Source organism: Lysinibacillus sp. Ag94, from assembly GCF_023242215.1.
Classification (GTDB): Bacteria; Bacillota; Bacilli; order Bacillales_A; family Planococcaceae; genus Lysinibacillus.
In genome coordinates this window covers 670,787-1,593,532 of the sequence record NZ_CP096780.1, presented here as the reverse complement: position 1 = coordinate 1,593,532, position 922,746 = coordinate 670,787, and the positions used below count along the sequence as shown (strand labels likewise).

Here is a 922,746-nt window from a genome sequence, read left to right as displayed (position 1 = left end):
CGAAGGCTGTGATAAGCCTATTGACAACAACATTTTAATTATTGAGAAATATTAGCTAGTCTTTTATTTGAAACCATTCACTATAAAAATACTCAATTTTTACTATATATAACTCAGTCTAAATTTTTTTATTAGAAACCTACCATACTAACTTTAAAAATTACCATCACCATTTGCGAATTATATCAAACACAAATATGTAAAATTATCGTATATTTATAATACAACTTACTTTTTTTCATATATATATATATATATTATAATTGTACAATCTATTTTTTTATTTATTTTATTGTTAATCCCAGTAAGTGTTTTTGCAGAAGATTCCTTAGGAACGTTCAATTTTGATCCAAGTAAAATTTCTCATCCCTATGACATGGTAAATTCAAAAGGGGAAGTAATTAAATATGAAGATTACAGCAAAAATAGTTTAATTCGAATCAATGAAACACCTAGCATAGAAGGGAGCGGGAAAATTGATCCAGTTTATCTTGGAGATAAACTCGAAATTCCAAATGACTTTTCCAATTTTTCACCACCTAGCTATATTATAGATGATACTTGGCGGCCCCATGGAGCATTTTATTTCCTCCACCCAGTAAACAAAAAAAGAGCCCTTATGCTAAGGACTCTTTCTTAAATTGATTTATAAAAGCAGTGATAATATGCTTGGAGGACCATTGTTCCCCGGATGCTTTTGTAATCGGATAATCACGAGGAAAGATTGCTTTTGTGATTTCTTCTACCGAATAACCTTTATCAAATAATTGCCTTACATTGCGCTCTATTTCTTCTAAATAAGCAATTTTTTCTTTTATTTTTGATCGACCATCCGCTAAAAAGCCCGCATGACAGCAATAAACTTCTTCGAAATCATAGTTTAATATATTCTTCAATGACGCCAAGGTATGTACGATATTTTCTTCATCAAGGACAACCTTAGTTTTCGTCTGTATATACAGATCACCTGTAAACATAGCACCTGTTTCTCGATTGTAAAATGATACATGATCTGTCGTATGCCCTGGTGTTTCGATAACATCCCATGTAGCTGATTTCGTTTGTAATGTATTGCCTAACGGTTGTGCAATAAACGCTGGTCGCTCACCCCATAATGCCTGCCGATAAAAAGGATACTCCCCATCCTGTGCACAAAGGCTCACCGAATCACGATGAACATAGATAGGTACACCCTTGTGTTGCTGAATCCACGCTGCATTTCCTGAGTGATCCTCATGAGAATGAGTGAGCGCCAATTGTTCAATCGGTATTTCGTTAAAAAAGGATTGGAACTCCTGTGAAAGTGAATATGAGCCTGTATCAATTAGTAAACCATCCACAAAAAAACTATAAACACTCATTCCTATCCCATGAACTGCCACTTTACCGTGAGCACATTGCACATCACGATTTTGTTGAATCTCTATACTTTTCTCTCGTTTAATCATCCTTTTCCCCCTTTGTAAAAAGAGTGTAGCATAAAATGAATAACCAGTCATTTTATGAATACATCACAACTCGTATTGTTATTACTAAAATCCTAGTATTTAGAGAGACCATGGATTCATTAGAAAAGTCCAGATTACGGTAACATAGGGTACAATCCTCATAATTTCTCGCTTTGATGGTGGCTATCCATTATTTTGGGTGGGGCTATCCTTCATTTTGGCGATTCTATCCACGATTGGGGGGCTATCCACGATTTGAGCGGGACTATCCACGTTTTTGACAATTCTATCCACGTTTTGGGCGGGGCTATCCACGTTTTTGGATTTCTATCCGTCGCTCTTGCCTTTCTATTGTCGCTTCGGCTTTTCTTTCCGTCGCTCTGGTGGGACTATCCATCATTTTGACGATTCTATCCACGATTGGGGGGCTATCCACGTTTTTGGATTTCTATCCGTCGCTCTGACGATTCTATCCACGATTTGAGCGGGGCGACTTTGGATTTCTTTCCGTCACCTCGGCTCTTCTTTCCGTCGCTTTGACTCTTATTTCCGTCACTTCGGATCTTCTTTCCATCGCTTTGACTTCCTTCCGTCACTCCGAGGATTCTTTCCATCACTTCGGTCTTTCTTTCCGTCGCTTCAGCTCTTCTTTCCGTCGCTTCGACTCATCTTTCCGTCGCTTTGACTTCCTTCCGTCGCTTCAGCTCTTCTTTCCGTCACTTCGGTCTTTCTTTCCGTCACTTCGGATCTTCTTTCCATCGCTTTGACTTCCTTCCGTCACTCCGAGGATTCTTTCCGTCGCTTCGGGCTTTCTTTCCGTCACTCTGGGGATTCTTTCCGTCGCTTTGACTTCCTTCCGTCACTCCGAGGATTCTTTCCATCACTTCGGTCTTTCTTTCCGTCGCTTCAGCTCTTCTTTCCGTCGCTCTGACTTCCTTCCGTCGCTTTGACTTCCTTCCATCGCTTCGGCTCTTCTTTCCGTCGCTTTGACTCTTATTTCCGTCACTTCGGATCTTCTTTCCATCGCTTTGACTTCCTTCCGTCACTCCGAGGATTCTTTCCGTCACTTCGGTCTTTCTTTCCGTCGCTTCGGCTCTTCTTTCCGTCACTTTGACTTCCTTCCGTCGCTTCGACTCATCTTTCCGTCGCTTTGACTTCCTTCCGTCACTCCGAGGATTCTTTCCGTCGCTTCGGGCTTTCTTTCCGTCGCTTCGGCTCTTCTTTCCGTCGCTCTGGCTCTTCTTTCCGTCGCTTTGACTTCCTTCCGTCGCTTCAGCTCTTCTTTCCGTCGCTTCGACTCATCTTTCCGTCGCTTCGGCTCTTCTTTCCCGTCGCTTTGACTTCCTTACGTCGCGCTTACCTTTCTTTCCGTCACTTCTGTTTTCAATCAGTCAAACTTGCCTTCCTTTACCTCCCTTCGTTTTTTCGTTACGTCGCTCCGCCCTTACTCCCCTTTCCACTCCAATAAAAAACAAAAAACGCCCACAAAAGTGAGCGTTTCTTCCTCAATCATTTATTCATTAGTTCCTTTTTCTACATCATATTGTGTGATCCAGTCACTAAAGCTACCTACATATAGTTGAATATTTTCATAACCTTCATCTGCTAGTACTGCATACAATGGCGATGCTGTAACACCGCTGCCGCAATACACAACAACGTGCTCGTCTTGAGAAATCTTGCTGCGTAACTCATCATTCGCTTGTAGACGACCATCTGATTTTAATTGTTCCCAGTCAAAGTTTTTGGCCGTTGGTATATGCCCAGCTACCATATCAAGAGGCTCTACGTCACCACGGTAGCGAGCTGCGGCACGTGCATCAAGCAACGTTGCTTTGACTTCTCCATCGACAATGGCTTTAACTGCTTCACGCGGAGCATACAGTTCATCTCGCCAAACAAATTCAATCGTAGATGGTGGGTATTTTATAATGTCTTTTGTAAAAGATATTTTTTCCTCGAGTGCAGGTGCACCACCATTCACAATCACTACATTTGGAAAGCCCGCATATGTCAGCATCCACCAGGCACGTGGTGCAAATGGTGCAGCGCCTTGATCGTAAACGACAATTTGATCTTCATATTGTAATCCTAATCCTTGAAATAATGCCGATAGCTTTTCTTTATTTGGCATAGGATGGCGGCCATTGCTTGACCCCATATCTGACAAATCCTGCTCTAGATCGATATAAATCGCTCCTGGTGCGTGTCCCTCTTCAAACAGTTTATTCCCTGCCTCTTTGTTTTGTAAATCAAAGCGAGCATCTACGAAACGAACTCCATCTAACTGAATTTCCTCAACTGATTTGAATACTTTTCCCAAACGAATCACCTCATGCGTATTGTAATTGTTCGTAAATAGCTTTCCAAGAAGCTAAACGACTTTCTTCCTGAAGTGCAAGTCTTTCTGTTGCAATTTGTTCAAGTGCCTGATGGTAAATATGCAGACGTAATTGCTCTGCTTCCTCAGCAATATAGGTAATAGCCCATGTCATAAGGGATACTTTCTGTGAATCTAAATAGTTTTGCGCATCTGGTTTTGTTAATACTTCAAGTGCCTCACTTAGCTTCACTTTTTCATTCTTCTCAAAGAATGCCTTTTGATTGCGGAAGTGTGATTTAACACCCGAATATTTTGCGATATCTGTAAATGGTCCTTCAAAATCAAGTAAATCTGGCTCGGAAGAGTCAAACGCTAGGAACGAGAAGCTACGGTTTAATTCTTTCAGCTCACGTACTTCATCTTTAAAGCGTAATTGCATCTTCTTATTAATAAACTGTGATAAACGGAAGTTTGTTACTCGCATTTCTTGTGTAAAGTCAAAGCGTAAACTTTGCATGACTTCTTTTAAAGCATGCTCTAATGCTTGCTGTGCTGGCATTGCTGCAAATATTGAAGGATTGTAGCCTTCCTTAAAGAACTCTGGGTAACGATAATACACACGCTGAAGAACATAATATAATAATTCATCAAGTTCTTGCTTCGTTTCACTTTCTAACATACTTGTATTAAGTGAATTAAACTTCGATGTTATATGCTGTTCAAGAGTTGTTAATTCCTCTAAACGCTCATCCTTACGCTTTAAGTTCTCTTCAGTCTGCGCAATTAAGTCACCTAAACGTTGCTCCGTTTTATCAACTTCCTCTGCAAGTGCCTGAACAGCCAATGCACTTAATTCATCATTTAAGAATGTGTGGAAGGCATCTTCGAAAGGTGGCATACCTGATGTTAAATCAGTACCCTCTACTTTTTCCTTCAATGCCAATAAGCTTGATACACCGTAAAGTCGAGGGAAGCGAATGCCAAAGCGTTGTAGCTCTGAACGTACATAGCCTTTTACATCTTCCTGCTCTTCTTCTGTTGTCGCTAAATCAATCGCGTTGACGATAAAGAACATCTTATCAAGTTCGAAGGCATCCTTCACACGCCCTAGCTGAATTAAAAACTCACGGTCAGCTTTAGCAAAAGCATGATTATAATAAGTAATAAACAAGATTGCATCAGCATTACGAATATATTCAAACGCAACTCCTGTATGACGAGCATTAATAGAATCTGCTCCTGGTGTGTCAACAAGTGTGACACCCATGCGTGTTAACGGACTATCATAATAGAAATCAATATTATCGACAAAGCATGATTTATTTTCCTGCGCAACAAATTTTTCGAACTCTTCACGGTTAACACGTAATACTTTTCCAAGCTCAGACTTAAATGTTGGGAATCCTTCTTTATATGCACGAATAAATGATTTATGCACATTTAAGCGTTCGTCCGATAGCTGTACCGCAAGCCCTTCATCTGCACGAGTAAATGCCTCTTCTAAAGAAGAAACTGATAAACCAACTGCTGCATATGAAGCTTGAATATCCTCTAGCATTTGGTCAGCTGTTTTTAACAGTACATCGGCTGTTTCATGCGGATGCTCTGGTGTCACAGGACGAATTTTATTAATAGCCGCTGTAGTTGGGTTTGGTGATACTGGTAAAACTTTAGCACCCATTAACGCATTAGAAAATGAAGATTTCCCTGCACTAAATGCACCGAAAAGCGCGATTGTGAAATCTTTTTTCTGTAATCGTTCTACTTTATTTTCTAAGTAAGTTGCTACTTCCGCAAAGCCTTGTACATCCTTTACCGAGTTTGCCGTATGAAGTGCACGCTTCACTACACCCTCAATAGGTAGGCTTGTTGCACTTACTGCTTGCTGTGCCTCTTCCTGTTGTAGCGCTTCCTCTTTTGGCTTTAACATTGATTCATCAAACAATCGAATATCCGCTAAATCTTGCTTAAAGGCTTGATTCCATTTTGTAAGCTGTTGATTTGCTAGCTGACGTATTTCATTGCTTGCCTGATGCATAATACTCGCACTATATTGTTGATAACCCTCGATTTCAAGCACTGCCTGAATAGCATCAACTTTCGCTTGCATTCCAGCCATTTTTAATTTAGATGGTGCAGCTATTTCAGTAGCCACTGCTTCTAAAATTGTCGCTTGTGCATCCTTCCAATTATCTGTTTCCTGGATGAAGTAGCGTTTTGTTGCCTCTGCTACACGGTTTGCGAAGTTTAGAACTGCATCTCCAGTTAATAGAGCACCAACTTGTACCTGCTGCTCAATAAGGGAGAATGGCAATTCAAAGGCATAGGCATCAATAGCGGTAGCACGTTCTTCATTTAATGCACTAACATCCTTTAAGACCTTTTTCATTAGGCCCTTTAAATGTCCAGTAATTTGTGCATGCACAACATTTTGATAGGCACTATAGGCATCCTCTTTGCGGCGGTTACGCTCTTCCTCTGTTTTTTTCTTAGCAGTAAATAAGCCTCCTACTTTGAAACCATCTTGCTGACTCTCTAAATATAGACGTAATTTATCGCGTAAATCAGCTGGCATAATGGCTGCATTTGCAAGAAGTTCTTTACGCTGGTCCTCGAACGTTTCATTCCATGCCTCAATCGAGAACAATTCAACTTGACGATTTAGCTTATTGTACTGCTCTAAAATATCTTTATGGTTTGCCCAGTCATCGGCACTTAATACATCTTCATCGATATCTAAACGATCTTCTCTTTCTTCTGATAAATAAGTGTCATGTTCACTTTGTAATAATCGCAATGTATTTGATGCTGTCTGTACAAGTTGATCCTGCCAATCATTCATACTATCCATAACAATTTTTTTAACAGCTTTAAAATCATTATAAGGGTGCTCAGGCTCTCTTAATGAAGTGAAAAATACACCTTTAGGAACTACTCCCCAAGCTGCAAATGAATTGTGAACAGTTGCTTTAAATTCCTCGAAGCTTAATTCATTTTCATTATGCTTATCAATCATATTTACGATTAAATAAACGTTTGGATTGTACTTCATTAATTGCTTTGTAAATTGAAAATTCAATTCTGATTGCACGTGATTGTAGTCCATTGTATAAAATACGATATCAGCAATATGAAGAGCTGATTCTGTTGACATACGGTGTGCATCATCTGTCGAGTCGACACCTGGCGTATCCATCACTGTGACGCCTAACGGTAAAGTCGATGTACTATGACCAATTTCAATTTGAGACACTAGGTCCCCATTTTTACTAAGCTCTTTCACTGTTTTAAAATCATAACCTGCTTCAAATTTTACAGGTTTTTCATTGTGCATATAGACAATCGCAAAGTCTTCATCTGATTTATGGACTTTGACGATATTGGCACTCGTTGGAATAGGACTTGACGCAAGTAAATCTTCACCTGATAGCGCGTTAATCATACTAGACTTACCAGCAGAGAAATGGCCAGCAAAGCCGATAACATATTCTTTTTGCTGTATTTTACGCGCAAAAAGTGATGTCTTATCCATACGCTCTGTATCACCATTATGCTGATAAATTATGTATTGTAACGAAGCTTGCTTTAATAGCGCCTCCAACTGTTGTTCAAAATCATTCATAAAACCAGTAACCCCTTTATTTATATTAATCAATTTCGCCTTGGTGTAATTGCCGCTGTCGCTTCGCTTTCGCGCCGATCAACAATGCACAATTTCACTCCTTTAAAAATCCATGACATCCGCCGGCGAAAGCGATGTGCTAACGCAACGGTAGCGACACGATGTTGGTCACCCAGTCATAGCCTATAGGACGTGGCGTTCTTAAACTGTTTAGAAAGAAACAATATCCGCATTCATCTTACCACTTCAGAGGTGGTATTTTTCTGAATGAAGATAGTCATAATTAGTATTCTACCTTATTCGACAAGCAAAGTATAACACTAATTTACTTTGAAAAGCATATATATATAGGTTTCATACGCCATATTCATCCATATCGTCCTGTTTAATCAAAAAAATGCATTATTCAGGCTCACTCTCAAAACGTGTGGTTGATTTCCGTTCCAACTGTGCGCTTTGTTGCTGCCGCTGCGCTTTCGCACAGTTAAATACATTGTTACTGTCGCTTCGCTTTCGCACAGGTAATACATTGTTGCTGTCGCTGCACTTTCGCACAGGTAATACATTGTTGCTGTCGCTTCGCTTTCGCACAGTTAAATACATTGTTGCTGTCGCTTCGCTTTCGCACAGGTAATACATTGTTGCTGTCGCTACTGAGCAAACCTTCCTGAGGGCGTCTGATAAGCCGCTTCGCTCCAAAGTCTCTAACAAAGGTAGGCCATTATTTTTTTATTAAACTACTAGTTTCTATTCCACAATGGTTGCACAACTAAGTAAATAATAATTTTCTCCATATTTTAAGGTAAGGAAAATTAAGTTTTAAAAAGGGATATTATGCAATTGCCATACTAAAATTTCTAAATTCAGTGGAAATTTTAACTACAAAACGAAATGAGGGACAAACAATTAAATGAGGTGATAAAAAAATGGTGAATTATAGGGGTCACGGTAAAATCGAGCAAGAATGTAAATGTGGGTGTGAAGATCGGTTTATTTGGCCTCGAATAAAAGCTAGTACCATTCCTTCGGTAGAGCCTCCTCCGGTTATTATACCTATTGGAACTATCATTCCAACAGTAAATAGATATTTCTTTATTGCTACATCAGATATTCATTTAACGAATGGGGTGACACTACTTGCTAGCCAATTTTGGGATGATATTGGAAACCTAGCAACTGAATTTAAGATTTTTAATCCGAATGGCTACGTTAATCTTTATATTAATGCCGTAATGCAAGAAGGTGGAATTTATACTATAACCCCTACCTCATTAACCTTAAGTTCAGATAATTCAACAATTTATAAAGGAACTCCAATCATCATAGAATCATTAGGATTTACTGCAATGTAAGAAACAAACCTGAAAGGGGGTGAAAATAAGTGGCACTTTCTATTATTAATATTCATGTCAATGTTACAGGTACTTCGACTAGATTTTTCAATGTTTTAGCTACACCTTTAACGATCTCTGATGGTACAACGCTTACAGCTACTACCTTTTTAAATGATAGCGGTTCTGCTGCAACTACTTTCCCAATCGTAACAAACGGGTACTATAATTTATATATAAATGGGGTGCTTCAGGAGGGTGGTTCCTATTCCGTTTCTGCAACAGAATTAACATTCCAAACTGTTACAGGCACTTTACCAGCCGGAACACCAATTATTGTTGAGGCTGTTGAATTAGTGACTACACTTTAATCAGCTTCGGAAATTGGGAAGAGAAAGAAATGGATGTTGTTATACGAATCTAAAAAAATCTTCATATAATAACAATAATGGATGCCTTAAAAAATTTAAGAGCATCCATTATTGTTATTTTCCATTTTCATAATCCAGTGCACTTTTTTCTTTTGCTATACTGACATGACATTACTTCATTTGATGTTAGAATACTTTTGACATGTACAAGCCTGTTTGAATCAATACATTTGATTGAAATCGACTACTAATAGGAAATCAATCATTTGTTGCACGAATTGTCTCCTCGATACAGAGCCTAATAGACGTTATTAAATCTTGAATATTCCATCCCGGGATTTTTCCATGCTGAATCGCCAAATCAAATGACGCAGGAATATGAATAAATCCAGCGCGGACTCCTTTATGTTGCTTTGCATAAACTAGCCCTTCATACATAATATTGTTGCATAAATAGGTACCCGCCGTATTTGATATTTCCGCTGGATACCCCTCTTTGCATAATCGATTCACCATATTTCTAATAGGTAAATTCGTTATATACGCGTCTTCACCGCCATCATAAATGCTCTCATCTGTTGGTGTATAACCATTATTATCCGCTTCGCCATCTTTAATATTAATCGCTATTCGCTCAGGTGTTATTTTAAAACGTCCTCCAGCTAAGCCTAATGAAATAATGATTTCTGGCTTTATCTCAGCAATATATTGTTTCAGCTGCTGAGCAGATTGCTGAAAATCTACTGACAAAATGCGTCCTATAATTTCATAGCCATCCATCATTTCTCCATGTAAGTTTTCTACAATTTGCATTGTTGGATTAATTTTATACTCAAGAAATGGTACAAACCCTGTTAACAATATTTTTGTCATGTTTTCTTCACCTTAATTTCTATAGGACGTCGCTTGATTGCCCATCCTTTTTTATTATTGTTATTTCTAGTGCGAATTCTGTAACCTAACTGTATTCATCAATGACCCACATTGCACCATATAACTAATTTTTTTAATTCTACAAAAAGCGACTCCCATTTACAATATATTTCAGAAAAAACAAACAACTCTCCCCTTGTTATGAAAGATCTATAAAAAAAGCATGATCTCAAAATTACTTAGACCATGCTCTCCTATATAATAATTGTCTTTATTGATATCCTCTTATTTCAAATGTGCAGTCGCCTGTTTCATAACGTGTTTTCCCACTCCAATATAGATAACCACTGCCGCTCCAATAAATACGAATGTCATCGCTAACCGCTCCTTTTAATAAATAAATATTTGTATTCGAAAAGACTTAACGTTCATTTATTGATTTTGAAAATCATTCTCATTAATATAATATAAATTTCCCATTAATTCGTCAAGACATACTTTCATCTTACCCATTTAACATGGTAAGATGTAGAAAAGTCGGAAAAAGGATGCGGTAAAAATGAGTAATTCGAAGTACTTTCAAACTATTTTAAACGGGACAATTCACGCTTTAAAATCGATCCTTCCTATGGATATAGAGGTGAAAACACCTAGTATTATTTCTGAACCATTTCAACAACAGGAAATGGGTGTTTTAATCGGTTTAATAGGAGATTTAAAGGGCCGTGTAATCATTGATTCCTCTCCTGAAATTTTTAGTGGTATCGGCAATATAATGTTTGGTATGCCTCTTGAAGGAGAAATGTTAGAATCCTTTACAGGGGAATTTGGAAATATGATTGCTGGAAATTTATGCACTACTGTAGGACAAGAAAGCTTAGAAATTGATATCACACCGCCAACAGTGATGGTTGGCAACACGAAGTTATACGGCTTTGAAAAGGCATTTATACTCCCTGTTACAATTCCAAGTGTTGGTCCGCTGACAGTTCTTTTAACAATTGAAGGAGAATAGAGTACTAGAATATCAAACTATTCCAAATGATATATCCTATGCCAATTCATTAAACATTTATGAACACACTTTGTCATTCTCTATAATTAACAGTGGATACCCCATTAGGCTTAAGTCCAAAATACAATTAGTAAATTTTCTTGAAAATAAAGATATTTTAATAATAATTCCTCTAATTTTAACCAATAAGTGGCTATCTCAATGACTATTGAGGTGGCTATTTTTTATTCCACCCTCAATTTTTCACATTTTTTTCACACATTTCGCCAATATATGTGATTTTTTTCACATCTAAAAGAACTTTATTTATATATCATGGCAATTAGAAAGACACAATAAAAGCGTAGGAGGAGCAAAAATGGCAAATAAAAAAAAGTCAGATGAAAATTTAAAAGGTTCACTCTATGCGGTATTTGGAGTAGGAATCATCATTATCTTGCTTTGGGTGTACTGCTTCGATTTGTTCATCAATCGTTTTTAACTTCTTTCAGCAATTGTTTTTTGTAGCAAAAGCGAAGCGACAGGTACAGAAGTCTTCACCTCTATAAGTGGTGAATGAATGCGGATTTTTCAGCGAGCATTCAAACGCCCGCTGAAAGAAGTTAAAGCCTCCGGCGGATATCACGGAATCGTTTGTGCAAGCACAAAGCTGATTTCAGAAGCATTGTTTATCTGCGCGAAAGCGTAGCGACAGCGGCAATTATGCCGAGGCATAATGATTCTACTAAGAAAGGACTGAGACATATGCACTTACATAAGTATGAAAAATATTGGCTTGTGTTTGGAGTTACTACTTTAGTAGCATTCCTTATCATTCTAGGCATCGGTGCATTCCATCAAGGCTCACATCCGAACAATGGTAAAAAAACACTAGATTATGAGAAAGTAAGAGAATTTGCACCCTTCGATAACCCGGGTGTACATAAAGTAGAAGGTAAAGATTGGGATTACGAAGTAGTTGTTTTAGCATCAGCATTTAACTACAATCCTCCAGAAATTGAAGTGCCACTTGGAGCTAAAGTGAAATTTATTGCAACGAGTGCAGATGTAATGCACGGTTTTGAAGTTGCAGGTACAAATATTAATATGATGCTTGAACCAGGTTACATTTCTGAATATGTAACTACAGTAAATAAAGAAGGCGAGTTTTTAATCGTATGTAATGAATACTGTGGTACAGGACATACGATGATGCACTCTATGCTAAAGGTGGTGAAACCAAATGAGTCTCAACAATAATTTGACAAAAGTGGATCGTCGTGATGCGAAGCTTGCGATGGCACATATTTATGTGGCATTCATCGCATTGTTATTAGGGGGTCTTGCTGGTTTATTACAAGTTTTCGTTCGTTCTGGTCAATTTACATTACCAGCAGGCATTGGGTACTATCAAGTTTTAACCGTACATGGTGTTTTACTCGGTCTTATTTTAACAACATTCTTTATTTTTGGTTTCCAAATTGCTAGTGTAAGCCGTACGTCAGGGACTTTTTCAGACGGTCAACGTCGCCTTGGCTGGATCGGCTTCTGGTTAATGACTATCGGTACAGCAGCAGCTGCAACAATGGTTCTACTTAATGAGGCATCTGTTTTATATACATTCTATGCTCCATTGAAAGCTCACTGGATATTCTATTTTGGCCTAACATTAGTCGTTGTTGGTTCTTGGGTTGGCGGCGCGGGTCAAATATTACGCTATACACAGTGGCGTAAAGAAAACAAGGGAAGCGGACAACGAAGCCCATTACTATCATTTATGGTTGTTGTCAATAATTTAATGTGGTTTGTAGCAACTCTAGGTGTAGCTGCTTCTGTTCTATTCCAGTTACTACCATGGTCCCTAGGTTTTGTTGAACGTGTCGACATAGCACTATCCCGTACATTATTCTGGTATTTCGGTCATGCGCTTGTTTATTTCTGGTTATTACCAGCATATATGGTTTGGTATGTTGTTATTCCGAAGGTTATTGGCGGGAAAATTTTCTCTGACTCTTTAGCAAGACTGTCATTTATGCTATTCTTAATTTTCTCTGTACCAGTTGGGATTCATCACCAATTAACAGAGCCTGGTATTACTGGTACATGGAAATTCATACAAGTTGTTTTAACATTTGCCGTAATCGTACCATCCTTAATGACTGCCTTTTCGATGTTTGCCATGTTTGAATTACGTGGTCGCGAATTAGGTGGGAAAGGTCTTTATGGCTGGTTCAAAAAGTTACCATGGAAAGATGCTCGTTTCTTCGTACCATTTATCGGTATGCTAGCGTTTATTCCTGGTGGCGCTGGCGGTATCATCAATGCTTCTTACCAAATGAACCAATTAATCCATAATACTATTTGGGTTACAGGGCATTTCCATTTAACAATTGCAACAACAGCCGTTTTAACTTATTTCGGTGCAGCATTTTGGTTAATTCCATATTTAACAGGTCGTACATTGACTAAATCTTTAAACAATCTTGGTAATTTTGCCGCTATTTTATGGGCAACTGGTATGACAATTATGTCTTCCGCTATGCATATCGCAGGTCTGTTCGGTGCACCTCGTCGATCTGATTACTCTGAGTATGGCGGTGCTCAACAAGCATATGATTGGATTCCTTATCAAATCGCTCAAGCTGTCGGTGGTACAATACTGTTCATCGCTATCATCATCATACTTTATATTGTGGTGAAATTAGCATGGTTTGCACCAAAAGGCGAAGAGGAATTCCCAGTTGGTGAAGTACATGAAAATGGTGGTACTACTCCAGCTATTCTAGAGAACTTTAAAGTATGGCTTGTTATTTTAGTAGCATTAATTTTATTCGCTTACACTATTCCAATTATCGATATTATTTCTAATTCCCCTCCAGGCTCTAAAGGCTATAAACTTTGGTAACAATGTTTTGCATCTTCTAAAAAAAGCGATTTCTCTAGCTGAGAAATCGCTTTTTACTTTGTTTTTCGATATTATGAAAAGCGATTCCTCTACTACAGAGAAATCGCTTTGTCCTTTAGAGCTGATACAGCTTTGTATACTTTTCTTGTAAATAGTTTGCTAAGTATTTTGCATTTAGGCCTTCCCCTGTTGCTTCCTGTAGCAATTCGAACGGCTTCTTCAGCGCGCCGTATTGATGGACTTTGTCTGTTAACCACTCTCGAATTGGTAGGAGCTCTCCCTTTTTTAACAGCTCATCAAAATTTGGAAGATCTTTATCCATTGCATGCTTCCATTGTGCAGCGTAAATCATTCCTAAAGCATAGGATGGGAAATAGCCAAACATGCCACCTGACCAGTGCATATCTTGTAGTACCCCTTTTGCATCTGTGTCAGGACGAATGCCTAAATATTCTTCGTATTTATCATTCCATACTTCCGGAAGATCTTTCGCTTGAAGATCGCCATTGAATAAATCACGTTCAATTTCATAGCGAATCATAATATGTAGTGGATACGTTAACTCATCTGCTTCAATACGAATAAACGATGGCTCCACCATATTAATTGCTTGCAGGAATTCAGCTAATGCTACATCCCCAAATTGCTCAGGTGAATACTTTTGAAGTCGCGCGTAGTTATGCTCCCAGAACTTTTCGTTTCTACCTACAAAATTTTCATAAAATAAAGATTGGGACTCATGTATGCCCATAGATGTACCTGTTGCTAACGGTAAACCATCAAGCTTGACATCGATATTTTGCTCATACATAGCATGTCCACACTCATGGATAGTTCCAAAAATTGCTGAGCGGAAATCACTTTCATCATATTTCGTTGTAATACGATTATCTCCATGATTTAAGCCAATCATAAATGGATGCACACTTTCATCTAAGCGACCTGCATCAAAATCATAGCCAAGTTGTGCTAACATTTCTAATGATAATGCACGCTGAGATTCACGAGGGAAATGCTTAAATAAAATACTTGTATCTGGTTTATTTGGTGAAGCTGCAATCTTGTGCACAAGCGAAACGATTGTTTCACGTAATTCATTAAAAACTTGATCTAAAACATCAGTCGTCATATCCGGTTCATATAAATCTAGTAATGTATTGTACGGAGAACCGTTTTTAATCCCCCAATATTGAATGAATTTCTTCTGCCAGCTTATCATTTCCTCTAGATAAGGTAGGAATAACGCAAAATTATTCGTCGCTTTTGCTTCTTCCCATGCTGTTTCCGCTTTAGATTGTAAAATGACAAATGTCTTATATTCATCAGCCGGAATTTTTTTATTTTGATCGTACTCTTTACGTACTTCCTCAACTAAACGCAGCGTAACATAATCAAGATCTGCCTTTTGCCCCTCTAGATCTGTTAGTAATTGCCCTAACTCTTCACTAGTTTGCATGTCAAATAAGGAGGCAGATAATGTTCCAACTACCTCTGAGCGCTGAGCTAATCCCTTCTTAGGTGCACCCGTGCGCATATCCCAATAAATCACACTTAATGCTTCTCCGTAGTGCTTAATTTTTTTTACATAGTCAGTAAATTGTTGTACGGTCATGCTAACATCCTCCTTTTCACGCTACTAGTTTATCATATTTTCGAAAATTTTGTATATTATGGACTTTATAGTATTTTTTATAGGAATAGTAACTGTTCACAGTTTTATTTCTACAAAACTATTCCATTGCGAATAGCGTATACAACCGCTCTCGTTCGATCAACTGCACCAAAGATAGGAAAAGAAATGTTTTAAAATCCATATTTTTCATCCAGTAAGTTGTTTGTATCTCCTATAAATAATAAACCGACGAGCACAGACACTACCAAGCGGTATAAACATAAGAGCATTCGTTAAGGATATGACAGCATGCTCTTTTCCCCATTTTACTGCAAGTAGGCGCAATATAAGAATTCCTAGAAATACAATAACTCCAGCGATAGAGCTTTGTGTAGTTACGATTCCTCTTTCATGATGAACACGGATCTTTTCTAATTTTCCTCTCCAAATTCCGATACCTATGCCAATTGTTAAACAAATGAAGTACAACATATAGCTTCTCGGTGATAATTTATCTGAACTCAAAATAGAAGTACACGTAATCCCAATTAACAAAATTGGTAGTATCCACATTCTAGTTGGTCTAACTTTTTTCTCCCTTAACATAAGAAGAATCATGACTATAAGGACAACCAAGTAGCTACTCATTTCTTCCCTCTCTTTTTAATAAATTATTAGTAAAAGTAGAATATCATTATGGCTCGGCAGAAGGCTTTAGGTCAATACGAAGTGGGTCACTCAGTTATTGCCACAAGACATAGCATATTTAGACTCAGTTCCTCTATTTCAGAGTATGTTTGAACACCTGCTCCAAAAGTAACTTAAAACAGTATTCTTCTTTACCCCAATAGAGGTAGTAGATTTCTGCTGTCACTTGCATTTTCCCTGATAATAAAAAAAACCTCCCCGTTAGGAATGTAAAAGACTTTCGCCACCTTTTCATTTCTACTCGGAGAGGATTAACTAAATTGTAAGATTGGTTTAAGTAGATGTTATTTTGATAACTTATATATCTACTTTTATGTACAATAGAAAAATTATAAGACCGCTGGGATTATATAGTCTTTTATTAATGGCCATCTATCTCGTGGATTCATAATGAATTGTGAACTAATTGCTACAATCATATTCATGTTTGGTATACAACAAATCATATTGCCCCCATCCCCTATTGCTGAAAAGGTAGAAAGTCCATCTTCTTGCCGTAGCCACCATAAATAACCGTAATTGTTATGATTCATCTCCGTTGATTTACGAACCCATGCCTCCGAGAGAATCCTTTTATAATCCCAAATACCATTGTTTAAATAAAGGTAGCCAAATCGTGCCATATCACGTGTAGTTAATGTTAGCCCCCATCCGCCTGTCGAATGACCGTTTGGATCATGGACCCACCCCTTAACGTTTTTTCCGAATAAATCATCAAACCCATATGCGTCCATTTGATAGTCTGGAATTTCTTTCATGCCTAGCGGTGTAAACAAATGTTCATTCGCGAACGCTCGTGCACTTTTGCCTGTACTTTCAGTAAGAATAGCTGACAATAAATGTGCTCCAGCTGAAGAGTATTTAAACGCACCTAAATCCCCATTTTCACCTATTATATCAAGTGTATATTTTATCCAATCCTGCTGTTGACAAAGAATATCTAGCGGTTCATGCCAATCTTCATATGGATATGGTACTGTCATCATGAGAAGATGTCGTATAGTAATCTGTTGTTTCTGCTTATTAGCATCCGCAATATATTTAGGGAAAAAATCTAACACCTTTTCTTCAACGCTTTTAATATATCCTTTATCGATAGCGATGCCTATAAGTGCAGAAAGTACACTTTTCGTTACAGATGCTACATGTTGACAATCATCAGGACTTTTCCCATTAAAATATTTCTCATATGCTAAATTACCATTTTTAATGATAACAATACCATTTATATTGTTATAATCACTTTTTATCGTGCGCTCTAGCTCGGAAAGCTTTTCATTGTTCATATATATGCTTTTAGGCTTTACCGTGTGCCAATTTATTGTTGTTTGCATAAGAACCTCCTAATGGTCGTTTTGTCATTTTTTCTTTACAGGAAAATATACCTCAGTCATATAATCCTCAGGAGAGTTTGCTTGATTTGGATCTGTTACATATATTTCATATGGTGGCAATATCAATTCATAACCCTCGACTTCAATCCACTTCATCAAATTAGCATAGACAGATGTTAATTCAGGGTATGCTCCTTTTAAAACAGATTTCGCACAGAGACTACCAGGCAAATCTCTCGTTCCTTTAACAGACTCAGCTATTGGAATAGCGAACTCAGTATCATTACCAGTAGGGTTAAATTCAGGGCTGTGGTAAATCGTCATCGGCTTACCGAGTACAGTGAGCTGCTCCGTCGCAATCTTTTCATATAGCTTGCTAAAATAGTTACCGTATCCTGATGAATAGTCAGCACTACTCATTATTAGACGCTTAAAAAGAATATTTATTGGCTTTGTTTCAACCAGCTGTACTTCGATATCGTCAAGGTACGACATGATTGGCATCCCCTTTTCTAAGTTTGCAATATCATGACTTAGTTGTTTTACAAGATATTCAAAAGCCTTTAGTTTTTCTTGCATCTCATTTCTTTTATGCTTAAGCGCAGAAAAAAGCATTTCTTCGGATTGATCCTCTTCTAATTCCAACATTGCTTTAATTTCTTCAAGAGAAAAATGATAGGATTTTAAACGGTTGATATAAAGCATCCTTTTTAGTTGATCGATGGAATAATACCTATAACCGCTTTCAGCATTAATCTCATCTGGGTTAATTAATCCAATTTCATCGTAATATCGAAGTGTTTTTGTCGAGACACCACATATTTTTGAGAATTCTCCTATTGATAGCACAAAACCACCTCACTTATTAATTTGTTACTTGCTACCATTCCTTTATACACCTTCCCCTTAGGGCAAAGTCAATCAAGACCTTTGCTTTATTCTAAAATCTTTATTGACCGTTTAGTACAAAAAAAGATATTCTAGTAATGTAAATGAGAGGAGGATCAATTTGAATAAACGAGGCAGACCCCGAGAGTTTGATTATTCCTCAATTGTAGATGTCGCCATGAAAACTTTTTGGATAAGAGGGTATGAGGGGTGTTCTACACAGGATTTATGTAATGATACTGGACTTGGGAAAGGAAGCTTATACAATACTTTTGGTAGTAAACATGAACTATATCAACAAGTATTAGAACGCTATCATGAGTTTGGAATTAAAAAACAGCAGCAATTGTTAAATGCTCCAACTGCATTAAAAGAACGGGTAAGTAATTTTTTCGAATGGGCATTAAAGGAGGATTTTGAGAATATTGATCAAAAAGGTTGTTTGTTAATCAATGCCAGTGTGGAAAGAGCTAAGAATGACGAAATGGTTCAAGAAATTTTCTCAAGGCATGTTGAGCTCCTTAGACAAGCTATTGAAAAAGTAATGGAGGAAGGATTGCAAACTGGCGAAATTTCAAAAAATCAAACAGCCGAGGAATTAGCTAGTCTATTTTTAAGCAGTTATTACGGGTTTCGTGTTCTTAATGTTTCGATGCAAAATCGGATGTTGTCTGAGCAGATTATGAACGGAACATTAGAATCTATTTTTGGCGCTTAGTGCGCTCTTTTTTAGCACCATTTTTGTACCGAACGTTACAATAATAAAATTAGGAGTGTTTTTATGCCATCAATTATTTATTTACTAGCTTTAGCAATTTTTTGTATGACTACTTCAGAATTTATGGTTGCAGGTATGATGAACGAACTTGCCCTTGCATTTCAAGTTCCTATATCTTCAATCGGGTATTTAATTACCACTTATGCAGGAGCAATGGTAGTAGGAGGACCTATTTTAACTGCAGCCCTTCTACGAATACGCAGTAAACAAGCCTTATTATTTTTAATGTTTGTATTTTTAATCGGCCAATCGCTCGGAGCTATTGCTTGGAACTATGATAGTATGATGGTTTCACGAATTATTACTGGTATTGCTTCATCTTCAGCATTTGGTGTTGCCATTTCCTTTTCCGCAACATTGGTTCCCTCTAATTCAAGGGGAAAAGCTGCCTCTATAGTACTTGCAGGTTTAATGATTGCAACAGTCATAGGCTTACCTATAACAACGATTATCTCGCAAAACTTCGGCTGGCGTATTAGTTTTGGGTTTGTTTCTATTCTCGTACTAGTTTCCGGGATTATGATTCAGTCGTTACTACCATCAGTGCCAAACAAAGAACGATTAAAATGGAAAGATGAGCTTATGCACTTTAAGAACATTCATCTTTGGGCAGCGTACATAACAAGTATGTTTATTATAGGTGGTACGTTTGCAGCGTTCAGTTATTTTACGCCTATCTTCACAAATATCACAGGCTTTTCAAACGCAAGCATTCCCTATTTACTTGCTCTCTACGGTAGTGCAACAGTAGTTGGGAATATAGTGTTTGGCAAGTTTGCTGATAAATATACAACGGAAACACTTTTGAGTGGATTGATTATGTTAATCGTAGCCATGTCTTCATTTGCTTTAGGAGCTGAAAATAAATACATTGCCGTTATTATGACTATTTTTATTGGCTTGACTGGTGTTGCAATGAACCCAGCTATGGTAGCGAGAGTGATGAAAACAGCTACTAATAGCACGATGATCAATACCATTCATAGTTCTTTTATTACGCTTGGTGTTGTTATCGGTTCATCACTAGGCGGTCTAGGTATTAGTAAGGGATATGGCTATACATCCCCACTATGGATTGGCGTTTGTTTAGCTACCTTTGGATTACTATCAATATTCCCTTATTTACATAAAAGAAAGGAACATTAATGTTTCTGCATTGTGAAGCCGAGCAACTTGTCTGTACCCGATAAAATAGGAACTATCGCATTTGGAATAAGCAATCAAAAGAAGCTCTCCTCATCATTTTCATGATCAAGGAAAGCTTCTTACTTTTATATAAATTAGGGGAAATTTTACTAGCTTTTAAGTGTAATGTTCGGTTTCCAATCAAACATTTTTAAACGCTAAATTTTATAACAATAAATATATAGTTGGGGATCCTACATATTAAATGTTTTGACAAATTGTTAATACTTGTTTGACGGCTTCTGCCGATTGATGGAGCGCCGCTTTTTCTTCATTCGTCAAGTGTAATTCAATAACTGACTCAATGCCATTGCCTCCTAATATTGTCGGCACTCCTAAAAATAATTCGTGGTAACCATACTCTCCTTCTAAAAGAGCGATAGAAGGAATTATTTTACGTTGATCTTTCATAATAATTTCGACCATCTGTGCACAGGCAGCAGCTGGCGCATAATAAGCACTACCATTGCCTAACAAACTAACAATTTCTCCGCCACCTTTACGAGTACGTTCTACGATTAGTTGCAGTCTGTCTTGTGGAATCAATTTTTCTAATGGGATCCCTCCAGCATAGGAATATCGAATTAAAGGAACCATTTCGTCACCATGTCCACCTAAGACGAATCCTGATACATCCTCCGGTGCAATTTGCAATTCTTGTGCCACAAATGTATTAAAACGTGCTGTATCTAACACACCTGATTGACCAATGATACGATTTTTCGGAAAGCCTGTTTCCTTATAGCAAACATAGGTCATGGCATCGACTGGATTGCTTAATATAAGGACTATGCTGTTCGGGGCATACTGTTTTATTTGTCTAGATACTTGTTGAATAATTTTTGCATTCGTCGTCACTAAATCATCTCGGCTCATGCCTGGTTTACGAGGAATACCAGCTGTAATAATGACAATATTTGCTCCAGCAATATCCTCATAATTGCTCGTTCCTTTAATAGAAACATTAAATTTTTCTATTGGTCCTGTTTGTAATAAATCTAGCGCCTTTCCTTTTGTCGGATTCTCCGCTTCTGGAATATCTAACAGGACAACATCTCCTAGCTCTTTTTGTGCCAAAAATAAGCTTAAAGTTGCACCAGTATGACCAGCACCAATTACAGCAATTTTACTTTTTCGAAATGTCATTTTTCATCACCTCGATTGTCAGTGGCTGCTGCTTCCGTCGTTTTTTTAGCTCGTGTGGCTGCTATTGGCTTTTTCTTCGGTACTTCCGGTCCTTTAATCATCTGAAAAACCTCTTCATCTGGTCTTGGAATTACGTGAGCACCTAATAGTTCTCCAACACGCTTAGCCGCCTCTTTCCCAGCATCTACAGCTGCTTGAACGGATCCAACATCACCTTTAACTACCACAGTAACGATGCCACCATCAACAAATTCTTGTTTGACAATGGTCACATCTGCCGCCTTTATCATCGCGTCTGCTGCCTCATAAGAACCAACTAATCCTTTCGTCTCAATCATTCCTATTGCGCTACCCATTTTCCTCACCTCGCATCACTTCCGTAGAATCAATAATACCTATAACGACAGCATCGATAGGCAATGGATTTTCTTTCATAATATATCGGGATGATCCACCACTTGTAATGAGCACATCATCTCCAATTCCTGCCCCGATACGGTCAGCTGCTACAATCTCTGTTCGAATCGGCTGTTGATTAGAATCGATTGGTTGAATAATTAATAATTTTAAGCCATTCAACCCTTCTTCTTTACGTGTTGCCCATACACTACCGATAACTCTTCCCATCTGCATGAACTTCACCTCTTTATCCCGTATGGACTATAATTAGTCAGCGCGAATTGTTAACGTCTTATTGAGCTCTCGTATTTTGTCATAAGCCAATGCCGTCACAATGGTTTTCTTCGGAACAACAATTTCCTGTGCTTCTATTTCAAGCACTTCTACTTGTGAAAGCAGTTTCTTATCAAATAGATAGCTTAACGGTTTTTCAGCTTGACTGACGATTGGCGGAAGTTCTTTGACGTTTATTTTTTCCTTCGCTTGAGCATTGACAATTTCTGCGAATGCACCCTGTTGAATTAAACCTGCATTTGCCTCATCAGTATCGATATGCATCTCCAATCGATAACGCTCTGAAACGCGAATCATTACATTTGATAAAATAATCGGTCTTATACCTTCTACTTTAATTTGTACCGATTGTCCGTCCGCTACTTGGAACCGAGCACTGTCAGTCGGTGACATATGAATATGTGCTTGTGCTATAATGAGTCCCTCATTTAGCACGACACTGCCCTTTGGACCAATAAGTGTAACGGGACTAGAGCCTTTAATATCTCCTGATACCCTTAAAGGTGGCTTAACCCCTAATTTCATCGCGTCTGTCCAACTAATTTCTACTTGAGATAATGAACGAGCTGGACCTAAAATGCGTACTCGTTCAATGGATCCCTTCGGACCAGCAATAACAACCGTTTCCTCAGCAGCAAACTGTCCTGGTTGTGAAAGCTCAAACTTAGGTGTTAATTGATAGTTTTCACCAAAAAGCTGCTCCACTTCCGTTTGAGCAAGATGTACATGTCGCGCTGATACACCGACAGGAATTTTTCCGTCATGATGAGAGGAAGGCTGATTTTTTAAAACTTGCTGTAACACTTCTTCAACAATTTTTCGGATTAAATTTTCCTGCATCTAACCTCCTCCTTATGTCAATGATCTGATTATTTTTCCTTCGGCTTGCTGTTCAATAAAGCCAGCATTTGCTTCATCTGTATCGATATGCATCTCTAAACTAAACTCGTTTGATACACGAACTACAACCCCACGAAATGTCACAGGTCGCTCACTATCAACTTCAACAGATACTAATTCATTATTTCGTACGTCCAATGCTAACGCATCTTCTTCCGTCATATGAATATGTGCCTGTGCAATAATGACTCCCTGCTTGATGAGTATTTCTTGTTCTTGATTAATTAATTTGATGCCGGCTGAACTTTCGATATCACCCGATTGTCTCAAAGGAGGGGTTAATCCTAATTTCATTGCATCTGTTCGACTAATTTCCACCTGTGTCGCCGCTCTTACTGGACCTAATACACGAACATTGTGAAGAACACCTTTTGGTCCCTCAATAGAGACACGCTCTTTGGCTGCAAACTGCCCCGGCTGCGAAAGATCAAAATCCTTCGTTAGCGTCGCATTTGGACCAAAAAGTGCCTGCAAATCCTCTTCACTGACATGTATATGACGAGCTGAAATGGCCACAGGAAATGTTTTTGTTGCTGTATTCAAGTTAGCCACCTCTATATCTATTTCGCTATATTGTTATTGAAAATGAAGCAGGATGAAGCGCAACTTAATGTGTAACATCCTGCCCTTTCCTTTATGATGTTCTGTTCTTTCCGTCGCTTCGGGCTTTCTTTCCGTCGCTTCGGCTCTTCTTTCCGTCGCTTTGACTTCTTTCCGTCACTCCGAGGATTACTTCCGTCACTCCGGGCTTTCTATCCGTCGCTTCGGTCTTTTTTTCCGTCACTTCGGCTCTTCTTTCCGTCGCTTTGATTTCTTTCCGTCACTCTGGGGATTCTTTCCGTCGCTTCGGCTCTTCTTTCCGTCACTCCGAGGATTCTTTCCGTCGCTTTGACTTCCTTCCGTCACTCCGAGGATTCTTTCCGTCGCTTCGGCTCTTCTTTCCGTCGCTTTGACTTCCTTCGTCACTCCGAGGATTCTTTCCGTCGCTTCGGGCTTTCTTTCCGTCGCTTCGGCCTTTCTTTCCGTCGCTGCGGCTCTTCTTTCCGTCGCTTCCGTCTTTCTTTCCGTCGCTTTGACTTCCTTACGTCTCTCTGAGGATTCCTTCCGTCACTCCGAGAATCCTTTCCGTCGTTTCGATCTTTCTATCCGTCGCTTCGAACCCTCTTTCCGTCACTTCGACTCTTCTATCCGTCGCCCTTGTCCGGATTGACATAAAATTAAGCCTCTGCTTTTGGTAAAATTAATTCTAATTCATGATGTGGGCGTGGGATTACATGAACTGATAGAAGTTCTCCAACACGTTGGGCCGCTGCTGCACCTGCATCAGTAGCTGCTTTTACTGCGCCTACATCACCACGAACTAATACAGTGACAATACCGCCACCAACATGTACTTTTCCTACTAAATTAACACTAGCAGCCTTCACCATTGCATCTGCTGCTTCAATTGCTCCTACTAAACCTTTTGTTTCTACCATTCCTAATGCTGTACTCATTTGTCATTCCTCCAAATTATTTATTTTGTAATGTTATTTGTTTTAATACTTGATCAACAATTTGTTGAACTACTGCTGTATCCAAAGATGGATCGTGTGCCTTGATATTGTCTACTACTGGTTTTGCTAAAAATTCTGGTTTTGGCACTTCTACATCTTTAATGCCATAAGCCATGCGTTTAATATTCAATAAATGTCTTGCTGTAATGTTATCGGACGTAATATTGCCACCAAAAGTACCACACCCTAATGTAAAGGATGGTGCCAATCCAGTAGTTCCACCAACTGCGCCGATGGATGATAATGTATTAACAACAATTCTAGACACCGGTAATTCCACTGAAAACTGCTCAGCCAAAGCTGTATTTTCTGTATGAATCGAGCATGTATGCCCGCGTCCACCTATGTTTAGTAAATCAATCATTACCTGTTTTGCCTCCGTACTGTCCTCGACAGTGTATAACGCAAAAATCGGTGATAGTTTTTCCAGTGAAAATGGAATGTTCTTGCCAATCATCGTTTCCATACCAACTAGTACTTTTGTATCTTCCGGCACGGTAATACCGATAGAATCTGCTAAGCAAGCTGCTGACTTCCCTACAATTTGAGGATTTACCTTCCCAGGGACTGGAGAAATCAGCTTCTCCATCTTCACCTTCTCTTCATCACTCAAAATATAAGCATTATTTTTCTTAAGCTCTGTTAACACTTGCTCTGCGATGACTTTATCTACGATAATTGATTGTTCTGTAGCACAAATTGTGCCGTTATCAAAAGACTTACTTTGCACAAGCTGGCGAACGGATTTGGATATATTCGCCGATTTTTCAATGTAAGCTGGAACATTTCCTGGTCCTACACCGTAAGCAGGTTTGCCCGAACTATAGGCTGCTTTTACTAGAGCACCGCCACCAGTCGCTAAAATTAAGTGAATATCTGGGTGCTTCATTAATTGCTGCGTAGCTTCCATAGAAGACATTGTTAAACAATGTAGCAATCCAGCAGGTGCTCCAGCTTGTTCTGCAGCTACTCTACAAATCTCTAAAGCTTCCTTTGTACAATCGACCGCATATGGGTGTGGGCTTAGTACGAGACCATTTCTAGTTTTCAATGAGATAAGTGTTTTAAAGATTGCTGTTGATGTTGGATTTGTTGTTGGTACGATGCCAGCGATGACTCCAAACGGACTGGCAATCTCTGTCACTTTCTTCATTCGATCGAAACCAACGACACCAACAGTCTTTAAATCTTTAATATCTTCATAAACATCTCTAGAGGCTACCTCATTTTTCATTTTTTTATGATTAGGTATGCCCATCCCTGTTTCCTGAACGGCCATATTTGCCAAACGTTCTGCCTCTTTAAATGCAGCATCTGCAACAGCCTTAACGATATGATCTACTTGCTGCTGTGAATACTGCATATAAGCAGCCTGGGCAATATTGGCATGTCTCACCGCGTCTCTCATTTCTTGAATTGCTAATAAATCTTTATCTAGTGTGGCCACTAAAGCCCCTCCTTTCTAAACAACTGGGTTTCTCGCTAAATTTTCAATAGCTTCTCTAAAAGCATTTGCAGCAGCTTGGCAGGAAGATTGGCTACCACTTAATAAACCGCCACCGAAATTGGTTTCAGATGGTGGACCAAAGAAAACCTTTAGTTCTACATCTGCCGCCTTTAATGCCGCATCTAAACCGACTACAGCCTCAAGGGGCGGTGCTATTAAATAAGCAAGGGCTGTTCCAACCTTAACGTTGGCTAGCTCAGCCAGATACGTACCACAGCTCGCTACAGTATGCGCAAAAAGAGCGTGGCTTTCATTTTGAAGAATGGCTTCAAAATACGTATCAAACTGAATTTTCTGCTGAATCGCATCAAAACCACTGCGTATTTCATCCGGCGAGCTACCAGCAATGATGCCAATGACCTCACCAGATAATGGACCAGATGCATGTGCCGCTCCAGCATAAAAGCTTTTCGCATAAACAACATCAACATCTGCTTTTTTCGTCGCCTCGTCCAACGCTACATATCCAACATCATCTATTGTTAGCGTTACGAGGCCAATGCTATTGTGATATGGCTTTAAGTCTAATTGCTCTGCTAATTCATTATTCACTCTTGGAATGATTTGCATCGCCAAAATTTCTGCCATAAGTTTTTGAGGATTCATTGTTTGCCCCCTAACCTTCTTTTGCCACAAGACTTACTCCACTTGCCTTGTAATGCAATATTTTTTGAACGACCGTTCCTATATAAGCACCTGCCTCTAATGGTGGGATACCACCTTTATGAATGTTCGAAACGACCATTCGATCCGCTTCTACTGTGCCAATTCTAGGTTGATAGCATATATAGGAACTCATAGACTCAGCCGATACAAGTCCAGGGCGCTCACCGATTAAATAAACAATCACTTCTGCTTGTAAAAGCTCCCCAATTTCATCCATAAGAGCAACACGCCCTTTATCAATATAGAACGTAGTTCCTATTTCAATATTTAAATTGCGAAGACTTTGCTGTAATGCTAAGTAAACGTCTTGCACATTTTCTTCAATCGCACTTGCACTTAATCCGTTAGAAATAATGATTTGTACTTTTGGATTTTTTGTACATTTAGCTTGAATAAGTGTCTTTGCTTCTTCTGATAAACGACGACCTAAATCTGGTCTAGTAATGTATTCTTCTTTATCTGATACTCTTGTTGTTACTTGAAAGACTTCCAGCTTTTGTAGTAGCTCTTCTGTCACTTCTCCATATACCGCATCTACTGCCGCTGCATGATCGAGTCGGAACTTTAGCCAAGTTTTTGTTTTAGGCCTTGTCCCAGCTCTGCCAACACCAATCCTTGCTGGTGTATGCTTTTTTGCAGCTTTAACACTTTCAGACACTTCATCCTCTTCAAATTTAAATTCTGTGATAGGTACTGAAGTATATGTCGATTCATCATTACTTCCACTGTAATACGATTGTTCATCATTACTTGATTCAGTATGATAAAGCTTAATTAATGGTTCATTTGATTGTTCTATTGTGCTTGGGCTTGCTACTTCATCAGTACCATTAGCATTAGCTACCGTATTGTTTAACTTAATAAGTGTTTCCTTTTGGTTTTCTGTTGGCACAGCTGTGTCATGAGAAGACTTTTCTGACGCATTATTGCCCATCTTTTCCATAACGAGCTGTGTAATCATCGATACTAATTGTTCATTCAATGGATTCACCTACCTTTCAAATATAGATAAATCGCCGGCTCTTGCAGATAGACGACCATTTTCATAGATGCCCATTTTTTCTAACCACGCTAGATATTCAGGAGCTGGTTTTTTACCAAACGTTTGAAGTAATGTTGCGACATCATGGAAACTCATGGACTGATAGTTCAGCATGACATCGTCGCCCATAGCGGCAGCGATAATAAAGTTGACACCAGCTGCTGTTAGCAAAACACTTAAATCTTCAATATCATTTTGGTCTGCCTTAATATGGTTTGTGTAACAAATATCTACGCCCATTGGGAGACCGTGCATTTTACCCATGAAATGATCTTCAAGGCCAGCACGTATTACCTGTTTGTTGTTGTATAAATACTCAGGTCCAATAAAGCCAACAACCGTGTTCACAATATACGGATTAAAATGTCTAGCAAAACCGTAATTGCGCGATTCAAGTGTTACTTGGTCAATACCCATATGGGCCTCAGCAGATAACTCCGAACCTTGTCCTGTTTCAAAATAGAATAAGTTCGGACCTGTTCCTGTTCCGTGCTTTTTCACAAGCTCTTCTGCTTCTCTTATTAGGTCAGCAGAAATGCCGAACGAGCGATTGGCAATTTCTGTTCCAGCAATACTTTGGAAAATCATATCGGCTGGCGCCCCTTGTTTAATGGCTTTCATCTGTGTTGTAATATGTGCTAACACACAGTTTTGTGTAGGAATTGACCAATCATTGATAAACTCCTTTGTGGCATGCAATACTTTTTTTACACTTTCAACTGAGTCATCAACTGGGTTAATACCTATGACTGCATCGCCAATGCCATAGGACAATCCTTCTTTTAAGGAGGCAATAATACCGTCGATATTGTCTGTTGGGTGATTTGGCTGCAATCTCGAGGAAAGTGTGCCCTTTTGCCCAATCGTAATATTGCAAGTCGACAGTATTTCTACTTTATTGGCAGCATGGACAAGATCTAAGTTGGACATTAGCTTTGTTACGGCCGCAATAATTTCTGAATTCATGCCCTTGCTTAAGCGTTTTAATTCCCGATCGCCTGTTTCATTGGATAAAATGTATTCTCTTAATTGTTCGATACGCCAGTTTTTAATTTCTTCATAAATTTGCTCATTAATATCACCTTCAATAATGCGTGATACTTCATCATTTTCAGAAGGAACTAGTGGATTTTCTCTTATATCCTTCACTAATAGCTCACTTAAAACGGCCTTGGCCGCAATTCGTTGCTGTACAGATTCAGCCGCAATCCCCGCTAGCTGATCACCTGATTTTTCTTCATTGGCCTTAGCCATTACATCCTTTAATGACTTAAAATTATATTTTTCTCCACCAAATATCACCGATAGATTCACATTCATCCTCCTTACTTTGAGTGGAAAGCAAGTGTTTTTACGACGATTGGGACAACACCTGACGGCAGTACTTGCCCAATGTCAATATAATCACCTGTTTCTACTTTGATTTGATCGATGCAAATGATAGGAACTGTTTGATTGATCGCTTGTATCGTTTGCCCAATAACTTTTGCATAATCTGATTGAATGACTATGATAATTGGTATTTCCTTGGAGCTTCTCGTCGCTAAATGCTTCAAAATAGCCTTACATAATACATAAACATCCTGAAAGCTTAAATATGGTAACTGACTAAAATAGAGTGCAAACGGCGAGCGATTCTCCTGGGTAGAAAATAGAGCATCGGCTCGTTCAATGGCTTTTTTCACCGCATCGTCGAATTCTTTGCTGTGCGTATCTATATGGCAATTGAAAACAGGTACATTTTTTAAAGGTAATACTTCCGCATCTACTTGAATCGTTGCACCACTGATCTCGGTTGTTTGCGTCCCCGCACCCGTCACTGTTGCCCTTGCTGTTTCCTCAGGTTTTAGCCATAAAAAGGATTGTAGCTGTTCATGCTCTAAAAGCTTTTTTGCCAACCTTTCACCGATATCATCATACTGACGATTTGTACATTCATTTTCATAAATACAGGCAGCTACCCCACCGGAAAAAACGAGTGCATCAATCGGATTACCCCAAGTTGGCAAATGTCCTAGCAATAAAGGATGCCGTTCGTCTGTTAATTGTCCGCTTAGCGTCATCGCTACTATATCCGCCATTTCCTGGATTAATTGTGTAACATGTACATCCTCTGCTGAATCACCAACCTTTAATGGCTTTGGCCATCTCTCCATTAGTTTCATAATGGGTGGCGAAATTGATTGAACAAGGCCATTCTGAAATTCTATAAGTCTTCCACCGACATGCAATGTACACGTACCCATTACTTCGCCAAACTGCATTACCGCAATATTTGCAGTACCACCGCCGATATCGATGTTAGCGATAACTTTGGCAGTATTTTTTGATTGCTGTAATGTACCTGCTCCTTTTGCTGCAATGATGCCTTCCAAATCGGGTCCAGCAGTTGCAACTAAAAAGTGTCCGGCTGTATCTGCAATCGCATGAACAACCTCGCTGGCATTTTCCTTCGTGGCAGATTCGCCTGTAATAATAATGGCACCTGTTGAAATATCTGCTGGTGCAATTTGGGCCAATTGATATTGCTGAAAAATAAATTGCTCGATTTTTTCCATATCGATAATTTCTTTATTGATAAACGGTGTTTTAATAATAGGACTTTGATGGAGAACTGTTTTTTCAATAATTTCTATACGGGGCACATGCGTTAAACCTGCAACGTTTTTCAATAGAAAACTACTGACCACCATCTTTGTTGTACTTGTACCAATATCAATGCCTGCACTATAAATTTTTTCTGTCTTCAACTTACTCTCCCCTCTCGCCACTTAAGGGACAATACATGAGATAAGGACTGTCACGATCCTTTACAAACTGACGAATTTCTTCGTCAGAATGGAGCTGAATAAGTGGCGCAATAAACTCAATACCAAGCTTTTGCCACGAAGAGGTTTTCACAATCGGACCATGCGTCATGACATTTTGTAATAACGCTTTTGCTCTTTCTACATCTGCATGTGGTGCATCAATTTTTGTGATAACACCAATTTGGTATTTAGGAATTCCTAAGCTAAATTGCGGAGGAAAAACACTCTTTGATGAGGTGGCATCCTGCAAATAAATCACATGTGTCACTTCAAGCGATGTTGCCATAATGTTTCTGTAATACATCGGATTTTCTATATATTCTCCGGGTGTATCAACTATCCAGTCATCATAAACGAGCGCCTGTGTTTTATTGGCTTGTCTATCTTTCCCCAATAACGCATTCATCAGCGTCGACTTACCTGCTTGCACACCACCTATAATCATTACTCGGTTTTTCATATGGCACATCCTATGACTTCGTTATTTTTGATGGCGTATAGCCTAGCATCTCTGATAGAAAACGATTAATCTCTAACATCGCCATTTCAACCTCAGATACACTTCCAACAATAACGAGACTGCCAGTAAATCGATCTAGAAATCCTAGTTTTACATTGGCTGCCTTTGTCGCTAAATCTCCTGCGATAATCACCGTCTCACTCGGTGTACATGTCATGATGCCCAGTGCACCTGCTTCTTGAATGCCCAGCTTTTGAAACATATCAGGATCAGGATTTGCTATTAGATGACTCAATGTTAGTTGCTTACCTGGTACAAATTCTTGAATAAACCGTTTCTTTTCTTCACTCACACGTCATCACCTCTTTCAACATTGTTATCTGTTAAATATTCACCTTCTTTAATAATGCCTGCTTTACGATCCTCTTGTTCTAGCCTTAGAGCCGTTGGAACAGATAGCTTGTAAGCTAAAATAATAGCGATCACACCAGCTAAAAACTTACCAGCAATAACAGGTAAAATAATTGTCGGCTGGAAATTAGCCGTAAACGATAAATGGTCTCCTAGAAGGAATGCTGAACAGACTCCAAAAGCAATGTTAATAACTTTATCTTTAGGTGGCATATGTCGAACGAGTGTAAACATGGCTAAAATATTAGCAATTGTCGCTAAAATACCTGCGCTACCTACTGATGATAAGCCTAATTTTCCTCCTACTGCTTCTAGAGGTTTCGATGCATATTTTCTAATTAAGTACACCATTGGGAATGCTCCCGCTAGCATAATACCGATATACCCAGCGGTTTCTAATGCTCGGAATTGATCGACTTTGTCTGCCATGATTGGATCAAAGCCCCATGCACCGAAAATCTTTGTAAAAATACCTGTAAAAATTTCTACAATCGAGAACACTAGTACTAGCTTGATAGCAGCATCCATCACGCGTCCAAAAATCATGAAGCCTTTGATCATGCCGTTTGGAACTAGCTTGAGACCTAACGCGATTAACACTACGAAAATAAATAAAGGCAATAAATTGATTAATATTTGTAAAACTGAAATGGCAAAAACATATGTTGGTTCCGCTGTTGTACTAATCACTTCACGAACATCTGTATTAAATGTCACAATCATGATGGAAGAAATAAATGCTCCAATCGGAATTGTTAAAACCCCCGCCATAATACCTAAAGCCATATATTTATGATCTCGCTTATCTAACATGGCAAGTCCCATCGGAATAGAGAACACGATTGTTGCGCCTGACATAAATCCGACAACTAGAGCCATCACCCATCCTTCATACGACTCTTTTAACGCATTCGCTAATTGGTATCCTCCCATGTCCGAGGCTAAAATTGTCGTTGCTGCAATAGCTGGATCAGCACCAATCATTTCAAAAATCGGACTAATAAAATGACTTATAAACCACGTTAAGTAAGGTATAGCAGCCATGATCCCTGCAGCAGGTACAAAAATATGTCCAACCGTATGAATACCATTCATAAACTCTTTCCCGATTCCATATTCAGCATCCCGAATTGCTCCGATTGCTCCTAAAACTGCACAAATCATAATAATATAAACGATAACCGTTCCTATCATTGCCATCCTTCTCATCACCCCTTTAGTTTTGCTAAAAAATTTTGTTATTATAAAAAAAAGACGCATTAAAGAGGAAATCTCTTTAAAGCGTCTTTGCTTTAACTATTTACTTGTAATGAATTGATAATGCGCCTTGCAATAAGCACCATTTCCTGTTGGGTCTGCATACTCTCATTGCGAATTTTTTTATAAGCCTCGTCCTCACTAAGGTTTTCTGACTGCATGAGCAAACCTTTTGCTCGTTCGATTATTTTTCGCTTTTCTAATTCTGTCTGTTTATACAGCAATTCCCCGTTTAAACGGTTGAACTTATCAATCTGGTGAAATGCCACCTCCAACGCCGGAAGGACATTCTTCTCAGAAAACGGTTTCATAACATAGCCTAAAATATTGTCCTGCTTCATGTACAGCAACAATTCTTTTTCACTATAAGCTGATATAAATAGCACCGGTATACCGAGTTGCTGTTCAATAATTTTGCTTGCTTTTAAACCATCCAGCTTTGGCATTTTAATGTCCATTAAAATTAACTGTGGCTTATGTGTAAAAGCCAACTCAATGGCTGATTCTCCATTATTCGCTTGTGCTACCACTTCGTAGCCGTTATCCTCTAGCATAAACTTCAAATCAATTGCAATAAGCGACTCATCTTCGACAATCATAACTTTCCTAGTCATTTAAGATAAATACCTCCTCACTTACAGGGAACTGAATATGAGTATGTGTACCTTGTTCGCTAGGGATAATTGAAAATGTGCCAGCTAGATCATATTCAACAAGCCTTGTAATAATCTCCATTCCAAATGATGCTTTCACCTCTTGCATTCCAACGCCGTTGTCAGAAATATAAAGTGAAATAGAAAAAGCATCCTGTTGAAATTGAATATCGATTGTACCCTCCTCACGACCAATAAAAGCATATTTCAGTGCATTTTGCAGTAGCTCACAAATGATTAATGCGAGCGAAACAGCTTTTTTAGAATGACAAAATAACTGTACATTATCGTCATGAAAGGTTAATTGAATAGATGATGTGTTGGATGTCCCAACCATTTTATGTCCAATTTTTTTAGACAATGCGATAACGTCTACTTTCTCTTCAGCGTTATCCTCATTTTCTAAAATAAGTTCATAAACAGATGAAATACTATATATTCGGTTTAATGCCTCTTGAAATGCACTTGCACTAGAAGCTGACAAGTCATTTCTCATTTGCAGGCGCAATAGACTTGAAACGGTCTGTAAATTATTTTTCACGCGGTGGTGAATTTCTCGTATAGCAAATGTTTTCATCATTAGTTCATTTTCTTTCAGCTTTAGCTCTGTAAGATCGTGAATAATGAGGAGTGTCACTTTATCGTTTTGATCACGAATAGGAATTTTCTTTACAATAAAGGATTTACGATCAATCGTAATTTCTAAGAAAAAGACATCATCGCCCTTATCATAGACCTCCTGTAAAAAAGGTAAAATCTTATTCAATGCAACATTGTCAAAACGTTCTAGCCCTGATAGTTCCGATATAAATCGGTGACCCGCAGGATTGCTATAGATCACCTTGTTTTCATGATTTGTGAGAATAATGGATTCTACGAGCAAATCAGAAACTACTGGAATCGGTTGAGAATTTGGCTCTACAATATGCTCAATTAATGCAAAAGGCATATGTCGAAAATCATCTATTGGTGTTGTTTGCACTTCCACCTTTTTTTCCTGGATTAACACTGCAATCACCTGTTGTTGGTCATTAAAGAGAGGGACAACGTTTTGTTCAACCGTTATACCTTCCTGTGTGATTGCCCGAGTAATTGATGATTTTTCTTTATTTTTAAACGCAGCAAATACTGCTGGTTCGAAGCTTTCAAATACAAATTTGCCAATTACAGATTTTTCGTATAAGCCACTTTTTGTTTTTGGGAAAGCCTCTGCCACAACAATTGCATGTGGTAAGTTTTCCAGCATACAATCTATGAACATATAACAATCTGTCAACTCAGCATAATACGATAATGTAGCTTCTATTTCTATTAACTTTTCTACATCTGTTGCAGACAAGCTCGTATATTTTTGGCACACCGATTGAATGTTCGACAGGCTCAACCCCCCTATCACGGAAAAACCAAATGTTGATTTTGATTATTCTTAAAATTTCTTGTCATCATTATAAACCTTTTGCAAAATTATTTTCAATATAAAAAATAATTTATTTTAATAATTTTCGTTGCATTACAAAGAACTATATAGCTTAAAAGAGAAATATTCAACACTTTTTTCAATTTCATCATTATCTTGCGATAGAATTATTATTTTAATATACAAAAAAAGCGAGCTTGCATCAGATGCAAACTCGCTTTTTTCTACTTAATTTCTGGTGTAACGGCTAATATATTTTCAAATGTTTCACGTTGCTTAGCTTCTTCTTCATTTAACAAAATATGAATATCTCCATGGTCATTTGAAGTACGAATTAAACGCCCCATTCCTTGCTGTAAACGAAGTTGCATAAACGGTAATTCCACTTCTTCATATGGATTTTCAGCAAATGTACGTTTCGCATCAAATAATGGATCATGTGGAGGGAAAGGCAAATCATAAATAATAACTCGTGTTAATGCCTCCTCTGGCAAATCTAGACCTTCCCATAAATGATAGGAGCATAATGTTTTGATCGTACCTTCTTGGAAATCACGCACAATTCCTGATAGTTCACGGTCCCCCTCAAACGCTACATACATCCGTTCCATAAGAGGTAACTCTGCTTTGAAATCTAACATCGCTTGTTTTGATTTAAATAAAATTAATGTTTTTTCTCCGTCATGTAATAACTGTTGAACACGCGCCGTTTTCCCTTTTTGTGATAGCTCATGTAAATAAATTCGCATAACTTCTTCATAATCGAATGGTGATGGAACAGAAAATGATTGATAATCACGAATTCCTAAGCTATAAGCAATATAGGAAAAATCTTTGTTGACTGATAATGTTGCTGAAGAGAATATTATTGGAAGTTTTTTAGAGAATAATTTTTCTGCTAAAACTTCTGTGATGAGGCGCGGCATAATTACGAGCGTTTCCTCTCCATCAGTTTCCTCTAACCAATCGACTGCATCTCCCTGCGCTATGAAAATACGTAAGGATGCCTCGTATTGTTCTAAATACTCCTCTGCCATATTTAATTCATATTCTGGAATCATATACATTTCAGATTCAAAGACAAATTCCTCGAGTAATGTTTCAACATCAGCAATAAGTTGTTTACCGTATTTCAATAAATTTGGCGATTTATTAATACGTTTACGCTCTTCTTCAGAAGCTACTAGATCATCTCGTAGCTGGTCAAAAAATAACTCATGGTCATCTTGTAATTTTTCCATCGCATATAATGTACGTTCTCGCACACCATCTACCATTAAACGCTCTAACAATGTAACAATTGTTGTCGCCTGTACTTTATACGTCATTGCTTTTTGTGCGGCATATTCTAATAAATGGCCTTCATCTAGTACAATCATTGACACTTCAGGCAATAAAGCTAATTGCCCTTCACGTTCACGAGATTCCTTTGTAGCTAAATGTTCCATTAAAAAATCTTGTGAACAAATAATGAGATCCGCCGATTTACGATAATGTGCACGATGTAATGTTTGACCACATCGATTACGTAGCTCACATACAGAACACTGCATAATCGAGTTGTAGTTTACTTTTTGCCAATCTTCATCACTAACTGTTGGATAATCACTACGCTCACCATAAGGTTGTATAGCAATCATCGAGCCCTGTGCATATACGCCATCAGGTATAGAAAACGCAATATCGTCGATCCATTCATCGGACACCACTTTTTCAGCTTCCTCAAAACGCTTTAAACATAAATATTGATCTCGTGACTTTGCTAAGCGAACATCAATTTCAAGACCTAATGTTTTTTGTAGCTTATAAATATCGCCGCCCTCTTTTACTAGCTGATCGATTAATGTTTCATCAGCACATGCGATCAGGGCTGGTTTTCCAGTATAACGTGCATAGGATACAGCTGGTAGTAAATAGGCAATTGTTTTTCCAGTTCCTACACCTGCCTCAGCAAAAAGCACGTTTTTCTCTTTTAAAGCTTGCTCAATTTGATATGCCATAAAAATTTGTTCATCACGGCATTCAAAGCCCTTTTCTGGTAATTCATCGTAAAGGACGTCCCCCATCCAGTCACCTAATGACTCAAAAAATGAGCGGTCCTTCGTTAATACAAATGGTAAAGATTTACGCAATTGACGTTCCCCCTCTAACTATCTGCTCCTATTATACGCGACGAAACGGAAGATAAGAAAAAATCTTATCTTCCGTTACCGTTTGTTAATCTCTTTTAGACTTTTGTCCCCAGAACTGGTAATAATTTGTTTCAATAAAGCCATTGAATAATTTACGCTTCTTCGTCGATTGACGACCGTACAATTCCTCAAAGTTTTTCATTGAAGACAGCATGTATACAGACCAAGTCGGATAGTTTTTCATGACTTTTCCTAAATCACGAATGACCTGCTCCACGACTTCGATGTCACCAATACGCTCTCCGTATGGTGGATTACCAATCATAACACCATCTGTTAGCTGTGTTGTAAAATCACGTGCTTGCATTTGCTTGAACGTAATCATATCACCAAAGCCCGCTTCTAATGCATTTTCTTGTGCAATACTCACCATACGATGATCTATATCAGACCCGATAATTTCTAATGGCTGATCGTAGTTCGCTAAGCTATCCGCTTCATCTCGCACTGCATCCCAAATTTTTGCCTTCATCCATGGCCAATTCTCTGAAATAAATTCACGATTATAGCCTGGTGCAATATTTTGGCCAAACATCGCTGCTTCTAATGCAATTGTCCCTGAACCGCAGAATGGATCAACAAATGGTCGATTCGGATTCCACTTTGAAATTTGTACAAGTGCCGCTGCTAATGTTTCTTTTAATGGTGCTTCGCCCTGTGCTTGACGATAACCACGCTTATGCAAGCCAGCACCCGAAGTATCAATAGTAAGTGTCGCCACATCTTTTAAAATTGAAACTTCTATTTTATACGTTGCACCTGATTCATCTAAAAATCCTAAACGCTTGTAATGTTGTTTCATGCGCTCTACAATTGCTTTTTTAGTAATTGCCTGACAATCGGGTACACTAAATAATTTGGATTTAACAGATTTCCCCGATACCGGGAAAGCTGCATCAACTGGTAAGTATTTTTCCCAAGGTAGCGCTTTTACACTTTCAAATAATTGTTCAAAAGATTTAGCAGGGAACTGTCCTACAACGATCTTTACTCGGTCAGCTACACGCAACCATAAGTTTGTCCGTGCTATGGCCGTTTCGTCACCTTCAAAATACACTTTGCCGTTATCGACTGTTGTTTCATAGCCTAACGCCTGTACCTCTTGTGCTACAATAGACTCTAGTCCCATTGCTGCAGTTGCTACTAATTTATAGTTTGCCATACACTAATTCCTTCCTTGATGTTCAATTTCCCAATACTCCATAAACTCAATAAGTTCGTGAAGTGGCAACGGTTTGCTGTAATAATAACCTTGAATTATATCACAGTTCATTTTACGTAGTATATCCACTTGTTGTGCTTGTTCTACACCTTCAGCAACAACTTTCATTTTTAGACGATGCGACATTTGAATAATTGCATCCACTACTGCCTGTTTTTCATCGAGTGAGCCAATATGCTGAATAAAGCTTCGATCGATTTTTAAATAATCCAGGGGGAAGCGCACCAGATAACTAAGGGATGAATAACCTGTCCCAAAATCATCAATAGAAATTTTAAAGCCCATTTTCTTCAGTTGCACAAGTTTGCTAACCGTTTCATTGGCACTGTTCATTACAGTACGTTCTGTAACTTCGATTTCAAAATTGTTAGCAGGCGTGTTATAACGCTCTAATATTGACTGAACAGAGTCTAAAAAGTTTTGTTGCTTAAAGTGAATACTTGAAATATTAATAGCAATTGGCGTTTTGTAGCCACATTGACGCATCTCTATAACTGCTTCACAAGCTTTTTCTATGATCACTTCACTTAAAGGAATGATTAATCCTGTTTCCTCAGCATACGGAATAAATTCTGCTGGAGAAACAAATCCTAGTCTTTCACTATTCCAACGAACCAGTGCCTCTAACCCTTGAATTTCATCATTTTCCATAGATACTTTAGGTTGGAAGTGCAAATCAAATTCCCGGTTTTCGATTGCTCTTCGTAGTTCTGAATCTAATAATAAAACACGCTGAGAGTCAGTCTTCAATTCATCAAAATAAAAAGCATAGTCGTTAAGGCCATTCTTTTTTGAATATGTCATTGCCTTGTCAGCACAATGAATCAATTGCTCCGTTGCTTCACCATCTAATGGATACATACTAATACCAATACTCGTAGAAATAAAAATATCTTGACCATTAATATCCAAAGGCTGTTCAATAATCCCAATAATTTGTTCAGCAAAATTTGCGGCTTCTTTGGCATTCTTCACGTTTGTTAACGTTATAATAAATTCGTCACCACCATATCTAGCAATGATATCTTTATTTTTCAATAATGTTTTTAAGCGCTTTGCCACTTCTACTAGAATGGTATCTCCGACCGCATGACCTAACGTATCATTAATTTGCTTAAATCGATCTAAATCTAAAAAATAGACTGCATGCTGTACTGAATGAGAAATAGTAGAAGTTGATTCTAGTAGATTATCCATTCTTTCAATATATGCAAATCGATTTGATACTTCCGTTAATGAGTCAGTTAATAAACGCTTTTCTAGTTCATTTTCTACTATTTTTCTCTCAGACAAATCTGTGAAAATGCCACAGTAATTTGTAATTTCTCCTTCATCATTGGTTATACCAACAATTGTTAACCATTCTGGATATACGTCTCCTGTTTTACGACGATTCCATATTTCCCCCTGCCAATTGCCTTCTTGTCGTATCTTTTGCCACATATCTAAATAAAATTGCAATTCGTGAACACCTGACTGTAGAACGGCTGGCGTTTTTCCAATCACTTCATTACGCTTATAGCCGGTAACAAATTCAAATGCAGGATTGACCAATTCTATTCTTTTCTCTTTATCCGTAATCATAATGCCTTCAGATACATTTTCGAAGATTTTTGTCATTAAAGCAGTAGGATATTTGGAAATCGAATTTAGCTTCTCCAGACTATCGTTCACTCCGTTCATGTTTCCGCTCCATCCTATCTCTCTTTACTACCCTTATTTTTCAGAAAAGCGCTTTTGCGTCAGTCTACTCGTATGTAGACAATATGTACATCGTTGCGATAATAGTTTATTAGATGTTTATGTTTTGAATCGTAGCGACAGGGGCATGACCAACAGTGTACAGCCTTATTCTCAAACGTATATCGCGCATGCCTAGACATGATTAACAAGTAACTTTTTCTTACTGTATTCAAAAGAAAAGCTCTCCACCAAATTGGAGAGCGCTTGTCATTTCATAATAAGCATCAATAAAATTCCATAAGCCATGTTTTGTTCCCGAGTACTCAAACAGCTATCGCCTCGTACGACCGGGTAGTAATCATCTATCTACAGAGCAAGCTCTGTCCCTCTATCCGTTCAATTCCTTCAAGAGAGTGCCCCTACCATAATTTGGGTTTCTCACTCGTGGGGTTTACCTCGTTCCACCTTGCTTGTTTCCAAGCAAGCTACGTCACTGTGGCACTTTCAGGAAGTTTCAACCATATCATTAAGACTTAGGTTTTCCTTCCGCCGTCAGCCTTTACAGCTGCCTTACCTTATTTTTTCAGTAAGCACGAACACTACGGTCATCTCAGAACCGTGCGAGCATGGACTTTCCTCTACGACGTCTAGCGCCGCAGCGATTACCAGAATTTCATGATGATAAAAAGATTATACTAGAGTTTTATGATAAATACAATATATTTGACAAAAAATTATTCGTACAACTTACTACCAAATACGTGTTTCTCTAAATTCGAAAGACGTTTTAAAATATCAAAGTTTGTCGTACCAGTAGCAGATGCAACAGGTTGTCTCTTAGGAGTATTATCAATTTCTTCTTTTAGCTGTTTATTTTCTTCACGAAGTTGGGCCACCACTTTTTCAAACGTTTCATAATCTTGTATTATTTCATCAAGAAATGAATCGACTTCTTCAACATTGTAGCCTTTAAAATTTTTCTTAAATTCCTTTTCAAGGATCATTTTTGACGTTAATTTAATATCCATTCACATCGCCCTTCCTCACACTACATACGTTACATTATAGCACACTTCATCATATTATATCGTTTGAAAACATCAAATGTAAGGCTAAACTTGTCGTTTCTTGCGCTTACCCGGGAAATTATTTCTTATTTCCTAATCTGAGTAACCTCTTTTCCCAAGAAATTTCCCATTTCTCCTTTTGTTCTACTCTCCATTGCTCATTCTTTTTAATTAATTTTATGCCCTCTTGCGTATAATAAATGGCCTGGTTATAATCTTTCATTTGATGTTCATATATCATAGCGAGCTGTTCTAATACATGCAACTTTTTTCGTGAATCAACGAAATGAAGAGCAGCCACAAATGCATCGATTGCTTCACTAAACTTTTTATTTCTTTTATGCTGGATTGCTAAATAATATTGTGCATTTCCTGCTTCGAGTGCATCAAATTGGGTCGTTACCTTTTCCAAAACTTTTACGCTCTGTGAACCCTCTTTTAAATCAGCATACCATTTCCCGATATTTGTAAACGTTTTTGCCGATTCTTCGCTTGCCTCCTCAAACAGCAAATTTGTAGAATGGACATAAAGCGTAATCAGTGAAAGTAAATCCCATTCATTGTGAAGAAGGACTTTCATAAGTGCATCTGGTACACCGCTTTTAATGGCATCTAAATAAATGATTGGTGCTAGATATCCAGGTATATCTCCAATACGGGAAAAGCCAAGCTTCTCTTCTTCCACAGATTTTAATTTCATTCGTTCCATATCATTTTTCCATAAACGCTTTGAACTATGCAACAAATCAATTTGCCGCTGTGTACGCAATTTAGGTAATTCTTTTTGATGGAGTGTCCAACGTGTTTCAAGTTGCGGCCAGTCAAAGCTTTTTCCATTGTAGGTAATTACCGTTGCTGTTTTTTGCCAAAGCTTCGATTCAAAAAGTAACGCGGCCTCATGAGCAGGATCGGCTAGAATAAATTGCGTTAAAATAAAGCTTTCATCTTCTTTTGACACTTCTAAAAAGCCCAGAAGAAAAATTTGTGTACCTACACCCTTTAACCCAGTCGTTTCCGTATCAAAAAACAATACTTTTTCATTCATTGCTAACGCATATGGATGTTCGAACTTTGCCTTTTGCCATTTTCCTAATGCATCAAAAAATGACTGCAATTTATAATGACCATGCTGATAACTAAATGGATAACGCACTTGTCGTTTAAAAACAATACCGAAATCATTTTCTACAACCGTTAAGCCCGCTTTTTCCCACCGCTCTGTATAGCTTGGAGCAATAGGCTTTTGATAAACAGGTTTTTCCTCTTTTTTTATAGTTGTTGTCGTTTTTTTACCGAGCATTTTTTTCATTTGTAAAATTTTATTTTCGTAAGACATTTCCTTCACTCATTTTCTGCATGTAAAATTGCTAAAATTTGTGTACGTTTTTCTTTGCTTGCTATAAACTATTTTGAGTTTTTACCACAAGTATAACTTATAGTAATCATAGTGCAACTTTTAGCTAAAAAGGACGTGATTTTTAGAAGGGCTAGACGAGTACTCTTGTCGTTTTGATTTCGTCGTAGAGTACAGGCCAATTTAGTGGATAAAGTTAATAATTGAAATCTATTTGACTAATAGTAGATTTTTCGCTGAAATTGAGCAACCGGGAATTGATTTATACACGAATGAAAGAAGAGGACTTAGGAATAGTATTAGACTTTTTCCTATCAAGCCCTCTTTGTACTTTAATTTAAAACTTGAAGCAGCTCTATTACTTTCTTCTTCCCCTGCTGCAAGCTATCTTGAGCTCCTATACACGATGGACAACCTGATTCACAAGCACAGCTCATTACATGGTGCTGAGTTCTCGATAATAGCTCTTCCCATAGTTCATAAACTTTTTCACTTAGACCAATACCACCAGGATACTTATCATAAACAAAAAACGTCGGTTGCTCATTATGAGTTGCCTTTACTTGTGGGACAACTGCTACATCACTACTATCACATTGAATAAACAAAGGTATGAACGCATTCATCGCATAGGCAGCTCCAGTCATGGCATCCGTAAGTTCCGCCTCTGACCATTTTTCTAGCGCAGAGAATGATAGCCACGATGAGCTTGTATGCATTTCGTCAGGCGGTAAATGAATAGGACCAGAACCGATATTATCGTGTGTACCGAAGCGTATTTTTTTAAAGATCGTTGCCTGCGCGACTAACCCAACATCACCGAAGCCAATAACTCCACCCTGATAATCTCGGCTCCGATCTTCCTCTAGCACCTTCATCTCTACTGCTAAATTTGCATCAGTATAGTAATCGACATCTACTTCTCGTACAAAGGCTTTCTTTTCTTCCCAATCAAGTTTTTCTACTTGAAATTGTATGCCTTGATGCAAATAGATCGCCTCTTCATGAAGCAATGTCATCGCACTATGACGATCCATTTCACCGATAACCTTTGTTTGTGCAGGAATAGTCATATCAATTATCACAACATTTTCTTGTGAAGCAGAACGAAGACTAATGTCATGTGCCGGGAAACGGTCACTCATCCAATGCCACTTCTCACTCGTTTTAAAAACAACGCCTTCCTCCGCTAAATAGGCCAGTAACTCCTGAATCTCATATTCACCATACATATCATGTACGGAAAATGGTAGCTCAAACGCTGCACATTTCAAATGATCCATTAAAATCAACATATTTTCAGGATAAATACGCGCTTCCTCTGGTGCACTGCCAAGTAAAAAAAGTGGATGGTTCACTACGTACTGGTCAAGTGCTGCCGATTGCGCTACATAAATGATTAGCGCCTCGTCCTGACGACGACCAGCACGACCCGCTTGCTGCCAAGCACTAGCGATATTTCCCGGGTATCCTGTCATGATACATGCTTGTAATTGGCCAATATCAACGCCTAATTCCAGCGCATTTGTACTAACCACCGTTTGAATAGTACCATCACGAAGCCCTCGTTCAATAACACGTCGCTCAGAGGGTAAATAACCACCACGATAACCTCTCACCGATTCATCTAAAAGCTTATTGCGTGTAAGCTCCTTTAAATACGTCACAATCATTTCTACTCGCACACGACTTTTGGCAAAAATAATCGTTTGAATACCTGCTGTATATAATCTTTTCGCGAGATCGCTCACCTCTAAAACAGCACTTCGACGCACGCCAAATGTTTTATGGACGATTGGTGGATTATAAAAAAGAAATGTCTTTTTCCCAACTGGCGCTCCAGAATCGCTAATTAAGGCATGGCTTTCATTCGTTAAAGCTTCCGCTAACTCTTTTGGATTTTTGATCGTTGCTGATGTACAAATGAAAATCGGCTTACTGCCATAAAACTCACAAATACGTTTTAATCTTCGAATAACGTGCGCAACATGCGAGCCAAACACACCTTTATATGTATGCAACTCATCAATGACGATATACTGCAAATTTTCAAATAGTGAAACCCATTTCGTATGATGTGGCAAAATCCCTGAATGAAGCATATCAGGATTTGTCATTACAATATGCCCTGCCTTACGAACTTTTTGGCGAATGCCAGGCGCGGTATCTCCATCATACGTATAACTTAAAATTTCCTCACCGCTTTGTTCGATTAATTCATTTAAATCATTTTTCTGATCCTGCGCTAAAGCTTTCGTTGGAAATAAATAAATCGCGCGTGAATTTTTATCATTTAATATTTTTTGTAGTACCGGTAAATGGTAGCAATATGATTTTCCAGAAGCTGTTGGTGTAACGGCAGTAAAAGAAACACCCTCCATCGCATAATCAAACGCCTGACGTTGATGGGTATACAGTTGTTCTATCCCTCTTGTGCGAAGAGCCTTTACAAGTGAAGGATGTAAATTTTCTGGTAAAGGTGCATATTTTGCTTCACGCCCTTCAAGCGTTTGCCAGTGTAAAATGCGTTCCTTTAACTCCTCATCATATCTCCACTCGTTTAACAGTTCACTAATGGTCCTTTTTTTCGATAACATCTGTTTCTATCTCCTTCACTAACCTTTCAAAAATCTTTAATGTATAAGACGTTGAATGAATCGCATCTAAAAAACGCTTTTTACTCGTTTCTTTATAAAAGGATTGCACAACAAATTGCTCCATCGATTCCACCGCTGAAGCAATTTGTTGTGTATGCATATATTTTGGCTGATTTTTTTGAATCCACTTATTCGCCTCTTGCTGCCATTCCTTTAAAAGCTGGTGAATGACATCAGCGTGTGGCTTAACCTCCACAAAAAAGTCAGGAGAACGATCCTCCTCACGCATTTGCCAAAAGCGTGAAACACATTTTTCACATTCATCTATTAATTGGGAAGTTTGCTGCAGTAACAACAATTTCGCACCTCATCTCATTAATGAAGGCTCATCATCATAAAGTTGGGTTGTATCCGTTTCGGCTAAGCATTTTCCTAGGGCGTCCGAATGGAACAACCAAGGTTCTTCTGTGCAAAAGCGTAGCGACAGCAACAACCGAGGTTCGTTTGATAGCCTCTAACGCATTACTTGTCACATGTTTCAACACAACTTTTGGTGATGAACCTTAGAATTTTATCGTATTTAGGTTGAATCCATCCTTACAATAAAGATTCACCTGCATTTCCATGAGCGCAAGCGAACCTATTATTCTAAATTTCGTTCTACCTTAGTCTACAAAATTATTTATATTATATGAGTTATATTACTCCCAATGATGAATAAAAGCTCTATTTATGGCTCATCACCATAAACTTGAGATTGATTTTCGTTCGACTGTGGGAAGAGCAACGACAGCGCACAATGTTGGTCTCAAAAGAGCTATCACAGGACATATAATGTTTTTAGTCTTGTCCACTACTAGCGCATTCTCGAGGTCTTACCAGTGACTAAAGCGTTGCCCAGTCATCACATCAATCTGCCCATATAAATGGCATATCTTTCAAGATAATGACATCCCTAGCTTTTGGTGATGAGTACTATTGAAGGTACATCACTCATTGTGGTAGATAATGTATGAAAAATACTCATATTGGGTTATTTATATTGCATATGAGATAAGTGTACCAAAGTCTATCATTTTTCACTACTAATAGGCGAACAAGCATTCTTTACTTGCCAGTTCTTTTCTGCTAAGCTTACTTTCTGGCTAACAGATTTAAGCTGCATAAAAAAATTCATGCTCTGTGCGTTGTTTTCCAAAGACACTCTCGTTAACAGTAATTGATTGACCAGATCCAACTGCGCAACTAATTGTTTTAACTTGTTCAAAATAACGCCTCCTTTGCTTTAATTTATGTATTCCTCGCATGTATAAAATACCCTTCATGCGTGACAAAATAAGCGTAAGTTAGCTGAAAGAAGAAGTATTTCGATAAAATTTAATTGAACTAGTCTATTTTCGTAGTCTTCTAAATCGTCTATTAAGTAGAGAAACTAACGAGAGACCAGTTTTTTCTATAAATTCGTTTGGAAATTTCATCAGTTATTTTGACGATTCTCGAGTTATATTCCATGATATTTTTCGACTTTAAGAGGCGAAATTTGCCCAAGGATCGGTTATTTAATGGTAATTTAAACTACCGCTAATCTAGCATCAATCATACTATTATTGGAAGTGGAGAACTGCTACTTAATCATGGTAAACTATTGTATAATAGCAGTATTATAGAGGGTGAACTAAGTGACAATTCGTTATCCGAATGGGAAATTATATTCCCCTAATCCAACTGTTCAAAAAACAGCAAAAAAGGGAAAGGACAAGGATTTTTCTTTTAGTAATCGAGGGAAAACACTAGAAGATGAAATTAATGAAGCAAATGATTATTATGTAAAAAGGCGACTTGCTATCATTCATAAGAAACCTGTTCCCGTGCAAATCGTCAAAGTAGAGTACCCATCACGAAGTGCTGCAGTTATTCGTGAGGCTTATTTCCGAACACCGTCAACAACAGATTACAATGGTGTTTGGGATGGGCATTATATTGATTTTGATGCAAAGGAAACTGCTTCAAAGACCAGCTTTCCCCTAAAGAATATTCATATACATCAAATGACACATATGCAGCAAGTGACGGAACAAAATGGTGTGGCTTTTATTATCGTTCGTTTCTCAGCTTTTGAACGATATTTTATCGTGCCATACGATGTTTTACAAAAGGCCTGGCTAGCGATGGAAAACGGTGAACGTAAATCGATTCCCTTTACAACTATAGAAAAGGAAGCTTTTGAAATTCCTACAAGCTATTATCCACGGATCGATTATTTACCGATTGTTCAAAAGCTAATTGAAGCAAAAAGCCATGGTTCTGAAAGTGAGGAGATAGTAGAATGACTGAACGTCGTCCAACACGCGGTGAGCATCAAAAGGCTCTCGCTCAAAAAAATAAAAAAAGCGCTCCGAAACCATCGAAGAAAAAATGGTTCAAGCGCATTACGTTAACAATAGTAGCTGTTATAGCTGCATGTTTTATTGGAGGTGCTGGGTTATTCGCCTATTATGCAAGTAGCGCACCTGAACTAGATGAAAACTTACTGAAGGACCCAGTTTCCTCAGAGTTCTATGATAAAAACGGTGATTTATTTGCAACAATTGGTGCAGAAAATCGTAAATATGTAAAATATGAAGATATACCAGAGGATATGATTAATGCGATCCTTGCAACGGAAGATGTACGCTTTTTCGAACACGGTGGTATGGATTTTTATCGCCTGGGTGGTGCAATACTCGCTAACTTCCGTGATGGCTTCGGGGCACAAGGGGCTTCGACATTAACACAACAAGTTGTTAAAAACTCATTTTTACAAAATGAAAAAAAATTAAAACGTAAGGCACAGGAAGCTTGGCTTTCCTTCCAATTAGAACGTAAATATACAAAAGAAGAAATTTTTGAAATGTACTTTAACAAAATGCTGATGTCAGGTCGTGTTTATGGCTTCGGTACAGCAGCCCAATATTTCTATGGAAAAGAGCTAAAAGATTTAACTTTAGATGAAGAGGCATTACTTGCAGGTTTAGTACAACGTCCAAATGCTTACAATCCATTGAAAAATCCTGAACTTGCAGAAAAACGTCGTAATACAGTTCTAGGATTAATGTATCAACATGGTAAAATTACAAAAGCTCAAATGGAGGAAGCTAAGAAAGTAAACGTACAAGCTGGCCTAGCTGACGATGCGACACGTCAAAAATTCTCTGGCTCTAAATATGATGCCTTCCTTGATGTTGTTATTAATGAACTAGAGGATAACGGTGATGGTAGTGCAATGGCAGAAGGTATTAAAGTTTACACAACTCTTGATCCGAATGCTCAGCAAATTGTTGAAAATATTATGAATGATGACAGTAACTTCCCATCAAAAGAAATCCAATCGGGTGTGTCTGTCATTGATACGAAAACTGGACAAATTCAAGCAATCGGTGGCGGACGCAATTACGGGGCTGAACGCGGTTGGAACTATGCATATGACATGCATCATCAACCAGGCTCAACTATGAAACCATTACTAGATTATGGTCCAGCAATTGAAAATTTAAAATGGTCAACAGGTCAAACACTTGTGGATGAACCTATGAAATACTCAAATTCCGATCAAACTATCACAAACTGGGATAATAAGTATATGGGAGCAATAACAGCACGTAAAGCTTTATATGCTTCACGTAACGTTCCAGCTGTGAAAGCATTACAAGAAGTTGGTATTGATAAAGCTAAAGAATTTATTGGCCGTTTAGGTATTGATGCTAAAAATGTTTACGAATCTGATGCGATCGGTGGTGGGGATATTACGATGTCTCCTACGCAAATGGCTGCTTCCTTTGCAGCATTTGGGAATAATGGTGTTTACACTGATCCTCATTCAATTATAAAAATCGTTTACCGTGACGGTAAAACAACAAAAGAATACACACCAGAGCCAACTGTAGCAATGAGTGATTATACAGCTTATATGGTGACAGATATGTTACGTGATGTTGTCGGTAATAAACCTGATGCGTCAGGTACTGCAGCCAATGTACCTGGATTAGATATCGCAGGTAAAACAGGTACAACAAACTATTCACGCGCTGATTTTAATAAGCATAATTTACCGGCTACAAGTGTACCTGATTCATGGTTTGCTGGTTACACATCAAACTATTCAATCGCTATTTGGAGTGGTTATGAAAAACACTTTGATCCTATTACAACTTGGGATGAACGTCGTTTACCACAACATTTATTTAAACAAATTATGAAAGGGATTTCGGCGAACGTTGAAACACCACGTTTCAAAAAACCAAGCTCAGTTGTGGAAGCTACAATTGAAGCAGGCACAAAGCCACTTAAATTAGCAAGTAACTTTACTCCAAGTGAGAAACGTCGAACAGAGCTATTTGTCCGTGGTACAGAGCCTAAGGATGTTTCAGATGAATACGCAATGCCGGAACTTGCTTCACCTTACAATGTAAGTGCAAGCCTTGATATAGAAGGTCAATCAATCAATATTTCTTGGGAGCATGATGCAATGCTTAATCCGGAAACAAATGAACCGCTACCAACTACCTTCGAGGTATCTGCTAAACGAGAAGGCGGAAAAACTATTTCTCTTGGTACAACGGAAAGCAAAGACTTATCAATTAGCAGCAAAGAACTAGAAGATGGCAATTACACGATTTCTGTCGTAGCAGTTGTTGAGGATACACGCAGTAAACCAGGTACAGCTACCTTCCAAATAGCAGGTACGACTGATGAAGAGGATAAAGACAAAGAGCCAGATACTCCGGATAAACCTGATGTTGAGGAGCCAACAGCACCTGATCAAAATGGTAACAACGGGGACAACGGTAACCACAATGGTAACGGAAATGGTAACAATGGCAATAACAGCAACAATGGTAATGCTAATACTGGTGGCAATGGTAACGCCGGTGGGAACGGTAACGGCGGCAATACAGGAAATAACGGTACCCCCCCAGGTAACAACAACGGCAACAATAATGGTAGCAAGCCGCCAACAACGCCAACTGAACCAACCGCACCGGATGATGGTACCGGTAGTACTGAATAAAATAAAGCAGAGTAGCAAAACGCTACTCTGCTTTTTTGTTGTTGAAAATCTATATCTCTTTAAGTCAAAGTGTCAAAAAAGTATATCGCTTCGTCGGTCGCTCCCCCACCAATCAACCACATGATATAAAAATGTTTCTTTGGCAGGGCAATATTTATAGTAATAAATTGAAACTTCAAAAGATGCTTTTTTTGCGCGAAAGCGTGCAACAAACTGTGGAAGTAGCTCAACACTTTGACCACAGAAAAGCGCAAGAAATCAACATTTTAAAAATGATTTCTCGCGCTTTTAAGGTTTTGACTAGTTATGTACCAGCCTTTTTTTATATCTTTTTAGATCTATCTGTCTGTATTATTTTTTTGCAGCCTGCAAGCGTAGCCGTGCTGCTCGCTTTTTTGTTTCCTTAAATAATTCATCGAGCTGACGATAACAGGCATATTGGCCAGGCTTTGCTTTTATAAAGGTTAAGCGTTCGACACCATTAATAGGCAACACTTCATCCCCTGCATCTTGCACTAAGCGCTCAAACAATAAAATGGCATTTTCCATCAATCCTTTTGCTTCACCATTCCTTGTATCATGAGCTGCATGAATTTTGCCTTCTAGTTCTGCCCACTCTGCAAACCAAGCATCTACTTTTTCCTTTTCGAGTGCCTCTACATTCACGCTTCCTTCACCAACCCTTTCTTCAAACGTTTTTGCCCTTCTCTACAATCATCAAGTAAAGGGCAAGTGTGACAGTTAGGGTTTTGGGCTTTACAATGATAACGACCGAAGAAAATTAACTGGTGATGTGTTTTCGACCATTTGTCCATCGGTGTTTTTTTCATAATTGTTTCTTCGACTTCAAGCACTGAATCCTTCCAGCGACAAAGCCCCAATCGCTTAGAGACGCGCTCTACATGTGTATCTACTGCAAGTGCAGGAATTTCAAAAGCAACAGACAACACGACATTAGCAGTCTTACGACCAACACCAGGCAATGTAACTAGTGCTTCTCGACTTGCAGGTATTTCTCCCTCATATTCCTCTAATAGCCTTTGACATAATGCTTGAATATTCTTTGCCTTATTTCGATACAAGCCAATGGAGCGAATGTCCTGTTGTAGCTCTTCTAAGGATACAGCTAAGTAATCTTCCGGCTTTTTATATTTTTGAAACAATGTTTTCGTTACTTTGTTTACAAGTACATCTGTACATTGTGCCGATAATAACGTGGCAATAGTTAGTTCAAACGGATTGTCATGTACTAACTCACAATGTGCATCAGGAAACATACGATCCATTTCCGCTAGACAATGCTCCCATTGTTTTTTTGTTAACATGTCGGAAGCCTCCTATTCTCTTTCTTCTAACCAATTATAAAATGGTACTTTATTTGTTGACTGCGTTTCTTGCTGCATTGTTCGGACTGGCGGTCGGTTAAATGTTTGTTTTTCCCGGAACTGCTCGCTTTGCTTCTGTGCTGCTTGTGGTGTCGCAATATTTTTCTTTTTCCACTCCAGTAATATTCGATCTATATAACGAATACTTAGCTTGCCAGCAAATACAGCCTCCTTAAGCGCCTCCTTAATAAGCGCCGGACTGTGCTTATCCTCATCTAACCAAGATCCGATTTTTTCTAGCTCTAAAGGAGATAAAAGACGCCCCATTTCCTCTTCAAATAATCGGAATATTTCACCCTCTTCTTGTCGAAGTGATGCTGCTGATTTTTGATGTTCCTTCATTTCAATCATCTGCATAATACGCTCCCAAAGTGGGTAAACCGAATATTTTTCATATAGTTTGCCATTCGCATCGACATCGCTTGTTATTTCAAGGAAACCTTTTTGCATTAATCGCTGTAGTCGTGAAGTAATGTCATTGCCAGGCATTGTCAGACGATTCATCAGGTCATTAGGCGTAGGAAAATCATTCCCCTCCATATGGAACGCAAGTAAATGCATCACAATAAGTGCCTCATCATCCTCAATATTTAACTCCTTATAAAACTGAAAAAACAGCTGAGGAATTTGGATCATTCTCTGCTCAGTCCATGTACGGAGTCGATCGTTATTTGTGCTCATATTATACTTGACTCCTTTTTCTATCGTAAGTAGAAAAGCCGCGTAGACACATCACTACGCGACTTTTTTTTAATTTTAACTGCTTTGACGTGCAGCAAAACCTAAAATCAAACTAGGTATTACTTATGGATATAAGCGGTTTAGTAAACGTGGGAATGGAATCGTTTCACGAATATGCTCCGTGCCAGAAATCCATGCCACTGTACGTTCCAATCCAAGACCGAAGCCTGAATGTGGTACAGAACCTTGTTTACGTAGCTCTAAATACCATGCATAGGCATCTAAAGATAATTGATGCTCTTCAAGACGTGATTTTAATAAATCATAGTCGTGAATACGCTCAGAACCACCAATTATTTCACCATAACCTTCTGGTGCAATTAAATCTGCACATAATACTACATCATCACGGTCAGGATGTGGTTGCATGTAGAATGGCTTAATGCCTACTGGGTAACAAGTGATGAATACAGGTTTATCAAATGAATTAGCAATTGCTGTTTCATGTGGTGCACCGAAATCATCGCCCCATTCAATATCGTCAAATCCTTGCTCATGTAATAATTTAATAGCATCATCGTAAGAAATACGAGGGAATGGTGCTTTGATATTTTCAAGTGTTGAAGTATCACGACCAAGTCGCTCTAATTCTAATTTGCAGTTTGCCAGAACTGATTGCACAATGTGCGCTACATACTGTTCTTGCACTTCTAGGTTTTCTTCAAATTCCACAAAGGCCATTTCTGGTTCAATCATCCAAAACTCGATTAAGTGACGACGTGTTTTAGATTTTTCTGCACGGAATGTAGGACCGAATGAGAACACTTTACCTAATGCCATCGCAGCCGCTTCCATATAAAGCTGACCAGATTGAGAAAGATAGGCATCCTCATCGAAATATTTTGTGTGGAATAGCTCAGAAGTACCTTCTGGAGCTGACCCAGTTAAAATCGGTGGGTCCATTTTTGTAAAGCCATTGTCGTTGAAAAACTCGTAAGTTGCACGAATAATTTCGTTACGAATTTTCATGATCGCATGTTGCTTACGAGAACGTAGCCATAAGTGGCGGTTGTCCATTAAAAACTCTGGACCATGTTCTTTTGGCGTAATAGGGAAATCAGTTGCAGCATGTAGTACTTCAATACCAGTTACAGCAATTTCACAGCCAAAGCTTGAACGCTCATCTGCTTTAACCTCGCCCGTAATGTACATTGAAGTTTCTTGGGACATACCTTTTGCAATGGCAAAAATTTCTTCGCCTACTTCTTCTTTTACAACAACGCCCTGAACAAAGCCAGACCCATCACGTAATTGTAAGAAGGCAATTTTCCCACTTGATCGTTTGTTTGCTAACCAAGCTCCTAGCTTGACGGTTTCACCGATATGCTTTGGCATATCTTGAATCATAATTTTTTTCATAGAAATCCTCCAAAGTTCAATCAATTGTGCCTTGGCATAATTGCGTCTGGAATCGGCTTTGTGCTTAGGCCTGCATGACGCAGGTCAGTTAGCCGTTATCGCATGGATGCGATGGTTTTAGGCTAACATCCCCTAGGAACTCCTTTCCGATTCCATGACATCCGCCGGAGGCTTTAGGCCAACAAGATGTTGGTCACTCAGTCGTTGCCACAGGTGACGTGGCGTTCTTAGACTGAGTTCCACTATTTCAGCGGGCGTTTGGACCCCCTCTGAAAAATAGCTTACATTCGCATTCATCTCACCACCTATAGAGGTGGGCGACTTCTGTACCTGTCGCTACGCTTTCGGTACAAAAAAGATCTGCTGAAAGATGATAAAAGGATTAGTCTTGCCATTTTGATTTTACAAATGTATCAATTCGACGGACTGCCTCTTCTAATAAGTCTAATGATGTAGCATAAGATAATCGCATTGTAGTTGGTGCACCAAAGCCAGAACCTGGAATCACTGCTACGTTTGCTTCTGTTAAAATATCCGAAGCGAATGCATCTACTGAATCATAACCAGTGTGAGCCATAGCTTCTGCTACATCTGGTAATAAATAGAATGCACCCTGCGGTTTTAAAACGTTGAAGCCAGGAATTGCACTTAACTGTGGATAAATTTTTTCAAGACGAGATTCAAATGCTTGTCGCATTTCTTCTACAGCGTCTTGTGGTCCATTATACGCTTCCACTGTTGCATACTGTGCAGTTGTTGTTGCGTTCGATGTAGAGTGCGATGCAAGATCGGTCATTGCTTTAATAATGTCCGCATCCCCTGCAGCATATCCGATACGCCAGCCTGTCATAGAGTGAGATTTTGCAACACCATTTACAACGATTGTACGTGCTTTCACTGCATCAGATAGCTGTGCAATTGAAAAATGCTCAATACCATTGTATACAAGCTTCTCATAAATTTCATCTGACACGATTAAAATATCTTTTTCTTCTGCAACAGCAGCAATTTCAGCAATCTCTTCACGAGAATAAATCATCCCTGATGGGTTGCTAGGAGAGTTAATAATAACTGCTTTTGTTTTATCTGTCACAGCAGCTCTTAATTGATCCGCAGTAATTTTATAGCCTTGCTCACGTGTGCCTTCAACATAAACAGGTACACCGCCCGCTAATTTTACTTGCTCAGGATAAGATACCCAATAAGGAATTGGAATAATAACTTCATCGCCCTCGTTTAAAATCACTTGGAATAAAGTATAAAGAATATGTTTTGCTCCAACACCTACAATTACTTCATTCGGCTTGTATGTAAGATTGTTGTCGCGTTGAAGTTTATCGATAATCGCTTTCTTAAGTACTGGAAGACCGCCAGCAGGTGTATATTTTGTTAAACCTTTTTCCATCGAGTCAATGGCAGCATTTAAAATATTTTGTGGCGTGTTGAAGTCAGGCTCACCAGCACCTAGACCAATAACGTCAATACCTTGCTCTTTTAATTCCTTTGCTTTCGCAGTAATTGCTAAAGTTGAAGAAGGTGTTAAAGTTTTTACACGGTTTGCTAATAAATTTTTCATACGAGATCTACTCCTCTTATAAATTCGTAATGCGCTTCCACCAGTCGCCGTCCTTAAACATAATATAGACATAGTTGAGCTTATCGCGATCGTTTAGGTATGTAATTTCCCAAACAGCACCTGGCTCCTCATAGCCTAATTTGATATTAAGGACTTTTTGTACATTGCCTTCTTTTTTCAAAACCGATAATGCCTGCTTTTCCGTAATACCATCTTTTAAAAGTACTTCCTTAATTGAATCTGCTTTTAGATTCGTCGGAACAAAGACAGCTTTTTTATCACCATATTCATCTGCCCCGAACACAGTGACATACGAATGTTTGCCATTATATGTGTAAGACTCCGAGACAATTGCGAGGGCTTTGGCATCGAGTGCCAACTGTTCAGCCTGCTCTTCAATTGAACGGAATGGAGCCTCGGCTTTCCAGAGTACTAAAATACTAATGACAAGTGACAATGAAACTATAAAGACAGAAATGAAAATCAACCAGTTTTTCATATATTCACCTTAAGTTTCACATCTAGCGTATTCTTTAACACGATTGCCTGATGCTTCTGCATGTCTATAACTGCGTATACATTCATTTTGCTTTCCATTTTTGCCAACCTGCTTTCTTTCCTCATACCACAACATTATACAACAATTTTGTGCTGTCGTGTTTCTTAATTTCATATATTGTACGTTGATAGAATAACGTTTTCAAATGATTCGGATAGTAATTTTTTTCTTTTTCGTGCAGCCCTTAAGAAAGAAAACCCTTTCAATGGAAAAATTCCTATTCACAATTGCAAATAGGAAGCAAAATTTATCGCTAAAATTCTATGATAATCCATAAAACAACATAGTAGGACGACCGTCATCTAGCACTGTACAAGCATTGATATAAAAGTTTTTTGTAATTGATACAAACGCGCATGCCCACACCTTTTGCTGTCGCTTCGCTTTTACACATAAATTGCCACAGGACGTGGCGTTCTTAGACTGAGTTCTTCTTATATTTCAGCAAATGTTCGAGGTGGAGACATCTGTCCTATCCCTCGCTTTCGGCACAAATGATATTTGCTGAAATAATTAAAATGGAGAAATTTTTTTATAAGTACAATTATCTCCATTATTGTCCTAGTTGCCTATTGTTTTTACCCATATGATGAGGTAATGAGCAATTTTAAGAATTGAAAAGGGACGTGATGTTTTGACTAAAGAAGTTAATCCTACAGATCCAGAGACAATACCAAAATTTGTGGATGAGCTGCCAAAACCGGTTACCGCTAAACCTAAATATTATAAAGGCCAACAGAGAAAAAATTATTATGAACTTAAAATGATGCAAGCAGAGCATTCTTTCCATAAAGATTTCCCAAAATCAATCATATGGGGCTATAACGGACTTTATCCCGGACCGACAATTGAGGCTACAAAAGACAAAAGTATTTATGTTAGATATAATAATCAATTGCCCTTAAATCACTTTTTACCCGTTGATGTTTCACTGCATGCGGCAAACGATTCAAAGGAAGTAAGAACTGTTACACATTTACATGGCGCAAATGTAGATTGGGAGAGCGACGGACATCCCGATGCATGGTACACAAGAGATTATGCACAAACAGGTCCAAAATTCAATAAAGAAATACATGAATATACTAATCATCAACCCGGCGCAACTCTATGGTACCATGATCATGCAATGGCATTAACTCGTTTAAATGTCTATGCGGGATTAGCCGGTTTTTATTTACTTCGAGATTCGCTTGAAGAGCGTTCTAACCTACCTTGTGGTGACTATGAGTATCCCATCTTAATACAAGATAAATCGTTTAATGAAGACGGCTCACTTTTCTATCCAGATGAACCACCATTCCCAGTTTCCGTTCATCCATCTATTACACCTGGCTTTGTTGGTAATACCATCGTTGTAAACGGGAAGGTCTGGCCATATTTAAATGTCGAACCTCGTAAATATAGATTTCGTTTTCTCAATGGTTCCAATAGAAGAGGTTATGTCATTAGCCTTTCAAACGGTGATCCTATGATACAAATCGGAACAGACGGAGGCTTTTTAACTAAGCCTCAAGAAATTCAATCTGTCGAATTATTGCCGGCAGAACGAACAGATGTTATAGTCGATTTTTCATCATATGAAGGTCAGGAAATAATGTTAGTCAATTCTGATGAAGATTTCATTGATGAACATACACGGGTAATCATGCAGTTTAAAGTGTGTCTTCCTCTAAAGTGTGAGGATACTAGTGAGATACCAGAAAGACTCGCAGTATCATCGGATTTACATTCACACGATGCACATATCGAGAGACATTTACCATTAGCTGCTACGACAGACGATTTTGGTCGACCAATGTTTTTATTAAATAATCGTATGTATCATGATCCTACTACCGAAAAGCCTGCACTTGATAGTATAGAAATTTGGAATTTTATAAATGCCACGCGGTTTGATCACCCTATTCATCTACATTTAATTCAATTTAAAATACTAGAACGGCGCCCTTTCGATATGGAGCTATATCAAACTGAAGGTAGACTGGCATTTACAGGGCCCCCTGAAAAACCGCATAACTATGAGCAAGGTTGGAAGGATACTGTAAAAGCGGAAGCAGGGAAGGTTACGAAAATTATTATGCATTGGAAAGATCATGTCGGCCAATATATGTGGCATTGTCATTTCCTAGAACATGAAGATCATGACATGATGCGACCAATACTCGTCACGCAGGAATTTCATCCTGTGCAAGAGCCACATCATGCTGAAATCCAGCATGAAATAAAACATGCGCAACGGCAACATGATGACTCTACGATTGTTATGGGTAATAATGAGCACACTGTACCATTCTTGAACACTTCTCCACACATCACGCCAGTTGAAGAAATTGTAGAATACTCTTCTCAAGCTTCTTTGCAAACAACGTATTTAGAAGACGAAATAGAATATACTCCGCAAACTATTCCTCTCTTAACTAGTACGCAAAACATGACATCTACTGAAACAGCTTTTTTAGAAGACAATGTGGAATATAATCAGCTATCCTCACCACTCTTGAACAATACTCAAAATATCACAGTTTCAAAAATAGAACTTCCGCAACATCAAATTATTCGTTCCGATATTGAAAGCATCCCTCAACCAATCTTCCCGTCTGACGAATTTCAATCTCGACAAAGAATACCTGCGAGGCGTCGGAGAAGATGGTACTAATATCACCAATATAAAAGGCTCGGACAAAACTGAAGCAAACTCTTAAAATGCGCGAGATATCAATTTTAGCAACATGATTTCTCGCGCTTTTCTAATGTGTGGAAAATCTTTTTTGAAATTATACTTCCGTCCCTACCTCTCTATGATTTTAATTCTTGTTAATTAGACTATAAAGAATAGGGACGATAAACAATATTAAAAAAGTAGATAGTCGGCATATAACTACAACGTAAGGGGAATTTGAGCATTCGAAATAGCTATCGGGATTAATGCACCCATTGTTGCAATTGCTGTCATAAAAATTGGGCGAATACGTACGCCCCCTTCTTCAATTAAAGCTTTTTGCTCGGTCATACTTCCCTAAGCAACACATCTACTTCTTTTATCTAAAAAAAGAGCCCCTTTTGCTGTGCACTAAGGGACTCAAAAGTTAATCATATGAAAATGATTGTCAGTATTTTAAAAAGTAAAACATTGTGCAAAAGATTTCTTATGAATTATTCTGCTACCTCGCTCTTTTCAAAGCGTAAAATTCTCTTTGTTGTAATTGCCATCATTACCATGACAATACTAATCATTAAAATAGGAACGTAGACTTTAACACTAAATGCTTCAAATAAAAGGCCATACAATATTTGGCCAATCGGTGCCATACATTGTGAAACGGCGATGATGATAGCCATGACCTTCCCTAAGTTTTCATTAGGCGTTTCTTTTTGTACAAGTGTAATCACATATATTGAAATGACGGTCAAAATCATAGCTATAACAAGCGCACTACCGACAAATAAAGTATAGGACGGATAATATCCTATATGAAGGATGAGTGGCGTAACTGCTAGAGCCATTGGAACAATCAATAAAGCTGTGATAAACACCCAAAAGTATAAATTATTGATACCCATTTTTTTCGCAAAGTACCCCATTGATAAAGCTCCCAAAATTGTAGCAAAATCGATTAATCCCATCCCTATTCCATACAATGTATCACTACTTTGCATTGTAACACGTAGAATAATCGGTACACCTACGACAAACAGCGGTGTTAAAAATAAATTTAATAATGCAGCTAAAATCATACATTTGAATATAAAAGATTTCTTCACTACATAACTAAAGCCTTCTTTCAAATCATTTACAAGCGTCGGAATAATATGTCTATCCTGTTCTCGTTGCATAAATGGTATATGGATAAACATCTCTAATATAGCAGAAAGGAAAAAGAACACACCACTCACTATGACAAGCACTTTTAAGCCTATTAAACCGTAAAGTATTCCGCCTAATACAGGAGCAGCTACATTAGACAATGATTGAATACCATTGACTATTCCATTAGCTTGCTCTAGTTTCTCCTCTTCTACAAGTACTGGAATACTGGCCATCACTGCTGGTGTATACATAGCACTAACAAGGGAAAGAAGCACCATCACAACACCAATAAGCCAAATAGAACTATTACCATAAGCTAACATTGCAAAGAAAATAAAAACGATTATGCTACTCGTAAAATCAAAAATCACCATTAAATTGCGTCGATTAAACCTGTCAGCAACTGCTCCTCCTAGCGGTGCTAGTAAAATTGGGATACTCGATATCGCAAATAGTACCGCAAAAAGATCTGCACGTCCTGTAATATCTAGTACATAAAGTGATAAGGCAAACCTTAAAAGCGCAGATCCTAATATAGAAATAATTTGCCCAATCACCATAAGATTAAAATCTTTTGAAAAGCCTTTGCTTTTATTTTGTGATTCCATTCATTTGACCCCTTCCTTTACCATTCATTGCGCCTTTGATTGTAAGAAGAAAGACATTACTAAAAATACTGATAGTACTTAACCAAATGAGCCATTCTATTTGCACATACCAAGACATTATTAACAATAAGACCCCCACGATAATGGATACATAATTTCCAGTACGATTAATGTTTGATTTCCGATAAAATTTTTCCTTAACCTCAAACGTAGATTTTTTTATTTTACGTTTCATAAGGTAAACTTTTTCTTGTAACTTCTGCTTAGTATCTTTTGCTTTTTGAAGGTGAAAAAATGTTATAGCTCCTTTAGTCACGGCGTTCTTCATCTCCATATCGTCTTTTTAATAACTCAGTAAAAACTCTCTCTTGGAAGTCTGAAATCTGTTTTGGCTCCTCGATCTCCATATTTACCGTTTCTTCATATCCGTCTAGTTCCTCACCGTCAAAGCGATAGAGTTTTTGTAATAGCTTCCATAATGTTTCAATTTCCTCTGTTGTAAAGTCTTTAAAGATATCTGCTAAAAAGTAAGTAGACTTCTCCGAACAAGCAATTAAAGCTGTTTTTCCCTCTGAGGTAATCTCGACATTGATCGACCTTTTATCTAATTTACTTGGTACCGTTTGGACATATCCTTTTTTCACAAGACTCGTTATTAACTTATTCGCAGTCTGCTTAGTTGTACCAAGCTTTTTGGCGATATTTACGAGTGTTGTATTTTCTACTGGTAAATGCGCAATAGCAATAAGAGCCATATGCTGCCTCGACGTTAATACCTCTAAATATTCATCTCCTTTTATTTGGACTTTATTGACAACTGAAAACAATGTCGCATAACTTTGCTGCATAAAATGCAATTCCTTCAATAAAAGCTGTAAATCCATATGTAGCACCTCACTATTTAGTCACCATGTTTACTAAATAATACACAATAGCATTATTAACGTCAACATGGTGACTATTATATTTTTTGAATAAAACAACATTTAATAGACCGACTGTCGGTTTATAATATTATATGGTATTCCTCCAAAAAAAGGAACTTATTTTCAACATTCCTCTTAAAAAAGCTAGAAAAATTTATAGTAGTAATAAATACCTATTCATTTAATCTCTAAATATGTAAAAAGTAATTTTTATCATTGAAGGTACTACCAATATTTCTTTTTATAGTATATTATATTCGGTGTTTCCTTTTATTGAAAAACTTGATTAAATAGGTGATTTCGTGAATCGATATTTTCAACTTTTGTTCCTTTGCCATAGATTACCGAGCCGATCTTTTTTTTACAGAGGTGTTCAATTTCCAATTTGCGCACGTTGTACAGGAATTTGTATAGGATATATAATTGGCATTATATTGGCATTATTTAAAATTTTACCCTTTTTTTATGCACTTATTTTAACAATTCCTATGATTATAGACGGAACGGGACAATTATTTAATAAATGGCTTAGTACTAATAATCGGCGATTAGTAACGGGAATACTCGGGGGAATAGGCATTGTTTTTATGATTTTACACGCCGCTCTCTTATTTTGGAAACTAACTATGTATCTCTATAAAAAAGGAGAATATATTGGTTCATTAATTTTTAACTAAGGAGACTGAAAATGTTTTGTACATATTGTGCATCCAATCTATCAGAACACGCAGAAATTTGCACAAATTGTGGTGTTGGAAAATTCAAAGTGTATAATTACTGCCATAATTGTGGGAATGAATTAAATGCTTTACAAGAAATGTGTACTTCATGCGGTATTATTTTAAAAAATTCTTCAAAGGGTACTCATCCACTAGTTCCTACATTACTTACATTTCTAATACCTGGTGTAGGCCAAATCATTAATAATCAAATGGGTAAGGGATTTCTTTGCTTATTTATATCTATAATATTTATTATTTTCATTCCTTTTCCTATAGGATTCATTATGGTTGGTATACCCATTTTAATTGATGCTTATTTAATCGGGAAAAAAATATATGAAAGAAAAGCAGTAGGAAAATGGGAATTCTTTTAATTTTAGGAGGTATAATTTAAATGTTTTGTCCACACTGTAGTGAAGAAATTGCAGCACAAGCAGAAATTTGTCCAAAATGTGGTGTTCGTGTACATAATACATCCGAAGAGGATAAACCAAATATAGCTATTAATATCCTTTCCTTTTGTTGTACACCGCTTTTAGGGATTATTATGTATTTTGTATGGAAAGGTGATAAGCCTAAAGCAGCTAAATCTGCTTTAGTATGGGCGTTGATTGCAATAGGTTTATATGTAGTATTAATGGTTTTATTTGGAATAATAGGGTTTGTGCTAGGTTCTATGGACGAGTATAATTATTAAAAAAAACTAGGAATTAGCTAGTCGACATCTTAGAAAGCGCGGGACATCAATTTTAAAACATTGATTCCTCGCGCTTTTCTGATGTATTTTTTTCCATCCTAAAAAGCCTCATTTCATAGTTACTCCTTTATTTAATATAATAACCATACTACCTATCCTCATTATCTCCTCATTTCATATTCAGTTCATATTGACATGCTATAGTTAGTCATAGAAAAGATTCATATTTTATTGTTTATGAGATCAAAGGAGGATTTACTGTGCAGGGGGCCGCAAAAGATACGACAAAACTGAAGGATTGGCGGCGCTTTATTCGCTTAGTCAAACAGGCTGAACCACCAATATGGCTTTTAATTATTGCATTAATAATGAGTTTAGCAACTACGGGCGTAGGCTTTATCGTTCCGTTATTTACAAAGAAATTAGTCGATGGCTTTTCTTTAGCATCCCTTGATTATTGGCAAATACTTTTGTTAGGGATTGCATTTATCGCGCAGGCTATTGCGGGTGGACTTTCCATTTATTATTTAAATCGTGTCGGACATCATGTTGTTGCGAAATTACGAGATCAGCTTTGGAGAAAGCTACTTCATTTACCAATTCCTTATTACGATGAGAACGATACAGGTGAAACATTAAGCCGTGTGACGAATGACACAGCTGTTGTCAAAGATCTCATTACGGAACATCTTGCGAACTGTTTATCAGGCGTACTATCTATTATTGGATCAATCATCATTCTATTAATCTTAGACTGGAAAATGACCTTAGTCATGCTCATTGCTGTTCCGCTTGCTATGGTTATTTTAATGCTATTAGGAAGACGAATGTTTGTCATTTCAAAAGGAATGCAAGATGAGACAGCAAAATTTACGGCTGTGCTCAATCAAGTTTTACCTGAAACACGATTAGTAAAAGCGTCAAATGCCGAGAATATTGAATATGAGCGTGGCAAGAAAGGCATAACAAACCTTTTTACGTTTGGCTTAAAAGAGTCTAAAATCCATGCACTTATTTCGCCTCTCATTTCGTTTATTTTAATGTCAGTCCTTGTGGCCATTATTGGTTATGGCGGTATACGCGTTTCTTCAGGAGAGCTTACAGCAGGCGACATGGTGGCCTTTATTTTATATTTAATCCAAATTATTATGCCGATGACCCAATTAACGATGTTCTTTACACAGCTTCAAAAAGCAATGGGTGCTACGGAACGCATTAGTGCATTACTTGAGCATGAGGAAGAACATATTTTCGAAGGACACACAGTAGAAAAAGTGGATCAACCGATTTATGTAAAAAATGTTGACTTTGCTTATGGAGAAGACCTAATTTTATCGAATATTAATTTTACCATTGAACCAGGTCAGGTGACGGCCATCGTAGGACCTAGTGGCGGAGGAAAAACAACAATATTTTCTCTGTTAGAAAGATATTATCAGCCTATTAACGGACGTATTACACTTGGAAAAACCCCTATCAACACATACTCCCTACATTCCTGGAGAAGCCAAATCGGCTACGTTACTCAGGAGAGTGCACTGCTGTCTGGTACCATTCGTGAAAATATTTGCTATGGCATTGACAGAGAAGTGCAGGATGAAGAACTTAATAAAGTTGCTAAAATGGCCTATGCCGATCATTTTATCAATGAATTACCTGAGCAATTTGATACAGAGGTAGGAGAACGAGGCATTAAGCTTTCTGGTGGTCAACGACAACGAATCTCTATCGCAAGAGCACTTTTGCGTGACCCTCAAATATTAATGCTAGATGAAGCAACATCTAGTCTAGATAGTAAATCGGAAATTTATGTTCAAAAAGCATTGGATAATTTAATGCAAGGTAGAACAACGCTTGTCATTGCACACCGCCTTTCAACAGTAGTAGATGCAGATCAAATCCTTTTTGTAGAGAAAGGACATATTACAGGCAGTGGCACACATGATACTTTATTTGAGACGCATGATATGTACCGTGAGTTTGCCAAACAACAATTACGAATAAAAGAGGAATAACGAAGGGATATGTTAACATGACAAAACTATTAGTTGTAGATGATGATGCGCATATTCGAGAATTAATTAAGGTATTTTTACAAAATGAAGGTTTAGAGGTAATTGAAGCTACGGACGGTGTGGATGCACTGTCCAAATTGGATGCTGATAAGGTGGATATGATTATTATGGATATCATGATGCCAAAGATGAACGGCTGGGAATTATGCGAAGAAATACGTTCATTTAATGATAATCTCCCCATCTTAATGTTAACCGCAAAAGGAGAAACGTCACAAAAGGTCAAGGGCTTTCATCTTGGAACAGATGATTATCTTGTTAAACCATTTGAGCCAGCAGAGTTGATTGTCCGTGTAAAATCGATACTTAAAAGATACCATATTTCCCTATCTCAACTTGTGGAAGCTGGCAATATTAAGTTAAATCGAAATACACATGAAGTCTTGTATAACGGTGAGTCTTTAACACTTCGTTTAAAGGAATTTGAACTATTATTTACGTTAGCAAGCTATGCCGGAAAAACTTTTTCACGTGAACAGTTAATCGAAGAAATTTGGGGATATGATTATGAAGGTGATGAACGGACAGTCGATGTTCACATTAAAAGACTTCGTCAACGTTTCCCCCAAGAAACAAGCGGATTCTCTATTCGTACAATTCGCGGCCTAGGCTATCGATTGGAACTTGTTTCATGAGAAGACTAAAAAATTTTTTAAAGCTTTTTTTAACTTTAATGCTTCTTCTTATCATTAGCATCTTCTTTGCTTTAATTTCCTACCACATAACGTCCTGGATTTATGATTGGTTAGGCGAACATCCACAAGGTTTCTGGCTGCAATTATGGACGGTAGTTGGTGTTTTTGTTCTCTTTGCTTGTTCAGCCATCATCAGCTTTTTAATAGGGCTAAAAAGACAACGGAACTATTGGAATACGATTGTAAATGCATTAAGCAGGATTGCTAAAGGTGATTTTACTGTTAAATTAGATCTGAAAACAGATGAAGATCAATTTGGTCAATTAATACATGGCATCAACCATATGGCAGTCGAATTAGGTGAAATGGAAAGAATGCGTCAAGAATTTATCTCGAATGTATCTCATGAAATTCAGTCGCCTCTAACATCTATTAACGGCTTTGCTAAAGCATTGAAAAACATTGACCTCCCGGAGGATAAACGACAGCATTATTTAGCCATCATTGAGATGGAAAGTAATCGACTATCAAAAATTAGTGACAATTTACTAAAGCTAACGTCGTTAGAATCACAACATCATCCCTTTGAGCCAAGGCATTACCGACTCGATAAGCAATTGCGTAATGTCGTACTAACGCTGGAACCAAATTGGCTAGTCAAAAATATCGACATGGATCTGCAATTAGAAAACATTTCGGTCATGGCTGATGAAGATTTAATGAATCAAGTATGGATGAATTTACTAAGCAACAGCATTAAATTCACTCCAGCTGCTGGTACCATTACGATTTCTATGACAAAACAAATGGATGCAATCACTATCAACATTCATGATAACGGTATCGGTTTAACAGTAGAACAACAAAAGCATGTATTCGAAAGATTTTATAAAGCAGACCAATCAAGAACTGCTGACAATGGCGGAAGTGGATTAGGACTATCTATAGTAAAGAAAATCATCGATATGCATAACGGAACAATTACCGTTGAAAGTATACCAGCTGAATTTACAACGTTTTTTGTAACACTGCCATTAGAAATCAATGAGACTCGTGCAAACGAATAGGAGATTCTTTCTTCATCTGCACGAGTCTATTAGGCAGCTGAACTAGTAAGCTACTTTTCTAAAATATTGATAAACTTTTTCAAGTTTTTTGCTTTGTCCCCCCTTCTTACTTTCCATATTGCCAAATTCAAAAAACTTCACTTGTTTAATACCAACAAAATTAAATAACGCTCTTTTCATTAATATTTTATGCGCATTATTGAGCAATAATAATGGATATTTTGTTGGCCCTTTCATTGTCGAAATACAGACCACTGATTTTCCTTTTAGAAGCCCCTCAGGAAATAGTCCCTTTTTATCTTTATAGGCAAAATTGGCCGCAAATAATTGATCAATATACCCTAAAAGCATTGCTGGTGGTCTTCCCCACCATATCGGATAAACAAAAACGATTTTATCAGCCCACTTAATTTGTTGACGATATTTCTCTAGCTTCGGATCACGAAACATATCACGACGGCGTTTATGTTCATGAAATACTAAAATTGGGTTAAATTGCTCCTCGTATAAATCTAATACTTGAATCTCATTAATGAGTGGATTGTCATGACAACCCTTAATAGCCTCCTGTAAAAAAGCATAATTCAAACTATTATGATTGGGATATGTATAAATAATTAATGTATTCATCATAAGTCCTCCATTACTTATCATTTGATAACGAAATAATAAACCTTCTGAATTTAGTTGTCAAATGATAATTGTTTTGAGATAAGTTTTTTGTTATCTTGTCAGTAAGAGGTGAGCTTATTTGGACAAAAAACAATTATTTAATCAGTTCGTAGCTTTTACAACAGCGGTACACCAAGTAACGCATGAACTAACTCAAAACGTTAAAATCGATCAAATTACACCAGTTCAATATAAAATTCTAGAATATATAACAGTAAGTCAGCCAGTTACACCTACTGAAATTAGTGATTGCCAGCATATGTCCTTACCTAATACAAGCCGTGAATTACGAAAATTACAGGAAAGAAAGTTTATTAAAAAAATTAGCGATACTGAAGATCGAAGAAAGCACTATGTTTGCCTTACAGAGGATGGAGAAAAAATAATGGGAGAAGCATTTGCCTGTATAGAAGAGCGCTTTCAACAACTTATCCAACATGCATCTAAAGAAGATATAGAGGATATTCATCATGCATTAAACGTTCTTAACGATAAAGTCTTTAACCCAAAATCATAAATGAAAACCTGCATGCTTTTCATTAAGACAAGCATTGCAGGTTCTTTTACTGTTTATTATATTGGCATAGAAAGCGTTCCACACCCGGGTATTTCTCTCCTTGGCTAGTTATGAAAAAAACATAGCGTCGACTGCCAATACCTTTTCCTCTTTGATCAGCTAATACAGCAATATGTTTAATCTCACACTTTGATGAATTACCCCAAGGCGTAATTGCGTTCGGATTTTGAATTGTGCCTGCACAATTCATTCCTTAAAAATCCGTGACATACGCCGGAGGCTTTATCTTCATTCAATAAGTGTTTGGCTGAAAAGAACCACACTTTATTCATCTCGCCATCTTCAGAGGTGGAATTCTTCTGCTGAATGAAGATAAACTGATTTGTTCTATCCCAAACAACCGACTATTTTACCCCTAACTCCGAAACTATTATGATCAAAAGCTACATAGATGGGAGGCGTAGTACTTAAAAAGGCACTGTTAATCGTTTCTGACCATTCTTGCGAAAAGTGACTTTCTACAAAATGAATTAGCTTGCTTTTATCATCGCGATTGACTCTACGAATATTACTAGAAATCGAAACCGGGAATTGATAATTGTGAAGATGTGCAACCATATCCCGCGAAGTGGTACCAAGCTTTAAAATTATTTTCTTGTCTTCTTCTGAAACGAATTCGTCCAGCATATTCGCCCTTATTAACGCTTTAAGTAAGTGACCTTCATTTATATAAACCTGGTTATAGTTTTGCATATAAAAAGTCGCTTGTTCCAATACTGTTAAAACATCATTTGTTATAGGAACGTTAAATAAAGTATGGCTCGTAACTTTCTTGTCTGATTTTAGATCAAGTTCATGCATTAAATTTCTTATAGAAGCTTCATCTATCGTACATTTTATTACTATTTCGCCAAGGACCCCCTCTTTTTCTTTTAGACAAGCAAGTAAAAAATGAATAGGCTGTAACACTTTATGTTGTGAAGAGGCAGCTTCCTTTTCTGCATTCTTGAAGATTCTTAACATACGATTTGTTAATTTTATATTAACTGAATTCATTTACTCTCATCCCTTCGTTCATTTGACCTTAATGATCGAGCTATATGTAATTTTTAATTGTCAGAACTTATCGTATCATTAATCATTTTTTCTATAAATAAAATCCGATCTATTTAGCGGGAATTCCCCTTGTTTTTCCAATTCAGAAAAATGCCAATACATCGTCACCCATTTGCTCTTTCCTAAATAGTATAAAGATGTATAGAAGGAGGAGACATAAGTGGAAGCAGCAGTGTTAGACAGGAAGTGGATTGAAGATCATTTTGAAACACTTCCATTATGGCAACAGTCAGCATATACCGACTTCGCTGCCATGGTTGCAGATGAAGCAAATACGTTTCCCTGTATTCCAGCTAGAAAAGGCTTTTTATCGAATGAGCTACGCTATAGTTTTATCGGAGATCCACGACAGGAGCAATCGATCAAGACGTTAGCACGATGCTTAAAAGAATACGATAAGTGCGCTAAAACGTTTGGTAAATATACAACACATACTATTTTCTTTAAAACCCCTAATGATATGCATAAAAATTTCAATGTTGCAGATTATAGAAATTTATTTTGGTTTGTTTTAAACAATTTGACGAAATTCGATGATATCGATTGGCCAAAGGAAATTCCAACTGATCCAGCACATCATGAATGGGAATTTTGTTTTAACGGTGCGCCTTATTTTGTGTCTTGTGCAACGCCCGCACATAAATTGCGCAAGAGTCGTAATTTTTCTACTTTATTAATGGCATTTCAACCACGCTGGATATTTGAGGAAATGAACGACACTACTGTCTTTGGTCGAAAGTTAAAAAAGCTTATTCGTCAACGCATTAACGAATACGACGCTATTCCAGCTCATTCTGATTTAAAATGGTATGGGCAAGAAGGTAGTTATGAATGGAAGCAGTATTTTTTAAGTGATGATAATAGTAGTGCATCGAAATGTCCTTTTTTACGAATGCAACATGCTCTTCAGAACAAAGAGCATTAAACATTACTGTGTTTTTGCCTTTTCATGACAATGAAAGTTGCAATTCCAATGATGATGATAAAAAGCAGGCTCACGAAAAAACCGAGTCTGCTTGTTTTTTCCCCTAACGTCCCAGACACCGTCACTATAATGAGCAACATCCCAATACCATTCTTCACATGCTCCCACTTCGACAACTCCATTAGCTTTCTATATGTCACTAAGATAAAGAGCCAGTTATAAATTAGCATTAAGCCTGCTGCTGTAACCAAATATTCAAAAATCTTTTCTGGCATAAGAAAGCCAATAATAATAGTGACGATTAAACCACTAGCTAAAAACAGAAATGCAGGAAATGGAATTTTCATCTTTCCTTTTTTCGCCAAAGCCGTTGGCGCATCATGATCCTCTGCCAAAGTAATGAGAATCGTAATAACCGCATATAACGAGCCTACCATTGTTGAAAAACCTGCAATAATTAACACACCATTAAAAATGTCTGCAAAAAAAGGAATGTGATAACCGTTAAGCGCTGTAATAAATGGGCTTTCCTCAATATTAAAGTCCTTCCAAGATACAAGCGCCAAGGCAAGCATAATAGCCATTATAAAAATGACAGTTATAGCAATAATCATGACTTTTCCAGCTTTCGGTGCTTCTTTAGGATTTTTTAAATCAATGACCATTAAACCCATAACTTCAATTCCACCAAATGCATAAAAGGCATATAGTAGCCCAAGCCATAGTCCTTTCACACCTTGCGAGAAAAATTCTCCATAATTTGCATACAATGCATCGAGTGTCGTTGATTCCGAATTAAATCCTTTTATTAGTAAGACAGCCGCTACTATAATAAACATCACAACCGCCGCTGCCTTTAACGCACCAAAAATATTTTGAAATTTTTCAAAGCCCTTCATACCCGTTAGAATAACGGCTAACCCAAGTGCAGCATAAATAGACGCAGCAACCCATAAAGGAAGCGCCGGAAACCACAGCTTTGTGAAAATACCGAGCGCCGTCAATTGGCTGCCCATAATGAGCATCTCAGAAATCAAGTAAATCCAGCCATTACTGAATCCTGCCCAATTGCCAAAAGCTTGCTTTGCATAAGTACGGAATGATCCCTTATCCGGATTATCAACTGACATCTTAACAAGGGCATCATAGACAATATACGTAGCAATGGCCGCTAACAAAAAAGGAATCACAACAGCAGGTCCACTCTTATGAATGGCCATACTTGTCCCAAGAAAAAAGCCTGTTCCTAGTGTACAACCTATACCGAGAAGCGAAAGCTGCCACCAAGACAACCTCCCTTTACTTGTTTTAGATGTCATTTTGATCAAGCCTCCTGCATTTTCTGGCTACTTTCTTAACAATGGCAATGTCATGCAACGAATGCCACCACCGCCTTTTTCAGCCTTAGCGAACTAACCGCCGCTCCATAGAACATGCTATTTCCTATTACACAGGCTAGATCGCGAACAAAGTATCTATTATAAGCTGTTCACTCACTGTTTTTACATCAGTTGATAGCTCTTCCGAATAATCAATAACCTTGACACCTGCATTTTCTAGTGTTGTCTTAAATCCCATGAAATTGTCCATTGCTTTTACATGATTAACAGCAGCATCCCATCCTACATTTTCAGCTATTGTTAAATCTGGTACATCTAATTTGGAAGGTGCACAAAGCATAACAACCTTAAGTTCTTCATGCTCCGACCAACAATTCGGTTGAAATGAGTCCATAATGTATTCCCCCTTTCTTCATGACTATCTTTGTTAGCGTTACCACCAAGATTAAGATTATACAAATTAAAGGAGGATTTTTTTGTTTTAACTATCTCAATAACGCAAATAAACTGTTTATAAATGGGGATTTGGGGCTTCCAGGCGGTTTTGATCGAATTAGGGGAAAGCTTAGAACATACTGTAAAAAGAGAAGTTTTAGAAATAAAGGTTTAGTTAAAGAGGACCTAAAGTGATTAGAGGTATTTTTTCAGGTATCTTAAAGTATCGAATGGGGATGAATTATACGGCAGTCCATTTTAGTTATTCTTTATAAAGAATAAAAGACAATGCAATAACTCATTAATCACTTATGAGTGCATCTAGAATCGGCTTAGCGCTTGCACAAAGCGCTCCTTTCCAATTCAGCATTGATAGCACAAAGTTAATTAAGCTTTTGTTTTCTCTCAAAGAGTGTTTGAAAAGCTGTTTCATTTCGTTGAGGGACAGTAAATCAATTTTTACAAGAGGATCTCTTGTTCTACCTCCATCAATGAAAATATTGGTGATAAGCTTGCTCAGCATCCATTTCGCTCGTAAATATTAACATATCATCTGTTAACGGGTAATACGTCTCAAAGAGAAATAGCGCTAGCTCCTTTGGATTATCTGGATTGTTCACTACTGCAGCTTCCTGTATGTTTACTACTTGCTGAATAGATGGATATTGATAAAAAATGAAAACTATATCTCCTGCACTATATTGCTGTTGTTTCATTCCATCACCTTCCTATGCCTTTCCACTAGTTTGGTGTAAGAAGAGATTAATTATCACTATTTAAAAATATTTAATTGCAAATAAAGCTCTTTAAGTCGGACAAAAGTGACGGCAGATTCTTTTACATTATGGAACGCCTCGTGTTCGATAATGTAGCTTTGTACCAGATGGGGATAGCTCTTCCTCTCTTCTTGCAACAGAATTATTTGTTACAGCAGAAGTTATTGATGGTGGTACAATTTAAGGCTTCTCTAAACATTCAGGCGCTCCGCTGGCTGATCGCAAAGCCTGTTTCTCTTTTAACATCAAAAAAAGCAAGTCACCTTTTAATGTGACTTGCATTACTCTTCAATTTATTTCGTCAAATCAATTTTTTTATTCAATAAATAAATAGTCATACCACCAACAGTCATGGATAGCAACTCCCCAACACCTACAGTAAACCAGGTCGCCCAAAAAGGAAAATCATTGAGAATTGTTAATTGTCCTGCAACGGTAAACATCGATACAGCAAAAATCAATGCAGTAATAACCATTTTCATTATATCATTTGTTATATTTTTCGTTACGCTGCGGCAAAGAATTAAAACTAGAAATGTCGCAATTCCACCAATAGGTACATCTAATACCCACGTTGGTGACATGAAATTTGCGAGTACTACTCCTAGCGTCACGGCTAATACATAGCGCTTGTTATAGAGGGCCAGGTAGTTAAACATTTCCGACAAACGTAGTTGAACTGCCCCAAAACTAATGACAGACAATAAAACTGTTACAGCCACATATAAAGCTGCAACAAGTGCCGTCTTTGTAAGTTCGGTTACAGAAGCACGGCTGGAATCTTTTACAATAGATGTATGCAATTTTATTCTCCTTTGTAAAATAGCATATCCGCTATTTTAGTAATAACTACGGCCAAAGGAAGAGAGCTTTTCACCCTATCTGAAGTGCCGCAGTGCAAGCTAAATTTTGCTTACTTGCGTATTATAGCAGAACAATTTACGATTAAACAATACTATTTAGTAAGCCATCCGCCATCAATCGGTATAATTGCACCGTGTATATAATCAGCTGATGGACTAGCTAAATAAAGTGTTAAACTCGCCACTTCATGTGGTTGGGCCCAGCGTCCAGCAGGCGTTTCATCGGCGACCCATTTTGCGATCGCACCATCACCTTCAAAATCTGCTTTGTTCATCGGTGTTTGAATGGCTCCAGGTGCAATGGCATTGGCACGAATTCCTTCACGACAATAATCTAAGTCTAACTGCTTCGTATAGCCGACAATTGCATGTTTGGATGCTGTATACGCTGCGCCCCCACCGCCAGCAACAAGTCCAGCGATAGATGCCATATTAACGATTGTGCCTGATTTTCGTTTAACCATATGGGGTAATATCGTATTTGTCACAAAATAAGTACCTTTTACATTAGTATTCATAATTTTATCCCAAAGCGCCTCATCGGTATCAAGCGTTTTAGCAAAGCCATCTAATACGCCTGCGGTATTTAATAAAATATCTACTTGTTTAAATATTGAAAGCGCCGCTTCAAACGCTTGCTCTACATCGTCTTTATTGCATACACTGCCTACTTTATAGGCAAATTGTTCAGGATATTGATAATGTAGACTTTCTAACCCTTGCTCATCTAAATCAAACCCGAATACACTTGCCCCATTTTCTAAAAATGCAATAGCTTGAGCTTGACCAATACCTGAAGCAGCCCCCGTTACAAATACCGTTTTACCGTTATATTCTTCAAACTTCATACATATCTCTCCTCAAAAAACAAAGAAACCACCTCATTTGAGATGGCTCTTTCGATTAATTGACAATTACCCAATCTTCCGCTAATAAATCACAGACTGTTGGTGTGAACATTGTATAGCCCTCACCACGTACATTAATTAAAAAATAAGGATTCAAAGCCTCGCCATCATGTTCGCTTTGTCCAACAAGCTTCACATATAATTCAGCACCGCCCCATCCTTTACGAATTACTTTTTCTCCTGCTTTTAAGCGTGGTAATATCTCTTCAAACGTCATTTAACTTCATCCTTTTATTTACTTTCTTTATCGGATTAGTATACTGGAAATTTCAAATGTTGACAACCTAATCAATTATGCCTCACATAATTGTAGCTGTCCGCAACGGATCAACAAAGCGGCCGGCCGGAATCATCTTTGTACTCAAGCCTACGTAAAGTAGTCAGTTAGCCGTTAGCGCATAGACGCAGTGATTTTTAGGCAACATCCTATATAAGAACCAAATTCTGTGATATTCACCATAGGCTATACTTGAAACAATTCGAGTTTAATGTAAATTTATCAACGTTAGAGCTAAACTATGATATTTCAAGCCTTGTGTAGTTTTCTCTACTCACCTATCAATCCATTTTCTTCTTCATTTGCACTTGCTCTGTCTTTACCTCTAGCCCATTCTCCATCAAATAGCTCGCCGCTGGATTGCTTGCTAAAAAGTTAACTGTGGCTAAATTTACTTTGTGATTTGTAATGCTTGCGATAAAGTGTGGTATATGCTCTACCTTGCCATTTTCCAATAACACTAATTGATAAAGCACTATGTGGTCGATTGCTCCATCCATATCCCATACGATTTTATATAACATATAACCAATCGCTTCATTATTCTCGTTGAAAAAAACTTTCGCTTCACCTTGTTTATTACTTTGCCAGCTACATTGCCAAGGAACATCTTCCTGGTAAAAAAATAAATAAGGAAGCTGCTCTGGCCGAATAGTTTCTACATGAATTGCGGCCTGTTCCTTTACTTTTGCTTCATATTCGCCACTTAAAAACAGCAATTTATTTGTAATTGTATAGCCATGCTTCTCATATAACGCAATGGCTACTTTATTCTCTTTTATAGCTTCAAGCGTTGCAACTTCTACATTCTCTCTTTCATAGATGGCGTTTGTTTCTTCCATTAAAACACGAGAAACACCTTGACCGCGATAGTCGGGAGAGATACCTGTTCCACCATTCCAAGCGATTTTCTTTCCATCCATTTCTCTAAAGCCATTTAATACAATGCCTACAGGATTATTTCGATCAAATGCGACAATTGAAAGCTCTGACGATAATCCTTCTTTAACGAGGCGGTTTAAAAACAGCTCTTCATTCATTTCTATTTGAACAAAATATCCCTCAAAGCCTTTATTCCAAGCTTTTAAAACTTCCGCTAAAGTGCACTGTGAAACTGTTTTTATTTCCATGCTTTTCTCCCATCCCTAGCTTAATTAGAGCCACTACCTAAAAGTGGTAGATCTTCTAAAGTTAATTTTTTTATTATTTCATACCCATTTCCAGGACCATTTGGCCTAACAATAACCATTCCCATATTAGAAATATTCCCTAACCCAACATCTTCGGGAAAGCTATGGGCAACGATCACTTGATTCGTACCATGTGGTGGCTTTCTTTCTAACATCGATTGCAGATTTGATAATATATTTGTTTTTTCAACGATAGGTATGTTTCCACCCAATTTATAAATTTCATACCCGATTGGATCAATTTGGATATAGGCATATGGAAATGCGAGCTGTGCCGTTTCAATTGTTCGACAAAACGGACTTGCGACAATCGGTGAACTGATCGGGATTTGATAATAGCGAAGCATTTGTCCAAAGTAAATGGCCTCCCTGCGCCCAACGTCAGACAAATTTCTTTGCGTATAGCAATCTTGAAAATTTAAATTTGTCTGATCTACCCCAACAGTCGCTTGGCCATGCCTCGCATACAAAATGAATCCACCCTTTTTCAATAAAGAAAGGATTGATTTATCCAAATATTTCATCTCCCCCTAATAGAGTACCATTTTGATTATTAATAATATATGAAAAGAATCGCTCAAAAAATGTAAAATGAAAGTTAAAAAAGCTTTTTACATAGCGAGAGTTACTTCAGCAGTAGAGCAGCTAATTTCATCCGCATTCCCTTTATTTAGCCGGTAAACCTCCCCATTTAGGCGTTTTGCGTAAGATGAAACTTTATTATATGGGTACCGTCAGGAAAATACGGGTTTGCAACGCTAAGCCCATTTCCCTAACGGTAGCCCTTTATGCAGCTTTAATTTAATCCAATTCATCAGATTTTTGAAATCTTATTCTATCCTTATTTGTTGGAATTCCATTATTCACCTTTTCCCGTCTTTCAAAAGCAAAAGGCAATCCGTTTGCTGTTGATCAAGAATTACACAATTTCATTGAGTGCAAACAACTTTAAAGACCCTTATTACAATAAAACGAAATCCACGGCTTTAGTGATTCTAGGGGAGAGCAAGAAGATAATCTATAAGGGAATGTAAAAGGGCTTGGAGCAGTTCGAGGATTATGCTAAGTTTGAAGCTTTAAACGGAAGGCAGATGAGTTAGGAACACGGCTAGAAGGAGTAGAATCGATAAAAGCAACTACTGAAATCAAAGATGAGCGAGGAATATAAAAACTATTTAGAGAGCGTTACTTAGAAATGCGGGCGTATTATAATTGCAAAAAAAGCCGTCCAATCCGACGGCTTTATTTGCATTACTTTAACGCTTTATTTTTATGAAGTTTGGAAATTTACTTTATTGGAATGGTAACTATTGCTGTTGTCTCTAAATGTTTTGATGAATCGATAGAAATTTGACCGTCGTACTTATTAACAATTTCATTCACAATAAACAAGCCCTGCCCTCTTATTTTACCAATTCCTGGCTTTTTAGTAGAGAATCCTTGCTTGAATATTTGCCCTGCCTGTATAATATTTGGTCCAGTATTTGTAACCTTAAATTCATATTGATTATCATCAGCTTTACAGCAAATTGTAATTTTTCGTTGCTCTTCCGGTAATTCATTTGCCGCATCAATCGCATTATCTATTAAATTCGACAAGATTTTGATTAAATCCGTTGTTTTAATTTTATTAAATGCATCCTGTGAGACTGAAAAATCCATATCAATATTATGATTTTGTGCAGTTAGTTTTTTCGTTTGTAATAATATTGCCAAGCCAGGATGATCAATATTTAATTTGAGTGACCTAATTGCCTGAACCTCTTTGGAAAGTGAAGATAAATATTGTTTGGCCTGATCAGGTTTGTCTAATTGCAGAAATCCATGTAACACTTGTATATGATTGGTGAAATCATGTCTTAAAGAGGACACGGAAGTGATTAAAGTTTTAATTTCTGCTTGATATGTATCTTCTGTCGCTCCAACTTCCTTCGCTACTTCTTTTTGATACCATCTCTGTAAGAAGAAAACAGAGCAAATAACGATTAAAATGAGCAAACCATTAAAAATAAAGATAAAAAGATTGTCTTTGATTACTTTTCCCTTGATGCCATTTAATGTGTCTGCACTAATATCAATTCCTATGTATGCAATAATCTTCCCTGCTTTATCTTTGATCGGTGCACCAACAGTTAAGTAAGACCCGTATATAGGATCTGCTATTACTTCTGTTACAAAGGTTTCTCCTTTAAAAGCTCTTTGCACTTGCATCTCGGGTACTGTACAGTCCATTCCAATATCAAAGCCTTTAGATTCAGGTGGTAAACCCATAATCATTGCTTTGGATACCTTTGGATTATCAATCTCTAATGTATAAACAAATAAGGCACCTATTTTTACTCTTGCATCATTTAAGTAATTTCTTAATTGCCAATAATAATCGTTTTTCACAGGGTTATCTAAAAATTTTTTGTACGCCTCTACATCAATTGAAGATGCAATAGAACTAGCAGCTTCCAGACTTTGGTTAGCTATTGACTCTTCAACTGTCTTTTTCATTTTTATGTAGGATGTAAAGATGTTTAAACTTGTAAACAATATTAATAAGATAATTGATAGTAGTAAAATTAGTTTTATTTTTCGTGTTTTCATACAAACTGGTACTTCCTCATCTATAGACATGAATAATGCCTTAATTTAGTTGGGCTTGGCCTTCGCATAATGACGTCCGGAATCGGCTTTTTGTTATGTATAAGATTCCAGATTTTTCGCCTCTCTAAATAACACTATTCGTTCTTATCTTATCATCCCAAGCAAGTTTTGACTATTACCAACCTACTTTATCGCCACTTACTTTTGGGCTATCTCCTTCCCGTATTAATGTTGGAGAAGTCTTGTTCAGGACTGATAAAATTCTAAAACAATTTTTATTTTTCGAGCGAAACACCCTTCTAGTTGCAACCATTAGTTTAATAATCCTTCCCTAGAAAGTAAACTAAAAAGCCGAACAAAATTTTTATCATGCCACCTTTCTTATTATATATTACTTATTCCATTCCATCTTTGTTGTTTAGATCAATTCAACCTTTTAACCTTTTAGGAAGCGTTAGAGCGTCATCCAAATAATCTTTAAAGGAAATTGTAATCGGTTCAGCGTCCTCTCCTAAGATTGACGCCCTTGAATATTTTTCTCCTTCATACTCGTTGCTTGAATTGTAACAATAACCATGTGGAAGTTCTCTTCCAATATATAATGTTGGATTGAAAATCAAAGTTTCTAATTTAATTTCCGTCTTACAGCCCATTTCTGGAAAGGTAATATTATAGCCAAAATACATATCAATGACGGAATTCGGCGTTTGAAGCTAATCCAACGGCCAAGCCTTCCGTTAATTCCTCATAAAATCTCATTACTTTTCTCTCCTTACCTAATGTAATTAATTTTTTAAATTCATCGTAAAGCTTCAAGTTAATAAAAGGTCAAGTGAAATAAGACATAAAAAGATCAGGCATAAAAGCCTGATCTCTACATTTTAAATATTTACTTTTTCCTACTCGATGTCTTTGTCTTATCCTGTACATTTAAAAATTTAGGTCGCGTACGATAACCTGCTGGAGATAAGCGAAATAAAGATCTTTTTATCTCTTGCCAATCTAAATCTGCGCCCATATTTAAGAATGGAACACCTAATACTCGTATATTCGCAGTATAAAGAAGTATGGAGAACACCGAAATGAAGAATCCAAATAACCCAAAAAAGGCAGATGCTAAAATGATGATAATCCTGAGAATGCTCATTGCTGTTACGATAGACTGATTGATAAGTGTATAGGCTGCAATACTGGAAGTAGCGATAACTACAATCATGGAAGGACTCGTAACACCCGATTTAATAGCTGCATCTCCAATAATTAACCCCCCAACAACACTTATGGAACCACTAATAACATTGGGTAAATGTATATTTGCTTCTCGAAATAATTCAAACATAAAAAGCATCATTAATGTTTCAAGAATTGTTGGAAATGGGAGACCCGTTCTTGACTCAACAACTGTTGCTAATAGAATGAATGGCAATTGCTCTTGATGGTAGGTTGTAAGTGCAATCCAAAAACCTGGTAAAAGTACACTTATTAAAATAGCTACTATTCGTAGTATACGCTCCATAGAACTTATAATAATCGGATACTCATTATCCTCACCGGATTTAAAGAGTAACATTGAATTTGTAGGTGTAATAATGGCATAGGATACTCCATCAACTATGATGATAATGCGCCCTCTACTTAAAGCTTGTACAGCATAATCAGGACGTCCAGTATAATCATGTCTTGGTATAATTTTAGTACTCTTTTCAATTCTTTCCATCAATAAATCCCCACTAAAAACAATATCTGCATCAACTTGCTGCAGCTGTAATTTTAATTTCTCAAGCATCTTTTGATTGACGACATCTTCAAAATAAAGTACAGCTACGGTTGTTTTGGAGCGTTTACCAAGTTCATATGTTTCAACACTTAATGAATTGGTAGGTAATCGTTTTCGTACTAAAGCAATATTAATAAAAACATCCTCAATAAAATCATCTCTTGGACCTCTGACAACTAATTCAAGAGTTGTTTCTTTAGGTTCTCTATTTGGTTTTTTTGCGATATAACTCGAATACAACAAATTCTGATTTTCAAAATATAATAAAACATGCCCTTTATAGACTCTAGTCATCGCATCATCTTTACTTGTTATTCTCTGAAGATGGGGAATGTGTAAATTATTTTGTATATGTTCCTCTAACAATTCCTCCGATTTTCCAGTAAATAATGATTGTACTCGTTGTACAATAACAGTCTGCAGTAACCGCTCATCCATCATTCCTTCACATTTTATCAAATGTACTTTATGTTGCTGAAATAAATATTCTTGGAATATTACATCAGCAGAGCGTTGAAATAGTGACTTCAAAGATTTGATATTTAATTCTTGTTGCATTGAAGAAATATCCCTCATCTCCTACTGAGCCAGCTCCTAATTAGTACATTTATGAGTAATAACACAAATACACTTACGGCTATTTTCCCCACGGTCTAAAAAAATATGCAAGAAAACTTTAATGTTCATAATGCTTTTTCAGAATAATTCACCTACGAATTTTTCATACTATTATTAGAAAAACTTATCCAATCATCTTCTTTAAATTCGCCATTTCAATAGCAGACATTGCTGCATCATAGCCTTTATTTCCTGATTTAGTCCCTGCACGCTCAATCGCTTGTTCAATACTTTCTGTAGTAACAATGCCAAAAATAACAGGTACATTTGTAGTTAGTGATACATTAGCAATTCCTTTTGCTGATTCATTACATACATAATCATAATGTGTTGTTGAGCCACGGATTACAGTACCTAATCCAATTATTGCATCATATTTCTTTGTTTCGGCTAACTGTTTTGCAATGAACGGAACTTCAAATGCACCAGGAACCCATGCGACATCGATAGAATTCTCATCCACACCATGACGCTTTAAACCATCTAATGCACCGTCTAATAATTTGCTTGTAATAAATTCGTTGAAACGACCAACTACTACTGCTATTTTTAAATCCGTACCAATCAATTGTGCTTCAAATGTTTTAACCATTGTTCTTTTCTCCTTTTATATAGACATTTTATTTTCTTCCATTATTTGTTGACTACGATAAGTGGCCAATGCTTCTATGGAAATCATTTTTAAATGATGTAGCGCTGCGTATTTAACAAGGTCATTAAAGCGTAGCATTTTGCCATTGTCCCCCATAATTTCACAAATAATGCCCGCAGGAATACTATGACACAGCTTGGCCAAATCAATTGTAGCTTCTGTATGTCCTCTACGCTCTAATACACCATTTTCCTTTGCAATTAACGGGAATACATGACCGGGTCTACGAAAATCCGCAGGTTTCGCTTGTGGTTCTAGCATTTTTTTTATAGTCATTGCCCGTTCAAAGGCACTAATTCCAGTCGTTGTGTCTACATGATCTATACTAACGGTAAATGCCGTTTGATGATTATCTGTATTAATACTAACCATAGGCTTTAATGCTAATTTTTGTGCAAGCTCCTGTGAAATCGGCGTACAAATAAGACCTCTTCCATAGGTCGCCATAAAGTTAATCGTTTCTGGGGTCATAAATTCCGCAAGTGCGAGTAAGTCCCCTTCGTTTTCTCGGTCCTCGTCATCTACTACAATAATCATCTTCCCTTGTTTTAAATCCTCTAATGCTTCTTCAATTGAATGTAGCAATATCGCCACCTCCAGCTCGTAAAATGTATTAGATCCATTATGCCTCGGCATAATTGCGTCTAAAATTTTGCAGATATTTGGACTCTAATAGAAGTTAAAACCCGTTTTTTGCTAAGAAGTCTCTTGAAATGGTTGGTGCTTCCTGTCCACGCTTAAGTTGATGCAAAATGTATTTTCCAACTAAATCGGTTTCAACATTGACGAGATCACCAATTTTTTTCATACCTAAAATAGTTTCCTTGTATGTGTGAGGTATCAGTGATACTGTGATACCGTTTTTCTCGACATGGAAGAGGGTTAAACTCGTTCCGTCGATTGTAATAGAGCCCTTTGGTATACAGTAGCTCGTTAACTCCTTCGATAGTTCAATATCAATATAGACTGCATTTGCTAATGTTCGCTTGCGCACTATTTTCCCTATCCCGTCTACATGTCCGGATACAAAATGACCACCGAAACGTCCATTAGCCGACATAGCGCGCTCTAAATTTACCGGATCTCCAACTAAGAGCTGCTGTAAATTTGTTGCGCTCACTGTTTCAGGCATTACATCCATCGTTAGCTCTTGTTCATTAAAATGTATCACTGTTAAACAAACACCATTGACCGCTATACTGTCTCCGAGCTTTACATCCTCTACCATTTGCTTTGAAATTACGGTAATTTTCATACTTTGCCGATCACTTTGCATGGTTTTTACGGTACCAATATCCTCAACAATTCCTGTAAACATTTTTTCACCTGCTTTCAATCATTTAATAAATTTCCGTTCAAACAAAAAACCCCTTAAATGAAAGGGGTTTGGGAGTTCATCTTAAGACGTCAACAAATAAACCTTATGGATATAATATTTTTTCCATAGGCTGTCATCTCATCGTTCTTCTCCCATCCAGACTGTCACTGTCGGTTTTGGATTCGCACCAAATCAGCTTGCGCTCACGGACTTTGAATTTCTTCATCACCGCCGATTGGGAATTTCACCCTACCCCGAAGAACTACTGCTATTCAATTTTTTAGCTAAATAAAACAAAAACTACTTCCCGCTATAAAATGGGAAGTAGTTAACATAAAAGCATACTTAAAGAAACCTTATAAACTCAAGCGAATTTAAAAAGCTCATATACTTTTACCCTTCTCCCATCCAGACTATAACTGTCGGTTTTGGATTTGCACCAAATCAGCTTGCGCTCACGGACTTTGAATTTCTTCATCACCGCCGATTGGGAATTTCACCCTACCCTGAAGGATATTTTTATTTAGCTATTTCTAACGATAACACTATTTTATTTTATTATCCAGATAATTCTTAATAGAAATTTTTTTCTCTACCTAATTTCGCTTTCATAAATTTGTACTAACGTTGGTTTTTTTCTTAAATGAAGGAACCTCTAGTCATTTAGCACGTTACTTTATAATGGCATTTTTTTATCTGCTTAACATTAACAATGAACGCAACAAATATGATTAGATTCCCTTCTCACATTGGAGGTTTTTTTATTGCAAACCATCTTGAAAAAAAAATCGTTTAACAAAGTCATATTTTATACTTTTATCGCAATTTGCTTTATCGCTTCTGTTTTTTTCGTTTATCACAATGAAGGATTTTATGACCGTCCAATTGCAGAAGTTATAAAAACAGAATTAAAAGAATCAAATCTTGTAACGGATATGTATGAAAATGATGATCATTTATATACTCAGCAAATTACAGCTGTATTAAAAAATGGTGAAAAAAAAGGTAAGCTTATTCATTTTACCAATGAGTATTCAGCATCTGGAGCCTTTGATCAAGAGTACCATGTTGGACATAAATTATTTGTTTCTATAAAAGCAAATACAAACGAAAATGGAGATTTAACTGGGACAATTTTAGACGTAAAACGTGATCAGTTTGTCTTGATAGTGGCGTGGATTTTTATCGTTGCTTTGCTGATTGTTGGGAAAAGACAAGGGTTATTTTCTATCATCAGTTTAATTGTAAATTCTCTTGTCTTATCCTACGCTTTAGATTTATATATACATTCCAATATAAATTTGATAGTTATTAGCGGGGTATGTGTTCTTTTATTTACGGTCATTTCTTTAATTCTCATTAACGGCTTGAACGAGAAAACATATGCGGGGATTGTTGCAACACTTATCGGAACATTTATTTCGTTATTGATTAGCGCTGTAGTTCTGTGGATCACAAACGAGAACGGAATTCGATATGAAGAGATGCAATTTTTAACGCGCCCATATCGGGTAATTTTTATGGCTGGGTTATTTATTGGAGCACTAGGAGCTGTAATGGACGTCTCCATCACAATGGCTTCTTCAATGTTCACTTTATTTGAGCAAAACCAAGATCTATCTGACCAGGCACTGAAAACCTCAGGAATTGATATCGGGAAAGACATTATGGGAACGATTACAAGTATTTTGTTTTTAGTTTATATTTGTGGCTCAATCCCTATGTTGATTTTATATTTGAAAAACTCTTATCCATTGGGGCAAACACTTTCCATGAACCTTTCATTAGAATTAGCTAGAGCCCTAGCAGGGGGAATCGGTGTAGTCTTAACGATTCCGATCAGTTTATACACTTCTATTTTTTTCATTAATCGAAAGAGGGCAAAATAATGATGAATGTATTAGTATGGTTAACTGCCATTTTATTCATATTAATGATTGTTATTGGTGGGAAAAAAGGTGTACGTTCTTTTCTATCTTTATTTTTAAACTTTGGAGTGCTCTTTATAACTATCTTTTTAATGACTAGTCAGAAAAATAGTCCGATTATATTAACGCTCATTGCCTGTACCGTCATTAGCTGGATTAGCTTATTTTTTATTAATGAAATGAGCAGTAAAACGGTAACTGCATTCATTTCTACAATGATTACGATTGTAATTTTATTACTATTCATTGTTTTTGTAACGGAGAAATCAATGATTCGTGGATTCGGGGAAGAATCCTCTGAGGAAATCAGCATATTTTCCCTTTATATTGGCGTCAATTTTGTGCAAATTAGCGCTTCCGTTATTATTATGAGTACGATTGGGGCAATTTTGGATGTTGCTATTTCCATTGCTACTTCTATGCATGAGATTCTTCATCATAATCCTTTCATTAGCAGAAAAAAATTATTTACATCAGGTTTAAGCATTGGAAGGGACATTTTAGGGACAGATACAAATACATTATTTTTCGCTTTCTTTGGTGGTTATTTAAGCTTGTTCATATGGTTTAAAGATTTATCTTATTCAATTGGCGAAATCATTAATTCTAAAGTATTTACCACTGAACTTATTATGATATTTTGCGCAGGTATTGGCATCGCACTCATCATTCCTATTACTTCCTCGGTAAATGCCTATTATTTAATAAAAAAACGAGATACAACACAAGATGTTGCATAATAATTGTACCTGTCACCCTGTTCAATACCAACGGATGGCAGGTACTTTTTGTCCATTCAACTACATAATAATTTTAAAGATGATTTCGTTATTGATTTTAACGCATTTTTCGGTACAATATTTACCAATGAAGGTACCTTACTCCCTTTCATCAAAAAAACATTTACCCTTTAGTAAAAAAATTATTCATCTAGGGTTATTTACAATACGCTGTTTCATATCCTGTATAATCATGTCATTATTTTTTGAATAGGCAGTAACATTTTCAAGAAAAAAACGTCTTTACAACTAGATTATAAAGGAGAAAATTTGTAATGAAATATATTATCTTTGATTTTGATGGAACACTGGCAGATTCTACAGCAGTGTTTACATCAGCTTGGAATACGATTGCTCAAAAATATAAATTTAAAGGAATAGAGTTAAAGGAAATCGAATCATTAAAAAAATTATCTATAGCGGAACGCAGTAAATTATTCGACTTTCCAATGTATAAATTGCCCATGATTTTACCACAGTTTTATCGCTTGTATCGTCAGTCATTAAATGATGTTCATCTTTATGATGGCATTAAAGAAGTCCTTTTGGAAATTGATAAAAGAGGCTATAAAATCCTTATTATTTCCTCTAATTCACAAGAGAATATTTTAGAATTTCTAAAAATGAACGGCATTCATTGTGTATCAAATGTTCTTTGTTCAAACCGTATTTTTGGAAAAGATAAAGTAATAAAAAAATTTTTAAAGGACTCTGGCATTACCCCTTCTGAAGTTTTATACATCGGCGATGAGCAAAGAGATATTGTAGCCTGCAAAAAAGTGGGCGTGCCAATTATTTGGGTTGGTTGGGGATATGACGCTATTGAAGTTATATGCCAAGAAGATCCCGAGTACAAAGTAGCTACACCACAAGAGATTTTAAATATTATCTAAACGAATAGGATCATAGCGATTAAAAAATCGCTATGATCCTATTGTAGTTGAAAAAAAGTATGGACTTTCGGCAAAGTGAGGGGGTAATTACCGTGCGGACTGGGCACTTTCCTAGGGACGTCAAAGGAGCCGCTTTACTTGCAATGCTCGCTCCAAGGTCTCCGTTTTTTGTGCGAAAGCGAAGCGGCAGCGGCACCGAAGTTGGTCACAAAGCGTTATCATAGGATGTAATGGTCGTAGCCTTCGTTCCTCTATCTCTAATCCACAAGGAATCGCCCAATCTTCACTCTAATTTAATGGATAATACGAAAGCGAAGCGACAACACTAAATACTTATGTATGAAAAGTGTCAGCGATATTTCTTTTCTGCAGTTTTAACAAAAAAAAGACACATTGTAAGTGTCTATGAAAAAAACTAGGGCTTTTTCAAGTTGGCTACATATTTTTTGGCTGTTCTGATCTCAATTGTAAGTGAATTTTTGCTATAGCTAGCTTTAATTAAAAATGGTACGTTAGTTGTATTATGAAATCTAAAATCTAAACCACCATAGGAAACGGTAGCGTCTCTTCCTTTTGGAACATACCCGACATCCAATGAATGGTGGTGACGTTCTACAAATTTCACCGGTATTTGATCAACCGCGTTAAATAAGGTTGAGGACGTTTGACAGATACCTCCCCCAATGCCCATCACAACCTTTTTGTTGATAATCTCTGGTGCAGGCTGATAACCATTAACTTCATCCCTAGGTCCAACAACTGTATTAAAGGAGAAATAATCACCGCTTCCAACGATAACATTATTAATGGCCTTCGCAGAAAGTTCAATATTTTTATTTCTTCCTACATCATGAGTATTAAAATAAGTTGTATAGGATCCAACAGCTACGTCTTCTAAATACGGAATGTCTTCAAAATTATAGCCGCTTTCTGTAACAGATAGGGGCAACTCCACTTTACCACCAGTTGCTGATGCTTCTAATATTCTCTCTACTAAGTCACTTTCTTTTAAAACAATTAAAGGACTACCTTTAATTACTTTTCCTTGATCATCTAGCTTATCGAGTATCATCCGCTTATCATAGCCGGTTGCTTTTTCATTTCCTCGCGCCAAATCTTTTGCTAATTGCTTAATTTGTTCTGTATACGATTGTCGATCTCGTTCGTAGTCCATTTCCTTCGGTGCAATTGTTTGGATGATAGCTTTTGTTGAAGGGTCTTCGATTTCAACCACGACGGGCTCTGCTTGTTGTAAGGTAACAGGCTTTTTTACATCATCCGCTTTTTGCTCTGACGCTTGAATTTGTTGTTCTTGTTTTTTCTCATCTACATTTTTCCCCTGACAGCCAATTAGCCCAACTGTACAAATAATGGATAATGTGGTTATCCACTTCTTTTTCAAATAAAACACCTACCCTATCGATATACTACAGAGACATCTTATTCGTGTATTGCTGATAGTGTGTTTCATTTCATCATTTTTATTTGTTTATAAAAGGGAATCATTTTTTCATTTTGCATATTTCACTTTAAACCTAAAGATCAATACTATATAAATCCAATCATAAATAAAGATTGCAAGCGAAATAATAGTAATCAAAGGCGTTCTAAAATACAAATAAAAGCAAACTGCCGCAAACACAGTACCGATCATTTTACAAACGGCTATGCCCATCGATTGTCCACTTAAGTTCCCTCTCTGTATGAATAAGGCGATAAAAAGCCCTGACATCATCAGATTTTGGAAAAATGCTGCATATATGCCTGCTGTATCTTTGAATTCATGCATCAGCGCTAAAATCGTGAAAAAGCTTACTACGAGTGTTATGAAAAAAGATGAATAAAATACCTTTCTCGGAATAACTTTTTTATACTCCTTATAACCATAAAGTAAAAATTGCATCAGAATGAAGATATCCAAAAGAAACCATAGGAAAGTAAGGATCCTCATCAAATCATTTAACGGAAACATAAATGAAAAAATAAATTCCCATGAAATATTGGCACAAATTGCAGCCATAGGCATGCCATATCTCTTATCCTTTATTCCTTGTTTGATGATTAATATATATGTAATAATCCAAAATAGCCACATGCCAAATTGGCTGATCAATATGAATTTTTCTTGCGTCATATCTACAAACTCCTTCCCTCTAATTATCATTCTTCGATACTATATGTGAAGAAATCTATTGTTTATGTCATAGGAATTGTAGAAAATACTTAAGACTCAAATAATCTTAAGAGTAAGCGCCTATACATTCATTAACCAATCATATATAGTAAGACGAGGTGATAATATGAAAACTAAAATTTATTATGATAACGACCAATTTATTGCAGGCACTACCTTAAAGGATGACATCGAGCCGGAACATAACAATATGGCGCTCCATACATGTGTGAATGAAGCAGATGTGCTAAAAAATCGAAAACAATTAGCAGCTACTTTAAATTGTGACTTAAATAATTTTATTTGCACGCAACAAACACATAGTGCTAATTTCCATAAAGTCACGATTTCTGATAAAGGACGAGGCGCAGAGCAAATGGACACTGCCATTAGTAATACCGATGCACTTTATACATTAGAGCCTAATTTACTTTTATGTAGTTTTACAGCAGATTGCGTACCTGTTATTTTTTATAATAAAGTTAATGGCCTTATTGGCGTAGTGCATTCAGGCTGGCAAGGCACCGTCAAGGAAGTAACATCAAAGCTTTTCCAACATTTGATAGAGCACGAGCAATGTCATCCACAACATTTTCACGTCCAAATCGGTATGGCACTTAGTCAGCAGAAATTTGAGGTGGATGCAGATGTTTACGATAAATTCCATAGTCTAGGCTATGCGGAGGATTTTATGTATTACAATGCACAAACAAATAAATATCATATCGATAATCAACAAACGGTCAAAAAACAATGTGAGCTTGTAGGTATTCCAGCTGAGCAGATTTTGATTGATACAACATGCACATTCCTTAGCCCTGATGGTTTTTCCTACCGTCAAGATAAACAGACTGGCAGACATTTAAGCTTCATTATGCGTAAAGAACAGTAGTTAAAAGGGACAATCCAATTATTTATTAACGGATTGTCCCTTTTGCAGTAGATCATACATGCTAAGTGGTTGATTGGAGTGGAGACTGACACTAGATTTTTCTTAGCGAAACAAAAGCAAAAAGGATGTATCTCATAGTAGAAATACACCCTTTTAACATTTCATTTATTAACTGGACGTTCTTTGCCAATTCTAAAAACATAATAGCTAATAATAACAAGAGCTAAAAAAATAATACCCACGATAAGAGAAACTCTAGTATCCTCATTAAACCACATACCGATTAGCACCATTACTAAAAACGCAATCGTTATATAGTTTGTAAATGGTGCAATTGGCATTTTGAATGGGTGCTTTGACAGTTGTTCACCTTTTATTTTTCTAAATCGTATTTGACTTATTAAAATAACAAACCAAGGAATCATCCCCGGTAATACACTTGCACTGTATACATATACAAATAAATTCTTTGGTGCTATATAGCTCAGAATAACACCGACAGCCAAACCAACTAGCACGCCTACTGTGCCGAAAATAGGAACACCATTACTAGAAAGCTTCGCAAAAAATTTAGGTGCCTGTCCATTCATAGCAAGCGTATACAACATACGTCCTGCGCTATAAATGCCACTATTACAGCCTGACATTGCCGCTGTAATGACAACAAAATTAATAATTCCTGCCGCAGCAGTAATTCCAACCTTTGCAAAAGTTGCAACAAACGGGCTACCAATCGTACCTAATTCATCCCACGGATAAACTGTTACAATGACAAAGATTGCACCGATATAAAATATTAAAATACGCCAAATAATACTTTGAATTGCATTCGTAATCGTTTTTTGAGGATTTTTCGCTTCTCCTGCTGTAATCCCAATAAGCTCCACGCCCTGATAGGCTGCAACTACTAAAGATAACGCAAAGAAGAAGCCTGTCCAGCCGCCTGTAAAGAAGCCTCCGTGATTCCAAAGGTTCGATAATCCAAGTGCCACACCTTCGTTCCCAATCCCAAAGAAAATAAGACCAAAGCCTGCAACAATCATTAAAACAATCGTCACAATTTTAATCATAGCAAACCAAAACTCAAATTCTCCAAATGTTTTAACAGAAATAAAGTTGGCTACACCTAAAATTACCATTGCAATTAACCCTGGAATCCATGCTGGCAAATCAGGATACCAATATTGCATATACGTTCCTACTGCTATAATCTCTGACATCCCAACAATAACCCACTGAAACCAGTTACTCCACGCCGTTACATAACCGGCTAATGGGTGTATATATTTATAGCCAAACGTTGCAAAGGAACCACTACTCGGCTCCATATAAAGCATTTCTCCCATTGCTCGCATAATGAAAAAAATAAAAATACCCGCTATAGCATATGCAAGGAGTACAGAAGGCCCTGTCCATTGAATGGCGCTAGCAGAACCCATAAACAAGCCCACGCCAATAGTTCCTCCAAGAGCAATCATTTGGATATGACGTGCATCTAATCCCCTTTTTAATTCTTTATTTGCCACAAATTACGCCTCTTTCTAAAGTTCTTTCTACGATGAATTATCTTATAATAATAATCAATTCTATTGAAAAACACAATTGTATTTTTAGGAAAAACACGATTATAGCAATAATAAAATAAGGATTTTAAGCATTTTGGTGTTCTAACCATCCACTTTGGCGGTTCTTTCCGTCGCTTCGGCTTTTCTTTCCGTCGCTTCTGCGGCTCTTTCCGTCACCTTGGCCGCTCTATCCATTACTTTGACGGTTCTATCCACGACTTTGACGGTTCTATCCACGATTTTGGCTGTTCTTTCCGCTTTAGCCGTTCTTTCCGTCGCTTTGCCTGTTCTTTCCGTCGCCTTGGCTGTTCTTTCCGTCGCTTCAGCTCTTCTTTCCACTTTGCCAGTTCTTTCCGTCGCTTCGGCTTTTCCATCCGTCGCTTCGGCGGTTCTTTCCGTCACTTCAGCTCTTCTTTCTGCTTTGCCTGTTCTTTCCGTCGCTTCGGCTTTTCCATCCGTCACTTCTGCGGCTCTTTCCGTCGCTTTGGCGGTTCTTTCCGCTTTGCCTGTTCTTTCCGTCGCTTCGGCTTTTCCATCCGTCACTTCTGCGGCTCTTTCCGTCACCTTGGCCGCTCTATCCATTACTTTGACGGTTCTATCCACGACTTTGGCTGTTCTATCCACGACTTTGGCCGTTCTTTCCGTCGCTTCGGCTTTTCCATCTGTCACTTTGACTGTTCTTTCCGTCGCTTCGGCTGGTCTTTCCGTCGCTTCAGCTTTTCTTTCCACTTTGCCTGTTCTTTCCGTCACTTCGACTTTTCCATCCGTCACTTTGGCAGTTCTTTCCGTCACTTTTTCACCTTGGCCGTTCTATCCATCACTTTGACGGTTCTAACCACCACTGTGAGAAACACTTTCAACTGGTTATAACCATAAACCAACCAGCTTTGAGTAAAAACATACGTAAAAAACTCTATTCCATCATGAAAGGCGTGAATGGAATAGAGTTTATTTTGTTATTGTAACAACGTCTGTTCTTGGAGCTTTGCTGAGAAGTATTTGCGGGCATCTGCTGTTAGAATTTGTATCAGAATAACCTCTTCTTGACGGGCAAATTCTACAAACATTCCACTTAGATTTTCATAAACATATTTGATTTTATAGCCACTATCTAAATACTGATCTACTTTTTTTATTTCCTCTGTGCTTTGTTGATGTTCTGACATGCAATCACCTCACCTTTTTTGTGAATATCTTGGGTGGTTAATTTTTATTCAGACCTTTGATTTCTAGCAGCGGATTTGGTTGTTCAACGACATCATTCTCTTCTGGAACAACAGTTGGAGCAGGCGTTTGCTGCTGTCCAAATAGTTCATCCAAATTGTGACCGACTGTAATTCCTAAATATTTTGCATCACTTGGATCCTCTAGCTCAGCCTGAGGGTATTTTTTGAACCACCAATATTTCGCTAATACATAATATACAAGTGCCCCTACAAAGAACCCTACTAATGAAGAATAAGTGGAAAATATATTTGCCACTGCACCACCGATAATCCAAGCGATTAAACCAGCTAAGTTAAAGCCCTTCAAATATTTAAACTGACCATCTAAGTCATAAAGTGCTTTTACATGCACACGACGTTTACGGATTAAATAATAATCGGCAAATAAAATACCAACGATCGCTGTTAAAATTCCCCCGATAATTAAAAGTGCATTGACTAACACATTAAATAAACTCCATGGTTGTGCTAGAATACCAATGATTCCTGCAATAACAACCCCTACCCAAAACGGCACTTTTGGCCCACCGATATTTGAGAAAATTGTTGCAGCCGGGATAACATTTGCAGAGGTGTTAGTCGACCATTGTGCTAATACAATCATTAACAATAAGATTCCTAAAATAAAGCCACTTGCACTTTGCTGTAGTGCATTGATCGGATCAGCAGAGGCAACAGCCATATAGCACACAGCACCAATTGTCACTATGAAAGTATTTGTAATCGGCATGACGATTAATGAGCCAACCAGCTGTGTTTTATTGCGTTTGAACCAGCTGCGTTCATTTTTTGGTGCTTTAAAGAAGCGTGACAGTGACGGCATATCGGCTGCTAGCGTCGACCAAAATCCCATATTCGCCATAATCACTACCATAAATGCCGTGAAGGCTGAGAATCCTGTTGTTGGCGCTTCCACCCACGTCCAAATATTTTTCCCTTGAGCTACTGCATTATCTGCCAATGTATAGTACATCCAACAGGAAATTAAAATGATAACTGGTGCTGCTAAATCTGCAAAGCGTTCAATAGATTTAATACCTAGTGATGTATTAAATAACTGAAGTGCTGCAAAGACAATGAAACAGACAAACCAATTATCAAAACTAAAAAGTAAATTTAAAATGCCGTTTATCGCTAATGCTCCAAAATAAGTATTCAGACCGAACCAACAGGCGGCTGTTACACCCCTTACAAGTGACGGAATATGAGTGCCAAATGTACCGAACGGAGCACGCATATATACTGGGAATGATAAGCCATGTTCAATGCCTATATCTCCAATTAACGTCATAAATACACCAATTAGACAAGAGCCAATCAACGTTGCTAAAATTACCATTGGCAATGGTAAGCTTATGATGGCCGTTCCACCGATTGCAAAAGCCGCTAATACAATTGCCATCCCTATCCAAATTACTGCAAAACCAAATGTTCCAATATTTCTTTGTTGATGTGTCACTGGAAGTAAATCTGGGGATTTTAAATAATTCCCATCACGTTCCATATAATCTCTCCTTTTTATAAAAATTTCCGTGACAACTTACATGAGGTTGTTCCTTCCTTCAACGAAATTGCTGAAGGAAGTTGGAATTTCAGTTTATCTTCCTTCGACCAAATACCCCCACCTTAGAAGGTAGTACGACGAATGAAGATTAAGCCTACAACGCAATTCAGCCAAGGCGAAATAGATTTTAGACTTTTTACTTAGATAGACTGCTAATTAAAGATTGACGTTCATTCCAAGTCATTGGTGGAACTGTAGATTTACGTTCAACCATTGTGATGGCATTATCTACAGGACAAACGATTGAGCATAAATTACAGCCTACACAATCCTCCTCCCGCACTTTCAGCATTGGGCGGCCATCTTCTGAATATAAGTCGATACATTGATGCGATGTATCCTCACATGCAATATGGCACTTGTTACAGTTAATGCAAACATCATTATTAATTTCCGCCACGATTTTATAATTTAAATCTAAGTCACCCCAATTAGAAAATCTGGAAACTGAGCGACCTACTAAATCCATGACAGAAGCTATGCCTTTATCGTCTAAATAGTTATTGAGTCCATCGACCATATCCTCAACAATACTAAAGCCATGATGCATCGCCGCCGTACAAACTTGCACGCCCGTAGCGCCCATTAATATAAACTCTGCAGCATCTTGCCAATTGGAAATACCACCAATGCCTGAAATAGGAACATTAATTAATGGATTCCGAGCACATTCTGCTACCATATTGAGTGCAATTGGTTTAACGGCAGGACCACAATAGCCACCATGTGCACCCTTTCCGGCTACATGTGGCACTGTATTCCATGTATCTAAGTCGACACCGGCTAAGCTGTTAATTGTATTAATCATACTAATAGCATCTGCTCCACCTCTAGTGGCCGCTTCTGCCGTTACCGTAATATCGGTAATGTTCGGTGTTAATTTCACAATTACTGGCGTTTTCGCTGCTTCTTTCACCCAGTACGTTTGCTTTTCCACTAATTCAGGTACTTGACCAGAGGCAGATCCCATTCCTCGTTCTGCCATCCCATGTGGACAGCCAAAGTTAAGCTCCAGACCATCAACACCCACATCTTCAACTCGTTTAACAATCTCATGCCATTTTTCTTGCTTTGGCTCTACCATTAAGGACGCGATAATTGCGTGATGTGGAAACCTTTTTTTCGTTTCATAAATTTCTTGCAAATTTACCTCTAACGGACGATCCGTAATCAGTTCAATATTATTGAAGCCAGCTACTCTTTGTCCGTTAAAGCTAACAGCTGCAAAGCGTGAAGAAACATTTAAAATCGGATCCCCCAATGTCTTCCAGACAGCACCACCCCACCCTGCTTCAAATGCACGTTGTACTTGATAGCCTGAATTCGTTGGCGGTGCCGACGCAAGCCAAAATGGATTCGGCGATTTGATGCCTGCTAAGTCAATACGTAAGTCTGCCATAGTTGTTCCTCCTTTATGCAATCTCACTTGGTTTATCAATTATTCCTCGGCACAATTGCGTCGAGTTCCTCTATTTCAGCGTGCATTCGCCTCACCATCTATAGAGATGGGAGCTTCTGCAACATTCACTGTACCTGTCGCTATGCTTTCGGTACAATAGACACTTTGCTGAAAGAAGTTAAACGTTCATGGATCTTTTTTGCTGCGTCTTTCCCTTGCTGTACAGCAGTTACAACCATCGCCTCTCCTTGGCCATTTCCGAAGACGACATCTCCACACGCAAATACTTTGTCATTCGAAGTTTGCATTGTCGTTTCATCAATATCGACAACACCATTTGTATGCTGTAAGCCAAAAGCTTCAATCAATGACACAAAACGCGTTTGCCCAATTGCCTTAATAACAGCATCCACTTCAATAATAAAATTGGACCCCTTAATCTCCTCAGGTCTTTGACGACCATCAGCACCCGCTTCACCGAGCCTCATTTTTACACATTCAATGCCTACGACCTTACCTGACTCATTGCCAATAATTTTTTTCGGTGCTGTTAACCACTTAAACTCCACATTATCCTGCTTGGCAAATTCATACTCAAATTTGTACGCCGTCATTTCCTTTTGTGTTCTTCTATAAAGAATTTGAACATTGTCAGCACCTAAGCGCACTGCACATGTAGCACCGTCAATCGCGGTATTTCCCGCACCAATGACAGCCACCCGCTTCCCAACTATATCTTTTGTAAGCGGTCCCATTTTTGTCTTTCTGACAAAATCTATTGCATCATGTACACCGTCTAAATCTTCTCCTTCAATGCCCAGATTCGGCACAGCTCCCATACCAACTGCTAAAATAACACTGTCATATTGCTCCAAAATTTCTTCAGCAGAAATATCTACACCGACAGTTGTGTTCGTTTTGATTTCCACACCAAGCTTTTCGATTTGTTCAACTTCCCAATCAACGACTTCATTTGGTAAACGGAACGACACTATACCAAAGCTCCCTAAGCCACCAGCTTTTGCTTCAGCTTCATAAATAGTGACCTGATAACCAAATCGACTGAGTTCACGCGCAGCCGATAAACCAGCAGGACCTGCACCAACAATTGCTACCTTCCGTCCATTGCTTTGCCCTTGCTTAAATAGCTGAACACTCGTTGACATTGCCCAATCTGTTGCATAGCGCTGTAGCTCTCCGATTTTAATTGGCTTTGTTGAGGAATTTAACACACACGCCCCTTCACATAGTTCCTCCGTTGGACAAACCCTTGCACAGCTTGCACCAATTGGATTTGCTTCTAATATAGTCGTAGCAGAGCCCTTCATATTACCAGAAGCAATTTTTTTTATGAAATTTGGAATTTGAATACTCGTTGGGCAGGCTTTCATACATGGTGCATCGTAGCAATATAGACAACGATTGGATTCCTCTATTGCTTCATTCTTTGTCATCCTACTAGTCAATTCCATAAAATTACGTGTTAACTGCTGGGACATTGCATTTTCTTGATTCGGAGCCATTTCCACATCCCCCTCATGTGTTCATTTTTTCCTTCTTAGTGGCTCATCACCATAACGTGTGGTTAATTTTCGTTCCGGCTAAACACTACCCTCAGGGCGTCCGATTTGCTGCCACTTCGCTTGCGAGGAAACATCCGCTTCGCTGCATGGTCCCATCTGTGACGCTAATTCCCAAGGAGCCGCCTGTCTCCACTTACTCAACCTATATACATGGCATTGAACATATGTCATCCACAACTTTTAGTGATGCGCCTTAATCATTACATCATTGAAAAGATTCATCTCGCCATCTATTGAGCTAGATGTAGCTAAATGAAGAGATAGACCGATTACTCTGTTCTCCATCCAAAGCAATCGGTCATAATGCTAAATGTTTAGTGCTTCTGCAGTCGTTGTTTTTAATGCGCGTTTTATATATTGCCCGCTACCTAGTACACCAACAAATTCTTTATTTTTAATGACATATTCGCCACGTACTAGTACGCTTACTGGTTCACCTGTTACTTCCCATCCCTCATATGGGTTATAATCTACGTTCATATGATGTGTTTTCGCAGAAATTTCTCGTTTTACCTCTGGATCAAAAATAACGATATCGGCATCAGAACCGATTGCAATTGTTCCTTTTTGTGGGAATAAACCAAATATTTTTGCTGCACTTGTGGAAATCATATCGACAAACTCATTAATAGAAATTTTTCCTTTCGCCACACCTTCTGAATATAAAATACTAAAGCGATCTTCAATAAAAGGCCCACCATTAGGAATTTTAGAAAAATCATTTATTCCTAACTGCTTTTTACCCTTGAAACTAAACGAGCACTGATCAGAGCCAATTGTTTGTAGTTGTTTTGCTTTTAGAGCATTCCATAAATGATCCTGATGGTATTTCGGTCGAAGTGGTGGGGACCAAACATATTTTGCACCCTCAAATCCTGGTTGTGCTAAAGCAGATTGATCCAAAGTTAAATATGGTGGACATGTTTCACCATAGACGTCATAGCCTTTTTCACGCGCAGCAATGATCTCATCTACTGCCTCTTTACAAGTAACATGTACAACATAAAGGCTAGCGCCCGCGATATGGGCTAACTCAATCGCACGTTTTGTCGCTTCGCCTTCTAATTCAGCTGGACGAGTAAGCGCATGATAAATTGGCTCCTTATGACCTGCACGTCGCGCCTCTTCTACAAGCTCATCAATAACAGAACCATTTTCACAGTGCACCATAACAACGGCACCGAGGTCTTTCGCTATTTTAAAAGCTTTAAAAAGGGTACGGTCTGAGGCTTGAAATTCTTTCGCATAAGCCATAAATACCTTGACAGAAGTAATACCCTCTTGTGCTAAGATCTGCGGCAATTCGGCTTCCGTTTCAGTGGTTAAATCACCAATCATTAAGTGGAATCCGTAGTCTATGGCTGATTTCCCCTTCGCCTTGTCATGCCACTTTTCAATTGCATCTGAAAGTTTATCCTCGCCAGCAGTTAAGCAGAAATCCAAAATAGTAGTCGTCCCACCGAAAGCCGCTGCAATGGTACCAGATTTCCAATCATCATCAGTCACAGTATTGTTAAATGGCATATCTAAATGTGTGTGTGGATCAATTCCTCCTGGCATCACATATTTACCGGTAGCATCAATAACTTCTGCCCCAATGTCAGATAAATTTTTGCCAATTTGAACAATTGTTCCGTTTTCAATTAAAATATCTGCCTCAAAAACATCTGCAGCTGTTGCCACTCGTCCACCTTTAATTATTTTTTTCATTCTGCCCCTCACCCTTCGTAAAATAATGGAGAATGCTCAATCATGACAATGTTAGGAAAACCTACTTTAATGTAACGTGTAAGTTTCCCCCATACTGAACTTTGTTTGTAGCGTCAACACTGTTTCTAGTAATACATCTGCTCCTTTCGCACAATCCTCAAATGTTGTTTCCTCTTCCTCGCAATGACTCTTCCCATTAATACTTGGTACGAAAATCATCGCTGATGGAACAATGCTTGCCATGTATTGCGCATCATGTCCTGCCCCGCTAAACATTCGGTGAGCAGTATAACCAAAGCTCTGACAAGCCCTTTCCACTTCATGACAAATATGAGTATCAAAATAGACTGTATCTCTACCCCATAGCTTAACTGGCTTAATGCTACAGCCCATATCCTCTGTAGGGAGATTATTCAGTATGGCCTCTACCTTTTGCATGACCTCTGGTTTTTGATGACGTGAATCTATCGTAAATGTCACATTGTTCGGTATCACGGTATGAATATTTGGTGAAACATTCATTCGTCCAAATGTAAACACTAACTGTTCATCGATTTTTCCGAGCTCTTCATGTAAATACGAAATGATTTTTGAAGTTACGATCATCGGATCTTGACGCATTGACATCGGTGTCGTTCCAGCATGATTGGACTGCCCTGTAACCGAAATTTCATAGCACACCATACCTAATACACCTTCAACAACACCAATTTCCAACTGCTTTGCCTCTAGAACAGGTCCTTGTTCGATATGCAATTCGATATAAGCTAGTGCTTCCTTTAAACGATTTTCTTGATCTCCTTCATAGCCACTTGCTTGCAGTGCTTCTTTGAAACTAGTGCCGTTTTTATCGATAGATTGCAGCATTTTTTCTTTATCAAATTTCGCTGAAATAACCCCAGAGCTCATCATAGCTGGATCAAAACGAGCACCTTCTTCATTTGTGAAATTCACAATCATGATCGGGATATCTAGCTCAATCTCGTTTTCTTTTAATGTTCTAATGGCCTCAATAGCCGTTAAAACGCCTAATACACCATCAAATTTCCCACCCTTTTCAACGGAATCTAAATGCGACCCCATAACAATTGGAGGAACATCCTTTTTCCCAGGTAAAATGGCATAAACATTACCCATATCATCGATTTTGACGTCCATCCCTAATTCATCACAACACGCACAAAAATAGTTTCTTGCTAATACATCCTCTTTCGAAAGAGACAAACGAGTTACGCCACCATTTTCAGTAGCTCCAAATTGACTAAATTGTGCAATTAACTCTTGCAATCGTCTACTATTACACTTATACATATGCAAGTCCTCTCTTTCACAGTAGTTATACACATTCTATAAAAGATAAAAATTATGAGATATAGATAGTAAACTAAAAAAATATGTGCATCTGCACATAATATATGGTAAGTTATGTTCATAATAAGGGGGGAGAAAATGGGGACAATTCGCAAAATTGTAGAGGGAGTTCAATTCCCAATGCTAACATTAATAGCTGGACATAACGGAACGTATCGAAGAGTTACAGGGATTAACGTTGTAGAAAGCATCGATTTAATTATGTTTTGTAGACCTAATGAATTAGTCGTGACTACAGGTATTAATTTATCTTCTGATGAAGATTCCTTAGAGCAACTCGTAAAACTAGCTTTCACTAAAAAAGTAGCTGGTTTCATTATTAATACTGGCCCATATATTCCAAATATACCAGAATCAGTCATCTCTTTTGCCAATGAACATGATTTCCCTATTTTTCACATGCCATGGAATTATCGAATAGCCGATCTATTAAAAACAACATTTCAATTTATCGCCAATCACCATCAAGAGCTTTCTATCGAAGAAAAGGTCCTTTATAACTTACTTTTTCACTACAAACAAAACGCCAACTATATTAAAGATCAATTAGCACTACTAGGTTTTCCGCAAGGTAGGGAACTAGCCATTATTTCATGTACAACAAATGGAGCACAAGCTAATATTGACCGTTACGAGGTCATGATCCAATTTGCATTTCAAAATAGATATAAACGCTTCTTAAAACTTAAACATAAAAATCACCTCATCTTTTTAATCGACAGAGCACAAATCAATACACCAAATACTCCCTTCTCAAAAGTTGTTGAAGAAATATACGACAAAATTACGCAAAAAAATGGTTACTTGGATATTATCATAGGTAAAGGAAATTATCATAAAGAGCTTGAAAATGTCCGCAAAAGCTATAATGAGTCATTAACAGTAATCCAATTAGCAAAGCTTCATAACAATCGCTTCCTATATAAATATAAAGAAATTGGTGCCTACAAAATTATTATGGCCGTGCAAAATCAAACTTTAATCAAATCATATAGCCAAGACATCTTAGGTCAGCTTTATCGCTATGATGAATTGCATAACTCAAATTATGTACAATTTCTACGCATTTATCTCGATGAAAATGGAAGTACCCGTAGGATTAGTGAGCGTCTATTTCTTCATCGCAATACAGTACTTTATAAAATAAAAAAAGTAGAAACACTATTAGATATGGACTTAAGTAATCCATTTACAAAAACAAATCTCTATATTGCATTTTTGATTGAGGATGTGTTAACGCACCAATAAATTTTATCACCATAAGATTTCTATTTTAAACGCCCAAAATCCAGTTTATTGTTTTGTCCATATACTATTGCTAAGTGATTCAGGCTAATGAAGGGCTTCTAGTAAAAATCCGCTTCGCCATCAGGGTGCAAATCCCTTATATCTTTGCGGATTTTTATGTTAGCCATAACGAAAAAACTGATGCACCAAAATGGTCATCAGTTTTTTGAGGAATAAACTCGAGGTTATTTTTTGTTTTTCTTTTTATTTTTACTATGTGAATCCTTTTTTTCTTCTTTTAGCACATTAGTTGTTTTTAAAGCAGTAAAATCTGCTTCATCACCAAACTCCATACCATAGTTTGGATTTCTGTCTATGCGCGTATGATGGTCATGGTCATGATTTAAATCAGGAACAAGATCTTCGTCCTCATTAAATCGCATAATAAGAACAGGTAGAGATATTAGTCCAGCTATTCCAACGAATGCATAAATCCATCGTGACAATACTGCTGTTTGTCCACCGAACAAATAGGCAACTAAATCAAACCTAAAGAAACCTATAAGTCCCCAGTTGATTGCGCCTATGATGACTAACACTAAAGCGATTCTATAAACTACGCTCACGTTTACACCTCCTTCACTTGTAAATACGAAGCCAGTAATACACCCGAAGTTCATTCTTCACATGTATATAAAGCGTCGATATTGCAAAAAAATTGTCATAACAAGTGGTAAAATTACAAATACTTATTGTGTAAATTAACTCGCTCATTTTGACGGTCTTATTTTTAGCAGTAACCGCTTATTTATACAAAGGCATGCCTAGGCTAAGTTATATTACAAACAAAGGGAACGTTAAAAGTCGAAGGCCATAAACCTGAAAATTCCAACTCACCTTCTGCATTCTCCTTATTGGTTTACAGCCATCATATAATTAGGAAATATCCATTTACTTCGTCCCCATTCTTATGGTCTTTGAAAAAATCGAAGAAACCCTAACCAAATCATCTACCAGCAAGTTTTATAATTACCAAAAATTTCATAAATCACATATAATATATGTGATAGTCTATACATATTTTTCATTACCATTATTATACAAAAAAGGGGCGTGTTTTATGAAAAAACTGATAATCATTAGGATTTTAGCATTTTTAGCTGTATCACTAATCCTTTTTGCAGATGGTGTCCAAACAGCTGATTTTCTTTTTTGTCTTCTATTGTCACTATTCTTTATTGGTGATCCTTGGTACGAACTTTTTAAACATAAATTTAGGATTAGGGGAAATCAGTAAGAGGTACTTTTATCTAGGTGCAAACGAATAAAATTTTCACATCAAAAAAGCGTGAGAAATCAACTTTTTACATTGATTTCTCACACTTTTTAAGATTTTGACCCAAAAGGGGTTTCAACTATTTCTGCCAATGATTAAGTTCCTTTAACAACTCAGGTAGTTGTAATTTTTTAACATCAATCGGTGGTAACGCCTTGATAAATTCCTTACCATACGACTTTGTTGAAATGCGGCGGTCTAAAACGATAAAGGCTCCTTTATCCTGCGATGAACGGATTAAACGACCGAAGCCTTGTTTAAAACGCATAATGGCTTCTGGTAGTGATAGCTCATTGAAGGAATTGCGACCTTGTGCCGTAATATGCTTTGCGCGCGCCTTAAATACAGGCTCTTCTGGTGAGGAGAACGGCAGGCGTACAACAATAACCGATGCAAGTGCGTCACCCGGAACGTCTACACCTTCCCAGAAGCTGTTTGTACCAAAAAGAACGGCATGGCTAAATTTTTGGAATGATTTCAAGATTCGCATACGGCTCCCCCCCGTTACACCTTGTGCAAAGAGCATATAGTCTTCAAGGAGTTCACTATCTTGAATAAGCTCCACTGTTTTTCGAAGCATGTCTTGTGCGGTAAATAGGACAAAACAACGTCCTTCCGTCATCCGTACTGTGCGTGTAATCGCCTGAGCGACCGCTTCAATATATTCATCCTGTGACACATGTTGAATATCCGGCATATCTGTGACAATAAATGCCTTCGCTCCCGCATAATAGGATGGGGGCGCTTGAAGCTTTCGAACTGGCACACTATCAGAAATACCGAGCTGGCGCGTCACAAAACGCTCATTTCCTGGTACAGTTAAAGTACCAGAAGTCCATACTATGCTTGCCTGCTTACGAAGCGGCGCCAGTACTTTTTCAATGATTGGCGTGACATTCACAGGCTTTTTAAAAACTTGTAAGCTACCTGGAACGCTCCGTAAATCGAATTCTAACCACACTGAATTATCATCCTGTGACGCTAGGAAAATTTCCTCCCATTCAGCGATTTTCACTTTTAATTCACGGATCCAATAATGCCATTCCGATAATATATAGCGCTCATTTTTATCTAATTGCTCAATATTATTTTCAAAAGCCTGTCCTACTTCTGTCGCAAGATCAAGCCACTGCTGTGTAATCTTACTTACTTGTAACAGCGGTTCTTTTGCTAGCGATACATCCTCTAAAAACAAAGTGCATTTACTACTAGCTTGTTTCCCTTTTATTTGGTACTGCATTTTTTGAACAGCTCGCTGAATAGTTTCATCGAATGTCCGTTGTAGACGTATAAATTGTGCATCTAGTCGCTGTAAGCTTTGCATAGAAACACGTTGTTTTTTCTTAGCGGCCTGACTAAATTGCTGGAACAAAGCAGTTTCCTCCATCGTTCCTATTTGGCCAAAAATGTACTTCCACTGCGTATAGGAGAAGACAATTTCGTCCTGCTGCATGGCAGATTGTATAAATTGATGTGCTTCATCAATGATCCATCCGTCAATTTTTGTAAAGATCGGTGTTTGACGGACTAAATCACTGAGTACCATAGAATGATTGGTTACAATACAATCAGCAAATTCACTATTTTTTAACGCTTGCTCATAGAAATCAAAGCCCTTTGAAGGTTTTTCATCAGGCATTTTGCGGATTTTTTCTAAAAATAGTTGGCCACCACCAGATACATTAAGCTCACTTAACACACCTGTTTCTGTTTTAGTCAGCCAAACGAGAATCTGCAAAATCGTAAAGGTATCATCATAAGTTTCATCGGCATAAGCCATACATTGCTCAAAGCGTGCAACGTCCATATAGTGCTGCATGCCCTTCAGAACAGCAATATTTACTTTAGTGCCAAGGATTTTTTCAATCTTCGGTAGCTCCTCTTCAACAAGTTGCTCCTGCAAGTGTGACGTATATGTGCTAATCGCAATTTTTTTATCGACTGCTCGAGCATATAAAATCGCAGGAAGTAGATAGCCCGCCGTTTTACCAATGCCTGTTGAAGCCTCTATAACGCATTCCCTTTTGTCATTGAGCGCTTGCCAAATAGTGTCCATCATCTCAAATTGTGCCGGTCGTTGCTCAAAATTTGCCATAGCCTTTGTCATTAATGTTATTTTGTCAGCTGCTGATTGTGGATAGGATACAATCTCCTCATTATTTATATGCTTTTTTCTTCCATCACAAATAGCTAAATTGCGATAGTAGGAGACATTCTCATTAGCAGTTACATGCTGTCTTTTAATTTGCAGAGCTTCAAAGAAAAGTTGGGATAAATTTGATTTCAATCTGAATGAACGTTTATGCATTTGTTCAAGAGTTAGCTGAGGGAGACTGAGTAACTCCTTCCAGCAATGTTTAAAGAGCTCAGCAGTTGCTCGGGCATCGTCATCTGCACGGTGTGCATTTGTTAGCTCTATATTTAAATCTGCCGCTAAATCACCTAGCTTAAAGCTAAGTGACATTGGAAATAAAATTTTGGCAAGCTCAACCGTGTCCATCTTTTTACCTTGCCATTTCGGTAAACCTGCACGCTTGAATTCTGCTTGTAAAAAGGATAAGTCAAAATCCGCATTATGCGCGACAAATACACAATCAGCAAGTAGTTCGTATATGTAGTCAGCATGTGCCTCAAACGGCAAGGCATCCTTTACATCCTCATCCGTAATATGCGTTAAATCTTGAATGAACGTTGGAATAGCTTTACCTGGATAAATAAACTTCGTAAAGGTACGCTCAATTTTCCAATCTTTCATAATAACAATGGCTATTTGAATCATTCGGTCCCCATTTGCCGGTGAATGACCAGTCGTCTCCAAATCAACAATTGCATACTTTTGACTTTCCACCATACATCTCAACTCACAGTTCACATTAGATAGATGAATTTTATCATATATTTGGCTCAGCGGCATCCCTCTGCCATTTTTGATTGGTCAAAAAAATACTTCTGAACGATTATCATTAGGCGCATCACCATAACGTGTTGGTTGACTTCCGTTCCGGCTGTGCGCTTTGTAGCTGACGCTTCGCTTTCGCTACAGAAAACATTTGTTGCTGACGCTTCGCTTTCGCTACAGAGCAAAGCTTCCTAGGGGCGATGAGCCGCGTCACTCGCGTTGCTCGTTCCTGGGTCTCATCTGTGACCCTGTGATCCCCAAGGAGTCGCCCAGCGTTCACTCCAATCCCTACAAGATATACGTCTTACTAAATATCAACTGCAACTTTTAATGAAGAGCAAAGCCAATAACATACCCTTATTTCACACATTTACTTTTATACTCATATTGAAATCAACGAAACCGATAATCAATATGTCAGTCCTTCATTAATAGATTTTCATGCCAAATCTCTGATATGCCTTCTTTTTAATATTTTTTTGACATAATAAAAAGTGTACATCATTAAAATTTAATTTAATAATGTACACTTTCAAACATCTTATAAAAAATTGTCTTTAAAGTTACAAAGTAGTACCCACTTCTATCACATTACAGCACTGTTGCCTCTGGCTCATAGGCGATTATTTCTTTAATTATATTACCCTCGCCCATAATAGCTACTGTTGGCTTATGATCTTTTGCCTCTGCATTATCTACGTACACATAAGAAATTATAATCACAATATCTCCACATTGCACTAGGCGTGCTGCTGCACCATTCACACAAATAACGCCTGATCCACGTTCCCCTGCAATAATATAGGTTTCAAAACGTGCGCCATTGTTATTATTAACGATATGCACTTTTTCGTTTGGCAGCATCCCTACTGCATCTAAAATATCCTCATCAATCGTAATAGATCCAACATAGTTTAAATCTGCTTGTGTCACTGTAGCACGGTGGATTTTACTATTCATCATCATTCGCAACATATTACAATCCTTCTTTCACATTAAAGATACAATTATCAATTAATCGAGTTTTACCAAGATAGACGGCTGCAGCTAAAAGCACTTGCTCCGTCTCAGCAGTTACAGGTATTAAATCTGGATATGCTAATAGTTCAATATAGTCGATGTGGCCGTGTGTGCGTGCTGCAATGTGTGCCTTTGCTTTTGCAAGCGCATTCGCAACATCACCATTCGTTAAAAAGCTATCACGAGCAAGCTGTAGCGCTTCATGTATTGCTGGCGCCTCAAGACGATCCGCTTCACTTAAATACACATTACGAGAGGATTTCGCTAAACCGTCCTTCTCCCGTACAATAGGTACTACTCGCATTTCTAAAGAGAAATTAAAATCGCGTACCATCGTAGCAATAATAGCAACCTGCTGTGCATCTTTTTGTCCAAAATAAGCGCGTGTCGGCTGTGCTAGGTGAAATAATTTCGATACAACCTGTAAAACACCATCAAAATGACCTGGACGGCTCGCTCCACAAAGAATAGTTGCCTGTTCACCCGCATGAATACGAATACCACCATCATGCGGATACATTTCTTCAACACTCGGTGCGAAAATAATATCTACACCGACAGACTCTGCTAAAGCAGTATCCCTTGGCAAATCACGTGGATAGCTTTCAAAGTCCTCGTCTGGCCCAAATTGTGTTGGGTTGACAAAAATACTCATCACGACTAAATCATTTTCGACACGAGCTGTTTTTGCTAGCGTTAAATGACCCTCATGTAAATACCCCATTGTTGGAACGAGTCCAATTGTTTTTTGAGCTTGCTTAGCTGCTTGGATTTCTACGGTTAATGCTTGGACTGTAGTGACGATTTTCATTACTTTACGCCCCCATATAGCTGATCCAGCGCTTCCTCTTTCATCGTGAAGAAATGCTTTGGCGCAGGAAATGTGCCTGCCTTGACCGCTTCTACGTAACTAGCAATTCCACGGCTCGCTTCTTGACCCATATTAGCAAACTGTTCCACAAATTTTGGTACATGATGTGAACCGTAGCTTAACATGTCATGATAAACCAACACTTGTCCATCAGCCTCAACACCAGCCCCAATGCCGATTGTTGGAATAATGAGATTAGCGGATACCATCTCTGTTAGCTGATGCGGAATACATTCTAAGACGACTGCACATGCTCCAGCCTCTTGACATTTTTTTGCATCTTCAATGAGTTTTTTAGCCTGTTCAGCTGTTTTACCCTGAACTTTGTAACCACCAAGTACTCCTGCTGATTGAGGTAGTAAACCTAAATGAGCTACAACCGGAATGCCTGCTGACGTTAATTTACGAATTGCTGGTAAAACATCGTCTGCTCCCTCTAACTTTAGTGCATCTGCACCTGTTTCCTGCATCATGGATACGGCCGTTTTCAACGTCTCGTGTACATCACCGTGGTATGAACCAAACGGCATATCCACAACAACAAACGTATCCTTTGCCCCTCGGCGCACCGCTTTTGCATGGTGAACCATATCGGCCACGGTTACAGGCATTGTAGAATCATAGCCTAGTACTACCATACCTAGTGAATCTCCCACTAGAATCATATCGACGCTTGCTTCCTCCGCAAATTTTGCAGCAGGATAATCGTATGCAGTGAGCATCACGATTTTCTCACCTGCTGCCTTCATCTTTAAAAAATCTGAAGTCGTTTTCATCATGTAGTCCTCCTTTTTTAAGGAAAGAAAACAGAAAAACCCCTCTGTTCCTAAAATGGACAGAAGGGTGGTGTCGTTCGTCATCAAAAATCACCTCTCGTTGTTGATTAGAGGCCATAACTTAATAAAGGGAGAAGGAAATACATCTCATTGAGAGCATTGCCCATTCCATTGTATAAAGTTATATTTTTGAACGCTTGTTTTCTTCCGTCCCTGTCATTAAAAGATCAAGGCAGATATTTTTGTAAATTGTACTTGCGTTTTGAAGGTGCCGTTCTCGAAAGGATACTGCCCTTCGCACATACTATAACAGATTCTCCTAGTAATCTTCAAATATTATTTTCTAATAATTACGATCAATAATTATGCAAACTCAAACCATTCGTTTCTGAAAGTTTGATTTTCGATAAACTTCAAACATAGTAAATAGCAATAGAGCAAATAAAAATGTGAATAAACCAGACGTTACATTTGTAGCTGGTACAAAGACATCCCAAAATGCATTAATGAAAGCGTGGAAAATAATACAGAGAAAAATACTTTTAGTGGAGAGATAAATAATTGTTAATAAAAAGGACAATGCTAAAGCTGTTAGGGAAAACCATAGAAAATTCATGTTCATTTGATTTGATCCAATGACAAACCATAATGGCAAATGCCAGACCGTCCAAATAACACCCACCATCATTGTACTCGTGAAAGGAGACCATCTTTTTTGTAATGTAGGCTGTAAAAAACCACGCCAGCCAATTTCCTCTAATCCTCCACCAATAATCATGATTGGTAATTCAAGTAACGCCAAATACATTGGATTCTCCATAGTTGCTCCGCCCCATAGCGTTGGTAAAAAACAAGCCACAAATGCTAATCCGATTGCAAATATGTACCAAGATACAGGATGCTTAGGATTTTTTACATTATGGATAAATGATTTGAACTCTTTTTTAGTTGAATATTTCTTTTTCAACCAAATCTCACAAATTGCAGGAGTAATTCCGCCGAGAATAAATAATAGCAATGATATTGCATTCCCAAACTTCAGCAAATTTAGCTGTGTGAATAAGGCTAAACTGCCCCATATGATCCAAGACGTTGCAAAGGTATAAAATAGAAATCTTCTTATCTCTATTCCCAACTTTCATCCACCCCTTCTTTCGCACCCAATAGTAATAATACGGATTTGCAAAGCGTATTCATCAATCGAATCTCATCAAACTGCACTTGATCATTTGAGAACACCCGGTAACATTTTTGTAAGACAACGTCTCTCACAATGCCATCAATGGATGTCATGATAAAAGTAGTTAAATCTTCTATCGAAACCTTAAGCTGAAAGCATCCAGAAGAAATGCCCTTATGGATTGAATGAAAAATTTGTTGCGTAAAATATTGCCCACTTTCATGTTCATAAATGCCAGATAAAATTTTCTTTTCTCTATCTGGATTGTTAGCAAATAAAATCGAAAGCTCAAATTGGATTTTGCCAACTGTTGATACGTTTTCCTTCATGTACTCTCCGAGAAAATTAAATAATTTAATGATTGTTTTTGTGGGAGAATTACTCGTATCCGTAATTTCATCGATACTATGTTTATAGTCTGCATTAACATTTACTTGATTTATAACCTCAATAAGTATTTCATCCAAGTCTGCATAATAACGATAAATCCCACCCTGACTTACTCCTGACGCTTTAATAAAATCCCTCATCGTAATTTCATAAAGTGGCTTGACTTTACATACTGCTATAGCCGCTTCTAAAATGCTGTTTTTCTTTTCCTGTACATAGTCATAGCTTACCTTTGGCATTATCTCAACCTCCAAACATAAAAATGACACTATTGTCATTTTCATCGTAATCAATTTACCTTTTATTGTCAACGGGATGTGACACTACTATTTTTATTTTTCTCTTGCGTTTTTTTATGAAAATTGACAATTAAGGATATATGTAATATACTTCCACCATACTATACGACGTATAATATAAAACGTTGTATAGTTCTACATTGTGAGGTGAGAAAAGATGACATTTCAACTTGGCTCAGCTTTACTTGACGCTTGTGTACTCGCCATCGTCGATAAAGAGGATGCTTATGGTTACTCATTAACACAGCAAATACAATCCGTAATGGATATATCAGAATCTACGCTGTACCCAGTATTACGCCGTTTACAAAAAGCTAATTGCTTAACAACTTACGATCAGCCCTATCAAGGCAGAAATAGACGGTATTACCAAATTACCGAGCAAGGTCGCATACGATTACTAGAGCTATTAAAAGAATGGCAACAGTATAAAGAAATGGTTGATTGTGTACTTTTAGGAGGGAAATATGATGAATAGAGCAAGCTATTTGAAAAAGCTTCGGGGGAAATTACAACGTCTTCCAGCGCATGAGATTGATGCTGCGCTTGCCTATTATGAGGAATATTTCGATGAAGCAGGAGAGGAAAACGAGCAGCGGGTCATTCAACAACTAGGCTCCCCTTCTCATGTTGCATCACAAATATTGGCGGACTATGCATTAAAGGATTTAGAAGCTACTTCAACTTCGACGAAGAAGAATGTGTCTGCGATATGGCTTATCATTCTAGCAATATTATCTGCCCCACTTTCATTACCGTTACTTGTAGTAGCTATAGCACTTATTTTTTCATTTGGGGCAGTTATATTCAGCGTTATTATTGCTATTCTCGCAACTGTACTTAGTATCTTTTTCGGTGGAATCGCTGCACTTATTTCAGGCTTCTTCATTTTAACTCAGGACTGGCCAACAGCATTACTCTTTATGGGTGTTGGCTTTATCGTAACAGGTTTGGGCATCCTACTTTTCCCAATCGTTGCTCGTTTGATCAAAACAATCGTTATTGTTTGTGTTGAAGCATTAAGTAAACTATTCCATAAAATCACGAAGAAACGGAAGGAGGGTTACTAATGACTTCCCGACATACCCATATTGCCATTACTATGATCGCTTTAGGCATACTGTTAGCACTAGTTGGTTATTTCTCTGGTGGAAAATGGAGTTTTGAAATAAATGATGAAGGTATCCAACTGCCCGAGAACAATAAACTAGTAAGCAATTCCTATGAACTAGATGATTTCACTAATCTCAATATTATTAATCACTACGGAGATGTTGAAATAGTTACTAGTGATCGTTTTGCATTAGAAACAAATGTTATTAATGTTGATGATGTGACGTACAGTATGAAAGACCATACATTAACTGTTGAAACAAAGAGTAAAAAGAAGAATCGTTTTCAATTCGGATTTACTAGCTTTAGAACTCCTTCCATTAAAATCTATGTGCCTGCAGATGTAAAACTGAAAACCGTTGTCCTTAATAGTAATTTTGGGGATACAACCATTCATGGTTTGCAATATGAGGAGTTAAAGCTAATTGAAGATTTTGGAGACATACTTTTGAAAGATACTACTGGTGATAAAACAGAGATTACACAATCATTTGGTGATATGAAGCTACAACAATTTTCAAGTAATGGCTTCGCTGCCGAAAGTGAACATGGTGATATGAACATTGATGGAACATTAAATGGTCAATCCACTATTACGTCTAACTTCGGGGATGCTACACTGCATTTACAAAATAAAAAGAGTGAACTTGGCTATGAATTACAAACTGACTTAGGGGATCTTACTGTTGATGACGAGGATCAAAACAGCAAAGTATCGCGATCTTATAACGGTGATAACCAACTAAAAGCAACTATTTCACATGGTGACTTACAATTAAGGTTGAAATAAAGATAAGCTACCGATTCAATTTTCTTCACTAATAAGGCAGAATTACATTTTGTGATTCTGTCTTTTTTTTATATGATTAAGTTCCTTCATTTGATTAATCGTTGTAATTTTCCATTTATTATATAATATTCATATACACATATGAGTATATTCGTACGGTTCTTGTACGAGAAGGTAGAATCTAAGGTGAATCAGGTCAGTTACGGCATCATCTTTGATAGAAAATACGATTATTGAGGTGAGCAAAATGAAAATTAGACAAGCAAACATTGAAGATGCTCTAGGTATCGGAAAAGTACATGTTGACAGTTGGCGAACAACATATAAAGGCATTCTTCCAGATGATTTTTTGAATAACTTATCTTACGAGCAGCGAACAGAACTCTGGAAGAAAAATATTTCAGACGCTACGAACTATGTACTGGTGGCGGAAAATGAACAAGATGAAATAATCGGCTTTGCAACCGGTGGCACAAGAAAAACAAATTCAGTACCGAATGCAACTGATTTAACTTCTATCTATCTTTTAGAAGAATATCAAGGAAAGGGAATCGGGAAGCAACTACTCAAAGAAGTATTCACCTATTTTCAACAAAAAGGATACAAAAAAGTATTTGTTGAAGTATTAGCCGACAATAAAACACGTGATTTCTATGAATATTACGGTGCACAATATGTCAATAACGTAGAAATAAAAATTGGTGGAAAAATAGTAGAGGAGCTTATTTATGTATGGAATGATATAAATAAAGTGATAAAAAAGTAAATAAAAATTTTTTTATTGGAGGGCATGTAATGAAAACGATAGCGGGAACAATCTCTTTATCTGTTTCTTTTACTTTATTCATTTATTTGTTCGGACTAAAAATGGAGCATTCAGTTAAATATGACTCTGGATTCTTTTTTCTTCCAATAGTTTTACTAATACTTTCTCTGATCTTCTTTAGACAAGACTACAAACGTGAAAAAAATATACAAAACTAAATTGTAATTCTAAAAAAGAACGTATATTTTCACATTTTTAAAATATACGTTCTTGTTAAGTGAATGTTTGTGTTTCTATAAAATTTTTATATCTCCAGAATAAATTGTTCGCACTGTGCCATCATCCTCTGTTAGCTGTAGTACACCTTCATCCGTAATCCCACTGGCAATGCCTTCAAAGCGTCCACGTAGAGTCGTTACTTCAATACGTTGTCCAATAGTACACGACATTTGTTCCCATAGCTTTTTAATGCTAGCAAAGCCTTCCTTCACATATAAATCCGTGAATTGTTCTAAATATTGAAGAATAGATGCAACAAGGGCTGCACGATTAATTTCCTCACCTGCTTCTAAACGTAAAGATGTAGCTATATTGGCAATTTCTGGGGAGAAATCTGATTCAACCTGGTTTGCATTAATACCAATGCCTACTAGCAGTGCTTGTACACAGTCTGCCTCAGCCTGCATTTCTGTTAATATACCGGTACATTTTTTACCGTTAATGAGCAAATCATTTGGCCATTTAATGGCTGGTTGAATTTGTTTATATAATGTTTTTATCGCCATCGTAACTGCAACTGCTACGACAAGTGTAAACGATGAAGCTTGCTGAGGAGTAACATCCGGTCTCACAATAACGGTCATCCAAATACCGGTGCCATTTGCAGATTCCCATGGGCGCGCCATACGACCACGGCCAGCTGTTTGCTCCTCCCCGATTATTATCGTACCATGCGGAGCGCCTTCCTGTGCAAACTTATGAGCGATTGTTTGTGTTGAATCTACAACATCAAAATAATGAATTTCACGTCCAAAACGTTCTGTATTTAAAAATAGTTCAATTTGAGTTGGACTTAAGCTATTTGGTACGCCCGTCAACACATAGCCTTTTTTCTTTACCGTCTCAAATGTATAGCCTTCCTCCTGCAACGACTGCATATGTTTCCATATAGCTGTACGGGATACTCCAAGGGAATCTGCTAGCTCCTGACCCGAAACCGCTTCACCGTTAGCCGCTAATATTCTTTTTAAAATTTCATCCTTCATGGAAATACTCATGCTCAAATCAATCCTTTATTAAAATATACTATCACTTATTTTTATTAAATTAAAAATTTGATGTAAAGATTCTGGATTCATCAGTGAATTCTTGATATTGAATTTTTGGAACTACTAACACATTATTTTGTTTATGTATAAACATTGTTTTCTCATTTTTCTCCAACCGTTCTTTCTAAAAAAACGATGACGAAAAGATAAAGCAAAAGCAAGCGACCTTATTTTAGATGACGTATGGTAATTGGTCACTTTTTGGTCACTTGCTATATTTACATGAGTTCAAAACTCTTTTAATTCGAGGCTATTCATTTTTCTTGGATTACCCATTTTCAAATCATTTCTTTAAACAAATAGCCGACACTTATTTTTCTATTTTGAATAATAAATTTTATCATACTGCATATAGTCACATTTGACCACAATCAATTTTTTAACTAGCTTTTTAAAATTTTGAGGGGTTCACCTTATTATACTGTAACATTTTCTTATCAAATATAAAATCATATAAAGCTTAAAACTGAAAAACATCAGTATCATATAGACAAAACATGGCATGAGTCCGATACAATATCGAAACTCATGCCCCAAGCGTGCCTACTGAAATTACTATGTCTAACAACTTCAATAACCGACTTCTTTTAGTTGTTTTTTGGTAACTCTTTTCTAAAATAACTACATTCAATTTGTAATAATTATAGTAATATTAAGTGTTTTCCTGCTTACGGACATACTCACGCTCAAACCAAGCCTTTAGTTGATGGTGTTCATTAGCACATTCACCATTCACAACTGCTTCAAGCATCGCCTGCAACGCTTCTTTTACCCATGGCCCACCTTTTATTCCGGACCATTTTAACAAATCCGTACCTTTTACAATAAGCTCCTGTTTACGTCTAATAGGAAGAGCTGTCTGTATTTCAAGTATACTTTGTTGTGGCATTTGAACATCAAGCTGTCTCAACTCCGCAAAATAACAAGCTGCCTCAAGTTCCTGTTGAGTATATAAAAAGTAATCCATTTTCGTCCAGCCATTTTTTAAAGCTTTTAAAGCTTCTAACACAGCTTTTACAAATGCCATCTCCTTATTCGATAAACGATAGTCACCTAGCACTTCTCGCCAATGATCACCCTGTAATACCGCGAAATATGCCCAGCCTAATAACTTGTCCTGCGTGTTAAATTCAGACCAGTCATGCGCTTGAAAAGTACCATTCAAATAATTCACTAAGTTACTTTCCTTCAGCTTTTTTATACCGTTAAAAACATCTTTCCCTACCCATAGCTTATCGAGCTCTGCCTTTATACGCTCTTTCGCAATCCAAGAAATATTATCAGCCTTGTCCTGCATTGCTTTCAAAGTTTCTGATTCAATTAGAAAACCGAGCTGTGCTGAAAAACGTATGGCCCGTAGCATTCGTAATGCATCTTCCGAAAAACGTTTCTGTGCATCACCAACAGCTCGAATGACACCAGCCTCAATATCTTGGCGTCCTCCATAAAAATCAACAAAAGAACCATCACGACGCATCGCTATGGCATTCATCGTAAAGTCTCGGCGCTGTAGATCTTCTTTTAACGAACGGACAAATTGCACTTCCTCGGGTCTACGGTGATCCGTATATTCACCATCTGTGCGATATGTCGTTACCTCCACCGATCCAGCTGGCACGATAACAAGTACCGTCCCATGCTGAATCCCTATATCAACTGTGCGATCAAAGATAGACTTTACTTCGTCTGGCATGGCATTTGTCGCAACATCTACATCGTGGGCAGGACGACCAAGTATAGCATCTCGTACTGCACCGCCGACGATCACTGCCTCAAAGCCTGCGTATTCTAGTTGCTCAATAACTGAATAGGCTGCTTGCCATTCTTTATTGTTTTGCATGATTTCTTTCAGCAACCTTTTCGTAAAATTTTTCATATTGTTCTACAATTTTAGATGAATGGAATTTTTCATCAACAGCGCGGATAGCTGCTTCTCGGAAATGTTGTAATTTGTCTTCATCCTTCAATAGGTTTACAGCATACTCTTCTACTGCATCCGTATCACCTAATTCCACTATATAGCCATCTACCCCATGTTCAATGACTTCTGGAATACCGCCTACAGCTGATCCAATACAAGGTACACCACAAGCCATTGCTTCAAGTAAAACTAGCCCGAATGATTCCTGCTGTGATAGTAATAATTTAAGGTCACTTATCGCATACAATTCAGCTAAATTTTCTTGTTTGCCTAAAAATAAAACATCCTCCATATAAGGACTTTCCTTTACTTGATCCATTACACGATGCTTTTCTGGACCATCTCCTACAAGCAATAGCTTTGCCTTCATGTTCGCACGTATTTTCATAAAGGCGTCTATAATATGTGGAAGATTTTTAATTTTACGGAAATTAGATACATGAATAATAACTTTTTCATCTTCCTTTATTCCAAACTGTTCCTTTAAGTTTCCTGGATTGCGTGGGAAGTATTCACGTTCATCAACAAAATTGTAAATCGTGTGAATCGGCTTTACTGTATCAATAAGCTCGTATGTTTGTTGCTTTAATGCCTCTGACACTGTCGTTACGATATCAGATTTGTCAATGCCATACTTAATTGCCTGTGAAAGAGTGGAATCCTGCCCAAGCACAGAAATATCTGTACCGTGTAACGTTGTGACAATCCCAATATCACGACCACTCATTTCACGTGCCAAAACAGCACAAACAGCATGTGGTATTGCATAATGCACATGAAGCACATCTAGTTCTTCATCCTTAATCACGTCCGCCATTTTACTCGCTAATGCTATATCATATGGCGAATATTGAAATACTGAATAATTGCTAACTTCTACTTCATGGAAAAAGACGGTTGGATAAATTTTATTCAATCGAAATGGTACGCTCGAGGTGATGAAATGAATCTCGTGCCCTCTCTCTGCAAGCATTTTTCCTAATTCTGTTGCGATAACACCAGAGCCTCCAACTGTAGGATAACAGGTAATGCCAATTTTTAGCTTTTTCATTCGATTATCATCCTTTCTAAATCACGTCTTTTTTAATTTCGTCTTTCTTGAATCAGTCTCCAATCCACAAAGCCTTCTTGTAGGCCTTTTAGTAATATTTCTGCTGTTCCCATATTTGTAGCCAGTGGCACTTGGTAAACATCACAAAGACGAATAAGTGCAGAAACATCTGGCTCATGTGGTTGTGCTGTTAAAGGATCACGGAAAAAAATGACCATGTCCATATCATTATTGGCAATCATTGCGCCAATTTGTTGATCGCCACCGAGTGGTCCTGAACGAAAACGTGTTACCTCTAAGCCTGTAGCATCCATAACACGCTGTCCTGTTGTACCTGTAGCAAACAACATATGCTCATTTAAAATATTTCGATAAGCAATAGCAAACTGTACTAAATTATCTTTTTTACGATCATGTGCAATTAATGCGATTTTCATAATGCTTCCATCCCAATCTTTAGATGATGTTTTCTAAACCATATACAAGTTGATCCATTTTCATAACCTCTTCTACGCAAAATGCTACACCAGACATAAAAGAATTACGGTTTAACGAATCATGACGAATTGTTAATAGCTGCCCATCTCCGCCAAATAACACTTGCTGGTGTGCCACTAAACCAGGTAAACGAACAGAGTGAATACGCATGCCATCAAATTCTCCACCTCTTGCACCTTCGATTGTTTCTTTTTCCTCTGGATGTCCTTGCATCTTTTGTGTTCGCACCTCTTGAATCAATTGTGCCGTTTTAACAGCTGTTCCTGATGGAGCATCTAGCTTTTGATCATGGTGCATTTCAATAATTTCAACATCAGGTAAATATTTTGCCGCTTCCTTAGCAAATTTCATCATAAGGATAGCCCCTATTGCAAAGTTTGGAGCAATAATACAGCCTAGCTCTTTTTCTTTAGCCATTGCTGATAATTCCACTAGTTGTTCATCTGTAAAGCCTGTTGTACCAATTACAGGTCGTACATTTAAATTCAAGGCCTCTTTAGTATGTTTGTATACTGCATGCGGGCTAGTTAAATCTACTAATACATCTGGTGCAGTCGCCTCTACAAGGTCAGACATATCTGTAAAGATTGGAGCCGTATAACTTGCGGGAAACATCTCCAAATCAGCTAATGTTTTTCCTACATCCTTATAATCTAGCACAGCTACTAATTCCATTTTGTCATGCTTCATGACCGTATGTACAGCCTCAGCCCCCATTTTTCCCCTAGGTCCTGCTATTGCTACACGAATTGACATTATTCTCCATCCTTTCTAGTCCAGCGATCTTTATCCCTTGTTTCAAATTTATGTATAACGCGTAAAAGTGCTTCATCTAATTTAATACCTTGCGCATTTGCAAAGCATACTAAAACAAAGAAGAAGTCACCTAATTCTTCTTCAATACTGTTCGCTTCCTCAGTACTCTTTTTCTTCTTTTGCCCGTAAACATCCTGCACCTCACGAGACAATTCACCAAGTTCCTCGGTTAGACGTGCCAGTAACTCAAATGGCGGGAAATAGCCTTCCTTAAATTGTCCTATATAATCATCTACACGCTGCTGTAAAGCTTGCATTGTCACTTGTTCAGTCATCTAATCACACTCCTACTTACCATCGTATAAAATTTACACCATTGTTGTCAAAAACAATAAAATGTCAGATAATAGATAGCACTACTTCATTTGTTATGAACTTCAGGAGGTCATATGCTAAAACAGATCAAAATCAGCAATATTATCGCAATAATGCTCGGGGCTGCAATTTTTAGCTTCGGCTTCGTCCACTTCAACATGCAAAATCAACTAGGTGAAGGTGGCCTAAGTGGGATTACACTCATACTTTATTTTACACTTGGCTGGGACCCTGCTTTAATGAATTTACTATTAAACATTCCTATGTTTATTATTGGTTATCGTTTACTTGGGAAAAAATCATTTATTTATACGCTTGTTGGCACTTTATCTGTTTCAGTTTTCCTAAAAGTTTTTCAAAAGTATCAATTTACTATTCATTTAGAGGACGATCTGTTACTTGTTGCTCTATTTGCAGGGGTTTTTGTTGGACTAGGGCTCGGTATCGTCTTTCGTTTCGGTGGTACAACTGGTGGTGTAGATATTTTAGCTCGCCTTGGGCATAAATATTTTGGCTGGAGTATGGGTAAAACGATGTTCATCTTTGACGCAATTGTCATTATCCTATCATGGCTAACATTTTTAGATGCACGCTCTATGATGTATACCCTTGTTGCGGTATTTGTTGGTGCGCGTGTCATTGATTTTGTTCAAGAAGGAGCATATGCTGCACGTGGAGCACTTATTATATCTGAAAAATCTAGCGCTATTGCTGAGATGATCGCATTACGAATGGAACGTGGTATTACTATACTTGAAGGTCATGGCCATTTTACTAAGCAACAAAAAGAAGTGATTTATTGTGTCATTGGCCGTAATGAGGTTGTCCGTTTAAAATCTATTGTCCATGAGGTTGATCCACACGCATTCGTATCTATTATAGAAGTACGAGATGTAGCAGGAGAAGGCTTCACGCTAGACGACGAAAAACAACCGCTTCAATAACATTAACGATCTGCCTGCTCTCCTCGAACTTTTTACTTTTTCGTTGAAGGTAGGCTTTTTTAAATAGTAAAAAAATTAACGGATTAAAAAACTTGCCATAGTGAATTACCACTACAACAAGTTTTTTATTAGTCGTCACTTCGCATATTTGTAAAGATTAATACTAAACGTAATAATTCTAATACAGCTACTGCTGCCGCGGCAACATATGTTAATGCTGCAGCACTTAACACTTTTCGTGCTGGGCGCTCTTCTTCATTTGTAATAATTCCCAGAGAATTCATTTGCACTAACGCACGCTTGGATGCATCAAACTCTACAGGTAACGTTACTAATTGGAAAACCACACCGGCAGCCAATAATACGATACCTAAAAGTAACATATTTGCACTACTTGCAAAAATACCGATCATGACAAATATCCAAGACATATTTGATGAAATATTTGCAACTGGCACTAGCTTACTACGTAATGTCAGCATTGAATAAGCTTCTTTATGCTGGATGGCATGGCCAACCTCGTGGGCAGCAACTGCAGCACCAGCAATACTCGCCTCGTAGAAGTTACTTTCTGATAAAGCAACTGTTTTTGTTGCTGGATTATAGTGATCAGACAACACACCTTGTGTTGGAACAACTCGTACATCATATAAACCGTTCGCATCTAAAATCGCACGCGCTACCTCTGCACCTGTTTGTCCCTTCATTGTTCGTTCTTTTGCAAACTTATTATACGTGCCCTTTACTTTCATCTGTGCGTAAAGTGGTAGTAGCATTATGATTGCAAAATAAACAATATACATACTTGTTGACAATTTTCTAACCCCTTTCTACTTGGATACTATAATTCTATAATCATTTACCTAATTCGGCAAATATTTGCGCCATCTAATTGAGAAGATGGCTAAAAAAATGCATGTAACTGATAACCAAAAAGTAAAATAGCCGATATAGCTCGTATAATCTGCTAAATCACGATACATCGGCATTTGGCCAAAGACATAATCAATTACATCATTATGCAATGTCCATACCGCTGCTACAGCAATATGCCAATATGAAAAAACATATTTACCGAGATATAAAATTGCTTGGACAGCCATTGCAAAATGCGAGCCTACAAGCATCCAGCCTTGCCAACCTATAGATCCAGTTTCAATCAGCGTCCAAATATTCATTACGTCAGCCCAGATTCCATATTTCACTAATGTTATAAGTGCTAGCACTTCCATTAGTGGCCATTTTTTTCCCATAATCCATGCTAACAATACAAAGCAAAAGAATAGACTGGCTGTCGGGCTATCCGGCACAAAAATATAAAAAATGGGCTTCGTGATGGCAAGCTGCCCTCCATACCAATAATAACCGTAAATAGTTCCTAATAGATTGATAATAAGTAATAGGATTAAAAATGATTTATGTGTAAGGAGAAACCAAATATTTGCACGTGTAATTTGCATCATTAAAACTCCTTTATCTTCTGTCTTTACTAAGATGCCTTTTTTATTTGTTATTATGTATAAACTAGTCTTTAATTTGCCACATACCATCGATAATGAATATCGGCAATATTTTCTTGCCAAAATCCTCAACGAATATACATAGCTTACATTTTAACCAATGTCATCCTTAACTTTTGTTGATGAGCTTTTTCTAACATTCCGTTTATAGAGTATTACACGGTTAGTACTACATAAATTCCGGGGACTGCCCAGCCACTTTTATAATAAATATTATAGAACTAAAGAACATTTTTGTGGGAACTTTTTTAAAGTTGTAACAGTCACATTATTATATTAGAAGAAAAAAAGAGCCAGTTTCCTGACTCTTTTAAACTATACTTATTTATCTTCTTTTAAGCTCGCAACAAATTCAGCGATTTGCTTCGCTTCTTCATCGGTACCCTTGAATACACCAGGTGGCATTTTGCCTCGACCATTATGGATAATATCTTCAACTTCTTCAGCTGTTAGTGTATTACCAAGTAATTTTGGAGCAGCAGGGCCACCTTTTAAGTCAGCCGCATGACAGCCGATACAAGATTGAGCTGCGTCACTTGTTTCACCAGTCCAAATTTTATAACCTGGTAGTGATTCATCAATAGTAACATTAACTTCTTGTTCAATTGCGCCCATTGCTTTTTGAGCTTCCCAGTCATGGTTAGCAACTGCTTCCCATGTTAAGTAAAACATAGCTGCCAGAGTCAATAACATAAACGCTGTTGGTAACGGACGTTTAGATGGACGACGTTCTGGACTTTTATCTAAAAATGGCATTAATAATAGCGCTCCAAATGCAAGACCTGGAATTACAACAGTTCCAATAACATTATATGGACCTGATGCATATGAGTATTTTAATAATTGATACAAGAATAAGAAGTACCAGTCCGGTAATGGAATGTACGCTCTTGTCGGATCAGCTGGTCCTTCAAGTGGTGATGGATGTGCAACTGTTAATATTAAATAAGCAATTAAAAATACAGCACCAACCATCCATTCTTTTAGTAAGAAGTTCGGCCAGAAAGCTTCCGTCTTACCTGGATATTCGGAATAATCCTTTGGAACGTTCGGCATTCTGTGATTCGCTTTAATACGAGAATCACCAACAAATTTCATTCCTTTTCCGCGATGCATTATGTCCCCTCCTTAAAAAAATCATCGAACCGTCAAGAACTATTACAACGGCCCTGAAATTCCTTGACGACGAATCATGATAAAGTGTGCTGCAAGTAATGCAAACAATACTGCAGGTAAGAAGAATACATGAATCGCAAAGAATCGTGTTAACGTTTGAGCACCAAGAATAGTTGAGTCACCCGCTAATAAGATTTTAATCCATTCACCGATAAACGGTACAGATGCAGCAATTTGGATACCTACTTTTGTAGCGAATAATGCTTTCATATCCCAAGGTAATAAGTATCCTGTAAAACCAAGACCCATCATTACACCGAAAATACCTACACCAACCATCCAGTTTAATTCACGAGGTTTCTTATACGAACCTGTAAAGAATACACGAAGTGTATGTAAGAACATCATTACGATTACTAATGAAGCTCCCCAGTGGTGCATACCGCGTACGATTTCACCAAATGCTACTTCGTTTTGTAAATAATAAACTGATTTCCAAGCATTCACTACGTCTGGTACATAGTACATTGTTAAGAACATACCTGATAGAATTTGAATTACTGTGATGAAGAAAGTTAATCCACCGAAACAGTAAACGAACGCTGAAAAATGATGTGCAGGGTTCACGTGCTCTGGCACTTCGTGGTCGGCAATATCACGCCAAATCGGTGTAATATCTAAGCGTTCATCGACCCAATCATAAATTTTATTTAGCACTGTTTTGTACCCCCTTACTTAACTAGAGTATTTGCATGAATTGGCCCAAGCGATAAATAACCATCTTCTTCTTTAACTTCATATTCATCCAATGGACCTAATGGTGGTGTTCCTGGTACGTTATTACCATTCTTCTCGTAGCGTCCACCATGACAAGCACAGAAGAATTGATCTGGGTGTGTTGAATCTGTTCCCCAGTCCACCATACATCCTAAATGCTTACAAACAGGAGATAATGCAACGATTTGATCGCCTTGTTTGAAAACCCACGCTACGTTTGTTACATCTGATTTGTACCATGCATCAACTTGCTCAAATGTTAAGTCAACTTTAACAGGTTTGTCAGTAATATCAGCGATTTTATGCTCTGTTTTTACAAAGTTACCACCAGCATGACTTTGAAGTACTGGGTCAATCGCAAAACGAAGCATTGGCATCAGCATACCTGCCGCCATAAAGCCACCTACACCAGTTAGTGTATAGCTTAGGAATTGACGACGTGAAACTCGATTATTACTCATTTTTTTCCCCCCTCTAACTTAAAGGTCAGTCCAACGGACATTCATTTACAAATAGTAATACTAGGACATATCTATGATATATCAACTCCATAGCTTGGTCAATATAGCATTCTGTGGAAAGCTGGAGAATGTGAACAATTATTGAAACTAATTGTTAAATCTGTGTCCATTTGGTCGAAAACATCGGAATCACTTGTCGCAATTGATCTTCGAGAATGGAGTTTTTCACGCCTTTATCCATGCTTTCTAACGGAATAGCTGGTAGCCAAATAACATTTACTTCATCTCCAATATTTGTCCAAAAATGGTCACAAGTAATGAAGAACACATGCTTAAAACCAGCATTATGTAATTGTGCCTCTAATTGCTTCGGCATATCTTCGTTTTTTAATGTTGCACTAGACGTAAATGGTGGCATCAGTAATAAACGACCTTTAAACTGTTGTTCGATAAAAGATGTAAGCGATAACAAAAAATCTACCTCTGTACCACTCTGTTTCATTTTATCAGGAGTTAAATCGACGGTTACGAGTGGAACAATTGCTGTATCGATAAATTCCTTCTGTGCCATAAACAATGTCACATCACTTGCATTAAAATACATCTCACAAACCTCCTCTTGTTGCATAAATCAATGTCGCCTTGACGTAATTTCGTCCGGCTTTTGAATTGTCCGTGCACAATTCAAAAGCCGTGAAATCCGCCGTGGCTTTATCTTCATGCAGTAGGGTTTGGTCCCCCCCTGCATGACAATAAAAAATGCCCTTTTCCACTCTTCAATAGGATAGCCAATAAAAAGTGAAAACAATCATTCACTTGTTATGTTATCATATTGAGGTAGATAAAGGACATTCCATTTTTACTTATAACTAACGTAAATTAGCCGTTTCCTTTAAAGCTTGTAACAAATTAGACAATTCATAAAAGCGCTCTTCATTTCCCTGATCGAGGGCTTCATCAATTTGCGCGAGTAATTTTTCTTCTTGGAATACGAGTAAGCTGTTGGAAAGCAGCTCTTCTGCCAGTAAGCGATCTTTTTCACTAACAATCAGTGCTTCTGGCATATAAGGGTTTTCTTCAAGAACTGCTAAGTATTGTGCACTTGGTGGTACATTTGGAAAATTCAATTGTATATACATATCTTCATGCTCGTGTAAACGTAAATCATGGAAGGATTTCTCAGCATCTGCTGTCATTACATTGCCTTTGTAAAAACGAAACGGCACTCCTGTTGAATCGACCGTTGACATAACCATTGCTCTAGGGCAATAGTGAGCTTCTTCAACAAATCGAATTCGTTTTAATAACTCATCATTACTTAATAAGTAATTCAAAATCCATACACACTCACGACGTTTCAATTGATAATTTTTTAAAAACCATCTAACAAATGCTTTTTTATCGACAACTGATACAGAAGCAGTCATACCCACTCCCTCCTTTACTCAAATTCTAAGGTTTCTAACTTCTCTTGCCACTCCAGTTCACCCGGCTGAATAGTTATTAATTGACCGAGCACTTCTTTAGCTTCTGAACGTTTTCCTTCCTCTAATAAGAAATAAACATACTTTTCTAAAAATGCTGCGTCTTCCTTAAAATCATTATATGCCAAACGGTAAAATTCGTATGCACGGTCGTACAATTCTAAATTTTCATATGCAACCGCAGCAAATGGGTATAAGGTGCTCCATTCAAAATCATTTTTTTGCAACGTTTCAAATAATTCTATTACATCCTCATGACGCTCTTGCTGTGCCAACACGGAGATTAATGCTAATACTGCCTCCATGTATTCAGGATCTAAGGCAATGGCTTCACGTAGATGCTGCTCGCCCTCAGTTGGCAAACCAGTTTTTAAAGCCATTTTACCGGCGAATAAGAATAAGGATTTATCGTATTCGTCACGCTTTAATCCTTCTAGAATGGCAGCGTATGCTTTTTTATTGTCCTCTGTCATGGCATAGCTCTCAGCTAGCAATAAATAGGCTGAAAAATAATCAGGGTCTAATTCTTTTAATTCCTCTAGTTGTTTAATGGCCATTTCATATTTTTGTGATTGAAAGGCTGAATACGCTGCACCAAATAAAACATCTGGCTTTACTTCATCTTCCAGTGCTTTTAAATAGTAGTCTAAGGCCGTTTCATAGGCTGCTCCTGCACGATACACCTCAGCAAGCCGTTCAGTAAGACTAACCCCAGCAAATTCAACTTGTTGTTCATACAATTCTTCATATAGTCTCGCAGCCTCTAAGAAGCGACCAGTTTCAAATAAAAGCTCTGCTTTAGCAAATTGTAATAATGGCTCATCTGGTAATATAGATAGTGCCTCATTGATGCGCATTTCTGCTACTTCAAACAATCCTTGCATTTGATAATAATCCGCTAATACTAATAAAGCCTGAGGATATTCTGGAGCTGTCTCTTCTACTTCTAATAAAAAATCTAACGCTTCATCTTCATCGCCAAGTTCCATTAAGACGTTTGCACGATCAATTTTCAACTGTGCCTCTTCTGGGAATAAAAATTGTAAATGCTCCAGTACACGATCAGCTTCCTTCATATATCCATACTGCATAAAAATTTCAGCTAGCGCATAAATGTCCTCTGGTAGCTCTTTCGTTAAAAATGTTTCAAGTAGCTGTTCAATTAATGCTAAGTCCCCTTGTTCAAGTGCTTGCATCATTTCAGTCATCGCATTGTTCACAGTCATTCACCTATTCTTTCATTAATACCTTTATGCTACAAAACATTTTCTCTCGAAACAAGAAAAAACTCCCCAAAAGACTTGGAGAGTCAAATATCAATTTCGCCTTGGCGTAATTGTAGCTGACGCTTTGCTTTCGCTACAGATAAATTGCCACAGAACGTGACAATACCTTTAAAGGTGGATTCTTCTACTGAATGAAGATATGACATTACTTTACTTCCTCTATATGCTCGAAAAACGATGGATAAGAAACAGCAATACATTCTGCGTCATCTAAAGTTACAGCCCCATCTGTTATTAGTGCTGCAACAGCACCCATCATTCCTATACGATGATCACCATAGGTTTTAAGGCTAGCACCACGTAATGGAGTTGGTCCTTCAATAATCATTCCATCCCCAGTAGCTTCAATATTAGCACCTAGTTTTTTCAATTCATCCACAACTGCCGTTATCCGGTCTGTTTCCTTCACTTTTAACTCCTCGGCATCCTTAATAATAGTTTTACCGTTTGCTTGCGTTGCTAATAAAGCCAGGATCGGGATTTCATCGATAAGACGAGGAATAATATCTCCCTCAATTGTAGTGCCTCTTAATGTTAACGTTTCAATTGTAATTGTTGCCGTTGGCTCTGTTTGGCTATCTTCATTTGGCATAAGCGTTAAAGATGCGCCCATATTATGAAGTACTTCGATGATACCATCCCGTGTTGGATTAATTCCGACATTTTCTAGCGTTATTTTACTATCCTCACAGATGGCTCCTGCTACTAAGAAAAAGGCCGCAGATGAAATATCACCTGGCACAGACACATGTGTCCCTGTTAAAGTTTGTCCTCCTTTTAATGAAATAACACCATCCACTTCATCAACCTGTGCACCAAACTGACGTAGCATTCTCTCCGTATGGTCTCGAGATACTTCCATTTCTCGTACAATTGTAGTACCTTCAGCACGTAAACCAGCAAGTAAAACAGCTGACTTCACCTGCGCACTTGCAACAGGCATATGGTAATCAATAGCTTGTAAGGCTGTACCTTGAATGGCTAATGGCGTATATTGTCCATTTGCCCTTCCAGAAATTTGTGCACCCATTTGACGTAACGGATCAATAACACGGCGCATCGGTCGCTTTCCTATGGACGCATCCCCTGTCATTACTGAATGTACAGTAGATCCAGCTAGAATCCCTAGCATTAAGCGTGTCGTTGTACCAGAATTTCCTGTGTATAGTACCTCTGTAGGTTCTTGCCACCCCTCTATACCAGGGCTGTCGATAGATACATTTGTTCCTTCTACGTCAATTTTCACACCGAGCTTGCGGAAGCAATCAATTGTACTTAAACAATCCTCACCTAATAAAAAGCCATCAACTGTTGTTTTACCCGTTGCAATGGCTCCAAACATAACGGAACGATGTGAGATAGATTTATCACCTGGAATCGTTAAAGTCCCTTGTAAGGAAGGTTTATCATATTGTAATACTTTTTCACTCATCATTTTCTTCCCTCCAATATGAAGATAGAAAGCGCCGTAATGCCGACGCTTTCTGTTAAATAGGCATTTCCTAGGTACCTATGAAATATATGTTTCATAATTAGCACGCTTTTGTATACACGCTGCCGCACGTTCACGGTCACTTTCACTTTGTAAGCTAATAACAAGAATCCCGAAAACGTCTTCTCGTGACTCGACGATACGTAAATTTGTAATACTAATCGCTTCGTCTGCAAGTAAGCCCGTCACCTCAGAAATAACCCCCGGATAGTCAGGAACATCAACATATAAGTCAAATGATGTGAACATTGCTCCTGCACTAATTGGTAATTCATCTCTTAGCTCTTTAGCAACAGCAAAGTATGTTTCTATGTCATCCGAGCTACCATTGAAAAGCAGCTCCTTCACACGACTCATTTCCTTTTCCCAGCCTTCTAGCTGTGCAATTAGCTCTTCTCGATTTTGTAATGTAATATCTCGCCATAAAATTGGATTGGACGAGGCAATACGCGTTACATCACGGAAGCCACCTGCAGCAAGTGAGCGTGTCATCGGATATTCCCCGTTTTCTCCGCCCAATTGATGCACAAGAGAAGCGGCAATGACATGTGGAAAATGACTAACTACAGCTGTCATATGATCATGCTCACGAGCAGATACACTAACAACCTTTGCATGTGTAAATTTCAAGAGACTTTCAAGCTGTGCCATATTGACAATTTCTTCACCGGCGAGCGGTGTTAGCATATAATACGCATTTTCAAAAAGGTGAGCCTTTGCAGCTAAAACACCGCTTTTATGTGAGCCTGCCATTGGATGTCCTCCAATAAAGGTAATGCCTAACTCACGTAGTTCCCCAGCCTTTTGCATAATTTTCTTTTTTGTACTCCCTGTATCTGTTACGATGACTTTATTTTTTAACGGCCATGTTTTTAATTGTTCCATCCATTCAAGCGTTGCGTTGACAGGAGTTCCAAAAATGATGACATCCACGTCGGCCACCACTTCTTTTGGATCTGTCACAATATCATGAACAATATTTAATGTTTTCGCATGTTCACGAGTTTTCGCATCCATATCATAGCCAATAATTTTTGTTTCTGGTGCCTTTTGCAATGCCAATGCAATCGAGCCTCCAATTAGGCCAAGCCCAATAACAAGCACGTTGCGTATCATGTAAAAACACCTTGCTCTTTTAGGACGTTTTCAAGGTGACGTAACAACGCTACATTTTGATCCTCAGTTCCGATTGTCACGCGGATAAACCCAGGTAATCCTAACGCATTTCCACTGCGGACTATAAAACCTCGTTTCATTAGCTCATTGAAAACAACATCACTATCAGTATTTGTATTAAAGAAAATAAAGTTCGTATCAGAAGGGAAGTATTTTAAATTATGTTTCTCACAGAATTCAATATATTGTTTTTTACCTTTTTCATTGGCTTCACGGCAAGCACTTATATATTCTTGATCACTTAATGCGATGGCCGCAACTGCTTGACTTAAAATTGTATTATTAAATGGTGCTCTTACTGGATCAAGCTTTGCAATTACTTCTGGTTGCCCAATTGCATAACCAACTCGGAAAGAAGCAAGACCGTATGCCTTTGAGAATGTACGCATTAATAGTACATTAGGAAACTCTTCTATTAAAGGTAGAGTATCTTTGTGACCAGGATGCGTTACGTATTCGATATATGCCTCATCTAAAACTACTAGCACATCATTTGGAACCTTAGCTAAAAATGCTCGCAACTCAATATCAGGTATCACTACACCTGTTGGATTATTTGGACTACAAACCCAAACGATCGATGTATTATCATCAATTGCTTTTGCCATAGCATCTAGATCATGGGCACCTTCAATACAAAGAACTTTACGTATCTCTGCGCCTTCTATTTCAGCATTGTGCCAGTATTGGGAGAAAGATGGGTATGCCATCACTGTATTTACACCTGGATACAACAATGCACGAGTTATAATTGCAATGATATCGTCAGAGCCGTTACCAAAAAGAAGCTGTGTTTCCTTGACACCTAAATGATTTGCAACAGCTGTACGTAAATTTTGCGCATAGCCGTCTGGATAGATCGCATGATTTACTGAATTATTTTGTAAATAAGCAGTTACCTTAGGTGAGCACCCAAATGGGTTTTCATTAGATGCTAATTTTACGACTTCTTGTAAGCCATATTCACGTTGTACTTCTTCAATTGGTTTACCAGGCTTATATGCTTGCATACCGTCCAATTGTTGTTTCCATTTCATCTTAAACATCTCCTCTATTATTTAGCTTGGGCTAAATCTGGTCTTAATTTCACTGCATCATTGAGATACAAGTGTTTTACATCCTTTTGTGCTACTTCCATATTTGCATGGATTAATACACGAATACAAAGTGGTAATGCGTTTGGCACGTCCATTTCATGCGTACACATGACAGGTACATATTGCCACCCGTCCATTAACCGTACAGCACGTGCCGGAAATGCTGACGTAATATCAGGTGTTGTAGATATTAATATAGAAGCAATATCATCTATTTCCACATTATTGGCTGCTACTACTTCACGCACTAATCTTGCTGTCTCATTCCATACAAGCTCTGGCTTGTCAGATTCAATTGTAATTGCTCCTCTAAGTCCACGAATCATACAAGCACCTCCGCTAATAGTTGTCGGAATTCGGCATCTACTTCTCTACACTCCGCTAAATCAATCGGTTGCACGAATGGTTTACCGATTTTTTCCAACAACACAAATTGTAAAATACCATACTCCGCTTTTTTATCTTTCATTAAATACTCTGTTAACTGTTCAAAGGAATATTCTTTTACAGCTTCAAATGGATAGCCATTCTTCACTGCAAACTGCAAAAATGCTGTAGTGAAGTTACGATCTAATTCACCGTATCGTTCACTTAATAATAAACAATATACGAGACCAATCATGACCGCCTCGCCATGTGCTACTTTTCCATAACCAGCGGCCGCTTCAATGGCATGCCCATAAGTATGGCCTAGGTTTAAAAATTTTCGCACGGATTGCTCAGTCTCGTCCTCTGCTACTATTTGCGCCTTCACTTCAATGCCTTTTCTAAGCTGCTTCGCTAATTCTTCGGTCGTGAAATGAATAACTGTCTCTGCAGCCATTAATTCCTCTAACCACGCTGCATTAGAAATCATCGCATGCTTGATCACTTCTGCTGTTCCTGAACGTACCTCGCGCTCAGGTAAGCTTTCGATAAAGACAGTATCGTAAATAACTCCCTCAGGTTGATAAAACGCACCAATCATATTCTTTCCTAGCGGATGGTTAATAGCTGTTTTACCACCTACTGCTGAGTCATGTGCCAAAATCGTCGTTGGGATTTGAATAAACGGCACTCCACGCATATAAGTAGCTGCAACAAAGCCTGTTAAATCACCTACAGCTCCCCCACCGAATGCAAAAACAAATGATTTACGCGAGCATTTTTGTTCAAGTAAAAATGTTTGCGCTGCATTGTATTGTTCAAAGGTTTTACATGCCTCACCACCCGGTAAGACAAAGACCTCAAAATGATAAGGGAAATTAGCCTTGAAATAATCTCCTTGCGCTGCCCACACATTAGCATCCGTAAAAACAATGAGCTTATCCGCTTTTTGAAGCTTATCATCAAATGCTTTTACTGCTTCTACTAAAAATTTATGTCCAAGGACAACCTCATATTGATGCGATTTCGTCGCTACTGGTACTCGCATATTAGAACCCCTTTGTATAACGACGGTGTTCGTCGATTTGAGCTTTTAGTTGAGGTAATTGATCGCTATGGAATTGTTCCAATATTGCATTCGCTATTTCCCAGGCAATAACATGCTCAGCAACAACTGATGCTGCAGGCACTGCACAGCTATCAGAGCGCTCTACACTTGCTTTAAATGGCTCTTTCGTTTCAATATCTACACTTTGCAACGGTTTATATAAAGTAGGAATTGGTTTCATAACGCCACGTACGACAATTGGCATTCCAGTAGACATTCCCCCTTCTAAACCACCAAGTCGGTTGGTTGCACGTGTATAGCCTTCTTCCTCTGACCAAATGATTTCATCATGTACTTCAGAGCCTTTACGGCGCGCCATTTCAAAGCCAATTCCAAATTCAACACCTTTAAATGCATTGATAGATAACATGGCAGCTGCTAATTTTGCATCTAGCTTACGGTCATAATGAACGTATGAACCGACACCTGCTGGCATTCCTTCAACGATGACTTCAACAACACCACCAATTGAGTCACCCGCTTTTTTCGCTTCATCAATTGCCTCCACCATTTTTGCCGAAGCCTCTGGATCAACGCAATAGCAAGGATCTGCTTCAACAATGGCACGAATTTCATCTGCAGATTTCCCCTCCACTACGGAAGTATCTGCCTTAATACCAACGATTTCTGTTACATGTGCCACAATGGAAATGCCTAATTCATTTAATAGCGCTTTAGCAACAGAACCTACTGCTACACGAACAGTTGTCTCACGCGCTGAAGAACGCTCTAGTACATTACGTAGATCACGGTGTCCGTATTTCATGCCTCCTACTAAATCTGCATGCCCTGGTCGAGGACGTGAAATTTGACGTTTGATATCTTCAGGATTCACATCTTCTGCTAACGGTTCTGCTCCCATAATTTTTGTCCAGTGCTTCCAGTCATCATTTGTGACGACGAGTGCTACGGGAGAACCAAGTGTTTGTCCATGACGAACACCAGCGACCACTTCCACTGTATCTGTTTCGATTTGCATACGGCGGCCGCGTCCATGTCCTCCTTGACGACGTTTTAAATCGTGGTTAATTTTTTCTGCTGTAATTGGTAAGAGCGACGGTAGGCCCTCAATAATTGTTGTTAATTGGGGTCCATGTGACTCTCCCGCTGTTAAGTAACGCATAAACACTTTCTCCCTTCAACTCGCTAAAGTATGTATTTTTCACTATAACATATATTCTCTAAAAAAACAGTCCTTTTGCAAATGTCTTTTAACACTCATTTTAATTATTCGCAAATTCCGTAACATTGAAAGGACCTCCTATCGTTTCCGAAGTTACTTTAGATCGCACTGTTAAATTTGAATATTCTGAACGATTTGTCCGAAAAAAATTTCGTCATCTCCACTGATTGTTAGTCTTCACCAATCAGTTAATTTGTAGTTGGAGTCTTACTGCCCGAGATGCGGCGTGATAACTAAAAAATACGCTTTTTGCTTATATCAAGCGAAAAGCGCACGATTTATATCTATGTCTAAAGCTTCGGAAATATGTACGTGACATTCATATTGTCTCTGTACGAATGCTTTTCTCCTATTATTAACTATTTTCGTTTATAAAAGAATGTATCTTCGACTTCAAACTCATAACGAGATGGATTAAAGATTTGCTCTGTTGATCCAACAAATAAAATTCCATCTTTACGCAATGCTTTACTAAAATTCGTATAAATCTGATCTTTCGCTTCCTCAGTAAAATAAATCATCACGTTGCGGCAAACAATTAAATCATAATTAGCATCGTAATGATCATTAAGCAAATTATGCTTCTTAAAAGTCACACAACGTTTAATCTCATCCTTGACCCTATAAAAGGAACCTTCTTGCTCAAAATATTTGGCTTTAATATCACTCGGCACTTCTGCTAATGAGCGCTCTGGATAGACGCCTAATTTCGCCTTTTGAATTACATTTTCATCTAAATCAGTAGCAATGATTTGAATTTGAGATAATGGCACTAATTGAGATAATACCATGACTAAAGAATAGGGTTCTTCACCCGTTGAACAAGCAGCACTCCAAATTTTCAGACGCTTATTAGATTGCAGTAATTTCGGAAATATTTTTTTCTGCAACACTTCCCAGCGCTTCCCATTACGATAAAATTCGGAAACATTGATCGTCATGCGATCTAAAAACTCATTCATTAAATCACGATCTTGTTCAAGTACCTTTAGAAAGTCCACAAAATTACGATATCCCTTTTTCTCATACAGAGATGTTAATCGTCTTTTCATTTGCGCTTCTTTATATAACGCTAAATCTATTCCTGTTTTGCGCTTTATACCTTCTATAAATTGTTCATAATCAGACATGCGGTCTTCTTCCCCTCTAGCTTCGTATTTCCATTATAGCGGAAAAGTGCCATTCCTGAAATAGTCTTTCACATGAAATCCAAGTTACTTAGTTGAGTTTTGTTTTTCCTCTAACAATAACACTTTGGATTGCTCTAATTCTAGACGTAATTTTTCTGTCTCCAACGTATACGTTTCTAATCTTAGCTTCTCTAGCTCTACTTCCTTTTCAATAGCCTTCAATTTAATTTTTTGTTTTTTTGTATGTGTATCTGTAAAAATACCTGCTAAACAAATAACTACTCCTGCAATAATCCCCATCTCTGCTATCAATACGTCCACACCCTTTCATTAATAATGATTATACGGCAAAATGGAAAGAATAGTTTCATTTTTCTTTTTATTCTTTCATTAATTCAGCTAAAATATTCTCTTTACCGTTCGTTAAACGTAGCTAGATCTCGGCATAATTGCGTAAGGAATAGACTTTGTGCTAGTACAAAGCCGAACCTCCCCCGTTATGGGTATAAGCCTATATATGTTTACGTAAAAAATGAAGGCAGTTAGTCACCACCTTCATTTTTTATAGTTTTCCTATACCTCTATTCGATAATCCCTTAATTCTTCTCGTAATTTCACCTTCATGAATTTTCCTACAGAAGTTTTCGGTATTTCATTTAAAAATACTACATCATTAGGGATCCATGTTTTATGGAATTGCGATCGTAAATCTTCTAGTAGCTCGGATTTCGTAATGGAATCCTTATATTCGGGCTTTGGTACAACACATGCTAAAGGTCGTTCAATCCATTTTTCGTGGGGAATGGCTATAACAGCAGCCTCAAACACTTTAGGATGGGACATCAAAGCATTTTCAAGCTCTACTGAAGAAATCCATTCTCCACCGCTTTTAATTAAATCTTTTGTACGATCTGTAATTTTAATATAACCATCTGCTGTCACTACAGCAATATCACCAGTGTAAAGCCAGCCATCTTTAAAGGCTTCCTTTGTTCGTTCATCGTTATAATACTCGGCTGCAATCCACGGGCCCCTAATTGTCAATTCGCCCATTGTTTTGCCATCCCAAGGGACTTCACCGTTTTCATTGACTACGCGTGTTTCAATAAGCGGTACAGTTATTCCTTGTGTAATACGAACATCCATTTTTTCATCCATCGTATAATCTTGCATATGTGTTAAATACGTCGATATACTAACAAGCGGCGATGTCTCGGTCATACCGTAGCCCGTCATGTAAGGAATTTTAAGCTCCTCCTCAAAGCCACGAGTTAGACCGAGCGGCGATGCTGAGCCTCCGCATACAATCAACCGTATCGAAGACAAATCACGAGGATTTTTGCGTTGCTCCTGCAATACCCCAAGCCAAATTGTCGGTACTCCTGCAGTCAGTGTTACCTTATAAGTTTCAATTAAATCAAGTAATAGCTGTGGTGTAAACATTGGCCCTGGTAGTACCTGGGTAGCACCAAATAATACACCAGCAAACGGAAATCCCCATGCATTTGCATGAAACATCGGTACGACAGGTAATAAAACATCAGCCTCGCCTATTGCAATACTATCGGAGAGTCCTGCTGCCATAGTATGGAGGACAATACTACGATGCGTATACACTACACCCTTTGGCATTCCTGTAGTGGCACTTGTGTAGCACATGCCAGCAGGTGTATTTTCATCTAAATCATCTGGAAAGCTAAAATTCTCATTTGCTTCTTCGAGTAATGCCTCATAAGATAGAGCATTTGGTAATGGGATGTTATCAAGCACAACTTCATCTCCCATTACGATAAAATACTTTACCGATTTAAGCTGTGAGACGATCGGTGCAAGAAGTGGAACTAAGTTATCATCAATTAGTAATATTTCATCTTCTGCATGGTTAATAACATAAGCAATATGCTCAGGGGCTAATCGAATATTTATCATATGCAAGACAGCCCCCGCACACGGGACTGCAAAATATGCTTCTAAATGACGATGGTGATTCCAAGCAAAGGTACCTACCTTCATACCTCGCTCCATTCCTAGCTTTGTAAGGGCATCTGCTAGCTTACGAGTTCGTTTTACATAGTCTTTATATGTAAACTCGTGAATTGATGTAGAGCTTGTCCGCGAATATATTTTTTTCGCATGAAAAAATCGTTCTGCTCGATCCAAAAAACTTGTTAATAATAAAGGTGTATTCATCATATGCATAGTAACGCTCCCCTTTGTTTATATAAATTTTTGAATCGTCCAAGGCTGACTGCTACTACCAATAATTACATATAAAAGGATCATCGCCAAAACGTGTGGTTGATTTCCGTTTCGGCTGGGCGCTTTTTTGCTGACGCGTAGGGTACAGCTTCCTGGGGGCGCCCGATGAGCCTCTAATCCCCAAGGAGTCGACCAGCCCCCACTCAACTTATTTCACCCACAACTCTTGGTGTGAACCATATAAAACAAGTCATTTTTTCGCTCGTTGCAGCAGGACAAATACCTTTTAACTTTCCGTGCTTCCCAAATGCGTAATCACAGGAGCCTTTGCCCATTCTCATTTCCGTGAACAGCCTAGCTTATTCAGTTTGAGGCGAGCACCTTGAAATCCCCCCTATTTTGGCTGCATACGAATCGCACCGTCCAAGCGGATTACTTCACCATTTAATAAACCATTTTTGATAATACTTTCGACTAATAGCGCGTATTCTGAGGGCTTCCCAAGTCGTTTAGGGAACGGTGTCATTTGGGCAAGTGCTGTTCTTGCTGGCTCTGGTAACGATGCAAACATTGGTGTCTCTACTAACCCCGGAGCAATAGTCATAACACGTACCCCAATTTCAGCAAGCTCCCTAGCAATCGGCAAGGTCATCGCTGCCACACCACCCTTTGACGCACTATATGCGGCTTGTCCTATTTGTCCATCAAATGCTGCCACAGATGCAGTATTAATAATTACGCCACGCTGACCATCCTCGTTTGGTTCATTATGTTGCATCTTCTCAGCTGCTAGGCGAATAACATTGAAAGTACCAATTAAATTTACAGAAATCACTTTTTCGAATAAATCAAGGGCATGTACACCACGCTTTGAAAGTACTTTACTTGCATCAGCAATTCCAGCACAATTCACTGTGACATTAATGGCCCCAAACTTTGCAACTGCTTGCTCAAGACCTGCCGCTACATCAGCTTCTTTTGTGACATTTACACGTGCATATTGGACATTCTCCCCTAGCTCCTCTACTAGTGCATGTCCTCGCTCGTCATTAAGATCAAAAATTACTGCTTTACCACCCTCCGCAACAATTTTACGAACCGTCGCCTCTCCTAAACCAGATGCTCCCCCTGTTACAACTGCTATTACGTCATTCATCAAACACAACCCCTTTTACATTTTTTCAATAATAGTGGCATTCGCCATTCCCATACCTTCACAAATTGCTAGTAAGCCATAACGCAAATTTTCTCGTTCCATTCTGTATAGCATCGTTGTTAACAGTTTTGTACCTGATGCTCCTAATGGATGCCCTAAGGCAATAGCTCCTCCATCTGGATTTAATTTATTTGGATCTGCCCCAGTTTCATGTAACCACACAAGTGGTACTGGCGCAAAAGCCTCATTCACTTCATACGTATCTATTTCCTCTATCGTAAGACCTGAACGTTTTAGCACTTGTCTAGTTGCTTCAATTGGACCAGTTAGCATTAACGTCGGATCTGAGCCAACAACAACTCTTGAAACAATTTTAGCAAGCGGTTGGATGCCAAGCTCTTGTGCCTTTTCTAAAGACATTATAACTACCGCTGAGGCACCATCACTCATTTGACTGGCATTACCGGCTGTAATCACACCATCTTCCTGGAATACTGTTTTAAGCCCATTCAATTTATCAACTGTCGTTTCTGCCCGAGGACCCTCATCAACAGAAAACGTTGTAACTGCGCCGTCTTCTTGCGTAACTTGGACAGGCAGTATTTCCTTTTTAAAATGGCCCGCCTCAATTGCAGCTAATGCTCGTCTATGACTATTGTAAGCATAGTTATTTAGCTGTTCTTTTGTTAAGTTCCATTTTTCCGCTATTTTCTCAGCTGATAACCCTTGATGTATAATTGTGTAATTGTCTTGTAATCGTTTACCTGTATGGGCACCCTTCATGTTAGAACCCATTGACACCCTCGTCATACTTTCAACCCCACCAGCAATAACAATATCCATATCCCCTGCTAAAATAGCCTGTGCTGCGAAATGTACAGCCTGCTGACTTGAGCCACATTGACGATCAATTGTCACACCTGGGACACTATCCGGAAAGCCTGCCATTAATAAGGCAGTACGCGCTATATTTGCGCCCTGTTCAGCAGTTTGCGTTACACAGCCAAAGATTACATCCTCCACCTGATCCTTATTGATACCTGCTCGTTGCACTACTTCCTGCAGAACATCTGCAGCTAAGTCGTCTGCTCGAACATTGCTTAACGCCCCTTTACTTCTGCCAACCGCTGTACGAACAGCTGATACAATCACAACTTCTCTCATAAAAAAATCCCCTTTGTACTGTCATCTCTCATTTCCTATCATCCAATGTATTTAGATGTTATGAAATATATTCTTGATTATTAAGCTAATCAATTATGCCGAGACATAATTGTAAGACACTTTGCTTTCGCTACTGAAAATATTTGCCGCTGTCGTGCAGTTAAGCAAGGCGTTCGGAATCGGCTTGTGCTTAAGCCTACAGATGTTTTTTGTGCGAAAGCGCAGCGGCAGCAACAGATGTTTTTTGTGCGAAAACACAGCGGCATAAGAGCCTGCACGATGTCGGTCATTTTGGTAATGCCACAGGACGTGGCGTTTTTACCGATGCATGTCAGTTAGCCGTTATCGCATGAGTGTGATATTTTTGACTAACAGATCTTTATTTCTCCTTTCCGATCCCAAGACATCTACCTTAATTATCAGAATATTATATCTTTTATTTTACATGACTAAGAATTATTTAACAATTCTATATATGTATCTAGAAAATTCTATCCACTGATTTAGTAGATCCGGCACCCTTTTAGAGCAAAAAAAAAAAAAGCAATCTCAAATGAAATTGAGATTGCTCTTTAAGTTTGCGAATTAAACTAAATCTTCACCGAAGAATAAGCCGATTTCACGCTCAGCAGAAGCAAGTGAATCAGAACCGTGAATGATGTTGTGAGAAACAGTTGTTGCATAGTCACCACGGATTGTACCTGGGTTAGATTCTTCAGGTTTAGTTGCTCCCATCATTGTACGAGCAAGCTTAATTACGTTTTCGCCTTCCCATACCATAGCGAATACAGGACCAGAAGTGATGAAATCAACTAATTCACCAAAGAATGGACGCTCTGCATGCTCTGCATAGTGCTTTTCTGCTAATTCTGTAGGAATTACCATTAATTTAGCACCTTTCAATACAAAACCGCGACGTTCAAAACGATCTACGATATCTCCTACTACTTGACGTTCTACGCCATCAGGCTTAACCATTAAAAAAGTTTTTTCGATTGCCATTGTTTAAAACACTCCTTAAATTCGTATAACAGGTTTTACACCTACCGATAAATATTAACAAAAAATGAGCCTTTGTACAACAAAAAGCTAGAATTTACGCTTACCCATAAATAACGCGACATCACGTAGTTTTTTCTTAACGGGATGTTTTGGTAATGCATCTATTTCTTGTAATGCCTTTTTCAAGTATTTATCACTCATTTTATTAGCTTGTTCAATCGCGTCGGATTTACGCACATACTGCAGCATATTTTGACGTTCTGTTTCCGTCAATGTGCCTGCAAATACTTTTGCCAAATAAGGTTGCATTACGGGATCATCTTTTAACATTAGAATCGGTAATGTAATATTACCCTGCAGTAAATCACTACCTGCTGGCTTTCCTAATTCTTTATCTGTTGCCATAATATCTAAAACGTCATCGATAATTTGGAAGCTCATGCCCACAAAATAGCCAAATCGTTTCAAATGTCTCACCGTTTTAGGATCGACACCTGCTGCCACTGCACCAAGTTCGCAACTAGAAGAAATCAATAATGCCGTTTTTCGTTTAATGCGTCTAAAATAATCCTTTAATCCTTGATCTAATCTAAATTTATCTTCGATTTGAATGACTTCACCGTTACAAATTTCAACCATTGTACGCGCTAAAATTTGATGAACTAATGGGTCTTCAAGCTTTGTAATATATTCAAGTGCACGCGCAAAAATAAAATCGCCCGTGTACATTGCAACTCTATTATTCCATTGTGATTTGACCGTCGGGCGTCCTCTTCGCATATTGGAATCATCAATTACATCATCATGCACAAGTGATGCCATATGAATAAGCTCTACTGGTACGGCTACATCCTTCATCTTTTCGATATCATATACGCCAAATTTCGCGCCAAGCAACACGAAAATAGGTCGTATCCGTTTGCCACCAGCTTGCAATAAATGGAGAGAAGCATCATTGATCAAACATGAAGAAGAGTTCACTGCTTTTTCTAATTCTTGTTCAATGATATCGATATCTGATTTCAAATCGGAATAGAGTAGTTTTAACTTCATCTTTTCCACGTGTGAAAACCTTCCCCCATTAACGTACTTTTTTAAAGCCCATATGCATTGCCGCAGCACCGCCACTGTATGCTTTGTACGTTACTTTTTCTAAACCTGCCTGCTCAAACAATGCCGCTAACTTCTTCATACCTGGGAAATCATTTGCTGATTCCTGTAGCCAAGAATATTCTTTATAGCTTTTCGCAAATATTTTACCAAATATCGGCATTATATATTTAAAATAAAAACGGAATAATTGTCGATAGCCTGGAATTTCAGATTGAGATGTTTCTAAACAAACAACCATTCCCCCTGGTTTTACAACACGATTCATTTCTTTTAAAACTTGTAAATAATCTGGTACATTACGAAGCCCAAAACCAATTGTTACATAATCAAACGTATTGTCTGGGAAAGGTAACTCCATAGCATTTCCATGTATTAGTTCAATTTGTGGGTATGGCTTTACCTTTTCTTCACCAACCTTCAGCATGTTTTTACTGAAGTCTACCCCTTTTACTTCTCCGCCTTCACCAACTGCCTCGGCTAATGCAATGGTCCAATCTGCCGTACCACAGCAAACATCTAGAGCCTTCGCTCCAGGTTTTACTGCCATGTGCTTCATCGTATCGTTGCGCCAGCCAACATGCATTTGGAAACTAATAACGCCATTCATTTTGTCATAGTTTTCCGAAATACTTTCAAATACTTCATGCACGTGCTCTTCTTTCGTTTTAGCCATTTTGAAAAACCTCTCTTATCCATTAGTAGAAGCAATGGATGCCTCTACACGTGCTTGTAGAGCTTGTTTCACATCACTTTGTAGAAACGATGCATCTTCTATCATCTGTAACAGCTCTGTTTTTAATTGCATAATTTTGTTCTTTATGACGTTGCCAAAGGTCGCTCCAGCATATCTCGCGCTTTCTTCAAGAACTTTACTCATTAAAGATCCTTGCCCACGTTGATATGTCGCCAATTCTCTTTCTAAACGCAAGATTAATAAGCTCTTCTCCACAATTGGAATATAATCTCTAAATGAATAGAGCTCAAAAAATTTTGAGATTAATCCTGATTCAATGTTAGTGATTGAGGCAAACCATTGTTCGCTTGAACGTTTTTCAGCCTCATATACTTTAATTTGGTGTTCACAACGTGCCACAATTCCTTGTGACAAATTTCGAATCAATGCGACATTTCCCGACATCGCTAAAATCTCATAATAACGGCCACTATAAAAGTCTCCAGCTAAAACAGTTAACTGCTGTTCTTTTGATGTGGCATCTAGTTCTTTAATATGATCGTGCGCTGCTAAGGCTGCGTACACAATTCCAACAGTGATGGCAGCTTCCCGTTCATCTTGTTGCCACTCTTCCCCATTAAAAAAGGGAATTAACAAGTAAAATAATTGATTTTCATCGAGCACAGGCAATCCTGTGTATTTTTGCAAAGTTCTATGACGAACATCCATGAAAATCTCTGTTTTTAATTGTGCAATTGAATTTTGAATGTATGTTGCATTCATAGACCTTACTCCATTTCACTTTCAAATACGTTAGGCCTTTCATGATCTAACGCTTGCTTACTGAGTCATTATAGCATACGCGACGATTCGGAATAAAAAGTTTTTGCTTTATTCAACAGGATAGGCAGAAGAGCTTCCCCGTAAAAAAACGGAAGAAATCCCAACTGCCTATCAATTATGCCTCGGCATAATCGCGTCCGGAAACAGCTTTGTGTTAACAAAGCGCTTTCACAAGATAAATTGCCACAGAACGTGGCGTTCTTAGTCTATTTCAGTGATGTTTAACACTCGCTGAAAGAATCGAATCGAAAACTCCATTACTAAGTTTTACACATCTAGTCGATTTATATGTGCCCTCACTAATTTACATAGACACGATACCTTTCATCATGCATTCTGAATGGTATTTCTCTCTATTACTTTTTAGCTTCGCTATTTATAACACCGTGTGCTGTATGAATCTGTGCTTTCCCACGAATTTTCATGGCAGATGTATGTTCGGTAAATTGAGCAATCATAACTTCGCCTGCATCTAATTTTTCAGAATGATGGAATTTTGTATCTGTACCTCGTGTTAAACCGATTACATGTACGCCATCTTCCTCTGCTTGAATAACAATATAATCTTGTGCCATTGTCTGTACACTCCTTAAATCCGACAAATTCTTAGTCCATCATAACATAATTAGACACTCAATTTAAGACATTTGAATAAATGATAAAACTTCTCTACGTTTCACTTCATCTTCTTCGTAAATACCACGTGCAACCGATGTCACAGTTTTAGATCCTGGCTTCTTTAGTCCTCGCATAGTCATGCACATATGCTCCGCCTCAATTACTACATAAACACCTTTCGGAGAGAGCATTTCCATAATTGTCTCTGCAACTGCGGAAGTAATTCGTTCCTGTAATTGCGGTCGGCGAGCAATAGTTTCTACTGCACGTCCTAATTTACTTAGTCCAGCAACAATGCCATCGTTTGGTATGTATGCAACATGAGCCTTTCCATAAAAAGGAACTAAATGATGCTCACACATTGAATAAAACGGAATGTCCTTTACAAGTACTAATTCCTCATGGTCTTCATGAAACACTGTTCTAAAATAATCTTTTGCATCTTCATGTAAGCCGCTAAACATTTCCGCATACATTTTTGCTACACGTTTCGGTGTATCGAGTAAACCTTCACGATTTACATCTTCTCCTACCGCCTCTAAAATCATTTTTACTGCTTCTTCTATTTTCAATAAATCAACATTCGACATCCGTAAAAACCCTCCTGCGTATCAGTACATTACACATTTCCTTATGCATCGTAGCATATCCAAAAGGTAAGCGCAAAACGACTTACTTGATTCAAAAGAAATTCATCCCTATATGAGCAAAATAGCCACTTATTGCTTTCTAATTAGCAGTATGTTTTGTAAATTTGGCTCATCACCATAACGTCAGGTTGATTTCCGTTCCGGCTGGGCGCTTTACCGCTGACGCTTCGCTTTCGCGCAGATAAAACATTTGTTGCTGCCGCTCCGCTTTCGCACAGATAAAACATTTGTTGCTGCCGCTCCGCTTTCGCACAGATAAAACATTTGCCGCTGCCGCTTCGCTTTCGCGCAGAGCTTCCTGGGGGCGTCCGATGAGCCGCTTCACTCGCAATGCTCGCTCCAGAGTCTCGGGCCAACAGATGTTTTTTGCGCGAAAGCGAAGCGGCAGCAGCACCGATGTTGGTCACGAAGGCGTTATCATGGGATGTGATGCTTTTAGCCTTCGTTCCTCTATCGCTGATCCCCAAGGAGTCGCCCAGCCTCCAATCCAATCAACTAATATTCTGGTATTAGCAAAGATAGCTCTATTTTTAGTGATGGATCTAAATTGTGCAAATAATATCTCTAACGCTTACTCTTTCGTTTATTGCATCTTTCTATGTACATTAACTTTTTTAGCTATCTTTCACATCTTTTCTTAGTGAAAAAACATTATGTGGGTCATTCCGTTTCTATAGCTTCGCCTTCGCACAGTTAAATTGCCAAAGGACGGGGTGTTTTTAGACTCTATTTAAGCGAACGTTTGGATACCCGCTGAAAAAAGTTAAAAAGAGCAGCCTCCATGTTATTTACATGAAGACTGCTCTATGTAACTACTAGACGTGTATTATTTTACCGCGTCTTTAAGCGCTTTACCTGGTTTGAAAGCAGGTACCTTGCTAGCAGCGATCTCGATTTCTTTACCAGTTTGTGGGTTACGACCTTTACGAGCCGCACGTTCACGTACTTCAAAGTTACCAAAACCAATTAATTGTACTTTGTCACCCTTTGCAAGAGCATCTTGAATTGTATCAAATACAGCTTCAACTGCTTTAGAAGCGTCTTTTTTTGAAAGACCTGCAGCTTCAGCAACAGAGTTTACTAATTCTGTTTTATTCACACCATTCACCTCCTCTCAAAGGGTCATGAACCAATTCTGTAAAAAGATTAACACATAGAAAACCGCTACGCAACTGTATTCATACATGATTATAACCAAAAAATGCGTTTTTCACCCAAAAAACAAAAATAACAGGACTTTTCGCATAAAAACGAATAGCCCTGTAGTAATTTTTTGCGCTTTATTTTTCATTTTTTCACTACAAAATAAATGTAACTAATCCTCTATCACCTTCGTTCACCATACGTTCAATTGTTTGGCGCATCCGTTTTTTGGCTGTCGCTGGTACGGCATCCATTTTATAGCGTATTCCTTCTTTTAACACTTCATGTAGCGGAGTTCCAAAAAGTTGTGTGTTCCATAAAGCTTCACGATCATGTAAATAGGCATGATTTAAATCCTTAAGTAATTGTTGGCTATGGAATTCAGAGCCAATTAGTGGCGCGAATTCTGATTCCATATCTACACGAATGATATGGTATGATGGCGCTTTTGCCTTCATACGTACACCATAAAAATTATTTTGTTTAATGAGCTCTGGTGCTGTTGGCTCAAACTCCTGCATCATCGGCAATGTTACGCCATAACCTTTCGAATCTGCTTCACTAATAGCCGTTTTAAAGCGTTTTTGCGCCTCTTTTGCTTCTGCTGCCTCTTTAATAAATAGTAGCCAATCTCTTTTCGTCTCAATCGGCTCATCTAGCCATTCATTGCAAACCGACTTATAAAGCTCACCTTGTAATGACACTCGAATGACAGCGGTCCCAACACCAGCATCCACATGCACCACTTCACTCTGGTCAATAAAATCAATGGCTTTAAAGGCATCTGACGCCTGTTGTACATCTCTAATTTTCATAATAGATGACAACACTTCTTCCATCGAATCAATTAACGCAACATTCAACGGGTGTGTAGCATCTAAAACATCTAACCAATCTGGTTTTTCCACCTCAATTGTTCGAATTGGAAATTCAAATAACGCTTCTTGCAAAATAAACTGAATATCAGATGCACGCATTTGATCAATTGACGTAGCAATTACTGGAACATTATAGCGCTCAAATAACTCATTTCGAAGCTGTACTGTTTCCTCTCGTGCTGGCATTTGGCAATTTAATACAATAACAAAAGGTTTTCCAATGTCCATTAATTGCTCTACAATTTCCTCTTCAGCCTTCTCTGCCGCACGACGACTTATTCCATTTACCGTGCCATCTGTTGTTACAACAATTCCAATATTGGCATGGTCACGAATAACTTTATCTGTGCCTATTTTCGCCGCTTCTTGGAAAGGGATAGGCTCTGTATGCCAAGGTGTATGCACATATTTCGGCCCATTTTCATCTTCATAGCCCTTTGTACCTTCAATGATATAACCAACGCAATCTGCTAAACGAATTTGGAACGTCATTTCATCCTCACCGACCGCAATACGTGTTGCCTGGGCAGGCACAAACTTCGGCTCAGCAGTCATAATGACTGGCCCCGGCGAGCTTTGTGGCAACTCGTCTTGTGCACGCATTCTTTCTGTATCATCCACAATATTTGGTAACACGACTGCTTCCATAACCTTTTTTACAAATGTTGATTTACCTACACGTACTGGACCGACAACACCAATATAAACATCGCCATTTGTGCGCTCTGCAATTTCTCTAAATACTGCTTCACTCAAGGTTTCTGCCTCCTTTATCTACGCTTTTTCACTATATGCGAGCAGATAGATAAATATGAAAAGCTCCTCACAAATGTAAGGAGCTTAGTGACTAATCTTATTTAGTTTTGGATTTAGACTCTTGAATTGCTTTTTCTCTAACTTTCTCTCTAGCTTTTTTTGCATCACTATTATAGGCGTCCATAAAATAAATGGGCTCGCCTTTTTCATCTACTGTATATGGTATAGAATATGCTGGTACTACTGGATATTTATCGACAAGTAGTTGACGTATATCATCTCCAGGCTTCACATTAGGCTTGTCTTCCTTTAGTAGTTGACCTAAATCGATGGAATAGTCCACATGCATTTCTCCATCACCTGTCATAAATATTGGTAATTCGGTACCAGAATAGGGGCTTTTCACAGTTACATCTTTTTTATAGCCCAATTCTTCAAAGTTAATTTGATATACATTATCAGAAGTCGCACCCTTTATCGGTAAATATTGGGTAGAAAGTTTTTGAATATTAATTTCACGAATTCGCTCTGCAGCATTTAAATCTACCAATTTTACTTTAGCTTCATTCTCAGGGTCCCAAATAATATACTGGAAAATCCCACCTTTTTCATAGGCATTCCCTGGAATTTGAGCAAGATATTTAGGCATTAGTTTTTCAAAATCAATTAAATATTTTATATATATATCTGTATCTAGCTCACTATTTTTAATGGGAACTAGGCCTCCAGTTGCTTCACGGTATTCATCAACCGCACGCTGTACAGCGGCTAACTGGTCAGCATCAGGCACTAATTTTGCCCTTTTTTCGTCTTCTGGATATGCACAACCTACTAGAAGAACTGCGGTTACTATTACCAAAAGAAAAGCACTTAGTTTTTTCATGTCACTTCCACCTCATCATTTTTTATCATGGCCATGTTGCTACAATTAGTACCATTAAAAATGTGCCTAGCCCAAATAGTATGTATGCAATTAAATTTACGATTGTACGTAAAAAACCGTTTGAAACCTTATTCCGAGCTAAATAAATTAAACCAACAGAGATAATCATAAAGCCGATACAATAAAATGATACCCACATTACATCAAGCGCTGGCAAATGTGCTAACGGACCCATTTAAGACAACCACCTTTCTTCAACGTCACGAAACAATCAAACTATATTATACTATGTGCTTTCGCCAAAAAGAAATAGTTGTCCAATAACTATCAATCAATTATGCCTTCCGCATAATTGCGGCCGGAATCGAGCTTGCGCAAAGAATTCCTTTCCGATCTGCCGGAGGCTTTAAATTCTTTCAACGGGCGTTTGGACAACCGTTGAAAAGTAGCTTAAATCCGCATCATACCAACACCTATAGAGGCTGAAGACATTGGCTGAAAGAAGTTAAATGTACAACCTTTGTAGCGTTAGATTTTTCAACTAAAAGCACACAATAAGGTGTCTCAGTTATTCACTGAGACACCTTATTTATGTCCATTTTATGACAAAACTAATCACATAGATCAGGCATGTTGATTAGTCATTTTTATCCACTAACCAAAAATCTATATAACGGTTAATGATTTTTTATTAGTATATCATGTCATCGATTTCTCGCTTTTTCATACGCATCATTAATGCATCAACTGCTACTTTCGGTTCTATATCACTAAATAGAACACTATAAAGCGCCGTTGTTATTGGCATAGCCACGTCATATTTCTCTGCTAGTTGATAGGCAGCTTTTGTTGTGCGTACCCCTTCAACAACCATGCCCATTTGGTCTAGTACCTCTGGCAGTTTCATTCCTTGCCCCAGTAAATTACCTGCACGCCAATTACGAGAGTGCACACTTGTACATGTTACAATTAAGTCTCCCATGCCTGTAAGTCCTGAGAATGTAAATGGATTCCCACCCATTTTAACACCAAGACGTGAAATCTCCGCCAATCCTCGAGTAATTAGCGCCGCTTTGGCATTATCACCATAATTTAATCCGTCTGAAATACCCGCAGCTAATGCGATTACGTTTTTTAAGGCGCCACCTATTTCTACACCAATCACATCTTTGTTTGTGTAGACACGGAAATATTGATTCATAAATAAATCCTGTACTTTTTCCGCGGCTTCAATGCTTGCACAAGCGGCTGTAACAGTTGTCGGGTGGTGTAAGACAACTTCCTCTGCATGGCTTGGACCTGAAAGTACAACAATCTCTTCTACATATTCAGCTGGTAGACTTTCTGCCAAAATTTCTGAAATTCGTTTTAATGTATCAGGCTCAATCCCCTTCGAAACATGAACAAACAGTACTTTTTTATCGAGCTCTGCTATCATTTTTTCACAAACTTCTCGAATAGCCTTTGTAGGTACAGCAACGACAATAGTCTCCGAATGAGCTACTGCTTGAGCAATATCACTTGTTGCATACAAATTTGTCGGCAGCTCCGTTTCAGGTAAATACTTCCTATTTGTATGCAAGCTGTTAATTTCCTCAGCTTGATCAGTTCGATGAGTCCATAGAAGTGTATCATGCCCATTCTCTGCAAGTACCATTGCAAGTGCTGTACCCCACGAGCCTGCCCCTAACACACAAACTTTTTCCATTTAAAATCCTCCCTTGTTAAGAAAAGACAATTCATTCCTATTCGTTACGAAAAATGCTAGAGAAAATGCTTACAACAGTAAACCTTCAAAGCAATCTTATAGTAGACTTTAGAAAATTATACTTTCCCCTCTTGTAAAAAGACGCCATCCAACAATTATTGTCGGGCTGGCGTATTGTATGTGTATATTTTTCCTAAGCACGAGCACGGGAAATTAAACGAATTGGCGTTCCTTCGAAATCAAATGTCTCTCGAATACGATTTTCTAAAAATCGCTCATAAGAGAAATGCATTAGCTCTGGTTCATTGACAAACACCACAAACGTCGGTGGCTGTATCGCAACTTGAGTAGCATAGTAGATACGCAGACGGCGGCCTTTATCAGCAGGTGCCGGATTACGCGCTACAGCATCCTCAATAACCTCATTAAGGATAGATGATTGAATACGCATTGCATGGTTTTCGCTTACACGTTGTACAATCGGTAAAATTTGATGTACACGTTGCTTTGTATTGGCGGAAACAAAAATAATTGGTGCGTAGTCTAAAAATAAGAAATGCTCACGTATTTGTTGTGTAAAGACGTTCATTGTTTTTTCGTCTTTTTCAACGGCATCCCATTTATTAACAACAATAACAATCGCTTTTCCTGCTTCGTGCGCATAGCCTGCAATTTTTTTATCTTGCTCTTGGATGCCTTCTTCTGCATTAAGAACAACTAAAACAACATCCGAGCGTTCAATTGCACGTAACGCACGCAATACAGAGTATTTCTCAGTCGTTTCGTATACTTTCCCTTTTTTACGCATACCTGCAGTATCAATAATGACATATTCCTGTCCATCATACTCATAAGGCGTGTCAATAGCATCTCGTGTAGTACCTGCGATATTACTAACGATAACGCGGTCTTGACCTAAAAATGCATTTACCAACGAGGATTTCCCAACATTTGGACGACCAATTAACGAGAATTTAATGACCTCGTCCCCATATTGATCTTCATCTTCTTTAGGGAAATGTTTTGCACATTCATCCAATAAATCCCCTAAGCCTAAGCCGTGAGAACCAGAAATTGGCCAAGGTTCACCAAAGCCAAGCGCATAGAAATCATAAATCATCTCACGCATGTCCGGATTATCAATTTTATTGACTGCTAAAACGACCGGTTTTTTTGTTTTGTATAAAATTTTTGCTACTTGCTCATCAGCAGCTGTTACACCTTCACGACCATTTGTCATAAAGACAATAACGTCCGCCTCATCAATGGCAATTTCTGCTTGTTGACGAATTTGCTCTAAAAACGGTTCGTCCCCAATCTCAATACCACCTGTATCAATAATATTAAAATCATGTGCTAACCACTCTGCCGAACTATAAATACGGTCGCGTGTAACTCCTGGAATATCTTCCACAATCGATACACGTTCTCCAACGATACGATTAAAAATCGTCGACTTACCTACGTTCGGACGACCTACGATGGCTACTACTGGTTTCGTCATCTGTACTTCATCCTTCCAACTTCTTGTCTTTCGCTATTATACACGAAAAATGCCATTATATCATATCATATCCATAAACGAGCGCGCTATGTACCGTTCTATTCATCTCTCTGGTATTTTTTTCATCGTTTCCTCTTAAATTTGCTGGTTCGATGTGGTTATCCTCACTTTGTTTTATTCCATCCATCTCTTCGACACTTCTAGCTATTTTCTCCATAAAAAAGCGAGGACACAAATTGCATCCTCACATGTCTAGTTTATTTAAAATTTTTCAGTTTATCGCCAATGACATCACCAAATGAGAAACCAGTGTTTTCTTCTGGTAATTCATAGTCGACTACTTCCTCTGCCTCAGGATTTTCAAGTAAATCCTTAATGCTTAATGCTAAACGACCTTCTTCAGCATTAACGTCAAGTACTTTTACTTGTACTTCTTGTCCTTCTTTTAGCGCTTCGTGTGGCGTGTTAATATGCTTATGCGCGATTTGTGAAATATGCACTAAACCTTCTACACCTGGGAAAACTTCAACAAATGCTCCAAATGAAGTAAGACGTTTAACTTTTCCATCAAGTATTGTACCTTTAGCTGCACGCTCTTCGATGTTCGACCAAGGACCAGGAATCGTGTCCTTAATGGATAGCGAAATACGCTCATTTTCCGGGTCTACAGAAAGGACTTTTACTTTCACCTCTTGTCCTTCTGATAAAACCTCGCTTACATCACTCACATGCTCATGAGACACTTGTGAAATATGCACAAGTCCATCAATACCACCAAGGTCAATAAATGCACCAAATGATGCGATACGCTGTACTTTACCATCTAAAACATCGCCAGTTTTAATCTGGTTAATAACATCTTTCTTTTGAGAAGCTTTTTCAGCTTCAACTACAGCACGATGTGATAAAATCAAGCGATTTTTTTCTTTGTCTAGCTCAACAATTTTAAAGCTAAGAGATTTGCCTTTATAGTCTTCAAAATCATCAACAAAGTGGTCTTCTACTAGGGATGCTGGAACGAAGCCACGTACTCCTAAATCAACGACAAGACCGCCTTTAACAATATCTTTGACTTCCGCTTCGAAAATTTCCCCAGCGTTAAATTGTTGCTCAAGTGTATCCCATGCTTTTACAGCATCTACTTTACGTTTTGATAATACATAGTTTTCTTCTTCGACTTTTGTAATCATCAGCTCTAACGCATCTCCAACAGAAATTACGTCAGACGCTTTTTCAATGTGTAAGCTTGATAATTCACTTATTGGTACAATACCGTCAAATGGTGCACCTGGAATTGAAACAGTTACCGCTTTTTCATCAACTTGCTCTGCAATACCTTTGACGATATCACCTTCGTTAAACGTTTGTTCTGCATAGTTCATTTCTTCAGACATATGTAACCCTCCTTCGCATCTTCCCTTACTATTTTATTCGAAATTGAAGATAAAGACAAAAATAAATCCTTTAAATTCAAAAAATGTCTGAAATTTTAGGATTTATACCATTTTTTCTTGCGCTAATTTTAAAATGGCCTGTGCTGCTTCATCAATTGACAATGCTGTCGTATCTAAAAATATGGCATCTTCTGCCTGAATTAGTGGCGATGCTTCACGCTCGCTATCCATTTTATCGCGCATGGCAATTTCTTCTTGCAGTTTTTCAATAGAAGATTCGATTCCTCGTTTTTGATTGTCCATAAAACGACGTCTTGCTCTTTCTTCTACAGTTGCAGACATAAAGATTTTTAGTTCTGCAGTTTTCAATACATGCGTAGCAATATCGCGCCCATCCATAACAACACCGCCATTAGCCGCAAGCTTTTGTTGCTGCGCTACTAATAGTTCACGTACTTTAGCATGTGCTGCTACTTGTGAAACTGATGAAGTTACCTCATTAGATCTAATTTCTGCCGACACGTTCTTCCCGTCTAAAAAGACAAGTTGTCCTTCAGAAGAAGGCTTTAAGTCAATTGTGCTGGATGCTAGCATTTCTGCTAATTTTGTTTCATCATTTAAATGTATGTTTTGTTGCATCGCTTTATACGTCACAGCACGATACATAGCACCTGTGTCTATATAAGTAAATCCAAGTGCTTCTGCAACAATTTTCGCAATTGTGCTTTTCCCAGCACCAGCCGGTCCGTCAATTGCAATTTGAATGTTTTTCTTCATAAATTCCCCTACTTTCTAACACACCATATTGTATCATAAAAAAGCCCTCTTTAAGCAGAGGGCTTTCTTAAATCAAAATACTACTCGATTTGAAGTTGGTGTAAACTCCCTGCAAAATTTCATGGAATTTTCCACTCACCAATGGAAGTTGGGAAGACCAATAATAAGGCCACTGCTTCATTGCGTCCAAATCCGCTTTGTAAAATTAGGCATCAAAAGGATTTATTTCTTTACGACGATTCACTAATTGGCGTTCAAAGCAGAAACGAACAATATGCTGTTGGTCCACATCATCCGTATCTGTTAGTTGAATGGTTGCCATTTTTATCTCATCTTTTTCGTATATACGAACAACCGTCGCATCTGTGACCACGTATTTTATATCGCCATTGGCATATGGTAAAACGATGGTCAACTGAACCTCATCACCATCTTGGAAAGCAATTGCCCCTTTTAAGGTTACTGCCAAACCACCTGCGCTAATGTCCGATGTTACTAGCTGATATTTGTAATCCTTAAACTGAATCGCTACATCCACAGGCGTTTCCACACGTACATATTCACGACGTTGAATTTTGATAAAGTCATCTGCGTTTGGACAATGCAACATAATCATAGGTATATTACCAGCTTTACGTCCAATTACTTCTGTATTGAAAGCAAATGATTGTTTATCCCCCGTGTGAAAAGTTGCTCTAAATTCAGAGCCATCTATTAAAAAAGCTGTTTTTTTTGTGGCAATATTTATTGGATAATCGATATAAATAATAGTATCTTTTTGTTCTACAACTTTACAGCGGAATTTTTCAACACGCTCTGTATAAGTTGGTTCTAGTTCTAATTGTGTACCAATTTTTATTTCCATGAGCATCTCCCCGAACACAAATATACATTTATTATCGCACGAGATGCCCATTTTGGCTATATATGCTGGTAGTTTTTTCTTATATTACGTTAAATATTCCACTTTTAAAACATTGTGATTTTCAGCGTCAATAACAACGCGGAATGTTTCTTGCGCGTTTTTATCACGGACCGCAATTACCTCATAACAAAGACGTTGTTCAAATGAGCCGTTATCTGTATAAATATTTTTTACTTCTTGTACTTTTACATCATCATCGAAGAAAGTTTTCCAATCTATTGGTTTCGCCGTTTGTGGTTTAATCGTCTCTGCCTGAATATATTCCATCGCATTTGCACCAAGTAACTCGCCTGTATCCTTAGCAAGTTTCAATTGCACTCCATCTGCATAAACCAATGCATTATCACCAGGGTGAACACGCGCAAATGTTACATGCCATGCTTGATGGTTTTCACGAGATTCCACAAATGCAACATCATTCATTCCAAGTCGTTTTACATATTCTTCAGCTTTTTTCATAATTTCATCTTGTGAAAGCCTTGCTTCATCTACTGGACGTTCCACTAAATAGGATATTAAATGTCCACCCTTTTCTGTTAAATCGACATATCCTAAGCGAATATCTTGGTGGAATTGGATATGATAAAACGGATATGGTGCCGTATCACTGCTTTTCGTCACAGTAAATGTTGCGTCTTTTATGATAGGGAATAACTGTTTTACTTTTTCCAACGCTTCTTTTTCAGTAATGTCTGAATCTTGTAATGCTTTAAGATCCATTTTTTTCTGCCAATCCGATTCACTTAATGTAAGTGGGAAGTCTTTTTCGCTGTAATCCTTTAATGTCTTATGCACATTATCAAATGTTGTATTTGGGTTTTTAGTATCTACTTGTCTTAACCAGACATCCATCTTACCGTTGTTTTTATAAAAATCTACTGTTGCAGATGACCATTCATCTGAAAGTGCCTGTAAATTTGTAGAGACTTGTGGCATTTTTTCTCGCCATGCTTTAAAATCACCAGTTTTAGCTGTTTTCTTCGCCTCATCTCCTAGGCGCCCTAAGTAGCTTAGCCAGTCGTTCGACACTTCCTGCCCGATAGGAATATTCGACATAGAAGATCGAACGTCAGAGCTTAGTCGCCAAACAGAATCTAACTCATTGTGAATGGCATTGTCATCTCGAAACAATAAAGATTGCGAAACAGCTCTTTGTAAATGTGATAATTTCTCGGATGCATCCGTTAAACTATCCGTGTACTGAGCTAACACAGTTCGTTGTAAACTTGCATTTTTTCCGTGCATATTAATGCTATATGCCCCTAAACCTATAACTGCAGCAGTGAGAATAACGAGCATAGTTCTCATTTTTTTCCTCCTTTCTTATGAACAGAAAATATGTTCTCCAATTCGTTTAATTTGTGGTCGTGACCAAATCCACTTACTTGTTGCTGTTTTCGGATTAAAATAATAAAGTGCATTTTCCGAAGGATCCCATCCATTCATCGCATCAAGAACTGCTTCTTTTGCACGTTCATTTGGTTCAAGCCAAATTTGCCCATCTGCCACTGCAGTAAAAGCGAGCGGTTGGAAAATAATACCTGAAATAGTATTAGGGAATTCAGGACTTTCCAAACGATTTAAAATAACAGCCGCTACAGCCACCTGACCTTCATAGGGCTCTCCCCTAGCTTCACCATAAACCGCATTCGCCATTAACTGTACATCTCTGTCAGTATACTTTGGAGGTACTTGAGTTTTAGTCCCATTATTATTACTACTACCACTACTTTTACCACCTCCACCACCGCCGCCAGTGTTTGGTTTCACTTGCTGTTCAAGTGGCGTTCCACCATAATAAGTAAATTGATTTCCTGCATTTAATTGTGCTTTTACCCATCCTTCATCGTAATCTGAAAAACCAGATAAAGTTTTTTTAGTTTTTGCACCGGCTATTCCATCTACTGGTAAACCATATTTCTCTTGGAAATTTCGTAAAGCCCAATATGTGTTATAGCCAAATTTGCCATCAATTTTACTTTTATAAAATCCTAAGTATTGTAACCTTGCCTGTAGCTCAATTACATCATCTCCATAAGCACCACGAGAAATCTGTTGCTCGGTAAATGCAATGGCGTCATTTTGCGGAATAGCAAAAATACTAATCCCCAACATGAAAGCAAAAACTATGCTTACTAAACGCATGATCATCACTCCTTTTTTCATAGCTTGAAACAAACGACTCATTTTATACCTATCAATTTTGCCTCGGTAAAATTGCGTCTGAAATCGGCTTTGTGCTTAAGCTTAAATTGCCACTTGTTTGACTGAGTTCCTCTATATTTCAGCAGATTTTTTTGTACCGAAAGTGTAGCGACAGGTGTTTAGACACCCGCTGCAAAGTAACTTAAATCCGTATTCATCTCACCACCTATAGAAAAGGAAGATTCCTATTGCTGACGCTTTCTTTTACTAGTAACTACGTTTCACTTTCGTTACAGAAAACATTGCTGAAAGAAGTTAAAAAAGAAAAGCGCAGAAATCTTTTTTAGATTTCTACGCTTTATATTTTTTTATGCATATGCAAATGTTGTACTAGATGATAGTGAGCGAGCTTGACTTTCCGTAGCCCAAACCACCACAAAAATAGCATAAAAGGGATCATTAAATATACCCAATACCCTTTGAATGATAAAATTGTATTATATAAAATGTGTAATACTACCGGTGCACAAAGCGCCATAGCAATCATTTCTTTCGTCTTTGCAAGCTTAGAAAACTTGGCACGTCCATAATAATAGCCCATTACAACACCGAACAAAGCATGACTCGATACAGGTAATAATGCACGCATAAATGCAGTATTCAAACCGAAAGAAAATAAATAAAGCACATTTTCTATCGTGGCAAAACCAAGAGATATACTTGCACCATACAGTATGCCATCATAAGGATCATCGAATTCTACATGATTGTAGATTGCGATCAACAGAACAAACCATTTAAAAAACTCTTCAACTACACTAGAAAAAACTACATCTTGTAGATAAAGATAACGAAAGACCCCTTCCTCTGTTAGTACATATTGTAAAAACAAGATTGGGAACGTTAAAAATGCGCCATATAAAAAAGTTTGAAGTAAAGTTCTTCTTGGCTCCGTTGCCATCTGATTGCGCAAATAAAAGTAACTAAAAAGCGCTAGACCGGGAGCAATGGCAGCTGATAATAAAATGATCATGATGCCGGCTCCTTTCAAAAAATCAATTTCGCCTTGACATAATTATGTTAAGATTTTAAAATTCGTGACATCCTTCAATACATTAAACCAACAAATCTATTCATGCGCGTAAGCAAATAATGTTGGGTTACTTGTGTTTTTAAAGGATTAAAATTCCATATCCCAAGTTTATCTTTATCTACCGAATATTGGACAGCTGCATAAAAAATATATCCGTATATCTCAGGTGGAAAACTTATGAGACATTAAGCTTCCGTTTTCGACAATAACTATCTATTACGTGAAGATAAACTGTTATTATTATACCATGATATGACATAAAACTTTTTAAAAGGAGATAAATATTTTTTATGAAAAAAACAATTTTATTAATTCATACAGGTGGCACAATTTCTATGGCGATGAGTGATGAAGGTGCCGTTATGCCAAACAAGGAAAATCCTCTAATGAAGGAAAGCAGTAAACTTGATGCACTTGCCACAATTATTGAAATGGAGGCTTTTAACCTCCCATCACCACATATTACGCAAAAAGAAATGCTTACATTACGTAATCTAATTATCGAAAAAGTTGCAGAGAAGAACATTGATGGTGTTGTTATTACTCATGGTACTGATACATTAGAAGAAACAGCTTATTTTTTAGAGTTAACGACGGATTTATCAATTCCTATTGTCTTAACAGGTGCAATGCGCTCCTCAAACGAACTTGGTGCAGACGGTATTTATAATTTAGTAGAAGCCGTTCGTGTGGCCGTTGATGAAGAAGCTCGTGAAAAAGGTGTACTTGTTGTCATGAATGACGAGGTCCACCTTGCTGTCAACACTACAAAAACAAGCACTAGTTCTGTAAATACCTTTCAGTCACCTCAATATGGCCCGATTGGACTTATTACAAAATCAAGAATATTATTTCATCATGCCCCTATCCGCCGTCAATATGTAGAAATTGATGGATTAACAAAACGAGTAGCCATGCTGAAAGTGTATGCTGGCATGGAAGTTGACTTACTTGATGTAGTACTCGCATGTAAATATGATGGCGTTGTATTAGAAGGCCTTGGACAAGGTAATGTCCCACCAACAGTTGTTAAAGGTATTGAAAGTCTTTTAGAGCGCGGTATTCCTGTTATACTGGTATCCCGTTGTTTTAATGGTATCGCAGAAGGAGTTTATGGCTATGTTGGCGGTGGCAAAATGCTCGAAGACTTAGGCGCTATATTTGCAACTGGTATTAATGGTCAAAAGGCACGACTAAAATTATTAATTGGGCTCAACAAAGTAGGAACTCCTCTTGATTTAAAGGAATTTTTCATGTAAGGCTATTGTATTCAAAGTTCAAGTAAGCTTATGCATCTACAATTTGCTTATAATAATTCAAGAGTTTATGTAAATGATTGATTGCTATCTCAAAATCCGGCTGAATAACAGAGAGCTGTATGAAATCTCTTTGACGTAAGTATTGGCTATCTGCATGAACATAATAACCATTTAACATTAAATCTCTCTGTAGATTTGATAGAGTCTTAGGCAGTTGTAAAGTGATCAGCATCGGATACTGTCTAGTTGAAACTTGGTAGTGCATAAATGGAAGTTGCAGTAATGTTTTAAAACGTTGCTGTAACTGTCCATACCTATCTGGATATGCTTGCAACGCTGCAGTAACATTTGCAACAAGTACTGCTGGTAATGTAAATGGAATCGCTCCTTGCTGGTAATTAGCTAAATCGAGATAAGCTGGTAATGTTGAAGAAGATTTCACAATGTTTTGCGAAAAAATAAAAGCCAAACCACTGAGCGCACCTATTGCTTTTCCACTCACAGCAGTCGCTAAATAACAATCTTTTAAAGAAAATGGCATTGCTCCGAAAGAACTAATGCAATCAATGCAAAGCTTTATATTATACCGCTTTGTAAGCTGTATAAGTTCCTTTATATCATTACAAGTACCAGTCGACGTTTCTCCATGTACTGCTAGAAGCCATTGATACGATCTTTTTTGCAAATAAGCGTCCAAAATATTTGTATCAAAGGAACTTCCCCAATCTTGCTCAATTACATCAAAATCCAATGACCATCTCTCTGCTTGCTTTCGAAGACGTTCTCCAAACTCACCATTTGTTAAAATTAGTCCACGCCCTAATTGTTGTGCCTTTAATTGCCCCAGCATAACTTCATTTGCCAATGTCCCAGTTCCTACAATTGTTGCTACATGCGCTGCTCCTGATAATTGAAGTAACTTATTTCTCATTTGCTCAAATAATGATTGGAAGCCTAACGAGCGATGAGAAAGCTCTGAATACATAAATGGTTCTCTTTGTTTCACTGGACCTGGATAAAACGTATGACATTCCTTCGCAAGTCTTTGCTGTAAAGACTTTTCAAACTGCTGTCTCGTTAATACCATTGGTAAAAATAATGCATCCTCCGTCCCAGTAGCAGGTGCAAATTGGCAAAAGCCCATTTGCTTATAAAGCTTCTCTTCACGAGTAGTACCTGAAATAACCGCTGCCGAATAACCTTTTTCGTATGCAAAAGCAGTCAATGCCTGTGTCAATTTCAGCAGTACTCTCCCTGTACGGTATGCCTTCTTGACTGCAAGCAATCTAATTTCACATAGCTTAGCACTAATCTCTTTTGATAAATATTGCTCAACTTTTCCTATCTTTTCATCAATGGAGAACGGCCTCTGATCTCTAAATGCAAGCATGCCTATAAGTTCTATTCCTTTATAAACAACAATATACGTATTTTCATGATGAAAACGGTCAACTTTTTTCCTTTCAGAGTTTGGTTTATGCTGTGGAATTTCTTCAACAAAGGTTTCATAATTTAAACGTGCAATTTCCTCAAACTCCGCTTCTGTATGCGCAATTTTACACCAATACATAATAATCACTTCTTTCTCTCTAAAGACTCTTTAATATTCGACATATGTTTAATAAGCATAAAACAAATTGCTACTAGTATCGGTATGTATAACAGTAATTTATTTGTATAAACAATTGCTCCCACATATAAAACTAAGCCACCTACCATACTAAGTGTTAAACTCCTAGTTACACTAAACGTCATAGCTGTTCCTACAACCATCATAAAAAATAAGCTCGGAGATAATGCCAGACCTACACCTATAAAAGTTGCTACTCCTTTTCCCCCATTAAACTGAAGCCAAAACGGAAACATATGACCAAGCATGCCTAAACTAGCGCCTAACACAATTACCCATTCTTCGCAATGCAATAAACGCCCTACACTAACAATGAGCGCACCTTTAAAAGAATCCCCTAAAAAAGTCCATAGAAAAGCACTTTTCCCAATCACACTACCAGCATTTCTTGCACCTAAGTTTTTACTTCTTTCTTCCTGTAAATTAACGCCATATGCTTTTCCAACGACATACGCTGTCATGAAGTTCCCTATAACATAACTTATAATCCAATATAATCCAATCATTCTTTCACACCTTTTATATGTACTATCACCATAATGTGAGGTTGATTTCCGTTATGACTGGGGCACTTTCCTGAGGGTTATCCGGAGAGCCGCTTCGTTCTCTTTCCGTCACTCTGACTCTTCTTTCCGTCACTTCGCCTCTTTCATCCGTCGATCTGGCCATTCTTTCCGTCACTTCGCCTCTTTCATCCGTCGCTCTGGCCTTTCTTTCCGTCGCTTCGGCTCTTCCATCCGTCGCTTCGGCTCTTTCCGTCGCTCTGGCCATTCTTTCCGTCGCTTCGGCTCTTTCATCCGTCGCTCTGGCCATTCTTTCCGTCACTTCGGCTCTTCCATCCGTCGCTTCGACACTTCTTTCAGTCGCTTCGAACTCCTCCGCTACTTTCTCTCTTCTATCTGACGGTTTAAAAAAGCTGTATAAGCTTATATGCCTATACAGCTCATCTTGCTATTTTGTTCTTTTGCCAATTGTCTTTGCAATACAATCGCCATGGAAACGGCCATTTTCTATAAAAATTTCATTGGCATTATTTCCTGCTGCAATAACTCCCGCAATAAATAAGCCTTCTACATTTGTTTCCATCGTTTCTGGATTAAAGAAGGGACGACCCGTTTCATAATCAATAGAGACACCCATTGCTCGAATAAATGAATGATCCGGATGGTAACCTGTCATAGCAAAAACAAAATCATTTTTTAAAATTTTCTTGCGACCAGCAATTTCTATTACGACCTCACGCTCTCGGATTTCCAGTATATTTGTATTGAAAAGCATTTGGACTTCTTCATTTCGTACTACACCTTCAAATTCCGGTAAAACCCATGGCTTGATGCTAGGTGAATACTCACTACCGCGATAGGCAACAGTGACACGAGCTCCAGCCTTATTTAACTCAAGCGCCGCATCTATTGCAGAATTTTTTCCACCTATTACTAGAACATCCGTATCAAAAAATTCATGTCCCTCTTTAAAGTAATGGAAGACTTTTGGCAATTTCTCACCTGGGATGTTTAAATAATTCGGATGGTCATAGTAGCCTGTTGCGATCACAACATAAGGTGTTGTATAGATCTCTTTATTTGTCGTTACTGTAAACACGGTTCCATTTTTCACGACGCTATTTACTTTCTCGAAGCGGTTTACTTGAATACCTTTCAAACGTACAACTTCTCGATAATAAACTAGTGCTTGATTTCGCTTTGGTTTACGACCTTCAATTATAAAGGGTACATCACCAATAGCTAGTCGTTCACTAGTACTAAAAAAAGTTTGATGCGTAGGGTAATTGTAAACCGCATTTACGATATTGCCTTTTTCAATGACAATTGGCTTTAATCCAATATTTTGCAAGGCTATTGCTGCTGCTAAACCACATGGGCCTCCTCCAACAATAATTGCATCTACTTGCTGCATTTCTTACACTCCTATCAACTTTGTATCAGCAATTTGCTAATACTTTACTTTCAAATAAATCCTTATCGCTACCATTATACGCCTTCAATCGAGTTTTGGTTGTTTATTTACCCGAAATTTCAATGTCGATAATATGACACTGTGGTCTCGCACCAAGCCGGAAAGGCAATAATGTCGTACCATAGCCGTTACTTACTAACGTCATCACACCCTCACGCTCCCGGTAAGAGCCATTAGGATGCACACCGTATGGACCAACTCTTATTTGACCACCGTGTAAATGCCCACCAATCATTAAATCTGCTCTAAATTTTGCACGGACTCTTGCAAAAACACCAGGGTTATGTGAGATAAAAACAACTAAGTCTTTCTCTCCTACCTTTGCAAATGCTTCATCAAAGCTATATTTCATTGTAGATGTGTCTTCAATTGCATTTAGCCAAAAACGGTTTTTTTTAGGTAGTAATACAGCATCATTAGCGATGATCTGAACACCATGTTCCTGCAAAATACTTCTTAATCGTCCTTCGCCTACTTCTCTGTCATTATTACCCCATACAAAAAATGTCGGTCCTAAAGGAGTTAATAATTTAAGGTTGTCATGAATACGTTGAATAGGTGTGCGTCCATCTGCAAAATCTCCACCAATAATAACAGCATCAAAGTGACCATCTAACTGTTCAATCATTTGGCGATTAATTTTGCGTAAATGTGTATCCGAAATAAAAAATAGTCGGACCTTTTCCTGTTCACCCTTTAATAACAATTGATGATGTAAAACATTATTTTCATGTGCCACCTTCAACATATAAAGCAGGAACGCGATGACTACTAAAACAAATAGTCCAATATAAATCATTCCCTCACATCTCCTTACGAAAGCAAAAAGACGATTCGTTATAATGAAGAATCGCCTTTTCACTAAATCAGACGTACGCCTCAACCATATTTGGTGTTGACGTTTGTCCATTATTTTATACTAGAAAAACATCATTGCCAAAGAATGACACTCGCTTTTCTTATGGTAGCTTAATCACTTGCCCAATCATTACATTATTTGAAGACATACCATTTGCTGCACGAATTTTCGATAATGTTGCTTCACTTCCATCGCCGTAGTGATTTAAAGCAATACGATATAAATTTTCATTTGCTTTTACAGTATGAGTACTTGCTTTTGCAGATTGTTTTGCTTCTTCTGCTTTGCGTGCTTCCTCAGCTTTACGCGCTTCCTCGGCCTTTCGTGCTTGTTCAGCTCGTTTAGCCTCTTCTGCTTGTGCTATTCTAGCTTGCTCAGCTTTTTTAGCTTCGTCGGCTTTTCTAGCTTCTTCTGCCTTCTTGGCTGCTTCGGCCTTTTTCGCTTCCTCAGCTGCCTTTTGCTCAGCAGCTACTTTCTCAGCGTCTTTCTTAGAAGGCTCTTTTGCTTTTTCTGCCTTATCTTTGTTTGCTTTATCGTCTTCTTTTGCTTTGTTGTCAGTAGATACAGGTACCTTATCTTCATCCCCTGAATTGTCGATTTCTACAATTTCATCCGAAGAATTTTTTTCAGCCTCTTCAATTGTTGTTCCAGGTTCATAGAATTTTAAAAAATAGACTAATATCGATAATGGAATTAAGATAAAAATTACAAAAAGAATCGTCATTAATGGCGGTTTTCGTTTTGTTTTACTTGGTTTTTTATTGTCATTTCCATTTTTCTTCATTCTTGAAACTCTAGATAAAGCTTGCTGTTCTTTTTGTTCTTCCTCAAAAGATTGACGATGTTCTTCAATTTTATCGCGATAATCTTCTTTACTCATTCGCCGTTCCTCCAACCTTACTACGCTTTCTATCATTCTATTATGACGAATTTTGCGAAAAAAGTAAATGACCGTCAGTTATAGGCTAAAAAGGACATATCACCAAAACGTGGGGTCGATTTTCCGTTCCATAGGGCGCTTTCTTGGAGGCGTCCAGTCGGAACGGAAATCAACTAATATATGGCATACGTTGTTAACAAAATGTCATCCATAACTTTGAGTGATGAGCCTTTAACAACCCATTAAGAGCTGCTTTAGCCGACTTTTCCATGGCATCATTTCTATTTTCTTCTCTTCTTTTAAGCGTACCTTATTGATTTCATCATAATGGATTCCACAATTTTCACAACAGTTTTCTGGTTTTTTCAGCAATTTTTGCCCAAAATACCCGACTAGCTGTGTGCGAATACAGTCTTTTGTCTGAGTAATTTTATGCATTTTATCGACAGCTCGATACTTTTCCAGTACTAAATGATTTAAACGTACTTTCACTTGTTCCACCGTTTCTTGTTGTAGCCAGTAATCAAGCACACGAAAAGCGGTTTCACTTACCTCTCCATTTTTCAACATTTGGGAAGGATGCACATGTTGATTTAGTAGTTCCTGATAACGATCAACATGACCAGCTGTTGGCAAATCGCCTGTTACAACAAATTTCGCAAGTTCCTCATCACCATCACTATAAAGTAAAATTGCGAGCGCTGATTGACCATCACGCCCTGCGCGGCCAATTTCCTGCATGTAGTTTTCTACATTAGCAGGAAGCGTTTCATGGATAACCTGACGAATATTTGACTTATTGATACCCATTCCAAAAGCATTCGTCGCCACAATCCAGTCGAGCTCCCCGTCAATAAACTGTTGCTGAATAAACTGACGGTCCTCAGCATCATAGCCTGCATGATAAGCTGCTACACGTACACCAGCCTGTATAAGCGCTGCGCTATATTGTTCAGCACGCTTACGCGAGGACAAATATAATATACCCGGTCCTGCCGTCTCTTTAATATGTTGCATAATCCAGTGTGTTTTATCTGCCCTATCCTCAAATACGACACGCCCAAGATGAATATTAGGCCGATCCACATTGTACAAAAACTCAAATGGTGTATGTAGCGACAGTGTATCTCGTATGTCATTGATTACTTTATTCGTCGCAGTTGCTGATAATGCTAAAACCGGTGGACGATTTACTTGTGAAAACCATTGTCCAATTCGTAAATAATCTGGCCGAAAATCAAAGCCCCACTGAGAAATACAATGTGCCTCGTCCACAACGATAAGACCTAGCTGCATTTGTGAAAGCTTGTCTTGAACTTGCTGCTGTAAAAGCATCTCCGGTGACGTAAATATAAAACGATACTGCTCTAAAAAATGTAATACATATCGTTTTTCACTTACGGTTAAAAATGAATTTAAAGCAACTACCCTCTTTTCACCAAAGCGTTTTAACTCCTCTACCTGGTCCTGCATTAGAGAAAGCAGCGGAGAAACAATTAATACTGGCTTCTGCAAGATATATCCTGATAGTTGGTAACAAAGTGACTTTCCCATTCCAGTTGGTAATAAAGCAATAACATCTTTTTCTTCTAAGATTGCTTCAATAACCTCTTTCTGGCCTGGACGAAATGTTGTATAGCCAAAATACTTTACTAACGTTTGTTCAAGTTCCATTTATACTTCTCCTTTCGCGAGGACAAGCCTTAACTGGAAATAACTCATACCTTCAACTACTTCATGCAATGTTTTCAATTTTTTTGTTTGATAGTGTTTCGATGCCTGCCAAACTTTTTCCGCTTCTTCATATGAGACGAATGGGCCAATCGAAAAGTTCGGTTCGTTCATAGCTAGTTCCACCAAATGATCCTCGATTGTACTTTGTTTTAGTTTCCTTATTTGCACAATCTGTTCAATTGAATAGCCCTGCTCATATAAATGTGCTGTTTGCTGCGCTGAATCAGTTACTAATGCTTTTACTCTTAATCCTTCAGCAATCTTACCAAGCAACGGATAATCATTTGTCTCATGAACTTCATTTAATAATGTATGTAGCAATTCTATAAACGCTAACTGACTATCTAAAACTGTTTCCTGACGTTCACCAGCAAGCTGCTGCCACGTCCATCCAGGTAAACTTTGACCACTCAACCGATAAAGGACAAGCTGTTTGTTGGCATCTGATAAAGGTAATACAGAAAGTACCTGTTCACATTCCTCCAATAATCGTTGCTGTAAATGCCCATCTTGATAGTTATGCTCGATTAAAAATGTACGCACCCAAGACTGAATATTCGTATCCCTACTTATGGGAGAAAAAGAACGAACCCCAGCACTTTGATAAGATAAACTTTGTACAATTAACGAGAACCTCGCAAAAAAAACATGCTCATTTCCTCGATAGTGCCATCCGTCAAATAAAAAATCAGGTGTCTGCGCTGCTCGCTGTAAACCTAGCTTTTTCATGGAATAATGACCAGATTGTTGCATTGTTAACCAACTATACTGTAAAAACGAAGTTACGGCTTCATCAAATGTTTTCCTAGGTAACTTAGGTAACAGCCCAAAATATTTATGTAACTGAAATAGGCCAATGTCTTGAATAGTCTGACCTGAGCGCTTTCCTCTTAATATGTGATAAGCAGCAGAAATTGTTCTTTCATTATTTAGTTTTTGAAAGATTTGCAATAAGATTTGATGAAACATAGACGCAAATTCCTCCAATTTAATAGTATTATGTTGAAATGTAAGATAAACATCTTTAAAATGAGTATGAAGCTTTGTAGGAACATGTAAAAGGAGAGAAAGAAAAATGGCTAAATTCACAATTGTTGATAAAGATACATGCATCGCTTGTGGCGCTTGCGGAGCCGCAGCACCAGATATTTATGATTATGACGATGAAGGGATTGCCTTCGTTATTTTAGATGATAACATGGGAACTGCTGAAGTTCCAGAAGATCTACTAGAAGACATGCAAGATGCTTTTGAAGGATGCCCAACTGACTCAATCAAAGTAGCAGATGAACCTTTTGATGGCGACTCTTTAAAATTCGAATAGTCCTCATACGTATCTTAAAGGCATCCTTAACTGGGTGCCTTTTTTTATCCCCTCATGTATAGTTGATTGGAGCGGAGACTGGGCGACTCCTTTGAGATGAGCAATAGAGGAACGAAGGCTAAAATCATCATATCCTGTGATAACGCCTTCCTAACCAGCATCGTGACGCTGCCGCCATATCGCTACTACACTTTCTCGCAAAAAACATCTGTTGGCTCGAGATCCTGTAGCATAGCGAAGTGTCAGCAACAACAAAGCGCTCAGGAAATCAACCATACGTATGGTGATGAGCATTTTTCTACAAACGAACGATTCTTATGCAATGATTCATCTCTAACATAATGGAGATGAATTTTTTTGTACGTTGCAAGTAAAGTTGGTCACTCTTTTCATCTTGTTATTGCAACCATTTTTTATGTATGATAAGATTTTAGTAGTTGGTACTAATAACAGATATTATTTCATAAAGGGGTTCTTATAAATGATAGATAATTTATTACAATTAAAAGATAAGAATATTGTCGTAATGGGTGTGGCAAACGATCGAAGTATTGCTTGGGGCATCGCAAAACGTTTATTTGACGTAGGTGCAAATGTTATTTTCACTTATCGCCAAGAACGTTCATTAAAAAAATTACAAAAGCAATTAGAAAATATCGGACAAGCTGATTCACTGATCGTACAATGTGATGTTAACAGCGACGAAAGCACAAAAGCGGCTTTCAATGAAATCGGTACAAAAGTAGGCGTTATCCATGGTATCGTGCACTCAGTAGCTTTTGCCAATGCAGAAGATTTACACAATCGCTTCTTAGATACAACTCGTGATGGCTATGCATTTGCACAAGATACTAGCGCTTATTCTCTTATTTCAGCAGCAAAGGCCGCACATCCTTATATGACTGAGGGTGGCTCTATCGTAACAATGAGTTACTTAGGAGCAGAACGCGTGCTTGATGGTTACAATGTCATGGGTGTAGCGAAGGCAGCATTAGAAGCATCTATGCGCTATCTTGCAGCAGATATTGGTAAAGATAATATTCGCGTTAATGCGATCTCTGCTGGGGCGATTCGCACCCTTGCTGCAAAAGGTGTTCCTTCATTCAATACAATTTTACACAAAATCGAAGAAACAGCTCCATTAAAACGTAATGTTCAACAAGACGAAGTAGCAGATATGACAATCGTGATGCTTTCTCACCTATCACGCGGTGTAACAGGCGAAACGATTTACATCGACGCAGGCTACAATATTATGGGTTAAATACAAAGAAGCATGAAAGATCATCATTGATCTCTCATGCTTCTTTGTTTCGTATTGTACTTCTAAATTTAACAAACGTTATTTTATTACCTTAGGGGCTGGATAATCAAAGCCCTTTGTATCCACTTCTACCTTTTTCATTTGCTGATCTTTTATTGGTTTTTCACCATCTCGTTCAGCAGCAGCGATAGCATCTACTGTTTCCATCCCCTCGATCACTTTTCCAAAGGCAGCATATTCACCATCAAGATGTGTCGCTTCATTTACCATTATGAAAAATTGTGATCCCGCAGAATTCAGATCCCGCGAACGAGCCATTGAAATGACACCGCGTTCATGCTTTAAATCATTTTTGAATCCATTTAAAGAAAACTCACCTGCTATCGAGTAGTCTGGGCCACCCGTACCATTACCTAAAGGATCTCCACCTTGAATCATAAAATCAGGGACAACTCGATGAAAAATAAGACCATCATAAAAACCTTTTTTAACTAACGAAATAAAATTAGCTACCGTATTGGGCGCTGTAGAAGGTTCTAATTCGATGACAATTTTTTCATCATTGCTCATCGTAATCGTCACAATTGGATTTTCCTTCACTTTTGATGAATAATCCACATTTTCTTCCGTTTTCTTTGCCGTATCTCCTTCCGATTGCCCACTTTCTTTAGCGGCCCCACAACCTGTCAAAACAAATGCTACCAGCAGCAACGCAAAGGCAACAGAAAATTCTTTAAAACGCGCGAACATATTCTTTCAACTCCTCTTAATTACCAGTCTACTCTTTATATTATCAGATAGTTTACGACAAATCATTTTTATGAATAATTCGTGCAGATGGCTATTTTAATCCTGTAAAAAGGGTCTGCAACAAAATAAAAAAACGCTATTCACTTTTCCTTAACAGTATCAACTTTCTTTATATCCTTTTTATACTAAAAGCTTCATTTTTTTTACTCAGACTAATGACTTCTTACTGAACTGATTAAACAGCTTTAATAAAACAGACAGCAAGCATGCAACGAATAAAAATACAGCAATCATGACAATAACGCCTCCCCAGCCATAATGCATCCAGAATATTCCCCCTACTGTTCCTCCAACACTTGAACCAAAATAATAGAAAAATAAATAAAGCGAAGAGGCTTGCGCTTTATCATGAGTGGCTCGTTTACTTACCCAGCCACTGGCAATCGAGTGCGCCGCAAAGAAGCCAAATGTAAAGATTGTAATCCCTAAAATTTTCAAACTAAGTAGCCCATTTAATGTTAAAATCGCCCCAGTAAACATGATCGCAATAGACAATAACAACATCTTTTGACGGCCATATTGATCAGCAAGACTACCGAACCAAGCAGAGCTAAATGTACCTACTAAGTAAATGACAAAAATCCAGCCAACAATCGTAGCACTTAAATTATAAGGTGGCGCCATCAATTTAAAGCCAATATAGTTATATAGCGTCACGAAACTTCCCATCAATACAAAGCTAATGCCAAACAAACAAAGCATGAATGGGTCCTTTAAATGCTGCAAAAGAGATGTCGTCAATGCTTTTATTTGCAAAGATCGTGGTGTAAAATGCTTGGAGTTAGGTAGCATCCAGATAAATAACACGCTTATCATCAGACTGATGACACCCAGTACTATCATCCCCACCTGCCAATTATAAAGATCCGTTAATGTCCCGATAATAACTCGGCCACTAAGCCCGCCGACCGAATTACCGCTTATGTATAAGCCCATCGCAATCCCTAAACTAGCTGGATCCATTTCCTCTCCTAAATATGCCATCGCAATTGCCGGCAATCCTGCAAAAACAACACCCTGTATAACACGTAACACTAATATCGTTTCAAAATTAGGAGAAAAGGCGAGTGCAAGTGTAATAATTGATGCCGCAAAAATAGAACTCGTCATCAAAGATTTCCTACCCCATGCCTCTGATAATGAACCTACAATAATCATACTGATGGATAACGCAAAAGTTGTCACAGAAAGCGTTAAACTCGCAACTGCAGGTGATACATGAAACTCCTTAGCAAATGTTGGTAATAACGGCTGTGATACATATAAATTGGCGAAGGTGATAAAGCCTGCTAAAAATAAAGCCCAGTTTGCTTTATGAAACGCCTTTGTCCCCTTTTGAATGTAACCCATCTTTCTCTCTCCTTACGTTCTTTCAATTCTACTATTATTCTAATACAACGATCTTCTAAACACACGATAACTTGTCAAAAAATAGACAAATTTACTGCTGTTTTTTTATTATGCGTATGATTTCATTTGACAAATTACCGTGACTAAAATCACATTTTCTTCATATAAATTTAGTTTTTGTCTATTTTTAGTGGCAAATATTGTGTTACAGTGAAAGTAATCATCTAGCAATCCTTGGCAAAAAGCTCCGATGACTAAACTATTTTTCACTGCACAGACTTGGAGGAATTTTCATGAAAATTATTGAAGCTTTAGCACTTTCAGTACCTTATATCCACCTTGCATTAAAGGAAGAGGCAATTGTGGCTGTCATCGAGAAGGAAAGTGAAATAGTTGTAAAATATTTAGCTGGTAAACGTGTAGATTCAGGCTACCTAGATGGACAAAAAGTAAATGCTAATGACCAAAATGTTTTCATTGCCTTTACTGGGAAAAATGCTGATGTCGTAATACCAAAGGATGTATACGGGGTTGCCATCAATGCTTTTTCATTTCCAATCCGTGAAAATGGTAAAGTCGTAGGTGCCCTAGCATTTGGACTGCCAATCGACAATGAGCTTAAACTTGAGGATTATATGGGGACGATGGATAGCATTGTAAACAGCTTACAGGACAAAGTACATACAATTGCCTCACATTCTGAGGAATTAGCAGCAACAAGTGAGGAAATTAACAAACAAGCACAGCACGCTCTTGAAGATTCAAAGAAAACAAATGAAGTAACAGATTTAATTAAAAGCATTTCTCGCCAAACAAATTTACTCGGCTTAAATGCATCTATTGAGGCGGCTCGGGCAGGCCAGCATGGTGCTGGCTTTAACATCGTAGCGCAGGAAGTTAGAAAGCTCTCGTTCGAAACATCTAGCGCCACGGAAAATATCGAAGCCTCCCTACATAATATAAATAGGAACCTAGAAAACCTTAAGCAAAATATGGGGCAAATCAATGACGCAACGAACGAACAGTCTCAGCTCGTTCAAGATTTTAGTGAAATTATTGAGGAGTTAACCGTTCTTAGTCATGAAATGAAGGGCTTTATGCATAACGCCTTAAAATAAAAAAGAGGTGAAGAATATTGCAAATGACAATTAATCCAGAATTATCTTTACGTACTGTCGAATTAGAAGATGCAAATGCTGTTTTTGCCTTAACAGATGCATCACGTACATATTTACGGGAATGGTTACCGTGGCTAGATCTTACAAAAGAAGTAGCCGATACAACGGCATATATAGAAGGCTGTATAAAAGGGCATGAAGCTAAAAGCAGCCTCTCTCTTGTTATCATTTTTCGCAATGAAATCGTAGGTATTGCTGGCTTTAATACGATAAATCATAGCAATAAAATCGCTGCTATTGGCTATTGGCTCAGCGAAGGAGCTCAAGGACATGGTATTATGACAAAGACTGTCCAAGCATTATTACAATATGCTTTTAAGAATTTACAGCTCAATAAGGTGGAAATACGTGCTGCTACGGGCAACGCAAAAAGCCGCGCCATCCCTGAACGACTTGGTTTTACAAAAGAAGGAACGATTCGTGCAGCAGAATGGCTTTATGACCATTATGTTGACCACGTTGCTTATGGCATGCTCGCAAGTGAGTGGAAGGAAAAATAGAGGAAAAAATAGCCACCTGATAGCAAATCAGGCGGCAATTTCTATTATTGTTCAACCGTTTCTTTTATTTCGTCTTGTGTTTCATTAGCTGTAGCTGTTGTTTGCTTTCCTAAGCCTACTGCTATTTGCTCTAGCTCCGGACGCAATGTATGCTTACCTGCATAGCTTTCAATTAATTCCTTCACGTCAATTCCTGAAGTTTCCTTTAACGATTCCTGTAATGTTGACATTAAATTCGTTGCATAGGCAGTTACTTTATTAGCACCGCCTCCGCCTTCCCCACCACCAGTATCAACAACAGTAATCTTATCAATATTGCCAAGTGGGCTCGCAAGTTCTTTCGCATATTCAGGCATCATACGTACAATCATATCCAGGACAGCTGCCTGACCGTAGTATTCGAAGGCTTCCGCAATTTTACGTTTCGCCTCGGCTTCTGCTAGACCACGAAGACGAATAATATCCGCATCTGTTTCCCCTTTTGCACGCTCAGCATCCGCTTTTGCAAGACCGTCCAAACGAATTTTCTCCGCTTCGGCTTGTGCCAATGATTCGATACGGTATTTCTCCGCATCTGCCTGCGCTAGCTCACGCATTTTTGCTGCCGCCGCATTTTGCTCGACAGCGTAACGATCAGCATCAGCCTTTTTCTTAACTTCTGAATCGTATTGCTTCTCACGACGTAAAATCTCTTTTTCTTCTAATTCAATTTGCTTTTGACGTTCAATAATACGAATTTGCATTTCTTGTTCAGTAACCTCTTGCTTTGCACGAGCCGTTTCCAGTTCATAAGCTTGGTCAGCACGTGCCTTAGCGATATCTTGCTCACGACGGAATTCTGCTACCTTTAATTGATTTTCTTTTTCCGCTTCCGCAATTTCTGTTGCACGTTCAAGCTCAGCCTTTTGTGCTTCTTTTGATGCTTCAGCACGCTTAATGCGTGTTTCCTTTTCAGCATCTGCGGTAGCTATATCCGCATCACGTTTAACTTGCGCAATACGCGGCTTACCAAGCGATTCTAAGTAGCCATTTTTATCACGTACATCTTTAATCGTAAAGGAAACGATTGTCAGACCCATCTTCGCTAAGTCCTGAGACGCAACACGCTGTACTTCCTGAGAAAATTTATCACGGTTTTTATAAATTTCCTCAACCGTCATTGAACCTAAGATTGAACGTAAATGACCTTCTAGCACTTCACGTGCCTCATTTTCACGCTCATCCTTTTGCTTCCCTAAAAACTGCTCCGCCGCCGTAGCAATTTCTGAAATGGAACCACCGATTTTAATGATAGCCGTTCCATCGGCCATAACCGGTACACCTTGTTCCGTATACACTTCAGGCGTTGTCACATCAAGCTTACTAGACAATAAGCTTAATGGATGTGCTTGCTGGAAAATTGGGAATACGAATGTACCGCCACCACGAATAATTTTTATACGGTTTCCCGACTCATCTTTATGTACATTTTTTGAGCCAAGATAGCTACCAGTCACAATCAGTGCTTCATCAGGACCTGCTGTACGATACTTTGTCACATATAGTGCAACTAGTGCAATTAAAACAAAGGCTACAATTCCTATTACAATTAAAATCTCCATTGACATATAAATATCGCTCCTCTATAAAAATTTCTTATCATAAGATCTCACAAAAAGCGTTCCTTCTTTCACTTCTACAACAAGTACCGTCGTATCGTAATCAATAGCCTCATTGTCAAATCCTGTTGCTCGCTTTGAAATCATTCCACTAGTCGTTTCAATAACTACCTCCCCAAAACCGTCAGTCGGGATTGGAACAATGACCTTTCCTAGCTGACCTCCAAGCGATTCTTCTGTATAAGCTAACGAAACATCGGCCGATCGTAGCGGAACTAGAACAAATAAATAAAATAGTGCACTTAAAATAGCTCCGATGATACAAGCAGCAACAATGTTCCAAACGCTAGGGAAGAAGGCTAGTTTTTCTAAAATAAATCCTGCTGCTGACATCAACGTAATGAAAGATAGAATGACACTTGGATTAAAAATCGGTAGCCCCTCTCCAATGCCCTCGACAGCATCACTAAAAAACGTAAATAAAAGTGTTGCAAGGCCCCCGAATATTAACCCCACTAAAAAGATTTGCTCGAGTGAATAGCCAAATAGCGTCAAGTTGTTCACCCCTTTTCATTGTATTACCTACTATACGGATGCAGACTACAAAAAGTTTCGTAATTTTTCACATTTTCTCACTTTTCTAATGATATGTTTTTAAATAGTAAAACTCTTAAAGCTAATAATAGCCATGTATTATGGCAATTAGGGACATATACGTGTCTGTTATAGATACAGCAACAAATACGGTAATCGATACAATCCCAAGGTTTAACGGGCCTACCGGAAAAAAATCGGGACAATCTGCATGAAAAATCGGGTCTCTAGAGATAAAAAAACAGGCCTATTTCCATGTTCATCTACATAAAAACAGACATATTTTCTATTGCAGTGTAGTCAATAAAAAGTATGTCTGGTTGATTTTGTTATAAAGTTTGTTTACGACTACTAATTCCTTGTTGTTCATTACCTTCAAATTTGGTAACTTCTGATTCAAGAGATAAAAGTGGGGCTAGCTCATAGCTAACCCCACTTAAACCACATTACATAGCCTTTAAGATTCTAGTACATTTAAAATAGCATCAAGATCATTGACAGCAATATCTAGGCGTTCCTTCGCCTCGATATTTTGCTGTTTTAATTGACTAAACTCTAGTAAATTTTTCTCATGCTTTAACTTGATAGCAGACAAGCGTTCAATGCGCGATTCTACCTTTTCTATTGCTTGCTCGCAAACTGCTGTCCATATCTTTTCTGACTGCTGCATTTCATTCGTTGACGGGTTGTGATGACGCATAATTCGTGCATATACTGCTTCAATTTGTTCAATTAGTTCTGAATAAAAATGACGCTCAACACGAGTTGTTTGGAATGTTGGGTGCTCTACCTCTTTTGCATATGGGGTAATTTGACGAAGCAGCTTTCCAGCATTTTCTCCGAAACCATGCGATAAATTCAGTACATTCATTAACTGTAAAAGCAAACGAATTTCTTCTAGATTAATAAGCTGTGAATCGATGCTTTCCTTTAGCTTTAAGGATTCCATATAACGTCGATCAAAGTGCTCAATTTCACCATTGCGTTGTTCTACTAAATGATCACCTGCATTGTCTTTTAAGCTTTTAATATAGCGAATTGCATGGCTTTTTAGCTCTTCCATCGATAGCAAGTTGTCATTGTCTTGTTGTGGCTTTCCTCGTTGAACATACGCAAATGCATCCATTTTTTTGGGCCATTGTGCTGCTGGGGTTTCTTCTGAGACATTATAGCGTATATAAATTCCGTGCATTCCATATCCTCCAAGTCCATTAAACAAGTATCTTTAAAGAGAGTAAATCGAATTCGCCATTTTTTCAAGTAAAAAACTTTTAAAGATTGAAAATCCTTCTTTCGAAACATCAATTCTAATATCCCGAGTAGTCGATACTGTTCTGGATCACTCTATTTATCAAATAGAAGGTCTTCCCCCTTTACCTCTGACAAGCTTTGTTTTACACAATTTGAACATATTCTACGACTAAAATTCTCAAAATTAAACCCCCAAAAGCACCATTCCTATGGCGTTTGCTGTCCTACAGGAGTATGGCAAAATTTTTTCGTTCATCCTAATTAAGTCTCTTGTCGTATTTGCTTAATGCTTTTACCCTCAGTAAAGGCATGAATTGATTTTATTGTGCCTACTGATTTGAAGTTTGCCCTGTCATAGACCTTGGCGACCTGTTCATTGATAGGCAAAATCCAGAGATATTCTAATCCTTTCTTTACCGACTCTTGCTGAATATGTTGCAGAATATATCCAATCAATCCTCGTCCTCGATGGCTTTCAAGTGTTGCTACACTCTCAACTCTCCCTTGATTTCCTGAGACGAAAATATTGGCAGTACAGCAAGCTGTGCCATCTAATCTTAATAAATAATACGTAAAATACGGAGAATAATAGGTTTCCTCAAAAGCTTTTTTGATTAATGCAGGCTCCCCAAATGTAGAAATGCTCATTTCTACGGCTAACGCTTCCTCCATATTTGCATCTATTACCCGCTCAATCTGTATGGCTGGATTATGTGATAATTGCGAGTATTCACCATTCCAACACTGTACATCATCAGTAAAACTTTCATATTGAAAGCCATGATTCTCTAATGCTTCTATACATGACTGATTTTCCTCCACATTGTATAAATACAATCTTGGGGTGAGAGCTTTTGCTTGATAAAAATCCTTGATTTTCTTTAAAAACATATCTGGTTCGACAATCTTCTTCCATATGTGTGCATGATTGGCGTCATAATATGTTGGCATTTCATTATTGTAAAATAATACTCCTTCATGACATGTTTCCATCTCACTAAAACTTTTAATATAATCAATATCTAACTGCATGATATGCTCTATTTTATGCATCTTTTGTTCCTCCCTCAATCCATTTTTCAAATAAATCCTCTAGCTGCTGTTCAAGCTTTTGACGTTGCTCCTTCGCAAGTGTCGGCTCCTTTAATCTCCTTTCAAGCTTTTCAATTTGTTCTTCCATTGCGAGCTCTTTTTTTACAGCATAGGGTTTTTCAGACACTTCTTTTTTAACTGGTTCTTTTACTATTTCTGAGCGTTTTTGTCTTGCCCATTCATAATCCCCTTCAAATACTTGAATGTTTTCATGCTCAATCCATGCAACTTTTGTAAAAATCTTTTGTAAAAAATAACGGTCATGTGAGACGCCAATTATGGTTCCTTCAAAGGACTCCAGTGTATCCTCCAATACCTCTCTCGCTTCAATGTCTAAATGGTTAGTTGGTTCATCCAGCATCAATAAATTAATATCCTCATGCATTAACTGTGCTAGACGTAAGCGCATCTTTTCACCGCCACTTAAATCCTTCACTTTTTTAAAAACGTCATAGCCATAAAATAAAAACTGAGCCAGAATATGACGTGCCTCAGCCTCTGACACAGAGACACTCTCACGAAAGGCATCTATTAAGCGAATGGCCGGATTTTTATGCTCAAATTGCTGTGATAGGTAGCCAATTTTAACACTGCTGCCGACATGACAAGTACCTTTATTAGGTTCAACTTCACCTAACATCATTTTTAATAATGTTGATTTCCCACTGCCATTACCACCAACAATCGCCAGACGCTCTCCGAAGTAAACCGCTAAATTACTTTCCTTAAATAATGGTTTCTCAAATGCATGGCTAATACCCTTCATTTGTACAACCTCTTTACCACTACGCTCAGCCATCGTTAATGCTAAATTCATTTTCTTTTTCGTTAGGGGCTTCTTCACACGCTCTATACGGGCTAGTGCTTTCTCCATACTTTTAGCACGACGATGCAAGCCAGCATTTGGCGGGTTTGCTTCATTTGCCCATTGCTTTAAGCGCTTTATTGTTTCCTGCATTTTTTTTATTTTCTTTTGCTGTTCTTCGTAATGAGCAAATTGCTGTTCAAGCTTCGTTTCCTTTTGTTCGACAAATGCATCGTAATTACCAATGTACGTAAATGCCTCTCCGTCTTCAATTTCAATTATTTTTTGAGCCATTTGATTCATAAAGTGGCGATCATGTGATACTGCAATAACAATTCCTGCAAAATTTCGGACATAATTTTCTAACCATTCGATTGCCTGCATGTCTAAATGATTGGTCGGTTCATCTAATAGTAAAATAGAAGGATTACTTAAAAGGATTTGCCCTAGCATTACCTTCGTTTTCTCCCCACCACTTAAGCTACTAAACGGTTGCTCAAGCAATGGTGTTATACCTAAACCATTTGCAATCATCGCTAATTGCGCATCAATTTCATAGCCACCCTGCAGCATAAACTGTTCCTGCACATGACCGTATTGCTGGAGTACCTTATCTGTTACAGCTAACTGCATTTCCTGCTCAAGCTTTGTCATTTTAGCCTTTAATGCATAAATTTCTGCAAATGCTTCCTCCAGCACTTCCTTTACTGAGAACAAAGGATATTGTGGAATTTGATGTAAATAACCAATCGTCGCTTCCTTGCTTTTTATAATTCGTCCCTTATCTGGCATATCCAAACCGGCAAGTAACTGTAATAGAGTCGTTTTCCCACTGCCATTCACACCAATAATGGCGACATGCTCCCCTTTATTTACTTCTAATTGAAGTCCTTCAAATAAAACATTTCCACCAATAATTTTTTGTATTTGTTCAGCCTTAATTTGCATCGTTTTTTCCTCCAATGAAACGTGCGAAAAACATCTAAATACACAAAAAAGACTGCTCGATTAACAAGCAGTCTTTTCCTCATTAGTTTGTGAAAAAGAATGGTTAATTCGCTACGTTTGATATTTGATTTTGCTTAAAAATGGACAGACCTATCCCGTTGTTCGCAAAATCGAAAGTAATAACACGTGCAAAATACATAGCTGTATCCACCTTTACACATGTTTTCGTAGCGTTTTTATTCATTCCTTTTCACCTCCGTTCAATATAGTTAAATTTATATTACCATAATTCGGGTAATTTTGAAAAGACCAAATTACATTCTTTCACATTTTTTCTACAAGTCACCTTACCTTGGAGTTTATTTCTGTTCCGAGCTAGGCCCCTTCCTGGGGGCGTCAATGTTTTTCAAAATTCCCACCCATGCCCCAATCCAAGATGCTAATTAAAGAAGTGCGAACTCCTGTATAAATACCTTTGTACTAGAGCTCGCACTTTTACGTTACTAATCAATTATTATGGTTTTAATAATTTTAACATGTATTTTTTTCTGTACCATAAACTTATCGCCATACTTACAAAAATGAATGCACCGACAGCCGTAATCCAAAAGAAAACGTTTCCTCCAACAGTTGATGAATTAAAAAATGTACCGCTAATAACAATAAATAAACAACTTATAATCCCTGATAAAATAATGGCTAACTGATGATTTAGTTGAAAAATGAAAAATATAAGTACCGTACAAATGTAAAGAACACTTACTATCATAATAGCCGGGAAAAATGGTTGAAATTTAGCCGCATAGACAAAGTAATCAAGCTGGCTAATATCCTGGCCATTGTTTATCTCAATATCAAATATCTGAGAAACTGGGGTTGAATACTTCCATTCCAGCGGATTATCTATAATACCACTTCCCTCATACCAAGAAATAGCTGTTGACATCAATAAAGTCAAGAAACCAAGAATTAGTTGTATCACATATTTAAACAATGTACTTCTCCCTTCACCCTTTGAAGTTAAAGACGTTACAATAGGTTCTTAGTTTCACAAATAATGGATTATATGGATTAAATAGGTACTTTGAAATTTCCCCAATTTGATTTTCCTAAACCCTTAACAATCTTTACTGCACGATAAACGCGCTTCACTTTTCCGATGGGATGCCACTGCCTTTTTTGTTTTTCCCTGCTTACTTTATATCCATCGTAGGCCGCAAAACCTGCGTTGATAACGGCCATACCCTTTTTCTTCTGAGTCTGTTTTTGTTATTAGATTATCATCCCCATATGTGTTGTAACTGGGTCATCTTCCTAGATCGGGGTCACGATAGATGAAGCGTGCTGTTGCTAGATCGTAGTAACGAGCTTGTAAATAGTATAGCTTTGTTTCGGCATCTTAGACATAGCCTGCGTAGCGAATAGATTGCTCTTTTAGACGACTTTCGACTTGTTCAATAAGTTCCCCCATGGGTCATAATCGTATGTGGCAACTCTTGCATCATTTTGTCAACTTAGAACCTTTGTTTTTCACAACAGGCCCCTAGATCTTCACTTTTTTCACAAACATCTTAACAAACGGTACGAGGAAAACGGACACGACCAGTACGCGGAATAGCTGAAATGCGGTGACGATTGTGACCTTTGCATGTACGGAAGCTGCGATTATCCCCATTTGATCAAGCCCGCCTGGTACGATGCTTAAAAAGCCTGTACGAAAATCAAGGCTGTATAAACTCTGCATGACAAATGTTAAGCCGTAAGCTGCGCCAACAAAGATACATGCCGATATAAAAGCGTAAAATACATGCTTCTTCGATAAATGTAGATCGTCTTTTTTCAATAAAAGTCCAATGTAAATGCCAAGCATCAGCTGCGCGATATGAAGTAGTGACAACGGCAATTTGGGTATATCAATCCCTGCTATATGGATGCCCATCAAAAGAAACACGGGACCAAGCATATAGCCTGTCGGAATTTTTGCCTTTTGTGCTAGCCAGCCCGCTACGCCACACACAGCAAGCAGAGCTATTAGGCTCCATGTATACGCTCCGTTGACAACTATGCTAGTTCCCCCAGAGTCTGACACTATTAATGGCACAAAGCCGACAATTAAAAGAACCCGTAATATTTGGAAGAACGTAATTACGACCATATCCATATCCCCTTGCTCCTCGGCAAAGGCAACAACTTGTGACATGCCACCAGGGACGCAGCATGTTAACGCGGTCGCAAAATCTAAATCCGCACGTTTTGCAACTAAATAACTAACACAAAAAAACAATACAATAAATAATACATTTAAAACAATCATACTTCCTAAAAATTGCTTAATATCCTGCACCGCTTCTGGTGTAAACGCAAAACCTATGGAATATCCCGCAACGATTAAACCAAAATTCCGAAAATATTTATGCCATTTCAATTGTACTTTCGTCGATAACTGAACAATTAGCACCGCCGCAATTGCTCCAAGTAACCAGGGCATTGGAATATGTAATAAATTAAATGAAACCGCACCTGCTAAACCGACACATAATGTAATTAACATATGTTTGTCAAAAATAAACATTGAAGCAACCCCCTCTTCTATTTTTCTACTTCATTGCTTTTTCGCAATGTAATATAGCGTTAAAATTGAACCTGTTATTTATAAAATTTAACCTCTTATCCAGATTTTCTCCAATCCAAAATTTTCTATGCTACATTATTATTACCTAATTCAGTGATTCCCCGTTGTGGAGATATGTAAAGGAGGCCCCAATGAAAATTCACTTAACAATCAACAGTACATTAGAAGAAACCGAGGTTCATATACATGCAAAGGAATACAACGAGCAAATTGAACGACTGATGAAGCAACTACAAACTTCACAAACAACAATGTTAGATGGCTACTTTCAGCAGGAAATTCATATGCTAAAAATTTCAGATATTTACTCTATTTACGCAGAGGGTGCAAAAGTATTTTTGCAGACAGAGGAACAGGAATTTGAAACGAAGCGTAAATTATATGAGCTAGAGGCACAATTAGCGAAAGACTTTGCCAGAGTCAGTAAATCGACACTCGTCAACATTAACAAAATTGCCTCTATTCAAATGGGTAAAATCGGTACAACAGAACTGATTTTAGAAAACGATGTGTCCGTCCATGTTAGCCGCAAATATTTAAAAGAACTAAAACAACACTTAGGTATTGGGAGGGACTCATAATATGAAAAAATTTATACGTATGATGACAATCGGTCTGCTTATATCACTAAGCTCTTCCTACTCCTTAGTAACATTCAGTGTCCTATCTAATAACACTGTGATATCAGGGCCGGAATTACTTGAACAAATTATCGTCGCCGCCATACTTGGAGTTGTAATAGGTCTACTGTCCGCCATCTATGATATTGAACGTTTACCTTTTATTGCTCAGTTTATTCTACATGTAATTGCGGTTACGATATGTGTCATGATTGCAGGCTATTTCGGACGTTGGTTTGAACATTCAAGCATACTATATATTTTTGTAAGTGAAGCTATTATTTTCTTTATCGCTTGGTGCATTATTTATGTACTTCAAAAAAGTGATATTGCAAAAATCAATCAAGAAATTCAAAAAAGAAAGGAATAAACAATATGACCAACTTTACTATTACGCAATGCCTTTATGGAGAGCTCAATTTCCAATGTTTTCAAAGGTTCGCCCGCTTCACAGCTAGAAGAATACAAAAAAGTATATGGTATTGTCTATGACCTTCACGGAATATACTAAGTACCTCAACAAGCATCACCATTATTATCGTCACAATTATTGTGCTAGCTATCTTATCTATCATTATTTTTAAAAAGAAGAATAAATAAACACTTTCGCACATCGTTTATAAAAACGATGTGTTTTTCATTGATTTTATTTAAACAATTTGTTATTTTAATAATATATAAGCAAACAAAATAAATAATTGTTTGTTTTACAGGAGGATTCCAAATGGATGTAAATGAATTATTTTGGCAAGCTTCGATCCATGACATAAAAAAAGGCTACCATGATGAAGCAACACACTTCACTTGTTTGCTTTGCGGGGAAAAGATTGAAAAGGGTATTATTTATCCACATGAAGGCGTTCTCTACGAGGCGGAAAAATTTATGCAACATCATATTACTGCTGCACATCAATCCGTATTTCATTATTTAAATGGACTTAATAAAAAAATGACAGGACTAACTGATCATCAAAGTCATATTTTACGCTTATTTTATGAAGGAAAAACCGATCAAGACATTAAAGAAGAATTGGAGATTGGTAGTGCAGCCACAATACGTCATCATCGCTTTACCCTTAAAGAAAAGGAACGACAAGCAAAAACCTTTCTTGCAATGATGGAACTATTAAAAGAACAGAATGAAAAGGAAGACAGCTTTGTACCTATTCACAAAACGGCTACGATGGTCGACGATCGCTATAATATTACGATTTCTGAAGAACAACAATTACTCGAAAAGTACTTTCCAAACGGTATTGGCAAAGAGCTTGTCCGCTTCCCAAAACGTGAAAAACATAAAATTGTCATACTTCGTGCAATCACAAAGCTTTTCGATGTAACAAAACAGTATTCAGAAAAAGAATTAAACGCAATAATTCAACCAATATATGAGGACTATGTACAAATACGTCGCTATTTAATCGAATACGGCTTCATGGATCGACAAGAGGATGGTAGTGCTTACTGGATAAAAAAATAAGAAGGCAGGGTTTCCAATGGACCATAAAAAAGAATTAAAGGAAATGTATAAAGAAATAAAAATCGAAGCTGGTGTTTTCACGATGACCAATCAACAAAATGTGTTTGTTGGCAGCTTAAATAATTTAAAACGCTTAAACGGCTTTCAATTTATGTTAAAAACGAATACACATACTAATAAAGAACTACAAGCGGATTTTAACACATTCGGCCATGATGCTTTTGATATTGAAGTTGTAGAATATTTGAAGAAAAAAGAACAAGGCTATTTCGATCCAAAAAAAGAGCTAGAAAAGCTGGAACAAAAATGGCTCGACAAACTTCAGCCATTTGGTGAACGTGGATATAATTAAATAACAAAAAAAGAATCTGTTTTCTACGAGACTAAGCTTGAGAAACTTGCAGATTCTTTTTTGATTTCATATATTGTGTATCGCACGGGGGATTCGCTCCTTCCAAGGAAAATTCCTTTTCACTGGTAAAGTAAATATCAGTTGGATCTGATCAGTTCTTTGGCTGATCCGAGCACTTTTCACTTGCACCCGATTAGTTTAGGAGTGATGTTCTTTGCATCTGAGTATTTATTCGTCGGCCTGCCCTCACTTCTTTGCGTGCGGGGATCCTACTTGCTCTCTCACTTCATTTCTGAATTTCCTGCTGAGCTTTTTTTGTAAGCTTTCCGAAAACTAGCTCATACGAATGGTTAATTAAATTTTCAACTAAATCAATAGGTACGTCATCTACATCCATATAGATTGAATTTCAATGTGTTTTATTCATGTAATAACCTGGAATAATACCTTCATAGGCTTCTCTTAACTCTTCAGCTCGATTAGGTTCACATTTTAAAGTAAGTACGGGTCTTCCGGTACTATCTCCACCCATCATGCCATACATTTTACCCCCAATATGATAACGATCCGCCTGCCATTCTTCTTTGTAATCATGCGTTGTTCCACGAAGTTTTAGGCAATATTCATGAATTGTTTCTTTGTTCATTATTTAACCCCATTTCGTTTTAAAATAAAGAAACACACGTTCGATTATTTTCATTATAATCTATAACGTGTGTAGAGGAAATCATTATTTTATTTTAGTTTCTAGTAAATTTTGTTCGAGCAAATCTTCGGTCACGATTTAATTTTTAAAGTGTTATGACAGGACACTTTTTATTTTATGCCTCTATCAAACACACCGATGACCTCGGTAGTTTGTAATATATTGACAAAAGCTTTGGCATCTGCATTTTTGATTAAACGTTTAACATCGGCAAGCTGATAGCGTGTAATGACGGTAATTAAAACTTTGCGCCCTTCGCCTGAATAAGCACCTTTCGCATCCATAATCGTTACACCTCTATGGAGCTTTTCCAGTAGCTGCTGTTTTACTTCCTCGCCCTTACTCGTAATAATCATTAGTGTCAATTTAATATGGCTCGTATGAATGGTATCGACAACTTTCCCTGTTGCATAAATTGAAACGAGTGTCAGTAATGCCGCATCCCAGCTAAAGACGAACCCGGAGATAGCTACAACGATACCATTCATCGCAGAGATTAATGTACCGAGTGGAAAATCTCGTTTACGACTTAGCAGCATCGCTATAATATCAAAACCACCAGAAGAACCTGCCGCACGGAAAATCAAGCCCAACCCTAAGCCCACAATAACACCACCAAATAATGACGCAAGAATTGGATCTTGTGTAGCTTTATAAACCGGAATAATATACAAGCTTATCGACAAGACAACTACAGAAAGAATGGTATAGCCAATAAACCGTTTCCCTAGCTTCAAGACACCTATAATTAGCAAAGGTAAATTCAATAATAAATTTAAAACCCCTGTATTCAAGGGTGTAATAATACCAAGCATGATTGCAATCCCACTTAATCCCCCACTTAAAATCTCATGTGGAATTAACAGAAGATTGTAGGCAAGGGCGACTAATATCGATGAAAGTGTAATAATGACAATATTTCGCATAATGAATCCCCTATCATAACGAACGAGTTTTGTACTACTTTCCATTAGAATACCCAATTTATTCGTTCAAAAAACCTTGAGTAGGGCACTATTGCAGTTAAAACAACGACATTTGTTTCTTTATTTCTTCTGCTGTTCTTTTTTCTGCTCCTCTTTTATCGGTACTTCTTTTAACGGCTCTTCTTTATTCTCTTCAGCCTTCTCCGCTACCTTATAAATACGTTCAAGCATAGGCGGATGTGTATAACGGAACCACTTTACGAGTAACTGTGGATTTACCTCACTTAAACCAGATATCGTTAGCTTCTGGAATGCAGTAATTGCGGACTCTCGATCGCCCGTTAGTGAAATGGCATATTGATCAGCTCTCATTTCCTGATACCTTGAAACATAATTCGACAGAGGGCTCGAAGCAAATAATAAAACAGATGTTAGGAGTAAGAACAATGGATAAGAGCTTATATCCCCGATTTTTTTAATTTTTAATACCTGCCCGTAACGTCCAATGAACCATCTCAAACATTTCGCTGTCAGCCATAAGCCTAGCAATGTCAACAGAAGATACCCAGCTATACCAAAATAAATATGCTTCTCAACGTAATGTCCCATTTCATGTGCCATGATAAATAATATTTCATTATCCGTTAAACGATTTAAGGTTGTATCCCATAGCACAATTCTTGAATTGCTGCCAATACCCGTTACATAGGCATTTAAAGCATTTGTTTTTTCTGCCATGTTGACTTCATAGACGTGCTCTGCTGGTATATTAGCCTGTGCAGCTATAGACAAAATTTTCTCTTCTAGCTCCTTATTTTTTAACGGATAAAAATCATTATATAAAGGATCGATGACTACAGGTTGTATGAACATCACGAATATTGTAAATGGAATCGTTAGAAACCACGCATATAGCCACCATCTTCTGGCACTTTTTTTGATGAGCCAGTATAGGACCGATACAATAATTAGACTCATGCCAAAATTAACCCAAAAATCAATAATGCCGTCTCGCATCCATGAAGAAAAACCTTGTGTACTAATTCCGTAAGTTTTGCTTAAATTGTAACGATAATAATCGAGTGGGAATAGTACAACATATAGTAAAAATGATAATAAGAACAAGTAGCTTGCATTTTGTAACAGCTTCCATTTTGTTTGTGACGTCGCCACCTTTTCAAAGTAACGTGATACGCCCATAGTTAAAATCATGAAATAAATTAACCATTCCAAAGGTGTAGCAACAAAGAATAGGAAGTTCCGTATTTTAGAATATTCACCGCTTAAGTATAGTTCTTTTTCGGACATAAACATCACTGGATCTGCAGCTGTCCCTTGCATCGCACGGGGTATTGTACCACCACCGCTGTGGAATATATACCAATACATACACAGCACATAAACACCGAATAAAAGTAGCGCGACAATTCCCATTTTTTTCGCTATGTCATTTCCTCCCTTGCTCAACACTAAGTTCGTCCTATAGTAAGTGTAAGCTAAAATGAAAAAGTTAGAACAATTTTTTCTTTGTTTTTATTTACCTTCTGTCCTTCTTTACACCAACAAGAAATATTTAAATGCGTAATGAGTCCTGCAAAAGGTTAGATCTCACAGCTTGTTCGTTATCCAATATGGACGTTAGTTATTAATCATTACTTAAAATAGAAAAATTTAACTTAATTATCCTCCATCTAGTCTAAACAGCCAAATGAATTTAATTGAAAAAAATCAATTTATATTTTTTCCAAATAAAAAATAAATTCTTTCTTATAACATAATTCCATAATCGACAATAATAACATGAAATGGGGCTATTTATTCTTTATGAAGGGAGTAGCAGGTTTAGTGTCAATGTTTATACTCCCTCTCATAGGGCTAAAAGTAATTGTACCTGGGCTAGTGCCACATTTTTTCACGGGTGCTACTGCAGGAGTATTTGGAAATGCAACTGGTGGTAGACGCGGTGCTATCGCAGGAGCATTTGCCAACGGATTAATGATTAGCTTTATCCCTGCGCTTCTACTGATCTTTATGGGTGATATTGGCTATGAAGGAACTACATTTGGTGATTCAGACTTCGGTATTGTAGGGATCATACTAATAAATATAGTAAAGTTATTTGGTGCAGTTTAATTCATTCGTATGTCTCGCAAACTCTTTGATGTTTGCGAGGCTTTTTATTTGCTAAGAAAAGGGGTTGTTTTTCAAAATATACAAAAATTTCACATTAATCCCCGACCTTTTTCACTATATAAATAGAGAAAATCCATTACAAAACAAACTAAATACTCAGTGAATAGAAAATATCGAGAATGATTTAAACCCATTTTCCTGTAGTAAATTGTAAATAATCTGATAGTATTTAATGGTAAAACAAAAAATCATCGTCTGACCTCTGACTTAGAATAACTTATTGCCGATATAAATAATACATACAATTGGAGGTATTCATATTGAAAAAATACATGATGGGCTTTTGCTTAATAGCTTTGTTATTAGCAGGCTGTTCCATTACTCAGCAGGAAAAAGCGCAAGATGACTATAAAATTGGTATCTTACTTTCGGATGCAGGGCTTGGTGATGAATCGTTTAATGACTCAGCTTTTAAAGGGCTTGAGAAAGCACGCGATGAGCTAGGTATTTTGTTTGATTATAAAGAGGCGCCAGATGGCAATTACGAGCAGAAGCTCGAGGAACTTATCGCAGAAAAGTATAACGTCATTATTGGTCTTGGCTTCTCTGTACAGGAAGCTTTAGAAAAGACTGCGAAGAAATATCCTGATCAGCAATTTATCCTTATAGATGGTCAATCAGATGTTGCCAACATTACTTCAATCACTTTTAAAGAGCAGGAAGGAAGCTTTTTACTTGGAATGGTTGCCGCAATGACGAGTAAAACTGGAAAATTAGGATTTATTGGTGGTGCAAATGTCCCGGTTATCCATCATTTTGAAAACGGCTTTATTGAGGGTGCTCGGTATTTTAATCCAAAAATCGAAATTGTTAGTGAGTACGCTGGCACATTTGATGATACCGAGGCAGGTGCCGCAATCGCAGAACGTTACATTAAGAACGGCGTAGATTTTATTTATCATGCAGCTGGATTCACAGGCTTTGGTGCCATAAAGAAAGCCGAAGATATGGGCATATATGCGGCCGGAGTTGATATTGATCAATTTTACATTGCAGAAAAAACTGTCGTAACATCCATGTTAAAAAACGTCGACCAAGCTGTTTTTAAAATGGCTAAAACATTAGATGATAAAGGGAAAATTTCCGAAAAATCGTTGTCATTCGGTTTAGCTGATAATGGCGTGGGCCTAGCGGATATACGTGTTATTAAACTTACACCCGAGCAACAGGCTGCTATTAAAAAAGCACAAGAGGATATTATTTCGGGTAAAATAAAAGTTACTGCAGAAAAGGGGAACAGCCAGTGACACTACGAAAAAAATTATTCATGAACATACTTATTCCCATTGTCCTCGCAATGGCTATGATTGGTTTTATAATCATTCAAACATTTGATATACAAACAACTGCACAAGATGATACAGAACTATTGCTGGCAGTGAAAGAACTTGAACAAAGTCTAGTTTTAGCGAGCCAATCATTAAATAACTACACTTTTTTAGATAGTGAGGCCAATAAAAATGAAGCTCTTTCAACTTTACAAGAAACGCAAGTAAATTTAGAAAAACTCTCAACTATTGCAAAAATAGCTGAGCATAAGGCCATCATCAAAAAAATCGAGGGTAAATACGACGAATTAGAAAAAGCTTCAGAGGCAGGATTTCTTGCTCACAATCGTCCTGAGATAAAAAAACAATCTCTCAGAATATCCGGTATTTTGAACGATATGTATCTACTGAAAAAAGAAACAAATGAATGGTATAAAGAAACGAATGATTTGGCAGCAGAAAAAATTTCTTTTATTACTACATCAACAATAATAGGTAGTATCCTTCTACTTATTGCTACTATTATTTTTTCGTATGCCGCAACGAAAAAAATTACAAATCCGATTAACCGAGTCGTGGATTGTGCACAATTGGTGGCTGCAGGGAATTTAACAATTGACACCTCTTCCCTTCCCTATAAGAAAGGTAGTCGCAATGAAGTTGATCAACTGACTGAGAACTTTTCCAAAATGATTGTTAGCTTAAAAAGCACCGTACAATCCATTGATCATGTAGGTAAAAATGTTGGTCTATTTACTAAAGATGTCACAAGCTATATTGAAACCGTTAACGAAGGCAGTAAACAAATTGCTACATCAACGGACGAATTGGCAAAGGGAAGCCTCACTATTTCAGAAGATATCCAGTCAACGGCTATCCTGATGAATACGATGGCGGATCAATTTACTACTGTCCAAGAGACAAGTGAACAATCAGCAGTAAACGGTAATAAAGCACTTACTGCTGTTCAAAATGGTCGTAGCTCACTAGAGAAGCAATCCTCTATTGCAAAGGATATTTCATCCACTTCGATTAATATTAAAGAGGCTGTTACTCAATTCTCTCAATTCACAACAGAAATTGAAGGTGCGGCTAATGCAGTTCACGCGATTGCTGATCAAACAAATCTCTTAGCATTAAATGCTGCAATTGAAGCGGCACGTGCTGGCGAAGCCGGAAAAGGATTCGCCATTGTAGCGCAGGAAGTGAAAAAACTATCCCATGAAACAGAAAAGGCCACTACTTTCATCTCTTCGATGGTGACACAAATACAAGATGGCATTACACGCATTCTTTCTACAGCAGAGCATGGACATCAGCTTTCAAAGGAACAATTACAATCGATGACCGATACAGAAAAGTCTTTTGAGGTAATTGCAACTCATGTATTAGATATTAATGATCAATTAAAGCACCTAACGCAGGATATGGAGAAAACAAGCGAAATGAGCCAGCACATGAACAATGCCATTGAAAACATTTCAGCTATTACGGAAGAAACCGCAGCAGGAACAGAAGAAATATCCGCTTCTACTCAAGAACAGTTAGGATCATTCAAAAAAATTAGTGAGAAGGTTTCAGAACTTCAAGAAATGACAAATACATTGTCTGTAGAACTAAAAAAATTCACATTATAAATTTCGTATTATTTTCGTCTATTACTTCAGAGTAATAGGTGCGTTTAATGAAAAGACGCTAATATCTGCTACACGGTATTCACGCTTTCTCGCTAAAGAGCGTCAAGCCACATACAATAAAATGAGCAATTGTAGCAAGAACTTTTACACATAAATAACCTTCACAATTTTTGAATTGTAGTAAAGTTATATCCGATGGAGCTCTAAAGCCTCCATCTTTAGAGTGAACTGCACCCCAATTGTTAGACACAATCTAACAATTACAGGTGCAGTTTTTGTATGGCTAAATTTAGAGAAGCCTTCATTATGCTTCGTAAATATATTTCTCTATTGTGTATTTTTCAAGTTTGTCTTGCGCAACATTATAACCAATACCTGGTAGATCAGAAACTTGGATATGTCCTTGGTCATCCATGACAATCTCTGGCTCAATAATGTCCTCATGCCAATAGCGAGAAGACGGTGCTGTATCACCAGGTATTGTAAAGTTTGACAGTGTTGTAATGGCAATATTATGAGCACGACCAATCCCTGATTCTAGCATACCTCCACACCATACAGGGATCTGATGCTGCTGACATAAATCATGAATCTTTTTAGCCTCAGATAAGCCTCCAACACGACCTACCTTTATATTAATTACTTTGCAGCTACCTAGTTCAATTGCACGTCTAGCATCATCGTATGAATGTATACTTTCATCTAAGCAAATCGGTGTATTGAGTTCTCTTTGTAAATTTCGATGATCGACAATATCATCATGCTCAAGTGGTTGCTCAATCATCATTAAATTTAATTTATCCATCTCTTTAAATAATGGTAGATCTTCTAACGAGTAGGCAGAATTGGCATCTGCCATTAAAGGAATATCACCAAAACGATCACGGATTGCACGTAGTACTTCGATATCTTTTCCAGGCTTAATTTTAATTTTAATTTTTTTGAACCCTTGTTTTAAATAACCTTCAATGCTCTCTAGCAATACATTCGTATCCTCTTCAATGCCTAGGCTAATGCCAACTGTAATTTCCTTTTTTTCTCCTCCAAGTGCTTGTGCTAAAGGTATGCCCTGCTCTTTTGCATATAAATCCCAAATGGCTGCTTCCACCGCAGATTTTGCCATATTATTGCGTCGCACACGAGCAAATTTCTCATTTACTTCATTAGGGTGGTTGAATTCCTGATTAATAACAAGTGGTATTAAAAATTCATCAATAATAGAGAATGCCGTTGAAGCCGTTTCTTCTCCATAATAAGGATAAGCGCTAACAACACATTCTCCATAACCAACATGCTTCTCACCATACGCTTCAATAATTAAGAAAATACGTTCTTGCTGCTTCATAAAACTTGTTTCAAAGGGTGATTTCATGGTCATCTTCATTTTGCGAACTATAATTTTTTCAATTTTCATTTCTCAAAACTCCCCTACTTGTAATAAATGACAGGCCGTTTTATGGGCAGGTGAATGTTCGACTAATTCTGGCTCCACCGTCCGGCATTTTTCCATTACAAAAGGGCATCTCGTCTGGAAAACACAGCCTGTTGGTGGATTCAATGGAGAAGGGATTTCACCTTGCAGCTTAATCTTTTCACGTCTTATTCGCGGATTGGGTACAGGAATTGCTGATAAAAGTGCTTTTGTATAAGGATGCATTGGGTTGCTAAAAATTTCATCTGTCGTTGTTTCTTCCACTAGCTTTCCTAAATACATTACGCCAATTCGATTGGAAATATGGCGTACAACACTTATTTCAAGATAAATATTTCATTGTTAAATGGAGCACTGCAACTTCATTCCCCTTGTTTTCATAGCTATGCTTTCTATTTGCTTCAAATTGAATCGAATCAAACTCGTTTAATGCATATATTTCTTGTCCAACTTGAATCGAAATTTCCCCTTTCATTACTGTTACATATTCAATTGCTCCTTCATGATGAGGTTCTGCCTCATATACGCTATTCGGTTGCAAACAAGCACGATGCATTTCCAATCCTGTCTCTTTTTTGTAACGAAATATAGTCTCTAATCGCCACATTTGATTTTCTTCAATAATGAATCCTTGTCCGCAGCGTGCGACATTTACTATATCTTCTATCACCATAAGCCGTGATAACGGAATGGATAATCCTTTTGTAATCTTCCAAATGACGCCTAATGTAGGATTCGTTTCTCCTCTCTCAATTTTCCCTAACGTTAATTTACTAACACCTGTTTTTTTCGCTAACTCTTCTAAACTTAATTTCTGTTCATTCCTTATTTGTCGTAACAATTGACCAACTTGCAAAATGACTTCTTTTGTTTGTATATCCTCTTGTTCTTTCATATGAACCCCACTTTCGGTATATTATAATTTACTTTTTATATAAATAATTATATTATAGTATATATTCAGAAAGGAGCGAACGAAATGCGTGCTATCTTATTAGGTATTTTATCATCTGCGTTTTTTTCAGCTACATTTATTATAAATCGAGTTATGAACGTTTCAGGAACAAGCTGGGCTTGGACTGCTTCCTTCCGATTTTTATTCGCTTTACCCATTTTATTCTTTATCGTCCTATTTCGCAAAAACCTTCGTCCACTATGGGTAGAAATGCGTAAACACCCTTTGGCATGGCTTGGCTATGGCACAATAGCCGGGGTTGGATTTTATTCATTATTAAGCTATGCTGCTGTATTTAGTCCTGCATGGCTCGTAGCAGGTACATGGCAAATAACCATTTTAGCTGGTTTGTTATTATCCCCGTTATTCTTTATTACATTGGAGACGAAATCCGGAGTTAAACAAGTTCGCGGTAAAATCCCAATGCGAAGCTTACTCGTTTCCTTATTTATTTTAACGGGTGTCATTTGTATGCAATTAACGGAAGCTGGAAATATTACTATTTCTCAATTTTTATCTGGCTTCCTCCCTGTAGTTATCGCTGCATTCTTATATCCTTTCGGTAATCGAAAAATGATGGAAGTCGTTGCTGGTCGCTTAGATACATTTCAACGCGTGCTAGGCATGGCAATTGGCAGCCTTCCTGTCAGTATACTATTAGCGATTTATGGTTGGACAACAACTGGCATTCCAACATCTGGGCAAATTACGCAAGGTTTCTTATTAGCATTATGTTCGGGTGTTATCGCCACAATGACATTTTTCTTCGCTACTGACTTAGCGAAAAATAACCTGTCTTTGTTAGGGGCAGTAGAGGCAACACAAGCTGGAACAATGATATTTACTGTTGTTGGTGAAATCCTTTTTTTAAACGGTTCTTGGCCAGTTGGAGTATCTCTAATCGGTATGATTATTATTATGATTGGAATGATAGCTAACAGTATTTTAAATCGGTCAGTTCCTGTATCAAAGCAAAAGAAAATTGTATAGTTTAAGAGCGTGTTTTGAACCGAAAACGGATTAAAACACGCTAATTTGAATTATTTCTTTATAACTATGTTAATAGAAGCTTTAGAATCTATTATTAACACAAGATAAGAAAAACAAAATTAGCGTAAACAAGCTGTTCAATGTCCTCCTCTCGCAACCTTTTCAATCTATCCTTGAAGGGGAAAGTGGAAATGCTATAAAAAGGGATGCTCTTAAAGCCCTTTGTAGACTTTAAGAACATCCCACGTAAACATTAGTAATATTTATTATTTATTTAGACATTCTAATAAAAACTATATTTTGCTAGCATTTCTCCCCAAGGTGCCATTCCTGACTCTTTAAAACCCATACTGGCGTATAGTTTTCTTGCTTGCTCATTGTCTGGATGATACCCGAGTAAGATGACATCAGTGCGATCATCCCTACTCCGAATGTCTTCAATTATTAATTTCATAGCGCCCTTGCCATGTCCACGCCCTTGAAATTGCTCATCAATCATAAACCTATATATCCAATAGTTTCCATCATCTGAATCGATCCCGTACATGGCAAAACCGATAAGTATTTCTCCACAATAGATTGCCTTGATCTTCATTTGTGGTAAAAATTTACTTTCTGCAATTGAATACAAATTCGAGGCAATAAACTCTTCCTGTTCTTGCTTTGGCTTCAGTTGAATACAAGCTTCCCAATTACTTTGATCAATTGATCTTAAACTAAGCAAACTTCCGATTCCTCCTCTAGTGGTAGAGAAATCCATAATCTCGAACTCTCTACTAAATAAGTGTTCTCCTACTGATTAAACAACTTGTTATTTTTTTATACATACTACATCACTCCTCATCAGATGGTAGTCATCGTAAATTGTACAATTATATAGAAATATTGCTCTCTATTTGTACTCTTATTTATTTCTGCATACAGGGAAAAAATACCTTCTTCATTTCTCTAATCACAATGCGGATGACGATGTAAACAAACGTGTTATCAAAAAGGTAAAACTACATCCGGGAATTTTCCTAAGCAATTGCTACTCGCTACGGAACTGTTCCACACGAAGGGGATTTTGCGATCTTACGTGATACTACACGTACAGCAGCAACTACTCTAATCGAGCAATGAAAGTTGGCTAGACAAAGCGGCTAGTCTTGAAAGCACTGCCGATTTCATTATCCAAGGAATGGAAGACTATTTCGCTAAATAAATTCAAATTAAAAAACCTAGGTAGATATGATTTTATTAAAAGTCAAGAGTTAAAATAATTTGCTTGTAACATCAGTATTCTTTATGAAATGTGCAACATTATAACGAGTTATTTTTAAGCTGAGCTAATTTCTGCATTAGCTCAGCTTTTATTTGTGATTAAAATCGTATTTAGGAATATTTGTTAAATTTTATTATAGTTTAATTGGGTGTAAAATCGTACCTTATTCAACTCCCATGAAAGAACTTAATCATCTTTCATTTTCTGTGGTGTAGCGCTGGTTTTTGCGCTACATGGATGGCTAACGGGCAGGTTAGTTCAATAGCGTTGTTTAACTTGTGCTCAACAATCGGGCCATTTAATTGAATAACGCCTTTGGTAAAATTGATGAATTTATGTTAAAATTTAGGATGAATTATAAACCGATGTACATAAACTGATGTACATAAACTGATGTACATAAACTAATGACGCAATTTAGTGGAGGAGGGATTATATGTATGAGTGAAATATCTTTTAATGAGTTAGAGAAGAAGGTCAAAAAGATTAAAATTGAAGCTTTTGTCATTCATAAAGGAAATACACGGATCTTTGAATATTTAAAGAATAAAAAAGTCGCAGAAAAGCCGTTCAAGGTTTATTCCATTACTAAAAGTATTATATCTATATTAATTGGAATTATGGTCGATAAAGGGCTAATAAAAAATATTCACGAACCGATTCATCACTACTTTCCAGAAATACTAGATTTTAATGACCCAACGAAGGAGGAAATCACACTATTTCATTTGTTGACTATGACATCGGGGTTACAGGTAGGAAATTTTCAAGGTTCAAAAAACTGGGTTAAGTTCATATTAGATCAACCAATGATTCATAAACCGGGTTCAACCTTTCAATATCATGATGGAAACTCTCATTTATTAAGCGCAATTATCCAAAAAATTTCCGGTATTTCTACCGCATCGTTTGCCGAGAAGTATTTATTCCATCCATTAGGGATCAATAAATACATTTGGGTAAAGGACCCGCAAGGAATTCACGGAGGCGGCTTTAGTATTTCATTAAATGTAGAGGACTTGGTGAAGCTTGGATTTTTATTTTTAAACGAAGGCCAATTTAAATCAAAGCAGTTGATTTCATCCTACTTTCTCCAACAAATGATAAGACCGTATAAACAAGTCGATACTACTATTGAAGGAACACGTGGATATGGTTATCAGTTATGGACCTATGAAAGTACTAATGATAACACCCAAATGGAATATTACTATGCATTTGGGTTATACGGACAATATATATTTATTGTACCGAAGTTAAATATAGTGGCTGTAGTAAAAAGCCATCTACAATATGACCAGCAATCTGCACCGAGACTCCTTTTCGAAGAACTTTTAGGTAGTTGGATGGATGAGTAAGACATTTATACAAATCAAAAGGGGTTTATCTCCTCTTACTGGGGCATGATAGTGAACCGTTGATTCCAAAACAACAGGTGGCTTCATTCCTGTTTGACGCTCTAGATCTAATAAATAAGAATGTAACTCTTCCAATCCATCCACCGTATGGTCAACTTTTACGCTGCTTTTATAGGGCATTTTTTTATCCAAGAAATTTGAACCTGACTTTCACCTTTTGCGACATCCAGACCAACTACTGGATTCATAGTTTATCTCCTCCTATGGTAGTGTATTGACCGGTAACCTCTATCTAACTTGTTATTCATATCTTCGCTTGTTATACGAGATCGTAAAGTCCCAACCAGCCCATCTCATTATTCTATAACCCTTCATTAATGACCTATTCTAAAGATATAAAAGATTGATTAAAAATTGTCTTCAAACCTAATTTAATAACAAATAGAAAAACTCCATTTTGAAAAAAATTTGATCAAAATGGAGTTTCATGATTTTATGCCTTATAAATAAGTTAAAATGCTTAGAAGGCAATTGAGCAAGCAAAAAAATAATAAGCCTTGTACTATTAAACAGCCTGCCGCAATTCTTCTTCATGCACAACCTGCAGACTCGTGTTTTCCTCTCTACGCTGACAGATGTTATTCCAAATAAGAGCAGAAATAACAAGTAAAGTCCCTACTATATCAAAAATTGTTATGTTGTATCCTTGTATCATCATAATGACCAATGTAGTGATTGGAACAAAATTAATAAATAAAATCCCATTAATGGATGATAGGATTTTCACACCGTAATTCCAACATAGCAATGCTACAATACCCGGCAGTGTCATCATAAACAATAAATCATATTTAATAGCAAAAATTGTTTCCGTACTTGGGACTGATACACCCCCTTGTAACGTCATGATCATTGTGATGATCCCTGTTACAGCTGTGCCAAATACACATGTTAATGTAGAATAGCGCAGCGTAGACCAATCATTAAATGTTTGACCGCCCATTGTATAGATGACCCAGCCTATAACACCAATTAAAATGAATGCAAGCGAAACCAGATTATGTTTAAGTGTAAGAAAGAAGCCCATATCGCCTTTTGTAATAACAAAAATAGCTCCAACAAAAGCAATGATCATACTACTAATCATATACTTCTTCGGTTTCACATGTTTATACCCCCATAGAATAGCAATCGAAATCATCGGCATGAGTGCTTCCATAATCGACGCTACCATAACACCGGATTTCCCCATCAACATTTGGCCTAAGAAAACAAGCACGTTGTAAACTGTAAATGCCATCGTCCCAAAAAAGACGAGCAATTTACCTTTCCCTTCTAAACGAAATGCTTTCTTCCCTTCTTTCATCCATAATAAAATGACTAATACAATCGATACCGCTCCATATCGAATCGTTGAAAAATAGAGCGGATTAATATATTCAAGTGCATGATCTGCTACTGGAAACATGGCTCCCCATGACATACTTGCAATTAAACATGCGATCACGCCTACTATTATTTGATTTTTTCTCACTGTTTTTCCTCATTTCTATATAACCCTATCAATTACGGCTCTTCATAATTGCGAACGGAATCAGCTTTCGTGCTTTCGTCGCACGATGTTGGCTACTCAGTCATTGCCACAGGACGTAGCGTTTTTAGACGAAGTTCCTCTATTGCACAATGAGAATTATAAAAAAGAAAATACATCACGTAAAATGATTGAAAGTGATATTAACTATCATTTATAATGATAGTTTTTAAGGGGGGAAAGTTTGATGGAACTACGAGATTTACAGATTTTCAAAAGCGTCGCAAATAACGGGAGCATTAGCCATGCTGCAAAAGAATTAAATTATGTACAATCCAATGTAACTGCACGTATTAAGCTATTAGAAAAGGAGCTCAATACGCCGCTATTTTATCGCCATAAAAAAGGGATGACATTAAATCCAGAAGGGCGAAAAATGCTTGCTTACGTTCATAAAATTTTGCAGGATGTCGAGGAAATGAAACAAGTATTTTTAGATAGTGATACACCGACTGGTACTTTAAAAATCGGTACAGTCGAAACAGTGAGTATTTTACCTACCATTCTAGCGTCCTACTATAAAGGTTACCCAAATGTCGACTTAACACTACAAGCTGGTTTAACTGAGGAGCTTATTAAAGAAGTAGCGGATCACCAATTAGATGGGGCTTTTATAACTGGACCGATTAAACATCCAGCTTTAGAACAATATGATGTATTTACCGAGAATCTCGTTCTCATCTCACAAAACAAAGCCTTCCGTATTGAGGAGTTTATGTCTACACCAATCCTTGTTTCTAATCAAGGTTGCGGCTATCGTACCAAGCTAGAACTCTGGCTCAAAGATGAGGGTTTATTGCCAAAAAGAATTATGGAATTTAATATTTTAGAGACAATTTTAAACAGTGTTGCCATCGGTCTTGGCGTTACACTTGTACCACAATCAGCCGCTGAACATCTATCTACTACAGGCAAGGTTTATTGTCATCCAATTCCTGAAAAATACGGTACGATTTCAACCGTCTTTATTCGACGAAAAGATGCCTATATGACAAATTCGATGGAATGTTTTTTAAAAACAATTGCTGAGCATCAGCATATATAGGGTTATTTTCCGTGATATTGAAAGAGAAGTAGATCCAAACAACGGGAGAGTGGTTTTGGTAATATATACAGAGAATGCAGAAAGCTTAAATTGAAGTAGCAACAGGCAAAATGAATGAAGCTTTCTAAGTAATCAACGCCCGAACTTCGCTGATAGAAGAGTAAGATCGCTGATAAAGAATCGAACTTCGCTGATAGAAGTGCAAAAATCGCTGATAAAGCATCGAATATCGCTGATAGAAGTGCAAGAATCGCTGATAAAGCATCGAATATCGCTGATAGAAGTGTATGAATCGCTGATAAAGCATCGAGCTTCGCTGATAGAAGTGTATGAATCGCTGATAAGGAGTCAAGTCCTTAATATTGTGTAAAATTCTATACAATGTTCTTCAACTCTGGCTTTAGTTTTGTCAAATTGTCCAGCTTATGTTGGAATTCGCCGCTAAAAGTGTGAGTTGCGCTGCTAACCAAAGGAAGAACGCCGCTAAAACATGAAATTCCGCCGCTAACCAAGCAAGGAACGCCGCTAAGCATCGAACTTCGCTGATAGAAGTGTAAGAATCGCTGATAAAGCATCGAATATCGCTGATAGAAGTGCAAAAATCGCTGATAAAGCATCGAATATCGCTGATAGAAGTGTAAGAATCGCTGATAAAGCATCGAACTTCGCTGATAGAAGTGTAAGAATCGCTGATAAAGCATCGAACTTCGCTGATAGAAGTGCAAGAATCGCTGATAAAGAGTCGAATATCGCTGATAGAAGACCATGAATCGCTAATAAAGAGTCGAATATCGCTGATAGAAGACCATGAATCGCTGATAAAACATCGAACTTCGCTGATAGAAGTGTAAGTAATCGCTTCTCCATTCCAGATCAAAAAATAATAAAAGAAGGATTACAAACAATCATCCAAACAGATTTTTCATAAGAGCATTTTAATCCAAAGAAATAAATCATGATATTAAGAAATCCAAAAAGCGTGTTTTGATTAAAAATTAAATCAAAACACGCTCTTATTAAAAAATCTAGCAAAGTTCTTAATTCCTTAATAAAATTAATTTTTGACGTGTTCTACATCCCGAGCTGCCCATCAAAGTAATTAGAGAAAGAGCAAAAGCTATTCAGCTGTTTAATTTTCAATGCAATGGTTCTCGTAGTCTAAGTCAGGATTTTAAAAGATGCTTGCTTAACTATTATGAACGCTATTTTGCATTTTTGTCAGGTTGATGAATTCCGAATATATTGCCTTCAGTATCAATATAGTATCCTTGCCACGCCATTCCTGGTAGTGCATATTTCGGCATGGCAACCGTGCCGCCATTCTTAAGAATTTTAGCTTCTGTTATATCATAATTTTCCACACCCATTGTACAAGCAAATCCATTTAAGGCTTGGTTTGGTTCCGGAGAAGAACCTTGACGTTGCATCAAAGCCCCATTGATTCCTAGCTCGTCCTCATTGCCAGTCACCGCTCCAAAGTAAGGCATTCCTGCATAGTCACTCCAGTCTTGAAATGACCATCCGAATACCTCTCCATAAAATTTCTTTGCACGTTCCATGTCATTTACATGAATTTCAAAATGAACTAATCTCCCCATTATACCCTCCCATTTAAGAATAAAATTAATCATTGTGGATGATTACCATCACTATATATTAATACAACAGGAAATGGAAATATAAAATTCCCTTTTCTCAATCTTAAGATTGGTTAATTTATGGCGTTAAATGTTCTTTTAAATACTGTATAAATGGATGCTCTTCTATATCTGATTTGCGTGTACATATAAATAAGCTTTGCTGAATATCTGCCTGTTCAACATACACTCGAGCTAGTTTCTTATTTGCAATACTTTCCGTTACACTGTAGGACGGCGCTAAAGTCATACCGTATCCTGCTTCTACTACTTTAATTGATTCATGTAAGCCCTGCATTTGAAGTCCTAATTTAGGTAATTGACCGTTAAACGTGTAAAAAACCGACTCCAATAAATCAAGTGTCGAACTTCCACGTTCTCGATAAATAAAGTCCTCATTCGATAATTCATTAATGGGGACAATTTGATTTGCTAAAGAATGTGATGGGTGAACAACAAACCAAAACGGGATATCTACTATTTTTTCAAACCGTAAATCAGGGTGACTCATTTTATTTTGCACGACAAAACCAAGATCCACTTCATAACTGAGAACTTGCTCTTCCACAGATTTTACATTGCCTAAAGACACAATAAATTCAACGCGAGGATTAGCAAGCTTATACGCTGCTATAATAGGCGGGAGTATATAATTTATTGGTATGTAGGAAGAAGCAATATGTATTTTTTCTTCTTTCGCTAAAAATTTACCGAGCTTGTCATCAATTTGTGCTTCTAAATAAAATAAACGCATTCCTTGCTCATACAAAAACTTCCCCTCAGGAGTTAATTGAATGCCACGTCCTTTTCCTTCGATCAATTTTGCGCCTATTTCGCTTTCTAATTTTCGTATTTGAATTGTGACAGCTGGTTGGCTAAGAAGCATTTTATTCGCTGCTGCGGTAATTCCTCCAAGCTTTGCTACATTCGTAAAAATCCTTAATGCATGCAAATTCATTTCATTCACACCTTTCCATCCATAAATTTTATTTATGAATAAGTAATTATTATATATTTGTTTTATGTATTAGTTAGCAGTAATTTAAGTATGAGGTGATTTGATGGAAATTTTACTACATGAATGGTTATCAGTAAATGGGTTAATGTTATTTACAATTGGCTTACTCGCAGCAATTATTGGTGTCCTTTTCGGCGCTGCCGGCTTCGTTTTGTTACCCGCAATGTTACTTATTGGCATTCCAATTCATACAACGGTAGCAGTTAATAAATTCGCGACAGGATTTTCAGCCTTATCCAATGTCGTATCGTTTATAATTAAAGGGCATTTATCGGTAAAAAAATTCACATCTTTAATTGTGATATCTAGTTTTGGAGGTGTATTTGGCGCATTTTTAGCCACCCGGTTATCAGAGCAAATCATGAATGTTGTAGCTTGCGTATTCTTAATTTTCGCATTTTTCATTGTACTTTGCAGTAATAAATTTATAGTAAGGGATATAAAAGAAACGGAGGAGCAACCAATTAACAAACTCATTCCGTTTGTGATTTCAATATATGACGGTGGTTTTGGACCAGGCTCAGCCTTAATGCATGTAACCTATCATCTTAAAAAGCAATATAACTATATAAAAGCAGTTGAGGTAACAAGAATGATTACGTTTTCAAGTTGTACAGGTGCATTTCTCTTTTACTACTTTACGGGCATTGTTAATTGGGGAATCGCAATTCCTGTTTCAATTGGCTCAATTGTTGGCTCGTTTTTAGGCTTAAAGATCATTCCATATATCAAAACAAAATGGATTCAAATTTTATTACCCATTATTTTTTTCTTGCTAATTGTTCAGGTCGTATCAGATTTATTGATATAACACTGCTAATAAACATTCTTTTGATGGTGTGCAAATTTATCTTACAAGTAAAGACACAGCGTTATTTTGGTTTATTACATCAAAAAAGGTTGTGCAGTTAGTTAGGATGAAAGAAAATAACTGTCTGGTCTGAATGAATTTTACATAAAAAATTCTACACCACTTACTGGTCTTGCTAAAAAAGTGTTCTAATTGCAAGAAAGCAGTCTAAAAACTGAAATAAAAAAGCAGATTTGGAAAATGAAATATCCCCAAATCTACTTTTCTATTATTGAAAACAGGCTATATTTTTAACTCTTTTATCCCTGCTTTTAATGTGTCTGCATCTACTTTTAATGTTCCCCAGCTGTCTTTAGCTGATTTCAAATTAGGTAATAAAAATTTGAATTTATTTTGTTCCGCTTTGTCAGATGCATTCTCGATATGTCTCAGTACGCCTGAATATTGAGAGTCTAAATCATTCCATTGTGTAGACATGAAAGTAAGAGCGTTAATAGCATCATCGAGTGCATTGTACATCTCACTAATATTACTATGTGCAATGCCAACTACACGATTTAATGTTGTTTTATAATCGACTGTCTGATTTAATTGTGCTAATAACGGTTCTAACTGACCTAATTGATCTCTTGCTATCCCTAACATAATACCACCAGCAATCCACGTAGGAATAGAGGGCACAGATACTGTTATTATTCCATCAGACTCTAATTTTTTATAATAGTTTACCGATTCTAAAACTTCTTTTAGTCGCTTTTGATCATCCTCAACTGCAACCCCCTGATTTTTTAAAATCGACTGTAAAAGATCTTTGTTACTGCCGAATGCTCTTACATCTTGTCCAATAGCGTCTCTTAATTTAGTTAATTCTGCTATTAATTGTTGTGCATATTTTTGATTTTGTTGAATTTCTTCGCGTAAATCTGTAATCCCTTCTATTAACGTCTCTCCATCTCCTGTATGAATGGCCTCTACAATTATGTCATAATAATTTTCAAATTTTGTATCGTATTCAATAATACCTGTCAATGTATCTATCAGCTGTTTTTTTACTTTTGTATCCCATGTAAGGGCATGTGCTCTTGCATCCTTTTGGTCTTGTATAATTTCACCAGGTAAATTTGGATAGCCCTTTATATTAATTCCTTCAAAGTTGACATCTGGATTCTTAATTAACATATAAGAATAAGCATTCATAGATTTTGCAAAAAGCCCCGCCATTTGCAAAGTTTCTCTCATTTTCGCTTCATTTGCTGAAAGAGATGTATCACTATTGTTAGTTTGCTCAATCTTACTTGTCTCTGCAAATGCTGCTACTGGAGAGATTACAGAAGTTGTTGTCAAAGTTAAAAGCGTCGATACAGCGAGTACTTTGTAAAGAGATTTTTTATTCATTTTGTATTCCTCCTAGCTGTCTTTTAATTCTTTTCTTCTTGTTTAAACGCAATGTCTTTTGCAATAAATTCTGCATCTTGATGAATATCATTCCAACTCTGTTTAGCTGCTTTTAAATCATCAGGTATTAAAGAGAGCTTATGTTCTTGCATTTGGTCGATATTATCATATAAATCTTTATAATTTGCCCCCATTGTATTCCATTGTTGCTGAATATTCGTTAGAGACATTATCGCTTGATCCACTGTTTGATACAAATATGTCAAAGTTTCTTTAGCGTTAGTAAGTGCAATAACTGCTTGGTTAGCAAAATCGGCTTTCATCGTTAATTCTCCGATTTTATTAGAAATTTCGTTATAAGAGTTCATATGATTAGATGCCGTAACTCCAGCTGCTGTTCCTAAACCAATACCAGCAGAACCTAGAACTGCAAGGCCGCCTACAACTGCCGGTGTAGCTGTTCCGCCAGTCACAACGATTACTACTCCTCCTGCAATTGTTCCAATAACTAAAATAGCTGCTCCCAAGCCACCACCAATTGACCATGCTAGTACATTGTCAAAATGGGCCTTCTGAGTGGAACGCAAATTCTCAATTTCAGCTTGAAGCTGTGGAATCAATGCTTGTTTTCCCGCTAATATTGCCGTTAATCCACCTTTCCCATCTGGTCCGCCAATATTATTTTTAAAATCGATCGTATTTGTATACAGTTTTGTTTTGAAGGCTTCTAACATTTTAATTACTTCTGTAACTTCTTTCGAATTTGTATGAATTGTACTAATTAAATCGCCTATTCCTTCTTTTAAGCCTTCCTTATCTTTCTTTTTTACAGTGTCTATCAATGTGTCGTAATAGTTATTAAATTGTTCATCATAATTTACAATATTACGTGCTGTCTTTTGAATTTTTGGCTTCGCCGTATCTAACCAATAATTCGCATGGATTCGAGACAGTTCCTGATTAAGGTGAATATTTTTGATTAATTCTCCCCCTTCTGAACCTAAATCAATATTGGATAGATTTACATTCGGCTGTTTAATCATTGTTTTTGCGTACAAATCCATTACAAGAATATGGGATCCTGTTTCAGCTAACGCTTTTTTCAGTCCTTCAGGTCCTAATGTATAATAATTTCCTATTTTTTGTTCCTGAGTAATGTGTTCTTGTGCAAGTGCATGAATAGTGCCACTGTTAGTAGCGGTTATAACCGTTGCTAAAGTTGCCACAGTTAATACTTTAAAAGGAAATTTCTTCATATTAAACTCCTCCAAATCTTCGATAGATTTTTATAATTTCACAACATTAAAATTTATCAACTTGTTCCTCTAGTTGACTTATTATATTTTTCAATTGTCTTAATGTATCTTTTTGAGACGTATTGTTAGTAGTATCAGCATCAGTACTTAATTTTTTGATACTATTTTTTATTAAATTCAAGTCTTCTTTATAGCGTTTCAATAGGTCAAGTTCTACATCCACTTGGCTAGCAAATGTATGCAAATCATGTTGCATAAGAAGTAGCATTGATTTTTGTAAATCTGCTATCGTTAGTTTCGTTGTTAAATCATATAATTTTTGATTTTGTTGTCCTAAATCATCTAAGTATGCTCGTTGTTCTGCCTTTAGCTTATTTACTTCAGCGAAGGTACTATATGTTTTTTTGATTTTTTCTGGGTCAATTGCTTTCATAAGGTCATACTCTTTCGCTTTTGTAGCTGCCGCTGCAGCAATTTCACCTTTTTTATTTTTCTCAATGGCTTCACGAGCTTCTTTTTTAGCAGCTTCAATCTCTAAAGCAGATTTACCCTTTTCTTTTGCTTCTTGCTCTGCTTTTTCCTCAGCCTCTAGAATAGATTTATTAATTTCTTTTCCTTTGTTATACGCCGCCGCCGCTGTTTGTGCAGCTGGGTCGATAATATCTTTTGCAAGACTATAAATCTCTTGGAATATTTTAAGTCCTTGTACATTTAAAGCTCCCGGCAGTAATGCCATTTGCTGCAAATCATGTTGAATTAATTTTTTAGTAGCTAGTAATTCGTCTTTTAGGTTGTCTATCTTGCCCGTTCCCTCTAAACTTAGTACTCCCTGAGCTTTTGTCACATCGGTATCGAGATCTTTAAGTTTTTTTTCAAGCTGTAATTTAAGGTCTGTTAATTCATTAATTTGAAGTTGCACATTTTCTTGATTCGTTATAGCCATTTCTTGAAGGACTTCTAATCTATCCAAATAACCTTCTCTATCGTCCTTATTATCTACATACCCTTTCAATGTTGGATAATAATTATTAAATTTAGTGGCAAACCCTTTACTTTTTGAATTTATTAGCATTAACTTTGGATAATGTTCCGATGACCATTCTTTCATATCCTGTTTTATTAGAAATTGCTCTGTGTTTAAAGCTGGTACTTCCTCTAGCTGTACATTAGGGCTTATTAAAGCCTGATCTATATATAGTTGAATCAATTTAGACTGTGCACCTAATTTTCTTAAAGATGAGGAAATAGCGATGTTCTCTTCTTGAACTTCCGCATGAACTAAAGGCGTTGTAAAAGTATGTATAGGAATAGCCCCCGTTGTAACAATGGACGTTATCATTAACCCTGTAATTATTTTCTTTTTCATTTTGTTTACCTCCTTCTTAATATTTTTCAAAGTAATTTATGCAATTACTTCTTAAATCTATTGTTTCAGGAAAGATCTTTACGAAAACAAATTACGCTTTCCTGTAATGTAAATTTTAGGTATTGTCACAGTTTTTGGCAAACTGCAGTGTAAAGAATCTATTTTATGTGTAAAATAGTTAATTCTCGCCGTAATATTGATTTTAAAATAGATGAATAGGAACATAATTAACATAAAGATGCCATAATATGGCGAAAATAAGCAGATTGAAATGGCAATATGGACATATTTTTGCCAACAGATTAGGAAATAAATCATCAAAATTTAGACATATTGGTTATTTTAGAAAGGACGTATTTATTGCTTTCCATTCCTTATCAGATAGATAACTAAAGAACCAATTGCCGCTTAAAGATTGGCAATTGGTTCTTAGAATAGATTTTTAATTATTTAGTAAAAGCTGATTATCCCCCGACTTTAAAAGGTGTAGATTAAGACTATACTTTCATCCAGCGCGCATTTCTCCCTTTTGAAATAAGTTTAATTTCACCTAATAGTTGCAAATCAGTTAAAGCTTTACTAATAGTACTTTCGGCTATATCTGGGTAAATGCTTCGAATGCATTCTTTTGTAAATGGTTGCTTTTGATGATGAATAAAATTTTGAATTCGCTCAACCTTCGTATGTTTACATATAGAATCCAGTACTCTGCTATGTAGATCTTCATAAGCTTCTAAAATAATAAGTAAGAACTCTTTTAGCCAGAAGCTACTATTATGACCATTACAATACCAATTAACCGATGATTTAAATATGGCTTCATAGTATTCTGCCTCTCTCTTCTTTATATATTCATCTAAACAAACATATTTTACAAATGTATGTCCGCTTTTTACTAATAGTAATTGCATTAACATAAGTGTTAATCTACCATTGCCTTGACTAAAAGGAATTATGCAATAAAAATTCAATATGAAGCGAGCTATTAATATAAGTGTAGGTAATTCTTTTTTACGATGTAATAAATTGTACTGGTTACATAGTTGTTCTATTGCCCGCGGAATATTTTCAGGTGGAAAAGGACGATAACAAATCGTATGCATCCCTTTTTCGGGAAGTCCTGGGATAGAAAATGGCTTTTGGCGCCATTTTGCACCGTCAGAGGTATTATAATGAATTAATTGGAAATGCAATTCTTGTATAGTATCTGGACTTATAGAAAAAGTACAAGATTTTTTATGGACTAAATTCAAAGTTTCATAATAACAAAATATTGCATCTTCCGAAATTGATTGGGGCATCATATCATCTAAAATTAGTTCTTTTAATCGCTTATTTGAAACTTTTATATCCTCATAAACTGAAATATAGTTTTTTATGTATTGTAGGGGTATAGCTTTTTCAAGGCTAGTGAATATGTCCGGTCTTTGCTCTTTATAAGCGGTCAACATTCCTTTATATTCACTAATTTCACTGACCAAGTTTATTAGTTGTTGCTCGATATTTATGTTCGGGTCTTCGAAAAAATTTCTCATTTTGTTCCTCCTGTTACTATCTCTCAATGCTCTATTACAATAATAAATTTTTGATTTTAGGATTTCCTAATGTTATTCAGTATTACTATTTAAATAACATCCGGTTTAATAGAGCTTTTACTTTCTAAAAAAAGAGGATTAATTTATTATTCAAATTTTTGTATAAAGTTTAGACTGATTTATTCAAAAAGTGGATGTATCGTAAATATAGATGTTAGACATTAGACATTATTAAATATCGGAATATTATCTTGTAAATGTACTGATTTTTATTATTTTTTGTGACATTTTTATATTTTTTCTTCCTGCTATATAATCATCCATTTTAACGAAAGCTTGTTATTCCACTATGTTGAACAACAAAACCCGCTTCGTTAGTTCAATTTGCTTCAATAAAAAGAGCGTTAATCCCTTGTTGGATCAACGCTTTAATTTCTAATTAAACTATACCGATTGGATCTGTTTAACCTTTTGAATTATTAGGATTTTCAAGAGTAAAACTATAGAGAACAATGTATGTACTATACTAAATATAATCAGTCCTGATGTGACATCTGGTTCTTTTTTAAAGTTGAATAACGAAGGAACTCCCACGTAAAAAGGTAGTAAAACGTAAATGTAATACATTACTCCAACGTATAATACTAGTATGAAGGTGATCACACAAAATCTACTGAAACTAAATTTCGCAAAAGCTACCCTATGCCTTCCTTTTGCTAAATTATAGCATGTTGATCCTAATACAGAGATTAACATAATAAAAATGAAGATTGTAATACCAAGAATGATCTTAGCGGTAGCATTCACCTTTGGAAAATCCTTACCTAGTAAAGGTTTTGGGGTTCCTCCTTCCACTATTCTAAATAAATTAAATCCAGAATGGTATGTTATATCTTGTTTCGAATTTGATAAGAGAACAAGACCAAAGGATTTATCAGAAGAAAGGACCATCGTTGAAGTGAAGCCTGGTAACCCACCCTCCATATACATATTATGAGGATATACATACCAATTGTACCCTACGCCATATTCATTAGCTTTGAATATTTCAGTAATACTATTTGAGCGAATCAGATTACCCGTAGGCGTTATTCCCCCGTTGAGTAAACACATCATAAACTTTGCTAAATCTGTGGCATTTGAGGATAACCCAGCCGAGCTAGATGTAGCATAGACTAGCTTTTCCTCAAAGGGTTTAATTTTACCCCATTGATAGCGATGCCCCATTGCTGTATTGGAAAGGTGATGATTATCAAATGTAAAATACCCTGTTCTTTTCATTCCGAGAGGCTTAAAAATATTTTCATCCATATACTTTGTAAAAGGGACACCTGAAACTTCCTCAATAATTATTTGTAATAAATCTGTATTCATATTGGTGTATTCAAACGTTTCACCAGGTTTTGCAGCTAACATAACATTACCTAGTTTTTCACTAATTTGATCTATAATCTCCCGGCGATCTACACTTATAACATCATGAACATTGAGACGACTTGGCAAACCACTCGAATGATTAAGTAAATGTTTAATAGTAATTTGATTTGACATGAAAGCATCTTTTGTCTTAAACCAAGGAAGATGGTCAACAACAGGATCTTCTATACTTAAAAATCCTTTCTCCTGAAGCTGCATAATAGCTAATGTGGTAAACACTTTAGACAGCGATCCTAAGTTAAAGTTTGTATTTTCGTCAATCTGCTGGGTATCTTCTCGTATATCTAAAATCCCAAAACCTTTAGAATAAATAACCCCATTAGAATCAACTAGCGCAAAGGCCATCCCTGGAATATCATGTGTTTTCATGTTGCTCTCAATTTCAACTTCAATCAGTTTTATTTTCTCGTCCTTATCACTTATTGTTGCCAAAACTATATCTGTAGACATAATTAGTAAAATACAAAGAATGCTAGTAATTAAAAATATAATTTTTTTAATCATACTTCCCCCCGCTCTTTCAAATTTAACTACTCTACACCTAGTAATGTTTTAACTACTGTACGAAGTATCAAAAGATTTTTTAAGGACTCTTTTTCGATAAAAAATAAACAATGTTGCGAACTTGGACTATTACTGATGTTGCAACATTGTTTTCTTATCATGAATTGTTTTTTTCGATTTCCTTAAATTTATATGTTGTTGCTGTTGACATTGTTGTATAGAAAGTTCTCTTATTGTACTAGGCATAATTTATGTTAGCAATCGTTGCTACAGCCCTTTAATAAAAATACTCACCGGTATAATGGCCCATTTCCGCTAATATTCCAATCATCGTTTTACCCCCTAAAATATGTCACTATCTTCTCTATAATTCAAACAAAAGCACCTAATTTCCTTATACAAAGTTTGACCCAATACAGCAAAAGACGCCATCCTTCCTGGATAACGCCCGATTCTTGAAGCTACTGTAGCATGCGTAATTAATTTTTAACAGGCTTAGATGTATCACGATACTTTCCCAATAAATGCTCGAATTTTCCCTGCTACATCTTGCATAGGTGTGTCCTTGCTCCATTTTCCCAATCAAATAGAGATTTACTTGCAAAAAAATAAAATATAGCTTTACAGATTAAAAAGTGCCTTCAGCTTTGCTTAACAGCAAATGAAAAAACTCCATTTTGAAAAAAATTAATCAAAATGAAGTTCATTTTAGTAAGTTTGAGAGTTTTATAAAAAAGTTTGATCATTTCTAGTGTTGTTCCACAATTGCGCCCGTTGAATGCAATTTTATAGACTTTCAAATTCATGCTTTAATATACGTTTGCCCTTGTAGTGTTAGTCTTAAAAATAAAAACTACTATACAACGACAGAATAAGAAAGGGGAATCTACAAACAACCATAACCTTGTACTAACTAAAGCATTTTTTGAAAAAAGATACAACAAAACATGCTTTTTCTAATGATTTGACATTATTAACTGTTCAAATTTTTGTAACCCAGCTTTTTCTCCGAATAAAATCTTTTCTAAAGTAAGAGTTAAAAAATATGGTGTCTTGTTTAACTCGTTATCCGTAAAGTCTAGGTTATTTAGTATTATTATAGCTTTGTTACTCTCCTTATAACTAATTAAAACTGAATAATAACCTGCCCAATATCCATCGTGAAAAATAATCTTCTTATATTGAGGATGGTCCTCTATTTTCCAACCAAGTCCATACCCTCCTAAATTTTCGTGCAAACAAGGACAATACCCATTAGCAGCTTCTCCTTTAATGAAAACTGGATCTATAATACTTTCCTTTGTTTGTTCTGATACTAGATCATTATTATAAATAGCACGCTCCCATTTCAGCAAATCATCTACGGTGGATTTTATACCACCATCACCTTTAACACCACCGAAGAAGTAAACATACTTATGTTCTTCCATTTCAGTTGGTAATCTATACAAGTCCTGTTCCCAATCATAGATAAAACCTGCCGAAAAGTTTTCAATTTCGCTATCTAGAAATTGTGAATATGTTGATGTATTGAACATATTTAAAGGTGTGAATATTCTTTTCTGTAAAAACTCTCCGTACTCTATTCTAGAAACCATTTCTATGATTTCTGCAAGTAATACATACCCTGTATTACAATACTCCCACTTTTCATTCACGTGGAATAACACTTCTGGCTTTTCATCTTTCAAAAATTTAACTACATCTTTATTCGTTGCAATTTTATTTGGATCCCAGTTACTTGGATGTTCAAACCATTCCATGTAATCCGGAAGTCCAGAAGTGTGAGTTAACAGATTTTTAATAGTAATGTTTTCATAAGGGAGAAAAGGAAAAAACTTTTTAAGATTATCATCTATCGTAAGTTTTTTCTCCTCAAATAGTATCATAATTGCCAATGCTGTAAAGCTCTTTGAAAGCGAGGCAATTTCGAAGACTGCATCAAGAGACTGTTTACTTGAGTTATTTCTCTTGCCAATTGCTCTCTTGTAAAATGTTTTGCCTTCCTCAGATAATAGTACAATCCCGCTAAATAGCCTATTTTGTTCCAAGAAATCTAATACCTTATCTAGCTCTTTACGTTTCAAATTTTGATTCATATTTCGATGACCTCCATTTATGAGTTTTGTATTAATGAGTTACATTATTACTAGGTTTGCAAAGCTCTTATTGGTGGTTATTTATAGTTGGAAATATTAAACAATTTAATCACTATTAAATATTAATTATTCCAAAATTCAGCAATTTGAGCAATGTCTTTATTATAAACGTCACGAAACTTCTTATCTTTTTATAAACATCGCAACTTTATGTCAAATTCTCATGTCTCTTAGCGTCATTTGCGCGTTACATTCCTTCATTCGGTCTATTCATAAGGCAAAGGCCAAAAGCCATTCAATAGGAAAAAATGATCTTAATGATTCAGAGCTTTTATATCCCATTTGTTTAATTACATCACTTAGTTTATTCGGTGGAATACAATCTCTATTTTTTTATATACAATTGTAAAAATATTCTATAAAATAAAATTGCAGATTTAACATCCAGGTAAGGGTAAAGTTTATGGAGGTTGAGATGGATAATCAAAAAATAATGCTTATATGTAGTCATTACGACGTTACCCCTAAAAATATAGATATTTTTAGAATGGGTGAAAGTGTTTTAGCAAAAATTGAAGCAGAGTATACATATATCTTAAAAGGGGAACAAGCAAGTAAAACCTATTGGGAACAATGTTGTCATTTTGCTAATAGTCTATCAGAAAAAGGGATGAATGTTTCTCAATATGTAAAATCTAAAAGTGATTTTTACGTTGTAGAAATTGAGGAGAAAGTATATTCATTAGAAAGAGAACTAAAGGGCGAAATAATTGAAACTATAACAGATGCAGAACTTGTTGAAATCGGTCGTTTGTTAGGTGTTCAGCACTTCATCTCTCAACAATTATCAACTCCATTCAACACAGCTACTTCTTGGAGTTTATTTGGTGGAAATCAAACTGATGCAATTGGGGATTACGATGAAAATGAGTTAAGCTTTATAGACTTTAAAAAACAGTTTAAATCACACCCGATCTTTACTAAAATAGAATCTTTATATAATGATTATCGTCAAAGATTAAAGTTAATTTGGGGTTATTTACCACAAGGAGCGATTCAAGGTGATTTTTGTTATTACAACATGTTAAAACAAAATCAAGGGAGTCTAGCAATTTATGATTTCAATCTAGCTGGAAATGAAGTTTATTTAAATGAATGTATTGCAGTTGGTGTATATCATGCTTGGCATGTTCCCTACGAAGGTAGATTAAATGGAACGGAGCGATTTAAATTATTTATGGATGCATATAACAAAGAACGCCCCTTAAATAAATTAGAAAGAACTTATGCTGCTTACACAAAAGCCATTATACGCGCGTTTCGTTTTGACAGAGTAGAAGATGGTATTTTGTTAGAAAGTAAAGAAGAACAAGATTTATTTTTACAGGAAACGTTACATATACTTGAAGAATTAGAATTTAATAATTAGTGATTACTCGATAGTAACTTTAAAAAGTTTTATTAAATTAGTTATCCTTTAAATGAGAACAACTATCAAAAGCATGTTTTGATTAATCTTTTTCAAAACATGCTCATATATACTTATTGCCCAGTTTATTTTAAGAAGATATTGTGCCGGAACGTGATTCACAAATTGACTTTTGTACAAGGGTCACTTTCATTTCAAGACCCTTTAAAAAGCTTCGGTAGTTTTGTCAGTATACCGTTTAACGCATAAGTACTGATATATCATTCACTTTTTTTCATAAAGTACAGCGCTTAACAGGCTTTAATTAAGACATAAAATGAAAGTAACCTGTTATTCCTGAATAAATCCTAAACCCTTCAATATTTCTATTATTATGTTGCTGATGTTGAAATCGTCTAAAAGTGGTAAAATATTTATTAATTTTGATTTATTTTAAATCATATTTTCTCATTAGTTCACGAATCTTCTTCGCTACGCCAACTCGTTCAACAATGTCATTCGCATAACTTTTCACATCATTACTCCCAACACATACACTATGAACCGCATGCTCAAACAAGCATTGGTCATTGCTATCGTTCCCAAAAGCAATAAACTGTTGAATGTTCAACGTATGTAGTCCTCTAACTTTATTAATCCCTAGAGGGCTAATGTCGATGGCATGCTCAGTCTTATAGTGTGTGACTATGACTGGAAATGCTTCAAGCACTTCTAACACTTCCTCATTTGGTTGGAATAAAACTAATTTGCAGACTGGAAGTAATTGTTCCAACGGTATGTTCGTTGAATTGGTTTTATCGATATTTCGATAAATAGGATGGTCAATATCACCTGTAAAGGAGTAATTCCACTGACCATCTGCTAAATATTTCAACTGATGTCGATGAATAAGTGTAATGAGTTGGTCCAATATTTGTTGTTCAAAATGTGTCACTTGAATTTGCCCATGATCATACGTAAATGTTCCATTTCCTCCGACTAATAGACCTTCATGAAAATCCTTTGGTATGATAGGTACTAAATCACGAATAGGTCTAGCTGAGGCAAAAATCACTTGATGCCCTGCTAACCTTAATTCTTGAAGTGCTTCAATAATTTCTCTATCAATACTTTTACCATCAAAGCAAAGTGTTCCATCTAAATCGAATACAAAGTTCATTTAAATCCCTACCTCTTTATTAATTAACTATAACTATATTAAAATTAAAAATATTAATACAGGACAGATGTCTCGGAGGAAAAAATGAATCAAAGTCTATTTAAATCTATTTATAACTACACTTTTACACAAGAACTAACTCCATCCCTTATTGTATGTCCTTTCCAACCAAATGAATACATTTTAAAAGCAGGAGACCAGATAGACGGATTATATTTTTTACTGTCAGGAAGGTATATGGTATCAAGTTTAGAAGTGACTGGGAAAGAGTTATTATTAAGGTACTGCCAACAGCCCTCGATTATGGGCGATATTGAAATATTTACAGATTGTTTAATTGTATCTAACTGTATCGCTGTAGAGCCATGTGAAGTTTTAATTATTCCATTAGACGTGTACGAAACTCATTTAAAATTTGATAGTAAATTTAATCAATTATTATTAAAAGAGTTAGCATATAAGCTCCTAACTTGCACAATTTCATCTAGAGTTAATGCGCTTTCTCCAGTAAATGTACGTTTAGCAGCTTATTTATGTACTGTTGAATCTCCAACACATGTCAATCAATACATAAAAACAAATTCTTTAGATGATGTTGCCTCATTAATTGGTACTACAAAAAGACATATAAATCGTATCCTAAAGGACTGGTCAGAACAAGGGATTATCAGTCGAGAAAATAATGCGATAGAAATTTTGGATTGGGCTAAGATGAAAGAAATTTCCGAAAATGTACGCTTTGAATAAACACGGAAAAACAAAACTTCATAAACCAAATTCTAAGGTGGATTCTTAGTTTGATAGTTGAATTAAATAAAATCCCCGTTTTACATTTAATACAGAGGTTTTGTTTCCAAACTTTTAATAAACAGTACAAACTTATTTTCAAACCTACAATGTATGCTTTTTAGAAAGGCTACCAACATAATGGTAGCTTTTCTTATTGAAGTATCGTGTAGGTTATTTTAATAGAGAGAAAGTAATCTTTAGATAAAGAAATGATTATTCCATATCAAATCTTAAATTTGTTTGAACTTCTGAAAAAATAAAATGTGTTACAGTTTGCGCAATTGGACTAACGGTATCAATGAACTTCTCAGCTTTAGCAAAGGTTTCAAAATGCATTTTAAGCATATAACAAGCATTTCCTGCAATACGATAACAAAATTCTACATTTGGAAGTTTCTCTATATAATTTTTAAAAGACTTATAGTCACCATTTTTAATTGTTGCTTCTATTATGCATTGTATTGGTAAATCTAATTTCTCATAATCAACTTCTAAAGTATATTTTTTTATCAACCCAAATGACTCCATCTGTCTTACTCTTTCCGTTATGGATGGGGAAGACAATCTCACTCTTCTCCCAAGTTCACTCATTGATAAACGGCTATTATTTTGTAATTCATTTATTATTTTTTTATCAATATCATCTATTTTCATTTTTAAAGTAAATCCTCCTATGTTCGTTAATAACTTTAACAATTCTTCGTTAATTCATCGTTAATTTAATGTGATTTAGTAATATTATTTTTTATAATTAACTTATAGTAAATATACCAAGGAGGTACTTTAAATGACAAGAATTGTGGAATCTGATTTTGGAGAAACACCTTTTCAAAGACTTTTAGGACATAACAAAGAAGTAATGGAGGCATGGTCACACTTAGGAGAGGTATTAGAAAAAGATGGACTGCTACTTTCTGGAATAAAGGAACAGGTAAGACGAACATTAGCGCAAAGTAGCGGCTGTGAGTATTGTAAAGCGAAAGGAAAACCTGAACCTGATAACTTTAATGAAAAAATATCTATCGCGGTAGGATTTGCTGAAGTATTTTTAAAACAAAGGGGTGATATATCGGATTCTATTTTCAATATATTGAGAGAATGTTTTACAGAAGAGGAAATAAGTGAACTATGTGCATTTATCTCCTTTACCACTGCTTCACAATTTTTCGGAGCTATTATGAAATTAGAAGCTGTTGGAATATAACATAGATTCCCAACTCTTTATCAACGAAAGGCTGAATGCTACCACCATTACATGTAGATTATCCAGAAAAGTAAAAATGATTTACCTGACTAACCGTCTCCCCAGTATTACACTGGGTTTTTTTGTTTCCTTTTTATTTTTGATGCACACTTTTGGGGTACCGAACGACAACAAAGGAATCTTTTTGAATACATACACAAAAATGCTATATTCATAACTTTTCTTTCATTAGAAGGCATTAAAAAGGTTTGGGAATAACCCCCAAGACTTCCAATATTGTAGCTTTAGAATAAGGATCGATAAAAATATAAAAATGTACCCTATAAGATAGACACTTTCAAAAAGTTCATCTTATAGGGTCTTTTTGTTTATAATGAAGAAAAAAACGAGCGATGAAAAATAGTATAATTAAAAAATTATTTTCAAAACAACAACAGGCACTTAAAATTAAATCCATACGTCAAAACGGTAAGCTCAAAAGCCATTATTTATACAGATGAATTTAAAGAATTTATTAGTAATGAATACGATAAAGGAAAATATCCAATTGAAACTTTTCTAGAGGCGGTTTTTGACATTGAAGCCCTTGGTTCAGCGTATTCAGAGAGCTTCGAATCGTTGGGTACGGCTTATAAAGAGCATGGACTAACAGGTTTTTAGAAGATGCCTGAAAACATACTTCAGGTCCACTAATGATTTTTATTGAAAACGATTGGCTGGTTTAGATGAATAGCAACAATCTTTTGGAAGAAGCGACTGATCTAATTAACAGTCGCCCCGTTTGTTAAGTATCTTTCTTCACAAGAAAGTGTTTCATTATATATTAATGTATTTTTCCAAATTTATCACAGCTAATTTCTATAGTAAATAATTTATCAATTGATAAATTATTATAATGGTGAATACCTTCAATACGAATGCTATACGTTTGGTCATCTAACAAAGTGGCTTTGTAAGACGTCTGTTCCCACGTTCCTTCAGAACCTTTCGCTACTTGCGTTGATATCTTGTTTATTCCTGCAAATACTTGGCCATTTCTAGATTCGCTGTATTGTGTTTCAAAATCCACTATAATCTCAATTCGAGTTAATATACCTGAAACATAAATATATTTTTCTAATGCCCAGCCACCACTTACTTCGGTAGCATCTTGATTTTTCTTCGTTGTCGTAACAGCTAACGCTTTACGTTCCTCTTCCAAAAAAACATCTACTTGTTCCTGAATCCTATTTGCAAAAACTTCCGGTTCTACCCAATCTTCTGCTTTAAATTCATCTATTGGGGATACTCCCAGCTGCATTCCTAACTTCTGTTGATTTACTTTTTCTACGATTTTAACATATTGCTTATGATATTCTTCCTTTTGTTCTTCAATTAATTTTAAAGGAGTTTTTGTTTTTTCTTCATTCATATCAGATACAGTCTTATCTTCTGTTGATTGATTAACTGGTGAAATCTTTAACTCATCTTTTTTTACTTGTTCTTCTGTTTCTAACTTTTCATTGCACCCCGTGAATACGAACATTGTTAATAAAATTCCTACATATAAATATTTTTCCACCTTTTTCTAATCCCCTTTGTTACAATATTTTCTATTTATTATACTTCAAAAAAAATTAATATAAACAATGTTCATTTAATTAATCCTTATAAAACTATCCTACTCTGTTAGTTCAATAAAGAAAAAAAGAGCTGCATATGTAACTCAATAAATTTCAAGTAAAGCCACCATTAAATTTAAGTGTAATTTTTCACAAATCCTTAGAATAGAATTTTGGCATTGAAAATGCGGATCACACCATACTTATTAATTTACTCAAAGTGTTCAGAACAAGATAAAAATCTATCTCCATGTACTTCTTCAAAATTCCATTTTCATAGCTTTCTCTTCATTTTGATATTAAAAAATTTCATCTTTTCATAAAAAATATTTATTTCTTTTTCTTTAATAAACCTATTACCAATCACCTTTCAATCTTAATTCATAGAATATTAGTGAAAACAAAATAGGATATATTTTATTAGAATTATTTCCTGTAACAAATGCAGTAATTACGCATTACCATTAAATCTTTATACTAATTCCTCAACTGCCATGATTAATTGTCCACAGTTATGGCATTTTTCATTTTACACACTATCAACTCCCTATAATAAAAACATCATAATTTTCTGATTCTTCATTCTATTCTGACATTTTTTGTCTTTATTTGTCGAATCTATTTACTTTCAAAAATTTTTATTCTATATTTTACCTACAAGAGGGATAATATGGAAAAGATAGGAAAAATATTCACAGCGTTATTTGCAGTATTTATTGTTTTTAGTATTGCAGGGAAGGCATCAGCATCAGAGCTGACGCAAAAACAAAAAGAGTCATACTACAATGAATACGTTTCTATTATTGAGGAGACAAATTCTAAGTATGACAAAGATTTAAAAATTGCTCCAATCCAAGAGTTCACACAGGAAGATTGGAAATCACCTGAAGAATTTAAAAAGATAGTAACAGATATGGCTTCTCAAGAATGGGTTCCTGTCCCTAAAGGAAATGACATTACACCTTTTGCCTCATCTGTTGGAACAAAGCGTGTCACTAAATATCTATCAGGTGTTTCGGTAGAAATTACTGTTACAGGCTCTTTTTATACGGTCCTTTCTGGTGATCGACAAGTGTTTGGAAACATCCAGTCTATAACATCTAAGGCGGACAAAGGGACATGGACTCAACTATCCTATTCTCCAAAATTACTTGATCTTAATAGAACATACTCAATTGATATTGGTGGAAATTTTGTTTACAATAAGGTAACTGATTCCACTAATATACATGTAGAGTTCTTTTGTACACCCACAGGTGCTATTAATTAAGTAAATTTACTTTTCTATTAATAAAACAGCATGATAAAGAATGTTGATAAAATTCCCTAAAACGATTTTATCAACGTTCTTTTTTCTTTCAACTAAACACTTTCTGTTTTTCCAAGTAGTCTAAAAATTTCAAAATACAGCAAAAACCAAGGCATTGACAGGGAAATTTTAATGGAGTACTTCGTGACTTTTCACCATAAAGTATTAAAAGAATGGCTAGTGCGTGATTATGTACCTGAACATCTGTATTTCAATTGTGCAATAAAAAAATCCCCCATTAAAGTTAGTGCCACCGCCATTACATGTAGATTACCCAGAAAAGTAAAAATGATTTTCACCTGACAAACCGTCTCGTATTATACTGGGGTTTTTTTGTTTCTTTTTTATCTTCAAAATTATTTTCGGAACCCCTCCTGTAATACAAAAAAAAGATTCTTTTGATGCATACCCTCGGAGTACCGAACGCCAACAAAAGAATCTTTTTGAATACATAAGACAAATTCCTATTCTTAGCCCCGGAACAATATGCTCAAAGTGTTCACTAAATAATTTCTTTCCTCACCCACAAACTAAGTTGTCCTCTTTTAAACAAGAATTATCAAGGACATTTAAGTAATAAATTAATAATAAGTTCATAGTGTATTAATGAATCATTTCTTTAGTACTTGTAATTGATACAAAATATAACAAAGGGGAATGGCTATGAGATTGAATTTATTACACTAGCACCAACATTATTTCATGTGTTTAAAGCGGGCGAATCGAATCCCAAAAAAGAGAAGCGCATTGTTTATGGACAAGCTACATCAGACACAAATGGTATAGCTACATTTTATTTTACAGACAATGCATTAGCTAATGGCAATCCGCTGTTATCAACTATTGACTTTGCAGTTTCAACTGTATATTCTACAAATTCAACGATAAATTTAAGACCGAGAGTACAAATGAGAGAGAAGAATATTACATCAAAATATGTCTCTGCTAATATTACAAACATTAGTGGTGTAACCGTTTTAGGAATTAATGTATTAGGATCGGAAAATCCAGTAAGTGGAGTTATTGTAGATTTTATGATTGTAGGCAGTTTTGATAGTTAAGGGAAAGCGACGAAGAGTTTGTAGTTGGTTCAAACAACTTCAATTTGCGAAATGTTATAACATTACTCAACATTAACTAACGTTAAAATCTATAAAAACCGTTTTATCGTTCTCTTTACGTTTCTTCTGAATAAATCCTTTTCAATCCAAACAGGTTTACCTATCCCCCATAAAATTACCTTCCAGTATAATATCTTTCTTATAAGAACCAGCCATTCAAAGGGCATTTAACTGTAGCGTGTTGCGCTACGGTTTTTTCATTCTTACACAAAATAAAATCTACAAAAGCTTAATCTTCAACACTCATCTATTGCAAATTCCTTTAGTCTAATTCTTTTTTTTTGTTTTTTTAACAGTATTTCTATCACTTTTTGCTTGTATAAAACGCTACTTTAATTGCTTTAAGGTATTCAAAAACCTATTTTTTCGTAAAAAAATTGATTTAATTCTCTTTTTATAGACTAAGTGCCAATCACCTTCCCATTCTATTTCATAAAATATAGTAAAAATAAGATAATTTTTTTTGAAAATCTTTCTTTATAACAAATGCCTATACCTTACGGGGTCAAAAACATATGAAAAAGGGAGGTGAAAAAAATGGGAAAATTGGACCCGCTAACATTGATTTGTGACAGTTGTTGTGAAAATAATCGAATTTTTTGGCCCCGTTTAAAAGCTATTGATGTAGGTTCTATTCAACCTCCTCCAGTTGTTATCCCTGAAGGAACTATTATTCCAATAATAAATAGATATTTTTATATTGTGACAGATGATATTGATTTAACAAACGGAATAACTCTTCCTGCTAATTTATTTACAGATGATAATGGCGATTCTGTAACAGAATTCAAGCTTTTTAATCCCAATGGATATGTCAATCTTTACATTAATGCTGTGATGCAAGAAGGCGGTGCTTATAAAGTAACCCCGGATTCGTTAATCCTTACCCCATTTAATACAACTATTTTTGCCGGAACTCCAATCATTATTGAATCATTGGGTTTCCAACAAATGTGATATGAGAATCTACTAAATTATTCTTTTTCCCTTGAAAGGAGGTGAAAAAAATGGCACTTTCAATTATTAATATTCATGTAAACGTTAATGGTACTTCCACACGATTTTTTGATGTGTTAGCAGCAGATTTAACAGTTGCTGACGGTACTACAATCCCAGCTACAGCCTTTCTAAATGATAGTGGAACTGCTGCGACTGCTTTTCCAGTAGTAACACACGGCTACTATAATTTCTATATAAACGGTGTAATGCAAGAAGGCGGTTCGTATACAATTTCTGCAACAGAGTTAACTTTTAACGGTGTTACTGGTACAATCTCAGCCGGAACTCCATTAGTAGTAGAAGCTGTCGAATTAGTTACACAAACTTAATGATTAACTTTTAACTAATCGTAAGTTGAAAATCTAGCCTTTCTTCTACCTTTTGTACAAGGGTCACTTTATTTCAAGTGACCCTTTATTTATAATTTCCTATCAAAGCTCCGATTTGAATTTTTAACCTATCTGACCTTTTAATAGCACTTTAAGGCTGAATACTGTAATAGCATTCGCTTTGGTTTTACTACAAAGTGTTTCTAATTGAAAGTAACCTGTTATTCCTTGAAGACCTGTTACTACCTGATATGTAAACTTTCTTAATTTGAAGTGATCCCTTTTAGATAATCTAAAATATTAGAAACCCACGATTTAATAGAGATTGATCAAAATACGTGGGCTTGATTTGTTATGACTTTGGTTTTTATTAATAACTTTGATTAAAAATCCTAGAATTTAAAAACAGTAATCACTATCTTGACGAACTCTTAAAGGAATTCTTTTGTAACCCCGGTTAGGACTCTTTTTGTATAACTTTAATAGGAGCACTTAATTTGATTTTTTGACTAGTTATATAAACTCCTATAAGAATAAAAACTAATCCAATGATTAATCTCCAACTTATATTTTCATTTAAAAGAAAATATCCCCAGAAAATAGCTGATACTGGAACTAAGTATGTAGATATGGAAGCGAAGTTAGGACTTCCTTTTTGAATTAAGTAAAAGTAAAGTAAATAGGCTATACCTGATCCAAATGTACCTATTCCAATTAATGCACCTATATGATGCCACGATAATTTAGTTAAAATTTGAATTGGCTCTTCTAAAAATAGAACTATAACACCACTACATATGCTACCGACTAATAATGTACCTAAAGAAATTTGGAACATGGATATTTCTTTTAAATAACGCTTTGTTATATGGGTCGCTAAACCATAGCAAAAAGTTGCTATCAACATTGCGACGAAATTTAATGAATCCACTGAAAAAACATTTGATAGATGGATATCTGAGAGTATTAAAATACCTACGAATCCAATACATAGACCTATTATTTGGTTACGATTAGAATGGATACCAAATAATAAAATTCCTAAAACCATTGTCCATAATGGTTGGGTTGCATTTAAAACTGAAGCTAAATTACTAGTCATTTTTTGTTCGCTAAAACATATAAGAGTCCATGGAATTAAAGTATTTAGTATTCCTACAGCAAACAAAGGTATCATAGGAATTTTCCCACTAAAAGATTTGCGGAAAAATGGTATAAGCACAATAAGTGTTACAGCTCCAAAAGTTGACCGTAAAAATGCTACTACCAAAGGATTGAAATCTGCAACTAAAATTTTAAAAAAATAAAAAGATCCTCCCCAAATAAGACTTAACATAATTAGTGCAAAGTATAATTTACGTGACATTTTTTCCCCTCTTTATTTGTTATCTAGAAATTATATAGATTTTTTACATAAAATCTCCTCATGGTCCAACGTGCAATAATCAATCTTTTTAATAAAACTATAACTATTATATCTATTTCTTTTTTAGCTTTTTGTTTATATAGGGATACACTTCAACTTCAAGCCTGTTACACGAGTGATTGATTTTCACCTGTACTGCAAAATATTTTAAAGTTTAAACTTCAACACAAAAACTGTACCTCCTGCTCCCGATTGGACACTAATGGCTCCATCATGCAAATCAATTAACTGTTTAGTAATAGCCAACCCTAATCCTGTACCTGTTGTATCGTCTGTAGTATTTGTCCCTCGATAATATCGCTCAAAGAGGTTATCGAGCTCCTTCTGAGGAATCCCAGGACCTTTATCGGCAATGGTCAGCATAATTTCATTACCGATATTTTTCGCTTCTACACTTACCTTCGTACCATCAGGCGTATATTTTTTAGCATTAGTTATTAAATTGTCTAAAATGCGCTTTAATAAAAGCTCGTCTGCTTCGAGCATAACATCCCCATAAACCTTTACAGACACCTGCTCATCCTCATATTGAGGTAACCATATGTTGAGTGGTAATAACACTTTTTCAAGCTGGATCGCTTTATTTTTTAATTGGTACGTATAGGTTAAATCTTGTATAAGAGCATCCATGTAGGTCGCCTTCTCCTGCATTGTAGTTGCAAAGACGCGCATTTCTTCATTTGTCCACTCATAATCTTTAGAAGCAAGCATGGATGAATAACCATATATAGAGCTTAACGGTGTCTTTAAATCATGGGATAAGCCTGTTATCCATTCTTCACGTAATTGCTCTGCATGCTTAATTTGTCGTTCATTAGAGTCAAGACGTTCTGATAAGTGATTGAGAGATTCATCAACTGGCCTAAATAACTTAAATTTCCTTTTCAATTTACCTGTCTTACGGTGATGTACCTTCTTATCTCTTACTTTACTGTAATCAAACTGTGAAAGTCGCTCTATTCGAGATAGTATATACAAAAGCGGACGAACAAATTGACGAGAAATGCTAATCGATAAAAAGAAGACCCCTATTAACATGATCATACTTTCACCAAAGAAGCTGAAAATAAATAAAAACATTGCATTTTTAAAAGGATCTTCCAAAGGCTTGTATGACGGATTTGGCATCCGTACAACTAGTGTCGAGCCATCCTCCAATGCAGCATTTTTTGTAAACTCTTTATGTTCGAAAATATCATATTTCTCTTCTAGCAATTGAGGCTTATGTAGCTTTTTATAACGCTCTCCAATGATCTCTATCCTATCCCATTGCTCATTATAGATTTCAACAGATGCCTTATTGTCTTGTAAACGCTGAAGTACCTCATTTGAAATTCTCCCTGTAGCTTTCCAATTTTGTAGTGCCTCCTCAAAAAGTGGATGGACAGATGATATAGGTAAAAATAACAAATAATATTTAGGAATCTCCCATGTGTGCATTCCCGGGCGTTGAAGAGCCATTATTTCGTTATCTGTCATTCCACATAGTTCACATGAATCTCCTGTGTAATCAACAATTTCCATCGATTCATTGAACAAATATAATTGCCCTGCGTTCTCTTCAGCTCGCTTCACTAAATAATCAGCAAGCTTAATGGATTTGCCTTTTTCTATGACAGCATTATCTTCAATTTCAGAGGAAGTCATTGTATGAATATTGTCACCCATATGAACAATGAGAGATTGAAAGAAAAACACCAAACAAATAATAAAGCCTGAAATGATTAGTAAATAAAAGATGCTGAAATAAGACACAAAACGAAGTGTTAATCTCCTAGCTGGCTTCATGAAAGAACATCTCCAACCAGTTTATAACCAATCCCCCTCACAGTTATAATGTAAGTTGGTTTACCTGGATTCTTTTCAATTTTTTCACGTAGTTTTCGAATATGTACCATCACTGTATTATCATCAAACAAACAATCACCCCATACACGCTCATAAATTTGCTCTTTTGATAAAACTTGCCCTACGTTTTCACATAAATACTTCAGTAAGTGAAATAATCGCCCACTAATAATTTCCTTTGTACCATCTACCGTTATCTCTGCTGCATCCATATCAAATGTAAACCCATCACATGTGAATATATGGCTTTTTGACGCACTCTTTTTCTTCATATATCTTGTAAGTTGTACCTTCACCCTCGCAACAAGCTCAAGTGGATTAAATGGCTTCGTAATATAATCGTCTGCACCGTTCATAAAACCGCGAAGCTTATCTGCATCACTACCTTTTGCCGTTAAAAAGAAGATAGGCGCTTCACTTTGCTCTCGAATCATATTCGCCGTATCCAGACCACTACCATCCGGAAGCATAATATCTAATAGATAAAAATCAAAAACCTTCGTTTTAATCTTATTTTTTGCTTCTTGAACAGTACAGCAAAGTGTAATGTCTAAAAACCCCTCTTTTCTTAAGATAATTTCAATCATTTCCGCAATTGCACGTTCATCCTCTAACACTAAAATTGACGCATCTTGCATACTATCACCTTCTTTTAAGATTAATTTAAAGTAGTCATTATTTCATAATAAACTTTCACTATGTATAAGATAACCAATTGAGGAGATTAAATGCAATAAAAAACGTGTTTCCTTTATTGATACTATGCGTGGGTTCGGCCCTTAATAGCTAGTGCTTGTACGGTTCAAGATAAATGAATACGCAACAAAAGTCTCATAAAAGAGTGATCTTATCATCATAAAAAGTCATCTCCCTCTTAAAAAAATTTAAAACTTTTTATTCAGTCTTTAAGATTTTATTAAGATACTCATTATTTTCCTATAAGGTTATGCCCATATACTTACACTATGTAAGATTACAGGTGTAGCAATAAAACGAGTTTCTTTTATTGATTTATGCAAGGATTCAGTTCACTTAGGATATTACTTGCGAATTTACTTATTGGAAACATAGAAAAGGATATAGTTTGAAATGTATAACGCGTTAAAAAAGCGAGGTCCATTTGAACAGATTTTACATTTGTGGACGCACAGAAGGAGGGTAATAGAATGCTGACGTTTATCTATGAAGTATTTGTCTTTTCAATTACTAACTTAATATTTGATAGCTTTGACAAAATAAAAAATAAAAAGAAATAGCCCTCTTAGCTTAGGTTTCCGACTCAACTAGAAAGACTCCAATGAAGTTGTACATCGTAGAGGTGCTTTGGTCTAATAGCAAAATAATGAATTGGGAGGTTACATTTTTGGGAATAAAACGAGTTTCTTTTATTGATTGTATGCGAGGATTTAGTTTACTTGGGATATTACTCGCGAATTTGCTTATTTTTCAATATGGAATCATAGGAAAGGATGAAGTAAAGGGTTTATCACAGCTTGATGAAGGTGCACTGTACTTCTTGAAAGTTTTTGTTGTAGACTCATTTATGCCGATTTTCACATTACTTTTCGGCTTTTCACTTATAAAACTAGTAGAATCTGTACACCGAAAAGGTAAAAAAAGTAGATGGGTAATTCTTCGTCGGAGTATTGGTCTTATTGCATTAGGTTGGCTCCATTCAATAATTTGGGAGGGTGATATTTTAGTAGTTTATGGTGTAACGATCCCTTTATTAATTCTTTTTATCAATCGAAAAGCAAAGACTACATTTATTTGGGCAGGGATACTGTTTTCTGCAGGGATACTGTTTGTTACTTCTACTATGCTGTTGTATGGACCAAGTGAGGTCTCAATGAAGCAACAGCAAAGGATTGATACTTATATTGAAAAAGAAAGTCATACATATGTAAATGGTACCTTTGCAGAAACATATGATTTTCGTAAACATGCTGAAATGCCAGGAATGGAAGATCCTTTAGCTTATATGGCTAACGTGATATTCGGATTAGTTTTACATTTACCATTATTTTTAGTAGGGATGGGACTAGCCAAAGTCCGTGCATTTGAAAATTTGGAGCAGGAGAAAAAGTGGTATATGCTAGGGGCACTTCTTGTACCAATTGGGCTGTTGTGCAAGTCTCTTGGACTAATGGAAAATAGTTTTTCTCCTATGTTTTCGATGGGCGGCGCTATGCTATTATCGTTAGGGTATGTGTGTTTAGCTGCCTTACTGTATAAATTTTGGCATACCTCTATTATTTCACAGGTCTTTGAATGTGTTGGTAAACTATCGCTAACAAATTATTTAATGCAATCCATTATTTGTACGACTATCTTTTATGGCTATGGCTTAGGGTTGTATGGAAAACTAGGTGACTTTAATGGCATTTTGTTAGGCCTTATTATTTATGGTTTGCAATGTGTAGTGAGCTTTTTCTACTTGAAAAAAAATAAACGAGGTCCATTTGAACAAAATTTACATATGTGGACGCACTGGTCATACCCCCATCATTTAAAGCAAAAAAAGCAAGCACAACAAGTCGTTTGTTAGAAAATAATATAGGAAAAATTGACATTTCATCATATTTTAGAGCGATATTTAAATCGCTCTTTTTCATTTTAATCCTTATCTAGTAGATTCAGATTTACGAAACTCTTGGTAACTAATTACCCAAGGCTTCACATAGTATTGTCAACGATCTCGGTTTGGGCCTAGCTGCTGTAGTTCCATGAACAAAGGGAATTGTAGTCGTCACCTTAGCAGTCGTTGGCGCCATTACAGGCATAGACGATTCTGGCTTCTCAAGTATTTCCTTGGTGGTACTGCTACTTTAACAGCTTTAGGACACAAAACAGCGATCTTTGAAGGAGGAGGAACATTAATTCCTTGGGCATTAATCCCCGCTGCTATTTGTAATGTTAGCCACTTCGAACTTGCATGGCATAATTTATTACTAGTGGCGATTGGCCTTGTGATTACAACTATTGTGGCAGTATTGTTAATAAAACATTATAAAAGTAATGAACTCTTTAGTGGTTCTTTTCTACACAATTTCAATGGTATAATTTAACTATACAATTAGAAAGGTAGATGAGTTTAATGAAAGTTTCCTATTGGCGCGGAGCAAAAATACGGTTAAGAGCGCCGAAGTCTGAAGACATTCATATATTTGAAAATTTAGACGATGATATACTTAAAAACCTTGATTCAGTCGCTTTCCCTCGGACAAATCAGCAAATTGAAGAATGGATAAATGAAATATCACAAGGGGCATCTACTGACAGTGATGATTTTTATTGGATTGCAGAGGATGCTTCAAACAATGTCGTGGGGACAATTGAGGTTTCTGATTGTGATGGAAAGAACGGAACATTTGACTATGCTATAACGGTATTTCCCCCACATAGAGGAAAAGGGTATGCAAAAGATATGATTTTAACGATTTTAAAGCATTATTTCTTTGAACTTCGCTATCAGAAAGCAACAATTTGTGTTTACTCCTTTAATGCATCTTCAATAGCTCTACATAATAAACTGCGATTTGTTGAAGAAGGCCGATTAAGAAATATGATTTATACAAATGGTTCCTTTTATGACGAGATCTATTTTGGCATAACAAAGGATGAGTTTAGTAAAATTCACTCTAATTAGTAAGAGATGGCTTCTGCTCATTGCAGAGGTCATCCCTTTTTTTAAGGCTCGATATAAAATTTTCTTATATTCTCATGAAACAGCTGCTGTAACTGATATTCGCTAATACCTAAAACATAAGCTTCACACATAATTTGTTCTACCTTTATAGAAATTTGTTGAAGGCTAACACCCTTTGCTTCAATAGGCTTATTAACAGTTACTTTTGAGTTAGGTTTTATAGCGATTATTCCCTTCTTCTGAAGCTCCTTGTAGCTTTTATGAACGGTATGAAGATTAAGGTTTGTTTTTGCTGCTAAATCACGAATAGAGGGCAATGGATCACCATTTTTGCAAATTTTTCCTGTCGCTATTTCAAAAAGTAGTTGCTGGGTTAACTGTTGATAAAAAGGAATTTTACTCATTGGATCTATTTTTACATTCAATTGTTCACGTTTCCTTTCATATGGCTTTATCGCTAATAAAGGGATGTCATTTAAAAAAACGTTTAGCATGAAAATAAGTTGGTTTAGTAGTGGTTGTGCGACTCATTGGGAATCAGGTCACTCAGGTGTTTTCATAGGATGTGCAGTTCATAGCCCGAATCGCTCTATTTTATTTCACTCTCGCTACCCAAACACTTTTCTGAAAGAAGTTAAAATTTCTTTTTCGCAATAAAACTTTGCATAGTAATGATCATTAATAAAACGAACAGCAGTGTTCCTACAATATTGAGGCCATACCAAGACTCCACATCACCCGACATTAGAATATTTGTTGCATACATACTATTACTAGCAGGATTAACAATGTCTATTAACGGATGAAGCCCAGCGATAAAACGACATATTAATAGACTAACAATACTTATTAGCGCAATAAATGCAGTACTGTTAAAAAATGTACTTATCATCGCAACAAACGTAATGATAAATAACAACCAAACACAATAAAATACTAATGCCCAAAAAGCTTGTCTCATAGGAACAGTAGTAAATAAGTACGCTGAATAGCCATAGGACACTGCATAGCCAAGAGCTATACAGCTAACTGCCAACATATAATGGATGATGATTTTACTTTTTAAATAAGAAGCTATCGATACTGGCCTTGTAAGGATAAATGCCATCATGCCATTTGCTTTCTCTCCTTGGATAATACTCATAGTAGCGACGACCAGAATAATAATGCCTAGCTGATCAAACTGTGAATTTAACGTTGAGGCAAGTACCTCCTGTCCAACAGGCTTTGCCATCGTTGGATCAATTAATATACCTTGAACACCACCAGCTGATTGCAAAATAACAGGTAAATAATACATCATTATCGGTTGTGTTAACCCTAGTAAAATAAATACAATTGGTAGCCACAATATTTTAAACTCCCTGGCCATTTGATGTACCTCTTTTTTGCTTAATTCGATAAAAGCACTCATTTACTTACACCACCAATTCTAAAAATATCTCTTCTAGATTGTCTTGAATACCCACTTCAAATTTAGTAAACATCACTTTTGAATCCAGTCCGTGCTGTATTAATCGATTAGCATCTGTTTCCAAATTTTCAACGTATATTTTGAAGCCATTTTGACAGCTTTCGATTTTTTGCACATAAGATAATTGTTCAAGCATTGTTAACCACTGAAAATCTACCTTGCGAATCATTAAAAAGATAACTGATTCTTGATGGCGCTCAAGCAACTCTGATTTGGTAGCATCCTCTATTTTGTGACCATTTTTAATCATTATAAAGCGCTCACAAATTTCCTCCGCATCGCTTAATATGTGCGTTGATAGTAAAACTGTCGTTTCTTTTTTTATCTCTTTTAATAAATTTAACACTTCTCTTCTTCCTATTGGATCGAGCGCTGATACCGGTTCATCCATAATCATTAAAGCTGGCTTATGCAACAATGCTTGTGCAATGCCGAGGCGTTGCTTCATACCACCTGAAAATGTCCCGACATGAATATGTGCTTCTTTCCCTAAGCCTACCTTTTCTAAAAGTAATGGAATTTCTTTCTGCAATTCATTTTTTGATATGCCTGAAAGTTTTCCCATAAAGGACAATGTTTCAAATGCTGTCATCCATGAGAAAAAATTAGGATACTGAGGTAAATAACCAATTTGATTTCTCATAGATGAAATCTTTTGACCTTCAAGAAGAATTTCACCTTCGTCTGCATTTAGAATGTCTGCAATGATTTGAATTAACGTGGATTTCCCCGCTCCATTTGGTCCAATTAATCCAACACACTCATTGGAATCAATGGCCATTGAAAAATCATTCACGGCTGTTTTTTGTTTAAACTTTTTCGTAATATTTTTAATCTCTAAGCGCATGTTTATTTACATCCTTTCTACCAATAATGAAGTACAGAACAGAACCAATTGAGTTACAGAACAAAATTATAATTGTCCACATCAGTATGTTTTTCCGCGTATCTCGGTGCCGATATAAATCGAATAAAGCAACAATGATTAGAACAAATCCTACGAATAAAAATGGCAAAATGATTGGAAGTATACTTGCCCAATCCAATTGGCTTAGATCATCAAAACCATAGTGTAATTTCATTACTAAAACCCCCATTCATTATCATTATTGATAATGATAACAGAAGATGTAAATAATTTCATTACCTTTCTACTGTACATCTGTATAAAAAATATATAGTATATTTATTGATAATGTTCTCATATTGATAACATTTGATTGCTTCCCTTGATTCCATTAGATAGGAGGATCGTTTTTATGCGGAATAAAGCAGAGGTTTTAATGCACCCTGTGAGAATGAAAATTTTACAAGCTCTAATGCACGATAAAGAAGAAGGCTTAAGCACTTTGGAGATGATTTCTATCATAAAGGATGTACCTCAAGCTACTTTGTATCGTCACATCCAAATTTTAATGGATGAAAACATCATAAAAATTGTGAAAGAGCGAAAAGTACGTTCTGTCACAGAAAAATTTTATGCATTAAATGAAGGAGCAGAAAAACTTAGTCAGGAGGATTGGACACAACTAACAATCAAACAAAAATTAAATTATGTTTCCAACTATCAATTAGCTTTACTATCACAATATCAAAATTATTTAAATTCACTTGATGAAGAAGAAAGACTTGCAGATTTAGCAACTTTCTCATTTATTGATTTGACATTAACGACTACTCAATTTATGAGTTTTGAAAATGAATTAAACGAGTTAATAATTAAATACTATAATATGGCCGACTCAAGCAAAGAGAATGAGACTGAGACAAAAACAATTGCTATAAATATTATTCCAAAACCTTAAGTAATATTTTTACGTAAAGAAATGGAGAAGATTTATGAAAAGAAGAAAGACAGTTGAAAACACACGAAAATTTATCATGATTATAATTGGCGCCATCATCGCAGCATATGGATTAGAAGCGGTATTAATACCGAACGATGTCATTGATGGTGGCGTGACAGGTATTAGTATTATGGGAGCACACCTCTTTGGTATTCCATTAGGCGTACTGCTCTTTGTATTAAATATTCCTTTTATTTGGATTGGCTACAAACAAGTAGGTAAAACTTTTGCATTGATGAGTTGTACTGGAATAGCAGCTCTTTCTATTTCCACAGTGCTTATGCATGATGTTAAAACAATTTTAGGTCCAAATGATCCGTTATTAATTGTTTTATCTGGTGGTATGCTACTAGGTGTTGGGATTGGGATTGTCTTACGTAACGGTGGGGCTTTAGATGGCTCTGAGGTTTTAGCCGTGTTGCTATCACGTAAAATTCCGTTTTCAGTCGGGGATATTATATTATTTATTAACGCCTTTATTTTCTTAGGGGCAAGCTTTATTTTTGGCTTAGAGAGCGCATTATACTCAGCTTTAACGTACTATATTGCGAAAAACGTTATCGATATTATTCAAGTAGGTTTAGAAAAATCAAAAGATGTTCGTGTTGTCAGTGCAAAGTCAGAGAAAATTGGTGATGCGATTCAAGCTCGCTTAGGACGCGGTGTTACATATACAAAAGGACGTGGCGGTTTTTCTAATGAACCAACGGATATATTAAACTGTGTCATTAACCGTATGGAAGAAAATAAACTTGTGTCGATTATTAAAGATATCGATGAAAGTGCCTTCGTAGTTATTTCTGATGTATCAGAAGTACGTGGTGGTAACTTCAAAAAGCGTGATATTCACTAAAATAAGAGTAAGTAAGTCGTTCATGAACTGCACCACAACTGTTAGATATATAATAGTTGTAGGTGCAGTATTTTTTATGACTACATTTACAGTTGAAGATACATATTAGCATACTTAAACTTTAGCTTTTCTTCTCCAAAACACTAATGCCAATGCCCATAAATACGACTGTAATAAATAATAGTAGGCTTAAAGGTTGTAATAACTCTACATAAGAACTAGCATTAATCGTCACACCTTTTAAAATCTCTAAACCATATTTGATTGGCGAAATATTAGATAAAGCTAAAATTACTTTAGACGAAACGATTTCTAATGGCCAATAGGCGCCACCTAGCATCGCAAATGGTACTGCAATGAACGCCATCACTGTATTAAATTTACTAGGTGTATTCGTAACAGAGGCGATAAAAATAGATAATGCAACGATACACAATAAAAAGGGTATGACTGCAATTAAACTCGCTACAAACCCTCCATAAAAATCTACACCAACGCCAAAATAAAAAATGCAAAATACTAATACGATTTGTAGATAGCCTAATAAAAACGCATAAGCTAGATTAGCCGTATATACTTCCCATTTACTAATACTTGAAACCGTTAAACGATTCCAAATACCATTTCTACGCTCCATGACGATATGATTAACACCGTTGGCTACCGTATAAATAACCATAAATAGCGCAAAGCCAAATAGAGTGTGAAGTCCGTTATCCCATTTTAATCCTTTTTCATTAGAAAAGTTTTTATACTGGATATTAAATGATGGAGCTGTTTTCGCTACAGCGATCACACTTGTTACCTCATCTTGCAAATGCGTAGGAAAAGCTTTTATCATCGCATCATTTTGAACCACTTGACTATAAATTTGGTCTAGTTCTTGTTGAACAAATTTGGAATTCATAAAATCAACAGCCACCAGTAACTTATAGCTTGATTCCTGTAAAAAAATTGCTACATCGACTTTACCTGTTTCAACTAATTTTGTTGCTTCACCCTCACTATAAATCGTAAATTCATAATTTTTATTACTTTCTAACTCAGTCAGTACTTGCTTTGTCATTTCCTCACTTAAAGTCGAATGGATAGCAATAGGCTGTTTTGTTTGTTGTCCATGCCCTATCAAATACGCATAAAGACAAATAATGATAGTAGTTGCAATTAAAGCGCCGGGCTTTCTTTTTAATAATAAAAATTTTGTCTTGAGTATATGGATCATGCAATACCACCTCTTTTCGGGAACAATAAAAAGGCGATTGTTGTACAAATCACTGCTACAGCCATTAATATCCATAAATAAGATGAAATTTGGCCAAGCCCTCCTCCTTGCTGTATCGTTAAATAACTTTGTAAGGCTGCTCCATTCGGTGTCCAACTCCCAATTTTCGCAAGAGTCGGCGCAAAGGAACTTACATTAAAGAAGCTACCACCGAATAAAGCTAAAATTGATACGAAAACTGAGCTAAACAAATTAGAAAACTCTGCCGAATTAAAGCGGTAGTTAGCTGCTGATAGTAATGCTGCAATGCTCCCAACAACAATTGCCAGCATCAATGTCACGAGTAAATGTAAAGGCAATTGTACAAATGAAATATCAAGCATAAGATAGACAACTCCAAATATAATGGACACTTGAATGAATGACAAAATAACAGTTGAAACAATAACCGATAATAAATAAATCATCGGATTGATATTTGCTAGTAAAATACGATCAAAAATATGCATATGCTTTTCTAAGAATGCTTGACTGGAAAGTGTCCCTGCTATATATAAAATAAACATGACAGTCATACTAAATGTATAATATACACTCGTTGAGACAGGCTCCTGTTGATTTACCGTCTTAACGGTAGATGAAAAATCTGCTGTCGGCAATTTAACATCCTGCGTTAATAACCCTTTTGAATTAAACTCTGCCATAAGCGTATATTGATATTGAAATGACTCTAAAATTTTTTGTGTAATCGTCGAAGCAATTTCTTTCTGTTCATTTAAATACACATATAAGGCAGGAATTTCTCCTTTCGCGAAAAATGATGTATAAAATTGCTTTGTAAATCCGGCTGGTACTTCAAGTATTACATCATACTCTCCTTCTTTTTTGAGTCTATCCAAATCACTTGACGCAATCTGAGAAACAGTAATAAATTGTTGCATATCTTCCTGCTCTAGCAATTGCAAGAGCCTAGAAATAGGTAGCATTTGTTTCAGGCTCTCTCGTGAATGTACATCGGCCCATTTCTCACCTTGTGATTCCTGCAAAATCGTCGTCAACTCTTGCTGCTCATCCTCATGTTGTACAATCGCAACCTTCACATTAATTGGATTACTATCATCATCCATTGATGAGCCTAACGCAAAACTTAATATTGTTATTAGTCCTATCGGCATTAATAGTAAAATTACTAGCTCTTGAGGGTGACGCCACAATACTTTTAACTGTTTTCGAATAAGTGCTAAAAACATCATAGCCCCCCCTAATTCCTTAAAGCTCTACCGGTTAAATGTAAAAACACATCTTCCAATGTAGGCTCTTGGACATGAAAACTTTTAAGAACTATGTCGTGCTTCTCACATAAAGGTAATAACATTGGAAGGAAATCGGTATTTTTCGCTACACTAAAGGAAATATCCGCATCCTTTACCTGAAAGTTCGATAAAAAGCCTTGTTTCATAAGCTCATCAACAAATTCATTTGAATGCTTTTCTAGCTTTAAGACAATCGTTTTTTCTGAAGATAATATCGCCTTAATTTCTTCCTTTTTCCCAGCTGCGATTATATGCCCTTTATCCATAATATAAATACGATCACATAAATACTCGACTTCCTCCATGTAATGACTCGTATAAATAATCGCTGTATTGGCTTCTTTATTCAGCCTCTTCACAGTTTCTAAAATATACTTTCTCGATTGTGGGTCAATGCCCACTGTCGGCTCATCCATAATTAAATATTCAGGCTCGTGCAGTAGAGCAACACCAATATTTAAACGTCTTTTCATCCCGCCAGAATAATGTTTAACAAGTTTTTTCGGCTCATTTTCGAGTCCGATTTGTGCTAGCACTATACGAATCCGTTCCTGCAATTTCAGTCGTGGAATTTTGTAGACGTCTCCAAAAAACTCCAAATTCTCACGTGCTGTCATTTCCTCATACAAAGCAATTTCTTGCGGTACAACACCTAGTACTTTTCGTAAAGAAGTTGGATTTTTTAAAATGCTTTTATGCTGTAATAAGACATCACCTGTTGTTGGTTGAATCAACGTCGACATCATCGCAATTGTCGTTGATTTACCAGCACCATTCGGTCCAAGAAGTCCTACAATTTCGCCGGGCTCAATGTATAGGCTCACGTCATCCACAGCGTTTACTTTTTTAAATATTTTTGTTAGATTAACTACTTCAATCATTCAACAGCCTCCTTTCTCTAAAGAATAGCAGTTGCATAATGACTAGACGACTAGCTTCCGTCATAAAAGGCAGTGACTGAAGTCATTTTTAAACTGGACGAGCCAAATGAAATTCATTATGAAATCTTATATTATGCTTTAAACAATTCCATTCCGTACTGCGTAGATCGCTAACTGTGTCCGATCTCTTAGTTCAAGCTTCTGTAAAATATGGGTAAGATGATTTTTCACTGTACCTACCGATAAAAATAACGAATCCGCAATTTCTTTATTCGTTTTACCCTCCCCTATTAGTTGGATAATTGTTAATTCACGCTCTGTTAGTGTGGAAAGCTGTGTTGTTGTGACTTTTGTAGGCGTTTGTTGCAATAACCTAGGCATTAGCTTGGCAGCAACATCTTCTTGAATGACCATGCCCCCATCTAATACACTATGAATGCTCGCTATTAGCTTTGCTGGCTCAGACGACTTGACAAGAAAGCCGCTTGCACCATCTTTTAATGTTTGATAGGCATACTCTTCATCATCAAATGTTGTCAAAATCAGTATTTTTATATTCGGAAAGTGACTACGGATATGCTTTGTCGCCTCTATTCCACACATCTCTGGCATGCGTATATCCATTAATACAAGATCAACATATACCTTCTCAAGTAATTGTAAAGCCTCCCTACCATTACTTGCTTCTGCTGTTATTTGCAATGTCTCATCTTGCTCAATCATCATTTTCAGACCATTTCGTACTATAGTTTGATCTTCAACTAATAAAATTCGTTTTTTCATTCAAGCTCTCTCCTTCATCGGAAAAGATCCATCAACTATAAATTGTTGCGCCGTTTTATATATACGTAGCTCTCCGCCAATTTCCTGGATGCGTTCGGTCATATTTTTTAGTCCAAAACCATGAACAAGTGGTGACTGCTTCATTGATTTGTTTTTTACTTGAAAACTGATTTGTTGTAATGAATCTTTTCCTAAAATGATGTCGACTTCCTTTGAATCACTATATTTCATCGCATTTGTTAAACATTCTTGTAAAACGCGATAAAGCACTATGCTTTGCTTATTGGAAATAGGTAATGACATTACTCCCTTTTCAATAGTAAAGCGAATATGTAAACGACTTTCCATCTCTAGTCTTCTAATTAAATGTAGCACCGATGAAATGCCATATGCCTCGCTCGATTTTAACTGTCGAACCGCATACCTTGTTTCGTTTAAACTTTTACGTGCTAATTGCTTAATATCTTCTAACTCGTCGTGTCCATACTGAATGGATATCATCTCTGCTTGCATGAGTAATGCAGTTAAATTATGTCCTACTGAATCATGTATATCACGAGCAATTTTTGTACGCTCCTCTGCTCGTACAAGCTGGTCTTGCTCAACGGATAGACGTTTTAATGCACGATATTGTCCTAATAATTCTTTGTACAAAATATTTTTTTCACTGTATGCTTGCATGTAATGACGCATCACCAACGAACATACAGAAAGAATAATTAACATTAGTAGCCCGTATAATGGGAGCCATTGCAACAGGACAAATATCAAGCCGATAACAGTTAAGCTGCCTATAAAAAAATAATAAAATTTCGCCTGCAGTAGAAAAGCGCCCTCCATTATAAAGAAAGCCAAAATTGGCAATACATACATGATATGCAGTGAAAAGAATAGGCTACAAAATAATATAAGAACAATCATTATGTAACTTAAAATTCGCAACTTTTTCAAAAGAGGTGTGATGAAATATAAAGTTAAAATGACCGTACAGATGAAAAAAGCGGCTGTCAATGATGCATCCGTGTAATAAGTGTGAACTAGGAAAATGATCATTAATAGCAATATACAACTATTGCGAAAGAAAAAATATTTCATAGATTGACTCCATCCTATACTATTATTTTCAACTTATTATACATCTTTTCAATTCCTTAAAATGTAATCACTTACAAATATCAATAAAAAAACGCTAGACAGAATGATTAACTTGTCTAGCGTTTTTAGCGATAAGACCATTTAGAACATCTTAGTCGCTCTAAAGTTTCATAAACATAACAGTCCGTTCCCGGAACAATTTGGTGATACTATACAGCTCATTTAAGAAACTGACCGTTATTAAGATTTCTATTATTTTCTTTTGTTCTCCAGCCTTTTAGTTAAATCATTAAAGTCTTGGATTACTTCATGCATGACTGATTTTTTAACTAACGAAATTCCCTTTTGAATCGATTTAGATGCTTCATCAAATTTATTGGCTTTAATTTGGGCATCTGCAAGGCAATACCAATAAAACCAGGCATCCATTTCTGAAATTTTTTCTTTATAAAACTTTTCGATGATCGGATAGTATTGAGAATATAATTCTTCGTTATAGACCAACTTTTCACCATTCCATTTTAGTACATCCACTAAATAGCTATCACCAATATACATTTGCCAAACTGCTAGACCAACTTTTTGTACACCATTTACAAAGTCTATTTTATGATAAGAAACTTCAGCAATCTTTTCGAATGAGTTATTGATCCATTGGAACACTTCCAGATTGCTGCCCATCGCCGCTCCAATTGTCACACCAAATAAATACTCTTTTGTGCCATCACCAGTAATATCTACCAAACCAGAAAAATCCAAATCGACGCCTTGCATTTTAGTTTCCCAAAACTTTCGCCAATCTGTATTGTGTTTTTTTAGCACTATTAACCCAAACTGAGAAGGCGATGGTTGATTTATTGCTTTAACTTTAAACGTAAATATTATTTCTTTTTGTCCATCGTGATCAAAGTCATAGAGTTGAATTGGGCGTTTAGAGGAAGGGTTTTCAGGGCTTATAAGGGACGCATTCGATGGCATAAATCTGTTTACAATTTTCATTAAGTCTTCTTTCTGGTTCTCGTTAGCGTGAGCAAATAGTGGTCTAAAGCAAACTGCAAAAAGTAGCAATAATGTAAATAGCATTATTTTCTTCATCAATATGACCCCTTTTATAGCCAGATATAACTTCTAGTATTGACGTAATTAGAGAAGAAATTCTTGAATGAACTTCTATGATGACGAAGTACAATCAATTGCGTTAAACTATTTAATGACGATTGATGTATGCACATCCATTTCTTTGAGGATTCTCTATCCATCATTTTTGGGATTCTATCCATCAATTTAAATGTTCTATCCACGATTTAGAAATGCTATCCATCACTGTTTACATCATGATATAAAAAAGGAGATATAAATGGACTTATTTATCGCAAGTAATCGTCAACTACCTATCCGTTATTACGTCAATGAAGCAATTTGGATTCGTCGCGGTTGCTTAAGTTTACATCAATTAACACTACCTTTTTTTGTAGAAGTAGAAATGAAAGACCCACTTCATATATTGAAAATTTTAGAATATATTCAAGAAGTCCAACAACAATATCGCTACACAGAAATTCAAATTGTTACGAAGGACAATAATATTTTTATGCACTTGCAAAAGAGCCTCCCTGACTCTAATACCAATCATATTCTCACTATTGAGCAACTAATTCGCCCATGAAGAAAGGTAGCATTTTACCATTAAATATACCATCACCAAAACTTGGGGTTGATTTCCGTTCCGACTGGGCGCTTTCCTGGGGGCGTTCGATGAGCCGCTTCGCTGCAGGGTCTCATCTGAAACGCTGATCCCCGAGGAGTCGCCCAGTCTCCACTACAATCAACTATTTGCATAGTAAACGTTTTAACAAAAGTCCGTAACTTTTGGTGATGAATTAAATGCTACCTTACTATTTATAAAGCTGTAACAGGAAGTTCGATGATAAATTGCAACATACCATCTGTATACTTCGCGCCAATTTTACCCCCATGTAGTTCTACAATGCTTTTAGCAATAGCAAGACCAAGCCCCGAACCTTCCGCTACACTTGTTCTAGATTGATCTTTTTTATAAAATCGCTCAAATAAGCTCGTTAGCTCTTCGGATGTAAATTCATCACTGTCATTAGCGACACAGATTTGAACATTACTTTCTTTTCTTTCAAGAGAAACAAAAATCTCGCCATTACCTGTACTATATTTAATGGCATTCATTAATAAATTATCAAAAACCCTGACAATTTTTTCAGAATCTACTGTAGCGAAGATCCGCTCCTCCGAGAAATTTTTAATAAATATACGATGGTTTTCCTCCGCTTGCGGAATCAACTCCTCAGTTAACTGATCGAGAAGTTCGTTCATACATACCTCTTGCTTCCCAAGGATTATGCTTTCATTCGTTAGCTTCGTATATTCAAATAGATCATCAATTAAGTTTTTTAACTGTTCGGATTTGGTGAAAGCAATCTTTAAATATTCATCAGACTGCTCCTTCGTATCGTACCTCTCTTCTCTTAACAATCGTAAGTAACCCATAATCGAAGTAAGTGGTGTTCGTAGGTCATGCGAGACATTAGTAATCAATTCATTCTTTTGTTTTTCAATCCTTCGTTCCATTTCTATATTGGTCATAATTGCTTCAGCCATATGATTGACATTCTCTGTTAACAAAGCTATTTCATCTATGCCCTTTTTCTCAATTCGATAGGTTAAATCTCCTTTTGCGATTTCCTTAACCCCCTCAGCCAATGCCTCAATTTGTTTCATTTTTCGTTTTGTTATGTATAAGAATGAAAATGTAAAAACAACAATTGCACTAAATAATGGGATAAGGCCCTCATTCGAACTTGCGATAACCATCCCTTCAGGAATACCGCTGACAAACAAATATAAATTTTTATCTTCTATAGTTAAAGGATAAAATGCAATGAATTCTTGCCTCAATTGCTCGATTGCTGGTACCTCATAATTATTGAGTGGATGGTTAATCGCAAAGTCCATTACATTCCGAATCTTATTATGCAAATTGATTTGTTTCTCTTCCACTTGCTTTGTTTTGTATAAAACCTTTCCGTTCTCATCGGTAACGATTACTTTTAATGCACTTTGTTCCATTTCAAATTTATCATTTTCTAATTCAATCATTTGCTGTAATGCTTCTAAACTATTTTCATTGCTGGCTAGATCTGCGGCACGCTGCGCTTGATCATTTATTTCCTGCATCCCTTGACTATAATCAATCTTAACTGCCGGGTTGATATTCAAAGCAAACGAAAGCGCGGCTTTTGCTCCAAGTAAACCTAAAAATGCACAAAGAATAAAAGTCGTCAATAATTGAATTCTAATGCTTCGCCGAACTTTTGTTATAGCAGTTACAATGAACATTTTTAGTTTTTTTAATAAGAAAAGTATTGGCTTAATGATCTTTCTCAATTTTATAACCTACTCCCCATACTGTTTTAATATATTGAGGATTTCTTGGCATTGTCTCAATTCTTTCTCGAATTTTTCGTATATGTACCATTACCGTGTTTTCAGACTGTATAGCCTCTTCCTTCCAAACCTTTTCATAAATTTGCTCAGCACTCATTACAATGCCTTGATTTCTTGCAAGTAATTCAAGAATTGAAAATTCCCTTGGCGTAAGCTTCACTTTTTCATTGTTAACGATTACTTCATGTGTATCGGTATTAATTCGCATATCACCAATCTCTATCTCATTTTCGTTCAGCATCTCTAGTCGATTCATTTTGATATATCTACGAAGCTGAGATTTTATGCGCGCAATTAGCTCTAAAGGGTTAAAGGGCTTTATTACATAATCATCCGCTCCTAATGTTAATCCAACGATTTTATCCATGTCCTGAGACTTTGCTGACAGCATAATAATTGGCATCTCAGCTATTTCCCTTACCTTCATACACATTTCGATGCCATCCACTTTTGGCATCATAATATCTAGGACAATTAAATGTACTTGATGCTTCTTTAAAAGACTTAAGCCTTCCTCTCCATCACTTGCTTCAAGAACATCATAGCCCTCATTTTTTAAATAAATTGCAATAAGATTTCTAATCTCTTTTTCATCATCAACTATCAGTATTGTTTCTTGACTCATCTAATCCCACCAATTTCATGCAATATATTTCCTACTAATATTTACAGTTCCTAATTTTAACTATTTTTTTATTTTTCGTATATAAAAATAATAAAAATGTCTTACAATACCGTCTTTAATTTTCGTCGATAAAAATAATAAATACAGCCTATAATACCTACGAAAGCGCCAAAATATAAACCGTATTTTGTTGCTAGTATGGAAATGTGTTCAATGTGTTTTCCAAAGAACAAACCAAGTGTAAAGTATATAAATGTCCAAACAAAGCCTGCTGAGTAGTAATACAAAGCGTATTTTTTAAATGACATGTTGTTCATACCTACTAAGTATGGAATTATATGTCTCACAATTGGTATGAAATAGCTTATAACTAAAGCGAAATGACCATATCTATCTAATAGTTCTTTTGACTTTAATAAATACTTAGCTTTATTCTTTTTCACCAATTTATCAAGTATTTTATGGCCAAACACTTTACCAAGGATAAATCCTAAGGAAAGTCCTGAAACTGCACCAAGATAAGTTATGACAAAAGCTGTTAACACGCTCATTTTTTCTAACGAAGACATAAAGCCACCACTCATCACGATCATCTCATCTGGGAGTGGCATACCCACGATTCCTAGCCATAAGCTGAAAAACAAAGCAAAATAACCATATTGTTCGATATACGATAAAAGATCTTGTAGCCCCATTAACTAGCCCTCACATTTCCAAGTTTGCAGCTTAGCACATAGGCAGGTGGCAAATTAATCCATACTTTTTCATGTGAAATATCCTCAAAGTATTTTTGGATAAAGGACTTCCTAACAAGTGAATATTGGAATGTAATAAATTTACCGTCCTTTAAACAATCTTTTACATTCCGTAAAATACGTGAGGAAACGGCCGGATTCAAAGATGTAAAAGGTAATCCAGATACAACATAGTCAATTTTTTCGATATTTAATGCAGACATGTACATGCATAAATCCTCAGCCGACCCATGGATAACGATTACACTGGGCTCAAGTTCATATTGTTTACGTAGCTTTTCACAAAAAATTTCATTATTCTCAATCAGAATTAACTTTGTTGACTGCTCTTTTCTTTTCATTATTTCTCTCGTAAATGAACCTGTACCCGGACCTAGTTCAACAATACATTGGGCATTGTTAAAACGAATTGTTTCGACCATTTTTCTGGCTAGTTTTTTTGAACTAGGTGAAATCGCACCTATAGTTTTTGGATGCTTTATAAATTCAGTAAGGAACGTTATTAGTTGCATAATTTTTCTCCCCGATCATGAGTAATTATTAGATGCTTTTACTATAAAAGGTATTTCTTAAAGAATTGCGAGGAGATTTCTTAAGTTTTTCTTAAGAGTTCACATTATTTACCTTTTTTATATTGGGATAACTATCACGAAATCTATGTTTTCATGTTCTTTATGTAGAGTGATTTTTTTATCGTATTCTCATGTGGGGTACGGGGCATTTTTAACTTGGCACTTGGGTTACCAAAAAATATTCGGACGGGGTATATGTGGAATCTGAAAACTTTAGATTATGTAGGAGAAAAATAATAAACAATGTTGGATGTTTTTATTTTCAATACTACATCCACTCTTTGATGGTTTGTAAATACACTTGACCTTGTACTCTATCAAGAAGGCTTTGCACGTCTAATAGCCTCCTCGATAATTGGATCACTGACACCCTGCTGTCTTAGGTAGTGTAGCCTCGATACCCTATTGTACTGTTTTATCCCAATAACCATTTTTGCTGGCATTTCTTTGATGACATTAACCATCCGGTGGTATTCTATAATCATTGCGTCTAGCTTGTCTTGCGTTAATAGCATAGGTTTGCCCTCCTTTTAGGGTATATAATAATGTTGTAAGCACCTTCTAGCGTGTGACGAAGCTGTGGCTTTTTTATGTTATCATTTATAAAATATACATAACGAGGTGATTAACGGATATGTTTTTGGACATATTTCCGGGTATATACTTTATCGGAAGACTGCTTTGTTTTATTCCGCCTATATTATTATTACCTGCAATAATGGCGGTTTGTGTAGCAATTTATAAAGCCTTACTCGGAAAAATATTACCGATTAAGATTTATCATTTATTACTTGGACCGATTGCGCTGCTTGGATTCTTTATTTGGGCTATTCCGATGGATATGGGATTTTATGAGTTTTTTAAAGAAATATTATAATCGCTCTAGTTTAATCTTCAAATTGTTCATGAGTTTGATAGTGTCTGCAAACGCTGCGACTTTTTATTTTTTATTTAATTTCCAAGTCCTTCAACTATACAAAACTACAATTACAACATAGTTATAGTAGTGTTAAGCATATTCGCTTAGCGATCCCTCAACGTGTTCACTCCTGTAATTACTTTTTAGCCATTTCTTTTTAAGAGATGGCTCTTTTTCGTTTTGACCAATCTTTCCTGTGATTTCAATATCTATTGCAATCGACGCAACACTCACTTTACTAGTGTTAAGCCGTTAAGCTATCTTGTGTATTGGATGCCCTCTATTCAAACGTATTTTCACTTATTACAGCTTACTAGAATGTGCTAACTTTGATTAAATCTTTGTTTTCAGTGACTACAAAATTAATAGCTTCAATGATACTAATGCTTTTCTCGGGGCGTCCTATGTCCCACTTCGCAGCAGTGTTCCATAGGAATTCCCTTCTAAACTATATACTTCAACATTTCTCCCATTTTATACAACTTAAATTTCTGTTAAGAGTCAGAAAAGGTTTTCAGGTCATTAGTTCTATTGATTATTTCTTACACAAAATAGTCATACAATTGCTTCCAGTAGAATAGAAACCTATATAGGGTTATTCGGAAAAATAAAGTGGGGTGTAAAAGGATGCTTAAACTAAATGATGCAAAAGAAATGGTACTCGGAATTGTGCAACATGACCCATTGTTTGTCGAAATACAAAATACGCCTTTAGAAGAAATACTTTATAATGACAACTATTTAGCGCATATTGAAGAATCAAATCATTATTCCATTGCAGAAGTCGCAGGTTGGTTTGAAATTACGGATGCGATGCTTCGCTATTACATTAAACCATTTGAACAGTATATTTTTGATAATGCTTCGAATAGCCCAAACACCAATATTCGTTTGAATCTTCCTGCCATCTTAAGACTTCGTATGATTTTACTGCTAAAAGATAAACACCGCGTCAGAGGCTTAAAACTTTTACTAGGGATTGATGACAACGGTCAAATCTTTAGACATCAAATAACTGCGACAACTATGGGCACTGACGATTTAGCGAATAAAGTTGATATTCTTGGAAATGTTCTACAACAAATGATACAAACAGGACTTTTCAATATTACGCCAAACGAAGAACATGGCTCCTTACAAGTAACGATCAATCAAGACTTTCTCGCACAAAACATTCAATTAGTATCCTCGGAATCGGAGCTTCAAGTAGAAGAGATTCAAAAAGAAACAGTTGAACTTAAACAAGAAAATGAAAATCTACAAAAACAAATTTCAGAACTGCAAGAGCGTAGCGTAAAGGATATTGTTCAAAAAATTCGTGAGCGTCATATCGAAAATGAAATTGTGTCAACATTACGGACAGAAGCATTACAGCAATTTGTGATGGAAAATAAGGCAGGCTTTTTCAGAAAAACTTTTCGATCCTCTCAAATTGAGATGGAAAAGGAACAATTTGTGTTGGGTTATATTTCGAAGCACTTAGAAGAACGTTTAGAAGTAGCACTGAATGATTATTATGGAGAATAAATATCTTCAAATTAATATTCCATGTAAAATTAACATCACTATACAGAGGACATGAAGGAAGTCTTATTAAAGAAGCCATTCATGTTCTTTTTTTATATCGCATTAGCCATTTGGCCCTCACTGATTAGAGTTTCACTTTATAGCAATTTATTTTTTAAAAATAAGCATTATAATCATTATAAAGAACAGTCGAAGAGGTGAAATGTATGGCTATGATCGAAGTCAATAATTTAACTAAAAAATTTGGAGATTTTTATAGTGTACAAAATGTGGACTTACAAATCGAAAAAGGCGAAGTGTTCGGTTTTTTAGGTCCCAATGGTGCCGGTAAATCTACAACAATTCGGCATTTAATGGGTTTCTTACAGCCTACAGAAGGACAGTGTTTTATTAAAGGGTTGGATTGTCGCCAATCTACAGCTGAAATTCAAACTTTTGTAGGCTATTTACCTGGTGAAATTGCTTTTATTGATAAAATGACTGGACAACAATTTATTAAATTTATTGCCCAAATGCGAGGGTTAAAAGATTTGACAAGAGCTCATGAACTCATGCAATATTTTGAATTAAATGCCACTGGACTTATTAAGAAAATGTCAAAAGGTATGAAGCAAAAAGTAGGTCTCATTTGCGCATTTATGCATAACCCTGAGATAGTCATTCTAGATGAACCGACAAGTGGATTAGATCCTCTTATACAAACAAAGTTTATCGAGTTTATTTTAGCTGAAAAAGAAAAAGGCACAACCATATTCATGTCCTCTCATATGATTGAAGAAATTGAAAAAACTTGTGACCGTGTAGCGATCCTTAATGCAGGGAAAATTGTTGCAACAGAAACTATTGCTGACTTAAAAAAGCGAAAATCTAAAAATTTTTTAATAGAATTTCAAAGTGAGCAAGAGCTATCTCGTTTCTTAGGAGAGCAACTTAAAATTGAACAAATCGGTCCAACACAAGCCATTATAAAAGTTCAAGGTAATGTCCAAACATTACTTCATACATTAGCAGACTATAAAATTAATGACCTCGATATCATTTCACAATCACTTGAAGATATATTCATGCATTACTACGAAAGCGGAGGAAAAGAATCATGAACTTTACTTTGCTTAAACATGAGATGCTAGCTACGATTAAACTTTTTAGTATTATTCTCGCTGTATTAATGCTCTATATCATTAGTATCGTCTATATGTATAACCCTGAGATGAGCCATACTCTTAATAAACTTACCGAAACAATGCCAGAATTGATGTCAGCATTTGGTATGAGTAACATAGGTAATTCGTTAATTGAATTTCTATCTACCTATTTGTATGGATTTTTATTACTAGTTTTACCGTTAGTTTTCATTATTATGCTGGCAAATAAATTAGTAATAGGCTATATCGATAATGGTTCTATGGCATACTTAATTGCAACACCGAATACACGTTTTAAAATTGTCTTCACGCAAGCATTTTTTTTGGTTGCTAGTATTTTGGTACTGCTCGTCGCAACAACTTTAATAGCTATCATCTTTTCAGGTATTCTATTTCCAAATGAATTGGATTTAAGTGCTTTCTTGACATTAAATATCGGTCTTTTTTTCTTACATTTTGCCATTAGTGGCTACTGCTTTTTAATATCCTGTAGTAGTAAGGATTTAAGAACCTCTTACGCGTATAGTACAGGAATTCCTATTCTTTTTTATTTAATTCAAGCACTTAGTAATATGGGCGGTTCTTTAGAAAAGCTTAAGTACTTCACGATTTACTCATTGTTTACACCTGAAAAATTAATGACTCAAGATAGCTCGTCTTTTTGGATGCTAGGGGCATTGTTTTTAATCGGGCTGCTATGCTATATGCTGGCAATTCGTGTTTTTGTTAAACGTGATTTATATTTATAATGCAAACATCTGCTTGCTTTCTTGGAGCAAGCAGATTCTTGTATAACTTTATTGTTACAAAGATGCCAAATCACCAAGGAATCGCAATAACCGAAAATGAATCATTGCTAAATCCTCTACGTTTAAATCATCTCCATTATCTAACCACTCTTGAATAACACCTAAAATCGCGGATGTTAAAAAAGCTTCAAAATATGGTTGAAACTCTGGATCAAGTCCTTCTTCTCGAATAACAGAGATTCTGTCCAAAATATGATTACTAAAAACTGTCTTCATCCTCTTACTAAAAGCTGGGCTCCCCTGCTCCCCCAGAATTACTCGAAAGGCTTTATCATGCTCTTTAATATATTTAAACACTGCTATAAATGGCTGATAAAGTTGACCTATTTTTATCGTTTGAAAAGCATATTCCTGCAAATCCTCCATTACTTCATATTTATCCTTATAGTGTAAATAAAAAGTTCCTCGATTAATGTTAGCAGTAATAGCAAGTTTTTTTACTGTTATTCGTTCAAACCCTACTTCCTCTATTTGTATAAGTAATGCATTTTTTATAGCTCGTTTGGTTTCAAAATTCATAATATCGTGAATAGACATTTAGACCCCCCATTGTATTTTCACTTTATTCTGATTAGTATTTAGCGGTTTCGATCAATAATGCCTAGGCATAATTACATCTGGAATCGGCTTTGTGCTTATGCCGGCGGTAGCGGTAACGAACCACAGGTCAGTTAGCCGTTATCGCAAAGATGCGATGATTTTAGGCTAAACCTTTATTTACGCCTTTCCGATTCTGTGACATCCTCCGGAGGCTATAACTTCTTTCAGCTGATGTTAATCTGTCGCTACGCTTTCGGTCCAAAAGACATTAGCTGAAAGTAGTTACTCGTTACCTCAATGACACAACAAGGTCAAATAGGTTTTATATTCCAATTTTACCTTATATATCGGCATTTCATATTATTTATTTCCATCAATCTAATTTAGTAAAATGGTTATTTATGAATGGCTTACTATTTAGTATGTCATTTTGATTTCATTTAGCTTAAAAATGTTGATCTCCATCGAAAATCACTTAACACTTTTTAGTTATCTGTTTATTGTAATTCCTAATACACTGCCTTAAAATTTCAAGTATCAACACTGTGTTCAGTAAAGGAGAGATGGATATATGGGAAACAATGCAATTTCATTAAACTCCATTGAAAAAAATTTTCAGCAAAAACAAGTAATTGCCCCACTTTCGTTAGAAATACCAAAGGGAGAACTTATTGGCTTACTTGGTCCTTCAGGCTGTGGGAAAACGACGTTAATTAAAATGATTATGGGAATGATTAAACCCGATAATGGCAGTATTCAAGTATTAAATTATACTGTCCCTCATAAACATTTACTGACGGATATCGGCTATATGGCACAATCTGATGCGCTATATTTAGATTTAACCGGTGAAGAGAACCTTCATTTCTTTGCTAAGCTTTATCGATTATCAAAAAAAGAGCGTGAGGAGCGTGTCAGTTATGCTGCAACACTTGTTCATTTAACGGATGATTTAAATAGGAAGGTGCTGAATTATTCTGGTGGAATGAAACGAAGATTATCCCTTGCAATTGCCCTTATCCAAAACCCGAAGCTGTTGATTTTAGATGAGCCAACGGTTGGTATTGATCCCGTATTGAAAAAGGAAATTTGGCAGGAGTTAATTCGTTTGAAAAACGATGAGCATAAAACAATTTTAGTAACGACACATGCAATGGATGAAGCTGAGCGCTGTGATCAGTTGGCAATGCTGCGCAATGGTCATATCATTGCGCATGGAACACCACATGATCTGAAAGCTCATTATCAGGCAAAAGACTTTGATGAAGTGTTTTTAAAGGCTGGAGGTGAAGCACTATGAGAATCGGTGCAATTGTGACAAGAATTATGCAGCAAATGATCCGGGATAAACGTACACTCGCCTTATTATTTTTTGCCCCTCTTCTTGTGCTTTCGTTAATGTATTTTGTTTTTAATAGTAACGAACCTGACATGACAGTAGTCGTATCAAATGGTTCTGCATCCATCATTGAAGAGCTTGAAGCAGCGGATTTTCATGTTATCGAAAAAAATGATTTTTCTATTGCCGATTTAAAAGAAGAAAAATATGATGGCTGGTTAGCTTTTCATCAAACGCAATTGAAGCTCACATTATTAAATGATGATCCGTCTACAGCCAAGGCTTTAAAAATGAAACTCTCTCAAGTTTTGCAGCCAGAACAATCTGCAATGATGAAGTTGAAGACTGAGTATGTATTTGGCGATGAAAATACCGCTATTTTTGATATTTTTAGCCCGATGTTGACAGGCTTCTTTGTGTTCTTTTTCGTCTTTTTAATTACAGGTATAGCGTTGTTAAAAGAACGAACTTCAGGGACATTGGAACGCTTACTGGCGACACCGATTAAACGTTCTGAAATTGTTGCTGGTTATATGCTTGGTTATGGATTGTTTGCATTTATTCAAACGGCTATTATTGTTCTATTCGGGGTTTATGTCCTTGATATCGTACACGTTGGCTCCATCTGGCTTGTGCTACTAATCAATATTATCGTTGCACTTGTATCATTATCATTAGGAGCTCTTTTATCAAGTTTTGCTGCATCAGAGTTTCAAATGATGCAATTTATTCCGCTAGTCATTGTACCGCAAATTTTCTTTTCAGGTATTTTCCCACTTGATAATATGGTGGAGTGGCTGCAAAATATCGGGCGTATTATGCCGCTATACTATGCCGCTGACGCTTTGAACGGCGTTATGTATAAAGGATATTCCTTTAGTGAAATTCTAGTGGATTTAGTGATCCTTGCTTGCTTCGCTCTAGTATTTATTACATTAAATATTATTAGTTTAAAAAAATATCGATCCTTATAATCAAAGGGTATTAGTACAAAAAACTACCTCTAAAAAGAAGTAGCTGAATTGACGAATTTACTAAAACGACGCCTTTTATTTTGAGCTAATTTAATTCGTATTCCTTAATCCCTAGATGCTTTTATCTAGGGGTTATTTAATTAAAAAAGAATCTCCAATTATTATTCTTATAACAAAAGTAACAGCATACATGAAAGCTCCTACTGAAAATAAACCCAGAAAAAAATAACCAATTAGTTTTAAATTATCTTTTATTGCCCCTAACAAATCATTTAGAAATCGTTGCATAGATTTCACTCCGTTCAATAGTAAAAATAAAATAATTTCTATCAATCAAACTTATTTATCTAATCTAGTATTTACGCTCTTAATTGTAACACAGTAAAATATTATTTATAAAAATAAACAAGTAATAAATATAATACCTTTATCGGTATTTCCACTAGTATTGAGTTAAATTTTAATTAATTATTGTTTAAACATAGAGTTCTGCTCAAAAATGGGTAGAATCTTTTACATAGCCAGAATATAAGTTGTTGGGGTTGGGGCTAGGCGTCTACTTGGGGATTATCGTCACAGATAAGACCATGCAGCACAGCGAATGTTTTATCTGTACGAAAGCGTAGCGACAGCAACAAATGTTTTAATCTGTGCGAAAGCGCAGTGTAACGAAGCGGCAGCAACAAATGTTTTAATCTGTGCGAAAGCGCAGTGTAACGTAGCGACAGCAACAAATGTTTTAATCTGTGCGAAAGCGCAGTGTAACGTAGCGACAGCAACAACAAAGCAGAATCGGAACGGAAAACACTCCCACGTTATGTTGATAGGTCATAAACTACCTAAAAATAGAAAATTAAACCAAATTCTATTAGCAAAAGAACTACTATTCATCTATACTAAATTTACAGTTAATTAATATTTTTCATCGTAGGTTATAGAAACGAATTACTTACAATAAAGCCTAAAAATAAAGGTGTGTAAAGATGAATACGATTATGGAAATACAGAACATCTCTAAACAGTATAAAGGTAAGAAAATCTTAGAGAACGCTACATTTTCTATTTGTGCCAATCAAATTATAGCCCTAGTAGGAAAGAATGGGTCTGGTAAGAGTACCCTTCTAAAAATTATTGCGGGGTTAGTCGATGCTGATAGCGGTTCTATCGTGAAACATCGACAATCTTTAAACATTGGCTATGTACCTGAAGTGACCCCTTCACATATTTTGTTTACGCCAGAAGAATATCTTTATCATATGGGCCGTATTCGAGGCATGGCAAAAAAACAACTACAACTAAAAATAAATGAGTTACTTAAATTATTTAATTTACAGGATGCTCGTAACATTCGAATTGTTAATTTTTCTAAGGGAATGAAGCAAAAGGTTATGATAATGCAGGCAATGCTTGAAGACACAGATCTACTAATCTTAGATGAACCGTTATCAGGACTTGATCCTAAAGCCCAAAGTGACCTAGAAGAAACCCTTTCTATTTTAAAGGACAAAGGATTAAGTATCGTTTTAACATGCCACGAAACAAAATTACTGCAGCATCTTGTTGATACAGTACTTGTTATTCAAAATAATAAGATCATTCAAGCTGATTCATTCAATAAAAAAGATATACAGAAAAATAAATTAATTTTTGAAATATCAACTGATAAATTATTGGACAACCTATTACCTTTTCTGGAAATTCAACGTCAAAGTCTATTAAATAATGGTTGTTATGAGGTCATTACCGTTATTAAGACAGAAGATACAGATCTAGTATTACTGGATCTTCTACAGAAAAAAGCCTCTATAAAAAAATTAATCCCAATTAATCAGAAGGAGGAGCAATTTTATACTCATTTTTAAGGAGGAAAAGACGCTGGCATGACAAGTTTATTGCGCTATCAATTTATTAATTATGTAAGGACCTATAAATATGTTCCACCCTTTTCAATTTTTATTTTATGTCTCGTTGTCAACTATACCTTTACCCCAAATCCAATATTGAACAGTTATTCGTTTACAGCTATTATTCTCTTTTTTCTAATGGGCTGGTTTACAGTGACACTATTTCACGCAGAAGATGAAGGACAAAAAGTAATAACAACACTTCATGCCAAAAGTCGCACACAATATAATTTAGGAAATTTTGTAATTTGTGTACTCATTGGTGTATTTTTAAGCTGTGTATCAGTGGTCTACCCTACGCTAATTGGCGCCTTTGGTGAAAAACCAAGATTTATACATCAATTTCTAGGATTCCTCTCTCATTTTAGTTTATCTGTACTAGCTAGCGCACTTTCAGCTATTTTTACGAGAGAACTAGTTAAAAACAAGCAAAATACCTGGTGGGGTGTACTTGCCATTTTAATTGTATCTGTCGTTATCGCTACTTTAAAAGAGACAATTCTACAAATCAAGGGACTCATTTGGCTACTTCCACCTGTCCGTCTTTCATTGGAAATGATGAGTTCAAAAGACTCTATACCGTCAATACCGACCACTTTTTATTGGCAATTTGCTTGGATTTTCATCTATTCGGCCATCGTTATCATATTGTTCTTCCTCCTTTCGAATCGAAAAAGGAGATAAAGAAAAATATTAATTTGTGGGAGCAATCTACATTAAGTCGAAGTTTAAAGAAGCGATAAACAGTTCGGATGGGATTACATCCTATCGATGCTGAACTTAGTACCTCAAGTAAGGGAGATCAAGAGAAATGGCGTATCGACGGCAATAAGTGGGGCAAACAAAATGCACGAGGCAATGAGGGATTAAGCAGAAATATTACCTTCTCTCATATTTGCATATTCAACTCTTTGATTGATCTAAATATGAAGGCCCACCCTTTATGGATAAGGAGAATTTAGTAGCGACAATCCAACAATCACCGTACAATTTTTGGACGTGCTAAGAACGTATTACTTTCACAGTTGCGTGATCCAACTTTGAAACATTTATTCATAGGAGGAAGTGAAGCTATTGATTGATTACATGACTTTTGACGTGATGTGGATGGATGACATTATTGCACATGTTGAATTAATACCGGCTAATGGTGGCACACCATATGTCATTAATTATATTGAGGATTTTAATAAGCAATTTTCACCAACGATGAAGGGGCATCGTACGGAAAACACTGGTGTCATGGCAGATGATGAAATTTGGATTTGATTTAAAGGCGAAACCCTCACACATCGGGATGTCTGCTTACGCAAGGAACTATACTATCCTGAGGAACCAAACTTTATAGAATTTCAATAAGTTACTGAAATGACAAATCTCTTTAACATTTTTTAAGTAAACCCTAAACAATTATACGAGCTCTCAGACGTAGTGGTGATTCACATTTCTCGATTCGCCTGGGAGCTCTTTGAGCGAAAATTTTTAGCGATAGAACAAACGATTTCAATAGAAAAGTGCATACCTTCGCGGAAATCAATTAGCTCATTCATCAAGCTGTTCCTTTAATTTATTTATCTCATCGAATGTTAATTCAGTAAATTCGGCAATGCTTTCTAGATCCATGTTTTTCTGTAACATTTTTAGGGCAATTTCTTGCTGCTTCTTTTTCTCTCCTTGCTCTATCCCCTTAGCTACCCCTTCTTTCTCCGCAAAATATTTTGCATCTTCTAGCTTCGCTTCCTCATCTAATATATATTTTAAACGGGATTCATAGGCATAATATTCTTCTGGAGATTGACTTAATTCTTGCCAAATAGTTAAAGCATCTTTTATTCTTTTGTCATTCATAGCAAGTTCCTCCAATGCCAAATAAAATTCTTTATAGACTTTTTTCTTTCTTACATCAACCGCCCCTAGTAACAATAACCAGATCGCAAGTTCATTATCTATTGGGTTTAATTTATTAGTAAACCATTATTTATTAGTAAACCATTGCCTAATAAATTTATTCATTTCTATAAAGTGGATTTCTAAAACATCATCAATTCTAAATTTCCCATCATCTTCATATAGATGGAATGAAGTATGATAAGCATCCGTTTGCTTAAACAAACTAAAATTACAAATATTAATAGTAATTGTTGGTCTTAGTTTATGATAACCAAAACCTTTTTTAAGCTATGAAGTGTAAATTTTTGACCAATAATATAGTGTCCGCTTAATCATATCATGTTGATTGCTTAATTGAATCTCAATATTTATCGCTATATTCTCCTGTGTTTTCACTAGAATATCTAAGCGTGCTTGCTTATCCTCTTTATGTTCACCACTTAATTCTTGGCTCATAAAAGAGACTTCAGCGCAACATTGTAAGGCAAAAATATTTCTATCAAATTTCCGCTAATAAATCCGAAACATCCTCTTCAGAAAAAACAACAATATTATTTCTTCTTAACAATGCAGTAGTTACGCCTGCGCCAACTAATTTTGTACCATCGAAATCCCCATTGTAAATCATTGCACTGCCACATGAAGGACTATACTCTTTTAACACGACCATAGTCGCACCTAGTTCGAGTGTTTTCTGTAAAGTTGCATACGCGCCCTTTATATAAAGCTCCGTTACATCACGGCCAGACTTTTCCACCACTATCGCTTTCCCATCCAAAACATCTTCACCATCTCCGCCGACTATCTCCGCTGGCTCACGAGGGGTCGAAAAACCTCCCATAAGTTCAGGGCATACAGTTACGGCCTTATTTTCTAATACAAGTTTTTGAATTCTTTCATCTAAACTATCTGTTCCGTTATATCGAACCTTTAATCCTGCTAAGCAAGCACTTATTAAAATCATATATGCACCTCATTTTTTAGTCATGTCGTATATGTAAAACTTTAGCTCATTAAAAGAGTTTGTCAACCGCTCTTACAATGACTAAGTTTCTTCATTGACCCTACTCTTTTCGTAATATCAATATTTTAAAACAGTTTTTTATGAAGAGGACCATTTCACTTGTTTGTGCTACTATTTTAGTATCTATATTTCTTGTATGAACTCATTCTATCTTTTAACAAGGAGGTACGAGGCTTGGTTGAATTTACAATTTGTTTTCTTAAGAAGGGTGACCAAATATTATTACTAAATAGAGATTTTCCAGAATGGATGGGGGCTTGGAACGGTGTGGGTGGAAAAATTGAAAGAAATGAAACACCACTGGCTGGTGCATTACGAGAAATTAAGGAAGAAACGGGCATTGCACTGCAAGATATTACATATAAAGGGAAAATAACGTGGACTGATGGAAGGACCGACTATGGCTGTATGTATGCTTTTATTGCTGAATTGCCAGAATCCTATCATTATGTCACACCGATTAAAGTTGCAGAAGGCATTTTAGATTGGAAAGATCTAGCATGGATTTTCCATCCTAAAAATGTAGGAATAGCAGATTTAACCTATTACTTACCGAAAATGTTGGATGAAACAACCAACTATGAATATATATTTACATATAAAGATAATACATTGATTGACGTAATTACTACCCCATTAGCCCAAACATTTAGATGACACAAAAACTCGTAAACGCGGCAGAGGCGTTTACGAGGCATTAATTATTTTCTTGCCTGTGCAAATCTCATTTTGCATAGCGACACTTGCATACTACATCCAACAACAGAAACCACTTTGGCTAGCATCTATCATTTTTGAACTATAGTAAAAAACGTACAGGTCCCTCTAAATAGTCTGCCACACTACGCATAAATGCATTTACTGGCTCGCCATCAATAACACGATGATCAAATGTGCAAGACAGTGTCATTGTATGACCAATTTGTATTGTATCTTCTACTACGATTGGCTCTTTCACAATTTTATGAGTGCCCAGGATTGCTACTTCAGGATAGTTCGTAATCGGCGTCGCAAATGTTGCCCCGTCCTTTCCTGTACTAGAAATTGTAAAAGTACTACCTGTTAAATCTTCTACCGTTGCTTTTTTAGAAAGAACTTTTGTCAATAGGCTTTCTAGCTCCTCTGCAATTTCAAAAATACTTTTTTTATTTGCATGCTTTATTACTGGCACAAGTAGACCGTCTGAAGTTGCAACTGCAACACCAATATGAATATAAGGGAAAATCACCAGTGCTTTTTGATCTTCATCAACCTTGGCATTAAACTGCTCATGTTCCTGTAAAGCTGTCGCAACTGCCTTGATAAAAAAAGGCAAGTAAGTTATTTTTTTGTCCTTCATTTCCGGCAGCTGTTGAATACTTTTCCTAAAAGCCACTAATTTCGTTACATTTATTTTTTCCATTCCTGTGCATAATACTGCTTTAGAAACGGCTTTTTGCATATTTTCAAAGATTGCTTTGCGCAAGCCGCGAATAGGGATGATTTTATTTTCAATCACTTCATTTTCAATACGTTTTGACTTATTATGCACTAGTGCTATCGTAGACGATGATTGTGTAGCATATCTATTTAAATCACCTCGCAGCACCCGTCCGTTTGGTCCACTGCCCTGTACTTCTTCAATATTAATGCCCATGGTGCGCGCTGCTTTTCTAACTGAAGGCGCTGCCATCACCCTTCCTAATACTGAAAATTCAATCTTCTCTTTCGGCAAAGTCTCCTCTTTTTTCTCTCCAAGTGGCTGAGTTCGCTGGGGTGGTGACGAATCTGAGGTTTTACTAAATTGACAAAGCAGACTACCTACCGTAATGGTATTCCCCTCCTCGCCGCCAAGCTTCTCAATCACCCCTGTAATTGGCGCTGTAATTTCTACAACCGCTTTATCAGTTTGAACCTCTACTAACGGCTCATTAATTTCTACTTTTTGCCCTTGCTTTACAAACCAGCCAACAATTTCTGCTTCATGTAAACCTTCCCCTATATCAGGGAGTAAAAAATCATACATTACTATCCCTCCCTATTCTTTCATGACATTTTGTACTGCACTTACAACGCGCGCTACGGTTGGCATCCATTCTGCCTCAATGCTCGATACTGGGAAAGGTGTATCATAGCCTGTGACACGTAAAATCGGTGCATGCATAGCATACATACAGTTTTCGGCAATAACTGCTGCGATCTCCGCCCCTACACCGCCTGTTTTTGCCGCTTCATGGACAACGACTAGTCTGCCAGTTTTATCTACCGACTGTATGATCGTTTCATAGTCAATCGGTGCAATTGTGCGTAAATCAATGATTTCCACAGACACACCCTGCTCTTGTAATTGCGCTACTGCCTGTTTAACCGTTACGACACACGGACCATATGTAACGATAGTCACATGCTCCCCTTCTTGAACAATTGCCGCCTTACCAATAGGCAATTCATAGTATTCTTCTTGTACTTCCTCTTTTATCGTTCGATATAGCTTCAATGGCTCTAAGAACAATACTGGGTCTGGATCTTTAATCGCCGCTGCGAGTAACCCTTTAGCATCGGAAGGCGTACTTGGCATAACTACTTTTAAACCTGGTGAGTGTAAAAACAATGCTTCTAAACTATCTGAATGTAATTCAGGTGCATGAATGCCTCCTCCGTACGGTGCTCTAACAACTAGCGGCACGGTAACTGTACTTTCCGTTCGAGAACGAAGGCGTGCAGCCTGCCCTACCATTTGATCCATCGCCTCATAAATAAACCCTAAAAACTGTATTTCTGCTATAGGTTTAAGTCCTCTAGTAGCTAAACCTACTGCAGCTCCGATAATTGCAGACTCAGCAATCGGTGTATCAACTACACGCCTTTCTCCAAAACGATCTAAGAGCCCGTCCGTCACACGGAAAACCCCACCATTCTTTCCGATATCCTCACCGAGACAGAGGATTGTTTCATCATTTTCCATTGCTTGAATTAAGCATGTATTGATTGCCTGTACGATTGTCATCTCCATTATTACACCCCTCCTCTTTGTTGCATTTGTCTTACTAAGTTTTGAGGCATTGTTTCATACGTTGCTCTTAGTACTTTTGGGATGGTTGTCTTTTCGATTGTAAGTGCCTTTTCATAGGCTTTTAAAACGATTTCTTCACAGTCTTTTAACAGCTCCTCCTCTTGCCTCTCATTCCATAGCCCAGTAGAAACAATAAATTTTTTCATTCTTTCTATAGGGTCATTTGTCAGCCATTGCTCAACTTCAGCTTGGTCTCTATATTTCGTCGGATCGTCTGCAGTTGTATGAGGTCCTTGGCGAAATGTAACAGCTTCAATCAGCACAGGCTCGCCATTTTTAGCTTTTTCTATAGCAAGCTTCGTTGCCTCATAAACTGCTAATACGTCATTGCCGTCTACTCTAATTCCTGTAATCCCATAAGCCAAAGCCTTTTGTGCGATTGTTTGGCTAGCGGTTTGTTTATGAATTGGATTACTAATTGCCCATTGATTGTTTTGAATAAAGAAAACCACTGGTAATTTATAGACACCTGCAAAATTTAATGCTTCATGGAAATCGCCCTCAGAGGTACCTCCATCACCCATATAAGCAACCGAAACACTATCTTCCCCTTTATATTTACTAGCCCATGCCCCACCTACCGCATGTAAAAATTGCGCTCCAATAACAATTTGAATAGGAAAAATTGATAAATCAGTTAAATGCTGCCCAGCCATCTTACCCATTGTGTAACAAAAGAACTTATCGATAGGCATCCCGTGAACAAATGAAGCAGCAATATCTCGGTAACTAGGATAAATCCAATCATTCGAAGTCAATGCGTAAGCGCTTCCAACCTGTGCTGCTTCTTGCCCTCTAATTGGTGGATATGTTTTTATTTTACCTTGGCGCTGAAATTTCAATGCAATCCCATCAAAGATTCTTCCTTGTACCATATGTTTGTACATTTCGATACATTGCTCATCTGTGGCAGTTCTTTTAAAGAAAGTTTCCGAAAGCGAACAATCTTCCTCCAAAACTGACGCGGTGTCAATTTTTAAACATGACTGATTTAACCACATTTCAATTTCTCCCTCTAAACATGACTGGTTTAACCACATTTCAATTCCTCCCTTTATAACGTTATTTCTATTATAAATAAGAAACTGAAGCCGCGTCATTAGCTAATTTTGTTTTTATTTAGCTTTTTTTCACTTTAAGCAGAATTATTTAAACAAACCGAAAGTGTACATTGTTGTCATATCACGTGCAATTTCCTCAATCGGAATGTCTGTTTTGTCCAAAATAATTTTCCATAAATACCGCTCTCCGATGTAATACAATGAACCCGCAATAACCTCCGCATGATAATTTTCATTACGAATAAGCCCCAGCTGTCGAACAATTTCTACGTTGGCAGACACCCTTTTAATAAATTGATCCGTGATTGATTCCCATTTCTCCTCAATTAACGGGGACATCCCCTTTGCTTCATGAATCAATCTAAATATTTCCTTGTTTTCAACTGCCAAGGATAAGTAATTATATGTATTTTTATACGTAAATTTAAAAGCCTCTTGCTTATTTTTAGGCGTATAATTTAGTTCTACAATTTTATAGAATGGGCCCATGACATCCTCAACTAAAGTTGCCAAAACTTCCTCTTTTCCTAAGTTAAAATGAGAATAAATCGTCCCGTAACCTAGTCCTGCTTCCTTGGCAATTAACTTGATCGTCGTTTCCTTATATCCATTTGCTAAAAAAACATTTTTTGCCGCTACTAATATTTGTGCTCTTGTTCGCTCACGCTTATCCACCAACTATCACCCTCCAAATTTTGTCAATTTCATTTATCGTCCACTTTTACGTTTAAGAGGCTTTAAATCAGACCGATCAGGTAATCGTGGATGAAATACTGTACTTCGATATATGCGTACAATTCGTTGCTGTTCTTATTATACTATTCACTCATTGCTGTATAGAATCGAAGCATGCCATCTATAAGTAAAAATACAAGCCAGAAATCCCCGATCGAATTTCTGGCTTTTCTAGTTTAAGAACTAGATTGAGTTTTGATGGACAATACATTGTCTACAGTGGCTTGTCGTTTAACAGTGATCCATCTTCCACATAACATAATAATCAATGCAAAAAATACAATGACTCCCGCAAAGATAAGCGCTGCCTTATAGCTACTATAAATTGCTACAAGCTGACCCGCGATGATTGGTCCGATAATTTGTCCAAAAGCATAAAATGTTGTTAATAATGATACGACTAAACCGCTTTGCGTCGGGAATAGCTGACGTGCATAAGAGGTCGTTAACGTCACAATGCCTACGAATGTTAAGCCGAATAAAAATGACGATAATAATACACTCCATACAGTTTGTGAAAATACTGGTAACAAAATACCTAATACTTGCAATACATAGGCGACAACTAAAATTTTGATGGCAGAGAATTTTTCTAATAAAACAGTCCAAACAGGTGCTGACGGAATAGCCGCTACCCCAACAATGACCCAACTATACGAAGAGTATGCTTGTAGTGAAGGAATATTGTGAATGATATCCACTAAAAATGTACCCGTGATAATATAGCCTAATCCTTCAAAGCCATAGGCGACGATCAACCATGGCATAAAGCCCTTTGTCATTTTTGCATCAGCGGATTTTTCGGTTTTCACACTATCTTGTATATGCAAATCTCTCCAAAGTATAAATATCGTCACTAAAAAAACTGCAGATAAAACCCCTAAACCGATCCATGTACCTTGCCAAGCAAAACGTACTTCAATAGCAGGGACTAATAAACCTGAAATAGCAATTCCTAAACCGATACCACCAAATAAATAGCCTGACCATCGTGTAAGTGAATGCTTTGCTAAATAATCCATTACGATACTACATGTTAATACAAAAATAAGTCCCCCTGTAATGCCTGCAATCAGACGAAGCACAAGCCAAACACTATATATTTCTATGATTCCCATAAGAACCACAGAAAGGACATTCAAGACAACACTTAACAATAAAAAGTTCTTCTTTTGGCGATTGATAAACCCTGCCCACAAAGCGCCAATGAAATAGCCAATATAATTACTCGATGCTAAAAATCCTGCAACTTCAAACGAAAACCCGACATCCTGACGCATAAATGGCAAAATTGGTGTGAATGCAAACCGGCTAATCCCCATAGCCACTACAAGTAATAGCACCCCACCAAATAAAATTCCGATGTGCTGTCGATTCATCATGTCCCCCACCCCCTAAAACTTTTTGTAATTAAAAGGATACAGAGTGAAAATTAATAAATCTAATATATAATTTATATAAAAGGATAAAAATTTTTTATAAGAGGTGGGATACATAATGAATTTACATGCTCTTAGATTATTCACAAAAGTAGCTGAGCTCAAAAGTGTTTCTAAGGCAGCGCAAGCTCTAATGATTAGTCAACCTGCCGTTACTATTCAAATTAGAAATTTGGAAAAAGAACTAGGCTTAACGCTGTTAGAATCAAAAGGTCGAGGAATTACCTTAACACAAAATGGGGAATTTTTATTTAAACAGGCTCAGCGACTATTTGATTTAGAATTGGATATTGAAAACAAATTAGAGCAATTAAAAAACACAGGTAATGAAGAATTACAAATTGCTTCTACCCATGTCCCATCCCATTTTTTATTACCAAAATGGCTCGCAAAGTATAAACAAGCCTATCCGACAACGCATATCCACATAAAAACGGCTAACTCCCAGCAGGTTATTGAAGAATTGCTTCACTATAAGGTTGATATGGCTTTTATCGTAAAAGAAGATGGGCATCATCCAGATATTAATTATCAATTTCTCATGAATCTTGATTATTGGTTTATCGTCCCATTTGGTCATCCGCTGGCAGAACAGAAAGTGACATTAGCGGAATTAATGCAGCAGCCATTTGTTTCACGTGAAGATGGTAGCTCTACGAAAGAATATTTAAATGCTTTATGTAAAGTTCATAAAATCCCACCGCCAAGAGTAGGGCTTCAATTGGACGGGATCAATGAATCCATTTACGCCATTGCAGCTGGGTATGGTACGATGCTAGCTCCATCCATAGCAGCTTCTAGCTTTATTCAACGACAGCAAGTAGCGCGAGTTTTTATAAAAGACATTGATATTCAGCGTCCTATTTATCTTTGCACAAGGAAAAATGAACAAAATACCTCTTCGACCTTTATTACTTTTAGTAACATCATTAATGATTCCATTTCATAACAATCACTTTTCAAAAGTTTGAACTACACAAAATTTGTGCAATAACGAATTGATGTGTAGTTTTTTATATTTGAAATTTGTCATCTACTATATTCCATTATCCCATCACCTACAGCTATAGTAGCCATCGTATTAAATAAAATATTACCTAGTGTGAAATAGCTTTTAAACGCAATGCACAATACTCCCGTTAGGAGGTTGTGCATTTTCTTATCAGAAAAATTTTCTGAAATTTCTGTCCCATCCTCTTTTGTTTTGTTATACTAGAGTAAAAAAGTAGGGATTAAAATGATATACGACGTGATTGTAATTGGTGCAGGATCGATGGGGATGGCTGCAGGCTATAATTTAGCGAAAGCAGGCAAAAATGTCTTGGTGCTTGATGCCTTTAATCCACCTCACGATAAAGGTAGTCATCATGGTGAGACAAGAATTATTCGCTTTGCATATGGTGAAGGAGCTAGTTATGTACCTTTCGTCAAAAGGGCAGGTGAATTATGGAGAGAGCTTGAAGCGTTAACAGATGAAGCATTATTTTTACAAACAGGTGTAATAAATGTCGGGGAAGAGACCCATCCTTTTATTCAGAATGTGAAAACTAGTGCTAGGCTCTATGATTTAGCATTAGAGCAGTATTCTGCGGCTGAGGCAATGAAGAAATGGCCTGGATTATCCTTACCCGAAAACTTCGTTGTTTGCTTTGAGCCTACTGCTGGTGTCCTACGTGTAGAAGCCTGCATTAACGCTTATAAAAAATTAGCTATTGAGGCAGGAGCAACATTACATACAAATGAAAAAGTGCAGAACATCAAAGCTGGAGAAATTGTCCGTGTACAAACAGCACATAATATTTACGAGGCTAAACATTTAATTGTGACAGCTGGTGCTTGGACAACTGAGTTACTACAAACAATGGACACCGCCATCCCTGTAACACCGACGCGAAAAACATTTGCATGGTTTGAGGCGGATGAGCAGCTTTATCGTGATGATATTTTCCCGGCCTATTGTTTTGAATTTGCTGATTCTATGTACTATGGTTTTCCTAGTATTGATGGTGCAGGCTTAAAGCTTGGCAGACATGATGGCGGTGAGGTTATCAATCCAAATGATCCGCTACGCCCATTCGACGAACAGGATACAATAGACTTACAAAACTTTATCAATCGTTTTATGCCTCAGCACGATGCATTGAAATTCGGAAAAACATGCAAATATTCAATGACTCCAGATGAAGATTTCATAATTGATTTTTTACCTGAGCATCGAAATATTGTCATTGCAGCGGGCTTCTCAGGACACGGTTTTAAATTTAGTAGTGCTGTTGGTGAAGTACTAGCGGATTTAACGCTTAACGGAAAAAGTAAGCAGGATTTATCACGCTTTAAGCTTAGTCGATTTAATACAAACTGATGCTCTTACTTCTGTGTTAGATTACTGCGAGAAGACTTCCTAATAGTAAATATATATATTACAACAAGTAAACATTGAAATTAAAAGCCTGTATCTTTAATTACCAAGTAATTGTCGATACAGGCCCTTTTGTAAAACAAATCATAAAGTTGTTTAATTTTTATACATTTAAAGGAAAAAGATGTCTGCTGTTTTTGTACACTTATCATTTCATTATCTTTTTTACGAAATAAACGAAGACATCCAACAAAATACCGTATAATAACCCAAGCCCAATGCGCACGATATAGTGAAAGAACATAAAATCATTAGCAACCATATACTCTCGTACTGGGTCGTTATGAAGCAACCACGTATAGACAAAATCAACTGTGAAAAGCGACATTAAAAGTTCCTTATCATCTTGACCTATCCAATGTAAGATACAAAGACCAATCATAATGATAACAATCCATGTAGTGAAATTATTAAATGGCGCTGGAGCATAGCGTCTTCCTGCTAAAATCATCGTAATTGGAAATACAATAATAGCAAGTATACCGAGTACTCCTAATTGATAAAGATCAAATAGATTGATGCCAATTACCGCCACTATAAACGACACAATACATACCATCATAATTTTGACATGCAAAGAACGTAAAAATGTCATTTCATTCCCTCCCGAAGCATAACTCAATCAAGTATGCTTTTTTCGATATCCTTCAAATTTGCCTACGCAACCAAAATAACATCACTGGTGTAATTTTACACTGATGATGTTATAATTCAACCCATTATTCGTTATCCATGCGATAGTTTTAAACAAGATATGCCTGCTGATTATTTTTGGTTGGGCAGTAGCCATCATCTTTAGTTATTTCCCCTCTTTCATCCTTCGAGTTTATTAAACATAAACTCTTTAACTTTTGATTTTTTAAGTTATGTAGTAGTATTTTTCATCATATACGCATTACTTAATATTAAAAATTGATATACCCTCAATTCCCAGAGAGAGTAGTGTGAACTACTCTCTCTTTTATGATTAAAGTTAGTTGATACATACCCCAATACGCTAGAACGTTATGTCTATCCCCAATATGCCAAAGAACGTTTTTTCATTGCTTCTCGGTATTGCTCTGTGGAAATTGGCAATGCTGTATTTGTTTGATAATCCATAATGACACCATATTTACGAACAACGTCCATTTGATTAATTTCACCTTTGTTATACATCTGCTCAACCTCTATTGGATCTGTTTCTAGCCATCTATGGCGATTTTTTCGAATATAATCGCGTTCTTTTAATGTTGCAGTCATATCAATTTCGAAGGCATCTATATCACGGTCAATTTCATGGATGACTACACCATAATCAAGTTTTGCGCGCTCAAGCGAAACATATTCATCTATTACGTCGTCTAAAACAGCGTTTACATCTCGTGTTAATGGGTCACCTAAACCACCGCCTCCTGCTGAGGGACGTGTAAAGGAATCTCCATTTTTTAACTCGACATTGGAGAAAATCGTGCCTAAAAATTCTTCATCCTCTTTGTTTGGATTTAAAATGGCCCCCTGCGCGATAGAAGGTAGGCCGCCCACAATCCCCCATGTAATGGAGCGAGAGCGATCACAACAATAGGACATCACTGTTTGGTTTACATCCGTTAAAACGCCTCCCTTTTCTACACCACAGCCACCACGGTATTTACCTGGACCAGCTGAATCTATGATTATTTCATGCTTCGTTGTAACAACCGGAGACAAACGCTCTTGCCCCTCGCATGGTTGAACACTCAAACCTACCCCGAAAACCGGTGAAGTAGTATTTGCACCATCACGGTCAATACGTCCACCATGGCCACCAGCCATCCAGTCATACCACATAAAATATTCATTACTATCTCTCCGCTGATCATACCCACCTATTAATAAATACTCTAAATTAAATGAACATGCGATAGCGCGTTCAGGCATAATATTCGACCATAATTCGAAGCAGGCATTCATAATTTTTTCAAACGCGCCTGAACAATAGCCAGAAACAGCTACTGGGCTAGGTGCGTTAACAACTGAGTTTTCGGGTAGGAATATTTTCACAACACGATAAAATCCTGAATTCAGTGGAATCTCTGGGAAAAATGTTTTGGTCCCTGCATAAGTTCCAGAGAGTGCTGAGCCAAAGCCTGCATTTAAAAAACAGCTAATATAAGGATGTGAATCGCTTAAATCATAAGCTATTTCGTTCTCCGTAATGGTCATTTTCACACGAATTGGAATGAGACCATCTCCTACTTGCGGATCCATATCAATATAGTCCACCGTTTCCCACTGTCCTTTTGGTAAAGCTTTAATTTTCGCTCGCATTAATCGCTCTACATAATTTTGAACTTCTTCAAATGCTACTAGCACCGTGTGAATGCCATACTTTTCAATCATTTCTTGGAGCTGCTTCTCTCCAACTTTTGCCGCTTCCACTTGAGACCTTAAATCTCCTAAACGTTCTTCCGGAATGCGCATATTCATGACAATAATCTTCACAACATCTGTTAAATATTGACCTTTACTATAAATACGGACAGGTGGGATACGTAGCCCTTCCCCGTAATGTTCCTTTGCTGTAATATCAAAGGAACCTGGGTTAGAGCCACCAACATCTGCCCAGTGTCCATTTGTTTGCATAAGTGCAATCAGTTTATCATTATGGAACACTGGTAAAATTACACGCACATCACTGAAATGTGTTCCACCACGATAAGGATCATTTACTAAAAATACATCACCTGGATGAATGTCATCAGCGAAATCCTCTAAAACAGCTTTTGCGGTTAAATGTAATGTCCCTACATGTACGGAAATATCTTGCGTTCCCTGCATAACGGTATTCCCCTGTGCATCGCATAATGCACAACTAAAGTCTCGATTATAAATAACAAACGAGTAACATGTACGTAACATTTGTTCAGCCATTTGATCGACTAAATTCACAAAGCCGTTTTTTAACACTTCAAATGTTACTGGGTCTAGATTTTGGACCTTATAATGTGCCACCATTTTCGTTGTACTCATAGCCAATTCCTCCTTATCGCGTATTAGTTCACCGTAATAATAATATTTTTATAGGCATCTACTTCCGCAGTAAACCCTGGTGGAATAACAGTTGTCGTATCTAGCTGATCGATAATGGCTGGACCAGCAAATTGTGTATAAACGGGTATTTTATCGCGATTATATACGTTTGTTTCAATATATTTACCCTCAAAATAAACAGGACGTGTTTCTTTAAAAGCAGCTTCCAACGAGCCTTCAGGAACGTATTGAGGAAAATTAGGCTTTGGTACTGTTCCTATAGCCGTTACACGTAAGCCAAATATTTCTACAGCTTGCTCCTTATCAGAAAATGCAAATTCTCGTTCATGTTCTTGATGGAACGCTTCCAAAATAGCATCTAGGGAAGTGATTTGATCGGATACGAGAACAGCTAGAGATCTCCATTGTCCTTTATAACGAAGATCTATATAATTCGTTAATGAAGCTGTGTTTTCTGCTATTCCTTCCTCTTCTAATAATTCTCTTGCTTCTTCTCGCAATTCACTAAATTGATTTGTCAGTTCCTCTATACTTACTTCATCTAGTTTTTTGACATATGTTTTAGAAATATCATGGCGTACATCTACAAGGAGGCACCCCATTGCCGCTGCTACACCTGGATGCGTAGGGATAATGACTTTTGGAATGTTTAAATCTTTTGCCAAATAGGCACCGTGTAATGGACCTGCACCACCAAAAGCTACAAGCGCAAAATCACGGGGATCATAGCCTCTCCGTACTGATATTAAACGAACTGCATCACTCATATTGGCATTTGCAACTTCTATAATGGCACTTGCCGCTTCTTCAACCGTTTGATCGAATGCATTTGCAATCTTTTCCACTGCCTCTCTAGCTGCCTCTTTATTTAACTGCATAGTGCCATCTAACAAATCGACACCAAGACGTCCTAACACTAAATTTGCATCTGAGTTAGTAGGCTCAATGCCTCCTAGGTCATAGCAAGCAGGACCTGGTACTGCCCCTGCACTTTGTGGTCCATTTCGTAAAGAACCGCCTTCATCTTTCCAGGCGAGGCTCCCCCCACCGGCCCCTATTGTTACTATTTCAATGCTCGGGAAACCAATTGGATAGCCATATTCAATCGACCAATCCTTTGTAATTCGTATTTCTCCCTTATACATCAGTGAAATATCGGTACTTGTACCACCCATATCTAAGCCGATTGCATTGTCAAATCCGCATAACTTCGCGATATGCTTACTGGCAATTGCCCCAGCAGCTATCCCAGAACTTGCTAATCTAGCAGCATAGCGGGGCACTGTACTTGAAGTCATAACACCGCCACCAGAATGTAAAACTAATATTTCATCGTCATAGCCCTTTTTCTGCATTTCAGTGCTTAACTTACTAATGTAATTACTCATAATAGGTCCAAGAACGGCATTGATAATAGTTGTACTCATACGCTCATGCTCAAAAATTTCCGGAAGCACCTCGCTGGAAATACAAACATAGACATCCGGTAATTCCTCTTTTAAAATTCCTTTGACTTTCGCCTCATTTTCCCCGTTCACATAGGCATTGATGAAACAGACAGCAATGGATTCTGTTCCTCGGCGTTTTAATTTTTTTGCTAATACACGAACTTCCTCTTCATCAATGGATTGAAGAATATTTCCTTCATAATCTATTCGTTCTGTCACTTCAAATCGATCACGCCGTTGAATATAAGGCTTCGCAGTATCTTTGTACGTATCCCAAATATCTTCTTTCGTCCCGCGTCGTATTTCGATGACATCTCTAAAGCCCTTTGTCGTAATAAGTGCTGTTTTTGGTAGCTTGCGTTCAATTAACGCATTCGTTCCAACTGTTGTACCATGAGAAAAAATTTTAATATCCTTCCCATTTAGTTCTGCTTTTGCAACTCCATTAAGTATTCCTTGTTCCGGGTTTGAAGGTGTTGACGACGTTTTGGTGACAAATACTTCTCCCGTCTCTTCATTAAAAACAAATACATCCGTAAACGTTCCACCGACATCAATTGCTAAACGACTTTGTGCCATTGCTCTACCTTCTTTCGTTTATAAATTTTAAAAAGGCTAACACGCCTTTGCGGTTGTTCACATCGTGTTACTTTGCTTTCAACAAACATATTTTTGAGTATAAAGTTAATGCCTTAAGAGAATGCCCCAGATTTTTTTATGGTATCGCGATCTATAAAGAAAAATCCGGGTCATTACACCGAGGAATATGTGACAACAATTTTTTTGTTTGCTATCCTAAATTTTTTTCAACATTAACTTTTTACTCACTTTTTGTGCCAATCGTAATTGTTTTATACGTTGTAAAGAACTCTTTCGCTGCCTGCCCCTGCTCACGGGCACCAGTACTTGAGTTTTTCACCCCTCCAAACGGCGCTTGTGGCTCAGCTCCACCTGTTTCATCGTTAACCTGTACAAGTCCAACCTCACTACGGTTAATAAAATCAAATGCTTTCGGAATGTTATTTGTATAAATAGAAGCACTCAATCCAAAATTAGAATCATTCGATAATCGAATCGCTTCTTCATAATCTTTTACTTTGATGACAGCTAAAACTGGTCCAAAAATCTCTTCATGGGCAATCGACATCTCGTGGGTTACATTTGTAAAGATGGTTGGATCAATATAGTATCCTTCTGACATACCTTTTGTAGGGCCTCCGCCAAATATTAACTCTGCTCCCTCAGCTTTTGCTTTCTCGATGGCGGATAATATAGAATCATATTGTCCTTTAGATGACACAGGCCCCATCGTGGTACCAACTTTAATTTTTTTAGCTTCTTCAATGAACTGCTCTACAACCTTGTCATAAACCGCTTCCTCAATATAAACGCGACTAGTTGCTGTACAACGCTGTCCAGTCTGTTTCATCGCACCTTCAATCGTTAATTTTGCAGCTTGCTTAATATTGGCATCAGCTAAAATAATTGCTGCATTTTTCCCGCCAAGTTCAAGCTGAATTTTTTTATTAGTCGATCCAGCAGTATCTAAAATACTTTGCCCCACACTATTTGAACCTGTAAATGTAATCGCTTTCACTTCAGATGCCTCCAATAATACTTGCCCAACCTTTGAACCACGGCCTTGCACGATATTTAACACGTTTTTTGGTAAACCTGCTTGTTGAAATAATTCTCCTATTAATTCACCAGTTAAAGCGCTTTCAATAGAAGGCTTCCAAACAACCGTATTGCCGTACACTAATGCCGGTGCAATTTTCCATAGAGGAATAGCGACAGGGAAATTCCAAGGCGTTATAGCAGCAACGACACCAAGTGGTACTCGCATTGTGTACAATAATTTCGCTTCATTGGCAGAAGGTAACACTTCCCCTGTTGCCCGCATCCCTTCCTGTGCAAAATAACGTAAAATGGAAGCGCCACGCTTCACTTCACCAAGCATTTCATGTTTCGTTTTACCCATTTCACTCGAAGCTATTTCAGCTACTCTATTAATATTTTTCTCAAGTAAGTCTGCTGTCACGCGTAAAATTTCTCCACGCGCAACAGAAGACGTATTTTTCCAACCTTCAAATGCTTCCTGAGCTGCAATGACTACATCTTTCGTTTCATCTATTGTCAAAAGCTCAACTTGGCCTATACATTGAGATGGTTTCGCTGGATTAAACTGTTTTCGTATTTCCCTAACGATAGTTGTCATAAAACCCCTCCTTAAAATAATGATCGCTTCATTGACTTAATCTTTTTCAACAATTGTTTTACGTATATGCTCAAATGTCTCGTCTAAAATACGTAACATTTCATCAAGCTCTACTTTTGATAGAATGAGAGGTGGAGAAAAGACAACTGTATCTTGATCATACGTAACTGTTCGTAAAATCAATCCTCGTTTCATCGTTTCTTGTACAAAAATGGGACTAAGAGGAGACTCAAACAATTCACCCGTCTCACGGCTCTTTACTAATTCAATGGCTCCAAGTAATCCAAGCGTTCGCACGCGTCCGATAAAGCTATATTTTTCTTGTAGTGCTTGGAATCCTTTTAACATGGCATTGCCCATGTTTGCAGCATTTTCAACGAGATTTTCGCGCTCAAGAATTTCTATATTTTTTAATCCAACTTGACAAGCGAGTGCATGGCCGCTGTAAGTATATCCGTGCATTAATGTTCCTTTAGAAAGCTCACATAAATCTTGATGAATTGTTTCGGATATTGCCACACCACCAAGTTGAACATAACCACTCGATACTCCTTTAGCGAATGACATCATATCTGGCACTACCCCGTAATGTTCCATACCAAAAAATTTCCCTGTACGACCAAACCCGGTAATAACTTCATCTGCAATGAATAAAATACCGTACTCATCACAAATTTTTCGCACTTCTTTAAAATAATCTTTTTGTGGAATATTAACCCCACCTGCACCTTGTACTGGTTCAGAAATAAATGCTGCTACAGTCTCAGGGCCTAACGCTTCAATCGTTTCACGTAAATTACGTACGGACTCGCTATATACATAGTGGAAATCAGGTGCGTGCGAATTCGTAAAGTCACGAAATGCCTGTAAGCCTGTCGCATTTGTAGCACCCATTGCGACACCATGGTATGAATGGGTACGTGAAATAATTTTTTGACGCTCTGGCTGTCCTTTTAGTAACCAGTAATGACGTGCTAATTTAATCGCTGTATCGTTCGACTCTGAGCCGCCAGAAGTGAAAAATACAGTGTTTAAGTCTCCAGGAGTTAAAGAAGCAATTTTCGTCGCTAAACGAATAGCCGGTTCATTGCTAAAAGAAGCGAAGCAGGAACTAAATGCTAATGTAGATATTTGCTCCTTCGCCACTTCGGCAATTTCTTTACGACCATGCCCAATATTTACATTCCATAAAGAAGACATCCCATCAATGAAGACATTTCCTTCTATATCTTTTAAATAAATGCCATTGCCCTCTGTAAAAATGGCTGCTGGCCCTTGTGTTTGTTGTTGCTCAATCGACGTTGTTGGATGTAGAAAATGTTTTTGATCTAACGTTTTTAACTCTTCTTTTAGTTGAATTGTCATAAATGCCAACCTCTTTTCGTTTAAAATTTCATACACAATTTTAATAGCAATTCTCATGCCAACTGAAAAAAATTCCTTAAGGCTTTGTAATTTTTTTGACTCATTTCTAAAAGAAAAGGAATTGATATTTATATAAGTCGATTGGAGTGAAGATTGGGCGACTCCTTGGGGATCAGCAATGGAGGAACGCAAGTGAAGCCGCTCATCGGACGCCCCAGGAAGCTTTGCTCTGTGCGAAAGCGTAGTGTAACGTAGCGACAGCAACAAATGTTTTAATCTGTGCGAAAGCGCAGTGTAACGTAGCGGCAGCATCAACAAAGCGCCCAATCGGAACGGAAATCAACCCCACGCCATGAAAAAGCAGCATTTTTTTCTATTAGTTACTTCACAACAAATACAACAAATAAAAAAGAGGCGTTTTCTGTTATGAAAATGCCCCTTTTCAATCTATTAAAATATTAATGATGCCTTTCATCATTTTCCTTGTATGAATCAGTGCGTATTGCAATATTACAGTTTTTTTGCACGAATGAAGTTTTGATGCAAAAATACATCGTTAATCCTCATATGAAATTTGTTTCGTTAATTGGAACTTTTGTATTTTACGTACTAATGTTGACTGATCACATCCAAGTGATTTAGCAGCTTGCCTAATACTTGGATAGGTAGATAGAGCTTCTTTAATAATCTGCTTTTCAAACCCAGCTACTTGCTCCTTTAAAGTACCACTAAACCTCGGAGTTACAACCTGTTCCTGAATACTTTGTATTTCTAGTGGATTTTCTGAATCACGTGTAATAGGTAGGTTACTATCTAGCTCTTGTTGCACAATAAATGCGGTTATTTCTGGCTGCGTTGCTAGTAAGCAAATACGCTCCACCATGTTTTTAAGTTGACGTACATTGCCTGGCCAATCATAAGATTCTAATATTTTCATTGCCGATGACTCAATTGTCCGATGGATCCCATATTTATCTTCAATAATAGCCAAAAAATGGTTGACTAATGGAATGATATCTTGGCGACGTTGTCTTAAAGGAGGAATTTCAATAGGTATAATATTTAAACGATAATATAAATCCTCACGAAAATTACCTTGCCTCACCATCTCCGCTAGATTGCGATTTGTCGCAGCAATAATGCGTACATCGATCGGAATAGGCTTTCCGCTTCCTAGACGCTGTACCTCTGATTCTTGGAGCACACGTAATAATTTCGCCTGTAGTAGCAAGGGCATCTCTCCAATTTCATCTAAAAACACTGTGCCACTTGACGCAATCTCAAATAACCCTGCCTTACCACCTCTTGACGCTCCCGTAAAGGCTCCAGCTTCATAGCCGAAAAGTTCAGATTCTAATAAATTCTCTGGGATTGCACTACAGTTAATCGTTAAAATTTGCTTATCATGACGGCGGCTATTTGCGTGAATAAGCTTTGTTATCTCTTCTTTACCTACGCCCGATTCACCACCAATTAATACAGTAGAATCTACCTCTGCAACTCTCATAACACGTTCTACAACCTGCATCATTGCTGAAGATACAGCGATTAAACTACTTTTTGTGTTTTCTTTATTATGTAAGGCATGTAGTTTATTTTTAAAGTTCTCGTTTTGAACTTCTAATTTTTTTACTTCTTTCTCTAACAGCTTTAATTGTGTCATATCACGAGTAATAGCAACTACATATTGTAATTCGCCGTATTCATCAAATATCGGCTTTCCAGAAACTAAAAAGCATTTGCCATTAATGAACGTCTGCAAAATCGTTACTTTTTCTTTTGATTCAATGACTTTCATCGAAATGGAATCACTCATTAATCCTTCAGCAATGACGTCTTTTGCATATCTCCCCATTAAATCAATGCCCACAATTTCGATATCTATATCATTTTGAAATATAATTTTGCCATCGCTATCACAGACTGTAACGCCATCGGATATGGAGTTTAAAACTTTAACTGACAATGAGTTCATAAAGTCTATATAGCTATACTGCATGGATGGTTTGACATGGAATAAGCGACCTTGTGAAGTCTCTATTACATGAATACAATAGCCTTCCACATCAAAGGTTTCTATTCCTTTACTATATTTTTTTATTATTTTTTCAAGAAGCTCTATTTGAATATCACTTTTAATTATTACCTCATCATTTTTTACAATAAAAAAATGCTCCTCTTTATGTAGTTGAGTTATCGACATCTAGATCACTCCCTCTTGAACGTTAAAGGCTTTTCATACAAAAAAATTCGCTCTTTCTACGAGGCATCTGGAAGCCTAAAAGGTATAAAAGTTTCCTTTGGCTTGATATCTCGCAGGAATAGCGCGAATTTTTTGTATTTTATAGTATTCTACTCTGAGGCTAGCTTTTCCTCTATTTGCTCCGCTGGCCTTGTCGTCAGCTTTCGCATAATCATGAACAACACCACTGAGCCAATTAATACAAATGTACTCAAATAGAATTGTGAACGTAATGATTCGATGAGCGCTTGGCATAAATAGACGACTGTTAAAATACCAATTGTCACATACGATAAATATGGAAATAACCACATTCTAATCGCTAATGGCTCATCAGAAACTTTATCGTAATAACGTCGGAAACGAATTTGTGAAATCGCAATAAAAATATAAACTGCAATCATTAATCCTCCAACGCAATTACCTAAAAAGTAGAAAATAACTTCTGGTGAAATGAAGTATAACATTGCACAAATATAGGCTACTACTGTACTACCAATAACAGCTGGTACAGGCACACCTCGACGATTTTTAATTTGCGAGAATATTTTTGGTGCATCCCCTTGACGCGACATTTCAAGTAGCATACGTGAGCTTGTATAAAGAGCTGAATTTAACACAGAGATTAGTGAAATAAAAATGACGATTTGAATAAGTTGAGCAGCAATTGGAAGCCCTGCCATCGTTAATATATTTGCATAAGGGGCTGCTAATATTTTCGAATCATTCCAAGGGATGATTAAAACCATAATAGCTACTGAGCCTACAAAAAATAACCCTAAACGAAAGACAACGTTGCGAATGGCGCGGACAATATTTCTCGCTGGATTTTCAGACTCTGCTGCCGCAATGGCTGCAACCTCAGCACCACAAATTGAAAATATAACAAAGACAATGGCCGTAAAAATCGGAAGAATGCCATTCGGAGCAAATCCACCGAATTCCGTTAATATTCCTAACCCCTTCGGTTCATAATTTGGCCAAATTCCTAAAATCATAGTTATACCAACAACTAAAAATACAATAATTGCAGTAACTTTAACGAAGGATAGCCAATATTCAAATTCACCAAATGATTTTACTGAATAAATATTAACAATTGTCATCAATAATGTTATGCCTACGCTTCCGAGCCATGTTGGTATCATCGGGAACCAATTATGCAGCATTCCCCCTATGAGTGCCGCTTCTAACCCCACAATAAATACCCAGCTTGCCCAATAAAGCCACCCAACTGTAAACCCTGCCCATGAACCAATATACTTCCCTGCATAAGAAGCAAATGAGCCTAGCTCTGCCGAATCACCTGATTTCTTTCCTAATACTATTTCTCCTGATGCCATTTCCCCAACCATTTGCATGATCAGAACTATAAGCATGCATGCAATCGCATAGGAAATCACCGCCGCAGGACCAGTACTTAAAATATTTTTTCCTGTCCCTACGAAGAGCCCTGTACCAATAACCCCTCCAATGGAGATCATTGTAATATGCCGTGTTTTCAATGATTTTTGCAAAGCCCCCATTAAACCACCCCTTTGTGTTATGTAGACATTTACTAGCCCCTTTCCTCTACTTCAATGTCTATCGTTTAATGAGCAATTTTGATGCCAAATCCATTAAATTATTAAAAATTTCGAATTTTTTAATCTGTACAGCTATTGTTGCTAATATTTTTCTAACCCAGCGATTTTAGCATAGCGTGAAGTTGATTTTCGTTCCGGCTGGGCTCTTTTTGCTGTCGTTTCGCTTTCCCACAAAGCAAAGGTTCCTAGGGGCGTCCGATGAGCCGTTTGGGCCAACAAGATGTTGGTCCGAAGGCGTTATCACAGGACGTGATGGTTTTAGCCTTTGTTCTCCTATGTGCTCGCTCCAGGATCTTCTGGGACGCCGATCCCTAAGGAGTCGCCCAACCTTCCCTCCATGCAATCCATACATAATATACGTTTTAACTTCTTTTTCAGTGATCCCTAAATTTGAGTGATAAGGCATTTTTTTTGCGCCATGTGTTCTCATATGCAATATTACAAATTCGATGCAAAAGTACATCATTAATAGTCCATTTACATCATCTATCCATATACACGATTAAATGAACTCATAATATTCATCTCTTCCCTGTACTTCGCTACTGTCCGTCTGGATATTTGGATACCTTCAGCACTTAAAGTATTTGTAAGCTGTCGATCCGTTAATGGCTGTCGTTTATCCTCTGTTTCAATCAACTGCTTGAGCCGCTTTTTAATATACATAATAGAATCCATCTTTCCAGAAATATTCATAACTCCTTTTGTAAATAACGATTGTAAAGCATATATGCCATGGGCAGTTTTTATATATTTTCCACGTACTGCCCGACTAATCGTTGATACATGTAAACTTAAAATGTCAGCTACATCTTTTAACCGCATAGGCTTTAATGCCTCAATGCCTTTATGAAAAAAATCTTCTTGTAATTCCACTAGCAATCTAGCTAATTCGTACAGTGTTTTATCACGTTGTTCGATCCCTTGTAATAATAAAAGTGCATCTTTCATTGTGGTTTTAAAATAGGTTTTACAGTTAGGATCATTCTTTAGCATTTCAACATAATGTTTATCGATAGTGACGCTTGGTAAATATCCGCGATTTAATTTTATCATCCATTCCTCTCCGAATTTTTCTACTTCGATTTCTGGAATGACATATGGAATCGCTTCAAATTTATCTCCTGTCATCACTGGTTTTAAATTTTTTATATAGTTAACAGTTTTCTTCACGTCATAAAGAGACGTCTTATACTTTTTACTTAATTGTTTAATAGCATGGGCGGCCACTAGCTCTAAATCCTCCTCGATCAAGCGAGAGGCTAATTTCGGTGCTAGCGCATCACTGTCTACCTGAATGAGTAAATACTCCTTATAATTACGTGCCCCTACTCCCATTGGCTCGAAAGTTTGAAGTAAGTCCAATAGCGCCTCTACATGTAAAACATTTGTATTACACTTATTTGCGACGATTTCTACATCAACATCTAAAAATAGACGTTCATCTAAAGATTGAATTAAAAACGTTAAAATTTTTAAATCTACAGTAGATAGATTTTTATGCATAGGTACTTGTTCCAATAAAAACTGCTCATAGCTCTCTTTTGCTGCAAACTTCATCTCAATGGGATTAAACAAATAATGTTGCGGTGCATAATATTGCGCAGAATAACTCTTATCAGAATAACTTGCTAATTGCATAATTTCCTCATATTGCATTTTCACCGTCGCATCAGTGACAACTAACAGTGGATTTTCGTAAGCCTTATTATAAATATACTGTTCTAATTCATTTGTTGAATATTGCAGTATTTCTAAATGCTGTACTAGCTGAGGTGATAACACTTGCATTATTTTTTGGGAAGTTTTGATAGCTATTTGCATACCCCATACCTCCATTACGTAATTTTCTACATAGTAACACGTTTATTCTCTCTTTTTCCATTTTTTCTTCAAATATTTTTTTGGATTATAGCGTAGCCAACATCCTTTTTGCCGAAGAAACTCATCGGATGCACCTAGGAAGCTTTGCTCTGTGCGAAAGCGAAGCGGCAGCTACAAAATGTTTTATCTGTGCGAAAGCGAAGCGGCAGCTACAAAATGTTTTATCTGTGCGAAAGCGAAGCGGCAGCTACAAAGCGCTCGGGCGTAACGAATATCCCCCCACGTTTTGATGATAAACTATGAGCCTCCTTACTCTACATATTAAATTTTCTAATAATTCCAAAAAAGTAATTGACTGCAGTTATAAGTCACCTTAAAATACACATATACAATAACAGTTACCACATTACGGTAAAAAATAAGGAGTGATCAAATGTTTCATGTACCAACTGTGCAATTTACACAAGAACAGGAGCAATTCCGCTTAGATGTGCGAACGTTTCTACAGGATGAATTAGCAAAAGGAACTTTCACGCCTAAATGTGACTCTTGGCTTAGTGGAGATGATCCTGAATTCTCTAAATTAATTGGTCAAAAAGGGTGGATTGGCTTAACTTGGCCTAAAAAATATGGTGGCCAAGAGAGGAGCACTATTGATCGATACATTTTAACGGAAGAATTTTTAGCTGTAGGTGCTCCAGTTGCTGCACATTGGTTTGCTGATCGCCAAACAGGCCCACTTCTTTTACGGTATGGAACAGAAGAGCAGCGAGAATATTTCTTACCGAAAATTGTGAAAGGCGAATGCTACTTCGGCATAGGTTTAAGTGAACCAAATAGTGGATCCGACCTCGCTTCGGTTAGCACACGTGCTGAAAAAGTAGAGGGTGGATGGATTGTCAACGGTCAAAAAATATGGACGAGTAATGCACACCTTTGCCACTATATGGTGACTTTAGTACGGACTAGTCCTTTTGATGGAAAAAGAAAACATGCAGGGCTCAGTCAATTGATTGTTGATTTACATGCGGAAGGTGTAACGGTTGTTCCAATTAAATTTTTAACCGGAGAGCATCATTACAACGAAGTATTCTTTGACAATGTTTTTGTACCTGACAATATGGTTGTAGGGGAAATCGGTAACGGCTGGGCTCAAGGATTAGCAGAGCTTGCCTTTGAGCGCAGTGGTCCAGAGCGAATTTTAAGCACTTTCCCATTAATCGATGAACTTATTCAAGAGTTAAAGCGCCAAAAAAATTTAGAAGGGTTACAGCAAGCGTCTAAAATAATAGCTCGTCTTTGGGGCCTCCGTAATTTGTCAATTGGCGTAGCCCAGCTTTTAGAATCTGGTAATGGTGAAGACGTATCTATTCCTGCAGCACTTGTGAAAGCACTTGGTACGAAATTTGAGCAAAGTATTCCTGAAATTACACGCTTAATCGTACAGACTTATCCTACTCTTGACGCACATCGTAAAATTGATCGCTTTATGGCTGAATCCATTTTACATGCACCAGGTTTCACTATCCGAGGAGGAACTTCAGAGGTACTGTATGGCGTTGTAGCGAAAGGGGTTGTAGCACAATGAGTGAAATGAAAGATATGATTCTTAATGTTGTAGAGCGCATGTTAAAAGAAAAAGTCGATAAAGAGTTAGTCGATACGGTGGAACAAGGTCATTGGGCACCAGAACTATGGGATTTGTTTAAAGAAAACGGTATGTCAGCAGTAGCCATTACAGAAGAAAATGGCGGTGCAGGTGGCGATATAGAGGATTTATTGAATATTGTTCGTTTAACTGGAAAATACGCGGCACCGATCCCATTTGCAGAAACAACTTTTGCAAATTATTTATTAGAGTTTACTAGTTTACAAGTAATTGAAGACTTGGCGACGTATATGCTCTACCCTAACCATGCCTTTACGTTAGAGAATGGCAAATTAACGGGAGAGGCGATCAAAATCCCTTGGGCACGTCATACAAAACGTCTAGTGACACTTGCCTATAGCACGGAAGGTACTCATCTTGTAGAAATAGATTTAAGCCAAGCTGAAATTAAGCTAGGATCAAATTTAGCAGGCGAACCACGTGATACCGTGAAATTCCATCATGCTAAAGTTTCACAAGTATCTGCTGTGTTATCTCCTGATAAGATACACGCTATAACAACACTCAATACTGCTTTTCAATTAGCACTGATGACTGGTGCCGTCGATAAAATAAATGATTTAACTGTTCAATATACGAAAGAACGTGAGCAATTCGGTCGACCGATTCATCGCTTCCAGCTCGTTCAGCAGCATATTGTACATTTAGCAGGGGAAACAGCGATTGCTCTAGCTGCATTTAATAATGTAACGGAAGCACTTCTGAAAAACAATCAAAATAGTGAGGTTGCCTACGCCTGCATTCGTTTCGAAGAAATTATCCAAGCAGTGACAACAATTGCGCATCAAGTACACGCTGCAATTGGTACGACACACGAGCATAGTTTGCATCAATTTACACGCAGACTTTGGTCATGGCGCGACGAAGGGGCTAGCACCTCTTATTGGACTAATTTAGTAGCAACACAGCTACTAAATAGCGGAGATAGTCTATGGGGATATTTAACTTCAAGTAGCGCAAGCTCCCCACTGCTCAAAGTAGAAGGTTAAGGCCAATGACCAACATTAATTTGTGACAAACCACCAATGACATGATAAGGAGTGTTATCAATGACTGATTTACTTTTTGAAGTGCAAGACCATGTTGCTACGATTACATTAAATAGACCTGAGGCGTACAATGCTTTTAGTGATGAGATGATCGCTAAATGGATTGAAGCCCTTGAAACTGTTCGTGATTCAGCGGATATTCGTGTTGTCATCGTCAAGGGTAATGGAAAATCATTCTGCGCTGGAGGGGATATTAAGGCGATGCAAGCTGGGGAAGGATTTTTCCAAAGCGAGGACGATATCTCTTCTACAGGATTAGCACGAAAAAATTCGCTGTGGAAAAAGATTCAGCGTATACCCCTTCTCCTTGAAGAAATTGATAAGCCTGTTATTGCACAGGTTCATGGGTTTGCAATGGGTGCAGGGCTTGATATGGCCTTAATGTGCGATATTCGGATTGCTGCAAAATCTACAAAGATCTCAGAAAGCTATATTAATGTTGCAATCGTGCCAGGCGACGGTGGTGCTTATTACTTACCAAAATTAATCGGCATCGATCAAGCTTTGGACATGTTCTGGACAGCTCGTGTGTTAACTGCCGATGAAGCAAAAGACAAAGGTGTTGTGACATTTGTTATCGAGGACCAAGATCTCGACGAATACACATTGAATTATGCAAAAGAATTAGCAAGTCGTCCAACTACGACATTGCAATTCATTAAGCGTGCTGTTTATCAAAGTCAACGGATGGATTTACGTACTGCCCTTGATTACATTTCTTCACAAATGGCGATTGTCACAGAGCTAGATGATTTTAAAGAGGGTGTAAATGCAGTAGTAGAAAAACGTAAGCCTATTTATAAATGACATGTTTAGGAGGACGAACAATGCAACCTCTTGAAAATATTCGAGTGTTGGATTTATCTCGCGTCTATGCTGCCCCTGCTGGCTCTATGATGTTGGCAGATTTAGGGGCAGAAGTAATTCGCATAGAACATCCAAATGGTTCTGATAGTATGCGGGATTGGGGACCATTTGTAAATGGCCAAAGTACGTATTATTTATGTGCCAATCGCAATAAAAAATCGATCACATTAGATTTAAAGACAATAGAAGACAGAGAAAAATTTAAAGAACTTGTCAAAGATGCTGATGTCGTCCTCGAAAATTTTAAGACAGGTGACATGGCACGAATGGGACTAAGCTATGAGGAATTAAGCAAAGTGAATCCTAGAATCATCTATTGTGCAGTTACAGGATTCGGTCAAACGGGTCCTCTCGCACACGAACCAGGCTTCGATCCAGTAATTCAAGCGATGAGTGGTTTAATGCATGTTACAGGCTCACCTGATGGAGAAGCAACAAAAGTTGGTGTTCCTATTGCAGATATTTTAACCTCTAACTATGTCGTCATTAGTATTTTAGCCGCTTTACGAATGCGTGATCAAACAAATAGAGGGCAATTTATTGACTTAGCTTTATTAGACGTTCAGATGAGTAGCTTAGCGAATGTAGCGAGTGCTTATTTAAATACAGGTTTTATTTCAGAACGTCTCGGTAATCGTCATAATAATGTTGCGCCCTATCAGGTATTTAACTGTGCGGATGGCCCCTTAATGATTTGCGTTGGCACAGATGGACAATTTAAAAAGTTTTGCACGCTGTTGCAACGTGAGGAATGGGCCAATGATCCGCGCTTTTTAACGAATACGATGCGCAAGCAACATGAAGCGGAGCTTGTTCAGATGATTACTGACATTACTATGACAAAAACACGGGATGAATGGATTACCTTATTACAACAATACAAAATTCCAGGTGGACGTGTGAACACAATTGCTGAGGCACTAGCACAACCGCAATTTATGGCACGAGACATGATTGGTGAAATAGAGCACGAACAATATGGGACAATTAGATTCATCAAAAGCCCGTTAAAGTTCTCTGATTTAGATATTGAATATAAATTAGCACCACCGATACTTGGAGAACACACAAACCAATTCCAAAAGTCCTCTCTACAAAAATAAAATTGCGCTATAATAGAAGTACTTTTATGGTTCATCACTGAAAGTTCGGAATGACATTTTATTAAAAAGTATGTCATGTGGATAGGTTGATTGGAGTGGAGACTGGGCGACTCCTTGGGGATCAGCAATAGAGGAACGAAGGCTAAAAGCATCACATTCTGTGATAACGCCTTCGTGACCAACATCGTGCTGCTGTCGCTACGTTGCACTCACGCTTTCGCGCAAAAAACATCTGTTGGCCCGAGACCCTGCAGCGAAGCGAAGCGGCTCATCGGACGCCCCCAGGAAGCTTTGCTCTGTGCGAAAGCGAAGCGACAGCAACAAAGCGCCCAGTCGAAACGGAAATCAACCCCACGTTATGGTGATGGGCCAGTTTTATCTTCATTAATAAATGTTTTTATGGGCAAAAGCATAGCTGCATGTATATCTGAAGATAAATCCTCCGGCGGATGTCGAAGAAAATTTTATTACGTAGGTGACGGGATGAATCAGGAGATTTTTGAAAAAAACTATACAATGTCATCGCTGCACAAAGCTATTAAAGTGTTAAAAGCTTTCTCAAAAGATGAACCAACCCTTTCCCTAACTGAGCTAAGTAAAAAAACAGGGATCAGCATTTCGAGTTTACAGCGCTTCGTTTCTACCTTTGTGTACGAAGGCTTTCTTCACAAAGATGAACGTACAAAGCGCTATCAATTAGGTCATTCACTTCTGTATTTAGGCAATTTAGTAAAAGAAGAATCAAGTCTTATTATTGTCGCAGAACCTATTTTAAAAAAGCTAAACGAAGAAATCGGCGAAAGTGTTTCCATGAATATTATTGATGGATTGGAAAGACGATGTATTTTAAACTTTGATTCAACATATCCGCTTTCAACGAAAATGTTTGTAGGTGACACCTCTCCCCTTTATGCAGGTGCATCATCTAAAATATTGCTCGCATTTATGCCAAATGTTGAAGAATATGTAGAGAATATAAGTCTTGAATGTATCACTGATAATACTATACTTTCAAAAGAGCAGCTGTTAACGGAATTAAAGCAGATCCGTTTACAACGGTTTGCGAAAAGTAATAGCGAACGTGTGCGCGGAGCATGCTCTGTATCTGCACCGATTTTAAATGCTTCCAACCAAATCATTGCATCCGTGTCACTTGTTATACCAGAAGTACGCTATAGTGACTATGATGAAAATTTATTAATTGACACTATTCAAGCTGTTGCATTAGAAATCGAAAAACAATTGTATTGATCGAAACAAAGAATAAACCCGAATAGGTTCACTTTTTAAGTGTCCTCTATTCGGGTTTAGTGCTTTATTTGACTTTTCACAAAAATCGCGGACGACATTTGTAAAAATATGCCTTGAATATAAGTAGTGGAGACTGGGCGACCCCCGGTGAATAGCCATAGAGGAACGCAGGCTAAAAACATCACATCTGTGATAACGCCTTCTACCAAAACATCGGCCCGAGACCTTGCAGCGGAGCAAGTGTTTTCTGTGCGAAAGCGTAGTGTAACGTAGCGGCAGCAACAAGTGTTTTCTGTGCGAAAGCGTAGCGACAGCAACAAATGTTTTCTGTGCGAAAGCGCAGTGTAACGTAGCGGCAGCAACAAATGTTTTCTGTGCGAAAGCGCAGTGTAACGTAGCGGCAGCAACAAATGTTTTCTGTGCGAAAGCGCAGTGTAACGTAGCGGCAGCAACAAATGTTTTCTGTGCGAAAGCGCAGTGTAACGTAGCGGCAGCAACAAATGTTTTCTGTGCGAAAGCGCAGTGTAACGTAGCGGCAGCAACAACTAAGCGCCCAGTCAGAACGGAAGTCATCCCTACATTATGGTGAAGAACTAATTATTTACTAATCTTAAGAAATCATCCCAATAATTTAAGCGTGGTAGTTCAACATGCTTGTTATAGGGAATATAAGTAGTGGAGACTGGGCGACCCCCGGTGAATAGCCATAGAGGAACGCAGGCTAAAAACATCACATCTGTGATAACGCCTTCTACCAAAACATCGGCCCGAGACCTTGCAGCGGAGCAAGTGTTTTCTGTGCGAAAGCGTAGTGTAACGTAGCGACAGCAACAAGTGTTTTCTGTGCGAAAGCGTAGCGACAGCAACAAATGTTTTCTGTGCGAAAGCGCAGTGTAACGTAGCGGCAGCAACAAATGTTTTCTGTGCGAAAGCGCAGTGTAACGTAGCGGCAGCAACAACTAAGCGCCCAGTCAGAACGGAAGTCATCCCTACATTATGGTGAAGAACTAATTATTTACTAATCTTAAGAAATCATCCCAATAATTTAAGCGTGGTAGTTCAACATGCTTGTTATAGGATTGATTTTTTAAAATTACTTTTGTCTTCACATCTTGCAGTGTTTCTAATACAGCTGGTTTATCATCTACATAAACATCTAAAGCTAGCTCTTTGATGATCGCCACTTTCTCAGTATCTTGCATTCCGCAGAAAAAATGACCTTCTGTCATTGGAAATCCTTGTGCTTCCATCCATGCTTGTGTTTGCTCACAATATTGCTTAGGACGGGAAGTAATATAATAAATGTCATGCCCCTGCTGTGCCAAAGCTTGAAGCGTTTCTAGTGCCCCCTCAAAAGAAGGACAATCCGTAAAATAAATTTCCTCTAATGAGCTATTCCACATCGCCGCTCCTTCAGCATCTGTTAATCCAAAAGGTTCGTGAATTTCAACTCTTTGCAAAGCTTGAAATACTTCTAGCGCAACATTTTTATCAAGTTTTTTATTATAGAGCTTAAAGGCATGTGCTCGTAAATCTATGAGTGTGTCATCTATATCAAAGCCAAATTTCATGTTGTTTTTCTTCCCTTCAAGAAGCCTTGTTGATGAAGTTAGTTGCGAATGTTTGCTCTTTTTCAATTTGCATCGCTAATACTTCTTCAATGGCTCGCTCGCGCATTTGTTGAAAATCGTGTACGTTAAAATGAACAAGCGTATTTTTATTTAATAATGACGCAAGACAATCTGCATCCTTGAGTGCACTATTGAGCCCGAATGCTCCAGTTGGTGTCATCGTGTGAACAGCATCGCCTAATAGTGCAAGCCCCTCTGTCCCCCAGCAGTCACAATGACTACTGAATACATCAAGCAAGACAAAATCTTGCCAAGATCTAATATGTTCGTTTACAGTATCAGATAGTTCTGGGAATTGTTCTAAAAGCTGTTGGATAAATGGAGTAAATGCTTTTTTTCTGAGCTGAGGAAAACTCCCTTGTTCAATATTCCAGCCAATTTGAATGAACCCACCTACCTGCGTAAATAAGGATAGCTGCTTCCCACCTATTAATGCCATTTTAATCGATGGTTCCCATCCATGGGGGGCAGGAATTTTCGCCCACAATAAATCAAAGCCATGCTTATGCTTTTGAATCTCAATGTGCGCTTGCTTTCGAATAGTAGAGTAACGGCCGTCAGCACCGATAATTAACTGACTACTAATTTCAATCTTTTCCCCATTTCTTGATGCAACGACACCCGTATATCTGCCCAAAGAATCAACTAAGAGCTTCATTACCTTCGTATTTAAGAAACAAGAAAAGTGAGGAAAACGCTGTGTTTCTTGTAAAATTCCCTTTAATAGATTTGCTTGCGGTACATGAATTCCTAAATGTCCAACAGCTTCAACAGGGAAAATAGTTTTGATTGCTCTACCGTCTGCGTAATATTCAAGTTTTTCCATACGTAATAAACCGAGCGCTTCGACTGCTTCAAAAAGCTGATGACTTTTTAAAACAGCTTCACCCTCCTCATTTAAATGCTCACCGCGAAATGCCTGCCCAAGTGCTGCGTTTTGTTCCAGTAGAATTACGGAAAGACCTTTTTTCGCTAGTAAGTGCGAAAGAAGTGCTCCACCTGGCCCAGCCCCTACGATACAAACATCTGCTTGATAATTCACTTTCCTTCACCTATCTTTGGATAGGCAATAATACGTAAATCTTGCCCGATCTGCTCAAACGAAGCAAACTCTACATCCCATGCTTCATCCATAGTAGATGGATTTGGACCGGCAATCGGTGTCAATGATAAGCGACCACCGAGAATTTTTGGCGCTATATAAATCACATATTTGTTAATAGCGCCTTGCTGTAAAAAGGAAGAGTTGATCGTACTTCCACCCTCTACTAAAATATCCGTAATGCCATATTGATATAGTTTTTCAAGCATATCGTCAACAACAAGGCCCTCAGAGTCATGTCGAACTGGCAATACAGTCACGCCTTTGTCCTCAAATGCTGTTATTTTTTCTTGATCGACATTCTCACTACATACAATAATTGTTTTCGCTTCTTCTACATTCAGAACATTAGCATGGGCTGGTGTACGAAGGGAGCTATCCATAATAATGCGTACTGGATTTTTTCCGTAAGCTTCTTTTAATCTTGTTGTTAAGGATGGATTGTCAGCTAAAACAGTCCCAACACCAACTAAAATACCATCCACCTCATGTCGAATACGGTGAACATCCTCACGCGCTGCCTCACCAGTTACCCACTTGGAATGTCCTGTATGAGCAGCTATTTTTCCATCTAAAGTCATCGCATATTTTGAAATAATAAATGGTCGTTTTGTTAGCATATTGTGAATAAAACGTTCATTTAAACGGCGAGCTTGAGCTTCTAAAACCCCCACCTCTACCTCAATACCCGCATCTCGTAACAGCTGAATACCACGTCCAGCAACAGCAGGATTTGGATCTTGCATAGCTACAACCACTCGACTAACTGCTGATTCCTTCACTAAATTTGCACAAGGAGGTGTTTTTCCGTAATGCGAGCATGGCTCAAGTGTTACATAAAGTGTCGCACCTTTAGCATGTTCTCCAGCCATACGGAATGCATGCACCTCTGCATGTGGTTCCCCTGCTTTTCTGTGTAAACCTGTTCCAACAATTACACCGTCTTTGACGATTACAGCCCCTACTAGTGGATTAGGGTTTGTATTTCCTTTTGCACTAGCGGCTAAATCAAGAGCTAACTGCATATATTTTTCATCTGTTGTCATCTTCGTTCCTCCACTCAGATCTCTTCGCGCAAATGTCCAGATTTCTCTACTTTCGTGTCTAAATAAAAACGATTTGTCTCCGTTAATCCTCCCCATAATGGTACATGTCCTTCTGCTGCTAAACCATGTGCCTGTAATGCGGCAAGCTTCTTCGGATTATTGGTAATGAGTGTAACTGGTTTCGAACGAAGTGCAGCTAACACAGTAATGGCATCTTCGTAAGAACGAGTATCATCTGGGAAGCCGAGAGCATGGTTTGCTTCAACCGTGTCTAACCCCTCTTCTTGTAATAAATAAGCAAGCGATTTCGAGAACAATCCAATGCCACGACCTTCATGATCAGCTAAGTAGAAAATAGCCCCACAACCATGCTCCACAATCATTTTCATCGATTCATGTAATTGATAACCACAGTCACAGCGTTGGCTTCCAAAAATATCACCTGTATGACAAATGCTATGCATGCGAATTAAAGCATCTTCAGCATGTGTAAAATCTCCATAAACAAGCACTGATGACTGTTGTAAAAAAGCTAAATTTGCAGATGCTAACCCATCAATAATTTCCTCTTTTGACTGATTCGCTCCTACTTTTAACCAGTTATACCATTGAAATGTCGCTGAAAATCCACCCTGTTTTACTGGTAATTTTACTGGACCAACTAGGCAAATACTTTCAGTTTCTGATTGCTTTACGATCGTCATTTTGTCTTTCACTATATCTAAAACTTTAGTAGTAATTGTCATATTTTCTCCAACCTTCTAATGTTAACAGCTAGCAAAACAAACTAACTGAGCACTTGTATTTTTATATAGCTTACATAACGTAACTTAGTTTATAATAATAACTAACGGCTGTCAAACTCCAGCTCTTACTCTATTAAAAAACAAAAAACTGCTATATTACGTTTTTATCATATACTACTAGCTTATGGAGATGCTATTTTTTCTGTGCAGGCTAGTCTATAATAAGCTGAGGGAACTGTAATGACGAAAGGAAGTTAAGAATGCAATTAGAAAAAAATGTGCAAGTGAAGCAGCCAAAATATCAACAAATAGCTGTCGACCTAGCCTCAAAAATCGTGGAAAGAAAGTATCGAATTGGCGATAAAATTTACGCAAGATCATCCCTAGCTAGTCAATACAATGTCTCCGCGGAAACTGCTAGAAGAGCAATTGCTGTTTTGCAAGACTTGGAAATTGTGGAGGCCACCAAAGGTAGTGGAGTTATCATCATCTCATATGAAAAGGCTGCACAGTTTGTTCGCCAATTCCATGATGTTCAATCAGTTCATGAGCTCCAACATGAGCTTATGTCTAGCATTCAGAAGCAGCACCAAGAATTAATAAATCTACAGGAAAAGACCAAACAACTGATTAGTCGAACTGAACATTTCCGTTCCGTCAATCCGTTTATTCCTTACCAATTAGAGATGACAGCTGAAAGCCCTTGTATCCACCAAACAGTACAGGAATTGAATTTTTGGCAAAATACATCTAGCACGATTGTCGGAATTCGTCGTAAAAATGAATTATTACTATCACCTGGTCCATATGTATCCTTAGAAGAAGAAGATATTATTTACTTTATCGGGAATGATGAAAGTTTCGCTCGAGTTCAGAGCTTTTTATACCCAAATTAAAATCCGCTTAAACGCTGATATAGCAGCGTTTAAGCGGATTTTTTCTATTTTGTCGATTTGACAGAAGTAACAACTTTTTGTTAGGGTTAGGTTGTTACTTGTTTATATTTGGGTATCATTATCCTCAAATAGTATTTATCTTTATTTAGTGAGTGTCTAAACGCCTACTAAAATAGAGGGACTCAGCCTAAAATGCCTCATCTAGTGGCAATTCATATGTGCGTAGTGAAGTAACAACTATTACGCCAAGGCGAAATTGATCTACGAAAGGAGTGGTTCTAGTGGAAAAAATAAAAGTGGAACATGTTTCTAAAGTTTTCGGGAAACATATTCCCCAAGCCTTAGAACTCGTCAAGCAACAAAAAAGCAAGACTGATATCTTAAAAGAAACAGGTGCAACAGTCGGTGTATACGATGCAAGTTTTACCGTAAATGAAGGTGAAATCTTCGTTATCATGGGATTATCAGGAAGTGGTAAGTCGACACTGATTCGACTTTTAAACCGTCTCATAGAGCCTACAAGCGGAAATATTTACATCGATGGAGAAAATATTTCTAAAATGGGCAAAGAGAGTTTACGTAAAGTAAGAAGAAACAAAATGAGTATGGTCTTTCAAAACTTCGGTTTATTCCCCCATCGTACACTTCTTCAAAACACAGAATACGGCCTTGAAATCAGAGGCATCTCAAAGGAAGAACGGCAAGCAAAAGCAGAGCAAGCTCTCGATAATGCAGGCTTACTTGCTTATAAGGACCAATATCCTAGTCAATTATCAGGCGGTATGCAGCAGCGTGTTGGATTAGCACGGGCACTTGCAAATGACCCTGAAATATTACTAATGGATGAGGCTTTTTCTGCACTCGATCCATTAATTCGAAAAGAAATGCAAGATGAGCTACTCGATTTACAAAGCACATTGAAAAAAACTATTTTATTTATCACCCACGATTTGAATGAAGCATTACGTATTGGTGATCGTATCGCCATTATGAAAGATGGCTCAATCATCCAAATTGGTACTGGGGAAGAAATTTTAACAAATCCTGCAAATGATTATGTTAAAACATTCGTAGAAGACGTCGATCGTTCTAAAGTATTAACTGCCGAAAATGCCATGGTTAGACCTGTATCTGTCAATGTAGATGTAGATGGACCGACCGTAGCACTTAAAAGAATGCGTGAAGAAACGGTTAGTTTATTAATGGCCGTTGACAAAAATCGACATTTAAAAGGCTATATTACAGCTGACGACGCACGGGCTGCAGCTAAAAGACAAGAACAAACGGTACATTCGATTGTTCAATCAGATATGTTAACCGTTCCACCAGATATGCTTTTACAAGATATATTAGGTTTGATTCATAATAGTCCTACTCCTATTGCGGTTGTAAAAGATGAGCGCTTGCTTGGTGTTCTTATCCGGGGCGTTGTCATCGAAGCACTTTCAACTAGCGATGAGGAGGCAATTGCAAATGAATAATTTATTAGACAATATTCCAGCAATACCAGTGGGACCATGGGTAGAATCAGTTATGGACTGGTTGACGAGTAATTTTTCAATGTTTTTTAACTTGATTCAAAAAAATGGAAAACTACTCATGAATCAGGTCACTGATTTATTAGTGAGCATTCCCCCGATTATTCTTATTTTACTTGTTGTTATTTTTGCCTTTTTCGTTACTGGTAAAAAATTTGGGCTCGCAACGTTTTCATTAATTGGTTTGTTATTTATTTACAATCAAGGCTTATGGACGCATCTTATGGAAACAACCACGCTCGTGCTCTTTTCAAGTATTATCTCAATCATATTAGGTATACCTCTTGGCATTCTTATGTCTAAGTCAACTGTAGCAGAAAATGTGATTAAGCCGATACTCGATTTCATGCAAACAATGCCTGGCTTCGTATACTTGATTCCTGCCGTTGCCTTCTTTGGTATCGGGATAGTCCCTGGTGTATTTGCATCCGTTATTTTTGCCTTACCACCAACTGTACGTATGACGAACCTAGGAATTCGCCAAGTACCAAAAGAATTAGTAGAAGCTGCGGATTCATATGGAAGTACCTCAAAGCAAAAACTATTTAAAGTAGAAATTCCGCTTGCCAAATCAACGATAATGGCAGGGATTAACCAAACAGTTATGCTATCACTGTCAATGGTTGTAACAGCCTCAATGATTGGTGCACCTGGTCTAGGACGTGAAGTATTAACTGCACTGCAACGTACACAGGTTGGTAATGGCTTTGTTGCAGGTTTAGGTCTTGTCATTTTCGCCATTGTTATAGACCGCCTAACGCAAAGTTTTAATAAGAAGAAAGCCGTATAGCAAAAGAGGAAATTTATTGACGAAAATCTTAGTTCTTCACTTTCACCGCTGAGATTTAAAAATTGTAGTTTGCTACAAAGCTATTGATATAGGAAAGGAAGATTTGATGAAACTAAAAACATTAACTAAATTAGGAATGGCTTTAGGGCTAGGCTTTTTGCTAGCCGCATGTAATGGTGAGGATTCAAGTAAGAGTAGTGGTAACTCTAAGGACGTCAATCTAGCCTACGTTGAATGGGATACTGAAATTGCTTCAACTAATGTAGTTGGTCAGGTACTAGAGGATTTAGGCTACAATGTAACATTAACACCACTTGATAATGCAATTATGTGGGAGGCTGTTTCAAAAGGTGAAGCAGATGGTATGGTCGCTGCATGGTTACCAAATACTCATGCCCCACAGTATGAAAAATATAAGAATGACCTTGATGAGCTAGGTGAAAACCTTACTGGTGCCAAAATAGGTCTAGTAGTACCAAGCTATATGAATGTTAACTCGATTGAAGATTTAAAAAATCAAGCAGATCAAACAATTACGGGTATTGAACCTGGTGCTGGGATTACAGCTGCTACTGAAAAGGCCTTAGATGAATATGATAACTTAGCAGGTTGGCAGTTATTAACTTCTTCATCTGGAGCTATGACCACTTCTCTTGCTAAAGCAATTAAAAATAAAGAAGACATTATCGTGACAGGCTGGTCTCCTCACTGGAAATTTGCTAAATATGATCTGAAATATTTAGATGATCCAAAAGGCGTTTATGGTGGCGAAGAAACGATTAACACATTCGCTCGTAAAGGTTTAAAAGAAGATCAACCAGATGTCTATTCTGTACTAGATAACTTCCACTGGACATCAGAAGACTTAGAGAGCGTTATGCTAGAAATTATGGATGGTAAAGACCCAAAACAAGCTGCTAAAGATTGGGTAGAAGCAAATGCAGACAAAGTTGCTGAATGGACGAAGGATGTAAAAAAATAATTTTCAAAAAGTGACGGACAACCGGAGAGGTTGTCTGTCTTTTTTTTATAGGCTCTTCCCGTCTTATTTGAAATTCAGCTCCATCTTGCTAACATTGCCGCAAAGGCTTTTTAATAAGAAATTAACGTTCTTTTGCGATCATAAACAAAAAGTCACCCCGCAACGATTAACTGTGCAAGATGACTATTTATGTTATTAGTTAGGATAATAACTTCAAAAATATCGCAGCTCCTAAAACAAGAGTAATGCAGACAATACGTCTCCAATCCTTAGATTCATTGAAAAACACCATACCGAGTAATGCACCACCCGCTGCTCCAATGCCAGTCCAAATGGCATATGCTGTACCCATCGGCAATGTTTCCATGGCATATGCAAGACCAGCAAAGCTCAAGGTAAATACAAAAATCAATAACACTAAGTTTTTTATACTTTTAGCATCATTATATTTACTAATCATATAAACACCCATCATCTCACATAGCCCCGCTACTACTAATGCAATCCATGCCATTATTCATTCACCACTTTCTCTTTAGGCTCCCCGGTCACTAGCTTTAAACCAACGACCCCTGCAAGTAAAACGACAATACATAAAATTTTGGCTAATTTCCATGGTTCTCCGAACAGTAAGCTATCAGCACACACAGTACCCGCTGTCCCCAAGCCTACGAATACTGCATAAACAGTGCCAACTGGTAAGCTTTCCCCAGCCTTAATTAATAAATAAAAACTAACAAAAATTGCAATCGCGGTACCAATCCATTCGAGTGCATTCCCTGCATGCTTTAAGCCAATAACCCAGCCGACTTCAAAAAAAGCAGCAATTACGACACTTAACCATTGTTTGTTCATTGCGAATTCCTCCATTTTATTGTTAAACACAAATGGATACTATTATTGGGCAGCTCTTTAAGAACGTTATTCTGACCTATCCGAGCAGTTCGGGGATCAAATTACAACGTCCCTTCAACAGTAGCCAAATAAAAAAAGCCTAAGGAACACTGCTGTAAACAGTATCTCCCAGGCTTTTATCCTTCCGTGTCACAAAATCAATTTGTGGTTTTCTCTCGGACCAGACTAGCTTTGCTACGGAACCCTAGAAAACTAACATATTTGATTGTGCTACTAGTATAGCAAACTATTCAATCATTTTCTACTCGTACATAACCGACTTTTTCAACTAGTGCTTGCCCCTCATCTGATACAATCCAGTCGATAAACTTCTTGACCTTAGGATTAGCTGTTCCTGCTGTTACAGCATAAAATTCAGATACGAGTGGGTATGTACCTTGACGAATATTTTCCTTTGTGGGCGCAATCCCATTAATGGACAATAATTTAATTTCGTGGTTATTTACCATTTCTGTTGAGTAAAATCTAAACGTGTAGCCAATGGCATTTTTATAATTACGATATTGTGATACCTCATGAATAATACCACCCATACCTGTTGCAACATTTTCAGCAGGTGCTTCCATGATTGGTGTATCTCCCATCATTCTTTCAAGTGCTGTTTGGCTTCCGCTATCTGCTGGGCGCTGAAAAGCACGAATTGCAGCATTTTCACCACCGACTTCATGCCAATTCATAATTTCCCCAGCGTAAATTTGTTTTAACTGCTCCAATGATAAATTTTCTACGCTATTCTTATGATTGACGAAAAAGACAAAAGCCTCTCGTCCAATGGGGGTCATGTCAAATGGTAGACCTTCCATCTCAGCTTGCCTCTTTTGTGATTCAGATGGCGCCGCTACAAAAATCAAATCAACATCTCCTGAAATCAAATTTTGATAAGCTTCAGGTGTACGACTCACCATTACTCTACTATTATCATATGGATAGTAACCCTTTGGATAGGTAGCTTCTACAAAGGCAGCATACAGTGGATACATCGCCGTCGCCCCATCTAAGCGAGGTAGTGCGTCAACTAATTGCAATGAAGCCTTTGTATCTGACTTTACTACTTTATTTTGCTCTATAAATGGTTGATAGACAGACACATCAATTTCTGCATCAACGGTTGGAATACTCATTTTGTAGTAATGTTGAATAGGCTTAATCGAGGCAATTAACAACGTAATGCCCATTAGCCCCGCTAACCATATTTTCCGTTTTGTCGTTGTCAACCAATCAAAAATTAAACAAATAAATAGGACAAATAAACATATCGGAACGGTTAAGAGTAGTCCACTAAAATGTAGCCCACCACTAATAATTAAATACAGCGCAACTACTCCTGTGAAAAATAATAACCCTATTAGGACAAAAAGAGACTGTAGCACTTTCATAATCAACGGCTCCACCTCCAAAAGAGTAATTTTAAACCATATTTATATAATAGGTTATTTCTGAAAAATAACACAACTATATATTCTGAAAATTATGTTAAAATAAAATGAAGTATTGTAAGGAGGTATTACATATGGCAATTGAAAAAGTACGTGAACATTTAGCACAATGGAATGTACAGCACAAAATACAGGAGCTAAACGAAAGCTCGGCGACCGTTGAACTAGCAGCACAGGCACTCGGCTGCGAGCCTGAACGCATTGCGAAATCCTTATCGTTTCTCGTGAACGATGGCGCAATACTAATTGTTGCAGCAGGCGATGCCAAAGTCGACAATGCAAAATTTAAAGCTGCCTTTGGTACAAAGGCAAAGATGCTTGGGAAAGATGAAGTTCTTGAAAAGATCGGGCACGATGTAGGTGGTGTTTGTCCTTTCGGTGTGAATGAGGGCGTTACTATTTATTTAGATGAATCACTCAAACGCTTCACAACGGTATTCCCTGCATGTGGTAGTCGCAACTCCGCCATTGAGCTTACAATTTCTGAATTAGAAACCTATACGCCTTATCAAGAATGGATAAACGTCTGCAAAGGTTGGAATGAGTAACAGGGCAGAAAAAGCGGCGAAACTTTATTAAAAGTCTCGCCGTTTTTTAGTTAAATTTCTTTCTTATATCCAACAGCTAACCAGTGAGAATCCCATTCTGTAATTTGATTACCTACTCTACAAGATAAGCCACATGCACGATTATCAGCGATAAATGAGCCGATTAACCATTTCTTTGTTTGTAATCCATCCTTAAGGTTTATCGTTATAGAGGGCATTTCCACATACTGCTGATAAATAAACAAATTATCATCATAATGGGTATACGCAGAAGCATTTGTTTTCGTACCATCCCCTGCATAGATTTCTACAGTATTCCCTTCCCGAGAATAGACAGGTTTCTTTACAAACGGTAAGTTTTCCTGTACAAATAGTTCTGCCGAAAGGTACGTTGGCAACATATATTTCTGAATAGCAGCTCGTTCTTCTGCATTAAAAAGAAGCGGATCATTTTTGCGTTCCCAAATTAACCATAATAAAATTTTCGATTGCAGTACATATGCAGCGGGTGCATTGATAATAGCAAGCTGTCCATCTTTTACGAGTTCCAGTAAATGTAGACCAATGCGATCACCATCGCAAGACATATCATCTATTAAAAACTCTACTGGATGTGCAGGACGATATAAAATATCAATTTTCTCCATGGCAGGTGTATAAAGGCCTCGAGCTATATGAGTAGTGTTACTAGAAAAAATGATTAGCTCTTGAATAGGAACATACTCCACATCAAAAGGTATACATTTCTTTAAAAACTGTACCTGACAATATTCCTCATAATCTTCCGCGGCCGTTTTCCCTGTAATGACGATTTTAGGTTTTTTCACATCATTTAAATAGTGCATAGCCGCAAAGAGTGCACCAGACAAGGTTTTATGTAATGCTGAAACATCATTTGGACTATCAAATCCTAAATGCTGACAAAGCGCTTCATTGATCTCAAAGGTTTCTTGGACAAGAAATGGCGTTTCACCATTTAATTCAAGACATTTTATTTGTCCGTCCTCTGTACAAATAAAATCGAAGCGAGCCAGTATCGATTGTTGCTGTAAATAATCTAATTGAATGTATGGTAGCATTTCAGAACGAATGCCTAGTGCTAAAAGTTGTTCATCCGATAAATGCTTAAATTGTTTCCCAACCTTTAAAAATATTTTCCAAAGTATAGTAGATGCATAGTTAATTTCATCGATTTTCTCTTTGGGTAAATCTAGTACATCGTACAAGGCATACTCAAGATCCTCAAAGTCAGGAAAGAAATTAGGAAATTGAGAATAAAATGCTTGGCGTTGTTGAAAATATTTGTCCATATTGATTGCTCCTTTTAAGAAGATGAAGAGCCACCTCGAGAGGCACCACCTGAGCCAAAGCCTGATTTCCCTGTGCTAGATGACGAGTGATTTGAATAAGAATTAGAACTATTCGTCGATGAATTTGAACTATTTGAGTATGAACGCTTGCCACTCGAATAAGACTTGGAACCGCTTGTATTTGAATTTGAGCTATTTGTTGTTGAGTTATTTGAGCTACTAGATGTTGTACCGGACGGATTTTGAGAGCCATTCGTCGTAATCCCATTAGAATTCGCATTTTTACTTTCGCTCGTATTGCTATAATTCGTTCGTGGTACTGCTGAACTACCACCTTTATCCTCTCTGTCTGTCCCATTTCTTAAATTGCGACTTTTATAAATAGCACTTCCTATCATAGCTCCAGTAGTTGCATACATAAGTCCATTGAAGAAATGATGTGCATAATGCGGTGAATTTTCATCTAAACATTCGAACGAACCATCATCACTTTCTTTCCATTTCTTACATGAATTTGCCATGTCACTGTCATAGACACTTTGTAAACCATTCCCTGTTGAAGAATTATTTTCTTCCGTTGTATTATCTGTAGTGGCAGTAGACTCTTTGACGGTCTGAGTTTCTGTGTTCCCGCACGCAGCTAATTGCATAGCCATAAATGACGCTGTTGTGACTGTTATGTATTTTTTCATTTGTTTTGCCATATCCTATTTCTCCTTTATGTCGATATCTCTTTTACGGATGTCTACTGCTTTAGGTTTCATTTTTACAAATTCATACATTATCATAGCACTAAAAACTCCCTGGCGGATTGGAATCATTTACCGCAAGGGAGTTTTGCATAAATCGTTTACTTATTCGGCACTGTTTTTCTACCATATGTCATAAAGCGCCATACCTTCTCAAATGGCCCCATTTTAAAGAATTTGAACCAGATGACACTGAAGATAATTTGAATGACAAAAATTAAGATAGCAATGATTACTACATCAGAAGGTGAAACAACTTCAAGCCCCATTAATGACATAATAGCTAAACCAATAAAGCTTTGAGCTAAATAGTTTGTAAATGCCATCTGACCTACTCGCCCAATTGGCTTAAGAAACTTCACGATGCTTTTATTCTCCAACATAATAAATAGACAAGTTAAATAAAAATAAGTTGTCGGAATTACCCCTAAACCAATAATCAATTGTAGATTTGGATCTTCCCCTTGAGCAGCAAACCAAATCCAAAGAGAGATGCCAACAAAGAGTGGGAATGTCACAAATTGTAGCCACTTTATTTGTTTTGAGTATTCACTAATATGACTAATCCAATCAGCTTTTGCTGCTAAAAAACCAGTTAAAAACATGATAAAAATAGTAACGGCATCATTTCCTAATATCCCAAAAACAGTTGATAAGGCTCCTTGATTTGGCATAAATAGTTGTCCAAGAATGCTAAGGACATGAACGGTAACGATAGCAAATAGCCATTTACTAATTGTTGAAACCTTTGCATTATAGAAAGGAATTAGTAAAAAACCTATTACTGCATAGATAGCGAGGATTGAACCCCAAAAAATAAACACATGGACAATACCAATTAATAATAAAGCAAGTAAACGTCTGGCAAAACGCCATCTTGGCTTATCGCCACGCGCTTCTGCACGTGAAGTAAAAATGTAAAAACCTACACCAAAGAGGAATGAAAAAATGGAAAAGAATTTCTTTTCAATAAAAATATCAATGAGCGTATCAATAATGCCGTTAATTCCACTATAGTCAGGCATCGGTCCTCCCTCTACTAGCATCTGGTAGGCCGCTACATTTATAAATAGGATGCCAAATAACGCTAGCCCCCGAATAATATCTAAGGAAACGATTCTTTCTTTTTGAGTAACGGATGAATTCATGCTTAAAACTCCTTCTCTTTCATACTTTACTGAACTATGGCTATCATAACCTCTCATCCTTACAGTAGTTTTTTGAAAAGCTTACAGGAACCTTACATTTATAGATTTGTCTCATCAGTTGATACTTTTTCTCTTACATTAGTTTTTAATCCCCTTCTAGATGCGAAAATTTCATATTTTATAGTAATCATTATTTTTTTATAAAGGAGAATAGCTGATGTACAGACACCGCACATTTGGTTTTTGCTACCCGGGTTATAAATACTGTGGACCTGGGTGTTCAGGACCAGGTAGACCTATCAATGCCGTAGATTCATGCTGCAAATTACATGACGAATGTTATGGTCGATATGGTAGATCAAAATATTGCGATGAAATGTTCCAAAATTGCTTACGACCACAAATGAACGCCAATACTAAAATGGCTAGGGATGCTAAATTGTTTTACAATATCTTCGAAGCGCGTAATCGGTTCTTTTAAACAATATAGAATGCTCATAATAGGCTGAAACGATTTTCACACATTATATGGATTGAAATAAAAAGGAGGATAGAAGAGCTAAATAATATCGCTCTTTCTATCCTCATTTTTATAAACATATTGACTACAACAACTAATTTGTACGTTAATTCAACTCACCAGGTTATACAGTGATGTAAAAACTATTGGAATTAACTCTATCTCCTCTAATTTTCACCAGATAGAAACTCGATCTTCTGGAGCTACGTACATGCCATCTCCAAGCTTAATTCCATAGGTATCATAGAATTGCTGGAAGTTCACAATCGTGCGGTTTACTCTAATTTTAGCAGCTGAATGTATATCGTTTTTGCTTAGAATCGCTGCAAATTCTTTTGTAGTTGTGGATTTCCATATTTTCGCATTGCTTTCGAAATAGGCTTTATAATCCGGATTATTCATTTGAGATACAACTTGCAGGGAAGCTGCCATCCCACCTAAATCAGCGACATTCTCGCTTAGTGTAAGCTGACCGTCGCTCAACACCCCTGGAATAATCTCAATTCCATTATAGAACTCAATCAGTTTCTGGTTTTTCTCTGTGAATTTCTTAAAGTCCTCTTCTGTCCACCAGTTATTTGCATTTCCATTTTCGTCGTATGCTGATCCGTTGTTATCAAATGCATGGCTGATTTCATGGCCAATGACCATGCCAATGGCACCATAGTTCGCTTCAGGTTTAGCATTAATATCATAGAAAGGCGCTTGGAGAATACCCGCAGGGAAAGTAATTTCGTTATTAAAAGTATTGTAGAAAGCATTTACGGTATATACACTCGTTGTCCATTTCGTTCTGTCCACCGATTTTCCTAGCTTAGCTTTCATGTCATCTCTGTAGGCTTTGTTTACTGTGACGGTATTAGAGAATAGTGAACCGCCTTCGTCATATGTCTTGATAGCTACTTTATCTAATGTCGTATCCCACTTATCTGGATAACCGATCTTAACAATCATCGTATCCAGCTTTTTAATGGCTTTAGCTTTTGTAGTTTCTGACATCCAATCAAGAGATTTGATTCTTTCCTCATACGTAGCAATTAACTTCTCTACCATTTGCTCAACATCTTTTTTAGCTTCTGATGAAAAATGTTTCTCGGCAAACATTTGCTCCAAATATCCGCCCATTGAGCCTGTTGTCTTAGCTACTGCGATTTCTTTAGCTGTTTTTTCACCTGTAACGCCTAATAACGTTGCGTCAAACTCAATAGCAGCTTCTCTGAATTCATCTGACAATGAACCGCTTGTTGCCATAAGCAATTGCACTTTAGAATAAGCTTTTAGTACGTTAAGATTAGTTTCAGTCAAGAGATCCGCGCCTTTTTGCGCCAGCTTCACATCGGTTACGATCACTTTATCAGCACTGTCGACTTTCATCGATTTCAAGACTTGTTTCATATCAATTGTTTTGAACATGTCATCGAATTGTTTGATTGTATACGGATTATAGTATTTATTGACGTCGCCTATTTCATGCGGTTCAAGTGATACGGAAGCTAAGCTTTTCTCCATATCATATACTTTTTCGGCATGTGCATTGGCAGCTGACTTTTCCTCGCCCGATGCTACAAGAAGTCTGGATATATATTGAATATAGGCTTCTTTCGCTTTCGAGTCTTCCGTTACAAAGCTGTTCTTATCCAGACCAGTAGTTAATCCAGAATAATACAAAGCGTTTTCACTGCTGTTCTTTGCATCATTCATAATTATAAAGTTGAATAACGAGGTTAGACCCAATTCTTTTTCCAAGATAAGATCTGCTTGTACGAGTTCATCAAGCGTTTTAGCCCCGTCAATGGCCTTTACATATTTTTGAATGGGCTCAATCCCTTGTTTATTTCTATTTTTTGAATCTAACGCTGTCGTATAGAAGTCGGCAATTTTTTGTTCTTTTGTTCCTTCTTCGAACTGTTTACCAGCGAGCTCATCTATTATTTTTTCAATTTTATCGTTATTTTGCTTGTACAGCTCGGGGAAGACGCCGCCCATGATTTCTCCTGCCGGAATTGTCGATTCATTTAACCATTCCTTATTGATTGCTTCATAAAAATCGTCATTTAAATGGGAGCCTTTGAGCGTCCAAATTCTAGCAATAATATTTTGGAACTCATCGATTGTAATAGTGTCATTTGCGCCTAATGTGCCGTCGGGGTTGCCCGTCAGTACGCCTGCTTTCGCCAATTTATCGATATCTTTCTTAGCCCAAGTGGGTACATCTGTAAACTTGACGTCAAATGTTCCACTGCGCAGATCATTTCCTACGGGCTTTGGCAATTCGCCGAACGCCCTGCTCAACATGACTAAAGCCTCTATCTTCTTAGCAGGTTCATTCTCTCTTAAATCTCCGTTTTTAGAGCCTTGTATAAGGGCTTCTTTTTTAATTCCTGGTTGATAAGCGTCTGCTGCCATCAACAAGGTTTTAACGATCTCTCCTCTTGTCGCTGGTGGCGACTTTTCATCAGCATACACCGATACGCTAACTGATAGAACCATAATTATGGACATCAGTAAGGATAAAAACTTCTTTTTCATCTTGGAGCTCCTCTATAGTAGAATTGTATAAATAAAGATAAATGGATAAAATTTAGAATTTATACCATTCGTAAACCATTGTAGTCGATTTTTTTCAGTTTGAAAATATGTTAAGAAGCTTTTTCATTTTCACACTTAAACAAACTGAGGAAGATAACCCTACTAGGAGTAACAATCAATACATATAATGAATTCACTATTTAAAATAGCTTTAGCCTTGGCTTTTATAAAATATTTTTTCACTGTAAGCATTTTTTATGTATTAAGACTTTATATAAATTACATATTTTTGCGGATTACTAAAGCCAAGCTTAGTTCCTAAATGATAAGAAGCTTGGTTATGACTATCACAATCCCAACAAGGCTGTATATCATTGAAAATACAATAATCAATAAATTTCTCTGCAATGAAGCTTGCTAATCCATTACCTCTATAATTCGGATCAGTAACTATATCAATCTCTGCAAATTGCTGCGATTTAAAAATAGAAACCGCTTCACTAATAATCTTATCCCCATGCTGCAGACAAAAACCAAAGCCGTTTTCAAGAAAATTATTAGTAGAATCCCAGTATTCCTCATAATATTGATTGTCGAATTCTAAACAATGCTCAATTTGAGGTTGCTTGATTTTCATAAATTCGTAGTCAGACAGCTCTCGTTTTTCTCTATCATTATAAGCATTTATAGCAAAGGTAAACGTGTATCTTTCTAGCTTTTTTACATGACCATTTAAACGTTGTTCAATCTTCGTGTTCCAATCGTCTGCGTAAGAAAATAATGTGAAACGTTTACTTTGTTCAATAGATTTTTGTAGTAAACATTCAAGTTTATTGACGATTTGCTCGCTGGACGAATCGCCATAAACATAGCATATTCCTGATTTGGTTTGAAATAGTAGTGAATGGAAGCTATCATTGCCGGTATAGACAGAGCCTTCTATTACCTGATCTAGTATGCTATAGACAAACGTTGGTGCATTTTTTATTGTTTCTTTAATAATCGAATAATTCTCGGCTGTAACCTTGATCATTATCATTTCCCCTATTCTTTTGATAGATCTACATACATTATATCGTTTAAGGAAATTATTGGGGTAAATATTATTGTTATTGTATAATGGGTACATAAAATTTGAAGGGACTGAATTATGCGCAGATAGCAATATTTTTCATCCAGAATTCATTAATAACTTGGAGGTAAAAGTATTGATAGAACAAATTTACACAAAAAGATTATATTTAAGAAAAATGGAAATGGCTGATGCTCATCGTTTATTTAAAATTTGGTCAGACCCGGAAGTTACAAAATTTATGAATATCACTAATTTTACGCATGAAGAACAAGCGAATGACATGATTAAGCTTTTTGATGAATTAGCTGAAGAGCGCAAAGCTATTCGCTTAACCATTATCGAGAAGGAATCAAATAAGATAATCGGCTCTTGTGGATTCAATGCATTTGACGAAGCTAACGCCTCAGCAGAAATCGGCTATGATCTTGCTAAAGCTTATTGGGGAAAAGGCTATGCGCCAGAAAGCATTTCGGCTTTAATTGATTATGCTTTCACCACTTTAAACATAAATAGAATCGAAGCAAAAATTGAGCCTGGTAATATAAATTCTATAAAAGTAGTAGAGAAATTGAATTTTACTTTTGAAGGGACATTTCAGGAAAAAGAAGATTCAAAAGAATCTTTTTATGACATTAATGTTTATTCTTTATTAAAATAAATTTCTATTATTTGTACTTCTTAGCCAAAACAGAGTATAGAGACCGTCAGAAAAGACAGACTCTATACTCTGTTTAAAATATATTTAATAAATCTATTGGCTTTTCGATAATATAATCATACACCTCTGGCTTACCAAAACCATATGAAGCAAAAACAAAAGGAATCCCTGCAAACTTTGCCGAAAGCATATCTCCCTGTGTATCTCCTACATATACAGCTTTTTTTATGTGGTTTCTTTCCATAACTAATTGAATATTTTCTCCTTTTGACAAGCCTGTTCGCCCCGGATTTTCAAAGTCAAGAAAATATTTCTCTAGCTTGTGAAAGGCATAAAATGTTTCTATATAGCCTTCTTGACAATTGCTTACAATGAACAAGCGGAATTTTTTTGAAAGAGCTAGTAAAGTTTCTTCTAATTGCGGATATAAATTACCGCCATTATGTAATAAATCCGCTTGCTCTTGCTGACAGCATGCTAATATAAGCTCCATCTGCTTTTCTTCATCAAGATAATCAAATAATACAGCGGCTATTTCTTTAATTTGTAACCCCATCGTTTTAGATAAATCTTCTTCGGTTATCGTTCCTTTACCGTAAGGAGACCCCTGAACTACCTGCGTCCACGATTGCGCTACTGTTTTGCTTGAATCCCACAGTGTCCCGTCTAAATCGAAAATAATGCTATCTATGTCCATATCCATCCTCCTTCATCAAAATATAGTTGTTTAAAAAGCAAAAGTTTCTCTTAAGGTGTTTATAGTGACATCCTCACAACAAAAAAGGATTTGGCAACTACTTGTTTACCAAATCCATTTTATCATTATTGAATCGGAATCCAAATTTCAGAGTATGCATCAGGGCTATATGCATCTTCATCAGGGTAAACTTCAAGTTCAGCCGTTCCTGCTGGTTTATATGGATTGGATGGGAACCACTCTGAATAAATTTGTTTCCAAGTATTTTGCATCGCATCTGGCATAGGACCATGCACCTCAAAGACAACCCACTTCGATGCAGGTATCTCCAACGCTAACAAATTTTCTCCCACTTCCCCTATATGATCCGTAGCAATCCAGTAATCAATGAAACCCTTTTGTCCTTGTTCTGTATTTGGTACACAAACACCTAGCGTCCCTTTGATGCTTCCGTTATTTAATTGGATAAGTTGATGATCGAAGTTTTTCGAATTCATCTCATTCCAAAAGTGAGGAATGCCTTGCAAGTTCTCACCATTTTGACAATTATACGTTCTTTTTACTCCGACCACTTGAAACTTTTCTTTTTCTACGATTTTATACTTCATTGGTTCTGCTCCCTTCAGGCTTACCTGGATGACCAGGCGATTGTATGATTGTAGTTGTCCTTGCTTCTTTCTTGCTTCACTAGGCGTTAGGTTATGATGCTTCCGAAACGCCTTTGTGAAAGCTTCAGGAGAGTCATAGCCATATTTGTAGGCGAGATCGATTACTTTTTGCTCTGTATTTATTAACTCCTGTGCAGCTAATGTTAGCCTTCTTCGTCTTATATAATCCGCAATAGACATATCCGTTAAAATCGAGAAAGTCCGTTGAAAATGAAAGACCGAACAATTTACCTCTCGTGCAATTTGCTCCATTGTGATGTCTTCTAGTAAATGCTCTTCGATATAATTTATTGCTTTTTGAATCGACTCAATCCAACTCAATTGCTCTCACTCCTTGGTTATAGCTTAAAACATCAAAATTAGTTATTCCTGTCTTTTTATGCTAACTTTGGACAGGTAAAAATGAAAGCTTTATTATTTTCTTATCACCATAACGTGTGGTTGATTTCTGTTTCCACTGGGCGCTTCGTTGATGCTGCCGCTACGTTACACTGCGCTTTCGCACAGAGCAAAGCTTTCTGGGGGGCGTCCATTGAGACGCTGTAATCTGAGCCCAAGGAGTCGCCCAATCTCCACTCAGTAAGAAACTCCAAGCCGAAGGAAGAACTCGCCGAAGTGACGCAAAGAAAGTCCTTAATATTGTGTAAAATTCTATAAAGAGTTTTGCAATCCTAACTTTAGTTTTGTCAAATTGTCCAGCTTATGTGTTTGATTTCGCTGCTAATGTGTCAGTTGCGCCGCTAACCAAGGGAAGAACGCCGCTAAATCTTGTTATTCCGCCGCTAAAAATTGTCAGAGTGATGGATGGAATCATCGAAACGACGGAAAGGACCTATATTGTAAATAAAATAATAAATACAATCCCTATTTTTGGATATTATAGGTTAAGATATTAATAAAAAGTTAGATTGGAGGTATTACTATTGGTTAAATGGCAAGGGGCTGCAGGAATTTGCTTAAATGAAGACCATGAATTATTAATGGTTTTGCAAGGAACTGAAGAAGAAGAAAAAACATGGGCAGTACCATCAGGCGGCAAAGAAGCTACTGAAAATTTTGAGACATGTTGTATCCGCGAAGTGTATGAAGAAACCGGATTTATAGTAGACATCGTCAGAGAAGTGTTACATAAAAATAATGATGTAGTAGAAGTTCGCTATTTCGAAACAATCGTTAAGGGTGGACAAATGATGCTACATGATCCCGACGAATTGATTTATGAAATAGCATGGAAATCAAAAGATGAATTACTAGATTTAACATTAACCTTCCCTGAAGATAGACAATTTCTATTATCATTGTTTCAATAATAGAATTATCATGACTTATGGTAGGAAGACTCAAGAATCTTATTACCTGGCATTCCCTCGCATATCTACAACCGCGGGTATTTCCCTTTCACCCGCGGAAAACTCTTATATTATGATTATTTCATTTTTACTTTTTCAACGGCCGCTTCATATATCAATTCATCATCAATTTTAATATATTGATTTTTCGCTGCCTTACAATAACCTTCTTGTTCTAAAAAATGCTTGAGTTTAGATTTCTTCGCAAATATTTTTTCAATAACATTCTTCCCCATTCCAGATTCATCACCTGTTCTTGTAGCAATTGATACCCAATATATTTTTGACAAGTTATTTCCCCCCTCTGGATCTCATTTATAAATAATTAAAGCTGAATGTATAACTGTATGTTCCCCTATATATAACGTATTGTATTTAATATCAACTATTAAATACTCGCTTAAATCAAATAGAGCATTATTAATATCATGTTCAAATTGTACAATATCATTATTTTGGATCGTTACTACTTGAGTCGCTTGCGTCATACAGTTTCACCCTTTTCTTCTAATCATAGATTAAAAGGAAGTATTTGTCACAAACTATTTTCAGTAGTAGCCGGGAACGTATAAGGAGTAGGCAGATTATTATATGGAATATTCGGTAATACATACTTTAAATTCCATTATAACCATGAGATGATTAGAGCATTAAGATGAATCCCTAGATTTCGTTTTAGAGGTGTTATAACCATTTATCTTACTTGGTTGTTATTTGTCGATATTGTAGTAACGACAGTACAAAACAAAATATTAGTTCTTGCTTACAACTTTTGTGTTTTAAATGACAGATCTTTGAAACTTTTCGTCTGTCTAAATTTAATGTTTAGCTGGTTCTCTAAAGAAGGCGTTTTAGTATGAATATAAAAGTAACTGCGGAAGTATATAGGTTAGGGATTATGATAGGTTTTTATACTGTTCCGGATGTAATTAAATGGGCTGATCATGTTATTGAACGCTTTGATAATCCACCTTATGAAGTAATTGCAATCTCATTGTCTTCACAGGAAAAGCCCATTGATGTCTGTTCGAAATTAAAATTATTCAATGGAGGCTTAACTAATGACGACCTTCCTTCTAAGATATTACTCGGACTGCTGAACGAATATTTTATTTCAACCAACAAATGATCAGATGTTTTTTCAATGTTATTTCGATTAAGTGACCATTTACAGTTAGAAGACAGTAATGAGTAAATAGAGGTTAAAATGAAGTACTTATCGGATGCTTTTTATTTAGCAGACCAAAAAATTTATGGTGATTTGAATGAAGTGAGTACCAATTTAAAAAATTATTTATCTCAATTTTGAGATTATGTAAAATATTTATCCATATAGCGGAATTTATGAACCATTAAGTTGAAATATGATTGGGAAACCCTTTCGTAGTTCAAATGGAGGGATTCAACATTGAAAATAATAGAGAGAACAATAATACTATCTTGTGCAGCAATATTCCTATTCATTGTTTTTAAAGCTGTATATAATGGTGTACTGTCAAATAGATCTTTAATGAAACCTCAAAGTTCAAATTATTATCAAATAATCGATAAAGATTTTAATAAAACAGTAGACGTACCTTTTACTGATATCACCTCATATAGGGGGAATGGTAACTATATTTATATGAGTGTAGATCAAGAGAGTCCTTCACTTGATAATAAAATTGTTCAATATAATCGCAAGACTCAAAAATACAAAACTATATTCAACACTAAATTCAAAATGCCATCAGTTCAAGGGGTTGAATTAAATGATAATTGGTTATTGTGGGTAGATGCCGATGAAAGCGGGTGGCAGCTAAATCCATATTTTATGAATTTAAACACGCAAGAAATTCACCCATTGACGAAAGAAAATGAAGAAAATGTTTTTAATGATTTCCCTGTCCTAATTGGGGACTATGCGGCTTGGATGAAAATGGACAGAAAAAATGAAAAAGCGGAAGTTATGCTTAAAAATCTCAAAACAGACGAAACAACAAGTATATTTCATTTAAATAGCTTTACATCTTTGTCTGCAAAGGATGGAAAATTATTATTTACTGATAAAAAAGATCATTTTGGATATATCTATTTGTATGATCTGAAAAGTAAAGAAATAAAAGAATTTAAGAGTTCATATGAATTTATTGGTTGGGCAAGACTTCTGAATGATCAACAATGGGTTTATCTAACATTTAGCGACCCATCTGAACCTTCAACTGGTGATGATAAGCTCATTTTTTATGACGCTGAGACCAATCATTCGCAAGAAGTTGTGTCGGATATTGATTCGGTAAGTGAACTTAACACTGATTTTAATAATAATGTATTTTTATATTTCAATAATAATGGATTCTATAAAAAATTTAAGATAAAGGATCATCAGTTAGTTGATGATGGTTTGTTAAAAACACATTACTTTTTAAGATTTTCAGCTGAAAATGGTATTTATATCTACGACCAAGAACTCCCAAATGAAAAATACAAATTAATAATCCAAAGTGAACTCCATAACTAAAAATGGCTATCCCAATCAACGAAAAATTGGGATAGCCTTCTTCTTTGATACACAAGTCTTCGTATTTTCCAAAAAAGTGCCGGGGCCCCAAAGCCCAACACTTCCCTTTAATACATTTTCAAATATTCTTCCCGCTCCCAATTATGAACACGCGTACGGTATTTATTCCATTCTATTTCTTTAGCAGCCGTGAATTTTTCAAAGATATGATCTCCGAGTGCTTCACGTACGGTATGATCCATTTCTAGTTCAAGGAGTGCGAATTCCAATGACGATGGGAGGCTGTCGATATTATTCAATTCACGTTCTGCTCGTGACATTTTATAAATATTGCGATCTACAGCATCTGGTGGTGTAAGATCTTTGCGAATACCATCGAGCCCAGATGCTAAAATAACAGCCATTGCTAAATAAGGATTCGCCGCTGGATCGACAGAACGCAGCTCGATACGTGTTGATAGCCCTCGTGAAGCTGGAATTCGAATAAGTGGTGATCGGTTTTGTGCAGACCATGCTACATAGCAAGGAGCCTCATAGCCAGGCACTAATCGTTTATAGGAATTAACAAGTGGGTTTGTTATAGCTGTAAAGCCGTGTACATGTTTTAGTATCCCTGCCATAAAGCTACGCGCGGTTTGGCTTAATTGCAATTGTGCACGTTCATCATAAAACGCATTTTTATCCCCTTCAAATAATGATAAATTGAAATGCATGCCAGAACCGTTAACACCGAATAGTGGCTTTGGCATAAAGGTTGCATGCAGTCCATGCTGTGCAGCTATCGTTTTTACAACAAGTTTAAACGTTTGAATATTGTCACATGCTTCGATTGCACTTGCATATTTAAAGTCAATTTCATGTTGACCAGGTGCAACCTCATGGTGCGATGCCTCAATTTCAAAGCCCATTTCTTCTAACTCTAATACGATATCACGCCGACAGTTCTCCCCTAAGTCAGTCGGGGCTAAGTCGAAGTACCCGCCACTATCATTTAACTCAAGTGTTGGATGCCCCTTTTCATCTACCTTAAATAAGAAAAATTCTGGCTCTGGCCCTAAATTAAATGAGCTAAAACCTAATTCCTCCATCTCCTTTAAAACTCTCTTCAAATTGGAGCGTGGATCACCTTCAAATGGTGTACCATCTGGTCTAACAATATCACAGATAAAACGAGCCACCTTACCTTTTTCAGCCGTCCAAGGAAAAACTACAAAAGTATCACGGTCAGGGCTCAAGTACATATCTGATTCCTCAATGCGTACAAAGCCTTCAATTGATGAACCATCGAACATAATTTTATTGTCTAATGCTTTTTCTAATTGGCTAACTGGTACTTCAACGTTTTTTATTGTTCCCAAAATATCAGTAAATTGTAGGCGAATAAATTTCACATTTTCTTCCTTGACGCGGCATTTAATATCTTCTTTTGTATAACGTTTCATTCTTCACCACTCCAATGTAATTTTAATTAACACAATTCTTTTATAACTGTTTTTAAAATACATTAAAAGGATGAAAAACACAATATTGATGTAATGTTTTATTACATGCATTTTATCGAATATATGTATCTTTTTTTCAGATAAATAGAGCCCCTTTGACAGATTCTATCCAAAAGCAGGAGACGCCCTGCAGTATGCGTATACATCCCCACCACTTCTTACTTATCGCTCGCTTTCGGGTCAAAAAATATTTACTGAACGATATTAAAATAGGTTGCATCCCTTCAAACGGAATGCAACCTACTCACTTTAATATTGTAAAAGCATATTGACAAACACAACGATAATCACAAAAGGTACTACTATTAACATCAGTAATCGATACGTTGAATAGAACCCCTGCCCCATTTGACTTCCTATTAATAATTCCTTCTTCACAAATTCTTTATCAACTACATACGCAATAAAGATAGCAATCAATAAGTTACCTAACGGAAGCATTAAATTAGAAACTAAAAAGTCAGTTGCATCAAAAATCGTTTTTCCAAAAATTGATACATCAGCTAATGTACTTGATGAAAGCGCTGCAGGAATCGCCGCAATAAAGACTACTACACCTAGCAGCATCGTCAATGCAGAACGAGACATACGTCCCTTCTCCATAAATGCCGCTACGATAATTTCATACAAACTGAATGAGGAAGTTAACGTTGCGAATAAAAATAATAATAAAAACATCGCTAAAAATATTTCACCAAATGGCATTTGACTAAATGCTGTTGGCAGAACCATAAACAGTAAGCCGGGTCCAGATGCTGGTTCTAAATCAAAAGCAAATACAACAGGGAAAATCGCTAATCCTGCTAAAAACGATACAAGCACAGTGAGAAGAACAACGGAGCCTGCGGAATTAGGTAAGCTCACATCTTTCTTTAAATAGGAGCTGTACGTCACAAGACAAGAAAACCCTACCGCTAAGCCAAAGAAGGATTGTCCTAACGCTTCTAATATAGCCTTTCCAGTGATATTGGAAAAGTCAGGCCATAAGAAGAATTTAACCCCCTCCATTGCTCCATCTAATGTTAAAGCCCTCACAACAAGCACAATAAACATAAGGAATAATAAAGGCATCATCCACTTATTGGCTTTTTCTATACCATTTTGCACACCAAGTGAAATAACTAATACATTTACTAGCGTAAACAGCCCTAAACCGAGTAATGTAATCCAAGGTGTACCTACAATCTTTGCAAATAGTTCACTAGGATCAACGGAAGAATCAATAACAGCCCCAGTCACACCAAGGCCACTGTATATAAAGATCCAACCCCCTACAACACTGTAAAAACTTAATAATAAAAAACAGCCGAGCACACCCATGCGACCAACCCAAGCCCAACCTGTTTTCGTAGGTGCAATTTTTTTATAGGCAGTTACAGCCTCAGACTGTGTTCCACGACCTAAAATATATTCTGATAATAACATCGGTAAACCAATCAACAATGTAAAAAGAACAAAAATCAGAAAAAACGCTCCCCCACCACTTTGTCCAGTAACATATGGAAGCTTCCAAATTGCCCCCAGTCCGATTGCAGCTCCAGCCGATGCTAAAATAAAGCCTAGTTTACTAGACCATTGACTCTTTTTTCCACTCATCTCTTCAAACTCCTCTAACTTACTCAACTCTTCCTTATTCTACAATAAAATAATACACTCGACTAGATTAATTCTATATGTTACTTTTGCGTAATATTATCCAACACCTCTACCATTCTACATAAAAAAAACTCGAAATTCTGATACTAGTATTACAACCTATGTACTTGTATATGATTACATAGTTTCTATCATGCGATATAGTGTAATGGTGCGTTTGTAGGCTGGGGATTGGGTAGAAGAACCTCTGAGGATAAACAATGAATGAAATTACACAGCAATCTGTGGGCTTGTGCGTAAAATTACACACAAGTCCTTTTGTTATGCTTTCTCAATCACTCCAGTAACTTAACAAAAGACGTTGTAGCTCCCATCAAGCAATCTGTGTCAATGAAATTAGTTATGAAAGGTTCGAGGAGTGTCAAGAAAGGATTTATTAAACATAAAAAAGAAAAGATGACTTTTATAGTCACCTTTTCACTTGTAAGTAGCAATTTAGTTATTGAATATTTGCTCGTAACGGTGGAAGAATGCCACTGCGTGCGCTCTTGTTAGAGAATCATTTGGTTTAAACTCTTCATTTGTTTTAGTAGTTGTTAAACCATTATCACGAAGGAATTTAATAGCTTCTGACTGAGATAAAGTCTTACCATAATGCATTGAAGCCAAGATACGAGCGAAGTTACCCCGTGTGATATCCTTACCTGCAATGGCTTGTTTCGATGCTGTGTTTGCACCTAGAACTGGTAGAGAGTATTTTGTAGCCAGTTGGTAGTTTTTGTCACCATACCATGTAGTATTAGCTTTCGTTGAAGCTAGTTCTGATGGTTTGAAGTAACGGAATAGGATAGTTAACATTTGGTTTTCCGTTAAGTTAGTGTACGGTTTAAGTAAGTTTTCGTACTTGCCTGTTGATGGGTTTTTCACGTTTAGGTATCCACTGATGATACCGATGTTGACTGCCCACTTAAAATCCTCAGCCCAGTATTGGTTTGCATTGTAATCAGCAAACTTTGATACATCAACGTTTCCCGTTGTTGGCGGTGTTACTGGAGGTGTTGGCGTTGGTGTTGAAGCTGAGTAGTTTAAATAACTTGATGCTACATACCCCTTTGTCCCGTCATTTCTTTTCACAGGATACCAAACAAAATGGTTTTTCTTCGTTGATACTTCTTCATATTCAAAAGGTCCCGTAATGGTAACAATTTCACCTTCACGTAAAGTACCCATAGCAGTACTATCCTTAGTAGGTCTTGTCCTCAATGTTACATTAGTTGTTGTTGCACTAACTTTCTGATTTGTTTTAAAAAAATACTTTGATTTTGTTAATGGTACATCAAATTTATAGTTCATCGCTGAAAATTTAATATTTTCCCTGCTGTTAGAATCATATTGAAAATGTTCGCGTTTAAAAGGCAGCTCTGTTAAGTCTATTAATTCCAATTTCTCAATAATTCGGAGAATTCTTTCTTGATAGGCATTTGCATTTCTTTCATCAGTTGCTTGGACAATTGGACTATTTACTGGTTTAGTACCGTTATAAGCCATGATAGCGAAGTACCAATGTTCCAATACATCTCTTTCCCCACCGTTGATGCTAGGCAAATCCTTCCGCTTAAACATATCATCTAGAGTCTTTACACCAGCTTGAATATTATAGACAATATCGCTTTTTAGTCTATCTTGATCGTAGCCAGCTTGATTTGTAATTTGCATAATGCCAATTCCATTATCTGCTGTCACAATCGCTTTACCATTACTATCGAAATGACGCCAATTTCCACTTTCACCTTCCGCTATTGCCTTCACAATTTCAGGTGGAACATCATAACTCAGTGCTGTTTCGGTTAACAAACAGTTCATTGTGGAATAGTCAGGGTTTACATTCGACGCCGAATCATACCCACATGTATTTGCAATATTATTAGCTAATACATTTTTATCTATGTTTATAGATAGAGAGAGGGTACCAATGGCAATCACACTAATCAAAGGTTTCAATATCTTTTTCATATGTGATTATTACACTTCCTTTCATATTTTTTAAAGATAAAAGATTCAGATATATGTTATCATAAACCCAATATTTGAGATAGGGGTAATAGTCAACATTTCCTTCATTTAACATTTTTGAACAATAAATGATAGCTCAAACATATATTGTTTAATTTTAATTCGGTGTAAAGTTTGTAAATAGCGATTGTTGGATTTTTACTTTTTTTGTGAAATAGGTAAGCTTCCTAAAGTCCATTGAAACAAGCCCAAGCAAAATCTATCAACTCTTACAAGCTCGTTAAATGGCTCTATAAACTTGCTACAATTGTTGTTGTAAGCTGACTCAAAGTTGAAACAATAGAGTTACTTGGAATCTAAAAGCAACATACCAAAATGTCAACTTCGTACTTTAGTGGTATATAAAAAGAGGGAGGAATTGCCTCCCCTTATGTATGATGTTATAGGTATTGCTCTTAGCAAAAGAACCATCTTTCTTCGGAACCTTTCTATCAACCTCAATCAAACCTGCTAGTTCTAAATTCTGAATCAATGCACGAATACTTCTCTCATTACACAAACAACGTCAATAATCTCATTGTTGAATACAGTTGCAGGAGCATAACCAAACATCTTGCCTACGATATTTCAGATACACAACGAGCAAATTCAAATACACTTATAGGTAATGTATCATCCGTTGAGAAAAAATTAGACCTCCTTCTCCTCTCGATTGTATTGTAGAAGTGGTTTCTTACATATATATCACCCACTATATCTTTTAAGAAATTCCTTCGATTGAGATTCGTCAATATCTAGTAATTGTGTTACCTTAATACCATCTTGTTAGGTCAGTGTATATTGCTTAAATTCTGTAACTCTTTCTCATCTAAAAAATCTGCAATTGCAAATTTAAGCAACAAAAAACACCTCCTAGACTTTAACAGTCCAATGAGGTGTCATTACTTGAACACTATCCTAAATCATACTTTATTCTCGAAATTAACTCATATACATAGAACGCTGATGATGAATCCATTTACGCATTGTTGTAAATAGTAATGCCATGATGATGGTAATTAAAATACCTTTCACAATGTTAAATGGCAAAATACCAGCTACGATCATTTTATATAGTGAATCACCTACAACAGGCTCCATACCTAAAAAGTAAGTGTACATAGGTAAAAATACAACATAGTTAAGAATGCTCATTCCTACTGCCATTACAATTGTTCCAGCAGCTAAACCTCCGACAAGGCCTTTAACTGTTTTGGAGCGATTAAATACAAAGCTCACTGGTAGAATAAATAAAATACCTGTTGCAAAGTTCGCGATATGTCCTACCGGTACTCCCGTTGGCGTGCCTGAGAAAACCCAGTCCAACACATTTTTAAATAATTCTACTAAAATACCGGCTATAGGTCCCATAGTAATCGCCGCTAATAATGCTGGCATATCACTAAAGTCCACTTCCAAAAACGCTGGAAACGGCGGAATCGGGAAATTAAAAAGCATTAATAAAAACGAAATACTACTCAGCATGCCAATCGTAATATAAGATTGAAGTTTAACATTTTTCTTCATTGAAAACTCTCTCCTCTTTGCTGATTCAATCTCGCAAGAAGAAAGGTTACGACCTAATCGATCATCATCATGAAAAAACCCTTATGCAAAGAGCATAAGGGAGAATAGGCAAGATTAAAAAACGCCATTAATTAACTATTTTCTGAGCATACGCTGTGTGAAATCACATCGAAAAAACGCTCGTAAATAGTTAAATTCATAACAATGAATGACGATCGTACCTCCATCTTCTCCCATCCAGACTTTAACTGTCGGCCTTGGAATCGCACCAAGTCAGCCATGCAAAAAATTTTTGCACAGGTCGCGGGCTGAAGAGCCTTTCGTAAATATGCGAGCTAATATGTCCTAAAAGAAACATTAGCGATTTACAACTCTATTACCGCCGGTCGGGATTTTCACCCTGCCCCGAAGATGAATCATTATTTTTTTGTTTCATAGCCTTACTATAATGAATTATTAGAGAAAAGTAAATAGCTTTGCTTAAAAAAATCCGATTAAACTTGTATGCTTTAAGCACATGAAAAGTAGCTTAAGTCCATATTAGAGACACTTCTGTACAGGATGCTTTGCTTTCGCTAAAAAAATTCCAATAATAAGAGCATTCACGCACATATAGCGGCGAGAATGCTCCAAAAAATTTCTTTAATTCTATTTTTGTTGTTAGGCTGTTTATGGCATATATCGTTTATTGGCTCCTACAGGCTTTGGCAAGAATTTTTTTAAATCAAATCCTTCCCAGCTTTCCTGTACAACATTGTCTAGACGTATTTGTTGTTCAAAACTTGCAGCAGTAAGCATCATAGCTTCTATCATTTGAGTTGCACGAACAGTATCCATGGTCGTTAAATCAAGCGGCTCATCAAATGTAACAATAACACCTTCTGCTACTTCTTTCACACTGTATGTTATATTTTCCGGTACAACTGGAACGTATACATCATCATTTTTATTTCGCATAACGGTAAGCGCTTCTGTAACAGTGGAAAAAGTTTTACGAGTATCGGGTGATAAATATTCAGCTCCATTTTCATCTTTATATAAATAATAATTAAAGTGATTTGCGCTTGTTAAGGTCATAGACTTACTTGGCTCTTCATCCTTAGAAAATTTGTAGGCTGTACCATCAGAATTTTCAAACTCAACATCTTTATACTCTGAATCTGAGAATGTATCCTGTAAAGTATCTAAATATTCATTCGTATCTGCTGAAGCAACATCATAATCGTTTTTCTTCGGCAAAACATGAACGAGTTTATCGCCCTTCTCCTTCAATTCTCCTTTATATGGATGATAGTTAGTAAAACCATTTGCTTTTTCATCAATTTGCGGCGCATACTTTTCATACATTTGTAATGTTGTAGGCTTTTTCTTCGGAAAATCAGTAGCTACTCGTTCATTTGGAATGATATACGTCATCGGCACGCTTTTCTTATCACGATTGGCCAAACCAATATGAAATACTACTGCATCTGTTAAATCTTCCGCATAAACAGATGATCGTAGAGACATGATCCTTGAATGTTCTGCTACGATGTTGTTGGATTCCATCATCTTATCGTGGTTGATAGAGCTTTTCGCTACATGATCGTCTGGCGATATTGAATATTGAGAGGTTTCAGGCGCATTAGCCTGGTCTATTTTTGTATCATTATGATTTAGCAACGTCGAGCCTGTAAATACTGTCAAAGCGAAAACTGCTGCAACACTCATAAAAATTGGCCATTTATGAACTTTCTTCTTTGTTGCTGTCTCTGTACTTTCTTGTTGTGGAGGATTACCGTGTTGTTGCTCTTGTGCTGTTATTTCATCATCTATTGGTTGTTGTATAGCTCCTTGAAGATGAGCATTATCCTGCAAGCGAGCATCTGTCAATAATCGATTTAATATTTCTTCTTTTGAACGGCGGTCAGAAAGCTTAGGGGCATTATTTAATAGATGCTCAAGTTGGTCATCATCAAATTGGTTATGTGTCATTGCCATTTCGCCTCCTGTTCTCTAACCTGTTGTAGCTGCTGCCTTAAAAATTTAATAGCACGATGCTGAGTGGTTTTTACCTTCGCTTCTGTCCAATCTAGTATTTGTGCAGTTTCTGCAATCGATAAATCTTGAAAGTAGCGCATAATAATGACCATTTTTTGGTCACCAGTACAGTGTTCAAGTGCTGATTGTACCTGCATAAATTCATCACTGGCCTGCAGCACGTCTTCCGGTGATGGTGTGGTTGAATGTAGCTGTTCCGTTTCCCAATCAAAAAAATCAAGTGAATGTTTTTGGCGTACAGCCTGCTTTCTAAAATGATCAATAGCGACATTTTTAGCAATAGCAAAAAGCCAAGTCTTTTCGCTACTATTTCCTGCGAACTGATCATATGAGCGCAAAACGCGAACATAAACCTCATGCGCTAAATCCTCAGCAAGTGTACGGTTTTTTACTAAATAAATAAGAAACTGGAACACATCTTGATGATATGCATCGTATAATCGATGGAACACGGAGTCATTCAAAGCACTCCACCCCCGTTCTCTTTATATTTGTCGTCTAAATGTCCACAGAAGTTACATCCAATTAATACCACTCTTTATTAATATGAATCAAAAGGTAAATAAAAGGTGAAGGTAGTCCCCTCTTTTAGCACACTATCTACCATAATATTGCCCGAATGTGCCTTGACAATATTTCTAGCAATAGCTAAACCTAGGCCAGTTCCGCCTTTAGAACGTGTACGTGCCTTGTCTGCTTTATAGAAACGTTCAAAGACATATGGTAAGTCCTCTTGAGGGATACCATGCCCTGTATCCTGGACAGATATTTTGGCAAAGGTTGGCTCCTGCTCAACCTTCACTGTTACTGACCCTTCATCAGTATGACGGAGAGCATTATCCACTAAATTCGTTAATACTTGTTCAATTCGATCCTCATCTATACTAATCGAAGCTTCGTCATTAAATTCACTGTCAAATATTAGACGAACATGTTTCTCTTTTGCAACCTGTGCAAATTTTTGAGTAATACGTTCAAATGTCGAATTAATTGGAAGCTCATCCTTGTACAGCGTCATATGCCCCGATTCCATACGCGCAAGATCTAATAAATCTGTTACGAGACGTCCCATACGTTTCGATTCATCATAAATAATTTTTGTAATCTCATTACGTTCTTCTTGATCCTGTATAAAATCATCATCCATTAGAGCCTCTGAATAACCTTGGAGCATCGAAATTGGCGTCCGTAGCTCATGAGACACATTGGCAATAAAGTCTGAACGTAGTTTTTCTAAACGATGCTGCTCCGTCATATCACGAATAACCGCAACCGCTCCACGTATCGATTCCTCACTATAAAGAGGACTAATCGTAAACGTATAGTAACTGCCATCCATTTCAATTTCTTCTTCAAGCTTATCCTCAAACATCAGTACATGATCAAGCATATGATAAAGCTCAGGCGGAATTGGCTTCGCACTTTGTGACCCCTTATTGACAAACCACTTTTGCATTAAACGATCCGCTGGTGGATTACTTAATAATATTGTACGATCACGATTAAATGTAATAACTGCGTCTGTCATCGATGTTAATATATTGGAAAGCTGTTCATTTTCTTGATTGATCACTTCTAAATTGTGTTTCAATTGACGGCCCATTTGATTAAAGGCAACTGCAAGCTGGCCAATTTCATCATTTTGTGTAGTCGGCATTTTCGCTTCAAAATTCCCTTTAGAAATTTCAAACGCCAGCTCACGCATTTTACGTAATGGTGACGTAATACGTGATGAAAGGAAAAACGCAAAAAATGTCGTCAACACAAAGGCTATGAAAGCTGATAGAAAGACAATTTTCGTCGTCTCTTTCGATGTTTTATGCAGCGCATCCGGACTTTGATAAATAAAGACAGCTCCGTGTACAGCATTTTCCACATTTAGCGGGAAACCGAGCACAACATACGATTCCAATTTTTCTTCGTCCGTGGAAGATGGCATCATCATTTCCTTAATAATCGGTTTATCTGATTGAAAAACTTCTTGGAACGATTTATTGGCTAAAATCATATCCTGTATTTCTTTTTTATTGACACCTTCCTGCATAGCGAAAGAAACTCTATCATGGTTAATAGCAATAAGTGCATTTGTACTTTCAGGTAAAATATCTTTTAATAATTCCGAAGTCGACTCTGCTGTTTCATTATCATCTACTATACTTGCAACTGTTGCTGCTGTTTGACGCAAGGAGCTTTCTGCTTGTTGCATATGGTAATTCTGAAGAAACTCAAGCATTAAAACCGTGAAAACAAACAATACAAATGAAACGAGAAGCAATATGGTTACCCATAGCTTCCCGACAACACTATTCCATATTCTATTCATTGACAACCTCAAATTTGTAACCAACGCCCCATACAGTAACAATCATTTTTGCAGCGTTTTCAGATACACGGTTGAGCTTTTCGCGTAAACGTTTTACATGTGTGTCAACTGTACGTAAGTCGCCAAAGAAATCATAATGCCAAACTTCTTTTAGTAATTGTTCACGGTCAAATACTTTGTCTGGTGATTTAGCTAGGAAATAAAGCAATTCATACTCTTTAGGCGTTAAATTTACTTCTATACCTTCTGCTGTTACACGGTGAGCATCATGATCGATCATTAAATGTTGGAACACAACTAAATCTTTTGAAGAAGAAGCATTTGTCGAAGGTGAGAATGCTTGTGAACGACGTAATATAGCCTTCACACGTAACACAACCTCACGAGGACTAAATGGTTTTACAATATAATCATCTGCTCCTAGCTCAAAGCCTTGTACACGATTCGCTTCCTCGCCTTTTGCAGTTAATAAAATAATTGGTGTTGCTGCTCGTTCACGGATTTCCGCACAAACTTCAAGTCCGTCTTTTTCAGGCATCATAATATCTAATAAAATACAATGATACTCTTTTTCCAAAGATTTTTCGATCGCTTGTTCACCATTTTCTGCCTCGTCAACAAGGTACCCTTCTCGCTCTAAATACATTTTTAATAAGCGTCGAATACGATCCTCGTCATCTACTACTAATACTGAAATATTTTCTGACACTTTCACGATCCCTCTCTTCTAATCTTTCTCTACCTTCTATTGTACATGGTACAGCACATATTGAAAAGAAAAGAAAAGAAAGCCTTCTTGCCACAGCAAGAAGGCCTCTTCTTTCCAATACTAGCGACGTAAAAAATCTCATATGTGCTCAAAATCAATTATATCTCGGCATAATTGCATCCGGAATTGGTTTTACGCTTAGGCCTGCTGGCTGCAGGTCAGTTAGCCGTTTCGCACGGATGCGATGATTCCGGAGGCTTTGGGCTGGCACGAGGTTGGTCACTCAGGCGTTTTCACCGGATGTGAAGTTTTTAGCCTGAGTTCCTCTATTTCAGCAGGTTTTTTGTACCACTTAAATTCACATGTATCTACCACCTATAAAGGTAGGAGACTTCTGTACCTGTCTCTCACTTTCGGTACAAAAGACTTTTGCTGAAAGAAGTTAATTGGTTTAAGCCGAAGCGTATGAGTGTAAACCTGCAAGAATCAAGTTCACAGCAATTAAGTTAAATAATATTATTGCGAAACCAATTAATGCTAACCATGCAGATTTTTGACCTTCCCAACCTTTCGATAAACGTAAGTGTAGGAATGCTGCATAGAATAACCATGTAATAAGCGCCCACACTTCCTTCGGATCCCATCCCCAGAAACGACTCCACGAAAGTTGTGCCCAAATCATTGCAAAGATTAAAGCACCTAACGTAAATACTGGGAAACCAATTAACACGGAACGATACCCAATTTCATCTACTAATTGTAAATTTACCCGTTTGACAAAAGGTTGGAAAATCGCACTAATTCGACGTCGTGCAATTAATCGAATCAATAAATATAAAACAGATCCTACTAATAATGACCACACAACTGTTGTTAATTTCTTCGCATTAATGAGCGGAGGCATTTCTACTAACGGAGACATGCCATGTTCTTCAACCGCCTTATATTCATTCATACCAAATAGCGGCGGCATTTTGTATTCAATTTGACGTCCATTACCCTCTTTATCAACATAAGTATATGTTGAATCGTAACCCATCCAAAGACTAAAAACGCATGTAGAAAGTACGAAACCAAGGACTACAACAAGGAAGAACATTACCGATTCTAACCAGAAACGTTGTTTAGAAGGTTTCTTTAAATCAACTACTTTCAATAAATACACTAGTCCTGCTACCGCACTAATTGCTAAAAGTGATTGCCCTAAAGCAGCTGTAATAACATGAATTGTTAACCAGTGACTTTGTAAAGACGGCATTAAAGGAGTTACCTCTTTCGGGAACATCGCCGCATAGGCAATTATTAATAACGCCACAGGTAATGCTACTAAGCCTAGAGCCGTCACGCGATAAATAAAATAAATCAAAACGAATGCCCCAACAATGAACATGCCAAACGCAGTCGTAAATTCAAACATATTACTAACAGGTGCATGCCCTGCATAAATCCAACGAGTGATAAAATAACCAAGCTGCGAAAGTAGACCTATAATCGTGACAACAATTGCAACCTTACCCCATTTTTCAGTATTTTTTCCTGTTGCATTCGATTGTTTTATCGAACCACCAAATAAAAAAGTCGCAACTAGGTAGGCTATGAATGCTACAAATAATAGGTTTCTACTTATGTCAATCAAACTCATAAGTTGTTGTCACCTTCCTTTTCCTTTGTGGATTTCTTGACATCTTCTGACGAATCTAACTGATCTTCATATGGTGGTAGACCAGCAAATGTAGTGACTGTATCTAAATCCTTTTTCATACTGAACATATTTTTATTCACATGGGCAGCCATCAACACTCGGCCATCAGGCTCCACCTGTAACCATAAACGTCGGTGGTTCCAATACGAGCCAATTACTACACCAATCATAAAAATAATACCGCCGACAAATAAAATTGGTATCGTACTATCCTTACGAATTGTAAAGTTTGATGAATTACGCGTCTCTACTCCTGTGAATTTCATTCTATATTTGTTTTCACCAAGTGGTTCAAAAGGCGGCTTCCTAATTTCTACAAAGCTTACTTCACCTTTTGGCGTTTCTGGTGTTGTCATTTTAAATATAAATGCTGGATTATTTGGTATTGATGTTTTTGTTTGTGGTTCACCATCTTTAAAACCAGAAAAATCTGGTGTATACACAAGAATCTGTACTGAAGAACCATTTCCTAAATCATATTCTTTTTTAGGATTCGTTAAATCAATTTCAATTTGTCCTAGTGACTCTTCTTCATTTGCTTTATTCACTAATTTAAAATTCATCTGTCTCAACTCATTGAGGCGATAATTCATTTGATACAGTGCAAAACTGTTTTCTTTTAACGGATGATTGACACGAATAGAGTAATCTCTCAATTTTTTAAGATTGTCTGTATCACCAGGAAGAGCTCCGTCGGGTTGTTTGTATAATGTTATGTCTGTTTGATAGTTTTTCGCCATAGCATTGACACCTTGGTTTGATTGCTCGTCCTGTGGCTTATTGTCATGGGTTTCCAAAATAAATTTATTATTTTTAATAAAATAGCCGTCCATCCCTGGTATAGCTCGTGTCTCACCTTCACGGATCCAAATCGTCTCATCCACATAAAAACCAGGTACTAAGCGCAGCATAACACCTGCTAAAAAGATAATGAGACCGACATGATTTATGTATGGGCCATATCGAGCAAAACGGCCGCGCTCTGCTAGCAATGCACTTCCATCACGACGAACGCGATATTTTAGGTCAGTCATTTTTTGCTCAACTTTATCTAGCGTTTCTTCAGGGTTTGGCACTTGTCCTTCCGCAACGATACGTTGACGCTTCATGAAACTTTCATGACGTTTAACGCGTTGATTTTTTAGAGACTTGTGTAATGGTAAACCACGGTCTAAACTCGCAACAATAATAGAAATCGCAAGCATGCCCACTAAAATTTGGAACCACCAAGTACTATACAAATTAGAAAGTCCTAAATTATTATAGAGTTTGCCCAACAAACCATACACTTTCTCATAATACTCTGCTTTACTAGGCTCGGGGGCATTAACATACATCGCTTGCGGTAGTATTGTTCCAATTGACGCTGCGACTAACGTTATAATAATAAGGGCAATTCCGACTTTTACATTCGAGAAGAAATTCCAAATTTTATCGACAATTGTTGTGTTATACGTTTTTGAGCGAATCGCCATTCCGTCGTAGCGCATATCAACAACTTTTGTTTGTTTACCTTCCTCAGTTAAAGGACGACCACATTTCTCACAAAGCTTCGTGCCATATGGGTTACTATGACCACAAGCACAAATAATGTTTTCCATAGTCATTTACTCCTTATTTTGGCTTCACTAATTCCATAAACGAAGCAATTTTTCCTTCCTCTAATTCACCAGTAATAATTTTGACTACTTTACCATCTGGATCAATGACAAGAGTTGCAGGTAAATTACCTACATTGTAGGTAGTACTAACGCTTTTCGTTTTGTCAATAACTACTGGGAACGTTAATTCATGTCTATCGACAAAATTCTGTACTTCAAAATCTGTTTGCGCAAGATTGACCGACAATGTTTGTACACCCTGATCTTTAAAGACTTGATACTGACGATTTATTGCAGGCATTTCTCTCTCACACGGCCCACAAAAAGTTGCCCAGAAGTTTAAAAATACTCCCTGCCCTTTATAATCAGACAGCTTATGTTTTTCACCGTTTAAATCTACTAACGTGAAGTCTGGTGCTTTAGAGCCCACTGCTATTAACTCTACTTTATCCTTTGTTGCTGTTCCGTATACCGTGTAACCAATTGCTAAGACTAAGACTGCCAAAATAATGGTACGAATGACGAGACGTTTTTTCTTTTTCTCCAAGTTAATAAACCCCCTATCAATTTACGGCTTAGAGTAACTACAACTAACGCTAAGCTTTTCATACAAACATCCATATGTATAGATTTTACCGTCTAATTTTCAGCATTTACATGTTCACTCGTGCGTCAAACGCCACCTCACAAAAAGTGGAAACGATTTCATCAGGATGCAATTAATCTAGGTTAGCTATTCTCACCTATTATAGCAAAATGAAGCAGAAACGCTTAGCTAATAATTATGAATGATTTATGAACGATTTCACTAATAAGAAAGTGAATACATTGCTATTACACATAGAAGTATCACTTTCTCATAGAAAACGCGGGTTTATCCGATTTTTCCTGTCTCTGCTAACACGCGCAATTGCTTCACTTCATGCTTTGTTAATTCACGATATTCCCCCGGAGCTAACCCGAATAAATCTAAAAAGGCAAAGCGTTCACGTTTTAGTTTAACTACTGGAGTACCAATCGCCTCGAACATGCGACGCACTTGACGATTTCGCCCTTCGTGGATCGTAATTTCACAGATTGCCTTACCTGCTTTTTCATCAAATGAAGTCATACTAACCATTGCAGGAGCTGTTTTGCCATCTTCTAACTTAATTCCTCGTTGAAGCTTTTTTAAACCTTCAATGGTTGGAACACCTTTAACACGAGCAATATATGTTTTGTCGATTTTAAATTTCGGATGCGTCAGCATATAAGAAAATTCCCCATCATTTGTCAATAACAATAAGCCAGATGTATCATAGTCGAGACGGCCAACTGGGAAAATTCGTTGCGGGATATGCTTAAACAAATCTGTGACTGTTTTGCGTCCTTTGTCGTCTGTTACAGCTGAAATCGTTCCACGTGGTTTATATAGTAAATAATAAACCTTATCCTCTTTCTCAAGCTTCACGCCTTCTACTTCTATCGTATCTGAGTTGGATACCTTTGTACCTAGCTCACGCACTACGACTCCGTTCACCTTAACTTTACCTTCTACAATCAATTGTTCTGCCTTACGTCTAGACGCCACACCAGCATATGCAATGACCTTTTGTAATCTTTCCATTCTTTCACCTCTAATTTTCTTTCACCTTGGTTTGACACCAAGCATTAAACCTCATTCGCATATTATGAATAAGATTATTTTTCCCGCTAATCTGTGAAAATTATGTCATACTTTTATACATTATTAAAGAAAAACTAATTATGGATAAATAATTAAATGATTTGAAATAGTTTTTATCAACTAGTTTCTGGATAATTTGTACATAGCATGAGTTGTTTTCCGTTTCGGTTTGGCGCTTTTCTGGCGTGCGTACAATGAGCCGCTTGGGCCAGCAGATGTTTCTTGCTTTCGTCACAGAAAAATTGCCACAGGACGTGGCGTTCTTAGACTGAGTCCTCTATTTCAGCCAATGACACCCGCTAAAAAGTGACTTAAAACAGATACATCCCACCACCTAAAGAGATGGGAGATACTTCTGTAGTTGACGCTTTGCGTTCGCTTTCAAAACACTTGCTGAAAGAAAAAACAAAAAAGCCACCATTTTAGGCAGCATGTCAAAACTATTCATTTTCACTATATTTGTTTTCGATTTTAAGTCCATAGTTACTTAATTCTTTATTAATAAATTGCTTCGCGCTTGATAACTTTTCGGTTAATGATTGTTCAATTATTGAACCATCCTGTAAGGTGAAAATCAATTTTTCTGGTATACTGACACCGTTTTTTGCCACAATAGTCTGCTCAACCTTCACAATATCTTCCCAACTTGTATAATCTTCTTGTAAACTAAAAAAATAATTCATATGAATTCCTTTTGTATCAATATATTGATAGTTATTAATACATAAAAATATCAATGCGCTAGCAAGTACAAACGATGACCCCACGATCCCTCGTTGAATATTCCTCCCTTTTTTTGTTTTAGGCGTCACTAAAAAATTGATGAATAACATGACCGCTATCATGATTAATACTACCATTAATACAATATAGGCTGTAAAAAAAGGGTCAAAAAAGTAATATTCCTTAGGTCGATAGAACAACTCTTGAATAGGATATAAAAAAATAAAAGGAGCGATAAAGCTTGACAAGAATAAAATAATTATTACCCCTATTTGATATTGCTTATTGTGTGATTCACTGGTCATAAACAATTTCTCTCCTCTATCAATATTCAAAAATCTAATTAATTACTAGTCTAATTAATTTTGATCATCACAAAACGTGTGGTTGATTTCCGTTCCGACTGGCCGCTTTCGCAAAGAAAACATTTGTTGCTGTCGCTTCGCTTTCGCACAGAAAACATTTGTTGCTGTCGCTTCGCTTTCGCACAGAGCAAAGCTTCCTAGGGTGTCCAGTCTCCAATCCAATCAACTTATTTACATAGTAGACGTTTTAACAAAAGTCATCCACAACTTTTGGTGATGATCCTTAATTTTACTAAACCGCCCACATATTGTTGAATAATTTTGAATTCATTACGTACTGTCGACCACAAACGTTATCCCGATGTGGGTCATAAACAAAAAAACAGCGAATCGCTTTTAACGATCCACTGATTCAACTTTTACTGGTACTGCATAGATACGCTCTTCGCCTAGAAAGATGGACAGTACACCTTCCTTACGTTTTCTAGAAACATGCAAAACTTGCCTTACACTATCTTTTTCTTCTTTATTTAGCTGTAAAAGAATTGGTTCCTCTAAACGAATGGAGAGGTTTTTATTGACTTTATATTTACCTTTTTTCACCACTGTTTCAAGGCTGTAATCTTGCCAAACCTTGCTGGCTAAACCTCGATGTACATTCCAGTCATCGGATTCATTCAAAGTGACGACAATACATGTTTGCCCGTCCTTTTGGAAGGCAGTTGCAAGGGTTCGACCAGCTACCTTTGTAAAGCCTGTTTTTCCGGCAAATGCTGAACCTTTAGCTGATTTTAATGCATTAACAGGTTGTTGTGTCTCATCGCCTATTTCAACGGCAACCCCTGACCCTTCTCGTAATAAACGGTGCTTATTTTCCCATAACATCCCGTTTTCAGTATTGGCACGATATAGAACTGTGGAGGCAATCTTCTTGAACGTTTTATTTTGAAGAGCAATCCTCAACATTTCAGCAGTATCTCTCGCTGACGATAAGTGCTCATCATGGTGCAAACCGGACGGGTTCATAAATACTGTATTTGTGAGTCCAGCAACAACAGCCCGCTCATTCATTAACTTTACAAACCCTTCTACCGAACCGCCGGCATGCTCTGCTAAAGCAGTTGCTGCGTCATTTCCTGAGCGAAGCATCAAACCATATAACAGTGTTTCTACCGTAACCTTTTCACCTGCTTGCAAGTAAATGGACGAGCCCTCAGCCGTTGCAGCCCTCGGTGAAATAACTACTTCATCTTGAAGATTGCTATTTTCAATAGCCACAAGTGCTGTCCAAATTTTTGTTAAGCTAGCGATTGGTAACCGTGCATCACTATTTGATTCAAATAAAACACGGCCCGTATCACCATCTAAAACAGCATATCCGCTACCCCCCCGTGCTAAACTGGTTTCTGGAAGCATTAACATTACCACGACTATCATGAACAATATTAAACGTACTAACCGAAGCAACGAGCCACTCCTTATTAAAAGTAATAGGAAAATATAGATTAAATTTATGTTTCAAGCTAAGTATTATACCAATCAATTATGCCCAACATAATTGCCGCTGTCGCGCAGATTAACAATGCGTCCTGAATCGGCCTTTGTACTATTGCCAGCAAATGTTTTTTGTGCGAAAGCACGAAATTGGTCACTGAGTCGTTGCCACAGGACGTGGCGCTCTTAGACTTAGTTCCTCTATTTCTGCTAATGTTTGGACATATGTACCTGTGCTACTCTTCCGGTACAAGATATTTGCTGCAAGAAGTTCAATTATGCCTTCATTTACTTTACTCCACTAAAGGTTTCTTGGAATTTCGTCATAAATAGATCTGTTTCTTGCTCTTGTTCAACTAACTCTTCTTCAGGTAAAGGCGGCATTTCATCCATACTATTTAATCCAAAGTAGTTTAAAAATTCTTTTGTAGTACCATATAAGATTGCACGTCCTGTCCCTTCCGAGCGACCGACTTCCTTAATTAGCCCTCTAGAAACGAGCGTTTGAATTGGTCTTTCACATTTCACACCACGTAAATCTTCAATTGCTACACGTGTAATTGGTTGTTTATATGCGACAATAGCCAATACCTCAAGTGAGGCTTGCGATAATGATTGAGCAGTTGGATTTTCTACTAATCTTTGAATGGTATCTGCTAAATCAGATTTTGTTATTAGTTGATAAACTCCAGCCATTTCTTTTATAGTAACGCCTCTTGCTAAATCTTCTTCATAGGTTGTTTTCAATACTTCCATAGTTTGTACGACTAACTCTTCCGGTTCGCCTAAAAGTTGTGATAATTGTTTGATAGTTAAGCCGTCGTCTCCAACAACAAATAATAAGGCTTCTATTCTACTCTGTAGCATCATTGTTTTCGTCATCATCCCATTCCTCCTTCTGTAATGTAACTGTTAATTCTTCAAAGTTACCGTCTTGCTCTACGATGACGACCTGACGTTTCATCAGTTCAAGAATAGATAAAAACGTCAGAATAAGCGTTGGCTTATCTTCATAGGGAAAAAGCTCGAAAAATGATGCACGTCCACCTGTAGTTCGTAATGAATCGACAACTGAACGCATTTGGTCTTTCACTGAGCGTTCTTGCCTCGCTACAGTTGTTTTTAGTGGTTTCTTTAATTTTTTTCGACGCATTAGTTTTTGAAAGGCTCCAAGCATATCATAGATGTTGACGTTCAAATCAAATAACGCCATTTGTTCATCTGATGCTAACTCTGATAAATCTGCTGGAGGCCGTGTAAATACCTGTGCACGATCTGTTTCAAGCTCTTGCAGGCTACTCGCTGCTTCTTTATATTTCTTATACTCTATTAAACGTTGCACCAGTTCTTCACGTGGGTCTGGGCCGTCGACTTCTAATTCGGCATCTTCAAGCTCACCTTCATGAATTGGCAAGAGCATACGACTCTTAATAGCTAATAATGTTGCAGCCATCACTAAATATTCACTAGCCTCATTTAACTCAAGTACCTGCATAGCATGTATATGGTCAATATATTGTTGAGTAATTTCAGCCATTGGGATATCATAAATATCAATTTCCAATCTGTGAATTAAATGCAATAATAAATCAAGAGGCCCTGAAAAGGCTTCTAATTTTACTTCATAAGACATTGTTTTACCACCCTGAGATTCTATGTTCTTTTAGTATAGTAGAAAGGAGTCCAAAATGCATCCACAGCATCACACTTTATTTATCGACTATTGTGCTTTTTTCAATGGAAATCAGGATTTTTTTGAATGCCATGAAGTCCTTGAGGAATACTGGAAGGATATTGCTCCAGGTGATAAAAAGCATCCTCTCGTTGGATACGTACAACTCGCAACAGGTTTATATCATTGGCGACGAGATAATTTTATTGGTGCTGCGCGAATTTTAGAAAAAGCACTTCATAATTTTCAACATAATAAAGGCCACATCTTTTTTGACGAAATTGATTACGAAATACTATTAACACAACTAACAGATTCACTTTCTGCTACCCAAAAGGGCAAGTCCTTTCAAGCATTTCAACTTCCTCTTTCAGCCATACTAGAGGAATTAGTTTTTACTCGCATACAGATTTTACCACCAAGTAATACTAACTATCTTCTTCATAAACATATGCTTCGAGATCGCTCACATATTCTTGCAGAGCGTCAAGAAAGCAAACAAAGAAAAAGCAGACGTCAATGATCGTCTGCTTCTTCATCGATACAATTTATACATTTTTGAACAATATAACGCGTTTCCTCTGTTGCACGCACACTTTCATACTGGCCAAGGTCTGCCACTTCCTGTAGCATTTCCTTTGCAACACCTTCACCTCTATAAGAAGGGACAACGGAAACATGTTGAATCATAGCTATATTATTACTGTCTGTTACAAGTCCAACAATGCCTACATACTCATCGTTCTTTTTCCATAAATATAAAACCCAATTATCATCATTTTCATAGGAGTGGATTGTCTCTTTGAGCTTTTTTATGTCTTTTTCGTTAGGCATAAACGAGAGTAGCCCCATTGCTATTTTCTCGAAAGCTTTTTTATATCGAATTAACATATTTGTCTATTCCCTCATTTTCTAGCTGTACATAATCTTTGACTATCCTACACGATTTGTACTTTTACCGCAAGTCAATTTCTGTCTTACGAACCAGGTCCGAGAATACCTTTAGACGCCAATACCCAATAGACAACGCCCCACAACAAAATAAAAGTTGAAATGGACGCTAGTAATACCCATTTGTTTTTTCTCATATTTACTCACCCTTTTTTAACGTTAGCGGGAGATCGTTTTGAACAATATCTTCATAACTTTCGCGTCGAATTGCTAATTGATGCTTGCCATTTTCTACAAATACAACTGCTGGTCGTGGCACACGATTATAGTTACTCGCCATAGAATATCCATACGCACCAGTACAGAAGATTGCTAACACATCACCAGAAGCTGCTTCCTGAAGCTTAGCATCAATAATTAATTTATCGCCAGATTCACAAAGTTTACCAGCCACTGTATATGTTTCACTTTTCGATTCATTTGCTTTACTTGCAATGACCGCCTCGTACTTCGCATCATATAATGCTGGACGGATATTATCACTCATACCACCATCAACAGCAATATACTTACGAACATTAGGTACTGTTTTTTGTGAACCAATTGTATAAAGTGATGTTCCTGCATCGCCTACAAGTGAACGCCCTGGTTCAATCCAAATTTCCGGCATAGTTAGACCAAGTACAGTCGCTTTGTTTTTTACAACTGTAATCATATCCTCTACATATACTTGTGGCTCAAGCGGTGCATCTTCCTCAGTATAACGAATTCCGAAGCCCCCTCCTAAGTTTAACACAGTACATGTAAAATCGTGAGTTTTCTTCCAATCAGAAATCTTATCAATTAGTTTTTCTCCTGCTAAGCCAAAGCCCGCTGTATCAAAAATTTGTGAGCCGATATGGCAGTGTAATCCTAGAAGCTCTAAGTATTCATGGTTAAAAGTTTGTTGGAAAGCTTCATCTGCTTGACCATTATTTAAGTCGAAGCCAAATTTAGAATCCGCTTGACCTGTCGTAATAAAATCATGCGTATGTGCCTCAACACCTGGTGTGACACGTAGTAAAATACGCATTTTTTGTTGACGGCGCTCTGAGATTTCTTGTAAAAGTTGAATTTCATAGAAATTATCCACGACTATACAACCGATTTTCGAGTCAAAGGCTAATTCTAATTCCGCAATGCTCTTATTATTACCATGGAAATGAATGCGCTCTGCAGGGAAACCCGCTTTTAAAGCTGTAAATAATTCTCCACCAGAGACCACATCTAAAGATAGACTTTCTTCTGCCGCTAATTGGTACACAGCTACACATGCAAATGCTTTTGAAGCATAAGCTACTTCTGCTTTTACACCTAGTTTTTTAAACGTATCAATAAAGCCGCGTGCACGCTTCCGAATAAGCGCTGTATCATACACAAATAAAGGTGTACCATACTCTTTTGCAAGCTCTAATGTATCTACCTGTCCAATCGTTAAATGACCATCTTCAGAAATCGCTTGTGTTCCATAAAAATGCATGTGCATCTCTCCCTTTTCACATCGTTCCATCTTGTGATTTTTAGTAAGGATATAATCTTAGCCTACAATCCTTATTTACAGATGTAATGCTTCATTCAAGAAGGGTTCTAACAGTACACGGGAGCTAATATCACATATGCCTACACCTTATCCTGGTGAACCTTTTGATGAATGAAGACAATTTTCACAAAAATCACAAAATACTATATGTGAACTTTATCACATGAAAAAAACGAGTGCAACGGCTCCTATGATCTTTTTCGCTGTGGGGAATCGACAACATATGGTCTCAATGCATCTGTAGTCATTGGGAAACGAACAAGTACGCGAAGCATCGCACTTGGGAAGAACGGAATAAGTGGCCATAAATATGGCGCTTGCATCGGACGTAATGAACATAAATACGTAAATAATATAAATAACCCGATAAATAACCCATTAACTCCCCATATGCCAGTCATTATTAACAACACTAATCTAAAGAGTTTAATGGAGATACCTAGCTCATATGTCGGAATAATAAAGGTTAGAATAGCTGAAACGGCTGTATATAACACTACTTCTGGTGAGAAAACCCCAACATCAATAGCAATCTGACCAATAATTACACCGGCAACTAACCCCATCGCAGTGGACAAAGGTGATGGGGTATGAATGGCGGCCATCCTCAAAAATTCTATCCCAACATCTCCAATTAATACTTGCAGTAAAAGTGGGATATGTGATTTTTTCTTTTCCCCTAAAAAGGATAACTCATCCGGTAAATGGATCCCGTGCGTTGCACATAAATACCACAAGGGCAATAATAATAAACCCATAATTGCTCCAAAATAGCGCATAAAACGGACGAAGGTTCCGACTGTTGGTGCCTGCCTATACTCCTCAGCATGTTGCAATAAATGAAAGGCCGTTGCTGGCACGATAATGACGGAAGGTGACGTATCGACAATAATGGCTATATGCCCCTCAAGTAAATGCGCTGCGGTAATATCTGGTCGTTCCGTATATCGTACAAAAGGAACTGGATGAAACTTCTGTTTAAACAGCCATTCCTCTAGTGATTTATCAGTCATCGTCAAGCCATCATGATTAATTTGTTCCATGCGCTGTCGTAATTTATCGAGCGTTTCATCACTCGCAATACCCTTTATAAACGCTAGCGCGACATCGGTTTGACCGATTTCGGATATTTTATGTAGCTCGAAACGTAAATTACTATTGCGAATTCTTCGGCGAATCAAAGCAGCATTTTGTGAAATACCTTCTACAAAGCCGTCCCTAGATCCACGAATAACCTTTTCATTATCAGGCTCCGCAGGGGTACGTCCTGGATAACTTCGAATCTCAGCAACATAGCCATAACCACTTTTCGTTATAAAGGCTACTTGTCCACTTAATATGGATAATAAAATGGCTTCACGCTCGGTTTCCTCTGAACGGCCTTGGTAATTGAAATAGGCTTCAAAATACTCCTTCTCATCCTCAATATCAATGTCCTCATCAGGCAGCATATTGGAAAGTAACTGTGTTAACACTATGCCATCCACAAGTCCGCTTATATATGCACAAAGAACCGGCAAATCTTTGACAAATACATGCTTAATACTAATGTCAAATGATTCGCCGTCACCAAATTGTTCTTTAAGAAAATTTTCGGCTTCTTCTAAGCTGTTAAAAAGTTTATCTTTTTCTGTCATGCTGTCACCATTTTCTTAGATGTCTTTTTTTACTTCTTCCTCTTCAACTGTGGCACTTGTAGCCATCCAATTTTTTAATTGGGCAAGAATTTTTTTCTCTAATCGCGATACTTGAACTTGAGATATCCCGAGCCTATTAGCAATTTCAGTTTGGGTACAATCTGAGAAATACCGTAAATAAATAATGGACTGCTCTCTAGGCTCAAGTCTTGTGAGTACCTCTTTTAGTGGTATATAGTCAAATGGCTGCTCAGATTTTTCGTCCTTCATCTGATCCATTAATGTAATAGAATCCCCTTCGCTCTCATACAATTGTTCATGCAAGGAAGCGGGATCTCTTAACGCATCGGAAGCCGTTACAATTTCCTCAGATGTGACGCCAAGAACCTGTGCTAATTCATGAATGGTTGGTGGATGCTCATTTTTTTTAATGAATTCATCAGTTGCATGACGAATTTTAAAATTAAGCTCACGAATAGATCGGCTAACCTTCACCATACCATCGTCCCTTAAAAAGCGCTGAATTTCTCCGATGATCATTGGTACAGCATATGTCGAAAATTTAACATCATACGTTAGATCGAATTTATCTACAGACTTCATGAGCCCTATGCAGCCAATTTGAAATAAATCCTCGAGCTCCACGCCCCTGCTTGTAAAACGTTGGACGATAGACCACACAAGCCTCGTATTCCCTTCAATCATTCGTTTACGAGCCTCATGATCGCCCTGCTGTGCACGTGCAATTAAATCTCGCATTTCTCCCTGTGACAATAGCTTATCGGACGACTGTTCTAGCGGCTTCACAATCGTAGCCTCACATTACCGGTGTACGAACCGAGTAAAATTTCTTCGTAAACGTGACAGTTGTACCTTGTTGCCACTTAGACATTACTGTCAACTGATCTGAAAAACTATCCATAATAGTAAAGCCCATACCTGAACGTTCCATCGCACTTTTCGTCGTAAATAACGGCTCCATCGCTTGGCTTACATCCTCAATACCAATACCTTTATCCATAACAGACACAGTTACAATATCATCCTCACGTTTTGCATGAACTGTAACAACGCCCTTACCATCTTCATCATAACCGTGAATAATAGCATTAGAAACAGCCTCTGAGACAACCGTTTTAAATTCGGATAGCTCATCAATTGTTGGATCTAATTGTGCGATAAAACCTGTCACAGCTACTCGCGCTAATGCTTCATTTTCACTAATTGCTAAAAAAGTTAATGTCATTTCGTTATCCATTTACAATCCCCCTAACTCGATCAATCGCTTCTTCCTCAGTTGCATCCATCATCCACTGCCCTAAACCTGAAAATTGAAACACTTTTCGCATTGTCGGCGATGGATTCAATAAAATTGTTCGTCCAGCGACTGCTTCTAACTCACGCATTCGACCTAGCACTAAACCTACTCCTGAACTATCCATAAAAGAAAGCCCCTCTAAGTTCCAAATGATAGTCGATACAGCGCCTTGAAAAATTGCTGTAGAAATTTTAGCTCGAATTTGCTCTACTGCATGGTGATCGAGCTCCCCAAATAAACGTATAACTACTGTCTCTCTTGTTACCATCTCTAATTGAAAATGCATGAACATCGCCTCCTCCTCGTGCAATTCCACATTTAATGCGGTGATTCCTTGCGACTGACAGAACTAGTGCAAAGTCTTCCGAAATAGTGGCAAATCGACATACTTATAGCTTTTTAGGTTAAATGCAGTATGGGATAAATCAACATTTTTTAAACGTGGCAACCATTTTTCACAAGAAATATTAAGATGATCAATTTTGCCTCGGCATAATTGCATCCCGAATCGGCTTTGTGATTATGCATGCAAATGGTTTTTGTGCGGGAGCGAGGCGGAGTGCTAACGGAGCGATGGGTTTTGTGCGGAAGCGGAGCTAGGGCGCAGCGAAGGCAACTGATGTGTTTGTGCGAAAGTGCAACGACAGTGCAGTGCTAACGGAGCCGCTGCAACAGATCTTTTTTGCGCGAAAGCGGAGCGGCAGATGTTTTTTGTGCGACAGCGGCACTATGCAGGTCAATTAGCTGTTATCGCATGGATGCGATGATTTTAGGCTAACATCCTTTATTTAACTCCTTTAAGATTCCATGATATTCGCATGAGACTTTAACTTCTTGGATGTTTGGACACCTGCTGAAAGAAGTCAAAAGCAACAAAACTTTTTCTCTTCGTTCCGTCGCTTTGTCGGTTCTATCCACGACTTTAGCTGTTCTACCGTCTATCTGGATTTTCTTTCCATCGCTCAGACCCTTCCTTCCGTCACTCCGACTTTTCTTTCCGGCGCCATGACCTCTTTCCGTCACTCTAACTCTTCTTTCCGTCACTCCGACTCCTCTTTCCGTCACTTCGACTCTTCTTTCCGTCACTCTAACTCTTCTTTCCGTCACTCCGACTCTTCTTTCCATACTCCGACTCTTCTTTCCGTCACTCCGACTCCTCTTTCCGTCACTCTGACTCTTCTTTCCGTCACTCCGACTCTTCTTTCCATCGCCATGACCTCTTTCCGTCACTCCGACTCCTCTTTCCGTCGCTCAGACCCTTCCTTCCGTCACTCCGACTTTTCTTTCCGTCGCCATAACCTCTTTCCGTCACTCTGACTCTTCTTTCCGTCGCTCAGACCCTTCCTTCCGTCACTCCGACTCCTCTTTCCGTCGCTCAGACCCTTCCTTCCGTCACTCCGACTTTTCTTTCCGTCGCCATAACCTCTTTCCGTCACTCCGACTCCTCTTTCCGTCACTCTAACTCTTCTTTCCGTCACTCCGACTCTTCTTTCCATCGCCATGACCTCTTTCCGTCACTCCGACTCCTCTTTCCGTCGCTCAGACCCTTCCTTCCGTCACTCCAACTCTTCTTTCCGTCGCTCAGACCCTTCTTTTCCGTCGCCATAACCTCTTTCCGTCACTCCGACTCCTCTTTCCGTCACTCTGGCCTTTCTTTCCGTCGCCATGACCTCCTTCCGTCACTCCAACTCTTCTTTCCGTCGCTCAGACCCTTCTTTCCGTCACTCCCACTCCTCTTTCAGTCGCTCAGACCCTTCCTTCCGTCACTCCGACTTTTCTTTCCGTCACTCTAACTCTTCTTTCCGTCACTCCGACTCTTCTTTCCGTCGCTCAGACCCTTCTTTTCCGTCGCTCAGACCCTTCTTTTCCGTCGCTCAGACCCTTCTTTTCCGTCGCCATGACCTCTTTCGTCACTCCCACTCCTCTTTCAGTCGCTCAGACCCTTCCTTCCGTCACTCCGACTTTTCTTTCCGTCACTCTAACTCTTCTTTCCGTCACTCCGACTCTTCTTTCCGTCACTCCGACTCCTCTTTCCGTCGCTCAGACCCTTCCTTCCGTCACTCTGACTTTTCTTTCCGGCGCCATGACCTCTTTCCGTCACTCCGACTCTTCTTTCCATCGCCCAGACCCTTCCTTCCGTCACTCCAACTCTTCTTTCCGGCGCTCAGACCCTTCTTTCCGTCACTCTGACTCTTCTTTCCGTCACTCCGAATCTTCTTTCCATCGCTCAGGACCCTTCATTCCGCCACTTCAACTCTCCGCCGTTCCATAAAACAACAAAAAAGCGAGAACCCCCTTTATCAAAGGGAGTTCTCGCTTCGTATTTTTTATGCAATTGTATAAGCGTTTAGTACTTTTTCGATTGTTTCCTCATCGATTTGACTATTCGAATATAAATAAGCAATCGTTTCGCCAGTACGAACATGGTCGCCTTTTTTGGCCATCAATTGAATACCAGCATCATAATCAAGCTCAGATTCCTTAGTTAATCGACCTGCACCAAGACCAACACTAGCTTCGCCGATTAATAATGCATTAATCGTCCCTACAGTGCCTTCAGTAGGTGCTTTGATAGCTACTTTATTTGCTGTGTCTTTTTGCACGATATCTGCTAAATCGCCACCCTGTGCTACGATAAATTCTTCAAATTTTGAAGCTGCTGAACCATCCTCTAGCACTCGTTTAACAGCAGCTGTTGCTTCAGTCTCATTTACACCTGCTGCAACTTGGTACATAAGCGAAGAAATAATAATACATTCCTCAAGCAGATCCTCATGCGTCTCGTCCATACGTCCACTTAATAAAGCAAATGCTTCTACTACTTCAAGCTTATTACCAATCATTTTACCTAGTGGATTATCCATATCACTAATATGTGCAACTACTTTACGGCCTAGCTTTTCACCGATGGCAGTCATCGTATCAGCTAAAACCTGTGCTTCTTCTTGTGTTTTCATAAATGCACCTGAGCCACATTTGACATCGAGTACAATGCCGTCTGCACCGCTTGCTATTTTCTTACTCATGATAGACGCGGCAATTAGTGGAGTGGAATCGACAGTACCCGTCACATCTCGCAATGCATATAATTTTTTGTCAGCCGGTACAAGATTACCTGTTTGACCAGCCACTGCAATTTTATGTTTATTAACATTGTCGATAAATTCTTGTGATGAAAGCTCTGTTTTAACGCCACGAATCGATTCCAATTTATCGATTGTACCACCTGTAATGCCTAGACCCTTACCACTAAATTTCGCCACTGGAATATCTAATGCAGCAATTATTGGCGTAACAATTAGTGTGACTTTATCGCCTACACCGCCTGTCGAGTGTTTATCAATTTTAAAACCTTCAATAGATGATAAATCAATAATGTCTCCAGATTCTATCATTGCTTTTGTTAAATAAAATGTTTCATCATATGTCATACCTAATAAACGGATTGCCATTAGAAGGGAGCTTGCTTGATAATCAGGAATTACACCCGTAGTGTAACCCTCTACAAAATATTGAATTTCAGCCTGTGATAGCTCCTTGCCTTGTTTTTTCTTTTCAAATAGTTGCGCCATATTCATATCGAAAATCCCCCTTACTTCAGATTATTTAAGAAGCTTTTACCAAATTCCGGTGCTTCTACTTTGAAGTTTTCAGCAACCGTTGCAGCAATATCTGCAAAAGTTTCACGTAGTGCTAGCTCACTACCTCCATTAAAGCGTGGAGAATAGACAATTAACGGTACATATTCACGTGTATGATCTGTCCCATGGAATGTTGGATCATTACCGTGGTCCGCTGTAATGATTAGTAGATCATCTTCTGTCATTGCCTCCGTAATTTCCGGTATACGTGCATCAAATTCTTGGAGTGCGTTACCATAACCTAGTGGGTCACGACGATGTCCAAAATTCGCATCAAAGTCTACTAAGTTTAAGAAGCTTATACCATGGAAATCACGACGAACTACCTCAGCAAACTTATCCATACCATCCTTATTATTTTTCGTACGTACTGCATCAGTAACACCTTCACCGTTGAAGATATCTGAAATTTTTCCGATGGCTATAACATCGAAACCTGCATCCTTTAAGACATTCATCGTTGTGCGACCAAATGGCTTTAACGCATAGTCGTGACGATTAGATGTACGCGTGAAGTTTCCTGGTGTACCAACAAATGGACGAGCAATAACACGGCCAACTAAATATTCTGGTTGTAATGTTAACTCACGAGCAATTTCACAAATTTTATATAATTCCTCTAGTGGAATAATTTCTTCATGTGCAGCAATTTGCAAAACAGGGTCAGCAGATGTATAGACAATAATCGCTCCTGTCTCCATATGCTCCTTGCCAAAGTCCTCGATTACTTGTGTTCCGCTTGCAGGTTTATTGCAAAGGACTTTGCGGCCTGTACGTTTTTCTAGTTCTGCAATAAGCTCAGCCGGGAATCCCTCTGGATACACTTTAAACGGTTTATCGATATTTAACCCCATGATTTCCCAATGGCCTGTCATCGTATCTTTACCAACAGATGCTTCTTGCATTTTTCCGTAATATGCTTTTGGTTTGTCGGTAGCTTGCATACCTTGTAATGGTTCAATGTTTGCTAAGCCGAAAGACTCCATATGTGGCATTGTAAGCCCATTCATTTTTTCAGCGATATGTCCTAGAGTATGTGAACCTACATCTCCAAAATTCGCTGCGTCTGGAGCTTCACCAATTCCAACTGAGTCCAATACTACTACATGGATTTTTTTAAATGGTCTATTCATAATTTTGCCTCCTAATCTCATGTCTCTATTTTACCAAAAAACAGCGAAAAATAAAGGTCAGACCTCCGACTGATAAATTTCTCACTAAGCGCGTGGATGAAATTGTTTATAAACCTCTGACAGTCGGGACTTACTAATATGTGTATAAATTTGTGTTGTGGAAATATCAGCATGTCCAAGCATCTCTTGCACTGCTCGTAAATCCGCACCATTTTCCACTAAATGTGTTGCAAAGGAGTGACGTAATGTATGTGGCGTTAATTCATGTTGAATGCCTGCTTTTAAAGCATGCTCCTTCATTAATTTCCAACAACCTTGCCTTGTTAAACGTTTTCCTCTTTGATTAATAAAAAAAGCTTCTGTTTTTGGAGATTTCCCTTGTAATTGACTTCGTGCGCCATCTAAATAAGTACTTAATGCAGAAAGAGCGCTTTTTCCAAGGGGAATGATACGCTCCTTGCCTCCCTTACCAAAAACGCGCACGAAGCCCATTGTTAAGTGAATATCTGCTAAATCCAATGCAATCAGCTCACTAATACGCATCCCTGACCCATATAATAGCTCTAGCATTGCCACATCGCGAATGCCCTGCGGTTTGCTGCGATTGGGTGCCATTAATAGCGCTTCTATTTCTTCTAGAGAGAGGACATTTGGTAGCTTTTGCTCAATAGTTGGCATTTCTAAATGGACTGTCGGATCTGTTTCTGCTCGCTTTTCTCGGAGTAAAAATTGATGGAAACTGCGAATGGAGGAAATATGGCGGGCAACAGTACGACTTGTCTTTCCTTGCATACGCAACTGCTCTAAATGACGCAAAATGGTCGTTCTTTCCACTTTACGAAAATCAGACATCCCCTCCACTTCCCGTAAAAAATTCACGTAATTTTCTAAGTCTCGGCGATAGGATGCTAATGTATTATCAGATAATTGTCGTTCTACTTGGATAAAATGGATATAATCCTCTATTGCATATTGAAATTCATTCATCACAGCGCCCCCTTAACAATCTATTATCTTTCATATTAACATGTTCAATAAACCAAATGCTTTCTCTACAAAAAAAAACCTCCCTTCACTTCAAAACATTAGGAGGCAGTTTATTTATTTTTCAATTGATACGGTTGCAAAAACACCAAACAGAAGATGGCACTTGGTCCTACCAGTGCGGTTATCAAATGATGCGTTACGGATTACATAAAACAATAAAAAAAGATGCCCCAAAAAGTCATAAATCTTTTTGGAACATCTTTTTTACTTTTCTTCTGATACCTCGTCGTTTTTATCATGACAGCGCCAGCAAATGCCGTGGAAAGTTAGTCGGTGATCCTTTATGATAAAGTTCCAACGTTTTTCAACAACGGCTTCCACATCTTCAAGTAAATCTTCCTGAATTTCATCAACCGCACCACATTCGATACAAACTAGATGATGGTGGAAATGCGCAGCTCCCTCTTGGCGTAGATCATAGCGCGAAACGCCATCGCCAAAGTTGATTTTGTCGACAATTTTGAGCTCAGTTAGTAATTCTAACGTTCTATAGACAGTCGCAAGACCAATTTCCGGTGCCTTTTCTTTTACTAAAAGGTAAACATCTTCTGCACTTAGGTGATCTTCCTCGTGCTCAAGCAGTACAGCAACTGTTGCTTCTCGCTGCGGCGTCAGCTTATAACTAGCACTATGCAACTGTTTTTTTATACGATCAATTCGGCTCTCCATGTGACGCCCCCCTAAACTCATTCCATTATACCAAAGGAGTAAATCCTATTACAAGATAATGAATAGATTTCGAATATGCTTTTGTATGTTTTTACCTAATGCTAAATTTCTATAGCTCATCACCATAACATGTGGTTGATTTCCATTTTGACTGGGCGCTTTCTTGGGGGCGTCCAGTCCTCACTCCAATCAACGTTTTAACAAATGCCATCCACAACCTTTGGTGATGAGCCATTTTCATGCTGTATTTATCAATTTAATACATAAGAAATAACAATAAACTCTGCAACTATTATGATGAAAAATGCGATAAAATTCAACAAAATTGTCCGACCATGTATCATTTTCCCGATTTTTCTCTTTGACCATGCTGGTACAAGTAAATTGCATAGGTTTAGCAACAATATACAATAGATGAGCTGAAATGGAAACCACCAAATCGTATAAACCCAGAAAGCTTCAAGCTTCTGTAATAAAAAAACGGAGCTAAAGCCAAAAAAGGTAGCACGTATCGCCACTGTTACACGTACTAGTACCTTTAGGACACTATGTGTTGCAAGCAGTAGTACAAACGCTATTGAAACAGCAACAGGCAACACTAAACGAAATAGAGAATGCCTGTCCCCATTTGTTAATCGAGGCTCTATAAATGAAATAAAAGGCTCTGCATTCGGCCCACCAATAATATGAAAAAAGATAACGCCACAAACAAAACTCACAGCAATAATGGAAGCGTGATAAAATATAGACACCGTACGAGACATAAACATGCTCCTTTTCTATCAAGGTTTGTACAGCTTATGCTCGTCCGCTTCTATTATGCTAAAGATATTTTCTTATTGTGCCGCGAGCCAAAGAACTGCAAACGCTGTCTTGGCATCGTATATAAGCTCATCTGCAACCATTTGCCCCGCTTCTTCCAACGAAACTTCTAATAGTTCGACAAATTCATCCTCATCCAGCTCTGCTTTGTTTTCAATTTTATATAAATCCTTTGCCACAAATAGATGGATGATCTCATCTGCGAAGCCTGGGGATGTTGCAAACGCTTGTAAATAAGTGAAGCTGTGTGCACCATAGCCCGTTTCTTCCTCTAATTCGCGGCGCGCGGTCACAATCGGCTCCTCACCAGGTTCTAGCTTACCAGCTGGAATTTCAATAATGGAACGCTCTAAAGCTTTGCGATATTGCTCTACTAATACTAATTTGCCTTCATCGGTAACAGCTATAACTGCAACTGCACCTGGATGCTTAATAATCTCCCTTTTTGCAACATTACCATTCGGTAAAGTGACATCATCAACCTGTAGTTTTACAATTTTCCCGTCATAAATGGGTGTAGTCTTTGTCGTTTTTTCCTCAAACTTTTTCATTGACATAACCTCGCTTGTTCTTCAGATATGTTCATTGTACCATTACAAGTAGAGAAATCGAAGGAGGGCATTGGCATGAAAAAAAGACAGCTTGGCTCAAGTGAATTGTTTATTTCAGAAATTAGTTTAGGGGGCATGTCTCTTTCGACAGATAAGAAAAAGGCTGCTGAAATCGTTGCTATGGCACTAGATGCTGGCATTAATTACATCGATACAGCCGATTTATATGATTTTGGATCAAATGAAGAAATAATTGGCGCTATTTTAGGAAAACGCCGTCAGGATGTTATCGTCGCTACGAAAGTTGGGAATCGATGGACAGAAGGTGTAGAAGGCTGGCATTGGGATGCCTCTCCGTCTTATATAAAGGAAGCTCTACACGCTAGCTTAAAACGACTAGGAACTGACTATATTGATGTTTATCAATTACATGGTGGGACGATTGAGGACGATTGGGATGGCATTATCGACACTTTTGAAGAGTTGAAAAAGAATGGATTGATTCGAGAATATGGCATTTCCTCTATTCGACCCAATGTACTAAAGCGTTTTTTACCAGCAAGCTCTGCAAAAAGTGTCATGATGCAATACAGCGCTTTAGACCGTCGACCAGAAGAATGGCTCGACTTTATTGCAAGTGAAGGCGCTTCTGTTGTAACACGCGGGACTATTGCAAAAGGGTTACTAACAAATAGCTGGAAAGAACGTTTACAACGTGTCAATCGCTTTAACACATATACAGCAGACGAATTAACAGCAGTATTAACAGGCTTATCTTCACATTATGACGATTTACATGCACTAGCAATCGCCTTTAATCTAAAGGAACCTACAATAGCCTCGACAGTAATTGGTGCAAGCTCACAGGAACAGCTGGCGCAAACACTCGCCGCCTATGAAAAAATGGCTTCAATAATAGATTTTAAAGCGGCAAATGAGTTAACAAAAGCCGAACACTATATGGAGCACCGATGAAAAAATGGCTTATTTTATTAGCGTTTTTAGTAATACTTGCGATTTCCTCTAGTATGACCTATGAACAACAGTCTATTATTCCTGAATTGGAGCAAGTATTAGCAAATAAACCGTTTGAAAAGCAATTATCCGTTTTAAAAATTCCTTATTGGGACACAGTTGTTTCTGTTGAAGAACGTGGTTACTTTAAGTTTATAGAATTTTTAATTCGGAAATTAACACATTTTGTTGGATTCGGCTGCATTGCACTCGGCATTTACTTTGCATGGGGAAAACGTCGGTTCGCCGCAGGAGTCGCTATTGCTGGGACAGCTCTTATCGCAACGCTTGATGAAATGCGTCAAAGCTTTACACCAGAACGTACGATGAGCGGACAGGATGTTATGGTGGATTCAGCTGGCGCGATTGTTTTTGTTGGGATTGTCGTGTTGGTGAGGAAGATTCATTGTAAAATTAAAGACAAGTAAATGTATGATAATGCAGTCCTATCAATAGAGTCATGTCCTATTAAATAATTAGTACATCACATATATAGTGGTGTACTTTTTGTTTGTAAATGACCACATTAATTAATGGAAATTTATACAAAACTAAGAGGAAAGCCGATTTAATCAGAATTAGTTTATTTAAAACAGAGAAACACCATAATAAATGTTTCTCTGTACAATTGGTGTGGACCAATTAGTGTTACACCCCGGTCAAATTCACGCGGTTTAGCTTCTATCCCCTCGTTTGCTCAAAAAGAAAAGCTCCCTTAACTTCGGTAGCTTAATCTTAAACGCTTGCACCTCGTTAGTTTAATAAGAGGGTCTGTGAATTCTATCTGTATCTGTGTCTATCACAAAATCAACTTTAATTCTTTTGCTAACAGATACTTGTAATTTAATTGCTGTTTAGAACACTTTTTCCCTATAACTAATGCTTGATGAAAATAACCAACTATTTCAATAATCAACACTCAACACTTCTGTTTACTCTTGTAAAACTAACCTGCGCCGTTCGTTCTTCAAGCAAAAATCCTTTGGCGGAAGTTGTAGTAATGTGAGAATCAATCGTAAATTACATTTTGTCCTTGTTCACTTAATTTTTTTAACGATGTAAGCATATGATTTATTTCTTCTTCAGAATGTCTTTCCCACGAACTTAATTCAGCGATTATTTTCAAAGGTGATTTAGACCTATAAGAACGTGTTGGGTTTCCAGGAAATCGTTTGTCAGTTAAGTTCGGATCATTTTCAAAATCACCTAATGGCTCTACAAGATAAATTCTCTCTTTTGATGTAGATCTTGCTAATTCAGCACCCCATTTCGCCGCGTTTAATGTTGCAGTAAAATATATATAGTTAGATTTTTTATCCTGATAATTGGATAAGTGCAAAGGTTCAAGCAGGTCTCCGATTTTCAGTTCTGCTTTAGTACCATGAAAAAACGGACCTGGATCCAAGATATTTTTTTGGTCATTCATTTAAACGCACCCCTTATACTTTTTTGACTTGCGTATAACAGTATAAGGTAAGGAATGGGTGAAAAAGTAGTCTATAAATAATTATCAGATGGGGTTATAATATAAGTAGAAAACGAAAATGATGCCGATAAATCTAAGAATCTTTCCGATAAAATATAAAATTGTTCCGATAAATCTCGAAATCTTTCCGATAAAACATGAAAAACAGTGAATCCTCATTTGGATTCACTGTTTCTCTTTAGAATTTTGAGCCTTTATCGCCGTATTCGTTTAGTAGTTCTTCAAACGATTTGTTTTTTTCGCGTTGTTTGCGCTCAAAGGCTAGTTTTGCTTGGCGCTCTTCTTCTGCGGCTTGTTCTTTCGCTGTTAAATCTTGCTTTGCCGCTTTTAGTTTGGCTAGTACGTCACCACCTAGTTGATCGGCTAATGTCACTGCCTCCTGCTTTGGTAGACTAGCTGTTACGCTACTATCTACGCGTTGCTGCTGTTTTCGTTTTTTTCCCATTGCATTTCACCTTCTCATTCACTTCAAGGGCGCTTGACAACTGTTGCCACGCCTTGTCCACCACCGATACACAGTGTTGCGAGACCTGTTTTTGCATCTCGCTTTTCCATCTCGTGTAAAAGCGTTACTAAAATACGTGCTCCACTTGCACCAATTGGGTGACCAAGAGCAATTGCGCCCCCGTTCACATTTAGTTTATCATGATTAAAGCCTAGTTCGCGATCTACAGCGATAGATTGAGCTGCAAAAGCTTCATTCGCCTCAATTAAATCTATATTGTCTAACGTCATATCAGCTTTTGCCAATACTTTCTTTACAGCTGTTACAGGGCCAGTTCCCATAATAGCTGGATCAACACCCGCACTTGCATTCGCTGTAATTAGTGCGATTGGTCGAATACCTAATTCGTCCGCTTTTTCTTTCGACATGATAACGACCGCTGCTGCACCATCGTTAATGCCCGATGCATTTGCTGCTGTTACAGAGCCATCCTTTTTAAAGGCAGGTCGTAGTTTTGATAGCGACTCAGCTGTAACGCCTTGACGCGGGAATTCATCTTTATCAAAAATAAGAGAATCGCCCTTGCGCTGAGGAATTTCCACCGCTACGATTTCTTCGTTAAACTTCCCTGCTGCCATTGCCGCTTCTGCACGCTGTTGTGAACGTGCTGCGAAGGCATCTTGTTCTTCTCGAGAAATCTCATAGGTATCACATAAATTTTCAGCTGTAACGCCCATATGATAGTCATTGAAGGCACACCATAATCCGTCATGAATCATCGTATCGATTACTTTTTGATCCCCCATACGGAAGCCTTCTCGTGCATTTTTTAAGACATATGGTGCCTGGCTCATATTTTCAAAGCCACCTGCAACGACAATATCCGCATCACCTGCTAAAATGGCTTGTGTCGCTAAATGAACCGCCTTTAGTCCTGAGCCACAAACTTTATTAATCGTTAATGCAGATACTTCATGTGGTAAGCCTGCTGCAATCGCGGCTTGACGAGCAGGATTTTGCCCGAGTCCAGCCGATAAGACATTCCCCATAATGACTTCGTCAACTTGTTCACCTGCTACACCAGCACGTGCTAATGCATCTTTAATAACAATACTCCCTAATTTTGTTGCTGGTACGTCCTTTAATGTTCCTTGGAATGCACCAATAGCTGTACGTACAGCACTTACTATGACTACCTCTTTCGTCATAAACATTCTCCCCTTTTCCCCGTTCAAAAATGAACACTGCATGCATATGCTACTAGCAGATATATCTATTTTAACAAATATTTTGACGATTTTCGATAACAGAAATAATCGCAGTTTTGCTAAAGATAATGTAAAATGTTGACGTGTTTTAAACAATCTCAGTTGGGAACATTACAATTAAGAAAAGGGCATACGTTGCTTGTATGCCAAGACAACAACAGAAACAGGACGTGGAGGTGTTAATAATGAAAAAGAAAATGCTGTTATTTTCAGGTATAACAACGACGATTGCCGCAGCAGCAACTGGTCTGTTCGGCTTCGCGCTTTCCAATAAATTGATGTACATTAAGCAAAAGGATCCTGAATTTGTTCGCGAACGTGAAACCACTGCTAAACGTTTTGATGAAGCTTGGTACAATAAAAATTTAAAATGTGAATTAAATATTGACTCGCCAAATGGCTATACAATCCGCGGCATTATGTTTCAGCCATTGGAAACAAATAATACCATCATTATTTGCCATGGCGTAACAGAAAATAAAATCAACTCCGTCAAATATGCTCGACTTTTTGAACGCCTTGGCTACAATTCCGTTATTTTTGACCATCGCAGGCATGGAGAGACAGGTGGAAAAACGACTAGCTACGGCTATTATGAAAAAAATGATCTTGATGCAGTAGTCAAAACGATAAAGGCAATGATTGGCGAAAATGCCATTCTTGGTATTCATGGTGAATCAATGGGTGCTGCAACCATGTTACTATATGCAGGAACTATAGAGGATGGTGCGGATTTCTATATTTCTGATTGTGCGTTTTCTGATTTTTCAATGCTGCTGAAACAAATTGCGAAAACAGAATTTAAATACGGCTCGATTATTCCAATTCGTTTTGCTGATTTTTTTATCCGCTTACGAGACGGTTATTCCTTTAAAAGCGTGACACCTTCTGAGGCAGTGACAAATATCGAAAAGCCTGTGCTCTTTATCCATAGTATTCCTGACACATTTATCCCAGCTTCTATGTCACTGGATTTATACAATAAAAAAACCGGTCCTAAAAAACTGAAGCTATTTGATAAAGGAGCTCATGCACAATCCTTTAATGAAAATATGGCTGAATACGAGGATTTAATCCATGACTTTTTAGAAAATTTCATTTACCAAAAAATTAATCGTGATTCTTCTTCATCTAATGTCATTCCATTTCATTTTTAGTACAAACGAAAATATAGCTCTTTCGCATAACGAGGAGTTGATTTCCGTTCCGACTGGGCGCTTTCCTGGGGGCGTCCGATGAGCCGCTTCACTCGCGCTGCTCGCTCCAGGGTCTCACCTGTGACGCTGATCCCCAAGGAGTCGCCCAGTCTCCACTCCAATCAATCAATTCACATAGCACGTACCTTCTGACATGTCAGCGGTATCATAAGTAAAAGAAGGAAAGCGAGTAGCCTAGGATGGAATTCACGCTCCATAAATTCAAAAAAATCCCTACTAAACCATTTTATTTTTCAATGAAATAAAGATGTCATATTAAATAAAGTATGGCTCTTCCTCAGAATGATCTGCGGAAAAGCAAAGTGGCAGTGACTCTCATTGACACTATGAAAAACCTTGCCGCACTTCACGCAAGGTTTTTCAATCATTTATTCAGCAAAAACAATATGCCATTCATCACGTTTGGCTAAAAATTCTTTGGCTAACGTTTGTGCACCTTCTAGACTATGGCTAACTGCCCAGCCGCATTGCACTTCATTACATGCTGGGACTGCAGTGGCCTTTGTTACATCTGTAAATGTTTTTTCTAAAATATTCAATAAGTCTTCATAATCATTGTGATTTATAAGCGATACATAGAAGCCTGTTTGGCAACCCATTGGACTGAAATCAACAATATGGTCGGAGTAATTGCGGATAAGGTCAGCCGATAAATGCTCTAGGGAATGTAATGCAGGCATTTCCATATGCTCTTTATTTGGCTGTTTAAGTCGAATATCATATTTGTACACTTCATCGCCATTTTTTCCTGTTTTAACACCCGCTAAACGTACATATGGCGCTTTTACTTTCGTATGATCTAAATCAAAGCTTTCAACATTTGTTTTTTCTCTCTGCAATACAAACAACTCCTTTATATAGAATATTTCCATTATAACTAGTTTTCCGATAGATTTATATGGTTTTTAATGAATTATTCAAACAATTTATAAAAATCAATTTTATCTCAGCATATAAGGGGTTAAAAAAACAACCAGCCCTGGCTTGGACTAGTTGCTCTTTAAAATTCCAATTATTTTTGGAATTTATTCATTTGTGACATCATTTGACGTACTTGCTTTTCAGACGGCGTACGACCCATTTGCGCCATCATCATACGAATCATTTGTTCGTTAATTGGTGGGTTTTCTTTTAAATATTTCATCATAGCTTGGCGAGCTAAATAGAAACCAAGTGCCGCGCCTGCTGCTAATGCGATAATTACGATAATAATCCAGCCCCATGTAGGCATACAACCAACCTCCTCCACTACAATATATACCGAGAAAAAAACTCTCCACGCTCCATTATACACCAAATATTAGCGTGTTACTATATATTGTAGTGAAATTTCCTAATGCATTGTATACTTCATTGGCTTTAACCACCCACACTCATTATCTTGTTTATTAAATGCAATAAAGCGCTCGCTCATCTTCGCAAGCATTTGGAATAGATCCAAATCAAGCATTCGTGAACCCTCACAATAAACACAAATTTTGCGTTCCACTAAATAAATAGCCATTTTTCCTTTTATAGGATGTTCTAAAAATAAAGCATTACGAGCTCTCTCTAAATGTGCATACTTAGAATCAAGTTGCGCCTCAAGCATCGTAGCAATCTCATCGAAGCGCACGCTTTCACATATATATGCAAGCTCTTTTAAGGATTTCTCGTTAGCGTCTTCACAGCCTTGCATCATTTCTAATAACTTACGCTCTCTGCCGAATATAAACGTTAAATGCTCTTCTTTTATTTTATATATGGAATAGGTTCTCACTAGAAATCCTCCTTCGCTCATTGCTTTTTCATAAGTATAGCTCATCCAAACTCTTTAATTTGTCAAACGAAGGAGGCATTCATCTTCTATTTTTGTCGAAAACTTTCTACTTTCCGTTCTATCAAATGCTTTATGGCTAATTAAGTTTTTAACTTCTTCTATAGTACTTAGAATATTCTCAGCCTCAAGACCTAGAGTAAAATCAATTTCCAGTCCGTTTTAGCAAAGCTTTCTAATAGGTAATATAAAGGTATCAACGAAAGGAGCTAAAACATATGAGAAAATTTTTTCTACTAATAGGAGGCTTTATCGCAGGATGTGTTGCACTCGCTTTAACTGGACCACTTGCAGGTCTACTGTTTTCTGGATTGTTTGTAGCACTCGGTATGCACTTTTACACTTCAAGTAAATCAACATTCGGTAAAATCTTATGGTTTACAGTAGGTTTGATTGGTGTGTTATCAGCAATATCGAATATCCCAGCAATGGTTGGTTTAGCAGCAATCGCTGTCATCTATGTTATCTATAAAAAATGGAATGGCGAAGATGTAAAAATCCCAACAATTGAAGCTAAAGAAGAAGATCCATTTAAAAACTTTGAAAAAGAATGGTCTAACTTAACAAAATAAAAGGAGCGAATTTACATGAACTTATTTCAACGTTTTAAATATACAATAGAGGCTGATTTACATCAGTTATTTGATAAGAAGGAACAAAAAAATCCAATTGCGATGTTGAACCAATACATTCGTGAAGCAGAAAAACAAACAGAGCAAACTGGAAAATTATTAGAGCGTCAAGGTCAGTTAAAAGAAAAACTAGAGCAGGAATTTAAACAAAATGCAGAATTACTAGCTAAACGTGAGGCACAATTAAAATTAGCTACTACTAGCGGAGAGCAAGATTTAATCGATTTCGCTTCTGATGAAGTTGCTGCATACACAGCACGTAACAATACATTACAAGCTAGTATTGAAGCAAGTACACGTGAATACTTCGAACTTGAACGCAAATTTGAAACGATGAAACACAAAATTAAAGATATGAAAGTGCGTCAATTACAGCTAATGGGTAAAGAAAACGTTACACGCGCTCACCATCAAATGGACGGTATGATCGCTAAAAACAATAAAACCAACTTTGAAGATTTAGAATCGTATATCGACAAGCTTGCTTACCAAATCGACAAAGATCATGAAGTAACATCTTTCGAATCTCGTCTTGCGCAGCTAGAAAAAAATGTCGCGGAAGATAACGCACCACTGCTAATTGAAAATAAATAACAATAACTGCTATTTTAAAAAAATAACATGTTATAATAAAAGAAATAAGGGATGCCTCATTTATTGAAGCATCCCATTTCTTTGAAGGTGACTAAAAAAAGGGTTTAGTCCTATGATTATAATATGCCTTTAAAAGGTCCTTATTTAGCAAAAGATGAGGATCCATTTAGTGATTTTATCAATCAATATAGAGGTTTGAATTATTATGATGATTTGGTAAAGAAATGAGTCTCTTCGAATTGATAAAAGGGACTTTTACTCCCCCTGATTACTCTTTACAGAATCTGTATAAAGCATTTATTTCAGGGCCACAATTTAGCCTTATAAAAAGCCAAGAGCTAAAAAAAGAAATCATACTAACTAATTTTTTTGATTCTGTAAAAAGTATAGATATACCCGTTTATTTTATACAAGGTAAATATGATAAACAGACGAATTATGAATTAGCAAAACAATATTATGAGCTATTAGACGCACCAAATGGTAAGGAATTTATTACTTTAGAGCACTCTGCTCATTATCCAAATACACTAGATTCAACATTGATGAATGATACAATCAAAAAAATGCTTCAAAATCATTAACAACACTTTTAAAAATATTTTTTAAGAGAAGTTCGTCTTCTCTCATCAATTTGTAGAAAGAAGGGTGACTCTCTTGCAAAATTTCACAACTAATAAGCTCACATTTGGGGTGCTATGCTTCTTTTTACTCGTTTTTGTGGAGCTCACAATTTTTAATAACGGTGGCGCCTTCTGTCTATTGATCGGGGTAGGACTTCTTTATTTAAGCTTCTCGAAAAAAAATCGTTTCTTTAAATGGACAGGAATTTTCTTTATCTCAATCGCACTCTTTACGATGTGGAGTTTACGCTTATTTATCGTCATCATTCTTTTATATATGCTCTATCAATACTTGCAAAGAGAAAATGAAGCCAAAGTTGTTGGTTTGGAGCTTCTTGAGAAGCTCCCTGCTACGAAAAACGAATTATTCGGTATATTGCCAGCACCAGTGGAAGCCTTTAAATGGCAAGATGTTCAAATACAGCGGCTTGCAGGCGACATTACAATTGACACAACACAAACAATTTTACCTACCGGCACAAGTATTATTACGATCCGCCAAGGCATTGGTAAGGTACAAATTTATATCCCCTACGAAATTCCATTCCGCTTACACTATACGACATTGTTTGGTGAAATAAAATGCCTACATGTTGGGCCACAACGCCTACTGAATGAAAGTGTAAGTTTTTCAGATGGAAACCCTGAGGATGCAAAACGTACACTTGTCATACACGTTGCAACTTGGCTTGGGGACTTGGAGGTGCTACGTAAATGATTGCCTTTATCTCAAGAATTTTGACTTTACTTTTTATGTTGATGAGTGCTACATTCGGTCTCCTTGTCGCTGTTTGGGGCGAGCCAAACGAGAAAACATGGGAGCCGTTATGGCAGCAGAATTATAATAATATTCCACTCGGTGGTTTCATTGTCGTCACTCTTTTCGCCATTAGTTTACTGATTGCCAGTTGGATCAGTATGACTGCCCGTGCAAGAGAGGCTCAGGCAACCCGCATCGTGAAACAGTTAGTTGAACCCGATTTTATATTACCTAAAAAACAGCCTTTACCAAAACCTTTGAAAAAGGCTTTAGTTCAAACAAGTGAGCTAATTGATACTCAACGAAAAAGCTTACAGCGTTTATCCAATGAACGTGCAGAAGCTAACGATAAAATTATTCAAGAGCGAATTATCGCTGAACGTCAACGCCTTGCTCGTGAGCTTCATGATTCTGTATCACAGCAATTATTCGCCGCTTCGATGTTACTGTCCGCATTAACCGAAACCGATGAAAATGCTACAAGCTTAAAGCAGGTCGAAAAAATTGTACAACAGGCACAGCTTGAAATGCGTGCATTATTATTACATTTACGCCCAGTAGCTCTGCATAATAAAACGCTGGCACAAGGTCTTGAGGAGCTTATTATTGAGCTGCAGCAGAAGGTATTTTTTCATATTGAATATGAGCTTGAGGAAATGTCGTTGTCCAAAGCGGAGGAGGATCATTTGTTCCGTATTGCACAGGAGGCGTTATCCAATACGCTACGCCATGCCAAAGCGAGCGAAGTTGAATTACTGCTCGTTGCACGCGATGATTTAGCCATTTTGCGTATTCAGGACAATGGCCTCGGCTTTGATGTCGAAGCTGATAAATCTACTTCTTATGGACTGCAAAACATTGCCGAGCGCGCGGTAGAGATTGGCTGTACGTACAAAATTGTATCCGTACCTGGAGAAGGTACAATTGTAGAGGTTAAAATTCCCCTACAAAAGGAGGTTGAAGTGAATGATTCAAGTGTTAATAGTGGATGACCACGAGATGGTGCGTATCGGCGTTTCTGCCTATCTGTCAGCACAACCAGATATCACTGTTGTAGGTGAAGCTGAAAATGGTAAAGAGGCAGTGGAACGTGCTCTTGAGCTGCGTCCAGACATTATTTTAATGGACAATGTAATGCCAATCATGACAGGAGCTGAAGCGACATCTGAAATTTTAACAGCATGGCCAGAGGCAAAAATTATGATGGTAACAAGTTTTTTAGATGATGATAAAGTCTACCCTGCATTAGAGGCCGGTGCAGTTAGCTATATTTTAAAAACGTCCAATGCGAAGCAAATTGCCGATGCCATTCGTAAAACAATGGGCGGCGAAACTGTTTTAGAGCCAGAAGTAACATCAAAAATGATGCATCGCATGCGCCACGGCAATAGTACCCCACTGTATGAGCAACTTACCGAGCGTGAAATGGAAGTATTATTGCTAATGGCTCAAGGTAAAGCCAATCAGGAAATTGCTGATGACTTATACATTGCATTAAAAACCGTAAAAACACATGTCAGCAATATTTTAGCGAAGCTCGATGTTCAAGATCGAACACAAGCCGTTGTCTACGCTTTTCAAAATGGGCTTGCGAAGTAGTTTTTCTTAGGTCGTTTGGTTTATTAGCGATTGTTTGTGCTGGGGCTATCAGCGATTTTTGCTCTTTTATCAGCGATTCTACCTGGCTTATCAGCGATCTTCGCTCTTTTATCAGCGATTCTACCTGCTTATCAGCGATTTTCTCTCTTTTATCAGCGATTCTACCTTGGCTATCAGCGATTTTCGCTCTTTTATCAGCGATTCTACCTGGCTTATCAGCGATTTCCGTTCTTTTATCAGCGATTCTACTTGGCTTATCAGCGATTTTCGCCCTTTTATCAGCGATTCTACCTGGCTTATCAGCGATTTTCGCCCTTTTATCAGCGATTCTACCTACTTATCAGCGATCTTCGCTCTTTTATCAGCGATTACAGCTGTTTTCCCAAAAATACGAAACTGCATTGATAGAAATACAGTTTCGTATTTTTTACCTCTAGCTATAAAAAAATTGTTGTAGCTCGTTTACGCTGTTCACTATGTATGTTGCTTGTACTTCCGTCAATTCCTCAAGTGAGCCATAGCCATAAGTAACACCGATCGAATCAATTTGATTTTCGTGTGCCCCAACAATATCGTATTTACGATCTCCAATCATAATTAATTGATCTATATTCACTTCATTAAAATGTTCGCGTACATATGCGATAACTTCTCCTTTAGCTGACCGTGTGCCATCCAAATTGCTGCCTGCGACAAGGTCGAAAAAATGTTCAAGGTTAAAGTATTGTATAATTTGTTCTGCAAATACAGTTGGCTTAGATGTGGCTATCGCTAACTGATACCCATCCTTCTGTAAATATTCTAATAAAGATGATATGTTTTGATACAATTTATTCTCATACATGCCAGTTTGGATAAAACGTTCACGGTAATAAGCAATCGCTTGCTCAACTTCAACATCATCTAATCCATATATTTCTCGAAATGATACTTGCAGCGGCGGCCCAATAAACGTTTCAAGCTGATCAAGGTCAGCTTCCACTATACCTATTTTTCCTAGAGCATATTGAACACATTTTGTTATCCCTATTTTAGGATCAGATATTGTACCGTCTAAATCAAATAACACTACGCTATACTTTTTCATTACTAGCCCCCCTTTTATTGTTAAAGAAATGATTGATACACGGTTGAACCAAAATCATGAATATCTTTAATGTAGTCAAACCCTGCAGGTGAGCCAAAGCTGTTAAATCCACGAACTGCCACAATATTTTCTTTAGGAATTACCAATAGAGCAACACTTGTGAAACCAAGTATTTGAAAGCTTCCTTGTGGTAATATTGGACTTAACTCAGTAACCCCTTCTCTCTGTTGTGGCTGAACAAACCAGAAAAAGCCATTAGTTGGCAAGTTCTTTGGTTTAGAGTTCGGGGATTGAATTGTCGTTAATAACTGTATGATTTCTTCAGGTATAATTTGTTTTCCATGTAAACTTCCTTTATCAAGATGCACTTGTCCCCACTTTGCTAGCTCTCTTAATGTGCTATACATATTCATTTTACTACCATCACATACGTCGCTTTCATACCAAAAGGGGTTATCATTATGTATTACTTCTACATGCTGTTCGTTTTTTTCACTAAACCAATTTGTTTCAGTTAAAGACAATGGCTGAAATACTTGCTCCTCTACAATTTCTGCAATAGTTTTTCCAGTAGCTTTAAAAATAACTTTTGCAAGTAGTTCTACATTAATATCTCGGTATGCCCAGTTATAACCTGCTTTGAATTCCTTCATTACTTTTTCATTTTGGCGACGTAAACCGTGAGTATGGGTGAGTAGATGTCTAATTGATACATCAACAAATACTATTTCATTGTCTAAATAATTACTTAGTTTATCATCTATTGAAGCAATATAGTTATGATAAATCGCATATGCTACAGCAAATCCTACATAAGTTTTACGAACAGAGGCAAGATGAAAAAGAGTATGTGGTCCTACCCTTTTGGCGTCTTGTTGTTGTCCTTGCACACCAACATATTCTTCTAATACTGTTTGACCATGCTTATTAATAATAACTCCGCCACCTGTACAATCTAATTGTGAGAAAGTTTTCTTTACTTGTGTGAATATAGCTTGTGAATTCATTTAAACACCTCTCAACAGTTCTAGTCGATGCCTACACTTATCATTGTATACCAATTGGGAATTAATACTAGATGAGTTTCTTCATTCACGAAACCTTTTATTGCCAAAAAACGTTATGATTTTTAAGGAGGGATTGTGTGGATACTCAATTTACTTATAAGCATTTTGTAAATGAAAATACGTTTTCACTTCTTGATCCGATTTTTGAAGCTACCCTACTTTTTGCTGTTTTGCTACTCATTATTGTCATTGTAAAAAAAGTATCTATTTGGTTTTGTTTACTTTTTGCAAGCCTCTCAGCAATTATCACAGGTCAGCTTCTTTGGTTTAGTGGCATTATAGCTGATGAGCTAAACATTGAAGGAAGTTCCAAAGGCTTTTACTGTTTTGTTATTATGCTGCTAATTCATTGTGCGGCTATTTGGATTTCTTTAGTGAAATCCTCTAAACATGAAAAAATACCGCAATACTCAGAGGAGATTTAACCTACTGAGTATTGCGGTATTTTATTTAATTATAGCGCTTTTACCTTCGCTACAACATTTTCTACTGTGAATCCGTATTTTTCCATCACTATTTCACCTGGTGCAGAAGCGCCGAACTTGTCAATTGCAAGAACGTCCCCTTCAAAACCAGTGTATTTATGCCAACCGAATGATGAGCCCATTTCGATTGCAAGACGTTTTGTTACAGCTTTTGGAAGAATAGATTCTTTGTAAGCTGCGTCTTGTTTTTCGAAGCGATCCATAGATGGCATTGAAACTACTGCCACATCTACACCATCAGCTTTTAATGCTTTTTGTGCTTCGATTGCAAGTGAAACTTCTGAGCCTGTTGCAATTAAAATGGCATCTGCCACTTCTTTTGTAGCAGGAGACACTGTATAAGCACCTTTAGTAACACCTTCACGTACTGTATCAATAGATGCGTCAAGAACAGGTAAGTTTTGACGAGACAATACTAAAACAGTTGGTGTTTTTTCAGATGCTACTGCTAGCTCCCATGCAACGGCTGATTCATTTGCATCAGCTGGGCGAACAACAGATAAATTCGGCATTGCACGTAAAGATGCAAGGTGTTCGATTGGTTCATGTGTTGGACCATCTTCCCCTACAGCAATTGAGTCATGTGTAAATACATAAGTAACAGGAAGACCCATTAATGCAGAAAGTCGTACAGCTGGACGAACATAATCAGAGAATACGAAGAATGTACCACCAAATACGTTAAGACCACCGTGAAGTGCCATGCCGTTCATAGCAGCACCCATTGCAAACTCACGTACACCGAACCAAATATTACGGCCAGCATAATCGTCTGCAGAGAAATCTCCAGCATCTTTCATCGTCGTTTTATTTGAGCCAGCAAGGTCAGCTGAACCACCGAAGAATGATGGCGTTTTCTTTGCAATTGCATTGATTGCATCTCCAGAAGAAGAACGAGTAGCTACTGATTTACCTACTTCATAAACTGGTAATTCTGAAGCAAAATCCTCTGGTAGTTGACCATTCATTGCCTTTTCAAATTGCGCTGCTAATTCTGGGAACTCTTGCTTATATGCTTCAAACTTAGCATTCCAAGCTTCTTCGGGCTGTGCCCCTTGAACATTAGCTGCTGCTGCAAATGTGTCATATACTTCAGCAGGAATTTGGAATGGCTCGTGTGCCCATTCATAAGATGCTTTCGTTAAAACAACTTCATCTTGACCAAGCGGTGCACCGTGAGAAGCAGCTTTACCAGATTTGTTTGGTGAACCAAAACCAATAACAGTTTTCACTTCAATAAGTGTTGGCTTGTCAGTTGATTTTTTAGCTTCTTCGATTGCTGCGTTAATTGCGTCAACATCTGTACCATCTGCAACTTTTAAATAGTTCCAGCCATAAGATTCGAAACGTTTTTGAACATTTTCTGAGAATGATTTTTCTAAATCACCATCTAAAGAAATATCGTTTGAATCGTATAAAACGATTAACTTTTCAAGTTTTAAGTGACCTGCTAAAGAGATAGCTTCAGCCGCTACACCTTCCATTAAATCGCCATCGCCACAAAGTGCAAATGTATAGTGATCAACGATGTCATGTCCTGGTTTATTGTAAGTAGCTGCTAAATGGCGTTCAGCCATTGCCATACCAACTGTCATAGCAATACCTTGACCTAGAGGACCTGTTGTTGCCTCTACCCCAACAGTATGACCATATTCAGGATGTCCTGGAGTTAATGAATCCCATTGACGGAAGTTTTGAATTTCTTCCATTGGTAAGCCGTAGCCACCTAGATGAAGTAGGCTATATAAAAGCATAGAGCCATGACCTGCTGAAAGTACAAAACGGTCACGGTTAAACCATTTTGGGTTAGCCGGATTATGGTGAAGTTGTTTTGTCCAAAGCGTATAAGCCATTGGCGCAGCCCCCATCGGTAAACCTGGGTGACCTGAGTTTGCTTTTTCAATTGCATCAATTGACAAAGTTCGGATAGCATTAATCGCTAGTTGATCCGCATGTTGAGTCATTATTTTGTGACATCCTTTCTCGTCCTATATATTGTTCTTATACAGTTTAGTCAACATTGCTTCAGAAAACAATGGTTTTGTTATACTATTAAAGATTTATAACATACTTTATCTTTATTCAGCGAAAAATCCCACACACAATAATAATACCTCCGGCGGGATGTCACGGATAAGGAGTTAGCTTCACATCCTACGAAAACGGCTAACTGACCTGCATCGCGCAAGCCTAAGCTCAATTTCAAAATCCAGTCACAATTACGCTGAGGCGTTATTGACCTAAATGTGTCATATTAATTGAGAAATTTATTTTTTTTCGCTTGTTTAACTTTTTCTGGTGTTACATCATTTCCTTCAGCATCTACTACTTTTACGTTTTCAATTGTATCTCGCATCGTTGATCTAAATGTATCTAGATATTCTTTACGAAGCGCTGATCGTTCCTTAGCTTCTGCCTCTGTTAATGTACCACTTTTAGCCTTAGCAGAAAGTTCATTGATTCGGTTAATTTTTTCTTTTGATAACATAATTACACACCTTTCAATACATATCTTAATGAATATGGTATGTAAAGTATAGCATGTATCCCCTTGAAATGCAGTTATACCAACCTTTCAAGTATCACTTTATTCTTGAATTTAGTATAAAGGAATTTCTAGAAACTTCACTCAGCTTGCAGGTTAAGGACAATTAGCAAATATAATTTGTTCTTTATTTACTAGCCCATTTTCCAGAAACAGCAGATAACATTAGCCATGGTTCAATAAACATATTAATTAAAATATGAGCTACTATTGGTGCAAAGGTACTTCGTCCAGCTACAATATAAAGCGTTGCGAGAAGACTCCCTAATATTGTTGTACTTATAATAGCAGGTAATGCAAATTTCCAATCCCCTTTTAAAAGTACCCACATACCGTGAGCAATTCCAAAGAGTATCCCTGAAATAAATATTTGTGCTACGTCTGAAAATGCAATTGTTAATAGGTATTCCATAAGTATATGTCTGAAAACAACTTCTTCTACTATTCCTGTCACAACGGCAGCCCATATTCCAATTACTTTAAGCCAAGAAATAGTAAATAAATGAGCTCTTACAAAAGGTATAGCACTGAGTGTGTATGTAACGTATCCCGTTATGATAAATAGTGTAAAAGTCCAAATAAATATATTCGAAAATACATCCGTCCTAAAGCCAATTCCATTTTCAATAAAACCTTCAGGATTATTATAGAACCAAAAAATTATACTAGCTGTTAGCATAGTTGCAATACTTACTAATATCCAACCAGTTTTAGTTCTATCACTTGAAGTAGTTATTTCATTCATATTAGCCCTAACCTCCTAATAATAAATTCTTAAATAGTCAATTACTCAAAAAATTCATATCCCTATATTGTTTAGATCTCTATTTCATTTGCAATATATTAAAAGCTTTTAATTTACCTAAACTCAATATAACGAACGAAATGTACCCCAACAATACGTTTGGAGTAACATGTTGTTATGATTGTGTAAGATGCCTTTTTCGAATAATAACCTGCATTTTCCAAAACGCTGAATATGCTATAATTTTCTTGAGAGGTGATAAAGCTGAAAATAGAGGTGAAAATAGATTCAGAGTATAAAGAGCCACATGTAACAATTTGTACAGCAAAACTTACTCCTACGATACAAGCTGCTATTTCTTTATTACAAAAAGAGAAAGAAGAACAAATTTTAACAGGGCTAGCAAATAATAAAACATATATCATTGATCCAAATTCAATTATTGTTATTCGAACTGAAGGAAGAGAATTAGCTTTATATAATGAAGATAATAATCGTCTCATATTGAATAAACCTTTATATGAATTAGAGAAGCGACTAGGGAATAATTTTATACGGATTTCTAAATCTGCAATTATAAATCTAACAAAAGTTAAAAATATCGAAGCTTCATTTAACGGAACAATGGAAATTGAGCTAGTTTTAGGAATTAATGAAGTAATTACTCGTAATTATCGAAAGCAATTTAAAAAGCGTTTGGGGGTTTAAGTTAGGTGCATTTTTTTAAAAATGTAGCGTTTGGTGTAAGTATGGGCTGTACAGTTTTTGTTTTTATTAATCTTTTCGGTTCATGGATTTTTGGAGATATTTTTTTCGAAGCTATTACGGCTGGCTTTATACAACAATCCCTTGGTTCAATTATTGTAGGACTCGCTTGTGTATTACCATCGTACATTTATCAAGTAGAACGTTTAACATTTTTACTACAAACAGCTATCCATTTTGCAATTTCTTTAGGTACTTTTATTGTTGTTGCGCTATTTTTAAATTGGCTTCCCACATCATCTATAGGAATAACTTTGTTAATGCTATTCTTTAGTGTTTTGCTATTTACTCTAATTTGGGTGTTATTTTATTTATATAACAAATCAGAAGTGAAAAAAATGAATAAAAAGATTGATGAGCTGATAAATAAATAGAAAATAAAACTAATGTGAAATGAGGAAAAATGAAATGTTTATCAAAACGAACAGACTTTTAATAAGAGAATTTGAGATTCAAGATTGGCAAGCTGTCTATGAATATACTTCGAATCCAAATGTAATGAAGTATATTCCCGAGGGAGTTTTTAATGAGGAAGAAGCTAAAAAGTTCGTATCTGAAAATAGCGGTGAACAGGCAAAATACTTCCCTGTTATTTTAAAAAGCGACAATATTGTCATTGGTCATATTGTTTTTCATCAATATTTTGGTGAACATACATATGAAATTGGCTGGGTATTGAATCCGAACTATTACAATAATGGCTACGCCTCTGAAGCAGCAAAAGCTGTGCTGAATTACGGATTTAAAGAAATGCAACTTCATAGAATTATTGCTACATGCCAACCAGAAAATATCCCATCCTATCGAGTGATGGAGAAAATCGGCATGAGACGCGAAGGTTATTTTAAAAAATGCATACCAAATGGAGATGAGTGGTGGGATGAATATTACTATGCGGTCTTAAAAGAAGAGTGGGCATAAGATGCTTTTAGGGATTATCGATTTCTAGAGGAGAAATATAGATGAAAAAGACCGCAGTATTATTGTATCCCCAATTTAGTGAATATGAATTGAGTGTAGCATTATCTATATTAATGCAAGGAAATAAACCGTCATAACTGTTGGATTAAACAGCGAAAAAATTAAAGGGGAATCTGGGTTATCCTGTATGGCAGATACACAAATAAGTGATATTAATCTTGACGAAATCGATAGCTTGATATTACCAGGGTGTATGGATATAGCTTTATTAATACATGAGCAAAAATTAATAGATTTTATTAGTCATGTAAATGCCAAAGGAGCTATCATTGCAAGTATTTCTAGCACGCCATCTCTTTTAGCAAAAGCAGGCGTATTAAAGAACAAAAAATATACTGTAGGATTATCTCCAGAAGGTATGGATAAGCTGGGCTTCTTTGATCTTAGTCATCTCTCTGAAGACTTAGTTGTACAAGACGGCAACATCATAACTGCAAGAGGCAAAGGTTTTATACAATTTGGCATTACTGTGGGTAAAGCCCTGCAGCTCTCTTTTGATGAAAATTGGTACAGGGCATAACAAAAAAATCGCTAAAGAGAGGTAGAAATCACTACTTCTCTTATTTTTTTACTATTCATTCTATTTGTTGATCGGGTATACCCGTCACTTTGGAACTTAACCTTTAAAAATTAAAAAATCAGCGGGACGATAAAAACCCCACTGATTAATACGTTACTTTATTTTGCCCGCTTCCCTCTTGATGTTCCCGATATCTCCTATGGACTGTAGCTTTGCTTACTTCAAAGCCTAAACCTCTAAGTGTCATGGCGATTTCCTCAAAGGTGAAGCCTCGATTACGTAGGTTGACAATTTCGTCTATAGGAACATCCTTACGTTCTTGACCATTTGGATTTCCACGGTTAGATAAATTGTTTTCAGGGCGATATCCATTTTCAACGGCACGACGCATGCCACGTCGTATTTTAGCATTATGGATTCTACGCTGGTACTCCTCTACGATTGCTAAAATTTCTAAGAGCATCGTATCCATTTCATTTAATTGTATAGGTCCCTCGTCTCGCATAGAAAAAACATTAGTTTCAGTTTTCTGCAATAAATGCAATACTGCCATTCGAGCATTTCCACGTCCTAAGCGTGTTTCATCCTGTACAAATAATGCTTCTATTTCTTTTTCTTTAATGAAATCAAGCATTTCTAGTAAACCTTCACGTTCCACATCATAACCACTATGCTTGTCCTTAAAAACATGCTTAACTTCGTAGCCCTGTTCTTTAGCATAGCGCATCAACTCCTCCTGCTGACGCTCTAACGAGGAACTTTGTGTCTCTTTTTCTGTACTCACACGGCAATAGACAACGGCCGATTGTTGATTCATTTTCATTTGTCGTTTCTCGCAATTTCAATTGAATTTATAGGGGATGGGTCACCCACTACTGGAATCACTAAGGATTTACCTGCAATAATTTGTGCGTTCGATAATTCATTTTCTGTTTTCACAAGCTTAATCCATTCATCCGTTTTCATTTTACCACGGTATTGATCGGCTAACGACCATAAGCTATCACCATGTGCGATTTCAATTTCTGTGTACGTTACATCGCCTGGATCTGTTATAAAAAGGTATGCCGCAAAAAGCAAACAAGCTCCTAATAAAGTTGTAATATGTGGATTTTTCTTTAACCAGTTCATGTTTAAAACCCCTTTTCTAGAATGTTTGTTCGGAATATATGTTCTCATATTAATACGAACAAACGTTTTTGTCAAACACTTTTCGAACCTATGTTTGCTTAAGTGTTCGCATTCTGTTATACTACTAATTAGTAAAATGATTAAAAAAAGAGGTGAGCAATTATGAAAAAAGTTTCGAAAAGACAAGAGGCCATATTAGAGTTCATTAAAGAAGAAGTACGAGCAAAGGGGTATCCACCATCTGTACGTGAGATTGGGGAGGCAGTTGGACTTGCTTCAAGCTCAACAGTTCATGGGCATTTAGCTCGTTTAGAACAAAAAGGCTTGATTCGACGCGATCCAACTAAACCACGTGCTATTGAAATTTTAGAGCCAGAGGATTCTATCCAAAAGCAACACGTTATTCATGTCCCATTAGTTGGGAAGGTTACTGCAGGTTCTCCAATAACTGCTGTTGAAAATATCGATGAATATTTCCCACTCCCAGATATTTATGGTACAAGTGAAGATCAATTATTTATGCTTGAAATTATGGGTGAATCAATGATTGAAGCTGGCATTTTAGACGGAGATCTAGTTATTGTTAAACAAAAAGCAACAGCTGATAATGGTGATATTGTCGTAGCAATGACTGAAGAGAATGAAGCAACTGTAAAGCGCTTCTTTAAGGAAAAAAGTCATTTTCGTTTACAGCCTGAAAACTCAACAATGGAGCCAATTATCGTAGATCAAGTTTCTATTTTAGGGCATGTTGTAGGTCTATATCGTCGTGTACATTAAAAGTATCTCAATATTAAAGTATAAAAGGAGGTTATTATGTTCACAAATGGGCATATACCTCTTTTTCTTATCTTTTGAGTGTTATTTTAATCACTAAAAAAGAACCCACTTGAAAATGGATTCCTTATACCTAGCAATGTATTCATGTTCATCACCAAGGATATCTTAGTAAAGTTTATGCCTCTACCTTAAATTTCAAACTTGCCTTTACAAATGCAGCAAATAGTTTCTTTGATATTTCATCTCCTGCAATAGCTAACTCTTCAGGATGCCATTGAACTGCTAAACAAAATGGTAAATCATCATGCACTACCGCTTCAACGATACCATCACTTGATTTTGCTACCACTTTCAGCTTTTCTGCTACTACGTTTATTGCCTGATGATGAAATGAATTCACAGCAATTTTTTCTTCCTCAATAATCGTTTTTAATAATGTATCAGGTGATAGGTTAACATAATGTGTTGTAACACCTCTTGCTGCTTGTTGCACATGCTTTATTAATTTTTTACTATGATACTCACTTTCAATATCCTGATAGACTGTGCCTCCAAATGCAACATTTAGGATTTGAAGCCCTCGACAAATTCCAAGAATCGGCATTTTCCGAATAGAGGCTGCATTAATTAAAGCAAGCTCCACTGCATCTCGTTCAGGATGAACCTTCCCTAATTTAGGTGTAGGTTCTGCGTCAAAGAGGAATGGATGTACATCATAGCCACCGGATAGTAATAATCCGTCCGTCAACGATAAAATTTGTGCTACATCCTCTTCAACACCAATTGGAATTATTAGTGGAACTCCCCCTGCTTCCATTATACTTTTGCTATAAGCAGCATTTAATCTTGAGGACAAATCATCCTCCGCAAAAGCCGTTATTCCGATAATTGGTTTCATCCTATCCCCTCCATGATCTTTAGCTTGCATTCACTGCCTATGAAAGAATCCGTCAATGATTACTTACCAAAACCCAAGATACCAATTCATCAACGCATCCCCATAGAAATAGATGATAATAGCTGCGAGAGCAATAGAAGGTCCGAATGGTATAGGCGTTTTCCTTCCCTGTCCACGTATCTTTAATACAACGATGCCAACAATCATGCCAATTACTGCCGCTACAAAAAGCGTCAAAATGGTATGTATTGTCCCGAGTACGAGACCAAGTAAAAAGAATAATTTAATATCGCCACCACCCATTCCACCTCTTGATAGAACAGCTATACAATATAATATGCCAAAACCTACGACAGCACCAACTATACTGTCCCACCAAGGAGACAACGGAGAGATCACGCGTCCAAAAACTAGCAATGGTAAAAAGAATAATAGCACCTTATCGGGAATAAGCATATACGCAAAATCCGATACAACAATAATGACTACTAATGAAATTAATAATAGCGCCACAAATAATTCTGCACTAAAGCCTAATTGCCAATAAGCAAAAGCAAATAATAGGCCTGTAATAAGTTCCATCAGTGGATAAATCCAAGAAATTTTTTGCCCACAGCTACGGCATTTTCCACCTAAAAATAAATAAGACAAAACAGGCACCAAATCAAGCGCCGTCAACTGTCTCTTACAAGAAGTACAATGCGAGGGTGGGCGCACAATGGACTCCTTCATAGGCACACGTAAGCCAACTACATTAAAAAATGAGCCAAGAACGAGCCCAAATAGTAAAACTGTAATGGTATAAGCGATTTCCATTTTTATGTCCTCCTATACTAATAGACGCCCATACACTTAAGTATGCGCGCCATCTAGATTATTGTTGTCCTTCATAATAAAACGTCGTTACTTGTATAGTTGCTTTTAAGGTTGTATCAGCGTCTTCCTTGAATTTCGCTTCTTCACCAGTTAATGTGAAATCGATCGCATCAATTTTCATCACACGATCAATTTTTTCAATTTCTTTTATAAACTCAACCATAGCTTTATTATCCAATGCGACAACTTCAATATCAAATGTTACGAGTTTTAATTCCTTCGGTAAGGAATCTTTATTGAGAGTAGCAGTTGGTATTTTATCTTTCACTTCAGGTGTTTCATCATTTTTAGCAACAGCTTGTTCATCCGCTTCAGCTGCAGATTGCTGTGTATCAGCCTGTTCCTCAGTATTTGACGAGTTAGGATCTGTAATAGCTGACTCCATTACGAGCGAATCATAATTATTAAAGTCCATACCTTCTATCCGCGTGCCTGTCACCACTTCAATCTCTTCAATATTTCGAATTACTTCGTCAATCGCTCGAGTTTGAGGTACTTTTTTACGTAATGTTAAGTTACTTGTACGATTAGATTTACCGTTCTTTTCAATTAAAGCAATCTGCTCCTGAATTGTAGATACTTCTTGTTGAAGCGCGATATTCGAGCTTTCTTTCGCATCCACTTCTTCTAATTTAGGTGTTACTATATAGTAATAAAGCGCAAATAAAATGGCTGCAATTAAAGCTGTTAAGATAAGAATCGTTGAATTTTTACTACTTGTCATGATTCTCTACCTCCAGCGAGAAATTTAAAATCAATTCCTAATGTAATAGTTGCCGAATAACGTGGTACTTCCTTAAACTTGTTCTTAGCACTTTTTTCCTCTTGGTTCTCAATAGCAATAGCAACATCAAAATTAGAAATAGTATCGACCTGTATATCATTGAAATAAGGGCTTGCAGTTAGCTTTTCTAAATAAGATGATATAGCTGACATCGTTTCAAAATCAGCCGTAATTTCAACATTTTTCTCACCAAATACATAGTTCCTTAAATACGTTTGCTCTGGTAATAATACTTGCGTTTCATCCATTAAAGGTGTCACAGGATAGGATACTTTTTCCACAAATTGTACGGATTGCTCCAATGAGCCTTTATTCGCATTTTGCTTACTATCTAACTCTATTTGAAGTTGTTCGCGTTGCGATGAAAGCTCTACTTCCTGCGCATTTAATTTTGTAAGATCACTTTTTGCTTGGAAAAACAAGAAAATCATATATCCTATTATCATACCAATAAAAATAATAGATACTACATATATTAAAGTAGGCGTTGAATGCTTCTTTTCCAAATTCGGCAAGAGGTTAATGTCTGGTACCATCAGTTAACCTCCTTTAATGCAAGTCCTATTAAGCTTGCAAATTGCTCTGAAAATTGAGGGAAGGATTTTTGAATGATTGAATCATTTAACATAATAATCGGTATCGAAAAATTATTTTCTAAAAACTCTTTAACGGTTGAAAGTAGTGGATTATCTCCTAAAATGATCATCTCATCTACACTTTTCTCACCTTTATGTAAGGAAAACTTAAAAAAATTCATAATACGATCGATTTCAAGCATTTGATCGGTAAGAATCATACGATATTCATCTTCGGCTTCTAAATGATACGAAAAACGATGCTCTTCCATCTCTTTAGGCTCCCATTTCGATAAATCTGTATCAAATGATTGGTATCGTAAAAACTCCAGTTGCCCAAATGAAAAAATACTTATCGATAATTCATTGATTGACCAATCCGCTATTAAATAAGTTCGATCATCCTTTATTAGCTGCAAATGCTCCAACAGACGAATATTACACAATGCTCGAATATCTGCTGCTTGTGGATCTAATGTAGCATCGAGTAAAAGTCCAATCATTTTCGTCACTTCTTCTGAAGGTGCTGCAAATAACATAGCCTGTCCATCATTAGGATCCGGGTCATACACATCGATAAGAGGATCCTGAAACGGAAGATGGATGGACTGACCAAGCTCCATCTCCACATAACCTTTTAATTCATTCCACTCTATATCATCTGGATGCTCAAAGCTCTTTAATAAAACGGAAGTATCCGGTACAAAAATACGTGCATTTTGCTTTTTACCAGCCCATTTTGCCACATCATTTTTCATGACATCAAACAATTCCATTTCATCCTGAATAACAGATCCTTCAACAATTCCTTGTGCTAATGGCATTTCATAGCCTTTCCATTGCGACGGATCAGCACCTTTTGCCACAATCGCACGCAATATATAATCCTTTATTTCAATCGACACATGCGATTTTTTCTTTTTTGTAAACATGTGAAAAGATGCCTCCTTTTTGATTTTTATAACAAAATTCAAATAATATTAAGCTTTCATTTGAACATCCAATTCATGGATTGGATGTTCTTTGAAAGATTAATTACTTACTCATAACTTCATTTAAATCTTTATTAGATATAGTAGTATTTTTGGCTGCATAATTTTTGGTAGTAAATTTTGTTTCATTTTTAATATTCGCTAATTTACCATAAGTTATTTTATATTCTGATTTTGATTTTTCATATGTTACTTGATCGCCATCACTTAATTTTTCTTTATCCTCAAAAACATCTTCTAGTACTTTTTTATCACAGGTAACAATACCTGCACTACTTGGTTCACCACAAGCTCCATCAGCTATAGCAATTTTGGCACCTGCTAGGACACCAGCAGCGTCTGAAAGAATTGCTTTATCTTTAGAATTACTAATGATATTCCCAATAGCAGGAATAGCAATCGCCGCAATAATCGCTAGAATGACGATTACCGCTAATAGCTCGATTAGTGTTAAACCTTTTTGATTTTTTAATAGTTTTTTGTTTAAGAGTTTTTTGAACATCGGTGTTCCTCCTTATAAATTGTTATGATTAGTCCGAAAATATGTACACCTACTACAACAACTGCTGCTGTCTTTTCTATACCACCCCCTTTAAAGTTCGTACGCTTACATATTTTCGTATAATGCGAACATTGGTAGGAAAATTGCCGCGACAATCACACCTACAACCGCTGCTAAAATTAATATCATCAATGGTTCGACGAGCGATTTTAATGTATCAACGGAGCGATCTACCTCATCCTCATAGAAATCTGCTATCTTCTCGAGCATATAATCAAGAGAACCTGTTTTTTCTCCGATAGATGTCATTTGAGTTACTAAAGGAGGAAACAGCCAACTTTTTTCTAATGGCTCAGATAAGGTACCGCCTTTTTCTAGGTTATCTCTTGCCTCCAGAACAACCTGTCCTACTACTGGATTCCCTACAACCTTTTCGACAATTGTTAGTGCCTGTAAAATTGGCACCGAACTACTGAATAGAGAAGATAAGGTTCTAGTCATTCGAGCAATTACATTTTTTTGCATCAAAATACCAAATACAGGAATTCTTAATAATGCATAATTCACATTGTAATGAAATTGCTTATTATTTTTATAGAAAAATCTAAATAGAAGAATCGATAATAAGAAAATCCCAATTGCAAAATACCAGTATGCTATTAACCAATCCGAAATACTGACAACAACGACAGTTAAGATCGGCATTTCTATGTCCATTTCTTTAAAAGTAGCCATAAACGTCGGCACGATAAATACCATTAAAAACATCCCAACAGCGATTGTCAGTACCGATAAAATAGCCGGATATGCCAATGCCGATTGTACTTTCTTCTTAATTTTAAATTGTTTTTCCAGTGTCCCTGCTAAACGCTCTAAAGTCTCATCGATATTCCCAGTTGCCTCACCTGAGCGCATCATATTTACAAACATGACCGGAAAAACCTTTGGGTGTTTGGCCGCTGCGTCTGAAAACGCTGACCCCCCGCGTATATCCTCTTCCACTTGTTCTAATGCTTTTTTCAAGGCTTTACTTTTCGTTTGACCACTTAAAATATGTGTTGCCTCTACAATTGAAACGCCAGCACGGATTAGTGTTGCATATTGACGACAGTAAATGACGAAATCCTGGTGCTTCACTTTACCGCCAATGTTTAAGTCTTTGTGCAAAATGCTTTTAGACTCTTCCAGCTCACGAGCATTAATGCCTTGTGCTCGTAATTTTTCTAGTGCTACTTTTTTGTTAGTCGCGTCAATAATTCCTTTTTTGTGTGCACCTGTTTTTGTGCGTCCACTATATCGAAAAACGGTCAATTATAATCCCCCGCATTCATATATGGCCTTGCTTCCTCCAAAGAAATTTTCCCCATTGCTATTAGCTGCTGCATAGAAGATTCCAAAGTATGCATGCCTAAAGCTTTACTCGTCTGCATAACAGTAGGAATTTGGTGAACTTTTTCATTTCGAATTAAATTTGAAATAGATGGTGCTTGTACTAATATTTCAGTTGCAGCAATACGTCCCTTAGCGTCCTTACGTACAAATAAACGCTGTGAAACAATGCCCACTAAAACATTGGCTAGTTGTACACGAATTTGTCCCTGCTGATGTGGTGGAAAAACATCTATAATACGATCAATCGTAGTCGGAGCACTACTTGTATGTAATGTCGCCATCACTAAATGGCCCGTTTCTGCCGCTGTAATGGCTGTTGAAATCGTTTCGTAGTCTCGCATCTCGCCTACTAAAATAATGTCAGGGTCCTGACGAAGCGCAGCACGCAAACCATTGGCAAAGCTCTGCGTATCAACACCTACTTCACGTTGATTAATAATGGATTTTTTGTGTGTATGTAAATATTCAATCGGGTCCTCAAGCGTGATAATATGCTTTGACTTTGTTTCATTAATATGATCAATCATTGCCGCAAGTGTTGTAGATTTTCCCGAACCGGTTGGCCCAGTTACTAAAATAAGTCCCTGTGGTTTTTCTGCTAATTGATACAGTACTTGTGGCATATTTAACGATTCAATGGAAGGAATTTTCGCTTCAATTAAACGGGCTGCTATTGTCACTTCATTGCGTTGATGATACGCATTTACACGAAAGCGACATTTCCCGGGCAATGAATAGTTAAAATCAGTTTCCCCTTTATCATGAAATTCTTGTAATTTATGTTCTGGTAAAATAGCTTTCACCATTGTCTGTAATTCTTCAGAAGTTAGTAGTTCACTCCCATAATGTTCTAGTTGCCCATGGATACGATAAACCGGCGGGATTCCTTTTGTTAAATGGAGGTCAGACGCTTTTTCTTCAAATGCGCGTGTTAATAGCTCATCAATATTTCTACATGTTGTCATGAACATTCACCTCCTAATCTACATTTGCTACACGCAATACTTCTGAAGTAGTTGTTAGTCCTTCTACTACTTTTAACAACCCATCTACTAGTAATGTGTAATAGCCTTCTTGTTTCATATAATCGCGGATCACACTATCGCTACTTCGACTTAAAATCATTTCTTTAATATTGCGGTCGATTGGTAAAATTTCATGAATAGCCATCCGTCCACGATACCCGGTTTGATTACACGAAGGGCAGCCTCTTCCGCGTCTACCATGTGTGAAACCTTCAATGCCGTTATTACGCATTATTTCTAATTCATGGTTCGTAAAAGTATAGTCCTCTCCACAATCACGACAAATTCGTCGTACTAAACGCTGTGCCATAATTCCTACAAGTGAGGAGGATAATAAAAACGGCTCTACCCCCATATCTTGAAGTCGAGAAATCGATTCCACTGCACTATTTGTATGTAACGTACTTAACACTAAATGCCCTGTTAACGAGGCACGTACTGCTATTTGGGCCGTTTCAAAATCCCTAACTTCACCTATCATTACAATATCTGGGTCTTGGCGTAATATTGAACGTAATCCAGTGGCAAAAGTTAAGCCTACTTCTTCTTTCACTTGAATTTGGTTTATGCCATCGAGCTGATATTCAACCGGGTCCTCAACTGTAATAATATTGACACCCTCTTCATTCAAGTTAGTTAAGGCAGCATATAATGTTGATGATTTCCCTGATCCCGTAGGACCGGTAATGAGCAGAATCCCATTCGGATTGGCAATCATGTTTCGGAAAAGGGCCTCGTTTTGCGCTGTAAAACCAAGCTTGTCAATAGAATTGGCAACACTGCTTAAGTCTAAAATTCGCATTACTACTTTTTCTCCGTAAACAGTTGGCAGTGTCGAAAGTCGAATATCTACTGGCCTAAAATTAACATTCGTTTTAATACGTCCATCTTGAGGAATTCGATTTTCGGTAATATTTAAATTCCCCATAATTTTAATACGTGCTAATACTATATTTTGCATATGTTTTGGTAAAGAGCGCTCTGTTCTCAAAACGCCATCCACTCGATATCGAACCCTTAACTCCGTCTCCTGTGGGTCAAAGTGGATATCACTCGCTCGTTGGGCAACTCCGTTAGCAATTATTTGATTAACTAGCCGAACAATCGGAGAATCCTCTCGTTCAATTTCTTCCTGTGTTTCAGCAACTGTCGCGCCAATGTCGAGCAATGCGGCTTCCATAGACTCTTGTAAATCATAGTATTTCGTTAGTGTTCGATATAAGTCATCCTTAGCTGCAATACTCGTTTCGATTTGGCAGCCCGTCGCCATACGTACTTCTTCAATTGCAAAATAATCCATCGGGTCAGCCATCGCGATAAACAGTTTATTTTTTTCGCGACGAATCGGGATAATATTTGTCCGTTTAGCGAGTTCGGCTGGAACAAGCTGCAGTAAATCCGGGCTTATTGAATATTGATTCAAATGAATGTGTGGGATTCCTAGCTGAAACTCTAGTACTTCGATTAGCTGTTGCTCGGTTAGAATATTTTCTTTTATAAGAAAATCGCCTAATTTCTCTTCTTTTGTTTTGTTTGTAAGAGCAAATTCTAATTGCACATTTGTAATAACACCAGATTCGACAAGTAAATCACCCAAGCGCTTTCGTCCAGTTTTTACGACCATTCGCGTTGCTCCTCTCTTCACGGGCTTGTTTGTATAAAATTCCCACCTTTATCATAGTAGCCGTATACAATTTCAGGGTCATTCGGGTCTGTTGAAGTGTTCGTATTTGCAGATGTGTCTTTATTCGTTTTTGCAGTGTTATTGCCGGATTTTTTATTTTCAGATTGTGTATCCGGTAATCCATCTCCATCTAAATCAATTTGTAGGTCTGGATCATTGGAATTTACCTTATCCGTTCCACTACTATTTTCAGAAACAACAGGTTGTCTTGAAGATTTCACAATAATTTTATTAACTGGCGGATAATAGTCACGACTAACAAGTTCCTCTGCAGTGGTACCATTTTCTGAAATCGAGCGATACACTTCGACCCGCACGCCTTCTTGACCTTTTTGAATAACTTCTTCTCTACCTATTGGTAAATCTTTCGAATAACGAGTAATGACTCGAGGCTGTATAATCTTATCTTTACTAACACGAACTGAAATTTCTTTTTCTTTCTTTTGAGCTAGTAATTCCACTTTTAAAGAATCACCTTCTATTGTGAGTTTTAATTTATTCGGTTGAACCGAACGGTTTATAAATTGCAAATCTTTCTCTAACGCTTGATTTACCTTCGCATCCAAACCTTGTTGTAAATAATTTGGCTTCTGCCCTTGAGAATGTCTTTCTAAAATCTCATATTCGGTTTGAAGAGCAACATGATACAGCATAGAGGCGACGAAATTAAGCGCTTCACTATCTAATTCTTCATATTGTTCTTCTATCATCGTTAAAAAAGAAAACGGTTCATTCGGTAAAACAATAGCATCATTTAAAATATTCGCTAATTTATCAACACCCATTGCATTTGCAGGGATTTCCTCAATCGATAGAGCTAAACGCTCCGCTTCTATTAAAGTAGTATCTCCAACTGTTGCAGCGACTTCGTGATTTTTTAAATTGGAAGCTTCGGTAATAATCGTCTGTAAAGTCTTTTCAACTTCCCATACACCAGTAGCCTCAAGCTGCTTCTTCACTTGCTCGTCAACTACCACATGTAAGGGTATATGTACTACTTGTCTTTGCTTCCAGAAAGCAAGCCAAGACTTGTCAGTTAAACTATGATATTCAGCTATCGTACTCTCTACATCAAATACAAACAATTTAGGGTCGAGTGAAATCGTAACATTAGCCCCTTCTACATCGATAGGAGCCTCTTGCCAAGTATTTATGGCCTCTCGTAAAGCATTTTCAATATCATCATCTTCTAAATCCTTAACTGATATGCCACCGATTGTAGATTCATCGCCTTTAGCTAATGCTCTATCAATCATTAAATTAGGTATCCAGACTGTTAATAAAATGATTAGAACAGCTACTATTGAGCCTAGCTTCAAATGTAATTTCATAGCCTTACCGCCTTTACAAATATATCCAAAAACAAAATGTCTAATTACTCATATCTATCCATTACTTTTTATTCATATTTTCACCATACAGCATACTAGATATTATTTAATGAGTCTTTTTGACTAAAAAAAGTTAAAATTTTATGAACTAAAAATTATTGGTATGTAATTAAAATCATTGATAACACATTGTCAATAAGGTAAACACCCTATATAATAAGGTTATATATACCTATGTATTTCAGAATCAAACTTATTAAATTAACTTTTCTAGATAGAAAAAACTATTAGATCGGAGGTAAGTTTTTTATGTTGATAAAATCACAGAGAGGATTTTCTTTAATTGAAGTAGTTGCATCACTTGTCTTAATATCCATTATTCTCTTATCCTTTGCACAAATATTTATTTCTTCGAATAAAACAGCCACAATAAACACCGAAAAATTAGTCACTGTTAATTTAGCCGATGCTGTATTAGCTAAACTGAAATCCGAACCACTTCCCAAAATAGCCACAAGCGACTTAAATCAATATTTTATAGGCAAAAGCAAATCAATGGGATTAAACGACAAAACATACACGATTACATATACCCCCAGTCAAAACTCTACTAAATATGCAAATTCTAACTTCACTGAAAAAGATTTAAATCTTATAAAAGTTGTTGTAACAGTAACTTCTCCAAATGGAAAAACAAAAGGCTCTTCGGAAGGATATGTTTCAATTGAATAAATACATTAAGAATCACAATGGATTGACACTAATCGAATTACTTGCAACGCTTGTTATTCTAGCAATCGTCTCCACGCTTATCTTTTCAATTCTTATGAAAACACTTGAAACGAATCGAAACGTCCAACAAGAAACGATACTTAGAGATGAAGCAGATATTATTGTCAGTAAATTTATTAAAACTCTCTATACCACAAATCAAAGTCATATTGTAAGAAATATCAGCAATAAATATATTGAAGTGACCAATGATATCACCAAATGTCAAAAAAACGATGATGGAGTATGGAAAATTACTAGCGAATGCCAAAATACGCTAGAACCGATAGGATTTAAAACTGAAGGTAACACTACATACATTTATTTCAAAAAGGAGAAATACGCAGTTCAAAACAGAGGCATAGAAATTTTGGATAATTCGGAAATTATAGGTAACCCTGTAAAAGCAGATTCAATTTACGAAATCAATTTAAATCTTAAGGTTATCAAAAAACGTTCAGGTAATGACCAAACAAAAACTATGGAATTTAAAAATCAAATTCAACCTATTGTAAGCTCAAAATAATTTAAATAAAGGAGATGGTAATATGAAAATTTTCCGGCAAAATGAAAATGGCTATTCATTGTTAGTAACATTTGCTGTCATCATCATTTTCACTATACTCGGTTTGAGTCTTATCACTTTGACGTCAAGCGGTATTACAAAAAACAACACCCGAGAAGAACTGGTACAAGCACAAGATTTATCAGATAAAGGAATCGACTATGCCGTTAAAGATATTCAAGCTCTTCTTGAAAAAGAGATTAAAGACAGACCAATGGGAAAGGCTGCATTTGAATCCTTCCTCGTCAACACATTGACCGCTCCAATATTAAGTTGCTCGCAAGGGATTAACATTCCTGCAGAGAATAATAATAAAACACACGTCTGCATCGAGAAAGTAGAACTAATGTCAAATGAAGAGAAGGATCGTTATAAACGCCTAGTAACATTTAAAAGTACTGGAAGAGTAAATAGTAAAGAGCACATTACATATGCACAGATTATCATCGGCACAGATGCAATTCCAGATCAATTACGCTATGCTGTTTCAACGAATGACGAAGGGAATCTTTATTTACATGGTGGTGTTGAAATTCAGGGAGATATTAAAACAGATGGTCATTTAATTATCTCTGAAAAAGCCCATTGGCTAAAAAATAATGTGGCACAATGGCCAGATAGCGTTTTTCCTAGAATAATTCCAGACTCTAAAAGTGTTACCCCCAAAATTATTATGAGGGAATCAGAAAAAAATATATATTATGTTAATAATACTGTTGATTACCCCTCACATATATCTGGCAATACAAACTATTTAAACAGTTCAAGATATACAAAATTCATCCCTTCAAATCCTGCTTCAAAAAATGAATTACAGAAACGCTTGTTTTTAACAAAAAATGTATCCCTAGTCACAAAAAGCTTACCGGGAGATAATCTTGAAATAACAGAGAAAGTTATACCTTTGTATACAAATAAAAATTATAATAAAAATTATCCTTCTGGATTAAGTGTCTCGTACACAAATCACGAAACATCTAAATTTAATAGAGACAATATCACTTTCATACATGGAGAAAAAAAAGACTGTAATATATTTGGATGCAAGAAAACCCTCGATAGAGGAAACTTTAATATTAACGGAAGTGGAAAAACTTTAAATTTGTCGGGCACGTATTTTATTAATGGAGATTTCATTGTCAACAATACTAATTTACGTAGTGATGCCATGCTATATGTAAACGGAAACGTTGATATTAAAGATAGTACTTTAAATGGAATAAATTCAAACAGCACCCTCTTTATTTTCGCTACAGGAGATATTTCAATTAGTAATATTTCTGTTGATAGTGCTACGCCAAGTATGATTAAAGGCTTTTTCTATTCAAAACAAAACATGATTATGTATGGAGTTGGCTCAAATATTAACTTGTATGGAGGCATTTCTGCAAAACGAACGATTCTAACTGCAGTACGTGGTAATAGTTATAACTATACTTATGAAAGTTCTAAAAACCAAAAAGAAACCGTTATTACAAACGGTGTTGAAGTACCTAAAAGAAATTCTAGATTGAAAATAACCTATGACGAAAATTTAATATCCCAATACACGTCCTTTAAACGTGATGAAGAAGAAGAATTTATTACAGAATTGAACGAACCCGAAACAATTAATCGTTATTAAAATAAGGGTTGTTTAGAAAGACTGATTTCACACAGTCATTGTAAACAACCCTTTTCTATTATTTCCTCAAGAACCATCCCGACAAATCGAAGAATATATGTTTTTCAACCGCTTAATGCTATTTAGTCAACTTCAAGCATACCATTAGAAATCGTTAAATTGTTATTTTCTTCAAAAATCAAGCCACCATTTGATATTGTATCTTCAATCGTTTTCGCTTTGTACGTAACAGCTGGAGCTCCACTAGTCTTTACTGTATGAGCCATTATTCCGCCTACAACTGTTCCTGATCCCCCCAATATAACTTTTGCGTTAGGGGCATATATATATAAGTTATGATTATAAGATCCTCCTTCAATGGTGATATTTGATCCACCTGTATAGATATTTCCTTGTACGCTACCCGAACCATCAATGTTTATATTGGTTGATTTAGCATAAATAGAGGCTTTTGTGCGTGTATTACCAGTAAAATCCATTGGCGAAGTGCCTGCATAATAGACACTTAATTGGCCTATGTCCCCTGTATTATTCATACTTGAATCCCCCTTTAAATCAAAAGCATTCTTGAGATACAAAGTTAATTTACCACTTCCTATAATCTTTAAATGACCTTGAGAGAAGTGAAAGTTATCTATAAATAAATTTTTGTCTGAATTACCAACATCAATCGTTAATGTATTATTCGAAGCAACCATAAGCGTCTTGACGTACATATCCTGAGAAATCGGAAGAATACCACTGAAATTTGGTTCACCATTTATCTTTTGATCCCCATCGATCTCAATTGAATTATTTTTCAAAAAATGTTGAACCCGCTCCCCACCGATCGTAACTTGTATTGATTTCGTATATGGCCTTGTGCTTAAAATAGTAAATTGATTATCAGGGAAAGGTGGCAGCATATCTTCAGGAAACGCAACATTCCCTATAATCTCATTTGTAATAGTCATCCAGTCTGGTTTTGAAAATTTATCCAATGTCGTTCCAATTTTCCCACTAATTTTTGTATCATCTTGTTTAATAGCAATATTTCCACGTTCCGATACAACATCCCCATTAAACTTACCGCCCCCCAGTACGATGTTTTCAATAGCGTGGATAGCAGCAGCATTTGAAAAAGCAGGGCCAGTTTCCGTTCCACTCCCTAAATTAACTGTAATTGTTTGCGCTACGGCTCTCGTTTTCTTACCAATAGATCCAACAGACGTTATTTTATATTGCAAAGGTTCTGTATTTTCTTGAACAATCGTTACATTCGCAATAGGTTTTTCTTTAAATTGTTCATCAAAAGTGACTGTAGTAGTATATGTTGATTGGGTATTCTCTTCAAAGGTGTTTTTTAAGCTACGTTCAAATGCATCAATAAAATCTAACTTAAATTTTTCCGGCTTTCTTTTATCAAGAGGTAGCTTATTGAAATCCTTTCTATTTTGATCGTATGTAATTTTTGCTAATTGTTCGACTTTGCTTTTTGTACTGTTTAAACCGCCTTCCGCAATGTAAAATACAGATTGGTCATCTCGCTCACTAGTAGAAATCTTTAATGAATTTGCTGTAAGTGTTAAAAGCATAATTCCAAGAACTGATAGGAAAGCAATTGCCAAAATTACTAAAAGTAACGAATACCCTTTTTCTTGTTTTAAATACTTAAACATCTAGCTACCTCCTCTGAAATATATAGTCGATGAAAAGGGCTTATTATTTGGCATTGTAATATCAATTATTATATGACTCCGTTTATCTTTAATTTTAAAATCAAGTACATTCACTGCAATTATTTCATTATCCCTTTCAACTGTCTGATTATTACGACAAAAATTATAGTTGTATTTTTGATTATTTTGATTATTAGATAATATATATTCTGTACAATCATCTAAGTCTTTCGTAATAATTTTTGTAGATTTACGAGTATCTTTAGTGACAACTTTCAAAATATAAGTTGCATCAGACAATTGTACACTTGATTTCATTTGTTTATCGCTAGAAGTCTTGCCATTCGTTAAAATCGACATTAGAATAATAGAAACGAGCGTAACTATTACGGTTACAGCCAAAACTTCTAGTAAGGTCATGCCTCTCTCATTATGAAATTTAGACATATGCACCACCTCTTTCCTTATAAGCTAAAGATATTTTGCACTTTTGCTTTTAATATCTTCCCTCTTGAATCATAGACTTCGATAGTAATCCTAACTGTATTATCAGGCGACATATCTTCAGCTTTCACTATTATAATTTCCTTATGTTTAGCATTCACGGGTGTCACTTTATACTGAGTGGTATTACCGCTCGATTTCTCTTCATCCTTTTCGTTTACGTATGGAAAGTCAGATGCCCAAGTTTCGATTTTGGTGGATTTGAAGTAGTTATACATTTTCTCCATTTCCTTTTGCGCTAAATAGGTTGCATCAATAATTTGTTCAGAGCTTTTTCCTGTTTTATTCGATTGAATGAGTAAGCCAAAAAAGGATACTAAGATGATAGTTATGATAACTAAAGAAGCAATAACCTCAATTAAAGAGAATCCCCCTTGACTGTTAAATAATTCTCTATTTTTTCGCTTCATTTTCTCCCTCCTTCTGCCGATAATACTTTTATCAATATAAGATATCAAAAAAGTCTATTATTCCTTAAAACACTATAAAAACAGTGTTTATAGCAACTAACATTTGCCAACCATCCAATTTAATACTATTTTATGATAATTACACTATTCCATATATAAACAATTTTTACAAGACCACTTCTTCATATGAATATATATATTTTCAAAAACTTTCCATACCTAATAAGAGAACTTCGTTTAAATTACAATACAATGTAAAAAAACGTTTACCCAAAATTAGGTAAACGTTTTTTTGTGAAAACATACGTAGTGTCTAAATAATTTATTCATTTCCGCAACAACCTACCCGACAACAGCAACCCAATCCCACCAATCGTCATAAACAGGACTGCTCGTATTAGTAAGTCTAGTGCTGACAAATCAAAGAATATAAGCTTAATAAACGCAATAACTAAGATGATAAAACCTGTTATGCGTAATGTTCGTAAGTTTCGCACGTTGCTAAGCCAAAGGGAGATACTTGCTGTCAGGAATAATGTAATCGTTGAGAAGGCAATGCTTAGCTTCCAATCAAGCAAACTGTTGAAGGAAAGCTGAGAGATGAGACCCCAAACAGATATCATCGTCAGCACCACACCTGCACTAAAAATTGGATCAAGAAGTTTCTCTGTTTGCTCTTGATAGCTTTGATAAATGCGCCCCTTCATCAGTAAATCGATCATAATCGCTACGATTACAGCTATATACACAATTCTTGTTACTATATTTAACCACTCGACACCTTGCATATTGTATGGAATTATTTCAAGCATTATTGTGAAGAGAATGAAAAATACAGTAAGGACCGGCGTTAATGCACGACCTTTGTATTTGGTTGGCACTAAAAGTGATCCCGCGAAAAGTACAGCGAGGATCATATACATTAGATGCGGAATATTACCAGCACCTGCAAAGTACGTTCCATCCAGCTTTCCGATATAAGCTAAGAAATAACCAGTCGTTATTACCGCTAAAAAGTCAATGACATATAGGTCCTTCATTACTTTTTCAAATACAGTCTGTGTCTCTTTCGGACGTCTTGCATATACATAAATAATTAGGAGATATATTCCTGGCATGATTAAGCTAGCATGGTCTATGCTGAAGAATGGTGCTGGCTCATGAATTATAAAGCTTAAAGCGAGTGTAATCATAAATGAAAATGAGCTGACAACCTTCATCATACTAACTCGTAAACGTAAACTCATCATTACGCCCGCAAAGGTGATGAACGGGATGAGCAAATGATCCACTTTCTCCGGGAAATTCATAACTAATAGTGTATTACATAGTGTAATAAATGCGAGTGTTACGGCACTATCAAATGCCTCCTGCCATTTTTGCTTATAGCCATAACCCGCTAAAGCTGCAAACAAGCAAACTAATATGAATAATAGTGCTTCGCTATATTCACTAGGACTAACGATAAAGTCCAAGAGCAATAAACTAAAGGCTCCTAGGCTAAATTGAAGCCCAACATGAATATATTTCAATTTAGATTCTGCATTATATAAACGGCACCAACTCGTGTAAAAAATCGATAAAACAACAAGGAAACCTATTGCAAAAACAGCTCGATTGTCTTGATTCATAAACGCTATAATGCTGATAGCTAGCACTGAGAAAAAGGTTGCTATATAGAGAGCCAATTTCTGCTTGTGTTGATGAATAACAAATTGCAGCATCGTAAATAGAACAACAACATAGATTAAAATAATGATAGGACTAAAATCCATATATTCTAGTAAATAAGGTAATAATAATGAGGTAAACGCTACGAATATTGTTAGTACTTCGTTTTTCTTTAAATAGCTAATAGCTATACCGTAGCCGATATAAACGACTGCAATAACAAGTGCCATCGTTAAACCGATGATTTCATACAATATCGCACTAGCCGCTGTTGTTAATATTCCAACAATAAACGCCCCACCGTATAAAGATATCGTAATAGCTGAAGACCCTATTTTTTTATGTTCTAACAAATAAGCTGTTGCGGCTAAGGCAAGCGATAATGCATAGGCGAGAATAATTTTAACCTCATTCGATAAATAGCCATAATCACTCACAAGCTTAAGCCCCCAAAGCACTCCCATCACTAAAATGACCATAAATACTTTTGGCAGTGCCCACATAAAACGTTCTTCCAACGTTCGCTGTGGCTCCATCTTTTTTTCTGGAGCTGGCATTGTTTTTGGCTTTTGTTCCAAGTTTGAATTTGGCTTTGGGCTTTGCGCTAGTTTTGGCGTAGATTGCTCAATAATGGATTTTCTAGCGTTCAATGTGCTTGTTTTCTCAACAGCTTGCTGACGCTTTAAGCCCTCTAATTCCTGCCGTAAATCCATCATTTCTTGCTCGAGCGTGGCAATCCTCCGCTCCATTTCAAGCGACATTCAATCATCCTCCCTGCACTATCAATTTTTTACATTATAACATATTTATCCTTGTTGTAAAATTACACTTTTAATTTATTTTTACCTCATTATTTATCTCGGTCTTCGATACATTAAAGCACGTTCACTATCACTGGTTCCCCGTGTAGTTGGATCTACTACAACTCCTATTAAAACGAAAATTGATAATACGGTATTTAAGATGTGCGTTGCCTGCTCACTCATTGCACTCGTTAAGTCATAGCCAAAAATAGTTGCTACTTGCTGCGCGAGTAACAAAATCAACGAAAATAACGCCAATAAAAATGGTTTATGCTGCAAACGGATCATCCAGTTAATTCTCATAAATACTCACCTCCCTCCTTCTTATACACAGTATATGCTCCTCTGCAATATGGCATATATGCAAAAATGGAGCTATAAATAGAATAAGAGGGATTTTTATACCACAAATATTATTAAGGATGAATAGGCAACAACTAGTTTTCGTAAAACGCACATTAAAAAGCCATCTCAGCAAGGAGATGGCTTCGAGTTGTTGACAATCTATTATGTTCATGAAATAAAGTATAGCTCTTCGGCAAAAAGAGAGGTTGATTAGATTTCCGTTCCGACCTAGGGGCAATAAAAACTGAAATGGTTCCGATAATACGAGAAAATATTCCGATAAAAGCTAAAATTGTTCCGATAAATCTTCAAAGTTGCAACAAACAAAGTGAAGTAAACGCCCAACATTTTTTCATACTTTGAACCATCTCAGTAATGAGATAGTTCAAAGCCTTTACGTTTATCAAATTTTCGCGCAACGAAAACTAGCCCATAAACAAGTGGTGTTGCTACAATGGACGCAAAAAATTTAAACAAATACTGTGTTATAAATAATGTCAGTAACACTTTAATTGGCATTATTCCATAAAAGGCTATCGTAATAAACAATGCAGTATCAATCAGTTGACTTAACATCGTAGACGCATTGTTTCGAAGCCAAAGTTTACCGCTTCCATGCTTTTCTTTTAATTTATTAAATATCACTACATCCAAATTAACACTAACCGTATAGGCTACAAGACTTGCAATAATGACGCGCATACTGCCGCCGAGAATTGTCTCAAACTCCTGTTGATGAACAAAGGCTTGTGCAGGTGGTAGTGCAATGGCAATCGCGATAAAGCATGCTGCAAACACTTGTGCCATAAGCCCTGTTCTTACCGTGCGAGCGCCCGCTTCCTTGCCATAGACTTCACAAATTACATCAATAAGAGGATACGTGAAAATAATTAAAATTGCTGCTGCGGGAAGCATCATCCATTCGCCTATACTAAACACTTTAACAGCTAAAACATTCGCTAAAATTAAAAAACCTACAAACAATCCATTTAAATAGTAAAGCATCAACGATTATCTACCTTTTCAGGATATAGATCGTGGTTCATCAAACGGTGCTCCGCCATTTTTTCATATTTTGTGCCAGGGCGACCATAGTTACACCATGGATCAATGGACAGGCCACCACGTGGCGTAAACTTACCCCACACTTCAATATAGCGCGGCTCAATCAGTTTAATTAAATCATTCATGATGATATTAACACAATCCTCATGGAAGTCCCCGTGATTACGGAAGCTAAATAAATAGAGCTTTAAAGATTTACTCTCCACTAGCTTTTTATCTGGAATAAAAGATATATACATAGTCGCAAAGTCAGGCTGCCCTGTCATTGGACAGAGGCTCGTGAATTCTGGACAATTAAATTTCACAAAAAAATCGTTTTTCGTATGTAAATTGTCAACTGCCTCAAGTATCTCCGGAGAATATTCAAATAAATACTTTGTGTTTTGGTTACCGAGTAGGGTTAAATTTTGTAATCCCTGTTCTTCATTTCTTCCTGCCATAAAAATGCCTCCTCAAGTTGTGAGAAGTTCATTACGCATTAAATCTAATAAAAAAAAATCGCCATATCCGCATTTTTGGGATATGGCGTAAATGACGTCATCCATAGTTTTTTATAGAGGGTATGCGCTATGAACCTCTTTCTTATTCGCTAGTAATAGTAACTTAATGAATGCATTCAGTCAACTAATTTTTTCATAATTAAGCATTGACAAAAATATCCTGCGGTCATATAGTTAGTTACATAAGTAATTAACCAATTAACATAAGGAGGTGGATTGTAATTCACTCTTTAAATAGCGAAAAGCCTATTTTCCAGCAAATACGCGAACGAATAGAGGATGGCATTTTAGATGGACACCTACAACCAGAAGATCGCATTCCATCTACAAATGAATTTGCTAAGGAATATCAAATTAATCCCGCAACAGCTGGAAAGGGTGTGAACGAATTAGTGGACAAAGGCGTAATTTATAAAAAACGGGGCGTCGGCATGTTTGTTAGTACTGACGCCCGCGAAATATTAATTGCGGAGCGTAGGGAAAACTTTTTTAAGCAACATATAGAGCCATTGAAGAAAGAAGCAATAAGATTAGGTATTTCGGATAAAGAATTACAAAATATGTTACAAAGGAGTTAACGTATGAAAATTGAAGCGAGAAATGTTAGTAAATCATATAGACATAAGGAAGCTTTAAAAAATATCTCTTTTACAATTGAAGGACCTAAAATCATTGGATTTTTGGGTCATAATGGCGCTGGTAAAACAACATTCTTAAATTTATTATCAGGACTCATTGCTACATCTAACGGGAACATCACTGTCAATGGAGAAAATGCTTTCAATGCACCTTTAACCCTACGTGATATTTGTTTTGTTGCTGAGAGCGGAAACTTTCAAGAGGAAATGACAATTACACAAACATTAAAAGCGAATAGCTTCTTTTATCCAAAATGGGATGAGAATCTTGCAATGGAGCTACTAGAAGTTTTTGCTCTAAATCCAAAAGATAAGGTACGCAGTTTATCAAAAGGGATGGTGTCTGCGTTAGGCATTATTACAGGTTTTGCGAGTAATGCAGGTATTACAATCTTCGATGAGCCTTATATCGGACTTGATGTAGCTGCTCGAAATACTTTTTATGATTTATTGATTGAACAACAAACCGAAAATCCAAGACTTTTTATTTTGTCTACACATTTAATCGATGAAGCAAGTGAGCTATTTGAAGAAATACTTATTTTACACGAAGGGCAATTACTACTTCAGAAAACAGCAGAGGAATGGCATGAGCATATTGTTGCAGTAAAAGGTAGTCCTTCTGATGTTGAGCAGGCAGTTAAGGGTCTTAAGATTATTTATAAACATTCGTTTATGCAGGAGCTAACTGCAATTGTCTTCACTGATGGTCAATCCATTGAAGGACAAAATATTATGCTTGGACGTGTTTCCTTACACAATATGTTGGTTTATTTAAGTAAACAGCAGAAAGCGGGGACTATTAGATGAATACAGTAAAGGGAAGTTTGTATGTATTATTTCAAAGCTATAAAAAACAAATTATAACTTTTTGGTGCATATTATATTCAATCATCCTATTTTCGCTTTTCATAGATACTTTTTTTGAACTTCATACTTATTCTTTTTCCATCATGATTTCTATACCTGTTTATATCTTTTCCGGTGTCATGTCAGCAAAGCTACTAAATAAAACCTTGTCCTATTTTTTAAGGCTTGGTTTATGCCGCTTGCAATTTATGTTGAATGTGGGGATCTTTCTCATCTGTTGGAGCTTAGTAGGTGCATTCATAATTGGTTGTACACAAAAAATAATTACTTCCGTCTCTAACATTTTCATTATTCATCCTATTTTACTTTTTAATAATTCCCCATCATTTTTTCAAACGATGGCATTAGATACTGTTTTATTGCTCTTCTTCCTAACAGCTGGCCTTTTGCTGAATGTTGTTTTTTATCGTTTAGGATTTATTGGCGGTTACAGTTTTGTAGGGTTACTCGGCTTAATTACAATTTTTACAATCATTTTCAAATGGTATTCTTCTTTGTTTGACTTACTATCAAATATATCTACTTTTACGCTATTAAGTATTTTATTAGTTCTTAGTGTATTACTCTACTCAATCATAACAATGGCAATCCGAAATGCTTCTGTTAATCCAGCATAATTCTAGAGGCTAATGCCAAGCCCCTATTAAAGGTCTTGGCATTTTTTATTATCCATGTTCATCCTCTTGCGTTGTATAATCAATGGAATTAGCTATATCAACTAAAACTTCAGGCGTCACTTTATTTGAAACCCTTTTATCAATCCACAGCATGTATTGCCAATCTTCTCTTTTAAAAGCAAGAACATTAAAACCTGATATTTCCATATAAATGGAAGTCGTTCCGTTTTTCAACTTGAATGTCTTTACTATATTTTCTTTTTTAGACGGGAACTTAAACTCAATAGGTCGAACCGTTATTTTATAATAATGCTCAGGAAGCTGATGATTAATAAATGTCGCTTCAAAAAAATCATTCATATCATCATCAAGATCATTAAATCGACCAAAATGATGTGTAAAACTAATAGGAGGTACTCGAAGTGGTAGCTTTAGCCCTTGATGAAAGTGCCGTTCAAAATCGGAGGCAGCTGCTTCAACCGTTTTATAGCCTATCTCTGGATAAATTTCTTCATAAGAACTGCGCGAATCATTGATATAGGCATCACTTGGTTGAGAAAATAATAAAAAACAGGAACTTAAGCAGAGAGAAAAAATTCTGTCCATTTTATCACCTCAGTATCACTTTACGTGTAGTTTTTCCCAACTCAATGAAATTATGTGTCAAGTTGTATTCTGTTATTTATTCATTATTCCTACGTATTAACGCGCAATAAAGACAAAGAAAAAAGCAATTGTTCGCGTTAATAAGTTCGAACAATTGCCTTTTTAGTCTAAAAGAGTATATGTGCAACTAATGCTGCGATTGGTAGAGAAATAATCGTACGTATTAAGAAAATAACAACTAGATCAAAAAATTTAAGTGGAATTTTTGTCCCTAAAATAAGTCCACCAACTTCAGACATATAAATAAGCTGTGTTACAGAAACGACAGCAATTACAAATCGTGTAGTGTCAGCTTCAATCCCTGCTCCTAAAATTGAAGGTAGGAACATATCAGCAAAGCCAACAACCATCGTTTGCGCTGCCTCAGCTGCTTCCGGTAAACCAAGTACTGTTAAAATAGGTTCAAACGGCTTTCCTAAAAATGCAAAAACATTAGTGAATTCAGCAAGCATTAAAGCAACCGTACCAAATGCCATAACAACCGGTGCTACACCAACCCATAAATCCAAAACATTTCTAATGCCATCTTTCAAAAATTGACGTGGGTCACGATTTGCATGCGCAACAGTTAAAGCATTTTCTAAGCCATGTGACACAGAATTATAACCTTCTGGTAATTCCTCACGGGATAAATCTACTGGTGTTCCGTCGATATAAGTATCTTCCTTATTAGCCAGCGGGAAAATTCGTGGCATTACTACCGCTAACACAAGACCACAAAGAACTACTGTTAAGTAATATGGAATAAAATAGCGTGACAAATGCACTGTATCTAATACTACGATACAGAATGTGATAGATACTACCGAGAAGCTCGTTGCAATAATAGCAGATTCTTTTTTCGTGTAGTTCCCCATTTCATATTGCTTACTCGTCATCAGAACACCAATCGTTCCATCCCCAACCCACGATGTAAGTGCATCAACCGATGAGCGACCAGGGCTTTTAAAGAGAGGACGCATAATTTTTACCATCATCGTTCCGAAAAATTCAAGCAAGCCGAAGTTTGTTAAAAACGGTAATAGTAGGCCTGCAAATAAGAAAATCGTGAATAAAAATGTTACTAAACCATTGTCAGGGTCCATTAATAATCCACCAGTACTTTCATTATTAATCGCCGATGGTCCAAAATCAAAGACAACCATTGAGGCAAATACTAAACCAATGACTCTTATAATTGTCCAAAACCAATTGACATAAAATAATGTATCTAAAATACTAGGCTCTTTTGAATTATTTCGCGGAATACATTTGGCAATGAGTGAACCAATTGCCGAAATCGCAAAAATAAATATAGTAAAATAACTAATAACCGGAGCAATAAAACCTGCTAGTAACTTTGCTAAAATAGCAATTGGAACTTTCCATCCATCTTCCGTTAAGACTGGTGTCATAAATAACAGGACACCAATAAGAGACGGAATTATGAAGAAAAAGTATGTAGAAGTAGGATATTTTTTCATCATTTAAAGCCTCATTTCTCTAGGTTTTCGAAGTTCTATATATTAAGCTTGTTAGTTATGGACTGATCCATTTTACCTCGGCATAATTCCCGTCCGGAATCTGCTTTATGCTTGCACAAACCGAACTCCTTTGTGATTCCGTGACATCCGCCAAGAAATGTATATCTGGACTTTAATCAGTAGGAATTTTTTTATTCCTCACTGAAATATTAGTCTTTACCGATTAGGCATTTACGAGCCGTTAATCTCCCACTCTTTTTACTTTAGGCGAGAGCAATGTTACCTGATGCTTCTTTTTAGTACAGATAAATTACTGTTCGTTAATGCGCGGATAAAATAAAAAACATCCCTCTAAAAAGTAATAAAGGAATGCCCAAACATACTTTTTTATAATTAACATCCGCAATGCAAAATTTCTATTCATTAAGTCATAGCTATAAAATATCATAAACCAACAATACATCGGTTAATTCTACAACAAAATGCATTTTTATTCAATCCATAAAAATTTGTTATTGTGATAATTTTCTTCTAATTATCCACACTTCTTCTTCGTATCATTACCTTTCAACAATGCTCAATTTTACATTGTTTAAAAGAAGCCATTTGCACATTTGCGTCCGGACACTTTAAGTTCTCTCAGCGGGTGTCCAAACATCCTCTGAGAGAACTTAAAGTTTGGTGAAACTCTCCATTAATCAATTGCCTAAGAGATTTAACCAGCCCTTAATAGGCATACAAATAGACCATACTGTCTTTCATCTCATATGTTAATTATGAACCACAACTTATCAAAACAGGAGGTTTTACCATGCATAGACGTATGCATCACCATCATCATCATCATGCAGGTCCACATTGTTGTCCACCACAGCATTGCCCAACTCAATTTGAACCACCACACTTTTGTCCGCCAGAGGAATTTGTTCGCACTAATTACATCCATACGGTCGTACCTCATGTACAACCAGCACATATTACAACAGTTAACAAACATATAATTGATCATCAATATCATTTCCCTTGCACTGAATGTGTAGTGGAAGAATGTTGCGAAACTCATACACTTTGCGAGATGCCACCTGATCCTTGTCATATGCCACATCATCATATGGGACACCATCACCATCACATGGACCATCATCATATGTGCCATCATATGGATCATCATATGGGTCATCATATGGGTCATCATCATATGGGCTATTAAAAAATATGCGATGGGGTTAGAAATACCTCATCGCTTCATTTTTTTATAGCATACTGCTTACCTAGTTCTATCTTTACTATTGACATAAGAAAAACCGAGCACCTATAGTAGGTACTCGGTTACTATTTTTAGTACATTTTTAAATATTGATCGCGTTCCCATTGGTGTACGGTTGTACGATACATGTCAAACTCGATTTCTTTTGCCTCTTTAAAGTTTGCATAGATATGCTCACCTAAAGCTGCTTGCGCTACTTCATCTTGAGCAAGTAATACTAAAGCATCGTCCAATGCTGCTGGTAAGTTTGCGATACCATTCGCTTTACGCTCTTCATCAGACATCACGTAAATATTACGGTTAATAGCTGCTGGTGGTGTTAAGCTACGGCGAATACCTTCAAGACCAGCTTCTAAAATAACAGCCATCGCTAAATATGGATTAGCAGATGGATCCACAGAACGTACTTCTACACGAGTTGAAAGACCGCGTGCTGATGGAATACGGATAAGTGGTGAACGATTTTGAGCTGACCATGCTACATAACATGGTGCTTCATAACCCGGTACAAGACGTTTATAAGAGTTAACTGTAGGGTTTGTTACTGCTGTGAAGCCTTGAACGTGAGCAAGGACACCTGCCATGAATTGCATCGCTGTTTCAGAAAGACCTAGTTCAGTAGATTCATCGTAGAATGCATTCTCTTTGCCTTTAAATAATGAAACGTTGAAGTGCATACCAGAGCCTGCTTCACCGAATAATGGTTTTGGCATAAATGTAGCATGTAAACCGTGTTTACGAGCAATTGTTTTAACAACTAATTTAAACGTTTGGATATTGTCACAAGCTGTAATTGCATCTGCATATTTAAAGTCAATTTCATGTTGTCCTGGAGCTACCTCATGGTGAGATGCTTCAATTTCGAAGCCCATTTCTTCTAGCTCTAATACGATATCACGACGGCAGTTTTCGCCAAGATCAGTTGGTGCTAAGTCGAAGTAACCACCGTGGTCATTTACTTCTAGTGTCGGTTCACCTTTTGCATCTAATTTAAATAAGAAGAATTCTGGCTCAGGCCCTAAATTGAAGCTTGTGAAGCCCATGTCTTCCATTTTCTTAAGGATACGTTTTAAGTTGTTTCGTGGGTCACCAGCAAATGGCTCGCCTTTAGCAGTGAATACATCACAGATGAAACGTGCTACTTTCCCTTTTTCAGAAGTCCAAGGGAACACTACGAAAGTATCCAAATCAGGATATAAATACATATCTGATTCTTCGATACGTACGAAGCCTTCAATAGATGAGCCATCAAACATCATTTTGTTTTCTAGAGCTTTGTCTAATTGGCTTACAGGAATCTCAACATTTTTGATTGTGCCAAGAATATCTGTAAATTGTAGACGAATAAAGCTTACGTTTTTTTCTTCGATTAGACGTTTAATGTCCTCTTTTGTGTATTTACCCACAGTTTTCCACACTCCTATAAAATGTCTAGCTTTTTTATCATTACCCTACCCTATTAATAAAGTAATTAACGATGTTGCTTTTTATTAATAGAATCGAGATAAATCCCCACGACGGATGGATGATTTTTGCATGCGCTGCGCTTGAAGCATTTCCTCACGCATGATGCGACGCAATTCTGAGTCACTTAAATTTTGTTCATCTGTTGAAACAGGTTCATTCTTTTTAGCGAACAGCTTTTTAATTTTTGCCATGTTCATACCCTGTTCCAAGTAATCTTTTATTTCTAGCAATACATCGACGTCATTTAATGAAAACATTCGACGGTTACCTTCTGTTCGGTGCGGCTCAATTAAATGGTGTTCTTCATAATAACGAATCTGACGTGCCGACAGCTCGGTCAATTGCATTACGATATTCATAGATAATAACGGCATAGTTCGTCTAATTTCACGACTCATTTAAGTCCCCTCCAATACCTGCTAATAATATAACGAAAAATTTACACTGTCAACCACTCATGTAAGGTTTCCTAACATGAATTAAAATAATTTTTTCGAAATGACCAAAAATTATAAAAAACGAAGATTATTATCCTAACGTGGAGATTGATTTACGTTCCGATTTGGCGCTTCCCCTAGGGCGTCCGATGTGTCTTAATTCTACGTTTAAAAAAAATGATATCTTCAACATTTCATCTATAAATAAAAAACTATTCAAAATAGAAATTTTGAATAGTTTTTTACCTATTTTTGGATTTTTTGAACAGCACTACAAATTGCAAATTTTACGTGTTCGTATGTTAACCCACCTTGAATAAATGCTGTAAATGGCGGACGAATAGGACCGTCTGCTGTAAGCTCAATACTAGAACCTTGAATGAATGTTCCAGCTGCCATGATGACATCATCCTCATAGCCAGGCATATAAGCGGGCTCAGGCGCATAGTGCGCATTAATTGGTGAATTCGCTTGAATTTCACGGCAAAAAGCAATCATTTGTTCCGCAGTTTGGAAAGAAACCGATTGAATTAAATCTGTACGATTAGCATCATAGCTTGGTGATGTATTCATACCAATTTCTCCCAGCATAGCAGCCGTGAAAATCGCACCTTTTAAAGCTTGAGATACAACATGTGGTGCAAGGAAAAATCCTTGATAGAAATCACCAAGCGTATTTAATGTTGCTCCTGCTTCAGCACCTATACCTGGTGATGTCATACGATAAGCACATTTTTCTACTAAATCTGCACGGCCAGCAATATAACCACCAATTTTCGCTAAGCCACCGCCAGGATTTTTAATGAGTGAGCCTGCTATTAAATCAGCCCCAACCTCTGTCGGTTCCTGTGCCTCAACAAATTCACCGTAGCAATTATCAACGAAAATAACTGCATCCGGTGCTAATTCACGGATTTTTGCACACATGTCTGTAATTTGCGAAATGGTAAAGGATGGGCGTGTTGCATAGCCCTTCGAACGTTGGATAGCAATCATTTTTGTGTTTGGTGTAATTGCAGCTGCAACACCTTCCCAATCGATCGCTTGATTATCGATTAAATCCACATGGCTATAACCGATTTTATAATCTTTTAACGAGCCAGTATCTTTATCGCCACCATCCACTATTGATTGCAATGTATCATAAGGCTGACCCGAAATATAAAGTAATTCATCACCCGGACGTAGCACGCCGAATAAGCTAAGTGTAATTGCATGTGTACCAGAAATAATTTGCGGACGTACAATGGCAGCCTCCGCTCCAAAAACCTCTGCATAAACTCGTTCTAGATTGTCACGCCCCTCATCATCATAGCCATAACCATTAGACGGGTGCAGATGATAGTCACTTACTTGATGCTTTCGGAACGCGGCAAGCACTTTTTGTTGATTGAAGAACGCCATGTCTTCTACCTTTGCATGAAAAGGGCGTACCTTTTCTTCTATTTTAGCAGCTAATGCTAGTGTTTCTTCTGATAAATTGGTTGTAAAAGTCATACTGTTCTTCTCCATTTCACATTTGTTCAAATCCTATCTTAACAATTTGTGAGCTTGCCTGCAAAGCTTGCTAATTTCATTAGGCACTAAGATCAGGACTCGGCATAATTACGTGACATCCAACGAAGGCTTTCATTTCTTTTTAGCTATGCTTTTGCGACAGGCACAGGGTGTTTGGATACCTTTAAGTAACTTAAATCCGCATTCATCTCATCCACCTATAGTGCTGGGATATTTCTGTAACTGCCGTTTCACTTACGTTACACAAAACATTTGCTGAAAAGAAGTTGAATTACGAACTTAAAGTTTTAATTCTGCTATAATAAAATATTTAGTATCTGATAATTCCAAATCATAAGTCGATGCTTTTTTTTGCGAAAACTTGTAGATACAGTAACTAATCTACAACAACATAAAATGATTTATTCACATAAGGGGTGAAAGGGTTGGCTTGGGAGGTTTTTAGTATCATTGGCACAATTGCCTTCGCAATTTCCGGGGCAATAATTGCAATGGAGGAAGAATACGATTTATTCGGTGTATATATACTCGGTATCGTAACTGCTTTTGGTGGTGGAGCTATACGAAACTTACTTATAGGTTTACCTGTAACAACACTGTGGGGGCAGGATAGAATGTTCCAAATTGCCATTGCAGCTATTACGCTCTTTTTTTTATTTCCACATCGACTCATTCAGCATTGGCATCGTTGGGGCAATGTCACTGATGCTATTGGATTATCGGCATTTGCGATTCAAGGTGCCCTTTATGCTGTGAAGCTCGACATGCCTATTAGTGCCGTTATTGTAGCTGCTGTCTTAACAGGGTCAGGTGGTGGAATTATTCGTGATTTATTAGCTAGACGACAACCATTAGTCCTCCGCGATGAAATCTACGGTGTTTGGGCAGCACTAGCCGGGCTTATCATAGGACTTCAACTATTTTCAGGGGATATCTTTTTATATGTATTATTTGGTGTGATCACAGTACTAAGAATACTTTCATATATGAAGAAATGGCGTCTACCGTTACGGAAGTTGAATAGAGCATAGTTAAACTGTTGCATAATAAAAGCCCAAATCTGAGAATTTGGGCTTGAATTTTTAAATTCATTTTTCTTAGCGGTTCTATCCATCACTTTGACCGTTCTATTCAACGACTTCGGCTGTTCTATCCACGATTTTGATGGTTCTATCCACGACTTCGGCTGTTCTATCCACGATTTTGACGGTTCTATCCATGACTTCGTTTATCACACACCGTGATCTGCAAATAAAGTTACTTTTTCAACAGCAACATTGCTTCTTCTAAAGTAGCCATATTTTTCATCATAGAGCATGCTGCGTCCAAAATAGGAAAGGCTAAAGCTGCACCAGAGCCCTCCCCCAATCGCATATTCATCTGTAACATCGGTTCAACTCCGAGCATTTCAGCGGCAATTTTTGCACCTGGTTCTTCAGAGGCATGCGAAGGAATGATATAGTCTTTTACGTTAGGTTCAAGTTCGTAAGCGATAAGGGCAGCGATGGTAGAAATAAAACCATCAATAACAACAGGTTTACGATATGCAGCGGCAGCAAGTATCACCCCAGCCATAGCGCCTATTTCTAATCCACCAACTTTTGCAAGAATATCTATAGCATCATCGCGATTTGGTTTATTTAATGCAATAGCATCATAAATGACTTGTACTTTATGCGCTATTCCCCCTGGTCCAACACCTGCACCGAAGCCTGTCACTTCATTCGGATGACATTCACGAAGAACCGATAATATGGCAGCACTCGGTGTTGTATTACCAATACCCATTTCACCTGTCCCGAGTACATTTATCCCATTTTTTATTTCTTCCGTAGCTACTTCAATTCCTACTTCAATAGATTGAATGGCTTCTTCCCTTGACATAGCAGGGCCCTTTGCCATATTGTCTGTGCCATATTTAATTTTTTTTACAATAACACCAGCATCAAGAGGAATATCTTCTTTTACGCCAATGTCAACTGTAACAATTTTTGCATCTGTGATTTTTGCGATAGCACAGACACCAGTTCCTCCTCTAGGAAAATTTAATGTTTGAAAGACTGTCACATTTTGTGGATTAGATGTAACCCCTTCATCACAAACTCCATGATCTGCTGCACAGACAATAATTGCTTTATTAGCAATCGCAGGAAATAGTTCGCCTGTAATTCCGGATAGTTGCACAGCAAGGGCCTCCAGTTTCCCCAAGCTTCTAGGTGGCTTGCAAAGTGCATCTATGCGTTCCCGTGCCTTCTCCATCATTTTGTAGTCAGCACTTTGAATGTTATGAATCGTCTGTTGTAATAATTGCATTGAAAATTTCCCCTTTCTTTTTTGCCCTTGTAACTTGAAGAATGATTTAGAGAAAAAATAAAAAGCCTGTAGTTTATTCCATAACAAATAAACTACAGACTTTTCCATCATCTATATAACCGAAGCAGATAGGCAGGTCTCCTGGCTCAATTTCAACATTTCATAGAACCTTCCCAGAACGATGCTAGTGGCATTCTCTATGAAACTCCCTTTTACAGTGGTGGGACCGCTAAAGCTTTTCACTTTATTCCCTATTCTCCCGCAATGGGCACCTAATGCTTTTATGCAATTACTTTAAATCTACGTCAAAGTAGTTTTTGTGTCAATATATTAGTGGAATTGCATATTTCTTGCAAACTTTTCTTAGTCACATCAGGCTCTACACCTTTCAATTTGATATGGCTATTTTCAACTCTTTATGCTCCGTATCCGAAAAAGCTCCCTACTGCCAAAAAGGCATTAGGAAGCTTCCTGTCCATCTATTGTTGTGATATCGTCTTTGTTTTATCCAATTCACTCAGAAATGTTGCGCTGAGCAAAAGAATAGCGCCGATTATTTGAAGGGTTGCCATTTTTTCTCCTATAATCATCGTCGAAATCACTAATGATGTTAGTGGATCAATATAGCTTAATATAGCTATACTTTGCCCTTTTAGATGACGCATTCCAAAAAAGAACAGATAGAAGCCGATTCCAGCATGGACAATGCCCAATGCGATCAGTAAACTAATTGATTTTATATCGATTTGCATTACTTGGAACCCATTAGTCCCAAAAAGGTAAAGAGCAAGGAATAACGCTGCTAAAGCAAGTTGAATAATCGTATTATCAGGCTCTTTTAATCCACGAATATACTTATTGGTGAATGTTACTACTGCATAGAAGCAAGCTGCAATAAGGCCGTAGACAATACCAATATAATGTTCGTTTGTTTCGGTAGTTTGGCTTTGAACGATAAAATACAGTCCTACTAATGCAACACAAACATAAAAAATTTTTTTCAATATTATTTTTTCTTTTAAAATGATAGGTGACAAACAAATCACTAGTACTGGAGCAAAATAGTAGCTTAGAGCTGCATTGGCGATGGTTGTTTCCTTGTACGCCTGGAAAAGGAAAATCCAATTACCACATAAGGCAAAGCTCGAAAGTACCAACGGCCATTTATTTTGCAAAATAGTTGTTTTCGTAAATCTTTCTTTTTTAGAAAGGAACACCAATAGTAAAAAAACAGAGCCAATGAGACTCATCCAAAAGGCAATTTCACTTGAAGGCAACTTAATATATTTTGCAAAAACACCGACAGCTCCAAAAATAATCATTGATAATATAAAAGATAGTTTTCCGCTCATTTCTAATTCCTACTTTCTACATGTATATAGTGTTCGATATACAGTAGAATCTATTGAGAATTAGCAAGCTTTTATTGAATGCCTAAACAGCAGATTCTACTGTAAAGGCATTGTTGGAGGTGCTATTGTTCGATACATATGAATCCCTCCTTGCATATTGCAATCATAACACATTTTACCAAACAATAACGAACTCCTTCAATTTTATATCAACTCGAATGTATAAGAAAAACCCTCGTCTACATTAAATAGACTAAACTAATAAGAGGGTATTATAAGGACTTCCATGCCAGGATTGAAACATTACGAGAACAGCAATCACAAGTACCTACACCCAAACAAGTAATACATCTGTATTTACAGTTTCTAAAAAAGTGGCTAAACGGAAAAATGACTAGACAAAGGATGTCTAGTCATTTTTCATAGTTGTACCTTTTGATTCTCACAATAATTACAACACTCCATTAAAGAGGTGTTTGTATTTATTGTTCATTATTTTGAAAGGTGTTCTTCCCCATCTTCATTAATAATATAAGCGTGAGCATTTGCGGCTTCTTCAATTTCATTAAATGCCCAATGTGTTGCTTGAGTATCTAAGAAGCTTGGTTTTGTGACACCATGTAATGGACCACGTTCAAACATACGGTTCATCATGACAACCGCTTGCGCACGTGTTAGGTGCTCGTCTGGTGCGAAGCTTCCATCTTGACGACCGTTAATAATGCCGGCGGTACGGTTTGCTTCAATAATCCATTGTGCCCAATGACCTTTTGTATCGTTGAATGTTAACTCTACATCTTCTTCTATTTGTAGGTGCTTATAGTTCGCAACCACTGTTGCCATTTGTGCACGTGTAATGTTCTCGCTTGCACGGAAATTACCATTCATATCCCCGTTCATAATGCCTCGCTCTTTCACAAATGCAATAGCTCCTGCTGCATAATGATTACTTGGAATATCTTTGAATGGTGCATAATCTACTGTTTGGTCATCTGTGTAGCCTAAGATACGTGCAATCATCGTTGCTACTTGCGCTCGAGTCACGTTTTTCTCAGGACCAAACGTACCATTCGGGAAGCCTTTAATATAAGCCTCATGCTTACTTACTGTTGATTTCTCGAATTGAATAACTGTAAATGTGCTAAACTTGTCCACTGTGAAGCGTAAACCAAGTTCTCCATTAGGCATTGTCACCATTACAGGGAATACAACTTTTTTCTCGCCATCCGAATGTTCAATAAACACCGCAAGACGCTCTAAAAATGCTTGTCGTTCTGCTGAGGCTGTTGGCACTTTCAAGCCTTTTAGTGGTAGTGTCACTTGTACCGAACGACTAGGCATATTCGTTTCAATCGTCATTGGACGAGCTACTACACGTACATTTTTGCTTTGTAGTGTTTCACGGACAACTTTTTCCACTCTAGCGCGTTCTTCAATTGCCTTGCGCTCACTTTCCTTCTTCACAGGTACTAAGCGAAAGTAGAAGTTGTCATCCACACCGTTCATCGAGCTTAGTGGAATCGCAATCAATCCATTCTCTGTGGCAATTTCTAACGATAATCCGTTTTCCCGTAGTAATTTTAGAGAGTGCTTTGGAATTTCTACTGTTACTTTATCCACTTCATCTTTAACATCTGGAATGACGATACGTGCGATGTTATTGCCAATTTGTTGTGCTTTTTCTACAGCTTCTTGGGCATTCGCTTCTGTTAATGCCACGAAGTCTGTGATTTCACCGCTGGCATGTTTTGTACGTTCAATTTCCACCGTTGTTTTTTCCAGTGGGTTGTTGCCATCAATTTCTAATGCCACTTTTATTTTCGTTGTTGTTGTGCCCGGTTCAGTCGTTGTTGGTGGTGTTGGATTCGGCGTCCATGTACCACCTCCACCGCCTGTGTATGCTTCACGATATACTTTAATTGTATAGTGTCTCACATTACCATTTGATTCTGTCACTGTGATGACAATTACATTTTCCCCTACCTGTAGTGGAATTTGTTCAAGAGTACCTGGCTGCCCATTAACAGTTGTCGTCACTGAAGCACCTTGGTTAATTGGTGTTGCTAAGAACGATAATTGTGATGTTGCATAATCGACGTTCATTGTATAATTTGTCACTTCTGATGAGAAGCTTGGACTTAATACACCTTGTGATGGTACTAATGAGCCTAGACCTGGTGTTGTGAGAGCAGGTCTTAAAGCATTTTTGGCTGCCGTTAAGTCAGCTAACGCTTGATCCACTTCTGCTTGTGTTGCATTGGCATTGTCTAATACTTTTTGGGCTGCTTTTAATTGATTTTGGTAGTTTGCCCATGTTTCTGGCGTGTACTTTGATGCGACTAAACCTTTTGCTTCATCTACTTTAGCTTGAAGTAGCGCTTTATTAACAACAGCTGGTTTTTCTTGTAATGCTTCGCGTGCTTTTGCTAATGCTGCTTCTGCTGCATCTACTTCGGCTTGTGTCGCATCACCTTTTCCTAATACAGCTTGAGCTTTTGCTAATTCTTCTTTGTAAGCTGCCCATGTTTCTGCTGTATAGTCTGCTTCTTTTAAAGCATCAGCTTTTGCTATTTCTTCTTTAAGTGCTGTTTTATTAACAGCATCTGGTTTTTCTTGTAACGCTTCGCGTGCTTTTGCTAATGCTGCTTCTGCTGCATCTACTTCGGCTTGTGTCGCATCGCCTTTTCCTAATACAGCTTGAGCTTTTGCTATTTCTTCTTTGTAAGCTGCCCATGTTTCTGCTGTATAGTCTGCTTCTTTTAAAGCTTCAGCTTTTGCTATTTCTTCTTTAAGTGCTGTTTTATTAACAACACCTGGTTTTTCTTGTAACGCTTCGCGCGCTTTTGCTAATGCTGCTTCTGCTGCATCTACTTCGGCTTGTGTCGCATCGCCTTTTCCTAATACAGCTTGAGCTTTTGCTATTTCTTCTTTGTAAACTGCCCATGTTTCTGCTGTATAGTCTGCTTCTTTTAAAGCATCAGCTTTTGCTATTTCTTTTTCAAGTGCTGTTTTATTAACACTTGGTTTTTCTTGTAACGCTTCGCGCGCTTTTGCTAATGCTGCTTCTGCTGCATCTACTTCGGCTTGTGTCGCATCACCTTTTCCTAATACAGCTTGAGCTTTTGCTAATTCTTCTTTGTAAACTGCCCATGTTTCTGCTGTATAGTCTGCTTCTTTTAAAGCTTCAGCTTTTGCTATTTCTTTTTCAAGTGCTGTTTTATTAACGACTGGATTTTGTGCTGTTGCATCTACTGTAAAGTCATTTACAGGCACACCACTTGTTCCTTTTAAGTTACCTTGAGTAGCATCATATTTGACTGTTACTTCTTTGCCTGTTACGTCTGTCCCATCTGGCAATGTAATAATGACTTTCTTCGCATCAGTTGGATCAACTTTAAAAGTTGCATTTGTAATATTATGATCACCAACTGTAATCGTAAAGCCAGCTCCATCAGTCAATACGATGTCTTTGTCAAACGTCAGGGTAATTTGATTGCCACCTGCTTGTGCTTGCTCAAGTGCCGCATTTTCAAGTTTTGGAGCAGGTGCAGCGAATGTGAAATACTGTCCGTTTGCTAATGTTGCTTTTGTTACATAGTATTCTGTACCAGCAACTGTCACTTCCGTAGTCATTGGGTAAGCTGTAGCAGTAGTGAAATCTGCCTCACTTGCTCCTACTAATAATGTTGTACCAGTTGGCACAGAAGCTTTTGGTATCGCAATATTTACTTCACCAATACTACCCGTATTTTGCACTTTCCAAATACGTTCAGCATGATTTTTTCCTGTATTGCCAATCTGCTTCGTAAATTTCAATTCGGAGCCGTTATCGCCCCAAACTAATGCTTGGTGATCAATTAAAAGATTATCAGCAATCGCTTCGTTTTTCTCGAACAATGACGGTCCAATACCAATAATCAGTCCTAATGTATCATTTGTTGCAAGACTTTGTTTTTGATGCAGGTCTTGCGCATTTTCACGAGCAATACCAGCAATGTTATCGCTATAACCCGAATTTACTGTTTTATCCCAGATTGTTGTACCGTCTGAGAATAAGTAACTCGTACCAATCAACGATATTCCATATTTAATTGCTAGATAAGAGTTAATTTTTTGTTTATCTAGAGCTGTTAAAGGGGATGTATAAACGATAAATTCGCCTATTTGCCCGTTAAAATAATTTTTCTCAGCTCCATTTTGATTTTCTGCACCAATTGTCATCGGATCTTTATTACCTGTAATTTGAGTAGTTCGATTAGGTGCAGTTATTAGACTCTGTCCATCCCGATAGATGGACTGTACGCCTTTATCCTCAGTAGCTAAACTTAGATTATTACTGTAGTTCAGATTCCAAATATAAGGTGTAGCATCTATTTTAGCTTTAGCAATAACACGAGTACCGCCACCATTCACATCCCACATTGTTCCTGAATCCCCGTAAGGTATATGAGCTTGTATTCTGTTACTAGCGCCACTACCTGGTACTGATTGCCAAAAAAGACTGTTAGCTAAGTTTGTTTTATTTTTCGCCACAACAAATACATTAAAGTCATGGTAAGTCTTTTTATCAAGAATACCATCCGAATCTACCAAAGTACCATTCTTACCATCGAATTGCACTGCTTTGTTAAAGTTTAATCGGTTGCTGTCATCATTTAAAACAGGTTGTTTACTAACATTCCCTTGTACGAAACTATTATTATTTGTACTACGATCTTCCCATGTCTTGACGAAACCACTGGAAGCAGTTATTCCTTTATCTGCACTTAACCATAGAGCTGCACCATTTACACCAGCTGGACCTGGTGTAACTACTGTAATTTCTTTTGTTACTGGTCCGAATTTTATATCACCTTTTGATGCGGTTACCTCTACTGGATACACTCCATCTGGTATATATGTGTCTGGTGTTACACTCCAGTTTCCATCTGCATCTGCTGTTACTGTTAAGGTGATATCTCCTACTTTTACAGTAACTTCCGAGCCTGGTGCGGCTGTACCTGTAAATGTTGGTTTACCTGTTGTCACTGTGCCTGTTGGCGAGGTTAAAGCCAATGCCCCCCATATCAAACTATTCGCTCCATCATAGGCAGCAAAAAGATCTGGATTGTTATCGGCATGTAGATTCCCAAGCCCTTTCAAACCGGCTTCTGTTGCTTGTCCAAACTGACTTCCCACAATCATACGATCTTGAGCGGTAATTCCAGCTTTTCCAGTAAAGTTACCGTCTAAAGTAAGAAGTGAAGGGGCTTTCAAATAAACATTTTGCTCAGCTTCCCCTTTTGTATTCCCCGTGATGACTGCATCGCCCGAAATAGAAATTTTACCAGCGTTCACATCAACTCCACCACCAATATTGCTGGTGATTTCGCCTCCAGTCATCTCGAATGTTGACGCAGCATTACTTAAAATGATTGCACTGCTATCATTTGTGGAATTACCATTTTTTTCAATCTTTCCGCCAATCATTTTTATAGTTCCAGGAAACATATATATGGCATTTCCAGTGATATTGTTACGTATAATCGTTCCGTCATCAATAATCAATTTTGCATTAATTCCCTCAACATTTAATAATCTTCCTCGGGGCGCAGGGGCGGGAGATCTTTGGGCACCACCGTCAAAAATAATATTTTTTAAAATAAGTGTACCACCCTTAACATTTACGATTACATCTAATGAGGGAGTGCTGTGGTTACCAGTACGCTGAATTACAGCAGGAGTCGAGCTTTCTGAAGTTAGTGTAACTGTTTTGTTTGCATTAAATGTAGTATATTTTGTATTGTCATTACCTATCTCAATATCATCCTTGATATAAATAGTTCCCTCACCATTGATAGGAATAGCTGAATAAGCTTTGTTCAATGTCGCATACGGATTCGCTGAAGTCCCATCACCATTTGCATCATCACCATTGTTAGCTACATAAACTTCCTTAGGAAGCTCCGCCGCCTGCACCTTCTCAGGAACTCCTATCATCGTAAAACTGCTGACGATTAGTATGAGCGAGAGCATCAATGCTAAAGAACGTTGCCACCATTTCTTCTGTTTCGTTTGCACTTTTAAACCTCCATCAAAAACTTCTAGTTGTTTTCAATTTATTTCTGCTTCTTGCACCGCTATCACTTTTGAACTTTCAATATCTCTATAAGATACAAAATCAAAGTCCATCATATATACCCAATGTGACCCTACTTAACTAACAGTAGGAGCTGCTTTTGCTTTTTGTGGAGTACCACAAGGAACGCTACTCTTGACTAATGCTGTGGCAAGAAATCTGTTAAGCAATCGTTTCTACCATATTGGTTGCTTTTTAGTTTGTAAGTTTGTACCTCCAATCCTTGAAAAAAGTGTCATAGTTTTTTATGAATAGAACTTCTCAACCTCCTTGTATGAACTATATCTATTCCAAGATATCTGGAGTTTTTCGACAGATTCCTTGACTTTTAACTATAAAATATCGACCTATACAAAACCTTTACAAGTCACAATGTGCTCTTTAGACATTGGTTATACAAGCTTCTACAACAAAAAAAGGCAATGTCGTTATTCACATCACCTTTTTTCTCATAAAATTTTTATTAACTTTACAAGTCTTCTTATATTTATAATTAAACAAGTAAATATTTACCAATACCAAATATCTTTTTATTATGGGGTTTTAAGGAGGGGTAAGTTATGAAGAGAAGAAGCCTTACGCTTTTTAAATTTTTGACAGTTTTGACCAACCTTTTTCATACTTATATTAAATAACGTATCAACCTAAAACTTCTACCTGCGAAATTGCACTCATTTCATTTTTCCAAAGCCTCGATACCATTTTTCAACTTCCTCACTTGGCTCCATTGCTACATCCTTTAGCATGTTCTTTAATAGCCAATATTGCTCCTCAACAGCAGCTGCATTGTTCAGTAAATGATAGAGCCTCATCAACGTAAAATAGCTATCTTCCTCATCAGGGGAAAATAACTGCACTTTTTCTTGAACCTTCAAAGCAGCAAGGTAGTTCTCATTTTTAATATAATATTCACTTAATTGTTGCGCATGGGATACCCATAAACGTCTTAGTCGTTCTTTTTCGCTTTCTGACCATAAATAATCGCTATCCCCTAAATAATCCCCTGTATAACTTTGAAATACTTGCTCATGCACCTTTGTTGTACCCTGTTCGAGTGGTGGTAAAGATTTTAATTGTGTTAGCCATTGCTCTACATCGATTACAACATTTTCTATCAATAATTTATAGCCTGAATTCAATAATGGACTAGCGATTTTCACTCCATCTAACCCATAATTCCCCAAAGTTTGACGGATGGTATAAATAACTGTATAAAGCTGTTTAGTGGCCTTTTCCATATCAATTTCTGGCCAAAATAGCTCTAAAATAAGGTCTCGATGAATTATTTCATTACGATGAGTAAGCATATAAGCAAACAATTCTTTTGCTTTTGATGTACGCCACTTCATTAAGTGTGCATCACCATTAGCCATTACTATCTTCAGCCCCCCCAATAGCTGAATCATTTTTTGCTCAGTTGTGTTTGGCTGATTCTTTTCGATAATCCGTTGAAGTCGTTCCAATGTTTTGTGTAAACGTATCTTTTGCACAGGCTTTAGTAGATAATCAATAGCATGCAAATTAAAAGCATCTATCGCATATTTATCAAAGCCTGTAGTAAAAACAATTTCCACGTTTGGTAACAGTTCTTGAATTTTTTCACTAAGTTCTAGTCCGTCCATATCAGGCATTACAATATCTAAAAATACAACATCAGGTTGAAGAGTTTGTATTTGAGCAATCGCTTCTAGAGAATTTGTATATTCTCCAACTATGTCGATTTCCGGGACATTACTTTTTTCAAGTAAGTTTTTTAGTCTTTTTAATGGTAGATGTTCATCATCTACTATCACAATTTTCATTACATATTCTCCTTTAATGCTAATCATCTTATTACACTTCATCTAAAAAAGGTACATAACCTCGCTAAAATAATAACGTATATTTCCTTTTTATGATCAAAGGAAAGCCAATAGAGCTTATTAACATACTGAAAGATTTACCACCTTTCTTAGCAGATACTACTCGGATTCAGATTATTAATTAATGGTAATCTTGAACTAGGCTTAAGTTTAGTTACATTGCAGATTTCATCTTTCTTAAGAGCCCACATTTAAGTTCTCATTACCAGATTCACAACATTCCTTAGATTATCAGATGGTTCTATACAACTTCACTTATTCTGATCTTAAGATTTAGTTCTATGAATGAAACAGCAAAAATCCAGCTTTATCTCAACATCTTTTATTTTTAAAAGAATTAAAAAAAACCTTACTTTTGAAGGAAAAATAAACTTTTTTATCGTAAACTATTATTTATGATGAAAAATAAAATATTTTCCAAAAGAAATACTATTTTTATAGTTTCTGGGTTATTCTTTTGTTTTCTAACTTTTTTACATTTTACTTGGATGAATTTTACTAACATTGCAACAGGAGTTGATGCTAAACAAGGAACGGTTGATTTAAGAAGTATTGATACAAGCCATAATTTCATAGTTAAGCTACAGAGGGAATGGGAATTCTATCCTAACGTCCTCCTCGCTTCAGAAAATGCCCAATCAGTTGAACAAAATAAGGTTTATACGAATCAACCAGAATCTTGGGATCAATATTTTAAAAATAATGAGAAAGTTCATTATGGTTCATATCGTTTAAAAATTTTAAAAGACCATTCTTCACCACAGATGTATGGCATTACGATCCCAGAAGGTTTAGCACCCTATGAGCTTTATATAAACGGTCAATTCATTGGAGGACTAGGAAATCTTACAACGAGTCATACTCAAACTGCTCCGATTGGCAGACCTATAACTTATTATTTTACGCTTAATACTATTGAAAGCGAAATTATCATACAAGGTGTTCAAACAAATCCTTATGTACAAGGTGGTTTTCAACGAGAAATTATTCTTGGCGATCTACACTCAATGGAACAATCGAAGTCTTTTTCCATTGAAACTCAAATGGCCGTTTGCCTAGTCTTTCTAATTTACGTACTATTTGCAATTTTACTTTGGGGTATGGGCATTCGAAATAAAACTTTATTTTATTTTGCCATGATTACTATTTCAGCTTGTTTAACGGTACTCACTTCAAGCAATAGAATATTATTTAGTTATTTACCAATAAATTGGATTTGGGCAAACAAACTAACCTATTTCTCTTATATACATAATGCGTTATTTTTTGTTTTATTACTACGTGAATTGATGAAGGAATACTCTAAGCCTAAAATATTAACTATTGTCCCAACGGTATGTGCTTTCTATTTATTATTTATTGTAGTAGCTCCCATTGAATATATTTTTAAAACCAAAATGATATTTATAGTACTTTTTATCGTCTCTCCTATTATTATAACTATTTTCACATTGATTATAGCTTTAAAAGGTCAAAAAGGCGTCATATTTTTATTATTAACAGGAACAGCAATGGCAACCAATTCATTATTTTTACCTTTAAGACAAAACACAGCGTTACCTTATAGTCATTATCCTTTTGATATATTAATTGGAATAACTGCATTATCTGGATTTTGGTTTACAAGTTATTTTCAAACAACCTTACAAACAGAAAAGCTTTCTGCGAAATTAAAAAAAGAAATAACTACTAAAGATTATTTTCTGGCAAATACCTCTCACGAACTGCGCAACCCTTTGCATGGCATGATGAGTATTGCCCAAACGATGTTAGCTAAGCAGGTAGATAAAGACGATCAAAATGATTTAAAACTAATGGTAAGAATCGGAAACCATATGACCCACTTGTTAGATGATTTATTGGATTTAGTAAAATTAAAAGAAAAAACTCTTCAACTACAACTAAAACCTTTGAATGCTTATAAACTCGCAAGTGGGGTTAGCAATATGTTTCGTTTTATGCTGAAAGGAAAGCCAATTGAACTTATCGTACGTATACCCAGTAATTCGCCATTTGTTTTTGCCGACGAGACACGGCTAATTCAAATTTTTGCGAACTTAATTCATAACGCCATTAAATTCACTGAACAAGGTGCCATTACGATTGATGCCCAAGTAGTTGGGAAACAACTATATATCTCCGTTACAGATACGGGGATTGGTATTGATAAAAATATGCAAGAAAGCGTATTTGAGCCATATGAACAAGTGGATTCGACAATGACTTCCATTGGTGGCGGACTTGGATTAGGCTTAACCATTTGCCAAGAGCTTGTTTCCTTACATGGTGGAACAATGTCGGTATCGTCTACTGTTGGTAGGGGCTCAACCTTTACTTTCTCATTACCAATAGCGAAGTCGCAGAATGTGGAAGACAGTGAATTAAATGTTGAGAAGGATCCTGCATCCATCAAATATTCATTATTAAATGATTTTTCGAAAGAATACAATATTGCTGCTACTACAGAAACAAACTCTTTAGTAACTAGCCATGCAAGAATTCTCATTGTTGACGATGACGCTGTAAACTTACAAGTACTTGTCAATGCATTTTCAACGGATTCCTTTGAAATAGAAACAGCTTTAAGTGGGGCAGAGGCTCTCGATATGCTTCAAAACAATAACTATGATTTAGTTATTTCTGATATTATGATGCCGCATATGTCTGGCTATGACTTGGCCAAGCATATTCGTGAAAAATTCTCTATCTCAGAGCTACCTTTATTGTTCTTAACAGCTCGACAACAAAGTGAAGATATTCGACTAGCATTTTTAAGTGGTGCCAATGATTATGTAAAAAAACCAATGGAATATATGGAGCTTAAATCACGTGTTCAAGCGCTTATTCAAGTTAAGCAATCTAGCGAGGAACGTCTGCGCATTGAGGCTGCATGGCTTCAGGCACAAATTCAGCCACACTTTTTCTTCAATACGATTAACTCTATTATTTCTTTACATGGTATAGACGAAGAGAAAATGGAAGAATTACTACTTGCCTTTAGTGACTATCTACAAACAAGCTTCGATTTCCAAAATGTCGATTTAGTCGTGCCAATTGATTATGAATTAAAGCTCGTTCGTGCCTATCTTGCCATTGAACAAATACGCTTTGGTGACAGGGTACATGTAGTTTGGGATTTGCCAAATGAAATGGAGCTCTTTGTTCCTCCGCTTTCCATACAAACCCTTGTCGAAAATGCTATTCAGCATGGCATTTTACCGCTACGGGAGGGTGGTACTGTGACCATTTCTATTCAAGAGGTAAAAGACCATTTTACAATAGGCATTTCAGATAATGGTGTTGGATTTGAGCCAAAGACTTCTCACAAGAAAACGAGCGTAGGGCTCATAAATACGGAACAACGCCTGAAGCAATTATTTGGCGTGGAATTAGTTGTAGACAGTGTCATTGGTCAAGGCACAACCATCTCATTCTCCATTCCCAAAAAATAATGAGGTATATGTCGATCTTCCGTCAGTTCGAGGACTTTATCTGTCACTTTCGTAATCCTATCCGCTTTATACATCAAAAAAGACTAGGCTCACAAGGAAGCCTAGTCTTTCTTAGTTTGTTTATGGTGTACATAAAAGAAGTTTTTTTAACCGAAAGAAAAATTGAACATTAAAGGGAGGCATACCAAACGCCCCTGATAAAAGCGATTTTATAATCCGGGAATTTAAAATTTATAGCAAATTCTTTAAATAAACTTTCAACACTCGAACAATTTTCCCCATCAATCATTGGATAAAAATTATTTTCTTGCATATCAGATGCATGATTGAGTAGTGCGTATACTTTATTAAAATATCTAAATCGCCAATCTGATAAATATAGGGTTTACTATTCTTACTTAAATTTTCGATTATTTCAGTCATCTGAATTCCACCTTTTACTTAATTCTAAGGAATATATGCGTGGTGTACTGTACCATTTTCACCAATTATAAGTAGTCCTTTCCCTCTATCCATCTTTTTCGCTAAAGGATTCACATCGTATTTTTTATATGTGGTTTTTTAGGCAATTCCCCATTAGTACGCCTATCTTTAATTACTAAAAAAAAGATGCCCTTGATAAATATCATAATATCAAGGGCAGAAGTTTGTTAATTTTCTATCTGAAATTTATTAAACTAATACATAATTAAATCAAAGTCCGAAATTTCCCCATCTAAAGTAAAATATAACCTGAATTCTCCTGTATCCTCCCCCTTATAATCTATACTTAAGTATGAAACCACTTGATTAACAAACACAGGGAAGTTTCTCAATTCAAGTGAGATTTTTTTAATATAATAGTCCACATCCGTTTGTACAAATTCCCCAAAAATTGAATAAAACTCCTCCTCCTGTTCAGACATATAAATATTAAATTCAATCCAAAATTGTTCTATAGTTTGTTTCTCAATATTCCATTGTTCTATTAAACGTCTAAATTGTTCTATATCTAAAATAACAGACGCCTCCCTATTAATGATCTTTTTTAAAGTGAGAGAAGATTATATGACCTGAATTTTTATCCAAATTCCCATATGCTCTCGCATTACCATATTTACCTGTAATTTTTATTTCGTACTTGTAACCGTCTACTCCACGTCCTTCTAAATATTTAATTCCATTAGTACCTGATCCACTATTAACAAAACCTTTCTTAGCAGAATTTGCAAACTTTTGAGCAGCTTCTTAAGGCGTAAGGTCGCTTCCGTCAGCCTTTTGGAGTTCCCCTGCTGCGTTTGTCAGATTTACTACTTTGCCGTTGTTCCAAGAAATCGCCCAAACCGTTTTTTTGTTCGCATCTGTACACGGACTAAATTAGAGCCATCATAGTAATAATTATACGTTGTTGCACCGTCTGTTTTCGATTTTCCGTAAACCATCTGGGTGATACGATCCTTGCTATCCCATTAATTTTTATATCTTTCCAATTATCCATAACTCACCTACCTATTGTTTTCCAAATGAAAATACAGAACCATCTGGTGCTAAATCAATGTATTTTCCGTTTTTCTTATAACGAATAACACCTGACACCTTTCCACTAACTTTACTTTTTTTAGCCCCTCTTAAATTTTGAGAAAAAGCCACTGCCTTCCTAATATACTGTGCAACATCACTTGCAGGGTCACAAAAAATGAAACGTGCTGTTGCTGGATCGTAGTAACGAGCTTGTAAATAGTATAGCTTTGTTTCGGCATCGTAGACATAGCCTGCGTAGCGAATTGGTTGCCCTTTTATACGACTGTCAGTTGGTTCAGCTGATAGTAAGTTACCCCATGGATCATAATCGTATGTCGCAACGGTTGCACCATTTTGAAGTACCCTAATCGATTGCAAAAAAAATAAAATGAAGGTTGTTTTATTCCCCCTCTTAATCACTTTATTTATATGAGTGCGAGAAATCGTTGGTAACAAGGTTCGTGGATAACCTTAATCAACGACATCCACTAGTCTCACATCTCAAATAACTTTTAGGAGGAAATAATAATGGCTTCATGTTCTCAATCTGATTTAACTGCTGTGACAATCCCAAATGTGGTACCATCTTTAAAATTGTACGGTAAAACAAGTAATAATCAACGTTTCTTCTTGTCTGATAATCCAGAAACTATTAGTAGCTCTGTTCCATTTACTAATGGTTTTGCAACGCTTTGGGCTGATACTGCATCTGGATTACAGAGTGTAACTTATCGAATGTTTGTTTGGCATCTAAATAACACAGGTGCGACTATCAAGTTCGGTGTTACCATTGGTAATGGTTCAAGTGGCAGTACTTATCAAGTCTCTGGTGTTAAAGACTGTGTCGAGACTATTACCAACTTTGTAGCTCATGGGAAATGTGCCGCAAAAGCTTTACTCGGAAATACATTAACGCCTAGTTCTCCAGTTGATAATTCCATTGCAGCGGGGAAAGTTGGATTAGTTAAAGAATGGAAAGTACCAAATGGTTATTTGGTGGGTGGAATTATTGAGTTTACGTTATCGTCTAGTTCTCCAATGTCTTATAAAGTCAGAACAGTAGCTGCTAAAAGTACTACTGCCGATCTTCGTAGTAATCAAAATGCAGTTGTGTCACCAGTTGGGACTCATCCGCGTGGTTCTTGGAACTTTTCCAATATCGACGGCTATGGTACTTCAGATGGTGCTGCTGCTCTATATACTGTTGGAGACGGCAATAAAAGTTTCTCTATAAATAATGGCATTAATGACAACTTAATGACTAAAGACACTAGCTATATGCCTAGCGAAGCTGTAGCAACTAATAAGGGGCATTATGGTGTTATTTACAAGGCGAATATCACTTTCAAAAACCCAACTCAAGCCGATAAGGCATTAAAGGTCTATTTGACAGGTCGTGGAGGTTCATACGGCGGCGCTGTACGTTGGAACAATGGTCCAACTTACGGTGTTCCTACACTGGCTTCCAATACCCAAGGTGTTCGGATTGCTACATTTACTATACCTAAAGGAACTAGTGTTACACATTCAGTCTATACTTCTACAGCTGGCTCGCTTAACACCCCAGCGGCGATACTGATTACAGAGTAATTTAAGAATTTCTCGTTAAATAAAGGAACCCTGTAGCTTATCGTAAATTCTCCGATGAGCTACAGGGTTCTCTATAAAATATTCATTTCTTGCACCGTAAAACTAGGGAAAACGGTAAAACTGCTATATTGGGTAGCACTAATTATTTGAGCTTTATCTATTCAAAAAAGAATAAAGCTACTGTATGTAACTCAATGATCTAAATCAAGTCTTAAAAGTGCTATTCAACAATTTTACTTTTTTATGGTTGCAACTAGGAAAAGGTCGGATAATCTGTTTACAACAGTTAGTTTATTGTCAATTATCATTTCAGTCTCTTCACCGTCTTCATGATCTAATAAATAGACAGGAGGATTATTTCCTTCATGTATATTTATTGCGTATGGATTTCTAATACCTATTTCTAAACCGATACAAATATAACCGTTTTTATGTACTGCGCATCCTGGAACATATAATAAACATTCTTTACTAATACTTCTGGATTCAAGAATTCTATTCGCAATTCAGCTTCTTTATCTAGAGGAACTACCAATTTACTATCACAAACTTCTACCGTAGTCATTAATTCTATCCAACCATTTTGGAAGTTTAATATCTAGATTTTCATTTAGGTCATTTATTTCCCTAACTGAGGCTATCCTAGTGGATGTTCCAGACCTTTGAATCATTTTCTTTAGCACTTGTCATTACTTCATTTACCAACGTGACTCCTCCATACAATTAGAAATATTTACTTCTTAAACTAACACTATTTCTACGTACCTTATACAATACAGCCCCACTTTTCAGCTATTGCATCTCGTTAGTAAAAAATCTCTTTCCATTATCCTCTATTGAAATTTTAAAATATCCATTTAAGAAATGTATAAACACCAACCAATGCAAAAATAAATATTAAAATTATGATTGAAAGACAACCAAAAATAATCCAGTTATGTTCACCCTCTATTGAAGCATCTGGTTCTTCTACTAATTTTTCTTTTACTTTATTGATAGATAAAAGTGCTGGGTCTAAATCCAGTCCTTTTAAAAGTTCAATATCACCTTTATACTTTAAAGCTCTTGCTATATTATTAATGTCATTTCCCATAGAGCTTTCAAATTTAATACACGCATGTACCATTTCTGGCGTCTTATTCTTTTCTAAATACCAATATCGACCAGCCATTGCAGGATATTTTAACTCGAAATAAATGTCTCCCAACTTTTTACGGAGTTCTAATTCATTCGGAAAAGTTGCTATTAACCCGTGTAATCTATCCCTTGCTTTCCCTAAATCATCATTTTTAATATCCTCTTCTATTCGTTTTAAAGTCTTTGAAATTTTCTTTTCAATAAAAAACACCCTCTTATGTCCTAATTCTTCTTTACTCTTATTATTTTTCAATAGTATTCTGCACGGTTAGTAAAAACGTTCCCACTCTAATTTCTTTCCATAGAATACGTAGCCTATCAAATCTTAACAATGTATAGCCTTATTTTATATATGTAATTTTTTCCTAACTAAACTGCCTCGTTTAAATAAAATTTTCACAAGATAAACATCAATATTGTAAATATCCTATTTAGGTGCGATTACTAAGCAAGAAGTAAAAGGGTGATACATATTATATATGACTAATATGTATCACCCTTTATATTTTATGATTTTTACAATTTAGGTCTTGATAATGCGTTCGAGGTTTAATCGACCATTATTTAAATTCTAACTCTCCATCATAAGCAAGCATGCCGCCTTCAAGGTTTGTTACGTCATAGCCTTGAGCTTCTAGGTATACACAAGCATTTGCTGAACGACCACCTGCCTTACAAACGATAATGTATGGCTTCGTAGCATCTAATTCATCTAAGCGCTCAGGGATTGTCCCAAGAGCAATGTGCTGCGCACCGGGAATCATGCCTTGTGCTACTTCATCATCTTCACGAACATCAATAATGTATAGATCTTCGTTCGCATCTAATAGTTCTAATATTTCTGTTGTATCCATAGTTTTCATCTGTGTAGTCCTCCAATATGTCGATTTCCTCTTACATTATAGCCTGTGGGCAAAAAAACAGCTAGTGTCATGAACACTAACTGTTTTACTCTCATGTTTCTATTCTTCTGTTTCTAAAAAATCTATTTGCTTTGCTGGAACAAATGTAGAAATAGCGTGTTTGTAAATAAGATGTTGCTTGCTTTCAGCATCTAGTAATAAAACTGTAAAATTATCATAGGATTTCACAGTTCCTTTTAACTGAAATCCGTTTAACAAAAACACAGTTACAAAAACATTGTTTTTACGTAGATGGTTTAAGAATGTATCTTGCAAGTTAATTGATTTCATCAAATATGCCTCCCTATGCTCTCTTTCTACCTCTTCATTCCTATAGTAGCATGTTCTACCAATTTAGCAATTAGTAATTTTTAGAAATTAATTAAAGTTTTTCACCATTATTAACAAAATATACATCCATTTTGTTGCGGAAGTATGTTAGCTGTCTTTTCGCATAGCGGCGAGAATTTTGCTTCAAGCTGTCAATGGCTTCTTCTAAAGAACATCTTCCATCAAGGTAATCATATAATTCCTTGTAGCCGATTGCTTGGATTGACTGTACACCTCGTATATTTTGCTGCCATAGGCCTTTTACTTCTTCTAAAAGTCCTTTTTCCATCATTATATCAACACGGCGGTTAATACGATCATAGAGTACCTCACGTGACATATTTTGTCCAAGCCCTATGATTACATGATTGTAAAGTGGGACTTCTCCACGATTTTGTGCTTCGGATGCCTTTGACACGCCACTAAGCTCAATCATTTCTAATGCACGTATAACACGGCGAGTATTATTTGGATGAATCGTCTCTGCTGTTTGTGGATCAAGTTTTTTAAGCTTAGCATGCATTGCCTCTGGACCTAATTTCTCCAGTTCTGCATAATAGGCTTTTCGTGCCACCTCATCTACCTGCTCCTCTGTAAATTGAAAATCATAGAGTACTGCCTGCACATATAAACCTGAGCCCCCTACAATAATAGGTAGCTTACCGCACGCTTGAATTTCTGCAATTTTAGCTCGCACTAATTTTTGATAGTCTGCTACTGAAAAAGACTCTGTTGGCTCTTTGAAGCTTAGTAAATGATGGGGTACACCCTCCATCTCTTCCTCCGTAATTTTCGCTGTTCCAATATCTAATCCTCGATAGATTTGCATGGAGTCACCGTTGATAATTTCGCCATTATATTTTTTTGCTAACTCAATGCTTAGTGCCGTTTTCCCAGAAGCAGTTGGCCCTACGATTGCTACGACCTCTGCCTGCTGTAGTTTATTTTGTATCATATTTTTCTAACCACCGTAATAAAACTTGATAGACTGCCTCTTGATTGTCCTCGTTTAGGATTTCATGGCGCTTTTCCTCAAATAAGTAAACCGTGACATCCTGTATGCCCGCTTCTGCCAATTGTTGTGCGACAGCGTAAACACCTTGGCCTTGTTCTCCGACTGGATCCTTACTACCACTTATTAATAATATAGGTAAGTCTTTTTTTGTTTTTGCTATCTCTTTTTTACGGTTTAACGACATAAAACCTGTTGTTAAATCCACAAAAAATTGGTTTGTTGGAATAAAGCCGCAATACGGATCATCTATATATTTTTGTACCTCGTCTTCCGCTGAGCATAACCAGTCAAACGTAGTCTTCGAATTCGGGAACTGTTTATTAAAGCTACCAAAGCTCAGCTTATTTAATAACCTGCTCTCCGTATCTTTACCCAGTTGTTTAGCCAATACTTTTGCTACTAAATTTCCCATAGTATGCAATGTTGTAACATTTCCTGTTCCACAAAGAATGACATTATCCACTTGATCGCTGTACAATTGAATATATCTCCTAGTAATGAACGATCCCATACTATGACCAAATAAAATCAAAGGTACATCAGTAAATTGTTCATGCAATATTGTTACTACTTCATGTACATCCTCTACGACGCGATCGAACCCATTTTCTTCAGCAAAAAAACCTAGTGTGCCATTATAGGCTGCTGTTTCTCCATGCCCTCGATGATCATGCATTGTCACTGCATAACCAGCTTCGTTTAGGCTATTTGCAAATTTAACATATCGTCCACTATGCTCCGCCATACCATGTAAAATATGAATATGACCAATACATGGCTTCGATGGCTTAAATGTCCGAGTAAACAGAAAATGGCCATCTGACATTTCAATATAACGCATTGCCTACATTCCCTCCTCTGCAAAATTTGTTGCATCTACAATAGCTTGCTCTAGTTGTGCGACATAAGTATTTCTTTGTGACTCTGTATAGTTATAATGTTGTTGCATAACTTGAATGACCTGCTGTTTATAACGTTTTACCGCATCAATATCGAAGTATAATAAGCCTGTTCGACGGATAAAGAAATCACTTGGTGTGTACACCATTTCCGCTTCTATGCCATAAAGTAGCATGGCATGTAAGGCTAAGGGCATCGTACTTCCATGTTCATGCAAATATTTCACCTGATTATATAATGCATCAACATTCGTGCCATATTTTTGTACAAGCTGTTTTGCTTCATCATAATTTAGACCGTACTGAACGCCCTCTTTCGCTTTATAAGTACAATAATCAGTGAAATTAATGGCATTAATGCCTTTTGCACCAGAAAGTGATAACTCACGTGTTACACATGGGCTTGCATGCTTATATTTATGTGTTTTCACAATTTTATCAACGATTGTCTCAGCCATTTGACGGTAGCCCGTTAGTTTGCCACCCGCAATCGTCATTAGTCCACTCGGAGCCGTCCATATCTCATCTTTGCGTGAAATTTCCGATGGATCCTTGCCTTTTTCAAAAATAAGTGGACGCACACCTGCCCATGACGATTCAATCGTATCTCTTGAAATATTTGCCGTTGGAAAGACCGTTTTTGCAGCAGCAATTAAATAATCAACATCCTCTTGGGTAGCGACGGGATGTACAGGGTCTCCCTCGTAAACTGTATCTGTTGTCCCTACATAGGCTTTACCATCACGTGGAATAGCAAAGGCCATACGCCCATCCACTATATCAAAATAGACTGCTTGTCGTAATGGAAAATCCTTTTGATCAAGGACAATATGAACTCCTTTTGTGAGACGTAATTGCTTTTTGTCTGTTACTTTATCCTTGTGGCGAACCTCGTCCACCCAAGGCCCAGTTGCATTGACAATTTGCGCAGCATGTACTTCAATCGTTTTCCCTGTAATATGATCCTTCACTTGTGCCCCAACAAGCTTTTTCTTCTCATATAAAAATTCGGTCATCTCCGCATAATTTAGACAAAGTGCCCCATATTCAACAGCTTTTTTCAGCACTTCAATTGTCAGACGGGCATCATCTGTCCGATATTCTACGTAGTAGCCACCACCAATAAGCTCATCTCGATTGAGTAATGGCTCTAGCGCTGCTGTTTCCTGAGCGTTTAACATTGTTCGACGTTCATGTTTTTTCACACCTGCTAATCGATCATATACCTTCAGTGCCATTGATGTTGTAAAAGGTCCAAGTGAGCCCTTCTTATATAATGGTAGTAGCATCTTTTCAGGAGTTGTCACGTGAACAGCATTGTCATATACAATTTCACGCTCACGCCCAACCTCAGCTACTACACCTACTTCAAGTTGCTTTAAATAACGAAGTCCACCATGAATAAGCTTTGTTGAGCGGCTTGATGTGCCAGCAGAAAAATCTTGCTTCTCAATCAAAGCGACTGATAGCCCTCTAGATGCTGCATCAAGTGCAATGCCAGCACCTGTGATGCCGCCACCAATGACTAAAACGTCAAAGCTATAGTGCTCTAATAACTGCATAATTTTAGGACGATGTTCAAATGAAAACATAACTTTTTCCCCCATTAGCTATAATTTAAAAATACGTGTAACCTTTACTGCGTATGCTAGCCTGTATAACTAGCAATAACTTTAAAAAATAGAAATTCTAATATCATTTGTATAGCTCATCACCATAACGTGTGGTCGATTTCCGTTCCGACTGTGCGCTTTGTTGCTGACGCTACGCTTTCGCACAGTCAAAACATTTGTAGCTGCCGCTTCGCTTTCGCTACAGAAAACATTTGTTGCTGCCGCTACGTTAGCACTACGCTTTCGCACAGAGCAAAGCTTCCTGGGGGCGTCCGATGAGCCGCTTTTGGTGCTGCCGCTACGTTAACACTACGCTTTCGCACAGAAAACATCCGCTACGCTGCAGGGTCTCGGGCCAACAGATGTTTTTTGCGCGAAAGCGTGAGTGCAACGTAGCGACAGCAGCACGATGTTGGTCACGAAGGCGTTATCACAGGATGTGATGCTTTCAGCCTTCGTTCCTCTATTGCTAATCCCCAAGGAGTCGCCCAGTCTCCACTCCAATCAACTTATATAAATGGCATACGTTTTAACAAATGTGAACTTGTTCTAGGCGTTATATCTACATTACCCGTTTAAACATTTTTTCCACTTCATACGTTGTAAAATGTATCAACACTGGACGTCCGTGTGGACAAGTAAATGGATTGTCGGCATTGCGTAAATCTAGCAGTAACGTATCCATTTGCTCTTTCGTTAAATAATGATTGGCCTTTATCGACTTTTTACAGCTCATCATAATCGCTGCCGCCTCACGTAATTTTTTGACGTCCGCCTTTTTAGTTGTTAGTACCTGTTCAATTAAGTCCTCAATAATTTCTTGTTCTTCTCCCTTAGGGAACCAGCTAGGATGCTCCCTCACTACAAATGAAGCCTGTCCAAATTCCTCTAAAAATACGCCAACAGCTTCTAACTCCTGACTATTTTCTCTTAGTATAAGAGCTTCGTCAGCAGCATAATGGAAGGTCAATGGCAGCAATAAAGCCTGACGCTCATTTGGGTTCACCTGGCCGACCTTTTCACGGAAAAATTCATATTTAATACGCTCCTGGGCAGCATGCTGATCAATTAAATAAAAGCCATCCTCCATTTGTGCAACAATATACGTGCCGTGAATTTGCCCTACCACCTCAAGCGCAGGAAATGGTTCTTTAGTAGGCTCATCCTCTAGTATTTCCACTGGCTCCTCTAGCTTCACTTCTTTAGGAGGATTCAATTCTTCAAGAGGATTCTCCATCACTGCTGTCGGTTGCCAGCTATCTTCAATGGCAGTAGGAACGGATTCAGGTTGTGGCACTATAGGATCTATTGTGTTCGATTCCTGCACTGTTTGCACATCATACAATTTTTCTACAATAGCATTCATTTTCTCCACATTAAGCTTTGGTGCAGGTTTCCAAATATTTAACTGCTCCGTCGCAGACTTTACCACTTTCTCCTTCTTTTCCATTAGCGGTACCCGAATAACATTGCGGATTTTCTCTCGTATTGTTTCTTCAATTAGCTTAAGAAGCTCAGGCTCCTTACTTAAACGTATTTGGTGTTTGGCAGGATGAACATTGACATCCGTTAAATAAGGATCACCCTCTATGTAGAGCGCAACAATCGGAAAACGTTCAATTGGCAAATACGTATGATAGGCGTCGACAATCGCTTTTTGTACCAAATAATGCTTCACCCAGCGACCATTTACAAACAATGACATATAGTTTTTCGAAGCTCGAGTGACCTCAGGTAGTGATACGAAGCCAGAAATTTTATAATCATGTGATTCACCATTGAATGACACCATTTTTTTCGCATTATGGACACCGTAAATGGCTGCTAATACTTGTTGTACGTCACCTCGTCCATTCGTTTGTAACAACTGCTGACCGTTATGCAATAATCTAAACGCAATTTGTGGATTTCCAAGTGCAAGACGGTTCATCAGATCAATTGTATGCCCAAGTTCGGTCTGTATTGTTTTCATATATTTTAATCGAGCAGGTGTATTGAAAAATAGCTGTGCCACTGTAATATCTGTTCCCTTGCGCAAAGGGCCAGGTTTATGTGAAGCAATATGCCCACCCTCAAGCTCTAAATACGTTCCTGATTCACCATTAGATGTAATAAGCGTCATTTTTGACACCGATGCAATGGAAGCTAAGGCCTCACCACGGAACCCGAGAGTACGAATACGAAATAAATCGTGTTCTTGATGAATTTTACTTGTCGCATGGCGAGAGAATGATATTAACGCATCCTCTTCATCCATACCACTACCATTATCAATTATTTGAATTGAAGTGAGGCCCGCTTCTAGTAAAAAAACATCAATGGACGTACTTCCTGCATCAATGGCATTTTCAACAAGCTCTTTCACTACAGAGGCTGGTCTCTCAACTACTTCCCCTGCCGCGATTTTATTGGACAGCCACTCGTCCATAATTTGTATTTTTCCCATAGCGTATCACTCCTTTACTTTTTTGTGTTTACTAGTTGCTGCTGTAATTCGTATAAAATATTCATCGCTTGCATTGGTGAAGTGCCAAGAATATTTACTTTTTCTAGGTTTTTCAGCACTTCTAACTCTGCTGGAGAGATTGGTTCTCCCTCCGAAAATAGTGACATTTGCACTGGCTTTTCAACAACTTCCTGTACCACGGTCACTTTGTTTTCAGCTTCGTTTCCGGCCTCGAAGTTTTCAAGCAATACTTGTGCTCTTGTTAAAATTTCCTCTGGCAATTGCGCAAGCTGTGCTACATGAATTCCGTAAGATTTATCGGCGGCACCCTTTTTCACCTTATGCAAAAAGACAACCGTGCCATTTTTTTCAGTAGCAGATACGTGTACATTTTGCAGTCGAGGAAGCTCCTTTTCGAGTGCCGTTAATTCATGATAGTGAGTTGAAAACAGTGTATTTGCCCCAATTTTGTCATGGATGTATTCCATCATAGATTGAGCAAGGCTCATACCATCATAAGTAGATGTCCCACGACCAATTTCATCAAACAGCATTAAACTATTTTTTGTAGCATGTGTAATGGCATGCTGAGATTCTAACATCTCCACCATAAATGTTGATTGTCCCGCAGCTAAATCATCCGCTGCACCGATGCGTGTAAAGATCTGATCTGTAATTGGTAATCTTGCTTTTTCAGCAGGTACATAACAGCCCATTTGCGCCATGACAACAATAAGTGCAACTTGACGCATATACGTACTTTTACCGGACATATTCGGACCTGTAATAAGCATCATATTGTTATTTTCCTCAAGTACACAATCGTTTGGTACATACATTTGCTTATTAAGCATCTTTTCAACAACCGGATGGCGCCCTTCAATAATTTCTAGCGAACGTCCGCCATGAAACTCCGGCTTCGTAAAACGATATTTCTCTGAAACACTTGCAAAGCTTAATAGCACATCTAGCTCACTAATGCTCGCCGCTAACGCTTGGACACGTGGAATAAACGTCTTTAATTCATCACGTATTTTCACAAATAAATTATACTCTAACGTTAAACTCTCTTCCTCGGCATTTAAAATTAATGCTTCTTTTTCTTTAAGCTCTTGTGTAATATAACGCTCGGCATTGGCCAAAGTTTGCTTACGCTCATAACGTGTTAAATCTGCTAAATGGATATTAGACTTCGTAATTTCAATATAGTAGCCAAAAATTCGATTGTAGCCGATTTTTAAGTTTTTAATGCCCGTTTTCGTCCGTTCCTCTTGCTCTAGCTGTGCAATCCAATCCTTCCCATTACGAGAAGCATAGCGTAGTTCATCTAAGCGTGCATCATAGCCATCGCGAATGACGTCACCCTCTTTAATTGTAATTGGTGGATTGTCTGTAATAGCTCGTGCTAATAGTGCCTCTACATCTGCACACGTATCAAGCGCCGCGCCTAGCTTTTGCAATGTTTCTTTATCGGTACCAAGTAATTGCTGCTGTATGGTAGGTACTTGACGCAATGAATCACGTAGCTGCGCTAAGTCTCGTCCACCCACATTACCAAAAGCTACACGTCCCGCTAAACGCTCTAAATCATATACTTGTTTTAAAGAGGCTTGTAGCTCTGTTCTTACAAAGTATTCCTCTAATAAATCAGTGACGTATGCTAATCTTTCGTCAATGGCAGCACGTGAAGCAAGAGGTTGGTGTAACCATTGCTTTAATTTGCGCCCTCCCATTGCTGTCACTGTATCATCTAACAACCATAAAAGTGTGCCTTTTTGATCGCCACCGCGAATAGATTGAATAAGCTCTAAATTACGCTTAGAGCTAGAGTCAATACGTAAATAATTTTTCATTTCATTGTAAGTAAATGCTTGAATATGTGATAATGAACGCATTTGTGTCTTATCAATATAAGCGAGCAAACGAAGGCAAGCAATTTGTAAATCATTTGGCACCGCATCTAAATAATGTGCAGCTTTAGCCATTGTCATTTCATCTGTTTCAATAGAAAGGACGATACCCGCGTTTACTGCATGCTCTGCTAATAAAAGCTGCAAACTTTCCGTTACAATTAATTCACGAATACCGTATGCCTGCATTTGCAATAACAGTGCCTTACCGTCACCCTCAATCGAGGAGGCTACCGCTTCACCTGTAGATAAGTCTAAATAAGCGTAGCCAAATGTCATATCGTCAAGTTGTTCCGCAGCACCAATAAAATGATTGGTTTTACCATCAAGCGACTTACCTTCCATGATCGTTCCTGGTGTAATAAGCTGAACAACTTCACGTTTTACTACACCCTTTGCTTGCTTCGGATCTTCTGTTTGCTCACAAACAGCAACCTTATAGCCCTTTTGCACAAGAGTTTCAATATAATTTTTTGCCGAATGATGTGGAACACCACACATTGGAATACGCTCTTTTGCACCTGCATCTCGGCTCGTTAATGTAATTTCTAAAAGTTGAGAGGCATTAATAGCGTCCTCAAAAAACATCTCGTAAAAGTCGCCTAATCTAAAAAATAAAAAGGCATCCTTGTAATCTTCCTTTACCTGCAAATACTGTTGCATCATTGGTGTATAAGTTGTCATTTTAAAAATTCCCTCGCTCTTACCATATAGATATTTTTATTATAACAAAAGATACATGCGAAACGCTTAATTCACCTTTTTTAAGATGCTAGCGCTTCGCATGTATAGAATGTTTAGTATTATCTTTGTCTCTCATCAGGAAACGATGAGGACTCTAAAACATACCTGCCTTCTTCACTGGAGCTAGATGATGAGCTGGAACTGGAGCTAGATGAAGACGAGGAAGAGCTCTCATCAAAATTCCATTCCTCTTCGAAATCTAGTGGATGTACACTAATGCAAATAGTCGTTTCTCCCATTACCTCTACAACTACTTCACGTTCTACTACGATTTCAAACTTCGTACCACATGGGGAGATAATTGCCTCTATACAGTTTGGCTCTTGAATAACACGTACACGAACATCATCACCAGCACTCACTTCACCGTCTCTAAAAGAAAGCTTCACTTTGTCTTTATAGTGGACCGTTTCAGAAAATACTGCTGTTTTCGAATGACTACTATAGGCATACCATACATTAACATCAAATTTTCCCGATACTTCTACAAATTTACCGACTTTTTTCGCGGAGCAAGTATGATTGATAACCCAGCAACCGAGAATACTCGTCGGTTTATTCGATGGACTTAATGTTACACGTTCTTCCGTTCTCTTCTTCCCTTTGGCAACTACTGCTCTCGTCACGATTTGTCGTAAACGTTTCAGCGCAATTCCTCCTTTGACTCTTTTCACTCCATCATATGCAGGTAGCGCCTATTGGGTGAACATATATTTTTAAGAATCAAATTACTGACTTTTTCATACTATGTTGTCTGAATTGCGCTAATTTCCAAGAGCATTATTCAATTATGCCGAGGTCTAATTGCCGCTGTCGCTTAGAATTTATTTGTAGCTATGGGCTTTGCTTTTGCTACAGTGAATATTTGCCGCTTTCGCGCAGTATACATGTTGCAACGCGTACGGAATCGGCTTTGTACTTAGTCCTGCATGGGTCGACACGATGCCGGTCATTTCGGTAATACTGCGTTCTTAAACTAAGTTTCTCTACTCAGAGGATGTCTTTTGTCCCGAAAGCGTAGTAATAGGTACGGATGTTTGGACACCCACTGAAAGAAGTTAAACACATAAAAATAGCCCGAATGCTAGCATTCGAGCTATTTTTATTTTTTTATGAGCAGCTGCCTGGTGTTGTATTGGCAACGTATGAGCCAGTTTCTCCACGAAGTAAATCTCCACCAGTTGAGCGAACAATCTCATTTGTAACATTGTTAGCAATTGTGTTCGAAACTAATTGCAATAAATCATTTACATCAACTTGAGATTCTTTAAATTGTTGAACCACTGGGATTGCGTTGATTTCTTCTTCAATTTTTTCGATTTTATCTTCAATTAATTTCAGCGCTTTTTCTTTTCCTAAGTGTTGGAAGTTAACAGCTTGCTTCTGTAGGCTTTTTAAGCTTGCAATACGCTCACGTACAAATTGGTTTTCATTAATTTGTGCTTCGGCTTTTTTGAAAAATTCAACTTCTTGCGTATTGGCAATCATATGCGCAATTTCGTGTGACTTCTTGATTAAATCATCTTTTGTATATAATACTTGTGACATTTACGCTTCCACCTTTTCATTTTTTACTACTTCTACGAATTCACCACTTAGTGAATAAGAAGTAGCCTCAACTATTTTTACTTTCACTAATTGACCTATTAAATGTGCTGGCGCTTTAAAGTTTACAAGACGATTTTTACGCGTATAGCCAGCTAATACATCTTCGCGTTTTTTACTTGTACCTTCGACTAAAACTTCTACTATTTCACCTTTCAAGCCCTCTAATGCTTTTCGAGAGTACTCCCCTACAACTTCATTTAATCGTAGAAGACGTTCTTTTTTCACTTCTTCAGGTACATTATCCACCATTTTTGCAGCAGGTGTACCCTCGCGAGGAGAATAAATATACGTAAAGGCCATTTCAAAGCCTACTTCACGGTACAAGGATAATGTCTCCTCAAATTGCTCCTCTGTTTCATTAGGATAGCCTACGATAATATCAGTCGTTAGTGTTACTTCCGGAATAGCCGCTTTAATTTTCGCTACTAATCCAAGGAAATGCTCACGTGTATACTTACGAGCCATAATTTTTAGCACATCATTTGAACCAGATTGTACTGGTAAATGAATATGCTCAACTAAGTTACCACGTTTTGCAAGAACTTCGATTAAATGATCATCGAAGTCACGTGGATGACTCGTTGTAAAACGAATGCGTGGAATATCAATTTTTCGTAATTCATCCATTAAATCACCAAGTCGATATTCAATATCCTCAAAATCCTTGCCGTAAGCGTTGACATTTTGCCCTAATAGCATAATTTCTTTATAGCCAGCTGCCGCTAATTCACGAACTTCAGCAATAATTTCTTCCGGACGACGACTACGCTCCTTACCACGTGTATAAGGTACAATACAATACGTACAGAATTTATCACAGCCGTACATTATATTTACCCAAGCTTTAATGGATCCAAGACGTTTTTTCGGCAGATTCTCAATAACATCGCCTTCTTTGGACCAAACCTCAATGACCATTTCCTTAGACATATATGCTTCTTTTAAAATGTTCGGTAAACGGTGAATATTATGTGTACCAAACACCATATCGACATGTGGATAACTTCTTAAAATTTTATTTACAACAGATTCTTCCTGTGACATACAGCCACAAACCCCAATAAGCATCTCTGGATTTTTACGTTTATATTTTAGTAGAAAGCCCAGTTCTCCAAATACTTTGTTTTCTGCATTTTCACGAATAGCACACGTATTCAGTAACACGACATCAGCTTCATCAATCACATCTGTAGGCGTATAACCTAGCTGCATAAAAATCCCAGCCATCACTTCCGTATCATGCTCGTTCATTTGGCAGCCATACGTACGAATATAAAAAGTACGCCCCGTACCCATATCTGCAAACTCTTCTGCAATGTTAAAGTCCTTATGGTACTTAACTTCTTCTTTCCCACGTTTTTTAGCATCTTTTAATGAAGGTGCCGTAAAGACCGTTTCAAAATATTTACTATAATCCTTTTCAGGCTTGTCTTCTTTTTTTGGTTGATTGACTTGTTGATTTGCTAAGCGTTGTTCTTCATTCATTGCAATCAGGTAACTCCTTTCAAACGAATTCCATACATTTGAATTCCCATTTTACTATTATACTGAATAATTGCTACATCCTACAAGGTTTGCGTACTAAATGTCGCGGTTTAGACTTAATTGCACGTTGGCTAGATGTATATTCTCATTAGGACGCAGGAGGGAAATCGTCAGTTGTTTGCAGGGGGAGGGGGGATCCGTCACTTCGTCTGTTCCTTCCATCGCTTTGCTTAACCAAGCTATCACCTCACTGATGCCCATCCACACTCTCCCTAAAAATAAAAAATCACCGAAGATATCCATCAACGGCGACGTTTATTATAGTTCTATAGATTGTTTTTGGCGTTGGTCAAATCCAATAATTGTTTGAACGCCATAGCTTTTTAGTAAAGCTGTATTCGCAAATGTGTATTTGCCTAAATCGTCTGGGAAATGCGCATCTGAGGAAACTGTAAAGGCTACACCATGTTCCATTAAAATTTGCAAGAAACGTGGTCCTGGGCACATTTCCTTTACTGGATAGCGATAATATAAACCGGCATTTATTTCAGTGGCGGTTTGTGTGGCCACAAGTGCCTTTGCAATTCTTTCATACCAAGAGTCAAGAAAAGCCGTGTCCTTCACTTGATAATCAAACACTTTAAAATTGTCTAAATGCGCCACAAAGTCAAACATATTCGAGAAGATCATTTTTTCTACTGTAGCAAAAAAACGTGCAAAGTTTTCCTGTAAGGCTACTGCGTCCATGTCCTCAAATATGTATTGGGTTTGAGGATTATCAAAGCCCCAGCCATCCATAAAATGGACAGATCCGATGACATAATCCCACGAATAACCTTCTAATAATGATGCTAATTCTTCTTCACCGCCGACAAAATAATCTGCCTCGATGCCTAGCTTTAAGGAAATACCTTGACGCCTCCATTTTTCCTTTGCTCGATTAATAGTTGACACAAAATCATTCATGCTTTCTGTCATGACACAATCAAGCCAGTAACGCTGAGCTCTACCAACCTCATTGTCATCTAATTGCATATAACGTTCAAAGTATGCTCGCGTCTCCTTGAAACGATAGAGATGGTCGACAATCCCAACCTCTCGCAAACCAAGCTGCTTTGCTTGTTGTAAATATAAATCTAGCCATTCCTCACTATAGCAACCATTCTGTAAACGCTTTGATAACTGCTGCATTTGTAGCTCTATAAATGCTTTAGAACCTTTTGTTGCTCCTTCATCTTCATTAAAAAATTTAATTGCCTGAGAAGTACGCTCTAGCCAACGAAATGAATAGGGCCCCTCCTCTAAATGTACATGATAATCAACCATCCGATTTCCCTCCATTGCATACCGTCCACTTTTCCTCATACGCATGCCACTCTATTGGGCAAGCTATATCACAAAAAATTTCTGAGCATTGCTCTATGTGACAAATTTGATAAAAGGACTTACCATTTATTTTAGATGCATCCGTTAATAAAAAGTTCATCTTGCTACAATCAAGCATTTTTTTAGAAATTAATGATTCATCCAAATCATAATCGTACACGATACCATCACTTATTCCACCACACGAAATAAATGCCTTATCAAAATTCATATTTCCTAACAATTCCAATGTCATAGCTCCTGTTACTGAGGATTGTCTCGGATTTGTCGTTCCACCAAGTAATATGACCTTTCCAGTCATTCGTCGCTCCTCTATCGCTAAATTAAACTGTACAGCTGCAGCGATAGAGTTGGTTACGACAGTTATATCGTCGACTGCCAATAAAAAATCTGCAATATGCACTGTCGTTGTACCTGTATCAACCGCAATTGTATCCCCGCCACCTATACGACTAGCTGCTAAACGAGCTATATTACGCTTTGCCTCTTTTTGCATTTGAAGCTTACGTAAAAATGCTGGTTCATTTCTAACGTTCGTATACTTTACAGCTCCTCCGTGTACTCTCGTTAATAAATGCTGTTGCTCCAGCTCATCAAAATCTCTACGAATCGTTTCTGGTGCTACTTGTAATTCATCTGCAATATTGGCAACGACAATTTTTCGATCAGCCTCTAATTGTTTTAAAATAAATTCAAAACGTTCAATTTTTGCATATGTCATGATAATGCAATCACATCTTCCCTCGCTATATAGCACACATATTGCTTACCAAGCTCAAACGAATGCCCTCGTTGGTGTAGCTGTTCCATCGTAAAGAGACATTCACCCTCAAACGTTGTCCGAATAACATTGCCACTCATTAATGACTGCTTCGCCTCTCCAGTCATACAAACATCCCCCTGTCTCTCATCGAGATGTATGGCTTCTGGTCGAATCGCAAATTTTGAGTATTCTTTTGGCAATGCCTCGCCAATCATTTTCTCAAGGGCTTGACGCGTAAAAACATTGTAATGTCCAATAAAATTCGCGATAAATTCACTTTCAGGGCTTGTATAAATCGCAGTAGGTGTTCCACTTTGTGCAATCATCCCATTATTCATCACAAATATTCTGTCAGAAACAGCCATTGCTTCTTCTTGGTCATGCGTAACTAAAATCATCGTTATACCTAGCTTTTGTTGAATAGCTCGTAAGTCTGCTTGAAGTTTCTTACGAATTTGGGCATCTAACGCACTGAGCGGTTCATCTAATAGCAATACTTTTGGACGTACAATTAATGCTCGAGCAAGGGCAACACGCTGCTGCTGACCCCCAGATAATTCTTTCGGATAGGCATGCGCTTTTTCACTTAAATGCACGATTTCAAGTATTTCTTGAACACGTTGATCCACTTCAACCGTATTGACTTTTTGCATTCGTAAACCGAAGGCTACATTTTCTTTCACCGTCATATTTGGAAATAGTGCATAAGATTGAAACACCATACCAACTTGGCGATCCTTTGGTTGAACACGATTCATATCCTTGCCTTCTATGTTAATTTTTCCTGCAGATGCATCTGTTAAGCCTGCCAAAATACGCAGGATTGTACTCTTACCACAGCCACTCGGACCTAAAAGAGTTATAAATTCACCTTTTTCAATCTTCATATTTATATTTGATAAAACCGTCGTTGATCCATATTTTTTATGAAGTCCCTCAATCACAATATAACTCATAAATTTGTAGCACCTTTCGATCGTTTCGTTAATGTTGCAATAGCGTACGTTAATAAGCCCATAAGAACGATATAAATAAAGACAACTGCACTAGCAATATGTCCACTTGTACTAAGCTTCTTCATTAAATAAATTTGCACCGTCTCAAAGCGAGAACCAACCACTAGATTAATCAGTACAAATTCTCCAAAAAGTACGGAAAACGATAATAATGCCCCAGCAAATAAGCCTGGGTAAACGGTAGGTAATAATATTTTCGTAAATGCCTGCAATTTAGATGCTCCCAGTAATTGCGCTGCGTCTATAAGCTGTCGTGCATCAACATTCTGCAAACTATTGCGTGTCCCCTGATAAATGTATGGGAGGATACCGATGACATATGCCCCTAAAACTACTAAAATCATCGGCACACCAAATTTGCTATAAACACGAATGAGCCCGACTGCTAAAATAATGCCCGGGAATGAATACACCATCACAACAGCCATCTGTATCCATTTTTCGTATTTTGGAAAATACAACACGATTACAAAAATAGCTGGTACGATAACGAGCAATGCAATCATGACAGCCCCACTAGACAATAAAACAGAACGTCCAAACGCCTGTATAAATTCTGCATCCTGAAATAATGCCGCAAGCCATGTCAATGTTAATCCTTCTGGCAAAATGGTCTTATTCCAATTCGTCGCAAAGGCATAAAGCATTGTTGCAACAACTGGTAACACTAAATACACCACTAACAGGAGGAAAAATAAATCAGCAAAGCCTCTTTTTTTCATTATAACTTCCTCCTTGTTTTTGAAATGCTCCACTCACTCAATAGCATTGCCGTCACCATCGTTACTGCTAGTATTACTGCAATAGCACTTGCCAGCTCTGGTTGTGCAAAAATATCTCCCTTAATAAGAGAACCAATACGAATGGCTACTAAATTGTAATTACTGCTAGTTAGTGCATAGGCAGAGGCATATGCTCCCATTGCATTGGCAAACAATACGCTAAATGTTCCAACAATCCCAGGAAGCATAACAGGGATCCCAACCTTCATCCAAAACTGCCATGTAGAAGCTCCAAGTAATGCTGCTGCGTCCTTCCATTGTTGCTGAATCCCATCATAAATTGGGTATAAAAGCATTAAGGCTAATGGTAGCTGAAAATAAATATAAATCAGTAACAAGCCACCCCAGCTATAAAGAGAAAATGATGAAAATGTGTCAATACCCCATTTATCGAATAGCAATGTAAAGAGCCCGCTATTGCCCAGTAATACAATAAAGGCAAAAGCTAATGGAATACCTGAAAAATTTGATGTTAAATTTGTTAGTATTAAAATTTTCTCACGCACTGGCTCAGAAAATCTCATAATCGCATAAACAGCGAATAGGGTAACCATTAAAGCAATGACTGCCGAAATAACAGACAATGTAATACTATTTGTAAAGCCTTGTAAAATGTAATCGTTCGTTAGTACAGTTTGATATTGCGCGAGTGTAAAACCATCACTATTTTGAAAGCTTGTGATGAGCATATACAGTAACGGTACTAAGAAAAATAACAAGACAAGTACTAGAAAAGTAGAAAGCCAGGCAACTGTTTGCCGCTTCGAAATCACAACAATCACTTCTTTCTATAGTTAATAGCTAAAACTGAAATTGTTCCGATAAAATTAGATTTTATTCCGATAAAAGCTAAAGTTGTTCCGATAAAATTAGATTTTATTCCGATAAAAGCTAAAATTGTTCCGGTAAATCTTCAAAGTATCTATTTAAACGGCCGAGCGCTTTCCTGTGCGCGCCCAGCCTTCACTCCACTCAGTTAAGCCTTTTTTAAAGAAAGCATCCCTTCTAATAACAAGGGAACCATTTCATCAGAAGGCTCGATATTCAATAAATGACAGCAAAGCGGAGCTATTTGTAACTGTGATACAATCTCATCGTTAATGCCTGCTTTAACGTGATCCGAAATAACAAACATTGGTACATGACGATCCTCAGCTGTTGTGCCTCCATGATTACCATCACTCGTCATCCCATGATCTGCTGTCACGATCACTTCATAGCCCTGCACAAGACATTTTGGGATAAATAAAGATAATAATGCATCAACTGCTAAAACACGATTTCGATATTGTGCCGAGTCAGCCGTAAATTTATGACCGTCATCATCTACATTCATCGGATGAATATATAAGAAATCTGGTTGCTTTTGATCCATTAGCCAAGCAGCTTCAGCAAATAAATGACTGTCTGGATAGTGATCCTCAAAGTAGAACAGTCCATTCTCAATCGGCAATTGAGTATCTAATTGCAGCCTGTCCTCCATATGCACAAATGGTGCACGATTATATAGCTCACTTACCCAATAATAGGCAGCAGCTGCTGTAGATAGACCGTTTTCTTTCGCTAAATGAAATAAACTATGTTGCGTCGATAAACGCACTGTCATATTGCTCGTTACTCCATGTACAATGGGTGGTGTCCCCGTTAAAATCGTTTCATATAAAGGCCTTGATAGTGAAGGTACCTTTGAGCAAACCTTGTAGCGTGCTGCTATTTTACGTTCAACTAAATGGTGCATAAATCCCATATGGGTACAAGCTGTATCAAAGCGAAGTGCATCTACGACAATTAAGACAACTTTATTATTTTCCATGAATTAATACCTGCTCCTGATATTGTTGTGGAATTTGCTTTGTTGTTTCTTCCCATTTCTTTTGGTCTTTTACTGGCTGTGCATTTTTGTACATTTCCGCAGGTAATAATAGCTTCTGAACCTCTTGAGGTAATTGAACCTTGTCACGAATTGGACGAGCATAACCCTTCGCTAAATTTTCTTGTCCTGCATCCGATAAAATGTATTCACGAGCTAGCATTGCTGCATGAGGATTTTTAGCATATTTATTTATGATTGTTGCATAGCCTGATGTTACAGAGCCTTCTGATGGAATGACGACATCAAAACGTTTCTCATCAATTTGGTGTCGATAGCCAAGTGCATTAAAATCCCATAAGATGGCTACATCAATCTCGCCTTTTTCTAAATTCGCAACAGTTGGATCTCCTTTTAAACGCCCTTGTTTTGCTAAGTCTGCAAAAAAGTCTATTCCTGGTTGAATATTCGATTCATCGCCACCAAATGCCATTGCAGCTGCTAAAATTGCAAACTGGGCTTGATTTGCTGTTAAAGCATCACCAATGCTGACCGTGTAATTTCCGTTTTTAATATCCTCCCATGATTTCGGGGCATTTTTGACGTTGTTTTTATCAGTTAAAAATGAAATAGTTCCTGTGTAACCCACGATCCAATGGCCTTCATTATCCTTTGCCCAGCCTGGTATTTCATCCCAATAAGATGTTTTATACGGTAATGTTAAACCCTTGTCCTTGGCAATCGGTCCAAAAGCAATTCCGACGTCACCAATATCCGCAGTGGCATCATCCTTTTCCGCCTCAAACTTCGCTAGCTCCTCAGCACTCGACATGTCTGTATCCTTATGCTTAAGGCTATATTCAGTACCAAGATCAGCCCAAGTCTCTACCCAGTTAGCCCATGTATCTGGCATTCCGACAGAATTTACAGTGCCTTCTTCTTTTGCCTTTTTCGTCATCTCTTCAAGTGTTAAATCACTTTTGACTTCATTTGAACTAGATGAACCGTCGGAACAAGCTGCCAACATTGAAATTGCTAATGCTCCAATTAGACCTTTCTTCCACAACTTTTGAATTGCCATGAGTTGGAACCTCCATTTGTTTATGTTTGTTTTCATTTGCCTTACAACATTTATGTTAGGAAACAAACATTAAGCAAGTATGGAGGACATTAAAATATTCAGTAAAAATTATGAAGGAATTATGAAAATCTATAAAATGATTATTAATTAAAGGGGGATTGTAAAAGTTATAGAGGAGTAAGTAGGAATCTAGCCTGTATGCGCACGTTATGTAGCTTTCTAAGACGTGCACACACTCTAGATTCATTTTATAAACCAAGAAAATCTGCATATGTATGCGGCTCGTTTTCTTTTAAAATTGTTAAAAATGTAAAGGCAAGCTGTACAACTGACCACCATTTCATATTGTAGGACATCTCAAAGTGGGCAGGTGCTAATGTAAAAACATCTTGAAAAATATCAAGTGGATCAATGTTTTGATCATTTAATATCGAGAGAAAACCTAAAAACAACGTATGGTCCTTGACTTCAATCATTTTTCCATCAACAAGTGCATCAATATTTTCGGGTTGCTGAAAATTACATTGTGTCGCAACATACCTTTCCAAATCCTGTGTGCGCTGTCTTTCTTCACGTTCTTTTTTCTTTGCAATAAAATCAATGACGTTATCCACGTGCATCGCCTCTTCTTTTTTTCTTTTATTGTAGCATTTTTTACAATACTATTGCCCGAACACGCTCCCCATTTTTTCCTTTTCGGAGAAAACAAAAAGATTGATATTAGAAATTTTGACAAAATAATCCTTTCCGTATGAATAGCTAGGCATCATTGCGTAGGGTTAATTTCCGCTCCGGCTAAGCGTTTTTTTGAGGGTGTCTGATGAGCCCCCTTCAATTTTCCGTTTCACATTACATTTACAGAGTTTGGTATTTATACAAATTTATAAAATAAACAGATATACTTAACAGAGGGGGGCGATTAGATGAATAAGTGGCTAAAAGTTTGGAGCATTTTCATTTTTTCAATTGGGGGAATAGTGATACTACTACTATTCGGGATTATCTATTTATTTTTTAGTTTTAGAGCATCGATGATACCAGATAAAAAAGAAGAGGAAAAGGTAATTTCACAAGCAGAACAATACATACAAGAGAAATATCCAACTATGAAATACGAAATTTCCCATGTCCTTTTTGATAGTGATGATCAATACCCTGATTTTGAATATGCTGCAATGATTTTAAATACAGAAACACAAAAAACATTCAAGGTTTATGAAAATAAAAATACGAAACAAATAGAAGACGATATAACAATTCAAGAAGAAGCAACATTCATAGAACAATTAAGACCAAAAGTTTATAGTTATATAACTAAAACATTTGGGGAACCAGAAAGTATTTCATTTACACCTACATATCATACAAGAGGTACTCCTACGCTTACTATTAGGTTAAATAACAAAAAAGAAGAAGTAAACGAAGAAATGTTTCAATCTTTTATTGATTCTTTACAGCATGAATTGAATGTCGAACATGCAAATGTAAGTTTTTTGTATGATAATGAAACTGAACATTGGAATATGGAATTTTAATAAAAGAAGCTGTTCAAAAGTCCATAACGTGGGAAATTGATCTGGCGCTTTGCATAGTTTATTTAAACGAGCAAAAAAGTGGCTGGGACAAAAAGAAAAATGTTAGACTGATTGTATTTCGGTCTAACATTTTTTTGATTTAGGAAGGAATACTCTACTATTGAAGCGAAAAAGTTATGATCTATTTTCACTGTTTTTCATAATCGAGTTCTGTCCCAGTCCCTTTATTACATGATAAAACATGACCAAAAGCGAAGCGACAGCCACAATTATGTCAAGGTGTCGGGATTGTTATGGTCACTTTTCCTCCACCGGCTGCTAAATCATTATCGATACGCAGTGTTCCACCATGATTTTGAACAATGGATTGGGCAATATAAAGTCCCATTCCATGATGATTTCCTGCATTTCTGCTTGGATCTCCACGATAAAACTGTTTGGTAGCCTCATTTAAATCTCTCGGAGAAAATCCACACCCGTTATCGGTAACGGTAAATTGAATAAAATCAGCAGCACTTTGAACAGTTAATACCACCTTTCCATTTTCAGGTGTGTGCTCTACAGCATTGGATACGACATTTAAAATTGCTCGATAGAACTGCTCTTCATCGATTACTATAATTGCAGGGAGCATTTCCTTTTGGACATTTACTTGAAGCTTTTTTTCCAACGAAAGAGCTCTCATTTGATGTTCTATTTCTGTTATCAATGCATCTGTTTTAACATTCTTTTTTTCACGAACGATATTTTTCTCCATTTTTGATAAATCAATTAGCTCTTTTGTGAATTTTTCTAATGCCATTGTATTTTTCAAAATATAATTATTATATTCTTTTTGACTATCATCTTGATCAGTATCCTGCAAAAGCTCTGCATTCCCTCGAATAATTGTAAGTGGTGTTTTCAGATCGTGAGCAAGAGCAGAAATTTGTTCTCTACGTGCTTGTTCTGATTCCCATTGTTGTTTTAAGGAGCTGTTTAAAGCCTCTCTCATTTGCTCAAGAGAAATGGATATTTCATCTATTTCACGTATACCTGACGGGCTTATCGTAAAATCCAAATTTTGATTTTGTATTTTTTCAATCGCTTCCTGCAAGCCAAACATTTTTTTCTTAAGCTTTCTTCCAAAATGGATCGCAAGGACAGTTGCTATAGTTATAATTCCTATAATAAATAATAAAATATCTAATAGTTGTGGATTAGGTAAATACTTCCTCATAATAGCCGAACGATACTGTGGCACTAAATCATACCGTAATATACAAATCTCATTTTCTCGCTCTATTAACGAGTAAAATTGGGTGATACCTTGAGATTGTTCTTTTTTCATTGCATTCCAAGCTTTAAAAGCTTCCTTCTTTGAAAGATTTCCTGCAAGAAGTTTACCTTCTTTAGAGAAGACTGCGTAATCAACAAGGTCTGGGATAATATCAGCCGTAACTGAACTACTAGACGCAATACGATCCCTTGATAATGAAATTTGAGTTTCTGCATAATTTGCTGGTAATACGATGTTGGTAGAAAGGGCAAACAACGTTAAACAGATCAGTACTACTACTAACAAAATGGTGCCTAAACTTAAAAAAAGGAGGTATCGAAGAAAAAAAGTATGTAGTCGTGTTCCTTTAGTAGGCTTTATTGTCTCCATTTATATCCGATCCCCCAAACAGTGTCAATGGCGTCAACATGAAAGGCATGTAGCTTTGAACGAATATTTTTTATATGCTCTGTAATAGCAGTACTGTCACTCTTCCCATCAAAGCCAAAAATAGTTTCATAAATCTTTTCTTTAGAAAACACCTGTCCTCGATTTCGAGCTAGATATTCGCATATTTCGTATTCGCTTTTTGTCAGCATTACCTTCTCCTCATTTACAAACAGCTCTTTACCTGAAAGATTGAAGTGAACATTATCTACAAAAAGAATACTACGTCGTTCTCTTTTTTCGCGTCTCAAATGCGCATTCACTCTTGCACGTAGCTCTCCAATGCCAAACGGCTTAATAATATAATCATCTGCGCCAAGACCTAGACCATACATTAGATCCTCCTCCAACGATTTAGCCGTTAAAAAAAGGATAGGACAATCTACCGCATGACGTATTTGACCACATAAAGTAAATCCATCAATTTCGGGCATCATCACATCCAGTAAAATTAAATCGAAGGCACCAAGATTCATTTTACTTACTTCTGTTGCATCAGAGACTACCGTTACTAAATGTTCATCTTTTAGTAATGCATTTTTTATCAATACTAAAATACCTTTTTCATCATCTACCGCTAATATTTTCGCCATATTTCTACCCTCATCATTTCTTCATTCCCTAACTTTCTGATTTTCTTCCTTCCCATCTCCAGAACCATAAGCAAGAAAGGACTAATGCGAACAATGTTCCGCATACGGAAGCAATAATACCTTCCTGTAATCCTATTTCCACTGTCGATAAGTCAACTCCTGACGCTTTTATTGTCCATAATGAAACAAAGTGACCACCCCAACCATACGGTATAAATGACCAAATGCCATCACCTAATCCAGTGAGTAATAAGGCTACTAGTAGTGATCCCACAATCCCTAATCCGATTGAAGCACCTTTACCAAAATAAAGACTAACAAAAAAATGCAAAATATATAAAAATGCAAAGCTTACAAATAGAATACATCCAGCTATAAAATAAAATCGATAACCAAAAGTAGCTTCATGCAAAAGCTCAATAAAACCAACACTAAAAATACCGAAAGACAGTAATATGGCTCCAAAACTAAATAATAATAACAGTAGCAACTTGCTTAAATAGGCTACTATTTTTGTTTTAGTAGTTGTTAGCATCCCCTGAAAATGTCCTGCAGTTGCTTCTTGCTCCGCTGCCATCGCACAAACTAACCCAATAATAATTGGAAACCCGCATGCTACTCCTTGGAGATAAGCCGTTACCCTATCATTGAAACCCCATGGTGAATAAGTATAGTATGCTAAAAATATCCCTGAAATAATGATAGGTACAATTAAATGTGTGAGTAAAAAAGGCGTTCTTTTTGTTTTAAGAAACTCTGCTCTAAGTAATCTTAACATTCCCATACGCTATTTCGCCTCCCTTTTTTGGAACCATCGTGCAGTAAGGAAGCTTATTAAAGCAAACCACACTAAGGCAATTAATATACCTGGAGCTATAACCCACGTGTTTAACAATGGACTTCCCTCAGGCACTGGCAGACCATTTGGTAAAATCTCTAGTGTTGGACAAATTAATCTTGCTGTAATGGCGTAAGGAACACTATACCAAAAATCCCCATTCGCAAATGCAATCATACCAGCAAAATTACCAACTATATTTATTAAAATAGCAATATAAGTTCCTAATTTTGTTGCAAGGAATAAACAAAGTGGAATTTGCCATAAAAACGTTACGAAAATTAATAAACTACCTGTAAGACTATTAATGAAAGAATAACTATTACCAAATAATATTCCACCAGCAGTAATACCAACAAAGAAAATAAGTGTAGTTAATAACAACCATCCACTACATGCAAGTATTTTACCAAACCAAATCTTCTTTAAGTCAATCGGCATTGCGAGAATACTGTGGTATTTCAATTTGGCATCTTTTTCCACCACTAGTGCACAACATACCGTCAGTGCTCCTGGTAAGAGCATTGTATACCACCAATTATAAGCACCCTTTTGAAAAAATGCCCCTCCCATTAATAATGCAGTAAGTAATAACGCCACAATGGGTGCTAGCCACACTAATTTAGGGATATAAGTCTTTTTCCATTTTAATCTTTCAGCCTTCATAATTGAAATCATGTTACATGCCTACCTTTCCATTAGCAGACACTACTTGCATAAATAATGATTCTAATTCCTGACCTTGTGGAGCAACTCCCTGATAGCCTAATTTCCCTCCTGCAATGATACCAATTTCATCAACAACCTGCTCTACCTCTGACAGGATATGACTAGATAAAATGACTGTAATCCCTTGCTCTGGAAAAGATCGGATTAGCTTTCGAAGCTCTTGAATACCGATTGGATCGAGACCATTTGTCGGCTCATCCAGAATTAAAAGCTTTGGATAGTTTAATAGCGCAATAGCTATTCCAAGACGCTGTTTCATCCCTAACGAAAACTGTCCTGCACGTTTTTTTCCTGTGTTAGTCAAGTCTACGATTCTTAATACTTCGTCAATACGTGACTGGGGCAACCCGAGAGCAATCGTTCGAACCTTTAGATTTTCTCTTGCCGTTAAATTTCCATAAAGTGATGGTGTTTCAATTAATACACCAATGTCTTTTAAATCATTGCGATTCCATTCACGTCCATTAAAAAGTATCTTCCCAGCATTCGGACGCAGCATACCTGTTATCATTTTTAACGTTGTCGATTTCCCTGCGCCGTTAGGACCGAGTAAACCGTAAACAGTATTGCGAGGTATCGTTAACGACAAGTCCTCCACAATTTTTTGTCCCTTAAAGCTTTTACTAAGATTTTCTGTTTGTAAAATAATATCTTCCATCTGATAATCATCTTCCTTTCGATGATTATAGTGTAGAAAATGATTATAAGGAATTTATAAGGATATCAAAAAATTTTTGAAGAACACAACTATAAAAATCAAATTGATCGACAAAACGGGGGGGGTGATTTCCGTTCCGACTGAGCGCTTTGTAGCTGACGCTTCGCTTTCGCTACAGAAAACATTTGTTGCTGTCGCTTCGCTTTCGCACAGAGCAAAGCTTCCTGGGGGCGCCCGATGAGCCGCTTTGCTTCGCTGCAGGGTCTCGGGCCAACAGATGTTTTTTGCGCGAAAGCGTGAGTGCAACGTAGCGACAGCAGCACGATGTTGGTCACGAAGGCGTTATCACAGGATGTGATGCTTTTAGCCTTCGTTCCTCTATTGCTAATCCCCAAGGAGTCGCTCAGTCTCCACTCCAATCAACCACTTCACAGAGCATGTATCATTTCATTGACATAACAGTCTTTCAAAAACACAAAAAGCATTTGGAGGAATTCCAAATGCTTTTTCATGCAATAAAAATTTAATTTACATAAATTCTTTTACTAATTCATTAAAATCATTTTCGCTCATTTTAATATCGATATCCGTTAATGGTAGCTCTGAATAACCTGGTACTTTTTCTTGATAGGAAGCTGTTTCAGTATTTTGATAAATAATACCTGTTACTAAACCTTCATGCTCCATTACTGTACGCATTGCCATACCACGGTCAGAATTGTCATAGCCTTCAATATCAGCGAGCTTCGTTAAGTTTTCTTTAAACCAATCGTACGTGTTCACTTTGTTATACGTAACACAAGGTGAGAATACGTTGATGAATGAGAAGCCTTTATGATTAATGCCCGCTTCAATTAAAGCTGTTAATTCTTTAATATCCGTTGAGAATCCTTGTGCGACAAAAGTAGCTCCGCTTGTTAAAGCTACTTCTAACGGTTTTAATGACGGCTCAATCGCACCACCTGGCGTAGATTTTGTAATAAATCCTGCAGCGGAACGTGGAGATGTTTGCCCCTTTGTTAAACCATAAATTTGGTTATCCATCACAACGTATGTGATGTCAATATTACGACGGATAGCATGAATGGTATGACCCATACCAATCGCAAATCCATCTCCGTCACCACCAGAAGCAATAACGTTTAAATCACGGTTAGCCATTTTTAAGCCTTGTGCAATTGGTAATGCACGACCATGAATACCGTGGAAGCCATATGAATTAATGTAGCCTGAAATACGACCAGAACAGCCAATCCCCGAGATAACCGCTAATTCATTTGGTTCAATACCGACGTTTGCCGCGGCACGTTGAATCGCTGCCTGAACAGAGAAGTCGCCACAGCCTGGGCACCAGTTTGGTTTCACTGTATTACGAAAATCCTTAAATGTTGCCATTAGCGAGTCAACTCCTTCACACGATTTTCTAATTCACCTGGCAAGAATGGTGTACCATCATATTTTGTAATAGTCTCGATTTTATCGTGACCACCAACATTCATCTTCATAATATTTGCTAATTGACCTGTGTAGTTATTTTCTACAACGATTACTTTTTTCGCTTTTGCTACAAGTGGTGCCACCTCAGCAGATGGGAATGGGTGAATTAAACGAATATGTGCATGGTTCACCTTCATGCCTTGAGCATTTAAGCGTTCTTGTACTTCTTCAATAGCTCCACGTGTTGAGTTAAAGCCCACTAACAAAATATCAGCTTCTTCGTGTGGCGCATTTGAATGTACTGGACGATCAAATTTCAATGCTGCTAGCTTACGGAAACGTTTATCCATTTGTACTTGACGGTTACCAGATGCTTCAGACGGTTTACCCGTTTCATCGTGTTCAACCCCTGTTACATGGTGAATACCATTCAACGTACCAGGTAGCACACGCGGTGAAATACCATCTTCTGTATCTTCATAACGTTTGAAGTATGCTTTATCGGCTGCTTCTTCAATGTCGCCTGTAACAATTTTCCCGCGACGAATTTCAATTTTATTGTAATCGAATGGCTCTACAGATTGTTTACCTAGAGATAATTGTAAGTCTGTCATTAAAATAACTGGTAATTGTAATTCCTCTGCAATGTTAAATGCTTGGATTGTATCAAAGAATGCTTCTTCCATTGTAGATGGTGCAATTACTACTTTTGGAATTTCACCATGCGTACCATATAACATCGCCATTAAATCTGATTGCTCTTGTTTTGTTGGTAATCCTGTTGATGGACCACCACGTTGCGTATCAACAACAACTAGTGGTTGCTCTGTCATACCTGAAAGACCAAGTGCTTCCATCATTAATGAAAGACCAGGGCCGGCAGAAGCTGTAAAAGCACGAACACCACCAAAGTTTGCACCAATTGCCATTGTCGCTGCAGCAATTTCGTCTTCTGTTTGAATAACCGCACCACCGAATTTCGGTAATTTTTTAATAAGATATTCCATAATCTCAGAAGCTGGTGTAATTGGGTAGGCTGCCATAAAGCGTGTCCCAGCTGCAAGTGCACCAAGTGCAACTGCATCGTTTCCGATCATGAACATACGGCGTTTACCATCTGCTGGTGCTAAAGCCCAGTCACCTACACGATCTCCTAACAGCTCATTCATTAATTCATGACCACGTGCAATGGCCTCCATATTTTTCTGAACAACTTCTTCACCTTTTTTGCCAAAAATATCATCTACAACATTTTGGAACACTTCGTCCTCAAGATTTAGCAATGAAGCTGTTGCCCCGATCGCCACCATATTTTTCATTAACGAAGTACCAAGCTCTGCCGCTACCTCTGTAAAAGGTACTACAAATAAAGGCGCTTTTGAATCTTCTGGCTTCACTGGAGTAAATTTTGAATCCGCCAAAATAACGCCTGTTTCTGTTAATTCCTTATAATTGACGTCGATTGTTTCTTGGTCGAACGCTACTAAAATATCTAAATCATCCGCAATTGAACGTACTTCTGTTGGACGAACTGTAATTTTATTATTCGTATGGCCACCTTTAATTCGAGAAGAGAAATGACGATAACCGTATAGGAAGTAGCCTAAACGATTCATTGCCGTTGAGAAAATTTCGCCTGTACTTTCAATCCCTTCACCCTGTTGCCCACCGACTTTCCATGAAAGCTGATGTAACATGTCAACAACTCCTTAGATCCATTGTATATACTATTATTTTTCCTTCATAAGTTTAACACGAAGAAACGGTCTACACTATTGTTATTCCTTGATTTAAACGAAAATCAGACCTTTGACTGAAAATGGCGTTCATAAAGTTGTAATTTTCAAATCAACTAAGTTTAAAAAATTTATTTGCCGTTTTCAAGTGACATTTAACATATTTGTATGTAGAGCATGTAGGATTCTCTTCCTCAAATTCCGATTGTCAATATAAACGAAAAAAATGCCTTGCAGCTTATTATGTGCAAGGCATTTTACTTCATTACTTTTTTATCGAATACGTTTTTCCACAAGAAGCTTTAAAGCTGTACGTTCCTCACCAGCAATTAAAATATCGGCAAACGCCGGTGCGCAAATTAAATCTGTGCCACTTGGCGCTACAAATCCGCGTGCAATGGCCACTGCTTTCACGGCTTGGTTAAGTGCACCTGCCCCAACTGCCTGCATTTCTGCTTGCCCTTTTTCTCTGATTACCGCGACTAATGCACCTGCAACTGAATTTGGATTAGAGCGTGATGATACTTTTAATGAATCCACAATTATTCCTCCCCGTTTCGCGAATAGTGTTTACGCTCAACAACTCATGTCCCCCTTTTTTTGGACCTTAAGTTATTGTCGATAGGTCATTTTATGCTCGGTAAGAAGAAAATAGACTATTTTCATTTCTTATATATCAAAACAATCTAAAAAGACTGATATTTACAGTTAGAAGATTACTTTGTCATTGAAATAAATACGCCATTTTAAATAACTTAGGGCTCCTTTGCAAAACGTGGGATGATTTCCGTTCCAGGCTACTCGCTTTCCTGTGGACGAGCGCCGAGCCGCTTCCTTCGCTAAAGGAACGAAGGCTAAGTGCGTCACATCCTGTGACAATGCCTTCGTGACCAACATCGTGTTGGCCTCAGGGTCTCGCCTGTCTCGCTTTCCCACGGGAGTCGAGTAGCCTTCCACTCCAATCAGCGGTAGTGTAGAGCTTTTATAAGTTTTCATCATTTCAAAAGTGAACACTATTGCTACTTATTATAATCGAAAAGAAAAGACTTATAATAGTGACACAATTGTACACCTGTTATTTCTGAACTTTTGCACAGACAAACCCCTTTGTTGAAGTTTCGTTTTATCACTATAAATTTTGAGTGACATGCCAGAAGGTACAAACTTGTGAAATGGTTGATTGGAGAGGAGGCTGGGCGACTCCTTGGGGATAGCGATAGAGGAACGCGAGTGAAGCGGCTCATCGGACGCCCCAAGGAAGCTTTGCTCTGTGCGAAAGCGAAGCGTCAGCTACAAAGCGCCCAGTCGGAGTGGAAATCAAACCCTCGTTTTGTTGAAGAGTCATTTTTTATTATGACGCTTTAATTGAATAACAAATTTTCAAAACAAAAAACTATTGTGCATTTTTAATACACAATAGTTTCTATTCTTATGCTTGGAACGGATAATCTTCGTTTATATAAATTCGTTCACAATGTAGAGCTTTTCCTGTCTTGTCATCAATTTCAACAAAGAAACCACTTAACACATCGCGTCCTTTTTTAGGCACTTCGAAACGAGATGGCATATTTGTTTGGAATCTATAAATGACACTTTCCTTCGTCATCCCTAAAATTTCATCGTATGGACCTGTCATACCAACGTCCGTAATATAGGCTGTCCCATTTGGGTAAATACGTGCATCCGCTGTTTGCACATGTGTATGTGTACCAACGACTGCTGATGCCTTTCCATCTAGATGCCAGCCAAGTGCAATTTTCTCGCTTGTTGCTTCCGCGTGGAAATCAACGAACACAAGCGGTGACGTTTTACGAGCTTCTTCGACTAATTCATCTGCCATCGCAAAAGGATCCTCATGGGGCGGTAAAAAGACACGACCGTGTAAATTAATGACCGATAATGTGACACCATTTTTCGAAATTTGCACCATCCCCTTACCTGGGGCCTCACTCGAAAAGTTCGCTGGACGGATTAAATAATCCGCATCGTCAATAAAATCAAAAATATCTTTATTATCCCAAGTGTGATTACCCATCGTAATAACATCCACACCCATTTGTAGTAAATCATTATAAATATTTCGTGTTATACCACGTCCTGCTGCTGCATTTTCACCATTGGCAATAACAACGTCTGTGTTATATTTTCTCTTTAAGCGTGGTAAATATTTTTCCACTGCATCGCGGCCAATCGAACCGACGATATCTCCAATAAATAGTACTTTCATTTGACAAGACCACTCTTTCTTTAATTAGCACCTTTTAGTTTACCATCTACTCCTAGTAAATCGCAAAATAAAACGCAAACCCATCCTAGATTTGCGACTAAGAATGTTATTTAATTTCAATTATCTGTATATTGATAATAATATTGACTTTTCGGCATGCTATATTTATTTAACACAACACCAATAATATTGGCCTTCGAAGCAGCTAAGAGTGTTTTCGCTTTTCTTACATCCTCTTTTTCTACATTACCCGCACCGACAATTAATAACGAACCATCACATTTATTCGATACAATTTGAGCATCAGCTACAGGTAATAGCGGGGGGGTATCGAAAATGATAAGATCAAATTTATGATTTACCTCTTCTAAAAATCTATCCATAGTAGGGGATAACAGTAATTCCGCTGGATTCGTTGGAATTGGTCCACTTGTAATAATAAACAACCCTTCCACAGATGTGTCCTGTAATACTTCATCATACTGACATTTTCTTTCTAATATTGATGATAACCCAAATAAATTAATAATATTAAATATATTATGCAACGTTGGTTTACGCATATCAGCATCTACGAGCAATACCCGTTTTCCTTCTTGTGCAAAAACAACACCAAGATTGGCAGCATTTGTTGATTTTCCTTCACCGGGTATAGTAGACGTAACTAATATTGTTGTAAGACCTTGCTTTGGCATAGCAAACTTAATATTCGTACGAATTGTCTTAAATTGCTCAGAAATCATTGATTTTGCATCCAAAGCTGTAAGAAGTTGTCGCGGTTTTGTTAACAGCTTCTGGTTCTTTTTCTTTTTAGAATGAAACATTTCTATGCCCTCCTAGCTTTACGGGATTTATAATTTTTTTCGGTGGGAAAAACACCCACCAACCCGATAACAGGCAATGCTAATTCTTCAATATCCGACTCCGTCTTTATTGTTGTATCTAAAAACTCCAACAATAGAGCGAACCCTACACTAATTACAAATCCAAGGACGGCGCCCAAAACAATATTAAGTAATTTATTTGGTTTCACAGGGCTTGAATCTTTACTTATTTTTGCCTCTGATAAAATATTTATATTATCAACACTCATTAGTTTCGGTATTTCTTCTTTAAATACTGTCGCAACTGTATTCGAGATGGTAACTGCTTTTTCTGAATCTGTATCTAAAACTTTAATAGTAACCACTTTGGAGTTACGTTCACTAGATACGATTATTTGCTCAGCCAACTTTTCTGTTGTAATGTTTAGATCAAGCTTATCAATAACTTTGTTTAAAATAGCCGGACTCTTAATGATGACATTATACGTATTGATTAATTGTAAATCTGTCTCTAGCTGTTGTGCCCTTGCATACGCTTCTTGATCATTAACTGTTTGATTTACTAAAAATTGCGTTTGTGCTTGATAGATAGGCGTAATTACAAAGTAACTTAGAGCCGCCGTAATGCCAATCGCAACAATAGTAAGACTTAGAATAAGGTATATACGTTTACGCAGTATTTTAAATATTTTTTTTAAGTCCATTACTTCTTCCACCTAAATTCCCTCCCTCGTCAAACCATTGTCGATGAATCAACTAAACGATTATGTTTAACTTTCGTATTGTTCGGCACTTTAATAGTTCGATTTCCTGCGATTCTTCACCAAAACATCTATTGGATAATTTTATCCAGAAGCTTCTCTTCAGGGCTTTCAGCTTGTATGATGCGTTACACATAGTCATAGGAAAACATAACTACTTTCTCGCTGGAAATTTTGCTCTGTAGCAAAAGGCGTAGCTACACTCGCCATTCTTCGCTCCAAGTACTGTTTCTATGTTATGAATTTCAAAAATTCCCATTAAAGCATATTCAATTATAATTTCAATAGCTTATTCATTGTTGATGGAACTATTAAACGTTTGTAATAGTTCTAACGTCTTTTGTTTATATGTTTCTACACCAGGCTGATCAAACGGATTCACTCCTAGTAAACTTGCACTCATTGCACATGCCTTCATAAAGAAATAGATTAAATAACCTATGTGATAGGCATCCAGTTTTGGGAGCATCAATTGAATGACAGGTACACCACCCTCTGCATGAGCAAGTGCTGTTCCATTCATGGAAAGCCCATTAATTTCATTGAATGTTCGTTTCGATAAATAATTCAAACCATCCTCATCGCGCACATCATATGGCACTTTAAAATCATTATCTATTTCCTTAAAATGCAGTAATGTTTCAAATAAAATCGGACTTCCTTCTTGAATAAACTGACCTATAGCATGTAAATCAGTCGAATAATTAACTGTCGCAGGAAATAGACCTTTTCGCTGTTTCCCTTCACTTTCACCAAACAACTGCATCCACCATTCATGGAACTTACATAATGCAGGTTCAAATGAAGCGAGCAACTCCACTTTATACCCTCGTTCAAACATCAAATGCCGCAACACTGCATATTGATAGGCTTCATTACGCTCTAGTGCTGTATCTTGCAATGTTAACGCAGCATCCCTAGCACCTGCCATAAGCATCCGAATATTAACACCTGCAACCGCTGCTGGTAATAGCCCTACCGAAGTTAACACCGAATAGCGACCACCAATATCGGATGGAATGGTAAATTGTCTATAACCAGCGCGATCTGCTATTTGCTTCAAACGTCCGTTTTCCGCATCTGTCGTCACAATAATTCTGTCAACAGCCTCTTCCCCGTAACGTTTTTCCATAAACTGCCGCAACACACGAAAGGCGAGTGCTGGTTCCATCGTTTCCCCAGACTTCGAAATGACGTTCACATACACACTTTTATTCGTTAAATATTGAAGCAAACTATTAATATAGGAACCACTCATATTTTGTCCAGCATACAACACTTCAATACCTTCAGTAGAACGAGTAAAATAAGGTGACAACGCATCTTGGATGGCACGTGCCCCTAAAAATGATCCTCCTACACCAATAACAACAAGTACATCTGCATACGCATGAATTTCTCGCTTAGTATCTTCAATACGCCGCAATAAAGCGCGCTGATTTTCAAGAGGAACTTGTAACCAACCCGTTAACAGCTCGCTACTCTCTGCTAAATGACGGTGAATCCACTCTACCTCCGCCTCATATATTGACCAATCTTGCTTAGTGATTTCAAAATTGAAAATGCTCATTTGAATAGTACGAATCGTCAAATCATCTCTTCCAATCCTATAATTTGGAATTCCTACTAGCGTAAATTATTTTAATTCGAAGTGACACTCCCTAAGTTGCTTTACTTTATTTAACAGTAAATTAGTAACCGCTTCATGTAACTCATCACGATCCAACGCAAAATCAATAATTGTATTAATAAATCCTATATGCTCTCCAACATCATAGCGGTTTCCTTCTATTTCAAATGCAAATACTCGCTGACAACAATTTAACGCTTCAATCGCATCTGTTAATTGAATTTCACCACCCTTACCTTTTTTTTGTTCATCTAAGAAGGTGAAAATTTCAGGAGTTAAAATATACCTTCCTATGATTGCAAAATTTGAGGGGGCATCTCTAAAAGCAGGCTTTTCGATAAATTCCCTTACTTCCATTAAACGGTTTTCTGTTGAAATCGGGTCAATGATTCCATAACGATGAACATCAACATCTGGAACCTTTTGCACTCCTATAACACTCGAATACGTTTGATCATATTGCTCGATTAATTGTTTCAGACACGGAATGTCATTTTTCACAATATCATCACCTAAAAGGACCGCAAAAGGCTCATTCCCAATAAACTTACGTGCACACCATATCGCATGACCAAGGCCAAGAGGTTCCTTTTGACGAATATAGTGTATATCTACTTTAGAGGGGGCTTTTACTTTCTCAAGCATATCGAACTTCTCTTTTTCTAGTAAATTTGCCTCGAGCTCAAACGCATTATCAAAATGATCCTCAATTGCTCTTTTATTTTTACCTGTAACAATAATGATATCCTCAATACCTGAAGCAACTGCCTCTTCAACGATATATTGAATAGTCGGTTTATCGACAATTGGTAACATTTCCTTCGGCATTGCCTTAGTAGCTGGCAAAAAACGCGTGCCTAATCCTGCAGCAGGTATAATAGCTTTACGTATTTTTTTCATGCAATCTCCCCTCATGTAAGGCTGTCCTCTTCTACGGCATATGTGTTTATTTATTAATTGGCGGGTTTATATTACTTTTCAATATATTAATAACGATTGCTTTTTATTCAAATTTGTATTTTTTCCAATAAGAGAGTTCGTAATTATAAGAATGCTACCTTTTGCAGTAGATATTATAGAAGATTTTTTCGTTCTCATTCCTACAGGCCGTTCAAGACGATGCCATTCGCGATTTCATCTATGGTTTTATTTGAGAATCATTAACTCCATCTATTTCAATTGCTTTCATTGCTACTGGATAACTCACCCTTGTCCCCATAGAAAAACGCCTCCACGTTGATTTGATAAAGTACACTACAACGAAAGGTGTTATTCTATGTCTAATTTCACCATTCTTAACCTGTCAATCTAGTTGAAACGTATTTTATCGAAATATTAAGCAAGAAAATACACATCCGGTAGACAGATTGAACCGTTGTCATACCAAGGTGATTTTTATAAATTTTCCAGTTCCACGTTAAACCTTTGACTTTATTTCTGCTTAAGGAACCTGGTGTAATTCGATAATAGGCTAGTACTTCATTCATTCCGTAAGCCTTAATCTCATAATTTTTTAATATATCTAGCCAAAGGGCATAATCTTCATGCTTAGTCTTCTTAAAAAGTGGTTTAGCAATTTTACGTGTATCTAATACAACTGTTAAACATCCAAAGTAATTAGCACGCAATAATTTTTTATAATCCACTGGTTCTTTGCATATCTTAACGATTTTCCGTGTTCTTTTATTACTTTCTGTTATTTCTTGATATTGTGTATAGGAAAATGCGACATCATGTTCTAGCATGAAGTCGAGTTGTTTGGATAATTTTTCAGGATGCCACAAATCATCACTATCAAGAAAAGCTAAAAATTGTCCTTTTGCTTTTTCAATTCCAGCATTTCTAGCATTCGCAACACCACCGTTTTGTGTCAAATTAATAATCTTTATTCGACTATCCTTATATCCTAGTAGCATTTGATGACTATTGTCTGTAGACTTGTCATTTATAATTATCAATTCCCAATTTTTGTACGTTTGATTTAGAACAGATTCAATAGATTGGCCAACATACTTTTCCGCATTGTAAACAGGCATAATAATTGATACTAGAAAGTTATTTTTATGCAATACACCATCCTATTTCATAATATTTTTAAATGTATAGGCGAGTATCAAATTAAATTTTAATGTATAACAAACTGCATATATTTTGACAAATAAAGGTGTCAATAATTTTGTTCGATTACTCTGACAGTATGCTATTACTTCTTTATCGGTCTTCAAATTAGTCATGATTTGCATGATATCCCTATTCTGCGTTTTATCAATAGCCGCTGTTATTTGCGAAATGCTTGCACCCGATTTGACGTAGTTTTTTAATGAACTATTAAACAAATGAAATACTAAAATAGAGTATATACTTGTCATATTCGAATTATTCCTTTTCAAATAATCAATGTACTTTCCTGCCAAATTTAGGTACTGTTCTATAATTTCAGGTTTAGGTTGCCGCATGAGCGATCCATTTCGTTGTAAATAATAATAAAAAGATGAATTGGTGCTTATTATTGTCTTTATATGCACTAAGTAATATAGATTAAATAGCTTATCTTCTGAGAATACCTCACTATTAGGTTCAAATCGTATATGATATTTTTTAATAATCACATTTTTATACAATTTATTACAAACTTCATCCCCATGTTTGTAGTTAAAAAAATATTCATATAAGTATCCTTTTAATCCTAATTTTCCAATATCGATCTGCTCTTGCTTCATTTTTAAAAAATTCTTCTCTATTTTATCTTCGTACACTTTCGTATAATCACATACTACTAATTCCGCTTCGTGCTGTTCCATTTCATGTACCATAGATTCAATCATATCCAACTCTATCCAATCATCGGCATCCACGAATAGTATGTATGCTCCACTGGCCTTATCTAATGCAGCATTTCTAGCAGAAGACAACCCCCCGTTCGGCTTATGAATTACTTTAATCCGTGAATCTTGGACAGCTAATTCATCCACCATCTTTCCACACTTATCTGTTGAACCATCATTGACTAAAAATATTTCTAGATTTGTATACGTTTGATTTTGAACTGATTGTACACATTTTTGTAAGTATTGCTCTACATTAAAAATTGGAATAATGACACTAACTAACTTCATAGTTTCCCCCAATTTTCATTTTTTATGTTATTTTCATTCTAACTTCATCTGTTCACGGTACAGATATTCTTTTTCTGTCATACTGTATCGCCAAATAAGTGCTAGAAATAAAAATAAATATTCACTCGCAATTAGTGAAAGGAACATTAAAGAAATTGAAATTGAAACATAAGTCCCCAGAAGAAAAGCCTTTGATTTATCCTTCCATACAATTGACATTATTTTTAAAAATAACAATGCCCAAAATATAAAGAATAATACCGATCCAATTACACCCGACTCGACTAATATTTCTAAAAAAGTATTGTGCATATAAATTCCCTCACCAAAAAAATCTGCACTATAATCCCTAAAATTATATAAACCTATTCCTTTTATAGGATTGTTTAAAAAGAGCGACAGACCATTATTCCATATTTCAATTCTGCCACTACCACCATCCTTACCAACAGATTCCATTCTTTTTATGAAAATCTGATAGATATCAATATGCATAACTTTTAATACGGTAAAGTAACTTATCCATGTAATTATAGGTACGGCAAAAAAAAATTTTACTGTTGTTTTTACACTAAAAAAAGCAATAGTAATAACAATCCCTACTAAGGTTGCTAATAGGCCCCCCCTTGAAAAAGTTAGTATCGTTGTAATTAAAGCTAACACAAATCCAATCTTGCCTTTTTTGTCTTTCATATTTGCTAGGAAAAAGAACAAGAAGATCGTGTTAGATACGACAAAAATATTAGGGTCTGATAATATTCCGATTAAACGAGGCATATTTCTGTCTAGCATTAAGCCATAAAATCTAATGCCGTTCCCATAAAAATTAAATTGATTAGAAATTAAACCAAATAGATAAAACAATAATGAAATTACGTTATATAATATCCCTATTGTCCCAATTATTCGCTCAAATTCTTTTAATGTAATATTGGAAAATAGAAATTTATATATAAAGTAAGAAAAAAGGCCGATTAAAATAGCAATAGTCAAACGAATACTTGCCATCGGATATGTAGAAAAGACACCAGTAAGGCAGTAGAAAACATAGAAGAAAATCATAAAAGTTTCATGACTTTGAGGCTTATGAAAAACAAATTTACTAAGGGTAAGCATAAAAATTACTACCATTAACACCATATGTGGTTTTAACGCAAAACCAAAGTTTACATTCAGGTTACCTAAAAAAACACTGAATACTAAAATAAATATTAGAAAATAATTATTTGAAAGTCTTTTTTTTTCGTAAATCATTTTTCTCGCCCCTTACTACCCCTCTTTAAGACAAACTAGGTCAAGAATCTGCCACCATTTCTTTATAGAAAATACAAAAGAAATGACTGTATTTTTTACCATCACCTTTTAAGCAGTATAATAGTTCTAATAGATAACATATTTTTACACCTTACAAGAAAATATTTCGAAATTTTTAAGGCAAGAATTAAATTTAATACCATTTTAAAAAGTTCGCCTTGTTCTTTATAAACTAATGCTTCCTTAAAATAGATCTGTGCTTTATCAAAATTTTCTTCGGTATTTAGTGTAGTCCTTTTATTCACATATTTATCGATTTCTGATTGATTAATTAAATGAATATTTTTATAGTTTTTTTGTAAATACTTCGCAGATAAAAATTGTTTTAAGGCATTCGATCTTGAAATACTACTAGAATTGAGCCTATAAGTAAGCGTTACATCATTACAATTACCAATCTTAAATTTTTGAGAGCATCTCAATAAAAAATCATAATCTTCACAGGTGTGTAAATTCCGATATCCATTTAAGTCAGTATACACTTCTCTTTTGACTAGCCATGTTGGATGAGGAACACAATTATCGTATTTCAAAATACTATTAATAAAAGTATTAGAAACAGGATGATTAGAAGATTTTTGTATAACATTCCCACTTTCGTCAATTATTCTAACTTTAGATCCAATTAAGTCATAGTTATACTTTTTCAAGTAAACCAATTGCTTATATAGTCTGGTATGATCTGAAATATCATCCGCATCCATTCGTGCTATATATTCACCATTACAATACGCTAAAGCTTTATTTAAACTATTTGTTAGTCCTATGTTTTTTTCATTTTCAACCACGATTATGCGCTCGTCTCTATTTGCATAATCAGATACAACGCTTTTAATCATAGTATTATCTGGATTATCTAATACAATAATAAATTCAATTTTTGAATATGTTTGATTCAAAATAGATTCAATACTGGCTTTTAACCATTCCATCTTTTCATTATAAGTACTCATTATTACGGAAATTAAATCTTTCATTATACACATCCTCATTAGTCATGTTGCAACTGATGAAATGCCCTTTTTATCTTTCCTTCACTTTCAATGAACAACCGTTTCCACCTATCGCAGAATTTAGCAAGAGCTGGTTCAAATAATGTTAGTATTTGAGAACATGACGAATGACTCCATTGCGATAAGCTTCGTTTGGACAAATATTTTGCTATTTACTACTTATATGAAGATGAATTTCTCTTTATACATGGTGAGTTGTTATGCAAAAGAGAAAGTAAAAAATATAAAAGTGCTAACTTTTATACCAAGTTTTAGGTAAATTCAGCACTTTTATAATAACAAGCAATATTTTGTAGTCAGTTACATTTTTAAATTAAGTTTTTATCCGTTCAGTATCTTTGATTGTTATGCCATTTCCAAGCATCTTCAATAATTTCCACTAAGCTTTTTTCTGCCTTCCACCCAAGTTCATCAAAAATCTTTTTAGATGAAGCAATTAGTATTGCAGGATCTCCTTCACGTCTTTCAGAGAGTTCGACATTTGCCTTTTTGCCTGTTACTGCCTCGCAAACTTCTATTACTTCTTTTACTGTATAACCCCGACCATTCCCTAAGTTATAAATTACCTCTTTATTGGTGTTCTCAAGTAATGAATATAAGGCAAGAATATGTGCTATTGCTAAATCGGTCACATGTATATAATCACGAATGCATGTACCATCGGGTGTTTCATAGTCTGTACCATAAATACACACCTTCTCCCTATTACCAGCTAAATACTGCAATACGATTGGAATAAGATGAGTTTCGGGATTATGGCTTTCCCCAATTTCCGCTGTTTCAAAGGCTCCTGCTGCATTAAAATATCTTAAAATTACGTAACGTAAATCATAGGCTGTTGCATAATCCATGAGAACTTGTTCAATCATAAGCTTTGATCTTCCATAAGGGTTTATTGGGTTTGGCACAATTGATTCATCAATCATGTTTAGGTTAGGAACCCCATAAATCGCTGCAGTTGAGGAAAATATAATATTTTTCACGTTATACTTTAACATTACACTTAATAAAGTTAACGTAGATGTAACGTTGTTCTCATAATATTTCTGCGGATTTACTACAGATTCACCGACTAGGCTACTCGCTGCAAAATGCATTACCGCTTTAATGGAATATTGCGAAAAAACACGCTCCAAATCGCCTTTTTCTCCTATATCCCCGTGCACAAAAATCACCTTTTCATCAATCGACTCCTTGTGGCCAGTGGAAAGATTATCTAATACAACAACTGTTTCTTTCTTTACTAACTCTTTTACAAGATGACTACCTATATATCCCGCTCCACCGATAACTAATATCAAATGGTTGTCTCCCTTTATTTCATATTTTCATTGTTCTTTTACTAATAAAAAGCGCTTTGAAAATAGCGTAGTTGCGTGAAGACCAATTATTTACACAAAGGCTAAGAGTACTCTGGTAGGTACTTGAATAGCTTCCAGCATCATGAATATTGCTTTTCAAAATACTGTTGATATTGTCCATTTATTATTTGATTCCACCAAGTGTTGTTTTCAACATACCATTGAATCGTTTGCGCAATGCCAGTTTCAAATGTGTATATAGGCTTCCAACCTAATTGCTCTATTTTAGTAGGGTCAATGGCATAGCGTTTATCATGAGCTAAACGCTCTGTTACATACTTTATAAGTTTTTCCGATTTTCCTAATGACTTGATAATCGTTTGAACGACTTCTAAATTGGTGCGTTCATTATGCCCGCCAATATTATATATCTCTCCGTTGACACCTTCATGTAACACCACATCAATAGCTGTACAATGATCAAAAACATGTAACCAATCTCGTATGTTTTGTCCATCACCATATAGAAGGATTTTTTCATCCTTTAACACACGAGAAATAGTTAAAGGAATTAATTTTTCTGGAAATTGATAGGGTCCATAGTTATTCGAACAACGCGTAATATTCATTGGTAAGCCATATGTTTTATAATAAGCACGAACTAAGCAATCAGCAGAAGCTTTACTTGCACTATATGGGCTGTTTGGCATTAATGATGTCGCTTCTGTAAAATAGGTAGATGGTTCAAAATCCAATTCCCCATAAACTTCATCCGTAGAGACATGGACGAATTTAGTAATGCCTACTTGCTTTGCTGCTTCTAATAATATTTGTGTCCCTAATACATTTGTTCGAACGAATACCGATGGATCTGTAATGGAGCGGTCCACATGACTTTCTGCTGCAAAATGAACGACATAATCGAATTGTTTCTTTTTAAATAAAGTCATAACCAACTCACGATCGACAATATCCCCTTTTACAAATGTATAGTTATCATTTGTTTCGAATGCTCGATGTTTACCTAGATCACCTGCATATGTCAATACATCTAAATTATAAATTTCATAGGTAGGATACTTATGCATTAAATATTGGATAAAATTGCCCCCTATGAATCCTGCACCGCCAGTAACTAATATTTTTTTCTTTACCATCATTCCTACCTCTTTCAATGTATTGTTATAAGTGAATGATCCAAGGTATTAGATACTTCCAGCAAATACTTACCATATTCTGTTTTCATAAATGGTAGGGCAAGCTCTAACAATTGCTTCTTTGTAATATATCCGCTTCTAAAAGCAATTTCTTCAATACAGGCGATATAAAGCCCCTGTCTCTTTTGAATCGCCTCGACAAGATTAGAAGCTTCAAGTAAAGACTCATGTGTTCCTGTATCTAGCCAAGTTAAGCCACGTCCAGCTATTTTGACCTTTAATTCGCCCATTCGTAAATATTCTTCAAGAATAGAGGTGATTTCTACTTCTCCACGCACGGATGGCTTTACATTTTTGGCAATCTCAACGACTTTATGATCAAAAAAGTATAAACCTGGCACTGCGTATGAGGATTTCGGTCTTTCCGGTTTTTCTTCTATTGAAATAGCATTCATTTGCTCATCTATTTCCACTACACCATATGCACGCGGATCTTTGACATAACAGCCGAATACAATACTACCTCTAGTTAAAGTAGCGGCTTCTTTTAGTCGATTACTCAAATTTGAGCCATAAAAAATATTGTCCCCTAATACTAATACTACAGGGGAATGATCAATAAATTTTTCTCCAATAATAAAAGCTTCGGCAAGACCATTGGGATATTCTTGAACAGCATATTCGAAATGCATTCCTAAATGACGTCCATCACCTAATAGCTCTTTAAATCCCTCAAGATCTCGAGGTGTTGATATTATTAATATATGTCTAATACCCGCAAGCATTAAGACAGAAAGTGGGTAATAAATCATCGGTTTATCGTAAACCGGTAACATTTGCTTTGACATCGATTTTGTTAACGGATAAAGTCGAGTCCCTGAACCCCCAGCTAAAATAATACCTTTCACCTAATTTCGCCTCTTTCTTTTTTAGTTGCTCCCTATTTCATTAATAACTTCATCTTTCGTTACTATCATCTAACTAATTCATAAATATCTAACATTTCTTTAATTTTACTAATATCGTTAAACATCATGACATCAATTATTGAAAGACCAGGCATAAAATCATTTGAGTATTGCTTGTACGGTGTTAGTATTGGTTGAATAAATTGAATGTCCAAATCATTGTCTGTATATTTTTGCTGTTTGTAAAAATCCTTGCCACCAATCGCATTAATATAAGTAGTCGCATTTAAGGCCTTAGATACTTTAATTCCCCATTCATCTGCTGCATTAGCCTCTATAATAGTAGGAAATTTTTCCGACAGAATAGTAATACTCGTTTCAATACCTAATAATGCGCATGTCTTTCTTAGAATGAAAGTAATGCATTGACTTAAATTGCTGTTACTATTTGTGAAACAATCCGTTACGAATTCCATAACATTCATAAAATACGGCGCGTTTTTATAAAATATTAATTGATTAAAAATCTTTTCTTGCCAATGCATATTACTATTTATGATAATGTCTTTAATTTTAGTTTCTCTAGGAGCTTTACATACTGGAACATTAAAATATATACTTTTTCCATGCTCACTCAAGAGTCGGTTCCTATTTATCCAACTTCTTCTCGTATATTGAGCATTATCAAAAATGACAAATTCATCTACCGAATGTATCAGTTGGAAATATCCTAAATACGGAAAAAAATAAGGTTGCATTAAGGCTATCCTCATTCTAAGTGTCCCTTCTTACGTTAATAAAACTAAGTATCTTGATAAAAAAGATCAACTTCAGGAAATTTAAGGAACGAAGTAAACATTTTGTTCACTTTAAATTAAAAAGCCCTGCTTCTATATAATCTATGACTTGCAAATTCTTTTGTTTGATAGATGACTTGTACACTATTCTTTCAAAAGTAGACAAATTTTATCTACATCTTCTAACATGAGATCCCCATACAATGGTAATGTTAAAACTCTCTCTGCAATATATTTTGCCACAGGTGTATCTTCAGCATTGAACTTATCTTTGAAGCATTCAAAGCTATTCGTTAAAGGATAAAAATACTTTCGGGAATAGATATTATGTTTCATTAATTTTTCATACACTTCATCCCGTGAAAGTTGAAATCCATCAAATACTACAGGGAGGTATGCATAATTACTCGACACATCTTTTGGAGGAGGCAATAATTTAATACCTTTGATACCACCGAGATGTTCAACATATCTCTCAAATACTTTCTTTCGCTTCCCTATTTCCACATCTATATTTCGGAGATTACACAAACCCATAGCTGCCTGAAATTCATTCATCTTACCATTACCACCTGTATACTCAATTGTTTCAGGTCCTGTAATACCAAAATTTTTATAAATATTTAATAAGTCTTTTATGTTAGAATCTCTAATGGTTAACGCTCCACCCTCAATAGTGTGAAAAACTTTAGTTGCATGGAAACTAAACATGGAAGCATCACCAAAGTTTGCAACACTTTCACCAGCTACTTTGACCCCAAAGGCATGAGCAGCATCATATATGACCTTTAGATTATATTTAGTAGCTATTCTTTCAATCGCTTTTATATTACATATATTTCCGTACACATGAACGGCTAGAATAGCGGATGTTTTATCTGTTATTAACCTTTCAATATTATTTGTTTCTAACGTGTAATCATTAAGATTAATGTCAGCAAAAACTGGTGTTAAACCTTTTCGTACGATTGCATGCGTTGTCGATGCAAATGTAAAAGGTGTGGTGATGACTTCGCCAGTTAATTGAAAAGCTTCAATCGCGTATTCTAATGCTAGGTGCCCGTTAGAAAATAGCGTAATATTTTTTGTATTCAAATATCGTTTCAATTCAGCTTCTAAAGCATTATGCTTTACACCCATATTGGTCAACCAGCGGCTATCCCAAAAACCCCTAATTTCTTCAGAGAACTCTATAAAACTAGGCATTGATGTCTGTGTTACTTGAATAGGCTTCATATATTCACCTTCTTGACGCTATTTATTTTCACAAATGAATGTTCAACATTTACCTTCACGAAGTTTGTGATATGTTCCATTTTCTCTAACATGTCACCTTCTGAAGGAAATTTTAGTATCATAGTGCCCAATTTTTCATTAGATCCTGAAAATGCTTTAATGTGATTTTTTGATTTAACTAGCAATTCATATTCAACAATGCCATTTACTATTTCATCATGCATTTCCACATTTATAAAAACTCCGCTAGTTTCACTATTCAATACGTACACCGACCAATATCCTTGTGATTCAACCATAGTCAAATCATTACAATCCTCACCTAAAGCCGTCTTAATGGTATATTCGATCAAATCTACACCAGTTGCATATTTTGTTACTTGCGGAATCCAATCGCCACCATTCCGAGCAGCTATCTCAATAAGATAAACATTTTCTTGTTCATCCACTCGAATGTCAAAATTATAGGCACCTGATTTCATATTGAGTAAAGTCAGGGCTCTTTGAATCTCTTTATGAATTTTTTGCTGAATATGCTCAGACATTTGGCATGGCCAGCTTGAACCAATTGGAACAAATGGATTCGGTGATGCTATTGTCGGAAAATGCTCATTCGTAAAACTACGAAAAACAAGTTTTCCATTTACAGAAAAACCATCCCCTCCAACATGATAACCATGCTTTTCTATATACTCTTCCACAATAAAACGTTTCACTTTCGAAAAACTTAACGCGTACTCTATTTTTTCCTGCAAAGTGTCAATGGAATCTATTTTCGAGACTCCTCTACTGCCTGAAGAATCAACAGGTTTTATCATTACAGGCATGTTAAAATTGTGAAAATCAGCTTTAGCTTCTTCCACTGCTCGATAGCCCTTTGCTCTTGGCACGTTAAAATTATTATTTTTCTGAAACTCCCGAAACAAATCCTTATTTGACAATATCTCTACAGATTCATAAGGATGTGACGGTAGTCCCAATCTTTCAGCAACATAAGCTGCAGTAGGTGCTGCAGGATCAGACGCATAACTAACTATGCCATCAATGTTTAACGCTTTTGCTAATGATAAGACACCTTCCTTATCTGTCGTACTGACATTATAGTATTCATGCGCATATTGATGCCCTGGATTTTCTTTTATATAATCACAAGTAATAACATAGTGACCCATTTCTCTTGCTTTTTTTATTGCTGGAATTTGAGAATGTGCACCACCAAGCATTAATATTTTTTTCATTCTGTGGCCTCCTCATTAACAACAATTTTAGTCGTTGTATTCCTTCTAAACAGACCTTTTATAATCGATAGTAAATAATTAAACGCATCAAAATTAAATACTTTTGCTAACCCTACATATAATACGACCCCTACAATTATTTGAATAATGAGCGTCACACTGTCAGTCAACCCAATCAAGTGTATTGGAAAAACAATAGCCCCCATCACTAAAGATGTCAGTAAAGATGGTTTTATATCTCTCCACTGTTCTTGAATGCTATAGTTTAGTAATTGTAAATTTGGATATGCGTTAATAAAAGTCGATAAAATTCCAACTCCGAGCACTCCTAAAGCCATCATATGAACACCAAATGGGATACTGACAGCTAAAATAATCAATCCTAATATAGTTTTCACAATTTCTAGTTTTAAAAAAATATCACTACGTCCCAAGGCGTTGATTGCTTGTAAATTCGCAGTATGTATAGGCCATAATGCATAACTAATACAAAAAATTTGTAAGAATGGCACGGAAGGCAGCCATTTTTCTGTTAACAAAATTTTCACTAAAGGCTCAGCAATAGCTACTAGTCCGAACATCATCGGAAAAATGACAAATGAGCTCATAATAATGGAACGACGTACCATAACCTTTACTCTTTCTGTATTTTCTTGATGGAAGGATAAAGTAGGAAACATTACGGATTGTATGGAGCCATTAATGTTGTTAATAATGACGCTAGGAAATTGTTCACCCCGATTATAAAAGCCTAATAATGCAGGGCTAAACATTTTACCAATTAGTAGATTTCGAATGTTCGAATTAAGGGTTTCAATCAATGATGAAGCTAATAATTTCCATCCAAACACAAATAAACTTCCGAGCCGCTCCATTGAAAAGGTAAGCTTCGGTCGCCAATTTACTGTAAACCATAATATGATCGTTACTATAAGTTGGTTTGTCATTTGATGTCCAACTAAAGCCCAAACACCATATCCTGTATAGGCCATTGTCATACCAACAACACCAGATATAATGACGGCTCCCATACTACTAAAGAACAGTTTTTTAAACTGCATATTACGTGCAATAACTGCTTGTTGAATTGAATTAAACACGCCAAAAAACAATGTTAAAGAAAGAATTCTTAAGACAGATAGTAGTTGAGGTTCTGCAAAAAATGAGGCTATGACAGGGGCTGTTAAAAAGAGTACGACATACAGAATAATGGCAACAAATAAGTTTAAATAAAATACAGATGAATAATCCGCTTCATCCACCTTTTTCTTTTGTATCAATGCTATGTTAAATCCACTCTGCACAATCACACCAGCTATTGTTATGAAAATGGTAACAAGGACGAGTAACCCAAAGTCCTCTGGAAGAAGCAGACGGGCTAATACAATTAACACAATAAATTGAATTCCTTGCGTCCCTCCACGTTCTAAAAGCTTCCATAATAGAGAAGAAAGGACTTTAGATTTTGTTAAATCATCGTCCATTTATGATCCTCCTTTTAACAAATCTAAGAAGCTTTGAAATACTTGGACTATATTGATCTATAAATAATATTGTTTTTTTCTTTAATCCTAAATTTAAATATAGCTCTCTATATTCTCCTGTTTTTGCTTCTTTCAATCTCCCCTCTTCAAGTAAAAGGGAAAACAGCGTACTTTTCTTTCTTCTATCAATAGCATCCTTAAATTTATTGTTCGTATATAGATTTATTTCATCCAACATATCTTCTATCTCAAGATAATGCTGCTTCTTTGTTTCTATATCAGAAAAGGTTCTGCCTGTCCAAGAAGTACTATCTCCTACTCGATACGAAGACATCAACTCATCCATATAGTACACCGTACCTAGCAATGATAAGTAAATAACTAAAGGGTAATCGCCAACAGGAGCATTTATAAGAAAGTCTGGTCTCTCTTTTCTATACTTTAGTGGATAAAACATGGAATTTGTTAAAAAAAGACCTCCTCCTCCTTCAATTACTTCTTCAACTGAGAATTCCTTATTACCTTTATTTAAACGGTTAATTGATACACATTTCTTATCCGAAGCATTTACTACATTTCCACCATGAACACATAGGCTACATTCAGGATGCTTCTCCATATAATCGAATTGTTTTTGCAATTTATAAGGATCTAACCAATAATCATCCCCCTCACAAATTGCAATATATTTCCCTTTTGCTCGGATCGTGTTAGCTTGATCTACTGAAACACCTTTAGAATACTGATTTTCTGTTTGATAGATAGGCTTTATCAAATTAGGATATTTCTTTTCATACTCTCTAATAATGTCTGCAGTTCTATCGGTCGAGGCATCATCATGTATTAATATTTCAAATTTGAAATTTGTTTTTTGCTTTAAAAAACTCTCCATCGCATCCGCTATATATTGTTCGTGATTATACGCGAGACAGTGGATACTGACCATGATCTTTCCCACCTGATTTTCTCCCCCTGATTGTAGAACTAACTGTTATTTCAATCTATAAATTTAATCAATTCCGCTTTATAGCGATTAATGAACAGGAAGGTATATTTGATTTTTATCCTACTATACGAATTAAGTTTATACTTTATTCCTATAGCCTCGCATTAAAATAATTTAACGCGTTTCTGGGAACGAATTTTCGGCAATAATATCGACATAAAAAAGCCTTTATAATGGTTGGGTGGTAGTAAATCATCCAAATCCATAATAAAGGACATAAGCATGGATAAGTTTACGCGAAAAATATGTGCTCCCTCTCTGTAAATTCTACACACCCATTATTTCGTTTGGTGCTTTAAACATAATCCTTTCATATTTCATCATTAAAATACCATCACTGTAGTTGCCAATATCCTTCACATTCGTTTTACCATTTATATTGTTTATTAATAATTCAAGGAAGTTTACACCGCACCCGTAAGCACATATATAGTTCGCACCAAATCTAGGATTGATTTCCCCTATATAATATTCTCCATTAACTTTGAACACATCTACATCAATAGGACCAGTCATATGAAGTTTATTAGCTAAATCTTCAATAAAGTCAAATAATTTTTGATCCTTATAAGAAATGACTTTATCAGCACCACCTATAGTCATTGAGAGTTTTTCCTTTGCAAATATCGATACCATTTTTTGTGAATAAATATCAATATATGCATCTATATCATACTCAGTACCATTTAAAAACTCCTGTATTATATTTTTATGCCCATTCTGAAAACTCTTTTCTAGTTCTTTCATATTAATGCATGTAATAACTCCTCTACTACCATCAGCACTATTTGGTTTGACGATTACAGGGAACGAGATTTTATTTTTACTATAAGCATCTTCAAAAGTTTCTAAATCATTGTATGTCTTTGCACAACGAATCCCATTTGCTGTCAAAAATTCATACGTTAAATACTTGTTATCACAAATCTCTGCAGCACTTAGATTAGGTAAGATTGGGATAACCCCAATTTCTGTAAATTTATCAATATTTTTAGCGAGAACCATTATATCTTTATCTAACATAGTTAGAATTGCTTTAACATCATTCTCTTTACAAATTTCCAAAAGTTCTTCAACATAATTATCAGCTTCTAGTGATGGTACTATAAATGAATTTTCCACCGAATATAGGGCTGGTAGTATATTTGAATTTCCAGTAGCTATTATCCCCATATTAAATTTCGCAAATTCACGATTAAATACTTCTAACATTTCTACTCTTCTTCCGGGACAGCTAATAAGAATATTCATCCGCTATTTCTCCTTTTAGGTTCATCTTGCCCTATAAACAAAGGCATATTAATATCTTTGGATCTAAATATTCTTTTGTTAAAAGTACAGATAGTGAATCAAGCCAAAAACGAATACCCGCTGCTGGAATGATTGCTTTTTTGACTTTCTTTACTTGTTTGTCATAAAGCTTACTTGTAATTGTTTTAGCTTTTGTTGCGCTTGTTCCTTTGTTTTAGCTACTGTACCAAAGTAAAACTTACATTTTGGCTCTGTTCCTGAAGGGCGAATCGCTATCCATGATTGATCTTCTAATATGAACTTCAAGACATTTTCTTTCGGTAAATTAAGTTTTGTAATGGAGCCATCTAGATAAATGGCTTGGTTAGTTAAGTAATCTTCTACTACAAGTACCTTGTGATCAGCAATTTCATATAGTCTATTTTCTCTAAAGTATTGTAATAACACTTGCATTTCCTTCTGACCTGTAATGCCTTCAAATGTTTTGGACTGTAATATTTCTTCATAATAGCCATATTGATTAAATAAACTGTCTAAAACATCTAATAACGTTTGTTGTTTTGTTGCGTAGTAAGCCGCCATCTCGGCTACTACCAATGCAACTTGGACCGCATCTTTATCTCGCACAAAGCTTTGGACCAAATAGCCATAACTTTCTTCATAACCAAATAGATATGTTTTTTCCTTTGATTGGTCATACTCAGCAATCTTTTCTGCAATATATTTAAAACCTGTCAGTGTGTTCACAGTTTCAACTCCGTATTGTTGAGCAATTACTGCACCAAGTTCAGAGGTAACAATTGTTTTGAGTAATACGCCGTTTTCAGGTAGCTCATTTTTTTCTTTTTTCGCCTCAAGCAAATACTGTAAGATAAGTGCACCTAGCTGATTACCTGTTAATAATTGATAACCACCCTCTGTTATTACTGCCACACCTAATCGATCGGCATCTGGGTCGGTTGCTAATAGTATTTGTGCACCTGTTTCATACCCTTTTTGTATTGCATACGTAAAGGCTGCTGCTTCCTCTGGGTTTGGATAAGGAACCGTTGGAAAATCTCCATCTTGTACGGATTGCTGTTCGACAATATGGACATTCGTAAAACCAAATGCTTGTAAACCTTGTTGTACCGATATTAGACCTGCACCATGAAGAGGTGAGTATACAATTGGTATCGTGAAGTCGATATTGGTACGTTGTTTTAAACCGAGTAATTTTTCTTGATATGCTTGGTCAATATTAAGTAACAGCCATTCTACAGTTCGATGCTGCTCTAATGTGTGCCATGATGTTGTTGGAATGTCAAAAACATTTTGGATATCATCGAATTTTTCAACGATAGTTTGAATGGCAGATGGCGTCAGTTGCGCCCCGTCCTCCCCATAAACTTTAAAACCATTATATTGTTTTGGATTGTGGCTAGCGGTAATGACCACACCTGCAAAAGCGTTTAAATACCTTACCGCAAAAGATAATTCAGGTGTTGGGCGTGCATCGCGCAATACGAATACTTTCACCCCTAATGCCCCCAGAACTTGAGCTGTTTCAATAGCAAAATCCTTTGAGAAATGCCGTGTATCATAGGCAATGACAACACCACGCTGTTTGGCTATTTCCCCGTTTTCTGTGATATACTTCGCTAGGCCGTATGCAGCTCTGCGAATTGTATAGATATTCATCCGATTTGTACCTGCCCCTAACAGACCACGCATACCTGCTGTACCAAATTGTAGGTATTGGTAAAATCGATCTTCAATTTGTGTTGTATCATTTACAATGGCTAGTAGTTCTTCTTTTAAATAAGAAGGAACAGCCTCCTCTATCCATTGCCTGTAACGATCTTCTACTATACTCAATATGACACCTTCTGTTCATTCAATAATTCCAATGGCATGTAAATCGACAGAGAAGTTTACAGTTGTCGCATGGATTCCTAGCTCCAAATGGTGTCGACAACACCCATCTGAACAAAGTAATCTTTATTTACCGTCAATGATTTCAATACTGACATTAAAGCTTTCCGTATTTTTCCCTTATATATTTCTCAAGATAAGTACAGTCCTTCGCTTAATCCTAAAAAATCTTCCACCATTTCGTCACTTCGATTTTACAATGTTCTTGTATAACAAAAGGCTGGTTTTCAATTATTCGTACATTATTTTCCAGCAATACATCAATGGCATCTAACTCTTTTTTCTTTTCTAAATAACAAAGCCCTGCTTCAAAAAAAAATGGTCGAGATAATAGATTGTGAACATCCGATCCATACGTATGAACTAAATTAGCTCTTACTAGCTCAAGTGAGCGCTTTTGTATTGTGCGACCAAAATAACCAGCTAAGCTACCAGCAGTTATTTGTGCTTTTGCTCCTTCGCAAATTAATCGTTCTAAGTAAACAGGTCTTTCAACAATGGCTTTATTTCGTTCTGGATGCGCAATAATCGGGGTAATTCCTTCAGACAGTAATGCACGAATAATTTTTATTGTATAAGCAGGTACAGTATAGGATGGTAATTCTAACAACATATAATTAGAGCATGCTAATGTGTGAATTTGATTTGTTTTATAAAGTGGCATGATTTTTTCTGATAATCGTACTTCATGTCCGGTAAAAAGTGTTAGTGGAATACTTTTTTTTATGAGTTCAGATTGTAATAAGTGGATTTGATTTCTCACTGTGCTATAATTTGCATGATATTGTGGGTGATAGCAATGGGGAGTGGCTATTATTTTTGTAACTCCTTCTTTTACCGCTTGTTCAAACAATCGCATAGTATCCGCCATCGTTTTTGGCCCATCATCCACGTTCCATAAAATATGACTATGCATATCAACCATCAATATCCTCCTTCCTAATTAGAAAAAGGTCCAATACTTTATTATGCTAAATCTATAAATATTATGAGTACTATTAAAGAAGTGGTTATTGGCTAACTAAAGAGCAAATAAAAATAGGCAACTCTTTGTTCGAAACCGAACAAGAAGTTGCCTAACTTTTCACGAAAATAACTTATTATTGCTAAAGTTTTAAAATATTTCGAGCCCGCAATTCGCGACAGTTTTCCTGTAATTATCTAGTGCAAATACCTACCTAGCATATCGACTCGAAAATTCTATTCTTTCTTTTGACATAAAATCTATTAATGATTTTATTTCGCATATTCCACGGCACGTGTTTCACGAATAACCGTTACTTTAATATGACCTGGATAATCAAGTTCTTCTTCAATTCGCTTACGGATATCTCTCGCTAAGCGATGTGAAGCTAAGTCATCAATTTTTTCTGGTTGTACAATTATACGGATTTCACGACCAGCCTGAATCGCAAAGGATTTTTCTACGCCATCATAGCTTTCAGAAATTTCCTCTAACTTTTCAAGTCTGCGGATATAGTTTTCAAGCGTCTCACTTCGAGCACCTGGACGAGCTGCTGATAATGCATCAGCTGCAGCCACTAATACCGCGATGACAGATGTTGCTTCTGTATCACCATGGTGGGAAGCAATACTGTTTATAACGACCGGATGTTCCTTGTATTTTGTGGCCAATTCCACACCGATTTCGACATGGCTACCTTCAACTTCATGGTCAATTGCCTTACCAATATCATGTAATAAGCCTGCTCGGCGAGCTAATGCTACATCTTCACCAAGTTCAGCAGCGAGTAAGCCTGCTAAATATGCGACCTCAATGGAATGTTTTAGAACGTTTTGTCCATAACTTGTACGATATTTCATGCGGCCTAAAATCTTCATTAAATCTGGATGTAAATTATGAATGCCAATTTCAAATGTTGTCTGCTCACCTGTTTCGCGGATTTGTTCATCCACTTCACGACGAGATTTTTCCACCATTTCCTCAATTCGAGCAGGGTGAATGCGGCCATCCTGTACAAGTTTTTCAAGTGCAAGTCGAGCCGTTTCACGACGAATCGGATCAAAGCCTGATAAAATAACCGCCTCTGGAGTATCATCAATTATTAAATCTATACCTGTTAACGTTTCCAAAGTTCGGATGTTACGACCTTCACGACCAATAATACGACCTTTCATTTCATCATTTGGCAAGTTCACGACAGATACTGTTGTTTCAGCAACATGATCTGCTGCAAAACGTTGCAATGCCAGTGATAAAATTTCACGTGCTTTTTTATCTGATTCTTCCTTCGCACGTGTCTCAGCTTCCTTCGTCATCACAGCAATATCAGTTGTTAGCTCTTTTTCTACTTCTCCTAAGATAATAGCTTTTGCTTCATCTCTAGTTAAAGCAGAAATTCGCTCTAGCTCTGATTTTTGCGAGGCAACGAGCTCGTCCACTTTGCTTTCCATCTGTTCAATATGCTGTTGTCTTTCGCTTAGAGCTTGTTCTTTACGCTCTAAACCTGCTTCTCTCTTATTTAGAGCATCATCTTTGCGATCAAGATTCTCTTCTCTTTGCAATAAACGGTTCTCTTGTTTCTGAAGTTCTGAACGACGTTCACGAATGTCATTTTCTGCTTCAGTACGAAATTTGTGAGTTTCATCTTTGGCTTCAAGTAGTGCTTCTTTCTTCAATGCCTCCGCTTCTCGTTTTCCTTCTTCAACGATTGTTTCAGCGACATGTTTAGCACCAGTGATTTTTGAGTCATTCACTTTTTTCATGTAGATATAGCTAACAGCGGCACCAACGATGAGTCCAAGCAAAGCGGAGATGATAGTAATTCCATCCATATGAACACCTCCTCTTGCTATTTGGGTATTACAGTTTCAGTCGGCGCATACATCAATTTTGCCTTGGCATAATCATAGACATCTGCCAAAGTTTTCATCTTCATTTAATAGATCTTCAAAAGCCATTATTAATGAAGTCAGAATGTACTGCCTATTTAAAGTCATAATTCAGAAATTATACATTTTTAATTGTATAGCTAGCCTTAAGCTCTGTCAAGGATAGTAGGGCATCTGTTCGCCCTCGTAAGAAAAAAAGTAAGTCATATCCATTAGGAGAATTAATTACCTAATACTTTTTACACTAACGCTTATTTTATCTTTTATCATGAATGCCGTAGAAGTAGTACATAGGAATTATTTTTCAAAAATGTCATTCACAACTTTCGAAGAATATATGGATTACCTACGTTCTTCTACAGTCTGCGTAAATAAAAAAATGCATTGCTCTCACTATAAAGAGTGGGAACAATGCATGTATATTATTCATCTTCAAGAAGAAGCTTTAATTCCTCATCCATATCTTCCTCTTCATCATGCGCCGCAATTGTGTAAGATGAAGATGCAATACCGTAAGAAGCACGGATTTTATTTGCGATGTCGTCTAGTACTGCTGGATTTTCTTTTAAATATTGTTTAGCATTTTCACGACCTTGACCTAGGCGCTCATCACCGTAAGCATACCAAGAACCGCTTTTTTGAACGATGTCTAGTTCAACACCTAAATCAACTGTTTCGCCCTCTTTTGAAATCCCTTCACCGTACATAATATCAACTTCAGCTGTACGGAATGGTGGTGCTACTTTGTTTTTCACAATTTTAATTTTTGTACGGTTACCCATAATGTCATTGCCTTGTTTAATAGCTTCCGCACGACGAACCTCTAAACGTACTGAGCTGTAGAATTTAAGCGCACGTCCACCAGGTGTTGTTTCTGGGTTTCCGAACATAACACCAATTTTTTCACGCACTTGGTTAATGAAAATGGCAATCGTTTTTGATTTATTGATAGCACCTGAAAGCTTACGTAAGGCCTGAGACATTAAACGGGCTTGTAAACCAACGTGCGAATCACCCATATCTCCTTCAATTTCTGCTTTCGGAACTAATGCTGCTACGGAGTCAATAACGATGATATCGATAGCACCACTACGCACTAATGCTTCTGCGATTTCAAGCGCCTGTTCTCCTGTATCTGGTTGAGATAATAGAAGTTCATCAATATTGACGCCCAATTTTTGTGCGTAAATTGGATCTAGTGCATGCTCAGCATCGATAAATGCAGCTTGTCCACCGTTTGCCTGCACTTCTGCAATCGCATGAAGAGCAACTGTTGTTTTACCTGATGATTCTGGGCCATATACTTCAATAATACGTCCACGTGGATATCCACCAACACCTAATGCAGCATCAAGTGCTAGCGAACCACTTGAAGATGTAGCGATTTCTAAATCGGTCTTTTCGCCAAGTTTCATGATGGAACCTTTACCAAAATTCTTTTCAATTTGTTTTAACGCCTGTTCTAAGGCAGCTTTACGATCACTCATTCATTTTCCTCCTTTGAAAACTGTTCACTGTTTTTCTCTATCTCTACTATACTTGTTTTTAAGAGAAGACGCAAGAAAAAAGCGAACATTTATTCGTTTTTTCTTCAAAATAAAAATTTGGGTAACTTTCCATTACCCAAATTTCTATTTTCAACTATATTATGGACCATCACCAAAACATGTGGTTGATTTCCGTTCCGGCTGGGCGCTTTATAGCTGCCGCTACAGAGCAAAGCTTCCTGGGGGCGCTCAGCCTTCACTCCAATTAACTTATTTTCATAATAGAAGTTTTGACAAAAATCATCCGCAACTTTTCGTGATGAACCTATATTATGCCGGGCAAATTCATTAACGTTTTTTAAAGCCTCTTTCTTCCAAAAGTTGCATTAAATAATGACAAGTAAATTTCGCCGCGCGCAGTCGATTTGTATTCCGCATACCTGATAAATGAAGTAAATACGTTATTGGTTTTTCATCACCAATGGCAATACCAATCCAAACCGTCCCCGCTGGTTGATGATCATGGGCTGTAGGACCCGCCGCACCTGTTAATCCAATACCAATATCCGTATCAAACTTTTTACGTACAGCACTAGCCATAGCCGCCGCACATTCACTGCTTACAATCCCATGTGTAGTTAAAAATTCCTTTGAAATACCGAGTTGCTTAATTTTAGCCTCTTCCGTATACGTAACAACGCCACCAACAAGGGCATCCCCTACACCCGGTATTTCAGCAAGTTCTGACTGAAATAATCCTGCTGTTAAACTTTCCGCTGCAGAAATTGTTAACTGATTGTCTAGTAACATTTCTACTGTTTTAGAGGCAAGAGAATCATTATCTATACCGTATTGATAGTTCCCAACAAGCGCTTGAATCTCTGTTACCTTTGCGGCAATAAGATGCTGCGCTTCTTGCTCCGTTTCTGCTTTAGCAGTTACACGCAATGTAACCTCGCCGTCAGAAGCAAGTGGAGCAACAGTTGGATTTGTTTGCGAATCTAAAATATGTTGGACACGAACCTCAAGCTCCGCCTCTCCAATTCCATAAAACCGCATAACATGCGATGTAATTACCCCTCCAGCGTTTAACATCGCACCAAGCTTTGGCTTTGCTTCAAACTGGAACATTGGCTCAAGCTCTTTAGGTGGCCCCGGCAGTAAAATATACGTACGTTCATCCTTAGTTAATATCATGCCAGGTGCCATACCGTGATGGTTTGCAAGCACCTCACTACCCGCTAGTATTAAAGCCTGCTTACGATTATTATCCGTCATTGGACGTCCTCGTTGTGCAAAAAACTGCTCAATATTAGCCAGTGCGAAATCATCCATTTCGAGAGAAACGTCAAGATGACGTGCAATCGTTTCCTTTGTTAAATCATCCTTTGTAGGCCCAAGCCCACCAGAGAAAATGATTAAATCAGCACGAGTCTCTGCAATGGAAATAGCTTCTTCCAAACGTTGTGCATTATCTCCAACAACAGTGTGATAATACACATTTATTCCTAACTCGGACAACTGACTAGAAATAAATCTTGCATTTGTGTTCGAAATTTGACCAAGCAATAACTCTGAGCCAACTGCAAGAATTTCAGCATTCATGACCCTCAAGACCTCTCTTATTTAGACTCAAGTAAGACACGTCGATTTAGATAGAAATAATCCCATCCAGACCATAGCGTAAAGAACAATGCAATATATAACATAATTGTATCGAATGGAAGACCGATAAGCGTAAAAATTGTATTGTGTAAAAGTGCTGCACCGATGGCCACAATTTGAGCCCATGTTTTAATTTTGCCAAGCTGGTTGGCCGCAACAACTTCTCCTTCACCAGCCAATATTAAACGCAGGCCAGTAACTGCAAACTCACGACTAATAATAATGATTATTATCCATGCAGACGCCATATCAAGCTCTACCATTAAAATAAAAGCCGCTGAAACTAGCAACTTGTCAGCAAGTGGGTCTAAAAATTTCCCAAATGTTGTCACAAGATTGTACTTACGTGCATAATAACCATCCACCCAATCAGTCGTTGAAGCAATAATAAAAATAAGTGCACCTACAAAATGATGAACAGGCATCGTCGCACCGAATAGTGACATTGTTCCCCAGCCAAAATCAAACATCATAACAATGACAAAGAACGGAATAAGTAAAATTCGAGAGATGGTAATTTTATTTGGAATGTTCATTTTTCTAACACCTTTCATGATGAAAGAAAGTAGTCATCACTAGATGACTACTATTCTTTATTGAAATTGATGACGATGTTTTGCGTTACAATTTGCTGTGCATACGTTAAAGGCTCGTCATTAATGTATACTTTAGCTTGCGCTGAATTACCTAAGCGAATACGGGCGTAATTTTGAGATGTTGCGTCGAATTCTACTACTTCTCCTGCATTATATACACGAGTATCTGATAGTAATTCTTGTTGCTGTTGGTTACGAATACCGATAAATGTAGGACCTGATACTTCAATACGTATTTTAAATGCATCCGTACCTGTTAACGTATAAGAAGTTGTTGCACCATCCGCTTCAATAGCCCCAGCTGAAATCGATTGCTTAACCTCTTCAGTTTGCTTTTCATCAGGTGTTTCCTGTGTTGTTGAATCTTTTGAATCTGCTGAGTCTTCTTTGTCATTTGTTTGAGCTTTTTTATGCTCTTTATCTTTTTCTGTATCTATTGGTTTTACTTTTGTATCATATTCTATTTCTGATGGCGTATCGTCTACAGCACCATCTGGCACTGCTTTATTTTTAGACTGCATTAGCACCCAAATCACCACAATAATGACAATGATAAATAAACCAACAGTTATTTTCGGCATTGCCTCCATCATTTTAGTAGAAGGACCTTTCGAAACTTTTCTTCTACTTGGACTACTCGTCATTGATTGACTTACTTGATTGTTTGGAGTACCTGGCAGCTCGCTTTTATAAGTTTCTAAAAGCTCCTCTGCGTCCAAACCAACAGCGTCAGCATATTGTTTAATAAAAGCTCGTACATAAAACGAACCAGGCATAATCGAATAATTACCTTCTTCAATACCTATTAAATAACGCTTTTGAATTTTCGTTATTTCTTGTAAATCGTCTAAGCTGTAGCCTTTAGACAGTCTCGCCTCTTTCAGTCGAGTCCCTAATTCTGCCACTCATAACACCTACTTTAATTTCAAATTAAAAATTAAATCCACCAAATGAATTAGATTCGGACATCATTTGGCTTTTTTCCATTATTTCATACGTAATTTCTTCATCTGGGTGATGACGCAATTCAATGATATAATCAAAATCCTCTATCTTATATTCTGAATGCTGAACAAACATGTCTGGATGCTCGATGACCTTAATGGAGGGCATACTCATCATTTCACGCACTAGTTGCAAATGTCGCTCATCAGATGATTGACGTGTCACAATGCCATCTAATATAAAAATATTATTGTTACTGAATTCATCACCAGCAAGTTTATTGCGAACAGTCTGCTTAATCATTGTAGACGATAAAAAAATCCATTTTTTATTAGCACAAACACTTGCAGCTACAATTGATTCAGTCTTTCCAACACGAGGCATTCCACGAATTCCAATAAGCTTATGCCCGTCTTTTTTAAAAAGTTCAGCCATAAAGTCAACTAAAATACCAAGTTCATCTCGTACGAAGCGGAAGGTATTTTTTTCATCTGCATCTCGAGGAATATAATGACCGTGCCTAATGGCTAAACGATCACGGAGCTTAGGTTGTCGAAATTTGGTAACGTTAATATGTTCCATTGTCGAAACAATTGTACGAAAACGCTCAATTGTCTCATCGTTGTCTGTATGCACTAACATACCACGTCGATCCTCATCGACACCATTTATTGAAATAATATTGACACGAAGCATCCCTAAAAGTGAAGCAATATCTCCTAATAATCCAGGGCGATTCACCTGAATTTCATATTCAAAGTACCAATCGCTCAAACACACTCGTTCCCTTCCTATTAGTTAACGTAAAAAATCCTTTATAAGTTCCATCATAGCTGATTTTTTATGTAATGGAAAGTTAGAATACATGGAATTATGGGGTTATTTTTAAAAACTTACTATTTTTTTTTTGAACGTACGAAATAGGCTTACATACGTTCCCTTTTCTATGTAAAAATTGCTTTTATATATAGAAAAAAGAGGAGATCGCTCTCCTCTTTTTTTACTGTACATGTTTATTTTGTACAAGTTTAACGACACAATTCGCCAGTGCGTGTTTTTCCTCTTCAGAGGCAACGCCCCATAAATCCGACAGCACTCGCTCTTGTTCGTTTTTAGGATCGACATTTGTCGCCAAATATTCTCCAATTTGTACAGCAGCTTGTTGAATCATTTGCGATGGCATACCGCTTGATTCTGCTCGCATAACATTTTGACCTAAAAACGATGTCCATTTTTGCCAGTTTTCTAAAATAGTCATATGTTCCTCCTCCTTTACACATGTAGTATGTGCAAAAAAGAGCATTATATGTACCAGCCACCGTTTAATCTAATCACTTGCCCCGTTACATAATCTGCTTTTCCAGAAAGATAAAAACGTACCATTTCAGCAACATCCGTTGTTTGCCCAGTTATACCTAGTGGAATATCCTCTAAAATATAGTCAAGCTCCTCTTCGCTTAAATGACTGTTCATCGAGGTATTAATAAAACCAGGTGCAATGGCATTAACACGAATATGCGACAGTGCGGCTTCTTTCGCATATGACTTCACAAAAGCATGTTGGGCGCCTTTCACAGTGGCATAAAGTGCTTCACCAGCTGATCCAGCCTCTCCCCAAATTGAACCAATAAAAAGCACATAGCTGACATCATGAGCGCGTAGCTTTGATGACAGCAATGCCGTAAGACGCATTGGATTTTGTACATGGACACGCCATAATGCCTCCATATCCTCCACCGTAGTATCTTCCAGTAGCGAATAATGTGCTTGACCATTTGCAAAGACAATCGCTTGCACATTAAAAACTTGAGATGCTAGCAATTGTGCCCCGGACGTTTTCGAAAAATCTCCCTGTACAAGCATAAACTCCTGTGCAGGGAAACTTTCTGAAAGGGAGCAGTATAGAGCCTGTGCTGCTTTTTCATTGTTTGAAAAGTGTATGTAGATGGACCAACCGTCTTCTGCCAGACTTCGACAAATAGCACGGCCAATCTCACCCGATGCACCTAAAACGAGCGCAAACTTTTTCACTGTACGCCCTTCTCAGTAGGTAAAATTTTAAAGACTGTTTGTTGAGATTCACCTTGAACTGAAGAAAACGCTTTTTTCAAATCTTCAATCGTTAGTTCTTCTAGTACAGGCACAACCTCGAACAAATTCATATCATTAAACGAATAACGTGTAAATTGGTTGGCGATAAATTCAATAGAGTTCAGTGCACGTAGGAAGAAACCTATTTTTTTACGTTTTACTCGTTCTAAATCGGTACTTTCAAAATGGGCATCCCCATCATACTTTGCTAATTCTTCCTTAATAGCTTTCTCTAATGCAGCAGGGTCTGTAGAATCTGAGCCAATCATTGCAAATCCAAAGCCTTTTTCTAACGTGAAATCAAATGCATATGTTTCATCTATTAATCCGTTATCATAAACGCTCTCATAAAATTTAGATGTACGTCCAAAAATAAGTTCAAGTGCAATTTGAACAGACAGCTCATGTTTTAACATGTCACGCCCAGAAAGATTTGTTTCTTTTGCTTTTAAGCCAATATAGACTTTAGGTTTTTGTACATCCATACGCAACTCACGTTCTTTAATAGCAACTTCTGTCGGCTCTTGATCGAAAAAGCGTTGAATTGGTGTGGGTTCAGGGAATTCTTTTTTGTCTTGATTGTCACGAATAAACGTCATCATTTCATTAGGATCTACTGCACCAATGACAAACAATAACATATTGGACGGGTGATAAAATGTATTGTAGCACGTATATAAATGGTCGGCAGTAATTCCATCAATTGACTCAATTGTACCAGCGATATCAATTTTTACTGGATGATTATGATACATATTTTCGATTGTGCCAAAATATAAGCGCCAATCCGGCTGATCGTCGTACATCGTAATTTCCTGGCCAATTATGCCCTTTTCCTTATTAACAGTTGCTTCTGTAAAGTAAGGCTCTTGAACAAAATTTAATAATGTTTCTGTGCTGTTATAAATATTGTTAGTTGAAGAAAATAAATACGCAGTACGTGTAAATGATGTAAACGCATTGGCTGAAGCGCCGAATTCACTAAACTTTTGGAAGACATCTCCATCTTCTTTTTCAAACATTTTATGCTCTAAGAAATGGGCAATGCCATCTGGTACTGTAATGCTTTCAGTTCCACCAATTGGCACAAAAGTACGGTCAACAGAACCATATTTTGTGGTGAACGTTACAAAAGTTTTAGAAAAGCCTTTTTTCGGTAATATATAGACATCTAAGCCATTTTCTAGTTTTTCATAATACAATGTTTCATCTAATTGTTTGAATTCAATTGTTTTCATTGAGCGGCTTGCTCCTTCCCACTTAAGAAATAGACCGCTTCTAGCTGTACTTGCTTCGCCATTTCAACTATATCTGGCTTAGTCACAGCTTGCCATTTATTTGCCCAGGTCTCAACAGAGAACTCTTCGGGTAAATCTTTATATTGGTCAAAAATTTCTATTTGTCCTCGAGCAGAATCCAATGCTTCTTTTAGCTGATTCGTTAGCATTGCCTTTGTTTGCTCTATTTCTAAATCTGTAATATCGCCCGCTTGCATAACAGCAAGTTGTTCCTTAATTAGTGATAACGCTTTTTCCTCATTCTTTGGTTCAATCCCAGATACAACAAAGACTAAGCCATAATGTGATGCATATGAGCTAGATGCATAGTAGGCTAAACTTTCCTTTTCACGAACATTCATAAATAATTTGGCGTGAGGGTAGCCACCAAATACCCCGTTAAAGATTTGCATTTTGGCAAAATCAGCGTCACCAAATCGTACTGGTGTACTGAAGCCAATATGCATCTTTCCTTGCTTCATTTCTTGTTGTTCACGTACATAATCATTTTGTGGATGCTGTTGTGGAAGTACAGCAGGAATTTCTTCAGGTGTACGATCATTAAATGGTAGCGCTTCTTTGAGCTTCGCTACGATTTCTTCTTCATTAATATCACCCGCGACATAAATGTCTATTTTATCGTTAGCAAGCATGGATTGATATGCTTCAAACAATGATGTAGGGGTAATTTTTTGAATGTCCTCGATAGTTCCATTCGCAGAAATAGAGGCCGGTTCATTTGGACGTAAAATTTGTTGAATGCGTTGCTGCGCATAACGAGATTTATCGTCAAAAATGGACTCAATACGCTGAATGACTGTTTTCTTTTCACGTTCCACAATCGATTCCTTAAATACACCATTTTCTAAATTCGGTTCAAATATTGCTGTATGCAATAAATCGAGTACCTCATTTAAAACACTAGTATTTGCCAAATAATGATCATTTACAGCCTCTACATTCATCAATACTGTATGTTCATTACCACGTTTAGATGTGTCGAAATATAACACTGTGCCATACAAGTCATCCAAGAAACTTCGGAATGCAGCTGTTGTCTGATATTTCGCATTACTATGTTGCAAAACATTTGTTAATACTGTACGTTCAGACGCATTTGTCGCCGTTAATGCTTTTCTCCATTTAATTGAAAAATTTACGGTTTTAAATTGGGTCGTTTGTCGGATATGCAAATTGACACCTTTTGCAAAAGGTATTGTTTTAAACATATATAGAACCCTCCTTATCTTTCTTAATATAACAAAGTACTACACATACTATACATGTCTATTGTCTATAATTGCAAAAAGAATCCAAAGTATGTATATGAAATGTGTGAAATTACATTTGGTTGTTGAGGAACCTGTACATGCAAGCAAATAAAGCTCAACCACCAACCATTATTTTCCCAAACACTTGAAATATGTACAAGGAAAAAGACTGAGCATTTTCGCCCAGTCTTTCATCGTTTGTTATTAGCGTTTCCCTTTAATATAAGGTTGACCACTAGCTTTTGGTGCATTTGCTTTACCGATAAATCCTGCTAATGCAAAAATCGTTAAGACATAAGGTAAAATTTGTAAGTAAACAGCAGGAATATCTTGAATGTAAGGCATTCCACTTCCTGCAACACTTAACGTTTGTGCTACTCCAAAGAATAAAGCTGCACCTAACGCACCGATTGGATGCCATTTCCCAAAAATCATTGCAGCAATAGCCATAAAGCCTTGACCAGCAATTGTTGCATGCGAGAAATTGCCTGCAATCGATTGCGCGTATACTGCACCACCAAGACCACCTAATGCCCCAGAGATGACAACAGCAATGTAACGCATTCTATTTACTTTTACACCCATCGTATCTGCAGCCATTGGATGTTCACCAACAGCGCGTAAACGTAAGCCAAATGGTGTTTTATAAATAATAAACCATGCCCCAATAGCTACTGCAAAAGCTAAAATTGACGTACTATAAACATCACGGAATAATAAAGGACCAAAGAATGGGATATCCTGTAAATAAGGGATGGCAAAACGGTCTATTGTTTGGGTAATCGTATCCGTTTGCCCTTTATCATAAATCATTTTCACCAAGAATACGGATACTGCTAAACCTAATAAGTTGATAGCAACCCCGGATACTGTTTGATCAGCACGGAAAGAAATAGACGCAACTGCATGGAGAAGTGAGAAGATTCCCCCAATAATGAAACCTGCTAGCATTGCTACCCAAATCGTTGCTGCACCAAATGTTGAAGCATATTCTAAGTTGACATAAATACTAACAAATGCACCAACAATCATTAAACCTTCTAATCCGATATTTACTACACCAGAACGTTCAGAAAATACGCCACCGATCGCTGTAAAAATTAACGGTGTTGCATAAAGAATTGCAGAAGGGATGATGAAATATAACATTTCTAAAAAGCCCATGTTATTGTCCCTCCTTTTTCTTGCTCAACTTTTGTAATGCTACTCGAATAATATAGCCTGATGCCACGAAGAAAATAATTAACGCGATAATTATAGACACGATTTCCTCTGGAATACCTGCAGCATTCGGCATATTTAGCGCTCCGTATTTAAGTGAGCCGAATAATGAAGCTCCGAATACAACCCCAAGTGGCGTGTTAGCACCAAGTAAAGCCACGGCAATCCCATCGAAACCTATACCTGTAAAGCCTGGTTTAATAGAGGCGTTTCCGAAAGTACCTAGAGCCTCCATAGCACCAGCAAGACCAGCGAACATACCTGAAATTGTCATAGCTAAAATAATGTTTTTATTGACGCTCATACCAGCATAGTCTGCCGCATGCTTGTTAAAGCCTACCGCTTTTAGCTCATATCCTCGTGTTGTTTTTTCTAAAATGAACCACATAACCATTACCATTAATAGTGCAACAATGATGCCATAGTGAAGACTTGAATTGTCTGTAAGCTCTCTTAAAAACGGAGAACGTAATGAAGCTGATTCATGGACGCGTTCTGTTTTAAAGCTACCGTCAGACAAGTATTTAATCACCGCATTCGCAATATAAAGCGCTGTGTAGTTTAACATAATTGTCGCAATAACTTCGTGAACTTTAAATTTCGCTTTTAAGAAACCTGCAATAAAGGCCCATAATGCACCTGCAGCTGCGGCTGCAAGTAATGCTAACGGTAAGTGAATAATTTTAGGTAGTTCAAACGCATATCCTACCCAAGCTGCTGCCAGCCAACCTAAAATTAACTGACCTTCAACTCCGATGTTGAATAAACCTGTACGGAAGGCAAATGCTACCGCGAGACCCGCCAATATGTAAGGTGTTATTTGACGGATTGTGTTCCCAATAGAATATGAATCTCCAAAAATACCTGTCCAAAGGGCGTTATAACCTTGTACTGGGTCATAGCCGCTAACTACCATTACGATAGCACCAACAATTAAACCGATAATGATAGAGATGATAGGAACGAGTATATTAATGACACGATTTGACATTAGTCGTTCCCCTCCTTCGCATCATTCATGTTATTTTTACTATTTTGTCCTGCCATTAATAGACCTAGATCTTGTTCTGTCGTTTCTTTTGGATTTAACTCATCCACAATTTGACCGTCATAAATAACAGCAATACGATCCGAAACATTCATAACTTCATCTAATTCAAATGAAATTAACAGTACAGCTTTTCCTTTGTCACGTTGCTCAATAAGGCGGGAGTGAATAAATTCAATTGCCCCTACGTCAAGACCACGCGTTGGTAAAGCAGCAATCAATAAATCTGGATTACGATCAATTTCACGGCCGATAATCGCTTTTTGCTGGTTACCGCCTGAAAGGGCACGTGCTGGCGTCATTTCACCATTACCTGTACGCACATCATATTCTTCAATGATTTGGCGTGCTTTTTCAGACACTTTCTTGTAGTCCATAACAAAGCCCTTAGCGATTGGAGATTGATAGTATGTTTGTAGTGCGATATTATGACCTATTGGGAAATCTAACACTAAACCATGCTTATGGCGGTCTTGTGGGATATGCCCAACACCTTCCTCTGTAATTTTTCGAGGTTTCATATTTGTAATATCTTTGCCATTTAATTTAACAGTACCACTCTTAATTTTACGTAGACCCGTAATGGCTTCGATTAACTCAGATTGTCCGTTACCATCGATCCCCGCAATACCAACAATTTCGCCTTTACGTACGTTTAAGTTCAAACCTTTTACTTTATCGATATTACGATAGTCTTTAACAAACAGGTTTTCAATTGTAAGTACTTCATCAGTTGGTTTTGCTTCTGTTTTTTCTGTTTTAAATTCGACTTGACGTCCGACCATCATTTCAGCTAATTGGTTAGGATTTGTTTCAGCAGTTATAACTGTCCCAATCCCTTCCCCTTTTCGAATAATCGTCACACGGTCAGAAACTTCCATAATTTCTTTTAGCTTATGAGTAATTAAAATGATGGATTTGCCTTCTGCAATTAAGCGGCGCATTATTTGAATGAGCTCTGTAATTTCCTGTGGTGTTAAAGATGCCGTAGGTTCGTCAAAGATTAAAATTTCTGCACCGCGGTATAGTGTTTTTAAAATTTCAACACGCTGTTGCATTCCCACAGTAATATCCTCGATTTTGGCATATGGATCAACATCTAAACCATATTTCTCAGAAAGTGCCTGTACTTTCTTTGCCGCATCTTTAATGTTAATAACACCCATTTTTACGGGTTCAGAGCCTAAAATAATATTCTCTGTTACTGTAAAATTTTCCACCAACATAAAGTGCTGATGCACCATACCAATCCCTAGATCATTGGCCACATTTGGATTTGTAATTTTAACAGCCTTCCCACGAACACGAATTTCGCCACCCTCTGGTTGATACAAACCAAAAAGGACGTTCATTAAAGTCGATTTACCTGCACCATTTTCACCTAGTAATGCATGGATTTCGCCTTTTTTCAGTTGGAGGGTGATGTTATTATTCGCTACGAAGTTACCGAATTCTTTTCGGATTCCTAGCATCTCAATCACGTATTCCAATTTCGTCACTCCCTTAATAGGCACTTTTATCAATTTCGCCTTGGCGTAATTGTGGCTGTCGCCACAGAAAACATTTTGTAGCTGTCGCTCTGCTTTCGCTACATAAAACATTACTGCCGCTTTGTTAAACACTTTCGCTTTTGCAACAGTTATTTAGATTTGTTTGAGACAAACTTAATGCTAGCTGTAGTCACTGTTAGTTCAACGTCTTTTCACATCGACAGCAATGAACTCAGCCAGAGGTTCATCTTCGCTCAGTGGCATTATGTACCCTATTAACAAAAATAACGTATGTCATGTCCCACTAATAGAGGTAGATATTCTTCTGAATGAAGATAAATTAATACAGGAAAGGTCATCGTTAGAAACCTTTCTTCTATTAACTTGATACCATCATTACTATTCTTTTGATAAACTCATAGAAAAATTACTACCCCTATGGAAAACAAATAGCATCCAATAGAGTATTGCGAATAGTCGAAATATAACGATAGATTGAAAAATCATCATAAGGGCCTTGTTAAAGTCCCTTATGATGATCAAAAGATGAATTATTTTTTCACTTTTTCTGGAACTTTAATTTCACCTTTAGCAATTTTTTCTTTATATTCATCGATGACAGTTTGAACATCCGCTGGGATTGCACCACGAGAATCTGCAAGTTTCACGCCGTCTTCAGCTAAGCCATAAGTAAGCGTTTTGCCACCAGGGAATTCACCATTTTTCGCTTTATTTGAAATATCAACAACTGCTGTGTTAACACCTTTTAACATAGAAGTTAAAGTTACATTTGTTTTATCGTCTACTTTACCTTCTTCGTATTGGTCAGCGTCTACTCCAATTACCCATACATTTGCATTAGGGTCTTTTTTCTTACGTTCCTTTGCCTCAGAGAATACACCGTTACCAGTTGCACCAGCAGCGTGGAAGATTACATCTACACCTGAAGAGTACATGCTGTTTGCAGTAATTTTACCAATGTCAGCTTTATCGAATGCACCAGTGTATTTTGATTTGATTTCGATTTTTGGATTTACAGCTTTTGCACCTTCAACAAATCCAGCCTCGAAGCGGTTGATAACTGGAATATCTACGCCGCCCACAAAACCAACTTTACCTGATTTAGACATTTTAGCAGCAGCTACACCAGCTAAGAAAGCACCTTCTTGCTCTTTGAAAAGAACATTAACAACGTTGTCTGCTTTTACTTCAGCGTCGATTAATGCAAAATGTTTATCTGGGTTTTCTGAAGCAACAGCGTCAACTGCGTCAGCCATCATGTAACCGATTCCATATACTAAATCGAAGTTACGACGTAATAAGTTGTTTAAGTTTGTTTCATAGTCTGCGTCTGTTTTTGATTGTAAGTAGTCGAAGCCACCTTCACCTTTTTCTAGGTTATGTTCTTTACCGTAAGCTTGAACACCTTCCCAAGCAGATTGGTTGAATGATTTATCATCAACGCCACCTACGTCAGTAACCATTGCTACTGAGAATGCTTCTTCTTTGTTGCTTTCGCCTGATGATGCATTTCCATTGTCTTTTGCAGGTTTTTCTTCGTCTTTCGTACCACATGCACCTAAAATTGCACTTGCAGCTAAAACTGATGATAATACTAAGCCAAATTTACGTTTCTTCATTCTGTTAACCCCCCAAAGGTATTGTAATTAGCAGGAAAATATTTAGAAATGTTCTACACCCGTTTACGAACTACATGGAAGCTGAATTTATCAGCTCGGAAATAATTTTTTGAATACAGCACTACTTGATCATGATCATCGTAATGCAACTGCTTTAATACTAAAAGAGCTGTTTCACGCCCGCAATTTAAAATCGGTGAAGCTTGCTCATGATACCCGATTGGATCAATATATGTAACGGCATAGGCAACATGAATTTTACCAGATTGTTCAAGTGCAGAGAAAAGTGAAACTTCTTTTTTTTCAACAAAGTCAGTTGGCAGGAAACTTGCTGGTAATCTGTCTATGCAGTATACTACCGGCTCGCCGTCCGCTGTTCTGACACGTTCAATTGTGAGTATTTTATCTTCGCCATCACATTGGAAGCGTTTTAAATCTTCCTCAGAAGGTATACTTTCCGTCGCCTTTAAAAAGCGGGAACCGGGTTCCATACCTGCTGCCTCGATCATAGAAGAAATGCTCGATAAATGCTCGATACCTGATGTAAACAAAGGCTTAGGGTTTACAAATGTACCCACCCCATGTCGACGCACAATAACATTTTCCTCTTCCAACAGTCGTAGCGCTTCTCTAAGCGTTGCTCGACTGACTCCTAGTGATTTCGATAATTCAAACTCTGAAGGCAGTTTTTCATTTTCTTTAAAAATGCCTGTTTCAATGTCAGACTTTAAACGATCAATTACTTGAAGATAGAGATGACGATGATCTGCTTTAATAGTCACATATATCACCACCAATATCAGAGATCAGACATCTGATGTACAACATTCCTACTAATCGTTCATAAATATAACATTTTTATAGACTGAAAGCAATTACACCTTAGCGTAATTGCTTCCGAATTTTGAAATGAATTTGGGCCAACTTAATATATTCAACATTATTCATTTTTTTGTCGTTGTTTTGGCACTAATTATCGTATTGATTAATGAGCACTTGTCGAGGTCTACTACCCTCTGAAGGCCCGACAATACCGCGTTGTTCCATTTGATCGACAATACGAGCAGCTCTCGAATAGCCGATACGGAAGCGGCGTTGCAACATCGAAACAGAGGCCGTCTGCATACTCACAACTAACTGCACAGCCTCATCAAATAAGTCGTCGGTTTCCTCTAAAATTGTCTCTTCTTCGGTCGGAATCATTTCCTCCTGATACTGTGCTTTTTGCTGTTCTATAACAAAGGTAACAACTGACTCAACTTCTTGATCTGATAAAAAGGCACCTTGCACACGTTTCGGTTTAGATGCACCGGCAGGTAAAAACAGCATATCGCCTCGACCGAGTAAGCGTTCCGCTCCACCCATATCTAAAATCGTTCTAGAATCGATTGCTGATGAAACCGCAAAGGCAATACGCGAAGGAATATTTGCTTTAATCACACCTGTCAATACATCAACACTTGGTCGTTGGGTTGCAATTATTAAATGAATCCCTGCTGCACGTGCCATTTGTGCTAAACGTGTAATAGAATCTTCTACATCACTTGAGGCAACCATCATTAAGTCTGCTAACTCGTCCACAATTACCACAATATAAGGTAATTTCGGATGTTTTTCATCCGTTTGCTCATTAACTTTTTGTACATGACCATTGTAGCCTTCGATATTACGAGTACCTGTATGCGAAAATAGATCATAGCGGCGCTCCATTTCAGCCACAACTTTCTTTAGCGCCTGAGACGCTTTACGAGCATCCGTAACAACTGGTGCCAGTAGATGAGGAATTCCATTATAAACATTTAACTCCACCATTTTCGGGTCTATCATCATGAGCTTTACTTCATGTGGTTTTGTCCGCATTAGGATTGATACGACAATACCATTTATACACACACTTTTCCCACTTCCCGTCGAACCTGCAACAAGTAAATGTGGCATTTTATTGAGCTCGGCGAGTACTGCTTGTCCAGTAATATCACGACCTAATGCGACTTGTAATAAAGCTTCTGGCTTTGCACCATCTTTAGACTCTAACACTTCCCGCAATGTAACAATTGCTACCTCACTATTTGGTACTTCAATGCCGATTGCAGACTTCCCTGGAATAGGTGCTTCCATACGAATATCCTTTGCAGCAAGTGCTAAGGCAAGATCATCCTGTAAGTTTACAATTTTACTTACTTTCACGCCTATATCAGGTAATATTTCGTATTTCGTGACAGCTGGGCCTAAATGAACCTGCGTTACTTTTGCTTTTACACCAAAGCTTTGCAACGTTTGCTCAAGCTTTTTCGCATTGGCCTGAATAACAGAATATTCGCCACTTTGGTCATGCTGTGGTGGTAATTGTAATAGATTATAAGACGGTAATTGATAATCTGCATTTTCTACAGCATCTGCCCCTTCGATATGGACATCATCAACTATATCTCCATGTTCAATATCTTCATTTTCAGCTGTTGCATATTCTTCTCGTTCATGAGATACATTTTGCGTAAAGGCAGAGATGATTGGTTCATAAGAATCTTCATCTTCCTCTTGTACCTCTGGTTCCTGCTCGACAGCTGCGATTTCATCCTTGCTTTCTACTTTTGAACGGCGATTTTTAGATTTCTTTGGCCTAATTTTTTTCTTTTCACGATGTTTCTTTTGCCATTTCCCAAAAAGGTCAGGCATTTTTTCTGCTAAATATGGAACAAGCGCCTTTCCTGTTACTAAAATTAAGCCGATAAAGAAAATAACCCATGCAACGACCTTCGCACCTGTTGCCTCAAATAATACATGTAGAGCGCTGAATAACAGTGCACCAATCATACCTCCGCCAAGTGCGTTACTTCGATGGATAATACCCTCTGAATTAATTAATATTCGCCAAGATTCTCGCAACACAGAGTCTGATAATAAACCACCAGATTTTGATAATTGTTCAAAAAGAATACCGTGACTAAAAATTGTTAAACTCATAACAATGAGGAGCATCCCTAATATGAGACGATCATAAATGCTCACTTTTTTCCGCCCAATCATCAGTAATAACGCAACAAATATCAGCATAAATGGCACAGCAAAATGTAAATTCCCTAAAAGAAACATTGCTATTGTTTGGAGAACACGTCCAATCATGCCATATTCAAACATCATAATTACCGCTAATGCAATGAAGATAAGTCCTAAAATTTCATACATAAGTGGATGCATTTCTTTTTTTTCTGTAGACGTTTTACTTTTCGTGACTTTTCTTTTTTTTCTAGTGGCCATCTATTTCACCTTCTTTTGTAATCCATTCTATATATGTAGCGAATAATATCATGTAGAACTTGTTTATTTCAAAAAATAGACTCAGCACCATAACGTGTCGTTAATCTTCGTTCCGACTGGGCTTTCCTGGAGGCGTCAGCCAGAACGGAAATCTACTCTCTGATCAATTTTGCCTTGGCGTAATTGTGGCTGTCGCTTCGCTTTCGCTACAATTAAACAATTTTGTATTGTGCTCAGTCCGCACGAGGACCGACACGATGTTGGTTCTTTCGGTGGGAGTCTTCTACTCAATGAAAATAAATGACATACGTTTTAACAAATATATTCTCACCATTAGGTTCGAGCCAAAAAAAGGATTTTCCACCGTTTACATTCGGTTAGAAAATCCTTTTTCATTCAACGATGATCTTTCATTTTAATATTCCATAATGATTGGGATAATCATTGGGCGGCGCTTCGTTTTTTGGAATAAATACGTATTCAATGTATCTCGAATTTCTTGTTTAATGTTTGTCCATTCAAATGTATCTTTACCAACGTATTTTTCAATAACAGTTTTCGCAATCTCAGAAGCTTCTACCATCAATTCTTCTGATTCGCGTACATATACGAAACCACGCGATAAAATTTCTGGACCAGATGCAATTTTCTTTTGAGCACGGTTTAACGTTACAACAACAATGAAAATACCATCCTGCGATAATAACTTACGATCGCGAAGTACGATGTTGCCTACATCTCCAACACCAATACCGTCTATTAATACATTACCAGCTTGTACACGGCCACTCATTCGCATTTTACCATTTTTATATTCTACAATATCCCCTTTATCGGCGATAAAAATTTGTGATTTTTGCATACCTAGTTGTTGAGCAAGCTTAGAGTGAGCAATAAGCATACGGTACTCACCTTGCACAGGGATAAAGTACTTCGGTTGCATTAAGTTTAGCATTAATTTTAAATCCTCTTGGCTACCGTGACCCGACACATGTACATTTTTGCTAGATGTTAAAATTTCAGCGCCTGCTTTTGCAATAGAGTTCATCGTATTAGCCATCTGTACTTCCATACTAGGAGATGGTGTAAAAGTAATTAATACGGTATCATCTTGCTTTATTTTAATGTCTCGGTGATGTTTACGGACGATTTTCTCTAATGCATCAAGTGGCTCCCCTTTATTACCTGTAGCAATAATAATAATCTCATCATCTTGATACTTTTGCATTTCAGAAATAGGGATGATTGTATCTTCCTCAGCCGTTAAGTAACCTAGCTGTACACCTAAATCTACAGCTTTCTCTAAAGGTTTTCCTACGATGACTACTTTACGGAAAGACTTTTGAGCTTGTGTAATTACTTGTTGAATACGAATAAAATTCGATGCATAAACAGCAACTAAAATACGACCTGGTGCTGAATGGAATGTTTTTGATAATTGCTCTTCAATGACAATCTCAGATGTCGTATAACCTGGTCGCTCAGCTTCACTCGACTCAGATAATAAAATAAATACGCCTTCTTCTCCTAACTGAGCCATTTTTGCTAAATCAGGCTTAAATTTACCTGTCGCTGATTGATCGAATTTAAACTCCCCTGTATGAACAATTGCTCCTTCAGATGTATGGAACACTACCCCTAACGAATCGGGAATACTATGTGTTGTATGGAAGAATGTTACATACGTTGAGTTAAAATTCATACGACTACGGTTCGTCACCTCAAAGAATTTCACCTGATGTGGTGCAGGTAACTCCTTTAAATGTTCCTTGGCAAGTGCAATTGTTAATTTTGATCCGTACACTGGCGCTTTCACTTTTTGTAATACATAGGCAATCGAGCCAATTGCATCTTCATGACCATGTGTTAAGAAAATCCCTTTCACACGATCCTTATTTTCTTCTAAATACGTAATATCCGGAATCACGATATCAATGCCCAGCATTTCGTCTTCAGGGAACATTAAGCCGCTATCCACTACAAATAGCTCTTCGTCAATTTCTACTACGTACATTGCTTTCCCAATTTCGCCGACGCCACCAAGTGGGATGATGCGAATTAATTCATTTTTCTTTTTTGTCAATTTATTTCCTCCTAAAAAATATCCCGAACAGCAACCACTTAAGATTTATTATACGGTTTGCAAAGCTTTTGCACAAATTAAAAATTCAACTTTCATAAAGGAAACAGAAATTTTTTGCTAATTTTATTACTAATAGATGGAAAGCTTGATAAGTATGTAGCATTGTGAAAGGTTTAATTTTTGCCTTTTATTTAGCGACGTAAGCTTTTGGCAATGGGTATATCGCGGATTGTAAGCCTTTTCTCTGTAAGGTTGTTCAAGCGCTTGAGCGGATACTATCTTCCATGAGGGGGCATCCCTTCGAGGAATGATCTTTATATTTTTAACAAAAAGAAAAAAGACCGCAAACAAACTAAAAAATCTCACGTTTGTTTACGGTCTTAAGGATTTAACTAAAGGTACTTATTTTTCTAAAGCTTTTCGCTTTTTCTTGATACGTATCCCAAATTCGGTCAAAGTTTGCTTTTTCTTCATCTGTCATTTCCATCATTGGCAGACGAACATTAAGTGTATCAAAGCCTAATTTTGTCATCGCGTATTTTATAGGCGATGGGTTTGGCTGTGCGAACAACGCACGTACAAGTGGTAGTAATGCTCGGTGAATTTTGGCTGCTAGCTCGTGATTTCCTTCTTCAAACGCTTTAATCATTAATTGCATATCATTTCCGACAACATGAGCAGCAACAGAAATAATTCCAGCTCCGCCTATTGCTAGTAGTGGAAGTGTTAAACCATCATCCCCACTATAAACGAAGAAATCATCATCTGAATCAACATTCTCAATAATATCGCCCATTTGATCTAAATTGCCACTCGCTTCTTTAATCCAAGAAATATTAGGGATTTTACTTAAAGCAACGGAAGTTTCATAGGCAATATTGACACCTGTACGTCCTGGCACGTTATAAAGCATGACAGGTAAACTTGTTTCTTTTGCAATTGTTTCAAAATGGGCAAAAATACCGCGTTGATTTGGCTTATTATAATACGGTGCTACAAGCATAATACCATCTGCACCATTTTCTTCAGCCTTGTGCGTCATTGCAATAGAGTAAGCAGTCTCGTTATCCCCTGTACCTGCAATTACAGGTACACGGCCTGCTACTTTTTCTACTGTAAAGCGTACAACTTCAATTTTTTCTTCTGTGGACATAGTTGGATTTTCAGAGGTTGTGCCACATGCGACAATACAATCTGTACCATTATCAATCAAATAATTAATAATACGTTCTAGTTCTGGATAATTAATCGTGCCATCTTCTTTGAACGGCGTAATCATCGCCGTTCCAATTCGACCTAAATTCATCCTTACACCCCTCTTATAGTAAGTTATCCTCCAGCATTGCTTCTGCAATTTGAATAGAGTTTAATGCAGCGCCTTTTAAAAGATTGTCAGAAACGATCCATAGGTGGAATCCTTTTTTATTGTCTAAATCTTGACGGATACGACCTACATAAGTAGCATCTTCCCCTTCTGCATAGATAGGCATTGGGTAAGTTTGTGTTGCGATATCATCTTGTAATACTACTCCTGGTGCACTGCGTAATACTTCAAAAACCTCCTGTACCGTTGCTTCTTTTTCTACTTCAATATAAACAGATTCAGAGTGTCCTGAAACGACTGGCACGCGAACACAAGTTGCTGCTACTTTTAGTTCTGGTGCATGCATGATTTTCTTCGTTTCATTAATCATTTTCATTTCTTCGTATGTAAAGCCATTGTCTGTAAATTTATCAATTTGTGGAATGACATTACGAGCAATTGGATAATGACGTTTGTCGCTACCAGAAGGTAAAATATTTGCTTCTACATCCTTACCTGCATCCCAATTTTCACTTTGTGCCTTTAATTCTTGAATAGCAGAAATACCTGCACCTGAAACGGCTTGGTATGTTGATACAATAATTTTAGTTAAGCCAAATGCATTACGAATAGGTTCAAGTGCAGCCATCATTTGAATTGTAGAGCAGTTTGGATTCGCAATAATCCCTTTATGCTTAGCAAGATCGCCACGATTTACTTCAGGCACAACTAGTGGTACCTCTGGATCCATGCGGAAATGGCTCGTATTATCGATTACTACGGCACCACGTTTTGCCGCTTCCGGCGCCAGTACCGCTGAAACAGAACCACCAGCCGAGAATAAAGCGACATTGACGCCTTCAAAAGCTTCAGGTGTCGCTTCTTCAATTGTATATGTTTTACCATTAAATTCGATTGGTTTCCCTGCTGAACGTGCAGAAGCTAAAAATTTTATATCTCCGATTGGAAAGTTCCGTTTAATTAGTTGTTCCATCATTTTTGTGCCTACTGCCCCTGTTGCTCCAACAACCGCAACTACTAACTGCTTTGTCATCTGTCATCTCTCCTTGAATACATGTTCCATAATGTGTGCTATTGTATCACAAAAATACTGAAAATTGTGTGTAATTCGTGAATTATTTGAAATATTGTATAAACAGTGGTTGTAATTGTTTTTTCTCCGTAATCGCTTCATGTACAGTGGCGACCATTTGATCGAAATCAGCAATCAAGGAATTTGGCTTGGAATGCGGAGAGTCCTGCCCGAATGGAATAAAGTAAATGTTTTTAGCATTTAGCAGCCTCATAATATTCATACCATTTAAGCCAAGCGCATCATTTGTTGAAATGCCTAGAACAACAGGCGAACCGTTACGCAATGTTGCCTTAGCAGCCATCAATACTGGACTATCTGTTGCTGCATTAGCAAATTTACTAATACTATTGCCAGTCATCGGCGCTATAACCATCGCATCCAATGGATTGGATGGTCCGAATGGTTCTGCCTCTTTAATAGAGGATATTACCTTTTCACCAGTCAATTCCTCTATTTTTGCAATCCACTCCTCTCCGGTACCAAAACGCGTAGCCGCATGTAACACAGAATGCGTAATTATTGGAATAACTGTTGCTCCTGCATCTTTAAAGTTTTGAATTTTAGGTACTACATCCTCATACGTACAGTGAGAGGCTGTAATACCTAAACCAATTCGTTTACCCGTTAGCAATTTTCTTCCTCCTCTATTGCCTTGCACAATATTGTAGCTGCATCATGTGCAAAGTATTTCCCAGGTAATGATGGCAATAGTACGTACGTTTGTAATTGCTCAGTGTCTATATCTAAACAGCCAGGCTCTGAAGCCAAATCATATAGGACAGCTGGGACATGATCTAGGAATGATTCTGTAATCCATTTAGCTGGAATCGTATTGATAAAAATCCCATCATTAACTGACCATTTGCGGTCGTCTAAATTCGTAGCTTTATAACCATATGCCTTTGCTTCACTCACTTGTACAACTGAACGCGCAACTATATGAACATTAGCGCCCATCTTAACGAGTAAAGAGGCAAGCATTTTAGCTGTGCGTCCAAAACCTGCGATCGTAAAGTTTTGTCCGTAAATGCATTTTTGCTCGAGTCCGTAAAACGTGGCGATAAACCCTTCGGCCGTTAATCTTGCGTTTTGCCAAATAAAAGATTCTTGTTGTAAATAACAATTTGTTTCATTTTTCTCAAGCAATTGCTTCCAATGCATAGTCAAACGCCCTGTATAAAACTTAACTTGGGATATCCCATAAAGCTGTTCCACTTCAATTTTTAGTGGCAGGATGGGAAGAACAATTCTATTTGGTTGGAATTCTAATACAAGCTTATTTAACTCTTCATTCCAAACTGATGTTCTTTTATAAAATACCGTTCTCGATGGGCTTCTTAGCATAGTAGCTAATTCCTTTAACCTTAGATCCTCACCGATAACAAGCCATTTTTCATTTTCCAAAAGCTCACCTCACTGTAAAAATTCTGACTGTACTGTCGTTGTTTTGTTAAATAAAATGCGATCTTCTCCAATTAATATAATTTCATGCCAAGGTATCATTTCACTAACTTTTACTTTCTTTTTTTGGAATGGCAATTTATCTTTAACAATCTCAAAACCATGAATTTTTCCTGTTTGCACATCTAATAGACATTCTGTATGTGCCAATATACCAAAATGTACGCCACCCTCAATTTGAATTAACTCTTTATCCACCATCTCTGATAGTAGCATGCCTCATCTCCCTCCTTGAACCGTTACCCCAATATATGCCGAGTTTTTGCAATTCGTGACCCTTACCCAAAGTATGAAAATATTGCATTTATTCACCAAACTGTGTATAGTGTGTATATACAGTTTGGTGAGGTGAGAAATTTGTGCATATTCATTTAAGCAATGCCAGTGATAAACCTATCTATGAGCAAATAACCGTACAGCTTAAGGAAGCGATACTAGCCAATAAATTACAAGCAGGTGACGCACTACCATCTATTCGTGCACTTGCAAAGGATTTAAAAATTAGCGTTATGACAACGAAGCGAGCTTATGCTGATTTAGAGCGAGATGGATTTATTGAAACAGTAGCTGGTAAAGGAAGTTTTGTTACAGAACGAAATCAGGATTTTCTACGCGAGGAATTATTACGTCAAGTTGAAAAGCATATGCAACTGGCTGTGAAAACGGCCAAAACTGCAGGGCTGACAAAAGAGGAATTACAGGAGTTACTTTCATTAATTTTGGAGGAGGACAACTAAATGAATGCTATTGAAGTTTATGATTTACAGAAAAGCTTTGAAGGGTTTGCTCTTAATGATGTAAGTTTTTCAGTACCTCAAGGCACTGTCATGGGTTTTGTAGGAGAAAACGGTGCTGGGAAGTCTACTACAATTAAATGCATACTTAACTTACTTAAAAAAGAACATGGCGAAATTTTGCTATTTGGTAAGGATGTTGTCGAACATGAATTATCGATAAAAAACGACATCGGTGTGGTTTTTGACGATTTACATGTCCCTGAAACGCTCAATGCGACGCAGCTCGACAAATTTATGAAAAAAGTATTTAAAACATGGGATTCAGGCTATTATTTCGAACGATTAGCACAATTTAAAATTCCAGTGAGCAAGAAGGTAAAAGAATTATCTCGAGGAATGAGGATGAAGCTGTCCATTGCATTAGCCATGTCGCATCATCCAAAGCTATTAATTTTAGATGAACCTACGAGTGGGCTAGATCCAATTATTCGTGATGAAATTCTCGATTTGTTTTTAACGTTTATGCAGGATGAAACACATAGCATCCTATTTTCTTCTCATATAACAAGTGATTTAGAAAAAATAGCTGACTACATTACATTCATTCATAATGGGGAAATTTTATTTAGCGAAAGTAAAGATGTACTTATCTATGAGTACGGCATATTTAAAGGAGATCATGAAGAAGTAAGTGTAATACCAGAACATGCCATTATAAGAAAACGTAATGGAACCTTTGGAACAGAAGCCTTAGTTCTAAAAAATGAAGTAAATGAGGTATTCTCCCTTGAAAAGCCATCTATAGAAGATATCATGTTATTTTATGTGAAAGGTAGTGTTTGAACATGGCAGGTCTTATCTTAAAAGATTTAATGACGATTCAACGTCAACTAAAAACACATGCTTTCGTGTTAATTTTCTTCCTATTTATATCAATTTTTATGCAACAAGGGTTAATGCTCTTTACAATAATTATCTTTATCGTGACCTTTCAAACTATAACTGCTCTTACCTACGATGAACAAAGCAGTTGGGATAAATATGCAAATACTTTACCCATTTCAAAAGGGGACATAGTACTTAGTAAATATATACTTAGTATCCTCCTTATGCTTTTTGGGCTTATACTCGCACTACCAATTGTCTTTATTATTCATCGTTTTACGAATAACTGGGCATCAGTAGCATTTTTTCCAACATTTAATCTTCTTGTGACATTAGCCTTTTGTATGCTAGCACTTTTATTTCCGATCTACATTAAATTCGGTTCGATAAAGGGAAGAATGGTTCTTATTGCTCTTTGCTTCATACCTGGTTTCTTATTTGGTCTTTTAAAAGAGTATTTTCCAGATATGACAGTCATTTTATCCAACTTAAAACCGTATATGTTTGTTGCTCCTTTTGCTGGACTTTTAATCTTATGGTTGTCCTCTCTCATTTCAACCGCAATTTATCAACACAAAGAATTCTAGGAGGGAAAGGGTTAATGCAGGCTTTACTTTTACAAAGAATAATGATCCAAAAATGGTCCATTCTTTTTGCAGTTCTTATTTGTACGATCATAAGTTATATGGAAATACCTTTTTTAGATAATCCCGCAATAGTAATATTTGCGGCAGTTTTTTCTGCTTCCATTGTGGAAGGAATCTATAAGGACGATCAAAAAGTAAATTGGGAATTGTTTGTGAATAGTCTACCTTTGACAAGAAAAACACAGCTACAAGCTGATTTTCTATATTGTCACGGCATCGTGATGCTACTTTTTGTTGTAATAGCACCTGCTTATTTTTCACAAACAGCAGCTGATAATAATTTTTCGGAGCATTTTGCCATGTACTTCGCCTATATTAGCAGTGCTTCTTTACTCATCTCCAGCCAGTTTTATATCCATCATCTAGAAAAGCGGATGCGTTATTTTAGAATGATAACAGCCATCTTCCTTATTTTTATAATTAATTTCCCTATTCATTACTATTTATCTCAAATAGCCGAAAATTTGATCATTATGTTAATTCCTACACTTATAAGTTTACTCATTAGTAATTTTATTTTTCGTCAAAGCCATACGTTATATTTAGCAAGAGAGGTTTTTTAAAACAACACAATCGAGAAAAGGTTGCCTATTAACGGCAACCTTGTTTTAATCTTCGGGACCGATAATTGAAATAGCTGGCTCAGCTTTCAAAATTTTAGCGATTAAGCGATCGATCGATTCCATTGAGACAGCATCGATCGACGCTAATACTTCATCTACTGAACGATGTTTACGATGTACTAACTCACTTGTACCGTTGCGATTCATACGAGCACCTGTCCCCTCTAGACCGAGTACAAAACTACCCTTAAGCTGTTCCTTCGCATTCATAAGTTCTTCCTCTGTCACGCCACCTGCTACGATATCAAGTAATGTCGCATCAATTGTATGTTGAAGCTGTGATAATTGTTGACGACTTGTACTACCATAAATCGTAAATGCTCCAACATCCGCATAACAAGATTGGTAAGAAAATATTGAATAGGCTAAACCACGTTCTTCGCGTACTTCTTGGAACAAACGAGAGCTCATATTACCACCAATAATATTATTAAGTGCAATAAAGCTATACATATCTGGATCCTTTACACCAATTGCTGGATAAGAAATAGCCAAATGCGCTTGCTCTGTATCGCGAGTTTTAGAAACCTCTCCTGGATAAAAATGAGGATTCGAAAGCACAGGTTCAACCGCAAGTGGGGATGGCTGATATTGGCCAAATAAATCTTCAATTGTTTGCATGAGCTTCGCAGAAATATTTCCTGCTATTGAAATAACAACTGATTTTGGACCATAATGTTTAGCCATGTAATTACGGATCATATTTGCTGTAAATGTTTTTAAAGTAGCCGCAGTTCCGAGAATTGGACGACCGAGTGCGTCGTCTGGATACATGACTCCCCATAGCTTTTCATGAACATCGTCATCAGCTGCGTCTTCACTCATTAATATTTCCTCTAGTACCACTTGTCTTTCCTTCTCTAATTCTTCCGTTGCAAACGTAGAATTAAAGAACATATCTGCTAATATTGTAACTGCAAGCTCAGCATGATGGTCTAAAACCTTTGCATAATAACAAGTGTTTTCCTTGGATGTAAAGGCATTTAATTCTCCACCAATTCGGTCAAATTCTTCAGCAATTTGGCGAGCCGTTCGAGTTTTTGTCCCTTTAAAAAGCATATGTTCTATAAAATGCGTAATACCATTTTCCTCAGGTAGCTCATAACGAGATCCTGCATTAACAAAAATGCCTAGCGCAACAGATCTTACATGATCGATTTGCTCAGACACAATACGCACACCATTCTGACATGTATGTACTTGTACCAAAAAATCTCCCCCAATTTATCTCTGGTTCTACATCAAAGGCATAATGTGGGGTCATCACCAAAACGTGTGGTTGATTTCCGACTGGGCGCTTTGTAGCTGTCGCTTCGCTTTCGCTACAGAAAACATTTGTTGCTGTCGCTTCGCTTTCGCTACAAAAAACATTTGTGCTGACGCTTCGCTTTCGTACAGAGCATAGCTTTAAGTCCGATGAGCCACTTCAATCAATTTATTTACATAGTATACGTTTTACCAAAAGTCATCCACGACTTTTAGTGATGAACCATAATGTGAAGCTTCCCCAACAATATCCCTTATTGAACCAAATTCCTTATACTTGATTTAAAAAAGGCTGCGCATTATACGCAGCCTTTTCTACAATTTATTATTTATCTTGCTCAGCGCGTTCTTTTTCCTCTTGGATCACAACTTTACGAGATAAATTCACACGACCTTGCTTGTCAATTTCAATAACTTTTACAAGTAATTGATCGCCAAGTTTTAATACATCTTCAACTTGTTTTGTACGTTCCTCTTGAATTTCAGAAATGTGAAGTAAGCCGTCTTTCCCTGGGAATATTTCACAGAACGCACCGAATTTTTCAATACGTTTTACTGTTGATAAGTAATACTCGCCAACTTTTGCTTCACGTACGATGTCTTCGATAATTTGTTTTGCACGAGCGTTCATTTCTTCATCTGCAGAAGAGATGTAAATTGTACCATCTTGCTCAGTATCAATTTTTACGCCAGTTTCTTCAATAATTTTGTTAATTTGTTTACCACCAGGTCCGATGACATCGCGAATTTTATCAGGATTGATTTTCACGATGACAATTTTCGGTGCAAATGCAGATAATTTTTCACGTGGTTCTGCAAGAGTAGCCAGCATTGATTCTAAAATATGCATACGGCCGATTTTAGCCTGTGTTAATGCTTCTTCTAAAATATTGCGTGATAAACCATCAATTTTAATGTCCATTTGCAGTGCTGTTACACCTTTAGCTGTACCAGCAACTTTAAAGTCCATATCTCCAAGGTGATCTTCCATACCTTGAATATCAGTTAAAATAGAGTAATGTTCGCCTTTTTTAATAAGACCCATTGCAATACCTGCTACAGGTGCTTTTAATGGCACACCAGCATCCATCATCGCTAACGTTGAAGCACAGATAGAAGCTTGAGATGTAGAACCGTTTGACTCAAGTACTTCCGATACACAACGGATTGTATATGGGAATACAGATTCATCTGGAATAACCGCATCAAGAGCACGCTCTCCTAGTGCACCATGACCGATTTCACGACGACCTGGTCCACGAATTGGACCTGTTTCCCCTACAGAAAATTGTGGGAAGTTATAGTGATGCATAAAGCGTTTTGATTCTTCCACACCTAAGCCGTCGATAATTTGTACGTCACCAAGTGCACCTAACGTACAAATAGAAAGAGCTTGTGTTTGACCACGCGTAAATAATGCTGAACCGTGAGTACGTTGTAAAAGCTGAGTTTCAGAAGAAAGTGGACGGATTTCGTCTAACTTACGACCATCTGGACGAACTTTATCTTCTGTAATTTGGCGACGTACTTCGTCTTTAACCATTTTATCTAAAATTGTGTAAACTTGCTTCATTGTTACTTCATCCGCTTCTTGCTCTTCATAAGAAGCAATAACACGGTCTTTTACTGCTTGAATCGCCTCATCACGTGCATGTTTTTCTGCAGTTTGAATTGCATCATGCATGTCAGTCTCACAAGCTGCTTTTATATCTGCTTGAATCGCTTCATCAATTTCAAATAATGTTACCGGTAATTTTTCTTTCCCTACTTCTGCAACAATTTGCTCTTGGAAAGCAATAATTTTTTTGATTTCTTCATGACCGAACATAATGGCTTCTAGCATTACTTCTTCCGGTACTTCTAGTGCACCTGCTTCAACCATGTTGATAGCATCCTTGTTACCTGCTACAGATAAATGGATCGTCGATTGATTAGCTTGTTCCACTGTCGGGTTCACAATAAATTTACCGTCAATATATCCAACTTGTACACCTGCAATCGGCCCGTCGAATGGAATATCCGAGATAGCTAACGCTAATGATGAACCAACCATTGCAGCCATTTCAGACGTGCAATCCGGATCGTTAGACATAACCATTGAAATAACTTGTACTTCATTACGGAAACCGTCTGGGAACATTGGACGAATTGGACGGTCAATCAAACGGCTTGCTAATATTGCTTTTTCAGATGGACGTCCTTCACGTTTAATAAAGCCACCAGGAATTTTACCCGCTGCGTATAAACGTTCTTCGTAGTTTACTGTTAATGGGAAGAAATCAAGTGGTTTCGGTGATTTTGACATTGTTGCAGTTGAAAGTACAGATGTATCACCATAGCGTACTAATACGGCCCCATTTGCTTGTTTTGCTAACTGTCCAACTTCGATTACAAGTGGACGGCCAGCCCATTCATAGGAATAGACTTTCTTTTCGTTCATTCAATGAACCCCTCTCTATTATAAAAACACTTACTGCGTCTGTATGTACTAATAGTAAGTGTACCAAAAATGCTTGTTCTATGCTAAATATTTCATGAAATAATAATACATTTAAATTCAGTTATTGCCAATTTATTTAGGATTTATTTCTGTATTTGATTGAAACAGTGTTTTTTTGCTTGAAGTTCATATCATACATGCTTTTTTTAACATAATCACTTTCGCCTAACATCATTGCGTCGGATTTTGAATCGTGCTGGCAGGCTCATTCCTAAAATCCGTGCTAGGCTTTATCTTCATTCAGTAGGCGTTTGAACACCCACTAATAAGGGCCACATTCACATTACTTTCCCACCTTCCGAGATGGGAGGCTCCTGTAACTTCGTAACGTAAAGCTTACCTTGTTCTTAATGTTTATAAACATAAAGAAAAAGCGGGATTAATCCCGCTTTTCGATTGACAATTAGCGACGTAAGCCTAAACGAGTGATTAGTTCACGGTAACGTTGTACGTCAGTTTCACGTAGATATTTTAATAAGTGACGACGACGACCTACCATTTTAAGAAGACCACGCTCAGAGTGGAAATCTTTTTTGTGTGTACGTAAGTGAGCGTTTAGAGCGTTAATTTCCTCTGTTAACACTGCAACTTGTACTTCTGGAGAACCAGTGTCACTTTCGTGAGTACGGAACTCAGCAATAATTTCGTTTTTACGTTGTTTTGAAATAGCCATTTTGTATGGACCTCCTAAATAATTGTTAATCCCCATTAGCACAGTACACGTTGGAGTAATCGATATACCGAGCTAAGGATAAGCATATTATGCACTTATGAATGTTACCATAAATCAATAGGTCAAGCAAGCGTTAACATAAGTCAATTCAAATGTTAAAGCACATTTAATTTGCATTAACTCGACAAAAATGGCTCATCACTATAACGTGTGTAGTTAATTTTCGTTCCGGCTGGGAGCGTCCGATGAGCCATTTCACTCAACATAAATCATGACGCATGTTTTAATTTTCGGCAATAAGTGTAAAATATTGAATTGCTTGCTGTTTATCTTTTTCGATTTGCGCTTTCAACGCTTCAATGCCATCGAATTTTCGTTCACTTCTTATACGTTTATACCAAGCGACATGCACTTCTTCACCGTAAATATTTTTTTCGAAGTTTAATATATGGACTTCGATGGATAATTGTTTGTCGTTCGGATCTTTAAATGTTGGTTTATAGCCTACATTACATACACCATCATACCAGTTATTTTGTACAAGTACTCGAACCGCATATACACCGCTTGCTGGAATATAAGTTCCCTCTAACGCTTGGACATTTGCAGTTGGGAAACCTATTGTGCGTCCTCGCTTATCACCATGTACAACGATTCCCGTAACTTCAAATGGACGTCCTAGGAGTAATCTTGCTTCCTCCATATCTCCCTCTTGCAAAAGCTTACGGATACGTGTAGAGCTAATTTTTTCAATATCATCAGTTTTCTTTTCAACAACCGTTACGCCGTAATCTCCATTACTCAATGCACGCATTTCTTCCATTGTACCTTTCCCAAATGCACCAAAAGAATAATCAAAGCCAGCTGTAACATGTTGAATGTTCAACCCACGAATAAATGTATCAATAAATGCATCAGGTGAAAGCTTTGCAAAATCAGATGTGAAATGCACAACAAATACTGTATCAACACCCTGTTCTTCAAAAAGCTGCAATTTTTGCTGTAATAACGTTATATAAAATACTTTTTCATTACGTCCGCCAAGCACTAAAGAAGGATGTGGATCGAATGTCATAACAGCCGTTGGAATTTGACGCTTGTCTCCTTCCTCTTTCGCTGCCTTAATAACTGCCTGATGCCCTCTATGTACACCATCAAAAAAACCAAGTGCCAATGAATATGGCTGCATGCTTTCTCGTTGCTGTAGTTGGTGTGGGTATTTTAAATGAATGACCTCCATACTAAAAATCCTCCTACTCTATCGTCGGAAACATCTTATGTGGCTTCATAAACCCTTCCTTTGTAGGATGGGCATGATAGACCGCAATTGCTTTCCCACTAATTCCAAAAACAATTTTATCATGTATCTTTAATAATGCATCTGCGGGAAGCACTTGTCCATTGAAAATTTCTTTTTCGTTTGCGGAAGTGATCTCCATATATGGATAATCTGTTAATGCATACTCCACTGGTAAAATGCATGTATCAATTTGTTCACTTTCCATCAGTTCAGCAACTTGTGCCAACGTAAAGCATTTCTCTTGCGTAAATGTACCTGAGGCTGTGCGTACGAGCTCTTTCATGTGTGCTGGATAGCCAAGTGCCGCTCCGATTTGCACAGCTAGTGTTCGAATATACGTCCCTTTACTACACGCTATACGTACTGGGAATGTAATTTCTTGCCCTTCATATATTTCTACATCATCTAGTAGTTCTAATGCATAAATGGTAACTTGACGTGTAGGTCTTTCGACAATTTCGCCTTTTCGAGCATATTCATAGAGACGTTTACCATTTACTTTGACAGCTGAAAACATCGGTGGCGTTTGTTGAATAACACCTGTTAGCGATGCTAAAACCTCTTGCAATTGAGTACGTGTGAACTTTTTAGCCGTTCTATCTTGCTCAACCGTTTCCCCTTCTGCATCCTCCGTTGTCGTTGTACGGCCAATTGAAATAACAGCTTCATAGGTTTTCCCTGCATCAGTTAAGTATTCTGCGATGCGTGTTGCTTGACCAATACAAATGGGAAGAACTCCCTCAACACCTGGATCAAGTGTGCCTGTATGGCCAACTTTTTTAGTACGTAAAATTTTTCGTAATTTAAAAACGCAATCATGACTTGTCATGCCACGTTCTTTCCAAAGCGGTAAAATACCGTTCATAAATTTCCTCCTAAAATCAATTCATTTTTAGCAATTTTGATCTTCGTTAGATTTCCATCACTTTTAGGATCATCACCAAAACATGATAGAAGTGGATGCCTGACACACCTACCGAATAAACTGGCGGGCGGTCGCCAAAACATATAGGTAAGCTCTGCACGAAGGCCAAAAAAGTGTTACATTCCGAATGAATGTAAAAAGTCTGCCTGCATGAACATGCATAGGCAGACTTTTTAAGTTAAGCTTATTCTTCGTGTAAACCACGTAGCAATGAATCAATACGGTTACCATATTCAATCGATGAATCGAATTCAAAGATTAGTTCTGGTGTACGACGTAAACGGATTCGTGACCCGATTTCTGAACGAATGAAACCAGAAGCCTTTAATAAAGCTTTTAATGTTTCCTCTTTTTCACGTTCATTGCCTAGAGTTGTAATATAAATTGTCGCTTGTTGTAAATCACCTGTCACTTCAACACCAGTAACAGTAACGAAACCAACACGCGGATCTTTTATTTTACGTCCAATAATATCACCGAGTTCTTTTTTCATTTGCTCAGCGACACGGTTTGAGCGTAGAGACATAGTTTGTCACCTCAATTTCGATGTACAGAAAGTTATGTCTTCACTTGCACATATAGTTACATACAAGGTATGGCTAAATCATACAACACAACTTCTAATGTTACTTATAAATAGTCTCGCCACACATTTAACTGTTCCCAAGCCGGATTTGACTGTAAGTAGTGGAGCGCGTGATTCATTTCACGCTCGGCTGCTTCTTTTGAAGAAGAAACAGCAACAAGCGCTAATTTCGTGCGCTGCCATACATTTTGATGGTCAACTTCCGCAATGGATACATTAAATTTTTGCTTTGTGCGGGTAAGCATACGCTGTAAGACAGCACGTTTTTCCTTCAACGAATGGGCAGTTTGAATCATAAATTCAACCTCTGCATAAACAATCATTAAACGCGTTTAACTTCTTCCATAATATAGGCTTCAATAATGTCGCCTTCTTTAATATCGTTGAAGTTTGTAATTGTAATACCACATTCGTAACCTTTGGCAACTTCTTTTACTTCATCTTTGAAACGTTTAAGTGTATCTAATTCACCTTCAAAAATTACAACATTGTCGCGGATTACACGTACGCCAGAATCACGAGTTACTTTACCTTCTGTTACGTATGAACCAGCAATTGTACCAACTTTTGATACTTTAATTGTTTGGCGAACTTCTGCTTGACCAATAATTTTTTCAACGAATTCTGGATCAAGCATACCTTTCATTGCTTGTTCAATTTCCTCGATCACTTTATAGATAATGCGGTGTAGACGAATATCTACGCCTTCTTCTTCTGCTGCTCGTTTTGCATTGATATCTGGACGAACATTGAAGCCAATAACAATTGCATTTGAAGCTGCTGCAAGAGAAATATCTGATTCTGTAATCGCCCCAGCGCCAGTGTGAATAATTTTCACGTTTACGCCTTCTACATCAATTTTCATTAATGATGCCGCCATAGCTTCTACAGTACCTTGAACGTCGGCTTTTACAATTAAGTTAAGCTCTTTCATTTCACCTTGACTCATTTGTTCGAATAGGTTATCAAGCGTTACACGTTGTTTTTCTGAGCGTTGTGCTTGAATCGCTGACATTGCACGAGTTTCACCAACTTGGCGTGCTGTTTTTTCGTCTTCAAAGACAACGAAACGGTCGCCAGCTTGTGGTACTTCATTTAAACCTGTGATTTCTACTGGCGTTGATGGTCCAGCTTCTTTCACACGACGTCCTTTATCGTTTACCATAGCACGTACTCGCCCAAAAGTATGGCCGACAACAATTGGATCCCCAACTTTTAATGTTCCATCTTGTACTAAAAGTGTTGCAACAGAGCCTCGACCTTTATCTAGCTGTGCTTCAATTACTGTACCAAGGGCTAGACGATTAGGGTTTGCTTTTAATTCTCCCACTTCAGCGACAAGTAAAATCATTTCAAGTAATGTGTCGATACCTTCACCTTTTAATGCAGAGATTGGTACGAAAATTGTTTCGCCACCCCAAGCTTCAGGAACTAGGCCATGCTCTGTTAACTCTTGCATTACACGGTCTGGATTTGCTGAAGGTTTATCCATTTTATTGACTGCAACAATAATTGGTACTTCCGCCGCTTTTGCGTGGTTAATCGCTTCTACAGTTTGTGGCATTACGCCATCATCCGCAGCTACTACTAAAATCGTTAAGTCCGTTACTTTAGCACCGCGTGCACGCATCGTTGTAAAAGCAGCGTGTCCTGGTGTATCTAGGAACGAAATCTTTTTGTCGCCTTCAGTTACTTGATAAGCACCGATATGCTGAGTAATACCTCCAGCCTCACCAGCTGTAACCTTAGTATTGCGAATAGAGTCTAACAATGTAGTTTTACCATGGTCAACGTGACCCATAATTGTTACTACAGGAGGACGTTCTGATAAGTCCGCCTCGTTTACTTCTTCTGTTTGTTCGAAGTGTGTTTCTAAATCCGTAATATCTACACGAATTTCTTCTTCAACTTCTACACCATAGTCTGCGCAAATTAATTCAATTGCATCCTTATCTAATTCTTGGTTAATTGTTGCCATTACACCAAGCATAAATAATTTTTTAATAATTTCTGATGGCTCACGGTGTAATTTTTTAGCTAATTCCGCTACAGAAAGTGATTCAACAAACGTAATTTTTTCTGGTAATTCCTTTTGTTTCACTGGTTGACTTGGCTGATGTGTTTTTGGATGGCGACGTTTCCCGCCATGAATTCCTGGTTTTGGACGTTGGTTGTAACCTCCGCCACCTCTACGATTATTATTATTATTGTTATTATTATTATTTGTCATATTTCGATTTTGACTACCTTTTGTATTCTTAGATTTTTCGTTAGACGAATTTGAGTTTTGATGCGTTTGTTGCTGATTATTGGCCTTAGGCTTGGAAGTAGCAGATTGCTGCTTTTGCCCATCTTGCTTTTTCACCGATTGCTGTGATTTTTGCGAAACATTTTGAGTAGGTTGCTTCGCGTCTGTTTTCGTTTTAAATGTTTGGTTTAACTTTGACACTACGTCTTTTTCTAACATTGACATATGGTTTGTTACGCTAACATTTAAATTATTTAGTGCTTCAATAACCTCTTTACTCGTTTTATTCACTTGTTTCGCATATTCATGAACTCTGATTTTGGTCATCTGCTCACCCCCGATTATTTTTCGTTGAGTAGACTAGACAATTTGCTTGCAAAACCTTTATCGGTAATAGCTAAAGCCACTCGGGCCTCCTTACCTGTAGCATGTCCTAGATCATAACGATCACCAATTACATGATACTCAACGTTGTAATACGTGCATTTATCTTGAATTTTTTTGCTAGAGTTTTTAGAAGCATCGTTTGCAAGCAGTACTAGCTTAGCATTACCATTGCGGACTTCCTTTACTACTAACTCTTCTCCTGAAGTCACTTTACGGGCTCTTGCTGCTATCCCAAGCAAATTATACACCGCTTGATTATTAATCATATAATAGACTCCCTACGAATCAACAAAATAAGCTCATCGTAGATTTCTTCAGGAATTTTTACATCAAGTTGGTGTCCTAAAACATTTTTCTTACGGGCGATTTCAATCGCTTTTTCCGATTTAGAGACATAGGCACCACGTCCGGGTTTTTTTCCGGAGATATCCACACTTACCTCGCCCTCTTTCGAACGAACGACACGGATCATTTCTTTCTTTGGTAGCATTTCTCCGGTTGCTACGCATTTTCGAAGAGGTACTTTTTTATTAATAGCCATAAGAATCACCTTTCCTCTCTGAAGCTTGTCGTAAGAGGTGGACTAGCTATGCACTACATTTTAACCAAAATATATTCCAATGTAGGCTCTGCCATTATTCAGTCGACGCGGCCCAACGCCCACTGAATAATGGCAGCTAACTAGTCACACGGGCTTTCTTACTTATTCTTCGTCGTCTTGATATAAGTCAACTGTCACATCATCAAAATCACTTTCTTCATCCTCAGCAGGTATGAAAGTGCTTGTTGCAGATGGATAAATGCCTAGCTCACGAGCATCTGTCTCACTCTTAATATCAATTTTCCAGCCAGTTAGCTTAGCTGCTAAACGAGCATTTTGACCACGTTTACCAATAGCTAATGATAGTTGATAGTCCGGCACAACAACAGTAGTAGATTTTTCTTCTTCATTGACTTGAACATCTAAAACTTTAGATGGGCTAAGCGCATTTGCTACAAATACAACTGGGTCTTCTGACCATTCAACGATATCGATTTTTTCGCCGTTTAATTCATTTACAATTGTTTGCACACGAGCGCCTTTTGCTCCTACACATGAACCTACTGGATCTACCTCTTCGTTATGTGCATAAACAGAAATTTTAGAACGATCTCCTGCTTCACGAGCAATTGATTTAATTTCTACAATACCTTCATAAATTTCAGGTACTTCCATTTCAAATAAGCGGCGTAATAAACCAGGGTGTGTACGTGAAACAATAACTTGTGGTCCGCGCGTTGTACGTTCAACCTTTGTAATATAAACTTTGATGCGATCGTGTGGATGGTATGTTTCACCTTGAATTTGTTCGTTTTGTGGTAATGCAGCCTCTACTTTTCCAAGACCTACGTAAATATTACGAGCATCTAGACGCTCAACTACACCCGTCACGATATCATCTTCACGGTCCACATATTGCTCGTAAATTAAGCCGCGTTCTGCTTCGCGAACACGTTGTGTTACAACTTGTTTCGCTGTCTGTGCAGCAATACGACCAAAGTTTCGAGGTGTTACTTCCTGCTCAACAACATCTTCCAATTGGTATGCAGGATTGATAGCCTTAGCATCTTCTTCAGAAATTTGTAAACGGTCATCTTCAACTTCTTCAACAACATCTTTGCGTGAAAAGACACGAATAGAGCCCTTATCTAAATTTAAATCAACACGGACATTTTGTGCTTGATTGAAGTTGCGTTTGTAAGCTGTAACTAATGCCGCTTCTATTGCTTCAATTAACACATCTCTTGAAATTCCTTTTTGTTCTTCTAGCGCATTTAGCGCATCTAACAAATCACTACTCATTTTTGTTTTCACTCCTAAATATGCATTATGCTTAGAAATCGATGGCTAGTCGCGCCAATGCGATTTTTTCTTGTTCAATCGTTACTGTAATTTTACGCGTTTTAATGCGTACTTCCATCACTAATGTATGTTCATCGTATGACGTTAAGTAGCCTTGGAATTCCTTCATGTCCTTGATGGGCTCATAGGTTTTAACATAAATAAATTTGCCAATCGCATTTTCAAAATCAGTATCTTTTTTTAATGGACGTTCTGCTCCAGGTGAAGAAACTTCTAAATAATAGTTTTGTGTAATTGGATCATTTTCATCCAATAGCAAACTTAGTCGTTCACTAACTTGAGCACATTGTTCAATGTCAATTCCACCTTGAGGTGTATCCACATAAACACGTAAAAACCAGTTACGTCCTTCTTTTACGAACTCGACATCTACTAGCTCAAGATTTAACTCTTCAACAATCGGTTTGGCGAGCTCTTCTATTAAAGATGGTACTTTGCTCATTATTTCCTCCTGTATCTATCAAATTCTGGCGTAATAAAACAGAAATTCCACCAGTAGCTTTGGTGAAATTTAACGGTCTTACCTGCTGTTAGTCAAAAATTTGTTTTGCTACGGTATAACAACAGAAAAGAGCGGGAAGGTCCCACTCTTTTGCTGGAAAAATATCAACAAATTATTACCATAAGGATAGCATAGTTTACAGCACAATGCAAATTTCCTTCAACTAGACAACAATTGTCTAAGCCATTGTTATGTCTGAAATTTGAATAGACACTTTATTTAGTCATAAAGAATTCACTTTATCCGTATTATTTGCATGACCATTATATTTGATACCTTAATTTAATCCTACAATTGATATTAGAAAAGTGTCAGCTGATTAGTATGAGTCATCCCCAGCTGATCCATGTATTCGATTAATGTAATGGAACTAGCAATCATGCAGGTTCACAAAAGTCAGGTAGTTAAATATTCATTTTGCTTAATGTTTATTTTTTCAATAATATAGTTTAATTTATCATTTAATTCATTATAAGAATTCGATTTAAGTATAATATACCCCAATCGATCAGAGGAGTTTCTAGCTTTTCTAATCTTTGTACCTAATTTAGCATTAATTGAGACCAAGTGAAATTCAGGTAAGTTTTTTATTTCTTCAATACCACTGATTTGTTCTAAAATACCATCAGAAGGTGAAGTAATAAACTGTATACCAGCAAAGCCATCGATGTTAATTTTTTTAATTTCCCATTTATTTAAAATTGAAAGTATGTGTTGCTCAAGAATATCTATTCCTGTCGACAGTTTTACTAGTTCTGGTATCATACCACCAGCCAATCTAGGATTAATCTCTATAATATAACAATTGCCTTTATAGACTTTAATTTCAGCATGAAGTGCTCCTCTTAAGTATCCCAATTCTTCAATTGCAGTTGAAACAGTTTGAAGAATAAGTTTTTTAGTATCTTGACTAATGCAAGCAGGAAATATGTGCCTGCTTTCAACAAAGTAAGGCATACCCATAGTTGTCTTTTCTGTAATACCTATTAAGTTGAATTCTTCTTTATTTACGAAGAACTCAACACTGAATTCTCTCCCTTTGATATACTCTTCAATCAAGACTTTTGGATACGTTTTCTGGTTTCGCATATTTGTATCTTTTTGTAAAATCACATTGACGTGATCAATAACTTCTTTATCAGAAAAGCATAATTTAACATCATTTGACCCACTATCTTCAGTAGGCTTTACAATACACGGAAAGTTAATCTCATCATTATAGTTCTTTAAATCTCCATATTTTTCTATTATTCTGTATTTTGGTTGCATGATTTGCTTTTTCTTTGAGAGTTTGGTTCGGAGAAGTGCCTTATCTCTATAGTTTCTAATAAAATTTGGATTATTATCATTGTAGCCATATTGGTTTGCAAGTTCAGCAGATATTTCTATATAGTATTCACTGGTACTCATGATACCAACAATAGATTCTACCCCTATATATTCAATTGTAGAACTTAGTTCCTTAATGTTATTAGTATCACAAGTTAGATACTCTATCCCTTCAAAACCATTATATTGAGAAAAATCATTGGTTAAAAGAAGCCCTTCATACCCAAGTTCTTTAACAACATCAAATGCTTTTTTTCCTGTACCGGTTGTATTAGACTCTATGAATAGAATTATGTTTGGTTTCTCCGTATTCAATACTATCCCCCCGTAAATTTGAGTACGACCAACTTTCTACTACATCACCTTCTGTAACCATAGTAGGGTTATTAGGGATGATCCCTAGTTTTAGATTATTCTCATTCCAGAATTGCTTACTATATATTGAATTATGGTATCGATCTCCTCTATCAGGGAAAATCGCTACGATTACCTTATCACCACTAATCTGTTTACTTATCCAAGATGCAACTGTATACACTGACCCAGAGCTGTTACCTGCAAATATTTTCTCTTTTTCTCCTAATCTTAAGGTCGATTCAAAAGCCTCGTTATCGTTTAGCCAATGTACCTCATCAATTATGTCATAATTTACATTTTGAGGCTTTATGCTATTTCCTAATCCTCCTTGAAGTCTATTACTCTTTAAAGGTTGATTAAAAATCACACTACCTGTACTATCAACAGCTATAACTTTTAGATTTTTATTATATCGTTTAAGTTGACTTGCTATTCCACATAATGAACCTCCACTACCTACGGCGCCAACTAAGTAATCGATATTTTTTAATTCTTTCATAAGCTCATTAGCAAGTGTCTTATACGCTCCTGGATTATTAGGATTCTCGTATTGTTTTGGCCAAAAATGATTTGGGAAAATCTTAAAAAGCCCATATAAATATTCAAGCCGAGCACCTTGCCAACCATGCTCATTCATCTTTTCAACGATATGCACATTAGCACCTAATGTTTTTAATTTCACTAAAGTCAATGGATCAATTCTCGGATCCGTTACTATAATAACCTCGTGACCAAGTGCCGTACCAACCATTGCTACTCCCAGTGCCATAGTTCCTGAAGAACTTTCTATAATTGTAGCTTTTGGTTTTAGACTACCATCTTTTTTAGCTTGTAAAAGAATATTTTTAGCAACTCTATCCTTCATACCGTAGTGGTTTAACAATTCTAATTTGGCATAAATATTCGATTGACTCAACTTAACCAGAGGTGTATTTCCAATGGAGTCAATTAAACTGTTTCCCATAGCTTTTCTCTCCTTGGTTAATAGTGTGCATTACATGAACATCATCCGATAGTTTGCTAATAAGTTGTTTGGCCATGCCTAATTTTTTATAATACTCTTCATCATGTTGAGAAATTAAAATACCTATATAAGTGCCACTATGTGCTACCACAACACCTAATCCATTAATTTCATTATTTATATCTATCATTTGATTTAAAGTTCTCTTTGGAGAAACGTTTTGATGTAAAATCGCACTTCTTGTTGTAATTTCTCCAATCCCTTTATAATCATTGTTGTTTATTGCAGTAATTAATTTTTTTAGTAATAATTCATATTCTTGTTTTACATCAATTTCATAATTATAATATCTTCTATTAAAGTCAATAGTATTGATTTCTCCTCCTTCATCGTGCGAAATGATTGTTAATGCAGGTACATTGCCAATATAATCTTTTAATTTCGCTTCTCGATGATAATAAGAAACAATAGATGAGTACATTACTCCGTCTGTTGGTTCTATACTAGCAAGATACTGTTCTAATTTATTAATATCCAATGTTAAATCATAAGCTAATTCAATTGCCCTTGACACAGCTACTAAGTCTGCAGAGGAACTTGCTAAACCTTTTCCTACAGGAATTGTACTCACTATTTCTAACGTACCTCCTAATGGAAGGTTATTATCTCTTAATATCATTTCACAAAGGCATTTCGCTTTTACTTTAAATTCAGGTATTACCTCAATTGATTCTTTCGAAAGAGAAGGTTTGAAAATTGCTTTAGAAAACCTATTAATGGGCAGTGTGACCAAAAACGGTTTACCGTTCGTAAGTACTCCTTGCAACATTTCCCCAAAAGTTCCACTAGAAATTCCGGTTCCTTCTTGTCTTACAGGAAGCTTGCTAGGGATATTTAGAATGTCAGTATACAAATTTACAACCTCCTAAATTTTAATCATTTGGTTTCTTTCTACTATCCCAGGCATCATCAATTTCTTTATTAATTTTTTTATAATCTCTCAACATGGATTCTACTGAACATGGATTAGTTGATCCGAGGGTCTGTTTATTCAAGTTTTGTTTAACAGAGAAAAGTTTTTGTATTTGATGATCCTTTATATACACACTAAACCCATGTTTCTCACTAACTTCTTGTATTATTTTTGAGCTCAGATTCATAGGGGTTAGATTATTCTCGATAGCTGTTCGAATTACTGCACCCACAATGGATTGAGCTTTTCTATTCGGAATTCCATATTCCTTTGATAAATAGTTTGCAAGCGTAAATCCACCAAAAAATTCATTTGAACAGTCTTTTAGCATTTTATCTTCATTAAAGTTCATATTTTCTATAACTATTTTTAATAAATTTAGATTTACGTTCGTCGTCATAAATAGTTCTAGTATATATTTACTTCCCTCTTTAGACGTCTCAACTAAATTTGTAAATGGTGTATTTTTTTGAGACAAAGTTAACCCATTATAAAAAGATATCATGTGGGAATTTTGACCCCTAATCCTCTCCATAATTGGGTAATTTTTCTTTTGTGGCATAGCTGAAGATATACCAGATAACTCATCTGGTAAGTCTATATAATTATTTACCAGCCAATCAATAAGATCAGTTGCAAATCTACTAATCAATACTCCTAAATTAGCTTGTATGGCTGCGACTTCAAGATGACCTTGCTTAGATGCTATAGCAGATAGTGCAGTGTTTTTAGGTTTTATAAAGCCTAGTTCTCTAGCAATCCACACTCGGTTCCATTCATATTCTAACCCAGCCATAGAACCAGCCCCTAATGGACATTGATTGATATAATCATAAATATTTAATAGTGAATTTCTAATATGAGTTAGTTCCTCAACAATTGATATAAAATAAAAGGCAGGTGTAATAATTTGAGCAGGTTGATAATGAGTACGTCCTGGAATCGGCTTATCAATTGACTCGTAAGACTTATTGATTAAACTTTTTATCAATCCTGATACTTGGCTTTCTAGGTTTAATAATTGATCTCTTAGCAACATGAATTGGGCACAACTTTGTATATCGTTTCTGCTTCTATCGCTATGCCATTTATCAGGTAGTTTATCTTCCATTATTTTTTCAACGTACCTTTCTATTGCAAAAGATATATCCGACATGTTTTCTAATGGGTTAGCCTTTATAATTGAGGCATCTAAAGTGGTTAGAGCCTCGTCTATTTTAATTCTTTCGTTATTACTAATTAAACCTAGCCTTTCATATTCCTTATTCATGACAAGTTCAATTTCAACATAGTACTTCAATAAGTTTTCTACTTCGTATCTAAAATGCGGCTCCAAAATGTACGCATTAACGAAATCATTTGGCTTTTGGGTTATCCTACCTGTTAAATGTATCAACGATATATCCCCCCTTCTATCTTCGAAAGAGGTAGCGCTCTTTTTATAATTTCTATTGTATCTAATATATCTTCATCGCTAATATTCCTATGCAAAACTGCCCTAATAACCCCTGGCTCTAGCTCATCTATATTTAGTCCAAACATTGCACAAGTAGTAATAAACTTTTTTGTTGAATATTCAGGTTTTAAAGTGAAAAAAACCATATTAATCTCTACATTTGCATTAAGTTCAATCTCATTAATTAAATTTAAGTACCTCGCTAAGTTTTTAGCTCTTCTATGATCTTTTTGCAAGGTCTGATGCATATTATCTAACGCTACAATTCCAGGTGCCGCAATTATCCCCGCTTGCCTCATCCCCCCACCGAGCATTTTTCTAATCCTTCTAACCTTACTGATAAATTGTTCGGTACCTGCCACGATTGACCCTATAGGAGCTGATAAACCTTTCGATAAACAGAACTGCACAGAGTCAGCATACATAGCAATCCGATTTGCCGGTATCTGTAATGCAATAGCAGCATTAAAAATTCGCGCACCATCCATATGCAAAGCTATTTCTTTTTCCCTAGTAAAATGGAACAACTCTTCTAAATACCCTAATGGTAGAATATTCCCCCCAGTGCGGTTACTAGGATTTTCAATACAAAGTAATGCAGGGAATGCGAACTGTGGATCATCAGTATCAATAGGGAATGCTTTTTCTATATTCCCTATTTTTAAAGTACCGTTTTTCTCTGTTTGAATCGGTTCATAAATAACTCCTCCACATACGGATGCCCCACCAGCTTCATAAATATAAATGTCAGATTTATTTCCAACTAAAACTTTGGAGCCCCTTGGACAATGGGCGAGAATTGAGGCTAAATTTGCCATAGTACCAGAAGGCATAAGTATTGCATCTTCCTTGCCCAGCATATTGGCAGCCTTTTTTTCTAATTCTTTTACAGTTACGTCTAAACCGTATACATCATCACCTAATATAGCCCCACTAATAGAATTCAGCATATCTACACTAGGCAAAGAAAAGGTATCACTTCTCAGTTCAATCATTTTTTACCACCTATCTTCTAGTAAAGTTTTAAATGTATTAGCAAGTTTACTTACTTTGGACTTATCCATTAAATTATGATGATCCCCATCTATCTCATGGATAAACAATTTTTTGGTTGTTCTCTCTCTCCACACATTAGCATCTACTAAAGGTATGGGGTTAATATGAGATAATTCATGAACATTAAATAGATGGATATTGTGATTTAAATAGTAATCACAATAGAAATCTTCTGCAGCCATATTATTACAGTACATTACTTCTAAGATTTTATTTGTTTCATTGATAGTTGACTCTAGGGGTATCATTTTTCTGTTCTTAACTTCTGAATGGATTATTTTAATTTTTTCTTCTTGAGTTGTATCCTTATCAAAGGAAATGTTTAGCCTTGTAGCCCATGCCTCAATCGGATTTTTCCGGGATTGTGCCACTTTAAGGCTATCTTTCATACTATCGATAGGATATGTATCTATTAATCCTAAAAAATCTACAGTTTTATGCATTTTCTCTAATTGGTGTGCAATTTCGAACGCAATTGTCCCGCCTAATGACCAACCAGCTAAAATATATGGCCCAGTAGGCTGCACTTTTACTATTTCTTTAATGTACTCTTCTGCCATGTGCTTTATAGATTTCAAAGGTTCTCTATTGTCATCGTACCCCAAAGATTGTATTCCATAAATTGGATTTTTGATATTCATTTTTCTTACAAACTCGTAGTAACATATAATACCTCCTCCACCGGGATGTATTAAAAATAAGGGAGCCTTATCCACATCACCGTTTTGTAACAGAATTACATTTGATTTTTCAACCTCCAGACATCTCCTGTTTTCAATAACTTTACACATTTTTTCAATAGTTGGATTTTTAAAAATAAAACTTAAAGGTAAATTTATTTTAAACTCTTGGTTGATACTATTTAGCAACTTAAATGCATTTAAAGAATGACCTCCTATATCAAAGAAATTACTATTAATACCTATTTGATTGTGCCTTAATAGATCACCCATTAATCGACAGATGATGAGTTCCTTGTTTGTTCTTGGCAAAACCAATTTTGACTGTGATATTTTGCTTAAATCTGGTATCGGTAATGATTTTCTATCAATTTTTCCGTTGGACAACAACGGTAAAGATTTCATTTCCTCAAAATGATTTGGCAGCATGTACATTGGTAATTTGGAAGTCAGTTCTTCTTTAACTTCCTGCATTGCAGAACTATGCTCAGATATCAATGAAATGTATGCTATAAGCTTGTAATTATTATTATGATTAATTACTTTCACGACACCTTGATTGACTAATTTGCTATTATTAATTACTCTCTCAATTTCATCTAATTCAACTCTGATTCCTCTAAGTTTTATTTGGTTATCTTCACGTCCAACAAATTTAATATTTCCATCTTCAAGGAAGTATCCTTTATCACCAGTTCGATACATAATTGTGTCTTTTTTAAAAGGATTATTTATAAATGATGCACTCGTCCTTTCTTGATCATTTACATATCCCTTACTTAGTCCTATACCAGATACATATATATCACCAGTTACATACGCAGGTACAGGGTTTAGATATTCATCTAATATATACACCTCATTATTCATCATAGGTGTACCTATTGAAATAATTTCATCGCTTGATTGATCTTCCTCCCTACATAAGTATTGGGTAACATCAATTGAGGCTTCAGTTGGCCCCCATGTATTATAAACAGGGCAATCTATTTTCTTTATCAAACTGCTATATAAACTAGATGTTAATGGCTCACCAGCACTTGCTATAAATTTCAAATGCCTACTTAAACAGGAAAGGTCTTCTTTTTTCAATTCTCTGACTATTTCACTTAACATACTAGGCACAACTTGAAGAAAGATAACTTTATGTTTTATCATTGCATCAATAATGGATCTAGGATTTCTATGTTCTCCAGCCTCTAACAAACATACATTCCCACCAAACAATAATGGCCAAAATACTTCCAGACCAAATGCATCAAAGGTATATAAAGTCTTCTGCAGTACAGAGTCACCCACTTGTAAATGATGAGTCTGTTGCATACAGTTCATTCTATTAATCCAACCAATATGATGATTTATTACACCCTTTGGCTCACCAGTAGAGCCAGAAGTAAAGTAAATTGAAAGCATACTTTCGGGTGTTGTTTTGGTTGAAGGATTATTCATGAATTCATCTATAGGTAAATCTGATTCATTAAAACTATAAGATTCTATATTAATAAATTTCTTTAATTTATCTTTACTGTCTTTATTTGATAAAATAAACGTTACATTTGCTTTTTTTATAATATTTATTGTCCTTTTTGGTGGATCCTCTATATTAAGCGGTACGTACACTCCCCCCATTTTTAAAACAGTTATTATCGAAATAATCATTTCCATTGACCGATCCATATATATGCCAATCGGGGACCCGCTCTCGATTTTATGTTTAAGTTTCTCTGCTAACTGATTGCACTTTTGATTGAGTTCAAAGTATGTTAGCGTTTGCTCTCTAAATGTTAAAGCTATTGCTTGAGGGTTTATTGCAACCCGATCTTCAAATAATTCATGTATACACTTTCTAGGAGGCACCTCTTTTTTTACATTGTTTAACAAAATATTATTTTGTTCCTCTTCAGTCATAATTTCTAGGTACTTTAAAGGTTTGTTTTCATTGTTAGACAAATTAGCTAGTAATGTCATAAAGTGATGACCAAACATCTGCTTGATATAATTTTCATTGAAAATTTTTGTATTATATTCTACTTCCATCCCCATTCGATCGTCTTCTATAATCATAGACAGAGATAAATCAAATTTACTGGTACTGTTATCTAATCGAATCTCATCATATTTTATACCTTCTAATTTAGGTTTATCGGTAGCGTAATGTAACGCAAACATTATGTTAAATAACGAGTTATTAATATCTTCTCTATCAGGACTAATTTCTTTTACTATTAAATCATAAGGAATATATTTATGTTTAAAACATTCAAAAACATTAGCTTGAATTTGGTTTACGTTATCCGAAAACGAAGTGTTTGGGTCAATCTTAGAATTAATAACTACAGTGTTGATGAAAAGTCCAATAACATTTTTAAGTTGTTTGTTCTCTCTCAAACTTACAGGTGATCCGACACTGACTTCATTCTGTGATGTATACTTGTTAATCAATACTTTGAATGCAGTTAATAAGATAGTAAATAAAGTTGTTCTATTGGATTTTGAAATTTCTCTAAGGAATTGCTGTAATTCACTCGGTAATGTGAATCTACTAGTTTTTCCATTAAATCCAAAAGAAGTTCCATGTTTATTAAAATTTACTTTAGCAGGTGCATCTTTTAAATTTTCTTTCCAGAACTCTAGAGATTCTTTGTAACTAGTTTCCTCTTGTGAGGTTCTTTCCCATTCTGCGAAATCTGCAAATTGAATATCTAGTTCTGGTAATATTAATGCTGTTTTACTAACTTTGTGGTTATATAAACTAAATAAATCTTTAATTAATATTCCCAGCGATGGTCCATCACAAAGAATATGATGAATATTTAATGCAAAATAATAAACATTTAATTCTGTTTTTATTATTGTTGATTTAAATAGAGAATTATCACATTCAATATCAAATGGCTGATGAATAAAATCGTTTATTACTTTGCGTGCCTCACCCTCTGATAATTCTAAGTAGTCAAAAGAGGGAGTTGTATTACTTGTAATAAGTTGAAATAGCTCTTCTTCAAATATAAAACTAGTTCTTAAGATCTCATGACGTTCAATTAATTCTTCTAAGCTGTTATTCCACGCCTCCAAATTTAAATTCCCGTGAAAACGAAAAACTTTTGAGATATTATAGGTAGGTTTATGCGGTTCTAAATTATGAAGAACCCAAAATCTTTCTTGGGAAAATGAGGGCTTTAATTTGAAGTATGTTATAGGTTTGCTTTTTATTTCAGTAGTCATACTTTATCACTCCTAAAAAATTTTTTGAATGATTAGCTTTAACAAAGTATAATTTTTTTAAATAGAATAATCATTAGTAAATAGCGCAAAGTAAGTGAGAATAACAAAATTAATTTTACAAAATACTTAAACTGTAATGTAAAAGTAGCTCCACTGTATAAACGTTCTTTGTCATTCTTGTTTGGGAATTGTTAATGGAATCTTTTATACTATTCGAAGTAAAGTGGAGACCAATTTTCTGTAGAAAGTGGAGTTTGTCCCATTTTTTGGGTTCTACGGGCGTAATACCACGGGAGAGGGCAGAACAGAGAGCTCTTTTGAGCCATCCAGCTAGGGGAACTCACCTGTAAAACAGGTACATTAAAGTGCAACGTATCATGATAAAGCTTGGTTTAAAATGCTTAGTACGTATGAAAAAATATAAATCCTAAAAAGAAAACGTTGGCAAAATTGCGCTAAACATTTTAGACCGTCACTTTACGGCTGAGGCCACTTAAAAAATGGGTAACTGATATCACAGAGTTTAAATTAACTGCGAAAAGAAAATTAAACTAATTACTATAATATGAAACGGATCAAGGAAAAATAAAGAAACGAGTTCGGTGCAATACCGAACTCATTTTACCCAAGCTACCTGATGAAATAACCGTGTCTAACTTAAGGGTCACTTCATCTCCCAAGAGCTAGACCGCCATCTACCACTAAAGAATGTCCAATGATATAACTTGCACTATCTGAAGCTATCCAATACACTGCCTCAGCAATTTCTTTAGTACTGGCCATGCGACCAGCAGGAATATATTTATTGCATAACTCATCAGAACTATCTTCACTAATCCCTAAAACTCTATTCGCCATTGGTGTTTGCACTAATCCAGGAGTAACATTATTTATTCTAATTCCAAATCTTGCAAATTCATGAGCAGCTGTTTTCGTTAAACCTTCTAACCCGTGTTTGCTGGCTGAATAAATGGAACCGTTTGGGGTAGTCTTTAATCCACTAACTGAGGATATATTAATTATTGATCCACCATTCCTTTGACGCATCATTTGTTTTATTTGATACTTCATACATAACCAGGCACCCTTTAGGTTAACATTAATTACTTTATCGAACTCCTCTTCTTCCAATTCAATCATTGAAGCAAAGCGATGTTCGATCCCAGCACAATTACAAGAGATATCGATTCTACCATATTTTTGTGCTACAGTCTTAATAATATTTTCTACATCTTGAGCATGATTAATATCTAGAGGATAGAATTCAATATTCTTGGATACCCTCGACAATTCTTCTTGTGTGTTAAGCCCTTTTTCAATATCTCTACCAGTAATAATAACTATATTCTTACTGTTTTCGAGGAATTTTCTCGCAATTCCTTTTCCTATACCTGAATTTCCACCTATTATTAACACAACTTTATTTATATTATTTTCGTTCATACTATTCAATTCTCCATTTTATGTTTTTTAATATTAAGCAATATGAAACAACAGTAAAAATAATTAATATTACTGAGTTAATTATTACTCCTTTAGTAAGCCCGCTAATTAATAGCTCTCTCAGCGCTTCAGCAACGTAAGTTGTTGGGAAAATTAAGGACAACCAATATAACACTTTAGGTAGTTGCGAACTATCAATTAGAACAGGAGTTAAAAAACCTAAAAACATCATTAAACTAGGTAAAACAATATTAGTTACTTGTGGGCTTGGTGACCAAAATCCAATAAAAACTCCAAAACCCACTATACTCAAAATACTCAAGAAAATTAGAGGAATTATAAACCAATGAAAGCTCCAGTTTAGGTCATAAATCATTTCACCTATCATTGCTAATATCAAGAATGAAGGAAGACTTGTAATAATCCCTTTAATCAGATTTGCGTAAATAAAAGTTATCTTACTAATAGGTAAAGTAGCATAAAAAACAAAATGTCCTCGGTGTTTTTGCCATGATAAATCTTGAGCAAGCAGATTAATGCCAGTTATTATTAAGGCAAAAACCATATTTCCAGTTACAATCCTTAATATCATTTCATTTGTTGGATTCTCCACAAAAAAATGAAGTAACATTAAAGTTGTTAATGGAAATAAAGATGCTAAAATAATTATTAGAACCCATTGTTCTCTAACATTTGCATACTGTATTCTAACCAAAATCCATAAATCAGTCAGCCATTGGCCTACACTCATTTTCTTTTGTTTATATTCCAATTGATTCACTAATTTTTTCACCCCCTTCGAAACGTAGATAAACATCTTCCAATGTGGGAGGAACAAGTGAAAAATCGAAATCCAATTTCTCGTTTAAGTTAGCAAGTTTTTTAACAATGCTAACTATTTCATCTTTTCGAATCAATAACCTTAATTTATGATCCGTTATTCTTTGGGGTCCTTTTTCACTAAATGAAGTAAATAACTTATTAGCTATTAAGCTATCATTAGTTGATAAATCTAATCTCATTCGTTGATCTATCCTTTGTTTAAGTTGTTTTATTCCATCTAAAGCTACAATCTTTCCTTCGTTTATAATTGCTACCCTATCTACTACCTGTTCTGCTTCCAATACATTATGTGTAACTAAAATTATAGTAGCTCCTTCTTTATTTTTATCAGTTATTATCTCCCACACCTTTTTCCTTTTAACTGGATCTAATTCATTTGTTGGCTCATCAAATATAAGGACTTTAGGATTACCTGTTAATGTTAGGGCAACACTTATTAAACGCTTTTGTCCTCCTGAGAGATTTTTAATGTAATCATTTTTATTTTTTTCTAAGCCTATTTGTTCGATAAGTCTATCTGCCTCTTTGGTTGCAGAAGCTTTATTTAATCCTTTTAATCTACTGGAAAAATAAACTGATTCCCATACTCGCAATGAAGTTATTGCGTGCGGATCCTGAGCATAGTATGATACATTTTCAGTAATAAACTTACTGTTTGCTTGAATGTCCTCACCAAATAAATGTATACTCCCACTTGTAGATTTAATTAGTCCCATCATTTGCTTTATAAGTGTCGACTTACCTGCACCATTTGGTCCTAAAAGTGCAATTATTTCTCCTTCATAAATCTCTAGATTAATATCCTGGTTAGCAGTAATATTGCGCGAGGGATATTTTTTAGTTACATTTTTTATATCATAAATAATTTTCATAAGACCTCCTTATTTTGAAATTCTATTATCATCATATAAAGGAAGTTGTTATAAAACATCTGTATATTACGCAATGTAACTCCGTTTATGTGTACATTTAAAAGGAAACCTTCTTGTTTTGCACTTAAATAGGAAATATTATTCATTAATCAGAGCTATATATTGTAAGGGCTCAGGTTGTTTCATTTAACTTTGAAATCTCTAGTGATTTATGCGGAATAATTACTATTATGTTTTATTTTTACATCCCTACGTATTGAGCCATCATTTATTTACTACTCAACTCATTAGTATGTAAAATGCTCAATACCTGAAAGATACAGTCTCTCCACATCAAAGACCCAATAAGTAAGTCCTGTAACGCCCTTTCTCTTTAGGTATTTAAGCTTGTAAATCTCTGCAATGCAACTCTCTCAACCAAGATAAGCTTCCTTATCTCTATCAAATTGCTTCTCTTTTTAGGTGAAGATCTAAAATTTTTCTTATACAACGTACGTTTTAAGTTTTGTGCTTTTTCCCATAAACAATCCCCTATAGTAGACAGATTAATTACTTTCTCTTCTGTCTTCCATAGGGGAACTATAGCATTATTTAATTTTCTTTTAATGCACTTAAAAGATTAACCTTTGCAGCAATCTGGGATGGTATAATTGAGGCAATTAAAGTTAGGAGTATCCCTGCAGTAATTGCCAAAACTACGTTTCCCCACGGGATAATAAATGGCATATGCATTGTAGATATGTTAGAGATAGAGTTTAAATATACTACAAATATGCCCAATAAAACCCCCATAATTATTCCTGCCACACCTACCACAAAACCTTCTCCTATAATCATTGTTCTGACTTGTTTAGTAGTAAATCCAATCGCACGAATGGTACCAATTTCCCCCACTCTTTCCATCGTATTCATCAATAATGTATTACTTATACCTATACTAGAAAGGGCAATCACAATTATCAATAAAAATTGCATAACTTCATTCATTCCATCAAAAGAACTTTGCGAAGATTTAATTTGATCTTCTACTAATGTAACGGTAGAAATTGAAGTTGGAAAATTTAATTTTAATTTTTCGCGCAATGTATAAGGATCCCCAGAAACACCAGTATTTATCATAATTGTATTAATTACATCCCAATTAAAACCTTCTTTAAACTCATTTTCAGATATAAATCCAACATATCCTCCATCTTGAGAAGTATTAACCTTCCCTACTACCTGATATTCTCTTGTACCTGAAGGGGTATTAATAGTAATGTAATCATTAACTTTCCCACCCCATTCATCAAACGCTCTTTCACCTAAAAGTATAGAATTAGATGGAAGATTAATACCTGGATCTTCGAAGAGTTGATATTCTTCAGTATTTTTAGATGGCGTACTCATAATATAGAATTCTCTATACTCATCTTCAACTGTTTTCCAGGTCACCATTGTTTCTCTGAACCATTCAACCCCTTCTACACCAGCATAACTCCTTACCTTATTAATAATTCTCCCATTTACTGGTTCTTCAAACTGTACTTGAATATCCCCTCCAAAAGTCTGGCGAATTTCCTTTTCAAATCCAGAAGGTATTGATTCTAAAGCTGAACCTAAAAAAATTACTACCGCAATACTTATTGCCAACATCGCTGATGTATTAGCGTTTCGATTAGTATTAACTTTTATGTTACTGACAGATAATTTCCCTGGATAGCCAAGCATTTCTTCTATCACTGGTGTAAGAATTTTTGCAAGGGTCCTCATGACCAATGGATATATTAAAACCACCCCAAATAATAAAAATACATACCCCAAATAACTGTCGACAAAGCTTAGTAATATGAGTATAAGCCCGAATAAATACCTAACAATTTCAACTCTAAACCTAGGCATTTTATTTGTATTTCGCATTGCGTTTACTATAGGAGTTTTAAATGCTATATACATAGGTATTCCAGAAATTATTATTGGGAATAAGATACCTATTAAAGCAGATAAAATTGTTGCGCTTTTCCAATCTAGCGTATAAACCATAGTATCTTGAAAGATTCCTAAAAGCATTTCTACAAACAAATCCGCGAATAAAACACCAGTTGGCAATGCAATAGCAGTACCTAAGAGCGAAAGTAAAAAGACTTCAATCAATACAAGTTTAAATACGTCAAAATTTGTATATCCAAGACTCTTCATAACAGAAAATTCTTTTTTTCGTTCAATTACACTTGAATAAATCATATTAAATATTATAAAGGAGCTTATAAAAAGAGAGAGAATACATACTAGATAAAAGACAGAGTATAGACCTTCAACGTCATTATTTCTTAAATCATCAATAACAACCGGTTGAACATAAAGGGGTGTCCCTCGTAATAATTCTTGATAAGTCGATAACCAATTTTCATTATCACGATCTTTATGCTGGAATCGTATATAACTTATTTGATTATCTAGGTTAGTCCAGTCTTGAAGAGTTTCTAAATCCATCATAACTCTAAAGGATCTACCTTTAGCGTCATTCCAATTACTAGGACTGGCAAGCCAAGATGTAAAGCCAACAATCCCCGTTACTTCAATTTTACCCAACCCTTTAAATGTCAAAGTGTCTCCAATATCTTTCCCCCATAGTTTAGCTGCATTCTCAGGTATAATTATACCATTCCCTTTCAAACTCCCTTTTATTAATGGGAGTTTTAAAAGGTTACTTTCTATATCACTAACACCAGTTATTCTAACTGAAGTTTCAGTTGGAGCCTTAGGTTGATCTATTTCTACTAATGCTTGTTTATCAAGGACACTTAAGCTATCTATTACAATATCCTGCTGCTTTATTTCTTTTACTTCATCTTCTGAGAAAGAATAATTTTTGCTTAATACCCAATAATCAGCATTCCCTGCGTAGATTTCTTGATAATACCTAAATGTCCCTTTAATAGTGTTATTAGCCACCAACATACTAGTTGTTAAGAGGATACCAAGTATTACTGCAATAAGTGTAAAGAAAAACCTTTTCTTATTTTTTGTTAAGTTACGCCAAGAAACTAGCCAAATATTCAGCATAGCCATGATCCTCCCTAGATACTTCGGTTTCAATTAATCCATCTTTGAACAAAATAATTTTATCCGCGTAACCAGCTGCGAAGATATCATGAGTTACCATAATAATTGACTGTTTTCTTTGTTTATTAAATTTTGCCAACAGATCCAGTATTTCCTTAGCCCGTTTCCTATCTAGGTTTCCCGTTGGTTCATCAGCTAATAGTATTTTGGGTTCGTGGATCAAAGCTCTTGCTATAGATACCCTTTGCTGCTGTCCTCCGCTTAACAGATTAGGGGGCTTCTTTTCAAAACCTTCTAAACCAACTTCTTTTATAATGTTTCTTATTTTCTCTTTGATGTTTTTGTTTTTCCTACCATCTGCATGTAGTGGAAAACCAACATTTTCTTCTACAGTTAATGTGGGTAATAATTGATAATTTTGAAAAATAAATCCAATATTTTTTCTCCTTACGATAGTTCTTTGCTTCTCAGTTAATCCAGAAAAATCTTTTCCTTGTATTTTCACCTGACCAGAGGATGGTCTATCTAATCCACCTAATAGTTGTAATAGCGTACTTTTACCCGAACCACTAGGTCCCATTATTGCTATAAATTCACCTTCTTTTACAGAGAGGTCAATACCTTTTAGCACTTCTATCTTTTGATTACCTTGTTCAAAAGATTTAAATACTTGATTAACCGAAATCATACTTGTATCTCTCCTTTAAACTCAAATAATAAAAATCCTCATTTTTTCACTAACATTTATCGGAATTTAAAGGCCGTTGATTTTTTATACCTATTTCATTAAATTCCGTAATGATTTCATACCCATGCATATCGTTGTAATACAAAGCACACAATATTGTAAATTTAACCATCATATGAATCCCTACTTTTTCATCCTTTATTTATAAATACTTAGAATGTGTTTCATAATCATAATTGCTTTTTTATAATTAAAAATTTTTTAACATAAAACGTATGGGAGAGACACTTTATTTAAGTTAATTTATCAGTTCAAATTTACATTTCCTGATTTAGTTTCAATTTTCATTTTATTTTCTCCATTACCTGAGGAACCTTTTAAACCTTTTTTTGTTTGTGTTTTTTCACTTAGGGACAGGTTTATGGATTGTCTCCCGCTGTTTGTAACGATTTCCAAATTTAGATTGGGTTGCTTTTCATCAAAAGTTACTGAGGCATTGCCACTTGTAGTTGAAAGTTCAACGTCATCATTTAATTCTTTAAAGTGGATTTTAATATCGCCACTACTAGATCGTATGTCAATTTTATTTTGAACAAGATCCTGTCCAGAAACATTGCCAGAAGATCCATCCAAAATTATTTTCCCCTTAAATTGATAAGGGATTCTAACCTCTAAGGTAGGTTTTTTTTTGAAATTGATTAAGCGTCTAATATCATTACCTAGATCAATTGATAACCGTTTTGAAGACTTATCTAATGTTACACCTGGTCCATTATCATAAGCCGTTAGATAGGTTTCTAATTCATTTTTTTCGCTTGGCAGGAAATTAACATCGGTACTTGCAAAATTTATAACAATTTCCTCAACCTCTTCTATCGACTCTTTATTAACACTTACCTCCTTTTCCCCTGATGAACACCCTGCAAGAACGATTACTACTAAAAACAAAATTAAAGCAGATTTTTTCAACATAAAATTTCCTCCTTATGCCAATTATACAAAATGACGCAAGGTCATTTTCAATCTTTACGCAGCATAATGTTAAAATTAGTTGAAAGTGACCTCGCGTCATCTTTTATACTGATACTATACCTTTTACATTATTATCTATAGAAGGAGGAGATTCCTTTTGAAAAAAGAAGATATTATTATCTATGCTTGCGTTATTATTGGTGCAGGTATAGCTTTCCAATTTGGTAATGCTATTATTGGGGTGCTTATTGGCCTGGGAGTAGGTTACTTATTTAAATCTCTATTTTTCAATACGACGAATAAAGAATAAGGAAGTAGGAATAAAATTGTTACATATTAATGAAGTTAAAAAGATGAGTGGTGTGTCCGTTAGAACCTTAAGATATTATGACCAGATAGAACTGCTAAAACCTGCATCAAAAACTCAAGGAGGTCACAGATTATATTCAAATACAGAGTTAAAAAAATTACAGCAAATACAATTCTTAAAAACGATAGGCTTTCAATTAAGTGAAATCAAAATTATGCTAGAGTCTGAAGAATGGGACTGGTCCATTAGTCTAATGAAACAACTATCTTATGTAATAAATGAAAAGGATCGACTCTCAAATATAGAATTTAATTTAAGAGAACTAATAAATGGAATAGCAATTGAAGGAGAAGAATTTAGAATTCAAAAAATTATGAGTTTATATACTAGGGATTCAAAAGATATTCTAGCTCATAATAGAGATGAATTAAATATTAAAAACGCTGAAGTACTATATAGACTACCAAATATGACAAGTAGTGATCCTGATTCTTTAGAGTGGATTGCTCTACTTGGTCAATTAAAAAAACATATGCACCTTGGTTATAGTGCTACACGCATACAAAATATTATAAAAAGGATGGACGAAAAAAGAAGTGAAGATTTTGGTGACGAAGATGCTTTTTTAGATACCCTTTGGAAAATTAGAATGGCACCCGAGGAGTCAAAAAAACATAACCTTTATCCTATTGATCAAGAGGTCCTCAATTTTATGGAAAAAGCTTATATTCATTACACCGCTAAGAATTCATAGTTTTTTATCATTATCTATCGATGTGGAGGAATATATGGGAACAGATATTTTGGTTTATATAGGTGGCTTAGCGCTATTAGACACATTAAGTCCTACAATAGTGGGCGTTACACTATACCTAATTTTAACAAATAAAAGAAATTTAACTTCAAGATTATTTTTATATCTATTTACAGTTGCACTATTGTATTTCTCATTAGGTGTAGCAATGATGTTAGGGTTAAATTATATTTTTGAAACCTTCTCTAACATATTTCAAAATAAAGTATTCAGTTGGATTATTTTTATAGTAGGGGTTATTTTATTTGTGGGTAGCTTTTTTATCCCGACAAATAAAAAAAATAATATTCCCAAACCTAAAACCCAAAGTATATCCTCAATTATATTTATTGGTATTACAACTTTTTTAATTGAGGCAAGTGCAGCTTTTCCGTACTTTGCTGCTATTGGTTTGTTAACAACAAATAATATACCTACTTATCAATGGTTGCCAATTATCGCCACATATAACCTAATTATGGTTTTACCAGCATTACTTATCTTTTTAGGATATAAGTTATTTGGAAGTTGGATAAATTCTAAATTAGTTAATCTTCATCAGAAACTATCAAACACTTCAAATTCCGCACTATCTTGGATAATGTGCATTGTTGGGTTAATATTAATTTTTAACACTCTAGATTATCTATAATCAAGTGAATCCCCCAGCCTAGTTGATAAGTTCCCCTATGGGGAGTAGAAATAAAAAGAGCATTGACCTGTGGACTGCTCCCCATTTTCAATATAGGAATCAAAAAACATTTAAACAGCCAATTGCCGGGATTTGACCGGTGACGGCTGTTTAGTTTCGCTCGAATAGACGTATGGGATAACAATTTTCGATAGTTTGCTTGCCATAAGCTTGCCATAAGATACTATATCTGATTGTCTAATCGCTAGAGGTTTTAAATTAAATGAAACAACCTGAGCCCTTACAAATAGAACCCAAGTTGATGAATAGTACTTATTTATTCTTTTCTATTTAACGGGATACACTAATCAGGGACGGTAACACCATCTAACTCTTCTGAACTGTATATGGATATGGCTTTTTTCTCACAGTTTAAAAATGTGACACTTCCAATCATATCTTCAATTTGAAAATCAACCATTTGATGTTGAAGTTGAGTTTTATCTGGAAAGTTAATAATATAGGGTTGTTTATCCCAATCAGAAACTTCTAACCTAGTTAAGTCAATATTCAATCCAATACCCAATGCTTTCACAATGGATTCCTTTCGTGTCCAATATTTCAAAAGAGCCATTGTCTTATTAGCTTTAGTAATTGTTTTCTTTTCATTATCTGATAATGTATTAAATAGAAAATCAAAATCTTTATTTTGAGTTAAGTTTTCTATATCAATTCCTATCTCATCTAGACTTACGCCAATTACTACGTATTTACATGTGTGCGACACATTAAATTTAATCTTCTGATTCTTTCCAGTTAGATAAGGCTTACCATGGGGCTCACCACACGTCTTACAATCCCTATTAATTTCTATATTTTTTGGAGAGTCTGCAGTATATAGAGCTAGTATGTCCCTTAAGAAGGTAAAGGTAACTATCGCATTGTCTTTATCCTTTTTAAATCTTAGTCTCTTTATTCTTTGTAGTTCCTCTTCACTCAAGTTATTGCAATCCTTTCCATATGTATCTAATTTAGCCCACCAAATGTGACATTCATTTTTAGAAAGCAAGTTAATACTGATCTCCTCCTTCCGATATCAATTTCTTCACTTATTTTTGTTTCCTTCATATTATGATATATCTTTGATGGCACTTTCGCTATTGCGTGAATTACTAGTTTTTCTTCGGACAAAATATAGCGTCGACGGCGATACTAGGTGATCTACTTGAGCGAAGCAGGTGCCGATTTTGTTTAAGTTTAGCAGAAACAGCAAAAGCAAACGGCATCGACTTCTATCAATACCTTGTGAAGTGACTGATGATCTGCCTACCTTACCGCTTCATCAACAACATAAAACTTCACAAGATTACATGCCTTAGTCGAAGTTGATTCAAGCAATATGTGCAAACTAACAGCCTTCTATCCAAATAGCATCGGATAGAAGGCTGGTTGTCATGCATACTGGGAGGTGCGTTATTTTTTTATCAAAAGCCAACTCCAGCAATGGATCGCTAGCCTTCCTAAGAACTTACTTTCTAATCGGAACTCTGGCAGCCCTATATATCTTATTATCAGCTTCTTTATCTTCACCATTTAGAGAGTGCTTCTTAATCAATTGGCCCATTAACTTAATTGTAGGATTTTCAAACAAACTTATTAGTTTTATATTAGTGTTATATACTTCATTTATTTTTATTAGTAGTTGAACAGCTAACAATGAATGCCCCCCTAACGCAAAGAAGTCCTCATTCTTAGATATCTCAACTTTAGTATGAAGAATCTTCTGCCACAGCCTAGCTAAATGAAGTTCAGTCTCTTCTAAAGGATCTAAGTGCTCGCTAACTATTTCATCCCATCTTATCTGCGGTAGTTTTTTTCTATCTATTTTTCCATTAGTGCTAATAGGTAAATCATTTAACAGCACAGTTTTACTTGGTACCATGGCAACTGGAATATTTTCTAGCAAATACCTTCTAATTTCATGCTCATCAAGATTTCCATTCTCCTGCGGAACAACATAGGATTGTAAATATTCTTTATCATTATCATTGACTTTAATCACTACTGAACTTTTAATTGCTGGATATTGATTCAGAAAATATTCAATTTCGTTCAGATCAATCCTCACTCCATTTAATTTAACTTGAAAATCCTTTCTACCCAAATATTCTATAAATCCACTAGGATGATATCTGCCAATATCGCCCGTATAATAGACTAAGTCGTCATGTTCCTGGGATAAAGGGTTACTTCTAAAAGTATTATTAGGGTGGTTAATATAACCACTACTTTTATATGGAGTCTTAATAACGATCTCTCCTGGTTCATTAATTGCACAGAGAGAATTTTGATCATTGATAATTAATATTTCTGTATTTTTTATAGGCTCACCAATCGGAACAATAGATAAGCGTTCTTTATTGTCCCTTACCCTATGGAAACATTTAGCTAAGGTTGTTTCAGAGGGACCATACAAATTGACAATTTCGCTTTCTTTTGATATAAAATTTCTCCATTGTTCAACTAATTTGTAACTAAGAGGTTCGCCTGCAAAGAATGTCAGCCTAACATCTAAGCTTTTTACTTTATTAAATACAATCCACCTATTTAGTAATGAAGGGACAGCATGAATGACCGTGATTTTGTTATGCATTAACCACTCGATTACATTTTCATAGGAATTCGGTAAACAAAGGGTAGCTCCACTTATTAAAGGTAGAAATACATCCCGCAAATATACATCAAAAGCAGGATTCGTAAATTGAGCAAACCTATCGTTAGGCTTAATATTAAATTCACTTTTTTGCCAACATAAAAAATGATTTAAACCTTTCTGATTACCGATAATACCCTTCGGCTTACCCGTTGATCCAGATGTGAAATAAACATAGGCTTCGGAATCATTTTTAACTAACGGATTAATTATTAGCTCATTTACACTGCCACTCTCTTTAGAAATAGAGATATCTGGTGATAGGTACTGTGCATTTATTTTGCTTCTTTGTGTGGAAGATAATAAATTATCAAAGTCAATAAATAATTTTACATTAGCCTCATCTAAAATAGTATTAACTCTATTGATAGGTGTGCCTACATTAATAGGAACAAATACATAACCATTCATTAGCATACTGATAATACTGGCTATATATTTAAAAGAGCTCTTTCCATAAATGGCTATTCTATCTCCCTCTGTTAGATTTAATTCGCGAAATGCTTTTGTAAATTCATTTGTATAATCTAGTACATCTTTATATGTCCAAACTCTATTTTGTTCTTCAATGGCAGCTGACTTTAAGTTCGCTTCTATGGAGCCCTTTAAAGTATTTAAGAAGGTCTCATGAAGATTTTCATTATAATTAAAGTTGTTATTATAATGATGACTAATATTATTTAAACGAATACAACCTATTCTATTATTTTGTTGTTCAATCAATGATTCACATAAGGTATTAAGTTGTTCAACAAATGCTAGCATGCGTGTTGTATGGATTTTATTGCTTTGAAAAACTACTTTCAATTCGAGAGAATCCCCCTTATCAATGAAATAAAAAGTGATAAGGAATTTTGCCTTGGTTTCATGTAATTGCTTTCTTTCTACTTCCAAGTCTATTAATTCATTAGAATTCTGATCATAGTTTATATAGTTTACTAATATATCAAATACTGGGTTAGCACTTATTGTTCTAGACGGTTGTATTTCTTCTACAATTTTTTCAAAAGGAACATCTTGATTTACAAACATCTCTGTAATTACCTTATTCATATTGTCAATCACATCAGTGATGGTTTGGTCATTTTGTATATACGTTCTTAAAGGCAACGTATTTAAAAATAATCCAATGGTGTTTTCCCACTTTGTTGATCGATCTATAACCGGTGTTCCTATTATTACATCATTTTGTCTATTCATTCTATGAAGAAGTATATTTAAAGCGGAAACAATTGTTGTGAAGTGTGATGTCGCCTGCTGTTTACTGATCTCTTTCATATTATAATAAGATTTAGTTGAGAACGTAAAATCCAGCTGTTTACTATGGTTCTTATGAATAGAATTATAGTCATCGATAGGGAATTTGGTCTTCATTAAGTTTCCACTTAAATTAGCCTTCCAATAGTCAAGTTGCTTTTTATAGATTGAAGAATCAGTAAAACGAACCTGCTCTCTTGCATACTCAGTATAAGAGAATGGTTTCTTATAGGTTAATTTATTCCCTAATTTTAATTGATTATAATTTTCAAATAGTTCGCTCTCGAAATATTCTAATGAAAGACCATCAATAACTATATGATGGAAAACTATTAAAAGGAGATATTCTGTTTCACTAAACTTTAATAACTTGAATCTATAAGGCATATCCGTCTCTAAATTAAATGGTTTGAACAAAATCTCATTTATTTTATTCTTGCTAAAGCTTTCTTTATCGCAATCTTCATCAAATTGTTCGACTTCAAAGTCTACTTTTTCTATATTTTTAATCACCGTGTATGGCTTACCATTGTTTACTCTAAAATTAGATCTTAATATTTCATTATCCTTAATAATCTTTGTAACACTATCAATCAATAAATCGATGTTTAATTTACCATTTATTTTTAATGAATAAGGTAAATGATAATTATAATTCTCTGGATGAAGTTGATATAAGAACCATATACCTTCTTGAGCAAAAGACAATGGTTGAAAGTCGTTGTCATCTTTATCAATAACTTCTTTGTTATTGATAATTTCGTTATCAATCTTTGATGCAAGTTCCCTAATAGTTGGAGTTTCGAATATATCTCTAAGCCTTAACTCTGTTTCAAAAGCTTTATTGATTTTAGAAATAATCTTGACTCCTAATAAAGAGTGTCCACCTATCTTAAAGAAATTGCTTTCTACTCCTACATCTTCTATGCATAACGCTTCTTCCCAAATATCTGATATGTCTTTTTCTGTTTTATTACTTGGTGACACATAACCAGCAGGGCTGAGAATGTTTTCCTTATTTGGTTTAGGCAAAGCTTGATAATCTAATTTCCCGTTTTTATTAATTGGGAACGCGTTTAAGTACACTATATATTTAGGGATCATATAATCAGGAAGCTTCTTACTTAGATAATTATATAAATAATTGTTTTCAAACTGAGAATTCGCAATGACATACCCAACTAGCGCATTTTTTTGATTTGATCTATCGAAATGAACAACTGCATCTTTTATTTTATCAAACTCCTTGAGTGAGTTTTCAATCTCACCCAACTCTACACGCATACCTCTCACTTTGACTTGCGAATCTTCTCTGCCGGTAAACATTAAATTGCCATCAAAATCTAAGTATCCCTGGTCACCTGTACGATAGATTGTCTCATCGATACTATATGGATTTTTAATGAAGCTCTTATTTGTTTTTTCTAGATCATGTAAATATCCATTGGCTAATCCGATACCACCTATATACAGGTCTCCGGTAACACCATAGGGAACAGGTTTCATCTTTTTATCAAGTACATAGATGTAATTATTATTTATTGGTTTACCTACTGAAACAATTCCGTTTTTATGACCGTCTTGAGATGTACATTCATAACAAGTAGAATCAATAGATACCTCCGTAGCTCCCCACGAGTTAAATAACCTAACGTCTATTTTCTTGAATAACTCTTTAACTAAAGATGATGATAACGCCTCTCCACTAGATATAATTGCTCGTAAATTCTTAAGTTTTAATGTTTCTTCTTCACTAATTAAATCTATGAAAGGTTTTAACATACTCGGTACAAAATGCAATATTGAAACATTATATTTTATAGCATCTTCAATAATAGAGTGCGGATCTTTATGTTCTTCCGGTTTCATTAGTGCTACTCTTGCTCCTACAATTAATGGCCAAAATATTTCAACTGCCGCATCATCAAAAGATAATGTTGTTTTTTGTAGGACAGTTTCATCAGGTTGCAAATTATGATAATTTTGCATCCATAACATTCTATTAATCCAGCCTCTATGATTATTAGCAACGCCTTTCGGTTTCCCAGTCGACCCAGATGTATAATAAACTGAAATTAGGTCTGTAGGTTTTACCTCCCCTTCTTTGCTGCCATCAAGCTCAAAAGATACATCTAAATTTAGTTGTTTCATATCAAGTATGGAGGTATTTGTGACAGCTAAATCACTTTCCTTACATCCTGATAGCAGTAATAATTTTGCTTTTGAGTCTTCTATTATTTCATGAATCCTATCGGTTGGCATACTATTATCTATTGGCAAATAAGCACCACCTGCTTTTAAAATGCCCATTAGCCCTATTATCATATCAAGTGAACGTTCAATTTTAATAGCAACTACATCATTTCGTCCAATACCCCTGATTTTTAACATTTTACTTAGACATGTAGACTTCTTTTCTAGCTCCTCATAGGTAATATTCTTATCCCCAAATGTAACAGCTATATTATGTGGAGTTTTTGATGCTTGGTCCTCAAATAAATTATGCAAGCCTACATTTTGGGGAATTTTTGTCATACTTCCCTTATTCAACAAGCATTCTATTTCATTTTTATTAAGCATATTGATATCGCCTATTTTACTGTCCAAAGTACTATTTTGGATATTAGTTAATATCCCCTGGAAATGATTGGTTAATTGACAAATCATATCTTCGGTAAAAATGTCCGTTTTATATTCCCATCTTCCAGATATAGCATGCTCATCTTCCTCGAAAAACAATGTAAGATCATACTTAGATGTATTATTGTTAACTTTTTCTGGTACACCTTTAATGAAATCAAAGTGCTTTTTATTATATTTAGGCGTATTTTGGAGTGCCATCATTATATTAATTATTGGAGTAAAGCTCTGATCAATGCCTTCTCTAACCGCATTAACTATCTTTTCAAAAGGTAAATCAGCATTTTTTAAGTTACTTATACTTTGCTTTTGAATATGATATAGAAGGTCTCTGTATGTTAAATTGTCATCGAGTTCTGACCTCCAAGGTAATGTGTTCACAAAAAACCCCAGTACATTTTCAAAATTACGGTTAGGCCTTCCTGCAACTGGCGCACCAACAATCAAATCTTTTTGCTTTGTATATTTATAAAGCAAAACTTGAAACACACTCATTAGTACCATAAACTTGGTTGTGCCTGTTTCTTTTGTAATTCGATTTATAATATCGACCTGCTTTTGAGGAAGTATAAAACTAAAAAAATCACCCTGAAAATTACTATCTGAATTACCTCTATGGCTTGTAAATTTAACTTTATCTAGCTGTCCTTTCAATAAATCTTTCCAATAATTAATTAATTCAGCTTCATTATGCTGTAAATATTTCTTGTGCCATAGCGTATAATCTTTATATTGAAAAATATTATTGGCTTCTATTTTATTTTCCCTATCAGTTTGTAGTGAATTGTAAATTGTAAATAAATCATCGATGAAAATATTGAAAGACCAATCATCAAATATAATATGATGAAAGTTAAGAAATAGTAGATAGTTATCAGTACCTAATTTATATAGGTTAACTTCAAAAAGAGGGGCTTTAGACAAATCGAACTTTCTTTTAGATTTTTCAATTAAGATAGCTTCTAAGTTTGTTAAGTCTTTTTCCAAATCAACAAATTGAAAAGGCGTCGTGTCAAGATTGTTTACGACTTCTTGCAAAGCAGTACCATCTGACTCAAAAATTCTAGTTCTTAATATTTCATGTTTATTGCATAACACTTTTATAGAATCCTGAAGTTTTCTTGAATCAATTTTGCCTTTCAACTTTAATTTATATGGTATGTTGTATAAATAATCGCTCATTTCTGTTTTATCCCAAAACCAAAGTCTTGTTTGTTGCGAAGAAGCTGCTAACCTTTTCTTGTTCGTCTTATTTATTAAATAATTTCTATTTTTTTTCTCCCTTTTTCCGATTAGCTCAGCAAGCTTTTTAATAGTTTGCATCTCAAAAATGTCACTTATATTAATATTAATATCGAAAGTTTCCTCAATCGCACCTAATAATTTTACTGCATTTAAAGAATTCCCCCCTATTTCAAAGAATGATGTATCAATAGGTATGCTATTGACATCTAAAATCTCCTTCCAAAGTGAATAGATTTTACTCTCCACCTCATTCATCTTGACTTTTTTTGTAATTTCCAGATTAGAAATTACATAATTGGTCAAATACTGCCTATCAACCTTACCATTTTTATTAAGTGGTAGAGAGTCCAGTGTTAAGTATTCCTGAGGTAGCATATAATTAGGTAGCTTTTTAGATAGTATTTCTTTTACTTCATCCAAATTTTCTTGACCTTTATTTTTAAAGACAATTACTGCTCGGATTATCGTTTCATTATTTTTATTAATCCTTGAAACAACTGCACTATCTTGTATTGAACTGATCTTCTCTATTTGAGCTTGTATTTCATTTAATTCAACTCTGAAACCTCGGATTTTAACTTGATGATCTACCCTACTTATGAATTCTAATTGATCATTATCATCTACCCTTGCTAAATCACCAGTTTTATATAAAATCGACTCATTTTTACCTTCTTGAAAATAATTTTGTTTATATTTTGAAGCAGTTAATGAATCGTTCTTGTAATACCCTCGGGTAATCCCCAAACCAGTAATATAAATTTCTCCGACTCTACCCTTTTTTACAGGATTCATATATTCGTCTAATAACAAAATAGTCGAGCGGCCGTAAGGTTGACCTAATGGAATTACATTGCCTTTTCGTTCTATTTTATCTACATCATTTGCCATTACACCTACAGTAACTTCAGTTGGTCCATAGTGGTTAAAGATTTTACATGCAGCGTTAGTTTCTTTAATTTTATCTACAAGACTCCACTTTAATTGTTCCCCGCCTAAAATTATGTATTCTGGTATAAACATTGATGTATTTTGTCCATGTAAAAGAGCTTCCATATGAGACGGCACTAACTTAATACAATGAATGTCGTGTAACCTGCAATAACTGCTCAACATCACAGAATCCGTTATCATACTCTCTGGTATAATATGAAGTGAGCCTCCTGTAGTTAATGATGCAAAAATAGGTGTTACAGATAAGTCAGCAGCAATTGTAGTTAACAACGTATAATTTAACGGCTTGTTGACCTCCATATAATGAAGAATTCCTTGTAGATGATTCAAAACATTTTTATGCTCAACCTGAACACCTTTAGGTTCTCCTGTTGTGCCCGATGTAAAAATAGTGTAAATCAAATTATCAATCGTATATTCTTTTAATACGTTAATATCACCGTATCGATCATAATCTAATTTCTCTAAATTATGAATACTAGGTACACAAGCTTTCTCAAACTTACTTTCATTTTTATTGTCAGTTAACAAAAAATTAGGATTTACTTGATCTACTATTTTTGTTAAACGGTCCACAGGTAATGACGGGTCTAAAGGTACATAATATCCACCAGCTTTAATAATACCTATGATTGCTATAATCATTGTAATTGATTTATCAAAGCATATTGCCACCGGTTCTTCTACATTCATTTTTTCATTCTTTAATAGATTTGCTATTTGGTTTGCTTTACTGTTTATATCTTTATAAGTGATAGTTTCATCCATAAAGCGAACGGCTATCTTATTTGGGTGCTTGATTACTTGTTCTTCAAAAGAATCAATAACTGTTTTAGTTAAATCAATTTTTTGGTTACTTACAAATATAAAATCTTTCTTTGCAATTAACACTTTATCACCTCATGAAATTTTCTATTTAAAAAAACTCCCCTTCGAAATCGAAAAGATGTCGCTCACTACCATTTTATGATTGGCTTTTCTATTTTCCATTTTCACTCGTTTGTTTATCTTTTCCATATGGAGATTTTTAATATGAGCGTTAAATGGCAAGTTGCCAAACTCTAATACCCTGACTGCCCCTAAATGATCTCTTATTGGGATAACACTTCCTTGATTATAAATACTTGGTGCGAACGGAATATCTAATACACCGCTAGCAAAAGACTTAATCGTTCCTTGTGCAAGGTCCCCATTTCCATTATCAAGGACTTTATCGATAATTAGATTTGTTTCCTCATTAATAATTGTGACTTCATCAGATACGTCAATTTTTATACTGCCTATTTGACTACTAATCATCTTCACCATATGTTCAGACGTTCTTATTCCATCCATATTTGCCTCTAAGGTAGGTATTCCTTCCGCCTCATGCGGTGTTTTTAATATCATTTTATTTGCAGCAGAAAGAACAGCTGTAAGAGAACCTAAATTTATTACTGAATAAGCAGCTGATTCTTCTCGTGGAAAATTGCCCATCCATTGATGATACACTGTTGACAGGTTTACAGTGTATCCGTACTTCTTGAATATATCAATTGCTTGAGTACGTAATGAAATCATCGCAGCAATGTCTTGTACAATATGTCCAACGCTACCATATCCTAGACTTATATTCTTTACACCTTGTTCTGCTGCTAATAACCCCTCTATTATGGCTATTGAATTTGATATACTCGGTGGTACCAGTGTACCTGTTAAAGGTCCAAATGGTTCTCTATTCAATGAAATGCCCATTTCTTCATAAATACCTACCAACCTATCACAGTATTGCCAATCGGATATACTTTTTTCTAAGCTAACTCTTTTAGAATAAGGAATATTATAAGAAATGCCTCCCCCCTCATTAGAAGTCCATCCAGAAGCGTGTATAATCTCTGCTAGAAGTCTACCATCTGGAGAACCATGCCTCGCCTGTAATGGTTTTGGGATTGAGTCGTTCAATTCCCTACACCCTTTTAACCCGTGGTTAACTGCTGGGAAGCCATTTAAAACCGAACTTTTTTTGCTTAAGCTCTCACTTAAACCTTTCTCACTTTTAAGGTATTCATTTTGTCTTGTGTAACTATCAATTGTCACAGGCATTAAATCTGCGCCAGCTTCAATAAAACCTTCCAATAAGGTCTTCTGTCCCCGAAGTGTAGCTACCCCACCTCGAGGTTGAAGCAATAATTTATTGTTCCTTTTAGCATCATCTAATATTTTTGAGAAGTATTTATGCTCAGGCAAGCTACTTAAATATTGATAAGCTTCATCTAACTTAATTGATTTACCTGTAGGCCAACTATCCAATACCTGTTTTCTTGTTTGATAAAATTGGTCTTTAGTTAACTTTACGTTTTTGACTTGCATCTTTATTCCCCATATCTAAAGTAAGATCGTTAACTTTTCTTAGAGAAATATCATTATAAATAGCATCTATTGCCCATTCTAAGTCATCTGCTGGGCTAAAAACTCTGTTAAATCCCATTTTCAAAAACTTTCTTTCTACAGTTTCCCATTCACTTTTACCAATGCTTAAATTTCCTCCAATATAAAGTAATACATTATTTAATCCATTTTTAAGACAATTTCTCGAAAATCCCCTACAATCTAGTTCAGCATGACCATATAAAGAAGATACTACAATTGCATCCGCCTTTACTGCCTTCGCAGTATTGATGAAATCTTCTTGTGAACACTGTACACCTAGGTTATGAACTGTGAAACCCTTTTCCTTGAACGCAAAATGCAGGATCTTGTTCCCTACAGAGTGGCAATCCTGACCAATTACTCCCATAACAATAGTAATAGTATTCATGTATATAATCCTCCTAACATAATACCTCCTGCCTGAACTAGACAAGAGGCAAATTAATAATATTTATATGAATTTTCAGCTAGTTTCTTTTGGCATGGACATTTTAATAAAGTCCACCATTTTATTCATCGTGTTAAAATTAGTAATTTGCATTGCGTTAATTTCTAGCCTGTATTCATCTTTTAAGATAGAAATGATCCTTAGAACATCCATAGAATCTAATTTGTATGGTGAATCTGGCCCGAATAAAACGGTATCACTATCAATATCCTCTTTAAGGTTTACTCCATATACTTCAGCAAACAATTCTATAATCTTCTCTTTAATTAATTCATCCATTTTACTTTCCTCCTAAAAATATTTGTTAACCAATAAGTATACTAAAGGGCGAATCAGGTACAAATAATGAACAATCTTCCTCATCTAAATAATCATCAATTCCAACTAAATAATCATCAATTTCAATTGAATTATCACTAGCCTCATTTTTAACTTTTAGTAGGTGGTTCACATTGTAGCCTCCCTTATATTCAATTTTCTAAATCCCAATGCTCCCCAGATAAAGCCGGCCCCTATACTTCCAATAACCATTGATTCATCCCTTGATAGAGTATTGTTTGCTAATGCTTGATGTAATACCGTTAATACTGTTGCAGCACCTGTATTGCCATACTTATCAATATTAATTGTAGTCTTATACTCAGGTTGATTAAGTTCTTTTAAAACCTCTTTTATAATATTTAAATTAGCTTGATGAATAATATAATGATCTATATCATCTGGACTTAAATCCATATCATTAATAACAGAACGAATTGAATTTGGTAAATACTTAGTAGCCATTTCCCATACTGTTCTTCCATCCATTTTAATATAATGCTCGTTATTATCTACAGTCCTGAAACTTGTAGGCTTTCTCGATCCTCCTGCCGGAATCTCTACTTTATATGAGAGTTCTGAATCTAAATTCCAAGACATTAAATTATAGCCATCTTCTTTGTAATTCAAAATAATTGCTCCTGCAGCATCCCCAAAAAACACACGTGTTGTTCTATCAAGTGGGTTTGTGTACTTAGATAATGACTCTGCACCTATTACGAGCACATTATTTATAGAAGGGTTTTGAAGTAAATGGGTCCCTAAAAACAATCCATAAATCCCACCTGCACAAGCAGCTTGATTTAAATCTATTGTAATAGCATTTTTAATACCCAGTGCATCTTTAACAATTACAGAGGTTGAAGGTAATATTTGATCTGGAGTAAATGAAGCAATAATAATTGCATCAATTTCCTCTGGTGAAATACTAGCATTTTCGATTGCCTCCTTGGCTGCAGCAATACATAGATCCGATGTTGCCTCAGATTCATCTACAAACCTTCTCGTTTTAATCCCTGTTCTAGTTACAATCCACTCATCTGAAGTATCTAAATTTTTACTCAAATCATTATTTGACACCTCATTTTTAGGAACGTACATTCCAGAAGATAGAATCCCAATTGGTCGAATTAAAGTGTTCACTTGTTTGCATTGCTTAATTGTAGTCTCAATCATCATAAACCTCCCATTATAATTTAAAATTCAAAGGATCAATGTTCATAACTTTAAAATCCTTCTTTAAAATGGCTCCAAAGAAGCTACTAGGACCAATCACATAGATATCTTTAATGTTGTCATCTAACATTTTTTTGTGAACAAGTGTAAATTTAACGGGTGTGTCTACACTTTTAAGCATTTCCTCTTTCAAATCTTCTCCACATGTGATACTTCTTGCATCTAAATCTGAAACGAACGGTTTCGATAATTCTGAAAATTCATACCCTGAGTAAACCTCTTTGTCTAACAAATTTCTCAACTCTTTGAGATTACTTGTATGACTTAGCTCTGTAGTGTATATAGATGTACTTTTCCCTTGAATCTTAATTATTCGTTTAAGTTCATTAATGGTCTCTACAGTAGACCCTATACCTATAAGGTCATCTGATATATAAACAGATATTTCAATCCATTTTCCTTCAGACCTAAATTTTTGTATGAGGTCTTCTAAATCTTCGAGTGAATACTTGTATATAAAATGGGTGCAATATTCCTTATCCATATTTCTCAAATATTCCTCTTCCACAATTGCAGTGTCTCTCACTATTTTAAGAGCTTCTTGAAAGTTTAGACTACCTAGATAAACACCTGCTGCAATTATCCCAAAACTCGAACCGATCACATATTCAGGATTCAAATCTTTATTGCTCTTTTGTAATTCATAAAGCAAAGTAAGTGTGTTAACGAAAAAAGCACATCGTTCAGTAACGATTGACTTGTCCCCACTTAAGAAACTTTTAAGTAATGGATAATTAAGACATTCTTCTGCTTTCATATATAACGACTGAGAAATATCGGAATTTTCTATCAATTTTTCAAAATCACTAAACCTCGATTTAGCCATACCTGGAAATAAAAAGACTGATTTACTCATTATAGTCCTCCATTTTTAACTTCTAGAGAATTGAAAATCATTTATATCTAAATAACTTTCAATATCAAAGGAAATATCTGTATACTCCATAGATTTAACCAAAAATTTCCCTGGCCCAATGATGTCTAATTGTTTAATCTCTTCTTTCTTTAGCAAATGTAGAATATCTGTCCATCTGACAGGTAGAACATATTGCTCAGTTAATGATTCTTTAATTTGTTCACCCTTTAATAAGGGTTGCGCAGTATTATTGCAAATATTCGGAATAATAGGATCTTTAAAATCATTGATATCCATAAACTTTTGTTTAAAGATATCTCGCACTCTATTCATCATAGAAGAATGTGCAGGCGGGCTATAAGGAATATGTACACCCAATCCTCCATTCTTTAATACTTTCCATCCCATTTTTTCTAAGCCAGTCAATTCTCCAGTAATAATCATTTGATTATCCGCTGTATACATACAAGGTGCAACATAATATCCTTGATCATTCATTTCTTCAACTATTTTTAATAATTCTTCTTGCCTAATGTTATAGAACATATAATTGCCATACTTATCATCTGAATAAACAGATTTCTCACTATTAACCATAGCTACAATCATCTTTAAAGCTGTCTCAAAGCTATAAGCGCCACTAATGTAACCAGAAGTAATACTACCTAGACTTGGGCCAGAAATAAATGAATAGTTCTTCAAATCGATATTGAGTTTTTCTAATAATCCACAAGTGATCGAGACAATTCCACATCTGCCGATATAGCTTTCATTTATTAATTTTTCGTCTTCAGAAAAAAATGACTTATATAAATTAATTTCTAATATTGCACTTGCTCTTTCAAAATATTGTTGTACTTCTTCAAATTGTTCATAATATTCTTTTAGATGACCAGTACGTATGGTCATTTGCGGAGGTAATATTAGTGCTTTTTTTACCATTTAAGATATTCCCCATCCCTTATTAAATTGACAAGCCACCATCAACAACTAGTGTATGTCCAGTGATGTAACTGGCATCATCTGAACAAATAAAACATACCGCTTTTGCAATTTCTTCTGGTTGGCCAAATCTTTTTAAATCAATTTGTTTTTTGTATTCCAATAAGTCTTTTTCTTCTATTTGATTAAACATTCTAGTACCTGCTATATATCCCGGTGCAACAACATTTATCCTTACATTGTAACTTGCAAATTCTTTACTTAAGGATCTCGTAAGTCCTATGATGCCAGCCTTACTAGCTGAATAACTGCTTAATTTGGGTAGGCCTTTAATTCCCGCTACAGAGGAAATATTAGTAATGCTTCCCTTTCTCTCAAGAAGCATATGTAAAGAAACTGCTTTAATACAATTAATAGTACCCATAATATTTGTTGATAGAATATCAGCCCAATTATCTAGACTGTTAATCGCTAATGCTCTTTCTGCGCTTACAGCAGCATTATTGACTAAAATATCAATTGTTCCATAATCCTTTATTATTTGACTAAAAACCTCTTCAACACTTTTATAATCTCTAACATCCAACTGCAGAGCTTTTGAATCAGATTGAAATTTATTATTAATTTCTTCTATAGTCTTATTTGCTTCAATATGATTGTTAAGATAAGTTATTATAACTTTGGAACCTAATTCAGCTAACCTAATGGCGATTGCTCTGCCAATGCCTTGGGATCCCCCAGTTACTACAGCAATTTTACCCTTCAATTTATATTTCACACTCCTAAATTCGAAAAGAGACTTCTTTGATTTTCGTAATATCTCCTAAACTTTTCTTTTGTCTCCTCTAATTTCTTTGGATCAAAAATATTGTAGTAGAATTCAGGGTTCTCTTCGTAATATTCATAATACTCATCGCGAAGAACTGAGCAGATAACAGCATCATGATATTTACCGTCTAAGAAATAATAGTCCCTCAATATGCCTTCAATTTGAGTCGAATGCTTCATTAACATACTAATTGTTCTTGTATTATAAAGACCTGTTATAAATTGCAGTCTGTGGGCGTTTTTAAAATGAAATAAATAATCCATTATTAATTTAGTTGCCTCGACTCCATAACCTTCATCCCAGATAGATGGGTCTCCTATAGTGCCGCCAATTTGATAATTCCCTTGTGTTTTTACCTCGTGCCAAGAAACAAAGCCTATTTTTCTACCGGCATTAGTTTTTACTCCCACATATCTAGTTTTATCTTGCCTCATTTGTTCCTTCATTTCATTTAGCGATACAAAATCTAGTGAACCGCTCATTAAAGTACTAGTTAGGTCTGATTGTCTCCATTTATAAATTAGTTCTACATCGTCTTCTTCAAACGGCACTAAAGAAACCATTAATCCTTTCAATGAAAGCGTCCCCCTTTTTTTACTTAACTAACTCATTTATTAATGAGTCATATGACTCCCCTTCAATAAGAGAAAGTGCTTTTACAGCTAAACCTACTCTCGAGTTAACCTCAAATTTCTGAATACAAGAAGTAATATGATATTCTACTGTTCTTCGACTCATATAGAGAGTATTTGCAATCTCTTGATTTGTCTTATCTCTTATTAATTCTTTAACTACAGAAATTTCAGTTTTGGTTAATGGCATTTTGTTCGCATTCCTTCTGAAATAGCCTCTATTTTCATTATAATCAGAAAATTCTTTAGAGTAATAAAACCCGCCGTTAAAGACTGTTTGTATAGCTAATAGTAAGTCTTCCTTTTGTCTATTTAAGATTATGCTGTTAGAAAATGCCCACATTAAATGGATCCTTTCGATATTAACTACAGTATCATCAAAGATAATCACATTTGGCTTATCTTTACCATTGGCTATTTGCTGTTGTTTTAAGAACTCTCTTAGCATTTTTAATGCAGACAAATTAGTATTACTCATTATAATTAAATCAAGTTTTATGTTGTCTAGATTATTGAGTTCATATATTTGGTCATCATCATACAAACTATATTGAACATCAATTTTTAAATTACAGGATTTAAGATACAAATGCGTTTGGTTAACCAGTGACAAGTTTCTATCAATTATCGCTATTTTTAATGGCCTTATCATATTTCCTCCAATAATTGTTAGTCTAATTCTTTTGTAAATCTAAACAAAGTGGTAGGTTAATTTTTAATAAGGATTTTATCATGTGAATAAACTGATGCAAGAGTGGCTTTTTGTACATAGAGTCTATTTTCTGCGGTATTATACATCAATGATCTTGGTCCATCAATAATTTCCGCAACAGCTTCATCTCCTCTAATAATAGGTAGTGGATTAATAAAATATGCGTCTTGATTCGCTCTATTAAACCGTTCGTTGTTTACCAACCACTTATCTCTAATTTCATTTTTATATCTTTGTTCTTCATAACCAGGTAGATTCAAACTTCCCCAAGCTTTTGCATAAACCACATCAACATCTTCTATTGCCTCATCTAAATCATGAGAAAACTCTAGATTCGCTCCTGATTCTTTTGCAGCTTGTTTAGCAAATGATAAATATTGTTCATCTAACTCAAACCCTTTTGGATGAGCGATTCTTAAATCCATCCCGAGTAGTGATGCAGCTGTTAACATACTATGAGTACACCCGGGAGATTTTTTTCTTTCAGCATATCCCCAAGTAAATAAAACTTTTTTCTTTTTATAATTTTGACCATACTTTTCTTTTAGGGTAAGAATATCTGCCATTATTTGACACGGATGATCTTTGTCGTCTAGTGCATTTATTACTGGAATATTAGAATGACTTGCTATTTCTTCTAATGTGTTACGTCCATATCCATAATCATTCATGTTATACCAACGTACTACTAATCCATCTAAGTATTTCCCCATAACTGTAGCCGTATCTTTCATACTTTCTTTATTTGCTAATTGAAGCTCATGAGCACTATAGGCGAAGGGCTCCCCTCCTAAATGCTTAATTGCTGTTTGAAAGGAGATTCTTGTACGAGTAGAGGGAACATTAAATAATAAACCGATATTCTTATTTTTTAATGGTTGATCGTTAATTTTCCCACTTTTATAATCTGATGCTAATTCTATTAATCTTTCTAACTCACTACCACTCAATTTCGAAAAATCAAAAAAGTTCTTCAATATCCAACACTCCTTTTCTCCTAGAAACTCTAATTTTTTATTTTTTTGTATTATTCTGTAATGAAAGTATAATATATCAATCTGTTTTTTGTATACGTAATTACCGCAAGTTTGGAATTTTTACAAATTTTATATATTTAGTAAATTGTTGCGTTATTTACCGTAGAATTCAACACCCCAGTAAATTAATATATTTATATTTAAAGGAGGTATTTAATATGGATATTACCCAGAAAAAAAATAGTTCAATTATTTATGAAAACGAAGTTTATTCACATGCGCGCTTTACAAACGATGTCTTTAACTACTCAAATGTTCTCTTAGCTCATGGAGTTGTTAAGGGAGACAGAGTGATTCTCTGTTGTGAAAATAATTATGCATTTTTGGTATCTCTTTTTTCACTTATGCATATTAATTGTTCAATTGTTCTCCTCGATACAAATACTAACTACTCTGATTTACAAATGATAAATATGAAAACAAAAGCAAATTGGATACTCACAGAAGATGGATCTTCTGCATTTAATGGACCTAAATACATTAGCTTATCTGCTTCATTTGAAAATATAGGAACGAACCAAGCCCCTCCCGGAATTAAGATAGATTTACATGAATGGTATCGTAGATCCGATGCCATCATACTATTTTCTTCTGGCTCAACTGGAACTCCAAAAGGAATTGTCAAATCTGGTGCTTCCTTATTCAATAATATGGATTCAACTGCATTGGGAATGGGTTATAAAGCAAACGAAGTTATTCTACCTGTGGTTCCATTTTTTAATATTTGGGGATTAAATATGATTATTCAGTGGTGGGTCGTCGGGTGCACAATTGTTATATGTGATTATCAAAATATAAGAACTTTACCTTCTATTATTAATAGGCATAAAATTTCAGTTGTAGAGGCTACCATTGCAACAACTTATTTAACTGTACAAATTGCCGAAAGAAATAAAGAAAAAGTTAATTTCATAAAAGATAATATACGTATGTGGTTTACTAGCGGTGCTCCAGTCCCCCTAGTATTAAAAAATAGGTTTGAGAAAGTTTTTAACATACCATTGCTTGATTATTATGGTTCTTCAGAGGCTGGAAATTTAACATCTACAAATTTAAGTAGCCACAATGGAACAGGAAAAGTTTTACCTGGACTTTCAGTTAAAGTAGTCGATGAAAACTTTAATGAAACAAAATCGAATGAACTAGGACACATCTATGCAAATGGCAATGGATTAATGGAAGGATATCTCGATAATGATGGAAATGTTAAATTAGACTTAAAAAATGGTTGGCTCGATATGAAGGATTTCGGATATTTCGATGTTGATGGAAATCTATTTGTAATAGGGAGACATGACAATGCGATACATAGAATGGGGGCAACTTTTTATCCCTGTCATATGGAAAGAATCGTAGAGGAACTAGGTGTATTAAGTAAAGTAATAAGTTTCACAGAAGATAGAAAAGGATCCTATTTAATATTGTTTATTCAATATTCTTCTGAGGACTCTGGTGAGTTACGAAAAAAAATTGTCGATGCTTTACCTACCTATATGTATCCAGATAAACTAATTTGTACAAAAGAATTTCCTTTTCTACCAAATGGAAAAATTGATAATAAAAAATTAGAGAAATACGCATTGGAAAATTTAACGATTTCAATTTAATGAGTAATAATGACGGCGACTCTGTCTTAAAAAGATAACTATCCACTTTCATCGGGATTAAATATGTCCCTTATATGGTTCATGTTCATTTTGAAGTGCTCTCGTCTAATAGACTTTAGAAATAATACAAAAACTGGCTGGCATGAGTCCAGTAAAATATCGAACTCAAGCCAGCCAATTAGTTACATAATAAAAACTCTAACTTTAAGGGGTCATTACCTTTTCATAATGAACAAGAAGGTTGTCTTATTCTCCATTGCTATTTTCTCCTTTTAAATGACTTTGGGTAATCAAAGAATGTTTCTCATCTTTATCCTTCCGTTTTAGAAGGTGATATAGCTTTTTGTCTTGTAAATAGAAATGGCTACTCAAAAAAGTTCTGTCAGTCTATAGCTATCCGTCTCGTATATTTCATCCGCATGAGTGCCACTTTTCTTAAAGCTTTTAGAAAAGTGATAATTGATTTGCATCAGGCATTCCTTCTAAACAACCCAATTGATCCATGTATTCAATCAATGTCTTGGATACTCGACCTCGTTGTTGTAAATCTTCCTTCGATAAAAATTCTCCGTCCTCACGTGCTGCCACAATTTGTTTAGCAACGTTAGTACCAAGTCCAGGAATCGCATCGAATGGTGGAATTAAAGAGTTCCCATCAATGATAAATTCACTTGCTTGCGAACGATATAAGTCTACCTTCTGGAAGCTCATGCCACGCTCACACATTTCAAGTGCTAGTTCCATCACAGTTAATAGGTTTTTTTCTTTTGTTGAAGCATCTAAGCCTTTTATATTGATTTCATCAATTTTTGCACGAATCATTTGCGAGCCCTGTACCATGGCAATTAAATCAAAATCATCTGCACGGACTGTGAAATATGCTGCATAATAAAGAATCGGGAAATGTACTTTAAACCATGCAATACGAACAGCCATTAACACATAAGCTGCTGCATGGGCTTTCGGGAACATATATTTTATCTTTTTACATGAATCGATATACCAACCTGGTACTTTATTTGCTAGCATTTCTGCCTCAAACTCTTCAGATAAACCTTTCCCTTTACGTACGGACTCCATAATTTTAAATGCTAGCGAAGGTTCTAGCCCTTGGTAAATTAAATACACCATAATATCATCACGACAGCCAATTACTTCTTTTAGCACACATGTACCGTTTTGAATTAACTCTTGCGCGTTACCAAGCCATACGTCTGTTCCGTGTGAAAGTCCTGAAATTTGCACAAGCTCTGAGAAAGTTGATGGCTTCGTATCTTCAAGCATTTGACGTACAAAACGAGTACCGAACTCAGGAATACCGAGTGTCCCGGTCTTACAGCCGATTTGTTTTTCTGTTACACCTAAAGATTCTGGAGTACTAAAGATTTTCATAACGACTGGATCATCTGTTGGAATCGTTTTTGGATCTATCCCTGATAGATCCTGCAACATCCGAATTACAGTCGGGTCATCGTGCCCAAGAATATCAAGCTTTAAAATATTATCGTGAATGGAATGGAAATCAAAATGCGTTGTACGCCATTCTGCATCCTGTGCATCTGCAGGGAATTGCACTGGTGAGAAGTCATAAATATCCATATAATCTGGTACTACGATAATCCCCCCAGGGTGTTGTCCTGTTGTACGTTTTACACCTGTACAGCCTTGCACTAAGCGATCTACCTCTGCACCGCGGAAATGTAAGTTGTTATCACTAGCATAGCCCTTTACATAGCCATACGCTGTTTTTTCCGCAACTGTTCCGATTGTTCCAGCACGATATACATAATCCTCACCGAATAGTACCTTCGTATAGTTATGAGCTTGTGGTTGATATTCACCAGAAAAGTATGACGATAGGTAAGCATTTGATATGATCTCCAGCTTTTCCCCCGTCCCACACCGTACATGACCCTTTCGGCGTCATACGGCGTTCCATCGTTAACTTTGTTGAAATTTATAAACTAAGCTTTGGATTTCCTACTTCCGTTCTTAGTTCGTTTAATTTAATTATTGCTTTCTTTTCGAATCGAGCTAACATCTTTACATAATTTTTATTAGCGAGCGGGTCCTTTGTATGAACAAGCATGTGATAACTCCCGTTGATAATAATCAAGTTATCATAGTCGTCAGTTCCACCGTGAGCTGTTGGCTTAATATGATGACAAACAGCTTGATGTGGAGTAAGCCTTTCTCCTGTTATACCGCAACTCCCTTTTTGAGCCACATACTTGCTCAAACGATTATTTTCATACAAGACACTCTTAGCTTTATATATTCCTTTACGAAACATCTCAATTTCACGAACAGACACATGTTTTAAATCTTTATGAATTAAGGACCTGTCTTTCTCATTATAAATCGTAAATTCAGGCTTTCTTTGTCCTCGTATATCATGTCGAATTGCTTCAATAGGATATACCAGCAATCCATTACTTTTAAATCTTTGATAATTGTAACTCCCATAAAATTTATCAATGACATTGTTTGTTTCCTTCGTTTTCACGAATATACTTCTAAACAACAATGATTTGATATTCGGATGAACTTTATGTCTTATTGAATTGAAATCTTGTGATATCCTGGTCGCAATTTTGTAATAGTTATGCAGTCCAAGAATATTAGCATTAAAGTTCATCACTTTTTCTGGAGTAGGACTTTTTCTAAGTTTAACTAACTGATACCTTATAACCCCTTGCACTTTTTCTTTTGCTTTAGGGTCCATTTTAGAATTTACGATATACCCTGTTTTAGCGTTGCCTTTTTGAACAGCTCTAAATCGTATCCCTAAAAAATCTGTACCATTTTTACGAAGATTTGTGATTTTACTCTTTTCTTTACTTACCTCAAGCCTTAGCCGCTCTTTTAGCCATTTTTCAACAGCTATTTTAATCTTTCGAGCGTTTTCAAAAGAGTTTGTAAAGATTTTAAAATCATCTGCATATCTAACAAGGTACATAGGCTTTAGCCTTGTTTTCTTTAGAGCATCTGTTTTATTTCGTTTCAGTTTATAAGGTACTTCCGTTGGCTTTGATTCCCACTGATTCGATACCCACCAATCTAATTCGTTCAATACTATATTAGCAAGAAGCGGGGATAAGATACCGCCTTGTGGAGTTCCCTTTGTCGGAATACCTTCACCTGTAATTTTAGCTCTTAGCATCTTTTTAATAATTGTTAAAACTTTTTGGTCCCTTATACCAATTGTCCATAATTGCCTCATAAGCTTTTTATGACTAACGTTATCAAAAAATCCTTTTATATCTATATTAACCACAAAATGTTGATGACTATGATTAACCAAATGATAACATCTCGCTAATGCATCATGTGTGCTTCTTTTTGGTCTAAATCCGTAGCTTTGAGGATGAAACCTAGCTTCTACAATCGGCTCCAAAACTTGTAGGAACATTTGCTGAATCAATCTATCTTCAATTGTAGGTATTCCAAGTGGTCTCATTTTTCCATTTGGCTTCGGAATAAACAACCTTTTAACCGAGTGTGGTGTATAGTTTTCAAGTCTTTTTCTTATTATCTTTATTAGCTTGTCGGCATTCATTTTGTTTAAATGTTTAATTGTGTGTCCGTTTGTACCTTTCGTTTTACTACCTGTATTACTTTTTAGGTTACGAAAAGCGAGTAAAATATTTTTTTCAGAAATAATCAGCTTATAAATATCTGTAAAGTATCGACCCTTTTCACTTTCTTTAAAGAGGTTATCAAATGTCTCTTGTAATCCAAAATATTCGTTATATCTTAACTTTTGAATCATTAAGTCAGCCAACTAATCACTTCCTTTACGAAGTTTTCGTTCTCTTTAGTCATACACGAATCTGACTTATTGTAGGTTTTTGTTTCAACGTTAACGACTTGTGCCCTTCCCTCTGAAATGTTTTTCCCTCCGACTTATTGGTTATTCAGTCATCAACAGCATTTCTTCGTCGGTACTACGGCACTACTGCCACTCCTTTAAAGTATGTTATAGCGATTTGCCTTTCCATACACCGTCGTCATTGAAGTGCAACCTTCTCTTACGTTAGGAGCTTCACACGTTCCACTATTTCTATCTGTACATAATTCCCGTAGGTTCCCTCTAAATTCCGCTAGGCAAAGATTGTGCCTGTAACACAATATGGATTTTCATAACCTAACGCTTACTCATCCACACCTAGAAGTCCTCACTGGACCCCGCAGCATTTCTACTACGTGATATTTACGAAAAGTCAGTCGAGGGTTCGTCTCGATGATTCTACCGGTTCTAACCATAGGAATTTTATAGACGCCAGACCTATCATTCACAAGAGATTTCTATCCCTCTTTCCACAGCCAAACTGTTTGGGTGAACTTCAGCCTACTTTAACGAGCTTCAAACGTTTTTGGTGTTTGCAATACCGTCCACGCTTGTCGTAGCTTTAGCGAGTGTGTTTCAAGACGTTACTCTCTCATTCCACACTTTGAAATAGCAGTTCTACCAATTAAGGTGGTTAACCTTTTCAGTTAACAACGTGTCGCACTCAAATCGATATCAGGTACCTTATCTCCTTTAAAGCCAAGGAACGTTTCGAATGGGATATCCTGCCCATCTTTTTTATACGGTGTTCCACATTCCGTACAATCTTTATTTGGTAAGTCAAAGCCTGAGCTTACTGAACCATCATTAAAAAACTCGGAATGCTTACAATTTGGACAAATATAATGAGGTGGAAGTGGATTTACTTCAGTAATCTCCATAAAGGTCGCTACTAACGATGATCCAACAGATCCACGAGAACCTACTAAATAGCCATCCGCTAATGATTTTTTCACAAGCTTCGCTGAAATTAAATAAATTACGCCGAAACCATGGCCTAAAATTGACTTTAATTCCTTTTCAATTCGGGCCTTCACGATTTCTGGTAGTTCTTCTCCATATATAAGATGTGCCATTTCATAGGTTAAATTTGTAACCTCATCATCGGAGCCTTCAATTTTTGGTGTGTATAAATCATCTTTAATCGGCTTAACATCACCAATCATATTTGCGACTTTTTGAGAATTGGTGACAACGACTTCCTTCGCAAGATCCGGTCCTAAAAAATCAAATTCTTCAAGCATTTCATTAGTTGTTCTAAAATGAACTTCAGGTAGCTTTGATCTATTTAAGATGTTGGCACCACCTTGAGAGCCAATTAGTATTTGTCTAAACATCCCATCTGTCGGATCTAAGTAATGGACATTACCGGTAGCTACAACCGGTTTATCAATTTTCTTGCCGAGCTTTACAAGCTTGCGAATAATATCTTCAAGTGTCCATTCATCACGGATGACATTGCGCTCAATTAACGGTGCATACACTGCCTTTGGTTGAACTTCAATATAATCATAAAATCTTGCAACTTGCTCTGCTTCCTCTGGGGATTTATTCATCATCGTCTCGAATAATTCGCCATTACTACAACCTGATCCGACTAATAAACCTTCTCTATATTGCTCAAGAACCGCTCGTGTTACACGAGGTACACGATAGAAAGTTTTTGTATGGGAGTGGCTGACTATTTTAAATAAATTTTTTAATCCAGCATTATCTACCGCTAATATTGTGCAATGCATTGGTCGTCCCTTTTTATATGCATCTCCACCACCAACATGCTTATTAAAGTCGTCGTGGTATTTAATATCTAATTCGGCTGCATCTTTTAGCAGCTGTAAAAGTAAATAACCCGTTGCCTCTGTATCATAAATAGCTCGGTGATGCTGGGTTAATTCAATATTGAATTTTTTACAAAGCGTATTTAAACGATGGTTTTTCATCGTTGGATACAGCATTCTCGCAAGCTCCAACGTATCAATAACTGGGTGAACCGTTCCCTCTAGCCCATATTTTTTATAGCCTGTGTATAAAAAGCCCATATCAAACGATGCATTATGGGCTACGACTATGCTATCTCCGATAAATTCATGGAACTCCTTAATGACTTGTTCTACTTCTGGCGCGTTACGTACCATATCATCTGTAATACCTGTCAGCTCAATGGTCGTTGCTGAAAGTGGATGATGAGGATTGGCAAAGCTTTCGTATTTGTCTATAACATTTCCATCTTGAATTTTAACTGCAGCTAGCTCAATAATAGTATCGTAAGCAGTAGATAAACCTGTCGTCTCTACGTCAAACACGACATAAGTAGTATCAGCTAATAATCGGTTCTCAGGTGCATAAGCAATCGGTACACCGTCATCTACTAAATTAGCCTCCAAGCCATAAATAACTTTTATACCATGCTTTTTCCCTGCTGAATAAGCCTCTGGGAAGGATTGCACAACAGCATGGTCAGTAATAGCCACGGCTGGATGACCCCACTTTGCCGCCTGCGCAACGAGTCTTTCAACTGGTGTCACAGCGTCCATTTGACTCATTGGTGTATGCAAATGTAATTCAACTCGTTTTTCTCCCTCTGGCGCCGTATCCTGTCGTGTTTCTTTTTTGATTTCATTGATATCATTTGCCATAACGATTAAATCACGAATGAATGTGTCAGTTTGTACAGAGCCTCGGACTTTTACCCACATGCCTTTTTTCAAATGCTTCATTAGTTCTGCATCATCATTATCACGTGAGAACATTTTTACTACGATAGAATCCGTATAATCGGTGATTTTAATTTGTAATAAAGAGCGACCACTTTTCAGCTCCCTAATTTCCGTATCAAAAACAAAACCTTCTATGATAACACGGCGTTCTTCCTCAACAATGCGTTTAATTTCCATTGTTTCATCATCTTTAATTAGCATACCAAGCTGGAATGGGCGATCACCAAGGTTCGCAATAGCTGGATTTTCTTTCTTCTCCTGCTCACGTTTTTGGTAATCTTGTATCGCTTGTTGAGCTAAGGCTGCTTCCTCTAAACGCCTCTGTTCCATGAAAGCTTCCTGTGCTGCGATCATTTCTTCCGTTTGATCTTGAAGCATAAAATCTATCACAATGTGTGGAAAGCCAAATTGACTATAGCTTTCGGAAAGCTTTTCTGCATACTTTGTTTTCAGCATCATAAATTCCATTTCTTGCATGCAAGATAAAGTGATTTTTTGCCCATTCCACATAGGCATTTGCGATGCTAGACAATGTTTTAAGGGTGGCGCCATCTCATCTATTTGTTCTACTACTGTTAACCAATATTGTTGGACAAGTTCTTCGGTAACATTTTTCTCTACCGTATCAAAAGTTGTGTGGATTTGAGCGATAGCTGAAAATTTTTCAGTCAACCGAGTACGAAATAGTTGGTATAGCGGAAAAGGAAGTACGTCTCGTAATTTAATGGTAAAATTCCATAGCCTGTTCTTTTTGTGTACAGTTAGGCGTGATAATTCACCTTCTTCAAAAAAGGACATATACACATCATCTGTTAACTCTAGTTGTTGCAAGAGCATTTGAAACTTCGTTCTTGCTTCTTGTTGCTGTTCCAATCTATTGACACCTACTTTCAGAAAGAGGCAGTCTTAAAAGCCCCTTGTTTTATTTCCTCACCAACGTTTACGAACCAAAGAAAAAATTCGCTCCCTTTCCGCGGGCGACTGTCAAGCCTCACAAATCCTAAATATCTATGAATTCATGCTTGGCTCGCTGTCCCCGAGAAGTGGCGCGAATCTTTATCTATTTAATGCCATTTCATCCTTTTTGGGACAAGCATTTCTAAAGGAAAATCAATCTTGAATCGGCTTGGCACTTAGGCCTGCATATGCAGGTCAGTAGCCGTTATCGAAATCGATGAATTTAGGCTAGCAAACCTTAGCTCCTTTCCGATTCCATGCTTTAGGCCATCACGAAGTTGGACAATCAGTCGTTGTGGCGTTCTTAGACTGAGTTCCTCTATTTCAGCGGGTGCTTGGACACCCACTAAAAAGGGACTTCAGCTAAAAGGAGTTAATTTTTGCGGAAAAATTCATTTAAGCGATCAATGACCTCTTCTTTTTTCCATTCGAACGTTTCACCTGTTTGACGGAATTTAACCTCAACAATACCTTCTGTTGCTTTTTTACCTACTGTTACGCGGACCGGTAAGCCAATTAAGTCAGCATCTGCGAATTTAACCCCAGCTCGCTCAGCACGATCATCTAATAGCACATCATAACGGTATGATTTTAATAAGCCATATAGCTCATCAGCTAAAGCAACCTGTGTTTCATCCTTAGTATTAACAGGGACAACATGGATATCATATGGCGCTAATTGTGTTGGCCAAACAAAACCATTTTCATCTTGGAAATGCTCTGCAACAGCAGCTAAAATACGTGATACACCAATACCATAGCATCCCATGATAAACGGTTGTGATTTACCTTGTTCGTCTAAGAATGTACCATTCATTTTTGCAGAGTACGTTGTTCCTAATTTGAAAATATGACCAACCTCGATACCTTCTGCAAATTTGATCAATCCTTGTCCATCTGGAGATGGATCACCCTCTTGAATAAAACGAATATCTAAGTATTCATTCACTGCAAAATCACGCTCTGGATTAGCATTAACTAAATGGAAGCCATCTTCATTTGCACCAGCTACACCGTTACGTATAGATTTAATAGCATTGTCAGCCACTACTTTGACGTCTACTGGTAATTTAACAGGACCGATTGAACCAACTCCACAGCCTAATAAATCACGGATTGCCGCTTCACTAGCAAGTTCAACAGAACCAGCATCAAGCGCATTTTTCAGCTTAATATCATTAATTTCGTGATCTCCACGAGCAAGGACAACAACTAATTCACCGTCAACATCAAATACTAATGATTTAATGACATTTGAAGGCTCAACATTTAAGAAAGCTGATACTTCTTCGATTGTTTTTTGGTCCGGTGTTGCCACTTTTTCAAGCTCTTTTAATGCTTCATCTGATGGTTGATAGTCTACAAGAACTTCTGCCATTTCGATGTTTGCAGCATAATTAGACGTGTCAGAGTATGCAATTGTATCTTCCCCAATTTCAGAAAGCACCATAAATTCATGCGTACCTTTCCCACCAATCGAGCCTGCATCTGCAATAACTGCACGATAGTTTAAACCTAGACGAGAGAAAATATTTGAATAAGCACGATACATATCATCATATGTTTCATCCAAACTTTCACGTGATGCATGGAAAGAGTATGCATCTTTCATAATAAACTCTCTGCCTCGTAGTAAACCAAAGCGAGGACGTTTTTCATCACGGAATTTAGTTTGAATTTGATAAAGTGTTAGCGGTAATTTTTTATACGATTTAATTTCATCGCGTACTAAAGTTGTAATCACTTCTTCATGAGTTGGCCCTAATGCAAAATCACGATCATGACGGTCCTTTAAACGCATTAATTCTGGACCGTATTTTTCCCAGCGGCCTGATTCCTGCCAAAGTTCCGCAGATTGTAATGAAGGCATTAAAAGCTCAATAGAATTGATCGCTTCCATCTCTTCACGAATAATATTTTCTATTTTTGTTAACACACGTTTTGCAAGCGGTAAATACGAGTATACCCCACTTGTATTTTGACGAATAAACCCTGCACGTAATAATTGCTTATGTGATTTTACCTCTGCATCAGCAGGTACTTCACGTAGCGTTGGGATAAATGTTTTACTTTGCTTCATTCAGTGTTCCACCTTTTTAATAGATAAGTTTTATACTCTAATTAGCATAAACAAATTTAGCTTTGAACGCAATGTTTCAAAAAAATTGCGCTCAAAGCTATGTTTTTTCAATCCATTTTCACCTTAGCATACTTGCCTTGGCATCTTCTAACTATATTTCACTTGAAAAACTTAACTTAACTTCATTTATTTAGCTCAATTATACCTCTGCATAATTGCGTCTGGAATTGGCTTTGTGCTTTAGCCGTGATGCAGGTCAATTAGCCGTTATCGCATGGATGCAATGATTTTAGGTGACATCCACTGAGAGGCATTAGGCCAACAAATGTTTTTTGCGCAAAAGCATAGTGCTAACGCAGCGCAGCAACATGTTTTTTGCCTAAGCACAGCAGGATCGATGTGACGTGGCGTGCTTAGACTGAGTTCCTCTATGTGAGGATGTTTGGCATGTGCTGAAAATAAGTTAAAAGAAAAATCGTTGTATATCATTCCATGTAACTACGACCATTAAGATCATCAATAATACGATACCGACAAAATGCACAAGACCCTCTTTTTGACGATCTATTGGTTTGCCTCTTACCGCTTCGAAGCCGAAGAACAATAGACGACCACCATCAAGTGCTGGAAGCGGTAGTAAATTCATAATTCCAAGGTTAATACTTAACATCGCAGCCCAATTCATTAAATTCATAAATCCATATTGAGCGACCTGCTCTGTCGCTTTATAAATTCCTACTGGTCCTGATAGAGCATCTATCGTGAACTTACCGGTAATTAACATACCAAGCAATTCAAAAATTCGAACAGTCATATTATAAGTTTCTTGCGCGCCATAAACAACAGCCTTTAATGGATTAAATTCACGTGGGCTCTCATACTTAACCCCTATTTGACCATATTTATCGCCATTTTGTACTATTTCTTTTACCTTCATATTTAGGTTAACTTGCTGACCATTTCGATCAACTGTTACAGTAATATTTTCACCAGGGTGATCTTGTACAATAGCAGCTAAGTCTTGCCATTTTTTAACTACTTGTCCGTCAATGCCAACTACTTTATCACCTGCAAGCATTCCTGCTTGTGCAGCTGGATCATTTTCTACTACTTCTGTAATGATTGGCTCATACGTAGGTACACCATGAATTAATCCAATCAGCATATAAATAATAAACGCTAATATAAAGTTAAATAACGGGCCAGCAAAGATTGTCATAGCTCGTTGACCGACTGTCTTAGCGTTAAATTGACGATCGTATGGTGCAATCAACGTTTCTTTTCCGTTTTCTACAAGCATACAATCTCTTGCAACATTATAACGAACTAATTTTTCCTCTTCATCATAGCCTTCTACAAACAAATCCTTTTCTAAATCGGCATGCTCAACTTCTAAAAATAACAAATCTGGTAATTGCTTATTATTTTGATTAAAGATAATTTTCTTTACAACATTATCTTCATCTACAATAAGCCCTACTCGATAGCCCGGCTGTAATTCGGCGCCATCCATGTCCTCGCCAGCCATACGCACATAACCGCCGATCGGCAATAAACGTATCGTATAGATTGTTTCACCATGTGTTTTTCCATAAATTTTTGGTCCCATACCGATTGCAAATTCCCGAACCATAATTCCTGCTCGTTTCGCGAATAAGAAGTGACCAAATTCATGGAAGAATACAAGTAGGCCAAATATTAAAATAAATGCAATAGCTGTTTGCATAAAACCCCACCTTTAAAAGCGAATAGTTAACGATATTTTCTCTCTTTATTTTACCATGTCTAACACTGTTTTTCTCGTTTCCCTGTCCACATGCAAAATTGTTTGTAAATCTGGCACTAATATGTTGTTATGTGCTTGCATTACACGCTCAATCGTTTCGTCAATTTCAAGGAATGTTATTTTCCCTTGTAAAAATGCCGCAACTGCAGCTTCATTTGCTGCATTCATCGCTGTTAAAATTGTACCGCCTGTGCGCCCAGCCTCATATGCTAGTCGCAATGCTGGATAACGTTCCATATCCATTTCTTTAAAATGTAGCTCACCAATTTGTGCTAAATTAAGTCGTTGTCCGTTATGTAGCGGCATACGATCTGGGTAACTTAATGCATATTGGATAGGTACACGCATGTCCGGCGTACCTAGCTGTGCAATGACACTAGTATCATGATACTCAACTAGAGAGTGAATAATACTTTCTCTATGCAAAAGTACATCAATTTTATCATAAGGCATATTAAATAACACATGTGCTTCAATGACTTCTAGCCCTTTATTCATCATTGTAGCTGAATCTATCGTAATTTTCGCACCCATTGACCAGTTCGGGTGATTTAGAGCATCCGCAACCGTTACATGCTTCAATTCCTCGCGTGTTTTGTCACGGAAGCTACCACCAGAAGCCGTAATAATTAATCGTTCAATATTTTTCGGATTCTCACCATTCATCGATTGGAAAATCGCAGAATGCTCACTATCAACGGGCAAAATTGCTGCGTTATATTTCTTAGCCTCTGCCATCACTAAATGGCCAGCGGTTACAAGTGTTTCTTTATTGGCAATGGCAATTGCTTTGCCCATGCGAATTGCAGCTAATGTCGATTCTAGTCCAACACTTCCAAGAACCGCGTTTACTAGCACTGTCGAATCAGGATGTGTAGCGACCTCTACAAGCCCTTTTGCACCAAACGTAAAGTGTACTTGTGGATATTCTTTAGCGAGCATCATGGCATCTTCTTCTAATTGAACAGATACAAGCTCAGGCTTTAAAGTTTCAATCATTTCACGAGTTTTTTTGATATTTTTTCCTGAAGAAAACGCTACTAAATGAAAGGTATCGCGTTGTTCTTTTAAAATATCATAGGTTTGCCAACCGATTGAACCAGTTGCACCAAGTAAACTAATTTTTTTCACGACGAGTTGTCCCCCTTTTTCTATCTCAGCAAAAATGATATAGCACGATTATTACCACTCTGTTTAGCGGTAAATGCTATGGTTATGGCTCATCACCATAAGTATTGTAGTTCCGACTAGACTCTTTCCAAGAAGAGTCCAACGAGCCGCTATTGTCCCTAGTTACCAAAAAGATGTAAAAAATGGAGTAAAGGCACGACAAATAATAGACTATCAAAGCGATCTAAAATACCGCCATGGCCAGGTAAAATATTGCCGGAATCCTTTACGTCAAAATGACGCTTGATAGCCGATTCCACTAAATCACCCATTTGACCAATAATTGACGCAAAAATTGTGATGAAAATAAGTGAGACATAGCCGTTCGCAAACGGATAAATTGCCTGCATCCCAACAGCAAAGATTACAGCAATGACAATTCCCCCAATAAAACCTTCCACGGTTTTCTTCGGTGAAATTTCAGGCCATAGCTTGTTTTTGCCTAGTTTTCTTCCTACAAAATATGCACCTGAGTCAGTTGTCCAAACTACAAGTAAACAATAAACGACAAACTCTAGACCATAGCTTCGTGTTTCGATTAAGTAATGGAAGCCTAACCCGACATAAAACGCACCTAATAATATAAATGCAACTTCATCGAATGTAATTTTATTTTTTACAAGGACTACATATATGAGTAATAGCATCATTAGACCATACACAACCATTAAATTGGAGGAATAGCCAATTGCATCTACTACCTTATTTGACCAGTCTGTTGGTATAACAAGAAGTATTAATGTTAGTAACCCTAAAAAACCAGGTATTGAAAAAAGGGAAATACCTTTCATTTTTAGTATTTCATAAAAGCCGACAACAGCCATTGCAAGCACAAGTATTGTAAATGGCACTTTTCCATAAATAACGAATGGAATAAATAGTGCTGCTGCAATTATTGCTGTAATAATTCGTTGTTTCAAGTTGTTTCTTCTCCCTTCAACCCACCGTAACGGCGATTACGTTTCTGGTAGTTTTCCACCGCTGCCAGTAAGTTTTCCTCGCTAAAATCTGGCCACAATGTATCTGTAAACCAAAATTCTGTATAGGCGAGCTGCCATAACATAAAGTTGCTTAATCGCACTTCACCACTTGTACGGATTAATAAATCTGGCTCAGGCAAATGAGCCGTCATTAAATGAGATGTCAAGCATTCCTCTGTTATGTCTTGCATCGTTAGTTGACCATCCTGCACCTTCTGAAGCATTGTTTTCATGGCGTTAACCATTTCTGAACGACTTCCATAATTCAGAGCAAAATTTAGAATTAAACCTGTATTATGCTTCGTCTCCTCCATCGCTTCATACAACGCTTTTTGCGTATGTTCAGGTAATAATGATGGATCTCCTATCATCTCAACACGTACATTGCGTTCCATCATTTCAGGTAAAAAGGAACCTAAAAATTCTACAGGTAAACGCATTAGGAAATCGACCTCTGGTTTTGGTCGCTTCCAATTTTCTGTAGAGAATGCGTACACCGTTAAAACTTTAATACCAAGATCTGACGCAAATCTAGTTACCTTTCGTACCGTCTTCATACCTTCATGGTGCCCAGCAACACGTGGCATGGCACGTTTCTTTGCCCAACGTCCATTTCCGTCCATAATAATCGCTACATGGGCAGGAATCGGCTCGTTTTTAGCAAGGGCAACACGTTCCTCCAATGATAGTGAATCTATATTTATTTGTTTACCTAATAGCTTTTTAAACATGCTAACTCCCCCACTACAACTAATCGGACGTATACTAACCTATCATAACAAACAAAAGCGCGTTTTGTCTTTTTTTTCCCTCTAAATTGACTATGTATGAACTACCTTATTTTAGAACTACACACATTTAAGATATCACCATATGTTGAGTTAAATGAACATCAACTTATCAACCTTTGGTGATGAACTTTTTTTGTAGAGGGGCTTTTAAGACTTTTATCACGCCCACTCAATTGAAGGGGTAATTGTTTCCCTTATTTTGTTCATAATAATGTATTTTTAGTTCACGTTAAGAATAGTTCTTCTTAATCTTAAATGAAAGCAAAAGTAGATGAAAGATATTTCCCTTAAAACCATTAAAGATGCTCTGTCACGGTAAGTATTTGTATACCTGCCTGAATGAAGACACTTTAACAGTAAAGAGAAAAGACGTCCTTTATATATATAGGACGCCTTCATCTCATCAAAAAGTTCCATCATAGATATGCAAAACGAGTTGCTTACACTTCTAGAATTTCTTTTTCTTTTTCTTTCGTCACTTGATCTACTTTAACGATGAATTCATCTGTTAATTTTTGAATATCTTCACCGTAGCCACGTAGATCATCTTCTGTGATTTCGCCAGCTTTTTCAAGTTTTTTTAGATCATCATTCGCATCGCGACGAACATTACGTACAGCGATTTTTGCATCCTCTGCTTCTTTTTTCACTTGCTTCACAAGATCTTTACGACGATCTTCTGTTAAAGCAGGAATCATTAAACGAATAACAGATCCATCATTTGTTGGTGTAATACCAATATCTGATTTCATAATTGCTTTTTCGATTTCACCTAAAATTGTTTTGTCGTAAGGTGTAATAACTAATAAGCGTGCTTCTGGTACCGAAACACCCCCAAGCTGATTAATCGGTGTTGGTGCACCATAATAATCAACTGTAATGCGATCTAATAAAGCTGCATTTGCACGACCTGCACGGATTGAAGATAGTTCACGTGAAAAAGCAGCAATTGTTTTGTTCATTTTTTCTTTAGCTTGTTCTAAAACTTGTTTAGCCATTATGCATTCCTCCTAACAACTGTTCCAATTTTTTCGCCTTGTACGGCACGTTTAATATTACCTGGTTCCGTAATTGAGAAGACAATTAACGGAATATCGTTATCCATACATAAAGTAGAAGCTGTAGAATCCATTACTTGTAAGCCTTGTTGGATAACGTCTAAGTAAGTGAGTGTATCATATTTAATGGCAGTTGCATCCACTTTTGGATCTGCAGAATAAACACCATCTACATTATTTTTTGCCATTAAAATCGCATCCGCGTCGATTTCAGCTGCACGTAACGCAGCTGTAGTATCAGTAGAGAAGAATGGGTTACCAGTACCTGCTGCAAAAATAACTACACGTTTTTTCTCAAGATGACGAACTGCTTTACGGCGAATATATGGCTCGGCTACTTGTGTCATTACGATAGAAGATTGCACACGTGTTTCTATTCCTAATTTCTCTAGTGCATCTTGTAACGCTAAAGAGTTCATAACCGTTGCTAACATACCCATATAATCGGCTGCTGCACGATCCATTCCCATTTCGCTACCGATCTTTCCACGCCATATATTACCGCCACCTACAACAACAGCAACTTCTACATCAAGATCTACTACTTCTTTTACCTGTTCTGCAACAGACTTGATAATTTTTGGTGATAAACCGAAGCCCGCTTCCCCAGCTAACGCTTCACCACTTAATTTTATAACTACTCGATTATATTGTGGCACACTCATTGTAAACCTCCGTCAGACTTTATTTAAAACATCTCTATTCCCTTTTCCATTATAGTATAAATAACAATAATTGCTAGTTATGAATAAGGCAGAATAGGAAATTATATGGCTCATCACCATAACGTGTGGTGATTTGCGTTCCACAATATTGGTGGATGAACCAATTATATCTTTTTTTCGCTCATTTCGGAAAAATAGGGAACACGCTATGTTGTGTTCCCCATTTTTTGTCTAGAAAATCTAGATATTATTTGATTAGGATCAAACGCAAGTAAATTAGTTACCTTTAACTTGGCTCATTACTTCTTCAGCAAAGTTATCTTCACGTTTTTCGATACCTTCACCTACAGCGTAACGTACGAAGCCGTTTACTGAACCGCCAGTTGAAGCAACGAAGTCACGTACTTTTTGATCTGAGTTTTTAACGAATGTTTGGTCAAGTAAGCAAACATCTTCGAAGTATTTACCAAGACGACCTTCAACCATTTTAGCTACGATGTTTTCTGGTTTACCTTCGTTAAGAGCTTGTTCAGTTAATACTTTACGCTCACGTTCAACTTCTTCAGCAGAAACTTCATCGCGAGAAACATAAGTAGGGTTAATAGCTGCGATATGCATAGCAACATCTTTAGCAGCTGAAGCATCTGTAGAACCTTCTAAAGTAACTAATACACCGATGCGGCCGCCCATGTGTAAGTAAGAACCGAATGCATCTGCATCAGTTTTTGTTTTTACTTCGAAACGACGAAGCGTGATTTTTTCACCGATAGTTGCAACTGCAGTTGAAATTTGGTCAACAATTTTCACACCTTCAGCATTTGTAAGCTCTAATGCAGCTTCAACTGTTGCAGGTTTAGCAGCAAGTAATTGCTCAGCTAAAGAAGCAACTAATACTTGGAATTTATCGTTTTTAGCAACGAAGTCTGTTTCAGCGTTAACTTCAAGGATGATTGCTTCGTTACCTTGTTCTAAAATGTAAGTAGTACCTTCTGCAGCGATACGGTCAGCTTTTTTAGCAGCTGAAGAAAGACCTTTTTCACGTAGGAAATCGATTGCAGCATCAATATCGCCATCAGTTTGTACTAACGCTTTTTTACAATCCATCATTCCAGCGCCAGTTTTTTCACGTAATTCTTTTACTAATTGTGCAGTAATGTTTGCCATTTAGTGTTTCCTCCTCAAATTGGTTGTACAAATTTTAGTGATAAGTTCTAAAAAAGGTGATAAGGGTCCTGAGCCACTTATCACCTTTTTGTAAACGTGAATTACTCAGCAGCAGCTTCTACAGCTGGAGCTTCTTCTTCACCTTGTTTTGACTCGATTAAAGCGTCAGCCATTTTAGCAGTTAAAAGTTTAACAGCGCGAATAGCATCATCATTAGCAGGGATTACGTAGTCGATTTCATCTGGATCACAGTTTGTATCAACAATACCTACTAGAGGGATGTTTAATTTACGAGCTTCTGCAACAGCAATGCGTTCTTTACGTGGGTCAACCACGAACATTACGTCTGGAAGATCGTGCATATCACGGATACCGCCTAAGAATTTGATTAGACGTTCGTGTTCTTTTTTAAGTTGGATTACTTCTTTTTTAGGTAGAACTTCGAAAGTTCCTTCTTCTTCCATTTTTTCGATTGCTTTCATACGTGCAACACGTTTTTGAATAGTACCGAAGTTTGTAAGAGTACCACCTAACCAACGTTGGTTGATGTAGTAGTTGCCTGAACGTTCAGCTTCATCTTTGATCGCTTCTTGTGCTTGTTTTTTCGTACCAACGAAAAGAACTTTACCACCGTCTTGACCAACTTGACGCATGAAGTCATAAGCTTCCTCTAATTTTTTAACAGTTTTTTGTAAGTCGATGATGTAGATCCCGTTACGCTCAACGAAGATATATTTCTTCATTTTTGGGTTCCAACGACGAGTTTGGTGACCGAAATGTACACCAGCTTCAAGTAATTGTTTCATAGAAATTACTGACATGTGAATTTCCTCCTAGTATGTTTGGTTTTTATCCTCCGCATTTATCACTTGCAACAAGCTACCCTATACTTAGAGCACCACTTACTACATCAAAATGCGTGTGTATTAATAACACCATTTGCAACTATATCATAGCTTTATCCCATTCGCAACTGTTTTAGTGCTGAAATTTCAATAAAAGCTCAATCTCTGTTTTCCCTTTTTGCAGCTGCTTGGCAATTTCTTCTGCTGTTTTACCTTGTTTCGCTAATTCAACAGCTTGTTGTTCTATTGTTAATGGCTTCGCTTCTTCCTTTTTAGTTGCATTAGTTGGCTGCTGGGACGAATGCACCACTTTAGCTTCTGTTTTAGCTTCAGTTTGCTGCTGACGCGAATAAGCATTGGCTACAATATTTTTGGGCACATAGAAGCGCGGTTCATTATCTAATCTAGTAGAACCGTCTACTGGGCTTTCTTCCTTAGTTAAAGAAGGCGATTGCTCCTTTTGTCTCTCAATCTGTTCTTCATGTTTCACAGCATTCGTTTGAGTTTCAGACTTCGAAACTCGTTGTAGTTCTTGAATTAGGCGATCATTTTCATCTTTCATCTCAGTTAAATAAACACTAATGGTATCATCCATTTCACGCATTAAGCGCTCCTGTTTTTTTTCTAAGTCCTTAAATTTTGCTAGCTTCGTATTTAATATAATAAGGAAATAAAATGAAAGTAGCTGTAAAATAAAAAGAATCGCAATTAGTATGATTGTCATAGTAAGCTCCTATCCACTAAAATCCACAAAATTTCCTTTAAACGGATGCTGCGCTTGCGTTTCTCGCTTCTCGTTATCCTTATTTTTCTTTTTTCGAGTACCTTTTATATACTCGCCACCTGCTTCTTCATCTTCACTAATTTCATCCATACCCTCTGAAGTATTCACAACTTTTTGCTTGCGTTCTATTTCTTTTTTTAACGCGTCATTAGCATGTGCTTGCTGAGCCAAAGTTTGTTGTTGGGCCTGATCCGCCATTTTCCCTGCTTCAAATGTTTTTGGAATAGCTATTTGTAATTCGACACCCTTTAAACTCATGTGACTCCCTCCTTCAACGATATGTATATAAGGATTATTATGCATTAATCATTTCATTAGATAATAATTTTCGTAGCTTTAATAGCGCCTTTGAGTGGATTTGTGAAATGCGCGATGTAGATAACCCAAGCATTTCTCCAATTTCTGTTAATGTTAATTCTTCAGTATAAAATAAACTAAGCACCAGCTGCTCTTTATCATTGAGCTTTTGGATATTTTCTGCTAAATCCCCAAGCAGTTCAGACTTAACGACAGCTTGCTCAGGTGTCGTTGTTGTATCATCACGAATAACAAATGACTTTCCATCTGTCTCATCTTGATCTTGCTGCTCATTAATGGAAAGAACATTTGAAAAGAAATGCTCCTGTACAGTTTGGTAAACTTCCTCAACAGGTAAAGTCATATGTTCCGCAAGTTCCTCAGGTGTTACATGACGCATATATTTTTGTTCTAACTGTTCAATCTGTGCATCTAATTTTTTGGCCTTCTCACGTGCAGAACGCGGCAACCAATCTTCCTTACGTAAACCATCAATAATTGCTCCTCTTACTCTAAAAGAAGCATATGTATCAAATTTTAAGTCTCTATTAATATCAAATTTATTTAATGCATCAAAAAGACCTACCATACCTAAGCTCGTTAAATCGTCTCGTGATACACTCTTTGGTAAGCTCGATCCAATGCGTTGTACATGATAAGATACTAGAGAAATATATTTTTTTATAAGTAAATCACCAGCATCTGGATCACGTTCATTTATCCAGCGGTTCCACAGCTTTTGTTCATCGTTCAGAATTGGTTGTGTCATGTAATCCACCTCTCTAAGAAAAACGCATTTACGCGCCTGTTTGCCACTGTCTTATATTACCTTGTTGTTTTCTGTTTTTAGTTATTTACAGAGGGTAACAAAGCGTTACTAGCTATCCAGCCTCTAACATAAAAACCAATGTAATTCTTTCCTATATTATAACAAGAATCGACTTTAATTTCATTTGTTTCTCAGACTCTATCATAGATTTTTTACATTTTTGTGTCAGGCATTTTTTCATTTGGATATAGTCAAAACTTACTATGCACAAAAGAATTAAAATAACTATAAAAAGAGCCGCTACTCGCGACTCCTATTTTTTAAGCATTATTTAATTGCGGATCATCCTCACGATTCATCATTGTGCGGACAGCTTGCGCAATTTCTTCTGAGTTTTCATCTTGAAACTCAACGGTAGAGCTGGCCGTCGGTGTTTCTTGATTGTCTTCGTCACGATTGCCGGATTCGTTTTCTTCATGCTCACCTTCAACGACGTCTTCAGCATCCTCTGGTGTGAATAAAATATAGGCAATTAAAAATCTTACAATATACATGATAAAAAATACAATTATTCCCGCCACAAATGACCCTATGATAATACGTAGTGGCGTATAAGGTTTTAGAAAAGTACTAAAAAAATATATAGAAAAGGCAATTAATGCTCCCCATAGGTTATAAAAAATAGAACCAAACATTATATTTCGCTCACTCCTTGGTTAACCGTTCGAATATGTAATGTCGAAGTCGCAGGATTAAATTCAATTGTTCTACCACTATTTCCGCCCGTGTCTTCGGCAACTAAACGAATTCCATGACGCTTTAGCTCATGCTTAACAGCTTCAACATTACGCGGGCCGATGCGCATGGAATCTTTATCTGACGTAAATTGAAACATCTGCGCACCACCCGCAATTTTTGCCTTTAGCTTGAATTTTTGAACGCCTTCTAACTTTAATAAGTCAATCATTGCCGCAATGCCTGTGTCAGCGAATTTGGCCACATTTATTGACTCTTGTCTACCTAAACTCGAATCTGGCAACATCACATGAATCAAACCAGCTATTTTTTTTGATTCATCGTATAAAATAACACCTACACAAGATCCAAGACCTGATGTTCTAATCGTATTTGGTAACTTTACTACATCCATTTGTGCAATTCCAACTTTTATAACTTGCCCATTACTACTGTTTTGTATCATTTATGAAACTCCTAATGCTTTAAAAATAGCATCAAATGAGTCTGGATCTGGTAATAAAAAGAAATGCCCTCTAACTGTTTCCTGATCCTCTACACCGTCTTCAAAAATGGATGTGTTTATGACGATAACATTATCGCTAACGTGTGATAATTCAATCAAACCAATACTAATAATGGCACCAAACATGTCAACACTTAGTCCCGGCACAGTTGGATAAATTTTTAAATTTGTAAAGTCAGATAACGCCGATAAATAAGAGCCAGATAAAATATTACCCATCTCCTGCATAGCTGATAAACCTAACTCTGAAACAGGTCGTTTTTTAAAGTCGAATGATTCATCAAAAATGAGACGACGAATAAAACGATTTGCTTGTTCAATTGGCAGAATAAAGAACATACTACCTTCAGCATCACCTTCAATGCGTAGATAAATGCCAACTACGACATTTTCAGATCCGCCAGCAAGCTCCATCATGTCATTAAATGACACCATTTCAACCTTTGGTACCCGCATATCAATTTTTTTACCAAGTAAATTGGAAAGTGCTGTCGCAGCATGCGCAGCACCTATATTACCAATTTCCTTTAATACATCTAAATGTAGCGATGTAATCTTTTGATTATATGTCATTATCGATCCCTACTTTAGTGGATTTAGTACTTTTTCTAAATGCAATAAAATTAATAATCGTTTATCTATTTTAGCCACACCTGAAATAAACTCTTCTTCCAATGAACCTACTACTTCGGGCTGTGGTTCAATAGCGTCAGCAGGGATGTCTAACACATCATTTGCGGAGTCAACGACGAAACCTACTTCCATATCTTCTAATGAAATAATGATAATACGTGTTGTTTCTTCGTGCTCAGAAATAGGTAATTCAAACCGTTCACGTAAATCTACAATTGGTGTTACGACACCGCGTAGGTTAATAACACCTTTTACATATTTTGCCGTTTTCGGTACGCGCGTAATATGCATTAGTTTTTCAATCCCTTGTACATGTGACACTGGAATCGCATATTCTTTATCAGCTAGTTGAAAAACAATTACTTTAATACTTTCTTGTTCCACTGCATTTGTCATTGTTTACACCTCTCTTATTCATTCACCTTATTTAATAAGTGCGTTACAATCCACAATTAGGGCTACTTTACCGTTACCTAAAATCGTTGCACCTGAAATTGCAAAAATATTCGTTAAGTAGTTTCCTAATGATTTCAGAACAATTTCTTGTTGGCCAATGAACGAATCTACAACTAAACCAGCAAGCTTCTCACCTTTTCGAACGATGACCACTGAATGGAATTCGTCACCCTGTGGTTCTTTGCGAGGTACCTCAAAAATTTCTTCTAAAAATACGAGTGGTACTACTTTGCCACGGAAGTCGATTACTTTTTGATTATGCGCATTCATAATTTCAGATGAACGGATAATGGAAGTTTCGATAATTGATGAAAGTGGAATTGCATAAATCTCTTTCTCTATTTCTACTAGCATGACAGAAATAATCGATAATGTCAGTGGTAATTGAATCGAGAATACTGATCCTACATCTTGTGTAGATTCAATTGAAATATTTCCACCCAATGATTCTATTGTTGTTTTCACAACGTCTAATCCAACGCCTCGACCTGATACGTCAGAAATAACATCCGCCGTTGAGAAACCAGAAGCCAAAATAAGCTCATTGATTTGCTTATCTGACATTGAATATGATTGTTCTTGTGTAACAATACCTTTAGAAATAGCTTTCGCAAGTACTTTTTCACGGTTAATACCTGCTCCATCATCTTCAATTTCAATAAAGACATAGTTACCACTATGATAAGCACGCAGGACGACTGTTCCTTCTTCTGGTTTACCTTTTGCAAGACGAGCAGTCGGATTTTCAATACCGTGGTCAACAGAATTACGAATTAAATGAACAAGAGGATCCCCAATTTCATCGATTACGGTACGATCTAGCTCTGTTTCAGCACCAATAATTTCGAGGTTAATTTTCTTGTTTAGATCACGTGATAACTGACGAATCATTTTCGGGAAACGATTGAATACTGTTTCTACCGGAACCATACGCATCGTTAAAATAATCGTTTGTAAGTCACCCATAACGCGGCTCATACGTTCCACTGTTTCATTTAACTCTCCATGGTTAACTTCAGTTGCAATAGACTGTAGTCGTCCACGATCGATAACAAGCTCTTCAAATAAGTTCATTAATATATCAAGTCGCTCGATATTTACACGAATTGTTTTATTACCAACAGGCGCATGATTTTTTTCAGCCTTAGCAGGCGCCGCTGCTTTTGCAGTATTTGGTTTAGGTGCAGTAGCAGGTTGAGCCTCAACTTCTACCGTTGCTGTTGCCACTACTTCTTGAATTGCTTGTTCTTTTTCGCTATGTTGCTGTTGTTCGATCGTTGCGACAATCACTTCTTCGATTTCAGAAACTTTCATAATCTTTTTCCGCATATCTTCAGCAGATTCTTTTGTTACGAAGGCTACGTAAAATTGTTGGTCGAATTGTTCGTCTTCAAGCTTATCTACAGATGGATTTGATTTAATAACATCCCCATCTTTTTCTAATATTTCAAACACCATAAATACACGTGCTGCTTTCAAAAGACAGTCCTCACGTAATTTCACTGAAATTTCGAATGCATTGAAACCTTGTTCAGTAGATTGTGCAATAACTGTTTGTTCAAAGCCGTCATACTCTAACACACTTGCTACAGCAGTAGTAGTTGGTGTCTCAATAGTTGCGACAATCACTTCTTCAACTTCTGAAACGCTCATAATCTTTTTCTGCATAGCTTCAGCAGATTCTTTCGTTACGAAAGCTACGTAAAATTGTTGGTCGAACTGTCCGTCTTCAAGCTTTTCTACTGATGGATTTGATTTAATAACATCTCCATCTTTTTCTAAAATCTCAAACACCATAAATACTCGTGCTGCTTTTAAAAGACAGTCCTCACGTAATCGCACTGAAATTTCAAATGCATTGAAACCTTGTTCAGTAGATTGTGCAATAACTGTTTGTTCAAAGCCGTCATACTCTAACACACTTGCTACTGCTGTAGCTGGTGTCTCAGCAGTGACTACTTCAGGAATCGCTTCCTCACCTAATTCAATACGCTTTAATTGAGCAACAGTTGAAGATACATCACGTTTTCCATCTCCGCCATTTGCAATGTCCATCACCATCTCTTCTAAATGGTCTACAGACTCAAAGACAACATCCAAAATTTCAGGAGAAACATGGATTTTCTCATTTCGGATCGCATCTAACACATTTTCCATTTTATGGGTTAAATCTGCTAAATCTTCAAAGCCCATTGTCGCAGACATACCTTTCAATGTATGCGCAGAGCGGAAAATTTCCCCAACAATCGCCAAATCGTCTGGATTTTTTTCTAGTTCTAATAAATGTTCACTACACGCTTGTAAATGGTCTTTACTTTCTTCAATAAACATCTCTAAATATTGATTGACTTCCATAAGAGGACACCCCTTTAAGGCAAATATTTCATTATCGTTTGTGCAATATCATCTACATCTGCTACTTCATCGATAAGCTGCGTTTCCACTGCTGCTTTCGGCATACCATACACTATGCAAGTTTCAGCTGACTCAGCGATTGCAATTACATTTCCAGTACTTTTTAGTGCTTTTAGTCCGTTAGAACCGTCATGGCCCATACCTGTCATAATAACTGCCACTTTATCAAAATCATTAAATTGGCTGACATCTTCAAACATGACATCTACAGAAGGGCGATGTCCAGATCTAGGTGGTTCATTATTATCAAGAACTATGCCAAAGGAGGTACCTACTTTTCTAAGTTTTAAATGATACCCACCAGGTGCAATATACGCCGTTCCATTTTGAAGAATATCTCCTTGCTCAGCTTCCTTTACGGTAATCTCACTCAATTGATCCAAACGAGTTGCAAGAGATTTTGTAAATCCTGCTGGCATATGCTGGACAATTAAAATTGGTGCTTGAATTGATTTTGGGATTTTCGTTATTACTTCTTGTAATGCTCTAGGTCCGCCGGTAGAAGTCCCAATCAGTACAATTTTCCGTCCTACTTTATTCCATTCTACATGTGGCTTTGATAATTCTGCCCTTGTCGGAACAACATTGACAGGAGGAGCCACTATGCCTTCACTAAAAGATTCTCGTCTAACAGTACTCGCTATTAATGAATGTTCTTGTTGTCTTTTACTACCAGAAGGTTTTTTTAATTTTGAAATAGGTACCAATGATGCTTGTTCAACTTTGTGAACAAGCTCGGTTTGGATTTTATGTAAATCAAGAGAAATTGTTCCGCTCGGCTTTGCGACAAAATCTACTGCACCAAGTTCAATTGCTGACAAGGCATTTTCTGCTCCTTGTTGAGTTGTACTTGAGAGCATGACAACAGGTACTGGACATATAGTCATAATTTCCTTTAAAGCATCAAGCCCATTCATTTCAGGCATCTCAATATCCATTGTCACAACTGTTGGCTGCAATGATTGAATCTTCTTTATCGCATCTTTCCCATTTCGTGCTGTTCCAACTACTTCAACCTTCGAGTTGCCAACAAAAAAGTCACTAATCAGCTTTCTCATAAAAGCAGAATCATCAACAACTAATAGCTTGCTTTTATGTAAAAAGTCCAATTAATCACGCCCTTTCGAAAAAATACTTCTTAATTTAGTTAAGAAATTACCCGCTGACTGATCATGTGCATGAACTTCTTCCACACGGAATTCCATAAAACGTGCCACTATAAGATGAAGCGTCTTTGTAATAAGCGCGTCTGGATATCCAAGTGAAAAAGGCACTTGCTCACGCACAGCCTTACGCACAACAGAATCTTCAGGTAATGAGCCTAATACCGTAACCTCTTTGTCCAAAAAACGTTTCATCGTACGCTTCAGTCGTTCATTAGTTTCCAATCCTTCTTCTTTACTATAAGCTCGATTACAGAGTATATAAAATTGCTTGTCTACATCTCTCGTATGAATATATTTCATCATGGAATAGGCATCTGTTATAGAAGTTGGCTCTGCTGTTGATAAAACAATGATTTCATCTATAGAAGTTAGTAAATCTAATGACCAATTAGTTGCTCCTGCTCCCATATCAAATAAGATGTAATCAAAGCTTTTTTGAAGCTGCTCAAATGCATGAATGAGTCGATCAAACATAATCTCTGACCATTCTAAGACACCCGACATACCAGACCCACCTGAAATATATTTTAAATCGTAAGGACCTTCATAAATAACCTCATCTAGCAACTTATTTCCTTCTAAGTAATCTTTTAAACTATAAGGTGCATTTTTTCCAATTAAAATATTGATATTCCCCATACCAATATCCATATCGACGATGACAACTTTTTTCCCTTTATTGGCCATTGTAATGGCAAAATTCATCGTGAAGTTACTTTTACCAACTCCACCTTTTCCACTTACAACTGCAATTGCCCTGCCTAATTCGCCTTGCTGTTTTAACATTTTCAAGCGTAATGTTTCAGCTTGGTCTCTCATTTTTCTTCACCTTGAAAAAATAAATTTAGTACTGCTTCTAGGTCAGCTTCCTCAATATCTTCTGGTACTTCTTGACCATTCGTGTAGTAAGCAAGTCCTTTATTATATTTAATCATTAAATTAATCATAGTGCCAATAGAATTTGTTTCATCAATTTTTGTAAAAATGAATTTTTCAATTGGTAATTGCTTAAATTGCTCTACAATATTTGCCATATCCTTTTCTTTCGTTGTCATAGCAAGTACTAAGAAGGACTCGGCTTGATCGTCAAATTTTATGAGACGCTGTAAATCGTCTACATATTTTACCTCTTTATAATTGCGGCCAGCTGTATCTATAAACACTAAATCTAAATGGGACAAACGATGGATTGCTTGTTCAAAATCTGTTGCATTATAGGCAATTTCGACAGGAGCTTGTAACAGTCCAGCATACGTTTTTAATTGCTCAATTGCGGCAATACGGTAAGTATCTGTCGTGATAAATCCTATTTTTTTCTTTTTTTCTAAAACTGCTCTGGCTGCCATTTTAGCAATTGTCGTAGTCTTTCCGACACCTGTTGGACCTAGAACATTAATGTATTTTTTGTCATAGGATAAGCCCCCGACTGGAAGATTCTCTAGCTCTTTGCGCAATAAATTTTTCGTAACCATCTTACATTGAGAAAAATTGATTTCTGACGCCTCTTTGAAATGCGTAAAAAGCTCATCACCAATCGTTGTGATGAGCTCCTCACTTAGCTCCTGCTGTCTTAAGTATTCAATGAAGGGTAAGAGTTCATCGGGATATTGATCTTGGATAGTCTTCTTATGCATAGAATGCATTAAAGATTTTAAATCTGCGATTTCCTTCCTCAAGTCTTCAGAAATGCCAGTTTCCTCATGCAAGGGCACCTCATTCTGTAGCTGTACTTGGTGCGTTTTAGCTTGCACAGCATTCGTAATCTCTTGTAACCTTACATTTTCTTTTTTAGCTGTTGTTATAGGTAAAGCTGCAGGTGCTGGAGCCACATTACCTGGCTCCATTGAATCAATCCCTGCAACAACCTCAAAACTTTTCTTTTTAATGATTCCAAAAAACTTTTTTGTAACGACTACTTTCGAATTCAAAATGACAGCGTCCTCACCTAGTTCAGCACGTACAAGCTTCATCGCTTCTGGTATGGAGGATGCATAATATTTTTTCATTTTCATTCAACATTCACCACCCCAACACTTTGAATTTCAACTGTAGCATCAAGTTCATTGTATGATAGAACTGGAATTTGCGGGAAATAACGCTCCGTTAGTTGACGTAAATACATACGAACTGCTGGAGAGCATAAGATAATAGCAGATTGTTCCATAAAGGAAACGCGTTCTACTTCTGCAGCAATAATCTCCAAGACAGTTTGAGAATCTTGCGGATCCATCGCTAAGTAATTTCCGTGATCAGTTTGTTGTATACTATCAGCAATCATTTTCTCTACTTTACCCGAAACAGTTATCACCTTTAATGACGGGTTGTCTCCTACGTATTGAGAAGTAATCTGACGTGCCAATGATTGACGTACATACTCCGTTAATATATCGGTATCGCTCGTTAACTTTGCATAGTCTGCTAGCGTTTCAAAAATAATTGGTAAGTTTCGTACTGAAACATTTTCTCGTAAAAGTTTACCCAGTACTTTTTGAATTTCTCCAGTCGATAACGGTGTAGGCGTCAGCTCTTCGACTAAAATTGGATGTGTTTCACGTAAATGATCAATTAACTGCTTCGTCTCTTGACGACCGAGTAATTCATAAGCATTTGCTCGAATCATTTCGGTTAAGTGGGTCGACACTACGCTCGGTGGGTCAACAACTGTGTAGCCGAACATTTCGGCATCTTCTTTCACTTGCTCAGTAATCCATTTTGCAGGTAAACCAAATGATGGTTCAACTGTGTCAATTCCTTCGATGGAATCATCATCTCCTGGACTCATTGCTAAATAATGATCAAGTAGAAGTTCACCACGTGCCATTTCATTACCCTTTATTTTAATTCGATATTCATTTGGTTGTAATTGAATATTATCGCGAATACGAACAACCGGAATGACAATCCCTAATTCTAATGCTAACTGTCGACGTATCATAATGACTCGATCTAATAAATCTCCACCTTGAGCAGCATCTACTAAAGGTATTAAACCATAGCCGAATTCAAACTCGATTGGGTCCACATTTAATAAATTCACAACGTTTTCAGGGCTCTTCATGCCGTCTGTTGCCACTTCTTCCTCAATTTCAAGTAATTCTTCTTCATCCTCTGGTTTCTTATGATCCATCATATAAGCACCAGCAATTAGCGAACAACCAATTGGAAGTGTTATCCATAGAGGGATAGGTGTGAAAAATCCAAGTAAAAGTATTGTGCCACCTGCTACATAAAGCAGTTTCGCTTGAGCAAAAAGCTGCCCTGTAATATCTTCACCAAGACTTCCCTTAGAAGATGCACGTGTTACGACAATCCCTGTCGCAGTAGAGATAAGTAGTGCAGGAATTTGTGAGACAATACCATCCCCAACTGTTAACTTAGAAAAATGATTCGCTGCATCTGCAAATGGAAGACCCATTTGCGCAACACCGATGATGATACCAAATAATAAGTTGATAATAACCATGACCATCGAGGCAATGGCATCCCCTTTTACGAATTTTGTGGCACCATCCATCGCTCCGTAAAAGTCCGCTTCACCCGCTACTTTTTCGCGTCGTTCACGTGCTTCCTTTTCAGAAATAACTCCTGCATTTAAATCAGCATCAATACTCATTTGTTTACCTGGCATCGCATCCAGTGTGAAACGTGCTGCTACTTCAGCTACACGCTCCGCTCCTTTTGTAATAACGATAAACTGAATTAACACAAGAATTAAGAATACAACTAAACCAACTAGTACATTCCCGCCGACTACGAAATCACCAAACGTTTCAACAACCGCACCAGCATCACCTTTGGCTAAAATGGCACGTGTTGTAGAAACGCTCAGTCCGAGTCGGAACAAAGTTAACAATAAAATAACTGAAGGGAAAATAGAAAAGTCTAACGCTTCCTTCATACTCATTGCTGTTAACAGTACAATTAATCCTAATGTAATATTAATGACGATTAAGAAACTTAACATCCACGGAGGAAGAGGAATGATGAGCATCGCAACGATTAAAATAACCGCACCTAAAACCCCTATATCGCGAACTTTCATTTGTGTCCCTCCTACAAAAAGCTTTAAATTTTCCGCTTAATTCGATAAACATAAGCAAGCACTTCGGCTATTGCTTTGAAAAACTCTTCTGGTACTTGATCACCGATTTCTACTTGATCGTACATTGCTCGTGCTAATGGCCTGTTTTCAACCATAATCACATCATGTTCTTTCGCAATCATTTTAATTTTTTGAGCGATAAAGTCTGTACCCTTGGCAACAATGCGTGGGGCTTCCATACTTTCCTCATCATATTTGAGGGCAATCGCATAGTGAGTTGGGTTAGTGATGACTACATCGGCGTTTGGAATCTCTGACATCATTCGACGCATCGCCATTTCGCGTTGGCGTTGCTTAATTTTCGATTTTATCAGCGGATCCCCCTCACTATTTTTATATTCATCTTTAATATCTTGCTTAGACATTTTAAGATTTTTTTCGTAATCAAATTTTTGATACATCCAGTCTAAAAGGGATACACATAGTAAGACTAGCGAAGCAGCAATCCCCATAATACCAACAAGCTTACCCACGGTAATAAGAGTTATCCATGGGCTTTTAAAGGATAATGCCAAAACTTTTGGTAAATTTGTCCAGACTATAATTGTCGTAACGCCACCAATGAAGCCAATCTTTAATACTGACTTTATAAGCTCTATAATGGCTTTAACAGAAAATATTTTTTTTAGCCCTTTAATCGGGTCCATTTTTTTCAAATCAAACTTCATTGGTTCTAATGTAAATAGAAAACCGAACTGTAGAAAGTTACCTGCTAGCGCTCCAACAAATGCAATTCCCATAATTGGACCAATAACAAAAGCCATTTGCACCAATGTTTCTGTAAATAAGCGCATCACACTATCAATTGTTAGTGTTTCTACGCGTATGTTCTGAATAAAAGTTTGCTTAAAAAAAGCTAAAAGATCATCTAGCAGTGAACCTGCAAAGAAGTATAAAAAGATAAATACCATGAGCATGACAATTGCACTGGAAATATCCTGACTCTTGATTACCTGACCTTTTTTTCGAGCATCTTGTCGTTTTTTGGGCGTTGCCTTTTCCGTTTTTTCTCCCGCAAAATACTGTAAATCTAAATCCAGCAGTAGCAACATTTTACCCACCACCTAAAATAGCCATTACATCACGCATCGCATAAATCATAATTGTAATAAGCTTTTGTATCACTTGAACCATTACAGCCATCATTGTGAATAACACTAGAAAACTAACACCAATTTTAATAGGAAAACCAACAACAAAAATATTTAATTGCGGTACAGTTTTCGCCGTGATTCCTAGTGCCAAGTCGACTAAAAATAAAGTAGCTACAACAGGAGCAGCCATTTGAAAGGCAATCGCAAAAACAGCTGTAAATTTTGTGATGATAAACTCTATATAATGATCATTTGCGAAATTAGGAAATCCTTGATCCATCGGTAAAAATTGATAACTATAATAAATTCCATCGAGAATCATATGATGCCCATTTATAGCTAGTAGAAAAAGTAATGCTAGCGTATTAAAAAACTGTCCTATCAATGGACTTTGTGCACCTGTTTGCGGGTCAATAATATTGGCAATAGCAAAACCCATTTGAAAATCTATAAAGCTTCCGGCAATTTGAATTGCCGACATGATGATATAGCCTACTAAACCGAGTAACAGTCCAATAAGTGCCTCTTTCATCACTAAAAGTATGTAATCACCATTAAATACAAATGGTTCGACGTCAATTGTGTAATACATCATCCAAGCTAAAACTAATGCGAGCGTTATTTTAACTTGTGGCGGAATCGTTCTGTACGAGAAAAAAGGCACCGTGACAAAAAATGCCGATACGCGCACAAGCACTAATAAGAAAACCGTAAAATGCGGGATTAATTCATTCATCTACTCACCCTATATAACGCGTTAAATTCTCAAAAATGTCTCTCGCATAGCTAGTCACTTGTGATAACATCCAAGGACCGAAAAATACGATGGCTGCTAATACAGCGATGATTTTTGGCACGAATGCTAAAGTTTGCTCTTGAATCGATGTTGTTGCCTGAAAAATACTTACCGCTAAACCAGTGATTAAAGCAACTAATAGTAGCGGACCGCTTGTTAGAAGGATAACCATAATGGCACGCTCTGCAATGGAAATAACCAATTCACCTGTCATACTGTATCATCCCCTAAAAACTTTGTAGTAATGATTTCATCACAAGATACCAACCATCAACGAGTACAAATAATAAAATCTTAAACGGCAATGAAATCATAACCGGTGGTAACATCATCATCCCCATCGACATTAGCGTACTTGCGACAATCATGTCGATTACTAGGAATGGAATAAAAATCATAAAGCCAATTTCAAATGCTGTTTTAATCTCACTCAATGCGAAAGCAGGTACTAGCATTGTCAGTGGAATTTCTTCTACAGATGCTGGTGTTTCTGCTTGATTATACTTTAAAAATAAATTCAGATCCTTTGGCCTTGTATACTTACTCATAAACTCTTTAAACGGTACACTGGCTCGATCATACGCCTCTTCAATGCCAATTTCCTCAGAAAATAATGGCTGTAATGCCTCTTTATTGACCTCTTGAAATGTTGGGGCCATGATAAAGAAAGTTAAAAACAAGGCAAGTCCTACAATGACCTGGTTCGGTGGCATTTGCTGTGTCGCCAACGCAGTACGAACAAACGATAATACGATAACTATTCGTGTGAACGATGTCATCAAAATTAAAATACTAGGTGCTAGTGAAAGAACTGTTAACATCAAGAGCAGCTTCACTGCGCTAGAGACATTTGTCGGGTCGCTGTTGGAAAAAACACTGATTACATCATTCATTTATCATCATTCTCCTTTTGCTTCCATTTCTCCAGTTCTTCACTGCGCTCCTGTTTAATTTCGGAAATCTTTTTTTCGAACAGCTCACCAAAAGCGTTTTGTTTTTGCTGTACTGATGAACTTTCATTATTTTTTTTCTTAAACTTAGATAATACTTCTGCAATATACGGTGATGTTGCTGCAAGTTCTTGTCGTTCATTATATAGCGCTAAAAGTGTTGCCACTTCATCCGGATCAGTAATTTCACGTAATAGCTGGACATCCTCACCGACCCCAACTAAATAGAGTGTTTTACCTACTTGTAATAGTTGTACCGACTTTTGGGCACCTAACGATAAACCGCCTAAATTTTGTACTAATTGATTACGTTGAAAGTTTAAATTTCTTCTATTTAAAAACTTCATTAATCCATAAAATAAAGCTACAACAAAAATAAGCGCCAACACCATTTTTATGTATTCCCACGTAGATACATCTCCAGCCGCTTGTGACTCTGAATCTTTCTTAGCAGCTGGAGTACTATCTTCTTCACAATCTCCGTTTTTGATGCAGTCGCTCACAGAAGTCGTGTTAGATTCTGCATATACAGAAGTCGTTGTAGGGTACAAAAACAGGAAGGATACAAGAAATGCGAAAATCATCGTTAGACGAAATGATTTTAACATTTGCATTCAATCATCCTAGAGCTTTTTGAATCGCTTCAATTACACGATCAGCTTGGAAAGGTTTCACAATAAAGTCTTTCGCACCAGCTTGAATTGCATCGATTACCATTGCTTGTTGTCCCATTGCCGAACACATAATGACAGTTGCATTTGGATCTGAACCTTTAATTGCTTTAAGAGCTGCAATACCGTCCATTTCTGGCATCGTAATATCCATTGTTACTAGATCTGGCTTTAATTCGTTGTACTTTTCAACTGCCTGTAAACCATCAGCAGCCTCTCCAACAACTTCAAATCCATTTTTCGATAAAATATCCTTGATCATCATGCGCATGAATGCGGCATCATCAACAATCAAAATTCTTTTAGACATGGTTAACTCCTCCAATTGAAACTATCTTAAATTATTTAAACGCTCTGCTTGACTTAAAACATCTGTAATGCGGACACCGAAGTTTTCATCAATAACAACGACTTCACCTTTAGCGATTAAACGGCTATTTACTAAAATATCAACTGGTTCACCAGCCAATTTATCTAGTTCAATAATCGAACCACTAGATAGTTCTAATATCTCTTTTACAGAACGCTTTGTACGTCCTAACTCTACAGTAACTTGCAACGGAATATCAAGTAGCATATTTAAATTTCTAGCTTCAGATTGCGAGATAACATTTGGATCAAAACTAGCAAACTGTGCTTGTTGAACATTGACCGGTTGCATAGGTCTTGTTGCTTGAGGAATCTGCTGTTGCTCTTGATACATTGGTTGCTGCACAGGAGCTGTCTGCTGTTGATATACTGGCTGCGCAGGCTGTGGTGCTACTGGCGCTTGCGGTTGCATAGTCGCTTGTTGTTGTACAGGCGCAGGAGCTACTGGCGCTTCAGGTGCTATTGTTGCAGCTACAGGTTCCCCGATTGATTCTGTTTCTCCTAACAGAGATTTTACAATGTTTTGGCTAAATTTCAGCGGCAATAATTGCATTAGATTCGAATCAATTAAATTACCAATCTTCAATCTGAACGATACTTTTACGAGTAAATCATCTTCAGGAATATTTTCTCGTCCTTCGTTTTGAGAAATATTCATTAAATCAATAGTAGGTGGAGAAATATCCACTTTTTTATTAAATACTGTCGACATTGAAGTAGCCGCAGAACCCATCATTTGATTCATAGCTTCTTGCACGGCACTTAGCTGAATTTCACCTAAATCTGGTTTTGGATTTAAGCCATCTCCACCTAACATTAAATCAGCAATAATTGCTGCATCGGATTGCTTAATAACAAGCAAATTCATACCTGTTAACCCGATTGTATATTCAACCTGTACGGCTACATAAGGATGAGGAAATTCCTCTTCTAATTTATTTCGGTTAATCATTGAAATACTTGGGGTAGTAATATCTACTTTTTGACCTAGTAACGCTGAAAGTGCAGTGGCAGAGCTACCAAAAGATATATTTCCTACCTCACCTAATGCATCTTGGGCAAACGAATCGAGGTAATCCTCTACTTTTAAATCATTAATTTCCTCATTTGTAGAAGCTTCAGTGCCGCTGTTTTTATCTTCCAACGTTTCGCCCCTTAATAACGCTTCAATTTCTTCTTGGGAGAGCATTTCATCACTCATCTTCGTCTCCTCCTTTCAAAGGGTCGATAATCTGGATTGCTAATTTTTTGCCTTGTTTTCCTGGTTGAACTGTAAATTTCGGTAATGTGCCTACTTTTAACAGTAGTGGATCTTCAATTTTTTGTTCTAATTGAATAACATCTCCAACTTGCATTGTGAGGAAATCCTCAATGGTAATGTCTGTAATACCTAGTTCAACGGAAACAGGTAGTTTTGCTTGTTTCACACGTGTTTCAAGCATTTTTGTTTGCTCTGGAGACATCTCTTTTGTATTAGTCTGCATCCAGTAACGAACAGAAAGATTTGGAACAATTGGCTCCAATACAACATGCGGGATACAAATATTAATCATACCGCTTGTCTCACCAATAATCGTATTTAAAGAAATAACGACAACTGTTTCATTTGGTGAAATCATTTGTAAAAATTGAGGGTTGACCTCAAGTTCCACTAAGATTGGATCAATTTCCGCAACATTTTCCCATGCCTCGCGTAAATTGTCGAATGAACGTTCAAAAAGGTTTGTCATAATTTTAGTTTCAATTTCTGTTAAGTTATCCACATTACTATGACTCGCCCCACTACCGCCCATTAAACGATCTAACATCGAGTAGGCGATGTTCGGGTTTATTTCCATCAATATATTACCATCTAATGGTGGCACTTCAAACACATTAATGAGTGTCATATTCGGAATCGAACGTACAAACTCTTCAAATGGTATTTGGTCTACTGATGCAACAGTAATCTGCACATAGCTTCTTAGCTGTGCAGAAAAGAAGGTTGTCAGTAATCGTGCAAAATTTTCATGTATTCGGGTCAAACTTCGGATTTGATCTTTTGAGAAACGAAGTGCTCGTTTAAAGTCATACACTTTAACCTTGCGCCCCTCGTCCTCTTTTTTCATGTCGTCCGCTGACATTTCCCCGGTTGATATTGCGGAAAGCAGCGCATCTATCTCGGATTGAGATAACACATCTCCTGCCATTTGCCCACCTCCATTTCAAGCAGTTTCTTTAATTATTGGGTGATGAAGGAGGTAAAATAAACTTCCTGAACTTCTCCCTCTTGCATCAATTCATTAATTTTTGTTTTTAATGATTTTTGGAAAACTTGTTTGCCTTGCTTACCTTCTAAATCTTTTTGCTCCATCTCGGAAAGCTCTTGAATAACAATATTTTTCACTTGGAAATCACGCTTCGTTAATTCAGCAGCAGCATCTTTACTTGATGTTTGAATTTTTAACGAAAAGCGTACAACTTTGTTATCCGCTAGATTTGTAGTAATCTCCGGAATTTCAACAGAAGCTTCTACGATTTCATCAATAGTTGGCTCAAGAGACTTTGCAGGCTTATTAAATTGGGTAAACAATGCAAAGCAAATACCCCCGATAAGTATGATTGCTACTAGTACGATGATAATCATCGTTAACATTTTGTTATTCTTCATCTTCTTCACCTCGTAGATGCGGGTTTGATAGTATTTGTATATTTTTATAAAAGGCTGTTACCTTTTGTCGCACCTCATCTTCACTCTGTAAAACAATGATTTTAGTTCCAGTCGTTAATGTAATGGTCGTATCCGGAAAAGATTCGACCGTTTCTATGTATAAAGCATTCAATGTAAATGCTTTGCCATTTAAACGTGTTAATTCAATCATTGAAATAGGGCCGGGTCTAGCACGAGAGCCGGCCCGACCCTCCCTCATATGAAATTATGTTTTAGTTTTGAGCACTTTGTAATCTAACTAGTATTTTCTTTACCTGTATGACTATATGAAGTATATATCTCTTACTAAAATCTATTTTATAAAACTTAGCGTTTTAAATTCACAAGCTCTTGAAGAATTTCATCAGAAGTTGTGATAATACGTGTATTGGCTTGGAAACCACGTTGCGCCACAATCATTTCTGTGAACTCTTCAGAAAGATCGACGTTAGACATTTCTACCGCTCCCGCAACAACTTTACCCATACCTGCTACAGTTGCTACTTGTGCATATGCTACACCTGAGTTTGTAGTTTGTTGATAGTAATTACCGCCTGCTTTAGCAAGACCACCAGCGTTCGGGAATTTAGCCATTACCAACTGTCCAGCCCACTGTAGCTCACCGTTTAAATCTTGATAAGTAATTTTACCATCAGGTCCGATATTTACTTCTTTAGCTGTTGTCGGGATCCGAATAGGTCCTACAGTACCATTAGCAGGTGTTAACACTCCTGCATCATCAAATAAATTAGCACCTTCATCACCAGATGCATTTGGTGCATCATCCGGTAAAATACCTTTATCATCCTTCTCGGTAACAATATCTTTACCCGCAGTGACCCCAACTAAATATTTCCCATCTGCATTTACTAAGTAGCCATTGTTGTCCATGTAGAAAATACCATTACGTGTGAATAACGTGTTATTGAATCCATCTTCATCAATAAAGCCAGAAGTTTCGTCTGGAGCGCCATTCGCATCAGCCACCATAAAGAAACCATCGCCTTCAATAGCTAAATCCAGTCCACGCCCTGTACTCTGTAAAGATCCGCCACCGTGGATAGTATCGATAGCTGCTAGTTGTGAACCTAAACCTACTTGTTGTGGGTTTACTCCTCCACGCGTTGCAGTAGACCCTGATGCGCCTGCTTGTGTTTGAGACATTAAATCTTTAAAATTAACACGCCCCTTTTTAAAACCAACTGTATTAACGTTAGCAATATTATTACCAATAACGTCTAGTTTTGTTTGGAAGTTTTTAAGACCTGAAATACCTGAATACATAGAACGTAACATAATGTCGTTCTCCCTTCATTTATATTGTGTGCCTCTATCAATCAGCACACCTAGGCTTCCTTTCAAAGGTCCAGCCCTTATAGCACGATAGTGCCATCTATATTTGTAAATATTTGCTGCTTTGCTTCCGTGCGGTCCATCGCTGTAATGACAGTTGCGTTTTTAGCACTGACAATTAGAGCTGCTTGATCCATCAAGACTAATGGTTGTTTGACACCTTTTGAGTGCGCTTCAAATACCTTGTCCGATACAGCCTGCCATTCTTGTTCAGAAATCGCTATTTTACGCTCCATAATACGTTCATGGGCATGCTTGCTCACTTTTAACTCTTGTTGATTGGTAGCTTCTTGCAAATGCGCTTTAAACGATTGCTGTGCGTTTATTGGCTTAGGTTGTGTCTGGCGAATAGATGGATGCAATGGTACACGATGTATTGAAAATTTATCCATCATTGTTCTCCACCTTTATTCGCTAATTACGGTAAATTCTTTAGCTGTTAATTTTTTGTCATTGTCTAAGACATATTGAATGACGCCATCTTTATTCGTTACAGAAACGATACGTCCTTGTAGTTCTTGCTCGCCGTCCATATACGTAACTTTTTTACCAATTAGTTTGCTCGCTTGTACAAGTGGAGATTCTGATTCACTTGAACCGCCTAAAATAGCTGAAATATTACCAGGCGTTAATTCTTTACCATCAGCTAGTTCAAACACTGCATTACCCTCAACAAACTTCACCGATTTAATTGTGCCGGTTCCCTCATTAATAACCGGTTTGCCTTTGTCATCTAGCTTATCTGTTAGCTCATGCCATTTTACTTCCTTACCAACAAATGATGTATAATTCATAAGCTGTGTTTGCTGCTGTGAGGCAAGTAATGATCCCATCGCTTTTGTCATATTTTGCATTTGCTCTAGCGAAGAGAACTGAGCCATTTGAGAAATAAACTCTCGGTCATCCATTGGATTTGTTGGATCTTGGTGTTGTAATTGCGTAATTAATAATTGTAGGAACGCATCCTTGCCAAGTTCACTATTACCCGTTTGCTTCGTTGGCTTCTTATAGTTGGAATAATATAAGTCCTCTGTTACGTTTGTATTTACCGGTTTTGTATTAGTCGTTGTATCTGCCACGCTCACACCTCCTCACTTATTAAATAGTCACTAAATGATTTACCTTCATCATCATCGTCGTTTTTTTGCTCTTGCTCTTCTTGCTGTTGTTGCTTAAAGAAATTGTTGAAGAAGCTTTGGTCGCGTTGTTGGCGATCTGCATCTTGCAATGATTGAGCAATATCGAGTCGATCAACTTGAATGTTTTGCTGTACAAAGGCTTGCTTTAATTGATGTGCCTGACTATCAAGTAATTCACGTCCTTGAGCTGTCGAAGCGAGTAGTCGTGCTGTCAGGACACCGTCATTTTGCACAAGCTCGATACGTATTGTTCCTAGATTTTCAGGATACAATTTCAATGTTAAACGTGTAATACCTTGTGCATTAGAGATTTGGGCTCTATTAATGATTGCTTGCATCTCTTTCAAAAATGCCTCAGACTGTGCTGGCTTTGCTGCTGGCAGTGTCACTTGGAACGTGTCTGCTTTTGTTTGGACTGTATTAGAAGTCACCATTTCATTAGCACTTGTATCTGTCTGCTTTGTAACCTGAACTTGTTGCACTACTTTTTGGAAGCCCTGCAACGGAAGTGTTACTGTTGTTTTAGTTGTTACTTGCTGTTCAGATAGAGTCGTTTCCACTTGTGTTTGAATTGTTGTCAAAAGACTTTTTATGTCAGTTAACAAGTTTTCTTGTGATGCTGTTAAGTCTGTTTTTTGCCCCATTAATTGTGTTAACTTTAACACTTGAAGTAATGGCGCTGCTTCCTTTAGAGTCACTTGTCCTTCACCTTGTAAAGCTGCTACGATTTGCGTTTGAAGCATTGGTGCCTGAGCGTCTACTAGTGCTAAAAGCTCCCAAACATCTTGTGCTTCTTTATCTTCGCCTAGCAACTGTTGTACTAATTTTTGAAGCTGCTCAGCATCAATCCCCAATGCATCCATTAGGTTATCCAGATTTAACATTTCATCTATTGCAACAGCTTTGCCTTCATCACCAATTTGCAGCATTAACAAGCCATCGTCGTGTGGAATCTCCAGTAAGTCTAGTACGTCTTCTATAGATTCAGCATTTAAAACTGCTGTCAAATCAGAGATATCTTTTGTCTCTGCTGACTGTGTAGGCTGCTGTATTTGATTTGAAGAAGAAATAATCTGTCCAAAAACAGACCCAAACTTGTTCGATGGTCCATTAGCCTTCATATTGGAATCGACTGATGTTGTTGGTTTTGTAGCTGCTGTTTTAGTTGCTATTGGCTTAGACATCATTTGCATCATTGCTACATCCATTTTTTCACCTCCTTTCAGATTTTCTTATTGTTTAGCCATCATTTCTGTATATTTCGCTGCATTTTGTGGATCCATTTTTTCTAAAATCGCAGCTAATTTATCTGGTTTTAAGTTTGTTAAAATACGAAGTGCTTCCGTATCACTCATTTTAATAAGAACGGGCGCTGCTGCTTTAGGAGACATTTTATCAAATGTTTTTAAAATATCAGTAAAGTCACGCTTTACATCACTTTGCTCCCTATTTAACTTTTCAATTTCAAATTTCAGCTGTTCATTTTCTGTCGTTAACTTTTCTTTTTCAGTTGTTGCCGCATCCATCTTTTTTTGAAGCTGGACGATTTCTGCTTCTTTTTCTTGTATTTCGGCCTGTAACTTTACAACTTTTGAATCATTATTAACTACAGCATCTTTTGCTTGTTGTTCTTCTGAAGGAACGAATGGTAAGCTTTGAACTGCCTTCTTCCCTAGATCAAAGACATTCGTATTCATAAGGGTTGCAACAACAAGTAGAACTGCCGCTACAAACATGATAGGTATTACAAACCACGTAAAAAACTTTCGCAAGCCTCCTGATTTACGTTTAGGCGGTTGTTCTACTAATTCTGCTTTAAGTCGATTGTCTGTTTTCGCCATGAAATCACCTGATTTCTCTCTTGTTATACGTCAGCGATGAAATCTCATCTAAAAAAATGCCTTCAATACGATCCTGTTCCTGCTGAAACACTTTAAAATCTTTCTCTCGCATTTTTTCAAATTTACGTACTTCCAAGTTTTTTTCTAATAATTTTTCTTCGTGCCAAGTCATTTTTGCACGAGCTTGAACAACTTTTTGCTGTACATCAACAATTGTTTTTTCGAGGCTATCAATAAACCGTGCATAGTGATGAACTTCTTCTATTGATGAACCTACAGCTAAACGCTCCTGCTGAAACTCTATTAAATCTTCTTTCTTTTTTAACAATTCATATAGCTTAGTTGCAATTTCTTCAAAAGAACGTACAGATTCTTTATAGGCAATTTCTGTTTCATTTTTTTCTTGCTCTCGAATGGTTAACACTTTTTCAAAACGATATATATAGCTTACCACCCTATTTTCCACCACCGATCGATAATGAAATTAACTCATTCTTGCTTTCCTCTAGGGTCACCTTATCTAAATAGCCCTGCTTTAAATAAGCGGTAATGAGAGGTTCATAGTAAATAGCTTCATCGATTTCCTTTGATGTTCCTGTCTTATAGGCGCCGATATTAATTAAATCCTCTGACTTGTCATATGTATAATAGAGCTCCCTTAATCGTTCTGCAGCCTTTTTGTGCTCAGGCTCTGCCACATGATTCATCAAACGGCTGACACTTTTTAATACATTAATAGCTGGATATTGACCTTTATTTGCAAGGTTGCGATCAAGGACTATATGACCATCTAAAATCCCTCGCACCGTATCTGCTATCGGTTCATTCATATCATCACCATCTACTAACACTGTATAAAAGGCAGTAATAGAGCCTTTCTCATTAGTACCTGTACGTTCTAATAGTTTAGGTAGAATGGCAAATACAGATGGTGTATACCCTTTTTGAGCTGGTGGTTCACCTGTTGCAAGACCGATTTCACGCTGCGCCATAGCAACACGAGTCACTGAGTCCATCATCAACATGACATTTAAGCCGCGATTTCTAAAATATTCGGCAATCGCTGTTGCGGTAAAGGCCCCTTTTATTCGCATTAGTGCAGGCTGGTCGGAGGTAGCAGCTACTACTATAGATCGACTTAAACCCTCTGGCCCTAAATCACGCTCTATAAACTCACGAACCTCACGACCACGTTCCCCAATTAGCGCAATTACATTTAAATCTGCTTGGGTATTTCGCGCAATCATACCGAGCAATGTACTTTTCCCGACCCCTGAACCAGCGAAAATACCAACACGTTGTCCATTCCCCACTGTTAGCATGCCATCAATTGCTTTAACACCTACTTCAAGTCTTTCATTAATAGGTGGGCGCGTTAGCGGATTGGGTGGATCTTGCTCTGTCGGAACTGTCATTAATCCTTTCGGTAATACAGTTCCATCTATCGGATTTCCCATAGAATCAAGTACCTTACCGATTAGCTCAGGGCCCACTTTTACCTCAAGCGGCGCCCCTGTACCTTCGACTAGGCAGCCAATTGATATTTCCCGAAGAGAAGTAAAAGGCATTAAGACGACAATTTCATCTTTGAAGCCTACAACCTCTGCTAAGATGATTTGATGGCCGTTTTTAGAAGTTTCCACATGAATTTTACAAACATCACCAATGGAACTATCTGGACCTTGTGACTCAATCATCAAGCCGACAACTCTAGTTACTCTACCAAATTTTTTAAAGGTTGGTATTTGAGGAATTTGTTCGATTAATTGAGCCGTTTTCATCTAGATCATTCCTTACTTTCTAATATTTCATGTAGCTTTAATCTTAGTTCATTCAATTGCTCATCAATACTTACAACAATACGGCCATGATTTGTTTCAATATAACAATCAGTTTCATTTTCTAACTCCTCATTTACAAAAATCATAAATGGTACGTCAGTTGGGAACATTTCAGCTAGTTCATCCCGATTCGCAGTAATTAACGCATAGTAGGTTGGCGAAACGTAAATTTTTATTTCCTTCATTTCTCTCGCTTCTTTAAGTCCTCTGTGAACGATTGAAACAAACAATTCGTTGTCTCGCTCTAAAGATGCGTCAATAATTCGCTCTGCTGCAGTTAAGCCTAGCTCTAAAATAATCGATTCTTGATCTTCAATATATTTCCGAGCATTTTCCCTCGCATGAATGATTACTTCATTAGCCGTTTGGAGAGATTGTGCCATCGCTTCAGTAGCTTTGTTTATTCCATCCTCATAGCCTTGACCAAATCCTTCATCATAAGCTTCTTGCACTCGATTAGGTCGTTCCTCTTCCCAATCTTGCTTTAAAACTTCAATTTCCTGAAAGAACATTTGCTTTTCTTGTTCAAAAGCTTCACGTTCAGCCTGTAAAATAGCTCTGGCCTCTGCAAATAAACGTTCGCGCTCTTCTAGCACTTCTTCCATAGTCATTTGTTTTTGAAGTGAATTTTCTCCTTCATCTACCTCTTGCATCTCAAACATGTCACGAATTTGAATTTTTTTGACATGATCGCCATTGGACTGTGTGTATACAGAACGGATGATTCTAGACAATGACGTCATCTCCTCCACCACGTGCAATAATAATCTCGCCAGCATCCTCTAAGCGACGAATGACAGCAACAATTCGAGATTGCGCTTCCTCTACATCACGCAAACGTACAGGTCCCATAATTTCCATTTCTTCCTTAAATGTCTCAGCCATACGTTGTGACATATTGCGGAAAATAATATCTTTTACTTCTTCACTTGAAACTTTCATTGAAAGCAATAAGTCTTCATTTTCACAATCACGGATAACACGTTGAATCGAACGGTTGTCAAGTGTAACAATATCCTCGAATACAAACATACGTTTTTTGATTTCTTCAGCAAGCTCTGGATCTTGAATTTCGAGTGCATCGAGAATCGTTTTTTCTGTTTGTCGGTCTACACCATTTAACACTTCAACAACTGCGTCAATGCCACCCGTTTCCGTGTAATCCTGTGTAACAGTTGATGATAATTTACGCTCTAAAACAGATTCGATTTCACTAATAACTTCTGGTGAAGTTGACTCCATTACAGCTATACGTTTAGCAATATCAGCTTGTACTTCCTGTGGTAATGAAGATAAAATAACACCCGCTTGCCCTGCTTCTAAATAAGATAGAATAAGGGCAATTGTTTGTGGATGTTCATTTTGAATAAAGTTAAAAATCTGTGCTGGATCAGCTCTACGCGCAAAGTCAAATGGACGCACTTGTAAAGAAGATGTTAGGCGATTAATAATTGTTTGCGCCTGTTCTACACCAAGTGCTTTTTCCAATACTGTCTTCGCGTAACCAATACCACCCTGTGTAATATAGTCTTGCGCAAGTGCAATATTGTGGAATTCTTCAATAATTTCCTCTTTAACATTTGCTTCTACTTTCTTAACACTTGAAATCTCTAAAGTTAAACGTTCAATTTCTTCTTCTGTTAAATGTTTATAGACAGAGGCTGAAACCTCAGGCCCTAATGAAATTAACAAGAGAGCGGCCTTTTGTTTTCCGGTTAATTCCTTTTCTTTCTTGGACACAGCCTAACCTCCTAGTTAGTCTTCCGCAATCCAACTACGTAGTAACTTCGCAAAATCGTCTGGCTTATCTTTTGCCATTTTTTCAAGCTGCTTACGACGCATTGTAGCTTCCGTTTCAATTTCTTCATTAATATCTTCAATCATTAATTCTTCTTGTTCATCTAGGATACTAAGTTCTTCTTCTTCCTGCGCACGTTTACGTGAACGGATAATGAAGAATGCAAGCAATAATATTACTGCTAGCAATATGCCACCGATTACCCAAACCCACCATGGAATAACAGATTTTTCACTAGCTGTCTCTGTTGCTTTACCATTTAAAGGTTGTACTGAAACAGCAACTTTCTCATCGATTTGCTGTTGAGTAAGTTCAGCTGCTACATCTTTAGAAATCGTTGTACGAACAATAGTACTTAAAATTTTCTGGATATCCTCTTGAACCCCATTTGGTAACGTTCCCGCGTCAGCCCCTGTCGGAGGTTCAACAATTACTTGGATCCCCATATCTTGAATTTTATATGGTGCCTCTTGGATATCTTTACGTATACGATTTACTTCACTATTAATTGTTTCTTCAGTACGTTCAGATTCTCCATTACCATTTACACCTTCGTTATAAGTTGTGAAATTATCTGTCGTCGTTTCTGCTTCAGGTGTACCAGTAGCTGCAGCACCTCCAGAATATTGCTCTGTAATACGTTGAGCACTAATTTCTATTCCTGCCATATTCTCTTCGTCAACAGGTGTTACTAGTTTTTCTTCACGATTTTCTTTTTTGAAATCAATGTCTGTTGTCACAGAAACTACTACTTTGTCTTGTCCCATAAGCGTACCTAGCATATTTTGAACTTGACGCTGTAGGTCACGCTCAACCAATTTCTTCGCTTGTAACTGACCTTCTGCTGTCGTTGTTGAAGCTCCATCAGTAGTCGCAGCTTTCAGATCAAAGTAATCAGAAAATTGGTTAGAAATAACAATATTATCCGTTTTTAAATTTGGCACACTTTTTGCTACTAAATTATACATAGTGGCAATTTGTTGCTCTGTAAATTTATAGCCAGGGTCTGTATTTAAAACAATAGATGCCGTCGCTTCCTCTTTAACATCCTTTAAGAAAACGCCCTCTTCTGGAATGTTAATCATTACCTTTGCATCTTTTACACCATCTAAATTTTTAATGAGCTTTGCAATTTCTGTTTCAGTTGCTGCTTTTTTTAATAGATTAAACTCATTATCTGTCATACCGAATCCAGAGCTATTTGCAAAAGAGTAATCAATCGATCCTGTTTGTGGATATCCTTCCGATGCCAACGACACTAATAATGAGTCTACTTGGTCTTCAGGTACTGAAATCGATGTACCTCCAGGTTCAATTTCATACTTTACACCTTTGGCGTCTAGCGCTTCTTTCACTTGTCCGATTTCTCTTGTCGATAAATCTTTATAAAGTGGTACATATGTAGTTTTTGTAGCAAAAATTGTAATACCTATAGCAAGTGCTACAACCCCTACTACAGAACCAATCATTACAATTTTTTGTTTTTTACTACGACTTGTCCAAAATTTACTGGTGTCGTTTTTTATTTTCGTCAATCGTTCATTCATTATGATCCTCCGGTTATAGTGAATAACCTATCCATCTAATAATTCGCGAAAACAGTGGTATCCCATAACATTCAATCAATATCATCACCATAACGGATTGATTTCCGTTTCGATTAGTCTTTTTCCTAGGAGCGTCCGATGAGCCACTTTTGGCAATCATGATTTGGTCACGAAGGCATTATCACAAGACTTGATGCTTTTAAACCTTCATCACTTCTGTCTCCAGGGTATTATTTGTAACGTAATCCTGAAGGAGTCATCGACTCTCTACATTAAACATTCATTTAAATAAATATAAATTATGGGATATATTCTTTACTTAATAGTGATTGTAATCACTTGTTCAAATAAAGTTAGACACTCATTCGCATTATTTCTTGGTAAGCTTCAATCACCTTATTGCGAACTTCAATTGTTGCATTTAATGTAATGCTTGCTTTTTGAGATGCAATCATCACTTCGTGCAACTCTACATCTCCTCCATTAATTAACTTTTGAGTAAGATTGTCAGAAGTAATTTGTTGATCATTTACTTTGGATATTGCTTCCTTTAACGAGTTCGCAAAGCTCTGTTGTGCTTCATAAGGTGTCGTTTTAAGTTTATTTGTTTCATTTACAACCTGCGTAGGTGTCATTTGTGAAACGGACGAAATTGTCATTATGTATCTTCCTTTCTTCTTATTTATCTTCCAATCTCTAAAGCCTTTGTCAGCATGGATTTATTTGCATTCAATACAGTTACGTTTGCTTCGTAGGAACGAGTGGCTGACATTAAATCTACCATTTCTTTTAATGGATCTACATTTGGCATATTTACATAGCCATCTGCATTTGCATCGGGGTGAGTTGGATCATACACAAGTTTGAAAGGTGTTTCCGTATCCTCTTTTATTTGTGTAACTTTTACGCCGTTACCAACGCCACTTTTTGCGTTTTTACCAAGTGCAGCATTAAAGAACTTTGAAAACTGTCCCTCTTGCGCTGTAAATGTCACAGTCTTTCGACGGTATGGCTCCCACTGTCCATTCACTTGTTTAGCTCGCGTTGTATCCATGCCTGCCATATTTGAAGAAATGACATCCATTCGTAAACGCTGTGCTGTTAAAGCTGAGGCAGTGGTATTCATTCCATGAAAAATAGACATCTATTACTTACCTCCTTTAATAACAGTATTTAATGTGTTTAACTTGCCGTTCATACGTTCAATTAATGCGTTGTAGTAAATTTGATTTTCTGCTAGCTTCGTCTGTTCAGCATCCATATCTACGGCATTACCGTTATTCCGATAACGTAAGCCATTAATATTATTCACACCAGGTGTTGATTGTCGAATCTCGAAATCATAATGTCTACTATCAGTACGATATGCCGACAAGGACATTTGTTGTTCTTTCTCCAACATATCTTTAAAACTTACACTTTTCGCCTTATAATTCGGCGTATCGACATTCGCAATGTTATTAGCGATTGTTTTATGATTCAAAGTTGCATAAGAAAGTCCGTTTTCCAGGCTACTAATAGTTCCTCCAAACAAATCCAAAACATTCACCTCATTTATGTATTTCTTTTTTTATCCAATAACACAATTGTAATTAAGATGATACCTAGTGTCTATTGTCTTTTGTCCCTTTTTGATAGTAAATCAGACCTATTTTTATTCACGAATAACCAGGACAATACTTCCGCACCCCTTGCTACTACAGACTTCATGGGACACAACACATATCTAGTTAATTTACACTACTTCGACAGTGTTTACGGTTTTAGGATTGATTTTATTCCATTTTCTTACAAAACATCAGTAGACACAATGTCTAAATTAGAGTTCCTTTTTACTATTCAAGTCCAAGCTGTTTAGATTACGAAAAATTCAGAATAGTTATTCTAGACTGTCTTATAAGTAACAATTGGAGCATCTATTTTTTTCATTTATGCAAATAGTAATGCGCACTCAAAAAATCTAATTTAGGGAGAAAGCAATGATAATTACGTCTATAAAGGTCGAAAACTTACCTATAGAAAATGAGAAAAAGACTTAAAACATAGATTATTTCTCCCCCCTATTTAGTACTATATCACAGTTCGACTTAATTAGAGCATTGTAAATCGGATGAAAATTCCGTCGAATCTTTGTCGAATTACGAAAAAGTTCAAAAAGGCATCCGGAACGTAATTATTCCTGATGCCTTCATGTTACTAATAAATTTTTTTATCTTTTTGCAAAACGAGGGGGGTACTTTCCGTCCCGGCCGAGCGCTTGTCAGAACAGCCGCTTTTTCACCTACGTAAAAGAGGCAGGTTCGGTGTTTGACAAGTAACTTAAATCCGCATTTATCTTACCATCTATAGAGGTAGGAGACTTCTGTAACTGCCGGTTCACTTACGCAAAAGACATTCGTTGAAAGAAAATTAAAAGGCATCTAGAAAATTCATTCCAGATGCCTGATACCGTTCCGAAAGAACGTTTTATTATTTCATTTTAATTTCAGCTAATGCGTTTAAGAATTTACCGTTTAGTACTTTAATGTAAGTACCTTTCATACCTAGAGAGCGAGATTCGATTACACCTGCAGATTCTAGTTTACGTAATGCGTTTACGATTACTGAACGTGTAATACCAACTCGGTCTGCAATTTTTGAAGCAACAAGTAAGCCTTCATGGCCATCAAGCTCTTCAAAGATATGTTCAATAGCTTCTAACTCACTGTATGAAAGAGAATTAATGGCCATTTGAACAACAGCTTTGCTACGAGCTTCCTCTTCAATTTCCTCAGATTTTTCACGTAAAATTTCCATACCAACTACTGTTGCACCATACTCAGCTAAAATTAAATCATCATCCTCGAATTGTGAAGATAAACGAGCAAGAATTAATGTACCTAGACGCTCACCACCACCAACAATCGGAACAATCGTTGTTAAGGCATTTTGGAATAGCTCTTTGTTTTCAACAGGGAAAGCAGTATGTTCGTCATTAATATCTAAGTTTGAAGATGTTTCAGAAATTGTAAACAAGCTATGTGTATACGCTTCTGGGAATTGACGCTCTTCGAACATCTTTTTCATACGTTCGTTTTCAATTTGTTGATGAATTGAAATGCCTAATAGCTTCCCTTTACGGCTTACAATATAAACATTACTGTCTATAATATCTCCTAAAGTATCTGCCATTTCTTTAAAGTTTACTGGCTTACCAGCAGATGCTTGGAGCATCGAGTTAATTTTACGCGTTTTTTCTAATAAATTCATTATATGTTCCTCCTATAAATAATCCGAAGAGTATTTACTTAATATTCTAAAGTTTTTTACAACTGAATGAAACTATTCAGCCTTATATTACAATATAAACTGTGACAAATCTTTGTTTTTTACTATACCCGCAAGTTTTTGATCTACATACGCAGCATTAATCGGAATATTTGCAGGCGCAATTTCTGCAGCTTCAAACGATAATTCTTCCAATAAACGCTCTAAAATTGTGTGTAAACGTCGAGCTCCAATATTATCGGTCGCTTGATTGACCTCGGTTGCAATTTCTGCAATTCGTTCAATCGCGTCTTCCGTAAAGTTTATTTCCACACCTTCTGTTTCTAACAAAGCCTTGTATTGCAAAATAAGTGATTGGTCAGGCTCTTTCAAAATACGTACAAAATCTTGTTTCGTTAATTTTTCAAGCTCTACTCGAATCGGGAATCGGCCTTGCAACTCAGGAATTAGATCTGATGGTTTTGACATATGAAATGCTCCAGCAGCAATGAACAGCATAAAGTCTGTTTTTACAGCACCGTACTTCGTCGTTACAGTAGAACCTTCAACGATCGGCAGAATATCACGTTGCACACCCTCACGTGATACATTGGCAGAGGAGTTACTATCCTTACTAGCGATTTTATCAATCTCATCAATAAAAATAATACCTGATTGTTCAGCTCTTGAAATAGCTTCTTGGGCAACTTCATCTGCATCTATGAGCTTATTCGCTTCCTCGATTGTTAAAATACGACGCGCGTCTTTTACTTGTACACGACGTTTCTTTTGCTTTTTAGGCATCAAATTAGATAACATATCCTGCATGCCACTGTTAGCTGACATATCCATGCCCGTTCCTTGTAACGCATCGAAAATAGAAGGATTTTGTTCCGTTACTTCAACTGTAACCCATTCATTTTCTAATTTACCATTACGTAAATCAATAGCGATTTGCGCACGTTTGGAGCGTACTTCAGTTTCTTCAGAGGAATCGTCATTGGCTTGTGGTTCTTTCCCACCAAATAACATTTCAAATGGGTTTTGCATAGACTGTTTTTTTCGTAAGGATGGAACCAATAGCTTAACGATGGCTTCGTTTGCCAATTCCTCTGCTTGGTCCTTTACAGACTCCATCATTTCTTCTTTTACAAGACGATGAGAAGCTTCTACTACATCACGTACCATGGACTCTACGTCACGTCCAACGTACCCTACTTCTGTAAACTTTGTTGCTTCTACCTTCACAAAAGGTGCATTCGTTAGCTTTGCAATTCTTCGTGCAATTTCTGTTTTCCCGACACCTGTAGGTCCAATCATCAAAATATTTTTTGGAATTACCTCATTCTTCATCTCATCACTTAACAAGGAGCGACGATATCGATTACGTAACGCAATAGCTACCGCTCGCTTCGCTTCATTTTGTCCAACGATATAGCGATCCAAATGCTCAGTAATTTGTCTTGGCGTTAAATTATTTTTTGTCATTAGTTAAGCGCCTCCACGATAATATTATGATTCGTAAACACACAGATTTCAGCAGCGGTTTCTAATGCCGCTTCGGCAATTTCGCGAGCAGACATTGTATCACCCGCATATTTTTTCAAAGCACGACCTGCTGATAATGCATAATTACCCCCAGAACCAATTGCCAACACTCCATCATCCGGTTCAATGACTTCTCCAGTACCTGAAACAAGAAGAAGCGTACTTTTATCCATTACAAGTAGCATCGCCTCTAATTGACGTAGCATTTTATCACCGCGCCATTGCTTAGCTACTTCAACCGCTGCACGTTGTAAGTTGCCATTGTATTCATTTAACTTTCCTTCAAACATTTCAAAAAGTGTAAAAGCATCGGCAACCGATCCGGCAAATCCAGCAAGTACCTGCCCATTAAACAGACGTCTGACCTTCCTTGCTGTACCTTTCATCACAACCGCATTCCCTAAGGTTACTTGACCATCACCTGCCATTGCGCAAGCTCCATTATGATGAACCGCAAATATCGTTGTCGCATGAATTTGTCCCATTTGCCTTCCTCCTTAGCTTATTATGCCCTTGGATGAGCATTCATATATGTCTGACGAAGATGCTCTTTTGTTACATGTGTGTAAACTTGTGTAGAAGTTAAATGAGCGTGACCTAATAACTCCTGCACCGTACGTAAATCTGCGCCATTATTCAATAAATGTGTGGCAAAAGTATGGCGAAGCATATGTGGATATATTTTCGTATGGAGCGAGGCCTTGTCAATCATTTCAGTTAAAATATGACGTACACCTCGAGGAGTAAGTTCCCCACCGCGCATGTTGACAAACAATTGCTGATGACTTGTGTTTTTCATCAATCGAGGACGAGCTTGTTCTATGTAATCCTGCATAGCTAAACTCGCAAATTGCCCGAATGGAATGATACGTTCTTTTCGCCCTTTTCCCATTACCCTAATAATTGAATAATGGAAATCAATATCTTTTACTTGAATAGAGGTAAGCTCACTTACACGAATACCTGTCGCATATAACAGCTCTAATATAGCTGTATTTCTTAATGATTTCAAATCATCGCCAACATTCGCATCAAATAGCTGCTGCAACTCTTCTTCATAGAAAAAACTAGGTAAACGTGATTCTTTTTTTGGATGATAAAGTGATCGAAATGCCCCATCATCTAATCCGTACTGTCTATTTAGGAAGCGATAGAAGGAGCGTATTGAGGAGATTTTCCTTGATACCGATGATCTTGCTCTCTTTTCATCATACAACTTCGTCACATAAAGACGTGCATGTATATACTCAACACTAGCTAAATCATTTACGCCCTCCGCCTGCAAAAACGCTAAAAAATCTAGTAGATCCGATTCATACTCTCGCACTGTATGAACAGAGAAGTTTTTTTCAATTTGAATATAAAGCATAAACTGTTCAAGTGCATCTTGGGACGAAACTAACATTAAAAGATTCACCACCAACGAATTATTATAAACCTTCTGTATATGACGGCTCATTACCATAACGTGGGATTGGTTTTTTGTTCGGGCTGATCGCTTTCCCGGGGGCGTTCAGTCGGAACGAAATCCAATATCTATATTTAGCATACGTTTCAACGTCATCCTAACGTTTGGTGCTGAACCCAAATACTTACACCTTGCTATTAAAAAATGTACAATTTCGTGTATCTCTTTAGTTTGTCATGTTGGGTATCGTTAATGTAGAAAACATACATATTGACACTATACCTATCTTCATCATATAGCAAGTGGAAATGTTTATATTTTGAGAAAATCTCCATACAAAATAATAAAATACGTGTAAATTAGCATTTTACCTACAAAAAAGAAAAAGCCTCTAAGAGTATATCAACTTTTAGAGGCTTTTTGCAATCAAATTGTTTGTGAATTCACAAAATTACGAATTGTGCTTATTGCACGTGTAGCATGCATCTCTGCACGCTCTGGTTTTGAACGACGTCCTGGTGGTAGTTCAGGGAAAATTCCAAAGTTAACGTTCATTGGCTGGAAGTTTTTCGATTGTGCTTCTGTTATATAACGCGCCATACTTCCTAATGCCGTTTCAAATGGGAAGATAAGTTGTTCTTGTCCTAATGCTAAACGAGCCGCATTAATACCAGCAATTAAACCACTACCAGCAGATTCAACATATCCTTCGACACCTGTCATTTGACCAGCAAAGAAAATATTTTTTCGCTCGCGAAGCTGATACGTTTTCTCTAGAACCTTTGGAGAATTAATGAACGTATTTCTATGCATAACTCCATAACGAACGATTTCAACATTCTCTAATCCCGGAATTAATTGCAGTACTTCCTTCTGTGGTCCCCATTTTAAATGGGTTTGGAAGCCAACGATATTGTAAAGAGTTCCTGCTGCATCATCTTGACGTAATTGAACAACAGCATAAGGTCGTTTCCCTGTTTTTGGATCTTCTAGACCTACTGGCTTCATCGGTCCAAATAACATTGTTTTCTCCCCACGAGCAGCCATTACTTCGATAGGCATACAGCCTTCAAAGTAAATTTCCTTTTCAAATTCTTTTAATGGCACAACCTCTGCTTCGATTAACGCTTGACGGAAACGATCAAATTCTTCCTTTGTCATAGGACAGTTTAAATAAGCTGCTTCCCCTTTATCGTAACGCGATTTTAAATAAACCTTTTCCATATCGATGCTGTCTTTTTCAATAATTGGTGCCGCTGCATCATAGAAATATAAATAATCTAAACCTGTTAAGCCCTGAATTTTTTCAGCTAAATCTTTCGATGTTAGCGGTCCTGTGGCAATCACAGTAATGCCTTCTGGAATTTCAGTGACTTCTTCATGAATTACTTCGACAAGAGGATGATTTTTCACAGAGTCTGTCACATAGCCCGCAAACTCATGACGATCCACTGCTAAGGCACCGCCTGCCGGTACTGAACATGCATCTGCTGCCTTCATAATAACAGAATCTAAAATACGCATTTCCTCTTTAATGACACCTACGGCATTTGTTAAGCCATTTGCACGTAATGAGTTTGAACAAACAAGCTCTGCAAATTTATCAGTATGGTGAGCTGGTGTTTGCTTTACCGGACGCATTTCATAAAGTTTAACTTTCACACCGCGTTGAGCAATTTGCCAAGCGGCCTCACTGCCCGCGAGACCTGCGCCTATTACATTTACTACTTGTTCAGTCATGTTCTTACCATCTTTCTATCATTGAGTAGGTGTCTCTTCATAGTCACATTTCGTACACTGAATTTGCACACCTTTTTTAATTTTTTTCTCTACTAATAATGCACTACATTTAGGGCATGGTCTACTAATTGGTTTGTCCCAAGAAACAAATTCACACTCAGGGTACTGATTGCAACCATAGAATAAACGCTTTGTTTTACTCTTACGTTCGACAATTTCGCCAGTTTCACAGGAAGGACATTTTACGCCAATAGGTTTCATAATAGCTTTTGTATTGCGGCAATCTGGGAAGTTTGAACAAGCCATAAATTTCCCATATCGTCCAAGCTTAAAGACCATTGGAGATCCACAAAGCTCACAATCCTCGCCAGCGGGTTCATCTTTTATAACAACCTTTTCCATAGCCTCATCTGCATGCTTTACATGGACCTCAAAATCCTTATAAAACTCACGGACAATTTCTTTCCACTGACGACTACCTTCTTCAATAGCATCCAAATCTTGCTCCATTTGTGCTGTGAATTCGATATTTATTTCATCAGGGAAAAACTCTAATACGAGTTGGTGCACGATTTCTCCCAGCTCAGTCGGCATAAATCGTTTTGCATCTAAAACGACATAGCCACGGCGCTGTATTGTATCGAGGGTCGGTGCATATGTGGACGGGCGCCCTATACCTAACTCTTCCATTGTCTTTACAAGACGCGCCTCTGAATAGCGTGGTGGTGGCTGTGTAAAATGTTGCTTTGGCTCAATTTCAAGAGATTTTACTTGATCGCCAACTTCCATTTCAGGTAGAAGCTTTGTTGTTTCTTCAGTTTGATCATCTGTGCCCTCAATATATAACTTCATAAAGCCAGCAAATTTAACTTGTGAGCCGTTTGCACGGAATAAAACATCCCCATTTTGTAAATCAACAGCAACTGTATCAAGTACAGCCGGCGCCATCTGACTAGCGATAAAGCGCTCCCAAATTAAACGATATAAGCGCAATTGGTCGCGACTAAGCACTGCTTTTAATTCCTCTGGAGTTCGGATCGTACTAGTTGGACGAATAGCCTCATGCGCATCTTGTGCATTGGATGCTTTTTTAGTCTGCTTCGACTCCGTGGAGATGAATTCTTTCCCGTACTTGGATTCAATGTAGGCAATTGCCTCCGTTTTTGCTGTGTCCGAAATACGTGTAGAATCGGTACGCATATAAGTAATTAAACCGACTGTCCCCTCTTTTTTACCAATATCAATACCTTCATATAATTGTTGGGCAAGCATCATCGTTTTCTTAGCACGGAAATTTAATTTACGTGCTGCCTCTTGCTGTAAAGAAGATGTTGTAAAGGCAGGTGCTGCATTTCGTTTACGTTCTTTTTTAGATACATTGACAACTTCAAAACTTGTACCTTTAACATTTTTTAAAATAGATTTTACTTGTTCTTCATTTGTTAATTTAATTTTTTCTTTGCCGTCACCATAATAAAGCGCATCGAACGTTTTCTTACCTTTTTCAAAAGAACCTTCAATTGTCCAATATTCTTCCGGTTGGAAATTTTTAATTTCATTTTCACGATCAATAATCATGCGTAGTGCTACAGATTGTACTCGTCCTGCTGATAATCCCTTTTTAACCTTTTTCCAAAGAATCGGACTAATGTTATACCCAACAAGTCTATCCAAAATACGGCGTGTTTGCTGTGCATCTACTAAATCCATATTAATAGGACGAGGATTTTTAAAGGATTCTACAATCGCATCCTTTGTAATCTCATTAAAAACAACACGACAATCTGAATTAATATCAATATTTAACGCAGTCGCAAGGTGCCAAGCAATCGCTTCTCCCTCGCGGTCTGGATCGGCCGCTAGGAAGACTTTCTTCACTTTTTTAGCCGCAGACTTTAATTCCTGTAACACAGGACCTTTACCACGAATAGTAATATATTTAGGTTCAAAATCATTTTCAGGACCAACACCCATTTGGCTGCGTGGTAGATCACGAACATGCCCGATTGACGCTTTCACTTTATATTTTTTCCCTAAATATCGTTCAATTGTTTTTGCTTTTGCTGGTGATTCTACAATCACTAAATAATCCGCCATCTATTTTCTCCCCCTTAGAGAGGTCTATTGCTATTTTTTAAGTTACCTGTTGCAAAATGTATAACAGATTTTAAGATAATGCAACTTTTTTTCAATTTTTGTTAGAAAAGAGAGTAAGTGTTTCAACGATTTCGTGACCATTGCACACCGGAATAGCTCCTTCTAATAGTAGTTTATTGGTCCCTTTTGATTGCTCCGCATTAATTGGACCCGGTACAACAAATACATCTTTTCCTTGCTCTAAAGCATATTCTGTTGTAATAAGTGTGCCACTTCTTAATGCTGCTTCGGTTACAACTAAAGCTTTGGACAATCCACTAATTATTCGGTTACGCATTGGAAAATGCCATTTTTCAGGCTTCATATATGGGGGATACTCTGTGACAAGTAACTGATGCTCCGCCATATGCTCAGCGAGAGACTGGTTTTCCTTAGGGTATATAAAATTAAACCCATGTCCAAGCACTGCAATTGTGGCACCGCCAACTTTTATCGTTGTCTCATGAGCAATCGTATCTGCCCCTCTTGCAAGCCCGCTTACGACAGTATATTCGTGTTCAACAAGAGGCGGGACAATTAGGTCCAACGCAGTCTTTGTATAAGCTGTAGCCTTTCTAGAGCCTATAATGGCTACTCGTTTTTCTTTCGTTAATAAAGAATACCGACCTTTCACATACAATACAGTAGGTGGGCTGGATATTTCAAATAATTGCGCCGGGTATAAAGGATGATGAAAAGGGATAGGGGAAATATTAGCCCGTTCATAAGCTTCCCGAAACGAAAATGTCATTATTTGTCGAAAACTGTTGGATATTTCCAACGCTCTTTGGGATGATATTTGCAATGCTTTGGCAATCTCGTTGGGGGACGCTTCTTCAAAATAACTTAGTATATCCACCGGGGACAATAATTGCTGAAGTTTTTGAAGTGGCAATGGGTATATATAATGTAAAGCTAGTAATCTCTGTGTATCGACTGATAAAATCATTTAAAAACCTCCTTTTAATAGAAGAAATTAAATGACCGCATCTTTCATGACATAGCTATAGACAGTAAGTAGGGAGTTAGCTATTTCATCTTTTAAAGCCGTGTCTAAATAAAGAAAAAGATGTAGCAACAACGTGCTACATCTTCCATTTTAATGGGTTTTACACTTTTCGTATAGCCCTTTTTCTTTGATTACTTTAATAAGTGTGTCACCAATGACAGATGGCGTTTCTGCTACTTCTATTCCAGCAGCATTCATTGCTTTAATTTTCTCTGCTGCTGTTCCTTTACCACCTGAAATAATAGCACCAGCGTGACCCATACGTTTTCCTGGAGGTGCTGTTTGGCCACCGATAAAGCCAACGACAGGTTTCGTCATATTCGCTTTAATCCACTCAGCCGCTTCTTCTTCAGCTGTACCCCCAATTTCCCCGATCATTACAACTGCATATGTTTCCGTATCGTTGTTAAACGCTTCCAAAACATCGATAAAGTTCGTACCATTGACAGGGTCTCCACCGATACCTACAGCTGTAGTTTGGCCAATACCAGCTTGTGTCAATTGGTGTACAGCTTCATATGTTAACGTACCAGAGCGAGAAACAACTCCTACATGCCCTTTCGTATGGATATAACCTGGCATAATACCAATCTTACATTCATCTGCCGTAATAACACCTGGACAGTTTGGACCAACTAGACGTGTCTTTTTACCTTCCATATAACGTTTAACCTTAACCATATCAAGGACAGGAATATGTTCAGTAATACAGATTGTTAATTCTAATTCGGCATCAACTGCCTCTAAAATAGCATCTGCCGCGAAAGGAGCAGGTACATAAATAACTGAAGTTGTTGCGCCTGTTGCAGCTACAGCTTCTGCTACAGTGTTAAATACAGGCACTCCTTCGATTTCCAGACCACCTTTACCTGGTGTTACACCAGCTACAATTTTAGTACCATAATCAAGCATTTGCTTCGTATGGAAAAGCGCTGTTTCGCCCGTAATTCCTTGTACTATTACCTTCGTATCTTTATCAATAAATACAGCCATTGTTCTCCCTGCCTTCCTTAGCCTACTAGTCCCACAATTTTTTGTGCACCGTCAGCCATTGAATCCGCTGCAACGATGTTTAAACCAGATGCATTTAATATTTCTTTTCCAAGTTCCACATTTGTACCTTCTAAACGTACAACTAATGGCACAGCTAAGCCAATTTCTTTAGCAGCTGTCACAACACCCTCGGCAATAATGTTACATTTCATAATTCCGCCAAAAATGTTTACGAAAATACCTTTTACATGTGGATCAGAAAGAATAATTTTGAAAGCTTCTGTTACTTTTTCTGCCGTTGCACCGCCACCTACATCTAAGAAGTTAGCAGGGCTTCCGCCATAATAGCTAATTGTGTCCATTGTAGCCATTGCAAGACCCGCTCCATTAACCATACAGCCAATGTTGCCATCTAGAGAAATATAACTAAGATCGTATTTTGATGCTTCGATTTCCTTTGGATCTTCTTCATCAAAATCGCGTAATTCGACAATATCTTTATGACGATACAACGCATTTGCATCGAAATTAAATTTAGCGTCTAATGCCAAAACTTCTCCTTGTCCAGTTATAACAAGTGGATTAATTTCTACAATAGAAGCATCTTTGTCGATAAATGCTTGATACAAACCTAACATTAATTTAACAGCTTTCCCTACTAGGTTGGCTGGAATATTCATATTAAACGCCATGCGACGTGCCTGGAAACCTGTTAAACCAACAACAGGATCCACAACTTCTTTGAAGATTTTTTCTGGATTTGATGCTGCTACTTCTTCAATATCCATGCCACCCTCTTCAGACCCCATCATTGTTACACGGGATGTTGCGCGGTCTAATACTAGACTTAAATAGTATTCTTTTTGAATATCAGAACCCTCTTCAATATATAAGCGTTTTACTTCTTTTCCCTCTGGACCTGTTTGATGAGTTACTAAAATTTTACCTAGTAATTCTTTTGCGTATGCACGCACCTCGTCAAGGTTTTTGGCGATTTTCACGCCCCCCGCCTTACCGCGTCCACCTGCATGAATTTGCGCCTTGACTACTGTCACATTAGAGCCAAGTTCTTTCGCTACTTTCACTGCTTCATCAGGGGAAAAAGCTACTTTTCCGTTTGGTACAGCTACACCATATTTTCTAAGAATCTCTTTCCCTTGATATTCATGGATATTCATAATACATCCTCCCATCAAACATTTGCATAAAATTGTTTTACTAACATAATCTATTCTAACGAAAGATTCTGATAAAGTCTATACCTTGTCTCTTATTCATTTTTTATCTTTTAATATGACGCTTTTTTCTGTTTTGTGTACTAAAACAGAGTTTTATGAAAATCAGAATTCTCTATTTTTTCTATTTTTTCGGCATATTGTTGGTCTAATCGATAAATAAATGCAAAAACCTCAGCGACAGCTTCAAACAATTCTTCTGGGATTGACTCATTGAGATCTAATTGTCCAAGTAAATGAACAAGGTTAGGATCCTCATAAATAGGGATATCGTGCTCATTTGCGCGTGCTAATATATTTTCTGCTATTTTGCCTTTTCCTTTTGCTACTACCGTTGGACTATCAAAACTTCCTAACTTATACGTGAGAGCGATAGCCTCTTTTCGAGTAAATTTTTCTTCACTCATATGCGAAAATCCACCCCACTATGTTCCTCCTGCTGTCCTACTACAGGTGTTTTTACAGGTTGGGCTTTTTCAAATTGCTTAATAAAAACGCCTGAAAGTTGATATTCTTTTTCTGCTAGGCCAATTTTCAACGCTGATTTCAGTGGTTCTGCAAGCGGAATAATATCATTTTCATTAAATACTGTCACAGAAACTACACGATTTTGAACCTGCATATCAATAACGGTTTCTTTCATAGATTCCATTTGTAAATAAAATAATATACGCGCATAATTGGCATCAATTTTTCCGTCTTCCTTCATGCGACCATTCCACTGCAATGTTGCATCCATTTTCTTACCAAAGAATTCTAATGGTACTTGCATAATAAGCTGATGCTGATGGCCATTCTCTCCTGATGCGAGCTGCATGCCGTTCATGCGTGCCATTAACATTTCTGCTGCTTCCTTAAGCTGCGGAGAAATATGTGTTTCCTGCAATAATGTATGTAGCTGCGGTTTCAATTGATGTGCAATCTGCTGTAAATCTGCTGACTTATTACTAAGTGTCGCTTCATAGCTAACTCCTAGATTTTTTAATACTGTTTTAAGTGCATGTTCCATTGCTTTACTGTCCATAGAGTTTTGTACATGGGCATCTGCTTGCGTCACGATTTGCTGAATCATTGCTTGCGGGGATTCAACACTATTTTTCATAAGATTTCGCATGAATACTTCATTTTGTAGCGGAGTAGTAGCCTCATGCTTTAAAAGCGATAATAAATGGTCCTTTATTGAAAGAGCATTGGCGTCTTGTGTAAATAAACGCTCCGAAGAATTTTCTGCAAACGCTTTTATAAATTGTTCTTGCATTTGTTTTGCGAAAATCTCTAGCGTTTGTTTAGTTGCTGGTAGCTGATTAAATCGATCGATAAGTTGATTTAATGACTGCCGTTGTTCGTTGGTTAGCAAGCTTTGATTTGCTGTCCAAGATTTAAGCTGGTCAACTAGATGATTGATATTGTCAGATTTTGTCGTTAAAATTGCTTGAATAACTTCTCCAGCCTGTTGAAACTGATTTGACTGAACAGATTTTACATCGCTAAAGCTTGACCAGTTTTGCAAGGTTGCCTGCTGAGGAAGTATCCCTGCCTCTTTTAAAATATTCATGGCTTGAATCTTTTCACTCATAGCAGCAGCATTATTTGATAATATTTGAATGGATTTGGCAAGTACTAAACTACCTGTTTCTACTTCAAAAGGCTTTGCAATAGCATTTACTTGTTGGATTAGTGTTTGCTTAAGGTTTTCTGGTAAAGCTATTTCTTTCGTTAAAAGCTGTGTAAAGCTTTCCATTACAGAAACCATGCCAGTAGTTTTTTGTCCACTTATTAGAGCTTGAAAAACATCATTGGTCATCGGCATTTTAAGCTCTACCATTTTTTGAATGGCTTGTAAGGCATCCATCTTCGTAACACCTTCTGGTAATGCCTTTAACCACACTTCTGCCTGCATTAGCTGCTCTTTTGAAATCGGTAGCTGCGCTTTCATAAAATGAGCTAGAAGTTGCTGCATCTCAGCGGTTTTGGGTAAATTCATTGAGTCAAGTAACTGATTGATTTGTTGACTTTGAGAAGCCGTTTGCCCCATAGGGCCCGTAACAACTTTTAGTTCTGTTTGTGGGCTTGTACCAGTTACTTGGAAGAAGTGGGCATCACCTGCTTTTAGCGGCACTTCGAGTTTAGCAATAAACTTCTGATGGCCAACCTGTATTTCTGCCATTTGATCTGGATATAATTGTTTAATTGTTCCTTGAAATACTTGCCCTTGTTTTAAAGTAAGTGGCTGATTATTTAGGGTTAAAGCACTTTGTTGCATTTGAATCGGATTTAAAGATGTGGCTGTCATATACGTACTCCTTTCATCAACTACTCCTTGTAATTGGCGTCCTTTTTTAACGTGGGTAGATTTTTTGCTCCGACTGGGCGCTTTCCTAGAGGGCTGAGTCGGAGCTCTAAGCAACTTATTCACATGATATACGCTTTTACAAATGTCATTTCTACTGCTTGAATGTGCCTTTTATTTTTTGCTTACTATTATGTTTTAAAAATGACATCCGCCAGAACATTACCTTATTTCAGCAGATGTTTGTACAATAAACATTTGTAGCTGTCGCTTTGCTTTCGCTACATAAAACACTTGTAGCTGTCGCTTTGCTTTCGCTACATAAAACACCGCTGAAACAAGTTAAAGCATTGACTTTATCGGCTCAAATGATTTGCGATGATGAATAGTTGGACCAAACTTTTCAAGGGCCATTAAATGCTGTTTTGTTCCATATCCTGCATGCTGAGCAAAACCATACATAGGGAATTGCTCGTCCAATTGATCCATATAATCATCTCGAGCTGTTTTTGCCAATATGGATGCAGCCGCAATAGCTAAGCTTTTCGCATCCCCTTTAATTATCGAATCCTGCGGAATAGAGATTGGCAGCGTCATAGCATCAACTAGCACATAATTAGGTTTTATAGATAACGATTCTACACTTGTCTTCATCGATTGCTTCGTCGCTTCGTAAATATTTAATTCATCAATTTGTTGTGTTGATTGGAAATGGATAAAGTAACATAATGCATGCTCTTTTACTAAAGCAGCATAAGCATTGCGTTTATCTTTTGATAATTGCTTTGAATCATTTAATCCGACTAGAGCCTCACAGTTCGCAGGTAAAATAACAGCTGCTGTTACTACTGGCCCTGCTAACGGTCCACGCCCTGCTTCATCTACCCCTGCAATTAAGGTATTCTCTCCTCCGTAACTTCGATCGAAATCAATTTTCGCTTGATGTTCCTGCAGTATCTGTTGCTTTTTCTCTTGGGATCTTTGCCAACTTTGCCAAGCCTTTTGCACACCTGCACGTTCATCGGTTGCTACCCCCGTCATCCAGTCCTGCCATTCCTCCGCTTCTTTCAATGCTGTCGAAATTTCTTTAATCGTTTTCATATATTTACTCCCTATTGGTTCTTAACAGTTATTCGCTAATTTTATTTTTTAATAGGCTAAGGATTCACCCTAACGTTTTGGCGTTCTTCATAATATATCCTTTTTTTATAATATGTACTTAAATGCACAGCACTCTTCCTTCCGCACATTTGCAGCCTGAGTTTCTCCGCCCATGCTTTTATACTAACAATACTTTTTTAGAAAGAACAGGTTTGGTATCGTATTACATTTAATGGTATTCCGTGTATATTACTTGGTTGTAGTGGAGGTTAGGCGACTCCTTAGGAATGAGCAATTGAGGAATAAAGGCTAAAACTATCACATCCTGCGATACGCCTTCATGACCAACACCGGTGCCACTTCACTTTCACGCGTTGGCCCGAGCCCCTGCAGCGAGCAGCGCAAGTAAGGCGGCTCATCGGACGCCCCCAGGAGTCTTTGCTCTTTTTGCGAAAGCGCAGCGACAGCACAAAGCAAGCCTTCACTACAATCAATTCCCACGTTATAACGAAAAGCTCCGAATCCATTCAAAAGTATTTATCGTTTTTTCTCACTCTATATCATTTATCGGCAAGATGGCGTATTCCTAAAAGAAAAACTGTCATACTCACGATTTAACGTAAGTATGACAGTTTTATTACTGTTCTGTTTCTTTTTCAAGTTGTTCGTCAACAAAGTCAAATGTTAGTTTACCTAATTGCAACCCACGGATATCGCGAACGACTAGTTGAGCTACTTGATCATAATCGATTTCTCCTCCAGGACCGAAAACACGGCGAAGTTTACCTATATGATCGAAGGTTTCCACTAAATCTTCATGGATAAATTGGAAGCCATAGCGTTCTTCCATTCGTGCCGGATAATGAACGGATAAAAAGCGTAGACCATATACAGCTAAATCCTCCATATTCGTTATAGTATCCTTTATAGCACCTGTTAACGCTAATTTAAAGCCTACTTCTTGGTCTTCGAATTTCGGCCATAAAATACCTGGCGTATCGAGTAATTCTAGCTCCTTGCCAACCTTTATCCATTGCTGAGCCTTAGTGACCCCTGGCGTATTCCCTGTTTTTGCGATATTTTTCTTCGCTAAGCGGTTAATAAGCGTCGATTTTCCTACGTTCGGAATGCCAACAATCATTGCACGAATGGCTCTTGGCTTCATCCCACGTGATTTCATGCGATCAAATTTTTCTTTCAAAATTTCTTGAGCAGCCTTTGTTACCTGCTGTAATCCTTTGCCTTCAAGAGAATTGATCGCAACTGCCTTATGACCTCGTTGTGCGAAGTATTCAACCCATTTACGTGTTTCGTGCTCATCTGCCATATCTGACTTATTTAAAATAAGGAGACGCGGTTTTTGATTAATTACTTCGTCAATCATCGGATTTCGGGAAGATAGCGGTAAACGTGCATCTATTAATTCAAATATAATATCAACTAGCTTTAATTTTTCTGTAACTTCTCTGCGGGCTTTTGCCATATGCCCAGGAAACCATTGTATAGTCATATCTATACCTCCTAAACTAAAAGAAAAAGGGAGTTTTAACTTCTTTCAGCAGGTGTCCAAACGCCTGCTGAAAGGAGTTAAAGCCTCCGGCGGATGTCATGGAATCGGCTTTGTGCAAGCACAAAGCCGATTCCATACGCAATTATGCCAAGGCATAATTGATCTCTCCCTTTCAAGAATTACTTTACAATTTTAATATCACTAAACGGCCAGAAAATCAGACTTGTACTCCCGATAATCTCTTTCTGATCGACGACTCCAATAATACGACTGTCCTTACTGTATCGACGATTATCTCCCATAACGAAAACATAGCCTTCTGGAATAACATTATCTTTTAGGTTTACATCAATATCTTTTAATGTAAAATCCTCGGTTAAAGTACCTTCTGTAATTTTTGATTTGTAAGCATCTAAATAAGGTTCATCTATCGGTTCACCATTAATGTATAATTGATCATTTTTATACTCCAATGTCTCTCCTGGAAGCCCAATAACACGTTTAATATAGTTTTTCTTTTCAGGAGCATGGAATACCACAATATCAAAGCGTTTTGGTTCACCTATTTTATACCCAATTTTATTTACAATCATACGGTCGCCATCTTCAAGGGTTGGCATCATGGATTGGCCATCTACTGCAATGGGTGTAAATAAAAAATAACGAATAATCGCTGCAATCGCAAATGCAATTAGAAGTGCCTTTGTCCATTCCCATAGTTCATTCTTTTCCTTTATTTGTTTTTCCATCGAGATTTGCCCCCTTGTCTATCCTCATTTTAGTTGATAGCTCTTTAAGATGACAAGCAAAAAGAAAAGGGGCTTGTTAAACAAGCCCCTCACTTTTAAGTCATAATTATCGAATTTCTTTAATACGAGCAGCTTTACCACGTAGGTTACGTAGGTAGTAAAGTTTAGCACGACGTACTTTACCGCGACGTACAACTTCTAAGTTAGCGATTTTTGGTGTGTGTACAGGGAATGTACGTTCAACACCTACACCGTAAGAAATTTTACGAACTGTGAAAGTTTCGCTAATACCGCCACCACGACGTTTAATTACTACACCTTCGTATACTTGTACACGTTCACGAGTACCCTCTACTACTTTCACGTGTACCTTAACAGTATCACCAGGACGGAAAGTTGGTAGATCAGTGCGAAGCTGAGCTTTTGTAATCTCTGTAATAATGTTTGACATTGTTTTCTCTCCTTAGACAGATGCTCTTGCACGCAATCTATGCCACAGCGGAACACCGTAATTCAGTACTTCACATAGAAGTACAGAATAGATGTTATCATAAATATAGATAGCAATCAAGCATCTTTATCGTTGTTTTTAAGTTTTTCTAGATACAATTTTTGCTTGTCTGTTAATGGATAATTCTCGAGCAAATCAGGACGACGCTCGAATGTTCTTTTCAGAGATTCTTCCATACGCCATTGCTCAATCTTTGCGTGATTGCCCGATAGTAAGACATCGGGTACTTTCATCCCACGAAATTCGGCAGGGCGTGTATAATGTGGGTGCTCTAGGAGACCCGTTGAAAACGAATCTTGTATGTGGGAATCCTCTTGTCCTAAAACCCCCGGCAGAAGTCGTACAACGCTATCTATAACTGTCATAGCCCCTAGCTCGCCACCAGTTAATACGAAATCTCCAATTGAAATCTCATCTGTGACAAGATGCTGACGAATACGTTCATCATAACCTTCGTAATGACCACATAAAAATACTAGCTCTTTTTCTTGCGCCAGCTCTTCTGCCTTTTTTTGAGTAAAACGCTCACCTTGCGGGCACATCAAAATGATACGAGGATTTTTCCCTTCTGTAATGGCCTCGACAGCGCTAAACATCGGCTCTGGTTTTAAGACCATTCCCGCACCGCCACCATACGGATAATCGTCTACTTGATTATGCTTATTACCCGAAAATCCACGGAGATCAGTGACTTCCAGATTTACAGCACCTTTTTCCTGCGCTTTCTTTAATATGGACGCTCCAAAAACGCCTGTAAACATATCCGGAAATAAACTTAACACATGAATATTCATCATAGTAGACCTTCCATTACATGGATCACTATTTTCTTCTCATCAATATTGATTTCCTTGACGATATCCTCGATATACGGGATGTAATGCTCTTTTTTAGTGCCTTTAACTACCCATACATCGTTTGCACCTGTTTGAAGAATGTCGGTCACTGCTCCAATTGTTTCGCCTTCTTCAGATACAATTGTACAGCCAATTATTTCGTGGAAAAAATATTCATGTTCCTCTAATAAATCATCTGTCATTTGATCTTTCGTAATTTTGAGCATTCCTTCTTTGAAAGGCTCAACCAAGTTGATGTTATTCATTCCTTCAAAGGTTAACAAAATAAAGTTTTTATGACGACGCACTGATTCAATTGTTACCCACGTTGGCTTTTTATCGTCTTTTTTAAACGCCGCAAGCTTTACTCCCACTGCAAAGCGCTCTTCTTCAAAATCAGTTGTTGATAACACACGCACCTCACCGCGAATACCGTGCGTATTGACAATACGACCTACATTAAACCATTCCATTCAAATCTCACCTCATATCAATTTCGCCTCGGCGTAATTGCGTCCGGATTTCGAGTTGTGCCCAGGCCTGCGCGAGGCGGGTCAGTTAAATGCGAAGGTTTTAGGCTAACATCCTTCATTGCATTCTTTTCAAAATCCGTAACATCCGCCAGAGGCTGTATCTTCATTCAACGGGAGTTTGAAATCCGCTGAAAAGGAATTACATCCTCATTCATCCCACAACCTTAAGAGGCAGGAGTCTTAAGCTGAATGAAGATAAAACATGCTAAAACATGCTCGTCCCCGTCAAGCTACTTGCTAGCCAGATCAAAAAGTAACATTTCTCTCACCTTTCATCTACAAAAGCAGTTTAACTTTTGGTGGACGGTGTTCTAGCTAAGACGTTGACCAGTCTTCCTCAATGTCATTATGTTCAATTATCTCTCAATGTAACTAAGATAATGAAAAAAGGAAGGAACCGGCAAGCTCCTTCCTTTTAAGTCCAGATTTTACGCTTTACCTCAAGTCCACTTCGAATTCCTAAGCGCATGTAAACATACCTGTCAGGACTCTCCAGTGCTTGTTGCATATAAAAGAGCGTGAAAATCTTTTCTTTCAATCCAATATATCGACGTAGGTCTTTTTTTGATGGTGACTACCCGCCGCTGAATAAACAATTGTACGAATCGCTTTCGCTACTCGCCCTTGTTTGCCTATGACTTTCCCTCGATCCTCTGGATGAACAAAAAGTTTATAAACAATTCGATTTGCATTTTCATCCGTCTCTATACGAACTTCTTCTGGATAATCGACTAACGGTAAAACGATTGCTTCAATCAGCTGCTTCAAAGACCTCGCCCCCGATTATTTACTGAATTTTTGGTTATGGAATTTTTCCATGATACCTTGTTCTGAGAACAAGTTACGCACTGTATCTGATGGTTTTGCACCGTCAGTTAACCATTTAAGAGCTTTCTCTTCATCAATGTTTACAGTAGCTGGTTTAGTTAGTGGGTTGTAAGTACCAACTGTTTCGATTGAACGACCGTCACGTGGTGAACGAGCGTCTGCAACTACGATACGATAGAAAGGAGATTTTTTAGCTCCCATACGTTTTAAGCGAATTTTAACTGCCATTTTAATAGCACCTCCGAATAAGTTTCACACAAGATAGTATATTATCAATGTTTAGGTTGTTTGTAAAGTGTTTTTTCTTAACACCTATAAAATATTATTTAAACAATGAATCGAAGCCTGGTAGTTTCATCTTTTTCTTTCCTTTTCCACTCGCCATGCCTGTCATTTGCTTCATCATTTTTTTCATTTCTTCAAATTGCTTCAATAGACGATTTACCTCTTGAATTGATGTCCCAGAACCTTTCGCTATACGCTTTTTACGGCTACCGTTAATAATTTCTGGATTCGTCTTTTCAGCAGGTGTCATCGAATAAATAATCGCTTCTACGCGACCCATTTGCTTATCATCGACTTTAACATTGTCTAAGCCTTTGATTTTGCCGGCACCTGGCAACATTTTCAAAATTTCGTCAAGTGGACCCATTTTCTTTACTTGTTGCAATTGTTCAACGAAATCATCGAACGTAAAGGACTGGGTTTTAAATTTTTCCTCTAGTTCTTTAGCCTTTGCTTCGTCCACATTTGCCTGAGCCTTTTCTATAAGTGATAGAACGTCACCCATTCCTAATATACGGGACGCCATACGCTCTGGATGGAAAGGTTCCAGCGCATCCATCTTCTCACCCATACCAACAAACTTAATAGGCTTCTGTGTAACGGAACGAATTGATAACGCCGCACCACCACGTGTATCACCATCTAGCTTTGTTAAAACAACTCCTGTAATACCGACTGCTTCATTAAAGCTTTCTGCCACGTTTACAGCATCCTGACCTGTCATAGCATCTACAACTAGGAATACTTCATCCGGCTCTTTTAACGCACGAATATCTTTTAATTCTTGCATTAAATCTTCATCGATATGCAAGCGACCAGCTGTATCGATAATAACGACATCATGATGTTCTTCTTTTGCCAATTCAATTGCCTGACGAGCAATTTCTACTGGAGATACATCGGTTCCTAATGCAAAAACAGGTAGGGATAGCTGCTTTCCTAATGTTTGTAACTGCTGAACAGCCGCTGGACGATATACGTCTGCAGCCACTAGTAATGGCTTACGATTATATTTTTTACGTAACACATTTGCTAATTTACCTGTAGTTGTCGTTTTACCGGCACCTTGTAAGCCGACCATCATAATGACAGTCGGTGGCTTTGTATTAAATTTAATTGGGCTTTGCTCGCCACCCATTAATTCTGTTAATTCTTCTTGTACGATTTTAATAACTTGCTGACCTGGTGTTAAGCTTTGCATAACATCTACACCGACAGCACGTTCACTGACCTTTTTAACGAATTCTTTGACTACTTTTAAGTTAACATCCGCCTCGATTAAAGCAAATCGGACTTCGCGCATCATTTCTTTAACGTCTTGTTCCGATACTTTACCTTTACCTTTAATCTTTTGGATCGTTCCTTGGAGTCGTTCCGCTAATCCTTCAAAAGCCATTGCTTTCGCCTCCTAATCCCATTCTTTCAACTGTTCTATAAGCGTTAGCTGCTCTTCAATTGTCATACTTTGTTCTGTAATCCCTGTTGTTAGCTGCGCAAGCATTTGTGTACGTTGTTGAAATTTTTCAAGTAAACATAGTTTTTCTTCATATTCTTCAAGCATCGCTTCTGTTCGACGAATATTATCATAAACAGCTTGGCGTGAAACTCCATACGATTCAGCGATTTCTCCAAGTGAGTGATCATCTAAATAATAGAGCTCCATATAACTTCGTTGCTTATCTGTTAATAATGCTTGATAAAAGTCGAAGAGAAAGTTCATGCGTGTTGTTTTTTCAAGTAGCATCGAATGTTTCTCCTCCCGTTATTAGTCATTTGTATCATAACGAAAAGCGCCCGTCTGTGTCAAGGTAATCTCCTTGTCTAAAAGCTTTAATTAACTGCTTTTTAGGTGTTTTTCACCCATAGCCAGTATTTCCCTTTTAAACAATGCGATTCCCCTGTTTACAGACGAGCGCAATTACAAATTTACTTACTCAAATGTTAATCCTTACCACCACCGAAACGTGTAGTTGATTTCCGTTCCGACTGGGCACTTTGTAGCTGACGCTTCGCTTTCGCTACAGTAAACATTTGTAGCTGACGCTTCGCTTTCGCTACAGTAAACATTTGTTATAAACCTAATCCTCATTATTTTGTAATTCTTTATCTAAACCATCAGCAAATAAGCCATACACATAACGCTCTGCATCAAATGGTTGTAAATCATCCATTTTTTCACCAAGACCAACAAACTTCACAGGAATGTGTAATTTATTACGAATAGCAAGAACAATACCGCCTTTTGCAGTACCGTCAAGCTTCGTTAAAACGATCCCTGTTACATTTGTAGCTTCCTTAAATGTTTGTGCTTGAACAAGTGCATTTTGGCCTGTTGTTGCATCTAAGGCTAATAGAACCTCATGCGGAGCATTCGGTACCTCACGGGAGATTACTCGATGAACTTTTTCAAGCTCATTCATTAAGTTTACTTTATTTTGTAAGCGCCCTGCTGTATCACAAATTAACACATCTGCATTACGGTTTTTCGCTGCACGAATGGCATCATACATAACCGCCGCTGGATCTGAACCTTCCGATTGCTTAATCACTTCACAGCCTACACGGTCTCCCCAAACTTGTAATTGATCGATGGCACCAGCACGGAAAGTATCACCTGCTGCTAAAACAACTGTTTTACCTTGCGATTTTAGACGATGGGCAAGTTTACCGATTGTTGTCGTTTTCCCAACACCGTTTACCCCTACGAATAAAATTACCGTAAGCTCACCTTTAGGTTGCATATTAAGCTCGATTAAATCCTCTTCTCCTTGCTCATAAATTTCCACAAGTTTTTCAGAAATAATCGTTTGAATACCGTTCGTATCTTTTATATTTTTACGCTGAACCTCAAAACGTAATTTGTCCATTAGCTCCATTACTGTTTCAAAGCCAACGTCTGCCTGTAATAATAAGTCTTCTAATTCTTCAAAGAAATCTTCATCCACTTTTCGATAACGAGCAACTAGATCGTTTACTTTAGAAGTAAATGAATTACGCGTTTTTTCAAGACCAGCCTTGAATTTTTGTGTAATAGACCATGCAGAAGGTTTTTTCTCCTTCACAGGTTCTTCCACTACTGCTACTTCTTGCACTTCTTGTTGCTCTTGATCTTCAATTGCTACAGGAGTTGCTGTTTCAATTGAGGTTTCTGTTTCAGAAACTTCTTCAACTTTTTCCATTTCATCTACAGTTGCTTCAATTTGAGCAGGCTCTGTTGCTTCGTCTTGCTTCTGTTCAGCAGCTTCTTCTTCATTGATTGCTGCTACTACTTTTTCTTCCTCGGTGGGATTGCCTGTCAATTTTTCTTTTAAACGTTTAAAAAAACTCATGCTTGTTCGCTCCTTTGCTCCGCAAGTACGGGTTCATCTTCTAATTTTACTGATACAAGTTTAGATACACCAGATTCCTGCATTGTAATACCATACAACACATCCGCTCCCTCCATCGTCCCTTTACGATGGGTGATCACAATAAATTGCGTATTACGGCTAAATTTCTTCAAATATTGGCTATAGCGAACGACATTTGCCTCATCTAAAGCCGCCTCTACCTCATCAAGAATACAAAATGGTACTGGTCGAATATTGAGGATGGAGAATAATAACGCGATTGCAGTTAGTGCACGCTCACCACCTGAAAGCAAGCTTAGATTTTGTAATTTTTTACCTGGAGGTTGTGCTACAATTTCTATGCCTGTTTCTAGCAGATTCTGAGGGTCCAATAACACTAAATCCGCCTGTCCTCCACCAAACAATTCACGGAATACACGTTTAAATTGCTCTCGAATGGCATAGAAAGTTTCGCTAAATCGTAGCGTCATTTCTTCATCCATTTCTTTAATTGCCTCATGTAATGTTTCCTGTGCAGCAAGTAAATCCTCACGCTGCTCTGTTAAAAATGAATGGCGTTCAAGCACGCGATCGTATTCCTCGATGGCGCTCAAATTAACAGGACCTAGCTCTTCTATCGATTTCTTCAGTAATTTCACTCGACGTCGCATATGCTCTTCATCTTCAATTGCAATGGCTAACTCCTCAGCTTCCTCATATGTTAGCTGATAGTTTTCTTCTAGCTGCTCATTGAAATTATTGATTTCAAACTCTACGCGACTGCGCTTCAATTCATTTGCACGTATCGCTTCAAGGTAGCCTTTATGCGTACGTTGCAATTCCTTCAGCTGTTCTTCTAAAGTAGTAAGCTCTTGTTGTTGTGCTACTTTTTCATCTTTTTTCTGTGAAATAGTGTTTTGCAACGAATCTCTCGTCGTTTTCCACGTAGCAACTTGCTCATCTACTTCTTCATCGCTTAAAAGTTTTGTCGATTCATCAGATTGAAGCCAGATTATTTCCTGAGAAATATTTTCGGCTTTTTGACGAGCTTTGTTTAATTGTAGGGCTAACTCTGCTGTAGCAATTTGTACTTGTGACATTTGCTCCTGCATTACCGCTAACTGCGAGCGTTTTTCAGCTGACTGCTCACGCAGTAAATCTTTCTCCGATTCACTTTGTAGCTTCACCTTGCTTAATTGCTCCACTGTTTCGTTTATCTCTAGCAGTTCTGTCGCTAGTGCCGCTAAACGCTCCGTAGAAGCTTCCTTTTGAGCTAACAATGCTTCTTCGCGTGTTTTTACATCTTGTGTTTCATTTGAAGCAAAAGATACTCTTGCAGATAAGCTTTTTTCGACAACCTCTAGCTCGCGAATACGACTTGCCTGTTGCATTTCATCTTTTCGTAGTTGTTCACCGTCAAGCTTCAATTGTTCTACTGTGTCTCGCAATGTTGTAAGTTTCTCTTTCTCAACTGAGACAGCCTGTTCAGCACTATAAATAGATGCCTCCAACGATGCTAGCTTTACTATTAAACCATCTAATTCCGCTTTTCTTGTAAAGAGTGACGATTGTTGCTTCATTGCACCACCTGTTAATGAACCGCCTGCATTAACGATATCACCTTCAAGTGTTACAACACGATACCTAAACCCACATAAACGAGCAATTTGGCTTGCACCTTCTAAACTTGATGCAACGATCACATTACCAAGGAGGTTCTCAACAATTGTACGGTTGTTTTCATCGAACGTTACAAGTGCATCAGCCATTTGGACAAATGCTGGGTGCTCAGTTGCTAGCTGAATCATAGATAGATTGATCTTTCGTGACTTGATAACGGTTTTAGGTAAAAATGTTGCGCGTCCAGCTCTCTTTTGTTTTAACCAATGAATTGCCTGTTGAGCAAATTGTTCATTAGTTGTCACAATATGCTGAGAGGCTGCCCCTAATGCCGTTTCAATAGCCTGAGAATACTTCCCGTCAACTTGAATTAACTCGGCAACGGCTCCTTCAATCCCAGCTAATTCACCTTTATCACGTGCTAGTAATATTTCTTTTACGCCATGGAAAAACCCAGAGAAATCTGCTTCAAGCTCCGCAAGCGTATCTTTTCTAGCTTTCAGTTGCTGCTGATGCTGATAAGCTTTATAAAGCATATCCTGCTTTTCATTAAATGATGCATTGACGTTTTTAAGCTGTATTTGCAATGCTTCATATTGCTCAAGTTTTTGCTGCAAGTCGTTAGTTGTTGTAGTATGAGCAACAACTAGCTTCTCTTTTTCAGCTAGAATTTGCGCAAGCTCTTGCCCGATTTCATCCGTTTGGTCTAACATTCGTGTCGCCATTGCTTTTTGCTGCGCTAACTGTTGCTCGATATTTTTTAATTCATTTTTAACTGTTGCTTCTTCGTTTAAAGAGTCGATATAGCGGTTTTTTTGTTCTTCAATTTCTTCTTCAATTTCAGAAACTGAGCGATTTAAAGATTGCTCTAATTGCTTAATGCTTTGTTTTAGCGCTGCAACCTCTTGCTGTTTTTCAATGAATAATTCTTTTTTCTCTTGCTCTTGGGCTATAAGAGACTCAACCTCAGCTTTTGCTTCCTGTAATGCTGTATTCAATTGAAGTAGTTGATTAGAAGCATTTTGTCGTTTTTCAGCCATTAACGCTTTACGACCATCCCAACGCTCTACCTCCATTGTTGCATTAACAAACTCAGCCTGAGTCGTATCTAGATATTCATCTAACTCTTTTAAAAGCTTACGAATACTTGCAGTTTGCTTTTCTATCAAAGAAATATGCTGAGCTTGTTTTTGCTCCGTTTCATATAGCTCCGTATACTCAGCTTTCAGAGCATGCAAAGATTGTGCACAATTGTTTAAATCGTGCACAAGGATAGCAATATCAAAATCCTTTAACTCAGTTGACATTTGCACATAATCTCTTGCACTTGATGCCTGAATTTCTAACGGCTCCAGACGACTGTCTAGCTCATGTAAAATATCCAAAACACGATACAAGTTTTCATCTGTTTCAACAAGCTTATGCTCTGCCTTTTTCTTTCTTAGTTTATACTTTAATACGCCAGCTGCCTCTTCAAAAATTGAACGACGGTCATCAGGTCGGCTATTTAAAATTTCATCGACACGGCCTTGCGAAATAATGGAGAAGGCCTCTTTCCCAAGTCCTGAGTCCATAAACAAGTCCGTAATATCCTTCAGGCGACACTGCTGGTTATTTAGTAAATATTCACTATCACCTGAACGGTATACGCGTCTTGTTACGCTAACTTCTGTATATGAAAAAGCTAACTGTTCATCTGTGTTATCTAAAATTAATGTTACCTCTGCAAAGTTTAGTGGCTTACGTGAGTCACTTCCAGCAAAAATAACATCCTCCATCTTTGCCCCACGTAACGACTTTGCCGATTGCTCCCCAAGTACCCAACGAATAGCATCAGTGACATTACTTTTACCACTACCATTTGGTCCAACCACCGCTGTAACACCAGGTACAAAATCAACTCCAATGCGTTCCGCAAAAGATTTAAAGCCAATCACTTCGAGTCGTTTTAGGAACATCTATTAAGCCTCCTCTTTTGCAGTTTGCTCACGCATTGAACGCATCGCACATTGCGCAGCTTGCTGCTCGGCTTCTTTTTTTGATTTCCCACGACCTATACCAAGTTCTTGTCCATTTAATAGCACGCTCGATACAAAGGTACGGTTATGTGCAGGACCCTTTTCATCAATAATTTCATAATGAAGAAGGCCATTATTTGTTTGCTGTACCATTTCTTGCAATTGGCTTTTGAAATCCATCACATGCGAAAAAGCACCGAGTTCTACTTTCGGGAATACGATTCGTTCTAAAAAGCACACAACCGTTTGTAAGCCTTGATCTAAATAAAGGGCACCTACAAATGACTCAAATACATCTGCAAGTAACGCTGGGCGTTCCCGTCCACCTGTTAATTCCTCACCTTTTCCAAGCAATACAAAGCGACCAAAGCCTAATTCATTTGCAAAGATAACAAGTGACGGCTCACATACTATGGATGCTCGTAGCTTCGTCAGCTCACCCTCACTCATATGTGGGTATTTCTCAAAAAGGTATTTAGAAACAGACAGTTCAAGTACTGCGTCTCCTAAAAATTCAAGACGCTCATTATCCGTAAACAATTTACGGCGATGCTCATTCACATAAGATGAATGTGTGAAAGCTTGATACAATAAATTTTTATTAATAAATGTGATATTTAATTCATGCTGTAACAGCTCGAATTGATTGCGTACTTTTTCAGGAAGCACGCCAGATTTCTGCATATTTCCTTTTCTTTTCATAGCCATTGAACAATCTGCCTTCCTAATAGTTTCTACCGTTTAAGTGTACCTTTTTCAAGGCATTTATGCAAAAGTATTTCGGCTTAAATACAATCTTTTGGAAATTATTTTTTTCAAGGTCCATTTCGCCTTGGTGTAATTGCGTCCGGATGCTTTAGGCCAACGTAATGTTGGTCACTCAGTCGTCACGACTGAGTTCCTTTATATCAGTAGGTGTTACGCGCTTACTAAAAAGGGGTAACTTTTGCATTCTTCTTACTACCTTCAAAAAAATGAAGATAAAAAAGGGACGATCACAGTTCGCTAAACGAACCATTTCGCCCCTTTTTAAACATACCCTTAGCATAGTATTTGCTCCACAAGAAGAAAAGCATACGTAATTTCTGCCAAAGGCTTTAACTTTATTTAATCATAAACATTTATTGTATAATGACTGCATCCATGTCAGCACCAGTAGAGGTGATTAATCTCAGCAATATAAAGTTAAAAGACTTAGTTTAATTTACTTTCGATGTATGAAATTGCAGAACCAACTGTTGAGATTTTTTCAGCATCTTCATCAGAAATTTCCATATCGAATTCGTCTTCAAGCTCCATTACAAGCTCAACTACGTCTAATGAGTCAGCACCTAAATCATCACGGAAAGAAGCTTCTAGTGTAACTTCACTTTCTTCAACACCTAAACGGTCCACGATTACTTTTGTTACGCGTTCTAATACTGTAGACAAAACATTCACCTCCCCTCAATGATTATACAAAAAATCATTATTTATGACTAATTGAAATTACATTACCATACCGCCATCTATATGTAACGTTTGCCCTGTCATATAGTTAGCATCATCTGAAGCTAGAAAAGCTACTGCCTTTGCAATATCCTCAGGCTGCCCAAGTTTTGCTAGTGGAATTTGCGTAAGCATACCTTGCTTTATATCTTCTGGTAGTTGCTCAGTCATTTCAGTTTCTATAAATCCTGGTGCAATTGCATTCACTAAAATATTACGAGATGCTAATTCCTTTGCAGTTGTTTTCGTTAGCCCAATAACACCTGCTTTCGCAGCTACGTAATTAGCTTGCCCTGCATTACCAGCTACACCAACAATTGATGAAATATTGATGATACGGCCCGCACGTTGCTTCATCATTTGACGTGTTACTGCTTTCGTACAAAGGAAAACACCTTTTAGGTTCGTATCTAGCACATCGTCCCATTCATCTTCTTTCATACGCATTAACAAGTTATCACGCGTAATACCCGCATTATTGACTAAAATATCAAGCGAGCCAAATGTTTTCACCGCTGCATCCATTAACGCAGAAACTTCCTCAGTTTTTGAAACACTCGCTTGTACGGCTACAGCCTCGCCGCCATTTTCTTGAATCATAGCTACAACTTCCTCTGCCTTTGCCTGTGAACCGCTGTAGTTAACGACAACTTTAGCACCTTCGTCAGCAAGCTTTAATGCAATAGCTCTTCCTATTCCACGTGAAGCACCAGTTACAACAGCTACTTTACCCTCTAATTTACGCATTAATTGTCCACTCCTTCGCCGCTTCTAGTACAGCCTCTAATGATGCTTCATCATAAACACAGTATGTCGCAACAGATCGATCGATTTTCTTCACTAATCCACTTAATACTTTGCCTGGTCCACACTCAATAAAGACATCCACACCTTGTGCAATCATTTCACGCACAGATGCTTCCCATTGTACAGCGCTATATACTTGTTCTACTAACTCCTGCTGAATAGCTGGAACATCCTCTAATTCTTTCGCCATTACATTGCCGATTACAGGAATTTGTGGAGCTGATAATGATATATTAGCCAACGCTGCTCTTAATTTTTCAGATGATGGTCGCATTAGCTCTGAGTGGAATGGACCACTAACAACTAAAGGAATTGCTCGTTTTGCACCAGCTTCCTTTGCCGCTAAAGAAGCCTTTTCAACGCCTTCCTTCGTACCAGAAATAACGATTTGCCCTGGACAATTAACATTCGCTACCTGAACTGAATCACCTGTTGCAGATACTTTTTCAGTTACTTCATGTAGTGCCTCAAGTTCCATCCCTAAAATAGCTGCCATAGCACCTTGTCCTGCAGGTACAGCTTCATTCATATAAAGCCCACGCTTATGCACAACTGAAACTGCATCCTCAAACGAGAGCACACCAGCGATTACTAATGCACCATATTCTCCAAGCGAATGTCCAGCTGCAACATTTGGCGTTATACCTGCTGTACGTAATTTTTCCGCAACCATTACACCAGTCGTTAACAGTGCCGGTTGTGCGTGGTAAGTCAATGTTAGTTCCTCAGCTGGTCCCTCTAACATAAGTTTAGATAACTCAAAGCCAAGCGATTGATTTGCACGGTCATAAAATGCTTTACTTTCTGCCGCGTTCTCAATAAACTCTTGCCCCATCCCCACTACTTGGGAACCTTGTCCTGGAAAAATAAATGCTATTTTCGTCATTTTTTATTAATCCCCTTTTTAATCAATTATGCCTCGGCATAAAGTCCGGAATCGACTTTGTACTTGTGCCTGCACGAGGGCCGACACGATGTCGGTCATTTCGGTAATGTCACAGGACGTGGCGTTTTTACCGATGCAGATCAGTTAGACATTATCGCATGGATGCGATGATTTTAAGCTAACATCCTACATTGAACCCCTTTCCAATTTCGCGACATCCGCCGTTGACTTTTGGCCAACGTGATGTTGGTCACTCAGTCGTGCGTTGTTGTGTTGTTGGTGTTGTTGTTGCTGTCGCTTCGCTTTCGCACAGTTAAAACCTTGTTGCTGTCGCTTCGCTTTCGCACAGTTAAAACCTTGTTGCTGTCGCTTCGCTTTCGCACAGTTAAAACCTTGTTGCTGTCGCTTCGCTTTCGCACAGATAAAACCGTGTTGCTGTCGCTTCGCTTTTACACAGTTAAAACCGTGTTGCTGTCGCTTCGCTTTCAGTACAAAAAACACCTGCTTAAAAGTTAATCAATTTCTAAGTGACGTACTGTATCTGTAATCGTCGAGATGACTGTATGCTCAACCATCGTATTTGCTTGGCGAATTGCACTGTATATCGCTTTCGCATTTGATGAGCCATGCGCCTTAATGACAGGTGCTTGCAAACCAAATAAGCCTGCGCCACCGTACTCTGTGTAGTCCATTTTATTTTTTAGGTCACGTAAATTATTTTTCATAAGTGCTGCCGAAATTTTTGTTTTTGTTGAAGACATAAATGCTTCTTTTAGCATTGAAAATAACGCTCCAGCAGTACCTTCGATCGATTTCAGCACCATATTACCTGTAAAGCCATCTGTTACAACAACATCCGCTACCCCTTCAAGTAAATCTCGTGCTTCAACATTACCGATAAAATTTAAATCAGCTTCTTTTAATAAGCCAAAAGCAGCCTTCGTTAATTCATTCCCTTTTTTATCCTCAGTACCGATATTTAATAAGCCGATACGTGGCTTTTGTAAGCCACCTACCTTTTTCGCATAAATATCGCCCATAATGGCATATTGTAATAAATGCTCAGGTCGTGCGTCCGCATTTGCCCCTAAATCGAGCATTAAAAAGCCCTTACCGTCTAAAGTAGGAAGTGTAGTGGCTAGAGCAGGTCTAGCAATCCCTTCAATACGTCCTACTTTAAATAATCCTCCTGCCATTAAAGCACCTGTATTACCCGCTGAAAGACAAGCATCTGCCTTTCCTTCTTCAACTGCATCCATCATACGTGCCATGGATGAATCCTTTTTACGACGAACAGCGCGTGCTGGATCGTCTGTTCCTTCGACAACTTCATCACACTGAATTACAGTTAATCGATCATGTATTTTTAAAAATGGTTCAAGCTTTTGCTGCTGACCATATAATTGAATTTCTAAATTTGGAATTTGCTCTAATGCTAATAAAGCACCTTCAACAACTGATTTTGGTGCGTTGTCTCCACCCATTCCATCAAGCGCTAATTTCATTGTTGTTCACCTTTACCTTTCGTGCGGTACATATCAAATTCACCAACAAAAACTGTTTCACCGTTAACAGTGGACGTTAACTCTACTTTTGTACGATGATTTTTTTCATCACGTCCGATAACGATTGCTTTTGTAATAACACGATCTCCAGCTCTAACAGGTTTCACAAAGGTAATATTAGAATGTACTGTTAATGCTAGTTCGTCGTCAATTACTGCTACCGCTAATGAGTTTGCCTGTGCAAACAAATGATGTCCACGTGCGATGCCATTGCGCTGAAAAACATGTTCTTCTTTTACGTCAAAAATAGATAATGCACGATTATCCAATTCAATATCAATTATTTCTCCGATAACTTCATCAATCGGTAGTGATTTCACTTCATTTTCATAGGTTTTCGAAGCAACATCTTTAATTCGTTCTCGTAATTCTGGAATAGATAATTCCATACGATCTAAACGAATTGTTTGGACACTAACCTGAAACTGTGTTGCTAGCTGTTCATCTGTGACGAATGGATTATCAGCTATCGTTTCGGATAATTGTCGCTGTCGCTCTTTTTTCGTTCGTCTCAACATCATTCGCCACCTTTTTAGTTGTTATTAGCACTTGGTACTAATATCAGTATATAGAGTATAAAAAAAGAATGCAAGACTTGTTTTCAAAACAAGTGCTCACATTCCTAATTAGCATCAAAGAATCAGTTAATCGAAGCGTTCACCTTGTAAAACACCTGAATTTTCAAGCATTGCACGTAAATATTTGTACTCATCATCATGCCAAAAAGCATCAGTCTCCAGCATATCCGTTGCATCTTTTCTCGCGGTTTCAAGTATTCGATAATCGTGCACTAAATCCGCTACTTTAAAATCAGGCAAACCACTTTGTTTACGCCCAAAAAAGTCACCTGGGCCACGTAGTTCCAAATCCTTTTCAGCTAGACGAAAGCCATCATTCGTTTCCGTCATCGACTGCATGCGCTCTTTGCCTTCATCGGATTTCGGATCGGCTAACAACACACAATATGACTGATGTTCACCTCGTCCAACACGCCCACGTAGCTGATGCAACTGAGCTAAGCCGAAGCGTTCAGCGTCATAAATAATCATAAAAGTTGCATTCGGTACGTTCACCCCAACCTCAACAACAGTTGTCGACACGAGCACGTGAATAGTTCCCTCACTAAAGGCTCGCATAACAGCGTCTTTTTCATCCGCTGATAAGCGACCATGCATTAGCCCGACGTTGTAACGCCCATTAAAATACGTAGCAAGTTGCTCATAAATTTCTACCGCATTTTGTACATCCAGCTTGTCTGATTCCTCGATTAGTGGACAAATAGCATAAGCCTGTCTACCAGCAGCAAGCTCTAATTCTAGCTTTGACATAACAGAGCCAAATTGCTCTTTTTTCATCCAATGCGTTTCTATTTGCTTACGCCCCGCTGGCATTTCATCTATCATCGAAACATCCATTTCTCCAAATGCTGTAATCGCGAGTGTACGCGGAATTGGTGTCGCGGTCATAAAGAGCACATCTGGATTTTCTCCTTTATCACGTAATATTCTACGCTGCTCTACACCAAAACGATGCTGTTCGTCCGTTATAACAAAACCAAGTTTGTAAAAAACGACATCAGGCTGAATTAGCGCATGTGTACCAATTAAAATATCTATGTCTCCGTTTGCTAGTTCTTCTAAAAGTAATCGACGCTCCTTTGCTTTCGTCGATCCTGATAGTAAAGCTACACGTACGCCAAACGGCTCAAACCATTCCTGCAAATTTTCAGCATGCTGCTCTGCTAAAATTTCCGTCGGCGCCATTAATGCCCCTTGAAAACCAGCAGTTACTGCTGCATATAAACATATTGCCGCAACAACTGTTTTTCCCGACCCTACGTCACCTTGAAGTAAGCGATTCATACGATGTGGCTCTTTCAAATCTTTACAAATCTCATTGACAACGCGTTTTTGCGCACCTGTTAATTCATAGGGTAATGAGGCAATAAAAGCACGTAACTTTTGTAAATTAAACTGTATAACTGTACCGTGCTCACTATCTTTTCTAATTTTACGTAACGCTTGAATACGTACTTGAAAGTTTAGTAACTCTTCATAGGCAAAGCGTCGTCTAGCCTGTTTCGCATGTCCAGCATCGACAGGAAAATGAATGCCCTCAAGCCCTTCACGCATTGTCGTAAGTTTATAATTGGCTTGTAAATGCTGCGGAACAGCATCTGGTATTTCTGCACCAAACTCATCTAATGCTTGTCGCATATATTTACGAAAACGTTTTTGGGGAATCAAACCTTTTAGACTATAAACAGGTTCAAAATCGACTTGATCTGTCTTAGGGCCAAATGTTACAGACGTTCCATTGATTACTTGTCTGCCACGATCCCATTTTCCCGTAACGGTTATAATAGCTCCCGGTACAAGCTTTTGTTTTAAATAACCTTGATTAAAAAAAACAACCTTAACTAAATGTCGCCCTGCCAGCACCGTAACTTGTAATCGTGATTTATTGCGCCCTAAAAACAGTACTGTCGGTTCCCGTTCAACTTTACACTCAACTGTGACACGTTCATTATGTGGTGTTTGTGCTAAATCCTTTAAACGAAAATCCTCATGCCGATGCGGAAACGTCCATAGCAAATCCGCAATCGTCTCGATGCCCAATGCCTCTAAATGTCCTGCTGTTTCTTTCCCGATTCCCTTTAATTCAGAAACGGGATTCGTTAAATCAGTCACCTTGCACGACAGCTCCTCCAAAGTTTTTCACCACAAGTACTTTACCTGCAGTCATTCGTTTAACCATCCTATTTTTCAGCATATGAGTTTTCCCCTTTCTTACATTTACTCTTAGCTTCCATCATCTTGTTGCTTGTGTATAACACTTTCGGACAATTCATGCCACGGCAATTTTATATAGTCAATATCATTATATAACTTTTCAATTTCACTAGGATAGCAATTCAATACATTTCATTAATAATTGATTAATAGCTAGTTATATTCGAATGTTTATCCCAACATATCTTCTTGGTACTACACCTATTTTATGCTCACATGAGCGGTTGCTTTCGCTACCAAAACCCTTGCTAAAAAAAGTATGCAGAGGATCATCAAAAAACACGCCTTCCACTTAGGAAAAACGTGTTAATGATTTTATTTTTGAAGTGATTTGATACTTTCTAAATCGCCATTATCAAAAATGGCTCTGCTAATAGCTTTACCTGTTGGTGTTGCAGCAAGTCCTCCACGTGCAGTTTCTTTTAAATTCGGACTCATAGATTGTCCAATTCGATACATCGCACCAATCACTTCGTCACACGGGATACGACTTGTAACCCCCGCAAGTGCCATATCCGCTGCCACAAGGGAATTTGCCGCTCCCATTGCATTTCGCTTAACACAAGGAACCTCTACTAATCCCGCTACCGGGTCGCAAACAAGCCCTAGCATATTTTTTAGCGTAATGGCGAATGCTTCTGAACATTGCTGTGGCGTACCACCAGCCATCTCTACAATCGCTGCCGCCGCCATACCAGCAGCTGAGCCAACCTCTGCTTGACAGCCACCAGCAGCACCTGAAATCGAAGCATTATTAGCAACAACGAAGCCAAAAGCACCCGATGTGAATAAATAACGAATCATTTGCTCACGTGTCGGATTTAGCTTGTTCTTTACCGCGAACAGCGTCCCTGGTACAACCCCAGCAGAACCCGCAGTTGGAGTAGCACAAATTGTACCCATAGCTGCATTCACTTCGTTTGTTGCAACAGCCTTACTCACCGCGTCCAGTAATAAATCCCCCGACAGTGAATTGCCTTGTGCAATATAATTTTGAAGCAATACTGCGTCACCGCCCGTTAAGCCTGTTACAGATTTTACACCCTTTAAACCTCTTTCAACAGCTTCTTCCATCACTGTTAAATTATTGTCCATTTGCTGTATAATTTCATCTCTTGAACGTCCAGTTATTAACATTTCTTGCTCAATCATAATTTCAGAAATTAGCTTTCCTTCTTGCTCCGCTCGTTCAACTAGTTCACGAACATTATGAAACAATACGTCCATATTCGTGCACCTCCTTAGTTATTAATTTTAGAAACCTTCGAAATATGTGGTATTAAAGATATTTGTTGTAATATTTTATCCTCAATGTTTTGATCGACTTCTATCACCATAAGGGCCGTTAAACCACGTTCTATACGCGAAACCTCCATATGTCCAATGTTGACCGCATGCATCGCTAAGCAATTTGCCACATTGGCAATACAGCCAGCACGATCATCATGAACAACAAGGATTGCTGGCATACCACCTGTTAAACGTAGCTTAAAGCCATTAACCTCACTCACTTCAATTTTTCCGCCGCCGATAGAAATACCAACGACAGACATCTCTCCTTCATCATCGCCAATTACAAGGCGAGCCGTATTCGGATGCTCCATATTCGCTGTTTCTGGGATAAACTCATAATCTAGTCCTGCCTTTTCTGCATCGGCAAAAGCTGTTTTGATCCGCTCATCGAATGTATCGTAATTTAATAGGCCCCCTACCAAAGCCACATCTGTCCCATGTCCTTTATACGTTTCAGCAAACGAACCATATAAGTGGATTTTTGCCCATTTTGGTTGTCTTCCAAATAAATCTCTAGCAACGCGTCCAATTCGTGCGGCTCCTGCCGTATGTGAAGAAGAAGGCCCAATCATTACTGGTCCAATAATATCAAATACTGAAGTAAACTTCATAATAACACCCCTCTATTCTATCCATATAATAATATCGATTTTTTATTTATATCATGCTTGATAGTTACTATAAAAGTAAAGCACTTCTTTATCAAATTTCTGAAAATTTACACGACTATATTTTACACAATGGCAATATTGATTAACCTTTGTCTACTCCGTATAGACAATAATTTCAAAATGCTGATATTCCAATATTTCCAAGTTCATTGTCCACTGGACATATACATCGAATCATTTATTTTTAGCTAATTCAGCTCGTGTAAGATCCTCTATTCTCCCTGTACCATAAACAAAAGCAGTACACGGCTTGTGCACTGCTTTGTCTACTTATGCGCAAAGTAGAGTGAATTATTCTACTGAAATAATATATGGATATAATCCTTGTTTACCATTAAATAACTCTACTTCAACCTCTGGATAATTCTCTTCAATGAATTTCACTAATTCTGAAGCATTTTCTTCGGTTGTATCCTCACCATAGATGACTGTTACAATTTCTGCATCTTCATCCACTAAATCAGTAATTACCTTCTCAGCAGCATCTTTTAATGCTGGAGTCGATAATACAATTTTTCCTTCTGCAAGAGCCATGAAATCATCTTTATGAATTTCCACACCGTCAATAGATGTATCTCGAACTGCATAAGTTACTTGGCCTGTTTTAACATTTGCGAAGGCTTCTGTCATTGTTGCTTGGTTCATTTCAACTGCCGCCTCTGGATTAAACGATAAAATCGCTGCCATACCTTGAGGAATCGTTTTCGTTGGAACTACAGCCGCTTCTATATCTAATAGCTCTACCGCTTGTTCTGCTGCCATCACGATATTTTTGTTATTTGGTAAAATCAATACTTTTTCAGCACCAATTTCTTGTACTGCCTTCACAATATCTTCAGTAGAAGGGTTCATTGTTTGACCACCTTCAATAACATAAGAGGCACCAATTGAACGAAGTAATTCAGCAACTCCCTCACCCATTGCAATCGTTACTATTGCATATGGATGCTTTTCTGCTTTCTTAGCTGAAGAAGGTGCTTTATGATCCTCACCAACAATGGCAGAATGCTGTTCACGCATATTGTCGACTTTAATTTTAATAAGACTACCATATTTTTGACCCATTGCTAATACAGCGCCTGGTTGTTCAGAATGAATATGCACTTTTGCAATTTCTTCATCTGAAATAACGAGTAAAGAATCACCTAGAGGATTTAATTCATTGCGGAATTGTTCTTCACTAAATGGCTCTTTTCCTTCTTCAAAACGGACCATGATTTCAGTACAATAACCAAATTCAATATCCATAGTATTCATGAAATCTTGTGCTCTATGATGTTCTGCATTAATTAAATCATCTAAAGTTGCTTCATTTTTCACTGGTAATGGCTCGCCCTTTAAGGATGCTAAAAATCCTTCATACACAAATAGAAGACCCTGACCGCCACTATCTACAACTCCGACTTCTTTTAGAACAGGTAGAAGTTCAGGCGTACGTTGTAACGAAGCCTGTGCTTCAGCAGTAAATGCTTCCATCACTGCAATGATATCGGTTTCAGTTTCTGCCACTTCCACACCTTTTTTCGCCGCTTCACGTGCAACCGTTAAAATCGTTCCCTCAACTGGCTTCATTACTGCTTTATACGCAGTTTCTACGCCTGCTTGGAAGGCACCCGCAAAGCCCTTAGCATCAATCGTCGCTTCTTTTTCGATAGATTTACCAAAGCCACGGAATAACTGCGATAAAATAACGCCTGAATTTCCGCGTGCTCCCATAAGTAAACCTTTTGATAAAGCTTGAGCTGTTTTGCCGATATGTTCTGACGCATATTGCTCCGTTTCCTTTGCCCCAGATGTCATCGATAAGTTCATATTCGTTCCTGTATCACCATCTGGTACTGGAAATACATTTAATGAATCAACATAATTTGCATTTTGGAATAGGTGATGGGCACCCATTTGCACCATTTCTGCAAACTTTATTCCGTCTAAAGACTGCATTAGAATTAGTTCCTCCTCTTAATCATTCGCTACACGAACGCCCTGCACAAAGATATTGACAGATTTTACGCTCATACCTAATGTTTTATCCACTGTATATTTCACTTTCGACTGTACTTGATAAGCAACTTCCGAAATTTTTGTCCCGTAACTAACAATAATGTACATATCAATATGTAAATCGTCGTTCTGTTTTCGAATAACAACACCTTTTGCAAAATTTTCTTTACGTAAAATATCAGTTAGACCATCACGAATTTGATGTTTAGATGCCATGCCAACAATACCGTAGCATTCTACAGCAGCGCCACCAGCTATTTGTGCAAGTACATCTGTTGAAATATCAATTTGGCCGAATTCATTGTTTAATTCAATCGACATAGAAATGCCCCCTTGGCTCTTTTTGACTAAATGATATTGTAACACTTTCGTTATGCATTAAGCAACCTTAGAAGGCATGAAAGCGCATTGTATCAACGTTTTACTGACATTTTAAAGGGAAACATACATCTCATCGAAATTTCCACTTTTGCTGTAAAAGTTGTTACGACCGTTTTGTTTTGCTGTGTATAGTGCTTGATCCGCTAATTCACAGCATATTTTCAATTGCTCGCTATTGGAGATTTTTGCATGACACATCCCAATACTGACTGTTACAATATTAGCAACTTCTGAATGCTCATGACGTATATTTAAATGGCGTACTTCCTCTAAAATTTCCTCACATACATGTTCTGAAAATTTAGCCGCATGTTGGCTAACGATTACGAACTCCTCGCCTCCCCAACGTGCTACAAATGCATTATACTTTTCTGCAATTTCATCTAATAGAGCTGCCACTTTTATTAAAGCTTCGTCACCTTGTAAATGACCGTAATAATCATTTAATTTTTTAAAGAAATCAAGATCAATCATCATGACAGATAAAGATTTTGGTTTACTTAGTTGTTGCCCTATTTGTGTCAATTTATGATTAAAAGCTCGACGATTGGGCAAATTTGTCAATGTGTCCCGGAATGCTTGCTCTGATAGTTCATTATTTTTCTCAGTTAATAATTTTGATAAATTTTTAGTTTTTGTCATTTCTACTTGTAATAAAATTTGTTGTTTCGTAATTTGTTTTTGTATTTTATAAGTGTGACGCTGAATAATTAGCCCTATAGGAATAATGAGGGACATCGGTAAAAATATTCTAATACTTTCACCTGATATCCCAACACTCAAATAAGCACTTATTAATATAGGTAGTACCGTTATTAACATAATCAGAAAAGTTTCCAGGAAAGAGATAGAAAAAATAGTACAAATCAATAAAAACAGCACCTCATAAAGAACCGCATGTTTAAAAAAATAGACGTCCATTAACGTTATGACAGTAATTAATATCAATATAGTATAAATATAAGCAAGTAAGATCGATTTGTATTTTCGAAAATTAAGAGATGTCACTTTAATTTTCTTTTCTCTTACAAATAATAACACTGCTAAATCTAGATAAAACAATATCGTGTGGATGGCAATATAAGCTGGCACCATTGCTCGTTCAGTTTTTGAAAAAAAGACCTCACCGTAATGAATAATTGTAATGATGGCTGATATATACATCATTGTCCATGCTACGGTGCGCATACGTTTTAAATTAAATTGAATCATTTCTTTTTGTATAGTGAGAGCTAGCTTTTCTTGATTTTCCATGACGTCCGCTCCTAATAAACAATCTTGTACTAATTTGTCCTTTATTTATCGTCTAAATATTGAAAAATACAAGTAGTCTTTGCAACATTGTTGAAAAATGATTGGCGTGAAGACTATGCGACTCCTTGTGGATCTTCACAGATTAGACCATTAAGCGCAGCGGGTAGGCTGTGCGGGAACTACGTAGCTAGACGTAGAGACGGCATAAAATAAAATGAATGAAGGAGAGGTGGGACATCCATGCCATTATTAGTATGAGCTATGACAATCGCTAAAGTTTGTGCTTCTGAAGGAAAATGAAAACAGCTTGCCCATTTCAGCGCTTTCAGCAAAATGCAATTTACCACTTAGCACATTACATAGAATATTAAAAGTTCGGTTCAGTAAGTATAGGTTTTGCTTGCTTTACCGTTTCAGCAGAACATATTAATACCCCTTACAAACTGGTAAATGTGTTTCAATAAAGCTTGGCCCCAACCAAGGGTAATCTTCCATTGTTTGTAAATCCCTTTCAATCAGGCATGCAAGTTAAAATCGAGCTAATATATACCAACAATTGTAACACCTAGGAATTAACGACCATTATTTAACAAGTATCTTTTTGTCTGTAAAGGTTTTTTTCTTGAAAGGTTATGTGAAAACTATTGCACTGAACGTCATGGTATGTTAAATTATTATGGTATGTGAAATACCGAACTGAAATAATAATCTTTCAGCATCAACAGTAAGGAGGGAATACTACATGCCAAAACAATGTGTAATCACTGGACGTAAAGCTCGTACTGGTAACAACCGTTCCCACGCTATGAACGCTAACAAACGTACTTGGGGTGCTAACCTTCAAAAAGTTCGTATCTTAGTAGACGGTAAACCAAAACGTGTATGGGTTTCTGCACGTGCATTAAAATCAGGTAAAATCGAGCGCGTTTAATCGTTGCTTCCAAAAAATCGATTTCGCATTTGGCGCAAATCGATTTTTTTCTGTCTTATTAACTGGGCAAACTACCAACCGCCTTTGTGAATATTTATATAATAAAATGACTATGCCGCTAGAAATTACTTCTCATAGTAATTCCTAGCGGCTTTCATTACATATAGCAGCACAACAAAACACCTTTGCAGAATGGCCGTTACGATATAATAAAGTATAGTTCTTCAACAAAGTGAGGGGTTGATTGCCGTTCCGACTGGGCGCTTTGTTGCTGACGCTTCGCTTTCGCACAGAAAACATTTGTTGCTGTCGCTTCGCTTTCGCACAGAAAACATTTGTTGCTGACGCTTCGCTTTCGCACAGAAAACATTTGTTGCTGTCGCTTCACTTTCGCTACAGAAAACATTTGTTGCTGTCGCTTCACTTTCGCTACAGAAAACATTTGTTGCTGTCGCTTCGCTTTCGCACAGAGCAAACCTTCCTGGGGGCGTCCGATGAGCCGCTTCACTCGCGTTGATTGCTCCAGGGTCTCGGGCCAACACGATGTTGGTCACGAAGGCGTTATCACAAGATGTGATGCTTTTAACCTTCGTTCCTCTATCGCTGAACCCGAGGAGTCGCCCAGTCTCCACTACAATCAACCACTTCTCATAGTATGTATCTTCTGGCACGTCTTTCGCGAAAGCCTAGAATTAACGTAGCATCAGCAAGATCAGGTGTACAATAGCATTATTGTAATAAGTTTCTTCTGTTTGATTATGGTGAGTAGCCATAGCGTTCACTTTTGAAATACATAAAATTAATAAAAGTTCTATGCAACCGCTGATTGGAGTGGAAGGCTACTCGACTCCCGTGGGAAAGCGAGACAGACGAGACCCTGAGGCCAACACGATGTTGGTCACGAAGGCATTGTCACAGGATGTGACGCATTTAGCCTTCGTTCCTTTAGCGGAGGAAGCGACTCGACGCTCGCCCACAGGAACTAGCGAGTAGCCGGGAACGGAAATCATCCACCATAATATTCACAAAGAATTTTTTCAATACTATAAAAAAAATCCGACTAGTGTTAGTCGGATTTTTTTACTTTCTTTTCTTTTTTAAAAATGTTGATACATGTACGCGTAATACTACTTACAAATTTCGGCAGCTGGAACGTATATACTTTCAGGACTCTCTCCCCCTTACGCTAATCTATGCTTCTTATCATTAAACATATGCCTTGCGAGAAAGATATAGACCCTGAATTCCCTATTATTTCATTACTTGTAAAGCGAGATGTACCAAGAGAGATTTCTTCATTTGTTGTTTCATATTTCACATTCCTTAATGTCACATCTTTAATCGGCTCTTCATGTGAAAAGAAAGACAAATAACGGTATTGCTCGTCTGCTTCAATGAAGTGCTTGCCCGGCATTAAAAATTGCAACATATTTGCATGATTAATAATCTTCAACACTACCTGTGAATGCTCTTTTTGTAATCGATAAATCGAACGAACTGCTGCCTCATAATGATCTAAACGACCACCTGTAACACCTGTAAGTACAATTTCTTGCGGTGCATAGGCCAAAGCTTTTAATAATGCTAAGTCCGTATCTGTTTCATCTTTTTCTTCCTGGAATCGTTGTCTATCATTTGTATGTGCCATCACCAGCTTGTATTCCTCTTGCGATAGTGAGTCAAAATCTCCTACTATGGCATGCGGTGTGATTCCTTGCTCAATTAAATATAGCGCTCCTCGGTCTGCTCCGATAAATAACACATCACTTTGTTCTTTATACGGACTAAATGAACACAGTTCCGCTCTTGGCCCACCTGCACAAACAACGACTACTGTCATCCTTGAATCGCTGCCTCACCAGCAGCTAAAATTTCCTGTAGGGCCGCCGAACGATCTTCTTTACTATAAATAGCGGAACCAGCTACAAAAATTGTTGCTCCTGCTTTGGCACAAGGAATAATAGTCTCTGCATTAATACCACCGTCAATCTCTATAGCAATATCGAGATTACGTTCTTTAATGATAGCTGCTAGTGCTTCAATTTTTGGCACAACAGAATGAATGAATTTTTGCCCACCAAACCCTGGATTTACTGTCATGAACAGCACCATATCAATATCTTCTAAAATGTGTTGAATAGATTCAATTGGTGTATGTGGGTTTAATACAACACCAGGTTTAACTCCATATGAGCGAATTAATTGAATCGTACGGTGTAAATGGCGGCAAGCTTCAACATGCACCGTAATATAGTCCGCACCTGCTTTGGCGAATTGCTCAATATATTGATCAGGATTTTCGATCATTAAATGAACGTCTAGTGGCAAATCAGTTAAAGGGCGAATGGCGTCTAAAACAATAGAGCCGAAAGAAATATTTGGCACAAAATGACCATCCATAACATCGATATGAATAAGCTGTGCCCCTGCCTTTTCTACTTCTTTTACTTCTTCTCCTAATTTAGCAAAGTTCGCTGCTAAAATTGATGGTGCTATTTGTATCATCATTAATACCTCGGCTTTCGATCCATAATTTCTTGCATAAATTGCTCGTAGTGTTTATAACGGTAGTCACGAATTTCTCCCGCCTCAACAGCTACCTTTACTGCACATTTTGGCTCCTTTAAGTGTAAACAGCCTCTAAATTTACAATCATCTGCCATACGGGCCATCTCAGGGAAGCATGCGCCTAATTCTTCTTTTTCTATTTCATCAAAATCAAATGAACTAAATCCTGGAGTATCTGCTAATAAGCCGTCACATACTTCGATTAATTCGACATGGCGAGTCGTATGTTTTCCTCGCCCTAAACTTTGCGAAATAATACCGGTCTTTAAATTTAAATCTGGAATTAAAGTATTTAGTAACGTGGATTTCCCAACTCCAGATTGCCCTGCTAATACAGAAGTTTTTCCCTTTAAAATAGGCTGTAGACGATCAACTAATTCTTCTTCACCTTTATAGGTTTGTAGCACTGTATACCCCATGCTTTCATAATCTTCTATATAGCTTTGCAATTCCTCGCGTTCATGATTTTCTAGTAAATCCATCTTTGTTAAACAAATAATCGGATGAACATGGAATGATTCTAAAACAACTAAGAAACGATCCAGTAAAATTGTATTAAAATTAGGTTCTTTTACTGAAAATACTAAAATCCCTTGATCAATATTAGCTATTGGCGGACGTACTAATTCATTTTGGCGTTCCATAATTTTTTGGATCGTACCGTCTGACCCCTCTGTTTCCAGAGTGTATTCTACATTGTCGCCAACGAGTGGAGATTCCCCGCGATTGCGAAAAACCCCACGTCCTCGACATTGTATTAGTTGTTCTCCATCATATACATAGTAGTAACCGCTTAATGCTTTACGTATTTGGCCTTGCGCCATCCAATTCCCCCTTATTTAATATCGCTGAAGTTGAATCTGTTCTCATCAATAATTTCTGAATCACGAATAATTCTATATGCGCCTACTTCACCCTCTTCAATGACAAGCTGTATTTTATAGTCTTTATCAGCTGTAATAGTAAATGTATCGGCTACTGATGACATTGTATGGTTTTTATCTTGAATTTCAATACGAATAGTTTGCTCCATACCTTCCTCAGCTGGTTCATAAGGTATTTTTACAGCCACAGTTTTAACGATAGTTTTTTTAGGTTTTTCAGCTGGCCCTTTACTTATAACAACCGCTATTGTAGATCCTACTTCAACTGAAGTCCCTACTTTTGTCAATTGTGAAATAACACTTCCAGCAGCCACTGTATCATTAAAGTCTTCACGAGCAATACTCCATTTCAAGCCATTTCTTCTTACGTACTCATCCATTTCAGCCTTCGTGTAATTCACAACATTACCTACGGTAACCATTTGTATACCTGCGCTTACCTTAAATTTCATCTTTGTATCTTTAGCAATTACTTCTTCTTGAGGTTTTGGCTCTTGATCAATAATTTGTCCTTCTGGCTCCGTTGAATGCACATAGCTAATATCTGGCTCTAAAAATTTATCCTTTAACATAGATTCAACTTGGCTGATTTGCCGCCCTCTATAATCTTCCACTTTTGTCATTTCTAATCCAAGACTAACGATTAAATCTATTTCCGTACCTTTTACACGCTCTGTACCCTCCGAAGGGTCTGTTTCAATAATCTTACCCTTTTCCACGTTCTCATCATAACGCTCCTGATGTTCTTCACCAACAGTAAAACCTTCAGCCACTAATTTCTTTGTAGCTTCCTCAACGGTCAAATTAGCCACACTAGGTACAGGTATCTTTTTCGGGCTAAATAAATCTGTGGCAAAGAAAAAGAATAGGAAGATAGCGATAGCGGCTATTACTAGCCCAGCAACAACTATTGGCCATTTTTTCTTTTTCTTCACAGGTGCTGTCTTTTCAACAGGCTTTTTAACCTCAGGTTTCGGCGGCTTTGGTTGCGCAATTGGTTCGATTGCTCTTGTCTTCGTTAAATCTTCGTCTTTACGTACAACCGGCTCTTTTATTATTGGAATAGCCTTTGTTACATCATTATCTTCCGGTATGACAAACTTCGGTTCATTCACCCGATTTGGCGATAAAACAGTTTCTAAATCTACTTGCATTTCTTCTACTGTCGAATAACGATGAGAAGCATCTTTTGCCGTAGCTTTTAGCACAACATTTTCTAAGCTTTGTGGAATCGTGGCATCGAATGCACGAACGGACGGCGTCTCAGATTGTAAATGTTTAAGCGCGATAGAAACAGCTGACTCGCCTGAGAAGGGCAACTCTCCTGTTAATAATTCATATAAAACAATGCCAAGTGCATAAATATCAGATTTATTTGTTGCCGTACCACCACGAGCCTGCTCTGGTGATAAATAATGCACCGTTCCAAGTACGGAGTTCGTTTGTGTAAATGACGTTGCACTAAGTGTCATCGCGATGCCAAAATCAGTTATTTTCACATTGCCTTCAGCGTCCATTAAAATATTTTGAGGTTTAATGTCACGATGGATAATATGATTTTCATGAGCATTGGCAATTGCTGATGTTAATTGCTTCATAATATGCACACTTCTAGCAGGAGAAATTGGTGCAAATTCCTGTATGTACTGCTTTAATGTTTTCCCTTGGACATATTCCATCACAATATAATGTAAATCACCATCATCACCTACATCATAAACACTAACGATATTTGGATGTGTAAGGCTTGTAGCAGAAAGTGCTTCACGTTGAAAACGGCGATGCAATTCATCCTCATTGGTAAAATCATAGCGTAATATTTTGATCGCTACATCACGGTTTAAAATCATGTCATGTGCTAAATAAACATTGGACATACCACCGCCACCAATTAGCCCTATAATTTTATAGCGATCACTAATTCGTTTACCTACAAGCATACTTACACCTCCTCATCTTGCCTTGTGAGTAGCACGAGGGAGATATTGTCTTCTCCCCCGCTTGCATTTGCTAATTCCACAAGCTTTCGTCCTTTTTCTGCTATTGAATCCGGATACGTAATAATTGATGCCATTTCATACACTGTAAGTTTATTGCTTAAACCGTCAGAGCAAATGAGTAAATACGATTTTGATGCTAAATCAACTTCATAAAAGTCTGGTTCAATCGTTTCTTCTGTACCAACAGCTTTTAAGATGAAATTTTTCTTCGGATGTGTCAACGCTTCCTCTTCGCTAATTTCACCATTTTCAACCAGAACATTTACATAAGAATGATCTCTTGTTATTTGTTGTGCACCATCATCAAAGAAATAATACACACGACTATCGCCAACATGTGCGATAAAGCAATGATGTTCTTCAATTAACACTGCAATAAACGTCGTGCCCATTCCTTTACAGTCTTCATGTGATAAAGAATAGTCATATATACTTTTATTCAATTGCTTGACTGCTTGTAGTAACCACTCTTTTTTTGATGTTGTTGATGCAAAATGATGTGCCTCAGCCTGTAAAAAAACGGATTCCATCTGTTTCATCGCCATATCACTCGCTACATCGCCAGCATTATGACCACCCATGCCGTCTGCTACAAGTGCTAGCGCAAGACCGTTTGGACGTTTGAAAAATGCCGCACGGTCTTCATTAATTGCTCGTTTTAACCCAATATCACTTTCGACTGTGTATTCCAACACTGGTCACCTCGTCTCTTCAGATCTCTCTTGCGCACGTAATTGACCACACGCAGCAGCAATATCAGAACCTTGCTCTCGGCGGATCGTTACGTTAATACCATTCTTCTTTAATGTTTTTTCAAAGGCAAAAATTTGACTACGGGATGTGCGAACATAATCACGTTCTGGTACGTAGTTTACAGGAATTAAGTTCACGTGACATTTAAGTCCTTTTATTAATGCAGATAATTCTTCTGCAATTTCAACAGAATCATTTTCACCAGACATTAAACCATACTCAAAAGTAACACGTCGGCCAGTTTTTTTCGTATAGTAACGAACGGCTTCCATTAATTCATCCAATTTGTAAGCACGTGCAATTGGCATCAGCTTTTGACGAGCCTCTTGGTTTGGTGCATGTAAGGAAACTGCAAAGTTGATTTGTAGCTGTTCATCAGCAAATTCGTAAATTTTAGGGACAATTCCTGATGTTGATACAGTGATGTGACGAGCACCAATATTTAACCCTTTTTCATGGTTGATGACTTTTAAGAAGTTCATCATCGCATCATAATTATCGAAAGGTTCTCCAATACCCATAATGACGATATGTGACACACGTTCGCCCAATTCATCTAAAGTTTGTTGCACTTTGACAACTTGCTCCACGATTTCCCCTGCTAATAAGTGACGTTTTAATCCACCTAAAGTTGACGCACAAAACGTACAGCCAATTCGGCAGCCTACTTGTGTCGTCACACAAACAGAGTTCCCATATTCATGACGCATTAATACAGTTTCAATAGAATAGCCATCTTGTAACTGGAATAAAAACTTGATCGTACCATCTTTAGATTCCTGTTGAATAATTGTTGATAATGTCGTCAATGCAAAACTTGCTTCAAGCTTTTCACGTAATCCCTTTGAAAGGTTAGACATTTCTTCAAATGTTTTGACACGTTTATTATAAAGCCAATCAAAAATTTGCGCTGCACGGAATGGTTTTTCACCATTTTCCTTTAACCATTCTTCTAATTGTTCCGGCTGTAATGAGTATACCGATTCCTTTAAATTTGGTTTTTCTTTTTTTGCGCGTCGAACAGGCTTGTCTTCTGCTTCTTCAACTAAGTCGTTAATGCGCTCATTAAATTTCTCTTGATCCACCATTAGTTGGATCCTCCTTTTTTACGAAAGGCGGCAACGAAGAAACCGTCACTGCCAAAGTCTTGTGGAAAGACTTGAAGCATGCCATTTGCTTGCTTTTCCGCTAATTTTGTTGGTAAAGATTCTAGTTGTATAGCTTCCATTTCTGGATGCGTTGTTAAAAAGGCTTCTACAGTACCTTCGTTTTCCCTTTTATCTACTGTACATGTACTGTACACAAGCTTGCCATCTATTTTTAATACTTTTGTTGCAGCATCTAATAGTGCCAATTGTATTTTTTGTAGGCTTGCTAAATCTTCTTCTCGCTTTGTATATTTAATATCTGGCTTACGGCGCATAACACCTAAGCCACTACAAGGTGCATCGACTAAAATAGCGTCGAATGATTCTAGTTGTAGAAAATCTGGTGCCTTCCGTCCGTCAATCGGAGCAGTCTCTACGATATCAATCCCTAGACGATCCGTATTATGGTCGATTAAATCTAATTTATGAGGGTGAAGGTCAGTCGCTAAAATTGAACCTTCATTTTTCATAATCTCAGCTATATGTGTTGTCTTTCCTCCCGGAGCTGCACACATATCTAAGACGCGCATGCCAGGTGATGGATGTAAAACATTTGCAGGAATCATTGAGCTTTCATCCTGAATAGTAATAAGCCCATCTTGGAATGCCTTTGTTCGAGCTGGCTGACCATTTGTTACATATAAACATTCAGGCATTAGCTCGCTTCTTTGTGCTGATAAACCTTCCGCTTCTATGCTGGCAATCGCTTGTTCAACGCTTGCTTTCGTCATATTTACACGTACAGTCTGCACCGGTGGTACATTATTTTCATGTAGCATTTCAGCCGCTACTTCAATACCGTAGTTATCGACAAAGCGCTGCACTAACCATTCAGGATGACTCGTTTCAATAGCAAGGCGCTCAATTGGATCTTTAATGTCAGCAGTAGAAGCTACACCTTGACGTAAAATAGATCGTAAAATACCATTGACCATTGAGGCTATCCCTTTGTGACCTCGACGCTTAGCAATTTCAACAGCCTCATTTACCGCTGCATGTGGTGGGATACGCGTTAAATAATGCATTTGATATAAAGATAAACGTAAAAGCCAGCGTACCCAATGATCCACTGAGCCACGAATAAATGGCTCTAAATAATAATCAAGTGTCATTTTATATTGTAAAGTACCATACGTAATTTCTGTTAAAAGCGCACGATCCTTCGCTTCAATTTTATGTCGCTTGATCGTTTCATTTAAAAGCAAATTACTATAGGCTTGATTTTTATCTACTGCTAACAGAATAGAAAGTGCAGCATCACGCACATTTCCATCCCAAATTACTACGCTTTTTTTACTCATTTAAATTGGTCCCCGATCTGTAATTTAGAACCTGTACCACGCAAATATTCCTCTGCTGTCATGCGTTTTTTACCAGCTGGTTGTACATCATACAGGGCTAGTGTTGTACCATTTCCAGCTGCAACTTCAAAATGGTCCTTTGAAATCGCGACAACCTCACCTGGTAAAGTATCATGCTTTTTGTTACCAACCTGCGCCCACCAAATTTTAAAGTTTCCATCTTCAAATGTTGTGTAGGCAACAGGCCACGGATGAAGACCACGCACTTGATTGTATAAAGTTGTCGCATCCTTTGTCCAATCGATACGTTCCTGTTCACGTGAAATATTGCTTGCAAAGGTTACTTGTGCTTCATCCTGCACTGTACGATTATTTGTTCCATTAATAATAGAAGGAAGTGTATCTTTTAATAATTCACAGCCTACAACACTTAGCTTATCAAATAGTCCACCTGTATGATCATCCTCTTCAATTGGGATAGCCTTTTGAGATATGATGTCACCAGCATCAAGCTTTTGTGCCATATACATAATCGTTACACCCGTCTCTTTTTCGCCATCAATAATTGCTTGGTGAATAGGTGCTCCTCCTCGATACTTTGGTAAAAGTGACGCATGGACGTTAATACAACCAAGCGGTGGTGTATCAAGTAATTCTTTCGGCAAAATTTGTCCAAAAGCGGCAGTTACGACTAGGTCAGGCTGTAAATCAATAATTTGCTGTAATTCCTCAGAACCACGCAATTTTTCAGGCTGAATAACAGGTAAACCTAATTCCATAGCTGCTGCTTTAACAGGTGGTGGTGTTAGCACACGTTTACGCCCAACTGGACGGTCTGGTTGTGTAACTACAGCTTTAATATCATAACCTTCATGATGTAGCATACGCAAAATTGGCGCGGAGAAATCAGGTGTTCCCATAAAAATTATTGAAGTCATATTATTCCTCCTCTTCAGCGTACATCGCTTCAAGCTCTTCCTCAGTTAAAATGCGTTTAATTTTCGAATCAAATAGCACGCCGTCTAAATGATCGATTTCATGTAAAATTGCTCGTGCATCAAAGCCTCCCGCTTCCAACTCATACACACGTCCTTCACGGTCACATGCTTCAATTTTCACGTAATCAGGTCGTTCAACCTCACCGTACAATCCAGGGAAGCTTAAGCATCCTTCAATATCCACTTCAGCGCCATCTGTTTCAATGACAGTCGGATTAATCATTTCTAAAATATCTCGTTCCTCGCCAAGCTCGACAATAGCAACACGTAATCCTACATTTATTTGCGGTGCAGCAATACCAACGCCATCGTATTCAACCATTGTGTCATATAAATCATCTAGTAATGTAATAATTTCTTCATTAATTTCTTTTACTTCCGCGCACGGCGTTGATAACACCTTTGCTGGATGTTCAACAACTTTTTTAATTGCCATGTTATGTTCCTCATTTCTATATTTAAGGCGTATTGCCTTGTCTAATTGTAACGCTACATCATAATCTAGCTAATTCATATCAATTATGCCTTAGCACCATAACGTGAGGTTAATTTCCGTTCCAATTGGGCGCTTTGCTGAAGTCGCCCAGCCTCTACTTCAATCAACTTATTCGCATGGCATATATTTTAACAAAATGTCATGTCTAATCTGGTGATGAATCATTTTATATAGTCGATGGATCTAAATCTACCGTCATTAATATACCCTGTTTAATCCATTCCGCTCGATACATCGCTAAAAGGCGCTGTAATACAGGAATGAGATTTGGTTCAATTTTATATTTTATCAAACATTGATAACGATATCTATTTTGGAGACGACTAATGCTTGCCGTTGTCGGTCCAATAATGGCTACCTTGTTTGATAAGTTTTCCCTTAGCCAATCCGCTGCACGTCCAGCATACTCTGCTGCCATCATGACATCCTCATGAGATAGTTGAACAAGTGCTACATAATAATACGGTGGATAGCTAGAGCGTCGACGTAAAAACATTTCACGTTCGTAAAATGGCTCATAATCTTGTATTTTGGCCAATTCAATTGCATAATGCTCTGGTGTATACGATTGAACAATAACCTCACCATGCTTTTCATGACGTCCAGCTCTACCACTAACCTGCGTTAATAATTGGAATGTACGCTCCGCTGCACGGTAGTCGGGTAAATGCAGAGATGTATCAGCACTAAGTACACCAACTAGCGTAATATTAGGGAAATCAAGACCTTTAGCAATCATTTGCGTCCCGAGCAAAATATCTGCCTGTCCTTCCCCAAATGACTGCAAAATTTCTTCATGTGCACCTTTTTGTTTCGTTGTATCCACATCCATCCGGAGAACCCTTGCCTCAGGAAATAGCTTATAAATTTCTTCCTCGACTTTTTGTGTTCCCGTACCAAAATAGCGAATATGCTCACTCTGGCATTGGGGACATATTTGAGGAACACGCTCCTCATAACCGCAATAATGACATTTTAATTTTTCAGTTGTTCGATGATACGTTAACGAGATGTCACAGTTCGGACATTGTACAACCGTTCCACAATCACGACAAAGCACAAAAGAAGAATAGCCACGACGATTTAAAAATAGCACCATCTGTTCTTTTTTCTCAAGCCGTACACGTATTGCATCAATAAGCTGCTCCGAAAACATAGAACGATTCCCTTTTTGAAGTTCTTCACGCATATCAGCAATATAAACAGTTGGTAACGCTTGATGCAAAGCACGTTGCTTTAAGGATAGTAAACTATATACACCTTTCTTTGCTCTCGCAAATGATTCAAGTGCAGGCGTTGCACTACCTAATATAACAGGACATTTATAAAATTTACTTCGCCAAATCGCTACATCTCTAGCATGATAACGGGGTGAATCTTCTTGCTTGTAGGTTGATTCATGCTCTTCATCTAAAATAATGAGGCCTAAATTTGTAAAAGGTGCGAAAATAGCCGAACGAGCTCCAACAACAACACTTACTTTTCCTTGCTGAATTTTTCGCCATTCATCATACTTTTCACCGACAGATAATCCACTATGCATTACAGCCACCATCTCACCAAAACGACTACGAAAACGCTCTGTCATTTGTGGTGTTAATGATATTTCAGGTACTAACATAATGGCTTCCTTACCTTCATCTAACACCTTTTGTATCGCTTGCAAATATATTTCAGTTTTACCGCTTCCCGTGACGCCGTGTAGTAAAAAGGTTTGCGCCGTCTGTTCTTCCATCGATTTAGTAATTGCCTTTAGTGCAATATGCTGCTCATTCGTCAACTGTAAAGATTGAGTACGGGAAACCTCCTTCGTAAAGGGATCACGATATACTTCTTCTTGTATAAAATGGGCGGCCCCTTTGTCAATAACTGACTGTAAGACCGCGGAAGATGCACCTGTTTCCTCATAGATTTTCTGTGGCAAAAGGACCTCTCCAAGATGTCTGCCCATCCATTCAATCAGTTGACGCTGTTTAGCTGCTCTCGCTGCACCTTCCATTGCTTTATCTATATCTTGCTGATAATCGGATATTTTGACCATCCGTATTTCTTTCACATTGCCTTGCTGCTTTACAACATTTTCAATTTTTACAATTTTATTAGTCATAAGCTGTTTTAATAAAGGAAGTAATTGTGCACGCTCGAATTCTTTGAAATTAGCCTGTTGTCGCTTACCAAAAATAGCCTGAGCCTCATCTGGCAAAGCATCTTTCTCCGCTAATAGCGTTATGATTTTTTCATACTTTGCACGAAGCGCTGAAGGGAGCATGACCTGTAAGGCATCAATTTCATAACAAATCGTTTCGTTTTTTAACCATTTCGCCATTAACAACATTTCTTCGGTTAATACCGGCTCTATATCTAAAATTTGCGCAATAGACTTTAATTTATTAGATGGTACATCTGTGTCATTTTTTAATCCGACTACAAAGCCTAGAACATTTCTTGGCCCGAACGGTACTTTTACACGACAGCCCATCTCGATAATATGTGCCCATTCTATAGGTACTTCATAGTCAAATGGACGGTCTACATGGTATGTCGAAACATCCACTATAACCTCTGCAATTAACAAACTCATCGCTTCTCACCCTGTAGTATATATGTCCAAAATGCTTGCGCAAACTGCGTGGCATTTGTCGTATCCCACAGTTGACCATTTACTTCTGCCGTGTCACTAAAATCAATCCACGTGTCAGACATAATTGCTAACAGTGGCTCACCAATAACCTTTTGTCCAAAAGTTATGGCGGTCATGCCTTCTACGGATAGCATCGGCGCCCCTTCAATTGTAGGCGTATTTGCTGCATGGATAAAAAATGCAGATGGATAGTGCTTTTTATAATCCTCAAGCTGCTCAAAAAGCTTATACACACTTCTTTCGTTCTCATCTATAAGAATTACATTTGCCCCAAGTGTTTTTGCCTCTTTTGCTATTGCCTGACCAATTCTACTATTCGACTGTGTACTAATTATATGGTGCTCGTCCATCGGAACATAAAACGCCCCAGCTGTAACTACAACCGTTTTACCAGCTAACGGCTTATGCTTCTCTGAAAAAAACGCTTGCACAAGCGCCGTTATTTTTTCTGGCTCCTCTAAACGACCTTTTCCAACATAGCCGCACGCTAAAAATCCTTCCGAAGGCTCAATAAATTGATAGCCATCAGAATGTAACTGCGCCAAATTTCGTTTTACCGCTGGATGGTCATACATATGTACATTCATCGCTGGTGCAAGCCATACAGGGGCAGTTGTTGCAAGCAAGGTCGTCGTTACCATATCGTCTGCAATTCCATTCGCCAGTTTCCCTATGATATTTGCAGTAGCTGGTGCAACTAAAATTAAATCTGCCCAATCCGCCAAATCAATATGGGCAATCACACTCGAATCCTTTTCATCAAAAGTATCGAAAAAAACATCATTTTTGGACATAACTTGAAAACTCAGCGGATTCACAAATTGTCTTGCTGATGCTGTCATGATAACCTTTACAGTTGCTCCTGCCTGAGATAGCTTACTAACTAAAGCGACAGCCTTATAAACTGCTATACCCCCTGAAACACAAAGTAAAATATTTTTATTCATGCACAATCGTCCTTTCAAATGATAAGCTCCCAAAGGAACATTCCCCGGGAGCTCTCGACATTCTGTATAATCAAAAATCCACTGCAGACGATCAATTATGCCTCGGCATAATTGCGTCCGAAAATCAGCTTTGTGCTTTGGCCTGCACATGCAGGTCAGTTAGCCGTTATCGCACGGATGCGACGATTTATGAACTCATTTCCGATTCCGGGACATCCGCCGGAGGCTTTAGGCCAGGCACATTGTTGGTCACTCAGTCGTTGCCACAGGACGTGACGCTTGACTGAGTTCCTCTATTTCAGCGGTTGTTTGGACATTCGCTGACAAGTAGCTTAAATCGGCATTCATCTCACCTATAAAGGCGGGAGACTTCTGTAGCTGACGCTTCGCTTTCGTTACAGGATATAAATGCTGAAAGAAGTTAACATTAATTTAGCGATGTAGCAAAAACTTTCTTATCAAAGTTAAATTTCGTCTTCGTACACAGTTGACTCATCCTGTGATACTTTCGTAAGTACACCTGCTGCTACTTCTTCAAGTGCTTTCCCTACATATTTATGGGAAACGTATTTGTGTAAACGTTCCGTGTCTTGTTCCTCTTGCATTTGACGAGCACGTTTAGATGCTAGACTTACTAAAGAGTATTTTGAATCGATTTCTTTTTTTAATGTATCTACTGATGGGTATAACATAGGTTTATTCTCCTCTCAACATTGACAAATATCTTTTTTCAACACGTTCTCTACGACAATGCTCTGCTTTAATAATCGCATTTATACGATCACAAGCATTTGTCACTTCATCATTTTCAACTACATAATCATAAAGGCTCATCATTTCGAGCTCCTCACTTGCAGTTGCAATACGCTTCGCAATAACGTCTGCTGTTTCTGTCCCTCGACCAACTAAACGGTCTTTTAATTCCGTTAAGCTTGGTGGGGCTAAGAAAATAAATAATGCATCTGGTGCCTTTTTGCGGATTTGTGCAGCACCTTGCACTTCGATTTCTAAAAACACATCGCGTCCTGCATCAAGTGTTTCATTTACGTAGGCTAACGGTGTTCCGTAATAATTCCCTACAAATTCAGCATGCTCTAATAAGCCACCCTGTTCAATCAACGCTTCAAATTCTTCACGTGTCTTGAAAAAATAGTCTACACCATCTACTTCACCTTCGCGAGGATTTCGTGTTGTCATCGAGATGGAATACTCATAATTCGTATTCGGCTGAGAAAATAATTCTTTGCGCACTGTCCCTTTACCTACACCAGATGGGCCAGACAGAACAATTAATAATCCACGTTCTTTTATCATTTATTCTCTATATCTCCCTTAATTTATAACAGATACAGGCAAGCTATTCGATATTTTGAACTTGCTCACGCATCTTTTCTAAAATTGTTTTCGCCTGAACTACTGCAACGGCCGCCTCTGTTGACTGATTTTTGGAACCAATCGTATTGATCTCGCGGTGTATTTCCTGCATTAAAAAGTCTAATTTACGACCAACTGAAATCATTTCTTGTAATGTTTCTTCAAGTTGATTAAAGTGACTATCTAATCGATCCAATTCTTCAGTGATGTCCACACGTTCTGCGAATATCGCTACTTCGGCAAGTAGGCGATCTTCTAACAACGCTCCATCCGCCACTTGAGAAATTCGTTCCGATAATCGTGTACGATATTTTTCTACAGCAAGAGATGCACATGAACGAATCTGATTCACTTGTTCCATTAACTGTTCTTTATATTGTACAACAACATCATGTAATTCTTGCCCTTCACGCTCACGCATTTGAATGAGCTGTTCAAGTGCTTGTGAAATAGCCTTTTCAACAGCATAGAGTAAATCCTCAGGTGTAAGCTGTGGCTTTTCTTGTACAAGTGCTTGTTCAAGCGATAGTAGCTCTTGCATTGTCCATTTTTCTTCTAGTGGTACTTTACTTGCTAATTGCTCTTTTGCCTTACGATACGCTTCAATTAATGACCAATTAATTTCAATAGATTGCTCGACGTTCTCTAAATCCTTAACATAAACCATCACATCAATTTTGCCACGTGACAAAGCTTGCGAAATTAATTTCTTTGCAAAAATTTCTGCTTCAAGCCATTCTTTCGGGAATTTTGCATTGATTTCTAAAAATCGATGGTTGACCGAGCGCATTTCTACGGTTAATTGAAAGTCTGTTGTTATTGTGACACCTCTGCCAAAACCAGTCATACTACGCACCAAGGTTCGTCACACCTTTCTTTGCATACTGGCATTATTATAACATAAGCTCTGTCATTTATGATGTCTCTCCGCAAAAAATTAGATCAATTTCGCCTTAGCAAAATTGTAGCTGTCGCTTTGCTTTCGCTACAGAAAAACAATTGTAGCTGTCGCTAGGTTGTTTAGACAACCAATAAATGAAAATAGAACAAAAGCTAATTCTACCACATTCGAAGCTATATTTTAATATTCACCTAAAAAATGCTATGATAAACATAAGGAAAAACTCATTAGCAAAGCATAGAGATGACATTTGTGAAAATGTATGCCATGTCTAGAAGATGATTAAAGTCAAGAACAGGCGACTCATCGGGGGGAAGCCGATTTCCGTTACGGGCTACTTGCTTTCCTGCGGGAGTCAAGTAACCCTTCACTACAATCCGCTAAAAATTGTCACTTATAAGCAAAATATCAACAAAAAACCCTTAAATTGCTCAAAACAATATTTTCTAATCAATCAATATTTCTTCACAAATTAATTCAGTTGCAATCTAAATAATTTGTGAAGATAAAAGAGGTAAACAATACACCCTGATCAATTATGCCTCGGCATAATTGCGTCTTTCCGATTTTGTGACATCTGCCAGAGGCTTTAACTTCTTTCAACGGATGTTTCACAAATGATGTCTATTATGACTTTTCAGCGGAATTTAAGGATGACCTTTTGCTAATACGTATGTCATGCATATAAGTTGATTGGAGTGGAGGCTTGGTGACTCATCGGACTCCCCCAGGAAAGCGCAGAAATCAACCACACGTTATGCCGATGAGTCATAAATAAAGTTCATTTATGCTTCAGCAGAGTGATAAGAATGTACCATTAAAAAAATAAATACGAAAGTACCAAGATGCTTATATCTTTGGAAAGAGGAATTCATATGGCATTTGATGGCTTATTTACTTATTCAATGACAGCCGACCTCCAACAATTAGTAACAGGTCGGATCACTAAAATACATCAACCAAACGCTCAGGAAGTTGTGCTACATATCCGTGCGAACGGAAGTAATCATAAATTACTTTATTCGATTCACCCTTCTTACGCACGTGTTCACCTTACTGAGCAATCTATAGAAAATCCAGCAGAGCCCCCAATGTTTTGCATGCTATTGAGAAAGCATTTAGAGGGTGGTTTTATTTCTTCTATTAAACAGCACGATTTTGATCGAATTATAATAGTAGAAATTGAAAGTAAAAATGAAATAGGCGACCCTATTGTTAGGGAGTTACATGCTGAAATTATGGGCCGTCATAGTAATCTGTTATTAATAGATAAAGAACAGGGAAAAATAGTCGACAGCTTAAAGCATTTGCCACCTTCTGTGAATAGTTTCCGTACAATTTTACCTGGCCAGCCTTATATCGCACCGCCCGCACAGAATAAATGGCACCCTCTAGCAGTAACCGACGAACAGCTTACACTGTTTTTCTCTGAACCAAAAACAGCTAAGGAAGTAGTTTCGCAATTTATTGGTTTCTCGCCTATACATGCTGAGGAATTACTATTCCGATTAACAGACACAGATGATCGTGTAAATTGCTTTAAACATTTTATAGCTTCCTTTAATAATGGCGGAACAAAGCCGATGTATGTAAACGCAAATAATAAAACGTACTTCTCACCAATCGCGCTAACACATTTGCAAGGAGATGTAACGATTTATCCAAATGTCCATGAGCTACTTGACCGTGTATTCTTTGCTCGAGCTGAGCGTGATCGTGTCAAACAGCAGGCTGGTGATTTAGAGCGATGGCTACAAAATGAAATTGACAAACTTATGTTAAAAACTAAAAAGTTGAATAAAGACTACGAACGCGCATCTAAGCTAGATCAGTTCCAATTATATGGAGAATTACTGATGGCAAATATTTATTTGTTTGAAAAAGGCGAAAAGGAAGTAACTGTCACTAACTATTATAGTGACACCGGAGATGAAAAAATCACCATTCCAGTGAGTGAACGTAAAACACCTGTTGAAAATGCTCAAAGCTATTACACAAAATACACAAAAGCAAAAAATGCCCTTATTATGGTTCAAGAACAGCTAGAAAAAACGAAAGAGGAAATTGCCTATTTCGAAATGCTTGCTCAGCAAGTACAACAAGCTGCTCCTGGAGATATCGAAGAAATTCGTGAAGAATTAGCAGAACAAGGTTATTTGAAATTACGTCATGCACGAAAAAAGAAAAAACAAGCGAAGCCTGAGCCAGAACGTTACGTCTCGTCAACAGGTGTAGCGATTTCAGTTGGTAAAAATAACAAACAAAATGACATGCTTACATTTAAAATTGCTAAACGCACGGATATTTGGTTGCATACGAAGGATATTCCAGGCTCACATGTTGTCATCCATACAAGTGAACCTGACGAAACGACATTACGAGAAGCTGCAACACTTGCTGCCTATTTTTCAAAAGCAAGAAACTCTTCCTCTGTTCCAGTAGATTACACAGAAATACGTCAAGTAAAAAAGCCAAATGGCGCTAAACCCGGGTTTGTTATTTACTTTGAACAAAAGACTGTATACATCGATCCAGATGAAGCTGTCATTTTACAACTAAAAAAACAGTCCTAAAGATTGAAACCGGGACATAACTGCTTAAAACCTAAAAAGCGCGAGAAATCCATTTTAGAAATGTTGATTTCTCGCGCTTTTTCTAATGTTATTTTTTATTGTACCTTCCTAGCCTCTCAAACTGTAGACAAACTCTTAAATTATTAGATTTAATCATAATTCAGTATGTTGTGGAGATACGTCTCGTTATCTCTATGGTGAGCTTATCATGGAGATGAAAAGCTGCCTCGGCATAATTGATTCATTTAAGCAGAGCATTTCTTTAAATCGAAATGCACTACCAAATGTGCAACGCTACCATAGTTCATATACGGACTAATAATCCTTCACACGCCTAAAAAAGCGTTCTCCTTTAACGACCGTTAATCGCAACTTAACTGTTTATTTTCAGGAAGACTACCAATTAGTTATTGATATATGGTAAAATAGACCATGCAAAGATGCGCAGTATATTTTCGCTCTTTAAGTTCTAGCTACATAACGTATAGTAACTTTATGTAGGAGCTTTCCTCCTAAGCAAGACAATTGAATTTCTCCATAAAACAACATCAAAAATAAACGTGTTTTTCCATTTATTGCATGCAAAATCCTACATTTATATAATTAATTCTATGCATTGTTTTTATACAACATTGTATATTCAAGTAATGTGTAAATTATTTCAAAAAAACATATTTTACTAAATACCCGATATTTATTCTTTAAGAGAGGCACATTTTACTCTAATTTTTCTTTCTTCTCTTTTATACTGCTTAATCTTAAATAAATACAAAATAAGTTTCTTATATATCATTAATAGATAAAAATATTCATTCTTCGAGAAAATAAATTACAAAAAATACGTTTCTAGGAATCTAAATCACTCTTTTTTTACAAATCTACATAAATATCTTAAATATTCCACGCGTGACTTTAGACTCATTTTTCAAATAACAATAGTGTTATCTGAACAATAAGAATTTTCGATATAGTATGTCACTTTTTTATTTTTATTCTATTTTTGATGTATTGACCAAATAAATATCATTTTTTTATCATGTAAGCGCTTTCCTGATTTAAAGTGGTGAATCAGAAAAAGTTATTATCTTCAAAAATGTCAGATAATACTATATAAATTCGAATATTTTTTATTTTGTACACAATGATTTTTTTGGTATATTAAATAAGAGCTTCATAGAAGGCTTAAAATTGTATAAGGGGGATTTACATGAATAAAAACAAAAAGTTTTTATTATTAACTGTCCTTGCAGTATTCTCATTAGTACTAGCTGCATGTGGCTTCGGTGGTGAAAAGTCTGATAATTCTTCATCTTCAGACGGCAGTAAAGATTCTGGTTCAAAATCTAAGGAGCTTAACTTAGCAATTACTTCAGAACCACCATCTTTAAACCCAGGACTTGCAGAAGATACTACATCTAGTGCAATCTTAATTAATGTTTTTGAGGGTCTAACTGTGTCAGACGCTGAAGGTAAGCCTACTCCAGGTATGGCTGAAAAGTGGGAAATCAGTCCTGATAAAAAGACTTACACTTTCCATTTACGTGATGCAAAATGGTCAAATGGCGATCAAGTTGTAGCTGGCGATTTTGAATATGCTTGGAAATGGGCATTAAATCCAGATAACCTTTCTGCGTATTCTTCTATTTTCTACCCAATTAAAGGGGCTCAAGCTTACCACCAAAATGGCGGTTCTGCTGATGACGTTGGTGTCAAAGCTGAAGATGACAAAACTTTAGTCGTAACTTTAGAAAACCCAACTCCGTATTTCCTAGAATTAACAGGATTCAAAACTTATTTACCAGTTAACAAAAAAGTGACTGAAGCTAATAAACAATGGTACGCAGACGCAGGTGAAAATTACGTAACAAATGGTCCTTATAAATTAAGCGATTGGAAACATGACGATTCTATCACTCTTACAAAATTTGAAGATTATTGGGATGCTTCAAATGTTGATGTTGATACTGTAAATATTGCTATGATTGAAAAAGAACCAACTGTTGCTACTAACTTTAAATCTGGCTCGCTTGACTATATTGGTGCACCATTCCAAACAGTAGATCTTAATGCAATTGATGGCTTCAAAAAAGATGGTTCTTTAAGAATCAAGGACCAAGCAAGTATTTATTGGTATAAATTCAATACAAAAGACAAAATTATGAACAATGCAAATATCCGTAAAGCTCTTGCTCTAGCAATCGATCGTCAAAAATTAATTGACAACGTAACTAAAGGTGAACAAAAACCGGCTACAGGTATGATTCCGGTAGCAGTTCCTAACTTTACAAAAGACCGTGGTTACTTCAAAGATAATGATGTTGCTGCAGCAAAAGCTGCTCTTGAAGCAGGGATGAAAGAACTTGGTATTAAAGACGCTAAAGATATTAAAGTGAATATTTCATTCAACACTTCTGAAGCGCATGCAGCAATCGCTCAATATATTCAAGAAGAATGGAGCAAAAAACTTGGTATTTCATCTCAGTTAGATAACTCAGAATGGCAAGTTTATATTGACAAATTAAAAACTGGTGACTATCAAATTGGTCGTATGGGCTGGGTAGCTGATTATCTTGATCCATATACATTCCTTGAACAGTTCGATACAGCTAAAAATGGTAACAACCAAACAGGCTGGGAAAATGCTGAGTACAAAAAATTATTGGACAAAGCAGTTGCTGAGGTTGACGAAGCTAAACGTCTTGATTATTTAAAACAAGCCGAAGCAATTATTATGACAGAATTCCCAGTTGCACCTATTTACTACTACACTAACTTGTCAGTAGTTAAAAAAGGTATTGAAAACTTAGATCCAAATCCAACTGGTGATATTCACCTTAAATACGTAAAGATTAAATAATAATTTCTTTTAAGCTCTAAGCGGAGAGCTGCCTCGTAGCCACTGCGGCGCGAGTCAGCTCTTTTTAAAATACGAAGGCACTTATTTGTCAGAAAATTGACAAATAGAAGGAGGAGTTTTATGTGATTAAATATATTTTGAAAAGGCTGATGTATATACTTCTCGCGCTTTTCGTCATCGTAACGGCTACGTTTTTCCTATTGCGTCTTGCTCCTGGTAACCCATTTGCATCTGAACGTAATTTACCTCCTCAAATAGAGGCAAAGTTAAACGAAACGTATGGATTAAATAACCCTTGGTATATTCAGTACAAAGATTATTTAATCGATGCGGCCACTTTTAATTTCGGTGAATCTATGAAATATAAAGCGCGTTCTACAAATGATATGATTGCAGAAGGCTTCCCTGTATCATTAACTTTAGGAATTGAAGCGATGCTGCTAGCAATTGGATTTGGTGTATTAATCGGTGTAATTGCTGCGCTTTATCATAATAGGTGGCCAGATTATTTGGCAACGACCTTTGCGGTGCTCGGAATTTCCGTTCCATCTTTTATATTAGCTGGACTTATGCAGTATTTCCTTGCATACAAGCTCCAATTATTCCCAATAAGTGGATGGAAAGGCTTTGCTTATAGTATATTGCCAGCCTTAGCTATTGCATTATCGCATATGGGCTTTATTGCTAAACTAGTACGTTCAAGTATGCTCGATCAAAATAATAGTGATTACGTAAAAATGGCTCGTGCAAAAGGTATAGGTAAATGGACAATCGTCTTCCGCCATACTTTACGAAACGCCCTCTTACCAGTCGTTACTTATTTAGGTCCATTAACAGCTGCTGTTGTTACAGGTAGCTTCATTGTAGAGTCAATTTTTGCGGTTCCTGGATTAGGTAAGCACTTTGTGCAAAGTATTACGAACCGTGATTATACTGTTATTATGGGGACAACCGTGTTCTACGCAATCATTCTTTTATTTGCGGTATTCATCGTAGATATTTTATATAGCGTGATCGATCCGCGAATTAGACTGAAAGGAGCGAAAAAGTAATGACACAGCAACAAATCGAAAAAGATAAATTTAAAATTGTTGGCGGAAATCATGAAGCAACCGAAAAATTAACTGATAAATCTGTCTCTTTTTGGAAGGAAGTATTTATCCGTTTTTCCCATAATAAAATGGCCATTTTTGGCTTAATTGCTTTAATAATTATTGTTTTAATGGCTACCTTTGTACCAATGTTTTCACAATACCACTATAGCGATCAATTAGGTTCTTTTAATGCCCCACCATCATCAGAATTTTGGTTTGGTACAGATGATTTGGGTCGAGATATTTTCGTTCGCATATGGGCTGGCGCTCGTATTTCTTTATTCATCGGGTTTGCTGCGGCAATCATAGACTTGATCATTGGTGTATTATGGGGAAGTATTTCTGGTTTAGCAGGCGGTCGTGTTGACAATATTATGATGCGTATTGCCGATGTTTTAACAGCAGTACCTTACCTTTTAGTAGTAATCGTACTTTTAGTAGTATTAGAACAAGGTATTTTTCCAATGATTATTGCACTATCCATTACAGGTTGGATCAATATGGCCCGTATTGTACGTGGTGAAGTATTATCTATTAAAAATCAAGAGTATGTTTTAGCGGCTCGTACATTGGGCGCAAGAACAGGACATTTAATTATCAAACATTTAGTGCCAAATGCACTTGGTGCGATTTTAGTATCCATGACATTAACAGTGCCAACTGCTATTTTTACTGAGTCTTTTCTTAGTTATTTAGGACTTGGGGTTCCTGCCCCACAAGCCTCTTGGGGAACAATGGCATCTGATGGAAATGGCGCGATTGCCAATGCTCCTTGGCGTTTAATATTCCCTGCACTGTTCATTTCACTAACAATCTTTGCGTTTAACGCAGTTGGTGACGGCTTACGTGATGCATTAGATCCAAAACTACGTAAATAAGGAGGTGGCCGAATATGAGTAAAACAATTTTAGAAGTAAAAGATTTAAAAATAAACTTTAAAACGTATGCAGGACTAGTTCACGCTGTTCGTGGTGTAAACTTTGACTTAAAAGAAGGTGAAACACTAGCAATCGTTGGTGAATCCGGTTCTGGTAAGAGTGTTACGAGTAACGCATTAATGAAACTAATTCCACAGCCACCTGGTATTTATGAGTCAGGACAAATTTTATTTAACGGTCGTGATTTAGTGCCTTTAAGTGATAAGGAAATGTCAAAAATACGCGGAAATGAAATTGCAATGATTTTCCAAGATCCAATGACAAGCTTAAACCCGACGATGAAGGTCGGACGTCAAATAACTGAAGTTATTTTACAACATAAAAAAGTATCAAAAGCTGATGCTAAAAAACGTGCAATCGAACTTTTAACGCAGGTAGGTATCCCCTTCCCTGAAAAACGTTATAACCAATACCCGCATGAATTTTCAGGCGGTATGCGCCAACGTGTTGTTATTGCCATCGCACTCGCAGCTGATCCTAAGCTTCTAATTGCCGATGAACCAACAACAGCTTTAGACGTTACCATTCAAGCGCAAATTTTAGAGCTAATGAAAGAAATCCAAAAAAATTCGAAAACATCGATCATTTTCATTACCCACGATTTAGGTGTCGTGGCGAACATTGCCGACCGAGTTGCAGTTATGTATGCAGGTCAAATCGTTGAATATGGTACTGTTAATGATATTTTCTATAATCCTAAGCATCCATATACATGGGGTCTGCTTGGTTCAATGCCAGACTTAGATAACGATACGGATGAGCTATTACGCACGATTCCTGGTTCACCACCAGATCTTACGAACCCTCCAAAGGGCGATGCGTTTGCCGCTCGTAACGAGTTTGCAATGGCTATTGACTACGAGCAAGAGCCTCCGATGTTCCAAGTAAGTGAAACACACTTTGCAAAAACTTGGTTGATGCACCCTGATGCACCAAAAATTCCGCTTCCAGATGAGGTTGCTAAACGTATTGAAGGATATTTAGCAAAGGAGGCACAATCAAATGACTAAATCGGGCGCAAAAAAAGTTCTTGAAATTAAAAATTTAAAGCAGCATTTCGGTTCGGCAAGTAACCCTATTAAAGCAGTTGACGGTATTAGCTTCGATGTCTACGAAGGTGAAACACTCGGTCTTGTAGGAGAATCAGGCTGTGGTAAATCGACAACTGGTCGTTCCATTATTCGCCTGTACGACATTACAGATGGGGAAATTATTTTCGATGGCGAGAACGTCCATGGGAAAAAATCTAAAAATGACTTAAAGAAATTTAATCGTCAAATGCAAATGATTTTCCAGGATCCATACGCTTCATTAAATCCTCGTATGACAGCCGGAGAAATCATTAGTGAAGGCTTTACAATTCACGGTCTATACAAGGATAAAAAAGAGCGTCGTGAAAAAGTAAATCAACTGCTAGAGGCTGTTGGCTTAAACAAAGAGCACGCAAACCGTTATGCTCACGAATTCTCTGGCGGTCAGCGTCAACGTATTGGAATTGCTCGTGCGCTAAGCTTAGATCCTAAGTTTATTATCGCCGATGAACCGATTTCTGCACTTGACGTGTCAATTCAAGCACAAGTTGTAAACTTATTAAAACAACTGCAAAAAGAACGTGGATTAACATATCTTTTCATTGCCCATGACTTATCAATGGTTAAGTATATCAGTGACCGTATCGCTGTTATGTACCGTGGTAAAATCATGGAAATCGGTAAAGCAGATGATATATACAATCACCCTGTTCATCCGTATACAAAATCATTATTATCTGCGATTCCACTTCCTGACCCAATGTCAGAAAAACGCCGTCAACGTATACCGTACAAGCATACAGAGGTTGACGATAGCGCAACATATCACGAAGTTGGCGATCAGCATTACGTTTATGGTACTGCAGACCTTGTGAAAACTTGGATTGCTAATCGATAAAAACTTATAAATCCATCCATTATTTATTACTGGATGGATTTTCATCTTTTTTTATTCGCCATTCATGTAAATAAAAATTTAACACCTTTAAAAGTGAGCATTTATTACTTTTAAAGGTGCTTTATTTTCTTCTATTACCTTCTTGATTTTGGATTTAAAGCATCTTTTAATCCTTCTCCAATAAAGTTGATAGACAAAATAACTAGAGTAATAGCCGTTGCAGGTGGTACCCACATCCAAAGCTTATCCTTTAGTACATCTGAGTTTCTAGCCTCAAATAGCATATTGCCCCAGCTAGGTGTATCAGCAGGAACCCCAAGGCCTAAAAAACTTAAACTAGATTCTGCAACAATTGTTACCGCCATCAATAATGTTGCCTGTACAATAATCGTCGATGCAACGTTAGGCAATAAGTGCTTAATGATTATTTTTGATGGTTTACAGCCAATTGACTGAGCGGCTAATATATACTCATTTTCCTTTTCAGTTAAAACCCTACTTCGTACTATCCTTGCAACGCTTCCCCACAATAAAAGTGAAATAACAATTATTAATGTCCATAGACCGGATATTTTTCCTGAAAGTATAGTATTTAAAACAATACAGAAAACTAAAAATGGGAACATTAATACGAAATCAGTAAATCGCATTAACATTTGATCTATTTTCCCTCCAAAATACCCTGAAATAGCGCCAACAGCTGTTCCAATCAATACAATAAAAATCATACAGCCTAATCCAACTGTTAAAGATGATCTACCAGCGTAGAGCATTCTAGTAAAAACATCTCGTCCATTCGTATCTGTTCCTAGCCAATGCTCGCTTGATGGAGGTAGACTAATTTTCATGAAATCGACACGTACAATATCTTTTGTTGTAATATAAGGAGCTAAAAACGATACAACGATAACGATTAGTAAAAAAATTAGACTAATCATCGCTAATTTATTTTTAACAAACTTTCGTCTCGCTATCACCCATGGCGAGGGGCTTTTTTTCGGTGTCTTTGGCGATAAAACTTCTTGATCAGTTACCAATGTCATATTTCCCCCCCCTTAATCTAGTCTAATACGCGGATCTACAACACCATATAATATATCCGCTACTAAATTCCCAAAAAGTGTTAAAAACGAAAGTAACATTGTTATCGACATCATGACCGCATAATCTCTACGCCCAACAGATTCTAAGAAGAGTGCGCCTATCCCCGGATAAGTAAAGATGGTTTCTGTTATTACCGCACCACTAATTAATGTGGCAATATCAAAACCTAGATACGTAATTATTGGAATAATAGAATTCCGTAAAATATGTTTGTTATATATTTTCGACTCTTTTGTTCCCTTTGCTCTCGCTGTTCTTACAAAATCTTTCCTACTATTTTCAATAATGTCATTGCGTAAAAATTGTGTATAGGACGCCGTTCCCATTAATCCTAAAATAAGTGCAGGTAACAAAACATGGTGCATCCTACTCATGTAGTACGCCCAAGTTCCTTCCCCTATACCTACACCTACGGAACCATTGAAAGGAAACCATCCTAGCTTAAAGGAAAAGAAATAAATTGCAACAATCCCTGCAACAAACGAAGGAATGGCTAAAGCTAAATAATTATAAGTTGCAATTAAATTATCACCGAGTGTATAAGGTTTTCTTCCTGCATACATTCCCATAAGAAATGCAAAAAAGTACGTAAAAACTAATGATGTTAACGCTAAAAATATTGTATTTGGTATTCGCTGAGCAATAATCTCTGCAGCCGGTTTTTTATAAACTGTAGATTTCCCGAAATCCCCTTGTATAAATTTACCGACCCACCTACCATATTGCACGATAATCGGGTCATTATAGCCTAATTTTTCTCTCATTTCTTCAATGTATTGTGGATTCGTATTAGAAGGATTGATTTCACCAGCAAATGGATCTCCTGGCATCATTTTCGCTAAAAAGAACACCACCACAGAAATAAGGAGTAACAATGGAATCATGCTAAGAAATCTTCTAAGTGTGTATTGAAGCATGTGACGTCTCCTTATCTAGAAATTTACTAACTAGGCCCAATTCATGAAGGTGGCCTAGTTAGTAGGCTTAATAGTTTACAATTTATTCCTCAACATACCATTTATAGACATCTGTTTGGAAACCAACAGCGTTAATATGAACACCTTGTAGTCGATTATTAATGCCATATAAATCTAAGCCTTCCCATAATGGTAGGGCTGGTAATTCTTCATTGAAGTATTTTTGCCATTCCACATAAATTTGCTTACGCTTATCTTTGTCAAATGCTTCTTCACTTAAGCCTTGATCTAATAATTTTTGGTTTTTAGCATCTATATAGCGACCGAAGTTCCATTCTGCATCGTTCCCCCATAATCCAGACGGGTCAGGATCTGCACCTGTACTCCAAGAGCCGAAGAATGCTTCTAATGCAGCATCATCATTATCTTTCATATCATTATATAAGTTAAACTCGATTAAAGTACCAGTTGCTTGCTCTGTTTTCACTCCGATATCATTCCAAGCTTGGATAATCGCTTGAGAGCGACCTTCAAAGGCAGCAGGACCAGCATAGTGACCAAATGAAATTTTAAATGGCTTCCCTTTAGGATCTTCTACAAAGCCATCACCATTAATATCTACATAACCTGCAGACTTAAGAAGCTCTTTGGCCTTTTCTTGATTGTATGCATATTGATTTAAGTCAGATTCCTCTGCAGCAGTCCAGAAGGCACGTGGAACCACAGTATTCGCAACTTTAGCTTTTCCTTCTAAGAAAGCATCGATCATTGCTGGACGGTTAATTGCGTATAATAGTGCTTGGCGCAATTCTTTTGATTTAAACTTATCAAAATCTGCTACATTTTTAAGAGTAGCTTTATCACGATGACCAAAACGAAGACCGATATACGAGTAAACTACACCATTCGTTTCTTCAATGCGTACATTTTTCAATGCTGACAATTCTTTCACAGCTTGTGGTCTAATATCCATAATGTCAATTTCTCCGTTTTGGAACGCTCCAGCTGCCAATGATGGGTCAATTACTTTTACAATCACCCCATCAAGCTGCGGCTTGCCCTTCCAGTAATCATCAAAACGCTCTAATTCAGAATATTCACCGTCTACAACCTTTTTCACTTTAAACGGTCCTACGCCAACAGGATTTTCACGAACTTGTTTCGACTCACTTAAATCTTTAACAGCAATACCTTCATAATGTTTCTTTGGCATTGGATAAGACCAAAGATTTTCTAAATTATTTACTTTCACTTTGTCAAAAGTAATTTTCACAGTATATGGATCAACGACTTCGATCCCTTCGATTTTGTCAGCTTTCCCTGCTTTTTTTGCTTTTGCCCCTTTAATATTTTCAACATAATTGAATCGAGGGCCATCGTAATCCTTATTAGCTATTGTCTCTAATGCAAATACCCAGTCATCAACTGTTAACTCTTCACCATTGTGCCATTTTACACCTTTCTTAAAGGAAAACGTATAAGTTAATTTATCCTCACTAATTTCCCAAGTTGCTAAATTAGGAACATATTCTAAGTCATCATTTACATCATAAATACCATCCATTGTGAAATTTTGAATATAACTATCTACAATACTTCCATTAAATGCTCGATCAAATACACCTTCAGGCGCTTGGTCAGTACCGAAAGTTACTACATTATTTTTTGCTGTTTCACTAGTCTTTGTGGAATCACCTTTATCTTTTTCCTTATCTTTGTCAGTTGTCGAGTTGTCGTTATTACACGCTGCTAAAAACAAAGCTGTTACTAGCATTAGCATGAAAGCCCATAATGCTGATTTTTTCATTGTTTATCCCCCCGTGATTTTTATTTTGAAAATAATTAACACACGATTTTCTTATAATTTTTTAATATAAATGGCATGCAACTCTATGCCCCCGCTTCACCTCCTTTAAGGTTGGTTTAGATAATGAACACTCTGCCATTGCTTTTGGACAACGTGGATGGAATGGGCACCCCTTAGGAGGATTAGCCGGACTAGGGATATCCCCCTCTAATACGATACGGCTACTCTTTTTCCTTGGATCAGGTACCGGGATGGCAGATATTAACGCTTGTGTATACGGATGCAGTGGTTCATCATAAATATGTTCTTTATCTGCAATTTCCACAATGTTTCCTAAATACATAACACCGATTCGATCACTCATATGTTTTACAACACTTAAATCATGAGCAATAAATAAAAATGTTAAGTCAAACTCATCCTGTAACTCTTTTAGCAAATTAAGCACCTGAGATTGCACAGAGACATCTAATGCTGAAACTGGTTCATCCGCTATAATTAGTTTTGGTTTAAGTGCAAGTGCTCTAGCAATACCAATCCGTTGACGCTGTCCTCCCGAAAATTCATGTGCATATTTGTAATATGCATCTTCGGGTAAGCCAACTTTTTGTAAAAGCTCCATCACTTCACTTTTTAATGATTTAAGTGGTTTTTTATGATAATTCATAATTGGTTCAGCTATGATACTACCTACCATTTGCATAGGATTTAATGATGCATAAGGATCTTGAAACACCATTTGGATATCTTTCCTTATTTCTCTTAATGATTTCCCTTGCAATTTTGTAATATCATGACCATTAAAAATAACTTTTCCTTCGGTTGCGTCTAACAATCTTAAAATCGTACGACCTGTTGTGGACTTTCCACAGCCAGATTCGCCTACTAACCCTAATGTTTCACCATTTTTTATGGAAAAAGAAATATTATCTACCGCTTTAACATGTCCAATCGTATGTTTGAATAATCCACCTTTAATCGGGTAATAGGTTTTTAAATTAATTAGCTCCAATAAGTTTTCTTTATTATTTGTAGCTTGATTCATATTGTGTGCTCACACCCTTTCTAGAATTACGGCCTTCAAAAAGTAAACAAGAGACTTCATGATTATCATCTACGAAAGTAAGTTGTGGCGTAACATTACTACATTCAGCCATCGCCGATGGACATCTATCAACAAAACGACAGCCTACTTGAGGCATGTTTTTTAAAGACGGTACAATGCCTTTAATAGTAGCTAACTCATTTACTTCTGTATCTATTCTCGGAATCGATGCCATTAAGAGTTTCGTATATGGGTGTTTGGGTTTGTAAAACAAGTTATCAACAGTTGTTCGTTCTACGATCTTTCCAGCATACATAATAATTACTTCATCACATATTTCCGCAACTACACCTAAATCGTGAGTGATCAGTACGATAGACATGTTATTTTTACCCTGAATACTTTTCAATAATTCTAGTATTTGGGCCTGCACTGTTACATCCAGTGCAGTAGTTGGTTCATCCGCTATTAAAAGCCTAGGCTGACAAGCAATAGCGATAGCAATCATTACTCTTTGCCTCATACCACCTGACAATTGATGAGGGTATTCATTCACAATTTTTTCAGCTCTTGGAATGCCAACCTGTTTTAATAAATCAATCGCCTTACTTCTAGCCTCAGCCTTAGACAGTTTACTATGATTAAGCATAATCTCTTCAATTTGTGAGCCTATCGTAAAAACAGGATTTAAAGATGTCATAGGCTCCTGGAAAATCATACTAATATCATTTCCTCTAATTTTATTCATCTCGTCGTTCGAATAATTCTCTATGTTTTTCCCGTGGAATCTTATTTCACCTCCAGTAATTTTACCAACTCCTTTTGGAAGTAATTGCATAATAGAAAGAGACATTACACTTTTTCCACAGCCTGATTCACCAACTACTCCAACGATCTGACCAGATTTAACTGAAAATGAAACATCATCAACAGCATGATATAGCTCCCCGTCTATATCAAAACCAGCTTTAAGGTTTTTCACTTCTAACATTAAGCTCATTTTTACATCACACCTTTTAAGAGTTTTTACTTAACTACTGTTGCAATGTAGTAAGTTAGATACCGCGTGTTAAGCACTATCTTTTTTACATAAATTCCTTTTAAAAATTCATCGACTTTGTACTTAGATCTGTATGAGTGCGACACGATGCCGATCCTTTCGGTAATACCACAGCGAATTCTAAAGCTGACGCTACAGAAAACATTTGCTAAAAGGAGTTGAATTAATAGCCCGAAAAAATTAGATAAACTTATTTCAAAATCATTTCAATTTAAAAATCATCAAAATAAAAGAATATTAATCTCTTCCTTATAAAGAATTTTAAGGTAAGTCTCAAATGAAATAATATTCTGATAATTAAGTGTATTATCATTTTAGCTAGAAATAACATGGTTAATCAAGTGAATTTTTACATTTCTTATATTCTTATATACAAATTAATCCATACAACTATTCCAATTTCGCTCAATAAATTTGTATTTTTCTTCAATAAGTATTTTGTTGACTTCCCACTTTATTGGTTTAAAGTATTACTTTTTTATTATTACAATATAGCAAATAGTCATTTATCTCCTATACTTTCCCTCATAAATTCTACATTTATTCGGATTCGGTTTTTAGAGAATTTTAGCTGGTCACCATAACGTGAGGTTGATTTCCATTCTGACTGGGCACTTTCCTGAGGATGTCCGATTGCGCTGCAGAGTCTCCACTATGACGCAGAACTCTTCCTATGTTTTACCATTTTTATATCTTTTCGGATCATCACCAAAACGTGTGGTTGATTTCCGTTCCGACTGGGCGCTTTGTTGCTGTCGCTTCGCTTTCGCACAGAAAAAACATTGTAGCTGCCGCTTCGCTTTCGCTACAGAAAACATTTGCCGCTGACGCTTCGCTTTCGCGCAGAGCAGAGCTTCCTAGGGGCGTCCGATGAGCCGCTTTTGTTGTTGCTGTCGCTTCGCTTTCGCACAGTCAAAACATTTGCTGCCGCTACGTTAACACTACGCTTTCGCACAGAAAACATCCGCTGCGCTACAGGGTCTCGGGCCAACACGATGTTGGTCACGAAGGCGTTATCACAGGATGTGATGCTTTTAGCCTTCGTTCCTCTATTGCTGATCCCCGAGGAGTCGCCCAGTCTCCACTCCAATCAACTATTTACTTAGTAGACGTTTTAACAAAAGTCATCCACACCTTTTGGTGATGAACTATCTTTTCCCTAATAATTATTAATAAATAATTTTTTCCATTAACACATCAACCCCTTAAAGCAAGAATTATTATAGAAGACAAATAATTTAATTTAACTATTTGTTACGGACATCTAATTAATTTTTTGTAAAAAATAAATTAATTTCTCGACATAAAATTAGATAATAATTATGGATTGTGTTTTAATTTGATGAATAAAAAGCTACAAGGGGATTTTGATTTGACTAAATAGCTCCTTATTGTCGCATTATGTAAATTAACTTAAGCAATAATGTGATATTGCAACGAATGCTTTTTCTTGCTCATTTTAGTTAATGTACGGTCCTACACTTTGAAACAGACCTATTTCTTTTTAATCGTGTGGACACACGTTTTGTGTAGCTGACGCTGTGCCTTCGCTACAGAAAACATTTGTAACTGAAGTTGCGCTTTCGCTATAGAAAATAATTATTGAAAGAAGTTAAAATAACGCAAAAAAACTGCAGGAAATTCTTCTTAAAGAATTTGCCTACAGTTTATACTCTCACATTTAACTATGTGCTATTAGTTTTTTAATGGAGCTTCAGCAGTTAACTCGATTTCATGGTATTGAGTTTCATTTGCATAGTCAACATTATAGTTTTTAACACGTTTATTAACTGGAATTAGCTCAGTTACTGCTACAGTTGGAATTGTTGTAGCCTGTTCAAACATATACTCTTCAAACTTTCGGAATGCTTCTTTGCGATGATTTATATCTAAAGATTCTTTAGAATCGATATCATCTAAAATTGCCGTTAATTCAGGTGATACAAAACGTGAGTAGTTGAATAATGCACCCTCACCATATAATCCTTTTGGAGATGGATTTGTTCCTGTACTCCAAGCGCCAAAGAACATTTCAATCTCTGGATCATCTTTTTTAAGCTTATCACTAAATGAGTTAAACTCCATTAGACGACCAGAAGCTAATTCAACATTAATACCGACTTCTTTCCAGTTTTGACGGTAGTATTCAATCGTAGATTCAAGAACCTCGGTACCACCTTGGGCACCTAATTTAATTGTAAATGGCTTACCATCTTTATCTTCACGAATACCGTCGCCATCTACATCTTTATAGCCTGCTTCATCTAATAATTGTTGCGCCTTTTTCTTATCATACGTGAAGCCTGGCATATCCTTTGTATGGAATGAAGCGAATGCTGGAGGAATTAACGTTGTCGCACGTGTATTAATACCATTGCCTAATTTTTCGTTTACCTCTTCTACATCAATTGCATAAGCTAATGCTTGACGTAATTTTGGGTCACCTAATTTTGCATTTTTATCTGTTACGTTAATTCCTTTTGCTTTATCGAATTTACCTAGTTTAAAGCTTAAATAGTTATAAGCTAATCGTGGACGCGATAAAATTGCTAAGTTTTTAGAATTTTCGATTTGTGTAATCTTTGAACCTGGGAAACCATCTACCGCTATGTCATAAGTTCCTGAATTTAATGCCTTCGGTAATGTTTCTGGGGAAACTACTTTAATTACAACCCCATCAAGTTTAGGTTCGCCCTTCCAATAAAATTTATTTTTAACAAATTTTACAGACTCACCATTTACAATTTTATCGAATTTGAAAGGCCCTAAAGTTACTGGATTTACACGCACTGCATCAGAGCTTATCATTTCTTTTACCGGAATATCTTTTAATTGATGTTTTGGTACAGCTGCACTCCACAATCCATCACCACCGCTGTAAATTGCTGGTGAAATTGATTTAAATGAAATTTCTAATGTATGATCATCTACTCGTTTTAAACCTGAAATTGTATCTGCTTTCTTATCATGGTACTCTTCAGCGCCAATAATATTTTGGAAATCATCGTCATAACGAACGCCTTCATAATCAGGGTGACCGATAATTTCATAAGGGAAAATAACATCGTCGATTGTAAATGGCTCTCCATCAGACCATTTTACATTTTCACGTATTTTTACAGTTGCTTTATTTGCATCTGCGTCAACCTTTAGACTTGCAAGACCTGTATCTGTTAGTAAAAAGTCACCGTCATTATCAAAAAGAATGTTACTTGCAAATTTCATAATCGCTGAGTCATTCGTATCTGAGGAGAATTCTTGTAAAAAGATACCTTTGAACGGTGATGGAGATGGTAAAGCTACTTGTAAAACACCACCTTTAATTGGTTCTCCTTCATTCTTTACTTCCATTGGGAAACTACGAGTTGCTGTTTTCTTCTTGTCATCTTTTGAAGATTCTTTGCCCCCTCCACTACATGCCGCTAGTGCTAAAACTAGTGTTAATAGTAAAGTTAGCAGAAAAACACTTTTTTTCTTCATTTACCCTTCCTCCTTAGCCTAATCGTTGTCTTGAGTCAGCCGCACGTCGTAACGCTTGACCAACATAATTTATACCAAGCATCATCACTAAAATAAATAATGCTGCAGGTAACCAAATCCACCATTTATCTACTAAAATCTCAGGATCTCTTGCATAGCTTACTAGAGTACCTAAACTTGGTGTTGAAGGTGGTAAGCCATACCCTAAAAATGAAAGACCCGTTTCAGCACCCATATTACCCGCTAAACTTAATGTTAAGTTAACGATAATAATAGAGCTTAAGTTTGGTAAAACCTCTCTAAACATAATTTTAAAATCACTTGTACCCATCGTTTTTGAAGCACTTACATAATCTCGACGGGCTTCTGTTAATGTTTTACTACGTATTAACCTTGCCTTCCCAATCCAAGCAAACATACTTAATAAGATAACGATGTGGATCGGTGAATATTTCTCTAGCGTTGAAACTATGGCAATCGTAATCATAAAACTAGGTAAAATCATAATGAAATCCATAATTCGCATAATAACAAGATCAACTTTACCCGCATAATAGCCAGTAATTAAACCGATAACAATACCGATAACTGCTGCAATAAGCGTAATACATATAGCAATAATTAAAGAGTTTTTAGCTCCGATAATTAATTGTCCAAAAATATCACGCCCTGCGTCATCTGCACCTAAAATATATCCATCAACACCCGGCTCCGCAAAGCGACCTAGTAATTTAACTTTCATTATTTCTTCTACATCAATAATAAAACTAGCAATAAATACCGCTACTACTAATAATGTTATAAATATTAATGAAAACATCGCTATTTTATCTTTTTTAAACTCACGCCATACGACTTGGAAACCTACTGCTGGGCGATGTTGTTCTTCTAATTTTTTCTCTTCTGTTTTATCCATGTAAAGTCACCTCTATTCTTTGCAAGTTAGTCGATACGTATTCGTGGGTCTACGATGCTTAAAATAATATCTGATAACATACTTCCAAGTAACCCCAAGAAACCATACAACACGATAAGTGCTGTAATTACACTATAGTCACGACTCGCAATTGAAGACATGAATAGTTCTCCCATACCTGGATAACTAAAGATTGTTTCAATAAAGATAGTTCCGCCTAGTAAACCTGTAATAGTGAACCCAAGACCTGCCGCAATCGGAATTAATGAATTACGGAAAATGTGTCGTGTATATACTTTATTCATTGGTAAACCTTTACTACGCGCTGTTTTAACATAGTCTTGGTTTTTAGAATCAATAATTTCTGAACGTAAATATTGAATGATCGTATACGTCCCCAAAACCGCCATCGTAATAGCAGGTGTAATAATATGGTACATTTTATCCCAATAGTAGGATAAAGTACCTTTTTCAGTTAATACATTTACTGAACCTGATGTTGGAACCCAGCCTAATTTATAGCCGAATACATAAATTAAAATTAAACCAAACACGAACGGCGGTATTGCCATACTTAAAAAGTTATAAAACACGATTCCACGGTCTAATCGAGAATCTTGATAACGACCTGCTAGAAGCCCTAATGGAATAGCAATTAAATACGTTAGGATCATTGCAACTAATGATAAGTAGAACGTATTGAGAGCTCGTTCACCAATAAGTGATGTTACACTGCGTTGATATGTGTAGCTTTTACCTAAGTCGCCATGCACTGCATTTGATACCCATCTGGCATATTGTTGATACCATGGGTCGTTTAAGCCTGCTGCTTCGCGTAACTCTTCAATACGGTTAGGATCTGTCTCTGGTCCCATTAAACCTGTAAATGGATCGCCTGGCATTAGCTTAGCAATGATAAACACTAACATACTTAAAATAATAATTTGTGGAACCATGATGATGACTCTTCGAAGAACCGTTTTCCACATAATCACATTCCCCCTTCAATCGACGCCAATGCAACAGCATGTGTATCTGAAATTGATTGTAAAGGATAAACTTTTCCGTCTTTATCAAAAAATTTATGCTGATTTTCTTTATAATACTGACTTACTTTTAAACGCTCTTGCTTACGTTCTGCACGAGTTTCAGGCTCAATATCTGGAATGGCAGATAATAAACGGTGTGTATAAATATGACGCGGATCATCATAAATATCTTCTCTATGTCCTTTTTCCACGAAGCGTCCTCGGTACATAATATTGATTTCATCACACATATGCTTTACAACACCTAAGTCATGTGAAATGAATAAGTATGTTACGCCAAATTCCTCTTGTATATCTTTCATAAAGTTTAAAACCTGTGCTTGTACGGATAAATCAAGTGCTGAAACAGGTTCATCTGCAATAATTAATTTGGGACGACATGCCATAGCACGTGCAATACCCAATCGTTGCTTTTGACCACCAGAAAATTCATGAGGATATTTATATTGGGCATCCTCTTGCATCCCAACAATCGCCAAAAGCTCATTAACTCGTTTTCGTTCTTCCTGCTCACTTAAACGTAGGAAATTTCGAATAGGCTCTGCAATAACATCACGAATGCGTTTTCTTGGATTCATGCTGGAATGAGAATCTTGGAAAATCATTTGTACGTCACGATTAAATCCTGATTTACCGCTACGACGCATTTTCGTTACATCTTGTCCTTCATAGATTATTTGGCCCGATGTTACTTTCTCTAAACCAATAATTGCCTTACCTGTTGTCGATTTACCACATCCTGATTCTCCAACAAGACCATAAGTTTTTCCTTTTTCAAACTCCATACTTATGCCATCTACCGCATAAACATGATCTACAATGGTATTGAAGAAACCACCACGGATAGGATAATGCACGCATAAATCTTTAATTTGCATAAAGCTCATATTATTTTCCCCCATCCTTCTTAAAGTGAAAGTCTTTCCAACACGTACAGCGAACAAAATGTTCTGGTCCTACCTCATGTAATATTGGATTTTCCTCATGGGCGCTTTCGTCAATCCATGGAATACGTGGTGCAAAGCGACAACCTCCACGTGGCAAATTAAATAATGAAGGAACCATACCATGAATAACCTCTAACTTTTCATTTACCTGATGGGATTGAGGGATAGAGTTCAATAACGAACGTGTATATGGATGTTTAGGATTTTTAAATAATTCAATAACTGGCGCTTCTTCGACAATTTGTCCAGCATACATGACTGCAACACGATCTGCTACTTCAGCTACTACACCTAAGTCATGGGTAATTAACAAAATGCCTGACTCAGTTTCTATTTGTAATTCTTTTAATAAATCTAGTATTTGCGCTTGAATCGTTACATCTAATGCCGTTGTTGGTTCATCAGCTATAATAAGAGGTGGCTTACATGCAATCGCTGTCGCTATCATTACGCGTTGTCGCATACCACCTGATAATTCATGCGGATATTGCTTATAAATACGTTCCGGGTTATGTATACCTACTTGCTGTAATAACTCCATTGCACGCTCACGGCGTTGTGCTTCATTTAAATCAGTATGGTATATAAGCGGTTCTTCAATTTGGAAACCGATTCTCTTTAACGGATTCAGTGCAGCCAGTGGATCTTGGAAAATAAAACCGAAATCACTACCGCGTAACTGGGTATATTGCTGCTCGGTTATATCTACCAAGTTTTTACCTTTATATAATATTTCACCTTCTATTTTTGTGTTGATAGGATTATGTAACCCAACAATTGATGTAGCTAAAGTACTTTTACCACAACCTGACTCACCTACAATTGCAAGCACCTCATTTTTTCGAATGCGCAAATCAACACCATCTACTGCAGCGAAATATTCATCTGCTCGCCGAAAGCTTGTACGTAAATTATTAATCTCAATAATCATTTCATGATTATTTGTCACACGATTACCTCCCTATCAAATCAAAAGAAAAAACCAACTTACTAAGGCCATATTCAATTTAAATGAATTTGTTTTTGTTTATACGGTTTACTTAATATTTTTTTCACCGTGCATTTCAATTTTCAGAAAAATTAAAACATTTTCATCCTTGAATATAATTAACATCTTAATTTCAAATAAATTGTTGTCATTAATAATCACTCTCATTCCCGAACTATTATTCCAACAAAAGAATTATCTGACAATTAATTGTATCATCATTTTATCTAGAATTAATATACTAAATCAAGTACATTTTTAAATTATTGTAAAAATAAATACAATTTCGACTTTACATCATCATCAAAATCATTAGAAATCGAGTTTACAAATTTTCATTATTTATTATTTCATATTTCAACATTCTATTATTTCAATAAAATAATTAATGTAAAATAATGGTTAAATATTAATAAAAAAACTTATTTTATTCATTAAAATACATAATTGCAATAAATATTTATTATTTATAAAATAAAAAATATCACGAACTACATATATTTTATTATATTTAGATAACATTAAACTTCTATTTTTCTTCGATAAAAATATACATACCTCTTACAAATAATTTATAAATTTTTTACTATTAGTTTTTTGAATAAATTATTCCATTATTGTGAATATTCCAAATATTTCATGGCTTTAAGTGGTAAATATTACGCTAAATGAATTGTTAATTATTATTTTCCGTTAAGTTGATTTATCATTTAGGAGAATTATTATCGGGAATATCCAATTTATCCCGGCTTATCTGCAGCGAAAGCAAAGCGACAGCTACAAATATTTTCTGTGCGAAAGCAAAGCGACAGCATCAAATATTTTCTGTGCAAAAGCAAAGCGACAGCATCAAATGTTTTCTGTGCGAAAGCAAAGCGACAGCAACAAATGTTCGCGACAGGTACTGGTATCTCCCCTCCCTATAGGTGGTCTAATAATGTAGGTTTAAGTTACTTTTCAGCGAGTGTACATATCCGCTTATAATAGAAGAACCTCAGTCTCCCATTACCGTTGTGATCGCGACATCGTGTTGGCCCTCATGCAGGCCTAAGTACAAAGTTAATTCCGAACTTGTTTATCTGTTTTGATTCACAGTAAAGGATATATAGATTGTCCCATTACTTACAATATCCAGCTAACATAGAAGTGTCTATATTGTAAATAACAAGAAAACAATTTATCATAAAACTATTAAAGTACTACTTCCTGTTATAAAAATTGAAAAAAGAATAGGTGAAAATGTATACATATGAAGAATCGCGTAGTCCAATTACTATTTGTATTTGCAATTGCGGCAATTTTGCTCATCGTCTTAAATAAGTCCATCATTTCCTTATATACCTTAATCGGCATACTATTGCCTATCACAATTATTGGGATTTCCTTCGTTATTTTTATTGAAAACCGTTCCCCGCAAAGTACATTAGCTTGGTTTTTAATATTAGCCATTCTTCCTGTTATCGGTGTACTACTGTACTTACTGTTCGGAAGAAGTCGTTGGAGAAGAAAGAAACATTTACAACGTTCAGAAGAGAAAAGAATGATATTCCGTGAGATTTTAGAAGGGAGAAGTTTTAACTTAGACAACTCTTCTTCTCTAAATGAAAGATCCACCTATTTGACTCAAATTATCCAAAAATTTGGCGGTGGTCCTGTTGCGAATGAGACAACAACAAAGCTCCTAACAAACGGGAATGAAACATTTTCCGAAATCCTACAAGCCATTGAAAATGCTACACATCATATTCATATTCAATACTATATTTATCGATCAGATGAAATCGGTACAGCCATACGAGATGCCTTAATTAGGAAGGCAAAATCTGGCGTGATCGTACGCTTTCTTTACGATGGACTCGGCAGTAATAAATTACGTAGGAGTTTTTTACAACCAATGAAGGATGCAGGGATTGAAGTAGTTGAATTTGATTCTATTCTTTCACCTTGGCTATTAGAAACCGTCAATTATCGTAACCATCGTAAAATTGTTATTGTAGATGGGACGATTGGTTTTACAGGTGGGCTCAATGTCGGAGATGAATATCTTGGACGTTCAAAGAAGTTTCCTATATGGCGTGATAGTCATTTAAAAATAGCAGGAAAAGCAATATCTAAACTGCAGGCCATTTTTCTAGAAGATTTTCTCTATGCCACTAGTAGTTTAAACATGGAATCTTGGAATCAATTTATGGATAGCACATACTTTCCTAGTCAAGGAATTCATCAAGCAGAAGGTGCCGTACAAATCGTCGCAAGTGGACCTAGCTCAGATGATACAAATATTCGAAATGCTTTATTGAAAATTATGGGCTCTGCCAAAAAGTCAATTTGGATTGCCACTCCATATTTCATTCCTGATCAGGAAACATTAACATTATTACGTTTGAGTGCACTTTCTGGAGTAGATGTCCGCATTCTATACCCAGGAAAAGGCGATAGTATCATTAGTGATCAAGCATCCCAATCATACTTTACACCGCTGCTAAAAGCGGGTGTCTCCATTTACCGCGTTAAAGAAGCTTTTATGCACGCTAAGATTGTACTTGTTGATGATGAAGTTGCATCAATTGGTACAGCAAATATGGATATTCGTAGTTTTGAGCTTAACTATGAAATCATTGCGATCCTATATGAATCTACAACGGTGCTAGATATAAAAAATGATTTTGAACAAGATTTTAAAGAATCTGCAGAAATTACATGGGCGTCATTTCAAAAGCGTAGTATTCAAAAACGCATGCTTGAATCACTTATGCGACTCATTTCTCCCCTACTGTAAGTTCGGGTCCTATTCATGATGCTATCGGCGGTTCTTGAAATTGTTATCAGCGATTTTCTCGATGTTATCAGCGATTCTTGGCATTTTATCAGCGGTTTTCTCGATGTTATCAGCGATTCTTGGCATTTTATCAGCGATCCGGAAACAACCCCCTCGTTTTGCCGAAGAGCCCTGCTTTATTTAGTTTGACATAATAGAACAACATGAAAGGGTGGTATGAAAAAATTCATACCACCCTTTTTTATATCAATTATCCCTCGGCATCATTGCGTCGGGAATCGGCTTTGTGTATAGGCCTGCACGAGGGCCGATATGAGGTCGATCATTTCGGTAATGCCACAAGCCGTGGCCTTTGACCGATGCAGGTCACTTAGCCGTTATCGCATGGATAAGAATGCCTTTCCGACTCCGTGACACCCGTTAAAGCTCTCCTGCTTTTAATTTTCCATGCCAGTCTTTTAAGAATGGAATATCTTCCTCTTTAATAGCGCCTGATTCATTAGCGGCTTCAATTAAATAATCAAAATTTGTTAGAGATACATATTTTATGCCTGCCTCTTCAAATGCTTGTTCAGCACGTGGAAGGTTGTATGTGTAGACGCAAACAACGCCTAGTACTTCACAGCCTGCTGCACGTAAGGCTTCCACAGCTGTAATGGATGAGCCGCCTGTAGAAACGATGTCCTCTACTACTACGACTTTTTGACCTGCTGCGTATTTTCCTTCGATTTGGTTACCACGGCCATGCTCTTTTGCTTTAGAGCGTACATAAACCATTGGTAATTCTAAAATATCACTTACCCAAGCTGCATGTGGAATGCCCGCTGTTGCTGTACCTGCTACGATTTCAGTTGTACCAAAGTTTTCTTTAATAATAGATGCTAGACCGTTTGCTAATTGCTTACGAATGACAGGGTCAGAAATTGTCAGACGTGTATCACAGTAGATTGGAGATTTAATGCCTGATGCCCATGTAAATAGTTCTGTTGGATTTAATTCTACTGCACCTACTTTTAACATAGCGTGTGCGATTTCATTTTGTAATGTCATAGTTATGCCTCCCATAATTCACTTACGATTTTATATGCTGCTACTGGATCTTGTGCACCTGTAACGGCACGTCCAACAACGATTAATGAAGAACCGTCACGCTTTGCGCCGTCTGGAGTTGCAATGCGCTTTTGATCGTGTGCGTCGCCACCTGCTAATCGGATACCAGGTGTCACACGTAGGAAATCTTCACCGCACACTTCAGCAATAGCTTTTGCTTCATGTACGGAGCAGACAACACCATTTAAACCAGCTTGTTTTGTTAAGCTTGCATAATGTAATACAGACTCCTGTAAAGATAAAGCAATTTTTTGCTCTGACTGCATTTGCTCTTCTGTTGTAGACGTCAGCTGTGTTACAGCAATTAATGCCGCACGTTCACGCCCTGAAGGGGTACCCGCTTCAAGCCCCTCAAGTGCTGCCTCCATCATTGGACGTCCGCCAGCCGCATGAACGTTGACTAAATCTACCCCTAATTTTGCTAAACCTTTCATAGCAGAGCCCACTGTATTAGGAATATCGTGTAGCTTTAAATCTAGAAAAATATCATGACCTAGATCTTTTACTTTTCGGACAATATCTGGCCCTTCCTGCATATATAATTCCATACCAATTTTCACAAAAAGAGGCTCGTTAAAGTGCTTTAGAAAGTTAAATACTTCTGCTTCCCCAGGAAAATCAAGTGCAAGTATTGGTTTTGTATTCATTAACGATGGCTCCTTCCGATAATTTCTGAAATATGCTCCACTCCTAATTGATCGAGCTTTGCTGGTAGTTCATCAATAATAGTTGGACAAACGAAGTGATCGACAAAGTTCGCTGTTCCAACAGCAACTGCAGATGCGCCAGCCGACATAAAGTCAATAACATCCTGTGCTTCTGTCACGCCACCCATCCCAATTATCGGAATATTGACAGCCTTATACACTTCATAGACCATACGAATCGCAACTGGCTTTACGGCAGGACCAGATAAGCCACCTGTACCATTGGCAATCACGGGCTTTCCTGTACGCTCGTCTAAACGCATACCAATTAGTGTATTAATCATTGTAATGCCATCTGCACCACCCGCTTCAACAGCTTGTGCAATTTCTACGATATTCGTGACGTTAGGAGATAATTTCACGTATACTGGCATTTCAGAAACTGCTTTGACAGCTTTCACTAGCTCACGTGCAGTTGCAGGGTCTGTTCCAAATTGAATACCACCACATTTAACGTTCGGACAAGAAATATTAAGCTCTAATGCTTTCACATTTGGTGCTGTAGAAATGCGTTGCGCTACTTCTACGTAATCCGCTGTCTCTGTACCAGCAACATTTGCAATGATTGGTACATCATACGCTTCTAAAAACTTTAATTCTTCATTCATTACTTTTTCGATTCCAGGATTTTGTAAACCAATGGCATTTAACATCCCTGCTGCTGTTTCTGCGACGCGTGGAGTTGGATTGCCTGGACGTGTTTCCACAGTCGTTGCTTTAATCATAATAGCGCCAAGCTTGGATAAATCATAAAGCTGTGCATATTCACGTCCAAAGCCAAAGCAACCGGATGCTGGCATTATTGGATTTTTTAAATCTAAGCCTGGTAATTGAATGTTTAAACGACTCATAATGCCACCGTACCTTTCGGGAAAACTGGACCGTCAGAGCATACTTTGACATAGTCTTTTGCTACTTGATCTGTTGTTTTACATACGCATGCAAAGCAAGCACCAATCCCACAGCCCATACGCTCTTCAAATGATAAATAACCTTCTTTTTCTGGATAAAAGCCTTCAAGTGCTTTTAGCATTGGTAGCGGACCGCAAGAATAAAAGACATCGAATTCAGGTGCTCGTGACTCTAAAACATTTGTCACAAAGCCCTTTGTTCCTTTAGAACCGTCAACCGTTACATAATGCGTTTCGCCAAGGGCACTAAATTGTTCCTCATAGAAGCATACATCTGCCGATTGGAAGCCTAACACATGAATTGTTTTAACACCACGTGCATTCAATTGCTTGGAAAGCTCATGTAATGGAGGTACGCCAATTCCCCCACCAACTAGGAGAGCTGTGCCTCCCTCTTTTACTTTCTCTACAGGGAATCCATTACCGATTGGACCAAGGACATTGACAAGTTGCCCTTCACGATTTGTCGCTAGCACTTTTGTTCCGCGACCTTCCGCGCGATATATCATTGTAAATTCGTTGTTGTCTTTATCTATATTTGCAATACTAATTGGTCGACGTAAAAGCGGCTCCATTGAATCTGACACCTTTACATGGACAAACTGGCCAGGTGTCATATCCTGAACCAGTTCTCCACGAAGTGTCAATTCGAAAATGCTTGTCGCAATTTGCTTTTGAGAGACGACCGTCATTTTCTCTTGACGAATCATATTAATGTACTACCTCCGCTTTTGGCATTTGTTCTGCTGTGAATGTCATTGATTCAATAACTCGAACCATCGCTTCCGCTGTGTCTAATGAAGTGAAGCAAGGTACGCCATTTTCTACAGACTCACGACGAATTCTGAAGCCATCACGTGCCGGCTGCTTACCTTTTGTTAAAGTGTTGACAACAAGCTGTGCCTCTCCGTTTTGAATTAAATCGATTAATGTTTCACCTTTTGCACCGATTTTGCCAACTATATCTGTGCGTACGCCCGCATCTTCAAACGCTTTAGCTGTACCTTCAGTTGCGACAATACGATAGCCTACTGTTGAGAAGCGTTTTGCAAGTGCAATTGCTTCTTCTTTATCTTTATCGGACACAGTGAACAATACTGTTCCTTCTGTACGAATCTCCATACCTGCTGCAACTAAGCCTTTGTATAGTGCTTTTTCTAATGTTGCATCTTTCCCCATTACTTCACCTGTTGATTTCATTTCAGGCCCGAGTGTAATGTCTACACGACGTAATTTAGCGAATGAGAATACTGGCACTTTAACGAAGACACCTTTTTGCTCTGGCGCTAAGCCTGTTGGGTAACCTTGTTCTACGATTGATTTACCAAGAATCGCTTTCGTTGCAATATTTGCCATTGGAATGTTTGTAATTTTACTTAAGAACGGTACTGTACGAGATGAACGCGGGTTAACCTCGATGACAAATACTTCGCCCTGTGAAATGACATATTGAATGTTCATTAAGCCTACGATGCCAAGACCTTTTGCAAGGCGAGTTGTATAATCCACTAACGTATCTTTTTGTGCTTGCGTTAATTTTTGTGGCGGGTATACAGAGATAGAGTCACCAGAGTGAACCCCTGCGCGCTCGATATGCTCCATAATACCTGGGATTAAGACATTTTCGCCGTCACAAATAGCATCTACTTCGATTTCTTGACCTGTTAAGTAGCGGTCTACTAATACTGGATGATCTGGAGATGCTTCTACTGCATTCTCCATATAATGTTTTAATTCCTCTTGGTTGTAGACGATTTCCATCGCACGTCCACCTAATACGTATGATGGACGAACTAGTACAGGGAAGCCTAGTCGTTCACTAATCGCAAGAGCTTCCTCTGTAGATACAGCTGTTTCACCTTGTGGCTGCGGAATGTCCAAGTCACGTAATGCTTGCTCGAATTTATCTCGGTTTTCTGCACGGTCGATATCTTCAAGCGTTGTACCTAGGATTTTCACCCCGTTGGCAGCTAATTTATCAGCTAGATTAATAGCTGTTTGACCACCGAATTGTACAACTACTCCAATTGGTTGCTCAAGGTCGATAATATGCATAACGTCTTCGATTGTTAATGGCTCAAAGTATAATTTATCTGAAACCGAGAAGTCAGTAGATACTGTTTCTGGATTCGAGTTAATAATAATTGCTTCGTAGCCCGCTTCTTGAATTGCCCATACTGAATGTACTGTTGCGTAATCGAATTCAACCCCTTGACCAATGCGGATTGGACCGGAACCAAGTACAACAACTGACGGCTTATCTGATTTAATCGATTCGTTCTCATCTTCATATGTGCCATAGAAGTATGGTGTTTCAGATTCAAACTCAGCTGCACATGTATCAACCATTTTATAGACAGGAATAATGCCATTTTCTTTACGATATGCATATATTTCTTCTGGTGTTGTTGCCCAAAGCTCGGCAATTTTCTTATCTGCAAAGCCTAGACGTTTTGCTGTACGTAACACATTTTTATCGTTTTTATGGTCAGCAAGTGTTTGTTCCATATCTACGATGTTTTTGAATTTATTTAAGAAGAATAAGTCAATGGCAGACCATTCATGGATTTGCTCAATTGTTACACCGCGGCGCAGTGCTTCACCGATGAAGAATAAACGCTCGTCACCTGCTTTGCGAATACGTTTTTCAATCCAAGAATCGGTGTTCTCTTCTGCATGTTTCAGCTCTAAGTGAACTTGACCTGTTTCAAGTGAGCGCACTGCTTTGAGCATAGCTTCCTCAAATGTACGACCAAGTGCCATTACTTCACCAGTCGCTTTCATTTGTGTACCAAGATTACGCTTTGCTGATTCGAATTTATCGAACGGCCAACGTGGAATTTTCGCCACGATGTAGTCTAGAGCTGGCTCGAAGCAAGCATACGTAGAACCTGTTACAGGGTTTTTGATTTCATCTAATGTTAAACCAACTGCGATTTTTGCTGCTAGCTTGGCAATTGGATAGCCTGTTGCTTTTGATGCTAACGCTGATGAACGTGATACACGAGGGTTTACTTCGATCACATAGTAATTAAAGCTATATGGATCAAGTGCTAACTGGACGTTACAGCCACCTTCAATTTTTAGTGCTCGGATAATATCTAATGAAATATTACGTAGCATTTGGTTTTCTCGATCTGAAAGTGTTTGTGTAGGGGCCACTACGATAGAGTCACCTGTATGAATACCAACTGGGTCAACGTTTTCCATGTTACATACAACGATAGCGTTGTCGGCAGCGTCGCGCATTACTTCATATTCAATTTCTTTATAGCCAGCGATTGATTTTTCTAGTAAACATTGTGTTACTGGAGAATATTTTAGACCAGAAGTAACAATCTCCTCTAGATCTTGATCGTTGTAGCAAATACCGCCGCCTGTTCCACCAAGTGTGAAGGCAGGACGAACGATTACTGGGTAGCCAATTTTCGCTACAAAGTTTTTCGCCTCGTCTAAGTTATGAATAATATCTGATTCAGGAACCGGAGCACCTAGCTCATACATTAAATTACGGAATAAATCGCGGTCTTCTGCTTTATGGATCGCTTCTAATTTTGTTCCAAGAATTTCAATACCAAGCTCATCTAAAATCCCCGATTTATCTAATTCAATGGCCATATTTAAACCTGTTTGACCACCAAGTGTTGGTAGGATTGCATCTGGACGTTCTTTACGTAAAATACGTGAAACAAACTCTAGTGAAATTGGCTCAATATATACTTTGTCGGCAATTTCTGTATCTGTCATTATTGTTGCAGGGTTTGAGTTTATTAAGATAACGCGATAGCCTTCTTCTTTTAATGAAAGACAAGCTTGTGTTCCTGCGTAGTCAAATTCTGCTGCTTGTCCGATAACGATTGGACCTGATCCGATTACTAAAATAGTTTCAATATCTGTACGTTTAGGCATGTTGTTTCCCCTTCCCTGCTTCTACTTCCATCATTTCGATAAATTCATCAAATAGGTGATTTGAATCTTCTGGACCTGGTGATGCTTCTGGGTGATATTGCACCGTGAAGATTGGATATTTCTTGTGACGTACACCTTCACAAGTACCATCATTTAATGCGATATGCGTTATTTCTAAATCTGTATCTTTTAATGACTCGATGTCGATTGCATAACCATGGTTTTGAGATGTTAAATCTGTACGACCTGTGCGTAAATCTTTTACCGGATGGTTACCACCTCGGTGACCGAATGGTAATTTAAAGCTTTGTGCCCCGCATGCTAGCGAGAAGATTTGGTGACCTAAGCAAATACCGAACATTGGCACTTTTCCGATTAAATTACGTACAGTTTCAATGCCTTCTACTACGTCTTCAGGGTTACCTGGACCGTTTGACAGCATAATGCCATCTGGATGCCACGCTAAAATTTCTTCTGCTGGTGTATTGTAAGGGACTACAAGCACATCGCAATCACGTTTGTTTAACTCACGTAGAATACCGTGCTTCATACCGTAATCAATTAATACTACTCGTTTGCCACGACCTGGTGATGGGTAGGCTGCTTTCGGTGATACTTCACGAACATGATGTGTAATCGCTGGTGTTGCCTGTAATTTTGCTACGACTTCATCCACATTCACTTCTTCATCAGCCGCTGTTAAAATAGCCTTTACTGACCCTTTACTGCGAATAATGCGTGTTAATTTTCGTGTATCGATACCTTCAATCCCCGGAATATCCTTTGCAGTTAAATACTCATCTACCGTTAAATCACAACGGAAGTTTGAAGGTGTTTTTGCTAATTCACGAACTACAAATCCACGAATAGCTGGTGTGATTGATTCAAAGTCATCACGGTTAATACCGTAATTCCCGATTAAAGGGTAAGTTAACGTAACGATTTGTCCGTAGAATGAAGGATCTGAAATTGTTTCCTGATAACCTGTCATCCCTGTTGTGAATACAACCTCACCTTGCGAAGCTCGCTCACTACCGAATGCTGTACCTGTAAATACTGTGCCATCTTCTAAAATAAGTAAACGTTTTTTCATTACTCTACCTCCTGGTATACGATATTGCCTTCAAAAATAGTTAGGACCGGCCACCCTTTTGCAACCCAACCATTGAATGGTGTATTGCGTCCTTTTGATACAAAGCCCTCTGCATCAATTGTTTGCTCTTTATTTAAATCAATTAAAATCATATCAGCCGCAGCACCAACTTCTAAAGTGCCATATGGTAAATCAAAAATTTGAGCTGCCTTAACAGTCATCCAGTCAATCAACTGTTTTAACGACCATTTCCCCGTTTCTACAAACTGTGTGTAAAGCAGTGGGAACGCTGTTTCGAAGCCTACAATGCCAAATGGAGCACCAACCATCCCACAGCATTTTTCTTCTACTGTATGTGGAGCATGGTCTGTAGCGATACAATCGATTGTGCCGTCTAGCATAGCTGCGTGAAGCGAGTCTTTATCATCTGCCCCACGTAATGGAGGATTCATTTTCCAGTTCGCATCATCTGATGGGATATCCATTTCTTCAAGTAATAAATGATGTGGGCAAACTTCTGCAGTGACACGAATACCCGCTGCCTTCGCGTCACGTACTGCACGTACAGATTCCTTCGTAGATACGTGACATACGTGGTAGCGTGCTCCAGCTGCTTCTGCCAGTAGCACATCTCGTGCAATTTGAACGGATTCACAAATCGATGGAATTCCTGGTAAACCAAGCTCTTGATTACGCTTCCCTTCATGCATCACCCCGTCGTAAATTAATGAGTTATCTTCGCAGTGTGCGACAACTACCATATCGTGCTGTGCGGCATCCTTCATTTGCTCATACATTGTGGATGCAAGCTGAATACCAACACCATCGTCTGAAAATGCGACAGCCCCATGTGCTTTTAACTCTTCAATACTTGTACGAACCTCACCTGAGATATCTTTTGTTAAGGAGCCATATGGAAGTACTCGAATAACTGCACTTTCTTTAATAAGACCGTTAATCAGCTGCATATTTTCTACTGAATCTGGCACTGGTTTTGTATTTGGCATTGCACAAATTGTTGTGAAGCCGCCTTTTGCTGCCGATGCTGACCCTGTAGCAATTGTTTCTTTATGTTCAAAGCCCGGCTCACGTAAATGTGTGTGAACATCGACAAAGCCTGGTGCAACAACTAAACCATTTCCTTCGATTATTTCAGCGCCTACTACATTGACGTTTTGACCTATTGCCGTAATTTTGCCATCCGCCATAGCGATATTTACTGTTTGTAACTCGCCTTGTTCATTTAGCATTTGTACATTTTGAAGAACCTTTGTCATGTTACTCTCTCCCCTTTAATATTGTTTCAACAATAGCCATTCGTGTATAGACACCGTTACGAACCTGCTCGAAAATTCTAGAACGCTCGCATTCTACTAGCTCTGACGCAATTTCTACATCACGATTGACCGGTGCTGGATGCATAATAATGGCCTTTTCTTTCATTTGTTTCTCACGTTCAATTGTTAAACCGTACTCTTGATGATAGCTCTCTTTTGAGAAGCTTTTATTTACCTTATGACGTTCATGCTGTACACGAAGTAACATAATTACATCGCTTATTTCGATTAAATCATCCCAAGAATGATGTGCTTCAAAACTGCCTTGCCACTCTTCTGGACAAAGGAAATGAACATTTGCCCCTAAGCGCTGTAACGCTAATGCATTCGATTTCGCTACTCGGCTATGGCATATATCTCCAGCAATTGTCACATTCAACCCTTCAAAAGAACCAAACTCTTTTTTGATTGTATAAAGATCTAATAATGATTGAGACGGATGCTGACCAGTGCCGTCACCTCCATTAATGATCGATACATTGATATCTTCAAGTAGTTCATTGTAATACGCATCTTCCTTTGCGCGAATGACTACTGCATCCATGCCAATCATTTCTAGCGTCTTTACCGTATCGTACAATGTCTCCCCTTTAGAGACGCTCGAAAAGCTTCCATCAAACGGGATAACGATGCAACCAACTTTGCGCTCTGCCATTTCAAAGCTTGTTTTCGTACGTGTACTTGGTTCAAAAAATAAATTTGCGACGTTGTGTGGGCGAGATAATGATGATGCTTCACCATTCTCAAAAGCTTGCGCACGATCTAGAATGTGGTTAATTTCTTCAATTGTTAAATGTTCCATCGATAATAAGTTTTTCATCATGTACCTCCACTTGGTTGTGTTTCATGAACGTTATGTATAACTAACGTTTTATAAAATCAATTTCGCCTTGGCGTAATTGCGTCCGGATTTTGAATTGTGCTCAAGCCTGCACGATGTAGGTCAGTTAGCCGTTTTCGCAGGAAGCGAGGGCTTTAGGCGAACATCCTTTATTCATTCCTTTCAAAAATCTGCGACAGCCGCCGGAGGATCTTCATTCATCTCACCTTCAGGGGTGAGATAATAAAAGCCTCGTTGATGTCATCAACGAGGCATAAGGAGGCGTGACAAACTACAGCAGGATACACTCCTACTACTAGCTTATCTACAACTTCCCTTTTTTTGCCTCTCTGGACAATTCATTAAAAGGTACTTCTATGAATTTTTATTTTGATTGTACGGTACTGGTATTTCCGCTTCTTTTTTACCTGGTAGGATAGCATTTAAAACAACCCCGATAATCGCTGCTAATGCCATACCTTCGATACTTAGTGATTCCGAAATAACGAACTTCGCACCACCGATGCCAATGACTAAAATTACAGAGGCGATGACCAAGTTACGACTATTTCCAAAGTCGATATGATTATCCACTAACATTCGTAATCCACTTGCTGCAATGATACCGAAAAGCAAGATGGATACCCCACCAAGTACAGCTGTTGGAATCGTTGCAATCACTGCCATTGCTTTCCCGAAGAATGATAGTAAAATAGCTACGACTGCTGCACCTGCGATGACATACACACTGTAAACACGTGTGATAGCAAGAACACCGATATTTTCACCGTAAGTTGTTTTCGGTGGACCACCGATTAATGCACTTATAAATGTTCCAACTCCATCACCTAAAAGTGAACGGTGTAAGCCTGGCTCTTTAATATAATCTCGATTCACAACTTTCCCTAATACTAATTGGTGACCAATATGCTCTGAAATAGTTACGATAACAATTGGCACCATTGTTAGTAGTAGCTTCGTTGTAATTTCAAAGTTGTAGTGAACTCCTGGGATTAAAAAATCAGGCTTTGCAAAGAACTCTGCTTTGGCAATTGGTGAATAATCTACAATTCCGATCATCATTGAGTAAATATATCCCACGATTAAGCCAATTAAGATTGGCATTGTGCTTAAAATACCTCTAAAGAAAATCGTGAAAATGATAGCTGTAAATAATGTCACTAACGCTGCTGAGAAGTGTAAAAAGCTATATTTATCATCTACATTCATCGCCATATTTACCGCTGTCCCTGATAGTCCAAGACCAATTACCATAATGACAGGTCCTACTACAATCGGCGGTAAAATTTTCATAATCCATTTGTAGCCGCTTTTCCAGATGATTAGGGATACGATACCATATGTAATCCCGACGGCCATCGCACCAATCATCGCATGACCTGGATTTACACTTGAACCATCTTTATTTAAACCACCTGCGGCAAGTAAAATTGGGGCGATAAAAGCAAAGGATGAACCTAAATAGGCTGGCACTTGAAATTTCGTAATTAATAAGAAGAACAGTGTAGCAATTCCACTTGTTAAAAGGGCAATCGCAGGACTCAGACCAACCAACTGAGGAACTAAGATCGTTGACCCAAACATGGCAAACATGTGCTGGAAACTTAATGTCACTAGTTGGACTGGGGTCGGTTTATCTTTAATATCTAATACTGCATTTGACATAAGGTTTCCTCACTTTATAGTTAGTCTTCTTTAAAAATGATGACGCAATCTTCTCCGTCTACCTCTTGTAAATTTACGATAATACGCTCAGCGCCAGATGTTGGTACATTTTTGCCAACATAATCAGCTCTTATTGGTAGTTCTCTATGACCTCTATCGATCAGTACCGCAAGTTGAATTTGTGAAGGTCGCCCTAAATCCATTACTGCATCAAGTGCTGCTCGTACTGTACGTCCTGTGTAAAGTACATCATCGACTAAAATAATTTTTTGATTAACGACCACATCATCAATATCTACTTGTTCAACATGTGCCTGTTCATTATCATGCTTTGTCGTTAAATCATCTCGATAAAGGGTAATGTCTAACTCCCCTGTACGGATCGGTTTGCCTTCAATTTTTTCAATTCGTTCTGCAAGACGTCTTGCAAGAAAGGCACCTCGTGTTTTAATACCAACTAAAATACATTCATCGATTCCTTTATTACGTTCAATAATTTCGTGTGCAATGCGCGTTAACGCTCTTGCCATAGATGGGCCATCTAATAGCTCATTTTGTGCCATGTAGTTTCCTCCTCTCTTTTATTTATTGTTGGCCATGTGTCCATAAAAAAACCTCTCAAGGCGAATGGCCTGAGAGGGTTATATACGTGTTTAAATAGTATGTTGAAAAATTTGCAGCACAAATTTTTTACAACACATTCACATGTACCTTCTCAGCCTCTCTGGACTGTCTTTAAAGGTGAATATTTAGTTAAGTTGTTCATTCACTTTCGTTAGTATAGACCTTCTTTTACTATACGTCAATGCCTATTTCTTAAATCGTTTAATAATTGTTCATAATCAGCAGGAATTGGTGCTTCAAACTGCAAATATTCACCTGATGTAGGATGATCGAAGCCTAATACACCCGCGTGTAATACTTGTCCACCAAAGTCGATCGTCTTTTTCGGTCCATATTTTGGGTCACCAACAAGTGGGAAGCCAATATAATTCATATGCACACGAATCTGATGAGTTCGTCCCGTTTCTAAGCGACATTCTACAAGCGTGTATTCACCAAAGCGTTCGATAACTTGGAAGTGAGTTACCGCATGCTTCCCTTTATCGACAACTGCTTGTTTTTGACGATCTTTTTGATCGCGACCAATCGGTGCATCAATTGTGCCTTTATCATGTGCAATGTGCCCGTGAACTAGCGCAGTATATTTACGTGTCACTGTTTTATTGACTAGCTGATTCACTAACGATTCATGAGCTGCATCATTTTTAGCAACCATTAATAATCCTGATGTATCTTTATCGATACGGTGAACAATTCCTGGTCGCATAACACCATTAATGCCCGATAAATCCTTGCAATGATACATTAAGCCGTTTACAAGCGTACCTGTCATATGTCCAGGTGCCGGATGGACAACCATGCCTTTTGGTTTATTCACAACAAGGACATCTGCATCTTCATAAACAATATCAAGGTCTAAGTTTTCAGCAATCACATCTAATGGCTCAGCTTCGGGTACATCAATCTCTATAATATCCCCTACTTTTACCTTATACTTCGCCTTAACAGTCTCTCCATTTACTTTGACAATACCCTCAGTAATCCAATTCCCGATTTGTGTACGCGACCACTCTGATTGCACACCCGAAAGCGCCTTATCAATGCGCTCTCCCTGTTGTTGTTCTTCCATTGTATATGATACTTGCGTCATTCTTTCACCTGTTTCTTTCCTTTTTTATCTTCAACGATTAAGCCTATCATTAATATCACTACCGCCAATGTTAAAGCAGCATCTGCAATATTGAAAATTGGGAAATCATAATTAATTACTGGAACTAAGACACTTACAAAATCGACCACTTCACCTCTAAAAATACGGTCAATAAAATTACCTACAGCCCCACCTAATAAAAACATTAAGCCTACTTGAAAAATAGGTTTACCTTTAGCCTCTTTATGATAAAAGTACAGGATCGCACAAATAACGCCTATCGTGACAATGCTAAATAACCACATTTGTCCTTCTAACATTCCCCATGCCGCTCCTCTATTTCGATGAGACAATATCCCAAACCACGGATCCCATACTGAAATGCGTTCGCCAAACTCCATATTTTTCACAATTAGCCATTTTGTCCACTGATCTAAAATAACTACGAATGCGGCCAATCCATAATATTTATACACAGACACTCCTCCGTTCGCTCAACATCTAACCTATTCTACCATAACAGCCCATCCCAGAATAACTAATATAGCATGAAAATATGGATCAATACCATTGTGTGAAGGGATTTTCGTTCCTACTCGGCGCTTCCTGCGGATGTTTGGTGTGCTGTCTATCGCTTTGACTACTCTATCCATGATTTTGGTGGTTCTATCCACGACTTTGGCTACTCTATCCACGATTTTGGTGGTTCTATCCACGACTTTGGCTTCTCTATCCATCGTTTCGACTCTTCTTTCCCTCGCTCTGGACTCTCTATCCGTCTCTTCGACTCTTCATTCCGTCGCTCTGGTTTTCATCCGTCTCTTCAGCTGTTCTTTCCGTCGCTTTGGACTCTATATCCGTCTCTTCGGCTCTTCTTTCCGTCGCTCTGGACTCTCTATCCGTCTCTTCGGCTATTCTTTCCATCGCTCTGGTTTTCATCCGTCATTCTGGCCCTTCTTTCCGTCACTCTGGACCCTCTTTCCGTCGCTTCGGCTATTCTTTCCGTCGCTTTGGTTTTCATCCGTCACTTCAGCTGTTCTTTCCGTCGCTTTGGACTCTATATCCGTCTCTTCGGCTATTCTTTCCGTCGCTCTGATTTCATCCGTCGCTTCAGCTGTTCTTTCCGTCGCTCTGGACTCTCTATCCGTCTCTTCGGCTATTCTTTCCATCGCTCTGGTTTTCACCCGTCATTCCGGCCCTTCTTTCCGTCACTCTGGACCCTCTTTCCGTCTCTTCGGCTATTCTTTCCGTCGCTTTGGTTTTCATCCGTCGCTTCAGCTGTTCTTTCCGTCACTCTGGACCCTCTATCCGTCGCTTTGGCTACTCTATCCACGATCTTGGTGGTTCTATCCACGACTTTGGCTTCTCTATCCATCGTTTCGACTCTTCTTTCCGTCGCTTTGGCTACTCTATCCACGATTTTGGTGGTTTTATCCACGACTTTGACCATTCTATCCACGATTTTGGCTGCTCTATCGGTCGCTTCTTCTGTTCTTTCCGTCCCTTTGAATTTCATCCGTCACTCTCGGCCTTCAAAAAAACGCAAGCCCCCATTACCAAGGAGACTTGCGTTATTCATTACCTAGAAGTTTTTATTTTAGTTTGCATTACTATTGCTATTTTAAACGTAATACTTTTCTACAACTTCTGCACAACGCGCACACACTGTTGGTTGTGCTTCGTTTGAACCGACTGTTTCAGAAATAGACCAGCAACGCTCACATTTTTCACCTGTTGCTTTTTCTACAACAATCGATGCATGCTCTAGAGCTAATGCATCTGCAGGTGCAGCTTCAATTGACGCTACTTCAAAAGCAGAAACAATTGAAAGCTGTGCAAAATCAATGCTTGCATCATTTAATAATGCTGCCACATCTTCTTTCGCATAAACTGTCACTTTTGCTTCAAGTGATTTACCAATTGTTTTTGCATTACGAGCTTCCTCTAATGCTTTTAAAATATCGTCACGAACATCAATAATTTCCACCCATTTTGCACGTAGACTTTCGAAGTTTGTATGTTCATCTACCTCTGGGAAGTCTGTTAATTGTACAGATACCTCTTCTACAACACCTTGAGCATGTAAGTAAGACCACATCTCGTCACTTGTATGAGGAATAATAGGTGACATTACTTTTACTAATGTCATTAATGTATCATAAATAACTGTTTGCATCGCACGGCGATCTTTGTTGTCATGGCCTTCGATGTACACTACATCTTTTGCAATATCTAAATAGAATGAAGATAGTTCTACTGCAACAAAGTTATTCACTGCATGATAAACCGCTGCGAAATCATAGCGATCATATGCAACACGTACAGTTTTTAATACATCCTGTAGACGCATATAAACGTACTGATCCATTTCGCGCAGATCCTCATATGCTACTCGATCTTTCGTTGCATCGAAATCAGCTATATTTCCGTGTAAGAAACGGAATGTGTTACGGATTTTTCGATAAACCTCAGATACTTGCTTCAACATATCCATTGAGATACGAACGTCGGCTGTATAATCTACAGAAGCAACCCATAAACGAAGAATATCTGCTCCATATTGATCCATAACTTTTTTCGGGATAATTACATTCCCTAACGATTTACTCATCTTACGACCTTCACCATCTAGCACGAAACCATGAGTTAATAGTCCCTTATATGGTGCATAGCCATTAATAGCTACAGAAGTAATTAATGATGAGTTAAACCATCCACGGTGTTGGTCAGAGCCCTCTAAATAAAGATCAGCTGGATATTTCATACCACGTTCTACTAATACACCTTGGTGAGAAGAACCTGAGTCAAACCAAACGTCCATAATATCGTTTTCTTTTGTAAATTCACCGTTCGGGCTACCTGCATGCGTGAAGCCTTCTGGTAATAATTCTTTAGCTGTTTTTTGGAACCAAATATTTGACCCGTGCTCACGGAATAATGCAGAGATATGGGCAATTGTTTCTGGTGTAATAATAGGTTCGCCATTTTCAGCATAGAAAATTGGAATTGGCACACCCCAAGCACGTTGACGTGAAATTACCCAGTCTCCACGGTCACGAATCATATTATAAAGACGAGTTTCACCCCAAGCAGGTGTAAATGTTGTTGATTTTACAGCGTCTAGTAACTCATCACGGAATGCATCAACTGACGCAAACCATTGTGGTGTTGCACGATAAATAACTGGTTTTTTTGTACGCCAGTCATGTGGATAAGAGTGTGTAAAGAAGCTAAGCTTTTCTAATGCACCAACTTCTTTTAATTTTTCTGTAATTAATTTGTTGGCATCATTGTAGAATACACCTTCAAAACCAGGTGCTTCATCTGTGTAGCAGCCGCTATTATCAACAGGGCTAAGAATTGGTAGACCATATTGCTTACTAATATGATAGTCATCTTCCCCGTGTCCTGGTGCTGTATGAACACAGCCAGTACCCGCTTCAGCAGTTACGTGCTCTCCAACCATCACAAGAGATTCACGGTCGTAGAATGGATGCTGTGCAACAATTCGATCTAATGCTTCACCTTTAACTTCTTGAACAACTTCATACGATTCCCACTCAAGTTCGTTTGCAACTGTTGCTAATAATTCTTTTGCAATGATGAATTTTTTATCGGCAACTGCAACAACTACATAGATAAATTCAGGGTTTACAGAAATCCCTAAGTTTGCAGGAATTGTCCAAGGTGTTGTTGTCCAAATGATAATTTTAGCATCTGCTGGGACAACATCTTTAGCATCTTTAATCCCAAAGCTTACATAAATCGAAGGTGATTTAATATCTTTATATTCGATCTCTGCTTCTGCAAGTGCAGATTCAGATGATGGAGACCAGTAAACTGGTTTTAACCCTTTATAAATATAGCCTTTTTCAGCCATTTTTCCGAAAACTTCAATTTGACGAGCTTCAAATTCAGGCTTTAATGTAATATATGGATTTTCCCAATCACCACGAACACCTAAACGGCGGAATTGTGTACGTTGGTTGTCGATTTGCTCGTAAGCATACTCTTCACATAATTTACGGAATTCAGCAACAGACATTTCTTTGCGCTTTACACCTTTGTTCGTAAGTGCTTGCTCAATTGGTAAACCATGAGTATCCCAGCCTGGAATATAGTTTACATGGTAGCCAGTCATCGAGCGATGACGTGTAATCATATCTTTTAGCACTTTGTTTAATGCATGGCCGATATGGATATCACCATTTGCATATGGAGGTCCATCATGTAATACATACTCAGGATAACCTTTAGTACGCTCCATCTGTAATTTATTAATGTCCATTTCATCCCATTTTTCTTGCATCTTCGGTTCATTTGCCGGTAAATTTCCACGCATTGGGAAATCTGTTTTTGGCATTAATAAAGTATCTTTGTACTCAACCATTTTTCAATTCCTCCTTTATGTTTACAAACAAAGAACATATGCACTTAGACGTTCAATAAACGACAATTATTAGACTCATCACCATAACGCAGGGTTGATTTCACTTTCTAAGGGGTGTGCATAACTTATATTCACGGCAGTCGTTTTAGAAAAGTTATTAGCAAAATCAATAATTTTCAATAACGAAAGTATAGGGCCCAATGGAAGCCTTCCGCTATTTGAACATAAAAAAGCCCCTCAATCCCTCAAAGGGACGAGAAGCTTATACTCGCGGTACCACCCTAATTGTAGCACAAAATCGTACTACCACTCTTCAAGCACGTTAACGTCGTGCATCACGAAATAACTTACTGCATTCAGTTATTTTAGCTCAGAAGTGATGTTCATTGTTAATTGCTTGTTCGGGCTCGCACTATCCCCAAATCGCTTAACTACGCCTAACAAATACTGTCTTCGTCTCTGCCTATTTTGCATATGTGTTCTAAATAATTACTATTACATTAGTATATGAAAATCATACTATCACGTCAAGTTTCACTTATTGCTACCTACTTTAGGATTAAACTTGATCGGCTTCCTGTGCTTCTTCAACAGATGCTTGAATTTCAGTAAGGTCAATATCATATTGTAGCAAATGGTCCCAATCGTCAGCATTTAATAAATCCAGCTGTGCTTCTACAAGCATTTTAAAACGATTACGGAATACCTTTGATTGCTTTTTCAGCTCATCAATTTCAATTGTCACTTTGCGAGCCTTTGTTAAAGCCTCATTGATAATACGATCAGCATTTTTTTCTGCTTCCTTTACAATGAGTTTAGCCTCTTTTTGAGAATTTCTTCGTACTTCATCAGCTGCTTCTTGTGCAACAACAATTGATTTTTGTAACGTTTCCTCTAATGAGTTAAAATGTCTCGCTTGTTCTAAGGAAATTTCTAGTTGTCTGTCTACTTCCTTTTTTTCACGTAACAAAATTTCATAGTCTTTGATAATTTGATCTAAAAATTCATTTACTTCATCTTCAGCATAACCTCTGAAAGATTTAGTAAACTCCTTATTATGTATATCAATAGGTGATAATGGCATACGATCCTTCTCTCCTTTACATGTACATTCGTACTTTCTATTATACAATTGTTCCAACAACTTAGCAGTAAAAATTAATGGAATTCACTTGATTTTTAGCTTTTTTGGGTCAATCGACCGATTTGCAAACGAATTTTATCTTTTTTTGTACGACCTTCAGTCATCATAATTTTTATTCGACCGTTTCCACGTACAGATAAAATATCTCCTTCTTGTAATTCAAAAGCAACTGAATCTCGTTCAGTCCAATTGACACGTACCTTTTTACCTGTAATTAATGCTTGTGCCTTTTGGCGAGAAATTTTTAAAATCGTTGAAATAATCACATCTAAACGCATCGAAGAAACAGTATGAGATTCTTCTAGCCACTCATCCTCGTTTTGTAGCAAAGGCTCCGTCTCTTTAATCGATTCTACATGTACCTTTACCTTGCCAATGCCTGTTAAATGTAAGCGTACATATTCAGCTACCTCAATCGCTACTACAAATTGTACAAGATGGTCATTGACACGAATATCACCGAATTTGCCACGATCCAATCCTAAAGATAACAAAGCTCCAAGGACATCTGGATGTCGTAATTGGACAAATTTCACAGGATATTGAATCGTAAATACTGTAAGCTGAAAATCTTCCTCCATAGGCTCATAATAAGTAGGATAAATTAGCATGCGTTGTCTTTCTGCTTCATCAAAGAGCCCAGCACTAGCTGTTTTTAATGTATCATACTGCCCAATTATCGATGCTACAATAAAGCGCTGTCTGGGATCTAGAAAATCAGTAAGCTTTGGAGCATATCGATCCTCTACCTCATGCTGCCAGCCCACAACTTGTTCAATGAAAGGCTGTTCATCTTTCCTAAAATGCTGTATTAAATGCTCCATATAACTTCACCTCTATTATCACTCTTTTATTTGTATCATTTCATTGGTATTTTAAGGATTTATAAAAAAATCAAAATTTGTTCCGGCTTATTGTATTCCTAGGGCATACGCCTAAATATTGTTTAAATTTAGTATTTCTCATAAATAAAAAATCCCCACCGTTCGTGAGGATTTCTTTTATTAAAACATAAAGAATATTTTTTGAATAACAATAAAAAGCCCATTTTTAATAAAATTAAGTAAAAAAATCGCCACAATCGGTGAAATGTCAATCATCCCAATAGGAGGGATAAATTTCCTAAAAATACTCAAGTAAGGCTCACATACTATTTTAAGGAAACGGCCAATTGCTGAATCTTGTATAGCAGGTACCCATGACATTAAAACATATCCAACTAACATATAAGAATACACGTTAAATGCTAATGATATATAACTTAGAATTATCCATAAATCCATATAAACTACAATCCTCGCTATTAATTATCGTCTAAAATAAAATTTGAAATTTCGCCAGACACTTCTACATTATCAGGTGTGCATAGGAAAATGTCTTTACCGATTCTTTGGATATCACCGCTAAGTGCATAAACTGTGCCACTTAAAAAATCAATAATTCGTACACCTTGCTCTCGCTCAATACGTTGTAAATTGACGATCGTTGCACGCTTATTTTTCAAATGTTCAGCAATATCCTGTGCTTCGGCATAAACTCTAGGTTCAACTAAGACAACTTTTGCGCCTTTAGAATTCATTGCTGCCTGCAAACTTACTATGTTGTTTGTAGGTGTTGTACTTTGTGGAAAAATTTCCTGAACTTGCGCTTTACGCTCCTTCATCATTTTTTTAGGCTTCGCAGATTGAATCTGTTGCTGTTGTTGTACGGGTTGTTGCTGTTGAATAGGAGCTTGCGTGATTTCTTCTTCTAGTTCTTCCTCAAGATAAAAGAAATTTTTAATTTTATTTTTCATGCTCATCCTGTTCCCTTCTTTCATTTCCAACAAGAGCCGTTCCAACTCGAACAAATGTAGCCCCTTCTTCTACCGCAATTTCAAAGTCATTAGACATGCCCATTGATAACTCGGTACAAGGAGCGTGCGCGAATCCTTGCTCGGCTATTTGCTGTTGACATTGTTTTAATTGCTTAAAAACAGAGCGAATAATTGTATCCTCATCTGTGTTTGGTGCCATTGTCATTAAACCAACAATTTGAATTTTTGTAAAATCCTTTAATGATTCAATAAAAGGCAGGACTTCTTCAATCGATAAACCATGTTTGGCTTCCTCGCCAGATACATTAACTTGTACAAAACATTTGACAGGTTTGTCTGCTCTTTTTTCAATTTCCTGTGCTAAACTCAAACGATCTAATGAATGTAAAAAATCAATACTGTTAATGACTTGTCTGACCTTACGAGTTTGTAAAGACCCGATATAATGCCAATGTACATCAGCTTGAATCGTTTCAATTTTACGATTTAAGCCTTCAGGACGGTTCTCGCCTAAATGTATAAGCCCCGCATCAATTGCTTCTTGTGTTCTTTCTACAGAAACTTCTTTTGTCACTGCAATAACTTGGACTTTTTCTGTTTCACGATTTGCACGTTTTTTTGCTGTTTGTATAAGATCATTAATTTTCTTCAAATTTACTAAGATTTTTGTCACTGTTTTTCCCAACTTTACAACAATAGTTTCCTTTATTGTAACAAGCAATGCTTGAATTATCAATGAATAGCCTGGCCTATGTGAAAGTACTTTAACCCCGTCTATGCTTTAAAATTGCTTACTTTATCTAGATATTTTTCTCTTTAGGATAGTGCTTTTACTAAAATTACATCTTTCCCCACTACAAGTACATCTTTCATATACACTTTCCTAACAGATTCTTCTCCACGAAAAAATCCTAGATATTTACGGGGTTCTGCAATCATAAAAGCCGTTACATAGCCTGTTTCTTTGGATACCTCTGCATCTACCACAAATCCTAAAAAGCGTCCATTGCCTGCTTCAATAACTTCTTTTTGCTGTAACATCGAGAAACGCATTTTATCCCTCCCTAAATCAATTACTCTCAACATCGTTTTATCTCAACAAACTATGTTTTCTCTTTATATTTATGTGTTTATTGTTGTTTAAATGAAAATGAAATGATTAAGGAATCTCTCTTTGGCAAAAAGAAGAGGTGATTTCCGTTCCAGGCTACTCGCTTTCCTGTGGGCGAGCGTCAGCTACAAAGCGCCCAGTCAGAACGGAAATCACCCCCTCATTTTGCCGAGGAGCCCTACTTAATTTATACCATTGATATAAATTAAAATGCGCACCGAGCATTCGGGTGCGCATTGTTTTTTACTTATAATCTTTCTGCATTGTTTCAATTGCATTTTTTTCCAGACGTGAAATTTGCGCTTGAGAAATCCCCAATTCTTTTGCAATTTCAGTTTGTGTCTCACCGTAATAAAAACGCTTTGCAACAATCATTTGTTGACGATCATCTAACTTTTGCAAACTTTCCTTTACTGACACGTAGGCAACCCATTGATCTTCCGATACATCATCATCACGTAATTGGTCCATCATATAAACAGCGTCTCCACCGTCTGAATAAATAGGTTCCTGTAAGGAAACTGGATCTTGAATGGCATCTAGAGCAAATAAAACATCTTCCTTTTTCATGTCAATCATTTCAGCAATTTCTTCAATTGTTGGCTCTCGTAAATTATCGGTTATCCATTGTTCTTTTGCCTGCATTGCCTTATATGCAATATCTCTTAAAGAACGAGAAACGCGCAATGCATGATGATCACGCAGATGGCGACGAATTTCACCAATGATCATCGGAACAGCATATGTTGAAAAACGTACATTATGCTTCAAATCAAAATGATCAATAGCTTTCATGAGGCCAATACAGCCTACCTGAAATAAATCATCTGCCTGTTCACCCCTGTAGGCAAATCTACCGACTATACTGAGCACTAACCTTAAATTGCACATTACAAGCTCTTCCCTAATCTCACTTTCTCCAGCTTGTAAACGAATGAATAGTTCTTTCATTTCCTCGTGCTTTAAAATTGGCAAAGTCGATGTATCTAAGCCGCAAAGATCTACTTTAGTTCGCATATTCGATTCCTCCGGATGTTATTCTCTGACTAAACCGTTACATCAGTTTGTCCGAGAGAAACGAGAATATGCACAAAAGCCAAGACCAATTTTAGGTAGGTTAAATTTCCCTCTCTAAGAAATTGGCTGATTCAGATTTTCACGTAAATCTTGAATAATTTTCTTCTCTAATCGGGAAATATAGGATTGCGAAATACCTAAATGATCAGCAACTTCTTTTTGAGTCATTTCAATTTTTCCATTGAGGCCAAAACGACATTCCATAATATATCGTTCACGCGCACCTAGTAAATTAATGGCATGAAACATATGTTGACGCTCAATTTTCTTCTCTACATTGTCTAAAATAATATGCTCTTCAGTACCTAAAATATCAGACAATAACAACTCGTTTCCATCAGCATCGGAGTTTAATGGTTCATCTAGTGAAACTTCACCCTTCATGCGACTTGTTTTACGTAAATGCATCAAAATCTCATTTTCAATACAACGAGATGCATATGTGGCAAGCTTAATATTTTTATCTGTATTGAACGTTTCTATCGCCTTTATTAAACCGATTGAGCCAATACTTATTAAATCCTCAATCGGCGTTCCCGTATTATCAAAACGTCTAGCAATATAAACAACAAGACGTAAATTACGTTCAATTAGTGTATCTCTAGCTCGTAAATCACCATTCATAAAGGATGCAATGACTGTAACTTCTTCTTCTCGACTTAATGGCACTGGCAATGAATCATTTCCCCCTATATAGTACGTTTCACGACTCCGAAACTTACTCCAAAATTTTTTCAAGCTAGCAAGTAGCCTAAGAAGCAATAGTTCTCCCCCTCTATGAGTTATTTGAAAGCGCTGAAAAATGCAAAATTGCTGCTGTGCTATGTGGAAAATTTTTAGCCTTTTTTGTTAAAACGATATATTCATTTGTTTTCACTTGTGAGTCCTCCCCCTTTATATGCCACTCTTCAAAGCGAAAACCTAATACAACCGATTGCTGTTGTACTGTATTGACATGAATAAATCGAATATAACGCTGATAATCTTCTGAAAACATGGATACATTATACGGATCAGTTTCTTGCCATTCTAATAATGATTTGCAAAATGCTGCAGGTAAGTGTGGACGTAATGCTGCATAAGAGACAAAATGTACAGGTTTTCCTGATAGTGGCTCAATCGCTTGATTTCCCGTATCCACAAATGCAGAAAGCGGTATCTTTACATCAAAAATTTTTAACGTCGTATCAAACACAAACTGACCACTTAACCGCTCAAGCTTTACAAATCCCCATTGCTTATAAAAAGCTACAAGATTTCCAACAGCTAGTAGTAGGCAAATCATTATAAAATGGACAACAGAAAGATTCTTTAAATACGGTTGTAATGCAGTTAATAATCCACCAATAATAATTGTTGCTGTTAAAACGATTGGTCCTTGCTTTTGAAAGCTTCGAATCTTGAAGCGAAAAGCTAGTCCGATCAGTAAGATAAAGCTTAGTAGCATCGTTAACAGCATTTGTCCACCAATTACAGCTACAAAACTACTACAAATAGAACTCATTAATAATCTCGTGTTCTTTACAAAAACCCCTGTTACTTTTGCCGTAAACTTGAGTATCGCTAAATTAAAAAGTGTATTAATGAGCACCAGCCATTCTCCATACATAACAGCCGCCTCCTACATACAAAGTTAGCATGTTACTCCCACAAATATTGTCAAACAATCGCATCATTTCATTAAAATGTTTTGACAAAATACATCTTTTCCTTACACATTTGAACATAATTAATTTTTAAGTCACTGAAAATATCAATGGAATATGAATGAAATTATGCGTCATATTAAATATGAGTAAATGGCTTTTGGGCAAAACGTGAGGTTGATTTCCATTCCAACTGGGCGCTTTGCTGCTGACGCTTCGCTTCCGCACAGAGCAAGCTTCCTGGGGGCGTTCGATGAGCCGCTTCGCTTCGCTGCAGGGTCTCGGGCCGACACGATGTTGGTCACGGAGGCATTATCACAGGACGTGATGCTTTTAGCCTTCGTTCCTCTAAATCGCTGATCCCCGAGGAGTCGACCAGTTTCCACTCCAATCAACTACTTTACATAGAATGTATCTTCTGGCGTGGCACTCTCTAATTTAAAGTGATATGTATAATAAAACTTCAGCAATAAATGTTTTCTGTGCTAAAGTGAAGGCGTCAACAACAACAAATTTTTTAGTGTGAAAGTATAGTCTTAACGGAGTGACAGTGACAGCGACAGCACAATGAAGGAAGCGGCTCGATGCTCGTCACCAAGGAAAATGTGTAGCCTGGAACAAATAAAGAAGCAACATTCATAACATAATAGTTTTTCAACAACACAAAAAAGCTCGTATTTCACATAATGTAAATACGAGCTTTGCTTTTTAAAGTTTGGATGCTAATTTATCCGCGATTTTTACGGTTACGTAAAAATGCTGGTACTTCAAGCATGTCATCTTGTACATAATTTTGTTGATTTTGGCGTGGTTGTTCTTGCTGTACATGCACATCTTGACGTTGCTCACGAATCGGCGCTTGCTGTTGTTGTGCAGCTTGTCTATTTGTATTTAACGTTGGTCGTGTAGTATTACGCTGTTGCTGTAATGCTTCCTCTGAGAAACCAGTCGCAATAACTGTAACAATAATTTCATCCTTTAGATTTTCGTTAATAACAGAACCGAAAATCATATTTACTTCTTCGTCTGATGCTGATGCTACAATATCTGCAGCCTCTTGTACTTCAAATAGGCTTAGATTTGAGCCACCAGTAATATTCATGAGGACACCTTTAGCGCCATCAATTGATGATTCAAGTAAAGGACTTGAAATAGCTTTCTTAGCTGCTTCTGCAGCACGGTTTTCACCTGTAGCTATACCAATACCCATTAACGCTGAACCTTTGTTAGACATAATTGTTTTTACGTCTGCAAAGTCTAAGTTAATAAGACCTGGCGTTGCAATTAAATCCGAAATACCTTGTACACCTTGTCGTAAAACATTATCTGCTTCACGGAATGCCTCTAGCATTGGCGTAGATTTATCAACAATTTGTAACAGCTTGTCGTTCGGAATAACGATTAAAGTATCAACAGACTCCTTCATGCCACCAATACCGCCGATAGCTTGTGTTTGTCGTTTGCGACCTTCAAACGTAAATGGACGCGTTACAACACCGACTGTAAGAGCTCCTAAATCGCGAGCAATTTGAGCGATTACTGGCGCAGCACCAGTACCAGTTCCTCCGCCCATTCCAGCTGTAACGAATACCATATCTGCACCGCGTAGAACCTCTTCTAATTGTTCACGGCTCTCTTCAGCAGCTTTTTTCCCTACTTCAGGATTTGCCCCCGCACCTAATCCACGTGTAAGTTTTGTTCCAATCTGTAGCTTTATTTCTGCTTTCGATAAATTTAGCGCTTGTGCATCTGTGTTTACTGCGATAAAGTCAACACCTTGTACACCATGTTCTATCATTCGATTGACAGCGTTGTTACCGCCGCCACCAACACCAATGACTTTTATTACTGCAAGTTGATCAACACTTGTATCAAATTCTAACATTTCTTTTTCCTCCCACGGTAACTCGACTCTGTATCATTCATTACGCATTCAAGATCAATTATGCCTCGGTATAATTGCGTCCGGAATCGGCTTTGTGCTTAGGCCTGCAAGACCAGGTCCGTTAGCCGTTATCGCATAAATGCGATGATTTTAGGCTAACATTCACTAAGAACTCCTTTCCGATTCCGTGACATCCGCCGTAGGCATTACCTTCTTTCAGCAGGTGTTTGGACATCTGCTGAAAAGTAGCTTAAATCCGAATTTATCTCACCACCTATAGAGGTGGAGACTTCTGTACCTGTCGCTACGCTTTCGGTACAAAGGACATTTGCTGAAAGAAGTTAATCAAAAAATTTATCAAATAATTTTTTTGCTCTTCCGATTACGCTTCCTTTTGATTCTGAAGGTGCAGCATATTCTTGCTTCTTAGGTGTGGCTGCAGGGGATCCTACAACTGCATATTCGATAGGCTGCGTATTTGTACTTTTCCCATAAAAATCATCTTCTAAATAGGCGTAACGAATAAGTCCAACTGCCGTCGTAAATGAAGGCTCTCTAACGCCAATATAGTCAGGTGTATATATTCTAACACGTGTTTGCAGTATCTGGCGTGCCAGTTGAGCAATTCCCTCAAGCTTTGCAACGCCTCCTGTCAAAACAACACCGCCTGGTAAATCTCTTACACCTAGACGGGCTAACTCGTCGATGACTAACTCAAATAATTCTTCCAAACGAGCGCCAATTATTTCTGATATAAAGCGCTGACTGTACTGATCTGTTGAATCTGTCCCTACAACTGGTACTTCGAAGAGCTCATCGTCTGATGCGTCATCATAAAAGGCATGTCCAAATTGATGTTTAATTTGTTCTGCCTGTTCTGTTGGTGTTTTTAAGACGATTGAAATATCTTTCGTAATATGATCGCCACCAACTGGAATGACACCCGTATGAGTTAACAGGCCTTCTTCGAATACTGTGATAGTCGTTGAACCGCCTCCTAAATCAATGAAAGCGGTACCTTGGTTTTTTTCATCCTCTGTTAATGCAAAGTAACCTGCTGCTAATGGTTGTAAATAGATTTCTCGAATACTAAGACCTGCACGTTCTACACAACGTAAAACATTGTGTAAAAGTGTTTTGGAAGTTGTGATCATTGTGGCATCCATTTCTAAACGAATACCAATCATACCTCGCGGATCTTTGATTTCATCTAAATTATCCACAATAAATTGTCTTGGAATAATATTTACTAATTCACGTTCAGGAGGTATTGACATGACTTGTGCAGATTCTACCACTCTATCTAAATCATCATCTGTAATTTCTCTATTTTCACTATTTACAGCGACAACACCTTTAACTAGCTGTAACATCGTCTGGTTAGCAGGAACACCTAAAACGACTTCATTAATTTGATACCCTGTCATTCGTTCAGCTTGATCTATTGCTTTTCGAATCGATTGAACTGTTGCATCAATATCAACAATTGCACCTTTTCGAACTCCATTCGATTTTACATTTCCGACGCCAATTACATGTAATTGCCCGTCGCTCATTTCACCTATTAATACCTTGATAGAGGAGGATCCTATATCAAGGGAAATATATAAATCTTGCTGATTCAATTAGCTGCACCTCCTTGAAAAAATGCTCTTATTCTCATTCTATTGTAAATTCAGCATAATGTCTAAGCAAATCGAGCATTTTGCTCAATTTTTCTCTCATTCTATGGAATTTTTGTTCTTTTTATGACGTTTCTCATCTAAGCGAGTTAGTAGAATACGCCTAATTATTGCTATATTTTGGAACAAACGTACTCCAAAAGCGAAAATAGCAGCTAAATATAAGTCTATCCCTAAATACACACCTAAAAAGGCTAATCCTGCTGCCAAAGCTATATTAAAAAAGAATCCTGATACAAATACTTTATCGTCATATACTTGCTGTAATTGAGCACGAATACCGCCAAATAATGTATCTAAAGCTGCTAAAACAGCTATTGACAGATAATTTTCATATATAGAGGGTATTTGTATATTTGTTAACAAGCCAAGGGCAAGTCCAAATATCAAACCTAAAAATGGTAGCCACATATATTATTCTCCTTTTTCCACCTCTGCTAAATAATCATTTGTCAATGGCTGATCAAATGCTGGGATTGTTAAATGCTCAGATGGTTCCTCTATTATTAAATTAAAGTTATCCAAATAAAAGGAATCGATAAATGTAGAAGCTTGTAACGAGTTGTACATTTTTTGAGCTTCTTTAAAAGAGCTTGTCCCAACATAAATTTCAAAGGGTGGTGAGGACAGTGGTACACTGTTCACTGTAGTCTTTCCATTTATGTCTCGAATGGCTGTCGTCTGAACAACGCGATTTCCATCTATCGAGACACTCGCTGCATTGTTTTTAAACAGAGCATTTAGTAATTGGGTTAGTAAATCAGGTGTAATTTCTTTAATTTCATACCCCATTTCAACTAATTCGGGTGCTGGTTCAACTCGAAGTATAACTCCTGGACTTGTGACTTCCGTTAGCCCGGCCTGTAGTTTTAAACGATTCAGCGTTTCATTTAATGCTGACTGTAAATTTGCTTTCTCAGATTGCTCATAGCGACCCACTACTTCATTAAGTGAGCGAATTTCTGCTAATAACGCGGAATGCCTTTGCTTCTCTTCTGCTAATTCCTCTCTTATGGCCCAAATATCTCGTGTATCTCGCTCAGCTGGTTGCTTTATGGTATTGTATTGTACCGCTATCATCAAACCGATAATAAATAGCACGATCGTTATTCGGGTAAACATATTTTTTTTCAAAATAGCCCCTCCTAGACGTATCGTAACCCCTCACAGATTTACGCCTTAGATCTTGAACTTTGCATATCTATAAGCTACCTAGAGGCTATAACCAAATTTAATCTGTAAATATTGACTTGAAATCGTTTAACTTTCTACTTTTGCTTTTGGCATTGCAAGCTTTTGATCTTCTTCTAATGATACAACTATATTGTCATTTAATAATTGATCCACAACGCCACCAGTTAAGTTTAAGGCAGCTATTAATGTTGCTGAATCTCCTACAGCTTCGACGACGAATGGAGCTGGGTGTTGCTTGCCATCAATAGTGATGACTGGTCCATTACAGCGTATATAAGAATTCGCTAAAACACGTTGACCATTAATAGCAATTGCTTGCGCACCAGAAATTTTAAGTTCATTGAGCAATTTAAAAATATGACTTTCATGCACGATATAATCATTAGGATTAGCGGATTTTGGATTATAATCACCATCTTGAAGGGTAATACGTATCCCTTTTCCTTCTGAATTTAAATCACCTAACAACAAGCGTAAATCCTCTGCTTCTTCAACAAGCTTTGTATAATCCTTTTTGCTAGCGACAAACGATTTTTCATACTTGCGAATTTTTTCTTGCAAAGCATTCGCCTCTTCTGATAATTCTTTATTGCGCTCTTGTTGTGCAATTAACTCCTCACGATAAGAATCCTCTTGCTCGAAAAGCTCCTTATTAGTCGAACCTGTATCTCGATTTTCTTTTGCCTGGTTGTAGGAATAGCCAATGATAAACCCCATAGTTACACAAACGATAAGCAACTGAAATTGTTTTCTTGAAAAGAAATTTTCTTTGCTATTCTTTTTCTTGTTGTTCATCTTTTTTCACTTCCTGGTTGGCCGCATCTTGATCTAAATCAATATTTTGGTTGTACTCCGTATTGAAAGGACGATAATACGAGCCGACCTCTAAATCGATAACCCCCTTTTCCAAATTTGGAATTTGTGCCACAAGCGAAGGGTAATGATTTAGTTTTTCTGCTAAAGTTTGAATAACGGCACGAACTTCATAGCCATCGTTCATATAGAGCTTGATTGCATTAGGATTTGTTTCATTACTATTTGTATTGACTTGAGAAATTAATGCTAATACTTCTGGGTTTAATTGTGCTAATTGCTTGACGAGCTTCTTAATTGTCTTTTCACCAGTTATGCCGATAAATACAGGTGCATCAATCGGAATATCATCCCCAACTTGTTCAAAGCGCTTGCCATTTTCAAGCAATGGATAATAAGTACCGTCACCAGCTAAGTACGCAACCTTTTTCCATTCTTTAATATCTATGGTCACGCCTCGAAGCCAATTACGTTTAACATGTGCTTCTTTCACCCATTTATCCTTTAGCAATATTTTCTCTACGTCTTCTACTTTAAATCCCCACATCGACTTCCCAGTTGTAAGAGTACTTGTCTTCATATAATATTGTTCTTCTACTAATCGAGCACCGTTGACTGTTATGTTGTTGATTTTACTGTAAGGAGATTGAAAATAAAGGAGTACTGCTAACACAGTAAAGAAAAGTAATATTAGCACTATAAATTTCCGATTTGTACGCTTTTTTCGTCGCTTTTTTAGCGTAGGTATGCGATCTTCTATGTCAATTACTTTCTCCAAAAAAGTACTCCTCCTTTATATTTATTTCGCTAATTGATAAATAATACCTATTATTAGCCACATTGTTACTAAAGATGTTCCCCCATAACTGATAAAAGGCAATGTAACGCCTGTTACAGGAACTAAGCCAATCACTACTGCTATGTTTAGAAATGCTTGTACGGCAAGCATCGTTACAAGTCCGATGATTGCGAAATATGCTGTTCTTGTTTTAGCTTGCACTGCAAATTTATAGCCTGCATAAATCACCAGTACGAAAAGTGCTAAAATAACAAGTCCACCAAGTAATCCAACCTCTTCTAGAATGATTGCGTAAATAAAGTCATTTTGTGGTTCAGGTAAATATAAAAACTTTTGCCTACTTTGTCCAAAACCATGCCCGAAAATTCCAGCGGGACCTATAGCCATTAATGATTGTACAGCCTGAAACCCACTACCTAAAGGATCGACCCACGGATCAATAAATGCCTCTATCCGCTTTAGTCGGTATGGTGCTGTAACAATCAAGCCTACTAATCCAGCAATTCCAGCTATCAAGAACATTGCATAAAGCTTTAAAGGATACCCTGCCACAAAAAGCAATAAAAACACAGACACAACGAGAATAAAAACTGAACCAAAATCAGGCTGAAGCATAATAAGTACTACAGGCAATAATAAAATCAATCCATGCCGCCAATTAACGATCGACGTACCTGTTTTATGCTGCGCTAAAATATGGCTCATATATACAATGACTGTAATTTTCGTTAGCTCTGCTGGTTGAATTGTTAAAGGACCTACGCCAATCCAGCTTTGAGAACCATTTCGAACTAGTCCAATTCCTGGTATAAGTACAAGGACTAGTAAAATTAACGAAAATATATAGGCCATTTTCCAAAAGGACTGCTCTTTTAAAATATTTAATCGAATAGTGATTAAAAACACTACAATAGCTACCGCAAAGTATAGACTTTGCTTCATATAAAACGGCATTTTTCCACTATAATGAACGGCACTCCAATAGGTACCTGCAGAATAGACGAAAATAATGCCGATTATAGAAAGCATCAATGTTGTGACGAGCAATAAATAGCTTTCTTTCCCTCTCAGTATTGCCATCCTTCCAAGTCAAGTATATTCTAAAATAATTACAGGCTCATTACAGCTTCATTACAGCATCAATAAAAACATCGCCTCGTATTTCAAAGCTGTCATATTGATCCCAACTTGCACATGCTGGAGATAATAGAATAACATCGCCTTCTGCTGACAGCGGCGCCGCGTAATGTACTGCATCCTCAACATTTTGGGCAATGACAGTATGTTGTACACCACATGACTTTGCAAATTCTACAAAGCGTAGTCCTGTTTCTCCAAAGGCAACAACACCCTTTACATGGCTCATACATGGACGTAATTCTTCAAACGAATGTCCTCGATCTAAGCCACCTGCCAATAAAATAACAGGTGCTTGGAATGCATCTAAAGCACTTTTTGTTGCTAAGCAGTTTGTTGCTTTTGAGTCATTATAAATCTTGCGGCCGTTCCATTCGCGCACGAACTGAGTACGGTGACGAACTCCCCCAAACTTCGCTAAAACTTCTTCCATTTTAGCTTTGTCACAGCCGACTAAAATACAAGCTGCGACAGCCGCTAAAATATTTTCTAAGTTATGCTTACCAGGCAAAGCGATATTTGCTCGATCTAGATAAGGCTCACCTTGCCAGTAAATTGTTGTATCATCCGCACTAATTCCTTCATCCGTACGTCCCTTAGAACTAAAAGGTACCTTTTTAGCTTTTGATTGTGTTGCATAGCCAACAACGATCGGCTGATCAGCATTATAGATAAAATAATCGCTTTCATCTTGATTACGTGTAACACCAAACTTTGCCTCTGCATAATTGTCAAACGTCCCATGATAATCAAGATGAGCATCATAAAGATTTGTTAATATAGCAATTTTTGGCTTAAAAGTTTTAGTGCCCATTAATTGGAAAGATGATAACTCTGTAACGATTACATTATCCTTTTGTGCTTCTCTTGCAACACCACATGCAACTGTCCCTATATTCCCTGCAATTAACGGTTGTAAACCACCGTTATTCAACATGTCGAAAATTACTGTTGTCGTTGTTGTTTTACCGTTTGATCCTGTAATACCGATAAACGGCGCTTCACTAATTAAATAGGCAAGCTCAATTTCTGTCCATACGGGGATTCCACGGTTTAATGCATCTGCTACTATTTTGTTACTATAAGGAATCCCTGGATTTTTCACTAATAATTCAAAGCCTTCATCGAGTAAATCCTCAGGATGACGACCACAAATAACCGTGATTCCCTTTTGCAATAAACCTTGCGCATCTGGGCTTTCATCAAATGGTTTAGAATCATTGACCGTCACAAAGGCGCCAAGCTCATGTAAAATCTCAGCTGCAGCCACACCACTTTTAGCTAGACCTAAAACAAGGACTTTTTTATGTTGTAAATCTGAAAAGTTTCTCATAAGAACGCCTCCGATAAAACTGCAATCAATGCTACTGCTAAAGCAGTTGACCAAAAGACAAGTACTACCTTCCATTCTGACCAACCTGATAATTCAAAATGATGATGAATAGGACTCATTTTAAAAATACGTTTTTTACGAAGTTTGAAGCTACCTACCTGTAAAATAACGGATAATGTTTCAATAACGAATACCAATCCAATTAATAACAGTAGGAATTCTGCTTTTTCTAACACAGAGACCATGGCTAAAGCTCCACCTAATGCTAACGAACCCGTATCCCCCATAAATACCTTTGCAGGATTCGCATTAAAAAGTAAAAATCCTAATAACGCACCTGTTACCGCAAATGTAAATAAGGCGATGTCAGCTTGATCTTGGAACAGAGCAATAACACCAAATGCTGCAAAGGCAATAGATGCAGTACCTGCCACAAGTCCATCTAATCCGTCTGTTAAATTCACTGCATTCGAGAAGCCCACTAACCAGAAAATTAAAAAGGCTACATAGAAAATACCAAGATCGATCGTCCAATCTGTAAATGGTATAGCAAGTGTTGTATCAAACGATCCTACATGTAGTAAGAAATAGGCCAAAATTGCAATGACAATTTGACCAATAAGCTTTTGAAGTGATGTTAGTCCTAAATTACGTTTAAAAACAACCTTTAAGCTATCATCAAACAAGCCGATTAACCCAAACCCTATTAATACTAATAACAGTACGACGGTTTGTGTTGTAAATAAATCTAAAAAGCTACCTACACCAACAGTAGTGAGGATAATGGCAAGTAAGAAAATAATGCCACCCATTGTTGGTGTACCAGCTTTTTTCATATGGGATTGTGGTCCCTCTTCACGAATACTTTGACCGAACTTTAATCGGCGAAGAAGTGGAATACTAATTGGTGCCAGGATAACTGTTACTATAAAAGCAATAGCTAAAATGGTAAGTGTTGTTGCGAGTTTCATTGAAAAATCTCCTTTAAATCTTGTTTCACTTTCTTCTTGAAGAAAAAAGCACAAACTTTCATGTATTTATTACTACCCTTCATTATAATAGTGGTTCTTTCCCATTTTTTAAAGGTAAAGTTATATTAGTTCTCTAAATAAAGATGAATGGTGCCATCTTGTTTAATAACACTATCCACTTCAGGCAGTTGATTGCCAATTTTACTACCTTCTCCATGCCATTCAATACGGAATGGATAATGTTGCTTGGCAATATCGTCCTTCGTTTGACCAATAAAACTTGGTACCTTCACAGTAATTGGGTCACCCCAACGATAATCCTTTTCAAGCTGTTCCTTCGATTTTTCAATGCCAACAAAAGGTGCTACGTCTTCAATAATCTGTCCAACGATTGGAGCTGCGATCACACCGCCAAACTGTGTTCCCTTTTTCGGGTTATCTACTGCTACATAAACGACAATTTGTGGATTATCCGCAGGTGCGAAGCCAATAAATGATACGATATATTCACCATCTTTATAACGCCCATTTTCCACCTTTTGTGCTGTACCTGTTTTGCCACCAATCCGTAATCCATCTCGGTAAGCTTGACGTCCTGAGCCTTTTGCTACAACAGATTCTAATGCACCTCGTACCTTTGCAGACGTTTCCTCACGAATAACCTGTTTTTTAACTTCCGGTTTAGTCTGTTCTATAACTTCTCCAGTATTAGGATTCATAATTTTCTTCACTACATATGGCGTATAAAGCTTGCCCCCATTTACTGCTGCGGCTACTGCTTGCACTTGCTGAATGGGTGTTACGGCAACACCTTGGCCAAATGAAGTTGTGGCCTGCTCAACAGGTCCAAAAGCATCTTTGGAAAATAAAATCCCTGAAGCTTCGCCAGCGATGTTAGAACCTGTTTTTTTGCCAAAACCAAAATCTTTAACATATTGTAGTAGTTTTTCATTACCTATTCGTTGACCTAATTCAATAAAGCCAGGGTTACAAGAATTTTCTACAACTTCAAGGAAGGTTTCAGAGCCATGACCTTCACGCTTCCAACAGCGCAATCTTGCTCCTGCAACCATTGAATAGCCTGGATCATAAAAAGTATCCTTCTCTAAATCCACTACATTTTCTTCTAAAGCAGCACTAAGCGTTATAATTTTGAACGTTGACCCTGGCTCATAAGTCATCCAAACTGGTAAATTCCGATTGTAGATAGCAGGCTCTACCGTTTGATATGCTGCCGGATCGAAGGTTGGATATGAGGATAACGCTAAAATCTCGCCAGTATTTGGATTCATGGCAATCGCCATCGCTTGGTCAGCATCATAGCGCTCCATTGCCTGTGACAGTTCACGCTCGACGACCTGTTGTACATCTACGTCTACCGTTAGCTCGATCGTTGCACCATCTTCACCAGCCTTCCAAGCGCTCTTTACGTTCGGTAAATTATTCCCTTTCGCATCTGTAAAGATCCGTATTGCAGAAGAATTAGCCTTTAACAACTTATCATATTCATATTCAATTCCTGCTAAACCTTGAGCATCATAACCTGTGAAGCCTAAAAAACGAGATAGTAAGGTGCCGTATGGATAATCCCTTGTATAATCGACACCGCTATATAATCCCTCAATCTGCATACCTTGTAATTCCACTGCTTTTTCATACGAAATATTTTTTCCTTCAGGTGCCAGCTTTACTAAGTAGGCTTTTTTCTTCATTTTTTCCAACAGCTTTTGTTCATCTACTCCCAAAACTTGTGCAATTTTCGCTGCTGCTCCTTCAATATCCTTACTTTGCGAAGGCATGAAATACAAAGTTGGCGCAAGCTTATTTGTGACAATATTTTTCCCCTTACGGTCAGTAATATGCCCTCGCTCATTGGCAAAAGGAATTTCTCGGTCCCAATTCTCTTCGGCTTTCTTTGTCAGATCTTTTTGATCTAATACTTGTAAGAAGACAAGCCTAATAACAACCGCAACAGCTACAAACATAAACAATACGTATAAAATACGCAATCGCTTTTTCGAATGGATAGAAATCCACTTCATTCGACATCACACCTTGTTTTTTACAACGTATGAAATAAAGTGGGCTTCTATTCAGGGTTTATTCAGTTGTTTCACCCTCGGGTGGGGTCTCTACATCTTGCTTAAAGCTTTCAGCTGGCGTTTTCAGCTTCACGACAATCGGTGAACTATCTGAAATTACTGTCCCTGCCGAAACGCTCTGACTAGCTACAAAGCCCTCTCCGACTACTTCGATTTCTAAATTTGCCATCGTCTTAAAAGCAAGTACATTACGCAAAGACCAATTAGTGAAATCTGGCAAAGTTATATTACCCTCAGTCTTTAAAAATACAAAATTACCTTTTACTAGTTTTTGAGGACCTTTTGGATATTGGTCAATAATTTTACCGCCACTACCAACAATAACAGGCTTTAAACCATCGTTCGCAAGCTCTACTTGTACAGCCTCAGCACTTTGACCTGTGTAATCTTGTATTTTTGTCTCGTCAACATGCTTTACATCTTCTGGATTCACATTTAAATACTTTAAGCTATTTAACATAACTGGATTAAATATTTTTGAAACTGGTATAGAACCAAGTTCACCCTGCTTTAACTTTGGTCTTTTTACAGAGACATACATAACGAGCTGTGGGTTATCTACAGGAGCCATCCCTAAGAAAGAATACAGATACTCGTTTTTGAAATATTTACCCTTACCATCTGGCTTAGGAATTTGAGCAGTACCTGTTTTCCCAGCTACATCGTACTCTTCAAGTATATAATCCTTTGCCGTACCATCCTTAGCTGTTAGCGTAGATGCAAGGATTTCTTTTACTTGTTTTGCCGTGTCGGCTGAAACTGGTTTTCCCTTGACAATCGGCTCATGCTTTTTAATCGTTTTTCCGGTCGAAGGGTCCACGATACGATCTATCACATACGGTTGCATCATTTTCCCGTCATTCGCAATCGCTGTCAATGCTTGTATTAACTGAATTGGCGTCACCGTAGAACCTTGACCAAACGTTGTTGTCACTCGTTCTACTGGATATTTCGATAAAAGTGTACCTGATGCTTCATTTGGTAAATCAATGCCTGTTTTCTTACCAAACCCAAATCGGTCTAAATAATCAAAAAACACATCGTTACCAATAAGCTTTAATAAGTATGCCATTGCAGTATTAGATGAACGTTGGAAGCCTTCTAAATAAGTAATCGGACCCCAACCTCTACCATCGTTATGGTCTTTAATTTCTCGATCAAGAACTCTATATTTACCTGACATATATTTTGCATTTGGTTGCCATGTACCTGTATCAATAGCCGAGGCGAGCGTGAATGTTTTCATCGTCGAACCTGGTTCAATAGTCTCTTCAATAGCCTCGTTTAGCCATTTCATATTATTACCTTCACGTGTATCAGGGTTAAACGTAGGTCGCTGTGACATCGCTAGGATTTTACCAGTTTTCGGATCTGCCACAATAGCTGTCATCGCTTCAGGGTTATATTCCTTCTCAACCGCTGTCATCGCTTCCTCTAAAAAGCTTTGAATTGTTTTATCTAATGTTAAATAAATGTCATCACCATTTTTCGCAGGTGTCACCATTTTTTCACTACTCGGTAATAAATAATGGAAAGCATCTGTCTCATATTCAACCTTACCGTCTTTTCCAGTTAGCTCTTTGTTATAGGTAAGCTCAAGACCCATCTTTCCTTTTGTCGTAAACGTAGTATCCTTATTTTCCTCTCGGACAGTGAAACCAATTAAGTGAGAGGCAAAGATACCATTTGGATAATAACGTTTTAAATCGTTGATAAATACAATCCCTGGTAATTTCTCCGCTTTGATTTTACTCATAGTATCATGACTTATCCCACGGCCTGCACTTCCAAATTCAACTTGATAAGGCTTTTTGCCCTTATTATTTACCCTAGTAAGCTGTTTATAGATTTTCTCTTCGTCCATAGGAATATATTCTGCTAATATTTTTGCAGTTTTTTCAGCATCTACTACATGGCGAGGTTTTTTTTCATCCGTCGTGGCTTGTTCATTGACGACGGCGATTAGTCGATAACTAAGTGTATCTTCCGCGATGACTTGTCCATTTGTATCGTAAATTTTCCCACGGCTTGCTGATATTGCACTTTCTTTGCTATATTTCGCAGCTGCTCTTGCTGCAAGCTCTTGTCCTTCCACTTCACCTGTCACCTGTAACATAAACATTCTTGAGAACAATAGAAAAAAGAGCCCTCCATAAAAAATTAATAATAGAAAGGCTCCCCATTGGAATCGAAATCTCTTTTTTTTCATTCTCCCGGCACTACCTTTACATTTTTCTCATTTTGAGTTAAACCGAGTTCTTTAGCTTTTTTCCATATGTTATCGTATGTAGAAAGTTCACTCACACGAACTGTCAAGTCAACATTCTGTTTAGCAATCTCTTCTGCTTCAGTTTCGATTTTTTGAATGTCCATGCTTGTCGTTTGAATTGCTGCTTGCTTGTTCAAAACGAGTACCGATAATACAGCAACAATGCTAACTAAAACAATTAGCATTGTTTTTTCAAACTTCTGGTTCGTTTTTTTACGACGGATAATAGTGGGTTGTGGACTAGGGGGTGTTATCGGTTGTTGCACTTGTTGTTGCTGGTGCTGCCTTACACGAACTGCTGCCATTTACTCACGCCCTTTGTCGTTAATTTTCTCAACCACTCTAAGCTTTGCTGAACGAGCACGATTGTTTACTGCCAATTCTTCATCAGAAGGAAGAGTCGGCTTTCTCGTAATAAGCTTTAAAGTTGGCTTCATGTCATCTGGAATCACTGGCAAATTCGGTGGTAATTCCGGTAATGATGACGCTTCCTTAAAAATAGTCTTGCATAGGCGGTCCTCCAATGAATGGAACGTAATGACACTAATGCGTCCACCTACGTTTATCATATCAATCGCATCGACTAACGAATCCTCTGCCGCGCCTAGCTCATCGTTAACAGCAATTCGTATTGCTTGGAATATGCGCTTCGCTGGATGTCCACCTTTACGGCGAGCCGCTGCTGGAATACCCTCTTTAATAAGTTCTACAAGTTGGCCGGTTGTTTCAATCGGTGCCACCTTACGTGCTTCTTCGATTTTACGAGCAACTTGCTTGGAAAATTTCTCTTCTCCATAACGGAAAAATATACGTACTAAATCTTCATATGCCCATTCATTCACAACATGAAATGCTGTAAGTGTTGCTGTTTGATCCATGCGCATATCTAGAGGTGCATCATGGTGATAACTAAAGCCACGTTCTGGTGTATCTAGCTGTGGTGAAGATACGCCTAAATCATATAAAACACCATCAACTTGCTCAATACCAAGCGCTAATAGCTCTTCTTTTAAATAGCGGAAATTCGAATGAACAAATGTCACACGCTCAATATATGGCGCCAATCGAATTTTTGCATTGTTAATAGCTGTCATATCTTGATCGAAGCAAATTAAACGCCCTTTTTCAGATAATTGTTGTACTAAATATTCACTGTGTCCTGCTCCACCTAACGTACAGTCCACATATACACCATCAGGATCGATGTTCAACCCATCAACAGTTTCTTTTAATAACACGGTTGTATGATCGAACATACCACTCGCTCCCTTCGGGCCTTAACTAAATAAATTTTAAAAATCAAAGCCAATCATATTTTCTGCAATTTCATTAAAGGATTGTTCCGACTCACTAAAGTAAGCTTCCCAAGCATCTTTCGCCCATATTTCAATTCGATTCGAAACGCCTAACACGATACATTCTTTCACAAGATGTGCATGCTGCATAAGAGTTGAAGGAATATTTATGCGCCCCTGCTTGTCTATTTCTACCTCCGTTGCTCCAGAAAAGAAAAACCTTGCAAAAGCACGTGTATCCTTTTTGGTCATCGGTAAGTCCTTTAATTTTTCTTCGAGTTTTCGCCATTCATTCATAGGATAGCCAAATAAACAATTATCAAGTCCGCGCGTCACAACAAATGTTTCACCTAAGGCGTCACGAAATTTTGCGGGCACGATTAATCGTCCTTTCGCATCAACAGAGTGTTGATATTCTCCCATGAACATGCTATTCACCCCACTTTATTAAATAATGTACCACATCCCCCCACTTTCCACCACTTTTTTTAAAAAAAACTTGACATTTTAACACTTAATACGTGAATAGACCTTTAACAACATTTCGAACCCATGATAAATGACACAAAAAAAGAGCTACCCTTAGTAGGATAGCTCTCCATTTACTATTTATGTCGTCATCATTCATCAAGTTAATATTGTATTAAACTGTTAATTGGGTATAAAGTTACAAATATTAGGATTATAAATAAATTAAATAGTGGTGTTTGCCAATGCTATAATTTTGTTTCAGCATTTCAGTAATTAGCATAGGTCCAAACTCATTAAAATATTGATAAGGATTATAAGTTCTTTCCTGGAATCCTTCATTCGGATACAACTCATTTTGTAGCGTCATAAATTTTCGAATTGTCGTTTCATGCTTGTTAAGGACTGTTTGTTCAACCTTTTGCTGTAAATACTCAAATTGCTTTAGATGATTCTCTTTATTTTTCACAAGAATTTTATCTAGTAATAGTTGTTGCTCTTCTAAATAAAGTTGAAGGGCCTCATACTTTTCTAAAAGTTCTTGTTGCATCGCCTGAATTTGATGCTTCGCTTCAGCATCCTGTATTTCAGCAATAAACTGTTCTTTAAGCTGTACCGCTTTTCCACCCCAAACATCGGCAACATTTAAACGATATTCACGTAAAAGTTGTTCTACATGTCTTGTGACAATCGTGATATGAAGACGCGGAGCAAAAATCGGCATTTGTAAGCCTAATACCGTAAACGCATCTTTCAATGTCGCCCAGTACGCAAGCTCCCCTGGTCCACCAACAAACGCAAGCACAGGCAATGTCATTTCCTGCATTAGCGGACGAGTCACAACGTTATTACTTAATTGCTCAGGATGTTTTTCGGCAATTTCTAAAACTTCTTCACGCGATAGCTTGATATTTGCAGCTAGATTTACAAATTGCTGATTTTTTCGTTCTAAAAGATGGCGCTCCCCATTTTCTACATAAAATAAATTGGCCGCCTCATTTGATGCCAAAATAGGATTGCCATAGCCTGCACGTTCAAGCTCCGCTTCTTTTTCTGTCACCACTCTAGCAATTTCTTCATTTTTATGAATGATGCGGGTAAATTTATCACGCTCATATTGGCGGAATTTAAAGTCCGCTGCATCAATCATCAATAAACCTTCATCTTTAAACAATTGATTCATAAGTTGCGCAAAGAAGTCCGTAAATGTTTCACACTCATTAAGAGTTTCCACTAATTGTTTCACAAGCATTTCAGTGAATGCTGTTTCGCCCATATCCTTCGCAATCGTATTGATTAATTGTGTCATTGATTCTTTGTTTATACTTGTTTCAGAAGCCATCGTTTTGCGTCTTGAACGTTCACCGTAAACACGTTTTTTAATACCTTCACCACATACTGTATACGTGTGGTTAATTTCCTCTAAATCATGATCTTCACCAGCTATCCAAAAAATAGGAACAACCGGTCGCTGAAGTTTTGCACTTTGCTCTTTCGCTAATGCAATGACCGAAATCGCTTTATGCACTGAGTAAAGAGGGCCTGTTAAGATACCCGCTTGTTGCCCACCGACAACTGCAACAGCCCCTTGCTCTAGTTGCTGCAAATGTTCATTCGCTTTCTTCGATAATCCGAGCGGCTCCATAAATTGACGTATGATGGCTGTTAATTCTTTTTGATCATATGCATGCTGATCTAAATATTGCGCTCGTTTTTCAAAAGATTTATCGTTGTATGCGTATTCAAAAAACTCATGGATAGCAGTATTCGACGACCAATAATCTGCTAGCAAACGATTTTTTATGGGTACTTGGATTGACTCCAGTTTCATTTAACACAAACTCCTCTACTCACTAAATCATCTTCTTACTCTTCATAAGCAAACTTGTAATAAAATAAATCCCTTTTAATACTACTAAGCAATTTGAACGGTTTATCAAATCGACAAACTCCAACAAATATTCAAAAAACGGTATACGATTTTTGTTAGATACTCAAACGTTGTCGTACAAGGAATTTTATTTAATTTATTTGCAATATAGAGTTATTACAATCTTTAATGCTATTATTTTAACGCTTATGGCATCAACATCAAAAGAAAATGCTTAGACAGCTTGTAAATATTCAATAACAGATTGAATAACACCTACTATACAAAGAACAATATATGCTGTACTTAACACTAAAAATTGAAAGCGCCAAATTTTCCTAAGAAGCGATTTCACTTCAATTTCCTTTTTCGTCCGCCAATCAATATATGTAAAAATCATCGCCATCATTATCGCAAACGTTACTAATAGCGCACTAACATCGACATTCCACAGCACACCAATTGCTAGTGGTACTGAAAAAAACAAACACACTGTTGTCACGTCAGATGCGACTCCAAAAGCATGAGTGCCTCGAATTTTAACCTTTCGACTAATTAAATAGACAATCACAAAAAGGAGGATTGGACAAAAAATAATGACACTTATTACTATATGTAAAAAATCTTTCAACGTCTTTCACCGCTCTCCTCTATCGCAAGTACTTGGTAGTATAAAGTGCGTAAAGTAGGCAAATTATGACCTTTCGCTAGAGCTTTTTCTAAAATTACCCCTACAATCGTGTCAATTTCACTTTTTTTCCCACATAACCGATCCGCTAGCATAGATGATGTATTGCTCGCTGTTATTTCACATAACTCTATCACTTTGGAAAAAGGGATAGCTTGTTCTATGCCTTCAAAAGCATCCGTTAATTCTTGATAGATAGTTTGCATCAATAAAAACGCTTGCTTATTCGTTACTAACTCTCCATTCCTCACTTGCAATATAGCCGTTAATGGGTTAATCAAGCAGTTAAATACCGCTTTCTCAAATAACATTTGTTCAGCATTAGCAACCAACTCAAACGGATACAAGGAATTATTCAATTGTAGCAAATTGTTAAACGCATCACCGTTTCCTCGCTCTATCGCCATTTTACAAACACCCACACCCCTATGTTGTACGGTTGCCCGATCTATCATTTGAGCACCAAAAGATACAGAGCAAAAGGCAATATTTTTTTGCGGCAAACGAAGAGCTTCATCAAAATGCGCTAAACCATTTTGCATAAACAACAACGAAACTGTACTTGGTAACGCAGATAATTGTCCGTAAAGCTCTTGTAATTGACCATACTTAACAGCAATTACAATTAAATCTTGCTGTGATAACTCCATTAAGTTCGTAGTTGAAGCAACTTTTTGTTCAGTTTTCGTTCCATCAACATTCACTCGTGTTAAATACTTCGCATTAAGTTCATCTATCTGTTCCTGCCTTCTTGAAACCAACGTTACAGACATACCAGACTCAGCTAAAAAGCTTGCCGTTAACAGACCTACAGCACCTGCACCTATAATCGCTACATCCACAACTCATTACACCTCCCACATTTACAATGGACGATCTAACATAAGAGAACGCCCTCCTAAACAGTTCTACTGCAATTACATTATAGCCGCTACCGACCATCAATCAATTTTACCTCGATATAATGGATGCTGTCGCTTCGCTTTCGCACAGAAAACATATGTAACCGACTCTTTGCTTTCTCACAGATAAATGCCACAGGACGTGGCGTTCTTAGCTGAGTTCTTCTATTTTGTGACACATGCACCTGTCGTTCGTTTCCGGCACAAAAGACAACCACTGACAAGTTAAATGATCCTTATCGTCCCTTTCTACAGAAGGAGGTGCCTTAGAATGATTTCTAAGGCACCTCCTATGCAGGTTCTTTTATTATACAGGATTGACTAAGTGTTTACGATAATATAAAAAGTGAAACTTAATCAGTCGTTATTGCTCACTAATCATCAACCTTCACTTATTGAATCAGACCGTTAATGAGGGATAAATATTTTTTGAAACACAGCATTATGTTTTCACAAGTTTACATTTTTTCTAAGTACTTACTCTACAGCACGTTTAACTTTTGGCAGCATCCTTATTTAATCTTTCATTAAAGAATACCCTTGCTGCAACCATTTCACTAGTTTATCATGCTCATTTTGTAATTCACGGTGCCTTACTTCAAGACTTTGATAGGCTTCTGTTAATTCATCAAAACTTGTTAATGCCAGTTTCAAATGACTTCTCATCGATTGTTGCGGCTGATTTCGGACAGCTAGTAGTGACTGACTATATTGACTACGTAATGTTTTATTCCAACGGAAACCACAAGCTTGTTTTGTACGACCTAGTTCAGCAGCAGCCAATTCAAAAGCTTCTAGCTGTGTTTTGCCATTTTGCACATTATGCAACACAATTTCTGCTAATCTTTCATCGTCTTCCTTTGTCCATTGATCTTTTCTTTTTTTCAATTCCATAATCTATCACCCTCGCATTTTTTACTACTATATGCGTGAACGAGCAAAATAGAATCATCGAATTAAAAAAGACAGTGATTATGTTTTGTTATAATCACTGCCGTTATACATTATTTATTGTTTTTCTTTGTTAGGAAATTAGCAACTGCCTCGTGATGAGCTTCACTTTCCCACAATTTCGCACATGTACGAACTTCCTCCATAACGCGTTCATACATATTACGCTCACGCCATTTACGAAGCTCAATTTCTTTATAAGCCTTATGAACAGAAGGATGAATTTTACGCATATGTTCGATAAAATTATTCAATGCCGCTTCTTTTGAACCTTCAAAAACGCGCATTGCCCAACCAATCTCATATAGTAATTCTGCTGAATATGGCTTCGCATCGACTAGCATCTTCATCGCACGATCATGGCGTAATCCTCGTTCGAATAAGTATGTACCGCCTCCCCAGCCACTCGTAATTGCTAATGTCCCCTGTATAAAACCGCACTTCGCATGACTTGCCACTAGACGAAAATCGCAAGCTGTTGCAATTTCACAACCTCCACCAACCGCTGTTCCGTTAATCAACGCAATTGTTGGCACAGGCAACGTTGCAAGCTCGTATAGTATTTCGCCCATCTTACTTAACATCCCAAACGCTTCATCCTCCGTTTCGAGCGTATGGAATTCAGATAAGTCGCCTCCCGAGCAAAATGATTTATCCCCTACTCCCGTAACGACTAAAAAACGAACATCATCATGATTTCGAATATATGTAATGACTTCTTGTAGTCCATCCATAACCTCATCATTTACCGCATTCCGTTTTTCTTCTCGATTAATCGTAAACGTCATAATACCTTCTTTGTTATCAATTATGTAAGCCATACTATTTCCCCCTTTGTCCCGATGGATAAATTGTATCATACAATTATTATAGTACTATATATCTTTTCGTTATTGCCGGAAAATTCCGTCTCTTCAAACCAACAAAAAGGCTAGTAAAGAGCCATGGTCTCTCTACTAGCCTTTTAAGTGAGCAAACACTGTATTATTTGCTTACTACTTCTTTACCTTTGTATTGTCCGCAAGCTTTGCAAACACGGTGTGATAATTTAGCTTCACCACAGTTTGGGCAAGCTACCATACCAGGTACAGATAATTTGAAATGCGTACGACGCTTTCTTTTTGCAGTTTTAGAAGTTCTTCTAAATGGTACAGCCATTGATGGCACCTCCTTACAGATCGTCTATTCGTCTGTTTGATCAAAATACTTAGCTAAATTAGCAAGTCTTGGATCCACTTTTTGTTCGTCAGCTTTTTTGTGTAGTTCAACGTCTTCATCCGTCGCGTAAGACCAATTTTTTCCGCCATGCACTTGCCCTTCGGAATTTTCCTTGAACACTTGCATAGGTACTTCAAGAAGCACTAACTCCTCAATAACCGGCTTCATGTCGATTACTTCACCATTAATATAGTGAATATCTCCGTCATCTTCCCCTCGTTTTTCCTCGTCAATCCAGCTGAAAATTTCAACTGTCTGAACTTCGATAGGAAACTCAACATCTTCCCAAGTGCGTGCACATGGTAATGTTAACGTCGCTGTCACAGTTAGCTGACATGTCATTTGCGATGCACCGAAAGTACATAGCCCTTTTACATGAACGGGCGAAATTGCTCGAATATCCTGGTTTCGCTCCATCACCTCGTCCAGTTGGACATAGGCATCGATTGGCATCCCGTTTTGGCGGTATTTAGATAATTGATGAATTGACCATTTCATTCGTTTAATCACCTCGAGACAACACTGTTGATTATATAATGTGTAAAAATAGATGTCAAGATAATTTCTTGTCACCACAATAAAACCCACCTATAATTAAATATTATAAAAACTATATTTGCTCCAAACCGTTCTATATTCTAAGTAAGAACGAGAAGCAAATGACATTGGTAAAGGGGGCTTAAATTTGCAAGCAGTCGGAATAGTTGTTGAATACAATCCTTTTCACAACGGACACGCCTATCATTTGGAGCAGGCAAAAAAAGTAGCACAAGCGGATATTGCCATTGCAGTCATGAGTGGAGATTTTTTGCAGCGTGGTGAACCAGCCATGGTTGATAAATGGACACGTACAAAAATGGCTCTTGCAGGTGGTGTTGATATTGTCATTGAACTACCCTACGTTTATAGTACCGCACCTGCAACTGATTTCGCAAAAGGAGCAATTTCCTTACTATCTGCAATTGGTTGCGATTCTTTTGCCTTTGGAAGCGAAGACGGTTCCATTCAACCCTTTATGAATACGTTTCAGCTCATTAATAATCACCGCGCTGACTATAACACTCTTATTAAAGAAAGCCTTAAAACGGGTGCAAGCTATCCCAAAAGCCTACATTACGCCTATGAACAGCTTTCTCAAAAATTCCCTGCAGCATACATTGATTTGGGACAACCAAACAATATACTTGGTTTTCATTATATTGAGGCTGCCACAACTCTAGGTAGTAACATTAAACCTTTAACAATCCCTCGCATTGTTGCAGGCTACCACGACGCTTTGCAAGAAGGGGCATCCATAGCTAGTGCCACAGGAATACGTAAGGCTCTAGCAACAACCAACACGCTTCAAAGTGTGGAAGATTTTCTCCCTAAAGCATCGTTTGATTATTTAGCGGATTGGTACAAAAAACATGGTGAATTTGCAAGTTGGGAAGCTTTTTGGCCATTGTTACAGTTTACGCTTATTCGTCACACACCTCACGAACTTACGCGCTATGCAGAAGTAACAGAAGGCATTGAAAACGCTCTAATTAAAGCAGCGAAAACAAGTCATTCATTCAGTAGCTTTATGGAGAAAATTAAATCAAAACGCTATACTTGGACGCGACTTCAACGCATGCTCACACACATTTATACTGGGTTTACAAAGGAACAGTTGCAAAGCTTTGACGCCCCATCTAGCATACGTTTACTTGGTATGAGCACGAAGGGACAACGATATTTAGGCATGTATAAAAAAGATATACCTTTACCTTTAATCAGTCGTGTAGCTGCTATGGATGATGCTATGCTTACTGTAGATATACATGCAGCAGAGGTATACAATTTAAGTATAGAACAAGGAACAAAAGGACAAAGTCTTCCTAAAGATTATCAAACACCGCCGATTCGTTTTTAAGAAATGAAAAACCACAAGAAATTTCTTCTGGAGGTATGGCTTTGAAGTATTCTTTATTTTGTTATTATTTTTTGATCATTTTCTTGTTAATAGGATGCAATTCTTCATCTTCTTGGGCATTTCAATTCGTAAAGTACAATAATACACATTACATGATGACTGAAGAAGTTTTAGAAAATAACCAACTTGGTGAAAAATTAGGCGAAGTAAAATACGACCTCAACAAAGAGCAAGACAGTAAAGAATTGTCTTCAAATATTTATCCAGTTGGAACAAAAATTTATGCTATTAACAACATAGATACTTCAAAAGCGATTGCCGTAGTTAATGAAGAAGGAGAAATAATAAAACTTGTAGCAGAGAATTAAGTTAAATTTTTAAACATCAAGGTAAACAAAAAAGCCGGTTACTCAATTAATTTTGAGCACGGGCTTTTTATCATTTTTTTCCATAGCGTAAGTAAGCGATTAGAGGAACGCAGGCTAGGAGCTACTCCCTGTAATACACCTTCGTGCTGTCGCTGTTGCTAGACAAACCTCTTTAATTGCCCAAGCGTCTCATTAGACACTCCCAGGAAAGAACCCAGCAGCAACGGAAACTAACCATCGTTACAGTAAAAACCTATTTCGGCTGTAACTGTTTTAAATATGCGATTGCATCATCCACAGTTTTAACCGGAACTATTTTCATTTTTGTTCCAATTTCTTTCGCAGTCTTTACTGCTGTAGCATAATTAGATTCCAGTTCAGGATATTTAGCTTTCATTTCTGGCGTAATTTCATCATCTGGTGCAAAAAAGATTTCCATACCATCACGATCAGCGGCAATGACTTTATAGTCTATTCCACCAATTCTTCCAACAGAGCCATCTACCAGCATTTCACCTGTCCCCGCAATAGCATATCCTTTTGTTAAATCTTCTTCGAGAAGTTGGTCTAAAATTTCTAAGGTAAACATTAGCCCAGCAGACGGACCTCCAATATCCTCCGTTTTCATAGACACACTTGGATTTGTTTCAATAGATTTACTTTCAGTATAAGTAATACCTAATCCTGCCCTTTTCTCTTCTGATTTAGGGATTTCCTTTAATGTAATTGTTACCTCTTGTTCTTTTGTATTACGATTAAATTTAATTGTCACCTTATCTCCAAGTTGCTTTGGCTTTAAAAGATCTACAAGCATTTGTTGATTTTTAATTTTTTGTCCATCAACCTCAATAATTTCATCTCCAGCTTTTAATACATTATCCGAAGCACCGCCATCTAGGACATTTAATACAAAAACACCATTAAAAATAATTTTTGTTTGGAGACCAGCCCTCTGAAAAGCTACATACTTGGCATTAAATTGAGAATCAGACATTAATTTAAACTGTCGAACATTATATTCCTCTTCATCCTCCAATGGATTTCGAACTTGCTCAATATCCATTAGTTTTTGATATTTTTGAGTTTTCGCCCATAAATATGAAAAAGGCGTTGCTTGCTGCATAGCCACCGTCATTAAGCTCATTGATCCTTTATCATCGGTGTGACTATTTTCAACGTTAACGAATTTACTGACATCGTAAGCACTTCCCGGCTTCATGATATAAGCGTCTAGTCGGTATAACATTAAAAAACAAATGACGACTATTAACACTGCATAAATACTAATTTTTTTCTTCAAAGAAAAACACCTCCTAGGACGCTCGCAAAACCATACGTTCATGTTTTTGCCTTTTTTACATATATTGATTTTAGCATTTGCCTATGTGAATGACAAAAAGTTGAAACGAGATGATAACATGTATGCGATAATTCAAATAGCGATTTGCATAGTTCTTATTCTATTACTCTTGTTATTCCCACAAACTGCTCATAACGGTACTGATTTAGGTTTAAACCTTTTTATGGAGGCCCTTTTCCCGTATTTATTACCTTACTTAATTTTAACGCAATGGCTTCTTCGTTTAACAGCTCCTATGCGAACTAAAACAAAAAGAGCTTCTTTATACGTACAAGCCTATATTATTAGCGCACTCGGAGGGTATCCATCTGGAGCAACAACGATTGTTTACTTAAAAAACAGTGGGCAACTACATCCAAAAGAAGCAAATTTTTTATTAGCCGTATGTCACGCACCTAGTCCTCTTTTCGTACTAGGCTTTGTAAGCCTTGATTTATTACACAGTAATACGTTCGGATGGATGTTTTTATGTTTACTACATAGTTTTAATATTTGCTGTTTACTAACTGGTTATTTCTTATTTCGTAAAACGGATCCTCCTAGCATCTCCATACACAATACACCTTTGCATACAGCACCATTTTCTGAAAGTATTAAAGAAACAGCACCGACAATACTATTAGTTGGCACTACAATAATTTTTTTCACTACCATCCAGACGATCGTCCAGCAAGGCTTAGATTCACTGCTACCTAAACTTCCCTATACAGCCGAGCTTTCCATAGCAGCCATTCTTGAAGTTACAAATGGACTTAAAATGACCGTCTCAGCATTTCCAGATCTCCCATATTTACCATTACTAGTTGTTATGTTGTTAACTATGCAAAGTATAAGCATTCATTTACAAATTTTCGTCATTGCGAAATCAGCCAAGCTTTCTGTTCGACCATATATAAAATTCCGCCTACTTAGCATAATCATTGTACCCACTATTTATGCTCTTTTTTTCTTAAAATAAATAATCGTTTTTTAGAGTAAAGATAAGGTTTAGGAGTAAAGACTGGACGAGTAAGCACAGTAGAGGACATCAATCATTTATCCTACTCTAGTTTCGCAGAACGTATGATGATAATTCCTAAATCCATTTTTAAATTTTACGTCAAAAAAGCGCGGGAAATCAACGTTTCTAAAATTGATTTCCCGCGCTTTTTTAGGCTTTAGTTTTAGTCCCAGCCTCACTCTTTTAGTTTATTAACAATTATGCCTCGTTACTGTCGCTTGCGTGGCGATCTTAGACTGATTTCCTCTATTTCAGCGGATGTCTTGTACCGAAAGTTTAGCAACAGGTACAGCCGTTTGGACACAGGCTGAAAAAAGTTAGTACTTTTCCTTCAAAGCTTCTACAACACAAGCAGGAACAAGTTCGCTAACATCACTACCGTATTTCGCAACCTCTTTCACAATGCTTGAGCTTAAGAATGAATATTGATTTTTTGTCATAATGAAAAACGTTTCAATAGTTTCATCAAGAAAACGGTTCATCGAAGTAATTTGCATTTCGTATTCGAAATCCGAAACAGCACGTAAACCACGGACAATCGCTTTTGCTTTTTTTTCCTTAGCATAGTCTATTAATAACCCTGATGAACTTTCAATACGTACATTAGGCAATGTTTTAGTAACTTCTGCCATTAATGCCATGCGCTCTTCCACTGAAAATAACGGCTGCTTGGATGAATTATTTAAAACAGCAACATAAACTGTGTCAAATACATCTGCCGCCCGTTTAATAATATCTAAGTGACCAAATGTCACAGGATCAAAACTTCCAGGAACTACAGCAATCTTCTCTGACAACTTATTCTCCCTCTTCCTCTATGCAACGATCAATGTCCAAGGGGTGCTTAGACACCCTCCGAATGAAGATAAACGGATATAATCGTTCCGCCATATGTTTCTTGTCTTTTTAATACAAAGTCCCCAAATATTTGTGGTAATTCTACTTCTTTTGCATGCTCACATAAAATAATGCCATCATGTTGAATTTTATCATTATCAACAAGAATCTGCACTAAGTCATAATATTCTTTATGATGATATGGTGGATCTAAAAATACTAATTTAAACGTAATATCACGTTTTAATAACGCTTTCACAGCACGCTTCGCATCGATACGAAAAAGCTCAGAGCAATCCTCGTAACGACATTTTTTTATGTTATCCTGTAGTACTTGGAACGCCTTTGCATCTTTTTCAATAAATACGGCATGCTCAGCCCCTCTACTTAAAGATTCGATACCTAAGCCACCGCTCCCTGCAAATAAATCGAGCGCCGTACCTCCATCAAAGAATGGGCCAATAATATTAAATATGGATTCCTTTACTTTATCAGTTGTAGGTCTCGTCGTGTTCCCTGCAATTGCCTTTAAAGGCATCCCTTTACGTTCTCCTGCTACAACTCTCATAGGTAAATCACCGTACTTTCTTTTTCCATAAATCAATTTCACTTTGACTTAATTATAGTTGGTGTTGCTGTCGCTGCTTTCACACAGTCAAAACCCTGTTGTCGCCGCAGCAACAACAGGCTAATTGAAGATAAAAGCATTTTTGCAGCGAAAGACGAACCTCCGCTGCAAAAAATTTATTCTTGTTCTTGTGTTAATAACTTAATATTGATACGACCATCACTTTTTTGTAATTCTACTAAAAATAATCGTTGTAGCCAAGCTTCTTCTACATAATAATTATTGGCAATTTTAATAATCGGTGCTGAAATCGTCGAATATCTACGTTGATTAAAGACATAAAATCCTGGTTCTTTCGGGAATCGGAAGGTACGATTATCACTATTGATATAATACCCATTTTCACCTTCACCAGCAGTATAGCCTAAATAAGGTAACAATTTATCAGCATTATATAATACTTGCCCTTCATAAAGTATTACACGAACGTCTTTTTTCAAAACATCATTCACGTAAACACTTCGTTCATCCTCAAATAATAGTGGATATGTGCCATTTTCTTGGGCAGCATTTAACTTAAAATAAGATGTTTTTGCATCTAATACCTCGGATAAAAGCTCGTCCATTGATGCAGGGGAAATCGGCTCTTCCCCCAGTTTATTCAAAGCTTCCTGCCATGTCGACTCTTGATTAGGTGTCATATATTCTTTTAACGTCTTCACGATTTTCTTAGCTTTATCTGAGCCAATCGTATCTTTCACTAAATAGGATGCCACCACTTCCGGCAACCATGTTGGTGAATCTTCAAACTTATATTGCGACTTTATTTGCGACAGTATAACTTCCTGTTCAACAGCTTGTTCAGTTAGCTCTGGTAAAAATAAAAGTCGGTCATCATGTTCTTTCACTGGATTCTTTTCTTGAATAATAGCGATATGTTGATCATTCAAAAACTTAAAATTCTCCAATGCTTTTAAGAAATCTTTCGAAATAGCACCCGGGGCATAAATAGACAATACAGGCGTTTGCTCTTGTACTTTTAAATTACCCGTTTGCCAATAAATATCACGAACTGTACCATATCCACTAAACATTGTATAGTTAACAAGTGATAGTTTTTGCTGACCTACTAAAGGCAAGCCCGTTACCCACTGACCAACAGTTTTACTATCTGTTGAAATATGCACAACAGAGTAAGATGATTCACCATTCGTTAATGTGGCGAAAGCATTTTGGATGAGCATTTTATCTTGTAAGCCACCCTTAATTGGAATTATGTATGAAACAGATTGTGATTTAGTCTCCCCTTTATTAAAATACGAGACTTCTTTTGATAGGCGATCACAACTTTTTTCGTTATCGATAAAGCAACTAGGATTAATCGCATTTTCTGGCCACTCTATCTTCACTTTTTGGTTGGGTAAATTTTTAAAATGTTGACGAATATCCAAGCTATTTTCTCGATAGACAATTTCTATCTCTTGTGAATAACGGAATTCGCCATTGCCTGTTTCTAAGTCAGAAGAATAAGCATGGTACTGAAAAAATAACGTTCCGGTAATGATTAGTGCTAAAATAGAAAAAAAACTCATTGCAAATTTCATGTGCTTGACCTCCCGCAGCATGATACTATGTGTATTGGAAAGGATGTGCAATTTTTATGCCACAACAATTTATAGAATTAGGTGAAGGCTATGGTGATGTTTATGAGCTACTTGAAATAGTGAAAACCAATCAAGATCGCTTCCACCAAGCCTTTATACTAACATCCACTAAAGAAGAAAAAAAGGTTGCCTCTTTAGCAGTCGCTTTAAAACCAGTCGGTGAAAGTAAATTCATGCCGATTTATATTTGTCGAGAAGGCATCCCTTATAATGAAGAGCAGCCTTCGCAGCGACAAAAAATGTTTGAAGAAAGTATTAAACGACTAGATCGAAAAGCGGTTGTTGTAGAAATAAAGCACTCTTCTATATTTTCGGAATCAAAACTATTTTATCAATACTTGATCGGAATAATGAGACTTCATCACTATATTCCATCGTTAACATAGTATTATAGACCCGCTTTGTAGTCATATTCTTTCGCTTTATCTGGTTTTGCATTTTCATACTCAGTTTTAACAAATGGACGATAAGACTTTACAACGTCTTTCACGAATGGAAGGCGTTGTAGTTTTGATGTCATCGATTCAATTTCCTCTCGCTCGCAATAAATCACTACATATTTTTGCCTCCGAGAAATATAAAGAACATGACCATACTTTCGAAGAGACTTCGCATGTTTTAATTGATGGACGTAAACGATTAGTCCTTGGCGTTCGTTCATAGTATTCCCCTCATTTCTTACATAAAAGAATACCATAGACCGGAAAATGATAGCAACAGAGTTTAGCTGACAGAACGCTCAATTTTCCGTTATAATGGAAAAGCATACAACTTTGACTACACGTTTTACATTCACTTATGCAAGTTATAGAGTACTAGTTTACGTTAGATTGCTCATTGAAAAATCAATTATGCATCGGCATAATAGTAGCTGATGCTTTGCTCTGAAAAAGTCAAATTGCCAGTACTATTTATATTAATTTAATTGTTAAGGAGGACAAATATGGGTAAGAAAACAAAGATTGCTCTTGCAATCGCAGCGGCAAGTGCAGCTGCATGGGCAGGTAGTAAAGCTATTTCTAAACCTCAACAACGAGAGGGTAAACAAGCATTACAATTTGATCACCCAATTATTCTCGCACATCGTGGCGGTGCTCATTTAGCACCTGAGCATACAATGCCTGCTTTTGAAAAAGCCGCACAGTTAGGTGTTGACGGCTTTGAAATAGATATACGCTTAACCAAAGATGAGGAAATTATCGTTTTCCACGATGATACTGTCGATCGTACGACAGATGGCTATGGACTTGTTGCAGATATGACTTTTGCGGAAATAAATGCATTAAACCACGGTTATCAATTTAAAGATTTAGATGGGGAATATCCTTATCGAGATGAAAAAATAGACGTTGTATCATTACGTGAACTATTAGAAACTTATCCAAATATGTTAATAAATATTGATATTAAAGATGCACCAGATACGTATGAAGGCAGTTTAATGCCATCTAAACTATGGCGTTTAATTGAAGAGCTTGGTGCTGAGAATCGAGTAGTTGTCACAAGCTTTTACGGTGAACAAATTGATCGCTTTAATTTATATGCACAAAATAAAGTAGCGCTCGGTGCAGGTGAATCAGATATTCGTAAAGCATTCGCCTCTTTCTCAAGCCAATTTGGACACTTATATCATCCAAAGGTAGACGTATTCCAGATACCGCCTAAATCAGGAGTAATCACACTAGATTCTCCGAAGTTTATCCAGTTCCTGAATAATTTAAACATTCCTGTTCATTATTGGACAATCAATGACGCAGCAACAATGAATAAATTAATTCACAACGGTGCAAAAGGTATTATTACAGATCGACCTGATATTGCTGTAGAATTACTACAAAAACAAAAATAATAAAATGGAGAGTAGGCTCCATTTTATTATGATTAACACATTATTGGTAAGGGCCTTCTTTTAACAGCCCTTACCTTTTTTAATTCTCTACCTATTATAATTAGCGGGTACAAAGACAGCTGCCCTATATGATGAATTTTGGTGCAAAATCTCTTTTTTAGTATAAGCATTTGTCCCCAAAAAGCCGCGTCCTATTGTTGAAGATCACAAAAAATATAAAAAATAACGGCTGCATACATACGTTGTAATGAAGTAAACTATATTATTAAAAGCACAAATGATTTTGTTCTTTATTCGCTTAGTTACAGAATATAAGGTCGGAATTATTAAAAAAGAAGGAGAGATACGATGTTCGATCAAGTTGCGTATTTTATTTTTCAAGGATTGCTTATTCTAACGGTTTTAGTTGTTGTGGTTGGCATCCCTCTTGGGGATACACTGATTAGAAAAAAATAAAACTGTATCCAAAGATTATCTTAGGGTGACAACCTTCAAACGTATGTAAATAAATAGACCAAACATATTATATATATAAAATATGTTTGGTCTTTTTTTATGATTTTGTTCGTAACGATTGTTGTTCTACCTTGTCTTACTCAACTAACGGGGCAGGTTAGTTCAATAGTGTTGGTTAACTTGTGTTCAACTACAATAAGAAATTCATATTAAAACATCGGAATTGTGGTTAATTTAAGAACTATTGGAATATAAACCTATTTTGTGTAAACTTAAACATAAGAGGTGAATTCATAAAATGGAGGAATGTAAATAATGCAACCCATACTTTTATTTCGATCTGTCGGAGGATTCGCAAGTGTTATATCTGGTTTATTCTTAGGAATCGGACATTTGATTAACCTATTAGGGGAAGCAGATAATGGAACTGTTTTTGGGCAAAGCTTAGTTTTATTTGGTCACTTAGGTCTTAGCTTTGCTTTTATAGGATTATTTGAAGCGCAGGGTAAAAAAAATGGGCTGTTGGGTAATCTAGGAATGTTGTTGGGTCTGATTGGTACTACTTGTGTAACAGCAGTTGTATTTGTAGAAATAGCAGGTGTTTCTGGGGTGAATGTAAAGCCTATTTTTGATGAAGGCGTTTCAGGCATTATATATTCAGTTGGACCATTGTTTTTCGTTTTAGGTATGATTCTATTTGGAATTTCAGTGATGAAAGAAGGCATTCTTCCTCGTATGGGTGGATTGTGCTTAATAGTAGGAACACTCGTTTTTGCTTTGGCTACTTTGATACCAAATGCCGAAGGAATCATCACTGTCATTGGAGGAGCAATTACAGGTATAGGATTTGTATTGCTAGGAGGATATTTACTTTCGGCTAATGGTAAAAGAGAACTAAACAATCAAACAAAAATGAGCGCGATTGTTTAATAAGCGTCGCTGTTCTTGTTCAACTAACGGGGTGCTTTAGTGGAATAAGGAGATTTAAAATAATCAATCTTTTTTATAGAAAACAGTTATTATTAATAAGAGAAAGCTGTCATTTTGATCAATCTTTATTCAAAATGACAGCTTTTTGTATACAGTAAAATCAAAAGTTTTGAGTAATTTATAATCAAATTTTTTCTAAACCAAAAGTAACGATTAGAAACTTCTCTAAGCTCTTAATTTCCTGTTTCATTGAGATTTATGGTTTCCAGACTGAATGAATTCCAATTTTTTTATTTTTGTTAATAAATTTGAATCGTTTTGTTGTCCTAAACTCTCTAATTAGTGTGAAAGGAAGGGAGGTTTTAAATTGGATATAACATCAAAGTTAGTAAAACGTGCAAAAAAAGGTGATACAGAGGCATTTCAGATGCTTATTCACGAAGAAAAAGAAAAAATGTACCGAATGGCATATGTGTATATGCGAAATGAAAATGATGCGCTTGAGGTTTTTCAGGAAAGCCTGTATAAAGCTTTAAATTCAATCCAAACATTGAAAAATAACGATTATTTTTCTACTTGGCTGATGAGAATTTTAATTAATACAGCAATTGCAACATTAAAAAAGAAACAAAAGATTGTGCCAATTAATAATGAGATGTTTGATCAGATTGAAGATGTTAAGAACATTCAAAGCGAGGAACATCTTGATCTTCTTCAAGCTATGGACGAAATTGAGGAAAAATATAAAACTGTCTTGCTTCTGCGTTTTTATCATGATTTTACAGTTAAACAAATAGCAACATTTCTAGACTGTCCTGAAGGTACGGTGAAGACGAATATACGCCGTGGATTAGAAGGGTTAAGGCTAAAATTAAAGGGGGTTTATTTAGATGACAGACAAAACTCGATTGTTTAAGGAAGAAATTAATAATATTTATGTCCCGACTGAAAAATTAGATGCAATTATATTGAATACGTTTCAAGGGAATGTGCATAAAAGAAAAAGGTCTAAACGAAGTAAAATGTTATATAGCGTAAGTACTGCTGCCGTCGCATTCATTTTGTTAGTTAGTTCGGCAACTGTTTCACCTGCTATGGCTAATATAGTTTCAAAAATTCCAATTATAGGGACGGTCTTTAGTGAGTCTAGGGATCAAGGCTTAGAACAGGTACACAATAAAGGTTTAACAAATATATTAGGTGCTACGAAAAGTGTTGGACAAACTTCTATTACACTTGATGAAGTTTTCTATGATGAGACACGTTTAACAATAGGATTTTCAATGACATCAGAGAATCCAATTGGAGAATTCTATTTATCATCTGGGCCTCAACTCACAATAAACGGAAAAGCATTTTCACACGCAGGCACTTATAGTGAAACGGAAATATCACCTACCAAAAGAACTGGTATCATAAACATAGATTCAAATTCAATTGATGATTTGCCTGAAGCTTTTACACTTGGTGTAATTTTTACAGGTGAAGATGGAAAACAGTGGGATTTCTTAAATCCCGTAAGTAAGAAATCAAAAGTCCAATCTGTTGTTATTAACCATACCCAAGAAATAAAAGGCATAGAACTTACTGTCTCTGATTTAAAAGTAAGTCCAGCTGGAATGCAATTTATCTTTAGTGCAAAATCAGAAAAAATAAATTACTTATCTAATGGAAATATAGATTTTAAAGTAGTTGATGATAAAGGAAACGAACTGATGTCTCATTCAGGTGGCAGTGAAATTCAAATAATCAATGGCAAGGAACATTTGACTGGTGCTCGACTAATTGACCCAATTAGAGATAATGTAAAGACATTGACAGTTATCCCGTATATTAAATTCCACGATGGAGGAACTAGTGTGGAAGTTGATAATGAAGGCAATGAAACAAAAACAGAATTAAAACCTTATGAAGGAACTGATTTCGAGTTTGAAAGCTTTACAGTAACTATTCCTTAAATAGGGATTACTAAAAGTGAATAAGGCGATTCTCTAGTTATGGTAATCGTGTGTGATAGTGAATTGGTGGTTCCTTTTGATGCGGAAGATGAAGAAGATGATGAAAATCCCCAATTACGAATTGAATTTTTGAATCCGAAGTTTATTATTGAAGGATCTTACAACGCTGTTCCTGGATGTGCAGTATTTGAGAGTGGTTATATTTGTATCGGAGAAGAAATAGCTATTGGAGATGCATAAGCAATAAATATACACGAAGGAAATAATCCTCCTGTCTATTATTTAAATCATGAATATGGTGAAGAGACTGAGATGATAATTGAAAATAAACTAACTGTTGTAAAAAAATTATCCGACCTGTTCCTAGTTGCGAGAATAAAAAAGTAAAATGTTGAATAGCCCTTTAAGACTTAATGTTTGTGAAAAAATGTACTTAAACAAACGGGGTGCGTTAGTTTAGTAAGAGACAGCGATTGCTGTCTCTTTTTTATGATCTATGTAACAATGTTTTACTACAACAGCCTTTGTTATAAATTTTTTATATAATCTGCTAGTTCCGTACTTTCTGTTTTACGTAATTTTTTATTTTCATCTTCCAACTCTTCAATTCTTCCTTCCAATTTTTTGATTCTTCTTCTAAGAGAAGCAATCATTGCGTCTTGATTTGCTTCGTCTCGCTTAACTCTTGAATTACTATATGCTTTTTCTTGTTGTTCTCGTAAAAATTCGATACGTTCTCTGATGTCAGAATGATTATATAAGGTCGCTTTCGTTACGCCAGCTTCTTTTGCTACACTGTTGAAATTAATAGCCTTAGAATCCTTTGTAAGTCGTTTAATGGCGTTTTCAACCTTTTCTTTTGTCTTACGTTTACGCTCCTCGTGTAAGCGCCTTAGTTGCTCTTCTCGGTCGATACTAGCCATTCTTAACACCTTTCTTTCTCATACGCTCTAGTTTTCTATGCATACGTTCTAAGTTACCGAAAATGACGCTTCCACTTTTAATGGTATTATATATTTCTTGGTATCTCTCTAAGTTCTTTTCATTCGCTTCGATCATATCTTCTCGACCATATTCTTTTGCTGCTTCAATCATTTTGGCTGTTGATTCTATATGAAGCTCATATTTCTTTACATCGAAACTGGTCATACCCACAGATAGGTCAAAACAGGGCTTCCCATTGTTTGCTGTAAGACAAGGTGGTTCAGCTGCTAACGGGCAGTTTCCATTCACTCTGGCACGACAAGTCCCATAAGGATTGTCCAATGCATATAACTTTTCATCTCGCCATAACGCATCCATAACGTCTTCTGGAATTCCCTCGTTCTCTGTCACTTGATGAACTTTACCGTCAAGATCAAAGCTAAATACACCGCTTTTCACGACCTTCTCAAACTCTTTGCGTTTCGTATCATCCAATAACTTAGCGTAACGCATTGTCATTTCAGGAGATGCGTGAGCCAAAAGTTCTTGCACTGTTAAAATATCAGCTCCGCCATTTATCATCTTTATACCAAAGGTATGCCTGAAAGCGTGGTTTTTAAAACGGAAAATATTCCCCATCTCATCAATAATTTCCTTTTTATGTGCCAGTTCGTATAAATTTTTCTGAATCCATCGCTGACCGAATGGCTTTCCCTTACGGGAACCGGTGTATCGGACAAAAATGAATTTATCTGGATTATTGTCTTCGTTGCTAAGTTTTTTTGATTTATCGATTAATATAGCGAGCAGATTTGCCAATTCTTCATCAATGGGTATTTTATGATTTATCACATAGGTCTTCTCTATATCGGTTTTAACAGAGCTTTTACCATTTAAACGAAATAGACATTCCTGTGTCAGTCCCAATGTATCACTGACACGCAATCCTGTTTTATACATAACCCAAACGACTGGTTGAACATCTGGATGAAGTTCATTTATATGCTCGAACAGTTGCTCCAATACAAAGTCTGGAACGTGTTCAATGTCGTCTGTTGCTTTCTTAGGCATATTAGGGATATCCCCAGGATAAATTAGCTTTACTACAGGTTTTTTTGGTGCAATACTATACTCATATCGTTGTAAATCTTCAAGGCATACCTTAACATAACCAATGTTTTTGATTGTGAAACTCGTAGGATTTGCGTTCTTTTGTTTTAGATTGTTTTTAGTATAGTGATTAAGATATTCTAAATATTTCTCAAAATGCTCTCTTGTGAGTTCATTTAAACTATTCCAATCAGGTTCTAATTCACTAACAAAATTCAAAAACATTGATAAATGTATAATATAATTCCTAGCTGTACCCCACGAAAAATTCCGAGCACCTAGCAATCTATTTTTTATATACTTTTTGGAGTGTTTTCTGAATTCTTCGTTTTGTACCTTTTCAAAATTTATATAGTAATCATTCTTTGAAGGATTAGATTTAATGCCATATTTTTTGTTTAGAATCCTAACATCCCATCTATCTTTTTCTAATTCTTCACGGGTATCTGTTTGTTCTGATAAGTAATTGTAAATCGAACGCAAAAATCTTGCTGAAGCAGATTTATTTTCCGAATTACCATATAAAGCATCTTTGGTTATTTGAGTTGTTGCTATCCCCTTATTGGTTAACCACCATATCCACTGTTTCTCCTCTTTGTCGATGTCCAACGCCAAAAGGGAAGGGAGTCTAGGATGTCTTTCGTTTAGGTATTCATTCAATCGTTTTAGCTCAGTTCTATTACTATTAAATGCAGAAGAAAGTCTCCATCCATCATTAAAAAGCTTAAGATAAAATACAAATTTAAGTTCCAAGGATACCGACGGATTTTCAGAAGAGAATATTATCTTTCTTCCTGCGTTTTTATATTCTTTATATTGTTCTGCAAAATTAGGGATTTTACCAATGGTATCAACATTCCAAACATCATTGACCAGAAAGTAATCACCCTCGACCTTATATGTCTTGAGCTTTCCATCGCCTAACACTTCTTTTGCCTCGTAAGAGGAAAGGGTAGAGGTGATTAAGTCCCAATATTCATTCTGCGGTAAAGCATTGCTTGCTGTGTATTTATTCAATATTCTGACCCCTTAACTGTTGATTTAAAATTGAAATGCCTCATCAGAAACACCCGATAGAACAGGGTCTTCCTTTCCATTCTCTCTAATCTTTATCGAACCTAGATTGAATGTTGGAGCTGCCTTTTCCCAATCCTTGCGGATATCATCCTCGGAAGGATGGAGGTAGTATTTGATGGTTGTTTGGATTTGAGAATGCCCTAAACGCTCTTGCACCATTTTAATGTTTTTGGTCGCAAGGTAATAAAGAGTTCCGTGGGTATGTCTAAACATATGTGGAGTTATATGAAACCCCGTTTTTTTCTTAAGTTCTTGACACACATCACGAACATTATGGTATTCCATTGGTGAACCTAGGTTATCACCATGCAGTTTCACAAAAACAAAGTTATGATCCAAATCCAAATCATCAATCACTTCATACAAATAATCATCATATAGATCCATCAGTTCCTGCGATACATCGATTTTTCTTTCACCTGTTTTTAAATAGCCGCCGTTAGGTAATAAACCTCTCTCTGTCAAATAAATCTGATGTTTTCTATGTTTATTATCGAATTTTAAATCTTCTAAAAATAAGGAAAGAGCCTCCCCAATCCGCATACCCGTTTCGAATAGTAGACGTATTAAGAATCTATCTCTAATATTTGTAGTAGCATTGTAGACGATTTCAACTTGTTCTTTCGTGAAAATCTCTACTTTCTTACTTGGTTCTTTTTGTTTAAGAATATTTTTGGAGTAGGGTTGATTTCCACTAACGTGTTCTAAAAAACTTTTATATCCTTTACCACCAGCACCCGAGTATACTTTTTTCATTAATTTATCGCCAATATTTGAATCTATTAAATCGCTTCGATATAAATAATCATAGAAGTTCGTTACAACAGTAATATAATTGTTCACAGTTGACTTAGCTCGCTTTGCTGAGGTTTTCTTCTGAGGAGTCACTTTTACACTCTCATAAGGATTTGAAAGCCAACCCACAAAGTTCGATAGAACTTCAAAAGAGACCTGGTGATAATCAATCCCTAATTGCCCTAAATAAGTAAAATAGGCTTTTAAAGCCTGACAATATCCCTTTAAAGTATTAGGTGTTTTTCCACTGTTATAGAGATATTTCATATACTTTGCTACCACTTCAATTGGTTTTCTATCAGCATCTAACAAGACATAGATAATCCTATTGTCATCAATTGGTACTTTTAAAACTTCTATATCCATTCATCAATCATCTCCTATTGTTGTTAGAGAAGGTGCTTTACTCATCGTGATAATTGGTATGTTTATTTCTATAAGGTCCTCGAACATTCGTTTCTGTGGAGTCCTACCTCGGACCGATGCTATCCCCCCTAAATACAAACAGATGTCCATTAGACTTAATATTCAGAATATACTTTTTATACTTATTAATCAACCCTTATATTTTTAGAATAGTATGCAAGTAAAAAGAGGATAACAGCCTCTATAATAGACTAATTATCCTCTATCCCTTTATCCTTATATAACAAGTGGATGCAGTTTTTTAATTTAACATGCTTTGTTTCCATAATATATTTAGGGATTGATGAAAAATAGGGAGCCCTATTGAAATAAAACAAATTTCTTAACCATACTATAACGGTAACTGCTTACCACTCTTTAAGAAAACAGCCAAAATCTAATAAACAGCGGGGCTGAAGAAAACCCCACTGTTTAAAGTTTTGCTTTAGTGTAGATGATGTAATACCGTATCCGTTACATCACGTAATGTTGCTGTTCCGCCCAAATCGCCTGTTTTAATACCTTCTGCTAGTGTTGCTTCTATCGCATTTAGCACTTTTGTACCGATTTCATGATAGCCTAAGAAATCAAGCATCATTTTACCTGTCCAAATTTGTCCAAGTGGATTTGCTATACCTTGTCCTGCAATGTCTGGAGCAGAGCCATGGACTGGTTCAAACATGGATGGATATTGTCTTTCTATATTTAAATTTGCAGCTGGAGCAATTCCGATACTTCCCATAATCGCACCACCTAAGTCTGTTAAAATATCCCCAAATAAATTGGATGCAACAATGACATCAAAGTTTTCTGGCTTCATTACTAAAAAGGCAGCTAAAGCATCAATATGATTAGATACTTGTCCTATATTCTCGTAATCTTTACCTACTTGCGCAAATATTTCATCCCAAAAAGGCATACTGTATGTAATTCCATTAGATTTTGTGGCACTTGTAACATGCTGGCGTCGAGTTTTCGCCATTTCAAATGCATATCGCATGGCACGCTCTGTTCCCTTCCTTGTAAAAATAGCATTTTGGATAGCAACCTCATCCTGTCCACTATGTATTCTGCCACCACTCTCCGCATATTCTCCCTCTGAGTTTTCACGTACAACAACAAAATCAAAGCCATTTGGGTTACGTAAAGGTGAAGGTAAACCTTGAAGCAATTTTGCTGGACGTACATTAATAGCTTGCTTCATCTCACGGCGGATTTTAATAAGTAAGCCCCATAATGAAATATGGTCTGGTACTAAATCTGGCATGCCTACAGCACCTAAAAAGATTTGATCATAACCTTTCAAAATTTCAATACCATTATCAGGCATCATTTTACCTGTTTCTAAATAATAATCACAACCCCATGGGAATGTGGTCCATTCAAATTGAAAGCTACCATCTAATTGAGCGGCTTTATCAAGAACTTCTATCGCCGCTGGTACTACCTCCTTACCAATCCCATCTCCTGGTATAACGGCAATTCGATAAGTCTTCATCTGTTAATCCTCCTTTAATTTCTATAACACCTATGCACTTACTATACAATTTTCTGCAGTAATTACACCCTGGTGTTTATAACAGTAGTATAAAAAAAGACTGTATAGAAACTCACCCGAGTTTGCATACAGTCTAAGAAAAAGTATTACCTTGTTTATGCAGAGCAAGAGCAAGAACCGCCTGAGCCACATCCTCCACCACATGAAGAACCTGATGCAAAGAACGGATTACTTACAGGAACTTTTACCGCTTCTGAAACATTTTTCCCTATAAGTAAGCTTATTTCATCAAGTAAATCTTGAAAATCGTTCTCAGCAATTTTTAAAGCTGAAACCTTTTCATTTAAATCGAGTGCGCGCTTTTGCTGACGAATCGATTTCATAATTGTATGATAGTCCGGATGATATTTTCCGAAACGTTGTACATCTTCATACTGCTCTTTCATGCGATTAAATGCATAAATAGCTTCGACTATTTGGACATCGCTATACACAGCATCATATGCTTGCTGCAGCATTTTCGCAGGTTCAGAGGAAAGAATCATCTCACAAAGCGCATCGGCCTCATCCAAAATGATTGCCCAGTCAGAGGTCATCATCATTGTTAATTCCCCCAATCTCTTTTCCATCATAACAGATTTTATGGTAATTTTACATTATTGATAATTTTAAATGAAGGAGTTTTTAAATTGGCACCATCGTCTAAAAAGGAAATAGAACAATTACTTGCAGAGATTTTACAGCATAGTACAGCTGAAGATGAGGAAGTTTTACTACATTTATTGTCTGGCCTTCACGATAAACAACAAGGTATACATCGACGCTATATTAATGCTGCCTTACACATGGTTGGCAAATTTGAGCCTGAAATTAGCGAAGTTCGCATACCCATTACACCCGTTATCCATAATACCATTAAAGTACCACACGGCGGGATTATTGCAACAATTGCAGATGCAGCAATGGGAGGACTTGCTTCACGTTCAGTACCAGAAGGCTTTAATGTTGTCACAACAAATATGAATATCTCTTATATTGCAACAACAACCAACAAAGAACTTATTGCGCGTGGACGTTTCGTACATAAAGGGCGTCAGACACTTGTGATGGAATGTGATATTGAGGATGAGACAGGACGAAAACTTGCAATTGCGACTGGTTCTTTCTTTGTCATTCAACGCCGTCCTTAGACATAAGATTTAAAAAGTAATCTCGAATACATTGTTGATCGGAAAAAGGGAATTTTTGATTTTTTATTTGTTGGGTCTGTTCATGCCCTTTTCCGGCAACAAGTACAATATCGCCTTTTTCTGCCTTTGCTAATGCTTGATGAATAGCAACTTTCCGATCTAGATAGATTTCATAATATTGCTGCTCAGTAAAACCAGCAATAATACTTTCATTAATTAAAATTGGGTCTTCATCACGCGGATTATCAGTTGTTAAAAAAATGACATCCGCATACTTACTAGCTACTGCTCCCATCGCAAAACGTTTCGCCTTATCTCGATTCCCCCCACAGCTAAATACAAGGTAAAGGGTTTTCGAGCGATCAAAAGTTTGCAGAACAGCCTGTAATGCTTCTGCAGTATGTGCATAATCTACATACACATCAATTCCAAATGGATTGTCTATTTTCTCAAGTCTTCCTTCTGGTAGCCTTAACAACCACATATGCTCGGCTAGCTCTTCAATTGAGAAACCTAGGCGCCATAAAGTCATCAACGCGGCTACGGCATTTTGCACATGATATTTACCAACAAAAGGGATTTCTACAATATGCTCAGTCGATGATGTTTGTAAACAAAGAACCGTTCTTCCAAATGATTCACTGACAATTTGGATATGTAAATCATTATGATTATCAAAGCCAAATGAGCAAGATTTTTTCTTATCATAAATACCGACGGAACGGCAAAAATTATCATCTCCATTTAGCACTAGCTTTTTCGATAAATCTGCCAGCCTTTTTTTCGCACGCTTATATGCCTCGAGTCCTCCGTGATCTTCTAAATGATCCTCCGATAAATTTAAAAAAACACCACAATCGATATCACAATGATCAAGTCTATTTTGCTGTAATCCCATTGATGAAGCTTCTAAAACAACATGTGTAACGCCATTTCGTACACATTGCTTTAAAATCGGATGCAACTCTTTCGCCTGCAATGTAGTTAATTGCTCATACACGTTTTGTTGTTTCTGTTCATTGATGAAAAATCCTACAGTTCCAATAACTGCAACGTTTTTATGTAGGGCTCTTAATAATTGGCTCACGAAATGACTCACTGTTGTTTTACCATTTGTACCTGTAATTGCAATGACTGTTAATGCTTCTGCGGGAAAGGCTGAAAGCTTTGCACTCGCATACGATAAAAATAAGGATGTATTTGGAACCCAAACAAAAGGAATATTTTGATCGGTAATAGGCATTGAAATACTTTCCTCTGAAACTATTGCGGCAGCACCCCGGGCTAATGCTTCTTTTACAAAACGACTTCCCGATGTCTTCTTACCTTTACGTACAATAAAAATATCCCCAGGTTTTACTGCCTGAGCATAATCCTCAACTCCTGTAATAATGGTGCGAATAGATCCCCCAGTTACGCTACACGGCCAGTCTTTTAATAGCTCCGCTAATTGCAAGCTTCATTCCCCCTTTCGGTTCTCTATCATATGACGGCGTATGTAACGTTGTGACGAAAAATGTAGGCGATCATTGTGCTTATCTCACCTATAGAAGAGGGAGACTTCTGTAGGTGAGATTTTGCTTTCAATACTTAATACATTTGGAAAAGACTGAAGATAAACTTGATTTCGCCAAGTTTATCTTCAGTCTTAAATTTTTATTTATGGTGATGATTCATCAATATTTTCTACAGGTTCCTCAGAGTCTTTCTCACTATCCAGCCCCTGTGAAGATGATTCTAATAATATTTGCGTATAATAGTTTAAAAATACTCCAGATCCCACTGTCGTATATTTATCATTTAAAATGACATTTCGATGCTCTGATGAATTAAGCCAGCCATGCATTGCTTCAATCGCATCAAAATAATCAGTCGCAAGGTTTTCATTCGCCTCACTATATTCGATTCCCTCTGTTTCTAATCTCTTTTTTAAATCTCCATTTGTTGGTGATTCATGAGCGAGGAAATTGTGCACCTTCATATCTTCACTATGCATCTTTGCAACTTCTTCTATTGAATCATCAATATTTAATGGTGTTAAATCATGTTGAACTCTTGTTACATTTATTAAATCGTCAAGCTGCGCAGCATTTGCTTCATTAATTTCCTGCTGTAAAAAGGAAGATGGTGGTGTTGGTATTACGAGCTCACCTTGATAAGTCATTTCATACGGTTGATGAAGAACAAGGGTTTTACTATTAGTAAAACGTATTCCTTGTAGCTTACCCGTTTCTCTATCTATATAAAGTTGTGCAAAAAGCCCTTCAAATTTTACAAGCAATCGTGTCTGCATATCTTCTTCACTCATCGAGAAAACGAAAATATTTTCACCGACATTCGCCGTTACTTCATAATCAATAATTGTCATTCGGTATATCTCATCGCGCTTCTGACCAACCTTAAAAGGAGAAGCATCCAAATCTTCACCAGCAATGTAAACTTGTGTCACAATGTGATTGTCAACGCCTACCATGAAAAAAGTAGAAGGACTGGAGTTATAGATCCACCAATCATATCCAAAGGAGGATGGTTCCTTTCGTACTGGTTTACCATATTTCTCCAAAACTACTTTAGCTTCTTGACCGATTAATGTCGACATCCCGCTTTTTGGACGTGTCGTTGCTCCCATTTCAGGCTGCTTTAATTCGGTTTTGGGAATAACATTTGAATTGGCATTCGGGCCTTTTAGTGGTTCGTTTTCGCGCGGTGTATTAAAAAACATAAAGCCAATCAATGTAATTGCAGCACATACCATAAAAATGCGAAATAAAGCTTTCATACATGACTCCTTCTTATCACATTAGTCTATTTATTATATCAATTGTAATTGGGTTGACACAATGTTGTCATTGCAACAATGTCGAATATGCTCTATTATAAAAATGAGCGTATACTTTGTACGAGAACCTAAAGGAGGATTAAAGATGTATTTCGAAAATACTAACCTTGAAAATTTAACAGCTGATCAAGAACTTATTGTAAGCGTCATGAAAAAAAACGGTTTAGAATGTGATGGCGGCTGGGATTACGAACGTATGACATTTGATAAGCGTTTCGATACTCGCGAAGGTCGTTATTATCTACGTGTATTCTCATATGCTAAATCTGGTGATGTTGGTGCACACGATGCTATTCTAACATTAATGAAACCAGTACTTGGTAAGTACTACTATCCACACGGCGTTGAGTATGGTGATGATGAAGTTTATCCAGCTCATCTTGTAAAAAAATGTGAAGAAATCTTAAAAAAGGTTAAATTAGACCTAGAAGCTTTTGAAATTCATGCTTAATTTTAGATAGTTATGTCATTTTGCATTGATGTCGATTAAACAACGAAATTATTTTATTTTTTTATTAGGGTTTACAATAAATCGGCGATAACATGCAGTGCAATAGCTAAATCTGAAAAGACTGGTGGTCCAGTCTTTTTTATTTTGAGTAAAAATTTTATTTCTTCTCATACTAACTATATCTTTTACATGATGTAGGTGAGATAAATGTTACAATTTTTAAAACACCCCTTTTTTCGCCATCCGATCATTGTTATAGCTATCGGAATTGCAATTCTCTGGTTTATATCTCTGTCATTACCCATACTGCTTGCCTACGTAACTGCATTATTATTGGAACCTGTCATTATACGAATTAGTAAACGGTTCCGAAAAAAACGCAAAATAGTCGCATCTATTTTTTTCTTGTTCTTCTCAAGCGTGACATTACTTTTATGTATTCTCATTATATTTATAAGTTGGAAACAATTTTCGACATTTATCATTCATATTCCAGAGTACCTCAACCAGCTATCAGCACTATGGATTCAAACACAATCCAAGCTTTCCAATTATACTTATCACTTGCCCTTAGATCTTGTTATACAAATTCAACTTATGATAGCACGAGCGCTCTCTTCAATCGAGAAATATGCTCTTTCTTTAACAAATGTAAATGTTTGGTCATCTTCCCTTACGTATATAACTTCTCGTTTATTCGATATTTTCGTTTATTGGATTGTACTATATATGTTTCTTTTAGAATTACCGAATATTAACCGTAAAATGTTTGCACCTATTTCGTTTCACTATCATCAAAAAATACTATTTATTGGACAGCGCGTAAAACTTGCTTTATTTGGTTTTGTAAAAGCTCAATTTTTAATTGGTATTTGCATTTTTGCTATAGCTTTTGGAACCTTTTATTTTCTTAAAACACCATTCCCATTTATTTTAGCAATTTTATTAGTCATTTTAGATTTCGTGCCTTTTTTAGATTCATTTATTTTGCTTCTTCCTTGGGCAATATACAAAGCCTTTACAGGTGAATACGTTTATGCTGTTATGTTAGTCGTACTTACGATCGCCCAATTTTTAGTTCGACGAATGATTGAGCCTAGAGTTATTGGCAATAAAGTTGGACTCTCCTCATTAACAACCTTTATTGCCATGTTTATCGGTTTTAAAATGTTTGGATTTTCCGGTATTTTAATTGGTCCTTTACTCGTTGTTGTTATCGTTTCCCTATTTAATCAAACATCCATAAAAAATCTCCCACCTTCTCAAAAATAAGGAGGGAGATTTTATTAGGCCTCGGCAGAATCGCCTTTGTGCTACATCCGGAGGCTTCAAGCCAATAAATGTTGTTTTGCGCGAATGCGAAGCGTCAGCACCAATGTTTAGCAGTAGGTACATCCGCTAAAAAAGGTTAAAAGCCTAATATAGCTTTAATGACAGATGTTGTTTCACCTGGTTCAAACAAAATGTATAGTAAAAAGTATACTAAAACTCCGGTAATAGCTACGAAGAACCAAATAATACTTGTAATCGGTCCAATACGACGGTGAAGCTTGAGATTAATTTTCAAGCCAGAAATAATACTAACAATTCCAAATACTGCTCCAGTTGTTGCGAGAGTAATATGGAAAATTAAGAAGAAAGTATAATATGGCTTTAAATCTTCTCCACCACCAAACGCTGTGTTACCAATAAAGACTGTTCGTGAAGCGTAAATAATAAAGAAGATAAGTGCTGCAACTCCTGCTGCGAGCATTACTTTTTTATGTGCCTCTACTTTTCTTTTTATAATTAAGCCCCAACCAATAGCTACAAGTACAGCACTAATAACGATGAATGACGTACTTATAGTAGGCAAAATTTGCAATTCCATTTACAAAACCCCTTATACAAATTAAAGTTTCTTTTTACAACTGATGTTGTTGTTGTTGATTTTCCCATTTCTTTTGATGTTCTTTTAATGCATCAGCAGTAATTTTATCAGGATCCTTTTGTTCTGAACGATACCACTTAATAAATATTGATCCAAGTAATACACCAAAAATAAGCTCTTGTAAAATCTTCATTAAAACGCCGCCTAGTTGCTGATCGGCAACAGGTGTCATATTTGTAAAGAGCTCTGGTCCTGATAAAGATAAACTAGACAATGTAGAAACAGGTACACAAAGTTCCATTGCCTTTAGCCATGCATCACCATTTGTATATGTTTCATACATTGCGTTTGGCGCAAAAATAATTAACGCACACGCAGGTGTAATTAATACCGCGTTAGCAATAATATAGGCTAATTTATACAAGGGTTTCATTTGCGAACTATTAGGCATCTTTTGAATCAAAGGCCAGTACATTAATGTAGCAGAAACAAATAATACAAATGTATATGTACCATGTAAAGTTTCGTTTAATTTAATGTAGTCTAATACTGCAGGTAAATGATAGAAAGAAAATAACCCAATAAACACAAATACCGCAACGACAGGGAGTGTAAATACTTTAAATAAAGATTTAACAACCGGTGCTTCAATCGCAACTTTCCATATCCACCAAGGAATTCCCTTAATTAAAAAAATCGGAACAAGTAACAATAAAATAGCCATTTGCACCATATGCATCGTAAACATAATATGTGCCATTAAATCTATTGGAGATCCTTTAATAATATAAATCGTTACCATTGCCAGTACAAAATAAATAGCCTCTTCCTTTTTCAAAGGCTCACTTACTTTAAAATCTTTGCGCCACTTTGTTGTGACTAGAAAATAGATGACTGTTATGAAAACAAGAACCCCTATTAAGTATGGGCTCCATAAAGCTTGGAAACCAAATATACTAAGTGGCATACAGAACGCACTCCTTTACCTTCAGTACTCCTATTATAGAACGCTTACACTTATTCTGCAATGAACGAAAGGTGAACAAATTACTATCTATAGTTTACCTTTCTTACAGGATTATCATATTTATAGAAAAAATATTCGAAGTATATAAACCAAACATGAAATATATTATTTCTTGCTAGCTCATCATCATAGCGTGAGAGTGATTTCCGTTCCAGGCTACTCGCTTTCCTGTGGGCGGGCGACGAGCCGCTTCCTCCGCTAAAGGAACGAAGGCTAAGTGCGTCACATCCTGTGACAATGCCTTCGTGACCAACATCGTGTTGGCCTCAGGGTCTCGTATGTCTCGCTTTCCCACGGGAGTCGAGTAGCCTTCCACTCCAATCAGCAATAGCGTAAAATTTTTATAAATTTTAATGCATTTCAAAATTGGACACTATGACAACGCATCATAATTGAACAGAATAGACTTATAACAGTGACGTAATTGTACAATGTCGTCGCTGTCGCAAAGACGAAACTCTTTTGTTGCTGTCGCTTCGCTTTCGCACATAAAGAACATTGCTAAAGTTGCGTTTTATCACTTAAATTAAAGTGACATTCAGAGGATACATACTATGTGAATAAGTTGATTGGAGTGGAGACTGGGCGACTCCTCGGGGATTAGCGTCACAGATGAGACCCTGCAGCGAAGCGAAGCGGCTCATCGGACGCCCCCAGGAAAGCGCCCAGTCGGAACGGAAATCAACCCCTCGTTTTGCCCAAGTCATACTTTAAAAAGAAAAGCACGCCCCTACATTAAGTAGAGAACGTGCTTTTTTTGGTGATTACCACCAAACAATTGTTAAAAATGCTAAGAAGAATGTAAATGCGATTAGTATACCCATCCACATGAAGAAACCAATTACACCACCGAAGTGTGTTTTTTTGTCTTCTAAGTGCATGAAAGCGTAAAGTTGAAGAACAACTTGAACACCAGCAAGCAATAAAATAAGCGGTAATACTAAGTATTTAGAAAAATCAGCAGCAACTACTGCGAATGCGATGAACGTAAAGAAAATCATAATCGCAAAGTTGAGTACTTGTTTACGCATATGAACGGCATTATGATGACGATCATACTCGTATTGTGCCTGTGTCTTAGCAACTATAGGTGTATCGTGTGTAGACATATTATCCGATCACTCCCATCAAGTATACTACTGTAAAGATGAATACCCAAACTACGTCGATAAAGTGCCAGTATAAAGCAGCCACGAAAAATTTAGGTGCATTGTATAAGTTAAGACCGCGCTTAGCATTACGTAGCATTAACGTAGCAAACCACACAAGACCTAATGTTACGTGGAAACCATGTGTACCAACTAAAGAATAAAACGCAGTTGAGAATGCAGATTGGTCAAATGTAAAACCAAGACCTACATAATGATTGAATTCATAGATTTCAAGACCTAAGAATCCAAGACCTAAAAGTAATGTAATACCAAACCAAGTTTGCATAGCTTTAAAGTTAAAGTTACGCATATGGTAAATGGCATAAACAGACGTTAGTGAAGATGTTAATAATAACATCGTCATAGCGAAAGCTAAAGGTAATTCAAATAAACCTTGTGTTGTGAACTCCATGCCAGCAGGCCCTTTGTTCTTAAGCGCTAGGTAAGTAGCGAATAAACTCGCGAAAAGTACAACTTCACAGGCAAGGAAAATCCAGAAACCAACAACTTTATTTTTCCCTTCCATCGTCGCTTGTTCAGGATGATCTGGCCAAGTATGAGGAGTAAATTTAGTATTGAAATCCATTATTTATTTCCTCCTTTGCCGTAAAGATGTTCTTCAATTTCAAGAATTTCTTCTTTGTGTAAGTGGAAACCGTGATCGTCCTTAACAGAACGGAAAATCATAGCACCGAATGTAATTGCAAGACCTGCAATTAAAACATAAATTGACCATGGTTTATCTGCATCTTGATTATAAAGAGCACCGAATGCTGCGATAAACAAGCCCATAGAAATAACAAATGGGATGGCTGAGTTGTTTGGCATATGAATATCACCGACTGGCTCAGCAAATGTAATTTCTTTATTACCTTCTTGCTTTTCAATCCACCATGGATCTAAACCACGAACAAGTGGTGTTTGACGGAAGTTATAGAATGGGATTGGTTGTGGAATTGACCATTCTAATGTACGTCCATCGCCCCATGGATCGCGACCTGCTGGTTTGCCTTTGATTGACATTAAGCAGTTGATTACCATTAAGATAACCCCTACACCCATCATTAATGCACCGATTGTAGAGATATAGTTAAACTGATCCCAACCTTGACCTTCTCTGTAAGTGAATACGCGACGTGGCATACCCATTAAACCTAAGAAGTGTTGAACGAAGAACGTTAAATGGAATCCAATAAAGAATACCCAGAAAGTAATTTTACCAAGTGTTTCGTTTAACATACGGTTGAAGAAAATTGGCCAGTAGAAGTGCGCTGAACCAAATAACGCTGTTACGATACCACCAACGATTACGTAGTGGAAGTGAGCAACGATAAAGTAAGAATCGTGTAATTGGTAGTCAAGAGGTGCAGATGCTTGCATTACCCCTGTAACACCACCCGCAACGAATGACGGGATGAAACCAAGTGCATAAAGCATTGGTGTTGTAACTTTAATAGATCCTCCCCAAATAGTTAAGATCCAGTTAAATACTTTCATACCTGTTGGAACGGCAATTGCCATTGTTGCAACAGCAAAGATTGCGTTTGCTGTTGGTCCAAGACCAACTGTAAACATGTGGTGAGCCCAAACCATGAACCCTAAGAAACCGATTAAAATTGTTGCGAATACCATTGAAGAGTATCCAAATAAACGTTTACGAGAGAACGCTGGGATAATCTCAGAGAATAAACCAAACGCTGGTAATACTAAGATATAAACCTCTGGGTGTCCGAAGATCCAGAATAAGTGTTCCCAAATAATTGTGTTACCACCCATAGTATGGTCAAAGAAGTTACCACCGAACATACGGTCAAATAACATCATTAATAAACCAATTGTTAATGGAGGGAATGCGAATAAAATTAATGCACTTGATACTAGCGCTGTCCAAGTGAATAATGGCATACGCATGAATGTCATACCTGGAGCACGCATCGTAATAATCGTAACAATAAAGTTAAGACCTGATATTAATGTACCCGCCCCTGAAATTTGTAAACCAAGAACATAGAAGTCAATACCATGTCCAGGAGAATATAAAGATAATGATGCGTAAGACGTCCAGCCCGCATCAGGCGCGCCACCCATAAAGAATGACAGGTGAAGGAATACTGCACCTAGGAAGAATAACCAGAACCCTAACGAGTTAAGGAACGGGAATGCTACGTCACGTGCACCAATTTGTAATGGTACAAGCATGTTCATAAATGCAAATAGTAATGGAGTCGCAGCTAGGAATAACATTGTTGTTCCGTGCATTGTTAATAATTGATTGAAAAAACCAGCTGAGACGAAATCGTTATTTGGTTGCATTAATTGAATACGCATTAATAACGCTTCAAAACCAGCGATAGCGAAGAACAATGTACCGGCTAATAAATACATTACTGCTAACTTTTTATGGTCAACAGTTGTAATGTAGTCCCAGACAGTTGCTCCAAAGCCCTTTTTCTGTGTGTATGAGCTCACAACTTTTACCTCCCTCAAAGTTTGTTACATTAAAGTTAAAATCATTTCTCAACAGATAAGCCCATGATATAAGTTGCTAGAGCTTGAATTTCTTCGTCAGATAAATCGCCATAAATCGGCGCAGTACCTTCTGGGTTCATCATTAAGTTACCTGGCTTGAATTGCTCAGGATTCTTAATCCAAGCTTTTAAGTTTTCTTCATCATGATCTAAGAAACCAGCGACACGGTTACGGTCACCAAATGTAGTTAAGTTAGGACCTTTTGAACCTGGACCGCTTGTACCAGATACAGCATGACAACCCATACAGCTATTAGCAAATGTTGCCTCGCCTAGATCAGCTGAAGTTTTGTCTGGCATTTTTTTATCTGTTGCTTTCATTGAAGCTACCCATGCGTCGAATGCATCTGGGCTTAATGCTTTAACTTTGAAGTCCATTAGAGCGTGTGAAGGACCACATAACTCAGCACATTTACCATAGAATACGCCGTCTTTAAGGTCTTTTGATTCTTTATCGAATTCTAGATAGAACTTGTTTAAGTTATCAACGTTCGTATCCATTTTACCGCCTATAGCAGGAATCCAGAATGAGTGCTTAACATCGGCAGCTTTTAAGTTAAAGTAAACTTTTTGACCTGTTGGTACAACTAATTCTTGTGCAGTTACAATACCTTGGTTAGGGTATTCAAACTCCCACCAATATAAATTTGCAGTTACATTTACAGTAAGTGCTGTTTTGTCACCGTTTTCATCTACTTCGTCCATCGCAGCAACATCTGCAAATTTGTAAGTAGCCGTAACGACTGGTACAGCTAAGATTAATAATAAAATAATTGGAATAACTGTCCAAATTATTTCAAGAGTGTGACTTCCTTCTACTTGCTTAGGAATAACGTTTTCGCCAACTTTTGAACGGCGGAATTTTAAGAATGCAAGTAAATAGATAACGGATACTACTACTACAACTAACGTCATAATTCCAGTAGCTAGCATTAATAGATTGAATTGTTCTTTACCTACTTGACCAGATGGTTTCAGTGCAGAAATATAATCTTCACCACAACCAGAAAGGAAAACCATCATCACTGCTAGTAGTGAAAAAAGACGCCATTTTTTAAGCCCTTTCATCATAGCTTAATTAAACCCCTCTTTCTTTGTTGTATTTTTCATGTGACCTAGGAAATAAGTTCTGTCTATATGAATTCTTTAGGAAAAGAAAGAATTCCTAAATTTAGCTAAACAACGCAAAAATTATGATGGCTACAAATAGTATGGTCATATGATTCAAAGAATAGATAAACATTTTATTTGCCCATTTCATATCATCTTTTGTGGTAAAGCCTTTAAAAGCTAGAATCAACCAGCCTAAATTCAATGCAGTGGCAAGAATTAAGAAGCCAACACCAAGCTCTGGTAAAAGGAATGGTAATGGTAATAATAAAAGAATCCAGAAAAACATTGAGTACTTTGTACGTTTAAATCCTTTTACTACAGGTAGCATTGGTATATTAGCTGCACGATATTCCTCAGTACGTTTCATAGCAAGTGCATAAAAATGCGGTGGTTGCCATACAAACATGATAAGGAATAGGGCAAGTGCTCCAGGACCTAATGCAGGTTCAACCGCTGCAAACCCAATAACTGGTGGGATCGCCCCTGAAATACTTCCTACAACCGTGTTACTAACATGCTTCCTCTTTGACCACATTGAGTACAGAACGACATAAGCAAATATCCCTACTAGTCCCCACATGCCGGCCGCAAACGATGCCGCAAATAACAAAATTTCACCTACAATTAAAAATGAGAGGGCAATAGTCAATACAAAATTCGGCTTAAATCTACCCGTTACTGTCGGTCTACCCTTAGTTCTTTTCATGATTGGATCAATATCCTGATCAATAAAGTTATTCATTGCGCCTGATCCACCTATAATTAATGCCGCACCTAGCATGGTGAATAATATGACATCAAGCTCTTGCAAGAAGTGTCTACTAGTAAATTGAAATGCCAGCCACATCCCTGTAAACGTTGTGACAAGATTCGAGTTAACGATTCCAATTTTTATTAGTGCTAAGAAATCTTTTACAACAGATGTTGATGCTGGTCCACTATTTCTAGTAGCCGTCAGAGCACGACCGTTTGACATTGATACCTTCTCCTTTCATTTTTGTAAGCATATTCCGCTACCAATTACTATAGCGAAATTTGCGATTGATTTCTAGACATTAAGTGAAATTTAGATGAAGTTGTAAAAATTAGCTTTGTCTAGAAATATATTAAAAACAACATATCTATAGTAAAACATTTTCTAAAATGAATTGTGAAGGTTAGAGTACGAAATTATGAACAATTTGTGAAATGGAATCAACATCTAATACTCCCTACTCTTTACAAGTTGTATTTTAATTGTATTTTCGATATTATCTAGTAGCAGAAACATTACTTTCATGTAATGTCCATAGATAAAGTAGGTGACTCATTTTATGCAACAAAACAGGTATATGAAATGGTTTGCTGTTGCCGCTACAGTTGGAATGCTCCTTGTTTTACTAGGCGGGGCACTTGTTACTAAAACAGATAGTGGTTTAGGCTGTGGTCGAAACTGGCCTGATTGCAATGGTTCTCTTATTCCAAAAGAAATTACACCAGCAATCTTAATTGAATTTTCACATCGTCTTATAACTGGGGTCGTATCTATTTCTATTCTTGCGTTAACAGTTTGGACATGGCGTAAACTCGGCCATATTCGCGAAGTAAAATTATTAGGTTTCTTAGCAATGTTTTTCTTAATCGCACAAGCTCTTATCGGAGCAGCTCAAGTGTTGTGGGGACAAGGTGATTTCATATTAGCGCTCCACTTTGGGATTTCTCTTATTTCCTTTGCTGCTGTTCTCCTCCTTTCTATGATTGTATTTGAAGTCGATCGCAAATTTGATGCCGATAACGTTTTTATTGGAAAAAAACTACGTTGGCATACAATTGCTGTCACAATTTATTCTTATTTAGTCGTTTATACAGGGGCGCTTGTTCGTCATACAGATGCAAGCTTAATATGTCCTGACTGGCCATTTTGCTATAACGATACACCATTCGCAGCTTTTAATAATATGTACGAATGGGTGCAAATGGGGCATCGACTAGCCGTTCTTATCTTTTTCATTTGGATTGCATACATAACGTGGCACGCTGTAAAAGAATATAAACATCAACGTGTAATTTACTATGGCTGGATTATTGCCTTTACTATAGTAATTTTACAAGTAATTGCTGGTATGCTAGTAGTTCTAACAAAATTGAATTTAACAGTCGCATTACTTCATTCATTATTTATTTCAATGCTGTTTGGTCTACTTTGCTATATGGTAATGCTAGTTGCACGTAGCAATTATAATGAAAAAAACAAATAATAGTAGAAAAAGATTCGCCATATTTTTCAATGGCGAATCTTTTTATTATCAAACGCTTCTATCCAATAATATGTCAAAAAATCGACAAGTTTATTATTAAAAAATAGTAATATTTATTGGTAGATGGATGTCGATAAACATTAAAAGTTGGGTGATAAAACGTGAAAGTTAGTCGATAAAACGCGAAAGTTAGTCGATAAAATTCAAAAGTTGGGCGATAAGCGTTCAGATAACCTGTGATACCGCCTTTGTGACCAGCATCATTGCACGTCTCCAGGAAATCAACCCTACATTTTGATAATGTAGCACAATAAAAAAGGTTATTAGTATGCTATAAAAGCCATCTAATAACCTTCTTTTTTATCAATTATTCAATTTCAATTAACAAATCACCCGTTGAAATGGCGTCGCCCGCACTTGCGTATACTTCTTTCACGATGCCATCTTTTGGTGCTTGGACAGTCGTTTCCATTTTCATTGCTTCAGTAATTAATAAGTGATCCCCACGTTTTACATGACTTCCTTTCGATACGACTACCTTTAAGACCGTACCTGGCATCGTTGCGCCAATTTGGTTTGGATTACTTGGATCAGCCTTTAATGCCAAGCTACCATCTACTTCGACAGTCATATCTTGAATCACTAGTTCACGGGATTGACCGTTTAGCTCAAAGTAAATAACACGCGTACCATCGTGCTGTGGTTCACCAATGGAAACAAGTTTAATTATTAGTGTTTTTCCTTTTTCGATCTCGACTTCAATTTCTTCGCCTAGTTTTAACCCATAGAGGAATGTTGGCGTATCTAATACCGAAATATTGCCGAATGAGTTCACTGTTTTTGCATACTCTTCAAACACTTTTGGATACAAAGCAAACGCTAGCACATCCTGTTTCGTCACGGCACGATTTAATTTTTCCTCAAGCACCGCCTCTAGTTGCTCAAAATTCACAGGCTCCAATAGCTCACCAGGACGTACTGTAATTGCTTCACGATCCTTTAATACTACCTTTTGCAGTGCCTCTGGGAAGCCACCATGAGGTTGTCCTAAATAACCCTGGAAGAACTCAATCACGGAATCTGGGAAGTCGATAGTTTGCCCTCTTGTCAGTACAGACTTTTCATCTAAATCATTTTGTACCATAAATAACGCCATATCGCCGACTACTTTCGATGATGGGGTTACTTTGACAATATCGCCAAATAGAAGGTTTACACGGGAATACATGTGCTTCACTTCTTCCCATCTGTCACCTAGGCCAACTGCTTTGGCCTGTTGCTGCAAGTTACTGTATTGACCACCTGGCATCTCGTGGACATAAATTTCAGAATGCGGGCTAATCATGCCGCTTTCAAAATCCTTATAATATTTACGCACATCTTCCCAATAGTACGATAACTTTTCAAGCGCATCGATATCGGCACGAACGTTACGCTTATTACCCTTCATAGCATAGTACAAGGAGTTGGCGCTTGGCTGGGACGTTAAACCTGCCATCGAACCGAGCGCCGTATCAATGATATCCACTCCTGCCTCAATCGCCTTGGCATATAAATAAATACCATTGCCACTTGTATCATGCGTATGCAAATGGATTGGTAGGCTTGTCGTCTCTTTCAACTCGGAAATTAAACGATAGGCTGCCTCTGGTTTCAATAAGCCAGCCATATCTTTTATCGCTAAAATATGGGCACCTGCTGCCTCTAACTCCTTTGCCATCTCCTTGTAGTATTGAACTGAATATTTCGCTCTTGTTTGATCAAAAATATCTCCTGTGTAACAGATCGCAGCTTCAGCAATTTTACCTGATTGACGTGCAGCATCAATGGCTACTTCCATTCCTTTAATCCAGTTCAAGCTATCGAAAATACGGAAAACATCAATGCCTGATGCCGCTGATTCAGCGATAAATTCACGAATTAAATTGTCTGGATAGTTTGTGTAACCAACTGCATTCGCACCACGTAATAACATTTGGAATAGTACATTCGGTACTTGTTCGCGCAGCTTGGCAAGACGCTCCCATGGATCTTCTTTTAAGAAACGGTAAGCCACATCAAACGTCGCGCCTCCCCACATTTCCAGTGAGAAGAAGTCATGCATCATACGCGCTGTTGCATCTGCAATTCCGAACATATCTTGTGAACGTACACGTGTCGCAAGAAGTGATTGGTGCGCATCTCGGAAAGTTGTATCCGTTAATAGCACATCCTCTTGCTCTAGAATCCATTTCACTAGCCCGTCTGCTCCTTGGGCATCTAAAATTTGCTTTGTTCCCGCCGGAGGAACGATTAGTTTATCGACTTTTGGGATGCTCGGCTGTACAAAAATTGGTTTCGCCTTCTGCTCTACGCCAGGGAAGCCATTTAATGTCACATTCCCAATATAGCTTAAGAGCTTTGTCCCACGGTCTTTGCGCTCAGGGAAAATGAATAGCTCAGGTGTTGTATCGATAAAGCTTGTATCAAATTCTCCGGTTAAAAATTTCTCGTGCGTCACGACATTATTTAAGAATGGGATATTCGTTTTCACCCCACGAATACGGAACTCTTTTAAATTTCGATCCATTTTTGCTGCGGCTTCTTTAAACGTCATTCCTGTCGTTGAAATTTTCACTAGCAATGAATCATAGTACGGTGTTACTATAGCCCCTTGGAAGCCATTTCCGGCATCTAATCGAACGCCGAAGCCACCGCTTGAACGGTATACCATAAGCTTCCCCGTATCTGGCATAAAGTCATTAGCCGGGTCTTCCGTTGTGACACGCGCTTGAATCGCATAGCCAATCATTGGAACATCTGCCTGCTGTGGAATGTGGATTTCCTCACTATGCAGTCCGTAGCCTGCTGCTACTTTAATTTGGGCGTGTACAATATCAACACCAGTAATCATTTCAGTAATCGTATGCTCTACTTGAATACGAGGGTTAACTTCGATGAAGTAAAAATCCTCGCCTGCAACTAAAAACTCTACTGTCCCCGCATTTATGTATGAGACATTTTTCATTAATTGAACCGCCGCATCGCAAATTCGGCTTCTTAAATCTTCCGAAATTGAATTCGATGGTGCGATTTCAACAACCTTTTGATGACGACGTTGAATCGAGCAATCACGTTCATATAAATGAATGATATTACCTTGTTGGTCGCCTATAATTTGGACTTCAATATGCTTTGGCTTAATAATAGCCTTTTCTACATATACCTCATCAGAGCCAAATGCTGCCTTCGCCTCTGATTTTGCACGTTCATAGGAGGAAGCTAACTCCTCTTCTGTATGAACAAGACGCATTCCACGACCACCGCCGCCTAATGCTGCCTTAATCATAATTGGATAGTCGTATGCGCTAGCAAAAGCCTCTACCTCTGCTAAATTATTTACTGGACCATCTGTACCAGGAATAACAGGAATGCCTGCAGAAATTGCTTGTTCACGCGCCTTCACTTTATCTCCAAACATATCTAAATGCTGAGAAGTCGGTCCAATGAAGACAATCCCCTCTTCTTCACATCGACGTGCAAACTCTACGTTTTCCGATAAAAAACCATAACCCGGATGAATCGCATCAACATTAGCATCTTTGGCAATTGTAATAATGCCCTCTATATCTAGATAAGCATCAATTGGTTTCTTGCCAGCCCCCACTAAATAAGCCTCATCTGCTTTAAAACGATGAAATGCACCACTATCCTCCCGCGAATAAATGGCTACTGTTTGGATATTCAACTCCGTACATGCACGGAAAATACGAATTGCAATTTCTCCTCGATTGGCTACGAGAATTTTTTTCATTGACTCCATTGATATCCCCCTTTATGATTGTGTCTTTTTCCTTTCTACCTTTTCAAACATAGAAACATTGATTAATATTCCCATCGCTAAAGATAGAATAATTATAGATGTCCCGCCATAGCTAATAAAAGGTAACGTTACACCGGTTAACGGGATTAACCCAGTTACACCCCCAAGATTGATAAACGTTTGCCAGCCAATCCAGCTCGCAATACCTGCCGTAATCATACGTGCTAGTGGATCTTTCGTGCGTAATGCAATCGAAAACCCTTTATATACAATAAATCCTAAACCACATAATACGATCAGAACTCCCTTAATCCCGAGTTCCTCCATAATAATCGCCATAATAAAATCGGTTTGTGGTTCAGGCAAATACCCCAATTTTTGAATCGATTGACCGAGACCTCTTCCTCCTAAACCGCCTCCACCAATTGCATAATAACTATTGACAACTTGGTGACCACTACCATCTTCGTAATTAAATGGGTTTATATAGGATTTAATACGACCTAAACGGTTATCAGTTAACATGCTACCTTTAAACAGCAATAGTATACCAAAGATGGCTCCCCCAAACGCGCCCAATACCCCAAAAAACTTCCAAAACGTTTTAAAGGGAATGCCACTCGCTGCAACTACACAAACAGCAATGCCACAAAGAATAATGCTCGCTCCCAAATCGGTTTCAAATGCTACACCAGCAACAACAAGAATCCAGAGGAATATTGGATAAAATATTTCTGTTGGTTGTAGCTTTTCAAATGTATATTTTTGTCCTTTCCGATAAAAAGCAGCAGCAAAATATAAAATGATAAATAGCTTCGCATATTCAGAAGGCTGAAAGTTCCCTAGACCGGGAACTTGTATCCAACTTTTGGATCCTACTCCTATTTCATCATTACCAGCAACTTTTACCCAAGTAAATAGCACAACTAGTACAGCCGTAAGTAACAACATTACTTTTTTATTTGCATAATGCTTATAAGGGAAAAAAGCTGCTACTAAAAATCCAAGAAAAGCTACAGTTAAATTGATTATTTGCTTGTGATAAAAATAGTCTGGTGATTGCCCTTTTATTGCAATTGCTACCATCATACTTGAGCTATAAATCATTACTAATCCAAATAAACTTAACAATAGTACAGTAAAAAATAATGGGTAATCAAAGTTTTGTGCATAACGTTTTAAGTATTGTTTCATCGGAAAACCTCATTCTAGAAAAAAAACTCAAATCGCAAATTGCGTTTGAGTTTTTTCTTTTTATTTGTCTGTATACGCGTCATGTAGTACAGAAAGCTCTTTCTCGAGTGAATCGAGAATTTCTTTGCCTTTTTCGCGATCAATGAGTCCAAGCTTCACAGCAAAGTCAATTTCACGTGAAAGGCCGAACATTTGTGTATCTAATACTTCTTCATATAAAGGGCATTGTGGCATTGTTAAATGATCCATTTGTACTCGAATGAGGCGAGCAATTTTATCTGCATCAGCAACTAAAAGCTCCAAAGCCTTCTCCTGAAAAGAAGTTTGTGATTTAGTATCCATGAGGACGCCCCCATTATCTGATATTTCTTCGATTCTATCTTAATAAAGTTTATCTTTTAGTCGTTAAAAATGCAAGTGTCTACATTGGAAAATAGAGAAATCGAATTATATTTCTTTATTATCTCTAGTCATTAGCGTTATACTATTTCATGGATATACAAGATTTGAGGAGGATTTCTATAATGGAAACAATAATTCCTATCAAGGGCGCAGTTACATTCCAACTAACATTAGATCCCACTGTTTGGATTTTCGATGATCGTAAATTAGATTTAAAAACGTACTTCGATGCAAAAGAAGTTGAGGAAGATTCGGATATTAAATATATGCGTGAAGTAGGGGCTCACTGGTCGCGTGAGATTATGGAAGGAGCTACTTTCCCACCAACATTGAAATCAGAACGAAAATTTGACCGCAAAGGGATGGAAACAGGTACTTTTGGGATTGAATTAAGTCACTTCTTGAAAAATGCTGAGATTAAACCTGAAGCAACAACAATCGTCATTGAATGTGAAGATAGTAAAGAATATTCATTTACAATTGAAGAAGCTTACACATTAATTTTAAAATACAGCCAAGATGGCAAGCCATTAACAGAAGATGGCCCTGTTCATGTGCTATTTAGAGACGGTTCAAATGTAGACAACCCTATCAAAAATATAGTAGCAATTCGTGCTGAGTAGGAGGGAATGCAATGCGCGTAAAATGCGTTATTTGCGATACAATTAACAATTTAGATGATAATTTACCGTTAGCAAAAAAATTACGCAATCGACCAATTCATACGTACATGTGCGGTACTTGCCATGATCGTATTGAAGAAAATACCGTTGCACGCATTGAAACAGGAAATTTCCGTTTTTATCGTACTTCACCACAAATGGATAAAGAATTTTAACAGCAACAAAAGGAGGTGGCTCATTATATTTGAGACACCTCCTTTGTCGTCTAACCATTGTTTTTTACAATCGCCTTCTCAATCAACTCGACAACCTGATACATAATCGTCGCAAAAAAAGCGATGATGAGAAGTGACATTAGCACAAGATTAAAATTAAACACTTGGAAGCCATAAATAATTAAATAACCTAGCCCTTTTGAAGCAACTAAAAATTCACCTACAATAACACCTACCCAAGAAAGTCCTACATTTACTTTCAAAGTAGAAATAATCGTTGGAAATGAAGCAGGTAAAATGACTTCCCTAAATATTTGCCATCTAGTTGCCCCAAAAGTTTGTAATACTTTGCTATAGTTCGGATCTACCCCTTTAAAAGCTGTATAAACTACGATGGTTGTAATAATGATTGAAATCAACGCACCCATCGCTATAATTGAAAAATACCCCGGACCAAGAGCGACTATTAAAATTGGTCCTAAAGCAACTTTCGGCATGGCGTTTAAAATAACTAAATATGGATCTAGTACCTTCGATAGCATCGGTGACCACCACAATACAATTGCTATTAAAGTGCCTATTAATGTACCAGCAATAAAGCCAATGATTGTTTCCATTAACGTAACACCAACGTGCAGTGTTAACGAACCATCGCTCACTTTTTCTATTAATGTGTGCCATACCTGCGTTGGTGAACTAAAAATTAAACGGTCAATCCATCCAAATCTTGAAAGAAGCTCCCACCCACAAAAAAATACGAGTAAGATGATAAGCTGATATAATCGAACATAGCGCTTTTCTTTTTTTAACATTTGCAGATACTGTTTAAATAAAGCATTATCCAAGACTCTCCAGCTCCTTCCAAATAGTTTGGAATATATCTGAATATGCTGGATGCTGTCGAACATCAAAAGGTGAAAGCTCTTGTAACTCCGCAGGTATGTCAAAAACTTTATGCAATGTACCTGGATTTGCCGAGAATAGAAATACCCGTTCACTCATCGCAATGGCTTCACCAATATCATGCGTTACAAGAACTGCAGTTTTTTGATAGGCCTTTAACGTTTCAACAACCAAATCCTCCAGTTTTAATTTAGACTGATAATCAAGTGCCGAAAACGGTTCATCTAGCAATAAAATTTTAGGGTCCACCGCTAAAGTTCTTGCCAGCGCTACTCGTTGACGCATGCCACCTGATAACTCTCTCGGATAATTATTCCCTACATGCGGTAAACCAATTTCTCGCAAAAGCGCATTTGCAGTTACTTTATGCGTTTTAGTACTTCGCTCCATGATTTTCAAACCAATCGTGACATTTTCCTCAATAGTCTTCCATGGGAATAAATAATCTTGCTGAAGCATGTAACCAATGAGAGACTGATTGTGTGATGAAATTTCCTCACCATCAATGTAAACCTTACCCTCTGTAGACGAAAACAAGCCCGCAATAATTGATAATAACGTCGTTTTCCCACATCCGCTAGGTCCTATAAAAGAAACAAACTCACCTTCACGAATTTCCAAATTTATATCCTGTAAAACATCCTTAGCCTGCGTTTTCGAAAAATAACTATGGTGAATATTTTCTACTTTTAAAAATTCCATATTACTCAGCTGCCTTTTTAGCATAGGTTGTATTCACAAGCTTTTCATAATCTACCCGTTGAGGAAGTTCACCTGCTTCCTCCATGATCTTTTGCAAGTTATCCCATTCCCCCTTATCCAAAATAGGATCTGTAGCATAGGAACCTTGTGATTTATAACGCTCAACCACTGTTTCAATCAAGCCAACATCTACATTTTCAAAATATGGCTGAATAATTTTCGCTATTTCGGCCGGACTCGCTTTTTGTACAAAATCCTGTGCTCGTTTCAAAGCATTTGTAAAGCCTTGAACTGTCTTCGCATTGTCTTTTAAATAGCTACTTTTCGCCATAAACGATGTATAAGGTAATTGTCCCGATTCAGTACCAAATGAAGCGACAATATAACCTTTACCTTCTTTCTCAAACATACTAGCTTGTGGTTCAAATAGCTGTACATAGTCCCCTGTTCCAGAAGCAAAGGCAGTAGCAATATTTGCAAAATCAATGTTTTGAATAAGTTTTAAATCATTGGTAGGGGCAATACCATGTTTTTTCAAGACGAACTCACCAGCCATTTGCGGCATCCCACCTTTACGTTGACCTAAAAATGTAGAGCCTTTTAACTGATCCCATGAAAAGTTATCCATCTTATTACGTGCCACTAAAAATGTGCCATCTGTTTGAGTTAACTGCGCAAAATTTTGAATCGGGTCATTGGCGCCTTGGAGCGTAACATAAATAGAAGTTTCCGATCCAACTAAGGCGATATCAATGCCATCAGAAAGTAGCGCCGTCATCGTCTTATCGCCACCTGCAATTGTTTGTAGTTCAACGGAAAGCCCTTCATCCTTGAAGTACCCTTTTTCAAGTGCTACATACTGCGGCGCATAGAAAATCGAGCGCGTTACTTCCCCAACTTTGACCTTTTCAAGCTCCGTTTTATTATTACACGCCGTCAAAGAAAGGAGTAACAAAGCAATAACACTAAATAGCAAACCTTTTTTAAGCCACCGCATTTCATTTCCTCCTTGATTGATGAAAATAAGCCTATCGACATTAACTTATTCATATCAGGAAGGTTCGGTGCCTATATTTTAAAATTGTTCAATACCAAATGTATGGAGGACGTTCAATTCGTCACTTTGGCTATTCTTTCCGTCGCTTCGATTGTCCTATCCGTCGCTCCGCTATCCTTTCCGTCGCTTCGACTATTCTTTCCGTCGTTCCAGTTGTTCTTTCCGTCGCTCCAGCTTTTCTTTCCGTCGCTTCGGCCATTCTTTCCGTCGCTTCGACTATTCTTTCCGTCACTTCGATTCTTTCCGTCGTTCCAGTTATTCTATCCGTCGCTCCAGCTATTCTTTCCGTCGCTTTGGCTATTCTTTCCGTCACTTCGGCCATTCTTTCCGTCGCTTCGATTCTATCCGTCGCCCCAGCTATTCTTTCCTTCACTTCGATTGTTCTATCCGTCGCTCCAGCTATTCTTTCCATCACTTTCATTTCTAAGAGCTCAATGTAAAAATACTACTTTTTAAACGAAAAAAACAGCCTTAGCGATTCTACGCTAAGACTGTTTCAATTAAGGTAAAGTTATTTCACTGATTAGTAGCTTGTTGCTCTTCTCTTTTTTCACGCCATAAACGTGTTTTATAGACAATTAAAATCAACGCAGCCACTATGAGCCCTTCTACCATCGGAAGATATAATGCAAAAAATGTTAATATTATACATCCTAAAAACAGGAAAATATAAATAACGATATTTTGTGATAGTTTTAATTTCTTTGCAAAGCCTAGTTTATAAACAAGTGCAGAGAGCAAAAACACTAGAGCAAACAGAACATAGCCTGCAATATCATAGTTCGGTAAGTTTTCATATAAAAAACGTGTTATCCCTGCCATTTTTTTATAGGCTTCAGCTGTTTCCTCTGCGTTTGTTTGTGCAGCAACTTGAATAACATTTAGTTCACCTAATAAAGCGGACTTAATATCCAAGACTCATCTTCCTTTCGTGGAAGCAAAAAATTATTTATCAGCGTTTTTTAATTTTTTCGCTGCTTTCTCACGTTCGTTTTTGTCTAGAATTTGTTTACGAAGGCGAATAGATTCTGGTGTGATTTCTAGGTACTCATCATCAGTTAAAAATTCTAATGCTTCTTCTAGTGTTAATAAACGCGGCTTTTTAATTACGTTTGTCGCATCTTTTGTAGCAGAACGAACATTCGTTTTTTGCTTCATTTTTGTAATGTTTACAGTGATATCATTATCACGTGTATTTTCACCAACAATCATACCTTCATAAATTTCAGTACCTGGTTCTACAAATAGTGTACCACGGTCTTCTACTTGCATCATACCATAAGTTGTCGATTTACCTGTTTCCATTGATACAAGTACACCTTGGTGACGACCACCAATACGACCTGGAATATATGGTTGGTAGCAATCGAAAGTATGGTTGATGATACCGAAACCTTTAGTCATTGACATGAATTCAGTTGTATAACCGATTAAACCACGTGCAGGTACTAAGAATGTTAAACGAACTTGGCCATTGCCATTGTTAATCATATCTAACATTTCACCTTTACGAGTACCGATTGATTCGATAATTGATCCAACATTTTCTTCTGGTACATCAATTTGTACACGTTCAAATGGCTCACATTTCACGCCATCAATTTCACGAATGATTACTTGTGGTTTTGATACTTGTAGCTCAAAGCCCTCACGACGCATATTTTCAATAAGGATAGATAGGTGAAGCTCACCACGTCCAGAAACAGTCCAAGCATCCGGAGAATCTGTATCTTCAACGCGTAAAGAAACGTCTGTTTGAAGTTGTGAACGTAAGCGCTCCTCTACTTTACGTGCTGTTACAAATTTACCTTCACGACCTGCGAATGGTGAATTGTTTACTAAGAACGTCATTTGTAAAGTTGGTTCATCAATACGTAACGGTGTTAAAGCTTCTTGGTGTTCAACAGGACACACAGTTTCACCAACGTTGATGTCTTCCATACCTGAAACGGCAATTAAATCACCAGCTTTTGCTGATTGAATTTCTTCACGTTTTAAGCCAAAGAAGCCAAAGATTTTTGTAACACGGAATTGTTTTACTGTTCCATCTAATTTCATAAGTGCTACTTGTTGACCTACTTCGATTGTACCACGGAATACACGTCCGATACCGATACGACCTACGTAATCATTATAGTCAAGTAAAGCTACTTGGAATTGTAATGGGTCTGCTGAATTATCAACAGGTGCTGGAATAGATTCGATTACCTTCTCAAATAGACATTGCATGTTTTCTTCTTGTTTCGCTGGATCTGCATCAAGTGAAGCAGTACCATTTACCCCAGATGCATAAACAACAGGGAAGTCTAATTGATCGTCATCTGCACCTAGCTCGATGAATAATTCTAATACTTCATCTACTACTTCTAGTGGACGAGCTGAGTCCTTATCTACTTTATTAACAACCACAATTGGTGTTAATTTTTGTTCTAACGCTTTTTTTAGTACGAAGCGTGTTTGCGGCATACAACCTTCATACGCATCGACAACTAGTAAAACGCCATCTACCATTTTTAAAATACGTTCTACCTCACCGCCAAAGTCGGCGTGTCCAGGCGTATCAAGGATGTTGATACGAGTTCCGTTATAATTTACTGCAGTATTTTTCGCTAAAATTGTAATACCACGTTCACGTTCAATATCATTAGAGTCCATTGCACGTTCTTCAACATGTTCGTTTGAACGGAATGTACCCGATTGTTTTAGTAATTGGTCGACTAAAGTAGTTTTACCATGGTCAACGTGTGCGATAATTGCGATATTGCGAAGATCTTGACGTAAGTTTGTCATTATTCCACTCCATATTCTTTTTTCGAATGTTTAACTGTGATATTATAGCACAAGAAGGATAGAAATGTCCTTATTAGAATTTACATCATTCTAAAAAAATATATTTGCATTATAAATTTTTTATATAGGAGGCTCGGCTATGAATCGTGCAAAATTCGTAATGGCGGTTTACGCATTAGCGGCTGTTTTAGCAATGTGTTCTATCGGATATTCCGTGGCAGTTAGTAGTTGGTTAGGTATAATAGCAGGCATTATGGCTACTTGTGTCATCTTCATGACAGCCTTTAAAATGAAACGTAAACTACGTGAGCAAGGACTACTTTAATCGCACAAAGGAGCCTGTCTAAACAATAGACATGGCTCCTTTTATTATTCATAAGGCACAATATATTTTTCTAATAACTCTTTGTGTATAGAAGGATTGGCAATAATAAACGTATCCTGATGCAAGAAATCAAAGTCTTCCCCATGTAAATTAGTGGTAATAGCACCAACTTCCTTAGCGATAATCGTTCCTCCAGCAATATCCCACGGCGATAGTCGCATAGACACATAAGCATCTAATTTACCACTGACAACAAACGCTATTTCCATTGCAGCTGAACCATAAGACCTCGTTCCACGTACTTTTCTAACCATTTCAATTACTTTTTCATTGTGAATATGTCGATTTGGTGCTACCCAGTGAGCATTTATACCAATGACCGATTCTTCTATTTTAACTGACTGCAATTTACGTAATGGTGAGTCATTGTACCATGCCCCTTCACCTGCAATAGCATAAAATAAATCTTCACGCATGACATCAAATATGTAACCAAGCTTGCCTACCCCATTAATAAAAATACCGATAGAAATCATAAAATGACGATGTTGTTTCACAAAATTCATCGTGCCATCGATTGGATCAATAATCCATACAACACCTTCTAACGACTCTACCTTCTCTCCCATTCCCTCTTCCCCTAAAATTTTATGGGTCGGATCGAAACCTCGTATTTTTTCGATAAAGAATAATTCTGTTTCACGGTCAATATTTGTGACAAGGTCGTTTGCGCTTGATTTTGTCTCGATAACTAGATTGTACGAAAAGGCCTCTCGAATACGGCTACCCGCTTCATATATAATACTTTTCGCAAATTGATCAATTTGTTGTAAATCCATAAAAACCCACCCTTCGATTATAAGAAAAGGCCCTATGCTTTTAGCCTACATCACTAGTTCCTCTATTTCAGCGGATGTCTTTTGTACCGAAAGCGTAGCGACAGATACAGATGTTTGGACGCCCGCTGAAAGAAGTTAAAATTCTTTTTTGTTAATAATTCTTCCCTGAAAATATAACTTTGCATTATGATATATTGTCTATTTTACCCTTTATAGCAATAAAAATCACCTGCTGTCGGAATATTCAGCAAGTGATTTTTCAAATCGGTATATAATTTTCATTACGCATAGGCGTGCAAACTTTCAAGTTCCAGCTGAATTTCAACTAGACGCTTTTTACTTTTTTCAATTTCAAATTCATTTTTTTCATTCATTGCCGAGAATAGCGAGGCTAATTCATAATCTAATTCTAACTGCAAAATGTGTTCATATTGCTTTTCAATGTCGACTTTACGTATAATTTTTACGATTGGTTTCATAAAAATCACTTCCTTTTTTTATTTTTCACAAAAACTTATCACATTCGATAAAATGCTTGTTATAAGATTTTTTCCCATTTTCCTTATAAAATAAACCTTATAAATCGAAAGGAGTTCATAAAAATGCCGAAAATAAAGTGGACTAACAAAGACTTCAATGTTTTTCAAATAGACGGGCTAGAACAGAGAATGGATGCTTTAAATGAATGTGTACGACCAAAATTCCAATTGCTTGGAGAGGATTTTTCTTCCTTCTTTTCAAGTCAACTTGGAGAAGAATTTTATCCTCATGTTGCGAAGCATGCACGTAGAACAGTAAATCCCCCAAAGGATAGCTGGGTTGCATTCGCTCCGTACAAAAGAGGTTATAAATCATTACCTCACTTTCAGATTGGACTTTGGAGCACACATTTATTCATCGTCTTAGCTATTATTTATGAAGCACCACAAAAAAATGTGATGGCAGAACGTTTAATGGCCAACAAAGCAATGCTACAGCAGCTTCCTGATGATTTCATTGTCTCTGGAGATCACATGTCTCCAGCAGCTATCTCCTTGCAAGATGCAAAGGAAGACAAGCTAGACGAATTACTTATCCGTTTACGTGATGTTAAAAAAGGAGAATTTTTAGTAGGTCGTCATATTCCAAAAGATCAAGCTGTCAAGCTGTCAGCTAGCCAACTTCATCAATTAACGGAAGAAACCTTTAGCCTTTTACTCCCTATTTATAACATCATTGTTGGAAAATAAAGTTTGACGGATTGTGCTTTAAGCTCTGCACATAATAACTAAAACAGTTTTCAACGTTATTTATATATTGTGGAAAATTTTCGTTATTATTCCTAGCAAATGAAAATTTTTTTGAAGATTATTTGTGGATGAGGGTAAGAGGAAATCATTCCGGATTTTTTTGTTTATGTAGTATATGAAATAAGCCAATTTTTAACACAAACATAGTGTAAAATGGACGTGAGTATTTCTCGCGTCCACTTCCATGCTGATTCCACTCATCAACCGCTTCACGAAAGCTTTGAGGAATAAGCATCAAAAAAAAACGCGAGAAATCAACGTTGTTAAAATTGATTTCTCGCGCTTTTATTGTTATCGACGTTGCTTCGGGGCAATTTTAATAATTGTACCATCTGTTCCTTCTTTTGCTTGCTTCACAACAGGGTAACTGACATAGTCACTTGCTTCTTCAAACTCACGGAAAATTGATTTTTCCTCGGCCTGTGAAGGTACAATTTCTTTAAAACGACGATATTTTGCCATCATTACTTCACGCTTAATGCCTTTTTCATAAGCTTGTTCAATTCCTTCAAAAAATCGCACAACATCTACAATTTCTTCTGTTGACCAATCAGTTGAAAACGGATAAGAGTATTCCATTAAACATAACCACCTTTATATTACTGACCCGATACGAAAAACATCTACATTTCTAAAAAAATGTAGACATCTCTACTGTGACACAACTTATTTCTTCCGACTTTCGCCTTATTTTTGAGTCTCTTTTCGCATAAAGCTACTGCCATTTAGTATGACTCTCCAAAGGCTTAAATTCCGCAGTATCGTTGCGTACACATCTAAGGTTTTGTTCAGTTAAATTCCTTAGATTAAGTAATTTACTAAATTAGAGCTTGCGTTCAAATCTCTATCCAACTTTACCACAAGAGCAGCTATATAATCTGTCTATCCGTTTCAAATTGGTTTTGATTTGTCCAGCCTTCGCCAGATGTCTATTTTTCATCATACCTTTTACATTTAAATGTTCCATAGTTTTTACAATTTCATTAGAACATTGATATAAATGATTGGCTCGGATGACGTTAAGCCCATTTTACCCGAATACTTTCTGCTTCTGCAAGCATTCGGGTGATCAGCTCCTCGACTGTTGGAACATCATGAATCATTCCTGTAACTTGTCCAGCCCAGCCAATCCCTTCATCTTTTTCACCATCATAAATAAAACGTTTATTAGCTTTCCCGCTAATATAATCTTTCAATGCCTCATACGTAGGTGTAGTGCGCTCAATTTCTAAAATCTTTTGCGTAAATTCACTGCTCAACGCTCTTGCTGGTGCACCAATAGAGCGTTTGATAACAGTCGTATCTGCCTCCGTACTTGCAATTAAAGCTTCTTTATAAGCCTCAGAAGCATCAACACATTCTTTTGTCGCTATAAAACGCGTACCCATTTCAATTCCCTCTGCTCCTAGTGCATGAGCTGCCATCCAGCCACGGCCATCACCAATTCCGCCTGAGGCAATAACAGGTATTTTCACACTATCTACAACCTGTGGCACGAGTACCATTGTCCCAATATCATCGCGACCAAGGTGACCTCCACCCTCTTGCCCAACAACTATAACAGCATCTGCGCCTAGTTCTTCTGCCTTTTGAGCTTGTCTACGTGCAGCAACTAGTACTAATTTTTTAATATCCGTTCCTTTCAAAATATCAAAAATAGGTGTTGGATTTCCTCCAGTCATCGTAACAACTGGTACTTTTTCTTCCACTGCAACACGCACCATATCCTCATAACCAGTGCCATACATACCAATTGCAAAATTTACACCAAACGGCTTATCCGTTAATGTTCTCACTTTATGGATCTCTGCGCGCAATAAGTCAGGATCTCTTAAACTCATAGCTGTTATTTGCCCTAAGCCCCCAGCATTTGATACCGCCGCTGCTAAATCAGCATATGCTAAATAGGCTAATCCCCCTTGAATAATTGGGTATTTAATATTTAAAAGCTCCGTCACACGTGTATTCCAATTCATAGTATCTCCCCTTTCCTTCGATACTATTTTCTCGAAATTATCAAAATATCCTTTTTATTTTATTTTTTTCAGTAAAGTCTATTTTTTCTTGCAATTAGGTGCTATAATTCATTTGTTTTCTTACATATTATAAAGTGAGGTGGTACCTGCGTTGTCACAATTAGAGACTCCATTGTTCGACGTATTACTCAAACATCGAAATAGACACCCAATTCAGTTCCATATTCCAGGCCATAAGAAAGGGCAAGGTATGGACCCTGCGTTCCGAGAATTCGTCGGCGACAACGTTTTATCAATTGATTTAATTAATATTGCTCCACTAGACGATTTACATTCACCGAAGGGCGCCATTAAAGAAGCGCAAACACTTGCTGCCCAAGCCTTTGGTGCTGATCATACATTTTTTTCCGTTCAAGGTACTAGTGGCGCCATCATGGCGATGATTCTGACCGTTGTCGGTCCAGGTGATAAAATTCTAGTACCACGGAATGTTCATAAATCCATTATGTCGGCGATTGTTTTTGCTGGGGCAATCCCGATTTTTATTCATCCCGAAGTAGATAGTGAGTATGGTATTTCTCATGGAATATCGCCTGAAGCTGTTGAAAAAGCATTAAATGCTTATCCAGATACAAAGGCAGTTCTTGTTATTAATCCAACGTACTTCGGCTTCTCGGCAGACTTAAAACGTATTGTCGAAATAGTCCATAGTCGCAATATTCCGGTAGTTGTCGATGAAGCACATGGTGTACACATTAAATTTCATGATGATCTTCCATACTCCGCAATGGAGGCTGGAGCTGATATGGCTGCAACTAGCGTACATAAGCTTGGTGGTTCTATGACTCAAACGTCTATTTTAAATGTTCGTGAAGGACTTGTTTCTGCAAAACGTGTACAAGCTATCCTGTCGATGCTAACAACAACATCGACATCCTATCCATTACTCGCTTCCCTTGACACAGCAAGACGTCAGCTAGCGATCCATGGTTATGATTTAATTGGGGATGCACTTCGCTTGGCCAAAGATGCACGTAAACGTATTAACCAAATTCCACATGTAAAATGTGCTGGTAAAGAAAAATTAAATTCATCAGCAACTTACGATATGGATCCTTTAAAGCTATTAATAAGCGTTAAAGATTTAGGTATCTCTGGTCATCAAGCTGAAGAATGGCTTCGTCACAATGCAAATATTGAAGTAGAATTATCAGATCTATACAATATTTTATGTTTAGTGACATTAGGTGATACGAAAAAGGACATCAATCTTCTGATCAATGCCCTTAGCCGTATGTCAAAAGCATTCGATTCAGAAGCTGCAATTACTGAAACAATGGTCAATGTTCCAGACATCCCTGCACTTGCTATGTCACCACGTGATGCATTTTATGCAGATACTGAAGTTGTTCCACTTGCAGAAGCGGATAATTGTATTTGCGCAGAATTCGTTATGGTATATCCCCCAGGTATTCCGATTTTTATTCCCGGGGAAATAATTACTCAAGAAAATATTCGTTATATTCAAATGAATATTGAAGCTGGTTTACCAGTACAAGGACCCGAAGATACTACATTAAAAACAATTCGCGTCATTAAAGAACGCAAACCTATTATTTAATAGGAAAGCTACCTCAGAAAGGGGTAGCTTTTTGTCGATTATTAATGATAATAATACCAAGAAGAAACCATACCAAGTATCGGGAAAACAAGCCACCAATATCTCCATAAAAAATCACCGATAGTTTTGTGATCGGATTTATTTGTATTGGAAGCTGAAACTGAGGCTTTGGCTTCTAGTTTATGATATTTTTCTTCCCCTGTAATAAGCTGATCTAAAGAAATTTTATATAAATCACTTAACCTTCTTAAATTATCAATATCAGGATAGCCCTTTCCTAACTCCCATTTTGAAACGGATTGTCTTGAAATATTTAAAAAACTTGCGACATCATCTTGCGTATACTTATGTTGTTCTCTTAATTCCTTTAAACGGTTTTCTAAATTCATTGAACTTCACCTCCAACTTATCGGGTTTTGATCAAATAATAATGGATTATTACACTTTATTCTAGAAGTTGTTATTTGCTAATTCGCAACGCATAGTTGCTTTCATGAACTAAGCAAAAAATTCGATTCTAGAGCTTCCTTCACTTACAATTAATTTCAGCAGATGTCTTTTATCCCGAAAGCGTAGTGACAGGTACGGATGTTTGGACACCCGCTGAAAGAAGTTAAAGGAGTGATGAGATGAACGCATGGGATCAACGATTTAAAACGGTTGAATATGTTTATGGTGAGCAGCCAAATGCATTTATAGAAGACTATGTACACTATTTAAAAGATTATCAAAATGTGGCTGCATTTGCCGAAGGTGAAGGTCGAAATGCTGTATTTTTAGCTTTACAGGGGCATACAGTAACTGCTTTTGATTATGCGGAGAGCGGTCTTAAAAAAACAGTACAACTCGCAGAAAAACATAATGTGTCGGTTCATACAAAGCTTACTAACTTACTGCAAGATGAACTACCAGTAGAAAAGTTTGATGCTGCTATTATGGTGTTTGGACATTTCCAAGCCGAACAGCAACAAGAAGTGTTTAAGCAGATTGTAAACTCAGTAAAATCTGGCGGTCGTATTATGATGGAACTTTATTCAATTTATCAACTACCTTACGCGTCTGGTGGCCCAAGACAACTTGATTTTTTATATGACCCTTTAGATGTTCTAAAATGGTGTCAACCTTATAAGATTATCCATTTTTTCACAGGTGAACAAATGCGAAATGAAGGTATACTCCACACAGGACTTGCTCATACCATTCAATTTATAATCGAAAAAGATTAAAAAGACTATATACAGTTTATATCTGTATATAGCTTTTTTTCACAAAAATAAATACACAAATAGCGGACATAAAAATGCGCCTATTATTGCCGTTAAGGCCATAGATAGTGAGCCTACTGATAATTCTTGTTCTCCGTATTCTCTTAATTTAACAAGCCCAACGCCATGTGAAGCACTACCTACTGCAACACCTCTACTAACGGCTGAATCAATTTTGCCGTATTTAATGACTAAAGGTCCAATAATAGCGCCTACAAACCCTGCTAGCATTACGAGTACAGCTGTTAATGGTGGAATACCGCCAATGGTCTCACTCACCTGCATACCTACAGGTGTTGTTAATGATTTAGGTAAGGCTGTCAGTAGCCAGCTTTTATTAACACCAATCCATTTCAGCATAACAAATATTGTTGCTAAGCCTGTAATCATAGCGATAAAAATACCTGACAAAATAGCATACTTATATTTCATAATGATCTCACGTTGATTGTATAGAGGATAAGCTAGGGCTACAACTGCTGGACCTAGCATTTTTTGAAGCCATTGCCCTCCTTCCATATAAGTAGCATATGGAATATTAAAGACTAATAATATAACAGCACTGACGATCGTTGTCGTCACTAGTGGAATCATTAAAGGATGTGGGTACCGTTGATAAAGTTTTGTAAATAAAACGAATAAGACAACGGTGCCAACGACAACAATCATTTCAATCAACCGTTAGTCCCCCCTCTCCTTCTTCTACAACGGCTTCTGTTTCTTTTTTAGCCAGCTCTTTTTTCTCAACTATTTGACTAAGTAATCCTGTAACATAAATAGAAATTAGCGTACTTGCTATAACGGCTAGCATAATCAAGAGGCCGGTTGTTGAAAAAAGTTCAGGGTAGTCAATCACTCCTACTGTTGCAGGAATGAAAAACAAGGTTAATACGCCAATTAAGAAACCGGCTCCATCTTGAATGTATTCTACTTTAATTAGTTTGAAGTTGAGTGAAAGCGCTAGTAATAGTAATCCAATTACACTTCCTGGAAGAGGTACGTGTAGTAAAGCCACAATACCGACACCCATGTAATAAAAAATATTGAGTATCCCAATCTGAACAATAATACGAACAACTTTCTTTAACATCGAAGCAAATTTTTCGTTCAACATTTCGCCACATTTCACCCCCTATAACGTTTATTCTACATCTGCAGGAATTTTCTGTCTATTATAATTTTAGGAAAACAATAGAAAAAAAGGATGACTCCAAAACACTTTGAGCCATCCTTTTTCTATATAACTTAAATAGGTTGTCTAAAACTGTTCTACATTCATTCGTTAGACACCAGTAAATGGGGGTCATCACCCTAACGTGTGGTTGATTTCCACTCCGGCTGGGCGCTTTGTGCTGCCGCTTCGCTTTCGCACAGAGCTAAGCTTCCTGGGGGCGTCCGATGAGCCGCTTCACTCGCATAGCTCGCTCGAGGGTCTCGGGCCAACACGATGTTGGTCACGAAGGCGTTATCACAGGATGTGATGCTTTTAGCCTTCGTTCCTCTATTGTTAATCCCCAAGGAGTTGCCCATCCTCCGCTCCAATCAACTTATTGACAAAGTAGCGTTTTAACAAATGTCATCCACAACTTTTGGTGATGGGCTTTAAATATTCCTTTTCTCAAAAAAATTGCTAGTTTAGGCTTTTCTATAATGCATGTCCTGAACCACCATCAATGTTTACGGAAGTTCCTGTCACATAACTAGCTGCATCTGATACTAAAAACGTAATGACATTCGCCGCTTCTTGAGTATCCCCTATCCGACCAAGCGGAATCGTTTGACCTACATTATGGGAATAATTTTCCCACGATAATTCTGGCGCTTCTTCTTTCCACTTCTTCTCTATTTGATCACTACGAATAAGCCCAATACAAACAGAATTCACACGAATATTATCTTTACCTAAGTCTTTGCTCATAGCCTTTGTTAACGCAAGTCCTGCCGCACGACTTACAGTAGTAGGGAGAGAGTTGGCAGGCGGTGTTTTAGCCATTACCGCAGTCACATTAACTATTGCACCACCACCAGCCTTACGCAAATGCGGTGTAGCATATTTTGAACAATTGACAGCACCAAACACTTTTAAATCTATATCAGCTTGCCATAGCTCACTACTAACTGATTCAAATGGTTGAGCTGAAGCTGTCCCTGCATTATTAATAAGAATATCAAGGCGACCAAAATGTTCTACTGCTCGCTCAATTAAGTATTTACAATCTTTTTCCTTTGTAATATCAGTCGGTACAATTAATACGTCCTCGCCTGTTTCGTTTTTAATACAGCCAGCAGCCACTTGAAGCTGTTTTTCACCACGAGCACAAAGTACAACCTTTGCTCCCTCTTTCACAAGCTGCATCGCTGTATAATAACCAATCCCCTTACTTGAACCTGTAATAACTGCTACTTTCCCCTTTAAGCCTAGTTCCATTGTTATCACCCCAGTTTTTTGTTCAACATCTCTTTTACACAAACTCGATAGCATTTTCGAATATCTAGCAGCTAATTTCTGAGACTAACTAATACATGCGCTAAATCTATTCGCTATTTACTATAATCCAAGCCGAATTATATTTTTAGAATATTCATTCGATAGTATTACTTTATCAAAGTTACAAGTAATATACAAAAAAACGGCTACAAAGCAAATGCTTTATAGCCGTTTTTCTAAACTTTATTATTTTTTCGCTACAATATGGATTGGGTTGCCAAGTAATACTTCAGCAGCTTCCATTGTAATTTCACCTAATGTTGGGTGAGCATGGATTGTTAACGCGATATCTTCAGCAGTCATACCGCCTTCAATTGCTAAGCCCATTTCAGCGATCATATCTGATGCACCAGCACCTACGATTTGAGCACCGATTAATAAGCCATCTTCTTTACGCGCAACAAGCTTCACGAAACCTTCTGTTTGGTTTAATGCAAGTGCACGACCATTTGCTGCGAATGGGAATTTCGCTGCAGTGTATTCAATGCCTTCAGCTTTCGCTTCATCTTCATTATAACCAACTGTTGCCATTTCTGGATCTGTGAAGCATACAGCAGGAATAGCTAAATAATCAACGATTGATTTTTCACCAGCGATTGCTTCAGCAGCAACTTTACCTTCGTAAGATGCTTTATGAGCAAGCTGAGGACCAGCTACAATATCACCAATTGCATAGATGTTTGGAATATTTGTACGACATTGTTTGTCAACATTGATAAGACCACGTTCACCGAATTCAATACCGATTTCAGCAAGGCCCATTTCATCTGTATTTGGACGACGACCTACAGTTACTAATACATAGTCAGCTTCAACTTTTTTCTCTTCTCCGCCAACTTCATATGTTACTACTACGCCGTTTTCTGTTTCTTCAACGCCTTTTGCAGATGCGTTTACTTCAATTTCAACGCCTTTCTTTTTAAGGCCTTTTTTCACGATTTGTGTCATTTGTTTTTCGAAACCAGCTAAGATATCTTTTCCGCCTTCGATAATTGTTACTTGTGAGCCAAGATTAGCATAAGCTGAACCTAACTCTGTACCAATATAACCTCCACCGATAACGACTAATTTACCTGGTACTTCTTGTAAAGAAAGTGCGCCAGTAGAATTTAGTACGCGTTTAGAGAATTTGAATGTTGGAATTTCAACTGGACGAGAACCTGTTGCGATAATTACATTGTTAAATGTGTAAGTTTGAGCAGATTCACCATTGATGATACGCACTGAATGAGCGTCAACGAAATAAGCTTCACCTTGTACAATTTCAACTTTATTACCTTTAAGTAAGCCTTCAACACCGCCAGTTAATTTTTTAACAACGCTGTCTTTAAATGCTTGTGCTTTTGAGAAGTCTAATTTCACGTCAGAAGCGATGATACCCATGTCATCTGAATGTTTAGCATGCTCAAAACGGTGACCTACTGAAATTAATGCTTTTGATGGGATACAACCTACGTTTAAGCACACACCACCAAGTACATTTTTTTCAACGATTGTTACTTTTTGGCCAGTTTGAGCTGCACGGATTGCGGCTACATATCCTCCAGGACCTGAACCAATGACAAGAGTATCTGTTTCGATTGGAAAATCTCCTACTACCATTTTTGTTACGCCTCCATTAATAATAATTCTGGTTCACTTAACAAACGCTTTAAGTGATTTAAAGCATTTTGCGCAGTGGCTCCATCGATCATACGATGATCAAAGCTCAATGATAATGCTAACACAGGTGCGGCTACAATTTCACCATTTTTTATTACAGGTTTTTCTGATATTCGACCAATACCTAGAATTGCTACTTCAGGATGATTAATTACCGGAGTAAACCATTGTCCTCCTGCAGAGCCGATATTCGTAATCGACATCGAAGCGCCCTTCATTTCATGTGGTGCAAGTTTACCTTCACGTGCTTTAGTCGCTAAGTCATTAATCTCATTTGATACTGCAAAAACAGATTTACGATCTGCGTGCTTAATAACTGGTACTAACAAGCCTTTTTCTGTATCTGCTGCAATACCAATATTATAATAATGCTTCTGAATAATTTCTTGTGTTGCATCATCTAATGAGCGGTTAAATTCTGGGAATTCGCGTAAAGTTGAAATAAGCGCTTTAACTACGTATGGTAAGTACGTTAATTTGACACCTTTTTCAGCAGCGATATCTTTGAATTTTTTGCGATGTGCTACTAGAGCTGTTACATCGACTTCATCCATTAGTGTAACATGTGGAGCCGTTTGTTTCGAGTGAACCATCGCTTTTGCAATCGCTTTTCGAATGCCCGACATTTTCTCACGTGTTTCAGGGAATTCACCTTCAAGGACTACTGGTGCAGCTGGTGCAGTAGTTTCTTGCTGAACGGCTTCTTCATTAGCAACCGGAGCTGCTACTTCAACCTCTACAGCGCCTCCACCTTTTAGGAAATTGTCAATATCTTGTTTTAAAATACGACCATTTTTGCCTGTACCTTTAACTTCACGAATATTCACATCATGCTCTCGTGCAAATTTACGTACCGAAGGCATTGCGATGACACGCTTATTATCATCAGCTACAGTTACAGCTTCAGTCTTTTCAGTAGCTTTTTCTGGAGCCTGCTCATCTTTAACAGGTGCCTTCTCTACTTTCTGACCAGACTCAGCTGTTGCTTGAACTTGAGCCTCAGTTTTCGCTTCAGCATGGTCATCACCTTTTAGCTTTAAGTCTTCATAGCCAGGTGCATCAAAGCGGATTAAAACATCACCAACAACCGCTACTGTACCTTCTCCTACTAAAACTTCCTCTACTTTCCCTTCAACCGGAGAAGGGATTTCTACTACCGCTTTGTCATTTTGTACTTCACAAAGAATATCATCTTCTTTTACTGTATCTCCAGCTTTAACGAACCATTTCACGATTTCGCCTTCGTGAATCCCCTCGCCTATGTCTGGTAATCTGAATTCAAATGCCATGTGTACCCATCCTTTCTATATTACCGTCGTTTAGAAGCTACATATAATCAATTATGCCTCGGCATAATTGCGTCCGGAATCGGCTTTGTGCTTAGGCCTGCACGATGCAGGTCAGTTAGCCGTTATCGCATGGATGCGATGGTTTTAGGCTAACATCCCCTAAGAACTCCTTTCCGATTCTGTGACATCCGCCGGTGGCTTTAACTTCTTTCAGCGGGTGTTTGGACACCCGCTGAAAAGTGACTTTAAACCACATTCATCTCACCACCTATAGAAGTGGGAGATTTAGCTGAAAGAAGTTAGAATGTTAAAACTTTTTTCGCTGTTTCCATTACATCTTTATAGTTTGGTAACCAAACACCTTCAGCTTGTGGGAATGGGTACACAGTATCAGGTGCAGCCACACGAAGTACAGGTGCTTCTAAGCTTAAAATCGCACGTTCTGTAATTTCAGCCACAACATTTGCAGCAATACCTGCTTGTTTTTGAGCCTCTTGTACAACGATTGCACGACCTGTTTTTTCAACTGACGCGATAATTGTTTCAATATCAATTGGTTGAATTGTACGTAAATCAATCACTTCTACAGAGTGACCTTCTTTTTCTAGCTCTTCTGCAGCTTTTAAGCTTTCGTGAACCATCAAACCATAGGCAATAATCGTTAGATCTTTACCTTCACGTTTTACATCCGCTTTACCTAGTGGAATTTCGTATGCTTCCTCTGGTACCTCTTCACGGAATGAACGATATAATTTTAAATGCTCTAAGAAAATTACTGGGTTATCATTTCGAATAGATGAAATCAGTAAGCCTTTCGCATCGTACGGTGTAGATGGTACAACAACCGTTAACCCTGGTTGTGCTGTCATTAAACTTTCTAAGCTATCTGAGTGCATTTCTGGTGTATGTACACCACCACCAAATGGAGAACGGATTGTTACTGGCGCATTATAGACACCACCGCTACGATAGCTCATACGTGCTAATTGACCACTAATGGAATCCATTACTTCATAAACAAAGCCGAAGAACTGAATTTCAGGAACTGGACGGAAACCTTGAAGAGAAAGTCCGACTGCTAAGCCACCAATACCTGACTCGGCTAATGGCGTATCGAATACGCGATCAACACCGAATTCTTTTTGTAGGCCTTCAGTTGCGCGGAATACCCCACCGTTGACACCTACATCTTCCCCGAATACAAGAACGTTTTCATCATTCTTTAATTCTGTGCGAAGTGCATCTGTAATTGCTTGAATCATTGTCATTTGTGCCATAGGTTATTTCGACTCCTTCTCTTTGTAGATTTCATACTGTTCTTTTAAATTAGATGGCATTTCGCCTTTATACATGTTTTCCATTAACTCTGTTACTTTTTGTTTTGGAGCAGCATCGGCTTTTTTGATTGCCTCTTTAATTTCTTCTTTTGCACGCTCAATAACAGCCTCTTCTTTTTGCTCATCCCATAAACCTTTTGCCTCTAGATATTTACGGAAGCGTACAAGAGGGTCTTTTTGCGCCCATTCATTATCTGTATCCGATGTGCGGTAACGCGTTGGGTCATCCCCCGCCATTGTATGAGGACCATAGCGATAGCACATTGTTTCAATTAAAGTTGGACCTTCGCCATTAACTGCGCGCTCACGTGCATCACGTGTTGCAACGTAAACTGCTAACGCATCCATTCCGTCTACTAAAATACTCGGTAAGCCTGCTGCTATACCTTTTTGAGCAATTGTTTTCGCAGCTGTTTGTAATTCACGAGGTGTTGAAATTGCATATTGGTTATTTTGTACAATGAAGATTGCTGGTGATTTAAACGCACCTGCAAAGTTCATGCCTTCATAGAAATCCCCTTGCGATGAACCACCATCACCTGTATAAGTTACAGCCACAGCCTTTTTACCACGCTTTTGAATACCAAGCGCTACACCTGCAGCTTGAACATATTGTGCACCGATAATAATTTGAGGTGCTAATACGTTTACGCCTTCAGGAATTTGATTGCCCATAAAATGACCACGTGAGAATAAAAACGCTTTATCTAAAGGTAAACCATGCCATACGATTTGTGGTACATCACGGTAACCTGGTAAAATCCAATCTTCTTTTTCTAATGCAAAGTGTGAAGCAAGTTGTGAAGCTTCTTGCCCAGCAGTTGGTGCATAGAAGCCTAAACGACCTTGACGGTTAAGAGAAATGGAACGTTGGTCTAGAATACGTGTATAAACCATACGCGTCATTAACTCAACTAGCTCCTCATCAGATAACTTCGGGTCTGCCTCGTCATTTATAATTTCGCCTTCTTCATTCAAAATTTGAAACATTTCAAATTTATCTTCTATTTCAGTAAGCGTTTGTTTAGCATCAAAAATATTATTGTTTTTCTTGCCCATTTGTCACATCTCCCTTTCAGCTGTATTAAAATAAATCACCATTTCAACTAGTACAACTTATTCTTTGCACTCAGTATACTGAATAAAATACTGTCGGTCAATCATATAATATGCGTGTAAACAAAGATTTTTTCTAATATAACAATTAAATAAACCTGTTCCACACTGTACTACATATAAAGGAAAACTGTATTATAACAACTTATCAAAAGTACACAATTATACAATTCCCCTACATGATTACCAATAGTAGAATGCCCAGTTCTAGACATTCTAATAGCTTTAGAAAAATTTTTAAGTATATTCAAATAAGGTCTTTTTTCATGTGATTGTTTTAAGACGTGGTGTATACTTATAAGTAAGCACCACAAAGTTGAAAGGAAGATTCATATATGATTTTAATGGATGATATTATTCGCGAGGGTCATCCGACTTTACGCACAAAAGCCGAGGAGGTCAAATTCCCTTTAACTGATGAAGTAAGAAAGCTTGCAGAAGACATGCTTCAATATTTAATAAACAGCCAAGATCCTGAAATGGCAGATAAATATAATTTACGCGGCGGTATTGGATTAGCTGCCAATCAAGTAAATAGTCTACATCGAATGTTTGCTCTTCATTTGCCTGATGACAATGGCGAACAATTAAGTTTTGTAGCGATCAACCCAAAAATCGTTAGCCACTCTGTAGAAAACTCATACCTTGCAGCGGGTGAGGGCTGCCTTTCTGTAGACCGCAATGTTCCAGGCTATGTACCACGTCATGCTCGTGTTACAGTTAAATTTAAAACCATTGACGGCGAAGAGAAGAAAATGCGTCTTAAAGGCTTACCTGCTATAGCCTTCCAACACGAATTAGACCACCTGAACGGCATTATGTTTTACGATCGCATCAATGAAAAAAATCCATTTGCGGAAATTCCAAATTCTACACCATACGAGCGCGATTAGGAGCACAAAACGAAAGCAAACCCCTGCAGTTATTATAAACTGCGGGGTCTACTTTTTTTACAAGCTCGTTTCGATCTTCTCCCCATCACTTTCAACTTTATGATATTGCTATCCCTTGTTCTAAACGTTCATTTATTTTTTCCAGCAACACAGGCAGCTCTTCCATTGTTTGAATCGTATAATGTGCACCTGTTTCTTTAAATATTCGTGCTGTTTTTTCAATAGCTATTTGCTGATTTTCTTCAGATAAAGCCATAAACTCTTCTTCAGATAACCCCATCTCAGAGCTTCCAACAATAACACCCACAGCCCAGACACCCGCATTTAAAGCCTCTTTAATATCTGAGGTTGTATCACCAATCTTCACCACTTGTTTCGTCGCCTCAATACCTAATGCCTCCATATTTTTAAAAATCATATATGGGTACGGACGTCCTTTATCTCCTACTTGAGTAGGCGTCACTAAAAAATCAGGTTCATATCCTTTTGCTGCTGCATATTGAGTTACTACCTCCATCATAGAGTCTGTATATCCCGTCGTAGAGCCAACACGAATGCCCTCTTCCCTTAATCGATGCACCGTTTCTTTCACATGCTGAATCGGATCTGTGTAAGTAGCTAACGATTCCATTAGCTTTGATTCAAACTGCCTATATAAAGCTAGGACATCCTGTTCCGTAAAATCTCGGCCATATTTCCGGTTCCATACCTCACGAATTCTAGGCATTTCGAGCATTGTCCGAATATGATCGATTTTCAGCATTCCCATTGGTTTACGCGCTTCCTCTAGCGTTACCTTGATTCCTGCATCTTCAAAAACCGTCAAGAAAACATTCACAGGAGCAAAGCAACCAAAATCAACGGTTGTACCTGCCCAATCAAAAATAACACCTTTAACCTTCATTACTCATCACCGCCATATAATTTTCGATAACCTTACATAATGTAGTCATATCATCTTCATGAATATCCCCAATATTGCCAATTCGGAATGTATCCACGTCTGTTAATTTCCCTGGATAAATAACAAAACCTGATTTTTTCATCGCATCATAGAAATGCTCGAAGGAAAACCCTTCATAAGGGAATAAAAACGTTGTAATAATAGGTGATTGTAGCTCCTCTGAAATATAGGCATTAAACCCAAGTGCTTTTAAACGAGAGCGAAGTATTTGATTATTATTCGCATATCGTGCGTAGCGAGCACGTATTCCACCTTCTTCTGCGAGTTCCTCTAATGCCTGCGCAAATGCTGCCACTACATGTGTAGGTGATGTAAAACGCCATTTTCCATCTAGTTTCATTACTTCCCACTGCTTATATAAATCTAACGCAACGCTTCTCGCTTGCCCTTTGCACTTTTCTAACTCCTCTATTCTTGCAATAACAAACCCGAACCCCGGCACCCCCTGGATACATTTATTGGCACTGCTTATTAAATAATCAATCCCTAATGCAGATACATCCATCGGTACGCCGCCAAAGCTACTCATTGCATCAACAATAAACGTTTTGTTCAACTCTTTCACGACGCTTCCTATTTCAGCAAGAGGATTTAACATCCCAGTTGTCGTTTCACAATGTACAACTGCAACATGTGTGATTGTTGAATCATTTTCTAACAGCACTTTCACTTCGGATGGAGACGGTTGTTCATTATATGGAACACTATAAACTGTATGCTGTAGCTTCAGCACTTTAGCCATTTCAACTAGGCGTTCACCGTAGGCACCGTTTGTGATAATAAGAATTTTATCTCCCTCACCAACCGCAGTTGTTAATACAGATTCTACAACAAAGCTACCACTCCCCTGCATAAGAACAGTTGTATAATCTATTTCTTTCACTTGCGCTAACTGTAAAAGCTGCTTACGTATTGCTTGCGTGACATTTTTATAATCATCATCCCATGTGCAACGATCCTTTAACATCTCTTGTTTTACTGTTTTTGTTGTCGTTAATGGTCCTGGTGTTAATAATTTATAGTTGTTCATAAAATTAATAGCTCCTTATTGTTGTGCTTCTTTAAAGAACGCTTGATGTTTTTCTAATAAATCTACCGTTAATGTTGTGTCCCATTTCTTTAAATATTTAGGAACAAACTCGTCATTTACTTGTTCACCTTCATAAAGAGCAACAGGATATTGCTTCAACAAATCAGGACGGGCATCTGTTGCTATTACTTTTGCTATTTCACGAGCTAATACTTCATCCCCTTCTTTATCTACCACGGCCACTGATTCTGTTAATGTAAAATTACCTTCTATTGGATCGATGTAATCGATCGGCAACCCTTCTTTTTTAGCATCGATTGCCTGAATACGTAGACCAAACCCTACAGCCACTTCGCCCGTTTTCACTTTTTTAATAGGCCCAGAGCCTGAGCTTTCGATATGCGGGCCAGCATTTTTAAGTAAACCAGCTACTATTTTTTGGCCTTCCTTTTCTCCATACTCCTTAATAATCGCCTGTACTAATAACCAACCTGTTGATGAGTCTAGAATATTTGGAAATGACAATAAATCTTTATAAGAAGGGTCTGTTAAATCCTTTATCGATGTCGGGACTGGCAAATCTTTTTGTTGTAATAAATCCGTATTAATAAAAATCGAACCGATATTCCCCAAGATCGGTAATGCAAACGTAGTACCATCATCTAAAGGCTTTAACTCTGAAGATAAGTCCACAAACATTGACTGAGATTTTTGCGCACTTTCAATGAAATAGGAAGCCATCGTAACGACATCCGCCTCTATGTCTTTCCCCTCTGCCATCATTTTCCCACCAAGTTCAGATGTTCCGAATGATTGGATTAAATATTTCCCTTTATAACCTTCTTTATCTAAAGTTGTTTCCATTACTTGAATTGCTTCATCATCTGCATTTGAATAAATAATTACTTGTTCTTTCGATTCCGCATTCGCTCCTCCGCAAGCAGCTAAAACAATTGCTGAACTAACTGTACCTAACATCATTACTGTTGATTTTTTCATCTTTATGCTCCTTTAGTTTTTCTTTAGGTGTTGCTATATAGTCACAACCTAATTTCACAATGAGGTTTGTACATAAAATAAAAATCGATAGGACAAAAATATCTGTATACTTCGCGAAATGTTGAAGTTCTTTTATACGGGTCGATACAAGCATCGTTTTTGTACTGACAAGAAAAATTACTCCGCTAACAGTTACCATGGCATTTAAAAAATAGTAGCTAAACATTTGATAAATTGTAGGTCTGATATTCGGCAAAATAATGCGAATAACAGTTTTTAACCACGAATCTTTTAATAGCTCTGCCGTTACTTCCCATGTCGGGTCCATTTTTTGCAATGAATTTTTGGCCATTAAATACGGCGTTGTAAAGAAATGAACAATATTACACGCAATAATGATCAGAAAAGTCCCTTTAAAAGAACTTCCGTTAAAGAAAAATAAATAAGAAAGACCAAGTACCATGCCTGGCACAGTATTCGTAATCATCGAGGCAAAATCTAAGCTTTTCCTTCCTTTAATCGGTGTTCGTACATTTAATAGAGCGGACACAAATGCTACACCTACACCTAAAATAGCTGTCAAAGCAGCAACAATTAGCGAATTCATATAGACTGTCTTCAAGCCCGGTTCAGCTAGTACGTTTTTCACATGCTCTAGTGTAAAGCTGAAATCATATGGGTAGCCCTTCGTAAAAGGTACTATAAATATCGTTAAAAACATGATGAACACTCCACCTACACAAACAAACGAGAAAACAGTAAACATCAAGTCACGGAACCGATGGACAATGAGGTCACTTTTACAAACTTGCTTATACTGAAAATTAAACCGTTCTAAAATCGTTAACATAACAACTCCAAGTATGGCAGGTACTAACATTAAAATTGAAATTACTGCGCCTCTCTCAAAATGCACAATGGAGCCAAGCATCGCTTGATATAGCTCAATTGCAATAACTTTGTAGCCACCACCGACTGACGCAGGTATCCCAAAATCCGTAAAACTTAAAACAAATGATAGGATGAATGCCCCACCAATCGTCCCTAGCATCGGGCGAAATACTGTATGATAAAATCTTCGCAACGGACGATCATGCATCAACACAGAAACTAGCAGAAAACGTTTATCAATGTATTGCATGGAATTTTGCATTAATATAAAGGCAACAGGTAATGTATAGAGCACATAACCAATTAACAAACCGTTAAATCCATATATCGAAAACAAAGGCTGACCAAATATCTTCGTAATAATCCCTTGATTGCCAAATGTATAAATGAGTACAAAGCCATATGTAATGGTCGGCAATAGCATCGGTAATGTAATACCAACTTGCACAAGCTTTTTCATAGAGCGATGCATCGCTGTAAAATGAACAGCATACGCCAATAAGAAAGCCAAAATGGTCGTTATGAAAGCCGCTACTAAAGAGACCTGAAAACTATTGAAAAACGCATCGCGAATCTCTACATTTTGCAATGCTTCCATATAGTTTTGAATGTTGATGGCATTCCCCTTTTTTAAAGACCGCCAAAACATAAAAAGTAACGGAACAACTAAAAAGAAGATAAAAAAGAAAATAATTGGCACAAAAATCAATTTCATCATTTTATTTGATTTAAGCATAAGATTCTCCAAATAGCTGATAGATGTTATGACGTTTTATATGAAGCTGCCTTAATATAAAATCTTCCACAAATTTATTTTCTGGCGTATTTACTATTTCTTGTGGCGTTCCAAATTGCGAAACAGTTCCTTCATTAATAATTAGCACTTTATCCGAAAGTGTGAGCGCCTCCTCTGGATCATGGGTTACAATAATAGTTGTTAAATTAAATTGGCGAGCAATAGATTGAATTCTTTCTTTAATCGATTCTTTTATTACCCCATCAAGTGCACTTAACGGTTCATCTAACAATAAAATTTTAGGCTGCATGACAAGTGTTCTAGCTATAGAGACACGTTGTTTTTGTCCACCCGATAACTCATGAATCTTTTTATGTAAATGTGGAGTCAGTTCTAAAAAGTCTATATATTCCTGAACCTCCATTTTTGACATTCCTTTTTGTTTATTCTTCAAACCATATACGATATTGTCATATGCATTTAAATGCGGAAACAATGCAAAGTCTTGAAAAACAATATTAAACCCTCGTTCTTGCATTGATTGTTTCGATATATCTTGTCCATTGAAAAAAAGCTGTCCATTCGTTTGTTTTGTAAGACCTAAAATAATATTGAGTAAAGTTGTTTTTCCACAGCCACTCGGTCCTAGTAAAGAAACTATTTCACCAGATTGAATGTTTAAATTTATATTCTCTATAACTTTTTTATTTTTATAGTTTTTCGAGATATTTTTCAGTTCTAACAAATCCTTCACCTCTCTTTAGTTCTTAGGTTTAGTTTAGGGACTATTTGTAAAGGAAATTACGGATTTGTGTAAATGTTGGGTAAATTCTGACCAAGTGTTGACAAAGTTATAAGTGTTTTGAGTAAATAATAAGGAGAGGTGATAAAATGTATACAATAGAAAGGCAACAGCTTATTTTGCAATTTGTACGGAAGCATAAGGTAGTAAAATTAGTAACACTAACAAATGAGTTCAACGTATCCATGGAAACAATCCGTCGTGATATTCAACAACTTGTTCAAGAAAAGAAAATCGAGAAGTTTTATGGCGGTGTAAAATATATGGAGCCTGTTGAGGGATTGATCGATCACAGACTTCATGAACAGCTACCAGAAAAAATCGCTATTGCAAAAGCATGTGCTTCTTTAGTACAAGATGGGGAATGCATTTTTATAGATAGCGGAACAACCACATACCAAATGACACCATTTTTATTAGAGAAAGAAAAATTAACTGTCATTACAAACTCACTTCCAGTAGCCTTTGATTTAATTGGCTCCAATATCGAAGTGATTATCATCGGTGGTAAAATTCGACATTCCGAAAAATCTGTAACGTCTAATGATTTCCTCTTCCGCTTCGATCACCTTAATATTAATAAAGCGTTTATTTGTGCTAGTGGCGTATCGATTGAAAAAGGAATTTCCGATTTCAATTTAGAAGAAGCTATTACCCGGAAACAAATTATAAACATTTCTCAAACTGTCTATGTAGCAGCGGACTCTTCAAAATTTAACAAAGATGTCGCCATTCAAGTTTGTCCAGTAAATGAGGTGGCTACGATTATCACTGATAACGCTCTACCAGAAGACACGATCAATCACTTCACGGATAAAGGTGTACAACTAAAAATAGTAAAAACAACTGAATAAATTACTAAATACAAAAGCAACTAGTTGTAAGAATTGATTAACAACTAGTTGCTTCTTTAGTTTCTTTTTTCAACGAATTAGCCTCGGCACTCTTTTGCGCGTAAGCGGAGCGGCAGCGGCAGATGTCTTTTGCGCGAAAGCAGAGCGGTAACAATAACAGGATGCAGATCAATTAACCTAAAATCCTTTATTAGCGCGCCTGAGACCTTATTTATTTCAGCGAATATTTTGGACTCCGCTGAAATAAATTAAATAATATTTAATTGGCGCATAATTTTAGCGAGACCATCCTCGTCCACATGCTCTGCAACATGAGTAGCAACAGCCTTTACTCTCTCATGTCCATTCCCCATCGCCACGCCAGTTCCAACAGCTTGCAACATTTCAATATCGTTGAGTCCATCCCCAAATGCAATCGCATCATTTAACGTCAGCCCTACCTTCTCAAGGACCTTTTCAATACCAGCAGCCTTCGAGCCTCCGTTCGGTAAAATATCACAAGAATAGTGATGCCAGCGTACAAATTGCACGTTTGGAAATGCCTTACGATATAAATGTTCATCTTTTTCTTCCATAAAAATAAGTGTTTGATAAACATCGTTCTGCATATAATAAGTTGAGTCTATAGTTGGATACTCATATTTCAGTGTATTTAGACTTTCTACTACCATATCGTTATTTCCTACGGATGCAACCATACGCTTGTCGTCTAAAAATACTACAGGTTCATTTCGCGCTTCACCAAAGGCAATGATTTTGGCTAGTTCATCTTTTCCAACACCATTTGCATAGATAACCTCACCACGATAAACAACATATTGTCCGTTAAATGTCACATACGTATTAATATCTAGCTCTTCTAGTAAGGATTGAATCATGAAAGGTGCACGTCCAGTTGCAATCGCTATCTCATATCCATTACGCCGAGCTTCCAAAAGTGCCTCTTTCGCAGAAGCCGGTAATATTTTCTCACTATTATAAAGTGTACCATCTACATCAAAAAATAATATTTTCTTCATCTTATAGTCCCCTTCATTATGTATTATTCTGCAAGGTTGTTGACTTTACAGAGGCAATATTTTTTATTATAATGATCCTAAGGAGTGATGTGCCATGTTGAAGAAATTCAAACGTAAATTGTTGAAGCAACTTCGCGGCATACTCGGAAAAAAATCAATTGCCTAACATTTGCCCTTCATTATTTGAAGGGCTTTTCTTTATTTTAGAGTAACTGCGTGATAATATAAAGGAAATGCATTTATTTGGCTATGTGCAACCACTGTCTCATTGCATAATTCAATTACACCTTGTTGTAATTACGTCTGGATTGTAACACTGAGAATACAAGAACTTCAAACACCTAATTTCTTCCTTTACTTACTAGAAATTTGCTGTTTTTTCTTGTAGTACGTGTGTGGTATTAGTCAAAGGTGCAATAAAATTGTACGCAATTAAAGGAGAGCAAACTATGATTTACAAAGTTTATTATCAAGAAAAAGCAAATGAAATTCCAGTTCGCGAAAACACTAAAAGTCTATACCTAGAAGCTGCTTCAGAACGCGAAGTACGTGAAAAGCTAAAAGACCGAAACTATAACATCGAGTTCGTTCAATTGCTTGAAGGTAACTATTTAGCCTACGAACAAGCAAGCCCGAACTTTATCTTGGAGGAAATTTAACAAACATGAAGTTTGTTAAAAATGACCAAGCAGCTGTTTTCGCGCTCGGCGGACTGGGCGAAATCGGCAAAAACACTTACGGCGTTCAATTTCAAGATGAAATCATTTTAATTGATGCCGGCATTAAATTCCCAGAAGACGACTTACTCGGTATTGATTACGTTATTCCGGATTATACGTATTTAGTACGCAACGTTGACAAAATTAAAGGATTATTTATTACACATGGACACGAAGACCATATCGGTGGTATTCCCTACTTATTACGTCAAGTAAATGTTCCTGTCTATGGCGGTAAGCTTGCACTTGGTTTGTTACGCAATAAGTTAGACGAGCATGGCTTACTACGTACAACAAAGCTTATCGAAATTAAAGAAGAAGATGTTATTAAGTTCAGAAAAACATCTGTTAGCTTCTTTAGAACAACACATAGTATTCCAGATGCTTACGGAATCGTTGTAAAAACACCACCTGGTAACATCGTGCATACAGGTGACTTTAAATTTGACTTTACACCTGTAGGAGAGCCAGCCAACTTAACAAAAATGGCTGAAATCGGCCGTGATGGCGTACTATGCTTACTTTCAGATAGTACGAATGCAGAAAAGCCGAACTTCACAATGTCAGAGCGTACAGTTGGTAAAAGTATCGATGAAATTTTCCGCAAGGTAGATAGTCGTATTATTTTCGCAACTTTCGCATCTAACATTCACCGTTTACAGCAAGCAACAGATGCTGCAGTAAAATACGGACGAAAAATTGCTGTCTTCGGACGTTCCATGGATAATGCCATTACAATTGGTCGTGAACTAGGCTATATTAATGCACCAAAGGATACATTTATTGATGCCCAAAGCATTAATCGTCTTCCTGCCAATGAAGTCATGATATTATGTACAGGCTCTCAAGGAGAACCAATGGCTGCTCTTTCTCGTATTGCCAATGGTACACATCGTCAAATCCAAATCCAGCCTGGTGACACAGTTGTCTTCTCTTCTTCACCAGTACCAGGAAATACAGTAAGTGTAAATAAGATCATCAACTTACTTTTCCGTGCAGGGGCAGAAGTTATACATGGTGCACTAAATAATATCCACACTTCTGGTCACGGTTCTCAGGAAGAACAAAAATTAATGTTGCGCTTAATGAAGCCTAAATTCTTTATGCCAATTCACGGTGAATTCCGTATGTTGAAAATGCATACTCATCTAGCAGAAGATTGTGATGTTCCGCTTGAAAATACATTCGTCATGGAGAATGGTGACGTGCTAGCATTAAGTGCTAACGAAGCACATGTAGCAGGTCGTATTCCTTCAGGAGACGTTTATATTGATGGCAATGGTATCGGAGATATCGGTAATATCGTATTACGCGATCGTCGCATTCTTTCTGAAGAAGGTTTAGTGATCGTTGTTGTAAGTGTGGATATGGAAAACCAAAAAATCGTTTCCGGTCCAGACATTATTTCACGAGGCTTTGTTTACATGCGTGAGTCAGGTACGATGATTAATGAAGCACAAAAAATGCTAAACCGTCACCTAAACGAGACCATTCAAGGCAAAACTCCTCAATGGACTGAGCTAAAGAATGAAATTACCGACGTTTTAGGACCATATTTGTTTGAAAAAACAAAACGTCGCCCTATGATTTTACCGATCATTATGGAAGTTTAATTATCATAAAAAAACTACGCAAAATTGCGTAGTTTTTTTATTTTCATTTTTTTGGAACCTCTTTGCTCTTTTTTTCGTATAGAGTATAACGACTCTAAAACCATTTCAACAATAATGAATTAGAGTAACACAAGAATGGCTATTCTATCCTTATGTCAACACTATCAGAAACCATACCCACACTTCTAGTCACCTAGACAATTACTTAATTACCGCTAACACTTCGAGTTTTCGTACAATATTCTTTAACCTTAACTAAACTTTATCTATCGTTACAGACACTGTATTACATGTAGATAAGTGTGCAATCCTATCCTTATGTCTACATATTAAAGTATTTAGCTATTACATAAGCAACCCAACGATAATCTGGCTGCAAGCGTATGTTTTCAATTAAACCTTTTATAATCGGTTTACTATAGGTTGGATTTTCGACTTGTTCTTTTAATAATTCTAGAGACTCGCGTTCTATAGTGTCTATTAAGCCATCTAGATGTTGTTCGATTAATTCTAGTAAAGATTCCTTTGAAAAATCTTCATTACAAGGTTTTGCTGTTAATTGAACGAGTTCCTCGGTCATAAATGGAATCGTTGTATACTTTGCAAGAATTTCTGTCTTTTCAGCTAGAGATTTAGACAATTGATCTAAATCGAGTGGTATATCCGAAAAAATAAAAAGTTCTGAATAACTTTTCATGAATCCTTTAATGCAATACATAACATCATATTTAGTATCGTCAAGTTTGTCCTGATATAGCTGCTCAAGCATATAAATAATCGACTTAGACATCTCGATATCATAGGCAATTATTTTCTGAAACAATTCTTTTTTTGTTAGAAGTACTTTCTCATTCAAAAACACACGAGCAGATGCAGCATGTTTTTTGAAAGCTTGAAAAATACTTTTGTAAAATTCAACCAAAATGATATCTTTACTAAGTGAACTTCTGACTACTTGGTCAACGTCAGTCACAAATTGTTGTAGATAATTCTCTACCATTGAAATTAGAAGCTCGTCTTTTGTTTTGAAAGATAAATAAAATGCGCCTTTTGAAATTCCACATCGTTCTGTAATTTGCTGTACAGATGTAGCTTCAAAGCCTTGTTCTGAGAATAGCTCCAACGCTTTCTCCATAATAAGTTGCTTTTTTAACATACTTTTAATTCTCTCCTAATGTGTTTCATTGACAAATGACCGATTAGTCATTAGTATAAATAACGAAATCTAGTTAGTCAATAAAGGGTAGGTGTGAAGGTGAAAGGTTTAGTTAATTTCGTATTGAAAAACAAATTGGCAGTGTGGTTATTAACAATTATCATCACTGTCTCTGGTATTTATTCAGGTACAAAAATGAAAATGGAATCCATACCTGACATTTCTATACCATATTTAATTGTAATGGGTGTTTACCCTGGTGCAACACCTGAACAGGTAATGAATGAGCTTTCCATACCATTTGAAAAATCAATTGAAAGCTTAGAAGATGTAAAAGCAGTTTACTCATCATCCTCTTCAAACGTAGCACAAGTTCAAGTGGAATATGACTATGGAATTGATATGGATGAGAAAAAACGCCAATTAGAGTCCGCGTTAGAAGGTATAAAATTACCTGACGGTGCTCAAAAACCGACAGTTATGGCAATTAGCATGAATATGATGCCTGTTGTCGCTTTATCGGTTAGTAGCTCTAAGGAAGATATTGTCGGATTAACGTCAACAGTAGAAAACATTCTACTTCCTAAAATTGAAAAAATTGATGGCGTTGCTTCAGCAACTATCAACGGTCAGCACATTAATGAAGTATCATTTAAATATGATAACGCAAAAATGGCTGCTCTTGGCTTAACAGAGGATTCAGTCAAGCAAATGATTCAAGCAAGTGATATGTCGCTTTCACTTGGTTTATATCAATTTACTGTAGGTGAACAGGCCGTTTCAGTAGACGGTAAAGTTAAATCTATCGATGAGTTAAAAGACTTATTGATTCCAGTTACACCTTCAGCTACAAATCCTTCTCCATTCGTTCGCTTAGGCGATATTGCAACGATTGAAGTCGAAGGTAAAGTACAATCCGTATCACGTACAAACGGCAAAGATGCGATTGCGATTCAAATCGTTAAAGCTCAAGATGCAAATACGGTAAAAGTCGTAAATGCAGTGAAAGATTTAATGCAAGACGAAGAAAAATCATTAGACGGCTTAAAAGTGGATATCTCACTTGACCAAGGTAAACCGATTGAAGATTCAGTGTTCACAATGATTGAAAAAGCAGTATTCGGTGGTGCCATTGCCGTATTAATTATTTTACTATTTTTACGTGATTTCAAATCAACAATTATTTCGATTATTTCTATCCCAGTTTCAGTATTCATGGCATTACTATTATTAAACTGGATGGATATCACCTTAAACATTATGACTCTCGGCGCGATAACCGTGGCGATTGGTCGTGTAATTGATGACTCCATTGTAGTTGTTGAAAATATTTATCGACGTATCCATTTAAAAGATGAAAAACTAACAGGTCGCGCTCTTATTCGTGAAGCGACAATTGAAATGTTCAAACCAATCCTTTCTTCTACATTAGTAACCGTAGCAGTATTCGCCCCACTAATGTTTGTAGGCGGTATGGTTGGTGAATTATTCATGCCGTTTGCGTTAACAATGTCGTTTGCGCTAGGTGCTTCATTAATAGTGGCGATTACAATTGTTCCAGCTTTATCTCACTTCCTATTCCGTAAAAAAATATACGGTGAGAAAAAAGAAAGTCAACATAAAGAAGTTGGTAAACTAGCTCTTTGGTATAAAGGTGTACTAGCAAAATCATTAAATCACAAAATCATTACATCGATTATAGCGATTGTATTGCTTGTTGGTTCTCTTGCTTTAACACCACTTATTGGCTTCAGTTTCATGGGCTCACAAGAAGATAAGGTTATGTACTTAACGTACACTCCTGGTACAGGCGAGCTAATGAAAGATACAGAAGCAAATGTGGCAAAAGTAGAAAAAGAATTAATGAAACGTAAAGACGTTAATATTTTACAAGTTTCGATCAATGACCCTAAACATGTTGATCCTTCTGCAATGATGATGGGTGGCGGTGCCGGTGGTGCCTTAATGTACCTCATCTTCGATCCAGATATGAAGGACTTCCCAGAGGCACGTAAAGAAGTTGAAGATTATGTAACTAACATTGGTCAATCAGGAGAATGGAAATCTCAAAACTTCTCATCAATGTCATCATCTTCAAATGAAGTAAGTTACACATTATATAGTGAAGATTTAGATAAGCTCCGTAAAGCAGTGAAACAAGTAGAAGGCGCACTAAAAGAAGTTGATGGTTTAGAAGAGATTAAGTCTGATACTGAAGATCCATTTGTTGAGAATACTTTAAAAGTAGAGCAAAAAAATGTTCTACAATACGGTTTAACTACTGCTCAAATTGTAATGGCTTTAAATCAAAATACATCACCAGAAGTTCTAACAAAAGTTCAGTATGATGGTGAAGATATTGATGTTATTGTACAGCATGAAGAAAAAGCTGCCGCTAAATCTCTTGATGATGTATTAGCTACTAAAATTCAAACAGCTTTAGGCACAACAATGACAATCGGTGAGTTAGTAAAAGTAGAAGAAGGCACTACATTAAACTCATTATCTCGCTCAAAAGGTGAATACTTCGCAAAAGTTTCTGGTACGATTGTCGGTGACGATATTTCAAAAGCTACTTCAGCTGCTGATAAAAAAATCGATAAATTAGATTTACCTAAAGGTGTAACGACTGGCGTTGGAGGCGTTGCTGCAGACATGCAAGAAACGTTCACACAGCTTGGAATTGCTATGTTAGCTGCGATCGCGATTGTTTACTTCATCCTAGTAGTAACATTCGGTGAAGGTTTAGCACCATTCGCTATTCTGTTCTCCCTGCCATTCGCAGTAATTGGAGCATTCGTCGGATTATTCGTCACAGGTCAAACAATTTCTGTTTCTGTTATGATGGGACTATTAATGCTAATCGGTATCGTAGTAACAAACGCCATCGTATTAGTAGACCGCATTATTCATATGGAACGTGACGGACTTGCAATGCGCGAGGCCATTTTAGAGGCTGGTGCAACTCGTTTACGTCCAATCCTAATGACTGCCATAGCAACAATCGGTGCGATGATTCCAATGGCACTTGGTAATGGTGGCAGTGGTCTAATTTCAAAAGACCTAGCAATTACAGTAATCGGTGGTCTACTATCTTCAACTTTATTAACATTAGTAGTTGTACCAATCGTTTATGAAATGCTATCTAAAATGTTAAAGAAAAACCGAAAAGACGTTAAAGATAATTAATAAACACATAGAAAAAGGGCTCTCCATTGAAGGGGGGCACTGAAAAAGTCTATATCTTCTCACATCGCGAGGTATTTAACGAGTAAATCGTTGAATACCTCGCTTTTTTCATTTGGCACTGTGACTCTACTGTTGTTTTCCGAAGCATTCCGCTCGCTTTCCGCGGGCGAGCGCCGAGCCTCCTCCTACGCTTCGCTTCGTGCGGGGTCTCGTCTGTCTCGCTTTCCCGCAGGAGTCGAGCGATGCTTCTCCAAACAACGCAATGTATCACACTATTATTTTAGTCACGCTTTCCTTTATAATAAAAGAACGAATGTGCAGGTGATGCTTTTCGCACAGACAATACATGTTGCTGTCGCTTCGCTTTCGCACAGAAAAAAACATGTTGCTGTCGCTTCGCTTTCGCACAGAAAAAATCATGTTGCTGTCGCTTCGCTTTCGCACAGGCAAAAACATGTTGCTGTCGCTTCGCTTTCGCACAGACAACATCCACAACGCTCCAGAATTTCGGGCGAAACAGATGTTTTTGGCGCGAAAGCGTAGTGCAACGAAGCGACAGCAATAGCACAATGTTGGTCACGAAGGCTTTATCATAGGGTGTGATGGTTTTAGCCTTAATTCCTCTATCACTCATCCCCAAGGCGTCGCCAAACCTCCCCTCCAATCGAATGTAAATCCCTAATAGTGCAGTGCTTTAATTTTTCCATTTTCCCCTTTAACCTTAAAATTTCCTCTAATGAATAGCTTCACAATAATTTATAAATCTGGTTATAATTAGATAAACTTTAATGATTACACAAATGAAGGGGGAGTTTTGTGAGCAATAACATTTTTAAACAAGCACCACCTGTTTTAAAAACAGCACGATTAACGTTAAGGCCGATTTCATTAAATGATTCAGAGGCAATATTCAACTACACTTCAAGTGAAAAAGTAGCGCGCTATGTTACATGGGAACCCCATAAGAATTTAGACGAAACAAAAGAGTTTATTGAATTAGTTTTAAATGGCTATAAACAAGATAATCATCTATTATGGGGCATCGAATTTGAGCAAAATTTAATTGGCACTATCGATTTTGTTGCTATAACTGACAAGCATAAATGTGCTGAGATAGGCTATGTTCTATCTGAAGATAATTGGAATAAAGGGATAACGACTGAAGCAGTAAAAAAACTAATCGAATTTGGCTTTACCGAATTAGGATTAGTGCGAATTCAAGCGCGATGTTTTGAAGAGAATATAGGATCTCAAAAAGTAATGGAGAAATCAGGGATGCTTTTTGAGGGGATTTTACGAAAAAGTATGTTTGTTAAGGGGAATCATCAAAATGTTAAAATGTATGCTATTACAGATAATGACCATATTAAATCATAATTGGTCTAAGCCCTGCAAAAATCAGCAGGGCTTATTTAATTTACAACCATTTCTCAATACAATAGACTTTTTTAGCCGTTGCATCTAATCTTACTTGTTTTCCTATAGCAATTGGATGCATCGGGTGTGTATGACATATATCGAATTCTGCTAAAATCGGGATATCCATGCCGTCTAACTGTTCAAGCAGTATTTCATATGGTTTACGTCCAGTCTCTAAATCATCATAGCGTTCATGCTTGCCTAAAATAATACCACTTATTTTTTCAAATACTCCGTGTAATTTCAGCATCGCAAAATTTTTCTCAACGATAGCTGTATTTTTAGCGCAATCTTCTATTAATAAGATATCTCCATCAAGAATTTTCGGGAAATAAGAAGTACCAATAAATCCATACATAGCATTTACATTGCCACCAATTAATCTACCTTCAGCAACTCCATCTTGAACCGTCAACCATTCATTCTTATATAACTTTTTTTCTACCGTTTTTTCTAACCAATTGACAGGTTCATCTGACCAATATGGAGGCATTGGAATTTCGTAAGGCAAAGATTGTGACTTAAAGAAGTAGTTCTCGAAGAATTGATATGTATCATTGACTAATGGTTCAAATTCACCAAAGGAAGGAACTAATGCTGGACCGTAATAAGTTGTAATTCCTGTTTTTGCGTAAAGTGCCAGTAAAATTGCCGTTGCATCAGAGTAACCAACGACGATTTTTGGATTGCTTTGAAACGCATCATAATCAATATATGGCAGCATACTATTTGAATTTGTACCACCGATTGTCGACATGATGATGGGGACGTTTGGATTTCTTATTAATTTATTTAACTCTTCAGCACGCTCTCTTGGAGTGCCAGAGCGATACATATCAGATTTACCAGTTAGACTTCCTTCAATTAAGTTTATATTTCTTTGTTCAAGAAAAGCTTTTGCACGCTTATATCGAGAAAGGGCACTGACAGATGCTGGCGATGATGGTGAAAAAATACCGATATTAATACTTCTAGCGTTTCTTCTAGAATTCATATACACACACCCTTTGTATTACAATAATTTTGACATAAAATATTCATCAATGTACTCACCATCAACATATAAGGAATGTCTCTTAGTTCCTTCAATTTCAAATCCCATTTTTTTATATAAAGCAACACCTACAGTATTGTTCGCCATTACTGTTAGTTCCAAGCGATGCATACCCTTTCTTTTTGCCCACTCGTCAAGGTGACTAAATAATGCCGTACCTATTTTCCGGCCTCTATAATCACTATGGATACCTATAACAATATAGGCTCGATGTGAAACTCTAGATGGCATATTATTACCTTGAACAATTAAATAACCAACTACTTTCTTTTCTATTTCAGCTATCAACAAAGCAGAATGGCTGTTATTGTTACTATTCTCAATAAATTTAGTAAATTGTTCAGTCTCTAACTTTCTTTCACCTGGCCCGAATAACATTAAATTAGACTCTTCCGCATTTTTTATGACAGCTATGATCTGTTCAGCATCTTCACGTTTTGCCTCTCTTACTAACATTTTTATCGAACTCCTTTCTTATCAGGTATGGCTTGGCATTCTATTTCAGCGGATGTGTGGGGCACCCGCTGAAATAAGGTAAAAATTAGTGACATGTTATATTGAATTTCTATTATTACAAAGCGCTAATGGAAAATCAAATACAAAATTACAATTTTTCCATAAACTTTATTTCATCATGAATCAATCAGCGATTTCGGTTCACTTATCAGCGGTGTTCTGACCCTTTTATCAGCGATGTTTGATGCTTTATCAGCGATTCTGGCTCTTTTATCAGCGATGTTCGATACTTTATCAGCGATTCTGACTCTTTTATCAGCGATGTTCGATACTTTATCAGCGATTCTGGCTCTTTCAAGTTTTAGCGGCGTTCTTCCTTTGGTTAGCGGCGCAACTCACACTTTTAGCAGCGAATTCCAACATAAGCTGGACAATTTGACTAAACTAACGTCAGAGTTGAAGAACAGTTGTATAGAATTTTACACAATATTAAGGACTTGACTCTTTATTATCAGGAATTCTGACTCTCTTATCAGCGATGTTCGATACTTTATCAGCGATTCTGGCTCTTTTATCAGCGATGTCCTGCGTTCCGGTCCTTATCATTTTTTTGAGTATAAAAATTTATAAAAAAAGATGCATCGCAAAGTAATTTTGCAATGCATCTAATTGGCTTCCGTCGAATGCGTTTCATTATGCTGGCAGCACAACCAGCACAACTTCGTAAATTCACACCCTTCTTTTTAGTACAAACTTAGCTACTTATTTTCTCTTTTTACCAATTAATAACGTGACCTGTGCCATGGTAAATGGCAGGGAGGATTTCTTTCGATATGCTATATATTTTGGCTCCCAAAAATCTGCATATTTTAATTTAAAGTTTCTTAATCCTTTAAAATGATAGAAGTACTGCCCATGTAAAAATATTTGTGCTGCTATTTTTTCACTTAAAAAAGAATACCTAGACTGTTTGACATTTGACAATGGCGACATCCCCATGTTAAAAACACGGTAGCCTTCTGTTTTTGCCCATTCAAAGAGCGATAGGAATATGAAATCCATCGTTCCAGATGGCGCTCCCGGCTTAAAACGCATGAGATCTACTGAGAGTCTTTCGCCATTATCGTACATTGGCATGAGACTAGCAAAGCCAATAACTCCTTCTGTACCACGTAAAACGGCAATGTTTGAAGTGTTTAAATAGTGTTCATTAAAAAAGCCAAGAGAAAAGCCTTTTTCTGACCTTCCTTGCAACCATTTCGTTGATACTTCTTGCAATTCATTCATTAATTCCTGTGAGTAAGGAGGGTTTACTATTTCAACTGTAAAATTTTCTCGTTCAAATTTATTTTTTACTGCTCGGCGTCCCTTCATTCCCTTACCAGCAAGTGTAAACTTATCCAAGTCTACAAAGGCTTCTTCGCCAAGCTTAAAAAAACTATACCCATGCTCATGTAAAGAAGGGAAAATTTTATTGTTAATTTCATAAAAAACCGGTGTATAACCATGCTTATCTGCCAATTCTAAAAACTCCTGAATAGCGGATAAAAAATCAGATTCATCTCCCACTGGATCTCCCAGTACAACAATCTTATCGGCATATATTTGATAAGAAAATAAAACTGTACCTTGTTTATTCCAATGTATAAATTTGTCATGTAAAAAAATTAAATGTGAATATTCCGTCCCTTTATAGGTCATCAAATGGTCTTTAATTTTCTCTTCTTGCTCACTTGATAAAAGCTTTTCCATTTTCTTAGGTGCACGGATAAAATAGCCTATATAAAAAATGACAATTGCTATTAAGATGCCTATTACTGCACTATAAAATAAGTCTCGGTAATCTGTAATGATATATTCCTGCAAAGCGACTGGGATATGGATTTTGGAAGTAGGTAAGTTTACATAACCAATCACTACATACATCGCTGTAATGATTGTCACTGCCGCAAGATCAATCAAAACGATTCCCCATGTCAAAACGTTACTTTCACGGTAAAATTGTTTTTTTGAGGTAATTAACAGCCCTGTAACAATGAGTAAAAAAATTGCTTCTTCATAATCCAAGCCTTTAAAAATTGAAAATAGTACAGAACTACTTAGCACAATGAGGCAAAGTTGATAGGCCCTTTTCACTTTATATTTAATCCCTCTACATAAACCTAAGAGAATAAAGCCAGCTGCAACAGTCATTTGATGAGAGACATGCATAATCGGCGAAGATAAAAATTCCTGAGCTATTTTTAGTCGACTTAAAATACCTGGCACCGAAGCTGATAGCAATAATACAATGCCAGAGAGAAATACCAATATCGTTAATAGCATATGACTCAGCTTCTGAAGAACGACATTTGGCAAGTCATCCCATGATTGATTCCAACGTTCCCAATATTCTTTTACAAATAAAAGAGAAGAAACTAAAAATGGAAGCACAAAGTAACCAACTCGGTACAAAATTAATAGAAAAAGCACTTTTTCATCAGCGATTCCTAAACTTTGAGTCCCCCATAAAAAAACAAGGTCAAAAGAGCCCACCCCGCCAGGAATCATACTGACAATACCCGCACAGGAAGCAATTAAAAATATCGGAAGTAAATCGGATAAATTTATTGGAATCTTTAAAATAAAAGTTAATATCCAAATAACTAAAAAGACTGCAACCCATTCAGTTACGGAAGTGCCCATCAATTGAAGAGAGATCTTTGGCTTTATAGAACCTGCTTTTTTATTGCGGATGAGAAGCATAGCAATAAAAATCGGTACATATAGGCTGACAAGAATAACTGCTATTTTTAACCATCGTACTTCTTTTAGCAATGGGAAGTCCCAATAGAATATATACATAATCCAAGCTAACAGCGAAATCCCTGTTAAATAAAAGAGGGTTACGGAGGCAATGCTTTTTAATAAGTCTTCCTTATCCTCTTTATATTTCGAATAGAAATAATTACGTAAAAAAACACCAACTAAACCACCAAAGCCAATAAGATTAGAGAAGGTATTTACAACAAAAGAATGATTCAGTAGAAGACGGTTGTTTATTTTGATTCCTAATATTTTTACTAAAATAACATCATAAAAAATCATCGGTGTAATGGCACAGAAGGTAATTAAAAGAATAAATAAGAGCTCCCATATGTGCAGTTCATTCACTTCTTTCCGAAGTAACTGAACATCTATCCCACTGATTGTTTGTAGAATTTCATAAATGGCTATTGCTAAAAGCGCTATTGGAAATAGAATTTTCAAAAATTTAAATAGCGACTCTTTTCGAACGTTGAACATGTGTGTTAAACCTACTCCCCATTAGCTTTCTAAAATCAATTATTTCTTTATTTTCCATAAAAAATCCTCCGAAAAATAATATACCATTATTGTAACGGATTCTCTGCTATATGTATCATATCTAATCAGGTTTACCTCTCGGGATAAAGCATATTTTATTCACTCTATTAAGTTTTTCATCAACCCTTCATATTCCCAAAATCTAAAAGCAAATGATACTTCCCTATCCCTTTAGTTTCCCCTATAAAAAATGTATTAAACAACTTTATAAGTCACTCATTCGGATTAAATATAATATCGATGGATAGGACGGCCCACATTTCCATATTGTATATCCACCTTTAATAGATTTTGTTTTTCTAAAAAATCCAAGTAACGTCGAGCTGTTACACGAGCCGTTCCAATATACATGGACACTTCTTCTGCTGATACGGCTTCGTTACTTTCTTGAATATAGGCAAGTACCTTGTCTAATGTCGCTCGGTTAAAACCCTTTGGTAGCTCGTCAATTATGATTGTCTCAGTGATCGGAGGAACAACTATTTGTTCAGGGTTACGTTTCTGCATTAGATGATCCACATCATGCTGTGTTAGATCTTGCATACCACTTATTTTCTTTCTATAAGCTTGATAATTCTTTAAAGTTTGTTCAATTCGTTCAAACGTAAAAGGTTTCATAATATAATCATAGACGCCAAGGTGTAATATTCTCTGTACAGTTGACATATCATTCGCAGCAGTTACGGCAATAACATCAACTGGAATATGTTCTTCGCGAATTTTTCCTAATGTAATAATGCCATCCTGCTCTGGCATAAAAATATCCATAAAGACAAGTTCTGGATTTAGCTGCTTAATCTTCTCTATCCCTTCTATCCCATTGCCAGCATAGCCTATTAGTGAAAATCCTTTAATTTGCTCAATAAATTGCCTGTTCACTTCTCGGACCATTGGGTCATCTTCAATTAATAACACATTTATTACATCCATCTACTCTTCTCCTAACTCAAATAAGATTAAGAAACTTGTCCCTTTCATGAGTTCACTCACTACCTCAATATCGCCATTACCTTTTCTTACTATTTCACGTATTAAATGCAAGCCGATACCGCGATTCTCACTTGCCTTTGTAGAAAATCCACTTTCAAACATACGAGCTTGCACCTCTTCAGACATCCCAATTCCATTATCAGAAACAGCAATTGCTAGCACACCGTCATGCTCATCTACAGAAATAGCTACATATTTATCATGCTTTGAAAGAACATTTAGTGCTTCAAAGGAATTTTCAATTAAATTTCCTAACAAAACGACAAAATCGTGATGATCTAATAATGGTGGAAAGCGTTTAAAATGACTTTTTCGATCAATTTCTACTTGTATGCCTAATTCCTTACCATAACTAACTTTACTTAGCAATAATCCTGAAATATTTTCATTATGAAAGCGTTCATTCAAAAACTTCGTTAAAGAGGCTTCATTTTCGGTAGTAGCTGTCACGTATTCAAGTGCCTGCTTTGTATGTCCCAATTGCAGAAGTCCTGCAATAGTATGAAGCTTATTTTTATGCTCATGTGTTTGTACACGCAGTGCTTGAACAAATGCTTTTACACCTGTTACTTCTTCCGCAAGCTTTTTAACTGCTGTTAAATCTTTAAACATAGCAACTGCTCCAACTAGCTCACCATTCACAATAATCGGGACACGATTACTCAAAATACTATGATGATTAATGTAGAGCTCTTGATTGTATACTGGTGTTGCTGTTTCAACAATTTCAGGCAATCGTGTGTCAGGCAAAACATCATAAATCTTTTCTCCGATACAATCCTCTATCTTTCTAGTAACTCCTAATATATCAGCTGCTTTTTCATTAAAAATTGTAATATTCATTCCTTTATCGACCGCTATAATGCCTTCATGCATAGCATTGAACGTTTCTGTTCGTTCCACATACATCTTGGCAATCTCATGGGGCTCAAGCCCAAACATTTGCTTTTTAATATGTCGGCCAAGTGTATAGGCCCCCCAAATACTAAAAACAAGAGATATAACGATAGTAATAAAAATTTCATGCTCATAATTTTGCAACATTTCTATAAAAGTTGGCAGTGAATATCCTACAACGACAATGCCTACTTGTACTTTTTTGTCGTCAATAATAGGGACAAAAGCTCGAATCATTACACCCGCTTCCCCTTGCGCCTTCGTTACATAATAATGCTCACTAAAGGAAGCATTTAAATCCTGTGATTCACTACGCTTCCCTATTTCTTTATTAACTGGGTGAGATAGTTTAATACGATTCATATTCATGACTACGATATATTCTGCTTTATTAACAACACGAATTCCATCTACAATTTTGTTGACATTTTTCGCCGCTTCTTTAATATTGTCATTTTTCAAATGCATACTAATTTCTGGCACATTTGATACAGTCCGCGCAACGAGCATAGCACGCTGACCAAACTCCTTTTCTTGCTCAGTTAAGAGGTTTCCAAGTACAAAAATGCCACCAAGTAAAAAGGAGAATGCAATGATTAAAAATGTCACTAGCAGGATTTTACCGTTTACAGGCATTTTTATCATTTAATATTCCTTCCTTTCCGAATGCTAAGTCACTGCTATCAATGATATGCCTTTAAGATTATCTTCAAAAAAATCTTTTGACAACAGTTTTAGTTGACATAAGGAGGAGAAAGTCATGAACTTAATGAACAATATTACGAAAAATTGCCACAAAACGGAATTTTCTATCATTAATTATTTTTGTATTATAACAATAGTAAATTTCTCGTAGAGTATCATAACAGTTTAAGTTATTGAAAACACTACGTTTTATTTAAAATATGGATGAATGTACTTAATGAACGATATGTTTCTTATTTTCTAAATCTCTTTTTTCTTACAAAATTCGCTATGATAATTCTAATGAAAGCGATATCAAAGAGAAAATATAGAAAAGAGGTAGCATAAAATGAAATTACTGAAAAATCTAACCATTCAAGTTATAGCTGCAATTATTCTAGGGGTGATTGTTGGCGCTATCTTCCCTGAGTTTGGTGCAAGCCTTAAAATCCTGGCTGATTTATTCATTAAGCTAATTAAAATGTTAATCGCTCCTATTATCTTCTTAACAGTTGTAATCGGAATCGGTAGTATGGGAGATATGAAAAAAGTTGGAAAAATCGGTGGAAAAGCGTTACTGTATTTCGAAATTGTCTCTACCATTGCCTTAGCAATCGGTATTGTTGTTGCATTAATCGTTAGCCCTGGTACAGGTTTAGATACTTCAGGTGCTTCCGAAGCCGATATCTCAAAATATACAACTGCTGCAGCAGAGTCTGAGCAAGGCTTAGGTGCTTTCATCTCTAGCATCATTCCTGAAAACGTTGTAGGTGCACTTGCAGCAGGGCAATTACTTCCTGTGTTATTCTCTGCCATCTTGTTCGGCGTAGCTGCTGCTTCTATTGGCGCACCTGCAAAACCTGTCATCACATTCTTTGAACAAGTGGCAGAAATTTTCTTCAAAATCGTAAATATGGTGATGAAAATATCTCCAATAGGTGCTTTTGGTGCAATGGCCTATACAATTGGTAATTTTGGGTTGAAATCGTTAGGCAACTTAGGTCTATTAATGGCTGCAGTATACATTACAATGTTCATATTCGTAGTCCTTATTTTAGGGATGATCGCAAAATTTTTCGGCTTCAACATTTTTAAATTTATCGCTTATATAAAAGAGGAGATTTTCTTAGTAATTGGTACTTCATCATCTGAATCTGCCTTGCCATCTATGATGCGTAAATTAGAAAACTTTGGTTGCTCTAAGCAAGTTGTTGGATTAGTAGTACCAACCGGTTATTCCTTCAATCTTGATGGGACGTCCATCTACCTATCAATGGCTGCCTTATTTATTGCACAAGCATACGGAATGGAATTGACATGGATTCAAATCATTACACTCCTTGGGATTTTAATGATTACATCTAAAGGAGCCGCTGGTGTAACAGGTTCTGGTTTTATCACATTAGCAGCAACACTTGCTGCTTTCCCAATGATTCCAGTCGAAGGGATTGCGTTATTAATCGGTGTTGACCGCTTCATGTCTGAGGCACGTGCCGTAACAAATTTAATTGGTAACGGTGTAGCTTGTATAGTCGTATCGAAATCGGAAAAGGAATTTGATGTAGAAATGCAAGAACGTGCGCTTCAAGGAAAAAATACTATTGTGTCGTAAGAACAAATGCGCTAAGCCCGAAAAGGAAACGCTCCACTACTTCGCCCGAGGGATCAAAGCGACCTCACTTTAGCCTAGACGCCTAATATGTTCTAGTTGATCCACAGACAAAAATCGAATTAACTACAAGGAAAGGTAGTGATCGCAGCTAGTTGCTGTTTTCACTACCCTTATTTATTTAACATATTGTTCAAGCAAACGTTGCGTATTTGTTGATTGTTCAAGTGCTTTTTTCTCTTTTGCCCAATAAATCAAATATTGCTGATCCCCAACATTAAAAACCATCTGCTGTAATTCTTCGCTGAGCTCAGAGCTAATCGCAACTTTTAAAATATCTACCTCATATAAAGGCTCTCCTTGCATTTCGTAAACAATATGATAGAGTGGTTTTTCTTCAAATATAGCTCGTTCTTTTTTGCTTAGTTTCTTAACATGGCTAAGCGGATAGTTTTCAATATAGGCTTTTGCATCTTGACCTGTTGCACTAAATAAAGATTGCTCCCCTTTAAAAAGCTCGATCGCATCTATTTCTGCTGTGTGATCTAAAATACGAGAAATAGCCTCTTGCTCATTTTTGTCGCGAGATTGCCATGTAAAAGCGCCAATAAGAATAATTGCCGCAAATATAACTAGTTTCCATCTTCGTTTATTCATTTTTCATTACCCATTCAATGCCTTTTTGACAAAGCGGTTAATATCTACATCAGCCCCAATGACAAGCATAATATCTCCTAACAAAATTTTATCACTCGCCTGCGGAGATACGATGATATCTGCACCACGCTTAAGACCTACAATATTAATCCCGTACTTTGCACGAATATCTAGATCCATAATAGAGTAACCTGCAATCGCATCATTGGCTTTAAGCTCCATAATCGAATGTTCATCCGAAAGCTCTAAGTAATCGAGCACTGTATTAGACAACATATTATTGGCAATACGTATCCCCATATCTCGCTCAGGATGCACGACAAAATCTGCGCCTATTTTACGCAGTACTTTTTCATGGTAATCATTCTGAGCTTTTACAGTAATCTGCTGAACACCAATTTCTTTTAAAATAATCGTCGTCAAAATACTAGCCTGAATATCTTCACCAATCGCTACGATAACATGCTCAAAATTACGAATACCTAATGAATTTAATACCGATTCATCCGTCGAATCTGCGATAACGGCCTGTGTGGCAATCGAAGCAAACTCGTCCACCCGCTCTGAGGAATGATCTATCGCCATAACTTGTGCGCCTTGGCTCATTAATTCACGAACAATGCTTCCTCCAAAACGTCCAAGTCCAATGACAGCAAACTCTTTTTTCATCATTAAAAATCCCTCCGAAAACTACTATACCCTTATTGTAACGTATTCTTGGCTATATGTATCGTCAAAACAAGAGACTATTCGTCAATAAAAGCAGAATCCCCTGCTCCTATTCAAGAACACTCGGTTCTCTTTTATATTCGAGGTACTTCTTAGGACGTACGTTTTGATAACTTTTGCGTTCGGTACGGCTGCTCAGCTTGCCATAAGATGTGATTTCTAGTCACGCCTTGATTTGATCATATTACTCCCATTTACACCTCGATCGATTCCCCTCCCGTATTTTTTCAATAAAAAAGACGAGGAATACAATATCCCCGCCTCGTAATCTGCTCTTTTATGCGTTGCGCATTTCATCTAAAACACGATTCACACGTTTTTCTAGCATTTTCATACCGCTACCTCCAGCTTGCATATGACGAAGCTGACCTTCTTTATCGAACACAAAATACGCTGGTACGTATTGGTTTTCAAATGCATCCGTTAGCTTTAATTCGCTATCCACAAAGATTGGTTGAACAATGTCATGCTCTGCTGCTACTGATTTGATGGTTTCTAAATTTGTATCTTCCTCAGAGCGTGGCATATGCACTGCAATAACGTTTAACTCATCTTTGTATTGATCACGGAAATTATTTACATCCGGCATTGCCTCTTTACATAAATGGCAACTAACTGACCAAAAGTGGATTAATGTTGGTTTTTCGCCTACTAACTCCGCTTTTGTTACTTCACCATTTAACCAAGTTGTTGCGCCTACAAGTTCAGGCATTTGTTCACGAAGTTTCATAAAACATTCTCCTTTTTCCTTTTTCTAGGATCATTATCAAAACGTGTGGTTGATTTCCGTTCCGTCTGAGCGCTTTGCCGCTGCCGCTTCGTTAACACTCCGCTTTCGCACAGAGCAGAGCTTCCTGGGGGCGTCCGATGAGCCGCTTCGCTTCGCTGCAGGGTCTCGGGCCAACACGAGGTTGGTCACGAAGGCGTTATCACAGGATGTGATGGTTTTAGCCTTCGTTCCTCTATTGCTAATCCCCAAGGAGTCGCCCAGCCTCCACTCCAATTAACTTATTTACATAGTAGACGTTTTAACAAAAGTCATCCTCAATTTTTGGTGATGAACCTTTTTCTATATCAAGTTTAAAAAAATCCCCACAAACTTGCTGTGGGGACTGTTTTATTTGTTAAATCATCAATTTCGCAAGCCTTGAATTATAGAGTTGCTTGACCTGGGCGCCAGTTTGCTGGGCAAAGACCACCAGTTTGTAAAGCTTGAAGTACACGTAAAGTTTCGTCTACATCACGGCCGATGTTGTTATCGAATACTGTTTGGTATTTTAATTCACCTTCTGGGTTGATGATGAATAAGCCACGTAGTGCGATACCTTCTTCTTCAATTAATACACCATATTCTTGTGAAATTTGGTGATTTGTATCTGCTGCTAATGGGTATTTTAACTCACCAAGACCATTTTTAGTGCGGTCAGTGTTAATCCAAGCTAAGTGAGTGTGGATTGTATCAGTAGAAACACCGATTACTTCTGCATCTAAGTCTTCGAACTCATCGTAACGATCGCTCATTGCAGTGATTTCTGTTGGACATACGAAAGTGAAGTCCATTGGATAGAAGAAAAGAACTGTCCATTTGTCTTGTGCTTTAATGTCTTCTAATGATACTTTACCAAATGATTTGTCTGGAAGTACTGCTTCCATTGTAAAGTCAGGTGCTTGTTTACCTACCATGCGTTCTGCCATTATAAATCCCTCCGATTAAATATGTAGTGGATATATTCCATTCGCACCAGCGAACTCGTCTTCTACGATAACAGAGTAATCGCAGTTTTTCAAACAAGTAAACTTCACAAAAGTGCACATATTAAATTATCTGACAAATTTCCGTCAAATCCCCAAATGGAATAGCTGCTACAGCCTATTTATTAGCTATTTTTAACAATTTTATTCTAGTTTAAACAAAATTTTTCTACGCTACATTTATGTATAATTTCTAAAAATTTCATCTACTTTTTTTTACTAAAAAACGATTGCAAATTCTTTTTTATTATGTATAATTGTAATGGTTTTAGTAAACTAAAAGTTTCGTTAAAGTAAACTTCGTATTTCAAAAGTTTATGATTGCTAAACTTCTTCTAGGAGGGAAAAGATGCAAATTGGAGCAAAAATCAAAGCGCTTCGTTTAAAAAAAGGTCTTACCCAAGAGGAACTTGGAGAACGCACAGATTTAAGTAAAGGGTATATCTCTCAATTAGAACGTGATCTAAATTCACCTTCCATTGAAACTCTTTTTTCATTATTAGAAGTTTTAGGGTCAACACCTAAAGAATTTTTCGATGATGAAGCACCTGAACAAAAGGTTGTATATACAGAAGAAGATCAATCCACTTATACAGACGAAGAAAAAAAATATGAAATTCAGTGGCTCATTCCTACTTCAAATGAAAAAGAAATGGAGCCTATTTTCTTGACACTTGCTGCTGACGGGGAATTCAAACAGTTTGAGCCTTCACTCTCAGAAACATTTATTTTTGTTGTTGAAGGGCGTATTCGTCTCGTTTTAGGAGATGAACAATACATAGCGAGTAAAGGCAATGCTCTCTATTTTGACGCGACAGATCATCACCAAATTTTTAATGCACATGCTGATGAAACAAAAATTTTACTTGTCGCAACGGATTCATATTTATAGCTTAAGGAGGCGCATCTATGACAACGAATTCGATTATCCGCTTTGAAAATGTTTCAAAGTCCTATAATGACGGCACTGTCGTCTTAAAAAACATTAACTTGGAGCTAGAAAAGGGTAAATTCTATACACTGCTAGGTCCTTCTGGTTGTGGTAAAACAACTATTTTACGTATGATTGCTGGATTCACAGAACCGACTACAGGAGATATCTATTTTCATGATAAAAAAATCAACTCCGTGCCAGCAAATGAACGCCAAGTAAATACTGTTTTTCAGGATTATGCGTTGTTCCCTCATTTAAACGTCTTTGAAAACGTCGCATTTGGACTTCGCATTAAAAAGCTTCCTGAAAGTGACATTAAAAAACGTGTTGCTGAAGCATTAAAATTCGTTAACTTAGCAGGTTATAGCAATCGTGAAATTTCTGAGATGTCAGGTGGTCAACGTCAACGTGTTGCTATTGCTCGTGCGATTGTAAATGATCCTGAAGTAATCCTATTAGATGAGCCTCTTTCTGCTTTAGATTTAAAACTGCGTACAGAAATGCAGTATGAGCTACGAGAGTTACAACAACGCCTTGGAAAAACATTTGTCTTTGTCACACACGATCAAGAAGAGGCACTTGCCATGAGTGATGAAATATTTGTTTTAAGTGAAGGTGAAATTCAACAATCTGGTACACCAGTAGATATTTATGATGAGCCAATTAACCGCTTCGTAGCTGATTTTATTGGTGAATCAAATATTGTGCCTGGCGTGATGATTGAAGATTTCAAAGTTGAATTTGCTAGTAAAGTTTTTGAATGTGTTGACCAAGGAATGAGACCAAACGAAAAAATTGATATTGTCATTCGACCAGAGGATTTAGAAATGACAACAATCGAGAAAGGCAAACTTGTCGTAAAAGTTGATACTCAATTGTTCCGCGGGGTGCATTATGAATTATCCACTTACGACAAAGATGGCAATGAATGGCTCGTGCATTCATTGAAAAAAGCTGAAGTAGGGACAGAAATTGGCTTAGACTTCGATCCAGAAGCAATTCATGTAATGCGCTTAAATGAAACAGAAGAAGAATTCGATAAACGTTTAGAGGCGTATGGAGACGACGAAGATGCAAACTAAGACTTCGAAAACAGCTTTATTTCCTTATGTTTTATGGATTGCATTTTTCGTTATCACACCGATTGCCCTTGTTGGTTACTATTCCCTACTAGACATACATGGCAATTTCACGCTCGATAACTATAAAGCATTCTTTACTTCTGTCTATTTAAAAATGACATTAAGTTCATTCTGGTATGCGTTTTTAATTACGTTCTTTACGTTACTTGTTTCGTATCCAACAGCTTATTTTTTAACAAAAACGAAATATAAACAGCTTTGGCTTTTACTAATTATTATTCCTTCTTGGATTAATCTTTTATTAAAAACATATGCCTTTATCGGGATTTTCGGCTTGTACGGCCCAATAAATGCATTTATCGAAGTACTTGGTTTTGATCCAAAGCAAATGCTATTCACTGACCTTAGCTTTGTGTTCGTATCCGTTTATATTTTTATTCCATTTATGATTTTACCGATTTTCAACTCATTGGATCGTTTAAATCCGGCTCTTATTTATGCAGCACGTGATTTAGGAGCATCTGCCTTTACAACATTCCGACGCGTTATATTGCCTTTAACAATGGACGGTGTTAAATCAGGCATTCAAGTTGTATTTATTCCTGCATTATCGCTTTTCATGATTACTCGTTTAATTGCAGGAAACCGTGTTATTACACTTGGTACAGCTATTGAACAACAATTCCTAGTAACCCAAAACTGGGGAATGGGATCAACAATTGCTGTGTTCTTAATTTTATTTATGGTTATCATTATGTTAATTACAGGACAGAAGAAGGATAAAGGAGGTCGCGTACGATGAAAAAACTATCTGCTACAGCAAGAGTGTATTTAGCGATTGTTTTTATCGTTTTGTATGCACCTATCTTCTATTTAGTCTTCTATTCGTTCAATAGTGGCGGATCGATGAATCATTTTGAGTCCTTTACGTTAGAACATTATAAAGCTGTCTTTGAGGATTCACGTTTACTCGTCATTCTCATTAATACAGTGATCGTGGCATTACTCTCTGCATTGATTTCTACAATCATTGGGACACTAGGAGCAATTGGCATTGTCACTGTTAAAGATTCAAAAATGCGCAACACACTACTTTCTTTAAATAATGTGTTAATTGTGAGCCCGGATGTCATTATTGGTGCAAGCTTTTTAATTTTATTCACAATGGTTGGTATTAAACTAGGGTTTACTTCCGTGTTAATAGCACATGTAGCGTTCAGCGTCCCAATTGTTGTACTGATGGTTTTACCGAAACTATTAGAAATGAATAAATCATTAATCGATGCTGCATTAGATTTAGGTGCAACGAAAAAAGATGTTATGATGCGTGTTATTTTACCGTATATTCAACCTGGTATTTTTGCAGGGTTCTTCCTTGCCTTAACCTATTCTCTAGATGATTTTGCGGTAACGTTTTTCGTGACAGGTAACGGCTTTAGTACTTTATCTGTTGAAATTTATTCGATGGCACGTGCAGGTATTTCCTTAACAGTTAACGCTATTTCTGGTTTAGTATTCTTTGTAACGGTTATCGTCGTTGTTGGCTATTACTTCATTACAAGCCGCGCTAGTAAAAGAACGGGGGGAACTCAATGAAGCAATTAATTCAAGCAACAATCGCAATCCTTGTCGTTTCTGCCCTATTATTCTATGCCGCTGACGCCCTAAGTGCCGGAGGTGGAAAAAGTGGTAAAGATACATTAACCATCTTTAACTGGGGAGAATATATAGATCCAGATTTGCTGAAACAATTTGAAAAAGAAACAGGCATTCACGTCATCTATGAAACGTTCGATTCCAATGAAGCAATGATGACAAAAATTCAACAAGGTGGTACAGCTTACGATATCGCCGTACCTTCTGAATATATGATTGAAAAAATGAAGGAAGAAAACTTACTTATTCCTTTAGATAAAACGAAAATCCCTAATTTAAAAAATATTGATCCTTATTTTTTAGATTTACCATTTGATAAGAACAATAAATACTCTGTTCCATATTTCTGGGGAACAGTCGGCATTGTCTATAATCCAAAGCTCGTTGGAAATTTAGACTTCTCATCTTGGAAGGACTTATGGGATCCTTCATTAAAGCGTAAAGTCTTTTTAGTGGACGGTGCACGTGAGGTGGTTGGTATGGGCTTAAACAGTCTTGGCTACTCTCTTAACTCTTTAGATAACCAGGAGCTACGTAAAGCTACCGATAAACTAATCACATTGGCGCCAAATGTTAAAGCCATTATCGGGGATGAAATTACACCGCTGATGGTTAATAATGAAGCTGCTGTGGCACTCACTTGGTCTGGTCAAGCAGCAGACATGTTATCAGAAAATGAAGATTTAGACTTTGCTGTACCAAAAGAAGGCTCAAACTTATGGTTTGACAATATGGTTATCCCAAAAACATCAAAAAATATTGATGGCGCACATGCTTTCATTAATTTTATGTTGAAAGCTAAATCGGGTGCTAAAAACGCTGATTATGTAGGCTATTCTACTCCTAATATTGCAGCGATGAAGTTAATGGATAAAGAAGTAGTATCTGATAAGCGCTTCTATCCTTCTGAGGAACAACGTAAAACATTAGAAGTTTATAAAAACTTAGGTCCTGATTACTTAGGCAAATACAATGAGCTGTTCTTGGAATTTAAAATGAGTATTCGATAAACTATTTTAATCCATTCAAAGCTGTTCTCACGTGAGAGCAGCTTTTTTTCGTTTATCTGGAAATAAGCCTCTGCAGAAAAACTAGCCGGCCGTTTTTGAGAATCCGCATATCTTTACTAGTAAATCTCAGACTTATAGTCAATAGCAAACGTATAAGCCTTGTGGTAGACTGTAGTATATTTGATGAAAGAAAGGGGTATTCGATGACCCAGCAGAAGTCTAATAAGGCGGCTTTGTATATTTTAATGTTTAATATGTTTATCGCAATGGGGAGTATCGGAATTATTATTCCTGTCATGCCTGAGTATTTAAAATTATTTGGTGCCGCAGGACAAGTACTTGGCATGTTGATCGCAACGTTCGCCTTCGCACAATTCGTATTTTCTCCAATTGCTGGGAATCTTTCCGATCAATACGGTCGTAAAAATCTCATTATTTTCGGTCTTATCGTAACAGGACTTGCCCAAATTAGTTTCGGGCTTTCTACAGATGTGTGGATGCTCTTCCTGGCACGCTTTTTTGGTGGCCTTGGTTCCGCATTTGTGGCACCTCCTATAATGGCTTTTGTGGCAGACGTCACAACGTATGAGGAACGAGGAAAAGGTATGGGAATGATAGGGGCAGCAATGTCCTTTGGTTTTATGATCGGACCAGGTATCGGTGGATTCCTATCAAAGGTTAGTTTGCATTTTCCATTTTATACTGCTGGATTTGCAGCAATCTTAGCAGCTATTTTATCGTTCTTTTTATTGCCTGCTACAAAACCGAACACAGCGAAAAAAGCGCAGAAGCAGGATAATCTTGCAAAGCAAATGGCCCGTTCAGTCCGAATGCCTTATTTTGTCATGCTAATTATTATGCTTGTATTCTCTTTCGGGATTGCTAATTTCCAAACAACATTATCATTATTTGTGACAGATAAGTTTAATTACACACCTACTGATATCGCCATTATATTAGTTATGGGGGGCGCTTTTGGTGTTGTTGTACAAATATTTGTTATTACACCGCTGTTTAATCGCTTCGGCGAAATGAAAGTAGTGCTAGTCAATTTATTTATTGCATCCGTTTCGATTTTCTTAATATTATTCGCATCTGGATTTGCACTTATTTTAATTGTAGCGACTATCTTCTCTACAGCTACGACATTGATTCGTCCAGCTGTCAACACACTGATTTCAAAGCTTGCTGAAAATGAACAAGGCTTTGCAGCTGGTCTGAACAATGCGTATATGAGTCTTGGTAATATGATTGGTCCAGCTCTAGCAGGTATATTATTCGATTGGAATATGAACAGTCCTTATATATTCGGGTCTATTATTTTAATGGCTTGCTTCTTCCTTGCCCTTATTTGGACAATGAAAAAAGCGCCACACCTTATGCATCCTGATACAAAATAGTCTGAAAAGTTATTGACTATTTTTAATGGTATGCTACATTATTAGGAGAAAAAATAAAGTGAATTCTTACCACTAGGGGAGTCTTTAAAAGGCTGAGACGTATATGGCATATACGGACCCTTTGAACCTGATCTAGTTCACACTAGCGGAGGGAAGTGTCGACACTTGCTTTTTTATTTGTAGATGCAAGGCCGCTTCCCGTTGTTTATAGGAAGCGGCCTTTTATTCGCTTTAGCGGCGGTACTTTCCGCGGCGATTTTCTCTGCTTTTGCGGCAGTACTTTCTTGTTTCGCGGCGATTCTCTCTGTTTTTGAGTCAAGACCTTAATATTGTATTGTTCTTCAACTCTGACTTTTTTAGTCAAATTGTCCAGCTTAGGTTGGAATTTGCTGCTAAAAGTGTGAGTTGCGCCGCTAAAACACGAAATTCCGCCGCTAACCAAGCAAGTTGCGCCACTAAAACTTGAAAGAGTCAGAATCGCTGATAAAAGAGCCAGAATCGCTGATAAAGCATCAAACATCGCTGATAAGAGAGTCAAGTCCTTAATATTGTGTAAAATTCTATACAATGTTCTTCAACTCTGGCTTTAGTTTTGTCAAATTGTCCAGCTTATGTTGGAATTCGCCGCTAAAAGTGTGAATTGCGCCGCCAACCAAAGAAAGAACGCTGCTAAAACACGAAATTTCGCTGCTAACCAAGCAAGAAACGCCGCTAAAACACGAAATTCCGCTACTTCAGCTCTTTTTGCGGTGGTATTAACATTTAACATTTCAAAGGAGTGGAAATTATGTCAATTCGAAAATTAACAATCATGGCCATACTAGTAGCAATTGCCGTAGCTGGTTCTACCTTCGTTTCAATACCAACAGGAATTGCTCGTGCCTACCCTGTCCAGCATGCCATTAATGTTATCTGTGCTATCTTTCTTGGACCAGTGCCTACTGTTATGGTCGCCTTTGTCACAGCTATTATTCGTATTTTAACAGGCACAGGCTCATTACTAGCTATACCTGGCAGTGTTATTGGCGCTCTATGTGCAGTTCTTGCCTATAAATACAGCGGCAAGCAATGGCTTGCAGGTGTCGGTGAAATATTTGGGACAGGTATCATTGCCTCACTTTTAGCAGTACCTTACGCACATTTATTAATGGGGACATCCGTTGCTGCTTTATTTTTCATGCCAGCCTTTTTAACCTCAAGTACTATTGGTGCTGTCTTAGGTATTGTCGTTGCTAGGTATTTGCGTAAGACAGTATTTGTAACTAACCTAAACACTCTGCTTAAATAATAGTTAAAAACGTTACTTTCTTCATGGCAATGAAGAAAGTAACGTTTTTTGGTCAACCAAATTCACCCATACTTCAATGGTAATCCCATTTCATGAGCAATTAATAAAAAGTCCTTTTTGCTTATTTCAAAATGACCAAATCTAAATTTATAGCCATATTTCGATTTGTCTTCTACAAATTCTAAGTAATCTAAAATCCTTTTTATTGGCACAGCTTTTGCATCTTTATAAAAGTCTATATCTCTTCTAAAAGGAATAAAATTTTCTGACATTTGGAACTCGTATATTCGCTCGTCCTTTATTCTTCCTATTGCGGTAAACGCTCTCACAGGCTCATTACTATCTAGACTTTGTTTAGGAGAATAATAAATAATCCAATCTCCTTTTGCCATTCGTTTCAAAGGTCTTTCTTTACCATGACATAACTGACCGAATCCTCCCTCAATCCCTTTTTGCACATGATTAAGAGATACCACGCCAATCCAATATTTCGTGTCCCTTTCAGGCATAGGAAGAGGATTTTTATTAGCATATAATGACATCGCTTCTTCTATCCCCCTTTATTTTGGAATCATTGCTAACGATTTTATTTTTTCGTTTTCTAGAATTAACCTTTCCTCTAAAATCACTGGCTTTGGCAAACCATCCCAAGTAGTTGAAACTGTAGCAATACACTCTGTATCATCACCTTCAATATTGTGGATAGTTAATTTAAAGCCTTTCGGCATAGGCGACGTGTAAAAGTTTTGTATTTCTTTTTTTCCTTTAAAAATTTCACCTTTAAAATTTTTTAATTCACCATGATCCACATACATGTCAGATAAATCCTGACCCTCTATTTGCGCTCTTTTCAAATACTCCTTCATAACCTCTACCGCTTTTATATGTCATCCCCCTTTCTTTTTATAGATATGGTTAGGCCTGCGTGATGCAGGTCAGTTAGCCTTTATCGCATGGATGCGATGATTTTAGGCTAACATCCTTTAAGAACTCTTTTCCGAATCCGTGACATCCGCCGGAAGTTTAACTTCTTTTAGCAGATTGCTGAAAAGAGTTAAATCCTATCCACGATTTTCATATACTTTTTTCAATATGCTTTTCAACAGTTCTTTTTCTTCTAACGAAAGTACGTTTAACACTTCATTCTCTGAAATCGAAAGGGTCTTCGATAACTCTTCTGCCAAATCCCTCCCCTGTTCCGTAAGACATATTAAATTCTCTCTTCTATTTTCTGGATTTTTCTCCCTATAAACATAATTTCTTTCTTCTAAACCATCGATAAAAAAGCGGACACTATTTTTATCTAACTTTAAAATCTGCCCTATTTGAATTTGACTAAGTTTTTTTTCTTTTACAGCAATCATGATCCCGACTTCTCTAGATTTCATTTGATATTTTTCACTAATATACTTCTCGAGATTTTCCTCTAAAGCCTCACCTAATTTAAAACTTAGGAAACCAAAGGAATTCATTATATTGGTCATTTCAGATCCTCCACATTATTAGTACCAAAAAATGATAGTAATATTTTATTACTATTATCCATTATTACATTTGTGTATATTATTTACAAGGAAAATTTTACTTATCATAAAAAAGATCTGTTTGCTTTCAATTGACTCATCGTCATAATGGTTAATTTCCGTTCCTACTAGCGCTTTGTACCGTCGCTTCACTTTCGCACAGAGCAAAGCTTCCTGACGACGTCCGTTGAGCCACTTCGCTTCGCAGGTAGGGCCACATCTGTGACGCTGTGATCTGGCCCCAAGTAGTCGCCCAGTCTTCACTTCAATCAACTAATTATTCATGGTATATGCTTTAAAAACTGTAACGCCGAGCTTTTGATAATAACCCAAAAATAGAATGATAAAAAAACGATGGCTCATTGCTATAAAGCGATGAACCATCGTTATAAATGACTAAGATCGTTTTTTCATGCCCTTTAATAGCTGGGCAACATTTGTGTCATCTTCCTGTATCTGTGTTCTCTCTACAGGCTGCTCTTTTTTCTTCGGCTTAGTTAAGAAGCGCCAACCGAAGCGGCGGATGGTAATATCAATAAAGAATAGCAACATCCCTGCTAATAAAAGCCATGTCGCAATATTTTGACGTTCCGCACCTTTTTTAGTAAATTCACGGAATACTTCGCTCGGTTCTTTTAAAACAGAGCCACCTGTTTGCTTTGTTAGTGCTTCGATTAACTTATCATTCACTGGGCGTAATTCATACTCTGCACTATAAGGTACACTTAAGCCTGCCTGGTAAATGGTCTGTTCTTCATCGGCAATGCGGAAGAAGATGAGTCCTGGTTCTGCTTGTACGACTGCTCGAACTTGTGAGGCCGAAATAGTTTCAAGTTGTGCATCAAGTTCTTCACCCGCTTCATTGACAGCAACAATATCTAAAAACGCCGCTTCATTTGTTGGATCAGTGATAACAAATGAGCCGTCTGCTTCTAGACGTACATCATAGGCAACATCATTATAGCTTGGTAGCATTTTTGAAATAAGCGTTTGCCAAAAAGTGCCCCAATTTTGCCATCTTGCCCAGTCCCCTGTCCATTTTCCTGTCGAATCAGCAGTAAAGGCAAATGTTTTGCCAAGGCCATATTGCCACTCTGCTAGTACTGGATCCTCTTTCTCACTTTCTGCAATAACAGTAGCTCCCTGCTTTGCTGTTGTACCAATATAAGCATTCATTTTAGGTACACCATTTGCAAATAACGTATTCCAGCCAGCCGCATTAAATATAGTTGGATAGAATGGGTTATCCTCAATATATGTGCGTGAAATCATGGCAGTTTCACGAGATAAAATGGAGGGGATCGTCTGCTCATCAATAACATCGTAGAAACGCCCACTGCCCATCTCACTGAGTGCTTCAAGTAAATTGGCATCAGCATCCTGACCAATTGCAACCGTTGATAGAGTTATGCCATTGTCTTTTCCTTGTGCAATTAAGTCCTCGTAGTTACCTGGCTGAGACTGACCATCAGTTAATAGAATAATATGCTTACGCTGTAGCTTTAAATCAGCTAGATTTTCATAAGCTTTTGCAAGTGATCCATATATTTCGGTACCTCCCCCTGGCGTTACAGATAAAATCGTATCCACCGCTTCTTCCTTATTGCCAAGTGGTCCTGTTTCAATAATTTCCCAAGGTCGATCATCGAAGGCTATAAACCCGAGCGTATCCTCATCTCGTAGCATTTCAACTGAACGAGCGGCCGCTTCTTTTGCAAGCTCTAGCTTTGCTCCAGACATACTTCCCGAGCGGTCAAGGACGATAACTAGCCCTAATGATGGCAATTGCTCCTTACCTTTAATCTCCATTTCAACAGGTAGTAAAGTTTCGATTGGTGTTTTAAAATAACCGCCTAAACCAAAGCTATTTTCGCCACCGACCATTGTAAAACCGACACCGAAATTTTTCACGGCTTGCTCAATGACATTCATTTTTGCCTCGCCTACTAAATGCCCTGGCACATTATCAAAAATGATGGCATTGTATTGTAAATAACTAGAAAGTTCATTTGGTAGACTGTTAGCATTTACAACATCGTAGGCAATTGATTGTTTACCCAGTGCCGCTGCAATTGGCGATGCCGTATCATAGCCATTAACAATTAGTAAATGTGGCTCACTTTGCACCATCGTGACGCTTGTTAATTTATTATTTTCAAAAATTGCATCCTGCTCTACCTGCACGAGTGCCTCATATTTCACAAGCCCTTCAGCTGTTGCTGAATGTTTAAACGTAAAGACATTTGAACCTTCAGTAAGTTCAACTGCTTCACGGTGAATAAGCTTATCGTTTTCGTATAGTAATAGCTCACCTTGTTCTGCTACCGTTGCATTTATTTCAGCGACTAACTGCTGCTGCTCACCTACATAAGCAACTTGTGGTGTAACAAAGCTTTTCATGGATACATCCTTCGCAACAGGTTGGTTAAACGGCATTACATCAATGCTAATATTTGACCCTTTAACCTTCGATGCAAATTCTAAGGCATCCCCTTTTGTTTCATTGCCATCCGTTAAGAGCACAAGTCGTGTCGCTTTTTTCGGATCTACAATACCTGAAGCAAGCTGTAGACTCTGTTCAATATTTGTTTGATCTGTTGCTTTTATAGCTGTAAACTTCGGCACTTCCTTCAAAAGCTTCGATAAAATGGCTTCCGTTTGTAACGTTGATGAAAAAGAATAAATCCCTGCAAGCTGTTCATCTTTTTTCGACTGTAAACTTTCCGCTATAAAATTGGACATTTCATCATCTGTACCATTCATTGAAGCAGAACGGTCAGCTAAAAATAATACTTGTTCTTCCTTTACGGGCAATAAAATATAGGGCCCTGCAAGTGCAAAAACCAAACAGCATATAGCCACAATACGAATACCTAGTACGACGATATGGCTTTTTTTTAGTCGCTGACGTTCACGCCAATAGGTCCATCCAAAATACATAAGCAATGGAAGTAAAAGCAACAATGCTAATGGCATATCAATTCGTAAATCCACGACGTCGTTGCACCTCCCACTCTAAAACAAATAATACTAAGATGATAAGGATAAGCCAAGGTACGAACGATGTTTTCGATATTTCTTCCTTACCATTGTCCGGAAGCTCTCCAAGTGTATAGCTTGTTCCCTTTTCAATCACACGTTCTTGTGCTTGAAGCTGTACGATGAAGCGCTTTTCTTCATCCTTTGAGCGAGCTGTATAAATTCCTGGCTTCATTGGTGCTGTTAATAGACCATTCGTAATGGACGATAAAAACTCATCTTCCTGCGAATATACACTCCAATCACCTTGTGTTAAAGCAACTGCACGTTGCTCATTTGGTGTGAAAATACCAAGTGAACCAATCGATGCTGAAAGCTCCTGTTCAGCACTCCATAAAAATAATGGGAATGAAGGATGCAACGGCCAATCTGTATCTGCAATATCAGCTAATACAACAATATCTCCTTGAGGTGAACGCTGAATAAATGGCTGGTCTCCAACTGATGCAATCGTTTTATAGTTGTCGAATCCAGGATATACAGTACTGACGTAAATATCTTTTAGCTCACTAAATGCAAACAGTGCATCACTTGTTGTACTGATTTCCCCAGTAGCTTCAACCTTCTCAACATCATCCCGTCCAAATAATACAATTGGCTTGTCCATCTTTTCGAGTAGCGCCGTCTGATTTGTCACAACAGTGGCATCCAAATTGTCAGCCACTTGTGAAGATGGAACAATTTTCACGCTACTATTAATCGTTTGCAAACCTTTTTGAATGAGCTGATGCATATTTTGATCGACAACTACTTTTGAAGTTGCTGTTTGTAGCAATACAGGCTGTGAATTATCAACAGCATAATCGTCCTTAGCATCTATCTTGGCAGTCATAGTATCTTCTAATGGAAGGTCTTTGAATGTTTTTGTTATAGCTTCATTTGGAGGTAATACAACACTCTCCGCTACTATTTCCTTACCTTTAATATTTTCTATCGAAAGTGTTACGTTTTGCTCTTGGTGCGTATCATTTTGTAACTGTACAAGTGCCATAGCAGATTGTCCATCTGTAGTAGCAGCAAAACGTGTCATTGCGATATTTGTTAAATCTTTTGCGGATCCTTTTACGATCCATTTCACCGTATCTTTTTCCATCGGTAATTGCTTTTTATCGAGCGCATCTGTAAAGACATAAATAGATGTTGGTGTGTTACCGACAAAAGCCTGTGCCACATCTAAAGCTTTATTCATTTGTGCTGCCTCATATGTTACTTGTAACTCTTGAATAGCTTTTTCAATATCTTTACTCTTTGTTTCCTGCTGTAATATAGCTTTTGGCGTATTGCCTGTTGTAATGATTGTCACAGGTCTTCCGTCAAGTTCATTAACTAATGACAGCATTTCTTTTTTATGTGTATCAAATGTTGACTGCTCTTTCCCAGCTAACATCGTTGCAGACGTGTCTACTATGAAAATCGTCTGCGCACCAACAATTGTTGACTTTTTAACATATGGATTCATTAATGCTAGTACGAGTAAAAGAAGCGCAAGTAGTTGCAAATAAAGCAGTGCGTTTTTTTGTAAGTGTTTTAAGTATGGTGACACACGGGTTTCTTGCATAATTTCCGACCAGAAAAGTGTGGAGGATACGGTTTGATCGGTATATTTTTTTCGAAAGAAATAATATAGAAGGACAATGACCGGGATGATGGCCGTCCAGCTAAAAAGTATTTGACTAAAGCCCAATACGGCTCACCTCACCTAATCCAATGTGCTTTTAATAATTGTTGGAAGATGGCATGCTGCAATCCATCCTCTACTTTAAGCTGTAATTGTCGAACACCGAAGCGCCGACAAATTGCTTCAAATTCCTCTTCATGTAATAAACGTCTTGCCCTATATGTGTCCAGAACTTTAGAAGACATCGTAACATTTACATCTCTACCCGTTTCACGATCAAGTAAGCGTACGTCGCCCGTATACTCCGGTGCTATTTCTTCTTGCGTAACTATTTGCAAAATACGGACATCCCCTGCAAAGCGCGGTAGCCTTTTTAAAAGTTGCTCCCATTCATCGATTGGCTCAAGTCCGTCTGTCACAATAAATAGTACGGTACTATCTTTAGGCAATGCTTTGAAAGCTCCCTGTGCGAAGCTATTTGTATAGGTTGCTTGCTCAATCTCTGTCATCACCTGTAAAAAGGCGCGACGATACATGGTACCTTTACGACGAAACGGTGGCCTCACTTCATCCTGCAGAAAAGAAAAAGATAAGCGATCATCGCGACCGAGCACCATTAGACCAAGTGAGGCAACAATTTGCCGGGCAAAAGTCCATTTTGCTTGATCGCCCATAGATTTAGTTGTATCTAGCAAAATGTGTACGCGCATTTCTTGTTCATCTAAAAACCGTTTAATGAAGTATTTATCAGTTCTCGCAAAGACGTTCCAATCCACCTGGCGTACATCATCACCTAAATGGTATTCACGAAAATCTGAAAAATCGAGCGATGCCCCAAAGCGTTGCGAACGGTGCGAGCCCTTGTGCTGCCCACGTAATTTGGAGGCCGTTGCCACTTGGAAGCGACTGATTTTCGCTAACCAATCTTCGGGCAATAATAATTTTTGTGTCACCTGCTAACACCTTGCTGTACTTTTTCTAAAATGACATCAATCACATCGTCTGCTGTTTTACCTGAAGCCTCCCCTTCATAATTCAATAGCATTCGATGGCGTAGCACTGGTTTAGCTACAGATTTAATATCCGCCAAAGACACGTGGAAACGCCCATTCATAAGCGCTCTTGCCTTTGCTAATTTAATTAAACTTTGTAAACCTCGAGGACCGCTACCATACATGGCATATTGCTTGACCTCATCAATGGCATCCACTCTCTCAGGATGTGTAGCCACAACAAGATCCGTCGCAAATTCGAGCATTTCATCAGCAACGAGTACTTCCTTAACCATTTGCTGCGCTTCAACCAGTGCTTCTGTATCCATGATCTTTTGTAAACCAATTTCCTTAGCGCCTGTTGTACGCTTCATAATTTCCATTAGCTCACTTTTCTCAGGATACGACACAAGAATTTTACATAGGAAACGGTCCATTTGTGCTTCTGGTAACGGGTAGGTTCCCTCCATCTCAATCGGGTTTTGTGTTGCTAAAACGAAGAATGGTCTTGCCATCTTCTTTGTATCTCCTAAAATTGTTACAGTTTTTTCCCCCATTGCTTCAAGCAGTGCACTTTGTGTTTTTGGTGTTGCTCGGTTAATCTCATCCGCTAATACCATTTGGCTAAAAATCGGACCAGGCTGGAACGTAAACTGCTGCTTGCCATCGACTGTGCGCTCAATCATGCTTGTCCCTGTAATATCCGCTGGCATTAAATCTGGTGTAAATTGAATTCGTGAAAATGATAAATCTAGTACTTCAGAAATTGTACGAATTAACATCGTTTTCCCTAAACCCGGTAAACCCTCTAATAGTGCATGTCCGTCAGCAAGGACTGCGTATAATGTATAATCAATGGCTTCATCTTGGCCGACGATAAAGCGATGAATTTCTTCCTTCACTTGTTGTAATTTCGTACTCATTTCAACATATTGTTGCTCTGTAAATGCCATACCTTTTCCTCCTACTTAGACTCAATTGACGTGAAATAAGATTGCACGACATTTTGTAAATCCTTCGGTAATTGTAAACGCTCTGAGCTTTCTAAATAGCTATCTTTATAGGAACCTATAACTTCCTCATACGGACGGATAGACCCTTTAGTAATCGGGCCATTTCCTTGTTGTTCTGAAACATGTGATCCCTCTCCTAATGCTCCACCATCAACTGAAGTCTGACTAGAGCCACCAATTCTTGGTGTCGTTAATAAATCGCGGCCGCCCTGTCCTGTGCCTGCACCTTGACCTGAACTATTGCCCCGACCTTGTCCTTGACCTTGTCCTTGCCCTTGTCCTTGCCCGTTCCCTTGTCCCTGACCCTGACCTTGTCCCTGACCTTGTTGATTGCTTTGATTCGATCCTTGCTTCTGACCTTTACTATTAGCCTGTTGGGATCCATTTTGAGAATTAGTTTGGCCTTGTTGTCCTGTTTTACCTTGCTGATTGTTTGGCTGTGAATTCCCTGATGAATTTTGATTTGGATTATTATTGTTGTGCTGATTGTTGTTGGCATTATTGGCACTCGCAATAGCATTTTGTAGCGTATTGCCTGCAGGTTTCCCAAGCTTGCTCATTGCTGTCTGAGTAGCATTTGCATTTTGCGTTAGCTCCTGCTGCATTTGGGCGAGCTCCTTCAATTGCTCCACTTCTTCCTTCGATAAACCTTTGTCGTCAGAAGCGCCCTCCTTACTAGCTGTTTGCTTATCCTTTAATTGTTGCTCCTTTAAAGCAAGCTCCTTTTGCTTTTTCACGACTTCCCGTAATGCCTCTTCTGCTGTTTCTGTCTTTTTTAACGTATTTTGCAATTCTTTTAATTGCTCTTTCACTTCTTTTGTTTCTGCTTTTTTCTCTAATTTAGCAACTTCCTTCTTTACGTCTTCAATGACAGCTTTTTCTTTTTCCACCTCAATTGCTTCAATTTGTGACGCTGCTGGGAACATATAAAGAATGGCCAGTACGACAGCGGTTCCAAATAAACCAATCAATGCTTTGGGACGAATCAAATTTTTCTTTCGAGCTTTAAAATCAGCAAACGCTTGTTCAACGTTCTCGATTGCTTTCGTTAGTAGAGATTGAACGAGTGGGTCCTTATCGTCCTCGAACGATAAGGCTGTCACAAGCTCATTGTGAGAAAAATAATCATCCAGTGTATGCAATGCTTCCTTTTCTTTTATACGCTTCCACCACATAAACAGCACTGTTGCTAGTATGACAACGATAAAGATAGCAAGAGCTGTTTGGCGATAATACGGCCAAACAAAGAGCCGTGAAACAAGGAATAGGGCAGCACTCGAAAGCAATGCCAAAAACAAGCCGTACTGTGCAATTGGAATGCTTCTTTCTACTGTTAAACTCGTCTTTGCACGTTGAATATATTTTCGTAATTGCTTACGACGCTCCATAAGGTTTCCTCCTTATCGATTACTTTTCATATTGGCACGTAATTTTCTAATCGCAATTGTTAAACAAACAACAATGATCAACGAATAAGCTATTAAATAACTAATCCATACAGGTAATTTCACGCCCGAAACTTGCACTAAAGCATCGCCCATTGATGATGAAGTAAGTGTAAGCATTAATGCACCTGGGTTAATAGCAGCCCAGAAGTAAGTCATATAGGAAGCACCAGTACTTGTGGTATTCCCCATTTGGTGGAAGGCCATCGACAAGAAGAAGAAAAACGCTGTAATACCACCTAAAAAAATGATCGAACCGTACGTAGAAATCATCGCAACAATTGTCCGCTTTGTAATGGTTGAAAACATAACACCAATACTACCAATGGCTACAACTGTTAATAAATAAAATAAAAATATCGAAATTAATTGAGACGGTGATACGCCTCCAAATAAAAATACTAAACTATACAATGGTAACCCTGCGATAAGCATTAATACTAAAAATGCTACCGAGGATAGTAATTTTCCAATGATGATTTGAGTAGAGCTTTGTGTCGTTGTTAGTAAAATATTTAAAGTTTGCTTTTCCCTTTCGCTACTAATTGCACCAGCAGTTAAGCTCGGTGTAATGAAAAGAACAAGAGCCATCTGTAAAATTGTTAACACTGCGAACATCATAAAGCTTGTGTCTGGTCTGAAGAATCCCTTGCCTGTGAATCCAGTCGTTATAAGCAAAAATCCTACGATAAAAATACAAATAACCGCTAAATAAAACATTAAACCTGAAAAGCTTTTAAAAGAACGGAAGCGTAACTTCAATTCTTTTACGAATACCGGATTATAAAATCGCTCCATCATTGATTGTCCGCTCCCTTCGTAATCGCCATAAAGACATCCTCTAAATCTTTTTCCTCTTCGCTTAATGCATAAATAGGTAAATTCGCAAGTATTGCCTTTTTCAATAGTGCTACCTGATCGTCATCTGTTCCTCGGTAATTAAAGGCTATCTCTAAGCGATTATCCATTACATCTATAGAGGAGATCAGTGGATCCTCCTCCAAAAACGCACGTACCTCGTTTAAACGATCCGTTACTTTTACGACGATACGCTTCTCCCCCTGTAGCTGTGCTTGAATGGAAGCTACATTGCCATGAGCGATAAGCTTACCATTATCAATTACACCGATTTCATCACACATTTCTGCAAGCTCAGGCAAAATATGTGAGGAGATTAAAATCGTTTTTCCCATAGCTTTTAAATTCCGTAAAATATCTCGCATTTCTACTCGAGCACGTGGATCCAAGCCTGAAGCAGGTTCATCTAAAATTAATACTTTAGGATCATGGATAAGGGCACGCGCTAAACAAAGACGCTGCTTCATCCCACGTGACAGTAAATCAACATATTCATGACGTTTATTTGTTAAATTCACGAGCTCTAGTAGCTGTGGAATAAGTACTTTTCGTTCAGCTGCCCCAATGCCGTAACTGGCACCGTAAAAATCTAAGTATTCGTCTACTTTTAGTTGATCATAGACGCCAAAGAAATCCGGCATATAACCAATTTGTTTTCGAACTTCCTTTGGTTCCTTAATAACGCTTTTACCATTAATAATGGCATCACCTGAAGTTGGAGATAGCAACGTTGCTAAAATCGAGAATGTAGTCGATTTACCTGCCCCATTAGCACCTACAAAACCAAAGACAATCCCTTCCTCCAAAGATAGATTCAAATGATCTAGTGCTGTAAAGGAGCCGTACCTTTTCGTTAAATCACGAATTTCAATCATTATTTCGCCACTCCCTTCAGCTCTACATCTGGTAATTTTGTTTCCTCACCTGTTTGATCTGATCCGAATTTAATTTCAATCAGCAATTCATCATTTTCATTGAAGTATTTTTTTATGTTACCTGTAAACACCTGCTTCTCATCTACTAATGGCTCATAATTTTTCGTTTCGTTATTCCAAATTGATAGCTGCATGCGATCCATATCCTTATTTGAAACTGTCAGTTCGTTTAATGTTTGAACTGAATTCATAAACTTATCTGGCATCGCGATGGATACTTCATGGGAACCATCAGATAAGTGCCAAGTATTTAACTGTTCATCTACTTTTTCAGCATACGAATTAGGAGATAGTTGGTTTACTGAATACGTAAAGTTGTTACGTTTCATCGTAAATGGACCTGATAACTCAACTTTTCCTTGAAATGGCTGAACAAAATAGGAAATTGGAGACATATTGGCACTTGTTTCTAGCTCAACCCCAGCAATTGCTTGGTCTGCCCATGCTGTAATGACAGGTTTTTTATCATCTTCTACAAGCGGTAATGCCATAGATTTCATACCCTCGATACGTGAAGGATTCACGTCTTCCTTCTTCGTTGGATAATTATTGAAATTGTAATTAGTAAAATTAGATGGTTTTTGTAGAACCGTTGCTTTTAGCTCTGTGTCGACTTTAAGTGTACCGTTCGCTTCAATGTCGCCAAGTTTAATTTCTTTAATGCCGGAAATTAACGTAACATCCTTCAGGGCAAACGGGAAATTGTTCTTAATTGTCCCAGTAAGCTTTTCATTATTTAACGTAATATCGATATCCATCTTCCCAAGATTATGTGCCGTTGACTTCCCTGCAAACGATTGCACAGACCAATAGCTTAAATCACGTAGTGTTAACGTTGAACCATTGGCATTTTCCTTAATATAGGATAGTTCATGTAAATCCTCTCTTACCCCTGCGAAATTAATAGAATTTCGTAGCGCGACTGCACTTGTATTCTTATCTGCATTCACAACAAAATCACCACTACGATTTGTTAAAATGGACTCTACATAATAACCATTTACACTACTATCTTCATTAATTTTATAAAATGCAGACTGTTGAATTTGCGGTTGCCCAATTCGATCTTTTGCACCAAAAATAAATAGACTAATAGAAAACACAATTGATATCGCAGGAATGATCCACCATGCATGCTCACGTTTGTCTATTTTCTTTAAAATGAAATATAAAATAGGGCCAATTATTAAAATATATAAAATAATAACCATTAGCATATAGCTAACAGATACTTCAAACGATGGGAATAATTCATTGATGTTACGCAGATCATATGAAATTTCATCTAGTGGTGACTGTCCATTTGCTATCGAAGCTTGTTGTGATATCTTTTGAATATTTATCAATTTTCCCACTAATGCTGGGTAGCCATCCATAGATGCAAGTGGTTGATCCCCTAAAGAAAAAGTTGTTTGAATAATTTCTCCACTGCCGACTTTTTTCTTAGACGCTAAAATGTTATTGTTATCTGTTAATACAGGAATACTTCCTTTGTTTTCAGTTGCGCCATATATAGAAATAGGCTGTGTAAAAGTTCCTCCACCTGATAATTTTGATAGGCTATTTGCAGAAACAGATGTCATTTGCTCGGATAATGCCAGTGGTAAATAATCTTTGAAAATACCTGCTGTTGCCGTTAGCTGATCAGCAGCTCCTACTATTAATGTTCCACCATTCTGTACCCAATTTAATAAAGACTCTTGTTGCTTTTGCGATAAATCAGCAATAGCAATTTCATCGATAACCACAACATTCGCCATCACAAATCCTTGTGGATCCTCTGGCAGTGTATAGTTCTTGATTTGCTTTAAATTGAAAACTTCCACATTATTTTGAGAAGCTAATTGGGATAACTTCAAAAATGCTGATAAACGATCGCTTTTATCCGTTAATGTATAAATAAAAACTGATGAAGGATCTAAAAAGTTACCTTGTAGCTGTTTTGTTCCTTTATATGCAACCTTTTTTCCTTTTTCAATGCCTCCTTCATAAAATGCAAACACATCTGCATCCCAGGAATCGATACCTTCTAGATATATTTCAAATGTTTTTTCTTCTCCCGCAGCTATATCTATTGGAAATACTTTAGCAGACGCAACTTGATAGGAATTGGCAGTATTGATAACCATGTCTCCAGAAAAATCTGTACCATTATTTGTTACTGTTATTTGAAGTGGCACAACTGATTGGTGTTTTGCTTTACCTGCAATCCCTACCTTAGCCTCCACGTCCAATGTAGCCGCTGCACTGGCCTGCTCCACAGGTAGAATAAAGCTAATAATAAGCATGAATAACAGTATAAATGCTGTAATATTCGTTTTTTTCAAAAACTCAACCCCTTTTATGTAAATTGTTGGCTACATAATTATACGATTTAAATTGCATTTTGTTCCATTTCTTATGACATCTTCATGAATATTCATAAACTCTTAAGAATTAACTAATTGCAAAATTTACGCATGTAAGTAAAGTGAAGTCTAAGAAAAAGGTTTCACACACAGATTTGTGTATGAATCCTTTTTCCCTTTGGAAGGTGGATGCGCTAAAATTTAAAAGTTGGGTGATACGATAGTAAATTGGTGTGAGCCGCGTGAGTGAAGTGGCCCATCTTATCGACATTGTAAAAAAAAGCAGCCCCAAGTGAATCGCTTGAGACTGCCTTGATATATTATTTTTTTTTCGTATAATCAAACAAACATCGCGCATGGTCTTGCACTACTTCTACAAAAGCCTCTACTTGCCGTAATTCAAATGAAGATTCATAGCCAATTAGCCAAGTATCACGCGTTATACCAAATTCTTTTTCGTTATTCGTTAACGCTATTTTATTAATACCATCATGATCATTTAAAGTAATGGAAGGTAAAATAGCATAACCAATGCCGTTCAATGCCATTTGCTTACAAATTTCAATCTGATCAACTAAAATTTGTTTTCGTGGATTTGAAGCGAAATGCTGTTGCCACCATTGTTGTATTTCCTGATAGTAATTGGAATCACTTTTATATTGAATAAAAGGTCGGTCTGTCGTCAAGACATCTTCTATAGTTTTTAGCTCTTGATCTACTAAATAAAGGGTGTCACGAAATAGGTGGATTTTTTCCCCCTTCCAATCAACCTGCCCACGCACAATTCCTATATGAGCCTCACCTTCATAAAGCGCTTTTACTATTTCAGAGCTCCAGCCAGTCATAAGAGAGATTTTTGCATCAGGATATTTCGATACAAAATCCTTTAATATTATCGGAAGCCAGTTTTGGCCGACAATCGATGCACAGGCGATTTTCAATGTCCCGTTTACTTTCGTCGTTAGTGATTGGATTGTTTCAAATATCTCTTCTTTTTTGCTGAGCATTTCAGTTGCATAGGCAATAATAAGCTCTCCAGCAGGTGTCGCCGTAAGTCCCTTTTGCGAACGAATAAATAACTGCGCACCCCAGTCCTTTTCAATAGTCTGCAACCGTTGTGAAAGTGCTGGTTGAGATAAAAATAACCGTTCTGCTGCTTTACGCATATTACGTTCCTCTGCTAGTACTTTTAAAATTTCAGCCTCCGTTGCCATCAATCAGTAAACCTCCGATACAAGCAAAGAGGGCCTCATGATTTTCATCTGAGTCCCCTCTTAAACTACTACTCTTTTTGATAAATATATTTTTTCAATTGCTTTAATATAACACGTCTCGTTAAAATTCCCGCAAATGTTCCTTCTTCGTCCACAACACATAAAAAGGCGTGATTAATAACTAAGTCGAGCGCTCGCTGAAAAGTATCCGTCAACTTTAATACAGCGATATCCTTCTCCATTATTGTATCCACTTTAATATCGGGTAGCTTTTCATATTCAATATGTTCTAGTCCAAGAATGGATTCAGTAATCATTTTCATACTTAGTAAACCTTGAAGTCGATATTTCAAATCTAAAACAGGTATCGATGAATACCCTGTACGTGTAAGTACTAAGAGTGCATGTTCCGCACTATTTCCACTTTGTACATGCGCAACCTTTTCAGATGAAATAATAAAATCACTAATTGGCATTGCTAATAAGTCTTTGCTGTTAGTTGAAATCATGAACTTCTTCTCCTTTTCTGTCCTCGCTTTGCAGAACAGGATGCTTCCCTTTTATCATATCATAACTATTCCTTTTATGACCACGACAAGGTCGAGAAGAGTTTTGATAAAGCAACGAATTATTTTAGCATTTTGAACAAAACTAAGTATCGAAAGTGCATATATACGAGGGTATTTGAGGACGATGGAGATATATCTTCATTCAGCCTCATTTATGATATAAACTGAATGAAGATATTATTTACTTAATATCCAGCCTTACTCCAGTAATAAAAAATCATTATTCCTAAAAAGAGTAAAAAAATGATGTATACCCAAACAACGGGGTTGAGCATAGTCGCATACTCTTCAACGGTTTCAGAAATCGGTGTATCGTTTTCTGATTTCCGTTTAGACGTCATTTTAGCAATTTTCAGCGTCGATACAAGTGAAATGGCAGAAATAATCGTAATGGCAATAAGAGCCGGTATTAACCACATACCCATTCGGCAAAACTCCTTTCTTTACCCTTAGTATGCGTCAACCCGGCTCTCCATTATGCAAAGTTTTTGTTATCAATTAGCCTCGACAAAATAACAGCTGTCACTTCGCTTCCGCTACAGAAAAAAATGCTAAAGAAGTTAGAATGGATACTGATTAAGCCATTGCCCGCCATCAAGTGTCACACATTCACCGTTCATATAGCTTGCTTTTTTAGACATTATAAATGTAGCTAAATCTGCAATTTCTTCAGGAGTACCTATCCGGCCTAATGGAACAGAGTCTAACGTACGAGCAGCTGCAGCCTCTGATTCCCATAGCCTTTCCGCACCACCTGTACGCTCAATTGGACCAGGAGCAATTGCATTTACTCGAATGCCATATTGTTTCCCCCATTCAACAGCTAATGTTCGAGTTAATGACAATACACCTGCTTTAGCTGCTGCTGAATGAATAACACCAGCACCTGCGTTCCATGCGTATGTTGCAACCATATTAAGAATAGATCCCTTCATATTATTTTGAATCCAGTACTTACCGACTGCCGAAGAACAAAAGAATGTCCCATTTAAAACAATATCAATAACAGTCTTCCAACCATTTGGTGATAAATCCTCTGCATGCACTATAAAATTACCAGCTGCATTATTCACAAGCCCATCAACTTGTCCAAACTTTTCAACAGCAAATGCTAGCATTGCCTCTGCATGCTCAGGTACTCGAACATCCATTTGGAACGTTTCAATCGTTTTTCCGGCCTCTAATATAAAGGCTTTCGCCTCTGCTAATCGCTCCTCGTTACGACCTGTAATGACAACATTTGCCCCTTCAGCAACAAATTTCTTTGCCATATAAAGCCCCATACCATTTGATCCACCCGTTATAATAATTGTTTGCCCCTGCAACATACGATTTCCCCCTTAAAAAATGAATGGTGATTCACATAAATATTACTATATTTTCTCGTATATGTCATATTATTTCTGTAAAACAATTGGGGCAGTCCTGTTAGCAGAGATTCTTAAGTTGTGAGCGTATTTTACTGACGCGCTGTTTTCGCTTCTTGATTACTCGCTCTAGTGGCTTCCTTTGCAATAGTAACTTTCCAAAAAACGATAGTGGTGCTATCTCTGACACCATTTTTTTGATATTCTTTAACGTTGACCAAATGCTCTCTTGATCCTCAGTGTTGAAGAAAGAATTATAACTGTTAATAGGGTTTGAATATAGTTCATGGGGGACATTCTAGTAAGCCATCTGTGGTTAGAAAAAGGTGATTTTCTAGCCTCCATTCCCCATCACTCTGTTCAAATCTTTTAACATAATCAATAAAAAAAGAGTTACAAATTAAATATGATTTGTAACCCTATTTTAGACAGTTCTGTTCGAAATTCTAAAACTCATAATGAAAGGCTATTTTATAAAGCTCCATTAGCTCTTCCTGTGTCGGAATCTTAGGGTTATTTCCAGGGCTACCGCTAGCAATTGCATCAGCTGTCATTTTTGGAATAGCAGCGTAAAAGGCTTGTTCTTCAATTCCCCACTGTTTTAAATTCCCTATATCCATCTTCTTGCACATTCCCTTTATCGAAACAATGGCTAAATCGGCAAGCTCCTCTTGTGATAAATGCTTATTATCTCTATTAAAAAATTTACCTAAATCCGCTAGTCGATCGACACAAGCATCCTTTGAAAATTCTAATACTGCTGGTAAAAGCATGGCATTTGAAATACCGTGGGGCACATGGAATAACGCTCCAATTGGACGAGACATGCCATGTACTAAAGCAACAGAGGCATTTGAAAACGAAAGACCTGCTTGCATTGAGCCTAGCGACATCGCTTCCCTCGCTTCAATATCGTTACCTTGCTCATAAACTTTTAAAATATTATTAACGATTAACTCCATGGCCGATAGTGCCAGTACATTCGAATAAGGATGTGCTAAACGAGATAAATAACTTTCAATAGCATGACTTAATGCATCGATACCAGTCGCTGCTGTGATAGCGGGTGGAGAGGTAACCGTTAAAATCGGATCTACAATGGCGATGGTTGGCATAAATGCAGGTTGCTTTATCATCATCTTCACGTCATTTTTCGTATTCGTAATAACTGTTGCATCCGTGGCTTCCGAACCAGTACCAGCCGTTGTTGGTATCGCAATATGTGGGATTGGTGCTTGCTCAGCTATTTTTGCCATTTTCATATAATCACCAATGTAGCCACCATTCATTGCAACTACTGCGATTGCTTTTCCTGTATCGATACAGCTCCCACCACCGACGGAAATAATAATATCGCAGCCCTCGGATTGTAATTTATGAAGCCCCTCCGCTACATACGTATCTACTGGTTCCGTTGTTACGCCTAAATATGAAATCGCTTCTAAACCACTAGCTCTTAACAAAGCACTACATTGATGAACAAAGCCTAAACTATCCATTATTGGATCACTAATGATAAGAGCCTTAGTCCCCAATTTTTTTGCATAATCGCCTACTTCTTCAAAAGAATCGCGTCCATAAACGATCGTTCCTGGCGAATGAACCGTATAGATTGTTTTTGTTTGAATCATATCTAATCCCCCTAAGCTATTGTGCTGTATAACCGCCATCCAAAAGTATTGCTTGACCTGTTATACCCTTCGCGATATCACTTGCCAAATAAAGTGCTAGCCCCGTAACTTCCGATACATCTAGTAAACGTTTTTGAGGAACGAGTGAATAAAGCACCTGCTCAAGCACCTCTTCTACTTGAATTCCCCTTGTTTTTGCCAAATCCGTAAACTGATTACGTACTAATTCTGTTTCGACATACCCTGGACAAATCGCATTCACGGTTATCCCTTCAGTTGCAACCTCTAGTGCCGCCACTTTCGTTAAACCAACTAGCCCATGTTTGGCAGCATTGTAGCCTGCTTTGCCTGCAAACCCAATAACGCCATTAATGGATGCCATATTAATAATGCGTCCAAACTTATTTTTCTTCATATGTGGTAAGACATATTTCATTGCTATAAAAGGTGCAACAAGCATCACTTTTTGCATGGATTCGAAGATTTCTGTCGCGAAGTCCTCTATAAGAGCAACATGCTGAAACCCAGCGTTGTTAATTAAAATATCGATTGTCTTAAACTTTTTAACAGTAAAGTCAATCGCATCACATATTGCCTGTTCATTCGTAACATCACATGTGTATGCTGTTAATTGCGGATAGTGATTAATTGCCTCCGCTAAAAGCTGTTCATGAATATCTGTTATCACGACATTCGCTCCCTGCTCAGCAAACGCTAGTGCCATGGATAACCCGATACCACGGGCTGCTCCTGTAATAAAAACTGTTTTTCCCTTCACGCTTAGCCCCCCCTACATTCCTAGTGAGAATAATATAATAGCCAGAATTGTACCTATTATAGGTATAATGACGGTTAAGGCACCAAAAGGCATATAAGCATCTTTATGCTTTTCATTACATACAGAATTGATAGTTGTGACTACATAACCACCATGAGGTAATGAATCGAGAGATCCCGATGCAATAGCAATTGTACGATGTAATGCCTCCGTATCTACTCCCATATCAGTATAGTGCGGAGCAAGTAAAGGCATGGCAATTGTTTGTCCGCCCGAAGCCGAACCTGTTAATCCTGCTATTACAGCAATGGCTAATGCACCACCAATTAATGGACTTCCAGGAATATTTGTCATGACGTCAACTGTTGCCAAAAATGAAGGAGTAGCTTTTACTACACCACCAAAACCAACCACTGCTGCTGTATTAGCAATCGCTACAACGGCACCCATAGCACCAGCTGCTAGTGTTGCTCCGACAGGTTTTGAATATTTATAGCTCACTAAATAAGCCGTTATACATCCACCCGTTAATGCTACAATTAAAGCTGAAGTTCCAAGAGAATCATGGAACACAAAGGAAATACCTAAAACTACTAATAGAGGTACAAGACTTAGAATTGGACTCGGAAGCTTACGAGATTCATCAACTACTGGATCATTAGATCGTTCAATAAATACTTCTCCGCTTTTTACTGCACGTTTAATCATCCAATTTAGCCACACTGATCCACCAATTGCCATAAAAATTGCAACAACTATACTTACTTCCCATCCAGCATATGGCGTTGTATGAAGGTATCGAATAGGAATCCAGTTTTGAATTTCTGGTGAACCTGCTGAGGTCATCGTAAACGTTACAGAGCCTAACCCTAATGAAGCAGGAATAAAGCGCCGTGGAAAATTAGCTTCCTTGAATAAACTAATAGCCATTGGATATACGGAAAAGGCTACGATAAACACCGAGACACCACCATACGTTAGTACAGCTGCGGCAAGTACTACTGCATAGGCTGCATATTTCACTCCAATTTTTTCTACAATCCATTTAGAAACACTATCCGCTGCTCCCGTATCTTCCATTACCTTTCCGAAAATGGCTCCTGCCATAAACATTAAATACCATGAGCCGACGAATCCAGTGAACCCATCCATATAACTTGTTAAGAAGTTAGCTTGATTCTCATCTGCTGTTTGTGGAAAAAATGCTAAACCATTCGTTATGGCCGCTAGCAATGCAGTCAATGGTGCTGAAATCAGTAAATTTACGCCTCTCATCGTTAAATACACAAGTAACGCTAAACTACCAAAAAGCCCAATGTATTCTAACATCCCCAACCCCATCCCCCTCTTATTCTTTTAGAAAAAAAGAGCTGCACGTGAATACAGCTCTTTTCTTGTATTAGTCGTTATTACTTGGGAATGCAAACGTCGATGCTGTCGAAGCATGCCCTGTCATCCAACGCTCTGATATTGTTTTTGTTTTTGTGAAGAAGCGTGCTTGATCTGGACCAAACATATGCCCCTCTCCAAAACGGGAGCCTTTAAATCCAGCAAAGTTATGGTAGCCTACCGGGATTGGAATTGGTACATTCACACCCACCATTCCAACATCGATTTCTGTTGTAAATTTACGAGCTGCTAAACCGTCATTCGTAAAAATGGTTACCCCATTTCCAAGCTCATGCTTATTAATAAGTTGGATTGCTTCGTCCAGCGAATCAACACGTACAACATTTCGCGCTGGACCAAATATTTCTTGTTCATAAATTTCCATACCTGGTTTTACGTTATCTAACAATGTTGGCCCTACAAAGAATCCTTTTGAATCTTTGACAATATCAAGTTCACGACCATCACAGACAACTGTTGCCCCTTCAGACTCTCCTCGATTGATCGCAGCAATAATCGCTTCCTTTGATTGCTGTGAAATGACAGGGCCAAAGTCTGTTTCAGGATTTGTATAGGAGCCTACCTTCAAATTAGCGATTTTCTCCTTTAATATTGCAACAAGACGATCTGCAGTTTCCTTTCCAACAGGCATAATCGTAGAAATAGCCATACAACGTTGAGAGGCTGCTCCATAAGCTGCTCCAATAAACGCATTTGCTACCTGATCCAGATCTGCATCAGGCATAACAACCATATTGTTTTTTCCTCCACCAAGTGCTGTGACACGTTTACCGTATTTCGAGCCCGTTTCATAAATATATTTGGCAACTGGTGTCGACCCTACAAATGAAATTGCTTCCACACTCGGGTTTTCTAATAGTTCATTTACTGCATCTTTATCTCCATTTACTACCGTCCAAATACCATCTGGTAACCCAGCCTTTTTCCAAAGCTCGCTAACAAATAAAGCAGTCATAGGAACACGTTCGGAAGCTTTTAAAATAACTGCATTCCCGACAGCAATTGCCATACTTGTTTGCGCTAAAGGCACCATGATCGGGAAGTTAAATGGCGAAATAGCCGCAACAACACCTAATGGATATTTTGCAGAGTAGGCATTAATGTCACCACCAACATTAACGGAGTACTCTCCCTTCATGAAATGAGGTGCATTGATAGCTAAGTCAACAGACTCTATTCCGCGTGTAATTTCACCTTTCGCATCCTCGATTGTTTTACCGCTTTCTGTACAAATAATTTGTAAAAGCTCCTCCATATTGTCAGTTATAAGATTACGGAACTTTAATACAATGTCGGCACGTTTAGCTACTGACGTATCTCTCCATTGTGGAAATGCTGCCTGTGCCTTATCGATTGCCTCTCGAGTTTCTTCTACCGTAGCAAGTGGCACCTTGGCAATGACCTCACCCGTCGTTGGATTAAATACTGAACCGAAGCGTCCGCTTTTCCCTTCTACTAGTTCTCCACCAATAAAGTGCGTTAAAGTTTTAACCTCTTGTGCTGTCGTCATATTTCTAGTCCCCCTTTAAATTTGTTCAATTTTACATTGTTCTTTTAAACTTAAATAAGTTGCAGACATATCATGTTCTCCATAGCCCTGCTGAGAAATATCGCGATAAAGATTCACTAATTTTTCTCCAATTCGAAGTGGTACCCCTGCTTCTTCTGCCATATCTTGCGCTAGCTTCAAATCTTTTAATAATAGATTTGTAGAAAAGCCTGGCTGATAGTTGTCATTTTTCATGTATTCTAAATAATTACGTTCATAAATACGGCTTTGACCATAACTATTACTTAATACTTCATACAGCGTATCTGCATGAATACCCATCTTTTCACCAAGCACGATTGTTTCAGCGACTGCTTCTGTATAGAATCCAATCATTAAATTATTGAGTAATTTAATACGTGTACCTACACTTGGGGATGTACCTAAATGGAAAATGTTTTTTCCTACTATTCGGAATATTTCAGAGCCAGCTTGATAATTTTCTTCTTCACCACCAACCATTATCGTAAGTGTTGCATGAATAGCCCCTATAACACCTCCACTAACAGGTGCCCCAAGATAACGTAATCCTAATGATTGTGCTTCCTTATGTAAGGAATCATTCAATTCGGGATTTACCGTACTAAAGTCTATTAATAAACTTCCTTTCTTAGCATGGTGCATTATACCCTGTTCAGCTTTATATACTTGTTCCACTACTTGTGGTGTCGGCAAGCTCGTCATAATAATATCACTTTGCTCAGCAACCTCCTTTGCTGTTGGAAGTCCAACTCCACCTTCTTTTTTAAATTGCTCCACTGCTTGTGAATTCGTATCAAAGCCATATACCTTATAGCCAGCCTTTAATAAATTGACTGACATCGGTAACCCCATATTGCCTAAGCCGATAAAACCTAATTTCTCCGTCATTGTTGACCTCCCCCTAACTTGAAAATTCAATGAACACTAGCCAAACTCTCCACTTTTATCGTAACATTAATAACGAGATTTATTGATTGACCACAGTCATTGACCACGGTCAATTAAATCATAATCAAAATAAATCCATCTCGTCAATTAAAAAATTTATATTTTCAGAATATTTTTCATTGAAAATATGTTAAGGAGTCGCCAGTCTTTAACAACTGTCATCCACAACATTTGGTGATGAGCCTTAAAAATGGAGGTAAAATCGAAAGATGAATTCATTAACTAGTCGACAATTAAAGGCATTAGAAACACGTGAAAAATTACTCAAAGTCTCATTAGATTTATTTAATAAACATGGATTCGAGCATGTATCTGTTGAGCAAATTACTAAAGCATGTAATGTATCAAAAGGAACATTTTACACACATTTTCCATCCAAGTACGATGTTATTTTAGAAAAGTTTAAAGAGCTAGATAGTTTTTATGGCTCTGTGAAAAAAAATATTGATCGTACATTGCCGCCAAGTGAAAAAATTTTATTGCTGTATAAAGAACAAATGAAGTATTTAACAAATGTTGTTGGCAAAGATTTATTACGAACAGTGTATACTGCTGCGATGACGAATCAAGTGGAACAAGATCATTATTTAATAAATCCACAAAGAATGATTTTTCAAATTATGAACACGTATATCGAAGAAGGTATTCAACTTGGCGAGTTTCGGCAAGATTTAGAAGTTAGTCAAATTCAAGCAATTATTCAGCGTTGTATGCGTGCCAATGTTTATGATTGGTTAATCCATAATGAAGACTTCGATTTATCAGCAGAAATGGTGCAATTTACAGCTATTGTGTTAGATGGATTGAAAGTAGAAAATAAATAGCTAATAGTGTTTGCTAATGCGGATGCTTATTGCACTCGGGTGAAGTCATTTTCTAATCCGACTGAATCTCTGTTCGTTCAAGTTGCCAAAAAAACTGCTCGGGTAAAGCCACTATTCGATCGGATAGCTAGGAGATTTGATCACCGAGTTGAACGTAGTAGAGTGATCAGGTCAAACGCTAAAAAAGTAGCACTTCATCCAATTCACGATGAAGTGCTACTTGACTTGTTGACATTAGCTGACAAAATATTTATTAACAATCGTTTCTACAGGTAATGGCTTGTTATATAAAAAGCCTTGTCCTTTTTGGCAACAATGACGTTTTAGGAAATCAACCTGTGATGGCTCCTCGATCCCTTCAGCAATGACCTCTAATCCCAAGTTATGAGACATTGAAATAATGGCCTTAATAATTGCCTCATTTTTATCATCTTTCGTAATATCAGCTATAAATGATTGATCAATTTTTATGATATCTATCGGATAACGCTTTAAATAGCTTAAAGATGAATAGCCTGTCCCAAAATCATCAACCGAAACATAAACACCTAATTGCTTCAATTCGGTTAAAATTGAAAATGTTTCATGAACATTTGTCATGGAGCTTTCGGTAATTTCCACCTCTAATAACTCAGGTGGCACATTATACTTTTTCAAGGCCGTTTTAATTTTCCGAGCAAAGTTCTCTTTCCTAAATTGCTTTGGTGAAATATTGATGGCAATTCGCACTGGTCGATAGCCCTTCATCTGCCACTCTTTTTGATAGCGACATACCTCGTCAATAATCCAATCACCGATTTCAATTATTAAGCCGGATGCCTCCGCAATAGGGATAAACTGTGCAGGAGACACAAAGCCAAACTTTCGATTATTCCATCGTAATAATGCCTCAAAACTATTGATGCTGTTATTCATTAAATCCATTTGTGGCTGTAAATGGATACTTAGCTCATTAAATTCGATAGCACGGCGTAAATGGGCCTCCATTAGCGCTTCATTTGGAAAAATAGTTGTCATATCTTCACGATAGTAACGGTAATGTGAACGCCCATGCTCTTTTACAGAAAACAATGCTTTATCCGCTTTACGTACAAGTGTTTCTAAATCCTTGCCATCTGCTGGACTGAGTGAAATACCAATTGACACGCTAATAAAGTATTCCTGCCCATCAATCATAAATGGTTGCTTTAATGTGTCTAAAATAGCATTAGCCGTAAGTTCAATTTTGTTGACGGTTGCATCTTTTAGCACAAAAATAAATTCATCGCTATTATAACGATAAAGCGAGCATTTGGAGTAACAGAGCTCACGAAGTCTATGGCTAAACATTCGCATAAGTTCATCACCCTTACTTTCACCAAGGGATTCATTAAACTTTTTAAAGCGATCAATATCCACTAAAATAATAGCCGCTTGCTTATTATGCTTTTTACCATTTAAATGCTGAAGCCAATGTTCCTTAAAAGCTTTGCGATTCCAAATACCCGTTAATTCATCCATTAATGCTAGGTAATAAAAGGCCTCATGATCATTCATAAATGAAGTGGCCTCTTTCACAAATAAGTGTACACCTAAAATTTCACCATTAAAGTACGTTGGATGCGTTCTTAAATAAAATGGTTCTTTACTTAGCAATTGACCTTTAAACATACATTGGGGCATACCAAATGCTGAGCCCTCAATAGTTTTTGCAAATAATAATTTAAATTCGTTGATATACTTACTCTCTAATAATGAAAAAATATTTTGCCCTATCAAGCTTTGATGTTCTTTTGACAATAGAGAAGTGGCAACAACGTTTTGGTGAATAATGTGACCTTGTAAATCAGTTGTTAATACCGGACTTACATGCTGTTCCACAAATTGCAAATACGGTTCTACCTCATTCTGTTTCTCCCGTAAAATAACGGCTATCACTGATTTTTCTAAGGGCTGTACACGAACAACAAATGTTTTTACCATGTGCTCTGTACGTTCCTTTAGACTTTGGTCTTTATTAAATTCTTGTTGTAATATTTTTGATAATTGTAGCCAACATTGCTCCGTAAAAAATTGTTCTGCGTTGGTGGCTTTCACATCTTGTAGCTTAATAAATGACGGTAGCTTTTCGTTAAAATTTACGACTTCAAACGCTTTTGTATCAACTTTTTTCAAACATACGATTGCATCAAATGGGTTGAGCTGTATGAATTGATGATAGTCTGCAAATTGCGCTACACTCTCTTTATATTTTTTCATTATATCCCTCACTAAGTAGCGTGTTTGCTTTATTCTTCGTCTAGCGTAGGTTTTAGTGCATCCTTTAGGAAAATTTCCTGACTATTAATTGGATCTTCACCACGGTCAAACTCTTTATAATGATATTTCCCATTGGAGTCTTGAATCCGAGCTTTTGCTGTATCCTCAAGTTGTGTATTCATGATGTTAATAATACGAGCTTTTGCTTCGCTTGCATATACAGGGAATAAAATTTCCACGCGTTTAATCATATTACGCGTCATCATATCCGCAGAAGATAAGTATACTTTATTTTCCCCATTATGATGGAACCAATAAATACGAGAATGCTCAAGGAAACGACCAACAATACTCGTTACTGTTATGTTTTCACTAATTCCAGGGATGCCTGGTCGAATGCAACAAATCCCACGAATGATAAGCTCTACTTTCACACCAGCAATAGACGCCTCATACAGCTTCATCATTAAGTCTTTGTCCGTTAGTGAATTCATTTTAGCTCGAATAAAACCATTCCCATGCTTTTTATGACAAGCAATTTCTTCATCCATTAATCGGATAAATTCATCTCGAATATCAAATGGCGCCACGACTAAATGATTAAAAGTTGGCTTTTCTGTGTAACCGCTTAAATAATTAAAAAAGTTAGTAGCATCAATGCCAAATTCCTTATCTGTTGTTATTATACCCATATCTGTATAAATTTTTGCAGTTGCATCATTATAATTTCCTGTCCCAAGATGTACAAAACGTTCAATTTTTCCGTTTCGACGACTTACAACAAGCGTTATTTTCGAGTGTGTTTTTAAGTTATTCATACCGTAAATGACCAGGCAGCCAGCTTGCTCAAGTTGCTTTGCCCAATGCACATTATTTTCTTCATCAAAACGTGCCTTCAATTCAACTAACACTGTTACCTGTTTACCATTTTCCGCAGCGAACTTTAATGCTTGTATAATAGGTGAGTTCCCACTAACACGATACAATGTTTGTTTAATCGCTAAAACGTTCGGATTAACGGCCGCTTCTGAGATAAAATCTACAATTGGTGCAAATGACTCATATGGGTGATGGAAAAATATATCTTGTTGCAGAGCTTTTTCAAAAATATTTTCATCCGATTGCAAATCTAATGGTGGCTGTGGAATAAAGCTTTCATATTCTAAATGTTCCCGACCAACCGATATGCCTTTTACAAACGAGAACATAAATGTTAAATCTAGTGGTCCATTGATATGAAAAACATCTGTTTCTTCAATTTCAAATTCTTCTAGTAAGTATGTAAGAACTTCCTCGCTCATCTCGCCCTCACGAACTTCTAGACGGCTCCCTACACCCCATTTACGTTTTTTCAACTCTTTTTCAATTTCTACAAGTAAATCTCTTGCTCCTTCCTCATGAATCGTTAAATCAGCATTACGTGTCAAACGGAAAGCCTGTGCAGATTTGACACTGTAACCATAAAAGAGCTTCTCGATATGCGCTACAATCACGTCTTCTAATAAGACAATAACTGTCTCTCCATCTGCTGATGGTACTTTAATATAACGATCTAAGACGGATGGAACTTGTACGATCGCTATCTTTTCACGATTTTCTGAGTCGGCTTCATTTTGCTCTAATAAAACAAGTAAGTTTAAAGTTTTACCAAGTAAAGTCGGGAAGGGACGATAAGCATCTACAGCTACGGGTGTTAATACAGGGAAGATTGTTTCTGCAAACATTTCATTGACGAATGCTTTCTGTGTGCTATTTAAGTCTTTCATGTCTGCAATATGTACATTATGTTGTGGTAATAAATCATATATTAAATGTCTATATACTTCAGTTTGTCGGCGCACTAATGCCTGAGTTCGTTCTGCAATTTTTGCTAATTGTTCTTTTGGTGTTAAGCCTGACTTATTTTCAGGCTTATGGAAACCTGCACGTACCTGATCCTGTAGACCCGCAACACGCACCATAAAAAATTCATCTAGATTCGAGCTAAATATCGCCAAAAATTTCAACCGTTCTAACAGAGGATTGTTGCTATCCTCTGCTTCCTCTAAAACTCGTTCGTTGAAGGCTAACCAGCTTAATTCACGATTATTATAGTATTGCGGCTTAGCGATTTCCTCTAGTAAACGACCTTGTGCTTCTGTTAAATTTCCTTCACCTAACTCATTATTCGTAACTTCAGTTGTCATAATTGTTCAACCCTTCTTCAATAAAGTTTATTTTTATAGGTATTTTTAGTGCGCGTTCTAGATGTTTTTTATGTCGATTTGCTTGATATTTTTCAGCAGCCGCATTATGTTTCACATAGATGTTAAGCTGAACATAATCCTCTTTTGTTTGCATCTTAATGGAACGTACTATCTTTCTTTTAGATACATTTAACGCATAGACAAATTTTAAAAGTGCGCCAAAGTCTCGTATTTTACGATACTCCTCACGACTCATCCATTCTGTAAAAGGAGCTGCGAATAGCTGAAAATAATCTTTATTTTTATACGAGGCTAAAAGTGCTAATTTCACACGCTCTTTATGATTTAGCCCATCGATTGATTGGTTCGCAATTAAATAAAAGGTATGCTGACTCGCCGAACTTAACTCAATATACTCCCCTATATTAAAAACCTTCGCCGCTTTCGCCAATAATTGCAAATCCTTTGGATTATGTTGTAAATAACCGAAGCGACAACATTCACGGTACAATTGATCCGTTAATCGCGTCAAATAGTCCACTTCTGCTTCAGTTCGACCATACTGACGAGCCAATCTTTTAGCGTTTCCCTCAAACACATTGTATTTATCAAACGCCCTTTTATCTGTTTGCAAAATACGCTGTATAATGAGTCCTTCTCGCAAACCTTTCTTTGTTATTTGGAACAGCTTACTGCTGACGACCTCCATTAACACATTGAAAACCTCTAGTGCAGGAGCGATGATGTCCGCACGATCTGCCGAAAGCCCATCTAACTGCTTCAATTCACTAAAACTTAAACTACCTAAAAACATACTGAGCTCAACTAAATTTTCCTTAGTCATTTCGTAGCCATGTACACTTGCTATTGGATATCCATGTTTTTGCTGATGAATTTGAGCAACATTTCGAGCGCTTCCACCAATGGCGATAATCGGTAAACCGATATCCTGAATCCACGGAAGTGATTTGAACTGTTCTTTCACAAATGCAATGAGTTCCTTTTTTTCACTACCATTCATAATCTCGCCCTTTACAAAACGTTGCTTTAAAGAAACTGTACCAAAAGGAAAACTATAAGATTTTTGTAGTTCTTTATTTTCAAAAAGTGTTATTTCTGTACTACCACCACCAATATCAATCGTTACAGCAGACTTCGTGCCTATTGAATGCGCTACAGCAACAAAGCCATAATAGGCCTCTTCTTCTTCAGATAATAGCTCTATTTGAATGCCTGTTCGTTCTTTCATGACGGTAATAATTTTTGCTCTATTTGTTGCCTGACGGATTGCAGCTGTTGCAGCAGCTTTAACATCAGTCACCTCAAAATCATCGAGCATTGCTTTATAAGTCAATAATGTTTCTGTTAATACTTGTATACCTTCTTCAGACATTTCACCAGAGGGCTGTAAATATGTACGTAACCGTGCAACTGTTTTAATATTTCCAATCTCACGAAGTCCCTCTTCTTTATCGTATTGATACAATACTAATCGGATAGTGTTAGAGCCAATATCGATGATAGCCGTTTTTAAATCATTCAAATAATCACTTCCTTAACGCGTACATTCATTTTTAGCCTCTTCGGTCTGTAGATACAAAGCTGTGGGCTATTAGCTTGCCAGTGTCAGGATACTCACGTCAAAGTTTTATAGACAAGTTGGCCGCCCTTATTATTTTGTTCCTAGCATCATTTATCTATACAAAAAAGCCGGAGCCTAAAAGGCATCCGACTTCTTAAAATTATGAATATACTTTCAGGATACCCATTATTATTATTGTGAAGTACCTTAATCTTTATTGTTAAACCCTGATAAAAACTTATTTTTATAAGATAAGTTGATCTATACGTAAAATAAGCTCCGCAATTTCAGGCTTACTAATTTGATCCTCTGCACCTACTTGGTCACCTTTATGACGAAGATCATCCGTAATTAAGCTTGAGAAAATAATAACTGGAAGCTTTTGGAGGTCTGGATGCTCTTTTATTTTACGTGTTAAATGATGCCCATCCATTTGTGGCATTTCAATGTCTGTCACAACTAATTGAATATGCTCGGCTACTTCGTTACCACCTTTGACGATAGTTTCGAGATATTCATAAGCATCACGTCCATTTTCAAAGAATTCAACATTCGCATAACCTGCCTCATTCATAGTATCGAATAAGAGCTTACGTAGTAACGGTGAATCTTCAGCAATTAAAATTCGTTTTTCAGAACGCTCACGTTTACCGAGCTTTTTAACGGATTCTACACTAATACCAGAATCCGGATTTATATCCACCATAATTCTTTCGAAATCTAGTAATAAAATCATCTGTTCATTTTGCTTAATAACACCAATTACTTGTGATGTTCCTCCTTGATACATATCAGAAGGTTTCTCGATTTGATCCCATGAAATACGGTGGATCTGCGTTACATTATCTACATGGAATACTACGCGCTGTTTATTAAACTCAGCTACAATATATTTTTGCTGAGGACTACGCTCTGCCTTTTGAATCCCTAATACTCGGAGCATATCAACTACTGGTAAAACCTCACCTCGTAATTGAATTATCCCTTCTACATGCGGGTGCGCGTGTGGAATAAATGTTACTGGAATCGGTTGAATGATTTCCTTTACTTTAATAACGTTAATACCAAATTTATTGTTCGCTACTTCAAATTCAACAATTTCTAGCTCATTTGTGCCACTTTCTAACAATATACCTTTATGTTCCAAAGCAACCCCGCTCCTTTCTCCTCAACTACAATTTAATTTAAAATATAATTCAATTGTATCATAGGCAATACATTTCTCCTACTTGCTTTTTCCAATTTTATTTTGAACATGGGTTGCTTTCATAACATTGGGTTGATTTCCACTCCAACAGGGCGCTTAACTAGGCGTGCATACGTTTTTTCAAATGCCATCCCCAACTTTTGAGCCATTAACTTTCAGATGTACCAATAGGCCAATTATCGTCATCACAATTAATGTCGATAATGCAACACGACTTGCTAGCGTTCCGTAATCTTTCATCCATAATGTGACCGTTCCATAAACTGCCGGCCCAATAATGGACGATACTTTACCCGAAAATGCGAATAAGCCAAAAAACTGACCCCGTTTGCCTTCTGGAGACAATTCAATAATATATGTTCTAGATGTTACCCACATGGATCCTAGCGATACGCCAAACATACTACCTGCAAGCCAGAACATCCATTGCTCTGTCGCAAAGACAGCAAATGTTAAAGCGACAATCATTAATAGCGCCACCACGGTAATTGCACGTTTGGCTCCTATTGCTTTTGTTATATAACCAAATGTAAAAGAGCCTATAATAGTTGAAACCGTAGACACTAAGTAAAGCACGATAAATTGACCCGAAGTAAAGCCAACAATCGTTGTTGCATATACAGCCATCATTGCAATGGTTGTTGCAATGGCATCATTTAAAAAGAAATAAGCAATCATAAAGGTGAAAATAGTTTTATATTGCTTCATATCTTTAAAGGTTTGAACAATTTCCTTATAGCCATCTAGAAATTTAATAGGCTTGCGCTGAGACCTTGAAATTGGTGTATCCTTATTAATAAAAAATAATGGCAAAGAAAATAACAAATATAAAATTGCAGTTGGAATAAATGCTCGATGGAATCCACTATTTCCTACATACAAATAAACAAGTAATCCAAAAATTGTACCAAGATATCCAATCGCTACCCCATAGCCAGAAATAAGGGGCATTTCTTCTTTTGTCCCTAAATCACTCATCATTGAATCATAGAACACTAGACTTGAATTAAAGAAAAATTTTGCGATGATAAAGCTAACTACAACTAAAAATAAACTAAGTGGCACACCTGAATAATTTGTTGACGTTTGTAGATTCGCAAAAACACCCATCATAAAGGTGGCAAAGATTGAGATAGATGCAAACCACACGATAAATCTCTTTTTATAGCCCGTATTATCTATCCATACACCAAAAAGTGGTGAAAAAACGACGAGGAAAAAGCTAGCAATGGCATTCGCATAAGAAATAAATGTGCTTGCCACCTGCTGCATTACCTCATTGGTCCCTAAAATTTCATCCATATAAAAAGGGAAAAATATAGTATTAATATTTGAAGAAAATATTGTATTCGCAAAATCATAAAATGCCCACGATAAAATTGGCAGTGATAAATAAAGAGCTAACTGGCTCCGATGCTGTGCGTTTACTACTGAATTTCGCTTCATAAAACCCTCCTCCCCATTCTCTATAATATTAAATAAATTCCCGCATGTAATAAAAAATACCTTTTGTTTAAAGAAAATTTACACTATTTACAATATGCAATTATTTTTAATTACCTAACACTCTAAAGTAAACGAATTTTAGCCTTCGCTGCGGAATACAAAAGATTACATCTTCAAAATAAAAAAATATCCAAGCCCCCTCGCTTGGATATCCTTTTTACTATTTTTCTAAATCTACCCACGTAGACGACCATTTTTCAATTGCTTTTAGGACGGGCGCAAGTGCATATCCTTTTTCTGTTAGCTCGTATTCAATCACCACTGGTGTCGATGGAATAACAGTGCGTTTCACAATGTTCTCTATCTCTAATTCTTTTAATCTTTCCGTTAACACGCGGCTGCTAATACCCATTTGTTTTTTAATTGTTGAATACCGTTGAGAACCTTCTAATAACTGATAAATAAGCAGGGTATTCCAGCTATGATTTAATATTTTTAGCGCCCTTTCAAATCGTGGGCAAATTTTTTTTTGATCCAATTTTACCTGCCTCCTAAGTACTTTGTTCATATATAAGAGTATATCATTTTTCCGAAAATCAGTTTTAAAAATAAAATTAAGTTACTTGACAAAAGTTGTTTTTAAAAATAAACTAAGTTACGAAATGTAAGTAAAAAACAAAAGGAGTTTATTAAACTATGCAAAATATCGGTTCAACTATTTTACGTGTGGTGCTTGGCTTTATTTTTGCCGCTCACGGATATCAAAAATTTCAAGGTGGTATCGGCTTTACAGCTGATTATTTTGATGCCATTGGTATTCCAGGCTTTATGGCTTATATTGTTGCCATTATAGAACTAGTCGGTGGCGTTGCAATTATTCTAGGTTTAGGTACAAGACTTTTTGGCGCTTTATTGACAGTGACTATGATTGTTGCCATTTTTACGGCGAAGCTTAGTATTGGCTTCATCGGTGAAAACGGCTTAGCTGGATATGAATTTGATTTAGCCTTAGCTGCAATTGCTTTATACTTCGCACTTGCAGGAGCATCTAGTTTTTCTTTAGACGCAAAACTTTTTCATAAAGAGTAATGTTTCGTAGTTTACTATTTTCTGTGTGTTAGTGAGCTGCCTCTTTATCAAATGCAAAACCCGAAGATCCATCCTTTCATAAGATGATACTTCGGGTTTTCTAAAATTTAAAATTCTTCGTTCTTTATAGTCATTGATACGCCTTTAAAAGAGCCTGTGTACCGCTTTCACCATAGCCTGCTTCCACTAGCTTGTCATACATATCATAAGCAAGTGCTAGACCTGGTAATGTAATCCCCATTTTTTTAGATTCGTCTAAAGCAATTTTCATATCCTTTACAAAATGCTTTATATAAAAACCTGGTGCGTAATCTTCTTTGATCATACGGGGTGCTAAATTACTTAATGACCAAGAGCCTGCTGCACCAGACGAAATGGATTGCAATACTGTTGATAAATCAAGCCCAGCCTTTAAACCGTAAGCAAGTGACTCACACACACCTATCATTCCTGAAGCAATAACTATTTGATTACACATTTTAGCATGCTGTCCTGCACCAGCTTCACCTTGATAAACAATATTATCACCAAAATGTTTCATGACTGATAAAACTTTATTAAATGTAGCTTGGCTACCTCCAACCATAATTGATAATGTCCCATTTTGAGCTCCAATATCTCCTCCAGAAACAGGTGCATCTAGCGCTTCCACTCCAAGCTTCTGGGCATGCTCAAAAATTTTCTTTGCCAATGTTGGCTCGGAAGTGGTCATATCAATAACAATATTGCCGGATTCAGCTGTTTGAAATAAACCGTTTTCTCCAAAATAAACTTCCTCTACATCTGCAGGGTATCCAACCATTGTAAAGGCAATTTCCTTATTTTTAAATGCTTCTGCTGGAGTACTTGCCCATTTTGCACCTAGTGCTAAAAGCGGCTCCGTTTTCTCCTTTGTGCGTGTGTAAACTGTCACCTCATGACCATCTTTTAATAAATGCTTTACAATACTAGCACCCATAACACCAGTGCCGATAAATGCAATACTCTTTTTTCCCATATGTACATACTCCTTTGTTATCCAGGCTATTGATTCTACGTAACCAATCATTAGCACTTATTTCATCTTTTTAGTGTAGTCTAATAAGTGCGATAATTCAAACTCCTTTTACTATCTTGTACTAAATGCCTTTTGCTGGACAACCGCCGAAAGAAGTTAAATCAATTTCGCATAAAATAACATAAAAAAAGAGAGCAAGTGATGGGGTATCACTGCTCTAAAGGGGGAAATGAGAATGTTGCTGTGTTCAAAATAAGTATTCTCCAAAAAAATACTTTTTAAACATATTATTTAAAAAGTTTTATATTCTAAATACGGGAACATTCTTTCAATTTTCTTGATCTTCTTCTTCTTCTTCAAATGCTGTCTGTCTATAATAAGTATTCATTAACTGATCTAATCTGCGACTCAGTTGAATGGTTTTTGCATTTTGTAATCCGTTCTCTACACCTGAGCGAATCATCATCTCACGAGTTTGCTCCATTTGTTTCAAGAGTAGATTGACCATTCATACAACCCTCCACACACAAATAATCATACCATTATTATACATTTATATTTCATTTCTTACAGCATTAACTTACGACAATGTTCGACAATTTAGCTTCTTGCAACTTCTTGATAAGTATAGATTACGCGTCCATTTTGTTTGGCTTCACCTCTAAAATGTTTAAATAAAGGATGTTTTACAAGTACTTCTCGAAACTCATAAAATTGTTCCTTTTCTATTTCTATACTTTTTAATTCCCCATTTTGTAATTGTTTAAGCATATTTTCGTATTTTTCCATTTTTTCTTTTCCTCACTTCTCAATATTTTGTGTAATAAATTATGAATTATTCAAAAAAAGCTTTACGTTTTCCATTTTTTCATGCAAACTGTATATTATTAGTCGATGAAGGAGCTGACTGTCTGTGAAAATAGCTGAAGTTGGAAATATTATCGAGTTTAAAGATGGCTTACAAGGTATAGTAGAAAAAGTAAATGAAAATTCGGTGATCGTTGATTTAACATACATGGCGAATTTCGATTCTCTTGAAATTGAAGAAAAAACGGTCGTCAACCATAAACGTTACAAAATTTTATATACAAACGAGGCTTAATAGTCTGAATAGTCCCTATTTGTCTTTATAGATGATAAGGGGCTTTTTTTTTGATAATATTAAAAGCATGGAGGTCGAATAATGCTTACAAATTCGAAACAAACAATAATATTGCTCCTTTCTTTATTATTCGTTTATGGCATGCTTGCATATACCTTTGCTAACCAAGCTGTATTTTGGTACCTATATGCATTTACTTTACTTGTATGTATCGCCATTGCCATTTTGGCAGGTAAAATTGAAGATCAGTTACCTACCTGGAAATTTTTACTTTTCGGTATTGGGTACGGTACAATAACATACGGTATTATACGCTTTGGCTATTGGCTTGCACCATACATTAATGATTCATTAGTACAGTCAGTACAAAAATTTTTAACAAACTATGGACCACAAAATATTTGGCACTATATTTTACTCGTATTCATTGTTGCAATTGGTGAAGAGATCTTTTGGCGTGGCTATGTTCAACAACAGCTGAAACGTTTTATGCGTCCTACTTTTGCTGTTATTGTAACTGCGATATTATGTGCAATCTCTATTGCATTAAGCGGCTTTATGCTTGGTATGATCGCTGCACTTGTAACAGGCCTTATTTGGGGCTTTTTATATGAATGGCGTAAAAGTATGCCACTTGTTATTGTAACCCATGTAGTTTTTGTACTACTATTATTTTTAGTGTTACCTTTAACATGATAACATTAGAATTTGGAAACATTTTATCTTTACTAGCGTTTAATTAAGAAAGGGAGGGCTTTTCATGCAAAAAAAATTATTTTCTGTACCGGCATTATTACTAACAGCTGTTTTAGTTGTAGGATGTAATACTTCTGAAACAAAGGATTCTGATGCTCAAAAAAATGAGCCATCAAATACACCGACTGAACAGCAACAACCATCATCTAAGGATACAACTGTAGATGAATCGCAAGAAACGCCTACATCAAATGAAACAAATAAGGACAATAAAGACAATACAACTAAAAAAGAACAAGAAGTTAAATATGTACAAAAAGGTGTAGACAAGACTGAAAAAGCAACGGAATCTAATAGTGCTGATCAAGACTATAAAATGCACCAACTACCTGGATTTACACTTACCCAGGAAGAACCAGGTAAAGACATGTTAGTTTTTAAAGACAATCCTAATGTATTTATGCGTATCGAATCTATTGATGCGTCACAAACAAAATATGAAGATGCAAAAACATCTATGCAAGATTATATGAATGCTGTTGGTGAACCATCATCTTTATCTTCTGAGGATTTAGCTGCATTTAAAGATGTTAAAAACATTGAGGGTTATGTTGTACGTTTTGAAGAAGATAAAGAAAAAGTAATCGGCGTTGTTTTTGAAAAAGATGGTTTAATTACAAAACTAATAATTCACGATAACGACGAATTAGATTTAACAGATGCTATGCTTAAAATGGCAGCAACTATTGCTAAAAAATAATAATTCAAAAAAGACTATAGACAAACTTGTTTGCTCTATAGTCTTTTTTATGTTGGTTGTGTTATTTTTTCAAAAACTTGTTGTCGACTAATGCTGCTATGTTTCGTTTAGAAATTATAGCAAGAAGCTCAACAGGTTCCAACTAACAGAGCCTTAATTTTATTGTGAGGCTGATTTTCGTTCCTACAGGCGTTAGGAACGATCACGTGGGCTTTAAAGCACTCAGAATACTTAGTCCTTCGCCTGTGCTCGCTCCCGCCTTATCTATGACGCAAATGAATTAAGAGGGATTTGTTGGCGTACAATTTAACTTCTTCCAAAACAACAAAAAAAGTTGCCTCAAACTCATTGAGACAACTCTTTTTAATAAGATAAGTCTTTAATAGACAGGCCTAATTTTTTTAATAAGGTGATGGCTTGGTCTTTTTCTTCAACAGATAATGCACTCATCAATTCATGTAAATGCTGTTCATGTTTTGGAAATAGTTCTCCCATAAATGCTTCACCTTTGTCCGTTATTTCTGCATAGGTAACACGGCGATCTGATGGACATGAGACACGCAATAAATACCCTCTTTTTTCAAGTTTGTCAATGACATACGTAATAGACCCACTAGCTAGCAAAATTTTATTGCCAATTTGCTGTAATGGCTGTCTTCCTTTATGATAAAGAAGCTCTAATACAGCAAATTCAGTAGGATTTAAACCATTGTCTTGAAAAAATTGATGGGTCATCTCATTAATCGCTTTATGTGCACGTGATAATACTATATATAATTTTAAAGATTGCTTTATATCTTCTGACGTCATATCCTTTTCCTCTCAATTCGCGTTTTATACATGCCATTATAGCGACATTAGAAAAGCATTGTCAAAAGCAATATTTGATTTTACGTTTTTCACAGTAGTTTAATTTACCACTCAGACGCTTTTTATGTTACTAAATAAGCAGAATCTTTCGTGGAAACATCCATTGTATCCATCTGATTAAATGTGTATATCGGGAATTGTAGGTGGAAGCATGTACCCTTCTGTAATTCACTATTCACACCTATTACACCTTCATGCTCTTCAATCACCTTTTTCACGAATGCAAGACCTAGTCCTGTCCCTGTTGATTTTGTCGTGTAAAAAGGTTGGAATAAGTTTTGAAGGGTAGCATTGTCCATACCGACACCTTCGTCTTTAATCAGTAACTCTACATTCGCACAGTCAATAACATTCATTTCTACTGTAATCGTTCCACCATTATTCATGGATTCCATCGCATTTTTAATAAGATTCATGAATACTTGCTTTAAACGATTCTCATTGCCACCAATGTATACTTGTGTAGAAGGAGAAATGTATTGAATCATAACATTTTTCATAAGCGCATCTGGAAGCATAAACTCAATCACTTGCTTTACAATGTGGTTTAGCTCTAATAATTCCACTTTCATACATGTTGGCTTGGACAATACTAAAAGCTCGGATAAAATTTGTTCCATCCGTTGCAGCTCACTATCGATGACAGATAAATACATGCTTGACTCTTCATCTGCATTTAGTTTTAGCAATTCGGTAAAGCCCTTCAAAGAAGTTAATGGATTACGAATTTCATGGGCGATACTTGCAGCCATTTGACCGACAACATTTAAAGCTTGTTGATGTTCAACTTTATGTTGAAGTTGTTTCTTTTCTGTTTCATCATTAATGACTGTGACAATAATATTGTTATATTCATCAAAGATACTCGAAATTTCATAATAGCAAGGGCTAGTAACTATAGTTTCATCAACTACATGAATACTTGCATGCTTTTCGCCCATCAGTTTAGAAAGGTATGTTGTAATTTGACCCTTCTTCAATGTAAATGCATCGAATATGTGCTGATGTGCCTTATGAAGTAGCAGCGATTTTTCGGTTCTTAAAAACATTTCAGCATACTTATTTAGCCCAAGAATTATCCCGCTAGCGTCACTTATAATAACAGCATACGGTAAGTGATCATAAGCATTGAGAGATTGTGATCTCTCCTGCTCTTGACTAACATATAATTCATGAGCTATGTCATTATTTAACGTTGAAATTTGCGCAACAATTTCCTCTGTGTTTGGATCATAAAAACATTTGAAGGACATCATTTCATACTCATTACCATTTGTTTGAATATTGAAGATTTCTTCTGATCTTAAATCATTTTCTAATTGTTTAACGAATTTCGCCCATTTTAAATTAGATGGCTCGTCCATAGTTAAATAGCCAATATACGTTGAATTGAGATTAAAAAGTTTAATAGCCGTCTCATTCACGTTTAAAATTTTCCCTGCTTTATTAAGAATAAGTGTTGGTGACGAAGTACTTGTCATAAGATTTCCAAAACATTGATTAATATCATTTTGCTTCAACTTTCTCACCGAACCTTTCAAAAGAGTAAAAACCTCTTAATCGAATTTTGAGCCTTTACTATACTTTATGACTGCACGAATCTATTATTACAAAATTTAGTAAATTTAAGTATAAAAATTATTTCACGAACTGTTCACAAAATAAATAGGTAAAAAGGATTATATTGTATGACAGCTACTTGACTGTTACAATTAGAAATTGAAAGGAAGATTATTGCATGAATACTATTTTAACTACTTTAAACGCAAAGTATATTCACACAAATTTAGCATTGCGTTATTTAAAAGGTGCAGCTTTACCAGAATTTAATCCAATTATTGCAGAATATACAATTAAAGATCCTGCTTTTAATATTGTATCAGATTTATTCCAAAAAAAACCTGATATTGTAGGATTTAGTTGCTATATTTGGAATATTGAAGAAACTATTCACGTCATCAAAATGTTAAAAACTGTCTGTCCAAATGTTAAAATTTTGCTCGGTGGACCTGAGGTTTCTTATGATTCCCATCATTGGTTACGGAGAATTGAAGAGGTTGATTTCATTGTTATGGGTGAAGGGGAAACCTCCTTTAAACAGTTACTACGCTATTTGCATGGAGAAATTGCATTAGACGATGTTCCAGGGATTTGCTACTTAGAGGATGGTAAAGTACGAATTCACGCACAAGCACCCAAAATAGATTTACGTGAGTTACCAAGTCCATTTCGTTTTGAAGAGGACCTCCCTCATCTAAGCAAACGAATTCAATATATTGAAACAAGTCGAGGCTGTCCATTTAGCTGTCAATTTTGTTTATCTTCTATTGAAGTAGGTGTTCGTTATTTCAACCGAGAAAAAATAAAAGAAGATATTCGATTCTTGATGGACAATGGTGCACGTACTATTAAATTTGTCGATCGTACATTTAATATAAGCCGCAGCTATGCCATGGAAATGTTCCAATTTTTAATCGATGAACATAAGCCAGGAGTTGTATTCCAATTTGAAATTACGGCAGATATTATGCGTCCTGAAGTTATCCAGTTTTTAAATGATAACGCCCCTAAAGGTCTTTTCCGTTTTGAAATTGGTGTTCAATCAACGAATGATTTAACAAATACTCTTGTGAAGCGCCGTCAAAACTTTGAAAAGCTAACACGGACAGTGACGATGGTCAAAGAAGGTGGAAAGATTGATCAGCATTTAGATTTAATCGCTGGTTTACCGGAGGAGGATTATGCAAGCTTCCGTCAAACCTTTAATGATGTTTTCGCAATGCGACCAGAAGAATTACAGCTTGGATTCCTTAAACTGCTGCGCGGTACTGGCCTTCGTCTAGAGGCTGAAAAATTCGGCTATACGTATGTGGACCAATCTCCTTACGAGATTTTCTCCAACAATGTCTTAACGTTTGATGATATAGTACGCATTAAACATGCAGAGGATGTACTTGAGAAATATTGGAACGATCATCGTATGGATCATACAATTGAATATTTAGTAACTGAAGTGTTTGAAACACCCTTTGATTTCTTCCAAAACTTCGGTACTTATTGGGAAACAAAAGGTTGGTCTCGTATCGGTCATCAGCTTGAGGATTTATTCCGTCGTTTATTAATGTTTTTAGAAACTGTAGAGGGTGCTAATTTAACGATCATTCAAAGCTTAATGCAACTAGATTATTTAATGGCACAGCAGTTCCAGCCACGTAAATTATGGTGGAAGGAGCGCCCTACAGAGGAACAACAGAAGGCACTTTATACGGCCTTACGTGAAAATCCTGCAATTGCAGGTGAGGAATTCGCCAGCTTCAATCTATCTGAAAAAGAGTTGTTTAAACATACGCTTATTATTCCGCACTATGTAGATTACCAAAATTTCTCGAATGGCAAAATTGTACAAAAAAATGGCTATTTATTAACCTACTTCCGTCACGGTCAAGCACCATACTTTGCAACAATCCACTCTATATAATAAGAAACGCTAGTCCTTTAATAAAGTTTAGGACTAGCGTTTTTTTCATCTATTTAAGCGAGCATTTTCAAATTTTCCAGTAACCTAAAATGACCAATTCATTTGTGTCGTTGTAAGTAATTACCATAACCTTAAGACAATCAACAAATATTCTATGCGCAGTACAATTATCCTAAAAAAGTTTAGTACGAAATTCTCAACCCGCCAACACCCTGATATTGTAAAAATTACCTATTAATTAATCGTAACAACCAGGAAAAAACAATTTAAAATTTTTCGACAATTTTGTGGCAACGTCCGTTTTTTCGTCAATTAAACAATCTTTGACACCTTTTATGCATAGATTTCCTACTGACGTAATCTCTAAATGTCGCAATTTTTTAATCGGAAAGAATAAAAAGAGCGGAATTAGCTCTTTTTTATTCTCCTAGTAATTTACCCAATAATTACCCGTTCTTTAGGATAGTGATAATTAGATTTTTTTCCTCTACCTCCGCCACCTAATGTGTAAAGGAAGGAAATTAAACCGACACGACCAACAAACATTAAAATCATAATGATAATTTTGCCAACTACCGATAGGTCGGAAGTGATTCCTAAAGACATCCCACACGTTCCGAACGCTGATGTAATTTCAAAGATTATTTGAATGAGTGATGCGTGTGGCTCAGTAATGAGTAAAATAATTGTCGCAACTAATACCATAAAGAATGCCAATAAAATAACAACAAACGAGCGGAATACATCAATTAAATGTATTTCACGTCCGAATACTTGAATATCCTCTCTTCCTCGCGAAAAGGTAATTAGGAATAAAATGGCCATGGCAAAAGTTGTTGTACGTATTCCTCCACCAACTGAACTTGGCGAAGAACCAATAAACATTAAAAAGCTCATAAAAATATCTGTCGCTTCACTAAAGGTTGTGACATCATACGTCGTAAGTCCAGCTGATCGTGTTGAAACAGAATGAAACATTGCAGAAAACAGAGCCTCATGCCAAGACATTCCCTTAAAGGAATGGAATGATTCAAGCAATAAAATAACGACAGCCCCTACTACAAATAAAATTGCATATGTGGAGGTAGTTATTTTTGTAAATAAACTAAAGCGGAAATTTGCATGGCGATTTAATAAAAAAGTTTTCACTTCAATCAATACTGGGAAGCCTATCGCACCAAGCACAATTAACACCATAGTTATCAATTGAACAAAGTAATCGTTATGAAACGGAAGTAAGCTCATACCCGTAATATCAAAGCCACCATTTGTAGTAGCTGAAATGGAGGCAAAAACACCATGAATCAAGGCTTCTTCAAAAGTGTCAAAGTAGTTAGTAAAGTGCAAAGTTAAAATGAACGCACCCATCACTTCAATGCCAATTAAGATTTTCAATATTTCCCGAATTAATTGAACAACACCTGACAAATTGTATTGATTATGATCGATCATAATCAATTGACGCTCACGCATTCCGATTTTTTTCCCAACAAGTAACCACACAAAGGTACCAAGTGACATAATACCAATTGCACCAAGCTGTAAAATAACAAGAACCATCACGAGCCCGAATGTGGTATAGCTTTCAGATATATTGAATGTTGTTAAACCTGTTACACTAACTGCACTTACTGCAGTAAATAAGCTGTCTAATAATGAAACTTTAACACCTTCTTGATGAACGCCTGGTAGCAGTAGTAACAGGAAGGAAATAGCTATAGCTATAAAATAATAAGAGACAAGTACCTGAAAAGGTGTAACAAGCCTATTCTTTGATCTTTTCCAGGGCACTTTGACAACCCCTTCCTTATATGATGCCAAACTCGATAGATATTAGTATAGAAAAAATACATCAAAAAAGAAAGAGGAATAGATACGACTATTCCTCTTAAAGATCATTAAACTTGTTTTTTATGACGAACTCCTACTAAATAACCTACTAATGCGATGGCCACTAATACAATCCAGAAAGTTAACTCCCACACTGTAGAATGCGGGAACTCTGCAGGTAATATGCCCACCTTCTCATGTGACAAAGTCAACACAACAAGCTTCACGCCTACCCAACCTACAATTAAAAACGCAGCGGTCTCAAGTGAGGGGAAGTCATTTAATATTTTCACAAACCATTGTGCCGCAAATCGCATCATTATAACTCCGATAAACCCTCCAAGTAACATGACCATAAATTGTCCACCATTGATGCCACCTATATCAAAGTTCCCTACATGCGGTAAAGTTACAGCAATGGCAACTGCAGCAAGCATAGAATCAATAGCAAATGCAATATCCGCTGCCTCAACCTTAAGCACTGTCATCCAAAAACCAGCGCCCTTTTTCCCTACTTCATCGTTAGATTCTTCGTTTGAATCCCCTTTATGACGCAAATCATATATATTTTTGGCAGACATGAATAGTAAATAAGCTGCTCCCAACGCTTGAATTTGCCAATAATTCACTAATACTGTAATGACAAAAAGTGCTGAAAATCGAAAAATTAATGCGCCAAATAATCCATAAAATAATGCCTTTTTTTGTTGTTCTCGTGGTAAGTGCTTCACCATCACAGCCATTACAACTGCATTATCTGCTGCTAATAACCCTTCTAATACTACAAGTACAATAAGTACCCAGCCGTATTGTAATAAAATTGATTCCATTCATGTGCCTCCTCTAAAGCTCTGTATACCCAAATTATCATTACTATACGAATACAAAAGAAAAGACCTCTGCCCCTATAAAAGGCAAAGGTCTCGCTAAGCAAATAAATACTAGTCGTTGAATACTGCTAGTATAGAATTATTCGCTTATCACACCCGATGGTAAAAACCACGTCATGACGAATGTGAATCCAGATACTTCGCTCGTACCTGTTAGCTACTCCCCTTTGACAAAACGTCGAAGGTTTTTTTCTTCTGAAAACTTATTATAGCACTATCATATATGAGTGGCAAAATTATCTACCCCATTTTTAATCTACAATAACTCTATGTCTATCGCAGGATCAATAATACCTCGGCATAATTGCATCCGAAAAAGGCTTTGTGCTTAGCGCTGTAGATGTTTTTTGTGCGAAAGCGTAGTGCTAACGTAGCGTCAGCAACAGATGTTTTTTGTGCGAAAGCGTAGCGTCAGCAACACTGATGCAGGTCAATTAGCGGTTATCGCATGGATGCGATGATTTTGTGACATCCGCCGGAGGCTTTAACTTCTTTCAGCGGGTGTTTGAACACCTGCTGAAGTGAATGTAACCATCGATTTCTATCACCGTCCACTAATTGACGCTTCACTTTATTTGAATTCGATAGCGTTTATCGTCTTTATGCGCTATATAAAAATCAATCATTCTAGGCATTGTCAGTATAAAATCGGGACATGCAATACTACCCTTTTTCAAAATGGTAACTGCTTCAGATGTATCGAACTTAGCATTCCAAGCTAAGTAGTCTAGAGTTTCTTGCTCAACGCCTAGATATTTTCGAATAAGTGGTATTTGTAAAGATGTTCTTGCTAGTATTAACGGTAATCGCCCTTTAGGATAATGATTCGTTAATAGTTTTACCATCGTACGATACACTTCCTGCACAGGATGAGGATTCGGGTCCGTTAGATGCAAAGTTTTCCCTTCAGCACATTTTTCATCAACGAGATAAGTCGAAGCATTTATAATGTAATCCACTGGTACCACATTTATTGTTGAAGTTGATCGCCCAATATACGGGATAAAAGGAAGGTACTTTAACTTATCTACCATATTTAAAAAGAAATAAGGCCCATCGAATTTAATCGTTTCTCCTGTTTCAGAATGTCCACGTACTATGCCAGGTCGAATAATTGTCAGTGGTATTTCTGATTTCAAATCTTCTACTCGATGCTCAGCTTCATATTTTGTTTCTTCATAATAATTCTTAAATGCGGGCGGGCGAATTAGTTCATTTTCACGCAAAACACCTTCACGTGTTCCAGCTACATACGCTGTACTAAAATACATATAGCGTCTTAAGTTCGGCAGTGTTCGAACAAAATCATTGACCATTGTCGTACCATGCACATTTACCTTCCATGCTAGATCGCGTGGTACCGCTAAATCATAAATAGCAGCTAGATGCCAGAGCACCTCAATTTGAGGGACAATGTCCTGTACGGCTTGATTTTCAAGACCGAGATTCGGTAAGGTAATATCTCCCTCTACAATGCGAATAGAACAGTTTGGAAACTCCGCTACTATTTTTTCTCTTTCTAAATTTGCTTTAACAAATTCACCAGCTAAAACAATAGCGATGACTTCCTGTGATTGTTTTTTTCGAAATAACGCACGTATTAATTGACTTGAAATAAAGCCTGGAAAACCTGTGAAAAAATGAACCCCCATTTTCATCCCCCCTGAGCTTACCGCATCTTCCTCGTTTCTTTATCCATTAAGCTATAAATTATCGGTACAATATATAATGTCAACAAAGTTGATGTCACAAGTCCTCCGATTACTACAATCCCCATTGGCTGATTCATCTCTGTTCCTTCACCAATACCAAGAGCAAGTGGTAGCAATCCTAAGATTGTTGTTAGTGCAGTCATTAAAATTGGTCGAAGTCGATCTTGTGTGGCCAGTAAAATCGCATCATACGTCTCCATTCCCCTAGCTTTTTGTTGATTAATGTAATCGACAAGTACAATCCCGTTATTCACGACAATTCCAACTAGTACTAAGATGCCTATAACAGATGTCACACCAACTAACGTGTTCGTAGCAAACATTGCAATGGCAACGCCAATAATCATTAATGGTACTGTGAACATAATAACGAATGGATATTTGAATGATTCAAATTGAGCAGCCATTACGATATATACAAGGACTATTGCTAATGCCACGGCTAAAAGCATATCATTAATCGCACTATCGTAAAGCTCACGATCTCCACTAAAGACAACTTGAGTTTCAGTTGGTAATTTCGCTTTTTCTAATACTTTGTCCACTTTGGCTGAGATGCCTCCGAGCGACTCCTTCGTTTCATACTCAACAAAAAATGCAACCGCTGCCGCCTGATCAGAACGTCTTATCGATACTGGTCCTTCTTGGACAGAAACTGTAGCAATGTCGCCTAGCTTTACAAATAAACCTGCAGGTGAACGAAGCTGCATCGATTTTAGTGACTCGATACTATCATTAAACACTTGTCCAAAGCCTGTATAAACAGGCAATACAGCACCATCCTCTGCCATTATTTGCGTTGTTAGCTGACCCTTCGTCATTTGATTGACCGTTTGAGCAATTTGTGCGGGGACAAATCCGTAGTCCTTCGCCTTTTCTCGGTCTACTTCGACTTGAATTTCTTTTACAGTAATATCTAAATCCGTAGATACTTTTGTGATGGCTTTTACCTTTAATAGCTCCTGCTGTAATTTATCAACAGAGCTTTGAAGTCTTTGCTCATCAGAGTCTGTTAACCTAAACGTTAATGTATTTGGTGACGATCCTGTTGTCGTTGAGACATTAAAGTTAATTTCAACTTGCTCACCTAGCTCTTTATGCAAATCTCGCTCAACCTCTTCTACAAATTGAAAAATTGAACGATTCCTATCTGCTAGAGGAACAAGCTTTACATATAATTCTGCTTGGTTTGCACTTGTTTGTCCCCGTGCCTGTGCCTGTTGCGTACCACCGATTAGGCTAACATATACGTCAACATCTTTTTCCCGTTTTAGGCGTTCTTCAATTTTCGCTACAACTTTTTCTGTTTCTGATACTGCTACCCCTTTTTCTAGATTTACACTAATGGAGGCAAACCCTTCATCCGTTGGCGGTAAAAACTCAGTACCAATTTTCATAAGCCCAAACAACGCAAGTCCAAAACAGACAACTGCTGATATTAGTACAAGCATACGGTGACGCAATACCCAAATAATTGATGTTTTGTAGCGCTTGTAAAAAAATGACTCATTACGTTTTTCGTAAATATTCGTAGATTTCATTTTTAAAAGACGACTTGCAAGCATTGGAACAACTGTTAACGCAACAACTAAAGAAGCAATTAAGCTAAAGGAAATAGTTAATGCAAATTCTGTGAAAATTTGTCCTATTAAACCTTCAATAAACATTACAGGAATAAATACTGCAATCGTTGTGAGAGTGGAAGCAGTAATCGCAAGTGCCACTTCCTTTGTCCCTTCCTTCGCTGCTGTTTTCGGATCCTTGCCAAGTCCTAAATGTCGTTCAATGTTTTCAATAACAACGATAGCATTGTCAACCAACATACCGATGCCAAGTGCTAACGCCCCTAACGTCATAATATTGAGCGAAAAATTTGCAAAAAACATTAAAACAAATGTAACAATCACTGAATATGGTATCGAAATGCCAATGATAATAGGGCTTTTCATACTACGCAAAAAGACAAATAATACGAACATTGCAAATAATCCACCTAGAAGTAAAGAAGATCCGATATTACTAATGGCTAAATCCACGTAGTTCCCTTGGTCCACTAGTACGTCTGCAACGATTCCTTGATATTGCTTCTTTGTTAATAATTCATTTAAAGCTTCTTTAAAAGCTTTTGAAACCTCTGCTGTATTAGCACCTGATTCCTGTAATACGGACATTAATACCGCAGAATGCTCATTTGCACGTGTTGTAGTTATGGATTTTTGTTCCACACGATCAACAGTTGCTACTTCTCCTACTGTTAATGCTTTACCATCTAGTGGATTTACTGAAATGATTAAATCCGCAATGCCTTCAGGCGAATTTATTGTGCTTAAAATACGTGTCGTTAACATTTTCCCGTCAGCCGTTAACACTGGCTCACCAGGAAGAGAAACATTGTTCGATTGAATAATTTGAATAATATCTGCTTGCGTTAATCCTTTTTCAACTAGCTTCGATTCATCTAAAGTTATTTGAACTTCTTCCACCAGCTTACCAGAAATATTGACACTTGCGACACCTGCTGTTCGACGGAGTTCTTTTTCTAAGGCTTCCGCCAATAAACGTACATCTATATTGTCATTTTCCGCACGTAGTGAAAGTTGTATTATAGGAAATTGTGATGGATCAAACTTTAAAAAGTTAGGTTTCTCTGCATCATTCGGTAAAGGGGTCATATCGATGCGTTGTAAAATATCGAGCTGAGCATCATCAATATTAGTTGACCAATCAAACTCGAGTATAATTAAATTGGACCCTTCTTGCGAGGTAGACTGTAGTTTTTTTATCCCTGGTAAGGTGGCGAGTGTTGTTTCTAAGGGCTTCGTTATTTTCTCATTAACCTCTGTTGGACTTGCACCAGGATAATTGGTAACAACAATGCCTATAGGTGGACGTAATTCTGGAATAAGCGTAATAGGTATTTTCAATAATGAAACGCCACCTAATATAATGACTAACAACATCGTAACTATTGTAAAAACAGGCCTTTTAATAGAAAAATTACTTATGTTCATTATTACAAGCTCCTTTTAATCTCTTCCTTTCTATAATACCCGAACAGGAGAATATTTTATAAATTTGGTAACCTCTCCATGTATTATAGGTTTAATATATAGCACAACGCGAAATTAGGAGATGTAATTTGTTATAACGTATACCCTATTTAAGTTGATTGAAGACTCCAAAAGCGTAACGGCACCTACCAAGCGTTCAGTCGGAATGGAAATCAACCACACGTTATGATACAGAACTTTATATTTCCTAATACTGTATATATTCTACATAAAGCTCTCATTTTCCTTGTAAAAAAACACGAATCGCAACTCTATAAAATTAAAGACAAGTGAATGTATTATAAATCCGTAAAAACGTTCGTGCATAATAGTTAAAGGATTCGTTTCGATGTATGGAACACCATACATACTATTGGAAAAAACATCAGGATCCAGGAGGTATATAATGAAAGATACGCTTGAACTATTTCGTTACCATGTTTGGGCTAATAAAAGAGTTTTTGAACATTTAAGGAAACTTCCTGATGATCTGTACCGTAAACCACTAAATAGTGTATTTCCTACGATTGGCGACGCATTAGCTAAAGGTCGTTTTCGATTTGTTACCGACAGATTTTCTCCTGTATTGTCTTCCCATTTCTAATCATCAAATGTAAATGTTGAATGAAGTAATGCCCGTCTATGATATCCGTACATTTAACCCTTAGCTTACCTGTCTTAAACAAACCTGCTTCGTTAGTTCAATAAAAAAAAGAGCTGCTATGCAACTCAATAATCTTCAAGTAAAGCACCTGTTAGTTTAAGTACATTTGTTCACAAACATTAAGTCTTAAAGGGCTATTCAACATTTTACTTTTTTTATTCTCGCAACTTGGAAAAGGTCGGATAATTTTTTTACAACAGTTAGTTTATTTTCAATTATCGTCTCAGTCTCTTCAGCATATTCATGATCTAATAAATAGACAGGAGGATTATTTCCTTCGTGTATATTTATTGCGTAAGCATTACCAATAGCTATTTCTACTCCGATACAAATATAACCACTCTCAAATACTGCACATCCAGGAACAGCATCTAAACATTCATCAATAATACACTTTGGATTCAAGAATTCGATTCGTAATTGGGGATTTTCTTCATCTTCTTCATCTTCCGCATCAAAAGGAACCACCAATTCACTATTACACACTTCTACCGTAGTCATTAAATCGATCAACCATTCTGGAAGTTTAGAATCTAGTTTTTCTTTTAGGTCATTTATTTCCCTAACCGTCGCTATCCTAGTGGATGTTCCAGACCTTTGAATCATATTTTTAGCATTTGTAATTACTTCATTAACCAACGTGACTCCTCCATACAATTAGAAATATTTACTTCATCTTTAATAACGTCCCGTTTTTAATTTCTTCCCATGGAACTTGACCTATGCAATCTTAACAATGTATCGCCTTATTTTATATATGTAATTTTTTCCACATTAAACTATCCTGCCCCGTTAGTTAGTTCTATAAAGAAAGAAAGAGCTGCCTATGCAACTCAAAGATCTCCAAGTAAAGCACCCCGTTAACGCAATAAGAAAGATACATCAATAGTCCATTCTTATTCGTCCCAAAATTCATTATCTATTGCATTTTCTATCTCATCTAAGAAAAACTCATAAAAATTAGGCTTAGAAAGATAGATGGCAGATTCAAATGGACTCCAGTTCATAATCGGACATTCTCCATCTTTTAGCTTACTTGTATCCAAACAATAACCATATTCATCACACCAATAGATCATAACAAACCCAATCGGCATTGAAGAAAAACGTTGTTTATAAGAGAGCATCATTTCACAGTCACTAAATTCAAAACCATTTCCTCCACCACCATATTCAGCTAAAAACCATTTATAACTTTCTGGAAATGTAACCCCTAATAATTTTTCCGTTTTCTCTATTTCATCATAATTTATGCTTCCAAAAAAGTTCTTCCTCTGGTCATATTGATTAATAAGTTTATTTATTTTTAATTTATACAATTTTATTCAACCTTTCACGATTCCTTAATATTAATACATTCTAGATGATCTTTAATTTATTTGTATTTCCTTCTTCAACTAACCTGAACCGTTAGTAAAAAAGCGTCCTCACTTGTTGGAGAAACGCCACCGTTCCAATTTCATTCCATAGAATACTTTACCTATCAAATCTTAACATTGTATTGCCTTAGTTTTTACATGTAATTTTTTCCTCTTTCAACTAAACTGCTTCGTTAGTTCAATAAGAAAAAAAGAGCTGCCAATGCAACTCAATGATCTTCAAGAAAAGCCCTCGTTTGACAAAAACTTTTAACAAAAGTACATAAAACAACGCATAAACAATGTTCATAAGAAAAGCCACTAATGTTGATTTAAAAACATTAGTGGCCTTTAAGTTCGTCTCCAAACTTTGATTTGGGAACGTTATTTAAAATTTGTTTGCATACTATATAATCTTAAGCGAGCTAAGGTGCTTTTAAATTTAATAAAAATAGAAATGTAGGTTATTTTGATATTATATCTACCTTTTCTATTCTACGGTGAGGGGGATTCGAATCTAATTGTTGCCCATTCCAATATACAATTACGTGGGCTCCTACTTCTAAATCTTCGTGCTTACCAGCTTCGAAACCATAATATGCTCCTTCTTTTTCTTGAGCTATTTTTATTAACTCAACATCCTTCTTATTGGAAATATCTCCTTCACTGATATTTGGTACGACCAATATTTGGCTCCACCCATCTTGATTCTCTATCTCTTTTATACCCACAATAATGCCTTCTTGATGTTCCAAATTTGTTTCTTCTTGTCCACAACCAACTATTAGGAAACTCAATGCAATTGCTAAACCAAGCAGTTTTTTCATAAATCTCCCCTCCTATTGAAATTGCCTTTTTTAAAATAGTTTAAGTTACAACTTATAATAAATAAAGCTCCCAAAGCGTCGTTTGGTCACATTTCTTAACTTAGCGTTGTAATCCCCATAATTTTAAAGGTACTCCTTGTTGCACTAAACTGCTCCGTTAGTTGAATAGCAATAATCTTTTCGAAAACAGCCTTTAGAAAATAACCTATATCTTTTATTACTTAGAGGTTTAAAAAATAGCCTTTAATTTACATTTAATAATTGATATAAGCTCCTTTTGAATTACCGCAACATTAGATTGATTACCGAACAAATTAGTTGTTGTAGTAAATAGAGTCATTTGTGGTAAAAAAGAGGATAGATAGAGCGAATTTATTTCAGCTCTTTCTATCCTTTTAATTTCTATACATATAATGTGTGACATTAAATAAGAATTCACTATTTAAAATAGTTTCAGCTTATAACTTGACTTTTAATAAAAACATGTCGATTCGTGTTTTTCATTATAAAAGGCTATACAGTTTAATGTCTTCGTTTTTATCAGCGAACCAACGCATAGCAAACTCATTTTCAAATAGGAAAACAAGATTATCAAAACGGTCTTTTACAAGCATTGAACGACCTGAAGACATCGATTCTTTAACATCCTCTTCGTTTTCAATCCATCTTGCAATTTTCGAACCAATTGGCTCCATCTTCACTTCAACATTATATTCGTTTTTCATACGATGCTCAAAAACTTCAAATTGTAATTGACCAACTGCTCCAAGAATAACTTCTTCCGTATGCAACGTTTTATAATATTGAATAGCGCCTTCTTGCACTAATTGTAAAATCCCTTTATGGAATTGCTTAGATTTCATAACATTTTTCGCAGTGACACGAACAAATAGCTCTGGCGTGAACTGTGGCAGTTTTTCAAATTGGAATGTCTTTTTACCACCTACAACTGTGTCACCAATCTGATAAGTGCCTGTGTCATATAAACCGATAATATCACCAGCAACTGCTTCATCAACTGTTTCGCGGTCGTCAGCAAGGAATTGTGTAGATTGTGTCACTTTGAATGATTTACCTGTACGAGATAAAGTCATGTTCATACCACGTTCAAATTTACCTGATACGATACGCACAAAGGCAATACGGTCACGGTGTGCAGGATTCATGTTTGCTTGAATTTTGAAAATGAAGCCCGAAAACTCCTCATGATCAACCGGATCAATAAATTGTTCATCCTCAGTAATTCGAGGCTGTGGTGTTGGCGCAAATTGTAGATATGTTTCAAGGAATGTTTGCACACCAAAATTTGTTAAAGCAGAACCAAAGAAAACAGGTGTCAATTCACCACGACGAATTTTTTCTTCAGAATACTCATTCCCCGCTTCATCAAGCAACATGATGTCATCCATTGCTTGTGAATAATAAGAAGTCACCTTCATAGGATGCTCAACTGCAAGTTCCCCATTATCATCAATTGGTAAAAAACGTTCTTCTTCCTCAGTACGGAATTGCTCGATACGTTTATTATAACGATCATAAATACCTAAAAACTCTTTACCCATACCGATTGGCCAGTTCATTGGGTAAGCATTAATGCCAAGTACCTCCTCAAGCTCTTCAATCAGCTCAAGTGGCTCTTTCCCTTGACGGTCTAGTTTATTGATAAAAGTAAAAATTGGAATACCTCGCATTTTACAAACTTTGAATAGCTTTAAAGTTTGTGCTTCAATACCTTTGGCAGCATCCACGACCATGACAGCACTATCCACTGCCATTAAAGTACGATACGTATCCTCCGAGAAATCTTGGTGACCCGGAGTATCTAAAATATTAACACGTGAGCCGTTATAATCGAATTGCATTACTGAAGAAGTTACAGAAATCCCACGTTGTTTTTCAATTTCCATCCAGTCAGATGTTGCAAACTTACCTGTTTTCTTTCCTTTTACTGTACCGGCATCACGAATCGCACCACCAAATAGTAAAAGCTTTTCTGTAATCGTCGTTTTCCCAGCATCAGGGTGACTAATAATGGCAAAAGTTCGACGCGATAATATATCTTTTTCTAAATTTGAATTCATCTCGTTATTCTCCTTTTTTCATACTTAATAATAATAAAAGAAGACTTGCCTTACTTACAACCTTTTTACATGATTTCCCCAAAAAAGAGGTTTTTATTTTGGCGAGGGACAATGTAAGATACTACCCTTTCTTTCATCTACTTACATTATGACATTCACCAAAAGTACCCAAAAAGAAAACCCTTTAGTACGAACTAAAAGGGTTCTCTAAGTATGGTGAACTTCCCGCATCTTTGCATGCTTTCCCGTTCACCCTATCAAGTACGCTCTAACATCCTCATTGGAAATCATATATTAAACAAATTTTAAGTGGCCAGCTTCTATTGCAATATCTGCATCACTATGCGGATATTTCGTGTTCTCAATAATTTGATAATCTTCATGGCCTTTACCAGCAAAAATAATCATATCTCCTGGTTCAGCAACCTCAATCGCATGACGCACCGCTTCAGCACGGTCTCCGATACATGCATAATTTTCATGAAGCATCCCTTTAGCAAGATCACCTGTAATACTATCATAGTCCTCATAGCGTGGGTCATCTGTCGTTAAAATAACGTAATCAGCGGCTGATGCTTTTTCTGCCATTGCTGGACGTTTTGATTTATCACGATTGCCACCCGTACCAACTAGGAAAATAAGCTTCCCTTTTTTATATGGTTCAGCTGAAGAAATTGCCTTTTCAATGGCATCAGGTGTATGTGCATAATCAACAAAAATCTGCACTGGTAAATCTGAACAAACTTTCTCCATGCGGCCCTTCACTGGTGGCAATTGCTCGATTTGCTCAATGATTGTTTCCATTGAATAACCACGGCCATAAAAAGCTACCATAGCGGCAAGCACATTGTAGATATTAAATTCCCCAAGCAAATGCATTTTTACATGGTATATTCCCTCTGGCATTTCAACATCAAAAGATGTCATGAAATCATGATACTCACAGTTAATAGCTCGGAAATCAGCTGTTTCATTTTTCAAACCATATGTCCATACAGGAAATGGTGTCATCGCTGCATAGCGCTCTGACCAAGCATCATCGGCATTTAACACTACAAATTTATTCTTTTCTAAGTCTTGTCCAAGTTGAGAGAACATTAAGCCCTTCGCATGGCCATATTCCTCCATCGTACCATGGAAATCAAGATGATCATGTGTAAGATTTGTAAAAATAGCTATATCATATTCTACCCCAGCTAGACGTCCAAGTGCTAAACCGTGTGAAGATACCTCCATCGTCATTAATCTGCAGCCTTCCATTTTTGCACGGAATATCATTTGTTGAGTCGATAATGCATCGCTCGTAGTATTTGCAGATTCATATAAAATACCATTTAAATTAAAGCCGATTGTTCCTGATAATGCCGATTTCTCACCCATACCATGCATTATATTTTGAATAATACCCGTTACTGATGTTTTTCCGTTTGTCCCAGTTACGCCAATCATTGTCATATCTTTCGACGGATAGTCAAAAAACTTTGCAGCTAACAAGCCAACTGCACGATCCGTATCTTTTACAATGACTTGTGCAATATTTTCTGCTAATGGTAATTTTCGTTCTGTTACAACAATTGTTGCGCCACCTTCAACAGCTTTCTGTGCATAGTCATGACCATCTACTGTATAACCTTTTATACAAACAAACATACTATTTGGTTGTACACTTCGTGAATCAATGACAATATCACTTACTTGGTCAGGTAGCACTCCAATTATTTTTTTCAAAGGTAATGCATTCAACAATTCCTCTGCATACATTTCATAGTCCTCCAATCAATCTCTACATTCATTTCATCATTTATTGTTTATTCGACAAAAAATGACAAGATGAATACCCCCACATTCTAATGAACTTATTTTACTACTTATTCACCGATAAATAAAATGCCTGTAAGAACGTTTTTAAAATGAAAACGCTATCATTTTAATATATTTTTAATATTTCACCTTAGTTTACCTAACATATCAAAAAACGGCATTTATCGACAACCGAAATGGGAAATATACGTTGGAGAGCTAATCAATTATGCCTCTACAAAATTTTTTGCTGTCGCTTCGCTTTCGCACAGAAAACATTTGTTGCTGTCGCTTCGCTTTCGCACAGAAAACATTTGTTGCTATCGCTTCGCTTTCGCACAGAAAACATTTGTGGCTGTCTTCGCTTTCGCACAAATAAATTGCCACAGGATGTAGGGTTCTAAAACTGAGTTCCTCTATTTCTCGGGCGTCCAAAAAAGTGAGGTGTCAGTGTCCGACACCTCCTTTTACTATTTCATGATAGTTCGCACAAGCTTAACCTTTTGTTTATATGGGGGAAAGAGAACGTTCGTCTCTAACTTCGATGATTTTTTTAAAATAGATTTTGGATGGGTAAAGTTTTCAAAACTTGCCTTCCCGTGATATGCTTTGACCCCTGATGGTCCGACACCGCCGAATGGCAAATGTAAATTTCCTACATGTGTAATCGTATCATTAATACACCCTCCACCAAATGGTAATTCCTCTAAAAAGTACTGGGTAGCTTTTTCATGCTCTGAGAAAAAATAAGCCGCTAAAGGCTTTGGTAGCTGACGAATCTGGTGAATAGCCAGCGGTAAATCATCATACATCATCACAGGTAAAATCGGACCAAATAGTTCATCCTGCATCGAAGGACTTGACCATTTCACATAACCAATAATTGTAGGCTCAATATACAAATCATCACGATCTGTTCTACCACCAAATGTAATTGCATCACGTTCTTCCACGATAATTTGCTGTAAGCGATCAAATTGTCTTAAATTCACAATACGACCGTAGTCAGGGCTTTTTAATGCATTTTTACCATAGAAGGAACGAATCGTTGCTTTCAATATTTTCATAAATTTGTCATAGACATCTTTATGGACAAGAACATAATCTGGTGCCACACAGGTTTGACCAGTATTTGTAAATTTTCCCCAAGCGATTCTTTTCGCCGCTACTTCTAAATTGGCTGTTTGATCTACAATTGCGGGACTTTTCCCACCAAGCTCTAGGGCAATTGGTGTTAAGCGTTCCGCCGCTGCCTTTGCAACAACTTTTCCGACTGCCACACTCCCTGTAAAAAATATATAGTCAAAGGATGCATGAATAAGTGCAGTCACTTCCTCTTTTTCTCCCTCTACAACCCGAACATAGGAAGGACTAAACGTTTCTTCAATTATTTTTTTTACGATTGCTGCTGTATGCACAGATGTTTCTGATGGTTTTACAATAGCCGTATTACCACCAACAATTGCTCCAATTAATGGCTCCATTACAAGCTGGAATGGATAATTGAATGGGCCAATGATTAATGTTACTCCATATGGCTCTCTTACAATAAAGCTTTTTCCCATCTGGTATTGTATCGGTGTTTTTACAGCTTCAGGTTTCATCCATTCTTCAACATGCTTGACCATATAAGAAATACTATCTAAAACAATGCCAATTTCTGTTGCATATGCTTCAAACTCACTCTTACGTAAATCTAAATATAGAGCATTCAAAATTTCTTTTTCATATTTTAAAATCGTTTTCTTCAGATTTATTAATTGCTCTTTTCGAAATTTTGTACTTTTCGTTGCTCGTGAAAAATAAAATTGACGCTGTTCTGTAATCATATTTTCTACATCGTGTATCGTAAAATTCATAATAAAAGCACCTCTTTTTTTAAAATGGCGTACATAGTTTTTTCATTTCGAAACAAACTATCTTTGTCTATACGATACAACATTGACAATCAAAATTCCTCTTTCTTGAATAGACGGAATGTGTAGACGGTTTTGTAATTTTGGGAAACTTACAACTACATATTGAAAAATTGAAATGGGGGCTAAGACAATGACAACAACAACAACAGGAACTTGGTGGGAGTCTATTTTTTCTGGACCATTAGCACACGGTATTTGTGAAGAAAAATTATTGCTATTGCAAGATGAGGCATTCTTATATCTCTCTACAGCACCGAGTGAGAAAAATGAAGAACCTGAAGTTAATTAAAAATAGCGCGTTATAGGAGGTTATTTCCTATAATGCGCTATTTTTTGAACTTCATGCTCAATCCCAAAAGTTGGGGATGACATTTGTTAAACCTCATGGATGACCCCAAGAAAGTGCCTCATGTTATATTATTGAGCTACTTCATACTTAAATGGATACAATTTGCTGAAATTGTGTTAATTGTACATCAAGACGGTTAATCGCTTCTTCCTCGATAGCAAAGCTCCCATCTTCTAATCGAATAATTTGTTTATCAACAATATAAACAGAATGTGCGATCGTTGTAGCTCCTAATACAGCTAAAACTGGTTTTAATGCATATTCTAAAGCGAGTAAATGTCCAATAGAGCCACCTACAGCAATTGGTAAAATAATCTTTCCAAGCAATGCTTTTTGCGGTAGCAAATCTAAATAGGTTTTTAATATTCCTGTATATGAAGCTTTATAAATTGGCGTCAAAAGTATAATAATATCTGCCTCTTCAACTTGTTTATTTTCTGAAACGATGGCTTCACTTGCAAAATTAGCTTTAATTAAGTCCTCAGCAGGCAATTCATGTACATAATTTGTGTGTACCGCTATTCCCTGTGCTTTCAAGTGATTTTCTACCTTTTCGTGAATCGCCGTCACGCGTGAATTTCTCGAATTAGTGCCATTAATAATAACTGCTTTTGTCATATTAGCCACTCCTTATTAACAAAGATAAATGTCCTTACACCAAATGCAATATCTTTAAATGACGTAATGTAGCGCCTAAGTAACCTGTTTCCTACAGTACGTAACCATTCTCCAAAAAAAACGAAAGCCAAATCCTAATTTCATATTCCATCCTCTCCAAGTTAGAAATTCACAACATAAAGATAAAAAAGGCTTCTATGTTTACGCTCGGAGAAAATCCGTTTCGTAAAATAGAAGCCTCTAGATGTCCAGTCAACTCATTTTTTAAAACCAAGTATTCTTATAATGTTAATTTAACATAATAACATACAAAGTCAATATGTTTTTTTATTTAATGGTATTTATAACAAAATTAAACATAACGATTAGCCTGTATCACGCTTATTATAATTTGTATAAGAAATAGAAGGCGGCTAAACAGTATTGTTATGGTTTCTGGTTCGCTTAATAAAAGGTAGCATTATTGGTGAATGGCTTTGTCAAAAATAGCTTTTGCAGCATCCCCTATATGCTCTGACACTGTAGGATGTGGAAAAATCATATTTGCAAGAGTATGGGCCGTACCACCAGCATTTTTAGTAGCTAAAATAGCATTTAACATTTCTGTTGCCCCATCAGCAACAACACAAGCTCCTAAAATGCGTCCTTCTTTTTCCGTCGCAATGAGCTTTATAAAGCCCACTGTATTGCCCTCCATTAATGCCTTAGAGTTTGTATGTAAAGGCATTTTCGTCACCTTATAAGGTTCGTTAACCTGTTCTTCCAGTAATCCAAAAGTTGCAATTTCAGGATGTGTATAAACACAGCGAGGAATCAAAGCTTGATCAATTCGTGCCGGTTTATTCCCCAGAATATGGTCGACAACATAAATTCCCTCTGCACTCGCTGAATGAGCTAGCTGGAAACCACCAACTAAGTCACCTATAGCATAAATATGTGGCTGACTTGTTTCAAGATGCTCATTGACAGCAATCGATCGACCTTCGAAGGCTAAACCTAGCTGCTGGGCTATTTTTGTATTCGGGCGTCGACCCGTTGCAAACAAAAGATTTTCATATGTATAAATGCCTTTAGATGTATGAATTTCATTGCCATTAAAATGCTCAAATTGAAAATCTGTCACAAGCTCAATATTAAGCTTTTTCATCTTTTCACGAATTAGTGGTCGTGCATCTGGCTCTTCTGTCTGTAAAATATCTTCACTATGATTCAGCACCGTCACCTTTGTTCCTAGCGGTGCTAAACTAAATGCCATTTCTACTGCAATAACGCCTCCGCCTATAATTGTTAACTGCTTTGGTAGCTCTGTCATATCGAAAAAGGTATCCGTTGTATAGTAGGAAGAAGCCTCTATACCTTTAAAAGGTGGTACAAATGGTTTACTTCCCATTGCTAAAATGATATCCGTTGCAGTAAAGACCTCATCACCAACTGTTACCATTAAATCATTAGATACTGCCGCTTCTCCTCGATAAAAGGTAATTTGATTGCTCAAAATATAGCTCTCAATATTCGTTAAAAGCTCGTCAATAATAGCATCCTTACGTTTCATCAATTTTGGAAAATTCACATTTACTGTAGAAGTTTCAATACCCCAATCATTACCACGTTTTATTTCTTGAATGAGCTTACTATGCTCCAACAATATTTTCGAAGGAATACAGCCGACATTATAGCAGGCTCCTCCTACTTTATCGCGCTCTACTAAAGCGACCTTCTTGCCACTTTTTGCTGCATGAATGGCTGCTATATAGCCCCCAGGTCCTGCACCAATAATTGCAATATCAAATTTTTCCACAAAATTCACCTCATTAACCACCATAGCATTTACAAAATTCGAATGCAACGCCATGTAATTTATAGTAAATAAAGAAACATTTTGTCTACCTACTTTCTTTAAAACTCTCGATCTCATGACCAAGCTATATGGAGAAGGAGCCAATAAAGGTAACATTTAAAGTACCCATTACTAAAAAATCTCTCACTATTCTTTAAGAACAATGAGAGACTTTAATTATCAGCATTTTTACCATGATAGATGAAATATTTCATAGAAAATCTAATGCCATTGACGCGAGAAAGTATTGCTTCTTTTCCTACAGGTATTTGCTCCGCTTCACAAATATTTTCCTTTTCGCGGAAACAACGTAAAGTTAATAAATATTCCGTTCCCAAAAGCGTTGTTGAGCTATTGCTTTGACAAATTTTTTAGCGAAATCTTTGTCGCCAGTTGCTAACACAATTCCTGGCCCTACATTGGCATTAGACATATTAAAAAATGTCGTTCCTGATGTAGCTATACCAATCGGTTTGTAATGTCTATACGCTTCATTAATATAATTTACAATATGAGAATTAAACTTTGCTTGATTTTTTGCTCTTACGCCTACAACATATAACGAATCAAATAGGACCGCATCCGTAGTAATAAATGTATCACTTGCTGTTAATTGCACACCATCACTACTAGTAACAACCCCTAATCTGTCAGAAATAATACTGTATCGAACGCCCTGTCTAGTTAAATATTTTAGTATTTCGCCAACTTCATTTGCATCAAATCCATCACCTATTAGCACGCCTACCTTAAGTGTTTGGGGCATTTTTATAGTATTAGCTTGACTAAGTGCAGGTGATGCTAACGTGACATTTATTTGCTCGCCTTTTGGACGATTAACACCAACATTATCGGCCACAGTCGTTGCCATTGCTTTATCAACACGGACAAACATGTCGACTACTTGTTGGCGGACGGACTTACTTTTCACCTTCCCGACCTCAAAACTAAAGGCATCAATGATATGCTGTTTTTCAGGGGGAGACATACTATTCCAAAACAGCCTTGCCTGTGAAAAATGATCATCAAACGATTTACTACGTGCTCGTGTGATGCGTCCTTCAACCTTTTCTTCATAATGGACAAAGCCACCTTCCTTTGCCGTTGAAGTTGATGGTGTATTATTGGCCAAGGAATTTTTATGGTAGCTCACTTTTCCTAAATTAATAGTTTGACGACTAAAGCCATTGCGCTGATTGTTATGAAATGGACAAATGGGTCTGTTAATCGGGATTTCTGCAAAGTTTGGCCCTCCTAGACGTATTAGCTGTGTATCTAAATAAGAAAATAGCCGCCCCTGTAAAAGTGGATCATTTGTAAAATCTATGCCTGGCACAACATTCCCAGGGTGGAAGGCGACTTGCTCTGTTTCAGCGAAAACATTATCCACATTACGATTCAATGTCATCTTTCCAATCTTTTTAACTGGCACCATTTCCTCAGGCCACAGCTTTGTTGCATCCAAAATGTCAAAATCAAATTTAAATTCGTCCTCTGGCTCAAGCATTTGTACACCTAACTCATATTCAGGATAATCACCTATCTCAATGGATTCCCATAAATCACGTCGTTGAAAATCCGGATCCTTACCAGCAATGATTTGCGCTTCATCCCAAATGAGTGAATGAACACCTAACACAGGTTTCCAATGAAATTTTACAAACCTTGATTTTCCCTTATCATTGACGAAACGAAAAGCATGAACACCGAAGCCCTCCATCATTCGAAAACTTCTAGGTATTGCACGATCAGACATATGCCACATAATCATATGCGCAATTTCTTGATTGTTCGCTACAAAATCCCAAAACGTATCGTGAGCTGAAGCTGCTTGTGGCATTTCATTGTGAGGTTCAGGCTTTACCGCGTGAATTAAATCAGGGAACTTAATGGCATCCTGGATAAAAAAGACCGGTATATTATTACCAACTAAATCATAATTGCCCTCATCCGTGTAAAATTTCGTCGCAAAACCACGAACATCACGTGCAGTATCCATCGAACCTAAGCTTCCTACTACCGTTGAAAATCTGACAAATACAGGTGTTTTCTTATTAGGGTCCTGTAAAAAGCTTGCTTTAGTGTATTCCCCCATCGATTCATACAGCTCAAACTCTCCATGTGCCGCAAAGCCTCTCGCATGCACAACACGCTCTGGAATACGTTCATGATCAAAATGCGTTATTTTCTCTCGAAAATGAAAATCCTCCATAATTGTTGGCCCACGAACTCCAGCCTTTAATGAATTTTCATCATTCGAAACTTTTAGTCCCTGATTCGTCGTCATCTTTTGCCCTTCATTATCGACACGAAACTGCTCTAACTGCTGATCCTTTGCATTCTCCTCCAAATTTTTGCGCTGATTCGACTTAGATTTATCCACGCAATCCCCTTTCATTCCAATACTAGATAATTCTCAATATACACTATATGTTTTTATGAAATAAACATGCTTCAAGACATAGCTATAGGAAAACTTTCTCAATTTTTTCTTAATTTACGACCAAATTCGAATGCTTCTAGATGACTCATTTTTTCACCAAAATCATAGAACAACTTTATTGTCACTCAACAATTCCTAATCGATCTTTTAATTGTGATGTTCTTTTCCTTTGCACTATAAAAATACCCCTTTAGATAACCATATCTAAAGGGGTATAAAGGTACGACTTTATTTCACATCTAGGGAGTTAACTCGGAATCTTCTCCCATTGGTTTAAGTGCAGTAAAAAGTCCAATTAAATTAGGTGGTATACTATATAATAAAAACTTCCAGTTATTCGTCATGATCGTGATAATCGTAAAAACAATAATAGACGTAACAATGACGATTATACCAAGCTTCACACGGGAGGGCTGCAACGTGACTGTACTGGACATACTGATGGACAAAACAATCCCAATTACTCCCCAGCTCCCTAGGTGTGTTAAAAGAAGGATACCTAAAACCATTGCGTTGCTTAATTCAATCCCAAACATAATTAAAGAAAAGAGAACATAAATTGCTCCTAATGTCACATACCATGAATAGGATTTTGCATTTTGCCAAATATGATAGTATAGCTCATCTAAACCTCTGTTTTCTCTAGCTTTTTTCCGTCCAAACCACCAGCCAAGGATTCCACAAATTATTCCTCCATACAATCCAATAATACCCCCGATAGAAACTTCCATAATTACATTCTCCCCTCTTCGAAAATAAACACTTCTTCAATCGTGCAATTGAAAGCTTTTGATATGTTATAGGCAAGCTCAATAGATGGATTGAATTTCCCTGATTCAATTGCAATGATCGATTGTCGTGAGACTCCAACTTGTTTCGACAATTCCTCCTGCGTAATCTTCTTCGATTTTCGTAATTCGCGAATTCTGTTTTTCATAAAGCCTCCTTTAAAAATGTAAAGTGAACTGTACATTTGTTGATAAGTAAAGTTTACTTTACATATCTTGAAGTGTCAAGTTTACTTTACAATTTAATTACTAGGAGATATATGGAATACATACAAAAGGAGGGACCATCACAAAACGTGTGGTTGATTTCCGTTCTGATGGATGCTTTGTTGCTGTCGCTTCGCTTTCGCACAGAAAACATTTGTTGCTGTCGCTTCGCTTTCGCACAGAAAACATTCGTTGCTGTCGCTTCGCTTTCGCACAGAAAACATTTGTTGCTGACGTTTTACCAAAAGTCATCCACAACTTTTATTGATGAACCAAAAGGGGTCAAGAACTCAAAATATGTAAGTACAAATATAAGTGCAGACCTAAAAACCTTGATCGGCAAGCAAAGTGATCCTAGTTAGATTTTTGTCTAACAACTGGATTCGCTTCAAATTTGCCTATCAAGGTTTTTTTTCACTATTCAGCTATATGTTTATTTAAATGCTTGAGCAGCTGCAACAGCTTTTTTCCAGCCTGCATAGATTTCTTCACGATGTGAGTCATCCATATTAGGTGTGAATTGACGATCTAAATTCCAATACTCACTAATTTCATCTGGTGATTTCCAGAAGCCAACTGCTAAACCTGCTAAATACGCAGCACCTAAAGCTGTTGTTTCGTTAATAACCGGACGATCGACAGGAACGTTTAATAAATCCGATTGGAATTGCATTAAGAAATTGTTTGCGACTGCACCACCATCTACACGTAATTTCGTTAGTGGGATATTGGCATCCGCTTCCATTGCACCAAGTACGTCTTTAGTTTGATACGCTAACGATTCTAATGTTGCACGTACAAAATGTTCTTTAGAAGTACCGCGCGTTAAACCGAAAACTGCACCCCGTACATCTGAGTCCCAATAAGGTGTACCTAGACCAACGAATGCAGGAACTACATAAACGCCGTCAGTCGACTTTACACGTGCAGCATATTGTTCAGATTCTGAAGCAGAACGGAACATTCGTAAGCCGTCACGTAACCATTGAATAGCAGAGCCAGCTACGAAAATACTTCCTTCTAAAGCGTAAGTAACCTTACCATTTAAGCCCCATGCAAGCGTAGTTAATAAGCCATTCTCTGATTTTACTGCCTTTTCACCAGTATTCATCAACATAAAGCAGCCCGTACCGTAAGTGTTTTTAACCATACCTTCTTCAAAACAGGCCTGACCGAATAGAGCCGCTTGTTGATCGCCCGCAGCCCCTGCAATTGGAACAGCAGAACCAAAGAACAGCGCTTCCTCCGTATATCCATACACCTCAGAAGAAGGACGAACCTCAGGAAGCATAGAAGCTGGAACACCTAAAATGTCTAAAATTTCTTCATCCCATTTTAAATCATAAATATTGTACATTAACGTACGAGAAGCATTTGAATAATCTGTAACATGGACTTTACCACCTGTTAACTTCCATATTAACCACGTATCAATTGTACCGAATAATAAATCGCCTGCTTCTGCTTTTTCACGAGCACCTTCAACATTGTCTAAAATCCATTTTACTTTTGTACCTGAGAAGTATGCATCGACTAATAAACCTGTTTTATCACGGAATAAATCATTGTAACCGTTTTCTTTCAATTCCTCACAAATAGCGTTCGTTTGGCGTGATTGCCAGACAATCGCATTATAAATTGGTTTCCCTGAATGTTTATCCCAAACAACAGTTGTTTCGCGTTGGTTTGTAATACCGATCCCAGCAATTTGATTTGATTCAATATTTTTTGCAGAGAGCACTGTAGCGATACAAGAAAGAATAGAAGACCAAATTTCTTCTGCATGATGTTCAACCCATCCGGATTGTGGGAAATACTGCGGGAATTCTTGTTGTGCAACGTGGAGAATGCTCCCTTTTTCATCAAACAAAATAGCACGTGAGCTTGTTGTACCTTGGTCCAAAGCTAAAATATATTTTTTTTCTGACATCGGACATACCTCCAATAATTTTTTAATTTCTTTCAGCAAATGTTTTCTGTAGCGAAAGCGAAGCGACAGCTACAAATGTTTTATTATGCCGAGGCATAATTAATTTACTCTTCACTTTTAACATTTTTCACTGTCATTTGAGCACTGATAAAAATAATAACTACAATAATAGCAAATACCCAAAATGTGATACTATTTTTCCCCTCAAAAATTTGTTGGAAGAATAGAGCACCAAAAGTACCACCGATAATTGGACCTACAACTGGAATCCATGCATATGACCATCCAGAGTCACGTTTACCTGGGATTGGTAAGAAAAAGTGAGCTATACGTGGGCCTAGGTCACGTGCAGGATTAATTGCATAACCAGTAGGACCGCCTAATGCCATCCCGATGACTACAATTAGCATACCAACTAGAAATGGATTTAAACCATCCGTAATTGAATTTGTTCCCAATGCTAGAATACCTAAAACAAGTATAAACGTACCAATCATTTCTGAGATTAGATTTGATAATGGATGTTTAATAGCAGGCATTGTAGAAAATACAGCCAGTTTCGCTTCCGGATCTTTCGTACCTTTCCAATGTGGTAGATACATAAAATAAACGAGTATCCCCCCTAAAAATGCACCAATCAATTGTGCAGCAATGTAAGAAGGTACGTCTTCCCACGGGAAATTACCAATTGTAGCAAGCGCGATCGTTAAAGCAGGATTTAAATGTGCCCCGCTAATACCACCAACAGCATATGCAGCCATAGCCACAGCTAGACCCCAAGCAAATGTAATTACTACCCATCCACCGCCAAAGCCTTTCGATTTGTGCAGTGATACACCTGCAACAACGCCACCACCGAATAAAATAAGAATCATCGTGCCGACAAGTTCAGCTGTAAATGTTGACATACAAGAAGCCCCCCTTTGTAATAGTGCACTTAGTAAAAAAATAAACCCACACTTAAACAAACTGCACGTTATAATGCAGATGATTAAATGTGGGTTCCTTTTCCTAACCACGCGCTTTTTAACTTATGTACATTGTAGAGAAAATAATATACATAGTCAACAATATTTTTGGAAATTTTCCCACAAGTTCTTATTTGATGTTGTAATAGCTACTGCTCCAGCTGATAACGCTTCCTCTATGCTTTCAACAGTGCGAACTAGTCCACCTGTAATAACAGGAATCTTCGTTCGCTGGTGTACCTCTGAAATCATTGAAGGAATGATGCCTGGTAATAATTCAATATAATCAGGCTTCGCTGATTCAATCATTGAAAAGCTTTTTTCTAGTGCAATCGTATCAATTAAAAAGACGCGCTGAATGGCAATAATCCCACGAGATTTTGCTTTTATTAACATATTAGATCGAGTGGAAATTATACCTGCTGGACGGATATCATTACATAAAAAATCTGCAGCAAAGTTATCCGTTTTTAAGCCATGAATTAAGTCTGCATGAATAATTAATTTTTTACCGTTACGATCTGCCTCTCGCTTTATTGACATGAGCAAACTAATATGCACTTCTAATAGCACAATGTATTCGAATCGACTATTTAATATTTCATCAAATTGCTTAACCGTACGCGCAGCGGGAATAATTTGTTGATTATTAAAATTCATTTGATTTCCCCTTTATATCAATTATGCCTCATAATTGCGTTTAGAATCGTTTTTTGCTTGTACAAAGCCGATTCTGCGACATCCGCCAGAGGCTAACTTTTTTAAGCGGGTGTTGGACAAGCACTTAAAGAAGTTAAAAAAGTCAGGTCGCCATAAAGACGACCTTCCTTTTTATTATAATGCAGTTGTAGCTCTTGTTATTTCTAAATTTAAATCTTTTTCATATTGTGTACGTTGTTCAGTAGACCAATGTAATTGTTTTGCCATTTCATCTAATACTGCATCTTTATATTGTATAACAAGTGCGATATTAAAGAACATATAGGCTGTGCGACGAATCATAAAGTCGTTTGGATGAACAACCATTTCATGATGGATACCATACATTAGTTGAGCATATAACCCTTGAGGTAAAACAGGATGCTGTTCTTTAGCATATTCAAAAACAGTGTCCACATTAGAACCGTAATGATGCGCTAAATGTTTTGCTTCCTCTTCTGATAATCCGATATCAACACCCATTTTTGTGCGTTTCGCCACGAAGGCATGTAAGTTTTGAGAGCCTCCGACATCTCCACCGGAAATATGAATCTGCTTTGTATAACATGGTTTTGATGCAATGCCAAATCGTTGTTCTAAATCTTGTGCAATCTTATTTAAAACTGTTTCAGCCATTTTACGATAACCTGTTAATTTACCGCCAGCGATTGTCACAAGACCTGACTGAGATTCCCATACTTCGTCCTTACGAGAAATTTCAGATGGATTTTTACCTTCTTCATGAATTAATGGGCGAACACCTGCCCAGCTTGATTCGATATCTGAATCAGTGACGTTAACTTTTGGAAACATATAATGAATTGCTTTCATAATATAATCACGGTCTTCTTGATGGATATTCATTTCACGGGCATCACCTTCGTAAAATGTATCTGTCGTTCCAACATACGTTTTCCCATTTCGAGGAATCGCAAACACCATACGACCATCAGGTGTATCAAAATAGACAGCTTGACGTAATGGGAATTTAGATTCATCAAAAACGATGTGCACACCTTTTGATAAAATTAAGTGCTTACCATTTTGTTGTCCTTCGATATTACGAACCTCATCTACCCATGGACCAGCAGCATTGACAACTTTTTTTGCGCGAATATTAAACGTGCTATGGGCAATCAAATCTTGTGCTACAATACCATCAATTTTCTTTTGGTCATTGTATAAAAAGTTTTCTGCCTTTGTATAGTTAATGAGTGTAGCACCTTTTTCAATGGCAGCTTTGGCAACTTCGACTGTCAGACGTGCATCATCTGTACGATATTCCACATATACACCACCACCGCGTAAGTCCTCACCTTTGACCAAAGGTTCTTTTTCCATTGTTTTTGCAGCATTTAACATATATCGACGCTCAGAACGTTTAACCCCTGCTAAAAAATCATAGACGCGTAAGCCAATATTCGTTGAGAATTTACCGAATGTGCCACCTTTATGGAATGGTAGTAGCATCCAAACAGGCGTTGTTACATGCGGTCCATTTTCATAAACGATCGCACGCTCTTTTCCTAAATCTGCAACCTCTTTTATTTCAAATTGTTTTAAATAACGAAGTCCACCATGCACTAATTTTGTTGAACGACTAGAAGTACCAGCGGCGAAGTCTTGCATTTCAACTAACGCTACAGATAGACCACGAGCAATTGCATCAAGTGCGATACCACAACCTGTAATTCCACCACCGATAACCAATAAATCGTATTCTTTACTTTGTAATTCTTCAATCGTTTGTTGACGTTGTATTGCTGAAGCTGTGCTCATAATGAAATTCCTCCTTATTTAAAGCGAAAAAAGAGACCATTAAAAGCACATGTACAAATGTACATATGTTTTTAATGGTCTCTCAATCGCTCAAACCTAGTATATTAACTTAATTTCATTGTAGTCTTTTTAGAAAGAAAAGGCAAGGTAGATCGTCTGGAAAAATTACGAATACAACATACACTTTTCAATCATTTATAGGTTTAAAATCGCGTCATATGTACAGTTCAATTGTCATGGCCTCTGATATTATTCCCAAATATAAAAAATTTATTTACATGTTTGAGTGGAACTAAAAAAGTTCCACTCCAATCAACTTAATATATGTCGTACTTTTAATAATTGTTATCCCACCTTTCGAGAAATAAAAAAAGCAGGCTCTCCATTGAAAACCTACTAATTGGCATATAATTTAGCTGTCGCTTTGCTTTCGCTACGGTCTGTGCTTGCACAAAGAACGACTTTTTTGCTGAAAGAAGTTAAAATATGTATTTTATCATTTCATGTATATTGCAATAAGGATTGTCACGGCTTTCCGTCTTACGAAGTGACATCATATCCGTGCAATTTTTAATAGCGACCTCATGACGAAGTGCGATCGGTGCAATGACTGACTCATCTGCTTTATGACGAAAATAACGTGTTACCCCAAGATGCTGCTCCATTTTGTCATTTAATACGGCACGAGGATACTTTTCAGATAGATCGACTTCTTCAAAATGCAACAATAGCCATAATTCAAATGCTTCATTTGAATAGGCAATATGAATACTATTCTCCTCACAAAAGTCATTAACTTCCTCTAATTGCTTTTCAGTTAGATCATCTTTATCAAAAACAATCCAAACCTCATCAAAATATTGGTAGCTTGAATCTCGATAGGCATGCTGGGCTAGCTTAATAGCCGAACGCTTGACGTTTTTTATTTTGACACTTACCATTTTTGAGCGCTTTAAAATACGCATTTGCTCAAAATAAATACGTTCGGTTTCACCTTCACAATAAATTAAAACTGTTTTACGCAGTGTTCGATTCCCTTGTTGACGCACTCTCACTGCTCAAATACCTCCACTTCCTATTAATTATACCCTGGCATAATTGCAGATAAATGCCACAGGACGATGGCGTTCTTAGACTGAGTTCCTCTATTTCGGCGGCTGTTTGGATAAGCCCTCCAAAGAAGTTAAATATTGATTTGATAAATATTCATTAATAACCGGTGTAGCCCCAAATTCTCCTTTTAAGTAACGCTTAGCATAAGAAATATCCCCACGTTTCTTCTGTAAATCTGCAAAATCAAATAAGGAGTATAACTCGGATTCATTTTTAAAGCTTTTATTTACAAACCATATTTGGTCGGAACGTAGTGGCTGATCTAATAAATCAATTTCATGACTTGTGACAACAAATTGATTCGTAACATTACGCTTGCTGTTCATAATGGCCATTAAAAATTCGCAGATGGACACATGAAATGCTGTGTCAAATTCATCTATAAAGATTGTCTTCCCTTTATTGTATGCATCGACCATGACACATGCTAAATGCAGCATACGGACCGTCCCCTTTGAATCCATCGTCCAATTGATCGTTTCTGTCCCGATTGGCGCGCCTACTTCATCGAACGATAAATAGTGCAAATCGATATCCACTTCTTGTATAACTTCTGTAGTGTCAAAATCATAGCCAATAGTATTTTTCTCTCTGCGCTCAACCCGTCTTGCCGTTACATCTTGAATAGAAAAGTCTGCAATCTTTAGTATCTTTATAACCTCTTTCTTAAAGGGCTCCTCTTCAAGTTTACGAATAAGTGGATGACTTGATAACCGATTTGTTTCATCTAAAAATAGTACTTTATGTAAAAACCAATCAAATATTTTCGTAGCATCTCGGTCATTAAAGACATTTAATACCGATAAGAAAGCTGTATTATCACGCGTATATTTTGTCAATTCTAGCGTAGTACCATTGACAGCTTCATACAAATATTCTGTACCATCCCATCGTCTATTAAAAAGCTCCATTTTTAGAGACTTTGTCGTTTTAGTTAGACCTTCATAAAGAACCTGTGATGCATTATACTGTACCTCATAATCGTACAATACCCCATCTAGTAATAACGAAATCATAAATTCTGTCGGTTGTTCTTGCTGACTTCCTAATTTAAACGGCTGGTAGGGCAAGCGAAGTTGTTTAACATTATTAAGATTTTCAAAGTTAAATAATAAAGATCGTAAAATTTTAATTGCCGTGAATAAGTTTGATTTACCACTTCCATTTGGTCCGAAAATAAAGGCACTTTTTACAAGGTGAAATGAGTCACATTTCATCGTATGTGTCTCCTTTAATTTTCGAATACGGCTTCCCGCCACCATTGAAAATAGGGTTTCATCCTTATAACTTAAACAATTTTTCACTCTAAAATCTACTAGCATTTGTAGGCCCCCGTTCCATCCCATAGCACTCCTTTAATTATACTATAGGCGTAAAAAATCACCTATTACTCCGCGAATACCAATAATACGATGTACTGATGAACGCTTACTTTCCGTCTCCTTAAAAATATAAAAAGACGATTTCCCTTTTAGGGTAAATCGTCAAAAAATACACTGATCATCACCTACATATTTTGAGCTCATCCCCAATGGAAGTCACCCATATAATAAAAACTGAAGTTGTACCGATAAATCTTCAGGTATAATGAATTCATTCACTAACGTGGGATTGATTTCCGCTTCGCTGGTCTCCATGGAGTCACCTAGTCCCCACTCAAATCACCTTATTTATAATTTAATTAAATTTCCACTATCTTTTCATTTTGTAAAGCTTGCAATGTACGCTCTATGCCTTCCGCAAAAGTAGTTTTTGGTCTCCACCCTATCGCCTTTGCCAACTTAGCGTTATTTAAAAATGAATGCTCAATATCTCCCTCTCTCGCAGGTGCATATTGAATTTCTAAAGGATGATTTAAATGCTGTAATAATAAAATAACTTGATGAATCGACCATGCCTCATTCGTTGATACATTATAAATGCCTTGTAATCTAGCCTGTACACCAGCATAAATAGCATCCGCAATGTCATCTACATATATGAAATCTCGTGTTTGTTCTCCATCCCCATAAATCGTAAAGGGTTTTCCTTCTATACTGCTTTTTAACATGCTAGGAATAACTGCCATTTCCCCCCGCATACATTGCCTTGGACCGAATACATTAGCAAATCTATAAATTAATGTTGGTAAACGATAATCTCTTTGCCATTTTTCACAGTATGTCTCACCAATACTTTTGTTTAATCCATACATCGAAATCGGCTCACTAACATCTGTTTCTTCTAATGGTGGATAGTGACTATCACCATAAACAGCTGCTGACGAGGCAAAAACGAAATGCTTTACTTTATATTTTGACGATAAAAAGAGCATCTGACTAAGCCCTACAATATTCGTTAAAACATCCTTCACTGGCTCTTGCACCGATTTTTGAACACTCGTTTGTGCTGCGCAATGAATGACCACATCAAATGATGTTTCTTTAAAAAGATGCTCACAAACCTCATCTTCCACATTCAAAAGATAAGATTTATGATCAAAGTCGATATTGCGTAAATGACCGGTACTTAAATTATCAATAATATAAACATTTGCATCCTCTTGAAAAAAACGCCTAGCCACTGCACTACCAATAAAACCATAACCACCTGTCACTAATACATTCATCCCATCGCCCCCAAAAACAATATGATGTTTTATATGCAGTAATTACTAAAATTATGCAAGCAACTTGTTTGTTATGTTATTTTCTGGCAATGTTTTATTATAAAAAAACGTGCCCGATATGAAATCGAGCACATTTTACAAAATTAAGCTGGGTTTACTTCCAGTTCAACTGTAATTTTGATGTCTTTCCCAACTAGAACACCGCCAGTTTCCAAGGCTGCATTCCAAGTTAAGCCAAAATCTTCACGATTGATGGATGTTGTAGATTCAAAGCCATAAACTTCTTGGCCCCATGGATTTGTACCTTTACCATTAAATTCAGTATCAAATGTTACTGATTTCGTTACGTCTTTAATTGTTAAATCACCTGTAACCGCATATTCATCATTTGATTTTTTTGCAATGTTTGTAGATTTAAATGTAATTGTCGGATATTTTTCAGTATCAAAGAAGTCTGCTGCTTTTAAGTGATTATCACGATCTTCACTACGTGTATTGATGCTAGCTGGATCAATTGTAAAGCTAATGCTTGCTGTTGTTAAATCTGCAAGATCTGCCGCTTCAATATCCGCTGAATAAGTATCGAATACACCTTTTACTTTTGATACCATCATGTGTTTTACTTGAAAGTTAATTGCTGAGTGTCCTAAATCAATGTTCCATTTTGCCATTATAAATTCCTCCAATTGGGTTGTTTTTATCTCGAATTCGAGATATATTATAAAATATGAAGTAACTACTTAAATTATGTTTACGATTAAACATTTGTAGTTACTTCTGTTGCATCCTAGTTAACAGTAGTTACGAAAAGTAATTGATTACTTTCTGTAACTTACTATATATTAATAATTTACTTACGTCAAGTTATTTTTAAAAATTTTTGACCAAGGCATTTTCAGAAACTACCTGAGCGATTTCTCCGTTTAGAAAATTACTCCAACTACTTTCTTTAAATAAAAAAGAAGCTTCCCAATGAAATGGGGAAATTCCTTATCTATCAGCGTTTCACTAATTTACCTTGGACGACAAAACGATAGTCGTCACTCATGACAGAATCCTTACAAGTGGATAGTGTAAGAATTTTGTCTTCCGGTCCAAGCTCTATATTCATTTCGATTGAAGAGCGTGCTTGAATGTCGTCTAAAAATTTTAAGTAAATATCATTGCTCTTAAACTCTGTTTCAATATAATAAAAATCAATGGTGGTTTCATATGCTGCAAAAATTTCAACGTTATAACCTTCATACAGTGTATCTAAATAAATGATAGGATGCTCGTTTGCATATTGCTGATTTAAGTAATTTTTAAGACTCCCAAACATCGTACTATTCTTCATGGCATGGCCGTATAAAATAGTATTTTGGTTTATATTTTGCACATTATTACGATAGTCCATAAATACACTGCCTGCACGACTTTCTCGATCTTTATAATTATGATTTAAATAAAAATCATTATTTTCAGCTTGTAAAATTGGATTATTGAGCTTTGTCCCGTCTGCAGAAATCCATCCAACAATATTATTATTTACAGTGAGTAAATCATTGAATTGTGGACGGATTGTAAATGGTGTTGATGAGATTTCATCTGGTTTATCTTCTAAAGAAGCCAATGTTGATTGGTAAATCGTTTGTACTTCTTCCAATGATTTTGAAGTCTCATAGTACGTGTATAAGTACTTGGCTAATGCAAAGCCTGAGTATAAGAATATCGCTAAATATATAAATGTTAAAAACTTAGATGCCCATATTTTCATCGTATCACCAGTTATATTGCAAGGGGTACCATGTAAAATCCAAACTGCTCATCCTCATTGAAAATGGCTTCGACCCCATAGACTTCTTTAATAACTTCCCTTGTAATAACGTTACGTGGTGCTCCTTCGGCTATTATTTGTCCAGCTTTCATCAGAATAATTTGATCGCTATAGCGTATCGCCTGATTGATATCGTGATGCACCATAACAATTGTTAAGCCATATTCCTCATTTAATGCCTTTACAAGCTCCAATAACTCAATTTGATAATAAATATCCAAATAGGTTGTCGGCTCATCCAAACATAAAATTTCAGATTGCTGTGCTAAAGCCATTGCAATCCACACTCGCTGACGTTCCCCACCTGATAAAGCCTCTAAATTGTTTTCTCGTTTTTCCAACAAATTCGTGCAAGCAAGTGCCCATTCAATAGCTTTGACATCTTCCTCATGATTTCTTTTTAGCATTGAATGATGTGGTAGACGTCCAAAGCTCACTAGCTTTTCTACTGTTAAATCCTTCGGTACATCATTTTGTTGATAGACAATTGCTAGTTTTTTTGCAAATTCTTTTGGCTTGTAGTGCACCAAATCCTTGCTTTCTAACGATACGTTCCCCGATTTCGGCATATTGTTGCGGGTCATAACATTTAATAATGTTGATTTTCCACAGCCATTTGGACCGATAATCGTTGTGATTTTGCCCTTTTGAATTATCGTCGATACACCGTCTAAATGATTTCGAGTATTATCATGCGATACAATAATATCTTGTATTTCCATGTCTCCTCACTCTTTTCGTAATAGGAATATTAAAAATGGTCCACCGATAATCGCCATAATGGTTGATGCTGGAATTTCAAGTGGTACAGCAATTGTGCGACCAATCGTATCTGCCACTAATATTAGTAAAGCGCCAGCTAATGCTGTAAAAGGTATGAGCACCTTATGATCGTGTCCAACAATACGACGAGAAATATGTGGTACTAACAGACCGACGAACGAGATAACTCCTGCTACAACAACAGAAACAGCTGATAATAGTACCGCAACAGCGGCTATTGCTAGACGAGCACGAGCTATAGGAAAGCCTAGACTTTTTGCTGTTTTGTCTTGTAATACGAGGAGATTACACCAACTATATAATGCAAAGGAGGCTATTAATCCGACAGTACCATAAGTAACAATTGTTGATACGTCCTTCCACGTACGCATCGTTAAGTTTGAGCCTACAACGCTGGAAGCTGAAGTATTCAATGAACCACCTAAACTAATGAAAGCCTCTGTTAACCCAGTGAACATTGCATTAATAGCGATTCCGACTAAAATAAGTTTCAATGGACTTAAGCCTGACTTCCATGACAACGCAAAGACGAGTGCGCAGGCAAATGCCCCGCCCATAAATGCTAATATAGGTGTCATAAAAAATAATGCTGGAAAGAAGGAAATAATAAAGAGCTGGACAAATGCCGCTCCTGAAGATATACCAATAACCCCGGCATCCGCTAATGGGTTACGCATAACTGATTGTAATAGTACCCCTGAAACGGAAAGTGCTGCACCAGCAAACAACGCAACAATGATTCGTGGAAATCGTAAATCTCGGATAGCCTCCATTTGACTATTTCCTTCATCAAATAATGCACCTATAAATTCAAAAAAGCCCATTTTAATGCTACCTGTCGTTGCGGCATAAACTGCTGAGACAAGTAATAATACAATTACAATTGAAAAGCTTACAATTTTTTTTGTCATACCGGACTTCCTTTTTCTTTTCAAATTCCATCATGTTACATGCACATTCACAACTTTTCCAATTATTCCTTCCTCGACATAGGCTTAATAGAAATATTAGAAAAGCAAGGCTTTGCTTGTTCTATTTACGATAAAAGATTTCCATTAGCTGTCCTAAAGCCTGTGGGACTTGTAAGGAAGCTGTCGTACCGAATAATTCTTCCTCCAAATCATAGACTTTGCCGTTTTTTACTGCGTTAAAATGCTTCCAAATATCATTCGTTTTAAATTCCTCGTCAAACATTTTTACAACTTCATCTGGCATACCGTGTGACAGTCGTAAAATAATATCAGGGTTACTATTATGCAAGTACTCGGTATTCGAAGATAAGTATTCAGCGTCCTGCCCTTCCATTACATTAATACCGCCTGCACGTTTCACAAGGTCTCCCGCATAGGAATTTTCAGTTGCAACTAAATAACTTCCTGGAATACCAAGTAAGATTAATACACGAGGCCCCTCTTTGTTCCTTGCAACTGTTTGTACAGCATCAATATTTTTTTGTAATCCATTCACTAGCTTCTCGGCTTGTTCTACGCGATTATAGCGTTCGCCAAGTGTTTTAATCTCGGAAAGCATGGCATCCACACTTTGAAAGTTTAAAAAATTAACCGGAATTTTTAACTGCTCGAATTTATCTTGTAAATCATACTCTAACGTTGAAACTGATAACACATCTGTTGGATTTAATGATTTAACAATCTCCATATCTGGCTCCATTGCGTTACCGATCGTAGGCAGTTTATGGAAACGTTTTGCTAATGTTTTTTCTGTTTCAGGCACTGCTATAGCGTCCAACTCAAGCTTATCTAGAATATCTGCAATAACAACCGTTCCTGCAATAATACGGTGTTCATTCGCATCAGTTGCTTCAGTTGATGGCTGTGCTTTTCCCGTTGGTGTCTCTGTCTTTTCTTGCTTACTTCCATCACTACAGCCGACGACTACCAAAAGTAATGACATCATCGCCATTATGAGCAACCAACATTTCCAATTCTTTTGCATAAAGTCATCTCCTACTTATTTCTGTTCATTCGCATCTTTTCTTGCATTTTTAAAACGACGAACGAGCGACCAGCCCGATAAAATACAAATTACTACTAGCAACACTATCTTCACAATATTCAGCTGAGCAAGCTGCTGATCGACTTTTGAATCCTTCGCAACTTTTTCAATAGTCTCCTCTTTAACATCAGCTTTCTCGGCATCGTCTTTATCTTCAATAGGTGCGTCAAGTGTACGATCAAATACTAACCGCTCTTCCTTAGGCACAGTTACAGTTGACTGGAATGATGGCAGTGGCCGTGATAACTGAGTCGGCTTTACAGGCTCCTGTTGTGTTTCCACTGGTGCCTTTTTGACTTTCTCTTTAACAATAACAGGTTGCTTTTCACTAGCTACTTGTGTAGAGGGTGCTATTACAGTGGGCTTGCTTAAAAACTGCGCTACCTGCTGTTGATCAAATTTTAGATTTACGAAATATTGATGATGATAAGACATCTCAGGTATATCAACTTTAACCCACATTCGTATTGGCTTTTCAAAATTATTAATTTCAAATTCAACAACTCTAGCATTGTTTACAAGTGAAATAAACTTCGGCTCTACCTGTTTTCCTTGTTGATCTACAGTTAAGCCTGTTATCCAATTAGATTTTAAAATTGTCATGTGAGCATAATATTTGCCGTTTTTTTCTTTTATTTCTGCAACAGGGTTTACATATGTATTCATAATGGATGGTTCGTTTTTTCCATCTACTAATAATACGTAATTCATTGACCATTCCTTATCATAGATATCTTGTGAAATAGAGTCGTCAATTTCGTTTTTTGGAATAACTTCCTCATCCTTTTGCACAATTGTTGAAAGGGTTGTTAACTGTAATTGAAGCTCCTTGGAAAAAGGGACATATTCCTCAGAGGATGAAAATGCTACCTCACCTTTAATGATAAGAGGCCGATGTAAATCCTTGACATCAAATTGAACTAAACTTTCAGTCTGAACGTTTGACGAAAGCTCATTTTCCTGCTGTTCGATATGTAAATCTCTTATACGCAATGGCTTCTTTATAGCCAAATTCAAGCTAAATTGACCGTTCTTTACATCAATCGTCGCCAATTCGCTAAAAATATTGTCTTTCCCTCCATCTAGAGATGAAAAACTTAGTTCAACTTGATAACTCCCATTTTCTAATACAGATTCTTCAGCTTTTGCCTGAAGCCATGGAGGGAAAAGCATCAGTAAAAAAGTACTCAAAACGAATACTTGAACTATTTTTCTATTGCTAATCACTTGTAAATTCCTCCAAATTCTTTAAGAGCACAGTAACTTCCTTCCTCAAATATGTGAGAAAGGAAGTGGCTGTAACCGTACTATTTATTCATGTATTGTAATGAGCCATTTAAAATTTTTGCCATTTGTGTGCGTTTTAATGGACTGCTTGCATTAATAACAGTTTTGCCATTCGCATTTACAGATCCAGTCATGATTTTACCTGCATATAGGAACGCAAAGGCTTTTTTTGCTTCTTCACTTGTAACAGTTGCACCATCAGCATAATAAGATAAGCTTGGATCACCGTAGTTCATTTCTTTTCCTGCAACATGTGCTACTGCACGGTAAATCATCACTGCTGCTTGTTGTCGAGTAAGTGTACCATTTGGATTAAAGTTCTCTGCCTTTACGACTATTCCAGCTTCAGCTAAGGCATTGATTGCTTGTACACGTTCTGTATCAAGTTTCGCTGTATCTTTAAAGCCAGCATTTGTTGTAGAAGATAAGTTTAAGGAACGTGCAATCATTAACGCAAATTGAGAGCGTGTAATATTGTCATATGGTTTAAAATTATCTTGCCCCTTAACAATTCCCTTACTGTATAATGCTAAGATTGCCTCTTTATTACCGTCATTACTAATATCTTTAAACGGATTCACTACTGGTTTCACTGCGCCTTCGACAGCAAAGCTAAATTGTACTTGATGGTTTGAATCATAGTTCACGCCTTTTTCTGGCTCATTCACAACAATATGTAGCTGAGCATTTACAAGTTTCTTTAAGTCTGCCACTTCAAATGAGTACTTACTAGTATTTGTTGTATCGTCTTGACTTACTAAAGTTGCTTCTTTTCCCTCCACTTTGAATCCTTTAACATATTGACCTTGAGGGAATGTCATAGTAACTACGCTTTTACCATCTACTACTGATACGCCTACTTTTGGTTGAATATATTGCTTCATAATAGATTCTTCAGAAGTACCGTTTTTGTAAACAGTGACAGCCACTTCATTTACTTTAACGTCTTCTTTAATCTCTTCAGATTTACCATTTTCTTCCGCAGTAGTTACTTTCTTATTTTCTACTGCTTTTAAATCAAAATCATACCACTTGTCCATATTAGCTGAAGCTACGACAACGTGAATTTTCGCTTGTAATACTTCACCAGCTACAGCTGGGAAACTGTATGTAATTGTGCCATCTGCATTTTTAACTTCAGTAGCATCTACTAACTTATCACCTTGCTTTGTTTGTAAACCTGCGATCATTGGAGCAGATTTTGCTGCTACCGTTAATTTTGCCTCAAATTTTCCATCCTTCTCAACGATTGTGCCTGTTGTAACAAGATGAGCGCTAATTGCAGGTTGGGGTTCTGTTGTACCAGGCTTAAAGATGTGGAAATCTACTACAGTATCAACATTTTCTGATTTAATTGCCCCTACTTTTACTTCAGCATTTGTAGTCGTTACTTCAGCTACCTGTGCAGATGCAAATGATGGTGCTGAAAGCGATGCTGCTAGCAATGAAGCTAGTACTATTTTTGTTGCGCGTGATTGTTGTTTTTTAGCCATTATTGACCCTCCGTTTTTGTTTGTACTTTTTTTCTATAAAGTAAAAATGCTGATCCAACTAATGCCACAATTAATAAATACGGTGTAACATCACTTGTTTGTGGATTCGGCACATGACTTTCAGAAGAATTTGTTGGTGCATTAGTAGTTTTCGAATCAGATGCTGTTGTAGTGCTTCCTCCAGATGCTGCATCAAATACTAATGAAACGCTGTATTCGTGGTGATAATTAATATCGTCAATATCAATTTTCATAGAAGTTACAACAGGTTTCGTTAAATCTTTAACTGTAAATTGTACAGTACGAGTATCTGCTGCTTTATCTTCGTTTACTACAGTTGCTCCACCAGGTGGTTGGAACTTTGTGATCCATGCACTATTTTTTAATGTAATTTGAACAGTAGCTGTCCCATTTTTCAATGTGACCTTTGCTGGTTTTAAAAAATAATCATTGGCAATGGATACAGAGTTGCTCTCAGGTTTATTGACCTGATATTTTATCGAATGTGTGCCGTCAGCTAGTTGAGCAGATGCTTGTGGTAACGCAAAGTTACAAACAAAGAAAGTTGCAAGCATGACGAACATCATTAATTTCTTCATGTGTTATACGCCTCCTCTGAAAAATAATTGAAAGTAATTTACTTGAAAACGAAAATCATTCTCATTTATACCCTCATTACCAAGAATAATCGTTTATGTCAGTGTATGTCAATAACGAAACCAAATTCGTCCTCAATATGTCAAATTACCTTCAAAAAAAGAAATATCACGTAAATAACATGTGATATTTCCTATATTTTTAATTAAAATGCCCTTTTCTATTTATTCATCCCAACTAGACATCTAGTATATTTAAGAAACTATTTCAATAATCGCTATAAGAATAAGTAGCCACCCTGAAATAGCGGTTGAATGTTTTCCAATAAAAGTCTTTGTCAGTAAGACTCCAAAATGAACACCAGCACCTACTGTGATGAACGAAAAGACACCGATAGAAATAACTGTCCAAATCGCAGAAATACCATTGGCCCCAAGTGCTATTCCTCCTGCTAAACAGTTGGCTGATAAGACAAAGCCGAGCGTCATTGCTTCTCGAATTGAAATTATATAATTTTTATCCTCATCAAATACTTCAGGATTTCCCAATATTCCTTGTTTAGAAAAGCGACTAGATAATAAAGTCCATATCCCAATCGCACAAAGTAAAAGACTCCCTATTAAATTTGCGAAATCCGGAGAGATAAAATTAATAACTACGCTTCCAGCTGTTACTGCAGCGTATGTGACGATCATTGAAATTAGAGCAATTACCGCATTGGATAATATGGGTATTTTCACTCGCTTAATACCATAGGCGAGACCAATTCCTAAATTATCTAAGTTGGCAGCTATCCCAATAAGAATGATGGCTATCCAATGCATTCTTTTCCTCCTCAATAACGTAAAATCCATTCTCACATAGGATATGAAGGAATAAAATTTTTGTTCATCGATGTTTTGAACGGAGTGCTTATTTACGGTTTCAACGGATGACTTTGCTACATGCTGTATTGCTTGTAAAGTTTTCGAAATACGTTTGGCTATTTCATTCGACTGATTAGATGACTCTATTACGACATTGGCATTTTCAATTGCTTTTTGTATTTCTAACATAGGAGATTCGATCAAGGATCCCGTACGTTGTAAAATGGATGACCGACGTTTGTTTAAACTTTCCCCAAATATATGGATTGTCGCTTCAGAAGGCTTAATGAGTCCGAGTAGCATTTTTAGCGTTGTTGTTTTTCCAGCACCTTTCGGGCCCAAAAACCCATAAATTTCTCCTTCCTGAACATAAAGATCTACTTTATTTACTGAATGAATAGATCCATACTTTTTGGTAAGATTTTGTGTTTGCACAATAGCCGATGTATTCATGGAAAAAATCATCTCCGTTCAAGTCTTTTAATTTCTGTTCAACTAAAACATTCATGAATTTACCTTTCTCAAATCTAAAGTGAGTCTTACGACAGCCTTAAATTAAAGATTCAACGGCTCTTAAACATGAACTTTTTTCTTGCCCTATCTCGAATCTCCATTTAAGATTTCCATTTTACAAAATAAGCCAATTTGACAAAAGTAACAACCTTCTGATAACTTTAAGTTGTTACTTGTTAATATTTAAATATATCTCATCCTATAATAAAGAGAGGGAGATTTTATGAGAGTCGGTAAATTTTTGAAGATAGGATTGGCTTTAACATTAATGTTCGTATTAAGTGCTTGTAGCTCAGATGGTGAAGGCACGAAAAATAAAGAAAAAAATGAAGTGAACTTAGCCTATGTTGAGTGGGATACTGAAATTGCCTCTACGAACGTAGTAGGACAAGTTCTAGAGGATTTAGGATATGATGTAACACTAACACCACTAGATAACGGAATTATGTGGGAAGCTCTTGCAAAAGGAGAGGTTGACGGTATGGTGTCAGCTTGGTTACCACAAACACATGCCCCACAAGTTGAGAAGTACAAAGATAAAATAGTAGATTTAGGAGAAAACCTTTCAGGTGCAAAAATTGGCTTAGTTGTTCCTAGTTATATGGATGTAAATTCTATCGAGGATTTAACAGATGAAGCTGGTAAAACGATTACTGGCATTGATCCAGGAGCAAATATGACAGCAACTACAGAAAATGCTTATAAAGAATATAGTAATCTTGAAGGCTGGAATGTAGTTACCTCATCTGGAGGCGCAATGACAGCAGCTCTTACTCAAGCCATTGCGAAAAAAGAAGAAATCATCGTTACAGGTTGGTCTCCACATTGGAAATTTAATGCATTTGATTTAAAATATTTAGACGATCCTAAAGGTATATACGGAGCCGAAGAATATATTGGGACATTTGCACGTAAAGGATTGAAAGAAGATAGTCCGGAAGTGTATAGTGTTCTTAAAAACTTCCACTGGACTCCGGAAGATATTGAAAGTGTTATGTTTGATATTATGAAAGGCGCTGATCCTAAAGAGGCCGCAAAAAAATGGATTAAAGACAATGAAGATAAAGTTTCAGAGTGGACAAAAGATGCAAAATAAGCAAACGATGAGTTTCCTATATTCGTCTAGCATTTCATATTAGGAATAGAATTAAAGACAACAAAATATCTTCTGCGCTTTAGTTAGACGTTCAGCCAAAAAACATAGTTTCTGCAACTAAAAAGTCGATTCCCAGTACAATATGGAATCGACTTTTTTATTTTATGCTGCGATTGTTAAACATTTGCATCAACTAATCTATGAAGCGTTTGGTTCAAATTATGTACTTTTCCATATAAAACGCTTCGCACCTAGTATAACGAGTGATACAATGATGCCCCCAATAATCATCATACAAATAGAGATTAAGAGGCCGATTCCAGGCACTGATTCGTGGTAGGTTATGATTGGTGGTACGCCATATTGATGTGGAGAGATAGCAAACCTCATAATTTCTAGATATGTGAGGTGAAAGCCAATCGAGGTCCAAAGGCTTCCGGTCCACAAACGGAGCAATTGCAAACAAATTCCAAAGCAAAAAATTAATATGATATAAAAGATGTTAATGGATACTCCTTGTGTAAATCCAACGAGCGCTTGAATCAGGGCAACCGCTACAGTGACAGATACAAATAGTAAGGTTTGTAATAATACTGATAGCCAAGCGGCAAATCTATGACGTAAAACATCATATAGCATACCCCGCAATCCAAATTCCTCTGGCAAAGCCTCATAAAAAATAGCAAATAAAATATTAATTAGTAGCGCACCAAACCACTGATTGGGTGTATGCCAGTCTTCAATGACTATCCACCCTTGAAGACTGGCTATAATGAATCCCAATGAAGCCAGTGCACTTGCCAAGAGAACCCCAGTAATAAAGTGATTTAGCCTTTTCCAAGAATATACCGGCACCTTAGGTTTAACTCCTATCATCCGATAAACATGCTTATATAAATACAAAATAATAGGCACTACTAGCCCGCTCATCACAAGACCTTGGATAAAATATTGAGAATATCTTGATGAGTCGAACAACTGTGCAGAAACTTCACCGGAAAGAGAAGCTAAGAACAAACTAGCAACTAATGTTGACCATCCAGCTAGCATAAGACGTTTCCATTTCATATATCATTTTCCTCCCATGTGCATTTTCATAAACCAATTTAAATATTGTACATATACTTTATATACAATATATACAAAGAGCGAATGTTTTGCAAGCCCAATTATTATAGAAATTGAAATTTGCTGCCTGCTTCCCTCAGATTCAGGTTACCACGGACACTCTTGCACTTAGTCGGCCACTACTTCTGTTTTAGTTGTTTGGACTTGCCCCATTTATTGCGTCCATTATGGGCGCACAAAAAAATCCATTTACGGATCAGTAAATGGATTTTTTCTAATGAAGCAAATTCATTAATGATATTACTTTTGAAGACTTATCTAGATAAAAAAGTAGTTAGTTTGATTACGATACCTCTCAAAGCGTTTCTTACAATAATCGGCATTAAAGCAGCTACGTTTTTCAGATTTTAAAAAAATTAAAATAACATTAGCTAAAACCTTTGAGCCTACTGCTCCCTTTTAAGTATCTTAAATCTTCAATTGATAACCAATCTATTTCTTTTAAATCTGTTAGATTTCGAGCCGCTCAAGTACATAAAAAAACGACTTACCTATCATAGGTGAGTCGTCTGAAATTTTCACGTTCCTGAAATATAAGGGGGGTTTCAGGTTCGTAATCATGAACTAGCAAACCTCTGGAGAAAAGTAGCTAAAGTTCATCCTCTCTACACTGTATTGTAGCCGAGGAATATTCTTTATACGATAATGATAATCATTATCAATTAAAATGTCAACAGTAATCCAATAGATATTTATTTTTATTCAGTTGCATTCTCCCACTTCAAGAAGTATTCGATGACTAAAATGGTGTCAATTGTTCTAAGTATGAAATTTTTATAAAAAAGATTCACCAATTAAAAGAACCATATTCAACTAAACCAACACTGGCCTACTCCCCGTTCGGCATAATCTCTCCTATAAATCCTATAAACTTGTCTAACTCTTCACAATTATGCTTAATTAGGAATTTTCCACACATAGCTTTCCTTTTACGCAATGGAATCCCGTATGTTTAAGTAAATAATTTCACATATAATTTTAGAAATGCTATCATCGCCTTAATAAAAAACGAATATCAAACAGTATTTCTTACTGTCTGATATTCGTTACTTAGCTTGTTATTGTTTGAAAACTATTTTAGTTTTAAAAAACTACAAATCCCTTCTGTATCACACCAAATCCAAAGCATATGGTATTCCCTGACTTTATATATTTTATTTGGTCTGAGTTAATAGCGGAAGTATCTCTTTAATAAAAGAACCGTTTTTAAACTCCTTAATACTTATACCAAACCCATCGTCAGACTCATAACCTCTTATATGGTATTTAATTTTTATTGGTGTGTTTTTTTGTAATACAATCGCTGAGAAATCCCACGGATATAACTTTAATGTTTTTCTAATATCAATAGTTGTAGCTGGACTATGTAATATTGATATTTTATTTTCCTGTTCTTTATATACGACGGCATTATCCAAGATTTTAAAACGATAGTTATTAATAAATAAAGCAGCCACATCTTCTTCTGAATATAGTTCTAAAAAAACAAGTTTATTTCCTTTATCTTTACAAAATTTATTGAGAATCTTAGCCTCATTTTCAAAGTTTTTGATATAGATGTATGATGAATCATATATTATGTCCAAATAAAACACTCACTTTTTTCTCTGTTTATTTAACAAAAATATTACCATAATCTTAAGTAACTATCCTGCTTCGTTCAATAAGATTCAACATTTTGTTTGCTGGCATTATCTATAATCAAAGGTAGTTCGACTAAATCATTAATTATAAAATCAGCTTCAACTGTACTCCATTGAAAATCTTTTTTCCAAATCCCTATCATCCCGACATTTTGAGCAGCTTTCACATCATTTACAGGATGGTCCCCAACAAATATGCTTTGATTGGGTGAAACATTAAGCTGTTCCAATGCTCTTTTAAATATTTGTGGGTCAGGTTTTTTTATTCCTTCCCATTCTGATATTAAAATAATGTCAAAATACTTCTCAATACCTAGCGCCTCTATATTGTCAATCTGAAACTGCCCTTTTCCATTTGTAATGATGCCTAACCTAAAGTTCCTTTTTTTTAATTCTTCTAACATATCTATCAGATTAGGAAAAGGAACGCAATTATTTTTAAACTCACAAATATAATCTTGAAGTAGTTCTTCCCACGTTATATCAGTAATCTCAAATTCATCGACTAATTGTTGGTACACCTTATCTTTCCATACATACCCACGATTGTCTAATTCGGTAAATCTCGTTACATATTTCTCTCTTGGAATATGACCTACTAATTTATTTAACCTGTCATATTGAGTATTTATGAACATTTCAACTGATTCATCCCTATTCAGCAATGTTCCATCTAAATCGAATATAGCTGCTTTAATCATTTCCACCCTCCCAATTTTAATGATTCTTTTTCGTTAATCTAATTTCCTTCTTCCATTAACCTGCCCCGTTGAATAAAAAAGATGGGCTCTCTGTGGAATCCCATCTTTAAGTAAAGCCCTGTTAGTTCAACAACTTCTTTAAATCAATTCTTGTGTAGGTTTTATTATAGGTCGTACCATTAGCATTATAAAATATGGCTTTTTTTATATATGGGTCAGAGATAGGTTCGTAACCGTATTTGCTAATTAACTTTATCATTTTGGGATTTTCTATTGGGTCAACACTAACAAATATCTCAGAATAACCTAAACTTTTTGCAATATTTTCTCTATACCTAATTAAATCTGAACCTATACCATTCCCCCGGTAATCCTCCTTTACATATAGGTCACTTAATTTAGGAAGCAATGCGCCTTTTAATTTAAGAACTCCAAAACCAACTATAAGTGAGTCTTGTTCAGCGATTGCTAAATATAATTCCCTTTTTGCACATTTCTTTAAATAATTGGAAAATAAATCTTTATTATTTCTAATATCACATAAACCCGATAAGTCGTTTTCATTCGCTAATCTAATTATGTAATTCATTGTTATTTCCACTTCCCTATTCTTCAATAAATCACTATTGTAAATATTCAATCCCTTATTCAACAATCCTGTTTCGTTGTAAAAAAGCGTTTCATTTTATAATAGAGACTCACCGTGTGTAGTATCTAAAAATTTATTATTTCACCCGAGTATTCTCTTAAATGTTCAATGGCTATTGACATTGCACCTTCCTCTGTTTGAGCCAAAGTCAATTCTTTTTTATTGGACTCCAATACTCATATCCGTACTCTTCTTTCCACATAAATACTTCTGTGCTATAGAGACCATCCTTACGATTAATAATTTGAACTTTATATTGATTACTTGGAGACAAAATTTCCTTTAGCAATTGTTTCATCATTTCTCCCATCTATACAATTAATAACTTTCCATCAGCAACTATTTATGTGTAGCTCTTTTTCTATAATTAGTGATTTGTTCCCTAATGAGTATGGTTCAATGAAAATGTCAAAATAACAATGTACATTTTTGCTCATATAATCATGTACACTTTCGCTGATTAACTACGTTTTTATACAAATTCGTGAATATTTACAACTTGACACGGAGCCTCTACTCGCATGATTTGTAGCCTAGAAACCAGCTATATCAATGGTAGCTTCCGATCGAGGCTATCATGCTCACCACTCCATAGTTGTAATATACAAAGGGAATCAAAAATGTACTTGGTTATACAAGCATTTTTGTACATATTTATTTCAGCGTTTATAATATTTCACACTTATATATAATCAAGCCACGAATGACCAGTTGGAAATTGTCTTTTCAAAGACGTTTTTAACCAATCCCTTTGTTCAGGCAGTAAATATGGCAGCATAGTTTGTAAATCTTTAAAATCTTTTTCTCTAATCTTTGAGCTACCACCTTTATAAAGGAGTTGAATCTCGGGTCTCAGGTAAGGTATCTCATCATCTGTTCTTAAAAATATTTCCTCTAATCTTCTTCGAATAGATTTTTCTCTCCTGTATATCCAGGATTGTTGCTCTGTCTCTACTAACATAATTTGAAAAGCCCATGGAGAACTACTGCTTTTAGTAGCCCAGATATCATTTGTCGTTTTTAAAAACTCGCCTTCTTGCCAAGGAACAAGTTGCCCATTCTCTGCTTTGTATAACACCCAATCACCTGACAAATAATTATAGGCAGTCAATTGTTCCTCCCGAAGAATTATTACATCTATATCATCATGTACCCTTGACTGTTTGCCTAAATGTAAATCTAAAGCCCATCCCCCTGCAATACCCCATTTAATTGGAATAATAGAAAAGAGCTTATAAATTTCTGTTATGGTGATCGATTCCCAATTATCTATATCTGTCCTCAAATAAATGTCCTCCTATAGCGTTGAAATAAAAGTTGATTAAAAATATACTGTAGACGTTGATTTTCGTTATCGATTATGCATTTTTCAGTTTATATGGACTGACCTCGACGTTATTGAAAAGCGATTGCACCAATTGCCCGTTAATCTAATAAGAAGTTTTATGTGTTACGTATTGTAACTTTCCCTTCTTTATTTTCTTCTTGGTTCCATTCAACTTGAATCTCAAATGTTCCATCTTTAAAAAATAAAGGAAATCTTCTACGTATCGATGTCTGCATAGGAAGTTTATAAGCGCTTTCTATATCTACCCAAACAGCTTTCCCCTCTGGAGCATCTTCCAAGAGTTCACCCTCGAAATCCTTTGTTATGTAATTAAATATCATATATCTATCTTTAGCGACTGGATTAACATATTCATAAAGCCCTTTATAAGTAAGGTTTCTAACTTCTAACCCAGTTTCTTCTTTTACTTCTCTAATAGCACTCTCTACAATACTTTCAGGAAACTCAACTTTACCACCCGGTGGGATAAATCCTTTAAAATTGTCGTGCTGTCTATCCAGAAGTAACACCTTCTCTTCACTTTGAATCATACAAACAGTCCATATTTTATAATTAATAGAATCGCTCATAATTCCCTCCATATTTTCACATAAACATCGTCATATATATCCTTCTTATTCGACTAAACTGGGTCATAGTTTTTAAAGACTCTACCCCTTATTGAAATAAAGCACTCTATTTGTTGAAGAAGCTGATTGTACTTATCATTCGTTATGAAAAGAATCCCATATCATTTCCATTCGTTTATATCGAAGTTTAAAATAGCCCCAAGTATCTTCTCCAAAATTCCAAGGAAAGCCCTCAAAAGTCTGTTCGAAAAATGATTTATTTTTTTCTTTTACATCTTCAGTAACAATAGTAAAGTCGTTAATTAACTTTAAAAGTGGAATTTCAACATACTGACAATCTTTTTCGTAGTCTCTAAATTGTTTTGGGACTTGTGAACAATCATAATATCCAGAATCTAATACCTTGAAGTCATAAAAAACTAATATTGCTTCATTCGTTTCCCATTCAGTGTCAAACGGGTTAAGAGGGTGTTCTTTTGTAATTAAAAGACCCTCAAAAGTTAAGTAAAGATTATTGTTTTCAACTTTGACTTCTTCTATATAAACGGACTGCCAGGCGATATTCCTAAAACAATTTGGTGATATATATTTTGACATATCTTCAGTCCTTTTTATCTTTTATAATACCATCTTGTTCAACTAACCTCGTTCAATAAAGAAAAAAAGAGCTGCGTATGCAACTCCATGATCTTCCAGAAAAGTATCCGTTCAAACAAGGTAGCTAATTTAGCTAACCACTCAATTAAATCAATTATATTTGAACTGGAGCAGCACTCCAATTAATCATATTTACACCTTTAATATTAATGTTTCCTAAACTTAAAATATGAGGAATATGCGCAAACATCCCAAAGTTTACTCCCTTTTTATGTTGTTCTGTGAAGTAGGCTAAAGCGTCTGATGGTAAAGCTGAACATTCTGGATATGAAATGATATCAATGACTTGAATTTCTTCATCAGGTATATCCGAAGCAGGACCTCTATAATTCTCTTTATTATAGAAATACACACCATTTTTATTTTTCATCAATCTTTCCGTTGGTATCTCATAAAACATCAAATCTTTTTTTATACTTAATCCAAGAGAATATAATGCTTCGTAAACATAGTAAGGGTGAAGTGGTAATAAAAAAATCACATCATTCCATAAACAATTTAATTTAGGGATTCTTTTCAAGAATAAGCTTGGTCTTTCTGGATGGTCAGAATACTTTTTTGAGTAAGTTTTATATAGTTCGGAATCTATCAATTTTATCTCGTTAAGGGAAATAAGAACCTCACCCGTCATTTTTTTAGGTATCATATGATAAACGTAATCCATCAAATTTCCTCCACATCAAAATTTAACTTTTTAAAAGATCGTTTTTTCAATCTCCTTTTATTCGCTTTCTATCGCTCATATTAGCTAGTTTTACTCACCCACATCTAACCTCACAATTTGGTGACGTACACATTTCTATGTATCGCAGTTATAGACCCGTATATTGAGAAGTTTGTCAGCAATCTTTCTACTGTTCCTTCATAGCTATTTCTATAATAGTTTTGATAAACGGTTCTTTCTTCTTTGTATATATTGATCTATCGTACTTATATTTTGAAGCAAGTTCTTTTTTTAATGAAGCATACTCTTTAGCTACATCGGGGTGTAACCTAAGATAATCTCGAAACAATAATTTTTCAATCCACTCTCTGCTGTTAATTTCACAGATATGCAGATGACAAGTACCCTGTCCCCATAATCCCTTCCTAAAAAATCTTCTATCTTTAAACTCAGGTTTATGAACATATTCATATTCAATTTCACTAAGAGGAATAACAAAGTTGGATACTTCATCTAAATCTTGCACGCCCAAAATAATATCAATTATTGGTTTCGCTTCCAATCCCTTTATAGAAGTACTTCCAATATGTTCAATTCCCAAAACTTTATCATCTATAACATCAACAATTGTTTTTTTCTCATATTCAAATTCTTTTTCCCAATTAAGATTATAATCACTAAGATTAACAATTGGCCCCCTCATTTCGTTCCCCCCTTTTACATATACCCCCAAATTTAATTCTATAAAGCTATCCGAAAACCTTCTTCAGTAAAACTAAACTAACTTTAATAAATATTAGTTAAAAATACACAATAGCAAACATCACCGTTTATAAACCAGTAACATTATCAATAGGTATGGACTTATACCATAATGGTTGATCCAAATTAAAATAGTCATGATCTGCTAAAATGAGATGGATTCTTTGCAATGCATCATCAAAAGATTGTTCATCATATCTTTTCGTCCACACAATTGTAGAGATGATATTCATCGCTGCATAAAGGGCATATATTCGCCAAAATGTATCGTCTAGAGATTCTGTAAAATAACCATTTATTTGTCCAATACAAAATGGGATACTATGTCTTCTGCTAAATAAAGAAAGATTATAAAAATCATGATAGGGGTCACCAAAATCATAGCCATTAAAATCATTTACGCCATTGAATGTGTTATTTAAAACGATGATATGGCCCAGATGAAAATCATCATGGAGTAAGGTTATAGTCGATCTTTTAGAATGTGGAAATTGTTTTCAATAAAGTTTAGTATTTTATGCTCTTTTGGCAGTTGATAGCTACCTTTTTTATATTTATTTAAGTAAAAGCTGAATTTCTTTCTTTGGGGCTTCTTCCCAAAGTATCGTTTGCGGCGCATGGGCCTGTAGTTGATGAATTTTTCTTAATTCTTTCCCGGCAGCAAGACCTATATTAAATTGCTCCACACCAGAAAGATTCGAAATGAATTCATCAGCAGGGTATCCTTCAATATAGCTTAATACCATGACAGAAAGATTAGCCTCAATCAATAAAGTACATTCTATAGCTTTATATGTTTGTACACCGTTTTTTTCTAATGCTTGAAGCAATGAAAATTCGATAGTTCGTTTTTTGTGATATTGTATGTCAGATAATCGTATAAAGTATTGATTTTGGCCAACGGTAACTATGTATTTTTTTTCTGGTGAGTATCCTTTCTCGATTTTTTTTATAGATGAATACCCTTTAAGGCTCGATATGTGGTCTATTACACTTTCAATTAACACAGTCAATCCACCTTTCTTGCAACGAATAAGAATGAACATGATACTATACGGTCGAGTAACTGTCAATATTATGTTATTTTAGCTTTATAATCCTTTTTTTAAAATTTACCCCTTGAAAAGCGTCAGCGTATATTAAGATCATCGTTATGACATACTTCCATTCATTATCGAGAGAGGCATTTGAAAAAGTTGCTGTCTGTAAAATACAGGCAGCAACTTTCAACTAGAGTAGCTGCTATGATCTGTGCAAGCTACAGCAAATAATTTAATTTTCTATTTTTTTTCGTAACTAATAAACAGCGAGTGGCCCATATGGACCTTCGATAATTTCTATTTTTGTTTCGAAAATATCTGTCAAAATTTTCGAATCCATAACCTCTTCTACTGTTCCAAAAGCGGCAATTTGTCCATCTTTCATAGCACATATTCTATCAGAATATTTGGCTGCAAAATTTATATCATGCATAACAGTCAAAATTGTTCTTCCGAATTCATTAGCCGCACGTCTCAAATGCTCCATCATTTGAACAGAACGAGCAACATCAAGGTTATTTAGAGGCTCGTCCAAAAGTACATATTCAGTCTCTTGGCACAAAACCATCGCTACATATGCCCTTTGTCTTTGACCACCAGAAAGCTCATCTAAATATCTATTCTCTAAATCAGTTAAATCTAAAAAATCGATATATTTAGAAATAATAACCTCATCCTCTATAGTTAATCTTCCCTTTGAATAAGGAAAACGTCCAAATCCAACTAGTTGTCTAATAGTAAGCCTCGTTACGAAATGATTTTCTTGCCGCAATATAGTCAAAATTTTTGCTAAATCTTTTGATTTGGATCCGGAAATATCCATATTTGCCACCTGAATTTGACCTTCCTCCATATCCAAAAGTCTTCCAATCATCAAAAGTGTCGTAGACTTTCCAGCGCCATTTGGTCCAATTAAAGAAGTAAAACCCGCTTTTGGTATTTCGATATCCAAAGGTCCTATTTTTACCTTATCAGTATAGAACTTTTTAACATTATCAATTTTTATCATAAAGCCCTCTTCCTTAAAACTACAGTTAAAAATATTATTCCACCAAATAATTCGATAATAACTGAAACTACACCTTGTGCATGGAATACATGATACATCAAAAAGTATGCACTCGTTAATATCAAAAATCCTATAGCAAGAGCCATTGGAAAAATATATCTATGATCATAAGTTGATGCCGCCTGATAGCTCAAAGTTGCTACTAAAAAGCCATAGAAAGTAAGTGGTCCAATCAAAGCTGTTGAAATGGACATCAAAATAGCAACTAATACAAGCGTATAAATTACACTGGATTGATATTTAACTCCAAATGAAGTAGCAACATCCTTTCCTAGTGACAATATATTTAGATTCTTAGCATAAGCAAGAAGTAATAATGCTACAATTATTACCATAGGAATTACAATCGGAAAATAGGCTGAATCCGCATTATTAACAGAGCCAAACAATCTTGCCTGTAAAATATCAAATTCAGAAGGCGCAAGTAATCTTCTCATGAACGTTGACACAGAATTTAGCCCAGTACCAATAATAATTCCAACTAAAAGCATAAGTTGTAAATTCCCGTATTTACCAGAAAGTAGCCATCCATAAAGAATCAAACTCATCAAGACCATCACAACAACTTGAAATAAAAATGATCCAATCCCACTAAAATTTATCAATGCACTAGCACCAAAGAAAAATATTGTACTAGTATGAATTGTTGAGTAAAGTGCTTCGAAACCTAAAAGCGAAGGAGTAATAATCCTATTATTCGTAATCGTTTGGAAAGCAACCGTCGACAAGCTCTGACAAACTGCAGCAATGATCATTGCCACAAGAGCTACTATCCTTCTCATAACAACCGGGATAAAAGAAGGTGAATCGACTGGAACTGGATTGTTATAAACTAAAAGTCCATATGAAGAAAGGACCCCCAAAGCAATCAATGTTATTAGCAAAATCCAATAACGTCTTTCTTCCTTCTTAGAACGAAAAGCTCTAGCTGATCTATTTTTATTATGAAGGCTAGAATCGATTTCCAATGTGTTCATCGGTGCCTCCTTGGTTTTCTTTGTCTCAATAAAATGGTAATAAACACGACTGACCCTACTGTTCCAAGTATTAACGAAACAGGTACTTCAAAAGGCATTATAATTGTTCGAGAAATTATGTCACAGGCAGTTACAGTCCCCATTCCTATTAAACATACCCAAGGTAAATTACTCCTAAGATCATCGCCTCTATACATTGAAACAATGTTTGGGACAATTAAGCCCAAGAAAGGTAAGTTTCCAATAACAGCTGCAACTATTCCAACTGCAAGAGAGATAAGGGCAGTCCCCACAAGAACAATCCTATTGTAATTAACGCCAAGGCTTGTTGCGACATCTTCTCCTAGTCCAGCTAAAGTCAATCTATTCGCATAAAGAAAAATAAACAAAGTAACGATAACAATTAGCCATAAATATTCATATCTTCCCACCTGAACAGACGCAAAAGAACCTACAAACCAAGTTTCTATACTTTGTGTCATTTGAAAAAAGAGTCCCAAAAAAGTGGACACTGCAGAAATGACTGCTCCAAGCATCAATCCAATAATCGGGACAATTAACGACGAACGAAGCTTAACTCTTCTTAAAAATAAAAAGAAAATCATAGTTCCTATAAAAGAAAAAATGATTGCACCCGTCATTCTTAAAACTAAAGTCGGGGCAGGGAATAATAAATAAACAAAAAGCAGCCCTAAACCTGACCATTCAATAGTCCCTGTAGTAGTAGGTTCAACAAAACGATTCTGCGTGATCAATTGCATTACGAGTCCTGCCATTGCCATTGCAGCTCCAGTAAGCATTAATGCAACTGTTCTCGGAACGCGAGTTATGAAAAACATCTCCATTCCATCCTCTTGTCCACGTATATCATAAACACCAGTGAACAGTGATATAATGCCTAAAATAATAACAACTATCATCGCTAATATAAAAGGTCTTGTCCATATTTTATTGTAGTTATAAAACTGGGGTTGAGAATTTATCTCAACCCTAGAAGTTACATTTTTCAGCACTTTTTATACTCCTTTACACTACTTAGCTAAAGTATTTGCAAGGTTTTCAAACAACTCTATATAAGTCTGAATTGATTCATTTGTGTAAGTATCTGCAGGTGCATAAATAATATGTTTTTTAGAAACAGCAGTTGTTTTTTGAAGAGCAGGTGCGTTAGCAATAACATCCTGAGCAGGAACTGCATCTTTTTCACCAGATATTGCAGCATCACGATCTAATACGAAAAGCCAATCCGGATTACTTTGTGCAATAGCTTCAACAGAAACTTCATCACCTTTATGATCGGAAGTAGAATCGGCAACTTCTAATGCTGGTGCCCAACCGAAAATTTCATACATTGGTCCCCAAACACGTCCAGAATGAGGAGCTGAAAAACCAATATCCCCACCACCAACGATAACACTCATCACTTTATCTTTTCCATTATATGCAGATTTAGCATTTTCGATAACTTTATCAAAATCAGCTACCACTTGTTTAGCTTCTTCATTTTTATCGAAAATTTGCCCTAAAGCAATTGTAGAATTTTTAAGTCCATTTACTAAGTTTTCCCCAGGTGTAGCAGCTTCCTCAGAAACATCTACATTAAGATCAATAACAACTGCATTTGGCACTAATTTTTTGATCTCTTCGTAATAGTCTGCAAATCTTTGACCGACGATTACTAGTTCAGGGTTTGCAGCCGCTATAATTTCAAGATTTGGTTCACGGTGATTTCCGATATTTTGAACTGATTCATCACTTACATATGGTGAATCCGCAGGCATTACATCCTTTGGAACAGCTGCTAGTTCAATTTTCCAATCAGCTAAAGTTTCAAAAGTTCTATTATCCAAAGCAACTACATTCTTTGGGTTTACAGGAACAGTAACAGTTCCGTGGGCATCAGTGATGTCAACTGTTGCAGGTTTAGCAACTTCTTTACTTCCATTATCTTCATTAGACTTTGACCCTTGATTAGATTTATTGCTTGAATCTGAACAAGCTACTAACATCAAAGTCAAAACTGCCATAATACCAACAAGTTTTAAAAACATTGATTTCTTCATACATATACTCCTTTTGATGTTATTTATTTTGAAAATGATGAAGTCTCTAGATTGAATTGGCTAGTAATTGCTAGCCATATCTCAATTGCTATTGATAATCATTTTCATTTAACCGTTCTGTGAAACAGTATAGTCTTTAATTCTGTGAAAATCTTGTGAAAAAAGGAAGATAATAAATAAAGTAATTTTTCACATTAATTATTGAAATACAAAAAGCAATGCGTGAATTATTCTTTTGATGCTTTCCGTCTCTTCAATATCCTCCAGTAACTGTTGAATTATCGATTTTATAGCACAAAAAAAAAACGAGTAAAACTAGATGAAACTGTTTTACTCGTTTTTTTCAATTATTTGTCATATTGATTGCTATGACAAACTGTCCTTTACCTATTATCTTCTTTTTACTATTCTTTGATCGAATAGCCCCGGCCATGGATTGTATGTATATATCGGTCTTTCTTCTCGCACTTTATCTTTTTTCTTAAATACCCAATATATAAATCCACTACATTTGGATTGACTGCTACGTCATATCCCCAAACCTGATTCAAAAGCATTTCACGACTTAAGATTGTATTTTTATTCTTGATTAAAAATACAAGTAAATCATACTCGCGTTTAGTAAGCGGGAGATTTTCGCCACCCTTTGTCACGATATTACGGGATGAATCAACGAGGAGATCTTTAAACCGAAAGAAATCAGTGTCGTTTAACTGGATACAGTCCCCTCTTCTTAAAATAACTTTTATCCTCGCTACTAACTCTTCTTTCACAAATGGTTTTCTTATATAATCATCTGCTCCTGCTTGTAATCCTGCTATGCAATCCTCGCTGGACACATTGCCGGTCACAATGATTATCGGTGTCGTTTTAACAATCCGTATTTGTCTGCAAATTTCCGGTCCAGGTACACTCAACGAATCCCAATCCAATATGATAATATCCCAATCTTGCTCATATACTATATTTAAACCTTTGTTTTCATTGTGAAGTGTTAAAATGAAATAGCCTTCTTGATTTAGGCCACTTACGATTTTCTTTGCTAAAGACCGTTCATTCTTAATGACTAACACCTGCTTCACTACTATTCACCTCTACTTCATTTCATAAAATAATTTATCAAAAAAAATATCGGATTTATAAATCTTACATTTCTAATAAAACTATTATAACAACACATCAAGATATATTTAGTAAAATTAACAATAAATAAACATAAAATACCAAACTCCGGAATTACAGTTATTTATCCAAAATATCGGTGAAACTGTTGTTTATTAGACTTTCAATATATTTGGATGGTGAATTTTACTTTAGTAGATTGTTTAAAAAGTTACTGGAATACCGGCAACGATATATGTATAAAGTAACTGAGAATCGATTTTGCTTCAAGGTTTAGACTTTAAGATAATCTAGTAGCAGTAGTTGATTTTATGAACACCAGGAGTTGGACAAGACTATTATGAGAAAAGGTTACGAGCGGACTTCTCCTAGCGAATGGTTCTCTACGAACAAAATGCGTCTGCAAGTTTATCGACCATATTTGAAATCGAATGTTACAATAATTTACTAAAAGTTAAGTTAACACAGTCTAATTTACGTTGAATAAAAACAGGAATGATATACCAGTTGTACAAAATGCTAAGGAGATATTATCAACAGTAAGGATTTTTATAATTCTCTGGGATACTCCTGCGGGCTAAAAAGAGAAAACTTATAATAGAAAATTACTTTTTAAAATTAAAAAACCCGCCGTTTTGATAATAGCCTCATCAAAATGGGTGGGTTCGATATTTTAATATAAATCACTTACTTCATACATCATTTCCTTTAAAAATTTTCCCGAATATCTCTTCTAAAAATATTTTGTATTCGAAATCAATCACTTCTAACTCATCGTAATTTCATTAAACCTTTTTTGATTCAAAATACAATTTTAAATTACTTTTTCTTAATTTATTAGCTTCTTTAATGAAGTCAACTTTCTTTTGATGTATTTTTTTTAGTGAGCTTATTGCGTCTTCTACGATTGTCGGAGCATCTTTTCCTAAGCTAGGGAAATGCTGATTTAAATATTCATATAAAGCCTTTTTTTCAATATTGGATGGAACGCTAGGTGCTAGGGGTATCTCGAATGGTGATTTGTTATCTGCCAATTGTTGAGGAGTATTATATATAAACTGAAAGGCATTTTGCAACATCCTTTTTTTCCTTTCATCAGTCACCTCATACACCCCTTGTGAGTCAAGAGTAATTCGGTCAAATTCAACCATTACTAGTTTGTCTGGTTTTCTATTTTTTGTTCTGTAGTACAGCATAACCTTTAAAACATCCTGCTCTGACAGCTCCTTTATTTCTTTAAATCTCCCATCTTTAGGATTAGGAATTTTATAAATTTTATTTTCTTTAGAAATATACAACCATTTTATTCCACCCATAATCATTCCTCCTAAAACAACAAGAACATTAGTTCCTTTCAGAATTGTAATTCTTATTTGACTTTTAACTATACAAAACTTTCAAGTAAAGATTGATTGAAAGTATGCCGCGAGCTCATTTTCATACATTTGAGTAAAAAAATAGTATTGAGCCTTCATAAAATCAATGTTTTTGGGAAAAAATCCACGAGTTCATACCCCATGGATTTTCTACTTAAGTGAAGTTGAATTAATTAAACACTACTAATAGATTTTTCATTTTCTCAAATCATCTTTTGTCTTTGTACAAGTTTCAATATCAGTTTGAATGCTCTATGGAGAAGTATAGCTATATGTTCTGTGAAAATCCTGTGACTTCCTTTCAATAAAGGAAAATAAAGGTATTATAAATCAAAAATATAACCACCAATCAATATGATTGGTGGCTCCTAATTTTTAACTATACATGATACAACCACTTTTTTGTGGCAAACGGGTATCTCTTTCTATCATTATTGCTATAATTATTTAAACTAATTTATTGCTTCGCAGGAATAAACCCAGCAGCTTCTGCTTCTTCTTTCGTACAGAACATCTCCTCTGCTACTGTATTCTCATAGTCACGTTGCCCTGGCATATGAAAAATTTTGTTACCTTTGGAGTTAATATTTCCTTTGATTTTACAACTTTCCTTGTTGTTATTAGTATTCGATTTATCCTCATTTATGTTAGACTGCTTTCCTTCTTTTTTTGCAGCATAATATACATCTTTATCGTATCCACGATTCGTTACATAGTCTTCAACTGACCAAATACCAATAGCATCCTTTTGCGCAGTTTTTTGAATAGATTTAAACCAATCTACATGCTTCGTATTTGGATTATAAATATATGCCACGCGAGCTAATCCATTTTTCAATAGTTGCTCTTGAACACTAATACCATCTTTAGTATAAATATATGCTAGTAATCTTTTATATTTATCACGATATGAAACGTCAAATTCTAAATAAACCTTATCTTGACCAGCTAGTAGCTGCTTTACAAATTCTTTAGCTTCTGGCCCATAAGGTTGCTCCCCTAACGTTTCATGATTCGTTTCAGGGGTATCCACAAGAAGAAAACGTACTTTTTCTGAGCTACCCTTATATTTTATTCTTATTGTGTCGCCATCAATTATTTCTTGTAGTTCGTATTCTTCAAATTTACGCACATCATGCTTTTCAGCAGTTTCCTTCGTTGAAGCTACAATTCCTTGTATATCTTCAGTTTTGATAATATTTGTGTTAGTTTCTTCCGTACATGCACTTAAAAGCAATGTAGAAAAGAACAAAGCTAAAAAGAATTTTTTCAAATCAGTATCCTACTTTCTTAAAGATAAAATATATTATTTATTTTCCTATACCCCCTTTTTTAAGAATTCAAGTTAGACAATACTTCCGTAATAAACCGACCTTATACCTCTGTCACCGATTTCCTTTTAATAACTGATCCTACCTATTCATAAAATCAAAAATCCCCAGTTAATTATAACTGAAGACCAGAAAATTCATTTGAAAATTAAATACAATACAACAGCCAAAATAATTGTTCCGCTAGTGATTAACGTCTTAATATCTTTGTCACTCATTTTTATACCTCTTTTCTAACTTTTATTAATCCTTTATTTAAATCTATTATAGTCCACTACTATCAAAATAAAATTTGCTGAAGAATTTTTCAATAGTGATTAGAGTATGCCCTACTCATAAAAAAATCTTCAGTTGCAATAACCGAAGATCATAATAACTATATAATTAAGCTATATTTACAATCACGCTTGGTTCTACATCAGTTAATATGTACACTTTCGTACAAATATAATTAAACAAGATATGGCTAAAATCCCTATTTAACTAAATTATAATGTGTACATGTGTTTTTTGTTCAACTTGTTCTATTCGGGATTGCATAACTTATCTTGGGCTGGTATCTACCAAAAGCAAGAATGTTTGTACCACTCGTAATTAACGTTTTTATATCCTGCATTTTCATGTAGTAGATCCCTCACAACTTTTCAACTTTAAGAAAGCTTCTAAAAGAATCCTTTACTCCTTAAAGTTTTCACGATGTTTCTATTGTAAAATAACAGGCTACTACATTCAAGTTATGTAGTTGCAATAGCAACCCAATGATTTGGAGATACTTCAACAAGCTGACTATTTTCTATCTCATAGTGTGTTTGTATGTCCTTATTTTCGGTATCCATATATTTTTGCTTTTCTATCGCTGGATCTGGAATGGGTATTGAGTGTAATAAAGCTTGTGTATATGGATGCAAAGGATTAGCATACAGCTCCTCACTTTCTGCAAGCTCTACAATTTTCCCACCATACATAACAGCTACACGATCGCTAATATGTTTAACCATAGACAAATCATGAGCAATAAATAAGTAAGTCAATCCAAGACGCTGCTGTAAATCCTTTAACAAGTCTACAATCTGCTTTTGAATAGAAACATCAAGTGCTGAAAGTGGCTCATCACAAACAATAAAATTTGGCTCCACTGCTAAAGCTCTTGCGATGCCAATACGTTGTCGTTGTCCACCTGAAAATTCATGTGGATAACGCATTGCATGTTCTTTGTTTAAGCCTACAAGTTCAAGTAATTCCTCGACACGCTGTTGACGTTCTTCATTCGTTTTAACTAGTTTATGAATATCTAGAGCTTCCCCAATAATATCTACTATTTTTTTTCTTGGATTTAACGAGGAATATGGATCTTGGAAAATAATTTGCATATGTCGACGCATTGCTTTAAGCTGTTTTTTCGTTAGTCTTGTAATTGGTACACCTTGATATAAGACTTCTCCATCAGTAGGCTGATGGAGCTGTAAAATAGTTCTGCCTGTCGTTGATTTTCCTGAGCCTGATTCGCCTACTAACCCTAATGTTTCTCCTGGGTATATATGGAACGATAAATCATTGACAGCCTTTACCCTTTTCCCATGACCTAACGCGAATTCCTTTGAAAGATGTGTCACTTCGATTAATGGTTTATTTTTATCTATTCCAAGCTGTACATTTGCAATTGCTTTAGGCTGCTTCTTCTCATGGAGCTTTGGTAAAGCATTCAATAGTTTTTTAGTATATGGATGTTGAGCATTTTCAAAGATCGCCTCTGTTGTACCTTGCTCAACAATCTCTCCCTCCTTCATAACAATAATACGATCGCACATACCAGCAACAACACCTAAATCATGTGTAATTAATATGATAGAGGTACCCATCTTTTTTTGCATATCTCGCATTAATTTTAAAATTTGCGCTTGAATAGTTACATCAAGGGCTGTAGTCGGTTCATCTGCGATTAGTAAAGACGGACGGCAAGCCAGTGCCATGGCAATCATAACACGTTGGCGCATGCCTCCAGAAAACTCATGCGGATATTGTTTATAGCGTTCTTCTGCATTTCGAATGCCTACAAGCTTTAATAATTCTATTGTTTGCTTATATGCCTCAGATTTGGACATCGACTGATGCTTTATTAAACTTTCAGCCACTTGTTCACCAATACGAATAGTTGGATTTGTCGATGTCATTGGATCTTGAAAAATCATACTAATATCTTGTCCACGAATTCCCTCCAGTTGTTTTTCGCCCAATGAAGTAATCTCTTGTCCTTTAAACAAAATATTTCCTGATTTTAGATAGGAAGGTGGTGATGGTAATAGCTGCATAATGGAACGAGCCGTTACACTTTTCCCACTACCTGACTCTCCTACAATTCCGAGTGTTTCACCTTTATTTACGTGAAAATTAACGCCTTTAACGGCTTCAAATTCTGTCTCTCCCGTCATAAAAGATACACGAAGATTGCTGATTTCTAGAAGCTTTTCACTCATTCAATCCATCCTTTTGTAATTTTTGTGATTGACTTAATTACGAGTATAATCCATACTTTACAATACTGATAGGAATTATACAATATAATAATATTTAATCTCTCATCCTGCAATTCATTTAGTAGAATCTTACTAAAAATGAGTTGGCAACTATGGTGTGCTGATATGTTTTACAATCTATTATTTTACTTACGTCTGGAGGAAATGCATGGATATTTCAAAAAGTCATTCTTCAACTAAGGAGTATGTATTCTTTTTTTCAGTTTATCAAAAGCTCATGCACCACAAGTTTTACAATGCGCTACTCTTTCTTTTAAGTATTTTAGTACACCCTTTTACATACTTATCCTATAGGAGAAGAAAACATTCACACCAATACCGTCAAGCTTTTGTGCGACGCAGTCAATATTACAAAGAAAAGGATTTCTTTACACAATGGCAAATTAAATTTGCTGAACAAGAATTAGCCAAAGCAAAATTCTTTCATGAATGTGTGTCAGAAAAACAATTACAGGAAACTGCTTCGAAATTAGCAGAAAAAAAAATTCAGCAGTTAATAGAGCAAGATTTATTGAAAGATGGTTTAACAAACCAATCCTATTTACAATTTTTTAGTCAGCAACTTAAAAATAAAAACTTTGTGATTCTTACTTTTATACCTGCTGTGTTATTTTATGTAGTCCTTATCTTGTTTGCGAATCCATTTCTGCAATTTGTCATTGAACGAATACTACAAAGTTTCATTGTTATTGTAGGTGTCGCGACACTGGTTTTTACAATTTTGTATTTGTCACCATTCGATCCAGCGAGAAACTTACTTGGTGTTACGGCAACGCCTGAGCAAATAACTAATTTTAATCATATTCATAGCTTGGATCTGCCATATTTATCTCAGTTATGGAATGCTTTATCTGGTCTATTCACATTTGATTTAGGTACTTCCTTTGCAGGGAAAGAAAATATTACACATAGTATTGTAAACAAATTTCCAGTCACACTTGAAATAGCTATCCTATCACTTTTAATGGCTATCGCTATTGCTATTCCGGTCGGCATTATATCAGCTGTTCGTCCGAATTCATATGTGGATTATACATTTATGTTTATTGCCTTGATTGGATTATCCATCCCAAGCTTTTGGCAAGGACTGCTATTTATTTTAACGTTTGCATTAAAGCTACAATGGTTCCCTGCTACTTATAATCCTCAAAACTGGCTATCTTTAATAATGCCAGTCATTGTTTTAGGCACATCCATTACGGCTTCTATTGCCCGTATGACAAGATCTAGTATGCTCGAGGTGATACATGAGGATTACATTATTACAGCGAGAGCTAAAGGCTTGAATGAATTTAAAGTGATTTCAAAGCATGCTATTCGCAATGCCATGATTCCTATTATTACAGTGATTGGACTTCTTTTTGGTGGGATGTTAGGTGGGGCATCTGTTACAGAAAAAGTTTTCAATATTAGTGGGATTGGTAGCTATATTGTTGACAAGCAGTTTATTCCGGACATTCCAGCTATCCTTGGTGGGGTCGTCTATATTGCTATTACAATTTCGATTGTTAATTTATTCATCGATATTTTGTATGCCTTTTTCGATCCACGCATTCGCTCGAAAATGAAGAAGTCTTAAAGGGGGATCACCTGTGAAAAACAGCTTACATGTCAAACTACTTTTGAAGATTACACAGGAATATGTCAATTCACATTTTACATTTGTCTTTTCCTTACTGTTTTCTTTATTATTTCTAGCTTATAGCTATAATTTTTCTAGTCAAAGCTGGCGACCAATCGTCCTGATCTTTTTCGTCATTTATGCAATTACCACAGCTTATGTTAGTTTCCTAACTTTACGAATTAAACAGGATTTAGCAAGCCATAGTAGCATACAAAAAAGCTCTCGATTACTTGGTTATCCACTGTTATTGACAATTATTTCAGGTAATATTTTTTCTACATCTTTTGCTTTTTTGCTTATATCAAAAAGTAAGACAGCTGAATATACTTTTGCAGCTTATGCATTGATCACTCAGCTTTTTATTATCAGTATTTCAGCACTGAACTTATTTAAACCGTACGTAACAGATACGTTTTTACTAGCAATGGGTCTTTTCTTACTCCTTGCACTCTTTTATAGCGTAATGTTATTTCTATGTACAAAATTTGTGACTTCCGAGGCTGCGCCAAAATGGATGCTGTTACCTGGTATTTTGCTACTTATTGCCTCTTTGACTGGCAATCTATTTGCAACATTGCTAGGGTATAGCCTTATTCAAAAAGCTCGAAAGGCGAATCCTTCTACAATTG

General features: G+C 37.0%; 843 protein-coding genes, 1 other RNA gene, 10 pseudogenes, 6 riboswitches and 1 other annotated feature (2 of these 861 only partly in view). Of the genes and pseudogenes, 176 read left to right on the top strand and 678 right to left on the bottom strand.

From position 1 onward, the window contains the following. On the top strand, positions 1–55 hold the final stretch of the coding sequence (locus tag MY533_RS07185) for a DUF4362 domain-containing protein (protein WP_248718546.1). It extends 386 nt beyond the left edge of the window; 55 of the gene's 441 nt are visible here — the last part of the coding sequence; its start codon lies beyond the left edge, outside the window; it ends in the stop codon at positions 53–55. 562 nt (positions 56–617) lie between these two features. Here MY533_RS07185 and MY533_RS07180 read toward each other — a convergent pair. The 4 genes from MY533_RS07180 to MY533_RS07165 form a co-directional block, all read right to left on the bottom strand. Further along, positions 618–1,448 (bottom strand): MBL fold metallo-hydrolase, encoded by an 831-nt coding sequence (locus MY533_RS07180; RefSeq protein WP_248718545.1) that lies wholly within the window; start codon positions 1,446–1,448, stop codon positions 618–620. A gap of 880 nt (positions 1,449–2,328) precedes the next feature. Then, positions 2,329–2,472, bottom strand: a complete 144-nt coding sequence (locus MY533_RS07175; protein ID WP_248718544.1) for a hypothetical protein — start codon at positions 2,470–2,472, stop codon at positions 2,329–2,331. A 489-nt stretch (positions 2,473–2,961) separates the two neighbouring features. Continuing rightward, positions 2,962–3,771 carry a sulfurtransferase gene (locus MY533_RS07170; protein WP_248718543.1) on the bottom strand — a complete coding sequence of 270 codons (810 nt, stop codon included), beginning with the start codon at positions 3,769–3,771 and terminating at the stop codon, positions 2,962–2,964. 10 nt (positions 3,772–3,781) lie between these two features. Continuing rightward, on the bottom strand, positions 3,782–7,393 hold the full coding sequence (locus tag MY533_RS07165; protein WP_248718542.1) for a dynamin family protein: 3,612 nt from the start codon (positions 7,391–7,393) through the stop codon (positions 3,782–3,784). Positions 7,394–8,319: 926 nt separating this feature from the next. Between MY533_RS07165 and MY533_RS07160 the strand changes: the two genes are divergently transcribed. Together MY533_RS07160 and MY533_RS07155 are read left to right on the top strand one after the other, a co-directional pair. Then, positions 8,320–8,745 (top strand): DUF4183 domain-containing protein, encoded by a 426-nt coding sequence (locus MY533_RS07160; protein ID WP_248718541.1) that lies wholly within the window; start codon positions 8,320–8,322, stop codon positions 8,743–8,745. Between the two features lie 29 nt (positions 8,746–8,774). Further along, positions 8,775–9,095 carry a DUF4183 domain-containing protein gene (locus MY533_RS07155; RefSeq protein ID WP_248718540.1) on the top strand — a complete coding sequence of 107 codons (321 nt, stop codon included), beginning with the start codon at positions 8,775–8,777 and terminating at the stop codon, positions 9,093–9,095. A 258-nt stretch (positions 9,096–9,353) separates the two neighbouring features. Here MY533_RS07155 and MY533_RS07150 read toward each other — a convergent pair whose 3' ends face one another. Continuing rightward, entirely contained in the window at positions 9,354–9,968 is a 615-nt protein-coding gene (locus MY533_RS07150; RefSeq protein ID WP_248718539.1) for a pyroglutamyl-peptidase I, read from the bottom strand. A 559-nt stretch (positions 9,969–10,527) separates the two neighbouring features. Between MY533_RS07150 and MY533_RS07145 the strand changes: the two genes are divergently transcribed. From MY533_RS07145 to MY533_RS07135, 4 genes are all read left to right on the top strand, one after another. Then, the gene (locus tag MY533_RS07145; RefSeq protein WP_132359005.1) at positions 10,528–10,983 is read left to right on the top strand and encodes a chemotaxis protein CheX; all 456 of its coding nucleotides are present in this window, start codon (positions 10,528–10,530) and stop codon (positions 10,981–10,983) included. Positions 10,984–11,341: 358 nt separating this feature from the next. Next, a complete protein-coding gene (locus tag MY533_RS22105; RefSeq protein WP_255505077.1) occupies positions 11,342–11,464 on the top strand; it encodes a hypothetical protein in 123 nt (40 codons plus the stop codon). A 263-nt stretch (positions 11,465–11,727) separates the two neighbouring features. After that, entirely contained in the window at positions 11,728–12,222 is a 495-nt protein-coding gene (locus tag MY533_RS07140) for a cytochrome c oxidase subunit II (protein ID WP_132359007.1), read from the top strand. After that, positions 12,206–13,867 (top strand): b(o/a)3-type cytochrome-c oxidase subunit 1, encoded by a 1,662-nt coding sequence (locus MY533_RS07135; protein ID WP_248718538.1) that lies wholly within the window; start codon positions 12,206–12,208, stop codon positions 13,865–13,867. The genes MY533_RS07140 and MY533_RS07135 overlap by 17 nt, the downstream gene beginning before the upstream one ends. A gap of 115 nt (positions 13,868–13,982) precedes the next feature. Here MY533_RS07135 and MY533_RS07130 read toward each other — a convergent pair whose 3' ends face one another. The 4 genes from MY533_RS07130 to MY533_RS07115 all read right to left on the bottom strand — a co-directional run bounded on the left by MY533_RS07130 (position 13,983) and on the right by MY533_RS07115 (position 18,370). Further along, on the bottom strand, positions 13,983–15,479 hold the full coding sequence (locus MY533_RS07130; RefSeq protein ID WP_248718537.1) for a carboxypeptidase M32: 1,497 nt from the start codon (positions 15,477–15,479) through the stop codon (positions 13,983–13,985). 207 nt (positions 15,480–15,686) lie between these two features. Then, entirely contained in the window at positions 15,687–16,127 is a 441-nt protein-coding gene (locus MY533_RS07125; protein ID WP_248718536.1) for a CcdC protein domain-containing protein, read from the bottom strand. Between the two features lie 389 nt (positions 16,128–16,516). After that, positions 16,517–17,521, bottom strand: a complete 1,005-nt coding sequence (locus tag MY533_RS07120; protein ID WP_248718535.1) for a serine hydrolase domain-containing protein — start codon at positions 17,519–17,521, stop codon at positions 16,517–16,519. A gap of 24 nt (positions 17,522–17,545) precedes the next feature. Continuing rightward, complete coding sequence (locus MY533_RS07115) at positions 17,546–18,370, bottom strand: MerR family transcriptional regulator (RefSeq protein WP_248718534.1); 825 nt, start codon at positions 18,368–18,370, stop codon at positions 17,546–17,548. A 160-nt stretch (positions 18,371–18,530) separates the two neighbouring features. On the opposite strand from MY533_RS07115, the gene MY533_RS07110 reads away from it, so the two are divergent. Next, positions 18,531–19,127 (top strand): TetR/AcrR family transcriptional regulator, encoded by a 597-nt coding sequence (locus MY533_RS07110; protein WP_248718533.1) that lies wholly within the window; start codon positions 18,531–18,533, stop codon positions 19,125–19,127. Between the two features lie 63 nt (positions 19,128–19,190). Next, a complete protein-coding gene (locus MY533_RS07105; protein ID WP_248718532.1) occupies positions 19,191–20,333 on the top strand; it encodes an MFS transporter in 1,143 nt (380 codons plus the stop codon). Between the two features lie 240 nt (positions 20,334–20,573). Here MY533_RS07105 and mdh read toward each other — a convergent pair whose 3' ends face one another. The 25 genes from mdh to MY533_RS06980 all read right to left on the bottom strand — a co-directional run bounded on the left by mdh (position 20,574) and on the right by MY533_RS06980 (position 46,272). After that, complete coding sequence (mdh, locus tag MY533_RS07100; RefSeq protein WP_132359025.1) at positions 20,574–21,518, bottom strand: malate dehydrogenase; 945 nt, start codon at positions 21,516–21,518, stop codon at positions 20,574–20,576. After that, on the bottom strand, positions 21,515–21,874 hold the full coding sequence (locus MY533_RS07095; protein ID WP_248718531.1) for a BMC domain-containing protein: 360 nt from the start codon (positions 21,872–21,874) through the stop codon (positions 21,515–21,517). Before MY533_RS07095 ends, mdh begins: the two co-directional genes overlap by 4 nt. Beyond that, on the bottom strand, positions 21,867–22,151 hold the full coding sequence (locus MY533_RS07090) for a EutN/CcmL family microcompartment protein (RefSeq protein ID WP_132359031.1): 285 nt from the start codon (positions 22,149–22,151) through the stop codon (positions 21,867–21,869). The genes MY533_RS07095 and MY533_RS07090 overlap by 8 nt, the downstream gene beginning before the upstream one ends. 33 nt (positions 22,152–22,184) lie before the next feature. Next, on the bottom strand, positions 22,185–23,051 hold the full coding sequence (locus MY533_RS07085) for a phosphate propanoyltransferase (RefSeq protein WP_248718530.1): 867 nt from the start codon (positions 23,049–23,051) through the stop codon (positions 22,185–22,187). A 12-nt stretch (positions 23,052–23,063) separates the two neighbouring features. Then, on the bottom strand, positions 23,064–23,654 hold the full coding sequence (gene pduL, locus MY533_RS07080; protein WP_132359037.1) for a phosphate propanoyltransferase: 591 nt from the start codon (positions 23,652–23,654) through the stop codon (positions 23,064–23,066). Positions 23,655–24,328: 674 nt separating this feature from the next. Further along, positions 24,329–24,607: a BMC domain-containing protein gene (locus tag MY533_RS07075; RefSeq protein ID WP_053482447.1), complete on the bottom strand. Its 279-nt coding sequence runs from the start codon at positions 24,605–24,607 to the stop codon at positions 24,329–24,331. A gap of 16 nt (positions 24,608–24,623) precedes the next feature. Beyond that, entirely contained in the window at positions 24,624–26,114 is a 1,491-nt protein-coding gene (locus MY533_RS07070; RefSeq protein ID WP_248718528.1) for an aldehyde dehydrogenase family protein, read from the bottom strand. 15 nt (positions 26,115–26,129) lie between these two features. Then, complete coding sequence (eutL, locus tag MY533_RS07065; RefSeq protein WP_248718527.1) at positions 26,130–26,780, bottom strand: ethanolamine utilization microcompartment protein EutL; 651 nt, start codon at positions 26,778–26,780, stop codon at positions 26,130–26,132. A 10-nt stretch (positions 26,781–26,790) separates the two neighbouring features. Beyond that, entirely contained in the window at positions 26,791–27,822 is a 1,032-nt protein-coding gene (eutC, locus tag MY533_RS07060) for an ethanolamine ammonia-lyase subunit EutC (protein WP_248718526.1), read from the bottom strand. A gap of 9 nt (positions 27,823–27,831) precedes the next feature. Then, a complete protein-coding gene (locus tag MY533_RS07055) occupies positions 27,832–29,202 on the bottom strand; it encodes an ethanolamine ammonia-lyase subunit EutB (RefSeq protein WP_248718525.1) in 1,371 nt (456 codons plus the stop codon). A gap of 5 nt (positions 29,203–29,207) precedes the next feature. Further along, entirely contained in the window at positions 29,208–30,632 is a 1,425-nt protein-coding gene (locus MY533_RS07050; protein ID WP_248718524.1) for an ethanolamine ammonia-lyase reactivating factor EutA, read from the bottom strand. Between the two features lies 1 nt (position 30,633). Further along, the gene (locus tag MY533_RS07045) at positions 30,634–31,152 is read right to left on the bottom strand and encodes a EutP/PduV family microcompartment system protein (protein WP_248718523.1); all 519 of its coding nucleotides are present in this window, start codon (positions 31,150–31,152) and stop codon (positions 30,634–30,636) included. A 10-nt stretch (positions 31,153–31,162) separates the two neighbouring features. Then, on the bottom strand, positions 31,163–31,504 hold the full coding sequence (gene eutS, locus MY533_RS07040; protein WP_024363381.1) for an ethanolamine utilization microcompartment protein EutS: 342 nt from the start codon (positions 31,502–31,504) through the stop codon (positions 31,163–31,165). Further along, on the bottom strand, positions 31,501–32,763 hold the full coding sequence (eutH, locus tag MY533_RS07035; protein WP_248718522.1) for an ethanolamine utilization protein EutH: 1,263 nt from the start codon (positions 32,761–32,763) through the stop codon (positions 31,501–31,503). Before eutH ends, eutS begins: the two co-directional genes overlap by 4 nt. 92 nt (positions 32,764–32,855) lie before the next feature. After that, on the bottom strand, positions 32,856–33,434 hold the full coding sequence (locus tag MY533_RS07030; protein ID WP_132359062.1) for an ANTAR domain-containing response regulator: 579 nt from the start codon (positions 33,432–33,434) through the stop codon (positions 32,856–32,858). Next, entirely contained in the window at positions 33,427–34,857 is a 1,431-nt protein-coding gene (locus tag MY533_RS07025) for a sensor histidine kinase (RefSeq protein ID WP_248718521.1), read from the bottom strand. Before MY533_RS07025 ends, MY533_RS07030 begins: the two co-directional genes overlap by 8 nt. Before the next feature lie 257 nt (positions 34,858–35,114). Further along, positions 35,115–37,022: an ATP-dependent DNA helicase gene (locus MY533_RS07020; RefSeq protein WP_248718520.1), complete on the bottom strand. Its 1,908-nt coding sequence runs from the start codon at positions 37,020–37,022 to the stop codon at positions 35,115–35,117. Positions 37,023–37,107: 85 nt separating this feature from the next. Next, positions 37,108–38,244: a THUMP domain-containing class I SAM-dependent RNA methyltransferase gene (locus MY533_RS07015; protein ID WP_132359068.1), complete on the bottom strand. Its 1,137-nt coding sequence runs from the start codon at positions 38,242–38,244 to the stop codon at positions 37,108–37,110. 3 nt (positions 38,245–38,247) lie between these two features. Then, positions 38,248–39,987, bottom strand: coding sequence for a GGDEF domain-containing phosphodiesterase (locus tag MY533_RS07010; RefSeq protein WP_248718519.1), 1,740 nt, complete (start codon positions 39,985–39,987; stop codon positions 38,248–38,250). Positions 39,988–40,280: 293 nt separating this feature from the next. Continuing rightward, positions 40,281–40,661, bottom strand: an RNA gene (gene rnpB, locus MY533_RS07005) — RNase P RNA component class B. Positions 40,662–40,721: 60 nt separating this feature from the next. Then, positions 40,722–41,015: a cell division regulator GpsB gene (gene gpsB / locus MY533_RS07000; protein ID WP_132359074.1), complete on the bottom strand. Its 294-nt coding sequence runs from the start codon at positions 41,013–41,015 to the stop codon at positions 40,722–40,724. A gap of 118 nt (positions 41,016–41,133) precedes the next feature. Then, positions 41,134–42,390 (bottom strand): ribonuclease H-like domain-containing protein, encoded by a 1,257-nt coding sequence (locus MY533_RS06995; RefSeq protein WP_248718518.1) that lies wholly within the window; start codon positions 42,388–42,390, stop codon positions 41,134–41,136. Positions 42,391–42,740: 350 nt separating this feature from the next. Then, positions 42,741–45,005, bottom strand: a complete 2,265-nt coding sequence (locus MY533_RS06990; protein ID WP_248718517.1) for a DEAD/DEAH box helicase — start codon at positions 45,003–45,005, stop codon at positions 42,741–42,743. Beyond that, positions 44,980–45,363 carry a YppE family protein gene (locus MY533_RS06985; protein WP_248718516.1) on the bottom strand — a complete coding sequence of 128 codons (384 nt, stop codon included), beginning with the start codon at positions 45,361–45,363 and terminating at the stop codon, positions 44,980–44,982. Before MY533_RS06985 ends, MY533_RS06990 begins: the two co-directional genes overlap by 26 nt. A 714-nt stretch (positions 45,364–46,077) precedes the next feature. Then, positions 46,078–46,272, bottom strand: a complete 195-nt coding sequence (locus tag MY533_RS06980; protein ID WP_053482465.1) for a hypothetical protein — start codon at positions 46,270–46,272, stop codon at positions 46,078–46,080. A 412-nt stretch (positions 46,273–46,684) separates the two neighbouring features. Here MY533_RS06980 and recU point away from each other — a divergent pair, with 412 nt between their 5' ends. Beyond that, the gene (recU, locus tag MY533_RS06975; protein ID WP_248718515.1) at positions 46,685–47,335 is read left to right on the top strand and encodes a Holliday junction resolvase RecU; all 651 of its coding nucleotides are present in this window, start codon (positions 46,685–46,687) and stop codon (positions 47,333–47,335) included. Next, positions 47,332–50,052, top strand: coding sequence for a transglycosylase domain-containing protein (locus tag MY533_RS06970; protein WP_248718514.1), 2,721 nt, complete (start codon positions 47,332–47,334; stop codon positions 50,050–50,052). The genes recU and MY533_RS06970 overlap by 4 nt, the downstream gene beginning before the upstream one ends. A gap of 351 nt (positions 50,053–50,403) precedes the next feature. Here MY533_RS06970 and MY533_RS06965 read toward each other — a convergent pair whose 3' ends face one another. The 6 genes from MY533_RS06965 to MY533_RS06940 all read right to left on the bottom strand — a co-directional run bounded on the left by MY533_RS06965 (position 50,404) and on the right by MY533_RS06940 (position 55,612). Further along, the gene (locus MY533_RS06965) at positions 50,404–50,718 is read right to left on the bottom strand and encodes a YpoC family protein (protein WP_248718513.1); all 315 of its coding nucleotides are present in this window, start codon (positions 50,716–50,718) and stop codon (positions 50,404–50,406) included. Beyond that, positions 50,715–51,377, bottom strand: coding sequence for an endonuclease III (nth, locus tag MY533_RS06960; RefSeq protein ID WP_049666611.1), 663 nt, complete (start codon positions 51,375–51,377; stop codon positions 50,715–50,717). The genes MY533_RS06965 and nth overlap by 4 nt, the downstream gene beginning before the upstream one ends. Before the next feature lie 12 nt (positions 51,378–51,389). Continuing rightward, positions 51,390–52,118 (bottom strand): DnaD domain-containing protein, encoded by a 729-nt coding sequence (locus tag MY533_RS06955; protein WP_132359092.1) that lies wholly within the window; start codon positions 52,116–52,118, stop codon positions 51,390–51,392. 123 nt (positions 52,119–52,241) lie between these two features. Continuing rightward, the gene (gene asnS / locus MY533_RS06950; RefSeq protein WP_132359094.1) at positions 52,242–53,537 is read right to left on the bottom strand and encodes an asparagine--tRNA ligase; all 1,296 of its coding nucleotides are present in this window, start codon (positions 53,535–53,537) and stop codon (positions 52,242–52,244) included. A gap of 382 nt (positions 53,538–53,919) precedes the next feature. Continuing rightward, positions 53,920–55,113 carry a pyridoxal phosphate-dependent aminotransferase gene (locus MY533_RS06945; RefSeq protein ID WP_248718512.1) on the bottom strand — a complete coding sequence of 398 codons (1,194 nt, stop codon included), beginning with the start codon at positions 55,111–55,113 and terminating at the stop codon, positions 53,920–53,922. 16 nt (positions 55,114–55,129) lie between these two features. Continuing rightward, complete coding sequence (locus MY533_RS06940) at positions 55,130–55,612, bottom strand: cell wall elongation regulator TseB-like domain-containing protein (RefSeq protein ID WP_248718511.1); 483 nt, start codon at positions 55,610–55,612, stop codon at positions 55,130–55,132. A 694-nt stretch (positions 55,613–56,306) separates the two neighbouring features. Between MY533_RS06940 and MY533_RS06935 the strand changes: the two genes are divergently transcribed. Continuing rightward, complete coding sequence (locus tag MY533_RS06935) at positions 56,307–58,331, top strand: multicopper oxidase family protein (protein WP_248718510.1); 2,025 nt, start codon at positions 56,307–56,309, stop codon at positions 58,329–58,331. Between the two features lie 222 nt (positions 58,332–58,553). On the opposite strand, the gene MY533_RS22100 is transcribed toward MY533_RS06935, so the two are convergent. From MY533_RS22100 to MY533_RS06920, 4 genes are all read right to left on the bottom strand, one after another. After that, on the bottom strand, positions 58,554–58,685 hold the full coding sequence (locus MY533_RS22100) for a hypothetical protein (protein ID WP_256469518.1): 132 nt from the start codon (positions 58,683–58,685) through the stop codon (positions 58,554–58,556). Positions 58,686–58,828: 143 nt separating this feature from the next. Further along, positions 58,829–60,091, bottom strand: a complete 1,263-nt coding sequence (locus tag MY533_RS06930) for an MFS transporter (protein ID WP_248718509.1) — start codon at positions 60,089–60,091, stop codon at positions 58,829–58,831. Continuing rightward, positions 60,075–60,407 (bottom strand): hypothetical protein, encoded by a 333-nt coding sequence (locus MY533_RS06925; RefSeq protein WP_248718508.1) that lies wholly within the window; start codon positions 60,405–60,407, stop codon positions 60,075–60,077. Before MY533_RS06925 ends, MY533_RS06930 begins: the two co-directional genes overlap by 17 nt. Then, entirely contained in the window at positions 60,400–60,975 is a 576-nt protein-coding gene (locus MY533_RS06920) for a MarR family winged helix-turn-helix transcriptional regulator (protein ID WP_132359106.1), read from the bottom strand. Before MY533_RS06920 ends, MY533_RS06925 begins: the two co-directional genes overlap by 8 nt. A gap of 344 nt (positions 60,976–61,319) precedes the next feature. Between MY533_RS06920 and MY533_RS22265 the strand changes: the two genes are divergently transcribed. From MY533_RS22265 to MY533_RS06895, 6 genes are all read left to right on the top strand, one after another. Further along, on the top strand, positions 61,320–61,694 hold the full coding sequence (locus tag MY533_RS22265; protein WP_371873308.1) for a DUF2085 domain-containing protein: 375 nt from the start codon (positions 61,320–61,322) through the stop codon (positions 61,692–61,694). Between the two features lie 11 nt (positions 61,695–61,705). Then, on the top strand, positions 61,706–62,113 hold the full coding sequence (locus MY533_RS06915) for a zinc ribbon domain-containing protein (RefSeq protein WP_248718507.1): 408 nt from the start codon (positions 61,706–61,708) through the stop codon (positions 62,111–62,113). A gap of 20 nt (positions 62,114–62,133) precedes the next feature. Further along, positions 62,134–62,436, top strand: coding sequence for a zinc-ribbon domain-containing protein (locus tag MY533_RS06910; protein ID WP_248718506.1), 303 nt, complete (start codon positions 62,134–62,136; stop codon positions 62,434–62,436). A 260-nt stretch (positions 62,437–62,696) separates the two neighbouring features. Further along, a complete protein-coding gene (locus MY533_RS06905) occupies positions 62,697–64,451 on the top strand; it encodes an ABC transporter ATP-binding protein (protein ID WP_305884008.1) in 1,755 nt (584 codons plus the stop codon). Positions 64,452–64,468: 17 nt separating this feature from the next. Then, complete coding sequence (locus MY533_RS06900) at positions 64,469–65,146, top strand: response regulator transcription factor (protein ID WP_248718505.1); 678 nt, start codon at positions 64,469–64,471, stop codon at positions 65,144–65,146. After that, entirely contained in the window at positions 65,143–66,213 is a 1,071-nt protein-coding gene (locus MY533_RS06895; RefSeq protein WP_248718504.1) for a HAMP domain-containing sensor histidine kinase, read from the top strand. Before MY533_RS06900 ends, MY533_RS06895 begins: the two co-directional genes overlap by 4 nt. 42 nt (positions 66,214–66,255) lie before the next feature. On the opposite strand, the gene MY533_RS06890 is transcribed toward MY533_RS06895, so the two are convergent. Beyond that, entirely contained in the window at positions 66,256–66,843 is a 588-nt protein-coding gene (locus MY533_RS06890; RefSeq protein ID WP_248719169.1) for an NAD(P)H-dependent oxidoreductase, read from the bottom strand. Positions 66,844–66,964: 121 nt separating this feature from the next. On the opposite strand from MY533_RS06890, the gene MY533_RS06885 reads away from it, so the two are divergent. Continuing rightward, positions 66,965–67,402 carry a MarR family winged helix-turn-helix transcriptional regulator gene (locus MY533_RS06885; RefSeq protein WP_248718503.1) on the top strand — a complete coding sequence of 146 codons (438 nt, stop codon included), beginning with the start codon at positions 66,965–66,967 and terminating at the stop codon, positions 67,400–67,402. A gap of 387 nt (positions 67,403–67,789) precedes the next feature. Here MY533_RS06885 and MY533_RS06880 read toward each other — a convergent pair whose 3' ends face one another. Beyond that, positions 67,790–68,458 carry a Clp protease N-terminal domain-containing protein gene (locus MY533_RS06880; protein WP_248718502.1) on the bottom strand — a complete coding sequence of 223 codons (669 nt, stop codon included), beginning with the start codon at positions 68,456–68,458 and terminating at the stop codon, positions 67,790–67,792. Positions 68,459–68,678: 220 nt separating this feature from the next. Here MY533_RS06880 and MY533_RS06875 point away from each other — a divergent pair, with 220 nt between their 5' ends. After that, on the top strand, positions 68,679–69,443 hold the full coding sequence (locus MY533_RS06875; protein ID WP_248718501.1) for a YqcI/YcgG family protein: 765 nt from the start codon (positions 68,679–68,681) through the stop codon (positions 69,441–69,443). Here MY533_RS06875 and MY533_RS06870 read toward each other — a convergent pair. The 13 genes and pseudogenes from MY533_RS06870 to ribE (MY533_RS06810) form a co-directional block, all read right to left on the bottom strand. Then, positions 69,440–70,762: an amino acid permease gene (locus MY533_RS06870; protein ID WP_248718500.1), complete on the bottom strand. Its 1,323-nt coding sequence runs from the start codon at positions 70,760–70,762 to the stop codon at positions 69,440–69,442. The two genes, MY533_RS06875 and MY533_RS06870, sit on opposite strands and share 4 nt — an antisense overlap. A 136-nt stretch (positions 70,763–70,898) precedes the next feature. Beyond that, a complete protein-coding gene (locus MY533_RS06865) occupies positions 70,899–71,177 on the bottom strand; it encodes a hypothetical protein (RefSeq protein ID WP_248718499.1) in 279 nt (92 codons plus the stop codon). Between the two features lie 529 nt (positions 71,178–71,706). Further along, on the bottom strand, positions 71,707–71,934 hold the full coding sequence (locus tag MY533_RS06860) for a transcriptional regulator SplA domain-containing protein (protein WP_248718498.1): 228 nt from the start codon (positions 71,932–71,934) through the stop codon (positions 71,707–71,709). Positions 71,935–72,287: 353 nt separating this feature from the next. Further along, positions 72,288–72,797: a QueT transporter family protein gene (locus MY533_RS06855; RefSeq protein ID WP_248718497.1), complete on the bottom strand. Its 510-nt coding sequence runs from the start codon at positions 72,795–72,797 to the stop codon at positions 72,288–72,290. 152 nt (positions 72,798–72,949) lie between these two features. Continuing rightward, positions 72,950–73,705, bottom strand: a complete 756-nt coding sequence (locus MY533_RS06850; RefSeq protein WP_248718496.1) for a 3-oxoacyl-ACP reductase — start codon at positions 73,703–73,705, stop codon at positions 72,950–72,952. Positions 73,706–73,760: 55 nt separating this feature from the next. Beyond that, complete coding sequence (locus tag MY533_RS06845; RefSeq protein WP_142508321.1) at positions 73,761–73,982, bottom strand: DUF2829 domain-containing protein; 222 nt, start codon at positions 73,980–73,982, stop codon at positions 73,761–73,763. A gap of 341 nt (positions 73,983–74,323) precedes the next feature. Beyond that, complete coding sequence (locus MY533_RS06840) at positions 74,324–75,172, bottom strand: GNAT family N-acetyltransferase (RefSeq protein WP_248718495.1); 849 nt, start codon at positions 75,170–75,172, stop codon at positions 74,324–74,326. A gap of 20 nt (positions 75,173–75,192) precedes the next feature. Then, entirely contained in the window at positions 75,193–75,756 is a 564-nt protein-coding gene (locus MY533_RS06835; RefSeq protein WP_371873307.1) for a histidine phosphatase family protein, read from the bottom strand. Between the two features lie 763 nt (positions 75,757–76,519). Continuing rightward, positions 76,520–77,824, bottom strand: a complete 1,305-nt coding sequence (locus MY533_RS06830) for a Spo0B domain-containing protein (RefSeq protein ID WP_248718493.1) — start codon at positions 77,822–77,824, stop codon at positions 76,520–76,522. 889 nt (positions 77,825–78,713) lie between these two features. Then, positions 78,714–80,159 carry a spore germination protein gene (locus MY533_RS06825; RefSeq protein WP_248718492.1) on the bottom strand — a complete coding sequence of 482 codons (1,446 nt, stop codon included), beginning with the start codon at positions 80,157–80,159 and terminating at the stop codon, positions 78,714–78,716. Between the two features lie 184 nt (positions 80,160–80,343). Further along, positions 80,344–80,811 (bottom strand): 6,7-dimethyl-8-ribityllumazine synthase, encoded by a 468-nt coding sequence (gene ribE, locus MY533_RS06820; protein WP_132359158.1) that lies wholly within the window; start codon positions 80,809–80,811, stop codon positions 80,344–80,346. A gap of 54 nt (positions 80,812–80,865) precedes the next feature. Continuing rightward, positions 80,866–81,456 (bottom strand): annotated as a pseudogene (gene ribB, locus MY533_RS06815) (3,4-dihydroxy-2-butanone-4-phosphate synthase); the annotation flags it as partial. A 94-nt stretch (positions 81,457–81,550) separates the two neighbouring features. Then, positions 81,551–82,189 carry a riboflavin synthase gene (gene ribE / locus MY533_RS06810; RefSeq protein WP_248718491.1) on the bottom strand — a complete coding sequence of 213 codons (639 nt, stop codon included), beginning with the start codon at positions 82,187–82,189 and terminating at the stop codon, positions 81,551–81,553. Positions 82,190–82,329: 140 nt separating this feature from the next. Next, positions 82,330–82,455, bottom strand: a riboswitch (FMN riboswitch). Between the two features lie 126 nt (positions 82,456–82,581). Beyond that, a riboswitch (FMN riboswitch) is annotated at positions 82,582–82,707 on the bottom strand. A 246-nt stretch (positions 82,708–82,953) separates the two neighbouring features. Between ribE (MY533_RS06810) and MY533_RS06805 the strand changes: the two genes are divergently transcribed. The 3 genes from MY533_RS06805 to MY533_RS06795 all read left to right on the top strand — a co-directional run bounded on the left by MY533_RS06805 (position 82,954) and on the right by MY533_RS06795 (position 85,789). Then, positions 82,954–84,078 carry a YibE/F family protein gene (locus MY533_RS06805; RefSeq protein ID WP_248718490.1) on the top strand — a complete coding sequence of 375 codons (1,125 nt, stop codon included), beginning with the start codon at positions 82,954–82,956 and terminating at the stop codon, positions 84,076–84,078. A gap of 2 nt (positions 84,079–84,080) precedes the next feature. Next, positions 84,081–84,857, top strand: a complete 777-nt coding sequence (locus MY533_RS06800; RefSeq protein WP_248719168.1) for a YibE/F family protein — start codon at positions 84,081–84,083, stop codon at positions 84,855–84,857. A 314-nt stretch (positions 84,858–85,171) separates the two neighbouring features. Next, on the top strand, positions 85,172–85,789 hold the full coding sequence (locus MY533_RS06795; RefSeq protein ID WP_248718489.1) for an HAD hydrolase-like protein: 618 nt from the start codon (positions 85,172–85,174) through the stop codon (positions 85,787–85,789). Positions 85,790–86,204: 415 nt separating this feature from the next. On the opposite strand, the gene MY533_RS06790 is transcribed toward MY533_RS06795, so the two are convergent. Continuing rightward, positions 86,205–87,191, bottom strand: coding sequence for a VanW family protein (locus tag MY533_RS06790; RefSeq protein WP_248718488.1), 987 nt, complete (start codon positions 87,189–87,191; stop codon positions 86,205–86,207). Positions 87,192–87,299: 108 nt separating this feature from the next. Continuing rightward, positions 87,300–87,923 carry a transmembrane-type terpene cyclase gene (locus tag MY533_RS06785; RefSeq protein ID WP_248718487.1) on the bottom strand — a complete coding sequence of 208 codons (624 nt, stop codon included), beginning with the start codon at positions 87,921–87,923 and terminating at the stop codon, positions 87,300–87,302. 166 nt (positions 87,924–88,089) lie between these two features. Between MY533_RS06785 and pgeF the strand changes: the two genes are divergently transcribed. Further along, positions 88,090–88,854, top strand: coding sequence for a peptidoglycan editing factor PgeF (gene pgeF, locus MY533_RS06780; RefSeq protein ID WP_248718486.1), 765 nt, complete (start codon positions 88,090–88,092; stop codon positions 88,852–88,854). Between the two features lie 161 nt (positions 88,855–89,015). On the opposite strand, the gene MY533_RS06775 is transcribed toward pgeF, so the two are convergent. The 8 genes from MY533_RS06775 to MY533_RS06740 form a co-directional block, all read right to left on the bottom strand. Further along, a complete protein-coding gene (locus tag MY533_RS06775; protein ID WP_305884006.1) occupies positions 89,016–90,380 on the bottom strand; it encodes an amino acid permease in 1,365 nt (454 codons plus the stop codon). 141 nt (positions 90,381–90,521) lie between these two features. Continuing rightward, on the bottom strand, positions 90,522–91,211 hold the full coding sequence (locus MY533_RS06770; RefSeq protein WP_248718485.1) for a hypothetical protein: 690 nt from the start codon (positions 91,209–91,211) through the stop codon (positions 90,522–90,524). Between the two features lie 164 nt (positions 91,212–91,375). After that, the gene (locus MY533_RS06765) at positions 91,376–91,585 is read right to left on the bottom strand and encodes a hypothetical protein (RefSeq protein ID WP_248718484.1); all 210 of its coding nucleotides are present in this window, start codon (positions 91,583–91,585) and stop codon (positions 91,376–91,378) included. A gap of 37 nt (positions 91,586–91,622) precedes the next feature. Continuing rightward, positions 91,623–93,149, bottom strand: coding sequence for an NCS1 family transporter (locus tag MY533_RS06760; RefSeq protein WP_248718483.1), 1,527 nt, complete (start codon positions 93,147–93,149; stop codon positions 91,623–91,625). A gap of 196 nt (positions 93,150–93,345) precedes the next feature. After that, a complete protein-coding gene (gene preA / locus MY533_RS06755) occupies positions 93,346–94,608 on the bottom strand; it encodes an NAD-dependent dihydropyrimidine dehydrogenase subunit PreA (protein WP_248718482.1) in 1,263 nt (420 codons plus the stop codon). A 140-nt stretch (positions 94,609–94,748) separates the two neighbouring features. Then, positions 94,749–96,131 (bottom strand): NAD(P)-dependent oxidoreductase, encoded by a 1,383-nt coding sequence (locus MY533_RS06750; RefSeq protein ID WP_248718481.1) that lies wholly within the window; start codon positions 96,129–96,131, stop codon positions 94,749–94,751. A 366-nt stretch (positions 96,132–96,497) separates the two neighbouring features. Next, entirely contained in the window at positions 96,498–97,901 is a 1,404-nt protein-coding gene (gene hydA / locus MY533_RS06745; protein WP_248718480.1) for a dihydropyrimidinase, read from the bottom strand. A 66-nt stretch (positions 97,902–97,967) separates the two neighbouring features. Further along, positions 97,968–99,212: a Zn-dependent hydrolase gene (locus MY533_RS06740; protein WP_248718479.1), complete on the bottom strand. Its 1,245-nt coding sequence runs from the start codon at positions 99,210–99,212 to the stop codon at positions 97,968–97,970. A gap of 138 nt (positions 99,213–99,350) precedes the next feature. Between MY533_RS06740 and MY533_RS06735 the strand changes: the two genes are divergently transcribed. Next, a complete protein-coding gene (locus MY533_RS06735) occupies positions 99,351–100,520 on the top strand; it encodes a PucR family transcriptional regulator (protein WP_248718478.1) in 1,170 nt (389 codons plus the stop codon). 224 nt (positions 100,521–100,744) lie between these two features. On the opposite strand, the gene MY533_RS06730 is transcribed toward MY533_RS06735, so the two are convergent. From MY533_RS06730 to MY533_RS06700, 7 genes are all read right to left on the bottom strand, one after another. Continuing rightward, positions 100,745–101,125 carry a DUF378 domain-containing protein gene (locus tag MY533_RS06730; protein ID WP_248718477.1) on the bottom strand — a complete coding sequence of 127 codons (381 nt, stop codon included), beginning with the start codon at positions 101,123–101,125 and terminating at the stop codon, positions 100,745–100,747. A gap of 789 nt (positions 101,126–101,914) precedes the next feature. After that, entirely contained in the window at positions 101,915–104,686 is a 2,772-nt protein-coding gene (gene dinG, locus MY533_RS06725) for an ATP-dependent DNA helicase DinG (protein ID WP_248718476.1), read from the bottom strand. Positions 104,687–105,325: 639 nt separating this feature from the next. Then, entirely contained in the window at positions 105,326–105,709 is a 384-nt protein-coding gene (panD, locus tag MY533_RS06720) for an aspartate 1-decarboxylase (RefSeq protein WP_248718475.1), read from the bottom strand. 1 nt (position 105,710) lies between these two features. Continuing rightward, the gene (gene panC / locus MY533_RS06715) at positions 105,711–106,565 is read right to left on the bottom strand and encodes a pantoate--beta-alanine ligase (protein WP_248718474.1); all 855 of its coding nucleotides are present in this window, start codon (positions 106,563–106,565) and stop codon (positions 105,711–105,713) included. Further along, complete coding sequence (panB, locus tag MY533_RS06710) at positions 106,565–107,401, bottom strand: 3-methyl-2-oxobutanoate hydroxymethyltransferase (protein WP_248719166.1); 837 nt, start codon at positions 107,399–107,401, stop codon at positions 106,565–106,567. The genes panC and panB overlap by 1 nt, the downstream gene beginning before the upstream one ends. A 373-nt stretch (positions 107,402–107,774) precedes the next feature. Continuing rightward, the gene (locus tag MY533_RS06705; protein ID WP_248718473.1) at positions 107,775–108,536 is read right to left on the bottom strand and encodes a CPBP family intramembrane glutamic endopeptidase; all 762 of its coding nucleotides are present in this window, start codon (positions 108,534–108,536) and stop codon (positions 107,775–107,777) included. Continuing rightward, complete coding sequence (locus MY533_RS06700) at positions 108,527–109,210, bottom strand: TetR/AcrR family transcriptional regulator (RefSeq protein WP_248718472.1); 684 nt, start codon at positions 109,208–109,210, stop codon at positions 108,527–108,529. Before MY533_RS06700 ends, MY533_RS06705 begins: the two co-directional genes overlap by 10 nt. Before the next feature lie 217 nt (positions 109,211–109,427). Between MY533_RS06700 and MY533_RS06695 the strand changes: the two genes are divergently transcribed. The 4 genes from MY533_RS06695 to MY533_RS06680 all read left to right on the top strand — a co-directional run bounded on the left by MY533_RS06695 (position 109,428) and on the right by MY533_RS06680 (position 111,939). Further along, positions 109,428–109,748, top strand: coding sequence for a PadR family transcriptional regulator (locus MY533_RS06695; RefSeq protein WP_132359204.1), 321 nt, complete (start codon positions 109,428–109,430; stop codon positions 109,746–109,748). Continuing rightward, complete coding sequence (locus MY533_RS06690; protein WP_248718471.1) at positions 109,738–110,340, top strand: DUF1700 domain-containing protein; 603 nt, start codon at positions 109,738–109,740, stop codon at positions 110,338–110,340. The genes MY533_RS06695 and MY533_RS06690 overlap by 11 nt, the downstream gene beginning before the upstream one ends. Continuing rightward, positions 110,340–111,173 (top strand): DUF4097 family beta strand repeat-containing protein, encoded by an 834-nt coding sequence (locus MY533_RS06685; RefSeq protein WP_248718470.1) that lies wholly within the window; start codon positions 110,340–110,342, stop codon positions 111,171–111,173. The genes MY533_RS06690 and MY533_RS06685 overlap by 1 nt, the downstream gene beginning before the upstream one ends. A 247-nt stretch (positions 111,174–111,420) precedes the next feature. Continuing rightward, on the top strand, positions 111,421–111,939 hold the full coding sequence (locus MY533_RS06680; RefSeq protein ID WP_248718469.1) for a GNAT family N-acetyltransferase: 519 nt from the start codon (positions 111,421–111,423) through the stop codon (positions 111,937–111,939). A gap of 293 nt (positions 111,940–112,232) precedes the next feature. On the opposite strand, the gene MY533_RS06675 is transcribed toward MY533_RS06680, so the two are convergent. The 6 genes from MY533_RS06675 to MY533_RS06650 all read right to left on the bottom strand — a co-directional run bounded on the left by MY533_RS06675 (position 112,233) and on the right by MY533_RS06650 (position 117,828). Next, the gene (locus tag MY533_RS06675; RefSeq protein WP_248718468.1) at positions 112,233–113,216 is read right to left on the bottom strand and encodes a biotin--[acetyl-CoA-carboxylase] ligase; all 984 of its coding nucleotides are present in this window, start codon (positions 113,214–113,216) and stop codon (positions 112,233–112,235) included. A gap of 703 nt (positions 113,217–113,919) precedes the next feature. After that, positions 113,920–115,107, bottom strand: a complete 1,188-nt coding sequence (locus MY533_RS06670; RefSeq protein ID WP_248718467.1) for a CCA tRNA nucleotidyltransferase — start codon at positions 115,105–115,107, stop codon at positions 113,920–113,922. Next, positions 115,094–116,239 (bottom strand): N-acetyl-alpha-D-glucosaminyl L-malate synthase BshA, encoded by a 1,146-nt coding sequence (gene bshA / locus MY533_RS06665; RefSeq protein ID WP_248718466.1) that lies wholly within the window; start codon positions 116,237–116,239, stop codon positions 115,094–115,096. Before bshA ends, MY533_RS06670 begins: the two co-directional genes overlap by 14 nt. Before the next feature lie 32 nt (positions 116,240–116,271). Next, positions 116,272–116,676: a methylglyoxal synthase gene (gene mgsA / locus MY533_RS06660; protein WP_248718465.1), complete on the bottom strand. Its 405-nt coding sequence runs from the start codon at positions 116,674–116,676 to the stop codon at positions 116,272–116,274. A gap of 19 nt (positions 116,677–116,695) precedes the next feature. Continuing rightward, the gene (gene dapB / locus MY533_RS06655) at positions 116,696–117,493 is read right to left on the bottom strand and encodes a 4-hydroxy-tetrahydrodipicolinate reductase (RefSeq protein ID WP_132359218.1); all 798 of its coding nucleotides are present in this window, start codon (positions 117,491–117,493) and stop codon (positions 116,696–116,698) included. Further along, entirely contained in the window at positions 117,493–117,828 is a 336-nt protein-coding gene (locus tag MY533_RS06650) for a nucleotide pyrophosphohydrolase (protein WP_132359220.1), read from the bottom strand. Before MY533_RS06650 ends, dapB begins: the two co-directional genes overlap by 1 nt. A 114-nt stretch (positions 117,829–117,942) precedes the next feature. Between MY533_RS06650 and MY533_RS06645 the strand changes: the two genes are divergently transcribed. Then, positions 117,943–118,812 (top strand): YitT family protein, encoded by an 870-nt coding sequence (locus MY533_RS06645; RefSeq protein ID WP_132359222.1) that lies wholly within the window; start codon positions 117,943–117,945, stop codon positions 118,810–118,812. Positions 118,813–118,940: 128 nt separating this feature from the next. Here the strand turns inward: MY533_RS06645 and MY533_RS06640 are convergent, their stop codons facing one another. From MY533_RS06640 to prsW, 38 genes are all read right to left on the bottom strand, one after another. Continuing rightward, on the bottom strand, positions 118,941–119,615 hold the full coding sequence (locus MY533_RS06640) for a zinc metallopeptidase (protein WP_248719165.1): 675 nt from the start codon (positions 119,613–119,615) through the stop codon (positions 118,941–118,943). A gap of 60 nt (positions 119,616–119,675) precedes the next feature. Then, a complete protein-coding gene (locus MY533_RS06635; RefSeq protein WP_248719164.1) occupies positions 119,676–120,272 on the bottom strand; it encodes a lipoprotein heptaprenylglyceryl N-acetyltransferase LhaT in 597 nt (198 codons plus the stop codon). Positions 120,273–120,653: 381 nt separating this feature from the next. Further along, positions 120,654–121,448, bottom strand: a complete 795-nt coding sequence (locus MY533_RS06630) for a menaquinol-cytochrome c reductase cytochrome b/c subunit (RefSeq protein WP_132359224.1) — start codon at positions 121,446–121,448, stop codon at positions 120,654–120,656. Positions 121,449–121,490: 42 nt separating this feature from the next. Continuing rightward, entirely contained in the window at positions 121,491–122,165 is a 675-nt protein-coding gene (gene qcrB / locus MY533_RS06625) for a menaquinol-cytochrome c reductase cytochrome b subunit (RefSeq protein ID WP_053482547.1), read from the bottom strand. A gap of 14 nt (positions 122,166–122,179) precedes the next feature. Next, entirely contained in the window at positions 122,180–122,686 is a 507-nt protein-coding gene (locus MY533_RS06620) for a Rieske (2Fe-2S) protein (RefSeq protein ID WP_132359226.1), read from the bottom strand. Between the two features lie 154 nt (positions 122,687–122,840). After that, the gene (locus MY533_RS06615) at positions 122,841–123,290 is read right to left on the bottom strand and encodes a DUF2487 family protein (RefSeq protein ID WP_248718464.1); all 450 of its coding nucleotides are present in this window, start codon (positions 123,288–123,290) and stop codon (positions 122,841–122,843) included. Between the two features lie 265 nt (positions 123,291–123,555). Further along, positions 123,556–124,113, bottom strand: coding sequence for a ReoY family proteolytic degradation factor (locus MY533_RS06610; RefSeq protein WP_132359230.1), 558 nt, complete (start codon positions 124,111–124,113; stop codon positions 123,556–123,558). 14 nt (positions 124,114–124,127) lie between these two features. Then, positions 124,128–125,396, bottom strand: coding sequence for a tetratricopeptide repeat protein (locus MY533_RS06605; RefSeq protein WP_248718463.1), 1,269 nt, complete (start codon positions 125,394–125,396; stop codon positions 124,128–124,130). 83 nt (positions 125,397–125,479) lie between these two features. Continuing rightward, positions 125,480–125,602, bottom strand: a complete 123-nt coding sequence (locus tag MY533_RS22095; protein WP_256469517.1) for a hypothetical protein — start codon at positions 125,600–125,602, stop codon at positions 125,480–125,482. After that, entirely contained in the window at positions 125,602–126,888 is a 1,287-nt protein-coding gene (aroA, locus tag MY533_RS06600) for a 3-phosphoshikimate 1-carboxyvinyltransferase (RefSeq protein WP_248719163.1), read from the bottom strand. The genes MY533_RS22095 and aroA overlap by 1 nt, the downstream gene beginning before the upstream one ends. 78 nt (positions 126,889–126,966) lie before the next feature. Next, positions 126,967–128,064 carry a prephenate dehydrogenase gene (locus tag MY533_RS06595; RefSeq protein ID WP_132359236.1) on the bottom strand — a complete coding sequence of 366 codons (1,098 nt, stop codon included), beginning with the start codon at positions 128,062–128,064 and terminating at the stop codon, positions 126,967–126,969. Further along, positions 128,061–129,161, bottom strand: coding sequence for a histidinol-phosphate transaminase (gene hisC, locus MY533_RS06590; RefSeq protein ID WP_248718462.1), 1,101 nt, complete (start codon positions 129,159–129,161; stop codon positions 128,061–128,063). Before hisC ends, MY533_RS06595 begins: the two co-directional genes overlap by 4 nt. Before the next feature lie 17 nt (positions 129,162–129,178). Then, on the bottom strand, positions 129,179–129,547 hold the full coding sequence (gene aroH, locus MY533_RS06585) for a chorismate mutase (RefSeq protein ID WP_248718461.1): 369 nt from the start codon (positions 129,545–129,547) through the stop codon (positions 129,179–129,181). Beyond that, a complete protein-coding gene (gene aroB, locus MY533_RS06580) occupies positions 129,544–130,635 on the bottom strand; it encodes a 3-dehydroquinate synthase (protein WP_248718460.1) in 1,092 nt (363 codons plus the stop codon). The genes aroH and aroB overlap by 4 nt, the downstream gene beginning before the upstream one ends. A gap of 1 nt (position 130,636) precedes the next feature. Further along, entirely contained in the window at positions 130,637–131,818 is a 1,182-nt protein-coding gene (gene aroC, locus MY533_RS06575) for a chorismate synthase (protein ID WP_248718459.1), read from the bottom strand. Positions 131,819–132,237: 419 nt separating this feature from the next. Next, positions 132,238–133,008 (bottom strand): CheR family methyltransferase, encoded by a 771-nt coding sequence (locus MY533_RS06570; protein WP_248718458.1) that lies wholly within the window; start codon positions 133,006–133,008, stop codon positions 132,238–132,240. A gap of 84 nt (positions 133,009–133,092) precedes the next feature. Further along, the gene (locus MY533_RS06565) at positions 133,093–133,308 is read right to left on the bottom strand and encodes a hypothetical protein (protein WP_132359462.1); all 216 of its coding nucleotides are present in this window, start codon (positions 133,306–133,308) and stop codon (positions 133,093–133,095) included. A gap of 273 nt (positions 133,309–133,581) precedes the next feature. Continuing rightward, entirely contained in the window at positions 133,582–135,207 is a 1,626-nt protein-coding gene (locus MY533_RS06560) for a long-chain fatty acid--CoA ligase (RefSeq protein ID WP_248718457.1), read from the bottom strand. 394 nt (positions 135,208–135,601) lie between these two features. Beyond that, positions 135,602–136,363 (bottom strand): 3-hydroxyacyl-CoA dehydrogenase, encoded by a 762-nt coding sequence (locus tag MY533_RS06555; protein ID WP_248718456.1) that lies wholly within the window; start codon positions 136,361–136,363, stop codon positions 135,602–135,604. A 15-nt stretch (positions 136,364–136,378) separates the two neighbouring features. After that, positions 136,379–137,527, bottom strand: a complete 1,149-nt coding sequence (locus tag MY533_RS06550; protein ID WP_248718455.1) for a thiolase family protein — start codon at positions 137,525–137,527, stop codon at positions 136,379–136,381. Positions 137,528–138,112: 585 nt separating this feature from the next. Beyond that, a complete protein-coding gene (gene ndk, locus MY533_RS06545; protein ID WP_132359254.1) occupies positions 138,113–138,529 on the bottom strand; it encodes a nucleoside-diphosphate kinase in 417 nt (138 codons plus the stop codon). 87 nt (positions 138,530–138,616) lie between these two features. Further along, positions 138,617–139,591 carry a heptaprenyl diphosphate synthase component II gene (gene hepT / locus MY533_RS06540; RefSeq protein WP_248718454.1) on the bottom strand — a complete coding sequence of 325 codons (975 nt, stop codon included), beginning with the start codon at positions 139,589–139,591 and terminating at the stop codon, positions 138,617–138,619. A gap of 19 nt (positions 139,592–139,610) precedes the next feature. Then, entirely contained in the window at positions 139,611–140,315 is a 705-nt protein-coding gene (locus tag MY533_RS06535) for a demethylmenaquinone methyltransferase (protein ID WP_248718453.1), read from the bottom strand. A 15-nt stretch (positions 140,316–140,330) separates the two neighbouring features. Next, positions 140,331–141,098, bottom strand: coding sequence for a heptaprenyl diphosphate synthase component 1 (locus MY533_RS06530; RefSeq protein WP_248718452.1), 768 nt, complete (start codon positions 141,096–141,098; stop codon positions 140,331–140,333). Between the two features lie 416 nt (positions 141,099–141,514). Then, on the bottom strand, positions 141,515–141,733 hold the full coding sequence (gene mtrB / locus MY533_RS06525) for a trp RNA-binding attenuation protein MtrB (RefSeq protein WP_049666799.1): 219 nt from the start codon (positions 141,731–141,733) through the stop codon (positions 141,515–141,517). A 63-nt stretch (positions 141,734–141,796) separates the two neighbouring features. After that, the gene (gene folE, locus MY533_RS06520) at positions 141,797–142,366 is read right to left on the bottom strand and encodes a GTP cyclohydrolase I FolE (RefSeq protein WP_132359262.1); all 570 of its coding nucleotides are present in this window, start codon (positions 142,364–142,366) and stop codon (positions 141,797–141,799) included. Between the two features lie 886 nt (positions 142,367–143,252). Next, a complete protein-coding gene (locus MY533_RS06515) occupies positions 143,253–143,525 on the bottom strand; it encodes an HU family DNA-binding protein (protein ID WP_004232618.1) in 273 nt (90 codons plus the stop codon). A 199-nt stretch (positions 143,526–143,724) separates the two neighbouring features. Then, positions 143,725–145,203: a stage IV sporulation protein A gene (spoIVA, locus tag MY533_RS06510; protein ID WP_132359264.1), complete on the bottom strand. Its 1,479-nt coding sequence runs from the start codon at positions 145,201–145,203 to the stop codon at positions 143,725–143,727. Between the two features lie 97 nt (positions 145,204–145,300). After that, a complete protein-coding gene (locus MY533_RS06505) occupies positions 145,301–146,086 on the bottom strand; it encodes a hypothetical protein (protein WP_248718451.1) in 786 nt (261 codons plus the stop codon). Positions 146,087–146,111: 25 nt separating this feature from the next. Beyond that, positions 146,112–146,321 carry a DUF2768 domain-containing protein gene (locus MY533_RS06500; RefSeq protein WP_132359268.1) on the bottom strand — a complete coding sequence of 70 codons (210 nt, stop codon included), beginning with the start codon at positions 146,319–146,321 and terminating at the stop codon, positions 146,112–146,114. A 456-nt stretch (positions 146,322–146,777) separates the two neighbouring features. Further along, positions 146,778–147,794, bottom strand: coding sequence for an NAD(P)H-dependent glycerol-3-phosphate dehydrogenase (locus MY533_RS06495; protein ID WP_132359270.1), 1,017 nt, complete (start codon positions 147,792–147,794; stop codon positions 146,778–146,780). A gap of 193 nt (positions 147,795–147,987) precedes the next feature. Then, complete coding sequence (der, locus tag MY533_RS06490; RefSeq protein ID WP_132359272.1) at positions 147,988–149,298, bottom strand: ribosome biogenesis GTPase Der; 1,311 nt, start codon at positions 149,296–149,298, stop codon at positions 147,988–147,990. 257 nt (positions 149,299–149,555) lie between these two features. Continuing rightward, entirely contained in the window at positions 149,556–150,692 is a 1,137-nt protein-coding gene (gene rpsA, locus MY533_RS06485) for a 30S ribosomal protein S1 (protein WP_248718450.1), read from the bottom strand. A 102-nt stretch (positions 150,693–150,794) separates the two neighbouring features. Further along, entirely contained in the window at positions 150,795–151,469 is a 675-nt protein-coding gene (cmk, locus tag MY533_RS06480) for a (d)CMP kinase (protein ID WP_248718449.1), read from the bottom strand. A gap of 205 nt (positions 151,470–151,674) precedes the next feature. After that, a complete protein-coding gene (locus tag MY533_RS06475) occupies positions 151,675–152,334 on the bottom strand; it encodes a flagellar brake protein (protein WP_248718448.1) in 660 nt (219 codons plus the stop codon). Between the two features lie 84 nt (positions 152,335–152,418). Continuing rightward, the gene (locus tag MY533_RS06470) at positions 152,419–153,702 is read right to left on the bottom strand and encodes a PepSY1/2 domain-containing protein (RefSeq protein WP_248718447.1); all 1,284 of its coding nucleotides are present in this window, start codon (positions 153,700–153,702) and stop codon (positions 152,419–152,421) included. Between the two features lie 15 nt (positions 153,703–153,717). Continuing rightward, positions 153,718–154,539, bottom strand: a complete 822-nt coding sequence (gene sleB, locus MY533_RS06465) for a spore cortex-lytic enzyme (RefSeq protein ID WP_132359283.1) — start codon at positions 154,537–154,539, stop codon at positions 153,718–153,720. A 358-nt stretch (positions 154,540–154,897) separates the two neighbouring features. Then, entirely contained in the window at positions 154,898–155,572 is a 675-nt protein-coding gene (gene prsW / locus MY533_RS06460) for a glutamic-type intramembrane protease PrsW (protein WP_132359285.1), read from the bottom strand. A 350-nt stretch (positions 155,573–155,922) separates the two neighbouring features. Here prsW and MY533_RS06455 point away from each other — a divergent pair, with 350 nt between their 5' ends. Beyond that, positions 155,923–156,891: an asparaginase gene (locus tag MY533_RS06455; protein ID WP_248718446.1), complete on the top strand. Its 969-nt coding sequence runs from the start codon at positions 155,923–155,925 to the stop codon at positions 156,889–156,891. Positions 156,892–156,919: 28 nt separating this feature from the next. On the opposite strand, the gene MY533_RS06450 is transcribed toward MY533_RS06455, so the two are convergent. The 7 genes from MY533_RS06450 to MY533_RS06420 form a co-directional block, all read right to left on the bottom strand. Beyond that, positions 156,920–158,461 carry an aminotransferase class V-fold PLP-dependent enzyme gene (locus tag MY533_RS06450; RefSeq protein WP_248718445.1) on the bottom strand — a complete coding sequence of 514 codons (1,542 nt, stop codon included), beginning with the start codon at positions 158,459–158,461 and terminating at the stop codon, positions 156,920–156,922. A gap of 5 nt (positions 158,462–158,466) precedes the next feature. Next, entirely contained in the window at positions 158,467–159,027 is a 561-nt protein-coding gene (locus MY533_RS06445) for a glycerol-3-phosphate acyltransferase (protein WP_248718444.1), read from the bottom strand. 445 nt (positions 159,028–159,472) lie between these two features. Further along, complete coding sequence (locus MY533_RS06440) at positions 159,473–160,438, bottom strand: YpdA family putative bacillithiol disulfide reductase (RefSeq protein WP_248718443.1); 966 nt, start codon at positions 160,436–160,438, stop codon at positions 159,473–159,475. Positions 160,439–160,541: 103 nt separating this feature from the next. After that, positions 160,542–161,297, bottom strand: a complete 756-nt coding sequence (locus MY533_RS06435) for a metallophosphoesterase (protein WP_248718442.1) — start codon at positions 161,295–161,297, stop codon at positions 160,542–160,544. 160 nt (positions 161,298–161,457) lie between these two features. Next, positions 161,458–162,237, bottom strand: coding sequence for a LysM peptidoglycan-binding domain-containing protein (locus MY533_RS06430; protein WP_248718441.1), 780 nt, complete (start codon positions 162,235–162,237; stop codon positions 161,458–161,460). Positions 162,238–162,468: 231 nt separating this feature from the next. Beyond that, positions 162,469–163,911: a RecQ family ATP-dependent DNA helicase gene (locus tag MY533_RS06425; RefSeq protein WP_248718440.1), complete on the bottom strand. Its 1,443-nt coding sequence runs from the start codon at positions 163,909–163,911 to the stop codon at positions 162,469–162,471. Then, complete coding sequence (locus tag MY533_RS06420; RefSeq protein WP_248718439.1) at positions 163,912–164,940, bottom strand: YpbB family protein; 1,029 nt, start codon at positions 164,938–164,940, stop codon at positions 163,912–163,914. It abuts the gene before it with no gap. A 106-nt stretch (positions 164,941–165,046) separates the two neighbouring features. Here MY533_RS06420 and MY533_RS06415 point away from each other — a divergent pair, with 106 nt between their 5' ends. After that, a complete protein-coding gene (locus tag MY533_RS06415) occupies positions 165,047–165,295 on the top strand; it encodes a ferredoxin (RefSeq protein ID WP_132359303.1) in 249 nt (82 codons plus the stop codon). Between the two features lie 481 nt (positions 165,296–165,776). Continuing rightward, the gene (locus MY533_RS06410) at positions 165,777–166,559 is read left to right on the top strand and encodes an enoyl-ACP reductase FabI (RefSeq protein ID WP_248718438.1); all 783 of its coding nucleotides are present in this window, start codon (positions 165,777–165,779) and stop codon (positions 166,557–166,559) included. A gap of 78 nt (positions 166,560–166,637) precedes the next feature. Here the strand turns inward: MY533_RS06410 and MY533_RS06405 are convergent, their stop codons facing one another. Together MY533_RS06405 and MY533_RS06400 are read right to left on the bottom strand one after the other, a co-directional pair. Next, positions 166,638–167,309 carry a peptidylprolyl isomerase gene (locus MY533_RS06405; RefSeq protein WP_248718437.1) on the bottom strand — a complete coding sequence of 224 codons (672 nt, stop codon included), beginning with the start codon at positions 167,307–167,309 and terminating at the stop codon, positions 166,638–166,640. Positions 167,310–167,516: 207 nt separating this feature from the next. Next, entirely contained in the window at positions 167,517–168,719 is a 1,203-nt protein-coding gene (locus MY533_RS06400) for an MFS transporter (protein WP_248718436.1), read from the bottom strand. A 293-nt stretch (positions 168,720–169,012) separates the two neighbouring features. Here MY533_RS06400 and MY533_RS22235 point away from each other — a divergent pair, with 293 nt between their 5' ends. Together MY533_RS22235 and MY533_RS06390 are read left to right on the top strand one after the other, a co-directional pair. Beyond that, a complete protein-coding gene (locus tag MY533_RS22235) occupies positions 169,013–169,837 on the top strand; it encodes a methyl-accepting chemotaxis protein (RefSeq protein ID WP_305884003.1) in 825 nt (274 codons plus the stop codon). 23 nt (positions 169,838–169,860) lie between these two features. Next, the gene (locus MY533_RS06390; protein ID WP_371873338.1) at positions 169,861–170,397 is read left to right on the top strand and encodes a GNAT family N-acetyltransferase; all 537 of its coding nucleotides are present in this window, start codon (positions 169,861–169,863) and stop codon (positions 170,395–170,397) included. Positions 170,398–170,441: 44 nt separating this feature from the next. Here the strand turns inward: MY533_RS06390 and MY533_RS06385 are convergent, their stop codons facing one another. The 9 genes from MY533_RS06385 to MY533_RS06345 all read right to left on the bottom strand — a co-directional run bounded on the left by MY533_RS06385 (position 170,442) and on the right by MY533_RS06345 (position 179,257). Then, positions 170,442–172,004 carry a flotillin lipid rafts scaffold protein FloT gene (locus MY533_RS06385; protein ID WP_132359315.1) on the bottom strand — a complete coding sequence of 521 codons (1,563 nt, stop codon included), beginning with the start codon at positions 172,002–172,004 and terminating at the stop codon, positions 170,442–170,444. Between the two features lie 15 nt (positions 172,005–172,019). Beyond that, a complete protein-coding gene (locus MY533_RS06380; RefSeq protein ID WP_248718434.1) occupies positions 172,020–172,550 on the bottom strand; it encodes an NfeD family protein in 531 nt (176 codons plus the stop codon). Between the two features lie 496 nt (positions 172,551–173,046). Beyond that, positions 173,047–173,781: a hypothetical protein gene (locus MY533_RS06375; protein WP_248718433.1), complete on the bottom strand. Its 735-nt coding sequence runs from the start codon at positions 173,779–173,781 to the stop codon at positions 173,047–173,049. Positions 173,782–174,101: 320 nt separating this feature from the next. Further along, positions 174,102–174,893, bottom strand: coding sequence for a GNAT family N-acetyltransferase (locus MY533_RS06370; protein WP_132359323.1), 792 nt, complete (start codon positions 174,891–174,893; stop codon positions 174,102–174,104). After that, complete coding sequence (abc-f, locus tag MY533_RS06365) at positions 174,886–176,685, bottom strand: ribosomal protection-like ABC-F family protein (protein ID WP_248718432.1); 1,800 nt, start codon at positions 176,683–176,685, stop codon at positions 174,886–174,888. The genes MY533_RS06370 and abc-f overlap by 8 nt, the downstream gene beginning before the upstream one ends. Before the next feature lie 103 nt (positions 176,686–176,788). Continuing rightward, complete coding sequence (locus tag MY533_RS06360; RefSeq protein ID WP_166672191.1) at positions 176,789–176,929, bottom strand: RAxF-45 family protein; 141 nt, start codon at positions 176,927–176,929, stop codon at positions 176,789–176,791. A 270-nt stretch (positions 176,930–177,199) separates the two neighbouring features. Beyond that, positions 177,200–177,679, bottom strand: a complete 480-nt coding sequence (locus MY533_RS06355; RefSeq protein ID WP_248718431.1) for a YjdJ family protein — start codon at positions 177,677–177,679, stop codon at positions 177,200–177,202. Between the two features lie 77 nt (positions 177,680–177,756). Further along, entirely contained in the window at positions 177,757–177,927 is a 171-nt protein-coding gene (locus MY533_RS06350; protein ID WP_248718430.1) for a hypothetical protein, read from the bottom strand. A 301-nt stretch (positions 177,928–178,228) separates the two neighbouring features. Next, complete coding sequence (locus MY533_RS06345; protein ID WP_248718429.1) at positions 178,229–179,257, bottom strand: AbrB family transcriptional regulator; 1,029 nt, start codon at positions 179,255–179,257, stop codon at positions 178,229–178,231. Between the two features lie 191 nt (positions 179,258–179,448). Here MY533_RS06345 and MY533_RS06340 point away from each other — a divergent pair, with 191 nt between their 5' ends. From MY533_RS06340 to MY533_RS06325, 4 genes are all read left to right on the top strand, one after another. Beyond that, positions 179,449–179,898, top strand: a complete 450-nt coding sequence (locus MY533_RS06340; protein WP_248718428.1) for a LytTR family DNA-binding domain-containing protein — start codon at positions 179,449–179,451, stop codon at positions 179,896–179,898. Between the two features lies 1 nt (position 179,899). Continuing rightward, positions 179,900–180,307, top strand: coding sequence for a DUF3021 domain-containing protein (locus tag MY533_RS06335; RefSeq protein ID WP_248718427.1), 408 nt, complete (start codon positions 179,900–179,902; stop codon positions 180,305–180,307). Positions 180,308–180,661: 354 nt separating this feature from the next. Beyond that, positions 180,662–181,417 carry a DUF2087 domain-containing protein gene (locus MY533_RS06330; protein WP_248718426.1) on the top strand — a complete coding sequence of 252 codons (756 nt, stop codon included), beginning with the start codon at positions 180,662–180,664 and terminating at the stop codon, positions 181,415–181,417. Positions 181,418–181,433: 16 nt separating this feature from the next. Continuing rightward, the gene (locus MY533_RS06325) at positions 181,434–181,769 is read left to right on the top strand and encodes a GIY-YIG nuclease family protein (RefSeq protein WP_248718425.1); all 336 of its coding nucleotides are present in this window, start codon (positions 181,434–181,436) and stop codon (positions 181,767–181,769) included. 286 nt (positions 181,770–182,055) lie between these two features. On the opposite strand, the pseudogene MY533_RS06320 reads toward MY533_RS06325, so the two are convergent. The 3 genes and pseudogenes from MY533_RS06320 to MY533_RS06310 form a co-directional block, all read right to left on the bottom strand. Next, positions 182,056–182,415, bottom strand: a pseudogene (locus MY533_RS06320) (MmcQ/YjbR family DNA-binding protein). Positions 182,416–182,585: 170 nt separating this feature from the next. Next, entirely contained in the window at positions 182,586–183,401 is an 816-nt protein-coding gene (locus tag MY533_RS06315; protein ID WP_248718424.1) for a YitT family protein, read from the bottom strand. A gap of 120 nt (positions 183,402–183,521) precedes the next feature. Next, positions 183,522–184,847: a M48 family metallopeptidase gene (locus MY533_RS06310; RefSeq protein ID WP_305884028.1), complete on the bottom strand. Its 1,326-nt coding sequence runs from the start codon at positions 184,845–184,847 to the stop codon at positions 183,522–183,524. A gap of 372 nt (positions 184,848–185,219) precedes the next feature. Here MY533_RS06310 and MY533_RS06305 point away from each other — a divergent pair. The 3 genes and pseudogenes from MY533_RS06305 to MY533_RS06295 all read left to right on the top strand — a co-directional run. Further along, positions 185,220–185,534, top strand: a pseudogene (locus tag MY533_RS06305) (PTS transporter subunit IIC); the annotation flags it as partial. A gap of 332 nt (positions 185,535–185,866) precedes the next feature. Then, positions 185,867–186,841 carry a BMP family lipoprotein gene (locus tag MY533_RS06300; protein ID WP_371873337.1) on the top strand — a complete coding sequence of 325 codons (975 nt, stop codon included), beginning with the start codon at positions 185,867–185,869 and terminating at the stop codon, positions 186,839–186,841. After that, positions 186,838–188,499 carry a methyl-accepting chemotaxis protein gene (locus tag MY533_RS06295; protein ID WP_248718422.1) on the top strand — a complete coding sequence of 554 codons (1,662 nt, stop codon included), beginning with the start codon at positions 186,838–186,840 and terminating at the stop codon, positions 188,497–188,499. The genes MY533_RS06300 and MY533_RS06295 overlap by 4 nt, the downstream gene beginning before the upstream one ends. 304 nt (positions 188,500–188,803) lie before the next feature. Here MY533_RS06295 and menC read toward each other — a convergent pair whose 3' ends face one another. From menC to MY533_RS06280, 3 genes are read right to left on the bottom strand one after another with little or no spacing between them, the layout of a single operon-like run. Continuing rightward, positions 188,804–189,913, bottom strand: a complete 1,110-nt coding sequence (gene menC, locus MY533_RS06290) for an o-succinylbenzoate synthase (protein WP_248718421.1) — start codon at positions 189,911–189,913, stop codon at positions 188,804–188,806. A 3-nt stretch (positions 189,914–189,916) separates the two neighbouring features. After that, the gene (locus tag MY533_RS06285; RefSeq protein WP_371873306.1) at positions 189,917–190,195 is read right to left on the bottom strand and encodes an oligopeptide/dipeptide ABC transporter ATP-binding protein; all 279 of its coding nucleotides are present in this window, start codon (positions 190,193–190,195) and stop codon (positions 189,917–189,919) included. 58 nt (positions 190,196–190,253) lie between these two features. Next, positions 190,254–190,826, bottom strand: coding sequence for a helix-turn-helix domain-containing protein (locus tag MY533_RS06280; protein ID WP_248718420.1), 573 nt, complete (start codon positions 190,824–190,826; stop codon positions 190,254–190,256). A gap of 84 nt (positions 190,827–190,910) precedes the next feature. On the opposite strand from MY533_RS06280, the gene MY533_RS06275 reads away from it, so the two are divergent. Beyond that, positions 190,911–191,876, top strand: coding sequence for a DMT family transporter (locus MY533_RS06275; protein WP_248718419.1), 966 nt, complete (start codon positions 190,911–190,913; stop codon positions 191,874–191,876). A 283-nt stretch (positions 191,877–192,159) separates the two neighbouring features. Here MY533_RS06275 and MY533_RS06270 read toward each other — a convergent pair whose 3' ends face one another. Beyond that, complete coding sequence (locus MY533_RS06270; RefSeq protein WP_248718418.1) at positions 192,160–192,600, bottom strand: GNAT family N-acetyltransferase; 441 nt, start codon at positions 192,598–192,600, stop codon at positions 192,160–192,162. A 980-nt stretch (positions 192,601–193,580) separates the two neighbouring features. Here MY533_RS06270 and MY533_RS06265 point away from each other — a divergent pair. Then, a complete protein-coding gene (locus tag MY533_RS06265; RefSeq protein WP_248718417.1) occupies positions 193,581–194,498 on the top strand; it encodes a serine hydrolase domain-containing protein in 918 nt (305 codons plus the stop codon). 565 nt (positions 194,499–195,063) lie between these two features. Here MY533_RS06265 and MY533_RS06260 read toward each other — a convergent pair. Next, the gene (locus MY533_RS06260) at positions 195,064–196,032 is read right to left on the bottom strand and encodes a DMT family transporter (protein ID WP_248718416.1); all 969 of its coding nucleotides are present in this window, start codon (positions 196,030–196,032) and stop codon (positions 195,064–195,066) included. 244 nt (positions 196,033–196,276) lie between these two features. Between MY533_RS06260 and MY533_RS06255 the strand changes: the two genes are divergently transcribed. Beyond that, entirely contained in the window at positions 196,277–197,134 is an 858-nt protein-coding gene (locus MY533_RS06255; protein ID WP_248719161.1) for a LysR family transcriptional regulator, read from the top strand. A 525-nt stretch (positions 197,135–197,659) separates the two neighbouring features. Here MY533_RS06255 and MY533_RS06250 read toward each other — a convergent pair. The 3 genes from MY533_RS06250 to MY533_RS06240 all read right to left on the bottom strand — a co-directional run bounded on the left by MY533_RS06250 (position 197,660) and on the right by MY533_RS06240 (position 199,729). After that, the gene (locus MY533_RS06250) at positions 197,660–198,001 is read right to left on the bottom strand and encodes a hypothetical protein (RefSeq protein WP_248718415.1); all 342 of its coding nucleotides are present in this window, start codon (positions 197,999–198,001) and stop codon (positions 197,660–197,662) included. Positions 198,002–198,336: 335 nt separating this feature from the next. Beyond that, positions 198,337–198,732 carry a VOC family protein gene (locus MY533_RS06245; RefSeq protein WP_248718414.1) on the bottom strand — a complete coding sequence of 132 codons (396 nt, stop codon included), beginning with the start codon at positions 198,730–198,732 and terminating at the stop codon, positions 198,337–198,339. A 118-nt stretch (positions 198,733–198,850) separates the two neighbouring features. Further along, complete coding sequence (locus MY533_RS06240) at positions 198,851–199,729, bottom strand: LysR family transcriptional regulator (RefSeq protein ID WP_248719160.1); 879 nt, start codon at positions 199,727–199,729, stop codon at positions 198,851–198,853. Between the two features lie 103 nt (positions 199,730–199,832). Here MY533_RS06240 and MY533_RS06235 point away from each other — a divergent pair, with 103 nt between their 5' ends. After that, entirely contained in the window at positions 199,833–200,600 is a 768-nt protein-coding gene (locus MY533_RS06235; RefSeq protein ID WP_248718413.1) for a sulfite exporter TauE/SafE family protein, read from the top strand. A gap of 282 nt (positions 200,601–200,882) precedes the next feature. Here the strand turns inward: MY533_RS06235 and MY533_RS06230 are convergent, their stop codons facing one another. The 6 genes from MY533_RS06230 to MY533_RS06205 form a co-directional block, all read right to left on the bottom strand. Continuing rightward, positions 200,883–201,995 (bottom strand): hemolysin BL binding component B, encoded by a 1,113-nt coding sequence (locus MY533_RS06230; RefSeq protein WP_248718412.1) that lies wholly within the window; start codon positions 201,993–201,995, stop codon positions 200,883–200,885. Positions 201,996–202,018: 23 nt separating this feature from the next. Beyond that, positions 202,019–203,251, bottom strand: coding sequence for a hemolysin BL lytic component L1 (locus MY533_RS06225; RefSeq protein ID WP_248718411.1), 1,233 nt, complete (start codon positions 203,249–203,251; stop codon positions 202,019–202,021). A 46-nt stretch (positions 203,252–203,297) separates the two neighbouring features. Then, complete coding sequence (locus MY533_RS06220; RefSeq protein WP_248718410.1) at positions 203,298–204,617, bottom strand: hemolysin BL lytic component L2; 1,320 nt, start codon at positions 204,615–204,617, stop codon at positions 203,298–203,300. Positions 204,618–205,114: 497 nt separating this feature from the next. Then, positions 205,115–206,152, bottom strand: coding sequence for a Fic family protein (locus MY533_RS06215; RefSeq protein ID WP_248718409.1), 1,038 nt, complete (start codon positions 206,150–206,152; stop codon positions 205,115–205,117). A gap of 444 nt (positions 206,153–206,596) precedes the next feature. Continuing rightward, complete coding sequence (locus MY533_RS06210; RefSeq protein WP_248718408.1) at positions 206,597–208,093, bottom strand: serine hydrolase domain-containing protein; 1,497 nt, start codon at positions 208,091–208,093, stop codon at positions 206,597–206,599. A gap of 956 nt (positions 208,094–209,049) precedes the next feature. After that, the gene (locus MY533_RS06205; protein WP_248718407.1) at positions 209,050–210,192 is read right to left on the bottom strand and encodes a serine hydrolase domain-containing protein; all 1,143 of its coding nucleotides are present in this window, start codon (positions 210,190–210,192) and stop codon (positions 209,050–209,052) included. Between the two features lie 475 nt (positions 210,193–210,667). On the opposite strand from MY533_RS06205, the gene MY533_RS06200 reads away from it, so the two are divergent. After that, positions 210,668–211,621 (top strand): protein kinase family protein, encoded by a 954-nt coding sequence (locus MY533_RS06200; RefSeq protein ID WP_248718406.1) that lies wholly within the window; start codon positions 210,668–210,670, stop codon positions 211,619–211,621. Positions 211,622–212,048: 427 nt separating this feature from the next. Here MY533_RS06200 and MY533_RS06195 read toward each other — a convergent pair whose 3' ends face one another. Then, complete coding sequence (locus tag MY533_RS06195; RefSeq protein ID WP_248718405.1) at positions 212,049–212,780, bottom strand: HAD-IIB family hydrolase; 732 nt, start codon at positions 212,778–212,780, stop codon at positions 212,049–212,051. Between the two features lie 84 nt (positions 212,781–212,864). Here MY533_RS06195 and MY533_RS06190 point away from each other — a divergent pair, with 84 nt between their 5' ends. Then, complete coding sequence (locus MY533_RS06190) at positions 212,865–213,527, top strand: Crp/Fnr family transcriptional regulator (RefSeq protein WP_132359409.1); 663 nt, start codon at positions 212,865–212,867, stop codon at positions 213,525–213,527. A 255-nt stretch (positions 213,528–213,782) separates the two neighbouring features. On the opposite strand, the gene MY533_RS06185 is transcribed toward MY533_RS06190, so the two are convergent. Then, positions 213,783–214,223: an Lrp/AsnC family transcriptional regulator gene (locus MY533_RS06185; protein WP_248718404.1), complete on the bottom strand. Its 441-nt coding sequence runs from the start codon at positions 214,221–214,223 to the stop codon at positions 213,783–213,785. Positions 214,224–214,356: 133 nt separating this feature from the next. On the opposite strand from MY533_RS06185, the gene MY533_RS06180 reads away from it, so the two are divergent. Further along, on the top strand, positions 214,357–214,773 hold the full coding sequence (locus MY533_RS06180) for a carboxymuconolactone decarboxylase family protein (protein ID WP_248718403.1): 417 nt from the start codon (positions 214,357–214,359) through the stop codon (positions 214,771–214,773). An 823-nt stretch (positions 214,774–215,596) separates the two neighbouring features. Here MY533_RS06180 and MY533_RS06175 read toward each other — a convergent pair. Further along, positions 215,597–216,334 (bottom strand): hypothetical protein, encoded by a 738-nt coding sequence (locus tag MY533_RS06175; RefSeq protein WP_248718402.1) that lies wholly within the window; start codon positions 216,332–216,334, stop codon positions 215,597–215,599. A 710-nt stretch (positions 216,335–217,044) separates the two neighbouring features. Here MY533_RS06175 and MY533_RS06170 point away from each other — a divergent pair. The 4 genes from MY533_RS06170 to MY533_RS06155 all read left to right on the top strand — a co-directional run bounded on the left by MY533_RS06170 (position 217,045) and on the right by MY533_RS06155 (position 220,132). Then, positions 217,045–217,644, top strand: a complete 600-nt coding sequence (locus tag MY533_RS06170) for a hypothetical protein (protein ID WP_248718401.1) — start codon at positions 217,045–217,047, stop codon at positions 217,642–217,644. A gap of 671 nt (positions 217,645–218,315) precedes the next feature. Beyond that, complete coding sequence (locus MY533_RS06165) at positions 218,316–218,744, top strand: hypothetical protein (RefSeq protein ID WP_248718400.1); 429 nt, start codon at positions 218,316–218,318, stop codon at positions 218,742–218,744. A 597-nt stretch (positions 218,745–219,341) separates the two neighbouring features. Then, complete coding sequence (locus tag MY533_RS06160; RefSeq protein WP_248718399.1) at positions 219,342–219,761, top strand: DUF4183 domain-containing protein; 420 nt, start codon at positions 219,342–219,344, stop codon at positions 219,759–219,761. Positions 219,762–219,811: 50 nt separating this feature from the next. Then, entirely contained in the window at positions 219,812–220,132 is a 321-nt protein-coding gene (locus MY533_RS06155) for a DUF4183 domain-containing protein (protein ID WP_132359413.1), read from the top strand. A 457-nt stretch (positions 220,133–220,589) separates the two neighbouring features. Here the strand turns inward: MY533_RS06155 and MY533_RS06150 are convergent, their stop codons facing one another. The 3 genes from MY533_RS06150 to MY533_RS06140 all read right to left on the bottom strand — a co-directional run bounded on the left by MY533_RS06150 (position 220,590) and on the right by MY533_RS06140 (position 224,044). Further along, the gene (locus MY533_RS06150) at positions 220,590–221,498 is read right to left on the bottom strand and encodes a DMT family transporter (protein ID WP_248718398.1); all 909 of its coding nucleotides are present in this window, start codon (positions 221,496–221,498) and stop codon (positions 220,590–220,592) included. A 207-nt stretch (positions 221,499–221,705) separates the two neighbouring features. Beyond that, the gene (locus tag MY533_RS06145) at positions 221,706–223,346 is read right to left on the bottom strand and encodes a sensor histidine kinase (RefSeq protein ID WP_248718397.1); all 1,641 of its coding nucleotides are present in this window, start codon (positions 223,344–223,346) and stop codon (positions 221,706–221,708) included. Next, positions 223,343–224,044: a response regulator transcription factor gene (locus MY533_RS06140; protein ID WP_248718396.1), complete on the bottom strand. Its 702-nt coding sequence runs from the start codon at positions 224,042–224,044 to the stop codon at positions 223,343–223,345. The genes MY533_RS06145 and MY533_RS06140 overlap by 4 nt, the downstream gene beginning before the upstream one ends. A 725-nt stretch (positions 224,045–224,769) precedes the next feature. Here MY533_RS06140 and MY533_RS06135 point away from each other — a divergent pair. The 3 genes and pseudogenes from MY533_RS06135 (at position 224,770) to MY533_RS06125 (ending at position 227,055) form a co-directional block, all read left to right on the top strand. Then, complete coding sequence (locus MY533_RS06135) at positions 224,770–225,954, top strand: DUF418 domain-containing protein (RefSeq protein WP_248718395.1); 1,185 nt, start codon at positions 224,770–224,772, stop codon at positions 225,952–225,954. A gap of 116 nt (positions 225,955–226,070) precedes the next feature. Then, positions 226,071–226,474: pseudogene (locus tag MY533_RS06130) on the top strand (hypothetical protein); the annotation flags it as partial. A 29-nt stretch (positions 226,475–226,503) separates the two neighbouring features. Then, entirely contained in the window at positions 226,504–227,055 is a 552-nt protein-coding gene (locus MY533_RS06125; protein ID WP_248718394.1) for a GNAT family N-acetyltransferase, read from the top strand. 41 nt (positions 227,056–227,096) lie between these two features. On the opposite strand, the gene MY533_RS06120 is transcribed toward MY533_RS06125, so the two are convergent. The 4 genes from MY533_RS06120 to MY533_RS06105 all read right to left on the bottom strand — a co-directional run bounded on the left by MY533_RS06120 (position 227,097) and on the right by MY533_RS06105 (position 229,611). After that, positions 227,097–227,480, bottom strand: coding sequence for a GntR family transcriptional regulator (locus MY533_RS06120; protein WP_248718393.1), 384 nt, complete (start codon positions 227,478–227,480; stop codon positions 227,097–227,099). 209 nt (positions 227,481–227,689) lie between these two features. Continuing rightward, the gene (locus MY533_RS06115) at positions 227,690–228,469 is read right to left on the bottom strand and encodes an ABC transporter permease (protein WP_248718392.1); all 780 of its coding nucleotides are present in this window, start codon (positions 228,467–228,469) and stop codon (positions 227,690–227,692) included. Between the two features lie 4 nt (positions 228,470–228,473). Continuing rightward, entirely contained in the window at positions 228,474–229,376 is a 903-nt protein-coding gene (locus MY533_RS06110) for an ABC transporter ATP-binding protein (RefSeq protein WP_248718391.1), read from the bottom strand. After that, positions 229,360–229,611 carry a PLD nuclease N-terminal domain-containing protein gene (locus tag MY533_RS06105; RefSeq protein WP_248718390.1) on the bottom strand — a complete coding sequence of 84 codons (252 nt, stop codon included), beginning with the start codon at positions 229,609–229,611 and terminating at the stop codon, positions 229,360–229,362. Before MY533_RS06105 ends, MY533_RS06110 begins: the two co-directional genes overlap by 17 nt. A 177-nt stretch (positions 229,612–229,788) precedes the next feature. Here MY533_RS06105 and MY533_RS06100 point away from each other — a divergent pair, with 177 nt between their 5' ends. Both MY533_RS06100 and MY533_RS06095 read left to right on the top strand, forming a co-directional pair. Further along, positions 229,789–230,334 carry a helix-turn-helix domain-containing protein gene (locus MY533_RS06100; RefSeq protein WP_248718389.1) on the top strand — a complete coding sequence of 182 codons (546 nt, stop codon included), beginning with the start codon at positions 229,789–229,791 and terminating at the stop codon, positions 230,332–230,334. A 34-nt stretch (positions 230,335–230,368) separates the two neighbouring features. Then, positions 230,369–231,229 (top strand): YitT family protein, encoded by an 861-nt coding sequence (locus MY533_RS06095; RefSeq protein ID WP_248718388.1) that lies wholly within the window; start codon positions 230,369–230,371, stop codon positions 231,227–231,229. A gap of 121 nt (positions 231,230–231,350) precedes the next feature. Here the strand turns inward: MY533_RS06095 and MY533_RS06090 are convergent, their stop codons facing one another. The 6 genes from MY533_RS06090 to MY533_RS06065 all read right to left on the bottom strand — a co-directional run bounded on the left by MY533_RS06090 (position 231,351) and on the right by MY533_RS06065 (position 237,618). Further along, positions 231,351–232,451 carry an ABC transporter permease gene (locus MY533_RS06090; protein WP_248718387.1) on the bottom strand — a complete coding sequence of 367 codons (1,101 nt, stop codon included), beginning with the start codon at positions 232,449–232,451 and terminating at the stop codon, positions 231,351–231,353. After that, the gene (locus MY533_RS06085) at positions 232,448–233,704 is read right to left on the bottom strand and encodes an ABC transporter permease (protein WP_248718386.1); all 1,257 of its coding nucleotides are present in this window, start codon (positions 233,702–233,704) and stop codon (positions 232,448–232,450) included. Before MY533_RS06085 ends, MY533_RS06090 begins: the two co-directional genes overlap by 4 nt. Positions 233,705–233,712: 8 nt before the next feature. After that, a complete protein-coding gene (locus MY533_RS06080; protein ID WP_248718385.1) occupies positions 233,713–234,645 on the bottom strand; it encodes an ABC transporter ATP-binding protein in 933 nt (310 codons plus the stop codon). Positions 234,646–234,783: 138 nt separating this feature from the next. Then, positions 234,784–235,428 (bottom strand): response regulator, encoded by a 645-nt coding sequence (locus tag MY533_RS06075; RefSeq protein ID WP_248718384.1) that lies wholly within the window; start codon positions 235,426–235,428, stop codon positions 234,784–234,786. Next, positions 235,429–236,109: a sensor histidine kinase gene (locus MY533_RS06070; RefSeq protein WP_248718383.1), complete on the bottom strand. Its 681-nt coding sequence runs from the start codon at positions 236,107–236,109 to the stop codon at positions 235,429–235,431. It lies immediately after the preceding gene. Positions 236,110–236,775: 666 nt separating this feature from the next. Beyond that, positions 236,776–237,618 (bottom strand): hypothetical protein, encoded by an 843-nt coding sequence (locus tag MY533_RS06065; protein ID WP_248718382.1) that lies wholly within the window; start codon positions 237,616–237,618, stop codon positions 236,776–236,778. Positions 237,619–237,880: 262 nt separating this feature from the next. On the opposite strand from MY533_RS06065, the gene MY533_RS06060 reads away from it, so the two are divergent. After that, complete coding sequence (locus MY533_RS06060) at positions 237,881–238,189, top strand: hypothetical protein (RefSeq protein WP_132364798.1); 309 nt, start codon at positions 237,881–237,883, stop codon at positions 238,187–238,189. Positions 238,190–238,422: 233 nt separating this feature from the next. Here MY533_RS06060 and MY533_RS06055 read toward each other — a convergent pair whose 3' ends face one another. The 5 genes from MY533_RS06055 to MY533_RS06035 form a co-directional block, all read right to left on the bottom strand. Further along, on the bottom strand, positions 238,423–239,940 hold the full coding sequence (locus MY533_RS06055) for a sensor histidine kinase (protein ID WP_305884001.1): 1,518 nt from the start codon (positions 239,938–239,940) through the stop codon (positions 238,423–238,425). Beyond that, the gene (locus MY533_RS06050) at positions 239,924–240,625 is read right to left on the bottom strand and encodes a response regulator transcription factor (protein WP_248718381.1); all 702 of its coding nucleotides are present in this window, start codon (positions 240,623–240,625) and stop codon (positions 239,924–239,926) included. Before MY533_RS06050 ends, MY533_RS06055 begins: the two co-directional genes overlap by 17 nt. A 101-nt stretch (positions 240,626–240,726) precedes the next feature. After that, the gene (locus MY533_RS06045) at positions 240,727–241,320 is read right to left on the bottom strand and encodes a DedA family protein (protein WP_248718380.1); all 594 of its coding nucleotides are present in this window, start codon (positions 241,318–241,320) and stop codon (positions 240,727–240,729) included. Continuing rightward, positions 241,320–241,892 carry a class I SAM-dependent methyltransferase gene (locus tag MY533_RS06040; protein ID WP_132364804.1) on the bottom strand — a complete coding sequence of 191 codons (573 nt, stop codon included), beginning with the start codon at positions 241,890–241,892 and terminating at the stop codon, positions 241,320–241,322. Before MY533_RS06040 ends, MY533_RS06045 begins: the two co-directional genes overlap by 1 nt. A gap of 377 nt (positions 241,893–242,269) precedes the next feature. Then, positions 242,270–242,467, bottom strand: a complete 198-nt coding sequence (locus tag MY533_RS06035; protein ID WP_248718379.1) for a hypothetical protein — start codon at positions 242,465–242,467, stop codon at positions 242,270–242,272. Between the two features lie 119 nt (positions 242,468–242,586). On the opposite strand from MY533_RS06035, the gene MY533_RS06030 reads away from it, so the two are divergent. From MY533_RS06030 to MY533_RS06015, 4 genes are all read left to right on the top strand, one after another. Beyond that, positions 242,587–242,829 carry a hypothetical protein gene (locus MY533_RS06030; protein WP_132364808.1) on the top strand — a complete coding sequence of 81 codons (243 nt, stop codon included), beginning with the start codon at positions 242,587–242,589 and terminating at the stop codon, positions 242,827–242,829. A gap of 669 nt (positions 242,830–243,498) precedes the next feature. Beyond that, positions 243,499–244,398 (top strand): hypothetical protein, encoded by a 900-nt coding sequence (locus tag MY533_RS06025; protein WP_248718378.1) that lies wholly within the window; start codon positions 243,499–243,501, stop codon positions 244,396–244,398. 212 nt (positions 244,399–244,610) lie between these two features. Next, a complete protein-coding gene (locus MY533_RS06020) occupies positions 244,611–245,498 on the top strand; it encodes an ABC transporter ATP-binding protein (RefSeq protein WP_248719158.1) in 888 nt (295 codons plus the stop codon). After that, positions 245,495–246,292 (top strand): ABC transporter permease subunit, encoded by a 798-nt coding sequence (locus MY533_RS06015; RefSeq protein ID WP_248718377.1) that lies wholly within the window; start codon positions 245,495–245,497, stop codon positions 246,290–246,292. The genes MY533_RS06020 and MY533_RS06015 overlap by 4 nt, the downstream gene beginning before the upstream one ends. Before the next feature lie 54 nt (positions 246,293–246,346). Here the strand turns inward: MY533_RS06015 and MY533_RS06010 are convergent, their stop codons facing one another. Further along, positions 246,347–246,889 carry a TetR/AcrR family transcriptional regulator gene (locus MY533_RS06010; protein ID WP_248718376.1) on the bottom strand — a complete coding sequence of 181 codons (543 nt, stop codon included), beginning with the start codon at positions 246,887–246,889 and terminating at the stop codon, positions 246,347–246,349. Between the two features lie 574 nt (positions 246,890–247,463). On the opposite strand from MY533_RS06010, the gene MY533_RS06005 reads away from it, so the two are divergent. From MY533_RS06005 to MY533_RS05980, 6 genes are all read left to right on the top strand, one after another. Continuing rightward, positions 247,464–248,192 carry an ABC transporter ATP-binding protein gene (locus MY533_RS06005; RefSeq protein WP_248718375.1) on the top strand — a complete coding sequence of 243 codons (729 nt, stop codon included), beginning with the start codon at positions 247,464–247,466 and terminating at the stop codon, positions 248,190–248,192. Further along, positions 248,189–249,205: an ABC transporter permease gene (locus MY533_RS06000; RefSeq protein WP_248718374.1), complete on the top strand. Its 1,017-nt coding sequence runs from the start codon at positions 248,189–248,191 to the stop codon at positions 249,203–249,205. Before MY533_RS06005 ends, MY533_RS06000 begins: the two co-directional genes overlap by 4 nt. A 601-nt stretch (positions 249,206–249,806) precedes the next feature. Further along, positions 249,807–250,121, top strand: a complete 315-nt coding sequence (locus tag MY533_RS05995; protein WP_248718373.1) for a hypothetical protein — start codon at positions 249,807–249,809, stop codon at positions 250,119–250,121. Positions 250,122–250,188: 67 nt separating this feature from the next. Beyond that, positions 250,189–251,067 (top strand): ABC transporter ATP-binding protein, encoded by an 879-nt coding sequence (locus MY533_RS05990; protein ID WP_248718372.1) that lies wholly within the window; start codon positions 250,189–250,191, stop codon positions 251,065–251,067. 18 nt (positions 251,068–251,085) lie between these two features. Then, positions 251,086–251,793, top strand: coding sequence for an ABC transporter permease (locus MY533_RS05985; RefSeq protein WP_248718371.1), 708 nt, complete (start codon positions 251,086–251,088; stop codon positions 251,791–251,793). 390 nt (positions 251,794–252,183) lie between these two features. Further along, a complete protein-coding gene (locus MY533_RS05980; RefSeq protein ID WP_248718370.1) occupies positions 252,184–252,378 on the top strand; it encodes a hypothetical protein in 195 nt (64 codons plus the stop codon). A gap of 273 nt (positions 252,379–252,651) precedes the next feature. Here the strand turns inward: MY533_RS05980 and MY533_RS05975 are convergent, their stop codons facing one another. The 3 genes and pseudogenes from MY533_RS05975 to MY533_RS05965 all read right to left on the bottom strand — a co-directional run bounded on the left by MY533_RS05975 (position 252,652) and on the right by MY533_RS05965 (position 253,963). Further along, positions 252,652–252,972: an Rpn family recombination-promoting nuclease/putative transposase gene (locus MY533_RS05975; protein WP_256469525.1), complete on the bottom strand. Its 321-nt coding sequence runs from the start codon at positions 252,970–252,972 to the stop codon at positions 252,652–252,654. Positions 252,973–253,083: 111 nt separating this feature from the next. After that, positions 253,084–253,491, bottom strand: a pseudogene (locus MY533_RS05970) (Rpn family recombination-promoting nuclease/putative transposase). Positions 253,492–253,498: 7 nt separating this feature from the next. Further along, positions 253,499–253,963, bottom strand: a complete 465-nt coding sequence (locus MY533_RS05965; RefSeq protein ID WP_248718368.1) for a 2-thiouracil desulfurase family protein — start codon at positions 253,961–253,963, stop codon at positions 253,499–253,501. A 234-nt stretch (positions 253,964–254,197) separates the two neighbouring features. Here MY533_RS05965 and MY533_RS05960 point away from each other — a divergent pair, with 234 nt between their 5' ends. After that, positions 254,198–254,680, top strand: coding sequence for an NUDIX hydrolase (locus MY533_RS05960; protein WP_248718367.1), 483 nt, complete (start codon positions 254,198–254,200; stop codon positions 254,678–254,680). A 142-nt stretch (positions 254,681–254,822) separates the two neighbouring features. Here MY533_RS05960 and MY533_RS05955 read toward each other — a convergent pair whose 3' ends face one another. From MY533_RS05955 to MY533_RS05935, 5 genes are all read right to left on the bottom strand, one after another. Beyond that, positions 254,823–256,028: a dihydrolipoamide acetyltransferase family protein gene (locus MY533_RS05955; protein WP_248718366.1), complete on the bottom strand. Its 1,206-nt coding sequence runs from the start codon at positions 256,026–256,028 to the stop codon at positions 254,823–254,825. A gap of 12 nt (positions 256,029–256,040) precedes the next feature. Beyond that, complete coding sequence (locus MY533_RS05950; protein ID WP_248719157.1) at positions 256,041–257,018, bottom strand: alpha-ketoacid dehydrogenase subunit beta; 978 nt, start codon at positions 257,016–257,018, stop codon at positions 256,041–256,043. Next, on the bottom strand, positions 257,018–258,115 hold the full coding sequence (gene pdhA / locus MY533_RS05945; protein ID WP_248718365.1) for a pyruvate dehydrogenase (acetyl-transferring) E1 component subunit alpha: 1,098 nt from the start codon (positions 258,113–258,115) through the stop codon (positions 257,018–257,020). The genes MY533_RS05950 and pdhA (MY533_RS05945) overlap by 1 nt, the downstream gene beginning before the upstream one ends. 105 nt (positions 258,116–258,220) lie before the next feature. Then, positions 258,221–258,811: a TetR/AcrR family transcriptional regulator gene (locus MY533_RS05940; RefSeq protein WP_248719156.1), complete on the bottom strand. Its 591-nt coding sequence runs from the start codon at positions 258,809–258,811 to the stop codon at positions 258,221–258,223. Between the two features lie 236 nt (positions 258,812–259,047). Further along, positions 259,048–260,250 (bottom strand): YbfB/YjiJ family MFS transporter, encoded by a 1,203-nt coding sequence (locus MY533_RS05935; RefSeq protein WP_371873336.1) that lies wholly within the window; start codon positions 260,248–260,250, stop codon positions 259,048–259,050. Between the two features lie 118 nt (positions 260,251–260,368). Here MY533_RS05935 and MY533_RS05930 point away from each other — a divergent pair, with 118 nt between their 5' ends. Together MY533_RS05930 and solA are read left to right on the top strand one after the other, a co-directional pair. Next, positions 260,369–261,259 (top strand): LysR family transcriptional regulator, encoded by an 891-nt coding sequence (locus MY533_RS05930; RefSeq protein WP_248718363.1) that lies wholly within the window; start codon positions 260,369–260,371, stop codon positions 261,257–261,259. Between the two features lie 288 nt (positions 261,260–261,547). Continuing rightward, on the top strand, positions 261,548–262,672 hold the full coding sequence (gene solA / locus MY533_RS05925) for an N-methyl-L-tryptophan oxidase (protein WP_248718362.1): 1,125 nt from the start codon (positions 261,548–261,550) through the stop codon (positions 262,670–262,672). 205 nt (positions 262,673–262,877) lie between these two features. Here solA and MY533_RS05920 read toward each other — a convergent pair whose 3' ends face one another. The 8 genes from MY533_RS05920 to rpoN form a co-directional block, all read right to left on the bottom strand. After that, positions 262,878–263,324, bottom strand: coding sequence for a hypothetical protein (locus MY533_RS05920; protein ID WP_248718361.1), 447 nt, complete (start codon positions 263,322–263,324; stop codon positions 262,878–262,880). Positions 263,325–263,740: 416 nt separating this feature from the next. Then, the gene (locus MY533_RS05915; RefSeq protein ID WP_248718360.1) at positions 263,741–265,720 is read right to left on the bottom strand and encodes a hydantoinase B/oxoprolinase family protein; all 1,980 of its coding nucleotides are present in this window, start codon (positions 265,718–265,720) and stop codon (positions 263,741–263,743) included. A 23-nt stretch (positions 265,721–265,743) separates the two neighbouring features. Continuing rightward, positions 265,744–267,768 carry a hydantoinase/oxoprolinase family protein gene (locus MY533_RS05910; protein ID WP_248718359.1) on the bottom strand — a complete coding sequence of 675 codons (2,025 nt, stop codon included), beginning with the start codon at positions 267,766–267,768 and terminating at the stop codon, positions 265,744–265,746. A gap of 241 nt (positions 267,769–268,009) precedes the next feature. Then, the gene (locus MY533_RS05905) at positions 268,010–269,407 is read right to left on the bottom strand and encodes an aldehyde dehydrogenase family protein (RefSeq protein WP_248718358.1); all 1,398 of its coding nucleotides are present in this window, start codon (positions 269,405–269,407) and stop codon (positions 268,010–268,012) included. 36 nt (positions 269,408–269,443) lie between these two features. Beyond that, positions 269,444–270,772: an aminotransferase family protein gene (locus MY533_RS05900; protein WP_248718357.1), complete on the bottom strand. Its 1,329-nt coding sequence runs from the start codon at positions 270,770–270,772 to the stop codon at positions 269,444–269,446. Between the two features lie 556 nt (positions 270,773–271,328). Then, positions 271,329–272,975, bottom strand: coding sequence for a sigma-54 interaction domain-containing protein (locus MY533_RS05895; protein ID WP_248718356.1), 1,647 nt, complete (start codon positions 272,973–272,975; stop codon positions 271,329–271,331). Positions 272,976–273,124: 149 nt separating this feature from the next. Then, a complete protein-coding gene (locus tag MY533_RS05890; protein ID WP_248718355.1) occupies positions 273,125–274,540 on the bottom strand; it encodes an amino acid permease in 1,416 nt (471 codons plus the stop codon). 546 nt (positions 274,541–275,086) lie between these two features. Beyond that, positions 275,087–276,424 (bottom strand): RNA polymerase factor sigma-54, encoded by a 1,338-nt coding sequence (rpoN, locus tag MY533_RS05885; RefSeq protein WP_248718354.1) that lies wholly within the window; start codon positions 276,422–276,424, stop codon positions 275,087–275,089. Positions 276,425–276,857: 433 nt separating this feature from the next. Here rpoN and MY533_RS05880 point away from each other — a divergent pair, with 433 nt between their 5' ends. The 5 genes from MY533_RS05880 (at position 276,858) to MY533_RS05860 (ending at position 282,363) form a co-directional block, all read left to right on the top strand. Next, positions 276,858–278,012: an acyl-CoA dehydrogenase family protein gene (locus MY533_RS05880; protein WP_248718353.1), complete on the top strand. Its 1,155-nt coding sequence runs from the start codon at positions 276,858–276,860 to the stop codon at positions 278,010–278,012. After that, the gene (locus MY533_RS05875; protein ID WP_248718352.1) at positions 278,009–279,082 is read left to right on the top strand and encodes an acyl-CoA dehydrogenase family protein; all 1,074 of its coding nucleotides are present in this window, start codon (positions 278,009–278,011) and stop codon (positions 279,080–279,082) included. The genes MY533_RS05880 and MY533_RS05875 overlap by 4 nt, the downstream gene beginning before the upstream one ends. Positions 279,083–279,142: 60 nt before the next feature. Beyond that, positions 279,143–279,949: an enoyl-CoA hydratase/isomerase family protein gene (locus MY533_RS05870; RefSeq protein ID WP_248718351.1), complete on the top strand. Its 807-nt coding sequence runs from the start codon at positions 279,143–279,145 to the stop codon at positions 279,947–279,949. Positions 279,950–279,969: 20 nt separating this feature from the next. Further along, positions 279,970–281,112 carry a CaiB/BaiF CoA transferase family protein gene (locus MY533_RS05865; protein ID WP_248718350.1) on the top strand — a complete coding sequence of 381 codons (1,143 nt, stop codon included), beginning with the start codon at positions 279,970–279,972 and terminating at the stop codon, positions 281,110–281,112. A gap of 90 nt (positions 281,113–281,202) precedes the next feature. Continuing rightward, positions 281,203–282,363, top strand: coding sequence for an IclR family transcriptional regulator (locus MY533_RS05860; RefSeq protein ID WP_248718349.1), 1,161 nt, complete (start codon positions 281,203–281,205; stop codon positions 282,361–282,363). Between the two features lie 1,007 nt (positions 282,364–283,370). Here the strand turns inward: MY533_RS05860 and MY533_RS05855 are convergent. From MY533_RS05855 to MY533_RS05840, 4 genes are read right to left on the bottom strand one after another with little or no spacing between them, the layout of a single operon-like run. Continuing rightward, positions 283,371–283,934 (bottom strand): 5' nucleotidase, NT5C type, encoded by a 564-nt coding sequence (locus MY533_RS05855; RefSeq protein WP_248718348.1) that lies wholly within the window; start codon positions 283,932–283,934, stop codon positions 283,371–283,373. Positions 283,935–283,950: 16 nt separating this feature from the next. Further along, on the bottom strand, positions 283,951–285,036 hold the full coding sequence (locus MY533_RS05850; RefSeq protein WP_248718347.1) for an FAD-dependent monooxygenase: 1,086 nt from the start codon (positions 285,034–285,036) through the stop codon (positions 283,951–283,953). Next, entirely contained in the window at positions 285,033–286,142 is a 1,110-nt protein-coding gene (gene ribD, locus MY533_RS05845) for a bifunctional diaminohydroxyphosphoribosylaminopyrimidine deaminase/5-amino-6-(5-phosphoribosylamino)uracil reductase RibD (RefSeq protein ID WP_248718346.1), read from the bottom strand. The genes MY533_RS05850 and ribD overlap by 4 nt, the downstream gene beginning before the upstream one ends. Before the next feature lie 14 nt (positions 286,143–286,156). Next, positions 286,157–286,888 carry a GTP cyclohydrolase II gene (locus MY533_RS05840; RefSeq protein ID WP_248718345.1) on the bottom strand — a complete coding sequence of 244 codons (732 nt, stop codon included), beginning with the start codon at positions 286,886–286,888 and terminating at the stop codon, positions 286,157–286,159. Between the two features lie 260 nt (positions 286,889–287,148). Here MY533_RS05840 and MY533_RS05835 point away from each other — a divergent pair, with 260 nt between their 5' ends. From MY533_RS05835 to MY533_RS05820, 4 genes are all read left to right on the top strand, one after another. Then, positions 287,149–287,784, top strand: coding sequence for a GntR family transcriptional regulator (locus MY533_RS05835; RefSeq protein WP_132363081.1), 636 nt, complete (start codon positions 287,149–287,151; stop codon positions 287,782–287,784). A gap of 281 nt (positions 287,785–288,065) precedes the next feature. Next, positions 288,066–289,265, top strand: a complete 1,200-nt coding sequence (locus MY533_RS05830) for a quaternary amine ABC transporter ATP-binding protein (RefSeq protein WP_132363083.1) — start codon at positions 288,066–288,068, stop codon at positions 289,263–289,265. After that, positions 289,258–290,112 carry an ABC transporter permease gene (locus MY533_RS05825; protein ID WP_248718344.1) on the top strand — a complete coding sequence of 285 codons (855 nt, stop codon included), beginning with the start codon at positions 289,258–289,260 and terminating at the stop codon, positions 290,110–290,112. Before MY533_RS05830 ends, MY533_RS05825 begins: the two co-directional genes overlap by 8 nt. A gap of 106 nt (positions 290,113–290,218) precedes the next feature. After that, positions 290,219–291,094, top strand: coding sequence for a glycine betaine ABC transporter substrate-binding protein (locus MY533_RS05820; RefSeq protein WP_248718343.1), 876 nt, complete (start codon positions 290,219–290,221; stop codon positions 291,092–291,094). A 199-nt stretch (positions 291,095–291,293) separates the two neighbouring features. Here the strand turns inward: MY533_RS05820 and MY533_RS05815 are convergent, their stop codons facing one another. From MY533_RS05815 to MY533_RS05805, 3 genes are all read right to left on the bottom strand, one after another. Further along, entirely contained in the window at positions 291,294–291,608 is a 315-nt protein-coding gene (locus MY533_RS05815; protein WP_248718342.1) for a DMT family transporter, read from the bottom strand. Next, positions 291,608–291,949, bottom strand: coding sequence for a DMT family transporter (locus MY533_RS05810; RefSeq protein WP_248718341.1), 342 nt, complete (start codon positions 291,947–291,949; stop codon positions 291,608–291,610). The genes MY533_RS05815 and MY533_RS05810 overlap by 1 nt, the downstream gene beginning before the upstream one ends. 163 nt (positions 291,950–292,112) lie before the next feature. Then, positions 292,113–292,208, bottom strand: a riboswitch (guanidine-I (ykkC/yxkD leader). Positions 292,209–292,239: 31 nt separating this feature from the next. Then, positions 292,240–293,385, bottom strand: a complete 1,146-nt coding sequence (locus MY533_RS05805; RefSeq protein ID WP_248719155.1) for a PstS family phosphate ABC transporter substrate-binding protein — start codon at positions 293,383–293,385, stop codon at positions 292,240–292,242. Positions 293,386–293,519: 134 nt separating this feature from the next. Here MY533_RS05805 and MY533_RS05800 point away from each other — a divergent pair, with 134 nt between their 5' ends. Then, positions 293,520–293,993: a YbaK/EbsC family protein gene (locus MY533_RS05800; protein ID WP_248718340.1), complete on the top strand. Its 474-nt coding sequence runs from the start codon at positions 293,520–293,522 to the stop codon at positions 293,991–293,993. A 50-nt stretch (positions 293,994–294,043) separates the two neighbouring features. Here MY533_RS05800 and MY533_RS05795 read toward each other — a convergent pair whose 3' ends face one another. The 3 genes from MY533_RS05795 to MY533_RS05785 form a co-directional block, all read right to left on the bottom strand. Next, positions 294,044–295,303 (bottom strand): glutathionylspermidine synthase family protein, encoded by a 1,260-nt coding sequence (locus tag MY533_RS05795; protein WP_248718339.1) that lies wholly within the window; start codon positions 295,301–295,303, stop codon positions 294,044–294,046. A gap of 14 nt (positions 295,304–295,317) precedes the next feature. After that, entirely contained in the window at positions 295,318–296,007 is a 690-nt protein-coding gene (locus tag MY533_RS05790) for a hypothetical protein (RefSeq protein WP_248718338.1), read from the bottom strand. A gap of 146 nt (positions 296,008–296,153) precedes the next feature. Beyond that, positions 296,154–297,200 carry a DUF418 domain-containing protein gene (locus tag MY533_RS05785; protein ID WP_248718337.1) on the bottom strand — a complete coding sequence of 349 codons (1,047 nt, stop codon included), beginning with the start codon at positions 297,198–297,200 and terminating at the stop codon, positions 296,154–296,156. A gap of 217 nt (positions 297,201–297,417) precedes the next feature. Here MY533_RS05785 and MY533_RS05780 point away from each other — a divergent pair, with 217 nt between their 5' ends. After that, complete coding sequence (locus MY533_RS05780) at positions 297,418–297,681, top strand: Parvovirus coat protein VP1-like protein (RefSeq protein WP_248718336.1); 264 nt, start codon at positions 297,418–297,420, stop codon at positions 297,679–297,681. A 213-nt stretch (positions 297,682–297,894) separates the two neighbouring features. On the opposite strand, the gene MY533_RS05775 is transcribed toward MY533_RS05780, so the two are convergent. Then, positions 297,895–300,249 (bottom strand): M13-type metalloendopeptidase, encoded by a 2,355-nt coding sequence (locus tag MY533_RS05775; protein ID WP_248718335.1) that lies wholly within the window; start codon positions 300,247–300,249, stop codon positions 297,895–297,897. Between the two features lie 262 nt (positions 300,250–300,511). Continuing rightward, entirely contained in the window at positions 300,512–301,282 is a 771-nt protein-coding gene (locus MY533_RS05770; protein WP_248718334.1) for a GNAT family N-acetyltransferase, read from the bottom strand. Positions 301,283–301,457: 175 nt separating this feature from the next. Here MY533_RS05770 and MY533_RS05765 point away from each other — a divergent pair, with 175 nt between their 5' ends. Next, a complete protein-coding gene (locus tag MY533_RS05765) occupies positions 301,458–301,982 on the top strand; it encodes a GNAT family N-acetyltransferase (RefSeq protein ID WP_248718333.1) in 525 nt (174 codons plus the stop codon). Between the two features lie 73 nt (positions 301,983–302,055). Here the strand turns inward: MY533_RS05765 and MY533_RS05760 are convergent, their stop codons facing one another. Together MY533_RS05760 and MY533_RS05755 are read right to left on the bottom strand one after the other, a co-directional pair. After that, a complete protein-coding gene (locus tag MY533_RS05760; RefSeq protein ID WP_371873305.1) occupies positions 302,056–302,679 on the bottom strand; it encodes an HAD family hydrolase in 624 nt (207 codons plus the stop codon). Between the two features lie 125 nt (positions 302,680–302,804). Beyond that, entirely contained in the window at positions 302,805–303,668 is an 864-nt protein-coding gene (locus MY533_RS05755) for an AraC family transcriptional regulator (RefSeq protein ID WP_248718332.1), read from the bottom strand. A 602-nt stretch (positions 303,669–304,270) separates the two neighbouring features. On the opposite strand from MY533_RS05755, the gene MY533_RS05750 reads away from it, so the two are divergent. After that, positions 304,271–304,657 (top strand): NUDIX hydrolase, encoded by a 387-nt coding sequence (locus MY533_RS05750; protein WP_248718331.1) that lies wholly within the window; start codon positions 304,271–304,273, stop codon positions 304,655–304,657. A 116-nt stretch (positions 304,658–304,773) separates the two neighbouring features. On the opposite strand, the gene MY533_RS05745 is transcribed toward MY533_RS05750, so the two are convergent. Further along, on the bottom strand, positions 304,774–304,986 hold the full coding sequence (locus MY533_RS05745) for a hypothetical protein (RefSeq protein ID WP_132363111.1): 213 nt from the start codon (positions 304,984–304,986) through the stop codon (positions 304,774–304,776). A gap of 21 nt (positions 304,987–305,007) precedes the next feature. After that, complete coding sequence (locus MY533_RS05740; RefSeq protein WP_132363113.1) at positions 305,008–305,184, bottom strand: sporulation protein Cse60; 177 nt, start codon at positions 305,182–305,184, stop codon at positions 305,008–305,010. A 368-nt stretch (positions 305,185–305,552) separates the two neighbouring features. On the opposite strand from MY533_RS05740, the gene MY533_RS05735 reads away from it, so the two are divergent. Further along, on the top strand, positions 305,553–305,825 hold the full coding sequence (locus MY533_RS05735; RefSeq protein ID WP_248718330.1) for a hypothetical protein: 273 nt from the start codon (positions 305,553–305,555) through the stop codon (positions 305,823–305,825). A gap of 279 nt (positions 305,826–306,104) precedes the next feature. Continuing rightward, positions 306,105–307,196 (top strand): TolB-like translocation protein, encoded by a 1,092-nt coding sequence (locus tag MY533_RS05730; RefSeq protein ID WP_248718329.1) that lies wholly within the window; start codon positions 306,105–306,107, stop codon positions 307,194–307,196. A gap of 107 nt (positions 307,197–307,303) precedes the next feature. On the opposite strand, the gene glnA (MY533_RS05725) is transcribed toward MY533_RS05730, so the two are convergent. From glnA (MY533_RS05725) to MY533_RS05650, 16 genes are all read right to left on the bottom strand, one after another. After that, entirely contained in the window at positions 307,304–308,638 is a 1,335-nt protein-coding gene (gene glnA, locus MY533_RS05725) for a type I glutamate--ammonia ligase (RefSeq protein WP_248718328.1), read from the bottom strand. Between the two features lie 309 nt (positions 308,639–308,947). Beyond that, positions 308,948–310,294 carry a sodium-dependent transporter gene (locus MY533_RS05720; protein ID WP_132363119.1) on the bottom strand — a complete coding sequence of 449 codons (1,347 nt, stop codon included), beginning with the start codon at positions 310,292–310,294 and terminating at the stop codon, positions 308,948–308,950. Positions 310,295–310,789: 495 nt separating this feature from the next. Then, positions 310,790–312,307, bottom strand: a complete 1,518-nt coding sequence (locus tag MY533_RS05715; RefSeq protein WP_248718327.1) for an SH3 domain-containing protein — start codon at positions 312,305–312,307, stop codon at positions 310,790–310,792. A gap of 981 nt (positions 312,308–313,288) precedes the next feature. Then, positions 313,289–313,873 carry an ECF transporter S component gene (locus MY533_RS05710; protein ID WP_248718326.1) on the bottom strand — a complete coding sequence of 195 codons (585 nt, stop codon included), beginning with the start codon at positions 313,871–313,873 and terminating at the stop codon, positions 313,289–313,291. A 221-nt stretch (positions 313,874–314,094) separates the two neighbouring features. Then, a riboswitch (FMN riboswitch) is annotated at positions 314,095–314,290 on the bottom strand. Positions 314,291–314,542: 252 nt separating this feature from the next. Further along, entirely contained in the window at positions 314,543–315,847 is a 1,305-nt protein-coding gene (locus tag MY533_RS05705; protein WP_132363125.1) for an RNA polymerase subunit sigma, read from the bottom strand. After that, positions 315,844–316,377: an RNA polymerase sigma factor SigX gene (sigX, locus tag MY533_RS05700; protein WP_132363127.1), complete on the bottom strand. Its 534-nt coding sequence runs from the start codon at positions 316,375–316,377 to the stop codon at positions 315,844–315,846. The genes MY533_RS05705 and sigX overlap by 4 nt, the downstream gene beginning before the upstream one ends. Positions 316,378–316,454: 77 nt before the next feature. Next, positions 316,455–318,236: an ATP-binding protein gene (locus tag MY533_RS05695; protein ID WP_248718325.1), complete on the bottom strand. Its 1,782-nt coding sequence runs from the start codon at positions 318,234–318,236 to the stop codon at positions 316,455–316,457. Then, positions 318,229–318,945, bottom strand: coding sequence for a response regulator transcription factor (locus MY533_RS05690; protein WP_049668637.1), 717 nt, complete (start codon positions 318,943–318,945; stop codon positions 318,229–318,231). Before MY533_RS05690 ends, MY533_RS05695 begins: the two co-directional genes overlap by 8 nt. Positions 318,946–319,396: 451 nt before the next feature. Next, entirely contained in the window at positions 319,397–320,587 is a 1,191-nt protein-coding gene (gene ccsB, locus MY533_RS05685; RefSeq protein ID WP_305884000.1) for a c-type cytochrome biogenesis protein CcsB, read from the bottom strand. After that, a complete protein-coding gene (locus tag MY533_RS05680) occupies positions 320,584–322,248 on the bottom strand; it encodes a cytochrome c biogenesis protein ResB (RefSeq protein ID WP_248718324.1) in 1,665 nt (554 codons plus the stop codon). Before MY533_RS05680 ends, ccsB begins: the two co-directional genes overlap by 4 nt. Before the next feature lie 13 nt (positions 322,249–322,261). Continuing rightward, positions 322,262–322,795, bottom strand: coding sequence for a thiol-disulfide oxidoreductase ResA (gene resA, locus MY533_RS05675; RefSeq protein ID WP_132363135.1), 534 nt, complete (start codon positions 322,793–322,795; stop codon positions 322,262–322,264). A gap of 327 nt (positions 322,796–323,122) precedes the next feature. Continuing rightward, entirely contained in the window at positions 323,123–323,854 is a 732-nt protein-coding gene (locus MY533_RS05670; RefSeq protein WP_132363137.1) for a pseudouridine synthase, read from the bottom strand. A gap of 500 nt (positions 323,855–324,354) precedes the next feature. Beyond that, a complete protein-coding gene (locus MY533_RS05665; protein WP_248718323.1) occupies positions 324,355–324,942 on the bottom strand; it encodes an Asp23/Gls24 family envelope stress response protein in 588 nt (195 codons plus the stop codon). A 396-nt stretch (positions 324,943–325,338) separates the two neighbouring features. Continuing rightward, positions 325,339–326,409, bottom strand: a complete 1,071-nt coding sequence (locus MY533_RS05660) for a D-alanyl-D-alanine carboxypeptidase family protein (protein ID WP_132363141.1) — start codon at positions 326,407–326,409, stop codon at positions 325,339–325,341. 315 nt (positions 326,410–326,724) lie between these two features. Beyond that, entirely contained in the window at positions 326,725–327,318 is a 594-nt protein-coding gene (gene scpB / locus MY533_RS05655; protein WP_132363269.1) for an SMC-Scp complex subunit ScpB, read from the bottom strand. Next, positions 327,290–328,069, bottom strand: coding sequence for a segregation/condensation protein A (locus tag MY533_RS05650; protein ID WP_132363143.1), 780 nt, complete (start codon positions 328,067–328,069; stop codon positions 327,290–327,292). The genes scpB and MY533_RS05650 overlap by 29 nt, the downstream gene beginning before the upstream one ends. Positions 328,070–328,124: 55 nt before the next feature. Here MY533_RS05650 and MY533_RS05645 point away from each other — a divergent pair, with 55 nt between their 5' ends. Further along, positions 328,125–328,631, top strand: coding sequence for a DUF309 domain-containing protein (locus tag MY533_RS05645; protein WP_248718322.1), 507 nt, complete (start codon positions 328,125–328,127; stop codon positions 328,629–328,631). Here MY533_RS05645 and MY533_RS05640 read toward each other — a convergent pair. The 13 genes from MY533_RS05640 to MY533_RS05580 all read right to left on the bottom strand — a co-directional run bounded on the left by MY533_RS05640 (position 328,625) and on the right by MY533_RS05580 (position 341,396). Continuing rightward, entirely contained in the window at positions 328,625–328,999 is a 375-nt protein-coding gene (locus MY533_RS05640; RefSeq protein WP_248718321.1) for a GNAT family N-acetyltransferase, read from the bottom strand. The genes MY533_RS05645 and MY533_RS05640 overlap by 7 nt on opposite strands. 199 nt (positions 329,000–329,198) lie before the next feature. Beyond that, on the bottom strand, positions 329,199–330,518 hold the full coding sequence (gene lysA / locus MY533_RS05635) for a diaminopimelate decarboxylase (RefSeq protein ID WP_132363149.1): 1,320 nt from the start codon (positions 330,516–330,518) through the stop codon (positions 329,199–329,201). A gap of 248 nt (positions 330,519–330,766) precedes the next feature. Further along, positions 330,767–332,215: a spore germination protein gene (locus MY533_RS05630; protein WP_248718320.1), complete on the bottom strand. Its 1,449-nt coding sequence runs from the start codon at positions 332,213–332,215 to the stop codon at positions 330,767–330,769. Positions 332,216–332,230: 15 nt separating this feature from the next. Beyond that, positions 332,231–333,022: an RNA polymerase sporulation sigma factor SigF gene (sigF, locus tag MY533_RS05625; protein ID WP_053483127.1), complete on the bottom strand. Its 792-nt coding sequence runs from the start codon at positions 333,020–333,022 to the stop codon at positions 332,231–332,233. Positions 333,023–333,032: 10 nt separating this feature from the next. After that, positions 333,033–333,473 (bottom strand): anti-sigma F factor, encoded by a 441-nt coding sequence (gene spoIIAB, locus MY533_RS05620; protein ID WP_132363153.1) that lies wholly within the window; start codon positions 333,471–333,473, stop codon positions 333,033–333,035. Then, positions 333,466–333,819 carry an anti-sigma F factor antagonist gene (spoIIAA, locus tag MY533_RS05615; protein ID WP_132363155.1) on the bottom strand — a complete coding sequence of 118 codons (354 nt, stop codon included), beginning with the start codon at positions 333,817–333,819 and terminating at the stop codon, positions 333,466–333,468. Before spoIIAA ends, spoIIAB begins: the two co-directional genes overlap by 8 nt. A gap of 488 nt (positions 333,820–334,307) precedes the next feature. Continuing rightward, the gene (locus MY533_RS05610; protein WP_248718319.1) at positions 334,308–334,763 is read right to left on the bottom strand and encodes a hypothetical protein; all 456 of its coding nucleotides are present in this window, start codon (positions 334,761–334,763) and stop codon (positions 334,308–334,310) included. Between the two features lie 1,097 nt (positions 334,764–335,860). Then, a complete protein-coding gene (locus MY533_RS05605; RefSeq protein ID WP_132363157.1) occupies positions 335,861–337,111 on the bottom strand; it encodes a thymidine phosphorylase in 1,251 nt (416 codons plus the stop codon). A gap of 14 nt (positions 337,112–337,125) precedes the next feature. Continuing rightward, positions 337,126–338,307 carry a phosphopentomutase gene (deoB, locus tag MY533_RS05600; RefSeq protein ID WP_248718318.1) on the bottom strand — a complete coding sequence of 394 codons (1,182 nt, stop codon included), beginning with the start codon at positions 338,305–338,307 and terminating at the stop codon, positions 337,126–337,128. Between the two features lie 84 nt (positions 338,308–338,391). Next, on the bottom strand, positions 338,392–339,294 hold the full coding sequence (gene xerD, locus MY533_RS05595) for a site-specific tyrosine recombinase XerD (RefSeq protein ID WP_248718317.1): 903 nt from the start codon (positions 339,292–339,294) through the stop codon (positions 338,392–338,394). 264 nt (positions 339,295–339,558) lie between these two features. Next, positions 339,559–340,023, bottom strand: a complete 465-nt coding sequence (locus tag MY533_RS05590; protein WP_132363163.1) for a ferric iron uptake transcriptional regulator — start codon at positions 340,021–340,023, stop codon at positions 339,559–339,561. Positions 340,024–340,274: 251 nt separating this feature from the next. Further along, positions 340,275–340,787, bottom strand: a complete 513-nt coding sequence (locus MY533_RS05585; protein ID WP_132363165.1) for a hypothetical protein — start codon at positions 340,785–340,787, stop codon at positions 340,275–340,277. Positions 340,788–340,859: 72 nt separating this feature from the next. Beyond that, on the bottom strand, positions 340,860–341,396 hold the full coding sequence (locus MY533_RS05580) for an NUDIX domain-containing protein (protein WP_248718316.1): 537 nt from the start codon (positions 341,394–341,396) through the stop codon (positions 340,860–340,862). Positions 341,397–341,471: 75 nt separating this feature from the next. Here MY533_RS05580 and MY533_RS05575 point away from each other — a divergent pair, with 75 nt between their 5' ends. Further along, positions 341,472–342,371 carry an aldo/keto reductase gene (locus MY533_RS05575; protein WP_248718315.1) on the top strand — a complete coding sequence of 300 codons (900 nt, stop codon included), beginning with the start codon at positions 341,472–341,474 and terminating at the stop codon, positions 342,369–342,371. After that, on the top strand, positions 342,368–342,838 hold the full coding sequence (locus MY533_RS05570) for a VanZ family protein (protein WP_248718314.1): 471 nt from the start codon (positions 342,368–342,370) through the stop codon (positions 342,836–342,838). The genes MY533_RS05575 and MY533_RS05570 overlap by 4 nt, the downstream gene beginning before the upstream one ends. A gap of 581 nt (positions 342,839–343,419) precedes the next feature. Here the strand turns inward: MY533_RS05570 and arr are convergent. From arr to MY533_RS05555, 3 genes are all read right to left on the bottom strand, one after another. Further along, complete coding sequence (gene arr / locus MY533_RS05565) at positions 343,420–343,836, bottom strand: NAD(+)--rifampin ADP-ribosyltransferase (RefSeq protein WP_248718313.1); 417 nt, start codon at positions 343,834–343,836, stop codon at positions 343,420–343,422. Positions 343,837–344,074: 238 nt separating this feature from the next. After that, entirely contained in the window at positions 344,075–344,341 is a 267-nt protein-coding gene (locus tag MY533_RS05560; protein ID WP_132363177.1) for a YqkE family protein, read from the bottom strand. A 23-nt stretch (positions 344,342–344,364) separates the two neighbouring features. Further along, entirely contained in the window at positions 344,365–345,549 is a 1,185-nt protein-coding gene (locus tag MY533_RS05555) for an acetyl-CoA C-acetyltransferase (protein ID WP_305883999.1), read from the bottom strand. Between the two features lie 245 nt (positions 345,550–345,794). On the opposite strand from MY533_RS05555, the gene MY533_RS05550 reads away from it, so the two are divergent. After that, the gene (locus MY533_RS05550) at positions 345,795–346,766 is read left to right on the top strand and encodes an alpha/beta hydrolase (protein WP_248718311.1); all 972 of its coding nucleotides are present in this window, start codon (positions 345,795–345,797) and stop codon (positions 346,764–346,766) included. A 428-nt stretch (positions 346,767–347,194) separates the two neighbouring features. Here the strand turns inward: MY533_RS05550 and MY533_RS05545 are convergent, their stop codons facing one another. The 3 genes from MY533_RS05545 to sirA form a co-directional block, all read right to left on the bottom strand. Then, positions 347,195–347,698 (bottom strand): S-ribosylhomocysteine lyase, encoded by a 504-nt coding sequence (locus tag MY533_RS05545; protein WP_248718310.1) that lies wholly within the window; start codon positions 347,696–347,698, stop codon positions 347,195–347,197. A gap of 140 nt (positions 347,699–347,838) precedes the next feature. Continuing rightward, on the bottom strand, positions 347,839–348,057 hold the full coding sequence (locus tag MY533_RS05540; RefSeq protein ID WP_132363185.1) for a YneF family protein: 219 nt from the start codon (positions 348,055–348,057) through the stop codon (positions 347,839–347,841). A gap of 102 nt (positions 348,058–348,159) precedes the next feature. Continuing rightward, complete coding sequence (gene sirA, locus MY533_RS05535; protein ID WP_049668606.1) at positions 348,160–348,585, bottom strand: sporulation inhibitor of replication protein SirA; 426 nt, start codon at positions 348,583–348,585, stop codon at positions 348,160–348,162. A 275-nt stretch (positions 348,586–348,860) separates the two neighbouring features. Between sirA and MY533_RS05530 the strand changes: the two genes are divergently transcribed. From MY533_RS05530 to MY533_RS05505, 6 genes are all read left to right on the top strand, one after another. Further along, entirely contained in the window at positions 348,861–349,214 is a 354-nt protein-coding gene (locus MY533_RS05530; protein WP_142507330.1) for a lmo0954 family membrane protein, read from the top strand. Positions 349,215–349,229: 15 nt separating this feature from the next. Then, positions 349,230–349,868 (top strand): PspA/IM30 family protein, encoded by a 639-nt coding sequence (locus tag MY533_RS05525; RefSeq protein WP_248718309.1) that lies wholly within the window; start codon positions 349,230–349,232, stop codon positions 349,866–349,868. Positions 349,869–350,107: 239 nt separating this feature from the next. Further along, entirely contained in the window at positions 350,108–350,452 is a 345-nt protein-coding gene (locus MY533_RS05520) for an alpha/beta fold hydrolase (protein ID WP_248718308.1), read from the top strand. Positions 350,453–350,525: 73 nt separating this feature from the next. Then, a complete protein-coding gene (liaF, locus tag MY533_RS05515; protein ID WP_248718307.1) occupies positions 350,526–351,209 on the top strand; it encodes a cell wall-active antibiotics response protein LiaF in 684 nt (227 codons plus the stop codon). Then, positions 351,206–352,243 carry a sensor histidine kinase gene (locus MY533_RS05510; protein ID WP_248718306.1) on the top strand — a complete coding sequence of 346 codons (1,038 nt, stop codon included), beginning with the start codon at positions 351,206–351,208 and terminating at the stop codon, positions 352,241–352,243. Before liaF ends, MY533_RS05510 begins: the two co-directional genes overlap by 4 nt. Next, complete coding sequence (locus MY533_RS05505; protein ID WP_248718305.1) at positions 352,218–352,850, top strand: response regulator transcription factor; 633 nt, start codon at positions 352,218–352,220, stop codon at positions 352,848–352,850. The genes MY533_RS05510 and MY533_RS05505 overlap by 26 nt, the downstream gene beginning before the upstream one ends. 433 nt (positions 352,851–353,283) lie before the next feature. Here the strand turns inward: MY533_RS05505 and MY533_RS05500 are convergent, their stop codons facing one another. Both MY533_RS05500 and MY533_RS05495 read right to left on the bottom strand, forming a co-directional pair. After that, a complete protein-coding gene (locus tag MY533_RS05500) occupies positions 353,284–353,937 on the bottom strand; it encodes an HAD family hydrolase (protein ID WP_248718304.1) in 654 nt (217 codons plus the stop codon). A 20-nt stretch (positions 353,938–353,957) separates the two neighbouring features. Further along, positions 353,958–354,944 (bottom strand): serine hydrolase domain-containing protein, encoded by a 987-nt coding sequence (locus MY533_RS05495; RefSeq protein ID WP_248718303.1) that lies wholly within the window; start codon positions 354,942–354,944, stop codon positions 353,958–353,960. A gap of 137 nt (positions 354,945–355,081) precedes the next feature. Between MY533_RS05495 and MY533_RS05490 the strand changes: the two genes are divergently transcribed. Continuing rightward, positions 355,082–355,429: a hypothetical protein gene (locus tag MY533_RS05490; protein WP_248718302.1), complete on the top strand. Its 348-nt coding sequence runs from the start codon at positions 355,082–355,084 to the stop codon at positions 355,427–355,429. A gap of 29 nt (positions 355,430–355,458) precedes the next feature. Here MY533_RS05490 and tkt read toward each other — a convergent pair whose 3' ends face one another. The 3 genes from tkt to MY533_RS05475 all read right to left on the bottom strand — a co-directional run bounded on the left by tkt (position 355,459) and on the right by MY533_RS05475 (position 358,779). Next, a complete protein-coding gene (gene tkt / locus MY533_RS05485) occupies positions 355,459–357,453 on the bottom strand; it encodes a transketolase (RefSeq protein ID WP_248718301.1) in 1,995 nt (664 codons plus the stop codon). 290 nt (positions 357,454–357,743) lie between these two features. Beyond that, positions 357,744–357,977 carry a DUF896 domain-containing protein gene (locus MY533_RS05480; RefSeq protein ID WP_132363207.1) on the bottom strand — a complete coding sequence of 78 codons (234 nt, stop codon included), beginning with the start codon at positions 357,975–357,977 and terminating at the stop codon, positions 357,744–357,746. Positions 357,978–358,161: 184 nt separating this feature from the next. After that, complete coding sequence (locus tag MY533_RS05475; protein ID WP_248718300.1) at positions 358,162–358,779, bottom strand: CPBP family intramembrane glutamic endopeptidase; 618 nt, start codon at positions 358,777–358,779, stop codon at positions 358,162–358,164. Between the two features lie 276 nt (positions 358,780–359,055). On the opposite strand from MY533_RS05475, the gene MY533_RS05470 reads away from it, so the two are divergent. The 4 genes from MY533_RS05470 (at position 359,056) to MY533_RS05455 (ending at position 361,045) form a co-directional block, all read left to right on the top strand. Then, entirely contained in the window at positions 359,056–359,487 is a 432-nt protein-coding gene (locus tag MY533_RS05470) for a LytTR family DNA-binding domain-containing protein (RefSeq protein ID WP_248718299.1), read from the top strand. A 5-nt stretch (positions 359,488–359,492) separates the two neighbouring features. Beyond that, a complete protein-coding gene (locus MY533_RS05465) occupies positions 359,493–359,918 on the top strand; it encodes a DUF3021 domain-containing protein (RefSeq protein ID WP_248718298.1) in 426 nt (141 codons plus the stop codon). 34 nt (positions 359,919–359,952) lie between these two features. Continuing rightward, positions 359,953–360,465 carry a GNAT family N-acetyltransferase gene (locus MY533_RS05460; RefSeq protein WP_248718297.1) on the top strand — a complete coding sequence of 171 codons (513 nt, stop codon included), beginning with the start codon at positions 359,953–359,955 and terminating at the stop codon, positions 360,463–360,465. Positions 360,466–360,652: 187 nt separating this feature from the next. Beyond that, a complete protein-coding gene (locus MY533_RS05455; protein ID WP_248718296.1) occupies positions 360,653–361,045 on the top strand; it encodes a DJ-1/PfpI family protein in 393 nt (130 codons plus the stop codon). Positions 361,046–361,190: 145 nt separating this feature from the next. Here MY533_RS05455 and MY533_RS05450 read toward each other — a convergent pair whose 3' ends face one another. Continuing rightward, positions 361,191–361,868 (bottom strand): YneB family resolvase-like protein, encoded by a 678-nt coding sequence (locus tag MY533_RS05450; protein WP_132363215.1) that lies wholly within the window; start codon positions 361,866–361,868, stop codon positions 361,191–361,193. Then, the gene (locus MY533_RS05445) at positions 361,865–362,176 is read right to left on the bottom strand and encodes a cell division suppressor protein YneA (RefSeq protein ID WP_142507342.1); all 312 of its coding nucleotides are present in this window, start codon (positions 362,174–362,176) and stop codon (positions 361,865–361,867) included. Before MY533_RS05445 ends, MY533_RS05450 begins: the two co-directional genes overlap by 4 nt. Positions 362,177–362,338: 162 nt before the next feature. Here MY533_RS05445 and lexA point away from each other — a divergent pair, with 162 nt between their 5' ends. Further along, a complete protein-coding gene (gene lexA, locus MY533_RS05440; protein ID WP_132363219.1) occupies positions 362,339–362,956 on the top strand; it encodes a transcriptional repressor LexA in 618 nt (205 codons plus the stop codon). A gap of 175 nt (positions 362,957–363,131) precedes the next feature. On the opposite strand, the gene MY533_RS05435 is transcribed toward lexA, so the two are convergent. From MY533_RS05435 to MY533_RS05390, 10 genes are all read right to left on the bottom strand, one after another. Beyond that, on the bottom strand, positions 363,132–363,854 hold the full coding sequence (locus tag MY533_RS05435; protein WP_248718295.1) for a gamma-glutamyl-gamma-aminobutyrate hydrolase family protein: 723 nt from the start codon (positions 363,852–363,854) through the stop codon (positions 363,132–363,134). Positions 363,855–363,917: 63 nt separating this feature from the next. Further along, positions 363,918–364,670: a prepilin peptidase gene (locus tag MY533_RS05430; protein WP_248718294.1), complete on the bottom strand. Its 753-nt coding sequence runs from the start codon at positions 364,668–364,670 to the stop codon at positions 363,918–363,920. Between the two features lie 58 nt (positions 364,671–364,728). Further along, a complete protein-coding gene (locus MY533_RS05425) occupies positions 364,729–365,454 on the bottom strand; it encodes a potassium transporter (RefSeq protein ID WP_248718293.1) in 726 nt (241 codons plus the stop codon). Continuing rightward, positions 365,451–366,050, bottom strand: coding sequence for a PilN domain-containing protein (locus MY533_RS05420; protein ID WP_248718292.1), 600 nt, complete (start codon positions 366,048–366,050; stop codon positions 365,451–365,453). Before MY533_RS05420 ends, MY533_RS05425 begins: the two co-directional genes overlap by 4 nt. Beyond that, the gene (gene pilM / locus MY533_RS05415) at positions 366,050–367,021 is read right to left on the bottom strand and encodes a type IV pilus biogenesis protein PilM (RefSeq protein WP_248718291.1); all 972 of its coding nucleotides are present in this window, start codon (positions 367,019–367,021) and stop codon (positions 366,050–366,052) included. Before pilM ends, MY533_RS05420 begins: the two co-directional genes overlap by 1 nt. A gap of 103 nt (positions 367,022–367,124) precedes the next feature. Further along, complete coding sequence (locus tag MY533_RS05410; RefSeq protein ID WP_248718290.1) at positions 367,125–367,583, bottom strand: prepilin-type N-terminal cleavage/methylation domain-containing protein; 459 nt, start codon at positions 367,581–367,583, stop codon at positions 367,125–367,127. Between the two features lie 105 nt (positions 367,584–367,688). Continuing rightward, positions 367,689–368,894, bottom strand: coding sequence for a type II secretion system F family protein (locus MY533_RS05405; RefSeq protein WP_248718289.1), 1,206 nt, complete (start codon positions 368,892–368,894; stop codon positions 367,689–367,691). Then, a complete protein-coding gene (locus MY533_RS05400) occupies positions 368,891–369,940 on the bottom strand; it encodes a type IV pilus twitching motility protein PilT (protein ID WP_248718288.1) in 1,050 nt (349 codons plus the stop codon). The genes MY533_RS05405 and MY533_RS05400 overlap by 4 nt, the downstream gene beginning before the upstream one ends. Positions 369,941–369,953: 13 nt before the next feature. Beyond that, complete coding sequence (locus MY533_RS05395) at positions 369,954–371,624, bottom strand: GspE/PulE family protein (protein WP_248718287.1); 1,671 nt, start codon at positions 371,622–371,624, stop codon at positions 369,954–369,956. Between the two features lie 17 nt (positions 371,625–371,641). After that, positions 371,642–373,015 (bottom strand): G5 domain-containing protein, encoded by a 1,374-nt coding sequence (locus tag MY533_RS05390; RefSeq protein WP_248718286.1) that lies wholly within the window; start codon positions 373,013–373,015, stop codon positions 371,642–371,644. 309 nt (positions 373,016–373,324) lie between these two features. Here MY533_RS05390 and MY533_RS05385 point away from each other — a divergent pair, with 309 nt between their 5' ends. The 3 genes from MY533_RS05385 to MY533_RS05375 are packed head-to-tail and all read left to right on the top strand — an operon-like array spanning position 373,325 to position 375,975. Further along, on the top strand, positions 373,325–373,747 hold the full coding sequence (locus MY533_RS05385; protein ID WP_248718285.1) for a type IV pilus modification PilV family protein: 423 nt from the start codon (positions 373,325–373,327) through the stop codon (positions 373,745–373,747). Beyond that, on the top strand, positions 373,740–374,312 hold the full coding sequence (locus MY533_RS05380; protein WP_248718284.1) for a pilus assembly FimT family protein: 573 nt from the start codon (positions 373,740–373,742) through the stop codon (positions 374,310–374,312). The genes MY533_RS05385 and MY533_RS05380 overlap by 8 nt, the downstream gene beginning before the upstream one ends. A 22-nt stretch (positions 374,313–374,334) precedes the next feature. Next, positions 374,335–375,975 (top strand): hypothetical protein, encoded by a 1,641-nt coding sequence (locus MY533_RS05375; RefSeq protein ID WP_248718283.1) that lies wholly within the window; start codon positions 374,335–374,337, stop codon positions 375,973–375,975. A 122-nt stretch (positions 375,976–376,097) separates the two neighbouring features. On the opposite strand, the gene MY533_RS05370 is transcribed toward MY533_RS05375, so the two are convergent. The 7 genes from MY533_RS05370 to queF form a co-directional block, all read right to left on the bottom strand. Continuing rightward, the gene (locus MY533_RS05370) at positions 376,098–377,633 is read right to left on the bottom strand and encodes a DUF7305 domain-containing protein (RefSeq protein WP_248718282.1); all 1,536 of its coding nucleotides are present in this window, start codon (positions 377,631–377,633) and stop codon (positions 376,098–376,100) included. Next, the gene (locus MY533_RS05365) at positions 377,634–378,080 is read right to left on the bottom strand and encodes a type II secretion system protein (RefSeq protein WP_248718281.1); all 447 of its coding nucleotides are present in this window, start codon (positions 378,078–378,080) and stop codon (positions 377,634–377,636) included. It lies immediately after the preceding gene. A 17-nt stretch (positions 378,081–378,097) separates the two neighbouring features. Beyond that, positions 378,098–378,547 carry a type IV pilus modification PilV family protein gene (locus tag MY533_RS05360; RefSeq protein WP_248718280.1) on the bottom strand — a complete coding sequence of 150 codons (450 nt, stop codon included), beginning with the start codon at positions 378,545–378,547 and terminating at the stop codon, positions 378,098–378,100. 326 nt (positions 378,548–378,873) lie between these two features. Beyond that, entirely contained in the window at positions 378,874–380,979 is a 2,106-nt protein-coding gene (locus MY533_RS05355) for a DUF2339 domain-containing protein (protein WP_248718279.1), read from the bottom strand. Positions 380,980–381,072: 93 nt separating this feature from the next. Beyond that, complete coding sequence (locus tag MY533_RS05350) at positions 381,073–381,324, bottom strand: phage holin (protein ID WP_132363255.1); 252 nt, start codon at positions 381,322–381,324, stop codon at positions 381,073–381,075. Positions 381,325–381,735: 411 nt separating this feature from the next. Continuing rightward, on the bottom strand, positions 381,736–382,371 hold the full coding sequence (locus tag MY533_RS05345) for a queuosine precursor transporter (protein WP_248718278.1): 636 nt from the start codon (positions 382,369–382,371) through the stop codon (positions 381,736–381,738). Further along, on the bottom strand, positions 382,371–382,871 hold the full coding sequence (gene queF / locus MY533_RS05340) for a preQ(1) synthase (RefSeq protein WP_132363257.1): 501 nt from the start codon (positions 382,869–382,871) through the stop codon (positions 382,371–382,373). Before queF ends, MY533_RS05345 begins: the two co-directional genes overlap by 1 nt. Before the next feature lie 257 nt (positions 382,872–383,128). Between queF and MY533_RS05335 the strand changes: the two genes are divergently transcribed. Genes MY533_RS05335 through MY533_RS05325 form a run of 3 tightly spaced genes read left to right on the top strand, consistent with a single transcriptional unit; the run spans position 383,129 to position 385,056 of the window. Next, positions 383,129–383,509 carry a GntR family transcriptional regulator gene (locus MY533_RS05335; protein WP_371873335.1) on the top strand — a complete coding sequence of 127 codons (381 nt, stop codon included), beginning with the start codon at positions 383,129–383,131 and terminating at the stop codon, positions 383,507–383,509. Between the two features lie 3 nt (positions 383,510–383,512). Then, positions 383,513–384,379, top strand: coding sequence for an ABC transporter ATP-binding protein (locus MY533_RS05330; RefSeq protein ID WP_248718277.1), 867 nt, complete (start codon positions 383,513–383,515; stop codon positions 384,377–384,379). Continuing rightward, positions 384,376–385,056 (top strand): hypothetical protein, encoded by a 681-nt coding sequence (locus MY533_RS05325; protein WP_248718276.1) that lies wholly within the window; start codon positions 384,376–384,378, stop codon positions 385,054–385,056. The genes MY533_RS05330 and MY533_RS05325 overlap by 4 nt, the downstream gene beginning before the upstream one ends. A 48-nt stretch (positions 385,057–385,104) precedes the next feature. On the opposite strand, the gene MY533_RS05320 is transcribed toward MY533_RS05325, so the two are convergent. Then, positions 385,105–385,662 (bottom strand): hypothetical protein, encoded by a 558-nt coding sequence (locus MY533_RS05320; RefSeq protein ID WP_248718275.1) that lies wholly within the window; start codon positions 385,660–385,662, stop codon positions 385,105–385,107. Between the two features lie 167 nt (positions 385,663–385,829). Further along, the gene (locus MY533_RS05315) at positions 385,830–387,185 is read right to left on the bottom strand and encodes a YjiH family protein (protein WP_248719151.1); all 1,356 of its coding nucleotides are present in this window, start codon (positions 387,183–387,185) and stop codon (positions 385,830–385,832) included. 811 nt (positions 387,186–387,996) lie between these two features. On the opposite strand from MY533_RS05315, the gene MY533_RS05310 reads away from it, so the two are divergent. Then, entirely contained in the window at positions 387,997–388,395 is a 399-nt protein-coding gene (locus tag MY533_RS05310) for a CotD family spore coat protein (protein ID WP_248718274.1), read from the top strand. A gap of 128 nt (positions 388,396–388,523) precedes the next feature. Here MY533_RS05310 and glnA (MY533_RS05305) read toward each other — a convergent pair whose 3' ends face one another. From glnA (MY533_RS05305) to MY533_RS05295, 3 genes are all read right to left on the bottom strand, one after another. Continuing rightward, positions 388,524–389,858: a type I glutamate--ammonia ligase gene (gene glnA, locus MY533_RS05305; RefSeq protein WP_132357302.1), complete on the bottom strand. Its 1,335-nt coding sequence runs from the start codon at positions 389,856–389,858 to the stop codon at positions 388,524–388,526. Positions 389,859–389,942: 84 nt separating this feature from the next. Further along, complete coding sequence (locus tag MY533_RS05300) at positions 389,943–390,317, bottom strand: MerR family transcriptional regulator (protein WP_132357303.1); 375 nt, start codon at positions 390,315–390,317, stop codon at positions 389,943–389,945. A gap of 285 nt (positions 390,318–390,602) precedes the next feature. After that, complete coding sequence (locus MY533_RS05295; RefSeq protein ID WP_132357304.1) at positions 390,603–391,853, bottom strand: methionine gamma-lyase family protein; 1,251 nt, start codon at positions 391,851–391,853, stop codon at positions 390,603–390,605. A 446-nt stretch (positions 391,854–392,299) separates the two neighbouring features. Between MY533_RS05295 and MY533_RS05290 the strand changes: the two genes are divergently transcribed. Then, positions 392,300–392,905 (top strand): trimeric intracellular cation channel family protein, encoded by a 606-nt coding sequence (locus MY533_RS05290; protein ID WP_248718273.1) that lies wholly within the window; start codon positions 392,300–392,302, stop codon positions 392,903–392,905. Between the two features lie 226 nt (positions 392,906–393,131). Here MY533_RS05290 and cobT read toward each other — a convergent pair whose 3' ends face one another. The 4 genes from cobT to MY533_RS05270 form a co-directional block, all read right to left on the bottom strand. Continuing rightward, positions 393,132–394,187 carry a nicotinate-nucleotide--dimethylbenzimidazole phosphoribosyltransferase gene (cobT, locus tag MY533_RS05285; protein WP_248718272.1) on the bottom strand — a complete coding sequence of 352 codons (1,056 nt, stop codon included), beginning with the start codon at positions 394,185–394,187 and terminating at the stop codon, positions 393,132–393,134. 113 nt (positions 394,188–394,300) lie between these two features. Beyond that, a riboswitch (cobalamin riboswitch) is annotated at positions 394,301–394,478 on the bottom strand. Positions 394,479–394,666: 188 nt separating this feature from the next. Next, positions 394,667–395,539, bottom strand: a complete 873-nt coding sequence (locus tag MY533_RS05280; protein WP_248718271.1) for a DMT family transporter — start codon at positions 395,537–395,539, stop codon at positions 394,667–394,669. A 492-nt stretch (positions 395,540–396,031) separates the two neighbouring features. Continuing rightward, the gene (locus MY533_RS05275; RefSeq protein WP_248718270.1) at positions 396,032–401,599 is read right to left on the bottom strand and encodes a DUF8202 domain-containing protein; all 5,568 of its coding nucleotides are present in this window, start codon (positions 401,597–401,599) and stop codon (positions 396,032–396,034) included. A 729-nt stretch (positions 401,600–402,328) separates the two neighbouring features. Next, positions 402,329–403,459 (bottom strand): response regulator, encoded by a 1,131-nt coding sequence (locus MY533_RS05270; protein WP_248718269.1) that lies wholly within the window; start codon positions 403,457–403,459, stop codon positions 402,329–402,331. A gap of 548 nt (positions 403,460–404,007) precedes the next feature. On the opposite strand from MY533_RS05270, the gene MY533_RS05265 reads away from it, so the two are divergent. After that, positions 404,008–406,971 carry an ATP-binding protein gene (locus MY533_RS05265; RefSeq protein WP_248718268.1) on the top strand — a complete coding sequence of 988 codons (2,964 nt, stop codon included), beginning with the start codon at positions 404,008–404,010 and terminating at the stop codon, positions 406,969–406,971. A 1,289-nt stretch (positions 406,972–408,260) separates the two neighbouring features. On the opposite strand, the gene MY533_RS22090 is transcribed toward MY533_RS05265, so the two are convergent. After that, positions 408,261–408,392: a hypothetical protein gene (locus MY533_RS22090; protein ID WP_256469515.1), complete on the bottom strand. Its 132-nt coding sequence runs from the start codon at positions 408,390–408,392 to the stop codon at positions 408,261–408,263. A gap of 67 nt (positions 408,393–408,459) precedes the next feature. After that, positions 408,460–408,927 (bottom strand): RHS repeat-associated core domain-containing protein, encoded by a 468-nt coding sequence (locus tag MY533_RS05260; protein WP_248718267.1) that lies wholly within the window; start codon positions 408,925–408,927, stop codon positions 408,460–408,462. Between the two features lie 72 nt (positions 408,928–408,999). On the opposite strand from MY533_RS05260, the gene MY533_RS05255 reads away from it, so the two are divergent. Next, positions 409,000–410,061 (top strand): hypothetical protein, encoded by a 1,062-nt coding sequence (locus MY533_RS05255; RefSeq protein ID WP_248718266.1) that lies wholly within the window; start codon positions 409,000–409,002, stop codon positions 410,059–410,061. 844 nt (positions 410,062–410,905) lie between these two features. Here MY533_RS05255 and MY533_RS05250 read toward each other — a convergent pair. The 19 genes from MY533_RS05250 to MY533_RS05160 all read right to left on the bottom strand — a co-directional run bounded on the left by MY533_RS05250 (position 410,906) and on the right by MY533_RS05160 (position 431,608). Next, positions 410,906–411,400, bottom strand: a complete 495-nt coding sequence (locus MY533_RS05250) for a toxic anion resistance protein (protein WP_248719150.1) — start codon at positions 411,398–411,400, stop codon at positions 410,906–410,908. Between the two features lie 358 nt (positions 411,401–411,758). After that, entirely contained in the window at positions 411,759–412,061 is a 303-nt protein-coding gene (locus MY533_RS05245; protein WP_248718265.1) for a rhodanese-like domain-containing protein, read from the bottom strand. A gap of 99 nt (positions 412,062–412,160) precedes the next feature. Then, the gene (gene hfq / locus MY533_RS05240) at positions 412,161–412,391 is read right to left on the bottom strand and encodes an RNA chaperone Hfq (RefSeq protein ID WP_132357323.1); all 231 of its coding nucleotides are present in this window, start codon (positions 412,389–412,391) and stop codon (positions 412,161–412,163) included. Positions 412,392–412,482: 91 nt separating this feature from the next. Beyond that, complete coding sequence (miaA, locus tag MY533_RS05235; RefSeq protein ID WP_248718264.1) at positions 412,483–413,385, bottom strand: tRNA (adenosine(37)-N6)-dimethylallyltransferase MiaA; 903 nt, start codon at positions 413,383–413,385, stop codon at positions 412,483–412,485. Further along, the gene (locus tag MY533_RS05230; protein ID WP_248718263.1) at positions 413,372–414,286 is read right to left on the bottom strand and encodes an alpha/beta hydrolase; all 915 of its coding nucleotides are present in this window, start codon (positions 414,284–414,286) and stop codon (positions 413,372–413,374) included. The genes miaA and MY533_RS05230 overlap by 14 nt, the downstream gene beginning before the upstream one ends. 3 nt (positions 414,287–414,289) lie before the next feature. After that, on the bottom strand, positions 414,290–415,936 hold the full coding sequence (locus tag MY533_RS05225) for a glycerol-3-phosphate dehydrogenase/oxidase (RefSeq protein WP_248718262.1): 1,647 nt from the start codon (positions 415,934–415,936) through the stop codon (positions 414,290–414,292). A gap of 583 nt (positions 415,937–416,519) precedes the next feature. Next, entirely contained in the window at positions 416,520–418,403 is a 1,884-nt protein-coding gene (gene mutL / locus MY533_RS05220) for a DNA mismatch repair endonuclease MutL (RefSeq protein WP_248718261.1), read from the bottom strand. A 14-nt stretch (positions 418,404–418,417) separates the two neighbouring features. Continuing rightward, entirely contained in the window at positions 418,418–420,997 is a 2,580-nt protein-coding gene (gene mutS / locus MY533_RS05215; RefSeq protein WP_248718260.1) for a DNA mismatch repair protein MutS, read from the bottom strand. Between the two features lie 119 nt (positions 420,998–421,116). Continuing rightward, on the bottom strand, positions 421,117–421,731 hold the full coding sequence (cotE, locus tag MY533_RS05210; protein WP_248718259.1) for an outer spore coat protein CotE: 615 nt from the start codon (positions 421,729–421,731) through the stop codon (positions 421,117–421,119). A gap of 436 nt (positions 421,732–422,167) precedes the next feature. Continuing rightward, on the bottom strand, positions 422,168–422,605 hold the full coding sequence (locus MY533_RS05205; RefSeq protein WP_132357329.1) for a YlbF/YmcA family competence regulator: 438 nt from the start codon (positions 422,603–422,605) through the stop codon (positions 422,168–422,170). Then, positions 422,606–424,150 (bottom strand): tRNA (N6-isopentenyl adenosine(37)-C2)-methylthiotransferase MiaB, encoded by a 1,545-nt coding sequence (gene miaB, locus MY533_RS05200; RefSeq protein ID WP_248718258.1) that lies wholly within the window; start codon positions 424,148–424,150, stop codon positions 422,606–422,608. Positions 424,151–424,468: 318 nt separating this feature from the next. Next, on the bottom strand, positions 424,469–425,476 hold the full coding sequence (locus MY533_RS05195; RefSeq protein ID WP_248718257.1) for a histidinol phosphate phosphatase domain-containing protein: 1,008 nt from the start codon (positions 425,474–425,476) through the stop codon (positions 424,469–424,471). Then, positions 425,469–426,257, bottom strand: coding sequence for a DeoR/GlpR family DNA-binding transcription regulator (locus MY533_RS05190; protein WP_248718256.1), 789 nt, complete (start codon positions 426,255–426,257; stop codon positions 425,469–425,471). The genes MY533_RS05195 and MY533_RS05190 overlap by 8 nt, the downstream gene beginning before the upstream one ends. Then, a complete protein-coding gene (locus MY533_RS05185) occupies positions 426,254–427,255 on the bottom strand; it encodes an ABC transporter ATP-binding protein (RefSeq protein ID WP_248718255.1) in 1,002 nt (333 codons plus the stop codon). Before MY533_RS05185 ends, MY533_RS05190 begins: the two co-directional genes overlap by 4 nt. Beyond that, positions 427,252–428,037, bottom strand: coding sequence for an ABC transporter permease (locus tag MY533_RS05180; protein ID WP_248718254.1), 786 nt, complete (start codon positions 428,035–428,037; stop codon positions 427,252–427,254). The genes MY533_RS05185 and MY533_RS05180 overlap by 4 nt, the downstream gene beginning before the upstream one ends. Further along, on the bottom strand, positions 428,037–428,879 hold the full coding sequence (locus tag MY533_RS05175; RefSeq protein WP_248718253.1) for an ABC transporter permease: 843 nt from the start codon (positions 428,877–428,879) through the stop codon (positions 428,037–428,039). The genes MY533_RS05180 and MY533_RS05175 overlap by 1 nt, the downstream gene beginning before the upstream one ends. A 194-nt stretch (positions 428,880–429,073) precedes the next feature. Beyond that, complete coding sequence (locus MY533_RS05170; RefSeq protein WP_248718252.1) at positions 429,074–429,910, bottom strand: alkaline phosphatase family protein; 837 nt, start codon at positions 429,908–429,910, stop codon at positions 429,074–429,076. Further along, positions 429,900–430,988 (bottom strand): ABC transporter substrate-binding protein, encoded by a 1,089-nt coding sequence (locus MY533_RS05165; RefSeq protein WP_248718251.1) that lies wholly within the window; start codon positions 430,986–430,988, stop codon positions 429,900–429,902. The genes MY533_RS05170 and MY533_RS05165 overlap by 11 nt, the downstream gene beginning before the upstream one ends. Positions 430,989–431,236: 248 nt before the next feature. Beyond that, positions 431,237–431,608: a 2-oxoglutarate ferredoxin oxidoreductase subunit beta gene (locus tag MY533_RS05160; protein ID WP_248718250.1), complete on the bottom strand. Its 372-nt coding sequence runs from the start codon at positions 431,606–431,608 to the stop codon at positions 431,237–431,239. 303 nt (positions 431,609–431,911) lie between these two features. Here MY533_RS05160 and MY533_RS05155 point away from each other — a divergent pair, with 303 nt between their 5' ends. After that, on the top strand, positions 431,912–432,523 hold the full coding sequence (locus MY533_RS05155; RefSeq protein ID WP_248718249.1) for a hypothetical protein: 612 nt from the start codon (positions 431,912–431,914) through the stop codon (positions 432,521–432,523). Positions 432,524–432,797: 274 nt separating this feature from the next. On the opposite strand, the gene MY533_RS05150 is transcribed toward MY533_RS05155, so the two are convergent. The 8 genes from MY533_RS05150 to MY533_RS05115 form a co-directional block, all read right to left on the bottom strand. After that, complete coding sequence (locus MY533_RS05150; RefSeq protein WP_248718248.1) at positions 432,798–434,171, bottom strand: sensor histidine kinase; 1,374 nt, start codon at positions 434,169–434,171, stop codon at positions 432,798–432,800. Continuing rightward, positions 434,159–434,821: a response regulator transcription factor gene (locus MY533_RS05145; RefSeq protein ID WP_132357344.1), complete on the bottom strand. Its 663-nt coding sequence runs from the start codon at positions 434,819–434,821 to the stop codon at positions 434,159–434,161. Before MY533_RS05145 ends, MY533_RS05150 begins: the two co-directional genes overlap by 13 nt. A gap of 28 nt (positions 434,822–434,849) precedes the next feature. Further along, the gene (locus MY533_RS05140; protein ID WP_248718247.1) at positions 434,850–435,605 is read right to left on the bottom strand and encodes a lantibiotic immunity ABC transporter MutG family permease subunit; all 756 of its coding nucleotides are present in this window, start codon (positions 435,603–435,605) and stop codon (positions 434,850–434,852) included. 3 nt (positions 435,606–435,608) lie between these two features. Next, entirely contained in the window at positions 435,609–436,337 is a 729-nt protein-coding gene (locus tag MY533_RS05135) for a lantibiotic immunity ABC transporter MutE/EpiE family permease subunit (RefSeq protein WP_248718246.1), read from the bottom strand. A gap of 1 nt (position 436,338) precedes the next feature. After that, positions 436,339–437,046 (bottom strand): lantibiotic protection ABC transporter ATP-binding protein, encoded by a 708-nt coding sequence (locus MY533_RS05130; protein ID WP_132357347.1) that lies wholly within the window; start codon positions 437,044–437,046, stop codon positions 436,339–436,341. 528 nt (positions 437,047–437,574) lie between these two features. Next, positions 437,575–438,441 (bottom strand): 2-oxoacid:ferredoxin oxidoreductase subunit beta, encoded by an 867-nt coding sequence (locus MY533_RS05125; RefSeq protein ID WP_248718245.1) that lies wholly within the window; start codon positions 438,439–438,441, stop codon positions 437,575–437,577. Next, positions 438,441–440,180: a 2-oxoacid:acceptor oxidoreductase subunit alpha gene (locus MY533_RS05120; protein WP_248718244.1), complete on the bottom strand. Its 1,740-nt coding sequence runs from the start codon at positions 440,178–440,180 to the stop codon at positions 438,441–438,443. Before MY533_RS05120 ends, MY533_RS05125 begins: the two co-directional genes overlap by 1 nt. A 312-nt stretch (positions 440,181–440,492) precedes the next feature. Next, the gene (locus MY533_RS05115) at positions 440,493–440,759 is read right to left on the bottom strand and encodes a stage V sporulation protein S (RefSeq protein WP_004224903.1); all 267 of its coding nucleotides are present in this window, start codon (positions 440,757–440,759) and stop codon (positions 440,493–440,495) included. Positions 440,760–441,386: 627 nt separating this feature from the next. On the opposite strand from MY533_RS05115, the gene MY533_RS05110 reads away from it, so the two are divergent. Continuing rightward, the gene (locus MY533_RS05110; protein ID WP_248718243.1) at positions 441,387–441,584 is read left to right on the top strand and encodes a hypothetical protein; all 198 of its coding nucleotides are present in this window, start codon (positions 441,387–441,389) and stop codon (positions 441,582–441,584) included. A 64-nt stretch (positions 441,585–441,648) separates the two neighbouring features. On the opposite strand, the gene MY533_RS05105 is transcribed toward MY533_RS05110, so the two are convergent. The 42 genes from MY533_RS05105 to MY533_RS04900 all read right to left on the bottom strand — a co-directional run bounded on the left by MY533_RS05105 (position 441,649) and on the right by MY533_RS04900 (position 490,397). Further along, on the bottom strand, positions 441,649–442,446 hold the full coding sequence (locus MY533_RS05105) for a TIGR00282 family metallophosphoesterase (RefSeq protein ID WP_132357353.1): 798 nt from the start codon (positions 442,444–442,446) through the stop codon (positions 441,649–441,651). Between the two features lie 116 nt (positions 442,447–442,562). After that, positions 442,563–443,270 carry a CpsD/CapB family tyrosine-protein kinase gene (locus MY533_RS05100; protein WP_305883995.1) on the bottom strand — a complete coding sequence of 236 codons (708 nt, stop codon included), beginning with the start codon at positions 443,268–443,270 and terminating at the stop codon, positions 442,563–442,565. Positions 443,271–443,272: 2 nt separating this feature from the next. Then, the gene (locus MY533_RS05095) at positions 443,273–443,986 is read right to left on the bottom strand and encodes a YveK family protein (protein ID WP_248718242.1); all 714 of its coding nucleotides are present in this window, start codon (positions 443,984–443,986) and stop codon (positions 443,273–443,275) included. Positions 443,987–444,320: 334 nt separating this feature from the next. Next, positions 444,321–445,622 (bottom strand): glucose-6-phosphate isomerase, encoded by a 1,302-nt coding sequence (locus tag MY533_RS05090; RefSeq protein WP_248718241.1) that lies wholly within the window; start codon positions 445,620–445,622, stop codon positions 444,321–444,323. A 45-nt stretch (positions 445,623–445,667) separates the two neighbouring features. Next, positions 445,668–446,561, bottom strand: coding sequence for a UTP--glucose-1-phosphate uridylyltransferase GalU (gene galU / locus MY533_RS05085; RefSeq protein WP_248718240.1), 894 nt, complete (start codon positions 446,559–446,561; stop codon positions 445,668–445,670). 395 nt (positions 446,562–446,956) lie between these two features. Beyond that, positions 446,957–447,730: a glycosyltransferase family 2 protein gene (locus MY533_RS05080; RefSeq protein ID WP_248718239.1), complete on the bottom strand. Its 774-nt coding sequence runs from the start codon at positions 447,728–447,730 to the stop codon at positions 446,957–446,959. Positions 447,731–447,739: 9 nt separating this feature from the next. Continuing rightward, positions 447,740–448,777: a glycosyltransferase family 2 protein gene (locus tag MY533_RS05075; RefSeq protein WP_248718238.1), complete on the bottom strand. Its 1,038-nt coding sequence runs from the start codon at positions 448,775–448,777 to the stop codon at positions 447,740–447,742. A 33-nt stretch (positions 448,778–448,810) separates the two neighbouring features. Continuing rightward, complete coding sequence (locus MY533_RS05070) at positions 448,811–450,031, bottom strand: O-antigen ligase family protein (protein ID WP_248718237.1); 1,221 nt, start codon at positions 450,029–450,031, stop codon at positions 448,811–448,813. Between the two features lie 101 nt (positions 450,032–450,132). Then, on the bottom strand, positions 450,133–451,068 hold the full coding sequence (locus MY533_RS05065) for a glycosyltransferase family 2 protein (protein ID WP_248718236.1): 936 nt from the start codon (positions 451,066–451,068) through the stop codon (positions 450,133–450,135). 365 nt (positions 451,069–451,433) lie between these two features. Beyond that, positions 451,434–452,405 (bottom strand): UDP-glucose 4-epimerase GalE, encoded by a 972-nt coding sequence (gene galE, locus MY533_RS05060; protein WP_248718235.1) that lies wholly within the window; start codon positions 452,403–452,405, stop codon positions 451,434–451,436. A gap of 140 nt (positions 452,406–452,545) precedes the next feature. Beyond that, positions 452,546–453,562, bottom strand: coding sequence for a dTDP-glucose 4,6-dehydratase (gene rfbB / locus MY533_RS05055; protein WP_248719148.1), 1,017 nt, complete (start codon positions 453,560–453,562; stop codon positions 452,546–452,548). A gap of 14 nt (positions 453,563–453,576) precedes the next feature. Next, the gene (gene rfbA, locus MY533_RS05050; protein ID WP_248718234.1) at positions 453,577–454,470 is read right to left on the bottom strand and encodes a glucose-1-phosphate thymidylyltransferase RfbA; all 894 of its coding nucleotides are present in this window, start codon (positions 454,468–454,470) and stop codon (positions 453,577–453,579) included. Positions 454,471–454,535: 65 nt separating this feature from the next. Beyond that, complete coding sequence (locus tag MY533_RS05045) at positions 454,536–455,228, bottom strand: WbqC family protein (protein WP_248718233.1); 693 nt, start codon at positions 455,226–455,228, stop codon at positions 454,536–454,538. A gap of 183 nt (positions 455,229–455,411) precedes the next feature. Continuing rightward, positions 455,412–456,503 (bottom strand): DegT/DnrJ/EryC1/StrS family aminotransferase, encoded by a 1,092-nt coding sequence (locus MY533_RS05040; RefSeq protein WP_248718232.1) that lies wholly within the window; start codon positions 456,501–456,503, stop codon positions 455,412–455,414. Beyond that, positions 456,500–457,741 carry an ATP-grasp domain-containing protein gene (locus tag MY533_RS05035; RefSeq protein ID WP_248718231.1) on the bottom strand — a complete coding sequence of 414 codons (1,242 nt, stop codon included), beginning with the start codon at positions 457,739–457,741 and terminating at the stop codon, positions 456,500–456,502. Before MY533_RS05035 ends, MY533_RS05040 begins: the two co-directional genes overlap by 4 nt. Beyond that, on the bottom strand, positions 457,738–459,225 hold the full coding sequence (locus MY533_RS05030; protein ID WP_248718230.1) for a lipopolysaccharide biosynthesis protein: 1,488 nt from the start codon (positions 459,223–459,225) through the stop codon (positions 457,738–457,740). Before MY533_RS05030 ends, MY533_RS05035 begins: the two co-directional genes overlap by 4 nt. Further along, the gene (locus MY533_RS05025) at positions 459,215–460,117 is read right to left on the bottom strand and encodes a glycosyltransferase (protein ID WP_248718229.1); all 903 of its coding nucleotides are present in this window, start codon (positions 460,115–460,117) and stop codon (positions 459,215–459,217) included. Before MY533_RS05025 ends, MY533_RS05030 begins: the two co-directional genes overlap by 11 nt. A gap of 381 nt (positions 460,118–460,498) precedes the next feature. Further along, positions 460,499–461,482, bottom strand: a complete 984-nt coding sequence (locus tag MY533_RS05020; RefSeq protein ID WP_248718228.1) for an ATP-grasp domain-containing protein — start codon at positions 461,480–461,482, stop codon at positions 460,499–460,501. A 150-nt stretch (positions 461,483–461,632) separates the two neighbouring features. Beyond that, positions 461,633–463,339, bottom strand: a complete 1,707-nt coding sequence (locus tag MY533_RS05015) for a phospho-sugar mutase (RefSeq protein WP_248718227.1) — start codon at positions 463,337–463,339, stop codon at positions 461,633–461,635. Between the two features lie 217 nt (positions 463,340–463,556). Further along, entirely contained in the window at positions 463,557–464,321 is a 765-nt protein-coding gene (locus tag MY533_RS05010) for a tyrosine-protein phosphatase (RefSeq protein ID WP_248718226.1), read from the bottom strand. A gap of 311 nt (positions 464,322–464,632) precedes the next feature. Continuing rightward, on the bottom strand, positions 464,633–466,192 hold the full coding sequence (rny, locus tag MY533_RS05005) for a ribonuclease Y (RefSeq protein ID WP_132357371.1): 1,560 nt from the start codon (positions 466,190–466,192) through the stop codon (positions 464,633–464,635). Positions 466,193–466,671: 479 nt separating this feature from the next. Beyond that, entirely contained in the window at positions 466,672–467,736 is a 1,065-nt protein-coding gene (gene recA / locus MY533_RS05000) for a recombinase RecA (RefSeq protein ID WP_132357372.1), read from the bottom strand. Positions 467,737–468,084: 348 nt separating this feature from the next. Next, positions 468,085–469,341, bottom strand: a complete 1,257-nt coding sequence (locus MY533_RS04995; RefSeq protein WP_248718225.1) for a competence/damage-inducible protein A — start codon at positions 469,339–469,341, stop codon at positions 468,085–468,087. A gap of 17 nt (positions 469,342–469,358) precedes the next feature. Continuing rightward, a complete protein-coding gene (gene pgsA / locus MY533_RS04990) occupies positions 469,359–469,937 on the bottom strand; it encodes a CDP-diacylglycerol--glycerol-3-phosphate 3-phosphatidyltransferase (protein ID WP_132357374.1) in 579 nt (192 codons plus the stop codon). 50 nt (positions 469,938–469,987) lie between these two features. Then, positions 469,988–470,902, bottom strand: a complete 915-nt coding sequence (locus MY533_RS04985) for a helix-turn-helix domain-containing protein (RefSeq protein ID WP_248718224.1) — start codon at positions 470,900–470,902, stop codon at positions 469,988–469,990. A 25-nt stretch (positions 470,903–470,927) separates the two neighbouring features. Next, positions 470,928–471,716: a DUF3388 domain-containing protein gene (locus MY533_RS04980; protein ID WP_132357874.1), complete on the bottom strand. Its 789-nt coding sequence runs from the start codon at positions 471,714–471,716 to the stop codon at positions 470,928–470,930. A gap of 226 nt (positions 471,717–471,942) precedes the next feature. Beyond that, positions 471,943–472,200: a DUF3243 domain-containing protein gene (locus tag MY533_RS04975; protein ID WP_132357376.1), complete on the bottom strand. Its 258-nt coding sequence runs from the start codon at positions 472,198–472,200 to the stop codon at positions 471,943–471,945. A 44-nt stretch (positions 472,201–472,244) separates the two neighbouring features. After that, positions 472,245–472,973, bottom strand: a complete 729-nt coding sequence (ymfI, locus tag MY533_RS04970) for an elongation factor P 5-aminopentanone reductase (RefSeq protein WP_248718223.1) — start codon at positions 472,971–472,973, stop codon at positions 472,245–472,247. Further along, complete coding sequence (gene yfmH / locus MY533_RS04965; protein ID WP_248718222.1) at positions 472,970–474,271, bottom strand: EF-P 5-aminopentanol modification-associated protein YfmH; 1,302 nt, start codon at positions 474,269–474,271, stop codon at positions 472,970–472,972. Before yfmH ends, ymfI begins: the two co-directional genes overlap by 4 nt. Beyond that, positions 474,268–475,539: an EF-P 5-aminopentanol modification-associated protein YfmF gene (yfmF, locus tag MY533_RS04960; RefSeq protein ID WP_248718221.1), complete on the bottom strand. Its 1,272-nt coding sequence runs from the start codon at positions 475,537–475,539 to the stop codon at positions 474,268–474,270. Before yfmF ends, yfmH begins: the two co-directional genes overlap by 4 nt. 246 nt (positions 475,540–475,785) lie before the next feature. Further along, positions 475,786–476,745: an ABC transporter permease gene (locus MY533_RS04955; RefSeq protein WP_248718220.1), complete on the bottom strand. Its 960-nt coding sequence runs from the start codon at positions 476,743–476,745 to the stop codon at positions 475,786–475,788. Position 476,746: 1 nt separating this feature from the next. Next, complete coding sequence (locus tag MY533_RS04950) at positions 476,747–477,793, bottom strand: ABC transporter permease (RefSeq protein ID WP_248718219.1); 1,047 nt, start codon at positions 477,791–477,793, stop codon at positions 476,747–476,749. Further along, positions 477,793–479,340, bottom strand: a complete 1,548-nt coding sequence (locus MY533_RS04945) for an ABC transporter ATP-binding protein (RefSeq protein WP_248718218.1) — start codon at positions 479,338–479,340, stop codon at positions 477,793–477,795. The genes MY533_RS04950 and MY533_RS04945 overlap by 1 nt, the downstream gene beginning before the upstream one ends. A 551-nt stretch (positions 479,341–479,891) precedes the next feature. After that, the gene (locus MY533_RS04940; protein ID WP_248718217.1) at positions 479,892–480,980 is read right to left on the bottom strand and encodes a BMP family lipoprotein; all 1,089 of its coding nucleotides are present in this window, start codon (positions 480,978–480,980) and stop codon (positions 479,892–479,894) included. A 53-nt stretch (positions 480,981–481,033) separates the two neighbouring features. Continuing rightward, positions 481,034–481,762: a GntR family transcriptional regulator gene (locus MY533_RS04935; protein WP_132357384.1), complete on the bottom strand. Its 729-nt coding sequence runs from the start codon at positions 481,760–481,762 to the stop codon at positions 481,034–481,036. 187 nt (positions 481,763–481,949) lie between these two features. Further along, positions 481,950–484,238: an FtsK/SpoIIIE family DNA translocase gene (locus MY533_RS04930; protein WP_305883994.1), complete on the bottom strand. Its 2,289-nt coding sequence runs from the start codon at positions 484,236–484,238 to the stop codon at positions 481,950–481,952. Positions 484,239–484,653: 415 nt separating this feature from the next. After that, positions 484,654–486,321, bottom strand: a complete 1,668-nt coding sequence (locus MY533_RS04925) for a ribonuclease J (RefSeq protein WP_132357386.1) — start codon at positions 486,319–486,321, stop codon at positions 484,654–484,656. A gap of 388 nt (positions 486,322–486,709) precedes the next feature. Next, positions 486,710–487,627 (bottom strand): 4-hydroxy-tetrahydrodipicolinate synthase, encoded by a 918-nt coding sequence (dapA, locus tag MY533_RS04920; RefSeq protein WP_132357387.1) that lies wholly within the window; start codon positions 487,625–487,627, stop codon positions 486,710–486,712. A 13-nt stretch (positions 487,628–487,640) separates the two neighbouring features. Further along, the gene (locus tag MY533_RS04915; RefSeq protein WP_132357388.1) at positions 487,641–488,678 is read right to left on the bottom strand and encodes an aspartate-semialdehyde dehydrogenase; all 1,038 of its coding nucleotides are present in this window, start codon (positions 488,676–488,678) and stop codon (positions 487,641–487,643) included. 82 nt (positions 488,679–488,760) lie between these two features. Beyond that, positions 488,761–489,351: a dipicolinate synthase subunit B gene (locus tag MY533_RS04910; protein WP_248718216.1), complete on the bottom strand. Its 591-nt coding sequence runs from the start codon at positions 489,349–489,351 to the stop codon at positions 488,761–488,763. After that, positions 489,345–490,124, bottom strand: a complete 780-nt coding sequence (locus MY533_RS04905) for a dipicolinate synthase (protein WP_248718215.1) — start codon at positions 490,122–490,124, stop codon at positions 489,345–489,347. Before MY533_RS04905 ends, MY533_RS04910 begins: the two co-directional genes overlap by 7 nt. Before the next feature lie 9 nt (positions 490,125–490,133). Beyond that, entirely contained in the window at positions 490,134–490,397 is a 264-nt protein-coding gene (locus MY533_RS04900; protein ID WP_132357391.1) for a YlmC/YmxH family sporulation protein, read from the bottom strand. Between the two features lie 143 nt (positions 490,398–490,540). Between MY533_RS04900 and MY533_RS04895 the strand changes: the two genes are divergently transcribed. From MY533_RS04895 to MY533_RS04880, 4 genes are read left to right on the top strand one after another with little or no spacing between them, the layout of a single operon-like run. After that, the gene (locus MY533_RS04895; RefSeq protein ID WP_142507427.1) at positions 490,541–490,918 is read left to right on the top strand and encodes a GntR family transcriptional regulator; all 378 of its coding nucleotides are present in this window, start codon (positions 490,541–490,543) and stop codon (positions 490,916–490,918) included. After that, a complete protein-coding gene (locus MY533_RS04890) occupies positions 490,919–491,761 on the top strand; it encodes an ABC transporter ATP-binding protein (protein WP_248718214.1) in 843 nt (280 codons plus the stop codon). A gap of 2 nt (positions 491,762–491,763) precedes the next feature. Continuing rightward, a complete protein-coding gene (locus MY533_RS04885) occupies positions 491,764–492,390 on the top strand; it encodes an ABC-2 transporter permease (RefSeq protein WP_248718213.1) in 627 nt (208 codons plus the stop codon). 14 nt (positions 492,391–492,404) lie between these two features. After that, entirely contained in the window at positions 492,405–493,013 is a 609-nt protein-coding gene (locus tag MY533_RS04880) for an ABC-2 transporter permease (RefSeq protein ID WP_248718212.1), read from the top strand. A 45-nt stretch (positions 493,014–493,058) separates the two neighbouring features. Here MY533_RS04880 and MY533_RS04875 read toward each other — a convergent pair whose 3' ends face one another. The 18 genes from MY533_RS04875 to MY533_RS04790 form a co-directional block, all read right to left on the bottom strand. Further along, a complete protein-coding gene (locus tag MY533_RS04875; RefSeq protein ID WP_248718211.1) occupies positions 493,059–494,282 on the bottom strand; it encodes a M16 family metallopeptidase in 1,224 nt (407 codons plus the stop codon). Positions 494,283–494,664: 382 nt separating this feature from the next. Then, complete coding sequence (gene pnp, locus MY533_RS04870; protein WP_132357397.1) at positions 494,665–496,779, bottom strand: polyribonucleotide nucleotidyltransferase; 2,115 nt, start codon at positions 496,777–496,779, stop codon at positions 494,665–494,667. A 463-nt stretch (positions 496,780–497,242) separates the two neighbouring features. After that, positions 497,243–497,512, bottom strand: coding sequence for a 30S ribosomal protein S15 (gene rpsO, locus MY533_RS04865; RefSeq protein WP_068983113.1), 270 nt, complete (start codon positions 497,510–497,512; stop codon positions 497,243–497,245). A gap of 283 nt (positions 497,513–497,795) precedes the next feature. Further along, positions 497,796–498,752, bottom strand: coding sequence for a riboflavin biosynthesis protein RibF (ribF, locus tag MY533_RS04860; RefSeq protein ID WP_248718210.1), 957 nt, complete (start codon positions 498,750–498,752; stop codon positions 497,796–497,798). Positions 498,753–498,765: 13 nt separating this feature from the next. Next, positions 498,766–499,677: a tRNA pseudouridine(55) synthase TruB gene (gene truB / locus MY533_RS04855; RefSeq protein ID WP_248718209.1), complete on the bottom strand. Its 912-nt coding sequence runs from the start codon at positions 499,675–499,677 to the stop codon at positions 498,766–498,768. Between the two features lie 244 nt (positions 499,678–499,921). After that, positions 499,922–500,263, bottom strand: a complete 342-nt coding sequence (gene rbfA, locus MY533_RS04850; protein ID WP_100543905.1) for a 30S ribosome-binding factor RbfA — start codon at positions 500,261–500,263, stop codon at positions 499,922–499,924. 104 nt (positions 500,264–500,367) lie between these two features. Then, the gene (locus MY533_RS04845) at positions 500,368–500,646 is read right to left on the bottom strand and encodes a DUF503 domain-containing protein (protein WP_248718208.1); all 279 of its coding nucleotides are present in this window, start codon (positions 500,644–500,646) and stop codon (positions 500,368–500,370) included. Beyond that, positions 500,646–502,898 carry a translation initiation factor IF-2 gene (gene infB / locus MY533_RS04840; RefSeq protein WP_132357401.1) on the bottom strand — a complete coding sequence of 751 codons (2,253 nt, stop codon included), beginning with the start codon at positions 502,896–502,898 and terminating at the stop codon, positions 500,646–500,648. The genes MY533_RS04845 and infB overlap by 1 nt, the downstream gene beginning before the upstream one ends. A 14-nt stretch (positions 502,899–502,912) precedes the next feature. Then, positions 502,913–503,224, bottom strand: coding sequence for a YlxQ family RNA-binding protein (locus tag MY533_RS04835; RefSeq protein ID WP_371873301.1), 312 nt, complete (start codon positions 503,222–503,224; stop codon positions 502,913–502,915). Next, a complete protein-coding gene (gene rnpM, locus MY533_RS04830; protein ID WP_053594244.1) occupies positions 503,221–503,499 on the bottom strand; it encodes an RNase P modulator RnpM in 279 nt (92 codons plus the stop codon). Before rnpM ends, MY533_RS04835 begins: the two co-directional genes overlap by 4 nt. Before the next feature lie 162 nt (positions 503,500–503,661). Beyond that, positions 503,662–504,801 (bottom strand): transcription termination factor NusA, encoded by a 1,140-nt coding sequence (gene nusA / locus MY533_RS04825; protein WP_132357402.1) that lies wholly within the window; start codon positions 504,799–504,801, stop codon positions 503,662–503,664. 31 nt (positions 504,802–504,832) lie between these two features. Continuing rightward, positions 504,833–505,303 (bottom strand): ribosome maturation factor RimP, encoded by a 471-nt coding sequence (gene rimP / locus MY533_RS04820; RefSeq protein WP_132357403.1) that lies wholly within the window; start codon positions 505,301–505,303, stop codon positions 504,833–504,835. A 456-nt stretch (positions 505,304–505,759) separates the two neighbouring features. Further along, positions 505,760–507,007: an ATP-grasp domain-containing protein gene (locus MY533_RS04815; protein WP_248718207.1), complete on the bottom strand. Its 1,248-nt coding sequence runs from the start codon at positions 507,005–507,007 to the stop codon at positions 505,760–505,762. Then, positions 506,964–508,013 (bottom strand): cysteine synthase family protein, encoded by a 1,050-nt coding sequence (locus MY533_RS04810; RefSeq protein WP_248718206.1) that lies wholly within the window; start codon positions 508,011–508,013, stop codon positions 506,964–506,966. Before MY533_RS04810 ends, MY533_RS04815 begins: the two co-directional genes overlap by 44 nt. Beyond that, on the bottom strand, positions 507,994–508,926 hold the full coding sequence (locus MY533_RS04805; RefSeq protein WP_248718205.1) for a GHMP family kinase ATP-binding protein: 933 nt from the start codon (positions 508,924–508,926) through the stop codon (positions 507,994–507,996). The genes MY533_RS04810 and MY533_RS04805 overlap by 20 nt, the downstream gene beginning before the upstream one ends. Before the next feature lie 19 nt (positions 508,927–508,945). Then, complete coding sequence (locus MY533_RS04800) at positions 508,946–510,382, bottom strand: argininosuccinate lyase (protein WP_248718204.1); 1,437 nt, start codon at positions 510,380–510,382, stop codon at positions 508,946–508,948. Beyond that, the gene (locus tag MY533_RS04795; RefSeq protein WP_248718203.1) at positions 510,379–511,437 is read right to left on the bottom strand and encodes a GntG family PLP-dependent aldolase; all 1,059 of its coding nucleotides are present in this window, start codon (positions 511,435–511,437) and stop codon (positions 510,379–510,381) included. The genes MY533_RS04800 and MY533_RS04795 overlap by 4 nt, the downstream gene beginning before the upstream one ends. A 3-nt stretch (positions 511,438–511,440) precedes the next feature. After that, on the bottom strand, positions 511,441–515,403 hold the full coding sequence (locus MY533_RS04790) for a non-ribosomal peptide synthetase (protein WP_248718202.1): 3,963 nt from the start codon (positions 515,401–515,403) through the stop codon (positions 511,441–511,443). A gap of 362 nt (positions 515,404–515,765) precedes the next feature. Here MY533_RS04790 and MY533_RS04785 point away from each other — a divergent pair. Next, positions 515,766–515,946, top strand: a pseudogene (locus tag MY533_RS04785) (IS3 family transposase); the annotation flags it as partial. A gap of 126 nt (positions 515,947–516,072) precedes the next feature. On the opposite strand, the gene MY533_RS04780 reads toward MY533_RS04785, so the two are convergent. The 6 genes from MY533_RS04780 to MY533_RS04755 all read right to left on the bottom strand — a co-directional run bounded on the left by MY533_RS04780 (position 516,073) and on the right by MY533_RS04755 (position 523,266). Then, positions 516,073–516,846, bottom strand: a complete 774-nt coding sequence (locus tag MY533_RS04780; protein ID WP_248718201.1) for an SDR family NAD(P)-dependent oxidoreductase — start codon at positions 516,844–516,846, stop codon at positions 516,073–516,075. A gap of 1 nt (position 516,847) precedes the next feature. After that, positions 516,848–517,627, bottom strand: a complete 780-nt coding sequence (locus MY533_RS04775) for an ABC transporter permease (RefSeq protein ID WP_248718200.1) — start codon at positions 517,625–517,627, stop codon at positions 516,848–516,850. Then, positions 517,608–518,561, bottom strand: a complete 954-nt coding sequence (locus MY533_RS04770) for an ABC transporter ATP-binding protein (RefSeq protein WP_248718199.1) — start codon at positions 518,559–518,561, stop codon at positions 517,608–517,610. The genes MY533_RS04775 and MY533_RS04770 overlap by 20 nt, the downstream gene beginning before the upstream one ends. Positions 518,562–519,152: 591 nt before the next feature. Next, positions 519,153–521,606, bottom strand: a complete 2,454-nt coding sequence (locus tag MY533_RS04765; protein WP_248718198.1) for an FtsX-like permease family protein — start codon at positions 521,604–521,606, stop codon at positions 519,153–519,155. Further along, positions 521,575–522,294: an ABC transporter ATP-binding protein gene (locus MY533_RS04760; RefSeq protein ID WP_248718197.1), complete on the bottom strand. Its 720-nt coding sequence runs from the start codon at positions 522,292–522,294 to the stop codon at positions 521,575–521,577. Before MY533_RS04760 ends, MY533_RS04765 begins: the two co-directional genes overlap by 32 nt. A gap of 306 nt (positions 522,295–522,600) precedes the next feature. After that, on the bottom strand, positions 522,601–523,266 hold the full coding sequence (locus MY533_RS04755; RefSeq protein WP_248718196.1) for a DUF4097 family beta strand repeat-containing protein: 666 nt from the start codon (positions 523,264–523,266) through the stop codon (positions 522,601–522,603). 157 nt (positions 523,267–523,423) lie between these two features. Between MY533_RS04755 and MY533_RS04750 the strand changes: the two genes are divergently transcribed. The 3 genes from MY533_RS04750 to MY533_RS04740 are packed head-to-tail and all read left to right on the top strand — an operon-like array spanning position 523,424 to position 525,021. Next, positions 523,424–523,576 carry a hypothetical protein gene (locus MY533_RS04750; RefSeq protein WP_248718195.1) on the top strand — a complete coding sequence of 51 codons (153 nt, stop codon included), beginning with the start codon at positions 523,424–523,426 and terminating at the stop codon, positions 523,574–523,576. 16 nt (positions 523,577–523,592) lie between these two features. Next, positions 523,593–524,330 (top strand): MerR family transcriptional regulator, encoded by a 738-nt coding sequence (locus MY533_RS04745; RefSeq protein ID WP_248718194.1) that lies wholly within the window; start codon positions 523,593–523,595, stop codon positions 524,328–524,330. A 34-nt stretch (positions 524,331–524,364) separates the two neighbouring features. Next, a complete protein-coding gene (locus MY533_RS04740; RefSeq protein WP_248718193.1) occupies positions 524,365–525,021 on the top strand; it encodes a GAP family protein in 657 nt (218 codons plus the stop codon). A gap of 343 nt (positions 525,022–525,364) precedes the next feature. Here the strand turns inward: MY533_RS04740 and MY533_RS04735 are convergent, their stop codons facing one another. From MY533_RS04735 to MY533_RS04675, 13 genes are all read right to left on the bottom strand, one after another. Further along, complete coding sequence (locus MY533_RS04735; RefSeq protein ID WP_248718192.1) at positions 525,365–526,069, bottom strand: 4'-phosphopantetheinyl transferase family protein; 705 nt, start codon at positions 526,067–526,069, stop codon at positions 525,365–525,367. A 459-nt stretch (positions 526,070–526,528) separates the two neighbouring features. Then, the gene (locus tag MY533_RS04730) at positions 526,529–534,700 is read right to left on the bottom strand and encodes a non-ribosomal peptide synthetase (RefSeq protein WP_248718191.1); all 8,172 of its coding nucleotides are present in this window, start codon (positions 534,698–534,700) and stop codon (positions 526,529–526,531) included. Positions 534,701–534,721: 21 nt separating this feature from the next. Then, positions 534,722–536,158: a methylaspartate mutase subunit E gene (locus MY533_RS04725; protein WP_248718190.1), complete on the bottom strand. Its 1,437-nt coding sequence runs from the start codon at positions 536,156–536,158 to the stop codon at positions 534,722–534,724. Next, a complete protein-coding gene (gene glmS, locus MY533_RS04720) occupies positions 536,130–536,606 on the bottom strand; it encodes a methylaspartate mutase subunit S (RefSeq protein WP_248718189.1) in 477 nt (158 codons plus the stop codon). The genes MY533_RS04725 and glmS overlap by 29 nt, the downstream gene beginning before the upstream one ends. Positions 536,607–536,681: 75 nt before the next feature. Beyond that, positions 536,682–536,945, bottom strand: coding sequence for an acyl carrier protein (locus MY533_RS04715; protein ID WP_248718188.1), 264 nt, complete (start codon positions 536,943–536,945; stop codon positions 536,682–536,684). A 25-nt stretch (positions 536,946–536,970) separates the two neighbouring features. Continuing rightward, entirely contained in the window at positions 536,971–537,117 is a 147-nt protein-coding gene (locus MY533_RS04710; protein WP_248718187.1) for a hypothetical protein, read from the bottom strand. Next, entirely contained in the window at positions 537,114–538,160 is a 1,047-nt protein-coding gene (locus tag MY533_RS04705; protein WP_248718186.1) for a 3-oxoacyl-ACP synthase III family protein, read from the bottom strand. The genes MY533_RS04710 and MY533_RS04705 overlap by 4 nt, the downstream gene beginning before the upstream one ends. A 13-nt stretch (positions 538,161–538,173) precedes the next feature. Continuing rightward, the gene (locus tag MY533_RS04700; RefSeq protein WP_248718185.1) at positions 538,174–539,076 is read right to left on the bottom strand and encodes a hypothetical protein; all 903 of its coding nucleotides are present in this window, start codon (positions 539,074–539,076) and stop codon (positions 538,174–538,176) included. A gap of 15 nt (positions 539,077–539,091) precedes the next feature. Continuing rightward, on the bottom strand, positions 539,092–540,018 hold the full coding sequence (locus tag MY533_RS04695) for an ACP S-malonyltransferase (RefSeq protein WP_248718184.1): 927 nt from the start codon (positions 540,016–540,018) through the stop codon (positions 539,092–539,094). A 22-nt stretch (positions 540,019–540,040) separates the two neighbouring features. Continuing rightward, a complete protein-coding gene (locus MY533_RS04690; protein WP_248718183.1) occupies positions 540,041–540,784 on the bottom strand; it encodes an SDR family NAD(P)-dependent oxidoreductase in 744 nt (247 codons plus the stop codon). An 8-nt stretch (positions 540,785–540,792) separates the two neighbouring features. Then, positions 540,793–541,422 (bottom strand): GNAT family N-acetyltransferase, encoded by a 630-nt coding sequence (locus tag MY533_RS04685; RefSeq protein ID WP_248718182.1) that lies wholly within the window; start codon positions 541,420–541,422, stop codon positions 540,793–540,795. Between the two features lie 19 nt (positions 541,423–541,441). Further along, positions 541,442–542,131 carry a LuxR C-terminal-related transcriptional regulator gene (locus MY533_RS04680; RefSeq protein WP_248718181.1) on the bottom strand — a complete coding sequence of 230 codons (690 nt, stop codon included), beginning with the start codon at positions 542,129–542,131 and terminating at the stop codon, positions 541,442–541,444. Between the two features lie 56 nt (positions 542,132–542,187). Continuing rightward, on the bottom strand, positions 542,188–543,168 hold the full coding sequence (locus tag MY533_RS04675) for an ornithine carbamoyltransferase (RefSeq protein ID WP_248718180.1): 981 nt from the start codon (positions 543,166–543,168) through the stop codon (positions 542,188–542,190). Positions 543,169–543,386: 218 nt separating this feature from the next. On the opposite strand from MY533_RS04675, the gene MY533_RS04670 reads away from it, so the two are divergent. Next, positions 543,387–544,835, top strand: a complete 1,449-nt coding sequence (locus MY533_RS04670) for a class I adenylate-forming enzyme family protein (RefSeq protein WP_248718179.1) — start codon at positions 543,387–543,389, stop codon at positions 544,833–544,835. A 444-nt stretch (positions 544,836–545,279) separates the two neighbouring features. On the opposite strand, the pseudogene MY533_RS04665 reads toward MY533_RS04670, so the two are convergent. The 84 genes and pseudogenes from MY533_RS04665 to MY533_RS04255 all read right to left on the bottom strand — a co-directional run. Beyond that, positions 545,280–546,683: pseudogene (locus MY533_RS04665) on the bottom strand (PolC-type DNA polymerase III); the annotation flags it as partial. Between the two features lie 109 nt (positions 546,684–546,792). After that, positions 546,793–548,619, bottom strand: coding sequence for a group II intron reverse transcriptase/maturase (ltrA, locus tag MY533_RS04660; RefSeq protein WP_248718178.1), 1,827 nt, complete (start codon positions 548,617–548,619; stop codon positions 546,793–546,795). A 728-nt stretch (positions 548,620–549,347) separates the two neighbouring features. After that, a pseudogene (locus MY533_RS04655) lies at positions 549,348–552,275 on the bottom strand (PolC-type DNA polymerase III); the annotation flags it as partial. Positions 552,276–552,732: 457 nt separating this feature from the next. After that, positions 552,733–554,439, bottom strand: a complete 1,707-nt coding sequence (locus tag MY533_RS04650; protein ID WP_248718177.1) for a proline--tRNA ligase — start codon at positions 554,437–554,439, stop codon at positions 552,733–552,735. Between the two features lie 463 nt (positions 554,440–554,902). After that, positions 554,903–556,165: an RIP metalloprotease RseP gene (gene rseP, locus MY533_RS04645; RefSeq protein ID WP_248718176.1), complete on the bottom strand. Its 1,263-nt coding sequence runs from the start codon at positions 556,163–556,165 to the stop codon at positions 554,903–554,905. 45 nt (positions 556,166–556,210) lie between these two features. Further along, positions 556,211–557,356: a 1-deoxy-D-xylulose-5-phosphate reductoisomerase gene (gene dxr / locus MY533_RS04640; RefSeq protein WP_248718175.1), complete on the bottom strand. Its 1,146-nt coding sequence runs from the start codon at positions 557,354–557,356 to the stop codon at positions 556,211–556,213. 158 nt (positions 557,357–557,514) lie between these two features. Then, complete coding sequence (locus tag MY533_RS04635; RefSeq protein WP_248718174.1) at positions 557,515–558,315, bottom strand: phosphatidate cytidylyltransferase; 801 nt, start codon at positions 558,313–558,315, stop codon at positions 557,515–557,517. Beyond that, positions 558,312–559,106 (bottom strand): undecaprenyl pyrophosphate synthase, encoded by a 795-nt coding sequence (locus MY533_RS04630; RefSeq protein ID WP_248718173.1) that lies wholly within the window; start codon positions 559,104–559,106, stop codon positions 558,312–558,314. Before MY533_RS04630 ends, MY533_RS04635 begins: the two co-directional genes overlap by 4 nt. A 500-nt stretch (positions 559,107–559,606) precedes the next feature. Continuing rightward, the gene (frr, locus tag MY533_RS04625) at positions 559,607–560,164 is read right to left on the bottom strand and encodes a ribosome recycling factor (RefSeq protein WP_248718172.1); all 558 of its coding nucleotides are present in this window, start codon (positions 560,162–560,164) and stop codon (positions 559,607–559,609) included. Next, complete coding sequence (pyrH, locus tag MY533_RS04620) at positions 560,164–560,889, bottom strand: UMP kinase (protein ID WP_132357413.1); 726 nt, start codon at positions 560,887–560,889, stop codon at positions 560,164–560,166. The genes frr and pyrH overlap by 1 nt, the downstream gene beginning before the upstream one ends. A gap of 276 nt (positions 560,890–561,165) precedes the next feature. Beyond that, positions 561,166–562,053, bottom strand: coding sequence for a translation elongation factor Ts (gene tsf, locus MY533_RS04615; RefSeq protein ID WP_132357414.1), 888 nt, complete (start codon positions 562,051–562,053; stop codon positions 561,166–561,168). A gap of 101 nt (positions 562,054–562,154) precedes the next feature. After that, positions 562,155–562,874, bottom strand: a complete 720-nt coding sequence (gene rpsB / locus MY533_RS04610; protein WP_132357415.1) for a 30S ribosomal protein S2 — start codon at positions 562,872–562,874, stop codon at positions 562,155–562,157. Between the two features lie 157 nt (positions 562,875–563,031). Next, complete coding sequence (locus tag MY533_RS04605; RefSeq protein WP_248718171.1) at positions 563,032–563,622, bottom strand: hypothetical protein; 591 nt, start codon at positions 563,620–563,622, stop codon at positions 563,032–563,034. A gap of 9 nt (positions 563,623–563,631) precedes the next feature. Beyond that, the gene (locus tag MY533_RS04600; RefSeq protein ID WP_132357417.1) at positions 563,632–563,940 is read right to left on the bottom strand and encodes an RNA polymerase subunit sigma; all 309 of its coding nucleotides are present in this window, start codon (positions 563,938–563,940) and stop codon (positions 563,632–563,634) included. A 37-nt stretch (positions 563,941–563,977) separates the two neighbouring features. Further along, entirely contained in the window at positions 563,978–564,748 is a 771-nt protein-coding gene (locus tag MY533_RS04595) for a FliA/WhiG family RNA polymerase sigma factor (RefSeq protein ID WP_132357418.1), read from the bottom strand. 320 nt (positions 564,749–565,068) lie between these two features. After that, positions 565,069–565,443, bottom strand: a complete 375-nt coding sequence (locus MY533_RS04590; protein ID WP_248718170.1) for a hypothetical protein — start codon at positions 565,441–565,443, stop codon at positions 565,069–565,071. Then, entirely contained in the window at positions 565,443–565,949 is a 507-nt protein-coding gene (locus MY533_RS04585; protein ID WP_248718169.1) for a chemotaxis protein CheD, read from the bottom strand. The genes MY533_RS04590 and MY533_RS04585 overlap by 1 nt, the downstream gene beginning before the upstream one ends. After that, positions 565,950–566,582 (bottom strand): chemotaxis protein CheC, encoded by a 633-nt coding sequence (locus MY533_RS04580; RefSeq protein ID WP_132357421.1) that lies wholly within the window; start codon positions 566,580–566,582, stop codon positions 565,950–565,952. 9 nt (positions 566,583–566,591) lie between these two features. Continuing rightward, positions 566,592–567,038, bottom strand: a complete 447-nt coding sequence (locus tag MY533_RS04575) for a chemotaxis protein CheW (RefSeq protein ID WP_248718168.1) — start codon at positions 567,036–567,038, stop codon at positions 566,592–566,594. Positions 567,039–567,065: 27 nt separating this feature from the next. Then, on the bottom strand, positions 567,066–569,453 hold the full coding sequence (locus MY533_RS04570) for a chemotaxis protein CheW (RefSeq protein ID WP_248718167.1): 2,388 nt from the start codon (positions 569,451–569,453) through the stop codon (positions 567,066–567,068). 14 nt (positions 569,454–569,467) lie between these two features. Beyond that, entirely contained in the window at positions 569,468–570,622 is a 1,155-nt protein-coding gene (locus MY533_RS04565; protein ID WP_256469514.1) for a protein-glutamate methylesterase/protein-glutamine glutaminase, read from the bottom strand. Next, complete coding sequence (locus tag MY533_RS04560; protein ID WP_248718166.1) at positions 570,623–571,498, bottom strand: MinD/ParA family protein; 876 nt, start codon at positions 571,496–571,498, stop codon at positions 570,623–570,625. Beyond that, a complete protein-coding gene (gene flhF / locus MY533_RS04555; protein WP_248718165.1) occupies positions 571,495–572,691 on the bottom strand; it encodes a flagellar biosynthesis GTPase FlhF in 1,197 nt (398 codons plus the stop codon). Before flhF ends, MY533_RS04560 begins: the two co-directional genes overlap by 4 nt. Beyond that, positions 572,688–574,721, bottom strand: a complete 2,034-nt coding sequence (gene flhA, locus MY533_RS04550; RefSeq protein WP_248718164.1) for a flagellar biosynthesis protein FlhA — start codon at positions 574,719–574,721, stop codon at positions 572,688–572,690. The genes flhF and flhA overlap by 4 nt, the downstream gene beginning before the upstream one ends. A gap of 23 nt (positions 574,722–574,744) precedes the next feature. Further along, a complete protein-coding gene (gene flhB, locus MY533_RS04545; RefSeq protein WP_248719145.1) occupies positions 574,745–575,833 on the bottom strand; it encodes a flagellar biosynthesis protein FlhB in 1,089 nt (362 codons plus the stop codon). Between the two features lies 1 nt (position 575,834). Next, positions 575,835–576,611 (bottom strand): flagellar biosynthetic protein FliR, encoded by a 777-nt coding sequence (gene fliR, locus MY533_RS04540; protein WP_132357428.1) that lies wholly within the window; start codon positions 576,609–576,611, stop codon positions 575,835–575,837. 4 nt (positions 576,612–576,615) lie between these two features. Next, positions 576,616–576,885, bottom strand: coding sequence for a flagellar biosynthesis protein FliQ (fliQ, locus tag MY533_RS04535; protein WP_132357429.1), 270 nt, complete (start codon positions 576,883–576,885; stop codon positions 576,616–576,618). Between the two features lie 13 nt (positions 576,886–576,898). Further along, positions 576,899–577,564 (bottom strand): flagellar type III secretion system pore protein FliP, encoded by a 666-nt coding sequence (gene fliP, locus MY533_RS04530; RefSeq protein ID WP_132357430.1) that lies wholly within the window; start codon positions 577,562–577,564, stop codon positions 576,899–576,901. Further along, positions 577,561–578,229 (bottom strand): flagellar biosynthetic protein FliO, encoded by a 669-nt coding sequence (locus tag MY533_RS04525; RefSeq protein ID WP_248718163.1) that lies wholly within the window; start codon positions 578,227–578,229, stop codon positions 577,561–577,563. Before MY533_RS04525 ends, fliP begins: the two co-directional genes overlap by 4 nt. 10 nt (positions 578,230–578,239) lie before the next feature. Next, entirely contained in the window at positions 578,240–578,602 is a 363-nt protein-coding gene (locus MY533_RS04520; protein ID WP_049668450.1) for a response regulator, read from the bottom strand. 21 nt (positions 578,603–578,623) lie between these two features. Continuing rightward, on the bottom strand, positions 578,624–579,862 hold the full coding sequence (gene fliY / locus MY533_RS04515) for a flagellar motor switch phosphatase FliY (protein WP_132357432.1): 1,239 nt from the start codon (positions 579,860–579,862) through the stop codon (positions 578,624–578,626). Then, the gene (fliM, locus tag MY533_RS04510) at positions 579,855–580,850 is read right to left on the bottom strand and encodes a flagellar motor switch protein FliM (protein WP_132357433.1); all 996 of its coding nucleotides are present in this window, start codon (positions 580,848–580,850) and stop codon (positions 579,855–579,857) included. The genes fliY and fliM overlap by 8 nt, the downstream gene beginning before the upstream one ends. Positions 580,851–580,882: 32 nt before the next feature. Further along, the gene (gene fliL, locus MY533_RS04505) at positions 580,883–581,311 is read right to left on the bottom strand and encodes a flagellar basal body-associated protein FliL (RefSeq protein ID WP_132357434.1); all 429 of its coding nucleotides are present in this window, start codon (positions 581,309–581,311) and stop codon (positions 580,883–580,885) included. Further along, entirely contained in the window at positions 581,301–581,522 is a 222-nt protein-coding gene (locus MY533_RS04500) for a flagellar FlbD family protein (RefSeq protein WP_049668748.1), read from the bottom strand. Before MY533_RS04500 ends, fliL begins: the two co-directional genes overlap by 11 nt. A 155-nt stretch (positions 581,523–581,677) precedes the next feature. Continuing rightward, positions 581,678–582,646 (bottom strand): flagellar basal body rod protein FlgG, encoded by a 969-nt coding sequence (gene flgG, locus MY533_RS04495; RefSeq protein WP_248718162.1) that lies wholly within the window; start codon positions 582,644–582,646, stop codon positions 581,678–581,680. A gap of 77 nt (positions 582,647–582,723) precedes the next feature. Next, positions 582,724–583,095, bottom strand: a complete 372-nt coding sequence (locus tag MY533_RS04490) for a TIGR02530 family flagellar biosynthesis protein (RefSeq protein ID WP_132357878.1) — start codon at positions 583,093–583,095, stop codon at positions 582,724–582,726. Between the two features lie 15 nt (positions 583,096–583,110). Next, positions 583,111–583,782 carry a flagellar hook assembly protein FlgD gene (flgD, locus tag MY533_RS04485; protein WP_248718161.1) on the bottom strand — a complete coding sequence of 224 codons (672 nt, stop codon included), beginning with the start codon at positions 583,780–583,782 and terminating at the stop codon, positions 583,111–583,113. A gap of 2 nt (positions 583,783–583,784) precedes the next feature. Beyond that, a complete protein-coding gene (locus MY533_RS04480; protein WP_248718160.1) occupies positions 583,785–585,050 on the bottom strand; it encodes a flagellar hook-length control protein FliK in 1,266 nt (421 codons plus the stop codon). Positions 585,051–585,074: 24 nt separating this feature from the next. Beyond that, a complete protein-coding gene (locus MY533_RS04475; RefSeq protein ID WP_248718159.1) occupies positions 585,075–585,683 on the bottom strand; it encodes a MotE family protein in 609 nt (202 codons plus the stop codon). Between the two features lie 4 nt (positions 585,684–585,687). Then, on the bottom strand, positions 585,688–586,137 hold the full coding sequence (gene fliJ / locus MY533_RS04470) for a flagellar export protein FliJ (protein WP_132357439.1): 450 nt from the start codon (positions 586,135–586,137) through the stop codon (positions 585,688–585,690). A 1-nt stretch (position 586,138) separates the two neighbouring features. Next, positions 586,139–587,464 carry a flagellar protein export ATPase FliI gene (gene fliI / locus MY533_RS04465; RefSeq protein WP_132357440.1) on the bottom strand — a complete coding sequence of 442 codons (1,326 nt, stop codon included), beginning with the start codon at positions 587,462–587,464 and terminating at the stop codon, positions 586,139–586,141. 5 nt (positions 587,465–587,469) lie between these two features. Then, a complete protein-coding gene (fliH, locus tag MY533_RS04460; RefSeq protein WP_248718158.1) occupies positions 587,470–588,258 on the bottom strand; it encodes a flagellar assembly protein FliH in 789 nt (262 codons plus the stop codon). Next, positions 588,251–589,264 carry a flagellar motor switch protein FliG gene (gene fliG, locus MY533_RS04455; RefSeq protein ID WP_248718157.1) on the bottom strand — a complete coding sequence of 338 codons (1,014 nt, stop codon included), beginning with the start codon at positions 589,262–589,264 and terminating at the stop codon, positions 588,251–588,253. Before fliG ends, fliH begins: the two co-directional genes overlap by 8 nt. Positions 589,265–589,279: 15 nt before the next feature. After that, positions 589,280–590,869: a flagellar basal-body MS-ring/collar protein FliF gene (gene fliF / locus MY533_RS04450; protein ID WP_132357442.1), complete on the bottom strand. Its 1,590-nt coding sequence runs from the start codon at positions 590,867–590,869 to the stop codon at positions 589,280–589,282. Between the two features lie 353 nt (positions 590,870–591,222). Continuing rightward, entirely contained in the window at positions 591,223–591,528 is a 306-nt protein-coding gene (gene fliE / locus MY533_RS04445; protein WP_132357443.1) for a flagellar hook-basal body complex protein FliE, read from the bottom strand. A 23-nt stretch (positions 591,529–591,551) separates the two neighbouring features. Continuing rightward, positions 591,552–592,013, bottom strand: coding sequence for a flagellar basal body rod protein FlgC (gene flgC, locus MY533_RS04440; protein ID WP_132357444.1), 462 nt, complete (start codon positions 592,011–592,013; stop codon positions 591,552–591,554). Between the two features lie 3 nt (positions 592,014–592,016). Then, positions 592,017–592,409, bottom strand: coding sequence for a flagellar basal body rod protein FlgB (gene flgB, locus MY533_RS04435; RefSeq protein ID WP_132357445.1), 393 nt, complete (start codon positions 592,407–592,409; stop codon positions 592,017–592,019). A 929-nt stretch (positions 592,410–593,338) separates the two neighbouring features. Continuing rightward, the gene (gene codY, locus MY533_RS04430; RefSeq protein WP_132357446.1) at positions 593,339–594,118 is read right to left on the bottom strand and encodes a GTP-sensing pleiotropic transcriptional regulator CodY; all 780 of its coding nucleotides are present in this window, start codon (positions 594,116–594,118) and stop codon (positions 593,339–593,341) included. Between the two features lie 87 nt (positions 594,119–594,205). Then, on the bottom strand, positions 594,206–595,603 hold the full coding sequence (gene hslU / locus MY533_RS04425) for an ATP-dependent protease ATPase subunit HslU (RefSeq protein WP_132357447.1): 1,398 nt from the start codon (positions 595,601–595,603) through the stop codon (positions 594,206–594,208). After that, positions 595,603–596,148, bottom strand: coding sequence for an ATP-dependent protease subunit HslV (gene hslV, locus MY533_RS04420; RefSeq protein ID WP_132357448.1), 546 nt, complete (start codon positions 596,146–596,148; stop codon positions 595,603–595,605). The genes hslU and hslV overlap by 1 nt, the downstream gene beginning before the upstream one ends. Before the next feature lie 20 nt (positions 596,149–596,168). Beyond that, entirely contained in the window at positions 596,169–597,068 is a 900-nt protein-coding gene (gene xerC / locus MY533_RS04415; RefSeq protein ID WP_248718156.1) for a tyrosine recombinase XerC, read from the bottom strand. Between the two features lie 429 nt (positions 597,069–597,497). Continuing rightward, positions 597,498–598,811 (bottom strand): FADH(2)-oxidizing methylenetetrahydrofolate--tRNA-(uracil(54)-C(5))-methyltransferase TrmFO, encoded by a 1,314-nt coding sequence (trmFO, locus tag MY533_RS04410; protein WP_132357450.1) that lies wholly within the window; start codon positions 598,809–598,811, stop codon positions 597,498–597,500. An 18-nt stretch (positions 598,812–598,829) separates the two neighbouring features. Beyond that, on the bottom strand, positions 598,830–600,908 hold the full coding sequence (gene topA / locus MY533_RS04405; protein WP_248718155.1) for a type I DNA topoisomerase: 2,079 nt from the start codon (positions 600,906–600,908) through the stop codon (positions 598,830–598,832). 91 nt (positions 600,909–600,999) lie between these two features. After that, positions 601,000–601,896, bottom strand: a complete 897-nt coding sequence (gene dprA, locus MY533_RS04400) for a DNA-processing protein DprA (protein ID WP_248718154.1) — start codon at positions 601,894–601,896, stop codon at positions 601,000–601,002. A gap of 150 nt (positions 601,897–602,046) precedes the next feature. Continuing rightward, positions 602,047–602,949 carry a succinate--CoA ligase subunit alpha gene (sucD, locus tag MY533_RS04395; RefSeq protein ID WP_248718153.1) on the bottom strand — a complete coding sequence of 301 codons (903 nt, stop codon included), beginning with the start codon at positions 602,947–602,949 and terminating at the stop codon, positions 602,047–602,049. Positions 602,950–602,966: 17 nt separating this feature from the next. Continuing rightward, positions 602,967–604,127 carry an ADP-forming succinate--CoA ligase subunit beta gene (sucC, locus tag MY533_RS04390; protein ID WP_132357454.1) on the bottom strand — a complete coding sequence of 387 codons (1,161 nt, stop codon included), beginning with the start codon at positions 604,125–604,127 and terminating at the stop codon, positions 602,967–602,969. A gap of 140 nt (positions 604,128–604,267) precedes the next feature. After that, the gene (locus MY533_RS04385) at positions 604,268–604,591 is read right to left on the bottom strand and encodes an EscU/YscU/HrcU family type III secretion system export apparatus switch protein (RefSeq protein WP_248718152.1); all 324 of its coding nucleotides are present in this window, start codon (positions 604,589–604,591) and stop codon (positions 604,268–604,270) included. Continuing rightward, entirely contained in the window at positions 604,588–606,477 is a 1,890-nt protein-coding gene (locus tag MY533_RS04380) for a hypothetical protein (RefSeq protein ID WP_248718151.1), read from the bottom strand. Before MY533_RS04380 ends, MY533_RS04385 begins: the two co-directional genes overlap by 4 nt. Positions 606,478–606,816: 339 nt before the next feature. After that, positions 606,817–607,575: a ribonuclease HII gene (locus tag MY533_RS04375; RefSeq protein ID WP_248718150.1), complete on the bottom strand. Its 759-nt coding sequence runs from the start codon at positions 607,573–607,575 to the stop codon at positions 606,817–606,819. 637 nt (positions 607,576–608,212) lie between these two features. Then, positions 608,213–609,085: a ribosome biogenesis GTPase YlqF gene (gene ylqF, locus MY533_RS04370; protein ID WP_132357458.1), complete on the bottom strand. Its 873-nt coding sequence runs from the start codon at positions 609,083–609,085 to the stop codon at positions 608,213–608,215. A 179-nt stretch (positions 609,086–609,264) separates the two neighbouring features. Beyond that, on the bottom strand, positions 609,265–609,834 hold the full coding sequence (lepB, locus tag MY533_RS04365) for a signal peptidase I (protein ID WP_132357459.1): 570 nt from the start codon (positions 609,832–609,834) through the stop codon (positions 609,265–609,267). A 106-nt stretch (positions 609,835–609,940) separates the two neighbouring features. Further along, positions 609,941–610,285, bottom strand: coding sequence for a 50S ribosomal protein L19 (rplS, locus tag MY533_RS04360; RefSeq protein WP_049668419.1), 345 nt, complete (start codon positions 610,283–610,285; stop codon positions 609,941–609,943). Between the two features lie 116 nt (positions 610,286–610,401). Further along, positions 610,402–611,139 carry a tRNA (guanosine(37)-N1)-methyltransferase TrmD gene (gene trmD, locus MY533_RS04355; RefSeq protein WP_132357881.1) on the bottom strand — a complete coding sequence of 246 codons (738 nt, stop codon included), beginning with the start codon at positions 611,137–611,139 and terminating at the stop codon, positions 610,402–610,404. Next, positions 611,139–611,654, bottom strand: coding sequence for a ribosome maturation factor RimM (gene rimM, locus MY533_RS04350; RefSeq protein WP_132357460.1), 516 nt, complete (start codon positions 611,652–611,654; stop codon positions 611,139–611,141). Before rimM ends, trmD begins: the two co-directional genes overlap by 1 nt. Positions 611,655–612,248: 594 nt before the next feature. Further along, positions 612,249–612,482 (bottom strand): KH domain-containing protein, encoded by a 234-nt coding sequence (locus MY533_RS04345; protein ID WP_004269410.1) that lies wholly within the window; start codon positions 612,480–612,482, stop codon positions 612,249–612,251. 15 nt (positions 612,483–612,497) lie between these two features. Continuing rightward, positions 612,498–612,770 carry a 30S ribosomal protein S16 gene (rpsP, locus tag MY533_RS04340; protein WP_049668417.1) on the bottom strand — a complete coding sequence of 91 codons (273 nt, stop codon included), beginning with the start codon at positions 612,768–612,770 and terminating at the stop codon, positions 612,498–612,500. A 94-nt stretch (positions 612,771–612,864) separates the two neighbouring features. Beyond that, entirely contained in the window at positions 612,865–614,223 is a 1,359-nt protein-coding gene (ffh, locus tag MY533_RS04335) for a signal recognition particle protein (protein WP_248718149.1), read from the bottom strand. 12 nt (positions 614,224–614,235) lie between these two features. Further along, on the bottom strand, positions 614,236–614,571 hold the full coding sequence (locus MY533_RS04330; RefSeq protein WP_132357463.1) for a putative DNA-binding protein: 336 nt from the start codon (positions 614,569–614,571) through the stop codon (positions 614,236–614,238). A gap of 197 nt (positions 614,572–614,768) precedes the next feature. Next, positions 614,769–614,894 (bottom strand): hypothetical protein, encoded by a 126-nt coding sequence (locus MY533_RS22085; protein ID WP_256469513.1) that lies wholly within the window; start codon positions 614,892–614,894, stop codon positions 614,769–614,771. A gap of 11 nt (positions 614,895–614,905) precedes the next feature. Further along, on the bottom strand, positions 614,906–616,156 hold the full coding sequence (gene ftsY / locus MY533_RS04325) for a signal recognition particle-docking protein FtsY (protein WP_248718148.1): 1,251 nt from the start codon (positions 616,154–616,156) through the stop codon (positions 614,906–614,908). Continuing rightward, positions 616,153–619,734, bottom strand: coding sequence for a chromosome segregation protein SMC (gene smc / locus MY533_RS04320; RefSeq protein WP_248718147.1), 3,582 nt, complete (start codon positions 619,732–619,734; stop codon positions 616,153–616,155). The genes ftsY and smc overlap by 4 nt, the downstream gene beginning before the upstream one ends. A 3-nt stretch (positions 619,735–619,737) precedes the next feature. Next, entirely contained in the window at positions 619,738–620,502 is a 765-nt protein-coding gene (rnc, locus tag MY533_RS04315; protein WP_132357466.1) for a ribonuclease III, read from the bottom strand. A 486-nt stretch (positions 620,503–620,988) separates the two neighbouring features. Next, positions 620,989–621,225, bottom strand: a complete 237-nt coding sequence (acpP, locus tag MY533_RS04310) for an acyl carrier protein (RefSeq protein ID WP_036124798.1) — start codon at positions 621,223–621,225, stop codon at positions 620,989–620,991. A gap of 57 nt (positions 621,226–621,282) precedes the next feature. Continuing rightward, positions 621,283–622,029, bottom strand: coding sequence for a 3-oxoacyl-[acyl-carrier-protein] reductase (fabG, locus tag MY533_RS04305; RefSeq protein ID WP_248718146.1), 747 nt, complete (start codon positions 622,027–622,029; stop codon positions 621,283–621,285). Next, positions 622,022–622,975, bottom strand: a complete 954-nt coding sequence (gene fabD, locus MY533_RS04300) for an ACP S-malonyltransferase (protein ID WP_248718145.1) — start codon at positions 622,973–622,975, stop codon at positions 622,022–622,024. Before fabD ends, fabG begins: the two co-directional genes overlap by 8 nt. A gap of 186 nt (positions 622,976–623,161) precedes the next feature. After that, on the bottom strand, positions 623,162–623,476 hold the full coding sequence (locus tag MY533_RS04295) for a hypothetical protein (protein ID WP_248718144.1): 315 nt from the start codon (positions 623,474–623,476) through the stop codon (positions 623,162–623,164). Positions 623,477–623,487: 11 nt separating this feature from the next. Further along, positions 623,488–624,480, bottom strand: coding sequence for a phosphate acyltransferase PlsX (plsX, locus tag MY533_RS04290; RefSeq protein ID WP_142507495.1), 993 nt, complete (start codon positions 624,478–624,480; stop codon positions 623,488–623,490). After that, positions 624,477–625,055, bottom strand: coding sequence for a transcription factor FapR (fapR, locus tag MY533_RS04285; RefSeq protein ID WP_132357884.1), 579 nt, complete (start codon positions 625,053–625,055; stop codon positions 624,477–624,479). The genes plsX and fapR overlap by 4 nt, the downstream gene beginning before the upstream one ends. Before the next feature lie 129 nt (positions 625,056–625,184). Continuing rightward, on the bottom strand, positions 625,185–627,230 hold the full coding sequence (gene recG / locus MY533_RS04280) for an ATP-dependent DNA helicase RecG (RefSeq protein WP_248718143.1): 2,046 nt from the start codon (positions 627,228–627,230) through the stop codon (positions 625,185–625,187). Between the two features lie 417 nt (positions 627,231–627,647). Then, positions 627,648–628,559, bottom strand: a complete 912-nt coding sequence (gene sdaAA, locus MY533_RS04275) for an L-serine ammonia-lyase, iron-sulfur-dependent, subunit alpha (RefSeq protein ID WP_132357471.1) — start codon at positions 628,557–628,559, stop codon at positions 627,648–627,650. 14 nt (positions 628,560–628,573) lie between these two features. After that, the gene (gene sdaAB / locus MY533_RS04270) at positions 628,574–629,236 is read right to left on the bottom strand and encodes an L-serine ammonia-lyase, iron-sulfur-dependent subunit beta (RefSeq protein WP_049668406.1); all 663 of its coding nucleotides are present in this window, start codon (positions 629,234–629,236) and stop codon (positions 628,574–628,576) included. A 351-nt stretch (positions 629,237–629,587) separates the two neighbouring features. After that, positions 629,588–631,237 carry a DAK2 domain-containing protein gene (locus MY533_RS04265; RefSeq protein ID WP_132357472.1) on the bottom strand — a complete coding sequence of 550 codons (1,650 nt, stop codon included), beginning with the start codon at positions 631,235–631,237 and terminating at the stop codon, positions 629,588–629,590. Between the two features lie 18 nt (positions 631,238–631,255). Continuing rightward, entirely contained in the window at positions 631,256–631,618 is a 363-nt protein-coding gene (locus MY533_RS04260) for an Asp23/Gls24 family envelope stress response protein (protein ID WP_132357473.1), read from the bottom strand. Positions 631,619–631,729: 111 nt separating this feature from the next. Further along, positions 631,730–632,932 (bottom strand): GGDEF domain-containing protein, encoded by a 1,203-nt coding sequence (locus tag MY533_RS04255; protein ID WP_248718142.1) that lies wholly within the window; start codon positions 632,930–632,932, stop codon positions 631,730–631,732. Positions 632,933–633,674: 742 nt separating this feature from the next. On the opposite strand from MY533_RS04255, the gene rpmB reads away from it, so the two are divergent. Further along, a complete protein-coding gene (gene rpmB / locus MY533_RS04250; protein WP_004227417.1) occupies positions 633,675–633,863 on the top strand; it encodes a 50S ribosomal protein L28 in 189 nt (62 codons plus the stop codon). Between the two features lie 199 nt (positions 633,864–634,062). Here rpmB and MY533_RS04245 read toward each other — a convergent pair whose 3' ends face one another. From MY533_RS04245 to MY533_RS04170, 16 genes are all read right to left on the bottom strand, one after another. Continuing rightward, positions 634,063–634,371 (bottom strand): hypothetical protein, encoded by a 309-nt coding sequence (locus MY533_RS04245; protein WP_248718141.1) that lies wholly within the window; start codon positions 634,369–634,371, stop codon positions 634,063–634,065. Between the two features lie 558 nt (positions 634,372–634,929). Next, the gene (spoVM, locus tag MY533_RS04240; RefSeq protein WP_100544041.1) at positions 634,930–635,031 is read right to left on the bottom strand and encodes a stage V sporulation protein SpoVM; all 102 of its coding nucleotides are present in this window, start codon (positions 635,029–635,031) and stop codon (positions 634,930–634,932) included. Positions 635,032–635,049: 18 nt separating this feature from the next. Continuing rightward, positions 635,050–635,703 (bottom strand): thiamine diphosphokinase, encoded by a 654-nt coding sequence (locus tag MY533_RS04235; RefSeq protein WP_248718140.1) that lies wholly within the window; start codon positions 635,701–635,703, stop codon positions 635,050–635,052. Further along, a complete protein-coding gene (gene rpe / locus MY533_RS04230; RefSeq protein ID WP_142507629.1) occupies positions 635,700–636,368 on the bottom strand; it encodes a ribulose-phosphate 3-epimerase in 669 nt (222 codons plus the stop codon). Before rpe ends, MY533_RS04235 begins: the two co-directional genes overlap by 4 nt. A gap of 2 nt (positions 636,369–636,370) precedes the next feature. Next, positions 636,371–637,255: a ribosome small subunit-dependent GTPase A gene (gene rsgA / locus MY533_RS04225; RefSeq protein ID WP_248718139.1), complete on the bottom strand. Its 885-nt coding sequence runs from the start codon at positions 637,253–637,255 to the stop codon at positions 636,371–636,373. A gap of 11 nt (positions 637,256–637,266) precedes the next feature. Beyond that, positions 637,267–639,255, bottom strand: a complete 1,989-nt coding sequence (pknB, locus tag MY533_RS04220) for a Stk1 family PASTA domain-containing Ser/Thr kinase (RefSeq protein ID WP_248718138.1) — start codon at positions 639,253–639,255, stop codon at positions 637,267–637,269. Positions 639,256–639,257: 2 nt separating this feature from the next. Continuing rightward, entirely contained in the window at positions 639,258–640,007 is a 750-nt protein-coding gene (locus MY533_RS04215) for a Stp1/IreP family PP2C-type Ser/Thr phosphatase (RefSeq protein WP_132357888.1), read from the bottom strand. Between the two features lie 6 nt (positions 640,008–640,013). After that, positions 640,014–641,156: a dual-specificity RNA methyltransferase RlmN gene (gene rlmN / locus MY533_RS04210; protein ID WP_132357479.1), complete on the bottom strand. Its 1,143-nt coding sequence runs from the start codon at positions 641,154–641,156 to the stop codon at positions 640,014–640,016. Further along, positions 641,156–642,517 carry a 16S rRNA (cytosine(967)-C(5))-methyltransferase RsmB gene (gene rsmB, locus MY533_RS04205; protein WP_248718137.1) on the bottom strand — a complete coding sequence of 454 codons (1,362 nt, stop codon included), beginning with the start codon at positions 642,515–642,517 and terminating at the stop codon, positions 641,156–641,158. Before rsmB ends, rlmN begins: the two co-directional genes overlap by 1 nt. After that, complete coding sequence (fmt, locus tag MY533_RS04200) at positions 642,514–643,455, bottom strand: methionyl-tRNA formyltransferase (RefSeq protein ID WP_248718136.1); 942 nt, start codon at positions 643,453–643,455, stop codon at positions 642,514–642,516. Before fmt ends, rsmB begins: the two co-directional genes overlap by 4 nt. Position 643,456: 1 nt before the next feature. After that, complete coding sequence (gene def, locus MY533_RS04195) at positions 643,457–643,951, bottom strand: peptide deformylase (RefSeq protein WP_049668389.1); 495 nt, start codon at positions 643,949–643,951, stop codon at positions 643,457–643,459. Positions 643,952–644,177: 226 nt separating this feature from the next. Continuing rightward, a complete protein-coding gene (gene priA, locus MY533_RS04190; protein ID WP_248718135.1) occupies positions 644,178–646,592 on the bottom strand; it encodes a primosomal protein N' in 2,415 nt (804 codons plus the stop codon). Continuing rightward, complete coding sequence (gene coaBC / locus MY533_RS04185) at positions 646,589–647,599, bottom strand: bifunctional phosphopantothenoylcysteine decarboxylase/phosphopantothenate--cysteine ligase CoaBC (RefSeq protein WP_248718134.1); 1,011 nt, start codon at positions 647,597–647,599, stop codon at positions 646,589–646,591. The genes priA and coaBC overlap by 4 nt, the downstream gene beginning before the upstream one ends. Before the next feature lie 464 nt (positions 647,600–648,063). Next, the gene (gene rpoZ / locus MY533_RS04180; RefSeq protein ID WP_053483349.1) at positions 648,064–648,291 is read right to left on the bottom strand and encodes a DNA-directed RNA polymerase subunit omega; all 228 of its coding nucleotides are present in this window, start codon (positions 648,289–648,291) and stop codon (positions 648,064–648,066) included. A 4-nt stretch (positions 648,292–648,295) separates the two neighbouring features. After that, complete coding sequence (gene gmk / locus MY533_RS04175) at positions 648,296–648,913, bottom strand: guanylate kinase (protein ID WP_132357484.1); 618 nt, start codon at positions 648,911–648,913, stop codon at positions 648,296–648,298. 43 nt (positions 648,914–648,956) lie between these two features. Next, positions 648,957–649,832 (bottom strand): YicC/YloC family endoribonuclease, encoded by an 876-nt coding sequence (locus tag MY533_RS04170; protein ID WP_248718133.1) that lies wholly within the window; start codon positions 649,830–649,832, stop codon positions 648,957–648,959. A 917-nt stretch (positions 649,833–650,749) separates the two neighbouring features. Here MY533_RS04170 and MY533_RS04165 point away from each other — a divergent pair. The 6 genes from MY533_RS04165 to MY533_RS04140 all read left to right on the top strand — a co-directional run bounded on the left by MY533_RS04165 (position 650,750) and on the right by MY533_RS04140 (position 659,265). Next, positions 650,750–652,447 carry an Rqc2 family fibronectin-binding protein gene (locus tag MY533_RS04165; RefSeq protein WP_248718132.1) on the top strand — a complete coding sequence of 566 codons (1,698 nt, stop codon included), beginning with the start codon at positions 650,750–650,752 and terminating at the stop codon, positions 652,445–652,447. 1,207 nt (positions 652,448–653,654) lie between these two features. Beyond that, complete coding sequence (locus MY533_RS04160; RefSeq protein WP_248718131.1) at positions 653,655–655,304, top strand: peptide ABC transporter substrate-binding protein; 1,650 nt, start codon at positions 653,655–653,657, stop codon at positions 655,302–655,304. A gap of 122 nt (positions 655,305–655,426) precedes the next feature. Next, a complete protein-coding gene (locus MY533_RS04155; RefSeq protein ID WP_132357488.1) occupies positions 655,427–656,356 on the top strand; it encodes an ABC transporter permease in 930 nt (309 codons plus the stop codon). Further along, positions 656,356–657,276 carry an ABC transporter permease gene (locus MY533_RS04150; RefSeq protein WP_132357489.1) on the top strand — a complete coding sequence of 307 codons (921 nt, stop codon included), beginning with the start codon at positions 656,356–656,358 and terminating at the stop codon, positions 657,274–657,276. Before MY533_RS04155 ends, MY533_RS04150 begins: the two co-directional genes overlap by 1 nt. Before the next feature lie 14 nt (positions 657,277–657,290). After that, positions 657,291–658,346, top strand: coding sequence for an ABC transporter ATP-binding protein (locus tag MY533_RS04145; RefSeq protein ID WP_248718130.1), 1,056 nt, complete (start codon positions 657,291–657,293; stop codon positions 658,344–658,346). Further along, complete coding sequence (locus tag MY533_RS04140) at positions 658,339–659,265, top strand: ABC transporter ATP-binding protein (RefSeq protein WP_248718129.1); 927 nt, start codon at positions 658,339–658,341, stop codon at positions 659,263–659,265. Before MY533_RS04145 ends, MY533_RS04140 begins: the two co-directional genes overlap by 8 nt. A 134-nt stretch (positions 659,266–659,399) precedes the next feature. Here MY533_RS04140 and opp4C read toward each other — a convergent pair whose 3' ends face one another. The 10 genes from opp4C to MY533_RS04090 all read right to left on the bottom strand — a co-directional run bounded on the left by opp4C (position 659,400) and on the right by MY533_RS04090 (position 672,521). Further along, a complete protein-coding gene (opp4C, locus tag MY533_RS04135) occupies positions 659,400–660,308 on the bottom strand; it encodes an oligopeptide ABC transporter permease (protein ID WP_248718128.1) in 909 nt (302 codons plus the stop codon). Positions 660,309–660,320: 12 nt separating this feature from the next. Beyond that, on the bottom strand, positions 660,321–661,286 hold the full coding sequence (gene opp4B, locus MY533_RS04130; protein ID WP_132357493.1) for an oligopeptide ABC transporter permease: 966 nt from the start codon (positions 661,284–661,286) through the stop codon (positions 660,321–660,323). Positions 661,287–661,368: 82 nt separating this feature from the next. After that, positions 661,369–663,093 (bottom strand): oligopeptide ABC transporter substrate-binding protein, encoded by a 1,725-nt coding sequence (gene opp4A / locus MY533_RS04125; RefSeq protein ID WP_248718127.1) that lies wholly within the window; start codon positions 663,091–663,093, stop codon positions 661,369–661,371. Between the two features lie 61 nt (positions 663,094–663,154). After that, on the bottom strand, positions 663,155–664,138 hold the full coding sequence (locus MY533_RS04120; protein ID WP_248718126.1) for an ABC transporter ATP-binding protein: 984 nt from the start codon (positions 664,136–664,138) through the stop codon (positions 663,155–663,157). Continuing rightward, positions 664,119–665,138, bottom strand: coding sequence for an ABC transporter ATP-binding protein (locus MY533_RS04115; protein WP_248718125.1), 1,020 nt, complete (start codon positions 665,136–665,138; stop codon positions 664,119–664,121). The genes MY533_RS04120 and MY533_RS04115 overlap by 20 nt, the downstream gene beginning before the upstream one ends. Positions 665,139–666,893: 1,755 nt before the next feature. Next, positions 666,894–668,678 carry an oligopeptide ABC transporter substrate-binding protein gene (locus MY533_RS04110; protein ID WP_248718124.1) on the bottom strand — a complete coding sequence of 595 codons (1,785 nt, stop codon included), beginning with the start codon at positions 668,676–668,678 and terminating at the stop codon, positions 666,894–666,896. Between the two features lie 13 nt (positions 668,679–668,691). Continuing rightward, positions 668,692–669,594: an ABC transporter permease gene (locus MY533_RS04105; RefSeq protein WP_248718123.1), complete on the bottom strand. Its 903-nt coding sequence runs from the start codon at positions 669,592–669,594 to the stop codon at positions 668,692–668,694. Between the two features lie 26 nt (positions 669,595–669,620). Beyond that, positions 669,621–670,583 carry an oligopeptide ABC transporter permease gene (gene opp4B, locus MY533_RS04100; protein WP_248718122.1) on the bottom strand — a complete coding sequence of 321 codons (963 nt, stop codon included), beginning with the start codon at positions 670,581–670,583 and terminating at the stop codon, positions 669,621–669,623. A 2-nt stretch (positions 670,584–670,585) separates the two neighbouring features. Next, entirely contained in the window at positions 670,586–671,530 is a 945-nt protein-coding gene (locus MY533_RS04095; protein ID WP_248718121.1) for an ATP-binding cassette domain-containing protein, read from the bottom strand. Position 671,531: 1 nt separating this feature from the next. Further along, the gene (locus MY533_RS04090; protein WP_248719143.1) at positions 671,532–672,521 is read right to left on the bottom strand and encodes an ABC transporter ATP-binding protein; all 990 of its coding nucleotides are present in this window, start codon (positions 672,519–672,521) and stop codon (positions 671,532–671,534) included. Between the two features lie 1,306 nt (positions 672,522–673,827). Between MY533_RS04090 and MY533_RS04085 the strand changes: the two genes are divergently transcribed. Continuing rightward, positions 673,828–675,357 (top strand): cardiolipin synthase, encoded by a 1,530-nt coding sequence (locus MY533_RS04085; protein ID WP_248718120.1) that lies wholly within the window; start codon positions 673,828–673,830, stop codon positions 675,355–675,357. A 420-nt stretch (positions 675,358–675,777) separates the two neighbouring features. On the opposite strand, the gene pyrE is transcribed toward MY533_RS04085, so the two are convergent. From pyrE to MY533_RS03860, 45 genes are all read right to left on the bottom strand, one after another. Continuing rightward, the gene (gene pyrE / locus MY533_RS04080; RefSeq protein ID WP_248718119.1) at positions 675,778–676,407 is read right to left on the bottom strand and encodes an orotate phosphoribosyltransferase; all 630 of its coding nucleotides are present in this window, start codon (positions 676,405–676,407) and stop codon (positions 675,778–675,780) included. A gap of 2 nt (positions 676,408–676,409) precedes the next feature. Then, positions 676,410–677,114 carry an orotidine-5'-phosphate decarboxylase gene (gene pyrF / locus MY533_RS04075; protein WP_248718118.1) on the bottom strand — a complete coding sequence of 235 codons (705 nt, stop codon included), beginning with the start codon at positions 677,112–677,114 and terminating at the stop codon, positions 676,410–676,412. After that, positions 677,114–678,025 (bottom strand): dihydroorotate dehydrogenase, encoded by a 912-nt coding sequence (locus MY533_RS04070; protein WP_248718117.1) that lies wholly within the window; start codon positions 678,023–678,025, stop codon positions 677,114–677,116. Before MY533_RS04070 ends, pyrF begins: the two co-directional genes overlap by 1 nt. After that, a complete protein-coding gene (locus tag MY533_RS04065) occupies positions 678,022–678,795 on the bottom strand; it encodes a dihydroorotate dehydrogenase electron transfer subunit (protein ID WP_248718116.1) in 774 nt (257 codons plus the stop codon). Before MY533_RS04065 ends, MY533_RS04070 begins: the two co-directional genes overlap by 4 nt. Position 678,796: 1 nt before the next feature. Continuing rightward, positions 678,797–681,994 carry a carbamoyl-phosphate synthase large subunit gene (gene carB / locus MY533_RS04060; protein ID WP_248718115.1) on the bottom strand — a complete coding sequence of 1,066 codons (3,198 nt, stop codon included), beginning with the start codon at positions 681,992–681,994 and terminating at the stop codon, positions 678,797–678,799. Then, a complete protein-coding gene (locus tag MY533_RS04055; RefSeq protein ID WP_132357512.1) occupies positions 681,987–683,087 on the bottom strand; it encodes a carbamoyl phosphate synthase small subunit in 1,101 nt (366 codons plus the stop codon). Before MY533_RS04055 ends, carB begins: the two co-directional genes overlap by 8 nt. Next, on the bottom strand, positions 683,087–684,364 hold the full coding sequence (locus MY533_RS04050; RefSeq protein ID WP_248718114.1) for a dihydroorotase: 1,278 nt from the start codon (positions 684,362–684,364) through the stop codon (positions 683,087–683,089). Before MY533_RS04050 ends, MY533_RS04055 begins: the two co-directional genes overlap by 1 nt. Before the next feature lies 1 nt (position 684,365). Further along, the gene (locus MY533_RS04045; RefSeq protein ID WP_132357892.1) at positions 684,366–685,244 is read right to left on the bottom strand and encodes an aspartate carbamoyltransferase catalytic subunit; all 879 of its coding nucleotides are present in this window, start codon (positions 685,242–685,244) and stop codon (positions 684,366–684,368) included. 375 nt (positions 685,245–685,619) lie between these two features. Further along, positions 685,620–686,930, bottom strand: coding sequence for a solute carrier family 23 protein (locus tag MY533_RS04040; protein WP_132357516.1), 1,311 nt, complete (start codon positions 686,928–686,930; stop codon positions 685,620–685,622). A 20-nt stretch (positions 686,931–686,950) separates the two neighbouring features. Continuing rightward, positions 686,951–687,493 carry a bifunctional pyr operon transcriptional regulator/uracil phosphoribosyltransferase PyrR gene (gene pyrR / locus MY533_RS04035; RefSeq protein WP_132357518.1) on the bottom strand — a complete coding sequence of 181 codons (543 nt, stop codon included), beginning with the start codon at positions 687,491–687,493 and terminating at the stop codon, positions 686,951–686,953. A 239-nt stretch (positions 687,494–687,732) separates the two neighbouring features. Then, on the bottom strand, positions 687,733–688,644 hold the full coding sequence (locus MY533_RS04030; RefSeq protein WP_132357520.1) for an RluA family pseudouridine synthase: 912 nt from the start codon (positions 688,642–688,644) through the stop codon (positions 687,733–687,735). Then, a complete protein-coding gene (gene lspA / locus MY533_RS04025; RefSeq protein ID WP_248718113.1) occupies positions 688,641–689,120 on the bottom strand; it encodes a signal peptidase II in 480 nt (159 codons plus the stop codon). Before lspA ends, MY533_RS04030 begins: the two co-directional genes overlap by 4 nt. Before the next feature lie 30 nt (positions 689,121–689,150). Beyond that, positions 689,151–689,381 carry a hypothetical protein gene (locus tag MY533_RS04020; RefSeq protein ID WP_248718112.1) on the bottom strand — a complete coding sequence of 77 codons (231 nt, stop codon included), beginning with the start codon at positions 689,379–689,381 and terminating at the stop codon, positions 689,151–689,153. Positions 689,382–689,824: 443 nt separating this feature from the next. Next, complete coding sequence (locus MY533_RS04015) at positions 689,825–690,160, bottom strand: hypothetical protein (RefSeq protein WP_248718111.1); 336 nt, start codon at positions 690,158–690,160, stop codon at positions 689,825–689,827. 105 nt (positions 690,161–690,265) lie between these two features. Then, positions 690,266–693,034, bottom strand: coding sequence for an isoleucine--tRNA ligase (ileS, locus tag MY533_RS04010; protein ID WP_248718110.1), 2,769 nt, complete (start codon positions 693,032–693,034; stop codon positions 690,266–690,268). A 246-nt stretch (positions 693,035–693,280) separates the two neighbouring features. Beyond that, positions 693,281–693,503 (bottom strand) — a binding site (T-box leader). Positions 693,504–693,593: 90 nt separating this feature from the next. Next, the gene (locus tag MY533_RS04005) at positions 693,594–694,118 is read right to left on the bottom strand and encodes a DivIVA domain-containing protein (RefSeq protein WP_132357526.1); all 525 of its coding nucleotides are present in this window, start codon (positions 694,116–694,118) and stop codon (positions 693,594–693,596) included. A gap of 95 nt (positions 694,119–694,213) precedes the next feature. Further along, positions 694,214–695,002 carry a YlmH family RNA-binding protein gene (locus tag MY533_RS04000; protein ID WP_248718109.1) on the bottom strand — a complete coding sequence of 263 codons (789 nt, stop codon included), beginning with the start codon at positions 695,000–695,002 and terminating at the stop codon, positions 694,214–694,216. Positions 695,003–695,182: 180 nt separating this feature from the next. Further along, complete coding sequence (locus tag MY533_RS03995; RefSeq protein ID WP_248718108.1) at positions 695,183–695,461, bottom strand: YggT family protein; 279 nt, start codon at positions 695,459–695,461, stop codon at positions 695,183–695,185. Positions 695,462–695,481: 20 nt separating this feature from the next. Next, positions 695,482–695,979, bottom strand: a complete 498-nt coding sequence (locus MY533_RS03990; protein ID WP_132357533.1) for a cell division protein SepF — start codon at positions 695,977–695,979, stop codon at positions 695,482–695,484. Then, positions 695,963–696,667, bottom strand: coding sequence for a YggS family pyridoxal phosphate-dependent enzyme (locus MY533_RS03985; protein ID WP_305883988.1), 705 nt, complete (start codon positions 696,665–696,667; stop codon positions 695,963–695,965). The genes MY533_RS03990 and MY533_RS03985 overlap by 17 nt, the downstream gene beginning before the upstream one ends. 143 nt (positions 696,668–696,810) lie before the next feature. Next, positions 696,811–697,047 carry a PRC-barrel domain-containing protein gene (locus MY533_RS03980; RefSeq protein WP_049668351.1) on the bottom strand — a complete coding sequence of 79 codons (237 nt, stop codon included), beginning with the start codon at positions 697,045–697,047 and terminating at the stop codon, positions 696,811–696,813. Between the two features lie 301 nt (positions 697,048–697,348). Continuing rightward, entirely contained in the window at positions 697,349–698,122 is a 774-nt protein-coding gene (gene sigG, locus MY533_RS03975; RefSeq protein WP_132357537.1) for an RNA polymerase sporulation sigma factor SigG, read from the bottom strand. Between the two features lie 114 nt (positions 698,123–698,236). Then, entirely contained in the window at positions 698,237–698,944 is a 708-nt protein-coding gene (sigE, locus tag MY533_RS03970; RefSeq protein ID WP_049668349.1) for an RNA polymerase sporulation sigma factor SigE, read from the bottom strand. Positions 698,945–698,957: 13 nt separating this feature from the next. Continuing rightward, positions 698,958–699,791, bottom strand: a complete 834-nt coding sequence (locus tag MY533_RS03965) for a sigma-E processing peptidase SpoIIGA (protein WP_248718106.1) — start codon at positions 699,789–699,791, stop codon at positions 698,958–698,960. A gap of 764 nt (positions 699,792–700,555) precedes the next feature. Beyond that, on the bottom strand, positions 700,556–701,713 hold the full coding sequence (ftsZ, locus tag MY533_RS03960) for a cell division protein FtsZ (RefSeq protein WP_100544024.1): 1,158 nt from the start codon (positions 701,711–701,713) through the stop codon (positions 700,556–700,558). Between the two features lie 341 nt (positions 701,714–702,054). Beyond that, positions 702,055–703,338, bottom strand: a complete 1,284-nt coding sequence (gene ftsA / locus MY533_RS03955) for a cell division protein FtsA (RefSeq protein ID WP_132357541.1) — start codon at positions 703,336–703,338, stop codon at positions 702,055–702,057. A gap of 96 nt (positions 703,339–703,434) precedes the next feature. After that, positions 703,435–703,806 (bottom strand): small basic family protein, encoded by a 372-nt coding sequence (locus MY533_RS03950; protein ID WP_132357543.1) that lies wholly within the window; start codon positions 703,804–703,806, stop codon positions 703,435–703,437. Between the two features lie 3 nt (positions 703,807–703,809). Then, complete coding sequence (locus MY533_RS03945) at positions 703,810–704,529, bottom strand: DUF881 domain-containing protein (protein WP_132357545.1); 720 nt, start codon at positions 704,527–704,529, stop codon at positions 703,810–703,812. Between the two features lie 126 nt (positions 704,530–704,655). After that, a complete protein-coding gene (locus MY533_RS03940) occupies positions 704,656–705,384 on the bottom strand; it encodes a DUF881 domain-containing protein (protein ID WP_248718105.1) in 729 nt (242 codons plus the stop codon). Continuing rightward, positions 705,362–706,180 carry a cell division protein FtsQ/DivIB gene (locus MY533_RS03935; protein ID WP_132357549.1) on the bottom strand — a complete coding sequence of 273 codons (819 nt, stop codon included), beginning with the start codon at positions 706,178–706,180 and terminating at the stop codon, positions 705,362–705,364. The genes MY533_RS03940 and MY533_RS03935 overlap by 23 nt, the downstream gene beginning before the upstream one ends. 21 nt (positions 706,181–706,201) lie before the next feature. Beyond that, positions 706,202–707,281, bottom strand: coding sequence for an FtsW/RodA/SpoVE family cell cycle protein (locus MY533_RS03930; protein WP_248718104.1), 1,080 nt, complete (start codon positions 707,279–707,281; stop codon positions 706,202–706,204). 40 nt (positions 707,282–707,321) lie between these two features. Further along, complete coding sequence (gene murD / locus MY533_RS03925; RefSeq protein ID WP_248718103.1) at positions 707,322–708,671, bottom strand: UDP-N-acetylmuramoyl-L-alanine--D-glutamate ligase; 1,350 nt, start codon at positions 708,669–708,671, stop codon at positions 707,322–707,324. After that, on the bottom strand, positions 708,668–709,642 hold the full coding sequence (gene mraY, locus MY533_RS03920; protein WP_132357555.1) for a phospho-N-acetylmuramoyl-pentapeptide-transferase: 975 nt from the start codon (positions 709,640–709,642) through the stop codon (positions 708,668–708,670). Before mraY ends, murD begins: the two co-directional genes overlap by 4 nt. Before the next feature lie 125 nt (positions 709,643–709,767). Next, positions 709,768–711,684, bottom strand: coding sequence for a stage V sporulation protein D (locus MY533_RS03915; RefSeq protein WP_248718102.1), 1,917 nt, complete (start codon positions 711,682–711,684; stop codon positions 709,768–709,770). Between the two features lie 58 nt (positions 711,685–711,742). Further along, positions 711,743–713,953, bottom strand: a complete 2,211-nt coding sequence (locus MY533_RS03910; RefSeq protein ID WP_248718101.1) for a penicillin-binding protein — start codon at positions 713,951–713,953, stop codon at positions 711,743–711,745. Further along, positions 713,950–714,318: a cell division protein FtsL gene (locus MY533_RS03905; RefSeq protein WP_132357561.1), complete on the bottom strand. Its 369-nt coding sequence runs from the start codon at positions 714,316–714,318 to the stop codon at positions 713,950–713,952. Before MY533_RS03905 ends, MY533_RS03910 begins: the two co-directional genes overlap by 4 nt. Further along, positions 714,319–715,269 carry a 16S rRNA (cytosine(1402)-N(4))-methyltransferase RsmH gene (rsmH, locus tag MY533_RS03900; RefSeq protein ID WP_132357563.1) on the bottom strand — a complete coding sequence of 317 codons (951 nt, stop codon included), beginning with the start codon at positions 715,267–715,269 and terminating at the stop codon, positions 714,319–714,321. Positions 715,270–715,305: 36 nt separating this feature from the next. Then, complete coding sequence (mraZ, locus tag MY533_RS03895) at positions 715,306–715,737, bottom strand: division/cell wall cluster transcriptional repressor MraZ (RefSeq protein WP_142507556.1); 432 nt, start codon at positions 715,735–715,737, stop codon at positions 715,306–715,308. 253 nt (positions 715,738–715,990) lie between these two features. Continuing rightward, positions 715,991–717,607, bottom strand: a complete 1,617-nt coding sequence (gene bshC, locus MY533_RS03890) for a bacillithiol biosynthesis cysteine-adding enzyme BshC (RefSeq protein ID WP_248718100.1) — start codon at positions 717,605–717,607, stop codon at positions 715,991–715,993. Positions 717,608–717,881: 274 nt separating this feature from the next. Next, on the bottom strand, positions 717,882–718,277 hold the full coding sequence (locus tag MY533_RS03885) for a DUF3397 domain-containing protein (protein ID WP_132357569.1): 396 nt from the start codon (positions 718,275–718,277) through the stop codon (positions 717,882–717,884). Beyond that, on the bottom strand, positions 718,274–719,176 hold the full coding sequence (locus MY533_RS03880) for a ketopantoate reductase family protein (RefSeq protein ID WP_248718099.1): 903 nt from the start codon (positions 719,174–719,176) through the stop codon (positions 718,274–718,276). Before MY533_RS03880 ends, MY533_RS03885 begins: the two co-directional genes overlap by 4 nt. A 576-nt stretch (positions 719,177–719,752) precedes the next feature. After that, positions 719,753–720,130 carry a transcriptional regulator gene (locus tag MY533_RS03875; protein WP_132357574.1) on the bottom strand — a complete coding sequence of 126 codons (378 nt, stop codon included), beginning with the start codon at positions 720,128–720,130 and terminating at the stop codon, positions 719,753–719,755. A gap of 110 nt (positions 720,131–720,240) precedes the next feature. Further along, positions 720,241–721,008: an enoyl-CoA hydratase/isomerase family protein gene (locus MY533_RS03870; RefSeq protein WP_132357576.1), complete on the bottom strand. Its 768-nt coding sequence runs from the start codon at positions 721,006–721,008 to the stop codon at positions 720,241–720,243. A gap of 163 nt (positions 721,009–721,171) precedes the next feature. Continuing rightward, on the bottom strand, positions 721,172–721,345 hold the full coding sequence (gene rpmF / locus MY533_RS03865; RefSeq protein WP_010858320.1) for a 50S ribosomal protein L32: 174 nt from the start codon (positions 721,343–721,345) through the stop codon (positions 721,172–721,174). Positions 721,346–721,369: 24 nt separating this feature from the next. Further along, positions 721,370–721,903 carry a YceD family protein gene (locus MY533_RS03860; RefSeq protein WP_248718098.1) on the bottom strand — a complete coding sequence of 178 codons (534 nt, stop codon included), beginning with the start codon at positions 721,901–721,903 and terminating at the stop codon, positions 721,370–721,372. Between the two features lie 187 nt (positions 721,904–722,090). On the opposite strand from MY533_RS03860, the gene MY533_RS03855 reads away from it, so the two are divergent. Together MY533_RS03855 and MY533_RS03850 are read left to right on the top strand one after the other, a co-directional pair. Continuing rightward, positions 722,091–723,302: a nucleotidyltransferase gene (locus tag MY533_RS03855; RefSeq protein ID WP_248718097.1), complete on the top strand. Its 1,212-nt coding sequence runs from the start codon at positions 722,091–722,093 to the stop codon at positions 723,300–723,302. Positions 723,303–723,343: 41 nt separating this feature from the next. Next, positions 723,344–723,670, top strand: a complete 327-nt coding sequence (locus tag MY533_RS03850; protein ID WP_248718096.1) for a hypothetical protein — start codon at positions 723,344–723,346, stop codon at positions 723,668–723,670. A 253-nt stretch (positions 723,671–723,923) separates the two neighbouring features. Here the strand turns inward: MY533_RS03850 and MY533_RS03845 are convergent, their stop codons facing one another. Beyond that, on the bottom strand, positions 723,924–724,970 hold the full coding sequence (locus tag MY533_RS03845; RefSeq protein WP_248718095.1) for a SepM family pheromone-processing serine protease: 1,047 nt from the start codon (positions 724,968–724,970) through the stop codon (positions 723,924–723,926). Between the two features lie 118 nt (positions 724,971–725,088). Here MY533_RS03845 and MY533_RS03840 point away from each other — a divergent pair, with 118 nt between their 5' ends. Beyond that, complete coding sequence (locus MY533_RS03840; RefSeq protein ID WP_248718094.1) at positions 725,089–725,988, top strand: hypothetical protein; 900 nt, start codon at positions 725,089–725,091, stop codon at positions 725,986–725,988. 359 nt (positions 725,989–726,347) lie between these two features. On the opposite strand, the gene coaD is transcribed toward MY533_RS03840, so the two are convergent. From coaD to MY533_RS03825, 3 genes are all read right to left on the bottom strand, one after another. Then, complete coding sequence (gene coaD, locus MY533_RS03835) at positions 726,348–726,827, bottom strand: pantetheine-phosphate adenylyltransferase (RefSeq protein ID WP_132357588.1); 480 nt, start codon at positions 726,825–726,827, stop codon at positions 726,348–726,350. A gap of 47 nt (positions 726,828–726,874) precedes the next feature. Continuing rightward, positions 726,875–727,435 carry a 16S rRNA (guanine(966)-N(2))-methyltransferase RsmD gene (gene rsmD, locus MY533_RS03830; RefSeq protein ID WP_132357590.1) on the bottom strand — a complete coding sequence of 187 codons (561 nt, stop codon included), beginning with the start codon at positions 727,433–727,435 and terminating at the stop codon, positions 726,875–726,877. A gap of 176 nt (positions 727,436–727,611) precedes the next feature. After that, positions 727,612–729,039 carry an RNA polymerase II gene (locus tag MY533_RS03825; protein ID WP_248718093.1) on the bottom strand — a complete coding sequence of 476 codons (1,428 nt, stop codon included), beginning with the start codon at positions 729,037–729,039 and terminating at the stop codon, positions 727,612–727,614. Between the two features lie 56 nt (positions 729,040–729,095). Here MY533_RS03825 and MY533_RS03820 point away from each other — a divergent pair, with 56 nt between their 5' ends. Beyond that, entirely contained in the window at positions 729,096–729,485 is a 390-nt protein-coding gene (locus MY533_RS03820; protein WP_132357594.1) for a DUF7147 family protein, read from the top strand. A 2-nt stretch (positions 729,486–729,487) separates the two neighbouring features. On the opposite strand, the gene MY533_RS03815 is transcribed toward MY533_RS03820, so the two are convergent. Beyond that, positions 729,488–729,760 (bottom strand): YlbG family protein, encoded by a 273-nt coding sequence (locus MY533_RS03815; protein ID WP_248718092.1) that lies wholly within the window; start codon positions 729,758–729,760, stop codon positions 729,488–729,490. 282 nt (positions 729,761–730,042) lie between these two features. Between MY533_RS03815 and MY533_RS03810 the strand changes: the two genes are divergently transcribed. The 5 genes from MY533_RS03810 to MY533_RS03790 all read left to right on the top strand — a co-directional run bounded on the left by MY533_RS03810 (position 730,043) and on the right by MY533_RS03790 (position 734,532). Beyond that, the gene (locus tag MY533_RS03810) at positions 730,043–730,948 is read left to right on the top strand and encodes a glycerophosphodiester phosphodiesterase family protein (protein WP_248718091.1); all 906 of its coding nucleotides are present in this window, start codon (positions 730,043–730,045) and stop codon (positions 730,946–730,948) included. A 771-nt stretch (positions 730,949–731,719) separates the two neighbouring features. Continuing rightward, positions 731,720–732,334: a hypothetical protein gene (locus tag MY533_RS03805; protein ID WP_248717174.1), complete on the top strand. Its 615-nt coding sequence runs from the start codon at positions 731,720–731,722 to the stop codon at positions 732,332–732,334. 427 nt (positions 732,335–732,761) lie between these two features. Next, positions 732,762–733,250, top strand: a complete 489-nt coding sequence (locus MY533_RS03800) for a sigma-70 family RNA polymerase sigma factor (RefSeq protein ID WP_371873333.1) — start codon at positions 732,762–732,764, stop codon at positions 733,248–733,250. Further along, a complete protein-coding gene (locus tag MY533_RS03795; RefSeq protein WP_248718089.1) occupies positions 733,225–734,292 on the top strand; it encodes a DUF4179 domain-containing protein in 1,068 nt (355 codons plus the stop codon). The genes MY533_RS03800 and MY533_RS03795 overlap by 26 nt, the downstream gene beginning before the upstream one ends. A gap of 39 nt (positions 734,293–734,331) precedes the next feature. Further along, on the top strand, positions 734,332–734,532 hold the full coding sequence (locus MY533_RS03790) for a hypothetical protein (RefSeq protein ID WP_248718088.1): 201 nt from the start codon (positions 734,332–734,334) through the stop codon (positions 734,530–734,532). Between the two features lie 287 nt (positions 734,533–734,819). Here the strand turns inward: MY533_RS03790 and MY533_RS03785 are convergent, their stop codons facing one another. From MY533_RS03785 to MY533_RS03765, 5 genes are all read right to left on the bottom strand, one after another. Continuing rightward, entirely contained in the window at positions 734,820–735,215 is a 396-nt protein-coding gene (locus MY533_RS03785) for a DUF6262 family protein (protein WP_248719141.1), read from the bottom strand. Continuing rightward, positions 735,208–737,343, bottom strand: coding sequence for a tyrosine-type recombinase/integrase (locus tag MY533_RS03780; RefSeq protein WP_248718087.1), 2,136 nt, complete (start codon positions 737,341–737,343; stop codon positions 735,208–735,210). The genes MY533_RS03785 and MY533_RS03780 overlap by 8 nt, the downstream gene beginning before the upstream one ends. 24 nt (positions 737,344–737,367) lie before the next feature. Beyond that, positions 737,368–738,564, bottom strand: a complete 1,197-nt coding sequence (locus tag MY533_RS03775) for a tyrosine-type recombinase/integrase (protein ID WP_248718086.1) — start codon at positions 738,562–738,564, stop codon at positions 737,368–737,370. A 484-nt stretch (positions 738,565–739,048) separates the two neighbouring features. Beyond that, positions 739,049–740,101, bottom strand: coding sequence for a tartrate dehydrogenase (locus MY533_RS03770; protein ID WP_248718085.1), 1,053 nt, complete (start codon positions 740,099–740,101; stop codon positions 739,049–739,051). A gap of 155 nt (positions 740,102–740,256) precedes the next feature. Next, positions 740,257–740,703, bottom strand: coding sequence for a YlbF/YmcA family competence regulator (locus MY533_RS03765; protein ID WP_132357606.1), 447 nt, complete (start codon positions 740,701–740,703; stop codon positions 740,257–740,259). An 87-nt stretch (positions 740,704–740,790) separates the two neighbouring features. Here MY533_RS03765 and MY533_RS03760 point away from each other — a divergent pair, with 87 nt between their 5' ends. After that, on the top strand, positions 740,791–741,291 hold the full coding sequence (locus MY533_RS03760; protein ID WP_248718084.1) for a PaaI family thioesterase: 501 nt from the start codon (positions 740,791–740,793) through the stop codon (positions 741,289–741,291). Here MY533_RS03760 and MY533_RS03755 read toward each other — a convergent pair. Further along, entirely contained in the window at positions 741,272–742,747 is a 1,476-nt protein-coding gene (locus MY533_RS03755; RefSeq protein WP_248718083.1) for a UDP-N-acetylmuramoyl-L-alanyl-D-glutamate--2,6-diaminopimelate ligase, read from the bottom strand. The genes MY533_RS03760 and MY533_RS03755 overlap by 20 nt on opposite strands. 204 nt (positions 742,748–742,951) lie before the next feature. Then, positions 742,952–744,070 (bottom strand): CAP domain-containing protein, encoded by a 1,119-nt coding sequence (locus MY533_RS03750; RefSeq protein WP_248718082.1) that lies wholly within the window; start codon positions 744,068–744,070, stop codon positions 742,952–742,954. Positions 744,071–744,215: 145 nt separating this feature from the next. Here MY533_RS03750 and MY533_RS03745 point away from each other — a divergent pair, with 145 nt between their 5' ends. Continuing rightward, positions 744,216–744,581: a YugN family protein gene (locus MY533_RS03745; protein WP_132357615.1), complete on the top strand. Its 366-nt coding sequence runs from the start codon at positions 744,216–744,218 to the stop codon at positions 744,579–744,581. Positions 744,582–744,788: 207 nt separating this feature from the next. Beyond that, positions 744,789–745,853: a sporulation integral membrane protein YtvI gene (gene ytvI, locus MY533_RS03740; protein WP_248718081.1), complete on the top strand. Its 1,065-nt coding sequence runs from the start codon at positions 744,789–744,791 to the stop codon at positions 745,851–745,853. A 136-nt stretch (positions 745,854–745,989) separates the two neighbouring features. Here the strand turns inward: ytvI and MY533_RS03735 are convergent, their stop codons facing one another. The 7 genes from MY533_RS03735 to cyoE all read right to left on the bottom strand — a co-directional run bounded on the left by MY533_RS03735 (position 745,990) and on the right by cyoE (position 753,246). After that, a complete protein-coding gene (locus tag MY533_RS03735; RefSeq protein WP_248718080.1) occupies positions 745,990–746,451 on the bottom strand; it encodes a DUF420 domain-containing protein in 462 nt (153 codons plus the stop codon). Between the two features lie 34 nt (positions 746,452–746,485). Beyond that, positions 746,486–747,418 (bottom strand): cytochrome c oxidase assembly factor CtaG, encoded by a 933-nt coding sequence (gene ctaG / locus MY533_RS03730; protein WP_248718079.1) that lies wholly within the window; start codon positions 747,416–747,418, stop codon positions 746,486–746,488. 824 nt (positions 747,419–748,242) lie between these two features. After that, positions 748,243–748,587 carry a cytochrome C oxidase subunit IV family protein gene (locus tag MY533_RS03725; RefSeq protein ID WP_248718078.1) on the bottom strand — a complete coding sequence of 115 codons (345 nt, stop codon included), beginning with the start codon at positions 748,585–748,587 and terminating at the stop codon, positions 748,243–748,245. Between the two features lies 1 nt (position 748,588). Then, positions 748,589–749,215 carry a cytochrome c oxidase subunit 3 gene (locus MY533_RS03720; RefSeq protein WP_142507582.1) on the bottom strand — a complete coding sequence of 209 codons (627 nt, stop codon included), beginning with the start codon at positions 749,213–749,215 and terminating at the stop codon, positions 748,589–748,591. Further along, entirely contained in the window at positions 749,215–751,098 is a 1,884-nt protein-coding gene (gene ctaD, locus MY533_RS03715; protein WP_248718077.1) for a cytochrome c oxidase subunit I, read from the bottom strand. Before ctaD ends, MY533_RS03720 begins: the two co-directional genes overlap by 1 nt. Before the next feature lie 41 nt (positions 751,099–751,139). Continuing rightward, on the bottom strand, positions 751,140–752,228 hold the full coding sequence (gene coxB, locus MY533_RS03710) for a cytochrome c oxidase subunit II (protein ID WP_132357630.1): 1,089 nt from the start codon (positions 752,226–752,228) through the stop codon (positions 751,140–751,142). A 100-nt stretch (positions 752,229–752,328) separates the two neighbouring features. Beyond that, complete coding sequence (gene cyoE, locus MY533_RS03705) at positions 752,329–753,246, bottom strand: heme o synthase (RefSeq protein WP_132357632.1); 918 nt, start codon at positions 753,244–753,246, stop codon at positions 752,329–752,331. A gap of 337 nt (positions 753,247–753,583) precedes the next feature. On the opposite strand from cyoE, the gene MY533_RS03700 reads away from it, so the two are divergent. Next, positions 753,584–754,507, top strand: a complete 924-nt coding sequence (locus tag MY533_RS03700) for a COX15/CtaA family protein (protein WP_132357634.1) — start codon at positions 753,584–753,586, stop codon at positions 754,505–754,507. 367 nt (positions 754,508–754,874) lie between these two features. Here the strand turns inward: MY533_RS03700 and pyc are convergent, their stop codons facing one another. The 3 genes from pyc to MY533_RS03685 are packed head-to-tail and all read right to left on the bottom strand — an operon-like array spanning position 754,875 to position 759,845. Then, entirely contained in the window at positions 754,875–758,309 is a 3,435-nt protein-coding gene (gene pyc, locus MY533_RS03695) for a pyruvate carboxylase (RefSeq protein WP_248718076.1), read from the bottom strand. A 12-nt stretch (positions 758,310–758,321) separates the two neighbouring features. Then, on the bottom strand, positions 758,322–759,503 hold the full coding sequence (locus tag MY533_RS03690; protein ID WP_248718075.1) for an FtsW/RodA/SpoVE family cell cycle protein: 1,182 nt from the start codon (positions 759,501–759,503) through the stop codon (positions 758,322–758,324). A 60-nt stretch (positions 759,504–759,563) separates the two neighbouring features. Beyond that, positions 759,564–759,845, bottom strand: a complete 282-nt coding sequence (locus MY533_RS03685; RefSeq protein WP_053483432.1) for an Fpa/YlaN family protein — start codon at positions 759,843–759,845, stop codon at positions 759,564–759,566. 182 nt (positions 759,846–760,027) lie between these two features. Between MY533_RS03685 and MY533_RS03680 the strand changes: the two genes are divergently transcribed. Continuing rightward, on the top strand, positions 760,028–760,528 hold the full coding sequence (locus MY533_RS03680; RefSeq protein ID WP_248718074.1) for a molybdopterin-binding protein: 501 nt from the start codon (positions 760,028–760,030) through the stop codon (positions 760,526–760,528). A gap of 11 nt (positions 760,529–760,539) precedes the next feature. Then, on the top strand, positions 760,540–760,743 hold the full coding sequence (locus MY533_RS03675; protein ID WP_053483434.1) for a YlaI family protein: 204 nt from the start codon (positions 760,540–760,542) through the stop codon (positions 760,741–760,743). Between the two features lie 50 nt (positions 760,744–760,793). Here MY533_RS03675 and MY533_RS03670 read toward each other — a convergent pair whose 3' ends face one another. The 6 genes from MY533_RS03670 to typA form a co-directional block, all read right to left on the bottom strand. Continuing rightward, a complete protein-coding gene (locus tag MY533_RS03670) occupies positions 760,794–761,588 on the bottom strand; it encodes an ABC transporter permease (RefSeq protein WP_248718073.1) in 795 nt (264 codons plus the stop codon). Next, on the bottom strand, positions 761,581–762,348 hold the full coding sequence (locus MY533_RS03665) for an ABC transporter ATP-binding protein (protein WP_248718072.1): 768 nt from the start codon (positions 762,346–762,348) through the stop codon (positions 761,581–761,583). Before MY533_RS03665 ends, MY533_RS03670 begins: the two co-directional genes overlap by 8 nt. A 1-nt stretch (position 762,349) precedes the next feature. Beyond that, positions 762,350–763,345, bottom strand: a complete 996-nt coding sequence (locus MY533_RS03660; RefSeq protein ID WP_248718071.1) for an ABC transporter substrate-binding protein — start codon at positions 763,343–763,345, stop codon at positions 762,350–762,352. Between the two features lie 130 nt (positions 763,346–763,475). After that, on the bottom strand, positions 763,476–763,826 hold the full coding sequence (locus MY533_RS03655) for a hypothetical protein (RefSeq protein WP_248718070.1): 351 nt from the start codon (positions 763,824–763,826) through the stop codon (positions 763,476–763,478). 95 nt (positions 763,827–763,921) lie between these two features. Further along, on the bottom strand, positions 763,922–764,320 hold the full coding sequence (locus MY533_RS03650; RefSeq protein WP_248718069.1) for a YlaH-like family protein: 399 nt from the start codon (positions 764,318–764,320) through the stop codon (positions 763,922–763,924). Between the two features lie 30 nt (positions 764,321–764,350). Then, the gene (gene typA / locus MY533_RS03645; protein ID WP_132357650.1) at positions 764,351–766,195 is read right to left on the bottom strand and encodes a translational GTPase TypA; all 1,845 of its coding nucleotides are present in this window, start codon (positions 766,193–766,195) and stop codon (positions 764,351–764,353) included. A 139-nt stretch (positions 766,196–766,334) separates the two neighbouring features. Between typA and MY533_RS03640 the strand changes: the two genes are divergently transcribed. Next, on the top strand, positions 766,335–766,520 hold the full coding sequence (locus MY533_RS03640) for a DUF5325 family protein (protein ID WP_132357652.1): 186 nt from the start codon (positions 766,335–766,337) through the stop codon (positions 766,518–766,520). Between the two features lie 44 nt (positions 766,521–766,564). Here the strand turns inward: MY533_RS03640 and MY533_RS03635 are convergent, their stop codons facing one another. After that, positions 766,565–767,359: an inositol monophosphatase family protein gene (locus MY533_RS03635; RefSeq protein ID WP_248718068.1), complete on the bottom strand. Its 795-nt coding sequence runs from the start codon at positions 767,357–767,359 to the stop codon at positions 766,565–766,567. A gap of 281 nt (positions 767,360–767,640) precedes the next feature. After that, on the bottom strand, positions 767,641–767,838 hold the full coding sequence (locus tag MY533_RS03630) for a hypothetical protein (protein WP_132357656.1): 198 nt from the start codon (positions 767,836–767,838) through the stop codon (positions 767,641–767,643). Between the two features lie 123 nt (positions 767,839–767,961). Between MY533_RS03630 and MY533_RS03625 the strand changes: the two genes are divergently transcribed. Beyond that, positions 767,962–768,588, top strand: coding sequence for a YktB family protein (locus tag MY533_RS03625; protein ID WP_248718067.1), 627 nt, complete (start codon positions 767,962–767,964; stop codon positions 768,586–768,588). 351 nt (positions 768,589–768,939) lie between these two features. Here the strand turns inward: MY533_RS03625 and MY533_RS03620 are convergent, their stop codons facing one another. Both MY533_RS03620 and MY533_RS03610 read right to left on the bottom strand, forming a co-directional pair. Then, positions 768,940–769,227 (bottom strand): UPF0223 family protein, encoded by a 288-nt coding sequence (locus tag MY533_RS03620; RefSeq protein WP_248718066.1) that lies wholly within the window; start codon positions 769,225–769,227, stop codon positions 768,940–768,942. Between the two features lie 440 nt (positions 769,228–769,667). Further along, complete coding sequence (locus MY533_RS03610) at positions 769,668–770,624, bottom strand: NAD(P)H-dependent flavin oxidoreductase (protein ID WP_248718065.1); 957 nt, start codon at positions 770,622–770,624, stop codon at positions 769,668–769,670. Between the two features lie 151 nt (positions 770,625–770,775). Between MY533_RS03610 and MY533_RS03605 the strand changes: the two genes are divergently transcribed. Then, the gene (locus MY533_RS03605) at positions 770,776–772,245 is read left to right on the top strand and encodes an aminotransferase class I/II-fold pyridoxal phosphate-dependent enzyme (protein ID WP_248718064.1); all 1,470 of its coding nucleotides are present in this window, start codon (positions 770,776–770,778) and stop codon (positions 772,243–772,245) included. Positions 772,246–772,286: 41 nt separating this feature from the next. Here MY533_RS03605 and MY533_RS03600 read toward each other — a convergent pair whose 3' ends face one another. Next, complete coding sequence (locus tag MY533_RS03600) at positions 772,287–772,634, bottom strand: helix-turn-helix transcriptional regulator (RefSeq protein WP_132357666.1); 348 nt, start codon at positions 772,632–772,634, stop codon at positions 772,287–772,289. Between the two features lie 240 nt (positions 772,635–772,874). On the opposite strand from MY533_RS03600, the gene MY533_RS03595 reads away from it, so the two are divergent. Next, positions 772,875–773,471 (top strand): class I SAM-dependent methyltransferase, encoded by a 597-nt coding sequence (locus tag MY533_RS03595; RefSeq protein ID WP_248718063.1) that lies wholly within the window; start codon positions 772,875–772,877, stop codon positions 773,469–773,471. Positions 773,472–773,510: 39 nt separating this feature from the next. Here MY533_RS03595 and MY533_RS03590 read toward each other — a convergent pair whose 3' ends face one another. The 7 genes from MY533_RS03590 to pdhA (MY533_RS03560) all read right to left on the bottom strand — a co-directional run bounded on the left by MY533_RS03590 (position 773,511) and on the right by pdhA (MY533_RS03560) (position 781,345). Continuing rightward, the gene (locus tag MY533_RS03590) at positions 773,511–774,179 is read right to left on the bottom strand and encodes an LrgB family protein (protein WP_248719140.1); all 669 of its coding nucleotides are present in this window, start codon (positions 774,177–774,179) and stop codon (positions 773,511–773,513) included. 1 nt (position 774,180) lies between these two features. Beyond that, positions 774,181–774,624 (bottom strand): CidA/LrgA family protein, encoded by a 444-nt coding sequence (locus MY533_RS03585; protein WP_248718062.1) that lies wholly within the window; start codon positions 774,622–774,624, stop codon positions 774,181–774,183. A 531-nt stretch (positions 774,625–775,155) separates the two neighbouring features. Next, complete coding sequence (locus MY533_RS03580; RefSeq protein ID WP_248718061.1) at positions 775,156–775,938, bottom strand: SDR family NAD(P)-dependent oxidoreductase; 783 nt, start codon at positions 775,936–775,938, stop codon at positions 775,156–775,158. Positions 775,939–776,184: 246 nt separating this feature from the next. Further along, positions 776,185–777,600 carry a dihydrolipoyl dehydrogenase gene (lpdA, locus tag MY533_RS03575; protein ID WP_132357676.1) on the bottom strand — a complete coding sequence of 472 codons (1,416 nt, stop codon included), beginning with the start codon at positions 777,598–777,600 and terminating at the stop codon, positions 776,185–776,187. Positions 777,601–777,605: 5 nt separating this feature from the next. Beyond that, positions 777,606–778,949 carry a dihydrolipoamide acetyltransferase family protein gene (locus tag MY533_RS03570; RefSeq protein WP_248718060.1) on the bottom strand — a complete coding sequence of 448 codons (1,344 nt, stop codon included), beginning with the start codon at positions 778,947–778,949 and terminating at the stop codon, positions 777,606–777,608. A gap of 299 nt (positions 778,950–779,248) precedes the next feature. Beyond that, the gene (locus MY533_RS03565; protein WP_079559704.1) at positions 779,249–780,226 is read right to left on the bottom strand and encodes an alpha-ketoacid dehydrogenase subunit beta; all 978 of its coding nucleotides are present in this window, start codon (positions 780,224–780,226) and stop codon (positions 779,249–779,251) included. Positions 780,227–780,229: 3 nt separating this feature from the next. After that, complete coding sequence (pdhA, locus tag MY533_RS03560) at positions 780,230–781,345, bottom strand: pyruvate dehydrogenase (acetyl-transferring) E1 component subunit alpha (RefSeq protein WP_132357679.1); 1,116 nt, start codon at positions 781,343–781,345, stop codon at positions 780,230–780,232. 392 nt (positions 781,346–781,737) lie between these two features. Here pdhA (MY533_RS03560) and def (MY533_RS03555) point away from each other — a divergent pair, with 392 nt between their 5' ends. Then, the gene (def, locus tag MY533_RS03555) at positions 781,738–782,295 is read left to right on the top strand and encodes a peptide deformylase (RefSeq protein ID WP_132357681.1); all 558 of its coding nucleotides are present in this window, start codon (positions 781,738–781,740) and stop codon (positions 782,293–782,295) included. Positions 782,296–782,392: 97 nt separating this feature from the next. On the opposite strand, the gene phnX is transcribed toward def (MY533_RS03555), so the two are convergent. From phnX to MY533_RS03530, 5 genes are read right to left on the bottom strand one after another with little or no spacing between them, the layout of a single operon-like run. Beyond that, positions 782,393–783,199 carry a phosphonoacetaldehyde hydrolase gene (phnX, locus tag MY533_RS03550; protein ID WP_248718059.1) on the bottom strand — a complete coding sequence of 269 codons (807 nt, stop codon included), beginning with the start codon at positions 783,197–783,199 and terminating at the stop codon, positions 782,393–782,395. Then, on the bottom strand, positions 783,189–784,289 hold the full coding sequence (locus tag MY533_RS03545; RefSeq protein WP_248718058.1) for a 2-aminoethylphosphonate--pyruvate transaminase: 1,101 nt from the start codon (positions 784,287–784,289) through the stop codon (positions 783,189–783,191). Before MY533_RS03545 ends, phnX begins: the two co-directional genes overlap by 11 nt. Before the next feature lie 15 nt (positions 784,290–784,304). Then, entirely contained in the window at positions 784,305–785,288 is a 984-nt protein-coding gene (locus MY533_RS03540) for an extracellular solute-binding protein (protein WP_248718057.1), read from the bottom strand. After that, entirely contained in the window at positions 785,251–786,915 is a 1,665-nt protein-coding gene (locus tag MY533_RS03535) for an ABC transporter permease (protein ID WP_248718056.1), read from the bottom strand. The genes MY533_RS03540 and MY533_RS03535 overlap by 38 nt, the downstream gene beginning before the upstream one ends. Beyond that, positions 786,908–787,660, bottom strand: coding sequence for an ABC transporter ATP-binding protein (locus MY533_RS03530; RefSeq protein WP_248718055.1), 753 nt, complete (start codon positions 787,658–787,660; stop codon positions 786,908–786,910). The genes MY533_RS03535 and MY533_RS03530 overlap by 8 nt, the downstream gene beginning before the upstream one ends. A gap of 146 nt (positions 787,661–787,806) precedes the next feature. On the opposite strand from MY533_RS03530, the gene MY533_RS03525 reads away from it, so the two are divergent. Further along, entirely contained in the window at positions 787,807–788,571 is a 765-nt protein-coding gene (locus MY533_RS03525; protein ID WP_248718054.1) for a DeoR/GlpR family DNA-binding transcription regulator, read from the top strand. Between the two features lie 248 nt (positions 788,572–788,819). Here MY533_RS03525 and MY533_RS03520 read toward each other — a convergent pair whose 3' ends face one another. After that, positions 788,820–789,590, bottom strand: a complete 771-nt coding sequence (locus tag MY533_RS03520) for a Cof-type HAD-IIB family hydrolase (RefSeq protein ID WP_248718053.1) — start codon at positions 789,588–789,590, stop codon at positions 788,820–788,822. A gap of 449 nt (positions 789,591–790,039) precedes the next feature. Here MY533_RS03520 and MY533_RS03515 point away from each other — a divergent pair, with 449 nt between their 5' ends. Together MY533_RS03515 and rnjA are read left to right on the top strand one after the other, a co-directional pair. Beyond that, the gene (locus MY533_RS03515; RefSeq protein WP_100543180.1) at positions 790,040–790,249 is read left to right on the top strand and encodes a DNA-dependent RNA polymerase subunit epsilon; all 210 of its coding nucleotides are present in this window, start codon (positions 790,040–790,042) and stop codon (positions 790,247–790,249) included. 5 nt (positions 790,250–790,254) lie between these two features. Continuing rightward, a complete protein-coding gene (rnjA, locus tag MY533_RS03510; protein WP_132357700.1) occupies positions 790,255–791,922 on the top strand; it encodes a ribonuclease J1 in 1,668 nt (555 codons plus the stop codon). Positions 791,923–792,244: 322 nt separating this feature from the next. Here the strand turns inward: rnjA and MY533_RS03505 are convergent, their stop codons facing one another. After that, complete coding sequence (locus MY533_RS03505) at positions 792,245–793,078, bottom strand: TetR/AcrR family transcriptional regulator (RefSeq protein WP_248718052.1); 834 nt, start codon at positions 793,076–793,078, stop codon at positions 792,245–792,247. A 99-nt stretch (positions 793,079–793,177) separates the two neighbouring features. On the opposite strand from MY533_RS03505, the gene MY533_RS03500 reads away from it, so the two are divergent. Further along, positions 793,178–796,267: an efflux RND transporter permease subunit gene (locus MY533_RS03500; RefSeq protein WP_248718051.1), complete on the top strand. Its 3,090-nt coding sequence runs from the start codon at positions 793,178–793,180 to the stop codon at positions 796,265–796,267. A gap of 280 nt (positions 796,268–796,547) precedes the next feature. On the opposite strand, the gene MY533_RS03495 is transcribed toward MY533_RS03500, so the two are convergent. Beyond that, on the bottom strand, positions 796,548–796,907 hold the full coding sequence (locus MY533_RS03495) for a hypothetical protein (protein WP_248718050.1): 360 nt from the start codon (positions 796,905–796,907) through the stop codon (positions 796,548–796,550). 176 nt (positions 796,908–797,083) lie between these two features. Here MY533_RS03495 and MY533_RS03490 point away from each other — a divergent pair, with 176 nt between their 5' ends. Continuing rightward, positions 797,084–797,644, top strand: a complete 561-nt coding sequence (locus MY533_RS03490; RefSeq protein WP_248718049.1) for a GNAT family N-acetyltransferase — start codon at positions 797,084–797,086, stop codon at positions 797,642–797,644. A gap of 40 nt (positions 797,645–797,684) precedes the next feature. Here the strand turns inward: MY533_RS03490 and MY533_RS03485 are convergent, their stop codons facing one another. The 5 genes from MY533_RS03485 to MY533_RS03465 all read right to left on the bottom strand — a co-directional run bounded on the left by MY533_RS03485 (position 797,685) and on the right by MY533_RS03465 (position 805,073). After that, on the bottom strand, positions 797,685–798,680 hold the full coding sequence (locus MY533_RS03485) for a S66 family peptidase (protein ID WP_248718048.1): 996 nt from the start codon (positions 798,678–798,680) through the stop codon (positions 797,685–797,687). 18 nt (positions 798,681–798,698) lie between these two features. After that, complete coding sequence (locus MY533_RS03480) at positions 798,699–799,196, bottom strand: GNAT family N-acetyltransferase (RefSeq protein ID WP_248718047.1); 498 nt, start codon at positions 799,194–799,196, stop codon at positions 798,699–798,701. Positions 799,197–799,958: 762 nt separating this feature from the next. After that, the gene (gene mprF / locus MY533_RS03475; RefSeq protein ID WP_248718046.1) at positions 799,959–802,481 is read right to left on the bottom strand and encodes a bifunctional lysylphosphatidylglycerol flippase/synthetase MprF; all 2,523 of its coding nucleotides are present in this window, start codon (positions 802,479–802,481) and stop codon (positions 799,959–799,961) included. A 285-nt stretch (positions 802,482–802,766) separates the two neighbouring features. Beyond that, complete coding sequence (locus MY533_RS03470) at positions 802,767–803,471, bottom strand: response regulator (protein ID WP_248718045.1); 705 nt, start codon at positions 803,469–803,471, stop codon at positions 802,767–802,769. Then, positions 803,472–805,073 (bottom strand): ATP-binding protein, encoded by a 1,602-nt coding sequence (locus MY533_RS03465; protein WP_248718044.1) that lies wholly within the window; start codon positions 805,071–805,073, stop codon positions 803,472–803,474. Between the two features lie 388 nt (positions 805,074–805,461). Between MY533_RS03465 and MY533_RS03460 the strand changes: the two genes are divergently transcribed. Further along, positions 805,462–806,724 (top strand): dicarboxylate/amino acid:cation symporter, encoded by a 1,263-nt coding sequence (locus MY533_RS03460; RefSeq protein WP_248718043.1) that lies wholly within the window; start codon positions 805,462–805,464, stop codon positions 806,722–806,724. 174 nt (positions 806,725–806,898) lie between these two features. Here the strand turns inward: MY533_RS03460 and MY533_RS03455 are convergent, their stop codons facing one another. The 4 genes from MY533_RS03455 to MY533_RS03440 form a co-directional block, all read right to left on the bottom strand. Continuing rightward, entirely contained in the window at positions 806,899–807,378 is a 480-nt protein-coding gene (locus tag MY533_RS03455) for a hypothetical protein (RefSeq protein WP_248718042.1), read from the bottom strand. A gap of 6 nt (positions 807,379–807,384) precedes the next feature. Then, a complete protein-coding gene (locus MY533_RS03450; protein ID WP_079559812.1) occupies positions 807,385–808,047 on the bottom strand; it encodes a potassium channel family protein in 663 nt (220 codons plus the stop codon). 337 nt (positions 808,048–808,384) lie between these two features. Then, the gene (locus MY533_RS03445) at positions 808,385–808,837 is read right to left on the bottom strand and encodes a TlpA family protein disulfide reductase (protein ID WP_248718041.1); all 453 of its coding nucleotides are present in this window, start codon (positions 808,835–808,837) and stop codon (positions 808,385–808,387) included. 422 nt (positions 808,838–809,259) lie between these two features. Next, positions 809,260–809,802, bottom strand: coding sequence for a peroxiredoxin (locus tag MY533_RS03440; protein WP_248718040.1), 543 nt, complete (start codon positions 809,800–809,802; stop codon positions 809,260–809,262). A 406-nt stretch (positions 809,803–810,208) separates the two neighbouring features. On the opposite strand from MY533_RS03440, the gene MY533_RS03435 reads away from it, so the two are divergent. From MY533_RS03435 to MY533_RS03410, 6 genes are all read left to right on the top strand, one after another. Beyond that, positions 810,209–810,751, top strand: a complete 543-nt coding sequence (locus tag MY533_RS03435; RefSeq protein WP_132357730.1) for a helix-turn-helix domain-containing protein — start codon at positions 810,209–810,211, stop codon at positions 810,749–810,751. 17 nt (positions 810,752–810,768) lie between these two features. After that, positions 810,769–811,875 (top strand): ABC transporter ATP-binding protein, encoded by a 1,107-nt coding sequence (locus tag MY533_RS03430; protein ID WP_132357732.1) that lies wholly within the window; start codon positions 810,769–810,771, stop codon positions 811,873–811,875. Then, the gene (locus tag MY533_RS03425) at positions 811,865–812,677 is read left to right on the top strand and encodes an ABC transporter permease (protein ID WP_132357734.1); all 813 of its coding nucleotides are present in this window, start codon (positions 811,865–811,867) and stop codon (positions 812,675–812,677) included. The genes MY533_RS03430 and MY533_RS03425 overlap by 11 nt, the downstream gene beginning before the upstream one ends. Continuing rightward, complete coding sequence (locus tag MY533_RS03420; protein WP_132357736.1) at positions 812,674–813,471, top strand: ABC transporter permease; 798 nt, start codon at positions 812,674–812,676, stop codon at positions 813,469–813,471. The genes MY533_RS03425 and MY533_RS03420 overlap by 4 nt, the downstream gene beginning before the upstream one ends. Continuing rightward, positions 813,468–814,541, top strand: coding sequence for an ABC transporter substrate-binding protein (locus MY533_RS03415; RefSeq protein WP_248718039.1), 1,074 nt, complete (start codon positions 813,468–813,470; stop codon positions 814,539–814,541). Before MY533_RS03420 ends, MY533_RS03415 begins: the two co-directional genes overlap by 4 nt. A gap of 203 nt (positions 814,542–814,744) precedes the next feature. Further along, complete coding sequence (locus MY533_RS03410) at positions 814,745–815,941, top strand: MFS transporter (RefSeq protein ID WP_248718038.1); 1,197 nt, start codon at positions 814,745–814,747, stop codon at positions 815,939–815,941. A 64-nt stretch (positions 815,942–816,005) separates the two neighbouring features. Continuing rightward, a riboswitch (TPP riboswitch) is annotated at positions 816,006–816,112 on the top strand. Between the two features lie 34 nt (positions 816,113–816,146). On the opposite strand, the gene MY533_RS03405 is transcribed toward MY533_RS03410, so the two are convergent. Further along, entirely contained in the window at positions 816,147–816,509 is a 363-nt protein-coding gene (locus MY533_RS03405; RefSeq protein WP_248718037.1) for a hypothetical protein, read from the bottom strand. 219 nt (positions 816,510–816,728) lie between these two features. Between MY533_RS03405 and thiW the strand changes: the two genes are divergently transcribed. Continuing rightward, entirely contained in the window at positions 816,729–817,229 is a 501-nt protein-coding gene (thiW, locus tag MY533_RS03400; RefSeq protein WP_248718036.1) for an energy coupling factor transporter S component ThiW, read from the top strand. Positions 817,230–817,291: 62 nt separating this feature from the next. On the opposite strand, the gene MY533_RS03395 is transcribed toward thiW, so the two are convergent. From MY533_RS03395 to MY533_RS03300, 20 genes are all read right to left on the bottom strand, one after another. Beyond that, positions 817,292–817,771: an EVE domain-containing protein gene (locus MY533_RS03395; protein ID WP_248718035.1), complete on the bottom strand. Its 480-nt coding sequence runs from the start codon at positions 817,769–817,771 to the stop codon at positions 817,292–817,294. Between the two features lie 18 nt (positions 817,772–817,789). Continuing rightward, positions 817,790–818,083 (bottom strand): hypothetical protein, encoded by a 294-nt coding sequence (locus tag MY533_RS03390; RefSeq protein ID WP_248718034.1) that lies wholly within the window; start codon positions 818,081–818,083, stop codon positions 817,790–817,792. A 207-nt stretch (positions 818,084–818,290) separates the two neighbouring features. Next, positions 818,291–818,713: a MarR family winged helix-turn-helix transcriptional regulator gene (locus MY533_RS03385; protein WP_132357747.1), complete on the bottom strand. Its 423-nt coding sequence runs from the start codon at positions 818,711–818,713 to the stop codon at positions 818,291–818,293. A 435-nt stretch (positions 818,714–819,148) separates the two neighbouring features. Continuing rightward, positions 819,149–821,746, bottom strand: coding sequence for a VWA domain-containing protein (locus MY533_RS03380; RefSeq protein ID WP_248718033.1), 2,598 nt, complete (start codon positions 821,744–821,746; stop codon positions 819,149–819,151). Further along, entirely contained in the window at positions 821,730–823,475 is a 1,746-nt protein-coding gene (locus tag MY533_RS03375) for a vWA domain-containing protein (RefSeq protein ID WP_248718032.1), read from the bottom strand. The genes MY533_RS03380 and MY533_RS03375 overlap by 17 nt, the downstream gene beginning before the upstream one ends. Positions 823,476–823,486: 11 nt before the next feature. Continuing rightward, positions 823,487–824,362 (bottom strand): DUF58 domain-containing protein, encoded by an 876-nt coding sequence (locus MY533_RS03370; protein ID WP_248718031.1) that lies wholly within the window; start codon positions 824,360–824,362, stop codon positions 823,487–823,489. Next, positions 824,359–825,354: an AAA family ATPase gene (locus MY533_RS03365; RefSeq protein ID WP_248718030.1), complete on the bottom strand. Its 996-nt coding sequence runs from the start codon at positions 825,352–825,354 to the stop codon at positions 824,359–824,361. The genes MY533_RS03370 and MY533_RS03365 overlap by 4 nt, the downstream gene beginning before the upstream one ends. An 11-nt stretch (positions 825,355–825,365) precedes the next feature. Further along, positions 825,366–826,802 (bottom strand): DUF8809 domain-containing protein, encoded by a 1,437-nt coding sequence (locus MY533_RS03360; protein ID WP_248718029.1) that lies wholly within the window; start codon positions 826,800–826,802, stop codon positions 825,366–825,368. Between the two features lie 12 nt (positions 826,803–826,814). Beyond that, positions 826,815–827,660 (bottom strand): ABC transporter permease, encoded by an 846-nt coding sequence (locus MY533_RS03355; RefSeq protein ID WP_248718028.1) that lies wholly within the window; start codon positions 827,658–827,660, stop codon positions 826,815–826,817. After that, positions 827,657–828,592, bottom strand: a complete 936-nt coding sequence (locus MY533_RS03350) for an ABC transporter ATP-binding protein (protein WP_248718027.1) — start codon at positions 828,590–828,592, stop codon at positions 827,657–827,659. Before MY533_RS03350 ends, MY533_RS03355 begins: the two co-directional genes overlap by 4 nt. Beyond that, positions 828,592–830,979: a DUF8725 domain-containing protein gene (locus MY533_RS03345; RefSeq protein ID WP_248718026.1), complete on the bottom strand. Its 2,388-nt coding sequence runs from the start codon at positions 830,977–830,979 to the stop codon at positions 828,592–828,594. The genes MY533_RS03350 and MY533_RS03345 overlap by 1 nt, the downstream gene beginning before the upstream one ends. 341 nt (positions 830,980–831,320) lie before the next feature. Next, positions 831,321–832,214 carry a transcriptional regulator CcpC gene (locus MY533_RS03340; protein ID WP_132357897.1) on the bottom strand — a complete coding sequence of 298 codons (894 nt, stop codon included), beginning with the start codon at positions 832,212–832,214 and terminating at the stop codon, positions 831,321–831,323. Between the two features lie 68 nt (positions 832,215–832,282). Continuing rightward, positions 832,283–832,723, bottom strand: a complete 441-nt coding sequence (cbpB, locus tag MY533_RS03335) for a cyclic-di-AMP-binding protein CbpB (protein WP_100543286.1) — start codon at positions 832,721–832,723, stop codon at positions 832,283–832,285. A 245-nt stretch (positions 832,724–832,968) separates the two neighbouring features. Beyond that, positions 832,969–833,208 carry a short-chain dehydrogenase gene (locus tag MY533_RS03330; RefSeq protein WP_132357765.1) on the bottom strand — a complete coding sequence of 80 codons (240 nt, stop codon included), beginning with the start codon at positions 833,206–833,208 and terminating at the stop codon, positions 832,969–832,971. Positions 833,209–833,343: 135 nt separating this feature from the next. Beyond that, positions 833,344–834,111 carry a 2,4-dienoyl-CoA reductase gene (gene fadH, locus MY533_RS03325; protein ID WP_248718025.1) on the bottom strand — a complete coding sequence of 256 codons (768 nt, stop codon included), beginning with the start codon at positions 834,109–834,111 and terminating at the stop codon, positions 833,344–833,346. Positions 834,112–834,596: 485 nt separating this feature from the next. Next, entirely contained in the window at positions 834,597–835,781 is a 1,185-nt protein-coding gene (locus tag MY533_RS03320) for an iron-containing alcohol dehydrogenase (protein ID WP_248718024.1), read from the bottom strand. Positions 835,782–835,797: 16 nt separating this feature from the next. Next, entirely contained in the window at positions 835,798–836,559 is a 762-nt protein-coding gene (locus MY533_RS03315) for a 3-hydroxybutyrate dehydrogenase (RefSeq protein WP_248718023.1), read from the bottom strand. A 12-nt stretch (positions 836,560–836,571) separates the two neighbouring features. Beyond that, positions 836,572–837,888: a GntP family permease gene (locus MY533_RS03310; protein WP_248719139.1), complete on the bottom strand. Its 1,317-nt coding sequence runs from the start codon at positions 837,886–837,888 to the stop codon at positions 836,572–836,574. A 70-nt stretch (positions 837,889–837,958) separates the two neighbouring features. After that, a complete protein-coding gene (locus tag MY533_RS03305; RefSeq protein WP_248718022.1) occupies positions 837,959–839,479 on the bottom strand; it encodes a CoA-acylating methylmalonate-semialdehyde dehydrogenase in 1,521 nt (506 codons plus the stop codon). Positions 839,480–839,494: 15 nt separating this feature from the next. Beyond that, a complete protein-coding gene (locus MY533_RS03300) occupies positions 839,495–840,418 on the bottom strand; it encodes an NAD(P)-dependent oxidoreductase (RefSeq protein ID WP_256469510.1) in 924 nt (307 codons plus the stop codon). Positions 840,419–840,657: 239 nt separating this feature from the next. Between MY533_RS03300 and MY533_RS03295 the strand changes: the two genes are divergently transcribed. Next, a complete protein-coding gene (locus tag MY533_RS03295; RefSeq protein WP_248718020.1) occupies positions 840,658–841,272 on the top strand; it encodes a TetR/AcrR family transcriptional regulator in 615 nt (204 codons plus the stop codon). A gap of 234 nt (positions 841,273–841,506) precedes the next feature. Here the strand turns inward: MY533_RS03295 and MY533_RS03290 are convergent, their stop codons facing one another. The 6 genes from MY533_RS03290 to MY533_RS03265 all read right to left on the bottom strand — a co-directional run bounded on the left by MY533_RS03290 (position 841,507) and on the right by MY533_RS03265 (position 850,469). Next, positions 841,507–843,510, bottom strand: coding sequence for a putative bifunctional diguanylate cyclase/phosphodiesterase (locus tag MY533_RS03290; protein ID WP_248718019.1), 2,004 nt, complete (start codon positions 843,508–843,510; stop codon positions 841,507–841,509). A gap of 29 nt (positions 843,511–843,539) precedes the next feature. Beyond that, a complete protein-coding gene (locus tag MY533_RS03285) occupies positions 843,540–845,696 on the bottom strand; it encodes an RNA degradosome polyphosphate kinase (RefSeq protein ID WP_248718018.1) in 2,157 nt (718 codons plus the stop codon). Further along, entirely contained in the window at positions 845,686–847,239 is a 1,554-nt protein-coding gene (locus tag MY533_RS03280) for a Ppx/GppA family phosphatase (protein ID WP_248718017.1), read from the bottom strand. Before MY533_RS03280 ends, MY533_RS03285 begins: the two co-directional genes overlap by 11 nt. Positions 847,240–847,522: 283 nt before the next feature. After that, positions 847,523–848,425: a chemotaxis protein gene (locus MY533_RS03275; RefSeq protein ID WP_132357787.1), complete on the bottom strand. Its 903-nt coding sequence runs from the start codon at positions 848,423–848,425 to the stop codon at positions 847,523–847,525. A gap of 180 nt (positions 848,426–848,605) precedes the next feature. Continuing rightward, a complete protein-coding gene (locus tag MY533_RS03270; protein WP_248718016.1) occupies positions 848,606–849,931 on the bottom strand; it encodes an MFS transporter in 1,326 nt (441 codons plus the stop codon). Between the two features lie 220 nt (positions 849,932–850,151). Beyond that, on the bottom strand, positions 850,152–850,469 hold the full coding sequence (locus MY533_RS03265) for a winged helix-turn-helix transcriptional regulator (protein WP_248718015.1): 318 nt from the start codon (positions 850,467–850,469) through the stop codon (positions 850,152–850,154). 158 nt (positions 850,470–850,627) lie between these two features. Here MY533_RS03265 and MY533_RS03260 point away from each other — a divergent pair, with 158 nt between their 5' ends. Then, complete coding sequence (locus MY533_RS03260; RefSeq protein WP_248718014.1) at positions 850,628–851,020, top strand: DoxX family protein; 393 nt, start codon at positions 850,628–850,630, stop codon at positions 851,018–851,020. A 130-nt stretch (positions 851,021–851,150) separates the two neighbouring features. Here the strand turns inward: MY533_RS03260 and MY533_RS03255 are convergent, their stop codons facing one another. The 3 genes from MY533_RS03255 to MY533_RS03245 all read right to left on the bottom strand — a co-directional run bounded on the left by MY533_RS03255 (position 851,151) and on the right by MY533_RS03245 (position 852,806). Next, complete coding sequence (locus MY533_RS03255) at positions 851,151–852,017, bottom strand: NAD(P)-dependent oxidoreductase (protein WP_248718013.1); 867 nt, start codon at positions 852,015–852,017, stop codon at positions 851,151–851,153. Positions 852,018–852,345: 328 nt separating this feature from the next. Beyond that, positions 852,346–852,525, bottom strand: a complete 180-nt coding sequence (locus MY533_RS03250) for an aspartyl-phosphate phosphatase Spo0E family protein (protein ID WP_248718012.1) — start codon at positions 852,523–852,525, stop codon at positions 852,346–852,348. A 92-nt stretch (positions 852,526–852,617) separates the two neighbouring features. Next, entirely contained in the window at positions 852,618–852,806 is a 189-nt protein-coding gene (locus MY533_RS03245) for a hypothetical protein (RefSeq protein ID WP_100544207.1), read from the bottom strand. Positions 852,807–852,930: 124 nt separating this feature from the next. On the opposite strand from MY533_RS03245, the gene MY533_RS03240 reads away from it, so the two are divergent. From MY533_RS03240 to MY533_RS03230, 3 genes are all read left to right on the top strand, one after another. After that, positions 852,931–853,119, top strand: a complete 189-nt coding sequence (locus MY533_RS03240) for a YkvS family protein (protein ID WP_132357801.1) — start codon at positions 852,931–852,933, stop codon at positions 853,117–853,119. A gap of 81 nt (positions 853,120–853,200) precedes the next feature. Further along, entirely contained in the window at positions 853,201–853,815 is a 615-nt protein-coding gene (locus MY533_RS03235; RefSeq protein WP_132357803.1) for a CPBP family intramembrane glutamic endopeptidase, read from the top strand. 64 nt (positions 853,816–853,879) lie between these two features. Then, on the top strand, positions 853,880–854,575 hold the full coding sequence (locus MY533_RS03230) for a hypothetical protein (RefSeq protein WP_248718011.1): 696 nt from the start codon (positions 853,880–853,882) through the stop codon (positions 854,573–854,575). A 363-nt stretch (positions 854,576–854,938) separates the two neighbouring features. Here the strand turns inward: MY533_RS03230 and MY533_RS03225 are convergent, their stop codons facing one another. Together MY533_RS03225 and MY533_RS03220 are read right to left on the bottom strand one after the other, a co-directional pair. After that, the gene (locus MY533_RS03225; protein WP_132357807.1) at positions 854,939–855,385 is read right to left on the bottom strand and encodes a MarR family winged helix-turn-helix transcriptional regulator; all 447 of its coding nucleotides are present in this window, start codon (positions 855,383–855,385) and stop codon (positions 854,939–854,941) included. Positions 855,386–855,507: 122 nt separating this feature from the next. Then, complete coding sequence (locus tag MY533_RS03220) at positions 855,508–856,986, bottom strand: PAS domain-containing sensor histidine kinase (protein WP_248718010.1); 1,479 nt, start codon at positions 856,984–856,986, stop codon at positions 855,508–855,510. A gap of 197 nt (positions 856,987–857,183) precedes the next feature. On the opposite strand from MY533_RS03220, the gene MY533_RS03215 reads away from it, so the two are divergent. After that, the gene (locus MY533_RS03215; protein ID WP_248718009.1) at positions 857,184–858,923 is read left to right on the top strand and encodes a B12-binding domain-containing radical SAM protein; all 1,740 of its coding nucleotides are present in this window, start codon (positions 857,184–857,186) and stop codon (positions 858,921–858,923) included. A 435-nt stretch (positions 858,924–859,358) separates the two neighbouring features. Here the strand turns inward: MY533_RS03215 and MY533_RS03210 are convergent, their stop codons facing one another. From MY533_RS03210 to MY533_RS03195, 4 genes are all read right to left on the bottom strand, one after another. After that, complete coding sequence (locus tag MY533_RS03210) at positions 859,359–860,714, bottom strand: TrkH family potassium uptake protein (RefSeq protein ID WP_248718008.1); 1,356 nt, start codon at positions 860,712–860,714, stop codon at positions 859,359–859,361. A gap of 107 nt (positions 860,715–860,821) precedes the next feature. Further along, entirely contained in the window at positions 860,822–861,583 is a 762-nt protein-coding gene (locus MY533_RS03205) for a TerC family protein (RefSeq protein WP_248718007.1), read from the bottom strand. A gap of 626 nt (positions 861,584–862,209) precedes the next feature. Then, positions 862,210–863,295, bottom strand: a complete 1,086-nt coding sequence (locus MY533_RS03200) for an SDR family oxidoreductase (RefSeq protein ID WP_248718006.1) — start codon at positions 863,293–863,295, stop codon at positions 862,210–862,212. A 17-nt stretch (positions 863,296–863,312) separates the two neighbouring features. Further along, a complete protein-coding gene (locus MY533_RS03195) occupies positions 863,313–866,366 on the bottom strand; it encodes an efflux RND transporter permease subunit (protein WP_248718005.1) in 3,054 nt (1,017 codons plus the stop codon). 445 nt (positions 866,367–866,811) lie between these two features. On the opposite strand from MY533_RS03195, the gene MY533_RS03190 reads away from it, so the two are divergent. Next, positions 866,812–867,009, top strand: a complete 198-nt coding sequence (locus MY533_RS03190; protein WP_248718004.1) for a DinB family protein — start codon at positions 866,812–866,814, stop codon at positions 867,007–867,009. Between the two features lie 198 nt (positions 867,010–867,207). On the opposite strand, the gene MY533_RS03185 is transcribed toward MY533_RS03190, so the two are convergent. The 6 genes from MY533_RS03185 to MY533_RS03160 all read right to left on the bottom strand — a co-directional run bounded on the left by MY533_RS03185 (position 867,208) and on the right by MY533_RS03160 (position 874,994). Further along, positions 867,208–867,708: an SMI1/KNR4 family protein gene (locus tag MY533_RS03185; RefSeq protein ID WP_248718003.1), complete on the bottom strand. Its 501-nt coding sequence runs from the start codon at positions 867,706–867,708 to the stop codon at positions 867,208–867,210. A 257-nt stretch (positions 867,709–867,965) separates the two neighbouring features. Beyond that, complete coding sequence (locus MY533_RS03180) at positions 867,966–868,388, bottom strand: SMI1/KNR4 family protein (RefSeq protein WP_248718002.1); 423 nt, start codon at positions 868,386–868,388, stop codon at positions 867,966–867,968. Between the two features lie 503 nt (positions 868,389–868,891). Beyond that, positions 868,892–869,254: a DUF3221 domain-containing protein gene (locus tag MY533_RS03175; protein WP_248718001.1), complete on the bottom strand. Its 363-nt coding sequence runs from the start codon at positions 869,252–869,254 to the stop codon at positions 868,892–868,894. A gap of 503 nt (positions 869,255–869,757) precedes the next feature. Beyond that, positions 869,758–871,335, bottom strand: a complete 1,578-nt coding sequence (locus tag MY533_RS03170) for a peptide chain release factor 3 (RefSeq protein WP_132357829.1) — start codon at positions 871,333–871,335, stop codon at positions 869,758–869,760. A 294-nt stretch (positions 871,336–871,629) separates the two neighbouring features. Further along, positions 871,630–873,096 carry a UDP-N-acetylmuramoyl-L-alanyl-D-glutamate--2,6-diaminopimelate ligase gene (locus MY533_RS03165; RefSeq protein WP_132357831.1) on the bottom strand — a complete coding sequence of 489 codons (1,467 nt, stop codon included), beginning with the start codon at positions 873,094–873,096 and terminating at the stop codon, positions 871,630–871,632. 509 nt (positions 873,097–873,605) lie between these two features. Beyond that, positions 873,606–874,994: an aldehyde dehydrogenase gene (locus MY533_RS03160; protein ID WP_248718000.1), complete on the bottom strand. Its 1,389-nt coding sequence runs from the start codon at positions 874,992–874,994 to the stop codon at positions 873,606–873,608. Between the two features lie 190 nt (positions 874,995–875,184). Here MY533_RS03160 and MY533_RS03155 point away from each other — a divergent pair, with 190 nt between their 5' ends. Continuing rightward, positions 875,185–875,343 carry a hypothetical protein gene (locus tag MY533_RS03155; RefSeq protein WP_248717999.1) on the top strand — a complete coding sequence of 53 codons (159 nt, stop codon included), beginning with the start codon at positions 875,185–875,187 and terminating at the stop codon, positions 875,341–875,343. A 147-nt stretch (positions 875,344–875,490) separates the two neighbouring features. Here MY533_RS03155 and ssuE read toward each other — a convergent pair whose 3' ends face one another. From ssuE to MY533_RS03050, 21 genes and pseudogenes are all read right to left on the bottom strand, one after another. Then, a complete protein-coding gene (ssuE, locus tag MY533_RS03150) occupies positions 875,491–876,021 on the bottom strand; it encodes an NADPH-dependent FMN reductase (RefSeq protein ID WP_248717998.1) in 531 nt (176 codons plus the stop codon). A 460-nt stretch (positions 876,022–876,481) separates the two neighbouring features. Then, positions 876,482–877,819 carry a dihydrolipoyl dehydrogenase gene (lpdA, locus tag MY533_RS03145; RefSeq protein ID WP_248717997.1) on the bottom strand — a complete coding sequence of 446 codons (1,338 nt, stop codon included), beginning with the start codon at positions 877,817–877,819 and terminating at the stop codon, positions 876,482–876,484. A 355-nt stretch (positions 877,820–878,174) separates the two neighbouring features. Continuing rightward, positions 878,175–880,256 carry a catalase gene (locus MY533_RS03140; RefSeq protein ID WP_248717996.1) on the bottom strand — a complete coding sequence of 694 codons (2,082 nt, stop codon included), beginning with the start codon at positions 880,254–880,256 and terminating at the stop codon, positions 878,175–878,177. Between the two features lie 284 nt (positions 880,257–880,540). Continuing rightward, positions 880,541–881,032, bottom strand: a complete 492-nt coding sequence (locus MY533_RS03135) for a hypothetical protein (protein ID WP_248717995.1) — start codon at positions 881,030–881,032, stop codon at positions 880,541–880,543. Positions 881,033–881,034: 2 nt separating this feature from the next. After that, entirely contained in the window at positions 881,035–881,238 is a 204-nt protein-coding gene (locus MY533_RS03130) for a helix-turn-helix transcriptional regulator (protein ID WP_132357843.1), read from the bottom strand. Positions 881,239–881,729: 491 nt separating this feature from the next. Further along, positions 881,730–883,226 (bottom strand): glycerol kinase GlpK, encoded by a 1,497-nt coding sequence (gene glpK / locus MY533_RS03125; protein WP_248717994.1) that lies wholly within the window; start codon positions 883,224–883,226, stop codon positions 881,730–881,732. 104 nt (positions 883,227–883,330) lie between these two features. Beyond that, a complete protein-coding gene (locus MY533_RS03120; protein ID WP_132357847.1) occupies positions 883,331–884,134 on the bottom strand; it encodes an MIP/aquaporin family protein in 804 nt (267 codons plus the stop codon). Between the two features lie 156 nt (positions 884,135–884,290). After that, positions 884,291–884,854, bottom strand: a complete 564-nt coding sequence (locus MY533_RS03115) for a glycerol-3-phosphate responsive antiterminator (protein WP_142510799.1) — start codon at positions 884,852–884,854, stop codon at positions 884,291–884,293. 174 nt (positions 884,855–885,028) lie between these two features. Beyond that, positions 885,029–886,672: a glycerol-3-phosphate dehydrogenase/oxidase gene (locus tag MY533_RS03110; protein WP_248717993.1), complete on the bottom strand. Its 1,644-nt coding sequence runs from the start codon at positions 886,670–886,672 to the stop codon at positions 885,029–885,031. 479 nt (positions 886,673–887,151) lie between these two features. Next, positions 887,152–887,727 carry an RloB family protein gene (locus MY533_RS03105; RefSeq protein ID WP_132357854.1) on the bottom strand — a complete coding sequence of 192 codons (576 nt, stop codon included), beginning with the start codon at positions 887,725–887,727 and terminating at the stop codon, positions 887,152–887,154. 90 nt (positions 887,728–887,817) lie between these two features. Further along, positions 887,818–889,107 carry an AAA family ATPase gene (locus tag MY533_RS03100; RefSeq protein ID WP_132357856.1) on the bottom strand — a complete coding sequence of 430 codons (1,290 nt, stop codon included), beginning with the start codon at positions 889,105–889,107 and terminating at the stop codon, positions 887,818–887,820. A gap of 359 nt (positions 889,108–889,466) precedes the next feature. Then, complete coding sequence (locus MY533_RS03095; RefSeq protein ID WP_248717992.1) at positions 889,467–890,393, bottom strand: NAD-dependent epimerase/dehydratase family protein; 927 nt, start codon at positions 890,391–890,393, stop codon at positions 889,467–889,469. A gap of 143 nt (positions 890,394–890,536) precedes the next feature. Further along, positions 890,537–891,064 carry a YceI family protein gene (locus tag MY533_RS03090; RefSeq protein WP_248717991.1) on the bottom strand — a complete coding sequence of 176 codons (528 nt, stop codon included), beginning with the start codon at positions 891,062–891,064 and terminating at the stop codon, positions 890,537–890,539. A 326-nt stretch (positions 891,065–891,390) separates the two neighbouring features. Further along, a complete protein-coding gene (gene srtB, locus MY533_RS03085) occupies positions 891,391–892,149 on the bottom strand; it encodes a class B sortase (RefSeq protein ID WP_248717990.1) in 759 nt (252 codons plus the stop codon). 11 nt (positions 892,150–892,160) lie between these two features. Beyond that, positions 892,161–892,931: an ABC transporter ATP-binding protein gene (locus MY533_RS03080; RefSeq protein ID WP_248717989.1), complete on the bottom strand. Its 771-nt coding sequence runs from the start codon at positions 892,929–892,931 to the stop codon at positions 892,161–892,163. Beyond that, positions 892,900–893,903: pseudogene (locus MY533_RS03075) on the bottom strand (FecCD family ABC transporter permease). Before MY533_RS03075 ends, MY533_RS03080 begins: the two are co-directional and overlap by 32 nt. A 121-nt stretch (positions 893,904–894,024) precedes the next feature. After that, positions 894,025–894,948, bottom strand: coding sequence for a heme ABC transporter substrate-binding protein IsdE (gene isdE / locus MY533_RS03070; RefSeq protein ID WP_248717987.1), 924 nt, complete (start codon positions 894,946–894,948; stop codon positions 894,025–894,027). 15 nt (positions 894,949–894,963) lie between these two features. Further along, positions 894,964–896,235, bottom strand: a complete 1,272-nt coding sequence (locus MY533_RS03065) for an NEAT domain-containing protein (RefSeq protein ID WP_248717986.1) — start codon at positions 896,233–896,235, stop codon at positions 894,964–894,966. Between the two features lie 80 nt (positions 896,236–896,315). Continuing rightward, the gene (locus MY533_RS03060) at positions 896,316–897,788 is read right to left on the bottom strand and encodes an NEAT domain-containing protein (protein ID WP_248717985.1); all 1,473 of its coding nucleotides are present in this window, start codon (positions 897,786–897,788) and stop codon (positions 896,316–896,318) included. Beyond that, entirely contained in the window at positions 897,788–898,387 is a 600-nt protein-coding gene (gene isdC / locus MY533_RS03055) for a heme uptake protein IsdC (RefSeq protein ID WP_248717984.1), read from the bottom strand. Before isdC ends, MY533_RS03060 begins: the two co-directional genes overlap by 1 nt. 252 nt (positions 898,388–898,639) lie before the next feature. Next, on the bottom strand, positions 898,640–899,704 hold the full coding sequence (locus tag MY533_RS03050) for an ATP-binding cassette domain-containing protein (protein WP_248717983.1): 1,065 nt from the start codon (positions 899,702–899,704) through the stop codon (positions 898,640–898,642). Positions 899,705–899,987: 283 nt separating this feature from the next. Between MY533_RS03050 and MY533_RS03045 the strand changes: the two genes are divergently transcribed. Continuing rightward, positions 899,988–900,860, top strand: coding sequence for a glycine betaine ABC transporter substrate-binding protein (locus tag MY533_RS03045; RefSeq protein ID WP_248717982.1), 873 nt, complete (start codon positions 899,988–899,990; stop codon positions 900,858–900,860). A 219-nt stretch (positions 900,861–901,079) separates the two neighbouring features. On the opposite strand, the gene MY533_RS03040 is transcribed toward MY533_RS03045, so the two are convergent. The 18 genes and pseudogenes from MY533_RS03040 to MY533_RS22230 form a co-directional block, all read right to left on the bottom strand. Further along, positions 901,080–901,928, bottom strand: a complete 849-nt coding sequence (locus tag MY533_RS03040; RefSeq protein ID WP_248717981.1) for a CPBP family intramembrane glutamic endopeptidase — start codon at positions 901,926–901,928, stop codon at positions 901,080–901,082. A 1,214-nt stretch (positions 901,929–903,142) separates the two neighbouring features. Beyond that, positions 903,143–903,574 carry a hypothetical protein gene (locus MY533_RS03035; RefSeq protein WP_248717980.1) on the bottom strand — a complete coding sequence of 144 codons (432 nt, stop codon included), beginning with the start codon at positions 903,572–903,574 and terminating at the stop codon, positions 903,143–903,145. A 74-nt stretch (positions 903,575–903,648) separates the two neighbouring features. Then, positions 903,649–904,332 carry an HAD family hydrolase gene (locus MY533_RS03030; protein WP_248717979.1) on the bottom strand — a complete coding sequence of 228 codons (684 nt, stop codon included), beginning with the start codon at positions 904,330–904,332 and terminating at the stop codon, positions 903,649–903,651. 121 nt (positions 904,333–904,453) lie between these two features. After that, complete coding sequence (locus MY533_RS03025) at positions 904,454–904,921, bottom strand: GNAT family N-acetyltransferase (protein ID WP_248717978.1); 468 nt, start codon at positions 904,919–904,921, stop codon at positions 904,454–904,456. Positions 904,922–905,663: 742 nt separating this feature from the next. After that, positions 905,664–906,266: a nucleotidyltransferase domain-containing protein gene (locus tag MY533_RS03015; RefSeq protein ID WP_248717977.1), complete on the bottom strand. Its 603-nt coding sequence runs from the start codon at positions 906,264–906,266 to the stop codon at positions 905,664–905,666. A gap of 158 nt (positions 906,267–906,424) precedes the next feature. Further along, positions 906,425–906,898, bottom strand: a complete 474-nt coding sequence (locus tag MY533_RS03010; protein ID WP_248717976.1) for an 8-oxo-dGTP diphosphatase — start codon at positions 906,896–906,898, stop codon at positions 906,425–906,427. 135 nt (positions 906,899–907,033) lie between these two features. After that, the gene (locus tag MY533_RS03005; protein ID WP_248717975.1) at positions 907,034–907,495 is read right to left on the bottom strand and encodes a hypothetical protein; all 462 of its coding nucleotides are present in this window, start codon (positions 907,493–907,495) and stop codon (positions 907,034–907,036) included. A gap of 154 nt (positions 907,496–907,649) precedes the next feature. After that, a complete protein-coding gene (locus MY533_RS03000; RefSeq protein ID WP_248717974.1) occupies positions 907,650–908,219 on the bottom strand; it encodes a group-specific protein in 570 nt (189 codons plus the stop codon). Between the two features lie 187 nt (positions 908,220–908,406). Next, on the bottom strand, positions 908,407–908,922 hold the full coding sequence (locus tag MY533_RS02995) for a GrpB family protein (protein WP_248717973.1): 516 nt from the start codon (positions 908,920–908,922) through the stop codon (positions 908,407–908,409). A gap of 127 nt (positions 908,923–909,049) precedes the next feature. Beyond that, positions 909,050–909,988 (bottom strand): annotated as a pseudogene (locus MY533_RS02990) (aminoglycoside phosphotransferase family protein). 289 nt (positions 909,989–910,277) lie between these two features. Beyond that, positions 910,278–911,030 (bottom strand): iron ABC transporter ATP-binding protein, encoded by a 753-nt coding sequence (locus tag MY533_RS02985; protein ID WP_132363875.1) that lies wholly within the window; start codon positions 911,028–911,030, stop codon positions 910,278–910,280. Then, the gene (locus MY533_RS02980) at positions 911,027–912,067 is read right to left on the bottom strand and encodes an iron chelate uptake ABC transporter family permease subunit (protein ID WP_248717972.1); all 1,041 of its coding nucleotides are present in this window, start codon (positions 912,065–912,067) and stop codon (positions 911,027–911,029) included. Before MY533_RS02980 ends, MY533_RS02985 begins: the two co-directional genes overlap by 4 nt. After that, complete coding sequence (locus MY533_RS02975; protein ID WP_248717971.1) at positions 912,064–913,080, bottom strand: ABC transporter permease; 1,017 nt, start codon at positions 913,078–913,080, stop codon at positions 912,064–912,066. Before MY533_RS02975 ends, MY533_RS02980 begins: the two co-directional genes overlap by 4 nt. Positions 913,081–913,098: 18 nt before the next feature. After that, complete coding sequence (locus MY533_RS02970; protein ID WP_248717970.1) at positions 913,099–914,130, bottom strand: siderophore ABC transporter substrate-binding protein; 1,032 nt, start codon at positions 914,128–914,130, stop codon at positions 913,099–913,101. Between the two features lie 404 nt (positions 914,131–914,534). After that, positions 914,535–915,212 carry a response regulator transcription factor gene (locus MY533_RS02965; protein ID WP_248717969.1) on the bottom strand — a complete coding sequence of 226 codons (678 nt, stop codon included), beginning with the start codon at positions 915,210–915,212 and terminating at the stop codon, positions 914,535–914,537. An 825-nt stretch (positions 915,213–916,037) separates the two neighbouring features. Then, positions 916,038–916,568, bottom strand: a complete 531-nt coding sequence (locus MY533_RS02960) for a hypothetical protein (protein WP_248717968.1) — start codon at positions 916,566–916,568, stop codon at positions 916,038–916,040. A gap of 517 nt (positions 916,569–917,085) precedes the next feature. Continuing rightward, positions 917,086–917,901: a thermonuclease family protein gene (locus MY533_RS02955; RefSeq protein WP_248717967.1), complete on the bottom strand. Its 816-nt coding sequence runs from the start codon at positions 917,899–917,901 to the stop codon at positions 917,086–917,088. 792 nt (positions 917,902–918,693) lie between these two features. After that, entirely contained in the window at positions 918,694–920,433 is a 1,740-nt protein-coding gene (locus tag MY533_RS22230; protein WP_248717966.1) for an ABC transporter ATP-binding protein, read from the bottom strand. A gap of 208 nt (positions 920,434–920,641) precedes the next feature. On the opposite strand from MY533_RS22230, the gene MY533_RS02945 reads away from it, so the two are divergent. Beyond that, positions 920,642–922,072 (top strand): ABC transporter permease, encoded by a 1,431-nt coding sequence (locus MY533_RS02945; protein ID WP_248717965.1) that lies wholly within the window; start codon positions 920,642–920,644, stop codon positions 922,070–922,072. Between the two features lie 13 nt (positions 922,073–922,085). After that, positions 922,086–922,746, top strand: partial view of an ABC transporter permease gene (locus MY533_RS02940; protein WP_248717964.1) — the start only. It continues 836 nt past the right edge of the window; only the first 661 of its 1,497 coding nucleotides appear in the window; it begins with the start codon at positions 922,086–922,088; its stop codon lies off the right edge, out of view.

What these genes read in the sequence shown, in the direction of transcription:
- hslU (WP_132357447.1), bottom strand. Translation starts at nt 595,603, where the DNA reads ATGACAAAAAATAATTTAACGCCAAGACAAATTACTGAGCATTTGGAT.
- MY533_RS06115 (WP_248718392.1), bottom strand. Translation starts at nt 228,469, where the DNA reads ATGAGTGCTTTTATCGAATTAAGCAAAAAAGAGGTACATCAAATGGCC.
- MY533_RS05120 (WP_248718244.1), bottom strand. Translation starts at nt 440,180, where the DNA reads ATGTTACATCAGCTTTCATGGAAAGTCGGTGGGCAACAGGGTGAAGGG.
- MY533_RS06685 (WP_248718470.1), top strand. Translation starts at nt 110,340, where the DNA reads ATGACTTCCCGACATACCCATATTGCCATTACTATGATCGCTTTAGGC.
- MY533_RS03320 (WP_248718024.1), bottom strand. Translation starts at nt 835,781, where the DNA reads ATGATTCAAACAAAAACAATCTATACGGTTCATTCGCCAGGAACGATC.
- MY533_RS02970 (WP_248717970.1), bottom strand. Translation starts at nt 914,130, where the DNA reads ATGAAGAAATCAATGTTTTTAAAACTTGTTGGTATTATGGCAGTTTTG.
- MY533_RS05035 (WP_248718231.1), bottom strand. Translation starts at nt 457,741, where the DNA reads ATGAAAAAAATATTAATGCTTGGTGGTGCACATTCTCAAATTCCAGCA.
- fadH (WP_248718025.1), bottom strand. Translation starts at nt 834,111, where the DNA reads ATGTTGCAGGGGCAAACAATTATTATAACGGGTGGATCAAATGGTATG.
- MY533_RS03235 (WP_132357803.1), top strand. Translation starts at nt 853,201, where the DNA reads ATGCTTACAAATTCGAAACAAACAATAATATTGCTCCTTTCTTTATTA.
- MY533_RS05135 (WP_248718246.1), bottom strand. Translation starts at nt 436,337, where the DNA reads ATGATTTCAATTATGAAGGCTGAAAGATTAAAATGGAAAAAGACTTAT.
- MY533_RS04700 (WP_248718185.1), bottom strand. Translation starts at nt 539,076, where the DNA reads ATGAGTAAATCAGTCTTTTTATTTCCAGGTATGGCTAAATCGAGGTTT.
- MY533_RS05640 (WP_248718321.1), bottom strand. Translation starts at nt 328,999, where the DNA reads ATGTTAATTCGATATAAAAAAGCTTTCGAGAAAATAGCAATGGGGCTA.
- sdaAB (WP_049668406.1), bottom strand. Translation starts at nt 629,236, where the DNA reads ATGAAGTTTACTTCAGTATTTGATATTATTGGACCAGTAATGATTGGG.
- MY533_RS05910 (WP_248718359.1), bottom strand. Translation starts at nt 267,768, where the DNA reads ATGGCACAAAGTCGTTTAGCAATTGATGTCGGTGGAACGTTTACGGAT.
- rny (WP_132357371.1), bottom strand. Translation starts at nt 466,192, where the DNA reads ATGGATGGAATTACTATCATCTCCGCTTTGCTTGGACTCATCGTTGGT.
- ribD (WP_248718346.1), bottom strand. Translation starts at nt 286,142, where the DNA reads ATGACAACAGATGAAAAATATATGCAGTTAGCTCTTGATTTAGCCGCT.
- mraZ (WP_142507556.1), bottom strand. Translation starts at nt 715,737, where the DNA reads ATGTTCATGGGAGAATATCAACACTCTGTTGATGCGAAAGGACGATTA.
- MY533_RS05185 (WP_248718255.1), bottom strand. Translation starts at nt 427,255, where the DNA reads ATGAGTTATATTGTGATTGAGGGACTTCATAAAAAATATGGATCAACG.
- MY533_RS06150 (WP_248718398.1), bottom strand. Translation starts at nt 221,498, where the DNA reads ATGTCACGTAAATTATACTTTGCACTAATTATGTTAAGTCTTATTTGG.
- MY533_RS05900 (WP_248718357.1), bottom strand. Translation starts at nt 270,772, where the DNA reads ATGACAATTCAACTAAAAGAAGAGTTAAAAACGTTAGATCAAAAACAT.
- MY533_RS03190 (WP_248718004.1), top strand. Translation starts at nt 866,812, where the DNA reads ATGAAAGATACGCTTGAACTATTTCGTTACCATGTTTGGGCTAATAAA.
- MY533_RS03485 (WP_248718048.1), bottom strand. Translation starts at nt 798,680, where the DNA reads ATGAATTCTAGAAGAAACGCTAGAAGTATTAATATCGGTATTTTTTCA.
- MY533_RS05385 (WP_248718285.1), top strand. Translation starts at nt 373,325, where the DNA reads ATGTTGATAAAATCACAGAGAGGATTTTCTTTAATTGAAGTAGTTGCA.
- MY533_RS06560 (WP_248718457.1), bottom strand. Translation starts at nt 135,207, where the DNA reads ATGCATATGATGAATACACCTTTATTATTAACAAGTTTTTTGGATCGA.
- MY533_RS03260 (WP_248718014.1), top strand. Translation starts at nt 850,628, where the DNA reads ATGCAAAATATCGGTTCAACTATTTTACGTGTGGTGCTTGGCTTTATT.
- MY533_RS05825 (WP_248718344.1), top strand. Translation starts at nt 289,258, where the DNA reads ATGAATAATTTATTAGACAATATTCCAGCAATACCAGTGGGACCATGG.
- MY533_RS06160 (WP_248718399.1), top strand. Translation starts at nt 219,342, where the DNA reads ATGGGAAAATTGGACCCGCTAACATTGATTTGTGACAGTTGTTGTGAA.
- MY533_RS03025 (WP_248717978.1), bottom strand. Translation starts at nt 904,921, where the DNA reads ATGAATTACATAATTAGATTAGCGAATGAAAACGACTTATCGGGTTTA.
- MY533_RS04705 (WP_248718186.1), bottom strand. Translation starts at nt 538,160, where the DNA reads ATGATTGAGACTACAATTAAGCAATGCAAACAAGTGAACACTTTAATT.
- MY533_RS03620 (WP_248718066.1), bottom strand. Translation starts at nt 769,227, where the DNA reads ATGGAATACTCTTATCCGTTTTCAACTGATTGGTCAACAGAAGAAATT.
- MY533_RS04695 (WP_248718184.1), bottom strand. Translation starts at nt 540,018, where the DNA reads ATGGTAAAAAAAGCACTAATATTACCTCCGCAAATGACCATACGTACT.
- MY533_RS04575 (WP_248718168.1), bottom strand. Translation starts at nt 567,038, where the DNA reads ATGACAAATGCAGTGGAACAAGAAAGTATTAAAGTAATTGTTTTTCAA.
- MY533_RS04475 (WP_248718159.1), bottom strand. Translation starts at nt 585,683, where the DNA reads ATGGCGAAAACAGACAATCGACTTAAAGCAGAATTAGTAGAACAACCG.
- MY533_RS04375 (WP_248718150.1), bottom strand. Translation starts at nt 607,575, where the DNA reads ATGAAAACGATTAAAGAAATTTCGACAGCATTGAAAGAAGCGGAGGAA.
- MY533_RS06795 (WP_248718489.1), top strand. Translation starts at nt 85,172, where the DNA reads ATGAAATATATTATCTTTGATTTTGATGGAACACTGGCAGATTCTACA.
- MY533_RS06565 (WP_132359462.1), bottom strand. Translation starts at nt 133,308, where the DNA reads ATGGGGATTATTGCAGGAGTAGTTATTTGTTTAGCAGGTATTTTTACA.
- MY533_RS03350 (WP_248718027.1), bottom strand. Translation starts at nt 828,592, where the DNA reads ATGATTGAAATTCGTGATTTAACGAAAAGGTACGGCTCCTTTACAGCA.
- fliE (WP_132357443.1), bottom strand. Translation starts at nt 591,528, where the DNA reads ATGACAATTTCGTCCGTTTCACAAATGACACCTACGCAGGTTGTAAAT.
- MY533_RS05125 (WP_248718245.1), bottom strand. Translation starts at nt 438,441, where the DNA reads ATGGCAACATTTAAGGATTTTCGTAATACAGTGAAACCAAACTGGTGC.
- MY533_RS06400 (WP_248718436.1), bottom strand. Translation starts at nt 168,719, where the DNA reads ATGGGTTACATTCAAAAGGGGACAAAGGCGTTTCATAAAGCAAACTGG.
- MY533_RS06505 (WP_248718451.1), bottom strand. Translation starts at nt 146,086, where the DNA reads ATGAAAAAACTAAGTGCTTTTCTTTTGGTAATAGTAACCGCAGTTCTT.
- panB (WP_248719166.1), bottom strand. Translation starts at nt 107,401, where the DNA reads ATGAAAACGACTTCAGATTTTTTAAAGATGAAGGCAGCAGGTGAGAAA.
- MY533_RS05505 (WP_248718305.1), top strand. Translation starts at nt 352,218, where the DNA reads ATGATTCAAGTGTTAATAGTGGATGACCACGAGATGGTGCGTATCGGC.
- MY533_RS05100 (WP_305883995.1), bottom strand. Translation starts at nt 443,270, where the DNA reads ATGTTTCATTCTAAAAAGAAAAAGAACCAGAAGCTGTTAACAAAACCG.
- fliR (WP_132357428.1), bottom strand. Translation starts at nt 576,611, where the DNA reads ATGAATGAATTAATCCCGCATTTTACGGTTTTCTTATTAGTGCTTGTG.
- MY533_RS06845 (WP_142508321.1), bottom strand. Translation starts at nt 73,982, where the DNA reads ATGACGTTTGAAGAGATATTACCACGCTTAAAAGCAGGAGAAAAAGTA.
- MY533_RS03170 (WP_132357829.1), bottom strand. Translation starts at nt 871,335, where the DNA reads ATGAATTCAAATTTAGAAAAAGATATATTATCGCGTCGAACTTTTGCC.
- MY533_RS06105 (WP_248718390.1), bottom strand. Translation starts at nt 229,611, where the DNA reads ATGAAATTACACTATGGTTTTGATGATCTAAGCCAATTGGATTGGGCA.
- MY533_RS05585 (WP_132363165.1), bottom strand. Translation starts at nt 340,787, where the DNA reads ATGTCTCGTACGGTGTCTATATTTTATCACGCTTCCATTATTGCTGTG.
- MY533_RS04160 (WP_248718131.1), top strand. Translation starts at nt 653,655, where the DNA reads ATGAATAAAAACAAAAAGTTTTTATTATTAACTGTCCTTGCAGTATTC.
- xerD (WP_248718317.1), bottom strand. Translation starts at nt 339,294, where the DNA reads ATGAATGAATTTCAATATGCAATAGAGGATTATATCCATTTTATCCAA.
- MY533_RS03750 (WP_248718082.1), bottom strand. Translation starts at nt 744,070, where the DNA reads ATGAAAGCTTTATTTCGCATTTTTATGGTATGTGCTGCAATTACATTG.
- MY533_RS03930 (WP_248718104.1), bottom strand. Translation starts at nt 707,281, where the DNA reads ATGGCAATACTGAGAGGGAAAGAAAGCTATTTATTGCTCGTCACAACA.
- MY533_RS06435 (WP_248718442.1), bottom strand. Translation starts at nt 161,297, where the DNA reads ATGATTTATATTGGACTATTTGTTTTAGTAGTCATCGCGTTCCTGCTT.
- prsW (WP_132359285.1), bottom strand. Translation starts at nt 155,572, where the DNA reads ATGATCATTTTATTATCAGCTGCCATTGCTCCCGGTCTAGCGCTTTTT.
- MY533_RS05190 (WP_248718256.1), bottom strand. Translation starts at nt 426,257, where the DNA reads ATGACATATGCAAAAATTGAACGTTTTGAATTTATTTTAAAACAATTA.
- MY533_RS05270 (WP_248718269.1), bottom strand. Translation starts at nt 403,459, where the DNA reads ATGAAAATTGTGATAGTAGATGATGAACATCTACCATTAAAAAGACTA.
- MY533_RS05710 (WP_248718326.1), bottom strand. Translation starts at nt 313,873, where the DNA reads ATGAAGAAAAATGTTAAACTTCAATCTTATATTACGATTGGCATGCTG.
- MY533_RS04085 (WP_248718120.1), top strand. Translation starts at nt 673,828, where the DNA reads ATGAAGAATCGCGTAGTCCAATTACTATTTGTATTTGCAATTGCGGCA.
- MY533_RS03470 (WP_248718045.1), bottom strand. Translation starts at nt 803,471, where the DNA reads ATGGATGTAATAAATGTGTTATTAATTGAAGATGACCCAATGGTCCGA.
- MY533_RS03765 (WP_132357606.1), bottom strand. Translation starts at nt 740,703, where the DNA reads ATGATGATGACCTCTGACTGGGCAATCATTTTGGATGAGGCCGATGCG.
- MY533_RS06025 (WP_248718378.1), top strand. Translation starts at nt 243,499, where the DNA reads ATGCTTAAACTAAATGATGCAAAAGAAATGGTACTCGGAATTGTGCAA.
- mdh (WP_132359025.1), bottom strand. Translation starts at nt 21,518, where the DNA reads ATGACATTTCGAAAAAGTAAAATTGCTGTAATTGGTGCTGGTCATACT.
- MY533_RS05375 (WP_248718283.1), top strand. Translation starts at nt 374,335, where the DNA reads ATGAAAATTTTCCGGCAAAATGAAAATGGCTATTCATTGTTAGTAACA.
- MY533_RS04030 (WP_132357520.1), bottom strand. Translation starts at nt 688,644, where the DNA reads ATGACGCAAGTATCATATACAATGGAAGAACAACAACAGGGAGAGCGC.
- MY533_RS06860 (WP_248718498.1), bottom strand. Translation starts at nt 71,934, where the DNA reads ATGAAACAACAGCAATATAGTGCAGGAGATATAGTTTTCATTTTTTAT.
- MY533_RS04835 (WP_371873301.1), bottom strand. Translation starts at nt 503,224, where the DNA reads ATGATTAATAATCAAGCGGTGTATAATTTGCTTGGGATAGCAGCAAGA.
- MY533_RS05990 (WP_248718372.1), top strand. Translation starts at nt 250,189, where the DNA reads ATGAATACGATTATGGAAATACAGAACATCTCTAAACAGTATAAAGGT.
- MY533_RS04810 (WP_248718206.1), bottom strand. Translation starts at nt 508,013, where the DNA reads ATGGGAAACAGTTTAATTGACTCCATTGGAAATACACCTCTGGTTAAG.
- MY533_RS05455 (WP_248718296.1), top strand. Translation starts at nt 360,653, where the DNA reads ATGGCAGATACACAAATAAGTGATATTAATCTTGACGAAATCGATAGC.
- MY533_RS02985 (WP_132363875.1), bottom strand. Translation starts at nt 911,030, where the DNA reads ATGATAAAAATTGATAATGTTAAAAAGTTCTATACTGATAAGGTAAAA.
- thiW (WP_248718036.1), top strand. Translation starts at nt 816,729, where the DNA reads ATGTCAATTCGAAAATTAACAATCATGGCCATACTAGTAGCAATTGCC.
- MY533_RS06410 (WP_248718438.1), top strand. Translation starts at nt 165,777, where the DNA reads ATGATAGATAATTTATTACAATTAAAAGATAAGAATATTGTCGTAATG.
- MY533_RS04150 (WP_132357489.1), top strand. Translation starts at nt 656,356, where the DNA reads ATGACACAGCAACAAATCGAAAAAGATAAATTTAAAATTGTTGGCGGA.
- MY533_RS05875 (WP_248718352.1), top strand. Translation starts at nt 278,009, where the DNA reads ATGAGTGAAATGAAAGATATGATTCTTAATGTTGTAGAGCGCATGTTA.
- opp4A (WP_248718127.1), bottom strand. Translation starts at nt 663,093, where the DNA reads ATGAAAAAATCAGCATTATGGGCTTTCATGCTAATGCTAGTAACAGCT.
- MY533_RS05030 (WP_248718230.1), bottom strand. Translation starts at nt 459,225, where the DNA reads ATGGACGATGATTTAACAAAATCTAAAGTCCTTTCTTCTCTATTATGG.
- MY533_RS03585 (WP_248718062.1), bottom strand. Translation starts at nt 774,624, where the DNA reads ATGTTGAACGAAAAATTTGCTTCGATGTTAAAGAAAGTTGTTCGTATT.
- queF (WP_132363257.1), bottom strand. Translation starts at nt 382,871, where the DNA reads ATGGCAGGAAGAAATGAAGAACAGGGATTACAAAATTTAACCCTACTC.
- MY533_RS06740 (WP_248718479.1), bottom strand. Translation starts at nt 99,212, where the DNA reads ATGTATAAGTGTAATAGTAGACGATTGCAAGAGTTAATTGCACAATTT.
- trmD (WP_132357881.1), bottom strand. Translation starts at nt 611,139, where the DNA reads ATGAATATTCATGTGTTAAGTTTATTTCCGGATATGTTTACAGGCGTT.
- MY533_RS03630 (WP_132357656.1), bottom strand. Translation starts at nt 767,838, where the DNA reads ATGAAACCAATCGTAAAAATTATACGTAAAGTCGACATTGAAAAGCAA.
- MY533_RS06900 (WP_248718505.1), top strand. Translation starts at nt 64,469, where the DNA reads ATGACAAAACTATTAGTTGTAGATGATGATGCGCATATTCGAGAATTA.
- MY533_RS05630 (WP_248718320.1), bottom strand. Translation starts at nt 332,215, where the DNA reads ATGACAGAAAAAGATAAACTTTTTAACAGCTTAGAAGAAGCCGAAAAT.
- MY533_RS06060 (WP_132364798.1), top strand. Translation starts at nt 237,881, where the DNA reads ATGGACTTATTTATCGCAAGTAATCGTCAACTACCTATCCGTTATTAC.
- MY533_RS04595 (WP_132357418.1), bottom strand. Translation starts at nt 564,748, where the DNA reads ATGACACAACCAATTCTGAACGATGAACAAAAGCTGTGGAACCGCTGG.
- MY533_RS05645 (WP_248718322.1), top strand. Translation starts at nt 328,125, where the DNA reads ATGCATCCACAGCATCACACTTTATTTATCGACTATTGTGCTTTTTTC.
- MY533_RS03250 (WP_248718012.1), bottom strand. Translation starts at nt 852,525, where the DNA reads ATGGTCAATCTACTCTTGAAACAAATGGAGCAAACTCGTGAGATGATG.
- MY533_RS06970 (WP_248718514.1), top strand. Translation starts at nt 47,332, where the DNA reads ATGACTGAACGTCGTCCAACACGCGGTGAGCATCAAAAGGCTCTCGCT.
- MY533_RS03770 (WP_248718085.1), bottom strand. Translation starts at nt 740,101, where the DNA reads ATGAAGACTTATCGAATTGCCGTTATACCAGGAGATGGGATTGGTAAG.
- MY533_RS03795 (WP_248718089.1), top strand. Translation starts at nt 733,225, where the DNA reads ATGACAGACAAAACTCGATTGTTTAAGGAAGAAATTAATAATATTTAT.
- MY533_RS05410 (WP_248718290.1), bottom strand. Translation starts at nt 367,583, where the DNA reads ATGTTCAAAAAACTCTTAAACAAAAAACTATTAAAAAATCAAAAAGGT.
- MY533_RS07180 (WP_248718545.1), bottom strand. Translation starts at nt 1,448, where the DNA reads ATGATTAAACGAGAGAAAAGTATAGAGATTCAACAAAATCGTGATGTG.
- MY533_RS05395 (WP_248718287.1), bottom strand. Translation starts at nt 371,624, where the DNA reads ATGGTCGTAAAAACTGGACGAAAGCGCTTGGGTGATTTACTTGTCGAA.
- MY533_RS05930 (WP_248718363.1), top strand. Translation starts at nt 260,369, where the DNA reads ATGAATTTACATGCTCTTAGATTATTCACAAAAGTAGCTGAGCTCAAA.
- MY533_RS07175 (WP_248718544.1), bottom strand. Translation starts at nt 2,472, where the DNA reads ATGGAAAGAAGATCCGAAGTGACGGAAATAAGAGTCAAAGCGACGGAA.
- MY533_RS05425 (WP_248718293.1), bottom strand. Translation starts at nt 365,454, where the DNA reads ATGACAAGTAGTAAAAATTCAACGATTCTTATCTTAACAGCTTTAATT.
- MY533_RS04885 (WP_248718213.1), top strand. Translation starts at nt 491,764, where the DNA reads ATGGCAGGTCTTATCTTAAAAGATTTAATGACGATTCAACGTCAACTA.
- MY533_RS06015 (WP_248718377.1), top strand. Translation starts at nt 245,495, where the DNA reads ATGAACTTTACTTTGCTTAAACATGAGATGCTAGCTACGATTAAACTT.
- MY533_RS06930 (WP_248718509.1), bottom strand. Translation starts at nt 60,091, where the DNA reads ATGGAATCACAAAATAAAAGCAAAGGCTTTTCAAAAGATTTTAATCTT.
- MY533_RS06995 (WP_248718518.1), bottom strand. Translation starts at nt 42,390, where the DNA reads ATGTCTTACGAAAATAAAATTTTACAAATGAAAAAAATGCTCGGTAAA.
- MY533_RS03030 (WP_248717979.1), bottom strand. Translation starts at nt 904,332, where the DNA reads ATGATTAAAGCAGCTATATTCGATTTAGATGGAACATTGCTGAATAGG.
- ftsZ (WP_100544024.1), bottom strand. Translation starts at nt 701,713, where the DNA reads ATGTTAGAATTTGATACAAGTGTTGATCAACTTGCAGTAATAAAAGTC.
- infB (WP_132357401.1), bottom strand. Translation starts at nt 502,898, where the DNA reads ATGACCAAAATCAGAGTTCATGAATATGCGAAACAAGTGAATAAAACG.
- MY533_RS02995 (WP_248717973.1), bottom strand. Translation starts at nt 908,922, where the DNA reads ATGAGGGGGCCAATTGTTAATCTTAGTGATTATAATCTTAATTGGGAA.
- flhF (WP_248718165.1), bottom strand. Translation starts at nt 572,691, where the DNA reads ATGAAAATGAAAAAATATTATGCATCCTCCATACCAGAAGCGATGAAG.
- MY533_RS04585 (WP_248718169.1), bottom strand. Translation starts at nt 565,949, where the DNA reads ATGATACAAAACAGTAGTAATGGGCAAGTTATAAAAGTTGGAATTGCA.
- MY533_RS03690 (WP_248718075.1), bottom strand. Translation starts at nt 759,503, where the DNA reads ATGAAACAATACTTAAAACGTTATGCACAAAACTTTGATTACCCATTA.
- rsmD (WP_132357590.1), bottom strand. Translation starts at nt 727,435, where the DNA reads ATGAGAGTTGTAGCAGGAGAACGTAAAGGGATGCCTTTAAAGGCAATT.
- MY533_RS05555 (WP_305883999.1), bottom strand. Translation starts at nt 345,549, where the DNA reads ATGACGAAAGAGGTAGTCATAGTAAGTGCTGTACGTACAGCTATTGGT.
- MY533_RS06675 (WP_248718468.1), bottom strand. Translation starts at nt 113,216, where the DNA reads ATGAGTATTTCCATGAAGGATGAAATTTTAAAAAGAATATTAGCGGCT.
- aroH (WP_248718461.1), bottom strand. Translation starts at nt 129,547, where the DNA reads ATGATTCGTGGACTTAGAGGAGCAATTACAATTGAATCTGACAAGCCA.
- MY533_RS04765 (WP_248718198.1), bottom strand. Translation starts at nt 521,606, where the DNA reads ATGCTGAATATTTGGCTAGTTTCTTGGCGTAACTTAACAAAAAATAAG.
- coaBC (WP_248718134.1), bottom strand. Translation starts at nt 647,599, where the DNA reads ATGAATAAAAATATTTTACTTTGTGTTTCAGGGGGTATAGCAGTTTAT.
- MY533_RS06415 (WP_132359303.1), top strand. Translation starts at nt 165,047, where the DNA reads ATGGCTAAATTCACAATTGTTGATAAAGATACATGCATCGCTTGTGGC.
- MY533_RS06500 (WP_132359268.1), bottom strand. Translation starts at nt 146,321, where the DNA reads ATGGGTCCGTTAGCACATTTGCCAGCGCTTGATGTAATGTGGGTATCA.
- fliM (WP_132357433.1), bottom strand. Translation starts at nt 580,850, where the DNA reads ATGGCAGGAGATGTGTTATCTCAATCCGAGATAGATGCGCTGCTTTCC.
- MY533_RS03160 (WP_248718000.1), bottom strand. Translation starts at nt 874,994, where the DNA reads ATGAATTTTACGATACACGATGTAGAAAATATGATTACAGAACAGCGT.
- MY533_RS03790 (WP_248718088.1), top strand. Translation starts at nt 734,332, where the DNA reads ATGGTAATCGTGTGTGATAGTGAATTGGTGGTTCCTTTTGATGCGGAA.
- MY533_RS03000 (WP_248717974.1), bottom strand. Translation starts at nt 908,219, where the DNA reads ATGGATTACGTTTATCATATGATACCTAAAAAAATGACGGGTGAGGTT.
- MY533_RS04950 (WP_248718219.1), bottom strand. Translation starts at nt 477,793, where the DNA reads ATGTCAAATCGTGTCATTAATATACTCGTTCCTATCATCTCTATCATT.
- MY533_RS06040 (WP_132364804.1), bottom strand. Translation starts at nt 241,892, where the DNA reads ATGCAACTAATAACGTTCCTTACTGAATTTATAAAGCATCCAAAAACT.
- glnA (WP_248718328.1), bottom strand. Translation starts at nt 308,638, where the DNA reads ATGAAACGTTATACAAAAGAAGATATTAAATGCCGCGTCAAGGAAGAA.
- MY533_RS03815 (WP_248718092.1), bottom strand. Translation starts at nt 729,760, where the DNA reads ATGAACGAACGCCAAGGACTAATCGTTTACGTCCATCAATTAAAACAT.
- MY533_RS06595 (WP_132359236.1), bottom strand. Translation starts at nt 128,064, where the DNA reads ATGATACGCAACGTGCTTGTTATTGGGCTTGGCCTAATTGGAGGCTCG.
- MY533_RS05400 (WP_248718288.1), bottom strand. Translation starts at nt 369,940, where the DNA reads ATGACAACATGTAGAAATATTGATGAGCTATTAACACGCGCATTTGAA.
- MY533_RS06690 (WP_248718471.1), top strand. Translation starts at nt 109,738, where the DNA reads ATGATGAATAGAGCAAGCTATTTGAAAAAGCTTCGGGGGAAATTACAA.
- MY533_RS03610 (WP_248718065.1), bottom strand. Translation starts at nt 770,624, where the DNA reads ATGAATTGGAATACACGTGTGACGGAGCTTTTAAATATTAAATACCCA.
- MY533_RS03720 (WP_142507582.1), bottom strand. Translation starts at nt 749,215, where the DNA reads ATGGATTTCAATACTAAATTTACTCCTCATACTTGGCCAGATCATCCT.
- MY533_RS05025 (WP_248718229.1), bottom strand. Translation starts at nt 460,117, where the DNA reads ATGGAGAGTTTTTTAAAGCAAAAAACAAATTTCAAATTTGAAATATTA.
- MY533_RS06915 (WP_248718507.1), top strand. Translation starts at nt 61,706, where the DNA reads ATGTTTTGTACATATTGTGCATCCAATCTATCAGAACACGCAGAAATT.
- MY533_RS05820 (WP_248718343.1), top strand. Translation starts at nt 290,219, where the DNA reads ATGAAACTAAAAACATTAACTAAATTAGGAATGGCTTTAGGGCTAGGC.
- MY533_RS06090 (WP_248718387.1), bottom strand. Translation starts at nt 232,451, where the DNA reads ATGATCCATATACTCAAGACAAAATTTTTATTATTAAAAAGAAAGCCC.
- pgeF (WP_248718486.1), top strand. Translation starts at nt 88,090, where the DNA reads ATGAAAACTAAAATTTATTATGATAACGACCAATTTATTGCAGGCACT.
- MY533_RS03060 (WP_248717985.1), bottom strand. Translation starts at nt 897,788, where the DNA reads ATGGCTAAAAAACAACAATCACGCGCAACAAAAATAGTACTAGCTTCA.
- MY533_RS04845 (WP_248718208.1), bottom strand. Translation starts at nt 500,646, where the DNA reads ATGATTGTTTATGCAGAGGTTGAATTTATGATTCAAACTGCCCATTCG.
- MY533_RS06215 (WP_248718409.1), bottom strand. Translation starts at nt 206,152, where the DNA reads ATGAGAAATTTTTTCGAAGACCCGAACATAAATATCGAGCAACAACTA.
- hslV (WP_132357448.1), bottom strand. Translation starts at nt 596,148, where the DNA reads ATGGGACAAATTCATGCGACAACGATATTTGCGGTTCATCATAATGGA.
- MY533_RS03595 (WP_248718063.1), top strand. Translation starts at nt 772,875, where the DNA reads ATGAACGCATGGGATCAACGATTTAAAACGGTTGAATATGTTTATGGT.
- MY533_RS05540 (WP_132363185.1), bottom strand. Translation starts at nt 348,057, where the DNA reads ATGCCTACATGGGGCTGGATTATTATCGTAATTATCGCATTAGCAGCA.
- MY533_RS03245 (WP_100544207.1), bottom strand. Translation starts at nt 852,806, where the DNA reads ATGGAAAAATACGAAAATATGCTTAAACAATTACAAAATGGGGAATTA.
- MY533_RS06990 (WP_248718517.1), bottom strand. Translation starts at nt 45,005, where the DNA reads ATGTTATCGAAAAAAAGGACCATTAGTGAACTGTTAAACGAGTGGAGA.
- MY533_RS06870 (WP_248718500.1), bottom strand. Translation starts at nt 70,762, where the DNA reads ATGACATCTAAAACAAGTAAAGGGAGGTTGTCTTGGTGGCAGCTTTCG.
- MY533_RS03725 (WP_248718078.1), bottom strand. Translation starts at nt 748,587, where the DNA reads ATGTCTACACACGATACACCTATAGTTGCTAAGACACAGGCACAATAC.
- MY533_RS05435 (WP_248718295.1), bottom strand. Translation starts at nt 363,854, where the DNA reads ATGAAACCAATTATCGGAATAACGGCTTTTGCGGAGGATGATTTGTCC.
- MY533_RS07120 (WP_248718535.1), bottom strand. Translation starts at nt 17,521, where the DNA reads ATGCAAACAACAATAAATTGGCACACGGTAAAGCCTAAAAGCATATAT.
- MY533_RS03525 (WP_248718054.1), top strand. Translation starts at nt 787,807, where the DNA reads ATGTATACAATAGAAAGGCAACAGCTTATTTTGCAATTTGTACGGAAG.
- MY533_RS06325 (WP_248718425.1), top strand. Translation starts at nt 181,434, where the DNA reads ATGGACCATAAAAAAGAATTAAAGGAAATGTATAAAGAAATAAAAATC.
- MY533_RS05130 (WP_132357347.1), bottom strand. Translation starts at nt 437,046, where the DNA reads ATGGAAGATATTATTTTACAAACAGAAAATCTTAGTAAAAGCTTTAAG.
- ffh (WP_248718149.1), bottom strand. Translation starts at nt 614,223, where the DNA reads ATGGCTTTTGAAGGATTAGCGGAACGACTCCAAGGAACGATCCAAAAG.
- MY533_RS03090 (WP_248717991.1), bottom strand. Translation starts at nt 891,064, where the DNA reads ATGGCAAAATGGAACATTGATTTAGGACACTCAGCAATTAACTTTCAA.
- MY533_RS03965 (WP_248718106.1), bottom strand. Translation starts at nt 699,791, where the DNA reads ATGTATGGAGAATGGCTGGTGCTCATTAATACACTTTTTAATTTAGCG.
- sleB (WP_132359283.1), bottom strand. Translation starts at nt 154,539, where the DNA reads ATGCGTTTAGTAAGCATAGTTTTTGCTTTCATGTTGGGGATTAGTATT.
- MY533_RS06140 (WP_248718396.1), bottom strand. Translation starts at nt 224,044, where the DNA reads ATGCAAGATGCGTCAATTTTAGTGTTAGAGGATGAACGTGCAATTGCG.
- hfq (WP_132357323.1), bottom strand. Translation starts at nt 412,391, where the DNA reads ATGAAATCAATTAACTTGCAAGATACATTCTTAAACCATCTACGTAAA.
- MY533_RS06330 (WP_248718426.1), top strand. Translation starts at nt 180,662, where the DNA reads ATGGATGTAAATGAATTATTTTGGCAAGCTTCGATCCATGACATAAAA.
- rpsP (WP_049668417.1), bottom strand. Translation starts at nt 612,770, where the DNA reads ATGGCAGTTAAAATTCGCTTAAAACGTATGGGAGCTAAAAAATCTCCT.
- MY533_RS04015 (WP_248718111.1), bottom strand. Translation starts at nt 690,160, where the DNA reads ATGAAATTCAAAGGGACGGAAAGAACAGAAGAAGCGACCGATAGAGCA.
- MY533_RS03775 (WP_248718086.1), bottom strand. Translation starts at nt 738,564, where the DNA reads ATGGATATAGAAGTTTTAAAAGTACCAATTGATGACAATAGGATTATC.
- MY533_RS06735 (WP_248718478.1), top strand. Translation starts at nt 99,351, where the DNA reads ATGGGGACAATTCGCAAAATTGTAGAGGGAGTTCAATTCCCAATGCTA.
- MY533_RS06210 (WP_248718408.1), bottom strand. Translation starts at nt 208,093, where the DNA reads ATGATTAAAAAAATTATATTTTTAATTACTAGCATTCTTTGTATTTTA.
- rimP (WP_132357403.1), bottom strand. Translation starts at nt 505,303, where the DNA reads ATGAGCAAAGTACCATCTTTAATAGAAGAGCTCGCCAAACCGATTGTT.
- flgG (WP_248718162.1), bottom strand. Translation starts at nt 582,646, where the DNA reads ATGTTACGTTCTATGTATTCAGGTATTTCAGGTCTTAAAAACTTCCAA.
- MY533_RS04380 (WP_248718151.1), bottom strand. Translation starts at nt 606,477, where the DNA reads ATGACAGCCACATCTTTAAATCCGATTCAAATGCAACAAAGTGCTTTA.
- MY533_RS04605 (WP_248718171.1), bottom strand. Translation starts at nt 563,622, where the DNA reads ATGACAATCATACTAATTGCGATTCTTTTTATTTTACAGCTACTTTCA.
- folE (WP_132359262.1), bottom strand. Translation starts at nt 142,366, where the DNA reads ATGTCGAATGTTGATTTATTGAAAATAGAAGAAGCAGTAAAAATGATT.
- MY533_RS04755 (WP_248718196.1), bottom strand. Translation starts at nt 523,266, where the DNA reads ATGTTGAAAAAATCTGCTTTAATTTTGTTTTTAGTAGTAATCGTTCTT.
- MY533_RS22230 (WP_248717966.1), bottom strand. Translation starts at nt 920,433, where the DNA reads ATGAGTGAAAAGCTTCTAGAAATCAGCAATCTTCGTGTATCTTTTATG.
- MY533_RS05570 (WP_248718314.1), top strand. Translation starts at nt 342,368, where the DNA reads ATGAAAAAATGGCTTATTTTATTAGCGTTTTTAGTAATACTTGCGATT.
- dinG (WP_248718476.1), bottom strand. Translation starts at nt 104,686, where the DNA reads ATGGTGGAAAGTCAAAAGTATGCAATTGTTGATTTGGAGACGACTGGT.
- MY533_RS06245 (WP_248718414.1), bottom strand. Translation starts at nt 198,732, where the DNA reads ATGGGGAGATTAGTTCATTTTGAAATTCATGTAAATGACATGGAACGT.
- MY533_RS06680 (WP_248718469.1), top strand. Translation starts at nt 111,421, where the DNA reads ATGAAAATTAGACAAGCAAACATTGAAGATGCTCTAGGTATCGGAAAA.
- spoIIAA (WP_132363155.1), bottom strand. Translation starts at nt 333,819, where the DNA reads ATGCATTTTCAATTAGAGATGGTAACAAGAGAGACAGTAGTTATACGT.
- MY533_RS06030 (WP_132364808.1), top strand. Translation starts at nt 242,587, where the DNA reads ATGTTTTTGGACATATTTCCGGGTATATACTTTATCGGAAGACTGCTT.
- MY533_RS06350 (WP_248718430.1), bottom strand. Translation starts at nt 177,927, where the DNA reads ATGGCCGTTATCAACGCAGGTTTTGCGGCCTACGATGGATATAAAGTA.
- pdhA (WP_248718365.1), bottom strand. Translation starts at nt 258,115, where the DNA reads ATGTGGTTAAACCAGTCATGTTTAGAGGGAGAAATTGAAATGTGGTTA.
- MY533_RS03465 (WP_248718044.1), bottom strand. Translation starts at nt 805,073, where the DNA reads ATGATAAAAATGCCTGTAAACGGTAAAATCCTGCTAGTGACATTTTTA.
- ribE (WP_132359158.1), bottom strand. Translation starts at nt 80,811, where the DNA reads ATGGTTAAAACATTTGAAGCACAATTGATTGGTACGGATTTAAAAATA.
- cbpB (WP_100543286.1), bottom strand. Translation starts at nt 832,723, where the DNA reads ATGATTTCAACTAACAGCAAAGACTTATTAGCAATGCCAATTAGTGAT.
- MY533_RS06695 (WP_132359204.1), top strand. Translation starts at nt 109,428, where the DNA reads ATGACATTTCAACTTGGCTCAGCTTTACTTGACGCTTGTGTACTCGCC.
- pyrH (WP_132357413.1), bottom strand. Translation starts at nt 560,889, where the DNA reads ATGAGTGTGCCACAATATAATCGAGTAGTTATAAAATTAAGTGGTGAA.
- yfmH (WP_248718222.1), bottom strand. Translation starts at nt 474,271, where the DNA reads ATGAAAACAATTGAATTCAAACAATTAGATGAAACATTGTATTATGAA.
- MY533_RS03950 (WP_132357543.1), bottom strand. Translation starts at nt 703,806, where the DNA reads ATGTGGCTACCATTTTTAGGTTTGATATTTGGACTTGCCCTTGGCTTG.
- MY533_RS06470 (WP_248718447.1), bottom strand. Translation starts at nt 153,702, where the DNA reads ATGAGAACTATGCTCGTTATTCTCACTGCTGCAGTTATAGGTTTAGGG.
- MY533_RS05530 (WP_142507330.1), top strand. Translation starts at nt 348,861, where the DNA reads ATGAGAAAATTTTTTCTACTAATAGGAGGCTTTATCGCAGGATGTGTT.
- MY533_RS05445 (WP_142507342.1), bottom strand. Translation starts at nt 362,176, where the DNA reads ATGAACTGGTTAAAGAAAAATCCACATATTACAACTTTATTAGGAGCT.
- MY533_RS06225 (WP_248718411.1), bottom strand. Translation starts at nt 203,251, where the DNA reads ATGAAGAAATTTCCTTTTAAAGTATTAACTGTGGCAACTTTAGCAACG.
- fliQ (WP_132357429.1), bottom strand. Translation starts at nt 576,885, where the DNA reads ATGACAGGTGAATTGGTTATTTCCATTGCAGAGCGTGCCATTATGGTT.
- MY533_RS06940 (WP_248718511.1), bottom strand. Translation starts at nt 55,612, where the DNA reads ATGAAAAACTGGTTGATTTTCATTTCTGTCTTTATAGTTTCATTGTCA.
- MY533_RS04490 (WP_132357878.1), bottom strand. Translation starts at nt 583,095, where the DNA reads ATGGATAAATTTTCAATACATCGTGTACCATTGCATCCATCTATTCGC.
- MY533_RS05785 (WP_248718337.1), bottom strand. Translation starts at nt 297,200, where the DNA reads ATGAATTCATCCGTTACTCAAAAAGAAAGAATCGTTTCCTTAGATATT.
- MY533_RS05770 (WP_248718334.1), bottom strand. Translation starts at nt 301,282, where the DNA reads ATGATCAAGGTTACAGCCGAGAATTATTCGATTATTAAAGAAACAATA.
- MY533_RS04680 (WP_248718181.1), bottom strand. Translation starts at nt 542,131, where the DNA reads ATGATAAGGCCATTAAAAATAGCGATAATTGATAGAAACTTGTCACTG.
- MY533_RS04255 (WP_248718142.1), bottom strand. Translation starts at nt 632,932, where the DNA reads ATGGAAAATCAAGAAAAGCTAGCTCTCACTATACAAAAAGAAATGATT.
- dprA (WP_248718154.1), bottom strand. Translation starts at nt 601,896, where the DNA reads ATGATTTTATCAGTCGATACACAGAGATTACTAGCTTTACATTATATA.
- rplS (WP_049668419.1), bottom strand. Translation starts at nt 610,285, where the DNA reads ATGTCAAACATTATTACAGAGATTACAAAAGCTCAGCTTCGCACTGAT.
- MY533_RS07045 (WP_248718523.1), bottom strand. Translation starts at nt 31,152, where the DNA reads ATGAAAAACCGAGTAATGATTATAGGTGGTGTGCAAGCAGGTAAGTCG.
- MY533_RS05920 (WP_248718361.1), bottom strand. Translation starts at nt 263,324, where the DNA reads ATGACATTTTTACGTTCTTTGCATGTCAAAATTATGATGGTATGTATT.
- MY533_RS04630 (WP_248718173.1), bottom strand. Translation starts at nt 559,106, where the DNA reads ATGTTTAAAAAGCTATTAGGTAAACAAATAAATATAGATTCACTATCA.
- rimM (WP_132357460.1), bottom strand. Translation starts at nt 611,654, where the DNA reads ATGGAATGGTTTAATGTAGGTCGTATTGTCAATACGCACGGTATTCGC.
- MY533_RS04020 (WP_248718112.1), bottom strand. Translation starts at nt 689,381, where the DNA reads ATGGATAGAGAAGCCAAAGTCGTGGATAGAACCACCAAAATCGTGGAT.
- MY533_RS04880 (WP_248718212.1), top strand. Translation starts at nt 492,405, where the DNA reads ATGCAGGCTTTACTTTTACAAAGAATAATGATCCAAAAATGGTCCATT.
- MY533_RS05605 (WP_132363157.1), bottom strand. Translation starts at nt 337,111, where the DNA reads ATGAATATGGCGCAACTATTTGAAAAGAAAAAACAAGGCAAGGAGCTA.
- pknB (WP_248718138.1), bottom strand. Translation starts at nt 639,255, where the DNA reads ATGCTTGTAGGTAAACGAATTAGTGATCGCTATAAAATTATAGGGCTA.
- MY533_RS04725 (WP_248718190.1), bottom strand. Translation starts at nt 536,158, where the DNA reads ATGCAAGTCAAAAACGTAAAGTTAACTAAAGACCAATTTTATCAAACA.
- MY533_RS06765 (WP_248718484.1), bottom strand. Translation starts at nt 91,585, where the DNA reads ATGTCAGAACATCAACAAAGCACAGAGGAAATAAAAAAAGTAGATCAG.
- MY533_RS06785 (WP_248718487.1), bottom strand. Translation starts at nt 87,923, where the DNA reads ATGACGCAAGAAAAATTCATATTGATCAGCCAATTTGGCATGTGGCTA.
- murD (WP_248718103.1), bottom strand. Translation starts at nt 708,671, where the DNA reads ATGAGAAACTTTTCAGATTTACAACATAAAAAAGTCCTTGTTTTAGGT.
- MY533_RS06230 (WP_248718412.1), bottom strand. Translation starts at nt 201,995, where the DNA reads ATGAATAAAAAATCTCTTTACAAAGTACTCGCTGTATCGACGCTTTTA.
- MY533_RS06095 (WP_248718388.1), top strand. Translation starts at nt 230,369, where the DNA reads ATGAAAAGAAGAAAGACAGTTGAAAACACACGAAAATTTATCATGATT.
- MY533_RS06425 (WP_248718440.1), bottom strand. Translation starts at nt 163,911, where the DNA reads ATGGAACTTGAACAAACGTTAGTAAAGTATTTTGGCTATACAACATTT.
- MY533_RS05370 (WP_248718282.1), bottom strand. Translation starts at nt 377,633, where the DNA reads ATGTTTAAGTATTTAAAACAAGAAAAAGGGTATTCGTTACTTTTAGTA.
- MY533_RS02945 (WP_248717965.1), top strand. Translation starts at nt 920,642, where the DNA reads ATGGATATTTCAAAAAGTCATTCTTCAACTAAGGAGTATGTATTCTTT.
- tsf (WP_132357414.1), bottom strand. Translation starts at nt 562,053, where the DNA reads ATGGCAAACATTACTGCACAATTAGTAAAAGAATTACGTGAAAAAACT.
- aroB (WP_248718460.1), bottom strand. Translation starts at nt 130,635, where the DNA reads ATGCGAGTACCAGTAGCGACGAAATCGCATCAATATGAGGTTGTCCTT.
- MY533_RS05525 (WP_248718309.1), top strand. Translation starts at nt 349,230, where the DNA reads ATGAACTTATTTCAACGTTTTAAATATACAATAGAGGCTGATTTACAT.
- MY533_RS06440 (WP_248718443.1), bottom strand. Translation starts at nt 160,438, where the DNA reads ATGCAGCAAGTAGATGCAATTATTGTTGGAGGAGGCCCATGTGGTTTA.
- MY533_RS03285 (WP_248718018.1), bottom strand. Translation starts at nt 845,696, where the DNA reads ATGACAACTGAAGTTACGAATAATGAGTTAGGTGAAGGAAATTTAACA.
- MY533_RS05265 (WP_248718268.1), top strand. Translation starts at nt 404,008, where the DNA reads ATGAATTTTACTAACATTGCAACAGGAGTTGATGCTAAACAAGGAACG.
- MY533_RS06495 (WP_132359270.1), bottom strand. Translation starts at nt 147,794, where the DNA reads ATGGAAAAAGTTTGTGTGTTAGGGGCAGGCTCGTGGGGTACAGCACTT.
- MY533_RS05865 (WP_248718350.1), top strand. Translation starts at nt 279,970, where the DNA reads ATGCAACCTCTTGAAAATATTCGAGTGTTGGATTTATCTCGCGTCTAT.
- MY533_RS06635 (WP_248719164.1), bottom strand. Translation starts at nt 120,272, where the DNA reads ATGCAAATTACACGTGCAAATATTTGGTTTCTCCTTACACATAAATCA.
- rlmN (WP_132357479.1), bottom strand. Translation starts at nt 641,156, where the DNA reads ATGGTGGATCAAGAGAAATTTAATGAGCGCATTAACGACTTAGTTGAA.
- MY533_RS03270 (WP_248718016.1), bottom strand. Translation starts at nt 849,931, where the DNA reads ATGAAGCGAAATTCAGTAGTAAACGCACAGCATCGGAGCCAGTTAGCT.
- rpsO (WP_068983113.1), bottom strand. Translation starts at nt 497,512, where the DNA reads ATGGCTATTTCAAAACAACGTAAAAACGAAATTATTGCTGAGTTCCGT.
- MY533_RS04090 (WP_248719143.1), bottom strand. Translation starts at nt 672,521, where the DNA reads ATGATTATTGAGATTAATAATTTACGTACAAGCTTTCGGCGAGCAGAT.
- ytvI (WP_248718081.1), top strand. Translation starts at nt 744,789, where the DNA reads ATGTTACAATTTTTAAAACACCCCTTTTTTCGCCATCCGATCATTGTT.
- phnX (WP_248718059.1), bottom strand. Translation starts at nt 783,199, where the DNA reads ATGAAGGTTAAAGGTGTTATTTTTGATTGGGCAGGTACAACCGTTGAT.
- MY533_RS03565 (WP_079559704.1), bottom strand. Translation starts at nt 780,226, where the DNA reads ATGGCACAAATGACAATGATTCAAGCAATTACAGATGCACTTCGCACA.
- MY533_RS04930 (WP_305883994.1), bottom strand. Translation starts at nt 484,238, where the DNA reads ATGGCCACTAGAAAAAAAAGAAAAGTCACGAAAAGTAAAACGTCTACA.
- MY533_RS03460 (WP_248718043.1), top strand. Translation starts at nt 805,462, where the DNA reads ATGAAATTACTGAAAAATCTAACCATTCAAGTTATAGCTGCAATTATT.
- MY533_RS05320 (WP_248718275.1), bottom strand. Translation starts at nt 385,662, where the DNA reads ATGGACAGAATTTTTTCTCTCTGCTTAAGTTCCTGTTTTTTATTATTT.
- MY533_RS06155 (WP_132359413.1), top strand. Translation starts at nt 219,812, where the DNA reads ATGGCACTTTCAATTATTAATATTCATGTAAACGTTAATGGTACTTCC.
- lysA (WP_132363149.1), bottom strand. Translation starts at nt 330,518, where the DNA reads ATGCATTTTTATGGAACACAAGCGATTTCTGAAGATGGTCATTTAACG.
- MY533_RS04955 (WP_248718220.1), bottom strand. Translation starts at nt 476,745, where the DNA reads ATGGGCTTTTTAGAAATGTTATATTTCATCATCCCTTCTGCAATTCTT.
- MY533_RS03115 (WP_142510799.1), bottom strand. Translation starts at nt 884,854, where the DNA reads ATGAATTTTAATAATCAACAAATTATTCCCGCTGCGCGTACGGTTAAG.
- rpe (WP_142507629.1), bottom strand. Translation starts at nt 636,368, where the DNA reads ATGATACAAATAGCACCATCAATTTTAGCAGCGAACTTTGCTAAATTA.
- MY533_RS22090 (WP_256469515.1), bottom strand. Translation starts at nt 408,392, where the DNA reads ATGGTTTACGGAAAATCGAAAACAGACGGTGCAACAACGTATAATTAT.
- MY533_RS05195 (WP_248718257.1), bottom strand. Translation starts at nt 425,476, where the DNA reads ATGGTTGATTATCATGTACATTTAGAGGAGGGGCCCTATTCATTTCGT.
- MY533_RS03040 (WP_248717981.1), bottom strand. Translation starts at nt 901,928, where the DNA reads ATGAAATGGAAACGTCTTATGCTAGCTGGATGGTCAACATTAGTTGCT.
- MY533_RS06110 (WP_248718391.1), bottom strand. Translation starts at nt 229,376, where the DNA reads ATGCGCTTAGAGATTAAAAATATTACGAAAAAGTTTAAACAAAAAACA.
- MY533_RS05780 (WP_248718336.1), top strand. Translation starts at nt 297,418, where the DNA reads ATGTACAGACACCGCACATTTGGTTTTTGCTACCCGGGTTATAAATAC.
- MY533_RS05650 (WP_132363143.1), bottom strand. Translation starts at nt 328,069, where the DNA reads ATGTCTTATGAAGTAAAATTAGAAGCCTTTTCAGGGCCTCTTGATTTA.
- MY533_RS05955 (WP_248718366.1), bottom strand. Translation starts at nt 256,028, where the DNA reads ATGTATGATTTTTTACTCCCTGATATAGGGGAAGGTTTACATGAAGCA.
- der (WP_132359272.1), bottom strand. Translation starts at nt 149,298, where the DNA reads ATGACGAAACCAGTAGTAGCCATCGTAGGTCGTCCGAACGTAGGTAAG.
- rnpM (WP_053594244.1), bottom strand. Translation starts at nt 503,499, where the DNA reads ATGGCTATTAATAAAAAAGTACCTCTTCGAAAATGCGTAGCAACCGGA.
- MY533_RS04095 (WP_248718121.1), bottom strand. Translation starts at nt 671,530, where the DNA reads ATGAGCTTTATGCAAATTAAAGATTTATGCGTGCATTATCCTATCCGT.
- MY533_RS06195 (WP_248718405.1), bottom strand. Translation starts at nt 212,780, where the DNA reads ATGAACTTTGTATTCGATTTAGATGGAACACTTTGCTTTGATGGTAAA.
- MY533_RS05255 (WP_248718266.1), top strand. Translation starts at nt 409,000, where the DNA reads ATGGCTTCATGTTCTCAATCTGATTTAACTGCTGTGACAATCCCAAAT.
- galU (WP_248718240.1), bottom strand. Translation starts at nt 446,561, where the DNA reads ATGAAAAAAATACGTAAAGCTATTATACCTGCTGCAGGATTAGGCACG.
- yfmF (WP_248718221.1), bottom strand. Translation starts at nt 475,539, where the DNA reads ATGTTTAAAACAATACCTTTTGCAAAAGGTGTCAATTTGCATATCCGA.
- MY533_RS04975 (WP_132357376.1), bottom strand. Translation starts at nt 472,200, where the DNA reads ATGACTATTTTAGAAAACTGGCAAAAATGGACATCGTTTTTAGGTCAA.
- lepB (WP_132357459.1), bottom strand. Translation starts at nt 609,834, where the DNA reads ATGGAAAAACAAATAAAGGAAAAGAATGAACTATGGGAATGGACAAAG.
- tkt (WP_248718301.1), bottom strand. Translation starts at nt 357,453, where the DNA reads ATGACTCAACATGCGGATCAACTAGCGATTAATGCTATCCGAACTTTG.
- MY533_RS03870 (WP_132357576.1), bottom strand. Translation starts at nt 721,008, where the DNA reads ATGGCTTACATAATTGATAACAAAGAAGGTATTATGACGTTTACGATT.
- MY533_RS06880 (WP_248718502.1), bottom strand. Translation starts at nt 68,458, where the DNA reads ATGAATTCAGTTAATATAAAATTAACAAATCGTATGTTAAGAATCTTC.
- MY533_RS03700 (WP_132357634.1), top strand. Translation starts at nt 753,584, where the DNA reads ATGCAACAAAACAGGTATATGAAATGGTTTGCTGTTGCCGCTACAGTT.
- MY533_RS04650 (WP_248718177.1), bottom strand. Translation starts at nt 554,439, where the DNA reads ATGAAGCAAAGTAAAACATTTATCCCAACGCTACGTGAAGTACCTGCT.
- MY533_RS05775 (WP_248718335.1), bottom strand. Translation starts at nt 300,249, where the DNA reads ATGAAAAAGAAGTTTTTATCCTTACTGATGTCCATAATTATGGTTCTA.
- hydA (WP_248718480.1), bottom strand. Translation starts at nt 97,901, where the DNA reads ATGAAAAAAATAATTAAAGGTGGACGAGTGGCAACAGCTGCAGATGTT.
- MY533_RS05145 (WP_132357344.1), bottom strand. Translation starts at nt 434,821, where the DNA reads ATGGCGAAAATATTAGCGGTAGATGATGAAAAAGGTATTTTAGTATTG.
- MY533_RS03535 (WP_248718056.1), bottom strand. Translation starts at nt 786,915, where the DNA reads ATGCTTAAATCAAATAAAATGATGAAATTGATTTTTGTGCCAATTATT.
- rpoN (WP_248718354.1), bottom strand. Translation starts at nt 276,424, where the DNA reads ATGCAAATAGCTATCAAAACTTCCCAAAAAATAATGCAAGTGTTATCA.
- MY533_RS06750 (WP_248718481.1), bottom strand. Translation starts at nt 96,131, where the DNA reads ATGGCTCCGAATCAAGAAAATGCAATGTCCCAGCAGTTAACACGTAAT.
- nusA (WP_132357402.1), bottom strand. Translation starts at nt 504,801, where the DNA reads ATGAGTAGTGATTTGTTAGATGCGCTAAATGCGCTAGAAGAACAAAAA.
- MY533_RS04115 (WP_248718125.1), bottom strand. Translation starts at nt 665,138, where the DNA reads ATGAGCTTAATGTTAGAAGTGAAAAACCTTAAAGCTGGTTTTGATATA.
- MY533_RS03785 (WP_248719141.1), bottom strand. Translation starts at nt 735,215, where the DNA reads ATGGCTAGTATCGACCGAGAAGAGCAACTAAGGCGCTTACACGAGGAG.
- MY533_RS06035 (WP_248718379.1), bottom strand. Translation starts at nt 242,467, where the DNA reads ATGCTATTAACGCAAGACAAGCTAGACGCAATGATTATAGAATACCAC.
- MY533_RS05045 (WP_248718233.1), bottom strand. Translation starts at nt 455,228, where the DNA reads ATGCAACCTTATTTTTTTCCGTATTTAGGATATTTCCAACTGATACAT.
- MY533_RS05165 (WP_248718251.1), bottom strand. Translation starts at nt 430,988, where the DNA reads ATGGCAATTCAAAAGTTGTGGAAGAAAGGTCTAATTGGAGCATTAGCA.
- MY533_RS06085 (WP_248718386.1), bottom strand. Translation starts at nt 233,704, where the DNA reads ATGATGTTTTTAGCACTTATTCGAAAACAGTTAAAAGTATTGTGGCGT.
- MY533_RS04600 (WP_132357417.1), bottom strand. Translation starts at nt 563,940, where the DNA reads ATGAGTTTAAAGGGTGTCGAATTACAAATAGCTATTCCAAAAACATTT.
- MY533_RS03215 (WP_248718009.1), top strand. Translation starts at nt 857,184, where the DNA reads ATGAATACTATTTTAACTACTTTAAACGCAAAGTATATTCACACAAAT.
- deoB (WP_248718318.1), bottom strand. Translation starts at nt 338,307, where the DNA reads ATGAATAGACCATTTAAAAAAATCCATGTAGTAGTATTGGACTCAGTT.
- MY533_RS03165 (WP_132357831.1), bottom strand. Translation starts at nt 873,096, where the DNA reads ATGTATGCAGAGGAATTGTTGAATGCATTACCTTTGAAAAAAATAATT.
- fliL (WP_132357434.1), bottom strand. Translation starts at nt 581,311, where the DNA reads ATGAAGAATAACAAAATGTTAACGATGATTATCATCGTACTAGTAGCA.
- MY533_RS03410 (WP_248718038.1), top strand. Translation starts at nt 814,745, where the DNA reads ATGACCCAGCAGAAGTCTAATAAGGCGGCTTTGTATATTTTAATGTTT.
- MY533_RS06405 (WP_248718437.1), bottom strand. Translation starts at nt 167,309, where the DNA reads ATGTTCGCGCGTTTTAAAGAATTTTCTGTTGCCTTTGCGTTGCTGCTG.
- preA (WP_248718482.1), bottom strand. Translation starts at nt 94,608, where the DNA reads ATGGCAGACTTACGTATTGACTTAGCAGGCATCAAATCGCCGAATCCA.
- MY533_RS04265 (WP_132357472.1), bottom strand. Translation starts at nt 631,237, where the DNA reads ATGCAGTCTTTAGACGGAATAAAGTTTGCAGAAATGGTGCAAATGGGT.
- MY533_RS03660 (WP_248718071.1), bottom strand. Translation starts at nt 763,345, where the DNA reads ATGCGGTGGCTTAAAAAAGGTTTGCTATTTAGTGTTATTGCTTTGTTA.
- MY533_RS04940 (WP_248718217.1), bottom strand. Translation starts at nt 480,980, where the DNA reads ATGAAGAAACGTAAATTTGGCTTAGTATTATCATCAGTTTTAGCTGCA.
- MY533_RS06180 (WP_248718403.1), top strand. Translation starts at nt 214,357, where the DNA reads ATGACAAGAATTGTGGAATCTGATTTTGGAGAAACACCTTTTCAAAGA.
- MY533_RS07165 (WP_248718542.1), bottom strand. Translation starts at nt 7,393, where the DNA reads ATGAATGATTTTGAACAACAGTTGGAGGCGCTATTAAAGCAAGCTTCG.
- MY533_RS07030 (WP_132359062.1), bottom strand. Translation starts at nt 33,434, where the DNA reads ATGACTAGGAAAGTTATGATTGTCGAAGATGAGTCGCTTATTGCAATT.
- MY533_RS05460 (WP_248718297.1), top strand. Translation starts at nt 359,953, where the DNA reads ATGTTTATCAAAACGAACAGACTTTTAATAAGAGAATTTGAGATTCAA.
- frr (WP_248718172.1), bottom strand. Translation starts at nt 560,164, where the DNA reads ATGGCTAAACAAGTTTTAGAACAAGCTAAAGAAAAAATGAACAAAACA.
- MY533_RS06265 (WP_248718417.1), top strand. Translation starts at nt 193,581, where the DNA reads ATGAGTGAAATATCTTTTAATGAGTTAGAGAAGAAGGTCAAAAAGATT.
- MY533_RS06700 (WP_248718472.1), bottom strand. Translation starts at nt 109,210, where the DNA reads ATGCCAAAGGTAAGCTATGACTATGTACAGGAAAAGAAAAACAGCATT.
- MY533_RS03875 (WP_132357574.1), bottom strand. Translation starts at nt 720,130, where the DNA reads ATGGAATTGAAAAAAAGAAAAGATCAATGGACAAAGGAAGACGATGAA.
- MY533_RS03110 (WP_248717993.1), bottom strand. Translation starts at nt 886,672, where the DNA reads ATGAGCACAGCTTCAGCAATACAACGTCAACAAACGATTGAAGAATTA.
- MY533_RS04040 (WP_132357516.1), bottom strand. Translation starts at nt 686,930, where the DNA reads ATGTCAAATGCAGTATTAGATATTAAAGATAAACCGACCCCAGTCCAA.
- MY533_RS06610 (WP_132359230.1), bottom strand. Translation starts at nt 124,113, where the DNA reads ATGACTGCTTCTGTATCAGTTGTCGATAAAAAAGCATTTGTTAGATGG.
- MY533_RS03205 (WP_248718007.1), bottom strand. Translation starts at nt 861,583, where the DNA reads ATGGAATCAATTTTATTACAATACGGCTGGGTACTTATTGTACTTGTA.
- MY533_RS22105 (WP_255505077.1), top strand. Translation starts at nt 11,342, where the DNA reads ATGGCAAATAAAAAAAAGTCAGATGAAAATTTAAAAGGTTCACTCTAT.
- MY533_RS06300 (WP_371873337.1), top strand. Translation starts at nt 185,867, where the DNA reads ATGATGGGCTTTTGCTTAATAGCTTTGTTATTAGCAGGCTGTTCCATT.
- solA (WP_248718362.1), top strand. Translation starts at nt 261,548, where the DNA reads ATGATATACGACGTGATTGTAATTGGTGCAGGATCGATGGGGATGGCT.
- flhB (WP_248719145.1), bottom strand. Translation starts at nt 575,833, where the DNA reads ATGTTGCTACTGCTGGATTTAGATTTACAGTATTTTGCGGGAGAAAAA.
- srtB (WP_248717990.1), bottom strand. Translation starts at nt 892,149, where the DNA reads ATGAAAATATGGGCATCTAAGTTTTTAACATTTATATATTTAGCGATA.
- MY533_RS06760 (WP_248718483.1), bottom strand. Translation starts at nt 93,149, where the DNA reads ATGGAACGTGATGGGAATTATTTAAAATCCCCAGATTTACTTCCAGTG.
- rpoZ (WP_053483349.1), bottom strand. Translation starts at nt 648,291, where the DNA reads ATGTTATACCCATCAGTAGATACATTAAAAAAAGAAATCGATTCAAAA.
- MY533_RS04570 (WP_248718167.1), bottom strand. Translation starts at nt 569,453, where the DNA reads ATGGAAGTCAATCAATATTTAGAGATGTTTATTGAAGAAAGTAAAGAC.
- MY533_RS05890 (WP_248718355.1), bottom strand. Translation starts at nt 274,540, where the DNA reads ATGGGGGCTTTGCAAAAATCATTGAAAACACGGCATATTACAATGATC.
- MY533_RS06945 (WP_248718512.1), bottom strand. Translation starts at nt 55,113, where the DNA reads ATGAAAAATTTATTAGCAAACCGTGTAAAAACTTTAACACCTTCTTCA.
- MY533_RS03480 (WP_248718047.1), bottom strand. Translation starts at nt 799,196, where the DNA reads ATGTTAGTAAGAGAGGCAAAACGTGAAGATGCTGAACAGATCATAGCT.
- MY533_RS05995 (WP_248718373.1), top strand. Translation starts at nt 249,807, where the DNA reads ATGTTTTATCTGTACGAAAGCGTAGCGACAGCAACAAATGTTTTAATC.
- MY533_RS03625 (WP_248718067.1), top strand. Translation starts at nt 767,962, where the DNA reads ATGCCGAAAATAAAGTGGACTAACAAAGACTTCAATGTTTTTCAAATA.
- MY533_RS03745 (WP_132357615.1), top strand. Translation starts at nt 744,216, where the DNA reads ATGTATTTCGAAAATACTAACCTTGAAAATTTAACAGCTGATCAAGAA.
- MY533_RS05720 (WP_132363119.1), bottom strand. Translation starts at nt 310,294, where the DNA reads ATGAGTGGAAAAAAGAGTCAATGGTCTAGTAAACTAGGCTTTATTTTA.
- MY533_RS04770 (WP_248718199.1), bottom strand. Translation starts at nt 518,561, where the DNA reads ATGAAAATTATTTATGATATAAAAAATGTAACTAAAAAATATCCCTCG.
- cyoE (WP_132357632.1), bottom strand. Translation starts at nt 753,246, where the DNA reads ATGTCAAACGGTCGTGCTCTGACGGCTACTAGAAATAGTGGACCAGCA.
- MY533_RS05140 (WP_248718247.1), bottom strand. Translation starts at nt 435,605, where the DNA reads ATGGGAATGTTAAGATTACTTAGAGCAGAGTTTCTTAAAACAAAAAGA.
- flgC (WP_132357444.1), bottom strand. Translation starts at nt 592,013, where the DNA reads ATGTCTATTTTTCATGGAATGAATACCACTGCCTCAGCTTTAACAGCA.
- panC (WP_248718474.1), bottom strand. Translation starts at nt 106,565, where the DNA reads ATGAAAATCGTCACTACAGTCCAAGCATTAACCGTAGAAATCCAAGCA.
- fliP (WP_132357430.1), bottom strand. Translation starts at nt 577,564, where the DNA reads ATGAATGATGTAATCAGTGTTTTTTCCAACAGCGACCCGACAAATGTC.
- MY533_RS05325 (WP_248718276.1), top strand. Translation starts at nt 384,376, where the DNA reads ATGAATACAGTAAAGGGAAGTTTGTATGTATTATTTCAAAGCTATAAA.
- pyrF (WP_248718118.1), bottom strand. Translation starts at nt 677,114, where the DNA reads ATGAATACAAAACCAATACTTGCACTTGATTTTCCTGGGGAAGCAGAA.
- MY533_RS06455 (WP_248718446.1), top strand. Translation starts at nt 155,923, where the DNA reads ATGAAAAAAACAATTTTATTAATTCATACAGGTGGCACAATTTCTATG.
- MY533_RS06050 (WP_248718381.1), bottom strand. Translation starts at nt 240,625, where the DNA reads ATGAGTCAAGAAACAATACTGATAGTTGATGATGAAAAAGAGATTAGA.
- MY533_RS04790 (WP_248718202.1), bottom strand. Translation starts at nt 515,403, where the DNA reads ATGACTACTGAAATAAAAAGCAAACCTATAACATACTTCAAATTAAAG.
- MY533_RS04050 (WP_248718114.1), bottom strand. Translation starts at nt 684,364, where the DNA reads ATGACAAAGGTTCTTCAAAATGTACAAATGCTAAATGAACAAGGCGAG.
- gpsB (WP_132359074.1), bottom strand. Translation starts at nt 41,015, where the DNA reads ATGGATATTAAATTAACGTCAAAAATGATCCTTGAAAAGGAATTTAAG.
- MY533_RS06375 (WP_248718433.1), bottom strand. Translation starts at nt 173,781, where the DNA reads ATGCACGGAATTTATATACGCTATAATGTCTCAGAAGAAACCCCAGCA.
- MY533_RS03120 (WP_132357847.1), bottom strand. Translation starts at nt 884,134, where the DNA reads ATGTCAACATTTACAGCTGAACTTGTCGGCACGATGATTCTTATTTTA.
- MY533_RS06605 (WP_248718463.1), bottom strand. Translation starts at nt 125,396, where the DNA reads ATGACTGTGAACAATGCGATGACTGAAATGATGCAAGCACTTGAACAA.
- MY533_RS06345 (WP_248718429.1), bottom strand. Translation starts at nt 179,257, where the DNA reads ATGTTTATTTTTGACAAACATATGTTAATTACATTATGTGTCGGTTTA.
- MY533_RS04760 (WP_248718197.1), bottom strand. Translation starts at nt 522,294, where the DNA reads ATGATTTCGGTTAATCAAGTATTTAAATCTTTTGAACAAGGTAATCAA.
- MY533_RS06865 (WP_248718499.1), bottom strand. Translation starts at nt 71,177, where the DNA reads ATGGACTCATTTCAACCGAATTGTTGGTCGGAGCATGAAGAACTTAAG.
- MY533_RS06190 (WP_132359409.1), top strand. Translation starts at nt 212,865, where the DNA reads ATGAATCAAAGTCTATTTAAATCTATTTATAACTACACTTTTACACAA.
- MY533_RS06235 (WP_248718413.1), top strand. Translation starts at nt 199,833, where the DNA reads ATGGAAATTTTACTACATGAATGGTTATCAGTAAATGGGTTAATGTTA.
- MY533_RS22100 (WP_256469518.1), bottom strand. Translation starts at nt 58,685, where the DNA reads ATGACCGAGCAAAAAGCTTTAATTGAAGAAGGGGGCGTACGTATTCGC.
- MY533_RS03420 (WP_132357736.1), top strand. Translation starts at nt 812,674, where the DNA reads ATGAAAAAACTATCTGCTACAGCAAGAGTGTATTTAGCGATTGTTTTT.
- MY533_RS05560 (WP_132363177.1), bottom strand. Translation starts at nt 344,341, where the DNA reads ATGGGAAAAAAACGAAAACAGCAGCAACGCGTAGATAGTAGCGTAACA.
- MY533_RS04140 (WP_248718129.1), top strand. Translation starts at nt 658,339, where the DNA reads ATGACTAAATCGGGCGCAAAAAAAGTTCTTGAAATTAAAAATTTAAAG.
- mraY (WP_132357555.1), bottom strand. Translation starts at nt 709,642, where the DNA reads ATGAAACTCGCAACAACACTTACCATTTTAGCTATTGCTTTTATAGTA.
- fmt (WP_248718136.1), bottom strand. Translation starts at nt 643,455, where the DNA reads ATGACTTCAATAATTTTTATGGGAACACCTGATTTCTCCGCGCCAATT.
- pdhA (WP_132357679.1), bottom strand. Translation starts at nt 781,345, where the DNA reads ATGGGCAAGAAAAACAATAATATTTTTGATGCTAAACAAACGCTTACT.
- MY533_RS03675 (WP_053483434.1), top strand. Translation starts at nt 760,540, where the DNA reads ATGCGCGTAAAATGCGTTATTTGCGATACAATTAACAATTTAGATGAT.
- ileS (WP_248718110.1), bottom strand. Translation starts at nt 693,034, where the DNA reads ATGGTTGAGTACAAAGATACTTTATTAATGCCAAAAACAGATTTCCCA.
- MY533_RS03540 (WP_248718057.1), bottom strand. Translation starts at nt 785,288, where the DNA reads ATGAAAAAATCAACAGTAATGATGTTAGGTACAGTTAGTTCAGCAATT.
- MY533_RS03255 (WP_248718013.1), bottom strand. Translation starts at nt 852,017, where the DNA reads ATGGGAAAAAAGAGTATTGCATTTATCGGCACTGGTGTTATGGGTGCT.
- MY533_RS03080 (WP_248717989.1), bottom strand. Translation starts at nt 892,931, where the DNA reads ATGGAAATACAAGATATTATTGTATCGCATGATAATACTCGAAATCAT.
- MY533_RS03340 (WP_132357897.1), bottom strand. Translation starts at nt 832,214, where the DNA reads ATGGCAACGGAGGCTGAAATTTTAAAAGTACTAGCAGAGGAACGTAAT.
- MY533_RS05805 (WP_248719155.1), bottom strand. Translation starts at nt 293,385, where the DNA reads ATGAAAGTGCTACAGTCTCTTTTTGTCCTAATAGGGTTATTATTTTTC.
- MY533_RS05800 (WP_248718340.1), top strand. Translation starts at nt 293,520, where the DNA reads ATGGCAATTGAAAAAGTACGTGAACATTTAGCACAATGGAATGTACAG.
- MY533_RS06450 (WP_248718445.1), bottom strand. Translation starts at nt 158,461, where the DNA reads ATGTATTGGTGTAAAATTGCGCATACAGAAGCGGAGTTTGAGGAAATT.
- MY533_RS06830 (WP_248718493.1), bottom strand. Translation starts at nt 77,824, where the DNA reads ATGAAAACACGAAAAATAAAACTAATTTTACTACTATCAATTATCTTA.
- MY533_RS05390 (WP_248718286.1), bottom strand. Translation starts at nt 373,015, where the DNA reads ATGAAATTACATTTGAAGCTAGGCTCAATAGTAGCTGTTCTAATCATT.
- MY533_RS06370 (WP_132359323.1), bottom strand. Translation starts at nt 174,893, where the DNA reads ATGCATAAAATAGAGCATATCATGCAGTTAGATATTGATTATATTAAA.
- MY533_RS03600 (WP_132357666.1), bottom strand. Translation starts at nt 772,634, where the DNA reads ATGAATTTAGAAAACCGTTTAAAGGAATTAAGAGAACAACATAAGTAT.
- MY533_RS06250 (WP_248718415.1), bottom strand. Translation starts at nt 198,001, where the DNA reads ATGGAGAAGCGATTACTTACACTTCTATCAGCGAAGTTCGATGTTTTA.
- rbfA (WP_100543905.1), bottom strand. Translation starts at nt 500,263, where the DNA reads ATGTCTCTACGCTCAAACCGTGTCGCTGAGCAAATGAAAAAAGAACTC.
- MY533_RS06555 (WP_248718456.1), bottom strand. Translation starts at nt 136,363, where the DNA reads ATGAATGACGTAATAGCAGTTGTAACAGGGGGAGCATCTGGTTTAGGA.
- fliY (WP_132357432.1), bottom strand. Translation starts at nt 579,862, where the DNA reads ATGAGTGATGAAATGCTCTCCCAAGAAGAAATTGAAGCGTTATTAAGG.
- MY533_RS06910 (WP_248718506.1), top strand. Translation starts at nt 62,134, where the DNA reads ATGTTTTGTCCACACTGTAGTGAAGAAATTGCAGCACAAGCAGAAATT.
- MY533_RS06075 (WP_248718384.1), bottom strand. Translation starts at nt 235,428, where the DNA reads ATGAAAAAACGAATTTTATTAGTTGAAGATCAAACTATAGTACGAAAT.
- MY533_RS03805 (WP_248717174.1), top strand. Translation starts at nt 731,720, where the DNA reads ATGCAACCCATACTTTTATTTCGATCTGTCGGAGGATTCGCAAGTGTT.
- MY533_RS06335 (WP_248718427.1), top strand. Translation starts at nt 179,900, where the DNA reads ATGAAAAAATTTATACGTATGATGACAATCGGTCTGCTTATATCACTA.
- MY533_RS05160 (WP_248718250.1), bottom strand. Translation starts at nt 431,608, where the DNA reads ATGCACGTGGATAACGTCATTGATTTTATTGCAAAGAAAAAAGAACGT.
- MY533_RS04045 (WP_132357892.1), bottom strand. Translation starts at nt 685,244, where the DNA reads ATGAAAAACTTATTATCGATGGAACATTTAACAATTGAAGAAATTAAC.
- MY533_RS05880 (WP_248718353.1), top strand. Translation starts at nt 276,858, where the DNA reads ATGTTTCATGTACCAACTGTGCAATTTACACAAGAACAGGAGCAATTC.
- MY533_RS05840 (WP_248718345.1), bottom strand. Translation starts at nt 286,888, where the DNA reads ATGACAATTACTACTAAAGTTTTAGATATAGTGAAAGACAAAATGACG.
- MY533_RS05790 (WP_248718338.1), bottom strand. Translation starts at nt 296,007, where the DNA reads ATGGCAAAACAAATGAAAAAATACATAACAGTCACAACAGCGTCATTT.
- MY533_RS05065 (WP_248718236.1), bottom strand. Translation starts at nt 451,068, where the DNA reads ATGAAAGATTTAATTTCCGTAATAATGAGTACTTATAATGAAAAGATG.
- mtrB (WP_049666799.1), bottom strand. Translation starts at nt 141,733, where the DNA reads ATGGCACAAGATTATATTGTTATTCAAGCAGAGGAAGATGGCGTACAT.
- plsX (WP_142507495.1), bottom strand. Translation starts at nt 624,480, where the DNA reads ATGAAATTAGCGCTTGATGGAATGGGTGGAGACAACGCACCAAAATCA.
- fabD (WP_248718145.1), bottom strand. Translation starts at nt 622,975, where the DNA reads ATGACGAAAATAGCATTTATTTTTCCAGGACAAGGTTCCCAAGTAGTG.
- rsgA (WP_248718139.1), bottom strand. Translation starts at nt 637,255, where the DNA reads ATGGCGCAAGGCCAAATACGTAAAGCATTAAGCGGTTACTACTATGTA.
- MY533_RS05205 (WP_132357329.1), bottom strand. Translation starts at nt 422,605, where the DNA reads ATGTCACAAGTATTATATACAAAAGATGATTTAATCAAGAAGTCACAC.
- MY533_RS06385 (WP_132359315.1), bottom strand. Translation starts at nt 172,004, where the DNA reads ATGTCAATGGAGATTTTAATTGTAATAGGAATTGTAGCCTTTGTTTTA.
- carB (WP_248718115.1), bottom strand. Translation starts at nt 681,994, where the DNA reads ATGCCTAAACGTACAGATATTGAAACTATTTTAGTAATCGGATCAGGT.
- MY533_RS06955 (WP_132359092.1), bottom strand. Translation starts at nt 52,118, where the DNA reads ATGAGCACAAATAACGATCGACTCCGTACATGGACTGAGCAGAGAATG.
- MY533_RS06020 (WP_248719158.1), top strand. Translation starts at nt 244,611, where the DNA reads ATGATCGAAGTCAATAATTTAACTAAAAAATTTGGAGATTTTTATAGT.
- MY533_RS06315 (WP_248718424.1), bottom strand. Translation starts at nt 183,401, where the DNA reads ATGCGAAATATTGTCATTATTACACTTTCATCGATATTAGTCGCCCTT.
- MY533_RS02980 (WP_248717972.1), bottom strand. Translation starts at nt 912,067, where the DNA reads ATGAACACATTGGAAATCGATTCTAGCCTTCATAATAAAAATAGATCA.
- MY533_RS05330 (WP_248718277.1), top strand. Translation starts at nt 383,513, where the DNA reads ATGAAAATTGAAGCGAGAAATGTTAGTAAATCATATAGACATAAGGAA.
- bshA (WP_248718466.1), bottom strand. Translation starts at nt 116,239, where the DNA reads ATGAAAAAGCTAAAAATTGGCATTACCTGTTATCCTACAGTTGGAGGC.
- MY533_RS03355 (WP_248718028.1), bottom strand. Translation starts at nt 827,660, where the DNA reads ATGATGGAGCGATTTTATAATCCGGTATTCGTAAAAGAATTGAAGTTA.
- MY533_RS07150 (WP_248718539.1), bottom strand. Translation starts at nt 9,968, where the DNA reads ATGACAAAAATATTGTTAACAGGGTTTGTACCATTTCTTGAGTATAAA.
- ssuE (WP_248717998.1), bottom strand. Translation starts at nt 876,021, where the DNA reads ATGACAAAAGCAGTTATTATTAATGGCACTAATTCGAGAAATTCACGC.
- aroC (WP_248718459.1), bottom strand. Translation starts at nt 131,818, where the DNA reads ATGCGTTACTTAACAGCGGGAGAGTCACATGGACCCCAATTAACAACA.
- MY533_RS05360 (WP_248718280.1), bottom strand. Translation starts at nt 378,547, where the DNA reads ATGAAGCGAAAAAATAGAGAATTATTTAACAGTCAAGGGGGATTCTCT.
- MY533_RS04740 (WP_248718193.1), top strand. Translation starts at nt 524,365, where the DNA reads ATGGGAACAGATATTTTGGTTTATATAGGTGGCTTAGCGCTATTAGAC.
- MY533_RS05510 (WP_248718306.1), top strand. Translation starts at nt 351,206, where the DNA reads ATGATTGCCTTTATCTCAAGAATTTTGACTTTACTTTTTATGTTGATG.
- MY533_RS03225 (WP_132357807.1), bottom strand. Translation starts at nt 855,385, where the DNA reads ATGACGTCAGAAGATATAAAGCAATCTTTAAAATTATATATAGTATTA.
- MY533_RS03640 (WP_132357652.1), top strand. Translation starts at nt 766,335, where the DNA reads ATGAATCGTGCAAAATTCGTAATGGCGGTTTACGCATTAGCGGCTGTT.
- scpB (WP_132363269.1), bottom strand. Translation starts at nt 327,318, where the DNA reads ATGACGAAAACAATGATGCTACAGAGTAGAATAGAAGCCTTATTATTT.
- MY533_RS04520 (WP_049668450.1), bottom strand. Translation starts at nt 578,602, where the DNA reads ATGTCTAAAAGAATTTTGATTGTTGATGATGCCGCATTCATGCGCATG.
- typA (WP_132357650.1), bottom strand. Translation starts at nt 766,195, where the DNA reads ATGACAAACTTACGTCAAGATCTTCGCAATATCGCAATTATCGCACAC.
- MY533_RS03655 (WP_248718070.1), bottom strand. Translation starts at nt 763,826, where the DNA reads ATGAAAGTGATGGAAAGAATAGCTGGAGCGACGGATAGAACAATCGAA.
- MY533_RS06390 (WP_371873338.1), top strand. Translation starts at nt 169,861, where the DNA reads ATGACAATTAATCCAGAATTATCTTTACGTACTGTCGAATTAGAAGAT.
- MY533_RS04065 (WP_248718116.1), bottom strand. Translation starts at nt 678,795, where the DNA reads ATGATTCGTCAAGAGAAAATGACGGTCGTCTCTCAAAAGCAAATTGCG.
- MY533_RS05450 (WP_132363215.1), bottom strand. Translation starts at nt 361,868, where the DNA reads ATGAAAATGAATCAACAATCGGCCGTTGTCTATTGCCGTGTGAGTACA.
- fliI (WP_132357440.1), bottom strand. Translation starts at nt 587,464, where the DNA reads ATGAAAACGGCTCAATTAATCGAACAAATTCCTCAAATACCAACCTTT.
- MY533_RS03915 (WP_248718102.1), bottom strand. Translation starts at nt 711,684, where the DNA reads ATGAAGTGGATTTCTATCCATTCGAAAAAGCGATTGCGTATTTTATAC.
- MY533_RS03940 (WP_248718105.1), bottom strand. Translation starts at nt 705,384, where the DNA reads ATGAACAACAAGAAAAAGAATAGCAAAGAAAATTTCTTTTCAAGAAAA.
- pyrR (WP_132357518.1), bottom strand. Translation starts at nt 687,493, where the DNA reads ATGGCACAAAATGAGCTATTAGATGGCCCATCTATGGCAAGAGCGTTA.
- MY533_RS05010 (WP_248718226.1), bottom strand. Translation starts at nt 464,321, where the DNA reads ATGGTTGATATGCATAGTCATATTTTATGGAACGTGGATGATGGGCCA.
- MY533_RS07095 (WP_248718531.1), bottom strand. Translation starts at nt 21,874, where the DNA reads ATGGGTAGCGCAATAGGAATGATTGAGACGAAAGGATTAGTTGGTTCT.
- MY533_RS03840 (WP_248718094.1), top strand. Translation starts at nt 725,089, where the DNA reads ATGTATGCGATAATTCAAATAGCGATTTGCATAGTTCTTATTCTATTA.
- MY533_RS04670 (WP_248718179.1), top strand. Translation starts at nt 543,387, where the DNA reads ATGGATATTACCCAGAAAAAAAATAGTTCAATTATTTATGAAAACGAA.
- MY533_RS05350 (WP_132363255.1), bottom strand. Translation starts at nt 381,324, where the DNA reads ATGAGAATTAACTGGATGATCCGTTTGCAGCATAAACCATTTTTATTG.
- MY533_RS04580 (WP_132357421.1), bottom strand. Translation starts at nt 566,582, where the DNA reads ATGACATATAATCAAAAGATTACATCGCTACATTTAGATGTATTAAAG.
- pilM (WP_248718291.1), bottom strand. Translation starts at nt 367,021, where the DNA reads ATGTTTACAAAAAAGAAAAAATCGCATGTGTCGATTGAAATAAAGGAT.
- MY533_RS03330 (WP_132357765.1), bottom strand. Translation starts at nt 833,208, where the DNA reads ATGGGTATGTGGTTAATACCGGCTCTTATTGCCATTACGATTATTTCT.
- MY533_RS03820 (WP_132357594.1), top strand. Translation starts at nt 729,096, where the DNA reads ATGCCACAACAATTTATAGAATTAGGTGAAGGCTATGGTGATGTTTAT.
- MY533_RS03435 (WP_132357730.1), top strand. Translation starts at nt 810,209, where the DNA reads ATGCAAATTGGAGCAAAAATCAAAGCGCTTCGTTTAAAAAAAGGTCTT.
- MY533_RS05715 (WP_248718327.1), bottom strand. Translation starts at nt 312,307, where the DNA reads ATGAAAAAGATATTGAAACCTTTGATTAGTGTGATTGCCATTGGTACC.
- MY533_RS06825 (WP_248718492.1), bottom strand. Translation starts at nt 80,159, where the DNA reads ATGCAACAAGAATTAAATATCAAATCTTTGAAGTCACTATTTCAACGC.
- MY533_RS03665 (WP_248718072.1), bottom strand. Translation starts at nt 762,348, where the DNA reads ATGGAATTTTTAAAAGTAGAAAATATTCACCATAGTTATTTTTCGAAA.
- MY533_RS07145 (WP_132359005.1), top strand. Translation starts at nt 10,528, where the DNA reads ATGAGTAATTCGAAGTACTTTCAAACTATTTTAAACGGGACAATTCAC.
- MY533_RS06240 (WP_248719160.1), bottom strand. Translation starts at nt 199,729, where the DNA reads ATGAATTTGCATGCATTAAGGATTTTTACGAATGTAGCAAAGCTTGGA.
- miaA (WP_248718264.1), bottom strand. Translation starts at nt 413,385, where the DNA reads ATGATACAAAATAAACTACAGCAGGCAGAGGTCGTAGCAATCGTAGGG.
- MY533_RS06200 (WP_248718406.1), top strand. Translation starts at nt 210,668, where the DNA reads ATGGATAATCAAAAAATAATGCTTATATGTAGTCATTACGACGTTACC.
- MY533_RS05420 (WP_248718292.1), bottom strand. Translation starts at nt 366,050, where the DNA reads ATGGTACCAGACATTAACCTCTTGCCGAATTTGGAAAAGAAGCATTCA.
- mgsA (WP_248718465.1), bottom strand. Translation starts at nt 116,676, where the DNA reads ATGAAAATCGCATTAATTGCACATGATCGTAAAAAAGATAATTTAGTA.
- MY533_RS03685 (WP_053483432.1), bottom strand. Translation starts at nt 759,845, where the DNA reads ATGGATACTAAATCACAAACTTCTTTTCAGGAGAAGGCTTTGGAGCTT.
- asnS (WP_132359094.1), bottom strand. Translation starts at nt 53,537, where the DNA reads ATGAAAAAAATTATGATTCAAGATATGCCAAAGCATATCGGTGAAACC.
- dapB (WP_132359218.1), bottom strand. Translation starts at nt 117,493, where the DNA reads ATGTCAATTCGTGTAGCAATAGCAGGACCTAGGGGAAAAATGGGGGCT.
- cobT (WP_248718272.1), bottom strand. Translation starts at nt 394,187, where the DNA reads ATGCAATTATTACAACAGACGATTCATAACATTCAAAGTGCTGACTAC.
- MY533_RS05870 (WP_248718351.1), top strand. Translation starts at nt 279,143, where the DNA reads ATGACTGATTTACTTTTTGAAGTGCAAGACCATGTTGCTACGATTACA.
- spoIIAB (WP_132363153.1), bottom strand. Translation starts at nt 333,473, where the DNA reads ATGGATAACGAAATGACATTAACTTTTTTAGCAATTAGTGAAAATGAA.
- MY533_RS03905 (WP_132357561.1), bottom strand. Translation starts at nt 714,318, where the DNA reads ATGGCAGCAGTTCGTGTAAGGCAGCACCAGCAACAACAAGTGCAACAA.
- MY533_RS05315 (WP_248719151.1), bottom strand. Translation starts at nt 387,185, where the DNA reads ATGAAAAAATATCCTACTTCTACATACTTTTTCTTCATAATTCCGTCT.
- MY533_RS03100 (WP_132357856.1), bottom strand. Translation starts at nt 889,107, where the DNA reads ATGCTAGTAGATTTTAGAGTGAAAAATTGTTTAAGTTATAAGGATGAA.
- miaB (WP_248718258.1), bottom strand. Translation starts at nt 424,150, where the DNA reads ATGAATGAAGAACAACGCTTAGCAAATCAACAAGTCAATCAACCAAAA.
- MY533_RS06430 (WP_248718441.1), bottom strand. Translation starts at nt 162,237, where the DNA reads ATGAGTAAAGAAGATTATCGCGATAAAATTGAAGAACATCGTCAATCT.
- MY533_RS05345 (WP_248718278.1), bottom strand. Translation starts at nt 382,371, where the DNA reads ATGCTTTACTATTTAAATGGATTGTTTGTAGGTTTTTTAATTTTAGCG.
- MY533_RS03735 (WP_248718080.1), bottom strand. Translation starts at nt 746,451, where the DNA reads ATGGAATTGCAAATTTTGCCTACTATAAGTACGTCATTCATCGTTATT.
- MY533_RS03395 (WP_248718035.1), bottom strand. Translation starts at nt 817,771, where the DNA reads ATGTCATTATATGCTAATAAAAATCCTCTTCCTATGCCTGAAAGGGAC.
- MY533_RS03095 (WP_248717992.1), bottom strand. Translation starts at nt 890,393, where the DNA reads ATGAATGTATTAGTGACAGGTGGTTATGGTTTTATTGGTAGTGCAGTG.
- MY533_RS05245 (WP_248718265.1), bottom strand. Translation starts at nt 412,061, where the DNA reads ATGAAAACTATGGATACAACAGAAATATTAGAACTATTAGATGCGAAC.
- MY533_RS07090 (WP_132359031.1), bottom strand. Translation starts at nt 22,151, where the DNA reads ATGCAGATGGGAAGAGTTATCGGTAGTGTATGGGCAACACGTAAAGAA.
- ccsB (WP_305884000.1), bottom strand. Translation starts at nt 320,587, where the DNA reads ATGAGTTTGATTGACATAAGTAGAAACCTATTATTTGTAGCATTCATA.
- opp4C (WP_248718128.1), bottom strand. Translation starts at nt 660,308, where the DNA reads ATGACATTGGTAACTGATCAAGAAGTTTTATCGCCAAAGACACCGAAA.
- def (WP_049668389.1), bottom strand. Translation starts at nt 643,951, where the DNA reads ATGGCAATTAAAAAAGTTGTTGAACATCCAGCAAAGGTGTTATCAACG.
- MY533_RS05495 (WP_248718303.1), bottom strand. Translation starts at nt 354,944, where the DNA reads ATGAATTCACAAGCTATATTCACACAAGTAAAGAAAACTTTCTCACAA.
- MY533_RS05430 (WP_248718294.1), bottom strand. Translation starts at nt 364,670, where the DNA reads ATGGAAATCGCTTATACCATTACAGTTTTACTATTTGGGCTCGTTCTT.
- glpK (WP_248717994.1), bottom strand. Translation starts at nt 883,226, where the DNA reads ATGTCAGAAAAAAAATATATTTTAGCTTTGGACCAAGGTACAACAAGC.
- MY533_RS06650 (WP_132359220.1), bottom strand. Translation starts at nt 117,828, where the DNA reads ATGACTGAACAAGTGACAATGCAAGCTTTACAGCAGCGTGTAGATGAT.
- MY533_RS06275 (WP_248718419.1), top strand. Translation starts at nt 190,911, where the DNA reads ATGCGTGCTATCTTATTAGGTATTTTATCATCTGCGTTTTTTTCAGCT.
- MY533_RS06080 (WP_248718385.1), bottom strand. Translation starts at nt 234,645, where the DNA reads ATGATTGAAGTAGTTAATCTAACAAAAATATTTAAAAAAGTAAACGCT.
- MY533_RS05835 (WP_132363081.1), top strand. Translation starts at nt 287,149, where the DNA reads ATGCAATTAGAAAAAAATGTGCAAGTGAAGCAGCCAAAATATCAACAA.
- MY533_RS03295 (WP_248718020.1), top strand. Translation starts at nt 840,658, where the DNA reads ATGAATTCATTAACTAGTCGACAATTAAAGGCATTAGAAACACGTGAA.
- MY533_RS06010 (WP_248718376.1), bottom strand. Translation starts at nt 246,889, where the DNA reads ATGTCTATTCACGATATTATGAATTTTGAAACCAAACGAGCTATAAAA.
- MY533_RS05070 (WP_248718237.1), bottom strand. Translation starts at nt 450,031, where the DNA reads ATGATTTACGAAAAAAAAAGACTTTCAAATAATTATTTTCTAATATTT.
- MY533_RS06340 (WP_248718428.1), top strand. Translation starts at nt 179,449, where the DNA reads ATGAAAATTCACTTAACAATCAACAGTACATTAGAAGAAACCGAGGTT.
- MY533_RS06800 (WP_248719168.1), top strand. Translation starts at nt 84,081, where the DNA reads ATGAATGTATTAGTATGGTTAACTGCCATTTTATTCATATTAATGATT.
- fabG (WP_248718146.1), bottom strand. Translation starts at nt 622,029, where the DNA reads ATGCGTAAATTAGAGGGTAAAGTAGCTGTTGTAACTGGTGCTTCACGT.
- MY533_RS05230 (WP_248718263.1), bottom strand. Translation starts at nt 414,286, where the DNA reads ATGCGTTATATTGAAATGTCAGATGGCCATTTTCTGTTTACTCGGACA.
- MY533_RS03990 (WP_132357533.1), bottom strand. Translation starts at nt 695,979, where the DNA reads ATGAGCATGAAAAATAAAATTAAAAATTTCTTTTATCTTGAGGAAGAA.
- MY533_RS07125 (WP_248718536.1), bottom strand. Translation starts at nt 16,127, where the DNA reads ATGAGTAGCTACTTGGTTGTCCTTATAGTCATGATTCTTCTTATGTTA.
- sucC (WP_132357454.1), bottom strand. Translation starts at nt 604,127, where the DNA reads ATGAATATCCATGAATATCAAGGGAAAGAGATTCTTAGAAAATATGGT.
- MY533_RS05480 (WP_132363207.1), bottom strand. Translation starts at nt 357,977, where the DNA reads ATGTTATCAAAAGAAAAAATTAACCGAATCAATGAACTTTCTGCTAAG.
- MY533_RS06360 (WP_166672191.1), bottom strand. Translation starts at nt 176,929, where the DNA reads ATGAATAAAAACGCTACGAAAACATGTGTAAAGGTGGATACAGCTATG.
- MY533_RS06145 (WP_248718397.1), bottom strand. Translation starts at nt 223,346, where the DNA reads ATGAAGCCAGCTAGGAGATTAACACTTCGTTTTGTGTCTTATTTCAGC.
- MY533_RS03570 (WP_248718060.1), bottom strand. Translation starts at nt 778,949, where the DNA reads ATGGCATTTGAATTCAGATTACCAGACATAGGCGAGGGGATTCACGAA.
- MY533_RS05075 (WP_248718238.1), bottom strand. Translation starts at nt 448,777, where the DNA reads ATGAAGTTAGTTAGTGTCATTATTCCAATTTTTAATGTAGAGCAATAC.
- MY533_RS06170 (WP_248718401.1), top strand. Translation starts at nt 217,045, where the DNA reads ATGGAAAAGATAGGAAAAATATTCACAGCGTTATTTGCAGTATTTATT.
- ylqF (WP_132357458.1), bottom strand. Translation starts at nt 609,085, where the DNA reads ATGACTATACAATGGTTTCCTGGGCATATGGCAAAAGCCCGCAGAGAA.
- MY533_RS03590 (WP_248719140.1), bottom strand. Translation starts at nt 774,179, where the DNA reads ATGATTGTTGTCGTTGGCACCGTTGTCTTATTCGTTTTATTTACAAAA.
- lexA (WP_132363219.1), top strand. Translation starts at nt 362,339, where the DNA reads ATGAAAAAAGTTTCGAAAAGACAAGAGGCCATATTAGAGTTCATTAAA.
- MY533_RS06530 (WP_248718452.1), bottom strand. Translation starts at nt 141,098, where the DNA reads ATGAATGCAACATACATTCAAAATTCAATTGCACAATTAAAAACAGAG.
- MY533_RS06570 (WP_248718458.1), bottom strand. Translation starts at nt 133,008, where the DNA reads ATGTCTGATTATGAACAATTTATAGAAGGTATAAAGCGCAAAACAGGA.
- MY533_RS07015 (WP_132359068.1), bottom strand. Translation starts at nt 38,244, where the DNA reads ATGGCAAACTATAAATTAGTAGCAACTGCAGCAATGGGACTAGAGTCT.
- MY533_RS06005 (WP_248718375.1), top strand. Translation starts at nt 247,464, where the DNA reads ATGGGAAACAATGCAATTTCATTAAACTCCATTGAAAAAAATTTTCAG.
- MY533_RS06550 (WP_248718455.1), bottom strand. Translation starts at nt 137,527, where the DNA reads ATGAGAGAAGTTGTGATTGTATCAGCTGTTCGTACAGCGGTTGGCAGA.
- pyrE (WP_248718119.1), bottom strand. Translation starts at nt 676,407, where the DNA reads ATGACATTACAAAATGAAATCGCACACGCTATGTTAAAAGTAGGTGCA.
- MY533_RS07140 (WP_132359007.1), top strand. Translation starts at nt 11,728, where the DNA reads ATGCACTTACATAAGTATGAAAAATATTGGCTTGTGTTTGGAGTTACT.
- MY533_RS05795 (WP_248718339.1), bottom strand. Translation starts at nt 295,303, where the DNA reads ATGGACAAATATTTTCAACAACGCCAAGCATTTTATTCTCAATTTCCT.
- MY533_RS04005 (WP_132357526.1), bottom strand. Translation starts at nt 694,118, where the DNA reads ATGCCATTATCACCTATTGATATACATAATAAGGAGTTTACTAAATCT.
- MY533_RS05680 (WP_248718324.1), bottom strand. Translation starts at nt 322,248, where the DNA reads ATGGAAAACATTATTTGTGCTTGTGGTCATAGTAACCCATATGGCACG.
- MY533_RS05355 (WP_248718279.1), bottom strand. Translation starts at nt 380,979, where the DNA reads ATGTCGCTTGAAATGGAGCGGAGGATTGCCACGCTCGAGCAAGAAATG.
- flhA (WP_248718164.1), bottom strand. Translation starts at nt 574,721, where the DNA reads ATGAAAGTTCGCGATATAGGGGTTTTAGGTGCGGTTATTTTAATCGTT.
- coxB (WP_132357630.1), bottom strand. Translation starts at nt 752,228, where the DNA reads ATGATGAAAGGGCTTAAAAAATGGCGTCTTTTTTCACTACTAGCAGTG.
- sigG (WP_132357537.1), bottom strand. Translation starts at nt 698,122, where the DNA reads ATGCGAACTAAAGTAGATCTTTGCGGCTTAGATACATCGACTTTGCCA.
- MY533_RS04900 (WP_132357391.1), bottom strand. Translation starts at nt 490,397, where the DNA reads ATGCTACTATCAGAGATGGTGGATAAAGAGTTAATTCAAATTGAGGGT.
- MY533_RS04120 (WP_248718126.1), bottom strand. Translation starts at nt 664,138, where the DNA reads ATGAATCAAGCTACAAATAATAAAGAAAACTTATTGGAGCTAATTAAT.
- MY533_RS02960 (WP_248717968.1), bottom strand. Translation starts at nt 916,568, where the DNA reads ATGGGTGGAATAAAATGGTTGTATATTTCTAAAGAAAATAAAATTTAT.
- hisC (WP_248718462.1), bottom strand. Translation starts at nt 129,161, where the DNA reads ATGAAATGGAAACAACAATTGGACGGTATGCAAGCATATAAGCCTGGT.
- MY533_RS05815 (WP_248718342.1), bottom strand. Translation starts at nt 291,608, where the DNA reads ATGGCATGGATTGCATTAGTAGTAGCGGGGCTATGTGAGATGATGGGT.
- pgsA (WP_132357374.1), bottom strand. Translation starts at nt 469,937, where the DNA reads ATGAACATTCCAAATAAAATTACCATCTCTCGAATTTTACTTATTCCG.
- MY533_RS05905 (WP_248718358.1), bottom strand. Translation starts at nt 269,407, where the DNA reads ATGACAACTATCGTTAGGGAAATACGAAAACAGTTTAATCCAGCGAAA.
- glmS (WP_248718189.1), bottom strand. Translation starts at nt 536,606, where the DNA reads ATGAATACTATTACTATTGTTATGGGAGTAATTGGTCAGGATTGCCAC.
- MY533_RS05020 (WP_248718228.1), bottom strand. Translation starts at nt 461,482, where the DNA reads ATGAATATTCTTATTAGCTGTCCCGGAAGAAGAGTAGAAATGTTAGAA.
- MY533_RS07105 (WP_248718532.1), top strand. Translation starts at nt 19,191, where the DNA reads ATGCCATCAATTATTTATTTACTAGCTTTAGCAATTTTTTGTATGACT.
- rsmH (WP_132357563.1), bottom strand. Translation starts at nt 715,269, where the DNA reads ATGTTCGATCATACAACCGTGTTATTAAAAGAAACTGTTGATGGGTTG.
- fliF (WP_132357442.1), bottom strand. Translation starts at nt 590,869, where the DNA reads ATGAATGAACGATTGACGAAAATAAAAAACGACACCAGTAAATTTTGG.
- MY533_RS03385 (WP_132357747.1), bottom strand. Translation starts at nt 818,713, where the DNA reads ATGACCAATATAATGAATTCCTTTGGTTTCCTAAGTTTTAAATTAGGT.
- MY533_RS07010 (WP_248718519.1), bottom strand. Translation starts at nt 39,987, where the DNA reads ATGAACGGAGTGAACGATAGTCTGGAGAAGCTAAATTCGATTTCCAAA.
- MY533_RS04915 (WP_132357388.1), bottom strand. Translation starts at nt 488,678, where the DNA reads ATGACAAAGCAGTTAGTAGTTGCGGTTGTTGGAGCAACAGGGGCAGTA.
- MY533_RS07085 (WP_248718530.1), bottom strand. Translation starts at nt 23,051, where the DNA reads ATGCAGGAAAATTTAATCCGAAAAATTGTTGAAGAAGTGTTACAGCAA.
- MY533_RS03050 (WP_248717983.1), bottom strand. Translation starts at nt 899,704, where the DNA reads ATGAATACATCGGCTATTGTGCAAACACAAAATCTTACCAAAAAGTAT.
- MY533_RS03505 (WP_248718052.1), bottom strand. Translation starts at nt 793,078, where the DNA reads ATGTTAAAAAAGCAACTTATTATGGAGAAAGCGTTGGAGCTATTCTCA.
- rnjA (WP_132357700.1), top strand. Translation starts at nt 790,255, where the DNA reads ATGAAGTTTGTTAAAAATGACCAAGCAGCTGTTTTCGCGCTCGGCGGA.
- MY533_RS07130 (WP_248718537.1), bottom strand. Translation starts at nt 15,479, where the DNA reads ATGACCGTACAACAATTTACTGACTATGTAAAAAAAATTAAGCACTAC.
- MY533_RS04070 (WP_248718117.1), bottom strand. Translation starts at nt 678,025, where the DNA reads ATGAGTCGTTTAAACATTCAATTACCAGGCTTAGATTTAAAAAATCCA.
- MY533_RS05105 (WP_132357353.1), bottom strand. Translation starts at nt 442,446, where the DNA reads ATGAAAGTACTATTTATTGGAGATATCGTCGGTTCGATTGGCCGCGAT.
- MY533_RS03580 (WP_248718061.1), bottom strand. Translation starts at nt 775,938, where the DNA reads ATGGAACTAGGCTTAAAGGGGAAAGTAGCAGTTATTACAGGTTCAAGT.
- cmk (WP_248718449.1), bottom strand. Translation starts at nt 151,469, where the DNA reads ATGAAGAAAAACATTCAAATTGCAATTGACGGACCGGCTGGTGCTGGG.
- isdC (WP_248717984.1), bottom strand. Translation starts at nt 898,387, where the DNA reads ATGAAGAAATTAATGATGTTCGTCATGCTTGCAACTTTCTTTGTTTGT.
- MY533_RS05810 (WP_248718341.1), bottom strand. Translation starts at nt 291,949, where the DNA reads ATGAACAAACAATGGTTAAGTGTCGTAATTGCTGCTTTTTTTGAAGTC.
- def (WP_132357681.1), top strand. Translation starts at nt 781,738, where the DNA reads ATGATTTTAATGGATGATATTATTCGCGAGGGTCATCCGACTTTACGC.
- mutL (WP_248718261.1), bottom strand. Translation starts at nt 418,403, where the DNA reads ATGGGAAAAATACAAATTATGGACGAGTGGCTGTCCAATAAAATCGCG.
- trmFO (WP_132357450.1), bottom strand. Translation starts at nt 598,811, where the DNA reads ATGACTGAACAAGTAGTAAATGTAATAGGCGCAGGTCTCGCGGGCAGT.
- MY533_RS06280 (WP_248718420.1), bottom strand. Translation starts at nt 190,826, where the DNA reads ATGAAAGAACAAGAGGATATACAAACAAAAGAAGTCATTTTGCAAGTT.
- priA (WP_248718135.1), bottom strand. Translation starts at nt 646,592, where the DNA reads ATGAGTTTGTTAATTGCAGAGGTTATAGTGGATGTTTCGACATACCAT.
- MY533_RS03800 (WP_371873333.1), top strand. Translation starts at nt 732,762, where the DNA reads ATGCTTATTCACGAAGAAAAAGAAAAAATGTACCGAATGGCATATGTG.
- MY533_RS03045 (WP_248717982.1), top strand. Translation starts at nt 899,988, where the DNA reads ATGAGAGTCGGTAAATTTTTGAAGATAGGATTGGCTTTAACATTAATG.
- MY533_RS04525 (WP_248718163.1), bottom strand. Translation starts at nt 578,229, where the DNA reads ATGTTAAAATCATTTCGTCTAACGATGATTTTCGCATTTCTTGTATCC.
- MY533_RS03140 (WP_248717996.1), bottom strand. Translation starts at nt 880,256, where the DNA reads ATGAAAGGGGATTGCGTGGATAAATCTAAGTCGAATCAGCGCAAAAAT.
- MY533_RS06890 (WP_248719169.1), bottom strand. Translation starts at nt 66,843, where the DNA reads ATGAATACATTAATTATTTATACATATCCCAATCATAATAGTTTGAAT.
- MY533_RS03200 (WP_248718006.1), bottom strand. Translation starts at nt 863,295, where the DNA reads ATGGGGGTTCATTTTTTCACAGGTTTTCCAGGCTTTATTTCAAGTCAA.
- MY533_RS03680 (WP_248718074.1), top strand. Translation starts at nt 760,028, where the DNA reads ATGGAAACAATAATTCCTATCAAGGGCGCAGTTACATTCCAACTAACA.
- opp4B (WP_132357493.1), bottom strand. Translation starts at nt 661,286, where the DNA reads ATGCTTCAATACACACTTAGAAGATTTCTTAGCATGATTCCATTGTTA.
- eutH (WP_248718522.1), bottom strand. Translation starts at nt 32,763, where the DNA reads ATGGCAATGATAGGAACGGTTATCGTTTATATTATTATGATTTGTGCA.
- MY533_RS03825 (WP_248718093.1), bottom strand. Translation starts at nt 729,039, where the DNA reads ATGAAATTTGCAATGAGTTTTTTTTCTATTTTAGCACTAATCATTACC.
- rpmF (WP_010858320.1), bottom strand. Translation starts at nt 721,345, where the DNA reads ATGGCTGTACCATTTAGAAGAACTTCTAAAACTGCAAAAAGAAAGCGT.
- MY533_RS05280 (WP_248718271.1), bottom strand. Translation starts at nt 395,539, where the DNA reads ATGAGCGGAAAACTATCTTTTATATTATCAATGATTATTTTTGGAGCT.
- MY533_RS06850 (WP_248718496.1), bottom strand. Translation starts at nt 73,705, where the DNA reads ATGAAGTTTGAAGAATATAACGGTAAAACGGTATTTGTAACGGGGGCT.
- MY533_RS05575 (WP_248718315.1), top strand. Translation starts at nt 341,472, where the DNA reads ATGAAAAAAAGACAGCTTGGCTCAAGTGAATTGTTTATTTCAGAAATT.
- rnc (WP_132357466.1), bottom strand. Translation starts at nt 620,502, where the DNA reads ATGGCTATGAAAAGAAAAGGAAATATGCAGAAATCTGGCGTGCTTCCT.
- MY533_RS05670 (WP_132363137.1), bottom strand. Translation starts at nt 323,854, where the DNA reads ATGGAAAGATTACAAAAGGTCATTGCATATGCTGGTGTGGCGTCTAGA.
- MY533_RS06070 (WP_248718383.1), bottom strand. Translation starts at nt 236,109, where the DNA reads ATGCAAGCATACAGTGAAAAAAATATTTTGTACAAAGAATTATTAGGA.
- MY533_RS06205 (WP_248718407.1), bottom strand. Translation starts at nt 210,192, where the DNA reads ATGAATCAAAATTTGAAACGTAAAGAGCTAGATAAGGTATTAGATTTC.
- MY533_RS06535 (WP_248718453.1), bottom strand. Translation starts at nt 140,315, where the DNA reads ATGGCTAAAACGAAAGAAGAGCACGTGCATGAAGTATTTGAAAGTATT.
- MY533_RS03360 (WP_248718029.1), bottom strand. Translation starts at nt 826,802, where the DNA reads ATGGAGCGTCGTAAGCAATTACGAAAATATATTCAACGTGCAAAGACG.
- rfbB (WP_248719148.1), bottom strand. Translation starts at nt 453,562, where the DNA reads ATGGTAAAGAAAAAAATATTAGTTACTGGCGGTGCAGGATTCATAGGG.
- dapA (WP_132357387.1), bottom strand. Translation starts at nt 487,627, where the DNA reads ATGAATTTAGGTCGAATTGGAACGGCGATGATTACGCCGTTCAAAGAA.
- MY533_RS04110 (WP_248718124.1), bottom strand. Translation starts at nt 668,678, where the DNA reads ATGAAGAAAAAAAGTGTTTTTCTGCTAACTTTACTATTAACACTAGTT.
- MY533_RS07135 (WP_248718538.1), top strand. Translation starts at nt 12,206, where the DNA reads ATGAGTCTCAACAATAATTTGACAAAAGTGGATCGTCGTGATGCGAAG.
- MY533_RS07075 (WP_053482447.1), bottom strand. Translation starts at nt 24,607, where the DNA reads ATGAGTACAGCATTAGGAATGGTAGAAACAAAAGGTTTAGTAGGAGCA.
- lpdA (WP_132357676.1), bottom strand. Translation starts at nt 777,600, where the DNA reads ATGGTAGTAGGAGATTTTCCAATCGAAACAGATACTCTTGTCATTGGT.
- bshC (WP_248718100.1), bottom strand. Translation starts at nt 717,607, where the DNA reads ATGAAACTGGAGTCAATCCAAGTACCCATAAAAAATCGTTTGCTAGCA.
- arr (WP_248718313.1), bottom strand. Translation starts at nt 343,836, where the DNA reads ATGAATGACCAAAAAAATATCTTGGATCCAGGTCCGTTTTTTCATGGT.
- MY533_RS03290 (WP_248718019.1), bottom strand. Translation starts at nt 843,510, where the DNA reads ATGAAAAAATATAAAGAGAGTGTAGCGCAATTTGCAGACTATCATCAA.
- MY533_RS06420 (WP_248718439.1), bottom strand. Translation starts at nt 164,940, where the DNA reads ATGTTTCATCAAATCTTATTGCAAATCTTTCAAAAACTAAATAATGAA.
- sucD (WP_248718153.1), bottom strand. Translation starts at nt 602,949, where the DNA reads ATGGCTGTATTTATTGATAAAGATACGAAGGTAATAGTACAAGGAATT.
- MY533_RS04500 (WP_049668748.1), bottom strand. Translation starts at nt 581,522, where the DNA reads ATGATTGAATTAACACGTTTAAATGGCAAAGCATTTACATTGAATGCT.
- nth (WP_049666611.1), bottom strand. Translation starts at nt 51,377, where the DNA reads ATGTTAACAAAAAAACAATGGGAGCATTGTCTAGCGGAAATGGATCGT.
- topA (WP_248718155.1), bottom strand. Translation starts at nt 600,908, where the DNA reads ATGGCGGATTATTTAGTGATTGTAGAATCACCAGCAAAAGCAAAAACA.
- MY533_RS04145 (WP_248718130.1), top strand. Translation starts at nt 657,291, where the DNA reads ATGAGTAAAACAATTTTAGAAGTAAAAGATTTAAAAATAAACTTTAAA.
- ndk (WP_132359254.1), bottom strand. Translation starts at nt 138,529, where the DNA reads ATGGCAATCGAAAAAACTTTTTTAATGGTTAAGCCTGATGGCGTAGAA.
- MY533_RS04260 (WP_132357473.1), bottom strand. Translation starts at nt 631,618, where the DNA reads ATGTCGATTGAATTAAACAATGAATTCGGCCAAATTGATATTTCAACA.
- sdaAA (WP_132357471.1), bottom strand. Translation starts at nt 628,559, where the DNA reads ATGGACGTATTGTTTCATAATGTTCGTGAACTAGTTGAACGAGCGGAG.
- MY533_RS04235 (WP_248718140.1), bottom strand. Translation starts at nt 635,703, where the DNA reads ATGACAGTAGTCGTTGTTTGTGCAGGTGGGCCAAGAGCGGAACTGTGT.
- MY533_RS05760 (WP_371873305.1), bottom strand. Translation starts at nt 302,679, where the DNA reads ATGGACATAGATAGCATTATTTTCGATTTAGACGGGACACTGTGGGAT.
- MY533_RS05705 (WP_132363125.1), bottom strand. Translation starts at nt 315,847, where the DNA reads ATGACACATAACCAATTTGATGATGACCAACTTGAGCATCTATTAAAT.
- MY533_RS03545 (WP_248718058.1), bottom strand. Translation starts at nt 784,289, where the DNA reads ATGAACAACTATAAATTATTAACACCAGGACCATTAACGACAACAAAA.
- MY533_RS05155 (WP_248718249.1), top strand. Translation starts at nt 431,912, where the DNA reads ATGAATAAGTGGCTAAAAGTTTGGAGCATTTTCATTTTTTCAATTGGG.
- MY533_RS05295 (WP_132357304.1), bottom strand. Translation starts at nt 391,853, where the DNA reads ATGACTTTTACAACCAATTTATCAGAAGAAACACTAGCATTAGCTGCT.
- MY533_RS04105 (WP_248718123.1), bottom strand. Translation starts at nt 669,594, where the DNA reads ATGGATAAAACAGAAGAGAAAAAATTAGAAGAACAACATCGCCCAGCA.
- MY533_RS03995 (WP_248718108.1), bottom strand. Translation starts at nt 695,461, where the DNA reads ATGGATTTATGGATAATTCTAAGTTATATATCATTAGCATTTAACGTG.
- xerC (WP_248718156.1), bottom strand. Translation starts at nt 597,068, where the DNA reads ATGTTAGTTTCGTCCCAAGATGCACTTGAACAGTTTATGCTTTATATT.
- MY533_RS04055 (WP_132357512.1), bottom strand. Translation starts at nt 683,087, where the DNA reads ATGAAAAAACGTTTACTTATTTTAGAAGATGGCACAGTATTTACAGGT.
- isdE (WP_248717987.1), bottom strand. Translation starts at nt 894,948, where the DNA reads ATGCAAAAGAATTGGAAATGTTGGTTGCTCATAATGGCGATGATGTCA.
- MY533_RS06185 (WP_248718404.1), bottom strand. Translation starts at nt 214,223, where the DNA reads ATGAAAATAGATGATATTGATAAAAAAATAATAAATGAATTACAAAAT.
- MY533_RS05150 (WP_248718248.1), bottom strand. Translation starts at nt 434,171, where the DNA reads ATGGAGACAATAAAGCCTACTAAAGGAACACGACTACATACTTTTTTT.
- MY533_RS06615 (WP_248718464.1), bottom strand. Translation starts at nt 123,290, where the DNA reads ATGTATTTTAATGCAAGTGATGTGACATTGTTTATGGCACAGAAGGAA.
- MY533_RS05985 (WP_248718371.1), top strand. Translation starts at nt 251,086, where the DNA reads ATGACAAGTTTATTGCGCTATCAATTTATTAATTATGTAAGGACCTAT.
- MY533_RS05935 (WP_371873336.1), bottom strand. Translation starts at nt 260,250, where the DNA reads ATGAATCGACAGCACATCGGAATTTTATTTGGTGGGGTGCTATTACTT.
- MY533_RS05365 (WP_248718281.1), bottom strand. Translation starts at nt 378,080, where the DNA reads ATGTCTAAATTTCATAATGAGAGAGGCATGACCTTACTAGAAGTTTTG.
- mprF (WP_248718046.1), bottom strand. Translation starts at nt 802,481, where the DNA reads ATGTTCAACGTTCGAAAAGAGTCGCTATTTAAATTTTTGAAAATTCTA.
- MY533_RS05545 (WP_248718310.1), bottom strand. Translation starts at nt 347,698, where the DNA reads ATGGAAATATTCTATATAAAGGAGTTGTTTGTATTGCAGAGAGAAAAA.
- MY533_RS04780 (WP_248718201.1), bottom strand. Translation starts at nt 516,846, where the DNA reads ATGAACGAAAATAATATAAATAAAGTTGTGTTAATAATAGGTGGAAAT.
- ftsY (WP_248718148.1), bottom strand. Translation starts at nt 616,156, where the DNA reads ATGAGTTTTTTTAAACGTTTAAAAGAAAAATTGACAGGCAATCCCACC.
- MY533_RS05475 (WP_248718300.1), bottom strand. Translation starts at nt 358,779, where the DNA reads ATGAATGAAATAACTACTTCAAGTGATAGAACTAAAACTGGTTGGATA.
- MY533_RS04995 (WP_248718225.1), bottom strand. Translation starts at nt 469,341, where the DNA reads ATGAATGCTGAAATTCTTGCAGTTGGCTCAGAGTTATTGCTTGGTCAA.
- MY533_RS07160 (WP_248718541.1), top strand. Translation starts at nt 8,320, where the DNA reads ATGGTGAATTATAGGGGTCACGGTAAAATCGAGCAAGAATGTAAATGT.
- MY533_RS06630 (WP_132359224.1), bottom strand. Translation starts at nt 121,448, where the DNA reads ATGCATCGCGGAAAAGGAATGAAATTTGTTGGTGATTCTCGTATTAAA.
- ctaG (WP_248718079.1), bottom strand. Translation starts at nt 747,418, where the DNA reads ATGCCACTTAGTATATTTGGTTTCCAAGCTTTATGGAGCCCATACTTA.
- MY533_RS05740 (WP_132363113.1), bottom strand. Translation starts at nt 305,184, where the DNA reads ATGACGCAAGCGACTCAAGTAGTAACGATCCAAAATAATGATATTGTA.
- rpsB (WP_132357415.1), bottom strand. Translation starts at nt 562,874, where the DNA reads ATGTCAGTAATTTCTATGAAACAATTACTTGAAGCTGGTGTACATTTC.
- MY533_RS05310 (WP_248718274.1), top strand. Translation starts at nt 387,997, where the DNA reads ATGCATAGACGTATGCATCACCATCATCATCATCATGCAGGTCCACAT.
- MY533_RS04590 (WP_248718170.1), bottom strand. Translation starts at nt 565,443, where the DNA reads ATGTTTGGTTCTATTTTTTATAACCTATGGGGAGCATTAATTGCCTTT.
- MY533_RS03860 (WP_248718098.1), bottom strand. Translation starts at nt 721,903, where the DNA reads ATGAAATGGTCAATTCATCAATTATCTAAATACCGCCAAAACGGGATG.
- MY533_RS05965 (WP_248718368.1), bottom strand. Translation starts at nt 253,963, where the DNA reads ATGATTTTAATAAGTGCTTGCTTAGCAGGATTAAAGGTTCGATATAAC.
- MY533_RS05735 (WP_248718330.1), top strand. Translation starts at nt 305,553, where the DNA reads ATGAATATAAAAGTAACTGCGGAAGTATATAGGTTAGGGATTATGATA.
- MY533_RS06125 (WP_248718394.1), top strand. Translation starts at nt 226,504, where the DNA reads ATGAAAGTTTCCTATTGGCGCGGAGCAAAAATACGGTTAAGAGCGCCG.
- MY533_RS03130 (WP_132357843.1), bottom strand. Translation starts at nt 881,238, where the DNA reads ATGAAAAACAGAATTCGCGAATTACGAAAATCGAAGAAGATTACGCAG.
- MY533_RS22095 (WP_256469517.1), bottom strand. Translation starts at nt 125,602, where the DNA reads ATGTCATATCTTCATTCAGTAGAAGAATCCACCTTTAAAGGTATTGTC.
- MY533_RS05550 (WP_248718311.1), top strand. Translation starts at nt 345,795, where the DNA reads ATGAAAAAGAAAATGCTGTTATTTTCAGGTATAACAACGACGATTGCC.
- MY533_RS06645 (WP_132359222.1), top strand. Translation starts at nt 117,943, where the DNA reads ATGCTAAAACAGATCAAAATCAGCAATATTATCGCAATAATGCTCGGG.
- ribE (WP_248718491.1), bottom strand. Translation starts at nt 82,189, where the DNA reads ATGTTTACAGGAATTGTTGAGGATATTGGTACCGTAAAAACCATGCAA.
- MY533_RS05180 (WP_248718254.1), bottom strand. Translation starts at nt 428,037, where the DNA reads ATGAAAAAAAGAGGCTTTGCTGATTTATTTTTCCTCCTGTTAGTGGTG.
- MY533_RS06640 (WP_248719165.1), bottom strand. Translation starts at nt 119,615, where the DNA reads ATGTATATTGTTTATTTTGCAATCATAATGCTACTACCACTTTACGCA.
- MY533_RS06835 (WP_371873307.1), bottom strand. Translation starts at nt 75,756, where the DNA reads ATGAAATATTTGGATAAATCAATCCTTTCTTTATTGAAAAAGGGTGGA.
- rseP (WP_248718176.1), bottom strand. Translation starts at nt 556,165, where the DNA reads ATGCAAACAGCTATTGCATTTATTTTAATATTTGGCCTACTTGTATTC.
- MY533_RS03135 (WP_248717995.1), bottom strand. Translation starts at nt 881,032, where the DNA reads ATGGAAGTTTCTATCGGGGGTATTATTGGATTGTATGGAGGAATAATT.
- MY533_RS06445 (WP_248718444.1), bottom strand. Translation starts at nt 159,027, where the DNA reads ATGATTGGATTATATTGGATTATAAGTTATGTTATAGGGAACTTCATG.
- menC (WP_248718421.1), bottom strand. Translation starts at nt 189,913, where the DNA reads ATGAAAATTGAAAAAATTATAGTTCGCAAAATGAAGATGACCATGAAA.
- MY533_RS05300 (WP_132357303.1), bottom strand. Translation starts at nt 390,317, where the DNA reads ATGAGTCGTGAAATTAGACGAACTATGCCGTTATTATCTATGAATATC.
- MY533_RS04000 (WP_248718109.1), bottom strand. Translation starts at nt 695,002, where the DNA reads ATGGAGCATTTAATACAGCATTTTAGGAAAGATGAACAGCCTTTCATT.
- MY533_RS03195 (WP_248718005.1), bottom strand. Translation starts at nt 866,366, where the DNA reads ATGAACATAAGTAATTTTTCTATTAAAAGGCCTGTTTTTACAATAGTT.
- codY (WP_132357446.1), bottom strand. Translation starts at nt 594,118, where the DNA reads ATGAATTTATTAGAAAAAACGCGTAAAATTAACTCGATGCTCCAAGCA.
- MY533_RS03445 (WP_248718041.1), bottom strand. Translation starts at nt 808,837, where the DNA reads ATGAAACTTCGTGAACAAATGCCTGAACTTGTAGGCGCAACAACTTGG.
- MY533_RS04385 (WP_248718152.1), bottom strand. Translation starts at nt 604,591, where the DNA reads ATGAGTGAAGAAAAATTTACTCGAAAAGAGGCTATCGCTCTCACGTAT.
- MY533_RS04890 (WP_248718214.1), top strand. Translation starts at nt 490,919, where the DNA reads ATGAATGCTATTGAAGTTTATGATTTACAGAAAAGCTTTGAAGGGTTT.
- MY533_RS06100 (WP_248718389.1), top strand. Translation starts at nt 229,789, where the DNA reads ATGCGGAATAAAGCAGAGGTTTTAATGCACCCTGTGAGAATGAAAATT.
- abc-f (WP_248718432.1), bottom strand. Translation starts at nt 176,685, where the DNA reads ATGCAAATTAAGGCTGAACAAATACAAAAAATTATTGGTGGAAATGTT.
- truB (WP_248718209.1), bottom strand. Translation starts at nt 499,677, where the DNA reads ATGAACGGTATTTTACCGCTTTGGAAAGAACGTGGCATGACAAGTCAT.
- rsmB (WP_248718137.1), bottom strand. Translation starts at nt 642,517, where the DNA reads ATGAGTAAAAAAAGCGTAGTAATTTGGGATGGAAATGTGCGTGATGCT.
- MY533_RS03515 (WP_100543180.1), top strand. Translation starts at nt 790,040, where the DNA reads ATGATTTACAAAGTTTATTATCAAGAAAAAGCAAATGAAATTCCAGTT.
- MY533_RS07055 (WP_248718525.1), bottom strand. Translation starts at nt 29,202, where the DNA reads ATGAATGTGAATCTATCGGTGATATTTGGTGGAGAAAAATATAATTTT.
- MY533_RS03440 (WP_248718040.1), bottom strand. Translation starts at nt 809,802, where the DNA reads ATGGCAGAACGCATGGTAGGTAAACAAGCACCTGACTTTACAATGGAA.
- recA (WP_132357372.1), bottom strand. Translation starts at nt 467,736, where the DNA reads ATGAGTGATCGTAAAGCTGCCTTAGAACAGGCGTTAAAACAAATTGAA.
- smc (WP_248718147.1), bottom strand. Translation starts at nt 619,734, where the DNA reads ATGTTCCTAAAACGACTCGAAGTGATTGGCTTTAAATCTTTTGCGGAA.
- MY533_RS03005 (WP_248717975.1), bottom strand. Translation starts at nt 907,495, where the DNA reads ATGTCAAAATATATATCACCAAATTGTTTTAGGAATATCGCCTGGCAG.
- MY533_RS03175 (WP_248718001.1), bottom strand. Translation starts at nt 869,254, where the DNA reads ATGAAAAAACTGCTTGGTTTAGCAATTGCATTGAGTTTCCTAATAGTT.
- MY533_RS22235 (WP_305884003.1), top strand. Translation starts at nt 169,013, where the DNA reads ATGAAAATTATTGAAGCTTTAGCACTTTCAGTACCTTATATCCACCTT.
- MY533_RS03310 (WP_248719139.1), bottom strand. Translation starts at nt 837,888, where the DNA reads ATGTTAGAATACATTGGGCTTTTTGGTAGTTTAGCGTTACTTGTGTAT.
- MY533_RS22085 (WP_256469513.1), bottom strand. Translation starts at nt 614,894, where the DNA reads ATGTTTACTGTAGCGAAAGCGAAGCGTCAGCTACAAATGTTTACTGTA.
- MY533_RS06220 (WP_248718410.1), bottom strand. Translation starts at nt 204,617, where the DNA reads ATGAAAAAGAAAATAATTACAGGGTTAATGATAACGTCCATTGTTACA.
- MY533_RS03455 (WP_248718042.1), bottom strand. Translation starts at nt 807,378, where the DNA reads ATGAATAAACGAAGATGGAAACTAGTTATATTTGCGGCAATTATTCTT.
- ribF (WP_248718210.1), bottom strand. Translation starts at nt 498,752, where the DNA reads ATGGAGGTCATTCATTTAAAATACCCACACCAACTACAGCAACGAGAA.
- pnp (WP_132357397.1), bottom strand. Translation starts at nt 496,779, where the DNA reads ATGAACGAAAAGAAAGTCTATTCCTATGAATGGGCTGGCCGTCCACTT.
- MY533_RS04165 (WP_248718132.1), top strand. Translation starts at nt 650,750, where the DNA reads ATGGCATTTGATGGCTTATTTACTTATTCAATGACAGCCGACCTCCAA.
- MY533_RS06475 (WP_248718448.1), bottom strand. Translation starts at nt 152,334, where the DNA reads ATGGAAATAAAAATTGGTACACAATTAGAACTAGAACCAACTTATACA.
- MY533_RS03010 (WP_248717976.1), bottom strand. Translation starts at nt 906,898, where the DNA reads ATGAGCGATTCTATTAATTATAAAATATGGACTGTTTGTATGATTCAA.
- MY533_RS05855 (WP_248718348.1), bottom strand. Translation starts at nt 283,934, where the DNA reads ATGAAATTTGGCTTTGATATAGATGACACACTCATAGATTTACGAGCA.
- MY533_RS04795 (WP_248718203.1), bottom strand. Translation starts at nt 511,437, where the DNA reads ATGATTGAACTGAGAAGTGATACCTTTTCTTTGCCTAGTGTAGATATG.
- MY533_RS05895 (WP_248718356.1), bottom strand. Translation starts at nt 272,975, where the DNA reads ATGTCGATAACTCAACTACATAAAGAGGAGCATTTTTTTATTGTAAAA.
- MY533_RS06065 (WP_248718382.1), bottom strand. Translation starts at nt 237,618, where the DNA reads ATGAAGAAAATAATGCTATTTACATTATTGCTACTTTTTGCAGTTTGC.
- MY533_RS03810 (WP_248718091.1), top strand. Translation starts at nt 730,043, where the DNA reads ATGGGTAAGAAAACAAAGATTGCTCTTGCAATCGCAGCGGCAAGTGCA.
- MY533_RS06670 (WP_248718467.1), bottom strand. Translation starts at nt 115,107, where the DNA reads ATGCAAAACAATAAAGAATGGCAAGCAGCCTATTCAGTTATTGAGCAA.
- MY533_RS06045 (WP_248718380.1), bottom strand. Translation starts at nt 241,320, where the DNA reads ATGGGGCTACAAGATCTTTTATCGTATATCGAACAATATGGTTATTTT.
- MY533_RS05915 (WP_248718360.1), bottom strand. Translation starts at nt 265,720, where the DNA reads ATGAGTACAACGAAAATGGTGGCACATTATAAGGTCCAAAATCTAGAC.
- MY533_RS03415 (WP_248718039.1), top strand. Translation starts at nt 813,468, where the DNA reads ATGAAGCAATTAATTCAAGCAACAATCGCAATCCTTGTCGTTTCTGCC.
- MY533_RS06895 (WP_248718504.1), top strand. Translation starts at nt 65,143, where the DNA reads ATGAGAAGACTAAAAAATTTTTTAAAGCTTTTTTTAACTTTAATGCTT.
- MY533_RS06920 (WP_132359106.1), bottom strand. Translation starts at nt 60,975, where the DNA reads ATGGATTTACAGCTTTTATTGAAGGAATTGCATTTTATGCAGCAAAGT.
- MY533_RS03365 (WP_248718030.1), bottom strand. Translation starts at nt 825,354, where the DNA reads ATGGCATTTACAGAGCAACAATATGTTGAAATGAGTACGAAATTACAA.
- MY533_RS04560 (WP_248718166.1), bottom strand. Translation starts at nt 571,498, where the DNA reads ATGAGAGACCAAGCTGAAACATTACGCTTGAAAATGTTAAAACAGCAA.
- MY533_RS03980 (WP_049668351.1), bottom strand. Translation starts at nt 697,047, where the DNA reads ATGCGTTTCTCGATGTTACAGCAAAAAGAAGTTATTGAAGCAGGCAAT.
- MY533_RS05500 (WP_248718304.1), bottom strand. Translation starts at nt 353,937, where the DNA reads ATGAAAAAGTATAGCGTAGTGTTATTTGATTTAGACGGTACAATATCT.
- MY533_RS03230 (WP_248718011.1), top strand. Translation starts at nt 853,880, where the DNA reads ATGCAAAAAAAATTATTTTCTGTACCGGCATTATTACTAACAGCTGTT.
- MY533_RS04715 (WP_248718188.1), bottom strand. Translation starts at nt 536,945, where the DNA reads ATGGATGAATTAATTAAAGAGAAGATTATAGAATTGTTTGCTGAAGTA.
- MY533_RS05040 (WP_248718232.1), bottom strand. Translation starts at nt 456,503, where the DNA reads ATGAAGCCTATTCAAGTAACACAGACATCAATGCCTAGTTTTATAGAG.
- MY533_RS05665 (WP_248718323.1), bottom strand. Translation starts at nt 324,942, where the DNA reads ATGACCAGTGAATCACACAATAAGCAATATCAAATAGGGGTAATAATT.
- MY533_RS05170 (WP_248718252.1), bottom strand. Translation starts at nt 429,910, where the DNA reads ATGGAAAATAATAAAGTTGTCTTAATTGTCGTAGATGCACTTCGCTTT.
- MY533_RS03430 (WP_132357732.1), top strand. Translation starts at nt 810,769, where the DNA reads ATGACAACGAATTCGATTATCCGCTTTGAAAATGTTTCAAAGTCCTAT.
- MY533_RS06840 (WP_248718495.1), bottom strand. Translation starts at nt 75,172, where the DNA reads ATGGAAATAAAAACAGTTTCACAGTGCACTTTAGCGGAAGTTTTAAAA.
- eutL (WP_248718527.1), bottom strand. Translation starts at nt 26,780, where the DNA reads ATGAATCCTCAAAAACTTATGGCAGAAATTTTGGCGATGCAAATCATT.
- MY533_RS06255 (WP_248719161.1), top strand. Translation starts at nt 196,277, where the DNA reads ATGGAACTACGAGATTTACAGATTTTCAAAAGCGTCGCAAATAACGGG.
- MY533_RS03155 (WP_248717999.1), top strand. Translation starts at nt 875,185, where the DNA reads ATGACAACAACAACAACAGGAACTTGGTGGGAGTCTATTTTTTCTGGA.
- MY533_RS03305 (WP_248718022.1), bottom strand. Translation starts at nt 839,479, where the DNA reads ATGACGACAGCACAAGAGGTTAAAACTTTAACGCACTTTATTGGTGGA.
- MY533_RS04330 (WP_132357463.1), bottom strand. Translation starts at nt 614,571, where the DNA reads ATGCTACTTGAAAAAACAACACGCATGAACTTTCTCTTCGACTTTTAT.
- aroA (WP_248719163.1), bottom strand. Translation starts at nt 126,888, where the DNA reads ATGAGTGAAAAAGTATTACAATATGATAAACCTTCCTTACAAGGGACT.
- mutS (WP_248718260.1), bottom strand. Translation starts at nt 420,997, where the DNA reads ATGACAACTTATACACCAATGATGCAACAGTATTTGCAGGTAAAGGAA.
- MY533_RS04480 (WP_248718160.1), bottom strand. Translation starts at nt 585,050, where the DNA reads ATGGATGTAGCAATGATGCAAATGATGTCTAAGCCAATAGCAACTAAA.
- MY533_RS05590 (WP_132363163.1), bottom strand. Translation starts at nt 340,023, where the DNA reads ATGGAGAGCCGAATTGATCGTATAAAAAAACAGTTGCATAGTGCTAGT.
- panD (WP_248718475.1), bottom strand. Translation starts at nt 105,709, where the DNA reads ATGTTGCGAATGATGATGAATAGTAAAATCCACCGTGCTACAGTGACA.
- rpsA (WP_248718450.1), bottom strand. Translation starts at nt 150,692, where the DNA reads ATGTCTGAAGAAATGAACTATGCAGAACAAACGTTTAACGAAGGTGAT.
- MY533_RS03520 (WP_248718053.1), bottom strand. Translation starts at nt 789,590, where the DNA reads ATGAAGAAAATATTATTTTTTGATGTAGATGGTACACTTTATAATAGT.
- pyc (WP_248718076.1), bottom strand. Translation starts at nt 758,309, where the DNA reads ATGGAGTCAATGAAAAAAATTCTCGTAGCCAATCGAGGAGAAATTGCA.
- rpmB (WP_004227417.1), top strand. Translation starts at nt 633,675, where the DNA reads ATGCCAAAACAATGTGTAATCACTGGACGTAAAGCTCGTACTGGTAAC.
- MY533_RS03635 (WP_248718068.1), bottom strand. Translation starts at nt 767,359, where the DNA reads ATGGATTTACAACAAATTGATCAATTTGCGAAAAGTATTATATATGAA.
- MY533_RS06620 (WP_132359226.1), bottom strand. Translation starts at nt 122,686, where the DNA reads ATGAGTAATAATCGAGTTTCACGTCGTCAATTCCTAAGCTATACACTA.
- MY533_RS05225 (WP_248718262.1), bottom strand. Translation starts at nt 415,936, where the DNA reads ATGTTTTCATTTGAACATCGTCCTAAAATTATGCAGTTATTAGAGCAC.
- MY533_RS06000 (WP_248718374.1), top strand. Translation starts at nt 248,189, where the DNA reads ATGAGAATCGGTGCAATTGTGACAAGAATTATGCAGCAAATGATCCGG.
- MY533_RS03910 (WP_248718101.1), bottom strand. Translation starts at nt 713,953, where the DNA reads ATGAAAAAAAAGAGATTTCGATTCCAATGGGGAGCCTTTCTATTATTA.
- opp4B (WP_248718122.1), bottom strand. Translation starts at nt 670,583, where the DNA reads ATGTGGAAAACGGTTCTTCGAAGAGTCATCATCATGGTTCCACAAATT.
- MY533_RS03425 (WP_132357734.1), top strand. Translation starts at nt 811,865, where the DNA reads ATGCAAACTAAGACTTCGAAAACAGCTTTATTTCCTTATGTTTTATGG.
- MY533_RS05695 (WP_248718325.1), bottom strand. Translation starts at nt 318,236, where the DNA reads ATGAATAGAATATGGAATAGTGTTGTCGGGAAGCTATGGGTAACCATA.
- MY533_RS03450 (WP_079559812.1), bottom strand. Translation starts at nt 808,047, where the DNA reads ATGAAAAAAGAGTTTGCTGTCATTGGACTTGGACGTTTTGGAGGAAGC.
- MY533_RS05580 (WP_248718316.1), bottom strand. Translation starts at nt 341,396, where the DNA reads ATGAAAAAGTTTGAGGAAAAAACGACAAAGACTACACCCATTTATGAC.
- gmk (WP_132357484.1), bottom strand. Translation starts at nt 648,913, where the DNA reads ATGATAAAAGAACGTGGATTATTAATTGTTCTGTCTGGCCCATCTGGT.